The following is a 909788-nucleotide window of genomic DNA, read 5'->3' as shown; positions in this document are numbered from 1 at the left end:
CCGTCCGGTGCAGGAGCTGCGTGGCTTTAAGCGCATCATGCTGAAAGCGGGTGAGTCGCAAACCGTGACCTTTAAAATCGACGTGGATGCGCTGAAGTTCTGGAACCAGCAGATGCAGCATGTTGCAGAACCCGGCAAATTCAACGTGATGATTGGACTCGATTCCGTTCGTACCGAGGATGGGCAGTTCAACTATTTATAACCGTCAGCCTTTCCCCTGACGTCAGGGGAAGGTGATGCGGCGCGTCGTTAGCGTCCTGCTACGGCGCGCCGCGTCATATCCACTATCAGAGCCATCATGATTAATCTGCGTGACCGCATTCAGCAGCAGGTATTCCGCCTTAACGGCCTGTCGATGAATGAATTTGACCTCTCTCAACCGCCTGGCGATCCCGGCCTGTTTGGCCCGGACAGCGTGATCTGGCGCGTCCACGGTGACTTCACCTCCATGATGTGCGGTGGGATCAGCGCGCTGCTGTTGCAGATGCTGCATCCGGCGGCGCTGGCGGGCGTCTGGGATCACTCCAATTTCCGTGAAGATATGATGGGCCGCCTGCGGCGCACCAGTCAGTTTATCGCGGTGACCACCTACGGTAATTCGCAGGATGCACAGACGCTGATCGACCGGGTGAAACGCATTCACCTGAAAGTCAGCGGCGTTGATAGCGAAGGCAAACCCTATGCCGCCAGCGATCCGCATCTGCTGACCTGGGTGCATGTGGCGGAGACCAGCCGTTTTCTGGCCGCCCATCTGCGCTACAAAAATCCCCAGCTCACCCGCGCCGATCAGGATCAGTACTATCAGGAAGCGGCACAGATAGCCGAAGCGCTGGGGGCGGAGAAGGTACCGAAAAGCGTTGTCGACGTCGCGGATTACCTGCAACAGATGCGTTCAGAGCTGCGCTTTGATCATCGCACTGCCGAAGTGACGCGATTGCTGATGAATGCCCCTGCACCTAGCTGGCAGGCAAAACCGGTGATGAAAATCATGCTTAAGTCAGGGTTCGGGCTGATGCCAGCCTGGGCGCAGGCAATGTCCGGTACGGAGATCGGCCGCTTTCAGCAGGCGATCATTGACCGGAAGATTAATGCGATTGCGGTGGGATTAAGGTGGTCGATTCAGCGCGGTGCCTGGTATCGGGCGATGGTGCGGATGGGAAGGGATGTGGGGTGAGGGGTTCACGGGTAAAAGGGTGGGGGGCTAGTGGTCATAAAGAGATTAGGCAGCACTAGTGATTGATGCTGCTAATTGGATAGACGCTTTTGTTCACCCAATAAATTTATTTGGGTTATTCAAAATAGGCTGATCGGGGCAGATATCAACGTCCGCTTTGTGCCAGGAGCGGACATTTCGTGCGTATGAAAAAAGGGGTAATGCCTATGGCAATCCCCTTTGTATTGAGAAGAATAAATCAGCTTTGACAGAATCGGAGCCGGTTTCCAAATGTGTTGAAGATTTCCAGAATATCTCCCCAGTCCTGCTTCACTATTTCCGGGCGACCATAACGGAGATGGATGGTGTGAAGCAGCAGAATGCGTCGCTGGTCGAGGAATCTGCGTCGGCCTCGCAGAGCCTGCGGGAACACGTCTCCCCGCAGCTGCAGTCAGTGTCAGTGTCAGTGTCAGTGTTCACGCTTGCTAAAGTCTCACATCCCACAGCCACCCGGCATGCAATTGTATCTTCACCAACCGCAGTTAAGAAGGAAGCGCCTGCTGATACAGACAGAAACTGGACCACCTTCTGATGTCTGGCTGCGTCCTGCAGGGCGCAGCCGCCCTCCTTTATTCATATCATTTCTGTCGTCTCGTAGGCCTGCACGAATATAACTATCTTTGACAGACCAGCCTGCAGGAAGGGAGCCATGTACGGTGTTTTACGCGACAATGTCCAATAAAAGTGATGGACATTATTTTTGCGAACCCGGAGTGCGCCGGAGATACTGTCTAAATGCGAGGCTAACCTTTTAGTAGGCTTGAATATCTGAAGAATAGGCGGTTTTTAATTTTTCATAAATGCTTTTTTAAATAATCTATACAGCCTTTACTATTTTAAGAATGAAATTTTATAATTAATAAAAATGTAATGTGCCTCAGCTTGTAAAATATGTGACCGTGACGTGCATCTCACTTTGTGATTATGCCTAATAAATTAGCGCCGCACAGAAACATGCATTCGAAATCATGCAAATACTTTTGCTGCTTTATACACATCAGCTAATCCCGAGACACTTCTGATTACACCTGAACTTCTTCTATTTTCCTGTTTTTTTTAATTTACTTGAGGTACCCCTACAGCGGGGTTATCCGTAATGTATTTTTTCTCATGTGTTTCTTACTTTAAGGATAGATTATGAGACCGAACAAAATCACTTTTGCTTTAGGGTTGTTACTGATCACTGCAGCTCGTCTGTCTGCCGCAACTCCATTGCACAGTGTGCCTGTCACATCAGACTCTGTGCATCCCTTTGTCTTAATCGGCGATGCCAATGGTGCCCCTGGTTCTGCCGGTGGCAACGGGGGTAATGGTGGTAATGACAACTCACCAGGAGCTCCTGGTGGGGATGGCGGTAATGGTGGTAATGGCGGTAATGCCGACAGTGGAAATGGCAGTAGCAATGGGAATGACAGCGGGGACAATAACGGAACCGGTAATGGTGACGGCAGCGATAATGGCGGCGGAGATGGCGGTGGAGATGGCGGTGCATAATAAAAGGCATGCTTAATTTTAATACGCGGTGGATTATTTCATCGCGTTTTCATTATGGAGATATAAATATGAAATCCAATCATATAGTCATCAACTCTCTTATTTTCTCAGTTCTGACAATCAGTGCCTTGAGCGCCCACGCCTCGAACAAGCATCATCATAAACATAACGACTGCTCATATCTGAATGGGAAAAATGGCGGTACGACTGAAAATGGTGACGCTAATGGAGAAAACGGTAAGAAAGGGGTATCGGGGACGTCATGCATCGACGGTGGCAACGGCGGTAATGGCGGCAACACAAGTAACGGAAACGCAAATGGCGGAAGCGGCGCGCCCGGAGCTAATGGAGCTAACGGATGAATAGCAGAATAAATAAGGTTTTCACGTTGAGCATTTTTACCGTTGTGTCTCTCAACTCAATGGCAAATGCGTGGGCAAATAAGGAAGATACTAATGTAGTGTCTGTTTCCCATCTGGTTCATCAAATAGCTGATGGCGGGAATGGTGGTGACGGTGGCAGTGGCTCTGCAGGGGGAAATGGCGGGAATGGAGGAAACGGCGGAAGCGGGCCTGAGGGTGGTAATGGCGGCAACGGTGGCAACGGTGGCAATGGCAATAGTGCTGATTCGCCTGGGGGGAATGGCGGTGATGGAGGGGATGGGGGCAATAGCGGTAACAATGGGCAAGGAGGAGAAGGAGCTGCAGGAGCGAATGGAGCTGATGGTGGAAATGGAGGTGATGGCGGCAGCAATAATTCACCAGGAGGGAACGGTGGTGATGGTGGTGATGGCGGGGATGGGGGAAACACCTGATTAAATAAAGTGATGAATTGAATGAAGGAGATTTTAAATGCGAATTTTTCCTTTACGCACGTTTTTAAGATCATTATTGGTTATAGCTGTCATAACACTTCGAATAGCAATCTTCTGTACGCCTTCTTTTCTGCTGCCGGCTTTGACTTTCACCGCCAGCTTTAGTGCCATCGCAGAGGATGGAGATGGCGGGAATGGCGGTGACGGGTCTGGCAATGGGAACGGTGGTGATGGCGGGAATGCCGGAGCCGGTTCTAATGGAGATGGAGGAGATGGGGGAAGCGGCGGCGAAGAAGGAGGTAATGGAGGAAACGGCGGCAACGGTGACGGTTCAGGCAACGGTGGAAACGGCGGCAACGCGGGACCCGGCGGATTAGGTGGTCAGGGTGGACAGGCAGGCAGCAATGGAGATCACGACGGCTCGCCGGGAATGAGCGGTGCCAGGGCTTCAAAGTAGTGTTGCTATTGAAAAGATAACGTGATGAATATCTGTCAGTCAGGTCACCGAGATTCCGGTATTAAGTGATTTCGCCCTGGCTGACTTCTTGACTCTTCAGTAGTTCCACTTCGTGCTAAAAACGAGCATTTCAAGGTCACGTGTTAAATTTGAACGCAGCTATCGTTTGTTTAAAACAGGAGCCAACAAATGAACATTGACTGGCATAGTTCTTCATTAACACGCTTTACAATCGTAGATAAAGACTACAAAAAACACACAAAACGTTCGCCGTTTTATGGTCAATGAGTGTGGTCCAGATTTCCGGTTTGATCGCGAGTTTATGGCCTGGATACGAAATGACGTACAAAAAAATCTGGGTGATGTGGTTGATGAGTGGAAGCGCAGACATCCACTTTCACTTTAGTGCAGGAACGTCCGGTCTTCGCTCATAGCGAACTACGCAATTGCAGATCTGCTTTATGCCAGTCGCGTGATTACCTGTATGCGGTTAGCGCAATAAGGCACCTGCCTCTGACAACCAGGATTTCTTACGGTCAGCTGAAAGAGGGGGGGTATGCGCGTTTCAACATAACTGCGCGCTTCAGCAACCGAAAAAATCACTGCGACCGAGCAACGCCAGCGTTATTGGCGTGCCGCAGACCTTTTGCCCACATAGCTGTGGGGGGACCAGTGCGGTTCAGCTGGCTGACTATGATTTGCTACCACGAGGCATACATTAAGACGTATGAACGAAGAACCGTTATGTGTAACTTGCTGAGTCTTGCAGCCTTAAAGTCTTGAAAGATTAGTTTGCTTCGTCCTTCAGCCGGTGACGATAATTTTTCAGGACAACGAGTGTCACGATCTGACTGTAAATAAATCCGCCAAGCCCAGCTAATATTACGGTGCCGACTATGCCGCCAAAGTACGCTCCCGCGCCAGCAAGGACTCCGCAGAGAACGAGACCACCCCAGATCTGCCAGTGCCGGAAAGCCGATTTATACGCGCTCCGCCAACGCCTTCCACGCTCCCTCATAGATAAGTCTTTCAGTTCGGGGATACTTTTGTGGGTCCAGTAGATTTTCATGGCGAAGTCCTAGTTCAGATGGCTAAGCGAAGGAAAACATAAAACGCCAGCATAGGAAAGGTTCTGTCGATATCTGCTTCCCGCTCATAGCGGACTTTAGCCTGCTGAACGTCCGCTTTGTGCCAGAAGCGGACCTTCTAAAGAGCGCGTCGTTACAGATGACGCAGGATGTTTATTTTCGTATGGTAACTGGCTACTTTTAAAAAACCGCACGGGAGAAAGCATGGACAGTCGTCAGGGAAGGTTAAGAATCGCAGCAGGACAGTTTGCTCCGGCGCGCGGCCTTATTGATGAGAATATTCGTTATCACGAAATGTTGATTGAGTCTGCGGCATCGTCGGGCGTTAACCTTATCTTTTTTCCGGAACTTTCTCTGACGGGTTATGAACCAGAAATGGCTGAAGAGCTGGCTTTGGCTGATGAAGGCTGTCTGAGTCCGCTTCAGGTATTGTCTGACAGATACGATATGACGATTATTGTGGGCGCACCGTTGCGTGTAAGAGAGGGAAAACCGGCTATTGGTGCATGGGTGATTTCATCAAAACGGCCTGTTTTCTGTTACCGAAAAATATATCTCCATCCGGGAGAATCCGATTATTTTTCAGCTGGTGATACTGAGTGCGTTTTTAAAGAAAGGTCATTTAATGTCGGCATAGCCATATGCGCAGATGCAGGGCAGCCAGTACATGCAGAACGCACGGTGCAGCAGGGTGCTGAAGTGTATCTGAATGCCGTTTTGAGCGCCGGCGGGTTTGATAAAGATTCAGGGCAGCTGCAAAGCTACGCCAGACTTTACGCCATGCCCACGCTGATGGCCAATTACTGTGGTCCGTCAGGCGGCTGGAAACCGGTCGGAAAAAGCGCCGCATGGGATGCAAGGGGTGAACTTATTGCTCAGGCTCCGGAGGATTGTGCTGCCCTGGTCATCATGGACCTACAGGATGATGGATGCTCCGGGCAGGTGATTTGCCTGCGTAAATAAAAAGAGTGAGTAAGCTCAGCATGTCTCTTTCGCAAGCTCCTCAGCGCTTTTCTGCCATATCAGAGAGGCGCTTTTTTCTTGCTGAACATCATATCTCCTGTGGTTTGATAGCTTGAAAGGCCAGCGTCTGCTTTTCGCTCATAGCGGACATGGGCCAACGTGTAAGTCCGCTTTGTACCAGAAGCGGATGTTTCACATGCACTCCTATGTAAAATACTGAAGGCCGTCATAGATGGAACATTATGTTAGATTCAGTAGTTAAAACTGAATCCAGGATAGCGAATGTTCAGCATTTCAGAAGTAGATAAAAGTGATTCTGACCTACTGTGGCTAGTAAGCGAACTCGATGCCTTTCAGAACGCACTATATCCTGCAGAAAGTAATCACTGCCTGGATCTTTCAACAGTTACTGATGAGCAGCTCCGGTGCATTATCGTACGTGATGAAGGTGGCTTACCTGCAGGTTGTGGTGCTTTGCTATTTCATGAAAATGGCTCAGCTGAGATTAAGCGGGTTTATATTCGACCGGAATATCGGCGTAGGAAGCTCGGAGAACAGATAGTCAGCGCAATCGAGACGATTGCTTCAAAAAAGAATTCGAGCCTTTTGCAGCTTGAAACAGGGATTCACCAGCAAGCGGCTATAGCACTTTATCGTAGATGCGTTTATGAGATATGCAATTCATTCCCACCTTATGCAACAGATCCGTTGAGTGTTTTTATGTGCAAAAAACTTCCTTAACTTCATGTTTTTATGTTGCTAAAGGGTGTAGATGTAAAGTTATAATGTCCGCACCCCCACCTATGAACAGGCTATCTGGTTTTATCGGAGATGCTTTTTCATTGAAGGTGATGTGTGAGCCACAAAGCCATTCCGTTCATAAAACGGTATCGCCTGCTGTCGGGCATCAAGGAACACGAAGTTCATATCCCTGCTTTCTGATTCAGTGGTGGCAAAATCCAGCAATTTTTTCCCTATCCCTGTGCTTCTTAAAGCCTCATCTACGATCAAATCATCAATATGGAGATGTGATCCTCTGGCCAGAGTATGAACGGGACGGAAACCCATCAAGCCAAGCATTTTTTCATTGCCAAATGCGCCAACAAGTTCATAACCGTTCAACGTCTGAATTCTGACGCTTTCGATAAATTTTTCTTTGGAAATGTTCCGTAGCTGTGAAATCAGACTGTAAGCATGATCCCATTCTAGCGGCAGTAACTTTCTGATTGAAATGTTCATAGTGCCTTCATTTCCATATAGGTTTCTGATTTTATAAGCTTATGAGCAATGATCCGCAACAGTGAAGTTATGTTTAACGTATTAGAACATTCAGTTGTCATAAGTGAAACGTCTGCTCCTCGCTCATAGCGGACCTTGCCTGCCGTCAGCCCGCTTTGTGCCAGAAGCGGACGTTCAAGATATCATGACGCAGTTAACGTCGAAGATCCGGCCGACTTGTTTTCAAGTATGTTAATGATTAAGTCGCGTGGAAAAATTGTCTCATTGGTGTGTATGAGCTCTTCTATTGTCCACAAATGATGATCGCGAATGAGTTCCTTTTCATTGCTACTCCATCCTGAACGATCGAGATCTACTGTATTTGCATTAATCATAAAGAAACGCTCATCAGCAAGTACTGTCTCCCCACTTGGTAGCATCATTGTGAAGGTTCGGGACGCTACTGCTGGTCCTGTTAATGTTTCTTTCAATCCCGTTTCTTCAAATAATTCGCGTATAGCGGCCTGCTCGAAAGATTCATTTTTTTCAAGCCCTCCTCCCGGAGTTGCCCAGTATGTTTTTCCCCTTAGAGCATCATCTTTATGACAGAACCTAAAGAGCAGGACATGATTTTCAGGCGAAAGAATGATCAATCGAGATGATGGTCTAATGCGCATATATCCCCCTTAAAAAGCTTAAATACTGATTCTCAATATTTATATAAACATAAATTGCAGCCTGAATCGCCCTATAGGTCTGTAATTTCTTACAGCTTTAATCTCACTCAACGTCCGCTTTTCGCTCATAGCGGACCTCACTATGCTGACATATCTGCGCTATGCCTGATGAGGCACTTAAAGAGAGCCGTATAAGGTCAACTACCACGTTGTTTCTCTAATCGAATATAAGCGCCATCTAACGTTGTCATATTACCCCAGCCAAGGTGCAGGTAGAATTTAGCCGCACGGCTGTTTTTATCGGTTTCCAGCCAGGCAACTTCGTGATGTTTGAACAACGCCTGTTCCGCAATCTCTGTAAGTCTGCGACCAATGCCTCTGCCTTCATAATCAGGAAGGACAAAGAGACCAAAAAGAGAGCCTTTTTCCCTTAAAATCATCGAAAAGCCCACTGCTTTATCATTATCTGTCGCAACCCATGCGCAACGACTCTCTTCGATCATATTGCTCACGGTACTTTCGGTTATGCCCATCTCCTGCATCTCTTCACGGCTTAGGTGATTTTCGACAACAGACGTTCTGATAGTAAAAATACTTTCAACATCAGATAATTGAGCTGGTCTTATATTGATATTCATTAGTCTTATTCCACATATAAAATCGATAAATTTTGAGAGTGATATAATCCTGTCCTTTACAGAAGCATAGAACCTTGGGCGAGCTCAATACCGCACGTCATGTCCGCTTCTCGCTCATAGCGGACCTTCAGCTCAGTTAGCCAGCCCACCTTGTGCCAGAAGCGGACACTAGCAATTGTAATTTGCTTCAATACCACCACGAGGCAATTTTTTTTTGCTACTCACATGGGCGCGGTAAAACCCTGATTCTGCCGAACGATAAAACTCTCACGCCGCGCACAGATAACTTGACGTAGTAGTTCCCCTGCGTGGCTCTGGTATAAAGTAGCCGCTGCCGTCACCGGGCGGGATTGCAAGCGGGGAATTAGCATGCCGAAGTTTATCATCACCTTTTTTACGTCTGAAGAACACGAACCCTGGGTGATCGGCGGCGCTGCCGTGGGCGCGGCGATCACCATTACGGCGATGGTTATCATCCTCGTCAGATCGTTCCGTAACAAATAGGCCGGGTGCCGGGCCTTTTTTTGCCGCATTCGGTAAAACGCCAATTCTCCCGAATGGCACCCTGCCCCGCGCCGCTGCGGCGCTGATAACTACATATTGTGGTTTTCTCAGCTGCTGCCGATACTACATATAGTGGGTGCGGGGGAACCGGCAGGCCAACACCAGGGCAGAACGCGCCGGTTTTCCCGCTGCGCCATTCGGTAAAACTCCGGCAGGGCCGGATTTCCCCGAATTAGAATTGAGGCGAAAAAATTTAAAAATGAGAGGTTTTTTTAACTTTTTATATGCTTGAAACCTGACCAGAGAATTAGTGATAGTCGGTGGTATCTAAGTTTGATACCACCGACTAATTGATCTTTGTTATAAATGCTTAAATACGATAGATAGACATAAAATCCCGTATACGTATTGCCGCTTCCACACATTCTGCAACCGATGCAACCAATGCCATTCGAACCCAACCTGAGCCCGGATTGATGCCGTCAATCTCGCGCGAGAGATAGGAGCCTGGAATAACCGTAACATGTGCATGGCCAAAGAGTTGACGGCAGAAATCTGTATCGTCACCAGGAACTTTTGCCCAAAGATAAAAACCTCCGTCAGGCTTGTTCACTTTAAGAACGGGGGTCAGAATTTCCAGAACCGCATCAAATTTTTCCCGATAAAGAGAACGGTTGTCGCGAACGTGTGCCTCATCCCGCCACGCAGTGGCGCTTGCGAGCTGGCTTTGCACCGGCATCGCGCAGCCGTGGTATGTGCGATAAAGCAAAAATGCTTTGAGAATTTCTGCATCGCCAGCCACAAATCCAGACCGAAGACCCGGAAGGTTCGAACGTTTTGAAAGACTGTGGAAAACAACACAGCGCTTAAAATCGCTACGGCCAAGTTCAGCACACGCAGTCATTAAGCCTGGAGGAGGCGCCTGCTCGTCAAAGTACAACTCGCTGTAGCATTCATCGGCTGCAATAATAAAATCGTATTTATCCGCAAGGCTAATGAGTGATTTCAGTGTTTCGATAGGGATAAGTGCACCGGTAGGGTTGCCGGGGGAACACAGGAAGACAATTTGACAACGTGTCCAGATATCCGCTGAAACTGCCTCAAAGTCAGGAATAAAACCATTACTCTCAAGGCATGGCAGGTAATGCGGAACAGCGCCCGCCAAGATGGCAGCACCTTCATATATCTGATAGAAAGGGTTTGGGCTTACCACCAAGCCATCGACATTCGGTTCAACAACGGCCTGGGTAAAAGCAAATAATGCTTCACGTGTCCCGTTTACCGGAAGAACGTGACGGCTCGCATCAAGCCATCCTGTCGGAACGTCAAACCTCTGTTCACACCAGCCTATGATTGCCTCGCGCAATGCAGGAATACCCAAGGTTGCGGGATACACCGACATCTTATCAATACTGGCGATAAGCATTTGTTTGACCAGGTCAGGGGCCGGATGTTTAGGCTCTCCTATCGACAATGATATTGGCGTGAGATTTTCATCAGGTTGAACCTCAGCCAGCAAGGCTCGAAGTTTTTCAAACGGGTAGGGATGAAGTTGTTTCAGCGCAGGGTTCATAATGGCCAACACTCCAGTATTTCTGAGTTGAGGGAATTTTTGTGACGCGAGCCACAAATCCTTCTTAGAGACCACTATTTATCATGATCGTTCTCATTCGCTGATTTGTCTGATCGCTTCAGAATCCGAAAAAGCCATCCTCTTTTGCCTTGAACGTGGACCATTGTGTATCTTACTAAGACCATAAACACCAGGTATATACACGATAGTGTGACCACACACGCACACCCTAAAGTTTTATTTATATATATGTATTAAAAGGAAAAAATCCATATTTTATATCCTTCCTGCAGGCATGAAAGTATACTGCCCATCAAAAATTTAGGCATGTTTTTACGGCAGCTTAGTAATCAGGTACCTTAAAAAAAACATAAGTTTTTTTACATTTTGTAAGGAAATAGTAGCTTAATGTTATAATAACTTATGTAGATTAAATCCTTGCTGAAGCCGGATGAAGGGAAGGATATCGAGCAGTGTAATCAGTGAAGCAGCACATGCTCAGACATAAGTTTGTTTAGGTGTAATGCAACAAAATTAATTGTTTTTTCATGAGGAACTCTCAGGTATAGGGAGTTATAGATTACATCCTAATTACCTTCCTAGAAGGAAAGTAAATGAAAATTAAACGGCTATTGGATTTAGGATAAAACTGACGGTTTATAATTTTGAGGTTGATATGTTAATGTAATACAAAGTTAATAAACAATTAATTGAATGTTCTATATAAACATAATATTATATAAAACTATAAAAAGTCCGCATTAAATATTAAGAATATTGTTAAATTTGATTTTTAGAGGAAAGTGGAGCGCTAGCCTCAATCCAATGATAAAATTATTTTTAAGTCGGCGTTATAAAGTTTTATTTTATTAATTTTTTGATTAATTCTCAGGCGTTGCGATATTAAAGGGTAGATGCCTTGCAATGCGGAGAAAGTTAATTTCAGATTTATCATCAAGTAATTGTTGAAAGTCGAACCTTTATAAATCTCGAATTTTTATTCTCTTTAGATAATAAATTTTATAGCCATGAGGTCATGCACTGTGAAAAAAAACATATCTCCAGATGCATATGTGATCAAAAACTCACGAACACCAATTGTCAGAACTCAATATGGCAAGGTAAATGGCTACGTACGCAATGGTGTATACATTTTTAAAGGAATTCCTTATGGTGATGATACATCCGGATCAGGGCGATTTATGCCACCGCAAAAACCGCAACCATGGAGGGGAGTAAGAAGTTGCTCAAGTTATGGTTTTAACTGTCCGCAGCCAGATAATTATGCATGGGATAATGATGAAGAAGCATGGTTGTTCGAGTGGAATATTGGCCCCCAAAATGAAGATTGCCTATGTTTAAATATCTGGACAACAGAGATCAGTTGCATCAATAAAAGACCAGTTATGGTTTGGCTACATGGCGGAGCCTTTATGACTGGTTCTGCTTACGAACTAAAAGCTTATGATGGGGAGAATATATCAAGAAATGAGGATGTTGTGATGGTTTCACTTAACCATCGCCTCAATGCGTTCGGTTTTCTTGACCTTTCGAATTACGCAGAAAAATATGCATATTCTGCCAACGTAGGAATGATGGACATTGTTCTGGCACTTGAGTGGATAAAAGATAACATTGCTGAATTCGGTGGAGATCCAGACTGTATTACTATTTTTGGTCAATCCGGGGGCGGCGGGAAAATTTGTGCTCTTATGGGTATGCCTTCAGCGGAAGGGTTGTTTCATCGCGCAATAATACAGAGTGGTTCGCTCGGTTACCACCTTACACCGGACCAATCATCCGCAGTTACAAATAAATTCCTTAAAGCACTTAACATAGATGGAAATTCAATTTCTAGATTACAAGGCTTAAGCTCGTTAGAAATAGTTAATGCTGCTTGCTATGCTGTAAAACCGTTAATTCAACCGCATCCACTAATTGATTTTCGCCATGCGAGCGAGTTAATGGGTTGGGCACCTGTGCTTGACGGCCATATACTTACAGCAAATGCTTTCAATCCTACACCCTCGCATTTAAAGAAAATACCAATTCTTGTTGGTAGTACGTTTAATGAGTTCACAACTGCGATTGGGCATCCTGAATATTGGGACTGGACTGATAAGGAGTTAATTACAGCAGTAAGTAATGCTCTAAAAAATGATAAAATAAAAGAAGCAGTAAATATGGTGAAAAAAATCTATCCTAACCTTAGACCATTTCAACAATGGTCAGTAATTGCTTCAAGTACAGTGAGAGGAGCAGCAATAGAACAGGCTAAAAGTAAAGCTTTGACTGGAGGTGCTGCTGCGTATATTTACTATTTTACTTGGCAGTCACCTTTGCTTGATGGGAGGCCGATGAGTTTTCATTGTAGTGAAATCCCCTTTGTTTTTAATAATATAAATATTTGTAATCATATGACAGGTGGTGGATGTGATGCTCAAAACCTTTCAAACAACATGAGCAAGGCATGGGTTAATTTTGCACGAAATGGAGATCCAAATCATAGCGGTATTCCGGAATGGCCGGCTTTCACACCTGAAAATAATGCGTCTATGGTGTTCGATACTGTATGTGAAGTCATTACACAAAAGGACAGGTTATTACAGCAGCTCATAGGGCGAAGATAAGGATAGTATCAACGTCAGAATTTATAAAACGATGACAACTATCAACCTCGCTTTGCAGATTATAGAATTATCGCAATTAAAACTTACGGAGATTGTAAATAATTATGAAAAATCCTTACGCATCATTAATTATTAACTCAATTGGACCGAGAATGGGAATAACAGTAGAACTTGAGCCCGAGTTTGGGTTTGCAGGTGAGTTGATTTTCCCGAATGAGAGATCTCACCTTTTCTATAATACTTCTCTTAATATTAATCTAGAGGGTTCAGCTAAAATAGCCAAGGATAAACATTATACGAAATATTTTTTGTCAAAAAAAGGGATTCATGTACCGGATGGGAAAACTTTTTTTTCTGACAATTTGTGCACCAGACTTCAGACAAATTATAGACGTGGCACCAGAGAAATAGTTGGCTATGCTCAGGAGTTAGGGTGGCCAGTATTTATTAAACCCAACAATTCAAGTGAAGGTAATCTGGTTTATCAGGTTAAAGAAAATAACGAACTATTGTTTGCTGCAAAGGAAATATTTGAAGTAACAGATGTCTTACTTGTTGAAAGTTCATGTCCTGGTAAGGATTACAGAGTTGTGGTTTTGGATAATGAGATTGTTGCTGTTTATAATAGGGAGCCTATGAATGTTTTAGGGGATGGAACTTCAAGTGTAAGTAAACTTCTCGACTCTTACATCGCTAGCCTTTTAGATTCCGGTCGGATAAATACAAACCTTTTAAAAAATGATAAAAGAATTGATTATATGCTTCTTCAAAACAATATGAACAGAGAATCGGTTCTTGAAAAAGGCGCCAAATTAACACTTTTTCCGAATGCAAATCTTTCTTCCGGTGGTACAGCTGTCGATGTAACTGATAAAATACATCCAGACTTCGTTAGTATAGCCTTCCATACATGTAAAATCCTCGGGCTACGTGTTGCTGGAATAGATATTATTTGTGAAGATATCACTTCTAAAGCTGATAAACAGACATGGAATGTTTTGGAGGTTAATGATTCGCCTTGCATGGATAATTTCTCTAAGCTGGGAGCTAAACAGCTTAACATGGTGATTAGTTTTTATTCAAAAATCCTTCGTATTTTAATGGAAGAAAATAAGTAGGATTCCTAATTTTTTCAAAATAATATTTACCATAATTTTTTTAACTTATGCCAATAAATAAAAAAAGACTGAAGTAAATTTGCTATTTTTTATTTCAGTCATTTTATCTAATAATTATTTTCTTTAACTTACAATTTAATATTTTACTCGTTATTCATTTTCATGAAACTTGCGTATCTAGCTTATTGAAGCTATTCTAATTGATGCTATCCAGAACGGGATAAATTATCGTTTACTTCAATACTCATATTTCCGAAATATTTATTTTTAATTGCTGAATAGGTGCCGTCTTTCATGATGTTATCCAAGCCTTTATTAATTATTATTTGCGTTTTTCTGTCATTCTTGCGAATGCCATATGCAGAACCGACACTAAACAAGTCTGCATCAGTCACTTCCTGCCCTTTTACTTCGAAATCTTTACCTTCCGGAGTCTGCAAAAATCCAAACTTTAATGCAACCGACGGACACAGCGCTGCAGATACACGTTCGGCATACAAATCCTGGTAAACAGCTTCAGAATCTGGATAACTTTTAACAATCACTCCTGAAGGAAGCCAGTATTTATTAGCATATGCTTCTTGGATTGTGCCCTGTTGTACTGCAACTGATTTCCCTTTGAGACTATTAGCATTAGGCAATAGATTATATTCCTTTCTGCCAACCAAAACAGTAGGTATATGGAAAACGTAATTGCTGAAAGCTATGGCTGCTTCTCTTTTTTTCGTCACCCCCAAGGGTGAAATAACATCAATTTTACGAGAAAGAAGTGCTGGAATTTGGGTGTCGAAGGTGTTTACCACATATTGGCAGCTTAAATGAACAGATTTACATAGTGCATTCGTTACTTCAATTTCAAATCCCGTAGGGTGACCATTTTGATTCTTATATTGAAAAGGGGGGTAGGTTAAATCGACACCAATTCGCATTATCTGTTTTTCAGCGGATAATGCAGGATTTGAAATTACAAAAAAAAATATTAAAGCTAATATGTTGTTAAAATTCACTTATCACCTCTTTAATTTTAATAAGAAAGATTTAGCTCTTTTAAAATAATGACAAAAATTTTAATTTTATCAAGTAATTATAGCTTATGGCATGCATCATCGTGTCATTTGTAGAGTGAAAGTAATATTGCTTATATAATTGAATGCTTTGCCAAATAATATTTTATTTATTTTTTACGTTTTTCTTATTTCATTCAGAGTTGATAATATATTTCTGATATCCGTCTTACTTGATTTTGGTACTGACATATTATTTTCAAGTCGTACTAATACTTCCGCAGAAAAATGGGATACATCTAAATAGTTTTTTATTTCCCTTAACAGTCTATTGTCCAGATGACTTATCTGAAGCCTTATGGGGTCAAGTTCCTGAACCAATTGACGTTTATCAGGTGATGAAATCCAGTCAGCTAGATAACGGTATTGAGCGGCTTTTCCTGCTTTCATGAGAGAGTCTGCGAAAGTTACGACAGATTCAGGATCAATTCCGGTCTGTTCAGCATTTATCCTCATTTGCTTTAATATAGTCTGTTCACGAATAGGATCTTCAATAGGCAAAAGATACTCCATTTTATAGCTGGCGACAGTTTCCATCAACATTAAGCGCTCAACAAGCAGAGATGCCAGGAGTTCAATTTTTTCTGAGGAACCTGAATTTAATAAATTCGACGCACATAATATAATGGGATAAGAAAAAAGCACTGAAGGATTGAGCATAATGGCCTCTTAATGGTGAGAAATTATCTTAATCTACACTGCATAAATAAATTTTTTCATAAAAAAATGTGTCTTAATGTGAAATACATGACAATGGTATTTCAATGCGACGTGTAAGCCTTAAGGTATTTATCTTGACATAGAAAAAACAAACAAATCAATCATCGTCACGGTTTTAACTGACACCTCAGAGTCATTTAAGATGGCTTAAAGAGAAGTGCCCATAAATGGTAAGCGTTATCCAGAAGAGTTTAAAATTGAAGCCGTCAAACAGGTTTTTGATCGTGGCCATTCTGTTTCCAGCGTTGCAACACATCTCGATATCACCACCCACAGCCTTTACGCATGGATAAAATAGTACGGTCCGCATTCTTCCACTAATAAAGAACAGTCAGATGCTCAGGCCGAGATCCTCCGTCTCCCCCATTGGCTTACTTCGCCCAAAAAGGGCATGTAAAAAAAATCGAATAAAAATCCGCACACATACGTTCACTCGTCATAAACCTGACTGAGAGACAGCAAACCATGATTCAAACAGAACCCAAAAAAAAACGACAGCGCTACGATGGAATGACACTGGTACTGCACTGGATTACCGCTGTCAGCGTCATCCTTTTGTTTGCCAGTGCGCACATCTGGGAATTGCTGGAGCGCGGGACTCCGCTCCGGAAGGGATTACAATCGGTTCATATTTCCTGCGGGATCATCCTGGCACTGGTGATGGTAATTCGGCCTGTCTGGCGGCTGATGAGCCAACGCTCACCTCAGTACGCGATGCCGGCAGCCGAAATTTCCCGCCCGGCAAAATTCTTTTCGCACTGCGTTCACGGTGCGCTGTATCTGCTGCTGTTCACACAAATTGTGCTGGGCTTTATGTTTCGCTGGGCGCAACAGGAACCCTTTCGCTTTTTTGGTCTTTTCGATCTGACCAGATTGGTGCATGTCGATCCCCTGCTCAAACATACCCTGGGTGAATTACACAACAATGTCGCATGGGCGCTGATTATTCTGGCCTCGCTCCATGCGCTGGCCGCCCTGATCCACCACTATTTTTTACGCGATAACGTGCTGTGCCGCATGCTGCCCGGTCGTACCTACCGTTAACTGGAGCACTACCATGAAAAACACTTCTTCACTGCTTCGTGCCACAGGCCGTAAGCTGCTGGTTCCGACCCTGCTGTTTGTTGTCCATGCTACCCCGGCACTGGCCGCGGGCGATGACAGCGCCAACAGTAAAATTCCAGACTGTCCGCGTGGACAGGTTTACGACAGTAAGACTAAACAGTGCGTTCCTGACAAGACTGCGCGCCTGAGTGACGAAGACAAGACGAACTATGCCTATCATCTGGCGAAGAAAGGCGATTATCAGGCCTCGCTTACCCTTCTGGATAGCCTGAAACATCCCAATACTGCTGAAGCCTGGAATTATCGGGGGTATGCCACCCGAAAACTCGGGCGTACCGACGAAGGTATCAGGTATTATCAACGCTCGCTGGCTCTTAATCCGCGCTATGCGAAGGTTCGCGAATATCTGGGCGAGGCGTGGCTGATTAAAGGGCGTCCCGATCTGGCAAAAGCGCAGTTGAAAACCATATCCAGCCTGTGCGGTACAGGATGCGAAGAGTATCGTGATTTGCAGGCCGCCATTGATGGCCATCCGGAATCCTGATACGTATCATGAGGACAGTCACATCACTACCAGCGAAGTTCGTCAGCAGCTTGCTGCCCATCTGACGCGCCTGTGGCGCTATGGGCTGGTACTGTCACGAAATCACGACGTTGCCGAAGAACTCGTTCAGTCTACTTGTGTTCGCGCGCTCGAAAAGAGCGTGCAGTTTACGCCGGGTACCCGGATAGATCGCTGGCTGTTCACGATTCTTCACTCCATCTGGATTTCCGATCTGCGCGCCCGTCGCGTACGGCTGGGACAGGGTTTTGTTGAAAGCGATGAACTGCTGGCCCCCGATACTCGGGAACATGACGATAAACGTCTGCATTTTCAGAAAGTCATGCAGCGCGTCAGCGCATTGCCAGAAGCCCAGCGCAACACATTATTTTTAGTGTATGTCGAAGGATTTACCTATCAGGAAGCTGCTGAGACGCTGGCCGTGCCCATCGGTACCATTATGAGCAGGCTGGCAACCGCGCGTTTGACGCTGGCAAAATCATTTGATACTCGAGCCGCTGCGAAGGATAAACGCTCATGAACATGCTGCATTTTTCGCCCCCCTACAGCGACGAAGCCTTAATCGCCTGGCAGGATGGCGAAATGACTCCCGAGGATGCACGCAGGCTCGAGTCGCTGATGGACAACGACCCGAAACTGGCTGAACGCGTAGATGAACTGATGAAAACCCAGCTCGACTTTGACGCTGCCTTTGCGCCCTTACTGGATAAGGCACCGGAAGCCAAAATGCAGCGCCAGCTCGACGCGCTGTTAGCCGCGCCAGAGCAGGTACCCGCCGCAGCCGTTGCCGCCACATCGGGCGTCAGTCGTCGTTCGCTGGTTGCGGCCTCGCTGAGTTTTCTGGTGATCGGATCGGGACTGGGCTACCTTGTTCGCCCGGCTAAAACCACGCTGAGCGTGAGCGAGAAAATTCGCGATCTCGAAGCGCAGTACATGTCACTGTACAGCGCAGAAACCCTGCTTGATACGGATAACTCCCCTGCGGCGCTGCAGCATGGCCTGGCGCGGACAGCGCAGGACATTGGTCTGCGCCTTCACGCACAGCAGCTTGCCTTACCAGATGCAGAATTAAAGATGGTGCGCATGCTGCGCTATGACAGCACTTCCATTGCACAGATTGCATGGTTCCATGCGGAATACGGCCCGATGGCGCTGTGCATTTCTCCGGACGAGCAGCCTGCCGCAACCGGACTTCAGCGCGAACAGCGGCATGATATGCGCCTTGTCTGGTGGCATCATGGCGGCTACCAGTTTGTCCTGATTGGTCGCAACCCGGACGTGGAATTGTCAGCCAGTGCTGACGTCTTGAAAAAATCTCTCAACGCTTAACGGCCAGCGGCCCTGCTGGCTGTAAAGACGTTTCACAGCACGTGGCTGGCCTTTGCATAGATATTAATATTGATGATCACCTTCTCATCGACTAGCTCGGCAAACCGATCCATATGGTAGGCCGAGCGGGAAATCGTTGTCATCGCATGCAGCGATATCCTGTCCTCGCTCTGCGCAGTGCGGTCGTGCTCTTCCATCGTGGCTTCCAGAATCACCGGCCGCTGAACGTCTTTTACCGATAATGAACCAAAAATCCTGAAATGACCGTTGCCCTGCGCCACGATCCGGCTGCTGGTAAAGACGATATTGGGATAACGGGAAGCATCAAAATAAATGCTGCTTTTTAACTGGTACGTCAGCAGATTGATGCGATAAGCGTGGAGACCGGAATGCTGACCTTTACATGATTATCCACTTCATTCGTCGGATTCAGCGATACCTCGCCGGTCACACCCGATAGTGACCTGCTCCCTGTAAATGAATACACGGCTTTATTAGCAAATCATTCATCTACTTTTGGATAGCTACGAATGTCCGCTTCTCGCTCATAGCGGACATTGTTTTTGACAGTCCCTGCTTCATTCGTTCGGGCGCACTACTGCTCTATAACTGCGGTCGCAATTAATTCTTTAAAGGGAAATCTGATGAAAGCAGGACTGCTTTCACTGGTTTTGCTGGCTACCACGCTGCTTACCGGTTGGGATGCTGGCGCGAAGGGTATTGATTGGTATAAAGCGCATGACGCGGAGCGCAAAGCTAAATATGAGGAATGCACGAAAGCCTTTGATCCACGCGATACCGAAGACTGCCGCAATGCGATTGATGCCACTGTCCACGGCGGCTCTTTTACAAAGAGTCCTAATAAAAGTTGGTAAATTCAGGCGAGCCGCCGCCTGGCGGTTTTTTATGCCCTTCTGCGGGCACAGGTAACGTCCCTCCAGTCAGCCACTCAAAGGCAGATGCCGGGCACAATTGACATTGTTCTCCCAAAAAGCAATAGTTAATTTTTAGAATCAAGTGGATCTACTATATTCGCACATAAGGAATGTAGTTCTCATGTCATATAGCTGCTATTTACTTCTCAATCGGCGTGAAATGACCAGCCTGAGCTGCCCTGGTATTGGTACATTTCCTGCTTTTTCTGGTCAAAAAGAAGGCCGCAATAATCCAGAAAAAACAAACGTACCTGATATAGGCCCAATAGTTCGTGGCCGTTACTTTATTGTAGAACGACCTTCAGGTGGAAGATTGGGGCCGTTTAGAGAACGCTTGTTGAAAGACATATACGGTACGGATCGTTCAACATGGTTTGGACTATTTCGTGACGATGGAAAAATCGATGACTACACGTTTGTACAAGGCATCAGGCGGGGCAATTTCCGTCTGCACCCTATTGGGCCATTAGGGCTGAGTGAAGGCTGCATCACACTTCAACATCCTCTTCAGTTCAATTACATGCGCGACATGTTCCTTAAATCTGGCCCAACGCTTAACATCCCGGGCAGCCAGCTCAAAGCCTATGGAACGGTAAAGGTATACTAACGATGCGCTTTATTTTAACTATTTTTCTATTTGTTTTTTGCGCGATTGCTATTTCAAAAGCTATTGCTGTCATAGTGCCGGTAACATTCTTTTATGCCATCGCAGGATTTTTCAATATTAATGGCGATGAGGCAACCATCGACTTTGTACTCTCAGCCAACATCCTTATTTCTGTCATTATGTCTGTTGCGCTTTTATGGGTGCTGAAAGCTTTTTTCAAAAAGCATTAAACAGGACGATATGAGTACCATGGATTAGAGAAGTCAGTCTGCTAACCATAGTGAACGCTACAATCAACACCGTATCCGGTTAACTTTATGGGGCAGTGCATCGCGCTCCTTCGCTGCATCCACCCGTTACTGTAAGAGCATTATCAGACCGTGATGGTATGAGTATGCTGCCAGATGGGCCTCTGCTCCCGCCAATTGCGCCTGCTGTACTCTTCACCACCCCTCCAACTCCCACACTTTGAGACTATTACCCTTGTCTCAGATAGCCGCAGCCAGGATCCTGCTCTATTCTCGGGGAAAATGGATTCCTCCAGGCTTTGTCGAGGCACTATGACGTACAAATCCCTGATTGCTGAAGTCCACAATCAGCAGCGCACCCTGACCGCCATTGTCGAACAGGATGAGCGCACTGCCTATTTTTACATCTGGCCAACCGACCTGTTCCGCAGCCAGTATGCGGTACGCGGCTGCTGGCTACGAAACCTGCTGCCGGCACCGGCGCAGGAAGATCGCGAGGCGATGGAGCAGGGCATAGCGCCGCTGCTCAGCGCCGAGTATTGCCGTAATCTGGAAGCGGAACCCGCGCTGGATCCAGCCGGTCTGCAGGTGCTATGGGAGCCGAGCGATGATGGCGCGGCGCTGTGGTATTACGGCCAGCTGCTGGCGGTGATCCCCGGCTGGAGCCTCTATCAGGAGAAGCAGGTGAGCTTCTCTGCAGGCTGCATCAAAAAGAACCGGCTGACGGCACCGCTGGGGTCGGCATCAACCAATGACTACTACGCCCGTGCGGAGCATCAGCGTCAGTTCTGGCGCGAATGGCACGACGGCAGCGAGTGGGATAAGGTGCAGAACGATCTGATGGCCTGCTATCAGGCGCGCTTTGGCGAGTCAGTGAAATATTACGCTATCGATCAGGGCAGCTGGCCGCCGATGGCAATCTCCCAGCACTGGCATCAGGGCGTCTGGTATTTCCTGACCATCGGCATGAGCATCCGGCCGATGCCGCAGGTCGATTATCTGTTTGATGAGCTGGCGCCGCAGTATCGCCGCATTGAACTCGGCATGGCGGTTGACGGTGAAGTCATGACCGAAGGCAACGCGGTGCAGATGGCCAGCGCGCTGGCGGAGTTCGTGCATCTGCCTTGGGCGCGGCTGACCTGGCTGGGCGAGGGCCATACGCTGGCGTCCGAAGTGGCACCGGTCGGCTTTGAAAGCTTCCTGCTCGCCAATGAGCTGGCAACCGATCAGGCGCAGTTCTCGCTGCCAAAACGTGACGGCGATCGCCCGACTCTGCTCTGGACCACGCCGATTACGGAAGCGGAGCGCCAGTTCGCGCAGGCGGATGAACATGGCGGTCAGAAGTTACGGGAATTGTTAACGGCGGATGGCAATAATCACATCTTCCGTCCGCGCCAGCAGGTCGTCAGTTCAGAAGAGTAGGCCAGCAATAATGCGCCTGTTCGCCCATTCCCCGGCGCCCGCCGGGGATGTGATAGTTTCTCTATGAAATTAAATTTTTACATAAATCAAACATTTCTCAAATATGTGATCCTGCTCATCTCAAGTTCCTGTTTGCCGTGCCGTTAAACCCGATCAGGCAATCGCGCCGCACCAGGTTCAGGGGAACAAAGATGTTTAAAACAACACAATCCCGCTTCACCGCAACAATGATCGCGTTCTTTGTTGCGCTTTTACTCGTTACAGTCTGGGTTATTAATCAGTTTGTCGCGCCACAGCTGGTCGATAGCGAAAGCCGTCTGGTTCGCTATCAGGTAGATTCGCTGGCTTCCGGTATCGTTGAACAGATGAACCGCGTTCAGGCCCAGCAGCGCGCCATTACCGAAGCCGCATCCGTTATGGAGAGCGCCACCATCGACACCCTGTTACCGACGCTGGTTAACCAGTATCAGGACAGCAATGTGTTTGGCGGCGGGATCTGGCCACTGCCAAACCGTCGTGATCCGGCCAAAGAGAAGGACAGCAGCTTCTTTGCCCGTAATGCCAGCAATGAACTGCAGGTGAACACCTACTGGAACTCCGACGCGGCTGACAAATACTGGGAGCAACCCTGGTACAAAGATGGCATGGCCGCTCCGAAAGGCCAGTGTGCCTGGGCAAAAGCCTATCAGGATGCCGCCAGCCCGCAGCCGCGCACCAACTGCGCTATGGCCATCTACAAAAACGGCACGGCGTGGGGAGTCGCCACCATCGACGTGACGCTGGGGTTCTTTAACCAGCTGGCGAAGCAGATGGGTGAAACCATTCAGGGCAACGTCCTGATCGTCGAAGCCGACGGTAAAGTCGTGGGCAATGGCGCGCTGGTGAATGCTGCACCGAAGCTGGAGAACCTGGCTGACGTGCAGATGCCGATGGCAGCACCGCTGAAAACGCTACTTAACGGTGTTGGCAATCAGCCGCTGGAAACCACCTATGACAGTAGTGAAGGCGAGCAGACGCTGTTCGTGCAGGCCATTCCTGGCAGCCCGTGGTATCTCGCCAGCAGCCTGCCAACCAGCCTGCTGAAAGCGCAGTCGCATAACATGCTGACCCGCCTGGGTCTGGTGCAGATCCCTCTGGCGGTAATCCTGCTGCTGGTGTCGCTGGGCTTTGTCCGCGCCATGATGAAACGCCTCAACGTGCTGAACAGCAATATCGAAGCGCTGTCGACCGGTGGTGCGGATCTGACTCAGCGTCTGCCAGCCAGCAACAGCCCGGAGTTCAACGCCGTCGCGCAGAGCTTTAACCAGTTCATCAGCTATCTGCAGGGGCTGCTCCAGCAGGTGGGCGACAGCGCGCTGGCGATCACCGCCGCGTCGCGTGAAATTGCCAGCGGCAACGCTAATCTCTCTTCCCGTACCGAAGATCAGGCCAGCTCGATTGTGGAAACGGCCGCGTCGATGGAGCAACTGACCGGCACCGTGCGTCAGAACGCCGACAACGCCACCCACGCTAACCAGCTGGCGGGTGATGCCTCGCAGGTGGCCGCACGTGGCACCGAAGTGGTCCGTCAGGTGGTCACCACCATGGGCGAGATTCATCACTCATCCCGTAAAGTGGTCGATATCATCAGCGTGATCGACAGCATCGCATTCCAGACCAATATCCTGGCGCTGAACGCCGCGGTAGAAGCTGCACGCGCCGGTGAACAGGGTCGCGGTTTTGCGGTGGTGGCATCGGAAGTGCGTAACCTGGCACAGCGTTCAGCCAACTCGGCGCGTGAGATTAAAAAGTTAATCGAAGAGTCGGTGGCGAACATCGATACCGGCAGCGCGCTGGTCGAGCAGGCGGGTCAGACCATGGATGAGCTGATGAAGGGCGTGAGCAGTGTGACCACGCTGATGAGTGAAATCATGTCAGCCAGCCGCGAACAGAGCCTGGGCATCGAACAGGTTAACGTTGCGATTACCCAACTGGATGGCACCACACAGCAGAACGCCGTGCTGGTGGAGCAGGTTTCTGCTGCCGCGCAGGCGATGGAATCGCAAAGCACCCAGCTTGAGCGGGTGGTTCAGAGCTTCCGACTGTAATCCCTCTCCAGGCCAGCCCTGCTGGCCTGATTTTCTCTCTGCTTCATCCGCTTATCTCCGCCTGACCCGGGTAAAAAATCCTCGATGATCCGCCCAAACCGATAATTCTGTGCCAGAATAGTTGGGAATAATCTCAAGGAAACGCCATGTCTGCTATTGAAGTTATCCTCGTTGACCACCTCGATCGTCCCACCGGCAAGATGGAAAAGCTGGAAGTGCATGAAAAAGGATTACTGCACCGCGCGGTGACGGTCTACGTCTTCAATTCCCGGCAGGAGCTGTTGCTACAACGGCGTGCCAGCGATAAATATCATTGTGGTGGCTTGTGGAGTAATACCTGCTGTGGTCATCCTTATCCCCATGAATCAACCCGCGACGCCGCCGAGCGCCGCCTGCGTGAAGAGATGGGGATGGTGGTGACGCTGACGCCGGTGTTTGAGCTGAGCTACAACCTGAAACTGAGCAATGGCCTGACTGAACATGAGTATGGTCACGTCTTCTTTGCCGTCTGCGACAGCCTGCCGCAGCTGAATCCGCAGGAAGCGGATGCCTGGGATTATCGCCCGATGGCGCTGATTGAGCAGCAGATGCAGCAGCAGCCACAGCAGTTCACACCGTGGTTTTTGCATACCTTCCCGCGCATCCCGGACTATCTGGAGCAGTTTCCTTTCCCGGAAGTCACCGCATAAAAAAACCGCACTAAGGTGCGGTTTCAATGCTGGCCGGAGAAGTCGGGCCGGGGTAAACAATGCGCCAGGGTTATAAGCCCGTTTGCTCCCTGAGCCTGCGCGCTATCCACGCCCTGAGCGTTGATTATCGCTGCAGCTCGAAATCTTCCGCATCCACATCATAACCCGACGGTTCCCAGCGGATCGCCAGCAGCGCCAGCAGGCCCGCCAGTGGTGCCAGGAAGATCACCCAGAACACGCCGGTGCCCAGCGCCGCGACCAGCACCGGAAACAGAAACAGCGAAACGGTAGAGCTGCCGCGCATCAGCGTCTGATTAAAGCCGACACCCACGCCGCGCAGCGACGTCGGGTAGCTCAGCGACGCAAAAGTCATGGTATGGGAGCCAGGCCCGAATCCCTGTCCAAAGAGGAACAGCGCCAGCATGCCGATCGCCAGCGCGGCTTCCTGGCCGCCTTCCGGACGACCAATCAGCGCCAGCCCGAGCAGCGCCACGCACTGACAGGCATAACCCGCCACCGACATCTTCCACGCCCCGAGGCGCGGCACCAGTCGCACCGCCAGTATCCCGCCGACAAAGGCAAACAGCAGATTCAGCGCCAGCGACACCAGAATGGTGGTAAGCATTGACTGGGCAAAGAAGCTGGAGATGATCACCGGCAAGCCAAACGCCACCGCGTTATAAGCAAAAGATGAGGCAATGGAAGTGATGGTCGCCAGCAGGGTACGGCGGCGATAGACACCCTGTAACAGCGCACCATAGTTACGCCAGCTCGCCTTGCGCACCGGCGTGGCAGGCGTCAGCGCGGCGTCGGGCGCCACCTGAGCATTAATACTCCACGCACTGCGTAAAATCGCCGCGGCACCTTTCAGGTCGCCCTGATTCGCCGCCCAAACCGGGGATTCGCTCATGTAACGGCTACGGATGGCGATGATGATAATCGCCGGAACGGCACCAAAACCAAGGATTAGACGCCAGAGCCAGTCGGTGTGGCTTTCGGGTAACACGGCATAGAGCAAGAGCACCAGCAGATAAGAGATGCTGATTGCCGCATACCAGGTTGGGCACCACATCGCCACGCTGGCCGCTTTATTTCCCTTGCCACGTAGTCTGGAAAACTCCGCCAGAAACGCCATCGCCACCGGCAGATCGATTCCGACTCCCAGGCCCATCACAAAACGCGCGCCGGCCAGCACGTACTCATTGGGGGCAAACGCACAGGCGATAGCCGCCACCACGAAAAAGAACATATCGGCCATAAACACCCGATAACGGCCAATTTTATCCGTGAGATAGCCGCCGATCAGTGCGCCGATAATGGCCCCGAAGGTGATTGCCGAGGCGACCATGCCGGTGCCGGTCGGGGTGAGATTGAATTCGCGCGTGATGTCTTTGATGCCAAAGGCCAGCGCACCCAGGTCGTAAGCGTCAAGGAAGACGCCCCCCAGCGCAATCGCCACCACAATGCGGGCATTATTACGGGCGCTGTCGCCACTGTTCACTAATCGGGAGACGTCAGCTGCGCTGCGGATCCACTGTGTTTCGCCACCGGGCGAACTCCCTGCTGTTGCCACATGGGCGGAAGAGGTCAGGTCGGACATGATGTTGTGCGTCTTTTATTATAAAAACAGATTTCCGAGAATAGCCGTTTAGACGCCCAGACGTAAATTCATTTAGGTTATATGAGATGAATTTATAATCTCAAATCGTTATCAATTTGCGATAAAGTCAGCTGCATCGCCGCTGCGCCAGGCTACGCTTTTAAGGCAGATAATTTCCGCTGCACGCCTTGCCAGCCTCCCGCAGAGTGGCAGGAGGGCAGCCTGAACGCGCAGGCGCACAACGCCTTGTTAATCATCACGCACGAACAAAACGTAAAAACAACACACTGCGATAAGGAAAAAGCCATGGTCAGAATTCGGGGTTGGATGGGCGTCAGCGCTTTGCTGCTCAGCATGGGGATAGCACAGGCGGCAGACCCGGTGCGGGTCGGCTCAAAAATTGATACCGAAGGATCACTGCTGGGCAATGTGATCCTTCAGGTGCTGGAAAAGCATGGGGTAAAAACCGTCAATAAAATTCAGCTCGGCACCACGCAGGTGGTGCGCGGTGCCATCACGGCGGGCGAACTTGATATTTATCCGGAATATACCGGCAACGGTGCATTTTTCTTCAATGATGAGAAAGACAGCGCCTGGAAAAATGCCGCCGAAGGCTACGAGAAAGTGAAGAAGCTGGATGCGGAGAAAAACCATCTGGTCTGGCTGACACCCGCTCCGGCTAATAACACCTGGACCATCGCTGTGCGAAAAGATCTGGCTGAAAAAAATCAGCTCAATTCTCTGGCGGATCTCAGCGCCTGGCTGAAAAAAGGCGGCACTTTCAAACTGGCGGCCTCAGCAGAATTTATTGAACGCAGCGATGCCTTACCCGCCTTTGAAAAAGCCTATGGCTTTGACCTCAAGCAGGACCAGCTGCTGTCGCTGGCTGGCGGCGATACCGCTGTCACCATCAGCGCAGCGGCACAGCAGACTTCCGGCGTAAACGCGGCGATGGCGTACGGCACCGACGGTCCGGTAGCGGCATTAGGTCTGCAGACGCTCAGCGATCCTAAAGGGGTTCAGCCGATTTATGCGCCGACGCCGGTGATCCGTGAATCGGTACTCAAAGCCTATCCAGAGATTGCAGAGTGGCTGAAGCCGGTGTTCAGCGCGCTTGACGAGAAGACGCTGCAACAGCTCAACGCCAGAATCGCGGTCGATGGTCAGGATGCCAGCAGCGTAGCGACCGAATGGCTGCAGCAGAAAAAGCTGCTGTAACCGATGCAGATATCGCGGGAAGCGATACGCCGTCCGGTTGAGCAGCCGGTGGCACTGCTGCTGCTGACGCTGCTGACTCTGGCGCTGGTGGCATTGCCGTTTCTGAACTTCGCCCCGAACCGTCTGGTGGCGGGTGAACCGCTGATGGGCTGGCAGATTAGCCGCTTCGGGCTGTTGCTGCTGCCGCTGTTGACGCTGTGGCTGCTGCTGTGGCGGCATCCGACCCGCATCACGCTGATGCTGGCGCTGCTGGCGGCAGAACTGATGCTGGCGGCGATCATCTGGCTCAGCGGTCATCAGGCCACTTTACTCAGCCAGCAGGGCAGCCGACTGGCGCGCACCAGCTTTGCCAGCGGATTGTGGTGCAGCGGCGCGCTGATTCTGCTGCTGATCACCGATCAGGTGCGGCAACTGACCCGCCATCGGCTGGCACAGCTGCTGCTCAATCTGCAGGTCTGGCTGTTGCCGCTTTTGCTGCTGTTCAGTGGCCAGCTCAGCGATCTCTCCCTGCTGAAAGAGTATGCCAACCGCCACGCGGTGTTTGATGCCGCGCTGAGCCGTCATCTCACCCTGCTGGCGGGTACGGTGCTGCCTGCGCTGATGATTGCGCTGCCGCTGGGCGTCACGCTGTTCCGGCGGCCTGGCTGGCAGGGCGGGGTGTTCGGCGTGCTGAATGTGATTCAGACTGTGCCCTCGGTGGCGCTGTTTGGTCTGCTGATTGCGCCGCTGGCCGGACTGGCTCAGCAGTTTCAGTGGCTCGGCGACTGGGGCATCAGCGGCATTGGGATGGCTCCGGCGCTGATCGCGCTGGTGCTTTACGCCCTGTTGCCGCTGGTGCGCAGCGTGGTGGTGGGGCTGCAACAGGTGCCGCACGAGGTGCGTGAGAGTGCACGTGGCGTCGGCATGAGTGGCTGGCAGCAGTTTATTGCGGTGGATGTGCCGCTGGCGCTGCCGGTCTGGCTGGCGGGCCTGCGGGTAGTGGTGGTGCAGACGCTGGGCATGGCGGTGGTTGCGGCGCTGATTGGCGCGGGCGGCTTTGGCGCGATTATTTTCCAGGGACTGCTAAGCAGTGCGCTTGATTTGGTGTTGCTGGGGGTGATCCCAGTGATTGCGCTGGCGGTGGTCATCGATGCGCTGTTCCGCCTGCTGATCTCACTGCTGGAGAGAAAAGATGATTGAGTTTGACGGCGTTTCCCGCGCGTTTAACGGTAAAGCGGCGGTGAAAGATCTGTCGTTACAGGTGGCGAAAGGGGAATTTTGCGTGCTGCTTGGCACCTCCGGTTCGGGCAAATCGACCACCCTGAAGATGATCAACCGGCTGGTGGAGTTTGACAGTGGTGAAATCCGCTTTGCCGGAGAGTCGATTCGCCAGCTCGATGCCCGCACGCTGCGGCGGCGCATGGGTTACGCCATTCAGTCAATTGGTCTGTTTCCGCACTGGACGGTGCGGAAGAATATCGCCACGGTGCCAGTGCTACTGGGCTGGCCCCGGGCACAGGTCAATGAACGTATCACGGCGCTGCTGGCGCTGCTGAATCTCGATGCGCAGCTGCTGGACCGCTATCCGCATCAGCTCTCGGGTGGGCAGCAGCAGCGCATCGGCGTGGCGCGGGCGCTGGCGGCGGATCCGGAAGTGTTACTGATGGATGAGCCGTTTGGTGCACTCGACCCGGTGACGCGCGGGGTGCTGCAACAGGAGATGTTGCGCATTCATCAACTGTCGGGCCGCACCATCGTGCTGGTGACGCACGACATCGACGAAGCGCTGACGCTGGCGGACCGTATTGTGCTGATGGATAACGGCGAGATTGTTCAGCAGGGCAGGCCGGTGGAGCTGCTGACCCAGCCGAAAAATGATTTTGTGCGCGACTTCTTTGGCCGCAGCGAAATGGGAGTACGGCTGCTGTCGCTGGAGCAGGTTGGTAATGCCGTGCGGCGCGGCGAGTGGCTGCCGGGCGAACCGATCGCTGCGGCACTGACGCTGCGCGATGCCCTGTCGCAGTTTATCGCCCGGCGTACCGATAAACTGCCGGTCATTGACGATCAGCAGCGGCCGCTGGGCGTGCTCCACTTTGGCGATCTGCTGCAACTGCGCGAGGATTTAACATGCGCAGGCTAAGGGATCCGCTGCTGTGGCTGGTGCTGTTCTACGGCGCGCTGCTGACCCTGATGCCTTACAGCGGGCCGCTGTTTCACCGCTGGTTTCCCGAACTGGCGCGGCCTCTCTATCAGCAGGAGAGCTTCTGGCAGCTGACGCTGGCGCATCTGTTTCTGGTGATCACCGCCAGCCTGCTGGCGATTGTGATTGGCATTGGCAGTGGTGTGCTGGTGACGCGGCGGGCGGGGCGGGCCTTCCGGCCGCTGATGGAAACCATTGTGGCGGCAGGGCAGACGATTCCGCCGGTGGCAGTGCTGGCGATTGCGGTGCCGGTGATGGGATTTGGCGCCTGGCCCGCAGTCGTGGCGCTGCTGCTCTACGGATTGCTGCCGATTTTACAGGGGACGCTGGCGGGTATTGATAGCGTACCGGCCAGCAGTCGGGAGATCGCCATCGGGGTCGGCATGAGTAGCTGGCAGCGACTGTGGCAGATTGAGCTGGCGCTGGCTGCGCCGGTCATCATCGCCGGGATACGCACCTCGGTGATCATCAACATCGGCACCGCTGCCATCGCCTCGACGGTCGGCGCGAAAAGTCTGGGATCGCCGGTGATTATCGGCTTAAGCGGCTTTAATACAGCCTATGTCATTCAGGGGGCATTACTGGTGGCGCTGCTGGCGATAGTCAGCGATCGCCTGTTTGAACGCCTGCAGCGCTGGCTTAGCGTGAGTGAACGATGAGAGAGTATCCCACCAGCATCAGACCGCCGGTGCCACCTGCCGCCATAATAAAAAACAGCGTGGCGAAGAAAGCTTTTTTACAGTTCATGGGTAAAACCTGAGCTCGTTAACAGTGAGGCGGGGATAATAGCGCGCGCAAGGCAGCAGGCAAAGTGCCCGGCGTGCGTTTTTGTTATCAGGCGGGATCGTGCAACCGCACGGCATAGCCCTGTTCCTGCCAGTGTGACAGCTGTTCCTGCTGGCGGCGGGTCAGTTTTTTACCGGTAAAGACAAACATATTCATGCCGGGAAAGAGTTCAGGACGCGGTAAATCCAGCGGTTCTGCCAGCACATCAATCCGCCAGCCATGCTGCGACAGACGCCAGCCTTCCAGCCAGATGCGGGTACGATCGTCGATACCCCAGCCAATAATCAGCGCATCTTTACCCGATTTTTTGCGGCTGCCGGTCAGGCAGAACGCGACATAATCGATCAGCAAACCATCCAGCAGACTGCACATGGTGCGGGCGGTGTTCTGGTCCAGACTCAGCTTCTGGCGCACCGGCATAAAAACATGGTCGATCAGCGCATCAATCGGATGTTCGCGACCAATCGCGGCAATTTTATTACGAAGTTTAGCGGGTCTGACATGACGCAGGACGCTGATCAGCTCATCCTGGAGTGTGGTCCAGCCGTCATGGGCATCTACATCGCCACCTTCCAGCAGTGCCTTAACTTTACCGACCGGCACGCCGCTTTCAATCCAGCGCATAATTTCTTCGATGCGATGAACATCTTCTTCGTCAAACTGACGATGTCCGCCTTCGGTACGTTGCGGCTTCAGTAAGCCATAACGACGCTGCCAGGCGCGCAGGGTGACTGGGTTTATGCCACAGCGCTCGGCGACGTCACCGATACTGTATAAGGTCATAAATTCCTCTTTCGATTGGTCTGAGTGCAATTACCATAACGAAGCCGACTAAGTTGTACAATACATTTCTCGATGTACAACTTGACTGATACGCCGTTTCTCCGTTATATCTCATATAAGAGAATTATTCCCAAATATGAGAAATCACCATGTCAGAGCTGAATACGGAGCAACGACTGGCGGTGAGGCTGGCAGAATTACGCCTGCAACGCGGCTGGTCGCTGGATGAACTTGCTGTCGCAACGGGCATCAGTCGTGCGTCATTATCGCGCATTGAGCGAAGCGAGACCAGCCCTACTGCTGCGCTGCTTAACCGTCTATGTGTTGCCTACGGATTAACGATGTCGCGCCTGCTCAGTGAAGTGGAGGAGGAGTCCAGTTTGCTGATCAGAGATGACCAGCAGCCCGTGTGGCAGGATGAATCCAGCGGATTTATTCGCCGGAATGTCTCACCCCCTGCGGTTCATTTCCGATGCGAACTGGTTGAGGGCAGATTACGGCCTGGTGCACGTATAGATTACGATGCGCCACCCATTCAGGGGCTGGAGCAGCATATCTGGCTACGCGAAGGCGGCCTCACCGTCACGATGGGGGCGCAGCAGTGGGCGCTGAAGCCCGGTGATTGCTTACGTTTTCATCTGGTCGGGAAATCGGCTTTTGAGGCGCACCTGACTGACGGCGCGCGCTATTTACTGGTGGTGGCGAAACCATGATCGATTACACAATACTTCGCGCCGACGAAGCGCAACCGCAACTGGGTGAACTGACGGAGGTGCTGCAGGCCTGTGTGGCAGACGAAGCCAGCGTCGGCTTTATTGATGCTGAAGACGAAGAGGTGATAACGCGATTCTGGCAGCAGCGGATCGCCGGTCTGGCAGATGGGGACAGCGAACTATTCGTTGCGCGGCAGCACGGTCGCATCGTGGGCACGGTCATTCTCAGTGGCAGCGCGATGCCTAATGGCCGACACCGGGCGGAGATCAGCAAACTGCTGGTGCATCCGCAGGCGCGCCGTCAGGGCATCGCGCGTGAGCTGATGCAGCGCGCTGAGCAGCAGGCCCGTGCGCAGGGCAAAACGCTGCTGGTGCTGGATACGCGCAGCGGCGATGTCGCCAGCGATCTCTATCGCTCGCTGGGCTGGCAGGTGGCGGGGTCGATCCCGTTTTATGCCGAATCCACCGCGGGCGTGCTGGATGCCACCACCTATATGTACAAAGTGCTGGCGTAGCCAGCCGCTAGCTCATGCGGCTGGCCTTTCTTCGTGCCGGACCGGCCCGGGTTGACGGGCTGCCCGCACGGCCCTGAAACGGGCAACTGCTGAAATTTACGACGTCGCACGAAAAATTCGGTGCGAAAGCTGACGCCAACAGGATACTGTGTAAAAATACAGGCCATATTTTCGGTGTGGTAACGCAAATCATGGCCCTGACAGCCGCAGTAAAAAGCCAGATAGCGCAATGGTATAAAGCGCTTCAGGAGCAGGTGCCTGACTTCATCCCACGTGCGCCGCAGCGCCAGATGATCGCCGAAGTGGCGAAATGCCTGGCGGGCGACGATTCGCGCCATCTGGCGGTTGAAGCGCCAACCGGCGTGGGCAAAACCCTCTCTTATCTGATCCCGGGCATCGCGGCCAGCCGCGCCCAGGAGAAGCGGCTGGTGATCAGCACCGCCAACGTGGCGCTGCAGGATCAAATCTTCACCAAAGATCTGCCGCTGCTGAAAAAAATCATTCCCGATCTCACCTTTACTGCCGCCTTTGGCCGCGGGCGCTATGTCTGTCCGCGTAATCTGGCGGCGATGGCGGCCGATGACGATGAGCAGGGCGATCTGCTGCTTTATCTGGACGATGACGCCGTCAGCAGCACTAAAGAGGAGCAGACGCAGTGTGGCCGGTTGCAGAAATCGCTGGATCGCTATCAGTGGGATGGCCTGCGCGACCACAGCGACGAGAACGTCAGCGACAGCCTGTGGCAGCGGCTCTCCACCGACAAAGCGAGCTGCCTTGGCGCACACTGTCGCTGGTATCGTGAATGCCCGTTCTTTGTGGCGCGGCGCGAAATCGAGCAGGTCGATGTAGTGGTGGCGAACCATGCGCTGGTCATGGCAGCAATGGAGAATGAGTCGGTGCTGCCACCGGCAAAAAACCTGATGCTGGTGCTGGATGAAGGGCATCACCTGCCGGAAGTGGCCCGCGATGCGCTGGAGATGAGCGCCGACATCACGCCGGGCTGGAGCAGCCTGCAGCTCGACCTCTTTATCAAGCTGGTGGAGAGCATCATGACGCAGATGCGGCCAAAATCACCGCCGCCGCTGGCTAACCCGGAGCGGCTGAAAGCGCACTGCGATGAGCTGCGCGAACTGCTGACGATTACCGCTCAGGCGCTGAATCCGCTGCTGCCACCGCATAACCAGCCGGGCGAATTCCGCTTTGTGCTGGGCGCGTTGCCGCAGGAGTTGCTGGATCTCTGCGCCCGGCTCTTTAAGCTCAGCGATGCGCTGCGCGGCCTGAGTGAAGGTTTGATTAATGCGCTGAGCGAGCAGACCGGCAAGGTGGATGTGGTGCGACTGCATCGCAATCTGCTGCAGCTCAATCGCCAGTTTGGCTGGTTCGAATCGGTCAGCAAACTGTGGCGGCTGGCGGCGATGGAAAAAGCCTCTGGCGCGCCGGTATCGAAGTGGATCACCCGTGAGCTGCGCGAAGGTCAGGCGCACCTGCTGTTTCACTGCGCTGGCATCCGCGTCAGCGACCAGCTGGAGAAGATGCTGTGGCGTAAAATTCCGCACGTGGTCGTGACCTCCGCCACGCTGCGATCGCTTAACAGTTTCAACCGCCTGCAGGAGATGTCGGGACTCAGCGAGAAGGCGGGCGACCGATTTGTGGCGCTGGACTCCCCGTTTAACCACGTGGAGCAGGGCAAGCTGGTGATCCCGCAGATGCGCTATGAGCCGCTGATGACGCATGAAGCGGAGCATATCGCGGAGATGGCCGGTTTCTTCCGGCAGCAGATGGCGGAGAAAAAGCACAAAGGCGTGCTGGTGCTGTTTGCCAGCAACCGGGCGATGCAGCAGTTTGTCGCCTGTCTGCCCGACCTGCGCCTCTCAATGCTGGTTCAGGGCGATCAGCCGCGCAGCCGCCTGGTCGATCTGCATCGTCAGCGCGTCGCCAAAGGGGAAACCAGCATCCTGATTGGCCTGCAGTCGTTTGCCGAAGGGCTGGATCTCAAAGGCGATCTGCTGAGTCAGGTGCATATCCACAAAATCGCTTTTCCCCCGGTAGACAGTCCGGTAATTTTGACCGAAGGCGAGTGGCTGAAAAGCCTTAAACGCTATCCGTTTGAGGTACAGAGCTTACCCAGCGCCTCTTTTACCCTGATTCAACAGGTCGGACGCCTGATTCGCAGCCATCAATGTTATGGCGAAATCGTCATTTACGACCGCCGTCTGCTGAGCAAATCCTACGGCAGCCGGCTATTAGCGGCGCTGCCGATCTTCCCGATTGAGCAGCCGGAAACGCCAGAGCCGGCAGCGATACCGGCCACCGTGGTGCCAAAAAATACGGTGCGTAAACGACGTCCCACGCGGCGCTGAGCCGCGCACTTAACCGGAAGCGAGTGATGGAACTGAATAAAATCATTAAAGAGATTGGTCGCGGTAAAAATCATGCCCGCGATATCGACTTTGATACTGCCGTGGCGCTCTATGGCGCGATGCTGGCGGGCGAGGTGCCGGACCTGGAGCTGGGCGGCATTCTGATTGCGCTGCGTATTAAAGGCGAAGGCGAAGCGGAAATGCGCGGCTTTTATCAGGCGATGCAGGCGCAGATGATGCAACTGCAGGCGCCGGAAAACCGCCCGATGCCGGTTGTGATCCCCAGCTACAACGGTGCGCGTCGGCAGGGCAATCTCACGCCGTTGCTGGCGCTGTTGCTGGTAAAACTTGGCTTCCCGGTGCTGGTGCATGGCGTCAGCGACGACGCGACGCGCATCACCAGTGAAGCGGTGTTTGCCGCGCTGGGTATTACCCCCGTCACCACCGCAGAGGCGGCGCAGGCAAAACTCGATCAGGGCGAACTCGCCTTTATCACCATCGATCATCTCTGCCCGCCAATGGCGAAACAGCTGTCGCTGCGCTGGCGAATGGGCGTGCGTAACAGCGCGCATACGCTGGCAAAACTGGCGACCCCGTTTGCCGAACGTGCGGCGCTGCGGCTGTCGAGCGTGTCGCATCCGGAGTATGTGCCGCGTGTGGCGAAATTCTTCAGTGACATCGATGCGCCTGCGATACTGCTCAATGGCACCGAAGGGGAAGTCTATGCCAATCCACAGCGCTGCCCGGCGATCAGCATGATTCAGGGCGCAGGCGCGGAAGCGGAAGTGTGGGTTGAGCGTCAGCCCGAAGTGGCCGTTGAACTGCCGGCCGATAAGACGGCAGAGGTAACCGCGCGCTGGATTGAGCAGGTGCTGAATCAGCAGCGGCCGGTGCCCGCATCACTGCGACTTCAACTCGCCTGCTGCCTGCGCGCCAGCGGCCAGTGCGACTCGCTGGCGGCGGCAGAGCAGCAGATCCTCGCCGCCGGTTACTGACTCAGGCTGCTGGCAGCGCCTGTTCAACCAGGTTCTGCCAGAAAGTAATGCCAATTGGCAGCAGCGCGTCGTTGAAGTCATAGCGGGCGTTGTGCAGCGGGGCGGAAGGCGTGTCGCCATCCGCGCCCAGCCAGAAGTAAGCACCCGGACAGGCCTCCATCATGCAGGCAAAATCTTCAGACGCCATCGACGGATTAACCTGCCACTGAACCTGTTCGGCCCCCAGCGTCGCCAGCGCCACCTCGCGTACCTGCTCAGCCGGGGCCGCATGGTTGGCGGTCACCGGATAGCCCGGTAACCACTCAATCTCACCGCTGACGCCAAACGGACGTGGCAGGGTAGCGACAAACTCATCAATCAGCCCGCGCACTTTTTCGCGCACGCTGGTCTGCAGGCAGCGCACCGTGCCGCGCAGCACAATCTGTTCCGGGATCACGTTGATCGCTTCGCCACCGTGGATCTGCGTCACGCTGACCACCGCCGAGGCAAGCGGCGAGAGGCGACGTGACGGAATCGTCTGCAGCGCCAGAATCAGCTCAGCCGCCACCACCATTGGGTCGGCACCGCTTTCCGGCATCGCCGCGTGGCAGCTTTTGCCGTGCAGAGTAATCTCAAACGAATCCAGCGACGCCATCATGGCGCCAGGGTTAACCGCCAGTGACCCCAGCGGCAGGCCCGGCCAGTTGTGCATCGCATAGATCGCATCCATCGGGAAGCGCTGGAACAGTCCCTCTTCCACCATTTTGCGCGCACCGCCCAGGTTCTCTTCGGCAGGCTGAAAAATGAAATGTACCGTGCCGCTGAACTGGCGTGTGGCGGCCAGCTGTCGGGCGGCGGCCAGCAGAATGGCGCTGTGACCGTCGTGCCCGCAGGCGTGCATCACGCCAGGAGTGGCGGAGCGCCATTCAGTGTCGCCTTTTTCCGTAATCGGCAGCGCATCCATATCCGCACGCAGCCCGATAACCGGGCCGGGACCGTTTTCCAGCGTGCCGATCACGCCGGTGCCCGCCAGACCACGAAACACCTGCAATCCCGCCCGCTCTAACTCATCAGCGATAAACTGGCTGGTTTGCTGTTCCTGGTAACCTAATTCGGGGTGGCGATGAAACTCACGGCGCCAGCGCAGGGCATCTTCAAGCAGGGCAGGGGAAAGGGTCATGCAGAGTCGCGCTCCATACAGAATGAGAAGATTTCACTTTAGAGGTCGGGTGGCGCTGCGTCTATCGCCGGCAGGACGAAATCTGGCTATAGGCTAAATCAAAATGGAATAAGTAATAAGGAAGTGATGTCCGGGCAGGGCTTCAGAAGGGAAAAATGCGAAGAAAACGGGGCAAGCCGCTGCCCGCCCCGTTCAGCGTATTACTTCTGCATCGGCAGATTCAGGTCATGCTCTGCCGCGCAACTTTGTGCCAGCTCATAACCCGCGTCGGCATGACGCATCACGCCGGTGGCCGGGTCATTCCACAATACCCGACCCAGACGCGCATCCGCCTCTTTGCTGCCGTCACAGACAATCACCATACCGGCGTGCTGCGAGAAGCCCATGCCAACACCGCCGCCATGATGCAGGCTGACCCAGGTCGCACCGCCTGCGGTATTCAGCAGCGCGTTAAGTAGCGGCCAGTCTGAGATCGCATCCGAGCCATCCTTCATCGCTTCGGTTTCACGGTTAGGTGAGGCAACCGAGCCGCAGTCGAGATGGTCGCGGCCAATCACCACCGGCGCTTTCAGCTCGCCGTTGCGCACCATTTCATTGAACGCCAGACCGGCAAGATGCCTTTCGCCCAGTCCCAGCCAGCAGATACGTGCTGGTAGTCCCTGGAAGGCGATGCGCTCCTGCGCCATATCCAGCCAGCGATGCAGCGTTTTGTGATGCGGGAACAGTTCTTTGAGTTTTGCGTCGGTCTTGTAGATATCTTCCGGATCGCCGGACAGCGCCACCCAGCGGAACGGGCCTTTTCCTTCGCAGAACAGCGGACGGATGTAGGCCGGTACAAAGCCAGGGAAATCGAAGGCGTTGCTGACACCCTCATCCAGCGCTACCTGACGGATATTGTTGCCGTAATCCACGGTCGGGATGCCCATATGACAGAAGTCGAGCATCGCCTGCACGTGGACCGCCATTGATGCACGCGCCGCTTTCTCCACTGCCTTCGGCTGTGAGACGCGTTCCTGCTGCCAGCGCGCCAGATCCCAGCCAGCCGGCAGATAGCCATTAATTGGATCGTGTGCCGAGGTCTGATCGGTCACGATATCCGGTTTTGGCCCGCCCGCCCGGGCGCGTTTCACCAGCTCCGGCAGGATCTCGGCGGCATTGCCCAGCAGCCCGACCGAAATCGCTTTTTTCGCCGCGGTCGCTTCGCTGATTAACGCCAGCGCTTCATCCAGCGTGGTGGCTTTGTAATCTACATAGCGGGTACGCAGGCGGAAATCGATGCGCGACTCCTGACACTCAATCGCCAGCACACAGGCCCCGGCCAGAACGCCCGCCAGCGGTTGTGCGCCGCCCATGCCGCCCAGTCCGGCGGTGAGGATCCAGCGTCCGCTGAGGTCGTTGTTGTAGTGCTGACGTCCCGCTTCCACGAAGGTTTCGTAGGTGCCCTGCACGATGCCCTGCGCGCCGATATAGATCCAGGAACCGGCGGTCATCTGGCCATACATCATCAGGCCCGCTTTATCCAGCTCATGGAAGTGATCCCAGGTCGCCCAGTGCGGCACCAGATTGGAGTTTGCCAGCAGTACGCGGGGTGCATCCGCATGGGTGCGGAAGATGCCGACCGGCTTGCCGCTCTGGATCAGCAGGGTTTCATCCGGCTGCAGTGCCCGCAGCGAACGCAGGATCTGCTCGAAGCACTCCCAGTTACGCGCCGCCTTACCGATGCCGCCATAAACCACCAGATCTTCCGGCCGCTCGGCAACATCGGGATCGAGGTTGTTCTGAATCATGCGGTAAGCGGCTTCAATCAGCCAGTTGGCGCAGTGCAGCGTGGTACCGTGAGGCGCGCGAATTTCACGTGCCACAGCCTGAGAAAGAGTTTCGCTCATGAAAGATTCCTTAATTCAAGAAGTTGGGCGCATGCTCGGCAGCAGCGCAGTCAATGCCTGAGGCCAGTCAGTGCGACTTGCCCACTGACGCATTGCCTCGATATCGGGAGCCAGCAGGCGATCCTCCTCAAGGAAGGCGACCTGCTCGCGAATGGTGTCGATGGCCTGCTCAATCAGCGCAGAGCTTTTCAGCGGCCGGTTGAATTCAATGCCCTGTGCGGCGGCCATCGCCTCAATGCCGACTACCGCGGCGCTGTTAAAGCACATGCTGCCGAGACGGCGGGCGGCGTAGGTTGCCATCGAGACGTGATCTTCCTGATTAGCGGAGGTTGGCAGGCTGTCGACGCTGCCCGGATGGGCCAGCGATTTGTTCTCAGAGGCCAGCGCGGCGGCGGTCACCTGGGCGATCATAAAGCCGGAGTTCACGCCGCCGTCGCGCACCAGGAAGGGCGGCAGGCCCGACAAGCCGCTGTCCAGCAGCAGCGCCAGCCGCCGCTCGGAGATGGCCCCGACTTCGGCAATCGCCAGCGCCAGGATGTCCGCAGCAAAGGCCACCGGTTCGGCGTGGAAGTTGCCGCCGGAGATCACATCGCCGCTGTCACTGAACACCAGCGGGTTGTCAGAGGCCGCGTTCGCTTCGATTTCCAGAATCCGCGCCGCGTGGCTGAAGTTGTCCAGGCAGGCACCCATCACCTGTGGCACGCAGCGGATGGAGTAGGGATCCTGAACGCGGCCGCAATGCGTATGCGACATCACTATTTCACTGCCCTCAATCAGGGTGCTGACGGCAGCGGCGACGGCAATCTGACCATGCTGGCCGCGCGCCTGATGGATACGGGCGTCGAACGGTTTTAGCGAGCCTTTAATCGCCTCCAGCGACAGCGCACCGGCCATCAGACCAGCGGCAAACAGGTTTTCACCCTCAAACAGGCCGCGCAGCGCCAGCGCAGTTGAGACCTGGGTGCCGTTAAGCAGCGCCAGTCCCTCTTTCGGGCCGAGTACAAACGGCGACAGACCTACGCTTGCCAGGCCTTCGGTTGCCGGGATCAACTCACCCCTGAGCCGGACCTGACCTTCGCCCAGCAGCATCAGGGACATGTGCGCCAGCGGCGCCAGATCGCCGGAGGCACCGACCGAGCCTTTTTCCGGGATGCAGGGCATGACACCCGCATTGAACAGCGCCAGCAGCGCCTCAACCAGTTCGATTCGCACGCCAGAGTGACCGCGTGCCAGGCTGATGATTTTGGTGGCGACCACCAGGCGGGTAACATTGTCGGGCAGCAGATCGCCCAGCCCGACACTGTGTGACAGCACCAGATTACGCTGCAGATCCGCCAGCCGACTGGCCGGGATTTGCGTCTGCGCCAGCTTGCCAAAGCCGGTATTAATGCCATACACCACGTTGCCGGAGGCGACAATCGCATCCACGGTCTGCTGCGCCGCCGCAATCGCCTGACGCGCGGGCTCATCAAGCGTCAGCGTGACGTTACCCTGATAGATAGCGCGTAATGTGGCGAGGTCCACCTCGCCTGGCACCAGGCGCAAAACCTGAAACGAACCTGACATAGTCTACTCCTGTCTATACAAGTGTGCTGGTGTGGCTAAACTGCTCTCCTTGCCCTGATCCAGCGGAATAATACGAGTGAAACATAAGCGTTAATTCTTGTCTATGCTTGTCTATACAATCAAAGGGAGCAAGCAAGTGCCGTGCCAGGCCGATCACAAAAATCGATTGCCCGTCCGCTGCGGGTTGACTATTTAGCGCTACTCAGAGGCTGCACCATCAGGATGCGTAGACTGCACCATTGGGGCACCGCGCAGCGTACTGGATGTATATACATTCACACGGTGAGACAGTAAACTTAGGGGACTTTCAGCATAAGGAACAGCAAATGGTTGAGCATACGGCACTGGCACAACTGGCGGCGGCAATGAGCGATGAGCCTGCCCCGATTTATCAGCGGGTGAAGCAGGCCATCGTCAGCCAGATCCGTGAAGGGTTGTGGAAAGCGAATCAGCGTGTGCCATCAGAAAGTGAACTGGTGAATGAACTGGGCGTCAGCCGCATGACCATTAACCGGGCGCTGCGTGAACTCACCAGCGAAGGCTTTCTGGTGCGGATGCAGGGCGTCGGAACCTTCGTGGCGGAGATGAAAGGCTACACCGCCATGCTGGAGGTGCATAACATCGCCGATGAGATCGCTCAGCGCGGCCATCAGCACAGCTGCAAAATCCTCGCCATCGGTCAGGACAAAGCCGATCCAGAGCAGGCGGCGGTGCTGGGACTAACTACCGGGCAGACGCTCTATCATTCGCTGATTGTGCATTACGAAAATGATCTGCCGGTGCAGCTGGAGGACCGTCTGGTCAATCCGCTGGTCGCACCCGATTACCTGACGCAGGATTATCAGCAGATGACGCCTTACACCTATCTGATGCGCGTCGCGCCGCTGACGGCGGGCGAGCACATTGTTGAAGCGGTGTTGCCCGATGCGCGTCAGCGTAAACATCTGTCGGTGGATGAGCACGAACCCTGCCTGCTGATTCGCCGTCAGACCTGGAGCGACACTAAAATCGTGACCTATGCGCGGCTGCTCTATCCTGGCTCACGTTACAAATTACTGGGCCGCTTCAGGGGACACGGTTAAGACGGGTAAACAGCAGCCGGGCATCGGTATCGCACGGGCTGAGTTGTGTTTCTTCATCGACCCACCACGCGCCCTGCTGCGCGGTCAGCCGTTCCCCGTCAGCCGTCTGCCAGGCGCCAGCCAGCACCCAGGCGACGCCATGCAGAGTGCTGACCGGCGTGGTCACCATCTCCACCGCTGCCTGCCATTCCCCGCGCCGCGTCATAATATTAAAATCTTCGCTGACGCTGCCCTGCAGCTTTGCCGTTAAGGCGAGTTCGCCGGCAAACGCCCAGGGCTGCTGAGGCGTCAGTAAGTGCTGCCCGCCCGGTGCGGTCAGCAACACCGGATCGCCATGCAGCAGGGTAATCACCCGATCAATGTCAGGAAAGGCAGAGAAGGGACCATCCTGCGCCAGCGTCGCAATGCTGGCGCGCCAGCCGAAACGCTCCGCGCCGGGCGGAAAGCTGATGATTTCGCGGGTTTCGCCGCCGCCGTTGCGCCAGCGACTGACCGCCAGCTCCGCGTACGTGAACCGGGCGATCATCGCAGCGCCTCCATCGCCTGAGCAAAGCGGGCGGCACACGCCGTCTGGTGCGGATGCACCCCATCTTCTACCACGGCTTTACCCGCCACATAAACGTCCCGAATCTGATCGCGCTGCCCGGCAAAGAGCCAGCGGTTGAGGACGGCGTGCGACCCGACGCTGCCGAGCCACGCCTCATCCCGCAGCACCAGCCAGTCGGCACGTTGTCCCACTGCCAGCGTGCCCTGCTGAATGCCACACGCCTGCGCACCGCCCGCTGCTGCCTGTTGCCACAGCAGATCGCCTACCGACGGCTGGCCGGGCAGGGTAATCCGGTTGCGGCGCTGGTCGCGCAGTCGCTGAGCATACTCCAGCCAGCGCAGCTCCTCCTGGGCGCTCAGCGAGACGTGACTGTCAGAGCCGATGCCCCAGCGTCCGCCCTGCGCGATGTACTCCACTGCCGGAAAGATGCCGTCACCGAGGTTGGCTTCGGTGGTCGGGCAGAGACCCGCCACTGCGCCGCTGCGGGCGAGACGCGCCTGCTCACTCTCATCCAGATGGGTGGCGTGGATCAGGCACCAGCGCGCATCCACCTCAAAGCGGTTCAGCAGCCAGGCCACCGGACGCTCGCCGCTCCACGCCAGCGAGTCATTCACCTCTTTCTGCTGTTCAGCCACATGGATATGTACCGGCAGTGTCAGATCACTGGCCGCCAGCACGTCCTGCATCTGGCTTTCACTCACCGCCCGCAGTGAATGGAAACAGAGGCCACGGTTCAGCAGTGGCCTTTGCTGCTGCCACGTATCAAGCCGCGCCTGCTGTTGCAGATAGCGGTCGGTCTGCTGGATAAAACGCTTCTGACCCGCCGACGCTGGCTGGCTGCCGAAGCCGCTGTAGCTGTAGAGCACCGGCAGCAGCGTCTGGCCGATACCGGCGATCTCCGCCGCTTCAATCAGCTGTTGCAGCATCGCATCATCACTGTAGGGCGCACCCTGTGTGTCGTGGTGCAGGTAGTGAAACTCTGCCACCTGGGTGTAGCCGCCTTTCAGCATCTCGATGTAGAGCAGGGCGGCAATATCGCCCACCTGTTGCGGCGTCAGGCGCTGCACCATGCGGTACATCAGATCCCGCCACGTCCAGAAACTGTCCTGAGGATCGCCCGCCACTTCAGCCAGACCCGCCATGGCACGCTGGAAGGCGTGCGAGTGCAGGTTGGCGATTGCCGGGATCACCTCGCCGTTGAGCCGGATAGCCTGATCAGCGTGGCTATTCGGAGTAATAGAGTCGATAAAACCGGCCTGATTGACCGTGATACGCACCTGCTGCTGCCAGCCCTCCGCCAGCAGGGCACGCGAGGCAAAAAAAGTCGCCATGGTTGATCCTCATCGGATGTGGTTGTATATACATATACATACTTTGAGGCACAGTGTAAACGGCGGAGGCATGAGGCAGCGATGGCAGAAGAGATGCGCGTAGAGACGGTGTGGACCGGGGCTGACCTGGTCACCATGCGTGACGGAAAGTACCATCTTATCCCGCAGGGGGCGCTGGTGGTGCGGGCGGGCAGGCTGGTGTGGGTCGGGCCGCAGGCGGAGATGCCCGCGTTCGTCGCCGATCAGCATCATCATCTGCCGGGCGGCATCGTGACCCCGGGGCTGGTGGATTGTCATACCCATCTGGTGTTTGGCGGCGACCGCAGCCAGGAGTTTGAACAGCGCCTGAATGGCGTCAGCTATGCAGAGATTGCCGCGCAGGGCGGTGGCATCCTCTCAACCGTGCGCGCTACCCGCGCCGCCACTGAAGAGGAACTGGTGGCATCGGCTCGCTGGCGGCTTAACCGCCTGCTGGCTGAGGGCGTCACCACCGTGGAGATCAAGTCCGGCTATGGCCTGGATGAAGAGAGCGAACTGCGGATGCTGCGGGCGATTCGCCAGCTGGGAGAGAGCGTAGCTGCTGACGTGCGCGCCACCTGTCTGGCGGCACATGCTTTTCCGCCGGAGTTTAAGCACGACCCGGATGGCTGGGTCGATATCATCTGCGAACGGCTGCTGCCGCAGGTGCAGGCACTGGGACTGGCGGATGCGGTGGATGCGTTCTGCGAGCATCTCGCCTTTTCACCGCAGCAGGTGGCGCGGGTGTTTGATCGGGCAGTGGCGCTTGGCATGCCGGTGAAACTGCATGCGGAGCAGCTCTCGGCGTCAGGTGGCGCAGCACTGGCGGCGCGCTATGGGGCGCTCTCTGCCGACCACCTTGAATATGCCACCGAGGAGGATGCCAGAGCGATGGCACAGCATGGCACCGTGGCGGTACTGCTGCCTGGTGCATTTTATCTGCTGCGGGAGACCCAACGTCCGCCGGTGGATCTCTTCCGGCGCTATGGCGTGCCGATGGCGCTGGCCAGCGATGCCAATCCCGGCACCTCGCCTGCGCTGTCGCTGCGTCTGATGCTTAATATGGGCTGTACCCTGTTTGGCATGACGCCGGAAGAGGCGCTGGCGGGCGTCACGCTGTGGGGGGCAAAAGCGCTGGGGCTGGCTGACAGTCACGGCTCGCTGGAGGCGGGAAAAGTGGCGAACTTCGTTCACTGGCCGCTGGCCCGTCCGGCAGAACTGGTTTACTGGCTGGGTGGTGAACTGCCCTGTACCGTTATCTATCGTGGAGAACCGCAATGAACCCTTTCCATTTTACCCAGGGCAGTCTGCCGCTGCTGGTCAGCATTCCCCACGCCGGTACCGAGCTGACGCCCGACGTGGAAGCCGGATTGAGTGAGGCCGCGCGCGGCTTACCCGACACCGACTGGCATATTCCCCTGCTGTATGATTTTGTGCGTGATCTCGGAGCCAGCGTGTTAATCGGCCGCTACTCCCGCTTTGTGGTCGATCTCAATCGCCCGCCCGATAACCAGCCGCTCTACACCAGCGCCACCACCGGCCTGTTCCCGGAAACCCTGTTCGACGGCACACCGACCTTTGCGGCAGGCAAAACACCCGACGACACGGCGCGTCAGGGCTACATCGATCAGATCTGGCAGCCCTATCATCAGCAGATTCAACAGGAGCTGGCGCGGCTCAAAGCGCAGCATGGCTATGCGCTGCTGTTTGACGCCCACTCTATCGCCAGTGAAATTCCCCGCCTGTTTGACGGCCGTCTGCCCGATATCAACATCGGCACCAACGACGGCGCAAGCTGCACGCCAGCAATGAGTGCGGCGCTGGAGGCCGTGTGCGCGGCGCAGAACGACTACAGCTGGGTGATTAACGGGCGCTTTAAAGGCGGTTACATCACCCGTGCCTACGGTCAGCCGCAGCAGCAAATTGAGGCGGTCCAGCTGGAGCTGGCGCAGCTCAACTACATGGATGAAACCCCACCTTACGCCTGGCAGCAGGCGCGTGCCGCCCGGTTGCAGAACGTGCTGAAGGCACTGATCCACGCCATGCTGGCGCAGGCTAAATCGCAATAAAACTCACCAGAGCGATGCGCCACTCCGGTGCATCGCTGCCCTGATTAAGTGCAGCGGCGGGCAGGTCGCCTGCCAGCTCACAGACTCCCGCCGCTTTTTTCCACCTCTGCAGAGCTGGCATAACCTTTGCTTGGTTGTATGTACAAGTGCAGCAGCACCGCCATCTGCGTAATAAATTCTGTCTGGCTCACAAAACGATAAAGCCGGCAATGAACTGTGCTGCGTTAACTTGTATATACATGACATATCATCCTGTGAAATTTATGTTAAATCTCGTCAGGGCGATCACCAGGCCGCTACTTTCAGGAGAACCGTATGACGCACCCTCTGACTCTTCGTCGTTTATGTCTCACTACGCTGGTTTCCAGCCTGCTGCTCTGTGGCGTCAGCGCCCAGGCCAAAGAGTGGAAGTCGATCACCATTGCCACCGAAGGCAGTTATGAACCCTGGAACCTCACCCTGCCAGGCGGCAAGCTGGGCGGTTTTGAACCGGAGCTGATGGCCGATCTCTGCCAGCGTATGGCAATACAGTGCAAGCTGGTGGTGCAGAACTGGGATGGAATGATCGCCGGTCTGAATGCCGGAAAATATGACGTGATCATGGATGCAATTGTGATCACCCCCGAGCGCAAGAAAGTGATCAATTTCACCGTGCCCTACGCCTCAACGCCCGCCACCTTCATCACGGTGAAAGGGTCGTTGATGCCTGCCGACAATAAGATCATCAAACTTACCGACGATGAGAAAACCGTGGAGCCTGCCATCGCACCCCTGAAAGCGGCGCTGAAGGGCAAAACCATCGGTATCGCCTCCGGCACCGTCTACACGCCGTTTATCGACAAGTACTTCAAAGAGGTGGCGGATGTGCGGGAATACACCAGCTCAGCCGATGCGATCCTTGATTTGCAGGCGGGGCGTATTGACGCGGTGTTTGACGATGTGACCTTTGCGCAGTCGATGCTGGCGCGACCGGATAACCGTAACCTCAGCTTTAGCGGTCCGCAGCTGGGCGGCCCAATCTGGGGTGAGGGCGAGGCGATGGGCGTGCGCATGGCAGACAACGATCTGAAAGCCCGGCTGGATCAGGCGATCAAAGCCGCGCTGGCCGATGGCACAGTGAAAAAGCTGAGCGAGAAGTGGTTCAAAACTGACGTCACACCCTGAGTGAGGTAACTGATGATAAGCCTGCTGAGTTTTGGCCCGGAGGGCTGGGGACGGTTGATTCTGAGTGCCACGCTGACGACGTTGCTGCTCTCATTTGCCGCGCTGCTGGTCGGTGCGGTAGTGGGATCGGGCGTTGCCGCTGCAAAGTTATCCCCGCACCGCGCGGTGCGCTGGGCAGGGGAAAGCTACTCGGTGATCTTTCGTGGCATCCCTGAGCTGCTGGTGATCTACCTGTTCTACTTCGGCGGATCGGGATTGATCACGCAGATCGGACAACTGTTTGGCGCGGACGGGTTTATCGAAGCGCCGCCGTTTCTGATCGGGGCGCTGGCCATCGGGCTTATCTCCGGCTCTTACCAGGCGGAAGTCTATCGTGCCGCACGGCTGGCCCTGGCGAAAGGGGAGATCGAAGCCGCTGTCGCTATTGGTATGCCGCGCTGGCGCATCCGGCAACGCATCCTGCTGCCGCAGGTGGCGCGCTATGCGCTGCCCGGCCTGTCAAACGTCTGGCAGATGAGCCTGAAAGACTCGGCGCTGGTGTCAGTGACCGGCATTGTCGAGCTGATGCGGGCCAGCCAGATTGCGGCCGGCTCCACCCGTGATTACTTCTCCTTTTACCTGGTGGGCGGTGCCTGTTATCTGCTGCTGACGCTGCTGTCGAACCGCGCCTTTCTGCGGGCTGAATCCCGTCTTGGTCGCGCCTGGCAAAGCCGCACCGCTGCACAGCATTAAGGAGACTTATGATCGATTTCGCGTTCCTCACTGACACCTTCCTGAAACTCAGCGCCGCGTTGCCGGTTACGCTGGGCCTGTTTATCAGCGCCTTTCTGTGCGGTGGCGTGCTGGCGGTGGGTATTCTGGCGCTTCGCATGAGCCGCTGGCGTCTGCTGAGTGCTTTTGCCCGTGGCTACATTCTGGTGTTTCGCGGCTCGCCGCTGATGATCCAGCTGTTCCTGATCTACTACGGTCTGGGGCAGTTTGGTGTGATCCGGCACAGTCTCTTCTGGCCGTTTCTGCGTGAGCCCTTTACCTGTGCGGTGCTGGCGCTGTCGCTCTGCACCGCCGCCTACACCGCGGAGATCCTGCGCGGTGCGCTGCTGGCTGTGCCGCCCGGTCAGGTGGAGGCGGGGATGGCGTGCGGCATGTCGCGCGGGCTGCTGCTGCGGCGCATTATCGCGCCGGTGATGCTGCGTTATGCGCTGCCCGCTTACTCCACCGAGGCGATTCTGCTGGTGAAGTCGACCGCGCTGGCCAGTCTGGTCACGGTCTGGGATGTCACCGGGGTGGCGCAGCAGATTATCCAGCGTACTTACCGCACCATGGAGGTGTTTCTCTGTGCGGCGGCAATCTACCTGATCCTCAACTTCATCATTGTGCAACTCTATGCCCTGCTGGAGCGGCGTCTGACGCCGGTTCATAAACCGGAAAAAAAGCCGTTACCGGCCGCTAAGCCGATTCCTGGAGGAAAATAAACATGTCTGAACTGCCACCCGTCACGCTGTCGGCCAGCGATATCCATAAATCCTTTGGCGCCATGGATGTGCTGAAAGGCATCTCGCTGCAGGCGCACCAGGGCGATGTTATCTCAATACTCGGTGCCAGCGGCTCGGGCAAAAGTACGCTGCTGCGCTGCATTAATCTGCTTGAGACGCCTGACGCGGGCGTGGTCAGCGTGGGCGGTGAAACCATTGAGATGAAGCGCCATGCCCGGGGACACCAGCTGGCGGCTAACCCGCGTCAGATTGAGCGGCTGCGCTCCCGGCTCGGTATGGTGTTTCAGAGCTTTAACCTCTGGTCGCACCTGACGGTGCTGCAGAATGTCATTGAAGGGCCGCACTACGTCCTCAAGCGCGATAAAAAAGCCTGTATTGCCCAGGCGGAACAGCTGCTGGATCGGGTCGGTCTGCTGAATCGCAAAGATTTCTATCCCGCCCAGCTTTCAGGCGGTCAGCAGCAGCGGGTGGCGATCGCCCGGGCGCTGGCAATGGACCCGGAGGTGATGCTGTTTGATGAGCCAACTTCGGCACTCGATCCGGAACTGGTAGGCGAGGTGCTGAAGGTCATGCGCAGCCTGGCGGAAGAGGGCCGCACCATGCTGGTGGTGACCCATGAGATGGGTTTTGCCCGCAACGTCTCTAACCGGGTGGTGTTTATGCATCAGGGCACCATTGATTGTCAGGGCACGCCAGAGGCGATGTTCGGCGAGGCGGGATCGGCGCGCTTTAAGCAGTTTATCTCCAGTCATCATCAGGTGGAGCCGGTGGTATGAGCGACGTAATACGTCAGACGCTGGTCTGGGGCGATGGCCCGCTGAAATGGCAGGCGCTGGTGCAGGTCGCCCGGCACGGCGCCACCCTGATGCTGAGCGACAGTGCCTGGCAGCGCATTGCGCAGAGCCGTGAAATCGTCGGTAATATCGTGGCGGCGGGGCAGGTGGCTTACGGCATCAATACCGGGCTGGGGGCGTTGTGCAACATTACCCTGTCTGAAGATGAGCTGAGCCAGCTGTCGCGCAATACCCTGCTGAGTCATGCCTGTGGCGTCGGGCCGGTGCTGGCAAAACCCGAGGTCCGCGCCATTCTGTGCGCTGCGATTGCGAACTACAGCCACGGAAAATCAGGTGTTTCAGTGGCGCTGGTGCAACATCTCCTGGCGCTGCTAAACCTGCAGATTACGCCACAGGTACCGTCGCAGGGATCGGTGGGATATCTGACCCACATGGCGCATATCGGCCTGGCGCTGATTGGCATCGGCGAGGTGGAGTGGCAGGGTGAAATCATGCCCGCGCAGCAGGCGCTGGCCCAGGCGGGATTAGCCCCTTACCGGCCTGGTGCCAAAGAGGGGCTGAGCCTGGTCAACGGCACGCCCTGCATGACCGGCTTAGCCTGTCTGGCGCTGGACGATGCCGAACGGCTGCTGGACTGGGCAGACGTCACCGGTGCGATGAGCTTTGAGGCGCTGCGCGGTCAGCTGGTGGCGTTTGACCCTGAGGTGCTGGCGCTGAAGGCCAGCCCGGGGATTCAGCGCAGTGGCGAACGCCTGCGCCAGTTACTGAGTGACAGCCCGCTGCTGAAAGCCAGCGTTGGCATCCGGACTCAGGATGCACTCAGTCTGCGCTCGATGCCGCAGGTGCACGGCGCCTGTCACGATCAGTTTAGTCACGCTGTCCGTCAGGTGGAGACCGAACTCAACGCCTGTACCGACAATCCGCTGGTGCTGGGGACGCCGCAGGCCTGGCGCGTGGTGTCACAGTCCAATCCGCATGGCGAGTCGGTGGCAATGGCCTGCGACCTGCTGGCGATTGCGATGGCGGAGCTGGGCAGCATCGCCGAGCGACGGCTTGATCGGCTGGTGAATCCGCTGGTCAGCGGCCTGCCGCCATTTCTGGTGGCCGAGCCGGGCGTCAATTCCGGCATGATGATTGCGCAGTACGTGGCGGCATCACTCTGCGCGGAGAACCGTCAGCTGGCGCAGCCTGCGGTGCTTGATAACTATGTCACTTCAGGATTACAGGAGGATCATCTGAGCCTAGGCACCGGCTCGGCGCTGAAGCTGCTGAAACTGGTCAGCAATGTTGATCACATTATCGCGATTGAGTATCTGCTGGCGGCGCAGGCGCTGGAGTTTCACGGTGAATCACAGCTGGCAGCAGGCACGCGGCGCGCCTGGCAGCATTTGCGGCAGGTTGTTGAGCGCTGGCAGCAGGATCGCTGGCTGGCACCCGACATCGCCCGCGCGGTGGCTCAGATTAAAGCGCACCGGGCCGATGCGCTTGTGGGGTGAGGATTACCTGCGGCGCGCGTCCGGACGGACTAAATCAAAACGTTGCGCTTCGCTGATGCCGTAATAGGCGCTGGGGCCGCCCGCGCGCAGAATCGGCTCGGCTTTAGCGGTCTGATAAATGCCCTCTTCCATCAGCGATTCATCGATGTGAATCGCCACCGCTTCCCCCAGCACCAGCCAGCTGTCGATCAGATTGCCGCTGGCATCCTGCAGCTGAATCAGTTGCGTCAGTCGGCACTCGAAGTTGACCGGGCTCTCTGCCACCAGACTGGCGCTGACCTGTGAAGCCGCCAGCGGCGTTAAACCGGCAAAGGCGAACTCATCCTGATCGGCAGGCAGCGAGGCGGAACTTTCGTTCATCGCTTCCGCCAGAGGACGCGTCGCCAGGTTCCAGACAAACTCTTTGGTCTCAGCAATATTTCTCACGCTGTCTTTCCAGCCACTACTGGCGAAACCGATAATCGGCGGATGATAGTTGAAGCAGTTAAAGAAGCTGTAAGGTGCCAGATTGCGCTGGCCGCTGCTGCTCACTGAGCTAATCCAGCCGATCGGGCGCGGCCCGATAATGGCGTTCAGCGGATCGTGCGGCAGACCGTGACCAGCACGGGGTTGATAGGAATAGCGTTTCCGGGTCATAACTTCTCCAGCAGGGAATTTTATTTATCTTAGCCCGACAGCATCGCCCGACGGAATCGGAAAGAGGTAAGCGGATGGTGCGGGTTTATTTTCCGCCGCCTACAGCGTATTGTACGCGCGCCTGAATAATTGAGAGAACGTATGAAAAAGTCAGCCAGCACGTCGCCCTTCCACGCCCGCAATCGCCATCAGGGCGAATACGATTTTGCCGCGTTAACCGCTGCCCATCCGCCGCTGAAAGCCAAAGTCCGGCCCAATGGGTATGGCGTGCAGTCCGTGGATTTCGCGGACCCGGAGGCGGTGATGCTGCTGAACCAGGCGCTGATCAAACTATTTTACGACATCGACTGGCAGCTGGCTCCCGGCTCACTCTGCCCGCCCGTGCCGGGACGCGCCGATTATCTGCACTACCTTGCCGATCTGCTGGCGCTGGATAATAACGGCGTGATCCCGACGGCGGACGTTCTGGATGTCGGCTGCGGTGCAAACTGCATCTATCCGCTGATTGGCGCGGCAGAATATGGCTGGCGCTTTACCGGCACCGAAGTCGATGAAGCCGCCATCAAAGCCGCTAACCGCATTGTTGCGGCCAATCCGCGCCTGACGCGCCAGATCCGTCTGCGTCGTCAGAAAAACAGCGATGCAGTGCTGGCTGGTGTAGTCAGTAAAACTGAATTTTTCAGTGCAGTGATGTGTAATCCGCCATTCCACGCGTCGGCGGAAGAGGCGGTATCGGGATCGCAGCGTAAGGTCCGCAATCTCGGACTGGATAAGAGTGCGCCGCTCAACTTTGGCGGCCAGCACAATGAGCTGTGGTATCCCGGTGGCGAAAAAGGTTTTATCGGCAAGATGATCGCCGAGAGCGTGGCGTTTAGTCGTCAGATCGGCTGGTTTACCTCGCTGGTGTCGCGCAAAGAGAACTTACCGGCGCTGGAAAAACAGCTGCAGGCGCTCGACGTGGCGGAGATGCGCGTGGTTAATATGGCGCAGGGTCAGAAGCAGAGCCGCTTCCTGGCGTGGAGTTTTATGCCTGCCGCCCAGCGCACTAAGCTGCTGAGTCGCCTGGGGAACTGAGGTGTTTTTCCCTGTCAGTAAACAGGGCGAATCTGACCGCAACGAATAAGCTCAACGCGCAGGGAGCGCGGTCAGAAGAGGAAAGCGTCCCGCGCCAGGGATGGCGCGGGCCGAGCATGTCAGGGATGACGGCTTTTGCGTCTTTCCGATCTGACCGTGTTCCCGGCGCAGGTACGGTCTTACAGCGGACCGGGCGAACGTTGTCAACAACCTTAAAGGGCCGCTTAGCGGCCCGTTTTGATCAGGAGACGTGCTGCAGGAATTCGCGCAGACGCTCGCTGGGTGGGTTGCTGATCAAGCTGTCGGGATCGCCATCTTCCGCAATCCGCCCTTTATCGATAAAGATCAGCCGTGAAGCCACCTTCTGTGCGAAGCCCACTTCGTGTGTCACAATCACCATCGTCATGCCTTCTTCGGCCAGATCCTGCATCACCTTCAGCACTTCGTGACGCAGTTCCGGGTCGAGCGCTGAGGTTGGCTCATCAAACAGCATCATTTTCGGCTTAACTGCCAGCGCACGGGCAATCGCCACGCGCTGCTGCTGGCCGCCGGAAAGCTCAGACGGGAAGTGGTGCGCGCGTTCGGCGAGGCCCACTTTGCCCAGCAGCTCACGCGCCAGCTGGCGTGCCGCCTCTTTGCTGGCACCGCGCACCCGGATAGGACCAAAGGCGACGTTATCCAGCGCACTCATCTGTGGGAACAGATGAAACTGCTGAAACACCATGCCTGCTTCCTGACGAATCAGGCGGTCGTCCACTTTCGGGTCATTGACGCGCAGGCCATCGACAATCAGTTCGCCGCTGGTGATCTCTTCCAGCTTGTTAATGCAGCGCAGCAGGGTTGATTTACCGGAACCGGATGGGCCGATAATCACCACCACTTCGCCCTGGTTAATCTTCAGGTCAATATTGTGCAGCACCTGGGTCTGGCCAAAATGCTTGGAGACATCTTTAAATTCAATCACAGGATTTTCACCCTTTTCTCAATGCGGCGCAGCACAAAGCTCAACACCAGCGTAATAACCAGATAGATAATCGCGACGGCGCTCCAGATTTCCAGCGCGCGGAAGTTACCGGCAATAATCTCCTGACCCTGACGAGTCAGTTCAGCCACACCAATAACGATAAACAGCGAAGTATCTTTGATGCTGACAATCCACTGGTTGCCCAGCGGTGGCAGCATACGGCGCAGCGCCAGCGGCATAATCACGTAGCGCAGCGTCTCGCGGCTCGACAGGCCCAGCGCCAGTCCGGCTTCGCGGAAGCCCTTGTTGATCGACAGCACGGCACCACGAGTAATCTCGGCAATGTAAGCGCCGGAGTTAATCATGATGGTTACCACCGCCGCGCTGAAGGGATCAATACGCAGGTCGGGGAACGCCATCGGCAAAGCAAAATAGATAAACATCACCTGCACCACGATAGGGGTGCCGCGAATGATTTCGATAAACACCAGTGCGATGTTATTGGTGATCCAGCCACCGTAAGCGCGGGCAAAGCCCGCTACCAGGCCGATGAAGAGGCCGCCAATCAGTCCAATAATTGAGATAATTAAGGTCAGTTTAGCGCCTTCAAGCAGCGCTGGCATGGCGGGCCAGATGACGCTCCAGTCAAACTCCATGGTGTCACTCCAGATATGTTGCGATGGAAAAAAGCAGGGAAAAAGTTCCCCTGCTGAAATCAGATAACGGGCAAATTATTATTTAGGTTCGGTGCCAAACCATTTTTTATAAAGCGTGTTGTAGGTGCCGTTCTCTTTCAGGGTTTTCAGTGCGCCGTTTACTTTTTCACGTAAATCGTCGCTGCCTTTCGGGAAGGCGATACCATACTGCTGCGCTTCAATTGAATCGCCTACCGCTTTAAAGCGGCCTTTACCGGCGGTATGGATGAAGTAAAGGATGTTTGGCGTGTCATGCAGCACGGCGTCCGCACGGTTAGTGCCCAGCTCCATATAGGCGCTGTCGATATTCGGGAACTGACGCAGATCTTTGGATTTGATGTTGGCTTTCGCGTATTCCACGGAGCCGGTGCCGCTTTTCACTGCGACCACTTTACCGTTCAGATCGCTGATGCCTTTGATGTCGTTTTCATTGTTACGCACCATCACCTGCAGACCGCTTTTGTAATAGCCGTCAGAGAACTCAATCGCTTTTTTACGTTCTTCGGTAATGGTGATACCCGCCAGTGCCAGATCGACATTGCGCGTTTGCAGTGCAGGGATAATGCCGCTGAAGTCCATTGGCTTCAGGGTGTAATCGAGCTTCAGCTCTTTCGCAATGGCATCCCACAGATCCACATCGAAGCCGACATATTTGTCACCCTGTTTAAATTCAAACGGAACAAAGGCGGTATCCGTGGCGACGACCAGCTTTTTGTCTGCTGCAGTGGAAGAGAGAGAGAAGGCCAGCGCCAGCGCGGCCACAGAAACTTTTAACAGTGACTTCATCATTTTTCCTTTTTTTACTACCAGGCGGCAGGGCCTGCGTTTGCGGCTTGTCATATGAAAGAATTATGCCAACTTTGCAAAATCTGCGAAATCAGAGAGTTAAATAACATAGCTGACACGATTTTGCAGTTAATTCTGCCATTGCACCAGTTTGGTGCTCAGTTTTGGTGCAGGTGGCTGTTTTGGTGCAAGCGGTAGTGTGCCTCAGATGTTAAGGCTGTGAAGCGGAGGAGAGAAGAACTGTTAACAGGGTCATAAAAATGCGGTAACACAGACGTAAAAAAGGCGGGTTTCCCCGCCTGACAGACTGCATTGAGTCTTATTCGATGTTCGCTTCGATAAACCACAGGAATTTATCAAGGTCACGTGATGCCGCAGTGAAGATGTCAGCGGTATCTTCGTCTTTCACTTCAGTGATTGCTTTACGGGTGTCATTCGCGACAACGCTGTAACGGTCTGCCAGCGCTTTCAGATGATCCTGAACGCTGTGAATATTCAGCGGATAGCTCTTCAGCGGAGTCGTATCGTTAACGACCTGCGTGGTGCCCAGTGCCACGCCACCCAGCTGAACCACACGCTCGGCAATAGTATCCTGATGATCGGTAATCGCGGTGCGGAAGCCGTCCAGCATCTCATGCACACCGATAAAATTAGCACCGCGCATGTTCCAGTGCGCCTGCTTAGTGATCAATGACAGGTCAATAAACTCGACTACCAGACGGTTTAACACCGCGATGGTGGCTTTTTTATCGTCTTCGGCCACATCATTGCGGGTATAAATCAGGTCAGAAGATTTAGTTTTAACCAATTTAGCGGTACTCATCGTTTCAGTCCTCTCTTTGATGGTTGTCCTAATCAAGTACCGGATAAGTATAGCAGCGCTTTTCAGCTTTGCAGAAACGACTTTGTCGATGGATGAAATAGCGTGCGTCTTTAGTCAGAGCAGAGCTGGGCTAAGAAGGTTAATGCCATGTTAAAATATAAAATAAAATAAATAGCTATTTAAATCATGTTGTTATTCTATTATGTAAATAACTGGTAAGTGTCTGTTTCAAAATAGGCAACTCAGGAAGGAGCGAAGATTAGGAATAATTCTCATGATGAGCATGATTATTATTTAGCCCCGCCAGCAGGCGGGGCGGATAGCGTTTATTTTTGGATATCATCTGATAATTCAACGCTGTTTAACTGACTCTTTTTCGGCCGCATGGTCAGCGTTGAACCTGCCGAGGCGATGATGATCGCCAGCAGCGCCAGCCACTGAAGCCCGGTCAGGGTTTCCCCCAGAAACAGCATGCCTGAAAAGGCAGCCATGGCGGGTTCCAGACTCATCAGCGTGCCGAAGATGCGCGCCGGTAAGCGGGTGAGGGCGATCATCTCCAGCGAATAGGGGATGGCGCTGGAGAGCAGGGCAACCAGCAACGCGATCGGCATAACTGCCCATGTCCAGATACCACTTTCTGCGAACGTCAGCCCCAGCGGTACAAAAATCACTGACGCAATCAGCGACCCGATAGCCACTGTCGCCGGGCCATGTTCTGCGCCTGCCCGCTGTCCCGCCAGGATATAGATCGCCCAGCAGGCGCCTGCGCTCACTGCCAGCGCAGCGCCCAGCGGATCAATCGCAGTCATGCCTGTGCCAAAAGGCAGCAGGAACCACAGACCAATCACGGCCAGCAACACCCAGACAAAATCCAGTGGCCGGCGCGATCCGAATAGCGCCAGCGCCAGTGGGCCGGTAAATTCCAGTCCCACCGCCACACCCAGCGGCACGGTACGAATCGCCAGATAGAACGTGAAATTCATTGTGCCCAGCGCCAGTCCATACATCAGGAGTGGCAGACGTTGTTCCCGGCTAAAGCGTAAACGCCAGGGTTTGAAGATAATACAGAGTATCAGGGTGCCAAAGCCCAGACGCAGCGCGGTGATGCCGGTAGCGCCAACGGCAGGAAACAGGCTTTTCGCCAGCGAAGCACCGCCCTGAAGCGACAGCATCGCAATCAGCAGCACGGCAATCGGCATCACTATCGGGGCAAGGTTTTTAGAAGCGGGAGAGGCAGACATCCTGTGTACTTTTCCTGGTCATCAACGTAATGAGTCAGCCAGTGTAAAGGAAATAGCAGGCAAAAAATCACGGAATGGGGTTTTAAATTTCTCTCAACTGAGCGATTTTTGGCCAGAATCAGGGCCATTTAGGTAAAGAAATGTCAGGTTTTTTTAGGATTTAACTTAAAGAACGAAATGAGCACAAAATGATTATTGCAGAAAGATGACGGATTTTATAAGAAAAATGAATGACATAGGTTGTCGCATTAACTTCCTGTTACACCAAACATTCTGTTAGACAACAAAATCCGGGCAGAGTTTCTCGCTATTTTTTGTTATATTTTCAGCGTTGTCAGGAGAGAAGTATTTTCACATTTGAGGTGGTTATGAAAAAAATTGCATGTCTTTCAGCATTAGCCTGTGTACTGGCAGTATCTGCAGGTTCAGCAATGGCACAGAGCACCGTAACTGGTGGCTATGCTCAGAGCGACTATCAGGGCGTAGCTAACAAAGCTAACGGCTTCAACCTGAAATACCGCTACGAAGACGGTTCTAACCCACTGGGTTGGATCGGTTCATTCACCTACACAGAAAAAGATAACACCGATTCTGGCATTTATAACAAAGGCCAGTACTACGGTGTGACCGGTGGTCCTGCTTTCCGTCTGAACGACTGGGCAAGCATCTACGGTGTTGTGGGTATCGGCTACGGTAAATTCCAGCAGAACGATACTTCATCACGCGATAAAACTGATTCAAGCGACGTAGGTTTCTCTTACGGCGCAGGTCTGCAGTTTAACCCAGTTCAGGACTTCGCAGTTGACGTTGGTTACGAGCAGAGCCGTATCCGTAACGTTGACGTTGGCACCTGGATTGCTGGCGTAGGTTACAGCTTCTAAGTTTAGCTTAGCTGACCTGCAAAAAAGCGGCCCCTTGTGGGCCGTTTTTTATTGTGCTGATTTACTCACCCTTCTCTCGTATCTGCACGTTTCCCGACTTTTCCGGATCGCTGTAGCCGATCAGCAGCCATGCTGGTTGAAGCCGCAGGTCATATTGATTCGATGGGGAAACAGGAAAAAAAGAGAGCAGAAAGGGAGAGTGCGCCTCTCAGCCAGCGGCTGAAAGGCATAGAATCAGGATTAGCCGCGCCAGATGAGATTCTCACAGCGACGATCGTCAGACTTATGGCCCAGCAGTTTTTCCAGCAACATCAGACGCAGTGTGAACGGTGAACGCGTCAGCAGGCACAGCCAGGATTTCATCTCCGTGGTTGTTTTCTTCTCAGCCTGGAAGCATTTACTGCAATCTAAGCAACATTTCAGGGTGCTCATAGAATCACCTCCCAATCATTGTCGACGCGGTAGTCAGCAGCCTGCGGTGAGAGGCGTCATCATCACCGGAGCAACAGAGGATCAACTGGGATCGCTCTTTTGCTGCTTACATTATCGTCAAATATAGCACTGGCTATATCCTTTAGCCAAGGCTAATGACGAAAAATTTGAGCTTCTTTGCGGCTGGTTTACAATGAGCGTAGCTAAATCCGTACAGCAGTGTCAGTACGGGAAAAAATAATGAGGAAGCTGAATGAGTCGTCGTGCTAAAAGCGTGGTTTCTGCGCCAAAAGGACCACTGAAAGATATTGAAGAGCATGTCGAAGGTTTTCGGCAGGTGCGTGAAGCGCATCGTCGGGAATTAATTGATGACTACGTTGAGTTAATCTCTGATTTGATTGGTGAATTTGGCGAAGCGCGTCAGGTTGATATGGCGGCCCGCCTGGGCGTTTCACAACCTACCGTAGCGAAAATGCTGAAGCGGCTTGGCAGTGCCGGGCTGGTTGAGCAGGTGCCTTACCGCGGTGTCTTTCTGACTGGTGAAGGAGAGAAACTGGCAGAGGAGAGTCGCGCCCGTCATCACATTGTTGAAAGTTTTCTGCTGGCGTTAGGCATCAGTCCCGAAACTGCCCGACGTGATTCAGAAGGTATTGAGCATCACGTCAGTGATGAAACGCTGGCCGTATTTAAGAAATTCTCCGAAACCCGCTAACGCTAAGGCGTACCTTCATCATGCCTCAACTGCTTCGATCTTTTTTGCATGACTCTGTTTTGCATTTATTAATCGTGATTGGTGTAGTTCTGGCATTTCTGGCGGATTTTCGCTGGGCCGATCTGCCCGGTGCCGTAGACTGGCATACCATTATTACGCTCACCGGGTTGTTGATCCTGACCAAAGGGCTGGAAACCAGTGGCTACTTTGACGTGCTGGGGGGACGACTGATTGCGCGTTTCCGGCACGAACGTGCGCTGGCGCTGTTTATGGTGCTGGCTGCCGCGTTGCTCTCTACGTTTCTGACCAATGATGTGGCGCTGTTTATTCTGGTGCCGCTGACGCTGACGCTGCGAAAGTTCTCTCACTTACCCATCTCGCGACTAATCATCTTCGAAGCGCTGGCGGTCAACGCCGGATCCCTGCTGACGCCGGTCGGCAATCCGCAAAACATTCTGCTGTGGAGCCACGGCAAACTAAGCGTTGTCGCGTTTATTGTGCAGATGCTGCCGCTGGCCGCCTGGCTGCTGGTTAGCCTGATGGTATTAACCTGGTTCAGCTTTTCAAAGCGGTCGATTGATAAGCATGACAACCCGGAACAGCCGCAGTGGCAGAAGCCGTTGTTTATTGTCAGCGTGGTGCTATACCTGCTGTTTATCGCCGGACTGGAACTGGAAATCACCGGTTGGGTCCTGCTGCTGATTCTTGCCACGTTCCTGGTGATGGCGCGTCCGGTGCTGCTGCGCATCGACTGGAGCCTGCTGGCGGTGTTTATCGCCATGTTTATTGACGTCTTCCTGATGACGCGTCTGCCGGTGATGCAGGCTCACTTTGATGCGGTTTCTCATTTCGGTCAGGGGCAGCTCTACCTGCTGGCGATTGGTCTGTCACAGGTGATCAGCAACGTTCCGGCGACGATTCTGCTGCTACAAAAAGTCCCGCCTGGCGATGTGCTGGCCTGGGCGGTCAATATTGGCGGATTCGGCCTGCTGCCGGGTTCGCTCGCTAACCTGATTGCCCTGCGTATGGCGAAAGAACGGGCCGTCTGGTGGCATTTCCATCTCTTTTCTCTCCCTCTGCTTGCCTGGTCGATGGCCAGCGGCTGGCTGCTGTTGCGGCTGCTCAATTAGGCCCGACGCATCCTGCTACCCGCCACAGGTGGCAGGATGTGCGCCATTTCTCAAGTTTCGTAAAGTTGCGCTGGATTTTGTCAGTTTCCGATATAAGGTTAACAGGACCTTTATGCCCGGGAATTAGGGCCTTAGCCAGTGATGGGAACTATGAGCGAGAATAACCAACGCGATCCACACCAGCAGGACGCAGAAAATGCGACGGATAAAAACCGTCAGTCAGAGGAAAATCAGGACAACGACCAGCAGCCTGAGCGTAAACGCCCCGGTAAAAAGCCGCTGATTATTCTGGCGGTAGTGGTGGTGATTATGCTGATTGTCGGCTTCTGGTTCTGGTTCACTACCCGCAATATTGAAACTACCGACGACGCCTTTACCGAAGGCGATGCCGTTACCATTGCGCCTAAAGCCTCCGGCTATGTCGTGAAGCTGCTGGTGAAAGATAACCAGCGGGTGAAGAAGGGCGATCTGCTGGTGGAGATCGATCCCAGCGACAATCGTGCCCAGCGTGAGCAAGCTAATGCGCAGCTCGGTTTAGCTGTCGCACAGCTGCATCAGGCGCAGGCTCAACTGGCGCTGTCAAAGGTACAGTATCCGGCACAGCGCGATCAGGCGCTGGCGGATCAGGCGAAAGCCGAAGCGAATCTGCTTAATGCGCAGGCGGATTATCGTCGCCAGCGCGGCGTCGACCCGCGTGCGACCAGTCAGCGTAATATCGATAGCGCGTCCGCGCAGTTACGTTCGGCGCAGGCGCAGTTACAAAGCGCGAAAGCACAGGTTGAAGTGGCGTCACAGGTTGCTCTGCAGATTCGCCAGCAGGAGACCAATGTTGAAGCGCGTCAGCAACAGGTTGAGCAGGCGAAGGCGCAGTTAAGCACGGCCGATCTTAATCTCTCCTATACCCAGGTTCGCGCGCCCTATGACGGGTTTGTCACCAAGCGTAACGTTCAGCTGGGCACACTGGTGCAGGCGGGATCGTCGCTGTTTTCGCTGGTCTCGCCTGAGATCTGGGTCACCGCTAACTTCAAAGAGTCTCAGCTGCAACACATGAATCCTGGCGACAAAGTTGAAATCAGCGTCGATGCCTGGCCGGATATGAAGCTGGAAGGGCATGTCGACAGTATTCAGATGGGCTCTGGTTCTCGCTTCTCGACTTTCCCGTCAGAAAACGCCACCGGTAACTATGTGAAAATCGTTCAGCGCGTGCCGGTGAAAATCGTCATCGACAAGGGCCTTGATCCGAACCATCCTCTGCCGCTGGGTCTCTCTGTTGAACCGAAGGTAACGGTGGAATGAGTACGGCGCAGAGCTGGAAACCCGCCAGTAATCCGTGGTTAGTGGCGATCACGGTCACGCTGGCGGTGTTTATGGAGATCCTCGACACCACCATTGTTAACGTGGCGCTGCCGCATATCGCCGGTTCGCTCTCCTCCAGTTACGATGAGTCAACCTGGGTGCTGACCTCTTATCTGGTGGCGAACGGCATTGTGCTGCCTATCTCTGCGTTTTTCAGCCGACTGTTTGGCCGTAAACAGTTTTTCCTGATCTGCATCGTGATGTTTACTATCTGCTCCTTCCTGTGCGGCATCGCTACCGAACTGTGGCAAATCATTCTGTTCCGCGTGCTGCAGGGCTTTTTTGGTGGCGGATTGCAGCCGGTTCAGCAGTCTGTGCTGCTGGACTACTTCAAGGCGGAAGATCGCGGCAAGGCATTTGGGCTCTCCTCTATTGCCATTATTGTCGCGCCGGTGATTGGCCCGACATTAGGTGGCTGGATTACCGACAACTACAGCTGGCGCTGGGTGTTCTTTATCAACATTCCGGTCGGCGTACTTACCGTGCTGGCGATCTATCAGCTGCTGGAAGATCCACCGTGGGAGCGTAAATGGGCCAAAGGTAAGCTGAAGATCGACTATATCGGCATCAGCCTGATTACCTTAGGACTGGGTTGTCTGCAGGTGATGCTGGATCGCGGAGAGGATGAGGACTGGTTTGCCTCGCACTTTATCGTGCTGTTCGCCATTCTGGCGCTGATTGGCATCGTCGGTGCCATCTACTGGCTGATGTATGCCCGTAAGCCAGTGGTCGATATTCTGGTGATGAAAGACCGCAACTTCTGGGTCGCCGGGCTGTTGATGGCGGGGATGGCGATGATTCTGTATGGCAGCTCCGTAGTGCTGCCACAGCTGGCGCAGCAGGATCTGGGGTACACCGCCACCTGGTCAGGTCTGGTGCTGTCGCCTGGCGCGGTGCTGATTGTGCTGACCATACCGCTGGTGCTGAAACTGATGCCAATCGTTCAGACGCGCTACATCATTGCCTTTGGCTTTAGCTGTCTGGCCGTGGCGTTTCTCTACTCCGCTACCTTAACGCCCAACGTCGATTTCACCACTTTAGTGTTGATGCGTAGCGCACAGTCAATCGGGCTGGGTTTCCTGTTTGTCCCGCTGACGACTATCGCCTTTGTCACCATTCCGCAGCGGCTTAATGCTGACGCCTCGGCGCTGTTTACCATGTTCCGTAACGTAGCCGGATCGATTGGGATTTCACTCTCGACCGCTGCCATTACCGAGCGCGAACAGGTGCGGTCAGCGCACATGGTGCATAACATGACGCCGCTGAATGAGCCGTTCAACATTACGCTTCAGCACTGGGCGCAGGCGATACGCGACTTTACCTCGGCGGTGGGCGATCCCGTCACGCTGGCAACCGGTCAGCTCTATCAGGAGATGATTGCGCAGTCGCGTATCCTCGCTTACATCGATGTCTTCTCAGGCCTGAGTATTGTCGCCCTGATTTTGATTCCATTTTGTTGGCTGCTGTCGCCGATTAAGAGCGAAGGCAGTGCAGGAGCACACTAACATGAAGGTTTTTTACTCTCATCGCCTGAAACCCCTGAGTTTACTGCTGGCCCTCGGGCTGGCGGGTTGCGCCGTCGGACCTGACTATCAGGCGCCGAAACCTGCCGTGCCGGGTGGCTACAACACCCTGGATTCGCAGGAGGCGTCAAAGCCACAAAACGCCGCGATTAATTCACGCTGGTGGCGCAGCTTCAATGATCCGCAGCTCGACAGTCTGATTGAGCGCGCGATTGCGGGCAACCTGAGCCTGCAGCAGACGGTGCTGCGCATTGCCGGGGCACGTGAACAGCTGACGCAGGCGCAGGGCAGTCTGTTCCCCACCCTGGGCGGTTCAGCCAAAGTGACGCGTCAGCAGCTCGGGCTGGAAGGCTTGCTGAAATCCAATGGCGCAACCGATCAGCTCGACAGCAACGTGGCCAGCCAGCTCAATGGATTGACCCAGCCGGTTAACCTCTATCAGGGCAGCTTCGATGCCAGCTGGGAGCTGGACCTGTGGGGCAAAGTGCGCCGTCAGGTTGAGGCCGCCAATGCCCAGCAGCAGGCAGCGATAGAACAGCGCAACGATGCGCTGGTCTCACTGGAGGCCGAAGTGGCGCGCGCCTGGCTGCAGCTGCGCGGCGCGCAGAGCACGATTCAGACGCTGCAACAGCAGATTGAGGTGGCGCAGCAGACAACCGAGCTGACTCAAAGCCAGCAGCGTAATGGCCTTGCCCCGCTGACCGATGTGGAAAATGCGCGTGCCCAGCTCAGCACGCTGCAGGCGCAGCTGCCGCAGTATCAGTCGCAGGCGCGGCAGGCGATGAATGGGTTAGCGGTGCTGCTCGGCAAGACGCCGGGGGCGCTGGATGCTGAACTCAGTACGCCAAAAGCGTTACCCCCGCTGCCACAGTTTGTCCCGGTAGGCATTCCTTCTACGCTGGCACGTCGTCGTCCTGATATTCGTCAGGCTGAAGCGACGCTGCATGCACAAACCGCTGAGATTGGGGTTTCTGTCGCGCAGCTTTTCCCGAGCCTGTCCCTAACCGGCCAGCTGGGCGTGCGCAACACCGATGTCAGCTATCTGGATAACTGGAGCAGCCATTTCTACAGTTATGGCCCGTCGTTATCGATTCCGATTTTCCAGGGCGGACAGCTGGTGTCGAGCGTGAAGTTAGCGCGGGCACAGCAGGCCAGTGCCGCGCTGGATTATCGCCAGACGGTGCTGACGGCGTTGCAGGATGTGGAGAATGCGCTAGTCAGCTATCGCGCCGATCAGCAGCGGGTCACCGCGCTGGATGAGACAACCGGTGCGCTTCAGCGCTCGTTTGATCTCGCCAGCGACAGTTATCGCCAGGGGCTCTCGACCTTCCTGGAGGTGCTGGATGCGCAGCGTCAGCTGGCTCAGGCAGAGGAGCAGGCGACACAGGCGCGGATGCAGAGTGCACTCGATTTAGTGGCGCTCTATAAAGCGCTGGGCGGCGGCTGGGAGACTTATCAGAACGTGGATATGCCGCAATATCCGGTATTTGGCCCGGCCACGCAGGCGAATTAGTCATCCGGCGGTAGCTGCCTCTGCGCAGTTACCGCTTTATCTCTCCTCCGGCAGCGTTTAAACCGGTGCTGCCTGCCTCTCCATGTTGTTCATCATGATCTAACCCGTTGATAAAGAGAGCTTCTGAGCATCACTGGAACGGGTGCAGCCAGCAGAAAATAAAACAGTGATAATCGCAGGGTTATTATCAGCGCCTCCGGCGAGCGATTATTTTCATGTTGCTGGCACTTTCCGCATTCAGGTTTTTGAGCTCTGTCACCTTTCTCAGTTTATTTCTTTGACGTTTTTTTAAGGCAACTTACGACTGAACGAGTGGGGGCGCGTGAGGCTATTCAGTCAGCCTGAGCCGGGCGGAACTGTTATTGCGCAGCTAAGCGATCTGCGAATAATCCGACTCTGCTATAAATCGCAGCGGCAAAAATGGTTAACAGGTGGCAAAGGGCATAATTAAAAAAGCCACCAGAGCGTTAATTCTTTTGCGCTATTTAACGGTGCCGGGGGTGGCTTTTTAAGCATAATCTGTAAGCTGGTGTGACTGGGGTCACAGGCAGGCACATTTTTAATCTGTTATCTCCGGCCCGTAAGCGTAAATAATGAGGCTGCATGGCCCGCATTTAGTTGATAGCGTTAACTGCCTTATGCCGGGATAATCTGCCTGAAATCGTTTTCAACTCCTGAGTAAAAGTGCCATTTGTTGTTAATTCAGCGTTAATAAAAGGTCAGGCACGCCCGATTTTAATAGCTCTGTTTTGCCCGAATTAATACTTAGGAATTATCTGTAGCGTAAAAATAATTTATTTTTTTATTTGAATTAGGTAGTCTTGGCGCTACAGTTTTATTAACCCCCCTTAATCAAGGACATTGTGATGAGTGACGCATTTAAGGTACTGAACAATATTCGCACATTACGTGCCCAGGCTCGTGAACTGCCACTGACCGATCTTGAAGAGATCCTGGAAAAATTAACGGTTGTTGTTACTGAGCGCCGTGAAGAAGCAGAAGCGGAAGAGACGCAGAATCGCGAAAAAGAAGAAAAGCTTTCTAAATATCGCGAAATGCTGCTGGCTGACGGTATCGATCCTAATGAATTATTAGGTGCACTGGAAAGCGGGAAAAAACGTACCAAGCGTGCGCCGCGTCCGGCTAAATATTCTTACACCGACGAAAATGGTGAGCAGAAATCCTGGACTGGCCAGGGCCGTACCCCGGCAGCGATTAAAAAAGCGCTGGATTCCGGTAAAAGCCTGGACAGTTTCCTGATCGATTGATCGACACAATCCTTGTAAGTGGGAGCCGGGGGGCCATCATGGCCTTCCGGCTTTTTTATTTCTGCCGGGATATCAATCACCCCGCAAGGAATCCACGGCTGACGCTGGCGTGCGCTGCGTCACATCTGGCATAATAGCCGCCGTTTTTTCATCCATTCTCTTCACAAAGGTCAATGCCGTGTTAGTTAGCAGCAATATCACCATGCAGTTTGGCAGCAAGCCACTGTTCGAAAATATCTCCGTTAAATTTGGCGGCGGTAATCGTTACGGTTTAATCGGTGCGAACGGCAGCGGAAAATCCACCTTCATGAAGATTTTGGGTGGCGATCTGGTGCCTTCAGGCGGCAATGTTTCTTACGATCCCAACGAGCGCATCGGTAAGTTGCGTCAGGATCAGTTCGCCTTTGAACAATTTAGCGTACTGGACACCGTTATCATGGGTCACCATGAGTTATGGGAAGTGAAGCAGGAGCGCGACCGTATTTATTCTTTGCCAGAAATGAGCGAAGAAGAGGGGTATAAAGTCGGCGATCTTGAGGCACTTTACGGTGAGATGGACGGCTATAGCGCGGAGTCTCGTGCCGGTGAGTTATTACTCGGCGTCGGCATTCCGGTTGAGCAGCATTATGGCCCGATGAGCGAAATTGCGCCGGGCTTTAAATTACGTGTGCTGCTGGCGCAGGCGCTGTTTTCTAATCCTGATATTCTGTTACTCGACGAACCGACGAACAACCTGGACATCGATACTATTCGCTGGCTGGAGCAGGTGCTGAACGAGCGTGACAGCACCATGATTATCATTTCGCATGACCGTCACTTCCTTAATATGGTCTGTACGCACATGGCTGATTTGGATTATGGCGAGCTGCGGGTTTATTCCGGTAATTATGACGAATATATGACCGCGGCGACCCAGGCGCGTGAACGTCTGTTATCCGATAACGCCAAGAAAAAAGCGCAGATTGCTGACTTACAATCGTTCGTCAGTCGTTTTAGCGCCAACGCCTCTAAATCGCGTCAGGCGACATCACGCGCTAAGCAGATGGATAAAATTAAACTGGATGAAGTGAAAGCCTCCAGCCGTCAGAACCCGTTTATCCGCTTTGAGCAGGACAAGAAGTTGTTCCGTAATGCGCTGGAAGTGGAAGGTTTGACCAAAGGATTTGATAACGGTCCGCTGTTTAAGAATTTAAATCTGCTGCTGGAAGTGGGTGAGAAGCTGGCGGTGATCGGTGCCAACGGTATCGGTAAATCAACACTGTTAAAATCGCTAGTGGGTCAGCTGACGCCAGATAACGGCAGCGTTAAATGGTCAGAGAATGCGCGTATTGGTTATTATGCTCAGGATCACGCCGATGATTTTGCCAATGACCTGACGGTATTTGACTGGATGAGTCAGTGGAAACAGCCTGGCGATGATGAGCAGACCATTCGCGGTATTCTGGGTCGCCTGCTGTTTTCGCAGGATGATATTAAGAAGCCGGCCAAAGTGCTTTCCGGTGGAGAGAAGGGTCGTATGCTGTTCGGTAAGCTGATGATGGAAAAACCGAACATTCTGATTATGGATGAGCCGACCAACCACCTCGATATGGAGTCGATTGAATCGCTCAATATGGCGCTGGAGATGTATGAAGGCACGCTAGTGTTTGTTTCACACGACCGTGAATTTGTCAGCTCGCTGGCAACCCGCGTGATAGAGCTGAAAGCAGACCGCGTGGTGGACTTCACCGGTAATTACGAAGATTACCTGCGGAGTCAGGGTATCGTCTGATTGAAACGGGGTGGCGCAGGCCACCCCGTTTTTTTTGGTGGTTTGTTGGTTCAGCACGGGCTTCAGGGAGCAGAGGCGTTCCTGCCGACGCTACGCGTTACCACCACACACTTCACAGTGCGCATCCTGCGCCACCTTCATGCTGCGGAACTCCGCGCTCATCGCATCGTACATCAGCAACCGGCTGGTGGCGGGCGTGCCAAATGCCGTCAGCACTTTAATCGCTTCCATCGCCTGCATCGCACCAATCACGCCAACCAGCGGAGCCATGACGCCCGCTTCCACGCAACTCAGGGTTTGTTCCCCAAACAGGCGGCTGATGCAGCGATAGCAGGGTGTGCCGGGCTGCCAGTTGAATACGCTGATCTGACCTTCCATCCGAATCGCGGCGCCGGAGACCAGTGGCACCCGCTGCTGACGACAGAGCCGGTTAAGCTGCTCACGCACCGCAACGTTGTCGGTGCAGTCCAGCACCACCTGCTGCCTGGCGATCAGCGCCAGCAGCGCTGCATCGTCCAGCTGTCCATTGACCGGATGCAGCTGACAGTGCGGATTGATGGCGGCCAGGCTTTGTGCGGCGGAGTCCACTTTGGCACGACCAATATCAGCATCATGATGCAGGATCTGCCGTTGCAGGTTAGAGTGCGATACGGTATCGAAGTCGAGCAGCGTCAGGCTGCCGACACCGGCAGCCGCCAGGTAGGGCGCAGCGGCGCAGCCGAGTCCGCCCAGCCCGACGACCAGCGCATGACTCGCTTTCAGCCGCTCCTGACCGTCGAAATCAAAGCCGCGCAATACAATCTGCCGGTTATAGCGCAGCATCTCCTCATCGCTTAATTCAGGCAGCATTTACGCCTCCAGCAGGGCGTTGAACGGTTCCACCTCGACCCATTCGCCCGGTTCAACATTGCCGCGATCCCGTTCCAGCACAATAAAACAGTTTGCCTGGGCGAAGGAGCTGAAGACGTGTGAACCCTGCATCCCCGTGGTTTCCACCTCCAGTTCGCCCTGTGCGTTCTGTCGCAGGATGCCGCGCTGGAAATCGAGCCGGCCTGGTGACTTTTTCAGCCGCGAGGCGCAGCGCACTTTCTGACGTGGTGGCAATGCTGATTTTTGCTGGCCGGTGAGGGTGGCAAGCAGCGGCTGAACGAGCTGATAAAAGGTCACGGCGGCGGAGACCGGATTACCTGGCAGGCCGCAGAACCAGCTGCTGTTGAGGCGGCCAAAGGCAAATGGCTTGCCAGGCTTGATCGCCAGCTTCCAGAAGCTGATGGCACCAAGCTCTTCCAGCATCGTTTTGGTGAAGTCCGCTTCGCCCACCGAGACGCCGCCGGTAGTAATCACGACATCCGCCTGCCGATCGGCCTCGGTGAAAGCAGCACGCAGTGCGGCCGGGTCATCTTTGATGATGCCAAGGTCGATGACTTCGCAACCCAGCTTATGCAGCATCAGTGATACCGCAAAGCGGTTGGTGTCGTAGATCTGGCCTTCGGCCAGCGGCTCGCCTACCGGCTGGAGTTCATCACCGGTGGAGAAGATAGCGACCCGCAGTTTTCGCAGCACGCTGACCTGCGCGATACCCAGTGAGGCGAGCAGTGGCAGCTCCGCGGCACCCAGACGCGTTCCCGCTTCCAGCACCACGGTGCCTGGCTGAATATCATCACCGATGAGACGAATGTTCTGTCCGGGACGGACCGGCGCGGTGATCATAATCGCATCACCCTGTGTTTCGGTCTGCTCCTGCATTACTACTGCTTCACAGCCTGCAGGCACCGGCGCACCGGTCATGATGCGAATCACGCTGCCCTGCGGCCACTCACCGCTAAACGGTGCGCCGGCAAAGGCTTTACCCGCCACTGGCAGCGGCTGACCGCTGCTGGCGTCTGCCAGTCTGACGGCGTAGCCATCCATCGCAGAGTTATCAAATGGCGGCACGGCAATCGGTGAGGTCACCGCTTTGGCGGTGATACGCCCGACCGCTTCGGCCAGCGGCACGCTAAGAGAGTCGGTGACGGGCGTCAGCTGTGACAGCATTTTTTGTTGTGCCTCCTCAAGGGAGATCAAGCCTGCAGTAAAACTTTCCATGGATATTCCAGCCTGGTTATCTCAGATGCTGCCTATTATGGTGGGAATTAGCCGCTGAGTCACATCGGTGTCGGCCTGACTTGCCTGTTGTTGTGGCCAAAGTGAAATATGGCGGTAAGAAAAGGTTATAACCACAGGAACAGTTTCCGCTTTACAACACTTAGCAGGCTTTCTATAGTCAAAAATCACCAAAAATGGGTGAAAACCATTTTAAATCAGTGTTTTTCGTCCTGATGCAACCACAGGGTAGATCGTTATGGTCAATGCAGTGATCGCCATTCATGGAGGCGCCGGTGCCATTACGCGCTCAGCAATGAGCGCCGAAAAAGAGCAACTCTATCGTCAGGCGCTACACGATATTGTCACTCAGGGCCAGCAGATACTGGCTCAGGGCGGCAGCGCACTCGATGCGGTGACCGAAGCGGTGCGGCTGCTGGAAGAGTGCCCGCTGTTTAACGCCGGTAAAGGTGCGGTCTTCACCCATCAGGGCACACATGAACTCGATGCCTGCATCATGGATGGCCGCACCCTGGGAGCAGGGGCGGTCGCGGGCGTAACGCGGGTACGGAATCCGGTGCTGGCGGCACGTGCCGTGCTGGAACATAGCGAGCATGTCCTGTTTATCGGCGAGGGCGCAGAGCAGTTTGCTGAGGCGCACGGGCTGGAGACGGTCACGCCTGATTACTTCTCGACCCCGGAACGCTGGGAGCAGTTGCAGCGCGCGCTGAACAGCGATACGGCGGTGCTGGACCACGATGGTGCCGCGCACAGCGATGACCCGCTCGACCCGGACCGTAAGTTTGGTACGGTGGGGGCCGTCGCGCTGGATCTTGAGGGCAACCTCGCGGCCGCCACGTCAACGGGCGGTATGACCAACAAGCAGGCCGGACGGGTCGGCGACTCGCCGCTGCCGGGCGCAGGCTGCTACGCCAGTAACGACAGCGTGGCGGTCTCCTGTACCGGCACCGGTGAAGTCTTTATGCGGACGCTGGCGGCCTACGATGTGGCAGCGCAGATGCGCTACGCCGGGCGCTCACTGCAGCAGGCCACGGTTAATGTTATTCATGACAGTGTGCTGGAGCTGGGCGGCAGCGGGGGGCTGATTGCCGTCGACCGCGCAGGCAACGTAGCGCTGCCTTTCAACAGCGAAGGGATGTATCGCGGTGTGGCGCGGGTTGGCGAAGTGGCAGACGTCGCTATCTATCGCGAAAGTTAAGGAGCAGAGATGAGCGACAGGCAAACGTTACCGCCGCTGGCCCCTCAGCAGGTCCTGGCGGTGCGCGATCTCAATGTGCGTTTTCAGCACGAAACCACCGTCACTGACGCGGTGCGTCATTTGTCACTCGATCTGTTTCGCGGCGAAACGCTGGCGCTGGTGGGGGAGTCAGGCTCGGGGAAATCAGTGACCTCGCTGGCGCTGATGCGGCTGATTGAGCAGGCTGGCGGGAGGGTCAGCGGCGAGGTGCTGTTGCGGCGTCGCAACGGCGACGTGCTGGATCTGATGCGCGCCTCAAAAGGTCAGATGCGGCGGGTGCGCGGTGCAGATATGGCGATGATCTTTCAGGAGCCGATGACCTCGCTGAATCCGGTCTTCTCCGTGGGCGAGCAGATTGCGGAATCCATCCGTCTGCATCAGGGTCTGAGCCACGCTGGCGCGCTGGCCGAAGCGCGCCGGATGCTGGATCTGGTACGAATCCCGGATGCGCAAAATGTATTATCCCGCTTCCCGCATCAGCTGTCGGGCGGGATGCGCCAGCGCGTGATGATCGCCATGGCGCTCTGCTGCAAACCGGCCCTGCTGATTGCCGATGAGCCGACCACCGCGCTCGACGTCACCATTCAGGCGCAGATTCTGCAACTCATCCGCGTGCTGCAAAAAGAGATGCAGATGGGGGTGATTTTTATCACTCACGATATGGGCGTGGTCGCCGAAATGGCCGATCGGGTTCAGGTGATGTACCGCGGCGAAGTAGTAGAAAATGCCCCGGTAGCCAGGCTGTTCAGCGCCCCGCAGCAGCCCTATACCCAGGCGCTGCTGGCGGCGGTGCCAAAGCTCGGTTCGATGCAGGGCCAGCCCCTGCCAGCTAAATTTCCGTTGCTGCACAGCGATGCCGTTGATGATGTGCCGCAGGACACGGTTCGCCGCCTGCAGCCACCCATTTTGCAGGTGCGCGATCTGGTCACCCGCTTTGATATTCGCGGCGGCCTGCTGAACCGCGTCAAAAGCCGGGTGCATGCCGTCGAAAAAGTCAGTTTTGATCTCTATGCCGGTGAGACGCTGGCGCTGGTGGGCGAGTCTGGCTGTGGTAAATCGACCACCGGGCGATCGCTGCTGAAGCTGGTTGCCAGTCAGGGTGGCACCCTGACCTTTGACGGGCAGCGGATAGACCATTTGTCGGGTGCCGCGCTGGCCCATCTGCGACGCGACATTCAGTTTATCTTCCAGGATCCCTACGCCTCGCTCGATCCCCGGCTGACGGTTGGCTTCTCCATTATGGAGCCGCTGCTGGTCCACAAGGCGATGCCGCGTCGTGAGGCGGAGCAGCGCGTTGCCTGGCTGCTGGATAAAGTGGGTCTGCTGCCGGAACATGCTCAGCGTTATCCCCATGAGTTTTCCGGCGGCCAGCGTCAGCGCATCTGTATAGCCCGCGCGCTGGCGCTGAACCCCAAAGTGGTGATCGCCGATGAGTCCGTCTCGGCGCTGGATGTATCAATTCAGGCGCAGATAATTAATCTGATGCTCGACCTGCAGCGCGAGTTTGACATCGCCTTCCTGTTTATTTCTCACGATATGGCGGTGGTGGAGCGTATCAGCCACCGCGTGGCGGTGATGTATCTCGGTCAGATTGTCGAGATGGGGCCGCGTCAGGCGGTGTTTGAGCAGCCTCAGCACCCTTATACCCGAAAACTCATGGCGGCGGTGCCGGTAGCCGATCCGGCTCACCGGCGTCGCGAACGAGCCTTACTGGTCGATGAGATCCCCAGCCCGATTCATGCGTTAGGGGATGAACCTGAAGTGGCGCCGCTGATGGAGGTGGCTCCGGGCCATTTCGTCGCCCGCCACGTTATCAGTGCGACCTGAACAGTGACGATGTCGCCCCGGCGACCAACCCGACAGGGATTACAGGAGAACAAGATGCAGATTACGATGCGTAAAGGGTTACTGGCGGCTGGCGTGTTAAGCAGCGCAATGGCATTGCCCGCCTGGGCAGCACAGGATGCGGTGATTGCCGTCGCGTCCAACTTCACCACTCTCGATCCCTATGACGCCAACGACACGCTGTCGCAGGCGGTCGCGAAATCCTTCTATCAGGGCCTGTTTGGCTTTGATAAAGAGATGAAGCTCACCAACGTGCTGGCTGAGAGCTATCAGGCCAGCGCCGACGGCCTGACCTACACCATTAAGCTGCGTTCCGGAGTTAAATTCCAGGATGGCACTGACTTCAATGCGGAAGCGGTAAAGGTCAACCTCGATCGCGCCAGCAATCCGGATAACCATCTCAAGCGCTACAACCTGTTTAAACATATCGCCAGCACCGAAGTGGTGGATCCAACTACGGTAAAAGTAACGCTGAAAGAGCCGTTCTCCGCCTTTATCAACATTCTGGCCCATCCGGCGGCGGCGATGATTTCGCCCACCGCGCTGAAAAAATATGGCAAAGAGATCGGTTTCCATCCGGTAGGAACCGGCCCGTTTGTGTTTGAAACCTGGAACCAGACCGATTTTGTGAAGGTGAAGAAGTGGGACGGCTACTGGAAGCCGGGCTATCCGAAGCTGGACAGCATTACCTGGCGACCGGTGGTGGATAACAACACCCGCGCGGCGATGCTGCAGACCGGCGAAGCGAACTTTGCTTTCCCGGTGCCCTATGAGCAGGCAAAACTGCTGGAGAAGAACAGCAAGCTTGCTGTGGTAACCACGCCATCGATTATGCAGCGTTACATCAGCCTTAATGTCACTCAGAAGCCGTTCGATAATCCGAAGGTGCGTGAAGCGCTGGAATATGCCATCAACCGTCAGGCGCTGGCGAAAGTGGCGTTCTCCGGTTACGCCACGCCCGCTACCGGCATCGTGCCGCCCACCATCGACTTCGCTCAGACCTATCCGGCCATCAGCTACGATCCGGCCAAAGCGAAAGCCCTGCTGAAAGAGGCGGGTTACCCGAACGGGTTTGAAACCACGCTCTGGTCGTCACACAACCACAGCACCGCGCAGAAAGTGTTGCAGTTCACCCAGCAGCAGCTGGCGCAGGTTGGCGTGAAAGTTAAAGTTACGGCGATGGATGCGGGTCAGCGTGCCGCTGAAGTAGAAGGCAAGGGCCAGAAAGAGAGCGGCGTGCGCATGTTCTACACCGGCTGGTCCGCCTCAACCGGTGAAGCGGACTGGGCGCTGACGCCACTGTTTGCTACTACGGCCTGGCCACCGGCGATCTTCAATACCGCGTTTTACAGCAATCCTAAGGTCGATAAAGATCTGGCTGATGCGCTGAAAACCACCGATCGTGCCGAGAAAGCGCGTCTCTACAAAGATGCGCAGGATACCATCTGGCAGGATCATCCGTGGATCCCACTGGTGGTTGAGCAGCTGGTTTCTGCCAACAGCAAAAACCTCAGCGGTTTTTATGTGATGCCCGATACCTCATTCAATTTCGATGAGGCAACTCTGAAGTAACGGAGCAGGCCAGCCCGCGAGGCTGGCCGCAGCTGCAGGATGTTGCATGTTTAACTATTTTCTCAAACGACTCTTTGGGCTGATCCCCACGCTGCTGATTGTGGCGGTGCTGGTGTTCCTGTTTGTTCACCTGCTGCCGGGCGACCCGGCGCGTCTGATCGCCGGGCCGGAAGCCGATGCCTCGGTGGTGGCGCTGGTGCGTCAGGAGCTGGGACTCGACCTGCCGCTGCCGCAGCAGTTCTGGCACTTTATGCTGAATGCGCTGCAGGGCGATTTCGGCCAGTCGATGGTCTCGAAGCGGCCGGTCGCGGAGGAGATCGCCTCACGCTTTATGCCAACTTTGTGGCTGACGCTGGTCAGCATGATCTGGGCAGTGATTTTTGGCATGGCAATCGGCATCGTTTCCGCTGTCTGGCGCAATCGCTGGCCCGATCGACTGGGGATGACGCTGGCGGTGTCGGGCATTTCGTTTCCCGCCTTTGCACTGGGCATGCTGCTGATGCAGGTCTTCTCGGTGGAGCTGGGATGGCTGCCAACCGTCGGTGCAGAGAGCTGGAAACATTACATTCTGCCCTCCATCACCCTGGGTGCGGCGGTGGCGGCGGTGATGGCGCGCTTTACCCGTGCCTCGTTCGTGGAGGTGATGCAGGAAGATTATATGCGGACCGCCCGGGCCAAAGGGGTGCGCGAGTCGCTGGTGGTGGTCAAGCATGGCCTGCGCAACGCCATGATCCCGGTGGTGACGATGATGGGGCTGCAGTTTGGTTTCCTGCTGGGCGGATCGATCGTGGTCGAGGTGGTGTTTAACTGGCCGGGCCTGGGGCGACTGCTGGTCGATTCCGTGGCGATGCGCGACTACCCGGTTATTCAGGCGGAAGTTTTGCTGTTTTCACTGGAGTTTATTCTGATCAACCTGTTTGTCGACATGCTCTATGCGGTGATTAATCCCGCTATTCGCTTTAAGGAGTCGCGATGAAAAACTGGCGACGCGAAGCGGCACTAAAAACGATGCCGCTGATTGCGGAGAATCGGGTGCGAACGCCGTGGCGTGAATTCTGGCGGCGTTTCAGAGGGCAGCCGGTGGCGCTGCTGGCCGGGCTGTTTGTGCTGGTACTGATTGTGCTGGCGGTTATTGCCCCATGGATTGCGCCGTTCGACGCAGAGAACTACTTCGATTATGACCGGCTCAACGACGGCCCCTCGCTGATGCATCTGTTTGGCGTCGATTCACTGGGGCGCGACATCTTCAGTCGGGTGCTGGTCGGCACGCGGATTTCCCTGATTGCGGGCTTCTTTTCGGTGGTGATCGGCGCGCTGATCGGCACATTCTTTGGTCTGTTAGCGGGCTATTACGAAGGCTGGTGGGACCGCATCACCATGCGTATCTGCGATGTGCTGTTTGCCTTTCCCGGCATTCTGCTGGCGATTGCGGTGGTGGCGATTATGGGCAGCGGCATGAGTAATGTGATTGTGGCGGTCGCTATCTTCAGTATCCCGGCTTTTGCCCGGCTGGTTCGCGGCAATACGCTGGTGCTGAAGCATCAGACCTATATTGAGTCGGCACGCAGCATCGGCGCTTCTGACTGGACTATCCTGATGCGGCATATCCTGCCCGGCACGGTATCGCCGATTGTGGTCTATTTCACCATGCGGGTCGGTACCTCAATCATTACCGCGGCCAGCCTGTCGTTTCTGGGGCTGGGCGCACAACCGCCTACGCCGGAGTGGGGGGCGATGCTGAATGAGTCGCGGGCCGACATGGTTATCGCGCCTCACGTGGCGATTTTCCCCAGCCTGGCCATCTTCCTCACCGTTCTGGCATTTAATTTACTCGGAGACGGGCTGCGCGACGCACTTGATCCTAAACTAAAGAGATGAAACCTTTCGATTATGATCAGGACTTCAGCACTATCGACTTCCGCCAGCACCCCGAGCTTTATCAGGTCGGGCGTGGTGAGCAGGGCGTGCTGATGGTCGAGCCTTATAAAGGCGAAATACTGCCACACTGGCGTTTTCGTACCGTTCCCATTGCTGAAGAGTCGGCTGAGAAAATCATGGCGCTGTTTGAGGAGTATCGGCGCAAAGATGATTTTGTCGGCATGGATATGGCGCGCAAATTTATTCAGATGGGGTATACCCGTGCGCGCCGTTACAGCAACCACAAGGGCGGACGCAAATATGACGCGGATGGCAAGGAGCTGCCGCGCGGCGTCAACGAGGAAAAAGCCGCGGCGGCGGCTGTTTTCAAAGGCTACTGGGACAAACTTCGTGCAGATGAAGACTATCTGCGACGTAAAAAAGCGCATCAGCAGCAGTATGGCTAAGCGTTAATCCTGCTCTTCCGGCAGCTGTTACCTCCTGCTGCCGGGGTTGTTTTAATGAACCCGTCCTGCTCTCTCCTATCCCTCATTCCTTGCCTGCAACGGTTCTGGCGCAGCGCCCGTGCTGTCAGATGCGCAGCCGTTTCGCCACGCCCCAAAACACCATAGCCCGCCACGCTTGCCAGATAAAGTCAGACAGCAGCAGAAGAGAAACCTTTTCTGCTGGCGAGCCGGGGGCGTAAAGTAGTGAAAAAACGCGTAAAAGCCGATCCACAGCACAGGCAAAAAAACGGGCGGTTCAAACCGTGCTTTTTCCAATAACTTCCCGTGCTATAAAAAGAAATTGGCTGCGGAGCCTCTGACTGGTGAACAAGCGAAACGCTGACAGTGTCCGCTGTTTAGAGCATCCGGTAAAAGGTGGGTTGATATTCACTTGTTTTCATTAATAATAAACGGGCAAACCCCACTGAGGGGGCTATGCCCCTCAGGTAATGAAATGGATAATGTGAGAGCTAAATAATGAAAGAGATCATCAACGGATTTCTGAATTTCCAGCAGAATGTGTTTCCTGAAAGGAAGGATCTTTTCAAAAGCCTGGCATCAAATCAAAATCCGAAAGCGCTGTTCATCTCCTGTTCAGACAGCCGTCTGGTGCCTGAACTGGTGACGCAGCAGGAGCCAGGAGAGCTGTTCGTTATCCGCAATGCGGGCAACATCGTTCCCTCATTCGGCCCGGAGCCAGGCGGTGTCTCCGCCACTATCGAATATGCGGTGGTCGCGCTGGGCGTCTCCGACATCATCATTTGTGGTCACTCTAACTGTGGTGCCATGAACGCCATCGCCTCCTGCGCCTGCATGGATACCATGCCTGCGGTTGAGCACTGGCTGCGCTATGCCGATGCGGCAAAAGCGGTGGTTGAGCAGCGTGAGTATGACTCGCCAGAGAAGAAGCTGAACGAGATGGTCAAAGAGAACGTTATCGCCCAGCTGAACAACATGAAAACCCATCCTTCGGTGTCCGTCGCGCTGCGTAACGGTAAGCTGCGTCTGCACGGCTGGGTTTACGATATCGAAAGCGGCACCATTATGGCGCTGACCCAGGGTGGCAAACAGTTCATCACCCTGTCTGAGAATCCTGATACCTGCTTTGAGTAATCTTTTTCGCCCGCTGTGCTCTGCAGCGGGTTTTCCTGCTATTTATTCTGCATAACAGCGTTAAACCGCCTCTGTTATTCTGCATTTCCCCTCTGGCTTATCTATGCTTGCTTAAACCTTCCTGATACAAGCGAGTTGATGATGCGTAAAACTTCCGTTGCTGCTCTTCTGGCGGTCTCTGCCGTGCTGCTCAGTGGTTGTACTTCTCATGTTGCTGATAAGCAGCAATATTCAGGTTTTTTAAGCGATTACAGCCAGTTGCAACCGACGTCGTCAGCCAGTGGTGAACCGACTCTGCGCTGGATATCACCTGACTATCAAAGCAGCCATTATAAAGATGTGCTTTATACGTCGCTGATCTACTACCCGGCGGCGCACCCCACGCCACGCGTCACTCAGCAAACGCTGGATCAGGTGCTCAGTTACACCGAGATCCAGCTAAAAGGCGCGATAGCCACCCGCCTGCCGCTGGTGAATCAGGCTACGCCGCATACCCTGAAGGTAAGGGCCGCCATTACCGCCGTGTCAGCAGAAAATCAGGGCGTGCAGTTTTATGAAGTGGTACCGGTTGCCGCGGTCGTTGCCAGCACCATGGCGGCGTCAGGGCATCGTACTCAGAACAGCGAACTGTTTCTGGAGATAGAAGCCAGCGATGCGGTGACGGGCAAACCGATGATCCGGGTGGTTCGCAAAGCCTTTGGCAAAACGGTCAGTAACAGCAATACGCCGATCACCTTTGACGAGCTGAAGCCTGGTATCGATACGATGGTGCGTGACACGGTAAGTTTTAACGCGCCCTGACTCTGACGGGCGACAGCAGAGCGCTGTCGCCCTGATTAATCTTTTGTAAATCCTCAACATCATTGCAGAGGGGCTGACTACGCTTAAGGGCATTCTATCCCGTCAGGAGATCGTTATGGCCCGTTTCTCAACTACTTTGTTGCTAAGTGGCTCCCTGTTCTGTACCGCCCCCCTGTTTGCCGCCGACGTAAAGGTCGAGGTATTACAGGATAAGTTACAACATCCATGGTCCGTCGCCTTCCTGCCCGATAACAAAACGCTGCTGATTACCGAACGTAGCGGACAACTGCGCAGCTGGAGCCCGGAGAGCGGCCTGTCGCAGCCGATCCAGGGCGTGCCTAAGGTCTGGGCAGAACGGCAGAGTGGCCTGCTGGACGTGGTGCTGGCACCCGATTTTGCCACCAGTCGTCGCGTCTGGCTTAGCTATACCGAAGCGAACAGCAGTGGCAAAGCGGGCGCGGTGGTAGGCGTTGGCACGCTGAGCAAGGATAACCGGCAACTCAGCGATTTCCGCGAGGTGATTCGGCAGACGCCGATGCTCTCCAGCGGCAACAACATCGGTACCCGGCTGGCGTTTGATACCCAGGGCTATCTCTGGATCGCCTTCGGCGATAACTTTGCCAGCAGCGCTGCGCAGGATCTCGATAAGCTGCAGGGCAAACTGCTGCGGCTCAACGCCGATGGCAGCGTGCCGGACGATAACCCGTTTGCGAAACAGCGCGGCGCACGGCCAGAGATCTGGGCCTATGGTTTGCGTAATCCGCAGGGGCTGGCGCTTAACCCCTGGACCGGCAAGATATGGGAAAATGAACATGGCCCGCGCGGCGGCGATGAAGTGAATATCATGGAGCGGGGCAAGAATTACGGCTGGCCGCTGGCAACCTACGGCATTGACTATAGCGGTGACAAAGTGCCGGAGTCACAAGGCACACAGGTTGCGGGTACCGAACCGCCGCTTTATCACTGGAAGGATTCTCCGGCCATCAGCGGCATGGCGTTCTACAATAGCGCCCGTTTTCCGCAGTGGAAAAACTCGCTGTTTATCGGCGCTCTGAAAGAGAAAAACCTGATTCGTCTGAGTATCAACGGCGAGAAAGTGGTGGAAGAGCAGCGTCTGCTGGACGATCAGAAGGCGCGCATTCGCGATGTTCGCCAGGGGCCGGATGGTTGGCTCTATGTGCTGACCGATGAGGCCAATGGCAAGCTGCTGAAAGTGGGATTAGCGCAGGACGCTGGTGCGTCCCGCGGCTAAGAGCCTGTCCCCAGGCTATTTTATTGGTCAGTCTGGGCCAGGGCAGTGCTCACACAGGCTGCTTTAGCAACCTGAACGCCCGTCAGGGCGGCCCTGAAGGGGCGAGCGCAGCGAGTAATCCTCACGGACTACGTGTACTACGGATTGTTCCGCGCTGTCCGTGTCCAGGCTGCCAGCAACAGTTACGCCTTATGGAATAAGCTCGGAGTCAGCGCGCCCAGTGATAAACCTGCCAGCCGCGGTTTAACGCTTCCTTGTGTAACTGTTCGTCAGGGTTGATGACATGGGCATGATCGGCCTGTTCCAGTAGCGGCAGGTCGTTCATCGAATCGCTGTAGGCCCAGGTGCGGTCAAAGGCCTCGTCCTGCTGCAGCGCTTTCCAGTCACCCAGTCGCGTGACTTTGCCCTCTTTATAGGTCATGGTGCCGTAAGTGTTGCCGCTGTAGCGCTCGTCCACGATTTCAACGCCAATCGCCAGCGCGCCGCAGGCACCCAGCTTTTCTGCAATCGGCACCACCAGATGCTCGCCGCTGGCGGAGATGATCATGACCTTGTCGCCACGCGCCCGGTGCCACTCAATCCGCTCGCGGGCTGCAGGATAAACGCGTGGCATGATGTCGCGGTGAATGAAGCGGCGCACCCAGCCTTCAACGGTAAGCGTGGCCATGCCCGCCAGAGGGGAGAGTGTTTTATTCATATACTCTTCAATCGACAGCGTACCGGCATAGTACTGGCTCATTAATGCCTGTTCCTGATCAATCAGTTCACTGGGGGCGAATCCCTGTGATACCAGCCAGCGCAGCCACAGGCTGGTGCTGTCTTCACAAATGAGTGTTTCATCCAGATCAAAAAGGGCTAAGTCCATGGTCGGTCTCCTCGGCTGACTGGCGTTCAGGTTAACTGATATTTGTGACGGGCTTAACTCTTCTGCGAAAAATCGGAATTTCACGCAGTTTTGATAGCGACAGAATCGGGGAAAAGCGGCACGCGCGCGGCACTTATGCCAGGGTTACTCTACTAAACTCTAAAAAACTTTACGATTCGACGGTTTTTTTCGCTGCCGTCAAGGGTTAGCGTTTGAGTGAGAATTTTCTGCCCCTGGAATTTCGATTTAACAAGGACAATCCGGCCAAGCCCATGACAAACACTCGCTTCACATCTCGCCTGCGGCACCTTGCTGCCACTTCATTACTGATTCTTGCCCCCGTCAGCGTTTTTGCTGAGCAGGCTCCCGCCGCGCCAGGCATTGATGCTAAAGCGTGGATTCTGATCGACTACGCCAGCGGTAAGGTGTTAACCGAATCCAGTGCCGATCAGCGCCTCGACCCCGCCAGTCTGACTAAAATGATGACCAGCTATGTTGTGGGTCAGGCGATTAAAGCGGGCAAAATCAAGCCGGATGACCTGGTTACCGTCGGACAGGATGCCTGGGCCACCGGCAACCCTAAGCTGCGCGGCTCGTCGCTGATGTTCCTCAAGCCGGGCGATCGTATTCCGGTGCATGAGCTGAATAAGGGAATCGTGATCCAGTCCGGCAATGACGCCTGTATTGCGCTGGCGGATTATGTGGCGGGCAGTCAGGATTCGTTTATCGGCCTGATGAACAACTACGTGAAGGCGCTGGGACTGCAGAATACCCACTTTATGACGGTACACGGTCTGGATGCAGAAGGGCAGTACAGTACTGCGCGTGACATGGCGCTGATTGCTCAGGCGCTGATCCGCGATGTGCCCGAAGAGTACGCGCTGAATAAAGAGAAAGAGTTCACCTTCAATAATATTCGCCAGATCAACCGCAACCGCCTGTTGTGGAGCACCAATCTCAAGGTTGATGGCGTCAAAACCGGCCACACCTCAGGCGCGGGGAATAATCTGGTCGCTTCAGCAACCGAAGGGGATATGCGTCTGATCTCGGTGGTGCTGGGCACCGCCAGCGATGCGATTCGTTTCCGCGAAAGTGAAAAGCTGCTGACATGGGGCTTCCGTTTCTTTGAAACGGTTACGCCGATTAAAGCGGATGCACCGTTTGCGCAGCAGCGGGTCTGGTTCGGTGATCGCAGCCAGGTCAATCTGGGCGTGGCGAAAGATGCTGCGCTAACCATCCCTAAAGGGCAGATGAAGAATCTGAAGGCGAGTTTCAGACTCACTACGCCGCAGCTGGAAGCCCCGCTGAAGAAGAATCAGGTGGTCGGCACCATCGATTTCCAGCTGGACGGGAAAACCATTGAGCAGCGGCCGCTGGTGGTGATGCAGGATGTGCCGGAAGGCGGGTTCTTCAGCCGGATGATTGATTTCGTGATGATGAAATTCAATGGCTGGTTCGGGAAGTGGTTTTCATAAGTAAGCAGGGACGCAGGCTCGTACTGCGTTGAGCCCGAGCCTGCACAGGGAACAGGGTCAGATCGGAAAGACGCAAAATCCGTCATCCATGACACGCTCGGCCCGCGCCGTCCCTGGCGCGGGACGCTTTCCTCCTCTGACCCTGTTCCCTGCGCTTTAAGCTTATTCGCTGCGGTAAATCCGGGTTTGCCACAGTGCTGGGGACGCTAAGGCGTCCCTTTCTTAATCCTGCGTCCAGCCTTTGCGAATCGGCACGGCAAACAGCGACCGATAGAGTGGATTGATTACCGCCAGCATCCGCTCGCCATAGAACTGCCACGCCAGATGCGAAGCCAGACAGCTCAGCAGACCCACCAGGAACCCGCCCAGCATATCCATTGGCCAGTGAACGCCAAGGTAGACCCGCGACCAGGCAATAGCGCAACCGGCCACCATCAGAACCACACCTGACCAGAGGCGATGCCAGAAGATAAAGGCCAGTGCAAAGGTGAATATCGTGGTGCCGTGATCGCTGGGATAGGAGTCATCGGCGGCGTGATGCAGGAACTGATAACCAAAACCGATAGCGAAAGGGCGGGGATGCGGCAACAGCTGGCCCACAGACCAGGAGATCGCCAGCGCATAGATCAGCGCCATACCGGTTTTCAGTACCAGTACCCGCTGCGAAGACACCTGATCGCGCGGTCCCCAGAGCCACATCGCCACGATTAACAGCGGCACAATGGCGATCAGATCTTTGGCAAAAAACGTCGCCAGCTGCAGTAACCAGGCGGGTGAAGCCGGTGTGGCATTAATGGCAGTAAACAGTGAATGGTTCAGCTCTTCCATTTCGGGATAAATTCCTCAGCAGACAGTCCGGTTAACGGCAGCTGGCAGCATCCCGCCAGCCCGGCCCGATAACAGCGGCAAAAAAAACGGTCAGCGATAGCACGCTCACCCAATCAGCCAGCACAAATTGCTAACTAAACAGCGGTCTATCCTGCTTTTTACCGTTTTGTTCGTCTATAGAAAGGCTCTTAATCTGCCGTTGAGTTGTGTAACGGTTTAAGTTTTATGACACATGCAGTTGCGAATCAGGGGGGAATGACGGGCAGGGACGAAAAAAAGGCATAAAAAAACCCGCCGGGAAAAAGACCAGCGGGCTCCACAATTTGGGGATTTCAAAGAAAAGCAGTGGCACTTATTATGACTATCCCTTAACAATAAAGTTCTGGACGCAGGCAAAAAAATTTTATAGGGGCAATATCGGCCAGATAATCACAATCAGCGTTCCCGCCAGCGTCAGCAACACGTTGGCGATGGCATAGGTTCCGGCATAGCCCAGCGCCGGAATATTGCTGCGTGCCGTATCACTGATGATCTCCATGGCCGGTGCGCAGGTACGTGCGCCCATGATGGCGCCAAACAGCAGGGCGCGGTTCATCCGCAACACATAAGCACCAAACAGATAGCAGATGATCACCGGAATCAGGCTGACCAGCAGGCCGCACAGCAGCATCAGCGCACCATCGCTGCTCAGGCCGTGATTAATGCCGCTACCGGCACTCAATCCCACTCCCGCCATAAACACCATCAGACCGAACTCTTTCACCATAGTGAGCGCGCCCTGCGGAATATAACCAAAGGTTGGATGGTTGGCGCGCAGGAAGCCGAGCATGATACCGGCGAACAGCAGGCCCGCGGCGTTACCAATACCAAAACTGAAATTGCTGAACTGGAAGGTGATCAGACCAATCATCAGACCCACGATAAAGAAGGCGCAGAAGGCTAAAAGATCGGTCATCTGACTGTGAATCGCGATAAAGCCAATGCGATCCGCAACGCTTTTCACTCGTCGTGCCTCGCCGCTGACCTGCAGCACATCACCTTTGTTCAGCATGATACTGTCGTCGATCGGCATCTCAATCTGGCTGCGTATCACCCGGTTCAGGAAGCAGCCGTGATCGGTGAGGTTTAACTTGCTGAGGCGTTTGTTTACCGCATTGTGGTTTTTCACCACGATCTCTTCAGTGACGATGCGCATATCCAGCAGGTCGCGGTCAAAAACCTCTTTGCCGTTGCGGAAGCTGGGGTCGAGCCGGGCGTGAGCATCGGGATAGCCCACCAGCGAGATATCATCACCGAGCTGTAACACCGCATCGCCATCGGGACTGGCGAGAATACCGTTGCGGCGGATGCGCTCAATGTAGCAACCGGTCTGACGATAGATACCCAGTTCGCGCAGGTTTTTGCCGCCGCTCCATGCCACCAGTTCCGGACCGACTCGATAGGCGCGGATCACCGGCAGGAAAACTTTGCGCTGGCTGTCCGCATCCAGACCGCGCTCCCGGGCGATCTGCTGGGCGCAGGTGGGCAGATCCTGATGTTGCAGACGGGGCAGATAACGTGCGCCGAAAATCAGACTGACCAGGCCTATCAGATAGGTCACGGCATAACCGAGGCTCAGCTGATCCTGCATCAGTCCAAGCTGCTTCGGATCGCTGATGCTTTGCCGCAGGGTATCGCCCGCTCCGACCAGCACCGGCGTTGAGGTCATCGACCCGGCCAGCATGCCGGCGGTGAGACCGATATCCCAGCCAAAGAGTTTGCCCAGTCCCAGCGCCAGCAACAGCGCGCTGACCACCATAACGATGGCGAGCATGAAATAGTTTTTGCCGTCGCGAAAGAAAATGGAAAAAAAGTTGGGACCGGCTTCGACGCCGACACAAAAAATAAACAGCATAAAGCCCAGACTCAATGCATCGGTATTGATCGTAAAGTGCTGCTGGCCTAATAAGAGCGAAACCACTAATACGCCAATCGAATTTCCCAGCTGAACCGAGCCCAGACGCAACTTACCCAGACAGAGGCCGAGCGCTAAAACGACAAACAATAACAAAATGTCATTTCCGCTTAACAATCCTGCGACGTTAATATTCACTGTTTAACTTCTTGTTTACATGTAACCTATTGAAGAGTAGCCTGTTTTTCGCTATCGTGAGCAGGCCGTTGAGGTGCTGTTGCATCAGTACTGCAAATGGAACCTTTACCGCGGCGCTATTCTAATCACAAATATCTTTCACAGCCATTGGCTCTTTTCATTCGTTGCCACAGCGAACTGTTTCTTTTTATTTCCATCTGAACGCATCAGGGTTATCAGCAGGTTATTGTCGGGGTTACTTTTAATCAGTGGGGTGGTATGCCGCAGCGTTCTTATCTCTGGACTACCCGCCTGTGCGGCGTGGTGTTGTACAGTCTGGTGTTTGTCTTTACCTGTCATTTCTGGCAGGTCGGTCCCGGCCCGCTTCGTGGTCAGCCCGAATTACTGCTCTTTATGTTGCCCGGTATCGTGATGGCATTGGTGCAGGTGGAAAGCCCGTTAAAAAGCACCCTGCTCATGGGATTATGGGGAACGTTACTGGCAGCACTGCTGTTAAACAGCAGCCTGTTTATCCACAGCAACGCACTCTTTGTGGTCGCATGGAGCCTCAGCGCGCTGTTCTGGGCAGGCTGCGGGGCCTTGCTGGTACGGTTGATGCAGATAGTGATGGCATCACTCAATTAAACAGTGCCGGGCGATGGATGACCGGCAGAGCGTAAAAAGGCGAGACAGGAAAACCTGGCTCGCCTTTTTCATTCCGGCTATCAGCGCTTACGCGGCAAATCCCAGATTCTCTTTGGTCCAGGCCGCAAACTCGGTGTAGCCACCGATATGTTTTTCGTCGACGAAAATCTGTGGCACGGTGCTGACCGGTTTACCGGCGCTCGCTTCCAGGTCGGCTTTAGTAATGCCTTCTGCGTTAATATCGACATACTGGTAGCTAAAATCATCACGTTCAGCGGTTAGTTTGTCGGCCAGTTCATGGGCACGCACACAGTAGGGACAGCCCGGACGACCAAAAATAACAGCAATCATTGAAAACTCCTTGCAGCGACTATTATGTGATGTGTATCACACAATGAAACAGAGAATGGCAACCATGATGCCCGCTCGTATCGCTTAAGGAAAGCAGGATTTGCCTGTTAGTCTGATGCCCGCACGCTATCGCTGCCCGGTCAGGAAGCCTCTGAATCAGAGGCTTTTTCGCGCCGGCAGCCCGTGTATCTCGCGCAATTTTTGGGTTGTTGACCATAATTGACGCTCAGTCAGCCGCTAAGGCAGGAGGATATCATGCAGAGTGTAGCCAGATTACCCCGGTTTGTGGTGGTGCTGGAGGCGGCTGGCGGCCTGTTAATCGTGGCCGCGCTGCTGCTGATCAACCACTGGCTTCCGCTGCCAGACAAGGCGGATGTAAAAACGCTGGCCACTGTGCTGTTTATTGCTGGCGTGGTTCTGATGCTGCCTGCTGCCTGGCTGTTAATGTGGCGCACCGCGAAAGCGATAGCACCACAGCTGTTTAATCAAACTGACAAAAAAAGATAATATTGCTGGAGACTTTATGACACCGACCATTGATTTACTGTGCAGCCATCGTTCAATCCGCGCCTTTACTGACCAGCCGGTCAGCGAAGCACAGCGTGAAGCGATTATTACTGCGGCGCAATCGGCGTCCACATCCAGTTTTTTACAGTGTTCTTCCATTATCCGTATCACCGACAAAGCCCTGCGCGACAAGCTGGTGACGCTGACGGGCGGACAGACCTGGGTCGCGGATGCGCCTGAGTTCTGGATATTCTGCGCTGACTTTAATCGCCACCTGCAGATTTGCCCTGATGCGCAGCTGGGTCGTGCCGAGCAGTTGCTGCTGGGCTGCGTCGATACCGCGCTGATGGGTCAGAATGCCATGGTCGCGGCGGAATCGCTGGATCTGGGCGGCGTCTTTATCGGCGGAATCCGTAACAGTATCGTGGAAGTAACCGAACTGCTGGGCCTGCCGAAATTTGTTCTGCCGTTGTTTGGTTTTTGCCTGGGCCATCCGGAGTCAAAGCCGGACGTCAAACCGCGTATGCCGCACGCGATGCTGGTGCATGAGAACCGCTATCAGCCGCTGGATCCGGCGGTACTGGCCGAATACGATAGCCGCACAGAACTCTATTATCAGCAGCGCGGCAGCAACCAGCGCAGCGAAACCTGGAGTGAGCTGATCCAGCGCCTGATCATTAAAGAGACGCGTCCGTTTATGCTCGATTATCTGCATCAGCAGGGCTGGGCCACGCGTTAAGCCAGTAAGGGAGAGCAGCGATGAAGATAGCTATCCTGTCACGTGATGAGACGCTCTACTCCAGTCGGCGACTGCGTGAGGAGGCCGCCGCACGCGGCCACCAGGTCCGGATCATCGATCCGCTCTCCTGCTATATGAATATTAATCCCGCCTCACCAGCGGTTCACTACTGTGGTGAACCGCTGGGCCATTTTGATGCGGTTATCCCGCGCATCGGCAACCCTATCACTTTTTATGGCACGGCCGTGCTGCGACAGTTTGAGATGTGCGGCAGCTATCCGCTGAATGAGTCCGCCGCCATTACCCGCACCCGTGACAAATTGCGCTCGCTGCAGCTGCTGGCACGGGAAGGCATCGACATGCCGGTCACCGGCTTTGCCTCCTCACCCGATGACACCGCTGATCTGATCGCCCTGGTCGGCGGTGCGCCGCTGGTGGTCAAGCTGGTGGAGGGCACCCAGGGCATTGGCGTGGTGCTGGCGGAAACGCGGCAGGCGGCAGAAAGCGTTATCGATGCCTTTCGCGGCCTGAATGCCCATATTCTGGTGCAGGAGTTTATTAAAGAAGCGCAGGGTCGTGATGTTCGCTGTCTGGTGATTGGCAATCAGGTGGTGGCAGCGATTGAGCGGGTGGCGAAAGAGGGCGACTTTCGCTCTAATCTGCATCGCGGCGGCAAAGCTTATCCGGTCGTCATTACGCAACAGGAGCGCCAGATCGCCGTGAAAGCGGCGGCTACGCTCGGGCTGGAAGTGGCGGGCGTCGATATTCTGCGCGCCCATCGCGGCCCGCTGGTGATGGAAGTTAACGCCTCGCCCGGTCTTGAAGGCATTGAAACCAGCAGTGACCTTAACATCGCCGCCCTGATGATCGAGCGGATTGAGCAGCAGGCCATCCCCGGGCTCCGTCCTAAAACCGCTGGCTGACACGCGCTTTTCAGCGGTTTTCATGGCATCGTCGCGCATTTTTCCGTAAGCTAAGTCGCCTGTTTATCACCCCACTGGGATTTTACGATGGATTCTCTTGTCGTTCCGGATATCGACCTGCTGCGTCGCTGGCTGGATCAGCAAAATATCACCTGGTTCGAATGCGATGCCTGTCAGGCACTTCATCTGCCGCACATGCAAAACTTCGATGGGGTGTTTGACGCCAAAATCGATCTGGTCGACAACGTCATTCTGTTTTCGGCGCTGGCTGAAGTGAAGCCGACGGCGCTGATTCCACTGGTTGGCGATTTGTCGCAGATCAATGCCAGTTCGCTGACGGTGAAAGCATTTATCGACATTCAGGATGATAATCTGCCGAAACTCATTGTCTGTCAGTCAATGATTACCACCGCCGGGTTAACCTTTGGTCAGTTCTCGCACTTTATGAAACAGAGTGAAGAGCAGATCTCGATGGTGATCCTGGAAGCCTTTGCCAACAATCTGTTGATTGTGGGCGAAGAAGAAGAGCACGTTCCGGTGACCAGCGTTCATTCTGTGCTGCACTAGCCAGACATGGTCACACACTAAGCCGTCCCTGAGACGGCTTTTTTATGCCCGCCATCCGCTGCCGCGATAATTTTTTATTCTGCATTTTGCCCTTTAACGCCAGATATTAGTCGTGGTTTATGCCATCAAAGCCGAACCTCATAGCTCAAACATGCATAAAATATCGCTTTCAGGCGTTTTTTACGCTGGGGTCTGGTGAAGCCTGACCGGGGGGGCTATGCTTGCGGGGCTGTAACAGGCGCGTAACTGCGCCTCAGCTATAGGTTTTTGCTATTAAACTCCCGCTGAATAATGATTCATTGTGTCACTGACGTCTTGTACAGAACGCAATGCAGGGATCTCTGGTTTGCAGCGTTGTAATGACCCGCTCAGGAGGATGGAAAAATATGTTCAACTCACGTCAGAAATGGCTGTCAGCTGTGGTAGCTGCTGCGCTGATGGCCGCATCGGCCAGCAGCATGGCGGAAGATAAAACGCTGCACGTCTACAACTGGTCCGATTATATTTCGCCAGATACCGTGCCGAACTTAGAAAAGCAGTCCGGCATCAAAGTGGTCTTCGATGTGTTTGACTCCAACGAAGTCCTGGAAGGCAAACTGATGGCGGGCAGCACCGGCTATGATGTGGTGGTGCCATCCTCCAGCTTCCTGGCGCGTCAGCTGCAGTCCGGGGTATTCCAGCCGCTGGATAAGAGCAAACTGCCTAACTACAAAAACCTCGATCCGGCGCTGATGGAGAAAGTGGCGCAGCACGATCCGGGTAATAAATATGCCATTCCTTATCTGTGGGGCACCACCGGTATCGGCTACAACGTCGACAAGGTCAAGGCCGCACTGGGCGCCGATGCGCCGGTCAACAGCTGGGATCTGGTGCTGAAGCCGGAAAACCTGGAGAAGCTGAAAAGCTGCGGCGTCTCCTTCCTGGATGCGCCAGAAGAGATTTTCGCCACGGTGCTCAACTATCTGGGCAAAGATCCTAACACCTCTGATGCCAAAGAGTATTCCGGCGCGGCCACTGACCTGCTGCTGAAACTGCGTCCGAATATCCGCTACTTCCATTCGTCGCAGTACATCAACGATCTGGCCAACGGTAACATCTGCGTCGCTATTGGCTGGTCGGGCGATATTCTGCAGGCGAAAAACCGTGCTGATGCGGCGAAAAATGGCGTGCATCTGGGCTACAGCGTACCGAAAGAGGGCGCACTGGCCTTCTTCGATATGATGGCGATCCCGAAAGATGCGAAAAATCTCGATGGTGCTTACGCCTGGCTGAACTACATCATGGATCCGAAAGTGATCGCCGATGTCTCCAACAAAATGAACTACGCCAACGGCAACAAAGCGTCGCTGCCGTTGATCAATGCCGACGTCCGCAACAACCCGGGTATCTTCCCGACGCCTGAAGCGATGTCGAAATTGTTTGTGCTGAAAGTCCAGGATCCAAAACTGGATCGTGTGCGTACGCGCGCATGGACTAAAGTAAAAAGTGGTAAGTAATTCGTCCTTAACGGATTGACCTGTCATGAATCAGCAACAGAGGCGCGGTGTCTGCCTCTGTTGTGCCATTTTTAGCGGCAAATTTTGTCGCCATGTTCCGCCTGGCTCCGGAGAGAACCTTTGTGAACGATGCCATTCCCCGTCCTCAAAATAAAACCGCAAAGGCGTTAACGCCACTGCTGGAAATTCGCAATCTGACCAAATCCTTTGACGGGCAACACGCCGTGGATGATGTCAGCCTGACTATTTATAAAGGTGAGATCTTTGCCCTGCTGGGCGCATCGGGCTGTGGTAAATCAACGCTGCTGCGCATGCTGGCCGGTTTTGAGCCGCCAACCAGCGGGCAGATTGTGCTGGATGGCCAGGATCTGTCCCACGTTGCTCCCTATCAGCGCCCGATCAACATGATGTTCCAGTCCTACGCGCTGTTTCCCCACATGACGGTGGAGCAGAATATCGCCTTTGGTCTGAAACAGGATCGGCTGCCGAAAGGGGAGATCACCAGCCGGGTAGCAGAGATGCTGGCGCTGGTGCATATGCAGGAGTTTGCTAAACGCAAACCGCACCAGCTCTCCGGTGGTCAGCGTCAGCGTGTGGCGCTGGCCCGCAGCCTGGCGAAACGGCCAAAACTGCTGCTACTGGATGAGCCGATGGGGGCACTGGACAAGAAGCTGCGCGACAGGATGCAGCTGGAAGTGGTCGATATTCTGGAGCGTGTTGGCGCCACCTGTGTGATGGTGACGCACGATCAGGAAGAGGCGATGACCATGGCGGGCCGTATCGCGATTATGAATCGCGGCAAGTTCGTGCAGATTGGCGAGCCGGAGGAGATCTACGAGCATCCTACCAGCCGCTACAGCGCGGAATTTATCGGTTCGGTTAACGTCTTCGAAGGCTTACTGCGTGAACGTCAGGCGGATGGCCTGGTGATCGACAGTCCCGGCCTGATGCATCCGCTGAAAGTCGACTCCGATGTCTCGGTGGTGGATAACGTTCCGGTCCATGTCGCACTGCGCCCGGAAAAAGTGATGTTGTGCGATGAGGTGCCTGCCGATGGCTGTAACTTTGCGGTGGGTGAAGTGGTCCACATCGCCTATCTCGGCGACCTCTCTATCTTCCATGTCCGTCTGCACAGCGGACAGATGATCAGCGCACAGTTGCAAAACGCGCATCGCTACCGCAAAGGGTTGCCGACCTGGGGTGATGAAGTCCGCCTCTGCTGGGAATGCGACAGCTGCGTGGTGTTGACGGTTTAAGGAGCGGCTATGAGCCAGATTTTCCAACGCGCTAAAGCGCCTGCCCGACTGGTCGGCACGCCGCTGCAACGCTGGGCCACGCGGATAAAAATGCAGCATGGCCGCAAGCTGGTGATCGCCTTACCTTATGTCTGGCTGGTGCTGTTGTTTCTGCTGCCGTTTCTGACGGTGCTGAAGATCAGCTTCGCGGACATTGCGCGTGCGATTCCCCCCTACACCGAGCTGGTGAGCTGGGCTGATGACCAGTTCAGCATTGTGCTCAATTTCGGCAACTACCTGACGCTGACCGACGATCCGCTCTACGTCGATGCCTATCTGCAGTCGCTGAAAGTGGCGGCGATCTCCACGGTGATCTGTCTGCTGATTGGCTACCCGCTTGCCTGGGCCGTGGCGCACAGCAAGCCATCCATGCGCACCATTCTGCTGCTGCTGGTGATCCTGCCGTCGTGGACCTCATTTCTGGTGCGCGTCTACGCCTGGATGGGGCTGCTTAACAACAACGGTATCCTGAACCGGTTCCTGCTGTGGCTGGGTGTGATCGATCATCCGCTGGTGATCCTCTACACCAATACAGCGGTCTATATCGGTATCGTCTACTGCTATCTGCCGTTTATGGTGCTGCCAATCTACACCGCGCTGACCCGCATTGATTACTCGCTGGTGGAAGCCTCACTGGATCTGGGTGCGCGTCCGCTGAAGACCTTTTTCAGCGTGATTGTCCCGCTGACAAAAGGGGGCATTATCGCCGGATCGATGCTGGTGTTTATCCCGGCGGTGGGGGAGTACGTGATCCCTGAACTGCTGGGTGGCCCGGACAGCATCATGATTGGCCGCATCCTGTGGCAGGAGTTCTTTAACAACCGCGACTGGCCGGTGGCCTCTGCGCTGGCGGTCATCATTCTGCTGATCCTGATTCTGCCGATCATCTGGTTCCATAAGCATCAAAACCGTGAAATGGGAGAAAAGGCATGAATAATTTGCCAACCATTCGCTCACCCTGGCGTACCGGTATTCTGGTCTGCTGCTTCCTGTTCCTCTATGCGCCGATGCTGTTGCTGGTGGTTTACTCCTTCAACAGTTCACCGCTGGTGACGGTGTGGGAGAGCTTCTCGTTCCACTGGTACAGGGTGCTCTTCCAGGACAGCGCGATGATTGACGCCGTGCTGCTGAGTCTGAGCATTGCCGGTCTCTCCGCCACCATGGCGGTGGTGCTGGGCACGCTGGCGGCGGTAATTATCGTGCGCTTTGGTCGCTTCCGTGGCCACAACGGTTTTGCCTTTATGCTGACCGCGCCGCTGGTGATGCCCGACGTCATCACCGGACTGTCGCTGCTGCTGCTGTTTGTGGCAATGGGCAACGCCTTTGGCTGGCCGAGCGAACGCGGCATGCTGACCATCTGGCTGGCCCACGTCACCTTCTGTACCGCCTATGTGGTCGTGGTGATTAACTCGCGTCTGCGTGAGCTGGACCGCTCCATCGAAGAGGCGGCGATGGATTTAGGCGCAACGCCGCTGAAGGTCTTTTTTGTGATTACCGTGCCCATGATTGCACCGGCTATTGTGACCGGCTGGCTGCTGGCGTTTACCCTGTCACTCGACGATCTGGTGATTGCCAGCTTTGTGACCGGGCCGGGTGCCACCACATTGCCGATGGCGATCTTCGCCACCGTGCGACGCGGCGTTAACCCGGAAATCAATGCGCTGGCTTCATTGATCCTGTTTGTGGTCGGTTTAGTGGGTTTTATCGCCTGGCGGGTGATGGCACACGAAGAAAAACAACGTTTAAGCGATATTCAGAAAGCTAAACGTGGCTGAAATCCGTAACCTTTGCCACTATATGAACGGGCCGGTCTGACCGGCCCGTTTTTCGATCAGGTGGAGTCACGGACTATGTCAGAAATCTTCAAAAGCAGTGCCACGCTTTCAATCGCGCCGGTTCCGGTGACGGTTGCGGGCATTGCTATTATTGCGACCCGCTGCCTGAGCGTCCTGATGCTGGCAAACGAGCTGGGTTACAGTGAACTCGCCAATTTTGTTCACCGCAGCGCCCAGTCCTGGGACGCGACACTCATCTTTGTCGCCAGCCAGCTGATCTTCCTGTTCGAACTGCGCTGCGCCTTTACCCTGATGCGCGGCAGTAACCGTGGACGCTGGGGCTATGTGGCGACGCAGGTGATTGTGCTCAGCTATATGCTGGTCGCCTCGCTGGGCTGGATCTACCCCGAGATTTTCAGCATTGATGGCGACAATAACGTCCAGATTATCCACCATACCCTGTCGCAGAAAATCCCCGATCTGCTGGTGCTCCTGCTGCTGTTTCTGCCTGCCAGCAGCCGCGCTTTTTTCAGGAAGCGATGATACAATCGCGCTCCGCCCGACCCGATCGTTAAGGCTTTACCATGCACTGCGCGCTTTATGACGCTAACCGTTGCCGCTCCTGTCAGTGGCTGGAAAAACCCTATCCCACTCAGCTGAACGACAAACAGTCGATGCTGGAACAGTTACTGGCTGAGCAGCCGGTCACTGCCTGGTTGCCGCCGGTCACCTCACCGCAGCAGGCATTTCGTAATAAAGCCAAAATGGTGGTGAGTGGCAGCGTAGAGCGTCCGGTGCTGGGATTAATCCATCGTGATGGTGAAGCTGTGGATCTGTGCGATTGTCCGCTCTATCCCGCCAGCTTCCAGCCGGTTTTTGCTGCACTTAAGCCCTTTATCGCCCGTGCCGGACTGACGCCCTATAACGTGGCGCGCAAACGCGGCGAACTCAAATTCCTGCTGATAACCGAAAGCCAGCAGGGCGGCGTGATGCTGCGCTTTGTCCTGCGTTCAACCGCGAAACTGGAACAGCTGCGCGCCGCATTGCCGTGGCTGCAACAGCAACTGCCGCAGCTGGCGGTGATCTCTGCCAATATTCAGCCGGTGCATATGGCGATTCTGGAGGGGGAAGAGGAGATTGCGCTGACGCCCGCGCAGTCGCTGGCAGAGAACTTCAACGGCGTGCCGCTGTGGATCCGCCCGCAAAGCTTCTTCCAGACCAACCCGCAGGTTGCCAGCGCACTCTATGCCACCGCGCGCGACTGGGTCAGGGCGCTGCCGGTCAACAGCATGTGGGATCTCTTCTGCGGCGTAGGCGGTTTTGGTCTGCACTGCGCGACAGCGGAGATGGAACTGACGGGCATTGAGATCAGCGCCGAGGCGATAAAATGCGCCCAGCGTTCCGCTGAGATGCTGGGGCTGGAAAAAGTGCAGTTTGCGGCGCTGGATTCTACGGCGTTTGCGACCGGACGCGATGCGGTGCCGCAGCTGGTGCTGGTTAATCCGCCGCGTCGTGGAATTGGTGAGGCGCTGTGCGACTATCTCAGCCAGATGGCCCCGGATTATCTGCTCTATTCAAGCTGTAATCCGCAGACCATGGCGCAGGATATTGCCCGACTGAGTGCCTATGAGGTGACGAAGGTGCAACTGTTCGATATGTTTCCACACACCGCCCATTTTGAAGTGCTGACGCTGTTAACCCGCCGTCAGCACGAGTCCGGGAAAGCATCGTCAGAGGTAGCCTCAGCCGGTAATCACTCCGGGAACCACTTCTGATTAAGCTGCTGCCAGCTGCCGTTGGCTTTCAGTTCGTTCAGCGCCTGATTGAACTGATCGCGAAGCGCCGTATTGCCTTTGCGTACGGCAATGCCGAGACCGGTGCCAAAGTAGTCCGCATCCGTAACATGTTCACCGACAGTGGCGAGATCCGCATTGGTCTTCAGCCACTGATTCATCACCGCGCTGTCGCCAAACACGCCATCCAGCCGGCCACTCTTCATATCCAGAATCGCATTCTGATAGCTGTCATAGGCCACCACTTTCACTTCCGGATGCTTATCCTGCAGGTACTTCTGGTGAGTGGTGCCGTTTTCCACGCCAATGCGCTTGCCCTTAAGCTCAGCAAAGCTGCTGAACTGGCCTTTACGGGCGATCACGATGGCGGAGTTAGCGTAATAAGGCTGGGTAAAATCGACCTGCTTGCTGCGCTCAGTGGTGATATCCATGCCGGAAATCACCGCGTCATAGCGGCGGAACTTCAGTGACGGGATCAGGCTGTCGAAGGCATTGTTGGTAAAGGTACACTCCGCTTTCATCTGCTGGCACAGCGCTTTGGCCAGATCGATATCGAATCCCACCAGGTTATTTTCCCGATCCAGGGATTCAAACGGCGGGTAGGTCGCTGAGGCGGCGAAGCGAATCTTTTCCGCTGCCTGGGCGGTAAGTGCCAGCGAAGCCAGCGCAGCGGCAACAATCCATTTTTTCATTTTATGATTCCTGTGATGTGGTCAGCCAGAGAAGGCGATACCCTGCCATAAAATGCATTTTTATGCAATTAGTGTGATTTTTCAGGCGAAAAGGGCGAGGGGCCTCGCCCGGATATCAGTTACGTCGTTCGAAGGCCAGGGCGCGCTTTTCGATCAGCCGCATCATCAGCGTCAGCAAACCGTTAACGCAGAGATAAACCAGACCCGCCGCGGCATAGACTGTGATGTCGTAGGTGCGGCCATAGAGCAACTGGCCGTGGCCCATGACTTCCATCAGTGTGATGGTGTAGGCCAGCGAGGTGCCTTTGAACACCAGCACCACTTCATTGGAGTAGGAGGAGAGGGCGCGTTTAAATGCATATGGCAGCAGAATGCGCAGCGTATCTTTGCGGCTCATGCCGAGCGCGGCACACGATTGCCACTGTCCGGAAGGAATCGCACGCACCGCACCGTAAAACAGCTGCGTGGTGTAAGCCGCGCTGTTCAGCGACAGCGCCAGCATCGCGCACAGCCAGGGCTGCGACAGTAAATGCCACAGCCAGGGGATCTGCTGGATCGAGGGAAACTGTCCCGGACCGTAATAGATCAGGAAGATCTGCACCAGCAGCGGTGTGCCGGTAAACAGTGTAATAAAGCCTTTGACCAGCGGGTTGAACACCGGCGTTTTCAGCGACAGCACCACGGTGAAGAGCAGCGCCAGCAGCAGGGCCACGACCAGCGATGCTGCCGTCAGCGTCAGGCTGGTATGCAACCCTTTCAGGAGTTCAGGCAGATAGGCCAGCATTAGCTGTTCCCCCGTTCAAAGCGGGTGGTGCGCAGTTCGATGCGGCGTAACACCGCCTGGCTGAACAGCGTGATCACTAAGTAGATAGCGGCCGCCACCAGGAACCAGGTAAACGGCTCCTGCGTGCGGGTGGCAATACTTTTGGTTTGCAGCATCAGATCGTTGACGCTAATCAGCGAGACCAGCGCGGTATCTTTCAGCAGCACCAGCCACTGATTGCCCAGACCGGGCAGGGCGTGACGCCACATCTGCGGCATAATCAGCCGGAGAAAGATGGCCGATTTTTTCATGCCCAGCGCCTGACCCGACTCCCACTGACCCATCGGCACCGCTTTCAGCGCGCCGCGCAGCGTCTGCGAGGCGTAGGCGGCATAGAGCATCGCCAGCGCTATCACACCGCACAGGAACGGACTGACGTCGAAGTTTTCAATTTCTACCTGTATCGGTAACTGAAACAGGCCGAAATTCAGGGTGAAGCCGTCAGAGAGGGTGAGCAGCAGCTGTGAGGCGCCAAAATAGATAAACAGCACCACCAGAATTTCCGGCAGGCCACGGATCAGCGTTACCAGGCCGGTGCCAATCCACGCCAGCGGTTTCAGGCGCAGTGACTCCCAGCCAGCGAAAATCATCGCCAGCACCAGGCCAGCGATGAGAGCACAAACAGCAAGGCCGACGGTCATGCCGGCGGCGCTTGCGAGGGTCATCATTTCATTCATCAGAGATTACTGCTGGAACCATTTGCTGTAGATGGTTTTGTACGTGCCGTCTGCTTTGATCTTATCCAGCGCGCCATTGAATTTGGTCTGCAGCTCGGTGTTACCGGTACGTACCGCAATGCCCAGGCCGGTACCAAAGTAGGCTTTGTCCGTGACTTTCTCACCAACGGCAGCCAGCGCGGCATTCTGCTTCAGCCATTCGTTGACGACTGCGGTGTCACCGAACACAGCATCAATACGGCCATTTTTCAGATCCAGCACCGCATTCTGATAGCTGTCGTAAGGAACGGTGGTGATTTCGTTGTGTTTCTCAGTCAGGTATTTCTGATGGGTGGTGCCGTTCTGGACGCCAACCCGCTTGCCTTTCAGCGCTTCCACGCTGGCGACTTTGCCTTTCTGGGCAACAAACAGCGCGGAGTTGTCGTAGTAAGGCTTGGTGAACAGGACCTGTTTTTCACGATCTGGCGTGATATCCATGCCCGCCATCACCGCATCAAAACGACGGAATTTCAGGCTTGGGATCAGGCTGTCGAACGCCTGATTGGTGAAGGTGCAGGTCGCGTCAATCTCTTTACACAGCGCATTGGCCAGATCGACATCAAAGCCCTGAATCTTGTTGTCCGCATCCACAAACTCAAAAGGAGGATAAGAGGCTTCGGTCGCAAAACGAATCGTCTGTGCCGCCGTAGCGCTCAGGCTAAAACCAGCAAGCAGTGCAGCAAGTACCATTTTTTTCATTTTTAGCATCCTGACTTAGTGCGAAAGATAGTGAGCAAACGCCTCGGTTTGCGGCTGTGTAAAGCGGCTGGCATCGCCCTGTTCCACAATGTGACCGTTCTCCATATAGACGACGCGGCTGGCCGTTTTACGTGCCACCTCCACTTCATGGGTCACAATCACCTGGGTAATGCGGGTCTGGGCCAGTTCGCGAATGATACTGACAATCTGTGCGGTAATTTCAGGGTCCAGCGCGGCTGTCGGCTCATCGAACAGCAGCACCTGCGGCTCCATCATCAGCGCGCGGGCAATTGCCACACGCTGCTGCTGACCACCGGAGAGATGCAGCGGAAAGCGATCGCTGTAGGGCGTCAGGCGCAGCCGGTCAAGCAGCTTGTCGGCGCGGGCGCGGGCGTCACTTTTGCTGAGACCCAGTACCCGGCAGGGCGCTTCAATCAGATTCTGCAGCACGGTAAGATGCGGCCAGAGATTGTACTGCTGAAACACCATACCGACGTTCTGACGCAGTTCGCGAATCGCAGCATCGGAGGGTTTCTGACTGAAGTCGAACTGATTACCGGCAATCTGCAACTGACCTGAACGCGGTTGCTCCAGCAGGTTAAGCACCCGCAGCAGCGAACTCTTACCCGCACCGCTGGGACCCAGCAGTACCAGGGTCTCGCCTTGCGGACACTCAAGGTTAATGTCGAACAGCGCCTGATGAGCACCGTAGAAGCAGTTTATTGCGTTTAGTTGAATACTCATGCGCCAGATTTGAATAGCTATTAGTGTCGCGGATTTTAACGTCACCAGAATAGTTATGCAAATAAGGTGGGTTAAAATTTGTAAAACAGCAGGCTAACCGCAAAAGCTTAGCACAATATCATGTACTGCCTGGGGTCAGCCCACTGCAGCGGGACGGGCGGCGGAAATAAAAAAAGCGCAGCGCCCGGGGGCGACTGCGCTTCTCTGAACGGTTAAGCCTGAGGTTATTTTTTCGATTTCTCAAGCATCTGGCTCAGGCTGCCACCCTCTGCATGCGCAGGGTTGGCCATGTAGCGCACATCATCCACCACCCAGCAACTGCCCTGATGGATCATCAGCACTTCATCCTGCCACTGCTTGCCGTCGCGGCTCAGATCGACCCGCAGCGGGATGTTGCGTGCATCGCGGTTCGGAATGGTGGAGGCATCAGCGACGCTGGCGGCGGTCGGACCCTGTGACAGGCTGGAGAAGAGATCGCCATTGCGCCACTGTGCGCCTGCATTGCTGCCGCTGGCCGCCTGCAATGAGTGGTACAGCGCATCACTCAGGTAAGGGCGATATTTTGCCAGGGTGTTGCTGTCGGGCAGACCCTGCGTAGGCTGTTCGATACGCAGGTCGTAAAACTGCTGGGCCACCTGGTCAGGACCGCCTTCAATGCACGGTGCGGTACGTGGGCCATTATCCTTAATCACTGGCTCAACGGTGGTACAGGCGCTGAGCAGCAGGGCCGCCGGGATCATTAGCGCAAACGCGTTGTTTCTCATCTCGATTTCCTTATGGTTCTCTGGCAAGGTGCCCTTTTTAGCATAGAGTATAGCCGTGCTTTTTAGTCGAAAGAGCCTTAGCCCGGTTTTCAACAAGGAGAATGCGATGAAATTTTCAACAACCCCCACGCTGGAAGGTCACAGCATCAGCGAATATTGTGGCGTCGTCACCGGTGAAGCGATTCTGGGTGCCAACATCTTCCGTGACTTTTTCGCTGGCATCCGTGATGTGGTCGGTGGCCGCTCCGGTGCTTACGAGAAAGAGCTGCGTAAAGCGCGAGAGATCGCGTTTGAAGAGCTGGAGGAGCAGGCAAAAGCGCTGGGCGCCAACGCCGTGGTCGGTATCGATATTGACTACGAAACAGTCGGCAAAGATGGCAGCATGCTGATGGTGAGCGTCAGCGGCACGGCGGTGATCATTCGTTGAAACGGTGGCTGTGGCTGATACTGGCGCTGCTGCTGGCGGGCTGCCAGTCCGGGATAGAATCCCGTGACGGCTACTGGGCCGATCTGCGGCATCCGGCGCAGGGCGCGCGACCGCGGGTGAAGGTTATAGTGATCCACTACACCGCCGAAGATTTTTCTTCGTCGCTGGCGACCCTGACCGATAGGGAAGTCAGCACCCACTATCTGATCCCCCGCCAGCCGCCACAGCGCGCCGGGAAAGGCGTTATCTGGCAACTGGTGCCGGAGCAGCAGCTCGCCTGGCATGCCGGTCCAAGCTTCTGGCGCGGAGCCAGCCGCATCAATGACACATCGATTGGTATCGAACTGGTGAACCAGGGTTATCGCCGGACCCTGACAGGTCTTGAATGGCAGCCATTTACCGCTGCGCAGATCACCACGCTGGAGGCGCTGCTGCGCGATATTGCACAGCGCTACGGCATCGCACCGGAAAATATTGTCGGTCACAGTGATATCGCGCCGCAGCGTAAGCAGGATCCCGGCCCACTCTTTCCGTGGCATCAGCTGGCCCAGCGCGGAATGGGTGCCTGGCCCGATGCCGGACGAGTGCAGTTTCATTTAGCGGGTCAGGATCCGCACGCGGTGGTACCCGTGGAGCCACTACTGGAACGTTTACAGCGCTATGGCTATCCCATAACGGCAGAGATGAGCGCGCGTGAACAGCAGAGGGTAATCGCCGCGTTTCAGATGCATTTCCGGCCTGCGGATTATCGCGGGCAGCCCGATGCAGAAACCGCCGCGATAGCTGCCGCGCTACTGGATAAATATGGCGCGGCGCAATAGCGGATTATTGGTGTAAAAACGCCTTCCAGTGGGCGACGACCTGCGCCAGTGCCGCACGATCAGCATCCAGATGGGTGACCAGACGAGTGCGGGTTCCTGCGCTGATTAACACCCCGCGCGCCTTCATCCACTCACCTAATGGTTTGACCTGGGCTTCCGGCACCGCCACAAACAGCATGTTGGTCTGCTGATCGATGACCTGAACGCCCAGCTCATGCAACTGCTGTCCCAGCCAGGCGGCATTGTCATGATCCTCCTGCAGCCGCGCCACGTTGTGTTCTAACGCATAGAGACCCGCCGCCGCCAGAATACCGGCCTGGCGCATGCCGCCGCCGGTCATTTTACGCCAGCGACGTGCGCGCTCAATCAGCGCCGTGTCGCCACACAGCAGAGAACCGACAGGCGTGCCCAGACCTTTAGAGAGACAGATGGTCAGGGTGTCGCAGTAGCGGGCAATCGCCGCCAGCGTGGTCTGCTGCGCGACTACCGCATTGAAAATGCGTGCGCCATCAATGTGCAGCGCCAGCTGGTGCTCGCGGGTAAAGGTCCACGCCTGTTCCAGATACGCCAGCGGCAAAACTTTACCGTGATGCGTGTTCTCCAGACTCAGCAGGCGGGTGCGGGCAAAGTGAATGTCGTCCGGCTTAATGGCGGCCGCTACTACGTCGAGCGGCAGCGTACCATCGTCGACGGCCAGAATCGGCTGTGGCTGAATACTGCCCAGTACTGCCGCGCCGCCCGCCTCATATTTGTAGTTGTGCGCCTGCTGACCCACGATATATTCATCGCCGCGTTCGCAATGGCTGAGTAGCGCTACCAGATTCGCCTGGGTGCCGGTCGGGAAAAACAGCGCCGCTGCTTTGCCGCTCAGCCGTGCGGCTTCCGCCTCCAGCGCATTTACGGTGGGGTCGTCACGGTAGACGTCATCACCGGTTTCGGCAGACATCATCGCGCTTAACATGGCGGCGCTGGGCCGGGTTACGGTATCACTGCGTAAATCGATCACCCTATGCTCCTGAACGTGGCGGAAGAAAAAAAAGGCGGGCATCGCGCCCGCCTGGATGGAGTCTCTGTTTTACCGCAGCCAGTTGGTTTTCGCCAGTTCTACCACCTCATCACCGCGACCATTCATAATGGCGCGCAGCATGTAGAGACTGAAGCCTTTAGCCTGTTCCATTTTGATCTCCGGCGGCATCGCCAGTTCCTCTTTGGCGGTAATGACATCCACCAGCACCGGGCCATCGTGGGCAAACGCCTGCTCCAGCGCGCCATTGAGATCGGATGCCTTTTCCACCCGGATGCCCCGGATACCGCAGGCCTCGGCGATAGCGGCAAAGTCAGGATTCTCCAGCTCGGTGCCATCGGTGAGATAGCCACCCGCTTTCATCTCCATCGCCACAAAGCCCAGCACGCTGTTGTTGAAGATCACCAGTTTGACCGGCATTTTCAGTTGCGCCAGCGAGATAAAATCCCCCATCAGCATGCTGAAGCCGCCGTCGCCACACAGTGCCACCACCTGACGATTGCGATCAATCGACTGCGCGCCCAGCGCCTGTGGCATCGCGTTCGCCATTGAGCCGTGGTTAAACGAACCCAGCAGGCGACGTCTGCCGTTCATCTTCAGATAGCGCGCCGCCCAGACGGTCGGTGTCCCGACATCGCAGGTAAAGATGGCGTCATCACTGGCGTAGTGGCTGATCTGCTGTGCCAGATATTGCGGATGGATCGGCTGCTTATCGTTGGGCTGCGCCAGTTCGTCCAGACTTTTGCGCGCCTCGCCATAGTGCTTAACCGCGCTGTCGAGATGGCTGCGATCGCTTTTGTGCGTCAGTTGCGGCAGCAGCGCCTGCAGTGTGCTTTTCACATCGCCGACATAGGCCTGATCGACGTGACAATGTGACCCAAGGCTGCCCGGATTGATGTCGATCTGGATGATTTTAGCCTTTTCCGGATAGAAGGCGCGATAGGGGAACTGCGTGCCCAGCAATACCAGCGTCCCGGCATTCATCATAGCGTGGAAACCGGATGAGAAACCGATCAGACCGGTCATGCCGACATCATAAGGGTTGTCATATTCGATGTGTTCTTTGCCGCGCAGCGCATGGACGATAGGGGCTTTCAGCGCTTCTGCCAGCGCCACCACCTCCTGATGCGCTCCGGCGCAGCCACTGCCGCACAGCAGCGTAATATCGCTGGCTTCGTTCAGCGTCTGCGCCAGCTGCGCCAGTTCGGCGGGCTGTGGCAGGACCTGCGGCAACTGTGGCGGATACCATTCCGCGCTGGCGCTCTCTGGCGCCAGTTTAAGCGCGACATCCCCAGGCAGCACCACCACCGAGACGCCACGATTCAGAATCGCTTTACGCATCGCGATGCCCAGCACCTGCGGTAGCTGCTCAGGGTTCGAAACCAGTTCGCAGTAGTGGCTGCATTCGCGGAACAGCTCCTGCGGATGAGTTTCCTGAAAATAGCCGCTGCCGATTTCGCTGGAGGGAATATGTGCCGCAATCGCCAGAACAGGAACGCGGTTACGATGGCAATCGAATAGACCGTTGATCAGATGTAAGTTGCCTGGCCCACAGGAGCCGGCGCAGACCGCCAGTTCACCGCTGATGTGCGCTTCCGCGCCCGCTGCAAATGCGGCGACTTCTTCATGGCGTGTCGGCATCCATTCAATGGTGCCCATGCGATTAAGACTGTCGCTCAGGCCGTTAAGGGAATCCCCGGTGACGCCCCAGATGCGTTTTACGCCCGCGCTTTCCAGCGTTTTGGCGACCAGCGCCGCGACGGTTTGTTTCATGCTCTTCTCCTTTGTCGGCCCGCCCTGAAGAGTGACGTGACCAGAACCGAAAAAAGAAGCGTAGACGACACGGCAGAAAAGCAGGCGTGAAAAAATGCGCTGGCAGAGCTCAGCGCATATCAGACAGGATTCAGGCGGAGAAGAGGGCGATAAGAATCGGGGCCAGCAGGCTCATCACAAAGCCGTGCACAATGGCGGCCGGGACGATCTCATTGCCGCCCGCCCGCTGCAGCACCGGCAGGGTAAAGTCCATTGAAGTTGCGCCACACAGGCCCAGTGCGCTGGAGCGATGACGGCCAATCAGCGCCGGAATGAGCATGATTGCCACCAGTTCACGTATCAGGTCGTTGAAGAAGGCGGCGCTGCCGATGACCGGACCAAAAGCTTCGGTCATCAGAATGCCGGAGAGAGAGTACCAGCCAAAACCACTGGCTAACGCCAGACCGGTTTTCAGCGGCACGCCCAGCAGCAACGCCGCAATCATGCCGCCGATAAGCGCGCTGACCAGCACCACGCTGGCAACCAGCAGGCCACGACGGTTCAGGATAATCTGACGCAGCGTCATGCCGCTGCCGCGCAGCTGAATGCCCACCAGAAACAGCAGGAAGATCAGCGCATATTCGCTGGCCGTCGAGGCGTGGTGCAGCAGTGGCCACTGGGTCAGGCCAAGCAGAAAACCGATGACAACCACGCCGCACAGCTTCAGAGAGTCCAGCGCCATATGCAGCCGCGAGGGCAGTTTCTCCTGCCGGTGTGCATGCTGCCAGGGGGCATATTTTTCCAGCCCGCGCAGCGCCAGCAGGTTGCACAGCAAAATACAGAAGGCCGCTACCAGCGCGGTGTGAAATACCGCCAGCAGATTGCTGCTCAGGTTGTCGAGAAAGGCCAGGCTGATGCCCATAAAGAACAGAATGACGTAAACCATCCAGCCCAGCAGCTGATTGACCCGGCGCAGGGTTGAAGTTTGACGGAACGGTAGCAGCCAGCCGGCGATCAGCGGCAGCAGAATAATCAGGAGTCCGGAGTACATAGCGATAAGGGCCATCCATGGTGGAAGAGGCCACACGCTAGCGAAAAAGCGTAACGGAGTAAACCCTGAGAAAGCGGCTTGACCGGCTCGCTGGCGGCAACCATGCTGTTTATAAACTGAGGATGGACGCCTATGATTCTGGAACATATCGACATTCGCGGTTTCCGCGGCATCAATAAGCTCTCACTGCCTTTAACCCAGACCAATCTGCTGATTGGTGAGAACGCCTGGGGCAAATCCAGTCTGCTGGATGCCCTGAGCCTGTTACTTTCGCCCCATGAACCGGCCTATGTTTTTACCGAGGCTGATTTCCATTTCACCCCAGGCGATGTGACCGATGCGATGCGCCGTCTGTCGGTGGTGTTCCACTTTCGCGATGACGGCAACGACCCGGATGCGGTGCTCTCAACCTTCTGGCAGCGTGATGCTCAGGGCCAGCGTCAGCTCTGTTACAGCGTCAGCGCCACCTGGCGTGACAGCGGTATCGAAACCCGCCGCCGTTTTGTTGACCTGAACTATCAGCTGTTGCCTGAGCAGAACTGCGCGGCGGCCATCGATCTTTTGCTGAGACGGTATCCGGTTTTGCGATTGCGCGATGCGCGTTTCAGTAAGCGGATGCGGAGTAGTGCACCGCTCCCCACCGCACATCCTGAGCTACTGGCGGGTATGGAGACGCTGGCGCGCGATCTGGAGCACCATCCGCAACAGCTCAGCGATGAGGTGCTGCGGCAGGGGCTGAAGACGATGCAGCAACTGATGCAGCACTACTTTCTGGTGCAGCCGCCCGATGCGGGCAACGAGGTCAGGCTACGGGACCCGCAGACGCGCGAGGGGGGACAGGGATGGCGGGCGCTGGATCACCTGAATCAGCTGATTGCCGGAACCGACTCCCGCAGCCGTCAGCTGATACTGCTGCAGATGTTTACCCTGCTGATTGAGGCACGAGGAGACGTCCCGCTGGCCGCCGGTGCCCGCCCGCTGCTGCTGATTGAAGATCCGGAAACCCGGCTGCATCCGATTATGCTGTCGGTAGCATGGAATCTGCTGAGGCTGCTGCCGCTGCAAAAAATCGCCACCACTAATTCGCCGGAGCTGCTGTCGCAGGTGCCGGTGGAAAACGTCTGTCGTCTGGTGCGTGGACCCTCGCGCGTAGCGGCCTGGCGCATCGGTCCAGAGGGACTGAGTGCCGAAGAGAGCCGGCGCATCGGCTTCCATATTCGGGTCAACCGGCCTGCTGCACTGTTTGCCCGTTGCTGGCTGCTGGTGGAGGGAGAAACCGAAGTCTGGATCATGAATGAGCTGGCGCAGCAGTGCGGTTACAACTTCGCTGCTGAAGGCGTGAAGGTGATTGAGTTTGCGCAGTCGGGGTTAAAACCGCTACTGAAGTTTGCCCGGCGCATGGGTATCGCCTGGCATGTCCTGACTGACGGTGATCAGGCGGGGAATAAATATGCCTGTACGGCACGCACTCAGTTACAGCCGGGTGAACCGGAGCCGCGCTTTCTGACGCAGTTACCGGCGCTGGATATGGAAAATTTTCTCTATCAGCACGGCTTTCAGGATGTCTATCATCAGATGGCGCACCTGCCGTTAAACGTTCCGATGAGTTCCAGGCGTATTATTACTAAAGCGATTCACCAGAGCTCCAAGCCGGAACTGGCGATCGCAGTGGCTACGTCGGCGGCGGAACGCGGGCCAGAAGCCATCCCGCCATTGATGCGGCAGATGTTTGCCCGGGTGATTGGACTGGCGCAGGGCCAGGCAGATTAGGTGACATCAAACAGGAAAATGCCAGCGGCACTGGCTGGCATTTTTGGGTCTTTGTTCAGAAAGGCGATATGTGTCAGGCCACAGCCTGCACCTCGACCGGCACGATCAGGCTGGCGTGATTGCCTTTCGGGCCTTCGTGGACATCGAACTGAACCTGCTGGCCTGCCTTAAGCGTGCGGTAGCCTTCCATCTGAATGGTGGAGTAGTGCGCAAAAATATCTTCGCCACCGCCAATCGGACAGATAAAGCCAAAGCCTTTGGAATTGTTGAACCATTTAACTGTGCCCGTCTCCATGCTTTTACTTCCCTCGCAAGACATTTTATAAGTAGGTGAGGTCATCGAAGCTGTGAGTCGGATTTGATTAAAACTCAATCAGCCTGTGCAGCTAGAATGTAGAGAAAGCGCGGCTGACGTCAAGCAAACCACCGGGCCAGGTGGGGAAAAAATCATCAAAATTTGAGGCAGTTAACGCTATTGCAAATTTTGTGATGCAGGTCGCGCAGGGGAATTTCTGAATAAATTTTCAGCAGCGGCATGCGGCTTGACAGGCATGTTAAACTCTCAATATGTAGCTACTTAAAGGCTAAAAGCAAAATCTCAACGGAACACTATGGCAAACGCAAACGACTGGCTTAACTTTGAACATCTGGCCGACGATAAAGTACGTGAAGGGTTAAAGCCGCCTTCTATGTATAAAGTCATTCTGAATAATGACGATTATACACCTATGGAATTTGTTATTGACGTTGTACAAAAGTTCTTTTCTTATGATGTTGAACGTGCAACGCAGCTGATGTTGAAAGTTCACTATCACGGCAAGGCGATCTGTGGTGTATTTACTGCAGAAGTCGCCGAAACAAAAGCGGCCCAGGTGAACAACTATGCACGGGAAAATCATCATCCGTTGCTGTGTACGCTGGAAAAGGCCTGAACCCGTCTCCATATAGGAAACAGGTAAGGGCGATAATTGGGGGAGGTGCCTAATGCTCAATCAAGAACTGGAACTCAGTTTAAATATGGCTTTCGCCAGAGCGCGTGAGCACCGTCATGAGTTTATGACCGTCGAGCATCTGTTACTGGCGTTGCTCAGTAACCCGTCGGCCAGAGAGGCACTGGAAGCCTGTACGGTGGACATTGTGGCTCTGCGGCAGGAACTCGAAGCCTTCATCGAACAAACCACGCCCGTGCTGCCTGCCAGCGAAGAGGAGCGTGATACACAACCCACGCTTAGCTTCCAGCGCGTCCTGCAGCGTGCGGTTTTCCATGTCCAGTCATCCGGTCGCAGCGAAGTCTCCGGTGCGAATGTGCTGGTCGCCATTTTCAGCGAGCAGGAGTCGCAAGCGGCTTATCTGCTACGCAAACATGAAGTGAGCCGCCTTGATGTGGTGAACTTCATCTCTCACGGTACGCGTAAAGATGAGTCCGGCCAGGCGCCAGGCGCAGAAAATCCGGTTAACGAAGAGCAAGCAGGCGGGGAGGAGCGTATGGAAAACTTCACCACCAATCTTAATCAGCTTGCTCGCGTCGGTGGTATTGATCCACTGATTGGTCGCGATAAAGAGCTGGAACGTACCGTTCAGGTGCTATGTCGTCGCCGTAAAAATAACCCGCTGCTGGTGGGTGAGTCGGGTGTGGGTAAAACCGCCATTGCTGAAGGTCTCGCCTGGCGCATAGAGCAGGGCGATGTACCGGAAGTGATGAAAGACTGCACGATCTACTCGCTGGATATCGGTTCGTTATTAGCCGGCACCAAGTACCGTGGTGACTTTGAAAAACGTTTCAAAGCGCTGCTGAAACAGCTGGAGCAGGACGAACACAGCATTCTGTTTATCGATGAGATCCATACCATCATCGGTGCGGGTGCTGCATCCGGCGGGCAGGTCGATGCTGCGAACCTGATCAAACCTCTTCTTTCCTCTGGCAAGATTCGGGTGATGGGTTCCACCACCTATCAGGAATTCAGCAACATCTTTGAAAAAGATCGTGCCCTGGCGCGTCGCTTCCAGAAGATCGATATCACGGAGCCTTCACCAGAAGAGACCGTGCAGATCCTGAATGGCCTGAAGACCAAGTACGAAGCGCATCACGATGTGCGCTATACCGCGAAAGCGGTGCGCGCAGCCGTGGAACTGGCGGTGAAATATATCAACGACCGTCATCTGCCTGACAAGGCGATTGATGTGATTGATGAAGCGGGTGCGCGAGCGCGCCTGATGCCAGCCAGTAAGCGCAAGAAAACCATCAACGTCTCTGACATTGAAACGGTGGTGGCCCGTATTGCCCGTATTCCTGAGCAAAGCGTGTCAGCAAGCGACCGCGATACGCTGAAAAATCTGGGCGATCGTCTGAAGATGCTGGTGTTTGGTCAGGACAACGCCATTGAGGCGCTGACGGAAGCGATCAAAATGAGCCGTGCAGGTCTGGGTCAGGATCGTAAGCCCGTCGGTTCCTTCCTGTTTGCCGGGCCTACCGGTGTCGGTAAAACGGAAGTCACCGTGCAGCTGGCGAAAGCGCTGGGCATTGAGTTGCTGCGCTTTGATATGTCCGAGTATATGGAGCGTCACACCGTCAGCCGTTTGATTGGTGCGCCTCCGGGTTACGTCGGTTTTGATCAGGGCGGCCTGCTGACGGATGCGGTGATTAAGCATCCTCATGCGGTGGTGTTGCTGGATGAGATTGAGAAAGCACACCCGGATGTCTTCAACCTGCTGCTGCAGGTGATGGATAACGGTATGCTGACCGACAACAACGGTCGCAAAGCGGACTTCCGCAATGTGGTGCTGGTCATGACCACTAACGCCGGTGTCCGCGAGACTGAACGTAAGTCGATTGGCCTGATTCATCAGGACAACAGCACCGATGCCATGGAAGAGATCAAAAAGATGTTTTCTCCAGAGTTTCGTAACCGTCTCGACAACATTATCTGGTTCAGTCACCTGTCACCAGAGGTGATCCATCAGGTGGTCGACAAGTTCATTGTCGAGTTGCAGGCGCAGCTGGATGCCAAAGGCGTGTCGCTGGAAGTCAGCGATGAAGCACGCGACTGGCTTGCTGAGAAAGGCTATGACAAAGCGATGGGCGCTCGTCCGATGGCCCGCACCGTGCAGGACAGCCTGAAGAAACCGTTAGCCAATGAACTGCTGTTTGGTTCGCTGGTGGATGGCGGCTCGGTGTCAGTGGCGCTGGATCGTGAGAAAGGTGAACTGACCTATCACTTCCTGAGTGCTGAAAAACGCAAAACCGAAGGCACGGTGCATTAATCACCTGCTGCAGATATGAAAAAGGCCGGATTAAAATCCGGCCTTTTTTTTTCGCTGCAAATTGCAGAGCGATGAGATTACTGCAAATTAGCGACTACGGAAGACAATGCGGCCTTTGCTCAGGTCGTACGGGGTCAGCTCAACGGTCACTTTGTCACCCGTCAGGATGCGGATGTAGTTTTTGCGCATTTTACCGGAGATATGAGCAGTAACCACGTGTCCGTTCTCAAGTTCTACGCGGAACATGGTGTTAGGTAACGTATCCAGTACGGTACCTTGCATTTCAATATTGTCTTCTTTGGCCATCGAATCCTCTGGGTGTACTACCTTTCAGTTGAACCGGCAAGATAATGCCCAATTCAACGATTTATGTAAAGAACCGTCGGCGATTTTGCCAACGCTTTGCCGGGGTGCACGTCAGTCGCGCGCATCCGGTAAAATTAGGGTGTTTATGTGACGTCTGCGGGGGATTAGCGGGCTAAGAATCTGTATCAACCGGTTACACGCGCACGATTGAAAACAGTTCCGAGAGTGCGTTGAGATTCCCAGCCTGGCAATTCCGGCTCGTTATTGCGAAGCGCGGACGACATACCAAACTCGACCATTATACCACTTAATACGCCTTTATGTGTGCAAAACATCTCTGTGCGACTAAAAAAGGGTTTGAGTCTGCCAGCAGCCATCGCTGACCGGCTGGCACGCAAGGCTTTGTACATATTGCAGATAGTCGGCGCGCGGGATCTCCTGCGCGCCCAAAGAGGCCGTATGAGGGTTAAGTACCTGACAATCCACCAGACGGCCCTGATGTCTGAGGAAATGCTGACAAAATACCCAAAGTGCGGTTTTTGACGCATTCTGCTGACGGCTGAACATTGATTCGCCGCAGAAGATTTGCCCCATCGCCAGCCCATACATGCCACCTGCCAGCTGATGTTCGTCCCATACTTCAATGGAGTGGGCGTGGCCCAGTTCATACAATCGCAACCAGGCGCGCTTCATTTCAAAGGTGATCCAGGTGCCTTCCTCACGACCGGTGGCACAGCCCTCGATCACCTCGGCAAATGACTCATTCATCGTCACCCGATAGGGCGAACGGCTGTGGAAACGCTTCATGCTGCGGCTGAGATGAAACTGCTCAGGCAACAGCACTGCACGGGGATCGGGCGACCACCAGAGAATCGGGTCGCCAGAAGAAAACCACGGAAAGATGCCGCGCTGATAAGCGTTAAGTAACCGGGCAGGGGAGAGATCACCCCCCATGGCCAGCAGGCCGTTTGGCTCACGCAGCGCCATCTCCGGTGGGGGAAATTGCAAAGATTCCCGTGACAGTTGTACCAGTCTCATCGCGTTATGTTACCTATCAGCATTTCGCTAAGACTATAGCGCAATCCGCTGTCGGAAACGCCAGTACCGACCCGCTTTTGAGATTAATTCGGCATGACTTCCCTGTTCCACAATCACGCCATTATCCATCACGCAGATGCGATCCATCTGCTCCAGGCCGCTGAGCCGGTGGGTGACCATTATTACGGTCTTGCCAGCGGTCAGCCGCTGCAGCAGGGTGAGGATATACTGCTCGGTTGTGGCATCCAGTCCTTCGGTGGGTTCATCCAGCAGCCAGAGATCGCCGTCATGCAGTAACGCACGCGCCAGCGCCAGCCGACGCAGTTCGCCGCCTGACAGCGGGCGACCGCCTTCTCCCATCCAGGCGTTTAATTCTTCCGGGCTCTCAAGCAGGCGCTGCAGGCCGACGTCATTCAGCACGCGGCGTAACTGCTCATCAGTAGCATCGGGACAGGCCAGCAGTAGGTTATCACGCAGGCTCTGACTGAAGAGATGAACCCGCTGAGTCACCACGCTGATGCGCTGACGCAGCGCTGGCTCTGACCATGCGGTGATCGGCAGGTCATTCAGGCTGATGATACCGTGCTGGCTATCCCAGCCACGGGTTAACAGCGCCAGCAGAGTCGATTTGCCGCAGCCGGTCGGCCCCAGCAGTGCAATGTGTTCACCGGCTGCCACCTTAAGGGTAAAGCGGTTCAGCACCTTATCCGGGCGGTCGGGATAGCTGAAGTCGAGCTGATCGATATCGACTGCGAGACGTCCTGGCCGGGCGTCTGAATCTGCCGGAAAGGTGATAGCGGGTGACTGATCGATAATGTCATTGACCCGCTGAGCGGCATTTATCACCTGTGACATGGGCAGAAAGGCCCCCGCAACTGGTGCCAGCGCCTCGAAAGCAGCCAGCGCGCAAAACACCACCAGGGCAATCAGCGAGCCGGGCAACTGCTGCTGGCTGATTGTCGCCGCACTGAGCCAGAGCAACAGTGTGACGCTTACGCCGCTGATCAGCAGCAGCAGGCTCTGTGCCGCAGCCTGCAAGCGCTGTTGCTGGCTCTGAGCCTGCTGCCAGCGCTGTTCATCTTCATCAAGTTGCTGACGCCAGCCCTGCGAGGCACCGTACAGGGTGAGTTCAGCCTGAGCCGCCAGCCACTGCATCAGCTGTAAGCGCCAGCGGGCGCGTCCACGGGCAATCGCGCCGCCTGCGGGCGATCCCAGACGGTAAAACAGCGCTGGCATCACCACCAGGGTACTCAGCATGATGCCGCCCAGCGTCAGTGCAAGCTGAAGATCGATAAAGCTCATTCCGAGGGTAACCACGACAATCACCACCAGTGCGCCGATCAGCGGCGAGATGACGCGCAGATAGAGGTGATCCAGCGTATCGACATCGGCCACGAAGCGGTTGAGCAGGTCCGCCTGCCGGAACCGCGAAAGCTGGCCTGGCGAAAGGGCCATCAGGCGGCTGAAGGTGTGGACACGCAGATGCTGAAGAACCCTGAATGTTGCATCGTGGCTGACCAGCCGTTCAGCATAGCGTGCGGCAGTGCGAATGATGGCGGCGCCACGTACGCCTGCCGCAGGCAGCATATAGTTGAAGGTATAGAGACCGGCTACGCCTGCCACTGACGAGGCGGCCAGAAACCAGCCTGAAAGCGTCAGCAGGCCGATGCTGGCCAGCAGGGTAACAATCGCCAGCACGATGCCCAGCGCCAGGCGATAAGGGTGGCGCAGCCAGAGACGAAGAAAAGGACGCAAGGCGGACATCAGCGAATCTCCTGTTGACGATGCTTCAGCATCTCACTGAACGCACCCGGCTGTTGCGACAGCTGCTGCCAGTTACCCTGTTGCACCAGCTTACCGGCTTCCATTACCCAGAGGGTTTGCCAGTGAATTAGCGTATCAATCTGATGGGTTATCATCAGCGTGGTCTGGCGGGCTGCCGCCTGGTTAAGTGCCAGCATCACATGACGTTCACTGAGCGCATCCAGGCTGGCTGCGGGTTCATCGAGCAGCAAAAAATGCGAGGATTTATAGAGTGCGCGCGCGACCGCGACCCGCTGCGCCTGACCCACCGACAGCTGATTACCGCCATCGCCGGGCTGGGTGTCAATGCCCTGGGGCAGCCGAGGCAGGAACTCATTAATGCCGCATGACTCCAGCAGCGCCGCAAAACGCTCGTCATCCCAGGCCGCATTCATCACGATATTGTCGCGCAAGGTGGCGGCCGGTAACTGAGGATTCTGTCCTACCCAACTGAGCTGCTGATGCCAGTCATTCCGTCGTATATCGCGAAGTTCAACGCCATTCGCTTTCAGCGAACCCTGATAAGGCAGAAAACCGAGCAGGGCGTTCATCAGAGCCGTTTTACCGGCCCCGCTTTGACCGACCAGCGCAATCTGTTCGCCAGGGACGACAGTAAAAGAGAGCGGGCCGCACAACACCTGACCATCAGGCGCACTGACACGCAGATCTTCGGCGATAAGTGCGATTGAGCGATCGGCAGTGAAGGGCAACTGGCCTTCCTGCGGCGCGGTGGCAGGCGTCGCCTGCATAAAGGCTTCAAGGGCATCGGCACCGCCTACAGCCTGGGCTTTGGCGTGATAGAAAGCGCCGAGATCGCGCAGCGGCTGGAAAAACTCCGGGGCGAGGATCAGCACCAGAAAGCCGGCAAACAGCGTCACGCCCTGGCCGTAATCACCAAAATGCAATTCGCCCAGATAGGAGAAGCCAAAGTAGACGGCCACCACGGCAATCGCCAGCGAGGCAAAAAACTCCAGTACGGCAGAGGAGAGAAAGGCTAAGCGCAGCACTTCCATGGTGCGCTGGCGAAAATCGGTGGTGGCGGCGGCAACCGCCTGCTGCTCCGCTGCGCCACGGTGAAACAGCCGCAGCGTCTCTCTGCCGCGCAGGCAGTCGAGAAAGTTACCGCTCAGGCGGGCCAGCACCAGGAAGTTCCGGCGGTTGGCCTCGGCCGCACCCATCCCGACCAGCGCCATAAACAGCGGAATCAGTGGCGCGGTGGCAAACAGGATCAGACCCGCCGTCCAGTTGAGCGGAAAAATAGTCAGCAGAATGCAGCAGGGGATCAGCACCGCCAGGGTCATCTGCGGCAGATAGCGCGCGTAATACTCCTGCATCTCTTCGATCTGCTCCAGCAGCAGCGTCGCCCAGCTGCCGGCTGGCTTTCCCTGAATCCACGCCGGCCCCAGATCAGATAACCGATCTAATACCTGCTGACGTAAAGCCTGACGGATAGCCTGTCCGGCACGATAACCGGTCAGTTCACGGGCATAGTTAATCAGGGCGCGGAGCACAAAGCAGAGCAGTAACAGCAGGATACTGACTGTCAGGGATTCACGCGGCTGCTGGTCAACAATCAGAGCCTGCAGCAGCGAGGCCAGTAAACCCGCCTGAGCAATGATCAGAAGTGCACTTGCCATGCCCAGCAGGGTGTTGAGTCGCAACCAGCGACCGGCGAAATGACGTTGCTGACGAAGCCAGCGGGTAAGATGCTGCTGCCGCGATTTGTCCATGCGAGACCATGATGAATGTCGATGACGGGTGAAAATGGAAAGACATTTCCATCTCTTCAGGCGCAAGAATCTAGCATGAGAGCAATAAAAAAGGCGACGGAAAAACCGTCGCCTGGAACATTTGAGATCAGAGGGTTAACAACTTACTGATCGTTTTTAACCAGTCCGTCAAGAAAGCGCTCAGCGTCTAACGCGGCCATACAGCCGGTGCCCGCAGAGGTGATCGCCTGACGATAGATATGGTCCATCACATCGCCTGCCGCAAAGACGCCAGGGATGCTGGTCTGAGTGGCGTTGCCGTGCAGACCTGACTGAACTTTGATGTAACCGTTCTCCAGCGCCAGCTGACCCTCAAAAATGGCCGTATTCGGGCTGTGTCCGATAGCAACAAAAAGACCCGCCACCTCCAGCGCTTCTGTCTCATCACTGTTCTGGGTAGAACGCAGTGTCAGACCAGTGACACCCATCTGATCGCCCACCACTTCTTCCAGCGTGCGATGGGTGTGCAGCACGATATTGCCATTGCGCACTTTTTCCATCAGGCGGTCGATCAGGATCTTCTCTGCGCGGAAGCTGTCACGACGGTGAATAAGGTGCACTTCAGCCGCAATATTCGCCAGGTAGAGCGCCTCTTCCACAGCCGTGTTGCCACCGCCAATCACCGCGACTTTCTGGTTGCGATAGAAGAAGCCGTCACAGGTTGCACAGGCAGAGACGCCTTTGCCTTTAAAGGCCTCTTCGGAAGGCAGACCGAGGTAGCGCGCTGACGCACCGGTGGCGATGATCAGGGCATCTGCCGTGTATTCGCCGCTGTCACCCGTAAGGCGGAACGGACGGTTCTGCAAATCGACGGTGTGAATGTGATCGAAAATGATCTCAGTATTAAATTTTTCGGCATGCTCATGCATCCGCTCCATCAGCGATGGACCTGTCAGATCGTGCGGGTCGCCCGGCCAGTTCTCTACCTCGGTGGTAGTGGTCAGCTGTCCGCCTTTTTCCAGACCCGTGATCAGTACCGGGTTCAGGTTGGCGCGTGCAGCATAAACGGCTGCGGTATAACCCGCTGGGCCGGAGCCCAGAATGAGTAACTTACTGTGTTTGGCCGTACTCATGCGTTCCTCAGTTTCATTCGGCTGACATAGCCTGCGATTGTAGGGAATATCCGGCGACAATGACAAGGCTTAGGCAATTTTGTTAACGATAGCTGCAAACGGCGTAGACGATGAGCGACGGTTTTGCCTGGCCAATGCGCCAAAAGGGGGCAAAACTCGGGTTAGAGGGGTGCAATAGTGGAAAAATAGTCATTTAAAAACAGATACCCAGCGGACTGTCTGGCATCTTGTCCTGAATTTGGTGATTTTACTTTGACAATCGCCTGCGCTTTTGCGAAAACATTATCAGAAGCGAATAACATTTATCGGAACAAAACAGGTTTTCATCGCCCGTTTTGCACGTAACGCCGAATAAAAGCAGCCTGATATGGATAATGACGCATGATGTGGACAGACAACATGCGTCATATCGATAGGTGTCAGAACACAGGCTCTGTTAGCTCACTTCAGAAATGCCCCGAACAATGAGCGTTTTCAGGGCGTGGCAGGTAAAGGGAAGGAATTAAGAGAGACAATAATAATGGTAGACAATAAGAAACGCCCCGGGAAAGACCTCGACAGAATTGACAGGAACATTCTGAATGAACTTCAGAAAGATGGTCGCATTTCAAACGTAGAGCTTTCCAAACGCGTAGGCTTATCGCCTACGCCATGTCTTGAACGCGTGCGTCGTCTCGAACGTCAGGGATTTATTCTTGGCTACACCGCGCAGTTGAACCCGCACTATCTGGATGCGTCGCTGCTGGTGTTCGTTGAGATTACTCTGAATCGTGGTGCACCGGATGTGTTTGAGCAATTTAACGCCGCTGTGCAAAAACTTGAGGAAACTCAAGAGTGTCACCTCGTTTCCGGCGATTTCGACTACCTGCTGAAAACGCGCGTACCTGATATGTCAGCCTACCGTAAGCTGCTGGGTGAAACCCTGTTGCGCCTGCCGGGCGTAAACGACACGCGTACGTATGTGGTGATGGAAGAGGTTAAACAGAGCAATCGACTGGTGATCAAAACTCGCTGATGCGGGGCAGGTGCAAAACCTGTGAGATTTCGGTACACTCCTGTGCATTCATACAGGATCAGCGTCGGGCTCGCCCGGCGCTGTTGCTTCTTACTTTACAGGCACCTGGAGAGTCCTCTTGAGCCAGGAATATACAGAAGATAAAGACGTTTCGTTACAATCGATGAGCAGTGGACGTCGTCTGCTGGAAGCAATGCTCATTCTGGTGGCGCTGTTTGCCATCTACCTGATGGTTTCTCTGGTCAGTTTTAACCCTTCCGACCCGAGCTGGTCGCAAACGGCCTGGCATGAACCTATCCATAATATCGGCGGCAGCGTCGGTGCCTGGCTGGCTGACACCTTACTCTTCATCTTTGGTGTGATGGCGTATGCCATTCCGCCCGTCATCCTGGGACTGTGCTGGATTGCTTTCCGTCAGCGCGACAGCCAGGACTACTTTGACTACTTTGCCGTCGGGCTGCGCTTAATTGGCGTCCTCGCGCTGGTGGTGACGACCTGTGGTATGGCGGCGCTGAATGCCGATGATATCTGGTACTTTGCCTCGGGCGGCGTGATCGGCAGCCTGGTCAGTAATGCTATTGCACCCTGGTTCAGTCCGGCTGGCGGCACGCTGATGCTGCTCTGCGTCTGGGCGGCGGGCATTACCCTTTACACCGGCTGGTCATGGCTCACCATTGCAGAAAGAATTGGCGGCGTAGTCATGGGCGTACTGACGTTTGCAAGCAACCGCTCTCGTCACGATGAACCCTGGCAGGAAGAGGATGACGAGCGGGACGCGCGTGAATACGCGGATGTGCCTGAGCTTCATGCCGCCGATCAGGATGATGATGTGCTGCTTTCTGCCCCACGTGCAGCTGCTGAGCCTGCGGCGTCACAACAGGATCCGCTGCTGGCTAAAGCTGCAGCAGCCACCAGTGCGGCAGTCGCGGCCACCGCTGAAGCCGCTGAGGTGACCCTCGCCCCTGCAGCCACGGTGACGCCAGCATCTGTCGCTGCACCTGCTGCTGCGGTTACAGCTTCGGCGCCTGCCGCGTCAGCGACATCCATCCCTGCATCGCCGTCTGCACAACCTGCGCCTGCGTACGCACAGAGCGCGCCAGCTCCGCAGAGTGTGGCGAATTCCCCGGCGCAGAGTGCTTCTGCACCCGCAGACTCACCACCGCTTTATCATTTTGAAATGCCAGACGACGCTCCGGCTACGCCGTCGTTCAGTGCTTACGACGATGATGAACCTAAAATGGGTAACTGGCGGGATACGTCAGCCATCCCTGCGGCATCGGCGGCAGCGGCATCCGCTGCAACGGCAGCCCAGGCAACAACGCGTACTGCGCCTGTTTTTGATTTAGCCCCTGAAACCAATCTCAATCCGCAGGTTAAACAAGGTATCGGCCCGGCACTGCCGCGTCCTAACCCGGTAAAACTGCCAACCCGTCGTGAGCTGGCCTCTTATGGCATTAAGCTGCCTTCTCAGCGCATGGCAGAAGAGAAAGCGAAAACGGAAGAGACCGAACCGGTTAGTGCTGGCTCCGTTTCCTCTGCTCCGGATGCTGAAGAGGCGCTGCAGCAGGCTGAACTGCGACAGGCTTTCCAGTCTGAACAGCAGCAGCGTTACGGCACCAGCTGGCAGCAGGACGAGGAAGATGAACAGGATGCACAGCAGCAGGATGCACTGGCCCGTCAGTTCGCCGAGCAGCAACAGCAGCGCTATGAGCCAGAAGTGAAAAAAGAGCCGGTATTCAATATTGATACCGCCTCAGCGTTTGATTTTTCACCGATGAAAGATCTGGTGGATGACGGTCCTTCTGAACCGCTGTTTACCATTGCGGCGACGCCAGAATCTGAAGCTCCAGCGGTTTCACACGAACCCTGGCAGCAGGTGAGTGAGGTTTCAAGACCTCAGGCTCCGGCTCATGTTCCTGCACCAGCCAGCTTTGCCCCGGCAGAGCCTGCCTATAGCGCCCCGGCAGCACCGTCTGAACCTGACTATGCTGCGCCTGCGGCAACCTCTGCGCCCGCTTATGGTGCCCCTGCGGCTCCTCAGGCTCCGGCGTACGCTGCGCCTGCCTATGGCACGCCACCGGCAGCGCCGGTTCAGCCGGTGGAAGAGGCGAAACCTTCACTGCATGACAGCCTGATTCATCCGTTCCTGATGCGCCATGAGCAGCCGCTGGAGAAACCCTCCACGCCACTGCCTTCGCTGGATCTGCTGACCGCACCGCCTGAAGAGGAAGAGCCGGTTGATATGTTCTCGCTGGAGCAGACTGCCCGTCTGGTGGAGTCGCGCTTAGGCGATTATCGCGTCAAAGCGGAGGTGGTCGGTATCTCGCCTGGCCCGGTTATTACCCGTTTCGAACTTGACCTGGCGCCGGGCGTTAAAGCGGCGCGTATCTCCAATCTGTCCCGCGATCTGGCGCGTTCGCTGTCGACGGTAGCGGTTCGTGTGGTGGAAGTGATCCCAGGCAAACCTTACGTAGGTCTGGAACTGCCAAACAAGCATCGTCAGACCGTCTATCTGCGTGAAGTGCTGGATTGCCCTAAATTCCGCGACAACCCTTCACCGCTGGCCGTCGTGCTGGGCAAAGACATTGCCGGTCAGCCGGTGGTGGCCGATCTGGCGAAAATGCCACACTTACTGGTCGCCGGTACCACCGGTTCCGGTAAGTCTGTGGGCGTGAACGCCATGATTATCAGCATGCTGTATAAGGCGACGCCGGAAGAAGTTCGCTTCATCATGATCGACCCGAAAATGCTTGAGCTGTCGGTCTATGAAGGTATTCCGCATCTGCTGACCGAAGTGGTCACAGACATGAAGGATGCTGCCAATGCGCTGCGCTGGAGCGTCGGTGAAATGGAGCGTCGCTACAAGCTGATGTCGGCGCTGGGCGTGCGTAATCTGGCGGGCTACAACGAAAAAGTGGAACAGGCCGAAGCGATGGGTCGTCCGATTCCCGATCCGTTCTGGAAGCCGGGCGACAGCATGGATATGACGCCGCCGGTTCTGGAGAAGCTGCCTTATATTGTTGTGATGGTCGATGAGTTTGCTGACCTGATCATGGCAGTCGGTAAAAAGGTGGAAGAGCTGATTGCCCGCCTGGCACAGAAAGCCCGTGCTGCCGGCATCCATCTGGTACTGGCGACACAGCGTCCATCCGTGGATGTCATTACCGGTCTGATCAAAGCGAACATTCCGACGCGTATCGCCTTTACTGTTTCCAGCAAAATTGACTCACGTACCATTCTCGATCAGGGCGGCGCGGAGTCATTACTGGGTATGGGTGACATGCTCTACATGCCGCCGAACTCCTCGCTGCCGATTCGTGTTCACGGTGCGTTTGTTCGTGACCAGGAAGTGCATGCAGTGGTTCAGGACTGGAAAGCGCGTGGTCGTCCGCAATATATCGACAGCATTACGGCGGGCGAAGAGAGCGAAAATGCCGGTGGCATCGACAGTGATGAAGAGCTCGATCCGCTGTTCGATCAGGCGGTCGGTTTTGTGGTCGATAAGCGCCGTGCGTCGATTTCAGGCGTTCAGCGTCAGTTCCGCATTGGCTATAACCGCGCGGCACGTATCATTGAACAGATGGAAGCGCAGGGCATCGTTTCTGCACCAGGACACAATGGTAACCGTGAAGTGCTGTCGCCACCGCCACACGATATGTAGTGGCTAAATGTTTTGAAACACAACGCAATGAGCCAGTTCCGACTGGCTCATTGTTTTTATGCGGTTAAACCCCATATCTGAATCAGCTTTCGGTTTTTTCCTCTGTTCTGATGGCGGAACGGCGGCCAGGCTTAATGCAGTTATCGATGGGAACGTTTAAATAAGGAATTGAAGCAGATGAAATTACGCGTAATCGCTCTGGGCCTGTTGGCCACCTTTTCTTCAGCCAGCGTTCTGGCTGATGCTTCCAGTGATCTGCAACAGCGCCTGAACAAGGTCAGCAGCTTCCACGCCAGCTTCACCCAAAAAGTGACCGACAGCAGCGGCGCGAATGTGCAGGACGGCGAAGGCGAATTGTGGGTGAAACGTCCCAGCCTGTTTAACTGGCACATGACCGCGCCGGACGAAAGCATCATCATCTCCGACGGTAAATCGCTGTGGTTCTACAACCCGTTTGTTGAGCAGGCGACAGTCAGCCTGTTGCAGAATGCGACCAGCAACACGCCCTTTATGCTGATTGCCCGCAACCAGTCAAATGACTGGAAGCAGTACAATATCAAACAGCAGGGTGACAATTTTGAACTGACACCTAAGAACAGCGACGGCAACCTGAAACAGTTCACCATCCAGGTGACGTCCAGCGGGACCATCAACCGCTTCAGTGCTATCGAGCAGGATGGCCAGCGCAGCGATTACCAGCTGAAAAGCCAGCAGAATGGCGCTATCAGCCCGGATAAATTCACGTTCACACCGCCAAAAGGCGTGACGGTGGACGACCAACGTCAGTGAGGTCACGGTGAGTAACCTGTCCCTGGATTTTTCCACCGAAAATTTCAAACCTCTGGCCGCGCGTATGCGGCCAGAAACATTGAAACAGTACATTGGTCAGCAACATCTGCTGGGCGCAGGCAAACCTCTGCCGCGCGCGATTGAAGCAGGGCACCTGCATTCAATGATCCTGTGGGGACCTCCCGGGACCGGCAAGACCACGCTGGCTGAGATCATTGCCCATTACGGTAACGCCGATGTGGAGCGTATTTCGGCCGTCACCTCCGGCGTAAAAGAGATCCGTGAGGCGATTGAGCGGGCCCGTCAGAATAAACATGCCGGGCGGCGCACGATCCTGTTTGTGGACGAGGTCCATCGGTTCAACAAGAGCCAGCAGGATGCCTTTCTGCCCCATATCGAAGATGGCACCATTACCTTTATTGGTGCGACCACCGAAAACCCCTCTTTTGAACTTAACTCTGCGTTGTTGTCACGCGCCCGCGTTTACCTGCTGAAATCACTGACTCTGGAAGATATTGAGCAGGTGCTGGATCAGGCGATGCAGGATAAAGCGCGAGGCTATGGGGACAGTGACATCGTGCTGCCGGACAACACACGCAGGATGATCGCTGAACTGGTTAATGGTGATGCACGTCGGGCGCTGAACACGCTGGAGATGATGGCTGATATGGCCGAAATCACCGCATCAGGTCAGCGAGAACTGACGCCGCAGCTGCTTAACGAAGTCTCTGGTGAGCGATCCGCGCGGTTTGATAATAAAGGCGATCGTTTTTACGATCTGATTTCTGCACTGCACAAATCGGTACGCGGCTCCGCACCGGATGCGGCGCTCTACTGGTATGCGCGCATTATCACTGCGGGCGGCGATCCGCTCTATGTGGCTCGTCGGTTGCTGGCAATCGCCTCCGAAGATGTCGGCAACGCCGATCCGCGCGGTATGCAGGTGGCGATTGCGGCCTGGGATTGCTTTACGCGCGTCGGTCCGGCAGAAGGGGAGCGCGCGATTGCCCAGGCCATTGTTTATCTGGCTTGCGCGCCTAAAAGTAATGCGGTCTACAACGCGTTTAAAGCCGCAATGCGTGATGCGCGCGACCATCCCGATTACGATGTGCCGGAACATCTGCGCAATGCCCCGACTAAGCTGATGAAAGAGATGGGCCTGGGTAAAGAGTACCGTTATGCCCATGATGAAACCAACGCCTATGCCGCGGGTGAAGTCTATTTTCCGCAGGAACTGGCCAGCGCGCGCTATTACACCCCAACCCAGCGCGGGCTTGAGGGTAAGATTGGTGAAAAGCTAAGCTGGCTGGCCGAGCAGGATCAAAATAGCCCGACAAAACGCTACCGCTGAAACAGACGTTACGGTAATGTGGGCAATGTTTTCAACGCATTCCGCTGGAATGCGTCCCTTCTTTCAACCAACTTTTTATACACAGGATAAGCATGCTCGATCCCAATCTGCTGCGTAACGAGCCAGACGCAGTCGCAGAAAAACTGGCACGCCGGGGATACAAACTGGATGTGGAAACGCTGCGTTCGCTTGAAGAGCGTCGCAAAGTGTTGCAGGTGGAAACAGAAAATCTGCAGGCAGAGCGTAACTCCCGATCCAAATCCATCGGTCAGGCCAAAGCACGTGGGGAAGACATCGAGCCGCTGCGTCAGGAAGTGAACGCGCTGGGCGAACGCCTGGATGCCGCAAAAGCAGAACTGGATGAACTGCAGAATCAAATCCGTGACTTCTCACTGGCACTGCCGAACATTCCGGCCGATGAAGTGCCGCTGGGCAAAGATGACAGCGAAAATCAGGAAGTGAGCCGCTGGGGTACCCCGCGCGAGTTCAGCTTCCCGGTTAAAGATCACGTTGAGCTGGGTGAAGCGGCTAAAGGCCTGGATTTTGCGTCTGCCGTGAAACTGACCGGTTCACGCTTTGTGGTCATGCAGGGGCAAATTGCCCGCCTGCACCGTGCACTGAGTCAGTTTATGATTGACCTGCACACCGAGCAGCATGGCTACCTTGAAACCTACGTGCCTTATCTGGTTAACCACGAAACGCTTTACGGTACCGGACAGCTGCCTAAGTTTGGCGAAGACCTGTTCCACACCCGTCCGCTGGAAGAGGAGTCAGACAGCAGCAACTATGCGTTGATTCCTACTGCAGAAGTGCCGCTGACTAACCTGGTGCGCGATGAGATCCTCGAAGAGGATAGCCTGCCGGTTAAACTGACCGCGCATACGCCGTGCTTCCGTTCTGAAGCGGGTTCTTACGGTCGTGACACGCGTGGCCTGATCCGTATGCACCAGTTCGACAAAGTTGAGATGGTGCAGATCGTCACGCCGGAGCAGTCAATGGATGCCCTGGAAGAGCTGACCGGTCACGCTGAGAAAGTGCTGCAGCTGCTGAACCTGCCATATCGTAAGGTTTTACTCTGCACCGGCGATATGGGCTTTGGATCGACTAAAACTTACGATCTGGAAGTCTGGCTACCGGCGCAGAATACCTATCGTGAAATTTCATCCTGTTCCAACATGGGTGATTTCCAGGCGCGTCGTATGCAGGCGCGTTGCCGCAACAAACAGGATAAGAAACCGCGTCTGGTTCATACCCTGAATGGCTCAGGGCTGGCCGTAGGCCGTACCCTGGTGGCGGTGCTGGAAAATTATCAGCAGGAAGATGGCCGCATCACTGTGCCTGAGGTTTTACGCCCCTATATGAATGGCGTCGAAATTATCGGCTAAGCAATAGTGACTCTCTGAACCCGGCCATGGCCGGGTTTTTTTATGTTATTGCTCCGGAAAAACTGTTTTGTCAGACCTCATTTTAATCACAAATAAACGTTATCGATATCAGTCAGGCCGGAATGGCTAAAAACCTAATTTTTCATAGAGATAGCATTTAGCGACCTGCCGCTTCTTACGATTGTAACCCACTGAAGATTAGTAAATTAAATTGTCGCACAGCAAAATGTGCTGCCGTTAAAATTCGCCCATTGACTTTAAAAAGGCCAGTGGCAAACTGCGCGCAATTTCCTTCATTTGCTCTGGTTTCTATCCCCTATGTCAACCTGGTCACGCCCCGTGATATTGCTGCTTTGCGGCCTGATGTTAATGACGGTCGCAATTGCCGTGCTGAATACGCTCGTTCCACTATGGCTGACGCATGACTTACTGACAACCTGGCAGGTGGGCATCGTAAGCTCCTCCTATTACACCGGTAACCTCGCAGGGACTCTGCTGGCTGGCTGGTTAATCAGGCATTACGGCTTCAACCGCAGCTACTACCTGGCTACCTTGATGTTTGCCGTCGCAACTCTGTGCCTGGCGATGATGTCGGGTTTCTGGGCATGGAGTTCAATGCGTTTCATCGCCGGTGTCGGCTGTGCGCTGATGTGGGTGGTGGTCGAGAGCGCACTTCTGTGCAGCGGAACGGTACGTAATCGGGGACAGCTGCTGGCGGCCTATATGGTTGTCTATTACATCGGCACCGTGACAGGCCAGTTGCTTGTCAGCAAACTGTCTACGGAATTACTCAGCGTGATCCCGTGGGTGACGTCGCTGGTCTTCTGCGCCGTGCTGCCGCTGGTCTTTACTCGCGTCTCCGCCAGCGGTGAAGCGACAGAAGCCGCTCCGGCCCGCATCTGGCCGATGCTGCGTCGCCGTAGCTCACGCCTGGGCATCAATGGCTGCATTATTTCTGGCATCCTTCTGGGCTCGCTTTATGGCCTGATGCCGCTTTACCTGTCACATCAGGGAATGAGTGATGCCAGTGTGGGTTACTGGATGGCGTTGCTGGTCAGCGCAGGCATTGTGGGCCAGTGGCCCATTGGCCGTCTGGCCGATCGTTTTGGTCGCATGCTGGTGCTGCGAGTTCAGGTCTTTGTGGTTATCCTGGGGGCGATGGCCATGTTAACCAATGCCGCGATGGCGCCAGCGCTGTTTGTTCTGGGACTGGCGGGCTTCACACTCTATCCGGTGGCGATGTCCTGGGCTTGCGAGACGGTCGCACATCATGAACTGGTAGCGATGAATCAGGCACTGCTGATGAGTTATACCGTGGGCAGTCTGGCTGGACCGGCAATGACCTCTGTTCTGATGCAGAATTATTCTGACCAGCTACTGTTCGTGATGATCGCTGCTGTGGCACTGATTTATCTGGTGATGCTGCTGCGCAAAGCGAATCATCAGGCTACGCCAGTGGCACATGCCTGATCGCTGAACAGCAAAAAGGGAGCGTTAAGCTCCCTTTTTTTGTGGCAGATTCTTCAGTACATCACTTCGTGGCCATAGCTGGCGAGAATGTTTTTCACGCGCTCCATTGTCTCTTTGCTCGGTGGCTTCACCCCGTCCAGCTTGTACTCTTCACCCATCGCAATCCATTTATGCTTACCCAGCTCGTGATAGGGCAGCAATTCAATCTTCTCAACGTTCTCCATGTCACGCGTGAATTCACCCAAGCGATGCGCGGTGTCATCATCGTCGGAATAGCCGGGCACCACGACAAAACGGATCCATGTCCGTTTGCCTTTTTTCTGCAGGTAACGGGCAAAGTCCAGCGTACGGTGATTAGAGACACCCACCAGAATCTGATGCACGTCATCATTCATCTGTTTCAGGTCGAGCATCACTAAGTCGGTAACGTCGAGCAGTTCATCGATCACCGGATCATAGCGGCGTACGAAGCCGTTGGTGTCGAGACAGGTATGAATACCTTCGGCCTTACAGGCACGGAACCAGTCGCGCACAAATTCAGCCTGAAGAATGGCTTCACCGCCTGAGGCCGTGACGCCGCCACCAGAGGCGTTCATAAAATGGCGATAGGAGAGTACATCCGCCATCAGCGCTTCGACGCTGATCTCTTTGCCACCGTGCGTATCCCAGGTGTCGCGGTTGTGACAGTAGAGGCAGCGCATCAGGCAGCCCTGGAAGAAGGTGATAAAACGGATACCGGGACCATCGACGGTGCCGCAGGATTCAAATGAGTGGATACGACCGTTAACTGACATTGCGATGTTTTCTCCAGTAAGTCTGCCGGGACAGACGGCGCAATCTCTGTTGCGCTCAGGGCAGGAAATCGATTCTGGTGGGAACCTTGATGGAGATGACCACCAGAACAGACTTTTAATTAAAAGGCTCCGCGAGGAGCCTTTTTTATCAGGTAGAGCAGTAATTACAGTGATTTAGTGAAGGTTCGGGTAATCACATCCTGCTGCTGTTCTTTAGTCAGTGAGTTAAAGCGGACCGCGTAACCGGAAACGCGAATGGTCAGCTGCGGATATTTCTCTGGATGTTCCATCGCGTCCAGCAGCATTTCACGGTTCATAACGTTAACGTTGAGGTGCTGACCGCCTTCGATGCTGGCTTCGTGATGGAAGTAACCATCCATCAGACCGGCAAGGTTGGTTTTTCGCACGTTATCATCTTTACCCAGCGCGTTTGGTACGATTGAGAAGGTATAGGAGATACCATCTTTCGCATAGGCAAACGGCAGTTTCGCGACGGAAGTCAGTGAGGCAACTGCACCTTTCTGGTCACGACCATGCATCGGGTTAGCACCTGGTCCAAACGGCGCGCCAGCGCGACGTCCATCTGGTGTGTTACCGGTTTTCTTACCATATACCACGTTCGAGGTAATGGTCAGAACAGACTGAGTTGGCACGGCATTACGATAGGTGTTCAGCTGCTGAATTTTCTTCATGAAGCGTTCAACCAGATCGCAGGCCAGGTCATCTACCCGTGAGTCGTTGTTACCGAACTGCGGATATTCGCCTTCAATATCGAAGTCGATGGCCAGACCATCTTCGTCACGAATTGGTTTCACTTTGGCATATTTAATGGCAGAAAGTGAATCCGCAGCGACGGAGAGACCCGCGATACCACAGGCCATAGTGCGGTAGACATCCCGATCATGTAAGGCCATCAGCGCCGCTTCGTAGCTGTATTTATCATGCATGTAGTGAATGATGTTCAGCGAAGTCACATACTGTTTTGCCAGCCAGTCCATGAAGTGATCCATACGCTCCATGACAGTGTCGAAATCCAGTACGTCGTCGCTGATTTTGTCGCCTTTCGGTCCAACCTGCATTTTCAGCTTTTCATCCACGCCGCCGTTGATTGCGTAGAGCAGCGTTTTCGCCAGGTTGGCACGTGCGCCAAAGAACTGCATTTGTTTGCCGACAATCATCGGGCTCACGCAGCAGGCGATTGCGTAGTCATCATTGTCGAAATCAGCACGCATCAGGTCATCGTTCTCATACTGCAAAGATGAGGTATCGATAGAGACTTTAGCGGCATATTTTTTGAAATTAATCGGCAGTTTTTCTGACCACAGGATGGTCATGTTCGGCTCAGGTGAAGGACCCATGGTGTAGAGGGTATTCAGGAAGCGGAACGTACTTTTTGAGACCAGGGTACGGCCATCAACGCCCATACCAGCCAGGGATTCCGTTGCCCAGATTGGGTCACCTGAGAACAGCTCATCATATTCAGGTGTACGCAGGAAGCGAACCATACGCAGTTTCATCACCAGATGGTCAATCAGTTCCTGTGCCTGCTCTTCAGTCAGTTTACCGGCTTTAAGGTCACGTTCGATGTAAACATCAAGGAAGGTTGAGACGCGGCCAAATGACATGGCAGCACCGTTTTGTGATTTAACTGCAGCCAGGTAGCCATAGTAAGTCCACTGTACTGCTTCAACCGCATTGGTAGCCGGACCGGAGATGTCATGGCCATATTTTGCTGCCATCTCTTTAATCTGGGCCAGCGCATGATGCTGGTCAGAAATCTCTTCTCGCAGACGAATAGTCGCTTCCAGATTAACGCCATTCTCTAAATCTTCCTGCAGTGAGGCGAACTGAGCGAATTTATCCGCCATCAGGAAATCGATGCCGTACAGCGCCACACGACGATAGTCACCGATAATACGGCCACGGCCATAAGCATCAGGAAGGCCGGTCAGGATACCTGATTTACGGCAGCGCAAAATGTCCGGGGTATAAACATCGAACACGCCCTGGTTGTGCGTTTTGCGATATTCGGTGAAGATTTTTTTCAGTGAAGGGTCGAGTTCACGGCCATACACTTTGCATGACCCTTCGACCATTTTGATGCCGCCATAAGGAATGATGGCGCGTTTTAATGGCGCTTCGGTCTGCAGACCAACAATTTTTTCCAGTGGCTTAATGATGTAACCCGCGTCGTGCGAGGTAATGGTTGAGGCGAGATCGGTGTCGAAGTCGACTGGCGCGTGGGTGCGGTTCTCAATTTTGATGCCTTCCAGCACGCTTTCCCACAGTTTGGTGGTCGCTTCGGTGGCACCCGCCAGGAATGACTCGTCACCTTCATATGGGGTGTAGTTTTTCTGAATGAAGTCGCGCACATTGACGCTATTCTGCCATTCGCCTTCAGCAAATCCTTCCCATGCTGAAGCCAGTTTTGCATTAAGTTCGGTCATAATATACCTGCCTTATATGAGGAGACTTTACGGTCGGGCACAGCCAACTTCCTGTGCCGTCAAAAATGCGTTTAATGAACCTGGTCACCTTTACGGAGATAGATAACCCAGTAGGTCAACCCAACCAGAACGCCGCCGCCGATAATGTTTCCGATGGTCACGGGAATCAGGTTGTCGATAATAAAGTTACTGAGGGTCAGCGAGTGAAACTGTGCCGCCGTGGTGCCAGCTGCCTGCCAGAATTCAGGTGTCGCGAAGTCACGAATAGCAATGGCATAGGGTATAAGAAACATGTTGGCGATACTGTGTTCGAAACCGCTTGCGACAAACATCGCAACAGGCAGAATCATCACGACCAGCTTATCGGTCAGGGTGCGGCCTGAGTAACTCATCCAGACGGCGAGACAGACCAGCAGATTGGCCAATGTACCCAGACAAACCGCTTCTATGAAGGTGTGATGCATCTTGTGATCGGCGGTTTGCAGGACATTCAATCCCCAGGCGCCATTCGCGACCATGTGCTGTCCGGCAAACCACATCAGAGCGACAAAGAAGAGTGCACCTGCAAGGTTACCGGCGTAGACGTTAATCCAGTTGCGGGCCAGCTGGCCCCAGCTGATGCGGCCACTGGCTTTGGCGACAACGATTAATACAGTAGAGGTAAAAAGGTCGGCACCACATACCACGACCAGCATTAAGCCGAGTGAAAAGCAGATACCTCCAATCAGTTTGGCTATGCCATAGGGCATCGCGCCGCTACCGGTGGTTGCTGTAATATAAAAAACGAATGCGATTGAGATAAATACGCCGGCGTTTATTGCCAGAAAGAAGGTCGTAAAAGGATGTTTGGTTGCTTTATAGATACCCGCGTCTTCGGCCACTTTCGCCATCGCGGCGGGTAATAAAAGATTAAAAGGGTTGTCAGTTTTCACACTAACTTACTCCTGAAGTTGTCTGAAAAAATACTAACAAAGGAGTATAGGTCAGTAATTGATATGGATCATGTTTGCCAGGGTGGTAACCCACTGGTCGCAAATTAATGAGAAAATAATGATTTAACTAACTGAATATAAACAAAAAAATTTATTTTAAAAATACAAAAATATTTTAATATAAAGTGATGCGCCACTTTTTTAGTTCAGGCTGTGTTATTAATTAATGGCTTATGTGTTAATTAAAATGATGTGATGTAATAGGAAGGAATTTTAAAGTAGCTAATGTTTCATAGAGAAAGTGGGGAATGATGGCACCAGATAAATCCAGTGCCATTGTTAGCCGTCTGCTTTCAGTCTGACGCGTTATGGCTTACGCGTTTTTCCAGTAGTGACGTTTGGCGTTTTGCAGTTTTTCGTAGGCGGCAAGCAGCGACTGATGGGCAGGGAAGGCCTGCAGCTCATCATCAACAGCCTGAAGGCCATTAAACGGATTCTCACCACTGATCGCGGCGGAGGCTGCTTCCATTGCGCTCTCACCATACATCCGCAGGAAAGCGTGATGATACTGCAACGGATCACGCTCATCTTCCATAGCCAGTAACAGCAGGGTCTGCAGGCAACGATAGTAGTTAGCGCGCTCTGGCGTAAAGATTGAGCTGTTAAACTCCATCGTCCATTCTGTCCAGATCAATGCCTGATCCAGATCGCCGCCCGCCAGCGCCAGCATCGCTTTTAATTCGCCAACACGCAGCGTGTACCAGCCATTGTCTTTACCGGTCGCCAGACCCAGCAGCTCACGAACACGGGTGAAGTCGTCAAAGCCTTCATCATCAAGCTGTCCAATCAGATCCAGATACTCTTCCGGATTCCAGTTGCTGTCAGGCAGGGCCAGCAGGGTTTCACGCATGCCCGCTCCCATGCTGTTGTTCGCCAGGAACAGATCTTCTGCCGGGTAGATATCAGACATGCCTGGCACGATGATGCGGCAGGCATAGACACCCAGATGCTCGTAGTCTGCAATATAGACTTCCTGATCTTCCGAGGCGAAGATTGCCATCAGCGTGGCGAATTCCTGTTCGGTGCTGCCCGCGAATGACCAGTCGACAAAAGGATAATCCGCAGTTTCTTTAAACAGATCCCAGGAGATCAGGCCGCTTGAATCGATGAAGTGTGTTTCAAGGTTGGCATGCTCAGCCACTTCTTCGTCATCAAAGGTCGGTGGGGTAAACACATCCAGATCTTTGAGGCTTCGGCCCTGCAGCAACTCGGTAACGGTACGCTCCAGCGCCACACCGAAATCAGGGTGAGCACCAAATGAGGCAAAACAGGTTCCGTTGGTTGGGTTAAACAGCACCACGCAGATAACCGGATATTTACCGCCGAGAGAGGCGTCATAAGCGAAAATCGGGAAGCCTTCCGCTTCAAGACGTGCAATGGCTTCGATCACTTCAGGATAACGTTGCATCACGTCATCAGGAATCGCAGGCAGGCTGATCGCTTCAGCAATAATGCGGTTTTTAATATAGCGCTCAAACACTTCAGACAGACCCTGAACACGCGCTTCATTCGCGGTATTACCTGCCGACATGCCGTTTGAGACATAGAGGTTGCCGATAATATTCATCGGGATATAGACAGTCTGCTGGTCGGACTGACGGGTAAAGGGCAGGGCGCAGATACCACGTTCAGTATTCCCGGACTGCAGATCAATCAGGCCGGAAGCCGTCAGGGCATTGTCGGGATCGTAAAATGCGAGCAGGCGTGGATCCAGAATACCTTCAGGTAAGGACTCATCATCAGGTAACGCAAACCATTTTTCATTGGGATAGTGAACAAAATCGCCGTTAGCGATCTTTTTTCCCAGCCAGAAGTCAGCAAAAAAATAGTTAGTTGAGAGACGCTCGAAATACTCGCCCAGCGCGGAGGCCAGCGCCGCTTTTTTACTGGCGCCCTTGCCGTTGGTAAAACAGAGCGGGCAATCGCGGTCGCGGATATGCACTGACCAGACATGGGGGACAGGATTCAGCCAGGATGCTTCTTCAATGTTAAAGCCAAGATCCTGCAGCTTGTTCTGGAAACGCGCAATGGAGTCTTCCAGTGCGGCATCTTTGCCCGGGATAAATGTTTGCGTCATAGTGCCGCTCTCTCAGTTGTCATAGGGTGCGTAAAGCGCGCAATGATACGGATTTTGCTAACAGACCGCTATCAGGGCGGGACATTTTTACCGGCTTACTTTACCGGCTTAGTTTTCATCACTTCTGCTCTCAGGCCAAACGCGAATTAAAGGCGCTGGATAAAGCCTCACAAAATTCCGCGCAGATTTGCATTGGTAACATAACCTCCGGCGAGCCAGATTCAGAAAATGTGACCGCTCCCTGATTTATGATTGCAGCTATCAGAATGCAGTGATAAAACCGGATGGTTATTCATAACCGTTCGATATGACAGTGGTGAGGGGAAATGACGCAAGTTTATAATTTTAGCTCTGGCCCGGCGATGCTACCGGTTGAAGTGCTTCGTCGTGCAGAACAGGAACTGACGAACTGGCGCGGTTTGGGTACCTCTGTAATGGAGATCAGTCACCGCAGTAAAGAGTTTATTCAGGTGGCTGAAGAAGCGGAGCAGGACTTCCGTGATCTGCTAAAAATACCGTCGAATTACAAAGTTTTATTCTGTCATGGTGGGGCGCGTGCGCAGTTCGCTGCCGTACCGGGAAATCTGCTGGGTAAAGCGACCAGTGCCGACTATGTTGATGGCGGTTACTGGGCGCATAGCGCAATAAAAGAAGCGGAAAAGTTTTGTTCCCCACGCACGCTCGATGTCAAAACAACGCGCGACGGTAAACGAGCCATCCTGCCGATGAGCGAATGGGAGGTGAGTGAGACGTCCGCTTACCTGCATTTCTGCCCGAATGAAACCATTGATGGCATCGCGATTGACGAACAGCCCGACTTTGGCAGTAAAACCGTTGTTGCTGATTTCTCATCCACCATTCTGTCACGCCCTATCGATGTGAGTCGTTACGGTGTGATTTATGCGGGTGCGCAGAAAAATGTGGGCCCGGCCGGATTAACGCTGGTTGTCGTTCGCGAAGATCTGCTGGGTCAGGCGCACGCCTCTGTGCCCTCAATCCTCGATTACAAAGTGCTGGCCGATAACGATTCGATGTTTAACACCCCGCCGACTTTTGCGTGGTATCTCTCAGGGCTGGTGTTTAAATGGCTGAAAGAGAAGGGCGGTGTGGCTGAAATTGATCGTATCAATCAGGCAAAATCTGACCTGCTTTATGGCGTAATCGATCACAGTGGCTTCTATCGTAATGATGTGGCAACAGAAAACCGCTCACGCATGAACATCCCTTTCCAGCTGGCCGATGCTTCACTCGATGCGCTGTTCCTGGAAGAGTCGTTTAAGGCGGGATTACACGCGCTTAAAGGCCATCGTGTAGTAGGCGGTATGCGCGCCTCTATTTATAATGCGATGCCGCTGGAAGGTGTGAAGGCCCTGACCGATTTCATGGTCGATTTTGAACGCCGTCACGGCTGATTATTAAGATATCAGCATTGATGCTGATGCCAGACCTCGTCACACGGCGAGGTCTCTGTATTTTTTGAGGATTTCGTTTCACATGCAGGACTCCCTGACTCTCCAACCGATTGCGCGCGTCAACGGCACGGTAAATCTGCCCGGCTCAAAGAGCGTTTCCAATCGTGCATTGCTGCTGGCTGCTCTGGCTAAAGGTACAACCCGTCTTACCAACCTGCTCGACAGCGACGACGTTAAGCACATGCTGAACGCGCTGACCGCGCTTGGTGTAAGCTATACGCTTTCCAGCGATCGCACCCTGTGTGAAGTGACGGGAAATGCCGGGCCACTGCACGCATCTCAACCGCTGTCACTGTTTCTGGGCAATGCCGGAACCGCAATGCGTCCGCTGGCCGCGGCGCTTTGTCTGGGCCAGCACGATATCGAACTGACCGGCGAACCCCGCATGAAAGAGCGTCCAATCGGGCATCTGGTTGACGCACTTCGTCAGGGCGGAGCAACCATTGAGTACCTGGAAAACGAAAACTATCCGCCGCTGCGTTTACGCGGTGGTTTTACCGGGGGTGAAGTCAGTGTGGATGGCAGCGTTTCCAGCCAGTTCCTGACCGCGCTGCTGATGACCGCGCCGCTGGCACAGCAGGATACCTGTATCACCATCAAAGGTGATTTGGTGTCGAAACCTTACATCGATATTACCCTCAATCTGATGCAGTGCTTTGGCGTCGAGGTTGAGAATCAGAACTATCAACGCTTCCTGATCAAGGGACAGCAACAGTATCAGTCGCCGGGTGATTACCTGGTTGAAGGCGATGCCTCTTCCGCTTCCTATTTCCTGGCCGCTGCCGCCATTAAAGGCGGCACGGTTCGCGTCACCGGGATTGGACGCCAGAGTGTGCAGGGTGACATCCGGTTTGCTGACGTGCTGGAAAAGATGGGCGCGACGATTGAGTGGGGCGATGATTACATTGCCTGTACGGCCGGCAAACTGCAGGCCATTGATATGGACATGAACCATATTCCGGATGCTGCAATGACCATCGCGACTACGGCGCTATTTGCAGAGGGCACCACCCGGTTACGCAATATTTATAACTGGCGGGTAAAAGAGACCGATCGACTGAGCGCAATGGCCACAGAGCTGCGTAAAGTCGGGGCAGAAGTCGAAGAGGGTCATGACTACATCCGCATTACGCCGCCAGCGACGCTGATTCATGCGGATATTGGCACCTACAATGACCACCGCATGGCGATGTGTTTCTCTCTGGTTGCTCTTTCTGATACCCCGGTGACCATTCTCGATCCTGGCTGTACTGCAAAAACCTTCCCGGACTATTTCGTTCAACTGGCTAAAATCAGCCAGAGCGCCTGATATCTCCCTTTCCGGTGCGGTTCGCACCGGAACTCCCCTGATTTTATCTGGCTGTAACAGGCCAGAGATCCTCTGAATTGACTAAGATTACGAACCTGATCAGTGCGAAAGGGTAACCAAGCCGTGCTATGCAGCGTATAATGCTAGTCATTAATGGTGACCGAAAGGTCAGGAAGCACGCAGCAACAGGAGGGAATAATGACAGTAACTGCCCCGGTCATAACTATTGATGGGCCAAGTGGAGCGGGAAAGGGAACCCTGTGCAAAGCGATGGCGGAATCGCTGCAGTGGCATCTGCTGGACTCCGGTGCTATTTATCGCGTGCTGGCGTTGGCCGCATTGCATCATCAGGTGGAGATTGAATCTGAAGAAGCGCTGGTGCCGATTGCCGCTCACCTGGATGTGCGCTTTGTGTCACAAAATGGTGAAATGCAGGTCATACTTGAAGGTGAAGATGTCACCGGTGAAATCCGTACTCAGGAGGTCAGCAACACCGCTTCTCGTGTTGCCGCTTTTCCCCGGGTACGCGAAGCATTATTGCGCCGCCAGCGCGGTTTCCGCGAGATGCCGGGCCTGATTGCTGATGGCCGTGATATGGGCACTGTGGTTTTTCCGGATGCGCCAGTGAAAATTTTCCTTGATGCCAGCCCGGAAGAGCGTGCTCAGCGCCGTATGCTACAGTTGCAGGATAATGGCTTTAATGTTAACTTTGACCGCCTTTTAGCCGAGATAAAAGAACGCGACGACCGCGATCGTAATCGCGCAATTGCGCCTTTAGTAGCCGCTGGCGATGCACTGGTTCTGGACTCTACCGAGATGTCTATCGATCAAGTCATTGAAAAAGCGCTACAATATGCCCGCGAGAAGCTGGGTATTACGGCTTAACTGAATCTACCACCCCGTACCATGGATCCGGTGCCGGGCATGTGAAACAACCCCATCCGACATGAAGTCAGATGGACGTTAAATTGAAGAATCCTGAAGATTATCAATATGACTGAATCTTTTGCTCAACTATTTGAAGAATCCTTAAAAACAATCGAAACCCGCCCGGGTTCTATCGTTCGTGGCATCGTCGTTTCTATCGACAAAGATGTCGTTCTGGTTGATGCGGGTCTGAAATCTGAATCTGCAATTCCTGCAGAGCAGTTCAAGAACGCAGCCGGCGAACTGGAAATCCAGGTAGGCGACGAAGTTGATGTTGCTCTGGATGCAGTGGAAGACGGCTTCGGTGAAACCCTGCTGTCCCGTGAGAAAGCTAAGCGCCATGAAGCATGGATCACGCTGGAGAAAGCTTACGAAGACGCTGAAACTGTTACCGGTGTTATCAACGGCAAAGTTAAAGGCGGCTTCACAGTTGAGCTCAACGGTATCCGTGCGTTCCTGCCAGGTTCACTGGTAGATGTGCGTCCGGTGCGCGATACGCTGCACCTGGAAGGCAAAGAGCTTGAATTCAAAGTGATCAAGCTGGATCAGAAACGCAACAACGTCGTGGTTTCACGTCGTGCGGTTATCGAATCCGAAAACAGCGCAGAGCGCGATCAGCTGCTGGAAAACCTGCAGGAAGGCATGGAAGTCAAAGGTATCGTTAAGAACCTGACTGACTACGGTGCATTCGTTGATCTGGGCGGCGTTGATGGCCTGCTGCACATCACTGACATGGCATGGAAACGCGTTAAGCATCCAAGCGAAATCGTCAACGTGGGCGACGAAATCACCGTTAAGGTGCTGAAGTTCGACCGCGAGCGTACCCGTGTTTCTCTGGGTCTGAAGCAGCTGGGCGAAGATCCATGGGTTGCTATCGCTAAACGCTATCCGGAAGGCACCCGCCTGACCGGTCGTGTTACCAACCTGACTGATTACGGCTGCTTCGTGGAAATCGAAGAAGGCGTTGAAGGTCTGGTACACGTGTCTGAAATGGACTGGACCAACAAAAACATCCATCCGTCTAAAGTTGTTAACGTAGGCGACGTGGTTGAAGTTATGGTTCTGGACATTGACGAAGAGCGTCGTCGTATCTCCCTGGGTCTGAAGCAGTGTAAATCTAACCCATGGCAGCTGTTCGCTGAGACGCACAACAAAGGCGATCGTGTTGAAGGTAAAATCAAGTCAATCACTGACTTCGGTATCTTCATCGGCCTGGATGGCGGCATCGACGGTCTGGTTCACCTGTCTGACATCTCCTGGAACGCGACTGGCGAAGAAGCCGTTCGTGAGTACAAAAAAGGCGACGAAATCGCTGCCGTTGTACTGCAGGTTGATGCTGAGCGCGAGCGTATCTCTCTGGGCGTTAAACAGCTGGCAGAAGATCCGTTCAACAACTACATCACTTTGAACAAGAAAGGTGCCATCGTCACCGGTAAAGTGACTGCAGTTGATGCTAAAGGTGCTACAGTTGAATTAGCAGACGGCGTTGAGGGTTACCTGCGCGCTTCTGAAGCTTCACTGGACCGCATTGAAGATGCAACTCTGGTTCTGAACGTTGGCGACGACGTTGAAGCTAAGTTCACCGGCGTTGATCGTAAAAACCGTGTCGTAAGCCTGTCTGTCCGTGCGAAAGACCAGGCTGATGAGAAAGAAGCTATCAATACTGTTAACACCAAACAGGAAGAAGGCAATTTCTCTAGCGCTATGGCTGAAGCGTTCAAAGCGGCTAAAGGCGAGTAATCGGCCTGAAGCACCGGGTGGGCAACCACCCGGTTTCGGTAAAAGCTGTCATACATTCCCATAGGGATAAACCGGAGGTTACATGACCAAGTCAGAACTGATAGAAAGACTGGCGGGACAGCATACTCATATACCGGCGAAAGTCGTTGAGGATGCAGTAAAAGAGATGCTTGAGCACATGGCCACTACGCTGGCACAGGGCGAACGCATCGAAATCCGGGGATTCGGCAGCTTTTCTTTGCACTATCGCGCTCCGCGTACTGGACGTAACCCGAAAACGGGTGACAAAGTGGATCTGGAAGGTAAATACGTTCCCCACTTTAAGCCAGGCAAAGAGCTGCGCGATCGCGCAAATATCTACGGCTAAGCCGATACCGAACCAGATAAACGACATCTCCGGATGTCGTTTTTTTTTGCCTGCGATTCAGGCTCAGACCTGACATCCGGATTGCTGTCATCAACACTGCAACACCGCACTCTCTTTGTGAGAGCGCTCCAGCCTGCCTGATCATCCGCTGTTACTTTCATCTCCTTTGCCCAGAATAATCGAACTGAATCAATGGATACGATTATGCTGACATGGACCGTTCTGGCGCGACTGGCGATCGTTGCAACGTTACCGCTAATGCTGATGGCCCGGCTGCCTTCCGGTGAGGTGATGTGGGGCTTCCTCCTCACAGGACTGGCTCTGCTGCATTGCCCTTACCAACCCGTCCGTCTGGCCGGTATTACTCTGCTGTTGCTGGCATGGGCCTGTAACGACGCCCGTCTGATGGTGCGGGATATCGAAAAGTTCTCGGCGCGTCCTGCCACCTACACCCTTCAGATCAGTGAACTGCGGAAAGAGCGGAAGCAAATCCGGGTTCGTCTGTTGAAAGAGGAGGGCAGGATGATTTTTCCGCCTCGCTTTGCCTGGATCTGGTTTGATGCTGATCCGGAGGTCTACTGTCCAGGACAACGCTGGACGATGAAACTGCGTCTGCGACCGGTACATGCCCGCCTTAATGAGGGCGATTTTGATGCGCAGCGTTTCGCACTGGCTAATAATACGCCGCTTCAGGGACGAATCCTTAAGCAGACTGCGGTAAGCGATCGCTGTGATAGCCGCTGGCGATTTATTTTATGGCATCGTGACAGGACCCGTGCAATGCCTGCACGTGCAACGCTGGAGGCACTGGCTTTTGGCATTCGGGATGAGATGAGCCAGCAGACGCGTCAGCTACTGCGGGATACCGGTACCGCGCATCTGATGGCGATATCGGGCATGCATATCGCCCTGGCCGCCAGCACCGGCTGGATGATTGCGCGTGGGGTGCAATTTATCTTGCCAGCCCGTTATATCAGCTATCTTTTCCCCCTCATCGTGAGCTGGCTGTTTGCTGCAATCTATACCTGGCTCTCCGGTGCACAGCCTCCCGCAGAGCGTTCGCTGCTTGCCCTGACGCTCTGGGCGATAACACGGTTTGCGGGTGTTCAGCTGAATAGCTGGCAGGTCTGGACGTTCTGTATTGCATTACTGCTGGTAACCGACCCGCTGACCGTGCTCTCAGACAGCTTCTGGCTCTCGGTACTGGCTGTGGGCATGCTGCTGGTCTGGTATCACTGGTTCCCGCTGCCTGCGTCGTTCCGTTGGCAACGGCGCTGGATTCCGGTACAACTGCTGCATTTACAGGCGGGCATGATGATTTTAATGGTGCCGTTGCAGGTGGCGATTTTCAACGGCATCAGCCTGACTGCGCTGGTGGCGAATGTTGTCGCGATTCCGGTCGTCTCGTTTATTACCATGCCTCTGGTGACGCTCGCCCTGCTGCTGCCGGTGGCGCATTTATCTGGCTTCTTCTGGGGAGCGGCCGATCTCTCTTTACGTGCACTGTTTCATTGCCTGACGTTGCTGCCACCAGGCTGGTGGCCGCTGAGTGGCACAACCTGGGTTACAGTCATGGTATGGGGCGGCCTGATTCTCTGGCGTGCGCAACTCTTTTTCTCTCTGCCGTTAAGCAGCGGCGCCTTAGCGCTGGCAATGATACTGAGTCGCCAGCCAGAACAGGAGCAGGGCTGGCGAATCGATATGCTGGATATCGGGCACGGTCTGAGTCTGGTGATCAGCCAGGGCGACGAGGCTGTGATGTATGATACCGGCCCGCGCTGGCAGAACGATAATGCAGGGAGTCGGGTGATCATTCCGTGGCTGGAGCGCAGGCAGTTACGATTAAAACAGGTCATCCTGAGTCATAAACATCTGGATCATAGTGGCGGGCTGGAGGCGATTACTCAACGCTGGCCAGCGGTTGAAGTAAGAAGTGCGCTGGCTGATGAGGCACACTTACCCTGCGTACGGGGCACGCAGTGGCGCTGGCGGCAGCTCCACTTTCGGGTGGTCTGGCCGCTGACGGCCCCCCTGCCGGGCGGAAATAATGACTCCTGTGTGGTGATCGTCGATGATGGCCAGGTTCGTCTGATGTTAACCGGTGACATTGAAGCGAAAGCGGAACGCCAGCTGGTGGCGCTGGAGAAGCAGGGGCTGAAGGTCGATATTCTGCAGGTCCCGCACCACGGTAGCCGGACGTCGTCGACCTCATTGCTGCTGCGTAAAGCCGCAGGCCACACCGCTATCGCCTCGCTGGCACGCTACAATGCATGGCGCATGCCCGCGAAAAATGTGCTGGAAAACTACCGAACGGCCGGTTTTCAGTGGCTGGATACGGGCCAGTCAGGACAAATCAGTATCAGGATAGAGCAGGGCAGAGCGCAGGTTTCTACCCTGCGGGAACAATTAATGCCCCGTTGGTATCATCAGTGGTTTGGCGTCAAACGCGAATCCAGGTAGAATGGCCGGCTATTTCCAACAGCGTGAATAAATAATGCATCAAGATAAAGATCTCTCTACGTGGCAGACGTTTCGCCGACTCTGGCCGATGATCGCGCCTAATAAAGCGGGATTAATTGCGGCCTCAGTCGCCCTGATTATTAATGCTGCGGGCGACGCCTTAATGCTCTCACTGTTGAAACCGTTACTGGATGATGGTTTTGGTAAAGCTGACAGATCGGTGATGCTATGGCTGCCGTTAGTGGTTATTGGCCTGATGCTGGTACGCGGAGTTACCAGTTATATCTCCAGCTACTGCATCTCCTGGGTCTCTGGCAACGTCGTGATGAACATCCGCCGTCGTCTGTTCAGCCATATGATGGGCATGCCGGTTTCGTTTTTCGACCAGCAGTCAACCGGCACCCTGTTGTCACGCATTACTTACGATTCTGAGCAGGTCGCCTCCTCTTCTTCGGGCGCGCTGGTCACCGTAGTGCGTGAAGGGGCTTCCATTATTGGCCTGTTTATCATGATGTTCTACTACAGCTGGCAGCTGTCGCTGATCCTGATTGTACTGGCACCTATCGTCTCCTTTGCTATCCGCACCGTCTCTAAGCGCTTCCGCACCATCAGCAAAAGTATGCAGAACACTATGGGGCAGGTGACAACCAGCGCCGAGCAGATGTTGAAAGGGCACAAAGAAGTGCTGATTTTTGGCGGACAGGACATTGAATCGGAGCGCTTTTCCCGCGTCAGTAACCGGATGCGTCAGCAGGGAATGAAACTCGTTTCAGCCTCCTCCATTTCCGATCCGATTATTCAGCTGATCGCGTCGCTGGCACTGGCTTTTGTGCTCTATGCCGCCAGCTTCCCCAGCGTCATGGATACCCTGACAGCCGGTACCATCACCGTGGTCTTCTCCTCGATGATTGCCCTGATGCGCCCGCTTAAGTCTCTGACCAACGTCAACGCCCAGTTCCAGCGTGGGATGGCGGCCTGTCAGACACTATTCTCTATTCTGGATAGTGAGCAGGAAGTGGATAACGGTACGCGCGAAATCACCCGTGCTAAAGGGGATATTGAATTCCGTGATGTGACCTTTACCTACCCAGGTCGTGAAATTCCGGCACTGCGTAATATCAATCTGTCGCTGCCAGCAGGAAAAACGGTGGCGCTGGTGGGCCGTTCCGGTTCCGGTAAGTCTACGATGGCGAGCCTGCTGACCCGCTTTTATGATATCCAGCAGGGCGAAATCCTGCTGGACGGTCATGATCTGCGTGAGTACAGCCTGCGCTCATTGCGTAATCAGGTGGCGCTGGTGTCACAGAATGTGCACCTCTTCAACGACACGATTGCCAATAACATCGCGTATGCCCGCAGTGAGCAATACAGTCGTGAAGAGATCGAGCAGGCGGCCACCATGGCGCATGCCATGGACTTTATCAATAAAATGGATAAGGGCCTGGATACGATGATTGGCGAGAATGGCGTGCTGTTATCTGGCGGTCAGCGTCAGCGTATTGCCATTGCCCGTGCGTTGTTACGTGATTGTCCGATCCTGATCCTCGATGAAGCCACCTCGGCGCTGGATACCGAGTCTGAACGCGCGATTCAGTCTGCACTGGATGAGTTGCAGAAGAACCGTACCTCGCTGGTGATTGCACACCGACTCTCTACCATCGAGAAAGCGGATGAAATCGTGGTAATTGAAGATGGCCAGATTGTTGAACGCGGTACGCATCAGGTGCTGTTAGCAGAACGCGGTGCCTATGCACAGCTGCACAAGATGCAATTCGGCCAATGATTGAACGTATCTGGAGTGGTCGCTCACCGCTATGGCTGCTGCTATGGCCATTCAGCCTGCTGTATGGTGCGATCACGGCCCTGATACGCTTCAGTTACAGGCGCGGCTGGCGTAAAAGCTGGCGTGCGCCTCTGCCGGTCGTGGTGGTGGGTAACCTGACTGCCGGCGGGAATGGAAAGACGCCGGTGGTCATCTGGCTGGTCGAGGCGTTACAGCAGCGCGGCCTGCGCGCTGGCGTGGTCTCCCGAGGATATGGCGGCAAGGCGGACCACTATCCCTTGCTGGTCACGGCGCAGACCCCCACCGAACAGGCCGGGGATGAGCCGGTATTGATCGCCCAGCGCACCGGGGCGCCGGTCGCGGTCGCCCCTCAACGGCGTCGGGCGATTGAGGCGTTACTGAAACAGGGTTCGCTGGATGTGATCATCACGGATGATGGCCTGCAACATTACGCCCTGCAGCGCGATCGCGAAATCGTGGTGGTTGATGGGGTCCGTCGCTTTGGTAATGGCTGGTGGTTGCCTGCCGGTCCGATGCGTGAACGTGCCGATCGTCTGCAGCAGGTCGATGCCGTGATCATTAACGGCGGCGAAGCACAGCCCGACGAGATTGCCATGCAACTTCAGCCCGGGCTGGCTACCAATCTGCTGACTGGTGAAACCTGCCCGCCGGAGCAACTGGGTGCGGTAGTCGCCATGGCCGGTATTGGTCATCCCCCGCGTTTTTTCACCACGCTGAAACAGCAGGGTATAACGCCGGTCGCAGAGATCGCCTTTGCCGATCATCACGCCTACAGCAAAGATGAACTGACCCGATTACTCCAGGCGGGTCAGCAACTGCTGATGACCGAAAAGGACGCGGTGAAATGCCGTCACTTTGCCCAGCCTGACTGGTGGTATTTGCCGGTCGATGCCCATTTAACTGGTAATGCCGTGACGCCGTTACTGGATGACATTGAACAACTCTGCCGCCATATTTCCTGATACCCGCCCCCGTTCAGGTGAAGCCTGATAAGGAAGAGGATGAACAGTACGCATTCACTTTCGTTACAGCAAGCACGCCACCTTCATCTCGCCGCGCAGGGCCTGCTGCGAACTCCGGCAAAACGCGCTGTTTATCAGGATCTGATTGACTGCATTTCCCGCATGTCGCTGCTGCAAATCGATACCATTCATGTGGTGGCCCGCAGTCCGTATCTGGTGCTGTTCAGTCGCCTGGGGAACTATCCTCAGGCATGGCTGGAACAGGCTCTGGCACAGGGCGAACTCTTTGAGTACTGGGCGCACGAAGCCTGCTTTATTCCCCGTGCCGATTACCGACTTCTTCGTCATCGCATGCTGTCGCCGGAACGTCTGGGCTGGAAATACAATGCGCAATGGGTCGCTGAGCACCAGCAGGCCATTGCCGAATTACTGCAGCAGATCAGAGACAACGGCCCGGTACGCGCCGCCGATTTTACCCATGCCGATAACCCGAAGTCAGGCTGGTGGGCATGGAAACCGCACAAACGTCATCTGGAGAATCTGTTCAGCGCCGGTGAGCTGATGGTCACCGAACGCCGTAATTTTCAGCGCGTCTACGATCTGCGCAGCCGCGTGATGCCCGACTGGCAGGATGCGATACATGGCATCAGTGAAGCGGAGGCGACCCGTCAGATGCTGATGAATAGCGCCCGCAGCTTAGGGGTTTTCCGCGCGGCCTGGCTGGCGGATTACTATCGCCTGAAGCGGGCACCCGTGAACAACTTTATCGCTGACGCCCAGGCTGCGGGCGATCTGGTCGCCGTCAATACAGAGGGACTGGGTGAGATGTGGCTGCATCGTGACTACGTGCCGTTGCTGGAGACACCGCTGCAGGCGACGCACAGCGCGCTGCTGTCGCCGTTTGATCCGGTAGTCTGGGATCGCAAGCGTGCGCGGGAGCTGTTCAATTTTGACTACCGTATTGAGTGCTATACCCCGGAGGAAAAACGTAAATTTGGCTATTTTGTTTTGCCCATCCTCCATCGCGGCCAGATAAAAGGGCGGCTGGATGCCCGCATGCTGCGTCAGGCAAAACAGCTGGAGATTAAAAACATCTGGCTGGAGGAGAAGACCCGCGTTACGGCGCGATTTTTGCTGGATATCCGGCGTGCTATCGAACGCTTTGCGACGTGGCAGGGTGCTGAAAGCGTCGCTATTTTGCAGGCACCCGACGCGCTTAACGATCAGTGGCCAGCCCTGTGGACGCTGGATTAATCAATTTTGCGGCAGCCGCTGCGGGATGGCGTTTTACCCCATCCCGCACGCGCCGCGCTATGGTATGCTTGAATCCTTAAGCATTCGGTCCCTGATGGAGGACATATGGATCATCGTTTACTCGAAATCGTTGCCTGCCCGGTTTGCAATGGCAAACTCTACTTCAACAATGCTCAACAGGAGCTGATCTGCAAACCTGATGGCCTGGCCTTCCCGGTCCGGGACGGCATTCCGGTGCTGCTGGAAACCGAAGCCCGCACGCTGTCAGTTGAAGAGATTCATCCATGAGTTTCACCGCTATCATTCCTGCGCGTTATGCGTCAACCCGCTTACCCGGCAAGCCGCTGCTCGATATCCACGGTAAACCGATGGTCGTGCATGTAATGGAGCGGGCCCGTGAATCGGGTGCCAGCCGGGTCATTGTTGCCACCGATCATCCCGACGTGGCGCAGGCAGTGGAAGCGGCAGGCGGCGAAGTCTGCATGACGCGCGCCGATCACCAGTCTGGCACTGAGCGACTGGCGGAAGTGATCGAAAAATATCAGTTTGCCGATGATGAAATCATCGTAAACGTGCAGGGCGATGAGCCGATGATTCCGGCCGAGATTGTGCGTCAGGTGGCGACCAATCTGGCGGGATCGGCGGCCGGGATGGCGACGCTGGCGGTGCCGATCACCGATGTGGAAGAAGCCTTTAATCCGAATGCGGTGAAAGTCGTCATGGATGTGAATGGCTACGCGCTCTATTTTTCACGGGCGACCATCCCCTGGGATCGTGAACGGTACGCCGCATCGCGCGAGCAGATCGGTGATACGCTGCTGCGCCACATTGGCATCTACGCCTACCGTGCTGGTTTTATTCGCCGCTATGTCGCCTGGGCGCCTTGTCCTCTGGAACAGATTGAGCTGCTCGAGCAACTGCGTGTTTTATGGTACGGCGAAAAAATTCATGTCGCCGTCGCGAAAACCATTCCCAGTGTGGGTGTGGATACGCCAGACGATTTGCAACGCGTTCGTGATGCCATGCAGGCCTGACAAGCGGGGAGCCTGTCTCCCCGTTTCAGCGCAACGTTCTTGATCCGCCGCTAAACTTATCTCCAACACTTCCTTCAGGATATTGTGATACTCATCTGAGGAGGATGCCGCATGGAACAGCTTAAATCGGAACTCACGCTGGCGCTGGGTGAAACCATCAGCCGCCTCGAAATGATCAGTGAACATCCACCCACTCGGCTTTATGCGTTATACGATCGGGACGGGCGCCCCATGCCGGTGGTGGCGAAATATTTTCGTCATCAGGGCCGGGCGGCGATGGAAGCCAGAAAGCTGGCGCTGCTGGGCCAGGCCGGACTGATCGCCGTGCCAGCGGTCTGTGGTCTGGTGATGAGCCAGCAGCCGCCGGTGCATGAAATGCTCCTGCTGGCGCGACTGAATGGCGTAACGGCGGAAGCGCCTGCGCGGGATGCTCAGCGCTGGCAACAGTTTTGCGAACAGGTGGTCGAGGGAGTGCTGGCTTGGCACCGGCTCGACAGCCATGGCCTGGTCGGTACGGTGGACAGCACGCAGCAGAACAGCTGGCCCGCCTGGTATGCACAACGGGTTGAGGTGCTATGGGCGACCCTGAGCTATCTGCGTCCTCCAGCCTTTACGCTGGAAGATCGTCAGATTCTGTTTCGCTGCCGGGCACGACTGGCGCATCTGTTTCGCGGCTTCGACGATCCCTGCGTGATGGTTCACGGCAACGTTCAGCTGCAGAGCATGCTGAAAGATAGCCGCAGTGACCAGTTAATCGCGATGACACAGCCGGGCACCATCCTCTGGGCACCCCGTGAATACGATCTTATCCATCTGGATACCTCGCCTGCCGAAACGGCGCTGCTGCACAATTACCTGCAACGGGCGCCGGTTTCAGAGGGTTTTGTCTGGCGTCGGTGGGTTTATCAACTGTGGGACTGCATTGAGCATCTGGTACAGACCGGCACGTTTAATCGTCCACGTTTTGACCATGCACGCGCGCAATTACTTCCCTGGCTCGGCTGAGTCCGATTCCTCGCCATTCAGCCGTTGCAATAGTGTGCCAAGCGTTTCGTAGACCGCACGTTCGCTGTGACTCAGCCAGATCGATGAGGGTATCGCCCGTTCCCATCCATTCAGCGGTGACGTAATCGCCAGCTGATTAGCGGGAGCGGCCATCGGCTTCAACCCAATCGCGTGGAAAAAGCGTATTGCCCGCGGCATATGATTCGCGGATGTGACCAGCAGAAACGGGCGATCGCCCACCACGGTTTTGACCGCCTGCGCTTCATCCGCGGTGTCGCGGGGCTGGTCGAGAATCTGAATATGTTCGCGGGGAACGCCCAGACTTTCCGCCACCTGTGACGCTACCCAGGCGCTACTCTTTGGATTGGTGCCGCCCGCTGCGCCGGTAAAAATCAGCGTCGACTGCGGATTCCGCTGCCACTGACGAACGCCTTCTGCCACGCGCGGCAGACTGTTATTCAGCAGGTTCGAGCTGGGTGCCCACGCCGGGTTAAAGGTGTACCCTCCACCCAGCACCACAATGAACTCCACCTTCTCTGATCCGTTCCAGGTCGGATAGCGGCTATCCAGCGGCAAAAGCAGACGATCGGCCAGCGGTTGCAGGCTCAGCAGCAGCAGTAACAGCCAGCTGACGGAGATCACGGTTTTGCCGCTTTTCTGCCAGCCAGTAAACCAAAGCAGTAAAATGCCAAGCGCCATCAGCAAAAGCAGAAACGGCAGGGGTAAAAGCAGCCCGCCGATAACTTTTTTAAGGGTAAATAACATCAAAAAAGAGTCCTGTTGTCCGAAAATAGAGCACCCGGAAGGGAAGATGGGGATGAAAGGTTCATTCTTCTGGTGCCTGTGACAAAATAGCACAAGTCTCACCGCAGCATACCGGAGCGCATGCCATGCAGGATCGTAACTTTGACGATCTCGCGGATAAATTTTCGCAAAATATTTACGGCACCACTAAAGGGAAGATACGCCAGGCCATCCTCTGGGATGAGCTGGAGAAGATAGTGCCCGGTCTGTCACCGCACCCGCTGTCGGTGCTGGATGCTGGCGGCGGTGTCGGCCAGGTCTCCAGCGGGCTTGCTGCGCAGGGCCATCAGGTTCTGCTGTGCGACCTTTCCAGCGAGATGCTGCGCCGGGCCGCGGAAAATGCAGCGGCACAGGGTGTGAGCCACAACATGCAATTCAGACAAATTAGCGCTCAGCAGGTGGGCGAACATTTGGATAAGCCGGTGGATCTGGTATTGTTCCACGCTGTGCTTGAGTGGGTCGCTGAACCGGAGAAGGTGCTGAAAGCGCTGTTCGATCTGCTGCGTCCGGGGGGCGTCATGTCGCTGATGTTTTACAATCTGCACGGCCTGACATTGCGCACCTTAACGCTGGGTAACTTCGGCTATCTGCGCACCAACCTGACCAAACGCAAAAAGCGAACGCTGTCGCCTGACTATCCGCGCGACCCAGAGCAGGTCTATCGCTGGCTGGAGGCGTGTGGCTTTGTGATTGAGCAGCGTGCCGGGATCCGGGTGTTCAGTGACTACATGAAGCCGCCGAAGGGCGAGCCAAAAAGCGACGACGAAATTATTGAGATGGAGCGGCGTTACTGCCGTCAGGAACCCTTTTTGAGCTTAGGGCGCTACATCCACGTGACCGCGCGTAAACCCGGGCAGAAGGACGAATTATGAGTGAATTTTCCCAGACGGTACCTGAACTGGTCTCCTGGGCGCGCAAAAATGACTTTTCCCTTGCGCTGCCAGTGGAACGTCTGGCCTTTTTGCTGGCTATCGCCACCCTCAACGGTGAGCGGATGGATGGCGAAATGAGCGAAGGCGATCTGATTGATGCTTTCCGTCACGTCAGTAAAGCTTTCGAACAAACCCATGAAACCGTGTTGGTTCGTGCCAACAACGCCATCAACGACATGGTGCGACAGCGCCTGCTCAACCGTTTTACCAGCGAAATCACGGAAGGCAATGCCATCTATCGCCTGACGCCGCTGGCGATCGGCATCACCGACTATTACATCCGCCAGCGTGAGTTCTCGACTCTGCGCCTGTCGATGCAGCTGTCGATTGTGGCCAATGAGCTTAAGCGGGCAGCCGATGCCGCGCAGGAAAATGGCGATGAGTTTCACTGGCACCGCAATGTTTTCGCGCCGCTGAAATATTCCGTGGCGGAGATCTTCGACAGCATCGATATGACCCAGCGTCTGATGGATGAACAGCAGCAGGCGGTTAAAAATGATATCGCCGAACTGCTGAACAAAGACTGGCGCGCGGCCATCTCCAGCTGTGAAATGCTGCTTTCTGAAACCTCAGGAACGCTGCGTGAACTGCAGGATACGCTTGAAGCCGCGGGCGACAAACTTCAGGAAAATCTGCTGCGCATTCAGGATGCCACGCTGGACAGTCCCGATCTGGGCTTCGTCGATAAGCTGGTGTTTGATCTGCAAAGCAAACTCGACCGTATTACCAGCTGGGGCCAGCAGGCGATTGACCTCTGGATCGGCTATGACCGCCACGTCCATAAATTCATTCGTACCGCCATCGACATGGATAAAAACCGCGTCTTTGCGCAGCGCCTGCGGGTATCGGTGCAGAATTACTTCGACGCGCCCTGGGCGCTGACCTATGCCAACGCCGACCGCCTGTATGACATGCGTGATGAGGCGCTGACGCTGCGTAACGACGAAGTGATGGGCGAACTGCCGCCGGAGATGGAGTACGAGGAGATTAACGAAATCCGCGAACAGCTGGCAGCGATGATTGAAGAAGCGCTGCAGGTCTACAAATCGCAACAAAAACCGCTCAACCTCGCGTCAGTGATGCGCGACTACCTGGCCCAGTATCCCCGAGCCCGCCATTTCGATCTGGCGCGCATTGTGGTGGATCAGGCGGTGCGCCTTGGCGTAGCGGAAGCTGATTTAGCCGGTTTGCCTGTGGAATGGCAAGCCATCAATGATTACGGAGCCAAGGTGCAGGCACATGTCATCGACAAATATTGAACAAGTGATGCCGGTTAAGCTGGCACAGGCACTGGCCAACCCGATTTTTCCCGCGCTGGACAGCCAGTTACGCGCCGGACGCCATATCGGTATCGAAGAGCTGGATAATCACGCTTTTCTGATGGACTACCAGTCGTTTCTCGAAGAGTTTTACAGCCGCTATAACGTTGAGTTAATCCGTGCGCCGGAAGGCTTTTTCTATCTGCGTCCGCGTTCAACCACGCTGATTCCGCGTTCCGTGCTTTCTGAGCTGGATATGATGGTCGGGAAGATTCTCTGCTATCTCTATCTCAGCCCGGAACGACTGGCTAATGAAGGTATCTTCACCCAGCAGGAGCTGTACGACGAACTGCTCTCTCTGGCCGATGAGAACCGCCTGCTGAAGCTGGTCAACCAGCGTTCAACCGGTTCGGATCTGGATCGCACCAAACTGCAGGAGAAAGTGCGCGCCTCTCTGAGCCGCCTGCGTCGCCTTGGCATGGTGTGGTTTTTCGGCAACGACAGCAGCAAGTTCCGCATCACGGAATCGGTGTTCCGCTTTGGTGCCGACGTGCGCGGCGGTGATGACGCCCGTGAAGCGCAGCTTCGTCTGATTCGTGATGGCGAAGCCATGCTACTGGAAAACGCGACAGCACCGGTCGACACCGATGACGGTGAAGGGCAGGAAGGCGACGCGAGTGAGAACGCAGAGGAAGAACAGGCATGATTGAGCGCGGAAAGTTTCGTTCGCTTACGCTGATCAACTGGAACGGCTTTTTTGCCCGTACTTTTGATCTCGATGAATTAGTGACCACGCTGTCAGGCGGTAACGGTGCGGGTAAGTCCACCACGATGGCGGCATTTGTCACCGCGCTGATCCCCGATTTAACGCTGCTGCACTTCCGTAATACCACCGAAGCGGGCGCGACATCAGGATCCCGTGACAAGGGTCTGCACGGTAAACTGCGGGCTGGCGTCTGCTACTCCATGCTGGATGTGGTGAACTCACGCCATCAGCGTGTCGTGGTCGGTGTCCGTCTGCAACAGGTCGCCGGACGCGATAAAAAGGTCGATATCAAGCCATTCAGTATTCATGGCCTGCCCACCGACACCAACCCAACCGATATGCTGACGGAAGTGCTCAACAGCCGTCAGGCTCGCGTATTGCCGCTGAACGAAGTCAAAGATCGGGTTGAGGCGCAGGAAGGCGTGCAGTTCCGCGCCTATAACTCAGTCACCGATTATCACGCCATGCTGTTTGATCTTGGTGTGGTGCCGCGTCGTCTGCGCTCTGCCAGCGATCGCAGCAAGTTTTATCGTCTGATTGAAGCCTCGCTGTATGGCGGTATCTCCAGCGCCATCACCCGATCGCTGCGTGATTACCTGCTACCTGAAAACAGTGGCGTGCGCAAAGCGTTCCAGGATATGGAAGCCGCGCTGCGCGAGAACCGCATGACGCTGGAGGCGATCCGCGTTACCCAGTCTGACCGCGATCTCTTCAAGCATCTGATCTCCGAAGCGACCAGCTACGTTTCGGCTGACTATATGCGCCACGCCAACGAGCGTCGGGGACACCTCGACAGCGCGTTACAGCTGCGCAGCGAACTGTTCAGCAGCCGCAAGCAGCTCGCCACCGAGCAGTATCGTCATGTTGAGATGGCGCGCGAACTGGCCGAGCACAGTGGTGCAGAAAGCGATCTTGAAGTCGATTATCAGGCCGCCAGCGATCACCTGAACCTGGTACAGACGGCGATGCGTCAGCAGGAGAAGATTGAGCGCTACGATGCGGATATCGAAGATCTGACGCTGCGGCTGGAAGAGCAGACCGAAGTGGTCGCCGAAGCGCGTGAAATTCAGGAAGAGAATGAAGCGCGGGCCGAAGCGGCTGAGCTGGAAGTGGATGAGCTGAAAAGCCAGCTGGCCGATTTCCAGCAGGCGCTCGACGTGCAGCAAACCCGCGCCATCCAGTATCAGCAGGCATTGCAGGCGCTGGAACGCGCCCGCACGCTTTGCCAGTTGCCCGATCTGAGCATTGACAATGCCGCCGAATGGCAGGAAAGCTTCCAGGCCAAAGAGGAAGAGGCGACAGAACGGTTGCTGCGCCTGGAGCAGAAGCTGAGCGTAGCGGAAGCAGCGCACAGTCAGTTTGAACAGGCGCTGGCGCTGGTGACCAGCATTGCCGGTGACGTGACCCGTCAGGACGCCTGGCAAACCGGCCGCGAACTGCTGCGTGATGCCAGCAACCAGCGTCATCACGCCGAACAGCTCTCGTCGCTGCGTCTGCGTCTGAATGAGCTGGAACAGCGTCTGCGCGAACAGCATGAGGCGGAGCGCCTGCTGGCGGAATTCTGCAAGCGTCAGGGGCAGCATTATGAAGCGGATGCGCTGGCAGGCCTGCAGCAGGAGCTTGAAGCACAGATTGAACAGCTGAATAGCAGCGTCTCCGACGCCGGTGAGCAGCGCATGATGATGCGCCAGGAGCTGGAGCAGCTGCGCGAACGCATCACCAGCCTGACCGCCCGTGCGCCACACTGGCTGGCGGCGCAGGAGATCCTGACTCAGCTCAGCGAACAGACCGGCCAGGCGCTGAACAGCAGCCAGGACGTGACCGAATATATGCAGCAGCTGCTGGAGCGTGAGCGTGAAACCACCGTCGAGCGCGACGAAGTGGCGGCGCGTAAACGCGATATCGAGCAGCAGATTGAGCGGCTCAGCCAGCCGGGCGGTGCCGAAGATGCGCGCCTGACCCAGCTGGCAGAACGGTTTGGCGGCGTGTTGCTGTCAGAGATTTACGATGATGTGACGCTGGATGATGCGCCGTACTTCTCGGCGCTCTACGGTCCGTCGCGTCATGCGATTGTGGTGCCGGATCTCTCGCGCGTTCGTGAGTTGCTGGATGGTCTGGAAGAGTGTCCGGAAGATCTCTACCTGATCGAGGGTGATCCGCAGTCGTTCGATGACAGCGTCTTCAGCGTCGATGAACTACAGAATGCGGTGGTGGTGAAGGTGGCAGAGCGTCAGTGGCGCTACTCCCGCTTCCCGAAAATACCGCTGTTTGGCCGCGCGGCGCGTGAGAATCAGCTGGAGCTGCTGCACCTTGAGCGTGATAAGCTGGCCGAACGCTACGCCACGCTGTCGTTCGACGTGCAGAAAACGCAGCGTCTGCATCAGTCATTCAGCCGCTTTATCGGCAGTCATCTGGCCGTCGCCTTTGACGCCGATCCGGAAGCGCAGATCCGTCAGCTCGGCGCACGCCGGGGTGAGCTGGAGCGCGCGCTGAATCAGCATGAGAGCAACAATCAGCAGCAGCGTCAGCAGTATGAGCTGGCCAAAGAGGGCGTATCACAGTTAAACCGGCTGCTGCCACGCGTCAATCTGCTGCTGGATGAGACGCTGGGCGATCGCTGCGAAGAGATCCGCGAGCAGGTCGATGCGGCACAGGAAGCGGCGCGCTTCCTGCATCAGCATGGCGCTAAGCTGGCGAAACTGGAACCGATCATCGCCGTGCTGCAGAGCGATCCTGAACAGCATGAGCAGTTACAGGCGGATTATCAGCAGGCGCAGCAGCAGCAGCGCAACGCCCGTCAGCAGGCCTTTGCCCTGACAGAAGTGGTGCAGCGTCGCGCCCACTTCAGCTACGACGACTCGGCCAGCATGCTCAACGGCAACAACGACCTCAGCGATAAGCTGCGTCAGCGTCTGGAGCAGGCTGAGGGCGAACGCAGCCGCAGTCGTGATCGCCTGCGTGAACATCAGGCGCAGCTGACGCAATACTCCCAGGTGCTGGCCTCGCTGAAAAGCGCCTATGACGCCAAGCGCGACATGCTGAAAGAGCTGCAGCAGGAGATGCAGGATATTGGCGTCCAGGCTGACAGCAGCGCGGAAGAACGCGCGCGTGTTCGCCGTGACGAACTCTACACGGCACTGAGCCACAACCGCGCCCGCCGCAATCAGCTGGAGAAACAGCTCACCTTCTGCGAAGCGGAGATGGATAACCTTCAGAAGCGACTGCGTCAGCTGGAGCGTCAGTATCATCAGGTGCGCGAACAGGTGGTCAGCGCCAAAGCGGGCTGGTGTACCGTACTGCGTCTGGTGAAAGAGAATGGCGTTGAGCGTCGTCTGCATCGTCGTGAACTGGCCTACCTGAGCGGCGATGAGCTGCGCTCTATGTCGGATAAAGCGCTGGGTGCGCTGCGTCTGGCGGTAGCAGACAACGAACATCTGCGCGACGTGCTGCGACTGTCGGAAGATCCAAAACGTCCGGAACGTAAAATTCAGTTCTTTATTGCGGTTTATCAGCATCTGCGCGAGCGTATTCGTCAGGATATTATTCGGACTGACGATCCGGTCGAAGCAATTGAGCAGATGGAAATCGAACTGAACCGTCTGACGGAAGAGCTGACGGCGCGTGAGCAGATGCTGGCAATCAGTTCGCGCAGTGCGGCCAACATCATCCGTAAAACGATCCAGCGTGAACAGAACCGTATCCGCCAGCTCAACCAGGGCCTGCAGACCGTCAGCTTTGGTCAGGTACGCAGCGTGCGGCTCAACGTGAACGTGCGTGAAACCCACGCCATGCTGCTGGATACGCTGTCGGAAGAGCACGAGCAGCATCAGGATCTCTTTAACAGCAATCGGCTGACCTTCTCGGAGGCGCTGGCGAAGCTCTACCAGCGTCTTAATCCGCACATTGATATGGGGCAGCGTACGCCGCAGACCATCGGTGAGGAGCTGCTGGACTACCGCAACTATCTGGAGATGGAAGTGGAAGTTAACCGTGGTTCCGATGGCTGGCTGCGCGCAGAGAGCGGGGCGCTCTCAACCGGTGAAGCGATCGGTACCGGGATGTCCATTCTGGTGATGGTAGTGCAGAGCTGGGAAGAAGAGTCCCGTCGTCTGCGCGGCAAAGATATTTCGCCATGCCGACTGCTGTTTCTTGATGAAGCGGCCCGTCTTGATGCCCGTTCCATCGCCACGCTGTTTGAACTCTGTGAGCGACTGGAGATGCAGCTGGTGATTGCAGCACCGGAGAATATCAGTCCGGAAAAAGGCACGACCTACAAACTGGTTCGTAAGGTGTTTAATAACACCGAGCATGTGCATGTGGTCGGTCTGCGTGGTTTTGCTGCCGATCCTTCGCCGGTGCGGGCGGGAAGCGACGCAGATGCGCTGCCCGATTTAACCGCTGAAAATTCGCAGGCGGAAACGTAGTCAAAAACTGAACCATTCGTTAATCTGGTTACGGCATTTGTCACATGAGGCAAATGCCGTTTTTGTTTGTATACTCACATGATGAGTCACGGCGCGGTCGCAGTGGATACAGGGAACACTGCGAAGTTGAAAAACAAGGGGGCAGGGATGTTGCTGGTAAAAAAATTAAATCATCATCGCGTTCTATCATTGTTAGCGCTGGCGCTAACCGTTGTTCCATTTACGCTACCACAGGCCGCTGTTATCGCCGCTTTGCCCGGGACAACGCAGGCGGCTATCTCCGTTTCCGAAAGTCAGCAACGCATCCGGCAGGCGTTTTCCAGCGCCGATCAGCCGTTTTATCTGGCACCGCTGGCGACGCTCTATGCATCCCGCCATATGCAACCACTCTGGCAGGATCCTCAGGCGATACAAAAATTTCAGCAGCAGCTGGCTGAAGTGGCACTTTCTGGTGTTCAGCCACAGTTCACGCGCTGGATTGAGCGTCTGACTAACCCGGCGATCACCGGCTTTGCCCGGGATGTCGCGCTGTCCGATGCGATGCTGGGCTATCTGCAATTTGTTTCGAATGTGCCGACGCAGGGTGAAACCTGGCTTTACAGCAATGTTCCCTACCGGCTGACACAGCCGTCGGTGGCGGTCGTGAATCAGTGGCAGAACGCGGTCAATGCAGGATCGGGCAACACGTTTATTGCGTCACTGCAGCCGCAGCACCCGCAGTATCAGCCGATGCACGCCGCGCTGAAAACCCTGCTAGGCGATAAGCAGCCCTGGCCGCAGCTGAAGAGCAGTGAAACACTGCGTCCGGGACAGGTCAGTGACGATGTGCCGGCGCTGCGTGAAATCCTGCAGCGCAGCGGCATGTTAACGTCGCAGGTTAATGCGCCTGCACCGGATGACGATGCGGTGCCGGTGGCCGCCTCACCAGTGACCCACAGCGACCAGCCGGTTGCGGTCAGCCCTTCTGCCGCGCCAGTCACCGATCTGTCTGCGCCGTCACTGCAATCGCCGGGTAACGTTCAGAGTCAGACGCTGGAAGGGAATACCGCCAATGTCTATGACGAGACGCTGGTGGCGGGTGTGAAGCGTTTCCAGCAGTGGCAGGGACTGGATGGCGACGGTGCTATCGGTGCCAGAACGCGGCAGTGGCTTAACGTCTCTCCGCAGATGCGTGCTTCGTTGCTGGCGCTGAACATTCAGCGACTGCGCCTGCTGCCGGACGATATGCACAACGGCATTATGGTGAACATCGCCAACTACTCGCTGATTTATTACAACAACGGCAACAAGATCCTCTCATCACGGGTCATTGTCGGGCGTCCCGATCGCAAAACGCCGTTGATGCGCAGCGCGCTCAATAATGTGGTGCTGAACCCGCCATGGAATGTGCCAACGACGCTGGTGCGTAAAGATATCATTCCTAAAGTGAAGCAGGATCCGACCTATCTCTATAAGCATGGCTATACCCTGCTGTCGGGCTGGAGCGCTGACGCTGAAGTGATCGATCCCAGCATGATCGACTGGCGCATGGTCACCGCTTCATCGTTCCCCTATCGGTTGATTCAGGCACCGGGTGTGGCGAATGCGCTGGGCCGCTATAAATTTAATATGCCCAGCTCAGATGCGATCTATCTGCACGACACGCCGAACCATAACCTGTTCCAGCGTGATATCCGCGCGCTCAGCTCAGGCTGCGTTCGGGTAAATAAAGCGTCTGAACTGGCAGGCTTATTACTGCAGGACGCGGGCTGGAATGATGCCCGCATCTCCAGCACGTTAAAAGAGGGTGACACCCGCTATGTGCCCATTCGCCATCGTATTCCGGTCAATCTCTATTATCTGACGGCGTGGGTCGCTGATGATGGCAAACCACAGTTCCGCACAGATATTTACAATTATGATGACACCGCGCGTTCGGGCAGTCAGGCACTGAGTCGCGCTGAGCAATTGCTGCTCTAGTGATTGATTTTAAATCGTTAGCGGCGGGCCGGTTATTCAGAAAAATGTTATCAAATAGCGATTCCTGCAGGGATCGCCACGCAAACAGGTTGCAGATGGGTTGACGCTCTACTGAGAGAAAGTTATGGTTCGGGCTGTGCGCTTTTTGCACATTTCTATGGCTTCACTCTCAGGTAAATCGTTACATGTCTACTATTGATTCTTTTCGTCGCAAACTACTGCTGTGCGGTAGCGCCGCCGCCGGTCTGGCATTATTACCCGCTTCTGCAAGGGCCTCGCTTTCTACCTCTCGCCCGCGTGTATTGATGCTTAATAATCTTCATACCGGTGAAACCCTTAAAACTGAGTTTTTTAATGGTAAGAGTTACGACAAGGATGAGTTGTCACGATTAAATCACTTTTTCCGTGACTATCGCGCCAATAAAGTGAAAAGCATCGATCCGCACCTGTTTGATCAAATCTTCCGCCTGCAGGCGCTGCTGGGAATGCGTAAACCGATACAGCTGGTTTCGGGCTACCGTTCACTGGCAACCAACAACATGTTACGTGAGAGCGGTCCTGGGGTGGCAAAGCACAGCTATCATACCAAAGGCCAGGCAATGGATTTCCATATCGAAGGGGTTTCTCTGGCCAATGTACGCAAAGCGGCGTTATCTCTGCGTGCGGGTGGTGTAGGATATTATCCCCGCAGTAACTTTGTACATATTGATACCGGGCCGATCAGGCACTGGTAATGACACCGGCAACGCTGCGTGAGCCGGTCATGGAGCGTTATGAATTACCACATTATTCCTGTTACCGCGTTTGCCCAGAACTGTTCAGTTATCTGGTGCGAGTCCACTCGTGAAGCCGCGCTGGTTGATCCAGGCGGCGATGCCGATCTGATCAAAGAGACGCTGGAACAATGCAAACTTAAACCTTCCCGGATTCTGCTGACCCATGGACACCTTGATCACGTCGGGGCCGCCGTCGAGCTGGCTGCCTTCTGGCAGATTCCGATTGTCGGACCGCAAAAGCGTGATGCATTCTGGCTGGAAGCGTTGCCTACCCAGAGCCGGATGTTCGGACTTGATGAATGCGCGCCTTTTACCCCCGATCGCTGGCTGGAAGAGGGGGAGAGCGTACAGGTAGGGCTGACCACGCTGGAAGTGCTGCACTGTCCGGGCCATTCGCCTGGCCACGTGGTGTTCTTCGATCGGCCAGGAAGGTTACTGATTTCAGGTGACGTGATTTTTAATGGTGGTGTGGGACGCACAGACTTCCCACAGGGCGATCATCAGCAGTTAATCGATGCTATCCGCACGAAACTGCTGCCGCTGGGCGATGATGTCACTTTTCTGCCCGGTCACGGCCCGATTTCTACGCTGGGGCATGAACGCATCAGTAATCCTTTCCTGCAATAAAAAATGGGCCAGCAGGCCCATTTTTCAATTCGGTCATCCTGCTTACAGCACGGCGACAATGGCTTCGCACAGCGCCGACATATTGTCTGGCGTCATGCCCGCCACATTCACCCGACCTGAGTTCACCGCGTAGACGCCAAACTCTTCACGCAGGCGAATGACCTGCTCTTTGGTTAAGCCACTGAACGAGAACATGCCGTTCTGCTTAATAATAAAGCTGAAGTCGCGCTGTGCGCCTTTTTCCGCCAGGGTATTTACAAAGAGCTGGCGCATGCGCTGAATACGCTGGCGCATGTCCGACAGCTCCTGCTCCCAGATGGTACGCAGGGTATCGTTGCCCAGAATGGTGGCGACGATGGCGGCGCCATGTGCCGGCGGATTGGAGTAGTTCGCGCGAATGGTGTACTTCACCTGACTGAACGCGGTATCTGCCACGCTCGCATCGGCGGCAACCAGCGTGATGGCACCAACACGCTCGTTATACAGGCCGAAATTCTTGGAGTAAGAGCTGGCGACGATCAGTTCCTGATGCGAGGCGGCAAAAATACGCAGGCCTTCTGCATCTTCCTCCAGACCACGGGCAAAACCCTGGTAAGCGAAGTCGAACAACGGCAGCCAGCCGTTGGCCTGTGACAGCTCCGCCAGCTGTTGCCACTGCTCGGCGGTCGGGTCGATACCGGTCGGGTTATGGCAGCAGCCATGGAACAGCACCACGTCGCCTGGCTGAACCTGTTTCAGTGACGCCAGCATACCATCGAAATCGAGCGTATGGTTTGCAGCGTCATAATAGTGGTATTCACAGACTTCAAGACCGGCAGCATTGAACACATTGTTGTGATTCGGCCAACTCGGATTGCTGATCCAGACCCGCTTCACCGAGGTTTGCGTGGCGAGGAAATCGGCTGCAACGCGTAGCGCACCGGTACCACCCGGTGTCTGAGCCGTGCGAGCGCGGCCAGCGGTGATTAGCGGACTCTGGTTGCCGAACAGCAGGGCCTGCGTGCAGCGGGCGAAATCAGCCAGACCATCAATGCTGAGATAGTTTTTGGTGGTTTCATTTTCCAGCAGATATTGCTCAGCTTTTTTAACACTGGTCAGCACCGGGGTCTTGCCGGTTTCGTCTTTATAGACGCCGATACCCAGATTGATTTTTTCCGGGCGGTCGTCAGCACGAAACAGATCGGCCAGCCCAAGAATAGGATCGGCGGGTGCAGCAGAGATCGATTCAAACATGTGTCAGGTCCATTAGCGTGAACTTTAGCGAAAAGAGCTCTCAGGTTAGCGTCCGGCCAGGCAAATGCCAACCGTTTGCGAGACAAATTCATACATTTTGCGGTGCGGATTGCGCGACGGGGAAGTACAGACGTTTTAGCGGAGTAGAAGGGCGTGAGGAAACAGAGTTCTGGTGAATAACAGCCATAAAAAAACGGGACCGTAGCCCCGTTTTTCAACATGTTTAAGCAGGATTAGAACTGGTAAACCAGGCCTACACCAACCACGTCGTCTGAGTTCATACCCAGTGCGTTGTCGTCATCCAGCTGGTTGATTTTGTAATCAACATAGGTAGACATGTTTTTGTTGAAGTAGTAAGTCGCGCCAACATCGATGTATTTGTACAGGTCAGCATCGCCCACGCCTTCAATATCTTTGCCTTTCTGCTGCACGTATGCGATGGATGGACGCAGACCGAAGTCAAACTGATACTGAGCAACTAACTCAATAGTCTGGCTTTTGTTAACATAGGCAGTGCCATTAGTGGTTGAGCCAGGGAGAGCGCCAGCGGCGGTGTTAGGTACGGTAGCGTCATAAAATGAAGAGTTACGGCCTTCGCCATACATTGCCGCCAGGTAAACGTTGTTCGCATCATATTTCAGCGCAGTTGCCCAGTTCTCTGCACGTTTGCCCTGACCGATTACGTTACCATTCGCGTCAGTAGTACCCGCTGCCTGTGCATTAGTACGGTCGCTGCTGCTGTATGCACCAACGATGCCTACACCGATTGGTGAGGTGTAAGAAGTTGAGAACGCGTAGCCGTCGCCGTTAGAACGACGCACACCGTCGCTGTTACCGTCACGATCGTTTTTACCCTGATACTGAGCAGCAAAGTCCCAGCCATCAACCAGACCGAAGAAGTTGGTGTTGCGGTAGGTCAGCAGGCCGCCGCTACGACCGTTCATGAAGTTATCTGAGTTACCCCAGTCACCACCAAATACTGGCAGCATATCGGTCCAGCCGATTGCATCGTAAACCAGACCGTAGTTACGACCGTAGTCGATTGAGCCTGCATCGCCGAATTTCAGACCGGCGAAGCCCAGACGGGTCTTGTTGTCGTCTTGTGCGTCAGAACCTTCAGAGTTGTTCGCCTGAATGTTATATTCCCACTGGCCGTAACCGGTCAGTTGGTCATTAATCTGGGTTTCGCCTTTGAAGCCGAAGCGCACATAAGACTCATCGCCATCATCACCAGCGCTATCAGAGAATTGGTGACGCGCATCCACTTTACCGTACAGGTCCAGTTTGTTGCCGTCTTTGTTATAGATTTCTGCAGCGTTTGCTGCGCCAGCTACTAACAGAGCAGGGATAACCACTGCAAGAATATTGCGCTTCATCATTATTCATTACCCTCATTGGAGTTATTTGTACACCTGCCACTGCCGTCAGGAAATCTTTACAGAACCCTGAACGAAGTTTGGTGTCTTCCTGTGTCTGCACGCATCTTTCCATCCCACCCGCCGTAATTCTAGCGCTTAAATGCTACTAAACTCGTAATCTTGTTTCAGTAAGAAAATATGTATTACAAAATGTAAAAAACACGGAACTTTGTGAGAGAACTCAAAATTTACAAAAATAAAAAAAGGCCGGCAGTGCCGACCTCGTTATATATATGAATTTCTTATATTTAATGCCGAATATCAGAAACTCGCGTTGCGTGGGGTGCGCGGGAAGGGGATTACGTCCCTGACATTTTGTACGCCGGTGACATAGGCGATTAAACGTTCAAAGCCTAATCCAAAGCCAGAATGTGGCACGGTACCGTAGCGACGCAGGTCACGATACCACCAGTAATCTTCTTTATTCAGACCCATCTCTTCCAGACGCGCATCCAGGACATCCAGACGTTCTTCACGCTGTGAACCGCCAATGATCTCACCAATGCCTGGCGCCAGAACATCCATCGCCGCCACGGTTTTGCCATCGTCATTCAGGCGCATATAGAACGCTTTAATGTCTTTCGGATAGTTTTTCACCACCACCGGCGCTTTAAAGTGTTTCTCGGCCAGGTAACGCTCATGTTCAGAGGAGAGGTCAATACCCCAGGAAACCGGGTTTTCGAAGGTCTGACCGCAGTTCATCAGGATCTCAACCGCATCGGTGTAATCCACCTGCGCGAAATCGGTGGTGATGAAACGCTGCAGGCGCTCAACCGCCTCTTTATCTACCCGCTCAGCAAAGAAGGCCATGTCATCGGCACGCTCTTCCAGCACCGCGTTGAAGACATACTTCAGCATTGATTCGGCCAGTGCAGCGGCATCATCCAGTGAGGCAAAGGCGATTTCCGGCTCCAGCATCCAGAATTCCGCCAGATGGCGGCTGGTGTTGGAGTTCTCTGCGCGGAACGTCGGACCGAAGGTGTAGATCTTCGACAGGGCACTGGCATAGGTTTCGCCATTCAGCTGACCGGAAACGGTCAGGAACGCCTCTTTACCAAAGAAATCTTCGCTGAAGTCAACTTTGCCCTGATCGTTACGCGGCAGGTTTTCCATATCCAGCGTAGAGACACGGAACATTTCGCCGGCACCTTCGGTATCGGAGGCGGTAATCAGCGGCGTCGAGACCCAGAAATAGCCATTTTCATGGAAGAAGCGATGCAGCGCCTGCGCCAGGGTGTGGCGAACGCGGGCGACCGCGCCAATCAGGTTGGTGCGCGGACGCAGGTGAGCCACTTCGCGCAGATACTCGATACTGTGGCGTTTCGCCGCCATCGGGTAGCTATCGGGATCTTCCACCCAGCCCACGACTTCAAGGTGGGTCGCCTGAATCTCAAACGCCTGGCCCTGACCCGGCGAGGCCACCACTTTACCGGTGACGATAACGGAACAGCCCGTGGTCAGACGCAGCACTTCATCCTGATAATTATTCAGAGAATTATTGACGACAGCCTGAACGGGATTAAAGCAGGAGCCGTCATAGACAGCGATGAAGGAAAGACCGGCTTTGGAATCTCTTCGGGTACGCACCCAACCACGTACGGTGACTTCACTGTCAACCGCGACGCGACCGTGCAGTACGTCCGCTACAGGCACTACGCTCATAAATATCTCTCTATATAGAAGAAGTGAGTAAAAAAGTTGCCCCATCCGGGGTTTTGCTATGTTACTTGCGAGTCTTCAGGAAACAAGCAAAATTCAGGGGGAAAGCAGATTTATTACAGCAGAGGCGGGGCGCATCAACGCCCCGATAAGAAGAGGTTTAACTCGCTTTTTTCACCAGCGGCAGATCAAACGCTTTTCGCAGGGCTCTGACAAAGGCTTTATCCTGGCAGATAGTTTTGCCCGGGCTGTCTGAGAGTTTCGCCACCGGCTTGCCATTGCACTGCACCAGTTTGATAACGATATTCAGTGGCGTCACGCCCGGAATATCGCAGGTGAGGCGGGTTCCGATGCCGAACACCACGTTCGTCCGCTGGCCAAAGTGGCGGTAAAGCGCCAGCGCTTTGTCGAGATTTAAGTTGTCAGAAAAGACCAGGTGTTTGCTTTGCGGATCGATACCCAGCTTCTGGTAGTGGGCGAGGGCTTTCTCGCCCCATTCGACCGGATCGCCGGAGTCGTGGCGCAGTCCCTGGTAGCGGCGGGCAAACACCGGACCGAAATCGCGCAGGAATGCGTCCATAGCGATGCAATCGGTCAGGGCGATGCCCAGCTTATCGTCATACTCATCCAGCCACGCCTGTAGCGCAGCGCGCTGGCTGTTGGCCAGTACCGGACTGATCTGCTGGAAGGCCTGGAACCACTCATGCGCCTGTGTTCCCACCGGCGTCAGTGACAGACGGCGCGCCAGATCATAGTTACTGGTGCCAATCAGCCACGGAAAATCCTGTTTCAGCGTTGAGACGATCGACTGCTGCACATCCTGCGAATAGCGACGACGGGTGCCGAAATCCATCAGGCGGAAGCGTGACATATCAAGGTCAGCAAGCTGGCCTTTAAAGTCGCCGAGTTTCTGATGTAAGTGGTCAAGTGCCTGCTGAGTAGTGACCTGCGGCGTGCGATGACGATGCACAATCTCACTGATCAGCGCCAGCAGCGGCACCTCCCACATGATCACTTCGCGCCACGGCCCCTGAATACGGAGTTCCAGCTTGCCATGGTGATTGCGCACCTCAACCTGATCCGGGTTATAGCGGAACTGGCGTAACCAGCTGAGGTAATCCTGCCGGAAGAAGGGAAGGTGAGACAACCAGGTCGCTTCATCATCAGTCAGCGCCAGGTGTTGCATTGCGGTTATCGCGTCACGAATTTCGTCAGCGTAGAGACCCAGCAGTTCGTCGCCGCGGCAGCGAAACTCCGCCGCCACCGTTATGTCATGATAGCGGTGGAAAACGGCCTGCTGCATATGGAGCTTATAGGCGTCCGTATCCAGCAGCGAGGTCAGTATCGGGGAAGCATGTCCTGTCATGGCGCGTTTCAGCATCCTGTTCGGTGGCGCAGAGCCCGGTGTTGTACACAGTCATAAAGACGCAAAAGTATAATTCACTATCTGAAGCCGATCACAGCATATTTCAGACGGGCGGGTCGAGGCCAATCTGTGCCATTGTTAACAAAGTGTAGCCATTTCACCCTTTAGGTGCATTGTGCGTGGCAAGCTTGTAGTAACAAGCTTAGACTTTGCCGGTAAACTTATAACAACGCGAGACGCAATATGACGCAACAGCCCCAAATCAAGTATCGCCACGACTACCGTGCGCCTGAGTACACCATCACCGATATCGATTTAACTTTTGAACTGGATGCGTCCACCACCCGCGTAACGGCCATCAGCCAGGTTAAACGGCTGGGCGACAGCCAGGCTGAGCTGCGACTGGACGGCGAAGCGTTGACGCTGATTGCGCTGGAGGTCGACGGGCAAGCCTGGACGGCCTTCCGTGAAGAAGAGGGCGCACTGGTCATCAGCCAACTGCCGGAAAGCTTCACCCTGAAAATTATTAATGATATTCATCCGGACCAGAACACCGCGCTGGAAGGGCTGTACAAATCGGGCGAGGCGCTCTGCACCCAATGTGAGGCTGAAGGCTTCCGTCATATTACCTGGTATCTCGATCGCCCCGACGTGCTGGCGCGCTTTACCACCACCATTTATGCCGATGGTGAACGCTATCCATTCCTGCTCTCCAACGGTAACCGCATTGATAGCGGCCGGGATGAGCAGGGTCGCAGCTGGGTGAAGTGGCAGGATCCGTTCCCGAAACCCTGCTACCTGTTTGCGCTGGTGGCGGGCGATTTCGACGTGCTGCGCGACAGCTTCACTACCCGTTCAGGACGTGATGTGGCGCTGGAGATCTTCGTCGATCGCGGTAACCTCGACCGTGCCGACTGGGCGATGACCTCGCTGAAAAACAGCATGAAGTGGGATGAAGAGCGTTTCGGTCTGGAGTATGACCTCGACATCTTTATGATCGTGGCGGTGGACTTCTTCAACATGGGTGCCATGGAGAACAAAGGCCTTAACGTCTTCAATGCCAAATATGTGCTGGCTAAAGCGGAAACGGCGACGGACAAAGATTACCTGGGCATTGAAGCGGTTATCGGTCACGAATATTTCCATAACTGGACCGGTAACCGCGTGACCTGCCGCGACTGGTTCCAGCTCAGCCTGAAAGAGGGACTGACGGTGTTCCGCGATCAGGAGTTCAGCTCTGATCTGGGTTCACGCGCGGTGAACCGCATTGATAACGTGCGTATCGTACGCGGTGCGCAGTTCGCCGAAGATGCCAGCCCGATGGCACACCCGATCCGTCCGGATCAGGTCATTGAGATGAACAACTTCTACACCCTGACGGTGTATGAAAAAGGGTCAGAAGTGATCCGTATGATGCACACCCTGCTGGGTGAAGAGAACTTCCAGAAGGGCATGAAGCTCTATTTTGATCGCCACGACGGTAGCGCCGCCACCTGCGATGATTTTGTTCAGGCGATGGAAGATGCTTCAAATGTTGACCTGTCGCAGTTCCGCCGCTGGTACAGCCAGTCCGGTACGCCAGTGCTGACGGTGCGCGACGATTACAACCCGGAGCTGGAGCAGTATACGCTGCACGTCACGCAGCACACGCCTGCGACTGCCGATCAGAAAGAGAAGCTGCCGCTGCATATCCCGCTGGATATTGAACTCTACGATGGCGAAGGCAAGGTGATCCCGCTGCAGAATAATGGTCATCCGGTACATCATGTGCTGAATGTCACCGAGGAGTTCCAGACCTTTATTTTCGATAACGTCTACTTCCAGCCAGTGCCGTCGCTGCTGCGCGAATTCTCTGCTCCGGTGAAGCTTGATTACAAATGGAGTGATGCTCAGCTCACCTTCCTGATGCGTCATGCACGCAACGATTTCTCCCGCTGGGATGCGGCTCAGAGCCTGCTGGCGACCTATATCCGTCTGAATGTCGCCCGCTATCAGCAGGGTCAGCATCTGTCACTGCCGCTGCATGTGGCCGATGCCTTCCGCGCGGTGCTGCTGGATACCGACTGCGACCCGGCGCTGACCGCGCTGATCCTGACGCTGCCGTCGGAAAATGAGATTGCCGAGCTGTTTGATACTATCGATCCGCAGGCGATTGCGCTGGTGCGTGACGCACTGCAACGCACGCTGGCACGCGAACTGGCCGATGAGTTTTTTGCGATCTACAACGCCAATCAGCAGCCTGAATACCGCGTGGAGCATGACGCGATAGGTCAGCGCAGCCTGAAAAATATCTGCCTGACCTATCTCGCCTTCAGCGATGCGCAGCTGGCGGATAAACTGGTGCAGACGCAGTATCACCAGGCGACCAACATGACCGATGCGCTGGCGGCGCTTTCTGCTGCTGTTGCGGCACAGTTACCGTGCCGTGATGCGCTGCTGGCAGCTTACGATGAGCGCTGGCATCAGGATGGTCTGGTGATGGACAAATGGTTTGTGCTGCAGGCGACCAGTCCGGCCGCTAACGTGATGCGCAATGTGCGTCAGCTTCTGAATCATCGCTCCTTCACCATGAGTAATCCGAACCGTGTTCGCTCGCTGGTGGGTGCCTTTGCCTCGGCTAACCCGGCCGCCTTCCATGCTAAAGATGGCAGCGGTTATAAGTTCCTGGTGGAGATGCTTACCGACCTCAACACCCGCAATCCGCAGGTTGCGGCACGGATGGTGGAGCCGCTGATTCGCCTGAAACGTTATGACGAAGGCCGTCAGGCGATGATGCGCCAGGCGCTGGAGCAGCTGCTGGAGCTGGATAAACTCTCTGGCGACCTCTACGAGAAAATTACCCGGGCACTGAACGCCTGATAATAAAAAAGGGGAGTGTCTGAGACACTCCCCTTTTTTAGCGCTGCTGCGCGAAACGAACCGGCTGCGGTCGCTCCGTACGCTGCATGACCCGATCCAGTACCTCCGCTTCCAGCTCGGCCAGCCGCGCCGATCCGCGACGGCGGGGACGGGGCAGATCCACCAGCAGATCCAGCCCGATTTGACCCTCTTCGATCAACAGCACGCGATCTGCCATCACCACCGCTTCACTGACATCATGCGTAACCAGCAGCACGGTAAAGTGATGCTGCTGCCACAGTGACTCAATCAATCCCTGCATTTCAATGCGGGTCAGGGCATCCAGCGCCCCCAGCGGTTCATCCAGCAGCAGTAAACCGGGCCGGTGGATCAGCGCTCTGGCCAGTGCGACGCGCTGTTTCTGGCCGCCGGAGAGGGCGGCTGGCCACTCATCAGCCCGATCGGCGAGGCCTACCGCCGCCAGCGCATCCAGCGCCGCGCTGCGCCATTCGCGTCCGCGCAGACCCAGTCCGACGTTATCGATCACTTTTTTCCACGGCAGCAGTCGCGCATCCTGAAACATCAGGCGGGTATCTTCACGTGCCGACTGCAGCGGCGCATTGCCTGCCAGCAGTTCACCGCTGGAGCTCTGTTCGAGACCGGCCAGCAGGCGCAGCAGCGTGCTTTTGCCACAGCCGCTGCGGCCCACCACCGCCACAAACTGACCTGAGGGAATATGCAGGTCAATCTTATTCAGAATGGTGCGGCTGCCATACTGTTTGCTGACGCCGTTAACGCCAACCGGGGTACCGGTGTTAAGGCGCGCCGGTGAGAGAGTCTGACTCATGCGTTCTCCTCCTTCAGTTGATAAGCGGGATGCCAGCGCAGCCAGACACGTTCAAGCAACAACGCAGCGACATCCGCCAGTTTGCCGAGCAGGGCGTAAAGAATAATAGCGACCACCACCACATCGGTCTGCAGGAATTCACGCGCGTTCATGGCCAGATAGCCGATACCCGCGTTGGCAGAGATGGTCTCTGCGACAATCAGCGTCAGCCACATCAGGCCCAGCGCGAAACGCACGCCGACCATGATATTGGGCAGCGCGCCGGGCAGGATCACCTGGATAAACAGGCTCCAGCCGGAAAGGCCATAGCTGCGCGCCATCTCAACCAGCCCGCGATCGATGTTGCGGATGCCGTGATAAGTATTCAGGTAGATCGGGAACAGCGTACCCAGCGCCACCAGAAAGATTTTGGCGGACTCATCGATACCGAACCAGAGGATCACCAGCGGGATCAGCGCCAGATGCGGCACATTGCGCAGCATCTGTACCGAGGTATCCAGCAGCCGTTCACCGGTTCTGGAGGTGCCGGTAATCAGCCCGAGTAGCAGGCCGATAGAGCCGCCGATACTGAAGCCGATCAGCGCCCGCCAGCTACTGATCGCCAGATGCTGCCAGAGTTCACCACTGGCGGTCAGCTGCCAGAAAGTGGTCACAATTTTCTCCGGTGCGGGCAGAATACGGGTCGACAACCAGCCGGTTTGCGAGGCAATCTGCCACACCACCACCAGCAGCGTCGGCAGCAGCCAGGGCACCAGCGTATCAGCAAGGCGTTTTCGGGTTCTGGTCATCATGCTCTCCTCAGCCCCGGGCGACTTTTTTCTCAGGGGTAAAATCGTTGGCTACCGCTTCACCGTGTGCCTGAACCACGCGCGGCTGGGGCACCAGTGGGACCTGCAGGTCAAGATGCGGGAACAGCAGTTCGCCGACGCGATAAGCCTCTTCAAGGTGCGGATAACCCGACAGGATAAAGGTCTCAATGCCCAGCGCTTCATACTCTTTGATGCGTGCGGCCACGGTCGGGCCATCGCCGACCAGCGCGGTCCCGGCTCCGCTGCGCACCAGGCCGACGCCTGCCCACAGGTTAGGGCTGATTTCGAGCTTGTCGCGGCGACCGCCATGCAGTGCGGCCATCCGGCGCTGCCCCACAGAGTCTGCCCGCTGGAACGCCGCCTGCGCTTTCGCGATGGTGGCGTCATCCACATTGGCAATCAGTTTGTCTGCGGCCTGCCAGGCCTCTTCATTGGTTTCACGCACGATCACATGCAGACGGATGCCGAACCGGACGGTGCGTCCCTGGGCAGCCGCTTTCGCACGCACCTGATCAATCTTCTCTTTAACCTGCGCAGGGGGTTCGCCCCAGGTGAGGTAGACATCGACCTGTTCGGCCGCCAGCTCCTGGGCGGGTTCAGAAGAGCCACCAAACCACAGCGGGGGACGAGGCTGCTGCACCGGTTTAAACATCAGACGCGCACCGCGTACCTTCACGTGCTTGCCTTCATAATCGACGGTTTCGCCTTCCAGCACCCGACGCCAGACGCGGGTAAACTCGGCGGATTCCGCGTAACGCTCGCGGTGATCGAGAAACACGCCGTCGCCCGCCAGCTCTTCCGGATCGCCGCCGGTCACCAGATTAAACAGCGCACGTCCGTTAGAAAGACGGTCCAGCGTGGCGGCCTGACGCGCTGCCTGGGTTGGTGAAATCACCCCAGGACGCAGTGCGACCAGGAATCGCAGGCGCTGCGTCACCGGAATCAGCGAGGCGGCAACCAGCCAGGCATCTTCACAGGAGCGGCCGGTCGGGATCAGTACGCCACCAAAACCGAGGCGGTCAGCGGCCTGCGCCACCTGTTGCAGATAGGCGTGATCAACCGGTCGCGCCCCTTCGGCGGTACCAAGATAGTGGCCGTCGCCATGCGTCGGCAGGAACCAGAAAATGGATACGCTCATTGTTGCTCCTTATTGCGTCACGTTATGCGGATGCCAGATGCGATCCTGAATCGTCACTTTTACTGGCAAGAGATGATTGGCATAGAACAGGTCAGCAGTGCGCTGCTGAGCTGCGGCAGTTTCGGCACTGACCGGCGAAATGCGGGTGGGTGGCCGATGGCTGAGGTAGCTGGCGATAACCGGTTCGGGCAAGCCCATCGCCTGCGCCAGTAACGTGGTGCTCTGCTGACGCTGGCTGATTGTCAGCGCGTCAGCAGAACTGAAGGTGTCGAGCACCTGCTGAATAAACGCGCCATGGGCTTCGGCGTAACTGCGGGTCGCTAAATAGAAGGAGCCGGTCAGGTTAAGGGAGCTGCCATCAATCAGCAGGCGCGAATTTCCCTGCAGCAGCACCGATGAATAGTAGGGGTCCCAGATTGCCCAGGCATCAACGTCACCCTGCTGGAAGGCGGCGCGCGCATCGGCGGGAGTGAGATAAACCGGCGTGATGTCTTTAAAGGTCAGACCCGCCTGCTGTAAGGCGCGCAGCAGTAAGTTGTGAGAGCTGGAGCCTTTCTGGAAAGCCACTTTCTTGCCTTTCAGATCCGCAACCTGTTTCAGCGGGCTGCTTTTTGGCACCAGAATCACTTCCGCTTTGGGTTTTGGCGGCTCCGCGCCAACATAGAGCAGATCCGCGCCCGCGGCCTGGGCAAACAGCGGCGGAAGGTCACCGGTGCTGCCCAGGTCGATACTGTTGATATTCAGCGCTTCCAGCATTTGCGGACCTGCAGGGAACTCGATCCACTTAATCCGGGTATGGGGAAATCGTTTTTCCAGTAACTGATGTGACTTCGCCAGCACCATGCTGACCGAACCTTTCTGATAGCCGATGCGAATCTCAGACGGATCGGATTCGGCGGCCTGTACCTGGAGGCCAGCCAGTAAAAGTCCGGCCACCAGCCACTTTCCTAATCTCTGTTTCATCGATCTCTTCCTTATACCGCTTGCGCAACGGGATGGTGGTGACGGGTCAGCGCCAGCCAGAAGGCGGAGACGGCTTCATCCAGGCGCTGTGACAGTGAATCCTGCAGTTCGGGCTGACGGTCGTAATGGCTGATCTGGCTGTCTTCGGCATAAACACCATGCAGGATCTCCTGCGCCTTTAAGGCGTTGAGCACCGGCTTGAGGGCATAGTCCAGCGCCAGCATATGACCGGCGCTGCCGCCGCTGGCCAGCGGTAATACGACTTTGTGTTCCAGTGCGCGCTCAGGCAGCAGATCGAGCAGAGTCTTCAGCGCACCCGAAAACGACGCTTTATAGATAGGTGTCGCAATAATCAGGCCATCAGCCGAAGCCAGATCGTCACGCAGGGCGAGAAGCGCAGGCGCATCAAAACGCGCATTGATCAGATCGTCAGGCTGAAAGTTGTGAATATTCCAGGGGATGACTTCAATGCCACGCGCCTCCAGCTTGTGCTGACACAGCGTCAGCAGTGAGGTTGAGCGGGAGGGGAATCGTGGGCTGCCTGCCAGCGTAATAACTCGCATCATCACTCCTTATAACTAAAAGTTATTGATTATCAAATGTTGAGAACTTATGTCTTCATACTGTCAGAGCAGGAGAGTGGGCTTAAATGATTTATCCGGCAAAGTAAGGGTGAAATCTGCAAATAGAAGCGGTAGTGGCAGGTGTCAGCATCGCCGCTTCCGATAATTCTTAAATTATGTGTCGGCAGCAGAACAATTCATTAAGAGGGATGATACGAGATCGTCAAAATGAGACGGTTCAGCAGAAAAAATAGCTTTCGTCTGATTGCTTAATCATTTTCCCTGAGAGTGGCGCGGCAATAAAGCGAAACGGCTGACAAAAGAGCGCTGCGAAGCAGCACAGAATCAGCTTATCTGCGGCAAGCATCTTTCAGGGATTAGGATTAGTTGCAGAAAGAAGACTGTAATAAAAATGAAGGAATGCTGAACTTATTCATCGTTTCAGATGTTCGCTTACAGATTCCTGAATCTGGTTACGTCTGCTTCACAGGGCTATTTTAAATCGATCATCAACGGTTTTAACATTAACGCAGGCTATAGATGCACTTTCGTTAACAGTGATTCTCACGTGAAACGTTAAGATAATTTTTACGACTGGTCTTTTTTCGCCTTACCGGTTTAAGATAATCAGGCTAAATGAAAGCCATCATAATATTAGCGCATTACTCTTTTCGACGTTTCGCCTCTGGTCATGCCCTGCATCTGGCGGGTGAATCGTATTGTCTTTTTTCTAACAGCAGAGAATTGCCTATGTCTGACACTTTATTATCAGTGATTATTCCAACTTACAATGTTGAAAAATATATTGTGGAGTGCGTCGATTCATTATTACGTCAGGTTAAAGCGCCCAATGAAATACTCATTGTGAATGATGGCTCCACCGATGGAACATTAGCCTTACTTGAACAGAATTATGCGCATCTTTCTCAGGTGAAAATAATTACCACTGAAAATGGCGGTGCCGGTCATGCACGGGATGTGGGTATTGAGCAGGCGCAGGGCCAGTTTCTCTTTTTCTGTGACCCGGATGACGTCGTAGCGGATGGGCTGGTAGCTGAACTGGCCATGGTGGCGGAAAAGCACCCTGAAACCAACCTGTTCTGTTTTAACTCCTGCGTCTACCGCGATGGTCAGACAGAGATCACATCGCCAAAAGTCAGACACGAACACTTCGGCCAGCAGAAATCGCAGGAAGTCTTATTGGGCCTGCTGCGTAACGGCAGCTATACCTCTGCGGCCTGGAGCTATGTCATCAGCAAACGCGTTATTGAGCAGCATAAATTACGCTTTGTTAAGCGCGTTCATGAAGATCACAATTTTACGCTCTCCTGCTTTATGAAAAGTCAGCAGGCATGGGTCAGTCATCAGGTCTATTATAAACAGCGTATTCGCAACGGCTCACTGACTAACAGTACCAAAAGTAATGAGTTTTTCTATCAGCGCTATGATGCCTTTATGCACGCCTACAACACCTTAACCTGTTCTCAGGTTAAATCAGCGTGGCGCGATACGCTGGAAAAAGCTTATTTAGTGCACTCGTTTCGTCTGATGATCTATTTATCACTCTATAATCGCACCCCTGTTCCGGAATATGTGCTTAACGCTATTCGCTTTATGGGCCGTAATGTGAAAACAGAGAGCTTTAAAGAGTGGTTATTGTTCAAACGTCCTGAACTGTTTATAGCGCTACAGCATTACAAGGTTAAAAAAGAGCTGAAAAACGCGGCCTGATTCTGAAAAACAGCCTGATTCTGAAAAATGTTTAGCGATATTGTTTATGCCTTTACGAAATGAGAAGGTGAGACATGCAATGTGTATAAGGTTGTTGCGTCATGGCAAAAGTTCTCGATAAAAGTCTGGTTATTAATATTTTTTCGCTGCTGGCTTACCGCGGCGCGTCGTTTTTGTTCCCGCTGGCCACGCTGCCCTATCTTGCCCGCGTTCTGGGTGTAGAGCAGATGGGTACGCTGGCGCTGGCGATCGCCTGCGTGCTCTATTGCAGCACCATCTCCGACTGGGGATTCAATGTCTTTACCACCAAAGATATTGCTCACCATCGTGATGACAAAGAACGCGTCAGCCAGCTCTTCTGGTCAACGTTTAACGCCAAGCTGATGCTGCTGGTGGTCACCAGCGGCACGCTGCTGACCGCGACCTGGTTTAATCCCTCCTGGCACCCTCTGTTCTTCATTATTCTGGCGAACTGCACCACGCTGGTCGGCTCGCTGTTTTCATTCGGCTGGCTGATGCAGGGCTTTGAGAAGCTGGGTAAGACGGCGATGATCGCCACCTTCGGTAACTTCTGTGCGATTCCGCTGACCTTTTTGCTGGTGAAATCCCCGCAGGACACCTGGCTGGCGGCCCTGATCCCTGGCGCGGTCTCCATTATCAGCGCGGCGATTACGCTGAAGTTTGTGCTGGAGATGAAAGTCATTGGCCGCTATCGCTTTGAACCACGCGAAATCAAACAGCGCATCACCGACAGCATGGATGTGTTTATCGCCATTGCCGGCGCTAACCTTTTCAACAGCGTCAACGTGGTGATTCTCGCCTCCTTTGCTTCTACTTACATGGTAGGGATCTACAACGGCGCCGATCGCCTGCGTAAAGCGGCCAACTCTGTCCCGGAGCAGATTGGCAGCGCCTTCTTCCCACGCGTCAGCCACCTGTTTGGCCGGGATAAACGGGCCGCGATTGCGGCGACACGCAAAAGCCTGCTGCTGTCGTTCTCCCTGAGTCTGGCAATTGTGATCTTTACCTGGTTTTTTGCTGACCTGGTGGTCTCCATATTGCTGGGTAAAGACTTTATCCCGTCGGCGGATGTGCTGCGCGTCTTTGTGCTCTGCTTCCTGTTTGGCAACATTGCCTACCCGGCTGGATTACAGATTCTGATCCCACATGGTCTGGCCCGCCAGCGTATGTGGGTGATGATGGCCGCTGGTGTGGTTAACGTGCCGCTCTGCTGTTTCCTGGCGTGGAAGTTTGGCGCAATCGGTGCCGCATGGTCGATGGTCGGGGCTGAAGCGTTCGTCTGTCTCGGTATTTTTGGCATCATGCAACGTCACGGCATCCTGCGGGAATATCTGTTTCCCTCTGAGGTGAAAAATCAACCCGTAAACGATTCCGCCGCGTAAGATCAAAGCATTTTCAGATAGTTTTATGCATCCCCGCTGTTCGATTTACTTTTGCGCCAGAGCACTTTACCATTCTGGCGCACATTTTCCCGTGCACCGACTTCCACGATCGCTTCCGTCCTTCAGGAGAGTGCATGTTTTATCCTATCGTCCGACCGGCGCTGTTTAAACTTGATCCCGAACGCGCACACGAACTCACTTTTCAGCAACTGCGTTTTATGAACGGCACCCCACTGGAGATGTTTTATCGCCAGAATCTGCCGTCGCGTCCGGTCACCTGTATGGGACTGACCTTTAAGAATGCCCTTGGCCTGGCGGCGGGTCTGGATAAGAACGCAGAGTGCATTGATGCGTTTGCGGCGATGGGCTTTGGCTTTGTTGAAGTCGGCACCGTCACGCCGCGCGCCCAGGCGGGGAACGATAAGCCACGCATGTTTCGTCTGGTGGAAGCGGGCGGAATTATCAATCGGATGGGGTTTAATAATCTGGGTGTTGATCACCTGGTTGAAAACGTGAAGAAAGCGCGCTTTAACGGCGTGCTGGGGATCAATATCGGTAAAAATAAAGATACGCCGGTCGAGCAGGGCAAAGATGATTATCTCATCTGCATGGAAAAGGTTTATGCCCACGCCGGTTATATCGCCATCAATATTTCCTCACCTAACACCCCAGGTTTACGTTCGCTGCAATATGGCGAGGCGCTGGATGATCTGCTTTCTTCCATCAAACAGAAACAAAAAGAGCTGGAACAGCGTCATCTGAAATATGTTCCGCTGGCCGTAAAAATTGCGCCCGATCTCTCTGAAGAAGAGTTAATTCAAGTCGCGGACAGTTTAATTCGTCATCAGATTGATGGCGTGATTGCCAGCAATACCACGCTCGATCGTTCGCTGGTGAGCGGTCTTAAGCATGCTGAAGAAGCGGGTGGGTTAAGTGGACGGCCAGTACAGTCGCGCAGCACGGCGGTGATCCAGCGTCTCTCTCAGGAACTGCAGGGACGGTTGCCGATTATTGGCGTAGGCGGGATCGATTCTCTGACGGCAGCGCGTGAAAAAATCGCCGCCGGGGCAACACTGGTTCAGATTTATTCAGGCTTTATTTATCAGGGGCCAGGCTTAATTAAAGATATCGTCACCCATCTCTAAGACAATTCTCACAATCATTGGCCGGGGGGTTTATTTATCCCCTCGGCTCGTTTATATTTTGTCCTGTTGCACGCTTTTTCAGCTTTTCCTTATGTTTCTTTTTTCGCTGAATTCTGCGTGATTTTTGGCGCAGCGGTAAATACAGGGCACACGATGAAAATTAAACCCGATGATAACTGGCGTTGGTATTTTGACAACAGCCACGACCGAATGATGCTCGACCTGGCAGACGGTATGCTTTTCCGTTCCCGTTATTCCCGCAAGATGCTCACGCCGGATGCCTTCACTGAATCGGGTTTTTGTGTCGATGACGCCGCCCTTTATTACACCTTTGAAGAGACCTGCCGTCAGTGCAAACTCAGTGGCAGCCATCGCGCCGAACTGGTGTTAAATGCGCTGGTCGCTGCACGCTTCCTCAAGCCACTGATGCCGAAAAGCTGGCATTTCGCCTCTTATGCTCCGGCAATGCAGCCCCGTCCCGGTGAAATGGTACAGGTTACGCTGGCAGAAGAGGGAACGCAGGCACGACTGCTGGTGGTTGAGAGTGGCGATAATGCGGCGCTCTGCCTGCTGGCGCAGCCGGGATTGACGCTGGCCGGAAAAAACATGGTGCTCGGCGATGCCATCAAGGTGATGAACGATCGCCTGCAGCCCCTGTATCAGGATGTCGCGCCGCGCTACGCCCGCGCAGTCTGACTACCTTAGTTCTACATCGCCAGCCGGAATACAGCTGCAGCTCAACAGCGTGCCGTCCTGACGCAGGGCGCTCTGTTTCAGCGCCTTAACCTCACCCGCGACCAGACTCAGCTTGCAACTGCCGCACAGTCCCGCCCGACAGGAGTAGGGGATCCGGAAGCCCTGCATCTCCAGCTGATCCAGTAATACCTGCTGATTATCCCCGGTGAACGTCTGACCCTGAAACGTGATAGCCACGGCATCTGGCGCCTGCTGCTTTGGTTTCAGTGTTTCGACCACTTCACCGGCACCATAGCTGCGCGGTGCATGACGTTTCAGGACAATCATCTCATCACCGGCGCGCACCACCCCACTGTTGCGCGCCACTAAGTTCAGACCGAAATCAATATCCCCGCTGCCATCCAGGGCGGTGCGGAACGTCTGCAGCGTGGCCAGTGGATGACCGGCAGGATGCTTAACGCCGGTCTCGGTGCTGACAGTGGTGAGCACGCAGCGACTGCATGGCTTAGGCACCTCGAATATCACGTCGCCAATCTGAATCTCCGCCCAGCTGTCTTCATCCCATGCGGCAGCGCCGCTGACGACCAGATTCGGACGAAACTGTTCGGCACGGACGCTGGCCGGGCAGCGCTGTTGCAGATCATGCAGCGACGCGTTGTTGATCAGCAAAAACGGAAAGCCGTCGGCAAAGCTCAGCGGAATATGATTAAACGCTTTAACCCGGCGGCTGGGTTGCGGCCCGACCCAGCGCAACTGAACCTCACGCGGGAAGAACTGGCTCAGCCATTGGTTAATCGCAGGCGGCGCTATGCGCGCGGTGAAATGATTTCCCCAGACTTCGGTGGGGTGATCCTGCTCATCGAAATCGCTGAAGCGGATCAGGGAGTGACTGCCATCCGGGGCCGTCAGCAGCAGGCCATCCGGTAAAATCGCGGGCGTGAAGCGCACCATCTCCGGATGCTGACGCGCGGTAATAAAGGTGCCATCAGGTTCGGTCACCATAAACAGACGATCAAATGCCAGTCCGCTGTCAGTGACCAGCGCGTGTGACAGCGCTAATCCCCGCATCGACTTCACAGGATGAATAAATAAGCGGGAAAGCGTGATCATGGTGTTCTCCTTGAACCCGACGCGCAGCACAAAAGAAGCTAACTTTATGACATAGGTCTCCGATTCGCTATAATGCGCGACAATTTTCTCAAGAGTTAAAAAGTGACGATATGAATTCTCTGTTTGCCAGCACGGCGCGTGGGCTCGAAGAGCTGTTAAAAAGTGAGCTGGACGCGCTGGGCGCGCAGGATTTGCAAGTGGTGCAGGGAGGCGTTCACTACGAAGCCGACGATCGCACTATGTACCAAAGCCTGATGTGGAGTCGTTTAGCATCACGCATCCTGTTGCCGCTGGGAGAGTTTGGCGTCTACAGCGATCTGGATCTCTATCTGGGCGTGCAGAGCGTGGACTGGCCGACGATGTTCGGCAGCGACAAAACCTTTGTTGTGCATTTCAGCGGCACCAACGATTCGATCCGTAACAGCCAGTTCGGCGCGCTGAAAGTGAAAGATGCCATCGTGGACAGCTTTACCCGTCAGAACCTCGAACGACCCAACGTCGATCGTGAGCAGGCAGATATCCGTGTCAACGTCTGGCTGAATGATGATCGCGCCAGCATTGCGCTGGATCTCAGCGGCAGCTCGCTGCATCAGCGTGGTTATCGCCAGCAGACCGGTCAGGCGCCGTTAAAAGAGACCCTGGCGGCGGCCATCGTGCTGCGTTCTGGCTGGGAGCCGACGACACCGCTGATCGATCCGATGTGTGGTTCCGGTACGCTGCTGATTGAAGCCGCACTGATTGCCTGCGATCGTGCGCCAGGCCTGCTGCGCAAGCACTGGGGCTTCACCGCCTGGAGCCAGTTTAACGCTGCGTTGTGGCAGGACGTTAAAACCGAGGCGCAGAATCGTGCCCGCAGTGGTACGGCTGCCACTCAGGCGCGCTTCTTTGGCTACGACAATAATGGTCGGGTGCTGGAGTGGGCGCAGGCGAATGCCCGCCGCGCTGGCGTCTTTGAACTTTTCACCTTCGGCCAGCAGGATCTGCTGAAGCTGACTAATCCGGTCGATCCGGCGGTTCACGGTACGGTGCTGAGTAATCCTCCTTACGGTGAACGTCTGGAGAGCGAACCAGCCCTGATTGCGCTGCACAGCCAGCTCGGACGTCTGATGAAGCAGCATTTTGGCGGCTGGAACCTGTCGCTGTTCAGCGCCTCGCCAGAACTGCTGAGCTGCCTGCAGTTGCGTGCCGATCGCCAGTTTAAAGCGAAGAACGGTCCGCTGGATTGCGTGCAGAAAAACTATAAGCTGGCGGTTAACAGTCATGAAAGCGCCGGACAGATTGCGGAAGATTACGCTAACCGCCTGCGTAAAAACGTGAAGAAACTGGAGAAGTGGGCGCGTCAGGAAGGCATTGAATGCTACCGTATTTATGATGCCGATCTGCCAGACTACAACGTTGCTGTCGATCGCTATGGCGACTGGGTGATTATCCAGGAGTATGCGCCACCGAAAACCATCGATCCTGATAAAGCGCGTCAGCGTCTGTTCGATGTCATCAGCGCAACGCTGAGCGTGCTGCAACTGCCTGCCGACCGTCTGATTATGAAAACGCGTGAACGCCAGAAAGGCAAAGCGCAGTATCAGAAGCTCAGCGAGAAGGGCGACTATTTCGAAGTTAAAGAGTTTAATGCGCGTTTCTGGGTGAATCTGACCGACTATCTCGATACCGGCCTGTTCCTCGATCACCGCATTGCCCGTAAAATGCTGGGCCAGATGAGTCAGGGCAAAGATTTCCTGAACCTGTTTGCCTATACCGGTACTGCCAGTGTGCATGCCGGTCTGGGTGGCGCGCGTTCAACCACCACGGTAGATATGTCGCGTACCTATCTGGAGTGGGCGGAGCGCAACCTGCGTCTTAACGGACTGACCGGGCGTCAGCATCGTCTGATGCAGGCGGACTGTCTGAGCTGGCTGAATGAGAGTGACGAGAACTTTGACCTGATCTTTATCGATCCGCCAACGTTCTCCAACTCAAAACGTATGGAAGAGAGCTTCGACGTTCAGCGCGATCATATGATGCTGATGCGTAACCTGAAGCGCCTGCTGCGTCGCGGCGGCACCATCATGTTCTCCAATAACAAACGCGGTTTCAAAATGGACATGGATGGCCTGAAATCACTGGGCCTGCAGGCGCAGGATATTACCCAGAAAACGCAGTCGCAGGACTTCGCGCGTAACCGTCAAATTCACAACTGCTGGCTGATCACTCACGCCGGTAAGGAATAAGCTTACATGTCATTAATCAGTATCCACGGCGCTTATCTCTCCTTCAGCGATGCGCCGCTGTTAGACAACACCGAACTGCACATCGAAGAGAACGAACGCGTCTGTCTGGTGGGCCGTAACGGTGCGGGTAAATCCACGCTGATGAAAATCATCAATGGCGAACAGCCACTGGATGATGGCCGCATTATTTATGAAACCGATCTGGTCGTGGCGCGTCTGCAACAGGATCCGCCGCGCAATATTACCGGTTCGGTGTATGACTTCGTGGCCGAGGGCGTTGAAGAGCAGGCTGAGCATCTGAAAGCCTATCACGCCATTTCCCATGTGGTGATGGAAGACCCCAGCGATAAAAACCTCAATGAGATGGCGCGTCTGCAGAGCATTCTCGACCACCAGAATCTGTGGCAGCTGGAGAGCCGCATCCATGACGTGCTGGAGCAGATTGGTCTGCAGCCCGATACCGAGCTGTCGTCGCTCTCGGGCGGCTGGCTGCGTAAAGCGGCGCTGGGCCGTGCGCTGGTGAGTAACCCGCGCGTCCTGATGCTGGATGAGCCAACCAACCACCTCGATATCGAAACCATCGACTGGCTGGAAACGTTCCTGAAGAACTTCACCGGCAGCATCATCTTTATTTCCCATGACCGTTCGTTTATCCGCAACATGGCGACGCGCATTGTCGATCTGGACCGGGGCAAGCTGGTCTCCTGGCCAGGCAACTACGATCTCTATCTGGAAGGCAAAGAGGAAGCGTTGCGCGTTGAAGAGATGCAGAACGCGGAATTTGACCGTAAGCTGGCGCAGGAAGAGGTGTGGATCCGTCAGGGCATCAAAGCCCGTCGTACCCGTAATGAAGGTCGTGTGCGTGCGCTGAAAGCGCTGCGTCGTGAACATTCAGAACGTCGTGAAGTGATGGGCAAAGCCAACATGCAGGTGGGCGAAGCGTCCCGTTCCGGCAAGATTGTCTTTGAGCTGGAAAATGTCGACTACGCGGTCGATGGCAAAGTGCTGGTGAAGGACTTCTCAACCCAGGTGCAGCGTGGCGACAAAATTGCGCTGATCGGACCGAACGGCTGCGGGAAAACTACCTTACTGCGCCTGATGCTGCAGCAGCTGAAAGCTGACCATGGTCGTGTGCATTCCGGTACCAAGCTGGAAGTCGCCTACTTTGACCAGCATCGCGCTGAACTGGATCCGGATCGCACCGTGATGGACAACCTGGCCGAAGGCAAGCAGGAAGTACTGGTCAACGGCAAACCGCGCCACGTACTGGGCTATCTGCAGGACTTCCTGTTCCATCCAAAACGTGCCATGACGCCGGTGCGCGCCCTTTCGGGCGGTGAACGAAACCGTCTGCTGCTGGCGCGCCTGTTCCTGCGTCCCAGCAACCTGATGATTCTGGATGAACCGACTAACGACCTTGACGTCGAAACGCTGGAACTGCTGGAAGAGCTGATTGATGGCTATCAGGGTACCGTCTTACTGGTGAGCCACGATCGTCAGTTCGTCGATAATACCGTTACCGAGTGCTGGATTTTTGAAGGCAACGGTGAGATTGGTACCTTTGTTGGCGGTTATCACGATGCTCAGCAGCAGCGCGCCGCCTACCGGCAGCACAAGGCGGCAGCACCGGCGAAAGCGACGGGCAACGCCTCTAAGCCTGCAACCGAGAAGGGTGATGCGAAGCGTAGCGTGAATAAACTCAGCTACAATCTGGCGCGTGAGCTGGAACAGCTGCCGCAAAAACTGGAGCAGCTGGAAGCGCGTATCGGAGAACTGCAGGCGAAGATGAGTCATCCCGACTTCTTCAGTCAGGCACACGATCAGACGCAACCGGTGCTGGATAATCTGGCTCAGACTGAGCAGGAGCTGGAAACCGCTTTTGCGCGCTGGGAAGAGCTAGAGTCACTGAAAAACGGCGCGTAGGGCAGGGCTAACGGATGTGTTCAGCAGTGAAAAGTAACGCGTGGATGCTCTGTCCACAATGCGATTTAATGATTAAGCTGCCGGACATTCCCGTTGGCAGCCGTGCGTCATGCCCGCGCTGCCACACCTCCCTGACGGCCAACTGGCACGAACCGCGTAAACGGCCAACGGGCTATGCGCTGGCAGCGCTGTTTATGCTGCTGCTGGCGAATCTGTTTCCTTTTGTCTCAATGAAGGTGGCAGGGCTGACCAGCCAGATCACGCTGGCGCAGATACCTCAGGTGATGGTGACGGAAGATTACAGCAGTCTGGCGACGCTGTTCCTTCTCTTTGTGCAGGCGGTTCCGGCCTTCTGCATGATCACCATTATCCTGCTGGTCAATCGGGTCCCGTTGCCGACTGGACTCAAAACTGGTCTGGCACGTATTCTGTTTCAGCTGCGTAACTGGGGCATGGCAGAAATCTTTATGGCGGGCGTGCTGGTCAGTTTCGTCAAGCTGATGGCCTATGGCGAGATCGGCCTGGAGACCAGCTTCTGGCCATGGGTTCTGTTCTGTCTGCTGCAGTTGCGGGCCTTTCAGTGCGTTGATCGACGTGGCTTGTGGGACAGTCTGTCACCCCGACCTGCGCTGCCCCATCCGCCCGAAGTGGGCATCAGTGGTTTAGAGCAGGGTCTGCGCTCCTGTCCCTGCTGTACGGCCATTCTGCCGGAAGCAGAGCATAAGTGTCCCCGCTGCGGCGTCACGGCCGAGGCACGGCGTAAGCACAGCCTGCAGTGGACGCTGGCGCTGTTGTTCACCTCAATACTGCTTTATATCCCGGCCAACCTGTTGCCGATCATGGTGACGGAAACCCTCGGCACAGCCTATCCCTCCAATATCATGGCGGGGGTGATTGTGCTGTGGGGCGATGGCTCCTATCCGGTGGCGCTGGTGATCTTTATCGCCAGTATCATGGTGCCTACGCTGAAAATGCTGGCGATTGGCTGGCTTTGCTGGGATGCCAGCGGACGCGGACAGCGTGACAGCCACAGGATGCACAAAATTTATGAAGTGGTCGAATTTGTTGGCCGCTGGTCAATGATCGACGTGTTTGTTATTGCCGTGCTCTCTGCGCTGGTGCGCATGGGGCAATTAATGAATGTTTATCCCGCGTGGGGGGCAGTATTGTTTGCAATGGTGGTGATTATCACCATGATTGCTGCCATGACCTTTGACCCGCGATTAACCTGGGATCGTGTACGCGAAAACAATATGAAGGAGTCGCGCCTTGACGGAAACTAATCACGGCCATGCAAAGGTGGAACAGATTAAGCGCTGGTCGCCGGTCTGGATTGTCCCCATCGTTACGCTGTTAATCGGCGGATGGATCCTCTTTTATCACTTCAGCCATCAGGGGCCGGAAGTCACCCTCATCACCGAAAACGCCGAAGGCATTGTTGCGGGTAAAACCACGATTAAAAGCCGTAGCGTGGATGTCGGTGTGGTGGAAAGCGCGGTGTTAAGCGACGATCTCCACCATGTGGAAATCAAAGCGCGCCTGAATGCCGGCATGGGAAAATTGCTGCACAGCGACAGCGTTTTCTGGGTGGTGAAACCGCAGGTGGGTCGCGAAGGGATCAGCGGTCTCGGTACTCTGTTATCCGGTGCCTATATCGAATTGCAGCCTGGCACTAAAAGCCAGGCACCCGAGCAGTTTAAGCTGCTGGATGCGCCGCCGTTAGCGCCACCGGATGCCAAAGGGATTCGCATCGTGCTGGACAGCAAGAAAGCGGGTCAGCTCAATCCGGGGGATCCGGTCCTGTTCCGCGGCTATCGCGTCGGTACGGTCGAGACCAGTGTTTTCGATACCGAAAAACGCATGATGACCTATCAGCTGTTTGTCGCTGCGCCTTACGATCGCCTGATTACAACCAATGTGCGCTTCTGGAAGGACAGCGGCATCGCCGTGGATATGTCCGCTTCAGGAATGCGGGTGGAAATGGGATCGCTGACCACACTGTTCAGCGGCGGCGTCAGTTTTGACGTGCCGGATGGCTGGGAGCTGGGTCAGCCTGCGCAGAATAAGTCTGATTATCATCTGTTTGACGATCAGCGCAGCATTCAGGACTCGCTCTACACCAACCATATTGATTACCTGATGTTCTTCACCGACTCCATCCGTGGTCTGCAGGCGGGGGCGCCGGTTGAGTTCCGCGGCATTCGCCTGGGTACCGTCTCAGAAGCGCCATTGATGAAAGCCGGTCTGGACCAGGCGCTGAACAATGATTACCGCGTGCCGGTGCTGATTCGCATTGAGCCGGATCGCTTTATCAGCCGACTGGGTGAGAACTTCGATCTGCAACAGCATCTGCAGGATGGTAAAAAACGTGGCCTGCGTGCGACGCTGAAAACCGGTAGCCTGTTGTCGGGGGCGCTCTATGTCGATCTCGACTTCTATGACAATGCACCGCCTTACAAAGGGCCGCAGAAAGTCTCTGGCTATGAAGTTATCCCAACGGTCAGCGGTGGCCTGAGTCAGATTCAGCAGAAGCTGATGGCGGCGCTGGATAAGATCAACAGTCTGCCACTGAACGGTATGGTCAATGAAGCGACAGGCACGCTGAAAGAGAGCCAGAAAACGATGCGTGATCTGCAGCGCACCATCGACAACATCAACAAAGTCACCGCCAGTCCGGCTATGAAAACCCTGCCGGAAGACCTGCAGCAGACATTGCGCGAGCTGAACCGCAGCATGAAAGGCCTGCAGCCAGGCTCACCAGCCTACAGCAAGCTGGTGGGGGATATGCAGCGCCTGGATAAGGTTCTGCGTGAACTCCAGCCGGTGTTAAGAACGCTTAACACCAAGAGCAATGCGCTGGTATTTGAGGCAAAACCGGGACAGGATCCCCAGCCGAAGAGGGCGAAACAGTGAATAAAGGATTGATACTTTGTGCCGCGCTGGTGTTGAGTGCGTGCAGTAGCAGCGTTGACAATACCTGGTATCAGCTGCCCTCCGGGGCGGCTTCCATGCAGGTCAGCAGCAGCCAGCTGAATGAAGCGCAACCGATGTTATGGGTGCAGCAGGTGACGGTGCCGGACTATCTGGCAGGCAACGGACTGGTTTATCAGACCAGCGATGTCAAATACGTTATCGCCGCGAATAATCTCTGGGCCAGCCCGCTCGATCAGCAGTTGCAGCAGACATTGATCACTAACCTGAGCAAGGCGCTGCCAGGCCGACTGGTCGCAGGTTCACCTTTAGGCGCGCAGCACGATACGCTGAATGTGACCGTGACAGGCTTTCAGGGACGCTATGATGGCAAAGCAATCGTCAGTGGCGAATGGACGCTGGAACATCAGGGCCGGCTGACTAAACAGGCGTTTAACCTGGTACTGCCGCAGACCGAAGATGGCTACGATGCGATGGTCAGAACGCTGGCGGCGGGCTGGCAACAGACAGCACAGAAGATTGCCAATAGTGTGGTTGCGTTAAATTAAGATTGATGCGAATAAATAAGCTAAGCCCCTGACCGATTGTCGTGCTTTTTCGACATGGGTGAGGGGCTTTTTTATTAGCTTAATCAGAAAGATAGTGTTGTCGCATGCATCACAGAACGTCATTATTTTTACCGATTAAGGTCACATTTATGACACTGGCATGAAGATTGGGCATTGATCTTTGGGTGCGCAGGAGGTAGAACATAAGGGTGGTTGAACATTAATTCACCACTTTTCTTTCCACCAGATTCCACAGACCTTACATGAGGGACACGGAGTATGAAGAGACAGAAACGAGACCGCCTCGAACGCGCCCATTCACGTGGTTATCAGGCAGGCATTACTGGACGCTCAAAAGAGATGTGTCCGTATCAGTTGATTGACGCTAAGTCTCACTGGTTGGGAGGTTGGCGACAAGCCATGGAGGACAGGTCGGTAGCTGCATAACCGGATGTCACTGAAAAGGGAATATAACCTCCGCCATGCGCGGAGGTTTTTGTTTCCGGGGGAAACACTTAGAAAGCGGCGGTATCTTTAAACAGGCCGACTTTAAGATCGCTGGCGGTATAGATCAGATTACCGTCAACCAGCACTTCACCATCTGCCACACCCATAACCAGTTTGCGGTTAATAACGCGTTTGAAGTGAATGCGGTAAGTCACTTTCTTCGCATCTGGCAGGACCTGACCGGTGAATTTCACTTCACCCACGCCCAGCGCACGACCTTTACCTTCGCCGCCCAGCCAGCCCAGATAGAAACCAACCAGCTGCCACATGGCATCAAGGCCCAGACAACCCGGCATCACCGGATCGCCAATAAAGTGACAGCCGAAGAACCAGAGATCAGGATTGATATCCAGCTCCGCTTCAACAAAGCCTTTGTCATATTTGCCGCCGTCTTCGGTCATTTTGACCACGCGGTCCATCATCAGCATGTTGCCGGATGGAAGCGGCGGACCATTTTCGCCAAACAGTTCACCACGACCTGACAGAATCAGATCTTCTTTGGTATAGGATTCGCGTTTATCTACCATGTTTTCAATAAGCCTTGTTTTAGTGAATCATGAATATTAGCGAACAGTTGTACGCTGAGCAAATCGGATTAACGGTGGTTGAACCAGTTAAGCCAGCGCAGTGCCCAGGGACGTTGCGGACCGTCCGGCTGGTTGAACAGGCTAATGCGTTCCTGGATGGTATTCAGCAGGCAATCGCCCAGGCCATCCTCGGTACTCCAGATTTTACCGGTCAGCAGCGGTAGCGCTTCATCGGCACGGTCAATTGCCCAGATATGGAAATGACCCTGTTCAACCGCACTGACAACGGCCTGGCTGAGGCTGAGATGACGGACATTGCTGGCGGGAATAATCACACCCTGCTGACCTGTCAGTTCTCGCTGATGGCAGATATCAAAAAAGCCTTCGATTTTCTCATTCAATCCGCCCACCGGTTGTACGTTGCCAAACTGATCAACCGAGCCGGTCACCGCAATTTGCTGATTGATGGGCTGATTAGCCAGCGCGCTGATTAAGGCACAGAGTTCAGCCAGTGAAGCACTGTCACCATCCACCTCGGAGTAAGATTGCTCAAAGACCATTGAGGCCGAGAAGGGCAGTTGCTGATCGAGTTCCAGTTCGGCAATCAGGTAAGCCTGCATAATCATCATGCCTTTGGCATGAATATTACCGCCCAGCTCCGCTTTACGCTCGATATCCATGAATTCGCCATCGCCGGGATGTACCACGCAGGTAATACGCGATGGATCGCCCCAGGCACGGGGGTGGCCAGGATATTCAACGACCGACAGGCCATTAATCTGACCAACCACTTCGCCTTCGGTTTCAATCAGAATCTGTCGCAGCAGGATCTCGTCACGCATCCGCTCATTAAGATAATTCTCGCGCCACAAACGCGCTTCCAGCGCATCACGCAGCGCTTCAGCATTCAGTTCATCGCCCATCAGGGCCGATTCGCGCATCTGGCGTTGTAGCCAGCGGGGGCAGAGTGGCAGCGTCTCCTGATCGCCGCTGTAGCGGACGCCTTCTTTGATCAGTTCTGGCCAGAAGTCTGCTTCCGGCATGGGCAGACCCGCCTGTTGCGCCAGTTCGATGTTCCAGCGACACCAGGCAAGCATGTCATCTTCATCCAGAATCTGAATATTCTCTTCAAATTCAGTATAGATGGCCATTTCGTGAGCTTCGGGATCCAGCTCCTGAAATTCTGCCAGCGCTTCCCGATCGCCACACAGGACCAGTTTCAGATTGAGGGGCAAAGGAGGAATCGAGACTGGCAGCGGCCGGCGTTCATCCTGAGATGTCCACTCAACATAGCCCTGCTCAATACACTTTTTCAGGCGCAACCAGAGAATCGGCTGCGTCATCAGGCTACGCAGTGAAAGCAGCAGCGTGCCGCCATTAGCACGATGGATCAGGCCCGGTTCCAGCTGGATGCGATCTTTATACTGGCGCACGCAGCCAAACAACTGCTCCATCTCAATCCATTCAGCAAAGTGAATACCACCCTGACTGGTGAACGGGCGTTGAGGATCGGAGGGGGGCTGGAGCGTGACGTTGTCGGCCATGATATGGTAATCACCGCCGAATAGAGTGGTACTGTCGACCATGACCCGCTCTGCGGCCTGGGCAATGAATGTCAGATAATCGCGATTCTCCTGGCTACGAACCAGCAGTAACGGGAACCCCTGCGTCTGATGGTGTAAATGCGCCAGTGCATTCAGCAACCGGGGCTGTACCGTTGCCAGAGCATCAGTTTCTTCATCAGCAATTCGGGAGAAAACGGATTGGTATTGCGCGCTATCTGGCTGTAAGGTCTGCCACGTAAGTTGAGTGCTGGTCAAAATAATCGCATTTGTCTGTTTTAAGAAAAGCGAGATTATACAGGATTCACCCTTGTTAAGCACTGCAGACTTCCTGTTGAAGATGTGATGGTGACAGCATGTTTTTCGTTGCTGCATCCGGGAAAAAAGCTGTTATTCTTAGTTCGTTACGTGATCACGATGAGATTCCGATGAAATACCAGCAACTCGAAAATCTTGAATGTGGATGGAAGTGGAAATACCTGGTGAAAAAACATCGGGAAGGTGAACTGATCACGCGTCACCTTGAGTTAAGCGCGGCGCAGGCAGCAGTGGATAAGCTGCTGGCAATGGAAAATAATCCGGTTACAGTGAATGAATGGATCGCAGAACATATTCACGCTGATCTGGATAACCGACTGAAGCAGACCATCCGTGCCCGACGAAAACGCCATTTCAACGCTGAACATCAGCATACGCGAAAAAAATCGATAGACCTGGAGTATCTGGTCTGGCAGCGACTGGCAGGTCTGGCACAGCGGCGCGGCTGCACGCTCTCTGAAACGATTGTTCAGCTGATAGAAGATGCAGAACGTAAAGAGAAATATGCCACTCAGATGTCGAGCCTGAAGCAGGATTTGCAGGCGATTCTGGGTAACTCCGGTTCAGAGAGCGAATAATCGGGCAGGGCAATCAGAGCCTTCATATCTCAGTCCGGTTTTATTAACGGCATAAAAAAACCCCGCCTTAGCGGGGTTTTTTATTACGTATAAACTTAAGCCTGTGGCTGAGTTACAACGTCTTTGATACCTTTAACGTCGATTTCTACACGACGGTCCGGCGCCAGGCAGTCGATCAGGGCATTACGGCCTTTCACGCTGTCACAGGTGTTGCCGGTAACTGGGTTAGATTCACCCATGCCACGTGCAGAGATCTTGTTAGAAGGAATACCTTTAGATACCAGGTAATCTACGACTGACTGAGCACGTTTCTCAGACAGTTTCTGGTTGTACTGCTCTGAACCGATGCGATCGGTGAAGCCCAGTACGACAACGGAACCATCTTTAGGATCCATTGAGCTCAGCTGGCTGTACAGCTGATCCAGAGCCTGCTGGCCTTCTGGCTTCAGGGTAGATTTGTTGAAGGTGAACAGAACGTCAGACTTCAGAGTGAAACGCTTGGTTTCAACAACTGGAGCTGGTGCTGGAGCCGGAGCTGGCGCCGGAGCAGCGACGTCATCCTGACCGAAGCGGTATGAAACGCCTACGCTCAGCATGCCGTTGTCTGGACGAGTACCAACGGTCTGTGCATCACCGATGTTGTTAACCCACTGGTAATCCAGACGGGTAGCCCAGTTTTTGGTCAGCGCATATTCAACACCAACAGCAGCCAGCGGAGATACGCCGGTGTCGTGGTCGCTGATGCGGCCAGTAGTTGGGTTAGTCTGCGTTGAGTCTGCACGCCATACCATGCCGCCCAGACGAGTATACACGTCCAGATCGTCATAGATTGGGTAGCTCAGTTTAGCAGCCAGCTGAACGCCCTGTGCTTTGAATGCGCCGTTAGTCACGTTGCCTTTGTTAGGCATGCGACCCAGCCAGTCATAGCCCAGCTCGAAGCCCAGGTATGGATTTGCCTGGTAACCAACGAATGCACCTGCACCCAGCTGGCTTTCATGAGTTGGACCGTCATTGTTTTCGTAACCGTTACCGTAGTAACCAGTGTCGTGATACTGAGACCAGCCCAGTTTAGCACCGGTGTACCAGGTGTCATCTTTCGGAGCGGCCTGCGCTACGGTAGCGAAGCCAGCCAGTGCCACTGCAATTGCGATAGCTGTCTTTTTCATTTTGCGCCTCGTTATCATCCAAATAGGCAATGAGCAAAAAGGTTGCTCTTGGTTTAAATCCTTCGCCGGGTCAAAACGCTCGCTTATGACTCTACCGCAAAAAACGGAGGTTATTGAGCACCCTGGCGAGCTAAAGTCTACAACGAGATTGGAAACTTACAAGTATGATGTGAGGCGCTTATGTAAAAAAACAGCGATTTATACACAATTTCTAACAATTAGGCTGGTCTTATCGTCGCGGCAAAAAGCCCTAAAAACTTGCTAAACCATTGTCAACGCTCGAACTAACAGAATCAGTGGTTTAGCTGCGACAGATAAGAAAAATAGCTTGGGAAACTTCTGATTTTTACTTAATGAAACAAATCCGACTGAATTTTTATCGCAGTTTGCGGTCTGAGAGGCGCTTCTGATGTCCCGCTTGCACGCAAAATCAATCCTAACGCTTCACCCTCTGCCGCCGCATTTTCAAGTTGACGTCGTTCATCTTCGTCAAGATCGTAAGGAATCCATGCCAGAACGACACTGTAATTTCCTGTACGCAATGCTTTAACCATCGCTTCAACCGCATTCAGACGTTCAGAATCGGCGATATGCATACTTTTATCCAGTGGTAATCCTGATTCCTGCAGCCAGGTGCGATTCAGTTTATATGCCGGTGTTAACCACAACTGCCAGCGTGATTGCTGACTCAGCTGCTGCAATAAAGGCAACAGCAACATCTGCATCATACCGGGCTGTTCGCTGTAGCGTAACTCAGTAATTCCACCGCCCTGAGAGGCCGGAACGGAAGAGGACGCATAATGATGAGCATAGCGTGAATTATTAGGATGTTGTGTTCGCATAAGTTAATCACCAGCAGTGGACTGTATGAATATACAGTACTGTCATCCTGGATAAAGATCAACCCAAATTTCTGAAAACGCCTCGCAAAATCGCGACAAGATTAGTTGAAACGCTATTTATTCATTGAACCCGTTGACGCTTTTTTTTATCTTCTAATTACCTGATACCCAAGGTAATTTACGATATATTTCTTACATGGAGGTGGTGCAATGAAAAAGGTGAATCCGGTTGTAGAGCGCTCCAGAGCGCGCCTGGCCCCATTAGGAACAATAGAGTCGCGCACCCAGTTCGGAGGCTATGCCCTGGCTGTAGAAAGTGTGGTTTTTGCCTTAATTAATAAAGACGAACTCTATCTGCGTGCCAGTGAACCTTTGCGGGAATACCTTACAGATCGTCCGCTGCAACCCCTGATTTTTCGCAAGCGGGGCAAGCTGGTGAGTCTCAATTACTTTCGGGTCGATGAGGCGTTGTGGCGCGACCCTGACCATCTGCTGGCGCTCTCTGCTGCCTCTTTAGAAACGGCGCAGCTGGAGTTGCAGGACCGACAATCCTCACCGCGGTTAAAAGATCTGCCAAATCTCAGCGTACGTATGGAGATGATGCTGTACGAGGCGGGCGTCATGAGCGTCAATCATCTCTACCAGATGGGGGCTAAACAGTGCTGGCTGAAGCTTAAAGCGATCAACCAGCACGTTGGGTTCCAGACATTACTTGCGCTGCAGGGGGCCATCACGGGCCACCATGCCGCTGCGCTGCCGCAGGCGACACGGGCGGAGCTGAATGCGTGGTTCCAGCGCACGCTTTTATCAAACCCCAATCTCAGAAACGGCGAAGGCTAATCAGTGATTAGCGTGCGGCGCAGGCGAGCCACATCGGGCATTAATGCCACCAGCAGACCGAGTTGCTGGAGCACCAGCGGCGCACGCGTATCCGCATCTGCGGCCAGCTGGCTGATTCGCTGAGCCAGTTGATGGCGCATCGTTTCTACGTGCTCATCGCTGACAACTTCCGTCTGCAGCACATCCTCCACATAGCAAACCGTATCATCCAGCAATGTCAGCAGTTCGGGTGCGGTAATTTTATCGCGGTGAGCGCCCAGCGCAGAAATGTAACTCAGAAACGAATGGTTGGAGCAAAGCAGCTGAAAAGCCGAATCGCGCAGCTTCTGGCTGGTGCGACTTTCACTGCTCATGTTTGAGACCACCGACGCCAGTTCAGCATCCGCGTTATGCGCATCACGCCGTGCAATGCGATAGGCGAGACGGTTATCTTTGCCCTGATGATATTGCTCCATGATCGCGTCCAGATAGCGGCAATTCGCTTTCAGCGTTCGTTCTGCCACGGCAGGTAACTGACGAAAGCGCCAGTCAGGCCAGATAAACGCGACAGCCAGCCAGGCCAGGCCACAGCCCAGTAAGGTATCCACTACCCGCGGCAGGGCAACTTCAAACCCTTCACCCAGCAGGTTAAAGCAGAGCAGCACCAGCAGAGTGATAAACAGCGTGGCCTGTGCATACTGCACCTGCCTGAAAGCGAAGAACAGTACGCCCGTGATTACTATCAGGATTAACTGACCTTCAATCGAAGGCACCAGCCATAAAACGGGCAGACCAATCGCAATCCCCGCCAGCGTTCCGCCGATGCGCAAGGCCAGCCGTCGCTGCGTTGCATTGTAGTTGGGCTGGCAGACAAACAGGCTGGTCAGCAAAATCCAGTATCCCCGCTCCAGCCCGGTTACCTGAATAAAACCATATCCAATACAGAGCACCACAGACATGCGAACCGCATGCCGGAACAGCGCCGATTCGGGAGAGAGGTGGCGGCTGAAGCGCAGCCGGATATCACTCCAGCCACTCAATCCTTCGCGTGACAGCAGATTGTCACTGTGCTGAGGATCTTCACCGGCCAGCGTCTGTTCTGATTCGATCGAAGCAAGCTGTGCGTCGATGGCGCGCAGGTTGCGCAGCAGCCAGAAAAGAGCACGGGTATGCGTAGCGTCAGGATCATGCTGCTCCAGACGTTCTATCGCTTTCTGTAATCGTTCAAATGCACGCTCAAAACGGCTGTCATGCACCCACCTTTGACGCATCAGAATGCAATGTGCCAGCTGGCGACAGGCCTGAGCCTGCATATTCAGCAGGCGCTGAAAGCGAAACAGAATTTCGTTGTAGCGCCAGTCGCCCCGCAGCAGATGATATTGCAGATGGGAAGAGCTGGCCCGTTCATGAATATCCTGCGCCACAAAGTAGTAGTGCAGACTACGGCGGGTGCCGCGCGACCCGCGATCGCCGCGCAGGCGACTCTGCAGTGTGGTCTTGGTCAGATTAAGTTGCGCCACTAACTGGCTGTTGACCATCGCCGCATCGATAAACGCGGCATCATCCTGATCGCCCGCGTCGGGATCAAAAAGATTCGCTTTGGCATCAAGGTAACGCGCCAGTTGTGAAAAACTCCCGGCCAGTTGCTCCTGCACCGGCCGGACCGGAAACATCAGATGGCCCAGTAATGTCAGCAGGTTGTACCACAACGCGCCAACCAGCAGCAGCATCGGCTGCATATACCACTGGCTGAACAGTCCGATGCCGAGCATGGTATAGACCGCAATCAGCAGAGCACCAAAGGCGATAGTTGCGTAGCGCTGGCCAAGGGCGCCCAGCAGAATAAAGCCCCAGGTCGAGATTGCCAGCCCGATAATAAAGGCGAATGGATAGGGAAACAGTAACTCGACTGAAACCGAGGCGATGCAGAAGCAGAGCAGGGTAATCAGCAGATTCTTCAGGCGACCGGCCAGGCGATCATCGAGATCGGCCAGCGCAGCAGCGACCACTCCCAGCGTCAGAGGGATCGTCCACTCAATCTGATGCAGCCACCAGGGAATGGCGGCGCAGCCACTCAGTGCAAACAGGATCCGCAGCAGATAGCGCCACGTACTGTTAAACAGATATTTGCGCCAGCCTGGCACGGCATCCGACATCATATTAATAGCGGCGGGCATTGGCTTCGCGCGCGGCGCGCGCCTCTTCCACTGATACCACCCTGCGGCCAACCGGCCAGAGCGCGATAGCGGCGATCTTAAAGTTCGCAATCCCTACCGGAATACCGATGATACTGATGCACTGCACAATCCCCACGGAGATGTGCGAAAGGCAGAGCCACCAGCCAAAGAAAATCAGCCAGAAGATATTCAGAAAGGTGCCGCCGGTATTCAGAATATGACTCTTACTTTCCGGACGCAGCACATCAACATGCACCGCCTCGTTGCCAAATGGCAGCAGCGAGAGTTTGGTGATTTCCCAGCAGGAGCGGGTCAGCGGCAGGGTAAAAATCAGCACGATGCTAATTAACGTGGCAAACAGCCAGCTCAGGGTGGTGAAAAAACCGCCCAGAACAAAATTAAGAATATTTAAAACGGTGCGCATGATCTTCTTTTCCTTTTGCATTCCGCAAGATGTGACGCCAAGTTTAGCCTGTTTTAAGGCTGGAGCGCTAAGGGTCTGACAGGTAAACTCCCCCTAATCCTATTCTCTGACGTTGGTGTCGGCGTGGAACTGAAAGCAACCTCGATGGGCAAACGGCTTGCCCAGCATCCCTATAATCGTGTCCGTTTAATGGCGGCAGGCGTCGAAGTCAGCGGCGATAAGCATGAGTATCTGATCCCCTTTAACCAGTTACTGGATATCGCCTGCAAGCGCGGGCTGGTGTGGGGCGAGCTGGAGTTTTTGCTGGCCGATGAAAAAGTGGTCCGCCTGCATGGCACGGAATGGCAGGAAACGCAGCGCTTTCACCACTATCTGCTGCAGGCCTGGCAGAGCTGGAGTCTGGAGATGAGCGCAGTGTGCCGCGAGGTGCTGCAGGCGCTACGCGACGAAATCGAGGCGTTTGGCGCGCAGGATCGCTGGCTGAACCGCCACGAGTTGCAGGCGCTGAAAACCAACATCCTCAAACAGTTCGATGCGTTGCCGATGCCGCTCTCCCGCTTAAAAGATTTTGCTGACTGCCGGGATAACTGGCAATTCTGTCAGCGCTGGCTGGAGCAGGGCGAAACGGCGTTGCGGCAGCGAAACCGCGACTGGACGGCCGCCATGCTGACCCGCTATCAGGATTTCTTTGCCAGCGTCGAGAGCACGCCACTCAATCAGTCGCAATGTGAGGCGGTTGTTAATGGCGAGAATTCTCTGCTGGTGCTGGCAGGCGCGGGCAGCGGTAAAACCTCGGTGCTGGTGGCTCGTGCAGGCTGGTTAATGCAGCGCAAGCTGGCCAGCGCCGATCAAATCCTGTTACTGGCATTTGGCCGCCAGGCGGCTGAAGAGATGAACGCACGTATCCAGTCGCGGCTCTCCGCCGCTGACATCCAGGCGCGGACTTTCCATTCTCTGGCGCTGCATATTATTCGTGAAGGCAGTAATAAGCAGCCGGTTATCAGCAAACTTGAGAGTGATGCCGATGCGCGTCGCACGCTGCTGATCCAGCAGTGGCGGCAGCAGTGCCATGAGAAGAAGGCGCAGGCAAACGGCTGGCGTCAGTGGCTGCGTGATGAACTGGAGTGGGAGTTGCCCGAGGGGCCATTCTGGGAGGACGACAGGCTGGCAAACCGGCTGGCGTCACGGCTGGAGCGCTGGCTTGGTCTGATGCGCATGCATGGCGGCGCGCAGGCAGCGATGATCGCCGACGTGCCCGAAGAGATCCGCGATCTCTTCAGTAAGCGCATTAAACTGATGGCACCGTTGCTGAAAGCGTGGAAGAGCGCATTAAAAGAGGAGGGCGCGGTCGATTTCTCGGGTCTGATTCACCAGGCGATTGCCATTCTGGAAAAAGGACGGTTTATCAGTCCGTGGAAACACATTCTGGTGGATGAATTCCAGGATATCTCGCCTCAGCGTGCCGCGTTGCTGAGCGCATTACGCCAGCAGAATAAGCGTACTGCACTGTTTGCTGTTGGCGATGACTGGCAGGCCATCTACCGCTTTAGTGGGGCGGAGATGACGCTGACGACGGCATTCCATCACTATTTTGGTGAAGGAGACCGCTGCGTACTGGACACAACCTACCGTTTCAACGACCGCATCGGCGACATTGCTAACCGGTTTATACAACAAAATCCGCAGCAGCTGGCAAAACCGCTGAACAGCATTACCAAAGGCAATAAAAAGTCGATTTCGCTGCTGGCGCAGGATCAGCTGGAAGCCTTGCTGAACAAACTCAGCGGTTACGCGAAGCCTGATGAGCGAATTCTGCTGCTGGCGCGTTATCACTATCTGCGACCGGATTTACTGGATAAAGCCAGAACCCGCTGGCCAAAGCTCAATCTGGAATTTATGACGATTCATGCCAGCAAAGGTCAGCAGGCAGATTACGTCATTCTGCTGGGATTACAGCAGGGTAAAGAGGGCTTCCCGGCAGAGGCGCGCGAATCGATTATTGAACAGGGCTTATTACCGCAGCCAGAAGCGTTCCCTGATGCAGAAGAGCGCCGTCTGGCCTATGTGGCACTGACGCGTGCGCGTCAGCAGGTTTTTCTGATGTTCGATAAGGCAGCCCCGTCACCGTTTGTCGATCACTTCCGCGAGCTGGGTGTGCCGGTGTTGCGTAAAGCCTGAGTTACTTCAGACGATCGGCCAGATAGCGCTGATAGTCGGGGATCATAATCTCAACGCTTTGCGCAAACAGTGGCGACTGAATGATAAAGTCAGCCGTGGAGCGGTTAGTGGCTACCGGGATATTCCATACGGTAGCCAGACGCAGCAGCGCTTTGACATCCGGATCGTGCGGCACTGCGTTGAGTGGATCCCAGAAAAAAATCAGTGCATCGATCTTTCCTTCCGAAATCAGCGCACCCACCTGCTGATCGCCGCCCATCGGGCCGCTCAGCATGGCTGTCACATTCAGGCCCGTATCGCGATTGATCAGCTTCCCGGTAGTGCCGGTAGCATAGAGGATGTGCGATTCCAGCGCGGGCTGGTTTTGTTTCACCCAGTCAAGCAGGGCAGCTTTGCAGTGGTCGTGGGCGACCAGCGCGATATGTTTTGTGGTGCCGAGGGTACGAACAGTCTGTTCCATAAAGGCGTCCTGGTAAGGCCCATGCGCAAGAAGAGAGAGCATGAGTGTACCTCTGGCCTTTCGACTCTATCAACTCGTACGTAGCATTTTGACCAGCGTCAGAAGCTGCTGACGCGTGGCTTCATCGAAGCGGTGAAACCAGCGGTGCAGCGAGGGCAGTTCGGCCTGAGTAGTCCAGTCCAGATCGGCGGTAAGCCGGACGGAAGAGGGCGTTGCAGAAGGGGTATTTGCAAACCGCGGCACAGAGGCAATCTGGCGGGTGCGATTATAATTCAGCATCGCTTTTTCCATATCTGCGGATGTAGTGACCGGCAGGTGGTCGCGCACGCTGGTAATCTCCATGCCTTTTTCATCCACCAGCTGAAAGTTCAGGCTGCGGTCAAAATGATAACGCTCGCGTTTTGTCTCCAGCGCAGGCAACTGAATGGTAATGGTTTTGGCAACCGCGGTGAACGTGACGATCATCGGTACCGACTGATAAGCGATGACGTTCTCATTCTGACCTTTGCGCTGCTGCTCTACCCGAAACAGAAACTGATGCTGACCGCGGTCCAGCTCCAGGCTGTCTGCGCCTTTGAGGAGGGAGCCTGAAATTTTTCGACCATCCAGCACCAGCAAATCGATCTGAGGATCGAGCTTTAATGTGATGGCAGAACAGGACGCCGAAACGAGGAGGGTAATTAACCCCGTAACAGCCAGCGACAGCTTCATTTCAACTCCGGTAACTGAAGACACAAAGGATGGTGTGTAGCAAATTCTTACATTATGGCAGTTAATTTACATTTAAACATATTTATTCGTGCGCGGGTTCAATTAATTTCGCTGAGGACTTACCCGCTAAAGGGCACGCCAATCTACACTCAACACTGGCCTGAAAGGAGATAAACATGAACGATCAGACAATTCGTGAGGTGCTGACGCGCACCCAACGTATCGCCTTAGTCGGAGCAAGCGATCGCCCCGAACGTCCCAGTTACGGTGTGATGAAATATCTGCTCGACCAGGGATATGAGGTGATCCCGGTCAGCCCGAAACTGGCAGGGAAAACGCTGCTGGGGCAGCAGGGGTATGCCAGCCTGGCGGATGTACCGGGCAAGATTGATATGGTGGATGTCTTTCGCAATTCTGAAGCCGCGTGGGGCGTGGCCCAGGAGGCTATCGCCGTGGGGGCAAAAACATTATGGCTGCAGCTGGGTGTGATTAATGAGCAGGCGGCGGTACTGGCGCAAGATGCGGGCATGACGGTGATTATGGATCGCTGCCCGAAGATTGAAATTCCGCGTCTGGGAATAACGCGTCAGAAATAATGAGTGTGGCGGCAGAGCGTGCCGCCACGGATTAATGTCGCAGATGAGGTGCCTGTAACTGCTGACGCACCGATGCTGCCAGCTCATCCATTGAAGGCTGCTCAGGGTGTTCAATGCTGGTTTCGCCGGAAAGCTGAATCTCAGCAACGTAGGTATGTACCTGATCGCCTTCCTCATCTTCCATCACCACATGATACCAGGGCGCGGTGCGCATTTTCTCTTCCGCGCCAACATCTTCAATTTTAGGCTCATCTAACGAGTATTCAGGATCGACATCGACGATAACGCCCAGTACGCCGGACAAACGATGACGAACCTGCTGACCAATACCAAATTTACTGGCAATCATTGTGACCTCCGAAAAAAAAGCTCTCTTACCAATATGGGGGCAGGAGCCGTTTTTTCAAGTCACATGACGCGGCAGGCGAAACCTTTCAGGTAGAGACCTTCCGGATAGCTGGCGATCACCGGATGATCTGCGGCCTGGCGGAACTGCTCAATAAACTGCACTTCACGGCCCGCATCCAGCGCGGCATCGGCGATGATCTTCTGGAACAGATCGGTGGCCATCAGACCGGAGCAGGAGAAGGTCATTAATACGCCGCCCGAATTCAGTAACTGAATGGCGAGCATATTAATGTCTTTATAGCCGCGACAGGCGCCCATCAACTGGCTTTTGTTTTCGACGAACTTTGGCGGATCCATAATAATCAGATCAAATTTCTCGCCACTGTCACGATAACGGCGCAGCAGTTTGAAAACATCATCACGCTCAAATTGCGCGCGTGAGAGATCCAGCTCATTCAGTTCAACGTTCTGACGGGCAACGTCCAGCGCCTCCTGTGAGGTATCCACGCTGATCACTTCTTTACAGCCACCCATCAGCGCAGAAACCGCGAATCCGCCGGTGTAAGAGAAGCAGTTAAGGACGCGGGCATCCTGTGCGTAACGACGCGTGGCGAGACGGCTGTCACGCTGATCAAGGTAATAGCCGGTTTTGTGACCGCCCTGGATATCCACCAGCAGTTTCATGCCATGTTCAGTAATCGGCAGCAGCGGCGGCGGCAGTTCACCGGTAACGGTGCCCTGCGTCAGCGCCAGACCCTCTTTCTTACGAACGGCGACGTCCGAACGGTCATAGATGGCGCAGCCAGGGAAACAGTGCTGCAGGGCGGTGATGATCGCTGCACGCTGATATTCTGCGCCTGCCGAGAGCAGTTGCATCACTAAAAAGTTGCCAAAGCGGTCGATGGTAACGCCCGGTAAACCATCAGATTCACCAGCGATCAGGCGATAGCTGTCCAGACCATCGCGGGCCGCCAGCCATTCGCGCCACTGCTGTGCCTGTTCAAAACGGCGGACAAAGAAGGCGATATCGATGGATTCATCGGCCTGCCAGCTCCAGACGCGGGCGCGGATCTGCGACTCGGGTGAATAAGCGGCGCGAGCCAGCCATTTACCGTTGCTGTCACAAACGTCAATGGTTTCACCCAGTTGCGCTTTACCTTCCAGACGCGCAACGGCACCTGAAAAGACCCATGGATGGCGACGGAGCAGGGACTTTTCACGTCCCTTTGCGAGAATCAATCTGACTGTCATAGTTTGCTATGCTTACCTGAAAAAATGAGGCGCCATTGTCCGGTGGATAACGGGAAATTGCAACGAACAGCAGCAGGAGAGAATAATGTCAGCAGCCTGTTTTAAAGCATGGGTTCATGGCCGCGTCCAGGGCGTCGGGTTTCGTTACAGTACTCAGGCAGAAGCCAGGACGCTGGGCGTACTGGGCTATGCGCGAAATCTGGATGACGGCAGTGTCGAGGTGCTGGCCTGGGGTGAGGCGGAGCAGGTCGATGCGCTGATCGCCTGGCTTAAAGCGGGCGGGCCACGCAGCGCGCGCGTTGAAAAGGTGCTGGTGGAGCCGCACCAGCCCGCAGAGCCGCCCCGCGATTTTACGACCGGTTAATTACAGACATTTCGCCGGTTTAGGCAGGCCGGCGATTTTCGTCGCCTGTTTAGCCGGCCCTTCAGGGAACAGGCGAAACAGATAGCGGCTATTACCTTTCTCTTCGCCATATTTCTGCGCCATCGCCTTCACCAGCATTCGCACGGCGGGTGAGGTGTTATATTCCAGATAAAAGGCGCGCACAAAATGGACCACTTCCCAGTGTGCTTCAGTCAGGGTCAGGCCTTCCTGCTCAGCGATGTGGACAGCCAGTGCTTCACTCCAGTCGCCGGGATGCTTCAGATAGCCTTCGGCATCGACGGCGATTTCGTTACCGTTAAAATTCACGTGACATCCTCTTAGTAAATGACGGCGCAGTTTATCAAACCTGGCGGGCAGTAAAAGCAAAAACCCCGCCGAAGCGGGGTTTTACAGGCTACTGTCACTGCGGATTAGTTACTGCGGGCAAACCCCAGCAGGCTCAGCAGGCTGACAAAGATGTTATAGAGCGAAACATAGAGGCTGACCGTCGCCCGGATGTAGTTGGTTTCGCCACCGTGAATGATGTTGCTGGTTTCCCACAAAATCGCACCGGCTGAAAACAGAATGAACAGGGCGCTGATGGCCAGATGCAATGCAGGCAGCTGCAGGAAGATGTTGGCTACCACAGCAACCAGCAACACAACGAAACCTGCCATCATCATGCCGCCGAGGAAGGACATATCACGACGGGTGGTCAGCACGTAGGCCGAACAGCAGAAGAACACCAGCGCCGTGCCGCCCAGCGCCAGCGCTATCACGTCACCCATGCCTGCGGTTAAGAATGAGCTCAGGATAGGCCCCAGGCAATAACCCAGGAAGCCGGTAAAGGCAAAAGCGGCCAGAATGCCCATCGGGCTGTTAGCCAGACGGTAGGTTAAAAACATTAAGCCATAGAAGCCAACCAGCATCAGGATTAAACCCGGCGCAGGCAGGGCCAGCAGGGTGCTGGCGGTAGCCGTAACGGCCGAGAAGGCCAGGGTCAGTCCGAGAAGAAAATAGGTATTGCGCAGAACTCTGTGCGTAGACAGCAGTGAGGACTGCGATGAGGTGACAATTCTTTCCATGTTGCGCTCCTTTAAGCAGAACACCAGATATGTGCCGAGAATACGCAGGCCATTAAAGAGGGAAAAGGCGTTTTACCCTTCTTTACGCGCTAAACTGCTAATTGTTTGAGCAGAGTGGCGATTTTGACACCGAAAAATCACAATCTGGCTGTTTTTCAGGCGAATAGACAGATAGGTGCTTTACATCCCTAAACGGGGTGTTTATAGTGCGCGTCATTGCGGAGGGGTGGCCGAGCGGCTTAAGGCAGCGGTCTTGAAAACCGCCGATGGGAAACCATCCGAGAGTTCGAATCTCTCCTCCTCCGCCACTTTATCTGCCCTGGGCAATAAAGCGGCAAAAATAGATGTTTTGCCAATGCAGTACAGTTTCAAAACGGAGGGGTGGCCGAGCGGCTTAAGGCAGCGGTCTTGAAAACCGCCGATGGGAAACCATCCGAGAGTTCGAATCTCTCCTCCTCCGCCACATTTTACAGGCCAGCACGCAGTGCTGGCCTGTTTCGTTTCTGCTCTCTCTGTTATTTCTTCCTGTCTGAAAAAAGCGTGCCACTCTCTGTGACGCGTGGCTGCGCATTCATCTCTCCGGTGCATCTCTGCTATAGTCCACTCACCGTTTTTGCAAACATCTGGCGCTTTTCTGAGGCGAGCTGAGTTACACTGTTGATTACATCGCTCTGAGGCGAGCTAATGGGTTGATAGCCAGAGTGTTTCTTTACTGAATGAATGGAATAGGCACAATGATCAAGAAACTGAGTCTTTGCGCATTGTCAGTGCTCGCTGCATTGCCGGTCGGAACGGTAGCATTTGCTGCTGAGGGTGATATGCAGCTGCAACAGGTGCTGATGTTAAGTCGTCACAATCTGCGTGCACCGCTGGCTGATAATGGCAGCGTGCTGGCGCAGTCGACCAAAAAGAGCTGGCCGCAGTGGGATGTTCCCGGCGGACAGCTGACCACGAAAGGTGGTGTGCTGGAAGTCTACATGGGTAACTACACCCGTCAGTGGCTGGCACAGCAGGGCCTGGTGAAGAACGGCAGCTGTCCTGACAGCAATAACGTCTTTGTTTACGCCAACAGCCTGCAGCGCACTGTGGCCACCGCCCAGTTCTTTGTTAATGGCGCCTTCCCGGGCTGTGACGTCGCGGTCTCTCATCAGGATGAAATGGGCTCCATGGATCCTATCTTCAATCCGGTTATTACAGATGGCAGTGAAGCATTCAATAAGAAAGCGCTGGCTGAGATGGCCGCTGCGAATGAAAAACTGTCGCTGAAGCCTGCCTTCCAGCGCCTGGAAAAGATTGTTGACTACAAAGCATCGCCTGCCTGCAACAATAAAAAGCAGTGCGATCTCAGCAGTGGTCAGAACACCTTCAGCGCTGAAAATGGTAAAGAACCGAATGTCAGTGGCCCGCTGAAAACGGGGAATTCCCTGATGGATGCGTTCACGCTGCAATATTACGAAGGTTTCCCGCTGGATCAGGTTGCATGGGGTCAGATCAAAACGCCTGAGCAGTGGAAAGAGCTGTCAGCGATTAAAAATGGTTACCAGGATGCGCTGTTTACCAGCCCGGACATTTCCCGTGAAGTGGCGGCACCGCTGGTGGACTACATCCGCAGTCAGTTAGTGGACCAGGACAAAGCCAACGCGCCAAAAATTACGCTGATGGTAGGCCATGACTCAAACATCGCCTCGCTGCTGAGCGCGTTGCAGGTCAAGCCTTATGAACTGCCTGATACCTTCGAAAAAACGCCGATTGGCGGTCAGGTTGTTTTCGAACGCTGGCATGATGCCAAAAATGATAAAGACCTGCTCAAAGTTGAGTATGTCTATCAGAGCGCCGATCAGCTGCGCAACGCAGACGTGCTGAGCCTGAAGAACCCACCGAAGCGCGTTACGCTGCAGCTGGCGGGTTGTGAGACCGATGCAAACGGCTATTGCAGCTGGGATCAGTTCTCTCAGGTGCTGAATGCTGCGCTGCAGGGCACGCCAATGCAGCCAGCGGCGGCACCACAACCGGCAGCCCAGTCTGACGACGACAGTGCGAAAGCCGCAGCGACGAATGACGCTGCTGCTGATAAGGCTGAAGCGGATAAAGCGACCGCGGCGAAAGAGAAGGCTGACGCCGATAAAGCTGCCGCTGAGAAGTCTGAAGCGGATAAAGCCGCCGCTGAAAAAGCAAAAGCAGACAAGGCAGCAGCCGATAAAGCTGCGGCTGAGAAGGCAAAAGCGGACAAGGCAGCAGCGGATAAAGCCGCCGCTGAGAAGGCAAAAGCAGACAAGGCAGCAGCGGATAAAGCCGACGCTGAGAAAGCGAAAGCGAAAGCGGACAACGCGGCAGCGAAATCAGCCAGTGCCGATAAAGGTGCGGCTGACCAGGCTAACGCCTCGAACACGCCTGCAACAGCGCACAACGACGAATCAAAGTCAGCAGCTGTGGCAACACAGTAATCGTGCTATCCGGCTGATAATAAAAAACCCCGTCGAGACGGGGTTTTTTTATGGCTGTAAGGCGATTAACCCGCCACGACCACCAGTTTCTGGTTAGCAAACTCTTTGATACCCAGATCAGACAGCTCACGGCCATAACCTGAACGTTTCACGCCACCAAAGGGCAGTTCCGCTGAGGTGTCGCTCTGAGAGTTGATAAACACCATGCCGGTTTCAATGGCAGAGGCCAGTTTACGACCCCGTGCAATATCGCGTGTCCAGACCGAGCCGCCCAGACCATAGTGAGAGTCGTTCGCCAGCGCCACAGCCGCCTGATCGTCACCTATGACATAAACCTGCGCGACCGGACCGAAGAACTCCTGATAATAGGCGGGATTATCCGGGGTAATGCCAGTGAGAATGGTTGGCTGATAATAGCAACCTGCACCTTCGACGGCTTTGCCGCCTGTAACCAGTTTTGCGCCATTGGCGACGGCTTCGTCTACCTGTTTCACCAGACGGTCACGCGCGTCAGCGGAGGAGAGCGGGCCAAGCGTAGTCTTCTCATCCAGCGGATCGCCCAGCGTAGCGGAACTCAGTGCAGCGCTGAACTGGTTGATAAAGCGATCGGCAATCTTCTCATGCAGAATAAAACGTTTTGCGGCGGTACAGACCTGTCCGCAGTTGCTGAGGCGAGCCTGCACGCCCTGACGTACCGCTTCATCAAGATCGGCATCATCCAGCACCACAAACACGTCATTGCCACCCAGCTCCAGCGTCGATTTCTTAAGATGCTTACCGGCCTGCTCAGCCACGGCGCTGCCCGCGCGCTCGGATCCGGTCAGGGCGACACCCTGCACCCGGTCGTCAGCAATCAGATCGGCGACCTGATCGGTGGAGATGAACAGGTTAGTCCAGGCCCCTTCAGGCGCACCCGCTTCACGAACCAGCTTCTCAAAGACATCGGCACAGTGCGGCACGATATTGGCATGTTTTGCCAGCACCGGGTTACCCAGCGCCAGATTAGGTGCCAGCACGCGCATCAGCTGATAGTAAGGGAAGTTCCACGGCTCGACGGCGACTAAAACGCCAATCGGGTGATACTCAACCCAGGCTTCGCCCAGATCGCTGGGATAGGACTGCGGCTGCAGAATACGTTCCGCATTCTCTGCGTAGTAGCGGGCAATCTGCGAGCAGATTTTCACTTCTCCGCGGCTCTGACCAATCAGTTTACCCATCTCTTTACTGGCGATGGTGGCCAGTTCTTCCGCGCGGCTATCAATCAGGTCAGCCAGTTTTTTCAGTACCTGCAGACGCGGCTGAATATCACCTTTGCTCCATGAAGAATGGAAAAGGCGATCGGCCACTTCGAGGGCATGGCTGACGGCGGCTTCATCGTGTGATGGCCAGCTTTTCAGCAACTGGTTGTTTGCGGGATTAATGCTTTGATAGGAAGACATAGCGTACTCCTTGGTGAGCTAAAAATTGAGGGCGGGAAAGTCCCGCCCCTGATTCAGACGTTCTTACGTTCTACGGGCTTGTCATCCCAGGTCAGAAGATCTTTATCGGTTTTTTCAAAGGCGCGAATCAGCACGTCATCACTGCCTTGCTGACGCCAGATCTCTTCTGCCAGTTTTTCATCGTAGTTAGCCACTTCGAAAATGGCCTCGGCAATTTCAGGGGAGGTATGACGCAGACTTGCCCATTCGCCAACGTGATGTGCTTTCGATTGTTCAGTAGACATACTTTTCTCCTTTGATTAAATCAGTCCTGCAGTTTGACGGTCAGTCCGGCAACATGTTCGCCCTGAAAACGGGCGATATTCAGTTCCGCTTCGGTAGGCTGACGCGAACCATCGCCGCCCGCCAGGGTGGTGGCTCCATAAGGCGTTCCACCGCGAACCTGTGAAATATCGAACAACTCTTTGGTTCCGTAGCCGATTGGCACAATCACCATGCCGTGATGCGCCAGGGTGGTCCAGACAGACGTGATGGTCTGTTCCTGTCCGCCGCCGGTGCCGGTTGAGGTAAAGACGCTGGCAACCTTGCCAAACAGCGCGCCTGACGCCCAGAGTCCGCCGGTGCGATCCCAGAATGTCCGCATCTGTCCGGCCATGTTGCCGAAGCGGGTCGGAGTACCGACGATAATCGCGTCATAGTGCGGCAGCACCTCAGGCGTGGCTTCTGCCGCCTGCTGATCGGTTTTGCCACCCACCTGTGCAAAGCGATCGGCCTCCATCGTTTCTGGTACCCGCAGGATATCCACTTCCGCGCCGGGAACCCGACGAGCGCCTTCTGCAACCGCGTTCGCCATTGTTTCGATATGTCCGTACATCGAATAGTAGAGCACCAGAATCTTAGCCATTGATCTCTCCAGATGGTTTTGACGTCCAGAAAAAGTATAGAAGAGCTTTCGTTTTACGCAGGCGATGCCGAAGCCGGAACGGAGGAGTCGGGCAATAAATCAGCAGCTAATCGGTTGTAAGTCGGCAGAGTGTTCGTTGTTTAGCCAAATTTCTGGTGATTACTCTGTTGCTAAATGTGACTGGCGGACGAGTGAAAGGATAATCTGGCTATTATTTAAACATGGGCTGAGCTCGCGTTTCGGGCCGTCAGCCCTCTGTTTTTAATTCTTAATTATCGCACTACGCGACAGGAGCAAATCATGACAACACATCGTGGGGGTTCTGGAAATTTTGCTGAAAACCGTGAACGTGCCGCAGAAGCGGGACGTAAAGGGGGAAAAAACAGCGGCGGTAATTTTAAAAACGATCCGCAGCGCGCCGCGCGCGCCGGGGAGAAAGGGGGACGCAGCAGCCCTAAAAAACCGGACGCATAACCCCACACTGCCGCCGGTTGAGACCGGCGGTTAACGTCGTTGCTTTTCCCCCTCGCTCTCCCCACAATATTGTCCGGACACATCATCAGGTGAATTATGTCGGACACACTCCGCGGTTTAACCCTGCGCCTGACGCGGCAGGAGCTGGTATTACTTTTCATCACCATGATCTGGGGCGGCACCTTTCTGGTGGTGCATCGTGCGATGCAGCACTCCGGCCCGTTTTTCTTTGTCGGCCTGCGTTTTGCCACCGCCGCGCTGCTGCTGGCGCTCTTTTTCCGCCGCTATCTGGCAGGCATGACCTGGCTGGAGGTGAAAGCGGGTGCGCTGATTGGCCTGTCGATCGCCGGGGGCTATGGTCTTCAGACGTGGGGAATGCAGACCATCTCCAGCAGTCAGTCCGCCTTTCTCACCGCGCTCTATGTCCCTGTCGTGCCGTTGCTGCAATGGCTGTTTCTGCGCCGTCCGCCGGGATTGATGTCGTGGCTGGGGATTGTACTGGCGTTTACCGGCCTGCTGCTGGTGGCCGGGCCGCAGGATGGTCGCATCACTCTGAATGCAGGTGAAATAGCGACGCTGATCAGTACCCTGGCGATCGCCGCCGAGATCATCTTAATCAGCCGCTATGCCGGTAAGGTCGATGTGCGCCGTGTGACCCTGATCCAGCTGGCGGTGGCGTCGCTGTGCGCCTTTGGTCTGATGATCCCCAATGGGGAAACGGTGCCTGCCATCTCAACGCCGCTGCTGCTCAGCGCGCTGGGGCTGGGTGCGGCCAGCGCCCTGATTCAGGTCACCATGAACTGGGCGCAACGCAGCGTTTCGCCGACCCGCGCTACGGTGATTTATGCCGGGGAACCAGTCTGGGCCGGCGTCGTGGGGCGTATTGCGGGTGAGCGCCTGCCTGCGCTGGCGTTGCTGGGCGGCGCGCTGATCGTCTGCGGGGTGATCGTCAGTGAGCTGCGGCTGAAACGAAAAAAAGCGGTGCAGCCTGCTGCCACACCGCTGGAGTAGGTCGCTAACCCTGCTGTCGCGCCAGGGGCTTGTCCTGCTTAGCCGCACTGCGTCGGCGCAGAATCGCATTGAGGATAATCGCGCCAAAGGTGGCGGTACCGATACCCCCCAGCGTGAAAGAACCGATTTTCAGCGCGAAATCCCCGGCGCCGAGCACCAGTGTGGTCGCCACCATGATCAGGTTACTGTTCTGGCCTAAATCAACATGGTTCTGTACCCAGATGCGGGCACCCGCTACCGCAATCAGCCCGAACACTACAATGGATGCGCCGCCAATCACCGGGGCCGGAATAGTGTGGATCAGCGCACCAAACTTCGGCGAGAAACCGGCGAGGATGGCGATGACCGCCGCGGCGACAAACGCCAGCGTAGAGTAGACTTTGGTCACCGCCATGACCCCGATATTTTCGGCATAGGTGGTGACGCCACTGCCGCCGATCGAGCCGGAGAGCATGGTGGCCAGGCCATCGCCAACAAAAGCGCGTCCCATGTAAGGATCGAGATTGCGTCCGGTCATGCCCGCCACCGCTTTCAGATGCCCGAGGTTTTCAGCCACCAGAATGATCGCCACCGGGGCGATAAGCACCATCGCCTGCAGATCAAAGGTGGGAGCGGTGGTGTGCGGCAGGCCAAACCAGGCGGCCTGTGACAGCAGGGTAAAATCGACCGGCTTACCCAGCCCCAGACCGTTGGTCAGCAGTGCATAGATCGCCCAGGCCAGAATCAGGCCGACCAGAATCAGCAGTCGCTGAATCATCCCGTGGGTAAATACCGCTACCAGACCAATGCAGAGTACGGTCATCACCGCAACCCAGCTGTCGAATGACGAGGCGGAGACGCTGTGAACCGCAATCGGGGCCAGATTCAGCCCGATAGCCATCACCACCGCACCGGTCACGACCGGCGGCATCAGATTTTCAATCCAGCGCGTGCCGGACTTCATCACCACCAGACCAATCAGCGTGTAGAGCAGGCCGCAGGCGATCACGCCGCCCAGCGCCACGCTGAGATTGGGATTCAGCCCCTGACCACTGAAGCCGGTTACCGCAATGACCACGCCGACAAAGGCAGCGCTCGACCCGAGATAGCTGGGCACCCGACCGCCGGTGATAAAGAAGAACAGCAGCGTGCCTATACCCGAGACCAGAATGGCCAGATTGGGATCCAGCCCCATCAGCAGGGGCATCAGCACCGTTGCGCCAAACATCGCTACCGCATGCTGTAAACCCAGCACCAGCGTCTGCCCCAGAGGCAGGGTCTCATCCGGGGCGATAATACCGTTTTCTATTAATGCCGACTTCTTTTGCCATTGCGGAAACCAGGATCGTGCCATCGTCTACTCCAGAGCGTTATGAATGCCGGTGGGATTCAGGGAAGCGTTAACAGGCATCCTGCCGCAACAGGGGATGGTATCCCCGGTCAAACCACGCCAGACCGTGGGTGTCATCATTGCGCACTAACCCCACGACTTCGCAGAACAGCGTGTCATGCGTACCGACGCTGACAATCTGAGTAATGCGACAGTCAAAGGACGCGACGGCGCCGCTCAGCACCGGCGAGCCGGTCACGGCCGTTGACCACTCAGCGGCAATAAAACGATCAGCCATGGGCGTTTTGCCGCCGAACAGATTGGAGAGCGTTTCATGGCCCGCCGCCAGCGTATTGACGCAGAGCTGCATATTTTCGCGGAACACCGGGTAAACCGAGGCAGAGCGGTTAAGGCAGACCAGCAGCGTCGGCGGCGAATCCGTGACGCTGCACACCGCCGAGGCCGTAAAGCCTGCGCGTCCGGCCGGGCCTTCAGTGGTGATGATGTTGACCGCAGCACCCAGCCGCGACATCGCATTACGAAACTCAGTTTTCTCAACGGCAGGGGTAAGGGTATCCAGGCTCATCGTGTTCTCCGCGAAAAGGTTATCCGACGACGCGCTGCAGCGGCTGCACGTCATCAGTCTGATCCAGCCACTGCAGCAGCAGGGCATTAAAGTTTTCGGGGGCGGTGACGCTCATGGCGTGGCCGCCCCAGGCCATCATCCGTTCAGTCGCATTGGGCAGGGCCGCGGCCAGCTCAGTTGAGCAGCTCCACGGCACCAGCAGATCGTCCTGGCTGGCGATCACCAGTACCGGTTGTGGAATGGCAGCAGCCCGCGCGCTGAAGTCGGCGCTCATCAGGGCGTGCAGCCGCCGCATCAGATTTTCCATCCCCTGAAAATGTGCGACGTGATGGCTATCTTCCTGATCCAGCCGTGTCTGATGCTGTGCCATCCACTCCGCAGGATAGAGAAACAGCGGCTGAGCGCGGACAAATGCCTCGACGCCGACGTTGAGCAGCAGGTCCTGACGTACCTGAAAGCAACGACGGGTATGGGGATGCAGCGTCAGCCAGCCATTGATCACCGCGATCCGTTCGATCCGTTCCGGATAATCCAGCGCCAGCTGCATCCCCATCAGACCGCCCAGCGCGTGACCGATCAGGCTGAAGCGCAGGATGCCGTGCTGCGCCAGCGCGGCGGCCAGTTCCGCCGCCATCATCGCCATGCTGTAGCCTTCCGGCAGGCTGTCAGCGCTGCGACCGGTGCCGCGCTGGTCATAGGTCACCACCCGATAGCGTGCCGTTAGCGCGGCCAGCTGCGGCTGCCAGAAACCCGCCACGCCGCCCAGACCGGATGAGAGCACCAGTGTCGGTGCATCGGGATTTTGCAGACCCAGAATATCCAGCTGCATCAGACCTCCGCTTTGCCGATGTGCGCCACGCTGGCGATCTCAATCAGCGCATCAGGCTTGACCAGACCGCACTGAATACAGAAGCGCGCCGGTTTTTCGCCGGGAAAGAACTCGGCATAAACCTGATTCACCGCGGCGTAGTTCGACCAGTCGGTGATAAAAATCGAATTAAACGTCACATCGGTCATGCTGCCACCGGCGGTCTCAATCACCTTTTTAATGGTTTCCAGCACGTGGCGGGTCTGCGCTGCGGCATCACCCACATGCACCACGTTGTTGTCAGCATCAAACGGCAGCGTACCCGAGACATAGACCACACCATCCGCCAGCGTGCCGGGAACGAACGGGGCGATGGGGGTGGTGGTGCCTGGCGGAACAATAATACTTTTCGGCATAGCGTCGTCCTTATCGTGGATTAGCGGGCATTCAGGCTTTCGCAGAAGGTATCGACATCCGATACCCAGCCAAAAAAGGTTTCGATATTGAACAGGGCAGCCTGCTGAGCAAAGGGCGGGCCGGCCTGATAAGTGGCGTCTTCCAGCACCACGCCGAAGTACTCCAGAAAGAAGCCGTCGCGCAGCGTCGATTCAACGCAGACGTTGGTGGCGATGCCGGTAAACATCAGATGACGGATCCCGCGGCTGCGCAGCATGCTGTCGAGCGGGGTGTTATAGAAGCCGCTGTAACGTGATTTCGGCAGCACGATGTCACCGGGTTGCGGCACCAGTTCATCGACCAGCGCGTAATCCCAGCCGCCTTTTGACAGCAGCGACCCCTGCAGTTCAGGCCGTTTACGCATGGTTTTCAGGGCATTCGATTTGTGGAAATTGGGGGAACCGGCGTCGCCCGCTTCTACATAGTCACTGTCCCAGCCGTTCTGGAACCAGATGATCTGAACGCCTGCCGCACGGGCCGCCGTCACCGCCTGATGGATTTTCGCAATCACCGGCTTGGTGGCGGAAACATCGAAGCCCGCCAGATCGAGATAGCCGCCTTCAGTGGCGTAGGCGTTCTGCATATCCACGACAATCAGCGCGGTCTGGCCAGGCGGAAAGGCGATCGGCTCTGGCCGCGCCGGCAGTTCAACCTGGGGAACATCCGGCGTGTGAGCACAATAAACGGTAGCCATCATGCCACCTCCTGCTGTGCGTCGAGCAGGGCGCTGCGACAGGCCATCAGCGGCTGAATGTGCTGCCCGAAGTTCTCGATACCCTGCAGGAAGTCATCAAACGTCAGCAGCACGCCGTGGGTGCCTTCGACCTGCGCAACCTCATCCAGCATCCGCGCCACGCTGGCATACGACCCCACCAGGGTGCCCATATTGATATTGACTGCCGAGGTCGGATCCGCCATCTGGCGCACATTGGTGTCGCTGCCCGATTTGGTGTCCTGCTGACTCTGAGTGGTGAGCCAGGAGAGCGCCTCTTCATCCGCACCTGCTTTGTAGTGTTCCCACTTCGCCCGCGCTTCTTCGTCCGTTTCAGCAGCGATGATCATAAACAGCACATAGGAGCCGACATCGCGGCCCGCTTTTTCAGCGGCCTGCTTCATGCGAATCGAGGTAGAGCTGAACGCGGCAGGCGTGTTAACACCTTTACCAAAGCAGAAGTTGTAATCGGCGTGCTGAGCAGAGAAGGCCATACCGGCATCGCTCTGTCCGGCGCAGATCACCTTCATCGGGCGCTGCGGCTGCGGACTCACCCGGCAGTCGTTCATGGTGAAGAACTCACCTTTAAAGTCCGATTTTCCGGTGCCCCACAGGTCGCGCAGCACGGTAACGTATTCGGTCAGATAAGCGTAGCGGCTGCTGAAGTACTCATCGCCAGGCCACATTCCCATCTGTTCATATTCCGGCTTCTGCCAGCCGGTCACCAGGTTGACGCCAAAGCGACCGCCTGAAATGGAATCGATGGTGGACGCCATGCGCGCCACAATCGCCGGAGGCAGCGTCAGGGTGGCGGCGGTGGCGTAGATCTCAATGCGCGATGTCACGGCGGCCAGGCCTGCCATCAGGGTGAACGATTCGAGATTATGATCCCAGAACTCGGTTTTTCCGCCGAAGCCGCGCAGTTTGATCATCGAGAGCGCAAAATCGAAATGGTAATGCTCTGCTTTCAGCACGATCGCTTTGTTCAGTTCAAAAGTCGGCATGTACTGCGGCGCATTGGACGAAATCAGCCAGCCATTGTTACCAATCGGAATAAAGACGCCTATCTTCATGTGAAACCTCGTTGCGATGGGGGAAAGGTGTTTCACGCGCTGCACTGCATCCTGCATCGTCCGTGTGGGCCGCGCTCAGTCACAATTCTGCAAACTGTGTGCCACTTTTTTTATTGTTTTAAATAACAGTGAGTTAAAGTTAACCCGAAAGAGGTAAGTGGAGTAACTGGTCCATTTCAGACCGTCTGGTCAAAATTCGCTGCACATTTTCCATGCAGGCTGAGCAAAAAAGGTGCAGGGCGCGGATTGGGCAGCGATGAATCCCTTTGCTATGATGCGCTGACACCAGAAGGATGAGGTAAACGTGTGAATACCGATGAAAAAAAGCCAACGCGACGTTCGCGTGCGGTCGCAGCGAAGCGGGCCGCCATACTGGAAGCGGCATTAACCTTCTTCTCACAGTTTGGCATTCACGGCACCAGCCTCGATAAGGTGGCCGAGCTGGCCGATGTCTCTAAAACCAATCTGCTCTACTATTTTCCCTCTAAAGAAGTGCTCTATGTGGCAGTGCTTAAGCAGATTCTGGATGTCTGGCTGGCACCGTTGCGCGCGCTGGCGCACGATCAGGATCCATTGGTCGCGATTCGTCGCTACATCCGGCTGAAGCTGGAAGTGTCGCGCGATCATCCTCAGGCTTCCCGGCTCTTCTGTCTGGAGATGTTGCAGGGTGCTCCGCTTCTGAAAGGAGAGCTGGCAGGCGATCTTAAGCAGCTGGTGGATGACAAAGCGGCAATTATTGAACGCTGGATTGATGAAGGACGACTGGCGGGCGTACAGCCGCAGCATCTGATCTTTATGCTGTGGGCCACCACGCAGCATTACGCCGATTTTGCCACTCAGGTTGAGGCCGTTACCGGCCAGACGCTGAGCGATCCGGCGTTTTTCGATCAGGCTGTTGATAATGTGCAGCGCATGATCATCGAAGGGATTCGCGTACGCTAATTCAGGATACATCCACGGTTCAGGTACGGAGTTAATCAATGGATTCTGTTTCGCAACTGGTGCTGGGTGCCTCAGTCAGTGTCGCAGTGATGGGACGTCGGGTACCGGTCTGGCAGGCCGCGCTGGTGGGCGGCGTCTGCGGCACCTTACCCGATCTCGATGTCTTTCTTGATCATGGCGATGCGATACGCAACATGACCCTGCATCGCACGGAAACGCATGCGCTGCTCTGGCTCACGCTGCTCTCGCCACTGATTGCATGGCTGGTGGCAGGTCTGTTTCGTCAGCGGGTGAAGTGGGCAGCATGGTGGCCTGCCATCTGGCTGGCGCTGATTACCCATCCGCTGCTCGATTTGATGACGGTGTATGGCACCCAGCTTGGCCTGCCGATCACCGATTATCCTTATGCCATCGGCAGTATCTACATCGTCGATCCACTCTATACGCTGCCGCTGCTGGCAGGCCTGGGCGTCGCGCTCTGGCGGCGCAGTGATAAAGGGCTGCGCGGAAACCGGCTCGGGCTGATGCTGAGTACCCTTTATCTGGTCTGGAGTGTGGTGATTCAGGGCGTCGCAGGCTGGCAGATCAGAGCGTCGCTGGCGGAGCAGGGTATTCCGGACAATAAAGTGCTGGTGACGCCCACGGCCTTTAATACGCTGGTATGGCGCAGCGTGATTATGACGCCGGATCGCTATGGCGAAGTTTACTGGTCGCTGTTGTCGCCCTCACGGCCACTGCAGGTGGCGTGGTACCCGCGTCATCCTGAACTATTCGACGCTTTTCGGGGCAGCTGGTATGCAGAACGTGTCGCCTGGTTCAGCCACGGCTTCTACGCGCTGCGGGAGCAGGACGGGCAGACGACGATTGCCGACCTGCGCATGGGCGAAGGCGATAAGTATACCTTCACCTTTGGTCTGGGCACGCCTCAGCAGCCCGATCCCCGGCCGCAGCGCTTACCTTATGAACGCCCCTCTTTATCCGCCATTTTCTCTGCGCTGGGCGATCGCCTGTAAAAAAAAAGCCCGGTCATCTGACCGGGCTTTTTTCATGATATTACCGATTAGCGGCTACGACGATTACGCAGCATCCAGCCGACACCCAGCATGGCAAACCAGAGTGGCGTAACCATCAGCGCCTGGCGCGTATCTTCCTGCAGCGTCAGCAGCACCAGCACAAATGCGAAGAATGCCATGCAGACCCAGCACATGAATTTGCCCAGCGGCATCTTAAATGCCGACTCCGCATGGCGCTGCGGATGCTTTTTACGGTAGGCCAGATAGCTGCACAGAATGATGGTCCAGACGAACATAAACAGAATGGCCGAGACGGTGGTCACCAGCGTGAAGACCTTCATCACATCCGGGATCAGGTAGATCAACGCCACACCAATTAGCAGGCACAGGCAGGAGAAAAACAGGCCGGTAGTCGGCACCGCACGGGCAGAGAGTCGGCCAAAGGCGCGGCTGGCCACACCCTGCTGCGACAGGCCATAGAGCATACGGCTGGTGGAGAAGATGCCGCTGTTGGCTGAGGAGGCGGCAGAAGTCAGCACCACAAAGTTAACGATACTCGCAGCAGCAGGCAGACCAATCAGAACGAACATCTCAACAAACGGACTGCGATCGGCCATCACCTGGGTCCAGGGCGTTACCGCCATAATCACCATCAGCGCCAGCACGTAAAACATAATGACCCGCAACGGAATCGCATTAATCGCGCGCGGTAACACTTTATGCGGATTGTGGGTTTCAGCCGCTGCCGTGCCCACCAGTTCAATGCCGACAAAGGCAAACACCGCAATCTGGAAGCCAGCAAAGAAGCCGCTGAGGCCTTTCGGGAACATGCCGCCGTGATCCCAGATGTTGCTGAGTGACGCTGTGCCGCCGCCCGGTGAGGGGTAGTGAATCGATACCAGCACAATCCCGGTTACGATCAGTGCCACAATGGCGACGATTTTAATGATCGCAAACCAGAACTCCATCTCGCCAAACAGCTTGACGGTGGCAATATTGAGCGCCAGAAAAACCACCACGCAAAGCAGGGCGCTCATCCAGATCGAGAAGCCCGGAAACCAGAGCTGGAAATAGGCGCTGATTGCCACCACGTCGGCAATGCCGGTTACCACCCAACAGAACCAGTAGGTCCAGCCGGTAAAGTAGCCGGCCCACGGGCCAAGCAGATCAGCGGCAAAATCGCTAAAGGATTTGTACTCAAGGTTGGAGAGCAGCAGCTCCCCCATGGCGCGCATCACAAAGAACAGCATAAAACCGATGATCATATAGACGAAAATGATCGAGGGGCCAGCCAGGCTGATGGTTTTACCGGAACCCATAAACAGGCCGGTACCGATAGCGCCACCAATGGCGATCAGCTGGATGTGACGATTGTGCAGATTGCGCTGGAGTTTATCGGGCGTTTCGTGGGTGCTTGCGGTTTCTTTAGATTGATCAACCATAGAATTGTCTTTCCTGTCGTGATGTTGTGTTCAGCTCTGCTGGCTGTTAGTCAAGGCGTCTGCCTGAGGGCAAGTCGGCATAAGATAGAGGAAGAGAGCCGGAATCGGGTAACGCTTTTTTACCAATTGTGATGCCTGCCGTCCCGGAAGCAGCAATAAAGCGCGGTTTTGTTCAAACCTTCGTCAGTCTGGGTAATTATTCATCACGTTATGTCAGTCAGGCGGCGTAAAGGGCGATGGGCTTCTACACTTTTTGTTTGCTAATCATCAACCTGCGAGAGGGACTATGCGCACGCTTATCCTGTTTTTGCTGTTGCTTGCGCTGGGATGGGTCAGCTTACCCTGGCTTAAGCAGCATCTGCCGCCGCAGTTTAATCCCTTTACGCCACTCTCTGTTACCGATCCGCCGGGCTGGATGACGCAGATTAAGATGAAAAGGCTGGCCAGCGATCCCGACGCATGTCTGGCGGTGATGCGCCGCGCTCAACAGGCGGGCTGGGTCAGCTTCAGCGAGCGTCCGGACGTCACGGGTCACTGTCCGCTCAGTCATCCGCTGCGGGTTCAGAAATTTGGCCCGGTCAGCCTCAGCAGCAGCTTTCTGGCCAGCTGTCCTATGGCCGTCGCCAGCACCATGTATGCTCTGCGCAGTCGTGAACAGACCGCCAGAGAGATGCACAGTCCACTGGTACGAATTACCCATGTCGGCAGTTACGCCTGCCGTAATATTTATCATCGTGCTCAGGGGCGGCTCAGTGAACATGCCACCGCCGATGCCTGGGATGTGACAGGCTTTCAGCTGGCTGATGGCCAGCGGCTTGAGGTCAGTCGTCACTGGCAACAGCCGGAAGAAAAAGCGGCAATGCTTCATACGCTGTGGCGTGGCGGCTGTGAGGTATTCGGCAATGCGCTGGGGCCGGACTATAACGCCGCTCACGCCTCACATTTTCATCTGGGTATGCGAGGTGCAGGCTACTGCCGATAAATCATCAGACAGGATTAATACCGTGTTTGATTAAGAAATGTTCTTATGGTGCCAGTAAAACCCATCCAGTTATCATTGCTGAACCTGATCCCTTACTGAAATAGTCTGACAACAGGTCTGGATGCTCCTAAAAAAACCGATTTCAGGGCCATTTGTAAGAATAAAACGATGCCTGCGGGATAAAACCCTTGTGCAGATTCTCAGCGTCATTTGCTCAGCGCTTGTTGGCGGCATGATGAAATTATTTCATGATTGCGCTGGCAGAAATAAGGGAAAGGTATCGCATAAATAAAAAAGTGCGTGATTAAGAAAAGAACGGATTTTACCTGCAAATTTATTTTCAGATGATTTAGTTGCGTGACTATCGGGAAAGTGATTTAACTGATTAAAATAGAGTCAGTGCTGAGCATTACGCCGTAAATAGTGATCTCCGCAACGTATTGCGGTCAGACAGCAGAGTAAGTAAAGGCGACTTTTACGGACGCGCTGTCCTGGATCAGGTATTTGCAGTCAGATAAGTGGATAAACCACAGCAGGATGTGAATCGACGGGTACAGAGCACGGTCGGGCAGGGGAGACCCGAAAAGGTTTATTAAACAGCACATCGTTATGCTTACAGGGCTGCCACGGAAAACCGGGACAGGTCTTTCACCGGCAAGCGCGTGGCGCGGTCAGCAAGCCGGTTAGCTGCCTCAGCAGACGCCACAGGGGCTGCGGGGACGTCTGACGAAGCCTGTCCTGATGGCTGCAATGACAGAGCCGGTCTTATTTCCTGATAAAAAATATGTCAGAAATTTGCCACTGCCGCTTCGCTTATAATGGAGTAATTAACGCCTTGTTTACTCGTTATTTACCCAACAATCAGCATCGCGATTCAATATTTTCAGCAGACTTTTCAAGTCTGAGAAAAAATTGCACTGGAGGTCAGGGATTGAAATCCCATCAGAAAAATCTTATTCTTCTGGGGTGATTGAAATTGCTGTGATCGGCCTCACCTTGTAAAGGCAGGAACACTTTTTCACTCCGCTCCAACGGTGAAAGGTTAAATGCGCTGTAGATCGGGACGGGTTCGTCCTGAACGATAAATTAGTTTTCTTCTGCAAATTTATTTTATCCGATGAATCTGAATGAATATTACCGGAAGGGCGAGTGAAATTAACGCTGAGGCAATATGAGTACTGAAAATTATTTCGCCTGGCGAGCTGAGGCGAAAGAACAATTTCAGGCATTAACGGTTTCTTCTGAATTGAAGCCGTTATTGCAACAATTTATTGAATCATTAGGCTTCGATTATTTTGCCTTTTTGATTCAGCACCCGGTGCCTTTTACCCGACCGCGTATTCATTTACATAGCACCTATCCCAAACTATGGGTTAAACGCTATGAGAAGCAGAATTATTACGCTGTCGATCCGGTGCTCAGGTTGTGTCAGCGACCGGGCAGAGGCATGGCGTGGACGGAGGAACTGTTCGCTGACGCCGGCAATTTGTGGCATGAGGCGAGAGAATATGGGCTGCAGAGCGGATTTTCTTGCTCTGCAATGGCACCAAATCGCGTCATTGGTATATTATCTATATCGTCGCAACAGCCCATTTCTGTCCAGCTCTGCCATGCTGAGCTGGAGGTGAAACTACACCTTTTAGCGGAACTAAGTCTGGATACGCTGGAACGCTTTAGCGATGATGCAATGATGGTACTAAAAAAAGAGTTTAGTCAGCGCGAGCTGGAAATTTTGAAATGGACAGCCGAAGGAAAAACGGCGGTCGAAATTTCACTTATTTTATCCATCTCTGAACATACCGTTAACTTTCACCAAAAAAATATGCAAAAGCGTTTCAATGTTTCCAATAAAACGCAGATTGCCTGCTATGCAGCGGCAATCGGACTGATCTGAACATTAAGCAACGGCTACATTTAGCTGTTCCTTTGCACAGGTCTGTTGTCTATTCTGCGCCGGGACTTTGCCAGGCTGGCGCAAAGAAATCATTGCAAACATGGGGATGTCAGAGGCGCATGATGAAAATAGTGCAAACGCAATTAAAGGATATGCCATCCTCTTTGCTTGCCGAACTCGGCAGCTACCGATACAGCGTCTTTGCGCGCGGCGAAGGGTGGTCAATTCCGCCACGTCTGAGCACGCCAGGACAGGAATATGATCGCTACGATCGTTCAGATGTCACCTGGCTGATCGCATGGAATGCGCGGGAGGGCATCAGCGGCTGTGCGCGTCTGATGCCCTGGTTCGAACCTGAACTGAGTGAAGGCATCGTACTGCCTTTCAGCCATGAGAAAGTGTGGGAAATGTCGCGCTTCTCGGCACGGCTGGATGTGGACGCTGAACTGCCACTGAATATTCTCTGGCACGCCGTGCAGCTGGCAGAATTGAACGGTATGGAATACATCATCAGTTCGGCAACGCCGATGCTGGAGAAGATGTTTGAAGAGCATCAGGTGGTGTATGAGCCGCTGACGCCGGGACTTATTCTGTCAGAAGATAATCTGTTTGCGATCCGTATTCCGGTGGTTCAGCCAGCGCTGGCTGAAAAGTATCGGGGAACGCGGCGCTTTAGTCCGGAAGAGGTGCTGCCTACGCTGGGCGTTTCGGTTAACTGGCAGGCGCACAGTTAATTAATTTGCCCCCGCGGCTGTGGGGGCAAGCAAGCTTACTGACGGTAGGCTGTTTTGATCTGCTTAATGGTATTGCTGAATACTTCCGCCTGAGGCTTGTCGCCCAGCGTCTGTACATAGCGTTCCATGTTGATAATCACTTTGCCGGCATCAGCCTGGCCCATACCTTTCAGGATCAGGGTGATCATCATCTTCAGACCCGCGATTTCATCCGCTAATTTCCGGGCTTCCTGCGAAGTTGCAAAATCTTCATCGCTCATGCGTTTCTCCTTGGTGAATGACAATGTGTCGGCAATCTGTCCGAACAGCAGTGCGTGAGTATATCACAGGGTCAGTAAGTTGCTGGAGCAGCCGGTTCGCTTCGCTATAAACAGCTGGTTTGTCCAGTACAACTAATCAATCGCTGAAAGTAATTACAGGTGTTGCCGGGCCAGATATCACAAGGGCCTGCAGCGATAAGGCACAGCAAAGTCTGGTGTTAATGCCATGAAATAGTAAGAGTTTAAGGATTATTCAGTACGCCTGTCGGTTGTAAGAAATCTCTGTTGTTGCTGGCTGCACGGGGCTGGAAATCGTTATGCGAAGCGTCGACTGTTTTGCTTTGTTGATGTGCTTTTGAGGTAAAAGCGGGTATGATTATCGCCTGTATTCGTTAATTGATTCCTCTTTTTTTAGCCTCTGGAGTTTCCCCGTTGATCAGTGTGCTTCTTGTTGATGACCATGAACTTGTCCGTGCCGGAATCCGTCGCATCCTGGAGGATGTCAAAGGTCTGGCCGTGGTCGGAGAGGTCAACTGTGGCGAGGATGCCGCTAAGTGGTGCCGTGCCAATCAGGTTGATGTGATCCTCATGGATATGAACATGCCGGGCATCGGTGGACTGGAGGCGACGCGGAAAATCGTGCGTTACAATCCCGATATCAAAATCATCATGCTGACCATTCACACGGAAAATCCGCTGCCTGCGAAAGTGATGCAGGCGGGGGCTGCAGGCTACCTCAGTAAAGGGGCTGCGCCGCAGGAGGTGATCAATGCGATTCGCTCGGTCAATGCCGGACAGCGCTACATCGCTTCAGATATCGCCCAGCAGATGGCGCTGAGCCAGATTGAGCCACAAAAAGCGGAATCCCCCTTCAGCTGTTTGTCGGAAAGGGAATTGCAGATTATGCTGATGATCACCCGTGGACAAAAGGTGACGGAAATTTCCGAGCAGTTAAATCTCAGTCCTAAAACCGTTAACAGTTACCGCTACCGGATGTTCAGCAAGCTGAATATCAGTGGCGACGTAGAGTTAACGCATCTGGCCATTCGACATGGCCTCTATAATGCGGAGCCGTTAATCAGTAGTGAATGACGTTTTTGATTCCAAAGCCTTTCTGAGTACGGTAACCAGCAAGCCCGGTGTTTACCGCATGTATGACGCCTCAGGCACCGTCATCTATGTGGGCAAAGCCAAAGACCTGAAGAAGCGTCTGACCAGCTACTTCCGCACTCAGGTCGGCAGCCGCAAAACCGAAGCGCTGGTTAGTAATATCCAGCACATCGATGTCACCGTAACCCACACCGAAACCGAAGCGCTGCTGCTTGAGCATAACTACATCAAGCTCTACCAGCCGCGCTACAACGTGCTGCTGCGCGACGATAAATCTTACCCCTACATCTTTCTTAGCAGCGATACTCATCCGCGACTGGCGATGCACCGTGGTGCAAAGCATGCCAAAGGCGAATACTTTGGCCCGTTCCCCAACGGCTATGCGGTGCGTGAAACGCTGGGACTGCTGCAAAAAGTTTTCCCTATCCGCCAGTGCGAAAACAGTGTCTACCGCAATCGCTCCCGGCCCTGTCTGCAATATCAGATTGGCCGCTGTCTGGGTCCCTGTGTCGCGGGACTGGTCAGTGAGGAGGAGTATGCACAGCAGACCGATTACGTGCGCCTGTTCCTGGCGGGTAAAGACGATCAGGTTCTTAACCAGCTGGTCAAACGGATGGAAGAGGCGAGCATGGGCCTGCGCTTTGAAGAGGCGGCACGCCTGCGCGATCAGATTCAGGCTGTGCGACGTATCACCGAAAAGCAGTTTGTCTCGAATCAGGGCGATGACCTTGATGTGATGGGTGTGGCTTATGAAGCGGGCATGGCCTGTCTCCACGTGCTGTTTATCCGTCAGGGCAAAGTGTTAGGCAGCCGCAGCTACTTCCCGAAAGTGCCCGTCGATACCGATCTGGCTGAGGTCGTTCAGACCTTTGTCGGGCAGTTCTACCTGCAGGGTAGCGAGGCACGTACGCTGCCTGGCGATATTCTGCTGGACTTTACCTTGCCAGAGCGTGAACTGCTGGCAGAGTCCCTCAGTGAGCTGGCCGGGCGTCGGGTGAGTATTCAGAGCAAGCCGCGCGGGGATCGCGCCCGTTATCTCAAACTGGCGCGCACCAACGCCGCGACGGCGTTAACCACGCGTCTGTCACAGCACTCCACAATTCATCAGCGGCTGATGGCGCTGGCGGAGTTTCTTGAGCTGGACAAAATTAAACGCATGGAGTGTTTCGATATCAGTCATACCATGGGTGAGCAGACCATCGCCTCCTGCGTGGTGTTCGACCAGAATGGTCCGCTGCGTGCCGATTATCGTCGCTACAACATCAGCGGCATTACGCCGGGTGATGACTACGCCGCCATGAATCAGGTGCTACGCCGCCGTTATGGTAAAGCGATTGAAGAAGATAAGATCCCGGATGTAATTCTGATCGATGGCGGTAAGGGCCAGCTGTCTCAGGCGAAGCAGGTCTTCGCGGAACTGGATGTGCCCTGGGACAAAAGCCGGCCGATTTTACTCGGCGTAGCGAAAGGCAGCGATCGTAAAGCCGGACTGGAGACGCTGTTCTTTGAAGCGGAAGGTGAGGGCGTTTCGCTGCCACCCGATGCGCCAGCGCTGCATGTGATCCAGCATATTCGTGATGACGCTCACAATCATGCCATTTCAGGCCACCGTAAAAAACGGGCCAAAGTAAAGAACACCAGCGCACTGGAAAGCATCGAAGGGGTGGGGCCGAAACGGCGTCAGCAACTGCTTAAGTACATGGGGGGCCTGCAACCGCTGATGAACGCGTCGGTGGAGGAGATCGCCAATGTACCCGGTATCTCACATGCTCTGGCAGAAAAAATATACTACTCGTTGAAACACTAGCATTGAAACGGGGGGGGCAATGTAGGAACATAGGCTAAATTCTACCTATATCCAGACAGTTACCGGCATATGCAATTAAACATCCCGACGTGTCTCACCCTGTTTCGAGTCGTGCTCATCCCGTTCTTTGTGCTGGCTTTCTATCTGCCGTTCACCTGGGCGCCGCTGGCGACTGCACTGATTTTTGTTTTTGCTGCCATCACCGACTGGTTTGATGGCTTTCTGGCGCGCCGCTGGAAGCAGACGACACGCTTTGGTGCGTTTCTCGATCCGGTAGCGGATAAAGTGATGGTGGCCATTGCGCTGGTGCTGGTGGCGGAATATTTCCACGCCTGGTGGATTACGCTGCCCGCCGCCACCATGATTGCACGCGAGATCATTATCTCTGCGCTGCGTGAATGGATGGCGGAGATTGGTAAACGCAGCAGCGTGTCGGTTTCCTGGATTGGTAAAGTGAAAACCACTGCCCAGATGTTCTCACTGTTTGCCTTGCTGTGGCGTCCTGATGCCACCGTCGTGGCGATTGGTGTGGTGGCGTTATACATTGCTGCCGTGCTGACTTTCTGGTCTATGTTCCAGTATTTAAGCGCCGCGCGCGGCGATCTGCTCGAACCGTGATCGATACGATTTAAAAAGCAGCAAACGGACGCGCTGTGAGGATAATTTTATTGACTCATTGCGTCATCTAAGTAGAATGCATCGCATCGAACGGCAGCCAGGCTGCCAGAAGATAAATAAAATCAGCAGGTTCGACGAAATTGCTGAATTGCGGGAATAGCTCAGTTGGTAGAGCACGACCTTGCCAAGGTCGGGGTCGCGAGTTCGAGTCTCGTTTCCCGCTCCAGATTCGCAGGTCAGGTTAACCTGACGGCACATCAGTTTAAGGCGCGTTGGCAGAGTGGCTATGCAGCGGATTGCAAATCCGTGTACCTCGGTTCGACTCCGGGACGCGCCTCCAGTTACACCCTGCCCGGGTGGTGAAATCGGTAGACACAAGGGATTTAAAATCCCTCGGCTGTAAGGCTGTGCGGGTTCAAGTCCCGCCCCGGGCACCATATTTCTGCCGAAGAAAATCTAATAAAATAAAAGCAATATGCAGTAATGTCGTAACCGCCCAAGGGCGGTTTTTTTGTGCCTGCTATCTGGCGGATATGGCGACTGCAACCTCCGTTTAGCGGTATAAGCCGGCATCAGCCCCGGGAGCTGAATACCAGCTCATCATCAGTGTCACTCACCAGCACCATCCGTTGCGCCTCACCACTGGAAGAGACAAAGGTCACTTCATGGCCGATGCTGATATCATCAAAGGCGTCGGTTGGCTGTGACTGCTTCCGGATCTCCAGTACCATGCGCGAGGGGTAGGGTTTATCATTAACCGTATCAATATGATAATTGGCGGTAAAATTCAGTTCGGGTTGATCAACCACGTAAAATTGTCCTGACGGCATAGTCTTGACCTCTGCAAAATGTTGGCCATAAGTCCCGGTCGGAACAGGCTGCCTGAAACTTAAGGTTAGCTGAATAATCAATGCCTACAGGCAGCAGCACCTCTTTTTTGATTTCATACGACGGTTGCAAAAATACCTGCCGCTTGCGCTTGCCTGGTCAGAAAGTCGTACTACGCTTCTTGTTCACATAGCGCGGCTTTTCCAGGCACGCCATTCGGGCATGGTATAAAGGTATTACTGCAACTCTTAACGGGTTGACGATGCGGGTTCAACTCCTGCTGCCCGGTCCCTCTCCTGCATTTACGTTCATCTACGTTAACGCCAGCCTTATCCCTTTTGGGTTTCTGCCGATCTATTCCAATTACATCCGATTTCACTCATTTTTGCGGCCTGTGTCGAACTCTGTAACCTGTTGAAACGTTGTGGTTTACCGTATTGTGGTGGCTATTGTTTGCCGTCGCAGAGAATTAATGCCAATGATTACACCTTCCACACCTGACTTAACTGAACCGGCGGTCCCTACGGTTATCGGTGTTGTCGCCAGTCAGTTGCTCAATCCGTATCAACAAAAAATGCTGGACGAAGTGATGCGCCAGCTTAACGCGCGCGGTGTTATCTCGGTGCTACTGAGTGCCGAAACCGACGTCACACTAACCACACTCATCCGGCAGGCTACACCGCTCGGGCTGCGTGGTTTGCTGTTACTCCCCGGTAACCGCTTAACTGATGCCTGCCATTTGCCGGTGCTTCAGATTGACGCTGAGCCTGAGCTGCAGGGGGATGCACTGCGGGCGGGTGAAGTGACAGCGGAATTATTGCTTAAACAGGGGCATCAGCGGTTTGGCTTTATGCAGGGTCAGCCAGGCGAACTGGCGCAAAAACAGGGCTATCGCGCCTCTCTGCTGGCGGCAGGCATGGCGCTGAACGCCGAACTGACTGTGGGGAGTGATGATCGCGACTGCGCTTATCAGGCGATGATGTCTTACCTGAAAAAGACACGTGCTGCTGAGCGTATCCAGGCACTCTTCTGTGAAAGCGATCTGATGGCCTTTGGTGCAATGCAGGCGATTCGGGATTTTGGTCAGGGTATCCATCTGGCAGTGGCAGGTTTTGGTGATAGTGAGGAAGCCCGTAGCTCAACCTGGCATCTTACCAGCTGGTCACCTGACATCCGGCAGATCGCTGGCCGCGCGCTGGATCGCTGGCTGGGACAGCAGGCAGGCAACAGCAGTGCTGAAGAGCAGGGGCAATTACAGCGGCGTCACTCTCACGCAGGCAAAGTGCTGCCGGGTGAGATGTCAGCCTGCGGCTGCGCCTTCCGGCATTAACCAGCCCGCAACGCAGGCTGGCAGAATAATGTCAGGCCTGCGGTTGTCCTGCCGGGCCGCTGCCGCCGGGTGCGCCCACCGGCTGCTGCCCGCCAGGTGGTGGCGGTGGCGGGGCATCTCTGCCCGGTGGCGGCGGTGCACAGGCCGTAAGCGTGGCGAGGATAGCCAGTGTGGATAACAGATAAGCAGTACGTTTCATCGTAATTCCCCGATCAGGTAAGCGGAACGTTGAGTATAGAGAATTGCAACAAAACCGCCCGGACAGGGCTAAATCATCAACACGCATGGCAAATTGTCGACGATTATTTGAGACGCCTCGCAACTCGTGCATGCTGGCAATGCGTTTCAGGCCGGAGCGCGCTAAGGTAGCGCTTCATTTAAGAGGAGTCGTTATGAATGGCATGATGAAGTTCGTCCGCGGGTGGCTGGTGTTCTCTGTACTGTGGGGCGTATTCATGTGGTTTATGTCATGGCAGCAGCAGGGCAAAGAGCCTGGTCTGGCGATTCTGACAAGTCTCTACGCCGGTTTAATCTACCAGGCGCTGATTACCATGGTTGGCCGCTACCGCGCGCGGCGGCAACAGGCTGAGTGAGTTCTGCTGCCGGAGAGGCAGCAGAACGGCGTTTTTAGCCGAAATTACCGGTCAGGCGCTGATGGAAGTCCGTGCTGCGTGGGTCCAGCCCCTCAATGGTCACCTCTGCACCATAACGCTGATAGCGATACTCAATGCCATCCAGCGCCGCGACGCTGGACGCATCCCAGATTTGCGCGTGCGTTAAATCGATAGTGATCTTTTTAGGGTCGTGGGCATAATCGAAATGCTCAAACAGATCGTTGCTGCTGGCGAAAAACAGCGGGCCGCGCACCACATAGCGCACCGACTCGCCATCTTCGCTCAGCTGACGCTCCGCATGAATAACGTGCGCAATACGGCGGGCAAACAGCAGCATAGCCAGGATTACCCCAGCAAGAACGCCCAGTGCCAGATTACCTGTCCAGACAGTCACCGCTACCGTCAGCACCATAATCAGCGTCTCTGACCACGGCATACGTTTCAGGGTAGCGGGTTGCAGGCTATGCCAGTTAACGGTTTTCACGGCCACCACCATCATGATCCCGGCCAGTACCACCATCGGGATTTGCGCCATAATCCGGCTCAGTCCGGTCACCAGTAACAGCAGCACCAGACCGGCGGCCACGGTGGAAACCCGGCTGCGCGCCCGGCCCAGCTCAACATTGACGATGGTCTGACCTATCATCGCGCACCCGGCGATACCGCCATAAAAGCCCGCCAGAATATTCGCCACGCCCAGGCCCCAGGATTCGCGACGCTTACTGGAGGGGGTATCGGTCAGGTCATCGACCAGTTTGGCGGTCAGCAGTGACTCCATCAGCCCGACAAAGGCGATGCTCAGGGCCGTGGGCCAGATAATCTGCAGGGTCTGCAGGTTAAGTGGCACCAGCAGGCTGTTAAAACCGGGCAGACCGGGACTCATCGGCCCTTCATCGCCCACGTTCGGCATGCGATAGCCCATTAGCAGCGCGACGGCAGTCACTACCACAATGGCAACCAGCGGTGAAGGAACACTTTTTATCAGACGCGGCAACAACAGCACGATAGCCAGTGTGACGGCAAAGAAGATCCACACCAGTGATGACTGTCCCCAGACGTGCGGCACCTGAGCAAAGAAAATCAGCACCCCGAGCGCATTCACAAATCCCAGCATCACCGAACGGGGAATATAACGCATCATGCGCGCCAGACCAGCCACACCAAACAGAATCTGAATGACGCCGCCCATCACCACCGCAGGCAGAATATATTCAACGCCGTGCAGATGGACCATCGGCCCGATAACCAGCGCCACTGAACCCGCAGCCGCTGTTACCATCGCAGGACGTCCGCCCAGTATCGACAGAGTCAGGCAGAGCACCACCGAGGCGACGAGGCTGACTTTAGGGTCTACACCGGCAATAACGGAAAAGGAGATCACTTCAGGGATCAGCGCCAGCGCGGTAATCACCCCGGCCAGGCATTCGCGGGTCAGCAGCGCAGGCGAACGCAGAACGCGCCCTACGCTGATATCGCCCGCCACAACGTCGGTTGCGGCAATATCATTGGTTTGAGTCATAAAGTATTGCAGGCTCTTTAGTTATTTTGCTCCCGCGCGAGGGGCGGGAAGATCAGGATAAACAGTGAGAGGCAGATAGTACCGGGCGACTGGCGAAGATACCAGAAAAAGGCGGATGACTCCTTCCGTGGAGTCGATGCTACAGTGAAAAATCGTCCGGGGTTTTATGGACCACCAGTTCAAGCAGCTGTCGGTAGATATCCAGCAATTCCCTGTCGCTTTCCAGCTCCAGCCGATGAATAAGCTTTGAGATAATCGCTTTATTGTTCACTGGCATGCCTGACTGCAAAATTTCTGCAACCAGGATACCCAGCATCTCCATCTCGCTGGCGGGTTTATTGGCGGCAGGATTAAAATAATCAGCAATTTCCTGATTGGTCCGGGGAAGAATATATTGCATGTGTAAGCCCTTCAGAACAGCCCGATTCCGGTTCGGATGTCAGGACAAAAGCGATCAAAAAAACCACCGCATGGACAGATGCGATGGTACCAGTGTCACAAATTGAACAGAAAAAATAACCTCTGAAGGTGGAAATCCACTGACACCTTCAGAGGCGACGCAAGTGCATCATTCGTTACAGAGTCGCATGACAACTCGTGGCAGTAAACTTAGACAATGAAGCCCAATCTGTACAATCGGATTCTTTAACAAAGTGTGCTATTTGACATTTATCAGCAGCTTATGAGGACTATTCCGAAGCGAAAGCTGTACAAGTAACCTGTACAAACGGCGGGGTCGAGGGGCAGGAGGGGAAAAACAGGAAGCCATGACCAGCTTCCCGCAAAAAGATTAGCTGAATAGCGCCAGTTTTGCCGTCAGCTTTCGCAGGGCTTTTTTATCGCCGACGATGGCGACGCCCAGCAGGCGCCACTGCTGACGCGGTTGCTGTCGCAGGACGGCGCTCAGCGCCTGATAATCGGTAGTGGTCTGGCCCTCTTCCGGAAACAGCACCAGATCGTATTCAGCCTGTTCGCACTGTTCCCGCAATGCACTGAGCTGCTCGTCAGTCGCGGCCAGCACCGGAATGCCGGTGGTGATCAAACCGGGAGAAGGGCGCCTCTCAGCATCCTCCAGGGTATCGCCAACCAGCGCCGGATGTCGCTGTCCCAGGGTTAATGCCATCACGGCGGCAGCATTGGTGGCTTTGCCAGGCGGCAGAGCGGCATTGAGTATCATTACACAGCGTGGGTCTTGCATTGCGCTTCTCCTGACTAAAAAAACGCATTGTGGCAAGTGGCTTAACCCAGGTCTGGAAGATTTGTGCAGGCGTGCTGATAACGGGAAGGGGTAAGCTGGCAGGCGCGTTTGAACCAGCGGCCCAGGTGACTCTGATCGGCGAAACCCAGCGCGGCTGCCACATCGGCGACGGGCTGGCCCTGCGCCAGCTGACGACGCGCCTGGCTCAGCCGCCACTGCACCAGCCAGGCGTGGGGCGGCAAACCCCAGTGAGCCTGGAACAGACGCGATAACCGGAAGCGATCCACCTGCAGATGCTGCGCCATCTGCTCCAGACCGGGATTATCCGCATGATGGGCAATCAGCCAGTCACGCGACTGCAGTGCCAGCCGGGCATCTTTATCCGGGGGCTGAGCGGGCAGTGACCACTGCCGGTGCGGGATGAGCTGCCCAAACATCCGGTCCAGCGCCGCCTCTTTGATGATGTCGGGATGGTTGTGCCACAAGGCATCAAACGCATGGCAGACGGCATAAGCCAGTGGACGCTCGTCGCGCAGCGTGGCGGCAAAACGTAGCTCACGCAGTGAGGGTTTATCAGCCAGCATCGGAGCCAGGTGCTGCGAAATCTGCTGCGGCGAAAGATAGAGCATCCGGTAGGTAAAACCGCTGTCGTTGATGGCATCACCGTCATGCAGCTCCTCCGGCTCCAGCATAAAGACCGTGCCTGGTCGGCTCTGATGCTGTTTGCGCCGCGAATGAAACTGCTGTACACCTTGCTCGGTCACGCCAATCAGATAACTGTCGTGCCAGTGAGGATCATAGGCGTGTCCGGTAAAATGGGCGCGTAGCGCCTCAATACCGCTGACGGCGTCACGGCGCAGATCGACCCAGTTTGCTGATGCCTGTTTCATGTTATCCGGCTCCCGGTTGCGGCCTCTGGACATTCTGCCGCGATCCACTAATTTTTAACAGACCGGACGCTTTTCATTGGCGTTTCGCTTTGCGTATAATAACGCCATCACTCAATTAGAACTCTTACTATTAGGCTGCTAACATTTGTCTCAGCACACGCGTACCTTTACCCACTTATTGCATCTGACCGCACATGCCTGGCGCCTGGCGGTGGATCGTCACCTTAAAGATAGCGGCTTAAGCATGAGCAGCTGGATGGCCATCGGGCTGATTGCCAGTGAGCCGCAACGCATGACCCAGACCGAGCTGGCACAGCTGCTGGGGCTGGAAGATGCCAGCATGGTACCGCTGGTGGATCGGCTGGTGAAACAGTCACTGCTGATGCGGGTACAGCCGCCAGAAGATCGACGTAAGCGTCACCTGGTGCTGACTGATAAGGGTAACGAAGCGTTCGCCAAAGTGAAAACCGAGGCTGACGCACTCCGTACTGAAATGCTGGCCGATATTGACCCTCAGGATCAGGCCGTGACCGAGCGCGTATTGCAACAACTCCTGAGCCGCATGGGAAGTATGTAGCAGTGGCAAAGCGAAATCCCTACGCTGCACGCGAGTGGTTGCCGCACGAAAAACCGATGCTGCCGGGATCGCCCTCGACGCCGCTGCATCCGATGCCAAAACGCCTGGCGTTTGGCCTGATCGGTTTACTTATTTCGCTGACCGGTGCGCTGAGTAACGCGCTGGTCACGGCGAATCTGGTCAACCTGCAGGGGACTTTTGGTGCCTGGTCGAATGAGATTGCCTGGCTGCCTGCGGTCTATGTGATGGGCAACATCTCTATTAACCTGCTGCTGGTGAAATTCCGCCAGCAGTTTGGCCTGCGTGTCTTTACCGAGGCGTTTCTGGTGCTGTATGTACTGGTGGCGTTTTTCCATCTCTTCGCCAACGATCTCAGTTCGGCAATCATTGTGCGCACCGCTCACGGTATGGTGGCGGCGGCGCTCAGCTCTCTGGGCATCTACTATCAGGTACAGGCCTGGCCTGCGAAACATCGCCTGAAAGCGCTGGTGATTGGCCTGACGGTATCGCAACTGGCTATCCCGCTGGCCCGCTTATTCTCTTCGGAATTGCTGCAGCTCAACGAGTGGCGCGGTCTCTATCTGTTTGAACTCGGTCTGGCGCTGATTGCGCTGGGCGGGGTACTGCTGGTGAAACTGCCACCGGGCGATCGCATCAAAACCTTTGAAAAGATGGATTTCGTCACCTTTATCCTGCTGGCACCCGGTATGGCGCTGCTGTGCGGCGTACTGACGCTGGGCCGTATTGAGTGGTGGTTTACCACGCCCTGGCTCGGTATCTGTACCGCGATCGCCCTGACGCTGATTGTCGCTGCGATTGTCATTGAGCATAACCGGCGCAACCCGCTGATCAATACCCGCTGGCTCAGCAGCGGCATGATGGTGCGGCTGGGCATTGTGATGATCATGATCCGTATCGTACTGGCGGAACAGAACACCGGTGCAATCGGCTTTCTGCAGCAGATTGGCTTGCAGAACGATCAAATGCGCGGTCTGGCGCTGGCGATCATGGCCGGGGTTATTGCGGGCATCGCCGCCAGTGCGCTGACTATCAAGCCCAATCATCTCAACTGGCCGATTGTTACCTCGCTGGTAGTGATGATTATCGCCTCGCTGATGGATGCGCAATCCAGTCCACTGACCCGCGCCAGCAATATGTATTTCAGCCAGTTTCTGCTGGGCTTCAGCAGCGCCTTTTTCATGGCGCCCGCGATGCTGATGGGCATTGGCAGCGTGGTGACTCAGCCGAAAAATCTGGTGAGCTTCGTGGTGCTGTTTGGCATGAGTCAGAACCTCGGCGGGCTGATCGGCTCGGCTATTCTTGGCACGTTTCAGGTCTGGCGGGAAAAATATCACTCCAGCCTGCTGGGCGATCAGCTCTCACTGCTCGATCCCAACGTCACCGAACGGCTCAGCCAGTATAATGCGCTGTTTAATTCGCTGGTGGGTGACGACGTTCTGCGCGGCGCGCAGAGCACCAGCCAGTTACAGGTAATCGCCACGCTGCAGGCCAACGTGCTCGCCTATAACGACACCTACCTGTTAACTGCCGCGCTGGCACTGGTCACCCTGATGTGGGTGATCTGGCGTTTGACCCGTCGTCGTTATCTTGACTGGCGTCAGGCGCAATTTAACCTGCGTGAGCAGCAACAGCTGGCCGCATTACAGGAATCAACGGAGAAACAATGAGTCAGCAGGATGAGCTTCAGGCGGCGGAACGCGAACGCGCGAATCGCCGCCGTATTCTTTCTATCGCCGCAGGTAGCGGCATTGTGGTGATTGGTGTACTGGTTATTCTTTACGCCTGGCAACTCTGGCCCTTCACCAGCGCAATACAAAGCACTGAGAATGCCTATGTGCGCGGTCAGGTGACCTTTATCAGCCCGCAGGTTAATGGCTATCTCACCTCAGTCGAGGTGATCGATCTGCAGCCGGTGAAAAAAGGGCAGTTGCTGATGACGATTGACGACCGTATCTATCGCCAGCGGGTGCATCAGGCGCAGGCGCAGCTGGCGATGAAGCAGGCGGCGCTGAACAATAACCTGCAGCAGCGTCGCAGCGCAGAAGCGACCATCCAGAGCAATAAAGCGGCACTGGAGAATGCCAAAGCACAGGCGCTGAAAAGCGGCTTCGATCTGAAGCGTGTCGAAAATCTCACGGCGGATGGATCCCTGTCAGTGCGTGAGCGCGACGCCGCCCGGGCCGCAGACGCCCAGGCGCAGGCGCAGGTTCGTCAGGCTGCGGCGCAGATCGCCGTCGCCCAGCAGAATCTGCAAACCGTCATCGTTAACCGTGACGCGCTGAAAGGCGATGTCGACAGCGCCCGCGCCGCGCTGGAGCTGGCGGAGATCGATCTGGCGAATACCCGGATTACCGCGCCCGATGATGGCCAGCTCGGCCAGCTGGCGGTGCGCACCGGCGCCTATGTCACGGCAGGTACGCGCCTGACCTCGGTGGTGCCTAATCACAAATGGATTATCGCGAATCTGAAAGAGACCCAGCTGGCAAATATTCGTCCTGGCCTGCCGGTGACGATTCGGGTCGATGCGCTGGATGGCAAACGCTTTACGGGTCAGGTTGAATTTATCTCTCCGGCCGCAGGCTCAGAGTTCAGCGCGATTTCGCCCGACAACGCCACCGGTAACTTCGTTAAAATTGCGCAGCGCATTCCGGTTCGCATCCGCATCAATGGCCAGGATATGCATCAGTTACGCCCGGGTATGTCGGTCGAAGTCAACATCGACACCGCCGCACAACCCGCTGGTGAGGGTGCGCCATGATGCGGCGCGGCTTAATGGTAAGCGCACTGGCACTCCTTCTGACCAGCTGTGCCACGCAGGTTGAAAAGGCACCGGCCTCTCTGCCGATCCCTGACGCCTGGCGCAATAGTGTCGGGCCATCTGCTGCACCGGAGGCGGAGTGGTGGCGCGCTTTTCATGATGAAAATCTCAACCGGCTGGTGACGCAGGCGCTGCGCAATAACCCCGATATCCTCACGGCGCGATCCCGGGTTGACCAGTATCGCGCCCAGCTGCGCGCCACGCAGGGCGATAACTTTCCGACCCTGAGCGCCGGTGTGGCCGCGACCCGGGAGCGTACGCTCTCGTCAGTGACGGGCCAGCCCTATGAAACCGATATTTTTCAGGGCTTATTACAAGCGAACTACGAGGTCGATCTCTGGGGAGCACGCAGCAGCAGCATCACCGCATCGCAGGCGAGTTTAGCGGCGCAGCAGGCCGCTGCGTCTGCCGCCGAGCTGACCATCGCCAGTTCGGTGGCGTCAGGTTATCTCAACCTGTGCGCGCTGGATGAGCAGTTGCGGGTCACGGAGGCGACGCTGGCGACCCGCAACAATTCGCTGAAGCTGGCACAGCGTCAGTTTGAAACCGGCTACACCTCCAGGCTGGAGTGGATGCAGGCCGCCTCGGAATATCAGTCGGCCAAAGCGCAGATGCCTCAGTTGCAGCACCAGATCACCCAGCAGGAGAATGCGCTGAGCCTTCTGGTGGGTATGAACCCGCGCAGCATCGCCCGTCGTCAGCAGTTTGACCAGATTTCACCGCAGCGGATGCCGTCGCTGCTGCCATCAGAGCTGCTTAATCGCCGTCCGGATATTGTGCAGGCTCAGCGTCAGTTACTGGCCGCAGATGCCAGCCTGGCATCGTCGCGCGCTAAGCTGCTGCCTGGGCTTAACCTCACTGCGACCGGCACTCTGCAGAGTTCGGTTCTGCATCAGCTCGCGGATGATCCGTTCCGGCTGTGGAGCGTGGGCGGCAGCATCCTGGCACCGCTGCTGAACCGTGAAGCGCTGACGGCGCAGGTGGATGTCTCAATGGCGACGCGAAATCAGGCACTTTATGGCTATGAAAAAGTGGTGCGCAACGCCTTCTCGGAAGTTAACGATGCAATAGACGCTATCAGGCAGCGTGAGGCACAACTTCAGGAGCTGCAAAAGCAGGAAGCCTATGTAACGGAGGCGCTGCGCATTGCCCGCAATCGCTATCAGAACGGCTACGCCTCCTATCTGGATGAACTGGATGCGCAGCGCACCCTGTTTTCAACGCAGCTGAATCGGGTGACTGTCAAAAATAACCTGCTGCTGGCGCAGATCGATCTCTACCGCGCGCTGGGCGGTGGCTGGACACCCGCCTCCACACAGTAATCCCCAGACCGATCCAGCCGCAGCCAGAGTTTCTGCGGCAGGGATCGGCCTCTGCGCTGTCGCGGCGACTGCGTATATTCCCCGCTTTAATCCCCCAAATAACCCCCTAAAACCCATGCATACTTCTGCTTACCTGTCTTTACATTCGGTGGTATCATGCGCGGGTTTTAAGCCAGCCAGACGGAAAAGCGCACTGAAAGCTTAACCTGCGCGAGACGGATTATCCGTTTAACTTACTGATATAAAAATAAAAGAAGGGATTCATCATGAATAAAAAAACTATTTGCACGCTGGCCGTGGTCGCTGCGTTATTAACCGGCTGTGCGCGCACTGCGCCGATTCATAACGTGAATCAAACGCTCACTCAGCGTTACAGCGACAACCAGATGAAACTGGCGATCATCGAAGCGGGTATTGGCCGGAAATGGGTGATGACTCCCGTTTCGCCTGGCGTGATCAATGGTCGTCTGGCCCAGCGTGATTTCGTGGCGACTATTCGCATCACGTATACCAGCCAGAACTACCGCATCGATTATGTCAGCAGTGAGAACCTGAAAGCGGAGCAGGGCGAGATCCACAATAACTACAACCGCTGGATTGCCAATCTCGATCAGGATATTCAGTTACGACTCTCTGCTCTTGCCGCTCAGTAATGCGTGCGCTGTCGCAATGATGTGTCGACAGACGATCAAAGCATAAAGATCTCCGGCAGCCGGCCGACAAATCAGATGAGCTGCTATTGCTGAACCACTGAGTAACCCTCTACCGTGAAGGCCTGATGCGGAATCGGCAGAGGGTTTCCAGGAGGCACTTTTTTTGCAGAGGGCCGGGATGACGCCCCGATAAACGCCGACGCCACACATATGACAAAAAGAGTGTTGAGATGAGACTCGCTTACTCACTGGTCGACTGGCAGGCTCTGGCTCCGGGATTACACGGGGGCGAGGGCTGGCAGCACTGGGCGCAACAGGGCAACGTCATAGACCCTAAAGAGACGATGGCAAAGCCGCAATTTTTACCGATGATGACAGCACGTCGTCTGAGCGGCGGCAGTCGTGCGGCGGTAGAGTGTGGGCTGGCGCTGCTTGCGCGTCAGCAGGTTGACGCTATCGTGTTCACCAGTCGTCACGGTGAACTGGAACGTAATCTGCGTATCCTCACAACCCTGGCCGATCAGCAGTCAATGTCACCCACGGATTTTGCCATGTCGGTTCACAATTCGGCGGTCGGCAGCCTGACCATTGCAGCCAAAGCACCACTGGTCTCCACCTCAATCGCCGCCGGAGTCGACTCGTTTCAGCAGGGATTGATCGAAGTCAGCGCGCTGCATCAGGCGGGTTATCAGCAGGTACTGCTGGTCGATTTCGACGGCATCGTGCCTGACTACTATCTGCCGTGGCTGCCGGAACAGCGTGTGAACTTTCCCTATGCGGTGGCGCTGCTGCTGCGCCCGGGCGACCAGCTGCACTGCACTGGCCGTGCTGGCAGAGAGGAGAGGGCAGAAACAGGGTTACCGCAAAGCCTGCGCTTTCTGCAGCAGTGGCTGGCGGAATCGCCCACCTTCAGCCTGCCGGGCGAACGCCTGACATGGCACTGGGAGAGACATCATGGCTGATTGTTCACAACCGGCGCACTACACCGGCAGCCGCATGAACTATTGCTGGCGGCTGGTGATGACGGCGGTGAGTTTTACGCTGTTTGGCATAGGCGGACTGCTGCTGTCGCTGATTGGCTTCAACCTGCTGCTGCTGGTACAGCGCGATTCGCTGCGCCGCCGCCTCCTGGCCCGACGCGCTATCGCCTTTAGCTTCCGTTGCTTTCTGCGATTCTGCCGGATGACCGGGGTCTATGACTACCGGATTGAAGGCGCAGAGCTGCTGCAACAGGATCGCGGATGCCTGATTGTCGCCAATCATCCATCACTGATCGACTACGTGATGATCGCTTCGGTACTGCCAGAGATGGATTGTCTGGTTAAAGCCGATCTGCAAAAGAACCCCTTTATGCGTGGGGTGATCCGCGCCGCGGACTATCTGATCAACAGTGAAGCGGAGACGCTGTTGCCGGACAGCCAGCAGCGACTGGCGCGCGGCGACAATATCCTGATCTTTCCGGAAGGCACCCGCACCCGCTACGGTCATCCACTGACTCTGCAGCGCGGGGCAGCCAATATTGCGGTGCGCGCCGGATGCGATCTGCGTGTGGTTCACATCACCTGTAGCCAGCGTATGCTTGATAAACAGAGCCGCTGGTATCAGATTCCGCCGGTTAAACCGCTGTTTACCGTGCGTGTACAAACGCGAATCGACAGTCAGTCGTTTTGTGAAAGCAATCCCGATGCGCAGCCGCTGGCCGCGCGTCGCCTGACCCGCCATTTACAGCAGGCGCTGGTCCCCCAGAACAGGTAAGACGAAAACCGGTATGGATTCATTAATTAACGATATCAAACAGATGATTATCGACACGCTGAACCTTGAAGATCTCAGTCCCGATGATATAGAGACCGACGCTGCACTGTTTGGCGACGGACTGGGGCTGGATTCGATTGATGCACTGGAACTTGGCCTGGCAGTGAAAAATCGCTACGGCGTGGCGCTGTCCGCTGAGAGTGAAACCCTGCGCGCGCACTTTTTCTCTGTTGCGACGCTGGCTGCGTTCGTCAACCAACAGCGCGGCTGAAAGCGGAGACAACCTTATGATGAACAAAGAACAGATCTATCAGGAAGTGGCTTCGCTGCTGACCAGCCTGTTTGAAATTGCGCCTGAGGATATCCATCCCGGGGCACGTCTGTATGAAGATCTCGAACTCGACAGCATTGATGCTGTCGATATGGTGGTTCATCTGCAAAAACGTACCGGCCGTAAGATTAAACCGGAAACTTTCCGCGCAGTGCGCACCGTGCAGGATGTGGTGGATGCCGTGGAACAACTGATGCGCGAAGACGCCTGATCCCGCCGTGCCTGCTGCTACGCTTCGCCTGCTGAATCTGCTTACGCTGCTAGCCTGGCCACTGCTGGTCTGGCTGGCGCTGACCCAGCCGCGCTGGCAGGGATTGTTCTGGCTGCTGGCACTGCTGTTTGGCCTGCGCTGGCTGCAGCTGCGTCGTCAGCAAAACGCCATGGGCGCGGTCATGGGCTGGCTGGCGCTGCTCGGTGCACTGCTCTGTGTCAGCAGCCAGCTATTACGCACTCAGCATCTGCTGCTGTGGTATCCGGTGGCGGTCAATCTGGCGATGCTGCTGGTGTTTGGCGCCTCACTCTGGAGTGCGATGCCGCTGGTGGAACGCATCGCCCGGCTGCGTGAGCCCGTGCTTCCCCCTGCGGCAGTGCGCTATACCCGCCGCGTCACCCAAATCTGGTGCCTGTTTTTTATCGGCAACGGCAGCATGGCGCTCTATACCTGTTTGCTGGGCGATCTGCGGCTCTGGACGCTGTGGAATGGCGGCATAAGTTATCTGTTAATCGCAGCGCTGATGAGTGCTGAATGGCTGGTACGTCAGCGCGTGAGGCGAAAAGCATGAGAGTGGCCGACTGGCTGACGGGAGACGATCGCGAGGTTGCCTGGCGCGGCGATCAACGTTTGATGCTCAGCGCGATGCATCGTCAGGTCGTGGCGCTCCGCCAGCGCTTGGCAGCACAACCGGGCAGCTACTGGGCGCTCTGTTTTGATGACAGTTATCGTTTTTGTGTGGCGCTGCTGGCATGCTGGTATGCCGGCAAAACGCCGGTGATGCCGGGTCACTGCCGCGCCGCGCTGCTGGATGAGAGGCAGGATCGGCTGGATGGCGTGCTGTGCGACATGCCGCTGGCGGTCAGCCTGCCGCTGCTGGCGTGGGACGACGCAGAAGCGCAGGGGCCGCTGCCGCCGCTGCCGGAGAGTGCAGAGCTGGTGCTCTTCACCTCGGGATCCACCGGCGCACCGCGTCAGGTAGTGAAGTCGCTGGCGGTGATGGAGCAGGAGAGCCGCTGGCTCAGCAGCCTGTGGGCCGAACAGTTGCGGGGGTGCCGGGTCATCGCCTCGGTCAGCCATCAGCATCTCTACGGTTTATCGTTTCGACTTTTCCTGCCGATGATGCTCAGGCTGCCGTTTGCCGCCCAGCCGCTGTTTTACGGTGAACAACTGGCCCAGCTTCCGCGCGACGTTCGCTATGCCTTTATCAGCAGCCCGGCCTTTTTATCGCGGCTGGACAGCACGCTGAAAGCGCCCGCCAGTGAACTGATTGTCTCTGCCGGTGGCGCACTGCGCGACTCTGATGCGGAGCAGGTCTGGCAGCGCTTTGGCTGTCAGGTCAGTGAAATCTACGGCAGCACCGAAACCGGCATTCTGGCCTGGCGTCAATGCGATCGGGCGGAGGCGCCTTGGCGCCGCTTCCCGCAGGTCAGGCTGGAGCAGGTGACGCCCGATCGCTGGCAGGTCTGGTCGCCGCTGATTGCCGGTGACAGCGGGCTGCAGCTCGACGATCGACTGACTATGCAGCCGGACGGCGGATTTCAGCTTGCAGGCCGCCACGATCGCATCGTAAAAATCGGTGACAAGCGCATCTCATTAAGCGAGATAGAGCGCCGTCTGACCGACCTGCCGGAAATAGAGGATGCCGTAGCACTGGTGGTCACGCGTCATGAGCGTCAGGCGATTGGCGTCGTGCTGGCGCTGAACAGCGCACTGGATGAGGCGGCTCTGCATCAGCGCAGGCAGCAGTGGAAACGCCAGCTGCAGCGTTGGCTGGAACCGCTGGCGATGCCACGCTACTGGCGGATTGTGGCCACTATTCCGGTGACCACCCAAAGCAAACGCGCCTGGCCGCAAATAGAGGAACTTTTTCATGTTGCCGATTGAACGCAGCCGGGAGCTGCGGGCTGACAGCGTCACGCTGATCCTGCAGATAGATGCCGGACTCTTCTGGTTTCAGGGCCACTTTCCGCATCTGCCCATTCTGCCGGGTGTGGCTCAGCTCGACTGGGTGATGCACTACGGCGTATCACTGCTTGCGCCCGGTAAACAGTTTGCCGCCGTTGATAACATTAAATTTCAGCAGCCGGTATTACCCGACTCGCTATTGCAACTGCATCTGGACTGGGACGCTGAAAAATCCCGCCTGAGTTTCCGTTACAGCCTGCTGAAGAACGACGGCGAGCAGATCGCCAGCAGCGGGAAGATCGCGCTGTGTTAAGCGCCCCGTTTTCACCCTGCGTGGTGATCCCCTGCTACAACCACGGCGCGATGATGGCGTCAGTGCTGGCACGGCTGGCGCCCTTTAATCTGCCGGTAATCGTGGTGGATGATGGCAGCGATGCGGCCACTCAGCTTCAGCTGGCGACGCTGCACGCCCCGCAGCTCAGCCTGCTGCGACTCGACAGCAATCAGGGTAAAGGCGCGGCGGTGATCCACGGACTGCGGGCCGCGGAGGCACGCGGCTTCACCCATGCGGTGCAGCTTGACGCGGACGGCCAGCATCAGGCGGAAGATCTGCCGCTGATGCTGGCGGAAGCGGAGCGTTATCCCGACGCGCTGATCTCCGGTCAGCCGCTCTATGACGACTCGATCCCCAAATCACGCCTTTACGGTCGCTACATCACCCACTTCTGGGTCTGGATTGAAACGCTTTCGCTGTCGATCCGCGACAGCATGTGCGGCTTCCGCGTCTATCCCCTGGCCGCGACGCTGACGCTGTGCGATCGCCGGGCCATCGGTCAGCGCATGGATTTTGACACCGAGATCATGGTGCGGCTCTACTGGCAGGGAACCCGCAGTCGCTTTATCCCGACCCGTGTCACCTATCCGGCCAGCGGGCTGTCACACTTCGATGCGCTCTACGACAACCTGCGCATCTCCTGGATGCATACCCGGCTGTTTTTCGGCATGCTGCCGCGCATTCCTCGTCTGCTGGCGATGCGCAAACCGCCGACGCACTGGTCTGTGGAAACGGAGCGGCGCGGACAGTGGGGATTACGTTTTATGCTGGCGGTCTATCGCTACGGCGGGCGGCTGCCCTTTACGCTGCTACTCTGGCCGGTAGTGGCGGTCTACTGGCTGAGCGGTCAGCGCGCGCGACGCGCTTCCCGGCAGTGGCTGGCGCAGGTCACTGCCGCCGCTCAGCAGCAGCAGATTGCGTTACCGCCACGGCTTAACAGCTACCGCCATTTCCTGCGGTTCGCCGGGGCAATGCTGGATAAAGTGGCCAGCTGGCGCGGCGATCTGCGCTGGGGACGTGATATCGATTTTGCGCCAGGCGCAGAAGCGGTGATCCGCACACCCACGCCGCAGGGCAAGCTGATTCTCGCTTCCCATCTTGGCGACATTGAAGCCTGTCGCGCGATGGCGCAGCAGGTCAGCGGACTGGTGATTAATGCGCTGGTGTTTACCGACAACGCCCGGCGTTTTCGGGCGGTGCTGGAAACCATCGCCCCGCAGGCGGGGGTGAATCTGATGCCGGTGAGCGATATCGGGCCGGAGACCGCTATCCTGCTGCAACAGAAGCTGGATGCGGGCGAATGGGTGGCGATTGTCGGGGATCGCACCGCGGTCAATCCGCAGCGCGGCGGCGAGCGGCGGGTGATCTGGAGCGACTTTCTGGGCCGCGCCGCGCCCTTTCCACAGGGGCCGTTTGTACTGGCGGCCGCGTTGCGCTGTCCGGTGCTGCTGATGTTCGCCCTGCAGCAACAGGGTAAACTGCGTATTCACTGTGAGCCTTTCGCCGATCCGCTGCTGCTGCCGCGTGCGCAACGTCAGCAGGCACTGCAACAGGCGGTCGATCGTTACGCAGCGCGGCTGGCCCATTACGCACTGCTGGCGCCGCTCGACTGGTTTAACTTTTTCGATTTCTGGACGCTGCCTGATCAACAGGCGCACCACAAGGAGTCTGACCATGACTGAACATCATGCTGAAGTCGTGCTGACCGTCTCATTCCACGACTGCGATCCTATGGGCGTGGTCTGGCACGGCAACTATTTCCGCTTTTTCGAAGTGGCGCGTGAAGCCCTGCTGCGCAGCATTAACTACAGCTATGGCGAGATGGCCGCCAGCGGCTACGTCTGGCCGGTGGTCGATACCCGGGTCAAATACCGCCAGCCACTGCGCTGCGAAGAGACGATTCGCGTCAGCGCCCGGATTACGGAATATGAGAACCGTCTGCGCATCGACTATGAAGTGCGAAATGCTGCCGGTCAGATCACCACCAAAGCGCATACTCTGCAGGTGGCGGTGGAGCAGGAGAGTCAGGCGTTGTGCTTTGTTTCACCCGATATTTTACTGGAACGTTTAGGAGTGAAAGGATGCTGAAAATTGTGCTTACCAGCCTGCTGCTGTGGGCCAGTGCCGCCAGCGCGGTCACGCTGGATCAGCTGCAGCAGCGTTTTGCCAGCCAGCCTGTGATTCGGGCAGACTTTATCCAGACGCGCACCATTTCCGGCATGCGTCAGCCGCTGGTCTCGCACGGGCAGATGCTGATCGCTCGCGAGCAGGGCTTATGGTGGCATCAGCAGACACCCTTTGTGATGACGCTGCTGCTGGATGATAAACGCATGGTGCAGAGCCTCAGCGGCCAGAAGCCTCAGGTAATCACCGCCGACAGCAACCCGCAGATGTTCCAGTTCAACCATCTCTTGCGGGCGCTGTTCCAAGCCGACCAGAAAGTGCTGAACGAGAACTTCAGCGTGGCCTTCAGCGATCGCGGCAACGGAGCCTGGACGCTGGAGCTGACGCCCAAAGCGGCGCCGCTCAACAAAATCTTCAACCGTATCTCGCTGGCGGGCAGCGCCTACCTGGACAGCATCAACCTGGATGATAAGCAGGGCGATAAAACGCAAATAGAGCTCAGCAACACCCGAATTGAACCGCCGCAGTTAAGCGACGAGGAGCAGGCGCGTTTTGCCGGGCCGTAACGATCGGCTGCTGGCCCTCCTGTGGCTGGCCCTCTGTCTGCTGCTGGCGGCTGCGCTCTCTTTTTTGCTGCCGCGCAGTCAGCTCAACAGCAGTGTGCTGGCGCTACTGCCGCAGCAGAATCTGGGGGCGGCACCGCCTGCGCTGCAGCAGGGCTTTATGCAGCGGCTGGATCGCCAGCTGGTGTGGCTGGTTTCACCCGGTGAGCAGGACGATCCCCAGGTCGCCGCCTGGTGGCTGGCCCAGCTGCGCGCGCTGCCTGACCTGAAACAGGTGCAGGGTGATCTCGACGGGCAACAGCAGCAGCAGTGGGGCCGCTTTGCCTGGCAACACCGTAACGGCCTGATCGATGAGGTGACGCGCGACCGCTTGCAGAACGGCGGCGAGGCGCAGGCTGACTGGCTGCTGGCGCAGCTCTTTTCGGCCTTCTCTGGCGTCAGCAGCAAAGAGTTGCAGGGCGATCCCCTGATGCTGGTGCGGGGTTCGCAGCTGGCGCTGGCACAAAACGCCGGGCGCATGACGCTGCATGATGGCTGGCTGACAGTAAAAGATGCACAGGGTCAGCAGTGGTATTTTCTGCATGGCGAACTGGCGAACAACGCCTTCAGTATGCAGCAAAGTCATGCGCTGGTTACCCGACTCAGCGCGCTGGAGCAACAGCTTAAAAGCCGCTGGCCGCAGGCGAAACTGCTGACGCGTGGCACGGTGCTGTTCAGCGACAACGCCAGCCAGCGTGCGCAGCATGACGTTAAAACGCTGGGCAGTGTGACGCTGGGTGGCGTTGTCCTGCTGGTGCTGCTGGTCTTCCGCTCACTGCGCCCGCTGTTGCTGACGGTCACGTCTGTGGCCATCGGCGCGATGGCGGGCACGGTGATGACGCTGCTTTGCTTCGGTGAACTGCATCTGATGACGCTGGTGATGAGCCTGAGTATTGTCGGCATCTCTGCGGATTACACGCTCTATTATCTCACCGAGCGCATGGTGCACGGCGATCAGCAGACGCCGTGGCAGAGCCTGCGAAAAATCCGCGGCACGCTGCTGCTGGCGCTCGGGACCACCGCCATCGCCTGGCTGCTGATGCTGCTGGCACCGTTCCCGGGGCTGCGGCAGCTGGCGGTGTTTGCCGCCAGCGGATTAACGGCCTCCTGTCTGACGGTGATTCTGATCTATCCGTGGCTGGTACGCGGATTACCGGTGCGTCCGGTGCCGCTGATGGTGCCTCTGGCGCGCTGGCTTGCCGCCTGGCGTCGCCAGCGCGGGCTGCGCGTCGGATTACCGGTGGCGATGGCGATCTTCGCGCTGGCCGGTATCGCCCAGTTAAAGGTGGATGATGACATCGCCCATCTGCAAAGTGCGCCTGCGCATCTGCTGGAGCAGGATCGCCAGCTGGCAACCCTGACCGGACAGCGCGCCGATCAGACCTGGTTTGTGGTCTGGGGCGATGATGCGCAGCAGACGCTGCAGCGACTGGAAAAACTGGCACCGGATCTGCACCAGGCGCAGCAGCAGGGCTGGCTGCAGCACTATCGTCTGCTGCCGCTGACGTCGCTGGCGCAGCAACAGCGGGATCTTCAGCTGTTGAAACAGGCAGCACCGGATATTACGGCCCGCCTGCAGCAGGCGGGTATCACGCTGCCGGCACCGAATCTGACCCCGATGCCGGTAACGCCAGAGGCGTGGCTGTCGAGTCCGCTGAGTGAAGGCTGGCGACTGCTGTGGCTGACGCTGCCAGACGGGCGCAGCGGTGTTTTGATCCCCACCAGCGGCGTAAAAAACAGCGCTGCACTCGGGGAGCTGACCAAACAGCATCCGGGCGTCAGCTGGATTGACCGCAAATCAGGTTACGATTCGCTGTTCAGCTTCTGGCGCACCCTGCTGAGCGGGTTACTGGCGCTGGCGCTGCTGCTGATCACCCTGAGTTTTGTCCTGCGACTGGGGTTAAAAGCGGGCTTACGCAGCGCGCTGCCGTCAGTGCTGTCGCTGGCGATGGCGCTGGCAACGCTGGGCTGGATCGGCGCGTCGCTGAACCTGTTTGCGCTGCTGGCACTGATTCTGGTGCTGGGCATTGGCATTAACTACACGCTCTTTTTCAGCAACCCGCAGGGTACGCCGCTGACCTCGTTGCTGGCGGTGTCGCTGGCGATGATTACCACCTTACTGACGCTGGGGATGCTGGTATTCAGCAGCACCAGCGCGATTGCCAGTTTTGGCACAGTGTTATGCAGCGGCATCTTCAGCGCTTTCCTGCTGTCGCCGCTGGCGATGCGACCCACCCGATCAAGGAGTAAACGATGATCCGCGCCGCTCTTATTCTGCTGACGGCTCTGCTGCTCAGCGCCTGTGCCGGACCTGCACCCGAAAGCAGTCGTCCCACCGCCTGGCTGAAACCGGGCGTGAAGGTGACGCTACCACCGCCGGGCATCCGTCCCGCCTTCCAGCAGCAGCAGTTGCTGACCGGACAGGTGAAAGGCCAGAGTCAGTCACTGCTGGTGCTGCTCAGCGCCGATGAACAGCAAATTGATCTGGCCGGACTCTCCTCGGTGGGTATTCGCCTGTTCAGCCTGCGCTACGATGCCAGCGGTATTCACACCCAGCAGCTGATGCCGCTGCCGCAGATGCCGCCTGCCAGTCAGGTGCTGGCGGATATTATGCTCAGCTACTGGCCACGGGAGCTGTGGCAAAAACAGCTGCCGCCAGGCTGGACGTTGCAGGATCAGGGGTTAAAGCGACGGCTGATCGATGCCGATAATAAGCTGGTTACCGAAATCGATTATCTGCAACGCGGTAATCAGCGCCAGCCCATCAGCATTCAGCAGCATGCGTTTGGCTATCAGATCCGCATTCAACATCTGGACGGCTCATGATTTACATCTCTGCCATCGGCATGCTGAATGCCCTGGGGAATAACACTCAGCAGATTGCGGCCAGCCTTACCAGGGGTGAGGCACCCGGCATGCAGCTGCGTCATGGCTGGCTGAGCGGCGACCGCGCCTGCTGGCTTGGCAGGGTTGAAGGCGATTTGCCATCGGTTCCTGCTGCCCTGAGCGTGCACAACACCCGTAATAACCAGCTGCTGCTGGCCGCGCTGGCGCAAATCCGTCCGGTGCTCGACGCGGCGATTGCTCACTATGGTGCCAGCAGAGTGGCAGTTGTGCTGGGAACCAGCACCTCGGGCGTGGATGAGGGCGATCAGCAGATTGGCGGCAGTCAGTCCGGTTATCACTATCAGATGCAGGAGCTGGGCGATCCCTCCCGTTTCCTGGCTCACTATCTAAGCCTGGATGGCCCGGCCTATACCATTTCAACCGCCTGCTCCTCCAGCGCCCGCGCCATTATCAGTGGTGAGCGGCTGATCGCGGCAGGGCTGGTGGATGTGGCGCTGGTGGGCGGTGCGGACTCGCTGAGCCGGATGCCGATCAACGGATTCGACAGCCTGGAGTCGCTCTCTGAACGTCGCTGCGCTCCCTTCAGCCGCGATCGCGACGGCATCTCGATTGGCGAAGGGGCCGCACTGATGCTGCTGACGCGGGAACCGCAGCCGCTGGCGCTACTGGGAGCTGGCGAATCGTCTGACGCCTGGCACATGTCCGCTCCCCATCCGCAGGGCGAGGGCGCTGAACGGGCGATGCGTATGGCGCTGCAAAAGGCGAACCTGTTGCCAGAGCAGGTGGGTTATATCAATCTGCACGGCACCGCGACGCCACTTAACGACCAGATGGAAGCTGCCGTGATTCAGCGTCTGTTTGGCAATGCAGTGCCGTGCAGCTCGACCAAACATCTGACCGGCCATACGCTCGGCGCGGCGGGAGTGTGTGAAGCCGCCCTCAGTGCGCTGATCCTGCAAAACAATCTGCCGCTGCCCGCGCAGGATTTCAGTGAGATGGCGCAGGATGAGACGCTGCCGGATTGCGGATTGTTATTACAGCCGCAGGCGCTGCAACGGCCTGTCATCGCTTCTAACTCCTTCGCCTTTGGCGGCAACAACACCTGTCTGATTCTGGGACGCCAACATGGTTATTAATTCTCCCGCGGCACGCTGGCTGCCGCACGCTGCGCCGATGCTGCTGCTTGATCAGCTGATCGCCGTTGATGATGAGCAGGTTCACTGTCAGGTGTCGACCTGCGCCGGTGGCGTACTGACACCGTTTCTGACGCCTCAGGGTGAACTGCCCGCCTGGTTTGGCGTGGAGATGATGGCGCAAACCGTGGGCGTCTGGTCTGGCTGGCATGCAAAGCACGGCGGCGCCACCCTTATCCCGCCCGGCATGCTGCTGGGCGGACGCGGCTGGCGGGCAGAGCGATCCCTCTTTCCCGCCAGTGTTACGCTGGATATCAGAATGACGCTGCTGATGCGCGACGACCGCATGGGCAGCTTTGAGGGCGACATTCATTACGGCACCCAGCGGCTTGCCAGCGGTCGTCTGAATACGTATCAACCCAATGAAGCAGAATTACAGCAATTGATGTCACAAGGAAATCAGCCATGACAGATTCGGTATTAGTGACGGGCGCCAGTAAAGGGATTGGCCGCGCGATTGCGTTGCGTCTCGCCCAGGATGGCTATCAGGTTATCGTCCATTTCAACCGTGACCGCGCAGGCGCTGAGCAGTGCCTGCAGCAGATCGAAACCGCAGGCGGCAGCGGCCGTGTGCTGGGATTTGATGTGGCCGATCGGGCGGCAACCCGCGCTGCGCTGGAGGCGGATATTGAGCAACATGGCGCCTATTATGGCGTGGTAAGCAACGCCGGTATCACCCGCGATGCGGCGTTTCCTGCCCTGACGGATCAGGAGTGGGACAGCGTCATCCACACCAATCTCGACAGTTTTTACAATGTGATCCAGCCCTGCGTGATGCCGATGATCGGTCTGCGGCGCGGCGGCCGCATTATCACGCTCTCGTCGGTGTCGGGGATAATGGGCAATCGTGGTCAGGTGAACTACAGCGCGGCGAAAGCGGGCATTATTGGTGCCACTAAGGCGCTGGCGATTGAGCTGGCGAAACGCAAAATCACCGTTAACTGCATTGCGCCAGGCCTGATTGATACCGGAATGGAGGGGCTGGAACCTCAGGTGATTGAGGAAGCGATGAAGATCGTGCCGATGAAGCGCATGGGCGCGGCTGAAGAGGTCGCCGGACTGGCGAGCTATCTGATGTCCGATATCGCAGGCTACGTGACGCGTCAGGTCATTTCTATTAACGGAGGCATGCTGTGATCCAGCGGGTAGTCGTAACCGGCATGGGCGGCGTAACCGCCTTTGGTGAGTCCTGGGCTGAAGTTTCGGCACGGATCCGTGCGGGCCGCAATGCGGTGCGCTTTATGCCGGAGTGGCAGATCTACGACGGGCTGCATACGCTGCTCGGCGCACCGGTGGATGACTTTGTGCTGCCTGCGCACTACACCCGCAAGCGTATCCGCGCCATGGGCCGCGTTTCGCTGCTGGCAACGCGCGCGACCGAGCTGGCGCTGACCCAGGCGGGCCTGATTGACCATCCGGTGCTGACCAGCGGAGAAACGGGTATCGCCTACGGTTCTTCCACCGGCAGCACCGGGCCGGTCAGCGAGTTCGCCACCATGCTGACCGAAAAGCACACCAACAATATCACCGGCACCACCTATGTGCAGATGATGCCACACACCACGGCCGTTAATGCCGGGCTCTTTTTCGGCCTGCGCGGCCGGGTGATCCCGACCTCCAGCGCCTGTACCTCTGGCAGCCAGGCGATTGGCTATGCCTGGGAAGCGATTCGTCACGGGTATCAGACGGTGATGGTGGCTGGCGGCGCAGAAGAGCTCTGTCCGTCGGAAGCCGCGGTGTTCGACACCCTGTTTGCCACCAGCCAGCGTAATGACGCGCCGCACACCACACCTGCACCTTTTGATCAGCAGCGCGATGGTCTGGTGATTGGCGAAGGGGCGGGCACGCTGATTCTTGAGTCGCTGGAACATGCCCTGGCACGCGGTGCAACGATCTACGCCGAGATCACCGGTTTTCATACCAACTGCGACGCCGCCCATATTACTCAGCCGCAGCGGGAAACCATGCAAATCTGCATTGAGCGGGCGTTGCAAAGCGCCGGTATCTCGGCTGCCGAGGTGGGGTATGTAAATGCGCACGGCACCGCCACTGAACGGGGTGATATGGCCGAAAGTCTGGCGACGGCGGCGGTGTTTGGCGAAACGACGCCGATCTCCTCGCTGAAGTCCTATTTTGGCCATACGCTGGGTGCCTGTGGGGCGCTGGAAGCCTGGATGAGTATTGAGATGATGCGGGAAGGGTGGTTTGCGCCAACCCTGAACCTGACGCAACCGGCAGCAGATGGCGGCCAGCTGGATTACATCATGGGTGAGCCGCGTGAGCTTGAAACCGACTATATCCAGAGCAACAACTTTGCCTTTGGTGGCATTAATACTTCACTGATCTTCAAACGCTGGCGCGGCGTCTGATCTCAGGCCCGTGCCGCGCTGGCACGGGCCAGTTTATTTTTCGGACGAAAGAACCGGACGATAATCAGCCTTTCATCTACACTGTCACTCACCGCATCACTCCCGGCGGCCCATGTTTTTCACAGGATAGTTATGTCTTTACCCTTGCCGCCCGACGATCACGATGAGCCAATTCGCCAGTCACTTGACGATGCGCACTTTGCGATAGTGGTGCTTGCGGTGACCTCGGTAACGCTTATAATCTTTGTCCTGATGATTACGCTCTGGATGAGCTGACACGCACAGGGATTCAACGGATTGAATAAGGAGAAGGCGATGGACTCCGGAGATGACAAATTAATCGCAATTATCGGTTTGCTGGCGGCCTGCCTGATCGGGGTGACCTTCCTGTTTACCATGGTCTGGCTGACCGACGTACGTCATCCTGCCGATCCCTCTCTCGACGTTCGCTCCTGTTACCCTAAAAAGCCACCTTCTCAGCACGTCTGATTTCGTGTCGCAAACTTAATCTGCTGACTGCGCAATACCAGCGCCAGCGGCTCATGCAGATTACGGTTGCCATTGGGATCGGCTAATCCCAGCAGCGGGCCAGGGGAACGCCGGTCATCGGCCCAGGCCGGATACTCCACTACCGGATAGAGCGAAATCCCCTCCACCGCAATGCCCTGATCCAGCGCGACCGCCACATTTTCACTGATCTCCTGCAGCCAGGGGGCGCGCGCTTCACCCTCAGCGCCAGTTTCAGCAATCAGCATCGGACGCTGGTAGCGCTGCCAGCACTGCGCCAGCAGAATATGCAGCGGCACACGCTCCGGATCCTCCAGCGACATCGGCTGGTCGGGGAAAAACCAGTGGTTATCGGGATAGTAGTTCAGGCCGAGGATATCCAGGCAATCTTCACTGCCGCCTAGCTCCTTATCGACGCGACCGGCCAGCATGTCCCAGGCTTCGAACTGCGCCTGATGCTGCGCATCGGCATAGGGTTTGCTGTCCGGATTATCGGGATGATGAGCGATCTGCACCAGCGGGTCAGTCAGCACAAAGCGCGCCTCCGGATAGACCTCGCGAATGGCATGTATCGCCGCCAGCGAGGCGCGAACCAGCTGGCGCTTCAGCTCTTTACCACGCTGCGCCGCATGAGGATTAAACCAGGCCACATCCGCCCCGGCCCATGACCAGAATGAGATTTGATTAACCGGTGTAAAGAAGGGGCGTTCGATGCCCTGATCGCGCATCAGTTGTGCCATCGCGCGAGCGAAACGACTAAAATGGTCAACAAATTCGGCTTTCCAGATATTAAGATGATCGGGATAACCGAAATGAGCCAGCTCCCAGATGATCTGGATCTGCTGACGTCGCGCGGCGTCGACCATCGGCAGAAAGCTCTGCCAGTCATACTGGCCAGGGATCTTTTCGATCAGATGCCAGCGCGCACCGTCGCGGGCGGTGAGCAGATGCTGCTCAGCCAGGGCGGCATAATCTTTTTCCAGCAGCATATCGTGTCCGCTGCTGATCACCATATCCAGCCGTTTACCGGGCGTACGGCAGGCAGTGGAACAGGGGAAACTGCCCTGGAAAAAGCTGCGAAACAGGCTGGGATGATAGCGCTGGCGGGCATCTGTAAGGGATTGATGAGACATATTCCTCTCCTGCCGGGATAATGCCGGTCACAGATCGTCCGGTTAAGTCTAGACTAAAAACGCCCGTGACCCCTCACTAACTCAGAACAGAGGAATAGCATCAGAGGTCGGACCGGGGAATAATAAAAATAACTGCATTTTACAGGGAAATGTCATGACCGAAGCGTTTGAGCTCTCCCAGCCATTGGAACGGTCCAGCTGGCTGGAAACACAGCTGGAGCCAGAGTGTCTGCGCCATCCGGGGCTGAGCGGCGTCCATCAGCTGAGCGACGGGCTGGATGCCTTTGCTGCCCGCTATCTGCTGATGCAAAAAGCGGAGCGTTCACTCGATATCCAGTATTACATCTGGCAAAACGATCTCTCTGGCCGGTTGCTGTTCAGCGCCGTGCTGGAAGCTGCCCGACGCGGCGTGAAAGTGCGGCTACTGCTGGATGACAACAATACGCCGGGCCTCGACGACACGCTGGCCCAGCTCAATCGCCATCCCAACATTGAGGTGCGGCTGTTTAATCCATTCTCGTTTCGCACCCTGCGCGCGCTGGGTTATCTCACCGACTTTGCCCGTCTGAACCGCCGCATGCACAACAAAAGCTTTACGGTGGATGGCGTCACGACCGTGGTCGGTGGGCGCAATATCGGCGACGAATATTTCGGCACCGGCAATGAACCGCTGTTTGCCGATCTCGACGTCATGGCAATAGGCCCGGTGGTTAAAGAAGTCGCAGAGGATTTTGAGCGCTACTGGCGCAGCAAGCCGGTCTCGCCGCTGCAGCAGGTGCTGGATGAAGAGGAGCCGGAAGAGGACAGTGTGAGTCTGCCAGCAGAGTGGCGTCACAGTGAACCGGTGCAGCGCTATCTTCAGCGGCTGGAAAATTCTTCGCTGCTACAGGAGCTGGAAGAGGGCACGCTGGCTCTGACCTGGGCAAAAGCGCGCCTGCTGAGCGATGATCCGCGTAAAGGGCTGGGCAAAGCGCGTGCCAGAAGCCTGCTGCCGCAGCGAATGCTGGAGGTGATAGGCACGCCGCAAAAGCAGTTCGACATCATCTCGGCCTATTTCGTGCCGACCCGCGCAGGGGTCGCTCAGCTGCTGTCGCTGAAGCGCAAAGGGGTAAAAATTGCCATTCTGACCAATTCGCTGGCGGCTAACGATGTGTCGATTGTCCATGCCGGCTACGCTAAGTGGCGCAAAAAATTGCTGCGTCATGGTATTGCGCTCTATGAGCTGAAACCGCAGGCGGGCGTGCCTGATGCCCCGCACGACCGGGGATTAACCGGTAACTCCGGCTCCAGCCTGCATGCCAAAACCTTCTCAGTGGATCAACAGACGCTGTTTATCGGCTCGTTTAACTTCGATCCCCGTTCAGCGGTGCTGAATACGGAAATGGGACTGGTGATTGAGAGTGCGGCGCTCGCCGGAGAGACGCATCAGCGTTTCAGCCAGTCAATGCGCGATCGGGCATGGACGCTGCGGCTGGATAAGTGGGGCAGGGTAAACTGGCTGGAGTATCCGGGTGAGCCGCAGCAGATTGTGCATAAACACGAGCCGGGCTGCTCCTGGTGGCAGCGCCTGCAGGTACGCCTGGTGTGGCGACTGCCGATTGAGTGGCTGCTTTAAGCTGGACCTTGCCTGGGTACAGGCGCTGGCTCAGGAAGCATACGCCCTCCGCAAAGACGCAAAACCCGCCATCCCTGGCGGGCTCAGCGCGGGCGATTACGCACCTCATCCCTGAGGTGCGCCCGTTGCCGGGCCAACGCGTTGCTTTGTTCAAAAACGCTCCCGGCGTTTTTGTCCCTGGCCCGCTATGCTTTGCTACTGGCGTATGCTCCCATCGCTTTAAACTCTTAAGCTGTCTGTGAGACACATCATTTATAGCCTGACCTCACTTATGGCCCGAGGTCACTGATCGCCTGTCATTGTGCTTGTTTACGCTCAAATTTCCCCGAGAACAGGAACCGCAGCAGCGGAATGCGCAGGTGAATCTCATACAGCAGAAACGCGATGCCAAACACCATCAGCAGGCCAACGAAGAAGCCCAGCGTGTTGTTTTCAATCCGGGGCGTCACGTAAATGCCATACAGCAGCGTCAGCGGATGGTGCACCAGATAGATAAACAGTGACGCATTGACCAGATACATAATGCGCGGCGAATGTGAATTCAGCAGCTTATGACCAAAGCAGAAGCAGACGTTCAGCATGCAAATGCCCATCAGCGTCGAGATAATCGCATCCAGCTCATACAACCAGCCCTCACCGCTGCTCAGTCGCTGGTTGGCGCAATAGGCCGCAAACATCAGCAGCGCACCGACCCACATCACCAGATTGAAGCGGACAAACAGCTGCTTCAGCGGGGGATGTTTCCACGCCAGCGCTCCCAGCATAAAGAACGGCAGATAGAAGAGCGTCTGCATCACTATGATGCTAAACAAACCATCCATCAGCCACGCAGGCTGGAAAATAAACACCAGACGCCGGAACACGCACCAGAGCAGTGCCCACGCCAGTACGCCCGCCGTCAGCGATCCCCAGCCAACCCGCGAATAATCAATGGTGCGATGCTGATCGCGCAACCAGCGGAAGGTCACCATCCCCAGCGTGGTCAGCATCACCAGCACCACCAGGAACCACAGGTGTGAAATCAGCTCCCACATCAGGTTATTAAACTTCTGATAGGGCGTGAAGCGGGGCCAGTCAGCCAGCTTATCCGTCCACTCTTTCAGCATAAAAAATTGCGGCAGCGTCAGCAGCGGAATGGCGGTCAGCATTGGGATACCTACCCGTTCCAGACGCACCTTCAGGAAGCGACGTGGCTGATAGCGCAGATACAGCATGTAGGAGAAATAGCCCGAAATGACGAAAAACACCTGCATACGAAACGCATGAATAAAATCATTAAGCAGCGTCAGCCATAACGACGCTTCATGACTATTTACTGCCCATTTCTGCGCGGAGTAGATGAGGGAAACGTGAAACGGCACCCCCAGTAACATCAGATAGGCGCGGATGGAGTCGAGGAAGTATTCACGTTCAGGTTTTACAGTACTCATAAAGTTCCAGTTCGTTAGTACGTTTAACCGGTTTCACCCTGAAACCGGATTATGCTCTGTGAAAATTCTACCTGGGATAAACCAGGTATACTATCAGTGGAATCCGTAGTGTCTAATTGTCCTAAAAGCAGGGTTAAGCCTGACGAAATGCGGGAACAATGTTGCGCATAAGCTGTCGGAAAACCGAATAATCCTTTAAGATAAACGGGTTTGATTTAAGCACACGAAAGGGGGGGATGTGCTGACTAAAGAAAAAAATAAAGCCGGACTGATGAAGGTACGCTGGATTGGTACTGCAGTTCTGCTGGCGTTGTACGCCAATAACAGTTGGGCGTTTAACATCGACGATGTTGCCAAACAAGCCAAAGCGTTGGCAGGGAAAAGCTTCGAAGCGCCTAAAAGCAATTTACCCTCTCAATTTCGTGAAATGAAATTTGCTGATTATCAGCAGATCCAGTTTAACCACGATAAAGCGTATTGGGGCAAACTGCGCACGCCGTTCAAGCTGGAGTTTTATCATCAGGGAATGTATTTCGATACCCCGGTGCAGATCAACGAAGTGACCGCCAGCGCGGTGCGCGAGATTAAATACAACCCCGATTATTTTAATTTCGGTAATGTAAAACATGACGCAGATGCGGTAAAAAACCTCGGTTTTGCCGGTTTCAAAGTACTTTACCCACTCAACAACAAGGGTAAAAACGATGAGATCGCCAGCTTCCTGGGCGCGAGCTATTTCCGTGTCATCGGTGCCGGTCAGGTTTATGGCCTGTCGGCGCGTGGACTTGCCATCGATACGGCGCTGCCGTCCGGTGAAGAGTTCCCGCGCTTTAAAGAGTTCTGGATTCAGCGTCCTAAACCACAGGACAAACAGCTGGTGATCTACGCACTGCTCGATTCGCCGCGTGCGGCGGGTGCGTATCGCTTTGTGCTGCATCCGGGTGACGCTTCAACGGTTGATGTGCAGTCAAAAGTTTACCTGCGTGATAACGTCGGCAAACTGGGTGTTGCACCGCTGACCAGTATGTTCCTGTTTGGTCAGAACCAGCCATCGACGGTGAACAACTTCCGTCCGGCACTACACGACTCTGACGGTCTCTCTATCCACAATGGCAACGGGGAGTGGATTTGGCGTCCGCTGAACAACCCGCGTCATCTGGCAGTGAGCACCTTCACCATTGAGAATCCGAAAGGGTTTGGTCTGCTGCAGCGTGGGCGTGACTTTAACAACTATCAGGATCTTGATGACCGCTATGATCTTCGTCCAAGCGGCTGGGTTGAGCCAATAGGCGACTGGGGTAAAGGCCGGGTTGAACTGGTTGAAATCCCGACGGCAGATGAAACCAACGACAACATCGTTGCGTTCTGGACGCCGGAGACGCTGCCAGAGCCTGGCAAAGAGATGAACTTCAAATATCGTCTGCACTTCTCGCGCGACGAAAACCAGCTGCACTCCGATGATACCGCCTGGGTCAAAAATACCCTGCGTTCAGCGGGTGACGTGAAGCAGTCTAATCTGGTGCGTCAGCCGGATGGCACCGTGGCTTTCACCATCGACTTCGTGGGTAAAGACATGAGCAAGATGGCGGAAAACAGTCAGGTGGCACCGCAGGTCAGCGTGGGTAAAAATGCTGATGTGGTTGAGCAGAGCGTACGTTATAACCCGGTCACCAAAGGCTGGCGTCTGGTGTTGCGTCTGCGTGTGAAAGATGCCAAACAGTCCACCGAAATGCGTGCGGCCTTGGTTAGCGGCGACAAGACATTGACGGAAACCTGGAGCTATCAGTTACCTGCCAATGAATAAATCGACTTTTACACCTCAACGTTATGTGGAATCTCTGCCGCTGGATGCGGCAGGGAAGGCCCGCCTGAGCGTCTCATTGCAGAATGCCAGCGAGTTCCACTTCATCCATGATGTGCTGGGCAGGGATGTCGCAGCCAGTGACCGTCCCGACGATGCGCCGTTAAAATCGGTCTCATCGCGGGTTGAAATGGCCTGGCCCGATTCGCTGGCCGAAGGTCAGCAGTTGGGTAAAGATTACCTCGACCGCACCACGCTGAAGGCGATGCCGAAGGTCAAACGCTCACTGATGTTCCCGGAAGCCTGGCGTACCAACCCGGTCGCCCGTGCCTGGGACTCACTGCGTGGACACAAATCGGTGCCGCGTTATAGCAATGCGGAAGAGCGGCGTGCCGAGGAGAAGTGGCGTCATGTCGGTTCGATTCGACGCTACATTCTGCTGATCCTGACCATTTTCCAGACCGTGGTCGCCACCTGGTACATGAAGAGTATTCTGCCGTATCAGGGCTGGACGCTTCTGGATCCGATGGAGATGATCAATCAGAACTGGCAGCAGTCAGTGATGCAGATCCTGCCTTATTTGTTGCAGACCGGCATCCTGTTCCTGTTCGCCATACTCTTCTGCTGGGTCTCTGCCGGTTTCTGGACGGCCCTGATGGGCTTCCTGCAGCTGCTGATTGGACGTGATAAATACAGTATCTCTTACTCAACGGTCGGAGATGAACCGCTTAACCCGGAACATCGTACCGCGCTGATTATGCCGATCTGTAATGAAGACGTTGAGCGTGTTTACGCCGGTCTGCGTGCGACCTGGGAGTCAGTGGTTCGTACCGGTAACGCTGAACACTTCGACGTCTACATCCTCAGCGACAGTTACGATGCGGATATCGCGATTGCCGAACAGAAAGCCTGGATGGAACTGGTGCGGGATGTTGGCGGGGCAGGCAAGATTTTCTATCGCCGTCGTCGTCGTCGCGTGAAGCGTAAAAGCGGAAACATCGATGACTTCTGCCGTCGCTGGGGCAGCAACTACAGCTACATGGTGGTGCTGGATGCCGATAGCGTCATGAGCGGAGAGTGTCTCACCGGTCTGGTACGCATGATGGATGCCAACCCGAATGCCGGGATCATCCAGTCGTCGCCGAAAGCATCGGGTATGGATACGCTTTATGCGCGCTGTCAGCAGTTTGCGACCCGCGTCTACGGTCCGTTATTTACCGCCGGTCTGCACTTCTGGCAGCTGGGTGAGTCTCACTACTGGGGTCACAACGCCATTATCCGCGTGAAACCCTTTATTGAGCACTGTGCCCTGGCACCGTTACCGGGAGAGGGCTCCTTTGCGGGTTCAATCATGTCGCATGACTTCGTAGAAGCTGCGCTGATGCGTCGTGCCGGTTGGGGCGTCTGGATTGCCTATGACCTGCCGGGATCCTATGAAGAACTGCCACCGAACCTGCTGGATGAGCTGAAACGTGACCGCCGCTGGTGTCACGGCAACCTGATGAACTTCCGCCTGTTCCTGGTGAAAGGGATGCACCCGGTTCACCGTGCGGTGTTCCTGACGGGTGTGATGTCCTACCTCTCGGCTCCGCTGTGGTTTATGTTCCTGGCGCTCTCCACTGCCCTGCAGGTAGTGCATACGCTGATGGAACCGACCTACTTCCTGCAACCGCGGCAGCTCTTCCCGGTCTGGCCGCAGTGGCGTCCGGAACTGGCAATAGCGCTGTTCTCAACCACTATGGTGCTGCTGTTCCTGCCGAAAATGCTGAGTGTCGTGTTGATCTGGTTTAAAGGATCGAAGGCCTACGGCGGGCCTCTGCGGCTGCTGGCTTCACTGGTGCTGGAAACGCTGTTCTCGGTGCTGCTGGCACCAGTGCGTATGCTGTTCCATACGGTGTTTGTGGTCAGCGCCTTCCTCGGCTGGGAAGTGGTGTGGAACTCACCGCAGCGTGATGACGATGCGACACCGTGGAGCGAGGCGTTTAAACGTCACGGTTCGCAGATGGCATTGGGTCTGGTGTGGGCGATTGGTATGGGACTGCTGGATCTTAACTTCCTGTGGTGGCTGGCACCGATCGTCTTCTCACTGATTCTGTCGCCGTTTGTCTCGGTCATGTCGAGCCGCGCAACGCTGGGCATTAAGAGCAAGAAAGCGAAGCTGTTCCTGATCCCGGAAGAGTACTCGCCGCCGCAGGAGCTGGTGGATACCGATCGCTATGTGGTACTGAACCGTGAGCGCGCGCTGGAAAATGGCTTTATGCATGCCTTATTCCATCCTGCCTTCAACGCGCTGGCAACGGCACTGGCCACATCGCGCCACAAGCAGAGTCAGTTACTGGACTATGCGCGTGACCGTAGGGTTGATCAGGCGCTGAGCGATGCGCCGGATAAACTGGGCCGCGAACAGCGTCTGCAGTTGATCAGCGATCCGGTGGTGCTGGCCCGTGTTCATACCCGACTGTGGGAAGATGCGGACAAGTATCATCAGTGGGTTGAGAGTTATCAGAAACTCACGCTCAACCCCAACGCGCTGGCAAACAACGCGTAATCTGAAAAAGCGGCAGCGATGCCGCTTTTTTTATCGGATTAAAACAGCGATTCGCTGATAAATTTATTGCTGGCAGTCACCGCGAGCAGCGCGTGACGATCTCAATGGCTGTTTCTTCATGGCGGATATGAGTGGTGAAAGGGTGCTTAAAGGCGGGTGTTATCGTCGTGGCTGTACTCTGCTTAAGCGGATGCGGCAGTATTATCAGCCGTACCATTCCCGGGCAGGGGCACGGTAATCAGTACTATCCCGGCGTACAGTGGGATGTTCGCGACAGCGGATGGCGGGTCCTGACGATCCTCGACCTGCCGCTGTCGCTGGTGGTTGATACGCTGTTGCTACCGGTGGATGCCAGCCACGGTCCTTACGAGTAACTGCGATCGGAATCGCTGTTATCATCTTCCCACTCTTGCGCGGCGGCTTCACCCTCTTCGGTGTCCAGCGGCGGCTCCAGCTGGAACTCGCCGTCATCCCACTCGTGCAGGGTATTTTCTGCTAACCACTCCTGACGTAGTTCAACTTCGTCAAAATCGGCATCAAAAATGGCCTGTGCCGCTTCACCGCTACGGTAAGGCAGACATTCGCCTGCTTCACCTTCTTCTGCCATGAATTCAGCCTGCCACATGATATCGCCATCCTGCATCACATACTTTTGCAGACCAAACTGGCTGATTGATGCATCCCCTTCCTCGAGCTCCGGGTGGTTAGCGAGGAACTCTTCACGTGCAGCATCGATGGCTTCCTCTAAGGTACTGTACATGCTCATCGCTCTTCTCCTTCACGGGTCTTTGACTATGGATTTATTTGATTTCAGTGAAGGATAGACGAAATCTGAAGGAGGGAAAGGTCAGGCCGGTGCAACTGGCGGGAAATAAGCCATTTCCCGCCAGTCAGGGTCAGATCATCTTTTGCGGGAAATGCAAAACAGGTTGAACGGACTCATGAATCACGGGGGCTGAGTAGCGGATACAACATTTTATACATGGCTTAACTTTCTTAAAATTAATTCTGGCGATGGAGAGGGCCTGACTCAAATTATATAACGTGCCGATAAATATGACCTCTTCTTTATCAGGCATACGCTTGCACCCTTTACGATGAAGAAAGTGATAATTTTCCTGATCGGTACCGATTGTAACGTAATAGTAGAGACCTTTGTTCATATTAACTGTCCCATTAGAGGTTTGCTGTGTTGTCTTTTTTATAATTCTGGCCAGAGCCGTTAAAGGCCTGACTGTTACAAACGAAACTACCGATAAGCATTAATGAGTTCAAATTCCATAATGGTCTATCGGGGTGTTAAAAAAATGTAAAATGGAATATAAGCTAAATCAGCAAGGCAATCGCTTGTAAAATAAGTTAATTTTTATCGATTCATAAGCGGTAAGACACCGTTAAGACCGGCTAAATAGGATTAGGCCTGGCGTGCAGAATAATCAGCGCCATAACAGATTTAATAGCACTCGCTGCAATATTAATTAATAAATAGCGAAACAGGCTGAATGCCGCCTGCCGTCCTGTTAATTGATTAGCTTTTTTAACTTTAAACAGAGAGAAATTATATTATGAATATAGGTGTTTATTAATTACTGGACCTGCGGTTTCGCTTACAGGCTGAGTCAGCCATGAGTGATTTATTTAGCAGGGGAGTAAAACGCGCTAAATGCCTGACAGACATTTAGCGCGAACAGATTAATAACGGGAGGGTTCGCCCTCGGGGCGCGTTTTAAAGCGGCGGTGGAGCCACATATACTGTTCAGGTGCCAGCAGCACACCCTCTTCAACAACCTGATTCATTCTGGTTGCGGTTGCGACATCACTTTCCAGCGTAAATTCGCCGCTGATGTCAGGCAGTATCATCAGTTCATAGCCGCGACCCCCAGGCAGACGACGCGGTACGAAAGGGATGACAGCCGGTTTACCGGTGCGGATCAGCAGATGGGTGCCCACCGTTGTGGCTGCTTTTTCCACGCCAAAGAAGGGGACAAAGACGCTGCTGCGCGGGCCATAATCGTGGTCGGGCGCATACCAGATAATGTCACCCTGTTTCAGTGCGCGGATCATTCCTTTGAGATCTTTACGATCGAGCATGCTTTTATTCGACCGCATCCGACCTTTGACCTGAAGCCAGTCGATCAGTTTGTTGTCATTCGGGCGATAGACGCCAATGCCAGGGTTATGGATACCAAACATGCGTGCACCAATCTCCAGCGTCAGAAAGTGCATGCCGATAAGCAGCACGCCGCGCTGGCTATCGCGCGCCTGCTGAATATGCTCCAGCCCCGAAGGCGTATGCCATTTATTGATGCGCCAGTCAGGCCAGAACCACGCCATACCGGTCTCAATTAATCCCATGCCGACCGATTCGAAATTGTGTTTAACCATCGCTTCGCGTTCATTTACCGGCATATCCGGAAAACTTAATTCCAGATTACGCCGGGAAATACTGACGCGGTGTTTCATAAAACGCATCCCAATGCGGCCAATATTACAGCCGAGAACATAAAGCAGGGGATAAGGAAGTAGCACCAAAAGATAAAGAGAAGCGACACCCAGCCAGGTCAGCCAATAGCGCGGGTGAAGCAGTTCTCGTGAAAACTGAGGCAACTGAGTCATGTGAAGGTTAATTTTCCTGCGTCGCGCACCGTGCGGTGCTGATATCTCGTTGATTTACACCATTGTGCCAGTTTTTGACGTGCGCTTAAATATCACTATCGGAACGTGCCATCAATGAACAAAGGTTAATAGTCCAATGTTGCTGCAAAAAACGGCAACAGGCGATCAATCTGGTCACTGGCCTTTGCATCCCGGTGAAATCAGGTATCATGTGCGCGCTAAATTTCTTCTATTGATAACAGGACGAACACCATGCCAGTGTTACATAACCTCGTTTCCAATAAAGAGCTGAAGGCGCGCATGCTGGCTGAAACCGAGCCGCGCACCACTGTCTCTTTTTATAAATATTTCCAGATTGCCGATCCCAAAGCATTCCGTGACGCGCTCTATCTTGGCCTGACAGCTCTTAAGGTCTTTGGTCGCGTCTACGTGGCCCACGAAGGCATCAATGCGCAGATCAGCGTGCCAGCCAGCCAGTATGAAAAGATGAAAGAATGGCTGTATGGCTTTGATCCGGCGCTGAACAACCTGCGGATGAATATTGCGCTGGATGATGATGGTAAATCGTTCTGGGTGCTGCGTCTGAAAGTGCGCGACCGCATTGTCGCGGACGGTATCGAAGACGACAGTTTTGATGCCAGCGATGTGGGTCAGTATCTTAAAGCGGCGGACGTAAACGCCATGCTGGACGATCCTGACGCCCTGTTCGTGGATATGCGTAACCACTACGAATATGAAGTGGGTCGCTTTGATAATGCGCTGGAAGTGCCTGCTGACACCTTCCGCGATCAGCTGCCGATGGCGGTTGAGATGCTGCAGGATCAGAAAGACAAAAAGATCGTGATGTACTGCACCGGCGGGATCCGCTGTGAAAAGGCCAGTGCCTGGATGCGGCACAACGGCTTTGAAGATGTCTATCACATTGAGGGCGGTATCATCGAGTATGCCCGACGTGCCCGTGAGCAGGGATTACCGGTACGTTTCAAAGGCAAAAACTTTGTTTTTGATGAGCGGATGGGTGAGCGGATCTCTGACGATGTGTTGTCGAACTGTCATCAGTGCGGCGAACCCTGTGATACCCACGTTAATTGTGTCAATGACGGTTGTCATCTGCTGTTTATTCAGTGCAAAAGCTGCGCGGAGAAGTTTGAGAACTGCTGTAGCCCGATCTGCCAGGAAGAGGCGAAGCTCTCACCGGAAGAGCAGCGCGCGCGTCGGGCAGGACGTGAAAATGGCAACAAAATCTTTAACAAGTCGCGTGGCCTGTTAAACATGACCATTCCCTCGCCGCTGAAGAAATAAGCGTGGCCGCCTGAAGTCAGCTTCAGGCGGCTTGCTGTTTTACTGGCGTACACCCTCAACCGAAATCATCAGCTGAACCTTCTGCGAAGCTGGCCCCAGATCTTTGGTGATGTTGAAATCTTTCAGTGCAATTTCCCCTTCAGCCTCAAAGCCAGCGCGGTAGCCGCCCCACGGATCTTTACCTTCACCCAGCATTTTCGCCTCGAGCGTTACCGGTTTGGTCACGCCATTCAGCGTAAGATCGCCAGTAATCTTCAGCTCATCACCCTCTTTTTCCACCGCTGTGGATTTGAACGTGGCCTGCGGGTTTTTGCTGGTGTTCAGGAAGTCCGCACTGCGCAGGTGCTTGTCACGTTCAGCATGGTTAGTATCGATGCTGCTGGTGTTAATGGTGACGTCGACTTTATCTGCGGCAGGATTCTTCTCATCAAAGGTAAAGCGGCCATCAAAATCCTTAAAGGTGCCGTAGAGCCAGCTGTAACCCAGATGCTGGATACGGAACTGAATAAAGGCGTGCTGGCCCTCTTTATCGATTTTGTAGTCAGCGGCAGAGGCGGTGAGTGAGCCGAGCAGCAGACTGGCACCGGTCATCGCCAGCAGGGTCTTTTTAAACATATTATTTATCCTTTTCAGAGGGAGAGGTGAAACGCAAACCCGACATCCGTTTTAAGGTGATATCGCGATCGATAAAGTGATGTTTTACCGCAGCCAGCCCATGCAGCAGTGACAGGACCACAACCGTCCAGGCCAGCCAGAGGTGAATGTCGCCCGCAAGATCAGCCTGTTCGCCAGCACCGCTGAACAGCGCGGGCAGGGTGAACCAGCTGAATACTGAGATGGGTTTGCCATCGGCGGTGGAGATCAGATAGCCGCTGATCAGAATCGCCAGCAGCAGGGTATACAGTAACAGGTGGGCCACCACCGAACTGATGCGTACCAGCGGGGAATAACTGCTAAGCGGTTTTGGCGGCGGTGAAATAACGCGCCACAGCAGGCGAACGATCAGGGTCAGCAACAGGATCACGCCGATGCTTTTATGGATCTCAGGCGCGTCGTGATACCAGCTGTCGTAATAGCCGAGGCCGACCATCCATAATCCCAGCGCAAACATGGCGTAAATCGCCAGCGCCATCGACCAGTGCAGCAGCACGGCAACCAGGCCAAACTGATGAGATGAATTACGTAATAACATAATGGGGTTTTCATGAAGTAATAATCTGAAATAAGCATCCACATTATGAAATATAAAAGCAATCATCCTTACGCTTCTATAACTTTAATTTTATATTGTGAAAAGGTTGAATAAACCAGGTGTGAAATGCGCAATATTACTGAATGAGTTATTTGTGAGGCGCTGGTCGTCAACTAAAAAGAGCCGGAATTAACCCAAAGGGCGAAATATATTCTGACTTTATGTCAATAATAGTCAATTTTCGTCAAAGTCTGTCAGTCGGGCGGCATCAGGCTGATACCACCCTTTATCAGAGTCAGAAACGTGAGAGGCGGAAGGGTGTCAGATCAAAAGAGAACGGTTTTTGCTGGGCAAATTCTGCAGCCAGTTCGCCCAATACGCTGGCGAATTTAAACCCGTGTCCACTGAGCCCGGTGATTAACAAGCGGTCTGGTTCACCCGGCAGGGTATCAATTATAAAGTCTTCATCCGGGCTAAAATCGTAGCTGCAGGCTTCGCCATGCAGACAGACACCGACGCCAGGTAAAAACTGACGGAGGAATCCAAAAGCTTCGCTGCCATCGGCCGCCACCGCGCCAAAAGGTTTACGATCCTCAGGCTGCTGCATCAGCTGACCGCCATCATGACGACCCACTTTCAGGGCGTTGTTATCCGCCGGGAAACCATAAAACTGGCTGCCATCGCCCATTTCCACCGTAAAACCGGGAAACTTATTGTTCTCACTGTAGCGGCCATCTGCCTGATACCAGGCAAACACCTTGCGGGTGGGCGCGACCGGCAGGTCAGGAACTAATTTGCCAACCCATGTGCCCGCACTGATCAACATTTTGCGGCCCCGATAGACGCCATCCAGGGTAGTGACCTGCTGCAGATCGCCATCGCGACCCAGCTCTGAAACCGGGCAGTTAAACAGCTGCGCGCAGCCCGCCTGTTCCGCCAGCTGGATCCAGCTGCGTACCGCCTGTTCACATTTCAGATAGCCGGACTGCGGCTCAAATACGCCCAGATAGCCCTCAGGCACATTGATTTGTGGCCAGCGCTTGCGCACGTCATCTGGCTGCATCACCTCAATATTGAGCTGCCAGCGGGTCGCGCTGTCGATGACGTTCTGAATAAACGGCGACTGATTCGGGGCGAGGTTAAGTACGCCACTGCGATGCATGATGCGCTCACCGGCACGCTGTTCCAGCTCATCCCACAGCGTTTGCGCCCGCAGGACCAGGGGAACATAGCGTTCACCTTCACCATAGGCGTGACGAATCAGCCGGCTCTCGCCATGATGTGTGCCCTGATTATGGGGAGGATGGGCGCTGTCGATCATTAACACTGATAAACCCGCCTGGGTGGCATAGTAGCCTGCCGCCGCGCCCACGGAACCGCTGCCAACGATGATAAGATCATAAATCATGGTAACTACGCTCTAAGAGACAGATAATCAAAAGCATACCAGAAACAGAAACGAAAAAGGCACCCCTGAGGGCGCCTCTTTGATGCGGCAGAAATTAATGCTTTTTGAGGAGTCGTTCTATCTGCTCGGCTGATTCTATCTTGGCGATGCCTGCTTCGAGGATCGAGATAAATTGCCTTGCCACATCCGTTGTCAGCCAGTATGTCGGGCCAACATCCGCTTCTTCTTCTTTTTGATCCTGCGACGACAACGAGTGCAGGCGGATCATCATGGCGTCATAGCTGTCAACGGTACTGATATCCCAGCCCACCAGTGGGTGAGTCTGTATAACATCTTTTCTTCTGTCCATTATAACCTCCTTATTACTCGTTAAACGAAGTGCATGATGAGGTTCAATGCGGCTTTTTTATTCCAATAGCGAAACAATTATAACAGTAAACGAGGGTATCACTGTTTAAAAAATGCCGTGAGTCAGCTTCTCACAGAATATTTGCGTTTGAAAGGCGGGCGTAAAAAAATAAAATGCCTGACGGGCAGGCATTTTTATCAGCAGTCAAAAGACAGGCAAAAAGCGGGCTTAGCCGCGTGACCGGACTCAGAGAGCCGGCGTTTCTGGCACTACGCCGCCGCCGCGTTTTTGCAGTGTTTCTGCCAGACGGGCAAAGTGCTGCTGAAGCTGCTCATCATGGTTTTGATTTTGGGCTTCCAGCGACAGATTGTGTACCAGTAGCTGACTGGCACGATCGTCAAGACAGAAAATCAGACTGGAAAAGGCATTTTCCAGCACCGTTAAACGACGCTTCTGATCACCAATCAGTGCTAACAACTCACCAAAGGTCATCGCCTCTTCCGGTTTATCAGTAGTCATGGTGTCGCACCTCCTGTTATGCGTGACGAGCGCAAGGATAGGGCATTGATCATTAAGAGTCTAGATGCAGGACGGGGTAAGTGCGAGAGGGGAGAAAAGATAAAAAAACCGGGTGGCGACACCCGGAAAAAAAGCACAGTGGCGGTTAATCAGTATTGAACCAGTCGTCAGCGCTTTCCCACGTCTGCTGCAGGATCTCGCTGATCTGGTCGCGCGTCTCTTTTCCACCGCCCAGCACGCTGAGATTATTGGCACTGGCATAACGTACCTTGACGTGATTGGTCGAGTCAGGGAACTGTTCATCAATGCGGCGCGATAATTCATCGCTTAACGCTTCTATCGCACCAGCAGGAAGAGGTCGGGTATTTGATACGGTAATTTCAACGCGCATAACAGCCTCCGTTTAAGATACTGTATATATTTACAGTATCAGCAGGCCGGAGGCAAGTAAAATTATGCGATGCGCCAGTTCAGTGTTTCACCCGCCAGGAACGGCACCAGTGAATGGCTGCCGAGCGCGATGGACTCTGGCACCTGCCAGGACTCACGCACCAAAGTAATCGTCCCTTCATTCAATGGCAGGCCGTAAAAACGCGGGCCATTCTCCGAACAGAACGCTTCAAAATGTTCCAGCGCGTTCAGCTCTTCAAAAACGGTGGCGTAAGCGGGTAACGACGCTGGCGCATTAAATACCCCCGCGCAGCCGCAACTGGCCTCTTTGAGATGACGCAGATGCGGTGCTGTGTCGGTGCCGAGGAAGACGCGCGGATGACCACTCGCCACTAATTTGCGCAATGCTTCCTGATGCACGTTGCGTTTAAGAATCGGCAGGCAATAGAGGTGCGGACGAATACCGCCCACCAGCATGTGATTGCGGTTAAACATCAAATGCTGCGGGGTAATGGTCGCGCCCAGCGTCTCATCGGCGGCGGCAATATATTCTGCGGCGTCCTGAGTGGTAATGTGCTCCATCACCACTTTCAGTGCCGGAAACTGGCTGCGCAGCGGCACCATAACCGTTTCGATAAACCGGGCTTCGCGGTCAAAAATGTCGACATGCGTATCGGTGACTTCGCCGTGGATCAGCAGTGGCATACCGAGCTTCTGCATCCGCTCCAGCACGCGGGCAATAGAGGCGATATCGGTAACGCCATGGCTGGAGTTCGTCGTAGCGTGCGCCGGATAGAGCTTAGCCGCGGTAAACAGACCGGAGGTGAAACCGCGCTCAAGCTCATCAGGATCAAGCGAGTCGGTCAGATAGCAGGTCATCAGCGGCGTAAAGGCGTGTTCGGCGGGCAGCGCCGCCAGGATGCGATCGCGGTACGCTTCACCTGCTGCCACGCTGGTCACCGGTGGCACCAGGTTAGGCATCACAATGGCACGACCATTCACCGCGCTGGTATAGGGCAGGACCGTGTTGAGCATCTCATCGTCGCGCAGATGAATATGCCAGTCGTCAGGGCGACGCAGGGTAAGTTGCTGAGGTTGTGCTGTCATCAGTGAAGCTCCGGCAGAAGGGAAACAAAAGGCGTGTTTTGGCCGGGGTCTAAGCATAAGGATTCAGGCAACCGTTTGCACCTGCTTTTTATGCTGTCAAAGAAAATCCGCTGCCCAACAGGGTAATGCTGGTCAGTTAAGATTAGATTTGTAAAGGCTGTCACGGTCAAACGTGGCAGCTTTTTTCCGGGCGAGCGAGCCGCAGTGCGGGCCAGCGCACCGCTGCTGCTGCCGGGCCGTCCTCGCGCCGCTCACGCGGTACCTTCGGCTTTGACGTCGTGCCGACGAACCGTTCGGGGATCGGCCCTCCCTGGCCGGCCCCGAACTGTCCACGCTTCCCGGCGTGGACTTCTGGCCCACCGTCACGCCTCAGCGCTGCGGATAGCCCTTTCAGCAGCAGAGGCGCTCAGGCCTCCACTTTCGTGCCCTTTCTGACAACATTCACTGAAGTTTCAGAGCAGGCCGGTGCCGCTCAGGAGCAGGCAATCCGCAGCGCTGAACAGAATGAGTCTGCCAGGAGAGCCCGCAGGACGCGGGCGAAAGGCGGGGCGGCACAGGATGTGCCATCCCCGGCGGTCCGTCAGGCAGGCGAATGACGTGAAGGAACCGCGCAGCGGCGCGAGGACCGCCAGCCCCTGAGCGGCACCAGACTGCGTTGTCATCTGTCGCTTAACTGACTGGCGTTACTGCGTAAAGGGAATAACCAGTTCGCCAGGTTTCACTTCCAGTCCTTTGGCAAATTTCTTCGCCAGCGACTCGCCTTTGCTGCGGTCGGCGCTGAGCACGTAAGCCGGCTTTTGATCAAAGTAGTTTTTCAGCGACTGATTCAGATAAGGCGTCAGCGTTTTCATAATGGAGGCCATTTTTTCCGGAGCAACCTGCGCATCAACAATTTCCAGATCGCGCAGATAGATTGCACCCTGCTGCTGGTCATAGACCGGCTGAGCACGCATCTTCAGTTGCATATCGGCCTGCTGCGGACCAAACAGTGACGTCACATTGATTTTAGCATTGCCAGAGAGCGTCACTTTACCTGGCTCTTCACGGCCAATCTGACTGGTCAGGTTGTTCAGGACGATGTGCGCATTAACCAGCCCGGAAACGCCAATATCTTTCTCATAGTTGTTGTGCTTCTGCAGCGCCTGGTTTACTTCCTGTTCGCTGATGGTGTATTGCGTCAGTTGATTACAGCCGCTCACCAGCAGCGCGATCAACAGGGCAGTCAGCCCGAAAAAAGCCTTTTTCATCGATCTTTATCCTGAATATCAGAGCCAATAAACAGGCCATAGCCTGCCTGAATGCGTAGCGGGTGTCATCAGGAAAGAGATGAGAAACGCCGCAGCGTCTCTCATCGGGAGGGGTTAGTGAGCTATCGAGGAGAGCAGATTCACCTGGGTCTGTTTAGCCATGTTATCGCGGTAGTCAGCGACCCGGCTCGGCCAGTCGATTCCGGCCACCAGCGTCAGAGAGCGCAGCAGCGGGAAGAGATTAAAATCATCTTCGGACAGCTCGCCATTCACCGCATTGGGCTGGGCGATTAATTTGTCCAGCTTGCGCAGATCGTCGCTGACGTTCTTAATCAGGCCGGCAGAATGACTTTTCAGCGTGTCGAAATCACCGATGCTCGCCTGCTTTTTGTTGCGGAAATAGTCACGCGCCTCCGGCGTCGCGAATTCGGCAAACGCCGCCTCTGCAATACGCGGCAGCAGCAGTTTATTGACATAGCTGTTCATGTGACGCAGCCAGTCGCCGATCGCCGGATTTAGCGCGCCGATGATCAGCGGTTCGCCATCCTGCTGATCGACATAGTGTACGATCTCCATACTCTCAGGCATCGCGCTGCCATCCTGCTTCTGCAGAATGGGCGCCATTTTCTGTCCGATCAGTCGTTTCGGCGTCTCTTCATCGTCGTTGAGCATTACCACCAGCTCAACCGGTTTGTTTTTCAGGCCAAAAATCATTCGCGCTTTAACGCAGAAAGGGCAGTGGTCGTAGATATAGAGCTTCATCCTGATCTCCCGGATTTTACAGGTTTAGTGTTTAACAGAGTGAATCAATTCATCCTGCTTTCGGGCTCGTAAAAAGTATGGAAGAGATTACCCCACAGGGCAAACCTGCCTGTCAGGCACGCTGCAGGATCCGCTGCTGATGCTGCCTGCAGCAGGGGTTATCCGCGGTGCGACCCGAGCAAAATCAGCCTCTTTATCGCTAAACCGCTGTAACGTTTTACCGGAGCCCAGGCGGCGGTTATAGTGAAAGCCGGGTAATGACGGCTCATCTCTATCAGCCATTGATTTCAGGAGTCAGGATGTTTGGCTATCGTTCTGCCGCGCCCAGGGTGCGATTAACCACCGATCGGCTGGTGGTCCGTCTGGTTCACGAGCGTGATGCCTGGCGAATGGCAGATTACTACGCGGAAAACCGCCTGTTTTTAAAACCGTGGGAGCCGGTGCGTGATGACAGCCACTGCTACCCCTCGGGCTGGCAGGCGCGGCTTGGGCTGATTTCCGACATGCATAAGCAGGGTTCGGCCTTCTATTTCATTTTAATGGACAGCGATGAAACCGAAGTGAGGGGAGTGGCGAACTTCAGCAACGTGTTACGCGGATCCTTTCATGCCTGTTATCTCGGCTATTCACTGGGGGAAAAGTGGCAGGGGCAGGGGTTCATGTTCGAAGCGTTGCAGGTGGCAATCCGCTATATGCAGCGCCAGCAGCATATTCACCGCATCATGGCTAACTACATGCCGCACAACCAGCGCAGCGGCGATCTGCTGGCGCGACTCGGTTTTGAGAAAGAGGGTTACGCGAAAGATTATCTACTGATCGACGGACGCTGGCAGGATCACGTGCTGACAGCCTTAACCCTGCGGGAATGGACGCCTGACCGGCGTGGATAATAATGAGGATGCGAGCATGAAGATGACTTTATCGGCGCAGGCGATGCGCGTGCTGGGCTGCCTGCTGGAGAAGCAGGTCACCACGCCGGAACAGTATCCGCTGTCACTGAATGGCGTGGTGGTGGCCTGCAACCAGAAATCGAACCGCGAGCCGGTGATGGAGCTGAGCGAAAGTGAGGTGCAGGATCAGCTCGATCAGCTGGAAAAACGGCATCTGATCACCGCCAGCAGCGCCGCCGGGCAGCGGGTCGTGAAATATGAGCAGCGTTTCTGCAACTCCGCGTTTGGCACGCTAAAGCTTAACAGCGCAGAAGTCGCTCTGTTGACGCTGCTGTTACTGCGCGGGCCCCAGACGCCAGGCGAACTGCGTACCCGCAGCGGTCGTCTGCACGAGTTCAGTGATGTCAGCGAAGTTGAGCAAACGCTGGAAGGATTGATGCAGCGCGACGACAGTGCTCAGGTGATCCGTCTGCCGCGTGAACCTGGCAAGCGCGAAAGTCGCTTTATGCATCTGCTGGGCGATGAGCCTGACCAGCCGCAGGCCGCAGACGCGTCGGAAGAGCAGGGCGATCTGGCGGCGCGCGTCACAACGCTGGAACAGCAGGTTGCAGCGCTTCAGGCACAACTCACCCAACTGCTGCAACCGGAGAGCTGAGATGACCTTACGTATTGGTGTGGTGGGATTAGGCGGTATCGCGCAGAAAGCCTGGCTGCCGGTGCTGTCGGCGGCGACGGACTGGACCCTGGCAGGGGCGTTTTCCCCGAACCAGGCCAAAGCCCGGCCGGTCTGTGACAGCTATCGCATGCCATATTTTGGTTCGCTGAATGAATTAGCCGCTGCCTGCGACGCGGTCTTTGTCCACAGCAGCACCGCCACGCACTATGAAGTGGTCAGGGCGCTGCTGCTGGCAGGAAAGGATGTCTGCGTCGATAAGCCGCTGGCTGAAACCCTGGAACAGGCTGAGGCGCTGGTGGCGCTGGCGGAAAAACGGCAGCGTAAACTGATGGTGGCGTTTAACCGGCGGTTCGCCCCGCGCTATCAGCAGCTGCGGGCGGAGATGGCTAGCGCGACTTCTCTGCGGATTGAAAAGCACCGTAACGACAGTGTCGGGCCACAGGATCTCCGCTTTACCCTGCTTGATGACTATCTGCATGTGGTGGATACCGCCCTTTGGCTGGGCGGGAAACCCTTTCGCCAGGTTCAGGGACGCATCGACACCAACGAACAGGGGCAGATGCTCTATGCCGAGCACCATTTCGCTGTTGAGGGCTTGTCGATTACCACCAGCATGCACCGGCGCGCAGGCAGTCAGCGCGAGCGGGTCAGCGCAGTGTGTGACGGTAAGTGCATCGACATCAGTGAAATGCGCGACTGGCAGGAAGAACGGCGTGACGGGCTGCTGATTACGCCACCGCCTGCCTGGCAGAGTCATCTGACCCAGCGCGGTTTCAGCGGTGCGGCTCGCCATTTCATCGACTGCGTACAAAATCAGACGAAGCCTGAAACCAGCGGTGAGCAGGCGCTGATGGCGCAGCGTGTGGTGGAAAAATTGTGGCGTGAGGCGACGCAGGAATAACGCCTTGTAACACTCCGTGCTGGTCATTTCCCTCCGTGGCAGTAGACTGTCGCCGGGCATCTTCTGGGTGCCCGCGCTAATTCTCCTTTTTTGCCGATTCTTTTCAGGATGCGCCGTCAATTATGAATTTGTTGAAATCGCTGGCAGCGGTCAGTTCTATGACCCTGTTTTCCCGCGTACTGGGCTTTGCCCGTGATGCCATCGTGGCGCGGGTGTTTGGCGCCGGAATGGCGACCGATGCGTTCTTTGTTGCGTTTAAACTTCCCAATCTGCTGCGGCGTATTTTTGCTGAAGGCGCCTTTTCTCAGGCCTTCGTGCCCATTCTGGCTGAATATAAAAGCAAGCAGGGCGAAGAGGCAACGAAACTGTTCCTGGCTTACGTCTCGGGCCTGCTGACTCTGGCGCTGGCGCTGGTCACGGTGGCGGGCATGATTGCTGCGCCCTGGGTCATCATGGTGACGGCCCCCGGCTTTGCCGACAGTCCCGATAAGTTTGCGCTCACCAGCTCGCTGCTGCGGGTGACCTTTCCCTACATTATGCTGATTTCGCTGGCGTCACTGGCGGGTGCGGTGCTGAACACCTGGAACTGCTTCTCGGTACCGGCCTTTGCACCGACCCTGCTGAACGTCAGCATGATTGGCTTTGCGCTGTTTGCCGCGCCGCACTTCCACCCACCGGTAATGGCGCTGGCCTGGGCAGTGGTAGCAGGTGGCGTGCTGCAGCTCGGCTATCAGCTGCCACACCTGAAGAAGCTCGGGATGCTGGTGCTGCCACGCCTGAACCTGCGTGATGCGGGCGTCTGGCGGGTCATGCGTCAGATGGGACCTGCCATTCTGGGCGTTTCTGTCAGTCAGATCTCGCTGATCATCAATACCATCTTCGCCTCGTTTCTGGTCTCAGGTTCGGTCTCCTGGATGTACTACGCGGACCGCCTGATGGAGTTCCCCTCGGGTGTGCTGGGCGTGGCGCTGGGCACCATTCTGCTGCCGTCGCTGGCCAAAAGTTTTGCCAGCGGCAACCATGATGAATATTCCCGGCTGATGGACTGGGGTCTGCGCCTCTGTTTCCTGCTGGCGCTTCCCAGCGCGGTGGCGCTGGGCATGCTCTCCGGCCCGCTGACCGTGGCGCTGTTCCAGTACGGTAAATTCACTGCCTTTGATGCTCTGATGACGCAGCGCGCCCTGATCGCCTACTCCGTCGGACTGATGGGGCTGATCGTGGTCAAGGTGCTGGCTCCGGGCTTCTATTCCCGTCAGGACATCAAAACGCCGGTTAAAATCGCGATTATCACGCTGATCATGACGCAGGTAATGAACCTGGCGTTTATTGGTCCGCTGAAACACGCCGGTCTGTCACTGTCGATTGGGCTGGCAGCCTGTCTGAATGCGTCGCTGCTCTACTGGCAGCTGCGTAAGAAGAATATCTTTATGCCGCAGCCGGGCTGGAGCAGCTTCCTGATCCGCCTGCTGATAGCCGTAGTGGTGATGGCAGGCGCGCTGTTTGCCATGCTGCAGTGGATGCCAGCCTGGGAGCAGGGATCGATGCTGTGGCGGCTGCTGCGTCTGGCCGCGGTCTGTGGTGTGGGCGGCGGGGTTTACTTCCTGGCGCTGGGACTGCTGGGCTTCCGGTTGCGCGACTATGCGCGTCGCACCGCTGTGTAAAGCTTGCCGCAATAAATAAATTCAACGCGCAGGGAACAGGGGCAGAGGAGGAAAGCGTCCCGCGCCATGGACAAAAACGCCGGGAGCGTTTTTGAACAACGCAACGCGTTGGCCCGGCAACGGGCGCACCTCAGGGATGAGGTGCGTAATCGCGCGGGCCGAGCGGCCAGGGATTGGCTTTAGCGTCTTTCCGATCTGCCCCTGTTCCCTGTGCAGGCTCAATTTTAAAGCTCATCATGGTGAAGGAAAAAACGCACCAATAAAAAATCCCGCACCAGGCGGGATTTTTTTTCGCTACTTTCCGGTTCAGGCTTTGCGACTTAACGTCGCCTGGCCTTTACCCATCCCATCCGGGCCGTAAAAGGCCTGGGTCTGATGCGGCTTCAGCACGTCAAGCGCATCCTGGGTGTAGCGGATCTGGTGTTGCAGCAGCAGGCCGTTATGAACATTGGCATCCTGCAGACGACGGCTATGCTGCTGGATAGTGTCCCAGCGGCGCGCCATGTCGTTCTGACCACGATAAGGTGCCGATGTCGCCTGACTCTGTTCAGCGGTGCGGCGCATCTCATCCAGATAGTTCAGCGTACTGAGCAGCGCGCTTTTATCTTCGGTAATACGCTGCAACAGATTACTGTTAATGTTTCCGGCTGCCAGTTGCTGCTGCTCTTCTTCCAGCACGGCTGAGAGCGACGCCAGCACGTCCTGCATCTTATCTAAGGTGGTCTGCAAATTACTCATGGGAACTAATTACCCTCTAAATACGCCTTGGTGTCGGCAATCAGCGCATCGGCGATTTTGCCGGTATCCATCTTCAGTTCGCCATTACGAATGGCGGTTTTCAGTTGTTCAACGCGCTCGACGTTAATATCTTTGCTGCTCGGCTGCATCAGCTGCGACTGCGCGCTGCTCAGGCTGACCTGGGCTGCTGCAGGGGTCGTGGCTGCTGCCACCGGGCTGGCGCTCTGGCGCACTTTGCTGCTGCCGGACTCACTGCTATCGCGGCTCTGTACGGTGCTGGCGGGTTTCAGAGGTTGCGTTCTGTCAATGCTCATGTTCGGGCTCCTGTACGGTCAGGGGAAGTCTGCCACCTGAATCAGAATAGCGTTATCGCTTCGTTGATTCTTCTATCGGCAGCACTACTGGCTTCTTTAACACTTTACAGCGTTATAAGAATATTCCCATCCTCGCGTACCTTACCGCTGACAATCTGGCCATTTCCCATCCTGACCCGGACCGACTGCGATCGGGCGGCGTTATTCAGCGCCTTGCCCTCACCGCTGGCGTCAAAGCCGTCACCGCTGGCAATCACCATCACATTCTGACCCGCCTTGACACGCCACGGCTGACGCAGCGTGGAGGGATTAATCGGCTGTCCTGGCTGGATATCGCGCAGCACCACGGCGTCTGCGACCGAGTCCGCATTCAGCAGGGCGCGGGCGGGCAGAGTATCAAGGCGGCCGGTCTGCAGAGTGAAATCACTCTCGCTCACGCTACTGCCCTGGCTCAGCAGCCGGTTCGCCACCAGATAGGAACCGGTGACCTGCACCTGTACCTGAATATAACGGCGGTTCTCACCACAGTTTGCCGCCACGCTCATATTGCCCCACAACCGGCTGTTGCCGGGCAGGGTGAACTGTGGCGCCTCACAGGCTGGCCACTGTTCCTGCGGCGTGCGTACCACCACGACCATGCCATCAGCATGCTGGGCGTCACGCGCTTTAAAAAATTGATTCAGTTGTGCATTGAGATCCCCGGCGGAAACCGGCAGGGCGATCGCGACCAGCAGGCTGGTCAGCAGGGTCAGATATCGACGCATTGTGCATTTCCTCACTGATGATGGCGACGAGTGTAACCCTTAAGAAAAATCCTTAATTGTCAAAATAGCGGTCATTTGAGGCCTTATTCAGACGATGACCCCTTGCATTTTCAAATTAAGCTGCGAGCTCGAAATTCTCATACGCGGAGGAAACATGCTCGACAAACTGGATGCGGCGCTGAAATTTGGTACGGAGGCCCTCAACCTGCGTGCTCAACGTCAGGAGATCCTGGCGTCAAATATTGCCAACGCCGATACCCCTGGTTATCAGGCCCGGGATATCGACTTTGCCAGCGAGCTGAGTCGGGTGATGTCCAATGGTCGTGCGGAAGGCAGCAGCATGGCGTTAAAAGTCACGTCAGCTCGCCACATTGAAGCACAGACAAACGGCGTGCCATCGATGGATATGCTTTATCGCATTCCTGACCAGCCTTCTGCCGACGGCAACACCGTAGATATGGACCGTGAGCGTACGCAGTTCGCGGATAACAGCCTGAAATATCAAACCGACCTCACCCTCATCAGTAGCCAGATCAAAGGCATGATGAGCGTGTTACAAGGACAATAATTATGGCCTTGCTGAATATTTTTGACATTGCCGGTTCAGCGATGACCGCGCAATCACAGCGATTAAACGTCAGTGCCAGTAACCTGGCGAACGCCGACAGCGTCACCGGCCCCGATGGCAAGCCTTACGTGGCAAAGCAGGTGGTTTTCCAGACCGATGCGGCGCCAGGCTCAGCCACCGGCGGCGTGAAAGTGGCAAGAGTCGTGGATGACCCTACACCTGCCAAGCTGGTCTATGACCCGGGCAATCCGATGGCAGATGCCAAAGGCTACGTGAAGATGCCGAACGTGGATGTGGTCTCTGAAAGCGTCAACACCATGTCGGCGTCACGCAGCTACCAGGCCAACGTCGAAGTGCTCAACACCGTGAAGTCGATGATGATGAAAACCCTGACGATCGGGCAATAACGGAGAAAAATTATGGCTATCGCGGTAGGCGTTAACGAAAGACTGGACCCCACGGTCCTTAGCTCTTCTAACACCAGTGGCACCGGCAACAATGCGCAGGATCTACAGAATCAGTTCCTGACCATGCTGGTGACGCAGTTAAAGAACCAGGATCCAACCAATCCAATGGATAACAGCCAGCTCACCACGCAGCTGGCACAGATCAATACCCTGAGCGGCATTGAAAAACTGAATACCACGCTGGGATCGATCTCCGGCCAGATCAGCACCAGCCAGTCGCTGCAGAGCTCCACGCTGATTGGGCATGGCGTAATGGTCAATGGCGGACAGGTTCTGGTAGGCAACGGCACCACAACGCCATTTGGCGTTGAGCTGGCCTCCGCTTCAACCGGCACATCGGCCACCATTAAAGATGCCAGTGGCACGGTGATCGACACCGTCGATCTGGGCGCGCTGAGCGCTGGCGTGCACACCTTCTCGTGGGACGGCAAGCTGACAGATGGCTCTGTCGCCCCGGATGGTAAATACAGCGTTGCGATTGCCGCAAGCAATGGCAACACACAACTGGTGGCACAACCGCTTAACTACGCCTACGTCAATGGGGTGAGTACTGCGAACAACACCACAAAACTGGATCTCGGCACCATGGGCTCCGCCACCCTTGACGACGTACGTCAGATTCTCTGATTAACCTGTAGACAGGAAACAAACACATGTCATTTTCCCAAGCGGTCAGCGGCCTTGGTGCTGCTTCAAGTAACCTTGATGTCATCGGTAACAACATTGCCAACTCCGCCACTGCGGGCTTTAAATCGAGCACCATCGCGTTTGCCGATATGTTTGCCGGTTCTAACGTCGGCCTCGGTACCAAAGTTGCTGCGGTAATCCAGAACTTTAACGACGGCGCCACCACCACGACCAGCCGTGGCCTGGATGTTGCGCTGAGCGGTAACGGTTTCTTCCGTATGACCGACAGCAGCGGCGGCGTCTTCTATTCACGCAATGGTCAGTTAACGCTGGATGCCAACCGTAACCTGGTCAACACCCAGGGTCTGAACGTGACCGGCTATCCGGCCAGCGGTTCACCGGCCACTATCCAGGCAGGTGCTAACCCGGTGGCGCTGCGTATTCCTACCGAGCAGATGTCAGCCCGTGCGACCACTACCGCCGGTCTGGTTGCCAACCTGAACTCAACGGACAAAACGCCATCTGTGGCCACCTTCTCGACGGCGAACGCAGACAGCTACAACAAGAAAACCACGGCAACCGTGTTCGACTCGCAGGGTAATGACCACGCGCTCGACATGTATTTCGTGAAAGACACCACCAGCAACAGCTGGACCGTGCGTACCATTGATGGCAACACCGGCAGTTCAGCGGGTGACTTCAGAATGGCGTTTGACACCAGCGGTAAGCTGACCAGCGTCTCTAAGCTGGATGCCACCGGCGCTGTCGTCAGCACGACGACCGATGGCACCGTCGGCCTGACGCTGAACGTGGGCGGAGCGAATGGCGCAGTCGCCAATCAGCCAATCAACCTGAGCATGCTGGGCAGCCTGCAGCAGAACACCGGCAGCACCACCTTTGGCAGCCCGACCCAGGATGGTTATGCACCTGGCGATCTGACCAGCTACGCGATCAATGATGACGGCACCATCACCGGCAGTTATTCAAACCAGAAAACCCAGCTGCTGGGTCAGATTGTCCTGGCGAGCTTCTCTAACCCGGAAGGTCTGCAGTCTCAGGGTGACAACGTCTGGTCTGCGTCAAGTGCATCCGGTCAGGCAGCAATCGGTCTGGCGAATACCGGCACCTTTGGTTCACTGACGGCTGGCGCACTGGAATCTTCCAACGTCGACATGAGTAAAGAGCTGGTGAACATGATCGTCGCGCAACGTAACTATCAGGCGAATGCGCAGACCATCAAAACTCAGGACCAGATTCTCAACACGCTGGTTAACTTACGTTAATTCGCTAACAGGATTGCCATATGGATCACGCGATATATACCGCGATGGGCGCGGCCAGCCAGACGCTGGATCAGCAGGCGGTTACCGCCAGCAACCTCGCCAACGCCTCTACACCGGGTTTTCGTGCGCAGCTGAATGCGCTGCGCGCCGTGCCGGTGAGTGGCTGGTCGCTGCCAACCCGTACGCTGGTCGCCGCCTCGACACCGGGCGCCGACATGAGTCAGGGCGCGATGGATTACACCGAGCGTCCGCTCGATGTGGCGGTGCAGCAGGATGGCTGGCTGGCGGTGCGTACCGCTGACGGCAGCGAAGCCTATACCCGCAACGGCAATATGCAAATCAGTCCGACCGGTACGCTGACGGTTCAGGGCAATCCTGTGATGGGCGATGGCGGTCCGATTGTGATCCCGCAGGGCACTGAAATCACCATTGCAGCCGACGGCTCGATCACCGGGCTGAATGCCGGTGATTCACCGAACGCCACGGTTCAGCTGGGCAAGCTGAAGCTGGTCAGGGCAACCGGGCAGGAGCTGCAGCGCAGTGATGACGGCATGTTCCGGCCTACTGCGTCGACGCAGGCGACCCGCGGTGCCGCGCTGCAGGCTGATGCCACCATGCAGGTGATGCCTGGCGTGCTGGAAGGCAGCAACGTCAAACCGGTAGAAACCATGGTCGATATGATCGCCAACGCCCGACGTTTTGAGATGCAGATGAAAGTCATCACCAACGTCGACGAAAATGAACAAAAAGCCAACCAGCTCCTGAGCATGGGCTAAGGCACGAGGATAACAACATGATTCGTTCTTTATGGATCGCTAAGACCGGTCTTGATGCGCAGCAGATGAACATGGACGTCATTGCCAACAACCTGGCAAACGTCAGCACCAACGGCTTTAAGCGTTCACGTGCCGTGTTCGAAGATCTGATGTACCAGACCATGCGCCAGCCGGGCACCCAGTCATCAGAACAGACAACGCTGCCATCGGGTTTGCAGATCGGTACCGGTGTACGTCCGGTGACCACTGAACGTCTGCATACGCAGGGCAACCTGTCGCAGACCAGCAACTCAAAAGATATCGCCATTAACGGCCAGGGTTATTTTCAGATTCAGATGCCGGATGGCACCTCTGCTTATACCCGTGACGGCGCGTTTCAGGTTGATCAGAACGGCCAGCTGGTGACCAACTCCGGTTTCCCGGTACAGCCAGGCATTACCATTCCGGCTAACGCCACCAGCATCACGGTGTCGCGTGACGGTGTGGTCAGCGTAACGCAGCAGGGGCAGGCCCAGGCCGCGCAGGTCGGTCAGTTAACCCTAAGCACCTTTATGAATGACGCCGGTCTCGATAGCGTGGGTGAAAACCTCTACAAGGAAACGCAGGCATCGGGCGCTCCGACAGACAGCACGCCAGGCCAGAACGGCGCGGGCCTGCTCTATCAGGGCTATACCGAAACCTCGAACGTTAACGTAGCGGAAGAGCTGGTCACCATGATCCAGACGCAGCGCGCCTACGAAATCAACAGCAAGGCGATCAGTACCTCTGATCAGATGCTGGCGAAATTAACTCAGCTTTAATCCCGAACAGGGCCAGCCCGTGCTGGCCTGAATGACAGACATTAATAAGGTCGTGACGCCGTGGCGAAGCAACAGATTCTCAAGCCTGGACATTGGTTAGTCGCCTCGTTGCTGCTAACTCTCAACGGATGTGCCCTGGTCCCGCGTACCCCGCTGGTCGAAGGTGCAACTACAGCGCAACCAATGCCGTCCGCGCCACCGGTGGTCAACGGCTCTATATTCCAGGGCGTCGCGCCGCTTAACTACGGCTATCAGCCGCTGTTTGAGGATCGCCGTCCACGCAACATTGGCGATACCCTGACCATTACGCTGCAGGAAAACGTCAGCGCCAGCAAGAGCTCCTCAGCCAATGCCAGCCGCGATGGCAGCAACAGCTTTGGTGTGAGCGCGGTGCCGACCGGTCTGGCAGGCCTGGTGGGTGCAGGTGGTGAAAAAGCCAACCTCAGCGCCGAAGGCAAAAATGATTTCGCAGGTAAAGGCGGCGCATCCGCCAATAACACCTTTACCGGCACCATTACCGTCACCGTGGATCAGGTGTTGTCAAACGGCAACCTGCACGTGGTCGGTGAAAAACAGATCGCCATTAATCAGGGCACGGAGTTCATTCGCTTCTCGGGCGTGGTCAACCCACGCACCATCAGCGCCAGTAACGCCGTGTTATCTACCGCTGTCGCCGATGCACGTATTGAGTACGTCGGAAATGGTTACATCAATGAGGCGCAGACCATGGGTTGGTTCCAGCGTTTCTTCCTGAACATCTCGCCGATGTAAGAGGTTTCAATGAAAAAGTTAACGCTGTTACGCGCCGGGCTGGCGCTGCTGCTGGGCGTCAGCCTGCTGGCAAAAGCCGATTTGATTCGTGATTTAACCACGGTACAGGGCGTTCGTGATAACCAGCTGCTGGGCTACGGCCTGGTCGTGGGCCTGGATGGCACCGGTGACCAGACTACCCAGACGCCATTTACTACCCAGACAGTGAGCAACATGCTGTCGCAGCTTGGTATTACCGTTCCCACCGGGACCAACATGCAGTTAAAGAACGTGGCGGCCGTCATGGTCACCGCTAAACTGCCCTCGTTTGCCCGTCAGGGACAGAACCTGGATGTGGTGGTCTCGTCACTGGGTAACGCCAAAAGCCTGCGAGGCGGCACGCTGTTAATGACGCCGATGAAAGGGGTCGATAACCAGGTTTATGCGCTGGCGCAGGGTAATATCCTGGTCGGTGGCGCGGGTGCGTCAGCGGGCGGCAGCAGTGTTCAGGTTAACCAGCTGAACGGTGGCCGTATCACCGGCGGTGCAACCGTTGAGCGTGAACTGCAGAGCAACTTTGGTACGCAGAACACCATTAATCTGCAGCTTAACAGCGAAGATTTCTCGATGGCGCAGCGAATTGCTGATGCCATTAACGCCCGTGGCGGCTACGGCGCAGCGCAGCCGCTGGATGCCCGTACCGTGCAGATCCGCGTATCGCCTAATAATGGTGCGCAGGTGCGTCTGCTGGCTGAGATCCAGAACATTAATGTGTCGATCCCGGTTGAAGATGCCAAAGTCATCATCAACTCCCGTACCGGTTCGGTGGTAATGAACCGTGAAGTGACGCTGAATCAGTGTGCGGTCGCGCAGGGCAACCTGTCGGTGACGGTTAACCAGCAGCAGAACGTCAGTCAGCCTGATACCCCACTGGCCGGTGGTCAGACGGTGGCGACGACGCAGACTCAGATCGATCTGCGCCAGACCGGCGGTGCGCTGCAACGCGTCAACGCCAGCGCCAACCTGAACAACGTGGTGCGTGCGCTGAATGCGCTGGGTGCGTCACCTATCGAACTGATGTCAATTCTGCAGTCGATGCAGAGTGCCGGCTGTCTGCGTGCCAAACTGGAAATTATCTGATGGCTGATATGCAATCTCTGACGAGTTCGGCTTTCGACAGCCGTTCCCTGAATGAACTGAAACGGCAGGCCAGCAACGATCCGAAAGGACAAGCGTTGCAGGTGGCGCGTCAGGTCGAAGGGATGTTTGTACAGATGATGCTGAAGAGTATGCGCGAGGCGTTGCCGCAGGACGGCATTATGGGCAACGAGCAGACCAAACTCTTTACCTCTATGTATGACCAGCAGATTGCACAGGAGATGGGGAAACGTGGCCTCGGCCTGGCGGAAACCATCGTCAAACAGATGCAGCCCGCCACCGCGCCGGATGAAAAAGCCGGTACGGTGCCGATGAAGCTGGATAACAGCTTTATTCTCAGCACCAGCGGGGCAACACCACTGCCGGCGCAGCAGCTGGAGCAGATTGTGCGTAAGGCAATGCCGCGTCTTCCGCCGGTCGCTTCACCGACGGGTCTGCCCAGTGACAGCCGCGAGTTTATCGCCCAGCTGACGCAGCCGGCGCAGGCTGCCAGCCAGCAGAGTGGCATTCCTCATCACCTGATTCTGGCGCAGGCTGCGCTGGAGTCGGGCTGGGGCCAGCGTCAGATCCTGACCCGCGACGGCAAACCGAGCTACAACGTGTTCGGGATTAAAGCCAGCGGCGACTGGAAAGGTGACACCACCGATATCATGACCACCGAATATGAGCAGGGCGAAGCGAAGAAAGTGCGTGCCAGCTTCCGCGTCTATAACTCCTATTTCGAGGCGCTGACCGACTACGTCAAACTCCTGACCAAAAACCCACGCTATGCGGCGGTGACGAACGCCTCAAGCGCAGAGCAGGGTGCGCAGGCCTTACAGGCGGCCGGTTATGCCACCGATCCAAAATATGCGCAAAAGCTGGTGGGAATGATTCAGCAATTCAAAAGTATGGGCGACAAAGTCGTCAAAGCTTACAGTCAGGATATGGGCGACCTGTTCTGATCATTGCGCCTCAAGTTTCACTTTAGCAAGCCGATAACATCCCTATAGCCAGAAGCGTTTTCGCCTGCTGGCGCCCACTTTGATGTCTGCCAGCCCGGTTGACGGGGAACGTAAGGAACCGAGATGTCCAGCATAATTAACTCCGCGATGAGCGGATTGAGTGCCGCGCAGGCCGCTCTGAGCACCACGAGTAACAACATTTCCAATTACACCGTGGCGGGCTATTCACGTCAGACCACGGTACTGGCGCAGGCGAACAGTACCCTGCAGGGCAATAGCTATTATGGTAACGGCGTGAATATCACCGGTGTACAACGTGAATATGATGCGTTTATTGCTACGCAGCTGCGCGGTTCCAGCGCGAACTACAGCGCGGTAAGCACCCAGCACAGCCAGATTTCTAACATTGACGATCTGCTGTCGACCTCGACTACCAGCCTGTCGACCTCGCTGCAGGGCTTCTTTACTAACCTGCAGAACGTGGTCAGCAACGCCAACGATCCGTCGGCGCGTCAGTCGATGCTCAGCAATGCGCAGGGGCTGGTCAGCCAGTTCCAGACATCAGCGCAATACCTGAACAATATGCAGAACAGCGTCAATGCCGATGTCGATTCCAGCATCAAGCAGGTCAATACCCTCACCAGCCAGATTGCCGATCTGAATAAACAGATTGGCAAACTGAGCACGGCAAACGGTGCCGCACCTAACGATCTGCTCGATAAGCGCGATCAGCTGGTGAATACCCTGAATAACGTGGTTGGTGTGACGGTATCGCAGCAGGATGGCGGCTACACGGTTGCGATGGCCAATGGCCTGACGCTGGTGAACGGCGACAAATCTCACGATCTGGTGGCGATGCCTTCCAGCAGCGATCCAACACGCACTACCATCGGCTATGTCGATAAGCAGGCGGGCAACGTCGAGATCCCGGAGAAGCTGATCACCACCGGTTCGCTGGGCGGTCTGCTGGCGTTCCGTACTCAGGATCTGGATCTGGCACAGAACCAGCTGGGTCAGTTAGCGGCGGCGTTTACCACCAGCTTCAACGATGTCCACAAGCAGGGCTTTGATAGCAAAGGCAATCAGGGCGTCGATTTCTTTAATATCGGCAGCCCGATCGTGGTGGGCAACAGTAAAAACAGCACCGCCGCGTCCGTCACCGCTGAGTGGACCGATACCAGTGCACTGAAAGCATCCAATTACACCGTGAGTTATGACGGCAATAACTGGACCGCAACCCGCGCCTCAGACAGTACGGCCGTTACCATCACGCCAGGTACTGATGCCAGTGGCAACACCACGCTGAGCTTTGACGGCCTGAAACTGACCGTCGCCGGCACGCCTGCACCTGCTGCCAAAGACAGTTTCCTGGTGAAGCCGGTCCAGAACGCCATCAACGATATGTCAGTCGCGATCACCAGTGAATCGCAGGTGGCCGCCGCGGGTGCTGTCGGCGGTGAGAGTGATAACCGTAATGCGCAAAAACTGCTGAATCTGCAGGATGTGAAACTGGTCGGCGGTAACGCCACGCTGTCTCAGGCCTACGCCACCATCGTCAGCAGCGTGGGTAACAAAACCAGTTCACTGGAAACCACCAGCACCACTCAGAAAAGCGTGGTCAGTCAGCTGACCCAGCGCCAGCAATCGGTCTCTGGGGTAAACCTCGATGAGGAGTACGCCAACCTGACCAAATATCAGCAATATTACATGGCCAATGCGCAGGTGCTGCAGACTGCCAGCACCGTGTTTAATGCATTGATCAATATTCGCTAAGGGCAGGAGATAACATGCGAATCAGTACAAATATGATTTTTGAGCAGCAGGTGCGTGGCATCACTGACTCACAGGCCTCCTGGCTGAAATCAGGCCAGGAGCTCTCCAGCGGCCGCCGTGTGAATAATCCTTCGGACGATCCGATTGCCGCGTCTCGTGCTGTCGTGTTGTCACAAACCCAGCAGCAGGGCAAGCAGTATGCGCTGGCGCGTACCTTTGCCGAGCAGGGTCTCTCACTGGAAGAGAATACGCTGAAAGGCGTCACCGATGGGATCATTGCTGCCCAAGGGCTGATCGTCAACGGTTCAACCGGTACGCTGAGCGACGATGACCGTGGTTCGATTGCTACCCAGCTGGAGGGTATCCGCGCCCAGTTGCTGAACCAGGCAAACAGCCAGGATGCCAATGGCCGCTATATTTTTGCCGGTTATAAAACTGACAGTGCGCCATTTGTGGATGCGGCAGGCACCGGCGTCGGCTATGCAGGCGGCACTGAGGCGATCACTCAGAAGGTCGATACCAGCCGTACCATGACCGTGGGCCATACCGGTGACAATATCTTTATGGCGATCTCTGGCAATGCCACCAAAGAGCCGGATGGCAGTGCCAGCGAAACGAATGTGTTTAAGATGCTGGATAGCGCCATTGCTGCACTGAAAGTGCCGCAGGATGATGCTGACGCCGCAACCAAACAGACCTTCCAGGCGGCGATGGATAAAACCAACCGTGGCCTGGGTAACTCGCTGAATAATGTCTTAACCGTGCGTTCTGAGATTGGTACCCAGCTTGGTGAGATCGATACGCTGAATGCCCAGGGCGATGACCGTAGTGTGATTTACAGCTCGCAGATGAGTGACCTGGTTAACGTGGATTTAACCGAAGCAGCTTCTAACTACACCATGCAGCAGACGGCACTACAGGCGTCCTATAAGACCTTTACCGACATGTCTAAGATGTCGCTGTTCCAGATGAACTCGTAGTCTGACCTGAAATTTTGAGCGTACTTTAACCGGATGCGCTTACTTTTTCCCACCCTCCCGCTAAAGGAGGGTGGGATTTTTTTGCCTGCGATTCAGCCGGTGGCGGGAACCATAGAAATTAAACCGGGTTGATTTACAGCGACAGTCAGCTCGCATGTCAGTCTTGCTTTCACGCTTTCACGCTTTCACGCTTTCACGCTTTCACGCTTTCACGCTTTCACGCTTTCACGCTTTCACGCACACACGCACACACGCACTTTCCTGATTCCTGATAAACGAGGAGGGGAGGTTAATTATCCTCTGTCCGCTGGCGGGCAGAATCGCAGGCATAAAAAAACCCCGGCTTGCAGGCCGGGGTTCAGTTCACAACAGCTTATGCGTTACGGCTTGGTCGCCGGGGCAGTGGCATGATGTGTGGCGCTATGACCACCCGCAGAACCGCGACCGTCGAACTCATAAGGTGCACGCACCCAGTCACTGTGCGGTGCCGGTTCTGACTGCCAGACTGGCGCCGGCGCTTTAGTCATCGGCGCAGAGGCAAAATGCTTCCAGCGCGTACCGTCATTCGGCACTGATGCCGTTGCAGGCTCGGATGCCGTTGCAGGCACTGATGCAACAGGTTCGGCCGCAGTCACCGGTGCTGCAGGGGCGACATCGCGTGCGGCCACCGGAGCATGGGGTTCACGAACTGGCGCTGTTTCAGCTTCAGCAGCCACCGGCGCATTCAGAACTTCTTCAACTTCTGCTGCGATCGCTTCGCTGACGTCGGTAGCCGATTGCTCAGCAACCTCTGAAGGCTGTGCTTCTTCTGCAACCGCTGCAGGCTGTGCAGTCTCAACCGCAGGTGTCACAACCGGCGCTTCGGTGACAGGCTCAGCAGGCACGGCTTCAGCTGCTACCGCTTCCGCTTTTGCTTCCTCTGCCGCCGGAACAACGGAAGGCTGCTCGTCAACCGGCGCGTCGATAGCACGGGTATCGTCAGTGTTCACGACCGGCACTGGCGTTTCTGCCTGCGGCTCGGCCTGTTGCACTGGCGCTTCCAGAGCAACAGATTCAACTGCGGCAGCAACGGGCAGCGCACTGGCGGCGTCTGCTGTCTCTTCGCGGTTGTACGCTGGCGTCTCGTGAGTCACATTCTGAACCTGCTCTTCGCTGGCCTGGCTCACCGGGTAACGGATCCAGACTTTACCGGATGCCATCTCTGGTGATGCAGCTGCAGCGGCCAGCGGCATTGCTGACTGAGTCGGATAACGCTCATCGCGGTAACGACGACGACGCTGTCCGCTGACGCGCAGATGACGAGGCGAACGACGTGAACGACGCGGCATATTGGCGTTATCACGGTTGTCGTTGTCATCCTGCTCTTCACCCTGCGGTGCCTGGAACTCAGGCTGCGGCTGAGCCACGTCTGTCTGCTGAGGCTGACGCAGTTCAGCCGGCTGGGCAAAGTCGCTGGCTTCGGCTGGCATAGGTGGACGGTTATCATCAACACGCACCTTCTGGTTCAGCTGACGCGGCTTGCGACGCGGCATAACCTGTACGCGCTCATCATCCTGCGGCTCGGTCACGTCCGGAACGTCGGCTACCACTACTGGCTGCTCTGCCACTTTGGCGGCTTCTTCACCGGCGCGTTTCTCTTCCTGACGACGACGCTGACGCTCAGCACGCTGTTCACGGCGCTGTTGCTGCTGCTCATCACGCTGCTGGCGCGCTTCTTCGCTCAGTGCCGGACGCTCTTCACGCACTTCACCAGCCTGGGACTGACGCTTGTTACGGCGATTATCGTTACCCTCGCGCGGCTCGCGATTTTCACGTGGCTCGCGACTTTCGCGCGGTTCACGACTTTCACGAGGTTCGCGGTTTTCACGAGGCTCACGGTTTTCGCGTGGTTCACGGCCTTCACGCGACTGCGCGTTATCTCCGTTACGCGGCGTACGCTCACGACGATTATTGTTACGACGGTTGTTATTGTTGCTGCGGCGCTCGCCACGGCCGTTGCCGTTTTCCTGCTCGCTTTCAGGCGCTTTCTGCGGTTCTGCAACCTCAGTGGCCACGGGTGCGGCGGCAGGGGTTTCTTCGCCTGCGAACATTTTTTTCAGGCCACCAAGCAGACGGCCAAAGAAGCCGGTGCTGACGGTAGCAGGCGCAGCCACAGCAGGTGCTGATTTTGCGGCTGGCTGGGCTTCAGCGCGTTGCGCTTCTGGCTCAACTTCTACCGGTGCCGGAGGCGCATCAGGCATTACAAACGCGGCCAGAGCAGGCTGCTCAGGACGACGACGTTCAGCATGTTCCTCTTCCGACGGCATCGCCATTTCGGCTTCATGCAGCTTCGGCAGATGATAGCTCAGGGTCTGCGTCTCTTCGCCTTTGCGCACGCGCAGCACGGAGTAGTGTGGGGTCTGCATCTTGTCATCAGGAACGATGATAGCCCGCACGCCACCCTGGCGTGTTTCAATAGCGTTAACCGCTTCACGTTTTTCATTCAGCAGGTAAGAGGCCACCTGAACCGGAACAATGGCGTGAACTTCTTTGGTGTTGTCTTTCAGCGCTTCTTCTTCAATCAGACGCAGGATCGACAGCGCCAGTGACTCGTTATCACGGATGGTGCCGGTGCCGCTACAGCGTGGGCAGACGTGATGACTGGATTCACCTAATGACGGGCTCAGACGCTGACGGGACATCTCCAGCAGGCCGAAACGTGAAATGTGGCTGATCTGAATGCGGGCGCGGTCCTGACGGACAGCTTCACGCAGACGATTCTCAACCGCGCGCTGATGGCGTACCGGCGTCATATCGATGTAATCGATAACGATCAGGCCGCCCAGGTCACGCAGACGCAACTGACGAGCAATCTCATCGGCCGCTTCAAGGTTGGTGTTGAACGCCGTCTCTTCGATATCACCGCCGCGTGTTGCACGTGCTGAGTTGATATCGATAGCGGTCAGCGCTTCGGTACTGTCGATCACAATCGAGCCACCGGAAGGCAGGCGGACTTCACGCTGGAAAGCGGATTCGATTTGCGATTCGATCTGATAGTGGCTGAACAGCGGGATTTCACCGGTGTAAAGCTTAATTTTGCTGCTGAAGTCCGGACGGCCCAGCGCAGCGATATGCTGACGCGCCAGTTCCAGTACTTTCGGGTTATCGATAAGGATTTCACCGATGTCCTGACGCAGATAGTCGCGGAAGGCACGCACAATCACGTTACTTTCCTGATGGATCAGGAACGGAGCAGGGCGGTTTTCAGCGGCTTTCTTGATCGCTTCCCAGTGTTTAAGACGGAAGCTTAAATCCCACTGCAGCGATTCGGCTGATTTACCGACGCCCGCAGTACGGACAATCAGGCCCATGCCTTCCGGCAGTTCCAGCGCCGACAGGGCTTCTTTCAGCTCGGTACGATCGTCACCTTCGATACGGCGAGAGATACCGCCTGCACGTGGGTTATTCGGCATCAGTACCAGATAGCTGCCCGCCAGAGAGATAAAGGTGGTCAGCGCGGCGCCTTTATTGCCGCGTTCTTCTTTATCGATCTGAACAATGACTTCCTGACCTTCACGCAGCACGTCTTTAATATTCGGACGACCATGCGCGTTATAGCTGGAGGGGAAGTATTCGCGGGAGATTTCTTTTAACGGGAGGAAACCGTGACGCTCTGCGCCGTAATCGACAAACGCAGCTTCAAGGCTGGGTTCAATGCGAGTGATTTTACCTTTGTAAATGTTGGCTTTTTTCTGCTCGTGTCCAGGACTTTCAATATCCAGATCGTACAGACGCTGACCGTCAACCAGGGCAACGCGCAACTCCTCCTGCTGAGTTGCGTTTATTAACATTCTTTTCATCGTGACTTACTCGTTATTCTTTCATGAGTGATTACAGCTGCGGGCATAGTTACCCTGGACGAGTATCAACCGATGGCCCCGTGACTTAGTGCAATGTCGTCAACCTCACGGCTGTCGACCGCGCGAGGGGCGCAAATAACGTCGGTGGCCTGTTTTTCATAAGGGAAAACAGCACCAGATAGTGGAAATGCCTGAGAGAATAAAGAAAACCCGTGCATCCCATACTGTTGTCCAGGCCGCAACCCGCAGCCCGCTAAGTGCCTGATTTCGCATTACGTCTTACGCCATTGCTGCGTGTCTGCTCAATCCGGCAAAATGACAATTTCGCTCTTTTTCTGCCCTGAAATGGTTCAGGTAAGAAACTCAAGCATTATTCCATTGCTAACCTTCATATAGCAAGGCGACTTTAGCCAGCTTGTGAAGTTTCTTTACATTTAAATCGCTAATGTGTCGGACAAAACAGCGCTTTGCTGAAAAAGCCAGCAGAGAGGCGACCTGCCGTCACATCAACTCCAGAGTTAAGCACAGAAAAAGGGGTGGCGCTATCAGGGGACACTATTTAGAATCGCCGCCATGAAAACAGAGAATCCCGGCGTACATTTTGTCGCCATCACGGCTGAAAATGCCGGACAACGCATTGATAACTTTTTGCGCACCCAGCTCAAGGGTGTGCCCAAAAGCATGATTTATCGCATCGTTCGCAAAGGCGAGGTGCGGGTGAATAAAAAGCGCGTCAAGCCAGAATATAAGCTGGAGGAGGGCGATGAGGTGCGCATTCCGCCGGTTCGGGTAGCGGAACGCGATGAAGATGCCGTTTCCCCCAAACTGGCGAAAGTGGCGTCACTGGCCGATGCCATCCTTTTTGAGGATGAGTCGCTGCTGGTGATGAACAAGCCTTCCGGCACAGCCGTACATGGCGGTAGCGGACTCAGCTTCGGGGTAATTGAAGGGTTACGTGCCCTGCGACCGGAAGCACGCTTTCTGGAGCTGGTGCATCGCCTGGATCGTGACACCTCCGGCATTCTGCTGGTCGCTAAAAAGCGTTCGGCGCTGCGTTCCCTCCATGAGCAACTGCGCGAAAAGGGGATGCAGAAAGACTATCTGGCCCTGGTGCGCGGCAACTGGCCGTCACACCTGAAGGTGGTTCAGGCGCCGCTGCTGAAAAACATTCTGCAGAGCGGTGAGCGCGTGGTGCGCGTCAGCAGCGAAGGCAAAGCCTCAGAAACCCGCTTTAAAGTAGAAGAGCGGTTCGAGTTTGCCACGCTGGTGAAAGCGAGCCCGGTCACCGGTCGTACCCATCAGATTCGCGTCCATACGCTGCATGCTGGGCATCCCATTGCCTTCGACGATCGCTACGGAGAACGTGAGTTTGACAGTCAGCTGGCGGCAACCGGTTTAAAACGCCTTTTCCTGCATGCTGCGGCGCTGACCTTTACGCATCCCGGCACTGGCGAAGTGATGCGGGTCGAAGCGCCACTGGATGATGGCCTGAAGCAATGCCTGCTTAAGCTGCGTCAGCTGAAAGCGTAATCTTTCCGGCATCAGTTCGTTAAAGGATTGATGCCGGCCTGCTGCAACATCTCATTGAGCGCGATCAACGGCAGCCCGACCAGCGTATTGGGATCGCGTCCCTCCAGCCGATCAAACAGACAAATCCCCAGACCTTCACTTTTAAAACTGCCCGCACACTGAAGCGGCTGCTCCTTTTCCACATAGCCGCTGATTTCAGCGTCAGTCAACGTGCGGAAATGAACCACAAAGGGCTCACAGCAGTGCAGCAGCGTGCCACTGACCGGATGAAATAGCGCCAGACCGGTATAAAAGGTAATGGCTTTTCCGCTGGCGGCACGCAGTTGCGCCCGCGCATTCTCAGCCGTGTGAGGCTTACCGGCGATAGCGCCATCCAGCACGCAAACCTGGTCGGAGCCGATTATCCAGTGGCTGGGATACGTTTTTGCCAGTGCCTGCGCTTTAGCTACGGCAAGACGGGTTACCAGCACTTCAGCGGTCTCATCGGGCTGGGGTGACTCATCAACCTCAGGCGCGGCGGTAATAAAAGGCAGGCCCAGTTTATGCAGTAATGCCTGCCGAAAGGGCGAGGTTGAAGCTAAAAGAATCGATGGCGTCATTTTTTTTCAATAGTGATAGCGAATTGGTGACAGTCATTTTAAACTGTGCGCCGCACTGGATGCGAATAGTGGTTGAAAGATGCTGTTTAACGGCCTTTTTCTTTGACTCTATGACATTACAAAGTTAATATGCGCGCCCTATGCAAAAGGTAAAATTACCCCTAACGCTGGACCCTGTCCGCACTGCTCAGAAGCGCCTTGATTATCAGGGTGTCTACACATCTGTACAGGTGGAGCGTGTGGCCGAGTCGGTCGTTAGTGTGGACAGTGATGTGGATTGTGCCATGTCGTTTGCGGTTGATAACCAACGTCTGGCAGTACTGACGGGTACTGCTGAAGTACAAGTGACGTTGCGTTGCCAGCGCTGCAACCAGACCTTTCCTCATCACGTAAAAGTGAGTTACTGCTTCAGCCCTGTCTCTTCTGAAGAGCAGGCCGAGGCATTGCCGGAAGCGTACGAGCCGGTCGATGTCAACGAGTTTGGTGAGATCGATCTGCTGGCGGTTGTCGAGGATGAAATTATTCTCGCGCTGCCGGTCGTTCCGGTGCACGATTCTGAACACTGTGAAGTGTCCGAGGCGGACATGGTCTTTGGTAAACTGCCTGCAGAGGTGGAGAAACCAAATCCATTTGCCGTATTAGCCAGTTTAAAGCGTAAGTAATAGGAGTAAGGTCCATGGCCGTACAACAGAATAAACCCACCCGTTCTAAGCGTGGTATGCGTCGTTCACACGATGCGCTGACCACTGCTGCTCTGTCAGTAGATAAAGTTTCTGGCGAAACTCATCTGCGTCACCACATCACTGCGGACGGTTACTACCGCGGTCGCAAGGTTATCGTTAAGTAAGTTTCTTGCTTAGCAAGGCGATACCTTGACACGTTTGACCCTGGCGATTGATGCCATGGGCGGGGACTTCGGTCCCTGCGTGACAGTGCCTGCAGCATTGCAGGCACTGGCCTCTCATTCGGAACTATTCCTTCTTCTGGTCGGACATCCCGACACCCTCATGCCATTGCTTGCCAAAGCGGATTCCTCCCTGATGGGGCGTTTGCAGGTCATCCCTGCCGAATCGGTTATTGCAAGTGATGCGCGGCCCGCTCAGGCCATCCGCAACAGTCGCGGCAGCTCAATGCGTGTGGCACTGGAGATGGTTAAAGAGGGACGTGCGCAGGCCTGCATCAGCGCCGGGAATACCGGTGCGCTGATGGGGCTGTCGACACTCTTATTAAAACCGCTGGATGGCATTAAACGTCCGGCGCTGATGTCCGTTTTACCGCACCAGCAACAGGGTAAAACCGTGGTGCTGGATCTGGGCGCAAATGTGGGCTCAGACAGTGCGATGCTGGTGCAGTTTGCCGTAATGGGGTCGGTAATGGCTGAGCATGTGCTTGGTATTGCACGGCCCCGTGTCGCGTTGCTCAATATTGGTCATGAAGAGACCAAAGGGCTGGAAACGATCCGCGACGCCGCGGCAGTGCTGCGAGAATCACCGCAAATCAACTATATTGGTTACCTTGAAGGTAACGAACTGCTCACCGGTAAAACGGATGTGATGGTCTGTGACGGTTTTGTCGGAAACGTCACGCTGAAGACTATGGAAGGCGTGGTAAGAATGTTTCTTTCTCTGCTGAAGTCATCAGGGGAAGGTAAAAAACGGTCATGGTGGCTTCAGTTGCTGGGGCGCTGGATTCAGAAACGTCTGACGAAGCGCTTCGGGCATCTCCACCCTGACCAGTACAATGGCGCTTGTCTGTTAGGATTGCGCGGAACAGTGATCAAGAGTCACGGTGCGGCAAATCAACACGCCTTCGCTGTGGCCATAGAACAGGCAGAGCAGGCGGTGAGGCAGCAAATTCCCGAGCGAATTGCTGCGCGCCTTGATGCTGTATTAGCCAGGAGTGACAAAGCCTAGATGTATACCAAAATTATCGGTACGGGCAGTTATCTGCCAAGCCAGATCCGCACCAATGCCGATCTGGAAAAAATGGTGGAGACGTCGGACGAGTGGATTGTTACCCGTACCGGCATCCGCGAGCGCCGTATTGCTGCGCCTGACGAAACCGTCGCCACCATGGGATTCAGCGCGGCGCAACGCGCCCTTGAAATGGCAGGCATTGAAGCGAACGATGTTGGGCTGATTATTGTCGCCACAACCTCTTCCAGTCATGCCTTCCCCAGCTCTGCCTGCATGATCCAGCAAATGCTGGAAATCAAAGACTGCGCGGCGTTTGACCTCGCTGCCGCCTGTGCAGGTTTCACCTATGCACTGAGCGTGGCCGATCAATACATCAAAAATGGCGCGGTGAAACATGCGCTGGTGATTGGTGCTGATGTCCTGGCACGCGCGCTTGATCCGGAAGATCGCGGCACGATCATCCTGTTTGGCGATGGTGCAGGCGCGGTCGTGCTGGGTCAGAGCGAAGAGCAGGGGATCATCTCTACCCATCTTCATGCTGATGGTCGCTATTCACAGCTGCTGACGCTGCCTTATCAGGATCGTGCGCATCAGGATCAGCCTGCTTATGTCACCATGTCAGGCAACGAAGTCTTCAAGGTTGCCGTTACCGAGCTGGCTCACATCGTTGATGAAACGCTGCAGGCCAATAATCTCGATCGTGAAATGCTGGACTGGCTGGTGCCGCATCAGGCGAACCTGCGCATTATCAGCGCCACCGCGAAAAAACTCGGCATGACCATGGATAAAGTGGTCGTCACACTGGATCGTCATGGCAATACCTCTGCCGCATCGGTGCCAAGCGCACTGGATGAAGCGGTCCGTGATGGCCGCATCAAACCCGGACACCTTATTCTGCTGGAAGCCTTTGGTGGTGGATTCACCTGGGGTTCTGCGCTGGTTCGCTTTTGATTGACAGGAACGAAAAATGACGCAATTTGCATTTGTTTTCCCCGGTCAGGGTTCACAGACCGTGGGCATGCTGACTGAATTAGCGGCAACGTATCCGCTGGTAGAAGAGACCTTCCGTGAAGCCTCTGACGCGCTGGGATATGATCTGTGGCAATTAGTAAGTCAGGGTCCGGCTGAAGAGCTGAACAAAACCTGGCAGACTCAGCCTGCACTGTTAGCCGCCTCCGTGGCAATCTACCGTGTCTGGCAGCAGCAGGGCGGTGAACAGCCAGCCCTGATGGCTGGTCACAGCCTGGGTGAATATTCAGCGCTGGTTTGCGCGGGTGTGCTTAACTTTGCGGATGCAGTGAAGCTGGTTGAACTGCGCGGCAAACTGATGCAGGAAGCGGTGCCTGAAGGCACTGGCGCGATGCAGGCGATTATTGGCCTGGATGACGCGGCTATCCGCAAAGCCTGTGAAGAGAGCGCGCAGGGTCAGGTTGTCTCACCGGTTAACTTTAACTCGCCGGGCCAGGTGGTTATTGCGGGTAACAAAGAAGCCGTTGAACGTGCGGGTGCCGCCTGTAAAGCAGCGGGCGCTAAGCGTGCCTTGCCACTGCCGGTCAGCGTTCCTTCTCACTGCGCACTGATGAAGCCTGCGGCCGATAAACTGGCGGTGGCGCTGGAGAGCATCACCTTTAACGCGCCTGCGGTACCGGTGATCAACAACGTCGATGTGAAAGCTGAAACCGATGCTGCGGCCATCCGCCATGCGCTGGTCCGTCAGCTCTACAGCCCGGTTCGCTGGACCGAGAGCGTGGAAGCGATGGCAGCACAGGGCGTGACGCAGCTTCTGGAGATGGGGCCAGGTAAAGTCCTGACCGGACTGACGAAACGTATTGTCGATAGCCTGACAGCGGCTGCCGTTAACGATACTGCATCCCTGACGGCTGCACTCGGTAAGGAATAAGAGGAAAATCATGAGCTTTGAAGGTAAAGTTGCGCTGGTTACCGGCGCGAGTCGCGGCATTGGTCGTGCGATTGCAGAAACACTGGCGGCACGCGGTGCTAAAGTGGTAGGAACTGCAACCAGCCAGAGTGGCGCCGACGCCATCAGTGCTTACCTTGGCGACAAGGGCAAAGGCCTGTTACTGAATGTGACTGACGCTGACTCAATCAGCACTGTTTTAGAGAATATTCGTGCTGAATTTGGCGAAGTGGATATTTTAGTCAATAATGCAGGCATTACGCGTGATAATCTTCTCATGCGCATGAAGGACGATGAGTGGGAGGATATCCTGGATACCAACCTCACATCGGTATTCCGCCTTTCCAAGGCGGTCCTGCGTGCCATGATGAAAAAGCGCGTGGGCCGTATCATCACCATTGGTTCCGTTGTTGGAACTATGGGTAATGCGGGCCAGGCAAACTATGCGGCAGCAAAAGCGGGTTTGATTGGCTTTAGCAAATCACTGGCGCGCGAAATCGCGTCACGTGGCATTACCGTCAACGTCGTGGCTCCAGGCTTTATTGAGACTGACATGACGCGGGCACTGAACGAAGATCAACGTTCCGGTATTTTGGCGGAAGTTCCTGCGGGTCGCTTAGGCGATGCTCAGGAAATCGCCAATGCTGTGGCATTTTTAGCCTCTGACGAAGCAGCCTACATCACAGGTGAAACGCTGCACGTCAACGGCGGAATGTACATGGTCTGATAAATCACGAAATGATTTGCTTTATTTGCGGTTAGAACCGCAAAATAACGCAAAATCGTGGTTCGACCAGCCGGGATTTTGTTGCATCTTTTTCACCATTTTATACACTACGAAAACCATCGCGAAAGCGAGTTTTGATAGGAAATTAAATAGTATGAGCGATATCGAACAACGCGTTAAGAAAATCATCAGTGAGCAGCTGGGTGTGAAAGAGGAAGAAGTCACCAACTCTGCATCTTTCGTAGAAGACCTGGGTGCCGATTCTCTTGATACCGTTGAGCTGGTGATGGCTCTGGAAGAAGAGTTTGATACTGAGATTCCAGACGAAGAAGCTGAGAAAATCACTACCGTTCAGGCAGCGATCGACTATATCAATAGCCATAAAGGCTAATGAATATCTTCAGGCGGTCGCTCGACCGCCTGATTTTTTTGTTTGTCCCACATAGTTCCCTATTTCCCCTCCCTGGAGGACGAACGTGTCTAAGCGTCGTGTAGTTGTGACTGGTCTTGGCATGTTGTCTCCTGTCGGCAATACCGTAGAGTCTACCTGGAGTGCTCTCCTTGCCGGTCAGAGCGGCATTACCCTGATCGACCATTTTGATACCAGTGCTTATGCAACACGTTTTGCAGGTCTGGTAAGAGATTTTAATTGTGATGACTACATCTCGCGCAAAGATCAGCGCAAGATGGATGCCTTCATCCAGTACGGCATTGTGGCCGGTATGCAGGCCATGCAGGACAGTGGTCTGGTTGTTACCGACGAAAATGCAAGCCGTATGGGCGCAGCAATTGGCTCCGGCATCGGTGGTTTAGGTCTGATTGAAGAGAATCATACTTCACTGGTCAACGGCGGCCCGCGCAAAATCAGCCCATTTTTTGTGCCTTCAACCATCGTTAACATGGTGGCGGGTCATCTCAGCATCATGTATGGCCTGAAAGGTCCAAGCATCTCTATCGCGACAGCCTGTACCTCTGGTGTGCATAACATCGGTCATGCCGCACGTATCATCGCCTATAACGATGCTGATGTGATGCTGGCGGGTGGCACAGAGAAAGCCAGTACGCCATTAGGCGTCGGTGGCTTTGGTGCAGCACGTGCTCTCTCAACCCGTAATGAAAACCCGCAAGCGGCCAGCCGCCCGTGGGATAAAGATCGTGACGGTTTTGTGCTGGGTGACGGCGCTGGCATTGTGGTACTCGAAGAGTATGAACATGCGAAGAAACGTGGTGCGAAAATCTACGCGGAAATCGTAGGTTTTGGTATGAGCAGCGATGCCTACCACATGACTTCACCACCAGAAGATGGATCAGGCGCCGCGGCGGCAATGATCAACGCATTGCGCGATGCTCAGCTTACGCCAGAGCAGATCGGCTATGTCAACGCGCACGGCACCTCCACGCCAGCGGGTGATAAAGCGGAAGCGCGGGCGGTGAAATCGGTCTTTGGGGCAGCAGCCAGCAGCGTGATGGTGAGCTCGACCAAATCAATGACCGGGCACTTACTGGGTGCGGCAGGCGCGGTTGAATCGATCTACTCGATTCTGGCGCTGCGCGACCAGGCCATTCCACCGACCATTAACCTCGACAATCCGGATGAGGGCTGCGATCTCGACTTCGTGCCCCACACCGCGCGTCAGGTTCCCGGTCTGGAGTACACCCTGTGTAACTCCTTCGGTTTCGGCGGAACCAACGGTTCGTTGATCTTCCGTAAAGTGTAATCGTTGTTGATTGCTAAAAAGGCCCGCGATGCGGGCCTTTTTTTATCCTGCAGAATGCGCTGAAATCACGAGTCACGCTCAGGAGAGAACCATGTGGATTAACGGGTTAAAACAATCGATGCTGGCCGCCAGTGACCGCGGCCTGCAGTTTGGGGATGGCTGTTTTACTACCGCCGCGGTGCGTCAGGGTAAAATCGTGCTGCTGGAAAGCCACATTCAGCGCCTCAAAGAGGGCTGTGAGCGATTATGGATTGATGGCGTCGACTGGCTTCAGCTTGAGACTGAAATGCGACAGGCCGCGCAGCAACAAACCCAGGCGGTGCTAAAAGTGATTATCAGCGCGGGCAGCGGCGGGCGGGGCTACAGCCGGCGCGGCTGTGGTGAATCCACGCGGATCGTCTCGCTGGCGCCCTGGCCGCAACACTACGCCGATATACAGCAGCGTGGCGCGTCACTCCGGCTCAGCCCGATCCGTCTGGCACGAAACCCACAGTTTGCCGGTATCAAGCACCTTAATCGTCTGGAGCAGGTGATGATCAGAGCTCATCTTGACCAGACAGACGCCGACGAGGCGCTGGTGCTTGACACTGAAGGTTGGGTGGTGGAATGCTGTGCGGCCAATTTATTCTGGCGTCAGGGCTCGCAAATTTTCACGCCTGATCTGTCAGCGTCGGGTGTGGATGGCATTATGCGGCGAAGTCTGATGGCGCAACTTGCGGCCGAAGGCCAGGCTTGCCAGGTAATAAAAAGCGAACCGGCGCAGCTGCTGGCCGCCGATGAAGTGGTGATATGTAATGCGCTGATGCCGGTCCTGCCGGTCCGACAGATAGAAGCGGTAGAGTTTACTGAGCGTTCGCTGTTTAATCAGTTGCGCGCAAGCTGTGAAAAGATAATGGATGCATCATGATTCGAAGCAAAAAAATCGTCGTCAGCCTGCTGGCGATCGTGGGTCTCGCGGCTGTGCTGAGTTACTGGCAGGTTAAGCGGTTTGCGGCCACCCCGTTAACCCTGCAGCAGGAAACGATCTACACGCTGCCTGCCGGCACGGGCCGGGTCGCACTTGAAGCGCAGCTGGAAGAGCAGAAGATTATTCCGCACAGTATCTGGTTTGGCGCGCTGCTGCGTCTGGAACCGGAACTGGCGACCTTCAAGGCGGGTACCTATCGCCTTGAGCCGACCATGACGGTGCGTTCGCTGTTACAGCTGCTGGCCAGCGGTAAAGAGGCGCAGTTCCCGGTGCGGTTCGTGGAAGGCCAGCGACTGAAAGAGTGGCTGAGTGAGCTGCGCAAAGCGCCTTATATCCGGCATACCCTGAAAGATGATCAGTTCGCCACCCTTGCCAGCGCACTAAAAGTGGAGCCTGAGCAGCTGGAGGGCAACTTCTTCCCGGATACCTGGCTCTACACGGCTAATACCACCGATATGGCGCTGCTGCAGCGCGCTCATGAGCGGATGAAAAAAACCATTGCTGAGGTGTGGCAGGGACGGGCGGATAATCTGCCCTATAAAACCCCACAGGAGCTGGTGACCATGGCCTCAATCATTGAGAAAGAGACCGGCGTCAGCGAAGAGCGCGCGCGCGTAGCCTCGGTGTTTATCAATCGCCTGCGCACCGGTATGCGGTTACAGACCGATCCCACCGTCATCTATGGCATGGGCGACAGCTATAACGGGACGCTGACCCGCAAAGATCTTGAGACGGCCAGCGCTTACAATACCTATATCATTAACGGTCTGCCGCCGGGTCCGATCGCCATGCCGGGTAAAGCCTCTCTGCAGGCAGCGGCTCATCCCGAGAAAACCAACTATCTCTACTTTGTTGCGGACGGCAAGGGCGGCCATACCTTTACGACTAATCTTGCCAGCCATAACAAGGCGGTACAGGTATACCGGCAGACGCTAAAGGAAAAAAATGAACAGTAAGTTTATCGTCATTGAAGGCCTGGAAGGCGCCGGCAAAACCACCGCGCGTGACGCCATCGTCGCCACGCTGCGTGCCCGTGGCATTCACGATCTGGTCTTTACCCGTGAGCCTGGCGGAACGCCGCTGGCAGAACAGCTGCGGGTGCTGTTTAAGCAGGGTATTGAGGGCGAGCAGGCCACAGATAAAGCGGAACTGCTGATGCTCTATGCGGCACGGGTTCAGCTGGTGGAAACGGTCATTAAACCGGCGCTGGCGCGCGGTGCCTGGGTGATCGGCGACCGTCATGATCTCTCTTCTCAGGCTTATCAGGGAGGCGGACGTGGACTTGACGCCGGTCTGATGCAGACGCTGCGTGATACCGTGTTAGGCGATTTCCGCCCCGATCTCACGCTCTATCTTGATGTGACACCCGACATCGGTCTGCAGCGCGCCCGTGCGCGCGGTGAGCTGGATCGCATTGAGCAGGAGTCATTGCGTTTCTTTGAACGCACCCGCGCGCGCTATCTGGCGCTGGCAGCGGAGGACCCCACCATCATCACCATCGATGCGACACAATCACTGGCCGATGTGACATCGTCACTTCAGTCGGCGCTGGATGGCTGGCTGGCGGAGCAGGCGTGATGAACTGGTACCCGTGGCTGAATCAGCCTTATCGCCAGGTGATTGGCCAGCATCAGGAGAATCGCGCTCACCATGCGTTGTTGATCCAGGCGATGGCAGGTATGGGCGATGAGGCGCTGGTCTGGGGGATGAGCCGCTGGCTGATGTGCCAGCAGCGGGATGGCCTGAAAAGTTGCGGGCAGTGTCACGGTTGCCAGCTGATGCAGGCCAATACCCATCCTGACTGGTATCGGCTTGAAGCGGAGAAGGGCAAAAGTACCCTGGGCATCGATGCGGTGCGGCAGGTTACGGAAAAAATGTACCACTTTGGTCAGCAGGGCGGCGCGAAAGTGGTCTGGCTGCCGGATGCCGCGCAGCTTTCGGAAGCGGCGGCTAACGCCTTGCTGAAAACGCTGGAAGAGCCGCCAGCCAACAGCTGGTTCTTCCTCAGCAGCCGCGATCCCTCGCGCCTGCTGGCCACGCTGCGCAGCCGCTGCATGGCGCTGCATCTGACGCCGCCGGACGAAGGACAAAGCCTGCTCTGGCTGAAGAAGCACGCTGCGCACGACGAACAGATGCTGCTGGCGGCTCTGCGTCTGAGCGCAGGTGCACCCGGTGCGGCGCTGAGCCTGCTGGAAAACGGAACGTGGCAGGCCCGGCAGAAGCTCTGCGATGCGCTGTCCGCTGCGTTGCAGCAGGACATCCTGCAACTGCTGCCTGCGCTGAACGCCGACGACGCGGCAGCGCGTATCGGCTGGCTGCTCTCTTTGCTGCTGGATGCAATGAAGTGGCAGCAACATGCAGGTCAGTGGCTGAGTAATATCGATCGTCAGGATGTGGTGCAGTTGCTGGCCGGATACTTTTCAGCCAGCGCGCTCAACAGCAGCCTCCAGGAGTGGATGCGCTGTCGCGAGCAGCTACTGCATGTGGCATCGGTAAATCGCGAATTATTGCTGACCGATCAGCTTCTGAGCTGGGCGGACAAACAGAAGCCCGCGCTTGTCGGCTAAACCTATCTGAGAGTAATTATGTTTATTGTGGATTCCCATTGCCATCTTGATGGCCTGGACTATGAAAAAAACCATCGTGACCTGGATGATGTGATCGCCAAAGCGGCGGCGCGTGATGTGAAATTTATGCTGGCAATCGCCACTACGCTGCCGGGTTTTCATACCCTTAAAAGTCTGATCGGCGAACGGAAAAATATAGCGCTCTCCTGCGGTGTGCATCCGCTGAATCAGGAAGAGGCCTATGATGTTGAGGAGTTTCGTCGGCTCTCTGCCGATCCTCAGGTGGTGGCTCTGGGGGAAACCGGGCTGGATTATCACTATCAGCCAGAAACGAAAGATCAGCAGCAGCGCTCGTTCCGGGAACATATCCGTACCGGTATTGCGCTGAACAAACCGATCATTGTTCACACCCGTGATGCCCGCGAAGATACGCTGGCGATTCTGCGTGAAGAGCAGGTTGAACGTTGCGGCGGCGTGCTGCACTGCTTCACTGAGGATCAGCCCACCGCAGCAAAACTGCTGGATATGGGCTTCTACATCTCTTTTTCCGGCATCGTCACATTCCGCAATGCCGAGCAGTTACGTGAAGCCGCACGCTATGTGCCGCTGGATCGGATGCTGGTGGAAACGGATTCGCCTTATCTGGCCCCGGTGCCTTTCCGTGGTAAAGAGAATCAGCCCGCTTACACGCGCGATGTTGCCGAATATCTGGCTGTCCTGAAAGGGGTGGATTTAGAAACGCTGGCAGCCACAACAACCCAAAACTTCTCAACGCTGTTTCATATCCCGATGAGCCAGCTGGGCGCCTGATCAGCTATTATTTCAGCCTCTGTAATTAATCTGTAACCTGCGTATATGACCCTGTTTTTTCAGACAGGGTCAGCTTTTTATCGCCGATTACTGGTGCGGATCAGTAAGAAATTTCGTAAAGTGCGCCCTTGTGATTGTCGAAACGTGATACCCGTCAAAGTAACAAATCGGGAATTATTTTACCCTTCGTAATAAATCAAAAGGCGGTCACCGCCAGCCCGGCAAAGAATCCTCCCTCTTTGCCACGCGCACTGCGCAAATATGCACTCTTACTCAGGAGCTTCACGCTATGTTCAAAAATGCTTTTGCCAACCTTCAAAAGGTCGGTAAATCGCTGATGCTGCCGGTATCGGTTCTGCCGATTGCCGGTATTTTGTTAGGGGTCGGTTCAGCCAATTTCAGCTGGTTACCTGCAGTGGTTTCGCATGTGATGGCAGAAGCGGGTGGATCGGTGTTCGCCAACATGCCGCTGATTTTCGCTATTGGTGTGGCGCTGGGCTTTACCAATAATGACGGCGTTTCGGCGCTGGCAGCGGTTGTTGCCTATGGCATCATGGTGAAAACCATGGCGGTGGTTGCCCCGCTGGTGCTGCATCTGCCTGCGGCGGAGATCGAGGCTAAACACCTCGCCGACACCGGGGTACTGGGCGGTATTATCGCCGGTTCCATCGCCGCTTACATGTTTAATCGCTTCTACCGCATCAAGCTGCCAGAATATCTGGGCTTCTTTGCCGGTAAGCGTTTTGTGCCGATTATTTCCGGTCTGGCAGCTATCATTCTCGGCGTGCTGCTCTCCTTTATCTGGCCACCGATAGGTTCCGCGATTCAGGAGTTCTCGCAGTGGGCAGCCTATCAAAACCCGGTTGTCGCCTTTGGTATTTATGGCGTAATTGAACGTGCGTTGGTGCCATTTGGTCTGCATCACATCTGGAACGTTCCTTTCCAGATGCAGATCGGTGAATACACCAATGCGGCAGGTCAGGTGTTCCACGGTGATATCCCGCGCTATATGGCGGGTGACCCGACCGCAGGTAAACTCTCTGGCGGCTTCCTGTTCAAAATGTACGGTCTGCCAGCGGCAGCGATTGCTATCTGGCATTCAGCGAAGCCTGAAAATCGCGCTAAAGTGGGCGGTATCATGATCTCCGCCGCGCTGACCGCATTCCTGACCGGTATCACCGAACCGATTGAATTCTCATTCATGTTCGTGGCACCGATCCTGTATGTGATCCATGCGCTGCTGGCGGGTCTGGCATTCCCAATCTGTATCCTGCTGGGGATGCGTGATGGCACCAGCTTCTCACACGGTCTGATCGACTTTATCGTACTGAGCGGCAACAGCAGTAAAATCTGGCTGTTCCCGATTGTTGGTATCATCTACGGTCTGGTTTACTACACCATATTCCGTGTACTGATCGCGAAGCTGGATCTGAAAACACCTGGCCGTGAAGAGAGCAGCAGCAGCGAGCAATCTACCGCGACCGGTACCGAGATGGCGGGCAAACTGGTGGCGGCGTTTGGTGGTAAAGAGAACATCACCAACCTGGATGCCTGTATCACCCGTTTACGTGTCAGCGTCGCCGATGTGGCGAAAGTGGATCAGACTGAACTGAAAAACCTCGGCGCCCGTGGCGTGGTGGTTGCCGGTTCCGGTGTGCAGGCGATTTTCGGGACTAAATCCGATAACCTGAAAACCGATATGGATGATTACATCCGCAGCATGTAATGATTTACAGCGATGAAAAAGCCCCGCTAAGCGGGGCTTTTTTTTGGCCGGGATTCAGAGGTAAACGCGCAGATACTCTGTCAGGCAGAGCAGGGCCATCGCCTGGCCGTAGGGCATCGAGGTCAGAGGAACCGTGCGATAGTAATCCAGATCCTTGCCCATTGCGGTTCCAAAGGAGACCTGTTTTAACTCGCCATCGTCATCAATATTGGCAATCACGCCGCGCAACGCTTTTTCTGCCACCTCGCGATACTCCGCGGGCAGATAACGCTTGCGAACCCCTTTCAGAATGCCATAGGCAAACCCGGCGGTGGCGGAGGCTTCCGGGTAGCTGTGCGGATCATCAAGCAGGGTGTGCCACAATCCGCTGCTGTGCTGACACTCCCTGAGCGCTTTAACCTGGGTCTCCAGCACCTGCTGCAGAAAACGGCGGGTAGCGTGATGCTCAGGCCAGTTCATCATCTCCAGGAAGTCGGGAATGACAATCGTCACCCAGCTGTTACCGCGCGCCCAGCGTGCATCAGCAAAGTTATGGCGACCGTCAAAGTTCCAGCCGTGGAACCATAAGCCGGTTTTGCGATCCATCAGAAACTGGGTGTGCAGCAGGAACTGATAACTCGCTTCTTCAATCCACTCATCGCGCTTCAGCAACTGGCCAATTTTCGCCAGCGCCATTACGCTCATCATCAGCGTATCGTCCCAGAGCTGCTGCGGGTTTTCGTTGTTATAGACAATGTGCTGCAGGCCGCCCTGTTCGGTACGCGGCATCTCATACATGACCCATTCTGCCCAGCGCTCCAGCACCGGCACCCAGGCCGGGTTCCCGGTCTCTTCGTAACGGTAGGCCAGCGTCAGAAAAGGACAAACGGTATTCACATTTTTGGTCGGCGTGCCTTCCGCCAGACGCTGCGTAAACCACTCATCAATAATGGCCAGCGTCTGCTGGTCACCGGTCTGCTGATAGTAGTGCAGCATGCCATACAGACCGATGCCGTGTGTCCATTCCCAACCCGCCCAGCCTTTGGTATCAATCACCCGGCCATCGTCCAGCCGTAATAAAAATTCGCCTGTCTCATCGGTGATGTTAACCAGATTCTGTGTCAGCTTTTGAATCAGCTGTACCAGTTCGCTGCGTGGCAACAGATGCTCGGGCTGGCACAATAATTTGCTGTGTTTAACGGGAAATACAGTCATGGTTTATTCCTGTCGTTTTAAGGTCGGGTTTAAAGAAGGGTTTAAAGTGGGATGTGCGGACAATTTTTCCGGCGCTGGCTTATTACGATTAAGGAAGCCAATGTTGTTGTTGCCCCAAAGATTTTCGTAAGGCATGCCAGCCAGCGTTTCTACAATTCCGCGTGCTTCCGGCGTGATGCTTTCCGGCACGATGCGGCCCGCGTCGCGCATCTTCAGCGTCTCCTGGCGCAGCACAGTGTGGGTCTGCAGATTAAGCTTAAAGCGCAGTGACACGATAAAGCCGCAGGCCAGCACGGCCACAGTGCCTATGCTGAGAATCGCCAGGATAGTGTGGCTGACGCCGGGTACCTGGGTCGCCTGTCCAGAGACAAAGCCGGAGAGCTGCAGCACGATACCGACCAGCATGACTGCGCCAGCCTGCGACGCTTTACGCGTCAGGGTCATGATGCCGGCAAAAATTCCTTCACGGCGCTGTCCGGTGATCACCTCATCCACATCGGCGATATAGGTATAGGTGTTCCACGGCACATAGTTGATGCCGCCACGTCCCAGGCCTGCCAGGGCAGAGATCACCAACAGCAGCGACATGTTGTCGTTCATTCCGGCATACCACAATCCAGCGTAGGAGAGCGCCGCCAGGCCAAACAATATGGCCACCAGACGGTAGGCGGGCGCGGGTCCCATGCGGATGCAGAGCGGAATCATCGCCATCACGGCAATAAACTGCAGCACCGCCATGGTGCCCATCAGGCTGGAGGCGACCTGAGCGCTCTGCATCAGCACAAATACCACATACCAGGTAAAGACGGCGTTAAACACATCCTGGGCGATATAGCCGCCGAGGTACATGCCAAGGTGCTGGCGGAAGATGCGGATGCGTAAGGTTGAAGCCAGCTCGACATAGAGCCGCTTGAGATTCTGCATCAGCGTCAGCTGCTGCTTTTCCTGTTCTGCACGGCGTGACTCGGCGGAAAAGTCATCGGGGTGACGCTCCCAGGTAAAACACCACACCAGCGTCAGCACCAGCGCGCAGATTACCGAAAACACCAGGCTGGCGTAGAAGAAGGAGAGAGGATTATCTTTGCCCAGCATCCCCAGCAAAATACCTGGTAAAAAGGCAGCCAGAATGGCCGACAGCTGTGCCAGGCCGATGCGGGCACCGGAGAAGCGGGTTTTCTGTTTGAAATCGTCGGTCATTTCCGGCACCAGCGTTTCATACGGCACCAGGATCATGGTGTAGACGATATCAAACAACAGATACGTGCAGAGATACCACCAGAAACTCATGTCGCTGAGCCACATCAGGCTATAACTGAATACAGAGGGTATGCCGAGCAGGATAAAGAATTTGCGGCGGCCAAAGCGTTTGCCCAGCCAGGTCGAACCGAAGTTATCGGTCAGAAAGCCCATCAGCGGACTGACTATCGCATCCAGCACGCGGGCAGCGGCAAAGATCAGCGTGGCCTGAATCGGGGTTAACCCACAAAAGGTGGTGTAAAAATAGAGCAACCAGGCGGCGGTCAGCGCCGTGGTGCCTGCTCCAAGAAAATCTCCGGAACCGTAGGCCAGATAGTGGCCAAGACCAATTTTACGTGAGCGCATGTCTGATGCTCCTTGATGTTTATGGCGGTTTATCCCTGGTGACGCCGGTCATCTCACCCGGACTGGTTAGCAAAGTAGAACTGACGGGTCGGCTAAACCTTCGCAATTTGGCAAGTGCTGGCGCTGAAGTGGCAGTCATACAAAGAAAAGGGTGGCGAAATTCTAATTTATAAAACAGCGTTTCATTTTCTGGTGTGGCAGGGGCGTTGTTAGCATTCTGAACAGCGTGCGGGTTACGGAGAGAGGGTGCTGCTGCAAAGGCAGGCGAACAATGCAAGAAAAGTGGTCCTGAGGTTGAAAGAAAACAAATTTCTCCCGCATACTGATTGATTAAGACTCAGGCTAAAGGAATTGCACCATGGCAGAAGAAACCATTTTTAGTAAAATTATCCGCCGCGAAATCCCCGCTGATGTGGTTTATCAGGATGAGCTGGTCACTGCCTTCCGCGACATTTCGCCCAAAGCGCCGACCCATATTTTAATCGTGCCGAATGTGCTGATCCCAACGGTCAACGAGGCGGAAGCGGCGCATGAGCATGCGCTGGGACGTATGTTTACTACCGCGGCGAAAATCGCCCGTCAGGAAGGTATCGATCAAAATGGTTATCGTCTGATTGTGAACTGCAATCAACATGGTGGTCAGGAGGTTTATCACATTCATATGCATCTGCTGGGCGGTGAACCGCTGGGACCGATGCTCTCTAACTGACCTGATAACGGAAGCGTGCTATGCGATCCTGGCTGACTGGCCTGCCGATCCTGCTCTGCCTGACGGCCTGCAGCAGTGATAAACCGATGATCAATACGTCACAGTCGCTGGTGATGGAGTCCTCTGTGTTGTCGGCAGGGATCATTACCGATGAACCGACGCTGGATGAGAACGATGGACTGAAGCGTGCCACCAGCGTGCTCTATAATCAGCGCGAAACACCGGTTGTTGTGCACTATCGTTACTACTGGTATGACGACAAAGGGCTGGAAATCACCCCGCAGGAACCGGCGCAGACCGTTACTGTTCCGGCGCAGGGCAGCATTATCGCCACTTCGCAACTGGGTAACCTGACGGCCAGCAAGGTTCGTCTTTATCTCTATCTTTAAGGATTTTCTACGTGATACGCAGTGTTAATCGTACCGGAGCGCTCCTGATGGCGCTCATTCTGACCGGCTGTGTGGTGAAACAGCAGCAGCCTGCACCAGTTGAACCGACTCAGCCTGTGGAGCCGGTGCAGCCCGTTCCACAACCTGAACCGGTGCCGCAACCGCAGCCTGTGCCGCAGCCACCGAAACTGGTCACTATCAACTGGGATGCCAGCGTTCAGCCGCTGGTGGCGCAGATGTTACAGGCTGCCAGCGCCGAGCCGGGCAGCGTGTTGCTGGTGGATCGCGTTAAAAACAGCACCAACGGTGCGCTGCAAAGCGAGAAAGCGACGGCAGCTATCCAGAATGCGCTGAATAACAACGGCAAATTCACCCTGGTTTCTGCTGACCAACTGGCGCAGGCCAAGCAGACGCTGGGATTATCGCCGGATGACAGCCTGAACTCGCGCAGTAAAGCGATTGGCCTGGCGCGTAACGTTAACGCTCAGTATGTGCTTTACAGCAACGCGCGTGGCGATGTCAAAGCGCCGACGCTGCAAATGCAACTGATGCTGGTCCAGACAGGCGAGATCATCTGGTCCGGCAACGGCATTGCACAGAATTAATCCCGCTTTCCAGCGGATGATTCAGCAGGTCACCGGCGAACCAGAAAAGACATCCTTTATCCCGCTGGCCGGTCTGACCGGGCATAGCCAGAAGATTGTCAGCCCGCGCGGAACTTTTATCGCGCGGGCGGCACCGCAACCGGTTATTCCGTTTGTGGATCGGCAGCGCGAATTCCGTCTGTTACGCAAACTGCAAGCCAGCGGAGTGGCACCGCAGCCCGTGGCGGGCCATCGTCAGGGGATTATCCTGACCTGGTGCGCAGGCGAAGCGCTGGATGAACACCGTTTCAGCCAGCAGCGTCCACAGATCGTGGCACTGCTACAGCAGCTGCATCAGCAGCCGCTGACCGGCTATCGTCTGCAGTTGTTGCCGCTGTTATGGCGCTACTGGCAGCTCACTCCACAGCGGCATCACCGCTGGTTGCGGGCGCTCAGGCGTCTGACGCAGCAGGGTGAACCTCACCCGCTGCGACTGGCTCCGCTGCACATGGATCTGCATGCCGGAAATGTCATACAAGATCCCGAAGGTCTGCGTCTGATCGACTGGGAGTATGCCGCCGATGGCGACGTGGCGCTGGAGCTGGCGGCTGTCTGTGCCAGCGATCCGCAGCACCAGGCCGACTGGCTGGTTGAGTATGCCGCGGAGATGCAGCTGCCGCTTACCGCGCTGGTGCAGCAGGTCAGACGCTGGCAGCCCTGGCTGCAGTTGCTGATGGCCAGCTGGTATCAGCTCCGTGCCGGTCAGCGTGACGACGACACATTACAACAGCTGGCTCGACAGAGCTGGGAACAGATTTAATCGCGTTACGCAGGTGCGTTTCGCTACAGGATTCATGATATGAGATCAGATTTACCCGGCCCCCTGATGCTTGACGTCGAGGGTTATGAACTGGATGGCGAAGAGCGCGACATCCTGCAGCATCCGCTGGTGGGCGGTTTAATTTTATTTGCGCGAAATTATCATGATCCCGCACAGCTGGCAGAGCTGGTGCGGCAGATCCGCGCCGCCTCTCACACCCGGCTGGTAGTGGCGGTGGATCAGGAGGGCGGTCGCGTGCAGCGTTTCCGTGACGGCTTCACCCAACTGCCTGCCATGCAATCTTTTGCTGCGTTGCACGACCTGGATACCGCCGGTGAACTGGCGCAACAGGCGGGATGGCAAATGGCGGCCGAGATGATCGCCATGGATATCGATATCAGCTTTGCGCCGGTACTCGATATTGGTCATATCAGCGCCGCGATTGGTGACCGTTCTTTCCATGCCGATCCGGCCATCGCCCTTGACGTCGCCCGCCGCTTTATTGCGGGGATGCACGAGGCGGGCATGAAGACCACGGGCAAACATTTTCCGGGTCACGGTGCGGTGAGTGCGGATTCGCATAAAGAGACCCCACGCGATCCGCGGGACGAAAAGACGCTGCGTGAGCATGACATGGCAATCTTCAGCAAGCTGATTACCGAACAGGCACTGGACGCCATCATGCCCGCACACGTCATCTACTCCGAAGTTGATCCGCTGCCCGCCAGTGGTTCGCCATACTGGCTTAAAACCGTGCTGCGTGAGCAACTGGGCTTTGACGGTATTATTTTCTCCGACGATCTGTCGATGGAGGGCGCAGCGGTGATGGGCAGCTATCCTGAGCGGGCGCAGCAGTCCCTTTCCGCGGGCTGTGACATGATTCTGGTCTGCAATCAGCGTCAGGGCGCCATCAGTGTACTGGATAACCTGATCCCGGTCGGGTCAGAGCGGGTTACACAGCTGTATCATCAGGGCAGGTTTACCCGCGATGAACTGCGGGGAACGCATCGCTGGAAAAATAATGCTCAGCAACTGAGTGCGCTTCAGGAACGCTGGCTGGCTCATAAGGCGTCGTGGTAAGCAGTGACTGCCCGGCGCTATCACTACCTTGAGGATTATCATGATCATCTATCTGCACGGTTTTGATTCCAACAGTCCGGGCAATCACGAAAAAGTGCTGCAACTGCAATTTATCGATCCTGATGTCAGGTTGATCAGTTACAGCACCCGCCATCCCAAACATGACATGCAGTTTCTGCTAAAAGAGACCGATAAGATGCTGACGCTTTCTGACGACGACCGGCCGCTGATTTGCGGCGTCGGACTGGGCGGCTTCTGGTCAGAGCGCATTGGATTTCTGTGCGGCATCCGGCAGGTGATTTTTAATCCCAACCTCTCGCCGCAGGCGAATATGGAAGGGAAGATCGACCGGCCGGAGGAGTATCAGGATATCGCAACGAAGTGCGTCAGCGATTTTCGCGAGCGTAATCGTGACCGCTGTCTGGCCATTCTCTCCCGTCACGATGAGGCGCTCGACAGCCAGCACATTGCTGACCAGCTGCATCCGTTTTATGAAATTGTCTGGGATGAGACGGAAGGGCACAAATTCAAAAATATATCCCCACATCTTAAGCGGATAAAAGCTTTTAAAACATTAGGTTAAGCAGCAAAGGCACCGCAAGGTGCCTGTTTTTATTACGTAATTATCTGAGTTTTATTTTCCCGCTTTGATGTATATCAATATTCTTATGTTCTCCTCTTCCCGCCATGCTATTCTCCCAGCAGATTGCGATTTTAACTTCGCCAACCCTATGTTTCTTAAGGTTTAATTTAACCTTTGGTTAACTTTTGGTTCACAATTTGAGGGGGTCTTTGTTGACTACGTCTGTTAAGAAAATTGTTATTGTCGGAGGGGGAGCGGGCGGCCTGGAAATGGCCACGCAGCTGGGCCATAAACTGGGTCGTAAAAAGAAGGCCGAGATTATCCTGGTTGATCGTAACCACAGTCACTTGTGGAAGCCGCTGCTGCACGAAGTGGCGACCGGCTCAATGGACGAAGGCATTGATGCATTGAGCTATCTGGCTCATGCCCGCAATCACGGTTTTGAGTTCCAGCTGGGTTCGCTCACCGATATCGATCGCACCCGAAAAGTGATCCGCCTGGCCGAAGTGCTGAATGCGCAGGGCGAAGTGCTGGTGCCACAACGTGAAGTGGCCTACGACCAGCTGGTGATGGCGCTGGGCAGCACCTCGAATGATTTCGGTACGCCGGGCGTTAAAGATCACTGCATCTTCCTGGATAATCCGCATCAGGCGCGTCGTTTCCATAACGAAATGCTCAACCTGTTCCTGAAATTCTCCGCCAGCGAAGGCCGGGTCGAGAAAGTTAACATCGCCATCGTGGGCGGCGGGGCAACAGGCGTTGAGCTGTCAGCTGAATTGCACAACGCGGTGAAACAGCTGCACAGCTACGGCTTCAAAGGCCTGGGACGCGAAGCGCTGAATGTGACGCTGGTGGAAGCGGGTGAACGTATCCTGCCTGCACTGCCACCGCGCATCTCTGCTGCGGCACATCAGGAGCTGACCAAGCTGGGCGTGCGCGTGCTGACGCAGACCATGGTCACCAGCGCCGAGCGTAATGGCCTGAATACCAAAGGCGGTGAGTTTATCGAAGCCGATCTGATGGTCTGGGCGGCTGGGATTAAAGCACCCGACTTCCTGAAAGAGATTGGCGGACTGGAAACCAACCGCATCAATCAGCTGGTGGTCAAAGAGACGCTGCAAACCACGCTGGACGATGACATCTACGCGATTGGCGACTGCGCCTCCTGCGCCTTGCCGGGCGGCGGTTTTGTACCACCGCGCGCCCAGTCAGCGCATCAGATGGCCTCACGCGCCATGGACAACATTCTGGCGCAGCGTGACGGTAAACCGCTAAAAGCCTATGTCTATAAAGATCATGGCTCGCTGGTATCGCTCTCCCGCTTCAGTACGGTCGGCAGCCTGATGGGCAACCTGATGCGCGGCTCAATGATGGTGGAAGGGCGCATCGCGCGCTTTGTCTATATCTCGCTTTACCGTATGCACCAGATTGCGCTACACGGCTACTTCAAAACCGGTCTGATGATGCTGGTCGGCAGTATTAACCGGGTTATTCGTCCCCGGCTGAAGCTGCACTAAGCAACAGCAATAACGCTGGCTAATTAATGTTAAGCCTCCTCCTTTATGAGGGGGCTTTTTTTATGTCCTGGAGAAGCCCCTGAAACAGACGCTGGCGCAGGAGAGTGCGATATCGACTAAAGCAAAATGCATTCATAATTTTGACTAAAGTAAAATTTTATGAGCATGGCAGGGTAGTATGTTGGTGATGCCTGAAATGCGTACCATTAATAACAAGAGAGTAACCGTAAGAATATTTGCTATAGCCAGAAAACTTTTCAGGTAACGAGTTCGGCTACTTCAGTTCCGTCGTTAGCCCGGCTACAAAGCTGGTCTCTGACGCGCTGGACGAATGGCTAATCCCTTGTTATTCATTGGCTAAAAATATCCGTCTCTGCGCCTTTAGCTAATCCCGGCGATTCGTCAGACTCAATAACCCCTGAGATACGGGTAATTACTGGTACTTTTTTAAATGGCCCGTCCCACTAACTTTTGTAAGCTTAGTGTAAGTTTTTCTGTAATTTTTCTTGTGGTTTTTGATTCCAGCGCCATAATGTGCGCAGGAAAAAAGTCATATACATTTTGTTACACCTTAACCACATGGATCGGTTATGCAGCCCCAAAAAAATGGAGTTTTAACAACGCTGGCACCTCTGCTTTGCGCTTTGCTGATTACCATCCTGCCAGTTTGCACTGTGCAGGCGGCACCGGGTGATGAGCAATTACAGCATCAGCAGGAGCAACAAAAAGCGCGTCAGCAACGGCTGATGCCACAGGTGCCTGATGTGCGTCTCTCAGAAACGGTTCCGGCACCTTCCCACCTGACGTTCCCGCAGGAAACACCCTGTTTTGTTATTCAGCAGGTCAGTCTGTCCGGGCAGGAGGCGCTGCCGCACTGGGTGCCTCTGCAACGTCTGGCCAGTCAGGCCAATGGTCATTGTCTCGGCGTAAAAGGCATCAGCCAGTTAATGAGCACGCTGCAAAACCGGCTGATTAATCATGGCTGGGTCACTACGCGCGTGCTGGCTCCGCAGCAGGATCTGCGCCAGGGCGTGCTGCACCTGCTGATAGTGCCTGGCAAAATCCGCAGTGTGGAACTGTCACCCTCATCATCCCGCTATGTCAGCCTGTGGCCGACATTACCCGCCCATGCAGGCAATCTGCTGGATTTACGGGATATTGAACAGGGGCTGGAAAACCTGCAGCGTCTGCCGACGGTGGAAGCGCATATGGCGCTCCGTCCTGGCCTCAATCCGGGTGAAAGTGACATCGTGATTGAACGCACGCAGCGCCGTTTCTGGCGACTCGGCGCATGGCTGGATGATTCCGGCACCGAAAGTACCGGGCGCTATCAGAGCGGGATGATGCTGGCGCTGGATAACCCGACCTCCCTCAGCGATCTCTTCTACCTGACCGCCAGTCGCGACCTGGGATTTGCTGGCAGAAAAAGCAGCAAAAGCCTGTCGGGACATTACTCGGTGCCTGTCGGCTACTGGCTGTTTGGCCTTACCGCCAGCGACTACGACTACCATCAGACAGTCGCCGGTTACAGCCGCGATTTTCTCTATGCCGGAAAGAGTCGCTCGCTGGATGTGCAGGCCAGCCGGGTGATCTACCGTAATGCCGCCGCCAAAACCACCGTCAGCGCCGATGTGCTGGTTAAAGAGTCGCGCAACTTCATCAACGACACCGAAATCAGCAGCCAGCAGCGCCGTACCAGCGCATGGCGACTCGGCCTGTCACACCGGCACTATATCGGTCCGGCGACGCTGGACGCCGGTGTCAGCTATCAGCGTGGTACGCGCTGGTTCGGTGCGCTGCCCGCCTGGGAGGAGTCATATCAGGACTCTACCTATGCCACCGCGCTTTCTAAAATCCTGACCTGGCAGGCGGGGCTCACCACGCCGTTCGCGCTGGGCAATCAGCGTTTAAGTTACAACATCCAATATCGTCGCCAGATGAGCAACACCCCGCTGACACCGCAGGATGAGTTCGCGATTGGCAACCGCTGGACGGTGCGCGGTTTTGATGGTGAGCGCACCCTCAGCGCCAGCCGGGGCTGGACCGTTCAGAACACGCTGGCCTGGCAGACGCCGCTGCCCACTCAGGAGCTTTACCTGGGTGCCGACTATGGCGAGGTGGGCGGCAACAGCGCCTCCCAGGGTGGACCTCTGGGACGACATCTGGCGGGCGGCGTCATCGGATTGCGCGGCGCGATCACGACCGCCAGCCTGAGCTACGACTTTTTTGCCGGGATTCCTCTGTCGAAACCGGACGGCTTCAAAACCGATCCTGTCACCTATGGTTTCAGCGTGAACTGGAACTACTAAACCTTTTATCGATATTGCTGACAATGGACTGTGCGCATTATGAATAAACTCTGCTATCGCCTTATCTTCAACCGGGTTCGCGGCATGCTAATGGTAGTGTCTGACATCACCCGTAGCGGCTATTCACGTGTTGCCCGAAGCCCGAAGCGCACCTCATATGCAGAGGCGAGGGTGCGGATCTCACCGCTCAGCTTTGCACTCTGGCTGGCAGCGGGCGTGGTCAGTCTGCCGGTGCAGGCCAACATTGTGGCAGACAGCAGCGCGCCGGGCAGCCAGCAGCCTACCGTCATGGCCACCGCAAATGGTCTGCCGCAAATCAACATTCAGACGCCCAATAGCCAGGGTGTTTCCCGCAATCAGTACAGCCAGCTCGACGTTGACGCGCGCGGCGCAATCCTGAACAACAGCCATCAGAACACGGCTACTCAACTGGGTGGCATGGTAGCGGCTAACCCCTGGCTGTCAAAGCAGGAAGCGACGGTTATCCTCAACGAAGTCAACAGCCGTAATCCAAGCCAGCTTAACGGGTTTATCGAAGTAGCCGGTAAACGGGCTGCGGTAGTCATTGCAAACCCGTCAGGCATTACCTGTAACGGCTGCGGATTTATTAACGCCAGCCGCAATACGCTGACCACCGGACAGGCGCTGATTGAAAACGGCCAGCTCTAAGGCTTCGATGTTAATGGCGGCCGAATCAATATCGAAGGTCAGGGCCTGAATGACAGCGATGCTGACTACACCCAGATCATTGCGCAGTCGGTAGCGGTTAACGCAAAAGTTCATGCCCGCGAACTCAATGTGGTCACAGGCAGGAACCAGGTTGCGACCGAAGGTAACGTCACTACGGTGAAAGCGGATAATGGGACGACACGGCCTGAATTTGCGCTCGACGTCGCGGCAATTGGCGGCATGTATGCCCATAAAATCACCCTGACCGGCACTGAAAAGGGCGTTGGCGTGCGTAATGCCGGTGAACTGGGAGCCAGCGCCGGTGAACTGCACCTGACCGTGGATGGCAGACTGGAGAACAGCGGCACGCTGCAAAGTCAGGCCGCGCTTCAGATAGCCAGCAATGGCGACCAGGAGAACCGCGGCAACATCGTGTCACAGCAGGATGTCACGCTGGCCTCCAGCGGCACGCTGCGCAACAGTGGGCTGGTGAGCGCAGGCCGTAACGCGACGCTCTCCGCCAGCACCATTGAGAGCACCGCTGAAAGTACGCTGGCGGCAGGCGTTGGGGGCAATGAGACGCTGAGCCAGCCCGGTAATTTGCTGCTGACCAGCCAGGGTGAGCTTAAGGCGCGGGGTAAAAACCTGGCGCACGACCAGATTCAGGCGCGGGGCAGCCGGGTCGATCTCGCCGGGAGCCAGACCTCAGCCGATGCCATCGCGCTGACCTCTACGCAGGCGGATATCAGCACCCAGGGCGCCACGGTGGCGGGCCGTACACTCGGGATTCAGGCTGCGACGGCGCTTAACAATGATGACGGCAAACTGGCGGCGGGCAGCCTCGCTGTCGCGGCACAAAACATCAGTAACAATCGCGGCCTGCTGCGCCAGCAAAACCGCGAAGCCCTGACGATCTCCACGGGGTCGTTGCTCAACAATCAGGGCACGCTGAGCAATGAAGGCGATACCCGGCTGCAGGCAGAGCATATTGAAAACCGCAGCGGGCTCATCGCAGGTAACGGTGACTTACTGCAGCTGGATACGCCATGGCTGGATAATCAGGGCGGCACCGTGCAGCTGGCGGGTAATAATGGCGCGCTGAACCTTAATGCGACCCGGCTGGAGGGCAATCAGGGCAATCTGCTGTCAGCGGGTGCGTTAACGCTCAGCGGCGACAGGCTCGATCTCTCACAGGCACACACCCAGGCAGAGGCGCTGACGCTGACGGCGGGCACGCTGGATCACCGTCAAGGTCTGCTGTCGCAGCGTGGCGCTGGCGAGATGGCGATCGCGGTTTCGGGTGACACAGACAACCGCGATGGGCGGATTGAGAGCGGCAGTAATCTGAATCTTGCCTCAGGTAGCCTGGATAACAGCGGTGGCACGCTGCTGGCTGCGGGCAGCGGCGATCTGCAACTGGATGTTCAGGAGTCCCTGACGAACGCGCAGGGTGCGCTGCAGGCCAGTCACAATCTGCAACTCACCAGCGCAAGCCTGAATAATCAGCAGGGCCTGATTGCTTCAACTGGCGGTGACGCTACGCTGATGACCCGTGAGGCTATTGATAACACCCAGGGTCGCATCGAAGCGGGTCAGCAGGTCACTTTGCGCAGCCAGGCGCTGGATAATCAGCGTGGAACCCTGCTTGGCCACGGCGTGACCATCGACACGCAGCAGGGTGAACTGAACAATACTGGCGGCAACCTGGTCGCCCGTACCGATCTCAGCATTTCCAGCGGGACAACGGACAATCACAGCGGTCTGATCCAGTCAGGCGGCGATTTGACACTTGATACCCACGGACAGGCGCTGATTAACCGTGACAGCGGTAAAGCAGGGATAATCAGCGGTGGCGCACTTGCCCTTAACAGTGGCGACCTGGATAACCAGAACGGCGTTATCGCCGCTGCCTCGGCGGCCAACATCACCAGCGGCCTGCTGACCAACATTGACGGCACACTGATGTCTGATGGGGCGCTGACGCTGAAGACCGGCGCGCTCGACAATCAGCGAGGCTTATTACAATCGGGTCAGGCGCTCTCACTGGATACGCACGGCGCGCAGCTGAACAACAACGCCAGCGGCGATCGCGGCGGCATTGTGGCGCGCGGTGATCTGCAACTCTCAACCGGAAAGTTAGCCGGTGATCACGGCGTCATTCAGGGACAAAACCTGGTGATCGATACGCAGGGCCAGGCCGCTGATTTCAGGTCTGCTCTGCTCAGCGCCAGCGGCGAACTATTGCTGAGCAGTGGCGCGCTGGATAACAGCGGCGGGCGACTGCAGTCCGGCGGTGATATGCAGCTTAATACGCACGGAGAGGCGCTGAATAATGCGGCATCAGGCGGCGTTATTGCGGGAGCTAATCTGCATATCAGCAGTGGTGATCTTGATAACAGCACGGGCTCGCTGGTCTCGGCGGGCGCTATGCGGCTCACCAGCGGTGGACTGAACAACGTCGATGGGATTATTAATGCCGATCATGGATTAACGCTGGAAAGCAGCAGCGTGGATAACCAGCGCGGCCTGCTTCAGTCGGGTGAGGCGTTGTCCGTCAACACCCGGGGCGGCGAACTGAATAACCGCGACAGCGGCGAACGCGGTGGCATTGTTGCAGGCGGCGATCTGCTGCTCTCCAGCGGCCAGATTGATGGCCGTAGCGGGGTGATGCTGGGACAGAATATTCGCATCGATACTCATCAGCAGACCTTCGACCACCAACAGGGGCAACTGGGTGCTAAAGGCACCCTGCAACTGGATAGCGGACTCCTCAACAACCGGGCAGGCAGGATTGAGTCGGGTGGCGATCTGCATCTGGACACCCACGGCAAGAGCCTGATCAACCGTGACAGCGGAGCCGCAGGCGGCCTGTTCAGTGCGGGCATGCTGAAGCTCTACAGCGGCGCATTGGATAATCTGCGCGGCTTCATCACCGGTCATAGCGGCGCGCAGGTTGTGACGGGCGATATCAACAACCAGTCCGGCACGCTGACGGGCGGCAAAGGGCGGCTCGATCTCACCAGCGGGGAGCTGCAAAACCAGGGTGGCCTGTTACAGGCTGGCAGCGACATGACGCTGAACACCCAGGGGCACGCCCTGATCAATCGCGACAGTGGTGACCAGCGCGGTATCGTTGCCCTCAACAGTCTGGATCTGCGCAGCGGGGCAATTGATAACCAGGCGGGTTTCATTGCTGCAGGACAGCAGGCATCACTCAGCGCCAGTGAACTGAACAATAGCCAGGGGCAGGTCGCAGGCAATGGCGGGCTGACTTTCAACGGTCAGGCGCTGAACAACAGTGACGGTAAACTGCAGTCGGCGGGGGATATCACCCTCACCACGGCAGGTCAGACATTGACTAACCAGCGCGGACTTATTGCCGGTGCCGGTAACCTCAATATTGAAAGTGGTGCGCTGGATAACCAGCAGGGACAGATCCAGGGTGGCACCGATCTGACGCTCAATGCGGGACAAAATGCGCTGCTTAATCAGGCGGGCAAACTCCTTTCGGCAGGTACGCTATCGCTGACGGCGGGTCAGTTGGTCAACAATGACGGCCTGGTGCAAAGCGTCGGCACCGGTACCCTGTCACTGAGCCAGCAGCTGGATAACCGTAGCGGGATGATTCAGGGCGGCCAGCAGATGACGATCACCACGCCATCGCTGATCAACCGTGATACACGACAGAGCGGTAAAGGCATTGAAGCGGGCAGTTTAACCATCGAAACCGGCACGCTGGACAACAGTCAGGGTGCTCTGCGCGCAAAACAGAGGCTGGCGCTTACCGTGCAACAGGCACTGGATAACGTCAGCGGGCTGATCTCGTCAGCGGATACGCTGACTATTCAGGACTCAGCCCAGGGGCAGGCGCTCGCCATCAACAATCAGCAGGGCACGCTGATTGCTGATAAAGAGGCGCAGATCAACGCAGCTTCCCTGAGTGGCGACGGACAGGTGTTGTCGCAGGGGAATCTTGGCATCACGCTGGCAGGTGATTTCCATAACCTCTCAGAGGTCAAAGCCAACGGCACGCTGCGGCTGACGGCGGGTGGAAACGTGACCAACGATGGCACCCTCGCTGCTCAGCAGGCGCTATTCCTTACCGCGCAAAATATCAGTAATCAGGCAAATGGCGAGATCAGCGGCGGGCAGACCGAAATTACTGCAGCCGACACCCTGAACAATCGCGGTCTGATTGACGGCGGACTGACACACCTGGTTGCGGGCGTCCTGAATAACAGCGGCACCGGCCGTATCTATGGCGATCACATTGCCATTGCGGCTACGCTGCTCAACAACCTCAGTGAAGCGGGCAAAGCAGCGGTGATTGCGGCGCGGCAGCGACTGGATATTGCGGCTGGCACGCTGAACAACCGCGACCATGCGCTGATCTACAGTGATGGCGATCTGCACATTGGCGGCCAGCTGGATGCGAATAATCAGGCCACCGGACAGGGGCAGCAGCTCAACAATGACGGGGCAACAATTGAGGCCGGGCAGGATGCCACGATCAGCATGGCGGAAATCAACAATACCAACCGCCACCTGACCACGCAGGTCGTTACGACCGAAGATAGCCAGCATCACGACGCGGTGCTAAAAGGCCACACCGATCGTTTTGACTGGGCCGACGTGGATACCAGCAAAAAAAACAAATATGGCGTGCACACGGCAAAAATGCCGGATGGCACCAGCGGCAGCGAGTTTTATGAGTATGACTACCGGCGGATAGTGAAAGAAACCCAGATTCTGGAGAGCGATCCGGGCAAGATTCTGTCGGGCGGTAACATGACCTTTAGCGCCGGCCGTCTTAACAACCACGACAGCCAGATTGTCGCGGGTGCTGTGCTCGGCGGTCAGATAGGCGAGCTGAATAATCAGGCGACAAAAGGAACGCGCGTTACCACGGACGACGGGAAATCGGTTCGCTGGTACGCGAAGAAGAAGAAAAAGAAACTGGGTGGAACCAAAACGTCGCAGGGCAAAGATAAGAAAAACTACCGCCCGGCGCCCGTGACGGAAACCATCGATCTGCAGACGCTGAGCTGGCAGGCGAATGCAGCGCCGCAGGGAAATGGCTATCAGACCGGCAACCGCCAGCAGCAGGGCGTCACCACGCAGGCTGACCGCATCGGCACACCTGCTCTCCAGCAGGCGGTTGCGGCAGTGGCGCTGAGTGCCACGGATAGCGGCAGTGCGTTACTGCCAGCCGGATTACGCTATGACAGTGCGCTGACGCTGAACAAGCTCGGCAGCCTCAAAGACCGGCCACTGCTGTTACCTGCCGGGCAACAATTCTCGCTGACACTGCCAGCAACGGTCGTCGACGGACAGACGATTACGCCGGTGATCCGCGCCGTCTCACCTGACATTCGGCTGCCGGATAACAGCCTGTACCAGCTGCAACCTGGCAGTGACAGCCATTACCTGGTCGAGACCGATCCGCGCTTTGTTAATCAGAAGCAGTGGCTCAGCAGCGACTATATGCAGAACGCTCTGACCACCGACAGCAGCCGGATCCTGAAGCGGCTGGGCGATGGTTATTACGAGCAGCGACTGGTGCGCGATCAGATTATCCAGCTGACCGGCAACCGCTATATCAGCGGGTATGGCAGTGATGAAGATCAGTATCGCGGGCTGATGAATAATGGGGTAGCCTTTGGCAAAACGTACCAGCTGGAGCTGGGCGTGGCGCTGACCCCGGCGCAGATGGCGCTGCTCACCAGCGATATCGTCTGGCTGGTGAATCAGACCGTGACGCTGCCGGATGGCACACAGCAGACCGTGCTGGTACCGCAGGTTTATGCGAAGGTGAAAGAGGGTGACTTAACCGGCGACGGCGCGTTGATCGGGGGCGGTAGCGTGGCGCTGAATGCCCGCAACGACATCACTAATAGCGGGACCATTAAGGGCCGCGACGTGACGCAGCTGACGGCGCAGTCGCTGACCAACAGCGGCTACATCAGCGGCAACACGATCAATCTCACCGCCCGTCAGGATATCACTAACCTGGGCGGCGTCATCAGCGGTGATAAGCAGGTGTCGCTGCTGGCCGGACGGGATATTACCAGCCAGTCAACGCTGCGCGGCGACGGTACCGACCGCTGGATAGATCGTCCGGCCGGTATTTACGTGCAGGGCACCGACGGTGCGCTGACGCTGAGCGCGCTGAACAACATCACCCTGGCCGCCAGCGATATCGGCAACGCCGGAGAGAAGAGCACCACGAAGATTCAGGCGGGCAATGACCTGACGCTCGGCACCCTCAGCACGCAGCACACTGAAAATGACAGCTGGAACAGCAGCAACTACCGTCGCCTGTCACAGCAGAGCGATGCCGGGTCACGCATCACCGCCGGCGGCGCGCTGCAGCTGAGTGCCGGACAGGATATCCGCGCTACGGCAGCGGACGTCACGGCGGGCGGGGCACTGACCGCCAGCGCCGGACGCGACATCGTGCTCAGCGCGGGCAACAGCCGTACCGATCTCACCGAACACAGCAGGCAGTCAAGCAAAGGGCTGCTGTCGGGCAGCAGTCTGGAGACCCACGACGAACTGCACAGCAGCGAGGCGCTCAGTACCACGCTGAGCGGCGACAGCGTCCTGTTTCAGGCGGGCCGCGACATTGCAGTAACTGGCAGCAACGTCGCCGGTACGCAGGATGTTGCGCTGACCGCCGGCCGCGATCTCAGCATCACGACCGCCACAGAAACGCGTGATGAAGTGCATCAGCGCGAGGAGAAAAAATCTGGCCTGATGGGCACCGGCGGCATCGGTTTCACCGTGGGGCAGGCGATGCAGAAGAGCAGCACCGACGCCAGCGGCGCCCTCAGCCGCCGCAGCACGGTGGGAAGCAGCGACGGCAGCGTTACCCTCAGCGCCGGTAACCAGCTTAACGTGCACGGCAGCGACGTGATCGCCGGTAAAGATCTCTCCCTGAGCGGCAGCGACGTGACCCTCAGTGCGGCCGAAAACAGCCACACCGCACTGACGAAAACCGAGCAGAAGCAGAGCGGGTTGACGCTGGCGCTGTCCGGCACCGTGGGCGCGGCGCTGAACACGGCAGTGCAGACCGCCCGTACCGCCGATGAGAGCGGCGATGACCGGCTGAAGGCGTTGCAGGGCACCAAAGCGGCGCTGACGGCGGCCCAGGCCGCGCAGGCTTACCAGATGGACGGCGCGCAGACCGACGCGGCGAACGCCAGAAACACCGCCGCAGGCCTGAAGCCGGGCGACAAAGGTTATGAAGAAGGTTCCACCAACTCGATCGGCATCAGTCTTTCTTACGGCAGCCAGTCGTCGAAAAGCGAGACCCGCACCGAAAGCCGTGAAGCGCAGGGCAGCACGCTGGGCGCGGGCGGTAACCTGGCCATCACCGCCACCGGCGCACAGCCGGGCAGCGCGGGCAACATCCTCGTGCAGGGCAGTCAGCTTCAGGCGGGCGGCGACCTCGGGCTGACGGCGAAAAACGACATCAGCCTGCTTTCAGCGCAGAACAGCGAGCGCACCGACAGCACTAACAGCAGCAAGGGCGGCAGCCTGGGTATCGGCCTGACCGCCGGGTCGGGCGGCTACGGCATCAGCGTTTCAGCCAGCGTCAACGCGGGCAAAGGCCGCGAGAACGGCAACGGGCTGACCCACACCGAGACTACGCTCACGGCGGGCAACGGGCTGAGCCTGAACGCCGGGCGCGACACCAACCTGACCGGCGCACAGGTGCGCGGCGACAGCGTGAAGGTCGATACCGGCCGCAACCTGACGCTGACCTCAGAGCAGGACAGCGACCGCTACGACAGCAAGCAGCAGAACGCCAGCGCGGGCGGCAGCTTCACCTTCGGCTCGATGACCGGCTCCGCGAGCGTCAACCTCAGCCAGGATAAGATGCACAGCAACTGGCAGAGCGTGGCCGAGCAGACCGGCATCTTTGCCGGGAAAGGCGGCTTTGACGTGACGGCGGGTGAGCACACCCAGCTGAACGGCGCGGTCATCAGTTCCAGCGCGACCGCCGATAAGAACCGTCTTGACACCGGCACGCTGGGCTTCAGCAACATTGAGAACCACGCGGACTATAAAACCGAGCACCAGAGTGTGGGCATGAGCACCGGCGGCAGCATCGGCAGCCAGTTCGAAGGCAACATGGCGAACGGTCTGCTGGCGGGGCTGAACGGCAGCGGCAGCGCGTCGTCGGTGACGAAGGCGGCGGTAAGCGACGGCACCCTCATTATCCGGGATAAGGCGAAGCAGACGCAGGACGTGGCGGACCTGAGCCGCGACGCGGCGGGTGCGAATCCGGGGCTGGATAAAATCTTCGATAAGGAGAAAGAGCAGCGGCGGATGGAGACGGCGCAGCTGCTGGCGGAAATCGGCAGTCAGGCGGGCGACATCGCGCGGACGCAGGGCGAGATTGCGGCGACCAGAGCGGCCACGGAAAAGATGGAGAACATCTCGCCGGACCAGAAGAGGGACGCCGAAGCGCAGTGGCGGAAAGCGAACCCGGGTCAGGAGCCGACCGCGGCCGACATCACCGGACAGGTCTATCAGACGCTGTACAACCGGGAGATGCTGGCCGGCGGAATGGGAACCGGCGGGTCGGTGCAGCAGGGTATCAGCGCGGCGACGGCGGCGATACAGGGGCTGGCGGGGGGCGATTTGAAAGCCGCACTGGCTGGCGGTTCGGCCCCTTACCTTGCAGAGCTGATTAAGCAGAAAGCGCCGGATGAGGCCAGTCGTATAATGGCACATGCTGCGGTGGCCGGAGTTATAGCTGCCGCACAGGGTAATTCAGCGGCAGCAGGTGCGGCGGGCGCGGCTACCACCGCCGCGATGAGTGAAGCCATCAAAAATGTTCTGTACGGTGACGTGCCGGTCAGTCAGCTTAGCGAACAGCAGAAGCAGACGCTGGTCGCGCTGGGAACGGTTGCGGCAGGTCTGGCAGCCGGGCTGGCTGGAGAGACTACGGCGGACACGGTAGCCGGAGCGCAGGCGGGCCAGAACGAAATCAGCAATAACATGGTCAGCATGGGCATGTTGCAGATGATGCAGGCTAAATCGTTGCTGGATGCGGCGGCAGTGGCCGAAGCGGGCCAGGGCGGCGCAAATGAACAGGCGGCACTGGCGCTGACCAAAAAGGTAAAAGCAGGGCTGGACGCGACCTGCCTGGCGAATACCAGCTGTGTGATAATGGCTGTGGTTACGGCACAGCAGCACACGAACGGAGCAGGCAGCAAAACCGAAACCGTACCGGTTAATGATGATTTGACGGGTGGTAAGCTGGTCAATCCGGCGCAGGATGAGAATAAGGGAACTCCGCTGATCACGCCGGATCAGTCTGGTGAGCAGGGATCCAGCAATACCGGAAATACGGATGGTATGCCGGATACGGGAGGCAATACCACGGTTACGCCGATCCCTGAGCAGAATAAGGATGATCTGGCTTATCTGGCTGAAGGGGACAAGCCTGCAAATCTTTCTCCTGAAGGGGCTGGTCGCTCAGGTGCTTTTAATGAGGCGAAGAGACAGTCTGGTATACCAGTGAGTCAGAGCCCCAATAAGGTATCCCCTAATATAGACAAGCGTGGTAATCCTCAACCAGGTTATATATATGAATTTATAGTTCAAAAACCGGGAGGAGGTACGCAAAAAGTTTATATAAGAGATGATGCTGGAGGCCATTTCTTTGGAGTCGATGATCCTCAAAATCGAGGCTCACATTTTAACGATCCTGCAGGTAACCACTATGACTACTGATGTTGTTATTAGATATGCTGAAGATATAAATGAAAAAAATCAGATTACAGATTTTAACTTATTTTCAATAAGCGGCAAGGGTATCTCTGCAGTGAGCTGGGAATTACCCAATGCGCCACTAAAGAAATTTGGTGAAGGTTTATTAAAAAAAATGGTAGAGAGTTATTCTGCAGGTGTTAGCGATGAAGACATATACACATTTGTCGTTTTATCAGCGGAGCAACCTGATAGCGCAATTGTTAACCACAGAAAAACCTGGGGTTTACTTAATGTTAGAGGTGTTAAAGTTAATGGGGTTGAGGAAAAAAAAGATGTGATAGTTAAGGGAAGTGAAGGGTTGATTCTTTCCGGCTTAGGTTCTGTTAAATCAAATAGCTTGGGAGTAATTGAAAGCTTAATTAATAGCGGCGAGAAGGTGTTTTTTTCAACCATCCAATCAACTAATGTAAATATGACTGCTTCCATACCGAGGCAGATAACAGAATGGATGAGTAATATCTGGATAAATAATGGTGTTGTTTTTTTTGCATTGGGGCGTTATGACGAACCTGATTGTGAAATTGTTGCTTTAGGCCAAAAAAGAAACCTGCAAAAACTTAAGTACACCTGACGTTAAGGCGGTGGACATCGCCAGGACACAGGGGCAGATTGCGGCGACGAAAACAGCCACTGATAAGCTGAAAATGATAACGCCAGAGCAGAAGAAGGATGCAGAGGTGTAGTGGCAGTACGCTGGGTGCGGGCGGTAACCTGGCCATCACCGCCACCGGCGCACAGCCGGGCAGCGCGGGCAACATCCTCGTGCAGGGCAGCCAGCTTCAGGCGGGCGGCGACCTCGGGCTGACGGCGAAAAACGACATCAGCCTGCTTTCAGCGCAGAACAGCGAGCGCACCGACAGCACTAACAGCAGCAAGGGCGGCAGCCTGGGTATCGGCCTGACCGCCGGGTCGGGCGGCTACGGCATCAGCGTTTCAGCCAGCGTCAACGCGGGCAAAGGCCGCGAGAACGGCAACGGGCTGACCCATACCGAGACTACACTCACGGCGGGCAACGGGCTGAGCCTGAACGCCGGGCGCGACACCAACCTGACCGGCGCACAGGTGCGCGGCGACAGCGTGAAGGTCGATACCGGCCGCAACCTGACGCTGACCTCAGAGCAGGACAGCGACCGCTACGACAGCAAGCAGCAGAACGCCAGCGCGGGCGGCAGCTTCACCTTCGGCTCGATGACCGGCTCCGCGAGCGTCAACCTCAGCCAGGATAAGATGCACAGCAACTGGCAGAGCGTGGCCGAGCAGACCGGCATCTTTGCCGGGAAAGGCGGCTTTGACGTGACGGCGGGTGAGCACACCCGGCTGAACGGCGCGGTCATCAGTTCCACCGCCACCGCCGATAAGAACCGTCTCGACACCGGCACGCTGGGCTTCAGCAACATAGAGAACCACGCGGACTATAAAACCGAGCACCAGAGCGTGGGGATGAGCACCGGCGGCAGCATCGGCAGCCAGTTCGAAGGCAACATGGCGAACGGCCTGCTGGCGGGGCTGAACGGCAGCGGCAGCGCGTCGTCGGTGACGAAGGCGGCGGTGAGCGACGGTACCGTTATTATCCGCGATAAGGCGAAGCAGACGCAGGACGTGGCGGACCTGAGCCGCGACGCGGCGGGTGCGAATCCGGGGCTGGATAAAATCTTCGATAAGGATAAAGAGCAGCGGCGGATGGAGACGGCGCAGCTGCTGGCGGAAATCGGCAGCCAGGCGGGCGATATTGCGCGGACGCAGGGCGAGATTGCGGCGACCAGAGCGGCCACGGAGAAGATGAAGAACATCTCGCCGGACCAGAAAAAGGACGCCGAAGCGCAGTGGCGGAAAGCGAACCCGGGTCAGGAGCCGACCGCGGCCGACATCACCGGACAGGTCTATCAGACGCTGTACAACCGGGAGATGCTGGCCGGCGGAATGGGAACCGGCGGGTCGGTGCAGCAGGGTATCAGCGCGGCGACGGCGGCGATACAGGGCCTGGCGGGGGGCGATTTGAAAGCCGCTCTGGCTGGCGGTTCGGCCCCTTACCTTGCAGAACTGATTAAGCAGAAAGCGCCGGATGAGGCCAGTCGTATAATGGCACATGCTGCGGTAGCCGGAGTTATAGCTGCCGCACAGGGTAATTCAGCGGCAGCAGGTGCGGCGGGCGCGGCTACCACCGCCGCGATGGGTGAAGCCATCAAAAATGTTCTGTACGGTGACGTGCCGGTCAGTCAGCTTAGCGAACAGCAGAAACAGACGCTGGTTGCGCTGGGAACGGTTGCGGCGGGTCTTGCAGGTGGTCTGGCTGGAGAGACTACGGCGGACACGGTAGCCGGAGCGCAGGCGGGCCAGAACGAAATCAGCAACAATATGGTCAGCATGGGCATGTTGCAGATGATGCAGGCTAAATCGTTGCTGGATGCGGCGGCAGTGGCCGAAGCGGGCCAGGGCGGCGCAAATGAACAGGCGGCACTGGCGCTGACCAAAAAGGTAAAAGCAGGGCTGGACGCGACCTGCCTGGCGAATACCAGCTGTGTGATAATGGCTGTGGTTACGGCACAGCAGCACACGAACGGAGCAGGCAGCAAAACTGAAACCGTACCGGTTAATGATGATTTGACGGGGGGTAAGCTGGTCAATCCGGCGCAGGATGAGAATAAGGGAACGTCGCTGATCACGCCGGTTCAGTCTGGTGAGCAGGGATCCAGCAATACTGGAAATACGGATGGTATGCCGGATACGGGAGGCAATACCACGGTTACACCGATTTCTGAGCAGAATAAGGATGATTTGGCTTATCTGGCCCTTAAAGGAAAAGAGGCTCAAGAAGCTGCTGGGAATTTAGGTTTTGACCGAAGAATTCCGGCACTTAAGGCTCCATTCAATTCTCATGGTCAACCTGTATTTTTTGATGGTAAAACATATATTACACCTGATGTCGACAGCCATAATGTTACCAATGGCTGGAAAATGTTTGACCGTAGAGGGAAACGTATGGGCACTTATGATAGCGATCTGAACAGGATTAAGGATTGACATATGTTTGGTATCTTCCCTGAAGATAAATCAGTGGATATTGAGGGCGAATGCGTCTTACCAGCATTAATAATTATTGATGAATTTTCAGAAATGATGAATATACCTCTATCTTACTGGAATATAAATGATTACAAAGATAACTGGCGATGCTCTCTTGAAGAAGGCTTGGCAAATAAAAAGCATGCTGCTTTAGCTGTTTCTATGTATGAGCCTGCCAATGCAAATTTTATATTTACTTGGGTATTGTATTTTTCTGGAGATGTTGTTTTCGTTCAAAATAGCATTTTATTTTTAGATGAATGTCCAGGGTTCACTCCTGAAAATATAAATAGTTTTACTGAACCGCGAACAACGTATAATGAAGATGGCATGAAAATATCGGAATGGAGTACCGATTTAAAAAGTGTTATTAGTTTTTATCATAGCCTTAAAGACTAAAAAAGATCTCGGCCACCAAGCCTAATGCTGGTCAGTTAAGGAAATGAGGCCCGATAATTCGGGCCTTCAATGAAGTTAAGTAGGGTTGAAACCCTAACTCCTTCGTTTTCCTTCTAAGCAAGACTGTTGAGAATAATGCGCTGGGTGATGGGTGGAACAATATACTGCCATCAGGAGCGATAGATTACGGTCAGTCGGTCACCTCTTATGCGTAATATGCCCAAGATAAGAAACTGCCACCGTAACTGGTCCAAGCCGGTCTGGCCCGGATGGTGAAAGGTGACTTACCGGTAAGTGCCAATATCATTAAAGCGATCCTGGAAAATAACCCCGGTTCAGATACGGTAATCCTGGCGGAGCAGATACACAAGCTGACGACCACAAAAGGCCCGGACGGCAAAGAGGAGGTGAACGTTCAGGCGAACCTGATTGCACACGCGGTAGTGGGCGCGGTGACGTCATACGCGTCGGGTAATCCTGCACTTGCGGGTGCTTCTGGCGCGGCGATGGGCGAGTACATCGCGCAGCAGATGTATCCGGGAGTTAAGCGCGAAGACCTGAGTGAGGAGCAGCGGCAGACCATCAGCGCGCTGGGGACGCTGGCGGCGGGCCTTGCGGGCGGCGTGGCCGGAGACAGCACGGGCGGTGCGGTGGCGGGCGCGCAGGCGGGTAAAAATGCGGTTGAGAATAACTGGCTGCACGTTAATGAAAAGACAGAGTTTGAGATAGCGAGGCAAAAACTCAGGAGCAACGACCCGGCAGAGCGTGAGCAGGCACAGCAGAAGATAAACGACCTGCGTGAGAAAAACATCAGCCGTGACAAGAAAGTGACGGATGCCTGTGGTAATGGCCGGGCTGCCACCCCCGCATGTGCTTCGGCAAGGTTAGAAGCTTATTCGGTCAAAGGTGAGTATGAGACCGGAAACTACAATAATAAAGTCAGCGACATGTACCCGGATGCCTACGGGCAGATAGTGAACCTGCTGAATATTACCAGCGTTGATGCGCAGAATCAGCAGCAGGTAAAGGATGCAATGGTCAACTATGCCATGGAGCAGCTTAGGGTTGATAAGACGACGGCGGAGCAGTATGTATCGACCTATGACGGAATGAAGATCGTTGCAGCTTCGATGTCACCAGTCCTGGGAACGGCAGCGGCTAACAAACTCAGCGCGATAGTTAAAGAAGCTAATATTTACCCTTCAGGAATCAGTTTTAAAATAGATCAACCGGAACACTTAGCGCAACTTGCTGGTTATACTCAGAAAAAAGGAATTACTGGGGCGCATAATGCAAATGCATTTTATGATGCTGTGAAAAAAATAATGTGAAGATAGTTAGTGAAACTCCGACGGGAACTAAAGGTATTACTCAAATAGAATATCAAATACCTGCTAAAGATCGTGAGGGTAATATAATTGGTTTGAAAAATAATGGTGCCGAACCATTTAAAAAGACTATTTATGACCCCAATATTTTTACTGATGAAAAAATGTTGCAATTAGGTCAGGAAGCTGCTGCTAAAGGCTACAAAGTAGCCATAGCTAAAGGGCAGCAATCTTATGATGCCACAGCTGGCGGTGTTGCATTCCGTGTATATATAAATAAAGATACCGGTTTGGTGAACAACTTCCATCCAAAGTAGAGGTTATGGATGAATAAAGAGTTATTTGGTCAACCATATCATGATGATGACCCTGTATGGGTCGTCAAGGCATACTTCGATCGAATGTATAACGATGGGGATTTTTTAAGGGCTATCGAATTATTAATGATTAAAGGTGCATTAAATAAAGATGGTGCATATTGCCATTTTCCAGATATGAATAGCTATGATGAAGAGGATCATTTCGAAGGTGTTGAATTTGCCTACGGTTATCCACCGGAAGAAGATGATACTGTAATTGTAAGTGAAGAAACGTGTTATCAGTATGTCCGCTTAGCCTGCGAAAAATATCTTCACCTACATCCCGAATATACGGATAAAGTTAACGAATTGCTGGCAAAAATCCCGTCTTGAAACAGAATATCCCGGCCTCCGAGCCGGGATATTTTTACCCGCCGATCACCCTTCAGCCAGCCGGATGATCAACTGCCCCGGCCCGGTGATCACCTCGATCTTCTGCCCGGTAGTAAAACCCAGTGCTTCCAGCCAGCGGCCTTTGATGGTGAGCTGCGGCAGTGGGTTCGGCTGGCCCCTATTAGGGCGGTATCCCACTCTGTAATAATGCGCAGCGGTTGTGGCCGTGCGGGTTCCTGGCTTATGATGCGTGTCAGCCATAATCAACTCCTTATCAGTTGGTGGTGGTCAGCGGGCTGTTGGTGTTCCACCACCTTCAGTCCGCGCTAAAAAATCTCTCGTTATGTGCTTCCTGTTCCGTTTTTACCTGTTTAAATATACACCACCTGCCAGGTAAACTCGCTAAAAGCTAAGTAATAAATTGCGAGTTGTCTCTGAAAACCAGATAGTTTTTCTCCGGTCTGGCTTTCATTCACTTCTTCTTCCTGTAGCCTTCTGTATTAACTGTTACTGGTTGGCTTTCATGCTGTGAATCCGCGTTAACCAGCTTTTATTCTGTCTTCCGGGTTACGCCCATATATCCACCAAAACCGGTAATAAGGGTTGCGACATGGCACCGTTTTGATATGACAGCAGGTGAGCACACCAGGTAGAAGGGTGCGGTGATAGACTCCACCGCCACCGCCGATAAAAACCGTTTCGACACCGACACGCTGGGCTTCAGCAAAATTGAGAACCACGCGTACTATAAAACCGAGCACCAGAGCATGGGCATGAGCACCAGCGGCAGTATTGCAAGTCAGCTTGACAGTAACGCTTTTTGGGAAAATACAGGTGTTATCTTTCCGAATGCTTTCATTTATTCAGAGGGGTTTAAATAGAACTGTAACTTAGTCTTTTAAAGGGTTGGGAACATATCAGGTCAGTTAATAATCTGCGTTAATGGATTGTATAAGGCAGGATAATTTTCTGGATGTATGTGCCGTAATGGTTTTCAGGTGTTTTGCTTTTTTATGGCAACTCGGTCTTGATACCTCTAATTCTTTTTGGTCTAATAGTGCCATTAAGAATTGATTGATAACTAATCGCCAGGATGAATCCTGTGGTTAAATTCTTTACTTAACCTAAATTAAATGGCCGAAGTGCCATTTAATAAGGCTGGCGTTTAAGTTTCACATTGACTCAGGCCAGCCAGTTTTAAAAAAATCCGGGTATGAATAGATGCTCTCCGACCGATCTGAACATCAGGCGCGGAGCGCTACATGAAATTCCTGTCCGATACAGGCAGATAGATAAAAAATTTATCCTGTCCGTCGGGTATTGGTGATTCAGGGAACGAAGTCCTGTGTTAAGCGCAGGGAAATAATGTTAAATTATGAAAAGGAATTAATTACATGACCTCTAAAATGACGATGCTGGCATTACTGTGTGGCGGTCTTCTCGTGGGCAGCAATGCGCTGGCTGATAATCACACCGTCTCGGTTGGATATGCACAAAGCAAGGTTGAAGACTTTAGAAATATCCGTGGCGTCAACGTTCAGTATCGCTATGAATGGGAGTCTCCTCTCAGTGTGATTGGCTCATTCAGCTACATGAAAGGCGATGAAAGTTTTTCTGAGCGAGAAGATTTTTATGGCGATGTCAGCGGATATGATGGAAAAACCAAAGTGAAATATTACTCACTGATGGCAGGTCCTGCATATCGCATCAATGACTACATCAGCTTCTATGGATTAATTGGTGTTGCCCATACCAAAGTGGATGAGAACGTGACTTATATCGGAGTCTACTCCGAAGAATATAGCGAAAATAAAACCTCTTTTGCCTATGGCGCTGGTGTTGTCGTGAATCCTATCAGCAACCTCTCTGTGAGTGTTGGCTATGAAGGTACTCGCGTAAAATATAACGAAGATGTTGCCATCAATGGTTTTAACATCGGCATCGGATACCGTTTCTGATTCAACGCTAAAAACCGCAACCCTGGTCATCTGGTCAGGGTTGTTTTTTTTCACTCTGGAAAGGACCGTTTTTTATAAAGGTCGAATCAGGCAGTTCTTCGATACATTTAAAATAGTACCTGATCCTGTCTGACCAAAGACGTCGATCTTCTGAATTAACCGGTTTGAATTTTGTTAAAACAAAGAAAAACAATTACAGCTTCAGGGGGCGAGAATGTTATGCATTAAATGTCAGGAAGCAGAAGAGAATAAAGAATCAGGCTTTTGTGATAATTGTGAAAAAAAAGAAGAGGGCAGGATTAATGGCTTATTATATCTGCCAGCTTTAGGCTTGATTATTGGTTTTTTTACGATGCTGTATAATGATTTTTGTATTGTTTCGTTGATTGCCAACACTTATCAGAAACAAGGTGTGGTTAATAGTTTTAGTGTTTTATTATTAGCGCTGTCCATTATTAATGCTCCCGTAACAGTGCTGGCTTGCTGGTTCTTCTTTAGGAAGAAAGTAAAAACCAGATACGTGATGATAACGTACTATTTATACGGTCTTATCTTTGCGAGTTTTTGCACGCTTTATCCTGCTTTGGTTTTTCACGTAAACATTACGCAGCCTGCTATCAATATGCTGGCTCGGGCCTTAATCAGTTGTCTGATATGGGTACCATATTTTATTTTTTCCAGCAGGATTAATAAAGTCTTTGTGCATTAATACGGTCAATATTTTTTGTCACAAAATAAACGATGGGTAACGCAACACCCGCCTCGTTATAGTACCAATAAAATAACCAGTTCCAGTCTGTGTCAGTTAAATTAAGGATAATAAAGAATGGCTGCAAAAATTTTAATCACCGGATTGATAGCACTATTATTGAGTGGTTGCACGGCAGGCTTCAGACCTTCACTGGATGATTATAAAGGGCAGGATGCGGCCCGAATCCGGGTGGGTTCAGAGGGCAATACGGCACTTCAGTTCTATGAAAAACAGAGTTCAGGTTGCTATAAAAAAATGCTGGAACGCCGTATCACTTCTGGTTTTGCCATTCTGGGCATCCCCGTTACAGGTAATAAACGGATAGGTATGCCAGCGTCGTCTGAAAACAAGGGTGCTTTCATCAATGAATTTACCCTGAAGCCAGGACAAATGATTCGTGTCATTCACTACTGGACAGAGGCTGGGTACCATCAGAACACTCAAAAATCGGCCACTGTTGAATTTATTCCTCAGGCTAACCATGACTACGATATTGTAGTCAGAGGGTCCGAATATTCAGGCGATAGCGTTTCCATCAAAGACCTTACCCCCAATGGCACCATTGTGGGCTGGGGCGAAGTGAAGGTATGCCCATCCGAGAGCATTTTTGATTAGTTTCCTTTTTCTTCATTCCTGAAGCCTGAGTGCTTCAGGAATGAATGTTCCCGATAACGGTACATAAAGTCGATGCTTTTGGGTAACGATGGAAAGGCCGTTGCCATAACGGGCAGTCAGGCTTTGCTTAAGGTATATAAAATTATATGCCGTTGATTTAATTGGTTTAATTTCCTTAGCGAAAAAGCATCATTAATAACGTTCCCTACCTCAGAACTCTCCTAAAAACTGGTCCTGATAGCAAAGTGACCAATTTCCTCCATTTATCTGATGTTGCATTTTCGGTCCATCTGTAAAACTTCATCTCAACAAACACGGCGCGTCGCGCACGCCGGTTATACCTCAGTTAACGAGGATGCTTTAGCAGCAGGATTGCGCGGTAACACTTTTCAGGAGGAACTTCCTGTGAATAAATCAATGTTAGCGGGTATCGGTATTGGTGTGGCAGCAGCTCTGGGTGTTGCAGCCGTAGCAGGCATGAACGTGTTTGATCGCGGTCCTCAATATGCTCAGGTACTGTCTGCAACGCCAATCAAAGAGAGCATTAAACAGCCTCGTCAGGAGTGCCGTAATGTCACTCTGACTCACCGTCGGGCCGTGCAGGATGAAAACCGTCTTGCCGGGTCTGTATTAGGTGCAGTGGCAGGTGGAGTGCTGGGTCACCAGTTTGGTGGCGGTCGCGGCAGAGATGTGGCGACAGTAGCAGGTGCGGTAGCGGGTGGTTATGCCGGTAATCAGGTCCAGGGCGGACTGCAGGATCGGGATACCTACACCACAACCGAACAGCGCTGCAAAACCGTTTACGACAAACAAGAGAAAAAACTGGGATATGATGTGACCTATAAAATAGGCGATCAGCAGGGTAAAATCCGTATGGAAAATGACCCCGGCACGCGTATTCCACTGGATCGTAATGGTCAGCTGGTTCTCAACGGCGATCAGGCGTAATTGGGCAAAGCTTTGCCGCTCACGCGGCCACACAGCACAACGTAATACAGCAGTAATGAAAAAGGCGCATCTCAGGATGCGCTTTTTTTTGCTGCAAACTAACCGGCGCTTAACCGGTTAGCTCATCAACGCACGGGCAGGGTGTTACGCCTGCCGTTGAGCCAGTTGCGAAACGAATCCCTGCACCCACTCAAGTCGTACCTTTCTTTCCGATAGCTCACGGGTAAACCGCAGTCGCGTCGGCCCATCCAGCTTCCACTGCTGAGGCTCTTTCTGCAGCAGGCCTATCAGCCATGCCGGATCCACGTTGTTCTTCGGCGCAAAATCGAAATAACCGCCTTTGTCGCTGGCTTCGATCTTACGAAGACCGACAGCGCGGGCTTTCAGCCGGATAATCGCCACATCCAGCAGATTACGCGCCGGATCGGGTAGCAGGCCAAAGCGGTCGATCATCTCCACCTTCAGCTCCTGCAACTCCTCTTCAGTCTCCGCGCTGGCGATGCGTTTATAGAGGGAAAGACGGGTACTGACATCCGGAATAAAGGTCTCGGGCAGCAGGGCGGGCATCCGCAGCTCCACGTCGGTCTGGTTGCTGGTGAGATCTTCCAGTGACGGCTCGCGACCCGCTTTCAGCGCCTCGACCGCATTCTCCAGCAGCTCCATATAAAGCGTGAAGCCCAGCGTCTCCATCTGTCCGCTCTGCTCATCACCCAGCAGTTCGCCAGCACCGCGAATCTCCAGGTCATGCGTTGCCAGGGCAAAACCGGCTCCCAGATCTTCCAGTGAAGCGATCGCCTCCAGCCGCTTATGCGCATCGGCGGTCATTGACTTCGGATGCGGTGTTAACAGCCAGGCATAAGCCTGATGATGCGAACGCCCGACGCGACCACGCAACTGATGCAACTGCGCCAGGCCAAAGTGATCGGCCCGCTCAATGATAATGGTATTGGCGGTCGGAATGTCGATACCGGTTTCGATAATGGTGGTACAGACCAGGACGTTGAAACGCTGATGGTGGAAATCGTTCATCACCCGTTCCAGATCACGCTCACGCATCTGACCATGGCCAATAGCGACACGCGCTTCCGGCACCAGTTCGCTGAGACGCTGCGCCGCTTTCTCGATATTTTCAACGTCATTGTAGAGGTAGTAGACCTGTCCGCCACGCAGAACCTCACGCAGGATCGCTTCGCGGATAACCAGATCGTCAAATTCACGGACAAAGGTTTTCACCGCTAAACGGCGGGCAGGCGGCGTGGCGATGATCGAGAGATCGCGCATGCCGCTCATGGCCATATTCAGGGTGCGAGGGATTGGCGTTGCGGTCAGCGTCAGAATGTCCACATCGGCGCGCATCGCCTTGATGCGCTCTTTGTGACGCACCCCGAAACGGTGCTCTTCATCGACAATCAGCAGACCGAGATCGTGCCATTTTAGATCGCTCATCAGCAGCTTATGGGTGCCGATTAAGATGTCGATCTTGCCATCGCTGGCCTGTTCCAGCACCTGCGTCTGCTCTTTGGCAGTACGGAAACGGGAAAGCATCTCAATGCGAACCGGCCAGTTGGCGAAGCGATCGCGGAAGTTGTCGTAATGCTGCTGTGCCAGCAGGGTGGTCGGCACCAGCACGGCCACCTGTTTATGGTTCTCAATCGCCAGAAACGCCGCGCGCATGGCCACTTCGGTTTTACCGAAACCAACGTCGCCGCACACCAGACGGTCCATCGCCAGCGGCTCGCACATATCACTCAGCACCGCGTTGATCGCCTGCGCCTGGTCCGGGGTGGTTTCAAACGGGAAGCTTTCGCAGAACAGCTGATACTGCTCGCGATTATGCTTAAAGGCAAAGCCGGTTTTGGCGGCGCGCTGAGCATAGATATCCAGCAGTTCAGCTGCCACATCACGCACTTTCTCAGCCGCTTTCTGCCGTGCGCGTGACCAGGCATCGCTGCCCAGTTTGTGCAGTGGTGCATTATCGTCAGCACCGCCCGCGTAGCGGCTAATCAGGTGCAGCGATGAAACCGGCACATAAAGCTTGGCGTCGTTGGCGTAAGAGAGCATCAGATATTCCGCCTCAATGCCGCCGGCTTCCAGCGTGGTGAGGCCAATATAACGACCCACACCGTGTTCCAGATGTACCACCGGCTGGCCGGGATGCAGCTCCGCCAGGTTACGGATCAGAATGTCCGGATTGATAGTGCGACGGGTATCCTGACGGCGACGGCTGACGCGTTCGCCCAGCAAATCGCTTTCGCAAATCAGCGCCCGGTTGCCCTGGGTATCAATAAAACCGCGCTCGCTGGCGCCGATCATTAGTCGGAAACGCTCTTCGCCGGTCTCATCGAAGCGGTGCACCGGCTGAGGACGCAGTTTAATCCGGGCCAGCAGATCCTGCAGGCTCTCACGGCGGCCTTCACTTTCGACCGAGAAGACCACGGTGCCGCTGAAGGTTTCAATAAACTGACGCAGATGATCCAGCGGCGCTTTTGCCTGCGCCTGAACGGTCAGATCAGGCAGCGGGGTATAACCGAGGTTGGTATTCGCGGCTTTGGCGGGCAGCACCTCATTGGTCATCTGGATGCGCGGCCAGGCTTTCAGCTCTCCCATTAATGCATCCGGACGCAGCCACAGGGTGACCGGCTCCAGCAGTGGACGCATCGGATCAACGCGGCGATTTTCATAGCGCGCCTCGGCATCCTGCCAGAAGCGGCTGGCGCTGCCTTCAAGATCGCCGCAGTTCACAATCAGGGTATTGTCGGGCAGATAGCTGAACAGGCTGGGTAACGGCTGCTCAAAAAACAGCGGCTGCCAGTATTCGATGCCCGCTGGCAACGTGCCTTTGCTGACCTGCTGATAGACATGCTCCGACTCACGGCGCACATCAAACGTTTCACGCCAGCGGCTGCGGAACAGCTCAATGGCGGCTTTGTCGCTGGGAAACTCATGCGCAGGCAGCAGGTTAATTTCGGGGACCGCTTCCAGCGTGCGCTGACTGTCGACGTCGAACAGGCGCAGGCTGTCGATCTCATCATCGAAAAAGTCGATGCGGTAGGGCTGATCGCTGCCCATCGGGAACAGATCGAGCAGGGCGCCGCGCGTGGCGTATTCACCGTGCTCCATCACCTGATCGACATGGCGATAACCGGCCTGCTCAAGCTGGTCGCGCAGCCGGTCGCGTGACAGTTTTTGTCCCTGCTTCATCACCAGCGCATGGCCGTGCAGGAAACTGTGCGGGCAGACGCGCTGCATCAGGGTGTTAACCGGCATGATCAGCATACCGCGCTGCATCACCGGCAGCTGGTAGAGGGTCGACAGGCGGGCGGAGATAATATCCTGATGCGGCGAAAAGCTGTCGTAGGGCAGCGTTTCCCAGTCGGCAAGGTGCGCCACCGGCAGATCGGTAAACTGGCGGATTTCATCCAGCAGACGCAGAGCGGTTTGGGTATCGGGTGTAATCATTAACACCGGACCAGCATGTCGTTCGGTAATGCTGGCACACTCCACCGCGTGCGCCGCGCCTATGAGCTGGCCGAGCTGACGGTGATCGCCGGATTTAACGGGCAGGGTATAACGAGTCTGTTCGGGCATGGGATCTCGGGGTTGCTCCATTTTTCCAGGACGTAATCATTCCATATTATGTCAGGGGGATCACCTCTGCGGCACAATTTTCCTGCCGCGCCGCGCTGAACCAGGGGATCGGTCAGCCATTACCGGGCGTCAGCGGTAATCGTGCGGATAAAGAGAGGATAGACGGAGTCTGGCAAGGGATCAGAAAAAACCGCCGTCGCCATGCAGCGACGGGGTTAAACGGGCATTTTATTTTATGGATTGCTGTGTGTAATGCATGCGTGGGCGGTCGATATTCGCCCAGGATAACTCCTGCTCAGGATGATAGCTGAGGTTACCGTCGTCCCACTTTACGTAGTAGCCGGCTGGTGCGTTTCCCTGCTCAAAGACGTTGATGATTTCGCCTCTGATCTCCCCGGATTTATGTTTAACGATGCTGCCTTTGGGAAATTTCAACATGGTCGCTACCTCATACTGCCCGGCAATAAATCACCTGTGATCATGGTACTGATTGTAGTCTACCCCCCTGAGCGCTGAATAATCAGCCAATAAGCGGCGGCTTTATCGGCTATTCCGCTGCTTTGGCACGTAAAGTGACGCATCCGGATGCAACTTTGCTGCCGACTCAGAGGGTTAGAGGTTTCATAAAGCCAGCCGCTCCTTTATCATCCCACTACCTATTTTCAGGCAACGGCTTACTGGATTCCATGTATCAACCTGTCGCGCTATTTATCGGTCTGCGTTATATGCGCGGACGAGCATCGGATCGCTTCGGTCGCTTTGTCTCCTGGCTCTCAACGATTGGCATTACGCTCGGCGTGCTGGCGATGGTCACCGTGTTATCGGTGATGAACGGTTTTGAGCGTGAACTCGAAGGCAATATTCTTGGCCTGATGCCTCAGGCGCTGATCACCAGCGACAAAGGCAGTCTCAATCCACAACAGCAACCCGCCAGCTCCCTGAATCTGCAGGGTGTCAGCCGTATCGCGCCGCTGACCACCGCCAATGTGGTGCTGCAAAGCCCGCACAGCGTCTCCGTTGGCGTGATGCTGGGCATTGAGCCGGCTGAAAAAGATCCGCTTACCCCTTTCCTGGTCAATACCCGGCAGAGCGTGCTGCAGGCCGGGCAGTATAATGTCATCCTTGGCGAACAGCTGGCATCCCAGCTTGGCGTAAAACGTGGCGATCAGCTGCGTCTGATGGTGCCGTCGGTCAGCCAGTTCACCCCGATGGGACGCGTGCCAAGTCAGCGTCTGTTTACCGTAGCGGGCACCTATGCCGCTAACAGCGAAGTCGATGGTTATCAGATTCTGGTCAATCTTCAGGATGCGTCGCGCGTGATGCGCTATCCGGCCGGTAATATTACCGGCTGGCGACTGTGGCTGGATAAACCGCTGTCGGTCGACAGTCTGAGTCAGCAGACACTGCCTGCGGGCCTGGTCTGGAAAGACTGGCGTGAGCGCAAAGGCGATCTCTTCCAGGCGGTGCGTATGGAGAAGAACATGATGGGCCTGCTGCTGAGCCTGATCATCGCCGTGGCTGCCTTTAACATCATCACTTCGTTAGGCCTGCTGATCATGGAGAAGCAGGGCGAAGTGGCGATCCTGCAAACCCAGGGCCTGACGCGCCGGCAAATAGTGGCGGTGTTTATGGTGCAGGGTGCCAGCGCCGGGATTATCGGCACGCTGCTCGGCACGCTGCTCGGTGTCTTGCTGGCCAGCCAGCTCAACAACTTAATGCCGGTGATTGGCCTGTTCCTTGATGGTGCCGCATTGCCGGTTGATATTAATGTGTGGCAGGTGGTCACCATCGCCCTCAGCGCCATGATTGTGGCGCTGTTGTCTACGCTCTATCCTTCGTGGCGCGCTGCCGCCGTTCAACCTGCTGAGGCTTTACGTTATGAGTAACACTCCTTTGTTGCAGTGCCGCGACCTGTGCAAACGCTATCAGGAAGGCAGCGTGCAGACCGATGTGCTGCGCAATGTGGCTTTCAGCCTCCAGCCCGGTGAACTGACAGCGATTGTCGGCAGCTCCGGTTCCGGTAAAAGTACGCTGCTGCATCTGCTCGGCGGCCTGGATGCACCGACATCGGGCGACGTGGTGTTTGATGGCCAGTCACTGAATGCCATGTCCTCGTCGGCCAAAGCGGAGCTGCGTAACCGCGAGCTGGGCTTTATCTATCAGTTCCACCATCTGCTGCCGGACTTCAGCGCGCTGGAGAACGTGGCGATGCCGCTGCTGATTGGCAAAACCGCTAAAACGGAAGCACAGGATCGCGCCCGTGAGATGCTGGCCGCGGTCGGGCTGGACCATCGCGCCGCGCACCGGCCTTCTGAACTGTCAGGCGGCGAACGCCAGCGCGTGGCGATTGCCCGGGCGCTGGTTAACCGCCCACGGCTGGTGATGGCGGATGAGCCAACCGGTAACCTTGATGCACGCAACGCCGACGCCATTTTTGAATTACTGGGCGAACTGAATGTGCGTCAGGGCACCGCGTTTCTGGTGGTGACCCACGATCTGATGCTGGCAAAACGCATGACGCGTCAGATGGAGATGCGTGATGGTCAGTTAAGCGATCAACTCACCATGGCAGGAGCGGTGTAATGGGTTCGTCGTTATCCCTGTTGCTGGGCCTGCGCTTTAGTCGTGGCCGCCGTCGTGGCGGCATGGTGTCGCTGATTTCGGTGATCTCCACCATCGGTATTGCGCTGGGCGTGGCGGTGCTGATTATCGGTCTGAGCGCCATGAATGGTTTTGAGCGTGAGCTGAACAACCGCATTCTGGCGGTGGTGCCGCATGGCGAGATCGAGGCGGTCAATCAGCCGTTTCAGCACTGGCAGTCGATGATTGCCCCGATTGAAAAGGTGCCCGGCATTGCGGCGGCAGCGCCTTATGTGAACTTCACCGGCCTGATTGAGAGCGGCGCCCGGCTGGAAGCGCTGCAGGTAAAGGGCGTTGATCCGGCACAGGAGCCGCGTCTCAGTGCCCTGCCACAGTTTGTGGCAGATAACGGCTGGTCCTCTTTTGCCGCCGGTAAGCAGCAGATCATTCTGGGCGGCGGCATTGCTAAATCGCTGAACGTGAAGCAGGGCGACTGGATCACCATCATGATCCCCAACAACGATGGTGATAACAAACTGCTTCAGCCTAAACGTATCCGGCTTCAGGTCAGCGGTATTCTGCAACTGAGCGGCATGCTCGATCACAGCCTGGCGCTGGTGCCACTCGCCGATGCACAGCACTATCTGGAGATGGGTGACAGCGTGTCCGGCATCGCCCTGAAGATGACCGACCCGTTCCAGGCGGTCAAACTGGTGCGGGATGCCGGTGAAGCGACCCGTTCCTACGTCTACATCAAGAGCTGGATTGGCACCTACGGCTATATGTACCGCGATATTCAGATGATCCGCGCCATCATGTATCTGGCGATGGTGCTGGTGATTGGCGTCGCCTGCTTTAACATTGTCTCAACGCTGGTGATGGCGGTGAAGGATAAGAGCAGTGACATTGCGGTGCTTCGTACCCTCGGTGCTAAAGACCGGCTGATCCGCGCCATCTTCATCTGGTACGGTTTGCTGGCAGGCCTGCTGGGCAGCGTCAGCGGCGTGATCGCGGGCGTGCTGGTGGCGCTGAATCTGACCTCACTGGTGCGCGGGCTGGAGTCGGTTACCGGTCATCATCTGCTGGCGGGTGATATCTACTTCATTGATTTCCTGCCGTCGGAACTGCACTGGATTGATGTGTTCTCAGTATTGATTACCGCGATTCTGCTGAGCCTGCTGGCGAGCTGGTATCCCGCCAGACGCGCCAGCCGCATTGACCCGGCTCGGGTATTAAGCGGTCAGTGAAAAAATGCGGCGCGAATCCTTTCGCGCCGCATCTGTTTAAGACCTTTGCTGTTGGGCGCGGCCCTCAGCAACCGTTACTATCGGGTGATGTTAACCCGGAATCTGTTTAGAGCGGCTCGCCGCAGCTGCTACGCCAGGAGATTTTATGCGTACACCACGTCGCCGCATACGACTTGCCCGCCTGAAGAAAACCCGGAGAAAAGTGCATCAGCGCTTTCGCCAGCGCATATTTGAGCGCGATCGTCAGGCCGAACTGGCCGCCCATCCTCAGCCGCATGTTGTTGTGCTGACCGGCGCAGGCATCTCAGCGGAGTCCGGCATCCGGACCTTCCGCGCCGCTGACGGCCTGTGGGAAGAGCACCACGTTGAAGATGTTGCGACGCCCGAAGGATTTCAGCGCGATCCCGCGCTGGTGCAGCGCTTCTACAATGCGCGCCGCCAGCAATTGCAGGAGGCAGAGATTCAGCCTAACGCGGCCCATCTGGCGCTGGCGGAGCTGGAACAGGTATTAGGCGATAACTTTTTGCTGGTCACGCAAAACATCGACAATCTGCATGAACGTGCCGGAAACAGCCGGGTGCTGCATATGCACGGTGAGCTGCTAAAAGTGCGCTGTGTCACCAGCGGTCAGGTCATTGAGTGGACCGGTGATATCACGCCGGACGATCGCTGCACCTGCTGCCAGTTCCCCTCGGCGCTGCGGCCGCACGTAGTGTGGTTTGGTGAGATGCCGCTGGGCATGGAGCAGATTTATCAGGCGCTGGAACAGGCCGATTACTTTATCGCTATCGGCACCTCAGGCCATGTCTATCCGGCAGCGGGTTTTGTCCATGAAGCCAAACTGCAGGGTGCACACACCGTTGAGCTGAACCTGGAGCCAAGCCAGGTGGGCAACGAATTTGCCGAGCGACATTACGGCCTGGCGAGCGAAGTGGTGCCGGAGTTTGTGCATAAGCTGCTGCGCGCGCTTTATAAGTAAGCAGGGGCGGCTATGGCCGCCTCGCCGTTTCTTGCCCGTTATGCTGATTCCAGCCGCCCGGTGTTTATCAACATTGCGAGGTTTGCCGCAACAATCTCGTAATCAGCCGTTTTTTTCGGGCTTATTGCTTTCCCAAAGGTTATCGACAGCGCTAACCTGTCTGCAAATGATTTTACGCAACGTTGTAACCGGCTGGTCTGTTAATAATACCGGATGGCACTTTTAAAGGATGGGATATGGAACAGTTACTTGAGCGCTTTTTAAGTTATGTGGCCGTTGAGACCCAGGCTAAGCCGCAGGCGCGCCAGGTGCCCAGCAGTGAAGGGCAGTGGACGCTGGCGCGTCAGCTGCAGGAGGAGTTGCTGGCACTGGGTTTTGTCGATGTCTCCTTAAGCGATCACTGTTGCGTCATGGGCACGCTGCCCGCCAATGTTGACTGGCCGACGCCAGTCATCGGTTTCATCTCTCACATGGATACCTCGCCAGACTTTACGGCGAAACATGTTAATCCGCAGATCATTGAAAATTATCGCGGTGGAGACATTGCGCTGGGTAACGGCAACGAAATTCTCTCGCCGGTGATGTTCCCGGTGCTGCACAAGCTGATTGGGCATACGCTGATTACTACCGATGGCAAAACCCTGCTGGGCGCGGATGATAAAGCGGGTATCGCTGAGATCATGACGGCGATGGCGCAACTGGCTGCGAGCGATACGCCGCACGGTGCGATCCGCGTTGCCTTTACGCCCGATGAAGAGATTGGTCGCGGCACTTCTCACTTTGATGTGGAAGGCTTTGCCGCTGACTGGGCCTACACCATTGATGGCAGTGATCTGGGTGAGTTCGAATATGAGAACTTCAACGCTGCTTCGGCCACCGTCAAAATCATCGGTAACAACGTGCACCCTGGCTCCGCCAAAGGGGTGATGGTCAATGCGCTGGATCTGGCAAACCAGTTTCATGCCGCGGTCCCGGCCAGCGAAAAACCGCAATATACTGACGGCTATCAGGGCTTCTATCATCTGCATCAGATCAAAGGCAGCGTTGAACACGCCGAGATGCTCTATATCATTCGTGACTTCGAAACGGAGAGTTTTGAACAGCGTAAACAGACGCTGCTGCAGATTGCCGCAGAGATCAACAAAACCCTGCACCCGGACTGTTCGGTCACCGTCGAGATCACCAACAGCTATCGCAACATGCGTGAAAAGGTTGAGCCGTTCCCGCACATCATCGAACTGGCTTTACAGGCGATGCGTGACTGCGGCATTGAGCCGGTAGTGAAACCGATTCGCGGCGGTACGGATGGATCGGCGCTGTCGTGGAAAGGGCTGCCTTGCCCGAACATCTTTACCGGTGGCTATAACTATCACGGCAAGCATGAGTTTGCTTCGCTGAATATCATGGCGAAATCGGTGGAAGTGATTGTGCGGCTGTCAGAGCTGGCGGCGCAGAAGAAGAATTAAACCCGCAGACACAAAAAAGGCTCTCTGCCACGGCGGCAAGAGAGCCTGATTCAGTATCAGCTCAGATTATTCGTCGCCGAAGTACCAGTAACCGGCATTGACCAGGTCGGCGATCTGCGCCAGTACCGACGGGTCATCCAGCGCATCGCCCAGATCGTCCAGTGTGATGCGATAGTGGCGCGCCAGGACCGCCATCACATCGGGATGTGAACACTCAACCCGCTCACCGTTGACATAGACCGCATCGCCAATCGTCAGGACACGCAGGCCACCTAACCGGCTCAGGGTATCGCCCTGTTGCAGCGCATCATAAATTTCATCAGGCTGGTAAGGCGGTTCCGGTGGCGCGACATCGAGTTCGTGACGTGACTGGGAAATGAATTCGCCAAACCACTGAGCGAACTGCTCCGGCTGATTGACCACATCCAGCATCAACTGACGTACGCCTTCAATCTCCTGCGGCAGAATCTGCGACGGGCAATCACGTGCAGGGACATCCGGATCGCTGAAGCGCAGGCTGCCCAGCTCATTAGCCAGCGCGTAATCCGCAAAGCCGCTGATTAGCTCGCGTCCGCTGGGGGCACGGAAACCCACGGAGTAGTTCAGGGCGTTTTCCAGCGAGTAACCTTCATGCGGGAACCCCGGCGGAATATAGAGAATATCACCCGGCTCCATCTCTTCATCGATGATGGCGTCGAATGGCTCAACCTGCAGCAGATCCGGGTGCGGGCAGTGCTGCTTCAGCGGCACCTTTTCACCGACGCGCCAGCGACGGCGACCGGCACCCTGAATAATAAAGACATCATACTGATCAAAATGGGGACCGACGCCGCCGCCAGGCACGGCAAACGACACCATCAGGTCATCAACACGCCAGTCAGGCAGGAAACGGAAAGGGCGCATCAGTGCGGCAGAGGCTTCATGCCAGTGATTGACCGCCTGTACCAGCAGCGACCAGTTGTTTTCACCCAGATGATCATAGCTCTCGAACGGGCCGTGGCTGACCTGCCATTTGCCATCCTGATGGCTGACCAGGCGGCTATCCACCTCGTTTTCCATCGCCAGACCGGCCAGTTCATCCGGTGAAAGAGGATCGACAAAGTTTTTAAAACCACGCTTCAGCACTACCGGGCGTTTCTGCCAGTAACGCTGAATAAAATCGGGCCAGTTAATATCGAGCTGATAGTCCATAAAAGGGTTCCGCTTAGGGCTGTAAATGCCAGCAAGTATAACAGCCCTGAGGGTTTTCTACTCGCGGCGATGTTCGACTTCCTGGCGCTGAAAGACCACTTCCATGCGTGTTCCGCCGAGTGCGCTACCGGAGGCGATGACGTTGCCCTCATATTGCTCAAGAATATCACGCACCACCGCCAGACCCAGTCCCTGACCGGGACGCAGGGTGTCGGCGCGCTGACCCCGGACAAACACTAAATCGCGCTTGCTCTCGGGAATGCCCGGACCATCATCGTCAATATAGAGATGGAGTGCATTTTCGCTCTGAAAAGCGCTGATTTCGATAAATTCCAGGCAGTACTTGCAGGCGTTATCGAGCACGTTGCCCAGCACTTCCATAAAGTCATTCTGGTCGCCAACAAAGGTCAGCTCCGGTGAGATATCCAGCGAAATCGCCACGCCTTTACGCTGATAGACTTTATTCAGGGCTGAGCAGAGCTTGTCGAGCAGACCGGAAACGGAATGCAGATCGCGCTGCAGCGGATTGTGATCGGCCTGCATACTGGCGCGATGCAGATAATAACCGACCTGCTGCGAGATTCGACTAATCTGCTCCAGCATCACCGGCTCAGCCTGTTCCACCGTCAGTTCCTTGCCGTTGCGCAGCGAGCGCAGGGTGCTCTGCAACACGGCCAGCGGCGTTTTCAGACTGTGGGTCAGGTCTGAAAGCGTGGTGCGATAGCGGGTATAGCGTTGTCGCTCATTGGTCAGCAGCAGATTGAGGTTACGCACCAGACTGCGCAGTTCCTGCGGCGGATTATCCGCCAGATTTTCGCGCTGGCTGGTCTCCAGTTCGCGCACCTGCTGTGTCAGCGCGCCAATCGGCCGCAGACTCCAGTGCGCCGCCAGCCACAGCAACGGAATGATCAGTATCAGGTTGGCTGCCAGCACATAGCTGAACCACGACCAGACCACATCAGAATGCTGCAACTCCTGCGGGATAGAGTCGACCACCACAATGGTGAGCGCGGGCAGATTCGTGGTGGCATCGTAACGGTTAACGGCGACCGAGTGGGTAAAGGTATCGTTGCTGTCATTGTCCCAGTCGTTGAGTCGTTGCTGAGCATTCAGGTTATTGCCCATTGCCACCATGCTGGTACGGTTACTGGTATCAATCTCGTAGAAGTCAGGCTTCAGCAGCCATTCACGGCGGATCTTCTTGCGGATCTCTGGCACGTCGCGTTGCTGCCACAACAGTTTGCCGTGCTCATCGTAAATAAATACCAGCGTCGGGAAGTTGAGCGTCATCCGTTCCGGCTGGGCGATGGTGAGTTTGTTGTCATGCCATTGCGCCAGCGTAAAGAACAGGTTGCTCTCGCCGCGCATCACGCGATAGGTGTTTTTATCGAAACTGACCACATAGCCAATCACCGCGACCATGCCGTAGGAGAGTGAGAGGAAGAGGACGATCGCTGCGGAGGCCAGCAGAAAGCGGGCGCGCAGCGAAATAGGGCGATAACGATTAAACCAGGACATGGTCAGAGATCAAAGCGGTAGCCCTGGCCACGCACGGTGGCGATCACGTCAGTAGGATGCAACGCCAGAATTTTTTTGCGCAGACGGCCCATAAGAACGTCGATGGTGTGGCTTTCACGCAGTTCAGCGTCAGGATAGAGCTGCAGCATCAGCGAGTCTTTGCTTACCACTTTGCCCGCGTTACGGATCAGCGTTTCGACAATGGTGTACTCAAAGGCCGTGAGCTTCACCGGCTGTTCATTAACCGTCAGTTCACGGCGGGAGAGATCAACCTGAAACGGGGCCATATCGATGATTTGCGAGGCATGTCCGCTGTTACGACGCATCAGCGCCTGCAGGCGTGCCGCGACTTCTTCAATGTGAAACGGTTTGGTGACGTAGTCATCCGCGCCGGCTTCCAGCGCCTCAACTTTGGCCTGCCAGCCTTCACGGGCGGTCAGCACCAGAATCGGCTGGCGCACGGCATCGCTGCGCCAGCGGCGAATCAGAGACATACCATCTTCATCCGGCAGGCCGAGATCCACCAGCGCGATATCGGGCAGATGTTCCCGAAGAAAATAGTCAGCTTCTTTGGCGTCTTCGGCGGCATCGACCTGATGGCCCATGTCACGTAACTGGACGGCGAGATGATGGCGCAGCAGGGCATTGTCTTCAACAACCAGAACACGCATAGAAATTCCTTACACTCTGTTTGAGTCAACCTGCAGAAAGTATACGCGAAATGTATTAAACAAGATGTTAACGCAGACCGGACTGGGCCGGTCTGCGGCGGGCATTATTTCAGATCGTCAACCATCTGGATAGCGCGGCCAATATAGTTTGCAGGCGTCATCTGCTTCAGACGGACTTTTTCCTCTTCCGGCAGCGCCAGGCTGTCGATAAAGGCCTGCATGCCGGCGGCATCGACGCGTTTACCGCGTGTCAGCTCCTTCAGCTTCTCATAAGGCTTCTCAATGCCGTAACGGCGCATTACCGTCTGGATCGGTTCTGCCAGCACTTCCCAGTTGTGATCCAGTTCATCCAGCAGACGATCGCGGTTCACTTCCAGTTTCGAGATGCCTTTCAGCGTCGCCTGATAGGCGATCAGCGCATAACCGACGCCCACACCGAGGTTACGCAGCACGGTGGAGTCGGTCAGATCGCGCTGCCAGCGTGAGACCGGCAGTTTGCTGGCCAGATGCTGCATTACCGCGTTCGCCAGGCCCAGATTGCCTTCGGAGTTTTCGAAGTCAATTGGGTTCACTTTGTGCGGCATGGTCGACGAGCCAATCTCGCCCGCAATGGTCTTCTGTTTGAAATGGTTCAGCGCCACATAACCCCAGATATCGCGATCGAAATCGATCAGGATGGTGTTAAAGCGGGCGATGCAGTCAAACATTTCGGCAATATAGTCGTGCGGCTCAATCTGGGTGGTGTAAGGGTTCCAGGTGATCCCCAGCGAGGTGACGAAGTTCTCGCTCAGCGCATGCCAGTCCACTTCGGGATAGGCGGCAATGTGGGCGTTGTAATTCCCTACAGCGCCGTTGATTTTGCCCAGCACCTCAATCTGTTTCAGCTGACGTAACTGACGCTCCAGACGGTAAGCGACGTTCGCCATCTCTTTACCCATCGTCGACGGTGTAGCCGGCTGGCCGTGGGTGCGGGAGAGCAGCGGAATGTCACGATATTCGCTGGCAAGATCCTTCACAGCGGTAATCAGCTGCTGCCAGTAAGGCAGGATCACGTCACGACGGGCTGTTTCCAGCATCAGGGCGTGCGACAGGTTGTTGATATCTTCAGAAGTACAGGCGAAGTGGATAAATTCAGAAACAGCATGCAGGGCAGGGACGTCGGCAACTTTCTCTTTCAGGAAATACTCAACCGCTTTGACGTCGTGGTTGGTGGTGCGCTCAATGGTTTTGATGCGCGCGGCATCTTCTTCGGAAAAACCAGCGACAATCGCATCAAGGAAAGCGTTTGCGTCGGCATCAAATGCAGGAACTTCCTTGATCTCTGCGGTCGCGGCCAGTTTTTGTAACCAGCGAACTTCAACCTCAACGCGGAATTTCAGCAAACCGAATTCGCTGAAAATCGCACGCAGCGGGCTGACTTTATCGCCGTAACGACCATCGACAGGTGAGACGGCGGTCAGAGAGGATAATTCCATCAGTGCAACTCCTGAATCATTTAGCAGTGTTTTGCCGCACCGACTTAGTAAGTCAGTGGCAGCCGGGATAAGAGGGTTTTCGCTTCACGCAGCAAACGCTGACGCGAGAACATCAGTTGCAGTCGGCCACCACCGACCTGCTGCCACAATACGGCAGCACGGATACCGGCTAACAGGGTGGCGCGCACTTTACTCTGTACCTGCGTATTCTGCAGTACCGCAGGCGAACCGGTGACCTGAATACGCGGGCCAAGCGGGCTGATCACATCCACATAGATGGCAGCCATCGCGCTGAGAATGGTGTCTGATTCCAGTTCATAATGCGCCAGCTGGCGATCCAGCTGAGTGATGCGCTGGGCCAGCGTCGCCATGGCCGTTTTACTGGCGCTGAGCTTGCGCTCCAGCACCATCATGCTCAGGGTGTAACGCGTCAGCTCTGCACCTGCACCCTGACGACTGCTGCTGTTCAGCACCGCCATCAGCGTTTCAAGTCCGAGGCGCAGGTTGGCTTCATTGTTGCCAAACACCGCCAGCGTTGAGCCAGGGTTAAGGTCCAGCACGCTGCGCAGCGATACGGTCAGCGCCTCCGGCTGGCAGTGACCCTGCTGAGCCAGCTGCTGCACCAGATGGGCCGACTGACAGATGCCCGCCAGCGCCAGCGTAATTTCCTGATAATTTTTCGCCACGGTTACTCCTGTTTACGCGTCATCAATGCGGGCTGAGCCCGCTTACTCCGCCACTAACGGCAGACGCTGTTCGATAATACCGCCACCGAGGCAGACCTCGCCAAGGTAAAACACCGCAGACTGACCCGGCGTCACCGCTGCAACCGGCTCGTCGAAACGCACCTCAATCCGATCGTCGCCGTGTGGGATAATCTCACAGGGAATATCGGTCTGACGATAGCGGGTTTTCACGGTGCAGCGAAGCGGGGCGGTAATCGGCTGGCGATCAACCCAGTGCAGCTGCTGCGCAATCAGGCCGACGGACATCAGACGCGGATGATCGCCGCCCTGGGCGACAATCAGGCGGTTACGCGCCACATCTTTGTCGACCACATACCAGGGATCATCTTTGCTCTCTTTCAGGCCGCCAATACCCAGGCCTTTACGCTGTCCCAGAGTATGGTACATCAGCCCCTGATGTTCACCGACGATCTGGCCTTCGGTGGTTTCTATTTCGCCAGGCTGAGCCGGGAGATAGCGCGCCAGGAAGTCGCGGAATTTGCGCTCACCGATAAAGCAGATGCCGGTCGAGTCTTTCTTCTTCGCGGTGATAAGGTCGAGCTGTTCGGCAATGCGGCGCACTTCCGGTTTTTCCAGCTCGCCAACCGGGAACAGACTTTGAGCAATCTGCTGGTGGCTCAGGGTATAGAGGAAGTAGCTCTGATCTTTGTTGCCATCCAGACCGCGCAACAGCTGGCTCTGGCCAGCCACGTCCTGACGACGCACGTAGTGACCGGTGGCGATAAAATCTGCGCCCAGATCCTCAGCCGCGAACTCCAGGAACGCTTTGAATTTGATCTCTTTGTTGCAGAGGATATCGGGGTTGGGCGTGCGGCCTGCTTTGTACTCTTCGAGGAAATGCTCAAAGACGTTATCCCAGTATTCAGCGGCAAAGTTAACTTTGTGCAGCTTCATACCCAGCTTGTCGCACACCGCTTGCGCATCCGCCAGATCGTCCGCGGCGGTACAATACTCCTCGCCATCGTCCTCCTCCCAGTTCTTCATGAACAGGCCTTCAACCTGGTAACCCTGCTGTTGCAGTAACCAGGCGGAAACGGAAGAATCGACGCCGCCGGACATACCGACGATCACTTTTTTCTGGCTGTTGTCAGACATGACACGCTCGCATTACGATAAAAAAACAGGCGGCGCATTCTATCATGCAGAAGGCAGGCGCGCACCCTCGTGAAACGGCCACCGGAACGGGCTGACCAGATGTAGCGGGTAGCGCGTGCCCTGTTGCCACAGGCGTACGCTTTCCGCGACCAGCGGCGAACGCAGGTTAGAGGCAGTGAGAATCTGCGCTGGCGGCAACCACCAGCAGCAATCGATGTCGCTGTCCTGCGGCTGGGTTGGCGCTTTTTCCGCCAGATCCACGCCAAACAGAAAACGCACAAAAGGCGTATTGTCGGGCGCGATCCACTGGTTAATCGCGATGAAATAGTGCATCGGTGTGGCGATGCCAGTCTCTTCATAGAGTTCGCGCTCTGCGGCTTCCAGCAGAGTTTCATCCGCTTCAAGATGCCCGGCGGGCTGGTTCCAGGTGGGGCGACCGTTAATCGTCTCTTCCACCACCAGTAATTCACCTTCGGCCTGAACCAGACAGGCGACAGTAACATGAGGTTTAAACATCACTTCTCCGCAATTGTTAACCTGAGGTTATAAAAAACCGGTTTTCAGAGCGCACTTTCGCTGAGTTCACGCCACGCGCCCGGAGCCAGATCGTCGAGCGAATAACTCCCCATCGCGTACCGGATCAATCGCAATGTGGGAAAGCCAATGTGGGCGGTCATCCGGCGAACCTGACGATTACGGCCTTCATACAGCGTGATTTTCAGCCACTGCGTCGGGATGTTTTTACGCTCGCGGATGGGTGGCTGACGTGGCCAGAGCCACTCAGGCTCAGCCACTTTTTCTACCCCAGCGGGCAGCGTCAACCCATCTTTCAGATTAACCCCATCCCGCAAAGGCTGCAGATCCGTCTCCTGTGGCTCGCCTTCCACCTGCACATAATAGATCTTACCTGTGCGTTTGCCGGGCTGAGTCAGCGCAGCCTGCAGCGCGCCGTCGTTGGTCAGCACCATCAATCCTTCGCTGTCGCGATCGAGGCGACCTGCGGCATAAACCTCTGCGACGCTGACAAAATCCTTCAGTGTTCGGCGGCCCGCTTCATCGGTGAATTGCGGTAACACGTCGAACGGTTTGTTAAACAGAATCACGCGGCGCGGAGCCGCAGGGCGGGCAGGGGAACGCCGCGCATCACGCGTCGGGCGGCTGAATCGTTTATCCTGGTGAATTCGTTGAGAAGTTTTTCGCATGGGCTTTGCAGTCAGAAACATTCGGCGCATTATAACGTGAAATTGCGGTGATTGGCGTGGCGGAAATATTCAAGTAGTATTGACGCGCATCTTACAAATCATTAACAAACGCCCAGGAGAGGTTAATGGAAAGCAAAGTAGTTGTTCCGGCGGAAGGTCAGAAAATCACCCTGAATCAGGGCAAGCTCACAGTGCCAAACAATCCGGTCATCCCTTACATTGAGGGTGACGGTATCGGTGTTGATGTTTCCCCGGTAATGCTGAAAGTCGTCGATGCGGCGGTGAAGAAAGCCTACAACGGCGAGCGTAAGATCTCCTGGATGGAGATTTACACCGGTGAGAAGTCAGTTGAACTCTACGGCCAGGATGTCTGGCTGCCACAGGAAACTCTCGACTTAATCAAAGAATATCGCGTAGCCATTAAAGGCCCACTGACCACCCCGGTCGGCGGCGGTATTCGTTCACTGAACGTGGCCCTGCGTCAGGAGCTTGACCTCTACGTCTGCCTGCGTCCGGTACGTTACTACAAAGGCACGCCAAGCCCGGTTAAACGTCCTGAAGAGACCGACATGGTGATCTTCCGTGAAAACTCCGAAGATATCTATGCTGGTATCGAGTGGAAAGCGGGTTCTGCCGAAGCGGACAAAGTGATCAAGTTCCTGCGCGAAGAGATGGGCGTGAAGAAAATTCGCTTCCCTGAGCAGTGCGGTATCGGCGTTAAGCCGTGTTCAGAAGCGGGCACCAAACGTCTGGTGCGCGCGGCAGTGGAATACACCATCACTAACGATCGTGATTCACTGACCCTGGTCCACAAAGGCAACATCATGAAGTTCACCGAAGGCTCTTTCAAAGACTGGGGATACCAGTTAGTGAAAGAAGAGTTCGGCGGCGAACTGATCGACGGTGGCCCGTGGATGAAGTTCAAAAACCCGAACACCGGCAAAGAGATCATCGTTAAAGATGTGATTGCTGATGCGTTCCTGCAACAGATCCTGCTGCGTCCGGCTGAGTATGACGTTATCGCCTGTATGAACCTGAACGGTGACTACATCTCTGACGCTCTGGCAGCGCAGGTTGGCGGTATTGGTATCGCACCAGGCGCCAACATCGGTGACGAGTGTGCGCTGTTCGAAGCGACCCACGGTACAGCACCTAAGTATGCAGGTCAGGATAAAGTGAACCCAGGTTCAATTATTCTGTCCGCAGAAATGATGCTGCGTCACATGGAGTGGTTCGAAGCGGCTGACCTGATTGTTAAAGGTGTTGAAGGCGCTATCGCTAACAAGACCGTGACTTACGATTTCGAACGCCTGATGGATGGCGCTAAACTGCTGAAATGTTCAGAGTTTGGTGACGCGATCATCGAAAATATGTAATCGGCTTTACGTAACATATAGCCAGCACGGATGTAAAAATCGTGTTGGCTTTTTACTTCCCGCTTTCTTTCCCCAAAACTCTTCATAAAATCACCTTCACGCAGCAACCACAATCCAGGCTTTGCCGCGATCATCGTTATAGCGATTACTCATCTAAGCGCTTATTGCTCTCGCACCGTACTGTTTAAGACATTTTCTCCGTGAGAGTGCTGCTAAATCATTTCCCGCTGCATGGCATTTTACTCTCTCTGCAAATTGAATTGTCTGATGCCACGGTAAAAGAGTGAGTGAAAGCATATCTGTCATCCACCCTGTCACACCTGATTTGTTAAACGACCCTCTGTTAATCTCTTTCAGTATCAGTTAAGCGCCCGGCATTAAATGTGTCGGGCCACGTTATTTGATCCTTACAGCTGATTCATTTTTGTAACCTGTACCACAAAAAAATAGAGTTACGCATGATCCGGTTGCCGCAGACGTGTACGCTTCTGCCGATACAGAGGGAGAGCATTATGGATGATGAAGCGGTAAGTGATGCTATTGCGGCATGTCGCCTGCTATTTGGACAGGCGGTGATGGAAATCGTGGCTGAAAATAAGCCGGTGACTGGTGAAGCCATTTCTGAAAAAATTCATCAAATGTTTACCGGAATCAACCCGGAACCCGTGATGACGCTGGCTATCAGCCTGCTGACAACCCGCGCCGACTGACCGATCCCGGTCATCAAGCCAAAGACCTCAGGCCGCCATGGGCGGCCTTTTCCTTTCTATACGCTGGCCCGGCAGGGCCGACGCCGTAAAATAATAATCCGGTTAATAATTCAGGCCTGTCTCTGGCCTGTCGTGCTGGCCTCATATTTTAACAATATCGCAACTATGGAACCAATCTGACACTGCGCTGACTAATTTGCTGACTATACCGTTACGTTACCGTTTTCAGAACGTTAACCGGGCGAGTCTTACTTTTATTCAGCCAGAACGGCGTAGCATTTGCGCAGAGGATGTCAGACATGCGGTTTTTAATTATTTGTCGGGATAATATTGGCGACACTTTACTGACCACGCCGCTGATCAGTGCGCTGGCGCAGTCGGGGCAGCATCAGGTCGACGTGCTGACTAACAATTATGCTGCGCCAGTGTTGCAGCATAATCCCGATATCCGGCAGCTCTTCTATTACACCAAACTGCATCACCGTGAGGCAGGGCAGGGACGACTGGCCTGTCTCTTACAGCGACTGAAGCTGATGCTGACGCTGAAAAAACAGCGTTACGATGTGGTGATTCTGGCAAAAAGCCGCTGGGATCAGCATGGCCTGAAGTGGGTTAAAACAGTGCGTCCTGCCAGAGTGATCGCCCTGGGCCATCCCCATCCGCTGATTACCGATCTGCTGCCGCCACCCAGCCAGTTGCCGTGTCATATCAGTGAAACCCTGTTTAGCCTGGGGCGGCCTTTCAATCTCAGCGCCACAGCGCCAGGCAAACTGACGCTGCTGCCGGATGCGGCAATCGCGGCCAGCCTGCGTGACAGCTGTGCGATTGATCCCGCTGTTCCGGTCTATGCATTGCAAATCAGCGCCCGCAAGCCGAGCCAGCAGTGGGAAGCCGCGCGGTTTGCCGGGCTGGCTGAAAAAATCGCGGCGCGTCATCCCTGCCAGATAATGCTGCTCTGGTCACCCGGTAGCCGTGATAATCCGCGTCATCCGGGAGATGATGAAAAAGCGCGTGAAATTATGGCGCTCTGCCCGCATCTGCCGATCAAAGCGGTGGCAACCACCAGCCTGCCGCAGTTGATTGCAGCAATGTCGTTGTGTCAGGGGCTGGTGAGCAGTGATGGCGGGGCAATGCACATTGGTGCGGCGCTGGGATTGCCGGTCGTCGCGCTGTTTGGCGACAGCGATCCGGCGTGCTGGCATCCGTGGCAGGTTAACTATCAGGTGCTGCAACCGGCGTCACGTGAGGTCAATGCGCTCAGCAGCAGCGAGGTCTATGACGCGTTCGCCCATACCATTACTCAGTAATCCTCTTCAGGCCAGCGTCCCAGTCTGGCCGCTTCACACAGCATGGCGACCGTCAGTGGACGATAAGGCTGTGCTGTGCCCGCAGTAAACCAGTTTGCCACTGCAAAGCGCCGTCGGCGCGGCTCCGGAAAATAGCGGGCGTCATCATACTGTTCTGAACAGACGCCGAAAGTGATAAAAAAATCACTCATCAGAATGGCAAAATCCACCTCACTCAGCGGTAACTGCTGGATATGAAACCCCGTCCGATCCACTTTCCGGAACCAGCCCAGTGCGGTTGGCTGATTGTGGTGCTCAATCAGCGCAATGATGGATTGAGAAAGGTCGTTCATTACCCCACCAGCTTCGCCACGGCCTGCCCGACCTCATCGGCCTTGATCGTTGCCATCGGATGCTGTGAGGCGGTTTTATCCGGACGGTGGATAATGATGTGGCGATCGCTGTCCTGGCAGGGACCGGTATATCGCGGATTGGCGGTGGAGAACAGGCTGACCGTTGGCGTCTGTGCGGCCACGGCGATGTGCAGTGGACCGGTGTCCCCGGTAACCAGCACATCCAGCGTGCGAATCAGGCTAATCAGGCCGCTGAGATTCGTTTTACCCGCCATCGGGGTCACACACTTACGGTAGTGCAGGGGCAGGCTTTCAATAAATTCCTGCTCAAGAGGCTGCTCAGCGGCGGTGCCGGTAACGATAATTTCCGTGTCAGGCCAGCGTTCAAGCAAAGCTGTCGCCAGCTGGCTGAAGGAGGCCAGCGGCCAGCGGCGAATATCTTTTGATGCCCCTAACTGAAAACCGATACGGCGATGGTCAGCCTTTGCAGTCGGACTGTTGTTCAGTGACGGAAGGTGCATCCGGGTCTGCTCTGTCTCTGCGCCAAGGACTTCAATCAGTTTCAGCTTACGCTTGATGGTATGGTCATCAAAATAGCCTGAATAGTGATCGAGATATTTATTTAGCAGAGGCGACTCGCGGCCGTAATGATCGCGCACAATTACCTTACTGCCGGTCAGTACCGAGCTCATAATATCGTAGGGGAAATGGGCGTGTAATATTACTGACAGGTCAGGTTTCTGACGGCGCAGTTTGAAAAAAAGCGGCAGGAAATTCGCCAGTTTGTTATCCCAGATATAGATCTTATCAAACCAGTTATAACGGCTGACGAGATCCTTATTTTTCTTGCTGGAAACCAGAATAAACTTGCTGGCGGGAAAGCGATTTTTCAGGCTCCAGATAGCCGGCGTATTCATCAGAAAGTCGCCCAGTGCCGTGGTGGAGTAAATCACCACTGTTTGTGGGGCCAGGTCGTGCAAGGCCTGTGGTTTTGTTCTGCTGGAAAATCGAGAATAGAGCGTTAAAAGTCGGTCTATCAGATAAATCTTTTTTTTCTTCACGTCTGAATTCTCTTAAACGTATCAATAATATTTAACAAAAGGTGTTGTGAGTTATTAGAGAATATTTCTGCGACTAAAGTTCATTATTAAGGTTTATTTTTTCGCTGCCGTAGAAATTTCGTTTAAATTGTTTCCACAATTTTAATGTTGTTTATTCTGGGTATATATACAGAATTGTGTAAAAGAAGTAAGAGATTATTAAAAAGAGATGGGATGATTCTTATAAAAAGGAAAGTATGGAAAATATTCTGATTCCGGCCATAACTAATAGCAGGTTAATTATTAGCGGAATTATTCTATGACTTCTATCTATTAAAAAACATGCGATAAAACAAACCCCGGCACGTGAGCCGGGGCAGGGTATTACGACTGTGGCTGACCCACCGGGCCTGAACCCAGCGTACCGCCCGGTGACGACTGACCGCTTGGTGCATGAGGGCGGCCATCATCTTTAATTGCGTCGCTCTTCTGCGAGCAGCCCGCCAGAGAGGTTAAGGTCGCTGCAACCAGCAGCAGGGCAGGAATTGTTTTCATAAGGTCACCTTGATGTTGTCAGAAAGAGACGAAACCAGACTAAGCATAGATACTTACCGCATTCTGGCCTGAAAAGGCTTATCTTTCAGATGTTTCTCAGCCGGCGGAGAGAGTCCAGGCAAAAAAAACGGAAGCCAGTGGCTCCCGTTCTGTTGACGTTCAGCGCGATTACTTGCGGCCCAGCAGGAAGCCGATAAATACGCCAACGCCTGCAGCAACGGCCAGACCTGCAACAGGATTGGATTGAACCTGATCCTTGATACAGTCAGCAGCATCGCGGGCAGCATAGCTTGCCTGGTTGGTGTAACGGCGTGCTGCGCCTTTAGCCTGATGCTCAGATGAACCGGTTGCTGCACCCCATTGTTCCTGAACTGCGCCAGCGGCTTCTTTTACTTTATCTTCGATTTTTCCTGACATTTATTGCTCCTTGGTTTTGAGTGAGACCCTCAAAGCGTAGCAAAGATAGTGAATTCTGCTCCTCCAGCGGAGGAAAATGGGCTAAAAAATCATTTCTGGCTGTTAATGGCGCTGCGTTTGCGGGTAAGGGATTTACTGTCTAGCCTTTGGAAAGAGAGGCGCACTCAGGCGCTGCCACAGCCATAGTCAAAGCTACAGCCGGAGGATAAGCAATGAAACGTGATGCACTGAATGATGACGACTATGACGAAGTCTGCCGGGTCATTGGCGATGCGGTCATTGTGCTGTCGGAGCGCGGCCATGACACCCGCCGTGGCGAAATCTACGACCTGCTTAAACGTATACGTCAGCAGCGGGCCCACAGTGAACGGGATGAGCAGCGGATGCTGGATCATGCTATCCGGCTGATTAAGCCTGAGGTTTAGCATAGTGCGGAAACGCTGCGCTACTGCAGCAGCACGCCCTGAATCAGACTGGCCTCAACAATCGTAACCTCATTAATTTTCAGCGCCTGCATATAACCTTCAACCAGTAAGAGATTGCTGACATCAGTGGCCCGGTAGTCGCCCGGGAGTTCACTGTCGCCTTTCCAGACCTGCTGCTGCGACAGCTGACTTAATGTCGTCAGGCTGTAACGATGGGGTTTGCCCGGTAACTGATTGCGGATTGAAAAACCATGGACGCCGCCGATGCCAATGACCCGACGGCTCGCCAGATCCTGTTTAATCTGCGGACTGACCTCATTAGCGGCATAAAATTGCACAAAGCGCAGCACCGACTGCCGCCAGGAGCCAATCGGATTAGGGGATTTGGCCTCCGGGCTGTTCTTCAGCACCGTCAGAATAAAGTTTTTCAGCGTCACCGAGGCCAGTTTGCCCTGATAGATATCTGCAACCGGCTGACCCGCCTGCTGTCGCCAGGCAGTCATCTGCATCGATCCCCCACCAATATCCCAGACCAGCAGCTGCTCATCACGGATCGCCGGATCGTTAAGCGCGGCTTTAGCGGAGAGGAAACCGAGTTTCGCTTCCTGCTGCTGCGAGATGATGCTGATTTGCGCACCGGTCTGGCGCTGCAACTGATCGATGACCGCCTGACCGTTGCTGGCGTTGCGGAACACCGCCGTGGCAACGCCGCTGATCCGCTGTGGATGAAAGCGCTGTGCCTGCGTTAAAAGCTGCTGCAGGGCAGCGGCACCTTCATGAGTCATCGCCGGGCCGAGCTGATTATCTGTTGAATGCGCTAAGGCCTCGTTCCAGGCCACGGCGCGCTGATCCTGATACAGCATCTTTTCGATGCGCAGCTGGCAGACATTGACACGGGCTACCGCAATTTTGGTGGTGCCGGAACCGATATCCAGACCGGCGCGAATTTGCTGGCAGCGATCGGCCTGGGCAGCAGCGGCAAAAAACAGTGAGCAGAACAGCGTGACAGCAGACAGCGCAGCAGAACGCATAGCGACTCCGGGTGCAATGAGGATCAGAGTGAACGGGCGGCGACGCAGGCCGGATAGACGCTCACCAGGAAGTGACGCAGATGATCAAAACACCATTCGGCGTCATCCGCCTGTGGGCAATAGAACTGAATAGTGATCTTTTCATAATCGCGCTGACGCTGGCGCAACGGCGACCAGCTCCAGTCGAGTACCGAACGGGCATAATTGACCAGCGTCTCCGCGGGCATCTGATGTTGCTGCTCCTGCCCGGTCAGGTAGCGATAAAAGTTCGCTTCCAGCTGCAGCGCCTCCTCAAAGCCGTGTTGCGGCAGGTCGGGACGAAAAGCCACATCGATAAAGCCACAGACCGCATCTGCCTGCTGCTGCCAGTCGCAGGCCAGGGTCATAAAAAGCCCCTCCTGCAGATTGATCTCCTCGACCAGCCGCCGCAGATTCACTGAATGGTTCAGCACCGCGATCTCCTCAAGGCGACCGGTTTCCAGCGTCAGATCAAAGCCACAGGGATTCACGGAGCCATCCGCATTGCGGGTGGCGGGGAAGGGGAAGTCGATATAACCGTTGTTATCCAGACGCTTTTCCATCGGGGAGACCTGCTGCTTGACGTTTCCTGACAATAAACCATCTGGCAGCAGGATTCATCCCTTATGGACAGGTCCAGGTGATTTGGGTGTCCTGGTAAGGGTTGATCAGGCGGAACTGCTTATCTGACAGGCGCTGCGCGTAATAGCCCTCAGGCGTGACGGCGGAGGGAACATATTTAAAGCGATCCAGCGACTGCAGCGGGCCACTCTTAACGCTGACCTTATCCCGGGTCACGGTGAAGCTATTAACCAGATCAAAAATCACGCCCTGGGTATGCCCCATCGACTGACCATAAATTGTCGAGACCTCACCCGGACATTCCACCCCTTTCGGGCCAGATGAACATCCAGTCACCATCGCGATGAGGATAAAAATGCTGAGACGCATCATGATTTTCTACCTGCTTCAATCCCTGGGAGTTTCGTGGCGCAGAGTCTATCCTGCTGCGTCACTGATTACTTAATCATAGCAGTTTACGCTGCGCTTCCTGTTTGTGATTTGTTTAATCGTTAAGCAACAGGAATGTAAAAGGGTGACTTTGCTTATCAATAAACGTTATTCTTGGCTCCTTTGCGCACCACTTAGGCAAATTCAGGGATAAATGATGAACGAAGAAGAAGCAAGTCTAATGATTATTCGCCATGCGATTGACCAGTTAGAAGCCGATAAGAAGCAACAGGTGATCGCTTGTTCAGCGGATATACGTGCAGCAATGCAGGCTTATGATAGCGAGAATGCCGGGCTGGCACTGATGTTAGTGGCCGCCGAGGTAGCAGCCGAATAATCATATCCGGTCAGTGTGGCAGCCTGTTACGCTGGCCGGATTACTTTATTTTTTCTCAACTTTCAGATTTCTTCGCACGCCGATTCTATCTTTCAATGGTCTTGCTGCGGGTTGCCCCGCGTCCCTTCTCCGTCCTGTGATGTGTTAAGCTAAAAAACCTCAATAAAATCAGCGGAGACACAGCATGAAGGCAGCGTTAATTGCCCTGGGCCTGCTGGCCTGTCACATCGCACCCGCCTGGAGCGAGACGGAATTTCAGCTTAACTGTCCCGGCCGGACAACCATGACCGTTTCGCGTGCCGAATATGGGTTAACCACGTTAATGTGGCCGCCGGGGCATTTCCAGATTGCTGCCGGTCAGCAGCGTACCCGTTTAGAGGCGGGTGATAAGGTGGCGATTACCCGCTTTCGCAATGGCGATCAGCTGATTGTGAACCAGCGCAGCCAGGCGACCTTTTTTGTCTACCGCGACAGCGATAAACTGCTGCCCTGCAGCCGCAGCGAAAAACGCGATGTTGATGCGTTGAGCCTGGAGCGCTACGACGATCGTCAGCACTCCGACACTTAACCCACGGAGCCACTATGCAACCCGAAATTACCGACAAGGTCACGACGCAGGATCTGGATGAAGTCAGGCTGGGTCTGACTGCGTTCAACAGCAAATATATTAATATTGATGAGATCAGATCGATCGGCGTGTTTATTCGTGATGACCAGGGCAGAAAGCTGGCCGGACTGACCGGATCAACCGCCGGAAACTGGCTGCGGATCGATATGCTGTGGGTGAGTGAGGCGCTACGCGGGCAGGGGGCGGGCAGTAAGCTGATGCAGGCGGCAGAGCAGGAGGCGCGGGATCGCGGCTGCCGCTTTGCCCAGGTGGATACCGCCAGTTTTCAGGCGCGACCGTTTTATGAAAAGCTCGGCTATACGCTGCGCTTCAGCCTGGATAACTATCCGCGGCATCATCAGCGCCACTATCTGACGAAAGCCCTGTAATCAGAATAATGGTTGCTGACGCAAATCCAGCGGATGCTGTTCTGCTTCATCAATCGCGGCCAGCCAGCTCTGCAGCGTAACTTTTTTCCAGGAGAGATGCCCGCGCGTGGTACTCATCAGCACCACGTCGGGACGCAGGGAGCGGTAAAACTCCAGCGTCTGGCTCAGCTCAGCCGGATTACTGTCCGGCACCAGCACCGTGATCCAGCGGTCATGCGAACGTGTCACGGTATCGCCAACAAACAGATAGGTCAGCCCCAGCGGCGAGGTGTAGAGATAGCTGCAACTGCCCGGTGTGTGTCCTGGCGTTGGCAGCAGATGGAAATCCCCGAAGTGCGTCTCCTGCTGGTAAAAGGTGTCATCAGGCTCAGCAAAACGGCTGATGGGGCCCAGCGATCGGCTATGGCAGTAAAGTGCGCTGCTGAAGCGCTGCTGGATCAGCGCCGCACCGGGCGCGGATTCATGCCAGTGGGTGAGGTAGTGGCGGATAACGCCGCCGGTATCGGCCATGACTTCATGATCGAGCGGATTTTCTACGCGGCCAATCAACAGATTGCCGCGCGGGTGACGCAGCATAAAGCCATGCATCATCAGGTCATTAACGGCATCTTCCACCGGAAATTCCGGGGTTGAGATCCACAAATCGTCATACAACGGCTTCAATGTCGATCTCCTGAAACAAACGCTATTCCCGCAGGACGGGATGCCCGGTCGCCTGCAAACGGGCGTGGCCCTGGCTGACCGCTAATCGTGCGCTGGCACCCAAAGGCAGTGTTACGGTGTCAGCGGCATGACCAAAATCTAATCCACAAATCAGCGGCAGACCGGTGGTGTCACGCAGTCGCTGCCAGACGGTTCTGAAGTCAAACCCGTTGTCATATTCTGTCAGGGCTGTACTGGTGAAGCTGCCGGTAACGATCGCCCGCTGTCGCGCCAGAATGCCGCTCTGCTGCAGCTGAATCAGCATGCGTTCAATGCGGAACGGATGCTCATTCACATCCTCAATCACCAGAATGCCGTTCTCAAACTGCGGTATCCACGGCGTGCCAACCAGTGAGCAGATCATCGCCAGATTCCCGCCCCACAGCGTACCCTGCCATTCACCCTCGTCAGGCGTTTCGCTTTGCCATGTCACCTCTACTGTAGGTGAAGTCAGTGCCTGCCAGAAGTGGTGAAGGGTAAATTCAGATAAGGTCGCGGCGCCGAAGTTACCGGCCAGCATCGGTGCGCTGAAGGTAATCAGGCCGACCTGCGCCAGCAGCGCCAGCTGAATCGCGGTGAAGTCGCTGTGGCCGCACAGCGCGAGCGGCTGATTCAGCAGACGGCGTTGCAGGCCGATGTAATCGATGGACTCCAGTAACCGGCTGGCACCATAACCGCCACGCACCGCCAGCACCACATCGGGCAGCGTGCTGAGGCTGGCAAGCTGGTTGATATCCGCCAGGCGCTCCGCGTCCGTACCGGCGAAGCGCTGAAAACGGCGGGTGATCACCTGCTCGTTCTCTACCTGATGGCCGGCCGCGCGCAGTCGTGCAATGCCCTGCAGCGCCGCAGGCTGATTGTGACAGTAACCGGAGGGGGAGATAAGACGAACTGAACGTGAAATCATCATACTTTCCTGCTGTTAGCGCCTGACTGACGGCGATGATGGCGAAAAGCGCCGCTGAAGTCACGGTACGCGCCGCATTTTCATGCATTTAGGATAAACGGTAATTTTGCTCTCAGGCTGCCTGGGTATGATAGCATTCGCCACAACAGCTACGAGATGAAAAATTGCTGAAAATCCGACACCTTATACTCTCAGCGTTACTCCTGACCGGCTGTGCCAGCGAGCCACCGCACCATGCCGTTAAGCAGCGCAACACGCCATTAACTCAGGCACCGCCGTCCAGCGTCAATGGCACCTGGGCGATGTTTACCGAAGATGCCGCCAGTCATTATGGCGTTGATGAGAAGTTGATCAGCGCCATTATCAGTGTCGAGTCGGGTGGAAATCCGGGCGTGGTGAGCCGTTCAAATGCGGTGGGGCTAATGCAGATTAAAGCTTCGACCGCCGGGCGCGAAGTCTATCGCACGCTGGGCCGTCGTGGTCAGCCGTCGAATGCCGAGTTGCGCGATCCGGCCAAAAATATTGATATCGGCACCGCCTATATCCGCATTCTGCAGAACTCCGCGCTGTCGGGCATCCGCGATCCGCTGACCCTGCGCTATGCCACCATCGTCTCTTATGCCAACGGCGCAGGAGCGTTACTGCGGACTTTCTCCAGCGATCGCGATCGGGCCATTGCGATGATCAATGCGATGTCACCGGATGAGTTCTATCAGCATGTGCAGAACAAGCATCCGGCGGCGCAGGCCCCGCGCTATCTGTGGAAAGTCACCACGGCTTACCGCACTATCTGACCGGTTGTGATGAATCCTGCGGCGTGAGCAGTAGCCGCGCCGTGGGATAGTCGATGATCAGCACCTTGATGTAGCCGCCCAGCAGCGCACCGCGAATCGCCTGCGCTTTCTCTCTTCCGCCTGCCAGCCCGACCACCTGTGGACACTGTTTCACCTGCGCCAGCTCCATACCAATCACCGGATCTTCTTCTGCTTTCAGCACCGGCTGTCCGCAGGCGTCGAAATAGTGCAGACAGATATCGCCTACCGCACCGCGCGCCGCCAGCGTTTGCAGCATCCTGCCATCGTAGTAGTTGCCCGAATTACGTAACAGCGCCGACGGCTCCAGATCGCCAATGCCGACAATCGCCAGGTCGACCTGCTCAAATTTACTCAGCACCTCGGCGACCTCTGCGTTGGCAGAGAGCCGCTGGCGATCGCTGACCGAATGCTCAATCGACTGCGATGGCAGCAGCCAGGCGGGGCAGTTCAGCAGCGCCGCCAGATTTTGCGTCAGAATCGTGGCCTGCACATTGCCGTTAGCCCCGACGCCACCCAGCAGCTGGATCACCCCTTTGCAGGCGCTGTTGAGCGGATGCAGCGCATCCACCATCGCCCGGATCGTGCCGCTCCATGACGAAATACCAATCAGCTCATCGTTTCGCAGTCGGGTCTCCAGATAGTGAGCGGCCGCCGATCCAATCGCCTGCTTAATCTGCAGCGACGACGCCTGGTCCGGCACATCCACCACAATCGCCTGCGGCAGGTTATAGGTCTGCTCAATGGCCTTTTCCAGCTCAGGGTAGACGTTGGCTGGTGGCACCACGCTGATCTTGACCACACCTTCTTTCACGCTGCGATTAAGAATGCGTGAGACAAACGACTGCGATAAGGTCAGCGACTGCGCAATCTCTGACTGCTTCAACCCTTCGACATAGTAAAGGGTGGCAATTTTCACCATCAATCGCTGTTCATCCTGTTTTGCCATCGGTTTTTCCCTCTCTGATTCTGCCCGGTATTGTTAACCAGGATGATCAAAATCACAACGCAGGCTAATTTGTGATCGTTTTCGCTTTTTGACGATCGCGCATTGGACGGCACGTCAGCGCGGGCGCATAGTCATTATGCATATAAAATCGCGTGTGAATATATATTCAAGCGGAGAAAAATAATGACTCGTCCTCTGATCAAACTGACCCTGCTCGCATCGATGCTCGCCTTTTCAGCGACCGCGCTGGCGGCAGAGCAAGGCCTGCTGGCGATTATCACCCCATCCCATGACAACCCGTTCTTTAAAGCCGAGGCGGAAGGGGCCTTAGCGAAAGCCAAAGAGCTGGGTTACGCCACGCTGGTGGCGTCGCACGATGATGACGTAAACAAGCAAAACCAGCTGATTGAGACCGCGATTGCGCGCAAAGCCAAAGCGATCATTCTTGATAACGCTGGTGCCGACGCCACCGTCGGGCCGGTGCAGAAAGCCAAAGATGCGGGGATCCCGACCTTCCTGATTGACCGGGAGATCAACAAAACCGGCATCGCGGTAGCGCAGATCGTCTCTAACAACTATCAGGGGGCGCAGCTGGGCGCGGAGAAATTTGCGAAATTGCTGGGCGGCAAAGGGGACTATGTTGAACTGCTGGGCAAAGAGTCTGACACCAACGCGGGCGTGCGGTCGCAGGGCTATCACGATGTGCTGGATGACTACAGCGACATGAAAATGGTGGCTCAGCAGAGCGCCAACTGGAGTCAGACCGAAGCCTTCAGCCGCATGGAAACCCTGCTGCAGAAACACCCCAACATCGTTGGCGTCATCTCCGGTAACGACACCATGGCGCTGGGTGCCGAAGCCGCGCTGAAAGCCGCCGGGAAAACATCGGTGATCGTGGTGGGCTTTGATGGCAGCGACTACACCCGCGATTCGATCCTCAACAAAGGCAATATTAAAGCGACGGTGCTGCAGCCGGGCTGGGATCAGGCGCAGATGGCGGTCACGCAGGCGGATTACTACCTGAAGAACGGCAAAGCGCAGAAACAGGAGAAGCAACTGATGGACTGCGTGCTGATTGACGACAGCAACGCCGCTAAGCTGAAAAACTTCAACCTGGCGAAATAACCATGAAACGGATGCTGGCGGTATTGACCGGTATGGCGCTACTCAGCGCCTGCACCGTGGTGGATCTGGATGCGGACGGTAAGCCGATCCTGCCGAAGGATCCGCACGCGAAACCCAGCTATACCACCCAGACACCGCAGCAGATTGCGGAAGAGACCTGGCAGCCGCGCGTGATGACCACCGCGAACAGCCATGCGCTGAGCTGGGCCGACATGGAGGCGAAAAGTCAGACGGTCAAACCCGGCGGGCGCGAAAGCGTCTTCGTACGAGCCGGGGGGACAGCCAGCGCCTTTGATGAGAGTAGCCCGCGTGAACGCACGCTGACGCTGATGATTAACGGCAAGCCGGTGGCGGTCAGTGTCGGGCCGGTGCTGCGCAGTAACGCTATCCGGGATGCCGCCGGATTCCGTTTCGAAGAGTTTACCAATCAGGTGCAGTACGCCCAACTGACCCGGGCGCTGAACCGTCACGCGGTGAAGCAACTGCCACCGCTGGATGCCAGCTGGGTCAACCAGCCGGTGCAGGCGCTGCTGGCCGTAACCATCGGGCAGAACAGCGTTGAAGATGTGGTGGCGGTTGAGCTGAAGCGGGGGACGCCCTGATGGACGATGAGATCATTCTGCGGGCCGAACAGATATCGATGCTGTTTCCCGGCACGCTGGCGCTGGATCGCGTCGACTATCGGGTCTGGCGCGGCAAAGTTAACGTCATCATCGGTGAGAATGGGGCGGGAAAATCGACCCTGATGAAAATTCTGGCCGGGGTACAGCAGCCCACGGCCGGTTCGCTGTTCCTGAATGGCGAGCCGCTGACGCTGAGCAGCACCCGCGACGCCGCCCGGCACGGCATCGGCATGGTGCACCAGGAGCTGAATCTGTTTGAGAACCTGACGGTGGCTGAAAACCTGTTTCTTGGCCGGGAGATCCAGCGCGGCCTGGCCCCGATCAACGAGGCGGAGCAGGCTCGCCGCACCGCCGCGCTGATGGCGCGCCTGGATCAGCCGATTTCACCCCATGAGCGGGTCGGTAATCTCAAGGTGGGTCAGCAGCAGCTGGTCGAGATTGCCAAAGCGCTGGCGGAAGATGCGGACATCCTGATCCTCGACGAGCCGACCTCGGCGCTGAGCAAAACCGAAGTGGAGATCCTGTTCCGGGTGATCCGCGACCTGACGCAGCAGGGCGTTACCGTGATTTACATCTCCCACCGGCTGGAAGAGCTGATGGCAATTGGCGACGTGATTACCATTCTGCGCGACGGGCGCTTTCAGGCAGAAGCGCCGGTCAGCAGCATCGATGTGCCGTGGATCGTGCGTGAGATGCTGGGCAGTGAACCGGTTACCACCTTCCTGCCGGAAGCGCGTGAGTTTGGCGCGCCGGTGCTGGAGGCGCAGCACATTACCTGCGTCAGCCCCAACGGCAATACCCTGGTGGATGACGTCAGTTTTCAGGTGCGGGCCGGGGAAATTGTCGGGATTTACGGGCTGATGGGCGCAGGCCGCACCGAGCTGTTTGAGTGTCTGCTTGGCAGTCAGCGCCACTATCTGGGCAAGCTGTGGCTCGACAGCAAACCGCTGCCGACCCGTCTGCCCACCGCCGACCGTATCCGCATGGGCATGAGTCTGGTGCCGGAAGATCGCAAACGCGCCGGGATTTTCCCGGTCTCATCGGTTGCCAGTAATCTCACCATCGCCAGCCTGTGGCGGCGTCTGTCACATCGCTTTGCCATTGCCCACCAGGCGGAGCAGCAGGCGGTGAGCCAGACGGTGGGCAACCTGGCGATCAAAATCTCCTCGCCGGACGTGGCCATTAGCGCGCTGAGTGGTGGCAACCAGCAGAAAGTGGTGATTGGCCGCGCGCTGCTGACCAATCCGCGTCTGCTGCTGCTGGATGAGCCGAGTCGCGGCATTGATGTCGGTGCAAAAGCAGAGGTGTTTCGCATGATGGTGGCGCTGTCGCAGCAGGGCATTGCAGTTCTCTTCTCCACCTCGGACCTGAAAGAGATTATGGCGGTAGCCGATCGCATCCTGGTGATGTCGGGCGGCAAACTTACGGCTGATCTTCCCCGCGACCAGGCGGAAGAGGCAGCGCTGGTGAAAGCAAGTGCGCAGGGGTTCTGAGCATGAAAAGCAATGACAGCGTCGCGCTGACCACACTTCCGGCTAAGGCGTTCAGTTCACGTGAAAGCATTCTGCTGCTGCTTCTGAAGCTGCGCACTTTTATTGCGCTGATTCTGATCGTCGGCTTCTTCGCCATCACCGTGCCGGACTTTCTCGCCACCGGCAGCCTGGTGATCATGGTGAAACATATCGCCATCAACGCCTTTCTGGCGCTGGGCATCACCTTTGTCATTATCACGGCGGGAATTGACCTGTCGATTGGGGCGACGCTGGGACTGTGCGGCATGATCGCCGGCTGGCTGATTACCAAAGGCATTGTGCTGCCGATGTTTGGCATCGCTATTTTTCCCAGCGTCTGGGTGATTGTGCCGGTGGTGCTGCTGATCGGCGCGCTGATTGGCGCGGGCAACGGCTGGATCATTACCCGCTACAACGTGGCCCCCTTTATCTGCACCCTCGGCACCATGTACATCCTGCGCGGCGCGGCGATGCTTACCTCCGGTGGCGAGACCTTTCCCGGTCTGCAGGGGAATCCGCTGCTGGGCAATACCGGTTTCGATCGGATTGGTGCCGGAACCTTTCTCGGGCTGCCTTACGCCATCTGGATGATGGTGGTGCTGGCGCTGGTGATCGCCTACATCGCCCGTCGCCTGCCGTTTGGCCGTCAGGTCTATGCCATCGGAGACAATGAACGTGCCGCTGAACTGTCGGGTGTGAAAACCCGGCAGGTAAAAATTCTGGTCTACACCCTGTCAGGATTCTGCGCGGCGATTGCTGGCATCGTGGTCTCATCGCAACTGGTCGCCAGCCATCCGGCTAACGGCACCGCGTTTGAGATGAATGCCATTGCCGCCGTGGTGCTGGGTGGCACGTCGCTGGCGGGCGGACGCGGCACCATCCTCGGCACGCTGATTGGTGCCTTCGTCATCGGCTTTCTGGCGGATGGCCTGATCATGATGGGTGTCAGTGAATTCTGGCAGATGGTGATCAAAGGCATCGTGATTATCATCGCGGTGATCATCGACCAGACCCAGAGCCGGATGCAGCAGAAGGCGGCCGTGGTGGCTCAGAAAGCGTTAATCGAGGAGGGGACACCGGCAAAACCCTGACGGGAAAGTGCGTTGAACCGGACAGCGGGTGCCGCTGAGTGATTCCTGGCAGTGGACGGCCTGCCCGGTTTAATGGGCAGAGTAGTGAACAAAGGGCGGTTCAGTTTATCAGCCCCCTTTTTTTCAGGCACAAAATTTTTTAACCGACGTGAATATATATTCATAACCGATTTAAAATTCAGAGGTAGTGTATGAATCCTTTCAATCTTCCGGTCGATGACCTTGAGCGCCGGGCGCGGGCAATCCGCCGCCGCATCATCCAGCTTAACGCGGGCAGCCCGGCAGGCGGTCATACCGGCGCTGACCTGTCACAGGTAGAGGTCCTCACCGCGCTCTACTTCCGCATTCTGAACTGCGCCCCGGATCGCACAGACGACGATCAGCGTGACATCTATATCCAGTCCAAAGGGCATGCGGTGGGGGGTTATTACTGCGTGCTGGCGGAAGCGGGCTACTTCCCGACCGACTGGCTAGCAACCTACCAGCATGCCGACTCGCATCTGCCCGGCCATCCGGTACGGCAGAAAACGCCGGGCGTTGAGCTGAACACCGGCGCGCTGGGTCACGGCCTGCCGGTGGCGGTGGGCATCGCTATCGCGGCGAAAAAAGATAACAGCCCGCGCCGCATCTTTGTGGTGACCGGCGATGGTGAACTGGCTGAAGGCAGCAACTGGGAGGCGGCGCTGGTGGCGGCGCATTACGGCCTCGACAACCTGATCATCATCAATGACAAAAACAAGCTGCAACTGGCGGGCGCGACCCGCGACATCATGAACACCGATCCGCTGCCGGAAAAATGGCGCGCCTTCGGGCTGGAGGTCACCGAATGCAACGGCAATGATATGGCGGCGGTGGTCGACACCATTGAAAACCTGCCGAAGAACGGCAAACCGCAGGTGATTGTGGCGCATACCGAGAAGGGATTTGGCGTCTCCTTTATCCAGAGCAAGGCGGAATGGCATCACCGGGTGCCGAAAGGCGAAGAGATCGCACTGGCACTGGAGGAACTGAAAGATGAGTAATGCACAACATTTAGCAAGCGTCATGGTCACGGCCTTTATCGACGCGGTGAATCGCGGTGTGGATCTGGTGCCGGTGGTAGCGGACTCCACGTCGACGGCCAAAATCGCCCCCTTTATCAAGGCCTTTCCCGACCGGCTGATTAACGTCGGCATCGCTGAGCAGACGCTGGTGGGCACGGCGGCCGGTCTGGCGCTGGGCGGCAAAGTCGCAGTGACCTGTAACGCCGCGCCATTTCTGGTGTCACGCGCCAATGAGCAGGTAAAAGTCGACGTCTGCTACAACAACACCAACGTCAAACTGTTCGGGCTGAATGCCGGGACCAGCTATGGCCCGTTAGCCAGCACGCATCACAGCATTGATGACATCGCGGTGATGCGCGGTTTCGGCAACATCGAGATCTATGCGCCTTCCTGCCCGCTGGAGTGCCGTCAGATCATCGATTACGCCCTTGAGCATGTCGGGCCGGTCTATATCCGTCTGGATGGCAAAGATCTGCCGCAGCTGCACGAAGAAAGCTACCAGTTCAGGCCGGGCGCGATCGACCTGCTGCGTGAAGGCAGCGACATCGCACTGGTGGCGATGGGCTCAACGGTTCACGAGGTGGTTCACGCTGCTGAGCAACTGGCTGAGCAGGGCATTTCAGCCGGTGTGATCGCGGTTCCATCGATTCGACCTTGTGATACCCAACAGCTGCGCAACCTGTTAAATCACTACCCAGCGGTGATTACCGTAGAGGAGCATAACGTTAATGGCGGTGTCGGCAGCCTGGTGGCCGAAGTGCTGGCGGAAGGCGGCTGCGGCATCCCGCTGTTGCGGCTCGGCATTGCAGATGGGGAATATGCGATTGCCGGCGATCGCGCCTCTACCCGCGCCCATCATGGCATTGATGCCAGTAGCGTGGTGAATAGTGCAGCGCGCATCTGCGCAGGAGCATAAACATGGTGGGACCCCTGATTCTGGCGATCGACGAAGGCACCACCAATGCCAAGGCGATTGCGGTTGATCGTGATGGCCGTGTGGTGGCACGCGGCAGCCAGAGCTTAACCCTGCAACATCCGCAGCCGGGACTGGCTGAGCAGGACCCTGTGGCGATCTGGCTGGCGGTAAAAGAGGCCATTACCCATTGCCTGGCAGCCTGTGGTGGCGCGTCTGTCGCGGCTGTGGCGATCAGTAATCAGCGCGAGTCGGTGCTGATCTGGCAGCGGCGTGACGGCAAGCCGCTGACGCCGCTGGTGAGCTGGCAGGATCGACGATCCGAGTCACTCTGTCGCGACCTGCGTCAGGCGGGCAAAGCACCTCGCATCACCGGTTTGACCGGCCTGGCCGTTGACCCGATGTTTCCGGCCGCCAAGCTGACCGGGATGCTGGCCGCCATTCCTGACGGCGCGGCGCGGGCGGCGGCGGGTGAGCTCTGTATCGGCACGGTCGACAGCTGGCTCAGCTGGCAGCTCAGCGCGGGCGAGGTATTTATTACCGATCATGCTAACGCCTCCCGTACTCAACTCTACAGCCTGCATCTTAATGACTGGGACGACGAGCTGCTGACGCTGTTTCAACTGCCGCGCGCCGCGCTGCCGCGCATCACCGCCTCAGCCAGTGAACAGGGCGTGGTCGCGGTGAGTGATATTCCCGGCTTAGCGCCAGGCACGCCGATTCTGGCGCGCATCGGCGACTCTCATGCCGCCTTACAGGCGCAGCGGCGCGGCGAGTCTGAAGTGGTGAAAGCCACCTACGGCACCGGATCTTCACTGATGATGTCCATGGCGACGCCGCTGCTGACGGAAAATGGCCTCAGCACCACCGTAGCCTGGCACGACGGCACGCTGCGTTATGCCTTTGAAGGCAACATTACCCACACCGGTTCCGGTGCCGCCTGGCTGGGCAGAATGCTCGGCGTGCAGGAGCCGCGCGAGCTCACCGCGATGGCGCAGCGCTGCGACGATAATCAGGGCATCTATTTTGTCCCGGCGCTCTCTGGTCTGGGCGCGCCCTGGTGGGATCTGCAGGCGCGCGGCATGGTGTGCGGATTGACGGATGCCGCCACACCCGCCGTGCTGGCGCGGGTGGCGCTGGAGTCGATCGTCTGGCAAATCGCCGACGTCTTTTTTGCCATGGAGCAGGCCAGCGGCCAGCAGCTTCCGGCGCTCTGTGTGGATGGCAGCGCCACCGAAAATAGCTGGCTGATGCAGTTACAGGCGGATGTGTTACAGCGGCCGTTGCAGCGGGTGCCTACCGCCGAGGTCTCCGCGCTGGGCGCGGCACTGCTGGCAGGCAAAGTGCTGGGATGGTGGCAGCAGGGCAGTGATATGCAGGCGCTGCAGGGCGGCAGCGTCATCATGCCGCGTGAAGAGCACGCGCAGCGTATGCAGGAAAACTATAAAGGCTGGATTGACGCCGTTGCACGCTGTCGTTATCAGCCACATTAATCCTTATCCGGAGCAGAGCCATGTCAACACTTCCTCAGCAGTTAACCTTCGGCGTCATTATTGGCAACCGGGGTTTTTTTCCCAGCTATCTGGTGGGCGAGGCGCGCCAGCAGGCGGTCGCGCTGTTTGAAAAGATGAACATTAATACGGTGATGCTGGATGAGACCCAGACCAACCTGGGCGGCGTCGAGACGCGTCAGGAGGCGAAAACCTGTGCCGCGCTGTTTCGTCAGCACCGCGAAGCGATTCACGGCATTGTGGTGCTGCTGCCAAACTTTGGTGATGAAAAAGCCATCGCGGAAGCGCTGCGTCTCGCCGGGCTGAACGTGCCGGTGCTGGTGCAGGCCGAAGAGGACAATCTGGATAAAATGGGGCTGGCGACCCGCCGCGACAGCTTCTGCGGCAAAATTTCACTCTGCAACAACCTGCGGCAATATGGCATCCCGTTTACGCTGACCCGCCAGCACGTCTGCGCACTGAGCGGCGACGTGTTTATGCAGGATCTGCAGCGGTTCAGCCAGCTCTGTCGGGTGGTGAATGCCATGCGCCGGGTACGCGTCGGGGCAATTGGTGCCCGGCCCGCCGGATTCAACACCGTGCGCTACAGCGAAAAGCTGCTGGAGAAGATGGGCATCGCGGTGGAGACCCTGGATTTATCGGAGATCTTTACCCGCACCAACCGGCTGCGCGATGACGATATCCGCGTGGCAGAGAAGCGTGAAATCCTGGAGGCCAACGCCGATGCGCGGGGTATTCCGGGTGAAAAACTGGTGACCATGGCCAAACTGTTTGTGGTGATCAGCGAGTGGATCAGCGACAACGATATCGATACCACCGCCATCCAGTGCTGGACGTCGTTGCAGGAGAACCTGGGCATTAACGTCTGCTCAATCATGAGCGTGATGTCGGGCCAGCTGATGCCCAGCGCCTGCGAAGTGGATGTGATGGGGGCGCTGTCGATGTATGCGCTCGCCAGTTGCTCGCTGAACCCCGCCTCGCTGGCAGACTGGAACAACAACTTTGGCGACGAGCGGGACAAATGTGTGCTGTTTCACTGTGGTAATTTCGCCAGCGCCAGCCTGGAGTCAGCGACCATGGGCACGGCGGATATCATCGGCACCACCGTGGGCAAAGAGAACACCTGTGGCGCAGTGCATGGCCGCATGAAGCAGGGCGATCTGACCTATTTCCGCCTCTCTACCGACGACTTCAGCGGCGAAATCAAAGCCTATGTGGGAGAGGGAATGTCGGTCACCGATCCGCTGGACACGGTAGGTTGCCGTGCGGTGATCCAGGTGCCGCAGCTGGAGACACTGCTGGCGTGGATCTGCCGTAACGGCTTTGAGCATCATGTGGCAATGAACCACTCTGCCACGGCTGGTGTGCTGCAGGAAGCGTTCAGTGAGTATCTCGGCGTGAGCTGCTACCGGCATCAGTAAGCGGTAAGGCGGAACGGCTGAATGCAGGGGATGAAGCAGCCGGTGCGGTCACGATTCCGCCCGCACCGGCTTGTATGCCCGCCACTTCTGAAAAAGAAAGGCGGGCACTGATTTAGCGCGCCATTCTGCGCACCTCGTCATCGTCATTCTGCACCGCAACCAGATCCACCGGTGGCAGATTGCCGCCACTGAACTCCACCTGACGAATCGGGAAGGCGAAGCGGATATTTCGCTCTTCCAGTGCTGCCATCAGTTGCAGGTTAATCTCCTGCTGAATATCCATGTACTTGTTGTAATCCGCATCCAGCACAAAATAGACCACTTCGAAGGTCAGTTTTGAATCCTCAAAGGCCAGGAAGTGGGCACGGTCAAAACGGGTGGTCTCAACGCCCTGGATAATCTCTTTCACCAGCGGGCTGATCTCCCGGACCTGCTCTGACGGCGTGGCGTAGCTGATACCAAACTTAAAGACGATGCGGCGCTGCTGCATACGCTTATAGTTGTGGATCGTCTGCTGCAACAGAATGGTATTTGAGCAGACAATCTGCTCGCCGCTCAGGCTGCGCAGTCGGGTGGTTTTCAGGCCGATATGCTCGATGGAACCGGCAATGTCACCAAAGACAATAAAATCGCCATGCTCAAACGGCTTATCAAAGCCTATTGCCAGCGAAGCAAACACATCGCTCAGTACGGTCTGAATCGCCAGCGCAATCGCAATACCTCCGACTCCCAGGCTGGCGACCAGTGCGGTAATGTTGATGCCCATGTTCGACAGAATGGCCAGGAACATCATGATCCAGACCACCACCCGCAGCAGAATCCCCAGGATCACCGTAGTGACCGGGTTGCGCACGTGCAGCGGGTCACGCAGCAGGCTTTTCAGCCATAGCCGGATACCACAGTCGAGCCACAGAGCGAGCTGCACAATCAGCGCCAGGAACCAGCCGTGCGCGATAGTCACGCTCCACGACGCGGGCAGATCGACAAACTTCAGGGCAATCAGCAGCGAAAAGATCAGCAGCAGGGTCTGGCTGGTACTGCGCAATATCTCCACCAGAATCGCAGTGGCGCGAACATGACGATGTTCGCTGTAAAGGGCAATCCGGTTGGAGATAAAGCGAATCAGAGTACGTAATATCCAGTAAATCACCAGCGTGGACACCACCACGATGGCGCTGTTTAGCCAGAGTTCCTGATTAAAAAAGAGGGAGTGAAAACGACGTGAAGAGAGCCAGTTTTCCATTGGGGAGGGTCTCCTTGCTGGGTTCCGGTTTAAAAGAAAACAAGCAAGAAGCATAGCCTGGATGCGGCCCACCTGTGTGGCGCATCCGTAAAGCGGTTACTGGAATCGGGTCGATTTATCGCGCGCCAGGCGCTCAAGGGCAAAAATAATCTGCTGAAGCTGCCGCTCCTGCGCCGGGTTCAGCGTGGCAAAACGAAAGCTCAGTCGCGGTGTGATGCGGGTTTCATTTTTGCCGGTCACCACGCTGCGCTCGCCAATGCTCAGCAGCTTTACCGGCACGTCAAAATGGCCATACTCGCCCAGCTCGACCCGGAACGGGTTGAAGCTGTCACCGTCCTGCAACCCGTCCGGCAGCGCTTCATCGACCAGCACGCCGATACCGCCCAGCGACAGATCCTGCAGACGCAGGCGCGTTTTCCTGCCATCGGGCCACACGGTATGACACCAGAACTGCGGCTCCAGCGGGGCGCAGACACGGAAAAACTCACGTCGCTGGATCTGCCACAGCAGGTCTGGCAGCGGCGCGCTGAAAGCGGGTAACCCTTCAAACTCCACGATTTCCAGCGCGGCGAGGCTGAATTCCACCTTAGCGCCGTAGGTTTCCGCAGTGATACTGAGATCGTCGCTGGTCAGGGCATAATCGTTATCCAGATTATTACTGCCGAGGTCAAACAGCAGGCGATCTTCATCGGCAGCCAGCATCCGGCTGATAAACTGCCCACGCGGAAAGCGCACCAGTAATGGCGTCTGCAATCGCAGCAGATCTTTCATAACGCCAAGAACCGCCAGCGTGCCACGTTTTAGATATTGTTCCTGGTCGGCTTCTTTCACGTCCTGCTCCACAAGGGGGGTTACTTTATTGATGCGGTTTTTTTGCCTCGTCTCGGTTATCGGCGCGGCAAAAAAAAGCTTTAGCATGCTATTCATCAATAATAACTGTGAGCAGGCAGGCATTTTTTGAAAAGCTGGTTATACTTATCGCGGTAAACCGCTTGATTAATCAGGCGTTCACGATTTAATCAAAAAAGGAAGGAGCAACAGATGGGTATTATTTCCTGGGTCGTCTTTGGCTTAATCGCAGGTATTCTGGCAAAGTGGATTATGCCGGGTAAAGACGGTGGCGGTTTCATTCTGACTATCGTTCTGGGTATTATCGGTGCAGTAGTGGGTGGCTGGATCAGTACGCTGTTTGGCTTCGGCCGCGTCGATGGGTTTAACTTCGGAAGTTTCGTGGTCGCTGTTATCGGTGCCATCGTGGTGCTGTTCATCTACCGCAAAGTACGCAGTTGACCGTAAAGGTTTAAACGAAAAAGGGGACGAAGCGATTCGTCCCCTTTTTTTATCTCTTATTTTGCTATCAGAAGTCGTAACCGACTGTCGCCATCACGCTGCGTTCTGCGCCCCAGTAGCAGAAGCCCGTACCGTAACAGCCCGCTACATAGGTGCGGTCGGTCAGATTATTGGCGTTGACCTGCACCCAGGCACCTTTCAGGCTGCTGTTCCAGACGCCGAGATCGGCCCGCACTGACGCATCAAACAGCGTCACCGACGGCACACGGGTGGTGTTTTCATTGTCCGCCCACTGTTTGCCGATGTAACGCACGCCCGCACCCGCACTCAGACCGTAATCAAACTGATAGTGACCCCAGAGTGCAGCCATGCTGTTGGGTGTGACATATGGCGTATGTCCGTCGTTGCCATCCACCGACTCTTTAAAGCGCAGATGATTCAGCGTATAGCTCGCCACGGTGCTCAGACGCGGGGTTAACTGATTACGCGCTTCCAGCTCAATGCCCTGTGAATGCACTTTGCCCGAAGGGGTAAAGAACGGCGTCGGTGCTTCCCGGTTCGCCACATCTTTCTGCGTCAGGTCATAGACCGCAACGCTATAGAGATCGCGGGTGCCGACCGGCTGATATTTCACCCCGGCTTCATACTGCTCCGCGGTGGTGGGCTTCAGCAGGTTATTGTTGGAATCGGTGAGCGCGGTCGGGGTAATTGCCTGGCTCCAGCTCACATAAGGCGAGATGCCGTTGTCGAAGGCATAGAGCAGCGCAGCGCGGCCGCTGATGTGATCATCCTGACGACGCTCATTGCCGCTGTTATTGGCGACGATGCGGTCATAACGACCGGAGAGATCCAGATGCCAGCGATCCAGCTTCATCTCATCCTGCAGATAGAGGCCGGTCTGATAGTAGCGACGGGTTTTATCTGCCCAGGTGTAATCCGGCATGTCGCCTACCTGCTCGCCGGTCAGGGCATTGAGCTGACTGGCTGAACCGCCCGCCGCGTTGATCTCATTTTTGTAACGATGATACTCGGCACCCAGGGTGACGCGGTGCTCCAGTTCACCGGTGTCGAACTCCGCCTGTAAGCGGTTATCGGTGGACCAGGCAGAGAGCGACGAGCGCTCACCGGAGTAAGAACGGTTCAGCAGGTCGGGATTATTTTCATCCCAGCCAACCTGATAGACCTGATCGAGATCGACATTCGAGTGGCTGTAGCTGCCGGTCGAGTAAAATGACCAGACGTCGTTGAAGCGATGGGCGAAATCGAAGCTGTAGATCTGCTCGCGACGCTTGAACTGATCGAGATCGCTGTTGCCCTCATAAAAGCCGTTGCTCAGCTTGTAGCCGTTGTGTTCGGTGAGGCTGCCGTCACCCGGTACCGAACCGTGATAACCGCCCGACGGATCCTTCTGCAGATAGGCTTTCAGGATTAGATGTGTATCTTCGTCCGGCTGCCACATCAGCTGCGGCATCAGTGCATATTTCTCTTCGCGGGTGTGATCGTACTGGGTATCGCTGTTGCGGGTCACGCCGGTCAGGCGAAACGCCCACTGATCGTTGATGGCATTGGTATAGTCAAACATCGTGCCGGTGGTGGCGTTGCTGCCCGCCTGCAACTGGATGTGACCCTCTTCGCTGAACTGAGGACGCTTGGTGACCATGTTCACCAGTCCGCCCGGCACCGTCTGACCATAGAGCGCAGAAGAGGGGCCTTTGATCACGTCGATGCGCTCAAGGAAGGCGTTATCGACCTGCAATACATTGTAACTGCCACCGTCGCTCATCAGTCGCATGCCGTCGAGGAAGGTATTATCGGTATCGCCGCCATGGAAGCCGCGTAGCGAAATAGTGTCGTAACGCGTCGCGGCACCCCCAAAGTTGGTGAAGACGCCGGAACTATAGCCCAGCGCCTGATTCAGGGTCAGCGCGCCCTGATCCTGCATCTGCTGACGGGTGACCACGGAAATCGATTGCGGCGTGGTGATGAGCGGACGATCGCTTTTGGTTGCGCCCTGGCTGGTCGTCGCCAGATAGCCTTGGGTCGGCGAGGTCGAATCTTCCTGCGGTTGCGCGGTTACCACCATATCGGCAGCATAACTCAGAGCAGGCGCGGTCAGCGCCAGGGTGCATAGGGGAACATAACCTTTCAGCGACAATGACAGTTTCATCAAAATTCCTTTCTTGGCAAAGGTTCAGGCAAGTGAATAAAATCTTTGATAGGCAATCTCATTATCATAATGAGAATTATTACCTTTTGTAAATTGGCTGCAATTTTGCCTGTTGATGAAAGAAGGTCAAGTAAAATTCGCGGAAATGAAGTGGGGATACCCCCGGCAAGGCCAGAGGTATCCAGAGTGGATTAAGGTTGTGAGGCAGACGCCTGCGGAATATCGTGGGCGCTGTTACAGGTTTTATCTTTCGGGCAGTACTTATCCAGCAGTTTCAGCGTGACGCCGTTGGTCCAGCCGAAGCCATCCTGCAGCGGATATTCACCGCCACCGCCGCCGCCGAGATTTTTGCCATCAACGACATATTTCTCCACCAGCTTATGCTCACGGTCATAGGTGTTCTGAACGTTTTGCAGGAAGCGTAATCCCACCTCTTTCGCCAGTTTTGGCTGGTTGTAGTGCTCCAGACCTTCCACAGCAACCCACTGCAGCGGTGCCCAGCCATTGGGTGCATCCCACTGCTGACCGTTGTTCACGGTGGTGGTCACCAGACCACCAGGTTTCAGCAGCTGTTTTTCTACCGCGCTGGCGGTGCTTTCAGCCTGCTTATCGCTGGCGACCTGCAGATAGAGCGGGAACAGCGCGGCAGCAGTCAGCTGAGGATGGACCTGCTTTTTCTGCCAGTCATAATCGGCGTACCAGTTCTGTTTGCTGTCCCACAGATAGCGGTTGATCGCCGCCTGGCGCTTCTCCGCGCGATCGGCAAACTGCTTCGCCAGATCGCTCTGCTTGTTCATCTGATAGCCTTTCGACAGGGTCTGCTCCAGATGGAACAGCAGGCTGTTGAGGTCAACCGGGGCCAGCTGCGTGGTACGAATTGTCGACAGGTTATGCGCATCGGTAAACCAGCGCGAACTGAAATCCCAGCCCGACGCCGCACCGGAACGCAGCTCACGGTAGAGTTCGGCTTTATTCCTCTGCGGCGCTTTCTGGGCGGTGGCAATGTCATCCATCCAGGATTCTGTACGTGGCACGTCGCGCGCATCCCAGTAGCGGTTGAGCAGGCTGCCGTCCGCCAGCTTAATCACGCGCTTGCTGGCTGCGCCCGCCGCGACTTTATCGCTGTCTGCCATCCAGTAGTCATACTCTTTCTGCAGCTGCGGCAGATAACGGGTATAGGCTTTGCCGTTATCGTGCGTCGCCAGCAGATCGACCATCAGGCTGAAGAACGGCGGCTGTGACCGGCTCAGGTAGTAGCTGCGGTTGCCGTTGGGAATGTGGCCATAACGGTCGAGCAGCGAGGCGAAGTTGTCCACCATATCCTGCACTTTATCCCAGTGCCCGCTCTCGGCCAGCCCCAGCATGGTGAAGTAGCTGTCCCAGTAATAGACTTCACGGAAGCGCCCGCCTGGCACCACATAGGGTTTGGGCAACGGCAGCAGCGAGTCATACTGACCGGCGCTGCTGGTGGTGCGCGTCAGCACCGGCCACAGGCCATCAATGTGGTCACGCAGGTTTTGTCCGGCTGGTGGCACATATTTGTCACCGGCCGCGGGCAGGGTAAAGTTGGCATCCACAAAACGCTTAAGATCGAAATTGCGCTGTTTCTTCTGCATCTGCCAGTCGGCAAGAATTGAGGCGGGATCGAATTTCGGCACCGCATCCGCAAAGGTCTTTTGATCGGGATAGAACTTCGCCTGTTGCACGGCATTAAACAGCGGTCCTAAACGAACGTCAGGCGGCTGCGGCTGATTATTCAGCATGCGACTGTTGTCGTCGGCCTGGGCAGTGAAGGCGGGTACGCTCAGCAGCAACGTGAGCAGAAAGGGCGCATAACGCTGACGCCGTGGAGCGGCGTTTACCTCAATTTTTGTCATCGGTTTTTCTCCTTGTCCGAAACGCGGCCGCGCGTAACGCATTGACCACAGGACCAACTTTAGACCTTATCTGACCACTTCACCCTGAAGCGAGCCGGAAATGTGAAGCCACGGGAATTATTTTTATGGAAAAAACCGCTTTATTACGCTGGTTTTTTCTTGCTCTCACCACGCTTTTCCCTGACGCTGAAAGAAAAAAAGGAGAGCAGGATGGAGATCATCTGGTATCACCCGTCGCAGTCTGCAGCGGCCTGGATTAACGGTTTACAACAGCGTCTGCCCCAGGCGCGGGTGCGTGCCTGGCAGCCAGGCGATAATGGTCCGGCTGATTACGCGCTGGTCCGTTCGCCCCCCACAGAAATGCTGCAGGGACGCGCCACCCTGCGCGGCGTCTTTGCGCTGGGGGCAGGCGTGGACGAGATTCTGAAACAGCTGCAGCAGAACCCCGAGATGCTGCCCGACAACGTGCCACTGTACCGGCTGGAAGATACCGGCATGGCGCGGCAGATGCAGGAGTATGCGGTTCATAGCGTACTGAGCTGGTTCCGTCGTTTTGACGATTACCGTCTCCAGCAGCAGCAACAGTGCTGGCAGCCACTGCCCGCTTACACGCGTGAAAACTTTACTATCGGCATCCTGGGGGCGGGCGTGCTGGGCCAGAGTGTGGCGGAAAGCCTTAAACCCTGGGGATTCCCGTTACGCGTCTGGAGCCGCTCGCCCAAAGAAATTGATGGCGTGACCAGCTTTGCCGGTCGCGATGCATTGCCTGCCTTTCTGAAGGAGACGCGGGTGGTGATCAACCTGCTGCCGAGCACGCAAGAAACCATTAATCTTATCGACCACCACTTTTTACAGCGGCTGCCGCACGGCGCTTTCTTCCTTAACATCGCGCGTGGCGCGCAGGTGGTGGAAGAAGATCTGCTGGCCGCGCTCAATAGCGGGCAGCTGAAAGCAGCGGCGCTGGATGTCTTTCAGGTTGAACCGCTGCCCGAAGCGCATCCGCTCTGGTCACATCCGCGCGTCACGATCACGCCCCATAATGCGGCGGTAACCTTGATCGACGAAGCTATCGACTACATCGCCCGCGCCATCACCCAGGACCAGGCAGGCGAGCCGCCGCAGGGCAGGGTGGATCGTCAGCGCGGCTATTAATGAACCGGCCCCGTCAGGGGCAATCAGCAGGAGAAGAGGATGTATCCGGTAGATCTGCATATGCACACCATCGCCAGCACGCATGCTTACAGCACGCTGCACGACTACGTGACTCAGGCGAAGCAAACCGGCATGAAACTGTTTGCCATTACCGATCACGGCCCCGACATGGCCGACGCGCCGCACTACTGGCACTTCATTAATATGCGCGTCTGGCCGCGCGTGATCGATGGCGTGGGTATTCTGCGCGGTATCGAAGCCAATATTAAAAATCAGCAGGGCGAAATCGACTGTTCCGGCCCGATGCTCGATGCGCTGGATTTGATCGTCGCCGGTTTTCACGAGCCGGTTTATGCGCCGCGCGACCGGAAACATCACACGGATGCGATGATCGCCGCGATGGCGGGCGGGCTGGTCCATATCATCAGTCATCCAGGCAACCCGAAATTCCCGGTCGATATCCCGGCTATCGCCGAGGCAGCCGCACACTACGATGTGGCGCTGGAGCTGAACAACTCCTCCTTTACCCATTCGCGTCCGGGCAGTGAACCGAACTGCCGGGCTATCGCTGCCGCGGTGCGCGATGCCGGTGGACGGCTGGCATTTGGCTCCGATTCCCATACGGCGTTTACGCTCGGAAATTTTGAACATTGCCTGCGCATCGCCCGCGAGGTGGAATTTCCTGAGGATCGGGTGTTAAATGTCATGCCGCGTCGCCTGCTCGACTTTCTGGAGCTGCGCAGCGGCAAACATATTGCTGAACTGGCTGACTTTTAGCGCCATGCCAGGTAAGCAACACGCTCACCATGATGAAAATCCCCGCTTTTATCTGCGGGGATATAATGACTGAGGCGAGTATTTTACCGTAACGTGTTCTCTTATCAGCCCGGAAAGGGCGTGTGGCAAGACCTGAAGCTTAAAGCTGAGAGAGCACTTAATAACTGAAAAATGGTCTCAATCGTTCGGGTTAGCAATGTCAACGGGGCGGTTCGTCCGGGCGGGTAATGGCGTAAACTTTAAGTTCTACTCTGCTCTTTATTGATCGCGTTAGATCAAAGCGTAGAATTACCACGCCTGGTAACGCGCTTTACTAATTTAATAGTTAACCATGCTAATAGCAAAGCTGAAATTATTATTGCTATGAATAATGCATTCGCTGTTGAAGGGAAAATTTGAAATGGATTTACGATTTCACCGAGCTTCATGTAAGCATCTTCCGAAAGGGTTCTGAAGATGATTTCCGGGATCACTATAAGATAAAATAGAGTAAATACGGTGTATAAAGCCAGCCACTTGATCCTTTTCATAAGCCATTCTCTTTGCATACCTTTCACTTCAGTATACAATCGTTGCATAAGGAATTCTACACAAAGGGATGAGTATGAGCATGTCTTATCTTAAGATTAAACTTCAGGCAGAGCGAACCATTGCGCTTAACTTTGAGAAGGCACTTGCTGAGTTACATCAAACAATGCTTGATACAGGAAGGGGGATTGTGTCTGGCGCTTAACGTGCAAGCGGCTATGGTTCATGCTTTTTTGATGACTACAAGGATGTTTGTAATCAACTTAAGCAGGAAGATTTGCGATACCTGAAGCAACTCAGAATGCTGTTTACCCGGCAGAACGTGGTTTTAGAGATGGTAGAAATATACTTCAGACAAAAACTGAGCCGTATTGGTGATACAGGCATCCAGAACATACAGAGACTGTTAGCTGAAAAAGCGTCTGATTATGCTTCTGGTAAATTCTCTAAACTTGCTATAGCACAGTTAATCGCGCTCGTTATTACACAATCCCGGGATTTCAAACAGTCACATATTAATGTAATTAATGCTACAAGTTCGTATGCCGTAACCGCTTTTAAATTTTATGGTAAGTTTGAGATTGCCACAAAAGCAGCAAGAAAATTACGCTTCGATGATGCGGAGTATTACTTCGACTTATATAATGCTAATTTAGAAATGTTCTATTATTTGATTGAGCCGGAAATGTCTAAAATAATCTATTTGAAAAATTCAGGTTCCACTAGCGAAGAGCAGATTTTAAATCTACTAAACAAGATTTTAATAAAATGAAGGCGATCCTTCGCTGGCTATATGCCTGGGTAAGTCAATCCTTCTTTGGACTTATACCACCAGCGGCCGGTCTGGTCGGGGCCATTTTTTTTGTAAGCGTTTTTCCTACATATGGTCTGCTGTTCGCTTTTCTATGGATCCTTTTAATTATTTATTTTTGTGGAAAATATTTTCGCTATTACTAGTGGAGGTAAGCCCCCGTAGGAAAAGTGCTTTTTATTTTATTCTATTTTTTTATGAAAATTTACGAGTTTGATTAGCCTGTTATTGCATATCTTCATTCCGCCTGGCTAATAGTTCATCAGAATCAGAAGTTGCTGGATGATGTATTCTGAAGTTTTCTATGCAAAATTAACCAGTTGCTTTAAGATTTTTTCTGAAGTATGAACTCACTTTCTGGCTGAGATAGCCAGGTGTAAGGGTGGATTACTCAGAGTCCCGGTCATCGCCGTTGTTAAGACCGCCGATGCCGGTGGACGGCTGGCATTTGGCTCCGATTCCCATACGGCGTTTACGCTCGGAAATTTTGAACATTGCCTGCGCATCGCCCGCGAGGTGGATTTTCCTGAGGATCGGGTGTTAAATGTCACGCCGCGTCGCCTGCTCGACTTTCTGGAGCAGCGCAGCGGCAAACATATTGCTGAACTGGCTGACTTTTAATTTACTTGCCTCAAGGAAATCTGACTCATGAATGAGTTTTCCATTCTGTGCCGCGTGATCGGCTCACTGTTTAATCGTCAGCCGCAGGATCCGCTGCTGGTACCGCTGTTTACGCTGCTGCGTGAAGGCAAACTGCAGTCGCAGTGGCCGCTGGAGCAGGATGAGCTGCTGACCCGTCTGCAACAGAACAGCGATCCCCAGGCGCTGGCCGCCGATTACAACGCGCTGTTTGTTGGCAGCGATTGCAACGTGCCGCCGTACGCCTCACAGTGGCCGCAAGGCAAAACGGAGCCAGAAGTGCGTGCATTCCTGACCTCACGCGGAATGCCGCTGAGCGATGCGCCTGCTGATCATTTTGGTGTGCTGATGCTGGCTGCGTCATGGCTGGAAGATCAGTCAGCGGAAGATGAGAGCGCGGCGCAGATGGCGCTGTTTGAAGAGTATCTGCTGCCGTGGTGCGGTGCTTTCCTGGGTAAAGTGGAAGCGCACGCGACCACGGCCTTTTATCGTACTCTTGCCATGCTGAGCCGCGAAGCGATCCAGGCGATGTACAACGAGCTGCTGGATAGCAGCGAAGAGACGCCTGACGCCTGATTCACCACGTCGCCGGGTGCGTACCCGGCGCACAGTGCTGAATCATCTTTCTCAATGGGTTCTGGGGGGGATTCTCTGGATACGGCGTGCTTTTTTTCGGGCACCTGAACCCTCTCAATCGGCTTACAGGATTAACTGCCCGGGTCGGCAGCCATACAGTTTTGCGAGACGTTCACGCGTCTTTTTCTGCGGCTTACTTTCAATACGCTCCAGTTGAGAGATCGCACTTTGCGTGGTCCCCAACTGCTGAGCCACATCATGCTGGCTAAGCCCCCGCCAGATGCGCCAGGCCGCCTGGAGACTCACTTCCTGCTCAATCATGATCCCTGCAACGTCGTGCGGGATCGTCTCATCGTCGTGCTCGTCAGCCTCCACAGGAATAGTCTCCCATTCGCCATCGCTGGCCGAGAGCAGCCTTTCATATTCCGCCACCGGCAAGACCACAAACTGGGGTTTGCCTGCTTCATCATAGATGTACTGTTTTGACATAGTTTATCCGGGTAATTGTGTGTCGCAGCAGAGGTCGTGAGTGCGTAAGGCTATGCCGGAACTGCATAGTATTGAGTAAGTGACCGGAGTTCATGAATTATGGCGAATGATAAGGTTATTATCTAATGCTATCAAATGAGTTTTCTAATCATCTAATGATGCCAGTAAGCGAGGGGAAATGGTGATGCGGGTTTAGACAGACGCGCTAACAGCTTACATCCACGCCGTGATGCTCATCCCTGAGACATAAAATGTTCCGGTTCGGATTAAACAGACGCGAGCCGCATCCGCTTCACCACGTCGCCGGGTGCGTACCCGGCGCACAGCCTGGCGTCGAACAGAGCTGTGGGGTGCCGGGCAGCCAGACGGCCGCTTGCAGCCTCACTCCAAACCCCCACGGCGTTAATTCGTAACAGGGCAGGTTATCCTTAACCTGCGGCGCAATGCCGGAGCCTGTGCGCTGATCGGTGGGATGCTGCTGCAACAGCCACGCGGTGCGCGCCAGCGACAGCCGGACCTGGCTGCCGTGGCCCTCAGTAATGCGTCGCCGTAATCCCTCCAGCACCGCCGCCGCCAGCAGATAGCCGCTGGCATGATCCAGCGCCTGCACCGGCAGCGGGACCGGTTTATCGCTCTGCTGCCACTGCATGCCTCTTTCAGCAATGCCGCACCCCATCTGCACCAGACTGTCAAAACCCCGGCGATTGCGCCACGGACCCTGCCAGCCCCAGGCATTCAGGCCGGCATCAACCAGACCGGGTGAGAGTGACTGAAGGGTCTCCGCGTCAAACCCGAGCCGTTCCAGCGCATCCGCCCGATAGCCATGCACCAGCACGTCCGCTTCACGCAGCAGGTGGATAAACTGCTCGCGATCGGCGGTCTGAGTCAGATCCAGCACCGCTCGTCGCTTGCCGCAGCTCATCTCTTCATCCAGCGTCGGCTCCTGCCAGCCGGGCGGATCGATGCGCAGCACGCTGGCTCCCAGGCTGGCAAGAAAACGGGTAGCGACCGGCCCGGCAATAATCCGCGTCAGATCCAGTACTTTAATGCCCAGTAAAGGACGGGCTTCGGCCAGCGGCCACGCCGGCGCCGCTGCCTGTTGTGTGGTCTGCCAGCTAAACAGCGGTTCGCGCTGCACGGCCAGGCCCTGCGGATGCTGCTGCCAGGCGGCGGCGCTGCGCATCTCTGCGGCACAGCCACCCGCATCAATAACGGCCTGCTCCAGTTCGCTGGCCTGCCACTGTTGCACCTGCTGCGCCAGTGCTGCGCGATCGGCGTGCGCCCCCAGCACCCGCTCCATCGCCAGCCGGTGATGTGCGGCGTTGGTGTGCAGACGGATCCAGCCATCCCGGCTGCGATAGTCACCGGCAAACGCATCCCACATCGCGGGCGCCGCGCGATTCAGCGGATGAAAGCTCTGCTGAAACCAGCGTGACGCCAGCCGGACGTTAACGGTGACGGGCGGAGAGAGTTCAGGGCGGGATGTGGCGATAAGCGCAGCAGCAGCCTGCGTTGCCAGACCGATACTGGTGGCCGCCAGTTCACTGACGGCAAAGGCAGAAGAGAAGGTGGCGCGATCAACGAAGGCGGGGAGAGGCCAGGCGGCGTCGCGACCTCGCAATCCCTGCTGCATCTGCTGCCAGAGAGAGGCGGCAAGCGGTGAGTCCATGTTGTGCTTCCTGAGAGAGGTGATTTCTCAAGCATAGCACGCGGGATTAACGCCGCCGCAGGCGCGGGAAGCGGGCATGCATCCGCAGGCTACGCAGGTTGATTACGGCAATAGCGGTACCAAGGATTACCAGCGACGCACCGATAATCTTGAAGCTGTTGAGGCTGTCGCCCAGCACCACAATCCCCATCAGCACGGATAATACCGGCGTCAGCAGTGAGTAGGGCATGATCAGGTTGACGTTATATTTCTTCAGCAGCATATACCACAGCGTATAGGCGACAATCGACGAGGCGATAGCGCTGTAAAGAATGGCAAACCAGCCGTGCCAGCCCGCATTTTGCAGGGCGTAGAGCTGATGTGATTCCATCAACAGACTGGATGCGCCGACGACAGGAATGGCCAGAAACGCAATCCAGCCGGTCATGGTCAGCGGTTTAATCGGCGGTGACTTTTTCACAATCAGGTTGCTGACAGCCCAGCCGGTGGCGCTGCACAACAACAGACAAAGCACCCACCACGACGGAATCGTCGGGCTGCCGGAGAGCACGACAACGCCGCTCAGCGAGATCATAATGCCCATCAGCTGCACCAGCTTCAGCTTCTCTTTCAGCACCACCATCGCCAGCAGCATGGCAATGGGTGTACCCAACTGAACCACAATTGCGCCGGTGCCGGCATCGGTATAGCGCAGGCCGACAAACAGCAGCGAAAAGTGCATAAAACCGAACGTGAAAGCCAGCAGCAACAGCCAGGGTAGCTGCTGACGGTTAATCCGGCAAAACGGTACCAGTACGATGGCGACGACCACAAAGCGCATAAACGTCAGGAAAAGTGGCGGAAGCTCCAGCAGGCCCCATTTCACCGCAACGTTGTTGAAGGCCCAGATTGAAACCACCATCAGAATCAGAAAAAAATGCCGCACAGCCACGATAATATCCTTTCGATGTTTTTTTGCTTAGCCCGCTAATGATGGCACGAACTGCGGCATTGCAGCCAATCGCAGGGAGAAATTTTCTGCGATTGCGGCGCAGCCTGATGAGACTTTCGGGCGCGTTGCTGGCAGACTGATTTGAAACGACTTCTTAAAGGAACTGATTCGGTATGACCTACACGTCCGCCTTACCCCTTGCGTTAATTCAGCTTGAAGTCCCACCTGCTAACGTCGTCTCAGAGATTGGTGAACAGCCGCGCTGGTTTATCGACGCGTTAAACCTGCAACCCGATGAATACCTGATTGTACGGCCCCATCTGGGCGAGGCGCTACCCGCTTTCGACCAGATTTCCGGGGCGATCCTCAGCGGTTCCTGGGCGATGGTCACCGATCACGCTGACTGGAGCGAACGCAGCGCCGTATGGATTCGCGCAGCGATGGATAACGGCTTGCCGTTGCTGGGGGTCTGCTACGGTCACCAGCTGATGGCCTATGCGCTGGGCGGCGAGGTGGCGGACAATCCCAACGGCTGGGAGCGTGGCCTGTTACCGATCAACTGCATGCCGGAGGCGCAGCGCGATCCGCTACTAAAGAAATTGCCACAGGACTTCAGCGTCTGGCTGTCACATCGCCAGTCGGTAATCAGTGCGCCACAACAGGCGCAGGTGCTGGCCGCCTCTGCGCGCGATGGCTGTCAGATTGTCCGTTATTCGCCGCAGGCGCTATCGGTACAGTTTCATCCTGAATTTTCACGGCACATCATGAACGTTTGTATGCCCAGGGGCTGTACAGAAGATGGGGCAAACGAGATGGAGGGGAAAGACTGGGCGCGTGAGTTGCTGGTGGCGTTCTGGCAACAAACGCGCCCTGCAATGGCGCAAGCTCAGGGTGCGTAGTGACGCGTGCAGCGATAGACCCAGGCGGGTGGCACGTTTTTCATCACCCGCTGGCGCTCCCAGGTGAAGTAGCGCGACAGGTCTGGCTGAGTCAGCGAGGTATACTGGAACTGTACAAAGACGCCGTTGGGCCCGAGGGCGTTATACACCGCACGCAGAATCGCCTCACGCAATTCAGTGGGTAAGGAGAGCAGCGGCAGGCCAGAGAAGATCACGTCATATTCTCCGCTCAGGTACTCCGCTGAACAGGTGCGCACCGTCATGCGCGGATCGTTCAGCGCATTAAGCTTATCGGCCAGCGTGCTGCTGATCTCAAAGGCATCCAGCGTGGCATCGGGTGACATCTGCGCCAGTATCTGCCGCGTCAGTACACCGTCGCCCGCGCCGAGTTCGGCAATACGTAACTTTTCAGGCCATTCCACCGACGTAATCATGGTGCGGCACAGCGCCTCTGACGAGGGCGTAATGCTGCCCATCTTGCGCGGGTTGCGGATAAACTGATGCACGAAATTGGCTTTAGCGCGCATCAGGGTAAAAGCTGAAGCCAGCATGCTCATCTCCAGAATGAATTCATCCTCACGTTGACCCCTTTGTGCCGCACAAGTTTCTCTCTGACCAGCCTTTTGGGTAAAAGTCGGAATTATCTAAAGACGAAGCGTAAACACCCATTCCTTCGGGGCGGTCACAGTTTCCGGTTAACAGAACTGACAGGCTCTTGATGATGCTTCATGTTAATAATAAGTTTCATCATTGTTACATCAGTCACCTGTCAGGAGAATGATCATGCGTTATGCCGCCCCCGGAGAACAGGGTTCTCTGATTACCCTACAAAAGAATTATGGCAACTTCATTAATGGTGAATTCGTCGCGCCGGTGAACGGCAACTACTTCACCAATACCTCCCCGGTGAACGGCTCTGCGGCCGGTGAGTTTCCGCGCTCAGACGTTGCCGATGTTGATAACGCAGTGGCTGCTGCGGCAGCGGCGGCGGAAGCCTGGGGCAAGACCTCGCCGCAACAACGCTCGCTGCTGTTACTGAAAATCGCCGATCGGCTGGAACAGCATCTGGAGACGATGGCGGTCTATGAAACCTGGGATAACGGTAAACCGGTACGCGAAACCCTGGCGGCCGATATGCCGCTGGCCGTCGATCACTTCCGTTACTTTGCCGGTTGTGTCCGGGCGCAGGAGGGCAGTGCCGCCGAGATTGATGAGTTTACCGCCGCCTATCATTTCCATGAGCCGCTGGGCGTGGTAGCGCAGATCATTCCATGGAACTTTCCGCTATTAATGGCGGCGTGGAAACTGGCTCCGGCGCTGGGCGCGGGTAACTGTGTGGTGCTGAAACCGGCTGAGCAGACCCCGCTGTCGATCACCGTTTTTGTCGATCTGATTAAAGATCTGCTGCCGCCGGGCGTGCTGAACGTGGTGCATGGGTTCGGCAAAGAGGCGGGTGAAGCGCTCGCCTCCCATTCCGGCATCGCCAAGGTAGCCTTCACCGGCTCTACCGCAACCGGCGGTCATATTCTGGAGCTGGCAGCAAAAAGCCTGATCCCCTCGACCGTCGAGCTGGGCGGTAAATCACCTAACATCTTCTTTGAAGACATCATGCAGGCGGAGGAGAGCTTTATAGAGAAAGCCGCCGAAGGCGTGGTGCTGGGCTTCCTGAATCAGGGCGAAGTCTGTACCTGTCCGTCGCGTGCGCTGGTACAGGAGTCGATCTACGAACCCTTTATGGCGGCCGTGATGAAGCGGGTAAAAACCATCAAACGTGGCGATCCGCTGGATACCGAAACCATGGTGGGCGCGCAGGCGTCGCAGCAGCAGTTCGATAAAATTCTCTCTTATCTTGAGGTTGCCCGACAGGAGGGCGCGGAAGTGCTGGTGGGCGGTGGTGTAGAGAAGCTGGATGACTCACTTAACAGCGGCTACTACATTCAGCCGACACTGCTGAAAGGCAACAACAGCATGCGCGTTTTCCAGGAGGAGATCTTTGGCCCGGTCATTGGCATCACCACCTTTAAAGATGAGGCAGAAGCAATCAGTATCGCCAACGACTCCATCTATGGGTTAGGTGCTGGCGTCTGGACCCGCGATATCAACCGTGCTTACCGTGTGGGCAGGGCGATTAAAGCCGGGCGCGTCTGGACCAACTGTTATCACCTCTATCCGGCGCACGCCGCCTTTGGCGGTTATAAGAAGTCGGGTATCGGGCGTGAGACTCACAAAATGATGCTGGATCACTATCAGCAGACTAAAAACCTGCTGGTCAGCTACAGTATCGAGCCGCTGGGCTTCTTCTAGTTCTGGCCCGCAACCTGCCAGGTTAACTCTGCACTCTTCTCCCAGAACCACGCTATGGCGTGGTTTTTTTTGCTCCACATAGCCAGGCATGCTGAGAAGCATCAGAAGCGTGGCGATAGCTGCAATGCCGATAAAGAACAATTAATCAGTCCTTTCTTAAAGCGACGCCGGGCCGTTTTGCGCTTCGCTTACCTCGCTTCACGACCACCTCATCCTCAGCCCTTTCTGAACCGTCCCATATTGAATCAACTTGCTGATTTGTAAGCATTATCTCACTGTTTTTTACGCTAAAAACTGCCACGTATTACGGTCACCTCGCCGTTAACCTTCATTATGGCCTGGTGAAACAGCGCCATTTTTTACATGAGTTTTTTTAATGCTGACTACAGGGGGATCTGGTTTCTGTGTAAGAATACTTCATAGTTGCTCATCTTGTTAAGAATAATCCTAAGCGAGTGATTAAAAGTAACACATATTTGCACTAAGTAAATTACTTAAACTTTACTTAAGTAAAATCTTATGAAAGTGGCCCGTTGAAATTTTGTCAATCTTCTGTAAACTCGCAGCTTATGTTTACAAAGGAATTGTGATTTTATACCTACGGGCAGGATATACCTGGCTCGTGCGGTAGCTATGAGCTTATACACATCTTGTAACTTACTGAATGTGATCGTAAAAACAGGAAAATCAGTCTATGCGCTGCGCTTTTTTCTTTTGTCAGCGAATAGCGTCACAAGTGTAAATCTGAGTCAATATGTCCGTTTTTCGGCCAGGGATGGCATAAGTAAAGCTTGGGTTTTGCCTGCCTCATCCAATCTGACGGAAAAAAATAGATCATGTTTCTGATCATTTATCGCCAGCTCAGATTTCTCCCTGCGCCCGTCCCGGTCGCCAGAGTTGCTTTTTAATAGTTAACGTTAGTTGATCTGTTAACGTGCCACGCCATGGCACTTTAACGCTATTTGCTTAAGGTTTTTCTTTTAGGCTGGCACTAAGTGGCGCTCTCTCAGCACCACATCCCCGATTTTCATTACTGACAACCGGCCTCTGGCCACTCTCCAGGATATGAATGGAACACAACATGAAAAAAATGGTGAAGCTCCGTATTGCGTTAGGCCTGATGTTTGTTTTTTCTGTCGCGGGTTGTAAAACGCCGCCAAAAATGACGGATGACACGCTGGTCACCAGCACCGTGGATGGCGTGGTGATCAGTCACCGTTATGCGGTTAAACCGCCTGCGCAGTTCAGCCCGGTCAATGAAACCTACCGTGCGCTCTATCCCGCTTCAGTGATGAGCCATCCGAGTTTTGGCGGCAAGGTGGTGGAGACGCTGAAAACCGGCGAAAGCTACACCGTGATTGGTCAGGTAGAGAACAACTGGCTGGCGCTGGGTGAACCCGCTCAGGCGTCAGCAGAACCTGAACCGGGTAAAGCCAGCAGTGCCGTTAAAGAGTCAGCGTCCTCCGCAGCACCGCAGGCAACCGTTCAGCTGACCGGCTATGTGCCGTTTCGCGCCGTGGTGAAAAGCGAGCTTTACGATCAGACGATCAAGGCTGACCAGCCGAAGCGCCGGGTGCGCAGCAGCAAGAAGAAAACCTGTGTTGCGGTAAACGGTGACAGCACCGCCTGCCAGAACAGCACTAACGGAACCTGGATTATTAACTAATCGCACTAAGCAGGGAGGGCGGGATAATGACAACAACGCAATGGCGTGGGGCGCTGATAGTGCTGCTGACGTGGCTGATGACCGCGTGCAGCAGCACTCCACAGCCCGTTGCCTGGTACAACCTGGACGTTCAGGCGCAAAACCAGGTTAACGGCGGTGCGCCGCTGAAAATCCGGGTGGTATTACTGACCTCCGATGCGGAATTTATGTCGGCTGACTTCTACTCCCTGCAAAACCAGTCCGCTAGCGCGCTGGGTAATGCGCAACTCAATACGCAACAGTTCTTCCTGACTTCCACTCAGCCCCATAAAACGCTGCGGATTAAGAGTCTGCCCGAGGCGCGCTTCATCGGCATCATGGCGGAATATCAGGCGCTGGATGGCAAGGTCTGGCGACTGTCGCTGCCGGTTCCCGAAGGCGAATCACCCTCATTCTGGGCGTTCTGGAAGCGTGACGATGGTGAGCTGAATGCGCGCATTGTGGCGGGGATTAACGGCCTTCGCGTGGAAAAACAGTGATGTCTATGAACAGAGCCGAAAAGGTGGTCTGGACCGAGGGGATGTTTCTGCGTCCTCACCATTTCCAGCAGTCAGAAAATTATCTTCTCAGCACCCTGCGTGAGTGGGGCCAGTCGCAGCGCGCCTATACCTGGGGTTTTTACGATCTGGAGTTCGATGAAGCGCTGCTGCGCCAGGGGAAACTGGCGCTGAGCGCCGCCAGCGGTTGTCTGCCTGACGGCACGTTTTTTGCCTTCAGCCAGCCACAGCACGGTCCGGCCCCGCTTGATCTGCCTGCCTCCGTTGACCGCAGCAAAGTGGTGCTGGCCATTCCGGCACGCCGCAATGGCCGCGAAGCGGTGGCCTTTCAGGAGTCGCAGGATTCTCTGGCTCGCTACCTCGCCTGGGAAGCGGAAGTGGAAGATGACAATGCCCAGGCCGTGGGCAGCGCCACGGTGCAGTTCGGCAAACTGCGTCTGCGGCTGATGCTGGAACAGGATCTGACCGCCGAGTGGACCGCCATGGGCGTGGCTCAGGTGATTGAAAAACGCAGCGACAACCATATCCGGCTCGACAGCGACTACATCCCGCCGATGCTGACGCTTAACAGCAGCCGTCCGCTGCAAAACATGTTCAACGATCTGCACGGGCTGATCCAGCAACGCAGCCAGCAGCTGAGTCAGCGTGCGCCGGGCACCGGTCGTTTCAACAGCGCGGATATGGTCGATTTTATGCTGCTGGCGCTGCTCAATCGTCAGCTTGGCCTGCACACTCATCTGCAACATCTGCCGCTGCTGCATCCTGAAACGCTCTACAGCCACTGGCTGCAACTGGCGGCGGAGCTCAGTACCTGGACGCCAGCCCGCGCGCCCGATGGCCTGCCGCTCTATGATCATGACGATCTGCACAGCTGTTTTAGCCGCCTGTCACTACTGCTGCGTCAGGGGCTGTCCCAGGTGATGGAAGAGAGCGCGATTCAGCTGCCGCTGATTCAGCGTTCGCACGGTCTTAACGTCGCGACCGTGCCGGAGAGCAGTATGGTGCATGAGTTTGGCTTTGTGCTGGCGGTGAAAGCCAGCGTGCCAGCCGACACCCTCAAAACCCACTTCCCGGCGCAGATGAAAGTCGCCCCGGTCAGCAAAATTCGCGATCTGGTGCAGTTGCAATTGCCCGGTCTGGCACTTCGGGCGATGCCCGGCGCGCCGCCGCAGATCCCGTGGCATGCCGGATACAGCTATTTCGAACTGGATAAGAACAGCGAGCTATGGAAAGAGATGGAGCGCTCGGGCGCTTTTGCGCTGCATCTTGCCGGTGAGTTTCCAGGTCTGAACATGGAGTTCTGGGCCATTCGTAGTCAGTCAGAATCATAAACTGAGCACGCAGCATGATGCAGGAACAACAAAAATCACACAGCGATCTTGCGCCGGAGGCCAGCCATCAGAATGTGCTGGTCGCGGCGGCCAACCCCCTGATTAACGCCATTCCTCAGATCCGTCACTCGGTATCACATGAAGACCCGGCGCAGCTGCGTCAGCAGCTGATCGATCAGATTCGGCGCTTCGAGCTGAGCTGCCAGCAGTCAGGCCTGGGCTATGAAGTGATCATCGGCGCACGATACTGTCTCTGTACCGCGCTGGATGAGGCGGCGGCGCTGACGCCGTGGGGCAGCCGCGGCGTCTGGACCAGCAATGGTCTGCTGGTCACCTTTCACAATGAAACCTGGGGCGGCGAAAAGTTTTTCCAGCTGCTGGCTAAGCTGTCGCAGAACCCCAGGCGCCACATTCTGATGCTGGAGTTGATCTACTTCTGCCTGCTGCTGGGGTTCGAAGGACGCTACCGGGTGCTGGACAACGGTCGCTCGCAGCTGGAGACCATCAAACAGCGCCTGCTGCAGATGATCAAAAGCGTGCGTGGCAATTATGCAGCGGCGCTGTCTCCGCATCCCACCGATCAGCCGGTCCTGCGCAAATTGTGGCGGCCAATGATCCCGCTGTGGGCCTGTGCGGCGGTGGCGGGGCTGGCGGCCTGCCTGTTCTATATCGTGCTCAACTGGCGTCTCGGCGATTACACCTCGCCGGTACTGGCCCGTATCTATCAGACGGCGCTGCCGGAAGTGAAGATCGGCAACCCTGCGCCACCACCACCCGCCACGCTGAATCTGCGCGCTTTCCTGAAACCGGAAATTGATGCCGGGCTGGTAGCGGTGCGTGACGAAGCGGACCGCAGCGTGGTGACGCTGAAAGGGGACGGACTGTTTGCCTCGGCGGCCACCGAAGTACGTGGACGTTACACCGACGTAATCCAGCGCATCGCTGCTGCCATGAACAATGTCAGCGGCCAGATTCAGGTGATTGGCTACAGCGATAACGTGCCGATCCGCAGTGCCCGCTTCGCCTCCAACTTTGAGCTTTCGCTGGCGCGTGCCCGGTCAGTACAGACCCTGTTGCAACAGCAGCTGGCGCAGCCGTCACGGGTGAAAGCGGAAGGGCGCGGTGAAAGCAATCCGCTGGTGCCTAATAACAGCGCAGAAAATCGCGCACGTAATCGTCGTGTTGAAATTACCCTGCTGGTGGCACCGGATGCGACGCATGCCGAACTCAACGGCCTGGCGAGAGGGAACTGATCCATGCTGAATATTCTGTTTGCGGTGCTGACCAGCCGCCTCGCGTGGGGCTTTGTCGGCATTACCGCGCTCTCTTTTATCATCTGGGTGATTGGCCCGGTGTTCTCAATCGTCGATTCGCGCCCGCTTGAGCCGGAGCAGAACCGCATTATCAGTATCGCGCTGCTCTATCTGGTGTGGGGCTTAGGCCAGGCGATTCCGCGGCTCTATAACATCTGGCTCAATCGCAAGCTGATGTCGAGCCTCGAAACCGGCAAAAGCGATGCGCCGGAAGCCGATCGTCAGCGCCTGACCAGTGAAGAGCAGGTGCTGGCAGGGCGTTTCTCTGAAGCCACTGACATGCTGAAAAAGGCGCACTTCCAGCGCCACAGCAGCAAGGGCACGCCGTTCTGGGCACAGCGCTTTGGCCGTCAGTATCTCTATCAGCTGCCGTGGTACATGATCATTGGCGCGCCCGGTGCCGGTAAAACCACCGCGCTGGTCAACTCGGGGCTGCAGTTTCCGCTGGCAGATAAATTCGGCAAGTCGGCGCTGCGCGGCATTGGCGGCACCCGCAACTGCGACTGGTGGTTCACCAATGACGCGGTGCTGCTCGATACCGCCGGGCGCTACAGTACCCAGGAGAGTCAGCAGGAGCGTGATGCCAGCGAATGGCATCATTTTCTCGACCTGCTGCGTAAATATCGCGGACGTCAACCGATCAACGGCGTGATCGTCACGCTGAGCGTTTCCGACCTGCTGTCGCAGTCGCCCGAGGCGCTGCGTAATCAGGCGCTGGCCCTGCGTCAGCGGTTAATGGAGCTGCACGATCGTCTCGGCATCCGTTTCCCGGTCTATGTGCTGGTCACTAAAGCGGACTTGCTCAAAGGGTTCCGCAGCTACTTTGCCTCGCTGGATAAAGCGCAGCGTGAACAAATCTGGGGATTCACCTTTCCCTGGGCGAAGGCGTCCGCCGCCGATTTCGAACTTAATAACCAGTTCCAGCAGGAGTATTCCCTGCTGCAACAGCGTCTGGATGCCGGACTGGCCGATCGGCTGCTGACGGAAAGCGACGCGCAGGCGCGGGCAGAGAGCTATCTCTTCCCGCAGGAGTTTGCGGCGCTGCGACCGTTGCTGGCAGACGCGCTCGACACGTTGTTTGCCCGCTCAGATTTTGAAACCCAGTTCGCACCGCGCGGTATCTACTTTGCCAGCGGCACCCAGGAGGGACTGCCGTTTGACCGGGTGATGGGCGAGCTGAACCGCGCACTGAATCTGCCGGGGCAGCAGGCTGGCGAGTCAGGAAGCTGGGATAAGGTTGATAAAGAGTCGCCCATCCCGCAGAACAAAGGGCAGAGCTTCTTTCTGAAAGGGGTACTGGAAAATGTGATTTTCCAGGAGTCCGGTCTGGCGGGCAGCAACCGCTGGTGGGAGCTGCGCAACCGCGCCGGGCTCTGGTCGGGTTATCTGGCGCTGCTGCTGATATTGCTGGTGGCCGGGGCGCTGTGGCTCACCAGCTACAGTAAAAACAAAGCCTATCTGCAGGAGATGGCCGCTAAAGCGCCGCAGGTTGAACAACTGGGCGATCAGCTTCAGCAGCAGGTCAATGGCGATCTCTTTGCGCTGGTGCCTTATCTCAACACTCTGTTGCACCTGCCGGAGAGCGCCGACTTCTCACTGGAAGCACCGCCGCTGACGCGCCGCATGGGGCTTTATCGCGGCACCGAGGTCAGCGATGCCACCCGTGCGCTCTACGACAAGGCACTGAAACAGCTGCTGTTGCCGCAGGTGGCGCAGAACATCACCCGCTGGCTGCGTAATGACAACGGCAGTGATGCTGACTACAGCTATGAAGCGCTGAAAGCGTATCAGATGCTCTACCAGCCAAAGCACTATGATGGCAAATTCCTGCAGGCGTGGCTGATGCTCAACCTGTCACGCGAACTGCCGCAGAACGTTACCCAGCAGCAGGTGAAACAGCTGGCGTGGCACCTGCAACAGTTGCTGGAGACGCAGATTCACTCGTCGCCGTATGCGAAGGATGAAGCGCTGGTAAAGCGCGAGCAGGCGCTGATTAATCAGATGCCGCTGTCACAGCGCGTCTATGGACGGCTGAAGCGCCTGCTGCAACGCGATGACAGCCTGCAGCCGGTGACGCTGGCGGCGCTGGGTGGTCCCCAGAGCGAGCTGGTGTTTTCCCGCAAAAGCGGTAAATCGGTCAATGACGGTGTGGCGGGTCTCTATACGCCGGATGGCTACTGGCAGCACGTGGATAAGCAGATTGCCCCGGTGACCCAGGCGTTGTATCAGGACGATCTCTGGGTGCTGGGCGGCGCGGCGCCGCAGCAGAAAAGTGAGCAGACGGATCTTGCGGTGCGCCAGCTCTACGTGCAGGACTATATCCGGCAGTGGGAGCAGTTCCTCAGCGACATTCAGCTCAACAGCAGCGCCGATCTCTCGCAACGCATCAACACCGCCCGTTTGCTGTCGGGCAACCATTCGCCGCTGCGCCAGCTGGTGATCAATCTCGGTGGTCTGCTGACGCTGAACCGGGCGCAACCGGATGAGAAAACCGCGCAGGCAGCAAAGCCGTCGGATAACAGCGCCACCCGCACCCTTGAAGCGCTGTTTACCTCACCCGAAGCGGCTGCGGCGCGTGGACAGGCGGCAGCGCAGGCGTCTCCGGAACAGGCGGTTGCCGTGCATTTTGCGCCGGTTCTGGAGCTGGCTCAGCCGTTACAGCAGGGCAGTAAGGTGCTGGCGGTGGATGATTTCCTGCATCAGATTGACGATCTCTATCGCTACCTCACCGCCGTGCAGGATGCGGCGAACAGCGGGATGCCGCCCCCGGCCAGCGATGCCATCAGTCGTCTGCAGGCCAGTGCCGGCCGTCTGCCGGGTTCATTGCAGAACATGGTTTCCAGCATGGCGGTGGGTGCCAGCAGCGACGCACAGCGCCGCGATATGGATAACGTCCGCAAACGCATCACCATGGAAGTGGGCAGTTTCTGCCGCCAGGCGATCGCCGGTCGCTATCCGCTGGTTCGCTCTGCGCGCAGTGAGGTCACACCAGACGATCTGGCGCGGATGTTCGCACCCGGCAGCGGCATGATGGACAGCTTCTTCCGCGACAACCTGGCCAGCAAAGTCGACACCACCAACGCGGCGTGGCGCTTTACGCCGGGCATTGACGGTAAAACCCTGCCGGGTGGCGAAGCCCTGCTGCGGCCCTTCCAGCAGGCGCAGTCAATCCGCGATGCCTTCTTTGCCAATGGTGCGACCACGCCCGGCTTCCGCGTCACGCTGCGCACGGTAAAAATGGATAACGACATCCTTAACCTGACGCTGGATGTGGATGGGCAGATTTTACGCTACAGCCACGGACCGCAGGCGGTGCAGATGGTCAGCTGGCCCGGCCCCGGCGGCACCAGCCAGGTGCGGATGCAGCTGGGTCTGACCAACGGCACTACCTCCACGCTGGTCACCAGCGGTCCCTGGGCGCTCAATCGCTTCTTTGACCGCGCCCGGCTGACAGCGGCAGGCGGTCTGACCCGCGAAGCGAGTTTCAGCGTGGACGGTCATCAGGTCACGCTGTCGTTCACCCCTGGCAGCATTCGTAACCCGTTCCAGCTTCCCGGCTTTAGCTGCCCCTGAAACAGGACCCGACAATGACTCATTACGCTGCACCCTGCTGGTACGGCAAAGTGCCCAGCGCGGGTGACTTTGTGAAGCGCCGCTTCCCGGACGTGCTCTATCGCCAATGGTCCAGCTGGTTTCAGGTGGGCCTGCATCACTGGCAGAGCAGTCAGGAGAGTGATAACGCCCCGTCGCGCCCGTTCCTCAACGCGCCGGTCTGGAATTTTGTGGTGCCGCCGATGCTGGGCAGTCAGCTGATTCAGATGGGCTGCCTGATTGCCGCGCGTGACAGCGTGGGCCGTAACTACCCACTCTGCGCACTGCGCCACTTCACGCCCGCCGAGTGGTCGCCAGCCCTGCTGGCGCGCTCCGGCGAGTGGTATCAGCAGGTGGGCAATACGCTGTTGCGGGTGGTGCAGGGCGGCGGGTCACCGGAGCAGCTGGATCAGGCGCTGATCAGCATTCCTCAGCCGCAGCCGCCGCAGGAGTCGGACGAGACGTCAGACATTCTCAACGTCATCGGGCATGGCGATACCCCTTCGACACTGAACTGGACACTGCCGGGCGAGAACTTCGACCCGCAGTTCTACACCAGTTTCTGGTGGACCAATCAAAGCGACGGTTTCCCGCTTTATACCCAGGTTCACAGCGGTAATTTTACCGCCCAGCTCTTTTCATTGCTGTTTGATCCGGCCGGTGGGGCAAAGCCGGGACGAAACGGACTTTATCCCCCGATGTTTGAATCCTGAGGCGACACGCATGACGATGAATACAGAGGCTCTGCTGGCTCCGGTCAGCGAGGACAATCCCGGCGGCGATAACCTGGAGTACCACGCTGATTTTCAGGCGATGGAGCAGGCCAGCGCCGGTAAAGCGGAGCAGCAGTTTGGCAATACTATCATTCCGGCAGAACCGGCCGACTGGAACAGAGTCGAGAAGCTGGCGATAGCGCTGCTGGCGCGCAGCAAAGATTTGCGGGTAATGCTGGCGCTGACCCACGCCTGGACCGAACTGAAAGGGCTGCCGGGCTATGCCCAGGGCCTGAAGCTGATTGAACAGGCGTTGTTGCTCTACTGGGAGCCGCTGTGGCCCCGGCTGGAGGAGTTCGGCGAGCAGGATCCCTTCTACCGCATTAATGCGCTGGCGTTGCTGGGTGACAAAACTGATCTGAGCGGCGCGGTGCGTCAGTGCTGGCTGCTGCGCTATCCCTCTGACGGCATCACGCTGCGCGATGCGGCCGCCCTGTGCGACGGCAGTAAAACCGAAGTCGCGGACTATCCTGGCGGCCTGCCGCGTCTGATCGACGAACTGGCGCGCGGCGACCAGCCTGGTATTGAGGCGGTGCTGCAGATTCATGAGCGGCTGCAGACCATCTGCGAAACCGTGACCGAACGACTGGGCGAAGCCGCGGTGCCGGAGCTCACACAGCTGCGCAGACAGATTGCGCTGATCGCTGAACGTTGCCAGGCCACCGATCTCAATGCGCTGATCCCCACAGCCGCCGTGGAACAGCCCGCAGAAACAGCGGCATCGCCTGCACCAGCCAGCCCGCGCGCTGCCGCTGACTGGCGCACGGTGCAGATCAGTTCCCGCGCCGACGCGCAGCTGATGCTGGAGAAAGTGAAGCTCTACTTCACCCAGCATGAGCCGAGTCATCCGGCCCCGCTGATGATCGACCGTGTACAGCGCTTAATCGAGCGCGACTTTCTGGAGATCATCCGCGAACTGGCACCCGACGGCGTACATCAGCTGGAAACCATTTTCGGACGTCGCGATTAAGCAGGCGTGACGCACACACACTCAGCGGGACCTGCGCGCCTGCTGTGACACTTTATCCGCGCATCATGTATGGAGAAAACCATGGCAACAAGCAAATCCAGTGGGCAGAAGTTCATTGCCCGCAATCGCGCGCCTCGCGTTCAGATTGAATATGACGTGGAAATTTATGGCGCGGAACGCAAAATCCAGCTCCCGTTTGTAATGGGCGTGCTGGCGGATCTGGTGGGTAAACCGCTGGAGCCACAGCCAGGCATTGATGACCGTAAATTCATGGAAATCGACATCGACAACTTCGATGAGCGCATGAAAGCACTGAAGCCGCGCGCCGCGTTCCAGGTAGACAATACCCTGAATGGCGAAGGCAAGCTGAACATCGATCTGACCTTTGACAGCATGGATGACTTTTCGCCGGACGCGGTGGCCCGCAACGTGGAGCCGCTGAGCAAACTGCTGGAAGCGCGAACCCAGCTGGCGAACCTGCTGACCTATATGGATGGCAAAAACGGTGCGGAAGAGCTGATTGGTAAGGTGCTGCAGGATCCTACGCTGTTGCAGGCGCTGACCCATCTGCCAAAGCAGGATGAGGCCACTGAAGGTAAGGAGCCGCAGGCATGACGCAGACTTCACAACAACCGCAGTCGCAGGGCGCAGCCAGTTTCAGTCAGGATGAGTTCAGCGCGCTGCTGAATAAAGAGTTCCGGCCAAAAAGCGATCAGGCGCGTGCCGCGGTCGAAAGCGCGGTGAAAACCCTGGCACAGCAGGCGCTGGAGAACACCGTTACCGTCTCCAGCGATGCCTATCGCACCATTCAGGCGCTGATCGCGGAGATCGACGAAAAGCTGTCGCAGCAGGTGAACCAGATTATTCACCATCCGGAGTTTCAGTCGCTGGAGAGCGCCTGGCGCGGCCTGAGCTATCTGGTGAACAACACTGAAACTGACGAGATGCTCAAAATCCGCTTTATGAGCATCTCCAAGCAGGAGCTGGGTCGCACTCTGAAGCGTTACAAGGGTGCCGGCTGGGATCAGAGCCCGCTGTTCAAGAAAATTTATGAGCAGGAGTATGGTCAGTTCGGCGGCGAGCCGTTTGGCTGCCTGGTGGGCGACTACTACTTCGACCACAGCCCGCAGGATGTTGAGCTGCTGGGTGAGATGGCGCGTATCGGCTCAGCCGCGCACTGTCCGTTTATCACCGGCACCGCGCCCGAAGTGATGCAGATGGAGTCCTGGCAGGAGCTGGCGAATCCACGCGATCTCACCAAAATCTTCCAGAACACCGAGTATGCTGCCTGGCGCAGCCTGCGTGAGTCGGAAGATGCACGCTATCTGGGCCTGGTGATGCCGCGCTTCCTGGCGCGTCTGCCTTACGGCATCCGTACTAATCCGGTCGACAGCTTTGACTTTGAAGAGCAGACCGACGGTTCGGATCATGGCAACTATACGTGGAGCAATGCGGCTTACGCGATGGCCGCCAACATCAACCGCTCCTTCAAAGAGTATGGCTGGTGCACCGCAATCCGCGGCGTGGAGTCGGGTGGGGCAGTGGAAAATCTGCCGTGCCACACCTTCCCGAGCGATGACGGCGGCGTGGATATGAAGTGCCCGACCGAAATCGCCATCAGCGATCGTCGTGAAGCCGAACTGGCGAAAAATGGCTTTATGCCGCTGGTACATCGCAAAAACTCTGACTTCGCTGCCTTTATTGGTGCGCAGTCACTGCAGAAGCCGATGGAATATCACGACGCTGATGCCACCGCCAATGCCCGTCTGGCCGCGCGTCTTCCTTACCTGTTCGCCTGCTGCCGTTTCGCGCACTACCTGAAGTGCATCGTGCGCGACAAGATCGGCTCTTTCCGGGAGCGTGATGAAATGGAACGCTGGCTGAACGACTGGGTGATGAACTATGTCGATGGCGATCCGGCTAACTCCTCGCAGGAGACCAAGTCACGCAAGCCGCTGGCGGCTGCCGAGGTGAATGTGGAAGAGCAGGAGGATAATCCTGGCTATTACTCCGCGAAATTCTTCCTGCGTCCGCACTACCAGCTGGAAGGTCTGACGGTTTCTCTGCGTCTGGTCTCTAAGCTGCCGTCGCTGAAAAATGATAATGCGTAAGGGCTGATTCGCAGGGTTATCAGGCGCGAAAGGGTTTTGCGCCTGATGCCTGATAGAAAGGTTGCTGGGGTAAAAGTCAGGGAGGATGACAGGATGCTTAAAAAGTCAGCTCTGCACCTGCTGCATTATCTTCTGGTATTTATTTCTTCTCTTATTTTAATAACCTGTGCAGGTTCTTAGCTTTTCTCACTGGAGTATTATAGTGCGAGGAAAGATTGTTAACGCAGTTTTGGTTAATGTTTCTATGGATGGCGTCAATATCGCTTTATGCCGTAGCAGAAAAGTTGAAGCAAATTAATTAACCGGCTTTCTGCGCGCTATTTTAATTAAAATAAAAACAAAGGCCAGGCAGACAGCGGTAAAGAGAATTTTACCGGCAATGAGACCGGAAGAAGAGAGAGTGAATTCTTCATAGCGAGCAATCAGATATATCGAACCAATAATATCAGCGATGGCGTAAAGAGAGAGCAGCGACAACACGACTATCAGGAAAAGTGAGATGATCTTTTTCATGTTCATTCCTTCTGTGAACTTTTTAAGCGCCTGCCTACTATAAACTATCGGCCAGGATTATGTCTATGAAATGACCACCTGAAAGCGCGGGATGCAGCAGGGTATCAGGTTATCGATATTGGGCTCGCCATGAAAAACGCATACTGATTTTTGCCTGGTTAAATAACTGGCAATACGACGTCTGAAATATGGTTTATGACGATATTTCAGAAGCAAGGCAAAGGTAAAATATGGACTGTTTTATTCAGCCCCATGCTTTTCTTTTTGCCATATCCTTGCTTTTTTTGAAAGCAATAATCTCAACCAATAAAGAGTGAAAGATAATGGCTATTGATATGTTTATGAAGGTTGACGGAGTCACCGGCGAGTCTAAAGACTCTAACCACTCTGGCTGGACTGATATCACCTCTTTCTCATGGGGTGCTTCTCAGCCGGGTAATATGTCTGTTGGCGGCGGCGGCGGCGCCGGTAAGGTTAACTTCAACGACCTGCACGTCAATGCACTGATCGACAAATCCACCACGGCGTTGCTGAAGAACTGCGCAAGCGGTAAACACCTCGCTAAAGTTGAACTCTCAATCTGTAAAGCAGGTGGCTCTCAGGTTGAGTATGCACGCATTACCCTGGAAGACGTTCTGGTGACCGCTGTGAATTACAATGGCTCCGACAACGGCGATACCCTTGGAATGACCTACTCCTTCCAGGCTTCTAAAGTGAAGCAGCAGTACTGGGAGCAGAGTTCTTCCGGCGGCAAAGGCGCAGAGAGCAGCGCCGGCTGGGACATCAAAGGCAACAAAGAAGCGTAATAAAATACGCCTCCGGACAGGGGGCGTATTTTCATGAACATCGAACGATATGGATGCAGTAGTTATACGTTTCAAACATTTAATTGCAAAAGGAGGTTGTTATGGCTGAAAGAAATCCAATTGAGCCTGGGTTTTGCGTTGTCCAGCGTCCGGGAAGACTGACTGAGCAGGCAATGTGGCTCTATGGCACGCGCAATATGTCTGCCGCAGACTACTTTTTGCAATTAAATGCCGATGTTGCATGGGCTAAACCAGGTCAGATTTTGATAGTTGCCGATCCGAATGGTAACAATCATCCTGCAGCCATGCGCACTCTGGAAGAGGCTAAATCCAGAACCAATAATAGTGTCACTCATTTGACCGTTGATGAGGCTGATTTCTTCAACCGCCATTATGCTTCCATTGCTGCCATTACCAATTTTATGGATAAAGCCTCAGGTCTTATAAGCGATGCGGGAGAAAAATATTTTAACGAAATTGGCAAGAAACTCGTTGCTATTGAAACCGCCTACCGTAACCAATACCTGACATCAGGAACATTGTTTGGGCAACAGTTTTTTATCGAGCGCCGACGGTTGTTTGGTGAACTTGAATTGCTGTTGAACCGTTTATCCCGACTCGTTTTAAACCTGCGACCCTATGACAAGATCAAACATGCATTGAACCTTTCCAGTTCCTCAATCATTCATGACTGGGAAACTGCGGGAACCGCCACAATACGGGGTTACTCGACCTATGTAGATGGTGCAGCCAGAGCTGCAAAATTTATGAAAATGGGTGGATGGGTTTCGATAGGATTTAGTGCTATGAATACAACTAATGAGGTTTATCACAGCTGTACGAAAGAAAGAGAAGGTGAATGCTCTAAAGTGGCGGTTAAAGAGTATTCTAAGTTTGCAGCAAGCACGACTGCAGCTATCTTAGGGGGGGCGGCATCTGCAACCCTCGCAACATCTGCATGCGTAGCACTGGGAGTTGCAACCGGAGGCATAGGTGCGTTAGCTTGTGGAATAGTCGGATCCGCTGTAGGCGGTTATGGCTCTGCTAAGTTGGGTGAAAAAGGGGCAGGTATTTTGATGGATAAAATTTTATGAGTTTGTATGAATTTTTTATGTATGGCAGTTTAATTTTATCTGTGTTGGTTATTCTTCTGCATGTCTACGCTGCGTGGTTCTTTAGAATTAATAAAAAAGCGTATCAGGATTTTATCAATCGTTATCAGAGTGCTGGATTGCAATTAGATTTGACGACGAAAGTTGCAAATCATTTGGGTTTTTATGCTAACTATCAAAAAATAGCATTTTTCATGAATCTCAGAAAGGGGCGGAAAATGCGCTTTTCTAAAACGGAAAATGTCAGCGCTAAGGCCTATGATTTTGTACAGCAACAACCCAAAGAAAATATGGTGTGGATGGAAAAGACACTCAATCTTTACCAGCTTACATTTATTTTGACATTTACCTGGGCTGTTTTTATGGCAATTTTCGTTTATGCATATAATTGAAGCTATTAATAAGTTTTTATAACCACTCAGTACTTAACTATGTTGATGGAAATGGCTGCATCAAAGCCTGAGGGCACGTGACACTCTGGAGTATCAATATCTGCTCTGATACCTGTCACTTCCTGGGTGGCGCAGAAAATGGTAGTTTTGTTCCTGATGTTGCCTCCTTGTGGATACTGAAATGAAAAAATTCCTGATGTTATTTGCTCTGACTTTATCTCCTGCGGCGCTGGCGATAACGCCACCGGCGCCAGACTCCTTTAAGCAACCGGAGATTTTCAGCAACTGGCTTCTGAACCGTTGTGCAGGAAAAGCTGCGACTGACAAGGCTTTCACCGATGATGCATTTAAAAGCGCGTCAGCCTGGTTAGAGGTAAGTCATCTCCCTGTTGAAGCATTCAGTGATGGAGATAAGTTAATCAATGAGTATCTGAAGATGAACCTGACTGGCTCGGTCACAGGAAACTTCAATATGATGAAATGCACGTTGCTTTCCCAAAGTCAGGATGCCGAGGCGCTCTACAATAAGTATAAGAAATAGCGTTTATTTTTAGGGGAATTAAAAGTTGATGCAGCGCTAAACATCAGCAGCGAATTTTCAAAAGAGAATATGTTTAGTTAAATGAAGCCGATAATTAAACCTGAAGTTGAGCAGTATAATGTAAATTACTCTTATACGGAACTTGCCACATGATGAAGAAAGTAAGTCATTTGATTATGATAGTGCTTTTAGTTTCACCTTCATTTGTTTTGGCGAAGTCAGTTTCACACTTTGAAGGAAAAATATTCAAAGCGGATATTGAATATGATTGTGATGAAGGTAACGTCACCTGTGATGATGTTTCGCTTAAGTCAACCAGAGTAAAAGACAATTCATCGATATTTCTTAAAGGTGAAACGATAAATTCAAATTGTCCTGACGTCTGCGACTTCCGGGGTTATCGCTTTACCAACGGACAGTATGATTATTCGTTTTATCCAAGCCAGAAGGGCAACGGCCTCTGGGATTATATCGTAACCTTTAAAAGTAAAGTTATTGCTCGGGATCTTGGGGTGATTAAATAACATCGTTTATAAAAATTACTGCATATTGAGTCTGCACTTGTTCTCAGACATAGGTGTGTTATTACATGTGAGATTTTTAATGAGAACTTATTTTTTTTGTTGCTGTGCGTCACAGTTTTTTATGTTTCCCCCGTCTTCGCAACCAGTGATTGTTCAAGCGGAAATAATGACCAGGAAGTTCATACCTGCACCCAGAAAAACAGGAACGAAACTGAGCTTGATTTAAACAAAGAATATAAGCTGGCTAAGACCAGAGTTGAAACGCTTTTTAAAGGTGACAACAAAGAGTTAAGCCAGTATATGGATGCGTTGACTGAAGCTCAACGAGCCTGGCTGAAGTATAGAGAGAATGATTGTAAACTGGCTTCTTATGCTGCAGATAAGGGAAGTGATTTAAGTAACGCTAATATTAATATGTGTACTTCTGAACTTAACGAGCAAAGAATTAAAAAACTTAAGTTAATTCCTTATCATTGATGGTACAGACTGCTGAGAAATATATGAAGAGACTGCATAAATTGGCTTTAATCACTGTGTCTCTTTGCATCAGCGCTTCAGCGCTCGCTGAAGATACCTGTGCAAAACAGCCTTCAGACGGTGCGCTATTTCAGTGTACTGTTCAGCAGAAGAAGCTGGCGGAAGATGACCTCAACAAAGAATACCAGACGGCTAAAAAACGCATTGTACAGATGTACGGAACGCAGAAAAAACTGGCTGATGACTATGTCACCACGCTGGTGGATACCCAGCGTAACTGGCTGAAGTATCGTGATGGTCAGTGCAAGCTGGAAGCTTTTGCCGCTGAAGAAGGCAGCAATGCGAATGCGGTTGCCACCAACCTCTGTGTTATCCGCATCGACAAAGAACGTACTGCTATTCTGAAGCAACTGCCTTACTGATTATGTCGTCGTGCTTAGGGTTTACAGGCTGGGCACGACATTCTCTATGAATATCACTCTCTGCATTACGCTGTAATCCCGTTTTTTCAATACCGGTAAATAATTCTGCATAAATGATATTTCAGCAGAGTGGTTTCTGGTGATTGTAATGCAATCATCTTTGCAGCTATTTTAATGTTTACCCTGTATGTTAATTAAAAATAAGCCGTTAACGCAGCTTCATCTTCTTAAATAAATATAACTCTACCTCTGTTTAAAGAATTGAATTAATCCAGTGGCAGAGTATTTAAAAAACAACTCCCAAAATTAAATCCCCCCGCTTTCTATACCCCGCGCCTTTCCCGAGAGGTGCGCGGTATAGATGCCGAACCGCTAACCGCAGGAATCCGTTATGCGCTTTACGATAATAACGACTAAACCCGGCCAACAGCCGCCGCAAACTCATTGTGATTTCTTTCCGCCTGGCGGCACCATTGGTCGTGGTGTGGATAATAACCTGGTGCTGCCGGATGACGATCGCACACTCTCCCGCCTGCAGGCGATTGTGCACATCACGGCAAATGGCGAATGTCGCCTGACCAACCGTGGCAATGTGACGCGCGTGTTACTCAACGATATTCCGCTGGAACGCGGACGTCAGGTTGAGCTGCAGGATGGAGACATACTGGGCATCGATGATTACCAATTGCTGGTCAGCGATCTCAACAGTGCGCAGCAGCCGCAGAGTGAAAGGGCTGTTCCGCGTCCTGAGCCGGTGCAGTCCGTAGCACCCGCTCGCGAACCGGCAGCGGAAAAAGCCAGCACCACCGCCGCCATTCCCAGCGAAATCTGGGACAGCCTGGCGAAAGAGTTTTCGATTTCGGACGATCTCTCTAAACGCAAAGCTGCGCCAGAGATGCCTGAGGCCCATCCGCTGACTGCGCCCGCTCGTCCTGACCGAAATCCGGAAGATCCGCTGGCTCAGCTGATTAACGATGCGCCGCTGGATTATGGTCAGCAGCCAAAAAACAGCAGCCTGTTTGATGAAGGCGATGCGCTGTTCGGGCAGCAGAGTATTTTTGACGACCGGACGCCAAGCACGCTGTCTGCTCAGCAAAACACGGCGCCACCGCAGGTTGAAACGCCTGCCGCTGAACTTGATCCGCTGAGCCTGTTTGACGGCGAGAGCAGCACGGATGCGCGCAACCATGATGATCCGCTGGGTCTGATGATGGGCAACGCGGTGCCGCTGGCGCAGCCGGAGCTGACGACGCCGAAACCGGCCACGTTGCATGTGCCACCTCAACCGGTGGCAAAAAATGAGCCGATGGCCGCACGTCCATCGGAGCAGGATCCCGCCAGCCTGAACGACACCGATCACTCACCGTTGTTCAGCTTCGACGAATCACAGCATGAGACTCACAGCCAGCCTCACCCTGAGGCACAGCAGCAGACACCGCTGATTGACGAGGAACTGCCCGGCCAGTCTGACGCGGTAAATCCACAGATCGATTACGGCGGAATTACGCTGCCCACGCCGCAGGCGGTACAGCGTACGCCATCACCGACGCCGAAAGGGCGGTTGCGCATCGATCCCGTAGCTTCCGGTCGCCATCATGCCGCCGCCGCGCACCCGACGACACCCAGCGAGAGCAGCGGTGATGCCCTTAAAGGCGAACTGCTGGATGCGTTGCTGGAGGGAATGGGTCTGCGCGACCTGCAACCGACGCCGCAATTTGACCGTGAGCAGATGCTGCAATTCGGGCAGATGCTGAGCATGTTTTCGCAGGGTACGGTGGCGCTGCTCTCTTCGCGTTCGATCCTCAAGCGCGGCGTGAAGGCAGACATGACGGTGATCCTCGACGACGCCAACAACCCGTTCAAGCTGCTGCCTTCAGGCAAAACCGTCTTAATGCAGATGTTTGGCAGCCGGATGCCGGGCTTTATGCCGCCGCGTCAGGCTGTGCGTGATGCGCTGATCGATCTGCAGGCGCACCAGCTGGGCATGATCGCCGGTATCCGCGCCATCATCGCCTCAATGCTGCAATCCTTTAACCCGGAGCAGCTGGAGGAGGAGGCGCGTCAGGCGGGATCGGTGTCACGTATCGGCCTGCCGGGCAGCCGTAAAGCGGCGCTCTGGGAGCATTTTGTTGAGCGCTACGGCGAGACGGCGGGCGAGATCGAAGACGATTTCCACACCCTGTTCGGCGAAGCGTTCCTGCACGCCTATGACCTGGAAGTTAATCAGTACAAAGACTCACAAACCCACACGGATGACGCATGAATATCACTATTGCCTCGACGTCGAATCAGGGCGATCGCGCCAGTAACCAGGATCAGATCGGTGATGTCATCGGTAAGCGCTCGGCCTGCTTTGTGGTCTGCGACGGTGTAGCCGGGTTTCCCGGCGGGGACATCGCGGCATCGATTGCCCGCAGCAGCCTGCTGCAGGCGTTTGATGGCGATGCGCATCTCAATGCGCAGTCGATTCGTAACTACGTCAATCAGGCGAATCACGCCATCCGTCAGCAGCAGAAAGCCAGTAGCGAACACAGCCGGATGGGCACTACGCTGGTCAGCCTGTTTATTGACCGCGACTACCATCTGGCCTGCTGGGCCCATGCAGGCGACAGCCGCCTCTATCTGTTCCGTCGCGGCTATCTCTATCTGGTCACCACCGACCACAGCCTGGTGCAGCAGATGAAAGACGCCGGACATCGCACCGAAGGCATCAACAGCAATCTGCTCTATTTTGCGCTGGGTATGGGCGATGAGCAGCGCGACGCCAGCTACAGCGAGGTGGTCGGGATTGAAGATGGCGACGCCTTTTTACTCTGCACCGATGGTTTCTGGCACGGCGTGACGCTGGAACAGATGCAGCAGTCGCTGCACATGGTGAATACGCCGGAAGAGTGGCTGACGCTGATGCAGCAAATCATCAGGAACGATCAGCCGGATCAGGGGCAGCAGGATAATTTCAGCGCGCTGGCCGTCTGGATTGGTTCACCTCAGGACACCACCTTGCTGCACTCGCTCTCTGAAGCGGCGCAGTTCTTCCCTCTGCGAGATTGAGAACGCCAACATGAAATATGGATTACTGGGTCTGGCTGCGCTGCTGCTCAGCACGCAGGCTTATGCTGAAAACTATCGCATCGTACAGTCCCCGGCACAGAAACTGGATGTCTGGATTGATGACGTAAGAAACAATCAGCTGTCGAGCTGGTGTAACAGCACCATTAACCTGCGCATCGTAACCCTGGGCGAAAAAAACGCCGCGGTGCTGAAAGATTTTCTGCCGCGCGTTGCCGGACTGATGGCGTCACAGTGTAAACCGCTGCAACAGTTGCACTGGCAACTGACCGATGCGCAGGGGAGTGAAATTGCTACTGGCAGCGCCGCCCGTGCGCAGCAGTGGAAAACTGTGGTGACGCCGCCCGCGACGCAGCCGGTCCAGCCGACGGCTACAGCGGTCCCCGCAGACGCACTGCGCAACGCCGCTCAGGCCGACACGTCGCCGTGGCTGCAATTCAGTCTGCTGGACGGCTGCCATTTCCGCACCTGGTGGCAGCACCCGGCACAGGGCAGTGCGCTGTTTGTTCCGGCAAAGCAGGGGCTGATCTGTGGTTCGGATGGCTGGCTCAGCGGACACAGCCGCCTGACGCAACAGGGTAACGGCACACCTGCGGCAGTCGGCGTGACCTTCCTGCAGGGTTTTCCGGTGATGGGGCTGAGCAATCAGTCGCCCACAGCAGAACTGCACATCACCACGGTCAACAGTGAACGCATGGTGCTGAGCAATGAAAAATCTCCGGATAGCTGGCTGATTCTGCCGTTCAGCAACCGCTTTAACGGCTGGCAGGCAACGCGTCAGGTGGTGGTGCAGATGCCCGCCAGCGAAGCGGCCGACCAGAGTGCACTGCAGGCACGTCTGCAGGAAGTGCGTAAAGTCTGGTCGCCGTGGATCAGCGGCGATGCCGCGCTGAGCGTGCAGCTGGTGGAAAAACTCCATCCTGAACTGAAAGATCCCGCCGCTGCGGTCTACCGCACCCTTAACTGACGCAAAAGGAGTTTGCATGGAATCCTTACAACACCGTCTGGCCAGCGCCACCCTCGGCGAGACGCTCGCTGACGTGACCCGCCAGATTCAGGCGAATCCGGCGAATGCTGACCTGCGGGCCGCCTTTGTGCAGTTGCTCTGTCTTTCCGGCAACTGGGCGCGCGCGCAGACGCAGCTGCAATCCTGGCTGGCGTTAAGCCCGCAGGCGCAACCGACGGTTAATCTGCTGCAACAGGCGATCGCCGGTGAGCTGCAGCGTGACGCGGTGCTGCGTGGCCAGGCCGACCCGGTGCTGCCGGGCAGCGCCTGGCACTGGTGCGACACGCTGCTGGCCGCCTTGCAGGCCGAGGTAGCGGGTGATGTCGCGCGCGGCAGCACGCTGCGGGCTGAAGCGCTTGAGCTCGCGGCGGCCAATCCCGGCACCGCAACGCAGCAGGATCAGCCCACCGCATTCAGCTGGCTGATGGATGGCGACAGCCGTTTCGGGCCAGTGTGTGAAGTTATCAGTCAGGGCCGTTATTACTGGATCCCGTTTGCCGCCATTCGTGAGATGCAGTTTCAGGCACCCGCCAGCGTCACCGATCTGGTGTGGCGTCACACGCGTGTGCAGCTTGTTGATGGCAGTGAGCAGGTGTGCCAGATCCCGGCGCGCTATCCGCTGCTGGCGGCATCTGACGAACGTTTTCTGCGCGCCAGCGTCACCGAATGGCAGCCGCTGGGTGAGGATCCGGACCAGTTTATCGGCCAGGGGCAAAAAATGTGGCTCAGCGACAGCGCGGAATTTTCGCTGCTGAGCCTGCAGCAGGTCGCGTTTGACAGTGTTGAGTCCGCCGATGAGCCATGATTCAGGCGCGCAAAACGACGGCTATGCCCAGCTGCATGGCGGCTTTCGCGCGCGTAAAAAACGTGATGCGTTAACCGCCCGCGACAAGCTGCAATCCTCGCTGTTGGATCGCCTGACCGATAACGCACCGGATAAACAGCAGGAAGCGGACAACAGCATGCTGATCACTCACAGCACGCTGCGCCGCCACGTACTGCGCGATCTGCAGTGGCTGTTCAACACCATCAACAATGAAGCGCAGCAGGATCTCAGCGGCTTTGATCAGGTGCAGCGCTCTGTCTGGAACTTCGGTGTGGCACCGCTGGCCGGGCAGAACGTCTCCGATATCGAATGGCAGGATATGCAGCGCAAAATGACCAACGCCATTCTGCACTTCGAGCCGCGCATCCTGCCGCAGGGTTTACAGGTGCGCTGCGTCAGCGATCTCGGCTCGCTCAGCCTGCACAACGTGCTGTCGATTGAGATCAAAGGGCGGCTCTGGTGCGTGCCTTATCCGCTGGCGTTTCTGTTCCGCACTCAGGTTGATCTGGAGAGCGGCCATTTCGAACTACAGGATGCAGGGTAATCATGGACAGCAATCTGCTCGACTATTACAACCGTGAACTCGCCTACCTGCGTGAGATGGGGGCCGAGTTCGCTGCGCGCTACCCTAAAGTGGCAGGACGTCTTGGCATGCGCGGCATTGACGTGGCGGACCCCTATGTCGAGCGGCTGATGGAAGGTTTTGCCTTCCTGACGTCGCGCGTGCAGCTGAAGATGGATGCGGAGTTTCCGCGTTTCTCGCAGCGTCTGCTGGAGATGATTGCGCCATCCTATCTCTCGCCAACGCCGTCAATGGCGATCGCTCAGCTGACGCCGGACAGCCGCAAAGGCGACATCACCCAGGGCTTTCGCGTGCCGCGCGGCACCATGATGGAGAGCCAGAACCTGAAAAAAACCGGCGTGACCTGCAGCTACACCACCGCGCACGATGTGGTACTGCATCCGCTGCGCATCAGTGAAGCCAGTCTCGGCGGCGTGCCCGGCGATCTGCCCTCTGGCGAGCTGAAACTCGGCGGCCTGGGCGCGGTCAGTGCGCTGCGTATCCGCATCAGCTGCGAAGGGATCTCCTCGCTCAGTCAGCTCAGCGTGGACGATCTGATGCTGTTTCTCAGCGGCCCGGATATCCAGGCGCTTAAACTGCTGGAGTTGCTGATGCAGCACCGGGTGGGCATCGTGCTGCAGTCGGTTGAGAAGCGTCCGCAGCGTCAGGTGCTGACAGATGACGCGTTACAGCAGCAGGGCTTTGCGCCGGAGCAGGCGCTGCTGCCGGACGATCTGCGCAACTTTGACGGCTATCGTCTGTTGCAGGAGTATTTCGCCTTTCCGGCGCGCTTCCAGTTTATCAGTCTGAGCCAGCTGGCCCCGTTTCTGCGCCGCTGCGACAATGCCATGGCGTTCGACATCATCATTCTGCTCGACAAAGCGGACAGCGCACTGGAAAGCGTGGTCGATCACAGCCATCTGGCGCTGCACTGCACGCCTGTCATCAATCTGTTTCCGAAAACCGCCGAGCGCCTGAAGGTCAGCGACAGCCAGCATGAATATCATCTGGTGGTAGATAACATCCGTCCGCTGGATTATGAGGTGCACTCGGTGCAGCGGCTGTTCGCTACGGTAGAGGGCAAGCGCGAAGAGCAGGTTTTCCGTCCGTTCTGGAGCACCTTCAGCGGTGACCAGGGCGATTACGGTGCCTATTTTTCACTGCGCCGCGAACAGCGTACGCTGTCCGAGCAGGCGCAGCGCTACGGCACGCGCACCGGTTACATCGGCTCAGAAGTCTTTCTGTCGCTGGTGGATGAGCATCACGCGCCGTGGCACGACGAGGTGCGCTATCTCTCCGCGGACGTGATGTGTACCAGCCGCGATCTGCCGCTGATGCTGCAGCAGGATCAGGGTAACTTCGTGATGCCGGACTCCATTCCGGTATCGGAGCTGAAGCTGTGCAAAGGGCCGACGCCTCCGCGTCCGGCGCTGGCCGAGGGACTTTCCGCGTGGCGGCTGATCAGCCATCTGCAGATGAACTACCTCAGCCTGATGGACAGCAGCGACGGAGAAGGCGCGGCGGCGCTGCGTCAGCTGCTGAGCCTCTACGCCAACCTGGCGGAAGCGCCGGTCGCACGTCAGATTGACGGCATCCGCCACTGCACGCTCAGCGCGGTCAACCGCCGCGTGCCGGAGCCGGGCCCGGTGGTATTTGCGCGCGGCGTTAGCATCACGCTGGAAGTGGATGAGCAGGCGTTTTCGGGGGCCAGCCCGTGGCTGTTCGGCAGCGTGCTGGAGCGGGTCTGTGGCCGCCTTGTGGCGCTGAACAGCTTCACGGAGTTCACCCTGAACAGCCAGCAGCGTGGAGAAGTGGGCTACTGGCCGCCGCGCATGGGCCGGAAAGCGCTGATATGAGTGGCGAAAAGGTGATTTCGCTGCCCCGGCTCACCCGTCTGCCGGATGATTTCTGGCAGCGGGTGATGGCCGCGCCGTGGCGTTACGATCTGTTCCAGCTGCTGCGGCGGCTGGATGCGCAGGGCGGTCAGCGCTATCCGCTGGGCCGTGCGCCGCTGCCGAAGTTCGAATCGGTGCGTATCGGTCAGACACCGTCACTGGCGTTTGCGCCCGCCACCGTCGCCAGCGCCACGCCGCGTGACGAGGCGGGACGTCATGAGCTCTCCATCTACAGCTTCGGGCTGTTTGGCCCCAACGGCCCGCTGCCGACCCATCTGACCGAATATGTGCATGAACGTATCGTGCATCATCAGGATCACAGCCTGTCGGCGTTTGCTGACCTGTTTCACCATCGCGCCACGCTGCTTTTTTATCGTGCCTGGGCCGATGCGCAGCCGACCGTGTCGCTGGATCGCCCCGACGACAGTCGCTTCCTGAACTATCTCGCCTGCCTGGCGGGCATCGGTTTACCGGCCCAGCAGCAGGCCAGTTCGCTCAGCCTCCATGCCCGACTGATGCTGGTGGGCCACCTCAGCCGCCACGGCCACGATGCCGAAGGGCTGGTGCGCATTCTGCGCCACTACTTTGGCGTGCCGGTCAGGCTGACACAGAACCTGCCGCACTGGCTGACGCTGGACAGCCGCGATCAGGCCCGACTCGGCGCGGGACGCCATATGCCCCGGCTGGGCGCTTCTGCATTTCTCGGCGTGGCGGTGCGCGACGTGCAGCACCGTTTCCGTCTTCATCTGGGACCGCTCAGCGCGGCGCAGTATGCCCGTTTTCTGCCGGATGCCCCCGGCGCGCGTGAAGTACGCGACTGGGTGCGTCACTACCTCGGCATTGAAATGCAGTGGGATCTCAGCCTGATCCTGGCCGCTGACGAGGTACAGGGTGTGACGCTGGGTGGAACTGCCCGACTCGGCTATACCAGCTGGCTGGGGCATGCGCCGCAGCCGCAAGATCGTGAAGATTTTATGTTTGAGGTTGAGGCTGCTTCGCGCTAGCCCAGCCGCTTTCCCTGTTACACAGCCTGCGTCTTTCATTGAAGAGAGCCCCCTATGTCAGAAATCAGCCGTGCCGTGCTATTCGGCAAACTGGATACGCTGTTATTTACCTCGCTGGAAAGCGCCACCGCCTTTTGCAAATTGCGCGGCAATCCCTATGTCGAACTGGTGCACTGGCTGCATCAGCTGATGCAGCAGCAGGATGGCGACTTACAGCAGGTCATCACACATTTTTCACTGGATGAAAAGGCCCTGACTCAGGACATCGTTGCCGCGCTGGATCGCCTGCCGCGCGGTGCCAGTGCGGTCTCCGACCTCTCCGAGCATATCGACAGCGCCGTTGAACGGGCGTGGGTTTACGCCTCGCTGAAATATGGCGCGACCCGCATTCGCGGCGGCCATCTGCTTATCGGCATACTGAAAACCTTCAACCTGGCCAGCGTGCTGAAAGGCATCTCCGGTCAGTTCAGCCGCGTCAACGCCGATGCGCTGCTGGCGGAATTCGACACGCTGCTCGGCAATAGCAAAGAAGCGCAGCAGGCGCTGAGCGCACCGGCGGATGCTGGCGGCGCACCGCCCGCCGCCAGTGGCAGCACGCTGGAACAGTATGCGCAGGACCTGACGGCGCGCGCCCGTGAAGGCCGCATTGATCCGGTAACCGGACGTGACGACGAAATCCGCCAGATGGTCGATATCCTGATGCGTCGCCGCCAGAACAACCCGTTGCTGACCGGCGAAGCGGGCGTCGGCAAAACCGCGGTGGTCGAAGGCCTTGCGCTGCGTATCGCGGCGGGTGATGTGCCTGCGCCGCTGCGCGATGTGCAGCTCTGGCTGCTGGACATCGGCATGCTGCAGGCGGGTGCCGGCATGAAAGGGGAGTTTGAAGCGCGACTGCAGGCGCTGATCAATGAGGTGCAGTCCAGCCCGACGCCAATTGTGCTGTTTGTTGATGAGATCCACACCCTGGTGGGCGCAGGGGGTCAGCAGGGCACCGGTGATGCCGCCAACCTGCTGAAACCGGCGCTGGCACGTGGACAGCTGCGCACCATCGGCGCGACCACCTGGGCGGAATACAAAAAGTACATTGAGAAAGATCCGGCGCTGACCCGTCGCTTCCAGACCGTACAGGTGCAGGAGCCGGATGAAGCCAGAGCGATTCTGATGCTGCGCAGCACCGTCAGCGCACTGGAGAAACATCATCGGGTGCTGTTGCTGGATGATGCGGTCAGTGCGGCGGTGAAACTGTCGCATCGCTACATTCCGGCGCGCCAGCTGCCTGACAAAGCGGTGGCGCTGCTGGATACCGCCTGCGCCCGCGTGGCAGTTAGCCAGGGCGCGCAGCCCGCGGCGCTGGAAGATTGTCTTCACCGTCTGGCGGCGCTGGAGATTGAAGCAGAGATCATCGAACGTGAAATCCGGGTGGGCCTGGGCGACGCCACCCGCCAGCAGGCGATTGCAGCGCAGCGCACTGCGCTGGAAGCCGAGCGGGAAGCGCTGCAACAGCGCTGGCTGCAGGAGCGCGAACTGGTCGAGACGCTGATTGCGTTGCGCGCCCGCTGTGTGACAGAAGAGGATGCGGCGCTGCGTGAACAGCGTGATGCGACGCAGCAGCAGCTTACTGCGCTGCAGGGCGACACGCCGCTGCTGTTTGCCGCCGTCGATGCGGGCGTGGTGGCTGCCGTGGTGTCGGACTGGACCGGCATTCCGCTGGGCAGAATGGTGAAGAATGAGATCGACGCGGTGCTGAATCTGGCCGATACCCTGAACCAGCGGGTCATTGGCCAGCGTCACGGTCTGGATCTGATCGCCAGACGGGTACGCACCTCGCGCGCGCGCCTTGATAATCCCAACAAGCCGGTCGGCGTGTTTATGCTGTGCGGGCCTTCCGGTGTCGGCAAAACCGAAACCGCGCTGGCGCTGGCCGAGTCGCTGTACGGCGGCGAGCAGAACATCATCACCATCAACATGAGTGAGTTTCAGGAGGCGCACACCGTCTCGACGCTGAAAGGGGCACCGCCGGGCTACGTCGGCTACGGCGAGGGCGGCGTGCTGACCGAAGCCGTTCGCCGTCGCCCCTACAGCGTGGTGCTGCTGGATGAGATTGAGAAAGCCCATCCGGATGTGCATGAGCTCTTCTTCCAGGTATTTGATAAAGGCTGGATGGAGGATGGCGAAGGCCGGCACATCGATTTCCGCAACACCATCATCATTCTGACTTCCAATGTCGGCACGCAGTTAATCAGCGCGATGTGTGCCGATCCTGAACTGATGCCCGACCCCGACGCCCTGAGCACCGCGCTGCGTAAGCCGCTGCTGGAGGTGTTCCCGCCTGCGCTGCTGGGCCGTCTGCTGGTGGTGCCGTATTACCCGCTCAGCGACGCGATGCTGGCGGAGATTGTGCGGCTGCAGCTGGCGCGCATTGTGCGTCGTCTGGATGATAACCACGGCATTGAAGCGCAGATCGACGAGTCGGTGGTGAGCCAGATCGTGCAGCGCTGCACCGAAGTCGAGTCGGGCGGTCGCATGGTGGATGCCATCCTTACCAACACGCTGTTGCCACAGATGAGCCAGATCCTGCTGAGCGCCCACGCCCGTGATGAATGCTATCGCCGTGTCGATGTGCGTTGTGAGCAGGGTGAATTTGTCTGCCAGTTCGCGGTTTAAAGCCTGGCTATCAGAGAGTAATCGAATATGTCGGAACATGATCAACCCCTGAATGTCCCCAACGCCTTGCCGCTGGGTTACCGCTTCAATGAGTTTGAAATCAAAGAGGTCATCGGCGGTGGCGGCTTTGGCATCGTCTATCGCGCCTGGGATCACCAGCTTGAGCGTGATATCGCGATCAAAGAGTTTATGCCCGCCTCACTGGCAGTGCGCAGCGATGATCTGAATCTGGTGCTGCGCAGCGAACGGTTCAGCAAAACCTTTCACGCCGGACTAAACAGCTTTATTCAGGAGGCGCGTCTGCTGGCGCGCTTTAATCATCCGAACCTGCTGCATGTGCTGCGTTTCTGGGTGCAGAACGACACCGCCTACATGGGCACGGTGTTCTACAGCGGCACCACACTCTCGAACTTCAGCGAACGTAATCCGCAGTCGGTAAATGAGGCCTGGATCCGTCGCCTGCTGCCGCCGCTGCTGGGGGCGATCAAGACCATCCATGAAGCGGGCTATCTGCACCGCGATATTTCCCTGGATAACATCCAGATCCAGAGCAGCGGCGAGCCAATCCTGCTGGACTTCGGGTCGGCGCGTAAAACTATCGGCAATCTGTCGGATGAGAGCGAGACGATGCTGCGTCCCGGCTATGCGCCGATTGAGCAGTACAGCGACAACGATGAGAGTGAGCAGGGCGCGTGGACCGATATTTACGCGCTGGGCGCGGTGCTGCATACCCTGATCACCGGTGCGCCACCGCCGGTCAGCGTGGTGCGCAGCATCGAAGATAACTACCAGCCGCTGGTGCAGCGTCGTCTGGCAGGCTACTCGACGGCACTACTCAGCGCCGTCGATCGCGCGCTGGCGCTGAAACCGGAAGATCGTCCGCAGAGCATTGATGATTTTGCTGCGCTGATGGCGCTACCGGAACGTGAACCGGAACCGCTGCTTAGCGCAAAAATCAGCGGACCGGGCACCATGCTGGTGCCGATTGAAGAAGAAGAGGAGGTGATCAAACCCGCCTCGCCGCTGAAAACGCTGCTGGGACACCGCTTTGCACTGCCGGGCCTGGTTGCCGCTGGCGTGCTGGTCGGCCTGGGCGCCGGTCTGCTGATGTCACGCGGCAACGAGCAGTCACCGCCGGATGAGATGGCGCAGAACAGCGCACCTTCCGCCGCTGTCGCGCCGGTTAACCAGCCGGTTGCCGCGCCTCCGACTCAGACTGAGGCCCCGCCGGATACCGTTGCCAGCACTGCGGCTCAGACGTCTGAGCCCGCGCAGACCGCCGCGCGTGAACCCGATCCACAACCGGCACCACCACCCGCTCCGGTCGCCCAGGTCTATATCCGTCTGCAGCAGGGTGAACGCGTTCAGGTGAACGGTCAGCCGCAGGCGCTGGTGCCGGCGGTGAATGGCTTCGCCACGCTGCAACTGGCACCGGGCAACTACACCTTTGCCATCAGCGGCCAGAGTGGCACCCGCGAACAAACGCTGAACATCAGTGAAGAAGGTGTCTGGTTGCTCGATCCACACAGTTAATAGTCAGGGATTACTTATGTTCTCACGCATTACTGCACAGCTGCCGGCGGACGGCCTGCTGTTCCATACGCTTAAGGGCACCGAGACGCTGTCCCGTCCGTTTGTGCTCACCGCTGAACTGCTGGCCACCGACGCGCGCATCGACCGCCACGCCCTGCTGGGGAAGCCGGTGACGTTTACGCTGCCGACCGACGGGCTGATGAACGCGCTGAGCCCGCGCTACCTCAACGGCAAAATCACCCGGGTGGCGGTGCGCAGCCAGGAGCTGAGCGGCACCCGCTACGCGGTCTATGAGCTGACGGTCGAGCCGGACCTGTGGCCGATGAAGCGCGACCGCAACCTGCGCATCTTCCAGAGCCAGACGGTGCCGCAGATTGTGCAGACGCTGCTGAAGGAGTACGGGGTCAACGTGGAGACGCGCCTGGCGGGCAGCTACCGGGTGTGGGAATACTGCGTGCAGTATCAGGAGAGCAGCCTGGACTTTATCAGCCGCCTGATGGAGCTGGAGGGGATTTACTACTTCTTCCGCCACGAGGCGGACAAACACACGCTGGTGCTGTGTGACGCGCCGGACCAGCATCAGGCGTTTCCGGGCTATGAGACCATTGCCTATCACGTCACCCCGTCGGGCGGCGTGGTCACTGAGGAGGGTATCAGCCAGTGGTCGCTGGCGGAGAGCGTGACGCCGGGCATCTACAGCACCGACGACTACGACTTCCGCAAGCCGAACGCCTGGATGCTGCAGGCCCGCCAGAACCCGGCGTCGCCGGTGCCGGGCTCGGTGGACGTTTACGACTGGCCGGGCCATTTTGTCGACCACAGCCACGGCGAGTCCTACGCGCGCATCCGTCAGGAGGTGTGGCAGGCCGAGCACCACAGCGTCAGCGGGTCGGGCACGGCCACCGGCATCGCGCCGGGCTTTACCTTCTCGATCATCAACGCGCCGCACTTCAGCGACAACGGCGAGTATCTGGTGACCTCGGCGACCTATGACTTCGCCGAGAACGCCTACGCCAGCGGCGACACCGGCGACAGCCGTCACAACATCCACTTCACGGTGCTGCCGTCGTCAGTGACCTACCGCACGCCGCCCGAAACGGCGTGGCCGAAAACGCACGGCCCGCAGACGGCGAAGGTGGTGGGACCCAAAGGCGAGTCGATCTGGACCGACCGCTACGGCCGGGTAAAGGTGAAGTTTCACTGGGACCGGCTGGCGAAGGGCGATGACACCAGCTCCTGCTGGGTGCGCGTCTCCAGCGCCTGGGCGGGTCAGGGATTCGGCGGGGTGCAGATCCCGCGAGTGAACGACGAAGTGGTGGTGGACTTCATCAACGGCGATCCGGATCGTCCGCTGATCATCGGCCGGGTTTACAACGAGGCAAGCATGCCGCCGTGGGCGCTGCCGGCGGCAGCGACGCAGATGGGCTTTCTGAGCCGGTCGAAGGATGGCACGGCGGACACCGCGAACGCGTTAAGGTTTGAGGATAAGTCGGGTGAGGAACACCTGTGGATTCAGGCGCAGAAGAACATGGATACCCATGTTAAAAATGACGCCAGCCATTCAGTCGCCAACAATCACAGCCATTATGCGGGCGGCAATGAGCTCTACCGTGTCGAAACCAACCGTGTCCACGGTGTAAAAGGGGGCGAAGAGCGGCTGACCGGTAAGGGCAAACTCGATGCGGTGGTCGATACCTATGTAGTGGGTTCGGGGACTAAACTTCGCCTTGAATGCGGAGAGAGTGCTATCGAACTGAATGCGAATGGCCAGATTAATATTGTGGGCAAGGGCTTCAATATTTTTGTGCAGGGTGATGGTCATATCACCACCTCTGGCGGCAAACTGAACCTGAACACGGATGGCGCGAAGCCGGGCACAAGCGCACCGGGCTCCAGTCATAAACAGAATATCAGCCAGGCCGTAGAGAATCTGTTCCCGCCGAAGCAGAAAGGACAGGCGGCTCCGAAGGCGGCTTTTATTAAACCCAGTGTAGTGGCAACACCAAAAAATGGTGACAATTTTTCCACCATTTCTCCAATAATATTAAGACATGAAGGTGGCTATGCAAACCGTGCATCTGACAAGGGCGGCCCAACAAACCATGGTATTGCATGGGATACATGGAAAAAATATTCAAAAGAGGATTTAGGTGTTGAGCCGACATTAGAAAATTTAAAAAAAATCACGCCAGAGCAGGCTGAGGTTATTTATAAAAAAAGATACTGGGACCCAAGTGGTTTTAATGATATTAAGGATCCTAAATTAGCTTTGATGTCCTATGACTGGAGCATTACATCTGGTGGGGCCGGAAAGCAGATTCAAAAACTGTTAAATAGCCAATATGGACAAAATTTGAAGGTTGATGGTGTGATTGGGCCTGATACAATTTCTGCTATGAATAGTATTGAAGATTCAGGTAAACTAACCAATAGCATTGCTGAAATCAGAAAGCAATATTATACTAACCTGACTATATCTGATCCTAAAAATTTACCTAATCTTAACGGCTGGATTAATAGGGTTAATGATTGTCTGGATTTTAAAGGTTAATCAAATGAATAAAGTTGGATTTAGCTTAGCGGTTTTGTTGTCAATTTCTTCATTATCCTTGTTTGCTTCTGATAATTTTACTGGTCAGTGGAGTGGGCAAGAGAAAAATGATAATGGATCACTATATTCCACTCTAACATTAAAATTAAAACAGAATAATAATAACATAACGGGTAGTTATTGTTATGTGACAAGGGGCGGAAATAAAATAGATTGCCCTGATGATAATGACAGCAATCTCAAAGGTACGGCAAACGGTAAAAATGCTTTGATTGAATTTGATTCTTCATTTGGCGGAGTGAAGGGTAAAGCAAATTTAGAACTTAAAGATAATAAAGTTTTATGGAAGTTAATCAAAGACCCTGAGAATGGGGATTTTTATGCGCCAAAAACTTATAATCTTGAGAAAGATGTTAGTGAAGGAGATTTAAAATCAGATATGAAGGTTTTGTCTACATCTGATTTCACGATTACTTTATTGAATAGCTGTGGGGGTTTTTATACTGTGTGTGATAAGGTTAAATACATAGGCCTCAGAAATAAAGATGGAAAACAAATTACTCTTGAAGGTAAAACTACGCAACCTGTAAACTCAAATAAAGCTGAAGGGATGCTTTTCAATAATAGCGGTGTAGATTATGTTGTGAGCTTTAATCCGCTTGAATTGAAGGTGGTACAGGGTAATAAAACGCTTGTTAAGCAAGGTGGCAAGTGGGAATGATAATTTTCATTATCACTCAAGTGAGATTTTTACTGTATTTCAAGTAATAAGAATGACATTATAATAATGTTATGGGTTTTATTAGGGTGGTGATATGTACTCTCCACCCCACATAATGTTGAAGTGTGAGTAATTTTTTAATTTAAAAGATTTTAATTACGTTGCTCTTAGTGATTAAATACCCTTCTTGTTTTCTATTGTCAACCCCCGATAAAAACACAATGATTGTAAATCGTTTTTTCACCAGCCTTATATTTGTGTCTGTTCTCATGGTTTTATCCTGCATTGCCAGGGCCGAATCCAGCACGGAATCGTCTGTTCCTGCCCTTAACGAGGGCGATTTTTCCGTTCTGCTAAACGACTATGCTTTCACTCCCGGAGACACATGGAGCAATGAAAGCTTCGTACGGGCTGGTAAGGCTCTGAGTTCAGTTCTGGCCGGAGAAGTGGCTATCAATAACCAGCAGTACAACTACTTCCAGCATAGCTATGACGGCTTTGAGTTGTTCAGCGCGGCGGCGGTGGGAGATGCCAGCCACACGGTTCTGGCTGAGATCCTACTGGAAAATGCCAATGTGCCGACGTCCCGAAATATAAAGGTAGGCGATAGCCTGGAACAGGTTCAGCAAGCCTATGGACCCGGAAAAGAAGATAACAGTGATAATCAGCATTGGCTTGTCTACCCGTCTGGCGGGAAACAGTTGATGTTTCAGATTGACCAGGGAAAGGTCAGTTGCATCATGTTGAAAACAGACATGGGGGCAGAGCAAAGCGAAATCAGCGCTGACCAGGCTATCAGCGCTGCAACCGAAGCAATTCATACCTGGCAACTGACCACCCTCGATGAGAAATGCCTGCGATACGATCTTGACGACAGCAGTGATGAAAGTTTCTTTGTCATTACGGTTCGTGAAGATAATCACGACGCCAGTTGCGGTGGCGATCCTGATATTACGCATCGACTTTTCGACATTAAAGTTGCGCGTAATAATACACAGATACTCACTAATGCCGATAACGTTGATGGCGAATACCATAGCCTGATTCCACCCGCCACAAACAATTAATAAAACGGATACCCAATATGCATTACCAATTCAATGAGGGCGCCTTTGCGCTTTTTCCTGCTGCCTGGCAGGACACCACCATGAATATTCTCCGCGATGAAGCCAGTGGGCTGGCATGGGTTGTGAGCCGTGGCGTTATTTCTGAGGGCAGTGATGCTGAAAAAGAGTTCCAGCGTCAGTGGGACACATTGCGGAGTCAGATGGGCCATATCCAGCAGACTGAATTTGTACGTTTGATGGCAGGTGTGGATAACACATTACACGCCGTTGAAGTTGAAACCGTATTTGACCGTAACGGGCAGGCAGTGTGGCAGAAACAGCTTGCTACACAGGTGCCTGACTCGAACATCTTAATGATTTTTACGCTCTCAGCCATGCGTCCATTCAATGAAGAGGATGGACAGCGCTGGAGTGCATTTAAACAAAGCCTGAGTCTGAACAATCCACGGAAAGCATAACCTATGGATAACCCTGCTGCCCGCGTGGGCGACGAGATCATTCACTCCAGCATTTTCGCTGATATCACAAGCATTGTTGCGGAAGGTGCGGCCTATGCCGTCATTGGTGCCGCAGTGGGTGCTGCTATCGTCTCGGCAGCGCCCCTGCTGGGCACAGGGGCGGCAGCGGCGAGTGTAGCAGCCGTGGGTAACAGTTGCCTGCTCAGCGGTATTCTGGGAGGTGTACTGGCCAATGCCGTTGGTCTGTCACAAGAGATCAGTAAAGCGGCCGATGGGCTGGGTAACATGATATTCCCGCCGTCACCTGCCGGAGTAATCGCCACTGGATCAGTGAATGTCTACGTTAATGGTCTATTAGCCGCACGCGCGGCCGGGATGCTCACGCCCGGCGAGACACCGCCACCGGAACCACAATCGCCGCAGAGCTTCGCCGACTATGGCGGCATGTTGCTCTCTGCGGTCGGCCAGTTTGGCAGTGCAATGTGGCAGCCCACGGTAGCCTCCGCCGATGCGGGCACCTCTCCGCTGGAGCAGGACAAAGTGGCCTGTGAAAAACACAGCGCACCGCAATATCTGGCTCAGGGATCGAAAAGCGTCTTTATCAATGGCCAGCCTGCAGTGCGCGCAAAGGATAAAACCACCTGTGACGCCACCGTCAGCGACGATGTTTCCCCCAATGTCATCATTGGTGGTCAAACCGTTACGGTACGAGAGATAAAAAGCGGCAAGGTGCCAGGCCTGGCTGTGATGATGATCGGCCTTTCCCTCATCCGTGGTCGCCCCGGTCAGATCATCAAAAACATGCCCTGCGCGCTGGCCGGTGCCGTGGGCGGTATGGCGGCGGACATGGCTATCAATGCGGCCTTCTCGTCGCTGTTTCCGGTTCATGCGGCGACCGGCGTCAAAGTCCTTAATGATGATGCAGAGCGCGATTTTTCCCTTCCCGGACGTTTCCCGCTCAGTTTTCAGCGCAGCTATAACAGTCTGACTCAGCGCGCTGGCTTGTTTGGTCAGGGCTGGGCCACGGTGTTTGACAGCTACCTGACGCTGGAAGGGAATCGGGCAACCTGGTTTGATGACAACGGGCGCGAACTGAGTTTTGACGTTCCCGGTGAAAAAGAGGTGCTCTACAGCATCAGCGAAGGGCTGATGGTGCGCCGCAACGAGTCTGGCGATATCGCCATTGCCGATGATGACGGTGCGGTATGGCGTCTTTACAGGCGCACGGCCGCTGATCCGCAGGTGCTGCGCCTGGCTTCACTGAGCGACGAGTACGGTAATGCGCTGGAGATGGGCTGGGATGAACAGGCCCGCCTGGTGCGTATCCATGACGCGCCGCTGGCGATTGACGTCACGCTGCACTACGACGACAAACAGCACGCGCGGCGTCCGACATCAGCCAGCCATTTTGATGGCGATCAGAACTGGCCTCTCACGCGCTGGACCTACAATGATCGGGGCCAGCTTACCAGCGTTACTGATGCCGCAGGCGTTGTCTCACGACGCTTCCGTTACAACGACGATGGATTGATGGTCTGGCACCAACTGCCGGGCGGGCTGGAGAGTGAATATCGCTGGCAGAAGCTGGATCACTGGCGCGTTATAGAAAACCGCACCAACAGCGGTGATGGCTGCCACATGCATTACGATCTTGAGGCGGGCATCACGCGCGTGTCGACCTATGACGGTCAGCAGCGCGAACACCACTGGAATGCCGCGGGCCTCATCACCTGTTTTATCGACGAGCGCGGCGAGAAGTGGCGTTATGAGTGGGATGAAAACGAACTCCTGACGCGTCGCATCGATCCGCTGGGCAACGCGGTGAGCTTCACCTATGACGATCTGGGCAACCGTGTTGAAGAGAAGGATTCTGACGGTGGTGTGCAGGCGGTGCAATGGCTGTCACACCGTTCGCTGCCCACGGTTGTTGCCGGAGCAGACGGTTCCACAACGAAATACTATTACGATCCCCATCACGGCCTTGAGCGCGTTGTTGATGCGCTCGGGCAAAGCACGCTCTATCAGCGGGATGAGTTCGGACTGGTTGTCGAAGAGACTGACGCAGCAGGTAATAGCTACCGCCGTGAGTTTAATGATGCCGGCCAGGTTATCCGTGAAACCGACTGTTCAGGGCTGACCACGCGCTACCGTTATCATCCCCTGGGCTGGCTCAGCTGTGTCATCGCGCCGGATGGTGAAGAAACCCGTTATCACTATGATGCAGCAGGCCGTCCTCTTCAGCTGGAACGCGCAGAAGGATGGGAAGAGCGGTTGCACTGGAGTGAAAACGGACTGCCGCTGGCCTATGAATCGGCTGATGGCAAGCGCAGTGAATTCCGTTACGACAATGTCGGGCGATTGATCGCCAACCGTAATGCGCAGGGTGAGACGGTTCAGCGAAGCTGGGACAGCCGTGGCCGGTTGACGGCGCTGCAAAATGAGAACGGCGAGCAGTATCAGTTCGAGTGGGGCGCAGATTCTCTGTTGCTGGCCCAGGTCGGGCTGGATGGTGTTGCCACACGATATGACTATGATGCGGCGGGCCGCACGGTATCACGCACCTTTGCCGCCGGACATCCTCAGTCCATTACCCATCGCTATCACTGGAGCCGTGCGGGGCAACTGCTGGCGCGGACCACGCCGGAAGGCCAGACGCGCTATCACTACAGTGGCGGCGGCCAACTGGGTAAAGTGTCGCAGCATCTGCCGCTGTCTGACACCGAGTGGAGCCAGCAGGCCGAGCAGGAGATTACCTTTAAGTATGATGTGCTGGGCCGCATCGTTGCTGAGCAGGGGGAGCAGGGCGAACTGGCGTGGGAGTATGACGCGCTGGGCAACTGCACTGCCCTGACGCTGCCGGATGGCCGCAACCTGAAGCAGCTTTATTATGGTAGCGGGCATCTGCTGAGCATCGCATTAGACAACCTGCCGGTCACGGAATTTACCCGGGATACACTGCATCGGGAACTCAGCCGGACGCAGGGCGGCCTGACCATGCGCAGTGAATACGATCGCTTAGGCAGACTGCGCCGCCGTGACGTGTTTAAGGGTGACTCACAGCGTCCTGCACCGCGCGTCTGGTCCCGCCGGCGCGACTTCGATTACGGCAACAACCTGATCCGTGAAGAGCGCGACGATAATCCGTTCAGCCAGACATTATGGAACTACGATAACGCCGGCCGGCTGTTGTCACAGGACGGTGCGCAGCCGGGTAATGAAAAGTGGCGCTGGGATGGCGCAGGCAACCCGCTGGATCGCCATAGTGCCGCTCATGTCATGCATAACCGCGTCACCGGACTGAACGGTATCCGCTGGCAATATGACATTCATGGCCGTACCACTGAGAAAGATGACGGGCATACCCGCTGGCGATATCGCTATGATGGTGAGCATCGCCTGACGGATGTGATCAGCGAGCCACGGGACCGTAACAAGCCGCGTACAAAGGTGAGTTTCCGCTACGATCCGCTTGGGCGCCGCATCAGTAAAACCAGCCAGCAGCTGTTGCAGGGAAGACCGTCGGGGAACGCCGTCACGACGCGCTTTGTGTGGGAAGGTTACCGCCTGCTGCAGGAAATCCACAACGGGATCCCGCTGACCTACGTCTACAGCGACAGCCAGAGCTATGAGCCGCTGGCCCGTATTGATAGTGTTGAAAGCCCGGAGATTTACTGGTTCCATAATGCGGCCAATGGAATGCCGGAGCTGCTGACTGACGGTGAAGGGCAAAAAGCCTGGGAAGGTATCAACAGCCCGTGGGGCAAGCTGCTGCGTGAATCCAGCCAGCGGATGCCTGTCGTTCAGCAGAACCTGCGTATGCAGGGCCAGTACCTGGACCGGGAAACCGGACTGCACTACAATCTGTTTCGTTATTATGATCCGGACAGCGGACGGTTTACCCAGCATGATCCGATAGGGCTGGCGGGCGGGATCAACCTTTACCAGTATGCCCCGAATGCGCTGGGTTGGGTGGATCCTTGGGGGCTGAGTCGGTGTAGTAGTGGAAATAAGGATAAACCGGATTTCTATGTTGGGCCAGCAGGGCCAAGTGCGACAATGCCATCCACAGCTTATAGGTATGTCCGATACTTGAAGGACGATGGAAGCGTAGATAAGTGGGTTCCTGGTCTCCTTGAAAATAAAAAAGCTCCAGTTACATATTTTGGATTCGAAAAATTTGAAACCGGTAAAACAGCTCGTGATGCTTTTCAGATAAAAGGACCGGAGAAAGTTGATCCAACTTTACCTGGGGATGTTTCATGGAGTGATGCAAGAATTAGAGGAAGGTTTGATACGTTGCAGTTATATGAAAATGGCACTCCTCAAGTACGGCATCCAAGGATGTTCGGGGACGCAATAGGCGCGCCGTTAGAACAGTTTACAAATGCTTATCCTGAGTACGGTAAAGGTGGCGTACAACAAATGTATGCTGAAAAACGAGAGGTAAGCTTTGATGATATTGATATTTTGCCGGAGGAATAAATGAATTACCATTCATACAATGACGTGCTTGACTATCTGAAAGAATTTTTCAAAACCAGGGTTGAATCACCCAATTATCTTGAAGAATTAATATACCTAATTGAGGGTTCTCGCTCTGAAAAGACTGTAACAATCAGGGCTATATATCAAAAGTATATGCAATACATAAAAGAAAATAGAGATGTTGTTAGAGTTATTCCTGGTGAAAAAGAAATGTGGATAGAATTACTGGATCACTGGCAGTAAGAGTGAGTTTGTGAATTTATTATAGAGTGTCCCGGAGGTAACTATATTCTTCTTGAGTAAAAGCTTTTTTATGATTTTTTGTGCAAGGAAACAAAAACCATGCACTTGATAAAATTATTTAAAAAACCTTTGTAAAGCGTATGTTTAATATGTGAGGATGGGTAAGTTAAATTAGGGAGTCTACCAATCAGAGTCGCCATACTAAACTCAACAAGATTACGTATGCCATCTGGCAATGATTTGGGTTAAACGATTTTTCGGGTGCCCGATAGGTATAAACCAAGATGAGGTGCTGAAGCAGTCATAGATTCATCACTATTGAATAAAGAGGTTATCAATAAAATTTAAAGTAAGGATTGTATAATGGAAAAGGCTATTTTTAGCGCCTATGGTATGTTTCTTACTCAAGAAAATGGCAAATATCATATCAACTATGATGCTGGTGGTGTTACTAATAAAGATGTTAAATGTGAGATAAGCGTAGAAGAGTTTAATAAGGCAAAATTAAGCGAGCAAGATGCTTATGAAGTAATAATATGCACTCAAGTTAGAGATAAAACAAACCATTCATAGTAGTTTGATGAGTTTTATTTTTAATTTTATTGATTTCAAAGGCAGTAAAATATTTTTATAAAATGTTTTATTTGCCATAGATGCAAGCTGCCAGTGACGCGTATTGATGGTGTGGAAAGCCCGGAGATTTACTGGTTCCATAATGCGGCCAACGGAATGCCGAAACTGCTGACTGACACTGAAGGGCAAAAAGCCTGGGAAGGTATCAACAGCCCGTGGGGCAAGCTGCTGCGCGAGTTCAGCCAGCGGATGCCAGCCTTTCAGCAGAACCTGCGTATGCAGGGCCAGTACCTGGACCGGGACAAATTTGCTTAAGCAAATTTGAACATCGCTTCAGCGATGGCCCCAATGGGGTGAGGCACCGCAGGGGCCGAATCAACCGGACTGCACTACAATCTGTTTCGTTATTATGACCCGGACAGCGGACGTTTTACCCAGCAGGATCCGATAGGGCTGGCGGGCGGGATCAACCTCTACCAGTATGCACCGAATGCGCTGGGGTGGGTGGATCCGTGGGGGTTGATGAAGTGTAAAAACCCTGCGAAAGAAGCAACGAAGTGGCAGGGACCAGGGAATAAAACTTATCCAGGCATCGATGTTTATGAGAATACAGTGATAAAAAAAAGGGACGATTCTTTATGCCCTTTATCCTAATGGAGATCAGTTACCTGCTTATACTGTAAGTCATCCTACAGTCAAACAACATAAAGGTGATCCACTTGGCTACCATGAAGCTTTGCAAGTTGAGTTGAACCCAGCATATCCAATGCGTTCAAGGGTGAGAGCTTATTACGTTACAGAAGATATATTTGTAGCCAGAGGACGTGCTGAAGCCAATCCTAAACATGGGAAAGGGGGAGGGCTGCAGTTCTTTATACCGGAAGAAGCTCGGCTTAAACTGAAACCTGGAAAAGTAATTGACATATGAAAATAATGAATTTAGACGAGTCAAATGGAGCTTTACATATTGATGGGAGTGAAATAGATCTTTCATCTTACGAGGCTTTTACTAAGTCCTTGTTTTTTAATTCAGTTGATGATCTGACACCAGTTGGAAAATATCGTTTTTTTTCAGAGGACGTCAGTTGGCACGATGAACCATTTACTGTGGAATTCAATCCGGCTGTTTTTTCTTTTAAAGCGCTTGTTTTCCTCACCAGTAAAACAGGTGATTTTTATAAAAGTCTATCTGATTGGGAAAAAAGAGCCAATGTAAAGGCTTTAAAGGAAGAAGAAAAAAGAATGTTTGCATGGATGCTAAATAGATATCCCAATAATTATAAGGGTGAATTAAAGGATCCCCCTTATGGACACGTTTGGGGTTTTGAATGGGGGAAAGTAACGGTACAATCGGAAGAGAGATCATTTAATTGTGGGATATATATTGTGTGGTATTGATTGTAAATCATCAGTCCTATGAAGACTTTATTTTATAATTTTAGCTAAATGGCATTTTAACAAAGCTATAGCATTTATATTTTAGTCGTCGATAATTAATGTGGATTTATGATATCAATGTATAATTTATTCCCGTACTGCTGGCAGAAATGATAAAAGATCCGCTGGTGATATTTTCACGATGATGAGGATTTTCTGGTGAATTTTATTTCAGATGGTAATTGATCTGCTAAAGAATTTTTCTTTTTGAATGTGGTTCTGCTATTAATTATCATTATTGATGTGTTGATAAATGGTATTGTTGATATTTTTCGGTTAATCAAAGGATGATGATTTTTTCGTGTATCACCTGCATATTGATATATTGTTCTGATGCGATAATAATGGTTTTTCCATTTCGAATTTCAATGTATTAAAACTCTATTTTATCAGTTTGAGCCCATAAGGAGATAAAATGAACCTGCCAGGAATGAATCCCGAGAATAACTTACCGGGTTACGACATCGCCAGGATGACCGGTTATGGGGCACCTGATTTTGATTTCAAAGCGCTGGGTGCAGCAATGGATTGTACTCGGGAGTTTTATCAGGCTGGCATCATCTATGCAGATGGCGCACAGCGTTATCTTGTTCGGCCTGGTCAGCGTCATCCTAATGGTCAAAGTGGTATCGTTACACATCTGATTGTGACCAAAACGCCCAGACAAGCCACAGCGTCTAATACGGGCAAGTCACTTAGTGAAGCAGTAAGCGTAACCTCAATGGGAACGGAGATTGCCTCGACCGTGCTTTCCTGTGGTGCAATGATTATCACTGCTGGCGTAGCGGTTATCGGCGCTTCTGCAACGCCTATAACCGCTGGCAGTAGCGGCGTGCTTGTTGCTATTGGTTATGCTGGCGCTGCCGCAACAGGCGTGCAATGTGTCAATGGTATTTACCGGGTTTATGATCTCGTCGAAAACGGTGGTGAAAACGTAGCGTGGCTGGACTCTCAGGATTGGTACGTTGCCACTTCAACGTCCCTTGACCTTATTTCACTAGCCAGTGTGGGCGGTGCGTTAAAAGAAGCCCTGGCAACATGGCGAGCGATGAAATCAGTCTCTTCTTTAAAAGCAACGGAGTGGCTCAGGAACTATCCAAGGCAGGACCGGGCTCGCCTTACTGAATTAATCATTAAGGCACAAAACCCTGGTATAAGTAATAAAGAGCTTAAAGCCGCCATCCGTGCAGGACTTTATCCAAAGCGTTTCCCTGTAGAGTCGGTGCAAAAAGAACTTGTTAAGCAACTCGCGCAGGTCGTTACGAGCGCAGCTGCTGTGGCAGGCAGTGCTGTCAGTGGTATCATTGCTGCTCCAGGTAATGTGCCACGCTCCGGGCGCTATATTGTGGGGACAATTCAATCACTGGCGGTATTTTAATGCAATTTCTATCATGGCTTGTCGGGCCAAATATCACTGAACTACTGCAACATGGTCGCGAAATAGATCAGGTAATCGCACGGCAGGATAATTCGATACTTGCCCGTTCCACTACAGAGCTTGAACGTTATTTTAAACAGCCTTCTGAGGCGCTTCCCCGGCAAAACGGCTTCCCGGTTGCGATAGTGCTGATGCTGTTGCTGATTGCATTTGCATTTAATTTGCTGACGTTTCTGCACGCTCTACCTCCGCTCAGTCCACAGGTACATGCGTTGAGTTTTTTTGTTCCCTCAATCGTCGTTATTGGCGCGATACTCACGGCCAGTTACCTGCTTGCGCGAGGCCATACAGCCGGTGTGGCGGGGCTGGCTTACGTCTGTGCGATGTTGCTTATATCGACCGTTTTACTCTTGAGCTACAGTGTAGTTATGGGTAGCCACTCGGGCCTGTGGCTGATTCTGGCACTCGCGGCTTTGGTAGGTGCTCGCTGGATACTTAATGGGCAGGCTTTCATCCTGTTTGCCATTTACTGCCGGACACAACGTCTTGCCAGCGTCGCCCGGCAGCGTCGCATGAAATAACCCATACTGATCTGTAGTACTGTTATCGCGGAATACCCATTCCGCGACTCTCTTCTATTTTTCTCTCAACACGATCTTTTTCCTATGACCCACTCCTTCTTTTAATCCATACCCTGTCCAATCCCCCTGAAAAACCCATCCATCATCACTATTACCTCTGGCTATAACCTGCCGTTATACCCTCCTGCTAAACAAGCATTCGTCACCTTTCAGAACGCATGAAATAGTGGTTTCAGAACCTGATCTTTTGGCTGAAATGAGAGACAACATGCTAATCCCACAACCCTATTTACTCTTTCTTGGCGATGTTACCGATCCCCTTGCGGCAAAAACGGCGCGCGGTATTCATATCTGGCGGCAGGAGCAGTGCGTTGGCGAAATTAAACTGCCGGGCTGCACGGTCAGTCTGGGTCTGGATGAACTCGATATTCCCGGCGCCATAGCGCGCGGCGCAAAAACGCTGGTGCTTGGCACTGCCAATGCCGGGGGCTACCTGCCAGAGCACTGGCTTGAAACGATCAAAAGTGCCATTAAAGCAGGCATGAATGTGGCTAGTGGTCTGCACCATCGGCTGGTTGATGAGCCGGAACTGGTGACGCTTGCACAGGCTTCTGGCGTTGAGCTTTTTGACCTGCGTCATATGCGTCCAGCGCTCAGTGTGGGCAGCGGTAAGAAGCGTTCAGGTAAGCGGATACTGACGGTGGGTACAGACTGCTCAGTGGGCAAGATGTACACCTCACTGGCGCTGGAAGCGGCGATGCGTGCGCGCGGCCTGAAAGCTGATTTTCGTGCCACGGGGCAGACCGGCATTCTGGTCGCAGGGGAGGGCATTGCTGTGGATGCGGTCATCGCTGATTTTATTGCCGGTGCAGCAGAAGCGCTTTCACCGGCGAATGACGAGGACCACTGGGACATCGTTGAAGGCCAGGGCTCACTGTTCCATCCCTCCTATGCGGGCGTAAGTATGGGGCTGATGCACGGTGCGCAACCACACTGGCTGGTCATGTGCCATGAAATGGGACGTCCTCATATGCGTCATTTACCACACCAGCCCATGGTCAGCCTGCAGGCGTGCGTTGAAGCCAATCTGCGTGCCGCGCAGGTGACCAGTGAGTCCGTTCAGCTGGCTGGCTTTGCTATCAATACCTCCAATTACAGTGAAGAAGAGGCGCTCGCTTATTGCGCCGAAATCAGCGCTGAGTTTGGCTTACCGGCCACAGATCCGGTGCGTTTTGGTATTGATGAGATCGCCGCACTGCTTCAGGAGCGTGGCTGAAATGAGAAAGTTGCAGATTGATGTGGTGGAGCTGCCGCTGGCGCGACCCTTTGCTATCGCACGCGGTACCCGCACCGCCGTGACGGTCATCCGTGTCACCCTGGAGCAGGAGGGATTCATCGGGCAGGGCGAATGCACACCAACGGCCCGCTACGATGAGACGCCGGATAGCGTTCAGGCCATGCTCGAAGCGGTACGCACTGACATTGAGTCGGGCCTCAGCCGTCATGATCTGCAACACCGTTTACCCGCCGGTTCAGCGCGCAACGTGCTGGACTGTGCACTATGGCGACTTGATGGCGCACGGGCTAATCAGACGCTGTGGCAAAAGAGCACCTGCTCACAGCCAGAGTCGGTCGTTACGGCAGAAACCCTTAGCCTCGATACACAGGAATGTATGGCTCTGGTGGCGGCGGATGCTGTGTCACGTGGTGCCATCCTGCTCAAAATTAAGCTCGACCGTAATGCGATTCTGGAAAAAGTGGCGGCGATTCGCGCGGCGGCACCGCATGCCACGCTCATTATCGATGCCAATGAAGCCTGGTCGGGTCTGGAACTGGAAAGCCTGCTGGTGGCGCTTAAGGCCTTCAACATCGCGATGGTGGAGCAACCCCTTCCCGCCGGACAGGACCATGACCTGTTACGTTTCAAACATCCCATACCGGTCTGTGCCGATGAGAGTTGCCATACGCGGGCGGATATTGCCGGACTACGCGATCGCTACGAGATGATCAATATCAAGCTGGATAAATGCGGTGGCCTGACTGAAGCGCTGGCGATGGTGGATGAAGCCCGGACGCTCAATATGCGCATTATGGTCGGTTGCATGCTGGGCTCGTCACTGGCCATGGAGGCCGCATTACCCGTAGCGGTTAACGCTGAGTTCGTCGATCTGGATGGCCCCACCTGGCTTGCCGCCGACAGTTCTCCTTTCCTGAGCTACTCCCAAGGCCGTATCTGGCTATAACTCTGTGAGGCGACGATGACGGACACACAACATAGTTCCCCTGCAACCCGCGCTGCCTCTGCCTCTCCCGTGCTGGCGATTCAGGATCTCAGCGTCTCGTTTCATGGACGCAGCGGTGAGAATCAGGCACTCAAAGGCATCAGTTTTGCCATTCATCCAGGTGAAATCGTCGCCGTCGTGGGTGAAAGCGGCTCAGGTAAATCTGTCACGTCGCTGGCTGTAATGGGCTTGCTGGCAAACAACGGCCGTGTCGATGGCGGCAGCATGCAGTTCCGCGAACGCAGCGGAAAAATGCATGCGTTAGAAAAGCTAGATGACGCTCAGCGCCGCACGTTGCGTGGCCGTGAAATGGCGATGATCTTTCAGGAGCCCATGACCTCGCTGAATCCGGTGCTGCGCATTGATGATCAACTTACCGAGGCATTACGCGATCATCAACAGTGCGACAGAAAGCAGGCCCATGCGCGGGTGCGTGAATTGCTGCGACAGGTGCGTATCGCCGATGTGGATCGCGTCATGAAAAGCTATCCTCACTCGCTGTCAGGCGGCATGCGGCAGCGTGTGATGATTGCGCAGGCCCTTGCCTGTGACCCACAACTCCTGATTGCCGACGAGCCTACCACAGCGCTGGATGTCACCGTACAGGCGCGCATTCTCCATATTCTGCGTGAGCTGCAACGTGAGAAACAAATGGCGGTGCTGTTTATCACTCATGATATGGGCGTGGTAGCGGAAATCGCCGATCGCGTGGTGGTCATGCTGCGTGGCGAAGTGGTAGAGCAGGGAACCGTGTCTGAGATTTTTGCCGCCCCGCAGCATGCGTATACCAAAGCGTTACTGGCGGCAGTACCAAAACTCGGCGATATGCGGGAACACAGGTGGCCGCAACGCTTTCCTCTGCCCGGTGCCCGCGAGGCTGTGCAAGGCGAACAGCATACCGCGCGCTATGACGTGGCGCCGCTGCTGGATGTGCGCGGATTAAAAGTCTATTACCCGATTCGCAGCGGCATCTTATCGAGCCTGACGCATCACGTGCATGCGGTTGAGCAGATTGATTTTAGTCTGTGGCCAGGTGAAACCCTGGCCATCGTGGGTGAAAGCGGCTGCGGCAAATCGACAACCGGACGGGCGCTGATGCGCCTTATCAACAGTGAAGCTGAAAGTATTCACTTTGAAGGAAAGGAAATCTCTGACCTGAAAGAGGCAGAATTCCAGCCGCTCCGCCGTGATATTCAGATGGTGTTTCAGGATCCCTATGCGTCACTGAATCCCCGTCTGACAGTGGGTTTCACCATTGCCGAGCCGTTGCTGTTACATGGCATGGTCTCTTCGCTTGAACAGGCTTCCCCACAGATAGATGCGCTGCTGAAGAGCGTCGGTCTCCTGCCAGAGCACGCGCGTCGTTATCCGCACGAATTTTCTGGCGGTCAGCGTCAGCGTATTGCTATTGCCCGCGCCATGGCGCTGAAACCGAAAGTGATTATTGCTGATGAAGCGGTATCGGCCCTTGATGTCTCGATTCAGGCGCAGGTGGTCAATCTGATGATGGACCTGCAGCAGCAAACGGGTGTGGCATGGATTTTCATCTCTCACGATATGGCGGTCGTCGAGCGTATTGCGAATCGCGTCGCGGTGATGTACCTCGGCCAGATTGTGGAGCTTGGACCGCGCCAGTCGGTATTTAATCAGCCGCAACACCCCTATACCCAACGTCTGCTGGCCTCCGTGCCGGTAGCGGATCCCGAAAACCGTCAGCCCCGTATTTTCGATGACAGCGAAATCCCCTCGCCGTTGCGTAAGGTGGGTGAAACGGTCACTAAAACCCGATATCGGCAGGTTGCCCCCCAGCACTGGGTAGCTGACGGCATTGCATTGCAATAATCCTTAACGACCAGGAGAATTTATGAAAACGCTGTTTCGCCGTACTTCGCTCGCCCTCGCATTGACGACGACGCTGGTCATGACTGCGCAGGCACAGGATCTGCGCATTTCAATGTATGCCGATATCACGGGGCTGGATCCGCACGACACCTCGGATAATGTCAGCTACTCGGTTCAGAGCGGCATCTTTGAGCGCCTGTTCCAGTTTGATTCCCGGATGAAGCTGCAACCCTGGCTGGCGACCGGTTATACCTCTAATGACAGTGCCACCGAATTTACGCTGACGCTGCGCAAAGGCGTTACCTTCCAGGACGGTACCCCTTTTGATGCAGAAGCCGTCAAAGCGAACCTTGATCGTCTGGCAGATCAGAAAAAAGGGCTGAAGCGTAACAGCCTCTACAAAATGATTGATAAGGTCACGGTGCTGGCACCCGACCAGGTAAAAATCGATCTGAATCAGTCGTTCGGTGCCTTTATCAACACCCTGGCGCATCCTTCCGCGGTGATGTGGAGCCCGTCAATTCTTAAGCAATATCCGGACGAAGCGCAGTTGCGGCTGCATCCGGTTGGAACCGGTCCGTTTACCTTTGTCGACTGGAAACCAGGCAAAGCCGTTACGCTGGCCAGATATGCAGGTTACTGGCAGCAGGGATGGCCTAAAGTCGACCATGTCATCTTCTCTCCGAGTCCCGAAGATGCGACACGCGTCGCCGCATTAAAGTCGGGTCAGGTGGATGCCATCTGGCCATTGCCTTCAGACCTCATCGCAGCCGTTCAGCAGGACAGCCACCTCTCCATTCAGCGCGATCCGAGCATTTATCTTTATTACATGGCGATCAACACGCAGCACAAGCCGCTGGCCGATGTTCGGGTGCGTCAGGCAATCAACTATGCGATTGACCGTAATCTGTGGCTGAAAGTGGCCTTTGCCGGTCTGGGTAAACCTGCCACATCCGCGATCCCGGAAGGCGTACAGTTCTATCAGAAACAGGACGATTCTGATTACGGCTATGCGCCGGATAAGGCCAAAGCCTTGCTGAAAGCGGCGGGTTATCCGCAGGGACTGGATCTTAAGCTCTGGGTGACCAACGCCACGGCGAGCGTCCGTGCCGCTCAGGTGCTGAAAGCGCAACTGGCCACGGCAGGCATTCGTGTCACGGTAACACCGATGGATTCCGGCACGCGCAACGCTAAGTTGTGGGGCGTTCAGGACCCGAAAAAGGCGGAGTTTGACCTCTATTATGGCGGCTGGTCGACCTCTACAGGGGATGCCGACTGGGCGCTGCGTCCGCTGTTTGCCACCGAGTCCTGGGTTCCGACCTCGTATAACGTCTCCTACTTCAGTAACGCTGATGCAGACAAAGCGATTGCTGCCGGGCTGGCGACGGCCGATCCGGCAAAGCGTGGCATCGCCTATGCACAAGCGCAAAAGGTGTTGTGGAAAGAAGCACCAGTGGCGTTCCTTGGCACGCCAGACAATCTGGTCGGCAAACGCAACACGCTGAGCGGCGTTTCGATGATGCCTGATGGCAATTTACTGTTCACTCAGGCGTCCTTTAAATAAGACGGTCTCTTCTTCCTCGTCCCCTGTCCGGAACGGATGAGGGACGTGAGGAGGCCAGTCGCACCTCATTTCAGGGAATGGCATGTTTGCATACATCATTCGCCGATTGCTGGAGATGATCCCGGTTTTGCTGGTGGTCTCGTTGCTGGTTTTCGGTTTTATCAAGCTCATGCCGGGCGACCCGGCGCGTATTTATGCCGGACCGGATGCGCCAGTTGAGGCGATCGAGGCGGCGCGTCAGCACCTCGGGCTTAACGATCCGCTGCTGCAGCAGTATTTTCACTGGATCGGCAGCCTGTTGCAGGGCGACCTGGGCACCACGTATCGCACCCAGCAACCGGTGCTGGAGGTGATCAGGGAGGGCTTTATGCCGACGCTGTGGCTCGCCCTGGCGGGTTTTACCTGGTCCGTCATTCTCGGCTTGTTATTCGGCGTTATGGCTGCACTGAAACGTGGAAGATGGCAGGACTGGACGCTGATGAGCGTGGCGGTCGGCGGCATTTCGATGCCAGCCTTCTGGCTGGGGCTGTTGCTCATCCAGTTCGTCGCGATGCCTTTTGGGCTGTTCTCGGTCAGCGGCTTTAACAGGGCCAGCGATATAGTCCTGCCCGCCATCACGCTGGGTTCGTCGGTTGCGGCGGTAATGGCGCGCTTTACCCGTTCGGCGTTTCTTGAGGTGGCGCAGGAAGATTACGTGCGTACCGCCAAAGCCAAAGGGCTGCGTAACCGCCTGGTGACGTGGAAACATGTGATGCGTAATGCGCTCATCCCGGTGATTACTATGCTGGGCTTACAGTTCGGTTTTCTGCTGGGCGGATCCATCGTGGTGGAGATTGTTTTCAACTGGCCAGGGTTAGGCTGGTTATTGATTGAGTCGATCAAAGCACAGGATCAGCCGGTCATTCAGGCGCTGGTGATGCTGTTCGTGTTTGAATTTATTGTGATTAATCTGCTGGTCGATCTGCTTTACGCGGTGGTTAATCCGGCCATTCGTCTGCGACAGGAGCCAAAATGAGTATTCAATCGCTGACTGAAAATCCGCCTCAGATTATTCGTTCGCCGTGGCGCGATTTCCTGCATGCCCTTGTGCGTAACCCTCTGGCGCTGGTCTCAGGCGGGTTTGTGCTGCTGTTGATTGTGGTGGCGATTTTTGCGCCCTGGCTGGCGCCCTGGGATCCCATGGCTCCGGACTGGATGGCGTTATCGTCACCGCCAACGGCGGCACACTGGATGGGGACCGACGAACTGGGGCGCGACCTGCTCAGCCGTATTATCTATGGCGCGCGTATCTCGCTCTATATCGGCGTGCTGTCGGTGACGATCGGCATGCTGGTCGGGGTCATGCTGGGCTTACTGGCGGGCTATTACGGCGGTTGGGTCGATATGCTGATCATGCGCGGTGCCGACGTATTATTCGCCTTTCCGGGCATGTTGCTCGCCATTGCGGTGGTGGCGCTGCTGGGGACGGGCCTGAACAATGTCATTATCGCGGTCGCGGTATTCAGCGTACCGGTATTTGCCCGCATCGTGCGGGCTTCGACGCTCTCTCTGAAACAGGCTGCCTATGTTGAAGCCGTGCGCTGTGCCGGTGCACCAGACAGAGTCATTATCCTGCGGCATATTCTGCCGGGCACGCTTTCCAGCGTGATTGTCTATTTCACTATGCGCATTGGCACCAGTATTCTGACCGCCGCGGGCCTGAGTTTTATTGGACTGGGTCCGGAGCCTGACGTACCTGAATGGGGCAATATTCTGGCGATGAGCCGAAGCATGATGATGGCCGGATCGTGGCACATGAGCGTATTTCCGGGGCTGGCGATCTTTATTACCGTGCTGGCTTTTAATCTGCTTGGGGATGCGCTGCGCGACACGCTCGATCCAAAACTCAAGGGCTGACTATGGATTTCCAACAATTGCAGCGTGAACTGCTGCTGAACCGCTGGCGTGATCTGCGTCAGCTCGGGCAGCCGCGAAGCGCCTGCGGACCCACTAATCGAATCAGCGATGTTTCGGGCGTGCGTGTCGGACATTGCACGCTGAATGAAGGCGAAAAGCAGACTGGCGTAACCGCTATCGTACCGTCGGGCGGCAATCTGTTTCTCACGCCGCTGCCGTGTGGGGTGGCGGTCCTGAACGGCTTTGCGAAACCCGTCGGACTGGTTCAGATAGAGGAGCTTGGCGTGCTTCAGACGCCGATTCTGCTCGGTAACACGCTGGCGGTCGGCACGCTGTTTACCACGCTGGTGCGGGATGCCATCCGTCGTAACCCGGAACTGGGACGAACACTGCCCACGGTCAATCCGCTGGTGCTGGAGTGCAACGATGGCTGGCTGAATGATATCCAGGCGCTGGCCATCACTGAAGCGATGGCGCAGGAGGCATTGCAGACGGCCTCAGCGGACTTCGTGCGCGGCAGCGTCGGCGCGGGGCGCGGGATGAGCTGTTTCAGCCTGAAAGGGGGCATCGGAACCGCCTCGCGGGTGATTCCCTCGCTCAACGCCACGCTTGGCGTGCTGGTGCTGGCCAATTTCGGCGCACTGGAGGCATTAACGCTTGATGGCGTTCGGGCTGGCGAGATGATCGCGCCGCTGCTGACCGGGGAGACGCCGCAGCTGGATGCCGGTTCTGTCATCATCATCATGGCGACGGATGCACCGCTGGACGCACGTCAGTTAAAGCGCATCGCGAAGCGAGCCGGTGCCGGCCTGGGACGGCTGGGCAGTTACTGGGGCCACGGCTCGGGCGACATTGCGGTGGCGTTTTCAACGCAACCTCTGCCGCAACCACCACAGGACGACACGCTGGAGCCGCTGCTTGCTGCAGCGGCAGATGCAACTGAACAGGCTGTACTGGATGCTTTGCTGAGCGCTGAGGCTGTTACCGGCTTTCGCGGTCATCATCGCCCCTCACTGATGCAGATTCTGGATAGATTAACGACATGAAAATTTTTATCTCGGCCGACATTGAAGGCATCGCGGGGGTCATGCGCCCGGAGCAATGTACACCCGGCCACCCGGAACATCAGCTGGCCCGTGGTCTGATGGAGCAGGAAGTGAATGCTGCGATTGAGGGGGCTTTTGCAGGTGGGGCAACGGAAGTGGTGGTGGCAGACAGCCATGCGCAGATGACCAATTTGCGTGCGGAAAATATCGATCCCCGCGCCCGGCTGGTGCAGGGGAAACCCCGTGTCCTGTCGATGGTGGAAGGGATAGAGCAGCAGACGTTCGACGGGCTGTTTCTTGTGGGATTTCACAGCGCAGCAGGTGAACCGGGCGTACTGGCGCATACCATCAACGGCCGGGCATTCTGGCGTATCCATATCAATGGCCTTGTGATGGGAGAAACCGATATTTATGCGGCCGCCGCTGCTGAGCACGGCACGCCATTGCTGCTGGTCACCGGCGACGATCAGTTACAGAGCTGGATAGCGGAACACTACTCAGCAGTCAATTACGTCTGTGTAAAACGCGCCATTTCGCATACCTGCGCGGAATCAATCAGCCCACAAGCGGCACAGCGTGCGATCGCTGCCGCAGCAAGCGCCGCACTGCAACATCCCCCTCAGGTGAGCACGAGCCGCCTGACGGCACCTTACGCTATGCGCCTTCAGGCCACGAAACCGGTGCTGGCCGATCTGTTCAGCCTGATCCCCGGCGTCACGCGCCTGGATGCCGTTACCGTGGCGTATCAGGCGGAGAATATGGAGACGTTAATCAGCTTACTCAGTGCATTCTCTTATCTGGCGAGCACACAGTCATAGCGAACTTATCCCGGGCTGCATACAACGTCAGCCCGTCAAGCCCGCCGTTCCGGTTCTCCTGAAACCGCGCGGGCAGGCACACGCCTGTAGTGCGGGCTGTGCATGCGCATCTTCCCTCTGACGAGTCAGAATCGCTGCTGGCTTAAATCCGCTCAATCCACGCTGCTGACCAGCGCTCCTTTAACTGCACCACGTCAGCGCGAACCCCGCTCTCTGCAGAGGCTTCAAACGGGACTGCCGGGTGCGGATAGGGGCGAGACAGGCAGCTGAGCCTGCACCGGTTTTGCGGTACAGTTTTTGCAACAGGATAATGATTTCTTTCTCACCCTCCGCCCGGACCTGATCGTACAGCCTGTCGGAGAGGCCTTCGTTTTCGGTATTCCATCCAGGGTAAATAGTCATGCGGCTCCGCCATATAGAGGTCTTTCAGGCCATCGTTCAGACCGGCAGCATCAGCGCTGCGGCGCGCTTGCTCAATGTTTCGCAGCCGAATATCAGCCGTGTGCTGAATCATGCTGAGCAGCAATTGGGATTTGCGCTGTTTGAGCGACGTATACAGGGAATGAGTGTGACGGCAGAAGGGCGACGTCTCCTGCCTGAAATAGACGATCTCTGCCAGCGCCTGCAATCAATCACCCAGCTTACCGAACAGCTGCGGCGTGGCGAAGGGCAGTTAGTTCGCGTCGGCGCGGCTCACGCTTTTGGTCAGATGGTGCTGGCGCCCGCATTGGTCACATGGCGGCAACAAATGGCCTCGGTCAGTGTCGAACTGGTCACCGAGCACTTTAGTACCTTATGCCAGATGATTCTGGATAATCAGCTCGATTTCGCGCTGGTTTTTGGTCAGCAGGTCGATGCGGATCTTCTGGCTGAACCTCTGTTTCAGTCTTCGATGGTCGCATTGTTACCGCTCAATCATCCCCGTAATGAACCCGTTACGCTTGCGTGGTTATGCAACAATAATTTACTGATGATGCAGGCTCAGGATCCGCTTGGACGCGTACTTCACCGAGCGCTGCGCGATAAAAAACTGAATCCCGCCGTGTCGTTGTCGATTAAAACCTATTCGGTCATTGCGGATATGGTGCTGGCAGGCGGCGGCACGGGCGTCGTGGATCTCTTCACCGCCTGTCGCTATGCCGAACAGCTAAAGCTGCTACCCATAGCGCAACCCCTGCCGTTTGAAGTGATGCTGATCAGCCGCCGTGACCAGCCACAGTCGCAGTCCACTCTGCAACTTAAGCAGGTGATCCGTAACAGACTGTGGGAGATAGCCCGGCAGTGTGAAACGCAGTTTTTGGGTGGCTGAAAAAGCGCCGCTTTCAGGTGAAGAGCAGGGGAAAGGGGGGGCTCAGGCAGCATCAGATTCGTTCGCTGACTTTTGCACCAGAAAGAGCGGAGCTCGAGCAATAAACCTTCTTTAAGGCAATGATTCCGGCATTGTTGAAATGTGCTGACAAAGACTATTGAGACGGCGTTGAAATGAAAAATCCACGCAATGGCGTGGATTTTATGATTTTTGAGCTTCATGAGATTCAGTAAGACCCCATGAGACAACAATCTTTAATCAGACGTTGAACAGGAAGTTCATCACATCGCCATCTTTCACGATGTACTCTTTACCTTCTGAACGCATCTTGCCGGCTTCTTTAGCACCTTGCTCGCCTTTATAAGCGATGAAATCTTCAAACGCGATGGTCTGGGCGCGGATAAAGCCTTTCTCGAAGTCAGTGTGGATTTTACCGGCTGCCTGTGGAGCTGTCGCGCCAACCGGGATGGTCCAGGCACGTACTTCTTTCACGCCAGCGGTGAAGTAGGTCTGCAGGTTCAGCAGGGAGTAACCAGCGCGGATAACGCGGTTCAGGCCTGGCTCTTCCAGTCCCAGCTCTGCCATGAACTCGTCACGGTCTTCATCTTCCAGCTCGGCGATATCCGACTCAACGGCGGCGCACACTGGCACCACGACTGAACCTTCCGCTTCGGCGATAGCACGCACCTGATCCAGGTACGGGTTATTCTCGAAACCATCTTCATTGACGTTAGCAATGTACATAGTGGGTTTCAGGGTCAGGAAGCTCAGATAGCGGATTGCCGCTTTGTCGTCCTCATCCAGATTCAGTGAACGCAGCATGCCCGCTTCAGAAAGATGCGGCAGGCACTTCTCCAGCGCAGCCAGCTCGGCTTTGGCATCTTTGTCGCCGCCTTTGGCTTTCTTCTGCACACGCTGAATCGCACGTTCACAGGTTTCAAGATCGGACAGCGCCAGCTCAGTGTTGATCACGTCAATATCTTCAGCCGGGTTAACTTTGCCCGCCACGTGGATGATGTTGTCGTTTTCAAAGCAGCGCACTACGTGACCAATCGCTTCGGTTTCGCGGATGTTGGTCAGGAACTGGTTGCCCAGACCTTCACCTTTTGACGCGCCTTTTACCAGACCGGCGATATCGACGAATTCCATGGTAGTCGGCACCACGCGCTGCGGCTTAACAATCTCAGAAAGCTGGTCGAGACGCAGGTCAGGCATCGGCACCACGCCCGTGTTTGGCTCAATGGTGCAGAAGGGGAAGTTAGCCGCTTCGATGCCCGCTTTAGTCAGCGCGTTAAACAGAGTGGATTTACCTACGTTCGGCAGGCCCACGATACCGCATTTGAATCCCATGGTTTGATACCCTTTATAACTGGATGGACAGTGCGCCAGAAGGCGGACTGTCGGAGACGAATTGAAAAATTTCGCGCATTATACACGGAATCACGACGATTCGGGCGTTTAAGCAGGCTTGAAGGCGTGCAGCCGGTTCATCGCCTTGATACGATCCTCTTTCAGCCACAGTTCGGTGCAGCGCGCCGCCTCATCAATGGCATCATCAATCAGCTTCTGCTCACTGGCGGGCGGCTTGCCCAGCACAAATCCGGTCACCTTGTTGCGATCGCCGGGATGCCCGATACCGATGCGCAGCCGATGGAAATTGTTGTTGTTGCCCAGTTTGCTGATGATATCTTTCAGCCCGTTATGGCCGCCATGCCCGCCGCCCTGCTTGAACTTCGCCACGCCGGGTGGCAGATCGAGTTCATCATGCGCCACCAGGATCTCTTCTGGCGCGATGCGATAAAAGGTCGCCATCGCCGCCACGGCTTTCCCGCTCAGGTTCATAAAGGTGGTCGGCACCAGCAGGCGCACATCCTCTCCGGCTATCGCCAGGCGCGCGGTATAGCCATAGAATTTGCCTTCCTCTTTCAGTGACTGATTGTGGCGCTCAGCCAGTAAATCCAGATACCAGGCACCCGCATTGTGGCGCGTGGCGGCATATTCAGCGCCTGGATTGGCAAGGCCCACAATCAGTTTAATGCTGCTCACAATGATTATCCTGCTGTTATCGCGAAAGGGCGTTAGTTTACTTCGCCACGGGCGAGATGACAAAGTACAAGCATCGAAATGGTTCATGACGGTGATTAATCATTTTCTATCGAAATCAACAGGCTGCAATCAGGGCCAGTTAATTATTTATGGCTGATGTGTGATCCAGTCCGCAACGTTATCTTCACCCATTGCCTAAGCTTATGGCACTTAACATTGTGTGCGGTTATTGACTCATATGGATGGAGGTGCAGCATGAAACATCAACACTGCCGCGTAGCGGGTAACAGCTTGATGGTACTGGGATTAGTCACAATGGTGCTGGGCGTGGGTTTCTCAATTATGAACCAGCTTCCCTCGCTTGATCTGCCAGATGCGCTGGCGCAGGGCGCAATCTTAGGCATCTTTGTTGGTGCAATGATGTGGCTGGTCGGGGCGGGTCTGAGTGGTCGTGAAAAGGTTGAAGATCGTTATTACTGGCATCGTCACTATGACAAACGTTGTCGCCGGTCGCACAATTCTCACCATTAACTGATGCCAGCAGTGACCGGATGCTGCGCGATGCGGTTCCGGCCGCTGGCCTTGGCGTGATAGAGCGCTTTATCCGCCAGTGCGAGTAAATCGTCAAAACCCTGCTGCTGATGTGTGACCGTGGCAAACCCAATGCTTACCGAATAGGCAATTGAATTGGGTTGTGACGCACAGACCTCCCGCCTAATTGTCTCGCACCAGGCCTCTGCATCTTTTGCCGCCGCCGGAATTATAGCCGCAAACTCCTCTCCACCCAGTCGCGCAAAACGCCCCTCGGCTGGTATCAGCCCTCTGACAATGTCGCAAAAGTGAATCAATATCTGGTCGCCCTGTTGATGGCCATATCGATCGTTAATGCTCTTAAAATGATCCAGATCGAACAGAATCGCGCTAAACGGCCGGTTCTGACGGCGGCATCGCGCCACTATTTTTTCTGCTTCATTAAATAAAGCCCGACGATTCCAGACGCTGGTCAGAGGATCGTGCATCGAGGCATGTTGTAAGACTGACTGCATCCGTTCATTCACCATGGCCAGGATAGTAAATGTCAGACCGATGACAAACAGAATCGATTCCAGGATGACGTAAATCGAGAAGTTTGATCCGCCAATCGCGCCAGGCAGCGTGCTGGGAATCGCGCTGTCCAGAAACAGGCGAGCCAGATGAAACAGCAGATGGATCCACAGCAGCAGCTGTGCAGGCCAGAAAGTTGCCTTTAGCGTGTCACGTGCCAGCCAGACCAGCTGGATCAGTGCGGCGGTATAGGCGATGCAGAGCACCAGCACCCGTTTGGGTAAGCTGTAATAGAATGCCGGGAAACAGCAGAGGAGTGCCCAGAGCAGGGCGCCCAGCAGCCAGTGAGTGCCGATGGGCTTGCCGCAGAAGCGCCGGAACGCATTTAACAATCCGCCGTAAGCCAGCATCACTAAAACGTTACCCACTGCAACGGGCAGGAAATGCAGGCCACTGCTGCGCAGGCTACTTAAGAATACCGCAATCAGGGTAAAAACCAGCGACAGGCAGGTGAAGCCGAGAACGCGATCATACTGCGATCCGATCCAGGCAAAAAACATGATGATGCTCAGAAACCCCAGCACATAAAGCTCGCAGACAAATAACGTATAGATATCCAGGCTCATGGCGGTCAGGGTTCTTATGAAAAGTGCGCTGCAAATTACCACTTAACGGCACAGGGCAGAAGCGGGGAACGCGGCGTTTTATCAAAAGAGTGGGTGGCGTTGAAAATAGTCGATTTTGGGGAAATTTATCGCGAAAATATCAGAAAAAGAAGCGCGTTAATCGGGCGCCCGGCAGGCATAAAAAAACCGGGCACAGGGCCCGGTTCCGCGAAGATTAATGCTCGAACATTGCCGAGATTGACTCTTCGTTACTGATGCGGCGAATGGCTTCGGCCAGCATGCCAGATAAGGTCAGCGTGCGCACATTCGGCAGTGACTTAATCTCCTGAGAGAGTGGGATGGTATCGCAGACGATTACCTGGTCGAGCACAGATTTACGCAGGTTTTCAACCGCATTGCCGGAGAAGATCGGGTGGGTCGCGTAAGCAAAGACGCGTTTAGCACCACGCTCTTTCAGCGCTTCAGCCGCTTTGCACAGCGTGCCGCCGGTGTCGATCATGTCGTCGACCAGCACGCAGTCGCGGCCAGCAACGTCACCAATGATGTGCATCACCTGAGAAACGTTCGCGCGAGGGCGGCGTTTATCGATGATGGCCATATCGGTGTCGTTCAGCAGTTTAGCGATAGCACGGGCACGTACTACGCCACCAATATCGGGAGAAACAACAATCGGGTTTTCCAGACCGATCTGCATCATATCTTCCAGCAGGATCGGACTGCCAAATACGTTATCAACCGGGACGTCGAAGAAGCCCTGGATCTGCTCGGCGTGCAGGTCAACCGTCAGAACACGGTCAACACCGACGCTGGAAAGGAAGTCTGCCACTACTTTAGCGGTGATAGGTACACGCGCGGAACGCACGCGGCGATCCTGACGGGCATAACCAAAGTAGGGGATGACTGCGGTAATACGACCAGCAGAAGCACGACGCAGCGCGTCGACCATCACAACCAGTTCCATCAGATTATCGTTGGTGGGGGCACAGGTGGACTGGATGATGAAAATATCACCACCGCGTACATTTTCGTTGATCTGTACGCTCACTTCACCATCACTGAAACGTCCTACAGCGGCGTCTCCCAGGCTGGTGTAAAGGCGGTTGGCAATACGTTGTGCTAGTTCCGGGGTGGCGTTACCAGCAAATAGCTTCATATCAGGCACGAGAAGAACCTCAGGCTTTGCGTCCAGAGAATGAACGGCATGACTGTAACCGGCGCGTACGGTCATGTGCGTTCACACGGGTGTGTTGATGCGAAACGTGCAGTGTCCGGAACGTGGTGACACTGTCACGCATTCGCTAATCGCCTCGCAGGGTACGCTGTAGCGGCGAAACATTTACGCCCCGGGCTACAAATGCGCGTACCCCATTCGGGGCAAGCTCCAGCACCTGGCGGGCAGCAGACTCGGTGTCGAATTCAGCAAACACACAAGCGCCCGTGCCAGTCAGGCGTGACGGCGCGTATTCTAGCAGCCAGGAAACAAGCTCATCAACCTCACGAAAACGTTTTCTTACCACTGCTTCACAATCATTGGTGAAGGGTGATGCTAAAAGCGTCGATAAACTGCGCGATGGAGTATCTCGCGTCAGTTCGGGGTCGTTGAATACTACTGGGGTGCTGATATTCACGCCGGGATGGGCGACAAGATACCACTTTTCTTCCGGCTCTGCGGGATGAAGTTGTTCACCCACCCCCTGGGCGAAGGCCGCGAAGCCCTGGACAAACACCGGCACATCCGCGCCCAGCTTCACACCCATCGACGCCAGCTCATCCGGCGTGAAGCCGGTTTGCCACAGATGATTCAGCGCCACCAGTACGGTTGCCGCATCAGAGGAGCCGCCACCGAGACCGCCACCCATGGGCAGGTTTTTCTCAACGGCAATCTGCGCGCCCGCGTGAGCGGACAGGCGATTGTTATCCTGCGCCGCCTGTTTCAGCATGTTTGCGGCGCGGACAATCAGGTTATCCGCATCCGCAACGCCTGCCACGGGCGTTAACAGAGTAATCGAGCCGCTTTGATCGACAGTAATCTGCAGCTGGTCACCGTAATCAAGAAACTGAAACAGCGTCTGCAGGTTGTGATAGCCGTCGGGACGACGGCCGGTGATGTAGAGAAAAAGATTCAGTTTTGCCGGGGCAGGCCAGTGGGTGATCATTGAACGGTCCAGCCGTCCATACGCAGTTTAATCCGCTGGTCACCCTCTTTCAGCTCCAGGCTCGAAGGCAGCGGCGGGGTGACTTTGCTGTCGTAGCCCGCAATAGAGACCTGCCAGTTCTGACCGTCGCGGCTGTAGTTCAGGCTGCTCAGCTGATAGCTCTCATTGAGCTGATAGTCGGTGGCATCGCCTGGCAGACCCATCATCCACTGGCGCAGATTCGCCAGCGGAATGTTCATGCCGGTCAGCTGCGAAATCATTTTCTGCGCATCGTTGCTGACGTAACGCTTGCCTTTGTTATCGACGATCTGTACCACCGAGCCCTGCGCATCCAGCTGCAGTTCGGTGCTGCCCAGCGGATTGGTCAGCAGCAGGCGATAGCGATCGGGCGCGGTCTGCTGCCAGTTGAAGCGGGCATAGACTTTCTGCTTGTCAGAAAGATAGGCAAAGGCGCCACGGGTCTGATAGTGCGTGACCTTTGAGACCGCCTGCTGATGCTGTTGCCACTGTGGCGCGGTAACGCTGGGGCCCGGGCCTTGCGGTTTGTTGACGCTACAGGCTGCCAGCAGCACGCTGGCAAGGGGCAAAAGGCGCAACAGATTGCGTGGTGAATTAAGCATCAAGTGGTCATCTCCTCGGACACATTTATTATTCGTAACGGATAACGCTAACCGTCCCGGTTTTAACCGTCAATGCTGTTATGCAGCAAATTGAGCACGATCGGGTTAATCTTATTACAGTCATAGCCTTTGTATGGCTTTTCTTGATCTGCCGCATCTTGTAGAATGCGCCTCACAAAACCCTGACATTATTGGGACATCCCAACCAAAACCGCTATGACGCTGCTCGCTCTCGGAATCAATCACAAGACAGCCCCCATTGCTCTGCGCGAACGCGTCTCGTTCGGGCCGGAGACGCTTGAGCAGGCGTTAAACAGCCTGTTATCACAGCCAATGGTGCAGAGCGGCGTGGTGTTGTCCACCTGTAACCGGACTGAACTCTACCTGAGTGTAGAGCAGCAGGCCGACTTACAGGCGCGTCTGGTGAGCTGGTTATGCAATTATCATCAGCTGGATGAAGAGGATGTGCGAAACAGCCTCTACTGGCATCAGGATAACGAGGCGGTCAGCCACCTGATGCGCGTTGCCAGCGGACTCGACTCACTGGTGCTGGGCGAACCGCAAATCCTCGGTCAGGTCAAAAAAGCCTTTGCCGACTCCTCACGCGGTCAGGCGCTGAGCAGTGAACTGGAACGCATGTTCCAGAAAACCTTCTCGGTTGCCAAACGCGTGCGTACGGAAACCGATATCGGTGCCAACGCGGTGTCAGTGGCGTTTGCCGCCTGTACGCTGGCCCGTCAGATCTTCGAATCGCTCTCCTCCGTCAATGTCTTGCTGGTTGGCGCAGGTGAGACCATTGAGCTGGTGGCGCGTCATCTGCGTGAACATCAGGTCAAAAATCTGATCATCGCCAACCGTACCCGCGAACGCGCCGAAACGCTGGCGTCGGAAGTGGGTGCAGAGGTAATCACCCTGGCGGAGATCGACGCTCGTCTGGCAGAAGCCGACATTATTATCTCGTCAACCTCCAGTCCGCTACCGATTATCGGTAAGGGGATGATGGAGCGCGCGCTGAAAGCGCGACGTAACAAGCCAATGCTGCTGGTCGATATTGCGGTTCCGCGCGACGTAGAGCCGGAAGTGGGCGACCTGCCTAACGCCTATCTCTACAGCGTGGATGACCTGCAGGCGATCATCGAGCAGAACCTGGCGCAGCGCAAAGCGGCCGCGGTTCAGGCCGAAAGCATCGTGGTTCAGGAAAGCAGCGAATTCATGGCGTGGCTGCGCTCACAGGGCGCGGTGAATACGATCCGTGAATATCGTTCTCAGGCGGAAGAGATCCGCGCTGAGCTGGAAGGCCGTGCGCTGCAGGCGCTGCAGCAGGGTGCCGATCCGCAGAAAGTCATGCAGGAACTGGCGCACAAGCTGACCAACCGTTTAATACACGCTCCAACCAAATCACTTCAGCAGGCCGCCCGCGACGGCGATAATGAACGCCTGCAGATTTTACGCGACAGCCTGGGTCTCGATTAGGCACACCGCTGTCGCCACCTGTTACGGGAATCCCACATTTAAATGAAAACCTCTATAGTTGCCAAACTGGAAGCCCTGCAGGAGCGCCACGAAGAAGTGGAAGCGATGCTGGGCGATGCAGGCGTGATCGCCGATCAGGAGCGTTTCCGTGCGCTGTCACGCGAATATGCTCAGCTGACCGATGTGACCCGTTGCTTCCGCGACTGGCAGCAGGTGCAGGAAGATATCGAAACCGCGCAGCAGATGCTCGACGATCCTGAAATGCGTGACATGGCGCAGGAAGAGTTGCAGGAAGCGCGTGAGAAGAGTGACGTGCTGGAGCAGCAGTTGCAGGTTCTGTTGCTGCCGAAAGATCCGGATGATGAGCGCGCCTGTTTTATCGAAGTGCGCGCCGGAACCGGCGGCGATGAAGCGGCGATTTTCGCCGGCGATCTCTTCCGCATGTACAGCCGCTATGCCGAAGCGCGTCGCTGGCGCGTGGAGATCATCAGCGCCAATGAAGGCGAGCATGGCGGTTACAAAGAAGTGATTGCCCGCGTCACCGGCGAAGGTGCCTATGGACGCCTGAAGTTTGAGTCAGGCGGCCATCGCGTGCAGCGCGTGCCGGAGACCGAATCCCAGGGCCGCATTCACACCTCAGCCTGTACCGTTGCCGTGATGCCGGAAATCCCGGAAGCGGAACTGCCGGAAATCAATGCGGGCGATCTGAAGATCGATACTTTCCGCTCATCCGGCGCAGGCGGTCAGCACGTTAACACCACCGACTCCGCTATTCGTATTACCCACCTGCCAACCGGTATCGTGGTGGAGTGTCAGGACGAACGTTCACAGCATAAAAACAAAGCCAAAGCGCTGGCGGTGCTGGGCTCGCGTATTCACGCTGCAGAGATGGCCCGCCGTCACGCCGCCGAAGCCAGTACCCGACGCAACCTGCTGGGCAGCGGCGATCGTTCTGACCGTAACCGCACCTACAACTTCCCGCAGGGCCGCGTGACCGATCACCGGATCAACCTGACCATCTACCGTCTGGATGAAGTGATGGAAGGGAAACTCGACAGCCTGATTGAGCCGATTGTTCAGGAGTACCAGGCCGATCAGCTGGCGGCGCTGGCTGGTCAGGATTAATGGATATTCGTCACTGGCTGAAACAGGCGGTCGCTACGCTGTGCGGTGGTGACAGTCCGAAGCGTGACGCAGAGATCCTGTTAGGTTTTGTGACCGGCAAATCACGCAGCTGGTTAATCGCCTTTGATGAAACGGTGCTCAGCGATGAGCAGCTGACGCAGCTGGATAGCCTGCTGGCGCGTCGCGCCCGCGGTGAGCCGGTGGCGCATCTGGTGGGCGAACGCGAGTTCTGGTCGCTGCCATTGCGCGTCAATGACGCCACGCTGATCCCGCGCCCGGATACCGAACTGCTGGTTGAACAGGTGCTGGCGCATCTGCCCCCGACACCGGCAACCATTCTGGACATGGGCACCGGCACCGGAGCGATTGCGCTGGCGCTGGCCAGCGAGCGTCCCGATTGTCAGGTGACCGGCGTGGATCGCATTGAAGCCGCCGTTGAACTGGCGAACAGTAATGCGCAGCAGCTCAGCCTCACCAACACCACCTTTCTGCTCAGTCACTGGTTCCAGGCGCTGACGCCACAGCGCTTTACCCTCATTGTCAGTAACCCACCCTACATAGATGCCAGCGATGTTCATCTGGAGCAGGGTGACGTGCGCTTTGAACCGCGCAGCGCGCTGGTGGCGGATGAAGCGGGACTGGCGGATCTGCGCACGCTGATCGAGCAGGCACCTGCGTGGCTGCTGCCGGGTGGCTGGCTGCTGCTGGAACATGGCTGGCAGCAGGGCGAGGCGGTGGCCACGCTGATGCGGCAAAAAGGCTATCACGTCGTGGAAACCGTCGATGATTACGGTGGCAATCCGCGTGTGACCTTAGGCCAGTTCCCTTCATAAAAGCGCTTTGAAAAGGATTCATGATGTTCGCCTTTTATCCCCTGATTAAAAATCTGCACATCTTAACGGTGGTGCTTACCGTGACGCTGTTCCTGCTGCGGTTTTACTGGCTGCGCCGTGGATCGGCAATGATGACGAAACGCTGGGTGCGCATCCTGCCGCACGCTAACGACACCCTGTTACTGGTGACCGGCGTCTCGCTGGTGATGATTACCCACTTCTATCCCTTTACACCGCAAGGAAGCTGGCTGACGGAGAAGCTTTTAGCGGTTATCATCTACATCGCCTTAGGATTTGTGGCATTGAGTCGCCGTCCACGCACTGATCGCACCCGCTGGATCGCTTTTCTGGTAGCGTTAATCGCCCTGGTGGCCATCATTAAGCTGGCGCTGACCAAAATGCCGTTATGGGGATAGCATGACCTCGACCGAACAATTAGATTTCAGCCAGACACCGCTGTGTGAAGCGGTGATTGGTGCCACGCTTGCCATCCGCGCCGATTTCCCGGCGTTGTCGGTGGAAGCACAACTTGCGGCGTTAGTCGCCGAAGCACGTGACTATGTCAGCCATACCGAAGATGCTGACATGCAGCTCGAAAAGCTGCTGGAGCTGTTCTATCGTCAGTGGGGATTTTGCGGTGCCAGTGGCGTCTACAATCTTTCTGATGCCCTCTGGATCGATAATGTGCTGAAGACCCGTCGGGGCACGGCGGTGTCACTGGGCGTTATCCTGCTGCACATCGCCGCCGAGCTGGAACTGCCGCTGATGCCGGTGATCTTCCCGACGCAGCTGATTCTGCGCGCCGACTGGATTGATGGCGATAAGTGGATGATCAACCCGTTTAATGGCGAAACGCTTGACCGGCACACGCTGGAAGTGTGGCTCAAAGGCAATATCAGTCCGACAGCGCGTCTGTATGACGATGATCTCGACGAAGCCAAAACCGTCACCGTGATGCGCAAGATGCTCGACACGCTGAAAGCGGCATTGATGGAAGAGAAGAAGATGGAGCTGGCGCTGAACGTCAGTCAGGTGCTGTTGCGTATCGATCCTGACGATCCCTACGAAATCCGCGATCGCGGTTTGATCTACGCGCAGCTGGAGTGCGAACATATCGCCCTGAATGATTTAACATACTTCGTTGAGCAGTGTCCTGAAGACCCGGTCAGCGAAATGATCAAAGTTCAGATTCACGCAATCGAACAAAAACAGGTCACGCTGCACTAAGCGGACCCACTGAAAAGGAAAGGGCATGACACAGAAAGTCGTGAGTATTGGCGATATCAAAGTCGCAAACGATCTGCCATTTGTGCTGTTTGGCGGGATGAACGTACTGGAGTCGCGCGACCTGGCGATGCGCATCTGCGAACACTACGTTACCGTCACCAGTAAGCTTGGTATTCCTTACGTATTCAAAGCGTCATTTGATAAAGCGAACCGCTCCTCTATTCACTCCTATCGTGGCCCAGGCCTGGAAGAGGGGATGAAGATTTTCCAGGAGCTGAAGCAGGCTTTCGGCGTCAAAATTATCACTGATGTGCATGAAGCGTCCCAGGCGCAGCCGGTCTCTGAAGTGGTTGATGTGATCCAGCTGCCCGCGTTTCTGGCGCGTCAGACTGACCTGGTGGAAGCGATGGCGAAAACCGGCGCGGTGATCAACGTCAAGAAGCCCCAGTTCGTCAGCCCGGGTCAGATGGGCAACATCGTTGATAAGTTCGCTGAAGGTGGCAACGAGCAGGTCATCCTGTGCGATCGCGGCAGCAATTTCGGCTACGACAATCTGGTTGTCGATATGCTCGGCTTTAACGTGATGAAGAAAGTCACCAAAAACAGCCCGGTGATTTTCGATGTCACTCATGCGCTGCAGACGCGCGATCCGTTTGGCGCAGCATCAGGTGGTCGTCGTGCTCAGGTGGCTGAGCTGGCGCGTGCCGGTATGGCGGTCGGCATTGCCGGTCTGTTTATCGAAGCGCACCCGGATCCTGAACACGCCCTGTGTGACGGCCCATCCGCGTTGCCGCTGGATAAGCTGGAGCCATTCCTGGTGCAGATGAAAGCGATTGACGATCTGGTGAAAAGCTTCCCGGAACTCGATACCAGCAAATAAGTTTGCTGCAAAAAAAAGAGCGATGATTCGCTCTTTTTTTTCGCCTGAAATCCGGTGACGTTACAGCATGATGGTCATCAGATAACCGATAAACAACGCCAGATGCGCGGCTCCATTCAGTACATTTGTGCGTCCGGTCGAGAAAGAGAGCTGACAGAGAATCAGCGACGCCATCATAATCACCATCTGTGGCGGCTCCAGACCAAATATCAGCTCCTGTCCGGTCAGGGTGGCGATAATGGTTACCGCCGGTACCGTGAGTGAGATGGTCGCCAGCACCGAACCAAAGAAGAGGTTCATGGCGCGCTGCACCTGATTCATCAGCACGGCCCTGATCGCCCCCAGGCCTTCCGGTGAGAGGATCAGCAGGGCAACCAGGAAACCGGTAAACTGTGCCGGTGCATTCAGATCCGTCAGCAGGCTTTCCAGCGTATTAGCATTCATCTTGGTCACGGCAATGACCGCAATCAGATGCACGATCAGCCAGCTGGTATGCCAGAAGCTGCTGTGGGCAGAGGGTTTGCCATGATGCGGGTCGCCATCATCGCTCTCATCTTCATGCTCATAGACAAACAGGCTCTGGTGGGTTTTGGTCTGAATCAGCAGGAACACGCCATACATCGCCGCTGAAATCGCCGCGATCAGCAGTGCCTGAGTGACAGAGAAATTACCGCCCGGCAGTGCGTTGGGAAACACCAGCACCAGAATCGCCAGGGGAAAGATAGCGATCAGATATTGCTTCACGCCCGCCAGATTCACGTATTGCGTCGCAAACTTATTACCGCCCAGCAGCAGCGCAAAGCCAACCAGTCCACCGGTTACAATCATCACGATCGAATAGAGCGTATCGCGCATCAGCCCGGGTGCGGCATCGCCGGTCGCCATCAGCGCCGAGATCAGGCTCACTTCCAGAATCACCACGGACAGACTCAGGATCAGAGAGCCATAGGGCTCGCCCAGCCGGTGCGCCAGCACGTCGGCATGTCGTACAACGCTAAAGGCGCTGCTCAGAATGGCAACCAGCGCCACTAAGTTGATACCGACTACAATCGGAAATGATGTGGTTGCACCAAAAAAATAGAGTATACCCAGCGTGATAAGGGGAAGTATCAGCGAGAATTCCTTGTGACGTGTTTTTTCATGTGAAGGCATTCACCATCCTCTCTGGTTAATGATTATCCGGACACAGCGAGTGCTGCTGTTAGAAATATAATCAGTTTTAGGGCAGGGCGCAGTTTATCTTTTCACCGGTCCGAACGGGAAAAATTTACTGCTTTTTACTTAAATGCAATAAATGGTCGAAGCGGTATTAACCTGAAGTTATCTCAAATATTGCAATATTAATCAGGCCACAACAATTTCTCTTTAACCATCTATCTGACCGCCAAATGCCGTAAAATCTGTTTATCATTGTAACTTGTGTGGCCTGTTTCTGGTTTTTAATTTGAAGGGGAGATAAGTGGCTGTTTGTATTTTTGTTCTGTTGCGCCAGGCTTAACAGGAATCCATAAACTGAGGAGCCGTTATGCCTTACTCTAAACGAACCGACTTACCTGACAACGTAAAACACGTGCTTCCCGCGCATGCGCAGGATATCTATCAGCAGGCATTTAACAGCGCGTGGGAAGAATATAAAGAGGCTAAGGATCGACGGGGCGATGATTCGCGGGAAGAGGTGGCGCACAAAGTCGCCTGGGCAGCCGTAAAGAAAGAGTATGAGAAAGGTGATGACGATAAGTGGCATCCTAAACGTTAATGCCGTCGCTAGCCTGTTCACGCCAAAGGGCCAGGATTATCTGGCCCTTTTTTTCATCTTCGCTATAAGGTTTATCTGGTTTTTTTTAACCTGCGACCGGAATCACGCTTGTAACCCCGCGCGGAAATAGATTAATGTCAATTTGATGAACGAAACGCAGCGCCGTTTTGGAGATCATGTTACAGGAGCCATTCTGCAGGACGCCGTTGACGTTGAGGAGGTCGCATTGCTTACCCGGGAATTTCTATTAAAAGCGGATTGTAAAACGTCGTTCGGGGATATCGAAGAGACGTTGCTCTGGAGTTGCGAGCAGCGCGCGGCCTCGCTGGCAGCCACGCTGGCCTGTCGTCCCGATCACAGCCCGGTATGGATCTTTGGTTACGGCTCGCTGATGTGGAACCCGATTTTTGAGGCGGATGAAGTGGCGTCCGGTTCGCTGGAGGGCTGGCACCGTGCTTTCTGCCTGCGGCTGATTGCCGGACGTGGCACCGCCACGCATCCCGGCCGTATGCTGGCGCTGAAGCAGGGTGGCAGAACCACGGGTCTGGCGTTTCGTCTGCCGGAAGAGCGCCTGCATGAAGAGCTGGCGCTGCTGTGGAAGCGTGAGATGATCACCGGCTGCTATCTTCCAACCTGGTGTGAATTACAGCTGGAGGATGGTCGCAGCGTCACTGCGCTGACCTTTATCATGGATCCGCGTCATCCGTTGTATGAATCGGACTCCTGCCCGGAGGCGATTGCGCCATTGATTGCTGCGGCCAGCGGCCCGCTGGGCTCGAATGCGCAATATCTGTTTGCTCTGGAAGAGGAGCTGACCCGGCGCGGCATGGAGGAGGAGAGTCTGAGCCGGCTGGCCCATCAGGTGCGGACACTGCAGCAAGCCTGCCTGAAGCAGGCCTGAACCGGGGCTTAACCAGAGTAAAAGGGCGCGACACTGTCGCGCCCTTTTACGATCCGGCTGCGGATTACCGGGCTTAGTTACCCGGATTAATCAGCCAGGTGCCGGGCTTATCGATGGTCAGGGATTGAGTGTGCGTCTCACTGCCATTCTTAACGTCAATTTTGTACTGTCCCGCCGCCAGATTCAGCGCGGCAAATCCGCTGCTGCCCGGTTTTACCTCAACCGGCTGTCCGTTAAGCACCACGCTTTCACCGCTCTCCAGCTTAAGATAGACGGTCGCCAGCGCGGCCGGAACGGCTGCGGCTGACGGAATCGATGCGGGCGCCTGCGTCATGGCTGAGCTATTGTTAACCACTTCCGGTGTGGCACTGTGGCGATTCGCCAGCCAGATGGCGACAACCACGGCCAGAATGGCCACGGCAGCCAGGCCCAGCAATCCAGGCGACAGTTTACGCACCGTGCGCGGCGTCACCGGCTCGGCGGACGCGGCGGCATGATTCATCGCCATTACCACCGGCGCAGAAGCCTCAACCGGCTCCTCGACCGGCAGAGCAGGCGGCTCGCCCGGCACCGGGAAGCTGTTTACCACCGCTTCCACATCACTGACCGGCAGATCAATCAACGCGGCAAAGGCATCAATCGTTTGTGGGCGATCGCCTGGCTTCATTGCCAGCGCGCAGTCAATGGCATGCAGCAGCGGCAGTGAGTAGCCTTCGGGCTGGCGTTCCACCAGCGGCTGATAATTATCTTCAATGCAGCGCACCACGCTGACCGGCGGTGGATTACCGGTAATCAGGTTATGCAGCACCGCGCCCAGGGCGTAAATATCGGTCCACGGCCCCTGTTCAACTTCACCCTCTTCGCTGTACTGCTCAATTGGCGCAAAGCCAGGTTTAAGCATGATTTCCGTTTCGTCGGAGAGGTTGCCAATCTCTTTACGCGCCGAGCCAAAATCGAGCAGAACCGGCAGCTGGTTCTCCTGAATCTGAATATTGTCGAGCGAGATATCGCGATGCAGATAGCCGGCCTGATGGATGGTGCTGATGGCACCCAACAGCGGCGGCAGCAGGCGGCGGATCCAGGCTTCAGTGATCGACGCCGGGCTGGTGACCTGCCACTCTTTCAGCGTCATACCGCTGTAGTAGAGCGTGCCCATATAGGCTGTGCCGTTCTGCTCCCAGAAGCGCAGCACGTGCAGCAGTCCCGGATGATTAAAGCGAGCCAGCAGACGCGCTTCCTGAATAAAGCTGGTGAGCCCGGCATTAAACAGCTTCTGGAAACGCTCACCGCGCAGCTCCAGCGTTAAATCGGCGGCACGGACTGCCAGCGACACCGGCATGTACTCTTTGATTGCAATAGTGCGTTCAAGCTGGTGATCCCACGCGCGATAGACGATGCCGAAGCCGCCGCCTCCGATCACTTCCTTGATCTCAAACTCATTGAAACGGTATCCGTCAGGCAGGGCATTCGGAACGGTTTTCGGATTATCATTTGCCGACATAGTGAACTCTCTGTACACGGCCTGCTCGCCAGGCTGCGCGGTAATTAATTGATGTTACGCCAGGCACCAATGGCAGGATCAACCAGATCCGCGTGCAGGGTGTCGATGAGTAACACATTCACTTTTTGCTGTGGCATGAAATAGGGCGCCCAGTGGCTGCGCAACGTATCAACTCGCGATTTCACAGCGTCAGCATCCTGCTGCGCAGCATTCTTATCCATCTTTATCAACAGGGCACCATTGAAGCGCCAGACATGTTGTTTGGCATCAAAGGGCAGCACCAGCCAGCTATCATTCGCATCCGGGCGTGTCACAATCATGCGCTGATTGTTCGCGGCGATAACCTCCAGCTTGCTGTCCGGGATCGTCAGATTGGCGATGGGATAGCCCTGATAAAAGGTGACTGCCACCGGCGTTGGGTGGTCTGGGGTCGCCAGCATCAGCTCACTTTTGCCTTCTGCCCAGCCATCCGGTGAGCACTGCTGCTTGCTGACATCCGGGATAAACAGGGTCTGGGCATTTTCATCCCAGGCGGTGCGAAAATGGCAGCCGCTGGGGAGATCAAAATGTTGCAGCGGCGTGCTGTTGGCGGGCCGAGACAGGTCAAGCGGTGCAGCATTACTCTCACTGGCGCTGGCGGTGGCATCTGCCATCACGATAGGACGCCAGTTCTGCAGCTTACTGGCGCTGCCGCTGGCCAGTACGCCACCCTCTTTACTGGTCATCTGCCAGGGCAGCTCGTCCAGTAATCCGCACTGATTAGCGAGCAGGGTGCCGACGCGCGGTAAAAAGGTGGTCAGCACCGCCGAATCCTTACTTTTGCCGGAGACGATGCGCAGTGGCAGCGTCTCTTTGCACCAGTCGTCAGGCGCTTTACTCACCACATTATCGATATAGACCTCCAGCGCCAGGCTGGGGGAGTAGACAACCCGATAATTTTCAGCCTGGGCGTGAAAGGCAATCAGCAGGGTGATGATGCCGGGCAACCACAGTTTCATAAGGATCCTTGGAATCAAAAACGAGGCGGCAGAAAGCGTGCCGAATCAGCCAGTGAATAGAGCAGCGTTGCCTCCTCCGGCTCACCAATCCAGACCGCCAGTGCGCTGAGATTATCTTTCTTAACGTTGCGGCTTACCGCCTGTTCCATCAGAGCCAGCCACTCCTCGCAGGCATTCACCATGCGCAGCGCCTGTTCCATTTCATGACTGGCCAGATTCAGCCAGAAGCCATCGGTGCAGACCAGAAACGCGTCGCCATCCTCCAGCGCAATCTCCTGCGAAAAGCTTACTAAGCGAGGCGGTTCAGCGCCGAGCGCATTATAGAGTAAATTACTGTTAATGCCGGTATTTTCATAGCCCGCTTCTTTCAGCTGCTGGGCCAGACTGTGATCGCGAGTGACCTCATGAAGCACGCCGCGGCGGAAGTGGTAAACCCGGCTGTCACCGGCATGCGCCCACCATGCGCGCTGTTTTTCGCGGTCAATAAACAGGGCCGCCAGCGTGGTGCTCATGCGTGAATATTTCGGATTTTTACCCTGTGCCTCATGCAGCGCTAAGCGGCACTGTTCAATCGCCTGATGGGTTATCTCCGGCGTCAGGTCGGCGTGCGCCTGTAACTGGCTCAGCAGGGTGTCACGCACCAGCTGTGCCGCCATCTCGCCGCCGGGCAGACCGGCCACGCCATCGCAGACCACAAAACAGGCTTTACGCTCATCCAGCTCTGCGCCGGTGCGATCCTGATTCTCATCGCGTAGCCCCTGCTGGCAGCGGCTGGCAAAAACGATTTTCATGGTTCATCTACCCGCGTCTGAGAGTCCTTATACTGATTCACCTCCATGTCATAGGCATGGAGAAAGGCCTCGCCAAACAGCGTATGGAAATCATCTTCGATCTCTCCGGCCGTACGCTGATAATTACGGGTGAAGTAGTCCCACAGCGCCGCCTTCTTCATGGCGGAAAAGGGCATTTTTGACACCACGCCATCGGCACGCGCCTGCTCCTCCAGCCGCTGCGGATTAAAGGATTGCAGCATCGCCGCAATAATGGCGCGGATACCGGCAATCATCCCCAGCTGGTGGGCCTGCAAATCGACCAGGGCATCGCGTACCGCCTGTTCCGGCGGCATAAACCCGGGCATCTGGCTCTGGTACATCTGCATCAGCACGGTTTTGCCGGAGGGCAGGATCTTGAACGGATTGTTGGCCTCATTCAGGATCATCGTCATGTCCGCTTTGACACCACGCTTGAGAATGGATCGCGAAGAGAGCAGCGCGACAGTGCCCTGGGAAAAGAGGCTCAGCATCCGGCCAGTAATGCGCATCTGCTCTTCATCCACCGGCGTGGCGTGACCGTTGCTCAGCCCCATCCCCTCCAGCAGTGCGGCGATTAGCCGATCCTGATCCACCGGCTGCGCCGTCAGCGCCCGACGCGGCTCGCTGGCCTGGGGATCGATAGCCAGTCGCGCATCGTTGTGGCGCTCGTGGCGTGAGGGCGTTGCCTCACTGACCAGCAGCCGGTCCTCAACCTCATGATGTTCGTGGATGCCCAGCGGATTCGCGGGCTGAGCGCTGTCGCCAGCAAACAGCGCCAGCGGATCGCTCTGCGTGTCGTGGCAGGCGGGGTCTCGTACTTCCAGCGCATAGTCACCAATGCGCAGCGCATCGCCATGCTTCAGCACGACCTGCATGCCGCGACCCAGGGTAATGCCGTTATGCTCCACCGGGGTCACGCTGCCCTGGTTCGTCAGACGGCACTCCCCGTCATGCGACAGGTGAACCAGCGCCTGCAGACGCGAAATGGCCCGAGTCTCATCTGGCAGCACCAGATCGTTGTCCTGACTGCGGCCAATGGTGCCGCCAGGCGGTTGAAACGCGACGCTTCTGACCGGAACATCCGTAGTGCATTGCACAATGGTAAATTGCATGAGTTATCCCAGATTGAACGGCAAACGCTTCCGGCCTCACTCGAACATGGGAGGATAGAGGCCATTACGTCCCGGCTGTGAACCTGCCGCCGGGTTAAACAGTAACGAAAACAGTTGCGCGGTGAGGTTGCCGCTGTGCTTGTGGGTCGCGTGGGCAAAACCATCACTGCGATTACTCCACCAGTAGCTCATATGCTGCTGAGGGTCGAAACGTTCAGCCACTTCACGCCAGCTCAGCGTGCAGGGCAGATCCTGAAAACCGATCACATCCATGATTTCAGAGGGCTTCCTGGCCGGCACCAGCAGCGGTGGTAAAGCCTGTATCTGCTGCTCTAACTGCTCGCCGTTCAGCGGTGTCTGAACCGCCCGTAACAGTGTCGCGCCCAGATCCTGAAACCAGTCGCCGGAAATGGTCAGCTGAGCAGGATGCCACTGAGCCAGCGTGAAGCTGTGCAGGGCCAGCAGCGGCCAGGCGCGTCCGACGCGGTCACAGGAGGGCAGCAGACAGCCCATCTGTATCTGCGGCCGGGTCGCGGTAACCGGCAGCACAAAGTTCCACACCGGCGCATGGAGAAAGTCCGCGCTGTAGGAATACGCCTGCTGATGCCAGTGCATTAATCCCTGCTGGAACCAGTGATTCCACGGGCTAATCTGTTGCTCGCTCAGTCGATGGTGCAGAAAGTCACCGGTCGACGGCAGCTTGCCATACCAGCCGGGGGCCGTGTAAGCAGCCATGTTCACCTCACCATTACTCGCTATGCGAGTTTGATTGCGGGGCCGGGTGCCGCGGCGCTACCGCCAGCATGCCGCCCGCCTGGTCCGCAATTTTCAGATTCTCTGCAAGCTTGCGCATCATCAGTGCATTATCACGTGCATAAGGCGACGACTGAATCTGCTGATCCAGCAGCTGGCTCAGGTGCCAGTCAAGCTGCTGCAGGTCACGGGCGCTTACCGTATCGGGCAGTGAGCGCTGTAAATTTTGCAGCAGCCAGGCCCGTAAAAATTCGCCGTCATAATTACGCGGTTGATAGAGCATCTGATAGGCGCGCAGCGCATTGCGGCTGTAGGCGTTATCATCACCCGGGTCGTTGCGCAGGATATTCGTGATCTGCTGCGCCACACGCGGCAGCAACAAAGACTTAAGCGCATTTTGATAAAGCACCCAGGCGGCATCGCTGATCTGATTACCCCGGTATAAGCCCGCCCGCATAGTAAGCGGCGGATTATCGAGGGAAAAGCGCGCCGAGAGCGGCAACTTCACCAGGTTATTCAGAAAGGGTAGCAGATCAAAAATATTATCAGCAGGCTGATGAATCACCTGCTGACTTTGCTCACGGATAAGCGGTACCCGTGCGGCAACCTGCTGCAGATACTGCTGATTCTGATAGTAACTGATGCCCCACAGGCTGGAGGCGATCAGCAGGGCGCCTGCCAGCACGCCGTAGCCAATCCAGTGGAACAGCTGATTACGGTACTCCCAGCGGCGATTACTGCCGGCCAGGCCGCTCTCTTTGAATATCAGATCGCTGAGCAGGTCACGAATAAAGAAGCTCTGGCCTTTGTTGCCGGGAATTGGACTGTTGCGATTAACGCTGTCCCAGGCCGCGATCGAGTGATCGCCCGCCTGACGCAACTGCAGTTTGCGGCTCAGTTCACCCATCACCCGATCAAACGGCAGGCCTTCCTGCGTTCCGCTGGTGAAGAAGAGGCCGCGCGGGCTCCAGGCGACCGCATCCTGATGGTCAGAAAAAACGATATCCAGATATTCGTTCAGCAGTGGACGCAGCGAGGCGAACTCCTGCGGGAAGAGGAAGCACTCAGCGCGCTCGTTCAGGTCGCGCTCATGGGTCATCTGCTCCGCCAGTTGTTGCTGGAGCTGCTGTTCCAGCCGCTGAAACTGCTGGCCAAAATGGCGATGCCAGTCATCTTTGTGCGGCTTGCCCAGCTCCCAGTTAAACGTGAAGCCCCAGATAGCATCTCGCCGCGCTTTATCAATCGAGCCGAAGTAGCTCATAAAGCCTTTCAGCAGATCGGTTTTGGTGACCATCACATAAACCGGGAAGTGAATACCGGTCTGCTGATGCAGTTCTGCCATGCGCTCTCGCAGCGCGCTGGCCTGGGCGAAACGCGCTTCGGCTGAATCACTCAGCAGATCGGCGACGCTGATGGTCATGATCACACCGTTAATCGGCTGGCGGGTGCGATAGCGTTTCAGCAGATTGATAAAACTGTGCCATTCCGCGGCATCTCGCACGCGCTGGCTCTCCTGCAACGCATAACGACCGGCGGTATCAATCAGCACCGCGCTGTCAGTAAACCACCAGTCACAGTTGCGGGTTCCCCCGACGCCGCGGACCGCATTTTTGCCCAGCGTATCGGTCAGCGGGAAATCGAGGCCGGCATTAAACAGCGCGGTGGTTTTACCGGCGCCGGGCGCACCCATGACCAGGTACCAGGGCAGCTGATAGAGATAATTAGCGTTAAAGCGTGAGAGCAGGTTCCCACTGTGACGACGGCCAAACTGGGTGCGTTTCAGCTGCATCGCAGCTTCGCTGAAGCGCTGGTTGAGCCGCTCTTCGGTCATCTGACGTTCCGCCGGGTCGTCGTTGCCCGACAGCTGAAGCTGGGTCAGTAAACGGCTGTTGAACCAGGCACGATAGAGCGACGGGATCAGCTGGAACAGGATCCAGAGAAAATAGAGGGCGCTCACGGTGAGCTGGCGAGGCAGTACGGGTTCCAGTGGGCGCGATTCGCCCCATGACCAGAACGGTCCCAGCATCCAGACCAGGCAGCTCAGCGCCGTGACGCCAATAAAGCTCCACAGCAGGCGATGCGTTAGCAGCAGGCGAAGGGAGGCGCGCATTATTGTGCTCCTTGATGATTACTGAGCGTTTCAGGCGCGGCAAACAGGGTGATTTCAACACGGCGGTTGCGGGTCCGGTTTTCGCTGCTGTCGTTGGGCAGCAAGGGGTCGCTGTCGCCGCGGCCTTCGGAGCGAACTGTATGACCGTCAGCCAGTTGCAGTTGTAACAACTGGGTGATGGCGCGGGCGCGGGCAAATGAGAACTCATAGCTGGAGGCAAAGCGGCTGTTATCCACCGGATGATCATCGGTAAACACCGACACCAGAATGGTCCCTTTGACATCTTTCATCGCGGTTGAGACGCGGGCCAGCAGGGCGCGCCCCACCGGATTGATCACCGTTCCCTGTTCGGCGAACAGTTTGTCTGCGGGGATGATCACTTTGCTGCCAAAGGCACCATCGCTGACCTCGAGCTGCCCGGCTGCAATCACATCATTCAGGCGCTGACGCAGATCGAGCAGCGCCTGCGGGGAAGAGGGACGACGGCCCGCGGTAATCTGCGGCAGCGGCGTCTGATAGATGGTTCGCAGCAGCGGTTCGGCGGCATTGCCGAGACGCCAGTTCAGGCCGCTGTAGATCAGGCAGCCGATCAGCGCGACCAGCATGGCACAGGCCCAGAGCGGCACCATCGGGCGGGCGAGGGTGCTCACCAGCGGATGCACTTCCACCAGTGGCGGTTGCGCTGTCTGGCGCTGGGCACGCGTTTCGTCAATCAGGGTTTTCAGGCGTTTACGGATACCGTCGCACTGGGCGCGACCATTTTCACTGCCGCGATAACGGCCTTCATAGCCCAGCAGCAGGCAGTATTGCACCACTTCCAGCAGCCAGAGGTGCTGTTGCGGGCTTTGTGAAATGCGCGACAGCAGTTGAAAGAATTTCTCGCCGCCCCAGCTTTCATTATGGAAGGTCACCAGCATGCCGTTGCCAGACCAGACGCCGCGCGTGCCCCAGGGGGTTTGCGCTGCCGCTTCATCGAGCGCGCTGCAGATGCAGTAACGCGCGCCGATAATCATCTCAAACGGCAGCCCTGCCTGTTTACAGCGTTGTTCAAACTGGCGGATTTCATCGATCAGAGACTGGCGCAGACCCGCAGGGTCATCGTGGGTGGCTGCCTGACGAATTTGCACCACCGCGTTCAGCAGTGGCGCCGCAGCCTGAAGTAAGAGATTCTCATTGCCTGAGGGGGTCGCCTCACGCGCAGGGGATTCCACAGTCATTAATTCGTGATCTTCCAGCCAATGGCAAATCCCTGTACCCGCAGCCCGGGACGGTTCTGCGGGCAATATGCGCCGGATTTCATATTCAGTCTAAGATCCAGGTCGCGGTATCGTTAGTCCGGCAGGCTTTGCTGGCGCCGCCGACGGCCACACAGACCTGTTTCGTTTTGCGGGGACGGGGACGATCGCTCTGCACGGTGGCATCGTAACGGCTGCTCTCTACACCCGCTTTTAATGGCACATAACCGATCAGCGGGCCGTCAGCCTGGTCAGCAATCGCCAGCCAGCTGTGTTCCACATTACCTAATACTTCGAACGGTTTACCCGTTTCGAGATAGCGAACCACTTTGCCGCCGTAATCAGGCGAGGTCATGACGGATGCGCCATAAAGCGCCCGCCAGGTCTGATTGACCGGCTCAAATTCAGTCGGTGCCGCGACAGCGTGTCGATGGACCAGTTTGACGCCGTTAATTTCGCTGGTAACCAGCGTATCGTCAGTGACGGGCGGCGGCGGGGCCTTACAGCCTGCCAGGGTAAGAACCGCCAGCAGCGTTAACGCAAGACTCTTTTTCACCATGTTCCTCGTGATCTCATCAAAGTATCTGCATATTGCCAGGCCCGATGCCAGGAGGCGATCTTTATCGCGCCGCATCGTGCCGAAATTCTGTTTTTAAAAAAAGGGTCAGATTACATCGGGATAGTAACGCATTCAGTTTACCTAAGACTTTTGAGAATTCAAACCATTGCACCCGCGGCTGATGCGTGATAGCAGGCGCTTTACGGGCGGGTTTCGGTATAAGAAAAGCGCCAGGTAATGTGATAGTTAAATCGAACTGAATTATCGCAGAGACAAACTGGTTGAGAACAGTGCCGCGCATTCTGACATGCAATGAATCCGATTGGAAACTATTAAGATTTACTAATAACTTGTTGCCGAAAAAATTTATCAGTTTGCGTTAAGAAACTTATCAAAATCAGATTTTACGCCCCTGCTCAGACCCTCTTTTTTCAGGAAAGCGGCACGCCTTTTGCTTCTGAAAGGTTTTAACCGCACTGAGGTGAGCAATGAGGGACGCCCTGACCTGGCTGCAGGCATCACGCGCGAGCGATATCGCCAGCCTGCAACGTCTTCTGGAAACCGGCGAGCTGATGGCTGCCGTCAGTGAACTGGTCCATCGGTTGCAGCGGGAACGTGGCGCAAACAATCTCTGGATCTGCTCTGACGGAGCGCTGTTCAGCGCCGAACGTCATGCCCGCCAGCAGGAGGTCAGCGCCGGCCTGGAGCATTTTTATCAGGCGCTGCCGGCCGCCATAGCGCAGCCCGGCTACAGCCGCTTCTGCAACCTGATTGCCGCTGCCCTGCAGGCGCTGGCCGGACTGCCTGCGCTGCGCCAGCAAATCAGCCAGCGTGAGCTTGATCAGGCCGCGGCGATGGCCGCCTTTAACCAGGTTATCCGTACTTTACTCAATCTGGTGTTTGAGGCGGCCGACACCGCCAGCTATCCCGGCATCTCCCGTGCACTGATCGCCCTGTTCAGTTTTATGCAGGGCAAAGAACTGGCCGGGCAGGAGCGGGCCATCGGCTCAGCCGGCTTTGCGGCGCGTCAGTTCACCTCCGACCAGCGCAGCCAGATGGTCGCCCTGATTGCGGCACAGGAGCAGAGCTTTATCACCTTCCGGGAGTTTGCTGACAGCGCCGCGTGTGAATCCTGGCAGCCGCTGGCTCAGGCCAGCCGCGACATCGAACGCCTTCGTCGCATCGCCTGCACCGGCGGCCGTTGTGATGAGACCGGCGCGCTGCACTGGTTTTCCCTGCTCTCTGAGCGGCTGGATCAGATGAAAATGCTGGAGGATGCCCTGACGGCGACATTGATGCAGCGCTGCCGGGCTGCCATTGATCAGGCACAACAGCAGGCGGCAGGAACAGTGGTGCAGGGCGACAGCAATTTTTCGCTTTACGTCTCCGGGGCGGACTGGCTGCCTGGCGCGGCGGCGCTCGACAGCGACGGTCTGGCCCCGCAGCTGGGGCGCTCGGTGCTATCGCTGATTGGCGAACAGTCGCAGCGTTTGCAGCAGCAGGCGGATGAACTGGCGGCGATGCGCGCCTCACTGGACGAGCGGCGGGTGATCGATCAGGCCAAACACTGGCTGATGCAGCAGCAGGGTTTCACAGAAGAGGCCGCCTGGCAGGCATTACGCAAAAGTGCGATGAATCAGAATAAGCGGGTACTGGAGATCGCGCAGGCGGTACTGGCGGTAGCGAAGACCCTGAGCAACTAACCCGGATGAGGTAGCTGCACAACCTTTGTGCGTGATCTGCGTCAGAAACGTGCAAAAACGGTTAATTTTTCAACAGTGCGTCACCGCAGATCGGCATTAAGGCTGTTTCGGCGATCTGGCACATCCTTTGCTTAATCCCTATAGAGAGTACGCATTGCTCCCGCCAATGGCGGTGGGGTCAGTGCTTTGGATAAAGGCGTCCATCCGCAGGCTTCGGCTTGTCGGAGGACGCCTTTTTTTATTTCTGTTCAGGGGCAACAAGATGAGCAAAACGCCATTTTCACTGACACGACGTCAGGCGCTGATCTCCGGCGCCGCGCTGGGTGCGGCCTGGATCGTTCCGGGATTACGAAATGCGGTCTGGGCAGCGGGATCAGATGCGCCAGAAAAAGCGCAGGTGCGGGTCGGCTTTATCCCGCTCACTGACTGCGCGCCGGTGGTGATGGCCTCTGTGAAAGGCTTCGACAAAAAGTATGGTCTCACATTGCAGGTCAGCAAAGAGGCGAGCTGGGCGGCGGTGCGCGACAAACTGACCTCCGGTGAGCTGGATGCGGCGCATGTGCTCTACGGCATGATCTACGCCCTGCAACTGGGCGTAGCGGGTCCGCAGCACGACATGGCGAACCTGATGACGCTCAACCATAACGGCCAGGCGATCACCCTGTCGAACCAGCTGAAAGCCAGTGGGGTCACCGATGCGGCCAGCCTGAAAAAGGCCATTGATGGCAGCGCCAAAGGCAGCTTTACCTTCGCCCATACCTTTCCGACCAGCACCCATGCCATGTGGCTCTATTACTGGCTCGCCAATGCGGGCATCCACCCGTTTGATGACGTGCGCACCGTGGTCGTGCCGCCGCCGCAGATGGTGATGAACATGAAAATTGGCAACATGAGCGGCTTCTGCGTTGGTGAGCCGTGGAACCAGCGCGCCATCAGCGACAACATCGGTTTTACCGCCGCCACCAGCCAGCAGATCTGGCCGGAGCATCCGGAAAAAGTGCTCGGCACCCGCGCAGAGTGGGTGAAAGAGAACCCCAACACGGCCCGTGCACTCACCGCCGCTGTGCTGGAGGCCGCGCGCTGGATTGATGCCTCGGACGACAACCGCCGCGAAACCGCGCAGGTGTTAGCCGGCCGCGCCTGGATCAATACCAAAGTGGAGACGTTACAGGGTCGGATGCTCGGTCAGTATCAGAACGGCCTGGGGCAGTCGTGGCAGGACGCTCACCCGATGCGCTTCTTTGACAACGGCAACGTCAGTTTTCCCTGGCTCTCAGACGGCATGTGGTTCCTGACCCAGATGAAACGCTGGGGCCTGCTTGCCAGCGATCCCGACTACCTCGCGGTGGCGCGCCAGATCAACCGCATCGACCTCTACAAACAGGCCGCCAGCGCAGTCGGACAGGTTGCACTGCCCGCCAGTGAAATGCGCAGCAGTACCTTCATCGACGGCAAGGTCTGGGATGGCAGCGATCCTGCCGCCTATGCCGCCAGTTTCGCTATCAAACGTTAAGAGAGGTTGCTATGAAAACTGACGCGCGCGCCCTGGCGCAGCCGGTGCAGAGTCACAACAGTGCCACCGTTATTCCGTTACAGGTCACCCCGAAAGCCGCAGCCCGTCCGGCGCGTCTGCGTCCGCTGTTGCAGCGCGCCATTCCCGCCACCGGTGGCCTGTTATTAATGCTGCTGGTGTGGCAGATCGCGGCGCTGTCGCAACCGGGTTTCCCTTCGCCTTACGCCACCTGGCAGGCCGCTCAGGTCCTGTTCGCTGACCCGTTCTACAGCAACGGCCCCAACGATCAGGGCATCGGCTGGAACGTGCTGGCGTCGCTGCAACGCGTCGGCATTGGATTCGGCCTGGCCGCGCTGGTCGGCATTCCGGCGGGCTTTTTAATCGGTCGCTTTAGCTTTATGGCGCAGATGTTCAATCCCGTCATCGCCCTGCTGCGGCCGGTGAGTCCGCTGGCCTGGCTGCCGATTGGCCTGCTGCTGTTTCAGCGCGCCGAGCCTGCCGCCAGCTGGACCATTTTTATCTGTTCGATCTGGCCAATGATCATTAACACCGCCGAAGGGGTACAGCGTATTCCGCAGGATTACCTCAACGTGGCGCGGGTGTTACAGCTTTCTGAGTGGACGGTGATGCGCCGGATCCTGCTGCCCGCGGTGCTGCCCGCGGTGCTGACCGGGGTCCGTCTCTCTATCGGCATCGCCTGGCTGGTGATCGTCGCCGCCGAAATGCTGACCGGCGGACTGGGCATCGGCTTCTGGATCTGGAATGAGTGGAACAACCTCAACGTGGAAAACATTCTGGTCGCCATTCTGGTCATCGGCGTAATCGGGCTGCTGCTGGAACAGGGGCTGATGCTGCTGGTCCGTCGTTTTAGCTGGGATAAATAAGGAGAGCACGATGCAACAGATCATTCGCGTCCAGCAGGTCAGCCAGCGTTTTGCCACCGCCAGCGGCGAGTTTCTGGCGCTGGACAATGTCAGTTTTGATATTCACGAAGGGGAAACCCTGAGCCTGATCGGCCACTCCGGCTGCGGCAAATCGACGCTGCTGAACCTGATTGCCGGTTTAACCCGGCCCAGCAGCGGCGTGCTGCTGTGTGATAACCGCGAAATCACTGGCCCCGGTCCGGAGCGCGCGGTGGTGTTTCAGAACCATTCGCTGCTGCCGTGGCTGACGGCATTTCAGAATGTCGAGCTGGCGGTGCAACAGGTGTTTAAAGGGCGCTTCAGCAAAGCGGAGATGCGTGACTGGATCGAGCACAACCTTAACCGGGTGCAGATGAGCCATGCCATGCACAAGCGGCCCGGCGAAATATCCGGCGGTATGAAGCAACGCGTCGGTATTGCGCGGGCGCTGGCGATGAAGCCACGCGTGCTGCTGCTGGATGAGCCGTTTGGCGCGCTGGACGCCTTAACCCGCGCTCATCTGCAGGACAGCGTGATGCGCATTCAGCAGGAGCTGAACACCACCATCGTGCTGATTACCCATGACGTGGATGAAGCCGTGCTGCTGTCAGACCGGGTGCTGATGATGACTAACGGCCCGGCGGCGCAGGTTGGCGAGATCCTCACTGTCGATCTGCCACGTCCGCGTTCACGGGTGGCGCTGGCGGATGAGCCGCGCTACCACCAGTTGCGACAGAAAGTGCTGCATTTCCTCTATGAAAAACAGACCACTACGGCGTAAGGAACAGACCATGAAGCAACGGTTGCTGGTGATAGGTAATGGCATGGCGGGAATGCAGATGGTGGAGAGCCTGCTGCAACGTGCACCGCAGCGCTTCGCCATCACGGTCATTGGCCGCGAGCCGCACGGCAATTACAACCGTGTGCTGCTCTCGCCGGTGCTGGCGGGTGAAACGCCGTTCAGTGAAACGCTGATCCACGATCGCGACTGGTATGAGCGGCACGGCGTCACGCTGCTATCCGGCGAAACCGTGCTGCAGGTCGATCTGTCGGCACGTACAGTGCAGACCGATTATCGCCAGCTGGGCTGGGATCGGCTGGTGTTTGCCACCGGTTCACAGCCCCGTTTGCCCGCCATTCCCGGCATCAACGCGGATTGCGTACTGGGTTTTCGCAGTATCGCCGACGTCCGGCAACTCCTGGCGTGCCAGGGACCGGTGGTGGTGTTGGGCGGTGGTTTTCTCGGCATTGAAGCGGCGGCGGCACTCTGTGCCCGTGGGCGTGAGGTTACGCTGGTTCATCACAAACCCTGGCTGCTGGATCGCCAGCTGGATGCAAAGGCGGGCGAGCTGTTGCTGACGGCACTCCAGCAGCGCGGTATCCGCTGCGTGCTGAACAGCGGACTCACGGCGATTGATGAGGCGGGTGTGACGCTGACCAGCGGTCGTCACTGCGCCGCCACGCAGGTGGTGATTGCCATCGGCGTTCAGCCGGAGATAACGCTGGCGCAGGCAGCGGGTCTGCCGTGTCAGCGCGGCATTCTGGTCGATGGGCAGTTACGCACAGCGGTCCCGTCGGTGTACGCCGTAGGCGAGTGCTGCGAAATTGCCGGCGAAACCTTTGGCCTGGTCACACCCTGCCTGACGCAGGCGCAGATTCTGGCCGCACAGCTGGCGGGGTCGCCACTGGCGGATTTTGTCAGCCAGCCGCAGGCGACGCGGCTCAAAGTCAGTGGCATTTCGCTGTTCAGCGCCGGGGATGTCAGTGAGGCACCCTCCATCAGCAGTTTTGATCCGATCTCCGGCGACTACCGCCGTCTGTTTCTTCGTCAGGGCCGCCTCTGTGGCGTATTGCTCTCTGGCGACACCCGGCAGGGTCCCGCGCTGCTGGCGCGTCTGCTGCACACCGAAGCTGTCACGCTCGAAGCCCTGTTCGATTCCCGTCAACCTGAACCGCAGCCGCAGGCTGCAGAGAGTCCTGAGATGAGTAAACCGGTATTAGCCGTGGTGGGTCACGGCATGGTCAGTCACCACTTTCTTGAACAGCTGGTTGCCCGCGAACTGCATCAGCACTACCACATCGTGGTTTACGGCGAGGAGCGTCAGCAGGCTTACGATCGGGTGCATCTGTCGGACTATTTCAACGGCAAAACGGCCGACGATCTGTCGCTGGTCAGCGCGGACTTTTTTACCCTGCACGGCATCGAACTGCGCAGCGGCTGCGCAGTCGTAGCGATCGATCGTCAGCAGCGCAGTCTGCGTGACAGCGCGGGCAATGAGCTGGCGTGGGATAAGCTGGTGCTGGCTACCGGCTCGCGTGCTTTTGTACCGCCGGTACCGGGCCACGACGACGAACGCTGCTTTGTCTACCGCACGCTGGATGACCTTGATGCCATTGCTGCCTGCGCCCGCAATAGCCAGCGCGGCATCGTGATTGGCGGCGGCCTGCTGGGTCTGGAGGCGGCGAATGCGCTGCAGCAGCTCGGGCTGGAAACGCATGTGGTGGAGTTTGCGCCACGCCTGATGGCAGTGCAGCTCGATGAGGGCGGGGCGCTGATGCTGCGCCAGAAGATCGATGCGCTGGGCGTCACGGTTCACACCTCAAAACAGACCGAACTGATTGAGCGTCAGACCGACGGTAGCGTGGTGCTGCGCTTTGCTGACGGCAGCAGTTTACCCGGCGATCTGGTGCTGTTCTCCGCCGGTATCCGGCCGCGCGATGAGCTGGCACGTGAAGCGGGCCTGACGCTGGGACCGCGCGGCGGCATTGAGATTAACGATCGCTGCCAGACCAGCGATGAAGAGGTGTTTGCCATTGGTGAATGCGCATTGTGGAACGGTCAGATCTTCGGTCTGGTCGCGCCAGGCTATCAGATGGCACGCGTGCTGGCCGGGCATCTGGCGGCTGAATCCACCGCCTTCAGCGGCGCGGACATGAGTACCAGACTGAAACTGCTGGGGGTGGAGGTGGCGTCGTTTGGTGACGCGCATGGCCGCACGCCGGGCAGTCAGCACTATCACTGGACCGACGGGCCAAAAGGCATCTACAAGAAAATCGTGGTTTCTGCCGACAGCACCCGGCTGCTGGGCGGCGTGCTGGTCGGTGACAGCAGCGACTACGCCACGCTGCTGCAGATGATGCTCAATGAGTTACCGCTGCCTGCCGCGCCAGAAAGCCTTATCCTGCCTGCGCTGTCGGGGGCGCCGAAAGCGCCAGGCGTCGCGGCGTTGCCTGACAGCGCCCAGGTCTGCTCCTGTCACAACGTCAGCAAGGGCGAAATCTGCGCGGCGGTGAAAGGCGGATGCGGTGAGATGAGCAGCATTAAGAGCTGCACCAAAGCGGCCACGGGCTGCGGCGGCTGTGCGGCACTGGTGAAGCAGGTGATGGAGTTTCAGCTGGAAAACCTCGGTGTCGAGGTCAAAAAAGATATCTGTGAACATTTCAGCTATTCGCGCCAGGAGCTGTATCACCTGGTGCGGGCCGGTGAGTTCAAAACCTTTGATGCGCTGCTGGCGTCGCATGGGCGGGGGCAGGGTTGTGAAGTGTGCAAACCGCTGGTGGCGTCACTGCTCGCCTCATGCTGGAACGACTATCTGCTAAAACCGGCGCATCTGCCGTTGCAGGACACCAACGACCGCTATTTCGCCAATATCCAGAAAGATGGCACCTATTCGGTGGTGCCGCGCGTCCCGGCGGGCGAAATCACGCCGCAGGGGTTGATCGCGATTGGCGAGGTGGCGGCGCGTTACGATCTTTACACCAAAATCACCGGCGGTCAGCGTATCGACCTGTTTGGCGCGCGGCTCGATCAACTGCCTGATATCTGGCAGACGCTACTGGCGGCGGGTTTTGAAACCGGTCACGCCTACGGCAAGTCGCTGCGCACTGTGAAGTCCTGTGTGGGGTCGACCTGGTGCCGCTACGGCGTGCAGGATTCAACCGCTTTCGCCATTGCGCTGGAGAACCGCTACAAGGGGCTGCGCGCCCCACACAAGATCAAGATGGCGGTATCGGGCTGTACCCGCGAATGTGCGGAAGCGCAGAGCAAAGATATCGGGGTGATCGCCACGGAAAAGGGCTGGAATCTCTATGTGTGTGGCAATGGCGGCATGAAGCCGCGCCACGCCGACCTGTTCGCCAGCGATCTCGATGATGCCACGCTGCTGCGTTATGTCGACCGCCTGCTGATGTTTTATATCCGCACCGCAGACAGGCTGCAGCGCACCAGCGTCTGGATGGACAATCTGGAAGGCGGCTTGGACTATCTGCGTCAGGTGGTGATTGAGGATAGCCTCGGTCTGGGCGAGACGCTGGAGCAGGAGATGCAGCGGGTGGTGGACGCGTATCAGTGCGAGTGGCAGACCACGCTGGCGGATCCTTCACGACTTGCGCTGTTTACCCCTACGGTCAACAGCGATCGCCCGGATGAGACGTTGCACTACAGCCGGGTGCGCGGTCAGCGTCAGCCGGAGGCCGTTACCGATCGTCCGCTGTTACCGCCGCCAGCCGAGCCGTGGAGCGCGGTGTGTACACTGGAGGCGATTCCTCAGCAGGCGGGGATCGGGGCGCGACTGGGTAGCGAACGTGTTGCGCTGTTCCGCTTTGGCGATGCGCTTTTTGCGCTGGAAGACCGCGAACCCGGCAGCGACGCCAGCGTGCTCTCACGTGGGATCCTTGGCGATGTGGGCGGCGAGCCGGTGGTGATCTCCCCGCTCTATAAGCAGCGGATACGGTTGCGTGACGGACAGAGCCTGGATAACCCGCAGCATCAGCTGCGCTGCTGGCCGGTGAAGTTGGAAGCGGGTCAGATCTGGCTGGCAAATCGTCCGCTGGATCAGCTGGCGCAGGCATCATGAACAGTACCTGTCCCTATTGCGGCGTCGGCTGTGGCGTCTGCGTCACCCCGCAGGGGGCGCATCAGGCAACCGTGATCGGCGATCCGCACCATCCCGCGAATGCAGGTCGGTTGTGCGTAAAAGGCGCAGCGCTGGGCCAGACCCTGACGCCGCAAGGGCGTTTGCTGAACGCCGAGGTTAACGGGCAGCGCGTCAGCCTGGACGCTGCGCTGGATGCGGCGGCGGCGGGATTGCGGGCGGTTATCGATCAGTATGGCCCGCAGGCGGTGGCGTTTTACGGCTCCGGCCAGCTGTTGACCGAGGATTACTACGTCGCCAATAAGCTGATGAAGGGCTACATCGGTGCAGCCAACATCGATACGAATTCGCGGCTCTGCATGGCGTCGGCGGTGGTCGGTTATAAGCGGGCGCTGGGGGCCGATGCGGTGCCCTGCTGCTATGAGGATCTGGAGCAGGCCGACCTGGTGCTGCTGGTGGGGTCTAATGCTGCCTGGGCGCATCCGGTGGTGTGGCAGCGGCTGATGCAGGCGAAGCTGCAACGTCCGGCGATGTGTATTGTCGTTATCGATCCGCGGCGTACGGCGAGTTGCGATCAGGCCGATCTCCACCTGCCGTTGCGGCCCGGCAGCGATACGGCGTTGTTTTCCGGTCTGCTGCACTGGCTGGCGCAGCAGGATGGCATTGATGCCAGCATGTTGCCGCACCTGAATGGTGTGGACGAGACGCTGACCGCCGCAGCGCAGTGGGGTGTGGCGCGAGTGGCAGAGGCATGTGACTTAACCGTGCAGCAGGTCGCGCACTTTTTCCAGCTTTTCAGCCAGCACGATCGGGTGCTGACGCTATGGTGCATGGGGATTAATCAGTCCGCCACCGGCAGCGACAATAACCAGGCGATTCTTAATCTGCATCTGCTGACGGGCAAAATAGGCCGCGCGGGCTGTGGTCCTTTTTCGCTGACCGGACAGCCAAATGCCATGGGAGGACGGGAGGTGGGTGGCCTGGCGAATCAGCTGGCGGCGCATATGAATTTTACTGAAGCGGATTGCGAACGGGTGCAGCGTTTCTGGCGCAGTCCGGCCATTGCCCGGGAACCGGGACTGACTGCACTGGATCTTTTCCGGGCACTGGCGGATGGCACGGTGAAAGCAGTGTGGATTATGGGCACCAATCCGGCGGTGTCGATGCCTGAGGGCAACCGCGTCGCGCAGGCGCTGGCGGCCTGTCCGCTGGTGATTGTATCAGATGTGATGGCGCAGACCGATACCAGCGCCTTTGCCAATATTCTGCTGCCCGCCCAGGGGTGGGGCGAGAAGAACGGCACGGTGACCAATTCCGAGCGGCGTATTTCACGTCAGCGCGCTTTTGCCGCCGCACCCGGTGACGCCCGGCCTGACTGGTGGTTGCTGTCGCAGGTGGCCAGGCGTTTAGGGTTTGATGAAGGCTTTAACTGGCAGCATCCGGCAGAGATTTTCCGTGAGCATGCGGCGTTGTCAGGTTTCGAGAACCGGGGCGCCAGGGCGTTTGATATCAGCGGCCTGGCGCAATTGAGTAATGCTGACTGGGATGCGCTGCGTCCGGTGCAGTGGCCGGTTAACGCGGCCTGTCCGCAGGGCTGCGCCCGGCTGTTTGGCAATCGTCGGTTTTTTCATCCGGATGGTAAGGCCCGGTTGCGGGTGCCGGCCACGCCGGTTGTCGCCCCGCGCGAACCGGCGTATCCGTTGTTGATGAATACCGGACGGGTGCGCGATCAGTGGCACACCATGACGCGTACCGGGCTGGTGCCGCGTCTGATGCAGCATTGCGATGAACCGTTTGTCGCGCTGCATCCGGCGGATGCGGCAACGTATGGCGTGACGGCTGGCGGACTGGCGCGGGTGCAGTCTGTTCAGGGCTGGATTAGCGTGCGGGTGCGTGTCGATGTCGGGATGCGGCGCGGCGAGCTGTTTGTGCCGATGCACTGGAACCGGCAGTTCAGTCAGCAGAGTCACGTCGATTTACTGGTGGCCGCCCGCGCCTGTCCGTTTTCGGGGCAGCCCGCGCTGAAGCAGACGTCGGTGCGGATTCTGCCGTTGAGGGTGAGCTGGCAGGGCTGGCTATGGCAGCGCGAGATAGCGCAGCCCACAGGGTTGCGTTACTGGGCGCGTACCCCCTATCCGGCGGTGCAGCGTTATGCGGTGGCGGGCGAGGGCTCGCCGCAGGTCTGGCTGGACGGGCAGGTTGTTCTTTCAGGCTGTCACAGGCAGGTTGCGACCGGCAGCGGCAATGATTACCGGTTGCTGGCATGGCGTGACGGCGAGTTGCAGCTGGCGTTTTATGCCGGCTCCGTGTTGCCGTCGATTGATAGTGCGTGGGTCGCCGAGGCCTTTAGTCATGCGCCGCAGGATGCGGCAGGGCGGCACAGTGTACTGGCAGGACAGCCCGCGCAGGGCGCGGCCACGGGACGGATTATTTGCAGTTGTATGGCGGTGGGTGAGCAGACGATTTTACAGGCGGTGGCGCAGGGGTGTCGTACAACTCAGGCGTTGGGCGAAAAGCTAAAGTGCGGCACGCAGTGCGGCTCCTGTATTCCGGAGCTGAAGCAGTTGTTGCTGTCCGAAGTGATGTCGGAGGAATGATGACACGAGCAATTGATTCTCTGGATAAGTTACTGGCCCCGGTGGATGCCGTGTCGCAACAGGGCGCGGTGTGGCTGGTGGGTGCGGGCCCTGGCGATGTGGAACTGCTGACCGTTAAGGCGTTGCGGTTGCTGCAGCGTGCTGAGGTGGTGGTATATGACCGGCTGGTGAGTGACGCGGTGATGGCGGAGGTGCCGGAGCAGGCGTTGTGTATTGATGTGGGTAAGCAGCCGGGGCAGCATGGTCTGAAGCAGGCGCAGATTAATCAGTTGCTGGTGGAACTGGCGCGCAGTGGACGCAATGTAATCCGGCTGAAGGGGGGCGATCCGTTTGTTTTTGGTCGCGGAGGCGAGGAGATGGTGAGCGTGCAGCAGGCCGGGATTCGCTGTGAGGTCGTGCCAGGGATTACGGCGGCTGTGGGCTGTGCGGCAGCCAGCGGAATTCCGTTGACGCATCGGGATTGCGCGCAGTCTTTGCGGTTGATTACCGGGCATGGGCGGAACGGCGAGCCGCAGCTGGAGGCGGCTGCGCTGACGGCGGTGAATCAGACGCTGGTGTTTTATATGGGGTTGAGCTGGAGTGCGTCGATCAGTGCGCAGTTGCAGGCGCAGGGACGTGATGCGGAGACGCCGGTGGCGATTATTGAGAATGGGACCCGGCCCTATCAGCGGGTGTTGATTACCACGCTGGGGGGATTAGCGGAGACGGTGGCGCGGGATAAGCCGGTGTCTCCGTCGTTGCTGATGGTGGGTGAAGTGGTGCGGTTTTATCGGGCGGATTTGCAGGTGCGGGGTGGGGAGACGGTGAGCCGGTGCGTCGTGCAGGAAAGACCTGCCTGATCGCAAAGGGATCCCGCATCCCTGCGGACTGAGCTCGCCATCCCTGGCTCGCACACTTTGCTCTTCAGGCAGGGCTTACCTGCACTGTTGGCATTGGTGCGGGGTTTTGCGGGATCAGGTCTGGATTGAGTGGGCGTATGTCTTGGTGGTAAGGCCGGAACGGTGCGGCAAGACGGTGCGGCGTGCAGGAAAGGCCTGCCTGATCGCAAAGGGATCACGCATCCCTGCAGACTGGGCTCGCCATCCCTGGCTCGCACACTTTGCTCTTCAGGCAGGCCCTTCCTGCCCGGCTGGCGGCGGTGCGGTTTTTTTTGGGATCAGATCTGGATTGAGTGCGGTTGATGAGAGTGGAAGTGCCCGAGCAGGACGAAAAGAGCAGTCCAGTGTGGGAAGGCAGGTGAGGGTTGGTAAGACGGTGCGTCGTGCAGGAAAGGCCTGCCTGATCGCAAAGGGATCCCGCATCCCTGCGGACTGGGCTCGCCATCCCTGGCTCGCACACTTTGCTCTTCAGCAGGCCTTACCTGCACGATTAGCGATAGTACGTGCTTACAGTGGAGGCACCATCGTGCAGGTGCACTGTATAAAAGACGATGGAGCTTTAGCTGGCTTTAAAGCTCCTCCCACACAGGCAGGTTGTGAACCTTTTTTCGATATGCGTGAAACAGTGCCATTGTCGTACCGAAGAACAGACCTGCGATCAGATTGGGTATCAGCGAATAGTTGTCGTCAGACACGCCCGGAAGAGAAGGCAATAAGAGCAGCAGTGGCATCATAAGCGTGTACATGCTGGCAAACACCACAAGATTGAGCCAGAAAGGAGTGAAACTCGGGGGTGGAAGATGGATATTCATTTTCCATAACAAACGATGTAATGGCGGAGCAGAGTTACTCGGCCATATTTTCTTCGCTGCCATCAGGGCTAAAGCCCGCGCTTTCCTGCGCTCGAAAATCTCGTTTTTCATCGTTTTATCATCCGTTACATCCCTGCTTAGCATTCGCTCTGGAGCGTAACTTAATCCTGTGGCTGTCTGATGACAGCGAGTGGCTGAATCGATGTTGTTTCAACAAGCATTACATCGCCCGCTTCAGCGGCAGCGGGGCCACCAGCACTTTCACGCCTAGTGCTTCAAACGCTTTTACCTGCGCAGTACTGATGCCGCTGTCGGTGATCAGGTAGTGAATATTGCTCCAGTCACAGGGCAGCGCGAACATCGAAACCTTGTCGATTTTGCTGGAGTCAGCGACCACGTAAACCGTGCTGGCAGATTTGATCATCGCCAGCTTTACCTTGATGTCAGTTTCACTGGGGAAGCTCAGGCCCAGACGCGGCGAGATGCAGGCGGTCGCCAGGAAGAGTTTACCGGCCAGCACGTTTTCGAAGAAGCTGGCCGCCTTTTCGCCGGAGGTAGAGAGCGTCGGAAATTTAAAGGTACCGCCGGTCAGCAGGATGTTGATCCCCGGCTCGCCGCCCAGTTTCAGGGCGATATTCACCGCGGTTGTCACGACCGACAGGCGGCGGATGTGGCTGATGGCATCGGTGATCGCGGTGGTCGTGGTGCCGGAATCGAAAATCACCGTGTCGCCATTTTCGATATGCTGCGCCGCCAGTCGGCCAATCGCCTCTTTCTCTTCCAGATGTGTCTGCCGCTCCAGCAGCATCGCCCCGGTATTCTGTTTGCCCGTCATCAGCGTCGCGCCACCATGGTAGCGCTGCACAAAACCCTGTTTTTGCAGCATGCGAAGGTCGCTGCGTAAGGTGGCTTCGGTCAGTCCAAAGGTCTCCGTCAAAGCTTTCACCGTGACAGTGCCATCCTCACGGATCATCTCCAGAATTTTCTCGCGGCGTTGCTGCATGTCAGCGAACTGCTCACTTTTGCTTTTCAATCGAAATGCTCCCTTTTCCAATAACCTGAGAAGTCGGGCGAACAAGGTCTTTGTGGCTGAGTTTAACGCGCCATTTTTATGAATGCGAGATAGCCTGATCTGCCTTTGGTTTTCGAACGAAAATATAAAATGTGCAGGTTATTGAATCTCTCACGCTTTCCGGATTGCAACCAGCTGGCTTTATTTCGGGACTGGAAGCCAGATCACGTCTTTTCAATCAGATAAGCCGCTTTGTAGGGCAGATGGTCGAAATTTGATCTGCTCCACACAACATTTCTTTTCGATGGCTTATATTTTTGTTCGAAAATGAGTGAGTCAACGGCATCGGCAAAAATCTGAGGGGAAGAGTGGGATGAGTGGTGAATATGACGTAAACCTGCGCTACGGCGTGGATACCGCAATGAATCTGGCCGGCAAAGTGGCCGTCGTGACCGGCGGGCTGGGCGGTATCGCGATGGCGACCAATGGCATGTTGCTGGAGAAGGGCGCGAGTCTGGCACTACTCTATCCGCCGTTTGAAGCAGAGAAGGTGGCCAGCCTGAGGGCAGATTTCCCCGTCGAGCGGGTGCAGTTTGTCTGCTGTGACGTTACCGATCCCGCGTCGGTTGAACAGGCTTTTGACGATGTGGTTTCCCACTATGGCCGGATCGATATCCTGGTGAACTGCGCAGGCTACGTGATGCTGCAGCCGGTGATCGAGACCGATTTTGCCGAGTGGCAGAAGCAGATTGCGGTGAATCTCACCGGGCCTTTTCTCTGCTCACAGGCCGCCGCACGGCTGATGATCCGTGCCGGTGCGGGCGGCAAAATTATTAATATCGCTTCCCAGGCGGCATCCATCGCTATCGACAACCATGTCGCCTACACCTCAGCCAAAGCGGGCCTGCTGGGCATGACCAAAGTGATGGCCAAAGAGTTTGCCCCGCATCGCATCAACGTTAACACCCTGTCGCCCACCGTGGTGCTGACGCCGATGGGCGAAAAGGCCTGGCGCGGCGAGAAGGGCGAGCAGATGAAGAAGCTGATTCCGCTCGGACGCTTTGCCTATACCGATGAGATCGCCGCTGCGGTGCTGTTTTTCGCCAGCAACGGCAGCGACATGATCACCGGCGCCGATTTGATGATCGATGGGGGCTTTACCATCTGGTAAGGCCAATCCAGCACCCGGGAATTCATACCCTGCCATAACGATAAGAGAGAACATCATGAAAAACCGTACCTTGCTGTGCACTGCCGTGGCTGCCTGTCTGGTTTCGCAGGCGGCGTTTGCCGCCGAAAAGGGCACCATTATGATTCTGGTTAACTCACTCGATAATCCCTACTACGCCTCCGAAGCCAAAGGCGCCAATCTCAAAGCGCAGGAACTGGGTTACAAAACAACGGTGCTGTCGCACGGTGAAGATGTGAAAAAGCAGAGCGAACTGATCGACGCCGCTATCGGTAAAAAAGTGCAGGGTATCGTGCTGGATAACGCCGACTCCACCGCCAGCGTGGCGGCGATTAAAAAAGCCAAAGATGCCGGGATCCCGGTGGTGCTGATCAACCGCGAAATCCCGGTGGATGATGTGGCGCTGGCACAGATCACCCACAACAACTTCCAGGCGGGTTCAGACGTTGCCAACGTCTTTGTTGAAAAGATGGGCGAAAAGGGCAAATACGCCGAACTCGCCTGTAACCTGGCGGATAACAACTGCGTGACACGCTCGAAATCGTTCCATCAGGTGCTGGATCAGTATCCTGATATGCAGAGCGTGGCACGGCAGGATGCCAAAGGCACGCTGATCGACGGCAAGCGCATTATGGACAGCATCCTGCAGGCGCATCCGGATGTGAAAGGGGTGATCTGCGGTAACGGCCCGGTGGCGCTGGGCGCCATTGCCGCGCTGAAGGCGGCCGGTCGCAACGATGTCATCGTGGTGGGGATTGATGGCAGCAACGACGAACGCGATGCAGTGAAAGCGGGCACGCTGAAAGCCACGGTCATGTTGCAGGCGCAGGCGATTGCCGCTGAAGGGGTGACCGATCTCGATAACTTCATTCAGAAGGGCGTGAAGCCGGAAAAACAGCGGGTGATGTTCCGCGGCATTCTGATTACCCCGGAAAACGCTAAAGGTGTACAGGACTTTAACTACAAGTCGTAATTAAACGCTGTCGCGCCTGCGAAAGCGGGCGCCAGGGAGAAGATGATGTCCCGAAGAGTCTGGCTGACGCTGGTGGTCTTGCTGTTAAGCGGTTGCAAAATTGTGTCGCAGCAGGAGCTGGCTGCCCTGAAAAATCCCCCCAATCCGAAAATGGCGAACATCGACCAGCTCTGGCAGCAGAAACTGGTGCCGCAGGTTCAGGCAGAGGCTAAACCGCTGGCGACGCTGATGAAGTCGCTGCAGTCTGCTAAAGACTTCGACAGTGCCTGTCAGAGCTACGGCTATCGCAGTCAGGCTGAGAATCCCTGTGTCTTCAGCGTCTCGGTTAGCGGCGAGGTGACCGCCGTAAATACCACGTCACGCAGTGGAAAGATGACCGTGAAAGATGAATCAGATGACAGTGTCACAATTCAGGTAGGGCCAATCATTCGTGGCACCGCTTTGCGGGATGTCTACAAAGGCGTGAGCTATCAGGACTTCAATGACCAGGTGCTGTTTGGTGATTACGGCAAGGCGATTAACCAGCACGCCTCCACTCTGATGCAGCAGTTTGCGCCGAAGGTGGGCGATAAAGTGAGGGTTTCCGGCGTGTTCAGCAGCTGGGACATTCCGCAGCAGCTGCCGGATATCACTCCGGCTGCGATCACCCGGCAATAAGGAGCGGCAGATGCAAAATCCTCAACCGCAACAGTCCGGCGACGTGATTATCGAAACGCGCAACGTGTCGCGTCTTTATCCCGGCGTGACCGCGCTCGATCAGGTCAGTTATCGGGTCTACCGCAATAAAGTTAACGTGCTGATCGGTGAGAACGGCGCCGGTAAGTCCACCATGATGAAGATGCTGGCGGGTGTAGAGACGCCGTCGTCGGGCGAGATTCTGCTGGATGGCAAGGTGGTGTCTCTGAACTCCACGCATCAGGCGGAGAAGCAGGGGATCAGCATCATTTTTCAGGAGCTGAATCTGTTTCCCAACATGAACGTGATGGACAACATCTTTATCGCCAATGAGTATTTCCAGCGCGGGGTGATCAATGAAAAGTATCAGTACGCGCTGGCAAAGTCGCTGCTGGAGCGGCTGCAGCTGGATGTCGATCCTTACGCGCCGCTGGGTGAGTTGGGTATTGGTCATCAGCAGCTGGTGGAGATTGCCCGGGCGCTGTCGAAGGATACCCGGGTACTTATCATGGATGAACCGACCAGCGCCCTGAGCCAGTCTGAAGTGAAAGTGCTGTTTAACGTCATCGATCAGCTTAAGCGGCGTGGGGTCACCATTATCTACATCTCTCACCGGCTGGAAGAGCTGATGGAGATTGGCGATCACATCACCATTTTCCGCGATGGCCGTTTTATCAGTGAGCGCGAGGTACGGGACGCCAGCGTGCCGTGGATTATCGCCCAGATGGTGGGTGACAAGAAAAAGCAGTTCGACTATCAGCCTGCGCCACAGGGGGAAACGGTGCTGGAGGTAGAGGGCCTGACTGCGCTGCATCAGAACGGCGGTTACAAGCTGAATGACGTCAGTTTTACGCTGCGCAAAGGCGAGGTGATCGGCATTTATGGTCTGCTGGGTGCCGGACGCACCGAGCTGTTCAAGGGGCTGATTGGCCTGATGCCCTGTCAGTCGGGCCGGGTACGTTTAGCGGGCAGGGATCTGGCGAAACGCAGCTTCCAGCAGCGGCTGAAAAGTGGCATAGCGCTGGTGCCCGAAGATCGCAAAGGCGAAGGGGTGATTGAACTGATGTCGGTCACCGCCAACATGACGCTCTCTGACTTCAGCCTGCGCGGTTTTCGACGTGCGCTGGGGCTGTTAAATCCTGCCAGGGAGCAGCAGCGGGTCAGTGAGATGATCGGCCATCTGGCGATTAAAGTCAGCGATCCCGACCTGCCGGTTACGGCGCTGAGCGGCGGTAATCAGCAGAAGGTGGTGCTGGGTAAAGCGCTGATGACCGGGCCACAGGTGGTGCTGCTGGATGAGCCAACGCGCGGTATCGACGTGGGTGCCAAAACCGACGTCTATCACCTGATTGGCAGTCTGGCACAGCAGGGGCTGGCAGTGATGTTCTCCTCGTCTGAACTGGATGAGGTGATGGCGCTGGCGGACCGCATTTTAGTGATGGCCGATGGCCGGATAACTGCCGATCTGCCGCGCGCAGCGGCGACGCGAGAACATCTGATTGCGGCATCAACCCCGCAGGATTAAGAGCCTGACCCATCAGGCTACTTTATTTGTCCGTCTGAACCTGGGCAGTGGTCACACAGGCTGCTTTAGCAACCTGAACGCCCGTCAGGGCGGCCCTGAAGGGGCGAGCACAGCGAGTAATCCTGACGTACTGCGTGTACGTGCCGGTTGTTCCGCGCTGTCCGTGTCCAGACTGCCTGAAACCATTACGCCTGGCGGGCCAGGCTCTAAGCTGGCCGGAGAATTTCATGAACCAAAAATATCTGCTCTATATGTACCTGCTCAAGGCCCGCACCTTTATTGCGTTGCTGATTGTGGTCGGCTTTTTCAGCGTGATGGTGCCGAACTTTCTTACCCCCTCTAACCTGCTGATCATGACGCAGCACGTGGCGATTACCGGCCTGCTGGCCATTGGTATGACGCTGGTGATCCTGACCGGCGGTATCGATCTCTCGGTGGGTGCGGTCGCCGGGATCTGCGGCATGGTGGCGGGCGCACTGCTCACCAATGGCATCCCGTTGTGGGGCGGCAATACGCTGTTTCTCAACGTGCCTGAAGTGATTCTGGTGGTGGCCATCTTTGGCGTGCTGGTGGGGCTGATTAACGGCACGGTGATCACCCGACTGGGCGTCGCACCCTTTATCTGCACCCTGGGCATGATGTATGTGGCGCGCGGTGCGGCGTTGCTGTTCAACGACGGCGGCACCTACGCTAACCTGGTGGGAGTGCCCGCGCTGGGCAACACCGGCTTTTCGCTGCTCGGCTCCGGCACCGTACTGGGCGTTTATCTGCCAATCTGGCTGATGCTCGGCTTTTTACTGCTCGGCCTCTACCTGACACGCAAAACCCCGCTGGGTCGTTACATCTACGCCATTGGCGGCAATGAGTCCGCCGCGCGACTGGCGGGTGTGCCGATTATCAAGGTGAAAGTCTTTGTCTACGCCTTTTCCGGCCTATGCGCGGGGCTTGTCGGGCTGGTGGTGGCCTCTCAGTTGCAGACCGCGCACCCGATGACCGGCAACATGTTTGAGATGGATGCCATTGGTGCCACCGTGCTGGGCGGCACGGCGCTGGCGGGTGGACGTGGCCGGGTTTCCGGCTCGATTATTGGCGCTTTCGTTATCGTCTTCCTGGCGGATGGCATGGTGATGATGGGCGTCAGCGATTTCTGGCAGATGGTGATCAAAGGTCTGGTGATTGTGACTGCGGTAGTCATCGACCAGTTCCAGCAACGTCTGCAAAGCAAAGTGGTGCTGCTGCGTCGCCATGAAAAAAAGCAGCAGGCAGCCCCCCTTACTGATGTTCGTCACAGTTAACAGGAGCGATTATGAGCCGCGAACAACGTGGAAAAACAGTGGTGATAACCGGTGCCTGTCGTGGCATCGGGGCCGGGATCGCGGCGCGTTTCGCCCGCGACGGGGCCAGGCTGGTGATGGTGTCGAATGCTGACCGGGTGTTCGCTACAGCCGACCAGCTTCAGCAGCAGTATGGCAGTGAGATTCTGGCGCTGCAGGTCGATATCACGGATGAAGCTGCGGTGCAGCAGCTCTATCAGCAGGCCTTTGAACGCTTTGGTCAGATCGACGTCTCGATACAGAATGCGGGCGTGATCACCATCGACCGCTTCGACACCATGCCGAAAAGCGACTTTGAGCGGATTCTGGCGGTTAACACCACCGGCGTCTGGCTTTGCTGCCGTGAAGCGGCGAAATATATGGTGCAGCAGCGCAGTGGCAGCCTGATCAACACCTCATCGGGGCAGGGACGACAGGGCTTTATTTACACGCCGCACTACGCCGCCAGCAAAATGGGGGTGATAGGCATTACCCAGAGTCTGGCGCTGGAGCTGGCGCCGTGGAACATTACGGTCAACGCTTTTTGCCCTGGCATCATTGAGAGTGAGATGTGGGATTACAACGATCGCGTCTGGGGCGAGATCCTCAGCAGCGAGGAGAAAACCTACGGTAAAGGGGAGCTGATGGCGGAGTGGGTGAAAAACATTCCGCTGAAGCGTGCCGGTCAGCCGGAAGATGTCGCCGGACTGGTGGCCTTTCTGGCATCAGAGGATGCGCGATACATCACCGGGCAGACCATCAATGTGGATGGCGGGTTGATCTTCTCCTGATGCGGTGAGAGATCGCAGGCCTGCTGTAAACGCAGGCCTTTTTCTGACCCGGACTTTTCTGTTATATGCACAATTCGCCGCTGCTGTCCTGCATCGCCGTCACAATATGTTAAGGTAATAGCTGATGATTTTTGTTTAATTGCAGCTACGAACTAATCAATGTGCCGGGTGACATGATACGGAAAACAGGGGTTCTCTCTTTGATTGCGCTGTCGCTGACTGCCACGCAGAGCGCCCGCGCCTTCCAGACTGAAACAGCGGTGTCAGAGACGCCATTCGACAATCCTGCGCGCTACAGTCAGTCGCTGCCGACGCTCGGCGGTGCCAGCGATCAGGATGAAGAGTGGAGCAAAAAGCTGGCGGCCGTGGCCAAAAGTATCGGTGAAGCGAGTAACAACAGCGACAGCAATGTCACGTTTGGTCAGCAGGCGGGCGTCTGGGCGTTCAATCATCTGCGCGATGAAGTGGCCGATCGGGTTGAGAGCGAAGGGCAGTCACTGCTTTCCCCTTACGGCACCGCGCAGCTGGATCTGAAAGTCGACATGAACGGAAACTTTACCGGCACCGGCGGCGATCTCTTCAGCGCACTGGCCGACGAAAACAGCCGGCTCACCTTCAGCCAGCTTGGTCTGCACGATACCGGCGATGGCCTGGTTGGCAATGCAGGACTGGGGCAACGCTGGGATGCCGGTGACTGGCTGCTGGGTTACAACGGCTTTGTTGACCGCGTGTTCAGCAGCGGCCTGCAACGCGCCTCTGTGGGCACGGAAGCGTGGAGCGATTCAATGCGCTTCTCGGCCAACTACTATCAGCCGCTTTCCGGCTGGAAAAATCTGGGCGATTCGCAGCAGCAGCGCATGGCGCGCGGCTACGATATTACCAGCCAGAGCTATCTGCCCTTTTATCGTCAGCTGGGCGTTTCGGTGAGCTATCAGCAATATCTGGGTGAGAATGTCGATCTGTTTAACAGCGGCAACCGCTATCACAATCCCTCCGCCATGTCGTTTGGCCTCTCTTACACTCCCGTGCCGCTGGTGACGCTGTCCGCTACCCATAAAACCAGCAGCGCCGGTGAGAGTCAGGATCAGCTGGGGCTGAAACTCAACTATCGCTTTGGCGTGGCGCTGCGACGTCAGCTCGATGCCGGAAACGTCGCGGAGGCGCACTCTCTGCGCGGCAGCCGTTACGATACCGTCACCCGCAGCGATACGCCGGTGCTCGCCTTCCGTCAGCGCAAAACGCTGTCCGTGTTTCTGGCAACCCCGCCCTGGCAGTTAAGCAGTGGCGAGAGTCTGCCGCTGAAGCTGCAGGTGCGCGCCAGCAATGCTATCAAGGCGGTAAGCTGGCAGGGCGATACGCAGGCGCTGAGCCTGACACCTCCGGCCAATAACGCCGATCCGCAGGGCTGGAGTGTGATCTTACCGCAATGGGATCCGTCGCCAGACGCCAGCAACGAATATCGCCTGTCGGTAACGCTGGAGGATAGCAAGCAGCAGCGTGTGACCTCTAACTGGATCACCCTGAAAATTCAGCCACCGATGACCGTGGACGAGGCCCCGCAGAACGATCGTTATGATTTGATGGCACCCGGTGGCACCACACTTTAGTTGGGATGCTTTACTGCACAGAAAGGATTGGGGGGAGTGAATAGCGGTGGTGGTGTGCAGACGGCGTTGTTAACGTCTGCAGGCCCGACAGCGGTTACTGGCAGAGATAAGTTGTCGGGTTGACGAAGGCGCGGGTGCGGCAGAGTGACATCACTATTGATCCTGAAATAACCGCGGGAATCGCCGGGTGAAAGCAGGAACGACGCTGCGCTGCGGGCAGGGTATTGATATTAAGAAGGCGCGGGCAGCGCCGCCATTTAGCACAGCGGCCCGGTTATCAGTTAACCATGCTCATCACAATACGCACCGCTCTGGCGTAGACTTCTCGCTGACCGTTTACCGACCGTGCCTGCTGATGCTGCAGGAATGCAATTATGTCCTGTAAGCCTGCCGTCTTGCCTGACTTCAGCAGGCTCGACACGGCCTGCCCTACAACGGCATGGACGTCAGCCATATCTGCCGGTTTATCGGTACTCAATTGAAACTCCAGCGCAACCGTTCTGTTGAATAGCACCTGAAGAGGCAACACTCAGGCGATTCAGCTTTATCAGCCTGGTCACAGGTTTTTTATAAGCCAGCATCATGGCAGGGCCTTAAGCAGCTTTTCACGCAGCGTTGCCACCTGGGTTGTCAGGTCACCAAGTTCACTACAGGCGGTATCCATCACCGAGATCATATCAGCCGGGACGCCAGCCGCCGCGACTTTAAGCTGGTGGCCCTGTTCTGTCAGGGAGATCAGTACCCGGCGCTCATCATTTCCCGTGTCACGCTGGCGGCAGATAATGCCCCCGCTTTCAAGCCGCTTCAGAAGCTGGCTGAGCGTGCCGGAATCAAGCCGGACACGTGCACCAATATCAGAGACGGTCAGGCGATCTTTCTCCCACAGCACCAGCAGCACCAGATATTGCGGATAGGTCAGACCCAGCGGTTTTAACCGCGACTGATAGAGCTTTGTCATGGCAAGTGAGGCGGAATAGAGCGCAAAGCAGAGAAACTGGTCGATGGTTTCAGGCGCTGCACTGGCGGGAGGCGTATCGGAGATCCCCGCGGGTTCGTCATTCATATCTTTACTCATTCTGAGTCCGGGGTGGGACAGCCAGACCCCAGGCTGTTGGTCAGCCGTGAAGTCTCGCGAATAGTATCTCGGGGAGATGTTGATTTCGGCAGCATCTCTTTCTGGTGTAAGACACCAGACTTTTAAGCGCTATCGCAGCGGGAGAAAAAGCCTTTAGCTGCGCCGCCGATTGAAAGTCGGCACAGTATTGAGTCAAATTAAATTGAAGTCAACATAACCGGTCGCAACCCTTGCGCACAACGTGCGCCGGGTGCAACGCAGCTAAGATCGGCAGGACAATTTCAGCATTTAACCCAGGCTGAAGCCGCCCGCCGATACGGCTTATACGGTGAAGGTCTCTACCATACCGCGCAGGTCGCGCGCCTGGGCCAGCAGTGACTGCGATGCAGAAGAGGACTCTTCCACCAGCGCGGCGTTATTCTGCGTGACGCCATCCATCTGACTCACCGCAATACTGACCTGGGAGATGCCCTGCATCTGTTCACCGGAGGAGAGGGAGAGGTTGTCCATAGCATCGGCCAGTTCACCGACGCGGCTGACAATCTTCAGGATGCGCTCACCCGTTCCGGCCGCTACGGTCACGCCATCCTCGACCTGCGTCACGGCCTGCTCAATCAGCTGCTTAATGTCGCGTGCTGCGGTGGCGCTGCGCTGGGCCAGTGAGCGGACTTCACCCGCGACCACGGCAAATCCGCGGCCCTCTTCACCAGCGCGCGCCGCTTCGACGGCGGCGTTGAGCGCCAGAATATTGGTCTGGAAAGCGATGCCTTCAATCACCGACGTAATATCGCGTACCCGAACGGCACTCAGCGAAATGTCATGCATGGTTTCTGACAGGCGCTGGACATCTGCTTCGCCCGCCTGGGCCAGGGTGGCGGCCTCGCGCGCTGAACCGGCAGTCTGCTGCGCGCCCGCGGCGTTGCTTTTTACCGTGGCGGTGAGCTGCTCCATGCTGGCGGCCGTTTCCTGCAGCGCAGCAGCCTGCTGCTCGGTACGGGATGAAAGCTCGGTATTGCCCTGCGAAATCTCATCGGCCGCCAGCGCCACCGAGGCGGATGCCCCTTTGATCTGCGTAACCAGTTCGCGCAGGTTGGTCTGCATGCCGCTGAGCGACGCAAGCAGGCTGGTGCTGTCGCCACGGCGCAGCGTGACCGGCGAGGTGAGATCACCGGCGGCAATCGCAGCAGCCAGCGTCTGAGCCTGCACCGGTTCGCCGCCCAGCTGGCGCATCAGTATCCGCACAATAAACGCGCAGGTGACGACGGCAGCCAGCACGGAGAGCACCGCCAGGATGATCAGTATCCAGGTGGTGCGGGCGATGGCGATGCCGTTATCCACCACCGCATCCCGGCTGCTGCGCATCTCAAGCTCGGTCAGATCGTTTATCGCCTTCAGCAGGCTCTGCTGAGCCGGACGCGCCACCTTTAACAGATAGTCGGTGACCTCCTGCTGACGATTTTCCATCCCCAGTTTCCCGGCGGTCATCAGCGTGGAGAGAGCGGCCTCTTCAGTGGACTCGATTCTGCTCATCGCCTCCCGTCCTGCCTGTCCGGGGTCGGTCTGCATCATGCCTGAGAGTACTTCGCGGTTGCTGATATAAAGCGCGCGCTGTTTTTGCAGACGTTCCCATTCTGGCTTCATGGCAACGGGATCGGTCAGCAGAGCAAGGTTACGCACCGCGATTGCCATATCCCGCACGCCACCGCGCATATCCAGCACCGTCTGGTACTTTTTCAAACGGACATTAACCACCTCGTCCATACCATCGCGAGCGCTATCCAGCGCGTGAATCGCGGTGCCGGTACAGATAATAAACAGCAGAATAAGCAAGCCAAAACCTGCGCTAAGGCGCGTTGAAATTTTCATCTCTCTTTCCGAAAGAGTTCATTGGGTAAACCGGTATCGGCAGGCGAGAGAACTTCTGGAGAGTTACGTTTAACTAAATTGTTCGCTATTTAATTTCACGAAATTAAAAGTTGCACGTATACCCACCTCGTTATGCCGCAAAAATCGTAACGGAATTGATAACGAAAACCCGGCCAATATCCTGATAAATAGATTTTTATCGCCTGGCGAGTGTGCGCCTTTTCGCGCTGTGCAGCCGCGCGATACGCCAGCGGCGTAACCCGTCAAAAACACCGGAATGCATAAATTTAACCGGACGGGCCTGTTAATCTGGCCGCTGCTGCCGATAGAACACTATTCGACATTGATGACGTAACCGACACGCATCGGGCTTCGCAGAACGTCTGTCTCACTGCCGTAAAGCGGGTGAGAACGTGCGAATGCGATGAGTAAAAATAGCGGAGGGGTGATAATTGTCGGCAGCTTAGCAGACATTGTATGAGAAGTACGCCCCGGTTTTTTACTGAAAATTAAAACAAAACTCTGACACTTTCCATCACCGGGAACTAACGCATGCGCCTGAAACTTTTCTGGCTCGCAATGCTGAATATTGCGACCATCATTTTACTCTCCACGCTGTGGGAATTCGGGCTCGAGGCGTGGATCTCCAGCCTGCTGGGCCTGAGCTATGATCCCGATTTTGAAACCAGCAAGCGGCTGCGGTTTATCCTGACCTCCACCTCGTTTGCCGGACTGGCAATGATTATTCCGGCGCTGCTTATTGCGGGTCTGATCCGCAACACGCTGCGTGCGGAAAAAAATGCCCTCAGGCTGGCCGGAACTGATGCGCTGACGGGAGTCATGAACCGCCGATCGTTCACTGCACATATTGCTGCGCTTGATGCTGACGGGACGCCCTACACCCTGACGCTGCTCGACATCAATGACTTTAAGAATATCAATGATCTGAACGGTCATCGTCAGGGCGACGCCACGCTGGTCGCGCTGGCCAATCTGTTGACCACCTCGGCGGGTACCGGGAGTCAGGTGTTTCGCATCGGTGGGGATGAATTTGCCATTGTTGCCCAGGCTTCACAGGCAGAGCAGACACTGGCCGCCGCCGAAAGCTTCTGCCAGCATGCGGCATCCATCCGGACCGGTCCGCACACCTTCCTGAGCCTTTCAGCAGGCATTGCCAGCTCAGCCTGCACGGGTCAGGCCGATGTCGTGCGGGCGGCGGATCTGGCATTGTACGAGGCGAAGCAGGATAAGTGCGCCTGTCTGGCACGATTCTCTCCGGACATGGAGTTGCGCTTTCGCCAGCGGGAAAGGCTGGAGCAGGAGGTTGTTGCCGCAGTTAGCGGTCACGCCATCGTTCCCTTTCTGCAGCCGCTGGTTTCACTGCGCACCGGTAACATTACCGGCTTTGAGATACTGGCGCGCTGGATCACTGCGTCCGGTCAGACGGTTTCACCTGCAGAGTTTCTGCCAGTGGTGGAGCGGCTGGGGTTGATGGACAGCATGACCGTGGCGCTGCTGCAGGATGCTGTCAGTGCAACCCGGGCATGGCCAGCCGGGCTCTGCCTGTCGCTGAACATTACCCCGGAGCAATTGCTGAGACCGTCGCTGACCAGCTGTTTGTCCAGCATTATGCAGCATGCCGGGCCGGTAATGCTGGAACTTGAAATCACCGAACAGAATGTCATGGCCATTTCTGACGATGCCCGCCAGGCGATCCGTCTGCTTAAAGAGGCCGGTATCGGAGTGGTGCTGGATGATTTTGGCACCGGTTACTCCAACCTGTCGGTTTTGCTGGGACTGGGTATTACCAAAATCAAAATTGACCAGACGTTTATCGCCGGAATCGTGACCGGATCTGAGCAGCGAAAAGTGGTGGAAACGCTGCTGGCACTCTGTCAGGGGCTTAATGTGATCATTACTGCAGAGGGCATTGAGGATGTCGCCACGCTGAGGTGGCTGAGAAAGCGCGGCTGTGATTATGGTCAGGGATATCTCTTCAGCCGTCCGGTTCCTGCCGGGCAGGCCACCACGTTGCTGGCGTCCGCTAACGTGGAGGAATTGATGCAGGAAGAGGCGATGGCCGTTAGCTTAGTCAGGTCGCTGGGCTGAAAGCGCGTAACACTCTCTGTGGCCGGGATTAAAACAATAAACGGGCCCGGCGGTCAGAGCCGGGCCCGCTGTCACATCAGAACTGGTAAATCAGACCCAGGGCTGTGATGTCGTCGGTCGCCAGGCGAAGCGGATTGTTATCTTTCAACAGGTTGATGCGGTATTCACCATAGACCGACATGTTCTTGTTGAAGTAGTAAGTGGCACCCACTGCGGTGTATTTAATGATGTCGGCATCGCCGATATTCTCAATTTCCTTGCCTTTGGATGAGACATAACCCACGGACGGACGGAAGCCGTTCAGGAACTGATACTGCGCCACGGCTTCAAAGTTCTGCGCTTTGTTAGCGAAACCGCCAGTAATTGGCGTGGCGTTCAGCGTTTCACCGTACATGGCAGCCAGATAGACCTGGTTCGCATCATATTTCACCGAGGTCGCCCAGTGCTGGGCTTTTTCGCCTTCTCCGCGTGCGGCAGCATTCTGCGCCGTTGTGCGATCCAGGCTGGCAAACGCGCCGGCAAAACTCAGGCCGAAATCGAAGTCATAGGAAGCGGAGAGGGCGAAGCCGTCGCCGTTGGAACGACGCACGCCATCAATGTTACTGCTGCGATCGTTTTTGCCCTGATACTGCGCGGCAAGGTTTAAGCCGTCGACCAGACCAAAGAAATTGCTGTTACGCCAGGTCAGTACACCGGTTGAGCGGCCAGAGAGAAAGGCGTCGGTATAACCGGAGTCGCCGCCGAAGAACGGCAGCATATCGGTATAACTCAGCACGTCATAGACCAGGCCGTAGTTACGTCCGTAATCCAGCGAACCTGCCTCGCCAAACTTCAGGCCAGCATAGCCCAGACGGGTCCGGTTGGTGGCCTGGGCGTCACTGCCCTCGGAGTTATGCAGACTGTACTGATACTGCCAGAAACCGTAGCCGGTAAGCTGGTCAGTAATCTTTGTCTCGCCTTTGAAGCCAAAGCGGGCATAAGAGGAGGTATCACCATCGTTGTTGTTATTGTCAGAAAAGAGGTGTGACACGTTAATCTTGCCGACCAGATCCAGCTTATTGCCATCCTTGTTATAAACTTCTGCGGCCTGCGCGGAGGAGAGACCGATCAGTAACGGCATGACAGCCGCCAGTAAAGTGCGCTTCATCATTTAATCATTACCCTGTATTCATTAATTATTATTCCCCTGATGTGGGGTGAAAAGAAAATGACACAAAAAGATAAAACTACAAAGTGCAATAAAAGTAACAAAATGTGATGTCTATATTCAGCTGATGGATAACAGCGAGGAACAGAAGATTAAATTGTAAAGTAATAAGATTTTCTTCTAATAAGTAATTATGAGTTATCTGATTTTATATCTCTATTTATCAATGCATTATGTTTGTATGTAGTGATCTTAAATGGGCTTTTTTTGTACATTTTTAAATCAATATAACCCCTGGTTTAATTATGGCTGATTATCTGCTAAGAATAGCCTTATAAGGCTTTTATCCTAACCATTAGTCTGCGTATTAATATTTGTTCATCTTTCTGGAATATTCTTTCTGGCCCGATGATCACCTCCGGAATAATAGTCAGAGTCGCTGATTAAATATTGATCAGCCTGTTTATAAAATAGCCTTAAAAAGATACGTAGATTAATGTGTCTGCAGGGGGAAATGAAAAACATTTGTTAAATAAAGCCAGGGTGTTCTGACATTTCCGGGCGAGTTCCCCGCGTAATCGCTGCACCATCGCGAGGCAAACTGCGCTAAAACAGGGCAGTGGAGGGGCTTTTCTGGAGAGATAATTTATCAGCGATCACAAAAGCGATATTTCATCCCGTGAATGCATAATTCTGCTGTTTAAAACCCGGTTCTGGCGCTGCAATCAGACAACTATTCACTATATATGCAAATTAAGTGAATATTGTCAGCATCTAACTCATTGATATTACGTCGTGAAGACCATTTTATGCATTAATTCTCTGGCTGGCACGTTAACTGCACTCTACAGTAGGGCTGCACTACAACATCTTTTAACAATTTTAAAACATAAGCTTTACCCGGCCGGTAAAGTAAAGCAGGAGAGTGGGTTATGGCACTGCACGTTTCACGTCACGATTTCGATCAATGGATGATGCCGGTTTATGCGCCTGCGACTTTTATACCGGTTCGCGCGGAAGGCTCCACCGTCTGGGATCAAAACGGCAAAGATTATATCGACTTCGCCGGTGGCATCGCCGTCAATGCGTTAGGGCATGCGCATCCGGCATTACAACAGGCGCTGCAGGAACAGGCCGCACGTTTATGGCATACCGGTAATGGCTACACCAACGAACCGATCCTGCGGCTGGCGAAGCAGTTGATCGATGCCACCTTCGCTGACCGGGTGTTCTTCTGTAACTCCGGGGCGGAGGCGAACGAAGCGGCGCTGAAACTGGCGCGCAAGGTGGCGCATGATCGTGTGGGTCCGCATAAAAGTGGCATCGTGGCGTTTAAGAATGCATTTCATGGCCGCACCCTGTTTACGGTAACAGCCGGTGGTCAGCCCGCTTACTCAAAAGATTTTGCGCCGCTGCCGCCAGAGATCCAGCATGCCCCGTTTAACGATCTGGCGGCGGCGGCTGAACTGATTAATGACCATACCTGCGCAGTCATTGTTGAACCGATTCAGGGTGAAGGTGGCGTGCTGCCTGCCGATCCGGCGTTTCTGCGTGGATTGCGAGAACTCTGTGATAAGCATCAGGCTTTGCTGATTTTTGATGAAGTGCAGAGTGGCGTTGGCCGTACCGGTTCGCTTTATGCCTACATGCATTATGGCGTCACGCCGGATGTGCTTACCAGCGCCAAAGCGCTGGGCGGCGGCTTCCCGATTGGTGCGATGCTGACGCGCGAAGATCTGGCGCTGGTGATGGGCGTTGGCACCCACGGCACCACCTATGGCGGCAATCCGCTGGCGGGCGCAGTGGCAGGTAAAGTCATGGAACTGATCAACCAGCCTGAACTGATGGCGGGTGTAACAGAACGTCACCAGTGGATTGTGGCGGCACTGGATGAGATCAACCAGCGTCTGCACCTGTTCAAAGAAGTGCGCGGTCTTGGCCTGCTGATTGGCGCGGTGCTCAGCGACGATTTTGCCGGTAAAGCCAAAGCGATCAACCTTGCCGCCGCGGAAATGGGCGTCATGGTGCTGATTGCGGGTGCCAATGTGGTGCGTTTTGCCCCGGCGCTGAATATCAGTGAGCAGGAAGTGAAGCTGGGCATGGCCCGCTTTGCCGAAGTGTGTGAAAGCCTGGTGCGAGGGTCAACATCATGATGGTAATCCGTCCGGTTGAACGCGATGACTTAAGCCAGCTGATGGCGCTGGCGGGCAAAACCGGTGGCGGGCTGACCTCGTTGCCGGTTGATAGCGCGACGCTTCAGGCGCGTATCGATCGATCGCTGCAGACCTGGGAGGATTCTCTGCCACGTGCCGAGCAGGGCTATGTCTTTGTGCTGGCCGATAGCGAAGATAACCGCGCCGTCGGCATCTGCGCCATTGAGGTGGCGGTGGGGCTGCAGGATCCCTGGTACAACTTTCGCGTCGGTACCCAGGTGCACGCCTCAAAAGAGCTGAATGTTTATGCCGCGCTGCCTACCCTGTCGCTGAGTAACGACCATACCGGCAGCAGTGAGCTCTGCACGCTGTTTCTCGATCCCGATTACCGTGATGGCAAAAACGGCTATCTGCTGTCGAAGTCACGCTTCCTGTTTATGGCCAGTTTCCGTGAACGTTTCACCAACCGGGTGGTGGCCGAGATGCGTGGCGTCAGCGATGAGCAGGGCCATTCGCCGTTCTGGGAGAGCGTCGGCAGCCGCTTCTTCTCTATGGAATTCAGCAAAGCGGACTTCCTTAGTGGCACCGGACAGAAATCATTTATCGCTGAACTGATGCCGAAACATCCGCTCTACATCGACTACCTGACACCGGAAGCGCAGGCGGTGATTGGACAGGTCCATCCGCAAACCGCGCCTGCGCGGGCGGTACTGGAAGCAGAGGGCTTCCGCTACCTCAATTATGTCGACATTTTTGATGGCGGCCCGACGCTGGAGTGCGACATCGATCATATCCGTGCAGTGCGTAAAAGCCGTCTGCGCAGCGCAGAACGGGGCGAAAACCCGGCTGATGGCCCGCTCTGTCTGGTTGCCAATAGCGATTATCGCCAGTTCCGTGTAGCGCTGATTCCGGCAAAGGCTGACAGCGACAGCGTGCAACTCACGGATGAACAGATGCGGGCGCTTCATTGCCAGCCGGGCGACAGCCTGCGCGTGGTGACGCTCTGCAAAGAGGAGAAAACAGCATGACACATCTGATAAATGGAGAATGGCTGGACGGTGACGCTGAGATTCTGACGAAAGCGGATCCGGTCAGCGGCGAGACGTTATGGCAGGGTCACGCGGTATCAGCCGCTCAGGTCACCGGAGCCTGTGAGGCGGCGCGCGACGCATTTCCAGCCTGGGCCAGACGCCCGCTGGCGGAACGGCAGGCAATCGTTGAGAAATTTGCCGCCGGGCTTGAGGCGCATAAAACGGCGCTGGCGGAAACTATCGCCCGTGAAACCGGCAAGCCGCGCTGGGAAGCGCTGACCGAAGTGGGCGCGATGATCAACAAAATCGGCTTTTCGGTGAAGGCCTACCATAGCCGCACTGGTGAACAGCATGAAGGCGAAAGCTCGCTGCGCCACCGCCCGCATGGGGTACTGGCGGTGTTTGGTCCCTATAACTTCCCGGGACATCTGCCAAACGGCCATATTGTTCCGGCGCTGCTGGCGGGCAACTGTGTGGTATTTAAACCCAGCGAACTGACGCCGCTGACCGCCGAAAAAACCGTTGAGCTCTGGCTGGCTGCGGGCCTGCCTGCCGGCGTGCTGGCACTGTTACAGGGCGGACGTGAGACTGGTCAGGCGCTGGCCAACTGTCAGCAGATTGATGGCCTGCTGTTTACCGGCAGCGCCCATACCGGCTATCAGCTGCATCGCCAGTTTGCCGGTCAGCCTGAAAAGATGCTGGCGCTGGAGATGGGCGGTAACAATGCCCTGATTGTTGAAGATCCGGTGGACACTGATGCGGCTGTCAACATCACGTTGCAGTCAGCCTTTATAACCGCCGGTCAGCGCTGCACCTGCGCGCGGCGTCTGCTGGTCAGACGCGGCGATGCAGGGGATGCGTTTCTGCGGCGGCTGGTGGAGGTGGCGGGGCGACTGCAACCCGCCGCCTGGAATGCTGAACCGCAGCCGTTTATGGGCAGCGTGATCTCCACCGGCGCAGCAGAGAAGATTATGGGTGAGTGGCAACGGCGGGTTGAGGCGGGCGGCGAGGTGCTGCTGGAAATGCGCTGGCCGGATCGCCACAGTGCCATCCTGACGCCAGGTATTATCGATTTAACCGGCGTGCAGGGCATTCCGGATGAAGAGGTCTTTGGTCCGCTGTTAGGCGTAGTCCGCTATGAGACATTTGAAGAGGCGATAGCGCTGGCGAACCAGACCCGTTACGGCCTGTCATGTGGATTGATCTCACCGTCACGTCAGCAGTTTGATCAGCTGCTGCTTGAAGCACGTGCCGGTATCGTTAACTGGAACAAACCGCTGACCGGCGCAGCCAGTACCGCGCCGTTTGGCGGCATTGGTGCCTCGGGCAACCACCGCGCCAGCGCCTGGTATGCGGCGGATTACTGCGCATGGCCAATGGCCTCGCTGGAGACGCCTGACCTGACGCTGCCCGCCACGCTGTCGCCGGGCCTCGATTTCTCCACCCAGGAGACGACGTCATGAAGGCAACCGAGGCCAACTTTGATGGGCTGGTGGGGTTAACACACCACTATGCCGGGCTGTCGTTTGGCAACGAAGCCTCGACCCGCAATCAGCTGCAGCCGTCGAATCCCCGTCTGGCGGCAAAGCAGGGGTTGCTCAAGATGAAAGCGCTGGCCGATATGGGCTACGTGCAGGGGGTGATCCCGCCGCATGAGCGGCCCAATATTGCGGCGCTGCGCCAGCTCGGCTTTGGTGGCAGCGATGAGCAGGTGCTGGCTGCGGCCGGGAAAACTGCGCCGGGATTACTCTCCGCCGTCAGTTCAGCCTCGGCGATGTGGGTCGCCAATGCTGCCACGGTCTCGCCGTCAGCGGACAGCCTTGATGGCCGGGTTCACCTGACGGTGGCGAACCTTAACAACAAATTCCACCGTGCGATAGAAGCGCCGGAAACGGCCTGGCTGCTGCGTTCCATCTTCCGCGACGATCGCCATTTTGCGGTGCATGATGCCTTGCCGCAGGTGGCGATGTTTGGCGATGAAGGGGCGGCGAACCATAACCGACTGGGCGGCGCCTATGGTGAGCGCGGCGTGCAGCTGTTTGTCTATGGCCGCGACAGCAGCCATGAGGGCAAAGCCCCGCAGCGCTATCCGGCACGTCAGACCCGGGAAGCCAGCGAGGCGGTCGCCCGTCTGCATCAGCTCTCACCGGAAAGCGTGCTGTATGCGCAGCAGAATCCTGCGGTGATCGATCAGGGCGTGTTCCATAACGATGTGATTGCGGTAAGTAACCAGCAGATGCTCTTCTGTCACCAGCACGCCTTTGTTAGTCAGCCTGAACTGCTGGCGCAGCTTCGGTCGCGCGTTCCCGGTTTTGTGGCACTGGAAGTGCCGGAAAATCGGGTGTCAGTGAAAGATGCGGTGGAGACCTATCTGTTTAACAGTCAGTTGCTGAGCCGTCCCGACGGCACCATGATGCTGGTGCTGCCGGAGGAGTCACGTCAGCATCCGGGTGTCTGGCGCTACCTGTGTGAACAGGTTGAGGCTGACACGCCACTCAAAGCCCTGAAGGTGTTTGATCTGCGCGAAAGCATGTATAACGGGGGTGGTCCAGCCTGCCTGCGTTTGCGGGTGGTGCTGACACCACAGGAGCAGCAGGCAGTGAATCCGGCGGTGCTGATGAACGATCGGCTCTTCAGCACGCTGAATAACTGGGTTGACCGTCATTACCGCGATCGCCTGACCCAGGCCGATCTGGTCGACCCACAATTGCTGCGTGAGGGACGCGACGCGCTGGATGAACTGACGAAGCTGCTAGACTTAGGAAATGTATATGCATTTCAGCAGTGAAGGAGGGGGCAGCACAGTCTGCCGCCTGCTCAGGGCGAAAAGGAGGAACGATGCAGGACTTTTTACAGCAAACGCTCTCCGGCGAGGTGCCGCGTAAGCGTAGTGGTGAAACGGCGCATCTTCGCTGGCAATGGTTGTATCACGGCATACTGTTGATGGAGCCGACGGTGCCGGTTAAACAGGCGCTGGTGCTCTCTGCCGGGATCCACGGCAATGAAACGGCCCCGGTAGAAATGGTGAACCAGCTGGTTAATCCGCTGCTGCGGGGCGAAAAGCCGTTACAGCAGCGCATGCTGGTGATTCTGGGTAATCCCTCAGCGCTACGCACCGGTAAGCGCTATGTGCGTTATGACATTAACCGGCTGTTTGGCGGACGCTGGCAGCAGATTGATGATGGTGATGAGGCCCGCCGCGTGCTGCGGCTGGAGCAGACGCTGGAGACCTTCTGGCAGCTGGGCGAGTGCGATGAAACGCGCTGGCATCTCGACATGCACACGGCTATTCGTGGCTCTTATCATCCTCAGTTCGGCGTAATGCCGCACAATGAACGCCCCTGGCCGCCCGCGTTTCTTGACTGGCTGGCCGCTGCCGGGCTGGAAGCGCTGGTGTTCCATCGCTCGCCGGGCGGCACCTTTACCCACTTCAGCTGCGAGCACTTCGGTGCGGCCAGCTGTACCCTGGAGCTGGGCAAAGCGCTGCCGTTTGGCGAAAACGATCTCAGTCAGTTCAGTGCGGCACAGCAGGCGCTGGCGTCTTTACTCTATGGCGAAGCGCTGCCTGCGGCGGCGGTCAGACCGCGTCACTATCGGGTCGCGCAGCAGATCACCCGACTGAGTGAGCACTTTACGCTGCATATGTCGCCGGAAACGCTGAACTTTACCGCGTTTCCACAGGGGACGTTGCTGGCGGAAGATGGTAGCACCCGCTATTACGTGCAGCAGGCGCGGGAGTATGTGCTGTTCCCTAACCCTAACGTGGCCGCCGGGCTGCGTGCCGGACTGATGCTGATTGAAGAGAGCGAACAGACTCAGGCGCTGCCGGTCTGATAGCGGTTGTTAACAGCGCAGACCCTCGGCGCTAAAAAACCGACAGGAAAAGTGGAAGATCGGCTTCCGCTTTCCTGTCGTAACCCTTACACTCCTCCATGATTTCTGCCAAATTCGCTTTAAATTCATAAACATTTTCAATTCCTCACGCCTTTCTTCTTATTCTCTTCATGATTGCCCGATTTTTATCTTTTATGCTTTCACGGCTTTACTCAGGCTCTGAGTAGTTGACGTTCAGCGTCGTATGCTTGTTTCCGAAGACGCGACAGAGTGCTGTCGTCATTATCATGAATTATAAGGACACTATTATGCGCAAACTGACTTCCCTTTTACTGGCTTCCTCGCTGGCGTTTGGTGCAGCCAGCGCCGTCCATGCAGCCGCTGACAACATGACTCCACCGCCAGCAGGCAGCGAAAAAGCGATGCACAAGCCGCCAATGCGCCACGGCATGGAGATGATGTTTAAAGGTCTGAACCTGACCGACGCGCAGAAAACTCAGATGCGCGACATCATGAAAGAGAGCCACAAAGATATGAAACGCCCGTCACTGGACGAGCGTCGTGCGGCCCACAGCATTATTGCCTCTGACAGCTTCGACCAGAGCAAAGCAGAAGCACAGGCAGAGAAGATGTCCGCCAATGCCAAAGAGCATGCGCTGAAGATGCTGGAAACCCAGAACAAGCTCTATAACGTGCTGACGCCGGAGCAGAAAAAACAGTACAACGCTAACTTTGAAAAGCGTCTGACTGAGAAAGGCCCGCACGAGGGCAAAATGGCACCGCCAGCAGAACCGGCTGAATAACACTCGTTAAGCGAACGGTCTGAGACCGCCGGCGCTGTCCACTGAAGGTGAGTGGGCAGCGTCGGCGGTTTTTTTATAGCGGCAGAATAGGGTAGGCACCTGACAGAATCGGGCGGCAGAGGATTTTGTAGCCGTCGTGATCAAAACCGCCTTTGGGCCGCTGCAGTTTTCTGGCCTCATCCATGCTGCTGACCGAACCGAGATAGAACCAGTGGTCGATAACGTGGATCTGCGTCATCTCTTTGCCTTCCTCCACCAGCCCCACGGCACCCTGCCATGGCCAGCAGAACACCCGCACGTTTTCCAGCGCCTCCAGCAGTCGATCCTGATGATCGCTGACCGGCTCTTTACCACAGCAGGCCCCGGCGCAACGGCGCAGTGCCGAGCGGAAGCAGCCTCGCCCCGCACTCAGCGCTTCCAGACCCAGCAGGCCATGACAGAGCTGATACTCATCCGCGAGCTGCTTGAGCCGTTCCAGCGCGGCGAAGCGACTGCGATAGAGCCCAAACAGGTTGGGGGACTGGCTGAAATCGAGGTCTTTTGCATAGACCACATTCGGTTTGCCGTCGGTAATCTGCAATGAACAGAGCTGCCGGTTTTTGCGCAGTCGCTTATTGAACAGCGGCTGCTGGGTTTTGATCATCTGCGCTTCCAGCAGCAGCGCGCCGAGGTCGCCCGCGGTAGGGATCCAGCTTACACGCCGCGACTGGCGCAGCATTTTCGCCTCATCCGGGGTGCGGAAATGGGACATCACCCGCGAACGCAGATTCACACTTTTACCGATATAGAGCGGCAGCGACTCACTTTCGCCATGAAAGGTATAGACGCCAGGATGATTTGGCAGGCCTTCCAGCCATTCACGCAGGTGTTCGGGATATTGATAAATTGCATTCGCATCGGGTTCGGGGCGAAGTATGGCAGAACGTCTGACCAAGATGGACTCCATTTACTGGTTGTCCATACAGCATAACAGGCAGGTGAAATGATCGCCAGCCGTCTGGTTACAGAGACCGTGTTGCCCGCCAGCAGATCAGCGAGCCGAGCGTGATCATCACCACGCCCTGCCAGAAGGCCAGCGGCGGCGTCAGGCCCAGCCACAGCGAACCCAGCAGGGCCGACAGCACCGGCGTAAAGTAGGAGGCGGTGGCCAGCAGCGTCAGATTGCCCTGCTGAATCCCGTGATTCCAGGCGGAATAGGCGATGGCGGTGGAGAGCCCGACAAACAGCACCTCCAGCAGCGGCACCAGCGTAAAGGCCATCGGCACAGTGTGATCGCTGAAGGCATATTTCAGCCACAGCGCCAGTGCAGTCAGGATAAAAAACAGCGTGACGCCATTGGAACCACGGGCAAAGCGGCGGGTGAGATTATTGTAGAGCGCCCAGGTCAGGGCGGCGATAAAGGCCAGTGCATAGGCGACCGGGTTGCGCAGCATATTCTGCCACAACAGCGCCGGCGATCCGCTGCCGCTGCCTTTCATTACCCAGACGATCCCCAGCAGCGACAGCAGCAGTCCTGGCCACAGCCAGACACGGAAACGCTGCTGATTAAATGGGATCGCCAGCACGATGGTCAGACAGGGCCAGAGATAGTTAATCATCCCCAGCTCCAGCGACTGGCTGCGATCGCTGGCCAGCCCGATGGCCAGCGCCAGACAGATTTCATAGCCGACAAAGAGTACGCCGCCCAACCACAGGTAGATGGCTGGCATTGCGCCAGGTCTGGGCAGGCCCCGGGTCAGGCAGAGCAGACACGCCGTGGTGGTGTAGATCAGCGCCGCACCACCGGTGGCGCCAAAGGCTTCACTGACGCTGCGCAGCAGGCCAACGGTCGTACTCCAGAGCAGAATGGCGACAAGCCCGATGAGGGTCGCGCGCGAAACGGTGGCAGGCATGCAGCGATCAACAAAGTCAGTGAGAGAAGCCTCCCTTGCCGCGGCAAGGGAGGGGCAGGATTACTTCCAGAAGTCGTCGAATACCGTGATCGGCGGACGACGTTTGTGCTCGGTTTTCTGATACCAGCCTTCGATGATACGGGCGCTGTCAGGATTGATGCTTTTGCCTTCCAGGTAGTCATCAATCATCTCATAGGTGACGCCCAGCGCCACTTCATCCTGCAGGCCTGGACGATCATCTTCCAGATCGGCAGTCGGTTTTTTCAGATAGAGATGCTCCGGGCAGCCAAGGTGTTTCAGCAACTGCTTGCCCTGACGCTTGTTCAGGCGGAACAGGGGATTGATGTCCGTGCCGCCATCGCCATACTTGGTGAAGAAACCGGTGACGGCTTCAGCCGCGTGATCGGTGCCGACCACTACGCCTTTGGTCATGCCGGCGATGCTGTATTGCGCTTTCATCCGCTCACGGGCTTTTTCATTGCCGCGGACAAAATCGGAAAGCGTAATACCCGCCTCTTTCAGCGCGCGCTCACTGGCCAGCACCGACTCTTTGATGTTTACCACCAGCGAACGGTCGGGTTTGATAAAGGCCAGCGCGTCCTGACAATCCTGCTCATCCGCCTGCACACCATAGGGCAGACGCACGGCAATAAAGGTGTAGTTGTTATCACCGCTCTCCTGACGCAGTTCGGTGATCGCCCGCTGCGCCAGCGCGCCCGCCAGGGTTGAATCCTGACCGCCGCTGATCCCCAGCACCAGCGTTTTCAGTCCGCTGTGACGTTTCAGGTAGGCTTTAAGAAAATCGATGCTGACGCGCACTTCCTGGTCGGCGTCGATAGTGGGCTTCACACCCAGGGCTTCAATAATTTCCTGCTGCAGTGACATGAACTTCTCCTCAGGTCAGTGGCCTGTCGGCTCGATGCGAACGTTTTATTAAAGCTAACGTGCCTTTGCGAAAACAACAAGCCAAAGCGGTAACTGATTACCATGAAACGTTGCGAAATCAGTGAGTTTTTACCTGCGGCAGCGGTTTTTTCGCCAGCACGGTAAACATCAGAATCGCCGTCATAAAGCAGCCAAAAATGGTGGCGCACATGCTCAGCACCGAGGTGCCACCGATGCCGGTAATCGGCACGGTAATCGCACCCAGCGTGAACATCGTGACGCCAATCACCGCGGAGGCGCTGCCAGCGCGATGGCCCTGACTCTGCATCGCCAGGGACGAGGCGGTGGTAGCGATAACGCCGTTGCTGGCAATGGTAAAGAACAGTGCCACCAGCAGCAGCGCTAAGGGAGCATGCAGCAGCGCGGCCAGCAGCAGCAGACTGGAGGCGACAAAGGCCAGCGTCAGTCCGCCTTTCAGCACCCGATATTCGCCCCACAATGGACAGAGGCGGGCGCTGGTCTGTGAAGCAATCACCAGGCCAAACCCGTTGGCCGCAAAGCAGAAGCTAAAGGCCTGGGGGGAAAGACCATAGAGTTGCTGCAGCACGAACGGCGAGGCACCGATGTAGGCGAACATGCCGGACATCATAAATCCCTGGGTCAGGCAGAAGCCCATGAAGGGGCGATGGGTAATCACCTGACCCAATGCCGCGTAGGCGGAGAATATTGATCCTTTACTGCGGCGTGCCTCAGGCAGGGTTTCATGCAGCTTCCAGCGCGCCAGCAGGATCAGCAGAATGGCAATGCCGCCCAGCACCATGAAGATGCCGCGCCAGTTTAAAATCGTCATCAGCACGCCGCCTAATACCGGTGCACCGATCGGTGCCAGACCGTTGACCAGCATCAGCAGAGCGAAGAATCGCGTCAGCTCATGGCCGCTGTACATATCGCGTGCAATTGCCCGTGACAGCACCGCACCGCCCGCACCTGCTAACCCTTCGAACAGCCGCGCCAGCAGCAGCTGGTTAATATCCTGCGCCAGCGCACAGCCCATCGAGGCGATAAACAGCAACACCAGTGACAGGGTCAGCGGGCGCAGGCGGCCGAACTTATCACTCATCGGGCCAAAGAGCAGCTGGCCAAAGCCGAGACCTAACAGTCCGGCGGTCAGACTCAGCTGCGCGGTAGCGGTTTCAGTGTGCAGATCCTGGGCCATTTGTGGCAGCGCAGGCAGATAGAGGTCGATGCAGAGCGGGCCCAGTGCGGCCAGCAGGCCCAGCGTAATGGCATAAACCAGGCGATTGGAGTGTACAGGGGTCATTTATCCTCGGGATTGTCAGCGATGGGGTAAACAGAAAGCGGGTAAGTCAGTGAAAAACAGCGGCCGGTAACGTGACATTTACGCCAATCTGCGACTGCGCGGATGACGGTGTGGTCTCTGAAAACGGGGCGCTATCGGGTGCCTGTTTTGCCGGGCAGTATACGTCTGCGTTGACAGCAAAACAGCTTTCTTTACGAAATCCTGACATTTGACAGGCCACTAATTGTTCGTCATAAACTTGATAAATCAGCATTTATGTTCCAGGCTTGTTTCCACATGGACAATAAATGAGGAACAACAAGATGAATAAAGTGATGGGATGTATCGCTGCGGCGCTGACGCTGGCTGCACTGTCTGGTTGTACGACTTACGATCGTGCGGAAAGCTACGTGACTAAGCCAGTGGTAAAGGATGTTAAAAAGGGTATGACCCGTGATCAGGTTCGTCAGATCGCCGGTACGCCTTCTACTGAAATCACCATGGTTCACGCGCGCGGCACCTGCCAGACTTATGTGCTGGGTCAGCGCGACGGTAAAGCTCAGACTTACTTCGTGAGCTATAACGACACCGGCCGTGTCATGAACTACGGCTTCCAGAGCTGTGCGGAATATGACACCGATCCGCAGGTTCAGCAGTAACTCATAGCACCCCTGAATAGCAAACGGCCCGTCATTATGACGGGCCGTTTTTCGTTGTGGCGCTGACTACAAACCTGCCGGGCGCGGCACCTCAACATAGTCGCCATCTATCTGCCGCTGGTAGAAGTGGCCAGCCTGCACATAGAAGCGTTTGCCGTTAAAGTCGAGTACCCGCATTTCACTGCTGACCCGCGACTCTGCAGGCGGCTCTGCCACTACATACTCATCGCCGTGACGCTGATAATAATTGCCGTTGAGCAGATAGTAGGTCAGTCCGCCTATCAGCACCGCGGTTGCGGCTTCAGGCAAAAAGCGCACCGGCCCGGGTCCGCCCCAGTGTGGCCCGTGGCCGCCATGGCGATCCCATCCACCCGGCGGCCCCCAGTCGCCAGGATGGGCGAAAGCCAGAGCGGGTGTCAAAAGCGTCAGCGTCAGAAGCGAGGCGATTATCTTTTTCATCATGTGTTCTCCTCATAAGACTGGATGCAGAATTCGCTTTTTACCCGGCAAAGACAAGCACTAAAGCGGCGATTTTTCGCCTGTTTACCATGCTTAACGCTTTCTTAACGGCGTTGCCATTAATGGGGGAGATTATGGAGAAGAAGGGCGGGAATAACCTGGCGCGGGCGCGCCAGGTTCAAAGCAGATTAGCGGTGCGCCAGTTCGGCGTTGTCGTCGCTTTCCAGGACGCGCTTATCGGTCAGACCTAACCAGCGACTGGTGAGAGAACCGGCGGTCATGGAACCGTTGACGTTCAGGGCTGTACGACCCATATCGATCAGCGGCTCAATGGAGATCAGCAGCGCCACCAGGGTGACCGGCAGGCCCATCGCAGGCAGGACAATCAGCGCCGCGAAGGTTGCACCACCGCCGACACCGGCAACGCCTGCTGAGCTCAGCGTCACGATCCCGACCAGCGTCGCAATCCACAGCGGGTCAAACGGGTTGATCCCGACGGTTGGCGCAACCATCACTGCCAGCATGGTTGGATAGAGACCGGCACAGCCGTTCTGGCCGATAGTGGCACCAAAAGAGGCCGCGAAGCTGGCAATCGACTCAGGCACGCCAAGACGACGGGTCTGGGTTTCCACGCTCAGCGGAATGCTGGCTGCGCTGGAGCGGCTGGTAAAGGCGAAGGTAATAACCGGCCACACTTTACGGAAGAAGCGCATCGGGTTGATACCATTTACCGACAGCAGCAGGGCGTGGACACCAAACATGATGGCCAGACCGAGGTAAGAGGCGACCACAAAGCTGCCCAGCTTGATGATGTCCTGCAGGTTAGAACCGGCAACCACTTTGGTCATCAGCGCCAGCACACCATAAGGCGTCAGCTTCATCACTAAACGCACCAGCTTCATGACCCAGGACTGCAGCGTATCGATCGCGACCAGCACGCGCTGACCTTTAACTTCATCATCTTTCAGCATCTGCAGTGCAGCCACGCCCAGGAAGGCGGCGAAGATGACGACGCTGATAATCGAGGTCGGACTGGCTCCGGTCAGATCGGCAAACGGGTTTTTCGGGATAAAGGAGAGCACCAGTTGCGGCACGGTCAGGTCAGCCACTTTGCCGACATAGTTGCTCTGGATCGCACTGAGACGCGCAGTCTCCTGCACGCCCTGAACCAGACCTTCAGCGCTCAGGCCAAACAGGCCGGTCACGAAGACGCCGACCAGCGCCGAGATCGCGGTGGTAAACAGCAGTACGCCAATCGTCAGTACGCTGATTTTTCCCAGCGACGAGGCGTTATGCAGACGGGCAACCGCACTCAGAATGGAAACGAACACCAGCGGCATTACGACCATCTGCAGCAACTGGACATAGCCATTACCGACGATGTTAAACCAGCTGATAGACTCTTTGACCACTGCGCTGTTTTCGCCGTAGATCAACTGCAAAACCAGGCCGAACAGTACGCCGATTACCAGACCGGTCAGCACTTTTTTCGACAGGCTCCAGTTCTGACGGCTGAAGCGAGAGAGCAATACCAGCAGCACCACAAAGGCTACGATATTAAGCGTAAGAGGAAGGTCCATACTGAAACTCCAGAGTAATGCGGCCTTTCGCTCTGGAAAGGCCGCATAATGTTAATCACGAATTAAGACAGCAGGAATGGTAACAGCAGGCGAAGAGGGTGCCTTATATCCAAATGGCATGGTTTATAACTTAAAGGCGTTTTGTGCTGATTTATTGCGCAGTATGACTGGAAATCAACCGTCCGACGCCATTTTGTAGCGTATCGAACAGCTGTGACGGCCAGCCGTTTGCACCAAAAGATGGCATGCCCACCGGAAACCAGAGCGCATATCCCACCAGTCCCAGGCACAATGCCCGCTCAAGCTGGTTGCCTTTCTGGCTGCGCAGAATCGGCAGCCGGAAACGCCAGCGGCAGGGCCACAGCAGCGGAACCCCGGCAGGCGTCAGCATATCGGCCACAATATGGCTAAGGTAGCCCAGCGTCAGACCCTGCAGGACATCAGGCGGTATCGGCGACGACTGGGGCAGGTTTATCTGAAAAAGCCACAAACCGGCGGCTATCGCCAGCAAACTGTGGGTAAAGCCGCGATGGCCGAACGCGCGCGCAATAGGATGAGAGAGCCAGCGTAGTCGCTGTCCCAGCAGAGATTTAGGGTGATCGATATCGGGCAACAGACATGTCAGCAGCGCTGAGGGGACAAGATGCCACCAGTCGGCCTGCGCCAGCACCGGTGTCAGCTCAGCACGCTTCGCAAAGATAGCGCTGGCAATGGCAAAAATGATGTGGCCTTCGCCCGTCATGATAGAACCTGGTTGCAAAGAAAACTGTCGATGCATCCAGTATAGGGATTTATCCAGTAAATGAGAACATGTGACGCTGTAACGAAGCATGAATATTATTAACAAGGCGGACAGCGATGAAACACTGTCCGCCAGTAAGATTAACGCGCCAGCCAGCCGCCATCCACCGCCAGGGTGTAGCCATTCACGTAGTCAGACGCGGAAGAGGCCAGGAAGACTACCGGGCCCATCATGTCATCCGGCACGCCCCAGCGGCCTGCCGGAATACGGCCCAGAATCTCTTCACTACGCGACTCATCATTACGAAGCTGTTCCGTATTGTTGGTGGCCATGTAACCGGGAGCGATGGCATTGACGTTAATGCCATGTTTTGCCCACTCGTTCGCCATCAGACGGGTCAGTCCCATCACGGCACTTTTCGACGCCGTATAAGAGGGCACCCGGATACCGCCCTGGAAGGAGAGCATGGAGGCGATATTGATGATCTTGCCGCCATTACCCTGCGCGATAAACTGACGGGCAACCTGCTGCGACAGGAAAAACAGGCTCTTGCTGTTAAGATTCATCACGTCATCCCAATCCTGCTCACTGAAATTCAGTGCGTCCTCACGGCGGATAATGCCGGCATTGTTGACCAGAATGTCAATTTTACCGGCAGCGGCCAGCGCCTGTTCAACCACTGAGGCCACCACGCTGGTCTGCATCAGATCGGCCTGCACCGGCCAGAACCGGCGACCCAGCGCCTCCACTTTACTTTGGGTATCATCCGGGCCATCACGGTTAACGCCGACGATATCACAACCCGCCTGGGCCAGACCCAGCGCCATACCTTGCCCTAAACCGGTATTACAGCCGGTCACCAGCGCGACTTTACCTTCCAGGTTAAACGTACTCAGTACCATGGTATTTCTCCTCTGCTCAGCGCAGTTCACTGATTTTGACGTGGTCCATGTCATCAAAGACCTGATTCTCACCCACCATGCCCCAGATAAAGGTGTAACGCTGGGTGCCGACACCGGCGTGAATTGACCAGCTGGGTGAGATCACCGCCTGCTCGTTGTGTACCAGCAGATGGCGGGTTTGCTGCGGTTGCCCCATCATGTGGAAGACGGCGCACTCTTCGCTCATATCGAAGTAGAAATAGACTTCCATGCGGCGTTCGTGGGTGTGGCAGGGCATGGTGTTCCACAGGCTGCCTTCATCCAGTTTGGTTAAGCCCATGGTGAGCTGACAGGTGGGCAACACATCCGGCACGATAAATTTGTTAATGGTGCGGCGATTGGATGTCGCGGCATCACCCAGCGTCGCGGTGGCGGCTTCCTGCAGCGTGATTTTCTTGTCCGGGAAGGTGCTGTGTGCTGGCGCACTGTTGTAATAGAATTTGGCCGGCTGCGCAGGGTTCAGGCTGCGGAACTGCAGGTTGCGCGCACCTTTGCCGATGTAAAGTGCCTCTTCGTGACCGATTTCCCACGCTTTACCGTCAACTTCTACCAGACCCGGGCCGCCAATATTGATCATGCCCAGCTCGCGGCGTTCAAGAAAATAAGCGACGCCCAGCTGTTTTCCCATCTCATCACCGATAGTGACCGGATTATTCACCGGCATGACGCCGCCAATAATGATGCGGTCGATATGGCTGTAGGTCAGGGTGTAATCATCGGCAGTAAATATCTTCTCAATCAGGAACTCGCGGCGCAGTGCTTCAGTGTCGAGTTGCTTAGCGTGATCGCTGTGAATGCTTTGACGAACGTCCATCTCAGGCCTCTCTGCAGGTCAGGTTATTCATGCCCCAAACGGGGACGCTTTTGGCATCTTAGGCAGAGCGGGATGGGAATTCAATAAAAATGAAACGTTGTTTTATTTTTTGCGGGTCAGATCAAGTGACAGGTGCAACAGGCAATAAAAAGCCCGCCATAAGCGGGCTGATATTATCCCTGCAGATGCTGCAGGCTAAGCTGGGTCAGATTGTCCAGCCGGACATCCGCCAGCGCCCAGCGGGGATCGGCACGGTGTTCAGCGGCGGGCACCACAATCGATCGCATACGCGCTGCTTTGGTGGCGATCATGCCGTTAAACGAATCTTCCAGCGTGACGCAGTTGAGCGGATCGATCGCAAGGCTGGCGGCGGCGTTGAGATAGACCTGGGGATGGGGCTTGCTGTAGGGCAGCGCTTCTGCTGAAGCCAGTACGTCGAAATAAGGGCGCAGATTGAAGATCTCCAGCACCTGTTCCAGCATCTTTAGCGGTGATGCTGAGGCAAGGCCGATTTTCAGCCCCTGTTCCCGGCACAGTTGCAGCGCCGTTTCCACGCCCGGCAGCAGTGGCCGCGTCTGATCCACCAGCGTCATGGCGCGCGTAATAATCCGCTCAGTGACCTCCTGCTGAGAGGGGCCATGCCAGGGCAGCGTTTCGTACCACATCCGTACAGTCTGATCGATGCGCAGACCCAGGGTATCGGGCATTTCACTGCGACGTGACAGGTCAACATCCAGCGTTGAAAAGATATCCAGCTCAGCCTGATCCCACAGAGGCTCAGAATCGATCAGTAAGCCATCCATATCAAACAGGGCGGCAAGGACAGGGCGGTGATAAGGCATCAGGGGGTCTCCTTTTAAAGTCAGCTTTACCTTAACATCATTCTTTGCTGGCGCACGCTCTGCCCGACAGGCCACGCTTTATTTGGGAAATTTCACCGTTGGCAGGTAAACTGACGGCAAATTGGATTCCGGGTTCAGGAGATATTATGACCTATCAACAGGCTGGCCGTATTGCCATCCTCAAGCGAGTGGCAGGCTGGGTGCTCTTTTTAGTGGCGCTGCTGTCGACCATTATTTCTGTATTGAGCTTTATGTTTAAGCATAGCGAAAAGCAGCCAGGCATTGATGCCGTCATGCTCGATTTCGTCCACGTCATCGTCGATATGCTGCGCTTTAACACGCCATTCCTGAATGTCTTCTGGCATAACTCGCCAGTACCGGAATTTAACGGTCAGATGAACCTGGGTTTCTGGCTGATCTACATTCTGATTTTTGTCGGGCTGGCGCTGGAGTCGTCAGGCGCGCGGATGGGACGTCAGGCGCGTCACGTCAAAGAAGGCATTGAGGATCAGATGATTCTGGAGCAGGCAAAAGGCAGTGAAGGGCGTAGCCGTCAGCAACTGGAAGAGAAGGTGCGCGTACCTCGCCACACCATCTTCCTGCAGATCTTCCCGCTCTATGTCCTGCCGGTGGTGATTGCGATAGCCGGTTATTTTGCGCTGTCGCTGCTGGGCTTTATCTGACCGCGAGCTTTGTCAGGCCGGTCTGGCCTGACTGGCGCCCAGCGCATCCTCATCCAGCAACTGGCCAATGGCGAACTGTGCATCGCCTGGCCAGTGCCCGCCAAAGACGTTAGCCCGGTTGAGCAGATAATAGAGCTGGTAGACCGGCAGACGCTGCGAAAAACCATCCGGTAGCGGCCACACCGATTGATAACCGTCGTAAATCTGGCGAGGCAGGTCAGGGTACCAGCTCAGCATGGCTAAATCGCACTCACGGTCGCCCCAGTAGCAGGCAGGGTCGAACAGCCAGGGGCCACTCTCACTGCTGGCGCAGTTAGCCGGCCAGAGATCGCCATGCAGCAGCGACGGCTGCGGATGATGTGACGCGAGCACCCGCTGCACGCAGGCAACGATCAGCTCTGTATCCCCGTACTGAATTCCCTTTTCTGCCGCCAGTTGCAGCTGCCAGCCAATGCGCTGTTCAGCAAAAAAAACCGACCAGCGGCGCAGCCAGCTGTTGGGTTGGGGCGTCGTGGTGATGTTATTGTCGAAATCGAGGCCGAACTGCGTCTGCTCGCTCCACTGATGCAGATGCGCCAGTTGCTGACCGAGCTGATATGCACTCTGCTCATCAAGCGGCTGTGGCCTGATATATTCCAGCAGCAGAAAGCTCTCCTCGCGATGATGACCCACACCATAGACTTTAGGCACCCGAACCGTGCCGGTGCGCGCCAGCAAATCCAGCTGGTCTGCTTCCCAGGTAAAGAGCGACAGCATATCGCGGCTGTTACTTTTGACGAAGACGTCGTGATCACCGTAGCGGATCTGCCAGGTGGGATGGATATCACCCCCCGCGAGGGCGTGACGTTGAGTGATTTCGGCGTTGCCTAACTGCTCGCTTAACAGACGACTAATGGCTGACCACATTGGGCTATCCTCGTTATTCGCTGCGTAAGTTCGATTGTATTGCGTAAATATTCACCAAAAACCGCGCAATTGCACCCTTTATTCTGGCGCTGAGGTGGCAGGGCGATGATCGGCAGCATCGCGCAGATACTCTTCGAAGGTCGTGACGGTCACCTCGGGTTCCTGGCCCAGCGCGCTTTCACCGGCCGCAGTGACCTGCCGCCGCAGCTCCTCAGCCTCCAGCGTGCTGACGATGCCATAGCTGTTCGTACCGAGTTCATGTGGATGGCCGTCGTCATCTGTCATCGTGGTCGTGAAACCTGCGGCGGTCATTGCGCTGGTCAGTTCCAGGATGTCACTTAAGCCCGACTCCTGATAGTGAAAGGTCACGATATAGCGGGTTAAGGTGTTGCTCATGAGGCACCTCCGGGGAAGGGAAACTGAACTGAGCGTAGACCATGGTGAAAAATCAGGCGAATTATGAAGGAGATGCTGCGTGTGTGACGTGATGCATAGCGTAAATTCGTGTCAGGAGCCAGCAGCATAACGTAAAAATCTTCTGCCGTTGCGTCTGGCTTTTCGTTTGGGCAGCACTATAATGCGCGACGTTAATAAGATGAGTCCCAATTAACAGGGGTTGTCAGGGCGATTCCAGGCATTTTGTGTAAGTTAATAATTTTTTACAAAACTTACCGTAAATTGCATTGAATGCCCGGCAAAACGCTTCAGACTCTCCGTTTTTTAAACAGTCGCACGGATCACATTTAATGAAAGCCTATAACAAGCTGTCTGCTGTTCTTTTGCTCTCCGCCGGAGCTTTTTGTCACCAGGCAATGGCCGATAACGCCGTATTTACGTCAATGGATGACCCTTCAACAGCTAAAAAGCCGTTTGAAGGTTCTGCTGCTGCGGGATATCTGGCGCAAACCGGTAACACCACCAGTTCATCAATGACGGCTCAGACCAATATGACCTGGTATCAGTCATCTATGGCTTACAGCTTGTGGGGTAACGCAGCCAACACCTCGTCAAACGATGAGCGCTCTTCTGAAACTTACAACATCGGTGGTCGTTCACGTTACAACCTCAACTCGTATGACTACCTGTTTGGACAGGCGAGCTGGTTAAGCGATCGTTTCAATGGTTACGATTCACGCGACGTGCTGACAGCCGGTTACGGTCGTCAGATTCTGAATGGACCGGTGCACTCGCTGCGTGCGGAATTGGGTCCGGGTGTACGTTATGACGATTATCATGCGGGTGGTCATCAGACCAAAGCGCTGGGCTATGGCGCAGTCAGCTATCAGTGGCAGCTGACCGACACCACTAAATTTATTCAGGGCGTGTCAGTGCTGAGCAGCTTTGGAGAAGACACCACGGTGAACTCCGAAACCGGTCTGCAGGTGGCGATCAACAGCCACTTCGCGCTGAAGCTGGCTTACAACGTCAGCTGGAACAACAATCCGGCGGAATCTGCGCCTGATCGCACCGATACCAAAACCTCAATCATGCTCTCTTACGCTATGTAAGCGCATTTTTGCAGCAGCATTCACAGCGGCCTGACAGTGTGTCAGGCCGCTTTTTTTTGATTTCTCCAGGGCTTAGCGAAAAAGGCATGGGTTTTTCTCGCTGGGGAAAACTGCTATCATCGGCCCCGCACTGAAATCCTGGCGACATTCCGACAATGTGGGTCTGATATCACGCCGGGTCACTAATTTTACATTACGTTGCATGTAGGCTTTCGTGTGGCTTACCACTGCAAATAAGGATATGAAATGCCTGTAATTACGCTTCCTGATGGCAGCCAGCGCGTGTTTGACCGCCCTGTCAGTGTGATGGATATTGCGCTGGACATCGGTCCTGGTCTGGCGAAAGCCTGTATCGCTGGCCGTGTTAACGGTGAACTGGTTGATGCTGTTGATCCCATCACTGAAGATGCCGCCGTAGCGATCATTACCGCTAAAGATGAAGCGGGTCTGGAAATCATCCGTCACTCCTGTGCGCACCTGTTAGGGCATGCGATTAAACAGCTGTGGCCGGATACCAAAATGGCGATTGGCCCGGTCATCGATAACGGCTTCTATTATGATGTCGACATCGATCGTACCCTGACCCAGGAAGATATCGACCTGCTGGAAAAACGCATGCATCAGTTGGCTGAAACCAACTACGATGTGGTGAAGAAGAAGGTCAGCTGGCAGGAAGCTCGCGACGTCTTTGCGGCGCGCGGCGAAATTTACAAGACCACCATTCTTGATGAAAACATCAGCCATGACGATAAGCCTGGCCTGTATCATCACGAAGAATATGTCGACATGTGCCGCGGTCCGCACGTGCCGAACATGCGGTTCTGCCATCATTTTAAACTGCAGAAGATCTCCGGTGCCTACTGGCGCGGCGACAGCAACAACAAAATGCTGCAGCGTATTTATGGCACCGCATGGGCAGACAAAAAGCAGCTGGCAGCCTATCTGCAGCGTCTGGAAGAGGCGGCGAAGCGTGACCATCGTAAGATTGGTAAGCAGCTGGATCTCTACCACATGCAGGAAGAAGCACCAGGCATGGTCTTCTGGCATAATGACGGCTGGACCATCTTCCGCGAACTGGAAGTGTTTGTCCGCAGCAAGTTAAAAGAGTACCAGTACCAGGAAGTTAAAGGTCCATTCATGATGGATCGCGTCCTGTGGGAAAAAACCGGGCACTGGGAAAACTATAAAGAAGCAATGTTCACCACCTCATCTGAGAACCGTGAATATTGCATCAAACCGATGAACTGTCCTGGGCATGTTCAGATCTTTAATCAGGGTCTGAAATCCTACCGTGACCTGCCGCTGCGTATGGCAGAGTTCGGCAGCTGTCACCGTAATGAACCCTCAGGCGCACTGCACGGCCTGATGCGTGTTCGTGGCTTTACCCAGGATGATGCACACGTCTTCTGTACTGAAGAGCAGGTGCGTGACGAAGTGAACAGCTGTATCCGCATGGTTTATGACATGTACAGCACCTTCGGTTTTGAAAAGATTGTGGTGAAGTTATCCACCCGTCCTGAGAAGCGCATCGGTACGGATGAGATGTGGGATCGTGCCGAGGAAGATCTGGCTGCGGCGCTGAACGAAAACAATATTGAGTTTGAGTTCCAGCCAGGCGAAGGCGCGTTCTACGGTCCTAAAATTGAGTTTACTTTGTACGATTGTCTTGATCGCGCCTGGCAGTGCGGAACAGTTCAGCTAGACTTCTCCCTGCCAAAACGCCTTGAAGCAACCTACGTGGGTGAAAACAATGATCGTCAGACGCCAGTGATGATTCACCGTGCGATTCTGGGGTCAATGGAGCGTTTCATCGGTATTCTGACCGAAGAATTCGCCGGTTTCTTCCCAACCTGGCTGGCACCGCTGCAAGTCGTGGTAATGAATATTACCGACGGACAAGCAGAATATGTTGAGTCTTTGACGCGTAAGCTGCAGAATGCTGGCATTCGTGTGAAGGCAGACTTGAGAAATGAGAAGATAGGCTTTAAAATCCGCGAGCACACATTACGTCGCGTCCCTTATATGTTGGTCTGCGGTGATAAAGAGGTGGAATCTGGCAAAGTTGCCGTTCGCACCCGCCGTGGTAAAGACCTTGGGTCGATGGATGTCGATGTGTTTGTTGAGAAACTTCAACAAGAGATTCGCAGCCGAAATCTTCAACAATTGGAGGAATAAAGTATTAAAGGCGGAAAACGAGTACTACCGACGCGTCCGAACAAAATCAACAGTGAAATCCGCGCAACTGAAGTGCGCTTAACAGGCATGGATGGCGAGCCGATTGGCATTGTCACATTACGCGAAGCTTTGGAAAAAGCCGAGGAAGCGGGCGGCGACTTAGTCGAAATCAGCCCGAATGCCGAACCGCCGGTCTGCCGCATCATGGATTACGGCAAGTTCCTCTATGAAAAAAGCAAATCTTCTAAGGAACAGAAGAAGAAGCAAAAAGTTATTCAGGTTAAGGAAATCAAATTCCGTCCTGGAACCGATGATGGCGACTATCAGGTCAAACTACGCAACCTGATTCGCTTTCTGGAAGAAGGCGATAAAGCCAAAATCACGCTGCGTTTCCGCGGTCGTGAGATGGCGCACCAGCAGATCGGTATGGAAGTGCTTAACCGTGTCCGTAAAGACCTGTGTGAAGATCTGGATTTGGCCATTGTCGAATCCTTCCCTTCGAAGATCGAAGGCCGCCAGATGATCATGGTGCTCGCTCCTAAGAAGAAACAGTAGGCTTTCAAGTAACACTAACCGCGCAGCGTTCGCGCTGTGCGGTTAACTGTTCGCCTGTCTGGGTCATGTTATTAACAATGCGAAGTGGATATTTTTAAAATGCCAAAGATTAAAACTGTACGTGGTGCGGCTAAGCGCTTCCGCAAGACCGCTTCTGGCGGCTTCAAGCGTAAACACGCAAACCTGCGTCATATTCTGACCAAAAAATCTACTAAGCGTAAACGTCACCTGCGCCCTAAAGGCATGGTGTCAAAAGGCGATCTGGGTCTGGTAATTGCCTGCCTGCCGTACGCATAAGTAATTTTTTCATTAAATCAGAATATTAAACAGGAGAGCTAAATGGCTCGTGTAAAACGTGGTGTAGTTGCTCGCGCACGTCACAAAAAAATCTTAAAACAAGCTAAAGGCTATTACGGTGCACGTTCACGTGTTTACCGCGTTGCCTTCCAGGCTGTTATCAAAGCTGGTCAGTATGCTTACCGTGACCGTCGTCAACGTAAGCGTCAGTTCCGTCAGCTGTGGATCGCGCGTATCAACGCAGCGGCTCGTCAGAACGGCATGTCTTACAGCCGTTTCATCAATGGTCTGAAAAAAGCAGCCATTGAGATTGACCGTAAGATCCTGGCCGACATCGCGGTATTCGATAAAGTGGCATTCTCTGCACTGGTCGAAAAAGCGAAATCAGCCCTGGCGTAAGTCAGATGGAAAAGGGAGCTTGCTCCCTTTTTTATTGCCTGTAACTTACGCAAAAGATTGACATTTTCGTCGCTGAGCATTTCAATAGACTCCCTGTATCGCATGACAAGGTAACCGCAAGCATGAACGCTGCTATTTTCCGTTTCTTTTTTTACTTTAGCGCCTGACATCCAGGGGCTTTTGCGCATAAGAAAAGAAACGAAAAATCGCGCTAAAAGCCTCCCTCGTGGAGGCTTTTTTGTTTCTGGCGCTAGCATATTGGACCGGCAGGTCCCAACGAGAACTGACCAGCCTGACTGGAAAAAGAGGAAACTATGTCCCAACTCGCAGAACTGGTGGCCAGCGCCACGGCGGCCATCGACGGGGCGACGGATATCGCCGCCCTTGACGCGGTGCGCGTCGAATACCTGGGTAAGAAAGGACATCTGACACTGCAGATGACTACGTTACGCGAGCTGCCAGCCGAAGAGCGCCCGGCAGCGGGTGCGGTAATCAATGAAGCGAAGCAGCAGGTCACCGAGCGTCTGAATGCGCGCAAAGATGCCCTGGAAGCTGCGGTGCTGAATGCCCGTCTGGCTGAAGAGACCATTGATGTCTCTCTGCCTGGCCGTCGCATTGAGAATGGCGGCCTGCATCCGGTAACCCGCACCATGGATCGCATTGAGACCTTCTTTGGTGAGTTAGGCTTTGGCGTCGTAACCGGTCCAGAAATTGAAGATGATTACCATAACTTCGATGCGCTGAATATTCCTGCCCATCACCCGGCCCGTGCCGATCACGACACCTTCTGGTTTGACGCCACGCGCCTGCTGCGTACCCAGACGTCCGGCGTGCAGATCCGTACCATGAAGGCTCAGCAGCCGCCGATTCGCATTATTGCGCCGGGCCGCGTCTACCGTAACGATTACGATCAGACCCATACCCCGATGTTCCATCAGATGGAAGGGCTGATTGTGGATAAAAATATCAGCTTTACCAACCTGAAAGGCACGCTGCACGATTTCCTGAACAACTTCTTCGAAGAAGATCTGCAGATTCGTTTCCGTCCTTCCTATTTCCCGTTTACTGAGCCATCAGCAGAAGTAGACGTCATGGGTAAAAACGGCAAGTGGCTGGAAGTGCTGGGTTGCGGCATGGTTCACCCTAACGTGCTGCGTAATGTCGGCATCGATCCGGAAGTCTACTCCGGTTTCGCCTTTGGTATGGGCATGGAGCGTCTGACCATGTTGCGCTACGGCGTGACCGATCTGCGTGCCTTCTTTGAAAATGATTTACGTTTCCTCAAACAATTTAAGTAAGGGCAGGATATCCAATGAAATTCAGTGAACTCTGGTTACGCGAATGGGTAAATCCAGCCCTGGACAGCGCTGCGCTGTCTGAACAAATCACTATGGCCGGTCTGGAAGTCGACGGCGTTGATCCGGTTGCCGGTGCCTTCCACGGCGTCGTGGTCGGGGAAGTGGTGGAGTGCGGCCAGCACCCGAATGCAGACAAGCTGCGTGTGACCAAAATCAATGTGGGCGGCGATCGCCTGCTGGATATCGTTTGTGGCGCGCCGAACTGCCGTCAGGGACTGAAAGTCGCGGTCGCCACCGTCGGCGCCGTGCTGCCAGGTGATTTCAAAATCAAAGCGGCCAAACTGCGTGGCGAGCCGTCTGAAGGCATGCTCTGCTCTTTCTCCGAGCTGGGGATTTCCGACGACCACAACGGCATCATCGAACTGCCAGCCGATGCGCCGATTGGCACCGACATCCGCGCCTACCTGCAGCTTGATGACAACACCATCGAAATCAGCGTCACGCCTAACCGCGCTGACTGTCTGGGTCTTATCGGTATCGCCCGTGATGTCGCCGTCCTCAACGGTTTGCCACTGAACGTGCCGGAGATGCAGCCGGTCGCTGCGACGCTGAACGACACTTTCCCGATTCAGGTTGACGCGACAGAAGCCTGTCCACGCTATCTGGGCCGTGTAGTAAAAGGGATTAACGTAAAGGCGTCAACGCCATTGTGGATGAAAGAGAAGCTGCGTCGTTGTGGTATTCGTTCTATCGATCCGGTGGTGGATATCACTAACTACGTTCTGCTGGAGCTGGGTCAGCCGATGCACGCTTTCGATCTCGACCGCATCGACGGTGGTATCGTGGTGCGTATGGCGAAAGAGGGCGAAAAGCTGACGCTGCTGGATGGCACTGAAGCCAGCCTGCAGAGTGATACCTTAGTGATCGCCGATCATCAGAAAGCGCTGGCGATGGCTGGTATCTTTGGTGGCGAACATTCGGGCGTGAACGGCGAAACGCAGAATATCCTGTTCGAGTGCGCTTACTTTGATCCGCTCTCTATTACCGGCCGCGCCCGTCGTCATGGTCTGCATACCGACGCGTCACATCGCTACGAGCGTGGTGTTGACCCGGCGCTGCAACACACCGCACTGGAGCGTGCTACCCAGCTGCTGCTGTCAATCTGCGGCGGTGAAGCGGGCCCGATCATCGATCAGACTCATCAGGCAGCCCTGCCTGTGCCAGCGACGATCACGCTGCGTCGTGAAAAGCTGGACCGTCTGATTGGCCACGTGATCGCGGATGAGCAGGTGACTGACATTCTGACGCGTCTCGGCTGTGAAGTGACCGTGGGAGAAGGGCAGTGGCAGGCCGTCGCCCCGAGCTGGCGCTTCGATATGGCGATTGAAGAAGATCTGGTTGAAGAAGTGGCCCGTATTTATGGCTACAACAACATTCCGGATGTGCCGGTACAGGCGGGTCTGGTGATGACTCAGCATCGCGAAGCGAATCTGTCGCTGAAGCGCGCGAAAAACCTGCTGGTGGATAAGGGCTATCAGGAAGCGATTACCTATAGCTTCGTCGATCCGAAAATTCAGCAGCTGCTGCACCCGGGTGAAGAGGCGCTGTTGCTGCCGAGCCCAATCTCCAGCGATATGTCGACCATGCGTCTCTCACTCTGGACCGGCCTGCTCAGCGCGGTAGTCTACAACCAGAACCGTCAGCAGAGCCGCGTGCGCCTGTTTGAGAGCGGCTTACGCTTTGTGCCGGATACCCAGGCAGATTTGGGCATCCGTCAGGATCTTATGCTGGCTGGCGTCATCAGCGGTAACCGCGTTGAAGAGCACTGGGATCTGGCGCGTCAGACAGTTGACTTCTATGATTTGAAAGGCGATTTAGAATCGCTGCTCGATTTAACCGGCAAACTGGATGACATCAGCTTCCGTGCTGAAGCGAATCCGGCGTTGCATCCAGGACAGAGCGCGGCGATTTATTTGCATGATGAACATATCGGATTTATCGGCGTGGTTCATCCTGAGCTGGAACGTAAGCTTGATCTCAATGGCCGCACCTTAGTCTTTGAACTGCTTTGGAATAAGGTCGCAGACCGCGTCCTGCCTGACGCGCGCGAGATTTCTCGCTTCCCGGCGAACCGTCGTGATATTGCCGTTGTGGTGGCTGAAAACGTCCCCGCAGCAGATATCATCGCGGAGTGTAAGAAAGTTGGCGTAAATCAGGTAGTTGGCGTAAACTTGTTTGACGTGTACCGCGGTAAGGGCGTTTCTGAGGGCTACAAGAGCCTCGCAATCAGCCTGATTTTGCAGGATACCAGCCGGACACTCGAAGAAGAGGAGATTGCCGCGACCGTTGGCAAATGCGTTGCGGCATTAAAAGAGCGATTCCAGGCAACCTTGAGGGATTGAACCTATGGCGCTTACAAAAGCTGAGATGTCAGAGTACCTGTTTGAGAAACTCGGGCTGAGCAAACGCGATGCCAAAGAGTTAGTAGAGCTGTTTTTCGAAGAGGTACGTCGCGCTTTGGAGAATGGAGAACAGGTAAAACTGTCTGGGTTTGGTAATTTTGACCTGCGTGACAAAAACCAGCGTCCTGGCAGAAACCCGAAAACGGGTGAAGATATTCCGATTACTGCGCGTCGCGTAGTAACGTTCCGCCCAGGACAGAAGCTGAAAAGCCGCGTAGAGAACGCTACACCCAAAGAGACTGACTGAATTTCAGCGTTTCAAAAAGGCCGCGCAAGCGGCCTTTTTTCATGGTTTCAGTACGCAGTAATCCCGCTTCCCGCGCCCGTTAATCTCCCTGACGGCAAAGAGCAAACCGCCTCATCTGCCTTTCTTTTTTCTGCAATCCCTCTACAATCAAATCTCTTTTTTCTCAGCTAATCCCGCTTATGTCTCTGCTCGACCAGCTCGCGCGCCAGGCCGACCAGCGCGGCCAGAAATGGCTTATTGTGTTAGCACTTATGCTCTCTGCACTGCTCTGTCTCAGCCTGTGTGCTGGTGACAGCTGGATCGCGCCCTCAGACTGGTTCACGGAAAGCGGCAGGCTCTTTGTCTGGCAGTTGCGGCTGCCCCGCAGCCTGGCGGTGGTGCTGGTCGGTGCGTCGCTGGCGGTATGCGGTGTGGTGATGCAGGCGCTGTTTACAAATCCGCTGGCGGAGCCCGGCCTGCTCGGCGTCTCGAATGGTGCCGGTATTGGCCTGGTGCTTGGCGTGCTGCTGGGCAGCGGCTCGCTGTGGAGCCTTGGGCTGGCGGCGATGGCCGGTGCGCTGATTATTACGCTCATCCTGCTTCATTTTGCCCATCGTCAGCTCTCGGTCACCCGACTGTTGCTTACCGGCGTGGCGCTGGGGATTATCTGTAGTGCCATCATGACCTGGGCGGTCTACTTCAGCACCAGCCTCGATCTGCGTCAGTTGATGTACTGGATGATGGGGGGATTCAGCGGGATTGACTGGCGCTATGGCTGGATGATGCTGGCGCTGCTGCCGGTGATGCTGGCCCTGGGGGCGACCGGGCAGATTCTTAATCTGCTGGCGCTGGGCGAGACATCTGCCCGCCAGCTCGGACTGTCTCTCTTCTACTGGCGTAACCTGCTGGTGCTCGCCATGGGCTGGCTGGTCGGCATCAGCGTCGCGATGGCCGGTGCTATTGGCTTTGTCGGACTGGTGATCCCGCATCTGCTGCGTATGAGCGGCATCAGCGATCACCGTTATCTGCTGCCGGCATCGGCGCTGGCTGGCGCCGGTGTATTACTGGCAGCCGATATTGTGGCACGCCTGGCGCTGACGTCGGCGGAATTACCGATAGGCGTCGTGACGGCGACACTGGGCGCGCCGCTGTTTATTATTTTACTGGTGAAATCTTCACGCTAGCTTCGGCTGGCGACTCTGCATCCACAACAGCATCCACAACAGGAAACAGCATGAACATTTATCAAACTGAACTGGTTACGCTCGATGGGGAAAAAACCACGCTGTCACAATGGCAGGGCAAGGTACTGCTGGTGGTCAATGTTGCCTCGAAATGTGGTCTGACGCCGCAATATGAAGAGCTGGAGAACCTGCAGAAAGCCTGGCAGGATCAGGGCTTCAGCGTACTCGGTTTTCCCTGCAACCAGTTTCTGGAGCAGGAGCCGGGCAGCAGTGAGGAGATTAAAACCTTCTGCAGCACCACGTATGGCGTCACGTTCCCGATGTTTGCCAAAACCGAGGTGAATGGCGCAGGCCGTCATCCGCTCTATGCTCAGCTGATTGCGGCCCGACCTGACGCGGTGCGCCCGGAAGGCAGCGGCTTTTACGAGCGTATGGAGAGCAAAGGACGCGCGCCGAAAGAGCAGGGCGACATTCTGTGGAACTTCGAAAAATTCCTTATTGGCCGTGACGGCAGCGTGATCCAGCGTTTTGCACCTGACATGACGCCGGAAGATCCGATCATTCTGGAAACCATTAAGCAGGCGCTGGCAAAATAGATGCTGTTGCGCCTGCAACAGGCCGCCCTCCCCGGACGGCTGCTGCCACTGACCGGTGAGCTTGCCGCCGGTCAGCTGCTGCACGTGGCAGGCCCGAACGGTGCAGGCAAAAGCACCTTACTCAGTGTGATTGCGGGACTGCAACCCGCCTCCGGCACGGTGCTGCTGGACGAACAGCCGCTGAGTGACTGGAATGGCGCAGCGATGGCCCGGGTTCGCGGCTGGCTGCCTCAGCAGCAGGCACCGCTGAGTCAGATGCCGGTCTGGCACTATTTGCGTCTGCATCTGAAACAGGCGGCGGGGCAGACAGACGATCGCCTCAGCACGCTGCTGAAACGGCTTCAGCTGCAGGATAAGTTATCGCGTTCACTGACCCGGCTCTCCGGTGGTGAATGGCAGCGCGTCAGGCTGGCGGCGGTTTGTGTGCAGATTGATCCCCACATCAATCCACACGGGCGGCTGCTGATCCTTGATGAGCCCATGACCGCGCTGGATATCGCCCAGCAAAAAGCGGTGGACGATCTGATTGCCGACCTGTGCGCGGCGGGCATCAGCGTTATCGCCAGCAGTCACGACCTCAACCACAGCCTGCAACAGGCGGATCGGGTCTGGCTGATGGATAAGGGAGCGTTGATTGCGCAGGGTGAACCGGCTGAGGTTCTGACGCCGCAGCGCCTGACACCGATCTACCAGATTGCTTTCCGGCAGCTTGAACTTGAAGGACGCACGCTGCTGACCGTATTGCCCTGACACTTGCTACCCGGCGGGCTTTACCGCTACATTAAGCCGGTTGCAACTTCTGATAAGGACATTTGGCGATGCGCCTGGGTTTGCTGATTTTAGTTCTGCTGCTGACGGGATGCAGTCATCACGCTCCGCCGATTAATGGCCGTCTTTCCGATTCGATCACCGTGATTGCGGAACTGAACGATCAGCTCGGTAACTGGCGTGGGACGCCTTATCGCTATGGCGGCATGAGTCGTAACGGGGTTGACTGCTCCGGCTTTGTCTATCTGACTTTCCGCGATAAATTTGCGCTGCAACTGCCGCGCACCACCTCAGCTCAAAGCGATATCGGCACCCGAATCAGCAAAGATGAACTGCTACCAGGCGATCTGGTCTTCTTCAAAACCGGTCGCGGGGAGAATGGCCTGCATGTGGGCATTTATGACACCGATAACGCCTTTATTCATGCCTCAACCAGCCAGGGCGTCATCCGCTCCTCGCTCGACAATGTCTACTGGCGAAAAGTGTTCTGGCAGGCGCGTCGTATTTAAACGCAGGTCCGGGGAATCAGACTTAAGTCCAATTTTAAATAGAGTTAAAACAGAGAGTAAAAGGTTTATTTTAAATGACAGTTATTGAGCGTGGGTTTTAATAAACATAATAAACGCTTATTTAATTCCACTAATAACCGCTGTTTTATCGCTACTATTTGGCTTAAGGGTGATCGCCTGCTGCCAAACGGCAATGGAAGAGTAAAGAAGTTCGTCTCTTCAATGATTTGGCACTATTGCCTGCGCCTGACCATTACTATACGATATCCCCATCGCCGCATATTCTGGCATTAAAATGAAAATTCATCTTTCGGCCGACTATCAGTCGGAAATCTGGTTTTATCCTGTCTGTGATGTTAATGGGCGACTGACCGCTGTCGAGCTGGTCACGCAGTTTGTGCATGAAAGTGCCCCCATCACCCTGCCGCAGGATCTGTTGCTGCCGCAGCTCGATGAGTCGCAGCAGCTGCGCCTGCTGCAAAGTCAGATTGGATTGCTGGAGCAGAATCGCGGCTTTTTTGAAGCGCATTCCGTGTCAGCATTTATACGTATTGATGAAGGCATGGCCCGGACGCTGCTGGCCAGCGAATTAGTGATGCGCAAAATAAAGCAGTTGCCATTCATTCTGTTGAATATCACTGAAACGTTTCCGCAACTAAAACTGGGAAAAAATAATCCCCTGCTGGCAAGCCTGCATGCTGAGTTTAATTTAGCGATTTCTCATTTCGGCGCGGGTAAGACCCCCTCTAATGCGGTCTACGATAATTTATTCAGCTGTATCTGCCTGGACAAAGAGTTTATTCATTCGCTGGCAAAGCGCGCTTCATTCGTGCCATTTATTCAGAGCATTATAGATAATTTCCGCGCCCATTGTGACCGGCTCATTATTTGTGGCATTGATGACGACGTGCTGCTGGATAAAGTCAGCCAGCTGAGCGGTGCTGAGTTTCAGGGTGCGCTCTTCCCGGTGGTAAAATCTGACGCGCTGCGTTCGCTGATCTGCGCCGACGATCGTGTGCCATCCGCGCAGCATCCCGGCTGATACTTCCTGTTAATCCCCGCTATCAGCGTTACACTAGAGGACTAATCTTAAGTAACGCTGAGCATCGCATGGGAGAAACAATGTCCTCAGGCAAGGCCTCTTTTGACAACACCTGGTTCCGTGAACTTACCGGATGTTACACCGCGCTGAACCCCACGCCACTTGCAGGCGGACGCCTGCTGTATCATAACGCACCGCTTGCAGCCTCAATGGGGCTGGATAGCGCGCTCTTTGCCGATAAGGGTCATGCCGTCTGGCACGGTGCCGCACTGCTGCCCGGCATGCAGCCGCTGGCGCAGGTCTACAGCGGCCATCAGTTTGGCGTCTGGGCGGGCCAGCTTGGCGACGGGCGCGGCATTCTGCTGGGTGAGCAGCGTCTGGAGGATGGCAGCAAGCTGGACTGGCATCTCAAGGGCGCAGGCCTGACGCCTTATTCCCGCATGGGGGATGGTCGTGCCGTGATCCGTTCCAGCGTGCGTGAGTTTCTCGCCTCGGAAGCGCTGCATCATCTGGGCATTCCCACCACGCGTGCGCTGACCCTGTCGATAGGTGATGAGCCGGTCTACCGCGAAACAACAGAGCGTGGCGCGATGCTGATGCGCATTTCACCGAGTCATCTGCGTTTCGGTCATTTCGAGCATTTCTTTTACAGCCAGCAGCAGGAGAAAGTGCAGCAACTGGCCGACTATGCCATTCGCCATCACTGGCCGCATCTGGACGCTGAAGCAGACCGCTATCAACAGTGGTTTACCGATATTGTGTTACGCACTGCGCGTCTGATTGCGCTGTGGCAGAGCGTGGGCTTTGCTCATGGAGTGATGAACACGGACAACATGTCGATTCTGGGTCTGACCATCGACTATGGCCCCTTTGGTTTTCTGGATGATTATCAGCCCGACTTTATCTGTAATCACAGCGACTATCAGGGGCGCTACAGCTTTGAAAATCAGCCAATGATCGGTATGTGGAATCTTAACCGGCTGGCACATGCGCTGTCGGGTCTGCTGACCACCGAGCAGTTGCGGACGGCACTGAGCGCCTACGAACCTGAACTGATGCGGGTCTGGGGCGAACGGATGCGGGCGAAACTCGGTCTGCTGACGCAGCAGAGCAGCGATAATGAGATTCTGACCGATCTGCTGGCACTGATGACGCAGGAGCATAGCGATTACACCCTGACGTTCCGCCTGCTTAGTGAGACGCAACAGGCTGACAGCCGTTCACCGCTGCGGGATGAGTTTATCGATCGTGAGGCGTTTGATAGCTGGTATCAGCGCTACCGCAGCCGTCTGATGGATGAGCAGGTCAGCGATGCAGAACGTCAGGCCGTGATGAAGGCGGCCAATCCGGCGGTGATTCTGCGCAACTATCTGGCTCAGCAGGCGATTGAAGAGGCGGAGCGGGGAGAGCAGGGGGCGCTGGCACGTCTGCATCAGGCGTTACAGCAACCCTTTAGCGATCAGACAGCCGCTGAATATCGTCAGCGGCCGCCAGACTGGGGCAAAACCCTGGAAGTGAGCTGCTCCAGCTGATGCAGACTCAGAGGCGGTGAGAAACCGCCTCGGCCAGCAGGGCGAGCACCTTTTCGCTCTCCTGCCAGCCGAGGCAGGGATCGGTAATCGACTTGCCATAGACCAGCGGTTCGCCGCTGACGACTTTCTGATTGCCCTCTTCCAGGAAGCTTTCAATCATCACACCAGCAACGGCCTGCGATCCCGCTTTAATCTGTTCTGCCACCTCTGCCGCGACATCCATCTGACGACGATGCTGCTTCAGGCAGTTACCGTGACTGAAGTCGATCACCAGTTGCTGTGGCAGATTAAATGCCGACAGACTTTCGGCTGCGGCGGCGACATCGCTGGCATGATAGTTAGGCTGTTTGCCGCCACGCAGGATCACATGACCATGCGGGTTGCCGCTGGTCTGATAGATAGTCATCTGGCCCAGCTTATCGGGCGAAAGGAACATGTGGCTGGCGCGCGCGGCGCGAATCGCATCCACGGCAATCTGTACGTTACCATCGGTGCCGTTTTTAAAGCCGACCGGGCAGGAGAGGGCCGATGCCATTTCGCGGTGGATCTGGCTTTCGGTGGTGCGTGCGCCAATCGCGCCCCAGCTAATCAGATCGGCAATAAACTGGCCGATCACCATATCCAGGAATTCCGTGGCGGTAGGCAGGCCCAGCGCGTTGATATCAATCAGCAGCTGGCGGGCGATGCCTATGCCGCGGTTCACATCGTAGCTCCCATCCAGATCCGGATCGGAGATTAAGCCTTTCCAGCCCACTACGGTGCGCGGCTTTTCAAAGTAGGCACGCATCACAATCTCCAGCCGATCTTCATAGCGGCGGCGTAACGCGTTCAGACGCTCAGCATATTCCAGCGCCGCTTTCGGGTCGTGCAGCGAGCAGGGGCCAATCACCACCAGCAGGCGGGGATCTTCACCAGTCAGAATACGGGCAATACGTTTACGGGCAGCGGTGACATTGTCGGCAATTGCCGGAGAGACAGGATGCTCGGCCGCCAGGCTGGCGGGGGTAATCAGACTACCAATGCGTGCGGTACGCAGTTCGTCGGTTTTGTTCATGGGTTTCTCGAAAACGGTTCTTCGCAGCGGTGAAATACCGGGAAGTGATGGTGGTCACAATAAACCATTAGTCTGCGAATTCAACCCGGAATTTAATAATGAAATCAAAAGCGACGGCAGCGCCGCTTTACAGTTCAGCGCCGGTTACCCATCAGTACATGCGGCGAGTCAGGCCCATAATGTCGAGAATTTTGGTCGCAATCTCCTCCACGGAGTAGTTGGTGCTGTTGAGATAGCGGATCTGATGAGTGCGAAACAGCGCTTCCACTTCGCCCACCTCCAGCCGGCACTGACGCATCGAGGCGTAACGGGTATTTTCCGCCCGCTCCTGACGTATCGCAGCCAGCCGTTCCGGGTCGATGGTCAGCCCGAACAGTTTATTCTGATGCGCGCGCAGCGCGGGCGGGAGTTTAAGGTTATCCATATCGTCGGCAATGAATGGATAGTTGGCGGCGCGAATACCAAACTGCATTGCCAGATAGAGGCTGGTGGGGGTTTTGCCACAGCGCGAGACGCCTAACAGAATCACCTGCGCATCTTCCAGCCCGCGCAGCGAGATGCCGTCATCATGCGCCAGGGTGTAATCGATGGCCGCGATACGTGCGTCATATTTACCCAGGTTACTGGCATCCAGTCCATGGGTACGGTGTGCCACCGGCGCGGGCGATAACCCCAGCTCCTGCTGAAGCGGGGCGACCAGCGCCTGGACGATATCCTGACAAAAGCCGTCACTCTGTACGATGATGTCGCGCACTTCCGGCGTCACGATGGAGAAAAAGACCAGCGGCCGGACACCGCTCTGCTGATAGAGCGCGTTAATCTGGGCTTTAACCGCCAGCGCCCGCTGAACATTTTCCACAAACGGCAGCGTCAGGCTGGTGATATTGACCGGAAACTGCGACAGCACCGCATGACCCAGCACCTCAGCCGTAATGGCCGTACCATCGGAGATATAAAAAACGCTTCTGTCAGTTGTCATAACGAAATCAGCCTCAGACAAGAGTGAGCATTCAGCATGGGCCATGCGATTAAATAAATCATCTCTGATTTTAATTTCTGGAATGTCTGTCCGGATTATTTGTCTGTCGTTTCATCATGATACTAAAAATGAAAGGGTGGCTCGTTGAGCCAGCATTCTTTTTAATCCGTCGTTAAGCCGCAAGTAGCCACGCAGTTGTTGCGCAACAAAACAGAATGCTTAAGTGGCTGAAAATCTGCCATTTCCTGTGGCATCAATCATTTAGAGAAAAAAGGCGACTTTGCGCAACAGCAAAATAAAGCGCTCACAATTCCGAAACTGTGGCTGAAATTCTGCTTTAACGATTCAACAGATCGTTATTGAGAGGGTGATATGCCAGGCTGAAAACAGATTACTCCCTGTGTCCATTCATTGATAATTGATAAAGGATAAGCTCAATGTCCAGTAAAGGCGAACAGCCACTCGTGCTCTGGTATAACCAGCTTGGCATGCATGATGTTGACCGGGTGGGGGGCAAAAATGCCTCTCTGGGTGAAATGATTACTAATCTGTCGTCGCTGGGCGTTTCCGTGCCCAACGGTTTCGCGACCACATCCTACGCCTTTAACCTGTTCCTCGATCAAAGCGGGCTGAATCAGCGCATTTATGCGCTGCTGGATGAGACCGATATTGATGACGTTGATGCGCTGGCAAAAGCGGGTAAGCAGATTCGTCAGTGGGTCGTGGAGACACCGTTCCTGCCCGAGCTGGAGTCCGCCATTCTGGACGCCTATAAGCAGCTTTCTGCTGATGATGATGCCGCGTCGTTTGCCGTGCGCTCCTCTGCAACCGCAGAAGATATGCCTGATGCCTCTTTTGCCGGCCAGCAGGAAACCTTCCTGAATGTACAGGGCATCGACGCCGTCATGGTGGCGGTAAAGCATGTCTTCGCCTCGCTGTTTAATGACCGCGCTATCTCCTACCGTGTGCATCAGGGCTATGACCATCGTGGCGTTGCGCTCTCTGCGGGAATACAGCGCATGGTGCGTTCAGACCTGGCCGCCTCGGGTGTGATGTTCACCATTGATACCGAGTCCGGCTTTGATCAGGTGGTCTTTATCACCGCTGCACTGGGGCTGGGGGAAATGGTGGTGCAGGGTGCCGTTAACCCGGATGAGTTCTATGTGCACAAGCCAACCCTGGCAGCCGATCGTCCGTCGATTGTGCGCCGCAATATGGGCTCGAAAAAGGTTCGCATGGTCTATGCCGATTCACAGGCGCATGGCGAGCAGGTGCGGATCGAAGATGTGCCTGAGGCCGAACGCGACCGTTTCTGCCTGAGCGATGAGGAAGTGCAGGCGCTGGCGAAGCAGGCGGTGCTGATTGAACAGCATTATCAGCGCCCGATGGATATTGAGTGGGCCAAAGATGGGCACACCGGCAAACTGTTTATTGTTCAGGCGCGCCCTGAAACCGTACGCTCAAATGGTCAGGTAATGGAGCGTTACACGCTGCAGGGGCAGGGCAGCGTCGTCGTGGAAGGTCGTGCTATCGGTCATCGTATTGGCGCAGGCGTGGTGAAGGTCATCCACGATATCAGCGAAATGAATCGCATTGAAAAAGGCGATGTGCTGGTGACCGACATGACCGACCCGGACTGGGAACCGATCATGAAAAAAGCATCAGCGATTGTGACTAACCGTGGCGGACGGACCTGTCATGCTGCGATCATCGCGCGTGAGCTGGGCATTCCGGCAGTGGTGGGCTGTGGTGACGCCACCGACCGGCTGAAAGAGGGGCATAACGTCACGGTCTCATGTGCCGAAGGTGATACCGGCTACGTTTATGATCAACTGCTCGACTTCGACGTCACCAGTTCGCAGGTCGATTCACTGCCTGAACTGCCGCTGAAGATCATGATGAACGTGGGCAACCCCGATCGCGCCTTTGATTTCGCCTGTCTGCCTAACGAAGGCGTGGGTCTGGCGCGGCTGGAATTTATCATTAACCGTATGATCGGCGTCCACCCTAAAGCGCTGCTGGAGTTTGACCAACAGACGCCGGAGCTGCAGCAGCAGATCCGTAAAATGATGAAAGGATTTGATGATCCGGTGGAGTTTTACATCGCTCGCCTGACTGAAGGAATTGCCACGCTTGGCGCCGCTTTTGCGCCGAAACGCGTAATTGTCCGACTTTCTGACTTTAAAACCAATGAATATGCCAACCTGGTGGGTGGAGAACGCTACGAGCCGGAAGAGGAAAACCCGATGCTGGGATTCCGGGGTGCGGGTCGCTATGTCGCTGACAGCTTCCGGGACTGCTTTGCGCTGGAGTGCGAAGCGGTGAAACGTGTTCGCAACGAGATGGGCCTGACAAACGTCGAGATTATGGTTCCGTTTGTGCGCACCGTTGAGCAGGCGAAGGCTGTGGTGGAAGAGCTGGGGCGTCAGGGACTGAAGCGCGGCGAGAACGGGCTGAAGATCATTATGATGTGCGAGATCCCATCCAATGCCCTGCTGGCGGATCAGTTCCTGGAGCACTTCGATGGCTTCTCTATTGGCTCAAACGACATGACTCAGCTGACGCTGGGGCTGGACCGCGACTCTGGCGTCGTCTCCGCGCTGTTTGACGAGCGTAACGAGGCCGTGAAGATGCTGCTTTCAATGGCGATAAGGGCGGCGAAGCAGAAGGGGAAATATGTCGGAATCTGCGGGCAGGGACCGTCAGACCATCAGGATTTCGCCGCATGGCTGATGGAAGAGGGCATCGACAGTCTGTCACTGAACCCGGACACGGTGGTGGAGACCTGGGTGAGTCTGGCGCAGTTAAATAAAACAGCCTGATACGGGTTGTTAGCACTCTTCAGGGCCCGCTATGCGGGCCTTTTCTGTTTATATCTGGTCAGATTCAGGCAAAAAAAAAGCCCATCACAGGGGATGGGCAAAGACTACACACAGCAATTCTTTACTCTACTCAGGGGAATGAGATTGTCTGAAAATCATCAGGTTGATTTCGAACATAGGAAACATGTTATTCATACGGCTGGCTGTCGTCTTTAAGAATCCTCTTATTAGTTTAAAGCCAATAATCTTTTGTGACCTTTACTTCGCCATTTGGCTTAAGAAACAGTGCAGAAAGTAATCTTTTTTGGCCCGAAAAGGTCACTTTCAGGCCAAAGGTGGCTTTTTTCTTAAAAATCGCTAATGGAAAACAGAATTTATCTGATCTGAGAGAAGGGGTGCGGTTAATCATCATTAACCGCACTAATCAATGCTTATGGGGGGTAGCGGCGCAGCGGGTTATTGCATCCCATCATACAGCAGGCGGGGTATCATCGTGATCCGCCAGGGCATCAGCCACGGCCAGTTGATCACTATCCGGGGCAGGCGCTTCATGAACCCAGACGGAAACCAGACGGTAGGAGACCGCCAGAACCACTGGCCCAATAAACAGACCAATCATCCCGAATGCAAACAGTCCACCAATAACACCAGAAAGAATCAGGATCATTGGCAGATCGGCACCCATGCGGATCAGCATCGGGCGCAGCACGTTATCCATCGTGCCGACCACACAGCTCCAGACCAGCAGCACCGTTCCCCATGTCGTATCTCCGCTCCAGTAGAGGTAGATAATGGCGGGAACCAGCACCAGTAGCGGGCCGAGCTGTACCAGACAGCAGAGGATCATCAGTACCGTCAACAGCGTGGCGTAAGGAATGCCGGAGATCGCCAGACCGATACCGCCCAGCACGCCCTGCACCAGCGCCGTCACCACTACGCCAAGCGCCACGGCACGAATGGACTGCGCCGCCAGCAGTACGGCGGCATCACCGCGCCGTCCCGCCATGCGGAAAGCAAAGTGACGAATGCCCTGGGCAGCCTGTTCGCCACGCCAGTAGAGCAGCACGCTGAACAGTAACATCACGCCCAGATGGATCATAAAGCGTCCGAAATGACCGGCCTGCGCGACGAAAAAACCGGTGGTACGGCCGATATAGGGCTGTATTTTCGCCATGACGCCGGCACCGCCGCTTGCTACCAGTGTGTCATAACTGACATAAAGCTTTTTGCCGACCATCGGTACATCGTTGAGCCATAACAGTCGCGGCATCATATGCCCCTGGGTAACCCAGGCAATCACCGGCGCGCTGTTATCAATCAGGCTGCTGACCAGCAGGGCGATAGGGATAATAAACAGCAGCAGCAGAAGCAGTGTCATCACGATCACCGCCAGGGAACGGCGTCCCCATAACAGTCGCTGGAATTTCAGCATCAATGGCCAGGTGGCAATCACCACCATGCTGGCCCAGGCAAAGCCCAGAATAAACGGCTGCACGACCCATAAACAGGCGACAATCAGCAGCAGAATGAACATCAGGGTGAAGAGTATTTGCGGTAAATCCATATCCCGGTACTGGCTTTTCATCATTGACTCATAACCTCGTCTTAATCCTTCATTTTCAGGCATTCGGATGCCGGTTTTTATCATGATCTATTTGCTGAGGATTAAACAGAGTCGCGGAGAAAGGTTTTTGCCTTTTCTGAAAAAAGGGCAGGCGCAGGAAAAATATGATAAAACGAGAAATCGCTAATCTATAAACGCAAACGTTTACAACACCTTCGGTCAGACAATCATGATCCCACAGATTTCGCAGGCACCGGGCCTCGTTCAACTGGTGCTGACGTTCCTTGAGTCGTTGAAAGAGCAGGGTTTTACCGGTGACATGGCAACCAGCTATGCCGACCGTCTCTCACTCTCCACCGATAACAGCATCTATCAATTGCTGCCCGACGCGGCGCTCTTTCCGCGCTCGACTGCGGATGTTGCGCTGCTCGCCCGCGTGGCCGGAGAAGCGCGCTTTGCCAGTCTGATATTTACCCCGCGCGGCGGCGGTACCGGCACCAACGGTCAGTCGCTGAATCAGGGGATTGTGGTGGATATGTCGCGCTACATGAACCGTATCCTGGAGATCAATACGGATGAGGGGTGGGTGCGGGTTGAAGCGGGGGTGATCAAAGATCAGCTTAACGTCTGGCTGAAGCCATTCGGCTTTTTCTTCTCGCCGGAGTTATCCACCAGTAACCGTGCCACGCTGGGCGGCATGATTAATACCGATGCGTCCGGCCAGGGCTCACTGGTCTATGGCAAAACCTCGGACCATGTGCTGGGCCTGCGCGCCGTGCTGCTGGGCGGCGATATCCTTGATACGCGGCCAATGGCCACCGCGCTGGCTGAAACCCTGGCGCAGACGGCGACGCCCGAAGGCCGGCTCTATCAGCAGGTGCTGACGCGCTGCCGCGAGCATCGTGCGCTGATTCTGGAAAAGTTTCCAAAGCTGAATCGGTTCCTGACCGGATATGACCTGCGCCATGTCTTCAGCGACGATATGCAAACCTTTGACCTGACGCGCCTGCTGTGCGGCGCAGAGGGCACGCTGGCCTTTGTCACGGAAGCGCGGCTTGATATCACGCCGCTGCCTAAAGTGCGCCGACTGGTGAATATCAAATATGACTCCTTTGACTCCGCCCTGCGCAATGCGCCTTTTATGGTGGAAGCGCAGGCGCTCTCGGTAGAGACCGTTGACTCTAAGGTGCTGAACCTGGCGCGTGAAGACATTGTCTGGCACTCGGTGCGCGAATTGATCGCCGATGTACCCGACAAAGAGATGCTGGGTCTGAATATTGTTGAGTTTGCCGGTGACAACGCCGCGCTGATCGATCAGCAGATTGAACAGCTTTGTGGCCGCCTTGACGCACTGATGGCGCAGCAGCAGGGCGGCGTGATTGGCTATCAGTTCTGTAACGACCTGGATGGCATTGAACGCATCTATAACATGCGTAAAAAAGCGGTGGGTCTGTTGGGAAATGCCAAAGGCCGGGCTAAACCGATTCCCTTTGTGGAAGATACCGCGGTCCCACCGGAAAAACTGGCGGACTACATCGTCGAGTTTCGCGCGCTGCTCGACAGCCACGGGCTGAGCTACGGCATGTTTGGTCATGTTGATGCAGGTGTACTGCATGTGCGTCCGGCGCTGGATATGTGCGATCCGCAGCAGGAGATGATGATGAAACAGATCTCCGACGAAGTCGTGGCGCTGACAGCGCGCTACGGCGGTCTGCTGTGGGGTGAACATGGCAAAGGATTTCGAGCCCAGTACAGTCCGGCATTCTTCGGTGAGACGCTGTTTAACGAATTGCGCCGCATCAAAGCGGCCTTTGATCCGCTCAATCGCCTGAATCCGGGCAAGATCTGTACGCCATTTAACAGTAATGATGAAATGATGCAGGTCGATGCGGTGAAGCGCGGAACCTATGATCGTCAGATCCCGTTAACGGTCCGGGATGAATGGCGTGGCGCGATGGAGTGTAACGGCAACGGGTTGTGTTTTAACTTTGATGCCCGCAGCCCGATGTGTCCCTCCATGAAGATCACCCGCAACCGCATTCACTCGCCCAAAGGGCGGGCAACACTGACGCGGGAGTGGCTGCGGCTGCTGGCCGGGCAGGGCGTCGATCCGCTCACCCTGGAAAAGCAGCTGCCCGAAAATCGGCTGTCGCTTCGCACTCTGATTGCCCGTACCCGCAATAGCTGGCACGCCAGCAAAGGGGAGTATGACTTCTCGCACGAGGTGAAAGAGGCGATGTCGGGCTGTCTGGCCTGCAAAGCCTGCTCCACCCAATGTCCGATTAAAATTGACGTGCCCGCTTTCCGCTCGCGCTTCTTACAGCTCTACCATACCCGTTATCTGCGTCCGGTCAGCGATCACCTGGTGGCTGCAGTGGAGGGCTACGCGCCGCTGATGGCAAAAGCACCGAAAGTGTTTAACTTCTTCCTGCGCCAGCCGTGGCTGAAAGAGATAAGTAAAACCCATATCGGTATGGTCGATCTGCCTCTGCTTTCGGCCCCAAATCTGAAACAGCAGCTCAGTGGTCATCCCGCCATGAACATGACGCTGGAGCAGCTGGAAGGGCTGTCAGCCGCTGAACGCGCAAACTGTGTGCTGGTGGTGCAGGATCCTTTTACCAGCTTCTATGAGGCGCAGCTTGTTAACGATTTTGTCAGGCTGATTGAGAAACTGGGCTACCGGCCCGTGCTCCTGCCATTCTCGCCAAATGGCAAAGCGCAACATGTGAAAGGTTTCCTGCAACGTTTCGCCCGCACGGCGTCCCGCACCGCCGATTTCCTGAATCGGGTGGCAAAACTGGGGTTGCCCATGGTCGGTGTCGATCCGGCCACGGTGCTCTGCTATCGCGATGAGTATCGTCAGACGCTGGGCGAATCACGCGGCGACTTTAACGTCCTGCTGGTACATGAGTGGTTAGAGCGTGCACTGGCAGAGCGTGACGTGCAGGCCACGGGCGGAGAATCCTGGTATCTGTTTGCACACTGCACCGAGGTGACCGCGCTGCCCTCCACCCCGAATCAGTGGCAGGCGATCTTCTCCCGTTTTGGCGCGAAGCTGGAGAACATCAATGTTGGCTGCTGCGGTATGGCAGGCACCTACGGTCACGAAAGTAAAAACCTCGAAAACTCGCTGGGGATCTACGCGCTCTCCTGGCATCCCCATCTTCAGCGCCTGCCACGCCAGCGCTGCCTGGCCACTGGCTATTCGTGCCGCAGTCAGGTCAAGCGTGTAGAGGGCAACGGAATGCGTCATCCACTTCAGGCATTGTTAGAGCTAATGTAAAAAAATTGTGCGCGACGTCACGCCCTGGCTGGATTAGAATATCCAGCCTGCGTGACGCATGAAGTCACTTTGCAGCGCAGTGGCCTGGTTCCACTCCCCGACCATTGCCAGTTGATGGCAGAGGCGGGTCAGGGACAATCGCGCCAGTTGATAAGCCTGAAGGCGAAACAGGCGATCGCGATCGCTGTTTCCCATCTCCTGCACCAGTCGGTGATGCAGTTTACCCATGGCATGCAGGTAACTCTGGTCGTCACCGTTCAACTGGCAGATTTCTGCCATATCCTGACAGGCATCGTTAAACTGACGTAGCTGATGAATCGTGCAGTCGGCCCGGTCGAGCTTTGCCTGCGCCATATAAAAGTCGACGGTGATATCACGCACCGCAAACTGATATTCGTCGATTTTGTGCTGCAGCCAGGCTGAGACAGAAAGCGTCATAACGCCACCCTGAATGTGAATGATAATAATTATCATATTCAATTGGGCTGTGATTGCAATTGGCGGGCAGAAAAATTTATCGATTTATCCTGCCTGTCGGTATAATCGGAAATAACAATCTGTTTACATCGCAGAAAGGCGTAACCTATCAATAAGCATTTTTATCAAAAATGGTTATTTAAAAAAGAGTGATTTATTAATAGGTTAACACTGGCTTATTTATGCTGACGCGCTCACCACAAGGTGAGCTGAAGAGGCTATGCTTAATAATTAAGCAAATAAAACCGCACAAGATGATTATCCCTGCAAAACAAGAGGTTGAAGTGATTGGTCAGATCACTACCATAGGGGGATAGCCTGAAAAGGTCCGGACTCAAGAGGTATCAACATGGCATCCGTTAATACAGACTCTTTCTCACCCGACGATTTTGTCTGGAAAGGGCTGACGCTGACTGAAACCGCAGCGCAACAAATTCTCAATCTGGCGGCTCAGGACCCCGATGTCAAGGGTCTGCGGCTCGGCGTAAAACAATCCGGCTGCGCCGGGTTTGGTTACGTCATGGATCTGGTGAAAGAGCCAGTCGAGGATGATTTGCAGTTCTCATTCCATGGCGCAACGCTGTTTGTGCCGCTACAGGCGATGCCATTCGTTGATGGCACCGAACTGGACTACGTTCGTGAAGGCCTGAATCAGATTTTTAAATTCAATAACCCTAAAGCTCAGCACGCCTGCGGGTGCGGTGAGAGCTTTGGCGTCGAGTAAGTGAAATATGTCACGACACAGCGAAACATCTGACGATGTACAAATCTGGGAAGGCAAGCTCAACTACAAAGAGGGCTTCTTTACCCAACTGCAAACCGAAGAATTTGCCAACGGCATCAATGAAGATGTGGTACGGGCGATCTCGGCCAAGCGTAACGAGCCAGAGTGGATGCTGGAGTTTCGTCTTAAAGCGTTTCGTGCCTGGCTTGAAATGGAAGAGCCACACTGGCTGAAAGCGCACTACGAAAAACTCGACTACCAGGATTACAGCTACTACTCCGCGCCTTCCTGCGGCAACTGTGATGACAGCTGCGCATCAGAACCCGGTGCACTGCAGGCATCAGGCAGCGCGCCAGCCAGCGATTATCTGACGCAGGAAGTGGAAAACGCCTTTAATCAGCTGGGTGTCCCGGTGCGTGAAGGCCGTGAAGTGGCGGTTGACGCCATTTTTGACTCCGTTTCGGTGGCGACCACCTATCGCGGCAAGCTGGCGGAGCAGGGGATTATCTTCTGTTCCTTTGGCGAAGCGATCCAGGAGCACCCGGAGCTGGTGAAGCAGTATCTCGGCACGGTTGTTCCGGCGAACGATAACTTCTTTGCGGCGCTGAACTCGGCAGTCGCCTCTGACGGCACCTTCGTTTATATCCCGAAAGGGGTGCGTTGCCCGATGGAGTTGTCGACCTATTTCCGCATCAACGCAGCGAAAACCGGTCAGTTCGAACGCACCATCCTGATTGCCGATGAAGACAGCTACGTCAGCTACATCGAAGGCTGTTCAGCGCCAGTGCGTGACACCTATCAGCTGCACGCGGCCGTGGTGGAAGTCATCATCCACAAAAATGCCGAAGTGAAATATTCGACGGTTCAGAACTGGTTCCCGGGCGGCGAAGGTGAGGGGGGTATCCTGAACTTCGTGACCAAGCGCGCGCTGTGTGAAGGTGACCACAGCAAGATGTCCTGGACACAGTCTGAAACCGGCTCTGCTATCACCTGGAAATACCCAAGCTGCATTCTGCGCGGGGACTATTCGGTGGGTGAATTCTACTCAGTGGCACTGACCAGCGGTCGTCAGCAGGCCGATACCGGCACCAAGATGATCCACATTGGTAAAAACACCAAATCGACCATCATCTCCAAAGGGATTTCGGCCGGTAAAAGTCAGAACACCTATCGCGGGCTGGTGAAAATCATGCCAACCGCGACCAATGCCCGTAACTTTACGCAGTGTGACTCGATGCTGATCGGTCCTGATTGCGGCGCACATACTTTCCCGTATGTGGAGACCCGCAACAATACCGCTCAGCTTGAGCATGAAGCCACGACATCACGTATCGGCGAAGATCAGATGTTCTACTGTCTGCAACGCGGTATCAGTGAAGAAGACGCCATCTCGATGATCGTGAACGGCTTCTGTAAAGACGTATTCTCGGAGTTGCCACTGGAATTTGCTGTGGAAGCCCAGAAATTGTTAGCCATCAGCCTTGAGCACAGTGTGGGCTGATGCCGTCACACGCGTTGCCGGAAGCAATGTGAAGGAATAAGTATGTTAAGCATTAAAGATTTGCAGGTCAGTGTTGAAGATAAAGCCATTCTGCGTGGCCTGAATCTCGAAATTAAACCCGGCGAAGTGCATGCCATCATGGGCCCGAACGGCTCAGGTAAAAGCACCCTGTCAGCGACGCTGGCAGGCCGTGAAGATTATGAAGTAACCGGCGGTTCGGTCAGCTTCAAAGGTAAAGATCTGCTGGAACTGGCCCCTGAAGAGCGCGCCGGTGAAGGCATCTTTATGGCATTCCAGTATCCGGTAGAAATTCCGGGCGTCAGCAACCAGTTCTTTTTACAGACCTCGGTCAATGCGGTACGCAAATATCGTCAGCAGGAAGAGCTGGATCGCTTCGATTTCCAGGACTTCATTGAAGAGAAAATTGAGCTGCTGAAGATGCCCGCAGATCTGCTGACCCGCTCAGTCAACGTTGGCTTCTCCGGCGGTGAGAAGAAGCGTAACGACATCCTGCAGATGGCGGCACTGGAGCCAGAGCTCTGCATCCTGGATGAGACCGACTCAGGCCTGGATATCGATGCGCTGAAAATCGTGGCGAATGGCGTAAACAGCCTGCGCGACGAGAAGCGTGCCTTTATCATCGTGACCCACTACCAGCGTATTCTGGATTACATCAAGCCAGACTTCGTTCATGTTCTGTATCAGGGCAAAATCGTGAAATCTGGCGACTTCTCGCTGGTGAAACAGCTGGAGGAGCAAGGTTATGGCTGGCTTACCGACGAAGAGTGATTCTGCGCTGCAACAGTGGCATCACCTGTTTGAGTCGCGTGGCGACGTGCGTTCTCTGCAGGCACAGCAGCACTGGCAGCAACTGATGCGCGTTGGCCTGCCAACCCGCAAGCACGAAAACTGGAAGTACACGCCGCTGGACACCTTACTGTCACAGCAGTTTGTACTGCCTGACGCGCCGCAGACCCTGAGCGCTGAACAGGTTGATGCACTGGCGCTGCCGCTGGATGCGATCCGTCTGGTCTATGTTGACGGTCAGTTCCAGCCAGCCTTCAGCAGTCGCGACTGCGAACTGTTTGAGGTTCAGCACAGCGTGGCCGCCGAGCGCCGTCCGCTGCCTGCTGCGGTTCAGCCTGAAGTCTTCCTGCATCTGACAGAGAGTCTGGCAGAAGAGGTGACGACCCTGCGTCTGGCACGCGGTAAATCCGCTGCGCGTCCGGTCTATCTGCTGCACATCACCAGCGGTCAGCAGACGGGTATGAACACGGTTCACTATCGTCATCACCTGCAGCTGGAAGAGAGTGCCGAAGCGGAAGTGATTGAGCACTACGTCTCACTGGATGAGCGCGCCCATTTCACCGGCACGCGCTTTACCTTTGCGGTAGGCGACAATGCAAAACTGACGCACACGAAGCTGGCCTTTGAAAGTAGCGCCAGCTATCACTTTGCGCATAACGATCTGGTCATTGGCAATGATGGCCAGGTCAGCAGCACCAGCTTCCTGCTGGGTGCCGGGCTGTCGCGTCACAACACCAGTACCCAGCTGAACGGCGAAAACACCACGCTGGCGATCAACAGCCTGGTGCTGCCAGTGAAACAGGAAGTGGCGGATACCCGTACTTACCTGGAGCACAACAAGGGCTACTGCGTCAGCCGCCAGATGCATAAAACCATCGTGCGTGACAAAGGCCGTGCGGTGTTTAACGGCCACATTAAAGTGGCACAGCATGCGCTGAAGACCGACGGGCAGATGACCAACAACAACCTGTTGCTGGGCAAGCTCTCAGAAGTCGATACCAAACCGCAGCTGGAAATTTATGCGGATGACGTCAAGTGCAGCCACGGTGCCACTATCGGTCGTATTGATGATGAGCAGATGTTCTACCTGCGTTCGCGCGGTATTGAGCAGGATGCTGCACAGACCATGATTATTCATGCGTTTGCCGCAGAACTGACCGAAACACTGGAAAATGAGGTGATGCGTCAGGCCGTGCTGCAGCGTATCGCGCAACGTTTTCCCGGAGGCGACATATGATGAACTTCGATCTCGAACGCGTCAGGGCTGATTTTCCTATCCTGAAGCGTGAGGTCAACGGTCATCCGCTGGCCTATCTTGACAGTGCGGCCAGCGCACAGCGCCCACTCTCGGTGATTAACGCCGAGAGTCATTTCTATCAGCACGGCTATGCGGCCGTGCATCGTGGTATCCATACGCTGAGCCAGCAGGCGACCAGCGACATGGAGAACGTGCGCGATCAGGCTGCCCGTTTTATCAATGCGCAGTCACAGGAAGAGATTGTCTTCGTCAAAGGCACCACCGAAGGCATCAATCTGGTGGCGAACACCTGGGGCAGCAGTAACCTCCAGCCTGGCGATAACCTGATCATTACTGAGATGGAGCATCACGCCAATATCGTTCCATGGCAGATGCTGGCCCAGCGCACCGGCGCAGAAGTGCGCGTCCTGCCATTAAATGACAACGGTGAGCTGGCGCTGGAGCAACTGGCGGGGCTGATCGACAGCCGTACGCGGTTGCTGGCGGTGACGCATGTTTCAAACGTGCTCGGCACGGTTAATCCGGTTAAGGCGATCGTTGCTCAGGCAAAAGCCGCTGGCGTGGTAACGCTGGTGGATGGTGCCCAGGCGGTGATGCATGACAAGGTTGATGTGCAGGATATCGGCTGCGACTTCTACGCCTTCTCCAGCCATAAACTCTATGGCCCGAACGGCGTGGGTATTCTCTACGGCCGCAAAGCGCTGCTGGATGAGATGCCACCATGGGAAGGGGGCGGTTCAATGATTGAGCGCGTCATGCTGCCTACCGGCACCACCTGGAACAGTGCGCCGTGGCGCTTTGAAGCGGGTACGCCGAATACCGGCGGCATTATCGGCTTTGGTGCGGCGATGGCCTATGTGCAGGCGCTGGGACTGGATACGATTCATCAGCGCGAGACGGCACTGATGAACTATGCGCTCGATAAGCTGGGTACCGTTCCGGATATCCAGATCTACGGGCCGCAGTCACGAGCTGGCGTTATCGCCTTCAATCTCGGTAAACACCACGCCTACGATGTCGGCAGCTTCCTGGATCAATATGGCATTGCCATCCGCACCGGACATCACTGCGCGATGCCGCTGATGCAGCATTACAATGTACCGGCGATGTGCCGTGCCTCCTTCACGTTCTATAACAGTGAAGAGGAAGTGGATCGTCTGGCTGCCGGTTTGACGCGCATTCATCGTCTGCTGGGCGGCTGAACAGTTTTAACGGAGTCCCTGATGGCGAATTTGCCTGAAAAAGAGAAACTGGTTCGCAACTTCAACCGTTGCGCTAACTGGGAAGAGAAGTACCTCTACATTATTGAGCTGGGTTCAAAGCTTCCGGAATCTTCTGAAACCTTGCACCAGCCGGAGAACGTGATTTCGGGTTGTCAGAGTCAGGTGTGGATCAGAATGACCCCGCAGGCGGATGGTTCCATTGCGTTTGAAGGCGACAGCGATGCCGCTATTGTTAAAGGTTTGATTGCTATCGTATTTAGCCTCTATCAGAACCTGCCGCCCGCCGATATCCTGGCGCTGGATGTGCGCCACTGGTTTGGCGAACTGGCACTGATGCAGCACCTGACGCCCACCCGGTCGCAGGGGCTGGAGGCGATGATTCGGTCTATTCGCCATACCGCTCAGAACCTCAGCTAAGTTACACTCCACAGACGCCATCCGGCGTCTGTTTTTTTATCTGACGAGAAAATTGCATGAAACCTGCTTTACGTTTAGCCGGTGCATTGCTGCTGACCTGCTTTGGGCTCTCTGCACCCGCGTTCGCCACCGAATATCCGCTGCCACCATCTGACAGTCGCCTGATTGGCGAAAACGTCGTGACTCAGGTTCCTGACAATAAGCAACCTCTGGAAGCGATTGCGGCGCGCTACCAGGTCGGCCTGCTGAGCATGCTGGAGGCCAATCCCGGTACCGATCCCTGGCTGCCCAAAGCGGGCACCCAGCTGACGGTGCCGCTACAGATGATCCTGCCCGATACGCCGCGCGAAGGGATTGTGGTGAATCTGGCCGAGCTGCGTCTCTACTACTATCCCAAAGGGGAGGATAAGGTCATTGTCTATCCCATCGGCATTGGCCAGCTGGGTGCGGCCACGCCAGTGATGGTGACGCAGATCAGCCAGAAGATCCCTAATCCTACCTGGACGCCCACGGCGAACATCCGCAAACGCTACGCTAAAGAGGGCATTACGCTGCCTGGCGTGGTCCCCGCCGGACCGGATAACCCGATGGGGCAGTTTGCCATGCGTCTGGCGCGCGGCACCGGCCAGTATCTTATCCATGGCACTAATGCGAAATTCGGCATCGGCATGCGCGTCAGTTCAGGCTGCATCCGTCTGCGTTCAGAAGATATCGAAGCGCTGTTTAACTCAGCCCCGAAAGGGACGCGGGTACAGATCATCAATCAGCCGGTGAAATACGCTGTAGAGCCGGATGGGAAACGCTACGTGGAAGTGCATCAGCCGCTGTCACGCAACGACAAAGACGATCCGCAGACCATGCCGATTGCACTCACTTCCGGAGTGAAGCAGTTTATGAAAAGTGAGAAGAGTGATAGTGCGCTGATTAAAGCCAGCTTAGCGCGACGCTCAGGCATGCCTGTGCTGGTCAGCAGTGGGGAGCCGGTGCAGAGTGATACCGTGCCGCCTGCGGGGCTGGAGAGCGCATCTGTGGGGGCTGATAGCCCGGTGACACAGACTGAGGGCAACGCTGTTCAGCCCTGACCGGATAAGTGCCTGTGAAGGGCACTGAATTCGGAGCAAAAAAAATGGCGCCATAAAGGCGCCATTTTTAAACCAGAACTCTTACTTACGGTAAGAGTGAGCCTGGTTGTCCAGACGCTGGTTAGCGCGTGCTGCGTCATCTTTAGCAGCCTGAACGTCTGAACGCACTGCGTTCACGTCGTTGCTCAGCTGGTCAACTTTAGCGTTCAGAGTCTGAACGTCTGAAGACAGCTGGTCGATTTTAGCGTTGCTTGAGCAACCAGCCAGCATAGTTGAAGCCAGAACTACCGCGCCCAGTACCAGTTTAGTACGATTCATTATTTATACCCTCTAGATTGAGTTAATCTCCATGTAGCGTTACAAGTATTACACAAAGCTTTTTAAGTTGAGAATAAATTTTTGATGAGAAGATGCTTAAATTTGATCGTTCGCTCAAAGAAGCAGCGAATCACAGAATATGATAAAAAAATTTAGCGAAAACAGAGAGATTTAATCGGATTAACCTTAATATTAAGAGTATTTGAATAGTTATTTTCGATTGGAATTTTCTGACATTTGGTTTAAGTAGAAATAAAAAAAAGCGCCCGATAAAGGCGCTTCAAAATAATGGTCAGAGAGAGTTTTACAGAACGTGTACAGAAGCGGTGTTGGTAGTTCCGCTTGGTACTAATGCGCCTGACACCAGTACCACGACATCGCCTTTCTGGCCATAGCCACTTTCCAGCGCCGCTTCTTTACCCAGACGATAGAAATCGTCGGTTGAAGCGATCTCAGTCACCAGACGTGTCTCAATCCCTTTGCTCAGGATCAGCTGACGGGCAGTCATCGGATTGGTGGTCAGCGCCAGGATGGTCGCGTTCGGGAAATATTTACGTACGGCTTTAGCAGATTTACCCCCTTCGGTAGCAACCACAATCAGTGGCGCTTCCAGCTTCTCAGCGGTCTCTACAGCACCACGGCAGACGGCTTCTGTGATACGCATTTTGCGGTTATCACTCTGGCTGTCGATGCGGGACTTCATCACGCGATCGGTACGCTCACAGATGGTCGCCATGATGGTGACCGACTCCAGCGGATAACGGCCTTTGGCGCTCTCACCTGACAGCATAACAGCATCGGTACCGTCAAGAATGGCGTTTGCCACGTCACCGGCTTCTGCGCGGGTAGGGCGCGGGTTCTTGATCATGGAATCGAGCATCTGGGTAGCCGTGATGACCACTTTGCGTGCTTTATTACATTTTTTGATCATCATCTTCTGCGCGAAGATCACTTCTTCAACCGGGATCTCAACGCCCAGATCGCCACGCGCAACCATGATGCCGTCTGAGGCTTCGAGGATTTCGTCGAAGTTGTTCAGGCCTTCCTGGTTTTCGATTTTGGAGATGATCTGGATATGCTCGCCGCCGTTCTGTTTCAGGTGCTCGCGAATTTCCAGCACGTCTGAACGTTTACGGATGAAAGAGGCGGCGACGAAGTCTACGCCCTGCTCACAACCAAAAATCAGGTCGCGCTTATCTTTTTCGGCCAGTGCTGGCAGCTGGATAGAGACGCCTGGCAGGTTAACGCCTTTGTTTTCGCCCAGATCGCCATTGTTCAGGACTTTACACACCACGGTATTTTCAGTGACTTCGGTCACTTCCATACCAATCAGGCCATCATCGACCAGCACCGTGTTGCCGATTTTCAGGTCAGCAGTGAAACCCGGGTAGGTCACCGCAACGCGCTCGCTGTTGCCAATCACGCTCTGGTCTGTAGTAAAGGTAAAGGTCTGACCCGCTTTCAGAGCCGCATCGTTGCCGCCTTCCAGTTTCATGGTGCGGATTTCAGGGCCTTTGGTATCCAGCAGAATAGCGGCCTGACGGCCGGTTTTTTGCATAACGGCACGCATGTTGGTGATGCGTTGGCCATGCTCAGCGTAGTCGCCGTGAGAGAAGTTAAGACGCATAACATTCATGCCAGCTTCAAGCAGCTGAGTCAGCATCTCTTCGGATTCGGTTTTCGGGCCGATTGTACAAACGATTTTAGTCTTTTTCATGACGGATTTTCTGTAAGTTGTGATGGATGAATAAGGGCAGAATCCGATGGCAGCGCATCGAAGTGAAATTTCTGATTGAGACTGAAAAGGGCAGTACTGAGTAAGAATAGGTGACGAAGGCCAGGCGTGCAGGGAAGTTGTGCGGTTACGGTTGGTAACCACCACGCTGTTGTTGCGCAAATCATTTGAGTTATCGCAGTAAGCACGTGATCGCTGAAACCTTTCAAGTAAGCAACGCGGGACAGTATAGACGCTAAGTATGCGAAAACCAATCAAAAAGCAGAAGGGGGAAGCGATGCAGATCAATAAAAGTGGAGTTGCGCAAGCTGAAGGAATTCTGAAAGTGGTGCGCTCTAATGGACTCGAACCATCGACCCCCACCATGTCAAGGTGGTGCTCTAACCAACTGAGCTAAGAGCGCATACTGAATATTGGTGCGTCCGAGTGGACTCGAACCACCGACCCCCACCATGTCAAGGTGGTGCTCTAACCAACTGAGCTACGGACGCACTTGGTGCGCTCTAATGGACTCGAACCATCGACCCCCACCATGTCAAGGTGGTGCTCTAACCAACTGAGCTAAGAGCGCAACATGCTGTCAGGGCGACAGCGGGGACGAATATTAACGGCAGCGTGTGAGGCTGGCAAGGGGAAAATAGTTTTTTCGCCATGACTGCACAGCAACTGTGCTAACCGTCGTTTTTTTCGTCATTGCGGGCCATGAATGACCCGCCTCGAACGTTATCGCGCTGCACGCGTCAGGATAATTTCCGCCGGTGATTGCTGTAACCGTCTGATGCGCCAGATCATCATCACCGCAGCCGAGGTCAGGCCGATAATAAAGCCGCACCAGAAGCCCGCAGGTCCCATGCGCGGCACCACCCAGTCGGTCAGCGCCAGCAGATAACCGGCTGGCAGCCCCAGCAGCCAGTAAGCAATAAAGGTAATAAAGAAAATCGACCGCGTATCTTTATAGCCGCGCAGGATCCCGCTGCCAATCACCTGTATCGAGTCTGAGAACTGATAAATTGCCGCCAGCAACATCAGCTGTGCCGCCAGCGTCACCACTTCAGGGTTGTCGTTATAGAGCAGGGCAATCTGATGACGGAACGTCACGGTAAAAATGGCGGTTAGCGCCGCCATGCTGATGCCTACACCCTGTGCGGTCCAGGCCGCGACCCGTGCCTGCTCGGTGGAGCCCTGGCCCAGACGATAACCGACGCGGATGGTGGTCGCGACACCCAGCGACAGCGGCAATACGAACATCAGTGAACTGAAATTGAGCGCAATCTGGTGACCGGCCACGTTAACGATGCCCAGTGGCGAAACCAGCAGGGCGACAACGGCGAACAGCGTGACCTCAAAGAAGAGTGCCAGCGCCACCGGCAATCCCAGCGTCATCAGGCGGCTCAGAATCGGACGGGAAGGGGGTGACCAGCGGCTCTCCATACGGATATCGCGCATGCTACCCATCCGGCGCACCCAGAAGCGCATGCAGATAAACATCACCCAGTAGACCGAGGCGGTCGCCACGCCGCAGCCGACACCGCCCAGGGCTGGCATGCCGAAGTGGCCATAGATAAAGACATAGTTAAGCGGGATGTTGAACATCAGGCCTAAAAAGCCCAGCACCATGCCGGGTTTGGTTTTCGACAGCCCCTCGCATTGATTGCGGAGCACCTGGAAGAAGAGGTAGCCAGGCGCGCCGAACAGCAGGGCATGCAGATAGCCTTCTGCCTTCAGCGCCAGCACTGGATCAATGTCATGCATCGCCCGGATAAGATAACCGGCATGCCACAACAGCACCATAATCAGCAGGGAGACGAAAAAGGCGAGCCAGTATCCCTGGCGGATCTGTTCACCGATGCGTTCGCGGCGGCCAGAACCATTGAGTTGCGCAACGGTGGGCGTCAATGCAAGCAGAAGACCATGACCAAACAGGATGGCCGGTAGCCAGACAGAGGTGCCGACAGCAACGGCGGCCATATCCGTGGCGCTGACTGCGCCGGCCATAATGGTATCCACAAATCCCATTGCGGTTTGAGCCACCTGAGCAAGGATGACCGGAATCGCAAGGGCCAGCAATTGACGCGCTTCTGTTAAATACTTCTGCACGTTAACACCTGACTTATTGAATGAATTAAAAGGGGCAGGAAGCCCGGGGAATTTCGCGAGCTAGTGTAACTGGCGTAACAGAATTCGCCAATCTTTGTCACACAATGCGGTTTGCTCCGCTATAAAGCGGCGGTGCGGGCTGAAATCTAACAGCCGACCTGAGCTGTGATAAACTAGCGTAAACTTCGCAGAGGCAAAGACTATGTTTACCGGTATTGTGCAGGGCACCGCAGAAATCGTGTCCATTGAAGAGAAAGAACTGTTTCGCACCCACACTGTCCGCCTGCCGGAAGAGCTCTTACCGGGTCTGGCGCTGGGCGCATCCGTAGCCCATAACGGTTGCTGTTTAACCGTAACGGCAATTGAAGGCGACCGCGTCAGTTTTGATTTAATTAAAGAGACATTGCGGGTGACTAACCTTGGCGATTTACGTCAGGGCGATGTGGTCAATATTGAGCGTGCAGCGAAATTCAGCGATGAAATAGGCGGACATCTGATGTCTGGTCATATTATGACCACCGCTGAAATCTGCAAGATTATCCAGTCAGAACATAACCGCGAGGTCTGGTTTAAAATCCAGGATGCGGCGCAGATGAAATATATTCTGCATAAAGGGTTTGTCGGCATCGACGGTATCAGCCTGACGGTAGGCGATGTGACTAAGACTAAGTTCTGCGTCTATCTGATCCCGGAAACGCTTGAGCGTACCACGCTGGGGGCGAAGACCTTTGGCGATCGGGTGAATATTGAAATCGATCCGCACACGCAGGCAATCGTGGAGACCGTTGAGCGGGTGTTAGCACAGCGCGATGCCGCGGCGGCGATGAGCATGCTGACCGGCCAGTCAAAGACAGAGAGTTAATAAAAGGCGCGTAAGCACCGCAGACAGCCCAATCGGTTTTACTCTGTCAGCATTATAAAAGCGCAGGGCGCCGGCTCAGAAGAGGAAAGCGTCCCGCCGCCCGGATAAAAACGCCGGGAGCGTTTTTGAACAACGCAAAGCGTTGGCCCGGCAACGGGCGTACCTCAGGGATGAGGTGCGTAATCGCGTGGGCCGGGCGTGTCAGGGATGACGGGTTTGCGACTTTCCGATCTGACCCTGTTCCTTGCGCAACGCTCCCTGTTAAAGCAAAACAGGCCCTTCTTTTCAAGTGTTCAGCCGGGGCAGCGCCTTCTTAATTGCCCGCTTTTTAACCCCTACCGCGCCACCCGTAATCCCCCCTCAACACCGCGACTGAACACGATCTGCCACAGCTGAATATCACGCGCCCGGAAGGCACCGGCACAGGCATTCAGATAATAGGAGAACATCCGTTTAAAGCGTTCGCCATATTTATCGGCCAGCTCTGGCCAGGCCTGCAAAAAGCGTTCATGCCAGGCCATCAGTGTTTTATCGTAGTCTGCGCCGAAGTTGTGCCAGTCTTCCAGAATAAAATGGGGTTCGCTGGCATCGGCCACATGGCGCACCGAAGGCAGGCAGCCGTTGGGGAAGATATATTTATCGATCCAGGGATCGACACTCATATCGGTTTTAATCGCGCCGATGGTGTGAAGCAGGAAAATACCGTCAGGCTTTAAATTACGATCGACCACGTCAAAATAGGTCGCATAATTTTTCGGCCCGACATGTTCAAACATACCCACCGACACAATACGATCAAACTGTTCATTCAGGTCGCGATAATCCTGCAACAGAATCGTGACGTCTAATCCGCTACAGCGCTGCTGCGCCAGTTTCTGTTGTTCGGCGGAAATCGTCACGCCATGCACTTTAACGCCATAATGACGTGCGGCAAATTCCGCGAGTCCGCCCCAGCCACAGCCGATATCCAGCAGTGACATTCCGGGTTCCAGCGCTAATTTACGGCAGATCATATCCAGCTTGGCTTCCTGCGCCGTCGCCAGTGTCGTCGCCTCTTTCCAGTAGCCACAGGAGTATTGCATATAGGGATCGAGCATCAGTGAAAAGAGGTCGTTGCCCAGGTCGTAATGCTCTTTACCGACAATCCACGCCCGTTTTTTTGACTGCATATTGGTTAAGCGTGCGGCGGCAATGCGCAGCGTATCTTTGAAGTGATGAGGCAGCTGCTGATCGAGTTTATGTTTAAGTACCTGGTGGAAGAAAATATCCAGCCGGTCACACTCCCACCATCCATCCATATAGCTCTCACCGAGCCCAAGAGAGCCCTCCTGCAGAACACGTTTAAAAAAACCAGGATGATTAATATGAATATCCCAGGGACGTGAACCATTAATTTCGATATCCGCTTTTTCCAGCAGCTCATGAACGATGCGATACCAATGGTTTTCTTCGAGGCTCACTTCTTCTGCATAAGATGAACTCATAGATTTTCCACCACCTGTCCAATCTGAACCTGAACAAAGAGTAGCCAATTTATTCAGGCAATGAGAAACGATGCGGATGGCTCCGCAAACCGGTTATCTGTGTGATACAGAGGACTGGAACAGCCTGCAGCAGGTCGGGTAAGGTGAGAATAACGCGCGCGAATACCGTCCCGGCAGCAGGGTGCCAATCAGATTATTACGTTATTATATTGTTGATTTATTACAGATTTGTTGACCCGGATGAGTATATGCTCACGCGGGTCAATATTCAATAACTTATTGTTAGGGCGCTAACTAAAAAGTCAGTGTGTCACTGATTATCCTGGCAGGCAGTTTGCGCAGAGGCAACAACAGTTTGTGCGCTTGCGGCACGCTGCATGGCGTAACCCATCAGCGCCAGCACAATTGTCACCGTCATCATCAGTGTGGTGGTAAATAGCGGCTGAGTTAAGCCGGCCGATACCGCCAGGCTGGCAGCGAAACAGAGTCCTAACTGCAGTGTGTTCTGCAACGCAGCGGCTTTACCGGTAGCGGTCGGGAAGGGCATCAGCGCACTGGACACCACAATCGGATAGATCGCGCCGTTAGCCAGCGCCATACCGCAGAACGGTACCATCAGACTCACCAGCGTGCTGCTGCCAGCAAGCGCAACAGCAAACAGCGCCAGAATGCTCAGGCTGTAGACGGCCAGCAGCCAGGGCAGCAACTGTGCGCCGTTAAAGCGGTTGAGCAGGGTGCGACAGCCGAAGCCACCAATTAAAAAGGCGAGCGTCTGGGGCACATAACTCAGACCGATATCGGCGGGCGACAGACCCAGATCCGCCAGAATAAAGGGCGATCCGGTCAGCCAGGCAAAGAAGCTGGCGGAGCAGGCGGAGTAGATCAGCACGTTGCCGCTGTAGACCCGTGATTTAAGCAGCGTGAAAAAGCCCGGCTGCGCACCTTTTTCTCCCGCTGCCTTGCGCACGGTGGGCAGACGCAGCGTGGCCAGAATCAACGCCACTGCAATCAGGGTCAGCACCAGGAAAATCGAACGCCAGTGGAAGTGGCCGATCAGCCAGGCACCCAGTAGCGGAGCCAGCGCCGGAGAGAGCGCAACCAGCGGCATAATGGTGGCAAAGACTTTGTTAGCGCGCGCTGCAGGGTAGCGATCCACCACCAGCGCCTGCCAGCTTACGGCAGCGGCACAGACGCCAATCGCCTGGACAAAACGCAGCGCCAGCATCAGATAGATATCGTTCACCCACAGCATGCCTGCGCAGCCAGCGCCAAACATGGCCAGTCCGGACAGCAGCACCGGTTTACGACCGATGCGATCGGAAAGCGGTCCCCAGAAGAGCTGACCCACGGCGAAGCCGCCCAGGAAGAGACTCATACTGGCGCTGATCAGACCGGGTGAAGTGTTAAAGGTTTGCTGCATCGCACCAAAGGCGGGCAGGTACATATCAGTGGCTAAAAAGCCCAGCATGCTCAGCAGGGCAAGGTAGAGCATAAATCCTTTATTCGACAGCATCTGATTCTCATTTTTGCAGGATAAACGCGGCAGAGTGTAAAAGGTGCGTTTGCTGCTGTGAAACGGTAATATTTGCCGATGGCTGTTAAAATTTTTGAAGGCAGATTATGTGGTCAGAATATGCATTAGAAGTGGTTGACGCTGTCGCCCGTGGGGGGAGCTTCAGCGCCGCCGCGCAGGAGTTACATCGGGTGCCCTCTGCCATCAGCTATACGGTGCGTCAGCTGGAAAACTGGCTGGCGGTACCGCTGTTTGAACGGCAGCATCGCGAAGTGGTTCTGACCCCGGCGGGTGAGCATTTTGTCCGGGAAGGGCGCAGCGTCATCAAAAAAATGCTTGCCACCCGGCGACAGTGTCAGCAGCTGGCTAACGGCTGGCGCGGCCAGCTAAGCATTGCCGTTGACCGTATCGCAAAACCTCAGCGCACCCGACAACTGGTCAAAGATTTCTATCGCCACTTTCCCGATATGGAGCTGATCATCAGCTATGAAGTCTTTAACGGCGTCTGGGATGCGCTGGCCGATGGCCGGGTGGAAGTGGCGATTGGTGCCACTCAGGCGATACCGGTGGGCGGACGTTTTGCTTTTCGGGATATGGGCACGCTTAACTGGCGCTGCGTGGTTGCGCCCGACCATCCTCTGACACAGGCGAGCCAGATAGATGATGACACGCTGCGGAGCTGGCCCTCCCTGGTGCTGGAAGATACTTCTCGCGCACTGCCGCGTCGTATGACATGGACGCTGGATAACCAGCGCCGGCTGGTGGTGCCGGAGTGGCAAACCGGGCTGGAGTGCGTGCAGGCAGGATTGTGTGTGGCGATGGTGCCGGGTCACCTGGCCAGGCCACTGCTCGACAGCGGCGAGCTGGTTGAACTGACGCTGCCGGTGGCGTTTCCGGACAGCCCATGCTGCGTCAGCTGGGCAGAGGATCGCGCATCACCGGCGACAGGCTGGTTGCTCAGCTATCTGGGTGATGCGCAAACGCTTAATCAGGAGTGGTTAAGCGAGCATTAACGGCGATAGTCGCGGAACGGGCCATCGGCCACGGAACGGCGCTCAATCAGCGTGGGATGGACCTCAATCGTTTGTGACACTTCGCGCTTACTGGTAATGCGGTCCAGCAGCATTTCCAGCGCTTTCTCACCCAGCTGGGCTTTAGGCTGATGCACTGTGGTCAGGGCCGGTGCAAAATAGCGGGCGTTGCGCACATTGTCATAGCCGATCACCGAAATATCCTGGGGGACACGCAAACCCATCTCGTCGGCGGCGCAAATTGCGCCCATCGCCATGATGTCACCGCCACAGAACACAGCAGTCGGACGCTGCTTCTGCGACAGGATCTGCTGCATCGCCTGATAGCCTGACTCCGGCTCAAAGTCACCCTGCACAATCCACTCGGCGCGTGGCTGAATACCCGCTTCTTCCATCGCCTTCAGGAAACCGGCATGACGTCCGCCACCGGTGTTACGCTCCATCTGGCCGGGGATTGCACCAATATCCCGGTGTCCGCGTTCAATCAGATAGCGTCCCGCCAGATAGCCGCCCTGGAAAGCATTATCCAGTACCGTGTCGGTGAAGTCGGCGCGCGACTCGCCCCAGTCCATCACCACCATCGGGATATTGCGGTTCTCTTCCAGCATCTGCAGCAGATCGTCCGGATATTCAGAGCACATCACCAGCAGCCCATCGACGCGTTTCTGCGCCATCATGCTGAGATAGGCGCGCTGTTTTTGCAGATCGTTATGCGCATTACCCAGAATCAGCGTATAGCCTTTGTCAAAACAGTGATTTTCAACCGCCTCGATAATTTCAGCGAAATAGGGTGCTTCGCTGGAGGTGGCAAGCAGGCCCAGCGTCTTGGTGTGGTTCACTTTCAGGCTGCGCGCCACGGCGCTCGGCGAGTAGTGCAGTTCTTTAATCGCCTGCCAGACCGCGTTGCGCGTCTCTTCAGCCACAAAGCGGGTTTTATTGATGACGTGCGAAACGGTGGTCGTTGAGACGCCAGCGCGTTTCGCCACATCTTTAATTGTTGCCATGAAAATCGGACTCCAGTGCTTATCTAACTCTATGATAAGCGTAGTGTTAAACGTTTGCGTCTGCTCAGGGTTTTTTCCGCAAAAATGCAGCTTTCCTGGCCAGGAAACAGGCCGCTGGCGGCGTAAAAACGCCTGAAAACGTGCGCAAACGGAATCAGGGTTGCGCGCGTTGCGCAACAAAGGCGGGATTCTAACAAGGCTGAACGGATAAAACGAGATTTTTACCGGCCCCTGTGGGAAAATGCGATACCCCTACTGATTGTGTGACTAAGGAGCAAGCAATGAGTACCGATCTTAAACTGGCTTTAATGACCACCGCGGGCTGTCTGCTGATGATTGTGGCCTTTAGTTTTACCGCTATTCTGCACTAAAAAAAAGCCGGGATTATCCCGGCTCTCTTCTGGTTGTTCTGCTGCTCAGCGTATGGTTTTCGGCGTCATCACCCGACGGGCACCAATATAGTGGCGCTGCCAGTAATCTTCTCCTAACGCGCTGATCTGAATATCTTTGCCGGTGCGTGGCGACTGGATAAACTTGCCATCACCCAGGTAAACGCCGACATGGTCCGCAGTACCACGACCATTGATACGGAAGAAGACCAGATCGCCTTTCTCCAGCGACTCACGCTTGATCGGCGCGGCGTCACGCAGGTGGTACATCTCGTTAGCGGTACGTGGGATCTTAAACTTCACCAGATCTTTATAGGCGTACCAGACCAGGCCGCTGCAATCGAAACCGGTATGGGGAGAGGTGCCGCCCCACTGATAGGGTTTACCCAACTGACCCATCAGCTTGGTCATCGCGGTTTCGCGGGCCTTCTGGTAGCGCTGACGGTGAGATTTGCTCATCTTAATCGTGCCGGTCTCGCTGGTGGTGACCTCAGCGGTTTTCAGCAGGCGTTGATGACCATAACGTTTTTTCTCTTTGTTCTTACTGAGACGGGCGGTTTTTAGCGAGGTCTTCTTAGCAGGCGTCTGTTTAGCGGTGAGTTCGACTTTTTTCAGTTTTTTTGTTTTTAGTTTTTGAACCGGGCTGAGGCGAGTCTTTTTCGTCACCGTTTTGACCGGGCGACGCTTGCGACGCTCATCGTCGCGCGCACTCTTTTTCTCTGCTTTATGCGTACTGACGTTCACCGGCGCGTGAGGCGACGCAGCGGCGATGTTGAAAAACAGTTGCGCAAAGGCCAGCATGAAAAACGTAATGATTAAACGCATAGTCCGTTGATTAGTTAAGTTGTCAGGGCCACTACGCACCGCGACAAAGTTGAGATTAATCTGATCCAGGATCAGCGCCCAGGCCATTCTAGTCCAGTTCTTTTAAAAACTGTAATGCCTTTTAATATTAATCTTTGCAACCCACGCAATTGTGCTGAAAATGAACATTTTCAGCGTCTTATATCAACGAAATTATTACGAATTATTAATCTGTTACCTGCTGTTAATAATCAGGAATTCAGGTGTCCCGGAGCAGGACTTAACAATGATGGCGATTTAATCGGGCAGCGATCAAAATCTCGTTTTCAGTCACGCTGCGAAGTCGCTACAATAAACAAACACGATGTGACGAATTAAGGAAGGCAATTATGAGTACTGTAGAAAAAATTCAGCGCCAGATCGCAGAAAACCCGATCCTGCTGTACATGAAAGGTTCCCCGAAACTGCCAAGCTGCGGTTTCTCTGCACAGGCGGTGCAGGCGCTCTCAGCCTGCGGTGAGCGTTTTGCTTACGTGGATATTCTGCAGAACCCGGACATTCGTGCCGAGATGCCGAAATTCGCTAACTGGCCAACTTTCCCGCAGCTGTGGGTTGATGGCGAGCTGGTCGGTGGATGCGACATCATCGTTGAGATGTTACAACGTGGTGAACTGCAGACGCTGATCAAAGAGACTGCAGAAAAATTTAAAGAAGCAGAATAAAAAAAGGCCGACATCACGTCGGCCTTTTTCATTGCGGCATCCCTTATGCGGATGTCGTGGCTTCTGCATCGCCTTCCGCGAAGGGCAGTGGCCAGCCGCCTAACCGTTTCCAGCGGTTCACCAGCTCGCAGAACAGCGTTGCCGTCTGCTGAGTGTCATAGAGCGCCGAATGCGCCTGCGTACTGTCAAACTCCATGCCCGCCGCAATACAGGCCTTCGCCAGCACCGTCTGCCCTAAAACCAGCCCGCTCAGGGCCGCGGTGTCAAAGGTGGCAAACGGGTGAAACGGATTGCGCTTCAGGCTGGCTCGTTCCGCCGCCGCTGACATAAAGTTCAGGTCGAAGGTGGCATTGTGCGCCACCATAATGGCGCGATTGCAGCCGCTGTCTTTAATGCCCTTGCGCACCATTTTGAAAATGGCGTGCAGCGCCTCATATTCACTGACCGCGCCGCGCAGCGGATTGCTGGGATCGATACCGGTAAAGGCCAGGGCTTCGGGATGCAGCAGCGACCCGACAAAAGGTTCGACGTTGAAATGCAGCGTCTGGTCAATCTGAATCCATCCCTCTTCATCCATTTTCAGCGTGATAGCGGCAATCTCCAGTAACGCATCGGTTTGCGCATTGAAACCCGCGGTTTCAACGTCGATCACCACCGGATAGAAGCCACGGAAACGTTGATTGAGTGCATTAGGGGAATTCGATTCAGACATCAGGATCTCGTTGCAGAAAAAGGGCAGCGCGTATTATGGCAAAAAACGGGGCCGGGTGCAGCAGATGTAGCGCAGAGAAGGGGATTCAGCCCACCCGACCGGGCAGGCTGACAGGCAGGTTTAGTTGCCGAGGCCGTTACCGGCATCTTTGTTTTCGATCAGCTCGATTTTGTATCCATCGGGATCTTCAACAAAGGCAATAATGGTGGAGCCGCCTTTAACCGGGCCAGCTTCACGCGTCACGTTGCCGCCATCTTTGCGGATACGTTCGCAGGCCGCTGCTGCGTCATCAACGCCCAGCGCAATATGACCATAGGCATCACCGAGGTCATACTTATCGACGCCCCAGTTGTAGGTCAGTTCGATCACCGCACCTTCGCTCTCGTCGGTGTAGCCCACAAATGCCAGGGTATATTTGTATTCGGTGTTTTCGCTCTGACGCAACACGCGCATGCCCAGCACACGGGTGTAGAAATCGATTGAACGTTGCAGATCGCCAACGCGCAGCATGGTATGAAGTAAACGCATAACATCCTCTTTTAAATAAAACGCCATCGCCCGATGACTCAGGCGCTAAGTATAGCGATGAAAATCGCTATTGAATAATGGCTGCCGTCATCATCCCGGACGGCAGCCCGAACCGGTTACAGCGTTGGGTAGTCGATATAACCTTCCGCGCCGCCGCCGTAGAAGCTTTCCGGACGCTGTGGATTGAGTGGGGCGTCCTGCTGCAGACGCTCAACCAGATCCGGGTTAGCAATGTAATCGCGACCAAACGCAACCGCATCGATCAGACCGCGACCAATCAGGTCATCCGCTTTCTCAACGGTATAGGCACCGGCACCAATGATGGCACCCGGGAAGAGATCACGCACTTTCTGACGGAAAGCGTCGGTATAAGGCTGACCGCCGGCCCAGTCTGGCTCAGAGAGGTGCAGATAGGCGATGTTGCGTTTTGCCAGCTCGCCGATATACCACAGCGCCGCTTCCTCTTCATCCGGGCCGTTGTCCAGATTCTGGAAGCTGCCGATAGGTGAGACGCGAATACCAATGCGATCGGCTGACCAGTTAGCGATCACCGCATCAACCACTTCCAGCGCAAAGCGACCGCGTTTTTCGATGCTGCCGCCATATTCATCAGTACGCTGGTTTGAGCCAGGAGCCAGGAACTGGTGCATCAGGTAACCGTGCGCCGAGTGCAGCTCAAGCAGGTCAAAGTCCGCTTCACGCGCGTTGGCCGCAGCCTGGCCAAAATCTGCCACAATCTGCTTAATCTCTGGCACTGTCAGCTCACGCGGCGTTGAGGTATCTTCGCGATAGACGCTGCCATCTTCAGCACGCAGTGAGGTACGGGTGCCAGCGGCAATCGCCGATGGCGCAACCGGTGCTTTGCCTTCCGGCTGCACGCTGTTATGTGAGATACGACCGGTGTGCCATAACTGTACTGCGGTGTGACCGCCAGCCTGATGCACGCCTTCGTTAATCGCTTTCCACGCTGCAATCTGTGGCTGAGTATGTAAGCCTGGCGCACCGGCATAGCCTTTCGCCTGGAAAGAGATCTGGGTCGCTTCGGTGATGATCAAACCGGCGCTGGCGCGCTGGCGATAATATTCAGCCATCATCGGGGTAGGGATGTCGCCTGGCTCAATGCTGCGCAGACGGGTCAGCGGTGCCATAAATACGCGGTTTGGGACGGTAATTGCACCGACTTTTAGCGGACGAAACAGCTGGGTACTCGCCATAATAGCTCCTGATTAGTAGACCAGTCGTCTACAAACATGTTTTTTAAAAATCAGCGGCGTTCAAGCCACTGTTCGATGGTACTCAATGCCAGACGCAGTGGCTGCGCCTCGCGGGAAATTTTGCTCTGCAGGCTGGCACCCAGCCACAGCAGCGACAGCAATTCCGCCATCTGCGCGGGGGGCTGCGGCAGGCTCAGCGACTCCTGCTGCTCTGCGGCAATCAGGGTCCGGGCGTAGAGTGCCGTGATCTTTCCGGCACCCTGCTGCAGTGCATCACGCATCGGCTCTGAGAGATCGCACACCTCCGCGGAGACTTTGACGCCCAGACAGCCTACGATGTGGCCCTGCTGAACAAACAGATCAACGGCAGCACGAAAGTGGTTAAGCAGACGCTCACGCGGCGTGCCTTCGGTCTGGTTAAGCTGCAACGCCACATCCTGCAGGAAACGCGCAAAATAGCGTTCCAGTAACGCCACGCCAAACGCCTCTTTAGAACGGAAGTAGTAGTAGAAGGAGCCTTTCGGCACCGCCGCCTGCGTCAGCAGTTCGCTGAGGCCCATTCCGGTAAAGCCGCGTTGCAGACAGAGTTGCTCACCTGTCTGGAGCAGGTGTTCGCGGGTTTCGTTGCGTTGTAGCGTCTTATTCATGGCAGTGAGATTAGTAGACCAGTCGGTCTAATGCAACGCAACCCTCTCTATTTGGCACAGAGTGTTCACTCCTGAGTCAAAGAACAGGATAATTCTGACCGGGTGTGGCTTACTTCCTGCGCAACCAGGCTACGCTTTTTACTGGACTGTTTATTCTGTGAATCCGGAGGCGTGGTGGCCGAGCAGCTTGAGTTTTTCCCGGTTCCCAGCCCCTGTCGCGGCATCTGCCAGACGGATGCGCGCGGCTACTGCCTGGGATGTTTACGCAGCCGCGATGAGCGGTTCAACTGGCTGCGCTTTAGCGATGCGCAAAAGCGTGAGGTCATTCGTCTCTGTCAGCAGCGGCGTCAGCGTCTGCAACGGCAACAGAAAGGTGAGGAGCCACACGCGCCCCAACAGCCGGAGTTATTCTGACGACTTTGCGCTTTCCGTTATACTCTCTGACACGCTAATTTCAGCCAACGCGCAACAGGGAGATCGTCATGTTAGAACCGCAAGCCATCGCTTCACAGGGGCCCGATTTTTCACCGCTGGTCATGGGGTACTGGCGTCTGATGGAGTGGGGGATGTCGCCACAGGAACGGGTCGCCTTTATTGAGCACCATGTGAGGCTCGGCATCACCACCGTTGACCATGCGGACATCTACGGTGACTACCAGTGTGAGGCGGCGTTTGGCGAGGCACTGAAACTGGCACCTGGTTTGCGCGACCAGCTACAGATTGTCACCAAGTGCGGCATCGCCACCCGCGCCCAGCCTGAGCATCAGATAGGCCACTACATTACTGACAAACGTCATATCCTGCAGAGTGCTGAAAACTCACTGCGCCATATCCATACCGATCGTCTCGACCTGCTGCTGATCCATCGTCCCGATCCGCTGATGGAGGCTGACGAGGTGGCCGAAGCCTTTATGGCGCTGCATCACAGCGGCAAGGTTCTGCATTTTGGCGTCTCTAACTTCACACCATCACAGTTTTCCCTGCTGCAATCCCGTCTGCCGTTCTCGCTGGTGACAAATCAGCTGGAGATCTCACCCGTGCAGCAAAGTGTGCTGCTGGATGGATCGCTGGATCAGTGTCAGCAGCTGCGTATTCGTCCGATGGCCTGGTCCTGTCTGGGTGGCGGTCGCCTGTTTAACGATCCCCATTTCCAGCCGCTGCGTGACGAACTGGAAGCCGTGCGGCAGGAAACCGGTGCCACCAGCCTTGAGCAGGTGGTCTATGCCTGGATACTGATGCTGCCATCGCGCCCGCTGCCAATCATCGGCTCAGGTAAAACGGCGCGGGTCAGCGAAGCCGCCGGAGCACTGAACTTATCCCTGTCGCGTCAGCAGTGGTTCCGTATTCGCAAGGCGGCGCTGGGATTTGATGTGCCCTGAAGCGTAAAACTGCGTCAATCTCCGGCAAAAATAGTGCAACAGCGACCAGACTTATCTCAAACCCTGGTATGCAAATGGAGTCACCATGAAAATGAAAGCAGTTGCCTTATTCGCACTGATCGCCTGCGGCTCAGCACTGGCTGCCAGCGAGCAGGTTACGATCCATCAGGTTACCGCTGAAGGGATTGGGAAATCGCTGGGCACCGTTAAGATTGACGAGACACAGTATGGTCTGCAGTTCACGCCGGATCTGCAGGGCCTTCAGCCGGGCATTCATGGTTTCCATGTTCATGCTAAAGGCAGCTGTGAACCGGGCGAGTCTGAAGGCAAAGTGGTCGCCGCCGGTGCGGCGGGTGGTCACCTTGATCCGGCCAACAGCGGCAAACATCTGGGGCCTTATGCAGAGGGGCACCTGGGCGACCTGCCCGCGGTCTATGTCGATGACAAAGGCAGCGCCACTTATCCGGTGCTGGCGCCGCGTCTGAAATCGTTAAAAGAGATCAAAGGCAAAGCGCTGATGGTGCACGTCGGCGGTGACAATCATGCTGACCATCCTAAACCGCTGGGCGGTGGCGGGGCACGCTACGCCTGCGGTGTAATCTGAGTTTCCGGGCGGCAGGCGATGGCCGCCCGCTTTTCTCCTGCCTGTTTATGAATTGTTGTACCATCCCTGACATTTCCCCCCTATGATATTGATTCAGGTAAGAAAGCGTGATGGGGAAAGGAGCAGGAAAATGAAATTCAAGGGCGCATTACTGCTGTGTCTGCTGCTGGTGGGATGCGATAAACCCAATGATACGCAACTGGTCACCGAAACCGGACGCGAACTGCAGCGCACCATCGATACCAACCCAATGCGTATCACCTGTGAAAAGATCGCGAAGGGTCGTGAATGGCTGAGCCGCAACATGGTGCGTAAGCTGGAAGCGCAGGGTTGCGATCAGGTCTTTCGCAGCGCCACCGAAACCAATTTCACGGATAGCACTATTTATCGCCGCACCATGACTATGGTGTGCGGTGGCATTCATGGTCAGAGTTTTACCGGTACCGAACTGACACGCCGGTTTATCTTCTCACCCGATGAGAAAGTGCTGGTGATTGAACCGATGACCGAAATGGATAAAACCCGCTTCGAAGGCCATAAAACGCTGCAACAGCTGCAGGATGATTTTAACCGGCAACAGCAGCAATATTGCCAGTGATCACTCCGGCACCGCCTGCTTCAGCTGTGCCAGTGAACAGCGTAACCGCCAGATAATCCCCGCCAGCTCGCTGGCCTCATTGCTTTCCAGTGCCAGTAACGCGGTGATGGTCTCCTCCAGTTGCGTCAGCATCCGATCCAGCGAGCTGTGGCGCACGCCGCGGCTGCTGATAATCTGCTGTAAGTCTTGCAGGCAGTGATCGCGAAACCCCATCAGTGCGGCTGAACCGGCGCGCCATTCACGCAGCTGCCAGACGATATGCGAGCAGTTGAGCAGCACCACGCCCCAGCGCAGTAGCCAGACGCGTGCCTGCTCGTCCCGGCTGTGACTGAGCTGGCTGATGCGGTGGTAAATCTGCGATTCGAAGCGGCTCTCGCTGAGCCGGGGCCGCTGCCGCAGCTGATCGAGAAACGCCAGCCGCAGCGCCCGGATATGCCGTCGGCTGCGCCGCGCATCAGAGCTGGGTCGCAGAATCTGGAACGCCAGCCAGGCGAGCAGCACCCCGCAGACTTTGGCGATGTTATCGTTAAAGAAATCCTGATAATCCCAGGAGGGCGGGTTAGTCACCGCAATAAACGAACCCATAAAGACGATGAACTGTCCCCACATCCCGGCGCGCTGCTTCTGCTGCAGCTTAAAGAGTTGCAGCGTCACCAGCAGCGGGAACAGAAACAGCAAAAACTGCCACAGCTGACTGATCTGCACCATCAGCCCAAACTTCATCACAAAACTAAACGCAAACAGCCACAGCAGGGTCTTCAGCAGCAGCGTGACGCTGCCGCCAGGTGAAGGTGATGAAGCGTAGAGCACACAGGCTATGGCGGTTAAGGTGAGCGCGGCGGCACCGGAAGACCATTGCGTATTGATCCAGAAGGCGCAGCCCAGCACGATAACGCTGAAGGTACGCAGGGCGCTCCAGCCCGCCTCGGCGCTGTCACTGTCGCGCGCCAGCGCCGGAACCGGCGGTGGCTGAAAACGGGTGTCGGCATCGGCGCGATCCAGCAGGCGGATCCAGCGCTGCACGTTGAGGTACATCCAGCAGAAGTAGCGCAGCCGCTGACAAAAAGCGCGCTGCCGGTAGTCGCCATCCGCTGCCGGGGTCACGCTGCGCAGGATTTGTGCCAGACGATATTTATCACACGCCGGTTTCGCCAGCTCCGCCATCAGTTGTTGCAGCGCCTCAAACAGCGCCTCAGGCGCGTCGGGCCAGTTCAGCAGCATGCGTCGCAGGCTGGAGAGCACGCTGGTGAGTCGCAGCTGCTGGTGCAGCACATAGTTCAGCACGTTGTTCTGTCGGCGAAAGCGGTAGTGGCTCCAGAACGCCTGAATCCGCAGCAGATTCATAGTCAGAATCTGGCTGATGACATTTTCATGCGCGGTCCGGATTGTCTCGCTGGCTGAGGGCTGCAGCAGTAACACCGCATGTTCCAGCAACCGGGCATGCATCTGTTTCAGTGAGGTAATCAGCGTCTCACCATCGGAGGTACTCGGCAGTACCATCATCATCAATCCGGCGCAGAGAATGCCGGAGATCACCTCGCAAACCCGTGCCTGAGCGATAGTCCATAGCGAGGTGATATCGGTGATATTAACGCTGCTAAAGGCGATGATGGCGGCGGTGTAGCCCGCCAGCGAAAAGGCGTAGGCAACGTTATTCTGGTAGTGATTCGCTATGCCGGTACAGAGCGCCAGCCAGCCGGCAATGGCAAAGGTAAACAGCCACGGCTCATTAAGCGTATGTCCGGCGATCAGCAGCGCGGCGCTGGCCCCCATCAGACTGCCAACAATGCGCCCCAGACTTTTACTGATCGCGCCGCCGACGGTGGGAAAGCTAATAACGGCGGCAGAGGTCATTGCCCAGTAGGGCTCATCCAGATCCAGTGCGTAGGCGATGCTCAGCGCCAGGCACATCGCAATAGCGTTGCGCAACGCATAACGCCACTGGCCGGCGTTCGCCTTAATCCAGGGCAGTTGATCCCAGGCCAGCCACTGAAAATTCATGGCTGGATGGTGATGGTGCAGCTGGTTCCCGCCACCAGGTCTGCATCGGCAGGAAGCGGGTCGAGACGAATACGCACCGGCACTCGCTGCGCCAGCCGCACCCAGGGCACGTTAGGTTTGATATCGGGCACCAGGCCGCTGTCGGTCTCAATGCTCTGGTCATAGATGGCGCGGCCAATGCTATCCACCTGACCCTGCAGCCGCATGCCATTGCTGTAGAGCACCACCTGGGCCGCTGCGCCTGGGTGAATATGGCGCAGTTTGGTCTCTTCGAAGTAGCCCATTACGTAGTAAGAGTGGCTGTCGACCAGGGCAAACAGAGGCGAACCCGCGGTGGCATAGTTGCCGGGACGCAGCGTCAGATTGGTGATCCAGCCATCCGCCGGTGCGGTCAGCGTCGTCTGCTGCAGATTCCAGCGCGCCCGTTCCCACTCCGCCTGTGCCGCTTTGGTGCTGGCGGCCGCCGCGCCGGCGCTTAATCGCGCGGCATCAAGGTCCTCTGCAGAGATGATGTTGCGCGGCAGGCTGCTGCGACGGTTAAATTCATGCTGCGCTTTCGCGAGATCCGCCTGCGCTTTGCTGAGCTGGGCGGCGGCATTGTCGAGCGCGATCTGCCACGGCACCGGGTCCAGCGTTAACAGCTGCTGGCCCTGATGCACAAACTGATTGTCTTTGACCTTCAGTTGCGTAATTCGTCCCGACACCTGAGGCGTGATATCCACCAGCTCTGCCCGTATTTTCCCGTCACGGGTCCAGGGCGACTGCATGTAGTAGTTCCAGAGCCAGCCACCGGCCAGCAGCGCCAGGGCAAACACAATCAGCGTGGAGAAGTATTTTACCGCGTTAAATTTCATATCGATTATCCGTGACCGATGAGCCAGAGTGCGGCGGTAACGCACAGCACAAACAGGGAGAGATCAAACAGGGTGGGATGCCAGACATCGCCGGAGTAGATCCAGCCACGCACCAGAGGGTGGATCAGCAGCCAGAAAAAGAAGCCGAGGATCACCGCTTTGAATATCGGCGGAAAAAACAGTGAGGCGCCCACCACCAGATCGGTCAGCGGATTCGCACCTGAAAAAGCAGGAGTGAGCACGTGATAACATCCTTCGTTAACCCAAACAGCAGACTGAAAGCGCTGCCACGTTATCGTGGCCTGGTCCGGGATTTGTAATTTGTCCTGTAAACTCGCAGAATAGTGTAAAATCTGGCTTGATAGCTAGCAAGCTAATTATAAGGAGATGAAATGGATACGCCCCTCGGAACGGATTTATCTCGCCTGGTGCGCATCTGGCGCGCGTTGATTGATCAGCGGCTGAAGCCGCTTGAGCTGACTCAGACTCACTGGGTGACGTTGCACAATATTCATCAACTGCCGCCCGAACAGTCGCAGATTCAGTTAGCCAAGGCGATTGGTATTGAACAGCCTTCGCTGGTGCGCACGCTGGATCAGCTGGAAGAGAAAGGATTAATCACCCGTTCGACCTGCGCCAACGATCGTCGTGCCAAGCGCATTAAGCTGACGCAGCAGGCCGAGCCGATAATCGAACAGGTTGAGAGTGTGATTGATGAGACGCGGGACGACATTTTGTCCGGCATCAGTCGGGAAGAGATCAGTCAGATGGTGACGCTGATCGCCCGGCTTGAGAAAAACATTCTCGAACTTCAGCATAAAGAGAAATAAAAAAACCGACGCCCAGGCGTCGGTTTTTTGTTTAGCTTCATTAGCGAGGTGAAACCGTCACCTGGCTGCCGTTGGATGCCATCACAACGCGCTGGCCAACAGAGTAACGCGTGGCGGCCTGTTTCTGAACCACCATGATGGTGTTGCCATCATCCTTACGGATTTCCAGCTCAACGCCATCGGTTTTATTGACTGCGCCCTGTACGCCCTGGCCTGCTACGCCACCCAGAACCGCACCACCGGCTGTCGCCAGGCTACGTCCGCTGCCGCCACCAATGGTGTTACCCAGGAAGCCACCCAGCACCGCACCACCGATAGCACCGATGACATTGCTCTCATCGCCGCCCTGGATTTTCACCGGACGTACTGAGACTAAGGTACCGTACGAAACGCTCTGCACCTGCTTAGCTTCACTGGCACTGTAGGTATCACCCGACAGCGTACTGGTATTGCTACAACCTGCCAGCATCACACCGGCCAGAGCGACCACAATTACACGCTTGATCATTTGAAACTCCTTTAGTCGAGAAGGTGCCACGTTTACCGCTGTATCCTGCTCACAGTATAAGACACAAACCTGGCAAATTAATCCCTGTCCGAATAAAACACGGCTGGACGAAGCATAGACTATGCAGGATCAACAATAATTCAATCGTGGACTAAAAATAGTCCCATTACGTTATCAGTCAGCACGATTGGATAAAAAGAATTTAATCATAGAATTAGCGATCATTATTTGTCAGGCTAACCGCAGATGAATCGCACCTCCCGCCGGAAGTAAGGAATGGCTATGAAATCAGGACGCTATATTGGGGTAATGTCAGGCACCAGCCTGGATGGAGTGGATGTGGTGCTGGCTGCCATTGATGAAAATATGGTGGCGCAGCAGGCGAGCTACTGCCATCCGATGCCACCAGAACTGCGTCAGGCGATTCTGGCGATATGTCAGGGACAGTCCCTGACGCTGTCGCAGCTCGGCCAGCTTGATACCCGCCTCGGCCAGCTGTTTGCTGAAGCGGTAGTGACATTAATGAAGCGCGAATCGCTTGACGCCAGCGATATCACGGCGATTGGCTGTCATGGTCAGACCGTCTGGCATGAGCCGCAGAGTGACGCACCCAATACACTGCAGATTGGCGATCATAATCAGATCGTGGCGGCCACCGGCGTCACCGTGGTAGGAGATTTCCGCCGCCGTGACATGGCGCTGGGCGGGCAGGGCGCGCCGCTGGTGCCTGCCTTTCATCAGGCGCTGCTGATGGATGCTACTGAACGCCGCATGGTGCTGAATATTGGCGGCATCGCCAATCTCTCGCTGCTGATCCCAGGTCAGCCGGTGCGCGGCTTCGATACCGGCCCCGGCAATATGCTGCTGGACGCCTGGATCTGGCGTAATCAGGCTCAGCCGTATGACAAAGATGCGCAGTGGGCGCGCAGCGGGTCGGTGATTCCGGCACTGCTGGAGGCGCTGCTACGTGAGCCCTGGTTTGCGTTGCCGCCGCCGAAAAGCACCGGGCGCGAACACTTCAACCTCAGCTGGCTGGAGCAGCATCTGCGCTATTTCCCGGGTCTGGCTGCGCAGGATGTGCAGGCTACGCTGGTCGAGCTGACCGCCATCACCATCACGCAGCAGGTGTTACTCAATGATGGCTGCGACCGTCTGCTGGTGTGTGGCGGCGGCAGCCGCAATCCGCTGCTGATGGCGCGACTGGCAGCGCATCTTCCGGGAACGGAAGTAACGACTACCGATGCGGCGGGTGTCAGTGGTGACGATATGGAAGCGCTGGCGTTTGCCTGGCTGGCTTTCCGCACGCTCTCCGGCCTGCCAGGTAATCTGCCTGCGGTAACGGGCGCACGGGAAAAAAGCGTGATTGGCGCAATCTTTCCGGCGAATTCACTCTATCGACGCTAAGCGCGGAGTCGGGGGCAATCTGCCCCCGCAGGATTACAGGTGGCCGTCAGGCGGCGCCGGAGAGATGCGTCAGGTTGCGAACGCCAGTAATCACCGAGGCAACCATGGTTTCACGTCGGGTAATCACCTCAACCTGATAAAACCGGCTGCGGTAGGCGATGGAATAGATAACGGGATGGTACTTATTACCTTCTCCGTAGCGGGAGTAGTGCGCTTCAAGCGCACGGGTCGCTGCGAGAATATGGGAGGGTTCTTTATCACCGCGGATGATTTGCTTCATTCAGTTCCTCAAATGCTGTCCCTGGAGTCACGTCGCACGCATGGCGCGTAGCGCTGGCCTAAACACTGAACATCTGACTGCTAAACATTTAATCACTGACTGGGTAATGACTGACTCTGCCGCGGGAAGATGACAGAAAGATGATCCCCCGGGGCTGTTAACTATTTAGCAGCCACCGGGTGATCCAGGAAGGCAGGAAATCGCAAATCCATCCAAATCGCAGAGGCGGTCAGATCAGCTCCGGCCAGGCTACGGCCGCAACGCCATTGAGTACAGGTTTTGAGAACAGAAAGCCCTGAAACTGGGTCACGCCTGCCGCTTCAAGCCACATCCACTCTTCCGGCTGTTCAATACCCTCGGCGATAACACCGATCTCCAGCGAGGAGCAGCATTTCAGAATGGCATGAATGATCGCCTGCTTCGGCCCACTTTTATGCACATCAGCGATGATGGTTCGGTCGATTTTAATCTTGTCAGGCTGAATGCGCGTCAGCAGCGACAGGCCGGCAAAACCGGCACCGAAATCATCCAGTGCCAGGCTGATGCCGGCCGCCTTCAGCTGCCTGATGGCGGCTTCAAAGGCCTCAGGCTGCGAGATAATTTCATTCTCGGTGAATTCAACCATGATCTGCTCTGGCACCAGTCCCTGCGCAGCAATCTCATCCAGCAAAAACGGGACGGCGTCGGGCACTTCCACCAGCGTCATCGGCAGCAGATTGATCGACAGAGTCATGCCCTCAATCCCCAGCTGCTTCACCTGGGCGAAGGCGATCTTTTTCGACCTCAGATCGAGCTGATAGAGCTGCTCACGTGACAGTCGGGCAAAATAGTCGAGCGGCGATTCTCCCTGCGGGCCGCGCAGCAGCGCTTCCAGCGAGACGATTTCGCAGGCGAAGGGGTCAACGATCGGCTGAAAAGCAAAGCTGACCTCATCCGCAGCCACCAGCGATGCCTTGCCTTCACGCTGTTCTGACTCGTCACGGATAAACGTCCAGCCGCTGGCAGCAGGGATCTCAAAATAGTTCTCTTTTTCCCGCGCTTCGACAAAGGTGCGCAGGAACTGCAGTGCGCGATCGGCATAGGTCATCTGATACTTTGTGGTGCACTTTGCCAGCACCGCCTCCAGTACCGTCTCTTTATCATGCAGTCGCAGATCGAACAGCTCCATACCGACGTGGCCAAAACGGCGTGCCGGGGCGTAATCGCGCAGCAGTTCGACCAGATTATGGTGGCGTGGATCCTGGCAAATCCGGCTGTAAACTGCATTGACCGCCGCCTCCGGACCTTCCAGCAGCTGGAAAAAATGCGTGCCATTGAATAATAAAATTCCGGTGACGCTTGAGGATTTATTGATTTTATTCGCTTTCCGCGCCAAACCATTCAGGATCTCAAGCGGCACATGTTCAGTAATGTGGCTGCGATAGATGATTGTCGACAACATAAAGGTTTCCGGAATTTTTTATTTTTTGTTATGGCACCTTACCAGAAGCTTCTTCCGGGGAAAACGAGGGCCAGTACGTCTTTCTCACTCTGACTCTGTTTTAATCAACCGGCAGCGTGGTATTGCCCGTTCCCAGAGAGCGCTGCATAAAAACGGTATCCAGCCAGCGACCCTGTTTAAAACCTACCGAGCGCAGGATACCTGTCATCTCAAAGCCTGCGGCGCGATGTACGGCAATCGAGCCCTGGTTCTCGCTGTCGCCGACGTTGGCGATCAACTGGCGGAACCCTGCCTGCTCAGCCCAGCGGATTACATGGTTTAACAGGCGCGAACCGGCTCCGCGCTTCTGAAATCCGGGATCGATATAAATTGAGTCCTCCAGCGTATGCCGGTAGGCATGGCGCTGACGATAAGGCGTCAGATAACAGAAACCACGCACTTCTCCGTCGCTGACGGCGATAAACCACGGCAGGCCCGCCTGCTGAATCTTCCGCATCCGCTCGCCAATTTCTGCCGCGTCGGGCGGCACTGTCTCAAATGAGCCGGTGCCGTTAAGGACATGCCAGGCGTAGATCTGCTGAATCGCCGTGATGTGGCGTTCATCTGCCTCAAAAATTTCCATTATGCGGTTTTGCCCCGAAAGTCTGCACCTGGTGGAAAAACAACGGTATAGCGGGCGATGTGAGGGCGCAATATAAATATTACGCGCTCATGAAATTTTATGAGTGCGTCGTTCTCCAGGATTATTCCTGGCAGGAAGCAGATAAAAAATCACGTCGGTTTAGTGCCACTACTGAATGGTAATTAAGCCTATTCTGAAAACAGCATCAGCCGGATGATCCGGGCCGGCGTTAAGGCTATTATCGTCGCGGTTCTGATGAGGTTGATTTATTAACTGGAGGCGCAGCGTGATGCGATTTGTTGATTTTCTGAATAGTAAGCAGGGGCTGCGTGCAGCAAGAAATCACTGCTTTGAATTAAATGGTGTGGTACTGGGCCATTTTACTGCGTTATTCCTGCATGATAACCAGATTATTTTTACCAAAGATGGTAAGCAGTGTGCTGTGCCTTATTATCTGGGTCCCGAAGAAGATTTGCTTCAGCAGAAAATAAATCCACGCATTAAAAATATCCGCGCGATCTGAACGTCATCCGCGATGAGCTTATCGCTTCAGCCAGAACACCCGCGTAATAGTTTCTCATTAACCGGGCGATAATATTGGCGCTGTCTGATAAATAGCATCAACGCTGTTTTTACCTTCCCTGTTTCTGCCAACCCATTCGTTTACACCTGCTTATTTACCCGACTCGCTGCTGTTCTGCGCGGGCACAATAAACAGCAACAGCAGGGCGCTGACCGCAAACAGCGTTAATGCCGTACTGGCACCCAAAGAGGCATAGAGCTGACCAAACAGCAGCGATCCCGCTACCTGGCCCACCGCCAGCATAAAAAACAGGATGCCGACGCCGGTCGCCGGATCTTCAGCAGTGGCGCGTGCGCCCCACACCAGCAGCACGCCCGATAGCGTGACGTAACCTGCGCCACAGCAGGCAACCGCGATCGCTAAGCCGGTGGATTCGCCCCGACTCCAGGCCAGCACCAGCAGTGGCACTGCCATCCCGCACAGTGAGAGCCGGTATACACCCTTCAGCCCGATACGGGCAGCGACCGGTCCGGTTGCCGCACCCACGATGCCTGCGCCTCCGGCAATCAGCCAGAGTAAGCGGGCGGTCTCCTCATCAACACCGACATGCTGTCGCAGCAGCGCTGACCCAAAGCTCCACCAGGCTGCACTGACCAGACCCGAAATCAACGCAATACTCATCAGACGATGCATGGAGCGGCGATACAGGCGCTGGTGCCAGTGACGTACTCTGGTGGGGCGGCTGGCGGCGTGACCCGATAACACGCGCATCACCGGCAGCACACAGGCCAGCGACAGCAAAGCGAACAGCAGACAGGCGGCACGCCAGCCGCCGGGCAGAACGCTCAGGATGACCACCGTCAGGATAATGCCCGCGCTGGTGCCGGCATTGATCAGGGTATTGATGCGCGGCTGACCCGCAGCAGGGATTCGATCACTGACCGCCGCCGCCAGGGCTGGTGAAGCCAGACCGGCACTCAATCCGGCAATAAAGAGTCCGGCCGCCAGCAGCAGCGTTGATGAGGCACAGGCGAGCAGCAGCAGACCCGCTGTCGCACTGAGTGAGGCCAGCAGCGCCGTCAGCCGGGTGCCATAGCGATCTGCCAGCGCGGCTGCGGTAAGAATAGTGAGGCAATATGCCACAAAGCTGCAGGCTGACAGCATACCCGCCTGCTGCGGGTTGAAGGGGATCTCCGCTGAGATAGCGGGCAGCATCAATCCCCACGAGAAGCGCGCCATGCCATAGGTCACGGCGATCAGGCTGAAGCCGGTCAGCGCCAGCGCGATGGGCGATCTCATCCTGTCGCCCTGTTCTGAAGTAACTGACTGACGACCTGCGCCGCCTGTTGAGCAGCGGCGGGACCGGTAATCAGCGCCGTGGTAATGGCACCCTCAAAGAGTATCCAGATAGCATCACTCAGCGACTTATCTTCAGCACCGCGCAGATGCGTCACACAATGGGTGATATAAGCCCGCATCGTGGCCCGGAAGGCTAGCGCCTGAGCGGCCAGTTCACTGTCCCGCTCGGCATACTCTCCCCAGGCTTTAAGAAAGAAGCAGCCACGGGCACCGTTCGCTGCCGTCCACTCGCCCAGCACCCTGAACAGATGCGCTATCGCATCAGGCTGTTGCGGTGGCAGCAGATCGGCCATAAAGCGCTGCTCGCGCGCGTCGAGTACCGCTGCGGTCAGCGCTTCGCGTGAGGCGAAGTGATGATAGAGCGTGCGGGTAGAGACGCCCGCTTCGCGACAGATATTGTCGGTGCTGGTGGCGTGGAAACCGTGGGTGTAGAAGAGCCGCTCGGCGGCCTGGATGATATCGTTTCTCTTTTTCATGCTTTAAAAGTAAACCGATCGTTTTACTTTTTCAAGCCGGTCGCTGTTAATTACGCCCGCTGGTATTGATAAATCCCTGATGCCAGGGGAGCTGGCGTTCCGCTTAAAGGCACGCTGTGCACCACTTTCACTCTTATTCAGGTTCAGTTTATCAATACTCATAAATACCCCTGCGGGGATGATATTTTTCAGCTTCTGCTCTAATCATATCTGAGTAGCGCGTCACCCCTGGCGCGCAGGTTGATTTTATAAGGTATTGTTTTTAAGGTATTGTTTTGGTTTTTGCTTTTTTAATGATGCATTAGCAGTATAAATGTAAGCGGGGCGACAGTGAGGGTGAGGGCGTTACAGCGCTTGGAATGCCTGAAGCGACATAAGCAATGAAAAAGGGCATATTCTCAAAGTCAGCCAGACTCACGCAATAAAGTGGTTTTAGGGATAATTCTCAGTTAGTTTAATAAAGCTTCAGATTACAAAAAAAACCTCTTACGAATTTTGGTTCGTTTTTTAAGATACATACAGCAACTATCAGGATGACTACCATGCTCAAAGCCAGCTACTATTATCTGTGCCCGCGTCCCATGGGTGGATGGATTTTACACAAAGAAGGTTGCGTTAATCTGTCAAAGAACGATAAACGCGTTTTTATTGGTTCGCTTTATACCCGCCAGCAGGCGCTGGCCGTGGCGAAAGTCCATCACGCTAATGCCATACTCTGTAATGCCTGCCTGAGCACTTTTATTTGCCCGACCAGCAGCACGGCAATTAAACCGGCACGCGCGGCAACGCCAACCCGCCATACGCCAAAACATTAATTTGTATGCAGGCAGTTATTGTTCTGCTGTGGCAGAAGGATAATAAAGGGAATTAATGCTGCGGGCCGGTTAGAATAAAAAAAGGCAGCGTAAAGACGCTGCCCTGTTCTTTATTTAAGCCTGTTTAGGCTGGCCATTTGAAGCGGTAATTCCGCCATCAACCGGCAGATTAACGCCGGTAATATAACTGGCTTCATCGCTGGCAATAAAGAGAATGGCACGGGCGATATCATCCGCTTCACCGGCCCGGCGCAGTGGAATACGGTCGTAAAAGCGCTCCAGCAGCGCCTGATCCTGTTTGGCATCTTCGGTCAGATCGGTAAAGGTAAAGCCGGGACAGATTGCATTGACTCGTACGCCATCTGCGCCGTAGTCCATCGCCAGCGCACGGGTGAAGTTGGTAATCGCCCCTTTAGCCGCGTTGTAGATGCTCATGCCCCAGTCGCCGCCTAAACCGGAAACGGAAGAGATGTTAACCACGTTGCCTTTGCTCTTTAACAGGGCAGGCATGAAATAGTGTACGCCGTGGAAAACCCCATCAAGGTCAGTTTTCATCAGGGTTTTCCATGCGTCGAGGTCGACTTCATGAATGCGGCCCTGCACGATGACGCCGGCGTTATTTACCAGTACGTCAACACGGCCATACTTCTTCAGCACGGTTTCTGACAGCTGTTTAACCTGTGCGGCTTCTGAGACGTCGCAGGCAGCAACCAGGTGATCGCCTGGCGTCATGTCGGCCAGCGTCTCTTCCAGTTTCTGCGCGGTACGGCCCACCAGCACCACTGATGCACCCTCTTCAGCGAAGCGTTTTGCGCTGGCTTCGCCAATGCCGGATCCGGCACCTGTCACAACCACAACTTTCTGCGTAAATCTGGACATTATGCCTCCTTTTCAGCATCAATTCTCACTGTTAACAACCGGTTAAGCCTGGCAGCGATCGCCAGAAACACAAGCGCAGCGCGAAATGCGCTGCGCCAGATGACTGCTTTTTAACCGGGTGAGCGGCTATGGACGTCTGAACAGGGCGAAGCTGCGTCCTTCCAGTTCGAAATCCTTCTCTTTGGTGATCACCAGACCGCGCTTCGCGGTGTCGCTGGTGGTCAGTTCCAGCACCCAGCCGCCTTCACCAAACTGCGGGATCTGGAACGGTACATTGCCTTCAAACGGATTGAACAGCATCAGGACGTCGTGCCAGATGCCTTCCTCGGTCTGGAGGTCCGGTCGGCCGATATAAACCCCCAGCGTTGATCCCTCATCCCACTGCTCAGCCTGCTGGAAGCCGCCACCGGCGTTAAACCATTTGATATCCATGCCATCACGCCAGTTTTCACGGCGCAGTAACGGCTGCTGAGCACGTAACGTCAGGATCTGGCGGGTGAACTCGCGCAGCGCCTCGGCAGATTCCGGCAGGTTATCCCAGTGTACCCAGGAGATTTCGCTGTCCTGGCAGTAGCCATTGTTGTTGCCCATCTGGCTGCGGCCAAACTCGTCGCCCGCCAGCAGCATTGGCGTACCGTGTGAGAAGATCAGCGTGGCGAGGAAGTTGCGCTTCTGACGCTCACGCACCGCGTTGATGCCTTCATCATCGGTCGGGCCTTCAACCCCGTAGTTGTAAGAGCGGTTGTCGTTGTGGCCGTCGTTGTTGTCTTCGCCATTCTCCGCGTTATGTTTGTCGTTGTACGACACCAGATCGTTGAGGGTGAAGCCATCGTGCGCGGTGATAAAGTTGACGCTGGCCCATGGACGACGACCATGCTGATCGTAGAGATCGCCGGAACCCAGCAGGCGGGCAGCAAAGTCTGTGGAGACGTTGTTGCCTTTCCAGTAGTCACGCACCGTATCGCGATACTGATCGTTCCATTCTGCCCAGCCTGGCGGGAAGCTGCCCACCTGATAGCCGCCCGGACCGATATCCCAGGGTTCACCGATCAGCTTTTTCTGCGACAGGACCGGGTCCTGCATGATGGCATCGAAGAAGCCGCCGCGCGGGTCAAAACCATCAGGCTCGCGACCGAGAATGGTACCCAGATCGAAACGGAAGCCGTCGATATGCATTGATTCTGACCAGTAACGCAGCGAATCGAGCACCATCTGCAGCACACGCGGATGCGAGGTGTTGACGGTGTTACCGGTACCGGTGTCGTTGATGTAATAGCGATGCTGGTCTGGCAACGTACGGTAATAGGAGAAGTTATCGATGCCTTTAAACGACAGCGTTGGCCCCAGCTCATTCCCCTCGGCGGTGTGGTTGTAAACCACGTCGAGGATCACCTCAATACCGGCATCATGGAAGGCTCGCACCATGTCACGGAAGCCCTGAATGCCGCGCGGCCCAAAGTAGCGGGTGGCGGGGGCAAAGAAGTTCAGCGTGTTATATCCCCAGAAGTTTTTCAACCCTTTATCCAGCAGGTGCTGGTCATCCGGGAACCAGTGTACCGGCAGCAGTTCGACCGAGGTAATGCCCAGGCTTTTGATGTAGTCGACGGTCGATTTGTGGCTCATGCCGTCAAAGGTGCCGCGCATTTCAGGTGGCAGGGCGGTGTTGAGCTGCGTGAAGCCCTTAACGTGGGTTTCATAGATGACGGTTTTCGGCCACGGCACATTCGGGCGGTTTTTATCCTGCCAGTCGAATTCGTTGGGATCGATCACCCGGCACTTTGGCGTAAACGGCGCGCTGTCGCGGCTGTCGAAGGTCAGATCTTTATCGTCATGATAGAGATCGTAAGCGAAGTGCGCCTCGTTCCACGCGATGTCTCCCGCCAGTTCACGGGCGTAGGGATCGAGCAGCAGCTTGTTCGGGTTAAAGCGATGACCATTTTCCGGGTCATAAGGGCCATAGACGCGATAGCCATAAAGCGCGCCGGGCTGCAGGCCCGGAATATAGCCGTGCCATACTTCATGGGTATATTCCGGCAGCTCCAGACGGGCAATTTCCGTTTTACCGCTGGGATCGTACAGACAGAGTTCAACCCGCTCGGCGTGGGCGCTGAACAGGGCGAAGTTCACGCCCTGACCATCAAAGTTGGCCCCCAGTAAATGGCTGTATCCCGCCGTAATTTCAAAACGCTGACTGTTTGACATTTATGCCTCGTTATTCAATGAACAGATTGACGCGTAATAAAAAAAGTTCTTTCCGGAATTCACTGTGCCACCAGCACGGCACACCACTGCGATGCCAGCCCGGTAAGCGGCAACTGGTCGCCCGCAGCCACCGTTTTACCGGTCAGCACATCCTGGTAGCGGCGCTGGCCCAGTGCGGTGGGCAGCGCAATGACCGTGTCAGCCCAGCGCGCAGCGGGCGGCTGGTCGAGATTCGCCGGCAACTGGTTAAAGACCCGGCGTGACACAACCACTATCACCGCCTGATCCTGTCCGGTGCGGGCAAAGGCCAGCACATTATTCTGCTGCTCGCCCTCTGCCGACAGTGCCAGATAGTCACCGTGGCGGAACAGGGCAGGCTGCTGCTGACGCAGCGTCAGCAGCTTCACAATCGCCTGCTGATTGACCTGACCACGCAGCCAGTGCGCCTCGCTGCCGTCGTGCTGTGGCGCGTTAAGCATCGCCGCCAGCGCGTCGAAATCGGGTTCGCGGCGGTTATCCGGATCGACCAGGCTGAAGTCCAGCGCCTCGCTGCCCTGATAAATATCGGGTACGCCAGGCGCCGTAAGCTTCACCACAGTCTGGGTCAGACTGTTGACCAGACCGGCACGCATAAAGGGTTGCAGCGACTGGCAGAAGTCACTGAGGAAGGTGCTGCTGGCGGGCGCAAGCAGGTGACGGGCATAGCCCAGCACTGCCTCCTCATAGGCGTCGTTATTGTCGGCCCAGTCGGTACGCAGCTTGGCTTCACGCAGCGCTTTTTCCACATAGACCACAAAGCGTGCTTCCAGCGCCGCCAGACCTTCCGCATCCTGCGGCTGCAGGGTGGTTGGCCAGACGCCCGCCAGCGCTTCATACAGCATCCACTCCACGGCCGGTTCGGGTGCCGGACCATCTTTCAGGCGTACGACCTGATCGTGGTTCATCTCACGCCAGCGGTTGACGCAATCCGCCCAGCGTTGCGGCGCTTCGGTAAGGGTATAGAGTCGCGCACGCGCATCTTCACCGCGCTTGGTGTCGTGCGTAGAGGTGCCCGACAGCGCATCGGGCTGATGTTCGCGCCGCGCCTGCATTTCAGCGTGAAACTGATCCAGCGAGAAGTGGCGCGCCAGCGGTTCAGCGCCGACTTCATTCAGCGCCAGCGCCATGTGCTGACGGAAGAAGAGGGTATCTTCCACCGATTTCGCCATCAGCGGTCCGGTCAGCTGCTGGAAGCGGGTGCGGAATTGCGTGGCATCGTCGCGAGCGGAGTCGGCAACTTCTGCGCGCAGAATATGGGTCAGGAAATCAAGCGCCTGACTGTCGGGCGCATGGGCACTGGCTTTGACCTCGCTGACCACCTGTTGCAACAGCGCGGTGTCGGCTGGCGTCAGGCCCTGCGGCGTACCATAGGTGCGATAGACCGGGAACGCCACCAGCAGTTCACGCAGCGCATTCTTCAGTTCCGCTTCCGGCTGTGGCGTGCCTTCTGCGTCGGCAATCTTCAGTGCCAGCTGCAGTAACCGGTTAAATTCACCGGCAAAATTGCGGTTTGCCATCAACAGTTTGGCGGCGCGCAGCTCCGCTTTCATATCAACGGTTTTACCGATGACGGCCTGATACGCTTTGCGCAGTCCGCTCAGCTGATCGCTGTCGACCAGCAGATTGGCGAGTGCGGCCATAAATTCATATCCGGTGGTGCCGGAAACGGGCCATGCATCAGGCAGCTGTTCATTGTCACCCAGGATTTTCTCCACGGTGAGATAGCAGTCGGGACCGGCAGCCTGGCGTAACTGTTCCAGATAGCCGTGCGGATCGGCCAGGCCATCCACGTGGTCGACGCGTAAGCCCTGCACCGCACCGCTGTGAACCAGTTCCAGGATCAGCTGATGCGCGGCATCGAAGACCGTTTTGTCTTCCACGCGCACGCCTGCCAGACCGGTGACTTCAAAGAAGCGGCGGTAGGAGAGATCGTTGGGCGCATCGCGCCAGGACATCAGCCGCCACGGCTGCTGGTCATGCAGCTCAGCAATCTCCGCCGCGTCGCGCAGGGCGAGCACCGCTTCTTCCCGATCCTGCCAGGTCTCAGGTGCCAGCGGATAGAAATTGTCGAAGTAGGCCAGCGCCGGTTTGCCGGTCTGCGGATCGCGCTTCACGCTGATCTCGCCGTTGGCCAGCACCGCCTCAAAGGTGTCACCGAGGAACGGCAGCGTCAGGCGGCGTGACCAGTCGATATCGAAGTAATGCGCATAGCGGCTCTTTTCGCCATGCTCAATGACGTCGCGCCACCACGGGTTCTCCAGCGAGGCGGCCATATGGTTAGGCACGATGTCGAGGATCAGCCCCAGCCCGGCGGCTTTCAGCGCGGCAGCCATACGATCAAATCCTTCACGGCCGCCAATCGACGGCTCGATCTGGTTAACGTCGGTCACGTCATAGCCGTGGGTCGATTCAGCAGTAGCGCTGAAGATCGGTGACGCGTAAAGATGGCTGATACCCAGCTGTTTCAGGTAGGGCACCAGCGCCGCCGCACGGTCAAACGTCATGCCGTTGCGGAACTGGATGCGGTACGTTGCGGTTGGAATATTCATTCTGCTTCTCTCTTAGCCAGACGTACCACGATAGCGTTGGGAATCAGTTTGCTGGCGGCCTGCGGCCAGGCAAACAGCGTTTCGCCGGGCAGATCGGGGATCGGCTGTGTGCTGTTGCCGACGTTCAGCGCCAGTGACAGCGTGCCCTGCGGGAAGTCCCAGCGCACCGCGAGGAAACCTTCCGCCGTTTTCACCACCTGACCGGCATCGCCACCGGCGGTCTGCAGCAGCGGCACGATATGTTGCTGACGCAGGGCCAGCAGCTGACGCGTCAGCGCCAGCCACTGCTGACCTTCCGGCGTTTCTGTTCGCTGCCAGTTAAGCTTCGACTGTTCAAAGGTGGTGACATCGTTGGGATCCGGCACAGTTTCGCCGTGACCGGCATGGCCTTCAAACTCTCTGGCGCGACCTTCACGCACCGCTTTGGCCAGATCGCCGTGGAAATCGGTGAAGAACAGGAACGGCCGGGTTTCGCCATACTCTTCACCCATAAACAGCAGCGGAATATGAGGCGAGACCAGTAACATCGCCAGCAGCACCTGGGTGCGCTCTGCGCCGGCCAGGCTGATGAGCCTTTCGCCCTGCGCACGGTTGCCCGTCTGGTCATGGTTCTGGATGAAGTCGACAAAGGCGACCGGCGGCTGGCTGCTGCTTTTCACGCCGCGTGGCTCGCCCGACTGCGGCGAGACTTCGCCCTGATAGACAAAGCCTTCTGCCAGCGCCCGCGCTACCCGCTGTTCCGGCTGGTCGGCGAAATCCTGGTAATAGGCGTGGCTTTCACCGGTTGCCAGCACATGCACGGCGTTGTGGAAGTCATCGTTCCATTCGCCGGTAAACAGCGGAGCGTCCCCGTTTTCGTCACGCGGATGCAGGAAGGTAACGTTACGGCAATCTTCGGTGGTCAGATGAATAGGGCGATCGGTAATCGAGGCGCGGATGCGCTCAGCAATGTCAATCAGCACATGCTTGTCGCTGGGATCGTCAATCTGATCGATGGCGTCAAAGCGCAGGCCATCCAGATTAAACTCCTGCAGCCAGTAGAGCGGCGCTTCCACGATATAGCGGCGCACCGCATCAGCGTCATAGGCGATACCGGCACCCCACGGCGTCTGGCGCTCTTTGTGGAAGAAGTCTGGTGAGAGCAGCGGCAGATAGTTGCCCTCCGGGCCGAAGTGGTTCAGCACGATATCCAGCACTACCGACAGACCGTGGCCGTGTGCTGCGTCAATAAAGGCTTTAAAATCATCGGGTGTACCGTAGGCGGCATGCGGTGCATAGAGCAGCACGCCATCGTAGCCCCAGCCGCGATTACCGCCGAACTGCGACACCGGCAGCACTTCAATCATGGTAATGCCGGTTTCAGCCAGCGTTGGCAGCTTCTCAATCGCCGCCCGGAAGGTGCCCTCAGGCGTAAAGGCGCCGATGTGCAGTTCATAGACCACCGACTCCTGCCATGGACGACCCTTCCAGCTCGTGTTCTGCCACTGATAAGCGTCAGGATCGATCACCAGCGACGGGCCATTGACCTCTGCTTTCTGAGCGCGGGCGGCGGGATCGGGCACCGCTGTACCATCGGCCAGCACATAATCATATTCGGCATTGGCTGCCACACCAGCGACCTGAGTTTCAAACCAGCCGTCAGCCTGCGGCGTCATCTCAATGTCTTTACCGGAGAGCCGCAGCGTCACGCGTTGCTGACCGGTTGCCCAGAGGCGGAAACGCACCTCGTCGCTGGCAACCCGTTCAGCGCCCCAACTTTTAAAAAAAGATTTGGATTCCATTCAGTTGCCTCATTTAGCCTGGAAATGCGCGATGGTGGCCACCGCACGAAAAGGATGTCGATGACGCAAGCGTCAAAAAATCTTAAAGCTATCAGCGAGACCAGGAGGCCAGGTGGGCTGGCGCGTCTCTTCAGTCAGAAAGCCGGACTGGTATTCAGCGTGGTGTGGCGGAAAACGGGCCGTGAGACCGCTTCCACGCGGCATACAGAGAGTAATCATAGACTAAGATGTTGCAATCGCAGGGCGGCGGGAGGTGGAGAGGCATTAATTTGCGTTAATTGCTGTGAATCTGCATCCGGCGGGGCGAAAGCAGGAACCAGGCGCAGAAAAGCCTGCCGGATGGCGCCGATTCGCTATAAGCTTATGCGCGATGGCGCAGGTCGCTCCGGATGACCTGCGGCGCTGAACACTTCAGAAGGATGTTACGTGAGGAAAAGAGTTCTGTTAGCCGCGTTGTTGTTGCTGGTCTCCGCCTGTTCTAACCGGGTCGGACACAGGCTGGACAGCAGTAATCTGCAGCAAATTCATGCCGGTCAGACCACTAAAGCCCAGCTGATCGCGCTGTTCGGTCAGCCTGACAGTGAAACGCCTTACCCGGACGGGCAACGGTTGCTGAAGTGGACCTACAGCGAGGCGCGCACCCTGAATACCACCGAAGGGCAGACGCTGACCGTGCAGATGAAAAATGACAAAGTGCTGAACTATGCGCTGAGTAAAAGTTAATGCGCTGAGCAAACGTGAATCACGGCGGCGGCAGATCGCCACCGCGCATTCTGGTTACTGCCCGCCGCTCTGCTGTGCGTCCCAGCTGTCGGGGCGCGGCTGAGCCAGACGGGCAAAATCGGATCCTGCCGGATGCTGATAAATCTGCAGCTCAAAGTGGCGGGCCATCGCGTAGATATACTCAAAAATCGCTGCCTGAGTATTTTCGTAATCGGCCCAGAAAATAGAGGAGGTGAAGCAGTAGATCTCCACCGGCAATCCATCCGGCGACGGTTTCAGCGGTCGCACCACGATATACATCTCTTTCTGAATGTCGTCACGCTGCGCCAGCCAGGCGGTCAGGTATTTACGGAACACCATCAGATTGGTGATGCCGTTCTCCATAAACCAGCGGTCGCCCACGGCATTGATATCACGCCCATCCAGCAGCTCAGTGATCGATTCGCCAGCGAGACGGATCTGGCTCATCGCCTGCAGCATCTCCTGATTCACAAAGGTGATCGACTTCTGATCAAGATAAAAGCTGCGCATGATGCGGCGTGCGCCCGAGGAGAACATCGCCTGCCAGTTGGTGTAGGTCTCGGTCAGGAAGTTCTTGGTCGGGATGCGCGAAATGGTGTTGTCCCAGTTGCGGATGGTGATGGTATGCAGGGCAATATCGATCACTTCACCACTGATATTTCTGTCCGGCATCTCAATCCAGTCGCCCAGTTGCAGCACATCGTTAGAGGAGAGCTGAATATTCGCCACCAGCGACAGCAGCGTATGCTGGAAGATCAGCATCAGCACCGCGGCGACCGCACCCAGCGAGGAGATGATAATCGCCGGTGACTTGTTGGACATAATCGCCAGAATCATGATCGCGGCAATAATATGCACCAGGATTTTGCCGATCTGGATATAGCCTTTGATCGAGTGATTCTTGCGTTTTGATTTGCGCGAATAGGAGTTGTTAACAATCTCCAGCACTTCGTTGAAGAAGATCGACAGATAGACAAAAAACAGGATGCCGCAGATGGTCTGAATCGCCACTTTCAGATTTTCAGGCAGGCCCGGCATAAACTGCAGGAAATTGTAGACCACAATCACCGGCACAAAATTTGACAGCTTCTGAGAGAGGCGGACATCTTTATCCAGCGGCACGCCCTTTTTGTGGCCGCTGAAAAAGACCTTCCTGATCACTTTGACGATGAAAAATTTGCAGATCAGGTGAGTGACCATCCCGGCCATAATCAGCAGCAACAGGCTGAAGCTGATCGACAGTACCCTGTTTCCCTCAATAAAACTCATCAGACTCTGAATGTAATGCATGATAACCACGTGCAAAAAAGATAAGGGGCGAATTCAACCACAGCACGGGGACGGTTGTTAAGCGCCGAATGCGTTCAGGCTGAGCCGCACCGCTTTTTTTGCGTAACGGCGCGCTGACAGCACCCTCCATCCTGCGGATTGTTACCTTCTCTGGTGCAACACTCAGATAAACGCCGCGCTGGCCGATAACAGCTTTATCTCCTCTGATATGAGCCTGCGGACATGCTTAAAAATCTTAAAATCACTCACGGTATCGCTGCTGTTCTGGTGGTCTTTGTGACGTTACTGACCCTGACCGGATTTCTGTTCTATAACGGCGTCTCAAAAGCCGACAAAAACTTCGTGGCGGCAGAGCAGCTTACGCTGCAGCAGCAGCACCTGAGTGACGCGGTAAAAACCCTGATTAAAACCCGCGTCACCATCAACCGCGTGGCAATCCGTTTCCTGAAAAATCAGCAGGATCCAAAATCACTGGCGGCCATGGCTGCGCTGCTGGAGCAGGCTGAAACGTCAGCCGCTGCCGCCGATGCTGACTTCAAAGCCTGGCAGGCGCTGCCGCGCAAAGAGGGCCAGGGTGAAGCCCAGGCGACGCAGGTGCAGACCGCCTACCAGCAGATGCGTGACACCATGCTGGCCTCCATTACCTTTCTGAAGCAGGGCAACTACGCGGGCTACGGCAACCTTGAAGCACAGGCGGCGCAGGACCAGCTCGACAGTGCCTATGAGGCCTGGCGTGCAGTGAACATCCAGCTGATGAAAGCGTCCTCGGAGCATAACCAGCGTAGCCTGACGGATGCGCTCTGGGCGCTGCTGACTATTGGCCTGATCACCGGCGTGATTGGGGTCGCGGTCTGGATTGGGCTGCAGAAATTGCTGATTGGCCCACTGGGCAGGCTGACCGGCCATATGCGCGCCATTTCGGGCGGCGATCTGACCTCCGATATTCAGCATGAAGGCCGCAATGAGATGGGCCTGCTGATTCAGGAACTGCAACAGATGCGCGATGCGCTGGTGGTGACCATTACCTCGGTCGATGACGCCACCCGCTCTATCTTTACCGGTGCAGCGGAAATCTCTGCGGGCAGCACCGATCTCTCTTCCCGTACCGAACAGCAGGCTGCCGCGCTGGAACAGACCGCAGCCAGTATGGAGCAGCTCACCTCAACGGTGAAACTCAATGCAGACAATGCGCAGCAGGCGACCACGGTAGCGAAAGAGGCTTCAGCCACGGCCCTGCAGGGCGGTGAGACTGTCGCCCGGGTCATCGCCAACATGGATCAGATCAGCGAAAGCTCGAATCAGATCGCCGGTATCATCGCCATTATCGACAGTATTGCCTTCCAGACCAATATTCTGGCGCTGAACGCCGCCGTTGAAGCCGCGCGTGCCGGTGAACAGGGTCGTGGATTTGCAGTGGTAGCGGGTGAAGTGCGCTCGCTGGCCGGACGCAGCGCCAGCGCTGCCCAGGAGATCCGGGGACTGATTGACCGCTCAGCTGAGCGAATTAAAACCGGTGCCGGTCATGCTTCTCAGGCGGGCGTCGCGATGGAGAGCATCGTGACGTCGGTGAGCCGTGTCACGCAGCTGATCGAAGAGATCGCGGCCTCCTCGACTGAACAGACCCGTGGCATTGAGCAGGTCTGCAAAGCGGTCTCGGAAATGGATGGTGTGACGCAGCAGAACGCCGCGCTGGTGGAGGAGTCCGCGACTGCCGCCGCCTCACTGGAAGAGCAGGCGAGCTACCTGCGTAAAACGGTATCGGTATTCAAAACCGGCACTCTGCAGGTGGCGTTCTCTGCTGCGCCGGTGGCGAAAGCCCTTGCCGTGCCAAAACTTCAGCCTGCCCGCCTGGCGGACAACGATAACTGGCAGACCTTCTGATAAAAAAAACCGCCCCAAGGGCGGTTTTTTATTTTGTGACGCGGCATGCGGCATCGTGCCGCTGACATCAGGCCGGGACGGACTGTGCCTTCTGGCTGCGCGACCAGACGCGGTGCGCTTTCATCGCCTGAGTGAACTCAGACATCAGCGCGCTCTCCGCCGAGTCGCCCTGCACAATACCTTCTTCCTGATCCGCATCTTCCAGACCGAACTGCGCTTTAAAGCGGCGCGCTTCCCCCACCAGACCAATCACCTTGAGGTGCTTGTAGGCTTCCAGCAGGAAGTAACGGGCATCGCCGCTCAGCAGCAGGGCATCGATATTGCCATCCGGCACCATCACCGCATCAAAGGTCAGAGAGGGCAGACCGGCGAACGTCGCATCGACCGGCAGCACTGAACCGTCATCGGCGCGCACCTGGCCCATATGCGGAGCCAGCAGTTTGGCGTGAACACCCACCGCTTTCAGCGCCTGCAAAATCGCCAGCACATCAGCCGCCTTCACACCATCGCTGAGCAGCAGTGCGACCTGGCGACCTTTGATCTCGCCATCCGGAATGGCGTAGAGGCTCAGGCTGTCATCTTTAGTCAGGCCATTCACCGGCGCAGGCGGCTGAATGTTGAGCTGCTCATCCGTCAGAGCGAGTCCCAGGTTATCCGCCACGCCCTGCGCCAGTTTAGTATCGATGCGTGCCAGATGATCTACCACACGCTCACGGATATAAGCACGCGCCACTTTACTCAGTTCAAACGAGTAGGCGCCAATGATGTGCTGCTGCTCGACTTCAGTCTGGCTCAGCCAGAACAGGCGCGGCTGCGCATAATACTCACCAAATGAGGGGCTGCGCTCGCGCACTTTATGGCCCTCAATCCGCTCCTGATAGCTCTCGAAGCCGCCGCCTTCTGCAGCAGGTGGGGTTTCACGCGGCCAGTTATCGTTGATCGAGTTCGGCTCGTAGTTGGCCGGATTGGTGTCGATATCCTGACGATGCATGCCCTGACGCTGGAAGTTATGGTACGGGCAGGTCGGACGGTTGATCGGGATCTCATGGAAGTTCGGTCCGCCCAGACGACTGATCTGCGTATCGGTATAGGAGAACAGACGACCCTGTAGCAGCGGATCGTTGGAGAAATCGAGGCCCGGCACGATATGGCCTGGGTGGAACGCCACCTGCTCGGTTTCAGCAAAGAAGTTGTCCGGATTACGGTTAAGTACCATCTTGCCGACAATCTCAACCGGCACCAGCGCTTCCGGGATCAGCTTGGTGGCATCCAGAATATCGAAGTCAAATTTGAACTCATCCTCTTCCGGGATCAGCTGCAGGCCCAGTTCATATTCCGGGAAATCACCCGCTTCAATGGCTTCCCACAGATCGCGGCGATGGAAATCGGGATCGCGACCGGTCAGTTTCTGTGACTCGTCCCACAGCAGCGACGCTTTACCGGCCACCGGCTTCCAGTGGAAACGGACAAAGGTCGCTTTACCTTCTGCGTTAATCAGGCGGAAGGTGTGAATACCAAAGCCTTCCATGGTGCGATAGCTGCGCGGAATACCCCGGTCAGACATCGCCCAGATAACGTTGTGCATGGTTTCCGGCTGCAGAGAGACGTAATCCCAGAAGGTGTCATGGGCGCTCTGGCCCTGCGGGATTTCGTTATGCGGTTCCGGCTTAACGGCATGCACAAAGTCAGGGAATTTATGCGCATCCTGAATAAAGAACACCGGTGTGTTGTTGCCCACCAGGTCAAAGACACCCTCTTCGGTGTAGAACTTGGCGGCGAAACCGCGAATGTCACGCACGGTATCAGCCGATCCTGCACCGCCCTGAACTGTAGAGAAACGCACGAAAACCGGCGTGGTCTGCTCGGGATCGCTGAGGAACTGTGCTTTGGTCAAATCTTTCAGGGAGCGGTAAGGCTGAAAATAGCCGTGTGCGGCAGAGCCACGGGCGTGAACGATACGTTCCGGGATACGCTCATGGTCAAAGTGCGTGATTTTCTCACGCATAATAAAGTCTTCCAGCAGCGTCGGACCGCGCGAACCGGCGCGCAGTGAGTTTTGATCGTTGGCGATGCGTGTGCCCTGGTTGGTGGTGAGGGCGCGGTCGGTGCCGTTTTTGCGGCTGGCTTCAAGCTGGTCAAGTTTGGCGTTGTGCGTCTGAGGCGCTTTCAGGCTGCCTGGGGCGGTGGGCTGCTTGCCTGGCGGAGTCGGTTCGGCTGGGGGCTGATGCGAACCATCTTTTGGTGCCAGTGAACCCAGACCCGGCTCTGAGGATTCCGGACCGGTGGTCGGGGCGCGCTCGCTCAGGGGTTTCTTCTCTGTTTCTTTCGACATTAATTCATGCTCCAGCTGTTATTTTACTTTCGACGACACTAAATATAGAACAACCTGAACAATACTGAGGTTAAATCGGGCATTTAACTGTGACGACTGTGCCTTTTTTGTCCGCCAGAAATGCGCACTTATCTCTTAATCCGGATTATCGCTTCGCTTATTCATACCTTGTGCCGTCTGGCTTAACGGCGTTCCAGCCCGCGCCTGCTATAAGGAAAGTGTGCTTTCAGAGGATGCAGAATCTGCCGCCGCAGGAGGCGCTCATTGCCTGATGCAGGGCATTAACCGATTAATAAAATTAATGCTGGCGTTTGCTGCTTTTGGTTGAAGTTGGAAATGTTATATCATAACATTTCATTTTGTAACGTTGACCGGGGTATCAGACTTTGATGAATCATGCAGGTAAATGGATTGGGCTACTGGGCGCACTGTTAGTCAGCCAGCCGTCGCTGGCACACGGCACGCATGCACATGGAAAACCGCTGTCAGCCCTGGAGCAGAAAGCGGCAGAAGGGGTTTTTGCTGACAGCGATGTGAAAGATCGTCCGCTCGCTGACTGGGATGGCCTGTGGCAGTCGGTTTATCCGCTGCTGCAAAGCGGGGAGCTGGACCCGGTCTGGCAGAAGAAAGCGCAGCAGGATCACAGCAAAACGGCAGAGGAGTATAAAGCGTATTACCGCAAAGGCTACGCCACCGACGTCGATACCATCGGTATTGAAAATGGCGTGATGGAGTTTCACATCGGCGATCAGGTCAGCGCCTGCCACTACCGGTATGCGGGTCACAAAATCCTGACCTATACCTCAGGTAAAAAAGGGGTGCGCTACCTGTTTGAATGCCAGGACGCGGGCAGCAAAGCGCCCAAATATGTGCAGTTCAGCGACCACACCATCGGGCCGCGTAAATCTGCCCATTTCCATATCTTTATGGGCAACGATTCTCAGCAAGCCCTGCTGGCAGAGATGGATAACTGGCCGACCTATTATCCTTACCAGATGATGAACTCACAGGTCGTGGAGGAGATGCTGCACCACTGAGTGCCGGGCCGGTGTCAGATGCTCCGCGGATCAGAGCTGTTTCGCAAGGATAGCGACTGGATTCATTTCCCCCGTTTGAGGAAATATAGATCCTTGAGTTAAGTTAACTCATGAGTTAACTTAACTCCAACGGAGGATCTATGTTTGAGATAACGATACACAAGGACGCGCTCACTGAAATTAAGGCAATGCCAGAGATGCTCCGGGCTAAGCTGGCCCGGCAAATAGATAAACTGGCTGCCCGTGGAACTGATTTGAGAGAGCCGGATACCAAACCGTTAGGGTCGGGTTTTTTTGAGCTCAGGGCGAAGGCCAATGAGATTGGGCGAGCGGTGTATGTTTACCAGAAAGGCAGACGTATTTTTATCCTGAAAGCTTTTGTGAAAGAGACAAAGAAAACGCCAGCAGCAGTCATGACGGCAGCGGCGCACCGTTTAGAGGAGATGTTAAACGATGAGTAAGAAATCAGTTGCGTGGACGACGGCCCGCAAAGAAATTTTATCTGATCCGGCTGTTCGCGAACATTACGAGGCAGAAGTTCGGGCAGAGCACCTGCGCGAGCAGTTAGCCAAATGGCGGGAAAGCGCCGGAATGACCAGCGCTCAGGTCGCGGAGGCGCTCGGTGTCAGCCCGTCGGCAGTGTCACGCACCGAGCGTCGCGCAGATAAAGCCACAGTTGAAACACTCGCCCGCTATGCCCGTGCCTGTGGCGTTGAAAATCCCCAGATCTCTCTTTGATTGAGAGATGACGGCAGGTGCCAGAACAATGCTGGCCCTGCTATTTATCTTGCCTGCTATCAAGCAAACTTTCTTTCCGGTGCACACGTATCCCCTCCACGGGTTTTATCCCACGCAGGCCGGGCGGCGCGAGGCGGGTATACCCTTAACCACACGCTGATACGAATCCTCAACCAGCTGCTGAATCAAGCCAGGCGAGAGGTCGTCACCGGGATAGGCCGTGATCCAGTGACGTTTATTCATATGATAACCGGCGGTGATCGAGGGATAGATCATCCGGTGCAGCTCCGCCTGCTGCGGCTCGCATTTCAGGGTGATAATCGGCACACCCCGCAGTTGGGTCAGCAGTAAAAACACTTTTCCACACACTTTATAGACCTGATGTTCCGGCCCGAATGGATAGCTGCATTCAGCGGCGGGCAGCCGCTCAGCCGCTTCAATGGCGATGCGCTGGATCTCATGGCCCTGCATAGTGAGTCTCCCTGTGATTATTCAGCCTGAGTCTGCGGCCCGCGACTGGCTGGTCGCCAGGGGCCTGTTACACTTCTGATAAGCATAAATCAGGAGCAGACATGAAATTAGGCTTTGCATGTAAGTATCTCAACAGCGATGGCAAACAGTTTTTCCCGTTTCGCGCCACCACCCGTAAACGGTTTCTGAGTTTATCGCACGATGAACGTCATCAGCTGATCTATGAGATTACCGTCACTAACCTCAACAATCTCTGCCTGACGCTTGAGCATCTGGCCACCTTACCTGAGCCACTCAGGATGATGCGTATTGGCAGCGATCTGTTACCGCTCTATACGGTCCCCGAGGCCACGCCACTGTTCACCGAATTTCTGCCCGAACTCTATCCGCTCTTTGCCCGCTGTGGCGAGCTGGCGCGGGCGCATCACATCCGGCTCTCATTCCATCCAGGACAATATACCGTGCTCGCCTCCGATAATCCCGATGTGGTGGTGCGCGCGCTGGAGGATGTGGAGTATCACACGCTCTGCGCCTGTCTGATGGGATATGGCAAGACCTTCCAGGATTTTAAAATCAACATTCATATGAACGGCAAGGCGGGATTCGACGGTTTCAAACGGTCGTTTAATCAGCTCAGCCCGGAAGCGCGGCGGATGCTGACGGTGGAGAATGATGAGATCTCCTGCTCGCTGGATGACGTGCTGCAGGCAGCACCGCTCTGTCCGGTGGTGCTGGATATTCACCATCACTGGGTAAAAGAGAGTGAGTTTATTCAGCCGGATGACGCGCGTGTTGCCAGAGTGATCGATTCGTGGCGCGGCGTGCGGCCGGTGCTGCACTATTCGATTTCGCAGGAGGGGATGATTCCGCAGGAGGGCTGGCCCGATCAGCAGCAGCTGGGCGTGAGCAAAAGCAAGCTGCGGGCGCACTCTGACTACTTCTTTAACCCGACGCTGAATGCATGGGCACTGTCGTTTCAGGATTTCGATATCATGTGCGAAGTGAAAATGAAGAATCTGGCGCGGGAACAACTCTACCAGTGGGGGATAACACAGAAGCTGATAGCTAATCCCCTGGCCGAAGAGACCAGGGAATCGGCGAACGTTAAATAATGGCCACACCGCCCGTCACGGCGATGGTCGCTCCTGAAATGTAGCTGGCTTCGTCACTGGCCAGCATCACATAGGTTGGCGCCAGTTCAGCAGGCTGACCGGCACGCTGCAGCGGCACTTCGCTGCCAAAGTTCTTCACCTGTTCAACCGGCATGGTCGACGGGATCAGTGGCGTCCAGATGGGGCCAGGCGCGACCGCATTGGCACGGATACCTTTTTCAGCCAGTAAGGCTGCCAGGCCGCCAGAGAAATTAACGATGGCGGCTTTGGTGGCGGAGTAGGCGAGCAGCTTCGGTTTCGGCTGGTCAGCATTGATCGAGGCCGTATTAATGATCGATCCACCAGCAGGCATATGCCGTGTTGCCGCTTTAGTGATGTAAAAAATCGCGTAAAGGTTGGTCTTCATGGTCCGGTCAAACTCTTCGTCGCTGATCTCATCCAGCGATTCGCGCGTCATCTGATACGCCGCGTTGTTCACCAGAATATTAATCTCACCAAAGGCTTCGACGGCTTTATCGACCAGGGCGTTGCAGTGTGACGCCTCAGTAATATCGCCAGGCACCAGAACCGCTTTCTGTCCCGCTTCTTCAACCAGCCGGGCGGTATCCTGCGCATCCTCATGTTCATCAAGATAGGAGATCAGGACATCGGCCCCTTCCCGGGCAAAGGCAATGGCGACGGCCCGGCCAATGCCGGAATCGCCACCGGTAATAATGGCTTTCTTACCCGCCAGACGGCCTGAACCCTGATAACTCTCTTCGCCGTGATCGGGCTGAGGCTGCATAGCCGCGGTAGTGCCAGGCCAGGTCTGCTGCTGTTCGGCAAAAGGGGGTTGTGGACGCTGAGTGGATGACATGACTATTCCTCCGTCAAAAGGTGGGACAAGCCTGTCAGGGCATCAAACCCTGACAGGCGAGTCATTACAGTTTCGGTGGTGTAACGCCGTCAATCTGCTCAGACTGCGCACCCGAACCGGGACGCGCATTGCCGAGCAGCGGCTCATCACCCAGAATCTCTGGCTGCTGTTTCGCGCTGAACTGACCATGGCCATCGTAAGCCGGGCCACTGCTCCAGCGACCTTCCGGCAGCGGTTTATCCAGCGAAGTATTCAGACAGTAGTAAGAGTGCTCCTGCGCCTCATGCTCCTGCGGGAAGCTGTTCGGGATCGGCAGCGACGCGTTCAGTCCGCCCATCTCTTCGATCACCGCCAGCCACTGCTGCTGGTGCATGGTGTCACGGGCTATCAGGAAGGAGAGGAAGTCCTTCATGCCCTTGTCTTCCGTCATGTTGTAGAGGCGGGTCGCCAGTACGCGGCCGGTGGCTTCTGCGGTGACGTTAGCCAGCATATCGGCCGCCACGTTGCCGGACGCATAGATATGACTCATATCAAAAGGCATGCCGTTGGCGTTAACCGGCATTGCTGCCAGACCGGAAGAGAGGATATGGCGCGGGTTCATTCCGCCCAGAATCGCATTAACCACCGGATCTTTCGCTGACGCTTCCTGGTAAGAGAGCGGGGCGCCTTCAAGGTTAAGCGCCACGGCGTAGCCCAGCATTTCGATATGGCTCAGCTCTTCGGTAGCGGTCGAGATCAGCAGATCACGAATCCGCACATCACCGCGCGCGCCCATCGCCTGGAAAAAGTATTGCATCGCTACACGAATCTCACCTTCGACGCCGCCGATGGCCTGCTGGAGCAGCATGGCAAATTCTGGATCGGGTTTCTCTACACGAACCGGGAATTGAAGTTTTGATGAATGATGAAACATGATTATTTTCCTCGTCTGCGTTTGCAGTGGATGCAGAAAAAGCCTGGACACAGATATCGGATAAATAAAGCGAAACGACAGCAATTAACCGGAATTTCAGGTTGAATAAATGGCGAAAACGGTGTTTTCCGGAGCTATATCTGGTCCGGTGGGGCAGGCAATCTTAGCGGTGTGAAGGGGACAAGTGATTCAGAGCAGGAGGAATAAAAAAAGCCCCATAACAGGGGCTGATTCCGGACGGGAAAAGCATCCATGCTAATTCGCGTTCCCTCATAACAGACACAGATTTTTAGCTGTCGCTGGTCGCCGAAGCGCGCTGCAGAACATGTTCAAGCGCCTGACGGTAAATATCCTGCTTAACCACGTCACGCTCACTCTCCAGGCGGTGAATCAGGCCCAGCACAATGTCTTTATCGGAGACATGGGTTTTCGCATGGGCGAGTTCGGCATGGACTGCGGCGATAACCTGTTTTTCAGTGGTCAGCGCTGTGCCAGAGTTCATGAAGTAATCAGAAATCTGAGACTCTGTATTCATCGTTGTTTGCATGTCAGGCCTCATAAGAAATGGGGGGAAGAACGCGTCGATTCAGATCCGGTCACCGGCTGACGCAAAAAAAAATGCATCTGAAGGTGGAAATCCACAACACCTTCAGATGCGGTGCAAAGCACCTTTCGTTACAAGTGATTTAACATCACGAGACAAAGTTATACAAGAATCGCAAAGTTGTACAATGAAATTTGACAAAATTTAACTGGTCGGTGGTGTATATAAAAAGCATGTTTAAAGTGAAAAAAGAGGTTTTCGATGGTTAATTGAATAAATACAGTGAGTTGGTGAGGTTTTCAGAGGGGTGCGATTTTCAGACCAGCAGGCTGGGGATTGTGCTGACGACACATCAACGCGTTAAAACCGCTTTTTTCCGCAGATTTCAGCCAAAGTTGTACAGGTTTCAGGGCAGGAAAAGCGGCTGGCGCGATTGTGCTGCTGCAATCCTGGCCGTCTGACAGGCCATGCCGCATAATTCACTTCCCACGCCTGATGCAGAAGGCTAAGGTTGACCCCTTATTTATCACAAGGAAATGATCATGGTTCACGACTATTTCGCAATTCCGCCTGCGGGCATGACTCAGGAACAACATAAACGTTCGGTCGCCGTGGCTGCTGCTCTGTCAGTGGCAAAGGAGTCCGTCAGCGCCTCCACCTCTGCAACCGGCTCAAAAACCGCCTGGGATCTGCAGGCCGTGGCGAATGAAGTTGCTAATCTGGCCGACGCGATTCAGGATGCGCTGGAGAGTGACAGCGAGGTGTAAACACTAACCGGTATCGTCTGAGGCTGCTGCGGAGGCGGTGCAGGACAGGGCGGTGGCAGCGTTCAGGAGCCGATAAAGTCCGGCAATCGGACGCTGCCGGAAAATCCGCTTATTCCATTGCGGGTGGCTCATATTTAATATACTGACGCAGGGCATCATGGATAGCCTGGTTATTGCCCTCTTCCAGACCGCGTTCGGCATACTCTTTCGCCAGCGCCGCCAGTACATCGTCAAACTTCCCTTTGTAATTGAGATTATTCAGCGCAATTTGCTGACCGAGTATCGCTTTTAATACCGTAGTCTCAACCCTTAACTGCGCAACTGCCTCTTCCAGATGTTTGATTCGATCGTCGTCTGCCATAATCCCTCCATGCTTAAAAAAGCAGAATAACCAGCCCGCCCGTAATATTCAAACCTCTCCGAATGCCAGAGAAGCGTTGTCAGATTTTCCTTAAGTAAAAATAATCAGCCGGTGAATTTATAAGATTCTTTACTGTAAGAAGAAATCGACGCTATTCCGGCGATGCGGCGAAAGTAACCCGTTTCCGCTTACTCTGACGGCAATGCGAAAAAACGTTTAAAAAAAAGTGCATTACCATCAACCCTTTCGCTTAAAGATGTTCCATGTCACTTGATTAAAAGGGGGATTAGCTATTACTGTGTTTATATACAGTAATCTGAAGAAGGAGCGAAATTATGGAATTCATTAAACCTGCGGACATTCGTGCCGTTATGCCTTTACCGCTATATATCGAACGTGTGCCGTGCGGGTTTCCATCCCCGGCGCAGGATTATGTCGAACAACGTATTGATCTCAATGCGCTGATGGTCCAGCACCCCAGCGCCACCTATTTTGTCCGTGTCAGCGGCGAGTCAATGATTGAGGCGGGCATCAATGATGGTGACATGCTGGTGGTCGACAGTTCACTCACCGCCTCACACGGCGATATTGTGGTCGCCGCGGTCGAAGGTGAATTCACCGTTAAACGTCTCCAGCTTCATCCCTGCCTGCAACTGATGCCGATGAATACCAAATTTAAACCGATCGCTATCCAGACCGAAGATGCGCTGGAGGTGTTTGGCGTTGTGACCTTTGTTATTAAAGCGACCCACTGACCATGTTCGCGCTGGTCGACGTAAACAGCTTTTACGCGTCGTGTGAGACCGTTTTCCGGCCTGATCTTAAAGGTAAACCGGTAGTAGTGCTGTCGAACAACGACGGCTGCGTGATTGCGCGCAGCGCCGAGGCAAAGAAAGTCGGCATCAAAATGGGCGCGCCCTATTTTAAGATGCGTGAAGAACTAACGCGTCACGCGGTGCAGGTCTTCAGCTCAAATTATGCGCTCTACGCCGACATGAGCCATCGGGTGATGACCATACTGGAAGAGATGGCGCCGTCGGTGGAGATCTACTCGATCGACGAAGCGTTTATGGATCTCACCGGCGTGCAGAACTGTATGGCGCTGGAGACCTTTGGTCGTCAGGTCAGAGAACGAATAGGCAAAGAGACCCATCTGACCGTGGGCGTCGGCATTGCACAGACTAAAACGCTGGCCAAGCTGGCGAATTTTGCGGCCAAAAAGTGGAGCAAAACCGGCGGCATTGTCGACCTGTCGGACCCTGAACGACAAAAAAAGCTGCTGGCGCTGATTGATGTGGCGGAAGTCTGGGGCGTGGGTCATCGGATCGGCAAACGGCTCAACGCCATGGGCGTCATGACGGCGAAAGATCTGGCCGATCAAAGCACCGAGGCCATCCGCAAACAGTTCAGCGTCGTGCTGGAGCGCACTGTCAGAGAGCTGCGTGGCGAATCCTGTCTGGAGCTGGAGTCAGTGACGCCGGTAAAACAGCAAATCATGTGTTCGCGTTCGTTTGGCAGCCGTATCTCCGACTACGATCAGATGCGCGAGGCTGTCTGCGCGTATGCCGAGCGCGCGGCGGAGAAGCTGCGCCGTGAGAATCAATATTGCCGTCAGGTAGGGGTATTTGTGCGCACCAGTCCGCATGCGACTGACGAACCCTTTTATGGCAATCAGTCGATGGAGCAACTGCTGATTCCGACACAGGACACACGCGACATCATCAGAGTTGCAATGGCGTGCCTGGATAACATCTGGATTGAGGGACATCGCTATATGAAGGCCGGCATCGTGCTGGGGGATTTTTTCAGCCAGGGCGTGGCTCAGTTTGATCTGTTTGACGAACATCAGCCACGCCGCAATAGCGAAGAGCTGATGAAGCTGATCGACACAGTCAACAAGCTCGGCAGCGGGAAGTTGTGGTTTGCCGGGCAGGGGATCAACAAAGCCTGGTCGATGAAACGCGAGATGCTGTCGCCTGCCTATACCACCCGGATAACCGATCTGCCTGTGGTTGCGCTTAAGTGAAGGCTGACCCGATGTTCCTCTGCTGCTGAAGCCGCGGCCTCTGCTAAAAGCTTTTTTTATCACGCGATTAAAGTGGCGGGAAGTTATGCTTTGCCTGACCCGATGAGTAGTTTTTCATCGGGTATTTTAAGCAAATTACCAGGTAAATATAATGGATTTCAGGCAGTTTGAAGCCAGAGTGATGCTCTGGCCCGCAATACATTTCACAGCAATCATAAAATCCCGCCATCATGACGAATATGAGATTTATGCGATCGACGATAACAGCAATATAAAAAACCGACTCTTTCTATGTTTTGCTGACAATGAAAACCACGCCAGCCTGCTTATTAAGCAATTTACGTTATGGCTGATAAAAATAAACGCGCTGAAGCGCAGCCAGCAGCGGGAAAAAGGCCGCACAGAGACAACATCCTTATCTGAATGAATCGCGTCCGGCTTGCACCGCAGACCAGACGGCGGCTGGTCAGACAGCGGCGAATCATATTAATGCGTCCGGGAAATAACGGGCCGTCTGCGCGTGACGGGCGACGGACGGCCTGGCTTGTTACCCGCGCCTGGGATAGAATCGCCATTGATTTTGACAGCAACACACCTCCCCAGGCCGGTAACAATGACCACGACAGCCACAACGTATAAAAACAAAGAGCGGGGACGCCCCAGAGAGTTCGGGATCGAACAGGCTCTGGATCACGCCATGATCGTTTTCCGGCAAAAAGGGTATCATGCGGCCTCAATGAACGATCTGGGTGAGGCGATGCATCTCTCCGCAGGCAGCATCTATAAGGCGTTTAAAGATAAGCGCTCGCTCTTCCTGCTGGTATTCGAACGCTATCTGTTGCTGAGAAATAGTGAGTTGCACCGTCGTCTGGCACCCTGTGCCAGCGGGCGGGGGAAAATAACCGAGCTATTGCAATTCTACCTGGATTCGGCACGTGCCACAGAAGGGCGTTGCGGCTGTCTGGTCGTCGCCAGCGCGATTGCGCTGCAGACGATGGATCAGCCACTCGCGCAGCGCATTGATGAGGTCGTTCAGCGTAATCAACGCTTCCTGGTCTCGCTGCTGGAGCTGGGACAACAGGATGGATCTATCGATAACACGCTGGACAGCGAGGCGGCAGCCGGTTTAATTCTCTGTATTGCTTTTGGATTGCGGGTGGCAGGTAAGGTCAGCGATGTGACTAACGAAGAAAAGACGCTGGCGCTGGCATTGAAAGTACTGGGGTAACCAGGCAAGGCCGCTCAATCAGTAAACAGACTTCCCGGACATGGGCTTCCAGACAGAGAAATTCTGCACTTTCCTTTCCCCCCATCTGATTATGTGCCAGGCTTTCACGCTTTATGCTGTAGCGAAGAAAATTAAGGCGCGTTTCGTGAAAACCTCAATCTTACTGACACTTGTGGCAGCCATTGGCTGTTCTGTTTTTGCCGCCCGTGGTGGGTTTGAAACCACTACAGCGAAACATCCACAAACGCTGCAGGTGACTGAAAACGGGGAGCCGCTGACGCGCTGAGCGTGACGGCAGGTGGGGAGAAGCCGACGAAGGCCGGTTAACGACCAGATGGCCGGCCGATGAGTGCAGAGCAATAGCACTCATCAATCTGCGTGGAAGCCGTTTCAGGCCGACACAGGAGCCGGGTGCAGAACGTTGCAATTCACGCTCTGGTCACGTTCTGGCCGACTTGCACTATTCCACTGCCACGCTGTCCCAGCGTCTCTGGCGGTGAGGCCAGGCGCGTGCCCGGCACCCTAAAAAAACAGCAATGACCCGCACATAACTAACGATAATCTTTAAGATTAACCGGTGCCTGTCCGGTCTCGACCAGCCAGTTTAATTCGGCACGGTCGCGCGTTGAGGATTCGATAAAACCTTTGAGCCAGTTCCGCGCATCGGCAATCTGCGTGACCCGCTCATCGTTGCGCTCCTGTTCGGCCATTTCGCTCAACTGGCGAATCAGTGCTACCAGCGTAATCTCCTGTTCGTCAAAAGCCAGATTAATTGCAGCTTCACCAAGAATCATATGACCCGTTGTTTTGTCGTGATAAACCATCTGCACCCTCCTGATTAAGTAGCGATATAAAGAGTCTAGTTAAAGGCGCTCTGGACTAAAAGGTGGGAAACAGCAGGGCGCTATGATTAAAATTTACCAAAAATAAAGTGAACCTTTAATCGAGGCGGTAAACCACTCATATCAAAGCATAAAAACAGGCTGAGGTTTTTTGTGAGAAATAAGCTGAGCTATTATGCTGGTTAAAAAAGCTGGGAGTTGCCGGAAATTCAGATAAGGGCGGAACGGCGCATTTCGTTATCAGATTATTATCTGCACCACTATCCGCACGGTTGCCTGCCATATTATGGCCACGCCGCAGCGGATATTTCTGATTTATAAACCACCGGGGAATAAAACCAGGACTGTGCACCACTTCGTGCCAGGCGCAGGCAAAAATAAAGCCGCCCATGGGCGGCTTTATTCATTGGGTAACAGCGATCGGATTATTTCTTCGGTACTTCAGAGACCGCTTTAACGTCCGCTTTATTAATCTGCTGCTTCACGCCATTTGCATCGGTATAAGCCAGCAGGCCGGCATCCGATTCAGAAGGCTTGCCATCACTAATAATGGTGCGTCCATCGTTAGTCTGAATCGCATAACTGGTACGGGTGCAGCCGGTTAATACGGTCATACCAATCAATGCGGCGAGAGGTAAAATCAGCGCTTTTTTCATCTTATTCACCTTATATTAGTTGTCGAGTTCACTCATATTACTGATCTCATTACGATTGATCTGCTCAGTTTTTCCTGTCTGAGCATCGCGGTAAGAAACCAGACCAGTATCTGAATCAATCTGCGGTTTGCCATCGGTGACAATCGTGCGGCCATCGGTGGTCTTAATCGACTGGTTTGAGGCACAACCTGCCAGCGTACCTAAAGAGAGAGCCAGCAACGCAATGGCTGACAGGGATTTCATTTTCATTTTTTCTGCTCCATGAAGTATATCCGAACGTTTACAGCATAGTCGGCTTTATCAGGTTTGCTGGCCCTGTCGCGTCTCGCTGCCTGTTTTTTAAACAAAACCGGAGTGTGTGGTGCTGATTAGGGGTATGACGGCGTGAAATAGCATTTATTGCAAATGTACCCAGCCGTTCTGTGCCATTTCAGCAGAGGATGCGCTGTATCAAAATAAGGTCGATGCTGATGCGGGAAATAAGCACGGCAGCCAGAGCGGATATTTCCGTAAAAGCCAGAATAGCTGTGCGGAAATAGTGAGCAATGGGGTGAATGTCTGGCGGGATTCACGGGTCCGATACCCTGAAGGCTATCGGACCCGTGGAGAAGGGGATCAGAGGATGGAGTCTTCGCCCGCTTTGGCGGCCGCTTTTTCTGCTTTCATGGCGCTGACCGGGTCTGATGCGCTCAGCCAGCGGTCAAATTTCTGGTAGGTGTCGATAAAGGTTTTAAAGTAGCTGCTGGCGATGGTGGCATTCTCTTTGTGGTTCATAAACGCCACTGCCAGCTTAAATGCATCTTCGTTATCAAATTTCATGTTTGTCTTCCTCGCTTAAGATCTATAGAGCGTAGCCTGAGAACGCGGCCTGTGCATTCAGACAACCGTCTGAAAAGGCGCAATAATTCAGCCTGACTGACAGCATCTGCCAGATTGGCGTGGATTCCCACTTACTTCGCGCCCAATCCTTCTTATAATGCCAGCTTCACTCGTGAAGGAGACCCGCTTATGTTGAAAGGATTAACCGTTGCCGCGGTGCTACTGCTGTCAGGCTGTAGCCTGATGCATAAACAGCCGCCGTCGCCGCAGACCCTGCACTATCGCTGCGGAACCATGCCCCTGACCGTGACGCTGGACGAGGCGCAGCAGCAGGTCAGTTTCATCATGGATGGGCAGCCTCTGACGCTGAAGCAGACGGTATCCGCGTCCGGCGCACGCTACAGCGATAACACCTATGTGTTCTGGTCCAAAGGAAACGGCGCATTTATCGAACGTAACGATAAAATTGTCGTGAATGATTGTGAGCTGCAACCTGCCAGCTGACTTGTTATCTGAATAGGCGAGCATTATGAGCGACAGCGAAACGCTACACACCATTGCCCATCTGCGGCGTGAATATACCCGCGGTGGATTGCGTCGTAAGGATCTGCCGGACGATCCGATCGCGCTGTTTGAACAGTGGCTAAGCCAGGCCTGCGAGGCAAAACTGCCCGATCCTACCGCCATGACCGTGGCAACCGTGGATGAGCAGGGCCAGCCATGGCAGCGTATCGTGCTGCTGAAGCACTACGATGCGCAGGGCATGGTGTTTTACACCAACCTCGGCAGCCGTAAGGCGCTGCAGCTGGCGCGCAATCCGCGCATCTCTCTGCACTTCCCGTGGCACTATCTGGAGCGTCAGGTGATGGTGCTGGGTGAAGTGGAAAAACTGTCGCCCCTCGAGGTGCTGAAATATTTCCACAGTCGTCCGCGCGACAGTCAGATTGGTGCCTGGGTGTCGAAGCAATCGAGCCGTATTTCGGCACGCGGTATTCTGGAAGGAAAGTTCCTGGAGCTTAAACAGAAGTTCCAGCAGGGCGAAGTGCCGCTGCCCAGCTTCTGGGGTGGCTACCGGGTGAAATTTCACACGATGGAGTTCTGGCAGGGTGGCGAACATCGTCTGCACGATCGTTTCATCTATCAGCGCGATCACGACGGCTGGAAAATCGACCGTCTGGCACCCTGAATCTGCACGATTCGCCCCTATCAGCGCTGGCACAGAAAGCGTCAGCGCTTTATGCTATAGCCCTGATTTTTTTCGATTCCGCAACTCAGCGGAAAGCTGTGTACCAGCATAGGTGCAGTCTGATCAATTTGGAGTCAGTAATGACCAGCAGTAACCTGATACAACAATTGCAGGAGAGGGGCCTAATCGCCCAGGTGACGGATGAAGACGCGTTAACAGAGAAACTGGCGCAGGGGCCAATTTCGCTCTATTGCGGCTTTGACCCCACTGCTGACAGCTTGCATTTGGGCCATCTGGTACCGCTGCTCTGCCTGAAGCGTTTTCAGGATGCCGGCCACAAGCCGGTGGCGCTGGTCGGTGGTGCAACCGGCCTGATTGGTGACCCGAGCTTCAAAGCCGCAGAGCGTAAACTTAATACCAGTGAAACCGTCAACGAATGGGTTGAAAAGATCCGCCAGCAGGTGGCGCCATTCCTCGACTTCGATTGCGGCAGCAACAGCGCCATCGCCGCCAACAACTACGACTGGTTTGGCGGCATGAACGTGCTGACCTTCCTGCGTGATATCGGCAAGCACTTCTCCGTTAACCAGATGATCAACAAAGAAGCGGTGAAGCAGCGTCTGAACCGTGACGATCAGGGCATCTCCTTTACCGAGTTCTCCTATAATCTGCTGCAGGGCTATGACTTCGCCTGTCTGAACGAGCTGCACGGTGTGTCCCTGCAGATTGGTGGTTCTGATCAGTGGGGCAACATCACCTCCGGTATCGATCTGACCCGTCGTCTGCATCAGAACCAGGTCTTTGGCCTGACCGTTCCGCTGATCACCAAGTCTGACGGCACCAAATTCGGTAAAACCGAAGGCGGCGCAGTCTGGCTGGATGCGAAGAAAACCAGCCCGTACAAGTTCTATCAGTTCTGGATCAACACCGCAGATGCTGACGTCTATCGCTTCCTGAAGTTCTTCACCTTCCTGAGCATGGAAGAGATCAACGCGCTGGAAGAAGAAGATAAAAACAGCGGCACCGCGCCACGTGCGCAGTACGTGCTGGCTGAGCAGGTGACGCGTCTGGTGCATGGCGAAGCGGGTCTGTCGGCGGCGAAACGCATTACTGCCAGCCTCTTCTCCGGATCCGTGAGCGAAATGACCGAAGCCGATTTTGAACAGCTGGCGCAGGATGGTATGCCAACTATCGTGCTGGGCGCTGACGATGATCTGCAGCAGGCGCTGGTGAAAGCAGAGCTGGTGCCGTCCCGTGGCCAGGCGCGCACCATGATCGGCTCCAATGCCGTTTCACTGAACGGTGAAAAGCAGTCCGATGCGGAGTACCGCTTCAGCGACAGTGACAAACTGTTTAACCGCTATACGCTGCTGCGTCGCGGCAAGAAACATTACTGCCTGATTAACTGGCAGTAAGATTTCAGGGCCGGTTTCCGGCCCTTTTTTTATGGCAAGGCAGGACAGGGCAAACAAGTGAAAAATATTTTAGCGATTCAGTCGCACGTTGTTTTTGGTCACGCCGGTAACGCGGCGGCTGAGTTTCCGATGCGCCGTATGGGCGCAAACGTCTGGCCGCTGAATACCGTGCAGTTTTCCAACCATACGCAATATGGCCACTGGACCGGCACGGTGATGCCTGCAACGCATTTAACCGACATTGTTAAAGGCATTGCTGACATCGACCGCCTGAAGACCTGTGACGCGGTCCTGAGCGGTTATCTGGGCTCGGCAGAGCAGGGCGAGCAGATTCTGCAGATTGTCCGTCAGGTCAAAGCGGCCAACCCGAATGCCTGGTACTTCTGCGATCCGGTCATGGGCCATCCGGAGAAAGGCTGCATCGTGGCGCCGGGTGTGGCGGAGTTTCACTGTAAAATGGCGATGCCTGCCAGCGACATTATCGCTCCGAACCTGCTTGAACTGGAGATGCTGAGCGAGCGCACCGTCACAGACGTCGACGCGGCGGTAGACGCTGCGCGGGCACTGATTGCCCAGGGACCACGCGTGGTGCTAGTGAAGCATCTGGCGCGTGCGGGTCGTCGCAGCGATCGCTTTGAAATGCTGCTGGTGACGGCGGAAGATGCCTGGCACATAAGCCGTCCGCTGGTCGATTTCGGTGTCCGTCAGCCGGTCGGCGTGGGCGATCTCACCAGCGGTCTGCTGCTGGTTAATCTGCTGCACGGCAAATCATTGCAGGATGCGCTGGAGCATGTCACCGCAGCGGTATACGAGGTGATGCTGAAAACCCATCAGATGGGCGAATATGAACTGCAGCTGGTGGCGGCACAGGATGCCATCGCCACGCCGACGCAGCACTTCGCGGCAGAAAAACTGTAACGCATCAGGGCCGGATAACCGGCCCTGTTGACTCAGGCTAAGCCTTCCGCTTTAAGCGCCGCCTGCACCGCAGGACGTTCCGCGACACGATCAAACCACGCGCCCAGCGCCGTAAAGCCGGATAAATCCAGTCCCAGCGCTTTTGCCCAGCGCGTCACCACAAACAGATAGGCATCCGCCACGCTGAAATGCAGCCCCATCAGCCACTGTTTGTCGCGCAGTGACTCATCGACATAGCGGAATTTTGCTTCCAGCTGGTTGCGGGTCTGCGCTTTCACCTCATCGGAGTAACCGGGACGAAACAGTGGCCCAAAGCTTTTATGCAGCTCACTGCCGATGTAGCTGAGCCACTCCACGGTGTGATAACGCGTCAGGCTGCCAACCGGTGCCAGCAGATGGCGATCGGGCTTAAGATCCGCCAGGTACTGAACAATGGCGACGCCTTCCGTCAGCACAGAACCGTCGCTGAGCTGCAGCGCGGGCACCTGGCCTTTAGGATTGATTTGGCGGAAGTCATCGCCCCGTTCAGTGATTTTTGTGGCCAGATCAACACTCACCTGAGTGAAGTCGAGTCCGCATTCACGCATAACAATATGGGGTGAGAGAGAGCAGGCACCCGCTTTGCAAAACAGTTTCATGACCAGGTACTCCTTGTTGCAATGGGATCCTTGCATAGTAAAGAGTCAAAGCGGGATTACCAGTGACAAAGATCAGGGATCTGCGAAGGGCGTTGCGGCAAGCCATAAAAAAAGCCGGGCAGAGCCCGGCTTAGCTGAAGTGCAGCGTGAATTACGCCTGCACGTTATTTTTTTTCGCGTCAGGATCCTGCGCCATGCGGTTCAGCATCGGCGCCGTAATCAGCATCAGCAGGGCGATCACCGCCGTCACGATACCAATCTGCTGGAATACGCGGCTATAGGTCGCCAGCGAAATCAGTGGATCGGTAACGTTTTCAGGCACGGCCATCAGGTTTGCCACTTTACCGGCAATCACCGCCGCGCCAGCGGTAGTCAGGAACCAGGAACCCATGATAAAGCCCATCAGACGCTGAGGCACCAGCTGTGCCACCATCGCCAGGCCGAGGCCAGAGATCATCAGCTCACCGATACTCTGCAGCGCATAGCTCAGGATCAGCCAGTTAACGGAAACGATACCGGCATCGCTGGCGAACTTCGCACCCACCGGCAGCACCAGGAACGCAGCGGAGCAGAGCACCATACCAAAGGCAAACTTGTGCGGCATCGGCAGTTTATCGCCCAGCTTGTTGTAGAGCGCCGCCAGCAGCGGACTGGCCAGCATAATCCAGAACGGGTTCAGCGCCTGGAACTGCTCGGGGGCAAAAGTAATGCCGAGAATGGTGTGCTCAACGTTGCGGATAGCAAAGAAGTTGAGTGACGTTGGCATCTGCATATAAAGCACGAAGAACAGAATCGCTTCGACCATCAGCAGGAAGGCAACAATCATCTTACGACGTGCCGCACCCTGCAGTGCAAAGGCCTCTTTGGCAAAGACCAGCACAATACCCAGGGCAATCACCGCCAGCACCAGTCGTGCGATAGACTGGTGATGCAGCATCCAGTTGGCCAGTGCAATCAGTACGACGATGCCGACCAGCGTCATCAGCAGTTTTCCGATCTGCAACGGAGCGAAATCGGGTTTAGAACCGTAATCCTTAACCATGCGTTTGCAGAACAGGAAGTTAAACAGGGTGATGATCAGACCGATAACGCACAGTGAGAAGGCTACGCTATAACCATATTTCGCCGCTAACCACGGTGTCAGCATCATTGAGAAGAGTGAACCGATGTTGATCGACATATAGAACATGGTGAAAGCACCGTCGAGACGCGGATCATCTTTGTCATAGCAGGTAGAGAGCAGCGAAGAGGGGTTTGCCTTAAACAGGCCGCTACCCACCGCGATGGTCGCCATACCGATGTAGACAATGCTGACGTTATGACCGGAGAACGCCACCAGCGCATAGCCCAGCGCCAGCACCAGGACACCCAGTACGATGACGCGTTTGGTACCCAGCACCTTATCACCGAGCCAGCCGCCAATCGCGACCAGACCATACACCAGCGCACTGAATGAAGAGAACAGGGTAATGGAGTCTGATTCAGACAATCCCAGTTGCTTCACCAGGTAAACCGCCATAATGGCCTGCAGGCCATAGAAGCCAAAACGTTCCCATAACTCAATCGAGAAGATTAAGTAGAACGCCTTCGGCTGTTTAAACGCATTGAGACTGACAGCCTCATCAGTGTGTTTGTTTGCAGTTGACACATGTACCTCAGTTTTTTCATACCCTGTTTCGGGACAGGAATTAAGTCCGCGTCATGTGAGTTTTCCATGCGCAAGATTGTTATTAGAAGGGAAAAGCGGCGACTAATTTGGCTGATTACGGGCGGCAGGGCAAGAATTTTCTGACAACCCGCCCGACCCTGGAATGTTGGGTTAAAAAACTTATAGCAAACTGTTAATTGGTTTTTAATTTTGAGTGTAGTGAAAATAGCAGCGCATAAACGCTGGATAAGCGCCTCGCACTGGAGAGTATTAACATTAACTGCTAATGCGCGGTTAACCAGATAAATAGTTTGCTGAATGATAATCAGGCAGCACTAACGGCAGGTTGCTGGTTAATCCACAGTCAATCTGCCGAATTATCGGACATTACACGCCCGGCATTGCCGGAAAAACCGTCAAATGATGATCCTGTGCACAAACAGATGATTTATTTCAGAAAGGAAAAAAAGAAACCGGTTGCGTCGTCTCGTCTGACGCGGCAGCTGAGGGTGCTCGCAGGCGCCGGGAAGATAAAAATCAGCTCCGTCTGCCGGTGAAAAGCTGCCCGTGCGTGTTAAAAAACGTATCAGGATAATCCGCTTTCAGCTCGCCCTCGACAGAAAATTAACATTACTGTAACCTCTCAATTTCCCCGAGAAGGATCTGTTTATGTCGTCCCCCCTGCGCTTATCCCTGGTTGGTGACTACCGCGCCGATGCGGTTGCCCATCAGGCTATTCCCCTTGCTATTGAACGTGCTGCCCGCTGGCTGAATATCACCGCTGAAGCGGAGTGGATCGCCACTGACCGACTGGATGAGTCAGAACTGCAACTCAGCGACGCCGTCTGGGTGGTGCCCGGTAGCCCCTATCGAAATGATGCCGGCGTGTTTGACACACTCCGCTGGGTGCGTGAAACCGGAAAGCCTTTTCTTGGCTCCTGCGGTGGATTCCAGTATGCGCTGATCGAATATGCGCGCAACGTACTGGGCTGGCAGGATGCCAGTCATGCCGAGACAGACACCGAGGGAAGGATGGTGATTGCCCCGCTGAGCTGCTCGCTGGTGGAACAGCGCGGCGCGGTGAGGTTCGGACCCGGGTCACGCATTGCCAGAGCCTATGGCGCGCTGGAGAGTGATGAAGGTTATCACTGTAACTTTGGTGTTAACCCGGAATTCAGTGCAGCGCTGGGCGATAATACGCTGCGCATTACTGCCTGGGACAACGCGGGCGATGTGCGTGGCGTCGAGCTACCGGATCACCCATTCTATGTCGCCACGCTGTTTCAGTCGGAACGCGCCGCACTGCAGGACAAAGATTCTCCGCTGGTGATTGCCTGGATGCAGGCGGCGCTGGCGCAACGCTAAACGCGATCACCCTGTGACACTGTCACAGGGTGATACTCGTCAGCGCAGCATGGCCGGGCGTTTTGCGTTAAAGGACCAGTTATCGATCAGAAACTGCATGCCCAGCGCATCGTTTCGGTTTTTATCAGGTAGCGAGTTGTAGAGTGCATGTGCCGCTTCAACCCGTTCCATATTCAGGGTAATCCCCAGCCCTGGCCCCTCTGGCAGTTCCAGATAGCCATCCCGAATCTGCGGCGCATGCTGCGTCAGCTGCTGCCCATCCTGCCAGATCCAGTGGGTATCAAAGGCGGTCAGGCGATCACCGGGTGCGGCTGCCCCCAGATGCGCCACCATCGCCAGCGACACGTCAAAGTGGTTGTTTGAGTGGCAGCCGGTGGTCAGGCCCCACTCATGGCAGAGCTGCGCCACGGTGTGTGCGTTACGCATCGTCCAGAAGTGTGGGTCGGCCAGGGGAATGTCGATGGCATTGAGCTGCAGCGCATGCTGCAACTGTCGCCAGTCATTGGCGATCATATTCGTGGCAACCGGAATGCCGGTGGCCCGCCTGAATTCTGCCAGCGTTTCCCGACCGGAATAGCCATGCTCCGCGCCGCAGGGATCTTCCAGATAGGGGATGCGGCCCGCCAGCTGTTTGCCATAATAAATGGCCTCATCCAGCGACCAGCTGGCGTTAGGATCAACCGTTACCCGGGCCTGCGGGAAGCGCGCCAGCAGGGCGTTGACCGTCTCCACTTCCACTTCGCCGTGATGCACACCGCCCTTGAGTTTGAAATCGCGGAAGCCATAGCGATCCGCTGCCGCCTCCGCCAGCCGCACCACGCCTTCCGCGTCCATCGCTTTCTCATGACGCAGTTGCAGCCAGGCATCACCACCCGCGTGGCCCGCCTGATAGTTCATGCTGGTCAGATTACGGTCGGCGATATAGAACAGATAGCCGAGGACCGGCACCCGATCGCGCTGCTTGCCGCTGGCAAGTAACTCGGCCACCGGCAGATTCAGGTGCTGTCCCAGCAGATCAAGCAGCGCCGCTTCAATCGCCGCGGTGGCGTTGTAAAACTTCTCCGGGTTCATCTGCGGAATATGAATGTCGTCGGTATGCGCGGTCTGCTGGTGTCGTGCGTCGCTGGCAAACAGCGTGGCGATGGTGGCATTCAGCCGCAGGAGTTCGCTGCCCTCAATCTGCGGACGAAAGCGCTCAAGCAGCGCCAGCGTTGAAGCGTGACAGGGACTTTCGCCGACGCCGGTACGGCCAGCCGAGTCAGTCAGGATCACCAGGATACGGGTAAAGTAGCAGTTGTGTGCGCCGCCAATGTTCAGCAGCATGCTGTCATATCCGGCGACCGGCACTACCCGCATTGTTTTAATGACTGGACTGTCTGACATGTTGATTCTCCATAGGATCGAGGGAAGGCGGGGATGGCTTGCGGCGCAGCAGCAGCCACAGCCCGGTCAGCAGCGAGACGCTGGTCAGGGCATAGAGACCGCCGGTAGTAGAGCCGGTCTTCATCTCCAGATAGCCAAACACCGTCGGTGCGAAGAAGCCGCCAAGGTTGCCAACGGAATTCACGAGCGCAATGCCGGGCGCGACAATCGAGGCGGGCAGCTCTCCCTGCGGCATCGGCCAGAAAAAGGTCGCACTGACTTTCGAGCCGATACAGGCCACGATCATCGCCAGGAAGCCAAACCACGGGGAACCCAGCGTGGCCATAAAGGTGCCGCAGGCCGCGACCAGCATGGCGACACCCAGCGCTTTATCGAGTTTGTCGCGGTGGCGGTCTGAAAAGCGGCTCAGCAGGTTAATGGCAATAATGGCGCACAGCCAGGGCACGGCGGTGAGAATGCCGATGCCAAAACTGCTGAAGCCCTGAATGCGCTGAATAATCTGCGGCAGCCAGAACACCAGCGTATAGCCGGTCATGGTCATAGTAAAAAAGATCGCGCAGAAGAACAGCAGGCTGCGATTACGTAGCAGCGACATTTTGCCTGGCTCGCGGTTAAGCTCGTCACGCTGCGTCTCTTCATTCTGCAGCTGCTGCACCAGCGCCTGTTTCTCCGCAGCACTCAGCCAGCGCGCCTCGCCAGGTCGTGACACCAGCACCCAGGCGGCGAGAATGCCGACCAGCACCGACGCACTGCCTTCGAGAAACATCACCCACTTCCAGCCTGCAATCCCCATGAAATTGTGCATCATCAGGATCGCGCCGGTGATGGGGCCGGAGAAGAGAAAGGCGCCAGCGGTGGCACTCAGCACCATCGCGGTGGCGCGGCCGCGCCAGGCATTGGGCACCCACTGACGAAAATAGAACAGCACGCCAGGAAAGAAGCCTGCTTCCGCTACGCCAAGTAAAAAACGCAGCAGGTAAAACTGGATCGGTGAGGTGACGAAACCGGTCAGGACCACCACCAGTCCCCAGGTTATCATGATGCGCGTCAGCCAGACGCGGGCGCCGAAGCGCTTCATCATCAGGTTGCTCGGCACCTCAAACAGCGCATAGCCGATAAAAAAGAGGCCCGCGCCCAGCCCAAAGGCCGCCGCGCTGATCCCGGCATCGGTTCGCAACTCCGCTTTGATAAAGCCAATATTGGCGCGGTCTATCTGGTTAATAATCAGCATCACCACCAGCATCGGGATGATATGGGTGAAGAACTTTTTGATGGCGGAGGCGATCAGCTCATCGTGCTGCGGGGACAAGGCGCTATCCATCGGTCTTCCTCGTGAGAAACGTAAAGAAGAGCAAAGTGTAGGGCGCTGAATAAGCCAGCTCTATGGGCATCCGCCCAGGAGACGATGGGCGTACGGCCTGGACGGTTGTGTTATCAATATGTTACGGAGTGGCGTGGGCGAAGCGGCAGAGTAAAACTGTGGCAGCGATCAACTTCTCAGGACCAGGGTTCAGCGGAGACCTGAATGCCAGAAGTCGCGCCGACAGTGAAAGATGTGCCAGTGCGGGCAGACAGGTTTCAGCCACTGAACTGACGGCGCTGGGCAATCTCTTCAGCACGCAGCAGCAGCGCCTGCAAATCATCCTCGTCAATATCCAGCAGTTCACCGTCCTGCAAAGCCTGATGCAGATCGGCGCGCGTCAGCGGCACCGGCATGGCTACCGGATCGGGTTTAACTTCTTCCGGGGCCAGCGGATGCGGATAGCGACGACCGGCCAGATTATTAAACAGCAGAGCCAGCAGGGCCAGGGTCAGTGAGTTGAGCAGGATCGGCGTCAGGACAAAGTGATATCCAAGCTGCTGCACCGAAGGGCCGCCCAGAATAGCGGTCAGCGCAACGGCACCGCCGGGCGGATGCAGACAGCGCAGCTGGAACATTAACAGGATCGCCACACAGGCTGCGACGCCGCAGGCAAGGGCAGGATCCGGGATCAGCTGGCTGACGGTAACGCCCGCCAGCGCTGACAGGCTGTTGCCGCCGACGATTGCCCACGGCTGAGCCAGCGGACTGGCGGGCAGACCAAAGAGTAAAACCGCCGAGGCACCGACCGGCGCGACAAACCACAGGTTCAGCTCGCCCAGCACCCAGTGGCTCAGCAGGCTGGTCAGGATTAAACCGATACCGGCACCCAGTCCGGCGATCACCACATGCTTTTTACTCACTGCCAAAGGATGTGGCCAGAGTCGCGCCAGAAACAGGCGCAGAGGATGGCTTCCGGCAGAAGCGCTTTTGTTCATTACTTTACTCACTGTGTCATAACATTTTCTTATCGTCAGGGGCGGCGATTCTCCATCATCAACATCAATGTAACAACCCGACAAACTGTACCGTTATTCGTACGAACAGGGAGAGCAGCGAAAAGGGGGATCAGGCAGGAGACGCGTTAGCAGAGGTGATCGCCGGATAATAAAAAACCCGCCGCAGCGGGTCTTTCATCAGTGCAATCACTCGACTTTGTCGGGATACTCACAGAGATCTTCAATCAGGCAGGAGCCACAGCGGGGTTTACGCGCCACGCAGGTGTAGCGGCCGTGCAGAATCAGCCAGTGATGGCAATCAACCTTATACGCCGCCGGAACCACCTTCAGCAGCTTCTGCTCCACCTCTTCCACATTCTTACCCGGCGCAAATTTCGTCCGGTTGCTGACGCGAAAGATATGGGTATCGACGGCAATCGTCGGCCAGCCAAAGGCGGTGTTGAGCACCACATTGGCGGTTTTACGGCCGACACCGGGCAGAGCTTCCAGTGCCGCACGATCTTCCGGCACTTCGCCGTTGTGCTGCTCAAGCAGAATGCGGCAGGTTTTAATCACATTTTCCGCTTTGCTGTTAAACAGGCCGATGGTTTTAATGTACTCCTTCACGCCATCCACACCCAGCGCCAGCATCGCGGCAGGCGTATTGGCCACCGGATAGAGCTTTGCGGTGGCTTTGTTCACGCTGACATCGGTCGCCTGCGCCGAGAGCAGCACCGCGATCAGCAACTCAAACGGCGTGCTGAAGTTGAGTTCGGTGGTCGGATGCGGATTATTCTGCTGCAGCCGACGGAGAATTTCGGTGCGTTTGGTCTGATTCACACCGGTTTCCCGACAGCGTCCTGAGGCGGCGCGGTTTCAGCCGCCTGAGCACGCAGTGCTGCCCGCTGTTTCATCTTCTGATCGATCAGATATTTTCCGGCCAGCATCATGCCCAGGCCGATAAAGGCGCCTGGCGGCAGCATCGCCAGCAACATTGGCGAGTCGAAATGGACCACTTCGATACGCAGAGACTTCGCCCAGGGACCGAGCAGCTGGTCGGCACCGTTAAACAGCGTGCCACTGCCGATAATTTCGCGCAGCGATCCCAGCACCACCATGGCGCAGGTCGCGCCCATGCCGATGGCGAAGCCATCCAGCGCGGCAAGCGGGATGCTGCTTTTAGAGGCGACGGCTTCAGCACGACCGACCACGATACAGTTGGTCACGATCAGCGGGATAAAAATCCCCAGCGACTGATAAAGACCATAGGCATAGGCGTTGATCAGCATCTGTACACAGCTCACTACCGAGGCGATGATCATCACATAAATCGGGATACGAATTTCCGATGGCACCCAGCGGCGCGAGGCGGAAATAAAACTGTTGGTCAGGGTCAGCACCAGCGTGGTCGCCAGGCCTAAACCCAGCGCGTTGGTGGCGGTCGCCGTGACCGCCAGCAGCGGACAGAGGCCCAGCAGCTGCACCAGCGCTGAGTTGTTCTTCCATAATCCACCGACCAGCAGGCTTTTAGCTTCACTCATTTGCATCTCCACATACCGGTAACGAAGAGAGTCTCTCCGGAAGTGTTTTCATTAACAGCGCGGTGCGTTTGGTTGCATTGACCACCGCGCGTGGGGTAATGGTGGCACCGGTGAACTGATCGAATTCACCGCCATCTTTTTTAACCGCAAAAGCTTTATCCGCCGGACCATGAACCACTTTGCCATTAAAGCTGTTGATCCAGTCAGAGATACGCAGTTCGATCTTATCCCCCAGACCGGGCGTTTCGTGGTGTTCAATCACCCGCACGCCCAATACTTTACCCTGGAAATCGGCACCGACCAGCATCTGTATCGCACCAGAATAGCCGTCAGGTGCAGTCGTCTCCAGTGCAGCCGCGACCGGCTGGCCGCCTTTGCGCGCCAGGAAGAGATGATGCGGCGCACTGTTGCCCAGCGCTGCATCCGTGACAACGTAACAGTCCTGCTGGATGTTGTTGTCATAAAGCTCAACAGGCACCACTTGGTCCAGCAGGTTTTTCTGCTGCAACAGGGTCTGATGTTCCACCGTCGGCTTGGTTACCGTATTTACCACTGCCGTGGCGGCGGTAGTGATCGCAGCAAAAATCGCCAGCGTAACCCCGTTTTTGCGAATCGTCTCCAGCATCGCTTAATCCTTCTGATGGCCGTAAACGCGCGGCTGGGTGTAGTAATCGATGAGCGGCACACAGATGTTCGCCAGCAGCACAGCAAACGCTACGCCATCGGGATAACCGCCAAAACTGCGGATCAGCCAGACCAGCAGTCCAATCAGCGCGCCATACACCAGGCGGCCACGGTTGGTGGTTGAAGCGGTCACCGGATCGGTGGCAATGAAGAACGCACCCAGCATGGTGGCACCGGAGAAAAGATGAATCAGCGGGCTGTTCAGCGATTCTGGTGAGAAGAACCAGCCCAGCGTCGCGCAGAAGGCCAGTGACAGCAGCATGGCGGCAGGGACATGCCAGCGGATAGCATTTTTCCAAAGCAGGAACAGGCCGCCGGCCAGATAACCCACGTTAACCCACTGCCAGCCGAGGCCCGCCAGCACGCCGCTGTAAATCGGCTGCGCCAGCAGATGTTCAGCACTGTGCCCCGCGCGTAAACCGGTTTTAAACGTATCAAGCGGCGTCGCCTGGCTGATGCCATCAACACCCATCTGTAACTGCTGCATGGTTTCACCCGCCAGCGTGTGGCCCTGGAACACCATGCTCAGGCTGTCCATCAGCCCGGGTTTGATCGCCTGAAGCGTATCGGGCGGCAACCAGCTGGTCATCTGCACCGGGAAGGAGATGAGCAGGACCACATAGCCGACCATCGCCGGGTTAAACGGATTCTGGCCCAGTCCGCCATAGAGCTGCTTCGCAATGACGACAGCAAACAGGGTACCGATCACCACCAGCCACCACGGCGCCAGCGGCGGCAGGCTGATACCGATCAGGACGGCGGTCAGCAGCGCCGAGTTATCTGCCAGGGTGCTGGCAACGGGCGCTTTGCGCAGTCGCAGAATCGCTGCCTCTGTCAGCCAGGCGGTCAGCGTCGCCAGTAAGACCTGTAAAAAGGTGCCGTAGCCAAAGAAATAACACTGTGCAGCAAAACCTGGCACCGCGGCCAGCACCACCAGCAGCATGATATTGCCGGTGCTGCGGCGATTATGGGTGTAAGGAGAACTTGCGATACGAAAAGCCATTTAATCCTCAAGCGTCGTAGACGACTGCGCTTTACGCGCTTTGGCACGGGCGATGGCGGCAGCAATAGCGGCCTTGCGCGCATCATCGGGTTGATTCAGTTCAGGTGCCTGTTCAGGTTCTGCATTGGCGTTGTTTGCCTGCTCCTGGGCCTGCTCCGCTTTATCCACCGCAAAATGCGCGGCGGTAGCCAGTGCTGCGGCATCACGTGAAGCGGCATCCGCCTCACTTTCCGCCTGAGCGGCTTTCTTCGCTTTGGCGCGGGCGATGGCGGCCTGAATCGCGGCTTTACGCGGATCGGTCTCAGCGGCGGCGTCATGTGCGGCGTCTGCAGTGCTGTCGGTTGCGGCCTGTGGTGCCTCGGCATTTTCAGCCTGTGCGGCTTTCTTCGCTTTGGCACGGGCGATGGCAGCCTGAACCGCGGCTTTACGCGGATCGCTTTCAGCGGCGGCGTCCGGCGCGGCGTCTGCAGTGCTGTCGGTTGCGGCCTGTGCCTCGGCGTTTTCAGCCTGTGCGGCTTTCTTCGCTTTGGCGCGGGCGATGGCGGCCTGAACCGCGGCTTTACGCGGATCGCTTTCAGCGGCGGCGTCTGCAGCGCTGTCGGTTGCGGCCTGTGGTGCCTCGGTGCCTTCAGCCTGAGCGGCTTTCTTCGCTTTGGCGCGGGCGATGGCGGCTTCTACTGCCGATTTACGCGGATCGACACTGGCCTCAGCCTGGTTATCCGCCGCATCAACCGGCACTGTTTTCTTCGCTTTCGCCCGGGCAATAGCCGCTTCAACTGCCGCTTTACGCGGATCGACGGTCTGACGCGTCACCGGCTGGGTTTCAGCCTGCGCCTCGGCCTGACGCAGACGCGCCTGCGCATGGCGGGCTTCACGCTGGGCTTCAAGCGTTGCCTCATCCGGTTCGGCCGCCTGACGGGCTTTCACCCGTGCTTTAGCCGCAGCCAGTTCGCTGGTATCGGTGCGGGCAACGCGTTGTTTCGCCTCTTCATGACGCGCTTCACGAGCCTGCTTTTCACGCTCCAGTCGCGCCTGGCGTGCTTCGAAGCGTGCTTTGGCTTCCAGCGTGCGTTTCGCTTCCAGATCGATGGCGCGCAGTTCCGCTTTTTCCTGACGGTAATATTGCACCAGCGGAATATTGCTCGGGCAGACATAGGCGCAGGCACCACATTCGATGCAGTCATGAATATGGTGAGCGCGCGCTTTATCGTGATCGCCGCCCTGGCTGTACCAGTAAAGCTGCTGCGGCAGCAGTTTGGCCGGACAGGCATCGGCACAGGCTGAACAGCGAATGCAGGACTGCTCTTCGTCGTTGTTGCCCATTTCACTGGCAGATGGAGCCAGAATACAGTTGGTGATCTTCACCACCGGCACATCCAGCGATGGCAGAGTAAAGCCCATCAGCGGACCGCCCATGATCACCATCTGACGCGGCGCAGGCGTGAACCCGACCTGGTGTAACAGATGGCTGATCGGGGTGCCGAGACGACTCCAGACGTTACGCGGCTGGGCAATCGCCTCGCCGGTCAGCGTCACAACGCGTTCGGTGATCGGTTCACCATTGATAATGGCCCGCTTAACCGCCCAGGCGGTGCCGACGTTCTGCATCAGCACGCCGATATCGGAGGAACGCCCGCCGTGCGGCACTTCCTTCCCGGTCAGGATGCGGGTCAACTGCTTGGCACCGCCGGAGGGATATTTGGTCGGGATGACCCGGATGTGCAGATCACGCTCGCTACCCAGCGCCTGCTTCAGTGCGGCAATGGCTTCAGGCTTGTTATCTTCAATGCCAATCAGCACCTGTTCAGCCTGTAACACCCAGGCGAGAATACGGCTGCCTTCCAGGACTTCGGCAGCGTAGTCCTGCATCAGACGATCGTCAGCGGTGATATAAGGTTCACACTCCGCCGCGTTAATAATCAGGGTTTTAACCCCGCGGAGGCCGCCCTTCAGTTTGGTGGCGGTGGGGAAACCCGCGCCGCCGAGACCGGCGATGCCGGCGTCGTGAATGCGCTGAACAATGTCGGCGCGCGGATGCTGACGGTAGTCAGGCAGCGGATCCAGCGGCATCCAGCGGTCGTCGCCATCTGGCGTCAGGAAAATGCAAAGCTCAGAGAGACCAGAAGGGTGCGCGGTCATATGCTGACCGATATCTTCAATCACGCCGGAGGTGGGCGCATGGACTGGCAGCATGCGGCCAGTGCCAAATGTCAGAGGCTGACCGCGCAGCACTTTGTCGCCAGGCGCAACGCAGATCTCACCTTCATGTCCGATATGCTGTTTCAGTGGGATAATAAAACGGTGTGGCAACGGCAGTTCGCTGAGCGGCGTGCCGTTGGACTGGGTTTTCATTTCAGGCGGATGAATACCGCCCTGAAAATCCCAGACCTTCTCTTTTTTCAGGAAGTTAAACAGATTAAGCATGAGTTTCTACCGGGATCACCCGTACAGGAATGGTATTTAAATCCCACTTCCAGTTAGCTGGCGTGGTGGCAACCGGACGCATTTCAATACAGTCAGTCGGGCAGGGCGCGACACAGAGATCGCAGCCGGTGCAGACATCGCTCAGCACGGTGTGCATGGCGCGGGTTGCCCCGACAATCGCATCCACCGGACAGGCCTGAATACATTTGGTGCAGCCAATGCAGTTGGCTTCATCAATAAACGCCACGGTGCGCACCGGCTCTTTCGCCGTTTCGTCGCCATCAATCGGCTGCGGTTCAACGTTAAGCAGGGCTGCCAGCTTGAGCATGGTCTGCTCACCACCTGGCGCGCATTTATTGATCGCTTCACCATTGTTACCGACCGCATCCGCATAGGGACGACAACCCGGATAGCCACACTGACCGCACTGGCTCTGCGGCAGGATGGCATCAATCTGCTCAACGATAGGATCTTCTTCGACCTCAAAGCGGCGCGAGGCGTAACCCAGCAGCGCGCCGAACACCAGGCTCAGCGCACTTAATACGGCAACAGCAATCCAGATCGCGGTCATCAGAATTTCACCAGACCGCTGAAGCCCATAAACGCCAGCGCCATCAGGCCCGCGGTAATCAGGGCGATGGAGTTGCCTTTAAACGGGGCAGGAACATTAGCCAGCACCAGCCGCTCGCGCATACCGGCGAACAGCACCATCACCAGCGAGAAGCCGATAGAGGCACTGAAACCATACAGCGCGGCCTGCATAAAGGTGTGGTTAAGGTTGACGCTCAGCAGAGGTACGCCCAGCACCGCACAGTTGGTGGTGATCAGCGGCAGAAAGATACCCAGCAGACGATAGAGCGACGGGCTGGTTTTACGCACCACCATTTCGGTGAACTGCACCACGACGGCGATCACCAGGATATAGGCCATGGTACGCAGATAGACCAGATCCAGCGGCAGCAGGATCAGATGGTTGACCAGCCATGCGCAGATCGAGGCCAGGGTAATGACGAATGTCGTGGCGAGGCCCATGCCAATCGCCGTTTCCAGTTTTTTGGAAACGCCCATAAAAGGACACAGGCCGAGAAACTTCACTAATACGAAGTTATTCACCAGCACGGTGCCAACAAAGAGAAGCAGATAATCGGTCATTTTTTCGCCTGGGAGCCAGAAAGCGGCTTATTATCATTGATAGCGCGGCGTATCTCAACACCTGCGCCATCTGCTGAGCGGCAGACCGCACTCAGAATTAAATTCCTGACATAACTCACAGCGTTATGGCGCGATAAAGGTCGTTTTTACCCGTTTTGAGCGTTTGAAGTAGGGCGCAAACACCGCAGCGGCCAGCAGCGACAGCAGTAATGTCTGTAGGGCACGGCTATCGGTAACCGGCGTAAAGGCAAAGGTTTTCAGCGCCAGCAGCACGGTAATCAGCAGCCAGAGCAGGTAGTGACGCGGCAGGCGGCGGGAGCGCTTAAAGAACAGCCAGCTGATCCAGAGACTATAGGCCCAGACCGCCACGGCGGTGAGCAGGGAAATAGCCCAGTAAGAGAAGAGTGTGCTGCCGTGAGAAAACAGCGCCACACGCCATTCCGGATTAAACAGTGGTGTCAGATACATCGCCAGCACCAGAACGGTGGTTAACAGGGTCATTATCAGCCAGGCCAGCGGCAGCAAAAGCCAGCCACCAATACGCGGCGCAGCAACCTGTTCATTCATCGTGGTTATTCCTGTCTCGGGGAGTCGAAGCGCAGCAGAATAACATGTCCAGAGGGGCACGCCCATCCGGACAAGATCAGCGGGATAAATCGCGATAAATCAGCCGGAAATCAGACCACGTAGCGCCACACCGTTTTAGGGACACAGCCGAGATCATATAACCGTCCGCCAGAGACCAGTTCAGCACGTCGGTGATCGGCAGCCCGGTACATATTGATGATTTCCAGATCATTCGTCAGGGAGTAATTAAGATGATCGAAAAGCTTTTCCAGACTGTCTGAATTATTTACTTTGCGGAATTTAAGCAGGTAATCGTGCGCAGTCATCATTGCCATAACAGATAGAAGTAACAAAGGAGTGCTCAGTATAGGGGGCAAGCTTATGCTGTCCAGATCATGCGGCTTAAAAAAGGCGAAAATCAGATAAAAGCACCTTATTAGTCACTAAAACTCCATATCTGGCTTTTTTACTATTGCCTGAGCCAGCAACTCAGCGTCTCTATCTTAAACGCCTCACTAACTTATTATGGACAGAGCCGGCATAAAGCGTTTAAAAGCAGAGGTTAAATATTATTTTTTTTCTTATTCAGCGCTGACAATGCATTAGTGGCTTCTTTCTCACCCTTTTAGCCCAAAAAAATTAACCATTCTGCACTTAGTGCCAGAGAAACGTTTCGCCCCTGACTCAGGCCAGCGATCTACTGTGCGGACTATCACAAATCCCATTTTTTGTTCATCGCAGGCCGGATAACCCGTTTTGTACGCCTGGCTGTAATCGTTTCCAGTGGCAGTAAGCATAAGCGATTCTGTTTATTACAATTATTTAACGAGCAGATTTTTTCTACTCAGCCGTTTTATCCATAACTCCCTCGTCAGTCAAACCGTGTGACTACACGTAACCCCTTTAAATTGCTCTGTTTTGTGAAGTGTGTCGCCATTATGCACGCTTTTTTAGTCCAGTCTAAGCAGGCTCTCTACCCTAAACAGCAAACGCCTTTCAGAGGATTAAAAACTATGTGGAAACGTTTACTTCTGACCACGCTGGTCAGCGCCGCGTTAACCGGCCCGGTACTCGCTGCAGATATGACGGTCGGCTTCTCGCAGGTAGGTTCGGAATCTGGCTGGCGTTCGGCGGAAACCAACGTAGCGAAAAGCGAAGCCAAAAAACGCGGAATCACCCTGAAAATCGCCGACGGACAGCAGAAACAAGAGAATCAGATCAAGGCGGTACGTTCGTTCATCGCTCAGGGCGTTGATGCCATCTTCATCGCACCGGTGGTGCAGACCGGCTGGGAGCCGGTACTGGAAGAAGCCAAAGATGCCAAAATCCCGGTTTACCTGCTGGACCGCGCCATTGTGGTAAAAGACAAATCGCTCTATCAGGCGGTGGTGACGGCTGACAACGTGCTGGAAGGCAAGCTGATTGGCGACTGGCTGGTGAAAACCGTGGGCGACAAGCAGTGTAACGTGGTGGAACTGCAGGGCACGGTGGGTGCCAGCGTGGCAATCGATCGTAAGAAAGGCTTTGCTGAAGCGATCAGCAACCATCCAAACATTAAAGTGATCCGCTCGCAGTCGGGTGACTTTACCCGCAGTAAGGGTAAAGAGGTGATGGAGAGCTTTATCAAGGCGGAGAACAACGGCAAAAACATCTGCATGGTTTACGCGCATAACGATGATATGGCGATCGGTGCCATTCAGGCGATTAAAGAAGCTGGCCTGAAACCGGGCAAAGATATTCTGACCGGCTCGATTGATGGTGTACCGGATATCTATAAAGCGATGCTGGCGGGTGAGGCTAACGCCAACGTGGAGCTGACGCCAAACATGGCTGGCCCGGCGTTTGATGCGCTGGAAAAATTCAAGAAAGATGGCACGCTGCCGCCAAAAGTGATCAAGACCGAATCTAAGCTGTTCCTGCCTGCCGACGCGCAGAAGGAGCTGGATACCAAAAAAGGCATGGGTTACTGATTCACCGATCAGCCGCAGACCAGCCGCAGACCGCCCTACGGGGCGGTTTTTCATGACGTGAGGCGGAGTGAGCAGAATGACCACGCAAAATGAAACACCGCTGTTATCCATCAGCGGCGTCAGCAAAGGTTTTCCCGGCGTCAAAGCGCTGAATAATGTTTCCTTTGATATCCGTAAAGGGGAGATCATGGCGCTGCTGGGGGAGAACGGTGCCGGCAAATCCACCCTGATTAAAGTGCTGACCGGTGTTTACAGCCGTGATGCAGGGACTATCACCCTGAATGGTGAGCCGATTACGCCGCATAATACGGCGCAGGCGCAGGAGATGGGCATCGGCACCGTTTATCAGGAAGTAAATATGCTGCCGAACATGTCGGTGGCAGATAACCTCTATATTGGCCGCGAACCACGCCGCTTTGGCATGATCGACCGTCGCCGGATGGTGCGGGAGGCCGATGCGCTGATGCGGAACTATGGTTTTTCCCTTGATGTGACACGTCCGCTGGGCCACTACTCGGTGGCGATGCAGCAGATTATCGCCATCTGCCGCGCGGTCGATCTTTCCGCCCAGGTTTTGATCCTGGATGAGCCGACAGCCAGTCTGGATGCCAGCGAGGTTGAGATGCTGTTTACCCTGATGGCGCAGTTAAAAGCCAAAGGGATGAGCCTGATTTTTGTGACGCACTTTCTCGACCAGGTGTACCGCATTACTGACCGGATTACCGTGCTGCGTAACGGGCAATTTATCGCCACCCGCGATACCGCCACGCTGCCGCAGATTGAGCTGATTAAGCTGATGCTGGGTCGCGAACTGCTGGAGACGGCGCTGCAGCGGCAGGGCAGCACGCTGCGCAGCAATCAGCCGGTGGTGTCGTTTGAGGATTACGGCAGGAAAGGCACCATCGAGCCCTTTAACCTGGAAGTTCGTCCAGGCGAAGTAGTGGGACTGGCGGGGCTGCTGGGTTCGGGCCGCACCGAAACCGCCGAGGTGTTGTTTGGTATTCGTCGTGCCGACCGAGGAACAGCGAAGATCAAAGGCAAGGTGCAGCGCATTACTAATCCGGCGAAAGCCTCGCAGCTGGGCATGGGTTTTTGCCCGGAAGATCGTAAGACTGACGGGATTATCGGCGCGGCCTCGGTTCGTGAAAATATTATTCTGGCGTTGCAGGCGCAGCGCGGCTGGCTACGGCCAATTAAGAAGCGTGAGCAGCAGGCGATTGCCGATCGTTTTATCAAGAGTCTGGGTATTCGTACGCCGCATGCAGAGCAGCCTGTGGAGCTGTTATCGGGCGGCAACCAGCAGAAGGTGCTGCTGTCGCGCTGGCTGGTGACCAAACCGCAGTTTTTAATCCTCGACGAACCGACGCGCGGCATTGATGTGGGCGCGCACGCCGAGATTATCCGTTTAATTGAATCCCTGTGCGCCGATGGTCTGGCGCTGCTGGTGATCTCCTCTGAACTCGAAGAGCTGGTCGGTTATGCCGATCGGGTGTTGATTATGCGCGATCTGAAGCAGGTGGCAGAAATTCCGCTGGAGCAGCTTTCGGTAGCGTCGATCGTCAATGCTATCGCGGACGGAGGGGTAAAACATGCTTGAGTCCCCTATGACATCTGAAAAAACGCCACGTCGTAAGCTGAAACTCCCGCCAGGGATGCCGCAAATCGCCGCGCTGCTGTTGGTGCTGTTGATTGACAGTCTGGTGGCCAATAACTTTTTTGCCGTGCATCTGCAGGATGGGCGTCTGTTCGGCAGTCCGATCGATATTCTTAACCGTGCGGCACCGGTTGCCCTGCTGGCGATCGGGATGACGCTGGTGATCGCCACCGGCGGCATCGATCTTTCCGTGGGTGCGGTGATGGCGATAGCAGGCGCGACGGCTGCGACATTGACCGTAGCCGGACACGGTGTGCCGTTTATTATTCTCTGCACGCTGGGAACCGGTTTAGCCTGTGGCGTATGGAATGGCGTGCTGGTGGCGCTGCTGCGTATTCAGCCATTTGTTGCCACGCTGATTCTGATGGTCGCCGGGCGCGGAATCGCTCAGCTGATTACGCAGGGGCAGATTGTGACGTTCGACAGTGACAGTCTTGGCTGGTTTGGTAACGGCTCGCTGTGGATGTTGCCGGTCCCGGTCTGGATCACACTGGTGGTAGCGCTGGCGGTCTGGTTGCTGACGCGCAAAACCGCGCTGGGTCTGTTTATCGAAGCCGTGGGGATTAACCTGCGCGCGGCCCGTAACGCGGGTGTGACAGGCTGGCTGGTGGTGATGTCAACCTACGCCATAAGTGGCGTTTGTGCCGCTGTTGCGGGGCTGATCGTCGCGGCGGATATACGCGGTGCGGATGCCAATAACGCCGGATTATGGCTGGAGCTGGATGCGATTCTCGCCGTGGTGATCGGCGGTGCGTCGCTGATGGGTGGCCGCTTTAATCTGGTGTTGTCGCTGATCGGTGCGCTGATTATTCAGTCGATGAATACCGGGATTTTGCTCTCCGGCTTCCCGCCTGAGCTGAATCAGGTGGTGAAAGCGGTGGTGGTGATGTGCGTGCTGTTGCTGCAGTCACCACGGTTTATTGCGATGTTGAAACGGAGACGCCCGACATGATTAAACGTCATCTTCCGCTGATGATCACCTTGCTGGTGTTTGTGGCGGGTTACCTGTTTTGTCTGAGTCAGTTTCCGGGCTTTGCCTCCACCCGGGTAATCTGCAATATCCTGACCGATAATGCTTTTCTTGGGATTATCGCCGTCGGCATGACCTTCGTGATTTTATCGGGCGGTATCGATCTGTCTGTGGGTGCAGTGATCGCCTTTACCGGCGTGTTTCTTGCCCGGGCGATCGGTGATTTTCATATCGATCCCTTGCTGGCCTTTGCGCTGATTCTGTCGCTGGGCGCGCTGTTCGGGGCCATGATGGGCTGGCTGATCGATGCGCTGAAGATTCCGGCATTTATCATTACGCTGGCGGGGATGTTTTTCCTGCGCGGATGCAGTTATCTGGTGTCGGAGAACTCAATTCCTATCGATCATCCGTTCTACAGCATGCTTTCCAGTCTGGCGTGGAAAGTGCCGGGCGGTGGGCGTCTCAGTCTGCTGGCGGTGATTATGCTGGTGGTGGTGTTTGGCGGGATTATTCTGGCGCACCGCACGCGCTTTGGTAACCGGGTTTACGCTATTGGTGGCAATATGACATCCGCCCAGCTGATGGGCGTTTCGACCCGTGCGACCACCATTAAGATTTATATGCTTTCCACCACGCTGGCGACGCTGGCCGGGATCGTGTTCTCAATTTATACCTCGGCAGGTTATGCGCTGGCAGGGCTGGGTGTAGAGCTGGATGCGATCGCGTCAGTGGTGATTGGCGGCACGCTGCTGTCGGGTGGTGTGGGTACAGTTTTGGGCACGCTGTTCGGTGTGTTGATTCAGGGGCTGATTCAGACCTGGATTAACTTCGACGGTACGCTGAGTTCCTGGTGGACCAAGATCGCCATCGGAATTCTGCTGTTTGCGTTTATCGCCCTGCAGCGGTTACTGACGGTCATCTGGGATCGTCAGCAGAACGCGCCCGTTAAGCGATTACCTTCCTGAGTTCTTCAGTACTCCGGTCAATGGCGGCTCGCAGGAGCCGCCTTTTACTGCGCCAGAGGCAGCACCATTACCGTGACTTCTTCACCCGCTATTTGCCGCTGTTCCACTGCCTGCCATCCTGAACGCTGATAGTACGCCTGTTGATCGGGTGTATAGAGCCACAGTTCGCCCATCTGCTGTTGTCTGGCTCGCGCAATCGCCTGCTGTATTAACGCTTTTGCCACGCCCTGACCCCGGAATGCTTTGTCCGTCACCACCTCACCAATCCAGAATTCTCGTGCCGGAATGTCATCCAGTTCATAGCGAATGACGCTACAGGTCGCGACCACCGTTTCGCCATCCGGTGTGGCAATAAGAGTAAATTCTGCCGAAGGTTTCTGATTGCGCTGTTTTAAACGCTCAAGGATGGCAGGCGGGTGAGACCATGCAGGAAGGTGTGACCATTCAGTGTGCAACAGTTGTGCAGTTTGTCCGGCGAAGCCGGGATGTTGGTTTAGCTCGGCAATGTGCATGGCGCTGGCGACCTTTGTTTTTGTCAGGTTACAAGCAATACAGGCTGGTGGGGGAAAGTGCAAGTTCAAGAAAGGGTTAAGTTATAGCAAAGACTTAGGTTCTCTTTTGTATGACAGCAAAAACAATCGCTATTGGATTTAGGTGCAAGGTCAGGAAAGGTATGCCTGATCGCAAAGGATTCCCGCATCCATGCGGATCGGCCGCGCCATCCCTGGCGCGGACGCTTTGCTCTTCAGGCATATCTTTCCTTCCCGATTGGGCTGATGCATCGCTTTAGGAAGCAGGACACTGGATATTTCTATTGATGGTGGATTAATACAAATTGCTGTTGGCTGATGAGAAAGGTCAGGAAAGATATGCCTGATCGCAAAGGATTCCCGCATCCATGCGGATCGGCCGCGCCATCCCTGGCGCGGACGCTTTGCTCTTCAGGCATATCTTTCCTTCCCGGTTGGGCTGATGCATCGCTTTAAGAAGCAGGACAGTGGATATTTCTATTGATGGTGGATTAATTCAAATTGCTGTTGGCTGATGAGAAAGGTCAGGAAAGATATGCCTGATCGCAAAGGATTCCCGCATCCATGCGGATCGGCCGCGCCATCCCTGGCACGGACGCTTTGCTTTTCAGGCATACCTTTCCTTCCCGATTAGGCTTAATCATTGCTTTTAAAAACATGCGAGAAAGTATTAATAAGGGGTAGATAACGAGCAGTAAATTAAGGTGTTCGCCGCATGGAATTTTCAATTCCCGACTGAATAGCACAGTATTTATCAAAAACTGATGCCGCATAATCCTGCGTCGGCCGTTTCATTAACTTACTTAAGAGCGCTGTTAATTAAAAAATTGAACAGCGCCCTTTAGTTATTAACGTTTCAAACGGTAATACGCTTCGTTCCAGCGCAGTGCGTCTTTAAACGCAGGTAAACGCGTGTGCTCATCAATCACCAGCACTTCAATGTCGTTCATCTCACCGTACAGATACATATCATCCAGCGTCAGCGCCTGGCTGAACACCGTATGGTGCGCGCCTCCGCCCAGAATCCACGCTTCGGAGGCCGTTGCCAGTGACGGCTGGGCTTTCCACAGTGCGCGCGCAACCGGCAACTTCGGCAGCGGTTTCGGCTGTTCGATAGCATCCACCACGTTAACCAGCAGACGGAAACGATCACCCATATCAATTACGCTGGCGTTAATCGCGCGACCCGCTGGCGTGGAGAAAATCATGCGCGCCGGGTCGGCTTTATCACCAATGCCCAGGAACTGCACATCGATCAATGGCTTCTCTTCAATGGCAATTGACGGGCAGACCTCCAGCATATGCGAGCCGAGGACCAGATCGTTACCGGGTGAGAAGTGATAGGTGTAATCCTCCATAAAGGAGGTGCCACCTTTGCGATCGCCAGCCAGCACTTTGAAAATACGCAGCAGCGCAGCGGTCTTCCAGTCACCTTCACCTGCGAAGCCATAACCCTGACCCATCAGACGCTGAACCGCCAGACCTGGCAACTGCGTCATGCCGTGCAGCGTCTGGAAGTTGGTGGTGAAAGCGTGGCAGCCTTCTGCTTCCAGGAAACGTTTCAGACCCAGCTCAATGCGCGCGGCATCCAGCACGTTCTGACGCTTTTCGCCGCCGGAAGCGGCAACATCGGTAAAGCGATACAGGCTTTCATATTCGTCGACCAGCGCATTCACGTCGCCATCGCTGACGCCATTGATCACCTCAACCAGATCGCCGACGCCCCAGCCATTCACCGAATAACCGAACTGAATCTGCGCGGCGACTTTATCGCCTTCGGTCACGGCCACTTCACGCATGTTGTCGCCAAAACGCGCAACTTTCAGCTGCTGACTGGCCTGTTTTGTCAGTGCTGCACGCATCCAGTTGCCGAGGCGCTGCTGGCTGGCGCTATCCTGCCAGTGACCGGTCACCACGCTGTGCTGCAGGCCCATACGGGCGCCGATGAAACCGAACTCGCGGCCGCCGTGTGCGGTCTGGTTCAGGTTCATAAAGTCCATGTCCATGCTGTCCCACGGAATCTCCGCATTGAACTGGGTATGGAATTGCAGCAGCGGCTTATTCAGCACGCTCAGACCACCGATCCACATTTTGGCCGGGGAGAAGGTGTGCAGCCAGGTAATAATACCGACGCACTCCTTGTCATAATTGGCGTCGCGACACAGAGCCAGCGCTTCATCCGGTGACTTAACCAGCGGTTTCAGCTCCAGACGCAGCGGTAAACCGGCCTGATTTAAACCCTCTACCACCTGACGTGCATTCTGTTCAACCTGGCGTAACGTCTCCGCCCCGTAGAGGTGCTGCGTGCCGATGACAAACCACACGCTGTAGCTGTTTGACTGTTCCATAAAATCACTCCTTTACTTTGAGCCTACCTCAATAGGCTATTTTATTTGTCAGTCTGAACCTGGGCAGTGCTCACACAGGCTGCTTTAGCAACCTGAACGCCCGTCAGGGCGGCCCTGAAAGGGCGAGCGTAGCGAGTCATCCTCACGTACTCCGTGTACTACAGATTGTTCCGCGCTGTCCGTGTCCAGACTGCCTGCAACATTACGCCTGCTGAGATAGGCTCTTAGCGGAAGCGGGGCGTGCGGCGTATTGCGGTTCAGCCGCCACGCACCATTGTTGATAGCGTTGATAAAGTTGTTGATAGCGTGCGACGCGCGCCGGATCGGGCTGCAGCGTCACGGCAATCGGGCTGGCCATCACCTGCTGGGCGTCGGGAACGCTGGCGTGCACACCGGCGGCGACGGCGGCGAAAATGGCCGCACCCAGCGCACAGCACTCGTCAGAAGCGACGATATCCAGTGGGCGGTTCATCACATCGCAGCAGGCCTGCATAATCGCCGGGGATTTCCGCGCGATGCCGCCCAGGGTCAGAATGCTCTCGACCGGGATCTGCTGTTGCTCGAAGCACTCCATAATTGCGCGTGCACCAAATGCGGTGGCGGCGACCAGACCACCAAACAGGGCGGGGGCATCGGTGCCCAGATTGAGGTCGGTAATCACCCCTTTCAGCCGCTGATTGGCATTTGGCGTGCGGCGACCGTTAAACCAGTCCAGCACCACCGGCAGATGGTCGAGCTGCGGGTTTGCGGCCCAGGCCTCGGTCAGATCTTTAATCAGACTCTTTTGCATCTCAGCCAGCTGAGGCTTCAGCTCCGGATGCTGCTGCGCCGCCAGCTGCAGCGGCCAGCCCAGTAAACGGCTGAACCAGGCGTAGATATCACCAAAGGCAGACTGACCCGCCTCCAGCCCGATAGCGCCTGGCATTACGCTGCCATCGACCTGACCACAGATGCCTTTGATGTCGCGATCGCCGACCTTTTCACTATCCGCAATCAGGATGTCGCAGGTCGAGGTGCCGATCACTTTCACCAGGGTATAGGGTTTGGCACCGCCACCGACCGCGCCCATATGGCAGTCAAATGCGCCACCCGAAAGCGTCACGGTTTGCGTCAGGCCAAGACGCTGCGCCCATTCAGGGCTAAGCGTGCCGACAGGCAGATCAGCGGTCCAGGTATCGGTAAACAGGGGAGAGTCGAGCTGTTGCGTTAACAGCGGGTCCAGCGCATTGAGAAAATCCACATCGGGCAGACCGTTCCAGTCGCCGTGCCACAGCGCCTTGTGCCCGGCCGCACAGCGCCCCCGACGCAATTTGTCAGGTGCGGTGGTGCCGCTTAACAGGGCTGGCACCCAGTCGCACAGCTCGACCCAGGAGACAGCGGCGTCACGCACGGCCGCATCTTCACGCGACACGTGCAGAATCTTCGCCCAGAACCACTCTGAGGAGTAAATTCCGCCAATATAGCGGCTGTAATCCTGGAAGCGGCCGCTGTGGCACAGCTGATTGATCTCTTCCGCTTCTTCTATAGCGGTGTGATCTTTCCACAACACAAACATCGCGTTGGGGTTGTCGGCGAACTCCGGACGCAGCGCCAGCACGTTGCCGTCGCGGTCAATAGGGGCAGGGGTCGAACCGGTGCTGTCAACACCAATGCCGACCACGGCGTTGCGCTGATCTTCACTCAGTGCATTCAGCACGCCGAGCAGCGCCTGCTCCATGGCGTCGATGTAATCCTGTGGATGGTGACGAAAACGGTTAGTGTGCGGATCGCTGTATAAGCCCTGTTGCCAGCGCGGATAGCTGAACACCGCACTCTGCAGCTCTTTGCCGCTATGACAATCCACGGCCAGCGCACGCACCGAATCACTACCAAAGTCCAGCCCAAGGGTGATGGCTCCAGCACGCATCGGAATCTCCTGTAGTTAGTTAACTCCTGTATCCTGGGTTCGGCGCGCCAAATCAGTTAGTCATCGCTGGCTGACAATATGCACTTTTCTGTCATCGGCAGTGATTTTGTGATCCATTGCAAAAGTTAAGGTCCGGTTAAATTTGCTGAATATATGGATCATTTTGTCGTGATTTTAAGATGTGATACCGCTCTACATTTTTCTTCGCTAATACCGCTAAAACTAGCCCAGCGTCTGGACAGTCTGTCAGCACATGCCAGCCTAACGCACTGATTTATGGCTGTACCCACAAAACAAAACAAACTGGTAGCGTTTACACCGATTCGTTATTAGCAGCGAAAAATAACCTGGTACCGGAGAGCATCATGCATAAATTCACTAAAGCGTTCGCGGCCATCGGCCTGGCAGCGGTTATGTCACAATCCGCTATCGCCGAGACCATGAAGCTGGGATTCTTAGTCAAGCAACCAGAAGAACCCTGGTTCCAGACTGAATGGAAATTCGCCGACAAAGCGGGCAAAGATCTTGGCTTTGATGTCATTAAAATTGCCGTGCCGGATGGTGAAAAAACCCTGAATGCCATCGACAGCCTGGCGGCTAACGGCGCGAAAGGTTTTGTTATCTGTACGCCCGATCCGAAACTCGGCTCTGCCATCATGGCAAAAGCGCGTGGCTACGGTCTGAAAGTCATCGCGGTCGATGACCAGTTCGTCACCGCCAAAGGCAAACCAATGGATACCGTGCCGCTGGTGATGATGGCTGCGACCAAAATTGGTGAGCGTCAGGGTCAGGAACTCTATAAAGAGATGCAGAAACGCGGCTGGGATGTGAAAACCACCGGCGTGATGGCGATTACCGCTAACGAACTCGACACTGCTCGTCGTCGTACCGGCGGCTCCATGGACGCCATCAAAGCCGCTGGCTTCCCGGCAGCGCAGATCTACCAGGTCCCCACCAAATCTAACGACATCCCTGGCGCGTTTGACGCCGGTAACTCTCTGCTGGTTCAGCATCCTGAAGTCAAACACTGGCTGATTGTCGGCATGAACGACAACACCGTGCTGGGCGGCGTGCGTGCGACCGAAGGTCAGGGCTTTAAAGCCGCTGACGTCATCGGTATCGGCATCAACGGCGTGGATGCCATCAGTGAACTGTCGAAAGAGAAGGCAACCGGCTTCTACGGATCGCTGCTGCCAAGCCCGGATATCCACGGCTACAAAAGCAGCCAGATGCTCTACAACTGGGTCAGCAAAGGTGAAGAGCCACCGAAATTCACCGAAGTTACCGATGTGGTGCTGATCACCCGTGACAACTTCAAAACTGAACTGGCGAAAAAAGGACTGATGTAACCCTGAGCCTGCCAGGCAGTTTGTCGCCTGGCATCCTTAATAGCCAATTTCGCGCCGCCCGCCATAACCGGCCGGTGGCGCGAAAGAGTGAGGAAAAACATGAACACTGATTCAGCATTTCTGTCGTTTCATGGCATCAGTAAAACCTTCCCTGGCGTCAAAGCGTTGCAGGATATCTCCTTCGACTGCCGTGGCGGTGAAGTCCATGCTCTGATGGGCGAGAACGGCGCAGGCAAATCGACGCTGTTAAAAATACTCAGCGGCAGTTATCAGCCGAGCGGCGGTGAGATTCGTATTAAAGGCCAGCCGATGAGCTTTCAGCGCACCACCGATGCGCTGGACGCGGGCGTCGCCATTATTTACCAGGAACTGCATCTGGTGCCGGAAATGAGCGTGGCAGAGAACATCTATCTCGGTCAGATCCCGCACAAACATGGGCTGGTCAACCGTAAGCTGATGCGTTTTGAGGCGGGCCTGCAACTGAAAAATCTCGGCATGGATATCGATCCCGATATGCCGCTGAAATATCTGTCGCTGGGGCAGTGGCAGATGGTGGAGATTGCCAAAGCGCTGGCGCGTAACGCGCGTATTATCGCCTTTGATGAGCCAACCAGCTCACTTTCAGCGCGTGAAATCGACAACCTGTTCCGCGTCATCCGTCAGCTCCGTGAGGAGGGCCGGGTGGTGCTCTACGTTTCACACCGCATGGAGGAGATCTTCGCCCTCAGCGATGCCATCACCGTCTTTAAAGATGGCCGCTACGTGCGGACGTTTACCGATATGGCCAACACCCATCACGACGATCTGGTGCAGGCGATGGTGGGACGAAACCTCGGTGATATCTATGGCTATTCACCGCGTGCCAAAGGCGCGGTGCGGCTGGAGCTGGACAAGGTCGAAGCGAAGGGCGTGCGGACGCCGATTTCGCTGAAAGTCCATGCCGGTGAAATCGTCGGCCTGTTTGGCCTGGTCGGTGCCGGTCGCAGTGAACTGCTGAAAGGGCTGTTTGGCGGCACGCGTCTGCGCGGCGGTCAGGTGATTCTGGACGGCAAACCGCTGCCGCTGCGGGAGCCGATCGATGCCATCCGTGCGGGCATCATGCTCTGCCCGGAAGATCGCAAAGCCGAGGGCATTATTCCGGTGCATTCGGTGCGCGACAACATCAACATCAGCGCCCGTCGTCATAACCTTACTGCGGGCTGCCTGATTAAAAACGGCTGGGAAAATAAAAATGCCGACAGCCATATCCGCTCGCTGAACATCAAAACGCCCAGCGCCGATCAGCTGATCATGAACCTTTCCGGCGGCAACCAGCAGAAGGCGATTCTGGGACGCTGGCTGTCAGAGGATATGAAAGTGATCCTGCTGGATGAGCCAACGCGCGGTATCGATGTCGGTGCCAAGCATGAAATCTATAACCTGATTTATCAGCTGGCGAACCGGGGCATTGCGGTGCTGTTCGCCTCCAGCGATTTACCGGAAGTGATGGGCCTGGCCGATCGCATCGTGGTGATGCGCGAAGGTGCCATTGCCGGTGAACTGCTACACGACGACGCCACGGAACAGCAGACGCTGAGCCTGGCGATGCCCAAAACCACTCAAGCGGCCGCCGTGGCCTGACAGGAGATCATCATGGCTTCATCCACGACCTCAAATACGCCGCAGCCCGCTTCACGCGGCGGCCTGCAGTTAGGTCGCATCTGGGACAACTTCGGCATGCTGGTGGTATTTGCACTGCTGTTTATTGTCTGTGCGATTTTTGTGCCGAACTTCGGCTCGTTTATCAATATGAAAGGCTTAGGGCTGGCGATGTCGATGTCCGGCATGGTCGCCTGCGGCATGCTGTTCTGTCTGGCTTCCGGTGATTTTGACCTGTCGGTCGCTTCCGTCATCGCCTGTGCGGGTGTGGTTACCGCCGTGGTGATTAACATGACCGAAAGCCTGTGGATTGGTGTGGGTGCCGGCCTGGTTCTCGGTATGATCACCGGCTTTATCAACGGCTTTGTCATTGCCCGACTCAAGATCAATGCGCTGATCACCACGCTGGCGACCATGCAGATTGTCCGCGGCCTGGCCTATATCTTCTCTGACGGTAAAGCGGTCGGTATCGAAGATGAGCGCTTCTTTGAACTGGGCTTTGCTAACTGGCTTGGCGTGCCCGCACCCATCTGGCTGACTCTGGCCACCATGCTGATCTTCGGCTTCCTGCTCAACAAAACCACCTTTGGCCGTAACACCCTGGCAATTGGCGGCAATGAAGAGGCGGCGCGACTGGCCGGTGTGCCGGTGGTGCGCACCCGCATCATCATCTTTATCCTCTCCGGTCTGGTTTCAGCGGCGGCGGGCATCATCCTGGCGTCACGTATGACCAGCGGCCAGCCAATGACCTCCATCGGCTATGAGCTGGTGGTGATTTCTGCCTGCGTGCTGGGTGGCGTTTCGCTGAAGGGTGGCATCGGTAAAATCTCCTATGTGGTGGCAGGGGTGCTGATCCTCGGAACGGTAGAGAATGCGATGAATTTATTGAATATCTCGCCATTCTCACAGTATGTGGTACGCGGTCTGATACTGTTAGCTGCGGTGATTTTTGACCGTTACAAACAGAAAAAAGCCTGATTGAGCGAGCCGTTGGTCCGCAGAGGCAGAAGCCTCTGCGGGCTATCCGAACAATAACAGACTGAGTGAGGACGCTATGTATCACCGTGAATTACCGGCCGAGCAGCAAAACCCCTTGTTGCCGGGCTATTCATTCAATGCCTGGCTGGTGGCGGGGCTGACGCCCATCACCGCAGATGGCCCGCTCGATTTCTTTATCGATCGCCCGCACGGCATGAAAGGTTACATTCTGAATCTCACTATTAAAGGTAAAGGGCGGGTATTTGACGGCGAGCGGGCATTTGACTGCGAACCTGGCGAAATGCTGCTGTTTCAGCCGAAAACGGCTCACTATTATGGTCGCGCGCCGGACAGCCCGCAGTGGTTTCACCGCTGGGTCTATTTCCGTCCGCGCGCCTACTGGCACGACTGGCTGCGCTGGCAGGATGAGCAGGAGGGCGTGGGACGACTGCTGCTGCCTGAATCGCTGCGTGGCGAATTTGATCGCCTGTTTGCCAGTATCGAACAGACCCACAATTCGGGCCGTCGCTTTGCAGAAGAGCTGGCGATGAACCTGCTGGAACGGCTGCTGCTGCGCGCCGTTGAAGAAGATCCACGCAGCCATCAGTTAATTCGCGATCCGCGCGTGATTGAAGCCTGCCAGTACGTCACCAACCATCTCGCCAGCGAGGTTAAGATTGAAGAGGTGGCGCGCCACGTCTGTCTGTCGCCGTCGCGGCTGGCGCACCTGTTCCGCGAGCAGATGGGTGTGAACCTGCTGCGCTGGCGTGAAGATCAGCGTGTAATCCGCGCGAAACTGCTGCTGCAGACCACCCAGGAACCGATCGCCTCGGTAGGACGTGAAGTGGGCTATGACGATCAGCTCTACTTCTCGCGGGTGTTCCGCAAGCGGGTCGGCGTCAGTCCCAGCGACTTCCGCCGCCGTAATCAGGATGCGCACGACAGCCTGGCCGCTCAGACCGCCTGGCCGCTGGCGCGAAGTGCTATCTCTTAGTTTTTTCGGGGAATTCCGGCTTGTCGTCATTTGGTTAATAGTCTTAAATCAATCAGGTTATCAACTAAGAGTCTGGTCAATCAGGCTCTGAGAGGAATCCAAATGAGCGATAAATTACGTGTTGGTCTGATCGGCTACGGTTTTGCCAGTAAAACGTTTCACGCCCCGCTGATTGCGGGGACGCCGGACGTTGAACTGGCAGCCATTTCCAGTAGCGACGCCAGCAAAGTCCACGCCGACTGGCCCGCCGTTAAGGTAGTGGCCGACCCTCAGGCGCTGCTGGACGACCCGACGCTGCAACTGATCGTTATTCCTACCCCCAACGACACGCACTTCCCGCTGGCAAAAGCAGCGCTGAACGCCGGTAAACATGTGGTAGTCGATAAGCCGTTCACCGTGACGTTGTCACAAGCACGTGAACTGGATGCGCTGGCGAAAGCCAAAGGGCTGCTGCTGTCGGTGTTCCACAACCGCCGCTGGGACAGTGACTTCCTGACGCTGAAATCGCTGATTGAGGCCGGTACGCTGGGTGAAGTGCGCTACTTCGAATCGCACTTTGACCGCTTCCGTCTGGAAGTGCGTAATCGCTGGCGTGAAATGAAAGGCGCAGGCAGCGGAATCTGGTATGACCTGGGGCCGCATCTGCTGGACCAGGCGCTGCAGCTGTTTGGCCCGCCGGTCGCTATCACGGTTGATCTGGCCGAGATGCGTCCGGGCGCGCAGACTACCGACTACTTCCACGCGACGCTGACTTATCCGCAGCGCCGTGTCGTGCTGCACGCCAGCATGCTGGTCGCGGCAGAATCTGCCCGTTATACCGTCCACGGCACGCGCGGCAGTTACGTCAAATATGGTCTTGATCCGCAGGAAGATCGCCTGAAGTCAGGTGACTTCCCGCCGCAGGAAGACTGGGGCTATGACATGCGTGATGGCACTCTGACGCTGGTTGACGGAGATTCCCTGACCGAAACGACCCAGCTGACCCAGCCAGGCAACTATCCCGCTTACTATGCAGGCATCCGCGATGCGATTGCCGGACGTGGTAACAATCCGGTGACAGCGGAAGAGGCGATTCATGTGATGGAGCTGATCGAGTTAGGTCTGCAATCTGCCGAGAAACGCCAGACGATGTCGCTGAAGCGCGTTTAATCGGTCGGTGCTTAAAACGCAATAAGTAAAAAAGCGAAACGGGCCGGATATCCGGCCCGTTTTTTGTCGCTACGCTTCAGGATTACTGCACCCGGGCGCGAAGAGCCGCTTTCTCTGCTTCGCTAAGGAACGCAATCGTCAGACCATTTTCCTGCGCCTGACGGATCTGCGCCGCGCTCAGACCGGCAGCCGGAGCGGCGTGATGATACTCATGCGCCAGTTCAATGCCCTGAACCGCCGGATCATCCGTGTTAATCGTCGCCAGAATGCCATGCTCCAGGAAGGTCTTCAGCGGATGCTGCGCCAGTGATGGCACGGTGCTGGTCTGGATATTGGAGGTCAGGCAGGATTCAATACCAATACGGTGCTCCGCCAGGAAATCCATCAGCGCGCGATCTTCAATCGCTTTCACGCCGTGACCGATACGTTCTGCACCCAGCTCCCGAATCGCCTGCCAGATGCTCTCGGGTCCGGCCGCCTCGCCCGCATGGACGGTCACGCGGAAACCGGCATCGCGCGCCTGGGTAAAGTGGCTCAGGAACTCGCTGCCCGGGAAGCCCAGCTCATCACCCGCCAGATCGACCGCGGTGATGTGATCACGATGGGCAAGCAAACCTTCCAGTTCGCTGAGGCAGGCATCTTCGCCAAAGGTACGACTCATGATACCGATCAGACGCACGTCGATATCGTGCTGCTGACGGCCTGCGCGCACGCCCTCAATTACCGCTTCAACCACACCGGCAATCGGCAGGTTGTGGGTCATCGCCATATAACCAGGGGAAAAACGCAGTTCAGCATAGTGAATGCCCGCGCGGGCGGCATCTTCGACATTCTCCTGCGCGATCCGGCGGCAGGCATCCAGATCACCCAGCACTTTCACACCCCAGTCGAGCTTCTGCAGGAAACTCACCAGGTCCGGCTCATTCTGGCCGACCTGCACATGCGGACGCAGCGTCTCCAGCGTGGAAGCAGGCAGGGCGAGGTTAAACTGGCGACCTAAATCGAGAATGGTTTGTGCACGGATGTTGCCATCAAGGTGGCGGTGAATATCAGTCAGAGGAATTTTAGAATCGATCATGGCGCACTCGCTCAGTTGTCGGTGAAGTGCAGAGCATTATAAAAATATCTTGCGCAACAGCGCCAGCTATTTGCGCAACAGCTGCGCCGGATGCTGCTTAATTACGCATAACCGGCGAGCAATGGTTGCCTCGCCGGTTAATGACAGCCCTGCAACTGATGGATCGCCGCAATCAGGCGTGAAACGCCCTCATCAACTTTGCTGCGCGGACAGCCAACGTTAAGACGCAAAAACCCTTTGCCTGCATCACCGTAGGTCGATCCGGGCATAATTGCGACCCGTTGCTGGATCAGCGCCTGTTGCAGGGCCTCTTCTGGAATGCCCAGCGGATTGATATCGAGCCAGGCGAGATAGGTCGCCTCGGGAATGTGCCAGTTCAGTGCGGGAAACTCAGCGTTAAGCCGATTGGCAACCAGTATGAAATTACCATAAAGATAGCTGCGCAGGGCATCCAGCCAGGGTGCGCCTTGTCGGTAGGCGGCAACGTGTGCCGTGACGGCCAGCACGGCCGGAGAAGAAAGTCCGTCAGCATTTTTCAGCGCCTGAAACCAGGCGGCTCTGTCTGCCGCATCCGGGATGATTCCCCACGCACCGGTCAGTCCCGGCACGTTGAAGCTTTTCGACGCCGAGGTAAACAGCGCCCAGTCACTGCGCGCCACGCTGGCCCACGGAGTATGGGGCTGATTACCCACTATCATATCCATATGAATTTCATCGCTGATCACCCGCACGCCGTGACGCTCGCAGAGCGCCGCCATCTGTTGCAGCTCAGCTGCTGTCCACACTTTACCGGTGGGATTGTGCGGGCTGCAGAGCAACAGGATTTTGCAGCGCGGGCGCGCCAGCCGCGTCTCCAGCGCGGCCATATCACATCGCCAGCTACCGTTATCCCGCTGCAGCGGCATCTCCAGTACCTGTCGCTGATTGCCGCGTACCGTTTTATAAAAAGCATCGTAGGCGGGAGTGTGGAGCACCACTTCATCATCCGGGTTGCTCCAGCGGCGCAGCATCTGCGCCACCATATAGATCACCGAGGGGCCATAAACCAGGCTGTCAGCATCGGGCTGGTAGCCGAAACGGCTGGACATCCAGTGGCAGCAGGCGGAAAGAAAATCATCATGCTGCCAGCGACTGTAACCCAACACGCCGTGTGCTACGCGCTGCGCCAGCGCCTGCTGAACCGCTGGCGCAGTTCTGAAGTCCATATCCGAAATAGTAAACGGCAGCAAATTGGGGACGCCAAAGCGGTCAGCCACGAAATCCCACTGGGTCGACCAGCTGCCGCGGCGATCGATGACTTCGTCAAAGTTAAACATTAATCGGCTCCGGCACATCAGGCAGGGACATTCATCAGGTGTGACAGTTCATCTTTCACCGACTGCACCTGTGGACCAATAACCACCTGCAGGCTGGTCTGATTAAGATGGACCACACCTATCGCGCCGTTGGCTTTCAGCGCCGCATCATCCACTTTACTCATATCCGCCAGGGTCAGACGCAGACGCGTCAGACAATTATCCAGCGAGGTAATATTCTCAACGCCGCCAAGTGCCGCCAGAATAGCCGGTGAGTTATAGCCAGATTTACCTTTACCGGCATTGCTGACCTGCTGCGCAACCGCACTGGCACTTTCCACTTCGCGGCCCGGTGTTTTGATATTGAAGTGCAGAATGGCGAAACGGAAAATCAGGTAGTAACCAACAAACCATATCGCTGCAACAACGGGCACCCAGTACCATTTAGTCGACAGCCCGTGCAGCACACCAAACACTACAAAGTCGATGATATTGCCGTCTGTATTGCCGATAGTGACGCCCAGTATCGCCATGATGCTGAAGCCAACGCCGGTCAGCAGGGCGTGGATCAGATAGAGGAACGGGGCGACAAACAGAAACAGGAATTCGATGGGTTCGGTGGTGCCGCCGACCACGCAGGCCACCACACCGGAGATCAACAGGCCTTTGATCTTATGGCGATTCTCCGGGCGGGCGCAGTGATAGATGGCCAGTGCGGCACCTGGCAGACCACCGAGGAAGGCAGGCATTTTACCCTGTGACAGGAAGCGGGTCGCGCTTTCAGCAAAACCGTGGGTTTCCGGGCAGGCGAGCTGCGCCTGGAAAATGGTTAAGGCACCGCTCACGCTCTTGCCACACACATCCAGTGTGCCGCCTGCATCGGTAAAGCGCATGATAGCGACCAGAATATGCTGCAGGCCAAACGGCAGCAGCAGACGTTCGCCGGTACCAAAGATCATCGGGCCGAAATCACCCGCGCTGTTAATCATCCAGCCTAATCCGGTGATGCCCCGTGCGAAAAAAGGCCAGATTAGCGGGACGACCAGTCCCAGTAAACCAATCACCAGCGTGGTGATGATCGGCACAAACCGGGTGCCGCCAAAGAAAGCCAGCGCATCGGGCAGTCGGATGTTATGGAAGCGCTCATGCAGCCAGAACACCACAATACCCACAATGACCGCGCCCAGAATGCCAGTATCGATCGACGGGATCCCCAGGATCGGCTGAACGTTGTTAGCTTTCAGCAGGGCGGCATCGGTGGTTGGCAGAATGCCGTGGATATTGAGCCAGAAGTTGATGCTGAGGTTTAGCACGGCATACCCCACAAAGCCGGCAAACGCTGCCACGCCCTTGTTCTCGCGCGCCATACCCAGCGGAATCGCAATGGCGAACATCACCGGCAGATAGCTAAAGGCGAACGATCCCAGTTTGGCCATCCAGAGAAACAGATATTGCAGCCAGGGCTGATCCAGCACAGGTAACAGGGTCAGGACATCACGACTGCTCAGCGAACTGCCAATCCCGAGCATGATGCCGCAGAAGGAAAGCAGGGCAACCGGCAGCATAAAGGTTTTCCCCAGACTCTGGAAAAATTCCCAGACGGACATTTTTTGGTGAGAGGGTGACATGAACGCTCCTGGATAAACGGACCACTGAGTGAAGTGGCGGGATGATAAAACGTTTTACCTGGATCTTATGCGCGCTGAATCACACTCTTCAGGTCATGGACGATATAATTCTGACGTCATAAGGTGTAACGTTTTACCTTGTTTTCTAATGCTGTAATTCAGTTGAGTAATCTGATGAGTAAAATCACCATCAATGATGTTGCGGCGGCGGCGGGCGTGTCGGTGACCACGGTATCGCTGGTGTTATCCGGCAAAGGACGGATCTCTGCGGCCACCATGGCGCGCGTGAACGAGGCCATTGAGCAACTCGGTTTCGTGCGTAACCGTTCGGCAACCATGCTGCGCGGGGGTGAGAGTGGCGTGATTGGCTTGATCGTCCGCGATCTCAGCCAGCCATTTTATGCCGAAATGACGGCAGGTCTGAGTGAAGCGCTGGAGATGCAGGGCAAATTGCTGTTCCTGACGCAGAGCGGTGCCCAGGGACAGCATCTGCATCGCTGCTTTGAGTCACTGGTCGCTCAGGGAGTGGATGGCGTAGTGCTGGGAGGCGGTGCCGATAAGGCCAGCCAGATCGTGACGCGGGCCAGAGAGGTGAATATGGCCTTAGTCTGTGCCGCGCGCGCCAGTAGCCTGGAGGAGGTAGACGCTATCCGCCCCGATAATGCTCAGGCTGCGCGTCTGGCCACAGAATACCTGATTCGTCAGGGGCATCAGCGCATTGCCTGGCTGGGCGGCCATAGCGCATCACTGACCCGGGCAGAACGTCTTGGCGGCTACTGCGCCACCCTGCTGCAATATGGGCTGCCGTTCCGGCCGGAGTGGATTATTGAATGCGGTAACACGCAAAAAGAGGCGGCTGAAGCAGCGGTACAGCTGTTTCAGCACCATCCGCGGCTGACTGCCGTGCTGGCCTATAACGCCACTACCGCGCTGGGATGCTATTTTGGGCTGTTGCGCACCGGGCGAACATTCGCCCGGGGTGCAGTCGACAGCTATTACGATCAGCAGCTGGCTCTGATGGGCTTTGGCGATGAACCGCAGGCGGAACTGACCGATCCGCCGCTGACGTTTGTCACCAGTTCAGCCCGGGAGATTGGCCGTGTGGCAGCTGAGCGTATCCTGCAACGGATAGCGCAACCGGATGCCGCCCGGCAGAACGTGATTATGCCGCCGCAGCTGGTTATTCGCGGCTCGGCATAAAAAAGGCGACCCGGAGGTCGCCTTTAAAGGAAGAGTAGAGAATTACTGCGGCATCCCTTCGCTGGTCGGCATACCCAGCATATAGCGGGAGAGGAACTGCTCCAGCGTCATTTTGTCGCCGTTCATGTTCACCTGACCGTTGGTATACTGCAGGCTGGTGACGATATTGTTATCCTGCTGCTGGGTCAGGCGGAACATCTGACCCATCGCCGCCAGTCCTTTCACCTGCTGATCTGCCAGCTTCTGTGCGTCATCGGCCTGATATCCTTCAGCCAGTCCCACTTTATGCATGGTTTCGGTCGCCATTGGCATATTGATGACCAGCTTGCTGTCCAGGCTCTTCAGTACCCGATCAACCATGGCGCTGAGTGTCTGGGCTTCGCCGGTCACCGCAGAGGGATCGTTGAAATTAGCGTTCAGGTTAAAGGTGCTTTCACCTTTATCATTTTTCCAGCTCAGCGGGGCGATACTGATCGCAGGTGAGCCCTTCAGCAGCATCGGCAGGTTGCTCATCAGAATCTGATGCACACCCGCCTGGTAGCGGATAGGATCTTCCGCGACGCCAGGCTGGCTCAGCAGTTCCTGCATCTGCGCGTTGTAACGATCGGAGAAGGCTTTTACCGCCTGCGCATCAAACTGTGACAGTTTCATCTTCAGCGCTGCCTGACCAAAATCCTGCTTCTGCAGCTGAATGCCTTCAACCTTGTAGTCGATATTGCCGCCAATCTTACCGGCGCTGTTATCGAAAGAGGAGGTGCCTTTCATTTTGTGCAGCGTCAGGGCGTCCTGACCATTGATGCTGGCATTGACCTTCTCAATATCCACTGACTGGTCGCCAATACGCACGCCTTCCGGGCTGAGATGGGTGTTACCGCTCAGCTTCAGACCATTGATGGTGAACAGCACCGGCTGGCCCATCTCATTTTTACTGGTCAGCGCGAGGCTATCAACATCACTGTCCAGCGACACTTTGTCGCCTTTGTTATCCGCGCTGACGTTGAAGGTGCCCCCATTGGTGGCAAGACGCTCGCCGCTTTGCGCATTCTGATAATCAACCGGCAGAACGCGCAGCGCCGTATCGGTGGCACCGCTGTAGCCGATACGGGTATCGGCGTTAATCAGCGACTTGTTGCCGGTCAGCTCAAACAGCTTTTTCACCGCATCGGTGTTAGCCAGTTCGGTATGAACCGACGCCATGCTCGGGATCAGATTGAAATGCTTCAGCTGAGCAAACGGGAAAGGGCCATGATCGATGGTTTCGTTCAGGATGATGCTCTGGCCTGGTTTCAGCAGGGGATTATCTTCCGTCTGCGAGTTGGCCTGAATCACCAGATTCACTTTGCTGCTGAACACGCCGCGCTGATAGTCCTGATAGCTGATCTTCAGTCGGCTGTTAGGGGCATAAGCATTCAGCTGGGCATTGGCGTTCTGCACCAGCTCATCCCTGTGGCTTTCAATCTGCTTGCCGGTGAACCATGCCGCGCCAGTCCAGACTACGCCCAGTGCGATGATGACACCTACGGCAACATTGGTCTTTTTCATTGCTGATTCGTCCTTATCCTTGAGTCCGCTTATGCCGCAGGTTTACCCCAGCGACTGAAGAAAAACGCCCGCAGGCGTTTAAAAGCTAATAGGTTGAAATAATAGCAGTTAACAGGCACTCCGTCAGCCGCTTCACCCTAAGTCGTTAAATACCCGCGCCAGTCGGCCCGTGCCTGCGACCGTTACGGGGGATTCGCTGGCGGCAATGAAGCAGGATTCACCTGGTTTCAGCGTTACCTGCTGCTCGCCTTTGGCGATCACCGTCTGGCCTTCGATGCAGAACAGCAGTGCGGCGCTCTGCTGCGCCAGCGGCTGTGGCTCTGCGTTCAGGGTATGAATGGCAAAGGCAAAATCCTCCACCGGAATCGGGAAGCGCAGCGCGTTGCCCTGTTGCTCTGGCTTGGTCAGCAGGGTGCTTGCTGGCTTCTCTTCAAACTTCAGGTTCGCCATCAGCTCGGCGATATCGATATATTTCGGGGTTAACCCGGCCCGCAACACGTTATCGGAGTTTGCCATCACCTCCAGCGCCACGCCTTTCAGATAAGCGTGCGGAGTCTCCGCATAAAGGAACATCGCCTCGCCCGATTGCAGCGTGATTACGTTCAGCAGCAGCGGCGAAAACAGGCCGCTGTCGTCAGGATACTCTGCCGCAATCATGCGAATGGTCTGCCACGGCTCACCCTGTTGTGCATCAACCGCGGATTTCAGGATGCCCAGCGCCAGCGATTTCGCCTCACCCTCCAGTGACAGCAGGGTAGAGAAGAGCGCGGCCAGCGTATCCTGATCGGGATGCTGCAGAAAATGGGCTATCTGTGGATGTGCGCCCGCAACCGGCTCCAGCAGTGAGACCATCTCCGTCAGGGTGCGAAAGCCATTCATCGCCTGGAAGGGCGTCAGCGCGTAGACCAGCTCCGGCTTGTGGTTGGCATCTTTATAATTACGCTCAGCAGCTGTCAGCGGAATACCCGCCGCATTCTCACGGGCAAAGCCCACTTCGGCCGCGCGTTTGCTGGGATGGACCTGAATCGACAGCGGCTGATCGGCAGACAACACTTTGAACAGGAAGGGCAGTTCACCAAAACGCTGTGCTACCGCTTCGCCCAGCATGGCGGCAGGCGCGGCATCAATCACGTCACGCAGCGAACGCTCGCTGCCCTGGTCAATCACGGTGGAGGGGCTTTTCGGATGTGCGCCCATCCAGAGTTCCGCCATCGGCAGCCCCTGTGGATTGGCGATTCCGTAAAGCTCAGTCAACGCAGTTTTGCTGCCCCATGCGTAGTTTTGCAGCGTATTGTTCATTTTTTGCATTGTATAACCCTTTATCACGGGAAATTATTGCCAGTATTAAAGCAGAAACTGCCGGTAAAAATACATCTCCAGCGCAAAAGGACGCTAAGCTCTGATAATGTTAAATTATTGTGTATTACTATCCTGACCGCCCGGCAGTCGATCGTAATGACGTACCGGGCGGTCATTCTTTTAAAAACCAGATGAAGGAGACGTATTCATGGCAGCCAATCGCATTGAGAAAGATTCAATGGGCCCCATCGACGTACCGGCAGACAAACTGTGGGGCGCGCAGACACAGCGCTCACTGGAACACTTCCGCATCTCAACCGAAAAAATGCCGACCGCGCTGGTGCATGCACTGGCATTGACCAAGCGCGCCGCGGCCAGCGTTAACCGCGATCTGGGACTGCTGCCCGCTGACCGCGCCGAGGCGATTGTCAGCGCGGCCGATGAGGTACTGGCTGACAAGCATGCGGATGAATTCCCGCTGGCGATCTGGCAGACCGGTTCCGGCACCCAGACCAATATGAACATGAATGAAGTGCTGGCGAACCGCGCCAGTGAAATCCTCGGCGGCGAGCGTGGTATGGCGCGGCTGGTTCATCCCAATGATGATGTGAACAAGAGCCAGAGCTCCAACGATGTCTTCCCGACGGCGATGCACGTTGCCGCCGTTATCGCCTTGCGCGAACAGCTGATCCCTCAGATTCAGGTACTGAAAAAGACGTTGAGCCAGAAGTCCGACGCCTTCAAAGATATCGTCAAGATTGGCCGTACTCACCTGCAGGATGCCACGCCGCTGACCCTGGGCCAGGAGATTTCCGGCTGGGTGGCGATGCTGGAGCATAACCTGAAGCATATTGAGCAGAGCATTCCGCACGTGGCGGAACTGGCGCTGGGCGGCACCGCAGTAGGCACCGGCCTGAACACCCATCCGGAATATGCGGTGCGCGTGGCGAAGGCGCTGGCCGATCTCACGCAGCAGCCGTTTGTCACTGCGCCAAATAAATTTGAGGCGCTGGCAACCTGTGATGCGCTGGTGCATGCACATGGCGCGCTGAAAGGGCTGGCCGCCTCGCTGATGAAAATCGCGAACGACGTGCGCTGGCTCTCTTCCGGCCCGCGCTGCGGCATCGGCGAAATCGCCATCCCGGAAAATGAGCCAGGCAGCTCCATCATGCCGGGTAAAGTTAACCCGACCCAGTGCGAAGCGATGACCATGCTCTGCTGTCAGGTGATGGGTAACGATGTGGCGATCAATATGGGCGGCGCATCCGGTAACTTTGAGCTTAACGTGTTCCGTCCGATGGTAATCCATAACTTCCTGCAATCGATTCGCCTGCTGGCGGATGGCATGGACAGCTTTAATCATCACTGCGCGGTCGGCATTGAGCCGGTGCGTGAGCGCATCGATCAACTGCTTAACGAATCGCTGATGCTGGTGACGGCGCTGAATACCCATATTGGCTATGACAAAGCGGCAGAAATTGCCAAGAAGGCGCACAAAGAGGGGCTGACGCTGAAAGGCTCGGCGCTGAAGCTGGGTTATCTTACCGAAGAGGAGTTTGATGCCTGGGTTCGTCCGGAAGAGATGGTCGGCAGCATGAAGTCGTAAGGTTTGAGTGAGTCAGAGGCCAGCGAAAGCTGGCCTTTTTATTTATATCGGACAATCGACCCACAGATGCAGTCTGGGGATCAAAAGATTCAGCGGTTCTGCAGCAGGTTTATAACGATGGTTAATATTATCGGCATCGTAATTAAGCAATTCACCCAGAACCGGAACCTGGCTGCGATCGCGACAGATAACCAGAATCGGAGAAGGACAGGCCAGCTGAGTCTGTTTTTGTTCATCCGCGCGCCAGACGCGGGCAACCGGCTGGACTTTCACCGGGCGCTTGATTTTCAGCCGTGCTGAGGCGGGCAGGGCGCGCACGCTTGCCAGCTCCTCCTGCACTTTTTCCGCCCACTGTTCACGTGACCACGGCGCTTTTGCACGTCCCGACTTCAGGCTTTTTTCCAGCTGGGCGATCACCTCTTCGCGCTTGAGATTCTTGATAATGTGCTTGTTGGCCCAGCCGAAACGCAGGCTGTCCGGTGCGCTCAGAAGGGTGATAGTGCGATAGGCATTCAGGGTAATCAGCCCGCGCAAATGCTGGTGGACGAACTCAAAACGCGCTTCACTCGGCAGGCCAGAGTCCACCGTAATCAGCTGCTCCAGCCGTGCTTTCAGCTGATTGATGACGTCGACCAGTGCGCCGATCTCCGCCTCCTGCTGCGCGTCGCATTCGATACAGAGTGCGCCAGGCAAGCGCACGGCAGCCTTGGTGCTCAGCTGTTCTGACTGATGCTGCATAAACAGGCGGCAGTAGTGGTCAAGCGCCATCTTTAACGCGCTCTCCCCGAGATGCTGCTCGACGGCAATCCGGGTGATCGCTTCATGTTCGCGGCCTTTAACCACCGGCGGCAGGCTGAAGACGCGGGCGATCAGCAGAGGCTGCGCTTCAATCTGCTGACGCAATTCACCCAGCGCCAGTTCCAGGTCATTTACACATTGATGCATATCAGCCACTAAGTCGTAGCGCGTCATGTTGTGCCTCCATAGTTACAACGTCCACAATGTGGCAGAAGCCTGACGAGGATGCAAGCGCCATATAGTTACAACATACTAAAAGGGTTGTACTCACAATCGTGCGGCCTGCATAGCTATCCAGTCAAAAGGGCATCACGCATTTTGGCTTATCACAGAACATGTTATAAAAACGGTTCGCCTGCTAACCAGGAGATTGCCTGTGAATCAGAACAACAAACCCGGCATCGCCGCCATTATTACCCTGGGCTGGGTGCAGATCCTGTCATGGGGCGGGTCGTTCTACCTGATGGCGGTGATGGCGAATCCGATTGCGGCTGAGACAGGCTGGTCACAGCAGTGGATTTATGGCGCGCTCTCGACCGGGATTCTGGTATCGGGCCTGCTGTCACCGCTGGCAGGCAGGATTATCGCCCGCACCGGTGGCCGCCTGTTGCTGGCACTGAGTGGCATGGTGATGGCGGTAGGGCTGGTGATCATGGCTTATAGCCACTCTCTGCCGCTGTTTCTGTTTGCCTGGGTAATTATTGGCATCGGTATGGCGATGGGCCTTTATGACGCACTGTTTGCCACGCTCGGCACCTGCTATGGCGGTCAGGCGCGTGCAGCGATCACCGGTATCACCCTGATATCTGGCTTCTGCACCACGCTGGTCTGGCCGGGAACGGCGTTGTTAATCCACGGATTCGGCTGGCGAAACGCGTCGCTGATAATTGCGGCACTGATGGTCGTCTGCGTGCTGCCTGCCTATCTGTTTGCCTTACCCGATAGCCATGCTAAGCGGCCTGTGAAAAAACTGAGTCCACAGCCTGGCACGGCGGAGATTGCGCCTGCGCTGTTCTGGCTGCTGTGTGCCATTTTCACTCTGGCGTCCGTGATCATGACAGCTATTTCCGTGCAGCTTATCGCCTTGTTGCAGGCGAGTGGTCATACGCTGACCTCGGCGCTGGCGATCAGCGCCGTACTTGGCCCGTGTCAGGTGGGATCCCGACTCGTCGATATCGCCTTTAAACGCAGTCATCCCATCCGTACCACCTTTTTTTCCGTCGGGCTGGTGGCACTGGGCTTGCTGTTGCTGGCACTGTTTCCGCAGATGGCGTTGCTGAGCATGGTGTTGTATGGCGCAGGAAATGGCTTACGTGCCATCGTGCGCGGAACTTTACCGCTGGCGATGGTCAAACCAGAGTCCTATGCGATTGTGGTGGGTAAAATGGCCCGCCCGGCGTTGATGGGGCAGGCACTGACGCCGCTGATAGGTGGATATGTGTTTGAAAAGATGGGTGCATCGGCGACGCTGTGGTTGCTTTGCGCCCTGGCAATCTTTAACGTGGTACTGGTTATGGCGCTGAAGCAGCGATTGCCGGCGACATCGGCCACCACGGCATAACGGAACGGTTCTCCTTGCTCCGCAGGAAGAGGGCCGTTAGCAGGCTAAGCACCTTGTGCTATCGGGCCTCAGGCTTTGGTGAATACGTGCCTTGTCACCGCCGGTTTGCTTCAAAAAAGCAACAGTGTTTGTTATATTTATTGCTCATTGATTGTTCACTTATGCGGCAATAAAACAATAAGATGCACCGCAACTCAGGATAAAGAAATGCTTGATTACCGCTTCCCGACAGCTTTGCAAATGGTTCTGAGCGTAGCGATGGCGGAGCAAATGGGAAAACGCTCTACCAGCGCGATTCTGGCCTACGGGCTGGAAGCGAATCCCAGTTTCATACGAAAATTAATGGTCCCGCTGACCCGTGACGGCATTATCGTCTCCACGCTGGGCCGTACCGGTTCGATTCATCTGGGCCGTCCTGCTGCAGAAATTACTCTGCGGGATATCTATGTCTCAGTGATCGAAGACAAAAAAATCTGGGCCGCGCGTCCTGACGTCGCGCCGCGCTGTCTGGTCAGTGCCAACCTCTGCTGGTACTTCAAGTCGATAGCCGATGAAGCCGAGCAGGCGTCGCTGGATGTGCTGGCAAAACGCACCGTGGCAGACGCACTGAACGAACTGAAGAAACGCGACACCAGCAACTGCACCGCCGTGCCGGAACCTGAACCCGAAGAGATTGATGATCTCTGCAAAAAGAGCCGCTGATTAGCGGCTTTTTTATGCCTGCTGAACATCCATTTCTGAGCCACTTCTTTCCCAAACCTGCAACGCAGGCCTTCTCTCCGTAAATTCCATCTTGACCTCTTACCGTATCGTAATAAAATGACTTCACTGGATGAAGTCGCGGAGGTCAGGATGAACACCGTTGTCAGGGAGTTACGGAAAAAACATCGTGAAACGTTGGAGCAGGTTTTTCAAATGCCGCCGCCGTCCGGACTGAAATGGCAGGCAGTTGAGTCATTAATCAGGGCTCTGGGTGGTGAGATTAAAGAAGGCAGTGGTTCACGGGTGCGATTTCTTCTCAGAGGAAGAATAGCGCGTTTTCACCGGCCGCATCCTTCGCCAGACACCGACAGAGGGGCTGTTATTAATCTGCGTGAATGGCTGGAAAGTATTGGAGTCGATCCCTATGAATAATCGTTCAAATTCATCAATCACCGTCGCTGGTCAACCCGCTGTGATCACCTATGTTCCTGAACTCAACATGTTCCGTGGGCGTTTTACTGGCTTGTCAGGCTACTGTGATTTTGTCTCTGACAGCGTACAGGGGCTGTACAAAGAGGGCGAGATTTCGTTGCGCGAATACCTGGAAGATTGTGCAGCCTCCGGCATTAATCCCTATGCTGAGCAGGAAAAAATTAAAACCTTTACGCTGCGCTATCCTGAATCGCTGGGAGAGCGCCTGTCTCAGGCTGCCGCGCAAAATGAAACCTCGCTGAATGCGTTTATCATTGAAACGCTGAATGAAAGATTGAAGCGGCGCTAGCCTGCAAGACGGGGTCTGCTGAAATCAGTGAATTACAGGCAAAAAAAGGGGCGATCATATGGTCGCCCCTTTTAACTTTTACGGTTTACGCCGTCACGGACGATGCACTACCTGACCGGCGCGTCACCAGCTTGCGCAGGGCCACGTAGAACACCGGCGTCAGGAACAGGCCGAAAAGCGTCACGCCGAGCATGCCGGAGAAGACCGTAATACCGGTAACGCCGCGCACCTCTGCACCCGCGCCTTCACCCAGAATCAACGGTATTGTACCGGCGATAAAGGCGATGGAGGTCATCACAATCGGACGCAGACGCAGGCGACACGCTTCCAGCGCCGCTTCCACAATCCCTTTGCCCTGAATCTCCAGCTCCCGCGCAAACTCGACGATCAGAATCGCGTTCTTACAGGCCAGCCCCATCAGCACCACCAGTCCGACCTGCACGAAGACGTTGTTGTCACCGCCGGTCAGCCAGACGCCAAACAGCGCAGAGAGCATGGTCATCGGCACAATCAGGATCACTGCCAGCGGCAGCGTCCAGCTCTCATACAGCGCGGCCAGTACCAGGAACGCCAGCAACACGGCCATCGGGAAGACAATCAGCGCGGTATTGCCCTGCGTTGACTGCTGATAACTCAGATCGGTCCACTCGATGTTCATGCCGTTTGGCAATAGCTGACCGGACATCGCTTCGAGCTGACTCATCGCCTGCGCCGAGGAGAGCACGCGTGGGTCGGCATCACCAATCAAATCCGCCGCCGGATAGCCGTTATAGCGGATCACCGGGTCGGGACCGTAGGTGGTGGTAATGTTGACCATGCTGCCAATCGGCACCATCTCACCGCGATCGTTTCGGGTCCGCAGGTTAGCGATATCTTCGATGCTGTCGCGGAAATCCCCGTCAGCCTGCGCCATCACCCGCCAGGTGCGGCCAAAGCGGTTAAAGTCATTCACATACGACGAGCCGAGATAGGTCTGGAGCGTGCTGAACAGCGCGGTCAGCGATACTCCCTGCGCTTTGGCTTTATCCCGGTCTACCTTCACATCAAGCTGCGGAACGTTGGCCTGATAAGAGGAGATGGGGAAGTGCATCCCTGGCGTCTGCATGATGCTGCCTGACAGCGTATTAATCGCCGTCTGCAGTGCGCCATAACCCAGACCCGCCCGGTCCTGCACATAGAGCGAATAGCCCGAGCCCTGGCCCAGCCCCAGAATCGGCGGTGGCATAATCGAGAAGCCAAAGCCCTGCTGGATTTGAGCGATCTTCGCATTGATCTCAGCGTTGATCTCCGCCGCCGTATGTTTGCGCTCATTAAACGGCTTAAGACCGAAGAACACCGTGCCGCTGTTCGGCGTATTGGTGAACTGCAATGCATTCAGGCCAGGGAATGCTACCGCATAGGCGACGCCTTCGGTCTGCATACCGATTTCGCTCATCTTACGAATCACAGCATCCGTGCGCGCCAGAGAGGAACCTTCCGGCATCTTCACGCCACCAATCAGGTAGAGCTTATCCTGCGTCGGAATAAATCCACCTGGAACGGTGTGGAACATAAATCCGGCACCCGCCAGCAGCAGAATATAGACGCCAAACACGGCGCCACGGCGACGCAGCGTACGGCCCACCAGCGATTCATAACCATGGGCACTGCGCTGGAAGAAGCGGTTAAACGGCCGGAATAGCCAGCCAAACAGCGCATCAATGATCCGCGTCAGCCGGTCTTTCGGCGCGTGATGATCTTTCAGCAGCATCGCCGCCAGCGCAGGCGAGAGCGTCAGCGAGTTAATAGCAGAGATCACTGTAGAGATGGCAATGGTAGTGGCGAACTGCTTGTAGAACTGCCCGGTGACGCCAGAGAGAAACGCCATCGGCACAAACACCGCGCACAGCACCAGCGCAATGGCGATGATCGGCCCGGAGACCTCACGCATCGCCTGATGCGCAGCGGCGCGCGGCGACAGCCCCATCTCAATGTTACGTTCGACGTTCTCCACCACCACAATGGCGTCATCCACCACGATACCAATCGCCAGCACCAGCCCGAACAGGCTCAGCGTATTCAGCGAGAAGCCAAGCAGATAGAGCACGCTAAAGGTACCGACTATCGAAACCGGCACCGCCAGCAGGGGAATGATTGAGGCGCGCCAGGTCTGCAGGAACAGAATCACCACCAGCACGACCAGAATGACCGCTTCCAGCAGGGTCTGCACCACGGCTTTAATCGAGTCGCGGACAAATACCGTCGGATCGTAAGGCGCGGCCCATTTCACGTCATTGGGGAAGCGGGTCGCCAGCTCATCCATTTTGGCGCGAACCGCATTGGAGAGGTCGATGGCGTTGGCGCCAGGCGCCTGGAAGATGCCGATACCGACCGCATCTTTGTTATTCAGCTGCGAGCGCAGGGCATAGCTTCCCGAGCCCATCTCAATCCGCGCCACGTCACGCAGCCGCACCAGCGAACCATCTTCCGAGGTTTTCAGGATGATATCGCCAAACTGTTGCTCGCTCTCCAGTCGTCCCTGGGTGTTGATTGACAGCAGAAAATCGCTCTGTTTTTTCAGCGGCTCGGCACCCAGCTGACCGGCAGAGACCTGCACGTTCTGCTCCTGCATCGCCGTTACCACGTCAGAGGCGGTCAGACCACGCGCCGCCACTTTATTAGGATCAAGCCAGACGCGCATCGCATACTCGCCTGCGCCGAAAATCTGAATCTGACCGACACCCGGCAGCCGGGCGAGCTCATCTTTCACCTTGAGAGTGGCGTAGTTACGCAGGTAGAGCGAATCGTAGGTATTGTTCGGTGAGAACATGTGGACGACCAGCGTCAGGGTCGGCGACATCTTCTGGGTGGTGATCCCCAGCCGACGCACATCTTCCGGCAGACGGGCTTCCGCCTGCGCTACGCGGTTCTGCACCTGTACCTGCGCCTGATCAGGATCGGTGCCTGGACGGAAGGTGACGGTGGTCACCAGCACGCCGTCAGAACCGGCCACTGACTTCATGTACATCATGTTTTCGACACCGTTGATTGCCTCTTCCAGCGGCGTCGCCACGGAATCCGCAATCACTTTCGGGTTAGCGCCTGGATACTCGGCGCGCACCTGTACACTGGGTGGCACCACGTCGGGATATTCACTGACTGGCAGCAGCGGGATGGCAATCACCCCGGTCACAAAAATCAGGATCGACAGCACCGCAGCAAAAATAGGCCGGTCGATAAAAAAGCGGGAAAAGTCCATAGCGGCCTCGGGTTATTGAGCGACTGCCGCACGCATGGCGACCGGCTGAGCAGTGACCGGCATGCCGGGCATAAATACTTTTTGCAGACCGGCGATGATGACCTTGTCGCCGGATTGCAGACCCGATTTAACGATGCGCAAACCATCCACCATCGCGCCAGGCTGGATATCGCGCCGCTGCGCTTTACCTTCGCCATCCACCACGTAGACATATTTGCGATCCTGGTCGGTCAATACCGCCTTATCATCGATCAGCACCGCCTCGAACTGTGCGCTGCCGGGCAGACGCACGCGGGCAAACAGGCCAGGCGTAAACTGACGCTGTTGATTGTCGAGCAGGGCGCGCATACGAATGGTGCCGGTGCTGGCGGTCAGCTGGTTATCCAGGAAGTCAATTTTGCCCTGGTGCGGGAAACCCTGTTCGCCGACCAGCGCAATCTCAACCGGCAGCGCATGGCGCTGCTGGCCCTGACGCGCCATCGCCTGATAGTTCAGGAAGGTGTTCTCATCGACATCGAAATAGACATACATCTGCTGCTGCGACACCAGCGTGGTTAACACACTGGCGCTGTCGCCGGCGGTTACCAGGTTACCGGCGGTGATCATCGCCCGGCTGGCGCGGCCATCAATCGGCGCGGTGACGCGGGTGAAGTCGAGGTTCAGCTGCGCCATATCGACCGCGGCCTCTGCGGCCAGCACATCCGCCTGCGCCTGACTGGCGGCAGAACGACGCTGCTCCCACGCTTCGCGGGAAATCGCCTGCGTGCCGATCAGCTTCTCGCTGCGGCCCGATTCGCTGCGGGCCAGACTCGCCTGACTGCGCGCCCGGGCCAGTTCCGCTTTGGCCTGCTCCAGCGCCGCGCGGTAACTCCGGTCATCAATGGTAAACAGTACCTGACCTTTTCTGACCTCATCGCCTTCTCGATAGTTAACGGCATCAATGTAGCCAGAGACGCGCGGACGCAACTGCACGCTCTGTACCGCTTCAACCCGGCCATTGAAATTATCCCATTGACTGACCGGTTTGATCAGCACGGGTGCGGCACTCACTTCAGGCGGCGGGGGAGCGGCGTTTTGCGCCACACCTTTATCGCATCCGCTCAGTTGCGTGATGAGCAGTACCATCCCTAAGAGGGTTAAACCCTGACGAACCCGGTTCGTAATCATTGTTGTTATTCCGCGATAGATATAAACAGGCGGCCTGCAGGCCAATATTTGCAACTTTTAAGATTGCAATTAATCGCGGTGAGTGTAGGCTTGCGTGGCTGGCAACTGCAAGAATAACAGATACACTTTATGTGCGGTTTAGGGCAGGGCGATGAAAGCCTGAACAACTTAGCTAAAACCACACAAATAGTGCGGCATTTAATGTACTAATAAAACTTGCATTAAATGGCATAGTCAGCCACCCTTAAGTGTAACTGCAACTGATACTAATACTTTTCGCCACGGCGACAGGAGAGACTGGAATGATGAGTGATGCTTTTATTCACGATTTAATCGACTGGATTGATAACAACATCGAAGCACGTCTGGATCTGGATACCGTTTCAGAGCGCGCGGGCTACTCCAAATGGCACCTGCAGCGCATGTTTAAAGAGCACACCGGTTATCCACTGGGTGAATACATCCGGGTTAAGAAGCTGAAGAAATCAGCCGACCGCCTGACCAGCACTGATGAACCGATTCTCAATGTGGCGATATCGTTAGGTTTCGACTCCCAGCAATCCTTTAACCGCAGCTTCAAACGCCAGTATGGCGTCGCGCCGGGTGCATGGCGTCGGCACAGCGGGGATTCGCACGCAGCATAACCTCGCCAGGGCCAGCTTGTCTGGCCCGCGCTTTTCTCTGCGCGCAAAACTGGTATCATCTGCGTCCTGTCGTCACGGATGCCATCATGTCAAAAAAACTCTGGATTGGACTTTTTCTCGTCCTCGCGGCCGGTTTCTACGGCCTTAAACCCTATCTGAATTCCGTTTCAGCCCCTGCCCAGGCGGATATCGCCACCCTGACTGACGCCCATACCGTGGCGCGCTGGGTGCTGCAGCATCAGCAACTGCCGGACTACTACCTCACCAAAAACGACGCGCGCAAGCGTGGCTGGAATCCGGCCAAAGGCAACCTGTGTGACGTGTTGCCAGGCAAAGCCATTGGCGGCGATCGCTTTACGAACCGTGAAAAGCGTCTGCCCGCGCGTGCGGGCCGTCAGTGGTATGAAGCGGATGTGAATTATCGCTGCGGGCATCGCGACGCCGATCGCCTGGTTTACTCCTCTGACGGGCTGGTGTTTCTCTCCACCGATCACTACCGCAGTTTCAGGCAGGTGCCCTGATCATGCTTAATCTGACCTTTGACCTGCGTCAGCTCACCACGCGCGCGGCGTTTTATCAGCAGTTTGCTGAGCAGAGCGGCTGTCCGCAGACCTTCGGACATAATCTGGATGCGTTATGGGACTGGCTGACGGGCGGGATGGCGCTGCCTGCGACAATGTGGTTGCAGCACTATGCCGCGCATCAGGCCGATTTAGCGCCGGTGCTGGCGCTGCTGGAAGAGGCGGCGCAGTCGCTGGAGGGCGAACTGCGCCTGATCATTGATTAAGCGCGTAGCGGCTTGAGCAGCGCAACCAGCGCTTCGCGTGCTGCCAGTGGCAGATCGCCGCCGCCAGTGTAACCATTGTTCTCAATGATGACCTGGTTCAGCCCCACCAGCCAGTCGTAGATATAGTAGGCCGTGTGGTTGGCCGGGGCGGCAGAGAGTCTGGTCAGACGCTGACCGGAACTGAAGCTGACGCTGGGAGCCGGAGGACGCGAGAAAATCACCTGACCCCGGTTAACGCGGCTGGAAGGGCGTTCATTTTCAGGACGCTGTAAAAAGCCGAGCCAGGCCACAAAATCCCCCAGCACCGTCATCGCCCGCGTCACCTGACGATCCGCGCGTGATTCATGGCTGACGCTCTGCGTATCGGGCTCATGAAGCGCCAGCTGCAGCTTTTGCGCGATATCGGTGCGGAATCCGGCCGTGATCAGCTCTTCAACCAGCCACTCCATCGTTGGCTTATCCACGTTCAGCAACGCCAGCAGGCTGCGGTTTTCCGGCAGCTGACGCAGATGATCCAGCCACAGCAGCAGCACCTGACGCGGATACTGCTGCGCGCTCTGCAGACTCTGACGCGGCTGAACCGGCGCTTCAGCCGGGCTCTCACTGAACAGGTCAAATTCAAACCCGATACCGAACTGATTTTCCGGTGCCTGAATACTGGCCGGTTTGCTGCCTTGTAAGGCGGACTGATTGAGCCACAGCTGACGCAGCGCCTCACGCGGCGGCTGCAGGCGTTCCAGCAGCTCGCCATGCAGGCCGGTCCGATGCTGTAAACACTTCAGTAGCGTATCGGCGATATTCTGTTTGCGTGCCGCCTGTTCCGGGCTGGCACCCGCTTCGGTCCAGGGCAATAAACGCCGCTCCACCACAGTGTGCTGAATCTGCGCCAGCTGAGCCAGCAGCATGTCGCGGCGCGCTTCCGGCTGCATCTCATCCTGCAACCAGCTCGCCATGCGGTCGACGCCCGCGCGATCCAGTGCCAGCATCGATCCCCAGTGCTGACCGGGCTGTCCCATCTGACGCTGCACCGCTTCATCCACATTGACCTGCTGATGGCGGGCATCGAAAGGGGTAATCGCCCAGATCAGACGCGGTTTCTCTGCGGATTCCTGTGCGGGCTGCTGACGCTGCCATTCGCGCAGCGTTTCGCTGGCGAGGTCGGCATCCTGACGCTGGCTGGCTGCGGTACAGACCAGCAGCAGGTCGATTGCCTGACGCGCGGCGTAAAAACCGGGCAGCAGGGCACGTTTCTGTTCCAGCAGTTGGGCACGCAGCGGATCCTGCTGCTGCAGGCGCTGACGATCTTCCTGAGTTGCCGCGTCACCGGACTGGCCTGGCGCGGGCAGTTCCAGCATATCGGCATCATCATAGAGCGCGGTTCGCGGTGTGGAACTCAGCGGGACCAGCACTTCCAGCGTCAGCAGCGCCAGTAATCCCAGCGGCACGTTCTGCGCCTTACCGATGCGGTTACCATTCAGCGGGCAGACTTCCACCAGCTGCTGCTGATCCTGCTCACTGGCTGGCACAATCAGCTGCTCGGCCGGCAGCAGTGATGTGTCGGTCAGCAGGCTCAGTGGAGCAAGCACCCGGCTGCTGTTACGGAGCTGGTGACGCAGATGCAGCAGGGTGCGCAGCATCTCATTCAGTTCAGGCTGACCCGGCCACAGCAGTGAAAAAAGCTGTACCCGGTCGTCAACGCTGAGCCAGGGCGCCAGCTCAACCGCCTGCGGCCAGAAATGACGATCAAGCCGCGCATCGTGGTGCGCACGGCGACGGCACCAGGACCAGAGTGTCACCAGCGCATCGCCTTCCAGACCCGCCAGCGGCGTGGCGAGGCGATGACGCTGCAGGCGCTGCAGTGCGCTGTCGATCTGTGCGGTGTCGGGCGTTGTCGCGCCGGCACAGGCGACCATCAGCCGTACGATCTCCGCTTCACTCAGCAGCGTCAGTTCAACCGGCCACTCGTTTGAAAGTGGCTCGCGCTGATGGCTGAAACGGGTGGCGGTAGCAAAATCGAGGTTGCCGGGATTGATATGCTGAAACCAGTTCAGCAGTTTATCACCCATGCGGGTCACTAACTGGCCCTGTGCATCGGCCACCATTTCGTTCAGCAGCCAGGCCTTACCCGCCTGCGACTGGCCAAACAGCGCCAGCGTCACCGGACGCGCCACCTGCTGCGCCAGCGCCTGAGTCTGCACGCGCGCCTGGCGCAGTTGCAGCGTCAGGGTTTCTGCTTCCAGCGCCAGACGCGGCGACTGCTCACGGCTGCTCTCAATCCAGGCCAGACTGTTATTCAGGGCGTCCTGCAACAGGCCAAGACGTTTTGCCAGCGTTTGCGGCTGACGGGGTTTCAGGGCTTTCATCGTTTACACACGCTCCCGCTGTCAATCCAGTATTGCGCATTGGCATTGCCGGTCGCCGACAGGGTATTCAGCTTAAGACTCAACTGCTCCAGCGGCACGCGGGTGCCATCATCCAGGCGGGCATCGCTCAGCACCAGACTTTCCGGGCCGGACGCGTCGGGTCCGGCTTTTACCGCCAGCCGGATGCGCAGCACGCTCTCACCGGCCACTTTACGCGCCAGGGTGGCGTCGTTCAGCGTCAGGCTATAGAGCGGCGAGGCGGGCCAGCGATCGTTATCAAGCTGGCGGAAGCCGAGACAGACGTTGCCGCGAATACGGAAACTGCGCTTTTTATCCAGCACATAGCCGGGATCGTCGAGGTCAATTTCGCTGTAGCAGAGGTTCTCGTCCGTCAGCGCCTGGTTTTCGTCGAGCATGCCAAGATAGCGAATCGTCGAGTAGGGTTCAAAATCGCCTGCGCGGAACCAGAAGCTGCTGAGGCGCAGATCCAGCGCCAGCAGGCAGAGCATCGCGCCGACCGCCGCGGTCGATTTCGGGTTGTCAATGCGGCCATGTTTGTTAAACGGATACCAGTCGCTGGTGTGATAGCCTTCCAGCGACAGTATACGGCTGCCCGGCAGCGGTTGCAGATGACGCACCAGCGCCTGAATGCCCGGGAAGCGCGACGGGCGACCGGTCAGCAGCAGCACGTCACACTGATAGAGCGACACCACTTCACACATTGAACGCAGCGCCGGGATAATCGCCATCCGGTGCTGCATAAATTCACCGTGCAGCTGTGACAGGCTCACCACCAGCGGTACCTGCAGCAGGTCAAAGCGGCTGTTACCGCCCAGCTCGCGCTGAATCTCGCCGTTGACGAAGGCCAGTACCGCTTCGCCCGGCGGCTGATCGACCAGCTCGCCAAACAGTGCGTTGATCTCCGCGTGGCTCTCCAGCGGATCCCAGTTTTCGTAGCGTTCCAGTACCGCCTGCGCCAGCGGAATAAACAGTTGTAAGGTGATCTGCTGACGCAGCGTGGCCTGACCGTCCATGCGGCTGTCGTGACCAAACAGCTTGTTCATCAGCGGTTCCGCCAGCGTCAGGCCCGCTTTCTGCAGATGCTGCTGCAGCGCCGGTAAAATCCACAGCTGAATCACATCCAGCAGGATATCGTCGCCCGCGACTTTAAAGCCTTCGCGGAACAGCAGTCGCGGCGTGATTTTGACGTTGTTGCCCTGACCATCATCCAGACGATACTGGGTGATGGCGAGGTCAGTAGTGCCGCCGCCGATATCAATCGAGGCGATGCGCAGACTCTTGCCTGGCAGTTCGTCAGCATCGCGCGGGCGATCCGGACGGGCCATGCTGCTGAAAAAGTCTTCGGCGCGACCGGCAAAGTTGACCTGGGTTTCATTAAACAGCCAGACCATCTGACCACAGGTCGCTTCATCCCACTCCATCTGCACATCCGGCAGCGGTTTCGGGTTCTGACGTGGCAGTGCTGGTGAAAGGTCATCTTCGTCAGCCAGCCAGCCTTCCGCTTTCCAGACCAGCGCCAGCGCTTCCTGCATCCGGCGGCGGAAAATTTCACGCTCCGGCTTCGGCATCGCTGACGGCAGCGTCAGGATCACATGGCGCAGCTGACGCGGCGCGTGGCTCTGTGGCATCCGCTGACGCTGTGCCGCGCTGTTCATCTGCATCAGCGCCTGCGCCAGCAGCTCACACAGCATAAAGGTCATCAGCGAACTGCGGCTGTAGTGCGGAGAAAAGACCGGCAGACGATCGTCGGGTGCCAGCGTCGAGAGCGGCTGGCCTTCGTCGTTGAGCAGGGTGGTAAAGGGTGCGGCATAGGCCAGCGGTTCAGTCTGCTCGCCGGGCGTGTTAAAACGCCAGCCTGGCTGATAGCGCGCCTCATCCCACAGATAACGGCGCGGGCTGGAGAGGCCGGTGCTGCCTTCCAGTCCCACACGCTGCAGGGCCAGACGGCTCGCTTCACGGCCGACGCGCGTCAGAGAAGGCCACATAAAGGCCTGCTCACGACCGCTCTCCAGCGAGAAGTTCGCTTTGCCAAAACGGGTCTCGGCAAACTCCAGACGGCTGTCAAACAGCTCGTTGTAAACCTGATGCGGCTGCGACAGATCGCGCAGCTGCAGCTCATAGGTCTGTTTCAGGCCGTTGCTCTCTTCCGGGTGATCTTCAACCAGAATGCCGCAGGTATGGGAGTTACCGACATCCAGAATGATATCCACATTGACCGCCGGGGTCTGCAGCGTGGCGGCCTGAATATGGATCTCGCTGAGGTCGAGCTGTTCGCCCAGCAGTTCCAGCAGATTGAGGTAGTGCGCCTGATACTCAAACTCGCGCAGCGCCTGATTAATCGCCTGTTCGCGGCGATCGGAGACGCGGTCGGTAAAGGATTCGCGCAGCCAGCCGTCAACCCAGGTCAGGTCAAGAAAATCACCCAACTCGTAGTTGTGCCAGGCGAGCGCAAAGGTCACACCGTTCTGAGCATCAGCCGTGCTGAGGCCGAGTTGTTCACCGCCATCCTGTTCCGCCACGCAGCGGGTATCAAAGGCCAGGCTGACGCGATGGGTATTGCCTGCTGCATCGGGCGCGGGCAGCGCAACCAGACGCATCCGCGCCCAGTTTTCAGGACCGCCGATAAAACGACGTCCGCTGGCACAGCGCAGCATCGGCAGCGGCAGCCAGCAGGCTGACAGCAGAGAGAGCGAGTCCGCCAGCGCGATATCAGACTCCGGGCGCACCACTTCCGCAGCGCCGCCATCTTCCGGATAGAGCAGGAACTTACCGCTGTTGCCATCGACGTTCAGGCGCAGCAGCGGGCCGTTGGCGGTCTGGCGCACAAACTGGCGGCGCGCAGGGGTATCTGAGAGTTGCAGGCCGAAATCCAGAAACTGCACGCCGCTGTTTTCAATCAGCGAAATTTTTTGTTTGTCATCGATCAGGGGAGCCAGCATCGTTATTTACTCTCACGCTTAATCGTCATCGGGAAGACCCGGTCATCAGCATACTGCGCTTCACACACTGCGGCACCGATACTCGCATGGCAGACCAGCAGCGGCATACGGTAGCGCGAATTGTTCTGGCACTTCGCCGTGTAGCGGCTCTCAATCACCAGGTTACCGGCGCTGGTCATGGCCGCGCTGACATCCGCTTTACAGGTGGTATTGCCCTGGGCGATCTGCACGCTGCCTTTGCCGTTTTTAAACTGGAAGCGCATCACTGGAGGCTTACCGGTTGGCGTCGGCATCTGGTCGATAGTCACACGCCAGCGGCCATCAATCACCCTAACCTGGCCATCGCGCACCGCATCCGGCGTCACGATCAGGTCATCGGGTTTGGCCGGAACCGGCGCCGTCACCGTTGTGGCAAGGGTAGCAGATGCGTCTGCCGGTGCGGTATCGGTGGTTGTGTTGGCCGGTTTCTGCGGCTGCGATTCAGGGAGTTTTTCCGGTGCTGCCTGCTCTGCAGGTGGCGTGACAGACGGTGTCGCCGCAACCGGTGCCGGAGTCGCAGCAGGGGCCGGAGTGGATACCGTCGCCGGGGCTGACGCTGGCTTCGCAGTGGCAACCGGTGTTTTTACGGGTTCAGAACGATGCAGCAACACGGCCACCGTCACGGCAGCAGCAATCGCCACCGGCGGTAACAGATACCAGACGCGGAAACGGCGGCGAGCCGCTACAGGCGTCGCCGGCTGAGCTTCAACGGGTGCCGCAACCGGCAGCGGTTCAGCCACAGGTTCAGGTTCGGGCTCAGTGATTATCTCTGGTTCAGCGATGACCGGCGCGGCAGGCAGCTCAGGCAGCGGTTCAACCAGCGCCACTGGCAGGTTCTCTTCCAGCGTGTCACGCAGGCAGGCCAGCGCGTCATCGCGGCTGCGCGCCTGGGCATCGACAAAGCCCCAGAAGGTGATGACCGGTTTGCCATCAACCAGATAGACATACTGCTGGTCGGGGAATTGCAGGGTTTTGCTCAGCAGCGCACCAAACAGCCGCATTGATGGGTTCTCTGCCGCGCGCGCGCGCGTACTGAGATCCTGCATATCCTGCTGACAGGCGGTGAGCTGTTGCAGCGCCGCGCGACGTTCATGATCGCTGGCACCCAGCCAGGATTTTACCCGGCCGCTAAAAGGGGCATACCAGTCGAGGCGATCGCCCCGTTCATTGGCCTGAGGAATGGCCAGGCAATCTGCCAGTGCGCTCTGACGGCGCAGGCGCAGGGTTTCACGAATTTGCAGTGCTGAGGCATAGACCGGCTGGCCATTTTCACCTAACGCCAGAACTGCATCTAAATTACCGCTGCGCAGAAAAGTTTTTGCCACCTGTTGGGCCCTTATCGGTCGTTGTCTGAGGCAGAAAATCGCGTGTTATCGACGATTGGGTTGATTTTACGCGGGGCAATGACAAATCAAACGGCAGAAAAAGGGGGTAAATCCACTGTTTTTTTCACCGGCTGACGGAAAAATCACCGCTATTTCAGAGAGTATGACGCAATCAGCCGGATTTGCGCACCAGCAGCAGGTGGGCGATGACGCCGCCCGCCAGTCCCCAGAAGGCCGGACCAATGCCCAGCAGCGAAACGCCGGATGCGGTGATCAGAAAGGTGATCAGCGCGCTGTCGCGTTCGGCAGGCAGATCCAGTGCGCGGTGGAGGCTGCCACCCAGCGTGGCAAGGAGAGCCAGACCCGCCAGCGCCTCAATCAGCACCACAGGCAGGGCACTGAACAGCACGGCGATCAGCGCACCGGACGCGCCCGCCAGCAGATAGAAGATCCCCGCCAGCGCCGCCGCGCGCCAGCGTTGCTGAGGATTTGGGTCGACCTCATCGCTCATGCAGATGGCCGCCGTAATCGCCGCCACGCAGACCGAAAAACCCCCTAATGGCGACAGCAGCAGCGCAATTAATCCGGTCCAGCTCATCAGTGAAGAGACGGGTGGACGGTAGCCGTGCGCCTGTAGCGTGGCGATGCCGGGGGCGTTCTGCGACGCCATCGTCACCAGGAAATAGGGCACGCCGATCCCCAGCAGCGTGGTGAGCGTAAAGTGCGGCATCACGACTTCCGGCATTGCCAGCCTAATCGGCTGCGGCGGAAAGTGGATGGCGTGCTGTGCCAGCGCGACGGCAACACCCACCAGCAGCGTGACCAGAATTGCATAGCGGGCCAGCCAGCGACGGGCCAGCAGCCAGGCCAGGCACATGCTGCCGCACAGTACAAAGTTACTTTGCAAATCGGCAAAGGTCTGCAGCCCGAAGCGCAGCAGAATACCTGCCAGCATCGCCGCTGCCAGCGAGGCAGGAATGTAGTTCATCAGCCGGGCAAACAGGCCGGTGACGCCGCACAATACGATCAGCAGGTTGGCGAAAACAAAGACGCCTATCGCCTCATTCAGCGAAACGCCGTGAAAACTGGTCGCCAGCAGCGCGGCGCCGGGCGTTGACCAGGCAGCCAGCACCGGCATGCGGTAGCGCAGTGACAGGCCCAGCGAGGCGATCCCCTGCGCAATGCCCAGCACCGACAGCCAGCCGCCAATCTGCGCGGGCGTGGCGCCCGCCGCCTGAAACATCTGATAGATAATTGCGCCGCTGCTGCTGTATCCCACCAGCACAGCCACGAAGCCGGAGACCAGCATCGGCAGGGTAAAACGGGGAGGTTCCGCTCTCGTCATGGTCAGACTCTTTATGAGGTTGTGCGTTATAGCGCACATGGTCGCATGATGCGCTATAACGCACAAGTGTTACACTATTACCATAACGTCACTCACCAGGATGACGAGAAAGCAGGAGAAAAAATGGCGGATTTTCAGCAACACCTGAGCAGCGCGCTCAGACAGTTGCGGCAGGCCAATGGCTGGAGCCTGACGCTGACGGCGGAGCGAACCGGCGTCAGTAAAGCGATGCTGGGCCAGATTGAGCGCGGCGAATCGAGTCCCACCGTGGCGACGCTGTGGAAGATTGCCACCGGTTTCAACGTTCCTTTTTCCTTTTTTATCGACGGCAGCGTACTGCCTTCAGGCGCCGCGCCTGGATTCAGTCAGCCCAATGCCGACATGTCGGTACGGTCGCTGCTGCCTTACGATCCGCAACTGCGTTTTGATCTGCTGGCGGTGGAGCTGGCAGCGGGCGCGCAGAGTCATTCTTCGCCCCATGAAGCGGGCTGTGTGGAGCAGGTGGTGATCATCGAGGGCGAACTATTGCTGGGCGTCGGTGACCTCTGGCGACGTCTGCTCGCCGGGGAGGCGTTCCAGTTCAGGGCCGATGTGCTGCACAGCTACCGTAACCCGCTCAGCACGCCGCTGCGCTTCCACAGTCTGATCCACTATCTGCAGCGCCCGGACGTTACAAATTGATACCTGAGCAAACTACACAGTTTACCTTCGTATCTTTATACTTTCGCTTATCGATGGAGACGGGTAATGAGCGATCTGACTGAATCCGCTGCAATGCTGCGTATGCTGGTGGGCAAGCTGGGCCGCCGGTTGCGCGAGTCAGCGCCGCCTGGTGAATTGACCTGGTCGCAGGTCGCGGTGCTGGGTCATCTGGTTCGCGATGGGGCGATGACGGTAACGCAACTGGCGGCGGCCGAGGGCGTACGCACCCAGTCAATGGGCGCGACCGTCGCCGGGTTACTGGCGGCGGAACTGGTGACGGGCGAGCCGGATCCCCATGATGGCCGTAAAACCCGCTATCTTCCCACGACGTCCAGCCTGGCGGTGATTACGTCGAGTCGCGCGATGCGCGATGACTGGCTGGTCCGGACGCTGGAAGCGCGACTGAGTCCGGCAGAACAGCAGCAACTGACCGACGTTCTCCCTCTGCTGCAACGACTCACTGACTATTAAATCTGAGGATTCAACATGGCTGTAACCACACTGGATGCAAAAACTGCGCTGATTGTTATCGACCTGCAACATGGCATTGTGGCGCTGCCGCTGGTTCATGAACCGCAGCCGGTGATCGAACGCTGTGCCGGACTGGCTGAGGCGTTTCGCGCGCACGATCTGCCGGTTGTGCTGGTTAACGTGGCTGGTGGGGCGCCGGGCCGCAATGAGCAGGCACGTCACAGCGGCGAATTGCCCGCCGACTGGGCCACGCTGGTTCCGGCGATGACCCCACAGCAAAATGACCTTACGGTCACCAAGAAAACCTGGGGTGCGTTTCACGCCACGGCGTTGCACGATGAGCTGCAAAAGCGCGGCATTACTCAGGTAGTGATTTGTGGTATCGCGACCAGTATCGGCGTGGAATCCACCGCACGACAGGCGTATGAGCTGGGTTACAACGTCACGCTGGCGACCGATGCGATGACCGATCTCAACCTCGATACGCACAACAATAGCGTGAACCTGATCTTCCCGCGCCTGGGTGAAACCGGCAGCTGTGAGGATATTAAGGCGCAGCTGAATTCGCGCGAATGATTGGCGTGTGAAGGTAATATCCGGGCCACCGCGACGGTGGCCCGAATTGTTTTAGCGGAAGGCGTAACCCAGCGTTAAACCGACGCTGTAATTGCGGCCCGGCGCAGATTCGAAGTAGCGTCCATTACTCTCATTCACAATCACTGAACCCACATAGTGCCGATCAAACAGGTTATCGACCCGGCCAAACAGATCCAGCGTCCAGTTCTCAACCAGCCACTTATAGCCACTGTTTACTGCTGCCACGGTGTAGGACGGGGTGTTCACGCTATTCTGATCTTCAGCGGCGATCTGGCTCAGATAACGCACCTCACTGCCTGCATAAAAGCCCTGTTCCGGCAGATAACCGAGTCCGGCGTAAGCCATGTTACGGGCAATACCAGGAATGCGGTTGCCGTCACAGCTGTCGCTGCCGCAGGCGTTAGTGCGATAGCGCGCATCCAGCAGGGTGTAGGCCATCTTCAGCCGCCAGTCCCAGGCAAACTGCTGATCCAGGCTTAACTCCAGACCACGACGGCGGGTCTGACCGGCATTTTTATAGGTAGTGCGTCCGCCACTGCTGGCATCCGCCACAATCTCATCCTGGGTATCGGTCTGGAACAGCGCCGCGCTGATCAGGCCATTGCCGATGCGTTTCTTACTACCAATCTCCAGCGTATCGCTGGTGGCCGGTTTCAGCCCCAGATTCAGACCGGTCGCGCCGTCTGAACGGTAAGAGAGCTCATTAATGGTCGGGGTTTCAAAGCCGCGACCGGCGGAGATCCACGCGTTCCAGCCTGGGTCAAAGGCATACTTCAGTGCCGCAGCGGGCAGCCATTTGTGATAGCGCGCATCACCGCTGTCGTCGCCGTTACCAAGCTGAATATAGAAGTCATTAGAGTCAAAGTTAACGGTGCTGAACCGCACACCCGCATCCAGCGACAGCTTATCGGTCAGTTGCCAGGCGGTCTGCAGATAGGGATCGAGCGTCCACATCAGGTTGCGCTCGTTGCGGCGAAGATTGCCCTGTTCGCCCAGTTGCGTCACCCCGTTGCTGACCGTGAAGTTTTCATAGCCCTTGCGGCGCTCGGTCATGGTTTCGTAGTCGAGTCCGCCGGTCAGCGCCACCGGAATAGACAGCAGCGTGTCGCGATGGGTCCAGCGGGTATCGACGCCCTGATAGTGGCGGGTCAGGGCGATCACGCCACCGGGATGAGACGGGTTGCGCTGCACGGCTGCGGGGATCGACTGGAACTGGGTAGTTTCGCGCATGCCCGCATAGAGCATCACGCTGAGGTCGTCATTTTCACTCATCTGGCGCTGATAACGCAGGCCGCCCTGAGTCTGATCGACAGTCTTACGGGTGTTATAAAGCGGGACGTTGCTGACCACCTGACGTGGATTCTCACGCCACTGCGTCTCGGTTAAGCCGCCGGGATCCTGCGCGTCAATGTGAACGCTGTTAAACAGCAGCGTCAGGGTGCTGACATCATCAATACGCACGCCCAGTCGGGCGTTGCCAAGGTTCTTCTGCGCAGCGCTGTGATCACGATAGCCGTGAGTGGTGAAGCGTGAGGCGGAGATGGTGTAGTTAACATCCCCGGCATGGCTGCCGTCACCGGTCGCACCGCTGGCTTTCACGCTGTTGCGCCAGCTGCCGTAACTGCCATACCAGCTGCTGGCTTCAAGCGTGGTCGGCTGCTGACCCTGCTGAGTGGTGACATTGATCACGCCACCCGAAGCGTTGCCATAAAGCGCAGAGAACGGGCCGCGCAGCACCTCAACATGATCAATTGAGCCGATATCGATATTGGAGGTCTGCGCCTGACCATCCGGCATGGTGGCCGGGATGCCGTCCACATAGATGCGCAGCCCGCGTACGCCGTAGGTTGAGCGGGAGCCAAAGCCACGCATCGACAGCTGCAGGTCCTGTGCGTAATTTTGCCTGTTCTGGATCTGCAGACCCGGCACGCTGCTGAGGTTTTCCGACAGGTTAACGCGCGGTGCTGCCTGGCGCATATCGTCGCCACTGACCACGCTCAGGGCCGCAGGCGTATCGAGTTCGTTAAGGCCCGTTTCCGGCGGTGCCGCCGTGACGACCAGGGTATTGTCATTATCCGCCGCCGCCAGCAGCGGCAGCGGCAAAATGGCAGGCAACATCAACAGCGTCGCCTGGCGCAGAGAGATTATTTTCATTATATGTGGCCTGAAAAAAGAGAGGATATGAACCAGGTGGAACAATTTCCGCATATGGTAAGGGTTTGATGCGCTGGGGTACATCGTTTCGGGCTGGATTTTTTCTCTGTTTACCGCCAGGCTGGAATCCATCTTTTGCAGTGATCAGGCGTCCGATTCACCCGGATGCAGACAAAAAACTCACGGGAGTCAGCATGAAACAACCTGAAGTGGCGGTTCTGGGATTAGGCGCAATGGGGCACGCATTTGCCGCAAACCTGCTGAAAAAAGGCTTTCGCGTTCATGGCTGGAACCGCACCCGCGCGCGCGGCGAAGATCTGCTGGATGCGGGTTTACAGCTGGCTGACTCGCCAGCCGAGGCGGTGCGTGAAGCAGATGTCGTGATCGCCATGCTGTCTGATGGCGACACCACTGAGCAGGTGCTGCATCAGGTCAAAGAGGCGTTTAAGCAGGGCGCGACGCTCTGCCAGATGGGCACCATCGGCGTAGAAAAAACCGACGCGCTGATCGCCTTTTTCGCAGAAAAACGCCCCGATTTGTTACTGATCGATGCGCCAGTCTCCGGCACCAAAGCACCAGCAGAGAATGCGCAGATTCTGGTGCTGGCCAGCGGCGATCAGAGCCGGGCGCAGGCCGCAGAAGCGGTATTTGCTGCCATCAGTAAAGGCACTCAGTGGCTGGGCGAGGCGGGAAAAAGCACCCGGATGAAGCTGGTGATCAACAGCTGGCTGATTGGCATGATGCAAAGCCTGGCGGAGAGTACCCGGCTGGCAGAGCAGTTCGGCTTTTCCACCGACGATCTCTGGCAGGTGCTGGAGGGCGGTCCGCTGGCCGCACCGTATGCGAAAATGAAGCTCGGGATGATCGCCAGCGACGACTTCACGCCTCAGATGCATCTGGTCTGGGCGCTGAAAGATGCCCGCCTGGCGCTGGATGCCGCAGAGACGCCACTGCCGGCGCTGGAGAATATCGCCCAGCTCTGGCAGCAGGCGGTGGAGGCCGGACACGGTGAAGAGGATCTGGCGGTGATCTACCGCTACCTGAAGGCGCAATGAGTCAGCAGCATTTTGACTTCAGCACGCGTCCGCTGGTGCCGCTGGCGCACGATTATCTGCACGGTGCCAGCGAACCCTGGCACCAGCACGCCTGTGCCCAGCTGATCCACACCCTGAGCGGCGTGGTACGGGTAGAGACGGAGTATGGCAGCTGGATTGTGCCGCCGAGTCGCGGCGTCTGGCTGCCCGCATTTACCCGTCATGCGCTGCAGATTACCGGCAGTGTGGCGGCGCGCACGCTGTTTATCGATCCGCTGGCGCGCGCCGATCTGCCCGCCAGTTGTCAGGTGGTGCAAATCTCACCGCTGCTGCGCGAACTGATTGTCACGGCGCTGAGCCTGCCAGAGCGTTACGCCGCAGGCAGTCGGGCCGAGCGGGTGATGGAGTTGATTCTGGATGAAATCCGCGGCATGGACGTGCTGCCCTTTGCGCTGCCGACGCCCGACAGCCCCCGTTTACAGGCGCTGTGCGAGCTGATTCAGCAGACGCCCGGTGAGAGCTGGACGCTGCTGCGCGCCAGCGCCTACCTGAATGTCTCGGGCCGCACTCTGGCCCGCCATTTTATGCGCGAAACCGGCCTGCAGTTCAGCGACTGGGTGCGGCGTGCCCGACTGGCTATCGCCCTGACGCGACTGGCTCAGGGCGACTCCGTGCTGCGGGTGGCGCTGGAACTGGGCTATGAAAGCCCCAGCGCGTTTAGTGCGATGTTTCGTCGTCTGCTGGGCGTCTCTCCGACTGACTATTTTCCGCCTGCAGAAACTGGCCTGCCGCGCTGAGCAGCGCCTGCAGGGCGGCGCGGGCGGTGTCATTGTCGATACTCACTCCCCAGGCTCGCGCGCCACGGGCATCCACGCAGCTGATATAGGCCACCGAGCGGCTGTCACTGCGTCGTCCCAGCGTATGCTCGTGATAGTCCTCAATGGTCAGATGCAGATCAAACGCGCTGCGCAGGGCATTGACCGCCGCCGACAGCCAGCCGTTGCCGCTGCCGGTCAGCGTCAGCGATTGCATCTGATAGACCACGCTGGCGCTAATCTGCGTCTGCCCGCCGCTGTCACTCTGGCTGTCAGCCCGCTGTAATGCCACCGCGGGCTGCGTGACGCCATACTGGCGGCAGAAGAGCTGCCACAGCGCGTAGTGCGTCATCTCTCCGCCGTGCCGGTCAGTCTCATGCTGTACACAGCGGCTGAAATCCTGCTGCAGCGCTCGCGGCATTTGTAACCCGTGATTCTGCTCCAGCAGCCAGGCGGCCCCGCTTTTTCCCGACTGGCTGTTAACGCGGATAACCGCCTCATAGCTGCAGCCAATGTCGGCCGGGTCCAGCGGCAGGTAAGGCATCTGCCACTCTGTTTCCTGCTGTTCGGCGCGGATGGCGAACCCTTTTTTAATCGCATCCTGATGAGAACCGGAGAAGGCGGTGAAGACCAGCTCGCCCGCATAGGGATGGCGCGGATGAACCGGCAGCTGGTTGCAGCGGGTTACCACTTCAATTACCTCATGCATCTGGCTGAAATCGAGCTGGGGCGAAACGCCCTGGGTATAGAGATTCAGCGCCAGCGTCACCAGGTCCACATTGCCGGTGCGTTCACCGTTACCAAACAGACAGCCCTCGACCCGGTCAGCGCCCGCCAGCAGCGCCAGTTCTGCGCAGGCGACGCCGGTGCCGCGATCGTTGTGCGGATGCACGCTGATGCAGACGGCATCACGGCGGCTGAAGTGACGGCAGAAAAACTCAATCTGATCGGCATAAACGTTAGGGGTGTTCACCTCCACCGTGGCGGGAAGGTTAATGATCATCGGGCGCTGCGCGTCCGGTTGCCAGACATCGGCTACCGCCTCGCAGATCTCCAGCACAAACTCCGGCTCGGTAAAGCAGAAGGTCTCTGGCGAATATTCAAAGGTCCAGTGGGTTTCCGGCTGCGCCTCGCATTCGGCGCGGATCTGCCGTGCACCAGCGGTGGCCAGCGCCACGATTTCTGCTTTGCTCTGTTTAAATACCCGCTCACGAAACAGCGGCGCGGTGGCGTTATAGAGATGTACGATGGCTCGCGGCACACCCTGCAGCGCCACAAACGTGCGGGAAATCAGGTCCTCCCGCGCCTGAGTCAGTACCTGTAACGTCACATCCTCCGGGATACGCTGCTGCTCAATCAGGTCGCGGACGAAATCGAAATCCGTCTGCGACGCCGAGGGAAAGGCGACCTCGATCTCCCGGAACCCGCAGCGCAGCAGCAGATCCCAGAAGGCCATTTTGCGTTCCCGATCCATCGGTTCTGCCAGCGCCTGATTGCCGTCACGCAAATCGGTGGAGAGCCAGCGTGGCGCCTGGGTCAGCTGGCGTGAGGGCCACTGGCGATCGGGCAGGGTGATCAGCGGGGAGGGACGATATTTATCAGCGGGTCGGGTCAGCATAGGAGTCTCCTGTGGTTTTTTTACCAGTCTGCCGACACGCCTCCGGGTCCGCGCGCGCAGGGCTGACAACCTGACGCGCAAAAGTGACAATACCCAGCATGACCTGCATGACCTGCATGACCAGCATGACCTGCATGGCCCTGCGTGCGCTCTGGTTTGGTGAATCCGCCGGGCAGGGTTAGCATGGTCGCCTGTTTATTTGGGTGGACTCTTATGCTGATTTTCGACGGTCACAACGATCTGTTGCTTAACCTCTGGCTGCATCATCGTGATGCGCCCGCGCAGGCGTTTTATCAGGGGATTGAACAGGGCCACCTCGATTTTCCGCGCATTCAGCAGGGCGGGCTCGGCGGCGGGCTGTTTGCGATCTTTGTGCCCCCGCAGGAGTACATTGCCCGCACCGTTCCGGCACGTGCCGACGAGCCGTTTCAACCGCTTCAGATCATGTGGCAACAGCTTGAGATCCTGCAGCAGCTGGCCGATGCGTCAGGCGGGCGGGCGCGACTCTGCCGCAGCCATGACGAGATCGCCGCCTGCCGCGCCGCAGGCGTACTGGCGATGGTGGCACACATCGAAGGTGCTGATGCGCTGGATGAGGAGGGCGAGCAGCTGCACGCCTTCTGGCAGGCGGGGGTGCGCAGCATCGGGCCTTTCTGGAATCTGGCCAGCCGCTTTGGTGAAGGCGTCAGCGGCACCTTTCCCGGCTCGCCCGATACCGGGCCAGGCCTGACCCGCGCCGGAGAGAGGCTGATTCAGCAGGCGAGTGACCTGAAGATGATGATTGACGTGTCGCATATGAACGCAAAAGCCTTTTGGGACACCGCCCGGCTCTCCAGCGCGCCGCTGGTCGCCAGCCACTCCAACGCGCATGCTCTCTGTCCGCAGCCGCGTAATCTGACGGATGACCAGCTGGTGGCGATCCGCGACAGCGGCGGTCTGGTCGGCATTAATTTCGGCAACGCTTTTCTGCGCGCCGACGGTAAACGCGATGCTGACACGCCATTAACAGAAATTGTTAAGCATTGTGATCACTTGTTGAAGATAATGGGCAGCGACCATGTAGCCTTTGGCTCTGATTTCGACGGGATTACTCCACCGGCTGCGCTGGGCGATGTCAGCGGATTGCCGCGATTGCTCGCCGCTTTTCAGGAAGCGGGCTATGATCAGACACTGACAGAGAAACTGGCATGGGGAAACTGGCAGCGGGTTTTACATCTGACCGGGCTGTGATAACAATTTCCTGATGTTCCGGGCTTGATCCCGACGCGCCATTGGCGCAACATCTGCCTGGAAATTGTGACGGCGGTCTCATTAAATGCCGGTCACACTGATTTCAGGCAGCTCATTTACTGTTAACCAAGAGGAAGTAACTCATGTGGAAAAAACCAACTTTCGTTGATATGCGTCTCGGTCTGGAAGTGACTCTCTACATCTCCAACCGTTAATCGTTCTGCCCGCCCTCTGAGCGGGCATTTTTTTTCAACTTCTGGTTTTCCTCTATGTTTATCAAAATCCTCGGTTCAGCCGCGGGCGGCGGGTTTCCGCAGTGGAATTGTAACTGCGCCAACTGCCACGGCGTGCGTAACGGCACGATCCAGGCCCAGGCACGCACGCAATCGTCGATTATCCTCAGCGATAACGGCGAAGATTGGGTGTTATGCAACGCTTCACCCGACATCAGCCAGCAGATCCTGCATACGCCAGAACTGACCCGCAAAGGGGTGTTACGCGGCACGGCGATCGGCGCGATTATCCTTACCGACAGCCAGATCGATCACACCACCGGGCTGCTGAGCCTGCGTGAGGGCTGTCCGCATCAGGTGTGGTGCACGCCGGAAGTGCATGGTGACCTCAGCACCGGCTTCCCGATATTTCCTATGCTCACCCACTGGAATGGAGGCTTACAGCACCGTCCCATTGCGCCACTGACGCCGTTCAGCGTCGATGTCTGTGATGATCTTCAGTTCACCGCGATTCCGATTATCAGTAATGCACCGCCTTACTCGCCGTATCGCGACCGGCCGCTGCCGGGCCATAACGTGGCGCTGTTTATTGAAAACCGCGCGAATGGCCAGACGCTGCTCTACGCGCCAGGCCTGGGCGAGCCGGATGCGGTGATCCTGCCGTGGCTGCAAAAAGCGGATTGCCTGCTGATTGATGGCACCGTCTGGCAGGATGATGAGCTGCTGACCACCGGCGTGGGACACAACACCGGCAAGGCGATGGGCCATCTGGCGCTGGCGGAAGAGCAGGGGCTGATGGCGCTGCTGGCATCGCTGCCGGCAAAACGCAAAATTCTGATCCACATTAACAACACCAATCCGATCCTTAACGAGCAATCACCGCAGCGTCAGTTTCTGACGGAGCAGGGAATAGAGGTGAGCTGGGACGGAATGGCGATCCACCTTCAGGGCTAAAACATGCAGATCACTGACACGCTGTCGCCGCAGGCTTTTGAACAGGCCCTGCGCGACAAAGGCGCTTACTACCATATCCATCACCCGTATCACATCGCGATGCATAACGGTCAGGCCACGCGCGAGCAGATTCAGGGCTGGGTGGCGAATCGTTTCTATTACCAGACCACCATTCCGCTGAAAGATGCGGCGATCATGGCCAACTGCCCCGATCCGGCTACCCGCCGTAAATGGGTGCAGCGCATCCTCGACCACGACGGCAGCAACGGCGAAGAGGGCGGCATTGAGGCCTGGCTGCGGCTGGGCGAGGCGGTCGGGCTGACGCGCGAAGAACTACTTTCAGAGCAGCATGTGCTACCAGGCGTGCGGTTTGCGGTGGATGCGTATATTAACTTTGCCCGCCGCGCCAACTGGCAGGAGGCAGCCTGCAGCTCACTCACCGAGCTGTTCGCCCCGCAGATCCACCAGTCACGGCTCGACAGCTGGCCGCAGCACTATCCGTGGATCAAAGAAGAGGGCTATTTCTACTTCCGCAGTCGCTTGGGTCAGGCGAACCGCGATGTGGAACATGGCCTGGCGCTGGCGCTGGAATATTTCACCACCGCTGAGACGCAAAACCGCATGCTGGAAATTTTGCAGTTTAAGCTCGATATTTTATGGAGCATGCTGGACGCCATGACCATGGCATACGAGCTGAAACGTCCGCCTTATCACACCGTGACTGATAAAGCGGCGTGGCACACCACCCGACTGGTATAACAGATGAATGAAAACTCGATTGCCGCGTTTCGTCGCGGCTACCGCATGCAGTGGGAAGCCGCCCAGGATACCCATGTGGTGCTCTATCCCGAAGGCATGGCGAAGCTGAACGAAACCGCCGCCGCCATCCTTGAGCTGGTGGATGGCAAGCAGAATATCGCCGCGATTATCGCAACGCTGGATAGCCGTTTTCCGGAAGCGGGCGGCGTGTGTGCAGATGTTTTAGAGTTCCTGCAATCAGCCTATGAACAGAAGTGGATACAGTTCCGTGACCCCGCATAAACCTGACGTGAATCCGCCGCTCTGGCTGCTGGCCGAGCTGACCTATCGCTGTCCGCTGCAGTGTCCCTACTGCTCCAACCCGCTGGATTTCGCCCAGCAGGAGAAGGAGCTGACCACCGAGCAGTGGATTGAGGTGTTTCGTCAGGCGCGGGCGATGGGCAGCGTGCAGCTCGGATTCTCGGGCGGCGAGCCGCTGGTTCGTAAAGATCTGCCGGAGCTGATCAAAGCGGCGCGCGACCTCGGCTTCTACACCAACCTGATCACCTCGGGCATCGGCCTGACGGAGAAGAAGCTGGATGCGTTCAGCGAGGCGGGGCTGGATCATATCCAGATCAGCTTCCAGGCGAGTGACGAAACCCTGAATGCGGCGCTGGCCGGTTCGAAAAAAGCGTTTCAGCAGAAGCTGGAGATGGCGAAAGCGGTGAAAGCCCACGGCTATCCGATGGTGCTGAACTTTGTTCTGCATCGCCATAACATCGACCAGATCGACAGGATCATCGATCTCTGCATTGAGCTGGAAGCGGATGACGTAGAACTGGCGACCTGTCAGTTCTACGGCTGGGCGCAGCTTAACCGTGAAGGCCTGCTGCCCACCCGCGAGCAGATCGCCCGCGCAGAGGCGGTGGTGAAAACCTACCGCGAGCGGATGAGCACCACCGGCAATCTGACCAACCTGCTGTTTGTGACGCCAGACTACTACGAAGAGCGCCCTAAGCCCTGCATGGGTGGCTGGGGCGCCATCTTCCTCAGCGTTACGCCAGAGGGCACCGCGCTGCCGTGTCACAGTGCGCGTCAGCTCCCGGTAGAATTTCCCTCAGTGCTGACGCAAAGTCTGGACGATATCTGGTATAACTCATTCGGCTTCAACCGTTATCGCGGTTTTGACTGGATGCCAGAGCCATGCCGCTCCTGTGATGAGAAAGAGAAAGATTTTGGCGGCTGTCGCTGTCAGGCTTACATGCTGACCGGCAATGCCGACAACACCGATCCGGTCTGCAGCAAATCACCGCATCACGGCAAAATCCTTGACGCCCGGCGTGAGGCGGATTGCAGCGACATTAAAATTGGTCAGCTGCAGTTCCGTAACCGCAGCAACTCACAACTGATCTATAAAACACGGAACCTCTGATGAAAACGCGTTGCCTGGAGATAAACGGTCTGACGGTTGAACTGGTGCATCAGCCCGATGCCAGCCAGGCCGCCGCCCTGATTCAGGTGGGCGCGGGGAGTCACAACGAACCCGATCGCTGGCCCGGACTGGCGCATCTGCTGGAACATCTGCTGTTCACCGGCAGCACCGGCTGGCCTGATGAGGGCCGGTTGATGAGCTGGATTCAGACGCAGGGTGGCAGGGTTAACGCCACCACGCTGGCCCGGCGCAGCGCGTTCTTTTTTGAGGTCACGCCGTCGCTGCTGGCTGACGGGCTGGCGCGGCTGCAGGATATGGTCTGCCATCCGCTGCTTGATAATCAGGCGATCGGTCAGGAAGTGGCGGTGATTGATGCGGAATATCAGCTATTGCAGCGTCATCAGCCGTCACGCATTGAAGCGGCACTGCTGCACGCCGCCGCGTCACCTGCGGAATTCCACCGGTTCCATATTGGCAGCCGGACGAGTTTTGGCGATGAGCTCTCTGCGCTACAGCGGGCCCTGCGCCAGTTCCACCAGCGCTACTACTTCGCCAGCAATATGCGGCTCTGGCTGCAGGGGCCGCACTCACTGGATGAGCTGGAACAGCTGGCGCGTAACGTTGCTGCCGCGCTGCCCTCCGGTCAGTGGCGACAGGATCTGCCACCGCCGCAGCTGACCAGCGATACCTGCTGGCAGCTGGCAGAGACCGCACCTGGGGCGCTATGGCGCAGCTGGATACTGGATAACAGTGACGGTGTCACGTTATGGCGTGAATTTCTGCTGGATGAAGCACCCGGATCGCTGCTGGCTACCCTTCGTGAGCAGGGGCTGGCGGAGTCGCTGGAGCTGAAGTGGATCTATCAGGCGGGAGGCGCGCTCTGGCTGGCGCTGGGCGTTGAAACGCATCAACCCGAAACCGTTAATGTCTTGATCGACCGTTATCTGGATGCACTGCGCCAGACGAATGAGCCACAACATCAACACTATCACCATCTGGCGCAGCAGCGATTTGTGACACTGTCACCGATGGAGCAGTTACGCCAGCGCGCAATCGGCTTTGCGCCAGATGAAGCCGTGCCTGCGTTACAGCCGCTGCTGGCGCGTCTTACCGACGCGCCGGGCACGCTGCTGTTCTGCACGTCGCACCCGGCTGAGGAAACCCTTCAGACGCAGGGATTCAGCCTTGCTCTGACCGCCTGGCAACCAGCCCCGTCTGAGGCGCTACCTCCGGCGAATTTCACATTCTATCCGTTCGAGACCGCCTTAACGTCTGAGCCGCTGCCCGCACAGGCGGTGGCATTGCCGCATCATCAGCCTGACGACCTGCAGGCGACGCTGATCCTGCGACCAGAGTTCTGGTCAACGTTCACCGAAGCGACAGGCGAAGCGCTGGGGCGGCGGTTACGTCCGCTGTTTGCCGCGTTGCGTCATCAGGGCGGCAACGGCAGCTGGCAGGAAGTGGAGGGCGTGTGGCAACTGACGCTACAACTGACGCCGGATGAGGCAGTGGCTGACCGGGCGCTGAGCCAGATCGTCGCCGCACTGACGCTGCCGGTTGAGGCGGCGCAGCCTTCTTCGGGAGAAAGCATCGCGATCCGTGCACTGCTGCGGCAGTTGCCCTGGCAGCTGGCCGCCACTATTATGCCACATTGCTGGCGGGCGGCGCTGAAAGGCGGCAACGCGGCACTGCATTCACTGATTGCCCGGCGGCTGAGCGCACTGTCGCTGCCGGTTAACCCTGACACGCCGCCAAAGCGCATGACGACGCAAACTGGTATGACGCGCCTGCCACACAGCAGCGCGGACAATGCTCTGCTGCTGTTTATCCCGCTGCATCGACCTGAACAGCTGGCGGCGCTTCGCGCACTGGCGCTGATCTACGAGCCGCGCTTTTTCCAGCGCTATCGCGTTGAGCAGCCTATCGGTTATGTGGTGAGCAGCCGCTATATGCGCTGTGCCGATGAAGATGGGGTACTGTTTGCGCTGCAATCGCCCGATTACAGCGCGCTGTCACTGCTGCGCTACTGCCGCAACTTCCTGCGGTCACTGAACGAGACGCTGGCGGGTTACGATCTGGCGGCACTGAAAGCGCGTCTTCTGAGCCGGGAAGTGGATCAGCCACTGGCGTGCTTACGCGCAGAAAATGGCCTGGCAGAACCGGATACGAAGCAGATTGAGGCGCTGACACTTGCGGATCTGCAACAGCTTCACCGCACGCTGATTCAGGATCGCCGCCGCTGGCGGGTGCTGTTCACCGGCGGCGAGAATGTGTAGCGCCCGGTATAAAGTTGCTGAATTTATTTGAAAATTACCGACAAATCTCTTCACTGTCTATTCCGGGCGAACTGGACCACACTCAATTCACTTTGTCCGCATAAGGAATTGACCGTGAAAAACTTCAAACGTATTGCACTGCCCCTGTTAGCCGCTGCCACCCTCTACGCCCCGTTGTCTCAGGCTGAGGCGATGCACTACCAGCTGAATCCTGAGCATACGTCGGTGATTGTTGCCTGGAACCACTTCGGCTTCTCAAACCCTACCGCTGATATCCCTGATGCAACCGGTAACCTGGTGTTTGATAAAGATCATCCAGAGGCATCACGCGTTGACGTGACCCTGCCAGTCAGCAAAATCGACAGCCACGTGGCTGCGCTGACCAAAGAATTCAAAGGCGCTGAGTACTTCGACACCGCTAAATATCCGACTGCGACCTTCCACAGCACCAAAGTGGTGGCGAAGGGCGACAACAAATTTGATGTTGAAGGCAACCTGACCCTGAAAGGGATCACCAAGCCAGTTACGCTGCACGCGACGCTGAACAAGCAGGGCGAGCATCCGATGGTGAAAAAGCAGGCGATTGGTTTTGATGCCACCGGCACTATCAAGCGTTCTGACTTCAAGCTGGACAAATATGTCCCAGCGGTAAGCGACGAAGTCACTCTGACTTTGTCTACTGAAGCCTACGCCAAGTAAGCTTTTTGGGGCGTAGCGGCTTGCTGCTACGTCCCTTATTCGTTTTTTCCGCGCCTTCTTCCCCTCTGAAATCTATTCTGCCCGCCTGTTTATCTGCCATAAAATAATCCGGATATCTCCTCATCAACTATTTTGTGAACGCTTTATCTGGCCCGGAACCGGGAAAAATGAGGCGAAAGTCACAAATTTGCAACAGCACGGAATAAGCCACTCTGTGCCGCTGTGTGGCGAAATAAAATTCAGATGTCTTCTGAAATAACTCATTGATTTATATCGTTTCACTCTAATCGGCCTTCCCGCGAATAGTGTGATTTTGATCTCAAAAACCGCCGTTCAGACACCCCTGTCAATAACTCCGCCCAAAAAATACCGCTCGTAACTGTGATCTCCTCTGCAAATAGCAACCCCACGAACCGGAAGAATGGCCCTCAGCAGCTTAAGACAGCGAGGTGAGGGAAATGCGAATTGGAATGGTGATCAGTGGCGGTGATGTAACCGGCATTAATAATTTTGTCTTCCAGTTAGGGCGTCTGACGCAGGCGGAGATCGTGATATTTGATGGTGGCATTCCCGGCCTGCTGGCAAATAACCATCGTGATATCAGCCAGCGTGATCTGCTCGACTTTGCCATCGCCTCAATTCCGGTTATGCAATCGGGACGCACGCAAAAGAAACTGGTGCGCAGCGAATATGAATGTATTGCCCGCCAGCTGAAAAGCGCCCGTATTGAAGTGTTAATTATGGCGGGCGGTGACGGGTCGCTGCAATTTCTCCATACCCTGTCGGAGTCTGGCGTTAATTGTTTCGGCGTCGGCATGACCATCGATAATGATGTCTTCGGCAGTGATTACACCCTGGGTTTTTCCACCGCCTGCGAGCAGGTATTAAAAGAGGTCGCGAAACTGCGGAATACCGGGCGCGCCTTACCTGGCCGGATATTTATGCTGGAGTTACTCGGCGGCTACTGCGGCGAATTAACCCTGCAGTCGGCGATTAAATCCAATGCGGACATTGCGCTGATCCCGGAGTGCCAGATTCCTTTGCCACAGCTGGCGCAGCGCATCACCCAGCGACTGGCAGAACAGAACAGCGTGATCATTCTCTGTTCAGAAGGCTACACCCGCGAATATTCGCCCGGTTTTCAGGGGGCTATCGACACCTTAATCAAACAGCTTGAGCCGCTTATTGGCGTACGCGTCCGTAAAACTATCCTCGGTTACGGGCTGCGGAATGGTGATCCCACCTGCGAAGAGATTTATCAGGGCACCATTATGGCCAGTGAAGTGGTGCGTTGTATTCAGTCAGGCATGCGGAATAAAGCGGTCATTATTAACGGCAGCAATAAACCGATTCCGATTGATTTAATAAGCATGCAAAAACGCCTGGTCGATATTGACGGGCACCATTACAAACTCGCTAAACAACTCAATATATTGTGAGGAGGAAACCATGCTGAAAATATTATGTGTCTGTGGTTGTGGCTTAGGATCCAGTTTTGCGATTGAGATGAGCGCAAAAGCGGTTTTAAAAAAACTGGAGATTGAGGCCGATATCGATCACACCACCATTTCAGAAGCGAATGCCTTTAAGTCGGACATGATTCTGACGCAAAAAGCCTTTGCCGATGTGTTAAATGCCGACGCCAGTCCGGAACAGATTAAGCGGGTCATTATTCTTAACCGGCTCACCGATAAAGCGGAAATAGAGCAGAAGATCCTGGCCTTTTTAAAAGAACGCAACGTAAAGGTCGCCGCCCATGAATAGTGTGATCGACTTCCTGGTAAAAGATCTGCTGGGGCAGGCGTCTATTCTGATCGCCTTTATTGCCCTGATTGGTCTGCTGCTGCAAAAGAAATCCGCAGGCAAGGTGGTGGAAGGCACCTTTAAAACCCTGCTCGGTTTTTTAATTATGATGGCGGGTATCAATATTATTGTGGGAACCCTGACGTTCCTCAATACCATTTTTACCCACGGCTTTGGCATGCGCGGCTATATCACCGATGTTGCCGCCATTGCCGGGCTGGCTAACCGTGAGCTGGGGTCTGAAGTGGCACTGACGCTGCTGGTGATCTTTATCGTCAATATCATCATCGCGCGACTGACGCCCTTTAAGTACATCTTCCTCACCGGCCAGGCCCTGCTGTGGATGGCGACGATTGGCGCGGTGATTGGCTATAAAGCGGGGCTGACCGGTCTGCCGCTGATCCTGACCGGCGGTATCTTTGGCGGGATCATGGCCGTGGTGATGCCTGCGCTGGCGCAGCCGGTGGTACGACGTATTACCGATTCGGACGACGTTGCCCTGGGTCACTTCTGCACCATTGGTTATCTGGTCACGGCGGCGGTCGCCAAAGTGGTCGGCAAAGGATCGCGATCCACTGAAGATCTGAAGCTGCCCGATAACTTCAAGTTTCTGCAGGATACCTATCTGTCGATGGCGCTGGTGATGGTGCCGATGTACCTGATCCCCGCTGTGGCGGCCGGACCGGCGTTTATCGCCCAGTACAGCAACGGCATGAACTACCTGATGTACGCCTTTATGCAGTCGATTCAGTTCGTGGCCGGGGTCTTCGTGCTCTACAGCGGTGTCCGCCTGCTGCTTAACGAGCTGGTGCCTGCCTTCCGTGGTATCGCCATGCGTGTCGTGCCGGATGCCAAACCGGCGCTGGACTGCCCGGTGATGTTTCCCTATGCCCCGAACGCGGTGATTGTTGGCTTTCTCGCCACCACGCTCGGCTCAATTGTCGGCATGCTCGTCTTCCCGATGTTTGGTCTGGCGATGATCCTGCCTGGCCTGCTGACCAACTTCTTTGCCGGTGGCACCGCCGGGGTATTTGGTAATGCCATGGGTGGAAGGCGCGGCGCGATGATCGGCGGCTTCGTCCACGGCCTCTTTATCACCATTCTGCCCGCCATCCTGGTGCCGATGCTGGAGAGCTATGGCTTCACCGGTGTGACCTTCAGTGACTCAGATGTCATCAGTACCGGCCTGGTGCTCGGCCACGCCTTCCAGAATAACTGGCTGTTCGTCGCCCTGTTTATTGCCTTTGTTACCGCGCTTGCCTGGTTTGTTAATGGCAAATCCACAAAACCTCAAGAGGAAAAAATCCATGAAACTTTATAACTTCGCCGATCTGTTACAGCTGGCTAAACAGCGCGACTTTAAAGCGGTGGGTTCTTTTAATCTTCACTGCCTGGAGATGCTGCCCGCCTATTTTAAAGCGGCAGAGAAAACCAATAGTCCGTTAATGATTCAGATCTCCACCGGTACGGCAAAATATCTCGGTCATAAATTACTGGTCGATGCCATTAAATCGCTGTCAGAGAGCAAAAATGTCCCGACCTGTCTGCATCTCGATCACTGTTCCGATTTAGCGGCGATTCAGACCGCGATTGATGCCGGATTCAGTTCCGTGATGTATGACGGGTCCCATCTGTCAATTGAGGAGAATATTGCCAATACCCGCCGGGTGATTGATATGGCGCGTCCGCACAATGTTTCGGTAGAAGCGGAGCTGGGCGCGATTGGCGGCTCGGAAGATGGTAAATGTGTGGAAATGGAGGCGATTGCGTTTACGCCGGTGGAAGATGCGCGCCGCTTTGTCGAAGAGACCGGCGTCGATATGCTGGCGATCTCCATCGGCACCGTGCATGGGCTTTACACCGGTAAAGCGCATATTCAGCATCAGCGGCTGGCAGATATCACGGCGGCAACCCACACGCCACTGGTGCTGCACGGCGGCACCGGCGTCAGCGATGAAGATATGCGGCTGGCGGTCAGCAGCGGTATTGAGAAGGTCAATGTCGGCACCGAAATGAATGTTCAGTGGGTGGCGCAGTGCAAATCGACCTTTGAAAAAGGTAAGGTCAATGACAGCGTGCGTAATTTCCTGGTGCCGGCCAATGATGCGGTAACCAGTGTGCTGGTAGAGAAGATGCAGTTATTCCGGTAATCACCCGTTTCGCCATCACCGGCTTATTGCGTCAAACCTTTTATAATTACCTATTAATCTGAGCCACCCCGACATGCTACGGGGCAGGAGAGCCTATGTTTGGATTCTTAAAAAAGTCTCCGGCTGTGGAACAACCCAGCGAGCAGCAGCAGGATCATCTGGCGGAATTAAGTCGCGAGAAAATAACGCAACTGGAGCAGCAGCTGGCTATTAATCCGCGTGATGGCGAAACGCAAAAACAATTAATGCTGGAATATAACCGGGCATTAAGCTTATTTGCGAAAAGCCGTCGCTATCGCAATGAAATTGATGCGCTGTTTGTCAAAATCGATGAATTACGCAATGTGGTTCGCCAGTCGATTTAAGGAGAGCTGATGACGATTAAGCAGTTATTGCAAGAGGCAAACGCTATTCAGATTGGTATCGACGCCACGGACTGGCGTCAGGTTATCGCGCTGGCTGCCGAACCCCTGGTCAGTGGCGGCTATCTCGATGCTTCTTATCCTGATGCGGTCATCGCCAATACGCTGGCCCATGGCGCTTACTACGTGTTTGAGGAGGGGATCGCCATTCCCCATGCGCGACCGGACGCAGGGGTGATCCGCGACTGTTTCAGTATGATTCTGTTGAATGAGCCGATCTCGTTTGAGGGCAGTGACAAAGCGGACATTGTGATTATGTTTGGTGCGCGTGACAGCAATGCCCATATCGAAGAGGGGATCCGCGCGATTGTGTCGCTGCTGGAAGATGAGGAGACGCTGGTCCGGTTACGTCAGGCCAGCAGTGTCGCGGAGGTCATTGATATTTTATGACGCTAAAAACACCGTTAAAACGCGTGGTGCTGGTTAATGGCATTCCGGCATCGGGTAAAAGCTCCCTGACGCACGCGCTGTCACAACACTTTGGCTGGCCGGTGCTGACGCTCGATAGCCTGAAAGAACCCTTTATGCACGCTTTTGCGCCGGTCGATCGCCAGCGTAACCGGCAACTGGGCTGCGCGGCCTATCAGGCGATCTGGAACATCGTCGAACAGGCTCCCGCCAGTCAGATCTGGCTGATCGACGCCTGGTTTGGGTTCCAGCCCCGTACGCTGCTGGAGCAGGGACTGAAACAGGCTGGCGTGGAAGAGGCGCTGGAGCTGTGGCTGAAGATTGAACCGGAAGCGGCGGTGGCGCGCTACCAGGCGCGGCTGTCGCAGCGGCTGCCGGGCCATCCGGGGGCTGAGTATCTGCCGGAACTGCGCCAGCTGGCGCAACAGGCCAGGCCGATGGCGCTGGGAGCGGTGTATGAGGTTGATGCCTGCGTTCAGGATCACGCTGCCGTCATTCACTGGCTGCAGCAGCAACTGACCAGAACCCGCTACACTTCAGTTCATCATCAGAGGAGTGAGGAGTTGCAGGATGTCATTGCCCCCGTATCTGCAAACCGGTGAGAGCGCCGTGCTCTATGACGGCGTCTGTAAGCTGTGTAACGGCTGGGTTCAGTTCCTGCTGCGTCACCATCTGGCGCGGCAGGTCCGTTTTGCCTCAGTGCAGAGCGAGCAGGGCAAAGCGCTGCTGCGCTGGGCCGGACTGCCGGAAGAGAACATCAGCACCATTGTCTACATTGCCGATAACCAGCACTGGCTGCGGGCGCAGGCGGTGTTCCGCGTGATGCAGCACCTGCCGGCACCCTGGCGCGGGCTGGCGGTGCTGCGCCACTTTCCCGACGCGATCAGTAACTTTGCCTACGACCGTATCGCGTTAAACCGCTATAAGCTGTTTGGGCGTTACAGCGCCCAGCACGCTATCCAACCCGATTATCCCGGACGTTTTCTGCATCAGGTTGATACAGCTCACTAATCTTTAACAGCCAGTCGCAGCTGGCAATGAGAACAATGATGTTATTGTTATGTCCACCGAATGTTAGATAAATGTGATGCTTTCAGGAAGCGGTCAGAGGGATTTATGCCGGTTAATTTCGATCTCAACGATCTCTATGCGTTTCGCGCGCTGGTGGAGTTTGGCAATTTTCGCTTGGCGGCAGAATCGATCTGCCTCTCACAGTCGGCGCTGAGCCGCCGGATAGATAAGCTGGAAACCTCGCTGGGGATCAAACTGTTTGAGCGTACCACGCGCCGCGTCACGCTGACCCTGAAGGGGCATGCGTTTGCTCAGCGCTCGGATAAGTTGCTGGCTGATTTTGAGGAGGTCATGGCCGATCTCAGTGAGGTGAGCTTAGCCCGCACTGGCCTGATTACCGTGGCCTGCGTGCCGTCAGCCGCCTACTACTTTATGCCCAACATTATCCGGCTGTTTCAGGCGCGCTATCCCCGCGTACGAGTCAAACTGATCGACAGCAGTGCGGCTAACGTTTATGACGCGGTGATTGGCGGTCAGGCCGACTTTGGCATCAGTTTTTCCAGCCGCTCGCAGCCGGATGTGCATTTCCAGCCGCTGATGGATGATCCCTACGTGGCGGCCTGTCGGCGTGACCATCCTGTAGCTGGCAAAAAGAGTCTGAGCTGGCAGGCGTTTTACCAGTATGAGTGGGTCGGGCTGGATAAAACCTCCGGCAATCGCAACCTGCTGGATCAGGCGCTGCAGGCGATCATGCCGGAGAAACCCTGTATCTGTGAAACCCGGCACGTCACCACCATGCTGGGGATGGTTGAGGCGGGGCTCGGCATTGCTGCCGTCCCCGCCATGTCGATGCCTGGCTACGATCACGCCCTGCTGATGGCGGTTCCATTGACCGATCCGCAGGTGAAACGCACCGTGGGTCTGCTACGTAAAAATGGCCGGACGCTGTCGCACATTGCGGGCGAACTGGAGAACCTGATTATTGAACAGTATCAGCGTCTCTGACCGGTTTTGACGCTTTCACGGTGTGCAGTCCGCTGGCGTGCACCGCCTGTTGTGCCTCAGAGGAGGCGAGCCAGCGCAGCAGCTTAGCCGCCTCATCCGGCTGCGCTGACTTGCGCACCACGGCACCGGCGAAGCGGGTGGTGTATTGCAGCTTGTCCGGCAGTTCCCCAATAAAAGTGACGCCTGGCACCGGCAGCAGCTCACTGACCTGCTGAAAGCCGATAGCGTATTTACCGGCCGCGACCTCTGAGGCCACCGGGATGCGCTCAACCTTCACCGCTTTCCCCTTAACCTGATCTTCAATGCCCAGGCGGCTGAACAGCTGGCTGCTGACATACTTACCGCTGGCGCTGTCAGAGTAGGCGATGGAGCTGGCGTTCAGCAGAGCAGTACGCAGCGCGCTTTCGCTGCCGATCTTAACCGGCGTGGCACCCTGTCTGATCACCGCGCCGATGCGGGAGTCTGCCAGCTCAACCCGTGTACCCGACAGCGTCTCGCCCTGCTTTTGCAGATCGCTTAGCGCATCGCCGACCATAATCACCACATCGGCCGGTTCACCGCGCGCCAGTCGTGCCGGAATCGCCTGCGGGGTTTTACCCATAGACGGACCGGCGACGGTGTTGATAGTGATCCCTTCACGCTGGGCGAAGCGGGGCGAGAGCGTATCCCACGCTGCTTTAAACCCGCCGGAGATCATCACCGTCAGCTCTTTTGCCTGCGCCGTGGCGCTGCCCGCCACGCTGAACAGCAGAGCAGCGTAAAGCGACATCGTTTTCAGTTTCATTTTACGTTCCTCAGCTAACGGTTTCATGGGCAGGCGATACGGCACTGCGTGTACGACGATAGAGATAAAGTGTTGCCCCCAGGGCGCAGACTGCTGCAAAACTCATCCAGTAGCCTGGCGAGGCTTTATCGCCGGTCATCTCAATCAGGCCGGTTGACATCACCGGCGTAAATCCGCCAAACAGCGCAGTTGCCAGGCTATAGGCCAGCGAGAAGCCCGCCACGCGCACTTCCGCTGGCATGATTTCGGTCAGCGCCGGGATCATCGCGCCGTTGTAGAGACCATAGCTCATTGAAAGCCACAGCAGCACGCCCAGCATCATCGAGAAGCCCGGTGCGGCGGCCAGCATGCTCAGAGCCGGATAGGTGGTGACTATTGCCAGCAGGGTCATGGCGACCAGCACAGGCTTACGGCCAAAGCGGTCGGAGATCGCGCCGCCAATCGGCAGCCAGATAAAGTTCGACACCGCCACCAGCAACGTCACCAGCAGGCTGTCAGAGGCGCTGAGCAGCAGCACTTTCTTGCCAAAGGTCGGCGCGTAAACCGTAATCAGGTAAAACGCAGTCGTGGTCATCGCTACCATCAGCATCCCGGCAATCACCACCTGCCAGTTGGCGAGCAGGATGCGGAACACCTGCTTCACATCGGGATGGCTGCGACGGTTGTTGAACTCCTGGGTCTCTTCCAGCTTGCGACGCAGCACGAAAATAAACGGCACAATCAGGCAGCCAAACAGGAACGGAATGCGCCAGCCCCATTCACGAATGGCGCTCTCTTCCAGCACCGCGTTGAGGATAAAGCCCATCGCCGCCGCCACCATAATCGCGACCTGCTGACTGCCCGACTGCCAGCTGGTGTAGAAGCCCTTGCGGCCTGGTGTGGCGATCTCCGCCAGATAGACCGACACGCCGCCCAGCTCCGCACCGGCGGAGAAGCCCTGCAGCAGCCGACCGATCAGCACCAGCAGCGGCGCCCACAGGCCAATACTCTGGTAAGAGGGGATCAGCACGATCATAAAGGTGCCTGCCGCCATGATGGAGAGCGTGACGATCAGCCCTTTACGACGACCGACCTTATCGATGTAAGCGCCCAGCACTACCGCGCCAATCGGGCGCATCAGGAAGCCTGCACCAAACACGGCAAAGGTCATCATCAGTGAGGCGAACTCACTGCTGGCAGGGAAAAAGGTATGGGCGATATAGGTGGCATAGAAACCGAACAGGAAGAAGTCGAACTGTTCGAGAAAGTTGCCTGAGGTAACACGGAATATTGCGCCAATCCTGGCGCGGTGAGTCATGGGTGAGGTTGTCTGCATCAGTAGCTCCAGTAAGGTATGACGCTTTTTGCCGCGCCTGTCACTGAAGAGTGGATCAGCGCCCGGCGCTAAATAAGTGCAAAAAGGGCATCGATTAATGTGCCAGCCGCATGATTGCCAGGCGTTATCACTTAAAATTATTTTGATTCAATGGGTTAAGTGGCGGGGTGGTTTTTTTGTGCCTGTTAGTGGGTTTGAGATGAGTTTGCGGAAATGTGACAGATTTCATAAGCGTGTTGCAGGCGAATAGGGGGAATCTGGCTTGTCTGAGGCCATCAGCGCAGAGTCTGGCGGCAAAGAGGGTTCAGAACGCAGGCAGCAAGGCGTCAGGGAAAGGTTATGCCAAAAATCTGATGTAAATGTCGGACGCCCGCTACGGTAAAAACCACTTCACGGTAGCCAGGCTGCCGGGTTAGCCAGCCCTGCGTTTCAAAGGCACTCAGCAGCGCTGCACCCGCGTAGCCGCCGAGATGGAACCGGCGCTCACTCCAGTCGAGACAGCCACAGCAGGCTCTGCGGCGTCCGGGCTGTGACAGATCAACCTGCAACGCCGCAAACTGCTGCTGTCCATATAAGGTGACAGCGCTGCCTTCCGGTGTGATCCAGCCCTGTTGCGCCATTGCGGCATAGATCTGCACCGCAATATCACCGGCCAGATGGTCGTAACAGGTGCGGGCGGTGCGAAGCGATGTTGGGGTGGTGCTCGCCGGCGCGGCAATCCGTCGCCACGACACGCCCATCATGTTCTCAATCAGCGTAGCGATGTCACTGCCGGTCAGTCGGTAATAACGGTGACGCCCCTGCGCCACGCAGACGATCAAGCCGCTGGTGATCAACCGGTTCAGATGGGCGCTGGCGGTTGAGGGCGCCACGTCGGTGACGGCACTGAGTTCGGTCGCGGTCCAGGCGCGTCCATCCATCAGCGCGGACAGCATCTTCACCCGTGACGGATCGGCCATTGCGGCGGCGACGCCCACAATCGCATTCTCAAGTGCTTCGCTATCGTCAGGTGCGTTATGCGGTTGTGGAGTTGCCATCAGATTACAGTGCCCATTCTGTGGTCAGCCCGGCGGCTGATCGATTGTTATCGGTGATCAGGATCAGCTGGTTAGCGTGATCGCTGTATTGCACCAGGATGTTGATTCCGGCATCGGCAAGGCGTGCAGTGATCGCTCCCAGCTCGCCGGGACGCTGTTGCGGTAACCTGCGAATAAGCGGGACGTTAACTGCCTCGACGGCGATACCTTCTGCTTCAAGCACGGCCCGCGCCCGTTCGCCTTCCTCGACCAGAAAATGAGCGTGGCTCTGTTCACCAAAGGAGAACAGGCCGCCGCCTTCCAGGCCAATCCCATGACGGCCCAGCAGCGTGGTGAGCCGGGAAAGTGTGCCTGGACTATTTTGCAGGATGACATGAATATCGAACATGTTAATTTACTCCCTGTTGTGAGGCATATTCTCTGATCAGCGTGACGATGCGAAGACGGTAACCGGCAAAAAGGGTCTCGCGGCCTTCACGCTGTGCGGCCTGGTGACAGAGGTTGCGCTTCCAGGCCAGCACCGATTCTTCATCGCGCCACCAGGAGAGCGAGAGAATTTTTTTCTCATCGGTCAGGCTTTGAAAGCGCTCAAGAGAGATAAACCCGCTGTTTTGCATCAGCAGCGGTTTAAGGTCGGCAGCCAGTTGCAGGTAACGCATCTGGTGTTCGGGTCGGGCTTCGGCTTCAAATAGTACGGCAATCATCGCTATCCTCCTTTGGGTGATAGCGCAAAAATAGCGGGCGGGGCGGGTTGATGCTTCGGCCGGTAACGAAATATGGCTGCAGGGGCGACCTCCAGCCGGTGCAATCTTGTAATGGAGCAGATGATATGTTCAGCGGACTCAGTGCGTTCCCCCTTACTCCCTTTGCGGCAGGCAAGCCCGATGAAGCGGCTTTTTTGCGGCTGCTGCGCAGGCTGACTGATGCAAAAGTCGATTCCCTTGGCGTGCTGGGGTCCACCGGCAGCTACGCCTATCTCACCCGCGCGCAGCGCAGGCGCATCGCAGGACTGGCGGTGGAACATGCAGAGTCGATTCCGGTGATGATCTGCATTGGTGCGGTGGGCACTGACGAGGTGCTGTCGCTGGCGGAGGACGCGCAACAGGCGGGCGCGGCCGCGTTATTGCTGCCGCCGCTGGGTTATCAGACGTTGAATGAAGATGAGGTGTTCACGCTTTTCGAGACCGTGACGCGACACGCCTCGGTGCCAGTCTGTATCTATGACAATCCCGGCACCACCCATTTTACGTTTTCCGATGCGCTGCTGAGCCGGATCGCCGCACTTTCCGGTGTCGGGTCAGTGAAAATTCCTGGTGTACCGGCGGAGCAATCTGCGGCTAACGATCGCCTCGCTCAGCTGCGCGGCACGCTGCCAGATTCCGTATCGATTGGCGTCAGTGGCGATGCTTCTGCCGCCAACGGGCTGATTGCGGGCTGTGATGGCTGGTATTCGGTGTGCGGTGGGCTCTTTCCGCGCGTTGCAAAAGCGATGACCGAAGCGGCGGCCGCAGGCGACCATCAGAGCGTCAGGGCGCAGTCCGATCGCCTGCAGCCGTTATGGGCGCTGTTCCGCCAGCATGGCGGGAGTTTCCGGGTGATCAGCGCCGCGGCGGGGCTGCTGGGACTGACCGAACGCGACTGCCTGCCGCGCCCGCTGCAGCCGCTCTCCGATGCGCACTGCCAGCAGATTGCTGACGTGCTCGCGGCACTCGACCTCTCTTAAGATCCCGCGCCAGAAGGCATTAACCGTGGCGCACCAGGTTAAAGCCTTCTTCCTCCTGCGGCGCTTCGAAATAGCGGGTAATCAGCGCGAACTGCTCGTCCGTTGCGGCAAAGGCGTGTTCGCCGCCCTGATTTCGGGCGTGCAGGCGCGATTTACACAGCGCATCCGGTACGTCCAGATAATGCAGACGATGGTCGGCAGAGGATGCCTTAATCACCGACATCATCCAGTCGCGATTCGCCCGGGTGTTGGCAGGAAAATCGAGCACCACCGACACCCCTGCGTTAAGCAGCGCGACCAGATGAGGCGTCATCGCCTTTCTGAGTTTTGCCGCATAGCGCACGTAATCGGCCACCGACTGCATCTCGTCCTGATAAAGCGCGGCGAGCCACTGATCCTCGCTGATCACCACGCAACCGGGGGCGGCACTCAGCTTCGCCGCCAGCGTCGATTTCCCGGAGGCAATTTTTCCACACAGCAGATGCAGCGTGGCGGGGGCAAAAGTCATGGTCATATCACTCCTGTGTCAGCCTGATAGTGAACCGCGCGCATTACGCGAAGGGAAAGTAAAGCAGGTCTCGCCGAAGCGGGATTCAGGCTAACAAAACAGGGGAGAGATAAGCAATGAGAGGCAAAAAGTTGCTGGTGAGTAAAACCCGGTTTACCGCGCGTAACAGTCTCTGCTGCTGCGGGCGTTACTGCATTCAGAAAAAACCGCGGCTTTCGCTGGGCATGTTGACACGCCTGAACGGGGAAGTGCGGTCAGGCGTTGAGTGCAATATCAGATACGCTTTCAGAAAGGGGGGAATTGGCGCTGAACAGCTGGCAACTGACTTCATTTTTGTGCCATCAGCAACGTCAGCAGTTCGCGGCAGCATGCCTCTTCTTCTGCACTGTCTGCGGATGCCAGATGGCGCAGCAGTTCCATACAGCTTTTTTCCTTGCCCGCTTCCAGTAACTCTTCGATCAGAAAGTTGAGTTTGTCCTGTTCAGACACGGCAAAGGATGAACTAAACTCATTTTTGACCGGGCCACTGTGATTCACCGGCAACGTGAGGGTGTTTTGCATTGGCATAATATTGTCCTGTTTCGGGTTAAAAAATGTTCGGCGATTGCTATTAAACTTATACAACGATCCGGAATTTGTACAGGAATCTGCCCGATTGATTTTCAGGACGAAGCTAAGCGCAGCGCGGTTGCGGCGTAAATGTCAGCTAATCATTAAGTTAGCGGGAGAAGGAATTTCAGAAAAATTCTGCGGGCCTGAGGCAGGATGCGGAGACGGGAAAAACCAGGTCAGTCCTGCGTCAGGTCAACAGGCGGCCCACCGGGCCGCATGCACTATTTAGCGGTCAGGAAATCTTCGCGCTGCGGTGTAAACGTATCCAGTAATGTGCCCGCCTCAAGACAGACACAGCCATGAACCACATTGGGCGCTTTATAGAGCGTATCTCCTGCGCCCACCTCACGCGTTTCACCATTGATGGTGAAGGCAAAACGTCCGCTCAGCACATAGGTCAGCTGCTCGTGGGGATGGTGATGCAGCGGGCCGACAGCCTCTTTCTCAAAAATCACTTCTACCGCCATCATGGTGCCGCCGTACGCCAGCACGCGGCGGGTCACGCCGTTGCCCAGATCTTCCAGTGGTCGCTCTTTATGGTAGATAAACATCGCAATCCTCCTGCGGTTGCCCCTGCTGCGGTGACCGTTTTGTGATGGATCTCACAGCACTCGGGTGAATTAGTTTATGCACTTTAGTGGTTTTTCACTAAAATGAAACGGTGTTTCAATTAATTTATAAGGGTAGATCATGAAAATCGCGTTAATGATGGAAAACAGCCAGGCCGCTAAAAACGTTACCGTGCTGAAAGAACTGGAAGGCGTCGCACAGCCACTGGGCCATCAGGTCTTCAACGTCGGTATGAGCGATGAGCAGGATCACCACCTGACCTATATTCACCTCGGCATTCAGGCCAGCGTGTTGCTCAACAGCCAGGCCGTGGATTTCGTGGTCGCGGGTTGCGGCACCGGGCAGGGCGCGCTGATGTCGCTTAACATTCACCCGGGCGTCGTCTGCGGCTACTGTATCGATCCGGCGGATGCCTACCTGTTTGCCCAGATCAACAACGGTAATGCCTTATCTCTGCCGTTCGCCAAAGGCTTTGGCTGGGGCGCTGAACTTAACCTGCGCTTTATCTTTGAAAAAGCCTTCACCGGCGAGAAGGGCAATGGCTATCCGCCAGAGCGTAAAGAGCCGCAGGTGCGTAATGCCGGTCTGCTGAATCAGGTCAAAGCTGCCGTGATCAAAGAGAACTACCTCGACACGCTGCGCGCCATCGACCCTGAACTGGTGCGTACTGCCGTTAGTGGCCCACGCTTCCAGCAGTGTCTGTTTGAGCATGGCAAAAATCAGGAAATCGTCGCTTTTGTGCGTCAGCTGACCCACTAACGCATCCGGGGTCATAAGGCCGGTTTTTCCGGCCTTTTTTTATTCTCTCTTTCCCGACATCAGCTGAACGTCAGCTCTGCTGCGCCAGCGCCGGATTGTAATGGCGACTCGCCTCCACCAGCATCCGGGTGTAGGGCATCGCGGCGCGGTCGGCCACCAGCGTCGGCACATCCAGCGTCTCCAGCACCTTGCCCTGTTGCATAACCGCCACGCGATGGCAGAGGTGCGCCACCACGCCGAGATCGTGTGTCACCATCAGATAGGTCAGGTTCTCCTGCTGCTGCAGATCGCTGAGCAGATTGAGGATCTCCGCCTGCACCGAAACATCCAGCGCGGAGGTCGGCTCATCCAGCAGCAGCACGCGCGGCTCTAAAATCAGCGCCCGGGCAATCGCCACGCGCTGACGCTGACCACCGGAAAGCTGGTGCGGATAACGCGTCTGCCAGGCACGATTCAGCCCGACCTTATCCAGCATTGCCACGACGCGCTGCTGGCGCTGCCCGATACCCTGAATCTGTAATGGCTCTTCAAGAATATCGCCCAGTGTGTGACGCGGATGCAGCGAGCCATAAGGGTCCTGAAACACCATCTGCACCTGACGGCAGCGCGCCCGATCGATGCGGTGCGCCAGCGGCTGGCCATCAATGGTCAGCTCTCCCTGCCAGTGATTAAACAGGCCCGCCAGACACTTCAGCACCGTGGTTTTGCCCGAGCCCGACTCACCGACCAGTCCGAAGATTTCACCCTGTTTAACCTGCAGGCTGACGTCGAACAGCACCTGATTACGGCGACCCTCTTCACCGAAACTCAGGTTGAGATTTTTTACCTCAATCATCGTAACTCCTTAGTCAGTTAGCCAGCTGGCGTGACGTTGTAACACCGGCAGACGGGTGCGCCGCCGATCAAGGTCGGGCAGTGCTGCCAGCAGTCCCTGGGTGTAGGGATGTTGCGCGCGGTCAAGTTCGCTGGCGGCCAGCGACTCCACCACGCGTCCGGCATACATCACCAGCACCCGATCGCAGAAGCTGCGCACCAGATTGATATCGTGACTGATAAAAATCAGTCCCAGACCGCGCGCTTTCACCAGATCATCCAGCAGCGCCAGCACCTGCAGGCGAACCGAGACATCCAGCGCAGAGGTGGGCTCATCGGCAATCACCAGTTCCGGCTCGGTGATCAGCATCATGGCGATCATGACGCGCTGCCCCTGGCCGCCGGAAATCTCATGGGGATAGAGCTGATATACCCGTTCAGGATCGCGGATCTGCACCTCCTCCAGCATCGCCAGCGCCCGCTGACGTGCCGCCGATTTCTGGCCGCGATGGTGACTGCGCCAGGCTTCGGCAATCTGTTCGCCCACCCGGATCACTGGATTCAGTGAATATTTCGGGTCCTGCATAATCATCGAGATGCGTTTGCCACGAATGGCGCGCATCTCTGCCGGGCTGGCGTGCAGCAGGTCGATATCGCCAAACTGCATCCGGCTCGCCTCAATGCGCGCCTTAGCCGGATGCAGCTGCAGCAGGGCGCGACCCACGGTCGATTTACCGGAGCCGGACTCACCGACAATCGCCAGCTTCTCCTGACCGAGCTGAAAGGAGACGCCACGCACCGCCGGGGTTATCTGGCGTCCGTTAACAAAGTTCACGTGCAAATCGCGCACGTCGAGCAACGGCGAGGCGTTACTCACTGCGGGGATCGAGCAGGTCACGTAGGCCATCTCCTAAGAAGTTAAATGCCAGGCTATTAATCAGGATCGCCAGACCGGGAACGGTCACCACCCACCAGCACTCCAGCATGTAGGTGCGGCCACTGGCGATCATCGCGCCCCATTCCGGATCCGGCGGCTGCGCGCCCAGCCCGAGAAACCCCAGCCCGGCGGCGGTGAGAATAATGCCCGCCATGTTCATGGTGATGCGGATAATCACCGACGGCAGGCAGAGCGGAATAATGTGCTTCCAGAGCACCCGCAGCGGCGACGCGCCCTGTAAGCGCACCGCCGAGATAAAGTCCGCCTGACGCAGCGACAGCGTTTCAGCGCGGGCCAGACGGGCTATGGGTGGCCAGGCAGTGAGCGTAATCGCGATCACCACATGCTCCAGACCCGGCCCCAGCGCGGCAACAAAGGCCAGTGCCAGTACCAGGCTCGGGAAGGAGATAAAGATATCGGTGACGCGCATCAGCACGCCGTCGACTTTGCCGCCAAAATAACCGGCGGTGACGCCCAGCAGCAGGCCCAGCGGCCCGACGGTGATCGATACCAGCAGCACGATGTAGAGCGTGATGCGTGCGCCCCACACCAGACGACTGAAGATATCCCGGCCAAACTCGTCGGTGCCGAACCAGTGGGCCGCGCCGGGGGGCGTCAGCGCATTGTTAAGATCCTGAACCAGCGGGTGATACGGCGCGATCCAGGGCGCGAACAGCGCCACGATGCAGAGCACCAGCACAATGCCACCACCAATCGCGGTCAGGGGATTACAGGCCATGCGCCAGAGGAAATAGCCGCAGCGGGCAGCAAAACGCTGACAGCGCACCAGCCGCTCACGGGAATGACTCACAGACGCAGCGTCAAAAGAGATCGTCATACTTTGGTCCTCGGATCGAACACCTGATAGAGCAGGTCGGAGATCAGGTTAAGCAACACAAAAATCAGGCCCACCACCAGCACACAGCCCATCACCGCATTCATATCGCCCAGCATCAGGCTGCCGGTGAGGTAGGAGCCAAAGCCGGGCCAGGAGAAGACGGTTTCAATCAGCACCGCGCCCTCCAGCAGCGAGCCATAGGCCAGCGCCACCACGGTCAGCAGCTGCACCAGGATATTGCGGAAGGCGTGCTGCCAGATCACCTGCCATTCAGTCAGGCCTTTGACCCGCGCGGTCAGAATGAACTCCTGCGACAGCTGCGCGAGCATAAAGCTGCGCGTCATGCGGCTGATATAGGCCATGGAGTGAAAGCCGAGCAGCGAGGCGGGCAGCACCAGATGATTCAGCGCATTCCAGAACACCTGGCTGTTGCCCGCCAGCAGGGCGTCAATCAGCATAAAGCCGGTGCGACGTGGCACGATGCCATCCAGGCTGAAGTCCACCCGACCTGCGCCGCCGACCCAGCCGAGATGGGCATAGAACAGCAGCAGGCCAATCATGCCGACCCAGAAGATTGGGGTGGAGTAACCGGCCAGGCTGAGCATCCGCACCACATAGTCGATGACGCTGTTGCGACGCGCCGCCGCCAGCACACCCATCGGCACGCCCAGTCCTGCGCCAATCACAATCGCCAGCGTGGCCAGCTCTACGGTTGCCGGAAAGACGCGCACAATGTCATGCACCACCGGCTGACCGGTGAGCAGCGCATGGCCGAGATCGCCATGCAGCAGCGCGTTAAGGTAGATGCCAAACTGCACCCACAGCGGTTTATCAAAGCCGAGCTGGTGATAAACCTGCTGATAGGTGGCCTGATCGGCGTCGGGGCCGACAATCGCCAGCACCGGATCCAGCGGCATTACCCGGCCAATAAAAAAGGTCAGTAGCAACAGGCCGAACAGGGTAATCACTACCTGCACCGCGCGATGGCTGATGCGGCGGCACTGAGTTCGGGTCAGGGTCAGGATCATAGGGTGCCTCCCGCTTTGGCTTCAGGGGTTTTCCAGACATCGCGGAGGAAGGTGGTCGCTGAGGGATGCGGCTGATAAGCCTGCACCCGGTTGCTGACCACCACGGAGTCGAGCATTTGTGAAATCGGCATCAGTGCAGGCACCAGCTGGTCATAGCGCTGCTGGATGGCGTAATAGGCCTGCTGCTGGCGGGTTTTGTCGCGCTCCACCAGCGCCTGATCGATCATGCTGTTGAGCTGCGCGTCGTAGAAACCGGTGCGCCAGCCCTGGAAGTTGGTCAGCCGGGCGCTGTCAGCATTATTCGGGTTATAGACCAGCGCGCGCAGGCTGGAGTGGGGATGCGGCTCTACGCCGCTGCCGCCGCGCCCGACCAGCAGACTGAACTGGCGATCGCGCATCGCGCCATAAATCTGGTTACCGGTGCCGGTGATGATTTTTGCGCGGATTCCGCCCTGGAGCAGCGTCGACTGCACGGCGATGGCGATGTTCAGAAATGGCTGATCGGCCAGCACCCGCAGCGTGGTGTCGAAGCCGTCCGGATAACCCGCTTCAGCCAGCAGTGCGCGGGCGCGCGGCACATCGAGCCGGTAACCGGGATCGGGCAGCGTGGCGGGCATGCCAGCCTGAATCGGGCGCTGATGCAGCTCGCCATAGCCGGTCATCAGGCTTTTATTGATGCCCTGATAATCGACCAGGTAGCGTACCGCCTCCCGCACTTTGATATTGTCGAAGTGCGGATCTTTCATGCTCATCGCCAGGTAGTAGATCGTTCCTTTTCTTACCGCATCAATGGTGAGGTCGGGGTCGTGCCGCAGGGCGCGCACGTCGGGGATCGCCATGTTGCTGGCGATATCCAGATCGCCTTTCTCCATCATCAGCCGCAGGGTCTGCGACTCCTGCAGATGGCGGAACACCACCCGCGACATCTTCGCCTCGCCGCGCCAGTAATCGGTCGCACGACTCATGCGCAGCACATCTTTTGCCTGCCATACATCCAGCCGGAACGGGCCGGAGCCCGCTTCATGGGTGGTGAGCCAGCGGTTGCCCCAGTCGCCATCCACCTCATGCTGCTGCACGGTTTTGCTGTCCAGCACCACCATGCTGCCCAGCGCCGCCAGCGAGTAGATCACCAGTTGCGGATCGTTAGGTCTGGGCAGGGTGATCACCAGCGTGCGGTCGTCGGGTGCGGTAATCATCTGGTCAACGTTGTCGCGGCTGAAGCCGTACGATTTCCACACCGACGCCTGCGCCAGGTTCAGATGCAGCACCCGCCGCATCGACCAGACCGCATCGGCGCTGGTCAGCGGATTGCCGGAGTGAAACCTGACGTTGTCGCGCAGGTGAAAAGTCAGGGTGCGGTTATCCGGGCTGACTGACCAGCGTTCCGCCAGCGCCGGGCGCACCTCGGTGAGTTGATGCGGGTTCAGCTCGACCAGTCCGTCATAGAGATTTACGACAATGCCGACCACTTCGTTGCCGGTCATAGCGGCCGGATCCAGGGTGAGCAGGTTATTCATATTCATGCCGACGATCAGCTGGTCATCCGGGGTCTTTGCCTGGATTGACGCGCTGCCCGTCAGCACCAGCAGCGTGATCAGCCACGCGCCACATCGTTGTGTCAGGGTCATAGGTAAAGTCCAGCAGGTCAGAGGTTTTCCCGTTTACGACTCTGCCTGCTGCTGGCCACCGGGATGGCAGGCAGCAGGCGGGCGACGGGGTTATTATTGTTTGCCGTACTTCGGTAGTGCGATTTACCAGCGGTTCAGCGTGTGCGTCTCAATCCAGCTGAAGTTAATATCCTCACCCAGCCCGCTGCGGGTGGGCAGGGTGACAAATCCCTGATCGTCCATCGGGTCGATCAGGCTGTTGAGGTAGGCGGGCGGGGTTTCATAATCCAGGAAGGGATGCAGCAGGCCGCGCTCATACCAGCGGCAGTTACGGATCGCCCCGACCACCGCCAGGCTGGCCGCACCGTTGCCGTGCACTTCGCAATCCATGCCAAAGGCTTCAGCCAGATTCGCCACTTTCAGGGTGGGCGAGATGCCGCCTACGCCGTTGGCACCGGCTCGCAGAATGTCGCAGGCTCCGGCACGCACCCAGTCGGCGCGGCTGTGATGTTTACCGCCCAGGCTCTCCGGACCAAGCACGTCGATAGAGAGGTTTTCGGCCAGCCAGGCGTAAGAGGCCATGCTCTCTTCCTCCATCGGCTCCTCGAACCAGGCGAAATTAAGCTTTTCCAGCGCCTTGCCGATGGTCAGCGCGTCACTGCGGCTGTACCAGTGGTAGCCATCCAGCATCAGCGCGATATCGGGGCCCACCGCTTCACGCACCGCCGCGCAGGCTTTGATATCCATCGCCGGGCTGGGGGCGAAGGAGACCGGCGGCATCCAGGTGTGCAACTTGATCGCCTGATACCCGCGCGCCACCAGCTTTTCCGCGAACTGCGCATACTCATCCGGCGTTGATAATCCACCGCTCAGCTCGTCACCACACATGGTGCTGCCGTAAGCCGGGATCTTCTCGCGATAGCCGCCCAGCAGTTTGTGGACAGGCTGTTTCAGCTTCCGTCCAATCAGATCCCACAATGCCTGCTCCACAGCGGAGAGCGCCCGCTCGGTGAGCTGATGGGCGCTGCCGCGCTGCCAGTGCACCAGATCCTGCCAAAGACGCTCCCGGTCAAAGGCGTTCTGACCGATCAGCACTTTGCGGAAAAAGGCATTAACTACATGGGATCGCACCACTTCCGGCGGCGCAAAGGCGTAACCACAGTCGCCTTCCTCGCTGGTCAGGGTCAGTAGCGCCATCTGCGCATCATTTTCCGGGCCAGGGTGGGAGTGCCCGGCGCTGTCGGCGCAACGCTGGGTGGGATAGGTAAAAAGGGTGACATCAATGGCGCTGATCTTCACGGTTAAGCTCCTGTGGCAGTCTGTCCTGTTGAATTATTAAAACGCTGTTTCATTTTCAATCTAGCCTTCACAATTCATTAACGCATTAGCCAAAACGATACGATTAATGGCTAATATGTGTGCAACTGCCCAGGGTGTTGTGAACATATTCACGAAAGCTGACCGTTTTGTGAGCAGCGACACGCTGCGCTTTTTCCTCTCAAGGGATCACTTTGAGCGCAACTCCGCCAGTTAACCCTGCAGCAAAAAACATTTAACCGGATGACTTCCCCTGACCCCTGTTTTAGGTGATAGTAACGCCGCTTTACATTAATAATTCTCATTATCATTTGTGCGGGTTTTTACAATGAAAAAATGGTTTTTAGCGCTGGGGCTGCTCACGCTGGCAGGGACGGCTTCGGCCAAATTGATTACTGATGTCGCAGGCCGTCAGGTCGAGGTGCCGCAGGAGGCAAAACGCATCATTCTGGGTGAGGGCCGTCAGATGTATCTGCTGGCGGCATTTGATACTGATGCCCCATTTAAACGGGTGATTGGCTGGCGTGACGACTTCCCGAAAGCGGACTGGGACGGTTATCAGGCTTACGAAAAACGCTATCCGGAAATTAAAAAATTACCGACCTTTGGCGGGGCGAAAGATGGCACTTTCAACGTCGAGCAGGCGTTAACCCTGAAGCCCGATCTGGTGCTGATGAATCTGGAATCCAAAGCCGCCACCGATGAAGGCAAGCTGATTGAAAAACTGCAGGCAGTAGGCGTGCCGGTGGTGTTTATCGATTTCCGCGAAGCGCCGATGGTGAATGCGGAGAAAAGTATCCGCATCATGGGCGAACTGGTGAACAAACCGGCGCGTGCCCAGGAAATTATCACCTTCCGCCAGCAGCAGATTGACCTTGTCACCTCGCGTCTGAAGAACTTTACCGGCTACCGCCCGAAAGTGATGATTGACCGTGCAGGCGGCTACAGCGACGAGTGCTGCATGTCGTTTGGCAATGAAAACTTTGGTCAGATGGTCGAGATCGCGGGCGGTCGTAACATCGCTAAAGATCTCATCCCTGGCACCTTCGGCACCGTTAACCCGGAACAGATTATCGCCAGCCAGCCGGATGTGGTGGTAGTGACCGGCGCTAACTGGAAGAATTACAATACCGTGGGCAAATGGGTCGGCGTCGGTCCGGGTGCCAATGTCACCGAGGCTACCGCGCGTCTTAAGGGGCTGATGATGCGCGATGCTTTTAAAACCCTGCCGGTGGCGCACAACGGCAATGTCCACGCCATCTGGCATCAGTTCTACGACAGCCCTTACCAGTTTGTGGCTATCCAGGCGCTGGCGAAATGGCTGCATCCCGATCTGTTTGCCGATCTGGATCCGGACGCCACCTTCCGCACGTTCCACGAGAAGTTCCTGCCGCTGCCTTATCAGCCAGGATACTGGGTCACTTTACCCGCTGATAAACCCTGACAGACCGGCGATGACAGGGACGTCATCCGCCTGATTTGCAATTCCTCCTGAATAAACCCTCTGTTTCTCTTCAGATTTACTAATCTTTTACAGGCGCGGAGTCAGTTGCTCTGAGCAGCGCGACGTCTGACGCGGTCCGCATTCACGTTAAAAATGGAGAGAAACATGCGCAATACCCTGGGAAGATCGGCCTTTGCCGTGACGCTGTACGCTCTGCTGGAGCCGGTGCCGCTGGGCTTTTTTGTCGCGGCCTGGCTGTTCGATATTCTCTATAGCCAGACCTTTGTGTTGTTCTGGACGGATGCCGCAGGCTGGCTGATTGCGCTGGGACTGATACTGGCGATTGTGCCGCGACTCATCGCGCTGGTTTATCTGTTCCGCGGCAGTGACAGTGCGGAAAAGAGTCATTTCTGGCTCTGGCTGGTGGCGATTGTGATCGCTATCGTCAATGCGTTTATTCACAGCCGTGATGCCGCCGCTGTCATCCCGCTGGGCGTGACGCTTTCGACGCTGGTGGTAGCGCTGCTGCTGCTGGCGAATGTGCAACTTGCGTTACGTCAGCGTAGCGCTTAAGGAGGAGCCACCATGAAGATACCGCATAAAACGTTGCTCGCGCTTACCCTGACAGCACTGCTGGCAGGCTGTGATGATGGTGCGCTGGTCGATCCGCAGAAGCAGATCGGACCGAATCCTGAACTGCCGCAGGCACAGAACTTCTTTATGCCGCCGATGCAGGTGCCGGAAGGCACGCCATGGAAAGCGGGCGAAATGCCAAAAGTGGCTGACGGGCTGAAAATCGAAAAGATCGCTGACAATCTGCAGCATCCGCGTCAGGTTTATGTGCTGCCGAATAACGATGTGCTGGTGGCGGAATCCAACGGCCCGGCCAAACCCACCACCCGGCCTAAACAGCTGATTATGGGCATTGTGCAGAAAGCGTCAGGTAAGGGCGGCGCTGGCGGCAACCGGATTACGCTGCTGCGCAACGTCAATGGCAAATGGGAGCAGCACCGCTTTATTGAGAATCTGCACTCGCCGTTTGGTATGCAGCTGATTGGCAATACCCTTTACGTCGCGAATGCTGACAGCCTGGTGAAGTTCCCCTATCGCGAAGGGGAGACGGAGATCCGCACCGCGCCTGAAGAGGTGACGGAACTGCCGGGCGGGCCGATTAACCACCACTGGACTAAAGCGCTGTTGGCCAGCCCCGATGGCAGCAAGCTCTATGTGGGTGTCGGCTCCAACAGTAACGTCACCGAGAACGGCATTGGCGCAGAGTATCGCCGCGCCGCAGTGCTGGAAGTGGACGCGGCCAGCGGTGCCAGCCGGATCTACGCCAGCGGATTGCGCAATCCGACCGGCTTACAGTGGGAACCGCAGAGCGGAAAACTGTGGGCCATCGTCAATGAACGTGATGAAATCGGCTCCGATCTGGTGCCTGACTACATGACCTCAGTGCAGGACAAAGGCTTCTATGGCTGGCCCTACAGCTACTTTGGTCAGCATGTGGATACCCGTGCCGAACCGCAGCGTCCCGATCTGGTTGAGAAAGCGATTAAGCCTGATTATGCCCTGAGTTCGCATGTCGCTCCGCTGGGGCTGCTGTTCTACGGCGCAGATAACATGCCGCAATACCAGGGCGGTGCGTTTATCAGTGAGCATGGCAGCTGGAACCGTACGCCGCTGAATGGCTACAAAGTGGTGTGGGTGAAATTTGAAAACGGCAAGCCGGTGGGTCAGCCGCAGACGGTGGTCTCGGGCTTCCTGACGGACGACGAAAAGCAGGTGCGTGGATTACCGGTCGGTCTGGCCAGCGACAAACAGGGCGGTGTCCTGATTGCTGACGATGCGGGTAATACCGTGTGGCGAATCAGCGCCGCGAAGTAAGCATTGCGCTGTTTTTTTAAGCAGAAAGCAGGCATAAAAAAAGGATTTGGCATTTCGCCAAATCCTTTATTTTTTGTTCGCTACCCGGCTGGTAACCGCGCTGCGAACGAGGTGCTCAGCACTCTCCACAAACAAGATTGTAAAATGTGCGGCTAAGGATTTCAAGTTTCGCCAAAATGCTGTATGTTTATACAGGTGTTGAGTGTTGAGCATCGCCTCATTGTCGACTGGCCGCTCCCAGGGGCACGGTTTTAAAATCCCGGCAGGCATCAGGTGGTGCTGGCCTGTGGCTTTAACCATGAGTGCCGCTCAGCTCTCTCCACAAAGATGTGCTTAGGCGCCCGGCGGGTAGAGTCAAAGCCCTGGTTGCCGAACAGCGCGCTCCTGTAAAAGGAGAAGGAAAGTGATGGAACTGACTAAGCTGATTCTGGATCTTATCCGGGTCATCTTGCAGATCATCGTTGCCCTTATGCAACTGACCGGTCACGCAGGTTAACCGGAACTTGAAACAAGGCGGAGCTAACCACTCCGCCTTTTTTCTTTGTCAATTCTCTGTCATCGGAGGCGGGTAAGGTGGTGCGGCAAAGCTCGCCGCCGGGGCGCTGCTTATCCAGACCGGGAGTTTTATGTCCATTGCCGCCGTTATGCCCGCCCGATTAGCGCACACCTGGATTGATGAGAGTGTGAAGATGCGCGAAACCACTGTGGGTCAGCAGTGTGAGATCCTGGCGCACAGCACGCTGGAGTATAGCGAGCTGGGTGACTTCTCCTATGTCGGCGAACACTGCTGCCTGGCCGATACCCAGGTGGGGCGCTTCTGCGCCATTGCTAATCAGGTGCGCATTGGCGCGCCGAATCATCCTATGGACCGCGCCTCCCAGCATCGCTTTACCTACTGCCCGGAGTATTACCACCCCGACGCCCGACGCGATCAGGGTTTCTTTTCCGCCCGTCGCGCCGATCGGGTGATAATCGGTCACGATGTGTGGATAGGTCACGGCGTAATTGTGCTGCCTGGCGTCACCATTGGTGATGGTGCGGTGCTGGCTGCGGGTGCAGTCGTGACGAAAAACGTCGCGCCCTACAGCGTAGTGGGCGGTGTTCCGGCCAGGCCACTGCGGGTGCGCTTTACACCGGCTATCGCCGCACGTCTCCAGCGCATTGCCTGGTGGAACTGGCCGCTGGAGAAACTGCTGGCGAATCTGCCCGATTTTCAGCACGGTGACATCGAAGCGTTCTGCCAGCGGCACGGTGCATAACCCCACGGCGCCGTCAGCCGTTTTGTACGCCGAAATAGCGCACAACCCGCTGGCCATAGAGCCCGACAGCCAGTCCGGCGACGATCAGCAGCAGCGCGGCGATTTTCTGAGGTGAAACCGTTTCGCCAAATATCGCCACTGAACCCAGGATGCCGAACACCGGTACCAGCAGCGACAGTGGCGCGACCGTAGAAACCGGATAGTGTTTCAGCAGCCAGTTCCACACCCAGTAGCCCAGCAGGGTATTGGGATAGACCTGAAACAGTATCGACAACACCGCCTTCACATCCAGTTGGGTGAAGAGTGCGTGATAGCCCGCGCCGCCATTGACCAGCCCGTCCAGCAGGAAGAGTGGAATGGGTGCAAAGGCGCTCGACCAGACCAGAAAAGCAAAAACCTGCCGGGTGCCCGCTTTTTTATTGATGATATTCGCAATACTCCATGCGACCGCGCCTGCCAGCACCAGCAGCATGCCGGAAAACGTCACTGAGCCATCGGTAATGAAAAAAATGCTCAGCAGACCGGCGCAGGCCAGCGCACACCCGGCGATCTGATAGCGGTTAAGACGCTCTTTAAATACCCAGCCACCGAGCAGCAGCGTGAAGAAGGCGCTGAACTGCAGCAGCAGCGAGGCGATGCCCGCCGACAGTCCGGTTTTAATTCCCAGATTTACCAGACCCCACAGGCCAATCCCGAAGACCAGGCCATAGCTGATCAGGTAGCGCCACGGCACGTCCGGTTTTTTAATAAAGAACAGCGCTGGCAGGGCGCAGAGCGTAAAGCGGATAGCTGCCAGGATAAACGGGTCGACCGCCTGCAGGCCGAGCTTGATAACGGAAAAGTTAACCCCCCAGATGGCGGTGATCATGACGGCGAGCAGCAGATGCGTTAATTTCATGAGTGACGAACTCCGGACCAGCAGAGAAAGGCAGAGGCACTGACCGCTGCACCGGCATAGCAGACAGCCTGCCATCCCCAGTGTGTATAAAGCTGAGTGGCGGCGATGGCCCCCAGCGCACTGCCCAGCGAGTAAAAGCACATATAGGCACCCACCAGACGACTTGCCGCCTCGGGTCGGGCGGCCACGATCAGGCTCTGATTAATCACATGTACCGTCTGGACGGCGAAATCGAGCAGGATCACCCCGAAAATCAGCAACAGTAACGAGGTGTGAAGCGCGGCTATCGGCAGCCAGGAGAAGGTCAGCAACGCCAGGGCTAAGCCAGTGGCACGCTGCCCCAGGCCCAGGTCAGCCCATGTACCTGCTCTGGAGGCCGCCAGCGCACCGGCAAGTCCGGCCAGGCCGAACATCCCGATCTGGGTGTGTGACAGTGACAGGCCGGTAAGTGGCAGTACCATCGAAGACCAGAGCATACTGAAGGCCGCAAAAATCAGCAGCGCCAGGATCCCGCGTCTGCGCAGCTGCGGTTCCGTGAGGAAGAGACGGAAAACGGACAGTAAGAGGTGAGGATAAGATGTGCGCCGCGTCTGACCTGCTGTGGCGGGCAGCACTTTCGCCAGGATGAGCGAGATCAGGAGTAACAGGCAGGCAGCCGTCAGATAGACCGCCCGCCAGCCCGCCAGGTCAGCAATCATTCCGGAAACAAACCGCGCCAGCAGGATGCCGATCACGATGCCGCTGGTCACGCTGCCCACCACCTGTCCGCGCTGTTCTGGCGATGCCAGCATGGCGGCCCACGCCACCATTAGCTGCGTGACCACCGCCATTAATCCCACCAGCAGCATTGCGCAGAGCAGCGTCATCAGGTCTGGCGCAACCGCAGCAGTGATTAACGCCAGCACGGAAAGCAGCAACTGGATGATCACCAGTTTTTTGCGGTTCACGCAGTCGCCCAGCGGCACCAGAAAGATCAGCCCCAGAGCGTAGCCGCTCTGCGTGGCCGTTACCACTGTGCCAATGGTACCAGGGGAAACCTGCAGGCTGGCGGCGATCGACTCCAGAAGAGGCTGTGCCGAGTAAACATTGGCGACCGCCAGCGCAGAGGTGAGTGAGAACAAAAAGATCATCCGGGACGAGAGCACCGGGATCGCGGCTGGGGGCGAATCGGCTTCAGGATCACGCGCCTTGCCAATCGTACAGGTCATGTTGCTTTCCTTTCTGGTTTTTATTTGAAACTGGATTGGCGATATCTTTAACCGGGCTGGTTTTTTTTTGCAACTTCTTTTCGGAGTGGCTAAACTGGCATCATGAGACAGGCAGCGTGAGAGAAGAGCATGGCTAAGCAGGAATCCCTGAGAACCAGCGAGTGTCCGGTCGCCAGAACCCTGGAGTCGATAGGTGAGCGCTGGTGCATGATGATCGTGCGTGAAGCCTTTGATGACGTCCGCAGATTCAGTGACTTCCAGCGGAATTTGGGGCTGGCGAAAAATATCCTGGCGTCACGCCTGAAGCAGCTGGTGGAGATAGGGGTGTTTGAGGTTGCGCCGGCCTCCGACGGCAGCGCCTACAGCGAATATGTCCTGACCGAAAGAGGCCGTTCGCTGTTTCCGGTTGTGGTCGCGATGCGCCAGTGGGGCGAGCGTTACCTGTTTGAGAAGGGCGAAACCCACTCCGTGCTGCTGGATAATGCGGAAGGAAAGCCGCTGCCGCGCCTGGAGGTTATCTCTTCACAGGGGCAAAAACTGGAACCGGCCGACTGTCATCGTCAGCGGGTGGTTGCTGAAGGGTAACCGTCAGGGTTTTTCCTCTTCCGCACACTCTGAAACTGACAGGCCTGACATCGCACGCGTTACCCGATCATCGCTGTCGCCTGTAGCGGTGATCGAACAAAATGCCTCACTCCCGTTTTACGCCTCCATTATGGCGTTATCCCCGGAAACAGGTCCGCGCGCTCCCTCATCTTTTCCTGCCCCGCATCATGACAGGCCTGTCGATATCATCACATTTTCCAATGATCGGTTGCCTTGTAACTTCCCGATGCGCATGACAATATCGCTGCTTGTATAGACATGTACTCTCAACCATAGATTGAGCAAATCACGCTTTCAGTCAAACACGTCTCTCACTGTTCCAGCGAGGAATCTATGTCGGTCAAATCATCTGTATCAGATTATTCAGGCTCAGAGAAACAGGGCCTGTCAGAAACCCGCTCCATTGATTACATCCCGTTGGGTGAACGTCATGGTCATCCCTTTAACCAGTTCACGCTCTGGTTTGGTGGCAATCTGCAAATCACGGCTATTGTCACGGGTGCGCTGGCCGTGGTGCTGGGTGGAGACGTCGTGTGGTCTCTTATCGGCTTACTGGTGGGGCAGATTCTGGGTGCAGCGATCATGTCTTTGCATGCGATCCAGGGTCCGCGCCTGGGTTTACCGCAGATGATCACCAGCCGTATGCAGTTTGGCGTGTTTGGTGCAGTTATTCCTCTGGTGCTGGTGTGCATTATGTATGTGGGATTTTCAGCCAGCGGGACAGTATTAGCCGGGCAGGCGCTGGCTAAACTTATCCATGTCAGTCATTCAACCGGGATGATCCTGTTCAGCATCCTCATCGTGATCATTGCGGTGCTGGGCTATCGCGTGATTCATCAACTGGGCAAGCTGGCGAGCGTCATTGGCGTTTTAGCCTTTGCTTATCTGTTTATCACGCTGTTCTCTGCGCATGACTTATCAGCCGTGTGGCAGAATCAGCACTTTACCCCGGCAAATTTCCTGCTGGCGGTCTCCCTGTCTTCATCCTGGCAAATTGCCTTCTGTCCTTATGTCTCTGACTATTCACGCTATCTGCCAGCTGATGTCTCCGCGAAGAAACTCTTCAGCTCAGTCTTTTTTGGCACCGTACTTGGCACGCAGGCTTCAATGACGCTGGGGGTGATTGTCGCTGCCATTGCCGGAAGTGCGTTTGCAGGCAATGAGGTCGGTTACATCGTGAGCATGGGTAGCACGGCGACCATGGCCATGGTGATTTATTTCGCCATTTGCTTTGGAAAAATCACGTTTACCACGCTGAACGCCTACGGCAGTTTTATGTCACTGACCACCATTGTCTCTGGTTTCCGTCAGCAAACCACGCTGAGTCGGGGCGGGCGCATTCTGTTTGTGGTGCTTATGGTTACGCTGGCCTGCGTCATTGCTCTGCTCAGTGAACCGGCCTTTCTGAAATCCTTCACCCACTTCCTGCTGTTTCTGCTGGCTTTCTTTGTGCCGTGGAGCGCGATCAGCCTGACCGATTTCTATCTGATCACCAGGGGCAGGGTTGATGTCCCGGCACTGTCGCAGCCGGACGGGCGCTATGGACGCTGGAACCTGGCCGGTATTACCGTCTATTTTCTGGGCGTGCTGGTGCAACTGCCGTTTATCGATAATCCGCTGCACCATGGATCGCTGACCTGGATTTTTGCCGGTAATGATGTCTCGTGGATCATCGGCTGGTTTGCGACGGCACTGTTATGGCTGATCGCCAGCCGCTGGGATCGTCGGGGCATCCCCGAACAGTCAATTTATCCCGCCCAATAACAAGGTCAGGCCGCCTGAGCGGCTGCCTTTCAGGGAGTGTCACTCTTCGCGGGTGTGTGATCACCCGCGTGTCAGGAAATCCTCTTTTAAGATCAGGCGGCAGAAACGTCCGCTGCGCCGGTCTGCGCCTCGGCCACCAGCGGCTTCTCCGGTTGCAGTAGTGTCATTGCCAGCATACTGCCAAAGGCGATCAGTGCGGTGACGGTAAACATCGCGTTATAGCCGTAATATTCCGCCAGCCAGCCGCAGAGCATCGGAGAGATAATCGCTGCCAGATTGGCTATCGCCAGCGTCATGCCACTATAGGTACCCACCGACGCTTTAGGGGTGACATCAATCACCACCGACCAGTAGACATTGTTTACCAGTGCATTCAGCGCATTGCCCAGGGTCATCAGTGCAATAATCCCGGCAGCCGACTGCACATAGGGGATCGCCATAAAGCAGCAGGCGGTGCCGCACAGCGTGACGGCGGCAAACAGATTGCGCGCCAGACGCAGATTACGGAAGCGAGCCAGCAGGGCATCGGCAATGCGACCGCCCAGCAGCACCGTAATACAGGCGCCGCTCCACGGGATCATCGCGACGTACCACAGTGAGTGCAGGTCGTAATGGAAATTATCCTGCAGATATTTCGGCATCCAGGTCACCAGGGTAAAGGTGATGTAGAGGAATGAGAAGTAGCCCAGCGCGTTGCAGACCAGGGTGCGGCTGGTAAAGAAGCGCCACCAGGGCAGTGGTACGCTGTCGCCCGCGCTGCGGCGCTGACCGGTCTGGATAAGCTGACGTTCTGCGGCATTGGTATGTGGACTTTTCTCCGGGCTGTCGCTGAAGGTGCGGGCAAACAGCGCCATCGCCAGCAGGGAGAAAACACCGAGCAGGATAAACATCATGCGCCAGTCATGGGTCAGCAGCAGCAGGCCCACCGCAATCGGGGCGGTCAGCAGCGCGCCAACCTGGGTCGAGAGCAGGCCGATGCCCAGTGCAAAGCCGCGCTCATTATCGGGTGCCCAGTGAGCAATCGCCTTGTTCATCAGCGCATAGGCCGGGCCTTCGGAAAAACCAAACATGATGCGAAGGGCAGCAAAGCCCATAATGGCGGATCCGCCAAACAGCGCCATGCCCAGTTCCCCCGCCCAGGCGGTGGCGATCTCCAGCAGCGACCAGAGTACGCCTGCCAGCAGCCAGACTTTTTTCGTGCCGATACGGTCGGCAAGAAAGCCGCCACACAGCGAACCAAACAGATAGCCAAAGCCAAAGTAGCCCAGCACGGCTCCGAGCTGGACTTTGCTGAAGTGATACTCCGCCGCAATGGCGTTAGCCGCAAACGACAGGGCGCCGCGATCGATATAGTTGATCAGGGCGATCAGGAACAGCAGTGAAAATATGGTGTAACGGTAACGGCTGGTTGTCATCTCACTTCTCCTGATTAAATGTCTCAGGAGAGCAGAAGCAAAATTGATGCCGGAAAGGGTATTTATCCGGCAAACCGCGGACAAGCACAGAATTCGGGCCCCTGAGCCCGCTCCGAAGGGGGTTAACTGATCCCGCTAATAATTCGCCTGCGCTTCAATGCGGTGCAGCCGCTGCCTGTCGGTGGTGAGGCTCAGGCGGCGTTATGATGGTTGGGGCTGACGTGTGGCAGCGGGATAACCACGGCTTCCGTGACTGCTTCTGTATCAGCCGTCCCGACCTGGGGTATTTCGCCAACGTGTTGTAAAATCTGCTGCTGATAAGTCGCATCTGCCACCGTAGTCTGTTCACTCAGCAGTACGCCCGCCTCATTGACGTTTTTTCCGTCCACTTTTATTTTGCTGGTGGCACTGGCCAGCATCCACTCATATTCAATATCGACGTGGCCGCTATCAATACAGCGGATACCGTGTTGACTTAAATCATATGCCAGCACGGTTGCGGTCGGCCCTAATGAAATCAAGACCAGGTCAAAGTTGACGGCATTCTTTAAAACGGTATCAAACAGACGATCATAGACGGAAAAGGCATTACGGTTCAGCGTCGTAATACGTTTCACTTCGCTGGCTCCCACCAGTAAATCATTGCCTAATCCCAGGCGCGTTCCACTGCCTTCCACAATTAATACCCGGCGGCCCTGATAGAGCTGTTTAAACTTATCAAATATCGTCCGGGATAATTGCTTGCCTTTATAATCGTGATAGGGACGGGTCACCGAGGTATTTCCATACTGGTACTGTTTATTCAGCAGACCCTCATAATATTTAAAATAAAATGATTTATGGAAGAACCAGAACAGGGCCGACCCGCCCCGCATATTACGGGTGGTACGAAAGGCATCCGGCAGACAGATCAGACAGTTCGGGTTGGCTCCTGAATCCTGCTGCAGCAAGGCTTTGAGCCGTGCAGAGAGATTCGGGTCAAATGGCTGAAAACCGATATTTTTATACCAGGTCATTTCCAGTTCACCGTCGCCATAACGGGCCAGAGATAATTGTGGGTTACGTAATAACAGATCGACAGTCTCTTCTATCGACATGACGGAATAACGCTTTACCCGTGCCTGCGCGGCAGGATAGCGAATGGCAGCATTAAGAAACTTAAAAGGGAAACGAAACTTGCGATAAATAGCATGAAGTGCGGTCATAGTTAACCTGCCTGGTTTATTGCTGCCAGAAAAATCCCGCCTGCTGGCCGGATAAACGAATATAAGAGAGCTGATATATATCACAGATAAAATAAGCGTCATGCTACGGAATATCTGAAATCGTTTTCATCGGCAAAATCCCTTTGTTCATTAATCTATTTCCTGAGTGTTATTTTTCAGGAAAATAATAAAAAACGCGTTCAGGCTGGCACAATTAAATCATTTGAACAGCAGCGACACCGCACCAGCGTTGATGAAGCCGCCAATAATAACAGCAGGGCAGTAACATTTCCGATTTCAGCAATAAGAGTTATTTCAGAGCAGAGTTAATAAACCATTATGATTATTTGACTCTGAAAAACTTTCGTCGGGCACACTTTAGCTGGCGTTACAGAAGGGCGGCTTGTCTGTTAATTAATCGCCTTTGAACAAAAGGTGCGGTCGTTAGCAGCCTATGGTTAATTTTTTGTGATGGATATCCCGTAATCAGCCCTTCAGAAAGTAAAAAAAGCGGCCTGACCGCATTAACAGGTGACATTTATAATAAATATTTCTAATGATTAACGCTTATACACGTTTTTACATATTTCGTGCGTAAGTTAAAATCTCGTTGAATTTATGTTTCCAGCTTAACCTTTCAATTGCCGCTAATGACCCGAGGATGGATCATGATCAATAAAATAACCAGTATAATCATGGTGATATTTGCTATCGCCCTGATTTACATGGGAGGACAACTCCTGCTTGCAGGAGGCAGCGCGTTCTATGCGCTGATGGGCGTGGGCGTTCTGCTCAGCGCGATTCTGCTGTTGATGAACAAACGCAGTGCGCTGACGCTTTATGCGCTGCTGATGTGGATCACTCTGTTCTGGACTATCTGGGAAGTGGGCTTCGACAAATGGCAGTGGATCCCGCGCGGCGACCTGTTTGGCGTGCTGGGTCTCTGGCTGGCGCTGCCGTGGGTGGTGCGTCCGCTCTATCAGGGGCAGCGTCGTTTCCATCCTTTCCTCGGGGGTTCCGTCGTCCTGATGGTGCTGCTGGTCATCGGTCTCTGCTTCTACGATCCGCTGCCGCAGCAGGGCGCCATTAATACGCCGCGCAACGCCTCTGCGACCGGCGGTGCCGCTGAAGAGTGGAGCGCCTATGGCGGAACCACAGATGGCCAGCGCTTTTCGGCGCTGAAGCAGATCACTAAAGATAACGTGAAAGATCTTGAAGTGGCCTGGACCTATCACACCGGCGACCTGCGTCAGGGTGATGATGCGACCGAATACACCTTTGAAGCGACACCGCTGAAAGCCAACGGCATGCTCTACTTCTGTACGCCGCACAACGAAGTCCATGCTCTTGACCCGGAAACCGGTGCGGTGAAGTGGAAAACGACGCCGGATAAAAACCGCTCTTATCTGCAGCAGCACCAGACCTGTCGTGGCGTGAGTTACTTCGATGCCGGTCAGCAGGCGCAGCAGCAGACGGGCGCATCGCCGGCCATCTGCCGCAAGCGTATCTTCAATGCCACCACCGATGCCCGCCTGCTGGCGCTGGATGCCGATACCGGTAAAGCCTGTGCTGACTTTGGTGACAACGGTGTGGTGAATCTGCGCGCCAACATGGGCGAGGTGCGTCCGCACGCGCTGATGCAGACTGCCGCGCCACTGGTGGCAGGCAACCTGGTGATTGTCGGCGGTTCGGTGATGGATAACGGCTTCAACAGCAGTAACCCATCAGGTGTGATCCGTGCCTATGATGCCGTCAGCGGTCGTCTGGTGTGGAACTTCGATCCGGCTAACCCGGATAACACCGCACCGGTCGCTGAAGGGGCAACCTATCCGCAGGATACCCCGGTCGCCTGGGCCACCCTCAGCGCCGATCTGAAAAACGGCCTGGTCTATGTGCCGTTTGGTAACGCCTCGCCGGATGAAGTGGGACTTGAACGCGATCCCGCCAGCAACACTGAAAAATTCCGTGATGCGCTGGTGGCACTGGATCTGAAAACCGGTGCGTTCAAATGGCGTTATCAGAGTTCGAACCACGACCTCTGGGATCGCGATAATCCGTCACAGCCGTCGCTGGTGGACATCAACTATCAGGGCAAGCCGCAACCGGCGGTGATCCTGCCGACCAAAACCGGCAACCTGTTTGTGCTGAACCGCCTGACCGGCGAACCGGTTTATCCGGTAGAGCAGGTTAAGGTCTCCATGGATGGTATTAAAGGCGAGCAGTATGCGGCGACCCAGCCGGTCTCCAGCCTGAACTTCATTCCGCAGCCGCTGACTGAGAAGTCAATGTGGGGCATTACGCCGTTTGACCAGATGGCCTGCCGCACCACGTTCCGTGAGCTGCGCTATGACGGTAATCCGTGGACGCCACCAACGGAGAAAGGCTCGCTGATTTTCCCGGGCAACATCGGCGTGTTTAACTGGGGTTCAGTAGCGGTTGATCCACAGCGTCAGATGCTGATTGCGGCACCGGTACGCCTGGCTTACAAATACAACCTCATCAGACGCACGCCGGAAACCGAAACCCAGCGTACCTTCACCAAAGATGGTACGCCGTACTGGAATGAAAACTTCCACGGTGACTACGCTATCCACATCCAGCAGATGGCGTCGGGTCTGGGTATTCCCTGCATCGCGCCACCGTGGGGACGGATGGTCGGTGTGGATCTGACCACCGGCAAAACCGAATGGCTGCGCCGCGTCGGCACCACCAAAAACCTCAAGACCAGCTTCCTGCCTGGCCGCTTCCCGCTCGGTTTCCCGATGGGCATGGTGGCGCACGGCGGACCGCTGCTGACGGCGGGTGATCTGGTGTTCCATGGCGCAACGGCAGATAACTTCTTCCGTGCTTACGACAGCACCACCGGCGAACTGCTGTGGCAGACTGAACTGAGTGCCGGAGCGCAGGCCACGCCATCCACCTTTATGGGCAAAGATGGCAAGCAGTATGTGGTGATTGCCGCGGGCGGCCACGGCTCGCTCGGTACCACGGCGGGCGACAGCGTTGTCGCTTTCCGTCTGAAGTGATTTTTTAAAAAACCGACCCGCTGAGCGCCGCCCTGGCGCTCAGCTTTTTTTTATGCTTCTGCCTGTCAGAACTCACACCCGGCTTCGCGCGACAACCTGTTGTATTTCATCTCAATTCTTTCATCTCCGCATTCACATCATCTGATAACGCATCGAAACCATTTCGTGACAGCGCTCCCGCTTTAACGATTTCTCCTGCCTGACAGACTTGCGCATTAAGCCGCGAGGCGTAGATTAATATATGACTTCACAATTAATCGTGAATACGAAAAGTACTTCACAATACGCACTCTGAAGGATTGATGCTCATGTCGGAACTGAAATTTGCTACCCGTCTTAACTCTTTCGCCTCGGGGGCGCACCTCTACTGGCCCGATCAGCAGGGCAAGCCCTCTGTGCTGCAGATGGTTGCCCGTGCAGGCAAGGTCAAAGGCTTAACGCATCTCGACCTCAACTTTCCGCAACATCTCACCAGCGATATTCCCACACTGCGCCAGGCGATCAGTGATGCGGGTCTGGCCGTTAACGGTATGCAGATGCGCTGGGACGCGCCGCAGTTCAAAATCGGCGCGTTTACCCATCCCGACGCGAAAGTGCGTCGCGAAGCGATTGAGCTGACCAAGCGCGGCATTGACGCGGGTCGGGAATTTGGTTCACGGCTGATGACGCTGTGGATGGGGCAGGACGGTTTCGATTACTGCTTCCAGGCGGACTATAAGAAGATCTGGGAGGATGCGGTCAGCGCCGTGCGTGAAGTGGCGGAGTATGCACCGGACGTTGACGTCAGCATCGAATATAAACCCAATGAGCCACGTGCCTACAGCATCTTTCCCAACGCCACCACCTGTCTGCTGGCCGTGGAAGAGGCGGGCTGCGCCAACCTGGGGATCACACTGGATTTTGCTCATGTACTGTTTGCCAATGAGATCCCGGCTTACGCCGCCGCTATGGTGGCGCGCCGCTCACGGCTGCTGGGGCTGGACCTTAACGACGGCTGGGGCAAGCGTGATGACGGCCTGATGGTCGGCTCAGTCAACCCTCGCGCCACGCTGGAGTTTCTCTGGCAGATGCAGCGTGATGGCTACCGCGGTGCCTACTACTTCGATACCTTCCCGGATGCCAGCGGTCTTGACCCGATCCGTGAGGCAGAAAGCAATATTGCGACCGTGACCCGTCTGCTGAGGCTGTGTGACCAGCTGCACGACAACGCGGCGTTACTGGCGGCCATCGGGCGCCAGGATGCGGTGGCCTCTCAGCAGATCGTCAATGACATCATGCTGGCGCGCTGACAGCCGATTAATCATAAAAACATCACACTTCTACCCAACACCCTGAGAATAAAATATGAAAAAACGCCTGCTTGCTCTTATCGCCTCCTCACTGCTCTGCAGCACGGTTTATGCGGCGGAACTGGCACCGCTGCAATCCGATACTGAACCGGATCGCACCGACTGGACCCAGCTCGACACCAAATATGGCGCACTGCCAAAAGTCGATAAGTCGCTGAAGATTGGCGGGGTATCGAAAACCCTGACCAATGAGTACTGGCGCTCACTCGGCCAGGGCTACCAGAACGCGGCGAAAAAGTATGGTTTCACTGTCGCTTATCAGGCGGCGGCCAATGAAGACGATCAGCTTGGTCAGCTCTCCATTGCGGAAACCCTGATCTCGCAGGGCTTTAACGGCCTGCTGGTTTCGCCGCAGACCGATATCAACCTGGAGCCTGCACTGGAGAGTGCCAACAGTAAAAATATCCCGGTGGTGAACGTTAATGATGCGGTGATGCCGAATGCGCGCTACTACGTCGGCAACGTCCAGAAGGACAATGGCGTGCGGGTGGCGAAATGGTTTATTCAGCACCATCCGCAGGGCGGCAACGTGGCGGTGATTGAAGGGCAGCCAGGGGTTTATGCCGCCGGACAGCGCACCCGTGGCTTTAAAGAGACGCTGGACAGCGCCGGTAAGTTCACCATCGTGGCCAGCGTGCCCGCTAACTGGAGTCGCGAGCAGGCCTTTAACGCCGCATCGACCATTCTGCAGCAGCATCCTGATTTAATCGGCTTCTACGCCAACAACGACACCATGGCGCTGGGCGTGGTGGAGGCGGTACGCGCGCAGAACAAAGCATCACAGGTGGCCATCTTTGGCACTGACGGTATTTCCGATGCCTACGCCTCGATTAAGCGCGGCGAGCTGACCGGCACGGTCGACAGTTTCCCGGTGCTGACCGGTGAAGTGGCGATGGACGTCATTATCCGGCTGATCAACGGACAGAAACTGTCGCGCGTTGTCTCGACACCCCAGGCGCTGATCACCAAAGAGAATGTTGAGGCGTTCTCAACCAAAGACAACAACCGGTTGCGTCAGCTGCTGGCTCAACAATAAGTCAGCGGGAGCGGGTATGGAACAGTTTCGCTTAATGATGCGTGGCATCAGCAAAAGTTACGGTAACGCCGCCGCGCTGCAGGATGTCGATTTCTCAGTGCGGCCCGGCGAGGTGCACGCGCTGATTGGGGAAAATGGCGCGGGTAAGTCGACGCTGCTGAATATCCTCTCCGGCGTTCGCGGCGCGGACAGTGGAGAGATCAGCGTCAATGGAAACCGGGTGCAGATCCGCAGTCCGCTCAGCGCCCGTCAGGCCGGGATCGCGATGATCCACCAGGAGTTACAGCATGTGCCTGAGCTTTCCGTGGCGCAGAACATGTTTCTGGGTCGCCCGCTGACCCGCGCCGGGGGCTGGTGGGTGGATAAAAAGGCCCAGCTGGCGCGGGCCACCCTGATTCTGAAGACGCTGGATCCCACTATCGATCCCGATACGCCGATCAGGAACCTCAAGGTATCGCAGCAGCAGATCGTTGAGATTGCCCGGGCGCTGCTGGATGACGCCAAAATCATTGCCATGGATGAACCGACCTCCAGCCTGACGCCACGCGAATTTGACCGGCTGGCAGAGCTGATTGGCGATCTGAAGTCGACCGGCGTCTCGCTGATCTATGTCTCGCACAAGATGAATGAGATTTTCCGGGTGTGCGACCGCGCCACCATTATGCGTGACGGAAAGCAGGTTGGGGTGGTCAACATCAGTGATGAGGATGAGGAGAGCATCGTCGCCAAAATGGTCGGACGGAAGATCGACAAGCTTGACCATCAGGCCTTTGTCACCGATCGCGAAGTGCTGCGGGTAGAAGATCTGACGCGTGGCAATGAGGTGGTGGCGGCAAACTTCAGCGTTCGTGCGGGCGAAGTGCTGGGGATTGCCGGGCTGGTCGGCGCGGGGCGCACCGAACTGCTGAAGCTGATTGCCGGTATCGACAGGCGCACCCGTGGCACGGTGAGCGTCAACGGTGCCGCGGTGAAGAACCACAACGTGCGTGCGGCGATCAAGGCGGGCATTGGCCTGGTACCAGAAGACCGCAAAAAAGAGGGCATTATCAAAGAGCGGGCGGTGAAGATGAATATGGCGCTGCCGTCGATGCACCGTTTCACGTCGGCGGGGCTGATGAACCAGGCCAGGCTGGACCGCGAGGCGCTGAAGGTCATGGGCGACCTGAAACTGCGCCCGCTCGACATTGAGAAAACCATCGGCACGCTGAGTGGCGGCAATCAGCAAAAAGTGATCATCGGCCGCTGGGTTGCGGCGGATGCCAATGTGTTTCTGTTTGATGAGCCGACGCGCGGTATCGATATTGGTGCCAAGTCTGAAATCTATCACCTGATTGAAAAACTGGCCCAGGCGGGCAAAGCCATTGTGGTGGTGTCGTCAGAAATGACCGAGATCATGCGCATCTCCGATCGGGTGTTGGTGATGCGCGAGGGCCGGATAACCAAAGAGTTAACCGGCAGCGCGATCACCGAAGAGAACATTGCCCGTTATGCCATCAAAGATATCGACCAGACCGCCTGACCGCTTACCTGACACTATTTAAGGTTATAACTATGACAACTCAGACATCTACCGGGCCGGGTACCCGACCTGCGCTGCGGCTTAAATTTAATCTGCGTGATGCCGGTACCTTAATTGGCTTACTGATTATCGTGGTGACATTTTCGTTTCTGTCGCCGGTCTTTTTCACGCTGCCTAATCTGCTGAATATTCTGCAGCAGTCCTCAATCAACGCCCTGATTGCACTGGGCATGACGCTGGTGATTATCTCCGGCGGGATTGACCTCTCGGTCGGCCCCACGGCGGCGCTCTCTGCGGTGCTGGGTGCAACCCTGATGGCATCGGGCGTGCCGGTGCCGCTGGCGATCCTCGCGACGCTGGGTGTGGGCGCGATGTGCGGGCTGTTCAGCGGCACACTGATCGCCTATGCCGGGCTGCAGCCGTTTATTGTGACGCTGGGCGGCCTGTCGCTGTTCCGGGCGATAGCGCTGATCTACACCGGCGGCAATCCCATCTTCGGTATTCCGCTGGAATTTCGCAGCCTGATCAACAGTACGCTTTTCGGTATCCCGACGCCGATTGTGATTGTGGCAGTGATTGCGCTGCTGCTGTGGACGGTGATGAATAAGACCCCGCTGGGGGAATATATTCTGGCGATTGGCGGCAATGAAGAGGCGGCGCGGGTCGCAGGTGTGCCGGTTAAGCGCACCAAGGTCACGGTCTATATCTTCTCCGGCCTGCTTGCCTCACTGGCCTCGCTGATTCTGATTGGTCGTCTGGGGGCTGCCGAACCGACCATCGGCAACCTGTGGGAACTGGATGCGATTGCGGCGGCGGCCATTGGCGGTGCGTCGTTAATGGGCGGCAAGGGCAGTATCTTCGGAACGCTGATCGGCGTGGTTATCCTCGGTGCGTTACGTAATGGCTTGACCTTACTGAACATTCAGGCCTTTTACCAATTGCTCGCTACCGGCCTTATTATTATCATAGCGATGTTGATTGACCGGGCGACCCGAGGCAAGTAATGAAGCAAGATCCGCGAGCCATTGGCGCTCAGATTCGTATGCGTTTGCCCCAGCTGACGCCGTTAGAACGTCGGGTAGCTGAGGCGATAATTGCCCGAACCGACATTACCGAGCAATCCTCATTAAAGGAGATTGCGCGGGAGAATAATGTCTCTGAAGCGATGATCGTTAAGATTACCAAAAAACTTAACTTCACCGGCTTCAGGCATTTCAGAAGTGGCCTGATCTATTACAACCAGTCTGAAGTGGCAGGGCTGCATGCGGAAATTGAGCCGGATGATTCGTCGGAGCAGTTGCTGGCCAAAGTTTTCAGAACCTCTATCCAGGCGATTGAAGAGACTTTATCGATTCTGGATGTTTCTGAATTCAATCGTGCGGCGGACATTATCTTTAAAGCGCGTCATATCGATCTCTACGCCGTGGGCGGTTCTGCCGCCGTGGCGCGGGACCTGTCACACAAGATGCTGAAGATTGGCATTAAGTCGACTGCCTATGACGACGCCCACATCATGCTGATGTCAGCCGCCGTGTTATCTGATGACGATGTGGTTATCGCCATCAGCCATTCGGGTGCTACGCGCGCGGTGAACGATCCGGTCAGACTGGCGGGGAGGAATGGCGCGAAAGTTATCGCCATTACCAACTATGCCGAATCCCCGATCGCGAAGAGTGCGCATGTGGTCCTCAATTCAACCTCTCAGGGATCGCATCTGCTGGGTGAAAACGCCGCGTCACGCATCGCCCAGCTCAATATTCTGGATGCGCTGTTTGTCGCTATCGCCAAGAAAGATCTGAAGCGGGCGGAGAAGAACCTGATGAAAACCCAGCATGCGGTTCAGGATCTGCGGGAATTCTAGCTATGAGCAAAATTGCAGTCACCGGCAGTCTTCACTACGACATTATGCTGGATGCACACCATCGCCCGGAAAAAGGCGAAACGGTGATGGGCAGCGCCTGTCACTATAAGTTTGGTGGCAAGGGGGGTAATCAGGCCGTCGCAGCGGCACGCGCGGGTGCCGCAGTGCGCTTCGCCGGTTCAGTGGGGCGCGATCAGCAGGGGCAATTCCTGCTGGATCATCTGCAGCAGGCCGGGGTCGATTGCACCGCCATCAGCATCATTGATGCGCTTCCCTCCGGGATGAGCGTGGCGATTACCGATGCCGAAGGAGATTACGGTGCGGTGGTGGTCTCCAATGCCAATCAGCAGATCCCGCTGGAGACCTTTGAGCAACCCGGCTTCTGGCAGGAGGTGTCGCTGCTGGTGCTGCAAAATGAAGTCCCGGAAGCGGTGAACCTCTGTGCGGCCCAGGCGGCACAGCAGCGTGGGATTACGGTCTGCGTCAACGCCGCGCCCGCCCGGCCGTTGTCAGCCGCGTTTGAAAACTGTATTGATCTGCTGGTGGTGAACGCCATTGAAGCGCGCGATATGTGCGGGATTAGCGTGCAGGATCTGACGTCGGCGCGCTCAGCGGCGGAATCGCTGGCCAGCCGGTTTGCCAGAGTGGTGGTTACCGCTGGTGAACATGGTGTGGCTTACAGCGAGGCGGGAGAGACGCATACACTGGCGGCGCAGAAGGTGACACTGGTAAGCACCCACGGTGCCGGGGATTGTTTTGTCGGCGTGTTGTGTCAGCGCCTGAGTAGCGGGGTAACGCTGGCAGAAGCGGTGAGTGCGGCAAATCGTGCAGCTGCCGAACACGTTTCCCGGCAGCCGCACTGATTAATGGCGTGCCACGTCAGTGACGCGGCACGCTAACGTCATCAGGCGCCGACGTTCACCACGGTTTTACCAAAGTTTTTGCCATTCAGCATATCGATAAACGCCTGTGGCGCGTTCTCTAATCCTTCAATCATGTGCTCGCGATAGTGGATTTTTTTGTTCTCCACCAGCGGACGCATCGCCTCCAGGAACTCAGGGTAACGGTCACCATAATCCTGGAAGATGATAAAGCCCTGCATACGGATACGGCGTTTCAGAATGCCCGCCATGATCAGAGAGGTTCTGTCCGGGCCTTGCGGCAGCTCACGCTGGCTGTAAGCCGAGACCAGACCACAGACCGGCACGCGCGCAGCGGTGTTCAGCAGCGGGAATACGGCATCAAACACTTTGCCGCCGACGTTTTCGAAGTAGATATCGATACCATCCGGGCAGGCATTTTTCAGCTGCTCTTCAAAGTCGGCGCTGTGGTGATCGAGGCAGGCATCAAAGCCAAGCGTATCGACGGCGTAACGGCATTTCTCTTCACCGCCCGCCACACCAACGACACGGCAGCCTTTCTGTTTACCCAGCTGGCCGACCGTTGCGCCCACCGGACCGGTTGCGGCGGCAACGACCAGGGTTTCACCCGCTTTCGGCTGACCAATATCCATCAGACCCATATAGGCGGTAAAGCCTGGCATACCGAGAATACCCAGCGCCCATGAGGGATGAGGCAGATCGTTGCCCAGCTTCGCAATCTCTTTGCCATCGGAGACGGCATATTCCTGCCAGCCGCTCTGCGCCAGCACCCAGTCACCGGTCTTAAAATCACTGTTTTTCGATTCGGCGACCTGACAGACGGTGCCGCCCACCATCGGCTGATCCAGCTCTGCCGGCGCGGCGTAGGATTTACCCTCGTCCATCCGCCCACGCATGTAGGGGTCAAGCGAGAGATAGATGGTTTTCAGCAGTACTTCACCCTCTTTGATTTCCGGGACGGGCTGCGCCACATGGCGGAAATTCTCTTTGGTCGGCTCACCGTGTGGGCGTGAAGCCAGTAACCAGGCATGGTTCTGGGTTGCTTGTTCAGTCATATTGTCATCCTTTTATAGCCGGGCAATGCTCAGGGCATCACCATATGAATACCGGGAAAGTGTAGATGACAGCGGCGGGAATGCGTTTAGCGCTGTGAGCGGTAAGCTGATTTACCGATAACAGGGCATAGGGTGCTAACCACGGGGACACAGCGGATGCAGGACCCTTCGCGTCATGGGTTCAGGCTGATGGCTGTTCACATCCGCTTGCAAAAAACGGGCAGGCGAGTCAACAGCAGTGCGGCATGACACGCATCCGGCGTCACGGGAAGCTCTGAAGATTGTGATAAATATCAGTGAACTCTACAGGGAGAGAACCATGATTATCCAGCATCTGCGTATTGCCCGACCGGTGACAGACCTGACGCAAAGCAGTCAGAACTATTGTGACGGGCTGGGGTTGCAAGAAATCGGTGAGTTTACTGATCATCAGGGGTTCAGTGGCGTGATGCTGGGCGCTGAAGGGCTGGCCTGGCATCTCGAATTCACGCTCTGTCACACGCATCCCGTCCGGCCATCGCCAACAGATGAGGACCTGCTGGTGCTCTACATTCCGCAACGGCCTGACTGGCTGGCCCGATGTGCCTGTATGGATGAGGCAGGATTTATGCGGTTGAATTCATTTAATCCCTATTGGGACCAACGGGGCGTGACATTTATCGACAGGGATGGTTATCGTGTTGTTATCCAGCATGCAGCCTGGCAATCCGCAATCTGACCTGTACCGGAGTTCACCCTGAACATTCTTTGCTTTCACACCGCGGCCAGTAATATCGCGATATTTGATGATGCCGCCAGCGCACTGGCGCGTGACAATCCGCCGCTGAATCATCTGGTGATGCCTGCGCTGCTGGCAGAAGCGGAACGCAGCGGCGGGATGACGACTGCGTTACGCCGCCGTATTGCCCAAATGATTGAAACGCTGCTGCCGCAGTTTGATGCGGTACTGATCACCTGCTCGACGCTGGGCCCAGTTGCCGGTGATTTCAGCGCGCAGGATCGGGTTATGCGCACCGACGGAATGTTAGCAGAGGCGCTGCAGCGTCAGGCAGGGCGCACAGTCGCGCTCTGTGCGGCAGAATCAACGCTGGCGGCGACGCGGGCACTTTTCAGCCAGCCCGGCAGCCAGGTGGAGGTCGTGCTGGTGGAGGGAGCATGGGCGGCGTTTAAAGCGGGGGAGACAACACGCTATTTTGCACTGATTGCAGCAGCAGCAGAGCAGGCTTATCAGCAGGGAGCCGTTGCGGTGGCCCTGGCGCAAAGCTCAATGACGCCAGTAGCACAGCAGTTTCCTGACACACAGCCACCATTGACCGGTCCGCATCTTGCGCTGCAGGCCTGCTACGAACTCAGATGACCGTCACACCCTGCTGGCTCAGTGCCTGTCGCAGCGCCTCATCCGGCTGCGTTTCCACGACCAGCGTGCTGGCCAGCGACAGGTCGCCAATGGCAAATGCCGAGGCGGAGTTCAGCTTTTCCGCTGACGCCAGCACCACGGTTTCCGCTGCACGTCCTGCCAGCGCACGCTTGACCGTCGCCTCTTCGAAATTACCGGTGGTCAGGCCCGCCGCAGGATGCACGCCGGTGACACCCATAAAAAAGATATCGGCATTGATGCGGTTGATCGACTCCAGCATCGCTGCGCCCACCGTCACCACTGAATGTTTATAGAGCTGCCCGCCAATCAGTATGATCTCCACGAGTGGATGATCGGCTAACGCCAGCGCCACGCTGGGACTGTGCGTAACCGCGGTAAAGCTCAGCGTGGCGGGTAACAGTCGCACCAGTTCCGCGCTGGTGGTCCCGCCATCAATCAGTACGATCTGTCCCGGCTGGATCAGTGAAACGGCTTTTTGCGCAATAACCTGTTTGGAAGCAGTCTGCACGCTTTTGCGCGTTTCAAAGGTGGCCAGCGCAGCGGAAACCGGCAGCGCGCCGCCATGTACCCGCTGCAACAATCCTTCAGCCGCCAGTTCACGCAGGTCGCGGCGGATAGAGTCTTCGGAGAGGCCAAAGCGCTGGCTGAGATCGCGCGACTGCACCTGTTTTTCCTGGGCGAGCAGGGCGAGAATCGTCTGTTTTCGCTGGCTGGATAGCATGACTGGCCTTTGCATGTTTTTTCTTGAAGTTGCACGATTGTGCATGATAGCGTGATGGCTGTCTACTATCCTGGAGAGCATCATGCAGCAGAACCATCCCCGCGTGCGCATCATCAATGAGCAGTTGCTGTCAGACAACTGGTATACCCTGAAAAAATATACGTTCTCGCTGCTGCGCCGTGACGGTCGCTGGCAGGAGCAGAGCCGTGAAGCCTATGACCGCGGTAATGGCGCAGTGATCCTGCTCTACAACCGTGACAAACGTACGGTGGTACTGACCCGTCAGTTTCGCTTTCCGATTTTCCTTAACGGGCATGATGGCTTTCTGATTGAAGCGGCCGCCGGTCTGCTGGATAACGCCTCGCCGGAAGCGCGTATTGTTGCCGAAGCCGAAGAGGAAACCGGTTTTCGTGTCAGCCATGTGCAGAAGGTGTTTGAAGCCTTTATGAGCCCCGGTTCGGTTACTGAAAAACTCTACTTTTTTATTGCCGAGTATGGCGATCAGCAGCGTAGCGGTGAAGGCGGCGGAATAGCGGAAGAGGGTGAGGATATTGAGGTGCTTGAGCTCGGTTTTGACCAGGCGTTAAAGGCGATTGACCAGGGTGAGATTGTGGATGCCAAGACCATCATGCTGCTGCAGCATCTGCGGCTGAAAGGCATTTTATAAGAGAACGGGCAGACCGCCGTTAATGCGGTCTGCCCGTTAAAGCTTACTGATCCTGCGTCAGGATGCCTTTTACATCGTGCGGTTCAGAACGCAGATACTGTGGCGGAACCTGGACTTTACCATCCAGCGCAGCGGCTGCGTGCCACGGCCAGCGCGGATCGTAAAGAATACCGCGCGCCAGCGCCACCAGGTCAGCTTCACCCTGTTGCAGCAGATCTTCTGCCTGCTGCGGCTCAGTAATTAAGCCGACCGCAATCACCGGAATCGACACCTGCTCACGAATATCGCGGGCGAACGGCACCTGATAGTTGGGTCCGACGCTGATTTTCTGGTCTTCTGACAAACCACCACTTGAGACATGAATATAAGCACTGTTCAGCGCTTCCAGCTCACGCGAGAAGGCGATTGACTGATTGATCTCCCAGCCGCCTTCAACCCAGTCAGTGGCAGAAATGCGCACGCCTACCGGCACGGAAGCGGGTACGGCATCGCGAACGGCTTTGAAGACTTCCAGTGGGAAGCGCATACGGTTTTCCAGCGAGCCGCCATATTCATCACTGCGCTGATTCGACAGCGGCGACAGGAACTGATGCAGCAGGTAGCCGTGTGCGGCATGCACTTCGATGAGCTGAATTCCCAGACGCACCGCACGCAGGGCGCTGTCGACAAAGGCCTGTTTTACCCTCGCCAGATCGTCAGTGTGCATGGCAACCGGTTTCACTTCATCCGCGCTGTAGCTCAGTGCGGACGGAGCCACGGTTTGCCAGCCGCCGGCTTCAGGCGCAATTTGCTTACCGCCTTCCCAGGGTACGGCACACGACGCTTTGCGTCCCGCATGGCCCAGCTGAATACCAACCGGAATAGAGGAGTAGCGGCGGACATCTTCCAGAACCGTTTTCAGCGCAGCTTCATTATCATCATTCCACAAACCGAGATCGCCTGGGGAGATGCGACCAATATCCTCTACGGCGGTGGCTTCAATGATCATCAGACCTGCGCCGGAAAAGGCCAGCTGGCCAAGATGGATACGGTGCCAGGCGGTCGCATTGCCCGCCTCAGCGGAGTACTGGCACATCGGCGCAATCACAATGCGGTTATCCAGCGTAAGTTCGCCCAGCGAGACAGTGGAAAAAAGTTGGCTCATGTTATCTCCATGGTTTTTATGACTGACGTGACAGGCAATAACTATAGCGGGGGATTTGCCAGGCGGGTGTTTCTTCAACGTGACATTTTATGACGGCGTGCCGGATTCAGGTTACAGATCAACGCAGCCGGATGTCTCAGGCAGGCATTGATACGTTAACGGTTAAGCCAGGCGCGCCTTGCTGCTCACGCCCGGCGAACCGGTATTCTGCGTACCGGGTAAGGACAATCACCAGGGTCTGATATTCAGCTACAGGGTGACTCTCAGACCTGTGCCATTCCGCCATCAACAAACAATTCTGCCGCATTGATAAAGCTGGCGGCATCCGAGGCGAGAAACGCAACGGTGCGGGCAACCTCCTGCGGTTCACCCAGGCGGCCAAGCGGTATCTGTGCTGCCAGCGCATCAAACAGGCCCTGACGCTGATCTTCACTGACCAGATCACCCAGCCCAGGCGTACGGACAGGGCCGGGGCTCACGACATTGACCCGGATTCCGCGATCTTTCAGATCCAGCGCCCACGAACGGGCAAAATTGCGCACTGCCGCTTTACTGGCGCTGTAGACGCTAAAAGCCGCAGTACCCTGCGCTCCGGCAGTCGATCCGGTCAGAATTACCGATGCGCCATCAACCAGCAGAGGCAGGGCTTTCTGGACGGTAAACAGCACGCCGCGTACGTTAGTGCCAAAGATACGGTCAAAATGCTCTTCAGTAATCGCCCCCAGCGGCAGCATGTCGCCGCCCCCGGCGTTGGCAAAGAGAATATCGAGGCGTCCCGCCTGCGCTGCAATTCGCGAGTAAACCTCATCGAGATCGTGCTGTTGTGAGGCGTCTGCGCGGATGCCGCTGACGGTTCCGCCGATTTCAGCGACGGCGGCATCCAGCTCCGCCTGACGACGGCCGGTTATAAAAACCTGTGCGCCCTGTGCCGCCAGCTCCCGGGCGGTAGCCAGGCCAATTCCGCTCGTTCCGCCTGTAACCAGTGCAATTTTTCCTGCGAGTGATGCGTTCATAAGTTCTTCTCCGGATAGTCTCTTAGAGAGTTTGGGTTATTCCCGTTCAGCGGGGCTGCCGGACTGATTGCTACTGTAAGAGAGGAGGATTGGCGGATAAATCCGCTAAAATGAAAATGACTATCCACACGGGTGGATAATAGGGAGATAGAATGGATCAGCTGCTGGCGATAAAAGCCTTTTCACGGGTAGTGGAAAGCGGCAGTTTTACCCGGGCGGCGGACTCGCTGAATATGCCGAAGGCGACGCTGAGTAAGCTGGTTCAGGAGCTGGAGGCGCATCTTTCCGTCAGGCTACTGCAGCGCACCACCCGACGCGTGACCATCACCGCAGAAGGGCGTGAATACTATGAGAAAGCGCTGCGCATCCTGCACGATCTCGAAGATATTGATGCCTGTTTCAATTCACTGCGCAGTAAGCCGCGTGGGCAGTTACGCATCGATGTCGGCGGATCTACCGCCAGGGACGTTCTGATTCCGCTGCTGCCCGATTTCTTTGCCCGCTATCCTGATATTACGCTGGATCTGGGCGTATCCGATCGCCCGGTCAATCTTATTAGCGACAACGTTGATTGTGTGATCCGCGGCGGTCCGCTGGTCGATTCCTCACTGATTGCCCGCCTGATAGGGCACGCTACGCTCATTACCTGCGCGACACCCGCCTACCTTAAAGCGTTCGGTGTGCCCGCCTATCCTGATGAACTGCGCAACGGACACCGGCTGGTGAGTTATCTCTCGCCGCAAACCGGCAAGCCATTTCCGCTTCGGTTCGAACGTCAGGGAGAGAAAATTGAGATCACCAGTGCGCATCGCATAGGCGTCAATGAAAGCAACGCGCATCTGGCCGCGGGACTGGCAGGGCTTGGGATCATTCAGACATTTAATTATTCGCTGTCGTCGATTCTGCGGCAGGGAGAAATGGTTGAGATCCTGCACGACTGGCGTCCGGCGGGTTATCCGTTTCATCTGGTTTATCCGCAAAACCGGCACGTAACGCAACGGCTACGGGTATTTATCGACTGGCTGGTGGAGTGCTTTCCGGCGCGGGTAGCGGGAGAGGGGAAATCCGGCACCTGAGAGCCGGATCGGGATCAGTTGCCGCGATAGGTAGAGTAACCAAACGGGCTCAGCAGCAACGGGATATGGTAGTGCTCACCGCTGGCTTCCATGTTGAACTCAACCGGGATCTCCGGGAAGAAGGTTTTCTGGTTGTTCTTTTTATAGAAGTCACCGGTTTTAAACACCACGCGGTAGCTACCCGCACTGGCTGTTTTGTCCTGCGGGAACAGGGCGCTGATGCGACCATTGTTATCGGTGACGCCTGATGCCAGTTTCACCCAGTTATCCTGCTGCTTCTGATCCAGTTCAACTTCGATGCCTGCCGTTGGCTGGCCAGTTTGCAGGTTAAGAACGTGCACGCTCAGTGGGTTTTTAGTGGTAGCAGGCTGAGCAGCGATAGCGGATGCGCCAGAGGTCATCAGTAATGTTGCGATCAAGGCATATGAAGTTTTCATCAATGTTTCCTTTATTGATTGTCTGAAGTCGGGTGACAGTGCAGAGAGAGTAATGCGCCTGAGGGCAAAGAGATATTTAGCCGCAGGAAATGTGAAATTTCTGAGAAAGAAGGAAAATGTCTTTAGTTACATCATACAAAATTTCTGCTTAATCATAGTCCAGCACCTGTGCAGTCATAGCTAATCAGGGAACAGAGGCACCAGATGAAATCCTCTCTGAATTCAGCAATAAAACAAAGCCTGGCCCCTGGCGGGCAACGTAGCGATAGCAATCCTCTGATCTATCCACAGAATCGTCTCGTCAGTTATCAACTACCTGACATGTATCGACTCGTGGGCGGGCTGCTTTCCGTCGCGAATGACGTGAGAATGTGAATCCGGCACGTCTGGTCAGCGAGCCGGATACGTACAAAGGTCTGACCGAGACAGGGTGTATAACCGAACGGACTCAGCAGCGGCAGCGGCAGCGGCAGCGGGATAGGGTAGCGAGCACCGTTGGCGTCCATGCTGAACTTAACCAGAAAAAAACTCTATGATTTTAACTTTTTTCAGGTGCTCAGGCGCAGTGCTTAATTGCTGAAAATCGATACAGATAGCGGCAAAGTAGTCTGTTAATGACGAAAATAGTCAGAGAGGGTAAAAGCTTGAGATAAATAGTGTGCTATTTAGTAGTTTACAATCCAGGTTCGCCGTGTCATTGTCCTGCCAACCAGATAGCACACTACTTAATAGCAAGTTAATTGGAACCCTGTGATGAAAATGAAACTGATCGCCAGTGCATTATTGTTAGCCAGCCAGATGAGTACCGCGTTTGCTGCACCCACTGAAAACAGTCCGCAACCGACCGCAGGCGTGGCCGCTTTCCTGAAGGCGCTCAACAGCGGGAGTGGTAAACCGATTGAGCAACTCTCCGTCAAAGATGCCCGAGCGGTGTTGACGGGGGCGCAGAAGGGCGCAGAACTGCCGCCGGCACAGATTTCACAGAAGATCATTACCGTACAGGGCAAGCCTCTGACGCTGACCATCGTTAAGCCCGAGCACGCCAGCAGCACCTTGCCGGTGTTTATGTTCTTCCACGGCGGTGGCTGGGTGCTGGGTGATTTTCCGACCCATGAGCGACTGGTACGTGACATGGTGAATGCATCCGGCGCTGCTGCGGTATTTGTCAATTATCAACCATCGCCAGAAGCCCATTTCCCGGTGGCAATTACTCAGGCTTATGAAGCCACTAAATGGGTCGCCGAACATGGCGCTGAAATTGGCGTTGACGGAAAACGTCTGGCGCTGGTTGGTAATAGCGTTGGCGGTAACATGGTGGCGGCGGTTGCCTTGCAGGCGAAGCAGTTTAAAACGCCGGCCATCCGTTATGATGTGATGCTGTGGCCGGTTACCGATGCGCGTTTCGACACCGCGTCGTATGATCAATTTGCTGACGGACATTTCCTGACGAAGAACATGATGAAGTGGTTCTGGGATAACTATACCGTTTCGGAAAAAGATCGTAATAACATCCTGGCATCACCGTTGCGTGCCACCACTGAACAGCTGAAAGGGCTGCCGCCAACGCTGATTCAGACTGCAGAGCTGGATGTGTTACGTGATGAAGGTGAAGCGTTCGGTCGTAAGCTGGATGCTGCAGGCGTGCCGGTTACCGTAACGCGCTACAATGGCATGATTCATGATTACGGTTTGCTGAACGCGTTAAGTCAGGAACCCACGGTCAGAACAGCTATTAATCAGGCGGGTGAAGAGTTGCGTTCGCATCTCAAATAACTGACCGGTCACATGAAACCAACCCCGGACCGAATCTTCGTCCGGGGTTCTTACCATACAGTAAGTTTGAAGGAATCAGTTCGAAGACGCAGGGCAGTGCGATTGCCGGAACACCAGGAAAGAACGGAGCAGTATCGAAGCGATAAGTGCGCTGTTAATATCTTATTTAACATAATATACATTATGCGCTCTTTGGTTCGTGCTTCATTTTGATGCCCGGGCATCATTGCCATCCGCCGTCCTTTCAAAGCAAATCACGCTTCGTCATTTTTGGGTGTTCGTTGTTGCCATTAACCTTTTCACGCTGAGCGCGTTATTTTGTTTACCATCACCGTTTCTGCGCTGCACCGATTGGAATCGCCTCTGTGTTTTAACATTCACGCACACTTCTATGCTGATGCCTGATTCATTCACGCCAGCGGTTATGCTGATGACGGATGTTTGTCATCCTGATGCTCACCGTCCCGCCATCAGGTTTGATAACGAAAATGCCGCTCTGACCATCTCATCCAGAATGACATGCTTCACTGAGCCAGACTCGCCTGACTGCCTGACCTGAATGGCAACGCTACGTGAATTCTGAGACTGCCGCGTGGCCCTTGGGTCGCAGAATTTGCCACAGTGCGTCATTTCAACCTGCGCTTCCTGCCCATATCTTCAGCCATTCGTGAAAATCCCCGTAGCCACATGACATCAGATTTCATGCACGTTAAAGTTGCTGGCTTCCACTGTTTCAACGACGAGAAAAAATGAAACGCTTATTTGTCTATGGCACGCTCTGTCCGGGCCGCGAGAATGCCCATATCCTGGAAAATATTGGCGGAGAATGGCTGGCCGGTTCTGTGAACGGTACCTTCTATCAGCGCGGCTGGGGCGCAGCGGCTGATTTTCCGGGCATCGTTCTGGATGAGCATGGGCCCGACGTGCCGGGTTATCTGTTTCTCTCCGACCAGCTGGACGCCCACTGGCCGATGCTGGATGCGTTTGAAGATGGCTACGATCGCGTCGAGGTTCGCGTTTCTGCCGAGGATAATCGGCAATACAGTGCGTGGATTTATCAGCTTCAGCCGCAGGAAAGCCGCTGAGCTATTACCGCTGAACGTTTCCTGCATCAACCCTGCTTTCCTGCATTGGGATGCGCGCGCCCTGCTCTTGTTGCAGGCTTCTGACGCAGCAGGACGCGCTTATGACCAGTATTAACCAGGCGTGCCTGGCTAGAGAATTGAATGCAACAGTCTGATTTAAAGCGGTATAATGCCTGCGCTTCACGCTCAGGCCATTGCTGGCCATTTTTACAAACCAACCTTTCCACTCTGCTGACCTTATTTTCCTGCAAGACAAATAAATGGGCACGCTGCCTGATTCTAAATTTAATTAAGATCTAATGTATGATGTAACTAAAATAAGATTGTCCGCTCTGGTCCCGGCAAGCGCTCTCTTAGCCCCACCAGCCAGCCTTGTTATATCGGGTTAATCTGGCCAGCGCTGATGTGGAAACAGTGATACCCGAATATTAAACAGATGGATTAAGGGCGCAATAGCCACACTCTCCTCTCGGGCGATCGGCTCCAGTCTTAGCAGCAACAGATCCAGCTCTTCCAGCAGATCCTGATGTGGCGCTAACTGCAGCGATTTCATCTTGCGCTTCAGGTATAGCGCCAGCTCGTGAAACATCTGACCACTATCAATCTGATGACTCTCCAGCACCTCACGATAACGTGCGTAGAAGTCATAACAGTTGGCGCCCAGCCAGGTTTCAGTAATCAGATACCCCCCCACCACGATATCCGGCACCGGATCGAGCCTTTTACGCGGCAGAATGATATTCACCCGGTCGAGCATCCGCGCAATAAATTGCTGCCGTGACAATAGCGTGGCGGAATTGCGCTCCACCATTTTAATAAACCCTAACAGATCGCGCAGTCCCCGTTGCACCGCTCTTCTGGCTATCCATGACGGTCGTTTGTTGCGGATCAACGCCGTCAGCACTACCGCAAACATAATCCCCACCATCGAGGAGATGGCCGCATTCAGCGTGACGATCAGATTCGGGACATAGTGATGGCTTAAGCCGATAAAACCGGGGATCTGGATGGCGACACTCAGCCCTACCAGATTGGTCGCCGGATTGGCAATTACCAGGCTCAGCAGCATCAGACCGGGCAGCAGTATGATCATCAGCGCCTGTAAGGTATTGGCCTGCGGGATCAGAAAAGCGATGTAGAACAGGCTGACCACCAGCGCAATCATCACCCCTTTCACGAACAGCTTCATCGGCGTTACCGGGGAATCGACACCAGCAAAAAATGAACTGATAATCGCCGCCATTAGAGGTGCATTCGCCCCATCGGCCCAGCCGCTGCCGATCCAGAACAGGCTGGAGAGGAAGGTCGCCAGAAATGCCGTCAGCGCGGACAGCCGTAACAGTCCCTTATCGATATGCCGGTGTTCCCGGATATTGCGGATCGCCGCCCCATCCCCGTGGCTGTAGAGATCCCCTGCGCGCGCACTGACATTCTCATAAGCATCGGCAATGCGCACAAAGTTAGCCAGCCGCTCAAGCAGACCAATCAGCAGCAGGCTCTCTTCGGTTGCCAGCAGCCCGGCCCGCCATTCGTGCTCCAGGGTTGCCTGACTGGCAGCAATCGCTTCACGCAGTCCGGCAATATCGTTAATCCGATCGTGATGCAGCCACAACAGGAACTGCTGAAACACGTCGGTGACGCACGGCGGAAAACGAATATTCAGTTCGGCCAGCACACCCAGCCGTGATTCAATCGCCGTCAGTGTCGGCAGCAGATAAGTCAGATGCTGATACTGTACGCTGACCAGACGGATGACATTACGCGCCGCTTCGCCCTCATAGACGCAGTGGGTCAGCAGCGTTTCAACATTCAACGGATAACCCGCCATCTGAATCAGGATATCTTCGCGCTCCAGCGATTTGTTCTTTGCCATTCCGCTGATCAGTTCATCACAGAGTTTGCGCGCGTTCTGAAACCAGAGATTAACGCTCTGCCCCAGCAGATGATGCATCGAAACCGGAAACACCAGCCGGTGAACCAGCGTGCTGCAAAGGATGCCCAGCGTAATCTCCTCAATACGTGAAACTACGGTGTTGATGATTGCCAACGGTGACTCCACGTCAGGAAATCCCATAATCGCTGCGCTGTAGCCGGCCAGCATAAAGATATAGCTCTTCGGCGTGCGGTCATGCAGAGAGAGCCAGAGGCAAACCGTTACCCACAGCGATACGCACAGGCTGAACAACACTGGCGACTGCACCGTTTCGGGGTAGATCAGCAGAATAAAGATGCCGCCCAGCAGCGTGCCCAGCAGGCGAAACAGCGATTTCGAGACGGTCGATGCTGCATAGAGTTGCGAGGTGACAAACACCGTGGTGAGCGCCCAGGCGGGTTTTTCGAAGTTAAGAACGAGCGCCACAGAGAGTGCGATAAACGCGGCAAAGGAGGTTTTGCAGGCAAACAAAACCGCGTTTTTGGTAAACCATTTCATCGAATGAGAGCAACCAGGAACTTTCTGAGGCGCGTATCCTGACAGATGCGCCTGCGTTTTACTCTCAGTTAAATTTTACAAATTATTACCGGCCGCATCAGGCCGGTTAAGCCCCTGCTGGCGCACCAGCGCACGGCGCTTATCCAGTAAAAAAGGGCGCAGATAGCCTACCGTGTTCGAGAGCAAAATCACCTCTTCGCCAAGCTCAATCCTCAGCACATCTGTCAGGTACGCTTTGCGCTGAGTCATTCGCTGCCAGAGATCGGGAAAACGACACGCCAGCTCATCACGCAACGCCGCGTCCGCCAGTCCGACCGTATCCTCGATACTGCAACCGCCATAACCCGGCACCGACGGGATAATATCGATCTGCAGCAGCATACCGCTTTTCAGTGTCACGGCTGAATCGGGATAGATGGGCGAGCTTAGCCACTCCTCGTCAGCCACCAGATGCCCCGGATTAAGATGCCAGCCATACTGCGCTTTCGGCAGCACCGTTTCGATAAGCGAATAGAGTTCGCCGCCGGTGATCCCGATCCGCAGCTGCTCCAGCCAGCTGACCACCGCGTGATAATAGGGGATCGCCAGCCGGGTCAGCCAGTCGGAAACGTTACACTGTAACTCAGAAGCTTCACTGACCACGTAAGCCGAGCGGCTGGTCAGCCCGCCTTTGTAGCCGGTGGTAAGAGAAAGCTTGTCGCCTGTCGCAATCCGTTTATCAGACGGATAGAGCCGGGCCTGGGCGAAACGATCACCGGTCGCGGCAATCGTCACCACCGTGTTTGGCTGCCCTTCTGCGTTCAGACGTGCGCCTAACGCCTTCTCTGTGATGCCCGGCGCTACGCTATCCAGCGCAGCCAGCATCGCGGTTGAAGCAAGATTGGCCCCCGCCTCATAAAACGCCACTTCATCGGCGCCGTTAACGCAGCGTGCACCGTTGTCAGGCGAGATAAACAATCCGGTGGCGTTTACCAGTTGTGCATCGCCTCCCGCTGCCTGCGCCGCCGCGGCATAGATGAACTGCGGCAGATCAAACATCCCTTGCTGCCTGCCGGTAAATAACTTCCAGCCCACCAGCCCGGTGCGTTCTCCCGCCACTATCCCTGCCTCTGTTAACAGCTGATCCAGGGGCTGCTCCCCGCGCATAGGCTGGTTGGGCAGAGAAAAGACCGCCGCATGCAGACAGCGTCCCGGATTGCGGGCAAACGGCACCAGCTTGAGGTTCTCATTACCCATGATATAGGTGAGCTCGCCCTGCTGAGTCACCACCAGCAGCGCCTCCTCGAAGCGCGGAATGAATCCCGCCAGATATTCAAAATTGCTGCCGTGCTCTTTGTCGGCATAGATAATCAGTTGCGCAATCTGCTGCTGCTGCATCCGCTCAATAATGGCGGCCAGACGGCGATGCAGTGTTTCATCAGACATCACAGGGCTGGCAGCACCGGGAAATGCCGGCGGTGACGGGATTGTTTCCAGGGCATAGCGATTGGCATCCATAACGCACTCCAGTGGCCAGATTGACGGGGTTTGATTTCCATTCCCAGGGTAAACCTGAGCTTTAGCCTGTAGGGTGCCACAATCACACAACTTACTCGTTGCGTGTTATCAAAAGAGGGACATTCACCTGTAACAGAGACAAAGAAGCCCGCGCTAAACGGGCTCTCTGTGTTATTTGATGGGCACGCCTGCATTCTCCAGCGCTTCAGCCTTTTCGGGATATAACTCCGACGTTCCGGCATTCATAATCACCGCTCCACAGCGGATGCAGTGATCGCCCTTTACATCTGGCACAACGTCCTCCGGATTACCCGTATTAAGACTGACGTCGCGCGTGGCGTACACAAACGCCTCTCCTTCACATCCCGGACACTTCATACCATGACTCTCCTGTTAAGCCTGTCAGATAAGCATAGCCGACAGGCTTTTAGCCATACACATGAGGAGAGGTTTTTCAGGATATTGCCAGCTCATAAGCGCCATCACTCTTTGTGCCGCAGCCGCTCCAGCATAATCAGTGAATGACTAAAAATGGCGTCGGCGATGTGCTGCGGGAAATCGGGCGGCAAGGCATCGCGCACCGAGACCACTGCCTGGGGAAAGGCCTTAATAAAGAAGTCGAAGATCTGCTGCAAACTGTCACGATCAAAACTGACGCTTTTTGCCGTGGCGATAAAATGGCGCGGGAAGATTTTGTCGATCTCTGTCTTCTTCCCCTTAGTGGCACGCAGCCCCATCGCCAGTTTCAGCGCTCGCTTGTTCAGACCGGTGCCGCCCAGTACCGGATAAGCGGAGATCACATCATAAAAGGGAGTCAGTCGATAACTGCCGCCGCGCTCAATAAACAGTGAGAAGTTCTTGGCGTGACCGTCGGTTGCGCCAATCAGCCACTGAAAAACCTGGAACATCATAAAGCGATAGCGATCTTCGATGGCGTTGCTCGATCCCATCAGTATCTGCATGATCTCCGCAATGCCTGGCCCGCCATCCGACTCATATTTGGTTGAAGAAGGCAGTCCCAGCGCCTGACAGAAATCCTCCTGCGGCAGGCGAATCAACCGGGTTTTATCGCGTGACCAGCGGCGGTCGAAACGTTCTACCGCCAGGGCGCGCATCTGTCCGGCACGAATAATCGTTGCCTGCGGCACGTCGATACCGAGTGCACGGGCCAGCGCCAGACAGAGATACTCATTCTCCACACTTTCACGCATATCCAGCGTCGCGGCCGGCTGTTTAATCTCTCCGATCGGCAGCTTAATGATGTGCGAGGTGGGCGTGGCACCGGCAGGAATGCTCCAGCCTTCATCGGTCAACAGCAGTGCGGTTTTCTCCTGCGCCCCCGCGACCGAGATACGGAAATCGGTCTCTTCACGCAGCATCCCCAGCGGGATATCTGACTGATAGGCCGACAGCACGCTTTCGAGCCGGGTTTCATCCAGCACTTCATAGCGGGCCTGCAGTGCGGGCAGTGGCATATCGGGCGGCAGCAGCATAGTCGCCCCGACGCTGTCACGTCCCACTTCCTGCAACAGATCAAAGGGCTGACGGGATTTAATCTGGTAACGCGCCACGATTCTGTCGCGAATCAATGGGCTATCCGGCAGCAGGTTATCGAAGAAGTTAATCACGGCGTGTGAGGTGAGAGCCTTTACCTGCAACGGCATCGAAAGTGACAGCGGCCTGGAGAGCGGATTACTCAGCCAGCCGGTATCATACTGAAACTCATGAGCGCCGTTTCGCTGGCGGGTGAGTACGCCTACCCGCTCGCCGTTCATCCACGCAATCAGCCTTTCCATTACCACTCATCCTCATCATGCAGCTGAGGCGCACTGGCCTCCTCTTTCTCCTGAACTTCCAGACTCAGCTCCAGCGACTGTAACAGCTTAAACAGCGTTGCCAGCGAGGTACTGTCAGGGGCATTTTCAAAGTGAGAGATGGTGGCCTGTTTCAGGCCGACCTTTCTCGCCAGTTCACTCTGGGTCCAGCCATTGCGCTGACGAATGAGCTTTAGCCGGTTTGCCAGCTGTAGCGGGCTGTATATCATGGGGTGACTCCTTCTGGATCACAGGCTGTAAGCATAGCGCAGCCGTGTTATCCCCGATAGGGTATAAAATGTCATTTATCCGCTAAAGGGGATAATAATTACTTTATACCCTATAGCGGATAATCGCACAATTATCCTTTGCAGGGGATAAACAGGAACCACAATTAAAAGAGGACGAGGATGAGCACATTTACCCTTACCCAGCAGGTCAACGACGACGATCGGGAAGAGTTGCTGGCAGGACTGGGGGCTTACAACCGGCAGTTCATCAGCCGCGATAACTGGGGACCGCTGTCGGTTTCTCACAGGGACGAACAGGGAACGTTGCGCGGGGGAGTGATCGCCGCACGCAAAGGAAACTGGCTCTGTATCGATTATCTCTGGGTGGACGAAACGCTCCGTGGCAGTGGTCTGGGCAGCGCACTGCTGGAAGCCGCAGAGCAGGAGGCGGGAAAGATGGGATGTCTCTATGCGCTGGTGGATACCTTTAGTTTTCAGGCCCTGCCGTTTTATCAGAAACAGGGTTATCAGCCGCAGATGTCCCTGCCCGATTTTCCGCAAACCGGTATGCAGCGTCACTATCTGACCAAAATGCTACGGCCTGAGGCATCACGCTGACCGCAGCGCAATCAGCGTGACAGGGTCACATAATTATAAACCGGCAATGCGCCGCAGATCTGCTTCGGCACCCGGTGCCACGGCCAGGACCTGCGCGCCTTTAGTGATGCGATCGCCTTCGGTGTTAAACGGGTGGTACCAGCCGCCCGCCTCTTTCACCAGGCAGTAACCCGCCAGGCAATCCCAGGCGTGCATATAGGGTTCGTAGTAACCCACGACCCGACCGGCGGCGACCCAGGCCAGCATCAGTGCGCCGGAACCAATGCGGATAAAGTTACCGCCCGCCGACAGCAGTGCTGCAACAATCTCGCCTACCTGCTGCGGGCTGACATAGCTGTTGGCGCCAAACCCGGTAACGTGGTTTTGCAGCGTGCGTGTGGGATCGACCTGCAGACGATGACCGTTGAGCGTTGCGCCCTGCCCCAGTGCCGCCACGTAGCACTCCTGATAGGTCGGCGCGAAAATCACCCCGATGACCGGCACATCGCCGCGCAGTACCGCGACGGAAACACACCAGCTCGGCATCCCATTGAGAAATGGGCTGGTGCCATCGATCGGATCAACCACCCAGGTGTAGTCAGACTCTCCCGCCTGCAGTCCCGACTCCTCACCCAGAAAGCCATCAGCGGGAAACGCATCCCGTATACGGCTGGCGATCAGCTGCTCCACTTCACGGTCGGCAATCGACACCACATCCTGCAAATCGTACTTGGTCTCCACCACCAGCGTCTCGCGACGGTTGAAGTAAGATAACGCCGTCGCGCCACCTTCACGGGCAACGGCTTCCGCTAAAGCCAGACGCGCCATTATTTCATCATGCGATTCCATGCGAACTCCTTGAGTTAGTCAGATTAACGGGCAATCAGGGCAAGGCCCTGCGGCTTAAAGTTGACGCCAACTGTGGTGGCGAGCGGCAGACGCTGTTCCATCTGCGGATCGATAATGAACAGCGCGCCCAGTTCGGTGGCAACTTCATATTCGATATGGTCACCCAGCCAGGTGCTGTGAATGACCTCCCCCTGCAACGCCCCCTGACCGTCGCCGGACAACGTAATAAACTGCGGTCGCACCGCCAGCTGAGCACTGCCGGTTTTTGCACCGGCACCTCGTACCCGGAAGCGCTGATTACCCAGGCGGACCAGCGCGTCATCCGCATCCGCCTCTTCCACTTCACAGGGCAGAATGTTCGCCTCTCCCATAAAGTCCGCGATAAAGACCGAATTGGGTGAATGGTAAAGCGTCTCCGGCGCACCCTGCTGGGCAATATCCCCCTCTTTCATGACAATAATCTTATCGGATACCGCCAGCGCCTCCTCCTGGTCATGGGTCACGTAAACCGCCGTAAACCCGAGCCGCTGCTGCAGATCGCGGATGTCAGTGCGCACCCGACGGCGCAGACGCTCATCAAGGTTCGACAGCGGCTCATCGAGTAGCAGCACCTGCGGTTCCAGCACCAGCGCGCGGGCGACCGCAATACGCTGCTGCTGTCCGCCAGAAAGCTCCGACGGCAACCGCTGCCCCTGACTCTCCAGCCCCACCAGCTTCAGCCCCTCGCGCGCCCTGTCCTGCGCCTCGCGTTTGTTCATGCCCGAGGAAAGCAGCCCGTAGAGAATATTGTCGATGGCGTTCATATGGGGAAACAGCGCGTAGGACTGAAACACCATCGCCACGTCGCGCTCGTTGGCGGGCAGATGGGTGACATCTTTGCCGCCAATCAGAATCCGCCCTGCGGTGGGATGCTCCAGCCCGGCCAGCAGTCGCAGCGTAGTGGTCTTGCCGCAGCCGGATGGCCCGAGCAGCGTCACCAGCGTACCCGGCTCTACGGTGAGCGACAGATCCGGCACGGCAGTAAAACCGGCAAAACGCTTTGCGACATGTTCAAACACTACCGATCCGGCGTTAATGGTCGTCATACGGCTCTCTCCTGAGTCAGAGTGGATGCAGAGGGTGCGGCAATAATCACCGCCGGTTGGATTGCACGACGCAGGCGACGTTCGCCCACCAGCAGCTGGAAGAGGCCAATGATCAGCAGCATCACCACGATCAATACCGAGGAGTAGGCAATCGCCACGCCATACTCGCCGTTCTCAACCAGCCCGACAATGTACGAGGTCGCCATGTTGTACTGGGCGCTGACCAGGAAAATCACCGCGCTGATAGAGGTAATGGCCCGCACAAAGGCGTAAACCAGCGCGGCGCTGATGGCCGGTTTCAGCAGCGGCAGCACCACTTTGCGCAGGGTACGGAAACTGTTTGCGCCCAGCGTCAGTGAAGCTTCATCCAGGCTTTTATCCAGCTGGCTCATCGCCGCAATACCACCACGCACGCCGACCGGCATATTACGGAAGACAAAGCAGGCGATCAGGATCATCGCGGTACCGGTGATCTCCAGCGGCGGCAGGTTATACGCCATGACATAGCTCACACCAATCACCGTGCCGGGAATGGCAAAGCTCAGCATCAGCATGAATTCAAAGGTCTGACGACCGGCAAACTTCTGTCGCACAATCAGCCAGGCAGTCAGCAGTCCGACAATGGCCGTGAGCGGCGCGGCGATCAGGGCGATCTCCAGCGTGGTCCAGAAAGAGCTCCAGGCGACGCCGCTCCAGACCAGTTGTCCCTGATTAACGCTGACGCTAAAGGCGCGGATGTAGTGATCCAGCGTCAGGTTGTTATTCAGCCCCCAGGACTGCACAAAGCCGCCAATCATGATCATGCCGTAGATCACCAGGGTGAACAGACCCCAGGGTATTACCATGCCATAGACGCTGTAGCGCACCGGACCCGGCAGCATCACATGACGGCCGCCGTCGCCTTTGCCGGTGACAGTGGCGAAGCTTTTGCCGGAGAGCCAGACGCGCTGCACCAGAAAAGCGGCCAGAGTGAAGCCCAGCAGGATCATCGCCAGCACCGCCGCGCGACTCGGGTCGTTCTGTGCGCCAACCACGGAGAAGAAGATCTCCGTCGACAGCACGCCGTGACTGCCGCCCAGCACCATCGGGTTACCGAAATCGGCCATGCTTTCGATAAAGCTGATTAAGAAGGCGTTGGCCAGCCCCGGCGCCATCAGCGGCAGCGAGATGCGGGAGAAAGTGCGCCAGCGGCTGGCACGCAGGGTCTGTGACGCCTCTTCCAGTGACGGACTGACGCCCTCGACCACCCCAATCAGCACCAGAAAGGCGATGGGGGTAAAGGAGAGTACCTGGGCAATCCAGATGCCGGTCATGCCATAGAGCCAGCGGCCCGGCTCGATGCCGAACAGCGTCGCCAGCGATTCGGTGACCACGCCGGAGCGGCCAAACAGCAGGATCAGCGCCAGACCGATGACAAACGGCGGCGTGATAATCGGCAGAATGGTCAGCATCCGCAGCGCTTTTTTACACGGCAGCGAGGTGCGCGTCGCCGCCAGTGCAAACGCCAGTCCCAGCAGCGTAGCGCCACTGGCCGTCATCAGCGCCAGTCCCAGCGTGCGCCAGGCGGTGCCGCAGGTGCCACCGGTAAAACAGCCGAGGCTCCAGATGGCGGGATCCTGCATATTGGCAATCAGTCCGTCAGGTTTAAAACTGCCATCAATATCCTGCACCGAGGCGACAAACAGGCTCAGTACCGGATAGAGCACAAAGGTCGTGACCAGCGCCACCAGCAGCACAATCGACGCCACCACAAAGGCATCGCCTCTCAGCACGCCGCGCTCCGCCAGGGCAAAGGCGAAAATCAGCAAAAATATGGTCAGCAGCAGCAGCGCGCCCGCGCCCATCGCCGGTTGCCCCTGCGCCAGCGGGCCGGTGAGGTTCTCCAGCCATAACCAGTTCCAGCCACTGAAACCGATGGCATGCCCTTCCAGCACCAGAAACAGAATGCCGCAGGTGCTGAACAGCAGCAGCAGCGTGCTGCGGGTGCGGCCCGGGGGCAGAAAGGCGCTGCCAGCACAGAGCAGCCACAGCGCCACGGCGATGCCCAGCCAGCTGTGTAACGCGAGCTGCCCCAGCGCAGGCGCATTGTTCTCATCACCCCATAAGCTGAACAGCCAGTCACCCGAGAAGAAGCCCTGCTCCAGGCTATACCAGGGCAGCAGCGTCAGCGCGATGGCGCCCGCCAGCAGCGCGCCGGTTAAGCGACGATTGTGCGCATTCATAAATCACCTCGATCAGGAAGCGGACATCAGGCTTACGCCACCGCGGTCTGGCACAGACCCGGCTCAGGTGGCCGGGGGCGCACCACCGTTATTGTGCGCTGGCACCAATCTCTTTATCCCAGCGGCCCAGCAGCGCTTTGCGTTTTGCTGAGTCACCATAGGTTTTAAAGTCATAATCGATCAGCCTGATGTTCTCGAAGCGCGGTGCATATTCAGAGATCTCCGCCTTGCGGTTAGAGGGCAGCTGGAACGATTTCGCCTCTTTCATATGCGACTGTGCTTTAGCGCTGAGCGCCCAGTCATACCAGGCTTTGGCATTGGCCAGGTTTCGTGCCCCTTTGATGATCGACATCGAACCTATTTCATAGCCAGTGCCTTCACAGGGCGCGACGGGCTTAATCGGGAAGCCATCTACTTCCATCGCGACGGCATCATGCATAAAGACAATGCCGATGGTGGTTTCACCGCGCGCGGCGGCTTTGACCGGAGCAGAGCCGGACTTGGTATATTGCGAGATGTTGGCGTTGAGCTTCTTCAGGTAGTCAAAGGCTTTGTCTTCGCCCATGATCTGCACCAGCGTCGCCAGGGTGTTATAGGCCGTGCCGGAAGAGTTGGGATTGGCGATCTGAATCTCGCCTTTAAAGCCAGGGTCGAGTAAATCCGCCCAGCAGGCAGGCACTTTCTGCTTTTTCTCCGCCAGCAGTCTGGTGTTATAGCCCCAGCCCAGCGCACCGGCATAAACGCCCACGGTGCGATAACCGGAGATCTCCGCCACTTTTTGTGACCAGGGCTGTTGCTGATCGAGCAGTGGCGATTTATAGGCCTGGGTCAGCCCCTCTTCGGCGGCCTGCATATGCGGATCGCCGGTACCGGCCCACCAGATATCGGTACGGGGATTGCGTGCCTCGCTGCGGATACGGGCATAGGCTTCACCGGCAGAGAGCCGCACCATGCTGAGTTTAATATCGGGATGGGACTGGCTGAACAGCGTGGTCATCTGTTCGCACACCACCACATCGGCTGAGCAGATCATATTAAGATTGCCCGCCGCCGAGGCAGCAAACGGCACTATAGGGCAGACGATTACAGCAGCGAGCAGAGAGGAATAACGCATGGTGTTCTCCTGGGCTGGATGACGCAGGCGCGCCAGCTTTTGCACATGTGTGCAAACATATGTGCAGATTAGTACGGCGGCCCTGCTGCAGTGTCAATTTAGTTGTTAAGCAATTGTCAGTCGCTGTCACAAATTTGAAACCTTTCGCCCGCCTGTATTTTTTGCACAGCCTTGCAACTTCAGGCAAACTCAGTGCAGACAATGTCAGGCGAGGAGAGAACATGCAGCAGCTAAAGGCGGTGGTGAGTGCGCAGGATGTGGCTGACCGGGCGGGCGTCTCCCGCTCAGCAGTCTCCCGCACCTTTACACCGGGAGCCAGCGTGTCTGATGCTACCCGTCAGCGGGTGATGAAAGCGGCGGAGGAACTGGGCTATCACGTCAATCATCTGGCGCGCGGCCTGGTGCGCAACCGCAGCGGCATCGTCTGCTTAATTGCCTCCGAGGTGGACACGCCCTACCGTGCCAGCCTGGTGCGCTGGATGACCCAGTATCTGCAGGAAGCGGGAAAAGTGGCGATGCTGATTAACACTGACCGATCCGATGCGCGCGTTTCCGCCGCGCTGCAGCAGGCGATTAATTTTCGCGCCGACGCATCGATTATTCTCTCCGGCATGCCGGACAGCGGCATTACCCGGCTCTGCTACAAACATGGTCAGCATCTGGTGCTGATTAACCGCGACGAGTCCCTGCCCGGCACGCTCAGTATCAATCTCGACTCCCGCCCCGCCGCAGAAATGGCGGTTAACGCGTTTGTGCGGGCGGGATGCAGCCGCATCGCCTTTGTCAATTCACTGGCGGGAACGCCGAGTCTGCTGAAGCGCGAAGCGGATTTTCTGGCCGCCGCGCAAAAAGTGGGCGTCACGGTCCAGGTGGAGCGGTTCGGCACCACCTCTTACGAAAGCGGTCAGATTCTGGCCCAGCGTCTGCTGACGCGTAAAGTTCGCCCTGATGCGGTGTACTGTGCCACCGACCTGCTCGCCTGCGGCTTTATGGATGAGGCGCGTCACCGCTTTGCGCTGCGTATTCCGGACGATCTCTGCATCATCGGACACGATAATATCGCGCAGTCGGGCTGGGCCTCTTACAACCTCACGACCTTTGCACAGCCGGTGGAACAGTTCGCCCGCGATGCCATTGCCTGGCTGGTGGAGACGGAAGCGCAACCGGAGACGCTGATGCCAAAAAATGAACAGCAGCAGGAGCGGAGAATATATCCGGTAGATGTGGTCTGGCGCGGTTCGGTACGCGGCGGTTAAACGCCCTTTTTTATTTTCTTCCGCTATGTAATTGCGCCCTGAAATAATCCACAACCGATCTTACGCTTCGCTTTAAATATCCCGCCCCTGCACTGAAAAATAATCGGACGCTACTGCACAGTGTTCCGATTTTCTGTCTACGCTTTATCTGCATTATTAAGTTCTTCTGGTTTTAACTGCTCAATGAATCAGCAGTCAGATGTGACAAATATCACATTTGTGCCAGGCTTAATGTCTCAGATAACTCTGTTCAAGGAGCATACAATGGCTACACCAACTAACAAGACGCTCGATCTGGATCAATTTCCTAAACCTCCTTTTGAGGACCAGCCACAACAGGCGCCAGGCCTGGCCAGCAAAATGATCCCGGTTCCCGACCACGGTGAAACCAGCTATCGCGGCACGGGCCGACTGACCGGCCGCAAGGCGCTGATCACCGGCGGTGACTCCGGTATTGGCCGCGCGGTGGCTATCGCTTATGCCCGTGAAGGCGCAGATGTGGTGATTAACTACCTGCCGGAAGAACAGCCCGACGCCGATGAAGTGATTAAATTAATCGAAGCGGAAGGCCGTAAAGTTTTTGCTATTCCGGGCGACATTCGTTCTGAAGAATTCTGTCAGCAGCTGGTCAAAGAGGCAGCCGATAAATTAGGTGGCCTGGATATTCTGGTTAATAACGCCGGTCGTCAGCAATTTAATGAGTCCATCCGGACCCTGAGTACGGAAGATTTTGACGCAACGTTTAAAACCAACGTTTATGCGATGTTCTGGATCACCAAAGCGGCGCTGGAATATCTGCCACGCGGTGCGTCCATTATTAATACCTCGTCCGTACAGGCGTTTAAACCCAGCGATATTCTGCTCGACTATGCGCAGACCAAAGCGGCCATCGTCGCCTTTACCAAATCCCTGGCGAAGCAGCTGGGTGGTGACGGTATCCGGGTTAACGCCGTTGCACCAGGGCCGTACTGGACCGTGCTGCAGTCCAGCGGCGGACAGCCGATGGAGAAAGTGAAGCAGTTTGGTGCCGATACACCGATGGGCCGTCCGGGCCAGCCGGTTGAGATCGCCCCACTCTACGTTACCCTGGCCTCAACCGAGAGCAGTTACTCATCCGGGCAGGTCTGGTGTTCTGATGGCGGCACCGGTACGCTGTAATCTCACTCAGGTGGCCGCATAACGCGGCCATTTTTTTGTCCCGCTTTTGCCCCGCTGAAGAAACCTCGCCACCGTGATATAAGGAAGCAGATTATGGAAAACCCGATCTTTCATTCGCCGGTCAGAAAAGAGGGCTTTGCGGGCCTGGGTGATTATGCCGCCATTGGTGAAGGCCGTTCTGTTGCGCTGATTGCGCCGGACGGTTCCATTGACTGGTGGTGCGCGCCCAATCTCGACGCAAAGCCCCTGTTTGATCGCCTGCTTGATGCCGGACTCGGTGGTTACTTCCAGATTGTCCCGCGTGCGCCTTATCAGGTCTCACGCCGCTACCGCGATAACAGCAACGTGCTGGAGACCCGCTTCGAAACCCGTGACGGCACCGTGCTGCTGACCGAATCGATTAACAGCACGCTGGCGGGCCGTCTGCCCTGGTGCGAACTGGCTCGCCGCATAGAGGGTGTCAGCGGTGAAGTGGAATTAGCGATCACCCTGCGCTTCGGCACCGCCGCCGAAACCCGTTCACCGTGGGTGGCCGATAATGAGAAAGGCAAGGTGTTTCACATCGCGGAGATCATGGCGATGTTGCGCACCAGCGAAGATATTCAGATCACAGAGCTGGATGACGAGCAGGTCTGCGCTACGCTGCGTACCTATGCCGGTTCCCGCTCGCTCTGCGCGCTGCTGGTGACCGAGAAAGAGCCGCTGGCGGTGCCGCCGCTGGAGGCTATCGATCAGCGGATTGAAACCAGCCACACCGGCTGGACCAGCTGGGTGGAGAGCCTGAGTTATGAGGGCCGCTACCCGACGCTGGTGAAGCGCTCAGCCCTGTCGCTGAAGTTTCTCTGGTACTCCCCGACCGGCGCGCTGGCTGCTGCTGCCACCACCTCCCTGCCGGAGGGGATCGGCGGCGAAAAAAATTATGATTACCGCTACGCCTGGGTGCGCGACGCCTGCCTGATTATTAAAGCCTTCGTCTATCTCGGGGCGCTGGAAGATTGTAAGGCGGCCTTTTCCTGGCTGTCGCAGACCATCATGCGCCATGGCGTCAGGCTGCGCGCCTGCTATGCCCTGAATGGTGATGAGGTCCCCGCTGAACGTTATCCGCCGCTGAGCGGCTATCAGAACTCTCAGCCGGTGCGGGTCGGCAATAATGCCCGCGACCAGCTGCAGCTCAGTATGTATGGCGACATGCTGGTGACAGCCCAGCATTTTATCGAGGCGGGACACGTGCTGGATATCACCACCTCGCGCATGCTGGGCGAGCTGGCGAACTGCTGCGCCGATCACTGGCGGCAGAAGGATTGCGGCATCTGGGAGCTGCCGGAGTTGCAACACTACACCCACTCCAAAATGGCCTGCTGGATGGCGCTGGATCGGGCGGTGGCGCTGGCAGAAAGCCAGCATATCGAACCGACCTGGCTGGGACGCTGGCAGCGGGAACGTGACCGTATCCGCGACTGGATTGAGTCGCACTGCTGGTCAGAGCAACAGCAGGCTTATCTCTTTTACGCCGGCAGTGACGATCGCCTCGACGCGTCGCTGGCGCTGGTTCACAGCTACGGCAACGCGGTCAATCCGCAGCGGATGCTCTCGACCTACCTTGCTATCCGGCAAAAACTGGGTGACGGCAGCGCCATGCTCTATCGCTACAGCGGGGTCAGAGAAGAAGAGAGTACCTTTCTCGCCTGCGCCTTCTGGCTGGTGGAAGCCTGGGCAGAGATGGGTAAGGCAGATGAGGCAGAACAGGCGATGCAGGAGATTCTGGCTACGCTGAACGGCCACGGTAATGTCGATATCTTCAATGAGATGTATGACGTCCGCAGCCAGAGCTGGCGCGGCAATATGCCACAGGGGCTGAGTCATCTGGCGCTGATCTGCGCGGCGCAGGCGCTAGCGGGATCGCAGGCCCCAGCGTGATGTGAGATGTTGCGCTTAGAAAGTGGCGAATCCGTGCCCTACTGCAGCCTGAAACGCGGATCGAAGAAAAATGGCTCCACCACCACCTTACTGATGATGCCAGCCGCTGCCGGATGACGGGGATTGAACAGCGCATTCCACTCGCCGGTCAGCGTGCTCGGTACCTTCAGCACAAGGCCGTTATCCGGGCTGGCAAGCCAGTCGTCACCAATTTGCCGCGTGGACGATGGCGCGGGATCGGCCTGCCAGTCATCGGGTAGTGCCGCCAGCGAGAGCTCTGTAATCAGCGATTCAGGGACGCTAATCGACAGCATTGAGTAGTCGTGTGACAGATCCTGAATGGTGAGATGAACCAGCGCCTCAAGTACACAGAGCGCCCGGCTTGATCCCATATAGACACAGACCGTTCCCACGGAATTCCAGCGCCCCCCGTAAGTGCGGGCACCAAAACCATCAAAGGCGGTTATCGCATACTCACTCTTCACCAGGCGAAAGAAACGTACCGCCATCAGGTAATCACGCCATGCTCAAGCTGGCCAATCAGGTTAATCACCGCTTCTGCACCCGCCACCGTGGTGGTCATCTCCGCCGGTTTCTTACCGCCCAGCGCTTTGGCGGGCGTTTCCAGCCACTGCACCAGACGCTGCCTGTCGTCGCGGAACAGTTTGCTGGCGGCAGAGAGGACGCGGATCAGCATGTAGATCCGTCCGCTCTGATCGGGCGAAAAGGTCTGCTGCGGATCTTTAACTTTGCGGTTGTAGGTGGTGCGATCAATGCCCGCCAGACGGCACAGCCAGCCCTCGTCAAAAGTAGACAACGACGCCGTGCGTTTCAGCACGCCGCTGCTGAACCCTACCGCAATACGCTGGTGCGCATCAGGCAGTGTTTCCGGCAGATTCAGGGCATGCAGCAGCGAATTGTCGCGACGATGCTGAGCGGGTGTGTAGATGGCGATAGACATAGCAGCCTCCTGTTCATTTGATTTTTATTTTAGCGCAAATGAACAGGCGGTGCCAGCTTTACCCCGTCGCTGAGCAAGCGTGATGCCTGTTACTCAGGCTTCTCCTGCTGTAACGCCTGCAGAATCTGCCACGCCGCCTTTATACGCAGCGGATTAGGGTAATTCTTGTTGGCGAGTATCACGATGCCGCTGTTCCTCTCAGGAATAAAGGCGATATAGGCACCAAATCCATTGGTTGCACCGGTTTTATGCACCCAGCTGGCGCTCTGCGACGGCCCGACCGGATTGAGCAGCGTTGCCGGGCGGGGTTGCAGCGCAACACCATTATCGCTGTCACCCATCAGCGTGTCGGCAGTCACCGGCCAGTCGTAGATCTCCCAGCCCAGTCCCTGAAACAAGGTGCCGACTTTGAAGTAGCGCGCCTGCGCGGTGCGAATGGCATTACGCAGCACGGCATTCCCCGAAGAGAGGCGGTTAGGATCCACATTTGCCTGCATAAAGGTGAGCATGTCACGCGCGGTGGATTTAACGCCGTAGGCTTCTGCATCCAGCATGCCGGGTGAGACCCGTACCGGCTGGCCATTTTTATAGCCCCAGGCGTAGTCCAGCATCATCGAGGGCGGCACGGTGATATAGGTGCGCGTCAGACGCAGTGGCTGAAACACATTTCGCGCCATCGCCTGCTCATAATCCCCTTTCACCATCAGCGAACCAAACAGACCGATGCTGGCGTTAGAGTACTGCCGGAGCGTGCCGGGCGCTGCCTCTGGCTGCCATTCCTGATAGAAACGCAGCAGCGAAGCCTGATCGGTGACATCATCCGGCAACTGTAGAGGCAGGCTGCCCGCGGTATAGGTCGCCAGATGCAGCATCCGCACCGGACGCCACTGCTCACCGGTCAGCTGCGGCCAGTACTTCTGCACCGGATCGTTAAGGCGTATTTCGCCGTTGCGGATCATGACGCCGGCCAGCGTGCCGGTAAAGGTTTTGCTCACGGAACCCAGCTCAAACAGCGTGTTTTCCGTGACCCGGCGGCGTGATTCGAGATCGGCCACGCCGAAGTTCACAAACTGCGCCCGGCCTTTGTAAAGCACCGCCACCGACATGCCGGGGATCTCCTGCTGCTCCATCAGCGGTTCGATCGCGGCTTTAACCAGAGAAGTAACCTGCTGTGAAGAGAGATCGGCGGCGACACAGCTGGCAGAAAGAGAGAATAACGAGAGATAAAACAAAGACTTTTTCATTGGCAACTAAGGGATTCTTCACTGAATTAAATTATTTACACTGGTCGGCACAGGCCTGCACGCACATCTGAGCCTGAGAACTGCAGCCACCGTTGTCCCGGGTGTTGCAGTGCGATTGTTCTGTGTAGCAGTTGGTCTGACAGGCGGAGACATCGCAGCGGGCAGCGACGGGCGTCAGCTGTGCCAGGGGCGCGCGGGCCGGAAAAAGCGGTGCGGGCTGAGCGAAGGCGCTGCTGCCCAGTAATCCGGACAGCAGCAGGCTGATGATCATTTTCATAAGAGTTCTCCAGAGGGACGCTGCACTAAGTATGGCCAGTCTGGCGCGCCCCGTCAGAGAAATCTAATCAAATTGAGACCACAGGGGGATGTTGAGTGACATTAATCACGCCACGGCTGTAGATATCGTTGAGCCGGGCAATGTAACGCTGGGTGTCATGCTGATCTTTGATGCGCAGAATCGCCGCCTCACCTTTCTCCTGCAGCATCTCAGGACGGTCGATAATAGCGAGCAGTATCGATTTCAGCCCCTCCACCAGCGACTGACGCAACTGCGTTTTCTGCTCTGGCGAGGTAATACTGTATTCACGGTCAGCGTTCAGCGGACTCGCAATCACCCAGCCTGCGCTGGCGGGATTAATCTCTGGCAACGCGCGCACGTTGCTGGTGATCACCGGGCAGCCGTTAGCCTGCATCTCCAGCACTGAGAAACCGTACGTCTCCTGCCAGGTTGGTAGCAGTCCGGCATCGCTCTGGCGGAACAGCTGCATCAGGGCGCCGTTATCCATCTGTGAATGATGCGTGAAGCAGCGATAGCGTTTGATGCGGTTCTCAATGCCACTACAGAACGTCTCATCATCCTGGAACTGGCGGTGCGCCACGTTACGACGCTTGGCGAGATCGCCAATCAGCTGCACATCCAGCTGCGACTCTTCCAGTTTGCGCTCTTCAATCAGCTCACTGATCGCCAGCACGACTTCAGCCCCGCCTTTGCGGTAGAACTCGTTACCGGCAAAGGTCAGTTTCAGAATACCGGTCTGACGCGGCGTTTTCTGCTGGACAAACAGCTTCTGCGGCGGATGCAGCACCAGGGTTTTACGGCGGATTTGCTGGGCAATATCAGGCCTGAACAGTTTCATCTGAATGTTCAGGGTGGCATCTGAGATGGCAATCAACCCCAGGCAGTTATCTTTTAACAGATAAGGAATGAGGCGTTTCAGCTCGGGGTTGTCCTGCTTGGCGACGCCCGCCACCGGCAGCACACGCGGCAGCTCCGTTTCAAACGACGCGACCCACTTCTGAGGGGTTATCGCCACTTCATTGAACAGATGCAGGATGTCAGCCCGCGATGCCCCTGAAAAAGGCACAGGCTGAAAGACAAAGGTTTTATTTTTTTTGAGCAATCGGGTTCGTAACGGATTAATAAAGTAGAACAGATTGCTCTTTTTCAGATTGATATATTCGTTATCCGGATTAACTAAGATATTACGCTGCTCCGGATACTGGTTATTCGTGATTCCAATTTTCATGTTCGCCTTCCAGAGTCCTTGTGTCCGGAGTGATCTATATCACGTGATCGTGACTGGCGGGTCTGAGCAATATCCTAAAAGCCCGTAATGACGCGGTCTGAACGCTTTTGCTAATGATTGCGCACGGTGCTAAAACAGACACAGTTGTGTCTGGTTATGAATTTGCATTTTTTATTAACAGGTGTGTTTAACTGTGTCAGGCTAACCCCTTATTGAATATAACGATTATTTCCCGGGAAATATTCGCGCCAGTTGTTATGTAAATGTTTAATTAATTGTCAGGAATATTAGCGAAGCGGATGAGGATTTTAGTTAATAACTTTTAAAGTAATAAGAATGACCATGCTGAAAAGTGCCCGGCGCGTTCCACTGGCTGATGATTAACACAGACACAGACGGGCGATAATGAAACAAATGATGCAGTACGGTTATAGCCGCACCCTTTTTGCACGCCCGTTTGCCACAATTCAGTGCAACTGATTAAGAGGAAGGCGGGAGTCAGGTGCCCCCATTATACATTAAGCCTATGATTTACATTGTTATTTATATGAAACTCTCTACCACCATCTCTCTGGTACAAAAGTTGCAGGAAGTGACGTATGCAGACAGGAGAGCATTATGAAAGCAATCGTGATTGGTGGCGGTATAGGCGGCATGAGTAGTGCCATTGCGCTGGAGAAATCCGGAATTGACGTTGAGGTCTTTGAAGCCGTAAAGGAGATGAAGCCCGTCGGCGCGGCGATTTCCATCTGGCCCAACGGGGTTAAATGCCTGAATGCGCTGGGCATGAAAACCGCGCTGCGTGAGCTGGGCGGGAACATGGCCTATATGGCCTATCACGATGGCACCACCGGCGCGCCCCTGACCCGCTTCAGTATGGCGCCGCTGGTGCAGCAGGTTGGTGAATATCCCTGTCCGGTGGCGCGGGCAGAACTGCAGGCGATGCTGATTGATACCTTCGGGCGTGAACGGGTGCAGTTTGGTAAGCGGGTGATCCAGGTCGAGCAGACCGGTAGTGGCGTGATTGCCACCTTTTCCGACAACACTCAGGCCACCGGCGATTTCCTGATTGCCGCCGATGGCACCCATTCGGTGATCCGCGAGTATGTGCTGGAGCAGAAGCTGGAACGACGTTACGCCGGTTACGTTAACTGGAATGGCCTGGTCACCATTGATGAGAAGATTGCGCCCGCCGATCAGTGGACCACCTTTGTCGGTGACGGCAAGCGGGTGTCGCTGATGCCGGTCAGCGGCAATCGATTCTACTTCTTCTTTGATGTGCCGCTGCCGAAGGGACTGCCGCAGGATCGCAGCACGGTGAAAGCGGACTTAACCGGCTATTTTCAGGGCTGGGCGGAGCCGGTACAGCAGCTGATCGCGGCAATCAATCCTGACACCACCAATCGGGTTGAGATCCACGACATTGAACCTTTCAGCCGCTTTGTTAAAGGACGTGTGGCCCTGCTGGGCGATGCTGCCCACAGCACCACGCCCGATATCGGTCAGGGCGGCTGCGCGGCGATGGAGGATGCCGTGGTACTGGCCTCGACGCTGGCTTCTCATTCACTGGGTATTGAAGATGCACTGCTGCGCTATCAGGCGCGACGGGTTGAACGGGTAAAAGATCTGGTACTGAAAGCGCGCAAACGCTGTGACGTCACCCATGCGCGCGATCCGGCGATCACGGCAGAATGGTATGACTCTCTGAAAAGCGAAACCGGTGAACGGGTGCTGGCCGGAATGTGCGAAACCATTGAAGGTGGCCCGCTGGGTTAACACGAATAAAACCGGGCTGCCAGCGCGACCAGCGCGTGACAGCCCGTTCTGCTATGACTCCGCCAGACCACGATTTTTCAGCATGGGCTCCAGCTGCGGAGGCCCGCCCCGCCAGCTTTCATACAGTGTTTTGAGATCGCTGCTGTTCCCCCGCGACAGAATTTTCTGTCGGAAGAGGTCGCCGTTCTCGCGCGTCAGTCCGCCCTGTTCCGCAAACCACTGATAGCCATCGTCGGCGAGCATCTGCGTCCAGATATAGGCGTAATATCCTGCTGCATAGCCACCGCCCCAGATGTGCTGGAAATAGCTGGAGCGATAGCGCGGCGGCACCGCCGTCAGCGCCAGATTATCGCTCTGTAACGCCTGCTGCTCGAATCCCTCCACGCTTTGCGGCGCGGAATCACGGTTAAGGCTGTGCCAGTGCAGATCCAGCAGCGCGGCAGCCAGCAGCTCGCTCATCTCGTAGCCTTTGTTAAACGTGGCGGCCCGGACGATCTTTTCATGCAGCTCAGCGGGCATCAGCGCCTGAGTCTGATAGTGGCGGGCGTAGTTGCGGAACACCGCTGGCTCGCTGGCCCAGTGCTCGTTGATCTGCGAAGGAAACTCAACGAAATCGCGCGGGGTTTCCGTTCCCGACAGGCTCGGATAGCGCTGGCTGGCAAACAGACCGTGCAGCGTGTGACCGAACTCGTGAAACATCGTGATGACGTCGTCCCAGCTCAGCAGTGCCGGTTCACCGGCTGGCGGTTTGGTGTAGTTACAGACGTTGTAGATCACCGGTTTGCTGTCGAGCAGCGTAGACTGGTTGACGAAGTTGCTCATCCAGGCGCCGCCGCCTTTGCTGTCGCGCTTAAAGAAGTCGGTGTAAAACAGCGCCAGCGGGGTCTCATCGGCGTCAAAAATCTCATAGACCTGGACGTCGGGATGGTAAACCGGCAGATCCTGTCGCGGCGTGAAACGGATGCCATAGAGCTGCGTCGCTGCCCAGAACACGCCATTCTGCAGCACCGAGTTCAGTTCAAAATAGGGCTTAATCTGGTTCTCATCCAGATCGTAACGGGCACGCCGCACCTGTTCGGCATAAAAACGCCAGTCCCAGGCCTGCAGGGTAAAATCGCCCTGCTGCTGGTCGATGGTCTGCTGGATAGCCGCCGCTTCACGCTCCGCACGACCGCGCGCGGCAGGCACGATGTTATGCATAAACGCCAGCGCCGCCTTAGGCGTTTTGGCCATCTGATCCTGTAGCTTCCACTCGGCATAGCTGGCAAATCCCAGCAGCCGCGCCTGCTCGGCCCTGACCTGCGCCAGACGTAATACCAGCTCGCGGGTGTCGTTCTCATCGCCTTTTTCAGTGCGCGTCACGCCCGCCTTAAACAGCGCTTCACGGGTTGCGCGATCGGCCAGGCTCTGTAGTGCGGGTTGCTGGGTGGTGTTTTGCAGCACCAGCAGCCAGCGCTTTTCCAGTCCGCGAGCCTGCGCTTCCGCCTGCGCCACCGCCAGATCGGCCGGTGAGAGTCCCGCCAGCTTCTGCAGATCATCGACGACCAGCCCGCCCGCTTTAGTGGCGGCCAGCAATTTGTTGGTGAAGCGGGTACCGAGGCGGGCCGCATCCTGATTCAGTGTCTTGAGCTGCTGTTTCTGCGCTTCCGGCAGATTAGCCCCCGCCAGTTGAAAGCGCTGCCAGATCACCTCGACCAGCCGTTTTGATTCGGCATCCAGTTTAGCGCGCTGCAGATAAACCGCATCGAGCCGCGAAAACAGCGGGCGATTAAGCATGATGTCATCGTTGAGCGCGGTGAGCTGAGGCGCAATCTCCTCATCCACCTGCTGCAGATACGGGCTGGTATGCGCCGAGGTCATGGCACTGAACACCAGATTCACCCGGTTGAGCAGTTGTCCGCTCCTCTCCAGCGCCTCATAAGTGTTGAAAAAGCTGGGCGCGTCGCTGTTCAGTGCGATCGCCTCGATCTCCTGACGCTTCTCCTCAATGCCCGCCTGCAGCGCGGGCAGAAAATCCTGCTCCTCAATCTGGTCAAAAGGAGGAGTCTGGTAAGGCAGTGTGCTGACGCTAAAGAAGGGATTCTGACGGGCGTTCATGGTTCGCTCCTGGTGGGCATCGCAAAGTCTTATCCTGACAGGTTGCCGCGCAGGCGACAACTCAGGCGACGTGCTGCTGATAAACGCTGATGATTTCACCGGCAATCGCCACCGCAATCTCGGCGGGCAGCTTGCCTTTGACGTCCGGCAGGCCAATCGGACAGCGCAGGCGCGCCAGCGCTTCGCTCGCGACGCCCTTGCCCGCCAGCCTGTAGCGGAAACGCTGGTTTTTCGTTTCAGAACCGATCACCCCGGCATAGCGGAAATCGCCGCGCTTCAGCACCGCCTCGCACAGTTCAAAGTCGAGGGGATGATGATGGGTCATGATGATGAAGTAGCTGCCTGCGGGTGCCTGTGCTACGCAGTCGAGCGGATCGTCCGGCTGCAGCGTCACCACGCCAGCGGGAACGTGGCTGAACTGCGCCGGACGGCTATCGATCCAGTTTATGTGACAGGGTAACGTTGACAGCAGGTTGACCAGCGCCTGTCCCACATGGCCTGCGCCAAAAAGGTAGATCTCTGGCTGCGCCTGCAGCAGCGGCTCAAACAGCAGCGTGGTTTTGCCGCCACAGCACTGGCCAAGCCGAGCGCCCAGGCTGAAATCCTCGGTGTGTGGCGCAGTCGCCCCACTCTGCAACATCGCCCTGGCCTGGGCGATGCACTCAAACTCCAGATGACCGCCACCGATGGTGAGATAACTCTCCTGCTGCGTCACCACCATTTTGCTGCCACTGTCGCGCGGCACCGAACCGTGCTCACTGAGCACGGTGATTAATACGCAGCTCTGACGTTTTTCACGCAGCTGATGCAGCACGCCAATCCAGTCATGATAAATCATCAACCCCTCCCGTCAGGCGTTGCACGCCCCAGAAGATGCGCTCCGGCGTGGCGGGCGCATCCAGCAGTGGGTGCTGCCGGTAATCGGAGACGCTGGCGACCGCATCCTGCAGGGCACACCAGGCGGCGATGCCCAGCATAAACGGCGGTTCACCTACGGCCTTGGAGTGGAACACCGTGTCTTTAGGGTTTTTACGGTTCTCCACCAGCGTGACCCGCAGGTCCGCCGGAACGTCGCTGATGGCGGGAATTTTGTAGCTCGCCGGGCCATCGGTCAGCAGCTGGCCTTTATCACTCCACACCAGCTCTTCGCAGGTAAGCCAGCCGACGCCCTGTACAAAGCCACCTTCAACCTGGCCGATGTCGATGGCCGGATTCAGCGAGGCGCCGACGTCATGCAGAATGTCGGCGCGCAGCAGGCGGGATTCGCCGGTCAGAGTATCAATCACCACTTCACAGCAGGCTGCACCGTAAGCGTAGTAATAGAACGGCGTCCCGCGACCCGCGACCCGGTCGTAATGAATCCCCGGCACGCGGTAGTAGCCGGTGGCGGAGAGCGGCACCTGATTCAGCCACGCCAGCTTCGCCACCTCGGCGAAGGTGTAATGTTTATCTCCGGCGCGCACCACTCCGTTGCGGAAGCTCACCGCCGCCGCGTCGCACTGGTGTAGCTCGCAGAGCATGGCGGTCATACGGTCGCGCAGGATCTCAGCACCATTCTGCGCCGCTTTGCCATTGAGGTCAGCCCCGCTGGAGGCCGCGGTTGGCGAGGTGTTGGGCACTTTGCCGGTGTCGGTGGCGGTGATCTGAATTTTATCGATCTCAATCTGCAGCACTTCGGCGACAATCTGAATCACCTTGGTGTTCAGGCCCTGGCCCATCTCGGTGCCGCCGTGGTTAAGCTGCACCGTGCCGTCGGTGTAGATCAGGATCAGCGCCCCCGCCTGATTGAGAAAGCTGGAGGTAAAGGAGATGCCGAATTTCACCGGCGTCAGCGCCAGGCCGCGTTTCAGCAGCGGACTGCGGGCATTAAACGCCTTAATCTCCGCGCGGCGAGCCTGATAGTCGCTGCTCTGCTCCAGCTGTTCGGTAATCTCATCCAGCAGGTTATCCTCTACCTGCTGGTGGTAATGGGTGATGTTGCGATCCTGTTTGCCATAGTAGTTACGCTTACGCAGCGCCAGCGGATCCAGCCCGCGCTCACGGGCGATGTGATCCATGATCTGTTCAATCGCCACCATACCCTGCGGCCCGCCAAAACCCCGATAGGCGGTGTTCGAGGCGGTGTTCGTGCGGCAGCGATAGCCGGTTACCCGTGCATCCCCGAGGTAATAGGCGTTATCGGCGTGGAACATGGCACGATCGACAATCGATCCGCTAAGATCCAGCGAATAACCGCAGTTTCCGGCCAGATCGATTTTGATGCCGCACAGACGCCCATCCTCTTCAACGCCCGCTTCGTAGCGCACAAAGAACGGATGGCGTTTGCCGGTGACGCGCATATCGTCGCGACGTGAAAGCCGCATCTTCGCCGCCCGGCCGGTCTGGCGCGCCACGATGGCGCAGAGACAGGCGACACCGGCCGCCTGCGTCTCTTTACCACCAAAGCCACCGCCCATCCGGCGCATATCTATCGTCACCTGATTCAGGCTGATGCCCATCACTTCCGCCACCAGTTTCTGCACTTCGGTGGGGTTCTGGGTTGAGGAGAAGACCTGCAACTGCTGATCTTCACCGGGAATAACCATTGCCGTCTGGGTTTCCAGATAGAAATGCTCCTGGCCGCCAATGTGAAACGCCCCGCTGACCCGATGCGGCGCACGCGCCAGGGCCGCTTCCACATCACCGCGCTGGTGAATGTGAGGTTCCTGCACAAAGCTGCCATGTGCCAGCGCCTGTTCCACATCCAGCAGCGGTTCCAGCACCTCATATTCAATTACCGCAGCGGCCGCGCCAAGACGGGCAGCTTCAGGGGATTCCGCCGCCACCGCGATCACGATCTGTCCCAGATACTCTACTTTGTCATGGGCCAGCAGCGGGTCGCCCGGCTCCAGCGGCCCGACATCATTGATGCCCGGCACATCCTGCCAGGTCAGGACGCTGACGACGCCGGGAACGGCATAACAGGGCTGCACATCAATATGCAGGATGCGCGCATGAGCATACTCACTCAGGCGCGGACAGAGATGCAGCAGACCCGGCAGCTCTGGCTTGTCATCGATAAAACGCGCCTCGCCGGAGACATGTTTTTCCGCGCTCTCATGGCGGTTACTGCGACCGACGCCGCTCTGTAAATCAGCGGCATACTGCGCCTTAATGACCTCTTCGTTGAGTTCAGGACGGTTATGAGACATAGCGGGCCACCTCAATACAGGTTATTTCGCCGTTGTGGCGATGCCAGTAGCGGCGCAGCAGGTTGCGTGCGACCTGCAGACGGTAGTCACTGCTGGCGCGGAAATCGGAGAGCGGCTGGAAATCCTCTGCCAGCGCCGCGGCTGCGCGTGACACCGTCACGGCATTCAGTGGCTGACCGATGAATGCCTGTTCACAGTGACGGGCACGCTGCGGTGTGGCCGCCATGCCGCCAAAGGCGATGCGGGCACTACTGACTACGCCCTGTTCAATCTGCAGATTAAAAGCGGCGAACACGGCGGAGATATCATCGTCCAGCCGTTTGGACACTTTCCAGGCCACAAAATCAGGTGACACCGTCACTTTATCGATGCGAATGGCGCGAATAAACTCCCCTTTTTCGAGCCGGGTCTGGCGATAGCCGGTAAAGAACTGATCCAGCGGCAGGCTGCGCTGCTGCTCACCGCGCTGTAACAACAGGCTGGCGTTTAAGGCCAGCAGCGCCGGCGAGGCGTCGCCAATGGGGGAAGCGTTACCGATGTTGCCGCCTAATGTGCCCTGCAGACGGATTTGCAGCGAGGCAAAGCGTTGCAGCATCTCGCTGACGCTGGGAATGCGGCTGGCAAGAAATTCGCTGACCTGCTGCAGCGAAGCCCCTGCGCCCAGCAGGTAGTGATCATCAAATTCGCTGCAGACTTTGAGCGCGGCAACCTGCTCCAGCGCAATCAGCAACGGTATTCTTTTATGCTGCTGGGTAATCTGCAGGCTGAGATCGGTGCCACCGGCAATCAGCCTCGCCTCGGGATGTGCCAGATAGATCGCCGCCAGCTGAGCCGGGGTTTTGGGCAGGAAGCAACGGCGGCCCTCACCCCCTAATTCCTGCATCTCCGGGGTTGCCAGCGCCTCAAGCCGCTGCACGGTTGCGGCGGCACCTTGATCGAACTGGTCTGTCACCGGCTGCGAGCAGAGCTGTTCGGCGGCGGCCATAATCGGCCGGTAACCGGTACAGCGGCAGAGGTTGCCCGCCAGCGCAGTTTCCGCCTGATGGCGATCCCAGCCCGAAGCGGTTTTTTGCAGGCTGAACAGCGACATCACAAAGCCTGGCGTGCAGAATCCGCATTGCGAACCGTGGCAGTCGACCATCGCCTGCTGCGCCGGATGCAGTGCGCGGCCGTGACGCAGATCCTCAACCGTAATCAGCTGCTTGCCCTGTAACGCGGAGACCAGCGTCAGGCAGCTGTTGACCGTTTCATACTGCATTGTTCCCCCTACGGCTTTGCCCAGAGTCACACTGCAGGCGCCACAGTCGCCAGATGCACAGCCCTCTTTGGTGCCAGGGCGTTGCTGACGGGTGCGCAGGTAGTTGAGCACCGTGAGGTTGGGGTCGAGCGCGTCCTCGCTGACCAGCTGGTTATTTAACAGAAACTGGATCATGCGGCTTGCTCCTGTGCGTCGCGCTGCCAGACCGGACGACCGGCTACCCAGGTCTGGGCAATATTGCGGTCGTCGCCGAGCGTCATTAATACAAACAGTTTTTCCCAGATATCTTTGCTGTTGCCGATGCGCAGTTGCTGCAGGGCAGAAACCGCCGGGTCAAGCACCACAAAATCCGCTTCTTTACCGATGTTGAAATTTCCGATGACGTGGTCGAGATCCAGCGCGCGCGCCCCGCCCAGCGTGGCGTGATAAAAGGCTTCGGCCGCGCTGAGCCGGTAGTGCTGCAGCTGGCCCACCTTGTAGGCTTCGCCCAGGGTCTGCAGCATATTAAAGGTGGTGCCCGCGCCGACATCGGTGCCGATCCCCACTTTCACCCCCTGCTGCCAGCTGCGTTTCAGGTTAAACAGGCCACTGCCGAGAAACAGGTTTGAGGTGGGACAGAAAGCAATGGATGAATCGGTATCGTGCAGACACTGCCATTCGTTCTCTTCCAGATGCAGACAGTGAGCAAAGACGCTGCGGCGGCCGGTCAGCTGGTGATGATGATAAACATCCAGATAGCCTTCACGCTCCGGGAACAGTTCTTTGACCCAGGCGACCTCCTGCGGGTTTTCGCTGAGATGGGTATGCAGCCAGGTATCCGGGAACTCCTGACGCAGCTGCTGCACTTTTTCCAGCAGCTGTGGGGATGAGGTCGGCGCAAAGCGCGGCGTCAGGGCGTAGCTCAGGCGTCCGCGCTGGTGCCAGCGCTCAATCAGCGCCCGGGTCTGCTGGTAGCTCTGTTCAGGGGTTTCGATCAGGTTGTCGGGCGCATTGCGATCCATCATCACTTTCCCGGCAATCAGCCGCATGTTCAGCGCTTCGGCGGCGCTGAACAGCGCCTCCACCGATTGCGGATGGACGGTGCCAAACACCAGCGCGCTGGTGGTGCCGTTGGAAAGCAGCTGATGCAGGAAGAAGGCGGACATCCGCGCAGCGTGATCGGGACAGTGATACTGCGCTTCAACCGGGAAGGTGTAGTGATTCAGCCACTCCAGCAGCTGTTCGCCAAATGCGCCAATCATCTCTGTCTGCGGATAGTGAATGTGGGTATCGACAAAGCCCGGCACGATCAGTCTGCCGCGCAGATCGATGACCGGATGCCCCGCCAGCATCGCCTCGCTATTCTCCCAGCTATCCAGCCCCACTACGCATCCATCACGCAGCAGCAGCACCGCATCCTCAAGATAGCGGGCCTGGCCGGCCAGGTCGTCGGGACGATCCACCACGCCGGTAAAGTCAAAGAAGCTGGCGCGTATCGCCGTGTCGGTTGCTGAAAGCATGGGTAGTCCTTTCTGAAAGCGCGATGTTATATCTGCAGATGATTATCTGAATAATCCTGTGCAACCTGCGTGCCAGAATTGAAATAGAATAAATTCTTTAAATATCAGTCAAATAAGTTAAAAGAGGAAAGTTGCGCAACAAATAAGGACTGAGATGGCTTAGCAACCGTTTGCGGAACGGATGCAAACGGTTGCTACTCAATATTGCGCGCCCTGAACATTTTGAGTATGGCGGGTTACCCGCAAACCTGCCCTTTAACGGTGCAATCTGCCCTGAAAAGGCGCAGCTGGCTGCCCGTTAAAATCCGTTTACAGGTCAGGCAGTTTTTCCACGCGCAGAAGCGGAAATGAAATGCTATGGTGAAGCCATCGACTCTGAAAATGGCATAAGGAACAGTGAGATGATTATTTTTGTCACCGGTGCGACCGCCGGTTTTGGTCAAAGCATCACCCGTCGCTTTATTGAGAATGGTCATAAAGTGATTGCCACTGGACGACGGGCTGAACGTTTAAAAGCGCTGAAGGATGAACTGGGCGAGAATATTTATACGGTACAGCTCGATGTGCGTAACCGTGCCGCCATTGAAGAGGCGGTGGCGCAGTTACCGGCGGAATGGCGCAATATCGACGTGCTGGTCAACAACGCCGGTCTGGCGCTGGGCGTCGAACCGGCGCACAAGGCCAACGTCGAAGACTGGGAAAACATGATTGACACCAACACCAAAGGCCTGGTCTATATGACCCGCGCCCTGCTGCCACAGATGGTGGAGCGTGATGTCGGTCATATCATCAATATCGGTTCAATTGCCGGCAGCTGGCCCTATGCCGGCGGCAACGTTTACGGCGCCACCAAAGCCTTTGTGCGCCAGTTCAGCCTGAATCTGCGAACCGATTTACACGGCACCGCGCTGCGCGTGACCGACATTGAACCGGGTCTGGTCGGCGGCACAGAGTTTTCCAACGTGCGCTTTAAGGGCGATGATGACAAGGCGGGTCAGGTCTACGAAGGGGCTACCGCCTTAACGCCGGAAGATGTGACAGAAGCCGTATACTGGGTGGCCACACTGCCTAAACATGTCAACATCAATAGCCTTGAGATGATGCCGGTCAGCCAGACGCTGGCGGGGCTGAAAGTGCATAAACCTTAACTCCCTGCAGCGCCAGCCCTCACGGCTGGCGTTACCCGCGTCCCCAACCCATGACGATAATCAGCATGCCGCTGAATGCGATCAGTGCCCCGCTCCAGTCCCACACACTTAACTTCACGCCATCCACCACCCGCAACCAGAGCAGCGCGGTAAGCACATAAACGCCACCGTAGGCGGCATAAACCCGTCCGCTGGCAGCGGGATGCAGCGTCAGCAGCCAGACAAACAGCGCCAGACTTGCTGCCGCAGGGAGTAGCAACCAGACTGAGCCGCCTTTTTTCAGCCATAACCACGGCAGAAAGCAGCCGGTAATCTCCGCCAGCGCGGTAATAAAAAACAGCAAGGCGGTTTTAATCAGCATCCTTACCTCTCCTTAACGTAAACAAACGACTCACTGCTGGTGAGCAAAGAAACGGCGATGATATACTAATAGCCATGCCCATCAGGCTGTTTTATTTGTCCGTCTGAACCCGGGCAGTGCTTACCCTCCTCACGTACACCCTGTACGCACCGGTTGTTATGCGCTGTCGGTGTTCAGACTTCTGCCTCAATGCCCCCTGATGAGCCAGGCTCTAAGCATGCCCGCTGCAACCGCTGTCGTGGATGGCGATGTTTGCGTTAACTGAAGGATAGTGTGATGAAAAAAATGATCCCTGCCGTGCTGATGGTTCTCCTCTCCACTGCGGCATTCACTGCCACTGCGAATACTAATCGTCTGATTATCGAAGATGGCAGTTCCGCGCTGAGCAATGAAGCAGCGCGCCAGGATAAAGAGCAATGGAATGACACGCGCATGCTGCGCAATAAAGTGAACACCCGGGTCGAAAAAGAGTTTGATAAAACCGATCGCGCGTTTGATACCCGCGACAAGTGCGAGCAGAGCCTCAATCTCAACGCCTACTGGGAGCCAAACACCCTGCGTTGTCTGGATCGTCGTTCCGGTCGCCCGGTAGCGCCGTAAATTTGAGCTATAGTAATGACGACGACTAACATAAGGAAGACGTGATGAAGCTACAGAGGGTTTTGTTAAGCGCGGCGTTATTTGCTCTGCCGCTGATGGCGCAGGCATCCTGTGAATCGGTAAAAACCGAAATCAGCCAGAAAATTATTCAGAACGGTGTACCTGAGTCGGGTTTTAGTCTCGACATCGTCGCCAACGATCAGGTTGATCAGGCGGGTGGCCAGGTCGTCGGACATTGTGAGAACGACACACAAAAAATTGTTTATAAGCGCTCAGGCAGTGACAACGAAGCCAGCGTACCTGCCAGTGTCGGCAGTTCGCAGGACTCATCTGCCCAGTAGTTCTGTTCAAATCAGGGCGACATCCTGTCGCCCTGCCTGTTAGTCCGCCTGTTCCGGCCGCTGACGCGGCATCATCCATGCCACACCCACCGCAAACAGCGCAATCACCAGTGCCACCACGAACACCCAGTGCAGTGAGACGGCAATCGACCCTACCATCTGCTGCAGGGTTTCCGGCTGTAACTGCTGACGACTGGGTTCGGACATAATCTTCTGCACCGGATCCTCGACCTGCGGCAAACGCCACTGCAGATTGAGATTCAGCACCGCGCCCATTATCGCCGTCCCTACCGCCGACCCGATCATCCGGCTGAACATAATTGAAGCGGTACAGATGCCGCGAATCTGGTAATCCGCCTGATTTTGCACTGAAACCAGGAACGTGGTGCTGGTCATTCCCATGCCGGTACCGATCAGAAACGCCGTAAAGCCCGCCTGATAGAGTGAGCTTGCGGGCTGTAAAAACAGCAGCAAGGCACTGCCGGTCACCAGCAACAGCGCCCCAAGCTGGGCGGTGAAGCGGTAGGAGGTGTGCAGCATCAGTCTGCCGCTGAGGGTGCTGGCCAGCGGCCAGCCAATCGACATCATCGCCAGCACACTCCCCGCCTGTAACGGTGAACCGCCACTGATCCCCTGAATCCAGGTGGGCAAAAAGGCGCTGATGCCCATCATGGCCGCCCCGATGATGAGGTTGCCCGCATTACCCGCCACGATAAGCCGGCTGCGCCAGATTATCAGCGGAAACAGCGGTGCCGCTGAATGCAGCTCGTGGCGTCTGAGCTGCCAGCCAGCGAACAGTGAGAAGAGCAGAAACGGCACCAGCCAGACGCCGAGCTGTTCCGCCTGCAACAGCGCAATCAGCAATGCCGTCACGCAGAGCATCAGCCAGCCGCTGCCCGCCAGGTTCAGCGGCTGCGATTTCTCCTCCTTCTGGTGCGACGGTAGCCAGCGCCACAGCATCAGCATGCTGATCAGGCCGATGGGCAGATTGACCCAGAAAATCACCGACCAGCTAAAGTGCTGTACCAGCCACGCGCCGGTCAGCGGCCCCAGTATCGCCGCTACCCCCCAGACGCTGGAGAGCCAGCCCTGCACGCTGGCGCGTTCACGCGGCGAATAGATATCCGCCACGATGGTGGAGCTGAGGGGCATGATCGCCCCCGCCCCCAGGCCCTGAAACGCCCGGAACAGGATCAGCCAGGTCATGGTATGGGCAAAGCCACACAGCACCGACCCCACCAGGAAAATCGTAGTGCCGACAAAAAACATCGTTTTGCGACCCACCATATCCGCCAGCCGCCCATAGAGCGGCACGCTGACCGCCTGGGTCAGCAGATAGATCGAGAAGACCCAGCCAAACTGCGAAAAACCGCCGAGGTCAGCAATGATTGTGGGCATCGCGGTGGCCACAATAGTGACTTCAATGGCCGCCATAAACATCGCCAGCATGCAGGCGATCAAGATCCAGTGGCGATGTCCGGTCTGGAGTTGTGCGCTTTCAGTCATAGGGTTCCTTTTTTAATCTGCAAGGCTAGCTGAAAAACAGACAATGCAGTTTCCCGCGCGTGCGCATTTTCTGCGCCCTCTGTGACAGTGTCACCAGAAGTCGATGAAAATTTTTTATTGTCGCATTAGCCCAGCGGCTACGCGGCTTTAACACCATTTTAACCTGTTTCTATCTCTCTGATTTGTGGCTTAAAAGCTGGCTTGTGCAATAAAGGGCTGCTATAGCATTACACCATCTTATTCAGTATTCACTGAAAAAGAGTGGGTAAACAGTCATTTTATCTACATTTTATCGCAGTTTCGGTATTGGGCGCGGCGGCATTTTTTGCCGTACCTGTCGGGCTGTTTATGGTTGTTATAACAATTGAGATCGTAATCAGGGAGATTCTCCTATGCAAAATGCTTCACTGGCCCGACGCGCCGGTCTGGCACTGCTTGCAGTGGTCGCGGTGATCGCGGTGCTGATCTGGGGCCTTGGCTGGGATCAGCTGGTCGCACGTAAAGTCGATCTGCTTTATCTCGGGCAACAACACCTCTTCTTAGTCTTCTGGTCAATGCTGTTCGCTTTGCTGGTCGGTATCCCCAGCGGCATCCTGCTAAGTCGCCCGTTTGCACGTCGCTGGGCAGAGTACGTGATGCAGATTTTCAATGTCGGTAACACCCTGCCACCACTGGCGGTACTGGCTCTGGCGATGGTTATTATCGGGATTGGCGACCGTCCGGCGCTGATTGCGCTGTTTCTGGCTTCGCTGCTGCCTATCGTCCGCAACACCTTCTCTGGTCTGAGCGCAGTTCCCCCGTCGCTGATTGAGGCGGCCAACGGCATCGGCATGACCAAATGGCAGCGTCTGCGTCAGGTAGAGCTGCCGAACGCCTTGCCGGTCATCCTCTCTGGCGTGCGCATCGCCACCGCCATCAATGTCGGCACCGCCCCACTGGCGTTCCTGATTGGCGCCAGCAGCTTTGGCGAGCTGATCTTCCCAGGCATCTATCTGAATGACTTTCCGACGCTGATACTCGGCGCCGTCGCCACTGCACTGGTGGCACTGGTACTGGATATGATGCTGGCCGCGCTGGGCCGCTTTCTGAGTCCGCACGCTGCGGCCTGACCACAAGGAGCTTTGCAATGCTAACGCGTTGGATTAAGAAAAGCGTTGTCGCGCTGACCGCGACACTGCTGTTAAGCCAGACGGCACAGGCTGCTGCACCGCTGGTGATGGCGACCAAAAGTTTCACCGAGCAGCATATCCTGTCAGCAATGACGGTGCTCTGGCTGCAGAAGAAAGGCTTCGAGGTGGTGCCTAAACGCAATATCGCCACCACCATTGGCCGTAATGCGCTGCTGAATAAGCAGATTGATATGGTCTGGGAATATACCGGCACCTCGCTGATCATCTTTAACCATATCAACCAGCCGATGTCTTCACAGCAGGCATATGAGACGGTGAAAAAGCTGGATGCCAGACTGGGGCTGGTCTGGCTTAACCCGGCACCAATGAACAACACCTATGCCTTTGCCATGACCCGTGAACGGGCCGAAAAAGAGGGCATCAGCACCATGTCGCAGCTGGTTGCGAAGATTGAGCAGGTGCGTAAAACCGATCCGGATCATAACTGGCGACTGGGTCTGGACCTGGAGTTCTCGGGTCGTTCAGACGGCATGAAGCCGCTGCAGAAAACCTACAACCTGACGCTGGATCGCCCGCAGATCCGCCAGATGGACCCCGGTCTGGTCTATAACGCGATTCGCGACGGATTCGTGGATGCCGGTCTGATCTACACCACCGATGGCCGGGTTAAGGGCTTCAACATGAAAGTACTGGAGGATGATAAGCACTTCTTCCCAAGCTACAACGTGACGCCGGTTGTGCGTCAGGATGTGCTGGCGAGTCATCCGGGGCTGGATACCGCGCTTAATCAGCTTTCTGCGCAAATCACCGATGAGGCGATAACGGAGCTGAACAAGCGGGTCGATATCGATCATCAGTCACCGGAAACCGTGGCGCGTGATTTCCTTAAATCCAAAAACATGCTGTAAGGAGGCACTGTGGATACCCTTCACTACATCATGGATAACTGGAGCACCCTGCTCACCTTAAGCTGGCAGCACAGCTGGCTGGTACTGGTCGCGGTCGGACTGGCAATTGTGATTGGCGTGCCGCTTGGCATTCTGATCGTGCGTGTAAGATGGCTGGCAACGCCGATTCTCGGTATCGCCACCGTGGTGCTGACTATTCCCACCATTGCGCTGTTTGGTCTGATGATCCCGCTGTTTTCACTCATCGGTCAGGGCATTGGCGCGCTGCCGGCGATTACCGCCGTGTTCCTCTACTCGCTGCTGCCGATTGTGCGCAACACCCACACCGCGCTGGAGAATCTGCCGGACGGTCTGCGAGAAGCGGGCCGTGGTATCGGCATGACGTTCTGGCAGCGCCTGCGCTGGGTTGAAATCCCGATGGCGCTGCCGGTGATCTTCGGTGGCATCCGTACCGCCGTGGTGATGAACGTTGGCGTCATGGCGATTGCCGCCGTGATTGGCGCGGGCGGTCTGGGCCAGCTGCTGCTGGATGGTATCAGCGGCAGTGATATTCGTATGTTGATTGCCGGGGCATTGATGATCTGTCTGCTGGCTATTTTTCTTGACTGGCTGCTGCACCGTTTGCAGCAGGCGCTGACTCCAAAGGGGATTCGATAATGATTACGCTGGAAAACCTGACGAAAACCTTTACCCAGAAAAACGGCACGACCAATAAAGCCGTCGATAACGTCAGCCTGCACGTGCCAGCCGGTGAGATGTGCGTGCTGCTGGGACCCTCGGGCTGCGGGAAAACCACCACGCTGAAGATGATTAACCGCCTGATTCCCGCCACCAGTGGCCGGATCCTGATTAATGGCGAAGATACCAGTACGCAGGACACCACCACCCTGCGTCGCAACATTGGCTATGTTATCCAGCAGATTGGTCTGTTCCCCAACATGACCATCGAAGAGAACATTACCGTCGTGCCACGCATGCTGGGCTGGAACAAAAAGCAGTGCCACGAGCGGGCTACCGAGCTGATGAGCATGGTTGCGCTGGATCCCACCAAATTCCTGCATCGCTATCCGCGTGAGATGTCAGGCGGTCAGCAGCAGCGTATCGGGGTGATTCGTGCCCTGGCGGCGGATCCACCGGTGCTGCTGATGGATGAGCCGTTTGGCGCCGTTGACCCGATTAACCGCGAAGTGATCCAGAACGAGTTTCTCGACATGCAGCGTCAGCTGAAAAAAACCGTGATGCTGGTGAGCCACGATATTGACGAGGCACTGAAGCTCGGCGATCGCATTGCGGTATTTGGTCAGGGTAAAATCGTGCAGTGCGCCAGCCCGGATGAACTGCTGGCGACCCCTGCCAATGAGTTCGTCGGCTCGTTTGTGGGTCAGGACCGTACGCTTAAGCGCCTGTTACTGGTGCAGGCGGGCGATGTGACTGACCAGCAGCCGACCATCACCGTCCGCCGCTCTACTCCGCTGGAAGAAGCCTTTGGCACCATGGATGAGAACGATATGCGGTCGATTACCGTGGTCGATGAGGATGGCAAACCGCTGGGCTTCGTGAAGCGTCGCGAGGCGCGTAACGTCAGTGGCCGCTGTGAAGAGCGACTGCACACCTTTAAGGTCACCGGTAAAGCGGAAGAGAACCTGCGCGTGGTGCTGTCAAAACTCTATGAGCACAACACGGTCTGGATGCCGATTGTCGATGAAGAGGGTCGCTACAGCGGTGAGATTTCGCAGGATTATATTGCGGATTACCTCAGTTCTGGTCGTACCCGCCGTCGTCTGAATCCATAATTTCGTCACCTAAATGGGTCTTACCGGCCCATTAAAACAGCAGATATAAGCAGATATACCCAAGCCTGGGTAAATCAGACAGCAACAAACAAGCTTAACGCGCAGGGAACCGGGTCAGAGGAGGAAAGCGTCCCGCGCCATGGACAAAAACGCCGGGAGCGTTTTTGAACAACGCAACGCGTTGGCCCGGTACGGGCGCACCTCAGGGATGAGGTGCGTAATTGCGCGGGCCGAGCGTGCCACGGATGGCGGCTTTTGCGACTTTCCGATCTGACCCTGTTCCCTTCGCAGACTCCATCTTAAAGCCAGTTAAGTCACGGCCTGTCCTGTCTGTCAATTCAGGTAGTAGCTCAGGGAGCATACGCCTGTAGCAACGACGCAAAAGATGCCATCCATGGCATGCTCAGCGCGGCCCATCCCTGGTCCGCGATGCTTTGATACAGGCATATGCTCCCATCGCTTTGGATTTTTGAGCCGTATGTGAGAGATACATCGGCTCTTCTGCTTTTTAGCTCTCCGTCAGCGTTTCCGCCTCCACCTCTTCCACCACAGGCGCCTCGTCCGGCAGCACCATGTTCAGCACAATCGCCAGAATACCGCCGGTCGTCACCGCATGACCAAACAGACTGTTAATCAGCGGCGGGAACTGCTTCAGCACATCCGGCACCGCCTCCACGCCCAGACCAATACCAAAAGCGATCGCCACAATCAGCATCTCGCGGCGACCCAGCGGCGTCTGGGTCATCACACGGATGCCCGCAGCAACCACGCTGCCAAACATCACGATTGTCGCCCCGCCCAGCACCGGCGGCGGGATCTGCTGCAACAGGGAGCCAATAAAGGGAAACAGCCCCAGCAGCGCCAGCATGATTCCCAGCAGCATACCGACGTAACGGCTGGCGACGCCGGTCATCTGGATAACGCCATTGTTCTGCGCAAACGTGGTGTTGGGAAAGGCGGAGAAGACCGCTGCCAGCACACAGCTCAGGCCGTCGGCGACAATGCCACCCTGCAACCGCTGCTGAAAAGGTTTGCCGGTGATCGGCTGCTGTGAAATCAGGCAGTTAGCGGTAAGGTCACCGACGGCTTCAATTACCGCGATCACTGACACCAGCGCGATCGGCAGGAAAATGGTCCAGTCAAAGGCAAAACCAAACCGGAAGAACGCGGGCAGCACCAGCCAGTTGCTCTCCGGCGCAACATTAAGTTGCAGATGACCGGTCAAGGCCGCGGCAACGCATCCCACCGCGATTCCGGCCACCACCGCCACCAGCCGCGCCCAGCGATTTCGCGAGCGGTTCAGCGCCACGATCACCAGCAACGTCAGCGCCCCCAGCGCCAGATTTCCCGGCGATCCAAAATCTGTGGCGTTGTGCCCGCCCGCCCAGTCGGTAATGCTGACTTTTATCAGGCTGATGCCAATCAGGGTGATCACCGTGCCGGTCACCACCGGCGTCAGAACTTTGCGCAGCGAGCCAACGCAGCGGCTGATCAGAATCGGAATCAACGCCGCCACCAGGTTACAGCCAAACAGCATCGCCATAATCTCTTCCGGCGAACCACCGCGCCCTTTCACCATCAGACCACCCGAGAGGATCACCCCCAGAAACGCGAAGCTGGTGCCCTGCAGACAGATCATGCCCGCCCCGATGCCATAAAAGCGTCTGGCCTGCATAAACGTGCCTAAGCCGGAAACGAACAATGACATGCTGATCAGATAAGGAATATAGGCCTGCAACCCCAGAACGGAGCCAATAATCAGAGGCGGCGTGATGATTCCCACCACGCTGGCCAGCAGATGTTGCAGTGCGGCGAAAAACGCCGGGGCGGGGCCGATGCGGGCTTCAAGCCCATATAACAAACCTTTCTCGTGCGAGTGCGACATGATGGGGCTCCAGCTCAGTGTGATAAGCGGAGTTAATGCATTTTCTGCGCCATGACGCCACGATTTCGCGATATCCGAGCCAGGTCTTTCAATTCTAAATGGAAATAGTTAAAGACAGCCGACAACAAGCCTGAAACTTTAGGCTCATTGCCGATTCAGATGACTTAGTTTGTTTCATAATCAGGCGATCTTTGCACTCACAGCGTGCAGATTGTTCTGCTCCAGCAGAGAAATATCGATGTAAGGCGTCAAATCACGCTGTTCTGCACGCGGCAGATAAGGCAGCTCGCCCAGCAGCGGCGCACTAATTTTTTCACGCAGAATCTCAATAATATCGCTGTACTGCGCCAGTCCCGGATTGATGCGATTGGCCACCCAGCCCACCAGTGGCAGTCCATCCTGCGCTATCGCTTCTGCTGTTAACAGGGCGTGACTGATACAGCCCGACTGGATACCGACCACCAGCACCACCGGCAGCTGCTGCTCAACGACCCAGCAGGAGAGCGGACGTCCATCGTTCATCAGGCTGCGCCAGCCGCCGGTGCCCTCCACGACCACGCGATCGGCCTGCTGCGTCAGGCTGCTTAAGCCCTGTGTCAGCAATGCGTAATCAATGATCTGGCTCGGATGGGTGCAGATCTCCTCTTCCTGAAAGGCCAGCGGATTGATCGCCTGATAGGGTAAATCGATAGATGAAGCGCTTTGCAGAACCTGTGCATCTTTGTTACGCAGGCCGTCAGCGGTTTTGACCGCGCAGCGCGCGACGGGCTTGTACCCGACGGCACTGAGCCTGGCCTGGATAAAACTTTGTAACAGGGCGCGTGACACCACCGTTTTGCCCACTGCGGTGTCAGTGCCGGTAACAAATAGTCTGTTCACTCAACTTCTCCTCTCGAACCGTTGCGGTTAATCGGTGATTAACCTTGCTGCGAACCGGCATTTTAAGGAATGGAGGATGAGAACAGATTGCGTTAGCGCAAGATTAGGCCCGCTTAACCTTGCAACAGTTTCACTAACAGGTGTCCGTTATAGAGCGCGTCTTTGATCAGGGCTGCGCCGCCTAACGTTCCCGGTTCGCTAAATTCGGTAGGTGCCAGCTGGATACTCGCGCTGTAGGCCGGGAGTGATTGCTGCAGAATGGTGTTGCTCACGGCCGGAAACAGCACATCCGCGGCGGCATTCAGGGGGGAACCGATAAGAATATGTTGAGGATTGAAGATGTTGACCATCATCGCCAGAATCCGGCCAACATGATGACCCACGCTGGCGATGGTGTCGCGCGCCAGACGGTCGCCAGACTGCGCCGCCGCGCACAGCGACTCCAGCGTCAGCGGCTGATTATTGAGCAGGCTGTCGGGCTGGGCCGGCAGACGCTGCGCCGCCAGCGCCAGCAGACTGCCGGTGCTGGCTACGGTCTCCAGACAGCCATGATTACCGCAGTAGCACTGCTGACCATACGGGTCGATCTGGGTATGCCCGATCTCGACCAGCGCCCTGCCACTTTTATGCAACAGCTGACCGCCACTGATCACCCCGGCTCCCACGGTTTCATCAATCACAATCTGAATCACATCCTGCGCCCCACGTGAGGCACCAAACAGCGACTCCGCCAGCGTCCAGGCTGAAATATCGTGCTGCACAAACACCGGTAAGCCGGTTCGCGCCGCCAGCGCATCGCCCAGCGGCATATCGCGCACCTCATAACCCGGTAGCCGATGCACCACACCTGACGCGGCGTTGATCAGCCCTGGCAATGTAATGGCAATGGCCGTAAGACGTTCCAGTTTCTTCTGATGACGAATAAAGAAGGCATCAACCTGTTCAATCAGCGCGGTAAGTAACGGCTGAGCAGACTCATCAGGCAGCGGCAGGCTCTCTTCCACCAGTTCCTTGCTGCTGAGATCGCGCAGCGTAAACGTCATGGCGCCGCGATGCAGGCGAATAGCCAGATAGTGCCAGGCGTCGGTATCCAGTATCAGGCCTATCGCCGGACGACCACGACTGCCGGGATCCTGAAACTCGGTCTCCTGCACTAAATGTGCGTCCAGCATTTCACGCACAATTTTGGTAATGCTGGCCGGAGCAAGCTGGGCACGGCGGGAAAGTTCGATACGCGAAATGGGACCATAACGGTCAATTAATCGATATACGACACCTGCATTAGTCTGCTTGATCTGGTCAATGTGGCCAGGTTGACTGTCCGGATTCACAACCCTGCTCCCGGTTATTTTCGCGCTTCTAAATAAACATGCGCCATGGTGAGCCAGATCCGGCGACAGCGTCAAATATTTGATTAGAAATGTGATTTATCGCACAGATTGATGCGGTGTTGCCCGCGCATCAGGGCCGGTTTCGCCGCAGCAACGCCATCATGTTTTCCATCTGCGCATTTATTTCGCGTCCGGCTGACCAGACCAGCCACAGCTCTGAAATGGCATCCTCTTCCGTTAAGGGCAACCAGACCAGATCGGCCAGCCGCGCCCGTCGAAATGAGGCAGGCAGAATGGAGACGCCTAACCCGGTTGCCACCAGCCCCAGTATGGTCATCGCCTCACCCACTTCCTGAGTAATAAAGGGCTTGATATGGTAGCGGTGCAGCAGCGCCAGAATATCGCTGTAGAGCGCGGTTCCGCCCTGAGGATCAAAGAAGACAAAGGGTTCCGCCGCCAGGGCAGTGACAGAGATTTTATCGGCGTCAGCCAGCGGATGCGCCTTATGCACCACGGCATAAAGCGGCTCACTCAGCAGCAGCTGATGACGCAGATCGGCGGGCAACGGCGTGTTGCGCATCACGCCAAGATCGAGCCGTCCATCATGAAGCGGTGCGAGCTGCTGGCGGGTATTAATCTCCTGCATCTGAATATGTACCTGCGGCCAGCGCTGACGAAACCGGAATAGCGCGTCAGAGACCACGGCGGTAAACGGGGCCGAGGAGGTAAAGCCAATCCGCAGCTCCCCCTCTTCACCACGATGCAGGCGGGCGGCGCGATCGGCCGCCTGCTCGACCTGCAACAGAATCGCGCGGGCGTCACTCAGCAGTTGCTGTCCGGCAGCGGTAAGCTGCACGCTGCGGTTAGTGCGATTGAACAGCCTTGCGCCCGTTTCTGTTTCCAGCTGAATAATCTGCTGGCTGAGCGGCGGCTGAGAAATGTTCAGTCGCTGGGCCGCCCGCCCGAAATGTAACTCTTCCGCCACCGCAACAAAGTAGCGCAGATGACGCAGTTCGATATTCATATCTTAAACGTCTCATTTGAGATTATTAATATATTAGACATCATAATGCCGCTTTCCTAAGCTGACGACAGGTTTTCTAAATTTGAGGAAAATGTGTGAGTCGCTCAACACAGGCTGTCACAGTGGATGAGAATGCGGTCTCTGCGCCGCCAGAGTCTGTTGCCGCTTCAGGTCATATCCGCCGGGATTCCCCACAGTTTATGCGCGTGACGCTGGCGCTTTTCTCCGCCGGGCTGGCGACCTTTGCCCTGCTCTACTGTGTGCAGCCGATTCTGCCGGTGCTGTCACAGCAGTTTGGTATCTCTCCGGCAACCAGCAGCCTGTCACTCTCCATCTCGACCGGCCTGATGGCGCTGGGCCTGCTGGTCACCGGGCCGCTCTCTGATGCTATCGGTCGTAAATCGGTGATGGTCACAGCCCTGATGCTGGCCGCCATCTGCACGCTGGTCTCGGCCACCATGACCAGCTGGCACGGCATTCTGATTATGCGGGCGCTGATGGGGTTGTCGCTGAGTGGCGTGGCGGCGGTCGGCATGACCTACCTCAGCGAGGAGATGGATGCACGGGTCGTCGCCTTTTCCATGGGGTTATATATCAGCGGTAACTCGATAGGCGGGATGAGCGGTCGACTGCTGAGCGGCGTGCTGACTGACCTCTTCTCATGGCGACTCGCCGTGGCGGTAATCGGCTGTTTTTCGCTGGCCTCGGCGCTGATGTTCTGGAAGATTCTGCCTGCGTCGCGCCATTTCCGGCCCATTACGCTGCGTCCGCGTAATCTGCTGATTAACTTCCGGCTGCACTGGCGCGATCCGGGCCTTCCCTGGCTGTTTGCCGAAGGATTCCTGCTGATGGGAGCCTTTGTCACCCTGTTTAACTATATTGGCTACCGTTTACTGGATGCGCCCTGGCATCTCAGCCAGGCTGTGGTCGGGCTGTTATCAGTGGTCTACCTCACCGGCTCCTGGAGTTCGCCCAAGGCGGGCGCGCTGACCAACCGGTTGGGTCGGGGTCCTGTGATGCTGGGTGCTGCCGCCATCATGCTGCTGGGTTTGCTGATTACCGCCTTCAACTCCCTCTGGCTGATCCTGCCTGGGATGATGCTGTTCACCGCCGGTTTTTTTGCCGCCCACGCGGTCGCCAGCGGCTGGATTGGCCCCCGGGCGCGCCGGGCACGAGGCCAGGCCTCTTCGCTCTATCTGTTCAGCTACTACGTGGGTTCCAGCGTCGCGGGTACGCTGGGTGGCGTGTTCTGGCATAACTTTGGCTGGAGCGGGATTACGCTGTTTATCAGCGTGCTGCTGATCCTGGCGTTACTGGTTGCCTGGCGTCTGCACAGTAAAAAACTCTGAGAACGTCTTCTCATGCCAGGCCTGGCTTCTCCTGCGGGCCTGGCGGTTTATCACAATAAACGCGCTATTCAGAGCCACAGCAAACAAAATGCAGGTTTCCCGCTATAATCGTTTTTATTGTAATAATTCATCTGCTTTGCCTTTTAACACGGCAACAAGGAACGCCTGTGGCTCTCTACTACTACGTCAATAAACAATCAGGATATAACAATAATCATGTGGTTCATGCCGCAGGCTGCCCCCATCTTCCCGACATCGATAACCGTATGTTTCTGGGCAGTTTTTACCATGTGAATGCCGCCATCCTGCAGGCTAAAAAATATTATGCTGGCGCAATCGGCTGTGAAAATTGTTGTCCTCTCAAAAATGTTGACCAGCAGGCCACCCAGCTCAGCGTGGCCCTGAAGCACACCCCGGCTTCGCGTTAATCTGATCCACCTGGTAAGGGGGAAAAAATTTTTCCCGCTGCGCTAATTTGTTAAGAATTACCGCTGTTTTCCGTTATGTTAATCTTCCTGATTCTCTTTAATGGAATGCACAATGCGGGATAAGTTTGCGCGCGCTCAGATAGCCCTTCACTGGCTCACCTTTTTACTGGTGGTGACGGCCTACGCCACCATTGAACTGCGCGGTTTTGCACAGCGCGGATCCTGGCAGGGTTATGCCATGATCATTACCCATTTCAGCGCCGGCGCGACCATCCTGGTATTGATGCTTGCCCGCCTCTTTTTACGCACCCGGCATCGCACACCGCCCATTACCCCCGCTCCGCCGCGCTGGCAAACCGGGCTGGCACATCTGACTCATACCCTGCTCTATGCTCTGTTTATCACTCTGCCGATCCTCGGCCTGACATCGCGTTATCTTAAAGGTCGGGAATGGTGGCTGTTTGGCATCAGCATGCCGGTCGCGCCTGAACCTGACTTTGATATGGCGGATATGCTGATTGGCTGGCATGAAACCCTGGCACCGCTGGGTTACTGGCTGATCGGACTGCATGCTGCTGCCGCACTGTTCCATCACTATCTGCTTAAAGACAATACTCTGCTGCGAATGATGCCCGCCCGGCGTCGCGGTCAATAACCTCAGGCTATCGCCCTGTGATGGGGCGATAAAAAAATTTCAGCATTAAAAGGCGTTTATAAGGTTTCTCTTCCCGCTTTATTCACTACAATGGTCAGTAATTTGTGACGCAGGTCACTTTCGCTGGATGTTTCTGCCACATCCGATTCGCTGTACTGACTGACTTGACTCCTCATGCAACCAACTACTGTTTCACGTAAAACTGCCTGGCTACGCGTGGTATTGCTGGCCATCGCCGCCTTTGTATTTAATACCACCGAATTTGTGCCGGTTGGCCTGTTATCTGACATCGCTGCTGACTTTTCAATGCAGACGGCTGACGTCGGGATCATGCTGACCATCTATGCCTGGGTGGTTGCACTGCTCTCACTGCCGCTGATGCTGCTGACCCGCAATATTGAGCGACGACTGCTGCTGGGTGTGCTGTTCCTGATCTTTATCGTCAGCCACGTTCTTTCTACCGTTGCCTGGGATTTCCGGTCGCTGATGGTGTCACGCGTGGGTATCGCCCTGTCTCACGCGGTGTTCTGGTCGATCACCGCCTCGCTGGCGATTCGCGTCGCTCCGGCCGGTAAGAAAACTCAGGCGCTGAGTATGCTGGCAACCGGTACCGCGCTGGCGATGGTGCTGGGCGTGCCGATTGGCCGCGTGGTGGGTCAGTATCTTGGCTGGCGTACGACCTTCGGCGCGATTGGCCTTTCGGCACTGGTGCTGATGATTATGCTGGTGCGCATCCTGCCGCGTCTGCCGAGTGAACATACCGGCTCGCTGAGCAGTGTGCCGATGCTGTTTCGCCGTCCGGCGCTGGTCAGCATGTATCTGCTGGTGACGCTGGTCGTTACCGCGCATTACACCGCTTACAGCTATATCGAGCCCTTTATGCAAACCGTGGCCCATTCCAGTGGCAACTTCACCACCCTGCTACTGCTGCTGTTTGGCTCTGCGGGCATTGTGGGTAGCGTACTGTTCAGCACACTCGGTAATAAGTTTCCCTCCGGACTGCTGATTGCAGCCATCGCCCTGATCACCCTGTGCATGGGCCTGCTGATTTTTGCTGCCGTTCGCCCAGCAGCTATCTCAACGCTGTGCGTTGTCTGGGGAATGGCGATGATGATGATCGGACTGGGTATGCAGGTGCGAGTGCTGTCGCTGGCACCGGATGCCACGGATGTGGCGATGTCGCTGATGTCCGGTATCTACAATATCGGTATCGGCGCGGGTGCGCTGCTGGGTAATCAGGTCAGCCTGCATCTGAGCATGGCGGAAGTCGGCAATGTCGGCGGGATGATTGGCCTGGTGGCGTTACTCTGGTGTGTTTATATCTTCCGTCGTTATCCACAGTTACGCAGTAACGGCTAGATAAAACCAGACAGCAACCAATAAAAAAGGCTTCAGATAAGCGGGTTATCTGAAGCCTTTTTAGTGTTATTTACCGATCACTTTATCTATAAAGAACGGCTGTGCCATGCAGGTTGTTGCTGCCAGAGGTCGAAGTGATGCGGAAAGACTTTGCCCCTGCATCGCTGGCCTTTTCTGACAGCTGCTGCTCCAGCGAAAGCAGATTAGTACTGCCTGTTGCGCTGATAACACCGATTTTTTGCTGATCCAGCGGTGTGCTGCTGACCTGCTGGGCCGCTACGCTGGCAAATGACAGACCGCTTAGCACAGCCGCCACGACCATCATATTGATACTTTTCATAACGAACCCCTTCTCACTTATTCTGTTGAAAAACAAAAATTACTGATAAATCACAGCCGTGCCGTGCAGTTTGTTCTGGCCGCTGGTTGAGGTGATGCGGAACGATTTCGCACCCGCTTCATCCGCTTTAGCACTCAGCTGCGCTTCAACAGAAGACAGATTGGTGCCGCCCAGTACAGAGATGGTGCCAACTGGCTGCTGATTAACAGGTTCGCTGGTCACCAGGTCAGCGGCAGATGCGCCAAAAGTCAGAGTCGTCAGTGCCAGCGCTGCCAGGGTGGTTTTGATGTTTTTCATAATAATCTCTCTATTCAATATTGAAATTCGGTTGGTCTGAATGGGTTGTCACTATTTAATTAATGACCGTTAAACAAATGATAGACCCCGATACGGTTTGTCGTCAACATTTATTTAATGAGCGTTATTTTATTCGCGAAGTGGCGTGATTATGGGCTTCAGCCTCTTTTCTGACTTAACCTAAGGGGCTGTAATAATGCGCTGGCGCACAAAATGGCAACCCCTGTCGGCGGCATCCACGCCAGGCCTTGCACATTTTTATAATGATCGGTAATTTAATAGGGTGTTTTACTGTCAGTGAGGGTGTATGAGTCAGGTTCAGGATTGCGATGTAAAGAAATGCCGCGGCCGACCAAAAGTGTTCGATCGCGAAGCAGCGCTCGATAAAGCTCTGACCCTGTTCTGGACGCACGGTTACGAGGGAACTTCTCTGGCCGATCTGGTGGCCGCAACCGGCGCGAAAGCGCCAACCCTCTACGCCGAGTTTGTTAATAAAGAGGGGTTGTTTCGCGCGGCGATGGAGCGCTATGTGGAGAAGTTCAGTGCATGGCGTGAAGCGGCATTGGGCGATGACCAGTTACCGGTGGATCGGGCTATTGAAGCCTATTTCCGCGCCACCGCGGCCTGTTTTACCGAACGCGACTCTCCCGGCGGCTGTTTCTTTATCTGCACCTCGACCGCCCTGTCGGCGGCTTCAGCAGAGATTGCCACCATGCTGCAACAGCAGCATCAGTCGCAGGAGCATGTGTTAAAGGATTTTCTGCTGGCGCGTCAGCAGCGTGGCGAACTGAGTGCGTCAGTAAACATTCCCGCGCTGTCACGTTATCTGAGTTGTATGCTGCAGGGCATGTCGGTGCGGGCGCGTGAAGGCGTTGAGCGTGACGATCTGGAGAGCATTATTGATACGCTGATGGCGATGTGGCCGACACTCACCGGCCTGTGTCAGGCTAAGCGTTAAAAATATCAGGGCGGCGATGCCGCCCTTTTCATCTTTTATTCCCGATTTTATTCCAGAAAGAAAACCGGTTTTAACGGCTCACTGATCGGGCTGTTATCTGCATTCGACGGCATCAGATCTTTCATTGACGCCCACCAGCGCTGACAGACCTCCGTTTCTGCCACCGCGTTCCAGCGCTCCTCAGATTCAATCTCAACACTGGCGAACAGCAGATGCCGCTCGGCGTCCAGCCAGATGGCATAGTTGTGCGCGCCGTGCGCTTTCAGGGTTTCGGCCAGTTCAGGCCAGATCGGTGAGTGCCGACGCTCATACTCTGCATGGCAATAAGGATTCACCTGCATCACAAAGGCTTTACGCAGCATTAGCAGGCCCTGCATCCAGCGCCGGTTGCCACGGCTTCACACCAAAGCGCTCACCCAATGCAACCAGCTGTTCTGTGGTGATACTCTGACGAATACCGCCCATCGACAGCACTTTGACGATCACTTCTGACGATTTCTCCGCCGTATCAATCAGACCAAAAGTCTCATCGAGTGTCGGGCCCGTGCCAAAGACACCGTGGAATGGCCACATCACCAGGGTATGTGACTGCATCTGTCCGGCGGTCGCGGTGCCGATTTCATCGGTGCCGGGTACCATCCAGGGTAAAACACCCACACCGTCCGGGAACACCACCAGACATTCGGTACTCCCTTCCCACAGCAGGCGGGTAAAGCGGGCGGAATCCATCTCAACTACATAGCTTAAGGCCATAAAGTTGGTAGCGTGACAGTGCATGATCACCCGGTCTGCACCCTTGCTGACCGCTTTACGCACCGCGTGAGACTGAAAGTGTGACGCCAGCTCGGAGGTGGGCAAACCGCCATTCGACAGGCCCCAGTGAATTTTATAAGAGAGCCCTTTGTCATCGACCTGCAGCAGTGCCAGACAATCCGCCGGATCAAGCTGGACATTACGCATGAATTTTCCTGACCCGGTCACCAGAAACCAGTCGTTCGCCAGCGCCGGCGCGGGTTGTGTCAGCTCAATACAGCGCGGTTGCAGGCAGAAATCAGCGGCAAAAGGTTTAACCTCCTCTTCCCGCAGACGCAGGCTGACGTTGCCGCCGTTACGTTCGTCCCAGCCCTTCAGCCACATATCGCTGGTTGCTTTGACCATTCCCTTAACAAACCCGGAAGAAAGAATGCTTTGCATAGTGAAATCCTTAACGTTGGCTCAAAATCTGTTGTTCATAATGGCGGACGTCGCCTAACCAGCTGGCATCAGCCGGGACGTCATGGCGCAGGCACCAGGCTTCCCATACCGCCTGCCACGGCAATGATTTTTGCTCTTCCAGCAGCGTCAGCCGCGCGGTGTAATCACCCTCGTTCTCGGCCTGGCGCAGACGATCGGTTGGCTCCAGCAGGGCACGCAGCAGCGCTTTTTTGGTGTTACGGGTGCCGATAACCCAGGCGGCAATCCGGTTGATAGAGGCGTCGAAGAAATCGAGTCCGATATGCACTTTGTCGAACAGTTGATGGCGGACGATCTCGCTGGCGATCGCCTGAGTTTCATCATCTAGCAGCACCACATGGTCGCTGTCCCAGCGCACCGGGCGGCTGACGTGCAGCAGCAGACGCGGCACATAGAGCATCGCGGCAGAAATTTTGTCGGAGATCACTTCGGTGGGATGAAAATGTCCCGCATCCAGGCATAGTGCCGTCTGGCGGCTGGCGGCGTAACCAAGATAAAACTCATTGGAGCCCACGGTGTAGCTCTCTGCGCCAATGCCAAACAGCTTGCTCTCAACCGCGTCGATATGGTGCTGCGGATTCAGTTTTTCTGAGATGACCTCATCCAGTGCACTCATCAGACGCTGACGCGGGGCCAGGCGATCCACGGTAATATCTTTCATGCCGTCCGGCACCCAGATATTCATCACTGATGGCGTGCCAAGCTGCTCACCAAACGAAGCGGAGATGCGGCGACTCGCTTTGCAGTGATCGATCCAGAACTGACGCACGGTTTTATCACTGTGCGACAGCGTAAAACCGTCGGCACTCATCGGATGCGAGAAGCAGCTGGGGTTAAAATCCAGCCCTAAGTTGTGCTCTTTCGCCCAGGCGACCCAGTTGGCGAAATGGGCAGGTTCAATCGCATCCCGATCTACTGGCTTGTCACTTTCCAGATAGATAGCGTGCAGGTTCAGACGTTTTGCGCCTGGGATCAGAGACATCGCCTTGTCGATATCGCTGCGTAATTCACTGGCATTGCGTGCCCGCCCCGGATAGTTGCCGGTCGCCTGGATGCCGCCAGTCAATGCGCCCTGTGGGTTCTCAAAGCCCCGGACATCGTCCCCCTGCCAGCAGTGCATCGAGACAGGAATGCTGTCCAGCTGGCGAATGGCCTGCTCAACATCAACTCCATTGTCAGCGTAGCGTTGTTTAGCCAGTTCAAAAGCCTGTTCAATCTGCTTAGTCATAAGCGGGTTCCTTAGCGGGTTGACTCAGCGTCGCGAAGCGTGCCTGACTGGCACTGAAGACGCTGTGAGTTTGCGGTTCGAATTTTTCCAGTGGGAAGTTGTTGATGACGCTGCAGCGGAAATCAGCCACATCGATCAGTTCGCCAAGTGCAATCAGCTGGCAACCAACGTTACCCAGCGTGGAGGCTTCAACCGGACCTGCCAGCACCGGAATCTGGCAGGCATCGGCACAGAGCTGGTTAAGAAAACGGTTCTGACTGCCGCCCCCTACCACGTGAAGCTGGCTGAAAGGTTTGCCTCGCAGCTGTGCCAGCTCCTGGATCACCTCGCGATAGAGCAGTGCCAGGCTGTCAAATATGCAGCGGGCCAGCGCGGCGGCAGATTGTGGCACCGGCATTCCCTGCTCTGCGCAGGCGTTCTGAATTTCGTTAACCATGCTGTCGGGATTGATGAAGCGCGCATCGTTGGGACTAATCAGTGAAACACAGGCGGGCTGCCGTGCCGTCTGATCAATCAGTGCGCTGAGATCGTCAATCTGAAGTTCGCCGCAGATGCGCTGCAACAGCCATAAGCCCATGATATTTTTCAGTACGCGGTAGCCTTCTGCGCCGCCCTCATTGGTGATATTGGCGCGTAACGCGGCATCGCAGGCATAAGGCTGCAAACTTTCAAAGCCCATCAGCGACCAGGTTCCGGAACTGAGATAGGCCGCATCGTCCTGCATCAGCGGCGTTGCCAGAACCGCGCTGGCGGTGTCGTGGGTGGCGACGGCAATCACCGGGACCGGGACACCTGCGCTATTGACCCAGTGGCCGACGGTGTTGCCCGATGCCTGCGGCTGACCGAACCATTCAGGAGCAACGCCCGCCCAGGCGAGCAGATCACGATCCCATTCGCCGCTGTGAATATTGAGCATTTGCGTAGTGGTGGCGTTGGTGTATTCCCAGTTGAGATTACCGGTCAGGCGATAATGCAGATAGTCCGGCATCATCAGCGCATGCGCCACGCGGGCCTGCCAGTCGGGCTGCTGCTGATGCAGGGCGCGCATCTGATAGAGCGTATTGAATGGCAGAAACTGAATGCCGGTTCGGGCGTAGATGGCACTGCGGCTCAGTTCGTGCTGCGCCTGCTCCATCAGGCCGTGGGTGCGCGCATCGCGGTAGCTGACCGCCTCACCCACCGGCTCGCCCTCTGCATCCAGCAGCACCATATCAACGCCCCAGGTGTCGATACCGATACTGTCTGGCACGATCTTCTCTTCATCTAACTGAGCCAGCCCGGCGCGTATCTCCTGCTCAAGCATCGTCAGATCCCAGCAGTCATAACCGGCACGACGCTGGCGCTTATTTTTAAAGCGCCGGACCTCACGAAGCGCGAGCTGGCGCTGCGCAGCATCCCAGCTTGCGAGCATGACCCGCCCGCTGGATGCCCCGAGATCAATAGCAACAATGTTTCTCCTGGTCATGGCGACTTTTCCCTGTGATTGAGTGGTCACAGAGTAAAAACCTGGCCGGTTAAAGACCTTCCCCGGAGTGCCAGCGGCTGATAAGCCCTGGCAGACTTGCAAAGAACTTCGTGAGAGAGATCACAGAGGCGAAAGGCAGGAGGATGTGACCCCTGCCGCAAATCTGTTAACTGCTGAGGATTTCTTGAAAAATCAGCATGATTCCTGCTGAGTCAGGCTGAAAATTCAAGGTAAGGTTAGAGCGTGCTGATTAGACTGCGTTACGGTTTTGTTAAGCAGCGAGAGATGACCATGACCATATTGCACAGTGCGGATTTTTTCCCCGAAGGCGATTACGCCATTGCGATTGAACCCCGCGTACCCCAGGCCGCCTTCCCGGAACATCATCATGATTTCCATGAAATTGTGCTGGTTGAGCAAGGCTCTGGCATTCATGTGTTTAATGGTCAGCCACAAACGCTGTGCGCCGGTTGCGTCTGCTTTGTGCGCGATCACGATCGTCATCTTTATGAGCAGACCGACAACCTTTGTCTGACCAACGTGCTTTATCGCAGCCCCGGCGCGTTTCGCTTTCTCTCCGGGTTACAGGCTTTACTGCCCTGCGATCAGGACGGGCAATATGCTTCCCACTGGCGCATCAATCAAAAGGTGATGACGCAGGCGCTGAGTGTGGCGGCGCAGATGCAGCCGGATGATACCTGGTCGATGGAAAAACAGGCGCGCCAGGAACAGCTCTTTTTACAGTTGCTGGTGCTGTTGCGTGAGGCGTGCATTGATGGACAGAGTCAGGATCAGGAGGCGCGGCTGCATCGTCTGCTCGACTGGCTGGGTGAGCATTACAGTGATGAGATTATCTGGGATGAACTGGCTGACCGCTTCTCCCTGTCGCTGCGTACCCTGCATCGGCAAATGAAGCAGCAAACCGGCAGCACGCCGCAGCGCTACCTGAACCGTGTGCGGCTGTTGCAGGCCCGTCATCTGCTGCGTCACAGTGATATGCGAATTACCGATATCGCCTTCCAGTGTGGATTTGGTGACAGCAACCATTTCTCAACCCTGTTCAGGCGCGAATTTGGCTGCGCACCGCGAGCGGAGCGCCAGCAGATGATGTAAAGGAGCCAATCATGGCGTTGATACTCAGTCGGGATGACTATTTTCCCGCCACTACTCTACCGGTGGCGGTCGCCGAAAGGATGCCACAACCCTCTTTCCCGCCGCATCGACACGAGTTCAGTGAAATCGTGATTGTCTGGCGCGGCAATGGCTTGCACGTCCTCAACGATCGCCCCTGGCTGATTACCTGTGGCGACGTTTTTTATATCCGCGACAGTGACTGCCACAGCTACGACAGCGTTAACGATCTGGTGCTGGATAACATCCTCTACTGTCGGGATCGCTTTGGTCTTGCCCTTGACTGGAATCAGCTGCTGCCGCAACAGGGACCGGATGCGCCAGGCGGCTGGCGGCTGACCACGCGAGGGATGGCGCTGGCCCGGGGAGTGATCAGCCAGCTGGAGCGTGAAAGCCGCAAAAGCGACCCCCTTTCAGTTCAGCTCTCGGAGGCGCTGTTTTTACAGCTGGCGCTGATTCTGCGCCGCCACGGCTACGCGGCCGACCGCCCCTGGGCGTTGCCGGAGGGGGAACAGCTCGATCTGCTGATGTCAGCGTTACAGGGTGCGATTGCCCGCCCCTTTGATCTCGCGGAGTTTTGTCAGCAGAACCAGCTCAGCGAACGGGCGCTGAGGCAGCTTTTCCGTCAGCAGACCGGGATGACCATCGGTCATTACCTGCGTCAGCTACAGCTCTGTCAGGCAAAATATCTGCTGCGCACCCAGGATTGTCTGATTAGTGAGGTTGCCGCCCGCTGCGGCTTTGATGACAGTAACTATTTTTCGGTGGTTTTCACCCGTGACACCGGTTTACCTCCCAGCGCCTGGCGACAGCAATTTATCGCGCCACGCCAGGCACTGAAAAGTGCCGAGTCTTAATAAAACGGGCCTGCATAGCAGGCCCGTTGAGGTAACAGAGAAAAGCTGTTCCACATTGCCGGGAAACAGTGCCTGCGAATTAAACTAATGTGTTGTTGTAAGTAAAACCCCGACGGAGTGAGCCATCAGTCTGGCAGGCCCCGCCTGCATAAAGAAAGAGTCACTATTCGCGATCAGGCCGCCATGCCAAGTCCCACAATATTGGCGGCAATGATAATCACCACACAGCCGATTGATAACACGCTGACCGGTCGGCGCCCCGCAGACTTCCACTCCTTCATCAGCAGCCCCACCAGACCACCACACAGGACGTATAGACTCATGTGCAGCATCCAGCTGACATAGTCATACTGCGCCGGGATTCTGGCATGGCCCCAGGCATAGAAGAAGAACTGCAGATACCACATGGTGCCGCCGAGCACCGCAAAAGCGGTATTGGTAATCAGCAGCGACTTCCCGACCGAGAAGTCTTTACGCACCGACAGCTCTGGCCGGGTGGCCAGCCGCCAGAAACAGAAGGCCAGATTAACCAGAGCCCCGCCGCCCATAATGATCACGTAGCTGGGCAGAGCTACATACAGCGGATCGATGCCAAGATTAGCGGCGGCCTGATGCATGGGCTTAGCCGCATCCATGGCAAAGGACATACCCGCCGAGAAGATGCCGCACATCACCGCCAGCACCAGTCCTTTTCTGAGATTAAACTCTTCTGCGTTAATCCCCAGCGCCCGCTCTTTTAACAGCCCGGCACGCGACACAATCCCGACGCCAATCAGTGCCACCAGTACGCCCAGCAGGGTTAACCGGCCACCCGCCGACGCGAAGAGCTCACCAAAGCGCCCCTGCAGAAGCGGTGTCATCAGCGTGCCGACCACCAGGGTAATGCCAATCGCGATACCGATCCCCATCGACATGCCGAGATAACGCATGGTCAGGCCGTAGTTGATATTGCCTATGCCCCACATCGCGCCAAACAGAAATACCGGTGTCAGCTGGGACAGCGAGAAGCTGCTGTAATAGGCCATAAAATCTGGCAGTAAAATGGCACTTACCGCCCACGGCAGGATCAGCCACGACATCAGGCCACCAATCGACCACATGGTTTCCCATGACCATCTTTTCACCTGTTTAAAAGGCGCGTAGAAACACGCGGCGCTGGCAGCTCCGACAAAATGCCAGAAGATACCCGCAATAATGGCACTGTTCATTGTTATTCCCCGGTTAGGTTGAGGCCTGTCGGAAACCTGTCTGCTTCCGCTCAGCAGGCAGTCTACGTTCAGCAGGAATTCCTCAGCCTTTGGATAAATGCCGGAAGCCACAGTGAAGTGGCAATATTTACCCGTTGTGCCCATCAGGGATCACAATTTCACCGTTGTCAGAAAACCGGACGATTAGTTAAGTAAGTAACTTATTATTCAATGTTTTTTTCATTTTTGCTGTGTGGCGCAGCACAATTCTGATCTGACTGCCATTCACAAGGGAAGGTTGGCAAATGTGCAAAGAAGCCTTTCATTAACGCGGGCAAGGTCGTATAAACTGGGGAAAATTGATCGGATCAGGGAATGGGATGACGACAAAGTGGTTAACGCTGTTTCTTTCGCAGTCAGTCAGCCAGGTCATGCTGGATGATCTGCGCGCGATATTACCTGCAGATGCGATAAAGGTGTTTGTGAATGGCCTGGATGAAACCCACTATGCCACCCTTGAGTGTGTGCAGGCGGATCAGCATTGCGCCCTGATCGCCTCAGCGATAGTGGTCTGGCGTCAGCTCGGACATGTTCACCATATTCTCTATAAAAAAGGTGAGGTGTTGCGGGAGGAAAATGATGCAACGCAGTTCCAGCTGTTCACTCTGCTGAAAACCCACCGCGCCGTATTGCAGATCTCATGATAAGATCGCAGCCCCTGAAATCGCTGTTTGCAGCAGGTAAATTATGAGAATTGGAATTCTGTTTCCGATCGCCATCATTGTGGCGGGCGTGGGCTTTCTGGCGTGGTTTATTGGCAGTGGCCTGGCGATGCCAGGCTCCTGAAGGTCAGCGCAACTGACTGTCTTTACTGCCCCGACGGTTATATAAACTGCTGGTCTGCTGCTGCTTGTCGATTTTTTCCTGACACGCCACACAATAGTGCACGCCTTTAAGCGCCTGACGACGCGCTTCGGGAATCGGCTCGCCGCAGAGCTCACATTCGGTGGCGCTTTCGCCCTGTCCGATCGACTGTCTTACCCGCTCAATGCCGTCATTGACGGTGCTATCGATCTGTTCCTGTACTGCGCCTTCTGACGCCCATCCATTTGCCATGATTTAACCCCTTTATTACCACTTCACTCCTTTAAATCTACAACATATTGACGTTTTTGCCGCAGAACTCACCGATATCTGTGATTGGCTGCCAGCCGCTCCCGGCAGCTGGCAATCAGCTAAAGGTAGCCCTGAGCAATCTGTTTCACCCTGCTATCACATTACTGCAACGTATCGATAGCGGAGAGCTAAGCGAATGACAACACATCATCAACATTTCATTAATGGCGAATTTGTAGCCCATCAGGGTGACCGTTGGATTGAAGTGATCAATCCGTCCACGGAGGCGTTGCTGTCCCGTATTCCCCAGGGCAGTCGTCAGGATGCCAGCCTTGCCATCAGCGCCGCAGAAGTGGCTCAGCCTGGATGGGAAGCGCTGCCTGCAGTAGAGCGCGGCGTCTGGCTGCACAAAATTGGCACCGCTATCCGCCAGCGTGAGCCTGAACTGACGGCAACCATTGTGGCTGAGGGTGGAAAAACCCAGGGGCTGGCGAAGACCGAAGTGATGTTCACCGCCGACTACCTCGACTACATGGCGGAGTGGGCGCGTCGCTATGAAGGTGAGATCATCAACAGTGACCGCCCCAACGAAAATATCTTCCTGTTCAAAAAAGCGATTGGCGTCACTACCGGAATACTGCCGTGGAATTTCCCCTTCTTCCTCATTGCCCGCAAAGCGGCACCGGCCCTGATCACCGGAAACACCATCGTGATCAAACCCAGTGAGCTGACACCGAATAATGCGGCACTTTTTGCCGACATCATACAAAAGCTGGGTCTGCCTGCTGGCGTCATTAACTTTGTTTATGGTCTGGGACCGGAAGTGGGACAGGAGCTGGCGGCAAATCCTAAGGTCGGTCTGGTGAGTCTGACCGGAAGCGTCGGTGCGGGCATTGCCACCATGGAAGCCGCGGCTAAAAATGTCACCAAAGTGTCGCTGGAACTGGGTGGCAAAGCCCCTGCCATCGTGATGGATGATGCCGACCTCGAGCTGGCTGTGCGGGCGGTCGTCAGCTCGCGGATCATTAACAGCGGACAGGTCTGCAATTGCGTAGAGCGGCTCTATGTGCAGGAAGGCATTTACGATCGTTTTATCAGCGCACTGACCGCCGCGTTTCAGCAGGTGACATTTGGCGACCCGGCCGAACGCAGCGATATCGATATGGGTCCGCTGATTAATGCCGCAGCACGGGATCGGGTGGAGCAGAAGGTGGCAGAGGCCGTCGCCGCAGGGGCGAAAGTGGTTCTGGGCGGCAAGCGCGCCGGAGACAGAGGCTTCTTTTTCCAACCCACCTTGCTGACTGAGGTGCGCCAGGAGATGGCGATTATGCAGGAGGAGATTTTTGGCCCGGTTCTGCCGGTGATGAGTTTTAAAACGCTTGACGAGGCGATTACGCTGGCCAACGACTGCGAGTATGGGCTGACCTCCTCGATTTATACGCAGAATCTGAATACCACCATGACCGCGCTGCGAAAGCTGAAGTTCGGCGAAACCTATGTTAACCGTGAAAACTTCGAAGCGATGCAGGGATTTCATGCCGGGTGGCGTAAATCGGGTGTCGGCGGTGCCGATGGAAAACATGGTCTGGAGGAGTATCTGCAGACCCATGTTGCCTATTTACAGTTCAGTTAATCACTGGCTCGATCTTACCGCCTCCCGTACCTGACGTTGTCAGTACCAGAGTGGGCCAGTAATTGGCCCACTCTTTTATGCCACCCGCTTACCGCAGCGCAGCAGCGCGATGCCACTCAGCACCGCCACAGCCATCAGGTAGTATCCAGGTGCCAGACTGCTGCCGGTGGCGGCTATCAGCATGCTGCAAATCAGCGGTGCAAACCCGCCAAATACCGTCACGGCCACGTTGTAGCTGATCGCCATGCCGCTGGCGCGCGTGGTCGCCGGGAAGAGATCGGCCATCACCGACGGCACCGTGGAGAAATAGACCGACTTGAGTAGCGCCATCCACGCCACCAGCAGGATCAGCGTGGTGGGCGTAGTGTGATCGACCATCCATTTGAAGGCGGGATAGATGGTGACCATCAACATCAGCAGCGATCCCCACATCAGCGGCAATCGGCCTATCCGCTCCGCCCACAATCCCATTATGGGCGTCACCACCGTCAGGATAATCCCTGCGACCAGCGTGGCGGTGAAGGCCACCGACCCCGGCAGATGCAGCGTTTTGGTGGCGTAGGTCGGAATGTAATTGAGCATGTAGTTGACCGCGGTCGAGATCACCATCACCCCAATCGCCAGGGTGATCAGCGCTTTCTGCCGCCCGAACAGCGTTTTCAGCGGTGCGGCTTCCTTCTCCTGCGTCGCAAAGCTGGCGGGCTCCTGCACGTGACGGCGAATGTAGATCCCCAGCGGCCCAATCAGTAAGCCGAAGGCAAACGGGATACGCCAGCCCCACGCCTGAATCTCGCTTTCGCTCAGCCAGTGTGTCAGCCCGAGGCCGAACGCCGATGCCATCAGGGTACTGGCGCCCTGTGTGGCGAACTGCCAGCTGGCGATAAAGGCTTTGCGCTCGGGAAAGTGCTCTACCAGGAAAGCGGTCGAACTGCCAAACTCGCCCCCGGCAGAGAAGCCCTGAATCAGACGCGCCAGGATAATCAGCAGCGGCGCCGCCAGACCAATAGTGGCGTAACCCGGCATAAAGGTAATGATCGCCCCGCCCAGCATCATCAGATTGATTGAGAGCAGCAGCGCTTTTTTACGGCCATGACGGTCGGCATAGTTGCCCAGCACGATGGCACCCAGCGGACGGATCAGGAATGAGATGCCGAAGCTGCCGAAGGTCAGCAGCAGCGACACCGACGGATCGCTGACCGGAAAGAAGACGTGCGCGATGTAGCTGGCGAAGAAGCCATACACCGCGATGTCGAACCACTCCAGCGCGTTACCAATGCAGGTAGCGAACAGCGTTTTGTGCAGGCTCGGTTTCACCTGCGGAGTACTCTGCGCGATGCTGCTCATTGTTCACCTCTCCGCCACTGATGGTGGCGCGACATCAGTTGTTCGCCCTCTTCACCCAGTTGCCAGAAAAGGCGGGTCATGATCGCCAGCCCTTCACGTGCAACAGAGGTGAGCATGTGTTCGTTAACGCCGTGCTGGCCGCAGGCCGGATAGGAATGGGGCACCCACAGCGTCGGGAGGCCGAGGATATCGGCAAATACCTCATTGGGCAGTGAACCGCCTAGATTGGGCAACAGCGCCGGTTTTTTACCGCTGCTGCGGGCCAGCGTGTCCAGCGCCCAGGCCACCAGCGGATCCTGCGGATCGAGTCGCGTTGCAGGTGAACCGCGCATAAACTCCACGCTGACGTTATCGAAGCCGTGCTGATGCAGGTGACTTTCGACATGCCGGACCAGATTTTCCCAGTCGGTGCCGACCACAAATCGCAGCTGACACACCGCCGTGGCGCTGCCGGGAATGGCGTTCATCGGGCGCGCCGGGTTACCGGTTTCAAACGCCAGCACCTCCAGCGTGTTCCAGCCATAAAGACGCTCCGCAGGCGTCAGACCCGGCTCGCCCCAGCCGTCGGCCAGCGCCGGATCGCCCGGCATTCCGCCCACCTCAATATCACTGAGGATGGCGCGCACCGCATCGGTCAGGGAGTCCGGTTTCAGCGCGGCGACCTGCAAAACACCCTTTGCATTCACCAGGCAGGCGAGCGCATTCGCCAGCTGGGTGCCGGGATTACTCAGCAGTCCGCCCCAGTTGCCGGAGTGATAGGCGTTGTCGCGCGCCCTGATAGTCAGACGAAAGTTCGCCGCGCCACGCGAACCCAGGAACAGTGTCGGCCGCACCGCGTTCAGTCGCGGGCCATCAGAGGCGATAAAGAGGTCGGCCTGTAACAGCGCCCGCTGCTGCTGACAAATCTCCGCCAGCCCCGGTGAACTGATCTCTTCACCCATTTCAAACAAAATTTTGCAGTTGAAGCCCAGTGCGCCACCGCGTGCCTGCCACACCTGCTCCAGCGCCGCGAGATTGATGCAGTGCTGGCCTTTGTTGTCCGCACTGCCGCGCCCATACAGGCGGTCATCTTCAGCCGTGAGTTGCCACGGTGATAAACCGTCGCGCCAGTTCTCATCGTCGCCGAACACCACATCGCCGTGGCCATAGCAGAGCAGCGTCGGTCTGGAGGGATCTTCAATGAGCGTGGCGATCAGAAACGGCGGGCTGCCGGGCTGCGGATTCTCAAACGGGTGCAGCGTAAAGCCCATCGCCGCCAGCTGCGGGCCGATCTCCTGCTGCAGATAGTTCTCAAGCTCCACCTGCCTGCTGGCGTGCTGGCTTTCGGTCACGCAGGAAATTCGTCGTGCCAGCAGCTGCTGAAACTCGCCACTGTCGAAATAGTGCATCGCCTGGTCAACGGTCTGTTGCTCTGTCATGTTTGCCCTGTCTGTTCTTTTTATCGTGCTTTATCTTTGACAAACTTCTCTCTTTGCCACAATTATTAATTTATCGAGTGAGCCTTGCTTTTAAAGCAAGCCACGCCTGCCCTTTTATGATGCGTTTTGCCGGAGTGACCATGTTAAGCAGTGAGATCCGCTATTTCCTGGCGGTCGTACAGTGCGGATCGCTCAGCGCCGCCAGCGAGCAACTCTTTGTGGCGGTGTCGGCGATTAGTCGCCAGATCCAGCGCCTGGAAACCCAGGTGGGTGTGCCGCTGTTTGAGCGGCATGCACGCGGCATGGTATTGAACGAAGCGGGTGAAATATTCGCGCATCATGTGCGCAAGAGTCAGCTCGATATGGAATATGCGCTGGCGGAGATTAAAGGGCTGAAAGCAATACGGCGCAGCCTGATCCGCATTGCCTGCACCGACGGAATGGCGTTCAGTCTGCTGCCGGGTCTGCTGGCGGAGTTTCGTCAGGCCAATCCCGGCGTGCTGTTTGCGCTTAATGTGACGCACTCGCAGGGCGTGGCGGCATGCGTCAGAGCTGGGGAATGCGATGTTGCGCTGCAGTTCAGTCTGCAACCGGAGCGCAGCGTTGAGGTGCTCGGCTCGTGGCCGGCGCCGGTGTTACTGGCGATGCATCAGTTACATCCGCTGGCATCGCGTCAGGTGACGCTGGCCGATCTGCATGGCTGGCCGCTGGCGTTGCCAGGTCAGCATACTACCGTGCGGCAGTTGTTTGACCTCTCCTGTCAGATGAACGACTGCGTGGTCGAGCCGGTGCTGACCTGCGACTATTTCGCTACGCTCTACCACTTTTTGCTGCATACCCCGCAGGCAGTAACCATTTGCAGTGCGTTTACCCTGTTGTTTGAACGCGACACGCAAAATCTGGTGTTGCGTTCGATGGGGGTGGATCAGCTGAGTCAGCGTACGTTGCAGCTTCAGACGGTGTCCGGCCGCCAGCGGAATGCGGCGCTGACGCTGTTTCTGCAGTTTTTGCAACAGCGGCTGACGGAGATGGATCAGCAGGTGAGGATGGGATGAGAGGTACAGGGTTGTGGTTTAACCAGCTCGGTACCAGATTGCCATGTGATTCAGGTTGATAAGGGAATATGGGTTAACGTCCTGGCTGCTTCCGTGAGAGGGTGTTGGCTAAGGAACACGGGTTACGTCTGCACCGATTCGCTGTGAGAGGGTGCCGGCGAAGGAAACACGACCAGATCGGAAAGTCGCAACAGCCGCCATCCATGGCATGCCCGGCCCACGCGATTACGCACCTCATCCCTGAGGTGCGCCCGTAGCCGGGCCAACGCGTTGCGTTGTTCAAAAACGCTCCCGGCGTTTTTATCCGGGCGGCGGGACGCTTTCCTCCCTGCTCGTGTTCCCTTCGCGTTGAGCTTTATCATTGCGGTCATATAAACCCTGACTTTAGTGCATAAACTTAGCCCCACTCGGAAGTGGGGCTCTGGTTTTAGCGGCAATCACTTACTGCTTAATATCAACCTGATAGAAAATATGTTTGCCGAACGGATCGACCTGATAGCCGCTGACCGATTTGCGCACCGGCTCAAAGATGGTGGAGTGCGCAATCATCACCGCAGGCATCTGGTCATGCATCATCTGCTGTGCCTGCAGATAGAGCGCGGTGCGTTTGCCCTGATCCGGCTCGGCGCGGGCTTCGGTGATTAACTTCTCGAACGGCTGATAGCACCATTTTGAGGAGTTGGAACCGCCCTGTGCCGAGGTACAGCTGTAAAGCGGGCCAAAGAAGTTGTCCGGATCGCCGGTGGCGGTGGTCCAGCCCATCAGCGCCGCCTGATGCTCGCCGCTGCGCACGCGTTTCAGGTATTCGCCCCACTCATAGCTGACGATATTGGCTTTGATGCCCACTTTAGCCCAGTCCGACTGAATCATCTCCGCCATGCGGCGCGCATTCGGGTTGTAAGGCCGCTGAACCGGCATCGCCCAGAGCGCAATTTCGGTACCCGGTTTCACACCCGCCTGTTGCAGCAGGGCTTTGGCCTTCTCTGGATCGTAGTCGTAATCTTTCAGATCTTTGTCGGCGCTCCAGACGCCCGGTGGCAGGATATTTTTCGCAACCGTGCCGGTGCCTTTAAAAATCGCATCGATGATCGCCGGTTTGTTGATCGCCATCGCCAGCGCCTGGCGCACTTTGACGTTATCGGTTGGCGCTTTGGTGGTGTTAAACGCCAGGAAGCCGGTATTGAGACCCGCCTTCTGTTCCAGGGTGATATCCGGGTTAGCGCGCATCTTTTCAAGATCGGCGGGATTAGGGAATGGCATTACCTGACACTCATTCTTCTCCAGCTTGGCATAACGCACGGAGGCATCCGGCGTGATGCTGAACACCAGCCGATCGAGCTTCGCCTTACCCTGCCAGTAGTCCGGGAACGCTTTGTAGAGAATGCGGGAATCTTTCTGATACTGCACCAGCTCAAACGGGCCGGTGCCGATCGGGTTCATATCGACCTTCTCCGGCGTCCCCGCTTTCAGCATCGCGTCTGCATATTCCGCCGAGTGGATCGAGGCGAAGTACCAGGCGAGATCGGCAAGGAACGGCGCTTCCGGATGGGACAGCGTAAAACGTACGGTGTGGTCATCGACCCGGTCGATACTTTTAATCAGCGTGGAGAGCTCCAGGCTTTCGAAGTTGGAATAGGTGCCGCCAGAGACATTGTGGTAGGGATTTTTCGGGTCCATCTGGCGCATAAACGAGAAGATCACATCGTCGGCGTTGAAGTCGCGGCTGGGTTTGAAGGCTTTATTGCTCTGAAACTTCACGTTCTTGCGCAGATAGAAGGTGTAAACCGTGCCATCCGGGTTGATTTCCCAGCGTTCCGCCAGGCTGGGCACCAGATTGGTGGTGCCGGGCGTAAAGTCCACCAGCCGGTTAAAGACCGGCACCGCACTGGCGTCAACGCTGGTCCCGGAGGTATAGAGCTGCGGGTTAAAGTTCTCTGGCGATCCCTCAGAACAGAAGACCAGCGTTTTGGCGTTAACGCTGCCAGCCAGCGCTATCCCAGCCGTAACAAGCGCTAAGGTGGCTATCTTGATTTTCATTATTATCCTCGCTTTGTATTGACTTCCGGTGATCACAATATCTAAATGAATCATTCAGATGCTTCATTGATAGCACGATTCGGCACCATAACGAACCCCGCCGGTGGCTGACTAATAAGGAATAGTGATGACAGACAAACTTGAGTCGCAGCTCACAGAACGTTTTTTCCGTTACCTCGCCATCAGCAGTCAGAGCGATGCCAAATCCACCACCCTGCCCAGCACGCCGAGCCAGCACGCCATGGCGGAGCTGCTGGCGGATGAGCTGCGCGCGTCAGGGCTGGATGAGGTAGTGATTGATGAGCATGCTACGGTGACGGCGGTGAAACGCGGCAACCGGCCTGACGCGCCGCGCATCGGGTTTATTACGCATATCGATACCGTTGATGTCGGTTTGTCGCCCGATATCCACCCGCAGATCCTCACCTGGCAGGGCGAAGATCTCTGTCTGAATGCAGAGCAGGATATCTGGCTGCGCCGCGATGAACATCCGGAGATCGCGCCCTACGTCGGTCAGCAGGTGATCTTCAGCGACGGCACCAGCGTGCTGGGCGCGGACAACAAAGCGGCGGTCACCGTGGTGATGACGCTGATGCAGAACCTTAACGGCGACCACGGCGACATCGTGGTGGCCTTTGTGCCGGACGAAGAGATTGGGCTGCGCGGCGCGAAAGCGCTGGATCTGGAAACGCGCTTTAATGTTGATTTCGCCTGGACCATCGACTGCTGCGAACTGGGCGAAGTGGTCTATGAAAACTTCAACGGTGCTGCAGCAGAAATTGTGTTTACCGGTGTACCCGCCCATCCGATGTCGGGCAAAGGGGTGCTGGTCAATCCGCTGCTGATGGCCCATGACTATATCAGCCTGTTTGATCGGCAGCAGACCCCGGAGCACACTGAAGGCCGTGAAGGCTATATCTGGTTCAATGAGATTCAGGCCAACGCCAGCAAGGCGACGCTGAAGGCCTCAATCCGTGATTTTGATCTGACCAGCTTTGCGGCACGTAAGCAGCAGTTGCAGCAGGCCGCAGAGGATCTGGCGGCGCGTTACCCCACCGGCAAGGTGAACGTGAGTATCAGCGATACTTACAGCAATATCAGCAATGCCCTGGGCGAGGATCGTCGTGCGATTGACCTGATCTTCAGTGCCTTTGCCGCGCTGGAGATTGAGCCGAAGGTGATTCCGATGCGTGGCGGTACAGACGGTGCCGCGCTGTCAGCCAAAGGTCTGCTGACGCCGAACTTCTTTACCGGCGCGCACAACTTCCATTCACGCTTCGAATTTCTGCCGGTAACGTCGTTTGTGAAGTCCTATCAGGTGGCGGAAAAACTCTGTTATCTGGCGGCAAAATAAGCGGAGGAATCGGGCGCAGAACGCGCCCGATTGCCATTATGGCTTCGCGCTGACATCAATGCCTGGGAAATATTTTTCAGCCAGCTTTTTGATGGTGCCATCACCCTGCACTTTAGCAATCGCCGCATCCAGTGACTGCTTCAGCTGCGCGTCATCTTTGCGCAGGCCGTAGCCGATGCCTGAACCAAGAATCGCGTCATCTTCGACTGGCTTGCCAACAAAACCAAAGCCTTTGCCCTGCGGTTTATCGAGGAAGCCAGACTGACCGGCAGCAGACATCACCAGTGTGCCATCCAGGCGGCCCGCGACCATGTCGTTGTAAACCTGGTTTTGATCCTGATACGAGGTCACGGTCACACCCTGCGGCTCCCAGTGCTTCTTCGCATAGGTTTCCTGGATGGATCCCTGTAATACACCGATGTTCTTGCCCTTCAGACCTTCGGCGGTCGGTGCCAGATTTTCACCGGTCTTCGCCACTAACATGGTCGGAATACGGTAGATCGGCTGCGTAAACGCAATGCTTCTGGCGCGCGCTTCGGTGATGTTCATCGCCGAGTTAATGGCGTCGAACTTTTTCGCCTGCAGTGCCGGGATCAGCGCATCAAAACTGCTCTCAACCCAGTGGCAGCTGAAGTTGCCCGCCTTACAGATGGCATTGCCCAGCTCGATATCAAAGCCTTCCAGTTCCCCTTTAGCATTGCGGCTTTCAAAAGGCGGATATTGTGATTCCACGCCGTAGCGTAAATCCAGTGCCAGTGCCTGTACCGATGTCATCATGCCCAGAGCGAGAAAAAGCGCGTTCAGTTTCTTCATTATGTCATTTACCCCGAAAAGTCCTGGTTACCTGTTCCCCGAGCTGCCTCACGCGGTGGCGTGAATCAGTGAGAAAAAGCACATAGCGCAGCCGCGCCAGCCTCAAGTGTCGCCTCGTCTTTAGCAAAAGAGAGCCGAATCAGTTTGTTATCTGTGCCATCCATATAAAACGCCGACAGCGGTATGGTCGCCACACCGTGATCGACGATAAGACGTTTTACCATTTCACTGTCCGGTTCGTCACTGAAATGTCCATAGCTGGCGAGCATAAAGAACGAACCCGCACTCGGCAGCAGCCGGAACGGGGAGTTCTGCATCAGGGCAATCAGCCGATCGCGCTTCTGCTGATAGAAGGCACTGAGCGACAGATAGTTCTCTGGCGTCTGCAGATAATGTGCGAAACCGACCTGCATCGGTGTATCGGCGGCGTACATCATAAACTGATGCACTTTCACCAGCTCAGTCATCAGCTCTGCCGGTGCCAGACAGTAGCCTACCCGCCAGCCGGTGACGTGGAAGGTTTTGCCAAACGAAGAGACAATGACGCTGCGGGCTGCCAGTTCCGGATGCGTCGCCATCCCACAATGCGGGCGGCCATCAAACAGAATATGCTCGTAAACCTCATCGGAGAGCACCACGATATCGGTGTTGCGGATTAAGGCTGCCAGCTGATTCAGGTCGTCGGGGGTCAGCACCTGCGCGCTGGGGTTATGCGGCGTATTAATAATGATCATCCGGGTGCGCGGCGTGATTGCTGCCCGCAACTGATCCCAGTCGATAGCAAATGACGGCACCTGCAACTTCAGGCCAATCGGTTTACCGCCCTGCAACCGCACCACCGGCGCGTAGCTGTCAAACGCCGGTTCAAAGAAGATCACCTCATCGCCCTGATGAACCAGCGCGGTAATCGCCATATAGAGCCCCTGGCTGGCGCTGCCGGTGATCAGCACTTCACTGGCGGCATCATATTGTTGTCCATAGAGCGCCTGCACTTTGCTGGCAAGCGCGTCGCGTAAGGCGGGCAAGCCCATCATGGCGGCATACTGATTATGTCCTTCCTGCATCGCGCGGCTGACTGAGTCGACCAGCGCCGGATCACAGGGGAAATTGGGCGCGCCCTGCGACAGGTTAATCGCCTGATGCTGCGCCGAAAGCTGGCCAATCACGCTGAAAATAGTGGTGCCGACGTCCGGCAATTTTGAGTGGATAGCGACAGGCGTTTTCAGGGACATACTCTCTCCGTCAGGGGCTTAACCGCTCAGATGCGGTAAATAGCTATTCAACGGGCTGCGACTTGAGTCGGCAAGCGAAATGTCGTCATAATAGCCATGACAAAAATGCATAGCTGAGGTTCACCGTGTCACGCTTATCGCTGCCGCTTAATGCCATTCACGCCTTTCTGGTGACCGCCCGACATCTCAATCTGACTCACGCTGCCCGCGAACTTTGCCTGACGCAGGGCGCCGTCAGTCGTAAAATTGCCGCCCTGGAGCAGTGGCTGGGCGTGACGCTGTTTGACCGCCACGCGCATGGTCTGCGCCTGACCCCTCAGGGCGCGGCGCTGCTGCCCGACTTACAGCAGGGTTTTGAGCTGATGGTTCAGGCCAGCGAGAAGGTCCGCCGTAGTCAGGTCAGCATTCGCCTGAAAGCGCCGACCTGTGCGATGCGCTGGCTGGTGCCCCGGCTGATGGCTCTGGAGCAGCATCGGCCTGAACTGCATGTGGCCCTGACCACTACGCTGGATCATGCTGCGCAGCTTGAGAACTTCGATGTGGCGATTGTCTATGGTAAGCCGCACCCTGACGGAATTTACCTGTTCAGTGAGTCGCTGACGCCAGTGATGGCAGCCGATCAACCCCGCCCGGACTCCCCGGCGGCACTGGCCACAATGACCTTTTTGCATCCGACGGCAGATACGCGTGACTGGCAGTGCTGGCTGCAGGCGCAGCAGGTGACACTGAACATGAAGCGGAACCAGCATTTTGCCACCATGGACTTAGCGATCAGTGCAGCGATTCAGGGGTTTGGTGTGGCGATGGCCGACAGCAATCTGGTGGAGAGTGATATAGCCAGCGGCAGGCTGATTAAGCCGTTCGCTGGCGAGGTAAAAACCGGTGCCGTTTACAGTTTACTGCAACGGCCCGCGCAGGATGCGCCACCGTTCCTGGCGGAACTGGTGGCGTGGCTGTGCAGGGATCAGAAGGTGACCCAGTCGCCGTTATCCGCCGGTTTAGCCTGAGGCGCATTCAGCACGGTTGCTTTCGGCGCGGCAGGTTTATTCGTGATGACCGGTGCGGTCTGGCGGTTGCTGGAGAGACGGAACTTCGACACAGAAGCCTGTAGCGCTTCAGTCTGCAATGCCAGTGCGCTCGCCGCGGCAGAAACCTCTTCAACCAGTGAGGCGTTCTGCTGGGTCACGCTATCCATTTCGGTTACCGCGGCACCGACCTGAGAGATGCCTTTGCTCTGCTCTTCCGAGGCGGAAGCGATCTGTTTCATGATCGCATCAACATCCTGCACCGATTTCAGAATATTGTTCATGGTGCCGCCGGTGGTGCTGACCAGCTCGGCGCCTTTACCTACACGCTGAACCGAATCTTCAATCAGCGTCGCAATCTCTTTCGCGGCATTGGCGCTGCGCTGTGCAAGGTTACGCACTTCAGAGGCAACGACCGCAAAACCCCGCCCCTGTTCGCCAGCACGTGCCGCTTCGACGGCGGCGTTCAGCGCCAGAATATTGGTCTGGAAAGCGATGCCGTTGATCACGTTAGTGATTTCAGCGATTTTCTTCGAGCTGCCTGAGATGCCATCCATAGTGCTGACGACTTCACTGACCAGCTGACCGCCACGTTGTGCCGTGGTGGTGGCGGTTTCTGCCAGCAGGCTGGCCTGGCGGGCATTATCGGCGTTGAATTTTACCGTGGCCGTCAACTGCTCCATGCTGGCCGCAGTCTGTTCGAGCGCAGCGGCCTGCTCTTCGGTACGTGAAGAGAGGTCGTTGTTACCGGCAGAAATCTCTGCGGCACCGCGCGAGATATTCTCAGTGCCGCTGCGAATGGCGCTGACCGCTTCACGCAGACTATCCTGCATGGCACTCAGCAGCGGTACCAGTTTACCGACGCAGTTGCGACCGAAATCGGATACCGGCTGACTCAGATCGCCCGTGGCAATGACCGCGAAGTGGGTACGGATACTTTCCAGCGGACGGACCAGCATCGCCACCAGATAGCGGTCGGTAAACAGCAGAATAAACAGGCCGATAATTACCGTGATGGTAATAATCGTTTTGGTCATCGCGGTGAGGTGATCCACTTCAACCCGGGTTGCATCCAGCTTTTCAGCTGCGCCCTGGCTGAATTTCTCTGCGCTGATGCCAAAGGCACGACTGAGTGGGGGCGTGACGTTATTTGCCTGCTGACGATAAGCATCAGGCGAGGCCTGACGGGCCAGCTGCAACTGTGGCGTAACGCCCGCATCCAGCAGCTTTTGCCAGCTCTGAATCACCCCATCCACGACATCCGGGTTCATCGGGCCGGGTGCCAGTTGTTTAAAGCGCGCCAGTTGCTGGGTCATGCTGTCCAGCGCCTGCTGCACCGGAGCATAAGCCTCATCGTTCAGGGTCTGACCTGCGGCTTTGCTTTCCATCACGCGGGATAAGCGCGTGATGACACGAAAATATTGATCGTTGCCTTTGCTCAGCACCGTCATTTGCTCAACCAGATGACGGTCCACATCATTCCCTTCGCTGAGCGCGCCAAGAGAGTGAATGCTATACAGCCCGACGCCGCTCCACAGTAAACAAAACAGTCCCAGAATAGAGAGCATCACTGCGCGAATGGTAAAATTTTTGAGCATTCCCATACCAAAATCCTATACACGTTGACCCGCAAGCGTCGGGCATAGGAGGTTTATCGGCATGCGATTGTGAAGATGTAACTGTTTTGTTACCTAATATTTTACAGCGTCCCTAAGGCAAATTTCACTTTATAGCCTTTTTATTCAGCAGGTTAACCTTTAAAAAGCAGATTAATTCCATTCGCGCAATTTGATGGTTAGCAGGCTAACCATGAGCTGCCGTTTAAAGCCTGACCATACGAGTCATTAATAGCCGGAAAAGCCGCATACGGGCGCGCATAAAGTTCCGCTTCAGAACCAGCCCGCTCTTCCGATCATCACCGAGTGACATTGTCACGTCAGAGCCTGGGTGCCAGGCTGGCCACACGACTTCCCCCTCCAGCTGATGCTTGTATTCCGTAGCATCACGGGCAAAGGTAAACCAGTACTCGCTGACCCGTGCCGCAAATGCCCGATCGGCCTCACTGAAGGGTCGTTCTTCGTTGGGATCCGGCATCTGACTCAGCGTGTTCAGCACATAAGGCACTTCGTTGCCGTGCCAGGTGCCGTGCGGATAGAGGTCACGGGCATGTTCAGAGACATAATCAAACCAGTAGCGCCAGCCTGGCATTCCGGCATTGTGCTGCGCCCGCATCACCAGCCACGGCACCAGACTGAATGCCATATCGCGCGCCACGGCACGTCCCAGCAGCTGATCGTCATGAATGTCATACATCCATTTCAGCGTCCGGTAAGTGAGACGATTTTTATCGCGTAGCTGATGCAACACTGCGGTGGCATCCACGCCAAAATATTCCAGCACGCTGGCTTCATCGCTGTTGCTGCCCGCCATCAGCGGCAGACGGTGCTGTTTTGCAGCCATAAAGGTTTTCAGCATCGGCTCAGGCAGGACAGCATCACCCGCAATCGGCACCGGCGGGATCGCCAGCGGCCCTTCCAGCGACCAGAAGGCATCGGCAGGCAGTGCGCGCAGGTCATCAGCGCTGGCATCGGGCGGCAGACCGAAATGGCGGGCCACCGCCATACCCTGCTGACGCGCTTTTTTCAGCGGCGTATCAGGCAGGCTGTAGGCGCTCTGCACAATCCCTTTATGAAACAGCCCTTCGGCCAGTGGCGAACAGCAGAGTGACAGCACGCTGCGTGCGCCTGAGGATTCACCGAAAAGTGTCACATTGCGGCGGTCGCCGCCAAAGGCAGGAATGTTGCGCTGCACCCACTGCAGTGCGGCAATCTGATCCAGCAGGCCAAAATTGTTGACCGTGCTGGCAACAGGGTATTCAGCATCCAGGGCCGGATGAGAGAAGAAACCGAGATGGCCTAGCCGGTAGTTGAGCGTCACCACCACCGCGCCGCGTGAAGCCATCGGCTTGCCGTTGTAAGGTGCCAGCCCGCCAGCACCAATAGTGTAGCCACCACCGTGCAGCCATACCATCACCGGCAGGGGTTTCACGGGCGCGACATCGGGCGTCCAGACATTAAGGTAGAGGCAATCTTCGCTGAACTCACCCGGATCGCCACCGCCCACGGCCTGGCAGTAAGTGCGATTTTGCCAGCCGGAAGCCCCAAACGCGGTGGCGTCGCGCACCTGCTGCCAGGGCGTAACCGGCTGAGGCGGACGCCAGCGCAGTGCGCCAAGCGGTGCCGCCGCATAAGGTATGCCTTTGAATACGAAAAGGTCATCGTCCATGCATCCACGCAACTCCCCCTCAGCAGTCATGATCCTCAGACCTGTTTCGTTTTTCATTCCTGTTTCCCTGTTCAAACGTCCCTCCATTATTTGCAGGCCCGCCAGCATTGTCCAGGTACGGAAGGGATTTGCAGAATATGCCGAAGCGTGAGGGGCAGGCGTGAACATGCTCATCAACAGGTTCAGAGAGTCAGTTAGGGTTATGATTCAACGTTGTTTATCTTTTCGCAATTGGTCAATGACGCTGCCAGCGCCGGAGTGGCGCGTCGTTGCTCTGTTATCACGTGCGGTTGTGCGGCTGTTAATCAGTCAGTCTGCTAATAGATTAAGATACTCACGCGGGTAAACCTGCGCTGAGCGGTAAAGCGTTGTTTTTCCCCAGTCCTGTCAGCATATTACCCGCGTTGCCCCACTTCAGGTCCACTGGCCTTAGCAGGGCGAGTGCGGAGAAAGCGTTGCGGGCAACGCGCCTGTTGCCCGCAGAGGCGTCAGTCTGGCCGTAAGCCACACTGTGCCAGCGAGCGCTGCTGGCGCTCTTCGTATAGAGCCATCTCATCCAGCACGACAGCGCCCAGCGCGGCTTCAAATGCCTGGCGGCTCGCCTGTCCCGCCGAACGAACCTGCGCCCGATCGCCGAGGTTGGACTGGAAAATGCCCGCCGCGCTGACGGGCAGAAAATCTTCGTAGATGATAGGGTCTGCCAGCACACGACCTTCTTCGATGAGGGTCTCCAGCGATTCACCCTGAGCCGGCGGCGTCGCGATGCCCTTTTCACTCAGGCGATAATGGAACCAGGCCAGCTCCTGCTGGCGCAGCGTGGTTTCGTCGTCGGGGAAGTCACGGAAAATCGCCGCCAGATGTTGCTGATGCTGCTGATTATCCTGACCGCTTCCCGCCTCGCTGAGTAGCCGATCGTAGAGCGCACGGCCCTGGGGCGTCAGCGCCACGCCGCGCTGCTCAATTTCACCGAAGCGTGCAGTATGGGTTCCCTGATGCCCATCCTGAAAGATGATCGGCTCTTCCAGCGCTTTAAAGCTGGTCTGACGTAACAGGATCGGTACCTGACGACGCGGTGGTCCCTCGATCAGGGTTTTCGGATCGATACCGCGCGATGGCATCAGTTGCTGTACGCGGTCAATATCCAGCGTGCGCGGCGTGAGATGGTTGATGTGGCAGCCGGGAAAGCAGACTACGTCAGCGATCAGCCGATGCTGCTGGTTCAGCGCCTGATAGGTCTGACTGTCCACGCTGCTATGGGCATGCCAGCGGAAGGTTTCCAGTGCTTCGGTAACAAACTCAGTGGCCTGCTCGTCGGTTAATCCGCCCTGCTGCTGATGCAGTTCCAGAAGCGCCCGGCAACGGGGGGTGAAAATGTCGCGCGCGGCAAGAATCTCCGCCGCCTTTTCACGCAGCGCGTGGTCGTCGATCAGTTCAGGGCGTAACAGCGAGGTAAAGACCCGAAAGGGATTGCGCCGCAGCGCCGCATCGGTGACCGGCCGGAACGCCGTGGAGTGCACCGGCACACCAGCCTGAGAGAGATCGTAATAGCCAACCGGGTGCATTCCCATCACCGCAAACAGCTGCCGCAGTGTGGCTAATTCATCTGCCGTGCCCACACGGATCGCACCGTGACGCTCCAGGTTGAGTCGGTCGATCTCATCGGCTGCGGTGAGACGATCTTTCAGCGCGATATCCGCTTCCAGCGCGCGGTCGTTGACGGTCGCCACCAGTTGCATCAGCGTGCCATATTGCGGCACTTCCTGCTGATACATAGCTGACATCGCCTGAGAGAAACGGGTGCGGATGAGATCCGCACTGAGAAAGTTGTCCATCTTATCCACCTGACACCGTTAGCGTTGCTGCTAATGTAATGCAACACGCTGGCCTCAGCGGAAAAAATCACGAATCTGTGATCGGCTTAAAGCCGTAGCGGTTTTTTAACAGCAGCATCAGGGTAGTGATCACAGCCGGTATTGCCAGCAGCAGAAAGATTACGCTGAAAGACCATCCAAGAGACATCATCTCTGCGCCAACGAAGGCGCTTAAAATCGCGCCGATGCGGCCCACTCCATGCATCCAGCTGGAACCGGTAGCGCGGGCGTGGGTAGGATAATAGCTGGCGGATAAGGCATTCATACCAGTATTGGCCCCGTTGAAACAGAAGCCACTGCAAAAGGCGATCGCACTCATCATACCCACTTCCGCGGGTGAAAAGCCCAGTGCCACAATAAACAGCCCGCCGCAGCCGTAGATCGCCGCCAGGGCCAGGTTAGCGTTGAAGCGATCCATCATCCAGCCCGCAAACAGGGAGCCCAGCGTCCCGCCGGCCTGATACATCGCGGTGATAATCGCCGCTTCGGTCACTGACATGCCCAGGGTGTTGACCAGCGACGGCAGCCAGCTGCCAATCAGGTAAACCATGAACAGCCCCATAAAGTAGCCGCCCCACAGCATGGTGCTGCCAAACAGATAGCGGCGTGAAAGTACGGTGCCTATCGCGCCGCTCACCGGCACGGTGGCCTCTGGCGCGTGAAACGCACAGTCGGGCGCGGTTTTGCCCGGCATCATCCGGTCGAGGATGGCGTGAATGCGGGCAGCCGGTGCGCCACGGCTGATAAGAAATCGCACCGACTCCGGCAGGCCGCGGATCAGTAATGGCAACACCAGCAGCGGCAGAATACCGCCCAGCAGCAGCACGGAGTGCCAGTCATAGCGCGGTAGCAGCCAGGAGGCAGCAAATCCCCCGCTGGCGGCACCAAAGGTAAAGCCGCAGAACACCACCGTGATGATAAAAGCCCGCCGCCGCTCAGGTGCATATTCCGCCACCAGCGTGCCGACGTTGGGCATCGCCGCACCCAGTCCCAGCCCGGTCAGGAAACGGAACAGCATCATCTGCTCAATGTTTTGTGACAGCGCCGTTGCCAGCGTCCAGAGACCGAAAAAGAAGACGCTGAGGATAATCATCATGCGACGGCCATAGCGGTCAGCCAGTGGCCCTGCCACCATGGCACCCAGCGCCAGCCCGATTAACGCTGCGCTGATGACGACCCCGAGCTGATGATTGCTCACCCCCCACGCGGCTTTCAGTGTCGGCGCAATAAATCCCATGATCGCAATGTCCATGCCATCGAGTGCCACCACGATAAAACAGAGCGCAATGAGCCGCTTTTGCCAGTGGCTCAGCCCCTGCTGGTTGATAAGCTGGCGGACATCTACCGCCTCGACGCTGGTCAATGAACACTCCTCTGGAGTAACGAAATCTGACATCAGTTTAAGTAAAAAAAACGGCGCTAATGATAGCCGATCGTTAACCTTAAGCGGTCAGATTTTTATATGATATTGAGAATTATTCAACTTTAAGCTGTTAAGTTATTGATATACCGTAGTCAGAGGATGGCGTATTTAAGCGGCATACCCGGCTGAGCGCTTTTTAATCAGAGAGTTAAAGGGTAACGCGGTCATTTCGACTCGTTTGTTAAAATAAATTTGCAGCAAAGTTAACAGAATTCATTTTAAACAGTTGCCTGAAGCCGGTCATTCTCATTAAGTTTAGGATATGGAAAAAAATATCCTTTTCAATCAGCGCATTCGCTTGCGCCATCTACATACCTTTGTTGCGGTTGCGCAGCAAGGCACACTGGGCCGGGCGGCAGAGACGCTTAGCCTCAGCCAGCCTGCCCTCTCCAAGACCCTGAATGAGCTGGAGGAGCTGACTGGCGTTCGTCTGTTTGAACGTGGCCGGCTTGGCGCGCAGCTGACCACCATGGGAGAGCAGTTTCTGACCCATGCGGTACGGGTACTCGACGCGCTAAACCATGCCGGACAGAGTTTTAATGAGCAGCCGGGCGATGCGCCGGTGATTATCCGGCTGGGGGCATTGACCACTGCCGCGATGGGGATGCTGCCACGCATCCTGGATCGTTTTCATCAACTGCAGCCCAACACCACCATTCAGGTGGCGACACTTCACAATAATGTGCTGCTGGCGGGCTTGCGCGGCGGTGAGTTCGACATCGGCATTGGCCGGATGGCGGACAGCGCCATGATGACCGGGCTGACCTATGAATTGCTATTTCTGGAATCGCTCAAGCTGGTGGTCAGGCCGGAACACCCGCTTTTAAGTGACAACGTCACGCTTTCGCGTGCGATGCAGTGGCCGGTAGTGATATCGCCCGAGGGCACGGCTCCGCGCCGGATTGCCCAGCAGATGCTGGATGAACAGGGCTGCACCCTTCCGCCTCACTGCATTGAGACCTCTTCGACTTCACTGGCACGCCAGCTGGCTCTTCGCTACGACTACATCTGGTTCGTCCCTTCCGGGGCGATTAAAGAGGATCTGAGCCACAACGCTGTTTATGCGCTGCCGATCGCCTCTTCCGGGCCGGGCGAACCGGTGGGCATCATTACCCGCACCGGCGCAGAGCTGAGCCTGAGTGCTGAAGTGCTGATGTCCACCATCCGTAAGTTTCACAGTTAGCGGCTGCGTTTCGCATGCCGCTCGCGGTTTTCAAGCCGGGCTTTATCGGTTTTGCGCAATCCGACATAAAGCGCCCCGGCCCCGCCATGCCGGGTCTGGGCCACGCAAAAGGTCTGTACGTCATCAAACTGCTTTAGCCAGCGCGCCAGATAGCTGCGCACAATGTTGGCATGAGATTCATCATCACGACCTTTACCGTGGATGATCAGCAGATTGCGCAATCCCTGTTTGTGCGCCTGCATCATAAAGTTAAAGAGCGCCTGACGACAGGTTTCGACCGGTTGCCGCAACAGGTTGAGGCTGGCATCCAGTTGATACTCTCCTCTGCGCAGTTTATCCAGAATCCCCTGCTGAATGCCGTCGGCTCTATATTCCAGCGGGGTATTGAGTGGAACGATCTCCAGATCGCCCCGGGTCAGGAAATTCTCCAGCTCAGATTCACCTGGCGGTTTTCGTGGCGCCTTCGTTGAGGGTGCTTTGAGCCACAAGGTTGTGGTGGTGTCTTTTAACGGCGTGACATCGCCCATGGCATCCCGAAAGAGATCATTATCATCAAGGTTCATGGTTTTCTCACACCTGGTTAAAATTGATGGAATGTGCAAATCACGCTTTACCCGTTAGCGTAGCAAAAGCTGGAATCACCGGCCCACCCCACTTTTTCGAAAGTCACTGCCAGTGCAGAAGCGTGTGACAGATCACATAGCGGAAAGTTTTCTTGACAGTCGGCCCTGTCGGGATTCTGAGAAGCCCGTCACATCAGCGTTTATCGTTGTGTGCTTAGTCCATAATATTTGTAAGTGTAAAACTGCTCGGATGAGTTCCCTTCAGCACAAAAAATGTTAAAATTGACCCCAGTCAATAATCGTCGAGCAAACCATTATGATCCCTGAAAAACGCAGCATTCGTCGTATTCAGTCGGGCGGTTGTGCCATTCACTGCCAGGATTGCAGCATCAGTCAGCTCTGCATCCCCTTTACGCTAAATGAACATGAGCTGGATCAGCTCGACAATATCATTGAGCGTAAAAAACCCATTCAGAAAGGGCAAACGCTTTTCAAAGCAGGCGATGAACTCAAGTCTCTGTATGCGATTCGCTCCGGCACCATTAAAAGCTACACCATCACTGAACAGGGTGATGAGCAGATCACCGGTTTCCATCTGGCGGGCGATTTAGTCGGCTTTGACGCAATTATGGGCTCCAGCCATCCCAGCTTTGCGCAGGCGCTGGAAACGGCCATGGTGTGTGAGATCCCTTTTGAAACGCTTGATGATTTGTCGGGCAAAATGCCGGCCCTGCGTCAGCAGATGATGCGTCTGATGAGCGGTGAAATCAAAGGCGATCAGGACATGATCCTGCTGCTGTCGAAGAAAAATGCTGAAGAGCGCCTGGCGGCGTTTATCTGGAACCTTTCCCGTCGTTTTGGCCAGCGCGGCTTTTCACAGCGCGAATTCCGCCTCACTATGACGCGTGGCGATATCGGTAATTACCTGGGCCTGACGGTTGAAACCATCAGCCGCCTCCTGGGGCGTTTTCAGAAGTCCGGTATGCTGGCGGTGAAAGGCAAGTACATCACGATTGAAAACCATGCCCTGCTGGAGGAGCTCGCCGGTCAGAGCCACCAGGCCGCCTGATCCTCAGCCGGATCAATAAATCTTATTTTGTTGATCCGGCAGTAACTTTTTCACTTCTTCCGCTGTGCAACATAGGCTATCTTTATTCCAGTCGCTCTGGTTTAAGGAGAACGCCTCATGTCCCAGTACCAAAATGTTCTGGTCGCCATTGATGCCCAGCAAGACGATCAGCCCGCGCTGCGACGTGCGGTCTATCTGAATCAACGTCTTGGCGGAAGAATTAAAGCCTTCCTGCCTATCTATGACTTCTCATATGAGATGACCACCCTGCTTTCGCCGGACGAGCGCGCGTCGATGCGCCAGGGCGTGATCAGCCAGCGTACCGAATGGATCCGCGAGCAGGCCCGCGCTTATCTTGATGCCGGTGTCGAAATTGACATCAAAGTGATCTGGCACAACCGTCCCTACGAAGCCATTATTCAGGAAGTGCTCGCCCATCAGCATGACCTGGTGCTGAAGATGGCGCATCAGCACGATCGCCTTGAGTCAGTGATTTTCACTCCAACCGACTGGCACCTGCTGCGTAAATGCCCGTGTCCGGTGTGGATGGTCAAAGATCAGCCGTGGCCGGAAGGCGGTAAAGCGATTGTCGCGGTCAATCTTGCCAGCGAAGAGCCGCATCACGATGGCCTGAATCAGAAGCTTATTCGTGAAACGGTGATCCTGGCGGAAAAGGTGAATCAGACCGAAGTGCATCTGGTCGGCGCCTACCCGATTACCCCTATCAATATTGCTATCGAACTGCCCGATTTTGATCCCAGCGTCTACAACGACGCGATCCGTGGTCAGCATCTGGTGGCAATGAAAGCGCTGCGGCAGAAGTTCTCGATTGGTGAAGAGTTCACCCATGTGGCTAAGGGCCTGCCGGAAGAGGTCATCCCCGATCTGGCGGCACATCTGGGAGCCGGTGTGGTGGTGCTGGGAACGATTGGACGCACCGGACTGTCGGCGGCATTCCTCGGCAATACGGCGGAACAGGTGATTGATCATCTGCGTTGCGATCTGCTGGCGCTTAAGCCGGACGATTTCAAATCGCCGATTGACCTGGATGATGAAGAGGATGAGGAGGATTAATCCTCCTCAGAAACAGAGAGGGCGGCTGATTAGCCGCCCTTTTTTTATTACAGCGCTTTAAGAATCGCTTCCACGCTGGCTTTGGCATCGCCAAACAGCATCTGGCTATTCTCTTTGAAGAACAGCGGATTCTGCACCCCGGCATAGCCAGTGTTCATTGAGCGTTTGAACACTATCACGTTGTGCGCCTTCCACACTTCCAGCACCGGCATGCCCGCAATCGGACTGCGGGGATCATCCTGCGCCGCCGGGTTGACCGTGTCGTTAGCGCCAATGACCAGCACCGTGTCAGTGTCACTGAAATCGTCGTTGATCTCATCCATCTCCAGCACCACGTCATAAGGCACTTTCGCCTCTGCCAGCAGCACGTTCATGTGACCCGGCAGACGCCCCGCCACCGGATGGATACCGAAGCGAACTTTGATGCCAAGCGCACGCAGTCGGGCAGTCATTTCCGCGACCGGATACTGCGCCTGCGCTACCGCCATGCCGTAGCCTGGTGTGATAATCACCGAGCTGGAAGCCTTGAGCATCTCAGCGGTCTCTTCAGCCGTAATCTCACGATGCTCGCCCGCTTCCTGACTTTCATCGCCACTGCTGGCTTCAGTACCAAAGCCGCCCGCGATCACGCTGATAAACGAACGGTTCATCGCTTTACACATAATGTAGGAGAGGATCGCACCGGATGACCCCACCAGCGCACCGGTCACAATCAGCAGATCGTTGCTCAACATGAAACCGGCAGCGGCGGCGGCCCAGCCTGAATAGGAGTTAAGCATCGACACCACGACCGGCATATCCGCGCCGCCGATCGACGCGACCAGATGCCAGCCAAACGCCAGCGCAATCACCGTCATCAGCAAGAGTGCAAACACCTGCACAGCCGTGCTGCTGGTGTTAACAAACCACAACAGCAGCAGGAACGAAACCACCAGCGCCAGCAGATTCAGCTTGTGACGATGCGGTAACGCTAACGGCCGTGAAGAGATTTTGCCGCACAGTTTGCCAAACGCCACCAGCGAGCCGGTGAAGGTGACGGCACCGATAAAGATACCGATAAACACTTCACTGAGATGGATATTCTCCATCACCGCTGGCAGGCCAGGCGCATGGTCGATATAGCTGTTGATGCCCACCAGCACTGCGGCCAGGCCAACAAAGCTGTGCAGAATCGCCACCAGTTCTGGCATTTCCGTCATTTCGACTTTCTTCGCCAGACGAATGCCGATAGCGCCGCCGATGACCATCGCCAGCAGGATCCAGACCACATTACCGCTGTCCGGGCCAAATATGGTGGCGATCAGCGCAATCGCCATACCGCTGATACCGAAAATATTACCCCGCTTTGAGGTCTCATGACGCGAAAGACCAGCAAGGCTACAGATGAACAGAATCGCAGCCACAATATAGGCTGCAGTGACTAATCCGCCAGACATGTGTTACCCCTTACGAAACATTTTCAGCATGCGCTGGGTGACGGTGAAGCCACCAAAGATATTGATGCTGGCAATCAGCACGGCAATAAAGGAGATAAAGGTGACCCAGCCACCGTGGCCCATCTGCAAGACCGCACCGATAACGATGATGCCGGAAATAGCATTGGTTACGGACATCAGCGGTGTATGCAGCGCATGACTGACGTTCCAGACCACGTAATACCCCACCACGCAGGCGAGCGCGAACACGGTAAAATGGGAGAGGAAGTCGGCCGGTGCCACGTTTGCCAGGCTGCCAAACAGCACGATAGCCAGGGCGATCATCAGATATTTACGCCACGGTGAAACGGGCTTCGCCTCAATCTTTTCTGACGGCTTCGCGGCGGCAGCGGCAGCCTGTGGCGCGGCGGAGACCTGAATCGGCGGGGCTGGCCAGGTCACTTCGCCATCGCGTACCACGGTGACGCCACGCACCACCACATCTTCGAAATCGACCTGGATTTCGCCATTTTTCTCTTTACACAGCAGCTTGATCAGATTGACCAGATTGGTGCCGTAGAGCTGGGAGGATTGTGTCGCCAGACGGCTGGGCAGATCGGTGTAACCGATGATTTTCACGCCATTCGGCGTGACGGTAACCTGATCAGCGACGGTCAGCGCACAGTTGCCGCCGGTCTGCGCCGCCAGATCAACAATGACGCTGCCCGGCTTCATGCTGGCGACCATCTCTTCGGTGATCAGTTTCGGAGCCGGTTTGCCTGGGATCAGCGCCGTGGTGACAATGATGTCCACGTCTCTGGCCTGACTGGCAAACAGCGCCATCTCAGCTTTGATGAAAGCCTCGGACATGACTTTGGCATAGCCGTCGCCGCTGCCCGCTTCCTCTTCAAAGTCGAGCTCAAGGAATTCGGCGCCCATACTCTGCACCTGCTCTTTGACTTCGGGACGGGTATCAAACGCCCGCACAATCGCACCCAGGCTGCCCGCTGCGCCAATCGCGGCCAGCCCGGCAACACCGGCCCCAATCACCATCACTTTTGCCGGTGGCACTTTACCGGCTGCCGTGATCTGACCGGTAAAGAAGCGGCCAAATTCATGGGCGGCTTCGACAATGGCGCGATAACCGGCAATATTCGCCATAGAGCTCAGGGCATCCAGCGACTGCGCCCGTGAGATACGCGGCACTGAATCCATTGCCATTACCGTGACCTGACGTGCGGCCAGCTTTGACAGCAGTTCGGGATTCTGTGCGGGCCAGATAAAACTGACCAGCGTGCTGCCCGCACGCGTCAGCGCAATCTCTTCGTCATCCGGCGCATTCACCTTCAGCACGATATCGGACTGCCAGACCTGCTCTCTGTCGCTGAGTGTGGCACCGGTTGCGATATAGCTTTCATCATCGAAGCTGGCACGTTTACCGGCGTCATGCTCAAGGGTGACGCTGAAACCCAGCTTGATGAGTTGTTCCACGGTCTTAGGCGTGGCGGCCACGCGCGACTCGTTTGGCAACCTTTCCTTGGGTATTCCAATTAACATAGTGTTTCCTTTCATCGGTTAAAGGATGATGGCCCGAACCTGCACCACGAGAGCGCGACTGAAACGCGATTTCAGCCGCTTTTGGACGAAACGCAGGTATTTCAAAGTGTTTATAACCTACTGAAAATGTGACGAGCGATCTACAGCGACTACGCAGAGTGATGACATTCACCCAATTATGCAGTGTTCTGTTAAGAAACCTGCGTTATCCCACTGCAAAATAGTCTCACAGGCAGATAATCTGCCAGAGATAATTGTATCCGGACGAATTAATAAACAACAAAAACCTTTATTTAACAATGCATTAACTATTTTAGCGCTAACAGTTACCGCTTTTAGTGGTAACTGTCACTAAAACTGGCCATAACTGCGTTTGATGACAAACAAATGAAAAAATCATGGTTGAATAACGCGATCTGACACAAAAAATCGCTGCGACAGTCTGTTTATAACATGCAATAATCAGCGGCTATTCTGTTATACATCAAGAGTCCAGCACGTTTTCGTACTCATTTTTGCGTAAGGCGAAGGATTATTTTTATGAAGCTGAAGAACACTATTCTGGCGACCACTCTGTTGTCCCTGCTGGCAGCCAACGCATTCGCTGCGCAGGAACTTACGCCAGAAAAAGCGGCCGCGTTGAAGCCATTCGAACGTATTAATATCACCGGCCGTTTCAACGCAATTGGCGACGCTGCCGATGCGGTATCTAAGCGTGCAGATCAGATGGGCGCGGCCTCTTATTACATCCAGGCGATCAACGACAGCAACGGTAACAGCGGTAACTGGCGCGTTACGGCTGACCTCTATAAAGCCGATGCCCCGGCAGCCACAGAGTCAACGACTTACCGTCGTTTCAACGGCGTAAACGAACTGCCAAAAGCAGAAGCGTATAAACTCGAACCGTTCGATACCGTTTCGGTCAGCGGCTTCTTTGCCAGCCAGCCGGATGTAAACGACGCAATTTCGAAAGCCGCAAAACAGAAAGGCGCAGCCTCCTTCTTTATCGTTCGCCAGATCGATGCCAACAGCGGCGGCAATCAGTATGTCACAGCCTATGTCTATAAAGCGGATGCTAAAGAGCGCGCGGTGCAGACACCAAATGCGATTCCTGCCGATTCAGAAGCGGGTAAAGCCGCACTGGCAACCGGAGGCGCTGCGGCGGCTAACGTAGAGATTCCAGGCGTGGCCTCGTCTGAAACGCCAAGCAACAAAGTGGGCCGTTTCTTCGAAACCCAAAGCTCTACCGGCAAGCGCTATACCGTCAATCTGCCAAACGGCAAATCGGTGCAGGAAGTAAATGCCATTACTGCTGCGCAGATGCAGCCGTTCGATACCGTAACCTTCACCGGTCACTTCGGTACGCCAACTGAGATTTCAGAAGAAGTGGCGAAGCGTGCGGCGGACAAAGGTGCCAAGTTCTACCACGTTACCCGCCAGTGGCAGAACCAGAGTGGCGGTAACCTGACCGTCACGGCTGACCTGTTTAAGTAATCCTCCTCAGGGCGGCGCCTGCCGCCCTGCTGTTTGCATAATTCCTGCGCTGTTTTGCATAGTCACGCATTGCCATCCCCTGCCACACTCCGTAAAATCCCTCGCCTGTTTTACCGGATATTGTCCCTGTATTGTGCCTTTGGTGTGACATAACCCAGCGACAAAATCCGATTTACCCAGCCATATATGCTAGCGGGAAGGTTGTTTTGGAGAAAAAATTAGGTCTCGGTGCGCTGACGGCGCTGGTGCTCAGCTCTATGCTGGGCGCAGGCGTGTTCAGTCTGCCGCAAAATATGGCTGCAGTGGCCGGTCCGGCGGCGCTGCTGCTGGGCTGGCTGATTACCGGCGTCGGCATCATCTTTCTGTCGCTGGCGATGCTGCTGCTGACCCGCCTTAAACCCGAGCTGGATGGCGGCATCTTTACCTATGCCCGTGCCGGTTTCGGCGAGCTGATGGGCTTCTGCTCCGCGTGGGGCTACTGGCTGTGCGCCGTGATCGCCAACGTCTCCTATCTGGTGATTGTCTTCTCTGCCCTGAGCTTCTTCACCGATACGCCGGACCGGATTATCTTTGGCGATGGCAACACCTGGCAGGCGATGCTGGGTGCATCCGTGCTGCTGTGGCTGGTTCACTGGCTGGTGCTGCGCGGCGTGCAGACCGCTGCCAGCATTAATCTGATGGCGACGCTCGGCAAGCTGGTGCCGCTGCTGCTGTTTATTGTGCTGGCGGTGATGGCGTTCAACTATGATCGCTTCCGCTTTGATTTTTCCGGCGTCACGCTAGGGCAACCGCTATGGGAGCAGGTCAAACAGACCATGCTGATTACCCTGTGGGTCTTTATCGGCGTCGAGGGGGCGGTGGTGGTCTCTGCACGCGCGCGCCAGAAAAAGGATGTGGGCCGGGCTACACTATTCGCCGTGCTGGCAGCGCTGCTGGTCTATCTGCTGGTGACACTGCTGTCGCTTGGCGTGGTTCCACGTGCTGAACTGGCTCAGATGCGTAACCCCTCCATGGCGGGATTGATGACCCGACTGATGGGCAACTGGGGCGATGCGGTGATTGCGGTGGGTCTGGTTATCTCGGTGTGCGGTGCCTATCTGAGCTGGACGATTATGGCCGCTGAAGTGCCGCTGATTGCCGCGCAACAGGGTGCATTTCCACGCAGTATCGCCCGACAAAACCGCCATAACGCGCCAGCCGCCTCACTGTGGCTGACCAACGGCAGTATTCAGCTCTGCCTGATCCTGATTGCCCTGACTGGTGCGAACTACAACAACCTGCTGACCATCGCCTCTGAGATGATTCTGGTGCCCTATCTGCTGGTGGGGTTATATCTGATCAAAGTGGTACGCGGACAGCATAAACCGCTGGCGATGGCGACCGGTATCGGTGCCAGCCTGTATGGCATCTGGCTGCTTTACGCCTCGGGGCCATTGCACCTGATGATGTCTGTGGTGCTCTATACACCGGGCCTGCTGCTGTTTCTGTTTGCACGACGCGGTGGCCGCGCAGAGTTTGCGCTGACTTCGCTGGAGCGGATTGCAATGGGATTGCTGATTGCCGCGACGCTGCCCGCCGTGTGGCAGCTGACGACTTAGCGCCTGGCCCGGCAGGCGTAATGGCTGCAGGCAGTGCGAACCCGGCCAGCGCGGAGCAACCAGGCGTACAGACAGTACGTAAGGATGGTGAGCACTGCCCAGGTTCAGAGCCTGATGGGAGAGGTTCTCAGTGTGACTGCACAGGTATTGAGACACACAGCAGGTCATCCTGCTGTGTCAGATTCAGCGGCCTGGAATATTCATGATGGATCGCGTCCAGCTGCTCCGCCGAAAGCGGATAAGGAAGCTGAATATCGAAGCGACTAATCTGCTGTTGTTCCGCAAGGGTAATCAGGCGTGCGATATTAATTTCGTCGCTGACCTGAGTAGAAATGATTTGTAATGCTAATTCTTTTAACGGGTCGTCACTGCCCTGTAAGCGGTGTGCCGATTTACGTGTCACCATGCCAAATATCGGCATCACACCATAAATAGCATCGACGAAGCTCCAGCGCTTTTTGCAGGAAGCGGAGAGAAAGTCACTGTAATTGAAGCAGATGCGGTCGGGGTATATGGCTGATGCCAGCTCTTTATCAGACACACTAACGCTCCTCATGATAATCATCAATATCCCAAACCTGGCGCAAAAAGGCCGCGCTAATGATTGCACATTTTGCCGGTTATATACCAGCAAGCCACGGATATTTCGTGCGGTAACGTAGAGCTCAGGACCAGGAAAAGATATGCTTCCGTCCATCCCTGTCTCTGCTTTGTGAACTATGAACAAAATTGTTTATGTAGAAGATGAACCCGAAGTGGGCTCACTGATTGCGGCCTATCTGGGTCGTCATGATATTGAGGTGATTGTCGAGATGCGCGGCGACCGTGCTGAAGCGGTCATTGCCGAACAGCAGCCCGATCTGGTGATGCTGGATATCATGTTACCAGGCAAAGATGGCATGACTATCTGCCGTGACCTGCGGGCCAACTGGCAGGGGCCGATCGTGCTGCTCACCTCACTGGACAGCGACATGAACCATATTCTGGCCCTGGAGATGGGTGCGCAGGATTACATTCTGAAAACCACGCCGCCGGCGGTACTGCTGGCCCGCCTGCGCCTTCATCTGCGTCAGTCGCAGCAGGGACAGCCGGACGATGCGCCCAGCGCACCCGCCGCCAACCGTATGCTGCGTTTTGGCTCGCTGACCATCGATGCGCTGAACCGCCAGGTCACGCTGTTTGACGAGCAGATCGCCCTTTCCACCGCGGATTTCGATCTGCTGTGGGTACTCGCCAGCCATGCGGGCCAGACGCTCAACCGTGATGCGCTGCTAAAAACGTTGCGCGGGGTCAGCTATGACGGCCTTGACCGCAGCATCGACGTGGCTATCTCCCGGTTGCGCAAAAAGCTGCACGACAGCGCCACCGAGCCGTTCCGCATTAAAACCATTCGTAACAAAGGCTATCTGTTTGCGCCCCAGGCCTGGGATACCCGCGGACTATGAGAAAGCTTTTTATTCAGTTTTATCTGCTGCTGTTTGTCTGCTTTCTGGTGATGGCCCTGCTGGTGGGGCTGGTCTACAAGTTCACCGCTGAACGTGCGGGCCGCCAGTCAATGAATGACCTGATGGCCAGTTCGCTCTACCTGATCCGCAGCGAACTGCGCGAGATCCCGCCGCGTGACTGGAATAAAACCATCAAGAGTCTCGATCTCGGCCTGTCGTTCGATCTGCACATCGAGCCGATGAACAAATATCAGCTTGATGAAGGCAACATGCGTCGGTTGCGCGCCGGAGAGATCGTGGCGCTCGACGATCAATACACCTTTTTGCAGCACATTCCGCGCAGCCACTACGTATTGTCAGTCGGGCCGATTCCCTATCTCTTCTATCTGCATCAGATGCGACTGCTGGATATTGCCCTGCTGATCTTTATAGGGATGTCACTGGCGCTGCCGGTGTTTATCTGGCTGCGCCCCCACTGGCAGGAGATGCAGCGACTGGAAAAAGCGGCACAGCGCTTTGGCCGTGGCGAGCTGGACGTGCGCACCCATTTCGACAGCACCTCCAGCCTGTTCCGGCTCGGTATCGCCTTTAACCAGATGGCCGAGAACATCAATACGCTGGTTGCCAGTAAGAAGCAGCTGATAGACGGTATTGCGCATGAGCTACGCACACCGCTGGTGCGCCTGCGTTACCGGCTGGAGATGAGCGACAACCTCACTGATAGCGAACGGGTGGCGCTGAATCGCGATATCGGCCAGCTCGAAAGCCTGATTGAGGAGCTGCTGACCTATGCGCGTCTTGATCGGCCGCGCGTCGATCTCAATCTTAAATCGCTGGATTTGGCCAACTGGCTGCGCGAGAGGCTTGACGATTTCCGCACCATTAATCCCGACATGCGGCTCGACCTTGAGCTGCCGCAGCGTGAAAACATCGGCATTTCTGATACCCGCCTGATGGAGCGGGTACTGGATAACCTGGTCAACAATGCACTGCGTTATGCGCAACAGCGGCTGCGCGTCAGTTTGTGGTTCGACGGTCCGATAGGGTGTCTGCAGGTGGAAGATGACGGTCCCGGTATTCCGCCTGAAGAGCGTGAGCGGGTTTTCGAACCCTTTGTCCGGCTGGACCCCAGCCGCGATCGCGCTACAGGCGGCTGCGGACTGGGACTTGCGATTGTTCACTCTATTGCCCAGGCGCTGAGCGGCAATGTGACCATTGAGTCCAGTCCACTGGGCGGCGCCAGCGTTCGCTTTTGCTGGCCGGTTGATCTAACCTTGCGGGAAATTCCGCTGCGTTAAAAACCACAAGGAGTCTTACGTGACCTCAGCGTATCAACAACTTACCAAGACGTTCCAGCGCCTTTCCCGTTTCAGTCACGTCACGGCCATCGCCGGATGTGACATGCAAACCACCATGCCGCCGGGCGGCAGTCAGGCGCGTGGTGAAGCGCTGGCCGAAATGAGCGTGTTGCAGCACCAGATCCTCACTGCCCCTCAGGTTGGTGAGTGGCTCAGGGCCGCAGAGCAGCAGTCACTCAACGATGTTGAGCGGGCCAATCTCAACGAGATGCAGCGCGCTTACCAGCAGGCCACCCTGCTGCCTGATGATTTTGTTGAAGCCAAATCAATCGCCGGTTCGGTATGTGAACATGCATGGCGCACTCAGCGTCCGGCCAACGACTGGCAGGGCTTCGCCGCCAATCTCAAAGAGGTGGTGCGTCTGAGCCGCGAAGAGGCCCAGCGCCGCGCCGACGCCACTGGCTGCTCGCGTTACGATGCGCTGCTGGATCTTTATGAGCCGGGGATGACCCGCGCCCGGCTGGATGAAACTTTTGGCGAACTGAAAACCTGGCTGCCCGATCTGTTACAGCAGGTCGTGGAAAAACAGGCGCAACAGACTGTTGTCACGCCGCAGGGGCCGTTCGCCCTGCCTGCTCAGCGTCAGCTCGGCCTGAGCATCATGGAAACGCTGGGTTTCGACTTTAACCATGGCCGGCTGGATATCAGTGCGCATCCCTTCTGCGGTGGCGTGCCGGAAGATGTGCGCATTACCACCCGTTACAACGAGAATGAGTTTCTCAGCGCCCTGATGGGCGTGATCCACGAAACCGGCCACGCCCGCTATGAGCAAAATCTGCCGCAGCAGTGGCGCGGGCAGCCGGTGGCGCTGGCGTGCTCCACCGCTATCCACGAATCACAAAGCCTGTTTATGGAGATGCAGCTTGGTCGCAGCCGCGAATTCCTGCAGCGCATTCTGCCGCAGGTGATCGCCACTTTTGGCGATCAGCCTGCCCTGCAGGCGGATAATTTTGTGCGCCTGACCCAGCAGGTTAAGCCTGGACTGATCCGGGTTGACGCCGATGAGCTCAGCTATCCGGCGCATGTCATTCTGCGCTATGAAATCGAGCAGGCGCTGATTGAAGGCGAGATTGAGGTTGAGGATATCCCGGCGCTGTGGGATGAGAAGATGATGCAGTCGCTGGGTCTGGATACCCGGGGTAACTACCGCGATGGCTGTATGCAGGATATCCACTGGACCGACGGCGCCTTTGGCTACTTCCCGACCTATACGCTGGGCGCGATGTACGCCGCACAGCTGTTCCGCTCGGTACATCTTGCGATTCCTCAGCTCAGCGAGCTGATTCAGCACGGTGAGCTGCAGCCGGTATTCGACTGGCTGCAACAGAACATCTGGCAGCACGGCAGCCGTTTCTCCACCGACCAGTTGCTGATCAACGCCACCGGCGAAGCGCTGAATCCGGCTTTCTTCCGCCAGCACCTTGAACAACGTTACCTGAATAGCTAAGCTCTCGGGCGGTCAGCTGACCGCCCTTTCCCTCCTTTGTACAATCGGTTACACGCCGATACCAAACACCCACGGACACCGTTCATTGATATCCCTATAGTCTCTTCACCGGCCCCGCAGTGGGCTACACATGAAAAAATAGTCTTCGAGGGATTTGCAATGAAAAAATTATTTGCACTGGTTGTCGCCGCTGCTATGGGTATGTCTTCTGTTGCTTTCGCTGCTGACACCACAGCTGCTCCAGCTGCTGCGCCAGCCGCAACAACCACTACTACCGCTGCAGCACCGGCTAAAACCGTTCACAAAACTGCGCACAAGAAACACCATAAAGCGGCTCAGAAAGCGCAGGCTGCTAAGAAACACCACAAAAAAGCTGTGAAAAAAGATGCCGCGCAGAAAGCGCAGGCTGCTAAAAAAGTTCACCATAAAAAAGCGGTAAAACCTGCTGCACAGAAAGCCCAGGCCGCTAAAAAAGTTCACCACAAAAAAGTCACTAAACCAGCTGCTCAGAAAGCCCAGGCCGCTAAAAAAGTTCACCACAAAAAAGCCACTCAGCCAGCCGCTCAGAAAGCCCAGGCTGCTAAAAAAGTTCACCACAAAAAAGTAGCTAAACCAGCTGCACAGAAAGCTCAGGCTGCTAAAAAAGTTCACCACAAAAAAGTTGTGAAACCAGCAGCTAAAAACTAAGGTCGCCTTCAGCGCACGGCCACGAGATGATGATTAAAAACACCCGGTTCTGCCGGGTGTTTCTTTACTGGAGTGGATGATATGGTGCGTCGCTATCGCTTCGAAATTATTCTGCTGGTGATGATCCTGTGTGGCATTGTTGCAGCAAGCTTTTTTGTTTAACCGCTGTAGCGTACTGATTAACCAATAAAACTCCCTTTTTCAACGCTCACCGACTATAGTTACCGTACTTACGTAATAACAATAACGTTAATTTTTTCTCGCCATTGAGATTTCTATGCGCCTGGCTACCCTGTTAATGGTTGGACTCTTCAGCTTTGCCACCACGGTTCATGCCGATGATGACGATGACTCGCCTACTCCTGCTGAAATTAAGATGCTGTTTTTCGGTAAGGATCATCGCCAGGCAATCACCGATATTACCGCTGCCCCCTGGGATGCCATTGGTCAGCTGGAAACCGAAAGCGGCAACCTCTGTACTGCCACACTCATCTCTCCGCATCTGGCGCTGACCGCCGGACACTGCCTGCTTGCCCCGCCGGGTAATTTCGATAAGCCGGTTGCGCTGCGATTTATGGCCAGCGATAAAGGCTGGCGCTACGAGCTTCATGATATTGATGCGCGGGTTGAACCCTCGCTGGCGTCAAAGTTAAAAGCGGATGGTGAAGGCTGGATCGTGCCGAGCAGTGCAGCCCCCTATGATTACGGCATCGTGATTTTACGCAATCCGCCCTCAGCGATTACGCCTATTCCGCTGTTCGATGGCTCACGCAGCGATCTCACTGCGGCGCTGAAGCTGACCGGACGCAAAGTGACGCAGGCAGGCTATCCGGCTGATCATCTGGACACGCTTTACTCCCACAGCGATTGCCTGATCACCGGCTGGGCGCAGCGCGCCGTGCTGTCGCATCAGTGTGACACCCTGCCAGGTGACAGTGGTTCGCCACTGCTGCTCAACAGCGATAAAGGCTGGCAGTTAATCGCGGTACAAAGCTCAGCACCGGCTGCGAAAGATCGCTACCTGGCTGATAACCGCGCGATTTCGGTCACTTCGTTTAAAGATAAGCTGGAATCCCTCGCGCAGTAGCCCGCACTCTTACCCTCATTATCGGATGCGCGCCGGTTACGGCGCGCATCCCGGCACTTAACCCGCTATCAGCTCCATCATCTGCAGAATACGCTTATCTGAGATGGGATAAGGCGTACCCAGTTGCTGAGCAAAATAACTGATTCGCAGCTCTTCGATCATCCAGCGGATATTTTGCACCTCTTCATCATCCTGACGCTGCGGCGGCAACTTGTTGCGCCACGCCTGATAAGCCTGTTCCACTGCCTGTACTTTTAACATCCGCGCACGATCGCTGTGCGGATCGGCAGGCAGTTTTTCCAGTCGGCGCTCAATCCCATGCAGATAACGCAGCGTATCGGCCAGTCGCTGCCAGCCGTTGCCGGTGACAAAGCCGCGATAAACCAGGCCACTTAACTGCGCTTTGATGTCAGATAACGCCAGCGCCATGGTCATATCGACCCGGCCCTTCAGACGCTTATTAATGTTGAAGACTGCCGTCAGGATCTGCTCGACCTGCTTCGCGATGGTCACCACGGTTTCATTGAGTTCGCCTCGCACTTTGTCACGCAACTGCTCAAACGAGGTTTGATCCCAGGCCGGACCGCCCGCTTCCCCCATCAGCTTGTCGATGCCACAGGCGATGCAGTCGTCAATCAGCTCCAGCACTTTGCCATAAGGGTTAAAGTAGAGTCCGAGCTTGGCTTTGTTCGGCAGCTTCTCGTGCAGATATTTAACCGGTGACGGCACATTCAGCAGCAGCAGGCGACGCTGACCGCGCCACATCATTTTTTGCTGCTCCTGCTCGCTGTCAAACAGACGAATGGCGACGCTCTCTTTCTCGTCGACCAGCGCAGGCCAGGCTTTAACCTGGTAGCTGCCGCGCTTCTGTTCATAACTGCGTGGCAGATCGCCAAAACTCCAGATATGCAGCCCACTCTGCTCCAGCCCGTCATCCGCCACTTTCGACAGCGTTTCCTGCACTTTGTCTTTCAGCTGTGCCTTAAGCGCAGTGAGATCTTTGCCTTCCAGTAGCTTACGATTGTGCTCGTCGACTACCCGGAACGTCATTTTCAGATGATCGGGCACCTGTTCCCACTGCCAGTTTTCCCGCTCCAGCGTGACGCCGGTCATGCGGCGGAATTCCCGCGCCAGCGCATCAGGCAGCGGCATCTCCATCGCTTTCACCCTTCCTAAAAACGCCTCGGCGTAGTTGGGCGCCGGCACCAGGTTACGGCGCAGCGGCTTGGGCAGAGACTTAATCAGTGCGATGATCAGTTCACGGCGCACACCGGGGATCTGCCACTCAAAACCGCTATCTTCAACCTGATTCAGCAGCGGCAGCGGAATATGTACCGTCACGCCATCCGCATCTGCGCCAGGCTCAAACTGATAACTCAGCTTCAGTTTGAGGTTGCCCTGATGCCAGAAGTTGGGGTAGTCGAGCTGACTGACTTTATCCGCACCCTCTTTGATCAGCATCTGCTTGTCGAAATTCAGCAGTTCTGCGTTTTCGCGACTGGCCTGTTTCCACCAACTGTCGAAATGCTTCGCCGAGACCACCTCTTTGCCAATGCGCTGGTCATAAAAAGCAAACAGCGTTTCGTCATCAACCAGAATGTCGCGGCGACGGGATTTGTGTTCCAGATCTTCCACTTCGCTGCGCAGCTTCTGGTTTGCGCGGAAGAAGGCGTGTCGGGTCTGCCAGTCGCCCTCCACCAGCGCGTGACGAATAAACAGTTCACGGCTCAGGGTGGGATCGATGCTGCCATAGTTAACTTTACGGGCGGCGACAATCGGCAGGCCATAGAGCGTGACTTTTTCGGTGGCCATCACCGCGCCCTGCGATTTCTCCCAGTGCGGTTCACTGTAGCTGCGCTTGATCAGATGCTGTGCCAGCGGCTCAATCCACTCTGGTTCAATACGGCCCGCCGTGCGGCCCCACAGGCGGCTGGTCTCGACCAGTTCCGCCACCATGGTCCACTTCGGCGGCTTTTTAAACAGCCCGGAGCCAGGGAAGATCGCGAAGCGGGTATTGCGCGCGCCGGTATACTCCTGCTTATCGGTGTCTTTCTGCCCGATATGCGACAGCAGACCGCTTAACAGCGCGCAGTGGACGGGCTGCAGCTCAGCCGGTTCACTGTTAACCGGAATGCCCAGTTCACGCACCACCTGCCGCAACTGGGTGTAGATATCCTGCCATTCCCGCACGCGCAGATAGTTAAGGAAATCGCTTTTGCACTGGCGGCGGAAAACATTCCCGGACAGCGCTTTCTGCTGCTCCGCCAGGTAGTTCCAGAGATTCACATAGGCGAGGAAGTCGGAGTCTTTGTCGGCAAAGCGCCGGTGCTTCTCATCGGACGCCTGCTTTTTATCTGCCGGACGCTCACGCGGATCCTGAATCGACAGGCCTGCGGTGATAATCATCACTTCGCGCACGCAGCCAAATTTCTGCGCTTCCAGCACCATCCGCGCCAGGCGGGGATCCACCGGCAGCTGCGCCAGCTGACGCCCGGAACCGGTGAGCTTGTAGTGACCGGTCTCTTCGTTCAGGGTCAGCGCGCCCAGCTCTTCCAGCAGGCGGACGCCATCCTGGATATTGCGCTTATCGGGCGCTTCCACAAACGGGAAGGCGGCGATATCGCCGAGGCCCAGCGAGGTCATCTGCAGGATGACTGACGCCAGGTTGGTGCGCAGGATTTCAGGATCGGTAAAGGCCGGACGACTCAGGAAGTCATCTTCCGCGTAGAGACGGATACAGATACCGTCTGATACGCGGCCGCAACGCCCTTTACGCTGGTTAGCAGACGCCTGTGATATCGGTTCAATCGGCAGGCGCTGCACTTTGGTACGGAAACTGTAACGACTGATACGCGCCGTACCGGGATCGATCACATATTTAATCCCAGGCACCGTCAGTGAGGTTTCCGCGACGTTGGTCGCCAGCACGATACGACGGCCACTGTGCGACTGAAACACCCGGTTCTGTTCGGCGTTCGACAGCCGTGCATAGAGCGGCAGCACTTCGGTGTGTGGCAGATCGCGTTTGTTCAGCGCGTCGGCGGTATCACGTATTTCACGCTCACCACTCATGAAGATCAGGATATCGCCCCGACTTTCCCGGCCCAGCTCATCCACGGCATCAAAAATCGCCTGCAGCTGGTCACGATCGCTGTCATCCGCCTCTTCGATCACCGGCCGATAGCGCACTTCAACCGGATAGGTCCGGCCTGAGACTTCAATCACCGGCGCATTATTGAAATGACGCGAGAAACGCTGTGGATCGATGGTGGCGGAAGTGATAATCACTTTCAGATCGGGGCGACGCGGCAACAGCTCTCGCAGATAACCGAGCAGGAAATCGATATTCATGCTGCGTTCGTGCGCTTCATCAATAATGATGGTGTCATATTGCATCAGCAGACGATCCTGCTGGATCTCCGCCAGCAGAATCCCGTCGGTCATCAGCTTAATCTGCGTCAGGTCACTGACCTGGTCGTTAAACCGTACTTTATAGCCGACGCAGCCGCCCAGCGAAGTGCTGAGCTCATCCGCAATGCGATTCGCCACGGTACGTGCGGCCAGACGGCGCGGCTGCGTATGACCAATCAGACCCGTCACACCACGTCCCAGCGCCAGACAGATTTTCGGCAGCTGCGTGGTTTTACCCGAGCCGGTTTCACCGGCGACAATCACTACCTGGTGATCGCGAATCGCCTCAGCAATATCCTGCTGCTTCTGACTGACCGGCAGATTGTCCGGGAAGGTAATGGCTGGCGTGGCCGCACGGCGCTGGGCCACGCGCTGCTCGGCAGCGATAAAGTCCTGCTCAAGCTCGCTGGCAATGCCCTGCTGTGCCTCGGGATTTTTAGCTTTTCTGGCACCCTGTAAACGGCGCTGTAACCGCTGGCGATCGCGCAGCATTAGACCGTCGAGGCGTGACCAGAGCGCTGCCAGTGGGGAAGTATCGGGAGATGACATAATAGTGACGTACCTTACTCAGACGGTGTCGCTGCCTGAAGCAGCGCCCTGCAAGCCGGGATAACCAGCTGATTCAATAAAAAATAATTGCGCGCATCATAGCACATTCTGAACTGTTCCGGCGGCTGACCCCGGTTACGCTTATTCAATAAATTCGAACATGGGTCTCGAAATATTGCGCTTTCACCGCGCCATCGATAACCGTAGAGTGTAAACCATTGAGCGGAAAGTCTTCCGCGTAACAGACAGGAAACCACCATGAGCAAAGTTTTAGTTCTGAAATCAAGCATTCTTGCAGGCTACTCACAATCAAGCCAGCTCGCTGACTTCTACATCGAACAGGCAAAGGCCCAGGGTAAAGAGGTTACCGTACGTGACCTGGCGGCTAACCCGATCCCGGTACTGGATGGCGAGTTAGTGGGTGCAATGCGTCCCTCTGATACCCCGCTGTCACCTCGTCAGCAGGAGGCTCTGGACCTGTCTGATGAACTGATTGCAGAACTGCAGGCTCATGATGAAGTGGTGATTGCCGCGCCAATGTACAACTTCAACATCCCGACGCAGCTGAAAAACTATTTCGACCTGATTGCCCGTGCTGGCGTGACGTTCCGCTACACAGAAGCAGGCCCGGAAGGTCTGGTTAAAGGCAAAACGGCAGTCGTTATCTCCAGCCGTGGCGGCATCCACAAAGATACCCCTACTGACCTGCTGACCCCTTACGTCAAGCTGTTCCTGGGCTTCATCGGCATCACTGACGTTGAGTTCGTGTTTGCTGAAGGCATCGCTTACGGTCCGGAAGTGGCCAGCAAAGCGACCGCTGAAGCGAAAGACGCTATCAAGCAGATCGTGACGGCATAAGTCTCACTCATCTCAGGATGACGCTGTAAAAGACCGGGCCATGCGCCCGGTTTTTTTTCGCCGGTTACTGACTGCTCTCTGCCGCTTTTCTCAGCCACTGACCGTTAATGCCGCGCACATATTCCCCCGCTGCCGCACGGCTCACCAGCTTCTGTCCGGCAATACTGGCGACATCGGCCGTGGAGAGATTATTCTGTTCTGCCAGTCGCTGATACTCCTGCTGACGTCCGGCATTAATACGCTGCACCAGCGCCAGCGTTTCACTATCCTGCGCACGTGCCGCCAGATAGCCGGAGAGCGTTTCACCTGCCCGCCCCGATTGCCGCGCCTGATCCAGCGTTAGTGCCCAGGCAGGCTGCGCCATCGTCAGGGCGAGGAACAGCACCGCGCTTATGCGTTTCATCGTTGCTCTCCTCAGAACAGACCGCTCTGGTTTTTCAATAGCGCTTCCACGTCTTTATCGACTTTGATGTGGATCTCATGTTCGATTTTCACGTTCATGTTGATGGTGATGGGATCTTTAGGTGCCGTGACTTCAATGCGCGGCACGCAGCCGATGCTCAGCAGTCCGGCTGCCAGAACCAGTAGTGCCCTCAGGCTCATGGTGAAGTGTCCTTGTTGGATGGCAAATTCGCATGTTGCTCTAACCAGGATTGCAAATTATCGCCAAAGCGCAGGCTGCGCCAGAGCTGAAACAGGTTTTCCTGATGATGATAGTTGAGATTAACCGTCTGACGACGGTTACTGAACTGGCTGACGCCCTGCACCTGCGCCTCCATGGTGAGGTCGCCAAGATTATCCAGATTGATCGTGGCCCAGCTGCGGGAGACTTCCATATAGCGTAACCAGTCCAGCGCGGCGCCCGTCGCCACGTTATTGCGGGTAATCGCATCCGCCATATCTTTATCCAGCCGGAAGGTCAGCGGACCGCTGTTGGCAATCCACCCTTTCTCCACCAGCCAGTGTGGATTATTGAGCCACAGCGGCAGCTCACCGTTGACCTTGCCCGACATGGCAAACTGTTTAGGTTTCAGCGCCGTCACCAGCTCGCTGAGGCTGATATTGCGCAGCGACACCCGGGCTGGCTCATGCTGTGGCATGCGCAAAGCGGGCAGCGTAATTTGTCCGCCCAGCAGATCAAGGCTGACATCCTGCAACGTCAGCGGCGCCTGTTCGGACCACGGCCAGTTACCCTGCAGGTCAGCGCGAATATTCTGCATCGCAAACTGGTTCTTAACCTCGGCAATGCGCAGTGATACCGGGCCATGCTGACCAAATTGCCATTGCTGCTCATGGAATCTGAACGGCAGCGAGAAGTCGATACCGTTAACCTGGCTGTCGGGCGTCCAGATGCTGCCCTGTTTTACCGTCCAGTGGCCTCCCGCCTGGAAACCCTGTTCACTTGCGGCGGAAAAAGCGACCTGTGCCTGCAAACGGCCGCCCTGGATCTGCATTTTCATGTCGGGGCTGAGCAACGGCTGAAACACCGTCAGCGACTGTGCCGGCCACCAGGCCTGGCCGCGCAGCCGTTCGCCATCCCAGCGGCCGTTAACCCGCAGCGGGCCAACCTTGCCCGCCTGTAAACTGCCTCGCCAGATAAAATAGCCGGGATCACGACCTTCAGCCTCAAAGTCGAGCGTGGAGTCTGCCAGATGTCCGCCATAGCTGAAGCGGGTCTCTCCTGCCTGCAGGCGGAAATGCCCATTGAACGCCGGATGCGCCGCATCGCGCTGCCAGTTTACCGGTTTAGTCAGTGTCAGACGCGGTTTTGCAACGTTGACACTGCCATACGCCAGCTGATTAAAACCGGTGGACAAGGTATCCAGATGGATCAGGGTGTCGTGCCAGCCGCCCGTGCCTTTAACATCCCAGCGCGCCTGCAGCGGCAGCATCTCGCCACCTCCCCAGTAGCGCCAGTTCCATTCGCCCTTATCGGGCCAGAAATCATTGGCGCGGCCATCGAGATGCAACCGGAAGCGGCCAAAACTGGCATCGTGCGCATTCAGAATGGCCTGCAGGCGGCCATCAATACCCTGCGAGGAGAGTCGTACGCCCGCCAGCGGCCAGCGCGCTTCGTCCACTTCCAGCGTTGACAGCAACCGGCCCCGCAGGCGCAGCAGCGATTTAGGTTGCAGCACCAGTTGAGGATCGAGGATCGAGCCGCTGAGCACGCCCGGAATGGAGCCGTAAAGTTGCAGGTCGGCCAGCTTGCTTTCGCCGGTTAGCTGAAACGGCAGGTTGCTGTTGGTCAGGCTGAGATTGCCGGGCCCGACGCCGAGCACCACGTTGCCCTTGCCGCCGCGTCCCTGGGTCAGCAGGTTAACGCGACCGCTAATCTGGCTACTTTCAAGGCCAGACTGCCAGTTATCCAGCGTCAGGTTAACAAACCCTGATAGCGGCTGAGCCTCCAGCGGCCAGAAGTATTCGCCCTTTTCAATCCGAATCTGATCGCGGCTGATCTGCCACGGCAGTCTGAGAAGCGGCCGGGTCACTTCGGCCATTGCCACGCGTAGCTCGCCCTGCTGCTGCTGCCAGTTAAGCGTCAGCTTCAGGGGATGCGGCAGCGCGTCCAGCGCCAGCTGTCCGGTCACCTCGCCGTTCACCGGCAGATCAGTGGCAAAGGTGGGTAACGCCAGATGACCACTCAGCGTGACGGGTTCAGGAAGTGCAGGATGGGTGAGCGTCAGGCGAGTGATAGCGAGCTGCTGACCGGTCAGCGTTGCCGCCAGCTGCAGATTATCGCCCTGATAACTGAGTTGCTGACGATCTTTTTCCAGCGTCAGATCCAGCGCGCCCGCATACGTCTGCCACGGCGTAACAATTAATTTGCCCAGATGAACGTCGGCGCCAGGCAGCATTGCCTGCCATTCGGCCAGCGTTTTGGGGGCTGCCGTGCTGCCATCACTGGCCGGTAATTTTTGCAGGCAGGTGCTATCCAGCGTCAGCTCTGACGCATTCAGTTTCCAGCGCGACTGATGCCAGCCCAGTGACACCGCCTTTACCGTTGCCAGGGAGCAATCCCCTGCGAGATAACGAAGTTGTGGCAACCACAGGCCACCCTCCCGCCAGCGCGGTGCGCCCGACAGCTCAATGCGGGTATCTTCAGGTAGCCAGATGCCGACCAGCCGCGGCAGCCATTGCGTGACAGTCAAGATCAGGCCGAGCAGCAGCAGAATCAGCGCCAGAATGGCGGCCAGCCGTCGCCGGAACATCCGTGGCATAAAAGCCATAATCCTTTTCCTTACAGTATCCTGACAACGATGATGGCATGTAATCTGCCAGAGGTGAAGGTCTGCGCCGGACACAAGTCAGCTGTTTCAGCAAAGTCAGTCAGAAAACGTTATCCTTGCTCTATCACCTCTGCAGGAGCACAACGATGAAAATCGCGGTTTACAGCACCAAACATTACGATCAGAAATACCTTGAGCAGGTCAATCAGCAGTACGGCTTTGAACTGGTGTTTTTTGACTTTTTACTCTCTGAAAGCACCGCCAAAACCGCTGTGGGTTGCGATGCCGTCTGTATCTTTGTAAACGATGACGGCAGTCGCCCGGTGCTGGAAGAGCTGGCCGGGCTGGGTGTGAAATATATCGCGCTGCGCTGTGCCGGTTTCAATAATGTTGATCTGGCTGCTGCAAAAGAGCTGGGTCTGGAAGTGGTGCGCGTGCCGGCCTACTCACCGGAAGCGGTCGCTGAACATACTATCGGCCTGATGATGACCCTGAATCGCCGTATTCATCGCGCTTATCAGCGTACCCGTGACGCAAACTTTTCGCTCGACGGCCTGACCGGTTTTAACATGCATAACAAAACCGCGGGTGTTATCGGTACCGGTAAAATCGGGATCGCGACGATGCGGATTCTGAAAGGTTTTGGTATGCGGCTGCTGGCGTATGATCCCTACCCGAGTGAGCAGGCGCTGGAACTGGGCGCGGAATATGTCGATCTGAAGACGCTGTTTGCTGAATCCCACGTCATTACCCTGCACTGTCCGCTGACGCCGGAGAATCATCATCTGCTCAACGCCGATGCGTTTAAACAGATGCGTGATGGGGTGATGGTTATCAACACCAGTCGTGGTGGTCTGATTGATTCACAGGCAGCGATTGACGCGCTGAAACAGCAGAAAATCGGCGCGCTCGGCATGGATGTTTATGAGAATGAACGTGATCTGTTCTTTGAAGATAAGTCGAATGATGTGATTCAGGACGATGTGTTCCGCCGTCTGTCGGCGTGCCATAACGTGTTGTTCACCGGCCATCAGGCGTTTTTAACCGCCGAAGCGCTGACCGCCATTTCTGAAACGACACTGAATAATCTCAGCCAGCTCGACCGGGGTGAAAACTGCCCGAACCGGCTCTCTGCCTGACTGTGCGGGCCGGAGCAATCCGGCCTGATCATCAGCGCGCGCAATTCCCGCCAATTAACGCCTGCTCATCACAGCGACGGCCATTGACTAACTGACACATCCCCACTCTTGAGCCATCCAGCTGATGCGAAAATGCCAGCGTTCCGCCCGCATTCGAACAGGTGCTTTCTGCAAGGGAAGACATCACCACCCGTGGCTGGATGTGGGCGGCGGTGGCTTGTTGCGGTGGCTCGTTATCATCACTGTTGCTGCTGCAGGCAGAGAGTAATAACGCGGCACCGGCCAGCAAAAAGGTGGCTGCTTTCATCAGTCGGACTCCGGGAAGTGGGGGAAAAGGCTGGATCAGCATATGTCAGGCAGCACAACGGGTCGAGAGGTGAAACAGCTTTTTACAAAATTCTCCGGCGTCATTTGCAAGCAGAATTATCTTGTTTACCTGTTATCGCTGAACTGTCACCCTTTTTCGGCCCTTATTAATTCGGAGTAAAGCCATGTTAATGGATATGTTAATTCGCATAGCGCTGGCCGGTATTCTCGGCGGCCTGATCGGCATGGAGCGCCAGATGCGGGCCAAAGAAGCGGGACTGCGTACCCATATTCTGGTCGGTATCGGCAGTGCGATGTTTATGCTGGTATCGAAATATGGCTTCGCCGATATGCTCAATAGTGAGCATGTGGCACTGGATCCCAGCCGTATTGCTGCCCAGGTAGTCAGCGGCATGGGTTTCCTTGGCGCAGGCACCATTATGATTCAGAAGCAGGTGGTGAAAGGCTTAACCACGGCGGCGGGATTATGGGTGACTGCGGCGATTGGTCTGGTGATTGGCAGCGGCATGTATGAGATCGGCATTTATGGCACGGTGCTGGCGCTGGTGGTGCTGGAAGTCTTCCGCCGCCTGAGCCATTTTCTCATCGGTAAACATCATACGCTGCTGGTTTTTCTTAAGCCCAAAAGTGTGCCGCTGGTGCTGCTGGTCATGCAGCGGGAAGGCATTCGCTATGGCAATGTGACGGTGATTAATCGGGATGAGGAGAGTGGTCTGTGTGAGCTCAGCGTTCAGGTAACGCTGTCCCGCAAATCAAACGATGCTCACCTCTACGATAAGGTCATGGAGATCAAAGGAGTTCAGTCGCTGGAGATGATGTAAATTCCTTTCCATAAAGATCATTCCTGCTGAACACAGGCCGGTCAGCGCCAGGATGTTGCAGAAGGGAGTTATCGGTACGCACTGCCTTCTGCCCTCTCCATCAGATTCATCTATTATCAGAATCATGCAGCCTGACCTGAGATATAGAGCCCGCCGGGAATTAATGTCATAATCCGTGATTGTTTATTAAGGTAACAATTTATATGGTGAAAAATGCGCCAGAACTCTGACCATCGTGACGAAACCCTGTCCGCTTCTGTACGTAAAAGTAGCTGGCCGGTACTGAGCATGCTTATCTTTACGCTGATTGCGGGCGCTATGACCATCATGATGATCCTGGATCATCGTAATTCCGTAAATAATGCGCTTGAGACCGGACAGTGTCTGGTGGGGGAAGGCGCTGAAAGTTTGCTGGAAGTGCTCAGACATTTTTTACATCATGCTTATCGCTGGATTTTTAAAGCCTGTGGCTAGCAATAATAAATTCAGTGCAGCAGGAAATGCAGTAATCCGTGTCGGTTTACCAGCAACAAAACGCCGCAATACATGACTGCAACATAGCAGAGTAAAAAGAGTATCAGCGTCAATATAAATCGGACACCATAATTTTTTATATCGTGAGTGTTTACCGGATGTCTCATCGAATTTAAAGTTTGCTCCGTCCTTATTCACATATATAGCCAGCAATTTAACGATTTGTTTCGCTGCCCGCATTACCATGATGTGCGGAACGATGAAGTCACAGCTGGTCTCTCAGGAAAAACAGTTATGAGTGTAAAAATTAAAGCCGCCCTTTTTAATTTTCACATTCACTTTAATGGCTTTAATTTCACCCGTCTGTTTTGAAAAGCAACAGCTTTGGACGTGGCGATATGTGCCAGTAAAATCGATTCACATTTAATGGGATACAAAAAAACAGTGATGCCTGTGCATCTTACGTATTCCCAATTATAACCCGGCAGTGTCAACGCATATTCAACAGCAGCGTTTTTCAGATTCAGGCGTCAATAAATTTAACAGTGCATCAGGATATTTAACTCCCTGCAGATTTATAGCAACAATTCAAATAGAATTTTCAAATCAGATAAGCATAAACAGGACTCCGTTTATGCATGATTGATTAATAGCGGTGCATGCTCTTTTTTTTGCTTACTGGTCGCTCTGATGAAATATCTGTTAATTATCTCAATCATTTTTATGACTGCGGGTTGTGCGGCAAAAAAAGAGAATGCGCGGGCTGATGCTTACCAGGCATCACTGCCATCCTGTTCTGCGCACAATGATGAAATCGATTGCCAGTGGAAAGATGTGCCAGCCAGCTGACATCGTATAGTTGAACGCTATCCGTGACACATCAGCCCGCAATTTTTGGGTAATGACCTGGTAAGGCCTGCCCTCATTTTTCACTGAGTACCGCCGCATCGATTTATGTCGCTGCCCCCTTAACGGGTAGTCTCTGCCGGACTCCCCGGGCGGCTATCCGCTGATTACTTCACTCCAGTACTGGCATTCGCGGCAACAATCCGTACCATACGCTGCATATTCGTGACACCGCAGTGAAGTGTCTGGCTGAACGCGCACGGCAATTTGCCCTTTAGCTACGCTTTCTGGATTTTGAGATAGGTAAAAATGCAAGATAATCAAACGGTTGACAAGAAAGAACAGTACAACCTCAAGGTAAAGCATTAACGATGCCACCTTACTGAAAACAATAGTTTTCTTTTTGAATCATTAAATTACATCATGTTCTTATGTACGCCAACTAACGCTAAGCTACATTTTTCATGCCCTTTTTTTGCCCCTTTTCACTAAATCTGCCCCTGTTTTTGCCCCCTAAAGAGAGTTATGTCTAGGCCAAATTTTCGTGATCTCGCGTGTAATTTAACAAATGCTCACCATTATAAGCTAATTATTAATAACTATATATTTTCTTCACTACAAAGCCTTTTGTACGCATTTTATTACAACTTGTAATTAAGTCATCTAAACCAACATGGAATGACTTGTATTTCAAACATTATTTTAATTGTGCCAGCGGCCACAAATCCATCATATTTCAAAATGCCAAGCTTAAATTTAAAACACTAAATACTTAGTTTATCAATTATTTTTTTCTTTATTACTTGCCTGCCCTAATATTTCGAAAGCTTTACTTAAAACATTGGCATTGTTTATTTTATCCAGTTTATACTGCTCAAGTTCCACAGTGGTTTCATTCTTTTTCAAAAACCTATTTCTTTCAGTTTCTATCATTACCTTTACTAAATGCTCATTAACATTATCACTGTTAATATCTGCAGCAGTCTTTAAGGCCATATACTTCATTTCTATATTAGTAAGCTCGTTTTGAAAATATTTTATCTCATCCAAACTTCTTTTGTAGAGATTAAGGAAAAAGTATGCGAACACCTCAATTAGAATTACTAAAGAAACTCGTGGTATGAAATGTGAAACCAAGTTAATATAATCTTTAGATTCAGTATATTCGGTTAGAAGACTATACAAAAAATAAATACCAATCCCTGCCGTTATAATACCAGCTGATAAATTAAAAACTCCCCGCCTAGACTGAGATGATATTTCCCCCTCCAATCTAAAAGATATTTTATTGAATAGTTCATTTTTGTATTTTTCTTTAGATAAATAACCTGCATCATTTCTTATGTTATCAATCGAATTGGAAATAATATACTCTTTTGTCTTTTCTTCAAGCTCTTCAATAACTTGCCGTGTTATTTTCTCCCTGTCTGTTGAAGCCTTAATAAAATCATCATTTTCCATAGGGCTTTTTTGAATGTCTCTGGAAAATAAGGATGCTAATAATTCAACTGAAGCAACAAAAGTTTTCACCATAGACGACGCTTCAGAACTGGCATGCTTTAAAATAGTGTTCGGAGTGCTTGAATCACTTACTTTGGGCTTAATGTATTTATTACTTTTATCAAGAAAATTCGTCATGACAAATAGTAAGATAACGCCTGCTAGACTCAATATTATAGGGATGAATAAATTTGAGGTATTAGCACCCTCATAACCCATTTTTTTACCAGCGAGAAAAGAGAAATAACAAATAAAACCAAGTGCTATGAGAAAAGCAAAAACTCCAAATATTATAGAAATCTTATTCGAAACCCGATGTTTGACATCATCGGACTCAATATTTTCTTTAACATTCCGGGTTTCATCATTGACCTTTTCTTCTTCAGTTTCATTAACTTTTTTTTCTTCGGGGGGGTCATATTGCATAGAATACCTCCTATATTTTACATCATTTTATTCTATGTAAATAAGACTCCAAAAGAAAGCGTTATAGAATAACTATAATGACTCATACACGGCCACAATGGTGGCAGTAACCTTTCCCAGCATGATAATCCCTTCAAGCCCCTCTGCATCGATCATCTTGCTGTCTTGGGTGACAATCAACATTCTTAACAATCTCCCTTATTGAGAATAATCTCCAAGCAGGAAGGCTACTTTGTCGCCAGTCTTACCTTGGACAGTTCTGTCAACAATAGCGAATCCGGCTAGCGTCTCAATCATCAGCATGTGGGCCGGATGAGGCATCAGAATTTTGTTCAGGTCAATGCGCTGTTCGATGTGGTCCTGCGCTGGTGATGAAAACCCCATATCAGATTCCCCCATTCGGGTTGAACTGACGGTAGATTTTCGCCTCACCCTCCTGCGTGGATGCATCGCGGAACGTCACCATATTGGTTTTTATCCACTGATTAGCCTCACGCAGGCTGAGATGCCAGTTAAGCAGCTCAAGTTGGTGGACGAAATCCTGAGTAGTGACGATAACGCCCTGGCTTGGCTCCCGCCTCATAGCGTTCATAAATGCGTGCTTGATTTCATAGTCGCGGGGCATGATAAATTCCGTCCTGATGATGCTGTACGAATAAACAGTATTATCAGTGTAGCCATTTGATCAAGACAGACTTGTTCTGAAATTTGTAAAGGTTCTGATGGTGCAAGGTTTTTGAGTTCGCAAGTTTAAGTTGTAGTCACCAATCTCAAGACTTAAGCATGAAAGATACAGAATGGAAAAATTTCCTTAAGGCATTTTGACGTCTTGGAGTACAGCATTGAGCAAAAAAAAGACTAACTTTTTTAAAAAAATGAGTATAACCTTAAAAAGTTCATTTGTTAGGCATTGACCAAACTTGCAATCATGCTAGGATGAATCATTACAATTTTAACAAATCAAAACCAATTAAGAATTTACAGCTATTAAAGTAAGTTGCAGATATTATAATCTGAAAGCGCCCTCATTTTATGAATAAATATAATATTGAAAAATGCAATTCAGTTGAAAGCTTTTTAACGTTAGCAAAAAAGCATGGAGAATTGATTTGCACACCTAACGGTCAAGAGTACGACATTGTTATTGCAAATGACGGGAATAATGCCAAAAGGGATTCTTTCAGTAAGAATTTTGGTTTCGGCAAGTTCCCACTACACACTGACACTGCATTTTGGGCTACTCCCGCAAGAATATTGATAATGTGGTCACCCAACAGGAGTAGCGCGCCAACGACAATGCTTCCATGGAATGATATCTTAGATCGTTTTTCATTAAGTGAAAAAAAAGCTTTAAAAGATGCTATTTTTATAGTTAAAACCTTTGAAAGCTCTAATTACCGAGCTATAACCTTCCTCTCATCTGGAGAAATAGGATATAGATATGATCCTAACATAATGTTTCCAGCCAATAATCATGCTGGAAAATTTGTTGAAGCTTTTAATAACGTCATTTCAGAAATTAATTTAATTAATTTATATTGGTCTGGTTCAAATGCTTTAGTGCTTAACAACTGGAATATGCTTCATGGCAGAAGCCGAGTTAACAACGAGCATGAGAAAAGAAGAATATTTAGAGCCTACGTGAGGTAATATATGAGCTGGGATAGTGATTCCTTGTGGTCAAAAAGTAAAATTTATTTTCAAAGAGCTTTTAATGAAGACAGAGATTCTGATGTTTTTGGCCTTTGGTGCGCTATGGGGCTTGAACTGCTCTCACGATCAGCTGTCTCACACTTCAGCCCATGCCTGCTTGCTGAACCCGATAGAGATCATAAAAATCTTCTTGCCGCTCTTAATCTCAACGCTAAGATTTCACAGGCCAGATCTATATCTACTTCGCAAGTATTAAAACTTTGCAAAGAATTGATTACAGACTTCAATGATGATGACATTACGATAGCTATGGCATTGGCAGGACGTAGAAATGAAGAAGTTCACACGGGCGCTGCTGCATTTGTCGAATACAAACATCAACATTGGATTGGAGCATTTTATAAGTGTTGTAACGTCTTATCATTAGCACAAGATAGAAGCTTAGAAGAGCTTTTTGGTGAGGACGAAGCTACGGCAGCACAAGGCATAATTGCCGAGCTAGATAAACAAGTCAAAAAGCAAGTGATTGATCAAATTCAAGCGTACGAAAAAGTATTTAATGATAAAACGCCAGATGAGAGAGAAGCATTAAAAGTACTCGCACAACAAAAAGGAGAAATGCTTGCTCATATTAAACACCACAAAGTTACTTGTCCATCATGTGCTTGTACTGCCACGGTTCATGGAAATGAATTTGGAAAAGAGCAGATTGAAAATAAAGGTGATGAAATAATAACCAGGAGATCTGTTATCCCAAATAGTTTCTCTTGTCCGGCTTGTGGGTTGAAGTTGCATGGTTATGCCCAACTGGTTGCTGCCGGGGTTGCAGATCATTACACGAACAGGACACATTATACCCCTCAAGATTATTACGAAATGGTCGATCCTAGTGATTCCGAAGCAATGGCATCATTTGCTGAAGAACATGGGTACTGGAGTTTTAGTAACGATTAATGCTCAATTTTAGCACTGCTATCCTGCCATGCTATGGCAGGATAGTTATTAACCAACAAGTTCATATTAGACGCAGAAAAGTAAAAAAATCTTCGTTATACTAAAAAAGTTAATTACTAATCTCGTCTTTCATATGGTTATAAGTATTGAAAGCGCAACACTTTCAGCTATGCCTAACTGGATTTCTGACAACTCAAAAACTTTTATTAATATAGCCTCCTGCGATATAATTTCACCGCTTACCGCTAGCTGCCATACAGCCTCTCCCATAGCCATGCATGCTGCGTCATAGACCTGTTTTTCGAATTCCTGTTCCATAATGTCTCCTGATTGATGTGTGTCCTAATGGTATGACTGAACAGAAAAAATAAAGCGAAAGTATTCAAGGATGCGAGACGTGTTCCAAGATTAGGCAGTATGAACGAAGTTCTTTGTAATATTCTCATTTGGCAATAGCTTTGCAATAAGACTTAACCCATTATTAACTAAAGTCAAAAAAAAATCCCTATCAGACGTTTATTTTCTACTTCAGAAAATCATTTTTAACTACTGGATCATAGGGATTTGAGTCATGAAAATATTCGTCATAAATTTAGCTCGTTCAACTGAACGACGGAAATGCATTGAGCAACAACTATCACTCTTGAATCTTGAATATGAAATAGTAAAGGCCGTGGACGGCTCTGAACTTTCATATACAGACATTTTAAGAGAAACAAGGCCGCTGAACTACGCGCTTAGTTGTGGCGAAGTTGGCTGTGCACTAAGCCATATCAACATTTATAGAAGAATAGCCTCTGAAAATATACCGATGGCGCTGATATTAGAGGATGACGCTCTCATTGACCACATAACAGTAGAGGCCATGTCGGAAATTGAAGACAGGAATATTTCCTTCCCTACCGTCACGTTATTGACAGAGGGAGCTAAATATATTGATAAGCCTTTACACAAATCAGAGAGGAAAAAACACTTTATATATGAGGTATTGGAAGCCGCCTGCTCTCATGGTTATGTGATAAACAATAGTGCAGCATTTAGAATGGCAAATTTCCTCTACCCTGTCTGGATGGTTGCAGACAAGTGGCAGGTACTAAAGGAGTATTCAGTTTGCAAGGTTGAAGCTGTTATTCCACCAGTAATTCGTAAAACATCACATGCCGATAATTCAACCATACAATTTGATAATGATTTTAAAAAAAGATTAGAAGAAGAGAAAGGTTTAATGTGGGCGGGAATCAAAAAAAACCGCCCACTCAAACTTAAGTTGAAACGACTGCTTTGGTCTTCTTTTATTTATCCATTCCTTAAAATATCTAAATAAAGCCTTTTATGGACTCTCTGGCCAAGCGATCACGTTATATCCCGCCTCATCTTTGACGCTGCTGAGATCAAGGGATTTCAGTGCGCGTATATATGCCATCCACATAACGAGCGCCGACCTATCCAGATCGCTAATCACACCCAGTTCCAGTTCAGTCCGCCAGTCCGCCGTCATGGAATTTGCAGTAGTCAGCAGGTCAGTGCGTTGCTGCTGGGCTCTGGCGCTCCAGTCAATCAGACGATCAGCCAGGACCGGAGCGCCATTAGTACCAGCTACTATCATTTTTCCACTCGCCTGGCCCTCGATCAGCGATCGATATAGTTCATCGGTTATTTGCTGAGCATCATCAGGCCAGCCATTAGCAGAGGCTTCATAAACCTCTCTGAAAGCATCATGATAAAAACCGTTATTCGTTGCACTGTAATAAATATCGCTCATATATTCCTCACCATCCTATCGCCTCCCAGTACGATCCGGCCGTGTCCTGACCACAGGTAAAGCCAGATTGTGTTACGTTTCCCGCCGTCGCATAATTGTCCGCTAGTTTGCCACCCCCTCCAATAACAGTTACCTGAACGTTTGCGCAGGTATTTGGAAACGTGATCGGGAAATTTACCTGAAAAAAACCTGTCGTCGCGCCAGCATTCAAATATCCCCACTGTCTGATGCGACCAGTTGCGCTATCCTTTTCCCAGCCCCCACCGAGATCAGCGGTATTTTTTAACTGAAAATTTGGTAGCACCCATCCGCTATTATTGCTATTAATCGAGGCAGTGATTTGATTATTCAGCGCGACATTGAGCGCATTAATTTGAGCCAAAACCCACTGATTAAGGTATCCGCCCCATGCCGAACCATAGATATTGCCATCAGTTGCCATCCAGCATGCCCCCGCCCCTGCATAGAGCGTTCCGCCAGCGGTAAAATCGTGACCTGTAGATAATTTACCTGTAGCAAAATCAGCAATCAGGGGGCGTAGGGCGTTATAGCCTCCATGTGGATCGCCTTCGTTCGTGAACATCAGATACAACGCATTTCCATCAAAGCGCCAGAACGTGCTACGTTCATCACTTACAATACGAAAATTATTGACTATGTTTGACCATACCTCGCCTTCAACTTCGCCCCCAGCCAATGGATAAGCGCTGATATTCTCAGGTGTTAAATTAATCGCTCCTTTTTCGTCGGGCAGCACTTTGTTCACGCTTCGAACGAGCCCATCACCCAGCGAATAAACTTTCACCGGGTTCATCACACTGAAAAATGACTTGGTTTTATCCAGCAGGCACGCGATTGGAACATCAGCAAGAATATCACCGGCTTCAAGCTCGACCTTCTTTCCTTTGTACAGCGGAAACGTGCCAAGTATCCGGCCTGCAACCGTTACCTGCAGTGTGGCTGCGCCGGTATTGGTCAGCGTCGGGGTGATGATGAGGGGCGTTCTGAAATCCCAATCCGTCGAGTCATTTAAAAAAAAGGTGCCTGGCAGTTGGATGGCCAGTGCGTTCTCACTGCCTCCGGCGACCGCGGCAGTGTACTGGCCTGTCTGAAGCTGCTCCGCCTGGACGAAACCGTTCTCAGAGCCGCGAGTGGCAAAGTTAGCGACAACATCGTTCAGTGACCAGCCCCTGGCCGTGGTGCCTTCCTGACCACGCACAACCGTCAGTACATCGCCTCTAACTGCCGTCAGGTGACAGATCTCATTTACGGTCTGGCTCGTATTGGTCAGAGTTAATATGGCGTAAACGCTCTGAGGATTTGAGTCGTTCTCCATGTCAGTAGTCAGCAATTTAGCAAACATGGCCCCCTGTTCCGGCATAACAGTCAGGGTTGTCTGTATAGACGTCACGTTCTCAGCCAGCGCTGACACAACATTATTTCCAAATCCGGTAATCATTGGCTGACTGCCTCCGCTTCATAAGTATAAATAAACGGCAAATTAACCAGGCGCGTATTAATTGCTCTTACCAGAAAATCGCCTACACCATCTCCATATTCAGGAATTTTTAACGCGAATGTTCCATTTTTGCTGGTTACGCTAACGTCAAATGTATTTTCCAGAAGCGGATCTACTCCTGACTCACCATGAATAAAGCGTGCAATTCTGCGTTTGAGCCACTCAACGGAAAACTGGAATCCATCACCTTTATAAAAGTTCCATGTGAGAATGCGCTTAAAATAGTTATCAGGAAGATGCTGAAATGTTCCAGGATGAAAACTTTTCATATGTGCATAGTAAATGTCGTTATATTCGACAGTATTATATGCCCCTTCTGCTATTGTCGCGGTTGAGGTCTGCAACAATGGCCGTTCAACGCCATAAATCCCCAGGGCTACCCAGTCAAGCAAATACCCTTTAATCAGCGGTGACGTCCAGCACGGCAGGTAAAGCGCGTTGAAAGCATCGAGATATTGCTGAGCAATTATGTTGTAGGCTTTGAAAAATGCCACTACGTTTGGATCGTCACGGTATTGCACAAACGGATAGGCGGGAATAATTTTCTCAACTGGCTGGCTCATACTGCCTCACCGTTATTAAGCTGGAATCAGTATCAAAATAACCATACAGATCACCGCTGACCAAACCGGTATGTTCGTCCTGTTGAACTATTTTGCCATTAATTGCTACTAAAACATCTATGTATGAAACGTTATCTTCGCTAACAATACCGGCAACGGCAGTCAGGAAAAGTTTTTTTATTCGATAAATACTGACAGGCATACCCACCGCAATATTCTCAATATAATCAACCAGAACCGGGATCACCGCCGAGCTGATAGTTTCATCTGAAAAATCGATCAATGTTGCGTTCCAGGTAATTATCAACCCCAGTTGCTGGGAGATTGGAACGATAAACGGCACCTGATAACTGTCAGGGTAACTGGTGATTGTCGGTGTAACCACCGTTGGCACATTCCCGGAGGGATCGTTAACATCGCCAGTTAACACCGAAATATCCGGGACTGACTGATATATTGCGTGCGCAACTTCATAGGGATCACCGCCGCCGACCACAACAGCCCACTGTGAAAGATTAATCTGTCTGTATGCGATTAGTGCGGGTTTAACCCCCTCCACTTTGGTGAGCATCGCCTTCAGAAGATCTGGCACTCCCTGAACGGTTGCCATGCCCATCTGCATCACCTGCGCACGATATTCAGCATTGTTCTGCGCATCGTTTCCCGGCAGCCCCGGATCGGTATTAGTACACGTCAGTGTCTGTGATACAGGAACTGAGGTAATGATCTGAGTAACAGAGCCAGCCGGCACTGCCCACGACCCGCTGGTTGTTGCCAGACAGTAAACCGGACTCGTCTGTCCGGATGCCGGTATCACCGTATTTGCCTGAACGGTATACTGATAGTTGCCATCTGAGACCACAAACCCTTTTGGTACAACGAAACCCGGCAACCCTTTAAAAATGACATAAACGGATGTGTTAGAGCCAACTCCTTTCTGTGCACCGTAGATATTACCGAGCTGATCAAGTAACGGCACGTTGGCCCCGTATGGTGTGACTGAGTTGATAGCGTCCACCATCGCCTGGTCTATCAGGGCCAGCGCGCCGACCGCTGTACTGGCCAAATCAGTAATGAGGGATGCCGGAAGGTTTGCGGTATATCCGGGCACCTCTGCAGATACGTTCTCGATCAACCTGGCAAAGAGCGTTTCGGGTGGCGTGGGCTGCGCGCCCGCCTGGGTTACTGTTACGGGAAGGTCTGACATTTTCACTCCAAAAAAAACACCCCGCAGGGTGCAATTTATCTATGCTGATTAGGGTCTGATCAAACGGCCACTTCGCCTCGCCATGAAACCCCATTACGGAAGATCACGCTGATGTTATAGGATGGTCGGTCAGCACCACTCACCTTAGTGATGGTGAGTGAGGCAAAATATCCGGCGAACTGCTGCTGAACCATGTTCACGTAATAATCCGGGTAGACCTGGCTGACAATGCACTGCTGCGCAGGAATACCGTATTGCGCGTAAAAGGGAGATTCACCCAGGCCCAGCTTCAGGGTCTGAATCAGTGTCGTCAGCCAGCCATATGAAAAATCGCCGCTGGCGTCCGATTCAACCGCCACCCATTTTTTGCCGCCATTACCATCCGGCACCCGCCCCCACGTCCTCATTTTGGATCTCCTGACGTCCTGGTAGTCTCACCCGATTTCACGTTTTCAACATCGTGATGATGGGTTGAGCCGACATTAATTCCGTTATGCCTCAGTCCATCAGCTGACAATTCCAGCGTCTGGCCGGAGACGGTTAACGTGATTTTATCGTTATCGATCGCCATTGCTGCCTTGCCGTCAGTAGTTTTAATAAGCGCGCCAGCGGGACCATGTAGCGTGATTTTGTTGGGGTCTTCGGCGCTCCACTCACTATTTCCAAGCGGCACGAAAAACAGCGCGGTAAGGGATGCTGGTAGCGACATATCGGCCATGCCGGTACCAAGCCCCGACACGCCGCGTAACGAGACGTCGGCAGGCACGGTTACGCCCTTATCGCCCACGCGGATGGGATAGCGGATATATTCGAACCCTGCCACCGGTAACGTAATCTCCTGCAACTGGATGGCGCCAGGCAGTACATCAAACTGAACGGTCACGATCGCGCCCAGGACACTCACAACGTGACACGGCAATGCTCGCCCCTGCAGCGCAGTGTGATCCTCAATCCGCGTGGTGGTCATGTTTGAGAGCGAAGATAGAAACGGAAATTTTTGTGAATTGCTCACGCCTGATCTCCTTTTGCAGAAAGCTTCCCAATCCCTTCGAAAATGGTTACCCAGGCCTCACCTGAACCATTCATAAATTCGCCAACGTGACGCATGGAGGTGATTATAAATTTGCCTGAGAAATTGAGTTTGTCGCGCTGAGCAGAAAAAGCAGCAGGTGAATTTACGGAAAGCAGAGATTGAGAGCCGTTTATCAGGCTGTCCGGTAGAGTAATAACATCCCCAACCATGAAATCCCCGCGTAGCGGTGTTTTGAATGACATTTTGTTGATGCCAATCCATGTGGGCTGGCCGATCAGCTCATTAGCATTAATTGTCCTGGCATTGCTGGTGGTCAGATTATCGAAAAACCGAATGATCCCTTTCTGCATTACCAGGCTGATACCGCTGTAGCCTTCCTCTTTAATCAGACCGAGTGATGCGCTTTTCATGGTGATAGCCAGCTGTGACGGCCGGTTATAGACCCCCTTCCAGTCCTCCGGCAAAACCAGCTTGTCGCTGATCCGTATGTCCAGTTGCGTATCCGGATAGGCATCACTCAGCGCTCGCGTGACAACCTCAGCCAGCCCTTCCCCCCTTTTGCCATCGACCATAATGTTAAGTGTTTTGCCGTTTTTGTCGATCAGCAGCCCCGGATTGACAATCAGATTCAGGCACTGGTTAACGCCCTGCCAGTTTCCATACGGATTGAAAACCGTACCCTGCAGCAACACTCCCTGCTGCTCTGGCCGCTCCAGTGGAAGACCGCCGGAAAATCCTCCGTAAAGAGTCACGTTGGCCCCGAAAAGGTTAACGCTCTGCGACAGCGCCGCCATTGGCAGCCCGTAAATCGCCAGCATAGTTCCGCCAGTCGCCACGTCCGGAGAAGTGATGAGAATGTCGAATATAATGTTCAGCGCTCCACCGGGGCTGTCGGTGCTGATGAACGGGCCAATCGGATTACCGGTCGCGTCCACGATAGGCTTTCCCTGGCTATCTGTTATGTCCAGCTCGTAATAGCGCATTCAGGTCGCCTCAAACTGCTGAGTACTGTCCCGCAACACCAGTTTCCCGGATGCGAGTGGGAGTGCCAGGTTAATGTCATATCCATCCGGCGATGCCACAAGAGGGACGTACGCAATAACGGTGTTCTGGCCGTCTTTAAGCTGGAGGTAATACCGGCGTGCATAATGATTCCAGGGAACCGACCCAAACACCTGAGCACCGCCCACAGTCGTCCTGAACGTAAACGGCTGATCGCTCTGCGGTCTGAATGCGATGTATGCTGTCAAAATCCGAACTCCTGCTGCAACTGCTGCGTAATACCCGACCATGAGAGACTGTCCGTTTTGGCCCCGCTGCTGAATTTGCTCATCAGATTACCCATAGCGGCATCCAGCTGAGAAATAGTAAGAAGCGGCTGCTCAAACTCAAACGACCAGGAATACTGGGCCTGTTTGTTCTGCGGGGAAAATCCGGCGTTATCGACCATGCTTCGCAGCAGGCAGCCGGTATAAATAAAAGACGGCGTGAGGACGGTATAGCTGCCGCCGCTCTGATTGTGCTTATCCAGCGCCAGCTTCAGTGCCATAAACGTCATGGTTTTGTTCGCGTAACCGGATGAGGTGGATGCAGGCCGGATCATTTGCATAATGACCTTATTGGGCTTCTGAACCACCGCATTGGCCGCCGTCGCCTGATTGTAAAAAGGATAACTCCCGACATCCTGCTGTATCAGCGTCGTGCCGGGCATGGGCATAAAACGTGTTGAGTTATCAACCAGTTCGCCGTGTAGCGCGCCATCAAGGATATTAAGACCCTCTGTAAATACGGCTATTGGCAATGTGCTGCCGGGAATATCTGCAGCAATACCGTCAACCAGCAGGATCGGGGAAACCTCAAAGGCAAGCCGCCAGGCCTGCCCGAAGAAATTGAGAGCCATTTACCCTCCGGATTAATGCGGGATGTATTGTGACTGCGCGGACGCGTTGATGTCTGAGCCAGGGCGCTGATTGATATCAAGCTGGATGGTTACGCGCTGATCGCGGTTACCGTTCAACTGCTGCTCCGCCGTTCTCAGGCGATCCATCAGCCCGGTATGCTGATCTTCAGCGCCCCGGATTTTTGGCAGCAATTTTTCAAGATATTGGATGGTTTCCAGCTTCAGGTTCAGGTTGCCATCTTTCCCAACAGCAACATTACCCCCGTTATACTGCGCCAGCGATTGCGCTATATCGCCATGGTAGCGCCTGAGGTTATCTTGGAAATATCGCGCTGCAGCGGCCGTGGCTTTTTCAGGATCGAATCTGTCGCTGTCCGAAAGCCCATATCGTGCGCCAGTATCCCGTGTGAACTGGAACAGACCACCCGCGCCAGCACGACTAACTGCCCGAATATCCCAGCCTGATTCTGCCTCTGCAACCGCTGACAGCAGGCCACCAGGTAATTTGCTCTGGTAATTTTCGTTCGCTACGTGGCTCTTATAGATATTCGTCACATGACGATCATTAGCATTAACCCGGCGTTCGGTTTTAGCGGCCGCACTTAGCGCGTCAGCCCTGTTTTTTTCTGCATGGCCCACAGCACGTTTACGCATAGGCGACAGAACATGATTATCAAACGCGACACCGGCCACATGTCCCACGGCCATAAGAGCATCACCCGCAGTATCGTATTTTCCCAGCCACAAATTTCTGAGAGCCTGACTGGTTGTTTCCGGGCCGGTAGGTTCTTCTCCCTTTTGATCATCATCTTCTTTGCCGGTCAGCAGACCAAACCAATGAATCGCATCCCTTACTGCGCTGGCAATGCCCTTAATATCCCGCTCAAAATCAGACAGGTCTTTCTGAAAATCTGGTCCTGATAGCCAGGCACCCAGCCTTTCTAATCCCTGGGCGACGGTCTCAAAAACCGCCCTCCCGTTTTCTCCCTTCAGAAATTTTTCTATGTCTGTGGTGAGCGTGTCCGCCAGAGCACCTATGGGTTTATTCAACCTCGCCAGCACGGAAAGAAACGTGTTCCCGATGCGGTCGGCATCATTCGCCAGTCGTCCATTCAGATCCTGAAAGCTGCGTTGCGTCCCCGCGCCCATGTCCCTGTCGAGCTGCTGAGCCTGCGCACCAAACATGGCGTTCAGACTCCCCATATCGCCCGCGTTCGCCGCAATCTGATTCGCGGTGTGCACATCGATCATCCCACTCAGCCCCATGCTTTGCAGAACGGCCTGTGAAACGCCCGTATCTTTGTAATCTTTCAGCAGTGACGCCGCGCGGGAAAGCAATTTGGGGAGGTTGGCAGCCGCGCCTTCTTCAGGATTAATACCGAGCGAAAGCAAGCCAGCATACGCCTGATCAGAAGGGTTATTCTGCGCATTAGTCAGCCCCTGAATGATGCTGCTGGTACCAGAAAACCTGTTCCCATAGACGTTCTGCGCGGCCTGCATCTGGCCGGTTGTCATATTGTTGCCCTGCGCAGTCCGGTACTGCGCAGAAACATGACGGGTCATCACGTCATAACCGAACATGCCGCCGGTAGCCAGCAGCCCCATTCGAGCAGACCAGCGTATGGAAGCTGAATAAAGCCCCTTCAGAAGGTTTTGCGTCGTATTGAGCGTTTTATTAACCAGTCCAAACGTCTTAAGCGAACTTTTCGCGGACTTATCCACTCCTCCAAACAATTTTTTAAGTTCTTCGGACCAGGGCGATGGCTTAGTCTGGCCAGGAACAACAGGTAACCGCTGATCCGGTAAGGCTGGTGGTGAAACAACCGGTTTACCGCCAGGACCAATCTGTAAGGCCGCCTGAAACTTCTGAACTACTTCCTCCATTCGTTTCAGGCGGGATTCATCGATATTAATGTCCAGAACCGGACGTGTATTTTCACTCACTGAAAAGTCCCCGCGGTTTGCATTTCAGCAGCTCACGAAGCTGCGCGGCTGTGCGCAGCTCGAGGCTACTTTGACTGAACAGATCGCTGAAACCTATACCGGTAGCGTATCCGAGGAGGTCGCTGATAACGTGGTCTCCGTCCCGCCAGTACTCGCGGTGGGCTTCGATATCGGCAATGATGCTGTCCAGTCCGTAACATTCAGCGATGTAATTCGACTGTCCCACAGTCCACCCACGCTCTCCATCAGGGATTTCGCCTGGTCGGGTTTGTTTATCGCAGAGACGCATATAAAAAAAACCAGTTCACCGATCACGTCATCCAGCTCAACGATACCTTTATCGAGAGCAACCTCGAGCGGCTGGTTATCCCAGCCCTTACCTTCAACCGGATAGACCAGGTTCGATAGCCGGATAATTTCATTAACCAGCGTATTACGCACCCCGTTGGCACCGTCCCAGATCTCCAAATCGCTCGCGATTTTTTCAAGCAGCAGATAGGCCACGCGCGGCCCCGCAACCACTCCCAGTCCCTCGCTGAATATCGAGGCAAAAACTTTGCTGAGAATAAAGAAATGCTGACGGTAAACCTCTTTCGATATCGGCGTGCTGTGGATCCAGCACTTACCGTTTTCTGTTTCCACTTCAGCTATCAGATTCATGTTGCGCGCAATTTTCATCACAGATCCCACATATCAGAGTTGGTGTAATAGATGCCGGTCAGGGTGATTAGCAGCCCCGGATCGCCACCAGCGAATGTCATATCTCCGCAGTTGGAAATCGACGTGTTGGACAGGTCAAAATCACCGAATGTGCTGCTATCGGTATAAAGCCGGCAGTCGCCCAGTACACCGTCTTTCTCATAGCGCGCTTTAAACTGTGCGGCCAGCGCCTGACTGCGCACCAGATGAATTTTGGCCTGTGCCATCATGTAGGGCTGCGGTGACTGAACAATGCCGGTCATGGTTGGCAGTGGTTCAACAATGTTGCCCTGAAAGGTAATCTCAATGCCTTCCTTCGCCAGATATGAGGCCGATACATTCAGCTCCGGCACGTCACTGAATTTGATGCTGGCACGAACACGGTTCAGCACGCCCTGTTTGATTTTTGGATTTGTAGCCACGGTTTATCCCTCACGAAAGCTGCATAGTGACGTTGATGTTGAATACGATTTCGGTAAAACCGCGCATCGGTGTATACGTGGCTGAAAGCCCCGCATAGCGCCCTTTTGCGTAGTCGTTCGGGTTATTTTTAATGTAGGTTTTGAACTTAATTGCGTTAACAACAGGAGCACCATTTACCAGGCCATAACTGCCACCCGTGTCGAATACACCCTGGGCAACCAACTGGAGCCGATCAACACCATCCTGATCGTAATACAGCGGATTGATTGGGTTATTGCTGCCATTAATGACAGCGTTTGCCAGCGCCATGTTGGCGTTAATTTGCACCCAATCCACCGAATACCAGTAGGTCATATCGTTGCCGTCACTGGTGACGCCATTGACCAGTATTGTGTTGCTGATACCGCCTTCTGCGCCGGTATCGACATAATTAATATTTTGGTTCTGCATTCTTTTCAGAATGCTGTTCTTGCCCGGATGCGCATTAACGGCCTGAAGGAAACGAAATGCCATCGGCGGCACTTTATTTACTTCGGAAGGTGCTGCTGAGACGAAATTCCACATCGCGGCCACAGCAGCATTTGTGTCCGGATAGGACGGGTCGGCGATGGCAATAACTGATTTGATCCCTGCATAGGGCGACACGGAATTAGTATCAGCTGGCGTGTCAGTAAGCACAAAAAAGTAGAGCATGGACTCATTCGATGTGTGCAACTTCGTCAGAGAAATAAAATCTGCATCCCCATCCCATGAGCGCGGGACGTGATAGGCATAAAATCGTTTTAGCGGCTCATCAATGTACTTTTTTAGCGCTGAGATCTGTTCCGGGACGGTTAACCCCGATCCGAGTTCAATCACATAGACGCCCACCGATGATCCCTGCGCAAAGAACTCATCTGCCGCGGTTTCCAGCGAAGTGACGTTATTTTTGATGGAGAACGTGCCGATCACTTCAACGTCGGTTGAGGATGCGCTTATATCCCAGATGATAATATTTTCTGACGCAAGCTGAGCCGTCCACGTCCCGTTAAGTGCCTCTGGCGTAAAGCCCGTAGTGGTAATTTCAACACTATCTCCAACGGCATAGCTGGTCATACCATCAGAAATTCCCAACATAGCCAAATAGCTTTCGCCATTTTCCCGCACAGTAAATGAAACAGGCGTCAGGCCCAGAATATCGCTCAGGTCAGACGATTCGGTCAGAAGCGCTGGCTCACCGGGTGACAGATTCGTCATTCCAGCTGAGACCAGTGCCGACATCTGCTGCAGCCCTGACGGTGTGCCGCTGATTGTCTGTGATACGTTTACCGTGACAATTCGAGTACTCATTATTTTATCTCGTAGTTAATGATGGCTTCCGTGATCAGTTGATGAGCAACATCGATCGCGGTTGACTGGTAATAATTGATGTCGAAATCTACAAACTTCTGTCTGGCCAGCACGCCCATCTCTACCTGAGTGCGCTTGCCATCGATCACAACCGGTACGTTGGTGATACCGAATTCCTCATCTTCCAGCGCCGTGTTAACGACGTAATCCACGAACTGCAGCGCCTGCGCATTAGTCAGACCGTACATGGTCAGACGCACCTGATCAGCAACGTGCTGGCTGCGACTGTCATAATGCGGGGCAAGTTGCAGCGCCGTGGTTGAGCGCACATCTGCCACGATGTATGGCGGTCGCAGGTTTGAAGGGGAAAGGAAAGACGGATAGACCGTGGCGAACTGGTTTAGCGAAAGCCAGATAGGGATACTGTTAGACAGAATCTGTTCATCTGAAATTTCTGCTGCGCTCTCGATGATCTGCGTGCGCATAGTGGGTTGAATGGCGGTGCCGCGGTAATGGTAGATTCCGGCCTGCGTATAACGGGCCTCCATACGCGAAAAGGCAAACTGCGTGCCGTCATACTCACCGAAATAAACCGCATCAGGATTCACTGTATTCAGTTCATCGGCCTGTTCCAGCGGTGTAAAAATAATATTGTTGGTCGCCCCCGTAACGGATTCTGACTGCTCTGATACAACCTGCCGGTGCAGGCTGCCCGAGACTGTTCTGGTGACCGGCAGCCCCGCCTTCTCTCGCTCGTCATCGGTCAGGATGGCCGCATTAACCCAGTACACGAAGCCGTCCAGCGGCAGCACCTTTTTTACGTAAAGGCGGAATGTAATTTGCTGGCTTGAGGAAATGGTTTCTACGGCGGAGTGAAGAACTGAGGAAAGTTGAGAGCCGGTGTTTTCGGCAAATTCATCAAGTCTCGGCATCGTTTTCTATCCAGGCGGTGAATGAAGTTTTGAACAGGCCGCCATCAATAAATGATGGCCGTCGCGGTCCAAACTGTCGTTTCAGACGGCTGTTTACCCCATGTATTGCCGCCTGTGTCGGTACACCTGCCACACCAAGACCAGCCATCTCCTCCTGCTCCAGAAAAATATTAAATTTCTGAATCACGTTCCCCATCTGCAGATCACCGCCGTCCGGCGCGCCGTAACGGATCCGGTTTATCAGCTGGTGGGCAACAGCCGTGCCGGCCTCCTGAATAATGTCGTCCTGGTGTTGCGCCCAGAAATGGGAAAAGAGGCCATAATCCTCCTCCAGCCGGGTAGCTACTTCAAACGTGGTTGCAGGTTCTTCGCCGTAGTCATACGGCATATCGACTACACCCAGGCAAATTTTCATGGCGTATACCCCCAGAGCGGCCCCAGCTCCATCAATACCGCCAGCGCCGCACGTCCATACGGATCCTGCATCAGCATCAGGTCGGCCAGAGTCAGGTTATTCAGCGCATTGCTGATAGTGACTGAACCGGATGTTCCCTGATCGGAGGCTGATGAAGTGATCCCCGCGACATAATTTCCAATGCCCAATTTTTTTCGGAGGTCCGCAAAATAAGTCGAAGGTGGGATGTCGTTGGCATAATTGAGCAGCAGCGAGGCGGCCAGGTTGTAAACCGTATTCATCCTGACGATTGGCAGCCGCTCCAGCCCGACATTCCGGGGCATCAGCTCCAGCGCCGATTTGAAACAGCATTCAATCGTCGGATCGTCATCCGTAATTGCGGATTCAGGAACACCCATGGCCGCCCGGACGAACCGGAGAAATCCGGCGAGTGTCGGGCGCGGCATCATTATTTTTTGACCTGAATTTTTTTGTCGACTTTGGTCGTATTTGGCTGATCCTGATCGATGGGTTCACCTTTTATTTCCATCTGAATACCTTCACTCAGTGGCGTCTCACCACTCTGGATCACGGCAGACTCGACAGCATTGTTAAGCGCGACAGCGCTGGCTTCGAGTATGCTCTGAGACATGTTGTCGAGGTTTTCCACCTTCTGTTCAGCGTTTTCAATAATCTGGCTGGTGCTGAGCTCCTTATCCAGGGAATAGCAGATGCCCGAAAAATTCTTATCAACGTTGTCACGATGCTGAAAACCGTAAGGTTCATGCTGGCTGATGATAGAGGCGATCACATCTTCCGGCTGCTCGATCATGTGCTGGCGGCCAGCCGGGATAGTAATGCCAAACGACTGCTGCTTTTCAGGCAGTTTGTAGTTAAAGATGTGTGTCTGACGTGAACAGTTGCTGATGAAAAGTTTCATGATATGACCTTATAAAAAAAGGGAGCGTAAGCTCCCTTTGTTAGTTCAGATGCCCTGATCAGGCGTATTTAGCGGACAGCAGCGTGACGCCTTCAGAACGGAAGTTCCAGCCAGGCGTGGATCGCATGGTGTAGAGCGTGGTCAGTCCGCCATCTGGCATAGGTGATGGGACTTCTGTTGGTGCAGCGACGTCGCAGAACATCACATTTACCGCCTGCTGATTCGGGGTCAGCGTGGCAAAAATATTGGTGTTAATGTCCTGACGTGCTTCCGGTACCACGATTTCCGGGTTGGTCACGATAATCAGGTCCGTTCCACCAGCACCTTTACCGATGAGCGTGTCGTCCTGGCAGAAAATCACATCATCGCCGGAAGCGTCGTTAGCGATAGTTTTCACCATCGTGCCAACAGTAGCCGTACCACCACCTGGGCGCTGATAGCTGGTAAGCTGAACCACACCGGTCCATTCGAGCGCTTTCATGAAACGTTGCGGGCTAAGAATAACGGTAGTCAGCGGCTGGCCGAGCAGCAGCATGCGTGTTTTCTGGTCTGCAATCAGGCCCAGAAGAAATTTCGCCATTTCGCCGGAATCCCAGGTGGTGTAGGAGTCATTACCCTGACTGTCGTAACCGAGGTTGAGCGTGTTGGCATTAGGTGAGTTGGTGATCCCTTCGTTATTCGATGCCTGAACCCCGTACAGCAGCATATTTCGCATCTGTTGTGCGTGGCCCTGCCGGTTAGCCAGACGTAAGCCTTCCACCAGCGAATAACCCCAGCGATTTGCCGCGTCAGTATCGAGATAGCTGTACTGGGAGCGCGTCGAAATACGGTAGGTTTTCATCTGGTCATAACCGCCAGTGATGGTGGCAGACGGCAGCTGCGCAGGTAATGACTGTCCTACATGCGCCTGCGTAGTGGCACGCAGGTATTTTTGGTAAACAACCAGGTCGCCCGAGCTGATTTTTACAGTGGGCGCTGAGCCTGGAAGAATGTCGAAGGCACCAGATGCCATGCTGTACTGCATGATAATTTCTGGTAGTACCATCGATGGTGAGACTGTAGTAATGGCGGGTGCAAAAGCGCTCATCGCTGGTTCCTTAAATTAAAAACAGGCCGCAAGGCTTATCGAATTCCCAGACAACGCTGCCGCTGTCCTCTTTCTTAACTGTGAGGTTTCCGGAATTAGAAACCATCAGCAGACTAATGCCGATCTTCGGATTGTCCGGCGCGTCTTCTGAGTAAACATCAACCAGATTATCTGTGATGTTCCACACAAACACGTCACCGCCATCAACCGCATTACTGCCATCAGCAAGAGCGGCAACGGCAGCGCTGATCGGGAGCGGAATGCGTGCCTGCGAGCCAATGCGGTAGTAATGAACCGAGCCGCCAGGCATAAACAGCGGGACCGGATTTCCGGCCGTGGTGATGCCGTGGTGGGCCTGATTTGCCACGGCAAATGCATTACAGGCTGTAGCGGTCGCTTTTTTCAGGGTTGCGCCAGCCACGTTGACGGTCGGATCTGAGATACATTCAATCAGACCTACGCCGCCCCATACGGGTGCATCAACATCTGCGTGCAGTAGCCCGGAACACAGCTGCAGTCGTACAGCCGGATCATCCCAGGCATCCCCCTGTGTCATGCCGCGCGATTCGACGTTGAACAGGCCCGATGTGGTGCCCTGCGTTTTGAATGGATCGAAACTGATAGAATTAGCGGCCATTATTCATGCTCCCCTGCGTGTTGATTTTTTCCAGCACGCGGCCAGGTGTTTTAAAGGTGCTGAGCCAGACATTCGGATCACCGAAATATTCAGTGATGCGGCGACCTGCCTCGTCGCTGCGTACACGTTTATTTAACTGGCCCTGCGTGTTGTTGATTTCATTCTCAATAGCGGTGCGCGCTTCGTTATAGATTGCCTCTTCGAGCACAGACAGCGTGGCCGAGTCAGCGATCGCGCGGATATTTACGTCCGCGTGTTTTGGCGAATGCTTTTGCATGGCCACAAGCGCACGCTTACGGAAATCCAGCGCCTTTTCGCCGGAGAACGGCTCTGGTGCACGTTTGCCAACGGCGGAATAAGCAGCATCAGCGCGGGACTGCGCTTCGCCCATATCCTGGTCATTGCGCTCTTTTTCTTCAGCAGCCGCTGCTTCATCGGCTTTGCGCTTTTCTTCAGCTTCAGCATCCGCTTTCGCTTTTTCTTCAGCCTGCTTCTGCGCTTCCGCCTCATCTGCTTTGCGCTGTTCTTCCTCCGCTGCGTCTGCTTTAGCTTTTTCATCCTGATCGGCTTTTTCTTTGGCCTCTTTTTTTTCTGCCTCTTCGGCGTCGGCGCGAGCCTTGAATCCACCTTCCAGCGAATCCATGCGCGCCGTCAGGGTTTCAATCCCCTTACTAACACCGCCCAGCGCATCGCCAATCGCCTTAGCGAGCAGGGTTTGAAGCTGATTCTCATCCATATCTAAGTCACCTGTTTTATTTGAAACCTCGATCCCGGCTGGGATCTTCTCTTTGTCCCACACGCCCAGCGAGCCGCGCTCCTCTGTCACCAGCGCAATGTGATCGATCAGGAACGGCACGCCTTCTATGAGAAAGTTTGTGTCGCCGTCCTTTACCTCTACACTGCCAGATTGGTTGTTGAAGACGACGGAGGGGCTGGTCGAGACTTTCTCAGTGATGATCTGATCAACAATGTCCCGGATATAAACCCGGCAGATCGCCCACACCTCATCGCCCCGGATATAAGGAAGCATCACTGAACCCACAACCCGCTCAGTAAAATCCTCTTCGGTGAGAGTTGCTTTATCTGGGTGATTAGCGATAACCGGCAGGCCATGACAGCGCTGAAGAAACTCATCATTGAGATAAATTTTCGGATCACGCCAGACGTGCTCTTTCAGCCCCGTCCGGTAAGCCAGCCCCGTCCCGGTAATGCGCAGGTTTACCAGCCACATGTTGGAAAACTTAACCGGTGATGGCGTGGTGCCGTCCCGAATACGCTGCGCCAGCTCAAGCTCTGTTAAATTCACGTTTTCCTTTCTCCGTTAAAAACTCATCCGGCAGCTGCTGTGGCGCGTATACCGGTATTGCCTGGCAGCTGCAAAATGGCTCCTCGCCTGCGGCGGTAATTTCGTCGTAAAAACCGTGGACAGGCTTTATCAGCCCCTGATCCAAAGCCCAGGAATCACGCACCAGATAAATGAGTTCATCCCGTCCTTTGTGGTCCGTACGATACCGATATCCCGGACGCCGCCAGTTTGAGTGCCAGCGAAACGCGATTGCGCCGCCCTGTATGGCAAGAACGTATTTCACGTTGCTGGCCAGCTTGTGACCCTGGTCGATGGCCAGACGGCGGCTGATAAAATCCAGGTCAGTGACTGACTTCTGAATTTCGGCCTTCTGAGCGCGCTTGTCCGTCTCGCTTACCCCGTCCGGAGGAATTGACGAAACCCAGCCCTGAAAACGCTGAACTGTTCGCTCGATGGCCTGTTGCCGGTTCAGTTTTATGAGGTTCGCACTCGCAAAAATGCGCCGATCCAGCTCCCTGCGAAGCTCCGGCTTAATTTTATTGAGGGTGATTTTCGAAGGTCCACCGGGTGGCTGGTCCCTGAGAGCGCCCCCATCAATGACGAGGCGGCTATATATGGCGGTGAGGTGCTTTCGTGCTACATCGTCATTGGGTGCTTCACGCTGAGCCGCCAAGCGCAGGCGCTGACTCCAGCTCAGTAATGACTTTTCGCTATCCCAGCCTGATTCGACGTAGTGATTGATCGCAGCGGTCAGAACCTCAAACAGGCTCTGAGGCTTCCTCTTTTTCCCCGCCCGGCTGGATGACTTCATTCTGTCGCTCCGGTTGCGCTGGTGGAATGTAATTTGCGAGGGAATCGGTGTTGATGATCAGAGGCATATCGCCATAGGTCTGCGTGCCGCTGACGATTGAGGCCAGCCATTCGGCCAGTAAAGCTCTGTTTTCCGGATCCAGCGTCGGCGCCATACCTGTATAAAGCGCTGTCGCCTGCTGGACTATTTTACTGTCTGAATCCCGCCGTTTATCCGGAGACTCCTCAACCAATTCCTGCCACTTCGCGCTGAACTCCCGCCGCCACATATAGAATGTAGATTTATAGTCATCCGTGATGATTTCGGGAAAATCACCCTTCAGCGCGTTAAAAAAATCTTCGTTCCAGGCAATGTACTGAACCAGTTTTTCGAAATAATCCATTACCGGTTCGATCTGCTGGCGGACACCATCGATATACTGGCTGATCGCTTTTGAATCTTCAGCGCCGTCGCTCCACCCTTTCGAAAATGCCTCCTCTTTAATCAGAATGGCCGGAACGTCACTGCCGGACGCAATATCGGAAATGATGTTGTCCCGCGCCGCATTCAGCGCCCCATCAATATTCTGCAGATTCAGCGACTCGATACTGTCTTTGTCGCCTACGCTGATTACCCCGCCAGTGCGCGCTAATTTCACCATTGCCCGCTTGGCGGATGACGCCATCTGTTTGATGCCGTTCATGATCGAACCGTTCTGGTTCGTCTTAGCCACCAGCACGCCCGCTTTCTGACTAACCAGGTCATTAGCCTCCATGGTCCCTATATAGGATTTCATGGGGTACAGGACGCGCTGAAATACGCTGCGGCCAGTGAAACCGAACGTTGAATTCTGAAACTCCAGATAAATTGGCGTGCCGTGGAAAATTTTTAACGTCCGGGATGGGTGCCAGTTTTTACCGGAAATTTTCAGTGTGTTATTGGGCTTCTGGAAAAATCGGCTGTTCGGATTCTGATCAGTCACCATTGAGCCGGCAGCGTTGAGCGGATCCCATACGTTGATATAAACGTCTTCTTCCTGTAGCCCGAACTGTAATAGCGGCTGACTGCAGGGATGATTTGCTGTGCCTACGCCGATCGCAGCGGCACCGTAACAGCGCGATATGTAGAAAAAATTTTTGATGTACTCATTGATCCCCATCCGCTCCCACGTTTCACTGAATTGCCTGACAACACGTTCATCAGGATCAGTTTCAACGTTATATTGCCGGGGTTTGCACATCGCCATGCTGATGGGTTTTTCCACCAACTTCCCGCCGAGCGGGTGAAACTGCCATAGCAGCTTGCACAACTGATAACCAACGTCGCTCCCGGGCTGTATTTCTTCAGCGGCCAGAATCTTCGCCAGTTCAGAACTCATATTATTGTTGAGCTGAATCTCTGCCATTTAGAACCCTGCTTACAGTGCTTCGTAGTTCCCGAACGCGATGATCAGGCCATACGTGTAGCAATCGAAAAGGTCATCGGCGCGCTTGTGCGCCAGCGGATCGGCCAGATGGAATTTGGCGATCTGTTTGAGGAGGTGATTCGCGGTGTCCTGCTTGAACGTGGCGACTTTATCGTATGCCTCGCGCGTGATTTTGCACTTGCCCAGATAATGATGGCCGGACGCCATAACCGCACGCTCATCTTTACCCTTGCTGGTCAGGGCCGACTTTATCGGCTGCATTGCCCAGCCTTCTGTTTCGGCTTTCTGGTTCAGAATTGCGCCCATAGCCGCGTCTTCCATGAAAACGCCCATACTGCCCAAGCGCGGCCGGCACAACTTCGCCAGGCGCTCGAGGTTGTCATAGACGCTGGGCATGTATTCCGGAAGCAGCGACGCTTTGATCTGAGTGATATCCCAGTCGATGATGGTCAGCCGTGGCTCTGAATACGTTTCCTCATAGGCGTAATAGACAAAGCCGGTGCCGTCATTTTCCGAGCCACCTTTCAACGCGGTATCAGCCACCGCAAAAATCATGTCGCACGTAGTCGGCATGCCTACCGGCAGACCGTCCACCAGCAGCTTATCAATATCCAGCAACGCATCAGCGGACCAGTCTATGAATTCGGCGTCAAACTCCTGCTGATAAACGCGCGGATCGTTCGCTGCTTTCTCTTTTTCCAGCTCATCAGGCGGAACAAACGGGTTTGAGGATGTTGGTGCGTGGTGCTCATGAAATCCGAGGCTCTTGTCATGGCAGATCGCATAGAAAAAGTTTTTTTCATCGGTGCCATTAGGTGTTGAGAACACCCAGGCACGACCGCGACGGGTTAAAAGCGTCGGTTTTATCGACTTCGGCCAGATTTCATTGAGCATTTCCGGCGATTTGGTGAATGCTGATTCATCCAGCAGCACCACGTCATATTCACGCCCACGCCCAGCCAGCGGGTTATTGTTTGTAACCCAGAAATCGATCCTCGCGCCGTTCTTCAGACGAATGCGCCCTTCGCTGCGCGATTTCATCTTGACCAGCGGTAATAGCGCTTCTTCCAGGTAGTCGAAAATCTCCTGCTGCTGCTTATACTCAGCGGTGAATATGCCAACCCTGCCGCCCTGTAGCCTTTCGCCACCGGTCTCTTTAAACAGAGAGGTTGCGTAGGATATGGCTATATTGCCCAGAATGGCTGTTTTACCCCAGCGACGACCGCAGCGCACCACGTTGTACTGATGCTGGCTGCCCTCAGTCCAAACAGCTGACTGCGCGGCATGCAGCTTTCTACAGAATATCTGGGCCATTAATCGCCCTCGCCGTTATCCTGAGTGGGCTGAATAGCGCCAGGCACCTGCAGAGCGTTATGGACCACCACCAGCTCTCCCTCTTTACGCCCATTACGGATGGCTTCGATTTCGGCTTTCAGTTTTTCATTAGCCAGGCGCTCATGCTCCAGCCTGAGTAATCTCAACTCCCTCTCCTGCTCACTGACCGCCAGATGATGAAACGCCGCCAGATTTTTCAGTGCTGCGTCCTGATCGCGCATCATTATTTCAATGCCGAATTTTGATTTTTTCACCCCGGCGATTAGTCGGCGTGATGGTCCGGTTAAATCGCGGGTATCAGCCAGATAAACATCTGCCACCCCCTCACCGGCACAGCGTGGGCAATCAGGATTGGGATCATCGTTCTCAATAAATCCCAGGCCGCCGTATTCAGGCTGAGGTTTACCATCCGCCAGGGCTTTTTCTGCCGCGCGGTCATATTCATCAATATCACGCCACTGATAGAGAAATCGTTCCCCCCAGCAGTGTCTGCAGCAGCAACGGCGCATCTGAGAAATCTCACCGGGATCGGCAATAGCAATTTCATGCCAGTGGCGCAAAACCTCCTGGCCGCTCATTACCGCGTCTTTGTGTAGCTGCTCAAGGCCGCGATTTATAGCCCGCGTAATGTTGGGCTTTCGATGGAGCATTCGAGCTGCACGATCTCCCCCCGTGTAACCCGCTTTTTTATAGGCCGCATACTTATCACGCGACTTTAAAAATTCGGCCACAAAGATTTTTTCCTGCGCATTTAAATCTGCGCAAAATGAGGAAGCGCCCGGATCCTGCGCAGTTTTATTTTGCGCAGTCCTTACAGGCTCAGGCTTCTGGCTGGTTCGGGCTTTAGAGGATTTTTGCGCAGTTTTATTTTGCGCACTTTTTTGCGCAGAATTTTTTAGCGGTTTTTTTATATAACGGCGGGCACTGCTGTAGTTTAATCCCTCCTGCTCACACCACGCTTTGGGTGATATACCCGTACTGGCGTGAGCAGCAGCAAACTGAGACTGCAGCGCCCTCCAGTCGGGTTTGCTCATCTATCAGTCCTTACTGGCAGATAATCTCATCAGTTCGTTGTGGGCCTGTGCATCGCCTTTGCGCGCACGCTCATATAAAGCCCGCCTTAGCTCTACTTCTCCTTTCGCTCGGCCTTTCCTCATGGCATCTCTGAATGAGCTCATCAATTCACGGTTCTGTTTGAGGTTAACCAGATCGATATCGAGGACGTCAGCTATCTGCTGTTCGTTCATTCGAAAGGCTGCGAGGGATTCAATTTTTGACAACGGGAGCATGATTACCCCCTGTCGGTCGGCAGGCGTTTTTTATACTTTTCGTCGAGAATTTTTACTGCGGTGTTGTTCCAACTGATCCTGTGATGAATACGCTCATGGGCTAAACCCATTGTTGAGATTTTCACGCATGATGGTGAGTACATCACCGAGTAGAAACTTTTGACGTATGTTCCTGATGCCAGATACAGCTCTGTCATGCCGCCACTGTTCGATTGTGTGGGTTTTTGCAGTAGCTGGACGGCACCGATTGTCAGGAATAACTCACCACGGCGGCCGAGTGTCGTGTAGGTATTCACGTCCTCATTGATACGGCCAATAAACTCAAATGGCCTGTCAGTGGAGCAAATCAGGCTGTTCATGGCTTTCCGTTTCAGCCATGAGGCGTTATTTGAATCTCCGAGGAAATCTCCACCCTGAGCCATTGCGATAGTTTTAGCCGGGATAGACTCGTAATATTCAAGCATCGCCTCCAGTACCGGGTCGAGACGGGTTATCAGGCAATAGTCCTTTTCAAGCTCCTTGCCAACCCTGAACTGAAACGCCGTGTAATCATCGTCCAGCTCGATAAAATATTTGCAGCCCACTTTTTTTGCCAAATCGAAACAGGCATTACGGGCATAGAAAATTGAACGTCGGTCACCAAAATTGTCGGCCTCATCGAACCGGCTGGCGATATCGCTCTTTGAGAAAACTAGCACTTTGTCGCCGAACAATTCCTGATAACGCTCCCGGGTGGTGTCTTCATCGTCTATGACGATAAAATACTTTCCCGTGTAGCCTGATTTTTTTAGCAGATTTAGCGTATAGATTTTATCCGGGCGCCCATGGCTCAGGATGAATGCGCAGAAGTCATCACGCATTTTGTTCATCCCCCTCACCGTGGACAATCTCCACCATTTTTTTAGTCAGGTGGACGAATCCATGTTCAATCGCCTTTTCATAGTCGATTATGACCAGAGCAGACTCCTCAAACAGCGCTTGAACCTCAGCGCTCGCCGATGCGTAGTAATCAGCGATTTTATTGAAGTGAAAAACGGTGTGGCGCTCTGCAGCGCTCAGCAGGAACCTTTCAACCTCAGGCGGGAGTTCTGCTGCTTGAATACGCTCCCGGAGATCCAGAGTTTTATTTTCGTCATACAGCTCTGAAACTGCAGGAACCGTTTCGGATGGCTCATAAACTGGCGTGTCGATTTTTGCAGTGTAGGGATCTTCATCATTGAGGGTTTCGGTTTCGACCTCCACCAGCAATTCGTCCACCTCTTCCAGGCTGAACCCCGTCAGGCTGATATCGAATCTCGCATCTATTAACTCAGCAAATTCCAGCTTTAACAGTTCTGTGTCCCAGCCTGCATTCAACGCCAGCTTATTATCAGCTATACGGTAGGCTTGTTTTTGCTCTGCTGATAATCCCGGCAGGATGATGGCCGGCACATCGGTTATACCGAGCTTTTCAGCAGCCATCACGCGACCATGCCCTGCTATCAGATCCCCTGATTCATCTATCAGTACGGGATTAGTCCAGCCGAACTCAGTAATGCTGGCGGCGATTTGCTGCACCTGCGCTTCTGAATGGGTGCGCGCATTACGTACATGAGGGATGATTTCGCTCAACGATCGGTAAATGATAGTGAGCTGCGGAAAATTTTCTGTTGTGGTCATTTCTGAGAATCCAATAAAATGGCCCGGCTCTGCAGAGCGAGCTGGGCCTTGGTTCATACTCATCATGACTGTTCCGTGGGTATGAATGTCTGTTGGCAGTTACCGCTGCCAGCAGTCGCCCACCTTCATATTTCTTTACGGCGTCAATGCCAGTTGCATCTGTAACGATCCCGCCGCTGCCCGCCCGTAAATCTCTCCCGTCGCTGTGTATGAGTTATTTTTTTCACCACCAGCATAAATCGGGTGGCCTAACAGGGATTCGGGCGGAATGCCGGTTGATTCACAGATATCCCCGTAACCGGCAACAGCTGTGATCAACATAGAATCGGCACCGCTCGCAATGAGCGTCCAGGACGTTCCCACCGTTTTATTTTCAGTAGACATTTTTTCCTCTCATTCAGGGTGCGGCGACTGCGGTGATCACCAGCGTAGAAACCATGTCGCGCAGCGTCACCGTCAGCGTGCAGGTTCCAGCTGTGAGTATGCTCACGGCAGCCTGACCACCAGCGGATGTGCTTATATGCTGTACCATGCTGGGGTTTGATATTGTCCAGACGGCACCGTCTGCGCGCCCGCCTCTTACACCAGATTTGCCATCGACGAGGAACGCTCCCAAGTATTGCCAGCCTTTGGGCGCGGTGGCGTTCGGCATCGCGTAATGCGTTGCATCTACTTGATTGATGTACCACAACGATGCGGGATTCGTGTTGCTGTCGTTCTGGATGAATATCGTATCGGTGAGTGCTTTATCACGACTACCGATAACAATAGCGTCGGCAACTGATAAGCTCTTCATAATGTTGCTGCCAATGGCAATGCTACTTTTGTCAACTATCAATTTTTTTCCATTGGAAATTTGCTATAAATTATATGTTGTGTTTAATTTAATATGTGTTTAAACAATGTTAGCGCTTCAGAATCAGAACTCATCCTTTAAGTGGAGAAATCACATATGTATGATAATAAAAAAAACGAATCGACTGAACTCGGAAAAGCAAATCTACCTTTAGAATCCGCTCTGAATAATCCTGTAGATAGTCCAATAGCTGACCCTTTAGCCGATCCATCAATTGACCCTTTAGCTAATTCCGTTGCCGAACCTGCAGCCGTTTTGAAAGCAAACAAAGAATCACCAATAAGTGAAAAATTTCTAGTTATTGCAACAGTAGTGATATCAATCATATTCTTTTTTATTTACATAAACCATGCAGCCAATGAAAATACTAGCTTTGGGAATAAAAAAGTAATTGGCGGATTAACAATTTACATAACCATCTTATTTATAGGTGTAGATCTTTTACCTTCGAGTTCTACTCGTAAAAAATGGTACAGCATAGCATGCAGATTATTAGCAGTCGGGGCCATATTGTTATCGCTGACATTATTTCGCTAAGATTATTTCTGCAACACATTGCTTTTAACAGCAACCAATAAGATGATTTAAATTGAGAGCATTAAATAGACGATTGGATCGATCACATCTGACGAATTAAAAAAATAAAGCCCTATAAAATACTGACAAGTATTTTTTCTTTCCACACAAAAACAGGCATGATAAAAATCATAAAAATATTTCTTCATGATATACAAAACTCATAATCTTGCATTTAGAGCGATTAGAGGGCGGGAACCTGCTTGATACCTCCAATCCGGTGATACAATAATTTTTCTAGAAAGCCCACCATACTGGTGGCTTTTTGTTAGCTATGGGAATTAAATATTTGAATCATTTCATCCTTTGTAAGCTTTATCTCTCTATTTTCTTCAGAAAAACGTATTGCTGCTTCATCGGCTACCCCAAGGATGAATGATTCATGCGTTATCACCATCTCCTCACACTTAGCTTCAACGGCGCGCCATTCTTCCTCAAATGTCATCCTCGTGTTTTTTGGAAGAGACCTGAAGTAATATCGAAACAATTCTGAAGCAATGAAATAATCTGGCCACGCCCCTTCATAGTCATTGATGAGTTGACGATACATTTCATTATTGATGCTTCCGCAAACTAAGCTTTCTGCTTTTGCGCCAGCCAATAAATTAATAATTCTATTTTTCAGATGATCATTGATGGCGCTTATGTCGGTGAAGTCAGGGTGCGGCTCCTTTTCACAATATGAATTACCCTCCATGGTAGTTGAGATGACTACGTCATTACTAGCCTCATTATGAAACCAACCTGTTATCCAATGACCCGCTTCATGCTTGGCATTAGAAATAGTAATGGCACGCCTCACTAATCACCTTCCTCACTAAAAGAAAAACTCTACCGACTTCACCACGTGGCTAAACGTTCATACTTTTCTGCATCTAAAAATCGGCACCAAATCTGCTGCAAACGCTAAGCCATAGCAGCAATAGTTTGGGATATTCTATCTTTCACTCGATTATTGATCTTTAGCTCGAAACGCTCTCCTGTTGACAACACAGCAAAGCACTTGAGTTTTTTCACCTCTAGGTTTGCCTCTAATAAACGTTTAGCAATCCGTTTAAACCAGCAGCCTTCTTCATCACATAAAATGATACGATAGTTAGCTTCATCGCCATGTTCAAGGCGAATGGGCAGATTATCCGATACAGCATTACGAAATAGTTGCTGAAACTCATGGTCTTTACCGTTCGCCCAACATATATAGCTAAGTTTAACTGAATGAAGAGTTAGACTAACAACGGTAACAGCTAAAACCTGAAAGTCATCTTCACCAGAAAATATCCTAGCTAATCGTACATTTCCTTTAACATAAGACTTGGGTTTACTTAAAGCAATAAACAGGGACACCAAAACTGCAGCAAATGTTGCAATCCCAGAAAACCAAGCTCCCCACATTGACCAAAAGGCCCAATTTGCTGACTCTCTCGCTGCATTAAGAGCTTGAGTTGCTATCTCGCTTTCTGTCATGTTCACTCCTTTTAAGAGTGCATCTTACATCAAACATTGCTCATTAATGTACTGCTGCAGCCCGGCTATTTGCTTTTTGGCGATTTCAATTCGCTCTCTGAGGGTGAAATAATTCCGTTGAGCGGAGTCAGTAAGTCTGGAGCTGGCTGCATCATCCATGCTGGTGGTGCCGGTGCCGGATTGCTTCGCACAAGCGGCGTTGAGCTGCAACCGGCGCTTGCCAATAGCAACATCATTATGCAGCTGATCGATAGTTGCTTTAGCATCAGCTAATTCCTTTATGTATTTCTCATCCAGAGCAGCCACATTGCGCTGGCGTGTCTGCATATCGGTGATAGTGTCCGCCTGCTGCCTTGTCAGTTCCTGAGCATGCTGTGCAACGCTTCTCCAGGCTACAGCTTTATCGTAATAGTGGTTAGCAGCCCAGCCAAGCGCCAAGATGACTGCTATAAGGACTCCAGCGAGCCAGAATTTACTCATCGACTCTGCACCTAAAACGAACCAGCTAAATCGAGAGCGCTGATGAATACATCGTATCCGTAGGGTTGAGAGCCGTTTTCGTGTTGGATGATGGCTTGCAGTAGCGAAACTAGTTTACGGTTGTCGGCCAGATCAATCGGCTCATTTGCTCCGGTATTGGTAGCCAGCGACACACTGTTAATGTATGCCTGCGTATTGTTCTCCTTAGGCGGTGCCCAGCGCTTGATCATGCCGGTGATCGTGCGCAGCCCATATTTGCTCTGATAATTGCGAAGGATGACGATCATCGCGCGAATACCGTATTCTGGCGAGATGAACTGGCAGAACGATTTATCAGTGCGCTGGGATTTTGGTACCAACCCCTGCCACTCATCGCCCCAGCGAATGTTTCCAGGGTTGTTGTTGCGGATGCCGCGTGGTTTTTTATTGGCTGTCATTTTTACTACTTCCCTCCGTTGGATAAGAAATAATGCGCGCAACGTTTCCGCGCGCCGCAAACACCGCAATGCATATCAGAGCGTTAGCAACAACCACTGGCCAGCCGCTGACGTGGTAATGGCCGAATAACCAGAGCAGTCCAAAGTTGCCGTAAAACAGAATCAGACCAGCAGCAATCCATGAGATACTTGGTTTATGCGTTCTGCCTGCTTTACTAAAGAGCATCAGACGCAAAGAAATAACTGCACAAATGGCGACATCAATTACCGTCAGTAGATCGTGGCTGATCATGATTGTTCCCCCATCCATTTTTTGACGAAAGGCAGTTTTGAAATACCGCCGTTTTTCAGCCAGAAATAGCCTTGCACCGCAGCAGCGGAAATGATTACTGCTGCCAAGGCATCCAAGGGTTTTTCGCGATATTCGAGATAGTCCTCAATTTTGTCCGCAACAAAACCTGCACCGAAAATGCCAGCGGCGTAACCAAACAGGAAATAACCGAATATCTGTCGCCTCGTCAGGTCACTGGCGGTAACGATAAAACACATCGATCCAGCAAACGCTCCAAACGCGATTGAGTAATCTACAGAGGTGATGAATCCCACCAGCGCAGACGTGACAATGCCCCAGCCAGCTACCGTTCCCACAGTAGCGCTGGTGCTCAATGGCTCAGCCATTAATATATCCTCTGACTTCGAAATTTTTTTACAGGGTTGAGATGGTTTTGCCTGGCTTGGAATATGGCAAAATCTTTAATTTGCTGTTCAGCCGTTTTCTGGTTCTTTTATTCAGAAACCGTAGATGCGTTGATATTTCGAGTGTATTTGGTGGTCATTAAAAGTTATGAGATGGAGCATCCTACCGGATTTAAACCAGCGTCATTTGGTTTGAAGCTAGAGATAATTAGCCACTGTACGAAGGATGCAGAAACGAATAAGGCACCGCCTAAGCAGTGCCTTTGAAATTTTTTCTAATGCCTATCGGGTTCTCTCACCCCTAAGGCTCGCAATACGCGAGCCTTGGTATGGCCCACTATAATGCGCGATTGAAAAATAGCCATTAAGAGAATAAGTACCCCTCGACCAATTTAACTGCGCATCAGCATCGGGATTTTTTAAGAAACTAATTTCTAGACCAGTGCAATGGTTTTCAAAACTAGGTCTCTGTTTACGATCTGTTCCTTCAAAGCACTCCGTCCATATAAACAATTTTTTCCGATCAAATGTTTTTTCACCTTCAAGAATCGCTTCTTTAGTCTCGTCATCATAAGAGTCGAATTCCTCTTGAGATAACTCGGGTTCTTCATCAACGTCCACAGAATCTTCGTCAAAATAGACATTGAGATATACCACCCTAGAGACGTTTGAGCTTATGAAGTCTTCGAAGTCATGCGCATTTTTACTTAATGAGGAAATCTCGGTTGAATCTATATATGCATTATCTAAAGGAAAAGTTGGGGTTTTGCTGGATTCGTAGGCTTTTATTGCATAAATACAGGCTAAAACTGACGACACCGTTCCGACAGCAGTCATTATTGAGTTGAATGAAATTCTTCTTAACAAAACCACACCTAAACTTTTCCGTAAGCCATAAAGTCCGAAAGTTGTTGTCACTAGAAATGGACCCGACCGGAGCGAGGTCTTAAATGAATTTAGTGGCGTACACGCAGAACCCCCACTATTTATTCATAATACGCCAGTTTTATGCAAAGTCAATTATTTTGTTGCCTGCCTGAATATTGCATCAGCATGACTCTCTTCGATTTCACATTTCGCCACCAGCTTCTCAAAGAACGGTTTCCAGTTCCGGGACCAGGACGACTGCGTAAGGTCCGGCACCAGCACATTGATAGCTCTGAATGCCGTGCTGGATGGCATACGACGATAACCCCGCCCGGTGCAGCGTTCGCACTTTTTATCGACCGGCACACCACGGCGGGCTGATTCTACCAGGTCGCGCACGCGGCCTGTACCATTACAGCGGCAACGGGCCTTTACTTTGCCCTTACCGTTGCATGCGGTACAGTTTTCACGAACTTCCTGAAGGTTGTATCGGGGTAGAATTTTTTCTTCCCCGTCGAATCCACTGATATAACCTGGATATATAACTACCCGCCGCTTCTCTACATGATAACCACGCCCTTCACAGTATGGGCATTCTCTGTCCGTGGCCGCCGAACGGGAGAACTCATCAAAAGCAAGTTTCGACAGAACGATAAGGCAGCTATTCAACCTGCTGCCCGCCGCTTTGCGGAGCAGCTTTGGTGCAGTACGGTTAGCGTATTGCATCAGCTGCTGAACCGTCCTAATTGTGTCCTGCTCACTGTTGCCCGTCTTTGCCATCACGGCTGAAATGCCGAACGGTGATTTTGACTGGCAGAATCCGATGGCACCCATTAAATCGGTACCGGTCAGTGATTCGCTTCCTGTTGCGCGTGAAGAGTCGGTAAGGCTCTGACTTTTTGGATTGAAATACTTCAGTGCTGATTCAATTTTCATGTAATCAATTCCTCACGTTCCCAGATAACGAGCGTGCGCAGAACGCCCTCAGCATGCATCAGGCGCAGTTCAGCGTGGGTGTATTCAGTTTTGAGGCGACCATCCACAGCTGCGTGGCAGTTGTCGCAGCCAATTGCACCGTTCAGATCACTGGGTTTGATACCTGTGCCGCATAAACCGCTCAGGCGATAATGGGCCAGCACGCTGGACTCAGGATTGAAGTTACACACACCTGGAATGCGGATTGTGCATTCGCGCCCGCGAGCTGCTTTGCGTAGATTTTTTTTCATGCGGCAAACTCCATGAGCTGCGCCGCAATGTTTTCGACTTCTGCAGGAGAGTTAAATTTACGGAATAAAATATAATTCCATAAAACGTTCAGCACTGATTTATAGAGATGGCTGAATTCGATCTCATCCATGCTGGCGAATGAAATAGATCTAGCGCGGCGGTTACTGCTGCCGTCAGGATAAACGTGCTCGGTGTAGTAACCCGCCTGGATGGTTACCCATTCCCGGAATGCCTCGAACGACTTCAGCAGGGCAATATCATGCGAGCGAGTATGTCCCGTATCTGCCAGATATTGCTCAGCGACATCGTAAAGCGGCGAGCTGTGACTCTGCCCGACACTTTCGCAAAGGTAGTTGATAAACCCGCTAATGAGTTGATGCTCTTCCGGCTTAATCAGCCCCCCTACTGGCGTCCAGTAGTCGAATCCGAGTTGCAGTAGTGCGAAGAGTTTTTTGTGAAATTTATAATTGCGAACGCGCCGGAAATCAGCATGAATCCACTCACCGATTTTAATGCGCTGCAAATACTCGCTGTCCTCCGGTGTCGCCGGGGCCAGCGAAGAGGGGCCATTTTTTACAAATTGTATGCGTGCCATAAATGATTCCTGTGGCACAGCGATTTCTCAGTAGGCTGTTCAGACCTTGGGAGATTATAAACGCTCACCGCACCCATCAACAAGGTAAATTCCCATTGACTCACAACGTTCTTTAAACGAACTGAAACTGGTAACGAACTCATCGGCAGCCAGTACAAATCCACTCAGAAAATGGCCTTCGCGGTTTCTAAAAATCACAACAGGACGCTCATACTGATCAATCCCAGGAATTTTTTCGTCAGGAATAAACATTTAACAATCTCGCTTAAAAATTAAATCCCATACAGATACATCCTTGTTGCGCCGGAGTATTTAACTCTCAAGAATTCGTTAACACAATTGTTAAAATAGAATAAAATTTGACCATTCGGTTTGCGTAGTACTTTTGAGGTAAGAATTTTAAATGAATATTAAACGCGCCGCCATAACTCAAACTTATACTCCTGAAATAACTTACAACTTAAATCACTTTATTTAAATAATTTTTTATGTCGGATACCAAACTGGAATATTAATATTACGATGTGGTTGATGTCCTCACACTGCTGATCAGCTGATTAAACTCATCGACTAGTTCGAGAGACTTAAATTCATCGCTGGTGAAATAACTGCGGCAGGGTTTGCTTTTTTTCTCATTGCGCCCCTGAATTCGCTGAGAGTGTCCATAAAATTTTGGGCTAACACTTTTTAGACGGTACGCACGGTGCCGGTTTTTCATGGTTAGTTCGAGATTACAGTTCACCGAGTCTTTAATGGTTTTCAGCGCCACCCACAGGCTTGATGGCTCGTATCCGGGATATTTCCTGCCCACGATAGCGTGCATTTCCGGTACGGTGAGGGTCTGACCAACAATGAGTTCAGCCAGCTGAGCACCTAAAATTCGAACTCCTGATTTCATAAAATTTCTCCTGAGTATTTCGAAACGCACTTCCTGAGCACGCTGCGGGTTATCGCCGGTTCATCCTCCCCGGAACCCATCCGGGATGTCATAATCCATGCTCTCTGAAGCCATGGAGTCACTACCTGGCCGTTCGTCGTTCCAACGCTCGCCATTGAGATACGAGGCTGGCAGCAACTTGTCGAACCCAAAAACTTTGGTACTGAGTCGCAGCTGAATATCGTCAGCCAGCATCCTGGCAAAAGCATCAGGCGGACCGTTGTTAAATTTTTTCCAGGCCCGGTACTTTTTTTCAAACGCGGGCAGCGCTTTGACCTTCGCGATCTTCCTGAGTCCGGCAGGCCAAAATATTTTTTCGAATGCCAGCTGGATTTCATCCGATGGATCATCGTCGGTTCGATTCGGTGCATTTTTTGAATCGGACTTATTTTTATTTTGTTCCTGATCTTGTTCCTGATCCTGATCTTGGCTTGGAAGCCCCTTAGAAGCCCCTTTAAACCCCCTTTCACTTACGCGCTTAATAACAATGTGAAAATCATCCTGATAACGGGCAAAAAAGTCAGGCAGAAAGGGGTTCTCCGGCAGGGATGCATACTCATTGCGCACTCCGGCACAACGGTTATCACCAGGCTTGAGGGAGCGCCCTACCTGATACGCTGCCATTTCATGCACCCAGACCATCTCGGATTGCTCGTCATAGCTACAAAACCCCGCTTCGATGGCCCTTTTAAGCCCCTTCGAAGCCCCTTCTAAGCCCAATCCTGTTTCATGTGCAAGATAGAGTACTGGCAGGTAATACAGACCTAACATATTGGCGTGAGGTGACGTCATTAAATAAAACGCCACCACCTGCGCCTCCGCTCCCGCATTTCTTAACTCACGACCTGTTTTCCCCAACCAAAATTGAGGTGATACGGTTGCGTAATCACGCATAACTTCCCCGGTTTAATCATCGCGTTGCAACACCACAAAGCGGTTCTATGACCGTTTTGATGGCAACAAACGCGGATATAGCTTCGTTTAGTTCTTTCAATGCAATGGCTGGGGCGGCGCGAAGAAGAATGGCATTAACCGCTTCAACGCTTTCTTTAGCAGCAAATGTTGCTAATAAAACGGGATCATCCGGTGATTCGAGTTGATACCGCCTTTGCACCGGCAGAGCCGCCAGAACACAGGGCATTAACTCTTTGGCCTTTCGCTGGTAGTAAGCGGTCTTGCCACGAAACGCTCGCTTAATCGTTTGTTCCACGTTGTGTAACCCCGCAACAGTACGTGCTGATTTTCGAAAATCAGCATGGTGTTCAGCGATCAGCGCAGCTACGTTTTTCCAGCCGATCTCAGCGGCCCACTCCTCAAGTTCCTGCTTCACTTCCCTGTGATTGATTTTCATGAATCAGATTTCCGTTTCCGTTTCGTTTAGCCTGTTCCCTCAGCACATACACTTGGGGGTCGTATAACAACACTCCGCTTGATGCCAACTGAAGACGCATCGCTCGCTTTTCGGGAACTAATTCACCCCATAGCGATACTGATGATGGCCTTACGCCCGCAGCTTCAGCAAGGCGAGTAGTACCACCAAAAAATTTTAGAGCTTCTGTTTTAAGCACCCTGTCCCTCCTTAGGTTTACCTAAGATTATTTGATATTAAAGATTCCTAAGTCAAGAAAAAATTAGTATTACCTAATATGGAAAAAGAAACTTTCGGCGAGCGCCTGTTAAAGCGACGCAAAGAACTGAAACTCTCGCAAGCTGCTTTAGGCAAGATGGCTAAGGTGGCTCACGTTACAATCTCTCAATGGGAGCGCAATGAGACGCAACCTACCGGAAAGCGCATGTTTGCGCTAAGCAGCGCCCTCCAGTGCACTCCGGCATGGCTGCTATTCGGTGATGAAGAGCATGTCCCACAAACGCCCGTTGTCACACCACCTCAACAAGAGCTAACTCCCATCCAAAAAGAACTGCTTGAGCTTTTTGATGCTCTTCCTTCATCTGAGCAAGAGGCTCAAATAATTGAATTACGCGCACGGGTGGAGAATAACGAAAAGCTTTTTCATGAGCTTTTGCAGGCACGAAAAAGACAGAGAACAAAAAAGCGTGACTAATTTTCATACAATTTCACTCCCCTCTCTACAAAACTTAAACCTCTCACTAACACCTTAAAAGGCGAACGCTCCTTTCTGGTGTTAGGGCTCGCCTGTAAATATCTTTTTTAATATTTAAAAAACAATAACTTGGCTTAACTTCACCTTAAAAACTTAGGTTTTACTACAATTTATTGTTGATCCACTCCTTAGGTTATACTAATTTAATGCTCACCAGCAGACATCACAGCACAGTGATTTCTCAGAAAAAACGTTCCGCTGGCCCGGCGTGAGGGCAACATTAAGGGAGAGACAATGAGCACAACACGTATTGCATTGATTGAGGCATACCAGGCCGCAATTATCTCAATTGCCAAACGCTGCACCCTCAGTAAAGCCCGCAGCGCCGTTTCAGCAGCTGAGCGCGCTGCCGGAACAGGTTGTGTTTATACCTGGGGTGCCAGTACCAAAACGGATTTTCTTGAATATTGCGCAGTCCGCATTGCTGATCTGATCGCTCATGACCACGCCGAAGCGCTGGAAATGGATAAACAGGCTACTCATTTTCGCAAAGAGCAGGACGCACTGACTAAGCGCGTTGCCGCCATCATTGGCAAAGGTGTAACGCCAGGTGTCAATAAAGCTCCAGTTTGATTCGCCTACACCAGGGCAATACGGGCGCCATTGGCGTCGCCGGACCCGTAACCGGCACAAACAGAAAGCTGATTCAGGGAGGCATATATGTGGTTATACGGACTGTTTGGTCTAATCGGCTGCTTTATGGGTTCGGGTCTTACTTTGCTTGCTGTTGGCCTTATCCACGCTGCCGGTAGCAACGAGGGTGAAGCATGACAAAACATCAGGCATTAATTGCCGCACGCAGCAAAGCTGCTATAGCAAAGTTTCTTGATGATCCTGTTATGTGGAAAGAGGCATTGCGATTGTATTTCTATGCAATTGGCGGACAGGCAAAACATCATTAATTAATTTTTATTAAACGCAAAAAAACATGCCGCCCTGCGGTAGGGAATCACTCAATCTTTTTTAAGGAAATATCATGAAAGAGTTCAATGGAATCACGCTTGAGACATTAATCAAAATCCCTTTAAAAACCATCTTCCTTTTTACGCGCAATGACGAGGCTGTGGGCTACCTCATTGCCGAAGAATCAAATCAGGGTAATGAAACCGTCACTATTTTTACTCCTTTCACGGCTAAAGGGCTTCATGCCGAAACCCGCTGTTTTAAATGCGCTGTGAAATCCCTTATCCGACTGCATGAAAACTCTGGTGATTTCCAGCCCTGCGACCGTCGCCGCCCAACCGTCGAGATTGAAGTTCACGTTATCTCTTTTGGTCGCCAGCTTCACTGATTCACAGCTGCCCCGTTCGCGGGGCACTGCAACCGCGTGCGCATTATTCAGTGTCCAGGCGGTTGTGGTGTAGCTCAGCGGAAGAGCGCCTGGCTTTGGCACAGGGTACGGGAGGTCACCGGTTCGAATCCGGTCACCACATCTGAAAGTGAAGAATTGCTGTGTGTAGTCTTTCCCCGCGTCGCCGCGGGGCTTTTTAAAACGTATCTGTATGCGTTTTACAAAGCCAATAATTAAAGGACGGAAAAAATGCAGACTTTTATTATTTATATTCACCCAGAGGCACCAGATTCCGAACTACCGGAATTTGTGACCGCAATTCAGGCGCGCACTGAGTTCCTGGCAAAAGCGCAGGCCATGAGCATGCTGGAAAGTGAATTTCCTGAAACGGCTTTTGAGTACGCTGAGCCTCTGAGCTGCGCTGATCGCCCAGGTCTGGACCGCCCGAAAATGAACGTTCTTGATGCTGAGTTTATGAAAACTCATATCTGGAATGAAGAAACGCAGGAGATCCAACCATTAGCAGAGCCTGAAGAAAAAAGCGTTAACTTTGACGCCCTGCCCTCTGGCACGAAAATGGCAGTACTGGTCCGGTTCGGTACCACTGAAATCACCTCCAGCCAACTCAAAGACGCGATATCACTCGCACAGGATGAGGCTAACTCATTTGAGGTCCACATGGTGGAGGCGTTAAGTCGCACTAAATCTATCGCGGCAATGCACCCTGAAATTGTGCTCGAACTGATTAGCGACCTCGGCAACAACTTCGAGCCTGGTGATAACTGGCCTCAGATGAAAGCATTCATTGAGCGCTGGCAAAAAGATCGTCTGGCAGCGCGTAAGGACTCAAGCAATGTAACTCCCCTGCGCACGGCCTCAGGTGCAAAAGCTGGCGGTAATATTGTCACCGACCGTTCCGCTGACCTGACGCATAACCATGACAGTCTGGGCCTGGAAATTGCCGCAGCGCTACTCCCATTCGAATTTGATATTTACCAGATTCCGGCAGCGGTTTACCGCCGCGCAAAAGAAATGGTGACGTTGAAGGAGCAGGATTGGGCTGCATGGAATCGAGCCATGATTGCCACACCTGGTATTCTGGATTATTCCCGCGCTGCGATTATGCACTGCGTCAGAACTGCGCCAGAAAACATTCACCTCACTGCTGGCGCATTGCAGCAGCACATCAACAAAACCCTTACTGAAACAGATCACGCAAATCCTCTGCCTGAAATCGTAGCAATTGCGTGTGGCCAGCAGGTCGTTAAACCAGGGACTGATAACGATGAAACCAAACCGGACGATGAAAGCGAAAAACAGACACTGGCTGATGCAGCGGGCACAACTGGAACAGTGGAACCGCACTCAGATGAACCGGATGGCGCAGCGTCGGGCGTGGCGGATGTACCACCTGTAACCGAGCGCACCGGCCCGTTTTATGCTCGCAATGAGGCTGGCGAGGTTAAGCGCTGCAATAAACAAAAAGCACTGGAGCCGCTTCTGGCGCAGGGTTACACCGAAATAACCAAAGACGAATATTTACAGCTTAAAAACAAGTCTTCGGCACCAGCTACCCCACCCGCTGAGCCTACCCCACAGCCTGAGCAGAACAAGCCGGTAGTAAACGATCTCGGTAATGGCCGGTTCAGCATCGAGGGGCTGATTTTGACGCAGAATCCTGCACCTCAGGTGTCTTACCCTGCACCCTCAAATGAGGTGGAGAAACCGGAAAACGTCGCCCCAGCGCCTTCTGCGGAAACATTTCAGTCAATCGGGGCAGCATTAGAAAAAGACCTGGCTGATATCGGCGACAACATGAAAATCTGGCGCACTGTGATGCGCACGGACCCGCGTTATACCAAGGATCTGGCGGGTGTTGGGTTCGAGGGTACCAGCATTAATGCTGAATACATGATCATGCGCGCTACTGAGATTTTCGGTCCTGTTGGCACTGGCTGGGGATATGAGGTTGTCGAAGACCGCATGTTGCCAGGTGCTCCAATGAGCGAAGCAATTTACGAAGATAAAAAATTTATCGGAAACAGAATTCTTAGGGATGGTGACGGCACGCTCATCACCGAACAAAACCACAGTATAAAAATTAAATTCTGGTACGCAATAGAGGGTGAAGTACGCGGGGAAGTTGAAGCGTATGGAGCCACAAAATACCTCTACAAAACTAAACATGGGATCACCTGCGATGGAGAGGCGCAGAAAAAATCCCTGACTGACGCTATTAAAAAAGCCCTTTCACTCCTGGGCTTCTCCGCCGATGTCTGGCTGGGCCTATATGACCAGGCTGAATATAAAGCTGAAAACGCCCTGGAATTCGATATCCGCAATGCAAGCGATAAAGCAGAAGACGTCACTCGCATCCGTAAAGAGCTGGACGAAAAATTCAAAGCAAATACGGAAAGCATGCGCACAGCCGTAACGCCTAATGAGGTATCAGGCATCGCCTCATCTCTCACTCGCGTTATGGGTATTCACCTCAAAGCAGCTCGCGAGAAAGCTGATACCGAATATGCCAAATATCTGGAAGGCCGGTTGCGCCGCCTCGAAGAAGTTAAAGCCGAATGCCTCACTAAATTGCAGGAGAACGCAGCATGAGCAACCGTACTATCGACCTCGCATTAGAACTCAGCAAACTGGAGGCTCTGGCCTCTGATGATGGCGAGCTGACCCCAGAAATGATCGCCGACACCCTGGAGGGCATTGAGGGGATGCTCGAAGATAAATTTGACGCCACTATGAACGTTATCCGCAGTTTTGACACCAAAGCAGAGGCCTGCAAAAAAGAAGCGGCTCGTCTGGCAGAGCGTAGAAAACATTGGGACCGTCAGACATTCGCACTGAAAAAATATCTGCTTGAATGCCTCATCACCTCTAACCGTACAACGTTTAAAACCGCGCTGAATACCTTCACAGCTCGTAAAGGCTCAGAAAGCCTGGTGGTAGACAATATTGATCTCATTCCTGACGAGTTTGTTGAGTCAACTACCGAAGTTGTGACTAAAACAAAAACTGATGAACTCAAAAAGGCGCTGCGAGATCTCAATACTCAGATCGAAGCATACAAAAACGAAGGAAAAGAACCTCCAGAGGAATTACTGAAAAAAATTCCCGGTGCGCATCTGGAAACTGGGCCGCAGACATTACAGGTCCGTTAATTGCCCTAAATAAATGTTCCGGGAGCGGAAGTAGTAATGAGCGACGATTTATTTCATGAACTCGCCTGCGACACATTATACCGGCCTGATGATGGTTTTGATTATACCTCAACCATCATTTGGGAAATGCGCGCCGGTATGCGCAGGCGTTGCGGTGACGAAACACAACGACCTCAGCCGATCAGGATTGTAGCTAAAAATAAAAAGGAAAGAGCCAGGCGCATTAAAAAACGCAGGAAGAAAACCATTTTGATTTAAACCCTCAAGTTATGCGTCACTGCCCAACTTATAAAAAGGAAAGAATATGGCTAATTCATTTAAAAAAATGATTAAAGAGAAAATAATTTCTCGCAGCGATAGCGGCATGTTTATCAGTCTGGATAACATTCACGTCAAAGAAGGTTTTAATAAACGTGATGACGACGAGCGCACCCGCCTTGCTGATGATGACCTTTTTGCATTTCTCATGGCTGGTGGAACCGTTCCGGCGATTGAAGCCGTGGCGCGAGACGACGGCGGCGTATGGGTGGTAGAAGGCCATCGCCGCCGTCGCTGCTATGAACGCTGCCGCGCTGCAGGTAAACCGGTAGAGCGTATTGCTATCGTTCCATTTGTAGGAAGTGATATTGATCGCCTGGCGCGCATCATGACTTCAAACAATCAGCTTTCTCTCAGCCCTATTGAACAATCGGCAGTCGTTAAAGAACTTGCAGCATTCAATTTGAACACCGCCGAAATAGCTAAATTAGTCCACAAATCAATACCTACTGTAGAGAAGTTGCTGGCCCTGAGCACTGCAAACCATAACGTGCAACAGCTTGTTAAGGATGGCGAAGTTTCAGTAGATGTTGCAGTGGACCGTGTTAAAGAGCACGGCGAAAAAGCGGCTGACGTTCTTGAACAGGATAAAAAAGCTGCCGCTGCAGCCGGTAAGAAAAAAGTAACTCGCAGTGTTATCACACCTGAATTAAATGCGAAGAAAGCCAGGCGCGCAGTAGCCATTTTATCGGGCGCACTTACTGGTGAGGATGAATGGGAGTTCACTCCAGACACCTGGAGTGAGCTTTGTGAAATCATAAATGAACACAGGAAAATTAATAGCGTGTCATCTGAAATCAAGGAAGAGAATGTATGACAGTACAGAGATTTAACGCTGTTGCCGCTGCCGCAATCATGCCAGCCACTCAAGGTACATACGTCCTCGCGTCGGAATATGACGAAATTCTGCAGCAGAACGCTCGGATGCGTGAGGCGATTGAATTCGCAATCGCGCCGGACCTCTGGATGTTGATTTGCGCCGATGAGGGCGCATGGCGTTACAAACGCGGCGTACCTAAATACCAAGACGTTTTACGTCGAGCTTTGGAGCCCACCAATCTGCTCAGTGCTGATAAGGATATTTAGAAATGACAGTGAAAACTCACACCGGAACAGTGATCACGAACACCGGAAAAAAACAGGTCAGATTGCACCAGAACGCCACAACCTGGGTAGTTAGCGGCAAAGAGTACTACTACAAAGAGACGGGCCTTCGTGGGGGCGCAGGAGGCACACGTGCCCGCCTGCTATTGAATAGCATTGTTCCGTTATAAGTTGATCAAAATCCAAAGCATGCCGAGTAACGCCTGAATTTCCTGCTGCACGCAACTTAGCATGGCGCTTGAGCTATTCGGTTCATTACAAAATTGGGTGATTTTTAAGAATCAATTTTTCCCCGGCCAATCTGTAATAATGATGGCCGGTCATGGGTTGAGCATGACACAGATTAATTTGCATGTTGAATGGGTGGTGGAAATAGGACTCACACACCTGACTGGTTTAAGTGACCGTCAAATTGAGAACTACCGGCAAAACTGCTGGATCGAAGGGGTACATTTCAAGCGCGTCTCACCAAAAGGTAATGCGGGAAATAAGTGCAGAACGATTTGGTACAACTACCCTAAAATTAACAGGTATATTCAGGACTGGTAAAATGGCAGTGTTACCTACAGGCGTGGAAATCAGGGGCAAGAGCATCTGTATCTGGTTTATGTACCGGGGTAAACGATACAGAGAAATCCTCAAAGGATGGACGGCCACGCCTGCTAATATTCGTAAAGCGGGTAGCCTGCGCTCAGTAATTGTCAGTGAGATCAATCTAGGTGAGTTTGATTATCAATTGCGGTTCCCCTCTTCCCGAAAAAATGTCGGGATGCCTACTACTCTGGCAATTAATACTTTCGGGGAACTGTGCGACGCTTGGCTGAATATAAAGAAAACAGAACTCACTGCAAATACAGTACGCAAAACTCTGTCGCAGATAAAAACTTTAACTTTTATAGTCGGCGCTGACACACCTATCACAGATATCAGGCATAGCGACATCCTCAACTACAGGCTACAGATACTGGATGGCGACACTCTCTATCAGGAGTCCCGACGGTCCAATAAAAAAGGCAGAAGTGTCCGTACCGTTGATAACTACGTGTCCCTGCTGAATGCTCTTCTACGCTTCGCATATTTATCTGGCTACATTGCCAATAAACCGTTTGAGGGGATTAAGAAACTGCAGAAGTCACGGGCTAAGCCCGATCCCCTGACAAAAGCAGAATTTGGTCAGCTGATGGCTACGGAGAGCGGCCAGAGCCGTAATATGTGGCAGTTCGCCATTTATTCTGGGCTGCGCCATGGTGAAATCGCGGCGCTGGCCTGGGAGGATGTTGATCTGCAGAACGGCATTGTGCATGTGCGCCGCAATCTGACCGCGCTCAAAATGTTCGGCCCACCAAAGACAAGAGCCGGTGATCGCACTGTTAAACTCCTGCAGCCAGCGCTTGATGCGTTGAAGGCTCAGCGAATGATCACCGAGCTACAGCCGCGCACTACGATAATTTTTCATCACAGAGAGTATGGATCGACTGAGAAGCAGAAGGTAAGGTTCGTTTTCGTGCCCAGACCGCAAAAGGGTGTGCAGAAACCTTTCTATTCCCTTTCGTCCATTGGTGCGCGCTGGAATGCCGCTATAAAACGTGCTGGGATTCGCCGCCGTAATCCGTACCATACGCGGCATACTTTTGCCTGCTGGTTGTTATCGGCTGGTGCGAACCCCTCTTTTATAGCTAATCAGATGGGGCATGAAAACGCGCAGATGGTTTTTGAAATCTACGCGACATGGATTGAAGAGTTGAATGGCGAGCAAATTGATATGCTAAATAACAGGTTAGCTATTTAGACCCAATAGTTAGGGGCATTTCCCCTATACTTTTGCAGCGGGTTTGATAGCAGGCTTTGGGATATACTCTTTATGCGTCCTTTCCAAATATCCATATGCAGTTTCTCTGCTTGCCTCATATTTTAGTTGCTTTTTGAAGAAGCTTAATCTTGCTCTGGCAGCATTAATAACTTCTGCCCACGTCATCACCCATACTTCAACATTTATATCGGCATCATCCATTACCTTTCCTTTTTCACGCCCCCTTTGATTAGTCTTACGCGCAGCAAACTGGTCCATCGAATTTGAAACAGCTATAAATGTCCATTTTGATTTCGCATGGTCAAATCGCTCATCCGCACTAACAGCCATGGCATATTTTTCAACCTGTGAAATCACATCCATATCAACCTTTTGTGAGGGTCTTTTTAATTCTATAACTAAATATTCTGTATAACCTTCACTGGGTTGTCTGGATTTAGCAAACATTAGATCGACCCTGCCCCTCTTACCGCCAGGAAGGAGAACAGGTTCTAAAACCTCGTCTTCTGTCGTCTCAGCTTCTCTTTTACCTAAATGCTTGATATGCTTCTGCAAAACTTCCTCTAACCAATCTTCACTTCCGGCCAAGAAAAAGTCTTCTCTAAATATCCATGTTTCCTTTTCAAGAATTTTATGTAACTGATCTCGCTCTAAAAAAGTTCCTTTAGTTTCAATGTCATGTACACAATTGTCTAGAGCATTTAAGAAATTCAACCGATCAGTGACTACTTTAGAAGCACTAATAATTGAAGAAAGAGTTGTTCTTTCAAGCAATTCAGCCAGATCGTCTTGCTCTTTTTTCTTCAACTCTAAAACTTCAGTTATTATTTTCTGGACTGATGCTGGATTTTCTTTTATAGCTTGGGAAAGGAGTTTAAAAGTAAACTTTTTGGTGGTTTTATCAGCGGAGTTGAAATTTTTTAAATAGCTCTGAACATTCACTGCCAGAATGTCAAAAACTTGTCTTTCAATAACATCAGCAGGCTGCAGGTGTGTGTTTTCATCATAGGGATATATTTGCTCTTTTTTCCACTCATCCACAACTTGTGATCTATCATGCAATGCGCGCTCAAGGAAATGCTCTTTGGCTACTTCTATTGCTGCATCTTTTATTTTTTTTATCTCAGGAACCAAATCACTTAGACTTAATTCATTTGAAGCTGCCTTTTCACGGAAATAATCGCATTTGATATATATTGTAAAGTCGTATCCTGGGGCTCGGATAATGGGCCCTACCTTTTCTTTGAAAAGAGAAAAGCCATTTTCATCACAATAATGTATTTCTCGTTGCACCTTTTGATTCCATTCAATTATCGAAATAGAGGCATTAAAGCGCACACCATCTTCTCGGCCAACTTCTCCAATTTCGTAATCGCTTTTATCTGACCAGGCATCATTAGCATTAACTATTTCAGAATTAAAAGAAAGCTTTCTTGCTGGATATTCGATAAGGAACAATGCAAATTCTTTAGTGAGTGCAGGGATAATATCTTCGCTTTGCAATTCCTTCGCTGATTCAGATAAGTTGGTTATTTCGACAATTGTTCCAGTCAGTCTTTCATCACATTCATGATGATCCCCAATGATAAAATCACCGATACGATTTGCATCGGTGGTAATCGTGTAGGTGAAAAAACTTCCGCTTCGCTCATACACCGTTTTCCAACGTACATTTGCACCTAATGATAGAGACTTGAATCGACCTTGACCGAACTGACCATGTAGCGATCTATCTCCATTAAGCCGAGCCTGCTTCTTCCAAGACTCACCAAGATTACCAAAGACATCATTCACTTGTTGAAATGGGATGCCTGAGCCCGAGTCCTTGATTTGAATACAAGAAATACTACCGAGAAGAGGCTCAAGCTGAGTGACAACCTCTACATTTACAGATTTTGCATCGAATCCATTCCATATCAATTCGGATAAGGCGACGATTGGCTTAGCATTAGCAATCGAAGCCAAATGATCGCTACCAGCTCTGACGGTAATTTTAGACATATGTTAATCCCTTAAAATGTTATCCAAGACTATGCCATATGGTTACATCTTAGAGAATATTTTGATGGGAATAATTGCTCTGGATCTAGCATTCCCACGCACAATCCGTACCATACGCGGCATACTTTTGCCTGATGGTTGTTGTCGGCCGGTGCGAATCCTTCTTTTATAGCTAATCAGATGGGGCATGAAAACGCGCAGATGGTCTATGAGATCTATGGCACCTGGATTGAGGAAATGAACGGCGAGCAGGTCGATATGCTCAACGGCAAACTGGCAATCTAAAAATTTTTGCCCCTTATATGCCCCTTTTGGTTTTAGAGATAGTTAAAAATGCAAGAAAATCAATCAGTTAACCCTAAAGAACAGTACAACCTCAATAAACTGCAAAAACGTCTGCGTCGTAACGTCGGCGAAGCCATTGCAGATTTTAAAATGATTGAAGAAGGCGACCGCATCATGGTCTGCCTGTCGGGCGGCAAAGACAGCTACACCATGCTGGAAATTTTGCGCAGTCTGCAAAAAAGTGCGCCGGTCAACTTCAGTCTTATTGCCGTTAACCTCGACCAGAAACAGCCGGGCTTCCCTGAGCATATCCTGCCGGAATATCTTGAGTCGCAGGGCGTTGAGTATCGGATTATCGAAGAAGATACCTACTCCATCGTCAAAGATAAGATCCCGGAAGGCAAAACCACCTGCTCACTCTGCTCGCGCCTGCGCCGTGGCATTCTCTATCGCGTCGCAACTGAGCTGGGCTGTACTAAAATTGCGCTGGGCCACCATCGCGATGACATTCTGCAGACGCTGTTCCTGAACATGTTTTACGGCGGAAAAATGAAAGGCATGCCGCCAAAGCTGATGAGCGACGATGGCAAGCAGATTGTGATCCGCCCGCTGGCTTACTGCCGCGAGAAAGATATCATCCGCTTCTCAGAAGCGCGTCAGTTCCCGATTATTCCGTGTAACCTCTGCGGTTCTCAGCCGAACCTGCAGCGTCAGGTGGTAGCCGATATGCTGCGTGACTGGGATAAGCGCTATCCTGGCCGTATTGAAACCATGTTCAGCGCGATGCAGAATGTGGTGCCGTCACATATGGCGGATATCAACCTGTTCGATTTTAAAGGCATTAAGCATGGCGATGCGGTGGTTGATGGCGGGGATCTCGCCTTTGACCGGGAATCTCTGCCGCTGCAGCCAATTGGCTGGCGGGCTGATGAAGAGGATGCCCCGGATACCAGCGCGCGTCTGGATGTGATTCAGATTAAATAAGTGCTGGAAAGGTTAAGGGCGTGCTGCTGGCAGCACGCCCTTTTTTTATATGTTGCGATGCGGTGGTGGATCCATTATCGGCGGAAATTCCGGATCTGTCGGCGGATCAGGCTGGGGTTGTGGCTGAGGAATAGGCTCAGGAATCGGGATCGGATCCGTGGGGATCGGCTCGCTGTTAAGAATCGCGCTCATGCCGTACTCCTTTTGTTGCGAATGGACTTTAAGCTTAGGTAAGGAACGGCGTTACAGCCAGGCGGGCAAAAAAAAAGCCGGCACACGGGCCGGCATGTTTCGAATTAAATGTGCTATGCATTAATTCTAAATTAGGAAGTAAGACAATATGGAGCGCAACGCCCATCGCTTGACGTTGCATTCACCTGCGGGAGAGAGTTTGCGTCAGCAGCGACAATGGGTTCTTGATGTCGATCAGCTTTTGCGTCCTTAACTGGATTTTCAGCGCAGATAACCGATACGCTACGCATAACGCTAGAGCCAGCGCCGCTTGCGCAGGTACCCCGCTACCCCCACGGCCAGTGCCACCAGCAGCAGACAGAAGATAGAGAAACCGTATCGCCATTCGCCGCCTGGAATACCGCCCAGGTTGACGCCAAACAGGCCGGTCAGGAAGGTGGCTGGCAGAAAAATCATCGCCATCAGTGACATGGTATAGGTACGTCGGTTCATCGACTCCGCCATCGCAGAAGCAACCTCATCAGCCAGAATCGCGGTACGCGCCACCCCCGCATCCAGATCATCCAGCCCGCGTCCCAGCCGATCGGCGATTTCCTGCATCCGGCGGCGTTCGGTGTCATCCATCCAGGCCAGTTTTTCACTGGCCAGCCGCGCATAGACATCACGCTGCGGCGCCATATACCGCCGCATCACAATCAGCTGTTTGCGCAGCAGGCCGAGTTCGCCTCGTGCCGGCATCCGCTGGTCAAGCAGCGCATCTTCCAGCTCAATGATTTTGTCATGTAAATCTTCGATAAACTCGCTGGTGTGATCGGTCAGGGCATCACAGATATCGACCAGCCAGCTACCGCAGTCAATCGGGCCGTTACCATTCTGCAAATCCGTGAGGACTTCATCGACGGCAGAAACTTTACGCCGCCGGGTCGAGACGATGAGCTTATCGTTGATAAATACCCGCATCACCACCAGCTGGTCGCGACGCGCATCGCTGTTGTGGTTGACGCTGCGCAGCACGATCATAAAGCCGTCGCCCAGCCGGCTGACGCGTGGACGCATACTGTCGCCCGCTAAGGCGTCTCGCACGGCATCAGGGATTTGTGTCGTCGACTGCAGCCATTCCGCGCTCTTACGGTGGGTATAGTTCAGATGGAGCCAGCAGGGCTGCTCACACTGGATGACTTCATCTTCAGCAATCGGGATCATCCCGCCCTTGCCATCCAGCTGGCAGGAAATTATGGCATCTGAAACCTGTAACGCTTTTCCTTCAATTACGTCCACAACGTCGCCTCACTACTAAAATCAATACGATACAGTCTAGCGTGACGGTGTTGAGTTGCAATCTCCGGGCTGTGTAGAAAGATTTCAGAGGGTGGCCGGTTGACCGGCCACCTGCACTCAGTGCTTTTCAATCCACAGTTCGCGACTGTAGGCGACATCTTCAGGGTTAGTGATGGGATAGCCTTTGACCCAGGGTTTAATCAGGCGGCCATTGGTGTACTGATAGATGGGGGCGATCGGGGCCTGCTCAGCCAGGATCTGCTCGGCACGGTTGTAATCGCTGTTACGTACCTGATCGCTGGTCTCCCGACTGGCTTTGGCGATAACCGCATCATAATCCGCGTTGTTAAAGCGCGCGATGTTGCTGCTGTTGCCCGACGTCAGCAGATTCAGGAAAGTGGAGGGTTCATTGTAGTCACCGACCCACGAGGCGCGGATCACATCGAAGTTTCCGCTGTTACGGCTGTCGATATAGGTTTTCCACTCCTGGTTCTCCAGCGTGACATCCACACCGAGGTTCTTTTTCCACATTGAGGCCACAGCAATCGCAATCTTCTGGTGGCTCTCAGAGGTGTTGTAGAGCAGTTTGAGTTTCAGCGGCTTGCCGGGACCGTAACCGGCAGCAGCGAGCAGCGATTTGGCCTGTGCATTCAGGCTGTTCTGATCGTGCTGTTGCATGAACGTGGGCAGTGGCTTAAAGCCTGCTGTCACATCTGGCGTAAAGTGCCACGCCGGTTTCTCACCGGTTCCCAGCACTTTTTCAGCAATCACTTTCCGGTCGATAGACCAGGAGAGCGCTTTGCGAACCCGCACATCGGCAGTTGGCCCTTTCTGCGTGTTAAACGCGTAGTAATAGGTGCCTAACTGGTCAGGTGTGTAGACCTCTCCGGGCAGAGTTTTCTTCAGTAGTGCATACATGTTTTTCGGGAAGGATTCGGTGATATCAATATCGTTGGATCGATAACGTTTAGTGGAGCTCGACTCTTCATTAATCGGCACGAAAGTCACTTTCGTCAGCACCGAATGGGCATCATCCCAGTAGTGAGGATTACGTGTCAGTACGATTTTTTCATTCACTACGCGTTCGCTAAGCTGATAGGCCCCGTTGCCCACCAGTTTGCCGGGTGACGTCCAGCTGTCACCCTGTTGCGCAATGATTTTCTGCGGCACCGGGAAAAGTGCCACGTTAGCCACCAGCGCCGGGAACCACGGCACCGGACGATCCAGCGTCACCTTCAGCTGGTTTTTACTCTGGGCGACCACACCCAGCTTGTCGGGCGTCATTTCGCCTTTGGTTATCGCTGCCGCATTTTGAATACCGCTTAAGCCCGCGAACCAGGCAAAGGCTGAACTGTTTTTCGGATCGACCAGGCGCTGCCAGCTGTAGACAAAATCCTGAGCCGTGACCGGATCACCGTTCGACCAGCGCGCGTTATTACGCAGCGTAAAGACCCAGGTTTTGTTATCGCTGCTGCTCCAGCTCTGCGCCACGCCCGGCACGATTTTGCCCTGCGCATCCTGATTGGTCAGTCCTTCAAACAGATCGCGTATCACCTGAATTTCAGGCAGCCCTACCGCTTTAAGCGGATCGAGCGAAGCGGGTTCATCTTTAATATGGCGAACGATCTGCTGCTGTTCAGCCAGCTGCGCGCCAGCGGGTGGATTCGCCGCGATGGCGGGTGTGATGATGCTGCTCAGGCTGATTGCTGCCAGCGTCATGCGAAAGGTATTGACCATTATCACTCCTTTACCCCAAAGAAGCGCTGCATCAGTCTGTTGCCGATGCAACTTGTGCAGGGCACTTTAGCGCAAATGGCTGACAGATAAATAGCTATTTTCCGCACACGGCTTTTCCGCTACTTTTAGTAAAACCCTTTGAGGAAATAACTATGTCGCCACTCCATCCACGTCCCCTGCGCGGCAAACTGGACGTCCCCTATCAGCAGTATGGCCGCTCAGTGCTGGGTGCGCCGCTGCTCTGGTTTCCGGCGCCGCTGGGCGATCCCGAGAGCGGGTTGATTCTGGCGGGCACTCACGGTGATGAGAATGCGGCCATCGCCACCCTCTCCGCCGCATTACGGACGCTGCCTGATGGAATGCGTCGGCACCACGTGGTGTTAGCGGTCAATCCTGATGGCTGTCAGCTCGGACTGCGCGCGAACGCTAACGGCGTCGATCTCAACCGCAACTTTCCGGCGGCGAACTGGCAGTCAGGCGAGACGGTGTATCGCTGGAACAGCGCTGCCGATGAGCGTGATGTGGCGCTCTCGACCGGGGCTCATCCGGCTTCTGAACCGGAAACCCAGGCGCTCTGCGCGCTGATTCATCAGCTGAAACCACGCTGGATCGTCTCATGGCATGAACCGCTGGGCTGTATTGACGACCCGCATCAGGCAGAGATTGGTGGCTGGCTGGCCAGCCACACCGGCCTTCCGCGGGTCAGCAGCGTTGGTTATGACACACCAGGCTCATTCGGCAGCTGGTGTAAAGATCTCAGCCTGCCCTGCGTGACCGCTGAAATGCCGGTGATTTCAGTGGATGAAGCCACTGAAACCTACCTGGAGATGATGGTTAATCTGCTGCGCTGGCAGCAATGATCAGCTGACCGTTGCGCACTTTAATCGCCGGTTCTGCATCCACCGCCAGCCAGGTCGGCCCGTCGAGATCGGCAAAGCGGGTCTGCGGCACCAGCGGCAGTGCGGCGCGTATCGCCCGCGAGGTGCAGAGCATGCAGCCGAGCATTACCGCAAAACCCTGCTGCAGAGCCGCATTGGCCAGCGCCAGCGCCTCGGTGAGCCCGCCCGCTTTATCCAGCTTAATGTTGACCATCTCATAACGACCTCGCAGTGCCGCCAGACTTTCGCGGGTGTGACAGCTCTCATCGGCGCAGATGGGTAATGGATGGATAAAGTTCTCCAGCGCCGCATCCTCACCCGCTGGCAGGGGCTGTTCCAGCATCGCTACATTGATGTCCGCCAGCAGCTGACAGCGCGCCGCCAGACCTTCGGCGTGCCAGGATTCATTGGCATCCACAATCAGGGTCGCGTCCGGCACGGCGGCGCGAATCGCCATCAGCCGTTCGGTAATGAAATTATTATCCAGCTTAATCTTCAGTAGTGTTGCCCCATGCTGCCACAGCGCCAGCGCGCTGCTGGCCATCGCCTCGGGAGTATCAATGCTGACGGTCTGCGCGGTCACCACATCCTCCGGTGCAGTCACGCCACTAAGCTGCCAGAGGCTGCTCTGCTGCTGGTGTGAGGCGAGATCCCATAGTGCGCTGTCAATGGCGTTGCGCGCCGCCCCGGCGGGCAGCGCCTGTTGTAACGCCTCGCGCGTCATGCCCTGTTGCAGCGCGGGCAGCAGCGCGGCGATTTGCGCCAGCACCGACGCCTCGCTTTCACCATAGCGCGCATAAGGCGTCGCTTCGCCAACGCCTTTTACTCCGTCTTCCTCAATTTCAACCACCACCACTTTGACTTCAGTCCGGGTTCCACGGGCAATGACAAACGGCGTGTGCAACGGCCAGGCTTCGGGATAACTTTTTACCGTTCTCATTTCCACTCCACAATGTGCGACGCAGTGGCAGACCGCCACGTTAAATTCCACAATTGAACTCGTAAACCCTTAACATTTATGTCATAAACAACGGCTATCTTTAGCCGTTTTGTGTCAGATCTTTTTTATCATTAAAAGGAATCACTATGTCTCAGACTGTTCATTTTCAGGGTAACGCCGTACCGGTTGCTGGTCAGTTTCCTCAGGCTGGCGATAAAGCCAAAGCTTTCACGCTGGTAGCGAAAAACCTGGTCAACGTCGCGCTCTCTGAGTATGCAGGAAAACGCAAAATTCTGAACATTTTCCCGAGCGTAGATACCGGTGTCTGTGCTTCATCGGTGCGCAAGTTCAATCAGGCTGCAAGCGAACTGAATAACACCGTGGTGTTATGCATCTCTGCCGATCTGCCGTTTGCCCAGTCGCGCTTCTGTGGCGCAGAAAACCTGAACAACGTGGTGACGTTGTCGACGCTGCGCGGCTCAGAGTTTAAATATGATTATGGCGTGGAAATTGCCGATGGTGCGCTGGAAGGTCTGACCGCACGTGCCGTAATTGTGCTGGATGAGAACGATAAAGTGATCTACAGCCAGCTGGTTGATGAAATCACTACTGAGCCAGATTATGACGCTGCGCTGACCGCGCTGAAGTAATAAAAAAACGGATAACCGAGTTATCCGCTTCAAACTGCTGGCAAACCCGTATCAGGGTGGTTCTGGCAGCAACGAAGAAGCTCAACGCACAGGGAACCGGGTCAGAAGAGGAAAGCGTCACGCGCCAGGGACAAAAACGCCGGGAGCGTTTTTGAACAACGTAAAGCGTTGGCCCGGTTACGGGCGCACCTCAGGGATGAGGTGCGTAATCGCGCGTGCCGAGCGTGTCAGGGATGACGCCTTTTGCGTCTTTCCGATCTGACCCGGTTCCCTGAGCAGGCTCAGCCTCAAAGCCAGATGGGCCAGACTCTATCGACCATATCCAACGGATAATCAGCTTACCCACTTCTCACCTGCAGTCCGTCCCTTATTCGCTTTCGGTGCGCTTCTGCCCCAGACCATACTCCCGCAATTTATTCGCAATCGCCGTATGCGACACACCAAGCCGTTTTGCCAGTTTTCGGGTGCTGGGATAGGAGAGATAGAGCCGCGTCAGAATCGACCGTTCGAAACGACTGGTGATCTGATCCAGCGTCCCTTCCAGCGCCTCATCGCCCAGTGACACATCCAGTGCCTGTTCAGGCAACACGATATCCTGCGGACGCAGTTCGTAACCTTCCAGTTGGGTTAACGCCCGATAAAGCGCATTTTTAAGCTGACGCACGTTACCAGGCCAGGCGTAGCGAGTCAGAAAAGCGTTAAGTTGCGGCGAGAGTCGCGGACGCGCCATCCCCTGCTCATCCGCAAAGCGGGCAACAAACATCTCGGTCAGCGGCAGAATATCCTGCGGACGATCGCGCAGAGGCGGCAGTTGCAGCGTCAGCACATTGAGCCGGTAAAAGAGATCCTCGCGGAACTCCCCGCGCTGCACCAGCTCAATCAGGTTTTTCTGCGTAGCGCAGATTACCCGAACATTGACATGCACTTCATGCTCTTCACCGACGCGGCGGAAGGTACCATCATTGAGAAAACGCAACAGCTTGGTCTGCATTCTCGGCGACATCTCACCAATCTCATCCAGCAGCACAGAGCCGCCATTAGCCTGCTCAAAAAAACCCTTCTTACCTTCCAGCGCATTCGGATAGGCTCCGGCGGCATGACCAAACAGCTCGCTTTCGGCGACGTCATCGGGCAGAGAGGCACAGTTCAACGCCAGGAAGGGATTCTTGCCGCGGGCACTGCGCAGATGGCAGGCGCGTGCCAGCATATCTTTCCCGGTGCCGGTGTCGCCAACAATCAGTAAAGGCGCATCGAGCATCGCCAGTTTCCGCGCCTGATCCACCACCTGACGCATCTTCGGCGTGACAGCAATGATATGGTCAAACTCCGATTCATCGGTGACCACCAGATTCTGCAACTGACGACCCATGCGGGCTGTCGACTTCAGCATCACCATCGCCCCCACTGGCCTGTCGTTCTGGCCCTCTTCGCCCGGCAGATAAATAGGACGCGCTTCCATCAGAAAATCGCGGCCCTCAATGACCACATGCTGCGCCTGCGCTTCAACCCGATCGCTCTCCAGCCAGCGCATGAAGTTGAAGCCGTTAATCAGATTACCGGCGCTGAAGTTGCGCATCTTCTCTTCATCGAGATTAAACAGGTTCTGTGCGGCCGGATTAGCCAGTTCAACCTTGCTTTTCAGATCGATGGAGAAAACCGGATCCGGCATCGCCACCAGCAGGGCGCTCAGCGCACGATGCTCGCGTTCAGAGGGCATGTACGCTACCGTGCGCACATCTGTTACGCCCGGTGTACGCCTGATTTCAGCCATCAGATTGCTGAAGGCATCAAACTCCAGTGCAGAAAAGTTCAGGTAGATGCGGCCCAGCGCCGTGATTTCGATACCGCGTAAATCAATGTTGCGTGCCACCAGCAGATCGAGCAGTTCACGCGTCAGACCGAGTCGGTCCTGACAGAACACTTCCAGACGCATTGCGTTCGCCTTAATCAGGTTCAGATAAGACAATAATACGCTAAGTCGCGCACCTGCAGAAAGGGATCTGTCAGGAAAAGTTGACAGCTCCGGCGCGTATGGCGGACTTTTGTACTGCCGGAGAAAATCCTGATGAGTGGTCACAAATGTTTGCCGGGATGGCGCATTTTATCAGGGAGAAAAATGGAATGGCCTACACGCTGCCAGCGGATCCGGTGATCACTGATGAGTCGGGCTGTCCGGGTGAGTGTCTGGTCATCGACTCCCGACAGGTGCTGCGCCAGCCACACTAAAGAATAAAGGCGGCAATGCCGCCTTTAATTTGTCACGAGAGCGTCAGGCTGACTTATTACCGCCCTTCTGCAACGCCTCTTTCAACTGGCCCAGCAGCTCACGACGGAAATCGCCGAGCCGTGGTTTATCCTGCTCCAGCCACGGCAGTGGACGGCACAGCTCCATCGCTTTGATGCCCAGTCTTGCAGTCAGCAAACCCGCGCCAATGCCCTGCGCGGCGCGCGTGGAAAGCCGGGCGGCAATATCCTGCGACATCCAGTCCATACCCACTTCCCGCACCAGTTCGGAAGCCCCGGCAAAGGCCATGTTGAGCAGCACCAGACGGAACAGCCGGATGCGGCTGAAGTAGCCCAGCTCAATGCCGTAAATAGCCGCGATGCGATTGACCAGCCGCAGATTACGCCAGGCGATAAACGCCATATCCACCAGCGCCAGCGGGCTGACCGCAATCATCAGCGTGGCTTCTGCAGCGTGACGGCTGATTTCGCGCCGCGCCTGCCGATCCAGCACCGGCTGCACCAGTTGCGCATATAAGCGGACAATTTCACTGTCATTGTGGGTTTCGTGCAGCGAGGCATGCCAGCGCTGCAGGGCCGGATGCGCCTGATCCAGCTCTGCCTGCTGCGCCAGTTTTTCGCAGAAGGCCCGGCCTTTGCCGATGCCATGACTGTGCAGCAGCTCACGGCCCACATCCCGCTCCTCGGCGCGCTGACGCAGCTGATAGAGACGACGCCACTCGGTGGTCAGCGCACCCACACCCGCCAGGATGATCAGACCACCCGCCACGCCGCTGCCCAGTGAAAACCAGTCGCGGGTCAGCCAGGCGTCATGTGTCCACTGGACACCCTGCGCAATCACGCTGACGCCAAACAGCAGCACGCCAGCGGTCACCAGTTTGCGCCACAGGCTGCGCTTAGGTTTCAGCGCAGCCTCCACCGCCCGTTCACCTGCGCCCTCCTCTTCGACAGCGACTTCTTCATCCTGCACCGCCAGAAACGCCGCCTGCGCTTCCGCTTCAAAAGTCTGCGCCGGGCGCAGCGGCGTGGTGCTGCTCTCATCCAGCGGACGGGCAAAATCGATACGCGGCTTCAGCGGATCACTCATCGCAATTTATCTCCCAATAAAAATTCCAGCGCGGCATCCATGCGGATATGTGGCAGCGGGCGATCGACATCAAGCTGCTGCGGCCGGAACTGTTCAAACTGAAAACCCTGCTGCTGCCAGAAGGCATTACCGGGCAGACGCGGCGGGACTTCGCCCGGATAGACAGTGAGCGGCTCACCATCATCCAGCCGGTTTCCGCGCAGGGCCGGGATCTTCTCGCCGCGGTGATCGACCAGCCCGCTCTGCGTCGCCTGCACCGACGCCAGTCCGATGCAATCCATGCTAATCCCCTCAAACGCCGCGTTCTGCCAGGCATCCTGCACCAGCTGCTGTAACAGTGACACCATATTGCCGTGCTGATCGCTGGTGATGTGATCCGCCTTGGTGGCGGCAAAAAGCAATTTGTCGATTACCGGTGAAAAGAGCCGACGAAACAAGGTTCGCTGACCGTAATGAAAACTCTGCATCAGCTGCGTCAGTGCCAGCCGCATGTCGTTAAACGCCTGGGGTCCGCTGTTAAGCGGTTGCAGGCAGTCAACCAGCACAATCTGGCGGTCAAAGCGCAGGAAATGGTTTTTATAGAAACCTTTCACCACATGCTGACAGTAGTAGTTAAACCGCTGCTGCAGCATGCTGAAGTTACTGCCCTTGTCCGCCTGTGCCAGCTTAGTGAGTTGCGCTTCATCAGCCGTCGGCCAGGGGAAAAACTGCAGTGCGGGGGCGCCTGCCATATCGCCAGGCAGCACGAAGCGACCGGGCTGAATAAAGTGTAAGCCTTCAGATTTACAGCGATGCAGATAGTCGGTCCAGGCAGCGGCAATCTCTGCCAGCTGGGTTTCATCGGCGGGTGCAAGCGGGTCGAGTTTTTCGCAGAGGGTTCGCCAGGGCTTTGCCCACTCAGCACGATCGCCCTGCAGCAGATCGTTCATCTGCCGGGACCAGGCGAGATAATCCTGCGCCAGCATCGGCAGATCCAGCAGCCATTCGCCGGGATAGTCGACAATCTCCAGATAGAGTGTCGCGGTCTCTTTCAGATGACGCAGCAGCGAATCATTGGGACGATAACGCAGCGCCAGTCGCATTTCGCTGACGCCGCGTGTGGGTGTGGGCCAGGCAGGCGGCGTGCTGTAGAGCTGTGCCAGCCCTTCGTCATAGGTGAAACGGGCCGTGCCCATGTCACGCTGGGGCACCCGCTTTACGCCTAACAGGCGCTCATCCCGCACCACGGAAAACAGCGGCAAACGCGCGCCGCTGTGAACGGTTAAAAGCTGATTAACCAGTGAGGTGATGAAGGCGGTTTTGCCGCTGCGGCTTAATCCGGTTACCGCCAGCCGCAGGTGGCGATCAACGCCACGGTTCATCAACGCCATCAATTCAGTTTGCAGTCTTTTCATCTTTCTCCCTGATGAAGCGCGATGCCACCCGGTTCATCACGCGTTTCAGCAATGGCTCAAGCGCCACAGCCAGCAGCAGACGTAACGGGCGTCGCGCTACCGATTTCACTGCCCAGCCAGTGACACCGGCGGGACCGTAGGTAACAGCATTAATAATGATGAATTTAGCGGCCGACTTCAATGCAGGTGCCGCGCGGTGACGAAAAGCAGTGGATCGCGAAAAAGACATCAACACCTCCATTGAGTAAGCGAACGGGCCTGAGACAGGCCCGGCAATAACAGTAGCAGAATCAAATCTGGCGGAAGCGGCTGCGCACGCTGAAGGTTTCAGACGTCACATAGCGTTCCAGGTCGCGCACGCTGCGCTCATCCCGTTGCAGGGTGCTCTCCAGCTGATCCAGCAGTTCACTGGCACTGGGCTGGCGCTCAGTCTGGGAGGCAGAGGCGGGTTTCACATCCAGTACAAAACCCAGCACAAAGTAGGCGATCACCGTAAAGAGAAACAGGCCAAAGAACAGTGATAACACCACGATGACACGCAGCAGACGAACCGGGATATCGAGATACTCTGCCAGGCCTGCGCAGACACCCATAAATTTCCCTTCATCTGGCTTGCGCCACAACTTGCGTCCTTTAATCATGGCTGCCTCCAGTTTGGATGTTCGGCGTCCAGAATCGCTTCCAGCGCGTCAATACGTTCGCGCATCCGCTGCGCGTCCTGGGTCACGCGCTGCAGGCGCTGGATTTCGCTTTGCGACAGTTCCGAACCGCCGTTGCGTTTGTTGTTGTAATGCAGCCATAACCAGATCGGTGCGACAAACAACACGAAGATCGTTAACGGTATGGCGAAAAAAAGTGCGCTCATTGACTCTCCTTAATCACTTATCGCAACGTCGATGATTACTCACTGCGGTTCATTTTGGCTTTCAGCGCATTAAGCTGCTCGCTGATTTCATCGTCCGCTTTCAGGTCAGTAAACTCCTGGTTCAGCGTCTTTGGTTTACCAAAACCGTGGCTTTCTGCTTCCGCTTCCATATGGTCGATGCGACGTTCAAAAGATTCAAACCGTGCCATTGCTTCATCGATCTTACCGCTGTCCAGCTGACGACGAACATCGCGTGATGAAGAGGCCGCCTGATGACGCAGCGTCAACGCCTGCTGACGGGCGCGTGTCTCACTCAGTTTTTTCTCCAGCTCGCTGATTTCGCCTTTCATGCGCTCCAGCGTCTCTTCAACATGACCCACTTCCTGTTTCAGGGAGGCGATAAGATCGGTCAGTTTCTGTTTTTCAATCAGCGCCGAACGGGCCAGATCATCTTTATCTTTGCGCAGCGCCAGCTCCGCTTTTTCCTGCCACTCAGCCTGCTGAATCTCCGCCTGATCAATACGGCGTGACAACTGTTTCTTTTCAGCCAGTGCGCGTGCAGAGGTGGAGCGCACTTCAACTAAGGTGTCTTCCATTTCCTGAATCATCAGCCGGACCAGTTTCTGCGGATCTTCCGCACGCTCCAGCAGGGAATTAATGTTGGCATTAACGATGTCGGCGAAACGAGAAAAAATACCCATAATGATGTTCCTCTTTTAATGTTTTAAAACGTGAAGTCCTGCTGAGTTAATACAAAATGCGTGCCAATTTTATAATTTATTGATTTTTATCATATTTTAAATTTTACAGCCTTTCCCGCTTGTTTTAAGATAGTCAAAATGATTAAGGGGTGGCGAAATTCATCATGACAGGCACTAGCGATAATCTCCTGGGGGAGTCGAACAATTTTCTTGAGGTGCTGGAACAGGTTTCCAAACTGGCTCCCCTTGAAAAACCGGTACTGGTGATTGGCGAGCGTGGAACGGGCAAAGAGCTGATCGCCAGCCGACTGCACTATCTCTCTGACCGCTGGCAGGGGCCGTTTATCTCGCTGAACTGTGCCGCGCTGAATGAAAATCTGCTCGATTCTGAACTGTTTGGTCATGAGGCTGGCGCCTTTACCGGCGCGCAGAAGCGCCATCTTGGCCGTTTTGAACGTGCTGACGGCGGCACGCTGTTCCTGGATGAGCTGGCAACGGCACCGATGCTGGTTCAGGAAAAGCTGCTCAGGGTAATTGAATATGGACAGCTGGAGCGGGTCGGCGGCAATCACTCCCTGCAGGTAAATGTGCGACTGGTCTGTGCGACCAACGAAGACCTGCCCGCGCTGGCGGCGGCGGGAAAATTCCGCGCCGATTTGCTGGATCGTCTGGCCTTTGATGTGGTGCAGTTACCGCCACTGCGCGAACGACGCAGCGATATACTGGTGATGGCCGATCATTTCGCTATCCAGATGTGTCGCGAGCTCGGCCTGTTACTTTTTCCCGGCTTTACCCCACGGGCACAGCAGGCTCTGCTTGATTACCACTGGCCCGGCAACGTTCGCGAACTTAAAAATGTGGTGGAGCGCTCGGTCTATCGTCATAACAGCAGCGAGCAGCCGCTGGATAATGTGATTATCAACCCGTTTGCTTCACGCCCTGAACCAATTGCTGTCATCCGGACCAGTCAGGAGGCGGATAGCAGCGCGCTGCCTGCCCTGCCGCTGGATCTGCGTCAATGGCAGAATCAGCAGGAGCGGGATCTGGTGGAAGCCAGCCTGCAACAGGCACGTTATAACCAACGCCGTGCGGCTGGCTTATTAGGCGTCACCTATCATCAGTTGCGCGCAATGATGAAGAAGCACGATATAAAAGCAGAGAGTTAATTAACGCCACCCCAACCTATGATTTTTCTCTGCTTTGTGAATTAACAACCCGGTATAAACCGGGCTGTTTTTTACGTTGAGCCACCTATCCATTATGTGTTGTGCGACTTAGTCCCCATTTTTTCAGGTTGCCTGATGGCAGGAACCAGACCGACGCCAGCGGTAGCCATCACCACGGCCAGCGCTGACATCAGCAATACAGCACTCATACCAAAATGTGTTGCCAGCGGACCCGCGACCAGTTGTCCAAAGGGAATGGCGATAAAGGAACCCATCGCATCATAAGCGTACACGCGAGCCAGCTTATCCGGCGGGATATGAGTCTGTAATGAGTGCGCCCAGGTTACGCCGAACAGGCCCAATGACATGCCAGCAATGAAGAACCCTACTATCAGCAGTGCTGCTGACGCATTCTGGCTCAGCATAAATATTGGGAGTGCGTAAAGACCTGCCAGCATCGCGCCAATAAAGAGATCACGACGTGGATGCCATTTCATAGCCAGAAATGAACCTGCAATTAAACCCGCGCTATGGGCGGCCACAATAATTCCCCATCGCGCCCGTCCGAAAGAGGCGTCGGCAATCATCGGGCCAAGTACCACCACAATGCCATTAAAAGCGACGTTGATAATGGCGAACTGAAGGACTATCGACCAAATCCAGCTTCGTCCGGCGAACTCTGCCCAGCCTTCTTTGATATCGCGCAGGATATTGCCTTGCGAAGCCGCGGCTTTATTCGATTTCACACGGATCAGGAAATAGAGCGGCGCGGAAACGGCAAAACCCATCGCATCAATTGCCAGCCCCCAGCCCGGCCCGACAGCGCTGGTGATAATTCCCCCCAGCGATGCCCCCATTACCGTACCGCCATAAATCCCCAGCTGAATTAACGCGTTAGCCTGACGCAAATCCGTTGCAGGAACTACCTGCGGAACCAGCGCAGACGATGCAGGCAGTGCGATGCCTGCCGCCGCACCATTCAGGGCACCCAGCAAAGTCAGGCTAATGACAGTTGCTGAGCCATCCAGCACAGACCAGGCGACAATAGCCTGAGAAACAGCGGCAACCACTGCCGATGAAACTAATACCCGACTGCGTGAGTAGCGATCGGCGACAACACCGCCCACCAGCAGGAAAAGCACATTACACAGTGAACGGGACGCAACCACTATCCCTAAATCAGAAGCAGACCCGCCAATATCCAGTACCGCGAAAGCCAGCGCAATGGGTGCAATCCCATTGCCCAGCACGGTGAACAGGCGTCCAAAAAAGAGATAGCGAAAGGATGTATGCTGAAAAGCCTGAACTTTTTTTTGGAATTTATTCATTGCCAGGAAGTGGGTGACCAGAAGATGAGCTTATAGTACCTGCGTTTTTGTAAAAGTTAAGCGCGATATTACACTTTCCAGCATCAGATACATCGAATGCATGCGGATATAAACACAATCTATAATTCAAGGGATTACATGATTTACTCTTCTGGTTTGAATCTTAACCAAACTAATGATACCAATACCCGTTAATAGTTGAAGTGGCTTTTTAATCAGATTTACAGCAATTAATTGAATAATCCATTTCGCACTACATAACCATGGTGTGGAAAGACCCCAGCCATTACATATGAAATTATTAAATATTGATCTTTATCATTATGCCTTCGATTTTTTTAATATGCACTTGAGGTTTATGCGAAGCCAGCATTAACTATCCTCCAAAAGGAATATAACTTAACCCATTAAAGGATTTTTAATATGGCTATTCCAGCATATCTTTGGCTGAAAGATGATGGTGGTGCGAGCATCAATGGTTCAGTAGATGTTAAAGACCGAGAGGGAAGCATTGAAGTTACGGGTTTTTCTCATAACTTAAGACTGCCGACTGATTCTATGACAGGCAAGCCGACAGGGACAAGAAAACATGCACCCATCATCGTTCAAAAAGAATTCGATTCATCTTCTCCCTACCTTTATAAGGCAGTGGCAACTGGACAAACATTAAGGTCAGCCGAGTTCAGATGGTACAATATCAACTACGCAGGTCAGGAAGAAGAATACTTCAACATACTACTTGAAAATGTCAGAATTGTCGGTATTTCGCCCATTATGCATGACACTAAAGACCCTGAAAAAGAAAAACATAATCATCTTGAATGCGTTGAGTTTGCTTACGAGAAAATAACCTGGAAGCATTGTGATGGTAACATCATTTTTTCAGATAGCTGGAATGAAAAGGCATAAATCATGAGATATCCTGCCTTAGCGGCATCTCCATCTCCTCCTTATGATATTCTATCATTTACTCCAGCTGGAGTTTCGTTGATAAACAATATGATGGTTGCACGTTTTCACAGGGGACCCTCAGCCCTGACATATGTCTGGTTTTATAACCAGGTTAAAGGACATGGCCCATGGGATTATAAATTTCAACATGGGAACCAATATGAACATTTTGGTAATTTTCATTATGGTGCTGTGGGGCATGCCGCTGGAATAAAAGACGCTGTTCTTCTTCGCGCAGCCGGTTGGGCGCAAAACCGGGCAGGAACCCGCAGAGAGGAATTTGATGTCTGGTATGGCGCAGCGCCTTTTGGAGATGACCCTGACGATCAATACTGGATAAGAGCAGGGATAGATTATGCAAAACGTTCCGGTTTTTAAAAAGCGCACGCTGGTTCTGATGCTGATGCTGATGCTGATGACTATTGTCTTTGCAGGCTGGCGACTTTCGCAGATATCACCGCTTGAACAGTCGATCATCAGGAAAGTTAACGTCAGCAGCCGGATTAACCTTTACATCACCGAAGCCAGTGCGGGTGCCACAACTGCCTTCTCATACCGTTTTTATCTTTATGATGCATCCCGAAGCGATGAATCTTTTAAAGAAAGTCTGAACGACGACCTAAAGCCTTTCCTGATCACCTCAGATGGTGACGTCTTTCCTCGGGTTCGTGATAAGGCGATATATTTGACGATAAACGGCGAGATTTTCGCTTTCCACAATTTGCCTGGTATTCGCATCAACGAGGAGCCCTATTCCGTCCCGGTCTTCCTCACCGCTTCACCACTTTGATCCCCTTTGCTTGCAATCCCTTCCCCGTCCAGGCAGACATGCCACTCTGCAAAAGCCAAAAAAAAGCCCGCCAACAGGCGGGCAACGATACTGGAAGCAATGTGAGCAATGTCGTGCTCTTCTTCGGCAGAGCTACCGTCGAAGCGCATATGAATAATAATCATTCTTATTATCATCTGTAAACAAGTTATTGAGAATTTTTCTCATTACCACACCTTCTGTACGCTCTTTTTACCGCCGCGATGATGAAAATCAGTCTGGCAGCGGTTGCAGGTTTTGGGACAATGCCCGCTTTGCGATACACTCTGTTTAATGCCTCAAAATCGTTGAGTTCTATGTCAAAACTATTATGTTCGCTGTTGCTAAGTCTCAGCGTGTTGAGTGCCCCTGCGTGGTCAGCGCCTGCGGGTGATATCCGCCAGACCGGCTTCGTCTATTGCGTCAGCGGCACGCTGAACACCTTTAATCCGCAGATGGCCAGCAGCGGGCTGACTGTCGATACGCTGGCGGCACAACTCTATGACCGCCTGCTGGATGTCGATCCTTACACCTATCGTCTCAAGCCCGATCTGGCGTCCAGCTGGGAAGTGCGCGATAACGGCGCAACGTATCGCTTTCATCTGCGCAGCGGCGTGCAGTTTCAGCAGACGAATCAGTTCCGCCCCACCCGGGCGCTGAACGCCGACGATGTCGTGTTCAGCTTCGCCCGGATGTTTGACCGCAATCACCCCTGGCACAACGTCAACGGCGGCAACTACCCCTACTTTGACAGTCTGCAATTCTCCGACTCCGTGCAGAGCGTGAAGAAAATCGATAACAGGACGGTTGAGTTCAGGTTAAACAGCCCGGATGCGTCGTTCCTGTGGCACATGGCGACCCACTATGCACCAGTGCTGTCGAAAGAGTATGCCGACCAGCTTACCGCGCAGGGCCGGCAGGAAGAGATGGACAGACAACCGGTTGGCACCGGTCCTTATCAGCTCAGTGAATACCGTACCGGTCAGTACATCCGCCTGGCGCGCAATCCTCACTACTGGAAAGGGGTGCCGCGTCTGCAACAGGCGGTGATCGATCTCGGCTCGGGCGGCACCGGGCGGCTTTCCAAGCTTCTGACCGGTGAATGTGACGTGCTTGCCTATCCCGCGGCCAGCCAGCTCACCATCCTGCGCGATGACCCGCGCCTGCGGATGACGCTGCGTCCCGGCATGAACATCGCCTATCTGGCCTTTAATACCCGCAAGCCGCCGCTCGACCGCCCTGAGGTGCGTCACGCGCTGGCGCTGGCGATCAACAATGAGCGGTTGATGGAGTCAATCTATTACGGCACCGCCGAAACCGCCGCCTCGATATTACCTCGCGCCTCATGGGCTTATGATAATGATGCGCGCATCACCAGCTATGATCCGGAGAAGTCCCGTGCCGCACTGGCGGCTCTGGGCATCAGCGATCTGCATCTGCGGCTGGTGGTGCCTGCCGCGTCGCAGTCGTGGAATCCCAGCCCGCTGAAAACCGCCGAACTGTTGCAGGCGGATCTGGCGCAGGTCGGCGTCCGGCTGACCATAGTGCCGGTAGAGGGCCGTTTTCAGGAGGCGCAGCTGATGGCGATGAATCATGATCTGACACTGTCAGGCTGGGCCACCGACAGTAACGATCCCGACAGTTTCTTCCGGCCGCTGCTCAGTTGTGCAGCGATTCGCTCGCAGACCAATTACGCGCACTGGTGCTCGCCGGCCTTTGACGAAACGCTGCAGAATGCGCTGTTATCACAACAACTCTCTGGCCGCATCGACAGTTATGACAAAGCGCAGCAGATTCTGGCGCAGGAGTTGCCGGTGCTGCCACTGGCATCCTCTCTGCGACTGCAGGCGTTTCGTCATGATATTAAAGGGCTGGTCCTGAGTCCGTTTGGCAACGCCTCGTTTGCCGGGGTTTATCGTGAAAGCGATAAGGAAAAGTAAGTGATTATCTATATTTTGCGGCGCCTGCTGCTACTGATCATTACCCTGTTTCTGCTGTCGCTGGTGAGCTTCAGCCTGAGCTACTTTACGCCTGACGCCCCGCTGGAAGGCGCGGCGCTCTCGGACGCCTGGTGGTTCTGGTTTAAAGGGATGCTGCAGTTTGATTTCGGCGTCTCCAGCACCAACGGTCAGGAGATTGGCCTGCAACTGCGTGAGGTTTTCCCGGCCACCATGGAGTTGTGCATCCTGGCGTTTCTGTTCGCGCTGCTGGTCGGGATCCCGCTGGGGATCTGTGCCGGCGTGATGCGCAATAAATGGCAGGACAAAACCATCAGTGCGCTGGCGCTGATCGGCTTTTCTGCGCCAATTTTCTGGCTGGCGCTGCTGCTGACGCTGTTCTTCTCGCTGACGCTGGGCTGGCTGCCGGTGTCCGGTCGTCACGACCTGCTCTATCCGGTGCAGAGTGTCACGGGCTTTGCGCTGATTGATGCCTGGATGAGTCCTTCGCCCTGGCGACATGAGATGATAATCAGCGTCCTGAACCACCTGATTTTACCGGTGCTGGTGCTGGCGATGGCGCCGACGACGGAAGTGATCCGCCTGCTGCGCAACAGCACCAGCGACGTGATGGACAAAAATTATGTCAAAGCGGCGGCCACGCGGGGTCTTTCGCCGTTTACCGTGATCCGCCGCCACGTGCTGCATAATGCGCTGCCGCCGGTGATCCCGCGTCTGGGTCTGCAATTTTCCACCATGCTGACGCTGGCGATGATCACCGAGATGGTCTTTAACTGGCCGGGTCTGGGGCGCTGGCTGATCAACGCGATTCGCCAGCAGGATTACGCGGCGATCTCCGCTGGCGTGATGGTGATTGGCGGGCTGGTGATTCTGGTCAATGTGATTTCTGACGTGATTGGTGCGGCCATGAATCCGCTGAAACATAAGGAATGGTATGCGCTGCGCTAACGCTCAGGGCGCTAAGGCAAACATAGAATAAACATATGACTTTTGTCTTTCAGAAGTCGTGCTGCAAGCAGGCATTGATGTACACGAATATTGTTCCTGCAGAAACCGATTTAAGTTCGAAGCGTAAAAATTAATGAGGAGATGAACATTCATGGATGAAGTTGATCTGGCACAGGAGCGTGAAGAAGCGCATCTCGCTGCCTCTCTGGCAGCTCGTAAGGCCAAACTTAAAAGCCCAAACGGCTTATGCATCTGGTGTAAAGATGAGCCCGTAGTGGCTGAAACTGCTTTCTGTTCAAGCGAGTGTGATGAGGATTATCACAAGCATCGCCGGGAGCAGAGCCAGCGGATTGTTTGAAAGAGAATGAAGTCACCCGGTCAGGCTATTACGCGGGTGACTCAGATAAACTTGATATAAATGTCAGGCAGCCCTCACAAATATAAAGCAATAAAAACGACATCGCTTGATAGATTCTTGATATTTCCTTGTCTTTACGTTGATAAAATAAATGCATAATGCCCTGATTAAAATGTCACAGCAGAGACCATCTGTCCGGAGTTAGTGACAGGAAAAGATAGCATAGGGCGGCTGACATTCAGGAACCATCTTTTAACTCGATTTATCAGAGCGACTATCAGGTTTAACATTTATATGAGCCACTTCAAAAGAATGCTTTACGGCTGGGAAAAATCCGACGCTGGCATTTATGAGCACTGTTTTAACCGTTTTGGCGGGAGTGTTAATATGCATCCTGACGTGATCAGGTTTTTCTCATCTCGCACAGGTCATGAGGCAACGTATTTTCATAAAAAAAAGCAAGGTGGCTATATTGCCGCGTATGCCCTGCTGGATCACTCACGGATAGGTGTCGATCAATGGAAACAATTCCCGATATCCTATGATGAGATCATGGTGCCGGCGGCTAAAAATGCCTCGATGCTTTTCCCTGAAAAAACCAATAAAATGTCACATTTCAACAAGCACAACTTCATAAATTTTAACTTTTCTTTTGCCCGAAAAAATAAAGTATGCTTTGTAAAAGAGAGCTATTCAGTTAAAACAGAAAAAAATCGCCGCAACGAATACAACCAGTTCATACGGGCGGGTGGCCGCTGCTGTGATATGAATCAATTCAGCCCTGAAGAGCTGGCAGACTATTATATCTTCCTTTTTAAATCCCGTTTTTCTGACAACATAACCTGTTATTCCAGGGAGAACCTGATCACGCTTATCGTTGCCATGAAAAGGATGCTCTTCGGCTATATTCTTTTTGTAGGTAACGAGCCGTGCGCGATGGATCTGCTCTTCATGGCTGAGAGTGAACACATTATCTATTTTGATGTGCCAAACGGCGGCGTTAACCTGAAATATTCGGACCTTAGCCCGGGAAGTTTACTTATGTGGAAAAACATTGGTGCGGCACGGGACTACTGTAAGCAGACGGGCAAAGAGATGAGGCTTTCAATCGGTTCACTTGATAAAGAATGGACGTATAAGCTTCGCTGGGCGGATGCGCACTCCACGGGGAAAACAATTTTTTAATCTTTCTTAGGAATCAGGCTTATTTTCTGCAACAAAGCGGCTGAAAATTAGCAAAACACCGCGCGTTCCTGAATTGCCAGGCACCAATGAAGGGTGTTTAAAGATAAAACGTTTAATCTCAGGGCCGATTTTAATTTTTTATGCATCGCGGTCCTTCCCCGCCGTCCTGTAGATAATAATTTGCTGCGGATGCAATCAGGTAAACCTACGGCATTACGTAAGCTATTAACCTCTGCCTGAAAATGGTGTCATCGCTGGGGAAGCAGAGAGAGTTCTTATCTGATTTTTTTGCAGCATCAGTGATTCGCCAGATGCCGGGAGGCATACCAAAATGTCGTGAGAAGGCGCGCGTGAACGTTTGCTGTGAGTCGTAGTTGAACTGATCAGCTACCTCTGCAATAGTGGCTTCAGTAAACCTTAAACTTAGCGAGGCCGCCTGCATTCTGGTGTTATTAATATATTTCCCGAGGCTGACTCCGCAATGTTTTGTGAACATTCTGTTAAGGTGCCATTTTGAATATCCACTTTTTTTAGCCACTTTATCCAGGCTTATTTTTTCATCCGTATGATCATCAATCCATTCTGTTAATGCATTAAAGAAGTTTTTATCTGTCATGCCATCCCCCTTTTGCGTTTTTTGCAGTACCTTTTAAAGGTAACGCATTGCCGCACTAAATTTAATTATAAACTGATCGTTTACACGTTTCTTTTCTAAGATTTTTTTACTCTATTCTCGCCACTGATTTATCTCCTTTAGTAAAGAGTTCCCACTCAGGACGCGACTATCCCTCAAAGTCATCAATGAACAATCTGGAAATGATGAAGAATCTGTCAATATTGCACAAAAAGTGATCTCTGTTGAGGCGAACGTCTTAGGTGTTGGATTATCCGTCTTCCGTGGAAGATTTACGGTGTATTACTCATGCAGCATCATGAACGATTTCCTGTGCGGGTTCCGGCAGGGTTTCAGTAGTGAGCCATTCGCGTAGCGCGTCTGCACCTGAAACCGCCAGACGGGCATGCTTCCACAGCGGTCTGAACACCGGGACACCTGAAGCCAGTCGGTAATCGCGCATAATATCGGCATGAAGTAATCCACTGAGATGCCTGATATTTTCAGGATAGTCTAAAATTCTTTAAGTAGGCGTCAGCAACAAACCTCGCGGTAACGACGCGGTTTATCAGAAAGAGGACGAAAAATGAAATTCGCTGTAATTTTTGAAGATACCGGCGTTGAAGAGGAACATGAGTTTGACACCAAACCCGTGGCCGGAGATTTAGTGACGTTAACGCGCGATGGGATAGGTAAAGATTATATCGTGATCATTGAGCCGGATCCTGACCACACCCATGACGATGGGCCTGATGGACACCCGACAAAGGCCAGGGTCCGGCCAGCGTAGCCTCCGCTAAGATCTAATCCGCCGCCCAACAGGGCGGTTTTTATTGCCTGTTATCCGGAGGTGAATATAACTTTTTTCAGGCTGTTCAGGATGATATGCCGACGCGGATCATAACCCTTTGCAATCCAGAGCCGAAATTGCTGACGCCGTTTCCTTGCCTGTAACAGGGATATCGACGGATAATCCCCTGTAGACAGCTGACGGGCTAACCCTCCCAGCGATAACGGTAGAAAAATGTCACGCCGCCTCGAATGGAGAGCCTGACATTCAGTCCGGACGAGTTGAAGATAACCTCTGCTTTGTCGCGGCGCTTACCCAGCGCTTTCCTGAGCTTAGTGTCTGTCTGCAATGTGTACATCTTCTTTGCGTCTACGCAGAGGTGTACACAAAACACATAAATTACCGCTACTCAGAGTCAGCCATGATAAAGAAACATAAAGCATGTCCTCAGGATAATCCTCTGATATGAGTGACTTTTATAAAGAAACGTTGTCCGAACTCAAGCACAATAAAGTGAAAGCGTATGCCCTCCGATAATATCTACGCCGAAAAACGCCTGCCCAGCGCGTTTCGTCAGAGCTGGCACCATTTCTATGGCAACCCGATTTCGATGGTCGGGCTGTATGGCTTTGGCGCACTGCTGCTGCTCTGTCTGTTTGGCGGGCTGATAGCGCCATACGATATCGATCAGCAGTTCCTGGGTTATCAGTTGCTGCCGCCGTCCTGGTCACACTACGGCGATGTCTCCTTCTTTCTCGGCACCGACGATTTGGGTCGGGATGTGCTGAGCCGCCTGCTGAGCGGTGCGGGCCCGACGGTGGGTTCGGCGATTCTGGTGACGCTGTTCGCCACGCTCGGCGCGCTGGTGCTGGGCGTACTGGCGGGCATGACGCATGGCATACGCTCGGCGGTGATGAACCACGTACTGGATACCCTGCTCTCTATTCCGTCGCTGTTACTGGCGATTATCGTGGTGGCGTTTCTCGGACCGCGACTCGAGCATGCACTGCTGGCAGTCTGGCTGGCGCTGATTCCACGTCTGGTGCGCGAGATTTATAGTGCCGTGCATGATGAGCTGGAAAAAGAGTATGTGGTGGCGGCACGTCTGGACGGTGCCAGAGGCCGCAACATCCTGCGCTACGCCATTTTGCCTAACATTTTACCGTTGCTGATCACCGAAATTACCCGCGCGCTGTCGATGGCGATTCTGGATATAGCCGCACTCGGGTTTCTCGACCTGGGCGCGCAGCTGCCTTCGCCCGAATGGGGAGCGATGCTGGGTGATTCGCTGGAGCTGATCTACGTCGCCCCCTGGACCGTTATGCTGCCGGGTGTGGCACTGATGGTCAGCGTATTAATTGTTAACCTGCTCGGTGACGGCATCCGTCGCGCCGTCGAAGCGGGAGTGGAATAAATGCCGTTACTCGATATCCGTAATCTGACCATTGAATTTATGACCGCTGACGGACCGGTCAAAGCGGTCGATCGCGTCAATCTGACGCTGGGCGAAGGTGAAATCCGTGGCCTGGTCGGTGAGTCCGGCTCCGGTAAGAGTCTGGTTGCCAAGGCGATCTGCGGCGTAACTAACGATAACTGGCGTGTCACCGCCGATCGCATGGTGTTTGATGATGTTGACCTGCTGCGCCTGTCGTCGCGCGAGCGCCGCCGCATTATCGGGCATAATGTCTCGATGATTTTTCAGGAGCCGCAATCCTGCCTGGATCCCTCCGAAAGCATCGGTCGTCAGCTGATGCAGGTGATCCCGCGCTGGACGTATAAAGGTCCGTGGCTGAAACGCTTCTGGTTCTGGCGCAAAACCCGCGCCATCGAACTGCTGCATCGCGTCGGCATTAAAGATCACAAAGATATTATGCGCAGCTTCCCCTATGAGCTGACCGAAGGCGAATGCCAGAAAGTAATGATCGCGATTGCGCTGGCTAATCAGCCGCGTCTGCTGATTGCCGATGAGCCGACGAATGCCATGGAACCCACTACGCAGGCGCAGATTTTCCGCCTGCTGAGCCGTCTGAACCAGAATAACAACACCACCATTCTGTTGATCAGTCATGACCTGCGCACCATGAGCCAGTGGGCGGACCGTATCAACGTGATGTACTGTGGTCAGACGGTAGAAACCGCCCAGAGCGAAGATTTAATGAGTACGCCGCACCATCCTTATACTCAGGCGCTGATTCGGGCGATGCCCGATTTTGGACGATCCCTGCCGCACAAAAGCCGTCTCAATACTTTGTCAGGAGCGATCCCGTCGCTGGAGAGCCTGCCGATTGGTTGTCGTCTGGGGCCACGTTGCCCTTATGCGCAGCGCAAATGTATTGAAACACCACGGCTAACCGGCAGCAAAACGCATCTTTATGCCTGTCATTTCCCGCTGAATATGGAGGGCCAGTAGCATGGAGACCCTTCTGGAAGTGCGCAACCTGAGTAAAACCTTTCGCTATCGCACGGGCCTGTTCCGCCGTCAGCACGTTGAGGCGGTGAAGTCGGTCAGTTTTACCCTACGCGAGAGGCAGACGCTGGCGATAATCGGCGAAAACGGCTCCGGCAAGTCCACGCTGGCGAAGATGCTCAGCGGCATGGTCGCCCCTACCGAAGGTGAGATTCTGATAGACGATCATCCGCTGACATTCGGCGATTATGGCTATCGCAGTCAGCGCATCCGCATGATTTTCCAGGATCCCTCAACCTCCCTGAATCCGCGTCAGCGTATCAGCCAGATTCTGGAGTTCCCGCTGCGGCTCAATACCGATCTCAGCGCGGAGGATCGAGAGAAACGCATTATCGCTACCCTGCGTCAGGTGGGATTACTGCGCGATCACGCCGGCTATTATCCGCACATGCTGGCACCCGGTCAGAAGCAGCGTCTGGGGCTGGCCCGCGCGTTGATTTTGCAACCCAAAGTGATTGTGGCCGATGAAGCGCTGGCCTCGCTGGATATGACGATGCGTTCCCAACTGGTGAATCTGATGCTGGAACTGCAGGAGAAGCATGGGATCGCTTACATTTATGTTACCCAGCATCTGGGGATGATGAAGCACATCAGTGACAAGGTGCTGGTGATGCATCAGGGCGAAGTGGTCGAGCGCGGCGGCACCGCTGACGTACTGGCCTCCCCGCTGCACGATCTGACCCGACGACTGATCAGCAGCCACTTTGGCGAAGCATTGAGTGCCGAAGCCTGGCGGCGCGAGCGTTGATTTTTGCTGCATATCGCGGAAATTGCGGGCCGATTTACCTGATTTATGAGAGACGTGCTAGAATCCGCACGTCGATTAACGTCGGTCGCTCACTTTTTAACCATGCGGCCGCCAACTACAATGACCATAAGGATTACAGCTATGGGTTTTCTTTCCGGTAAGCGCATTCTGATTACTGGCGTTGCCAGTAAACTTTCCATCGCCTACGGTATTGCACAGGCGATGCACAAACAGGGCGCAGAACTGGCTTTCACCTACCAGAACGACAAATTAAAAGGTCGTGTGGAAGAGTTTGCCAAAGATTTGGGTTCAGACATCGTGCTGCCATGTGACGTAGCCGAAGATGAGAGCATCAAATCTCTGTTCACTGAACTGGCAAAAACCTGGCCGAA

At 55.4% G+C, this 909788-nt stretch carries 875 protein-coding genes, 10 tRNA genes, 1 other RNA gene, 12 pseudogenes and 1 other annotated feature (2 of these 899 cut by a window edge); of the genes and pseudogenes, 510 read left to right on the top strand and 388 right to left on the bottom strand.

The features are described from left to right. From bglX to ACXKZD_RS13455, 7 genes and pseudogenes are all read left to right on the top strand, one after another. On the top strand, positions 1-202 hold the 3' portion of the coding sequence (gene bglX / locus ACXKZD_RS13485; RefSeq protein WP_488981677.1) for a beta-glucosidase BglX. 2096 nt of this gene lie to the left of the window's left edge; 202 of the gene's 2298 nt are visible here — the last part of the coding sequence; its start codon lies beyond the left edge, outside the window; the stop codon is at positions 200-202. 96 nt (positions 203-298) lie between these two features. Next, positions 299-1174, top strand: coding sequence for an oxygenase MpaB family protein (locus ACXKZD_RS13480; RefSeq protein WP_311974608.1), 876 nt, complete (start codon positions 299-301; stop codon positions 1172-1174). Between the two features lie 1312 nt (positions 1175-2486). After that, the gene (locus tag ACXKZD_RS13475; protein ID WP_223565647.1) at positions 2487-2723 is read left to right on the top strand and encodes a hypothetical protein; all 237 of its coding nucleotides are present in this window, start codon (positions 2487-2489) and stop codon (positions 2721-2723) included. 52 nt (positions 2724-2775) lie between these two features. Further along, positions 2776-3069, top strand: a complete 294-nt coding sequence (locus ACXKZD_RS13470) for a hypothetical protein (RefSeq protein ID WP_181955252.1) — start codon at positions 2776-2778, stop codon at positions 3067-3069. Between the two features lie 132 nt (positions 3070-3201). Then, the gene (locus ACXKZD_RS13465) at positions 3202-3525 is read left to right on the top strand and encodes a hypothetical protein (RefSeq protein ID WP_488981676.1); all 324 of its coding nucleotides are present in this window, start codon (positions 3202-3204) and stop codon (positions 3523-3525) included. A gap of 181 nt (positions 3526-3706) precedes the next feature. Next, positions 3707-3898, top strand: a complete 192-nt coding sequence (locus ACXKZD_RS13460) for an NUDIX hydrolase (RefSeq protein ID WP_052270835.1) — start codon at positions 3707-3709, stop codon at positions 3896-3898. Positions 3899-4167: 269 nt separating this feature from the next. Then, positions 4168-4384, top strand: a pseudogene (locus ACXKZD_RS13455) (DUF6434 domain-containing protein). Positions 4385-4765: 381 nt separating this feature from the next. On the opposite strand, the gene ACXKZD_RS13450 reads toward ACXKZD_RS13455, so the two are convergent. Then, a complete protein-coding gene (locus ACXKZD_RS13450; RefSeq protein WP_052270836.1) occupies positions 4766-5047 on the bottom strand; it encodes a hypothetical protein in 282 nt (93 codons plus the stop codon). 223 nt (positions 5048-5270) lie between these two features. Between ACXKZD_RS13450 and ACXKZD_RS13445 the strand changes: the two genes are divergently transcribed. Both ACXKZD_RS13445 and ACXKZD_RS13440 read left to right on the top strand, forming a co-directional pair. Continuing rightward, the gene (locus tag ACXKZD_RS13445; protein WP_488981675.1) at positions 5271-6029 is read left to right on the top strand and encodes a carbon-nitrogen hydrolase family protein; all 759 of its coding nucleotides are present in this window, start codon (positions 5271-5273) and stop codon (positions 6027-6029) included. A 282-nt stretch (positions 6030-6311) separates the two neighbouring features. Continuing rightward, complete coding sequence (locus tag ACXKZD_RS13440; protein WP_187500417.1) at positions 6312-6770, top strand: GNAT family N-acetyltransferase; 459 nt, start codon at positions 6312-6314, stop codon at positions 6768-6770. Positions 6771-6851: 81 nt separating this feature from the next. On the opposite strand, the gene ACXKZD_RS13435 is transcribed toward ACXKZD_RS13440, so the two are convergent. The 3 genes from ACXKZD_RS13435 to ACXKZD_RS13425 all read right to left on the bottom strand — a co-directional run bounded on the left by ACXKZD_RS13435 (position 6852) and on the right by ACXKZD_RS13425 (position 8562). Continuing rightward, positions 6852-7268, bottom strand: a complete 417-nt coding sequence (locus ACXKZD_RS13435; protein ID WP_488981674.1) for a GNAT family N-acetyltransferase — start codon at positions 7266-7268, stop codon at positions 6852-6854. A gap of 182 nt (positions 7269-7450) precedes the next feature. Further along, positions 7451-7924: an NUDIX hydrolase gene (locus ACXKZD_RS13430; protein ID WP_488981673.1), complete on the bottom strand. Its 474-nt coding sequence runs from the start codon at positions 7922-7924 to the stop codon at positions 7451-7453. A 197-nt stretch (positions 7925-8121) separates the two neighbouring features. Further along, positions 8122-8562 carry a GNAT family N-acetyltransferase gene (locus ACXKZD_RS13425; RefSeq protein WP_008924520.1) on the bottom strand — a complete coding sequence of 147 codons (441 nt, stop codon included), beginning with the start codon at positions 8560-8562 and terminating at the stop codon, positions 8122-8124. 369 nt (positions 8563-8931) lie between these two features. On the opposite strand from ACXKZD_RS13425, the gene ACXKZD_RS13420 reads away from it, so the two are divergent. Then, the gene (locus ACXKZD_RS13420) at positions 8932-9066 is read left to right on the top strand and encodes a hypothetical protein (RefSeq protein WP_260057725.1); all 135 of its coding nucleotides are present in this window, start codon (positions 8932-8934) and stop codon (positions 9064-9066) included. 370 nt (positions 9067-9436) lie between these two features. Here ACXKZD_RS13420 and dapC read toward each other — a convergent pair whose 3' ends face one another. Next, positions 9437-10639, bottom strand: coding sequence for a succinyldiaminopimelate transaminase (dapC, locus tag ACXKZD_RS13415; protein WP_488981672.1), 1203 nt, complete (start codon positions 10637-10639; stop codon positions 9437-9439). 1043 nt (positions 10640-11682) lie between these two features. Between dapC and ACXKZD_RS13410 the strand changes: the two genes are divergently transcribed. Further along, on the top strand, positions 11683-13269 hold the full coding sequence (locus ACXKZD_RS13410; protein ID WP_312545144.1) for a carboxylesterase/lipase family protein: 1587 nt from the start codon (positions 11683-11685) through the stop codon (positions 13267-13269). 104 nt (positions 13270-13373) lie between these two features. After that, positions 13374-14387 carry a cyanophycin synthetase gene (locus ACXKZD_RS13405; protein ID WP_488981671.1) on the top strand — a complete coding sequence of 338 codons (1014 nt, stop codon included), beginning with the start codon at positions 13374-13376 and terminating at the stop codon, positions 14385-14387. Between the two features lie 206 nt (positions 14388-14593). Here the strand turns inward: ACXKZD_RS13405 and ACXKZD_RS13400 are convergent, their stop codons facing one another. Together ACXKZD_RS13400 and aroQ are read right to left on the bottom strand one after the other, a co-directional pair. Then, a complete protein-coding gene (locus ACXKZD_RS13400) occupies positions 14594-15394 on the bottom strand; it encodes a transporter substrate-binding domain-containing protein (RefSeq protein ID WP_488981670.1) in 801 nt (266 codons plus the stop codon). A gap of 174 nt (positions 15395-15568) precedes the next feature. Continuing rightward, complete coding sequence (gene aroQ / locus ACXKZD_RS13395) at positions 15569-16111, bottom strand: gamma subclass chorismate mutase AroQ (RefSeq protein WP_488981669.1); 543 nt, start codon at positions 16109-16111, stop codon at positions 15569-15571. Positions 16112-16334: 223 nt separating this feature from the next. On the opposite strand from aroQ, the pseudogene ACXKZD_RS13390 reads away from it, so the two are divergent. The 5 genes and pseudogenes from ACXKZD_RS13390 to ACXKZD_RS13370 all read left to right on the top strand — a co-directional run. Then, positions 16335-16532, top strand: a pseudogene (locus ACXKZD_RS13390) (transposase); the annotation flags it as partial. Positions 16533-16636: 104 nt separating this feature from the next. Beyond that, positions 16637-17215 carry a cytochrome b gene (locus ACXKZD_RS13385; RefSeq protein WP_488981668.1) on the top strand — a complete coding sequence of 193 codons (579 nt, stop codon included), beginning with the start codon at positions 16637-16639 and terminating at the stop codon, positions 17213-17215. A 13-nt stretch (positions 17216-17228) separates the two neighbouring features. Further along, positions 17229-17780 (top strand): tetratricopeptide repeat protein, encoded by a 552-nt coding sequence (locus ACXKZD_RS13380; protein ID WP_312546320.1) that lies wholly within the window; start codon positions 17229-17231, stop codon positions 17778-17780. Further along, a complete protein-coding gene (locus ACXKZD_RS13375) occupies positions 17761-18318 on the top strand; it encodes a sigma-70 family RNA polymerase sigma factor (RefSeq protein WP_312546318.1) in 558 nt (185 codons plus the stop codon). The genes ACXKZD_RS13380 and ACXKZD_RS13375 overlap by 20 nt, the downstream gene beginning before the upstream one ends. After that, positions 18315-19127 (top strand): anti-sigma factor family protein, encoded by an 813-nt coding sequence (locus tag ACXKZD_RS13370; protein WP_312546316.1) that lies wholly within the window; start codon positions 18315-18317, stop codon positions 19125-19127. Before ACXKZD_RS13375 ends, ACXKZD_RS13370 begins: the two co-directional genes overlap by 4 nt. Before the next feature lie 32 nt (positions 19128-19159). Here ACXKZD_RS13370 and ACXKZD_RS13365 read toward each other — a convergent pair. After that, positions 19160-19587 (bottom strand): annotated as a pseudogene (locus ACXKZD_RS13365) (YceI family protein); the annotation flags it as partial. A 184-nt stretch (positions 19588-19771) separates the two neighbouring features. Here ACXKZD_RS13365 and ACXKZD_RS13360 point away from each other — a divergent pair. The 6 genes from ACXKZD_RS13360 (at position 19772) to idi (ending at position 25115) form a co-directional block, all read left to right on the top strand. Then, complete coding sequence (locus ACXKZD_RS13360; protein WP_033766753.1) at positions 19772-20002, top strand: EexN family lipoprotein; 231 nt, start codon at positions 19772-19774, stop codon at positions 20000-20002. Positions 20003-20183: 181 nt separating this feature from the next. Beyond that, positions 20184-20669: a DUF2778 domain-containing protein gene (locus tag ACXKZD_RS13355; protein WP_072000444.1), complete on the top strand. Its 486-nt coding sequence runs from the start codon at positions 20184-20186 to the stop codon at positions 20667-20669. Positions 20670-20671: 2 nt separating this feature from the next. Beyond that, positions 20672-20899 carry a hypothetical protein gene (locus ACXKZD_RS13350; RefSeq protein WP_033766755.1) on the top strand — a complete coding sequence of 76 codons (228 nt, stop codon included), beginning with the start codon at positions 20672-20674 and terminating at the stop codon, positions 20897-20899. A gap of 330 nt (positions 20900-21229) precedes the next feature. Continuing rightward, positions 21230-22339, top strand: coding sequence for a suppressor of fused domain protein (locus ACXKZD_RS13345; protein ID WP_033779531.1), 1110 nt, complete (start codon positions 21230-21232; stop codon positions 22337-22339). A 191-nt stretch (positions 22340-22530) separates the two neighbouring features. Further along, positions 22531-24426 carry a methyl-accepting chemotaxis protein gene (locus ACXKZD_RS13340; RefSeq protein WP_010254242.1) on the top strand — a complete coding sequence of 632 codons (1896 nt, stop codon included), beginning with the start codon at positions 22531-22533 and terminating at the stop codon, positions 24424-24426. 146 nt (positions 24427-24572) lie between these two features. Continuing rightward, entirely contained in the window at positions 24573-25115 is a 543-nt protein-coding gene (gene idi, locus ACXKZD_RS13335) for an isopentenyl-diphosphate Delta-isomerase (RefSeq protein ID WP_050679469.1), read from the top strand. A gap of 124 nt (positions 25116-25239) precedes the next feature. Here the strand turns inward: idi and ACXKZD_RS13330 are convergent, their stop codons facing one another. Beyond that, entirely contained in the window at positions 25240-26715 is a 1476-nt protein-coding gene (locus ACXKZD_RS13330) for an MFS transporter (protein ID WP_033785500.1), read from the bottom strand. A 306-nt stretch (positions 26716-27021) separates the two neighbouring features. On the opposite strand from ACXKZD_RS13330, the gene osmF reads away from it, so the two are divergent. The 4 genes from osmF to ACXKZD_RS13310 are packed head-to-tail and all read left to right on the top strand — an operon-like array spanning position 27022 to position 30771. Further along, positions 27022-27933: a glycine betaine ABC transporter substrate-binding protein OsmF gene (gene osmF, locus ACXKZD_RS13325; RefSeq protein ID WP_050679471.1), complete on the top strand. Its 912-nt coding sequence runs from the start codon at positions 27022-27024 to the stop codon at positions 27931-27933. A 3-nt stretch (positions 27934-27936) separates the two neighbouring features. After that, positions 27937-29112: an ABC transporter permease gene (locus ACXKZD_RS13320; RefSeq protein WP_488981667.1), complete on the top strand. Its 1176-nt coding sequence runs from the start codon at positions 27937-27939 to the stop codon at positions 29110-29112. Next, positions 29105-30052, top strand: a complete 948-nt coding sequence (locus tag ACXKZD_RS13315) for an ABC transporter ATP-binding protein (protein ID WP_010254263.1) — start codon at positions 29105-29107, stop codon at positions 30050-30052. The genes ACXKZD_RS13320 and ACXKZD_RS13315 overlap by 8 nt, the downstream gene beginning before the upstream one ends. After that, a complete protein-coding gene (locus tag ACXKZD_RS13310; protein WP_010669716.1) occupies positions 30040-30771 on the top strand; it encodes an ABC transporter permease in 732 nt (243 codons plus the stop codon). The genes ACXKZD_RS13315 and ACXKZD_RS13310 overlap by 13 nt, the downstream gene beginning before the upstream one ends. On the opposite strand, the gene ACXKZD_RS13305 is transcribed toward ACXKZD_RS13310, so the two are convergent. Both ACXKZD_RS13305 and ACXKZD_RS13300 read right to left on the bottom strand, forming a co-directional pair. Next, positions 30752-30859 carry a hypothetical protein gene (locus ACXKZD_RS13305; protein ID WP_010254271.1) on the bottom strand — a complete coding sequence of 36 codons (108 nt, stop codon included), beginning with the start codon at positions 30857-30859 and terminating at the stop codon, positions 30752-30754. The genes ACXKZD_RS13310 and ACXKZD_RS13305 overlap by 20 nt on opposite strands. A gap of 87 nt (positions 30860-30946) precedes the next feature. After that, positions 30947-31681, bottom strand: a complete 735-nt coding sequence (locus tag ACXKZD_RS13300; protein ID WP_010254274.1) for a MerR family transcriptional regulator — start codon at positions 31679-31681, stop codon at positions 30947-30949. Positions 31682-31830: 149 nt separating this feature from the next. Between ACXKZD_RS13300 and ACXKZD_RS13295 the strand changes: the two genes are divergently transcribed. From ACXKZD_RS13295 to ybiB, 4 genes are all read left to right on the top strand, one after another. Continuing rightward, positions 31831-32394, top strand: a complete 564-nt coding sequence (locus ACXKZD_RS13295) for a helix-turn-helix domain-containing protein (RefSeq protein ID WP_488981666.1) — start codon at positions 31831-31833, stop codon at positions 32392-32394. Further along, positions 32391-32909, top strand: a complete 519-nt coding sequence (locus ACXKZD_RS13290) for a GNAT family N-acetyltransferase (protein ID WP_033757074.1) — start codon at positions 32391-32393, stop codon at positions 32907-32909. The genes ACXKZD_RS13295 and ACXKZD_RS13290 overlap by 4 nt, the downstream gene beginning before the upstream one ends. 191 nt (positions 32910-33100) lie before the next feature. After that, the gene (gene dinG / locus ACXKZD_RS13285; protein ID WP_033767358.1) at positions 33101-35269 is read left to right on the top strand and encodes an ATP-dependent DNA helicase DinG; all 2169 of its coding nucleotides are present in this window, start codon (positions 33101-33103) and stop codon (positions 35267-35269) included. A 26-nt stretch (positions 35270-35295) separates the two neighbouring features. Then, positions 35296-36264 (top strand): DNA-binding protein YbiB, encoded by a 969-nt coding sequence (gene ybiB / locus ACXKZD_RS13280; protein WP_010254284.1) that lies wholly within the window; start codon positions 35296-35298, stop codon positions 36262-36264. Position 36265: 1 nt separating this feature from the next. On the opposite strand, the gene ACXKZD_RS13275 is transcribed toward ybiB, so the two are convergent. The 3 genes from ACXKZD_RS13275 to hutH all read right to left on the bottom strand — a co-directional run bounded on the left by ACXKZD_RS13275 (position 36266) and on the right by hutH (position 40875). Beyond that, positions 36266-37423, bottom strand: coding sequence for a M20 aminoacylase family protein (locus ACXKZD_RS13275; RefSeq protein WP_010254287.1), 1158 nt, complete (start codon positions 37421-37423; stop codon positions 36266-36268). Between the two features lie 200 nt (positions 37424-37623). Next, entirely contained in the window at positions 37624-39309 is a 1686-nt protein-coding gene (gene hutU / locus ACXKZD_RS13270; protein WP_010254290.1) for a urocanate hydratase, read from the bottom strand. A gap of 15 nt (positions 39310-39324) precedes the next feature. After that, complete coding sequence (gene hutH / locus ACXKZD_RS13265) at positions 39325-40875, bottom strand: histidine ammonia-lyase (protein WP_245116779.1); 1551 nt, start codon at positions 40873-40875, stop codon at positions 39325-39327. 326 nt (positions 40876-41201) lie between these two features. Between hutH and hutC the strand changes: the two genes are divergently transcribed. Next, positions 41202-41957, top strand: coding sequence for a histidine utilization transcriptional repressor HutC (gene hutC / locus ACXKZD_RS13260; RefSeq protein ID WP_010254300.1), 756 nt, complete (start codon positions 41202-41204; stop codon positions 41955-41957). Here the strand turns inward: hutC and ACXKZD_RS13255 are convergent. Together ACXKZD_RS13255 and ACXKZD_RS13250 are read right to left on the bottom strand one after the other, a co-directional pair. Next, on the bottom strand, positions 41941-42483 hold the full coding sequence (locus tag ACXKZD_RS13255) for a HutD/Ves family protein (RefSeq protein WP_245116777.1): 543 nt from the start codon (positions 42481-42483) through the stop codon (positions 41941-41943). The two genes, hutC and ACXKZD_RS13255, sit on opposite strands and share 17 nt — an antisense overlap. Continuing rightward, positions 42480-43835, bottom strand: coding sequence for a formimidoylglutamate deiminase (locus ACXKZD_RS13250; protein WP_245116775.1), 1356 nt, complete (start codon positions 43833-43835; stop codon positions 42480-42482). Before ACXKZD_RS13250 ends, ACXKZD_RS13255 begins: the two co-directional genes overlap by 4 nt. Before the next feature lie 81 nt (positions 43836-43916). On the opposite strand from ACXKZD_RS13250, the gene hutI reads away from it, so the two are divergent. Then, the gene (gene hutI, locus ACXKZD_RS13245) at positions 43917-45134 is read left to right on the top strand and encodes an imidazolonepropionase (protein WP_031293039.1); all 1218 of its coding nucleotides are present in this window, start codon (positions 43917-43919) and stop codon (positions 45132-45134) included. Then, the gene (gene hutG / locus ACXKZD_RS13240) at positions 45131-45922 is read left to right on the top strand and encodes an N-formylglutamate deformylase (protein WP_245116773.1); all 792 of its coding nucleotides are present in this window, start codon (positions 45131-45133) and stop codon (positions 45920-45922) included. The genes hutI and hutG overlap by 4 nt, the downstream gene beginning before the upstream one ends. Here hutG and ACXKZD_RS13235 read toward each other — a convergent pair. Continuing rightward, positions 45909-46043, bottom strand: a complete 135-nt coding sequence (locus ACXKZD_RS13235) for a hypothetical protein (RefSeq protein WP_264353201.1) — start codon at positions 46041-46043, stop codon at positions 45909-45911. The two genes, hutG and ACXKZD_RS13235, sit on opposite strands and share 14 nt — an antisense overlap. Before the next feature lie 194 nt (positions 46044-46237). Here ACXKZD_RS13235 and ACXKZD_RS13230 point away from each other — a divergent pair, with 194 nt between their 5' ends. The 5 genes from ACXKZD_RS13230 to ACXKZD_RS13210 are packed head-to-tail and all read left to right on the top strand — an operon-like array spanning position 46238 to position 50869. Beyond that, complete coding sequence (locus ACXKZD_RS13230) at positions 46238-47086, top strand: transporter substrate-binding domain-containing protein (protein WP_264353200.1); 849 nt, start codon at positions 46238-46240, stop codon at positions 47084-47086. A 12-nt stretch (positions 47087-47098) separates the two neighbouring features. Beyond that, positions 47099-47818, top strand: coding sequence for an ABC transporter permease (locus ACXKZD_RS13225; protein ID WP_488981665.1), 720 nt, complete (start codon positions 47099-47101; stop codon positions 47816-47818). 8 nt (positions 47819-47826) lie between these two features. Then, positions 47827-48558 carry an ABC transporter permease gene (locus tag ACXKZD_RS13220; protein ID WP_010254311.1) on the top strand — a complete coding sequence of 244 codons (732 nt, stop codon included), beginning with the start codon at positions 47827-47829 and terminating at the stop codon, positions 48556-48558. 2 nt (positions 48559-48560) lie between these two features. Then, complete coding sequence (locus tag ACXKZD_RS13215; RefSeq protein WP_488981664.1) at positions 48561-49355, top strand: ABC transporter ATP-binding protein; 795 nt, start codon at positions 48561-48563, stop codon at positions 49353-49355. Next, positions 49352-50869: an HAL/PAL/TAL family ammonia-lyase gene (locus ACXKZD_RS13210; RefSeq protein ID WP_488981663.1), complete on the top strand. Its 1518-nt coding sequence runs from the start codon at positions 49352-49354 to the stop codon at positions 50867-50869. Before ACXKZD_RS13215 ends, ACXKZD_RS13210 begins: the two co-directional genes overlap by 4 nt. 3 nt (positions 50870-50872) lie before the next feature. Here the strand turns inward: ACXKZD_RS13210 and ACXKZD_RS13205 are convergent, their stop codons facing one another. Then, the gene (locus tag ACXKZD_RS13205) at positions 50873-51505 is read right to left on the bottom strand and encodes a flavin reductase family protein (protein WP_050679480.1); all 633 of its coding nucleotides are present in this window, start codon (positions 51503-51505) and stop codon (positions 50873-50875) included. Between the two features lie 141 nt (positions 51506-51646). Between ACXKZD_RS13205 and rlmF the strand changes: the two genes are divergently transcribed. After that, a complete protein-coding gene (gene rlmF / locus ACXKZD_RS13200; protein WP_010254323.1) occupies positions 51647-52579 on the top strand; it encodes a 23S rRNA (adenine(1618)-N(6))-methyltransferase RlmF in 933 nt (310 codons plus the stop codon). 241 nt (positions 52580-52820) lie between these two features. Here the strand turns inward: rlmF and glnQ are convergent, their stop codons facing one another. The 5 genes from glnQ to rhtA form a co-directional block, all read right to left on the bottom strand. After that, positions 52821-53543 (bottom strand): glutamine ABC transporter ATP-binding protein GlnQ, encoded by a 723-nt coding sequence (glnQ, locus tag ACXKZD_RS13195; RefSeq protein WP_010254327.1) that lies wholly within the window; start codon positions 53541-53543, stop codon positions 52821-52823. Continuing rightward, the gene (glnP, locus tag ACXKZD_RS13190) at positions 53540-54199 is read right to left on the bottom strand and encodes a glutamine ABC transporter permease GlnP (RefSeq protein WP_010254329.1); all 660 of its coding nucleotides are present in this window, start codon (positions 54197-54199) and stop codon (positions 53540-53542) included. Before glnP ends, glnQ begins: the two co-directional genes overlap by 4 nt. Positions 54200-54277: 78 nt before the next feature. Then, on the bottom strand, positions 54278-55024 hold the full coding sequence (gene glnH, locus ACXKZD_RS13185) for a glutamine ABC transporter substrate-binding protein GlnH (protein ID WP_010254333.1): 747 nt from the start codon (positions 55022-55024) through the stop codon (positions 54278-54280). A 319-nt stretch (positions 55025-55343) separates the two neighbouring features. Continuing rightward, positions 55344-55847 carry a DNA starvation/stationary phase protection protein Dps gene (gene dps, locus ACXKZD_RS13180; RefSeq protein ID WP_010254336.1) on the bottom strand — a complete coding sequence of 168 codons (504 nt, stop codon included), beginning with the start codon at positions 55845-55847 and terminating at the stop codon, positions 55344-55346. Between the two features lie 326 nt (positions 55848-56173). Continuing rightward, on the bottom strand, positions 56174-57088 hold the full coding sequence (rhtA, locus tag ACXKZD_RS13175) for a threonine/homoserine exporter RhtA (RefSeq protein WP_010254339.1): 915 nt from the start codon (positions 57086-57088) through the stop codon (positions 56174-56176). Between the two features lie 368 nt (positions 57089-57456). On the opposite strand from rhtA, the gene ompX reads away from it, so the two are divergent. Next, complete coding sequence (gene ompX / locus ACXKZD_RS13170) at positions 57457-57969, top strand: outer membrane protein OmpX (protein ID WP_010254344.1); 513 nt, start codon at positions 57457-57459, stop codon at positions 57967-57969. 240 nt (positions 57970-58209) lie between these two features. Here the strand turns inward: ompX and ACXKZD_RS13165 are convergent, their stop codons facing one another. Beyond that, positions 58210-58401, bottom strand: a complete 192-nt coding sequence (locus ACXKZD_RS13165; protein WP_122458979.1) for a hypothetical protein — start codon at positions 58399-58401, stop codon at positions 58210-58212. Between the two features lie 253 nt (positions 58402-58654). Between ACXKZD_RS13165 and mntR the strand changes: the two genes are divergently transcribed. The 7 genes from mntR to ACXKZD_RS13130 all read left to right on the top strand — a co-directional run bounded on the left by mntR (position 58655) and on the right by ACXKZD_RS13130 (position 67674). Continuing rightward, positions 58655-59113 carry a manganese-binding transcriptional regulator MntR gene (gene mntR, locus ACXKZD_RS13160; RefSeq protein WP_010254350.1) on the top strand — a complete coding sequence of 153 codons (459 nt, stop codon included), beginning with the start codon at positions 58655-58657 and terminating at the stop codon, positions 59111-59113. A gap of 20 nt (positions 59114-59133) precedes the next feature. Further along, positions 59134-60243, top strand: a complete 1110-nt coding sequence (locus ACXKZD_RS13155) for an SLC13 family permease (protein WP_488981662.1) — start codon at positions 59134-59136, stop codon at positions 60241-60243. A 150-nt stretch (positions 60244-60393) separates the two neighbouring features. Next, entirely contained in the window at positions 60394-61539 is a 1146-nt protein-coding gene (locus ACXKZD_RS13150) for an HlyD family secretion protein (RefSeq protein ID WP_010254357.1), read from the top strand. Beyond that, positions 61536-63104, top strand: coding sequence for a DHA2 family efflux MFS transporter permease subunit (locus tag ACXKZD_RS13145; protein WP_010254360.1), 1569 nt, complete (start codon positions 61536-61538; stop codon positions 63102-63104). The genes ACXKZD_RS13150 and ACXKZD_RS13145 overlap by 4 nt, the downstream gene beginning before the upstream one ends. Position 63105: 1 nt before the next feature. Then, on the top strand, positions 63106-64635 hold the full coding sequence (locus ACXKZD_RS13140; protein WP_033757100.1) for an efflux transporter outer membrane subunit: 1530 nt from the start codon (positions 63106-63108) through the stop codon (positions 64633-64635). An 866-nt stretch (positions 64636-65501) separates the two neighbouring features. Next, positions 65502-65903: an H-NS family histone-like protein gene (locus ACXKZD_RS13135; RefSeq protein WP_003850507.1), complete on the top strand. Its 402-nt coding sequence runs from the start codon at positions 65502-65504 to the stop codon at positions 65901-65903. Positions 65904-66081: 178 nt separating this feature from the next. Continuing rightward, a complete protein-coding gene (locus ACXKZD_RS13130) occupies positions 66082-67674 on the top strand; it encodes an ABC-F family ATPase (RefSeq protein WP_010254366.1) in 1593 nt (530 codons plus the stop codon). 90 nt (positions 67675-67764) lie between these two features. On the opposite strand, the gene moeB is transcribed toward ACXKZD_RS13130, so the two are convergent. Together moeB and moeA are read right to left on the bottom strand one after the other, a co-directional pair. Continuing rightward, the gene (moeB, locus tag ACXKZD_RS13125; protein ID WP_045140592.1) at positions 67765-68523 is read right to left on the bottom strand and encodes a molybdopterin-synthase adenylyltransferase MoeB; all 759 of its coding nucleotides are present in this window, start codon (positions 68521-68523) and stop codon (positions 67765-67767) included. After that, positions 68524-69759 (bottom strand): molybdopterin molybdotransferase MoeA, encoded by a 1236-nt coding sequence (gene moeA / locus ACXKZD_RS13120; RefSeq protein WP_010254369.1) that lies wholly within the window; start codon positions 69757-69759, stop codon positions 68524-68526. A 256-nt stretch (positions 69760-70015) separates the two neighbouring features. Here moeA and ACXKZD_RS13115 point away from each other — a divergent pair, with 256 nt between their 5' ends. The 9 genes from ACXKZD_RS13115 (at position 70016) to ACXKZD_RS13075 (ending at position 79960) form a co-directional block, all read left to right on the top strand. Beyond that, complete coding sequence (locus tag ACXKZD_RS13115; protein WP_010254371.1) at positions 70016-70975, top strand: isoaspartyl peptidase/L-asparaginase family protein; 960 nt, start codon at positions 70016-70018, stop codon at positions 70973-70975. A gap of 9 nt (positions 70976-70984) precedes the next feature. Continuing rightward, the gene (locus ACXKZD_RS13110; protein WP_488981661.1) at positions 70985-72841 is read left to right on the top strand and encodes a dipeptide ABC transporter ATP-binding protein; all 1857 of its coding nucleotides are present in this window, start codon (positions 70985-70987) and stop codon (positions 72839-72841) included. 54 nt (positions 72842-72895) lie between these two features. Then, complete coding sequence (gsiB, locus tag ACXKZD_RS13105; protein ID WP_010669736.1) at positions 72896-74431, top strand: glutathione ABC transporter substrate-binding protein GsiB; 1536 nt, start codon at positions 72896-72898, stop codon at positions 74429-74431. 46 nt (positions 74432-74477) lie between these two features. Next, positions 74478-75407, top strand: coding sequence for a glutathione ABC transporter permease GsiC (gsiC, locus tag ACXKZD_RS13100; RefSeq protein ID WP_010254376.1), 930 nt, complete (start codon positions 74478-74480; stop codon positions 75405-75407). Beyond that, positions 75404-76309, top strand: a complete 906-nt coding sequence (gene gsiD / locus ACXKZD_RS13095; protein ID WP_488981660.1) for a glutathione ABC transporter permease GsiD — start codon at positions 75404-75406, stop codon at positions 76307-76309. Before gsiC ends, gsiD begins: the two co-directional genes overlap by 4 nt. Beyond that, positions 76306-76755, top strand: a complete 450-nt coding sequence (locus ACXKZD_RS13090; RefSeq protein WP_010254385.1) for a DUF4385 domain-containing protein — start codon at positions 76306-76308, stop codon at positions 76753-76755. The genes gsiD and ACXKZD_RS13090 overlap by 4 nt, the downstream gene beginning before the upstream one ends. 516 nt (positions 76756-77271) lie before the next feature. After that, positions 77272-77907, top strand: a complete 636-nt coding sequence (locus ACXKZD_RS13085) for a carbonic anhydrase (RefSeq protein ID WP_010254395.1) — start codon at positions 77272-77274, stop codon at positions 77905-77907. A gap of 141 nt (positions 77908-78048) precedes the next feature. Then, on the top strand, positions 78049-78708 hold the full coding sequence (locus ACXKZD_RS13080) for a DUF3313 domain-containing protein (RefSeq protein ID WP_022625967.1): 660 nt from the start codon (positions 78049-78051) through the stop codon (positions 78706-78708). Positions 78709-78823: 115 nt separating this feature from the next. Next, positions 78824-79960 carry a PQQ-dependent sugar dehydrogenase gene (locus ACXKZD_RS13075; protein ID WP_132498842.1) on the top strand — a complete coding sequence of 379 codons (1137 nt, stop codon included), beginning with the start codon at positions 78824-78826 and terminating at the stop codon, positions 79958-79960. 208 nt (positions 79961-80168) lie between these two features. Here ACXKZD_RS13075 and ACXKZD_RS13070 read toward each other — a convergent pair whose 3' ends face one another. Next, entirely contained in the window at positions 80169-80825 is a 657-nt protein-coding gene (locus tag ACXKZD_RS13070) for an HAD family hydrolase (RefSeq protein WP_022625965.1), read from the bottom strand. Between the two features lie 272 nt (positions 80826-81097). Between ACXKZD_RS13070 and ACXKZD_RS13065 the strand changes: the two genes are divergently transcribed. After that, the gene (locus tag ACXKZD_RS13065) at positions 81098-82300 is read left to right on the top strand and encodes a serine hydrolase (RefSeq protein WP_010254406.1); all 1203 of its coding nucleotides are present in this window, start codon (positions 81098-81100) and stop codon (positions 82298-82300) included. Between the two features lie 222 nt (positions 82301-82522). Here ACXKZD_RS13065 and ybjG read toward each other — a convergent pair whose 3' ends face one another. Continuing rightward, positions 82523-83128, bottom strand: coding sequence for an undecaprenyl-diphosphate phosphatase (ybjG, locus tag ACXKZD_RS13060; protein ID WP_010254408.1), 606 nt, complete (start codon positions 83126-83128; stop codon positions 82523-82525). A gap of 403 nt (positions 83129-83531) precedes the next feature. Further along, a complete protein-coding gene (locus ACXKZD_RS13055; protein ID WP_010254410.1) occupies positions 83532-85220 on the bottom strand; it encodes an aspartate:alanine antiporter in 1689 nt (562 codons plus the stop codon). Between the two features lie 258 nt (positions 85221-85478). Here ACXKZD_RS13055 and ybjM point away from each other — a divergent pair, with 258 nt between their 5' ends. Then, positions 85479-85844 carry an inner membrane protein YbjM gene (gene ybjM, locus ACXKZD_RS13050; protein WP_010254412.1) on the top strand — a complete coding sequence of 122 codons (366 nt, stop codon included), beginning with the start codon at positions 85479-85481 and terminating at the stop codon, positions 85842-85844. A gap of 87 nt (positions 85845-85931) precedes the next feature. Here the strand turns inward: ybjM and ACXKZD_RS13045 are convergent, their stop codons facing one another. Beyond that, entirely contained in the window at positions 85932-86195 is a 264-nt protein-coding gene (locus tag ACXKZD_RS13045) for a GrxA family glutaredoxin (RefSeq protein ID WP_010254413.1), read from the bottom strand. 255 nt (positions 86196-86450) lie between these two features. Here ACXKZD_RS13045 and ACXKZD_RS13040 point away from each other — a divergent pair, with 255 nt between their 5' ends. The 10 genes from ACXKZD_RS13040 to rlmC all read left to right on the top strand — a co-directional run bounded on the left by ACXKZD_RS13040 (position 86451) and on the right by rlmC (position 95272). After that, on the top strand, positions 86451-86702 hold the full coding sequence (locus ACXKZD_RS13040; RefSeq protein WP_010254414.1) for a DUF1418 family protein: 252 nt from the start codon (positions 86451-86453) through the stop codon (positions 86700-86702). A 16-nt stretch (positions 86703-86718) separates the two neighbouring features. After that, positions 86719-87441, top strand: a complete 723-nt coding sequence (gene nfsA / locus ACXKZD_RS13035) for an oxygen-insensitive NADPH nitroreductase (RefSeq protein WP_050679485.1) — start codon at positions 86719-86721, stop codon at positions 87439-87441. A 20-nt stretch (positions 87442-87461) separates the two neighbouring features. After that, complete coding sequence (gene rimK / locus ACXKZD_RS13030; protein ID WP_111533566.1) at positions 87462-88364, top strand: 30S ribosomal protein S6--L-glutamate ligase; 903 nt, start codon at positions 87462-87464, stop codon at positions 88362-88364. Positions 88365-88451: 87 nt separating this feature from the next. Further along, positions 88452-88931 (top strand): YbjN domain-containing protein, encoded by a 480-nt coding sequence (locus ACXKZD_RS13025; protein ID WP_022625960.1) that lies wholly within the window; start codon positions 88452-88454, stop codon positions 88929-88931. A 386-nt stretch (positions 88932-89317) separates the two neighbouring features. Continuing rightward, positions 89318-90427: a spermidine/putrescine ABC transporter substrate-binding protein PotF gene (gene potF / locus ACXKZD_RS13020; protein WP_488981659.1), complete on the top strand. Its 1110-nt coding sequence runs from the start codon at positions 89318-89320 to the stop codon at positions 90425-90427. Between the two features lie 122 nt (positions 90428-90549). After that, the gene (gene potG, locus ACXKZD_RS13015; protein WP_010254420.1) at positions 90550-91683 is read left to right on the top strand and encodes a putrescine ABC transporter ATP-binding subunit PotG; all 1134 of its coding nucleotides are present in this window, start codon (positions 90550-90552) and stop codon (positions 91681-91683) included. Positions 91684-91692: 9 nt separating this feature from the next. Further along, positions 91693-92655, top strand: coding sequence for a putrescine ABC transporter permease PotH (potH, locus tag ACXKZD_RS13010; protein ID WP_010254421.1), 963 nt, complete (start codon positions 91693-91695; stop codon positions 92653-92655). Next, positions 92652-93497 carry a putrescine ABC transporter permease PotI gene (gene potI, locus ACXKZD_RS13005; RefSeq protein WP_488981658.1) on the top strand — a complete coding sequence of 282 codons (846 nt, stop codon included), beginning with the start codon at positions 92652-92654 and terminating at the stop codon, positions 93495-93497. The genes potH and potI overlap by 4 nt, the downstream gene beginning before the upstream one ends. Before the next feature lie 75 nt (positions 93498-93572). After that, complete coding sequence (locus ACXKZD_RS13000; protein WP_010254423.1) at positions 93573-94040, top strand: YbjO family protein; 468 nt, start codon at positions 93573-93575, stop codon at positions 94038-94040. 41 nt (positions 94041-94081) lie between these two features. Then, positions 94082-95272, top strand: a complete 1191-nt coding sequence (gene rlmC / locus ACXKZD_RS12995; protein WP_488981657.1) for a 23S rRNA (uracil(747)-C(5))-methyltransferase RlmC — start codon at positions 94082-94084, stop codon at positions 95270-95272. On the opposite strand, the gene ACXKZD_RS12990 is transcribed toward rlmC, so the two are convergent. From ACXKZD_RS12990 to ACXKZD_RS12965, 6 genes are all read right to left on the bottom strand, one after another. Next, complete coding sequence (locus ACXKZD_RS12990) at positions 95251-95982, bottom strand: arginine ABC transporter substrate-binding protein (RefSeq protein ID WP_488981656.1); 732 nt, start codon at positions 95980-95982, stop codon at positions 95251-95253. The genes rlmC and ACXKZD_RS12990 overlap by 22 nt on opposite strands. A gap of 115 nt (positions 95983-96097) precedes the next feature. Beyond that, a complete protein-coding gene (gene artM / locus ACXKZD_RS12985; RefSeq protein WP_031593159.1) occupies positions 96098-96766 on the bottom strand; it encodes an arginine ABC transporter permease ArtM in 669 nt (222 codons plus the stop codon). Beyond that, on the bottom strand, positions 96766-97482 hold the full coding sequence (gene artQ / locus ACXKZD_RS12980; RefSeq protein WP_010254430.1) for an arginine ABC transporter permease ArtQ: 717 nt from the start codon (positions 97480-97482) through the stop codon (positions 96766-96768). Before artQ ends, artM begins: the two co-directional genes overlap by 1 nt. Before the next feature lie 6 nt (positions 97483-97488). After that, the gene (gene artJ, locus ACXKZD_RS12975; protein WP_111533569.1) at positions 97489-98220 is read right to left on the bottom strand and encodes an arginine ABC transporter substrate-binding protein; all 732 of its coding nucleotides are present in this window, start codon (positions 98218-98220) and stop codon (positions 97489-97491) included. Positions 98221-98235: 15 nt separating this feature from the next. Further along, entirely contained in the window at positions 98236-98964 is a 729-nt protein-coding gene (artP, locus tag ACXKZD_RS12970) for an arginine ABC transporter ATP-binding protein ArtP (protein WP_010254433.1), read from the bottom strand. A gap of 224 nt (positions 98965-99188) precedes the next feature. Continuing rightward, a complete protein-coding gene (locus tag ACXKZD_RS12965; protein WP_010254434.1) occupies positions 99189-99728 on the bottom strand; it encodes a lipoprotein in 540 nt (179 codons plus the stop codon). A gap of 106 nt (positions 99729-99834) precedes the next feature. On the opposite strand from ACXKZD_RS12965, the gene ACXKZD_RS12960 reads away from it, so the two are divergent. Together ACXKZD_RS12960 and ACXKZD_RS12955 are read left to right on the top strand one after the other, a co-directional pair. Further along, positions 99835-100155, top strand: coding sequence for a heavy metal-binding domain-containing protein (locus tag ACXKZD_RS12960; RefSeq protein ID WP_003849304.1), 321 nt, complete (start codon positions 99835-99837; stop codon positions 100153-100155). After that, positions 100152-100976, top strand: a complete 825-nt coding sequence (locus ACXKZD_RS12955; protein WP_488981655.1) for an N-acetylmuramoyl-L-alanine amidase — start codon at positions 100152-100154, stop codon at positions 100974-100976. Before ACXKZD_RS12960 ends, ACXKZD_RS12955 begins: the two co-directional genes overlap by 4 nt. Positions 100977-100980: 4 nt before the next feature. Here ACXKZD_RS12955 and ltaE read toward each other — a convergent pair whose 3' ends face one another. The 3 genes from ltaE to ACXKZD_RS12940 all read right to left on the bottom strand — a co-directional run bounded on the left by ltaE (position 100981) and on the right by ACXKZD_RS12940 (position 104803). Beyond that, on the bottom strand, positions 100981-101982 hold the full coding sequence (ltaE, locus tag ACXKZD_RS12950; protein WP_182504527.1) for a low-specificity L-threonine aldolase: 1002 nt from the start codon (positions 101980-101982) through the stop codon (positions 100981-100983). A gap of 69 nt (positions 101983-102051) precedes the next feature. Further along, on the bottom strand, positions 102052-103773 hold the full coding sequence (gene poxB, locus ACXKZD_RS12945) for a ubiquinone-dependent pyruvate dehydrogenase (RefSeq protein WP_022625954.1): 1722 nt from the start codon (positions 103771-103773) through the stop codon (positions 102052-102054). 130 nt (positions 103774-103903) lie between these two features. Continuing rightward, a complete protein-coding gene (locus ACXKZD_RS12940; RefSeq protein WP_010669750.1) occupies positions 103904-104803 on the bottom strand; it encodes a LysO family transporter in 900 nt (299 codons plus the stop codon). Between the two features lie 132 nt (positions 104804-104935). Here ACXKZD_RS12940 and ACXKZD_RS12935 point away from each other — a divergent pair, with 132 nt between their 5' ends. Then, complete coding sequence (locus ACXKZD_RS12935) at positions 104936-106573, top strand: DUF2813 domain-containing protein (protein WP_488981654.1); 1638 nt, start codon at positions 104936-104938, stop codon at positions 106571-106573. Positions 106574-106646: 73 nt separating this feature from the next. Here ACXKZD_RS12935 and cspD read toward each other — a convergent pair whose 3' ends face one another. Beyond that, complete coding sequence (gene cspD, locus ACXKZD_RS12930; protein ID WP_010254451.1) at positions 106647-106868, bottom strand: cold shock-like protein CspD; 222 nt, start codon at positions 106866-106868, stop codon at positions 106647-106649. 316 nt (positions 106869-107184) lie between these two features. On the opposite strand from cspD, the gene clpS reads away from it, so the two are divergent. After that, positions 107185-107505 carry an ATP-dependent Clp protease adapter ClpS gene (clpS, locus tag ACXKZD_RS12925; protein ID WP_010254453.1) on the top strand — a complete coding sequence of 107 codons (321 nt, stop codon included), beginning with the start codon at positions 107185-107187 and terminating at the stop codon, positions 107503-107505. 52 nt (positions 107506-107557) lie between these two features. After that, positions 107558-109834 carry an ATP-dependent Clp protease ATP-binding subunit ClpA gene (gene clpA, locus ACXKZD_RS12920; RefSeq protein WP_010254457.1) on the top strand — a complete coding sequence of 759 codons (2277 nt, stop codon included), beginning with the start codon at positions 107558-107560 and terminating at the stop codon, positions 109832-109834. A gap of 87 nt (positions 109835-109921) precedes the next feature. On the opposite strand, the gene infA is transcribed toward clpA, so the two are convergent. The 5 genes from infA to trxB form a co-directional block, all read right to left on the bottom strand. Beyond that, positions 109922-110140 carry a translation initiation factor IF-1 gene (gene infA / locus ACXKZD_RS12915; protein ID WP_002211347.1) on the bottom strand — a complete coding sequence of 73 codons (219 nt, stop codon included), beginning with the start codon at positions 110138-110140 and terminating at the stop codon, positions 109922-109924. A gap of 345 nt (positions 110141-110485) precedes the next feature. Then, a complete protein-coding gene (gene aat, locus ACXKZD_RS12910) occupies positions 110486-111178 on the bottom strand; it encodes a leucyl/phenylalanyl-tRNA--protein transferase (protein WP_010254921.1) in 693 nt (230 codons plus the stop codon). Positions 111179-111211: 33 nt separating this feature from the next. Then, entirely contained in the window at positions 111212-112942 is a 1731-nt protein-coding gene (gene cydC / locus ACXKZD_RS12905; RefSeq protein WP_488981653.1) for a heme ABC transporter ATP-binding protein/permease CydC, read from the bottom strand. Next, positions 112942-114711 (bottom strand): heme ABC transporter permease/ATP-binding protein CydD, encoded by a 1770-nt coding sequence (cydD, locus tag ACXKZD_RS12900; RefSeq protein WP_488981652.1) that lies wholly within the window; start codon positions 114709-114711, stop codon positions 112942-112944. The genes cydC and cydD overlap by 1 nt, the downstream gene beginning before the upstream one ends. A gap of 143 nt (positions 114712-114854) precedes the next feature. Continuing rightward, positions 114855-115823 (bottom strand): thioredoxin-disulfide reductase, encoded by a 969-nt coding sequence (gene trxB / locus ACXKZD_RS12895; protein ID WP_003849329.1) that lies wholly within the window; start codon positions 115821-115823, stop codon positions 114855-114857. 520 nt (positions 115824-116343) lie between these two features. On the opposite strand from trxB, the gene lrp reads away from it, so the two are divergent. The 6 genes from lrp to ACXKZD_RS12865 all read left to right on the top strand — a co-directional run bounded on the left by lrp (position 116344) and on the right by ACXKZD_RS12865 (position 125494). Then, a complete protein-coding gene (lrp, locus tag ACXKZD_RS12890; protein WP_006118610.1) occupies positions 116344-116838 on the top strand; it encodes a leucine-responsive transcriptional regulator Lrp in 495 nt (164 codons plus the stop codon). A gap of 118 nt (positions 116839-116956) precedes the next feature. Further along, the gene (locus tag ACXKZD_RS12885) at positions 116957-120499 is read left to right on the top strand and encodes a DNA translocase FtsK 4TM domain-containing protein (RefSeq protein ID WP_488981651.1); all 3543 of its coding nucleotides are present in this window, start codon (positions 116957-116959) and stop codon (positions 120497-120499) included. A gap of 177 nt (positions 120500-120676) precedes the next feature. Next, positions 120677-121288: an outer membrane lipoprotein periplasmic chaperone LolA gene (lolA, locus tag ACXKZD_RS12880; protein ID WP_003849334.1), complete on the top strand. Its 612-nt coding sequence runs from the start codon at positions 120677-120679 to the stop codon at positions 121286-121288. A gap of 7 nt (positions 121289-121295) precedes the next feature. After that, the gene (locus tag ACXKZD_RS12875; protein ID WP_033757131.1) at positions 121296-122639 is read left to right on the top strand and encodes a replication-associated recombination protein A; all 1344 of its coding nucleotides are present in this window, start codon (positions 121296-121298) and stop codon (positions 122637-122639) included. A gap of 92 nt (positions 122640-122731) precedes the next feature. Then, entirely contained in the window at positions 122732-124024 is a 1293-nt protein-coding gene (gene serS, locus ACXKZD_RS12870; protein ID WP_010254930.1) for a serine--tRNA ligase, read from the top strand. Positions 124025-124342: 318 nt separating this feature from the next. Beyond that, positions 124343-125494, top strand: coding sequence for an MFS transporter (locus ACXKZD_RS12865; protein ID WP_033766822.1), 1152 nt, complete (start codon positions 124343-124345; stop codon positions 125492-125494). Between the two features lie 53 nt (positions 125495-125547). Here the strand turns inward: ACXKZD_RS12865 and pflA are convergent, their stop codons facing one another. The 4 genes from pflA to ycaO form a co-directional block, all read right to left on the bottom strand. Beyond that, positions 125548-126288: a pyruvate formate lyase 1-activating protein gene (gene pflA, locus ACXKZD_RS12860; RefSeq protein WP_010254935.1), complete on the bottom strand. Its 741-nt coding sequence runs from the start codon at positions 126286-126288 to the stop codon at positions 125548-125550. A 164-nt stretch (positions 126289-126452) separates the two neighbouring features. Then, positions 126453-128735: a formate C-acetyltransferase gene (gene pflB, locus ACXKZD_RS12855; RefSeq protein ID WP_010254936.1), complete on the bottom strand. Its 2283-nt coding sequence runs from the start codon at positions 128733-128735 to the stop codon at positions 126453-126455. A gap of 71 nt (positions 128736-128806) precedes the next feature. Next, on the bottom strand, positions 128807-129667 hold the full coding sequence (gene focA / locus ACXKZD_RS12850; protein WP_010254939.1) for a formate transporter FocA: 861 nt from the start codon (positions 129665-129667) through the stop codon (positions 128807-128809). 373 nt (positions 129668-130040) lie between these two features. Continuing rightward, positions 130041-131804, bottom strand: coding sequence for a 30S ribosomal protein S12 methylthiotransferase accessory factor YcaO (ycaO, locus tag ACXKZD_RS12845; RefSeq protein WP_346542215.1), 1764 nt, complete (start codon positions 131802-131804; stop codon positions 130041-130043). A 326-nt stretch (positions 131805-132130) separates the two neighbouring features. Here ycaO and serC point away from each other — a divergent pair, with 326 nt between their 5' ends. The 12 genes from serC (at position 132131) to ACXKZD_RS12785 (ending at position 146138) form a co-directional block, all read left to right on the top strand. Then, positions 132131-133216 (top strand): 3-phosphoserine/phosphohydroxythreonine transaminase, encoded by a 1086-nt coding sequence (gene serC, locus ACXKZD_RS12840; RefSeq protein ID WP_033757140.1) that lies wholly within the window; start codon positions 132131-132133, stop codon positions 133214-133216. Positions 133217-133298: 82 nt separating this feature from the next. Further along, entirely contained in the window at positions 133299-134585 is a 1287-nt protein-coding gene (gene aroA, locus ACXKZD_RS12835; RefSeq protein WP_010254943.1) for a 3-phosphoshikimate 1-carboxyvinyltransferase, read from the top strand. A gap of 198 nt (positions 134586-134783) precedes the next feature. After that, on the top strand, positions 134784-135470 hold the full coding sequence (cmk, locus tag ACXKZD_RS12830) for a (d)CMP kinase (protein WP_010254946.1): 687 nt from the start codon (positions 134784-134786) through the stop codon (positions 135468-135470). 108 nt (positions 135471-135578) lie between these two features. Continuing rightward, entirely contained in the window at positions 135579-137252 is a 1674-nt protein-coding gene (rpsA, locus tag ACXKZD_RS12825) for a 30S ribosomal protein S1 (protein ID WP_003849352.1), read from the top strand. 82 nt (positions 137253-137334) lie between these two features. Beyond that, a complete protein-coding gene (ihfB, locus tag ACXKZD_RS12820) occupies positions 137335-137619 on the top strand; it encodes an integration host factor subunit beta (RefSeq protein WP_003849360.1) in 285 nt (94 codons plus the stop codon). 204 nt (positions 137620-137823) lie between these two features. After that, a complete protein-coding gene (locus tag ACXKZD_RS12815; protein WP_488981650.1) occupies positions 137824-140079 on the top strand; it encodes a DNA internalization-related competence protein ComEC/Rec2 in 2256 nt (751 codons plus the stop codon). Between the two features lie 34 nt (positions 140080-140113). Continuing rightward, positions 140114-141862, top strand: coding sequence for a lipid A ABC transporter ATP-binding protein/permease MsbA (gene msbA, locus ACXKZD_RS12810; protein ID WP_010669759.1), 1749 nt, complete (start codon positions 140114-140116; stop codon positions 141860-141862). Beyond that, positions 141859-142845, top strand: coding sequence for a tetraacyldisaccharide 4'-kinase (lpxK, locus tag ACXKZD_RS12805; RefSeq protein WP_010254951.1), 987 nt, complete (start codon positions 141859-141861; stop codon positions 142843-142845). The genes msbA and lpxK overlap by 4 nt, the downstream gene beginning before the upstream one ends. Positions 142846-142884: 39 nt before the next feature. After that, complete coding sequence (locus tag ACXKZD_RS12800) at positions 142885-144099, top strand: winged helix-turn-helix domain-containing protein (protein WP_010669761.1); 1215 nt, start codon at positions 142885-142887, stop codon at positions 144097-144099. A 105-nt stretch (positions 144100-144204) separates the two neighbouring features. Further along, positions 144205-144387, top strand: a complete 183-nt coding sequence (locus tag ACXKZD_RS12795; protein ID WP_003849374.1) for a Trm112 family protein — start codon at positions 144205-144207, stop codon at positions 144385-144387. Beyond that, entirely contained in the window at positions 144384-145133 is a 750-nt protein-coding gene (gene kdsB, locus ACXKZD_RS12790) for a 3-deoxy-manno-octulosonate cytidylyltransferase (protein ID WP_010254955.1), read from the top strand. The genes ACXKZD_RS12795 and kdsB overlap by 4 nt, the downstream gene beginning before the upstream one ends. Positions 145134-145244: 111 nt before the next feature. Further along, entirely contained in the window at positions 145245-146138 is an 894-nt protein-coding gene (locus ACXKZD_RS12785; protein WP_488981649.1) for a fructosamine kinase family protein, read from the top strand. Here ACXKZD_RS12785 and elyC read toward each other — a convergent pair. After that, entirely contained in the window at positions 146118-146903 is a 786-nt protein-coding gene (gene elyC, locus ACXKZD_RS12780; protein WP_192033439.1) for an envelope biogenesis factor ElyC, read from the bottom strand. The two genes, ACXKZD_RS12785 and elyC, sit on opposite strands and share 21 nt — an antisense overlap. 125 nt (positions 146904-147028) lie before the next feature. Between elyC and cmoM the strand changes: the two genes are divergently transcribed. The 7 genes from cmoM (at position 147029) to ACXKZD_RS12745 (ending at position 157685) form a co-directional block, all read left to right on the top strand. Beyond that, positions 147029-147814 (top strand): tRNA uridine 5-oxyacetic acid(34) methyltransferase CmoM, encoded by a 786-nt coding sequence (gene cmoM / locus ACXKZD_RS12775; RefSeq protein WP_031594104.1) that lies wholly within the window; start codon positions 147029-147031, stop codon positions 147812-147814. Next, complete coding sequence (gene mukF, locus ACXKZD_RS12770; protein WP_010254963.1) at positions 147811-149133, top strand: chromosome partition protein MukF; 1323 nt, start codon at positions 147811-147813, stop codon at positions 149131-149133. Before cmoM ends, mukF begins: the two co-directional genes overlap by 4 nt. Then, positions 149114-149839 (top strand): chromosome partition protein MukE, encoded by a 726-nt coding sequence (gene mukE / locus ACXKZD_RS12765; protein WP_010669765.1) that lies wholly within the window; start codon positions 149114-149116, stop codon positions 149837-149839. The genes mukF and mukE overlap by 20 nt, the downstream gene beginning before the upstream one ends. Further along, complete coding sequence (gene mukB / locus ACXKZD_RS12760; RefSeq protein WP_488981648.1) at positions 149836-154323, top strand: chromosome partition protein MukB; 4488 nt, start codon at positions 149836-149838, stop codon at positions 154321-154323. Before mukE ends, mukB begins: the two co-directional genes overlap by 4 nt. 147 nt (positions 154324-154470) lie before the next feature. Next, positions 154471-156282, top strand: coding sequence for a L,D-transpeptidase (gene ldtD, locus ACXKZD_RS12755; RefSeq protein WP_115387741.1), 1812 nt, complete (start codon positions 154471-154473; stop codon positions 156280-156282). Between the two features lie 185 nt (positions 156283-156467). Beyond that, a complete protein-coding gene (gene mepK, locus ACXKZD_RS12750) occupies positions 156468-157016 on the top strand; it encodes a peptidoglycan L,D-endopeptidase MepK (protein ID WP_010254972.1) in 549 nt (182 codons plus the stop codon). A gap of 39 nt (positions 157017-157055) precedes the next feature. After that, positions 157056-157685, top strand: a complete 630-nt coding sequence (locus ACXKZD_RS12745; protein WP_111533585.1) for an MBL fold metallo-hydrolase — start codon at positions 157056-157058, stop codon at positions 157683-157685. Positions 157686-157727: 42 nt separating this feature from the next. Here ACXKZD_RS12745 and ACXKZD_RS12740 read toward each other — a convergent pair whose 3' ends face one another. The 4 genes from ACXKZD_RS12740 to pncB all read right to left on the bottom strand — a co-directional run bounded on the left by ACXKZD_RS12740 (position 157728) and on the right by pncB (position 163361). Continuing rightward, on the bottom strand, positions 157728-158918 hold the full coding sequence (locus tag ACXKZD_RS12740) for an amino acid aminotransferase (RefSeq protein ID WP_061704151.1): 1191 nt from the start codon (positions 158916-158918) through the stop codon (positions 157728-157730). Between the two features lie 233 nt (positions 158919-159151). Next, complete coding sequence (gene ompC / locus ACXKZD_RS12735) at positions 159152-160297, bottom strand: porin OmpC (protein ID WP_488981647.1); 1146 nt, start codon at positions 160295-160297, stop codon at positions 159152-159154. 300 nt (positions 160298-160597) lie between these two features. Next, a complete protein-coding gene (asnS, locus tag ACXKZD_RS12730; protein WP_033766846.1) occupies positions 160598-161998 on the bottom strand; it encodes an asparagine--tRNA ligase in 1401 nt (466 codons plus the stop codon). A 157-nt stretch (positions 161999-162155) separates the two neighbouring features. Then, entirely contained in the window at positions 162156-163361 is a 1206-nt protein-coding gene (gene pncB / locus ACXKZD_RS12725; RefSeq protein WP_050679503.1) for a nicotinate phosphoribosyltransferase, read from the bottom strand. Between the two features lie 243 nt (positions 163362-163604). On the opposite strand from pncB, the gene pepN reads away from it, so the two are divergent. After that, a complete protein-coding gene (gene pepN, locus ACXKZD_RS12720; RefSeq protein WP_033766848.1) occupies positions 163605-166220 on the top strand; it encodes an aminopeptidase N in 2616 nt (871 codons plus the stop codon). A 37-nt stretch (positions 166221-166257) separates the two neighbouring features. Here the strand turns inward: pepN and ssuB are convergent, their stop codons facing one another. From ssuB to ssuE, 5 genes are read right to left on the bottom strand one after another with little or no spacing between them, the layout of a single operon-like run. Next, the gene (gene ssuB / locus ACXKZD_RS12715) at positions 166258-167046 is read right to left on the bottom strand and encodes an aliphatic sulfonates ABC transporter ATP-binding protein (RefSeq protein WP_033771287.1); all 789 of its coding nucleotides are present in this window, start codon (positions 167044-167046) and stop codon (positions 166258-166260) included. After that, the gene (gene ssuC, locus ACXKZD_RS12710; protein ID WP_010254987.1) at positions 167043-167834 is read right to left on the bottom strand and encodes an aliphatic sulfonate ABC transporter permease SsuC; all 792 of its coding nucleotides are present in this window, start codon (positions 167832-167834) and stop codon (positions 167043-167045) included. The genes ssuB and ssuC overlap by 4 nt, the downstream gene beginning before the upstream one ends. Before the next feature lie 10 nt (positions 167835-167844). After that, positions 167845-168993 (bottom strand): FMNH2-dependent alkanesulfonate monooxygenase, encoded by a 1149-nt coding sequence (gene ssuD / locus ACXKZD_RS12705; protein WP_022625932.1) that lies wholly within the window; start codon positions 168991-168993, stop codon positions 167845-167847. Positions 168994-169002: 9 nt separating this feature from the next. Next, positions 169003-169956 (bottom strand): sulfonate ABC transporter substrate-binding protein, encoded by a 954-nt coding sequence (locus ACXKZD_RS12700; protein WP_089414406.1) that lies wholly within the window; start codon positions 169954-169956, stop codon positions 169003-169005. Positions 169957-169967: 11 nt separating this feature from the next. Beyond that, positions 169968-170519 carry an NADPH-dependent FMN reductase gene (ssuE, locus tag ACXKZD_RS12695; RefSeq protein WP_010669775.1) on the bottom strand — a complete coding sequence of 184 codons (552 nt, stop codon included), beginning with the start codon at positions 170517-170519 and terminating at the stop codon, positions 169968-169970. A gap of 750 nt (positions 170520-171269) precedes the next feature. Between ssuE and ACXKZD_RS12690 the strand changes: the two genes are divergently transcribed. From ACXKZD_RS12690 to ACXKZD_RS12675, 4 genes are all read left to right on the top strand, one after another. Continuing rightward, a complete protein-coding gene (locus ACXKZD_RS12690) occupies positions 171270-172250 on the top strand; it encodes a glycosyltransferase family 2 protein (RefSeq protein WP_033757180.1) in 981 nt (326 codons plus the stop codon). 101 nt (positions 172251-172351) lie between these two features. Then, complete coding sequence (locus ACXKZD_RS12685) at positions 172352-173653, top strand: flippase (RefSeq protein ID WP_488981646.1); 1302 nt, start codon at positions 172352-172354, stop codon at positions 173651-173653. Between the two features lie 134 nt (positions 173654-173787). Continuing rightward, positions 173788-174798, top strand: a complete 1011-nt coding sequence (gene pyrD / locus ACXKZD_RS12680) for a quinone-dependent dihydroorotate dehydrogenase (protein WP_010255000.1) — start codon at positions 173788-173790, stop codon at positions 174796-174798. Positions 174799-174951: 153 nt separating this feature from the next. Beyond that, entirely contained in the window at positions 174952-175494 is a 543-nt protein-coding gene (locus tag ACXKZD_RS12675) for a cell division protein ZapC (protein WP_010255003.1), read from the top strand. On the opposite strand, the gene ACXKZD_RS12670 is transcribed toward ACXKZD_RS12675, so the two are convergent. Continuing rightward, on the bottom strand, positions 175495-176604 hold the full coding sequence (locus ACXKZD_RS12670) for a YcbX family protein (RefSeq protein ID WP_010255007.1): 1110 nt from the start codon (positions 176602-176604) through the stop codon (positions 175495-175497). 110 nt (positions 176605-176714) lie between these two features. On the opposite strand from ACXKZD_RS12670, the gene rlmKL reads away from it, so the two are divergent. The 6 genes from rlmKL (at position 176715) to rmf (ending at position 184678) form a co-directional block, all read left to right on the top strand. Next, the gene (rlmKL, locus tag ACXKZD_RS12665; protein ID WP_324700287.1) at positions 176715-178829 is read left to right on the top strand and encodes a bifunctional 23S rRNA (guanine(2069)-N(7))-methyltransferase RlmK/23S rRNA (guanine(2445)-N(2))-methyltransferase RlmL; all 2115 of its coding nucleotides are present in this window, start codon (positions 176715-176717) and stop codon (positions 178827-178829) included. 6 nt (positions 178830-178835) lie between these two features. Further along, positions 178836-180752, top strand: coding sequence for an ABC transporter ATP-binding protein (locus tag ACXKZD_RS12660; RefSeq protein ID WP_010255011.1), 1917 nt, complete (start codon positions 178836-178838; stop codon positions 180750-180752). Between the two features lie 14 nt (positions 180753-180766). Then, positions 180767-182035, top strand: a complete 1269-nt coding sequence (pqiA, locus tag ACXKZD_RS12655) for a membrane integrity-associated transporter subunit PqiA (protein WP_010669781.1) — start codon at positions 180767-180769, stop codon at positions 182033-182035. Further along, complete coding sequence (pqiB, locus tag ACXKZD_RS12650; RefSeq protein WP_400368279.1) at positions 182022-183665, top strand: intermembrane transport protein PqiB; 1644 nt, start codon at positions 182022-182024, stop codon at positions 183663-183665. Before pqiA ends, pqiB begins: the two co-directional genes overlap by 14 nt. After that, positions 183662-184231, top strand: a complete 570-nt coding sequence (gene pqiC, locus ACXKZD_RS12645; protein ID WP_033757190.1) for a membrane integrity-associated transporter subunit PqiC — start codon at positions 183662-183664, stop codon at positions 184229-184231. The genes pqiB and pqiC overlap by 4 nt, the downstream gene beginning before the upstream one ends. A gap of 279 nt (positions 184232-184510) precedes the next feature. Then, positions 184511-184678: a ribosome modulation factor gene (gene rmf / locus ACXKZD_RS12640; protein ID WP_008925875.1), complete on the top strand. Its 168-nt coding sequence runs from the start codon at positions 184511-184513 to the stop codon at positions 184676-184678. 68 nt (positions 184679-184746) lie between these two features. Here the strand turns inward: rmf and fabA are convergent, their stop codons facing one another. Together fabA and ACXKZD_RS12630 are read right to left on the bottom strand one after the other, a co-directional pair. Beyond that, entirely contained in the window at positions 184747-185265 is a 519-nt protein-coding gene (gene fabA / locus ACXKZD_RS12635; protein ID WP_009091047.1) for a bifunctional 3-hydroxydecanoyl-ACP dehydratase/trans-2-decenoyl-ACP isomerase, read from the bottom strand. A gap of 68 nt (positions 185266-185333) precedes the next feature. Then, on the bottom strand, positions 185334-187202 hold the full coding sequence (locus ACXKZD_RS12630) for an AAA family ATPase (RefSeq protein WP_052061741.1): 1869 nt from the start codon (positions 187200-187202) through the stop codon (positions 185334-185336). Positions 187203-187255: 53 nt separating this feature from the next. Here ACXKZD_RS12630 and matP point away from each other — a divergent pair, with 53 nt between their 5' ends. Beyond that, positions 187256-187723 (top strand): macrodomain Ter protein MatP, encoded by a 468-nt coding sequence (matP, locus tag ACXKZD_RS12625; RefSeq protein WP_138919647.1) that lies wholly within the window; start codon positions 187256-187258, stop codon positions 187721-187723. A 95-nt stretch (positions 187724-187818) separates the two neighbouring features. Here the strand turns inward: matP and ompA are convergent, their stop codons facing one another. Then, the gene (gene ompA / locus ACXKZD_RS12620; protein WP_010255028.1) at positions 187819-188889 is read right to left on the bottom strand and encodes a porin OmpA; all 1071 of its coding nucleotides are present in this window, start codon (positions 188887-188889) and stop codon (positions 187819-187821) included. A 350-nt stretch (positions 188890-189239) separates the two neighbouring features. After that, positions 189240-189731 (bottom strand): SOS-induced cell division inhibitor SulA, encoded by a 492-nt coding sequence (gene sulA / locus ACXKZD_RS12615; protein ID WP_010255031.1) that lies wholly within the window; start codon positions 189729-189731, stop codon positions 189240-189242. Between the two features lie 210 nt (positions 189732-189941). Here sulA and ACXKZD_RS12610 point away from each other — a divergent pair, with 210 nt between their 5' ends. Beyond that, positions 189942-190571: a TfoX/Sxy family DNA transformation protein gene (locus ACXKZD_RS12610; RefSeq protein WP_010669784.1), complete on the top strand. Its 630-nt coding sequence runs from the start codon at positions 189942-189944 to the stop codon at positions 190569-190571. Here the strand turns inward: ACXKZD_RS12610 and yccS are convergent. Together yccS and ACXKZD_RS12600 are read right to left on the bottom strand one after the other, a co-directional pair. Then, positions 190568-192727, bottom strand: coding sequence for a YccS family putative transporter (gene yccS / locus ACXKZD_RS12605; protein ID WP_187494374.1), 2160 nt, complete (start codon positions 192725-192727; stop codon positions 190568-190570). The two genes, ACXKZD_RS12610 and yccS, sit on opposite strands and share 4 nt — an antisense overlap. Continuing rightward, entirely contained in the window at positions 192711-193151 is a 441-nt protein-coding gene (locus ACXKZD_RS12600; RefSeq protein ID WP_010669786.1) for a YccF domain-containing protein, read from the bottom strand. The genes yccS and ACXKZD_RS12600 overlap by 17 nt, the downstream gene beginning before the upstream one ends. Positions 193152-193274: 123 nt before the next feature. Here ACXKZD_RS12600 and helD point away from each other — a divergent pair, with 123 nt between their 5' ends. Continuing rightward, positions 193275-195329: a DNA helicase IV gene (gene helD / locus ACXKZD_RS12595; protein ID WP_182500402.1), complete on the top strand. Its 2055-nt coding sequence runs from the start codon at positions 193275-193277 to the stop codon at positions 195327-195329. 1 nt (position 195330) lies between these two features. On the opposite strand, the gene mgsA is transcribed toward helD, so the two are convergent. Beyond that, positions 195331-195789 carry a methylglyoxal synthase gene (gene mgsA / locus ACXKZD_RS12590; RefSeq protein WP_488981645.1) on the bottom strand — a complete coding sequence of 153 codons (459 nt, stop codon included), beginning with the start codon at positions 195787-195789 and terminating at the stop codon, positions 195331-195333. 69 nt (positions 195790-195858) lie between these two features. Continuing rightward, complete coding sequence (locus tag ACXKZD_RS12585) at positions 195859-196500, bottom strand: YccT family protein (RefSeq protein ID WP_010246655.1); 642 nt, start codon at positions 196498-196500, stop codon at positions 195859-195861. A 176-nt stretch (positions 196501-196676) separates the two neighbouring features. Here ACXKZD_RS12585 and ACXKZD_RS12580 point away from each other — a divergent pair, with 176 nt between their 5' ends. Beyond that, the gene (locus ACXKZD_RS12580) at positions 196677-197096 is read left to right on the top strand and encodes a CoA-binding protein (protein WP_010669789.1); all 420 of its coding nucleotides are present in this window, start codon (positions 196677-196679) and stop codon (positions 197094-197096) included. Between the two features lie 31 nt (positions 197097-197127). Here the strand turns inward: ACXKZD_RS12580 and hspQ are convergent, their stop codons facing one another. Beyond that, complete coding sequence (gene hspQ, locus ACXKZD_RS12575; protein WP_010246651.1) at positions 197128-197445, bottom strand: heat shock protein HspQ; 318 nt, start codon at positions 197443-197445, stop codon at positions 197128-197130. A gap of 59 nt (positions 197446-197504) precedes the next feature. Continuing rightward, the gene (gene rlmI, locus ACXKZD_RS12570; RefSeq protein WP_033779460.1) at positions 197505-198695 is read right to left on the bottom strand and encodes a 23S rRNA (cytosine(1962)-C(5))-methyltransferase RlmI; all 1191 of its coding nucleotides are present in this window, start codon (positions 198693-198695) and stop codon (positions 197505-197507) included. Positions 198696-198780: 85 nt separating this feature from the next. Here rlmI and yccX point away from each other — a divergent pair, with 85 nt between their 5' ends. Beyond that, positions 198781-199059 carry an acylphosphatase gene (gene yccX / locus ACXKZD_RS12565; RefSeq protein ID WP_010246647.1) on the top strand — a complete coding sequence of 93 codons (279 nt, stop codon included), beginning with the start codon at positions 198781-198783 and terminating at the stop codon, positions 199057-199059. On the opposite strand, the gene ACXKZD_RS12560 is transcribed toward yccX, so the two are convergent. Then, positions 199060-199386, bottom strand: a complete 327-nt coding sequence (locus tag ACXKZD_RS12560; protein WP_010669791.1) for a TusE/DsrC/DsvC family sulfur relay protein — start codon at positions 199384-199386, stop codon at positions 199060-199062. It lies immediately after the preceding gene. Between the two features lie 104 nt (positions 199387-199490). Beyond that, complete coding sequence (gene yccA, locus ACXKZD_RS12555) at positions 199491-200144, bottom strand: FtsH protease modulator YccA (protein WP_003850014.1); 654 nt, start codon at positions 200142-200144, stop codon at positions 199491-199493. A 220-nt stretch (positions 200145-200364) separates the two neighbouring features. Between yccA and ACXKZD_RS12550 the strand changes: the two genes are divergently transcribed. The 3 genes from ACXKZD_RS12550 (at position 200365) to agp (ending at position 202588) form a co-directional block, all read left to right on the top strand. Continuing rightward, positions 200365-200452: transfer RNA gene (locus tag ACXKZD_RS12550), tRNA-Ser, on the top strand. 67 nt (positions 200453-200519) lie between these two features. After that, positions 200520-200607, top strand: a tRNA-Ser gene (locus ACXKZD_RS12545). 271 nt (positions 200608-200878) lie between these two features. Continuing rightward, positions 200879-202588 carry a bifunctional glucose-1-phosphatase/inositol phosphatase gene (gene agp / locus ACXKZD_RS12540; protein ID WP_424996068.1) on the top strand — a complete coding sequence of 570 codons (1710 nt, stop codon included), beginning with the start codon at positions 200879-200881 and terminating at the stop codon, positions 202586-202588. A 65-nt stretch (positions 202589-202653) separates the two neighbouring features. Here agp and ACXKZD_RS12535 read toward each other — a convergent pair whose 3' ends face one another. Genes ACXKZD_RS12535 through wrbA form a run of 3 tightly spaced genes read right to left on the bottom strand, consistent with a single transcriptional unit; the run spans position 202654 to position 204931 of the window. Then, positions 202654-204027, bottom strand: a complete 1374-nt coding sequence (locus ACXKZD_RS12535) for an NAD-dependent succinate-semialdehyde dehydrogenase (protein ID WP_167422831.1) — start codon at positions 204025-204027, stop codon at positions 202654-202656. Positions 204028-204080: 53 nt separating this feature from the next. Further along, the gene (locus ACXKZD_RS12530) at positions 204081-204311 is read right to left on the bottom strand and encodes a YccJ family protein (protein ID WP_010669794.1); all 231 of its coding nucleotides are present in this window, start codon (positions 204309-204311) and stop codon (positions 204081-204083) included. 20 nt (positions 204312-204331) lie between these two features. Beyond that, positions 204332-204931 (bottom strand): NAD(P)H:quinone oxidoreductase, encoded by a 600-nt coding sequence (gene wrbA / locus ACXKZD_RS12525; protein ID WP_022625914.1) that lies wholly within the window; start codon positions 204929-204931, stop codon positions 204332-204334. A 300-nt stretch (positions 204932-205231) separates the two neighbouring features. Here wrbA and ACXKZD_RS12520 point away from each other — a divergent pair, with 300 nt between their 5' ends. Together ACXKZD_RS12520 and ACXKZD_RS12515 are read left to right on the top strand one after the other, a co-directional pair. After that, positions 205232-205405 carry a con-10 family general stress protein gene (locus ACXKZD_RS12520; RefSeq protein ID WP_010246636.1) on the top strand — a complete coding sequence of 58 codons (174 nt, stop codon included), beginning with the start codon at positions 205232-205234 and terminating at the stop codon, positions 205403-205405. Positions 205406-205501: 96 nt separating this feature from the next. After that, positions 205502-206416: a DMT family transporter gene (locus ACXKZD_RS12515; RefSeq protein WP_010669796.1), complete on the top strand. Its 915-nt coding sequence runs from the start codon at positions 205502-205504 to the stop codon at positions 206414-206416. A 4-nt stretch (positions 206417-206420) separates the two neighbouring features. Here ACXKZD_RS12515 and rutG read toward each other — a convergent pair whose 3' ends face one another. The 6 genes from rutG to rutA are packed head-to-tail and all read right to left on the bottom strand — an operon-like array spanning position 206421 to position 211360. Continuing rightward, positions 206421-207749: a pyrimidine utilization transport protein G gene (gene rutG / locus ACXKZD_RS12510; RefSeq protein WP_488981644.1), complete on the bottom strand. Its 1329-nt coding sequence runs from the start codon at positions 207747-207749 to the stop codon at positions 206421-206423. Between the two features lie 46 nt (positions 207750-207795). Then, on the bottom strand, positions 207796-208311 hold the full coding sequence (gene rutF / locus ACXKZD_RS12505) for an NADH-dependent FMN reductase RutF (protein WP_029518970.1): 516 nt from the start codon (positions 208309-208311) through the stop codon (positions 207796-207798). Between the two features lie 19 nt (positions 208312-208330). After that, a complete protein-coding gene (rutD, locus tag ACXKZD_RS12500) occupies positions 208331-209140 on the bottom strand; it encodes a pyrimidine utilization protein D (protein WP_488981643.1) in 810 nt (269 codons plus the stop codon). Further along, a complete protein-coding gene (gene rutC / locus ACXKZD_RS12495; protein WP_033766884.1) occupies positions 209140-209535 on the bottom strand; it encodes a pyrimidine utilization protein C in 396 nt (131 codons plus the stop codon). Before rutC ends, rutD begins: the two co-directional genes overlap by 1 nt. 20 nt (positions 209536-209555) lie before the next feature. Beyond that, positions 209556-210269: a pyrimidine utilization protein B gene (gene rutB, locus ACXKZD_RS12490; RefSeq protein WP_010246624.1), complete on the bottom strand. Its 714-nt coding sequence runs from the start codon at positions 210267-210269 to the stop codon at positions 209556-209558. Beyond that, complete coding sequence (rutA, locus tag ACXKZD_RS12485) at positions 210269-211360, bottom strand: pyrimidine utilization protein A (protein ID WP_010669800.1); 1092 nt, start codon at positions 211358-211360, stop codon at positions 210269-210271. The genes rutB and rutA overlap by 1 nt, the downstream gene beginning before the upstream one ends. 306 nt (positions 211361-211666) lie before the next feature. On the opposite strand from rutA, the gene rutR reads away from it, so the two are divergent. Then, positions 211667-212302 (top strand): HTH-type transcriptional regulator RutR, encoded by a 636-nt coding sequence (gene rutR, locus ACXKZD_RS12480; RefSeq protein ID WP_003849991.1) that lies wholly within the window; start codon positions 211667-211669, stop codon positions 212300-212302. A 38-nt stretch (positions 212303-212340) separates the two neighbouring features. Next, positions 212341-213315 (top strand): metal-dependent hydrolase, encoded by a 975-nt coding sequence (locus ACXKZD_RS12475; protein ID WP_010246619.1) that lies wholly within the window; start codon positions 212341-212343, stop codon positions 213313-213315. Positions 213316-213362: 47 nt separating this feature from the next. On the opposite strand, the gene cycA is transcribed toward ACXKZD_RS12475, so the two are convergent. Next, on the bottom strand, positions 213363-214757 hold the full coding sequence (gene cycA, locus ACXKZD_RS12470; protein ID WP_010246617.1) for a D-serine/D-alanine/glycine transporter: 1395 nt from the start codon (positions 214755-214757) through the stop codon (positions 213363-213365). Between the two features lie 286 nt (positions 214758-215043). On the opposite strand from cycA, the gene ACXKZD_RS12465 reads away from it, so the two are divergent. The 3 genes from ACXKZD_RS12465 (at position 215044) to ACXKZD_RS12455 (ending at position 218367) form a co-directional block, all read left to right on the top strand. Next, positions 215044-215739: an extensin-like domain-containing protein gene (locus ACXKZD_RS12465; protein WP_010669801.1), complete on the top strand. Its 696-nt coding sequence runs from the start codon at positions 215044-215046 to the stop codon at positions 215737-215739. 1171 nt (positions 215740-216910) lie between these two features. Beyond that, positions 216911-217633 (top strand): autoinducer binding domain-containing protein, encoded by a 723-nt coding sequence (locus ACXKZD_RS12460; protein WP_124889838.1) that lies wholly within the window; start codon positions 216911-216913, stop codon positions 217631-217633. Positions 217634-217755: 122 nt separating this feature from the next. Further along, positions 217756-218367, top strand: a complete 612-nt coding sequence (locus tag ACXKZD_RS12455) for an acyl-homoserine-lactone synthase (RefSeq protein WP_029518973.1) — start codon at positions 217756-217758, stop codon at positions 218365-218367. A 35-nt stretch (positions 218368-218402) separates the two neighbouring features. Here ACXKZD_RS12455 and ACXKZD_RS12450 read toward each other — a convergent pair whose 3' ends face one another. Continuing rightward, complete coding sequence (locus ACXKZD_RS12450) at positions 218403-218627, bottom strand: DUF2594 family protein (RefSeq protein ID WP_003849983.1); 225 nt, start codon at positions 218625-218627, stop codon at positions 218403-218405. 432 nt (positions 218628-219059) lie between these two features. On the opposite strand from ACXKZD_RS12450, the gene uvrY reads away from it, so the two are divergent. The 6 genes from uvrY to ACXKZD_RS12420 all read left to right on the top strand — a co-directional run bounded on the left by uvrY (position 219060) and on the right by ACXKZD_RS12420 (position 222599). Further along, the gene (uvrY, locus tag ACXKZD_RS12445; protein WP_010246608.1) at positions 219060-219719 is read left to right on the top strand and encodes a UvrY/SirA/GacA family response regulator transcription factor; all 660 of its coding nucleotides are present in this window, start codon (positions 219060-219062) and stop codon (positions 219717-219719) included. Next, complete coding sequence (gene uvrC / locus ACXKZD_RS12440; protein WP_022625905.1) at positions 219712-221544, top strand: excinuclease ABC subunit UvrC; 1833 nt, start codon at positions 219712-219714, stop codon at positions 221542-221544. The genes uvrY and uvrC overlap by 8 nt, the downstream gene beginning before the upstream one ends. A 69-nt stretch (positions 221545-221613) precedes the next feature. Beyond that, positions 221614-222162: a CDP-diacylglycerol--glycerol-3-phosphate 3-phosphatidyltransferase gene (pgsA, locus tag ACXKZD_RS12435; protein WP_010246604.1), complete on the top strand. Its 549-nt coding sequence runs from the start codon at positions 221614-221616 to the stop codon at positions 222160-222162. 150 nt (positions 222163-222312) lie between these two features. Next, positions 222313-222388, top strand: a tRNA-Gly gene (locus ACXKZD_RS12430). 40 nt (positions 222389-222428) lie between these two features. Next, positions 222429-222502 (top strand) — tRNA-Cys (locus ACXKZD_RS12425). Between the two features lie 10 nt (positions 222503-222512). Beyond that, positions 222513-222599 (top strand) — tRNA-Leu (locus ACXKZD_RS12420). A gap of 135 nt (positions 222600-222734) precedes the next feature. On the opposite strand, the gene ACXKZD_RS12415 is transcribed toward ACXKZD_RS12420, so the two are convergent. Beyond that, the gene (locus ACXKZD_RS12415; RefSeq protein WP_223565690.1) at positions 222735-222971 is read right to left on the bottom strand and encodes a hypothetical protein; all 237 of its coding nucleotides are present in this window, start codon (positions 222969-222971) and stop codon (positions 222735-222737) included. A 235-nt stretch (positions 222972-223206) separates the two neighbouring features. Between ACXKZD_RS12415 and ACXKZD_RS12410 the strand changes: the two genes are divergently transcribed. Further along, a tRNA-OTHER gene (locus tag ACXKZD_RS12410) sits at positions 223207-223279 on the top strand. A gap of 189 nt (positions 223280-223468) precedes the next feature. After that, a complete protein-coding gene (locus ACXKZD_RS12405) occupies positions 223469-224320 on the top strand; it encodes a substrate-binding domain-containing protein (RefSeq protein ID WP_427053243.1) in 852 nt (283 codons plus the stop codon). A 31-nt stretch (positions 224321-224351) separates the two neighbouring features. On the opposite strand, the gene ACXKZD_RS12400 is transcribed toward ACXKZD_RS12405, so the two are convergent. Beyond that, positions 224352-224519, bottom strand: a complete 168-nt coding sequence (locus ACXKZD_RS12400; RefSeq protein WP_010246480.1) for a hypothetical protein — start codon at positions 224517-224519, stop codon at positions 224352-224354. Positions 224520-224712: 193 nt separating this feature from the next. Here ACXKZD_RS12400 and ACXKZD_RS12395 point away from each other — a divergent pair, with 193 nt between their 5' ends. Then, positions 224713-224913 (top strand): DUF6404 family protein, encoded by a 201-nt coding sequence (locus ACXKZD_RS12395; RefSeq protein WP_010246478.1) that lies wholly within the window; start codon positions 224713-224715, stop codon positions 224911-224913. Positions 224914-224947: 34 nt separating this feature from the next. Here ACXKZD_RS12395 and ACXKZD_RS12390 read toward each other — a convergent pair whose 3' ends face one another. The 4 genes from ACXKZD_RS12390 to ACXKZD_RS12375 form a co-directional block, all read right to left on the bottom strand. Then, positions 224948-226453: a SulP family inorganic anion transporter gene (locus ACXKZD_RS12390; RefSeq protein WP_010246475.1), complete on the bottom strand. Its 1506-nt coding sequence runs from the start codon at positions 226451-226453 to the stop codon at positions 224948-224950. Between the two features lie 139 nt (positions 226454-226592). Beyond that, positions 226593-226853, bottom strand: coding sequence for a biofilm/acid-resistance regulator YmgB/AriR (locus ACXKZD_RS12385; RefSeq protein ID WP_010246474.1), 261 nt, complete (start codon positions 226851-226853; stop codon positions 226593-226595). 390 nt (positions 226854-227243) lie between these two features. After that, a complete protein-coding gene (locus ACXKZD_RS12380; RefSeq protein ID WP_010246471.1) occupies positions 227244-227651 on the bottom strand; it encodes a DUF2000 domain-containing protein in 408 nt (135 codons plus the stop codon). Between the two features lie 41 nt (positions 227652-227692). Then, positions 227693-228541: an AraC family transcriptional regulator gene (locus tag ACXKZD_RS12375; RefSeq protein ID WP_488981642.1), complete on the bottom strand. Its 849-nt coding sequence runs from the start codon at positions 228539-228541 to the stop codon at positions 227693-227695. Positions 228542-228686: 145 nt separating this feature from the next. Here ACXKZD_RS12375 and ACXKZD_RS12370 point away from each other — a divergent pair, with 145 nt between their 5' ends. The 23 genes from ACXKZD_RS12370 (at position 228687) to ACXKZD_RS12260 (ending at position 248095) form a co-directional block, all read left to right on the top strand. Then, the gene (locus tag ACXKZD_RS12370) at positions 228687-229118 is read left to right on the top strand and encodes a MarR family winged helix-turn-helix transcriptional regulator (RefSeq protein ID WP_488981641.1); all 432 of its coding nucleotides are present in this window, start codon (positions 228687-228689) and stop codon (positions 229116-229118) included. 2 nt (positions 229119-229120) lie between these two features. Then, positions 229121-230806 carry an MFS transporter gene (locus ACXKZD_RS12365; RefSeq protein WP_029518976.1) on the top strand — a complete coding sequence of 562 codons (1686 nt, stop codon included), beginning with the start codon at positions 229121-229123 and terminating at the stop codon, positions 230804-230806. Next, positions 230803-231897 (top strand): HlyD family secretion protein, encoded by a 1095-nt coding sequence (locus ACXKZD_RS12360; protein WP_010246464.1) that lies wholly within the window; start codon positions 230803-230805, stop codon positions 231895-231897. The genes ACXKZD_RS12365 and ACXKZD_RS12360 overlap by 4 nt, the downstream gene beginning before the upstream one ends. Then, the gene (locus tag ACXKZD_RS12355) at positions 231894-233279 is read left to right on the top strand and encodes an efflux transporter outer membrane subunit (protein WP_374197796.1); all 1386 of its coding nucleotides are present in this window, start codon (positions 231894-231896) and stop codon (positions 233277-233279) included. The genes ACXKZD_RS12360 and ACXKZD_RS12355 overlap by 4 nt, the downstream gene beginning before the upstream one ends. Before the next feature lie 266 nt (positions 233280-233545). Further along, complete coding sequence (locus ACXKZD_RS12350; protein WP_010669813.1) at positions 233546-233932, top strand: hypothetical protein; 387 nt, start codon at positions 233546-233548, stop codon at positions 233930-233932. A 230-nt stretch (positions 233933-234162) separates the two neighbouring features. Continuing rightward, on the top strand, positions 234163-234894 hold the full coding sequence (locus ACXKZD_RS12345; RefSeq protein ID WP_488981640.1) for a beta-ketoacyl synthase chain length factor: 732 nt from the start codon (positions 234163-234165) through the stop codon (positions 234892-234894). Beyond that, on the top strand, positions 234887-235687 hold the full coding sequence (locus ACXKZD_RS12340) for a lysophospholipid acyltransferase family protein (protein ID WP_022625895.1): 801 nt from the start codon (positions 234887-234889) through the stop codon (positions 235685-235687). Before ACXKZD_RS12345 ends, ACXKZD_RS12340 begins: the two co-directional genes overlap by 8 nt. Before the next feature lie 13 nt (positions 235688-235700). Continuing rightward, the gene (locus tag ACXKZD_RS12335; RefSeq protein WP_010669816.1) at positions 235701-235958 is read left to right on the top strand and encodes a phosphopantetheine-binding protein; all 258 of its coding nucleotides are present in this window, start codon (positions 235701-235703) and stop codon (positions 235956-235958) included. 16 nt (positions 235959-235974) lie between these two features. Then, entirely contained in the window at positions 235975-236229 is a 255-nt protein-coding gene (locus tag ACXKZD_RS12330) for an acyl carrier protein (RefSeq protein ID WP_111533659.1), read from the top strand. Positions 236230-236236: 7 nt separating this feature from the next. Continuing rightward, entirely contained in the window at positions 236237-236800 is a 564-nt protein-coding gene (locus ACXKZD_RS12325; protein ID WP_022625894.1) for a COG4648 family protein, read from the top strand. Next, positions 236797-238116 carry an AMP-binding protein gene (locus ACXKZD_RS12320; RefSeq protein WP_488982087.1) on the top strand — a complete coding sequence of 440 codons (1320 nt, stop codon included), beginning with the start codon at positions 236797-236799 and terminating at the stop codon, positions 238114-238116. Before ACXKZD_RS12325 ends, ACXKZD_RS12320 begins: the two co-directional genes overlap by 4 nt. Further along, a complete protein-coding gene (locus ACXKZD_RS12315; RefSeq protein WP_010669819.1) occupies positions 238103-238450 on the top strand; it encodes a 3-hydroxyacyl-ACP dehydratase FabZ family protein in 348 nt (115 codons plus the stop codon). Before ACXKZD_RS12320 ends, ACXKZD_RS12315 begins: the two co-directional genes overlap by 14 nt. Further along, positions 238444-240153, top strand: a complete 1710-nt coding sequence (locus ACXKZD_RS12310) for a glycosyltransferase family 2 protein (RefSeq protein WP_488981639.1) — start codon at positions 238444-238446, stop codon at positions 240151-240153. The genes ACXKZD_RS12315 and ACXKZD_RS12310 overlap by 7 nt, the downstream gene beginning before the upstream one ends. Continuing rightward, complete coding sequence (locus ACXKZD_RS12305) at positions 240146-240559, top strand: acyl-CoA thioesterase (protein WP_010246444.1); 414 nt, start codon at positions 240146-240148, stop codon at positions 240557-240559. The genes ACXKZD_RS12310 and ACXKZD_RS12305 overlap by 8 nt, the downstream gene beginning before the upstream one ends. Then, entirely contained in the window at positions 240553-241161 is a 609-nt protein-coding gene (locus ACXKZD_RS12300) for a LolA family protein (RefSeq protein ID WP_010246442.1), read from the top strand. The genes ACXKZD_RS12305 and ACXKZD_RS12300 overlap by 7 nt, the downstream gene beginning before the upstream one ends. Continuing rightward, complete coding sequence (locus tag ACXKZD_RS12295; RefSeq protein WP_488981638.1) at positions 241148-243454, top strand: MMPL family transporter; 2307 nt, start codon at positions 241148-241150, stop codon at positions 243452-243454. The genes ACXKZD_RS12300 and ACXKZD_RS12295 overlap by 14 nt, the downstream gene beginning before the upstream one ends. Next, positions 243451-244023 (top strand): DUF3261 domain-containing protein, encoded by a 573-nt coding sequence (locus ACXKZD_RS12290; protein WP_191919699.1) that lies wholly within the window; start codon positions 243451-243453, stop codon positions 244021-244023. The genes ACXKZD_RS12295 and ACXKZD_RS12290 overlap by 4 nt, the downstream gene beginning before the upstream one ends. Further along, positions 244020-245180, top strand: a complete 1161-nt coding sequence (locus tag ACXKZD_RS12285) for a beta-ketoacyl-[acyl-carrier-protein] synthase family protein (protein ID WP_050680295.1) — start codon at positions 244020-244022, stop codon at positions 245178-245180. The genes ACXKZD_RS12290 and ACXKZD_RS12285 overlap by 4 nt, the downstream gene beginning before the upstream one ends. Then, positions 245170-245646: a hotdog family protein gene (locus ACXKZD_RS12280; RefSeq protein WP_488981637.1), complete on the top strand. Its 477-nt coding sequence runs from the start codon at positions 245170-245172 to the stop codon at positions 245644-245646. Before ACXKZD_RS12285 ends, ACXKZD_RS12280 begins: the two co-directional genes overlap by 11 nt. Then, a complete protein-coding gene (locus ACXKZD_RS12275; protein ID WP_010246433.1) occupies positions 245643-246374 on the top strand; it encodes a 3-ketoacyl-ACP reductase FabG2 in 732 nt (243 codons plus the stop codon). The genes ACXKZD_RS12280 and ACXKZD_RS12275 overlap by 4 nt, the downstream gene beginning before the upstream one ends. Beyond that, positions 246371-247606, top strand: a complete 1236-nt coding sequence (locus tag ACXKZD_RS12270; protein ID WP_208863843.1) for a beta-ketoacyl-ACP synthase — start codon at positions 246371-246373, stop codon at positions 247604-247606. The genes ACXKZD_RS12275 and ACXKZD_RS12270 overlap by 4 nt, the downstream gene beginning before the upstream one ends. A gap of 132 nt (positions 247607-247738) precedes the next feature. After that, positions 247739-247882, top strand: coding sequence for a hypothetical protein (locus ACXKZD_RS12265; protein WP_010246429.1), 144 nt, complete (start codon positions 247739-247741; stop codon positions 247880-247882). 39 nt (positions 247883-247921) lie between these two features. Then, entirely contained in the window at positions 247922-248095 is a 174-nt protein-coding gene (locus ACXKZD_RS12260; RefSeq protein WP_010246427.1) for a hypothetical protein, read from the top strand. Here the strand turns inward: ACXKZD_RS12260 and ACXKZD_RS12255 are convergent. Next, entirely contained in the window at positions 248083-249246 is a 1164-nt protein-coding gene (locus ACXKZD_RS12255; RefSeq protein ID WP_488981636.1) for a glycoside hydrolase family 1 protein, read from the bottom strand. The two genes, ACXKZD_RS12260 and ACXKZD_RS12255, sit on opposite strands and share 13 nt — an antisense overlap. 154 nt (positions 249247-249400) lie before the next feature. On the opposite strand from ACXKZD_RS12255, the gene ACXKZD_RS12250 reads away from it, so the two are divergent. Further along, positions 249401-250861, top strand: a complete 1461-nt coding sequence (locus ACXKZD_RS12250) for a phospholipase D family protein (RefSeq protein ID WP_010669827.1) — start codon at positions 249401-249403, stop codon at positions 250859-250861. Positions 250862-251157: 296 nt separating this feature from the next. Here ACXKZD_RS12250 and mdoC read toward each other — a convergent pair whose 3' ends face one another. Further along, the gene (gene mdoC / locus ACXKZD_RS12245; RefSeq protein ID WP_010246421.1) at positions 251158-252291 is read right to left on the bottom strand and encodes a glucans biosynthesis protein MdoC; all 1134 of its coding nucleotides are present in this window, start codon (positions 252289-252291) and stop codon (positions 251158-251160) included. Between the two features lie 268 nt (positions 252292-252559). Between mdoC and ACXKZD_RS12240 the strand changes: the two genes are divergently transcribed. The 3 genes from ACXKZD_RS12240 (at position 252560) to ACXKZD_RS12230 (ending at position 257014) form a co-directional block, all read left to right on the top strand. Beyond that, on the top strand, positions 252560-254095 hold the full coding sequence (locus tag ACXKZD_RS12240) for a glucan biosynthesis protein G (protein WP_170933489.1): 1536 nt from the start codon (positions 252560-252562) through the stop codon (positions 254093-254095). Then, positions 254088-256640, top strand: coding sequence for a glucans biosynthesis glucosyltransferase MdoH (mdoH, locus tag ACXKZD_RS12235; protein ID WP_010669828.1), 2553 nt, complete (start codon positions 254088-254090; stop codon positions 256638-256640). The genes ACXKZD_RS12240 and mdoH overlap by 8 nt, the downstream gene beginning before the upstream one ends. A 134-nt stretch (positions 256641-256774) precedes the next feature. Next, complete coding sequence (locus ACXKZD_RS12230; RefSeq protein WP_033779799.1) at positions 256775-257014, top strand: YceK/YidQ family lipoprotein; 240 nt, start codon at positions 256775-256777, stop codon at positions 257012-257014. Here the strand turns inward: ACXKZD_RS12230 and ACXKZD_RS12225 are convergent. The 3 genes from ACXKZD_RS12225 to ACXKZD_RS12215 form a co-directional block, all read right to left on the bottom strand. Beyond that, entirely contained in the window at positions 257005-257406 is a 402-nt protein-coding gene (locus ACXKZD_RS12225; protein WP_010246413.1) for a MysB family protein, read from the bottom strand. The two genes, ACXKZD_RS12230 and ACXKZD_RS12225, sit on opposite strands and share 10 nt — an antisense overlap. A 130-nt stretch (positions 257407-257536) precedes the next feature. Further along, positions 257537-257803 carry a hypothetical protein gene (locus ACXKZD_RS12220; protein ID WP_010669830.1) on the bottom strand — a complete coding sequence of 89 codons (267 nt, stop codon included), beginning with the start codon at positions 257801-257803 and terminating at the stop codon, positions 257537-257539. 529 nt (positions 257804-258332) lie between these two features. After that, positions 258333-259256: a Kdo(2)-lipid IV(A) acyltransferase gene (locus tag ACXKZD_RS12215; RefSeq protein ID WP_010246409.1), complete on the bottom strand. Its 924-nt coding sequence runs from the start codon at positions 259254-259256 to the stop codon at positions 258333-258335. Positions 259257-259508: 252 nt separating this feature from the next. On the opposite strand from ACXKZD_RS12215, the gene trhO reads away from it, so the two are divergent. Then, the gene (trhO, locus tag ACXKZD_RS12210; protein WP_010246407.1) at positions 259509-260558 is read left to right on the top strand and encodes an oxygen-dependent tRNA uridine(34) hydroxylase TrhO; all 1050 of its coding nucleotides are present in this window, start codon (positions 259509-259511) and stop codon (positions 260556-260558) included. A gap of 39 nt (positions 260559-260597) precedes the next feature. On the opposite strand, the gene ACXKZD_RS12205 is transcribed toward trhO, so the two are convergent. The 9 genes from ACXKZD_RS12205 to grxB form a co-directional block, all read right to left on the bottom strand. Continuing rightward, positions 260598-261173, bottom strand: coding sequence for a YceI family protein (locus ACXKZD_RS12205; RefSeq protein WP_022625884.1), 576 nt, complete (start codon positions 261171-261173; stop codon positions 260598-260600). Position 261174: 1 nt separating this feature from the next. Then, positions 261175-261750 (bottom strand): cytochrome b, encoded by a 576-nt coding sequence (locus ACXKZD_RS12200; RefSeq protein WP_029519566.1) that lies wholly within the window; start codon positions 261748-261750, stop codon positions 261175-261177. Between the two features lie 295 nt (positions 261751-262045). Next, the gene (gene solA, locus ACXKZD_RS12195; protein WP_154209763.1) at positions 262046-263158 is read right to left on the bottom strand and encodes an N-methyl-L-tryptophan oxidase; all 1113 of its coding nucleotides are present in this window, start codon (positions 263156-263158) and stop codon (positions 262046-262048) included. A 94-nt stretch (positions 263159-263252) separates the two neighbouring features. Next, complete coding sequence (gene bssS, locus ACXKZD_RS12190; protein ID WP_010246399.1) at positions 263253-263507, bottom strand: biofilm formation regulator BssS; 255 nt, start codon at positions 263505-263507, stop codon at positions 263253-263255. Between the two features lie 246 nt (positions 263508-263753). Beyond that, the gene (locus tag ACXKZD_RS12185) at positions 263754-264026 is read right to left on the bottom strand and encodes a hypothetical protein (RefSeq protein ID WP_010246397.1); all 273 of its coding nucleotides are present in this window, start codon (positions 264024-264026) and stop codon (positions 263754-263756) included. Between the two features lie 145 nt (positions 264027-264171). Then, on the bottom strand, positions 264172-264417 hold the full coding sequence (gene dinI / locus ACXKZD_RS12180) for a DNA damage-inducible protein I (RefSeq protein WP_010246395.1): 246 nt from the start codon (positions 264415-264417) through the stop codon (positions 264172-264174). A 62-nt stretch (positions 264418-264479) separates the two neighbouring features. Continuing rightward, a complete protein-coding gene (gene pyrC / locus ACXKZD_RS12175; RefSeq protein WP_488981635.1) occupies positions 264480-265523 on the bottom strand; it encodes a dihydroorotase in 1044 nt (347 codons plus the stop codon). 683 nt (positions 265524-266206) lie between these two features. Then, on the bottom strand, positions 266207-266770 hold the full coding sequence (locus ACXKZD_RS12170; RefSeq protein WP_010246390.1) for a lipoprotein: 564 nt from the start codon (positions 266768-266770) through the stop codon (positions 266207-266209). Positions 266771-266884: 114 nt separating this feature from the next. Continuing rightward, positions 266885-267532 carry a glutaredoxin 2 gene (gene grxB / locus ACXKZD_RS12165; protein WP_033757257.1) on the bottom strand — a complete coding sequence of 216 codons (648 nt, stop codon included), beginning with the start codon at positions 267530-267532 and terminating at the stop codon, positions 266885-266887. Positions 267533-267831: 299 nt separating this feature from the next. Between grxB and rimJ the strand changes: the two genes are divergently transcribed. The 4 genes from rimJ to murJ all read left to right on the top strand — a co-directional run bounded on the left by rimJ (position 267832) and on the right by murJ (position 271660). Next, entirely contained in the window at positions 267832-268422 is a 591-nt protein-coding gene (gene rimJ / locus ACXKZD_RS12160; RefSeq protein WP_010246386.1) for a ribosomal protein S5-alanine N-acetyltransferase, read from the top strand. Between the two features lie 16 nt (positions 268423-268438). Beyond that, entirely contained in the window at positions 268439-269077 is a 639-nt protein-coding gene (locus tag ACXKZD_RS12155; protein WP_157351849.1) for a YceH family protein, read from the top strand. 1 nt (position 269078) lies between these two features. Continuing rightward, positions 269079-269999, top strand: a complete 921-nt coding sequence (locus ACXKZD_RS12150; protein WP_488981634.1) for a Gfo/Idh/MocA family protein — start codon at positions 269079-269081, stop codon at positions 269997-269999. Between the two features lie 122 nt (positions 270000-270121). Continuing rightward, on the top strand, positions 270122-271660 hold the full coding sequence (gene murJ, locus ACXKZD_RS12145; protein WP_488981633.1) for a murein biosynthesis integral membrane protein MurJ: 1539 nt from the start codon (positions 270122-270124) through the stop codon (positions 271658-271660). 306 nt (positions 271661-271966) lie between these two features. On the opposite strand, the gene flgN is transcribed toward murJ, so the two are convergent. The 3 genes from flgN to flgA form a co-directional block, all read right to left on the bottom strand. Beyond that, positions 271967-272398 carry a flagellar export chaperone FlgN gene (gene flgN / locus ACXKZD_RS12140; protein ID WP_010246377.1) on the bottom strand — a complete coding sequence of 144 codons (432 nt, stop codon included), beginning with the start codon at positions 272396-272398 and terminating at the stop codon, positions 271967-271969. Between the two features lie 5 nt (positions 272399-272403). Next, positions 272404-272712, bottom strand: coding sequence for a flagellar biosynthesis anti-sigma factor FlgM (gene flgM / locus ACXKZD_RS12135; RefSeq protein WP_010246375.1), 309 nt, complete (start codon positions 272710-272712; stop codon positions 272404-272406). Positions 272713-272816: 104 nt separating this feature from the next. Further along, positions 272817-273476: a flagellar basal body P-ring formation chaperone FlgA gene (gene flgA, locus ACXKZD_RS12130; protein WP_010246373.1), complete on the bottom strand. Its 660-nt coding sequence runs from the start codon at positions 273474-273476 to the stop codon at positions 272817-272819. Positions 273477-273630: 154 nt separating this feature from the next. On the opposite strand from flgA, the gene flgB reads away from it, so the two are divergent. The 11 genes from flgB (at position 273631) to flgL (ending at position 283602) form a co-directional block, all read left to right on the top strand. Then, a complete protein-coding gene (gene flgB, locus ACXKZD_RS12125) occupies positions 273631-274044 on the top strand; it encodes a flagellar basal body rod protein FlgB (RefSeq protein ID WP_009090882.1) in 414 nt (137 codons plus the stop codon). A gap of 2 nt (positions 274045-274046) precedes the next feature. Further along, complete coding sequence (gene flgC / locus ACXKZD_RS12120; RefSeq protein WP_013357440.1) at positions 274047-274451, top strand: flagellar basal body rod protein FlgC; 405 nt, start codon at positions 274047-274049, stop codon at positions 274449-274451. A gap of 12 nt (positions 274452-274463) precedes the next feature. Beyond that, entirely contained in the window at positions 274464-275138 is a 675-nt protein-coding gene (gene flgD, locus ACXKZD_RS12115) for a flagellar hook assembly protein FlgD (protein ID WP_010669841.1), read from the top strand. Positions 275139-275164: 26 nt separating this feature from the next. After that, positions 275165-276421, top strand: a complete 1257-nt coding sequence (flgE, locus tag ACXKZD_RS12110; protein ID WP_022625876.1) for a flagellar hook protein FlgE — start codon at positions 275165-275167, stop codon at positions 276419-276421. A 20-nt stretch (positions 276422-276441) separates the two neighbouring features. Further along, positions 276442-277197, top strand: a complete 756-nt coding sequence (locus ACXKZD_RS12105; protein WP_010669843.1) for a flagellar basal body rod protein FlgF — start codon at positions 276442-276444, stop codon at positions 277195-277197. A gap of 17 nt (positions 277198-277214) precedes the next feature. Beyond that, positions 277215-277997 carry a flagellar basal-body rod protein FlgG gene (gene flgG, locus ACXKZD_RS12100; RefSeq protein WP_003849881.1) on the top strand — a complete coding sequence of 261 codons (783 nt, stop codon included), beginning with the start codon at positions 277215-277217 and terminating at the stop codon, positions 277995-277997. Positions 277998-278057: 60 nt separating this feature from the next. Further along, positions 278058-278768 carry a flagellar basal body L-ring protein FlgH gene (locus ACXKZD_RS12095; protein WP_029518984.1) on the top strand — a complete coding sequence of 237 codons (711 nt, stop codon included), beginning with the start codon at positions 278058-278060 and terminating at the stop codon, positions 278766-278768. A gap of 9 nt (positions 278769-278777) precedes the next feature. Then, positions 278778-279887 (top strand): flagellar basal body P-ring protein FlgI, encoded by a 1110-nt coding sequence (locus ACXKZD_RS12090; protein ID WP_010669845.1) that lies wholly within the window; start codon positions 278778-278780, stop codon positions 279885-279887. Then, entirely contained in the window at positions 279887-280849 is a 963-nt protein-coding gene (gene flgJ / locus ACXKZD_RS12085; protein ID WP_010246357.1) for a flagellar assembly peptidoglycan hydrolase FlgJ, read from the top strand. The genes ACXKZD_RS12090 and flgJ overlap by 1 nt, the downstream gene beginning before the upstream one ends. Before the next feature lie 123 nt (positions 280850-280972). After that, positions 280973-282622, top strand: coding sequence for a flagellar hook-associated protein FlgK (gene flgK / locus ACXKZD_RS12080; protein ID WP_010246355.1), 1650 nt, complete (start codon positions 280973-280975; stop codon positions 282620-282622). Positions 282623-282636: 14 nt separating this feature from the next. After that, on the top strand, positions 282637-283602 hold the full coding sequence (flgL, locus tag ACXKZD_RS12075) for a flagellar hook-associated protein FlgL (RefSeq protein ID WP_022625873.1): 966 nt from the start codon (positions 282637-282639) through the stop codon (positions 283600-283602). Positions 283603-283982: 380 nt separating this feature from the next. Here the strand turns inward: flgL and rne are convergent, their stop codons facing one another. After that, on the bottom strand, positions 283983-287441 hold the full coding sequence (rne, locus tag ACXKZD_RS12070) for a ribonuclease E (RefSeq protein WP_488981632.1): 3459 nt from the start codon (positions 287439-287441) through the stop codon (positions 283983-283985). 573 nt (positions 287442-288014) lie between these two features. Between rne and rluC the strand changes: the two genes are divergently transcribed. Continuing rightward, complete coding sequence (gene rluC, locus ACXKZD_RS12065; RefSeq protein ID WP_010246350.1) at positions 288015-288971, top strand: 23S rRNA pseudouridine(955/2504/2580) synthase RluC; 957 nt, start codon at positions 288015-288017, stop codon at positions 288969-288971. Between the two features lie 11 nt (positions 288972-288982). Here the strand turns inward: rluC and ACXKZD_RS12060 are convergent, their stop codons facing one another. Then, positions 288983-289570, bottom strand: a complete 588-nt coding sequence (locus tag ACXKZD_RS12060) for a Maf family protein (protein WP_022625871.1) — start codon at positions 289568-289570, stop codon at positions 288983-288985. Between the two features lie 140 nt (positions 289571-289710). On the opposite strand from ACXKZD_RS12060, the gene yceD reads away from it, so the two are divergent. The 14 genes from yceD to ptsG all read left to right on the top strand — a co-directional run bounded on the left by yceD (position 289711) and on the right by ptsG (position 301919). Next, on the top strand, positions 289711-290232 hold the full coding sequence (gene yceD / locus ACXKZD_RS12055) for a 23S rRNA accumulation protein YceD (RefSeq protein WP_010246346.1): 522 nt from the start codon (positions 289711-289713) through the stop codon (positions 290230-290232). A gap of 14 nt (positions 290233-290246) precedes the next feature. Then, positions 290247-290417, top strand: a complete 171-nt coding sequence (gene rpmF, locus ACXKZD_RS12050) for a 50S ribosomal protein L32 (protein WP_003849870.1) — start codon at positions 290247-290249, stop codon at positions 290415-290417. Between the two features lie 25 nt (positions 290418-290442). Beyond that, positions 290443-291483 carry a phosphate acyltransferase PlsX gene (gene plsX / locus ACXKZD_RS12045; RefSeq protein ID WP_022625870.1) on the top strand — a complete coding sequence of 347 codons (1041 nt, stop codon included), beginning with the start codon at positions 290443-290445 and terminating at the stop codon, positions 291481-291483. Further along, entirely contained in the window at positions 291484-292437 is a 954-nt protein-coding gene (locus tag ACXKZD_RS12040) for a beta-ketoacyl-ACP synthase III (RefSeq protein ID WP_010246341.1), read from the top strand. 16 nt (positions 292438-292453) lie between these two features. Further along, positions 292454-293386, top strand: a complete 933-nt coding sequence (gene fabD, locus ACXKZD_RS12035; protein ID WP_010669852.1) for an ACP S-malonyltransferase — start codon at positions 292454-292456, stop codon at positions 293384-293386. Positions 293387-293396: 10 nt separating this feature from the next. Further along, the gene (gene fabG, locus ACXKZD_RS12030; protein ID WP_010246337.1) at positions 293397-294131 is read left to right on the top strand and encodes a 3-oxoacyl-ACP reductase FabG; all 735 of its coding nucleotides are present in this window, start codon (positions 293397-293399) and stop codon (positions 294129-294131) included. Positions 294132-294285: 154 nt separating this feature from the next. Beyond that, positions 294286-294522, top strand: a complete 237-nt coding sequence (gene acpP / locus ACXKZD_RS12025; protein WP_003849865.1) for an acyl carrier protein — start codon at positions 294286-294288, stop codon at positions 294520-294522. 85 nt (positions 294523-294607) lie between these two features. Beyond that, positions 294608-295849 carry a beta-ketoacyl-ACP synthase II gene (fabF, locus tag ACXKZD_RS12020; RefSeq protein WP_010246329.1) on the top strand — a complete coding sequence of 414 codons (1242 nt, stop codon included), beginning with the start codon at positions 294608-294610 and terminating at the stop codon, positions 295847-295849. Between the two features lie 91 nt (positions 295850-295940). Then, complete coding sequence (gene pabC, locus ACXKZD_RS12015; RefSeq protein WP_061901578.1) at positions 295941-296756, top strand: aminodeoxychorismate lyase; 816 nt, start codon at positions 295941-295943, stop codon at positions 296754-296756. Then, the gene (gene yceG / locus ACXKZD_RS12010) at positions 296753-297772 is read left to right on the top strand and encodes a cell division protein YceG (protein WP_158131835.1); all 1020 of its coding nucleotides are present in this window, start codon (positions 296753-296755) and stop codon (positions 297770-297772) included. The genes pabC and yceG overlap by 4 nt, the downstream gene beginning before the upstream one ends. Next, positions 297762-298394: a dTMP kinase gene (gene tmk, locus ACXKZD_RS12005; RefSeq protein ID WP_488981631.1), complete on the top strand. Its 633-nt coding sequence runs from the start codon at positions 297762-297764 to the stop codon at positions 298392-298394. The genes yceG and tmk overlap by 11 nt, the downstream gene beginning before the upstream one ends. Continuing rightward, positions 298394-299383, top strand: coding sequence for a DNA polymerase III subunit delta' (gene holB / locus ACXKZD_RS12000; RefSeq protein ID WP_488981630.1), 990 nt, complete (start codon positions 298394-298396; stop codon positions 299381-299383). The genes tmk and holB overlap by 1 nt, the downstream gene beginning before the upstream one ends. Before the next feature lie 18 nt (positions 299384-299401). Then, positions 299402-300193 (top strand): metal-dependent hydrolase, encoded by a 792-nt coding sequence (locus tag ACXKZD_RS11995; RefSeq protein WP_488981629.1) that lies wholly within the window; start codon positions 299402-299404, stop codon positions 300191-300193. Positions 300194-300482: 289 nt separating this feature from the next. After that, positions 300483-301919: a PTS glucose transporter subunit IIBC gene (gene ptsG / locus ACXKZD_RS11990; RefSeq protein WP_010669858.1), complete on the top strand. Its 1437-nt coding sequence runs from the start codon at positions 300483-300485 to the stop codon at positions 301917-301919. Positions 301920-301973: 54 nt separating this feature from the next. On the opposite strand, the gene bglB is transcribed toward ptsG, so the two are convergent. Then, positions 301974-303113 (bottom strand): beta-galactosidase BglB, encoded by a 1140-nt coding sequence (gene bglB / locus ACXKZD_RS11985; RefSeq protein ID WP_022625863.1) that lies wholly within the window; start codon positions 303111-303113, stop codon positions 301974-301976. Positions 303114-303116: 3 nt separating this feature from the next. Continuing rightward, entirely contained in the window at positions 303117-304715 is a 1599-nt protein-coding gene (locus tag ACXKZD_RS11980; RefSeq protein ID WP_111533674.1) for an MFS transporter, read from the bottom strand. Between the two features lie 358 nt (positions 304716-305073). On the opposite strand from ACXKZD_RS11980, the gene hinT reads away from it, so the two are divergent. The 17 genes and pseudogenes from hinT (at position 305074) to cdiI (ending at position 328643) form a co-directional block, all read left to right on the top strand. Further along, the gene (gene hinT / locus ACXKZD_RS11975) at positions 305074-305424 is read left to right on the top strand and encodes a purine nucleoside phosphoramidase (protein WP_009090851.1); all 351 of its coding nucleotides are present in this window, start codon (positions 305074-305076) and stop codon (positions 305422-305424) included. 20 nt (positions 305425-305444) lie between these two features. Next, positions 305445-305813, top strand: coding sequence for a YcfL family putative periplasmic lipoprotein (locus ACXKZD_RS11970; protein WP_010669861.1), 369 nt, complete (start codon positions 305445-305447; stop codon positions 305811-305813). An 11-nt stretch (positions 305814-305824) separates the two neighbouring features. Then, the gene (lpoB, locus tag ACXKZD_RS11965; protein ID WP_022625861.1) at positions 305825-306418 is read left to right on the top strand and encodes a penicillin-binding protein activator LpoB; all 594 of its coding nucleotides are present in this window, start codon (positions 305825-305827) and stop codon (positions 306416-306418) included. A gap of 16 nt (positions 306419-306434) precedes the next feature. Beyond that, positions 306435-307217, top strand: a complete 783-nt coding sequence (gene thiK / locus ACXKZD_RS11960) for a thiamine kinase (protein ID WP_223565735.1) — start codon at positions 306435-306437, stop codon at positions 307215-307217. 39 nt (positions 307218-307256) lie between these two features. Next, positions 307257-308297, top strand: coding sequence for a beta-N-acetylhexosaminidase (gene nagZ, locus ACXKZD_RS11955; RefSeq protein ID WP_022625859.1), 1041 nt, complete (start codon positions 307257-307259; stop codon positions 308295-308297). 40 nt (positions 308298-308337) lie between these two features. Continuing rightward, a complete protein-coding gene (gene ycfP / locus ACXKZD_RS11950; protein WP_010246299.1) occupies positions 308338-308880 on the top strand; it encodes an alpha/beta hydrolase YcfP in 543 nt (180 codons plus the stop codon). 212 nt (positions 308881-309092) lie between these two features. Further along, positions 309093-310397: an NAD(P)/FAD-dependent oxidoreductase gene (locus ACXKZD_RS11945; protein WP_010246297.1), complete on the top strand. Its 1305-nt coding sequence runs from the start codon at positions 309093-309095 to the stop codon at positions 310395-310397. Positions 310398-310987: 590 nt separating this feature from the next. Beyond that, positions 310988-312706, top strand: coding sequence for a ShlB/FhaC/HecB family hemolysin secretion/activation protein (locus tag ACXKZD_RS11940; protein WP_488981628.1), 1719 nt, complete (start codon positions 310988-310990; stop codon positions 312704-312706). Between the two features lie 39 nt (positions 312707-312745). Next, a pseudogene (locus tag ACXKZD_RS11935) lies at positions 312746-313672 on the top strand (two-partner secretion domain-containing protein); the annotation flags it as partial. Further along, positions 313664-323122, top strand: a complete 9459-nt coding sequence (locus ACXKZD_RS11930; protein WP_488982086.1) for a hemagglutinin repeat-containing protein — start codon at positions 313664-313666, stop codon at positions 323120-323122. The pseudogene ACXKZD_RS11935 and the gene ACXKZD_RS11930, both read left to right, overlap by 9 nt. Further along, positions 323112-323732, top strand: coding sequence for a hypothetical protein (locus tag ACXKZD_RS11925; RefSeq protein ID WP_072014606.1), 621 nt, complete (start codon positions 323112-323114; stop codon positions 323730-323732). The genes ACXKZD_RS11930 and ACXKZD_RS11925 overlap by 11 nt, the downstream gene beginning before the upstream one ends. Positions 323733-323845: 113 nt before the next feature. Continuing rightward, positions 323846-325534 (top strand): annotated as a pseudogene (locus tag ACXKZD_RS11920) (hemagglutinin repeat-containing protein); the annotation flags it as partial. Further along, positions 325517-326182, top strand: coding sequence for a toxin C-terminal domain-containing protein (locus ACXKZD_RS11915; protein ID WP_346438015.1), 666 nt, complete (start codon positions 325517-325519; stop codon positions 326180-326182). The pseudogene ACXKZD_RS11920 and the gene ACXKZD_RS11915, both read left to right, overlap by 18 nt. Before the next feature lie 3 nt (positions 326183-326185). Then, a complete protein-coding gene (locus ACXKZD_RS11910; protein ID WP_033757308.1) occupies positions 326186-326623 on the top strand; it encodes a hypothetical protein in 438 nt (145 codons plus the stop codon). Between the two features lie 347 nt (positions 326624-326970). After that, positions 326971-327954, top strand: a pseudogene (locus ACXKZD_RS11905) (VENN motif pre-toxin domain-containing protein); the annotation flags it as partial. Next, positions 327951-328268: a CdiA family toxin C-terminal domain-containing protein gene (locus ACXKZD_RS11900; protein ID WP_089414315.1), complete on the top strand. Its 318-nt coding sequence runs from the start codon at positions 327951-327953 to the stop codon at positions 328266-328268. The pseudogene ACXKZD_RS11905 and the gene ACXKZD_RS11900, both read left to right, overlap by 4 nt. 9 nt (positions 328269-328277) lie before the next feature. Continuing rightward, complete coding sequence (gene cdiI / locus ACXKZD_RS11895) at positions 328278-328643, top strand: ribonuclease toxin immunity protein CdiI (RefSeq protein WP_033757309.1); 366 nt, start codon at positions 328278-328280, stop codon at positions 328641-328643. A gap of 45 nt (positions 328644-328688) precedes the next feature. On the opposite strand, the gene ACXKZD_RS11890 is transcribed toward cdiI, so the two are convergent. Beyond that, positions 328689-328904 (bottom strand): SymE family type I addiction module toxin, encoded by a 216-nt coding sequence (locus tag ACXKZD_RS11890; RefSeq protein WP_033757310.1) that lies wholly within the window; start codon positions 328902-328904, stop codon positions 328689-328691. Between the two features lie 359 nt (positions 328905-329263). On the opposite strand from ACXKZD_RS11890, the pseudogene ACXKZD_RS11885 reads away from it, so the two are divergent. The 5 genes and pseudogenes from ACXKZD_RS11885 to ACXKZD_RS11865 form a co-directional block, all read left to right on the top strand. Further along, positions 329264-329458 (top strand): annotated as a pseudogene (locus ACXKZD_RS11885) (hypothetical protein); the annotation flags it as partial. A gap of 579 nt (positions 329459-330037) precedes the next feature. Continuing rightward, positions 330038-330601: an Ail/Lom family outer membrane beta-barrel protein gene (locus ACXKZD_RS11880; RefSeq protein ID WP_488981627.1), complete on the top strand. Its 564-nt coding sequence runs from the start codon at positions 330038-330040 to the stop codon at positions 330599-330601. Between the two features lie 214 nt (positions 330602-330815). Continuing rightward, positions 330816-331310 (top strand): DUF2569 domain-containing protein, encoded by a 495-nt coding sequence (locus ACXKZD_RS11875; RefSeq protein WP_022625855.1) that lies wholly within the window; start codon positions 330816-330818, stop codon positions 331308-331310. 117 nt (positions 331311-331427) lie between these two features. Beyond that, positions 331428-331967, top strand: a complete 540-nt coding sequence (locus ACXKZD_RS11870) for a hypothetical protein (protein WP_022625854.1) — start codon at positions 331428-331430, stop codon at positions 331965-331967. A 405-nt stretch (positions 331968-332372) separates the two neighbouring features. Beyond that, a complete protein-coding gene (locus ACXKZD_RS11865; RefSeq protein WP_003849847.1) occupies positions 332373-332915 on the top strand; it encodes a glycine zipper 2TM domain-containing protein in 543 nt (180 codons plus the stop codon). Positions 332916-333059: 144 nt separating this feature from the next. Here the strand turns inward: ACXKZD_RS11865 and mfd are convergent, their stop codons facing one another. Next, positions 333060-336503 (bottom strand): transcription-repair coupling factor, encoded by a 3444-nt coding sequence (gene mfd / locus ACXKZD_RS11860; protein WP_488981626.1) that lies wholly within the window; start codon positions 336501-336503, stop codon positions 333060-333062. A gap of 228 nt (positions 336504-336731) precedes the next feature. Further along, positions 336732-336941 carry a hypothetical protein gene (locus ACXKZD_RS11855; protein ID WP_003849845.1) on the bottom strand — a complete coding sequence of 70 codons (210 nt, stop codon included), beginning with the start codon at positions 336939-336941 and terminating at the stop codon, positions 336732-336734. Positions 336942-337189: 248 nt separating this feature from the next. Here ACXKZD_RS11855 and lolC point away from each other — a divergent pair, with 248 nt between their 5' ends. From lolC to pepT (ACXKZD_RS11830), 5 genes are all read left to right on the top strand, one after another. Next, positions 337190-338389, top strand: coding sequence for a lipoprotein-releasing ABC transporter permease subunit LolC (gene lolC / locus ACXKZD_RS11850; protein WP_022625850.1), 1200 nt, complete (start codon positions 337190-337192; stop codon positions 338387-338389). Continuing rightward, complete coding sequence (gene lolD, locus ACXKZD_RS11845; protein ID WP_010246282.1) at positions 338382-339086, top strand: lipoprotein-releasing ABC transporter ATP-binding protein LolD; 705 nt, start codon at positions 338382-338384, stop codon at positions 339084-339086. Before lolC ends, lolD begins: the two co-directional genes overlap by 8 nt. Further along, on the top strand, positions 339086-340330 hold the full coding sequence (lolE, locus tag ACXKZD_RS11840; protein ID WP_022625849.1) for a lipoprotein-releasing ABC transporter permease subunit LolE: 1245 nt from the start codon (positions 339086-339088) through the stop codon (positions 340328-340330). Before lolD ends, lolE begins: the two co-directional genes overlap by 1 nt. Before the next feature lie 145 nt (positions 340331-340475). Continuing rightward, positions 340476-341309 carry a Sir2 family NAD+-dependent deacetylase gene (cobB, locus tag ACXKZD_RS11835; protein ID WP_010246278.1) on the top strand — a complete coding sequence of 278 codons (834 nt, stop codon included), beginning with the start codon at positions 340476-340478 and terminating at the stop codon, positions 341307-341309. Positions 341310-341545: 236 nt separating this feature from the next. Further along, positions 341546-342775, top strand: a complete 1230-nt coding sequence (gene pepT / locus ACXKZD_RS11830) for a peptidase T (RefSeq protein ID WP_060679950.1) — start codon at positions 341546-341548, stop codon at positions 342773-342775. 66 nt (positions 342776-342841) lie between these two features. Here pepT (ACXKZD_RS11830) and ACXKZD_RS11825 read toward each other — a convergent pair whose 3' ends face one another. From ACXKZD_RS11825 to rluE, 8 genes are all read right to left on the bottom strand, one after another. After that, a complete protein-coding gene (locus ACXKZD_RS11825) occupies positions 342842-343966 on the bottom strand; it encodes a ribosomal protein uL16 3-hydroxylase (protein WP_010246274.1) in 1125 nt (374 codons plus the stop codon). 57 nt (positions 343967-344023) lie between these two features. Then, complete coding sequence (phoQ, locus tag ACXKZD_RS11820; RefSeq protein WP_010246272.1) at positions 344024-345484, bottom strand: two-component system sensor histidine kinase PhoQ; 1461 nt, start codon at positions 345482-345484, stop codon at positions 344024-344026. Positions 345485-345486: 2 nt separating this feature from the next. Further along, the gene (gene phoP / locus ACXKZD_RS11815; RefSeq protein ID WP_010246270.1) at positions 345487-346155 is read right to left on the bottom strand and encodes a two-component system response regulator PhoP; all 669 of its coding nucleotides are present in this window, start codon (positions 346153-346155) and stop codon (positions 345487-345489) included. A 104-nt stretch (positions 346156-346259) separates the two neighbouring features. Beyond that, complete coding sequence (purB, locus tag ACXKZD_RS11810; protein ID WP_010246268.1) at positions 346260-347630, bottom strand: adenylosuccinate lyase; 1371 nt, start codon at positions 347628-347630, stop codon at positions 346260-346262. A 44-nt stretch (positions 347631-347674) separates the two neighbouring features. Further along, positions 347675-348316, bottom strand: a complete 642-nt coding sequence (gene hflD, locus ACXKZD_RS11805; protein ID WP_010246266.1) for a high frequency lysogenization protein HflD — start codon at positions 348314-348316, stop codon at positions 347675-347677. 42 nt (positions 348317-348358) lie between these two features. Then, positions 348359-349471: a tRNA 2-thiouridine(34) synthase MnmA gene (gene mnmA, locus ACXKZD_RS11800; protein ID WP_010669869.1), complete on the bottom strand. Its 1113-nt coding sequence runs from the start codon at positions 349469-349471 to the stop codon at positions 348359-348361. A gap of 42 nt (positions 349472-349513) precedes the next feature. Further along, positions 349514-349987 carry an NUDIX domain-containing protein gene (locus tag ACXKZD_RS11795; RefSeq protein ID WP_045140504.1) on the bottom strand — a complete coding sequence of 158 codons (474 nt, stop codon included), beginning with the start codon at positions 349985-349987 and terminating at the stop codon, positions 349514-349516. A gap of 44 nt (positions 349988-350031) precedes the next feature. Further along, on the bottom strand, positions 350032-350694 hold the full coding sequence (gene rluE / locus ACXKZD_RS11790) for a 23S rRNA pseudouridine(2457) synthase RluE (protein ID WP_031293006.1): 663 nt from the start codon (positions 350692-350694) through the stop codon (positions 350032-350034). Between the two features lie 104 nt (positions 350695-350798). Here rluE and icd point away from each other — a divergent pair, with 104 nt between their 5' ends. The 3 genes from icd (at position 350799) to ACXKZD_RS11775 (ending at position 354066) form a co-directional block, all read left to right on the top strand. Then, positions 350799-352049 carry an NADP-dependent isocitrate dehydrogenase gene (icd, locus tag ACXKZD_RS11785; RefSeq protein ID WP_010246256.1) on the top strand — a complete coding sequence of 417 codons (1251 nt, stop codon included), beginning with the start codon at positions 350799-350801 and terminating at the stop codon, positions 352047-352049. Positions 352050-352561: 512 nt separating this feature from the next. Further along, positions 352562-352759: a hypothetical protein gene (locus ACXKZD_RS11780; protein ID WP_010246253.1), complete on the top strand. Its 198-nt coding sequence runs from the start codon at positions 352562-352564 to the stop codon at positions 352757-352759. A 299-nt stretch (positions 352760-353058) separates the two neighbouring features. Beyond that, positions 353059-354066, top strand: coding sequence for a glycosyltransferase family 9 protein (locus tag ACXKZD_RS11775; protein WP_488981625.1), 1008 nt, complete (start codon positions 353059-353061; stop codon positions 354064-354066). Here the strand turns inward: ACXKZD_RS11775 and ACXKZD_RS11770 are convergent. The 4 genes from ACXKZD_RS11770 to ACXKZD_RS11755 all read right to left on the bottom strand — a co-directional run bounded on the left by ACXKZD_RS11770 (position 354060) and on the right by ACXKZD_RS11755 (position 356410). Next, a complete protein-coding gene (locus ACXKZD_RS11770) occupies positions 354060-354398 on the bottom strand; it encodes a DUF1493 family protein (RefSeq protein ID WP_201500364.1) in 339 nt (112 codons plus the stop codon). The two genes, ACXKZD_RS11775 and ACXKZD_RS11770, sit on opposite strands and share 7 nt — an antisense overlap. Next, positions 354398-355459 carry a glycosyltransferase family 9 protein gene (locus ACXKZD_RS11765; RefSeq protein WP_089414310.1) on the bottom strand — a complete coding sequence of 354 codons (1062 nt, stop codon included), beginning with the start codon at positions 355457-355459 and terminating at the stop codon, positions 354398-354400. Before ACXKZD_RS11765 ends, ACXKZD_RS11770 begins: the two co-directional genes overlap by 1 nt. A gap of 363 nt (positions 355460-355822) precedes the next feature. Next, positions 355823-355993: a hypothetical protein gene (locus ACXKZD_RS11760; protein WP_010246238.1), complete on the bottom strand. Its 171-nt coding sequence runs from the start codon at positions 355991-355993 to the stop codon at positions 355823-355825. A gap of 168 nt (positions 355994-356161) precedes the next feature. Further along, a complete protein-coding gene (locus ACXKZD_RS11755) occupies positions 356162-356410 on the bottom strand; it encodes an ElaB/YgaM/YqjD family protein (RefSeq protein ID WP_010246235.1) in 249 nt (82 codons plus the stop codon). A 212-nt stretch (positions 356411-356622) separates the two neighbouring features. On the opposite strand from ACXKZD_RS11755, the gene ACXKZD_RS11750 reads away from it, so the two are divergent. Beyond that, positions 356623-356835, top strand: a complete 213-nt coding sequence (locus ACXKZD_RS11750; RefSeq protein WP_010246232.1) for a DUF2767 family protein — start codon at positions 356623-356625, stop codon at positions 356833-356835. 20 nt (positions 356836-356855) lie between these two features. Here ACXKZD_RS11750 and ACXKZD_RS11745 read toward each other — a convergent pair whose 3' ends face one another. The 3 genes from ACXKZD_RS11745 to ACXKZD_RS11735 all read right to left on the bottom strand — a co-directional run bounded on the left by ACXKZD_RS11745 (position 356856) and on the right by ACXKZD_RS11735 (position 358838). Further along, complete coding sequence (locus tag ACXKZD_RS11745) at positions 356856-357866, bottom strand: Ppx/GppA phosphatase family protein (RefSeq protein ID WP_340278211.1); 1011 nt, start codon at positions 357864-357866, stop codon at positions 356856-356858. Between the two features lie 23 nt (positions 357867-357889). Then, complete coding sequence (locus ACXKZD_RS11740; RefSeq protein ID WP_022625839.1) at positions 357890-358447, bottom strand: hypothetical protein; 558 nt, start codon at positions 358445-358447, stop codon at positions 357890-357892. A gap of 61 nt (positions 358448-358508) precedes the next feature. Beyond that, positions 358509-358838 carry a hypothetical protein gene (locus tag ACXKZD_RS11735; RefSeq protein ID WP_010246223.1) on the bottom strand — a complete coding sequence of 110 codons (330 nt, stop codon included), beginning with the start codon at positions 358836-358838 and terminating at the stop codon, positions 358509-358511. A gap of 214 nt (positions 358839-359052) precedes the next feature. Here ACXKZD_RS11735 and ACXKZD_RS11730 point away from each other — a divergent pair, with 214 nt between their 5' ends. The 3 genes from ACXKZD_RS11730 to ACXKZD_RS11720 all read left to right on the top strand — a co-directional run bounded on the left by ACXKZD_RS11730 (position 359053) and on the right by ACXKZD_RS11720 (position 360228). Then, positions 359053-359232, top strand: coding sequence for a hypothetical protein (locus ACXKZD_RS11730; protein WP_010246220.1), 180 nt, complete (start codon positions 359053-359055; stop codon positions 359230-359232). Positions 359233-359416: 184 nt separating this feature from the next. After that, positions 359417-359800: a hypothetical protein gene (locus ACXKZD_RS11725; RefSeq protein WP_010246217.1), complete on the top strand. Its 384-nt coding sequence runs from the start codon at positions 359417-359419 to the stop codon at positions 359798-359800. A gap of 14 nt (positions 359801-359814) precedes the next feature. Further along, a complete protein-coding gene (locus tag ACXKZD_RS11720) occupies positions 359815-360228 on the top strand; it encodes a GNAT family N-acetyltransferase (RefSeq protein WP_010669877.1) in 414 nt (137 codons plus the stop codon). Here ACXKZD_RS11720 and ACXKZD_RS11715 read toward each other — a convergent pair whose 3' ends face one another. Beyond that, positions 360229-360891 (bottom strand): MBL fold metallo-hydrolase, encoded by a 663-nt coding sequence (locus tag ACXKZD_RS11715; protein WP_488981624.1) that lies wholly within the window; start codon positions 360889-360891, stop codon positions 360229-360231. Between the two features lie 22 nt (positions 360892-360913). Further along, positions 360914-361837 carry a muramoyltetrapeptide carboxypeptidase gene (ldcA, locus tag ACXKZD_RS11710; protein ID WP_488982085.1) on the bottom strand — a complete coding sequence of 308 codons (924 nt, stop codon included), beginning with the start codon at positions 361835-361837 and terminating at the stop codon, positions 360914-360916. Positions 361838-362001: 164 nt separating this feature from the next. On the opposite strand from ldcA, the gene emtA reads away from it, so the two are divergent. After that, positions 362002-362631 (top strand): membrane-bound lytic murein transglycosylase EmtA, encoded by a 630-nt coding sequence (emtA, locus tag ACXKZD_RS11705; RefSeq protein ID WP_010246204.1) that lies wholly within the window; start codon positions 362002-362004, stop codon positions 362629-362631. Here emtA and ACXKZD_RS11700 read toward each other — a convergent pair. After that, on the bottom strand, positions 362624-363598 hold the full coding sequence (locus tag ACXKZD_RS11700; protein WP_010246202.1) for a sugar-binding transcriptional regulator: 975 nt from the start codon (positions 363596-363598) through the stop codon (positions 362624-362626). The genes emtA and ACXKZD_RS11700 overlap by 8 nt on opposite strands. Positions 363599-363781: 183 nt before the next feature. Between ACXKZD_RS11700 and ACXKZD_RS11695 the strand changes: the two genes are divergently transcribed. The 8 genes from ACXKZD_RS11695 to ACXKZD_RS11660 all read left to right on the top strand — a co-directional run bounded on the left by ACXKZD_RS11695 (position 363782) and on the right by ACXKZD_RS11660 (position 372836). Continuing rightward, positions 363782-364723: a D-ribose ABC transporter substrate-binding protein gene (locus ACXKZD_RS11695; RefSeq protein WP_010246199.1), complete on the top strand. Its 942-nt coding sequence runs from the start codon at positions 363782-363784 to the stop codon at positions 364721-364723. Positions 364724-364725: 2 nt separating this feature from the next. Further along, positions 364726-365325: a DUF2291 family protein gene (locus ACXKZD_RS11690; RefSeq protein ID WP_033757339.1), complete on the top strand. Its 600-nt coding sequence runs from the start codon at positions 364726-364728 to the stop codon at positions 365323-365325. Further along, positions 365325-366839 (top strand): sugar ABC transporter ATP-binding protein, encoded by a 1515-nt coding sequence (locus ACXKZD_RS11685; protein WP_022625834.1) that lies wholly within the window; start codon positions 365325-365327, stop codon positions 366837-366839. Before ACXKZD_RS11690 ends, ACXKZD_RS11685 begins: the two co-directional genes overlap by 1 nt. A gap of 2 nt (positions 366840-366841) precedes the next feature. Then, positions 366842-367948, top strand: a complete 1107-nt coding sequence (locus ACXKZD_RS11680; protein WP_010246189.1) for an ABC transporter permease — start codon at positions 366842-366844, stop codon at positions 367946-367948. 191 nt (positions 367949-368139) lie between these two features. After that, positions 368140-368970 (top strand): transketolase, encoded by an 831-nt coding sequence (locus ACXKZD_RS11675; protein ID WP_122458846.1) that lies wholly within the window; start codon positions 368140-368142, stop codon positions 368968-368970. Further along, on the top strand, positions 368963-369907 hold the full coding sequence (locus tag ACXKZD_RS11670) for a transketolase family protein (protein WP_010669881.1): 945 nt from the start codon (positions 368963-368965) through the stop codon (positions 369905-369907). Before ACXKZD_RS11675 ends, ACXKZD_RS11670 begins: the two co-directional genes overlap by 8 nt. A gap of 2 nt (positions 369908-369909) precedes the next feature. Then, on the top strand, positions 369910-371397 hold the full coding sequence (locus tag ACXKZD_RS11665; RefSeq protein WP_346459093.1) for an FGGY family carbohydrate kinase: 1488 nt from the start codon (positions 369910-369912) through the stop codon (positions 371395-371397). Positions 371398-371417: 20 nt separating this feature from the next. Beyond that, a complete protein-coding gene (locus tag ACXKZD_RS11660; RefSeq protein WP_033771480.1) occupies positions 371418-372836 on the top strand; it encodes an L-fucose/L-arabinose isomerase family protein in 1419 nt (472 codons plus the stop codon). Between the two features lie 112 nt (positions 372837-372948). On the opposite strand, the gene ACXKZD_RS11655 is transcribed toward ACXKZD_RS11660, so the two are convergent. Both ACXKZD_RS11655 and ACXKZD_RS11650 read right to left on the bottom strand, forming a co-directional pair. Continuing rightward, positions 372949-374079, bottom strand: coding sequence for a mechanosensitive ion channel family protein (locus ACXKZD_RS11655; protein WP_031592912.1), 1131 nt, complete (start codon positions 374077-374079; stop codon positions 372949-372951). Positions 374080-374175: 96 nt separating this feature from the next. Continuing rightward, complete coding sequence (locus ACXKZD_RS11650; protein WP_031592913.1) at positions 374176-374910, bottom strand: flagellar brake protein; 735 nt, start codon at positions 374908-374910, stop codon at positions 374176-374178. Positions 374911-375120: 210 nt separating this feature from the next. Between ACXKZD_RS11650 and ACXKZD_RS11645 the strand changes: the two genes are divergently transcribed. Next, positions 375121-375369, top strand: a complete 249-nt coding sequence (locus ACXKZD_RS11645) for a GlsB/YeaQ/YmgE family stress response membrane protein (RefSeq protein ID WP_010246168.1) — start codon at positions 375121-375123, stop codon at positions 375367-375369. Positions 375370-375436: 67 nt separating this feature from the next. Here the strand turns inward: ACXKZD_RS11645 and ACXKZD_RS11640 are convergent, their stop codons facing one another. Both ACXKZD_RS11640 and treA read right to left on the bottom strand, forming a co-directional pair. Then, positions 375437-377536, bottom strand: coding sequence for a TonB-dependent siderophore receptor (locus tag ACXKZD_RS11640; RefSeq protein ID WP_089414305.1), 2100 nt, complete (start codon positions 377534-377536; stop codon positions 375437-375439). 191 nt (positions 377537-377727) lie between these two features. After that, a complete protein-coding gene (treA, locus tag ACXKZD_RS11635; RefSeq protein ID WP_010669886.1) occupies positions 377728-379413 on the bottom strand; it encodes an alpha,alpha-trehalase TreA in 1686 nt (561 codons plus the stop codon). Positions 379414-379623: 210 nt separating this feature from the next. On the opposite strand from treA, the gene ghrA reads away from it, so the two are divergent. From ghrA to ACXKZD_RS11610, 5 genes and pseudogenes are all read left to right on the top strand, one after another. Then, a complete protein-coding gene (gene ghrA / locus ACXKZD_RS11630) occupies positions 379624-380565 on the top strand; it encodes a glyoxylate/hydroxypyruvate reductase GhrA (protein WP_488981623.1) in 942 nt (313 codons plus the stop codon). A gap of 39 nt (positions 380566-380604) precedes the next feature. Then, positions 380605-381342 carry a phosphatase gene (locus ACXKZD_RS11625; RefSeq protein ID WP_250531677.1) on the top strand — a complete coding sequence of 246 codons (738 nt, stop codon included), beginning with the start codon at positions 380605-380607 and terminating at the stop codon, positions 381340-381342. Positions 381343-382171: 829 nt separating this feature from the next. Further along, complete coding sequence (locus tag ACXKZD_RS11620; protein WP_488981622.1) at positions 382172-382642, top strand: hypothetical protein; 471 nt, start codon at positions 382172-382174, stop codon at positions 382640-382642. Positions 382643-383107: 465 nt separating this feature from the next. Then, positions 383108-383302, top strand: a pseudogene (locus ACXKZD_RS11615) (phosphatase); the annotation flags it as partial. A gap of 27 nt (positions 383303-383329) precedes the next feature. Beyond that, positions 383330-383896, top strand: a complete 567-nt coding sequence (locus tag ACXKZD_RS11610) for a TorD/DmsD family molecular chaperone (protein WP_245116678.1) — start codon at positions 383330-383332, stop codon at positions 383894-383896. A gap of 123 nt (positions 383897-384019) precedes the next feature. On the opposite strand, the gene ACXKZD_RS11605 is transcribed toward ACXKZD_RS11610, so the two are convergent. The 3 genes from ACXKZD_RS11605 to ACXKZD_RS11595 form a co-directional block, all read right to left on the bottom strand. Beyond that, positions 384020-384385 (bottom strand): helix-turn-helix domain-containing protein, encoded by a 366-nt coding sequence (locus ACXKZD_RS11605; RefSeq protein ID WP_010246157.1) that lies wholly within the window; start codon positions 384383-384385, stop codon positions 384020-384022. Positions 384386-384677: 292 nt separating this feature from the next. Beyond that, on the bottom strand, positions 384678-386054 hold the full coding sequence (locus ACXKZD_RS11600; protein ID WP_346443624.1) for a CoA transferase: 1377 nt from the start codon (positions 386052-386054) through the stop codon (positions 384678-384680). A 46-nt stretch (positions 386055-386100) separates the two neighbouring features. After that, on the bottom strand, positions 386101-386985 hold the full coding sequence (locus ACXKZD_RS11595) for a DMT family transporter (RefSeq protein ID WP_010669895.1): 885 nt from the start codon (positions 386983-386985) through the stop codon (positions 386101-386103). 173 nt (positions 386986-387158) lie between these two features. Between ACXKZD_RS11595 and ACXKZD_RS11590 the strand changes: the two genes are divergently transcribed. Continuing rightward, positions 387159-387884: a glutamine amidotransferase gene (locus ACXKZD_RS11590; protein ID WP_060679982.1), complete on the top strand. Its 726-nt coding sequence runs from the start codon at positions 387159-387161 to the stop codon at positions 387882-387884. On the opposite strand, the gene ACXKZD_RS11585 is transcribed toward ACXKZD_RS11590, so the two are convergent. Beyond that, a complete protein-coding gene (locus ACXKZD_RS11585) occupies positions 387872-388435 on the bottom strand; it encodes a class I SAM-dependent methyltransferase (RefSeq protein ID WP_033766984.1) in 564 nt (187 codons plus the stop codon). The two genes, ACXKZD_RS11590 and ACXKZD_RS11585, sit on opposite strands and share 13 nt — an antisense overlap. 232 nt (positions 388436-388667) lie before the next feature. On the opposite strand from ACXKZD_RS11585, the gene exaC reads away from it, so the two are divergent. The 10 genes from exaC (at position 388668) to tssC (ending at position 402479) form a co-directional block, all read left to right on the top strand. After that, a complete protein-coding gene (exaC, locus tag ACXKZD_RS11580; RefSeq protein WP_010669897.1) occupies positions 388668-390188 on the top strand; it encodes an acetaldehyde dehydrogenase ExaC in 1521 nt (506 codons plus the stop codon). 1069 nt (positions 390189-391257) lie between these two features. Further along, positions 391258-391854, top strand: a complete 597-nt coding sequence (locus ACXKZD_RS11575) for an SH3 domain-containing protein (protein ID WP_122458836.1) — start codon at positions 391258-391260, stop codon at positions 391852-391854. A gap of 23 nt (positions 391855-391877) precedes the next feature. After that, a complete protein-coding gene (gene tssJ, locus ACXKZD_RS11570) occupies positions 391878-392372 on the top strand; it encodes a type VI secretion system lipoprotein TssJ (protein ID WP_033786065.1) in 495 nt (164 codons plus the stop codon). 5 nt (positions 392373-392377) lie between these two features. Beyond that, entirely contained in the window at positions 392378-393721 is a 1344-nt protein-coding gene (tssK, locus tag ACXKZD_RS11565; protein ID WP_010246132.1) for a type VI secretion system baseplate subunit TssK, read from the top strand. Between the two features lie 14 nt (positions 393722-393735). Beyond that, the gene (locus ACXKZD_RS11560) at positions 393736-394974 is read left to right on the top strand and encodes a DotU family type VI secretion system protein (protein ID WP_010246128.1); all 1239 of its coding nucleotides are present in this window, start codon (positions 393736-393738) and stop codon (positions 394972-394974) included. 3 nt (positions 394975-394977) lie between these two features. Further along, positions 394978-398607 (top strand): type VI secretion system membrane subunit TssM, encoded by a 3630-nt coding sequence (gene tssM / locus ACXKZD_RS11555; protein WP_192072605.1) that lies wholly within the window; start codon positions 394978-394980, stop codon positions 398605-398607. Between the two features lie 14 nt (positions 398608-398621). Then, positions 398622-399338 carry a type VI secretion system-associated protein TagF gene (gene tagF / locus ACXKZD_RS11550; protein ID WP_010246121.1) on the top strand — a complete coding sequence of 239 codons (717 nt, stop codon included), beginning with the start codon at positions 398622-398624 and terminating at the stop codon, positions 399336-399338. Between the two features lie 16 nt (positions 399339-399354). Beyond that, positions 399355-400368 (top strand): type VI secretion system protein TssA, encoded by a 1014-nt coding sequence (tssA, locus tag ACXKZD_RS11545; RefSeq protein WP_031292999.1) that lies wholly within the window; start codon positions 399355-399357, stop codon positions 400366-400368. 81 nt (positions 400369-400449) lie between these two features. Beyond that, positions 400450-400983 carry a type VI secretion system contractile sheath small subunit gene (gene tssB, locus ACXKZD_RS11540; RefSeq protein ID WP_010246114.1) on the top strand — a complete coding sequence of 178 codons (534 nt, stop codon included), beginning with the start codon at positions 400450-400452 and terminating at the stop codon, positions 400981-400983. Continuing rightward, positions 400980-402479, top strand: coding sequence for a type VI secretion system contractile sheath large subunit (gene tssC / locus ACXKZD_RS11535; protein ID WP_010246111.1), 1500 nt, complete (start codon positions 400980-400982; stop codon positions 402477-402479). The genes tssB and tssC overlap by 4 nt, the downstream gene beginning before the upstream one ends. 294 nt (positions 402480-402773) lie before the next feature. Here tssC and ACXKZD_RS11530 read toward each other — a convergent pair whose 3' ends face one another. After that, positions 402774-402992 (bottom strand): hypothetical protein, encoded by a 219-nt coding sequence (locus tag ACXKZD_RS11530; RefSeq protein ID WP_187507683.1) that lies wholly within the window; start codon positions 402990-402992, stop codon positions 402774-402776. 323 nt (positions 402993-403315) lie between these two features. On the opposite strand from ACXKZD_RS11530, the gene ACXKZD_RS11525 reads away from it, so the two are divergent. The 36 genes and pseudogenes from ACXKZD_RS11525 (at position 403316) to ACXKZD_RS11350 (ending at position 442767) form a co-directional block, all read left to right on the top strand. Then, the gene (locus tag ACXKZD_RS11525; RefSeq protein ID WP_031592956.1) at positions 403316-403798 is read left to right on the top strand and encodes an Hcp family type VI secretion system effector; all 483 of its coding nucleotides are present in this window, start codon (positions 403316-403318) and stop codon (positions 403796-403798) included. Positions 403799-403899: 101 nt separating this feature from the next. Continuing rightward, entirely contained in the window at positions 403900-404892 is a 993-nt protein-coding gene (locus tag ACXKZD_RS11520) for a hypothetical protein (RefSeq protein ID WP_488981621.1), read from the top strand. Next, positions 404889-405302: a hypothetical protein gene (locus tag ACXKZD_RS11515; protein WP_163657358.1), complete on the top strand. Its 414-nt coding sequence runs from the start codon at positions 404889-404891 to the stop codon at positions 405300-405302. The genes ACXKZD_RS11520 and ACXKZD_RS11515 overlap by 4 nt, the downstream gene beginning before the upstream one ends. A 181-nt stretch (positions 405303-405483) precedes the next feature. Then, positions 405484-405843, top strand: a complete 360-nt coding sequence (locus ACXKZD_RS11510; RefSeq protein ID WP_033766995.1) for a T6SS amidase immunity protein Tai4 family protein — start codon at positions 405484-405486, stop codon at positions 405841-405843. A gap of 149 nt (positions 405844-405992) precedes the next feature. Further along, the gene (locus ACXKZD_RS11505; RefSeq protein ID WP_022625815.1) at positions 405993-406367 is read left to right on the top strand and encodes a hypothetical protein; all 375 of its coding nucleotides are present in this window, start codon (positions 405993-405995) and stop codon (positions 406365-406367) included. Positions 406368-406463: 96 nt separating this feature from the next. Then, entirely contained in the window at positions 406464-406844 is a 381-nt protein-coding gene (locus ACXKZD_RS11500) for a lysozyme inhibitor LprI family protein (RefSeq protein ID WP_488981620.1), read from the top strand. Positions 406845-406885: 41 nt separating this feature from the next. Continuing rightward, on the top strand, positions 406886-407266 hold the full coding sequence (locus ACXKZD_RS11495) for a lysozyme inhibitor LprI family protein (RefSeq protein WP_223564668.1): 381 nt from the start codon (positions 406886-406888) through the stop codon (positions 407264-407266). A gap of 391 nt (positions 407267-407657) precedes the next feature. Next, positions 407658-409529 (top strand): type VI secretion system-associated FHA domain protein TagH, encoded by a 1872-nt coding sequence (gene tagH, locus ACXKZD_RS11490; protein WP_488981619.1) that lies wholly within the window; start codon positions 407658-407660, stop codon positions 409527-409529. Continuing rightward, on the top strand, positions 409526-410317 hold the full coding sequence (locus tag ACXKZD_RS11485) for a PP2C family protein-serine/threonine phosphatase (protein WP_033779365.1): 792 nt from the start codon (positions 409526-409528) through the stop codon (positions 410315-410317). Before tagH (ACXKZD_RS11490) ends, ACXKZD_RS11485 begins: the two co-directional genes overlap by 4 nt. Positions 410318-410327: 10 nt before the next feature. Then, on the top strand, positions 410328-411302 hold the full coding sequence (locus tag ACXKZD_RS11480; protein WP_488981618.1) for a hypothetical protein: 975 nt from the start codon (positions 410328-410330) through the stop codon (positions 411300-411302). 16 nt (positions 411303-411318) lie between these two features. Further along, complete coding sequence (locus ACXKZD_RS11475; protein ID WP_425019229.1) at positions 411319-412146, top strand: type VI secretion system accessory protein TagJ; 828 nt, start codon at positions 411319-411321, stop codon at positions 412144-412146. Beyond that, positions 412136-412711 (top strand): type VI secretion system baseplate subunit TssE, encoded by a 576-nt coding sequence (gene tssE / locus ACXKZD_RS11470; RefSeq protein WP_010246069.1) that lies wholly within the window; start codon positions 412136-412138, stop codon positions 412709-412711. Before ACXKZD_RS11475 ends, tssE begins: the two co-directional genes overlap by 11 nt. A 2-nt stretch (positions 412712-412713) precedes the next feature. After that, the gene (gene tssF / locus ACXKZD_RS11465) at positions 412714-414585 is read left to right on the top strand and encodes a type VI secretion system baseplate subunit TssF (RefSeq protein ID WP_010669908.1); all 1872 of its coding nucleotides are present in this window, start codon (positions 412714-412716) and stop codon (positions 414583-414585) included. Then, positions 414582-415628 (top strand): type VI secretion system baseplate subunit TssG, encoded by a 1047-nt coding sequence (gene tssG, locus ACXKZD_RS11460; RefSeq protein WP_033757372.1) that lies wholly within the window; start codon positions 414582-414584, stop codon positions 415626-415628. The genes tssF and tssG overlap by 4 nt, the downstream gene beginning before the upstream one ends. A 54-nt stretch (positions 415629-415682) precedes the next feature. Beyond that, complete coding sequence (gene tssH / locus ACXKZD_RS11455) at positions 415683-418292, top strand: type VI secretion system ATPase TssH (RefSeq protein WP_488981617.1); 2610 nt, start codon at positions 415683-415685, stop codon at positions 418290-418292. 27 nt (positions 418293-418319) lie between these two features. Then, on the top strand, positions 418320-419825 hold the full coding sequence (locus ACXKZD_RS11450; RefSeq protein ID WP_488981616.1) for a serine/threonine protein kinase: 1506 nt from the start codon (positions 418320-418322) through the stop codon (positions 419823-419825). 16 nt (positions 419826-419841) lie between these two features. Beyond that, a complete protein-coding gene (tssI, locus tag ACXKZD_RS11445) occupies positions 419842-422376 on the top strand; it encodes a type VI secretion system tip protein TssI/VgrG (RefSeq protein WP_488981615.1) in 2535 nt (844 codons plus the stop codon). Between the two features lie 4 nt (positions 422377-422380). Then, the gene (locus tag ACXKZD_RS11440; protein WP_073999555.1) at positions 422381-423097 is read left to right on the top strand and encodes a hypothetical protein; all 717 of its coding nucleotides are present in this window, start codon (positions 422381-422383) and stop codon (positions 423095-423097) included. Between the two features lie 221 nt (positions 423098-423318). Continuing rightward, positions 423319-424164, top strand: a complete 846-nt coding sequence (locus tag ACXKZD_RS11435) for a hypothetical protein (protein WP_245116664.1) — start codon at positions 423319-423321, stop codon at positions 424162-424164. Positions 424165-424181: 17 nt separating this feature from the next. Continuing rightward, entirely contained in the window at positions 424182-424622 is a 441-nt protein-coding gene (locus ACXKZD_RS11430; RefSeq protein ID WP_010246011.1) for a DcrB-related protein, read from the top strand. A 3-nt stretch (positions 424623-424625) separates the two neighbouring features. Further along, positions 424626-429104, top strand: coding sequence for an RHS repeat-associated core domain-containing protein (locus ACXKZD_RS11425; protein ID WP_488981614.1), 4479 nt, complete (start codon positions 424626-424628; stop codon positions 429102-429104). Beyond that, complete coding sequence (locus ACXKZD_RS11420; protein WP_192033598.1) at positions 429105-429350, top strand: hypothetical protein; 246 nt, start codon at positions 429105-429107, stop codon at positions 429348-429350. Between the two features lie 363 nt (positions 429351-429713). After that, positions 429714-429923: a hypothetical protein gene (locus tag ACXKZD_RS11415; RefSeq protein WP_192033599.1), complete on the top strand. Its 210-nt coding sequence runs from the start codon at positions 429714-429716 to the stop codon at positions 429921-429923. A gap of 90 nt (positions 429924-430013) precedes the next feature. Continuing rightward, positions 430014-430577 (top strand): annotated as a pseudogene (locus ACXKZD_RS11410) (RHS repeat domain-containing protein); the annotation flags it as partial. After that, positions 430555-430851 carry a hypothetical protein gene (locus ACXKZD_RS11405; protein WP_488982084.1) on the top strand — a complete coding sequence of 99 codons (297 nt, stop codon included), beginning with the start codon at positions 430555-430557 and terminating at the stop codon, positions 430849-430851. The pseudogene ACXKZD_RS11410 and the gene ACXKZD_RS11405, both read left to right, overlap by 23 nt. Further along, positions 430848-431321, top strand: a complete 474-nt coding sequence (locus ACXKZD_RS11400) for a hypothetical protein (protein ID WP_050679903.1) — start codon at positions 430848-430850, stop codon at positions 431319-431321. The genes ACXKZD_RS11405 and ACXKZD_RS11400 overlap by 4 nt, the downstream gene beginning before the upstream one ends. Positions 431322-431775: 454 nt before the next feature. After that, positions 431776-432738 carry an Ssp4 family T6SS effector gene (gene ssp4, locus ACXKZD_RS11395; RefSeq protein ID WP_143790017.1) on the top strand — a complete coding sequence of 321 codons (963 nt, stop codon included), beginning with the start codon at positions 431776-431778 and terminating at the stop codon, positions 432736-432738. After that, positions 432738-433319 carry an immunity protein Sip4 gene (ssi4, locus tag ACXKZD_RS11390; protein WP_122458780.1) on the top strand — a complete coding sequence of 194 codons (582 nt, stop codon included), beginning with the start codon at positions 432738-432740 and terminating at the stop codon, positions 433317-433319. The genes ssp4 and ssi4 overlap by 1 nt, the downstream gene beginning before the upstream one ends. Positions 433320-433587: 268 nt before the next feature. After that, complete coding sequence (gene dgcN / locus ACXKZD_RS11385; RefSeq protein WP_488981613.1) at positions 433588-434595, top strand: N-acetyltransferase DgcN; 1008 nt, start codon at positions 433588-433590, stop codon at positions 434593-434595. Between the two features lies 1 nt (position 434596). After that, positions 434597-435562: an N-acetyl-D-Glu racemase DgcA gene (dgcA, locus tag ACXKZD_RS11380; protein ID WP_488981612.1), complete on the top strand. Its 966-nt coding sequence runs from the start codon at positions 434597-434599 to the stop codon at positions 435560-435562. Positions 435563-435577: 15 nt separating this feature from the next. After that, positions 435578-437443, top strand: coding sequence for an ABC transporter ATP-binding protein (locus tag ACXKZD_RS11375; RefSeq protein WP_488981611.1), 1866 nt, complete (start codon positions 435578-435580; stop codon positions 437441-437443). Positions 437444-437465: 22 nt separating this feature from the next. Then, positions 437466-439007, top strand: coding sequence for a glutathione ABC transporter substrate-binding protein (locus ACXKZD_RS11370; RefSeq protein WP_488981610.1), 1542 nt, complete (start codon positions 437466-437468; stop codon positions 439005-439007). Between the two features lie 82 nt (positions 439008-439089). After that, positions 439090-440022 (top strand): ABC transporter permease, encoded by a 933-nt coding sequence (locus ACXKZD_RS11365; protein ID WP_488981609.1) that lies wholly within the window; start codon positions 439090-439092, stop codon positions 440020-440022. Then, entirely contained in the window at positions 440019-440903 is an 885-nt protein-coding gene (locus tag ACXKZD_RS11360; protein WP_010669958.1) for an ABC transporter permease subunit, read from the top strand. The genes ACXKZD_RS11365 and ACXKZD_RS11360 overlap by 4 nt, the downstream gene beginning before the upstream one ends. A 2-nt stretch (positions 440904-440905) precedes the next feature. Beyond that, positions 440906-441949 carry a DmpA family aminopeptidase gene (locus ACXKZD_RS11355; RefSeq protein ID WP_400368116.1) on the top strand — a complete coding sequence of 348 codons (1044 nt, stop codon included), beginning with the start codon at positions 440906-440908 and terminating at the stop codon, positions 441947-441949. After that, entirely contained in the window at positions 441946-442767 is an 822-nt protein-coding gene (locus tag ACXKZD_RS11350) for a M55 family metallopeptidase (protein ID WP_010669960.1), read from the top strand. The genes ACXKZD_RS11355 and ACXKZD_RS11350 overlap by 4 nt, the downstream gene beginning before the upstream one ends. Positions 442768-442947: 180 nt before the next feature. On the opposite strand, the gene ACXKZD_RS11345 is transcribed toward ACXKZD_RS11350, so the two are convergent. Continuing rightward, on the bottom strand, positions 442948-443169 hold the full coding sequence (locus ACXKZD_RS11345) for a hypothetical protein (protein WP_488981608.1): 222 nt from the start codon (positions 443167-443169) through the stop codon (positions 442948-442950). Between ACXKZD_RS11345 and ACXKZD_RS11340 the strand changes: the two genes are divergently transcribed. Next, positions 443168-444076 carry a LysR family transcriptional regulator gene (locus ACXKZD_RS11340; protein WP_022625787.1) on the top strand — a complete coding sequence of 303 codons (909 nt, stop codon included), beginning with the start codon at positions 443168-443170 and terminating at the stop codon, positions 444074-444076. The genes ACXKZD_RS11345 and ACXKZD_RS11340 overlap by 2 nt on opposite strands. A gap of 258 nt (positions 444077-444334) precedes the next feature. On the opposite strand, the gene ychF is transcribed toward ACXKZD_RS11340, so the two are convergent. Both ychF and pth read right to left on the bottom strand, forming a co-directional pair. Further along, complete coding sequence (gene ychF / locus ACXKZD_RS11335) at positions 444335-445426, bottom strand: redox-regulated ATPase YchF (RefSeq protein ID WP_010245885.1); 1092 nt, start codon at positions 445424-445426, stop codon at positions 444335-444337. 108 nt (positions 445427-445534) lie between these two features. Beyond that, complete coding sequence (pth, locus tag ACXKZD_RS11330) at positions 445535-446122, bottom strand: aminoacyl-tRNA hydrolase (protein ID WP_010245882.1); 588 nt, start codon at positions 446120-446122, stop codon at positions 445535-445537. 255 nt (positions 446123-446377) lie between these two features. Here pth and ychH point away from each other — a divergent pair, with 255 nt between their 5' ends. Continuing rightward, positions 446378-446653, top strand: a complete 276-nt coding sequence (gene ychH, locus ACXKZD_RS11325) for a stress-induced protein YchH (protein WP_010245880.1) — start codon at positions 446378-446380, stop codon at positions 446651-446653. On the opposite strand, the gene ACXKZD_RS11320 is transcribed toward ychH, so the two are convergent. The 4 genes from ACXKZD_RS11320 to lolB all read right to left on the bottom strand — a co-directional run bounded on the left by ACXKZD_RS11320 (position 446650) and on the right by lolB (position 450568). Next, positions 446650-447792 carry a GGDEF domain-containing protein gene (locus ACXKZD_RS11320; RefSeq protein ID WP_488981607.1) on the bottom strand — a complete coding sequence of 381 codons (1143 nt, stop codon included), beginning with the start codon at positions 447790-447792 and terminating at the stop codon, positions 446650-446652. The genes ychH and ACXKZD_RS11320 overlap by 4 nt on opposite strands. A 214-nt stretch (positions 447793-448006) precedes the next feature. Then, positions 448007-448954 carry a ribose-phosphate diphosphokinase gene (gene prs / locus ACXKZD_RS11315; RefSeq protein ID WP_010245874.1) on the bottom strand — a complete coding sequence of 316 codons (948 nt, stop codon included), beginning with the start codon at positions 448952-448954 and terminating at the stop codon, positions 448007-448009. Positions 448955-449090: 136 nt separating this feature from the next. Further along, positions 449091-449948 carry a 4-(cytidine 5'-diphospho)-2-C-methyl-D-erythritol kinase gene (ispE, locus tag ACXKZD_RS11310; protein ID WP_033771575.1) on the bottom strand — a complete coding sequence of 286 codons (858 nt, stop codon included), beginning with the start codon at positions 449946-449948 and terminating at the stop codon, positions 449091-449093. Then, positions 449945-450568, bottom strand: a complete 624-nt coding sequence (gene lolB / locus ACXKZD_RS11305) for a lipoprotein insertase outer membrane protein LolB (RefSeq protein ID WP_010669984.1) — start codon at positions 450566-450568, stop codon at positions 449945-449947. Before lolB ends, ispE begins: the two co-directional genes overlap by 4 nt. A gap of 216 nt (positions 450569-450784) precedes the next feature. Between lolB and hemA the strand changes: the two genes are divergently transcribed. Genes hemA through kdsA form a run of 6 tightly spaced genes read left to right on the top strand, consistent with a single transcriptional unit; the run spans position 450785 to position 456106 of the window. Further along, positions 450785-452041, top strand: coding sequence for a glutamyl-tRNA reductase (hemA, locus tag ACXKZD_RS11300; protein ID WP_010669985.1), 1257 nt, complete (start codon positions 450785-450787; stop codon positions 452039-452041). 42 nt (positions 452042-452083) lie between these two features. Continuing rightward, positions 452084-453166: a peptide chain release factor 1 gene (gene prfA / locus ACXKZD_RS11295; RefSeq protein ID WP_010245863.1), complete on the top strand. Its 1083-nt coding sequence runs from the start codon at positions 452084-452086 to the stop codon at positions 453164-453166. Continuing rightward, the gene (gene prmC / locus ACXKZD_RS11290; RefSeq protein ID WP_488981606.1) at positions 453166-453999 is read left to right on the top strand and encodes a peptide chain release factor N(5)-glutamine methyltransferase; all 834 of its coding nucleotides are present in this window, start codon (positions 453166-453168) and stop codon (positions 453997-453999) included. Before prfA ends, prmC begins: the two co-directional genes overlap by 1 nt. A 23-nt stretch (positions 454000-454022) precedes the next feature. Next, on the top strand, positions 454023-454415 hold the full coding sequence (locus ACXKZD_RS11285; RefSeq protein ID WP_022625782.1) for a SirB2 family protein: 393 nt from the start codon (positions 454023-454025) through the stop codon (positions 454413-454415). 1 nt (position 454416) lies between these two features. Then, entirely contained in the window at positions 454417-455226 is an 810-nt protein-coding gene (gene sirB1 / locus ACXKZD_RS11280) for an invasion regulator SirB1 (RefSeq protein WP_010669988.1), read from the top strand. A 25-nt stretch (positions 455227-455251) separates the two neighbouring features. Further along, a complete protein-coding gene (gene kdsA / locus ACXKZD_RS11275) occupies positions 455252-456106 on the top strand; it encodes a 3-deoxy-8-phosphooctulonate synthase (RefSeq protein ID WP_010669989.1) in 855 nt (284 codons plus the stop codon). A gap of 60 nt (positions 456107-456166) precedes the next feature. Here the strand turns inward: kdsA and chaA are convergent, their stop codons facing one another. Beyond that, positions 456167-457258, bottom strand: coding sequence for a sodium-potassium/proton antiporter ChaA (chaA, locus tag ACXKZD_RS11270; protein WP_010669990.1), 1092 nt, complete (start codon positions 457256-457258; stop codon positions 456167-456169). Positions 457259-457631: 373 nt separating this feature from the next. Between chaA and chaB the strand changes: the two genes are divergently transcribed. Together chaB and ACXKZD_RS11260 are read left to right on the top strand one after the other, a co-directional pair. Continuing rightward, positions 457632-457862: a putative cation transport regulator ChaB gene (gene chaB / locus ACXKZD_RS11265; protein ID WP_010245846.1), complete on the top strand. Its 231-nt coding sequence runs from the start codon at positions 457632-457634 to the stop codon at positions 457860-457862. 226 nt (positions 457863-458088) lie between these two features. Then, on the top strand, positions 458089-458763 hold the full coding sequence (locus ACXKZD_RS11260) for a gamma-glutamylcyclotransferase (protein ID WP_187484112.1): 675 nt from the start codon (positions 458089-458091) through the stop codon (positions 458761-458763). Positions 458764-458836: 73 nt separating this feature from the next. Here ACXKZD_RS11260 and ACXKZD_RS11255 read toward each other — a convergent pair whose 3' ends face one another. From ACXKZD_RS11255 to ACXKZD_RS11220, 8 genes are all read right to left on the bottom strand, one after another. Continuing rightward, complete coding sequence (locus tag ACXKZD_RS11255; protein WP_052271723.1) at positions 458837-460264, bottom strand: serine/threonine protein kinase; 1428 nt, start codon at positions 460262-460264, stop codon at positions 458837-458839. Positions 460265-460308: 44 nt separating this feature from the next. Continuing rightward, positions 460309-461262 carry a hypothetical protein gene (locus tag ACXKZD_RS11250; RefSeq protein WP_010245838.1) on the bottom strand — a complete coding sequence of 318 codons (954 nt, stop codon included), beginning with the start codon at positions 461260-461262 and terminating at the stop codon, positions 460309-460311. 14 nt (positions 461263-461276) lie between these two features. Then, positions 461277-462053 (bottom strand): PP2C family protein-serine/threonine phosphatase, encoded by a 777-nt coding sequence (locus ACXKZD_RS11245; RefSeq protein ID WP_010669994.1) that lies wholly within the window; start codon positions 462051-462053, stop codon positions 461277-461279. Then, on the bottom strand, positions 462050-463186 hold the full coding sequence (gene tagH / locus ACXKZD_RS11240; RefSeq protein WP_010669995.1) for a type VI secretion system-associated FHA domain protein TagH: 1137 nt from the start codon (positions 463184-463186) through the stop codon (positions 462050-462052). Before tagH (ACXKZD_RS11240) ends, ACXKZD_RS11245 begins: the two co-directional genes overlap by 4 nt. Before the next feature lie 36 nt (positions 463187-463222). Beyond that, positions 463223-463921 (bottom strand): type VI secretion system-associated protein TagF, encoded by a 699-nt coding sequence (tagF, locus tag ACXKZD_RS11235; protein ID WP_010245828.1) that lies wholly within the window; start codon positions 463919-463921, stop codon positions 463223-463225. A gap of 13 nt (positions 463922-463934) precedes the next feature. Next, on the bottom strand, positions 463935-466049 hold the full coding sequence (gene tssM, locus ACXKZD_RS11230; protein WP_033771588.1) for a type VI secretion system membrane subunit TssM: 2115 nt from the start codon (positions 466047-466049) through the stop codon (positions 463935-463937). After that, the gene (gene icmH / locus ACXKZD_RS11225; RefSeq protein WP_010669997.1) at positions 466049-467266 is read right to left on the bottom strand and encodes a type IVB secretion system protein IcmH/DotU; all 1218 of its coding nucleotides are present in this window, start codon (positions 467264-467266) and stop codon (positions 466049-466051) included. The genes tssM (ACXKZD_RS11230) and icmH overlap by 1 nt, the downstream gene beginning before the upstream one ends. A gap of 85 nt (positions 467267-467351) precedes the next feature. Further along, positions 467352-467843, bottom strand: coding sequence for a hypothetical protein (locus ACXKZD_RS11220; protein ID WP_010245819.1), 492 nt, complete (start codon positions 467841-467843; stop codon positions 467352-467354). 488 nt (positions 467844-468331) lie between these two features. Between ACXKZD_RS11220 and ACXKZD_RS11215 the strand changes: the two genes are divergently transcribed. From ACXKZD_RS11215 to cobA, 7 genes are all read left to right on the top strand, one after another. Continuing rightward, positions 468332-469546 carry a nitrate regulatory protein gene (locus ACXKZD_RS11215; RefSeq protein ID WP_033786154.1) on the top strand — a complete coding sequence of 405 codons (1215 nt, stop codon included), beginning with the start codon at positions 468332-468334 and terminating at the stop codon, positions 469544-469546. A 262-nt stretch (positions 469547-469808) separates the two neighbouring features. Beyond that, on the top strand, positions 469809-471059 hold the full coding sequence (locus ACXKZD_RS11210) for a CmpA/NrtA family ABC transporter substrate-binding protein (RefSeq protein WP_346437884.1): 1251 nt from the start codon (positions 469809-469811) through the stop codon (positions 471057-471059). Positions 471060-471070: 11 nt separating this feature from the next. Continuing rightward, positions 471071-471943, top strand: coding sequence for a nitrate ABC transporter permease (gene ntrB, locus ACXKZD_RS11205; protein WP_010245811.1), 873 nt, complete (start codon positions 471071-471073; stop codon positions 471941-471943). 10 nt (positions 471944-471953) lie between these two features. Continuing rightward, the gene (locus ACXKZD_RS11200) at positions 471954-472742 is read left to right on the top strand and encodes an ABC transporter ATP-binding protein (RefSeq protein ID WP_488981605.1); all 789 of its coding nucleotides are present in this window, start codon (positions 471954-471956) and stop codon (positions 472740-472742) included. 10 nt (positions 472743-472752) lie between these two features. Further along, positions 472753-476817 (top strand): nitrite reductase large subunit NirB, encoded by a 4065-nt coding sequence (gene nirB / locus ACXKZD_RS11195; protein ID WP_488981604.1) that lies wholly within the window; start codon positions 472753-472755, stop codon positions 476815-476817. Then, a complete protein-coding gene (locus tag ACXKZD_RS11190) occupies positions 476814-479432 on the top strand; it encodes a nitrate reductase (protein ID WP_163798362.1) in 2619 nt (872 codons plus the stop codon). Before nirB ends, ACXKZD_RS11190 begins: the two co-directional genes overlap by 4 nt. Then, positions 479432-480271, top strand: coding sequence for a uroporphyrinogen-III C-methyltransferase (gene cobA / locus ACXKZD_RS11185; RefSeq protein ID WP_163798934.1), 840 nt, complete (start codon positions 479432-479434; stop codon positions 480269-480271). The genes ACXKZD_RS11190 and cobA overlap by 1 nt, the downstream gene beginning before the upstream one ends. A gap of 608 nt (positions 480272-480879) precedes the next feature. Here the strand turns inward: cobA and ACXKZD_RS11180 are convergent. Beyond that, positions 480880-481233, bottom strand: coding sequence for a DUF6404 family protein (locus ACXKZD_RS11180; RefSeq protein WP_031292988.1), 354 nt, complete (start codon positions 481231-481233; stop codon positions 480880-480882). Between the two features lie 109 nt (positions 481234-481342). Beyond that, a complete protein-coding gene (locus ACXKZD_RS11175; protein WP_010245789.1) occupies positions 481343-482155 on the bottom strand; it encodes a DeoR/GlpR family DNA-binding transcription regulator in 813 nt (270 codons plus the stop codon). 352 nt (positions 482156-482507) lie between these two features. Here ACXKZD_RS11175 and ACXKZD_RS11170 point away from each other — a divergent pair, with 352 nt between their 5' ends. From ACXKZD_RS11170 to ACXKZD_RS11140, 7 genes are all read left to right on the top strand, one after another. Next, complete coding sequence (locus tag ACXKZD_RS11170) at positions 482508-483305, top strand: GolD/DthD family dehydrogenase (RefSeq protein ID WP_010245786.1); 798 nt, start codon at positions 482508-482510, stop codon at positions 483303-483305. A 55-nt stretch (positions 483306-483360) separates the two neighbouring features. Further along, positions 483361-484296 carry a D-ribose ABC transporter substrate-binding protein gene (locus tag ACXKZD_RS11165; RefSeq protein ID WP_010670004.1) on the top strand — a complete coding sequence of 312 codons (936 nt, stop codon included), beginning with the start codon at positions 483361-483363 and terminating at the stop codon, positions 484294-484296. A gap of 45 nt (positions 484297-484341) precedes the next feature. Further along, positions 484342-484953, top strand: a complete 612-nt coding sequence (locus ACXKZD_RS11160; protein WP_033786159.1) for a DUF2291 family protein — start codon at positions 484342-484344, stop codon at positions 484951-484953. Between the two features lie 10 nt (positions 484954-484963). After that, entirely contained in the window at positions 484964-486496 is a 1533-nt protein-coding gene (locus ACXKZD_RS11155) for a sugar ABC transporter ATP-binding protein (protein WP_033757441.1), read from the top strand. A 227-nt stretch (positions 486497-486723) separates the two neighbouring features. After that, positions 486724-487791, top strand: a complete 1068-nt coding sequence (locus tag ACXKZD_RS11150) for an ABC transporter permease (protein WP_010245772.1) — start codon at positions 486724-486726, stop codon at positions 487789-487791. 11 nt (positions 487792-487802) lie between these two features. Further along, complete coding sequence (locus ACXKZD_RS11145) at positions 487803-488600, top strand: SDR family oxidoreductase (protein WP_010245769.1); 798 nt, start codon at positions 487803-487805, stop codon at positions 488598-488600. A 173-nt stretch (positions 488601-488773) separates the two neighbouring features. After that, positions 488774-490207 (top strand): YchO/YchP family invasin, encoded by a 1434-nt coding sequence (locus ACXKZD_RS11140; RefSeq protein ID WP_171820329.1) that lies wholly within the window; start codon positions 488774-488776, stop codon positions 490205-490207. Between the two features lie 277 nt (positions 490208-490484). Here the strand turns inward: ACXKZD_RS11140 and ACXKZD_RS11135 are convergent, their stop codons facing one another. The 3 genes from ACXKZD_RS11135 to ACXKZD_RS11125 form a co-directional block, all read right to left on the bottom strand. After that, a complete protein-coding gene (locus tag ACXKZD_RS11135; protein ID WP_194709459.1) occupies positions 490485-490685 on the bottom strand; it encodes a hypothetical protein in 201 nt (66 codons plus the stop codon). Positions 490686-490787: 102 nt separating this feature from the next. After that, entirely contained in the window at positions 490788-491282 is a 495-nt protein-coding gene (locus ACXKZD_RS11130; RefSeq protein ID WP_033757448.1) for a MarR family winged helix-turn-helix transcriptional regulator, read from the bottom strand. A 321-nt stretch (positions 491283-491603) separates the two neighbouring features. Beyond that, a complete protein-coding gene (locus tag ACXKZD_RS11125) occupies positions 491604-493148 on the bottom strand; it encodes a methyl-accepting chemotaxis protein (RefSeq protein WP_033771601.1) in 1545 nt (514 codons plus the stop codon). Between the two features lie 552 nt (positions 493149-493700). On the opposite strand from ACXKZD_RS11125, the gene ACXKZD_RS11120 reads away from it, so the two are divergent. Next, the gene (locus ACXKZD_RS11120; RefSeq protein ID WP_187491384.1) at positions 493701-495257 is read left to right on the top strand and encodes a putative bifunctional diguanylate cyclase/phosphodiesterase; all 1557 of its coding nucleotides are present in this window, start codon (positions 493701-493703) and stop codon (positions 495255-495257) included. A gap of 76 nt (positions 495258-495333) precedes the next feature. Here the strand turns inward: ACXKZD_RS11120 and ACXKZD_RS11115 are convergent, their stop codons facing one another. Beyond that, positions 495334-496407 carry a porin gene (locus ACXKZD_RS11115; RefSeq protein WP_488981603.1) on the bottom strand — a complete coding sequence of 358 codons (1074 nt, stop codon included), beginning with the start codon at positions 496405-496407 and terminating at the stop codon, positions 495334-495336. Positions 496408-497336: 929 nt separating this feature from the next. On the opposite strand from ACXKZD_RS11115, the gene ACXKZD_RS11110 reads away from it, so the two are divergent. The 6 genes from ACXKZD_RS11110 to spy all read left to right on the top strand — a co-directional run bounded on the left by ACXKZD_RS11110 (position 497337) and on the right by spy (position 504225). After that, entirely contained in the window at positions 497337-498557 is a 1221-nt protein-coding gene (locus ACXKZD_RS11110) for an aspartate aminotransferase family protein (protein WP_010245746.1), read from the top strand. Continuing rightward, entirely contained in the window at positions 498554-499585 is a 1032-nt protein-coding gene (astA, locus tag ACXKZD_RS11105) for an arginine N-succinyltransferase (RefSeq protein WP_033771605.1), read from the top strand. Before ACXKZD_RS11110 ends, astA begins: the two co-directional genes overlap by 4 nt. Beyond that, positions 499582-501051 (top strand): succinylglutamate-semialdehyde dehydrogenase, encoded by a 1470-nt coding sequence (gene astD / locus ACXKZD_RS11100; RefSeq protein ID WP_476097979.1) that lies wholly within the window; start codon positions 499582-499584, stop codon positions 501049-501051. Before astA ends, astD begins: the two co-directional genes overlap by 4 nt. Next, positions 501048-502376, top strand: coding sequence for an N-succinylarginine dihydrolase (gene astB / locus ACXKZD_RS11095; RefSeq protein WP_033779309.1), 1329 nt, complete (start codon positions 501048-501050; stop codon positions 502374-502376). Before astD ends, astB begins: the two co-directional genes overlap by 4 nt. A gap of 50 nt (positions 502377-502426) precedes the next feature. Next, on the top strand, positions 502427-503422 hold the full coding sequence (gene astE, locus ACXKZD_RS11090; RefSeq protein ID WP_010670016.1) for a succinylglutamate desuccinylase: 996 nt from the start codon (positions 502427-502429) through the stop codon (positions 503420-503422). 308 nt (positions 503423-503730) lie between these two features. Further along, positions 503731-504225 (top strand): ATP-independent periplasmic protein-refolding chaperone Spy, encoded by a 495-nt coding sequence (spy, locus tag ACXKZD_RS11085; RefSeq protein ID WP_050679943.1) that lies wholly within the window; start codon positions 503731-503733, stop codon positions 504223-504225. A gap of 73 nt (positions 504226-504298) precedes the next feature. Here the strand turns inward: spy and cho are convergent, their stop codons facing one another. From cho to ACXKZD_RS11060, 5 genes are all read right to left on the bottom strand, one after another. Beyond that, positions 504299-505159 carry an excinuclease Cho gene (gene cho / locus ACXKZD_RS11080; RefSeq protein ID WP_010245728.1) on the bottom strand — a complete coding sequence of 287 codons (861 nt, stop codon included), beginning with the start codon at positions 505157-505159 and terminating at the stop codon, positions 504299-504301. Between the two features lie 67 nt (positions 505160-505226). Further along, positions 505227-506117 carry an aromatic amino acid DMT transporter YddG gene (gene yddG, locus ACXKZD_RS11075; RefSeq protein WP_050679944.1) on the bottom strand — a complete coding sequence of 297 codons (891 nt, stop codon included), beginning with the start codon at positions 506115-506117 and terminating at the stop codon, positions 505227-505229. A gap of 60 nt (positions 506118-506177) precedes the next feature. Further along, positions 506178-507002: an NAD(+) synthase gene (gene nadE / locus ACXKZD_RS11070; RefSeq protein WP_050679945.1), complete on the bottom strand. Its 825-nt coding sequence runs from the start codon at positions 507000-507002 to the stop codon at positions 506178-506180. Positions 507003-507120: 118 nt separating this feature from the next. Next, positions 507121-508323 carry a multidrug effflux MFS transporter gene (locus ACXKZD_RS11065; protein ID WP_033757466.1) on the bottom strand — a complete coding sequence of 401 codons (1203 nt, stop codon included), beginning with the start codon at positions 508321-508323 and terminating at the stop codon, positions 507121-507123. A gap of 46 nt (positions 508324-508369) precedes the next feature. Continuing rightward, positions 508370-508576, bottom strand: coding sequence for a hypothetical protein (locus tag ACXKZD_RS11060; RefSeq protein WP_488981602.1), 207 nt, complete (start codon positions 508574-508576; stop codon positions 508370-508372). 49 nt (positions 508577-508625) lie between these two features. Between ACXKZD_RS11060 and osmE the strand changes: the two genes are divergently transcribed. Continuing rightward, positions 508626-508961: an osmotically-inducible lipoprotein OsmE gene (gene osmE, locus ACXKZD_RS11055; protein ID WP_010245718.1), complete on the top strand. Its 336-nt coding sequence runs from the start codon at positions 508626-508628 to the stop codon at positions 508959-508961. Between the two features lie 66 nt (positions 508962-509027). Here osmE and ACXKZD_RS11050 read toward each other — a convergent pair whose 3' ends face one another. From ACXKZD_RS11050 to hxpB, 6 genes are all read right to left on the bottom strand, one after another. Next, complete coding sequence (locus tag ACXKZD_RS11050; protein WP_033757987.1) at positions 509028-509420, bottom strand: DUF6515 family protein; 393 nt, start codon at positions 509418-509420, stop codon at positions 509028-509030. A 188-nt stretch (positions 509421-509608) separates the two neighbouring features. Next, positions 509609-511000 (bottom strand): L-cystine transporter, encoded by a 1392-nt coding sequence (locus ACXKZD_RS11045; RefSeq protein WP_488981601.1) that lies wholly within the window; start codon positions 510998-511000, stop codon positions 509609-509611. Positions 511001-511151: 151 nt separating this feature from the next. After that, a complete protein-coding gene (locus ACXKZD_RS11040; protein WP_010245708.1) occupies positions 511152-511742 on the bottom strand; it encodes a metal-dependent hydrolase in 591 nt (196 codons plus the stop codon). Positions 511743-511882: 140 nt separating this feature from the next. Next, entirely contained in the window at positions 511883-512644 is a 762-nt protein-coding gene (gene kduD / locus ACXKZD_RS11035) for a 2-dehydro-3-deoxy-D-gluconate 5-dehydrogenase KduD (RefSeq protein WP_010245706.1), read from the bottom strand. Between the two features lie 16 nt (positions 512645-512660). Continuing rightward, positions 512661-513497 (bottom strand): 5-dehydro-4-deoxy-D-glucuronate isomerase, encoded by an 837-nt coding sequence (gene kduI, locus ACXKZD_RS11030; RefSeq protein ID WP_010670022.1) that lies wholly within the window; start codon positions 513495-513497, stop codon positions 512661-512663. A gap of 173 nt (positions 513498-513670) precedes the next feature. Continuing rightward, positions 513671-514339: a hexitol phosphatase HxpB gene (hxpB, locus tag ACXKZD_RS11025; RefSeq protein WP_157351989.1), complete on the bottom strand. Its 669-nt coding sequence runs from the start codon at positions 514337-514339 to the stop codon at positions 513671-513673. A 146-nt stretch (positions 514340-514485) separates the two neighbouring features. On the opposite strand from hxpB, the gene ACXKZD_RS11020 reads away from it, so the two are divergent. Beyond that, positions 514486-515022: a YniB family protein gene (locus tag ACXKZD_RS11020; RefSeq protein ID WP_010245694.1), complete on the top strand. Its 537-nt coding sequence runs from the start codon at positions 514486-514488 to the stop codon at positions 515020-515022. A gap of 12 nt (positions 515023-515034) precedes the next feature. On the opposite strand, the gene ACXKZD_RS11015 is transcribed toward ACXKZD_RS11020, so the two are convergent. Further along, on the bottom strand, positions 515035-515928 hold the full coding sequence (locus ACXKZD_RS11015; RefSeq protein WP_010670024.1) for a fructosamine kinase family protein: 894 nt from the start codon (positions 515926-515928) through the stop codon (positions 515035-515037). Between the two features lie 78 nt (positions 515929-516006). Further along, entirely contained in the window at positions 516007-516324 is a 318-nt protein-coding gene (gene ghoS / locus ACXKZD_RS11010; RefSeq protein ID WP_033757474.1) for a type V toxin-antitoxin system endoribonuclease antitoxin GhoS, read from the bottom strand. Between the two features lie 350 nt (positions 516325-516674). On the opposite strand from ghoS, the gene ACXKZD_RS11005 reads away from it, so the two are divergent. The 15 genes from ACXKZD_RS11005 to ACXKZD_RS10935 all read left to right on the top strand — a co-directional run bounded on the left by ACXKZD_RS11005 (position 516675) and on the right by ACXKZD_RS10935 (position 530479). After that, complete coding sequence (locus tag ACXKZD_RS11005) at positions 516675-517436, top strand: DUF481 domain-containing protein (protein ID WP_010245689.1); 762 nt, start codon at positions 516675-516677, stop codon at positions 517434-517436. 246 nt (positions 517437-517682) lie between these two features. Then, the gene (gene thrS, locus ACXKZD_RS11000; protein WP_010245687.1) at positions 517683-519611 is read left to right on the top strand and encodes a threonine--tRNA ligase; all 1929 of its coding nucleotides are present in this window, start codon (positions 517683-517685) and stop codon (positions 519609-519611) included. Positions 519612-519614: 3 nt separating this feature from the next. Beyond that, positions 519615-520166, top strand: coding sequence for a translation initiation factor IF-3 (gene infC / locus ACXKZD_RS10995; protein WP_029519030.1), 552 nt, complete (start codon positions 519615-519617; stop codon positions 520164-520166). Between the two features lie 99 nt (positions 520167-520265). Next, positions 520266-520463, top strand: coding sequence for a 50S ribosomal protein L35 (rpmI, locus tag ACXKZD_RS10990; RefSeq protein ID WP_010245683.1), 198 nt, complete (start codon positions 520266-520268; stop codon positions 520461-520463). Positions 520464-520505: 42 nt separating this feature from the next. Further along, positions 520506-520862, top strand: coding sequence for a 50S ribosomal protein L20 (gene rplT / locus ACXKZD_RS10985; RefSeq protein WP_003853267.1), 357 nt, complete (start codon positions 520506-520508; stop codon positions 520860-520862). A 117-nt stretch (positions 520863-520979) separates the two neighbouring features. Continuing rightward, positions 520980-521105: a sequence feature (Phe leader region), on the top strand. Then, positions 520985-521029 (top strand): pheST operon leader peptide PheM, encoded by a 45-nt coding sequence (gene pheM / locus ACXKZD_RS10980; RefSeq protein ID WP_106120997.1) that lies wholly within the window; start codon positions 520985-520987, stop codon positions 521027-521029. It overlaps the preceding feature by 45 nt. A gap of 71 nt (positions 521106-521176) precedes the next feature. After that, positions 521177-522160, top strand: a complete 984-nt coding sequence (gene pheS / locus ACXKZD_RS10975) for a phenylalanine--tRNA ligase subunit alpha (RefSeq protein WP_010245680.1) — start codon at positions 521177-521179, stop codon at positions 522158-522160. Between the two features lie 14 nt (positions 522161-522174). After that, complete coding sequence (gene pheT, locus ACXKZD_RS10970) at positions 522175-524562, top strand: phenylalanine--tRNA ligase subunit beta (RefSeq protein ID WP_022625753.1); 2388 nt, start codon at positions 522175-522177, stop codon at positions 524560-524562. 4 nt (positions 524563-524566) lie between these two features. Next, positions 524567-524869 carry an integration host factor subunit alpha gene (gene ihfA / locus ACXKZD_RS10965; protein WP_003853259.1) on the top strand — a complete coding sequence of 101 codons (303 nt, stop codon included), beginning with the start codon at positions 524567-524569 and terminating at the stop codon, positions 524867-524869. A 179-nt stretch (positions 524870-525048) separates the two neighbouring features. After that, positions 525049-526032 (top strand): vitamin B12 ABC transporter permease BtuC, encoded by a 984-nt coding sequence (gene btuC, locus ACXKZD_RS10960; protein ID WP_010670028.1) that lies wholly within the window; start codon positions 525049-525051, stop codon positions 526030-526032. A gap of 50 nt (positions 526033-526082) precedes the next feature. Next, entirely contained in the window at positions 526083-526628 is a 546-nt protein-coding gene (locus tag ACXKZD_RS10955) for a glutathione peroxidase (RefSeq protein WP_010670029.1), read from the top strand. Further along, positions 526629-527378, top strand: a complete 750-nt coding sequence (gene btuD / locus ACXKZD_RS10950; RefSeq protein WP_488981600.1) for a vitamin B12 ABC transporter ATP-binding protein BtuD — start codon at positions 526629-526631, stop codon at positions 527376-527378. A gap of 68 nt (positions 527379-527446) precedes the next feature. Next, the gene (locus tag ACXKZD_RS10945) at positions 527447-527905 is read left to right on the top strand and encodes a C40 family peptidase (RefSeq protein WP_010245666.1); all 459 of its coding nucleotides are present in this window, start codon (positions 527447-527449) and stop codon (positions 527903-527905) included. Between the two features lie 295 nt (positions 527906-528200). After that, the gene (locus tag ACXKZD_RS10940; RefSeq protein ID WP_010670031.1) at positions 528201-528947 is read left to right on the top strand and encodes an EAL domain-containing protein; all 747 of its coding nucleotides are present in this window, start codon (positions 528201-528203) and stop codon (positions 528945-528947) included. Positions 528948-529027: 80 nt separating this feature from the next. Further along, positions 529028-530479 carry a protein adenylyltransferase SelO gene (locus tag ACXKZD_RS10935; RefSeq protein ID WP_010245658.1) on the top strand — a complete coding sequence of 484 codons (1452 nt, stop codon included), beginning with the start codon at positions 529028-529030 and terminating at the stop codon, positions 530477-530479. A gap of 7 nt (positions 530480-530486) precedes the next feature. Here the strand turns inward: ACXKZD_RS10935 and ACXKZD_RS10930 are convergent, their stop codons facing one another. Together ACXKZD_RS10930 and ppsR are read right to left on the bottom strand one after the other, a co-directional pair. Then, positions 530487-531533: a 3-deoxy-7-phosphoheptulonate synthase gene (locus ACXKZD_RS10930; protein ID WP_010670032.1), complete on the bottom strand. Its 1047-nt coding sequence runs from the start codon at positions 531531-531533 to the stop codon at positions 530487-530489. A gap of 151 nt (positions 531534-531684) precedes the next feature. Then, positions 531685-532512, bottom strand: a complete 828-nt coding sequence (ppsR, locus tag ACXKZD_RS10925) for a posphoenolpyruvate synthetase regulatory kinase/phosphorylase PpsR (RefSeq protein ID WP_010245652.1) — start codon at positions 532510-532512, stop codon at positions 531685-531687. Between the two features lie 437 nt (positions 532513-532949). On the opposite strand from ppsR, the gene ppsA reads away from it, so the two are divergent. Beyond that, positions 532950-535334: a phosphoenolpyruvate synthase gene (gene ppsA, locus ACXKZD_RS10920; protein ID WP_010245649.1), complete on the top strand. Its 2385-nt coding sequence runs from the start codon at positions 532950-532952 to the stop codon at positions 535332-535334. Positions 535335-535403: 69 nt separating this feature from the next. Here ppsA and rprA read toward each other — a convergent pair. Both rprA and ydiK read right to left on the bottom strand, forming a co-directional pair. Then, positions 535404-535511: antisense sRNA RprA (rprA, locus tag ACXKZD_RS10915), an RNA gene on the bottom strand. A 292-nt stretch (positions 535512-535803) separates the two neighbouring features. Continuing rightward, complete coding sequence (gene ydiK, locus ACXKZD_RS10910) at positions 535804-536922, bottom strand: AI-2E family transporter YdiK (protein ID WP_010670033.1); 1119 nt, start codon at positions 536920-536922, stop codon at positions 535804-535806. Between the two features lie 205 nt (positions 536923-537127). Between ydiK and ydiJ the strand changes: the two genes are divergently transcribed. Beyond that, positions 537128-540181 (top strand): D-2-hydroxyglutarate dehydrogenase YdiJ, encoded by a 3054-nt coding sequence (gene ydiJ / locus ACXKZD_RS10905; protein WP_488981599.1) that lies wholly within the window; start codon positions 537128-537130, stop codon positions 540179-540181. 33 nt (positions 540182-540214) lie between these two features. Here the strand turns inward: ydiJ and ACXKZD_RS10900 are convergent, their stop codons facing one another. Further along, positions 540215-540619: a hypothetical protein gene (locus tag ACXKZD_RS10900; protein ID WP_010670035.1), complete on the bottom strand. Its 405-nt coding sequence runs from the start codon at positions 540617-540619 to the stop codon at positions 540215-540217. Positions 540620-541007: 388 nt separating this feature from the next. Between ACXKZD_RS10900 and sufA the strand changes: the two genes are divergently transcribed. The 7 genes from sufA to ACXKZD_RS10865 are packed head-to-tail and all read left to right on the top strand — an operon-like array spanning position 541008 to position 547670. Continuing rightward, positions 541008-541382, top strand: coding sequence for a Fe-S cluster assembly scaffold SufA (gene sufA / locus ACXKZD_RS10895; RefSeq protein ID WP_010245637.1), 375 nt, complete (start codon positions 541008-541010; stop codon positions 541380-541382). 7 nt (positions 541383-541389) lie between these two features. Then, on the top strand, positions 541390-542883 hold the full coding sequence (gene sufB / locus ACXKZD_RS10890) for a Fe-S cluster assembly protein SufB (protein ID WP_010245634.1): 1494 nt from the start codon (positions 541390-541392) through the stop codon (positions 542881-542883). Between the two features lie 42 nt (positions 542884-542925). After that, complete coding sequence (sufC, locus tag ACXKZD_RS10885) at positions 542926-543672, top strand: Fe-S cluster assembly ATPase SufC (protein WP_010245631.1); 747 nt, start codon at positions 542926-542928, stop codon at positions 543670-543672. Continuing rightward, positions 543647-544927, top strand: coding sequence for a Fe-S cluster assembly protein SufD (sufD, locus tag ACXKZD_RS10880; protein WP_010245628.1), 1281 nt, complete (start codon positions 543647-543649; stop codon positions 544925-544927). The genes sufC and sufD overlap by 26 nt, the downstream gene beginning before the upstream one ends. Then, complete coding sequence (gene sufS / locus ACXKZD_RS10875) at positions 544927-546150, top strand: cysteine desulfurase SufS (RefSeq protein WP_313925954.1); 1224 nt, start codon at positions 544927-544929, stop codon at positions 546148-546150. Before sufD ends, sufS begins: the two co-directional genes overlap by 1 nt. A 21-nt stretch (positions 546151-546171) precedes the next feature. After that, complete coding sequence (sufE, locus tag ACXKZD_RS10870; RefSeq protein WP_010245623.1) at positions 546172-546588, top strand: cysteine desulfuration protein SufE; 417 nt, start codon at positions 546172-546174, stop codon at positions 546586-546588. A 56-nt stretch (positions 546589-546644) separates the two neighbouring features. Next, positions 546645-547670 carry a L,D-transpeptidase family protein gene (locus ACXKZD_RS10865; RefSeq protein ID WP_488981598.1) on the top strand — a complete coding sequence of 342 codons (1026 nt, stop codon included), beginning with the start codon at positions 546645-546647 and terminating at the stop codon, positions 547668-547670. An 81-nt stretch (positions 547671-547751) separates the two neighbouring features. Here the strand turns inward: ACXKZD_RS10865 and ACXKZD_RS10860 are convergent, their stop codons facing one another. The 6 genes from ACXKZD_RS10860 to ACXKZD_RS10835 form a co-directional block, all read right to left on the bottom strand. Further along, a complete protein-coding gene (locus tag ACXKZD_RS10860; protein ID WP_003853216.1) occupies positions 547752-547988 on the bottom strand; it encodes a major outer membrane lipoprotein in 237 nt (78 codons plus the stop codon). A gap of 304 nt (positions 547989-548292) precedes the next feature. Then, entirely contained in the window at positions 548293-549705 is a 1413-nt protein-coding gene (gene pykF, locus ACXKZD_RS10855; RefSeq protein WP_010245613.1) for a pyruvate kinase PykF, read from the bottom strand. A gap of 344 nt (positions 549706-550049) precedes the next feature. After that, a tRNA-Val gene (locus ACXKZD_RS10850) sits at positions 550050-550126 on the bottom strand. 11 nt (positions 550127-550137) lie between these two features. Continuing rightward, positions 550138-550214, bottom strand: a tRNA-Val gene (locus tag ACXKZD_RS10845). Positions 550215-550217: 3 nt separating this feature from the next. Beyond that, positions 550218-550294: transfer RNA gene (locus tag ACXKZD_RS10840), tRNA-Val, on the bottom strand. A gap of 152 nt (positions 550295-550446) precedes the next feature. Further along, the gene (locus tag ACXKZD_RS10835) at positions 550447-551820 is read right to left on the bottom strand and encodes an MATE family efflux transporter (protein WP_022625743.1); all 1374 of its coding nucleotides are present in this window, start codon (positions 551818-551820) and stop codon (positions 550447-550449) included. Between the two features lie 202 nt (positions 551821-552022). Between ACXKZD_RS10835 and ACXKZD_RS10830 the strand changes: the two genes are divergently transcribed. Next, complete coding sequence (locus ACXKZD_RS10830) at positions 552023-552682, top strand: riboflavin synthase (RefSeq protein WP_010245607.1); 660 nt, start codon at positions 552023-552025, stop codon at positions 552680-552682. A gap of 335 nt (positions 552683-553017) precedes the next feature. Here the strand turns inward: ACXKZD_RS10830 and cfa are convergent, their stop codons facing one another. Both cfa and punC read right to left on the bottom strand, forming a co-directional pair. After that, a complete protein-coding gene (gene cfa, locus ACXKZD_RS10825; protein ID WP_033757484.1) occupies positions 553018-554166 on the bottom strand; it encodes a cyclopropane fatty acyl phospholipid synthase in 1149 nt (382 codons plus the stop codon). Between the two features lie 310 nt (positions 554167-554476). Then, positions 554477-555679, bottom strand: a complete 1203-nt coding sequence (gene punC / locus ACXKZD_RS10820; RefSeq protein WP_488981597.1) for a purine nucleoside transporter PunC — start codon at positions 555677-555679, stop codon at positions 554477-554479. Between the two features lie 107 nt (positions 555680-555786). Here punC and punR point away from each other — a divergent pair, with 107 nt between their 5' ends. Next, positions 555787-556692 carry a DNA-binding transcriptional activator PunR gene (punR, locus tag ACXKZD_RS10815; protein ID WP_010245598.1) on the top strand — a complete coding sequence of 302 codons (906 nt, stop codon included), beginning with the start codon at positions 555787-555789 and terminating at the stop codon, positions 556690-556692. On the opposite strand, the gene purR is transcribed toward punR, so the two are convergent. Beyond that, entirely contained in the window at positions 556689-557714 is a 1026-nt protein-coding gene (gene purR / locus ACXKZD_RS10810; RefSeq protein WP_010245595.1) for an HTH-type transcriptional repressor PurR, read from the bottom strand. The two genes, punR and purR, sit on opposite strands and share 4 nt — an antisense overlap. Positions 557715-557995: 281 nt before the next feature. Here purR and cydH point away from each other — a divergent pair, with 281 nt between their 5' ends. Then, positions 557996-558085, top strand: coding sequence for a cytochrome bd-I oxidase subunit CydH (gene cydH / locus ACXKZD_RS10805; RefSeq protein ID WP_010245592.1), 90 nt, complete (start codon positions 557996-557998; stop codon positions 558083-558085). Between the two features lie 45 nt (positions 558086-558130). Here cydH and ACXKZD_RS10800 read toward each other — a convergent pair whose 3' ends face one another. Beyond that, the gene (locus ACXKZD_RS10800; RefSeq protein WP_010245589.1) at positions 558131-558928 is read right to left on the bottom strand and encodes a C40 family peptidase; all 798 of its coding nucleotides are present in this window, start codon (positions 558926-558928) and stop codon (positions 558131-558133) included. Positions 558929-559293: 365 nt separating this feature from the next. Here ACXKZD_RS10800 and ACXKZD_RS10795 point away from each other — a divergent pair, with 365 nt between their 5' ends. Next, positions 559294-559629 carry a Grx4 family monothiol glutaredoxin gene (locus ACXKZD_RS10795; protein ID WP_170933470.1) on the top strand — a complete coding sequence of 112 codons (336 nt, stop codon included), beginning with the start codon at positions 559294-559296 and terminating at the stop codon, positions 559627-559629. A gap of 43 nt (positions 559630-559672) precedes the next feature. Here ACXKZD_RS10795 and rnt read toward each other — a convergent pair whose 3' ends face one another. From rnt to ACXKZD_RS10775, 4 genes are all read right to left on the bottom strand, one after another. Next, positions 559673-560341, bottom strand: a complete 669-nt coding sequence (gene rnt / locus ACXKZD_RS10790; RefSeq protein WP_010245582.1) for a ribonuclease T — start codon at positions 560339-560341, stop codon at positions 559673-559675. Between the two features lie 120 nt (positions 560342-560461). Continuing rightward, positions 560462-560869, bottom strand: coding sequence for a lactoylglutathione lyase (gene gloA / locus ACXKZD_RS10785; RefSeq protein ID WP_010245580.1), 408 nt, complete (start codon positions 560867-560869; stop codon positions 560462-560464). A 116-nt stretch (positions 560870-560985) separates the two neighbouring features. Then, on the bottom strand, positions 560986-562083 hold the full coding sequence (locus ACXKZD_RS10780) for an alkene reductase (protein WP_010245578.1): 1098 nt from the start codon (positions 562081-562083) through the stop codon (positions 560986-560988). 50 nt (positions 562084-562133) lie between these two features. Next, positions 562134-562730 (bottom strand): TetR/AcrR family transcriptional regulator, encoded by a 597-nt coding sequence (locus tag ACXKZD_RS10775; protein WP_010245576.1) that lies wholly within the window; start codon positions 562728-562730, stop codon positions 562134-562136. 174 nt (positions 562731-562904) lie between these two features. On the opposite strand from ACXKZD_RS10775, the gene ACXKZD_RS10770 reads away from it, so the two are divergent. From ACXKZD_RS10770 to ACXKZD_RS10755, 4 genes are all read left to right on the top strand, one after another. Further along, entirely contained in the window at positions 562905-563144 is a 240-nt protein-coding gene (locus ACXKZD_RS10770) for a DUF1289 domain-containing protein (protein WP_010245573.1), read from the top strand. 68 nt (positions 563145-563212) lie between these two features. Further along, on the top strand, positions 563213-564109 hold the full coding sequence (locus tag ACXKZD_RS10765; RefSeq protein WP_033757493.1) for an aldo/keto reductase: 897 nt from the start codon (positions 563213-563215) through the stop codon (positions 564107-564109). A gap of 85 nt (positions 564110-564194) precedes the next feature. Beyond that, positions 564195-564713, top strand: a complete 519-nt coding sequence (gene sodC, locus ACXKZD_RS10760) for a superoxide dismutase family protein (RefSeq protein ID WP_033757495.1) — start codon at positions 564195-564197, stop codon at positions 564711-564713. Positions 564714-564843: 130 nt separating this feature from the next. Continuing rightward, the gene (locus ACXKZD_RS10755) at positions 564844-565311 is read left to right on the top strand and encodes a hypothetical protein (protein ID WP_010245563.1); all 468 of its coding nucleotides are present in this window, start codon (positions 564844-564846) and stop codon (positions 565309-565311) included. On the opposite strand, the gene ACXKZD_RS10750 is transcribed toward ACXKZD_RS10755, so the two are convergent. Genes ACXKZD_RS10750 through ACXKZD_RS10740 form a run of 3 tightly spaced genes read right to left on the bottom strand, consistent with a single transcriptional unit; the run spans position 565312 to position 568408 of the window. Further along, positions 565312-567312, bottom strand: coding sequence for an FUSC family protein (locus ACXKZD_RS10750; RefSeq protein WP_182499986.1), 2001 nt, complete (start codon positions 567310-567312; stop codon positions 565312-565314). Next, positions 567309-568166 carry an efflux RND transporter periplasmic adaptor subunit gene (locus tag ACXKZD_RS10745; RefSeq protein WP_050680540.1) on the bottom strand — a complete coding sequence of 286 codons (858 nt, stop codon included), beginning with the start codon at positions 568164-568166 and terminating at the stop codon, positions 567309-567311. Before ACXKZD_RS10745 ends, ACXKZD_RS10750 begins: the two co-directional genes overlap by 4 nt. Positions 568167-568171: 5 nt before the next feature. Then, positions 568172-568408 (bottom strand): DUF1656 domain-containing protein, encoded by a 237-nt coding sequence (locus tag ACXKZD_RS10740; RefSeq protein ID WP_010245554.1) that lies wholly within the window; start codon positions 568406-568408, stop codon positions 568172-568174. Positions 568409-568558: 150 nt separating this feature from the next. Here ACXKZD_RS10740 and slyA point away from each other — a divergent pair, with 150 nt between their 5' ends. Continuing rightward, a complete protein-coding gene (slyA, locus tag ACXKZD_RS10735) occupies positions 568559-568996 on the top strand; it encodes a transcriptional regulator SlyA (protein ID WP_010245551.1) in 438 nt (145 codons plus the stop codon). A 40-nt stretch (positions 568997-569036) separates the two neighbouring features. Here the strand turns inward: slyA and slyB are convergent, their stop codons facing one another. Further along, positions 569037-569504, bottom strand: a complete 468-nt coding sequence (slyB, locus tag ACXKZD_RS10730; RefSeq protein ID WP_010245548.1) for an outer membrane lipoprotein SlyB — start codon at positions 569502-569504, stop codon at positions 569037-569039. Between the two features lie 282 nt (positions 569505-569786). Between slyB and anmK the strand changes: the two genes are divergently transcribed. Further along, on the top strand, positions 569787-570908 hold the full coding sequence (gene anmK / locus ACXKZD_RS10725; RefSeq protein WP_033767108.1) for an anhydro-N-acetylmuramic acid kinase: 1122 nt from the start codon (positions 569787-569789) through the stop codon (positions 570906-570908). 46 nt (positions 570909-570954) lie between these two features. Here anmK and ACXKZD_RS10720 read toward each other — a convergent pair whose 3' ends face one another. The 3 genes from ACXKZD_RS10720 to ACXKZD_RS10710 all read right to left on the bottom strand — a co-directional run bounded on the left by ACXKZD_RS10720 (position 570955) and on the right by ACXKZD_RS10710 (position 573251). After that, on the bottom strand, positions 570955-571188 hold the full coding sequence (locus ACXKZD_RS10720; RefSeq protein WP_010245542.1) for a DUF4060 family protein: 234 nt from the start codon (positions 571186-571188) through the stop codon (positions 570955-570957). 229 nt (positions 571189-571417) lie between these two features. Continuing rightward, positions 571418-572629: a diguanylate phosphodiesterase gene (locus tag ACXKZD_RS10715; RefSeq protein ID WP_488981596.1), complete on the bottom strand. Its 1212-nt coding sequence runs from the start codon at positions 572627-572629 to the stop codon at positions 571418-571420. Between the two features lie 100 nt (positions 572630-572729). Then, positions 572730-573251, bottom strand: coding sequence for a GNAT family N-acetyltransferase (locus ACXKZD_RS10710; protein WP_488981595.1), 522 nt, complete (start codon positions 573249-573251; stop codon positions 572730-572732). A 289-nt stretch (positions 573252-573540) separates the two neighbouring features. On the opposite strand from ACXKZD_RS10710, the gene ACXKZD_RS10705 reads away from it, so the two are divergent. Then, a complete protein-coding gene (locus tag ACXKZD_RS10705) occupies positions 573541-573774 on the top strand; it encodes a hypothetical protein (protein ID WP_010670048.1) in 234 nt (77 codons plus the stop codon). A gap of 150 nt (positions 573775-573924) precedes the next feature. On the opposite strand, the gene ACXKZD_RS10700 is transcribed toward ACXKZD_RS10705, so the two are convergent. Together ACXKZD_RS10700 and ACXKZD_RS10695 are read right to left on the bottom strand one after the other, a co-directional pair. Further along, complete coding sequence (locus ACXKZD_RS10700) at positions 573925-575073, bottom strand: MFS transporter (RefSeq protein ID WP_187499999.1); 1149 nt, start codon at positions 575071-575073, stop codon at positions 573925-573927. Next, positions 575070-575609 carry a TetR/AcrR family transcriptional regulator gene (locus tag ACXKZD_RS10695; RefSeq protein ID WP_033757510.1) on the bottom strand — a complete coding sequence of 180 codons (540 nt, stop codon included), beginning with the start codon at positions 575607-575609 and terminating at the stop codon, positions 575070-575072. The genes ACXKZD_RS10700 and ACXKZD_RS10695 overlap by 4 nt, the downstream gene beginning before the upstream one ends. A gap of 542 nt (positions 575610-576151) precedes the next feature. Here ACXKZD_RS10695 and ACXKZD_RS10690 point away from each other — a divergent pair. Then, entirely contained in the window at positions 576152-576424 is a 273-nt protein-coding gene (locus ACXKZD_RS10690) for a hypothetical protein (RefSeq protein ID WP_010245525.1), read from the top strand. Between the two features lie 114 nt (positions 576425-576538). Here ACXKZD_RS10690 and budC read toward each other — a convergent pair whose 3' ends face one another. The 4 genes from budC to treZ all read right to left on the bottom strand — a co-directional run bounded on the left by budC (position 576539) and on the right by treZ (position 583874). Then, positions 576539-577303, bottom strand: a complete 765-nt coding sequence (budC, locus tag ACXKZD_RS10685; protein ID WP_010245522.1) for a meso-2,3-butanediol dehydrogenase — start codon at positions 577301-577303, stop codon at positions 576539-576541. 126 nt (positions 577304-577429) lie between these two features. Further along, positions 577430-579505 carry a glycogen debranching protein GlgX gene (glgX, locus tag ACXKZD_RS10680; RefSeq protein ID WP_010245519.1) on the bottom strand — a complete coding sequence of 692 codons (2076 nt, stop codon included), beginning with the start codon at positions 579503-579505 and terminating at the stop codon, positions 577430-577432. A 59-nt stretch (positions 579506-579564) separates the two neighbouring features. Next, positions 579565-582093 carry a malto-oligosyltrehalose synthase gene (gene treY / locus ACXKZD_RS10675; RefSeq protein WP_488981594.1) on the bottom strand — a complete coding sequence of 843 codons (2529 nt, stop codon included), beginning with the start codon at positions 582091-582093 and terminating at the stop codon, positions 579565-579567. Then, positions 582090-583874, bottom strand: coding sequence for a malto-oligosyltrehalose trehalohydrolase (gene treZ / locus ACXKZD_RS10670; RefSeq protein ID WP_488981593.1), 1785 nt, complete (start codon positions 583872-583874; stop codon positions 582090-582092). Before treZ ends, treY begins: the two co-directional genes overlap by 4 nt. Positions 583875-584300: 426 nt before the next feature. Here treZ and ACXKZD_RS10665 point away from each other — a divergent pair, with 426 nt between their 5' ends. After that, a complete protein-coding gene (locus ACXKZD_RS10665) occupies positions 584301-584597 on the top strand; it encodes a hypothetical protein (RefSeq protein WP_033767119.1) in 297 nt (98 codons plus the stop codon). 54 nt (positions 584598-584651) lie between these two features. Here ACXKZD_RS10665 and ACXKZD_RS10660 read toward each other — a convergent pair whose 3' ends face one another. Next, positions 584652-585908, bottom strand: coding sequence for a mechanosensitive ion channel family protein (locus ACXKZD_RS10660; RefSeq protein ID WP_488981592.1), 1257 nt, complete (start codon positions 585906-585908; stop codon positions 584652-584654). Between the two features lie 222 nt (positions 585909-586130). Between ACXKZD_RS10660 and ACXKZD_RS10655 the strand changes: the two genes are divergently transcribed. Further along, positions 586131-587789 carry a methyl-accepting chemotaxis protein gene (locus tag ACXKZD_RS10655; protein ID WP_346439159.1) on the top strand — a complete coding sequence of 553 codons (1659 nt, stop codon included), beginning with the start codon at positions 586131-586133 and terminating at the stop codon, positions 587787-587789. Between the two features lie 67 nt (positions 587790-587856). Here the strand turns inward: ACXKZD_RS10655 and katE are convergent, their stop codons facing one another. After that, complete coding sequence (katE, locus tag ACXKZD_RS10650; protein WP_010245500.1) at positions 587857-590121, bottom strand: catalase HPII; 2265 nt, start codon at positions 590119-590121, stop codon at positions 587857-587859. Positions 590122-590510: 389 nt separating this feature from the next. Here katE and zinT point away from each other — a divergent pair, with 389 nt between their 5' ends. The 3 genes from zinT (at position 590511) to ACXKZD_RS10635 (ending at position 591896) form a co-directional block, all read left to right on the top strand. After that, positions 590511-591158, top strand: a complete 648-nt coding sequence (zinT, locus tag ACXKZD_RS10645; RefSeq protein ID WP_022625726.1) for a metal-binding protein ZinT — start codon at positions 590511-590513, stop codon at positions 591156-591158. Positions 591159-591298: 140 nt separating this feature from the next. Then, complete coding sequence (locus ACXKZD_RS10640) at positions 591299-591619, top strand: type II toxin-antitoxin system RelE/ParE family toxin (protein ID WP_010245489.1); 321 nt, start codon at positions 591299-591301, stop codon at positions 591617-591619. Beyond that, positions 591612-591896 carry a helix-turn-helix domain-containing protein gene (locus tag ACXKZD_RS10635; RefSeq protein WP_010245485.1) on the top strand — a complete coding sequence of 95 codons (285 nt, stop codon included), beginning with the start codon at positions 591612-591614 and terminating at the stop codon, positions 591894-591896. The genes ACXKZD_RS10640 and ACXKZD_RS10635 overlap by 8 nt, the downstream gene beginning before the upstream one ends. A 105-nt stretch (positions 591897-592001) precedes the next feature. On the opposite strand, the gene ACXKZD_RS10630 is transcribed toward ACXKZD_RS10635, so the two are convergent. Next, on the bottom strand, positions 592002-592367 hold the full coding sequence (locus ACXKZD_RS10630) for an MmcQ/YjbR family DNA-binding protein (protein ID WP_488981591.1): 366 nt from the start codon (positions 592365-592367) through the stop codon (positions 592002-592004). 101 nt (positions 592368-592468) lie between these two features. Between ACXKZD_RS10630 and ACXKZD_RS10625 the strand changes: the two genes are divergently transcribed. Then, a complete protein-coding gene (locus ACXKZD_RS10625; RefSeq protein ID WP_488981590.1) occupies positions 592469-593479 on the top strand; it encodes a UV damage endonuclease UvsE in 1011 nt (336 codons plus the stop codon). Here ACXKZD_RS10625 and ACXKZD_RS10620 read toward each other — a convergent pair. The 3 genes from ACXKZD_RS10620 to ACXKZD_RS10610 form a co-directional block, all read right to left on the bottom strand. Beyond that, a complete protein-coding gene (locus tag ACXKZD_RS10620) occupies positions 593472-594335 on the bottom strand; it encodes a glucose 1-dehydrogenase (protein WP_192072647.1) in 864 nt (287 codons plus the stop codon). The two genes, ACXKZD_RS10625 and ACXKZD_RS10620, sit on opposite strands and share 8 nt — an antisense overlap. Before the next feature lie 64 nt (positions 594336-594399). Continuing rightward, entirely contained in the window at positions 594400-595248 is an 849-nt protein-coding gene (locus tag ACXKZD_RS10615; RefSeq protein ID WP_033757528.1) for a manganese catalase family protein, read from the bottom strand. Between the two features lie 289 nt (positions 595249-595537). Beyond that, positions 595538-595795, bottom strand: a complete 258-nt coding sequence (locus ACXKZD_RS10610) for a biofilm development regulator YmgB/AriR family protein (protein ID WP_022625723.1) — start codon at positions 595793-595795, stop codon at positions 595538-595540. A 539-nt stretch (positions 595796-596334) separates the two neighbouring features. On the opposite strand from ACXKZD_RS10610, the gene ACXKZD_RS10605 reads away from it, so the two are divergent. After that, entirely contained in the window at positions 596335-596559 is a 225-nt protein-coding gene (locus tag ACXKZD_RS10605; RefSeq protein ID WP_010245468.1) for a hypothetical protein, read from the top strand. A 109-nt stretch (positions 596560-596668) separates the two neighbouring features. On the opposite strand, the gene ACXKZD_RS10600 is transcribed toward ACXKZD_RS10605, so the two are convergent. Then, a complete protein-coding gene (locus tag ACXKZD_RS10600) occupies positions 596669-596920 on the bottom strand; it encodes a hypothetical protein (RefSeq protein ID WP_010670062.1) in 252 nt (83 codons plus the stop codon). Between the two features lie 335 nt (positions 596921-597255). On the opposite strand from ACXKZD_RS10600, the gene umuD reads away from it, so the two are divergent. From umuD to ACXKZD_RS10575, 5 genes are all read left to right on the top strand, one after another. Then, positions 597256-597675 (top strand): translesion error-prone DNA polymerase V autoproteolytic subunit, encoded by a 420-nt coding sequence (umuD, locus tag ACXKZD_RS10595; protein ID WP_010245460.1) that lies wholly within the window; start codon positions 597256-597258, stop codon positions 597673-597675. A gap of 2 nt (positions 597676-597677) precedes the next feature. Beyond that, the gene (gene umuC / locus ACXKZD_RS10590; protein WP_010245457.1) at positions 597678-598946 is read left to right on the top strand and encodes a translesion error-prone DNA polymerase V subunit UmuC; all 1269 of its coding nucleotides are present in this window, start codon (positions 597678-597680) and stop codon (positions 598944-598946) included. Positions 598947-599097: 151 nt separating this feature from the next. Next, positions 599098-599373 (top strand): hypothetical protein, encoded by a 276-nt coding sequence (locus tag ACXKZD_RS10585; RefSeq protein WP_192033635.1) that lies wholly within the window; start codon positions 599098-599100, stop codon positions 599371-599373. A gap of 186 nt (positions 599374-599559) precedes the next feature. Then, a complete protein-coding gene (locus ACXKZD_RS10580) occupies positions 599560-600174 on the top strand; it encodes a TetR/AcrR family transcriptional regulator (RefSeq protein ID WP_022625720.1) in 615 nt (204 codons plus the stop codon). Positions 600175-600319: 145 nt separating this feature from the next. Beyond that, positions 600320-600460 carry a hypothetical protein gene (locus tag ACXKZD_RS10575; protein ID WP_223565523.1) on the top strand — a complete coding sequence of 47 codons (141 nt, stop codon included), beginning with the start codon at positions 600320-600322 and terminating at the stop codon, positions 600458-600460. A 265-nt stretch (positions 600461-600725) separates the two neighbouring features. Here the strand turns inward: ACXKZD_RS10575 and ACXKZD_RS10570 are convergent, their stop codons facing one another. The 5 genes from ACXKZD_RS10570 to ACXKZD_RS10550 form a co-directional block, all read right to left on the bottom strand. After that, complete coding sequence (locus ACXKZD_RS10570; protein ID WP_022625718.1) at positions 600726-600998, bottom strand: hypothetical protein; 273 nt, start codon at positions 600996-600998, stop codon at positions 600726-600728. 136 nt (positions 600999-601134) lie between these two features. After that, a complete protein-coding gene (locus ACXKZD_RS10565) occupies positions 601135-601407 on the bottom strand; it encodes a hypothetical protein (RefSeq protein WP_111533763.1) in 273 nt (90 codons plus the stop codon). A 34-nt stretch (positions 601408-601441) separates the two neighbouring features. Further along, positions 601442-601672 carry a YgdI/YgdR family lipoprotein gene (locus tag ACXKZD_RS10560; protein ID WP_010245445.1) on the bottom strand — a complete coding sequence of 77 codons (231 nt, stop codon included), beginning with the start codon at positions 601670-601672 and terminating at the stop codon, positions 601442-601444. A 15-nt stretch (positions 601673-601687) separates the two neighbouring features. Continuing rightward, the gene (locus ACXKZD_RS10555) at positions 601688-601921 is read right to left on the bottom strand and encodes a YgdI/YgdR family lipoprotein (RefSeq protein WP_010245442.1); all 234 of its coding nucleotides are present in this window, start codon (positions 601919-601921) and stop codon (positions 601688-601690) included. Positions 601922-602287: 366 nt separating this feature from the next. After that, positions 602288-602491 (bottom strand): hypothetical protein, encoded by a 204-nt coding sequence (locus ACXKZD_RS10550; RefSeq protein ID WP_003848989.1) that lies wholly within the window; start codon positions 602489-602491, stop codon positions 602288-602290. Positions 602492-602680: 189 nt separating this feature from the next. Between ACXKZD_RS10550 and ACXKZD_RS10545 the strand changes: the two genes are divergently transcribed. From ACXKZD_RS10545 to pdxY, 4 genes are all read left to right on the top strand, one after another. Beyond that, a complete protein-coding gene (locus tag ACXKZD_RS10545) occupies positions 602681-602995 on the top strand; it encodes an MliC family protein (RefSeq protein WP_010245432.1) in 315 nt (104 codons plus the stop codon). 25 nt (positions 602996-603020) lie between these two features. Then, positions 603021-603677, top strand: coding sequence for a pyridoxamine 5'-phosphate oxidase (gene pdxH / locus ACXKZD_RS10540; RefSeq protein ID WP_488981589.1), 657 nt, complete (start codon positions 603021-603023; stop codon positions 603675-603677). A gap of 140 nt (positions 603678-603817) precedes the next feature. Next, positions 603818-605092, top strand: a complete 1275-nt coding sequence (gene tyrS / locus ACXKZD_RS10535; protein WP_010245429.1) for a tyrosine--tRNA ligase — start codon at positions 603818-603820, stop codon at positions 605090-605092. A gap of 57 nt (positions 605093-605149) precedes the next feature. Further along, positions 605150-606010: a pyridoxal kinase PdxY gene (gene pdxY / locus ACXKZD_RS10530; protein WP_010245428.1), complete on the top strand. Its 861-nt coding sequence runs from the start codon at positions 605150-605152 to the stop codon at positions 606008-606010. A gap of 32 nt (positions 606011-606042) precedes the next feature. Here the strand turns inward: pdxY and gstA are convergent, their stop codons facing one another. Together gstA and dtpA are read right to left on the bottom strand one after the other, a co-directional pair. Further along, a complete protein-coding gene (gstA, locus tag ACXKZD_RS10525) occupies positions 606043-606648 on the bottom strand; it encodes a glutathione transferase GstA (RefSeq protein WP_062757567.1) in 606 nt (201 codons plus the stop codon). Positions 606649-606799: 151 nt separating this feature from the next. Further along, positions 606800-608296 (bottom strand): dipeptide/tripeptide permease DtpA, encoded by a 1497-nt coding sequence (gene dtpA / locus ACXKZD_RS10520; RefSeq protein WP_010245419.1) that lies wholly within the window; start codon positions 608294-608296, stop codon positions 606800-606802. 669 nt (positions 608297-608965) lie between these two features. On the opposite strand from dtpA, the gene ACXKZD_RS10515 reads away from it, so the two are divergent. Then, on the top strand, positions 608966-609661 hold the full coding sequence (locus tag ACXKZD_RS10515) for a CTP synthase C-terminal region-related (seleno)protein (protein ID WP_010670071.1): 696 nt from the start codon (positions 608966-608968) through the stop codon (positions 609659-609661). Positions 609662-609700: 39 nt separating this feature from the next. Here the strand turns inward: ACXKZD_RS10515 and ACXKZD_RS10510 are convergent, their stop codons facing one another. From ACXKZD_RS10510 to ydgT, 12 genes are all read right to left on the bottom strand, one after another. Beyond that, the gene (locus ACXKZD_RS10510) at positions 609701-611044 is read right to left on the bottom strand and encodes an enolase C-terminal domain-like protein (protein WP_022625715.1); all 1344 of its coding nucleotides are present in this window, start codon (positions 611042-611044) and stop codon (positions 609701-609703) included. Beyond that, positions 611022-612365 (bottom strand): MFS transporter, encoded by a 1344-nt coding sequence (locus ACXKZD_RS10505; protein WP_488981588.1) that lies wholly within the window; start codon positions 612363-612365, stop codon positions 611022-611024. Before ACXKZD_RS10505 ends, ACXKZD_RS10510 begins: the two co-directional genes overlap by 23 nt. A 257-nt stretch (positions 612366-612622) precedes the next feature. Then, a complete protein-coding gene (locus tag ACXKZD_RS10500; RefSeq protein ID WP_010670074.1) occupies positions 612623-613342 on the bottom strand; it encodes an HPP family protein in 720 nt (239 codons plus the stop codon). A 207-nt stretch (positions 613343-613549) separates the two neighbouring features. Beyond that, complete coding sequence (gene nth, locus ACXKZD_RS10495) at positions 613550-614182, bottom strand: endonuclease III (protein ID WP_010245402.1); 633 nt, start codon at positions 614180-614182, stop codon at positions 613550-613552. Next, complete coding sequence (locus tag ACXKZD_RS10490; protein WP_010245400.1) at positions 614179-614883, bottom strand: electron transport complex subunit E; 705 nt, start codon at positions 614881-614883, stop codon at positions 614179-614181. Before ACXKZD_RS10490 ends, nth begins: the two co-directional genes overlap by 4 nt. Next, positions 614876-615508: an electron transport complex subunit RsxG gene (gene rsxG, locus ACXKZD_RS10485; protein ID WP_010245397.1), complete on the bottom strand. Its 633-nt coding sequence runs from the start codon at positions 615506-615508 to the stop codon at positions 614876-614878. Before rsxG ends, ACXKZD_RS10490 begins: the two co-directional genes overlap by 8 nt. Before the next feature lie 3 nt (positions 615509-615511). Then, positions 615512-616570: an electron transport complex subunit RsxD gene (gene rsxD / locus ACXKZD_RS10480; protein ID WP_010670076.1), complete on the bottom strand. Its 1059-nt coding sequence runs from the start codon at positions 616568-616570 to the stop codon at positions 615512-615514. Further along, positions 616571-618994 (bottom strand): electron transport complex subunit RsxC, encoded by a 2424-nt coding sequence (gene rsxC, locus ACXKZD_RS10475; protein ID WP_488981587.1) that lies wholly within the window; start codon positions 618992-618994, stop codon positions 616571-616573. Continuing rightward, positions 618987-619565, bottom strand: a complete 579-nt coding sequence (gene rsxB / locus ACXKZD_RS10470; RefSeq protein WP_010245386.1) for an electron transport complex subunit RsxB — start codon at positions 619563-619565, stop codon at positions 618987-618989. The genes rsxC and rsxB overlap by 8 nt, the downstream gene beginning before the upstream one ends. After that, positions 619565-620146: an electron transport complex subunit RsxA gene (gene rsxA, locus ACXKZD_RS10465; protein WP_003853423.1), complete on the bottom strand. Its 582-nt coding sequence runs from the start codon at positions 620144-620146 to the stop codon at positions 619565-619567. The genes rsxB and rsxA overlap by 1 nt, the downstream gene beginning before the upstream one ends. A gap of 123 nt (positions 620147-620269) precedes the next feature. Further along, positions 620270-620713, bottom strand: coding sequence for a DUF2569 domain-containing protein (locus ACXKZD_RS10460; protein WP_010245382.1), 444 nt, complete (start codon positions 620711-620713; stop codon positions 620270-620272). A gap of 110 nt (positions 620714-620823) precedes the next feature. Continuing rightward, positions 620824-621039 carry a transcription modulator YdgT gene (ydgT, locus tag ACXKZD_RS10455; protein ID WP_003853427.1) on the bottom strand — a complete coding sequence of 72 codons (216 nt, stop codon included), beginning with the start codon at positions 621037-621039 and terminating at the stop codon, positions 620824-620826. Positions 621040-621726: 687 nt separating this feature from the next. Between ydgT and ytfQ the strand changes: the two genes are divergently transcribed. From ytfQ to yjfF, 4 genes are all read left to right on the top strand, one after another. After that, positions 621727-622683, top strand: a complete 957-nt coding sequence (ytfQ, locus tag ACXKZD_RS10450) for a galactofuranose ABC transporter, galactofuranose-binding protein YtfQ (protein WP_010245380.1) — start codon at positions 621727-621729, stop codon at positions 622681-622683. Between the two features lie 76 nt (positions 622684-622759). Further along, complete coding sequence (locus ACXKZD_RS10445) at positions 622760-624280, top strand: sugar ABC transporter ATP-binding protein (RefSeq protein WP_010245377.1); 1521 nt, start codon at positions 622760-622762, stop codon at positions 624278-624280. Further along, a complete protein-coding gene (gene ytfT, locus ACXKZD_RS10440; protein WP_010245375.1) occupies positions 624273-625289 on the top strand; it encodes a galactofuranose ABC transporter, ATP-binding protein YtfT in 1017 nt (338 codons plus the stop codon). The genes ACXKZD_RS10445 and ytfT overlap by 8 nt, the downstream gene beginning before the upstream one ends. After that, on the top strand, positions 625286-626272 hold the full coding sequence (gene yjfF / locus ACXKZD_RS10435; protein ID WP_010670080.1) for a galactofuranose ABC transporter, permease protein YjfF: 987 nt from the start codon (positions 625286-625288) through the stop codon (positions 626270-626272). The genes ytfT and yjfF overlap by 4 nt, the downstream gene beginning before the upstream one ends. A 44-nt stretch (positions 626273-626316) precedes the next feature. On the opposite strand, the gene ACXKZD_RS10430 is transcribed toward yjfF, so the two are convergent. From ACXKZD_RS10430 to ACXKZD_RS10420, 3 genes are all read right to left on the bottom strand, one after another. Continuing rightward, positions 626317-626784, bottom strand: coding sequence for a GNAT family N-acetyltransferase (locus ACXKZD_RS10430; protein WP_010670081.1), 468 nt, complete (start codon positions 626782-626784; stop codon positions 626317-626319). Between the two features lie 866 nt (positions 626785-627650). Then, a complete protein-coding gene (gene araA / locus ACXKZD_RS10425) occupies positions 627651-629150 on the bottom strand; it encodes an L-arabinose isomerase (protein WP_010670082.1) in 1500 nt (499 codons plus the stop codon). A gap of 202 nt (positions 629151-629352) precedes the next feature. After that, entirely contained in the window at positions 629353-631056 is a 1704-nt protein-coding gene (locus ACXKZD_RS10420) for a ribulokinase (RefSeq protein ID WP_061703991.1), read from the bottom strand. Positions 631057-631421: 365 nt separating this feature from the next. Here ACXKZD_RS10420 and ACXKZD_RS10415 point away from each other — a divergent pair, with 365 nt between their 5' ends. The 5 genes from ACXKZD_RS10415 (at position 631422) to ACXKZD_RS10395 (ending at position 637164) form a co-directional block, all read left to right on the top strand. Next, positions 631422-632405 (top strand): arabinose ABC transporter substrate-binding protein, encoded by a 984-nt coding sequence (locus ACXKZD_RS10415; protein ID WP_010245365.1) that lies wholly within the window; start codon positions 631422-631424, stop codon positions 632403-632405. 99 nt (positions 632406-632504) lie between these two features. Continuing rightward, entirely contained in the window at positions 632505-634025 is a 1521-nt protein-coding gene (araG, locus tag ACXKZD_RS10410) for an L-arabinose ABC transporter ATP-binding protein AraG (protein WP_010245364.1), read from the top strand. A gap of 12 nt (positions 634026-634037) precedes the next feature. Continuing rightward, on the top strand, positions 634038-635021 hold the full coding sequence (gene araH, locus ACXKZD_RS10405; protein WP_010245363.1) for an L-arabinose ABC transporter permease AraH: 984 nt from the start codon (positions 634038-634040) through the stop codon (positions 635019-635021). Positions 635022-635097: 76 nt separating this feature from the next. Continuing rightward, the gene (araC, locus tag ACXKZD_RS10400) at positions 635098-636015 is read left to right on the top strand and encodes an arabinose operon transcriptional regulator AraC (protein ID WP_003853440.1); all 918 of its coding nucleotides are present in this window, start codon (positions 635098-635100) and stop codon (positions 636013-636015) included. 102 nt (positions 636016-636117) lie between these two features. Then, positions 636118-637164 (top strand): oxidoreductase, encoded by a 1047-nt coding sequence (locus ACXKZD_RS10395; protein WP_010670085.1) that lies wholly within the window; start codon positions 636118-636120, stop codon positions 637162-637164. 82 nt (positions 637165-637246) lie between these two features. Here the strand turns inward: ACXKZD_RS10395 and add are convergent, their stop codons facing one another. The 3 genes from add to malX form a co-directional block, all read right to left on the bottom strand. Beyond that, positions 637247-638242 carry an adenosine deaminase gene (add, locus tag ACXKZD_RS10390; protein ID WP_010245359.1) on the bottom strand — a complete coding sequence of 332 codons (996 nt, stop codon included), beginning with the start codon at positions 638240-638242 and terminating at the stop codon, positions 637247-637249. Positions 638243-638379: 137 nt separating this feature from the next. After that, complete coding sequence (locus ACXKZD_RS10385) at positions 638380-639558, bottom strand: MalY/PatB family protein (protein ID WP_192033644.1); 1179 nt, start codon at positions 639556-639558, stop codon at positions 638380-638382. A gap of 17 nt (positions 639559-639575) precedes the next feature. Further along, positions 639576-641165 (bottom strand): maltose/glucose-specific PTS transporter subunit IIBC, encoded by a 1590-nt coding sequence (gene malX / locus ACXKZD_RS10380; RefSeq protein ID WP_033757554.1) that lies wholly within the window; start codon positions 641163-641165, stop codon positions 639576-639578. Between the two features lie 174 nt (positions 641166-641339). Between malX and malI the strand changes: the two genes are divergently transcribed. Continuing rightward, entirely contained in the window at positions 641340-642365 is a 1026-nt protein-coding gene (gene malI, locus ACXKZD_RS10375) for a Mal regulon transcriptional regulator MalI (protein WP_192033645.1), read from the top strand. Between the two features lie 42 nt (positions 642366-642407). Here malI and ACXKZD_RS10370 read toward each other — a convergent pair whose 3' ends face one another. Next, positions 642408-643907 (bottom strand): YdgA family protein, encoded by a 1500-nt coding sequence (locus ACXKZD_RS10370; RefSeq protein WP_010245343.1) that lies wholly within the window; start codon positions 643905-643907, stop codon positions 642408-642410. A gap of 132 nt (positions 643908-644039) precedes the next feature. Next, positions 644040-645215 (bottom strand): mannose-6-phosphate isomerase, encoded by a 1176-nt coding sequence (manA, locus tag ACXKZD_RS10365; protein WP_033757555.1) that lies wholly within the window; start codon positions 645213-645215, stop codon positions 644040-644042. Positions 645216-645414: 199 nt separating this feature from the next. Here manA and fumC point away from each other — a divergent pair, with 199 nt between their 5' ends. After that, positions 645415-646812, top strand: a complete 1398-nt coding sequence (fumC, locus tag ACXKZD_RS10360; protein ID WP_010245332.1) for a class II fumarate hydratase — start codon at positions 645415-645417, stop codon at positions 646810-646812. A 42-nt stretch (positions 646813-646854) separates the two neighbouring features. On the opposite strand, the gene tus is transcribed toward fumC, so the two are convergent. Continuing rightward, entirely contained in the window at positions 646855-647784 is a 930-nt protein-coding gene (tus, locus tag ACXKZD_RS10355; RefSeq protein ID WP_033757557.1) for a DNA replication terminus site-binding protein, read from the bottom strand. Between the two features lie 202 nt (positions 647785-647986). On the opposite strand from tus, the gene ACXKZD_RS10350 reads away from it, so the two are divergent. From ACXKZD_RS10350 to ACXKZD_RS10335, 4 genes are all read left to right on the top strand, one after another. Beyond that, entirely contained in the window at positions 647987-649171 is a 1185-nt protein-coding gene (locus ACXKZD_RS10350; protein WP_264366846.1) for an MFS transporter, read from the top strand. Positions 649172-649378: 207 nt separating this feature from the next. Next, a complete protein-coding gene (locus ACXKZD_RS10345; RefSeq protein WP_010245324.1) occupies positions 649379-649873 on the top strand; it encodes an RrF2 family transcriptional regulator in 495 nt (164 codons plus the stop codon). Positions 649874-650023: 150 nt separating this feature from the next. Further along, positions 650024-650305 (top strand): type II toxin-antitoxin system HicA family toxin, encoded by a 282-nt coding sequence (locus ACXKZD_RS10340; protein ID WP_129062906.1) that lies wholly within the window; start codon positions 650024-650026, stop codon positions 650303-650305. Next, positions 650298-650654, top strand: coding sequence for a type II toxin-antitoxin system HicB family antitoxin (locus ACXKZD_RS10335; RefSeq protein ID WP_033757561.1), 357 nt, complete (start codon positions 650298-650300; stop codon positions 650652-650654). Before ACXKZD_RS10340 ends, ACXKZD_RS10335 begins: the two co-directional genes overlap by 8 nt. 85 nt (positions 650655-650739) lie before the next feature. On the opposite strand, the gene oqxB is transcribed toward ACXKZD_RS10335, so the two are convergent. Next, positions 650740-653892: a multidrug efflux RND transporter permease subunit OqxB gene (gene oqxB / locus ACXKZD_RS10330; RefSeq protein WP_010670097.1), complete on the bottom strand. Its 3153-nt coding sequence runs from the start codon at positions 653890-653892 to the stop codon at positions 650740-650742. A 12-nt stretch (positions 653893-653904) separates the two neighbouring features. Further along, positions 653905-655059, bottom strand: a complete 1155-nt coding sequence (locus ACXKZD_RS10325) for an efflux RND transporter periplasmic adaptor subunit (RefSeq protein ID WP_022625698.1) — start codon at positions 655057-655059, stop codon at positions 653905-653907. A 302-nt stretch (positions 655060-655361) separates the two neighbouring features. Here ACXKZD_RS10325 and ACXKZD_RS10320 point away from each other — a divergent pair, with 302 nt between their 5' ends. The 3 genes from ACXKZD_RS10320 to ACXKZD_RS10310 all read left to right on the top strand — a co-directional run bounded on the left by ACXKZD_RS10320 (position 655362) and on the right by ACXKZD_RS10310 (position 656490). Further along, complete coding sequence (locus ACXKZD_RS10320; RefSeq protein WP_009090299.1) at positions 655362-655703, top strand: helix-turn-helix domain-containing protein; 342 nt, start codon at positions 655362-655364, stop codon at positions 655701-655703. 86 nt (positions 655704-655789) lie between these two features. After that, on the top strand, positions 655790-656224 hold the full coding sequence (locus ACXKZD_RS10315; RefSeq protein ID WP_033757565.1) for a ribonuclease domain-containing protein: 435 nt from the start codon (positions 655790-655792) through the stop codon (positions 656222-656224). Positions 656225-656226: 2 nt separating this feature from the next. After that, a complete protein-coding gene (locus ACXKZD_RS10310) occupies positions 656227-656490 on the top strand; it encodes a barstar family protein (RefSeq protein ID WP_010670099.1) in 264 nt (87 codons plus the stop codon). Here ACXKZD_RS10310 and ACXKZD_RS10305 read toward each other — a convergent pair. From ACXKZD_RS10305 to ACXKZD_RS10290, 4 genes are all read right to left on the bottom strand, one after another. Further along, positions 656487-658853: a virulence factor SrfC family protein gene (locus tag ACXKZD_RS10305; RefSeq protein WP_488981586.1), complete on the bottom strand. Its 2367-nt coding sequence runs from the start codon at positions 658851-658853 to the stop codon at positions 656487-656489. The genes ACXKZD_RS10310 and ACXKZD_RS10305 overlap by 4 nt on opposite strands. Beyond that, positions 658850-661813, bottom strand: coding sequence for a virulence factor SrfB (locus ACXKZD_RS10300; protein ID WP_062757599.1), 2964 nt, complete (start codon positions 661811-661813; stop codon positions 658850-658852). Before ACXKZD_RS10300 ends, ACXKZD_RS10305 begins: the two co-directional genes overlap by 4 nt. Before the next feature lie 2 nt (positions 661814-661815). Continuing rightward, positions 661816-663177 (bottom strand): SrfA family protein, encoded by a 1362-nt coding sequence (locus ACXKZD_RS10295; protein WP_052272070.1) that lies wholly within the window; start codon positions 663175-663177, stop codon positions 661816-661818. Between the two features lie 172 nt (positions 663178-663349). Then, positions 663350-664561: a benzoate/H(+) symporter BenE family transporter gene (locus ACXKZD_RS10290; protein ID WP_187507596.1), complete on the bottom strand. Its 1212-nt coding sequence runs from the start codon at positions 664559-664561 to the stop codon at positions 663350-663352. Positions 664562-664645: 84 nt separating this feature from the next. Between ACXKZD_RS10290 and ACXKZD_RS10285 the strand changes: the two genes are divergently transcribed. From ACXKZD_RS10285 to ACXKZD_RS10275, 3 genes are all read left to right on the top strand, one after another. Further along, entirely contained in the window at positions 664646-665203 is a 558-nt protein-coding gene (locus ACXKZD_RS10285) for a helix-turn-helix domain-containing protein (RefSeq protein ID WP_045140377.1), read from the top strand. Positions 665204-665269: 66 nt separating this feature from the next. Next, complete coding sequence (locus ACXKZD_RS10280) at positions 665270-665695, top strand: MarR family winged helix-turn-helix transcriptional regulator (RefSeq protein WP_010245273.1); 426 nt, start codon at positions 665270-665272, stop codon at positions 665693-665695. A 15-nt stretch (positions 665696-665710) separates the two neighbouring features. Then, entirely contained in the window at positions 665711-666271 is a 561-nt protein-coding gene (locus ACXKZD_RS10275) for an isochorismatase family protein (RefSeq protein WP_033787919.1), read from the top strand. A 51-nt stretch (positions 666272-666322) separates the two neighbouring features. On the opposite strand, the gene pqqU is transcribed toward ACXKZD_RS10275, so the two are convergent. Next, positions 666323-668446 (bottom strand): TonB-dependent receptor PqqU, encoded by a 2124-nt coding sequence (gene pqqU, locus ACXKZD_RS10270; protein ID WP_488981585.1) that lies wholly within the window; start codon positions 668444-668446, stop codon positions 666323-666325. Between the two features lie 194 nt (positions 668447-668640). Here pqqU and ACXKZD_RS10265 point away from each other — a divergent pair, with 194 nt between their 5' ends. Together ACXKZD_RS10265 and ACXKZD_RS10260 are read left to right on the top strand one after the other, a co-directional pair. Beyond that, entirely contained in the window at positions 668641-669501 is an 861-nt protein-coding gene (locus ACXKZD_RS10265) for an NAD(P)-dependent oxidoreductase (RefSeq protein ID WP_033757580.1), read from the top strand. Further along, positions 669498-670277, top strand: coding sequence for an AraC family transcriptional regulator (locus tag ACXKZD_RS10260; RefSeq protein ID WP_033771733.1), 780 nt, complete (start codon positions 669498-669500; stop codon positions 670275-670277). The genes ACXKZD_RS10265 and ACXKZD_RS10260 overlap by 4 nt, the downstream gene beginning before the upstream one ends. On the opposite strand, the gene leuA is transcribed toward ACXKZD_RS10260, so the two are convergent. Beyond that, positions 670198-671913, bottom strand: a complete 1716-nt coding sequence (gene leuA / locus ACXKZD_RS10255) for a 2-isopropylmalate synthase (protein WP_488981584.1) — start codon at positions 671911-671913, stop codon at positions 670198-670200. The two genes, ACXKZD_RS10260 and leuA, sit on opposite strands and share 80 nt — an antisense overlap. 213 nt (positions 671914-672126) lie before the next feature. Here leuA and ACXKZD_RS10250 point away from each other — a divergent pair, with 213 nt between their 5' ends. The 17 genes from ACXKZD_RS10250 to psrA all read left to right on the top strand — a co-directional run bounded on the left by ACXKZD_RS10250 (position 672127) and on the right by psrA (position 686274). After that, positions 672127-673143: a dipeptidase gene (locus tag ACXKZD_RS10250; RefSeq protein ID WP_033757585.1), complete on the top strand. Its 1017-nt coding sequence runs from the start codon at positions 672127-672129 to the stop codon at positions 673141-673143. 143 nt (positions 673144-673286) lie between these two features. Further along, positions 673287-673358, top strand: coding sequence for a pyrroloquinoline quinone precursor peptide PqqA (gene pqqA / locus ACXKZD_RS10245; RefSeq protein WP_010245082.1), 72 nt, complete (start codon positions 673287-673289; stop codon positions 673356-673358). A gap of 54 nt (positions 673359-673412) precedes the next feature. After that, on the top strand, positions 673413-674330 hold the full coding sequence (gene pqqB / locus ACXKZD_RS10240; RefSeq protein ID WP_061901461.1) for a pyrroloquinoline quinone biosynthesis protein PqqB: 918 nt from the start codon (positions 673413-673415) through the stop codon (positions 674328-674330). A 3-nt stretch (positions 674331-674333) separates the two neighbouring features. Further along, the gene (gene pqqC / locus ACXKZD_RS10235) at positions 674334-675089 is read left to right on the top strand and encodes a pyrroloquinoline-quinone synthase PqqC (RefSeq protein WP_010245074.1); all 756 of its coding nucleotides are present in this window, start codon (positions 674334-674336) and stop codon (positions 675087-675089) included. A 3-nt stretch (positions 675090-675092) separates the two neighbouring features. Continuing rightward, positions 675093-675371, top strand: a complete 279-nt coding sequence (pqqD, locus tag ACXKZD_RS10230; protein ID WP_488981583.1) for a pyrroloquinoline quinone biosynthesis peptide chaperone PqqD — start codon at positions 675093-675095, stop codon at positions 675369-675371. Continuing rightward, positions 675334-676500, top strand: coding sequence for a pyrroloquinoline quinone biosynthesis protein PqqE (gene pqqE, locus ACXKZD_RS10225; RefSeq protein ID WP_161793189.1), 1167 nt, complete (start codon positions 675334-675336; stop codon positions 676498-676500). Before pqqD ends, pqqE begins: the two co-directional genes overlap by 38 nt. Further along, on the top strand, positions 676500-678776 hold the full coding sequence (pqqF, locus tag ACXKZD_RS10220; RefSeq protein WP_488981582.1) for a pyrroloquinoline quinone biosynthesis protein PqqF: 2277 nt from the start codon (positions 676500-676502) through the stop codon (positions 678774-678776). Before pqqE ends, pqqF begins: the two co-directional genes overlap by 1 nt. A gap of 114 nt (positions 678777-678890) precedes the next feature. Beyond that, positions 678891-679475: a YceI family protein gene (locus ACXKZD_RS10215; protein ID WP_010245067.1), complete on the top strand. Its 585-nt coding sequence runs from the start codon at positions 678891-678893 to the stop codon at positions 679473-679475. 458 nt (positions 679476-679933) lie between these two features. Further along, on the top strand, positions 679934-680914 hold the full coding sequence (locus tag ACXKZD_RS10210) for a 6-phosphofructokinase (RefSeq protein ID WP_488981581.1): 981 nt from the start codon (positions 679934-679936) through the stop codon (positions 680912-680914). A 10-nt stretch (positions 680915-680924) separates the two neighbouring features. Further along, positions 680925-681239, top strand: coding sequence for a PTS sugar transporter subunit IIB (locus ACXKZD_RS10205; protein WP_010245062.1), 315 nt, complete (start codon positions 680925-680927; stop codon positions 681237-681239). After that, positions 681232-682599 carry a PTS sugar transporter subunit IIC gene (locus ACXKZD_RS10200; RefSeq protein WP_008925155.1) on the top strand — a complete coding sequence of 456 codons (1368 nt, stop codon included), beginning with the start codon at positions 681232-681234 and terminating at the stop codon, positions 682597-682599. The genes ACXKZD_RS10205 and ACXKZD_RS10200 overlap by 8 nt, the downstream gene beginning before the upstream one ends. Further along, the gene (locus tag ACXKZD_RS10195) at positions 682586-683428 is read left to right on the top strand and encodes a class II fructose-bisphosphate aldolase (protein ID WP_010245055.1); all 843 of its coding nucleotides are present in this window, start codon (positions 682586-682588) and stop codon (positions 683426-683428) included. The genes ACXKZD_RS10200 and ACXKZD_RS10195 overlap by 14 nt, the downstream gene beginning before the upstream one ends. Before the next feature lie 95 nt (positions 683429-683523). Then, positions 683524-683793 carry a hypothetical protein gene (locus ACXKZD_RS10190; protein WP_010245053.1) on the top strand — a complete coding sequence of 90 codons (270 nt, stop codon included), beginning with the start codon at positions 683524-683526 and terminating at the stop codon, positions 683791-683793. 9 nt (positions 683794-683802) lie between these two features. Then, entirely contained in the window at positions 683803-684240 is a 438-nt protein-coding gene (locus ACXKZD_RS10185) for a PTS sugar transporter subunit IIA (RefSeq protein ID WP_010245049.1), read from the top strand. After that, positions 684237-684860, top strand: a complete 624-nt coding sequence (locus tag ACXKZD_RS10180) for a P-loop nucleotide/nucleoside kinase family protein (protein WP_488981580.1) — start codon at positions 684237-684239, stop codon at positions 684858-684860. Before ACXKZD_RS10185 ends, ACXKZD_RS10180 begins: the two co-directional genes overlap by 4 nt. Then, complete coding sequence (locus ACXKZD_RS10175; RefSeq protein WP_191923391.1) at positions 684829-685269, top strand: thiol-disulfide oxidoreductase DCC family protein; 441 nt, start codon at positions 684829-684831, stop codon at positions 685267-685269. The genes ACXKZD_RS10180 and ACXKZD_RS10175 overlap by 32 nt, the downstream gene beginning before the upstream one ends. A gap of 105 nt (positions 685270-685374) precedes the next feature. Then, on the top strand, positions 685375-686274 hold the full coding sequence (gene psrA, locus ACXKZD_RS10170) for an L-proline-binding transcription factor PsrA (protein ID WP_033767197.1): 900 nt from the start codon (positions 685375-685377) through the stop codon (positions 686272-686274). Here psrA and ACXKZD_RS10165 read toward each other — a convergent pair. The 5 genes from ACXKZD_RS10165 to ACXKZD_RS10145 form a co-directional block, all read right to left on the bottom strand. Next, positions 686249-687058, bottom strand: coding sequence for a molybdate ABC transporter substrate-binding protein (locus tag ACXKZD_RS10165; protein WP_488981579.1), 810 nt, complete (start codon positions 687056-687058; stop codon positions 686249-686251). The genes psrA and ACXKZD_RS10165 overlap by 26 nt on opposite strands. Before the next feature lie 10 nt (positions 687059-687068). Then, a complete protein-coding gene (locus tag ACXKZD_RS10160; RefSeq protein WP_488982083.1) occupies positions 687069-688376 on the bottom strand; it encodes an MFS transporter in 1308 nt (435 codons plus the stop codon). A gap of 323 nt (positions 688377-688699) precedes the next feature. Beyond that, positions 688700-689410 carry an ArsR/SmtB family transcription factor gene (locus ACXKZD_RS10155; protein ID WP_287059310.1) on the bottom strand — a complete coding sequence of 237 codons (711 nt, stop codon included), beginning with the start codon at positions 689408-689410 and terminating at the stop codon, positions 688700-688702. Positions 689411-689414: 4 nt separating this feature from the next. Beyond that, positions 689415-689798 (bottom strand): amino acid-binding protein, encoded by a 384-nt coding sequence (locus ACXKZD_RS10150; RefSeq protein WP_010245033.1) that lies wholly within the window; start codon positions 689796-689798, stop codon positions 689415-689417. Position 689799: 1 nt separating this feature from the next. Continuing rightward, the gene (locus ACXKZD_RS10145) at positions 689800-690114 is read right to left on the bottom strand and encodes an antibiotic biosynthesis monooxygenase family protein (protein WP_010245030.1); all 315 of its coding nucleotides are present in this window, start codon (positions 690112-690114) and stop codon (positions 689800-689802) included. A 125-nt stretch (positions 690115-690239) separates the two neighbouring features. On the opposite strand from ACXKZD_RS10145, the gene ACXKZD_RS10140 reads away from it, so the two are divergent. Next, the gene (locus ACXKZD_RS10140; RefSeq protein WP_010670125.1) at positions 690240-691133 is read left to right on the top strand and encodes a dihydrodipicolinate synthase family protein; all 894 of its coding nucleotides are present in this window, start codon (positions 690240-690242) and stop codon (positions 691131-691133) included. Between the two features lie 19 nt (positions 691134-691152). Here the strand turns inward: ACXKZD_RS10140 and ACXKZD_RS10135 are convergent, their stop codons facing one another. The 3 genes from ACXKZD_RS10135 to ACXKZD_RS10125 all read right to left on the bottom strand — a co-directional run bounded on the left by ACXKZD_RS10135 (position 691153) and on the right by ACXKZD_RS10125 (position 692804). Continuing rightward, entirely contained in the window at positions 691153-691647 is a 495-nt protein-coding gene (locus ACXKZD_RS10135) for a P-loop nucleotide/nucleoside kinase family protein (protein WP_050679528.1), read from the bottom strand. Between the two features lie 321 nt (positions 691648-691968). Next, positions 691969-692208, bottom strand: coding sequence for a hypothetical protein (locus ACXKZD_RS10130; protein ID WP_010245020.1), 240 nt, complete (start codon positions 692206-692208; stop codon positions 691969-691971). A 266-nt stretch (positions 692209-692474) separates the two neighbouring features. Next, positions 692475-692804 (bottom strand): cupin domain-containing protein, encoded by a 330-nt coding sequence (locus ACXKZD_RS10125; protein ID WP_010245017.1) that lies wholly within the window; start codon positions 692802-692804, stop codon positions 692475-692477. Between the two features lie 139 nt (positions 692805-692943). Between ACXKZD_RS10125 and ACXKZD_RS10120 the strand changes: the two genes are divergently transcribed. Then, complete coding sequence (locus tag ACXKZD_RS10120; RefSeq protein ID WP_003853539.1) at positions 692944-693582, top strand: RpiB/LacA/LacB family sugar-phosphate isomerase; 639 nt, start codon at positions 692944-692946, stop codon at positions 693580-693582. Positions 693583-693652: 70 nt separating this feature from the next. Here ACXKZD_RS10120 and ACXKZD_RS10115 read toward each other — a convergent pair whose 3' ends face one another. The 6 genes from ACXKZD_RS10115 to ACXKZD_RS10090 all read right to left on the bottom strand — a co-directional run bounded on the left by ACXKZD_RS10115 (position 693653) and on the right by ACXKZD_RS10090 (position 700104). Continuing rightward, the gene (locus ACXKZD_RS10115) at positions 693653-694417 is read right to left on the bottom strand and encodes an ABC transporter ATP-binding protein (protein ID WP_010245009.1); all 765 of its coding nucleotides are present in this window, start codon (positions 694415-694417) and stop codon (positions 693653-693655) included. Positions 694418-694426: 9 nt separating this feature from the next. Beyond that, complete coding sequence (locus ACXKZD_RS10110; RefSeq protein WP_010245006.1) at positions 694427-695293, bottom strand: ABC transporter ATP-binding protein; 867 nt, start codon at positions 695291-695293, stop codon at positions 694427-694429. After that, positions 695265-696170: an ABC transporter permease gene (locus tag ACXKZD_RS10105; RefSeq protein ID WP_060680193.1), complete on the bottom strand. Its 906-nt coding sequence runs from the start codon at positions 696168-696170 to the stop codon at positions 695265-695267. Before ACXKZD_RS10105 ends, ACXKZD_RS10110 begins: the two co-directional genes overlap by 29 nt. Then, positions 696167-697198, bottom strand: coding sequence for an ABC transporter permease (locus ACXKZD_RS10100; RefSeq protein ID WP_488981578.1), 1032 nt, complete (start codon positions 697196-697198; stop codon positions 696167-696169). Before ACXKZD_RS10100 ends, ACXKZD_RS10105 begins: the two co-directional genes overlap by 4 nt. After that, positions 697195-698826, bottom strand: coding sequence for an ABC transporter substrate-binding protein (locus tag ACXKZD_RS10095; protein WP_488981577.1), 1632 nt, complete (start codon positions 698824-698826; stop codon positions 697195-697197). The genes ACXKZD_RS10100 and ACXKZD_RS10095 overlap by 4 nt, the downstream gene beginning before the upstream one ends. Positions 698827-698949: 123 nt before the next feature. Next, complete coding sequence (locus ACXKZD_RS10090; RefSeq protein ID WP_010244993.1) at positions 698950-700104, bottom strand: mandelate racemase family protein; 1155 nt, start codon at positions 700102-700104, stop codon at positions 698950-698952. Between the two features lie 346 nt (positions 700105-700450). On the opposite strand from ACXKZD_RS10090, the gene ACXKZD_RS10085 reads away from it, so the two are divergent. The 4 genes from ACXKZD_RS10085 (at position 700451) to ACXKZD_RS10070 (ending at position 704712) form a co-directional block, all read left to right on the top strand. Next, complete coding sequence (locus ACXKZD_RS10085; RefSeq protein ID WP_010670131.1) at positions 700451-701566, top strand: ABC transporter substrate-binding protein; 1116 nt, start codon at positions 700451-700453, stop codon at positions 701564-701566. Between the two features lie 165 nt (positions 701567-701731). Then, positions 701732-702139 carry a DUF2231 domain-containing protein gene (locus ACXKZD_RS10080; RefSeq protein WP_010244987.1) on the top strand — a complete coding sequence of 136 codons (408 nt, stop codon included), beginning with the start codon at positions 701732-701734 and terminating at the stop codon, positions 702137-702139. Between the two features lie 12 nt (positions 702140-702151). Continuing rightward, positions 702152-703453, top strand: coding sequence for a PQQ-dependent sugar dehydrogenase (locus ACXKZD_RS10075; protein ID WP_010670132.1), 1302 nt, complete (start codon positions 702152-702154; stop codon positions 703451-703453). A gap of 626 nt (positions 703454-704079) precedes the next feature. Then, complete coding sequence (locus ACXKZD_RS10070) at positions 704080-704712, top strand: DapH/DapD/GlmU-related protein (protein WP_010244979.1); 633 nt, start codon at positions 704080-704082, stop codon at positions 704710-704712. A gap of 13 nt (positions 704713-704725) precedes the next feature. Here ACXKZD_RS10070 and ACXKZD_RS10065 read toward each other — a convergent pair whose 3' ends face one another. Together ACXKZD_RS10065 and ACXKZD_RS10060 are read right to left on the bottom strand one after the other, a co-directional pair. Continuing rightward, positions 704726-705610, bottom strand: coding sequence for an EamA family transporter (locus ACXKZD_RS10065; RefSeq protein ID WP_089414192.1), 885 nt, complete (start codon positions 705608-705610; stop codon positions 704726-704728). After that, a complete protein-coding gene (locus ACXKZD_RS10060) occupies positions 705607-706818 on the bottom strand; it encodes an MFS transporter (protein WP_256849276.1) in 1212 nt (403 codons plus the stop codon). Before ACXKZD_RS10060 ends, ACXKZD_RS10065 begins: the two co-directional genes overlap by 4 nt. A gap of 129 nt (positions 706819-706947) precedes the next feature. On the opposite strand from ACXKZD_RS10060, the gene ACXKZD_RS10055 reads away from it, so the two are divergent. Together ACXKZD_RS10055 and ACXKZD_RS10050 are read left to right on the top strand one after the other, a co-directional pair. Further along, on the top strand, positions 706948-707403 hold the full coding sequence (locus ACXKZD_RS10055; RefSeq protein ID WP_010244971.1) for a winged helix-turn-helix transcriptional regulator: 456 nt from the start codon (positions 706948-706950) through the stop codon (positions 707401-707403). Between the two features lie 354 nt (positions 707404-707757). Continuing rightward, positions 707758-709188: a purine-cytosine permease family protein gene (locus ACXKZD_RS10050; RefSeq protein ID WP_033787885.1), complete on the top strand. Its 1431-nt coding sequence runs from the start codon at positions 707758-707760 to the stop codon at positions 709186-709188. Between the two features lie 92 nt (positions 709189-709280). Here ACXKZD_RS10050 and ACXKZD_RS10045 read toward each other — a convergent pair whose 3' ends face one another. Then, positions 709281-710603, bottom strand: coding sequence for an MFS transporter (locus ACXKZD_RS10045; RefSeq protein WP_010670137.1), 1323 nt, complete (start codon positions 710601-710603; stop codon positions 709281-709283). 191 nt (positions 710604-710794) lie between these two features. Further along, a complete protein-coding gene (locus ACXKZD_RS10040) occupies positions 710795-711808 on the bottom strand; it encodes a GT-D fold domain-containing glycosyltransferase (protein ID WP_488981576.1) in 1014 nt (337 codons plus the stop codon). Between the two features lie 668 nt (positions 711809-712476). Between ACXKZD_RS10040 and ACXKZD_RS10035 the strand changes: the two genes are divergently transcribed. The 7 genes from ACXKZD_RS10035 (at position 712477) to ACXKZD_RS10005 (ending at position 721462) form a co-directional block, all read left to right on the top strand. Further along, a complete protein-coding gene (locus tag ACXKZD_RS10035; RefSeq protein ID WP_488981575.1) occupies positions 712477-714834 on the top strand; it encodes a membrane-bound PQQ-dependent dehydrogenase, glucose/quinate/shikimate family in 2358 nt (785 codons plus the stop codon). A 308-nt stretch (positions 714835-715142) separates the two neighbouring features. Then, on the top strand, positions 715143-716123 hold the full coding sequence (locus tag ACXKZD_RS10030; RefSeq protein ID WP_022625661.1) for a TIM barrel protein: 981 nt from the start codon (positions 715143-715145) through the stop codon (positions 716121-716123). 55 nt (positions 716124-716178) lie between these two features. After that, a complete protein-coding gene (locus ACXKZD_RS10025) occupies positions 716179-717219 on the top strand; it encodes a sugar ABC transporter substrate-binding protein (RefSeq protein WP_010244953.1) in 1041 nt (346 codons plus the stop codon). A gap of 16 nt (positions 717220-717235) precedes the next feature. After that, positions 717236-718738: a sugar ABC transporter ATP-binding protein gene (locus tag ACXKZD_RS10020; RefSeq protein ID WP_031592323.1), complete on the top strand. Its 1503-nt coding sequence runs from the start codon at positions 717236-717238 to the stop codon at positions 718736-718738. Between the two features lie 32 nt (positions 718739-718770). Then, complete coding sequence (locus ACXKZD_RS10015) at positions 718771-719742, top strand: ABC transporter permease (RefSeq protein WP_010244946.1); 972 nt, start codon at positions 718771-718773, stop codon at positions 719740-719742. After that, a complete protein-coding gene (locus tag ACXKZD_RS10010; protein ID WP_010244943.1) occupies positions 719742-720599 on the top strand; it encodes a MurR/RpiR family transcriptional regulator in 858 nt (285 codons plus the stop codon). Before ACXKZD_RS10015 ends, ACXKZD_RS10010 begins: the two co-directional genes overlap by 1 nt. A gap of 2 nt (positions 720600-720601) precedes the next feature. After that, the gene (locus ACXKZD_RS10005) at positions 720602-721462 is read left to right on the top strand and encodes a PfkB family carbohydrate kinase (protein WP_488981574.1); all 861 of its coding nucleotides are present in this window, start codon (positions 720602-720604) and stop codon (positions 721460-721462) included. 41 nt (positions 721463-721503) lie between these two features. Here ACXKZD_RS10005 and ACXKZD_RS10000 read toward each other — a convergent pair whose 3' ends face one another. Next, positions 721504-722535: an NADP-dependent oxidoreductase gene (locus tag ACXKZD_RS10000; protein ID WP_010244937.1), complete on the bottom strand. Its 1032-nt coding sequence runs from the start codon at positions 722533-722535 to the stop codon at positions 721504-721506. A 319-nt stretch (positions 722536-722854) separates the two neighbouring features. Here ACXKZD_RS10000 and ACXKZD_RS09995 point away from each other — a divergent pair, with 319 nt between their 5' ends. Together ACXKZD_RS09995 and ACXKZD_RS09990 are read left to right on the top strand one after the other, a co-directional pair. Continuing rightward, positions 722855-723253, top strand: coding sequence for a VOC family protein (locus tag ACXKZD_RS09995; RefSeq protein WP_010244934.1), 399 nt, complete (start codon positions 722855-722857; stop codon positions 723251-723253). A 120-nt stretch (positions 723254-723373) separates the two neighbouring features. Then, positions 723374-723892 carry a hypothetical protein gene (locus ACXKZD_RS09990; RefSeq protein ID WP_050498534.1) on the top strand — a complete coding sequence of 173 codons (519 nt, stop codon included), beginning with the start codon at positions 723374-723376 and terminating at the stop codon, positions 723890-723892. Here ACXKZD_RS09990 and ACXKZD_RS09985 read toward each other — a convergent pair. Beyond that, positions 723885-724634 carry a DeoR/GlpR family DNA-binding transcription regulator gene (locus ACXKZD_RS09985; protein WP_122458482.1) on the bottom strand — a complete coding sequence of 250 codons (750 nt, stop codon included), beginning with the start codon at positions 724632-724634 and terminating at the stop codon, positions 723885-723887. The genes ACXKZD_RS09990 and ACXKZD_RS09985 overlap by 8 nt on opposite strands. Positions 724635-724716: 82 nt before the next feature. On the opposite strand from ACXKZD_RS09985, the gene ACXKZD_RS09980 reads away from it, so the two are divergent. Continuing rightward, a complete protein-coding gene (locus ACXKZD_RS09980; RefSeq protein ID WP_010244931.1) occupies positions 724717-725301 on the top strand; it encodes an NUDIX domain-containing protein in 585 nt (194 codons plus the stop codon). Between the two features lie 43 nt (positions 725302-725344). Here ACXKZD_RS09980 and ACXKZD_RS09975 read toward each other — a convergent pair whose 3' ends face one another. Both ACXKZD_RS09975 and ACXKZD_RS09970 read right to left on the bottom strand, forming a co-directional pair. Next, positions 725345-726445 (bottom strand): NADH:flavin oxidoreductase/NADH oxidase, encoded by a 1101-nt coding sequence (locus tag ACXKZD_RS09975; protein ID WP_010670145.1) that lies wholly within the window; start codon positions 726443-726445, stop codon positions 725345-725347. A gap of 263 nt (positions 726446-726708) precedes the next feature. Continuing rightward, a complete protein-coding gene (locus ACXKZD_RS09970; RefSeq protein ID WP_488981573.1) occupies positions 726709-727458 on the bottom strand; it encodes a glucose 1-dehydrogenase in 750 nt (249 codons plus the stop codon). A 152-nt stretch (positions 727459-727610) separates the two neighbouring features. Between ACXKZD_RS09970 and ACXKZD_RS09965 the strand changes: the two genes are divergently transcribed. After that, the gene (locus ACXKZD_RS09965; protein WP_122458479.1) at positions 727611-728534 is read left to right on the top strand and encodes a LysR family transcriptional regulator; all 924 of its coding nucleotides are present in this window, start codon (positions 727611-727613) and stop codon (positions 728532-728534) included. A 14-nt stretch (positions 728535-728548) separates the two neighbouring features. Here ACXKZD_RS09965 and uraH read toward each other — a convergent pair whose 3' ends face one another. Further along, complete coding sequence (gene uraH / locus ACXKZD_RS09960; RefSeq protein WP_488981572.1) at positions 728549-728971, bottom strand: hydroxyisourate hydrolase; 423 nt, start codon at positions 728969-728971, stop codon at positions 728549-728551. A 753-nt stretch (positions 728972-729724) separates the two neighbouring features. Here uraH and ACXKZD_RS09955 point away from each other — a divergent pair. Further along, positions 729725-730744 carry an alpha/beta hydrolase gene (locus tag ACXKZD_RS09955; RefSeq protein WP_010244912.1) on the top strand — a complete coding sequence of 340 codons (1020 nt, stop codon included), beginning with the start codon at positions 729725-729727 and terminating at the stop codon, positions 730742-730744. Between the two features lie 749 nt (positions 730745-731493). Further along, a complete protein-coding gene (locus ACXKZD_RS09950) occupies positions 731494-731829 on the top strand; it encodes a gamma-glutamylcyclotransferase family protein (RefSeq protein ID WP_022625647.1) in 336 nt (111 codons plus the stop codon). A 385-nt stretch (positions 731830-732214) separates the two neighbouring features. Here ACXKZD_RS09950 and ACXKZD_RS09945 read toward each other — a convergent pair whose 3' ends face one another. The 5 genes from ACXKZD_RS09945 to hipB all read right to left on the bottom strand — a co-directional run bounded on the left by ACXKZD_RS09945 (position 732215) and on the right by hipB (position 737801). Continuing rightward, on the bottom strand, positions 732215-734260 hold the full coding sequence (locus ACXKZD_RS09945) for an FUSC family protein (RefSeq protein WP_488981571.1): 2046 nt from the start codon (positions 734258-734260) through the stop codon (positions 732215-732217). A gap of 75 nt (positions 734261-734335) precedes the next feature. Then, positions 734336-735757: a M24 family metallopeptidase gene (locus ACXKZD_RS09940; protein WP_192033668.1), complete on the bottom strand. Its 1422-nt coding sequence runs from the start codon at positions 735755-735757 to the stop codon at positions 734336-734338. 171 nt (positions 735758-735928) lie between these two features. Beyond that, a complete protein-coding gene (locus tag ACXKZD_RS09935) occupies positions 735929-736135 on the bottom strand; it encodes a type II toxin-antitoxin system MqsA family antitoxin (protein ID WP_010244885.1) in 207 nt (68 codons plus the stop codon). Between the two features lie 104 nt (positions 736136-736239). Beyond that, positions 736240-737553 (bottom strand): type II toxin-antitoxin system HipA family toxin, encoded by a 1314-nt coding sequence (locus tag ACXKZD_RS09930; RefSeq protein ID WP_033771787.1) that lies wholly within the window; start codon positions 737551-737553, stop codon positions 736240-736242. Further along, the gene (gene hipB / locus ACXKZD_RS09925; protein ID WP_192033669.1) at positions 737553-737801 is read right to left on the bottom strand and encodes a type II toxin-antitoxin system antitoxin HipB; all 249 of its coding nucleotides are present in this window, start codon (positions 737799-737801) and stop codon (positions 737553-737555) included. The genes ACXKZD_RS09930 and hipB overlap by 1 nt, the downstream gene beginning before the upstream one ends. 180 nt (positions 737802-737981) lie before the next feature. Between hipB and ACXKZD_RS09920 the strand changes: the two genes are divergently transcribed. Beyond that, positions 737982-738419, top strand: coding sequence for a GNAT family N-acetyltransferase (locus tag ACXKZD_RS09920; protein WP_443485013.1), 438 nt, complete (start codon positions 737982-737984; stop codon positions 738417-738419). Positions 738420-738452: 33 nt separating this feature from the next. Here ACXKZD_RS09920 and ACXKZD_RS09915 read toward each other — a convergent pair whose 3' ends face one another. The 4 genes from ACXKZD_RS09915 to ACXKZD_RS09900 all read right to left on the bottom strand — a co-directional run bounded on the left by ACXKZD_RS09915 (position 738453) and on the right by ACXKZD_RS09900 (position 743668). Continuing rightward, positions 738453-739247: an inositol monophosphatase family protein gene (locus ACXKZD_RS09915; RefSeq protein ID WP_033767265.1), complete on the bottom strand. Its 795-nt coding sequence runs from the start codon at positions 739245-739247 to the stop codon at positions 738453-738455. Positions 739248-739270: 23 nt separating this feature from the next. After that, the gene (locus tag ACXKZD_RS09910; protein WP_033757668.1) at positions 739271-740332 is read right to left on the bottom strand and encodes an ABC transporter ATP-binding protein; all 1062 of its coding nucleotides are present in this window, start codon (positions 740330-740332) and stop codon (positions 739271-739273) included. Beyond that, the gene (locus ACXKZD_RS09905; RefSeq protein ID WP_488981570.1) at positions 740329-742554 is read right to left on the bottom strand and encodes an ABC transporter permease; all 2226 of its coding nucleotides are present in this window, start codon (positions 742552-742554) and stop codon (positions 740329-740331) included. The genes ACXKZD_RS09910 and ACXKZD_RS09905 overlap by 4 nt, the downstream gene beginning before the upstream one ends. 88 nt (positions 742555-742642) lie before the next feature. After that, positions 742643-743668: an ABC transporter substrate-binding protein gene (locus tag ACXKZD_RS09900; protein WP_033779163.1), complete on the bottom strand. Its 1026-nt coding sequence runs from the start codon at positions 743666-743668 to the stop codon at positions 742643-742645. 221 nt (positions 743669-743889) lie between these two features. On the opposite strand from ACXKZD_RS09900, the gene ACXKZD_RS09895 reads away from it, so the two are divergent. From ACXKZD_RS09895 to ACXKZD_RS09885, 3 genes are all read left to right on the top strand, one after another. Next, on the top strand, positions 743890-744924 hold the full coding sequence (locus ACXKZD_RS09895; RefSeq protein ID WP_022625638.1) for a LacI family DNA-binding transcriptional regulator: 1035 nt from the start codon (positions 743890-743892) through the stop codon (positions 744922-744924). 264 nt (positions 744925-745188) lie between these two features. Further along, positions 745189-746082: an SDR family oxidoreductase gene (locus ACXKZD_RS09890; RefSeq protein WP_010244858.1), complete on the top strand. Its 894-nt coding sequence runs from the start codon at positions 745189-745191 to the stop codon at positions 746080-746082. 93 nt (positions 746083-746175) lie between these two features. After that, positions 746176-747999: a glycoside hydrolase family 15 protein gene (locus ACXKZD_RS09885; protein WP_488981569.1), complete on the top strand. Its 1824-nt coding sequence runs from the start codon at positions 746176-746178 to the stop codon at positions 747997-747999. Between the two features lie 38 nt (positions 748000-748037). Here ACXKZD_RS09885 and ACXKZD_RS09880 read toward each other — a convergent pair whose 3' ends face one another. The 5 genes from ACXKZD_RS09880 to ACXKZD_RS09860 all read right to left on the bottom strand — a co-directional run bounded on the left by ACXKZD_RS09880 (position 748038) and on the right by ACXKZD_RS09860 (position 751730). Next, on the bottom strand, positions 748038-748508 hold the full coding sequence (locus ACXKZD_RS09880; protein WP_033757682.1) for an RES family NAD+ phosphorylase: 471 nt from the start codon (positions 748506-748508) through the stop codon (positions 748038-748040). Further along, entirely contained in the window at positions 748508-748960 is a 453-nt protein-coding gene (locus tag ACXKZD_RS09875; RefSeq protein ID WP_010244850.1) for an Xre family toxin-antitoxin system antitoxin, read from the bottom strand. Before ACXKZD_RS09875 ends, ACXKZD_RS09880 begins: the two co-directional genes overlap by 1 nt. 89 nt (positions 748961-749049) lie before the next feature. Next, positions 749050-750204, bottom strand: coding sequence for a class C beta-lactamase (gene ampC, locus ACXKZD_RS09870; protein ID WP_488981568.1), 1155 nt, complete (start codon positions 750202-750204; stop codon positions 749050-749052). A 31-nt stretch (positions 750205-750235) separates the two neighbouring features. Beyond that, positions 750236-750481: a hypothetical protein gene (locus ACXKZD_RS09865; protein WP_022625634.1), complete on the bottom strand. Its 246-nt coding sequence runs from the start codon at positions 750479-750481 to the stop codon at positions 750236-750238. Positions 750482-750548: 67 nt separating this feature from the next. Continuing rightward, positions 750549-751730 (bottom strand): glycosyltransferase family 4 protein, encoded by a 1182-nt coding sequence (locus tag ACXKZD_RS09860; protein ID WP_488981567.1) that lies wholly within the window; start codon positions 751728-751730, stop codon positions 750549-750551. Between the two features lie 618 nt (positions 751731-752348). Here ACXKZD_RS09860 and hpxO point away from each other — a divergent pair. Further along, positions 752349-753506, top strand: coding sequence for an FAD-dependent urate hydroxylase HpxO (gene hpxO, locus ACXKZD_RS09855; protein WP_010244840.1), 1158 nt, complete (start codon positions 752349-752351; stop codon positions 753504-753506). Between the two features lie 51 nt (positions 753507-753557). Here hpxO and dcp read toward each other — a convergent pair whose 3' ends face one another. From dcp to guaD, 5 genes are all read right to left on the bottom strand, one after another. Beyond that, complete coding sequence (gene dcp, locus ACXKZD_RS09850) at positions 753558-755603, bottom strand: peptidyl-dipeptidase Dcp (protein ID WP_488981566.1); 2046 nt, start codon at positions 755601-755603, stop codon at positions 753558-753560. 61 nt (positions 755604-755664) lie between these two features. Further along, positions 755665-756441: a xanthine dehydrogenase accessory protein XdhC gene (gene xdhC, locus ACXKZD_RS09845; protein ID WP_129062932.1), complete on the bottom strand. Its 777-nt coding sequence runs from the start codon at positions 756439-756441 to the stop codon at positions 755665-755667. Continuing rightward, a complete protein-coding gene (gene xdhB / locus ACXKZD_RS09840; protein WP_064691327.1) occupies positions 756428-758794 on the bottom strand; it encodes a xanthine dehydrogenase molybdopterin binding subunit in 2367 nt (788 codons plus the stop codon). The genes xdhC and xdhB overlap by 14 nt, the downstream gene beginning before the upstream one ends. Next, positions 758784-760226: a xanthine dehydrogenase small subunit gene (gene xdhA, locus ACXKZD_RS09835; protein WP_488981565.1), complete on the bottom strand. Its 1443-nt coding sequence runs from the start codon at positions 760224-760226 to the stop codon at positions 758784-758786. Before xdhA ends, xdhB begins: the two co-directional genes overlap by 11 nt. Further along, positions 760223-761551: a guanine deaminase gene (gene guaD / locus ACXKZD_RS09830; protein ID WP_010244825.1), complete on the bottom strand. Its 1329-nt coding sequence runs from the start codon at positions 761549-761551 to the stop codon at positions 760223-760225. The genes xdhA and guaD overlap by 4 nt, the downstream gene beginning before the upstream one ends. A 401-nt stretch (positions 761552-761952) precedes the next feature. Here guaD and ydfG point away from each other — a divergent pair, with 401 nt between their 5' ends. Continuing rightward, on the top strand, positions 761953-762699 hold the full coding sequence (gene ydfG / locus ACXKZD_RS09825) for a bifunctional NADP-dependent 3-hydroxy acid dehydrogenase/3-hydroxypropionate dehydrogenase YdfG (RefSeq protein ID WP_010244822.1): 747 nt from the start codon (positions 761953-761955) through the stop codon (positions 762697-762699). A gap of 31 nt (positions 762700-762730) precedes the next feature. Here ydfG and ACXKZD_RS09820 read toward each other — a convergent pair whose 3' ends face one another. Then, the gene (locus ACXKZD_RS09820; protein ID WP_029519527.1) at positions 762731-763057 is read right to left on the bottom strand and encodes a YnfA family protein; all 327 of its coding nucleotides are present in this window, start codon (positions 763055-763057) and stop codon (positions 762731-762733) included. Positions 763058-763336: 279 nt separating this feature from the next. Here ACXKZD_RS09820 and ACXKZD_RS09815 point away from each other — a divergent pair, with 279 nt between their 5' ends. Together ACXKZD_RS09815 and ACXKZD_RS09810 are read left to right on the top strand one after the other, a co-directional pair. Then, positions 763337-763660, top strand: a complete 324-nt coding sequence (locus ACXKZD_RS09815) for a DUF1283 family protein (RefSeq protein WP_010244816.1) — start codon at positions 763337-763339, stop codon at positions 763658-763660. 44 nt (positions 763661-763704) lie between these two features. After that, on the top strand, positions 763705-764001 hold the full coding sequence (locus ACXKZD_RS09810) for a DUF1161 domain-containing protein (RefSeq protein ID WP_033757708.1): 297 nt from the start codon (positions 763705-763707) through the stop codon (positions 763999-764001). 39 nt (positions 764002-764040) lie between these two features. On the opposite strand, the gene ACXKZD_RS09805 is transcribed toward ACXKZD_RS09810, so the two are convergent. After that, entirely contained in the window at positions 764041-765507 is a 1467-nt protein-coding gene (locus ACXKZD_RS09805) for an MDR family MFS transporter (protein WP_488981564.1), read from the bottom strand. Between the two features lie 392 nt (positions 765508-765899). Here ACXKZD_RS09805 and ACXKZD_RS09800 point away from each other — a divergent pair, with 392 nt between their 5' ends. Genes ACXKZD_RS09800 through osmV form a run of 4 tightly spaced genes read left to right on the top strand, consistent with a single transcriptional unit; the run spans position 765900 to position 769338 of the window. Continuing rightward, entirely contained in the window at positions 765900-766616 is a 717-nt protein-coding gene (locus ACXKZD_RS09800; protein WP_010244807.1) for an ABC transporter permease, read from the top strand. A 17-nt stretch (positions 766617-766633) separates the two neighbouring features. After that, complete coding sequence (locus ACXKZD_RS09795) at positions 766634-767545, top strand: glycine betaine ABC transporter substrate-binding protein (protein WP_010670177.1); 912 nt, start codon at positions 766634-766636, stop codon at positions 767543-767545. A 9-nt stretch (positions 767546-767554) separates the two neighbouring features. Then, positions 767555-768202: an osmoprotectant ABC transporter permease OsmW gene (osmW, locus tag ACXKZD_RS09790; protein WP_010244802.1), complete on the top strand. Its 648-nt coding sequence runs from the start codon at positions 767555-767557 to the stop codon at positions 768200-768202. Continuing rightward, positions 768202-769338, top strand: a complete 1137-nt coding sequence (gene osmV, locus ACXKZD_RS09785; RefSeq protein WP_010244799.1) for an osmoprotectant ABC transporter ATP-binding protein OsmV — start codon at positions 768202-768204, stop codon at positions 769336-769338. The genes osmW and osmV overlap by 1 nt, the downstream gene beginning before the upstream one ends. 508 nt (positions 769339-769846) lie before the next feature. Here osmV and ACXKZD_RS09780 read toward each other — a convergent pair. The 4 genes from ACXKZD_RS09780 to ACXKZD_RS09765 all read right to left on the bottom strand — a co-directional run bounded on the left by ACXKZD_RS09780 (position 769847) and on the right by ACXKZD_RS09765 (position 774457). Continuing rightward, positions 769847-771223 carry a nucleobase:cation symporter-2 family protein gene (locus tag ACXKZD_RS09780; protein WP_010670178.1) on the bottom strand — a complete coding sequence of 459 codons (1377 nt, stop codon included), beginning with the start codon at positions 771221-771223 and terminating at the stop codon, positions 769847-769849. 180 nt (positions 771224-771403) lie between these two features. Then, positions 771404-772102, bottom strand: a complete 699-nt coding sequence (bioD, locus tag ACXKZD_RS09775) for a dethiobiotin synthase (RefSeq protein WP_033767301.1) — start codon at positions 772100-772102, stop codon at positions 771404-771406. Between the two features lie 113 nt (positions 772103-772215). Further along, positions 772216-773433, bottom strand: coding sequence for a sugar metabolism global transcriptional regulator Mlc (gene mlc / locus ACXKZD_RS09770; RefSeq protein WP_010244790.1), 1218 nt, complete (start codon positions 773431-773433; stop codon positions 772216-772218). Positions 773434-773563: 130 nt separating this feature from the next. Then, positions 773564-774457, bottom strand: a complete 894-nt coding sequence (locus ACXKZD_RS09765; protein WP_010670180.1) for a LysR family transcriptional regulator — start codon at positions 774455-774457, stop codon at positions 773564-773566. 95 nt (positions 774458-774552) lie between these two features. Here ACXKZD_RS09765 and ACXKZD_RS09760 point away from each other — a divergent pair, with 95 nt between their 5' ends. The 4 genes from ACXKZD_RS09760 to ACXKZD_RS09745 all read left to right on the top strand — a co-directional run bounded on the left by ACXKZD_RS09760 (position 774553) and on the right by ACXKZD_RS09745 (position 778248). Then, a complete protein-coding gene (locus ACXKZD_RS09760) occupies positions 774553-775806 on the top strand; it encodes an MFS transporter (protein ID WP_488981563.1) in 1254 nt (417 codons plus the stop codon). Positions 775807-775973: 167 nt separating this feature from the next. Further along, a complete protein-coding gene (locus tag ACXKZD_RS09755; RefSeq protein ID WP_010244780.1) occupies positions 775974-776234 on the top strand; it encodes a hypothetical protein in 261 nt (86 codons plus the stop codon). A gap of 112 nt (positions 776235-776346) precedes the next feature. Next, on the top strand, positions 776347-776889 hold the full coding sequence (gene cybB / locus ACXKZD_RS09750) for a cytochrome b561 (protein WP_010244777.1): 543 nt from the start codon (positions 776347-776349) through the stop codon (positions 776887-776889). Positions 776890-777063: 174 nt separating this feature from the next. Further along, positions 777064-778248: a sugar transporter gene (locus ACXKZD_RS09745; protein ID WP_010244774.1), complete on the top strand. Its 1185-nt coding sequence runs from the start codon at positions 777064-777066 to the stop codon at positions 778246-778248. Between the two features lie 82 nt (positions 778249-778330). On the opposite strand, the gene bhsA (ACXKZD_RS09740) is transcribed toward ACXKZD_RS09745, so the two are convergent. Then, positions 778331-778588 carry a multiple stress resistance protein BhsA gene (gene bhsA, locus ACXKZD_RS09740; RefSeq protein WP_010670183.1) on the bottom strand — a complete coding sequence of 86 codons (258 nt, stop codon included), beginning with the start codon at positions 778586-778588 and terminating at the stop codon, positions 778331-778333. A gap of 39 nt (positions 778589-778627) precedes the next feature. Further along, the gene (gene bhsA, locus ACXKZD_RS09735) at positions 778628-778885 is read right to left on the bottom strand and encodes a multiple stress resistance protein BhsA (protein WP_031592385.1); all 258 of its coding nucleotides are present in this window, start codon (positions 778883-778885) and stop codon (positions 778628-778630) included. 307 nt (positions 778886-779192) lie between these two features. Here bhsA (ACXKZD_RS09735) and ACXKZD_RS09730 point away from each other — a divergent pair, with 307 nt between their 5' ends. Further along, entirely contained in the window at positions 779193-779843 is a 651-nt protein-coding gene (locus tag ACXKZD_RS09730) for a TetR/AcrR family transcriptional regulator (protein ID WP_010244765.1), read from the top strand. A 47-nt stretch (positions 779844-779890) separates the two neighbouring features. Here ACXKZD_RS09730 and rhaM read toward each other — a convergent pair whose 3' ends face one another. From rhaM to rhaB, 4 genes are read right to left on the bottom strand one after another with little or no spacing between them, the layout of a single operon-like run. After that, the gene (rhaM, locus tag ACXKZD_RS09725; RefSeq protein WP_010670186.1) at positions 779891-780205 is read right to left on the bottom strand and encodes an L-rhamnose mutarotase; all 315 of its coding nucleotides are present in this window, start codon (positions 780203-780205) and stop codon (positions 779891-779893) included. Next, positions 780195-781037: a rhamnulose-1-phosphate aldolase gene (gene rhaD / locus ACXKZD_RS09720; protein WP_010670187.1), complete on the bottom strand. Its 843-nt coding sequence runs from the start codon at positions 781035-781037 to the stop codon at positions 780195-780197. Before rhaD ends, rhaM begins: the two co-directional genes overlap by 11 nt. Positions 781038-781047: 10 nt before the next feature. Beyond that, entirely contained in the window at positions 781048-782304 is a 1257-nt protein-coding gene (locus tag ACXKZD_RS09715; RefSeq protein WP_010244756.1) for an L-rhamnose isomerase, read from the bottom strand. After that, positions 782297-783769 carry a rhamnulokinase gene (rhaB, locus tag ACXKZD_RS09710; protein ID WP_488981562.1) on the bottom strand — a complete coding sequence of 491 codons (1473 nt, stop codon included), beginning with the start codon at positions 783767-783769 and terminating at the stop codon, positions 782297-782299. The genes ACXKZD_RS09715 and rhaB overlap by 8 nt, the downstream gene beginning before the upstream one ends. Before the next feature lie 291 nt (positions 783770-784060). On the opposite strand from rhaB, the gene rhaS reads away from it, so the two are divergent. Together rhaS and rhaR are read left to right on the top strand one after the other, a co-directional pair. After that, positions 784061-784882, top strand: coding sequence for an HTH-type transcriptional activator RhaS (gene rhaS / locus ACXKZD_RS09705; protein WP_029519526.1), 822 nt, complete (start codon positions 784061-784063; stop codon positions 784880-784882). A gap of 11 nt (positions 784883-784893) precedes the next feature. Continuing rightward, positions 784894-785757 carry an HTH-type transcriptional activator RhaR gene (rhaR, locus tag ACXKZD_RS09700; protein WP_010244749.1) on the top strand — a complete coding sequence of 288 codons (864 nt, stop codon included), beginning with the start codon at positions 784894-784896 and terminating at the stop codon, positions 785755-785757. Positions 785758-785930: 173 nt separating this feature from the next. Here the strand turns inward: rhaR and rhaT are convergent, their stop codons facing one another. After that, on the bottom strand, positions 785931-786965 hold the full coding sequence (gene rhaT, locus ACXKZD_RS09695; RefSeq protein ID WP_010670192.1) for an L-rhamnose/proton symporter RhaT: 1035 nt from the start codon (positions 786963-786965) through the stop codon (positions 785931-785933). Positions 786966-787324: 359 nt separating this feature from the next. Here rhaT and ACXKZD_RS09690 point away from each other — a divergent pair, with 359 nt between their 5' ends. Both ACXKZD_RS09690 and ACXKZD_RS09685 read left to right on the top strand, forming a co-directional pair. Next, the gene (locus ACXKZD_RS09690; protein ID WP_010244743.1) at positions 787325-787648 is read left to right on the top strand and encodes a hypothetical protein; all 324 of its coding nucleotides are present in this window, start codon (positions 787325-787327) and stop codon (positions 787646-787648) included. Positions 787649-787691: 43 nt separating this feature from the next. Then, a complete protein-coding gene (locus ACXKZD_RS09685; RefSeq protein WP_008925225.1) occupies positions 787692-787790 on the top strand; it encodes a YoaK family small membrane protein in 99 nt (32 codons plus the stop codon). 3 nt (positions 787791-787793) lie between these two features. Here ACXKZD_RS09685 and ACXKZD_RS09680 read toward each other — a convergent pair whose 3' ends face one another. After that, positions 787794-788060 (bottom strand): DksA/TraR family C4-type zinc finger protein, encoded by a 267-nt coding sequence (locus ACXKZD_RS09680; protein ID WP_010244737.1) that lies wholly within the window; start codon positions 788058-788060, stop codon positions 787794-787796. A 196-nt stretch (positions 788061-788256) separates the two neighbouring features. Here ACXKZD_RS09680 and aldA point away from each other — a divergent pair, with 196 nt between their 5' ends. After that, positions 788257-789693, top strand: a complete 1437-nt coding sequence (gene aldA / locus ACXKZD_RS09675; RefSeq protein WP_033757734.1) for an aldehyde dehydrogenase — start codon at positions 788257-788259, stop codon at positions 789691-789693. A gap of 75 nt (positions 789694-789768) precedes the next feature. Here the strand turns inward: aldA and ACXKZD_RS09670 are convergent, their stop codons facing one another. Both ACXKZD_RS09670 and ACXKZD_RS09665 read right to left on the bottom strand, forming a co-directional pair. Further along, positions 789769-791037, bottom strand: coding sequence for an MFS transporter (locus tag ACXKZD_RS09670; protein WP_400367919.1), 1269 nt, complete (start codon positions 791035-791037; stop codon positions 789769-789771). After that, positions 791034-792455, bottom strand: a complete 1422-nt coding sequence (locus tag ACXKZD_RS09665; protein ID WP_033757736.1) for a M20 family metallopeptidase — start codon at positions 792453-792455, stop codon at positions 791034-791036. The genes ACXKZD_RS09670 and ACXKZD_RS09665 overlap by 4 nt, the downstream gene beginning before the upstream one ends. A 140-nt stretch (positions 792456-792595) precedes the next feature. On the opposite strand from ACXKZD_RS09665, the gene ACXKZD_RS09660 reads away from it, so the two are divergent. Next, positions 792596-793510, top strand: a complete 915-nt coding sequence (locus tag ACXKZD_RS09660) for a LysR family transcriptional regulator (RefSeq protein ID WP_122888855.1) — start codon at positions 792596-792598, stop codon at positions 793508-793510. 441 nt (positions 793511-793951) lie between these two features. Here the strand turns inward: ACXKZD_RS09660 and ACXKZD_RS09655 are convergent, their stop codons facing one another. Further along, the gene (locus tag ACXKZD_RS09655) at positions 793952-795547 is read right to left on the bottom strand and encodes an ABC transporter substrate-binding protein (protein ID WP_191921279.1); all 1596 of its coding nucleotides are present in this window, start codon (positions 795545-795547) and stop codon (positions 793952-793954) included. A 127-nt stretch (positions 795548-795674) separates the two neighbouring features. Between ACXKZD_RS09655 and pepT (ACXKZD_RS09650) the strand changes: the two genes are divergently transcribed. Continuing rightward, on the top strand, positions 795675-796901 hold the full coding sequence (gene pepT, locus ACXKZD_RS09650; protein WP_324700108.1) for a peptidase T: 1227 nt from the start codon (positions 795675-795677) through the stop codon (positions 796899-796901). A 36-nt stretch (positions 796902-796937) separates the two neighbouring features. Here pepT (ACXKZD_RS09650) and ACXKZD_RS09645 read toward each other — a convergent pair whose 3' ends face one another. Together ACXKZD_RS09645 and ACXKZD_RS09640 are read right to left on the bottom strand one after the other, a co-directional pair. Further along, positions 796938-797714 carry a transporter substrate-binding domain-containing protein gene (locus ACXKZD_RS09645; protein WP_010244717.1) on the bottom strand — a complete coding sequence of 259 codons (777 nt, stop codon included), beginning with the start codon at positions 797712-797714 and terminating at the stop codon, positions 796938-796940. 65 nt (positions 797715-797779) lie between these two features. Continuing rightward, positions 797780-798946 (bottom strand): methionine aminotransferase, encoded by a 1167-nt coding sequence (locus tag ACXKZD_RS09640; RefSeq protein WP_010244712.1) that lies wholly within the window; start codon positions 798944-798946, stop codon positions 797780-797782. Positions 798947-799071: 125 nt separating this feature from the next. Here ACXKZD_RS09640 and ACXKZD_RS09635 point away from each other — a divergent pair, with 125 nt between their 5' ends. Further along, positions 799072-799953 carry a LysR substrate-binding domain-containing protein gene (locus tag ACXKZD_RS09635; protein WP_488981561.1) on the top strand — a complete coding sequence of 294 codons (882 nt, stop codon included), beginning with the start codon at positions 799072-799074 and terminating at the stop codon, positions 799951-799953. Here ACXKZD_RS09635 and ACXKZD_RS09630 read toward each other — a convergent pair. The 4 genes from ACXKZD_RS09630 to ACXKZD_RS09615 form a co-directional block, all read right to left on the bottom strand. Next, positions 799911-801575 (bottom strand): methyl-accepting chemotaxis protein, encoded by a 1665-nt coding sequence (locus tag ACXKZD_RS09630; RefSeq protein WP_010244706.1) that lies wholly within the window; start codon positions 801573-801575, stop codon positions 799911-799913. The genes ACXKZD_RS09635 and ACXKZD_RS09630 overlap by 43 nt on opposite strands. A 217-nt stretch (positions 801576-801792) precedes the next feature. Further along, on the bottom strand, positions 801793-803313 hold the full coding sequence (locus ACXKZD_RS09625; RefSeq protein WP_488981560.1) for a carboxylesterase/lipase family protein: 1521 nt from the start codon (positions 803311-803313) through the stop codon (positions 801793-801795). Between the two features lie 431 nt (positions 803314-803744). Further along, complete coding sequence (hglS, locus tag ACXKZD_RS09620; RefSeq protein ID WP_111533834.1) at positions 803745-805088, bottom strand: 2-oxoadipate dioxygenase/decarboxylase HglS; 1344 nt, start codon at positions 805086-805088, stop codon at positions 803745-803747. Between the two features lie 67 nt (positions 805089-805155). Further along, positions 805156-806490: an MFS transporter gene (locus ACXKZD_RS09615; RefSeq protein ID WP_010244695.1), complete on the bottom strand. Its 1335-nt coding sequence runs from the start codon at positions 806488-806490 to the stop codon at positions 805156-805158. Between the two features lie 322 nt (positions 806491-806812). On the opposite strand from ACXKZD_RS09615, the gene ACXKZD_RS09610 reads away from it, so the two are divergent. Continuing rightward, positions 806813-807733, top strand: a complete 921-nt coding sequence (locus ACXKZD_RS09610) for a LysR substrate-binding domain-containing protein (protein ID WP_033757760.1) — start codon at positions 806813-806815, stop codon at positions 807731-807733. Here the strand turns inward: ACXKZD_RS09610 and smrA are convergent. Beyond that, positions 807730-808296: a DNA endonuclease SmrA gene (gene smrA, locus ACXKZD_RS09605; RefSeq protein WP_052272209.1), complete on the bottom strand. Its 567-nt coding sequence runs from the start codon at positions 808294-808296 to the stop codon at positions 807730-807732. The two genes, ACXKZD_RS09610 and smrA, sit on opposite strands and share 4 nt — an antisense overlap. 316 nt (positions 808297-808612) lie before the next feature. On the opposite strand from smrA, the gene fnr reads away from it, so the two are divergent. Together fnr and uspE are read left to right on the top strand one after the other, a co-directional pair. Beyond that, entirely contained in the window at positions 808613-809365 is a 753-nt protein-coding gene (gene fnr, locus ACXKZD_RS09600) for a fumarate/nitrate reduction transcriptional regulator Fnr (protein ID WP_010244686.1), read from the top strand. Between the two features lie 117 nt (positions 809366-809482). Further along, on the top strand, positions 809483-810439 hold the full coding sequence (uspE, locus tag ACXKZD_RS09595) for a universal stress protein UspE (protein ID WP_010244683.1): 957 nt from the start codon (positions 809483-809485) through the stop codon (positions 810437-810439). 47 nt (positions 810440-810486) lie between these two features. Here uspE and pntB read toward each other — a convergent pair whose 3' ends face one another. Together pntB and pntA are read right to left on the bottom strand one after the other, a co-directional pair. Beyond that, a complete protein-coding gene (gene pntB / locus ACXKZD_RS09590) occupies positions 810487-811875 on the bottom strand; it encodes a Re/Si-specific NAD(P)(+) transhydrogenase subunit beta (RefSeq protein WP_010670206.1) in 1389 nt (462 codons plus the stop codon). A 3-nt stretch (positions 811876-811878) separates the two neighbouring features. Continuing rightward, positions 811879-813411: a Re/Si-specific NAD(P)(+) transhydrogenase subunit alpha gene (gene pntA / locus ACXKZD_RS09585; RefSeq protein ID WP_488981559.1), complete on the bottom strand. Its 1533-nt coding sequence runs from the start codon at positions 813409-813411 to the stop codon at positions 811879-811881. Positions 813412-813951: 540 nt separating this feature from the next. Between pntA and ydgH the strand changes: the two genes are divergently transcribed. Next, a complete protein-coding gene (gene ydgH, locus ACXKZD_RS09580; RefSeq protein ID WP_010244673.1) occupies positions 813952-814905 on the top strand; it encodes a DUF1471 family protein YdgH in 954 nt (317 codons plus the stop codon). A gap of 206 nt (positions 814906-815111) precedes the next feature. Continuing rightward, positions 815112-816503 (top strand): basic amino acid/polyamine antiporter, encoded by a 1392-nt coding sequence (locus tag ACXKZD_RS09575; protein ID WP_033757764.1) that lies wholly within the window; start codon positions 815112-815114, stop codon positions 816501-816503. Between the two features lie 127 nt (positions 816504-816630). Here the strand turns inward: ACXKZD_RS09575 and ACXKZD_RS09570 are convergent, their stop codons facing one another. After that, entirely contained in the window at positions 816631-817044 is a 414-nt protein-coding gene (locus tag ACXKZD_RS09570; protein WP_010244668.1) for a hypothetical protein, read from the bottom strand. Positions 817045-817222: 178 nt separating this feature from the next. On the opposite strand from ACXKZD_RS09570, the gene rstA reads away from it, so the two are divergent. The 6 genes from rstA (at position 817223) to ACXKZD_RS09540 (ending at position 822527) form a co-directional block, all read left to right on the top strand. Next, a complete protein-coding gene (gene rstA, locus ACXKZD_RS09565) occupies positions 817223-817948 on the top strand; it encodes a two-component system response regulator RstA (RefSeq protein WP_010244666.1) in 726 nt (241 codons plus the stop codon). Continuing rightward, positions 817945-819246: a two-component system sensor histidine kinase RstB gene (rstB, locus tag ACXKZD_RS09560; RefSeq protein WP_488981558.1), complete on the top strand. Its 1302-nt coding sequence runs from the start codon at positions 817945-817947 to the stop codon at positions 819244-819246. Before rstA ends, rstB begins: the two co-directional genes overlap by 4 nt. A gap of 19 nt (positions 819247-819265) precedes the next feature. Next, positions 819266-820753, top strand: a complete 1488-nt coding sequence (locus ACXKZD_RS09555; RefSeq protein WP_488981557.1) for a carboxypeptidase M32 — start codon at positions 819266-819268, stop codon at positions 820751-820753. A 159-nt stretch (positions 820754-820912) separates the two neighbouring features. Beyond that, on the top strand, positions 820913-821440 hold the full coding sequence (gene asr / locus ACXKZD_RS09550; RefSeq protein WP_072171253.1) for an acid resistance repetitive basic protein Asr: 528 nt from the start codon (positions 820913-820915) through the stop codon (positions 821438-821440). Positions 821441-821521: 81 nt separating this feature from the next. Then, positions 821522-821602 (top strand): small membrane protein YdgU, encoded by an 81-nt coding sequence (gene ydgU / locus ACXKZD_RS09545; protein ID WP_010244657.1) that lies wholly within the window; start codon positions 821522-821524, stop codon positions 821600-821602. Positions 821603-821717: 115 nt separating this feature from the next. Beyond that, positions 821718-822527 (top strand): trypsin-like serine peptidase, encoded by an 810-nt coding sequence (locus ACXKZD_RS09540; protein WP_010670211.1) that lies wholly within the window; start codon positions 821718-821720, stop codon positions 822525-822527. Positions 822528-822584: 57 nt separating this feature from the next. Here the strand turns inward: ACXKZD_RS09540 and hrpA are convergent, their stop codons facing one another. After that, positions 822585-826487, bottom strand: coding sequence for an ATP-dependent RNA helicase HrpA (hrpA, locus tag ACXKZD_RS09535; RefSeq protein WP_488981556.1), 3903 nt, complete (start codon positions 826485-826487; stop codon positions 822585-822587). Positions 826488-826745: 258 nt separating this feature from the next. Between hrpA and azoR the strand changes: the two genes are divergently transcribed. Next, positions 826746-827345, top strand: a complete 600-nt coding sequence (gene azoR / locus ACXKZD_RS09530; protein ID WP_010244651.1) for an FMN-dependent NADH-azoreductase — start codon at positions 826746-826748, stop codon at positions 827343-827345. 64 nt (positions 827346-827409) lie between these two features. On the opposite strand, the gene ACXKZD_RS09525 is transcribed toward azoR, so the two are convergent. Genes ACXKZD_RS09525 through ACXKZD_RS09515 form a run of 3 tightly spaced genes read right to left on the bottom strand, consistent with a single transcriptional unit; the run spans position 827410 to position 830575 of the window. Continuing rightward, entirely contained in the window at positions 827410-827748 is a 339-nt protein-coding gene (locus ACXKZD_RS09525) for a YdbL family probable chaperone protein (protein WP_033779117.1), read from the bottom strand. Between the two features lie 11 nt (positions 827749-827759). Further along, entirely contained in the window at positions 827760-827948 is a 189-nt protein-coding gene (locus ACXKZD_RS09520) for a YnbE family lipoprotein (RefSeq protein WP_009090058.1), read from the bottom strand. Continuing rightward, entirely contained in the window at positions 827945-830575 is a 2631-nt protein-coding gene (locus ACXKZD_RS09515; protein ID WP_488982075.1) for a YdbH family protein, read from the bottom strand. Before ACXKZD_RS09515 ends, ACXKZD_RS09520 begins: the two co-directional genes overlap by 4 nt. Before the next feature lie 146 nt (positions 830576-830721). Between ACXKZD_RS09515 and ACXKZD_RS09510 the strand changes: the two genes are divergently transcribed. Then, positions 830722-831714 carry a 2-hydroxyacid dehydrogenase gene (locus ACXKZD_RS09510; protein WP_488982074.1) on the top strand — a complete coding sequence of 331 codons (993 nt, stop codon included), beginning with the start codon at positions 830722-830724 and terminating at the stop codon, positions 831712-831714. 31 nt (positions 831715-831745) lie between these two features. Here ACXKZD_RS09510 and ACXKZD_RS09505 read toward each other — a convergent pair whose 3' ends face one another. After that, positions 831746-832021: a putative hemolysin gene (locus ACXKZD_RS09505; protein WP_003853763.1), complete on the bottom strand. Its 276-nt coding sequence runs from the start codon at positions 832019-832021 to the stop codon at positions 831746-831748. Between the two features lie 184 nt (positions 832022-832205). On the opposite strand from ACXKZD_RS09505, the gene ACXKZD_RS09500 reads away from it, so the two are divergent. The 3 genes from ACXKZD_RS09500 to ACXKZD_RS09490 all read left to right on the top strand — a co-directional run bounded on the left by ACXKZD_RS09500 (position 832206) and on the right by ACXKZD_RS09490 (position 834185). Further along, on the top strand, positions 832206-832862 hold the full coding sequence (locus ACXKZD_RS09500) for an MgtC/SapB family protein (RefSeq protein ID WP_010670214.1): 657 nt from the start codon (positions 832206-832208) through the stop codon (positions 832860-832862). Positions 832863-833075: 213 nt separating this feature from the next. Further along, a complete protein-coding gene (locus ACXKZD_RS09495; protein WP_010670215.1) occupies positions 833076-833336 on the top strand; it encodes a hypothetical protein in 261 nt (86 codons plus the stop codon). A gap of 690 nt (positions 833337-834026) precedes the next feature. Next, the gene (locus ACXKZD_RS09490; protein ID WP_010670216.1) at positions 834027-834185 is read left to right on the top strand and encodes a hypothetical protein; all 159 of its coding nucleotides are present in this window, start codon (positions 834027-834029) and stop codon (positions 834183-834185) included. A 777-nt stretch (positions 834186-834962) separates the two neighbouring features. Here the strand turns inward: ACXKZD_RS09490 and ACXKZD_RS09485 are convergent. From ACXKZD_RS09485 to ACXKZD_RS09475, 3 genes are all read right to left on the bottom strand, one after another. Beyond that, on the bottom strand, positions 834963-836108 hold the full coding sequence (locus ACXKZD_RS09485; protein ID WP_488982073.1) for a hypothetical protein: 1146 nt from the start codon (positions 836106-836108) through the stop codon (positions 834963-834965). Between the two features lie 198 nt (positions 836109-836306). Next, positions 836307-836492, bottom strand: a complete 186-nt coding sequence (locus tag ACXKZD_RS09480) for a S24/S26 family peptidase (protein WP_488982072.1) — start codon at positions 836490-836492, stop codon at positions 836307-836309. A 1-nt stretch (position 836493) separates the two neighbouring features. Then, positions 836494-836700, bottom strand: coding sequence for a DNA polymerase V (locus ACXKZD_RS09475; protein ID WP_488982071.1), 207 nt, complete (start codon positions 836698-836700; stop codon positions 836494-836496). 440 nt (positions 836701-837140) lie between these two features. Here ACXKZD_RS09475 and ACXKZD_RS09470 point away from each other — a divergent pair, with 440 nt between their 5' ends. Both ACXKZD_RS09470 and ACXKZD_RS09465 read left to right on the top strand, forming a co-directional pair. Beyond that, positions 837141-837758, top strand: coding sequence for a Fe(II)-2OG oxygenase family protein (locus tag ACXKZD_RS09470; protein WP_488982070.1), 618 nt, complete (start codon positions 837141-837143; stop codon positions 837756-837758). A gap of 3 nt (positions 837759-837761) precedes the next feature. Continuing rightward, positions 837762-838715 carry a hypothetical protein gene (locus tag ACXKZD_RS09465; RefSeq protein WP_488982069.1) on the top strand — a complete coding sequence of 318 codons (954 nt, stop codon included), beginning with the start codon at positions 837762-837764 and terminating at the stop codon, positions 838713-838715. Between the two features lie 129 nt (positions 838716-838844). Here the strand turns inward: ACXKZD_RS09465 and ACXKZD_RS09460 are convergent, their stop codons facing one another. Next, complete coding sequence (locus tag ACXKZD_RS09460; RefSeq protein WP_488982068.1) at positions 838845-839033, bottom strand: hypothetical protein; 189 nt, start codon at positions 839031-839033, stop codon at positions 838845-838847. Positions 839034-839286: 253 nt separating this feature from the next. Between ACXKZD_RS09460 and ACXKZD_RS09455 the strand changes: the two genes are divergently transcribed. Next, the gene (locus tag ACXKZD_RS09455) at positions 839287-840039 is read left to right on the top strand and encodes a glycosyltransferase family 25 protein (RefSeq protein ID WP_488982067.1); all 753 of its coding nucleotides are present in this window, start codon (positions 839287-839289) and stop codon (positions 840037-840039) included. A 6-nt stretch (positions 840040-840045) separates the two neighbouring features. Here ACXKZD_RS09455 and ACXKZD_RS09450 read toward each other — a convergent pair whose 3' ends face one another. The 28 genes from ACXKZD_RS09450 to ACXKZD_RS09315 all read right to left on the bottom strand — a co-directional run bounded on the left by ACXKZD_RS09450 (position 840046) and on the right by ACXKZD_RS09315 (position 863727). Continuing rightward, positions 840046-840477: a tail fiber assembly protein gene (locus tag ACXKZD_RS09450; RefSeq protein ID WP_488982066.1), complete on the bottom strand. Its 432-nt coding sequence runs from the start codon at positions 840475-840477 to the stop codon at positions 840046-840048. Between the two features lie 7 nt (positions 840478-840484). Then, a complete protein-coding gene (locus ACXKZD_RS09445) occupies positions 840485-841888 on the bottom strand; it encodes a gp53-like domain-containing protein (protein ID WP_488982082.1) in 1404 nt (467 codons plus the stop codon). A 44-nt stretch (positions 841889-841932) separates the two neighbouring features. Continuing rightward, positions 841933-842559: a hypothetical protein gene (locus ACXKZD_RS09440; protein ID WP_488982065.1), complete on the bottom strand. Its 627-nt coding sequence runs from the start codon at positions 842557-842559 to the stop codon at positions 841933-841935. Next, positions 842543-843766: a baseplate J/gp47 family protein gene (locus ACXKZD_RS09435; RefSeq protein ID WP_488982064.1), complete on the bottom strand. Its 1224-nt coding sequence runs from the start codon at positions 843764-843766 to the stop codon at positions 842543-842545. Before ACXKZD_RS09435 ends, ACXKZD_RS09440 begins: the two co-directional genes overlap by 17 nt. 59 nt (positions 843767-843825) lie before the next feature. Beyond that, positions 843826-844173: a hypothetical protein gene (locus ACXKZD_RS09430; protein ID WP_488982063.1), complete on the bottom strand. Its 348-nt coding sequence runs from the start codon at positions 844171-844173 to the stop codon at positions 843826-843828. Continuing rightward, positions 844170-844778 carry a phage baseplate protein gene (locus tag ACXKZD_RS09425; RefSeq protein ID WP_488982062.1) on the bottom strand — a complete coding sequence of 203 codons (609 nt, stop codon included), beginning with the start codon at positions 844776-844778 and terminating at the stop codon, positions 844170-844172. Before ACXKZD_RS09425 ends, ACXKZD_RS09430 begins: the two co-directional genes overlap by 4 nt. Beyond that, positions 844775-845782 carry a hypothetical protein gene (locus ACXKZD_RS09420; RefSeq protein WP_488982061.1) on the bottom strand — a complete coding sequence of 336 codons (1008 nt, stop codon included), beginning with the start codon at positions 845780-845782 and terminating at the stop codon, positions 844775-844777. The genes ACXKZD_RS09425 and ACXKZD_RS09420 overlap by 4 nt, the downstream gene beginning before the upstream one ends. A gap of 263 nt (positions 845783-846045) precedes the next feature. Further along, positions 846046-846699 (bottom strand): hypothetical protein, encoded by a 654-nt coding sequence (locus ACXKZD_RS09415; protein ID WP_488982060.1) that lies wholly within the window; start codon positions 846697-846699, stop codon positions 846046-846048. A 12-nt stretch (positions 846700-846711) separates the two neighbouring features. Further along, positions 846712-848643, bottom strand: a complete 1932-nt coding sequence (locus ACXKZD_RS09410; protein WP_488982059.1) for a transglycosylase SLT domain-containing protein — start codon at positions 848641-848643, stop codon at positions 846712-846714. A 93-nt stretch (positions 848644-848736) separates the two neighbouring features. Then, positions 848737-849321 (bottom strand): hypothetical protein, encoded by a 585-nt coding sequence (locus ACXKZD_RS09405; protein WP_488982058.1) that lies wholly within the window; start codon positions 849319-849321, stop codon positions 848737-848739. Then, a complete protein-coding gene (locus ACXKZD_RS09400; RefSeq protein WP_488982057.1) occupies positions 849321-849764 on the bottom strand; it encodes a hypothetical protein in 444 nt (147 codons plus the stop codon). Before ACXKZD_RS09400 ends, ACXKZD_RS09405 begins: the two co-directional genes overlap by 1 nt. A gap of 10 nt (positions 849765-849774) precedes the next feature. Then, entirely contained in the window at positions 849775-851094 is a 1320-nt protein-coding gene (locus ACXKZD_RS09395) for a hypothetical protein (protein ID WP_488982056.1), read from the bottom strand. Beyond that, a complete protein-coding gene (locus ACXKZD_RS09390; protein WP_488982055.1) occupies positions 851094-852026 on the bottom strand; it encodes a hypothetical protein in 933 nt (310 codons plus the stop codon). The genes ACXKZD_RS09395 and ACXKZD_RS09390 overlap by 1 nt, the downstream gene beginning before the upstream one ends. Next, positions 852013-852441 (bottom strand): hypothetical protein, encoded by a 429-nt coding sequence (locus ACXKZD_RS09385; protein ID WP_425017695.1) that lies wholly within the window; start codon positions 852439-852441, stop codon positions 852013-852015. The genes ACXKZD_RS09390 and ACXKZD_RS09385 overlap by 14 nt, the downstream gene beginning before the upstream one ends. Then, positions 852438-852890 carry a hypothetical protein gene (locus ACXKZD_RS09380; protein WP_488982054.1) on the bottom strand — a complete coding sequence of 151 codons (453 nt, stop codon included), beginning with the start codon at positions 852888-852890 and terminating at the stop codon, positions 852438-852440. The genes ACXKZD_RS09385 and ACXKZD_RS09380 overlap by 4 nt, the downstream gene beginning before the upstream one ends. After that, complete coding sequence (locus ACXKZD_RS09375; protein WP_488982053.1) at positions 852890-853360, bottom strand: hypothetical protein; 471 nt, start codon at positions 853358-853360, stop codon at positions 852890-852892. Before ACXKZD_RS09375 ends, ACXKZD_RS09380 begins: the two co-directional genes overlap by 1 nt. 58 nt (positions 853361-853418) lie before the next feature. Then, positions 853419-854447, bottom strand: a complete 1029-nt coding sequence (locus tag ACXKZD_RS09370) for a hypothetical protein (RefSeq protein WP_488982052.1) — start codon at positions 854445-854447, stop codon at positions 853419-853421. 10 nt (positions 854448-854457) lie between these two features. Then, entirely contained in the window at positions 854458-855084 is a 627-nt protein-coding gene (locus tag ACXKZD_RS09365) for a hypothetical protein (protein WP_488982051.1), read from the bottom strand. Then, complete coding sequence (locus tag ACXKZD_RS09360; protein ID WP_488982050.1) at positions 855074-856390, bottom strand: DUF2213 domain-containing protein; 1317 nt, start codon at positions 856388-856390, stop codon at positions 855074-855076. Before ACXKZD_RS09360 ends, ACXKZD_RS09365 begins: the two co-directional genes overlap by 11 nt. Next, positions 856371-857201: a hypothetical protein gene (locus ACXKZD_RS09355; RefSeq protein WP_488982049.1), complete on the bottom strand. Its 831-nt coding sequence runs from the start codon at positions 857199-857201 to the stop codon at positions 856371-856373. Before ACXKZD_RS09355 ends, ACXKZD_RS09360 begins: the two co-directional genes overlap by 20 nt. Next, positions 857149-858585: an anti-CBASS protein Acb1 family protein gene (locus ACXKZD_RS09350; RefSeq protein ID WP_488982048.1), complete on the bottom strand. Its 1437-nt coding sequence runs from the start codon at positions 858583-858585 to the stop codon at positions 857149-857151. Before ACXKZD_RS09350 ends, ACXKZD_RS09355 begins: the two co-directional genes overlap by 53 nt. Positions 858586-858597: 12 nt before the next feature. After that, positions 858598-859920, bottom strand: a complete 1323-nt coding sequence (locus ACXKZD_RS09345) for a terminase large subunit (RefSeq protein WP_488982047.1) — start codon at positions 859918-859920, stop codon at positions 858598-858600. Beyond that, positions 859920-860975 carry a terminase small subunit gene (locus ACXKZD_RS09340; RefSeq protein WP_488982046.1) on the bottom strand — a complete coding sequence of 352 codons (1056 nt, stop codon included), beginning with the start codon at positions 860973-860975 and terminating at the stop codon, positions 859920-859922. The genes ACXKZD_RS09345 and ACXKZD_RS09340 overlap by 1 nt, the downstream gene beginning before the upstream one ends. A gap of 3 nt (positions 860976-860978) precedes the next feature. Further along, positions 860979-861230 (bottom strand): hypothetical protein, encoded by a 252-nt coding sequence (locus ACXKZD_RS09335; RefSeq protein WP_488982045.1) that lies wholly within the window; start codon positions 861228-861230, stop codon positions 860979-860981. Positions 861231-861232: 2 nt separating this feature from the next. After that, entirely contained in the window at positions 861233-862090 is an 858-nt protein-coding gene (locus tag ACXKZD_RS09330) for a GREB1-related protein (protein ID WP_488982081.1), read from the bottom strand. Beyond that, the gene (locus ACXKZD_RS09325) at positions 862083-862889 is read right to left on the bottom strand and encodes a ParB/Srx family N-terminal domain-containing protein (protein ID WP_488982080.1); all 807 of its coding nucleotides are present in this window, start codon (positions 862887-862889) and stop codon (positions 862083-862085) included. The genes ACXKZD_RS09330 and ACXKZD_RS09325 overlap by 8 nt, the downstream gene beginning before the upstream one ends. Positions 862890-863024: 135 nt before the next feature. Beyond that, positions 863025-863273: a hypothetical protein gene (locus tag ACXKZD_RS09320; RefSeq protein WP_488982044.1), complete on the bottom strand. Its 249-nt coding sequence runs from the start codon at positions 863271-863273 to the stop codon at positions 863025-863027. Positions 863274-863286: 13 nt separating this feature from the next. Further along, positions 863287-863727 carry a hypothetical protein gene (locus tag ACXKZD_RS09315; RefSeq protein ID WP_488982043.1) on the bottom strand — a complete coding sequence of 147 codons (441 nt, stop codon included), beginning with the start codon at positions 863725-863727 and terminating at the stop codon, positions 863287-863289. Between the two features lie 114 nt (positions 863728-863841). Between ACXKZD_RS09315 and ACXKZD_RS09310 the strand changes: the two genes are divergently transcribed. Next, a complete protein-coding gene (locus ACXKZD_RS09310; protein WP_488982042.1) occupies positions 863842-864282 on the top strand; it encodes a hypothetical protein in 441 nt (146 codons plus the stop codon). A 307-nt stretch (positions 864283-864589) separates the two neighbouring features. On the opposite strand, the gene ACXKZD_RS09305 is transcribed toward ACXKZD_RS09310, so the two are convergent. The 15 genes and pseudogenes from ACXKZD_RS09305 to ACXKZD_RS09235 form a co-directional block, all read right to left on the bottom strand. Continuing rightward, positions 864590-865123 carry a hypothetical protein gene (locus ACXKZD_RS09305; protein ID WP_488982041.1) on the bottom strand — a complete coding sequence of 178 codons (534 nt, stop codon included), beginning with the start codon at positions 865121-865123 and terminating at the stop codon, positions 864590-864592. A 104-nt stretch (positions 865124-865227) separates the two neighbouring features. Next, entirely contained in the window at positions 865228-865785 is a 558-nt protein-coding gene (locus ACXKZD_RS09300; RefSeq protein WP_488982040.1) for a hypothetical protein, read from the bottom strand. Positions 865786-865809: 24 nt separating this feature from the next. Continuing rightward, on the bottom strand, positions 865810-866265 hold the full coding sequence (locus ACXKZD_RS09295) for a lysis protein (RefSeq protein ID WP_488982039.1): 456 nt from the start codon (positions 866263-866265) through the stop codon (positions 865810-865812). An 11-nt stretch (positions 866266-866276) separates the two neighbouring features. Continuing rightward, entirely contained in the window at positions 866277-866702 is a 426-nt protein-coding gene (locus tag ACXKZD_RS09290) for a structural protein (protein ID WP_488982038.1), read from the bottom strand. Beyond that, on the bottom strand, positions 866689-866994 hold the full coding sequence (locus ACXKZD_RS09285) for a phage holin family protein (protein WP_488982037.1): 306 nt from the start codon (positions 866992-866994) through the stop codon (positions 866689-866691). Before ACXKZD_RS09285 ends, ACXKZD_RS09290 begins: the two co-directional genes overlap by 14 nt. Continuing rightward, the gene (locus tag ACXKZD_RS09280) at positions 866991-867380 is read right to left on the bottom strand and encodes a putative holin (protein WP_287061105.1); all 390 of its coding nucleotides are present in this window, start codon (positions 867378-867380) and stop codon (positions 866991-866993) included. The genes ACXKZD_RS09285 and ACXKZD_RS09280 overlap by 4 nt, the downstream gene beginning before the upstream one ends. A gap of 300 nt (positions 867381-867680) precedes the next feature. Continuing rightward, positions 867681-868316, bottom strand: a complete 636-nt coding sequence (locus ACXKZD_RS09275; protein WP_488982036.1) for a hypothetical protein — start codon at positions 868314-868316, stop codon at positions 867681-867683. Between the two features lie 102 nt (positions 868317-868418). After that, positions 868419-869201, bottom strand: coding sequence for an antitermination protein Q (locus tag ACXKZD_RS09270; RefSeq protein WP_488982035.1), 783 nt, complete (start codon positions 869199-869201; stop codon positions 868419-868421). After that, positions 869198-869491, bottom strand: coding sequence for a DUF1364 domain-containing protein (locus ACXKZD_RS09265; protein ID WP_488982034.1), 294 nt, complete (start codon positions 869489-869491; stop codon positions 869198-869200). Before ACXKZD_RS09265 ends, ACXKZD_RS09270 begins: the two co-directional genes overlap by 4 nt. Beyond that, complete coding sequence (locus tag ACXKZD_RS09260; protein ID WP_488982033.1) at positions 869488-870087, bottom strand: DUF1367 family protein; 600 nt, start codon at positions 870085-870087, stop codon at positions 869488-869490. Before ACXKZD_RS09260 ends, ACXKZD_RS09265 begins: the two co-directional genes overlap by 4 nt. A gap of 54 nt (positions 870088-870141) precedes the next feature. Beyond that, positions 870142-870339 (bottom strand): hypothetical protein, encoded by a 198-nt coding sequence (locus tag ACXKZD_RS09255; protein ID WP_287061099.1) that lies wholly within the window; start codon positions 870337-870339, stop codon positions 870142-870144. Positions 870340-870604: 265 nt separating this feature from the next. After that, on the bottom strand, positions 870605-870985 hold the full coding sequence (locus ACXKZD_RS09250) for a hypothetical protein (protein WP_449300537.1): 381 nt from the start codon (positions 870983-870985) through the stop codon (positions 870605-870607). Between the two features lie 387 nt (positions 870986-871372). Then, positions 871373-871918: pseudogene (locus tag ACXKZD_RS09245) on the bottom strand (DNA-binding protein); the annotation flags it as partial. 16 nt (positions 871919-871934) lie between these two features. Continuing rightward, positions 871935-872375 carry a toxin YdaT family protein gene (locus tag ACXKZD_RS09240; RefSeq protein ID WP_488982032.1) on the bottom strand — a complete coding sequence of 147 codons (441 nt, stop codon included), beginning with the start codon at positions 872373-872375 and terminating at the stop codon, positions 871935-871937. Then, positions 872338-872592 carry a Cro/CI family transcriptional regulator gene (locus ACXKZD_RS09235; RefSeq protein WP_488982031.1) on the bottom strand — a complete coding sequence of 85 codons (255 nt, stop codon included), beginning with the start codon at positions 872590-872592 and terminating at the stop codon, positions 872338-872340. The genes ACXKZD_RS09240 and ACXKZD_RS09235 overlap by 38 nt, the downstream gene beginning before the upstream one ends. A 78-nt stretch (positions 872593-872670) precedes the next feature. Here ACXKZD_RS09235 and ACXKZD_RS09230 point away from each other — a divergent pair, with 78 nt between their 5' ends. The 12 genes from ACXKZD_RS09230 to ACXKZD_RS09175 all read left to right on the top strand — a co-directional run bounded on the left by ACXKZD_RS09230 (position 872671) and on the right by ACXKZD_RS09175 (position 880819). Further along, complete coding sequence (locus ACXKZD_RS09230) at positions 872671-873087, top strand: helix-turn-helix domain-containing protein (RefSeq protein WP_488982030.1); 417 nt, start codon at positions 872671-872673, stop codon at positions 873085-873087. A gap of 294 nt (positions 873088-873381) precedes the next feature. After that, positions 873382-873720, top strand: coding sequence for a hypothetical protein (locus ACXKZD_RS09225; RefSeq protein WP_425021521.1), 339 nt, complete (start codon positions 873382-873384; stop codon positions 873718-873720). A 194-nt stretch (positions 873721-873914) separates the two neighbouring features. Next, positions 873915-874049, top strand: a complete 135-nt coding sequence (kil, locus tag ACXKZD_RS09220; protein ID WP_406549058.1) for a host cell division inhibitory peptide Kil — start codon at positions 873915-873917, stop codon at positions 874047-874049. A 74-nt stretch (positions 874050-874123) separates the two neighbouring features. Next, positions 874124-874438 carry a hypothetical protein gene (locus ACXKZD_RS09215; protein ID WP_425035079.1) on the top strand — a complete coding sequence of 105 codons (315 nt, stop codon included), beginning with the start codon at positions 874124-874126 and terminating at the stop codon, positions 874436-874438. 63 nt (positions 874439-874501) lie between these two features. Beyond that, a tRNA-Gln gene (locus ACXKZD_RS09210) sits at positions 874502-874580 on the top strand. Between the two features lie 107 nt (positions 874581-874687). Further along, positions 874688-877048 (top strand): exodeoxyribonuclease VIII, encoded by a 2361-nt coding sequence (locus ACXKZD_RS09205; RefSeq protein WP_488982029.1) that lies wholly within the window; start codon positions 874688-874690, stop codon positions 877046-877048. Further along, positions 877045-877608 (top strand): siphovirus Gp157 family protein, encoded by a 564-nt coding sequence (locus tag ACXKZD_RS09200; RefSeq protein WP_488982028.1) that lies wholly within the window; start codon positions 877045-877047, stop codon positions 877606-877608. The genes ACXKZD_RS09205 and ACXKZD_RS09200 overlap by 4 nt, the downstream gene beginning before the upstream one ends. Before the next feature lie 36 nt (positions 877609-877644). After that, positions 877645-877866 carry a hypothetical protein gene (locus ACXKZD_RS09195; RefSeq protein WP_488982027.1) on the top strand — a complete coding sequence of 74 codons (222 nt, stop codon included), beginning with the start codon at positions 877645-877647 and terminating at the stop codon, positions 877864-877866. Between the two features lie 46 nt (positions 877867-877912). Further along, positions 877913-878743 (top strand): chromosome partitioning protein ParB, encoded by an 831-nt coding sequence (locus ACXKZD_RS09190; RefSeq protein WP_488982026.1) that lies wholly within the window; start codon positions 877913-877915, stop codon positions 878741-878743. Continuing rightward, positions 878740-879012 carry a hypothetical protein gene (locus ACXKZD_RS09185; protein WP_488982025.1) on the top strand — a complete coding sequence of 91 codons (273 nt, stop codon included), beginning with the start codon at positions 878740-878742 and terminating at the stop codon, positions 879010-879012. Before ACXKZD_RS09190 ends, ACXKZD_RS09185 begins: the two co-directional genes overlap by 4 nt. A 351-nt stretch (positions 879013-879363) precedes the next feature. After that, positions 879364-879579: an excisionase family protein gene (xisR, locus tag ACXKZD_RS09180; protein ID WP_488982079.1), complete on the top strand. Its 216-nt coding sequence runs from the start codon at positions 879364-879366 to the stop codon at positions 879577-879579. Position 879580: 1 nt separating this feature from the next. Further along, positions 879581-880819, top strand: coding sequence for an Arm DNA-binding domain-containing protein (locus ACXKZD_RS09175; protein ID WP_488982024.1), 1239 nt, complete (start codon positions 879581-879583; stop codon positions 880817-880819). A gap of 24 nt (positions 880820-880843) precedes the next feature. On the opposite strand, the gene ACXKZD_RS09170 is transcribed toward ACXKZD_RS09175, so the two are convergent. After that, positions 880844-882841 carry an ATP-binding protein gene (locus tag ACXKZD_RS09170; protein ID WP_488982023.1) on the bottom strand — a complete coding sequence of 666 codons (1998 nt, stop codon included), beginning with the start codon at positions 882839-882841 and terminating at the stop codon, positions 880844-880846. Between the two features lie 96 nt (positions 882842-882937). Here ACXKZD_RS09170 and ACXKZD_RS09165 point away from each other — a divergent pair. Together ACXKZD_RS09165 and ttcA are read left to right on the top strand one after the other, a co-directional pair. Further along, positions 882938-883126: pseudogene (locus ACXKZD_RS09165) on the top strand (tyrosine-type recombinase/integrase); the annotation flags it as partial. 48 nt (positions 883127-883174) lie between these two features. Next, the gene (ttcA, locus tag ACXKZD_RS09160) at positions 883175-884110 is read left to right on the top strand and encodes a tRNA 2-thiocytidine(32) synthetase TtcA (protein WP_488982022.1); all 936 of its coding nucleotides are present in this window, start codon (positions 883175-883177) and stop codon (positions 884108-884110) included. 45 nt (positions 884111-884155) lie between these two features. Here the strand turns inward: ttcA and ynaL are convergent, their stop codons facing one another. The 3 genes from ynaL to ACXKZD_RS09145 all read right to left on the bottom strand — a co-directional run bounded on the left by ynaL (position 884156) and on the right by ACXKZD_RS09145 (position 887317). After that, positions 884156-884302 carry a proline-rich small protein YnaL gene (ynaL, locus tag ACXKZD_RS09155; RefSeq protein WP_010244632.1) on the bottom strand — a complete coding sequence of 49 codons (147 nt, stop codon included), beginning with the start codon at positions 884300-884302 and terminating at the stop codon, positions 884156-884158. Positions 884303-884596: 294 nt separating this feature from the next. Then, positions 884597-885580 (bottom strand): zinc transporter ZntB, encoded by a 984-nt coding sequence (gene zntB / locus ACXKZD_RS09150; RefSeq protein ID WP_010244630.1) that lies wholly within the window; start codon positions 885578-885580, stop codon positions 884597-884599. 117 nt (positions 885581-885697) lie between these two features. After that, on the bottom strand, positions 885698-887317 hold the full coding sequence (locus tag ACXKZD_RS09145) for a peptide ABC transporter substrate-binding protein (protein WP_488982021.1): 1620 nt from the start codon (positions 887315-887317) through the stop codon (positions 885698-885700). A gap of 152 nt (positions 887318-887469) precedes the next feature. Between ACXKZD_RS09145 and mpaA the strand changes: the two genes are divergently transcribed. Further along, positions 887470-888177: a murein tripeptide amidase MpaA gene (mpaA, locus tag ACXKZD_RS09140; RefSeq protein WP_010670220.1), complete on the top strand. Its 708-nt coding sequence runs from the start codon at positions 887470-887472 to the stop codon at positions 888175-888177. On the opposite strand, the gene ycjG is transcribed toward mpaA, so the two are convergent. Then, positions 888152-889135, bottom strand: a complete 984-nt coding sequence (ycjG, locus tag ACXKZD_RS09135) for an L-Ala-D/L-Glu epimerase (protein ID WP_064691347.1) — start codon at positions 889133-889135, stop codon at positions 888152-888154. The genes mpaA and ycjG overlap by 26 nt on opposite strands. Before the next feature lie 146 nt (positions 889136-889281). Between ycjG and tpx the strand changes: the two genes are divergently transcribed. Beyond that, complete coding sequence (gene tpx / locus ACXKZD_RS09130) at positions 889282-889785, top strand: thiol peroxidase (protein ID WP_010244619.1); 504 nt, start codon at positions 889282-889284, stop codon at positions 889783-889785. A gap of 367 nt (positions 889786-890152) precedes the next feature. On the opposite strand, the gene tyrR is transcribed toward tpx, so the two are convergent. Then, positions 890153-891718: a transcriptional regulator TyrR gene (gene tyrR, locus ACXKZD_RS09125; RefSeq protein WP_031591537.1), complete on the bottom strand. Its 1566-nt coding sequence runs from the start codon at positions 891716-891718 to the stop codon at positions 890153-890155. An 80-nt stretch (positions 891719-891798) separates the two neighbouring features. On the opposite strand from tyrR, the gene ACXKZD_RS09120 reads away from it, so the two are divergent. Further along, complete coding sequence (locus tag ACXKZD_RS09120; RefSeq protein WP_153020891.1) at positions 891799-892011, top strand: hypothetical protein; 213 nt, start codon at positions 891799-891801, stop codon at positions 892009-892011. Between the two features lie 43 nt (positions 892012-892054). Here ACXKZD_RS09120 and ACXKZD_RS09115 read toward each other — a convergent pair whose 3' ends face one another. The 6 genes from ACXKZD_RS09115 to pspA all read right to left on the bottom strand — a co-directional run bounded on the left by ACXKZD_RS09115 (position 892055) and on the right by pspA (position 896076). Then, positions 892055-893116 carry a YcjF family protein gene (locus tag ACXKZD_RS09115; RefSeq protein WP_033787738.1) on the bottom strand — a complete coding sequence of 354 codons (1062 nt, stop codon included), beginning with the start codon at positions 893114-893116 and terminating at the stop codon, positions 892055-892057. After that, positions 893113-894510 (bottom strand): YcjX family GTP-binding protein, encoded by a 1398-nt coding sequence (locus ACXKZD_RS09110; protein ID WP_488982020.1) that lies wholly within the window; start codon positions 894508-894510, stop codon positions 893113-893115. The genes ACXKZD_RS09115 and ACXKZD_RS09110 overlap by 4 nt, the downstream gene beginning before the upstream one ends. Continuing rightward, positions 894491-894739 carry a phage shock protein PspD gene (pspD, locus tag ACXKZD_RS09105; protein WP_010670225.1) on the bottom strand — a complete coding sequence of 83 codons (249 nt, stop codon included), beginning with the start codon at positions 894737-894739 and terminating at the stop codon, positions 894491-894493. Before pspD ends, ACXKZD_RS09110 begins: the two co-directional genes overlap by 20 nt. Positions 894740-894800: 61 nt before the next feature. After that, a complete protein-coding gene (pspC, locus tag ACXKZD_RS09100; protein ID WP_010244595.1) occupies positions 894801-895151 on the bottom strand; it encodes an envelope stress response membrane protein PspC in 351 nt (116 codons plus the stop codon). Beyond that, complete coding sequence (gene pspB, locus ACXKZD_RS09095; RefSeq protein ID WP_010244592.1) at positions 895148-895375, bottom strand: envelope stress response membrane protein PspB; 228 nt, start codon at positions 895373-895375, stop codon at positions 895148-895150. Before pspB ends, pspC begins: the two co-directional genes overlap by 4 nt. Before the next feature lie 35 nt (positions 895376-895410). Next, a complete protein-coding gene (gene pspA, locus ACXKZD_RS09090; RefSeq protein WP_010244588.1) occupies positions 895411-896076 on the bottom strand; it encodes a phage shock protein PspA in 666 nt (221 codons plus the stop codon). 164 nt (positions 896077-896240) lie between these two features. On the opposite strand from pspA, the gene pspF reads away from it, so the two are divergent. Further along, entirely contained in the window at positions 896241-897242 is a 1002-nt protein-coding gene (pspF, locus tag ACXKZD_RS09085; RefSeq protein WP_010670227.1) for a phage shock protein operon transcriptional activator, read from the top strand. Between the two features lie 92 nt (positions 897243-897334). Here pspF and ACXKZD_RS09080 read toward each other — a convergent pair whose 3' ends face one another. Next, on the bottom strand, positions 897335-898570 hold the full coding sequence (locus ACXKZD_RS09080) for an MFS transporter (RefSeq protein WP_488982019.1): 1236 nt from the start codon (positions 898568-898570) through the stop codon (positions 897335-897337). 423 nt (positions 898571-898993) lie between these two features. On the opposite strand from ACXKZD_RS09080, the gene ACXKZD_RS09075 reads away from it, so the two are divergent. From ACXKZD_RS09075 to ACXKZD_RS09065, 3 genes are read left to right on the top strand one after another with little or no spacing between them, the layout of a single operon-like run. After that, positions 898994-899479 carry an Hcp family type VI secretion system effector gene (locus ACXKZD_RS09075; protein ID WP_033757795.1) on the top strand — a complete coding sequence of 162 codons (486 nt, stop codon included), beginning with the start codon at positions 898994-898996 and terminating at the stop codon, positions 899477-899479. A gap of 3 nt (positions 899480-899482) precedes the next feature. After that, positions 899483-899899: a polymorphic toxin type 44 domain-containing protein gene (locus ACXKZD_RS09070; protein WP_284672211.1), complete on the top strand. Its 417-nt coding sequence runs from the start codon at positions 899483-899485 to the stop codon at positions 899897-899899. Further along, on the top strand, positions 899877-900311 hold the full coding sequence (locus tag ACXKZD_RS09065; RefSeq protein WP_488982018.1) for a hypothetical protein: 435 nt from the start codon (positions 899877-899879) through the stop codon (positions 900309-900311). Before ACXKZD_RS09070 ends, ACXKZD_RS09065 begins: the two co-directional genes overlap by 23 nt. On the opposite strand, the gene ACXKZD_RS09060 is transcribed toward ACXKZD_RS09065, so the two are convergent. Then, positions 900272-900475: a hypothetical protein gene (locus ACXKZD_RS09060; protein ID WP_488982017.1), complete on the bottom strand. Its 204-nt coding sequence runs from the start codon at positions 900473-900475 to the stop codon at positions 900272-900274. The two genes, ACXKZD_RS09065 and ACXKZD_RS09060, sit on opposite strands and share 40 nt — an antisense overlap. A gap of 171 nt (positions 900476-900646) precedes the next feature. Between ACXKZD_RS09060 and sapA the strand changes: the two genes are divergently transcribed. The 4 genes from sapA (at position 900647) to ACXKZD_RS09040 (ending at position 904778) form a co-directional block, all read left to right on the top strand. Next, a complete protein-coding gene (sapA, locus tag ACXKZD_RS09055; RefSeq protein WP_064691354.1) occupies positions 900647-902269 on the top strand; it encodes an ABC transporter substrate-binding protein SapA in 1623 nt (540 codons plus the stop codon). Next, positions 902270-903235: a putrescine export ABC transporter permease SapB gene (sapB, locus tag ACXKZD_RS09050; RefSeq protein WP_010244573.1), complete on the top strand. Its 966-nt coding sequence runs from the start codon at positions 902270-902272 to the stop codon at positions 903233-903235. A 151-nt stretch (positions 903236-903386) separates the two neighbouring features. After that, the gene (locus tag ACXKZD_RS09045) at positions 903387-903593 is read left to right on the top strand and encodes a TraR/DksA C4-type zinc finger protein (RefSeq protein ID WP_010244571.1); all 207 of its coding nucleotides are present in this window, start codon (positions 903387-903389) and stop codon (positions 903591-903593) included. 294 nt (positions 903594-903887) lie between these two features. Then, positions 903888-904778, top strand: coding sequence for a GNAT family protein (locus ACXKZD_RS09040; protein WP_488982016.1), 891 nt, complete (start codon positions 903888-903890; stop codon positions 904776-904778). Positions 904779-904983: 205 nt separating this feature from the next. Here the strand turns inward: ACXKZD_RS09040 and ACXKZD_RS09035 are convergent, their stop codons facing one another. Both ACXKZD_RS09035 and ACXKZD_RS09030 read right to left on the bottom strand, forming a co-directional pair. Then, positions 904984-905394 (bottom strand): helix-turn-helix domain-containing protein, encoded by a 411-nt coding sequence (locus tag ACXKZD_RS09035; RefSeq protein ID WP_488982015.1) that lies wholly within the window; start codon positions 905392-905394, stop codon positions 904984-904986. 304 nt (positions 905395-905698) lie between these two features. After that, positions 905699-905854 (bottom strand): hypothetical protein, encoded by a 156-nt coding sequence (locus ACXKZD_RS09030; protein ID WP_167429696.1) that lies wholly within the window; start codon positions 905852-905854, stop codon positions 905699-905701. 123 nt (positions 905855-905977) lie between these two features. Between ACXKZD_RS09030 and ACXKZD_RS09025 the strand changes: the two genes are divergently transcribed. Continuing rightward, positions 905978-906181 (top strand): hypothetical protein, encoded by a 204-nt coding sequence (locus tag ACXKZD_RS09025; protein ID WP_010244562.1) that lies wholly within the window; start codon positions 905978-905980, stop codon positions 906179-906181. 68 nt (positions 906182-906249) lie between these two features. Here the strand turns inward: ACXKZD_RS09025 and ACXKZD_RS09020 are convergent. Then, a pseudogene (locus ACXKZD_RS09020) lies at positions 906250-906530 on the bottom strand (Arm DNA-binding domain-containing protein); the annotation flags it as partial. A gap of 174 nt (positions 906531-906704) precedes the next feature. On the opposite strand from ACXKZD_RS09020, the gene sapC reads away from it, so the two are divergent. From sapC to fabI, 4 genes are all read left to right on the top strand, one after another. Next, complete coding sequence (sapC, locus tag ACXKZD_RS09015) at positions 906705-907595, top strand: putrescine export ABC transporter permease SapC (protein WP_010670235.1); 891 nt, start codon at positions 906705-906707, stop codon at positions 907593-907595. Continuing rightward, positions 907596-908591: a putrescine export ABC transporter ATP-binding protein SapD gene (gene sapD / locus ACXKZD_RS09010; protein ID WP_010244553.1), complete on the top strand. Its 996-nt coding sequence runs from the start codon at positions 907596-907598 to the stop codon at positions 908589-908591. Between the two features lies 1 nt (position 908592). Beyond that, positions 908593-909396, top strand: a complete 804-nt coding sequence (gene sapF / locus ACXKZD_RS09005; protein WP_010244550.1) for a putrescine export ABC transporter ATP-binding protein SapF — start codon at positions 908593-908595, stop codon at positions 909394-909396. A 141-nt stretch (positions 909397-909537) separates the two neighbouring features. Then, positions 909538-909788, top strand: partial view of an enoyl-ACP reductase FabI gene (fabI, locus tag ACXKZD_RS09000; RefSeq protein WP_010244547.1) — the beginning only. It continues 538 nt past the right edge of the window; only the first 251 of its 789 coding nucleotides appear in the window; it begins with the start codon at positions 909538-909540; its stop codon lies beyond the right edge, outside the window.

The sequence above is a fragment of the Pantoea sp. ABR1s genome, from assembly GCF_057812235.1.
This window is presented reverse-complemented; position numbering and strand designations above follow the sequence as displayed.

Excerpts from the sequence above, each read along its gene's own strand:
- ACXKZD_RS13480 (WP_311974608.1), top strand. The coding sequence starts at position 299 with ATGATTAATCTGCGTGACCGCATTCAGCAGCAGGTATTCCGCCTTAAC.
- ACXKZD_RS13475 (WP_223565647.1), top strand. The coding sequence starts at position 2,487 with ATGGTGCCCCTGGTTCTGCCGGTGGCAACGGGGGTAATGGTGGTAATG.
- ACXKZD_RS13470 (WP_181955252.1), top strand. The coding sequence starts at position 2,776 with ATGAAATCCAATCATATAGTCATCAACTCTCTTATTTTCTCAGTTCTG.
- ACXKZD_RS13465 (WP_488981676.1), top strand. The coding sequence starts at position 3,202 with ATGGCGGGAATGGTGGTGACGGTGGCAGTGGCTCTGCAGGGGGAAATG.
- ACXKZD_RS13460 (WP_052270835.1), top strand. The coding sequence starts at position 3,707 with ATGGCGGGAATGGCGGTGACGGGTCTGGCAATGGGAACGGTGGTGATG.
- ACXKZD_RS13450 (WP_052270836.1), bottom strand. The coding sequence starts at position 5,047 with ATGAAAATCTACTGGACCCACAAAAGTATCCCCGAACTGAAAGACTTA.
- ACXKZD_RS13445 (WP_488981675.1), top strand. The coding sequence starts at position 5,271 with ATGGACAGTCGTCAGGGAAGGTTAAGAATCGCAGCAGGACAGTTTGCT.
- ACXKZD_RS13440 (WP_187500417.1), top strand. The coding sequence starts at position 6,312 with ATGTTCAGCATTTCAGAAGTAGATAAAAGTGATTCTGACCTACTGTGG.
- ACXKZD_RS13435 (WP_488981674.1), bottom strand. The coding sequence starts at position 7,268 with ATGAACATTTCAATCAGAAAGTTACTGCCGCTAGAATGGGATCATGCT.
- ACXKZD_RS13430 (WP_488981673.1), bottom strand. The coding sequence starts at position 7,924 with ATGCGCATTAGACCATCATCTCGATTGATCATTCTTTCGCCTGAAAAT.
- ACXKZD_RS13425 (WP_008924520.1), bottom strand. The coding sequence starts at position 8,562 with ATGAATATCAATATAAGACCAGCTCAATTATCTGATGTTGAAAGTATT.
- ACXKZD_RS13420 (WP_260057725.1), top strand. The coding sequence starts at position 8,932 with ATGCCGAAGTTTATCATCACCTTTTTTACGTCTGAAGAACACGAACCC.
- dapC (WP_488981672.1), bottom strand. The coding sequence starts at position 10,639 with ATGAACCCTGCGCTGAAACAACTTCATCCCTACCCGTTTGAAAAACTT.
- ACXKZD_RS13405 (WP_488981671.1), top strand. The coding sequence starts at position 13,374 with ATGAAAAATCCTTACGCATCATTAATTATTAACTCAATTGGACCGAGA.
- aroQ (WP_488981669.1), bottom strand. The coding sequence starts at position 16,111 with ATGCTCAATCCTTCAGTGCTTTTTTCTTATCCCATTATATTATGTGCG.
- ACXKZD_RS13385 (WP_488981668.1), top strand. The coding sequence starts at position 16,637 with ATGATTCAAACAGAACCCAAAAAAAAACGACAGCGCTACGATGGAATG.
- ACXKZD_RS13380 (WP_312546320.1), top strand. The coding sequence starts at position 17,229 with ATGAAAAACACTTCTTCACTGCTTCGTGCCACAGGCCGTAAGCTGCTG.
- ACXKZD_RS13375 (WP_312546318.1), top strand. The coding sequence starts at position 17,761 with ATGGCCATCCGGAATCCTGATACGTATCATGAGGACAGTCACATCACT.
- ACXKZD_RS13370 (WP_312546316.1), top strand. The coding sequence starts at position 18,315 with ATGAACATGCTGCATTTTTCGCCCCCCTACAGCGACGAAGCCTTAATC.
- ACXKZD_RS13360 (WP_033766753.1), top strand. The coding sequence starts at position 19,772 with ATGAAAGCAGGACTGCTTTCACTGGTTTTGCTGGCTACCACGCTGCTT.
- ACXKZD_RS13355 (WP_072000444.1), top strand. The coding sequence starts at position 20,184 with ATGTCATATAGCTGCTATTTACTTCTCAATCGGCGTGAAATGACCAGC.
- ACXKZD_RS13350 (WP_033766755.1), top strand. The coding sequence starts at position 20,672 with ATGCGCTTTATTTTAACTATTTTTCTATTTGTTTTTTGCGCGATTGCT.
- ACXKZD_RS13345 (WP_033779531.1), top strand. The coding sequence starts at position 21,230 with ATGACGTACAAATCCCTGATTGCTGAAGTCCACAATCAGCAGCGCACC.
- ACXKZD_RS13340 (WP_010254242.1), top strand. The coding sequence starts at position 22,531 with ATGTTTAAAACAACACAATCCCGCTTCACCGCAACAATGATCGCGTTC.
- idi (WP_050679469.1), top strand. The coding sequence starts at position 24,573 with ATGTCTGCTATTGAAGTTATCCTCGTTGACCACCTCGATCGTCCCACC.
- ACXKZD_RS13330 (WP_033785500.1), bottom strand. The coding sequence starts at position 26,715 with ATGTCCGACCTGACCTCTTCCGCCCATGTGGCAACAGCAGGGAGTTCG.
- osmF (WP_050679471.1), top strand. The coding sequence starts at position 27,022 with ATGGTCAGAATTCGGGGTTGGATGGGCGTCAGCGCTTTGCTGCTCAGC.
- ACXKZD_RS13320 (WP_488981667.1), top strand. The coding sequence starts at position 27,937 with ATGCAGATATCGCGGGAAGCGATACGCCGTCCGGTTGAGCAGCCGGTG.
- ACXKZD_RS13315 (WP_010254263.1), top strand. The coding sequence starts at position 29,105 with ATGATTGAGTTTGACGGCGTTTCCCGCGCGTTTAACGGTAAAGCGGCG.
- ACXKZD_RS13310 (WP_010669716.1), top strand. The coding sequence starts at position 30,040 with ATGCGCAGGCTAAGGGATCCGCTGCTGTGGCTGGTGCTGTTCTACGGC.
- ACXKZD_RS13305 (WP_010254271.1), bottom strand. The coding sequence starts at position 30,859 with ATGAACTGTAAAAAAGCTTTCTTCGCCACGCTGTTTTTTATTATGGCG.
- ACXKZD_RS13300 (WP_010254274.1), bottom strand. The coding sequence starts at position 31,681 with ATGACCTTATACAGTATCGGTGACGTCGCCGAGCGCTGTGGCATAAAC.
- ACXKZD_RS13295 (WP_488981666.1), top strand. The coding sequence starts at position 31,831 with ATGTCAGAGCTGAATACGGAGCAACGACTGGCGGTGAGGCTGGCAGAA.
- ACXKZD_RS13290 (WP_033757074.1), top strand. The coding sequence starts at position 32,391 with ATGATCGATTACACAATACTTCGCGCCGACGAAGCGCAACCGCAACTG.
- dinG (WP_033767358.1), top strand. The coding sequence starts at position 33,101 with ATGGCCCTGACAGCCGCAGTAAAAAGCCAGATAGCGCAATGGTATAAA.
- ybiB (WP_010254284.1), top strand. The coding sequence starts at position 35,296 with ATGGAACTGAATAAAATCATTAAAGAGATTGGTCGCGGTAAAAATCAT.
- ACXKZD_RS13275 (WP_010254287.1), bottom strand. The coding sequence starts at position 37,423 with ATGACCCTTTCCCCTGCCCTGCTTGAAGATGCCCTGCGCTGGCGCCGT.
- hutU (WP_010254290.1), bottom strand. The coding sequence starts at position 39,309 with ATGAGCGAAACTCTTTCTCAGGCTGTGGCACGTGAAATTCGCGCGCCT.
- hutH (WP_245116779.1), bottom strand. The coding sequence starts at position 40,875 with ATGTCAGGTTCGTTTCAGGTTTTGCGCCTGGTGCCAGGCGAGGTGGAC.
- hutC (WP_010254300.1), top strand. The coding sequence starts at position 41,202 with ATGGTTGAGCATACGGCACTGGCACAACTGGCGGCGGCAATGAGCGAT.
- ACXKZD_RS13255 (WP_245116777.1), bottom strand. The coding sequence starts at position 42,483 with ATGATCGCCCGGTTCACGTACGCGGAGCTGGCGGTCAGTCGCTGGCGC.
- ACXKZD_RS13250 (WP_245116775.1), bottom strand. The coding sequence starts at position 43,835 with ATGGCGACTTTTTTTGCCTCGCGTGCCCTGCTGGCGGAGGGCTGGCAG.
- hutI (WP_031293039.1), top strand. The coding sequence starts at position 43,917 with ATGGCAGAAGAGATGCGCGTAGAGACGGTGTGGACCGGGGCTGACCTG.
- hutG (WP_245116773.1), top strand. The coding sequence starts at position 45,131 with ATGAACCCTTTCCATTTTACCCAGGGCAGTCTGCCGCTGCTGGTCAGC.
- ACXKZD_RS13235 (WP_264353201.1), bottom strand. The coding sequence starts at position 46,043 with ATGCCAGCTCTGCAGAGGTGGAAAAAAGCGGCGGGAGTCTGTGAGCTG.
- ACXKZD_RS13230 (WP_264353200.1), top strand. The coding sequence starts at position 46,238 with ATGACGCACCCTCTGACTCTTCGTCGTTTATGTCTCACTACGCTGGTT.
- ACXKZD_RS13225 (WP_488981665.1), top strand. The coding sequence starts at position 47,099 with ATGATAAGCCTGCTGAGTTTTGGCCCGGAGGGCTGGGGACGGTTGATT.
- ACXKZD_RS13220 (WP_010254311.1), top strand. The coding sequence starts at position 47,827 with ATGATCGATTTCGCGTTCCTCACTGACACCTTCCTGAAACTCAGCGCC.
- ACXKZD_RS13215 (WP_488981664.1), top strand. The coding sequence starts at position 48,561 with ATGTCTGAACTGCCACCCGTCACGCTGTCGGCCAGCGATATCCATAAA.
- ACXKZD_RS13210 (WP_488981663.1), top strand. The coding sequence starts at position 49,352 with ATGAGCGACGTAATACGTCAGACGCTGGTCTGGGGCGATGGCCCGCTG.
- ACXKZD_RS13205 (WP_050679480.1), bottom strand. The coding sequence starts at position 51,505 with ATGACCCGGAAACGCTATTCCTATCAACCCCGTGCTGGTCACGGTCTG.
- rlmF (WP_010254323.1), top strand. The coding sequence starts at position 51,647 with ATGAAAAAGTCAGCCAGCACGTCGCCCTTCCACGCCCGCAATCGCCAT.
- glnP (WP_010254329.1), bottom strand. The coding sequence starts at position 54,199 with ATGGAGTTTGACTGGAGCGTCATCTGGCCCGCCATGCCAGCGCTGCTT.
- glnH (WP_010254333.1), bottom strand. The coding sequence starts at position 55,024 with ATGAAGTCACTGTTAAAAGTTTCTGTGGCCGCGCTGGCGCTGGCCTTC.
- dps (WP_010254336.1), bottom strand. The coding sequence starts at position 55,847 with ATGAGTACCGCTAAATTGGTTAAAACTAAATCTTCTGACCTGATTTAT.
- rhtA (WP_010254339.1), bottom strand. The coding sequence starts at position 57,088 with ATGTCTGCCTCTCCCGCTTCTAAAAACCTTGCCCCGATAGTGATGCCG.
- ompX (WP_010254344.1), top strand. The coding sequence starts at position 57,457 with ATGAAAAAAATTGCATGTCTTTCAGCATTAGCCTGTGTACTGGCAGTA.
- ACXKZD_RS13165 (WP_122458979.1), bottom strand. The coding sequence starts at position 58,401 with ATGAGCACCCTGAAATGTTGCTTAGATTGCAGTAAATGCTTCCAGGCT.
- mntR (WP_010254350.1), top strand. The coding sequence starts at position 58,655 with ATGAGTCGTCGTGCTAAAAGCGTGGTTTCTGCGCCAAAAGGACCACTG.
- ACXKZD_RS13155 (WP_488981662.1), top strand. The coding sequence starts at position 59,134 with ATGCCTCAACTGCTTCGATCTTTTTTGCATGACTCTGTTTTGCATTTA.
- ACXKZD_RS13150 (WP_010254357.1), top strand. The coding sequence starts at position 60,394 with ATGAGCGAGAATAACCAACGCGATCCACACCAGCAGGACGCAGAAAAT.
- ACXKZD_RS13145 (WP_010254360.1), top strand. The coding sequence starts at position 61,536 with ATGAGTACGGCGCAGAGCTGGAAACCCGCCAGTAATCCGTGGTTAGTG.
- ACXKZD_RS13140 (WP_033757100.1), top strand. The coding sequence starts at position 63,106 with ATGAAGGTTTTTTACTCTCATCGCCTGAAACCCCTGAGTTTACTGCTG.
- ACXKZD_RS13135 (WP_003850507.1), top strand. The coding sequence starts at position 65,502 with ATGAGTGACGCATTTAAGGTACTGAACAATATTCGCACATTACGTGCC.
- moeB (WP_045140592.1), bottom strand. The coding sequence starts at position 68,523 with ATGCTGCCTGAATTAAGCGATGAGGAGATGCTGCGCTATAACCGGCAG.
- moeA (WP_010254369.1), bottom strand. The coding sequence starts at position 69,759 with ATGGAAAGTTTTACTGCAGGCTTGATCTCCCTTGAGGAGGCACAACAA.
- ACXKZD_RS13115 (WP_010254371.1), top strand. The coding sequence starts at position 70,016 with ATGGTCAATGCAGTGATCGCCATTCATGGAGGCGCCGGTGCCATTACG.
- ACXKZD_RS13110 (WP_488981661.1), top strand. The coding sequence starts at position 70,985 with ATGAGCGACAGGCAAACGTTACCGCCGCTGGCCCCTCAGCAGGTCCTG.
- gsiB (WP_010669736.1), top strand. The coding sequence starts at position 72,896 with ATGCAGATTACGATGCGTAAAGGGTTACTGGCGGCTGGCGTGTTAAGC.
- gsiC (WP_010254376.1), top strand. The coding sequence starts at position 74,478 with ATGTTTAACTATTTTCTCAAACGACTCTTTGGGCTGATCCCCACGCTG.
- gsiD (WP_488981660.1), top strand. The coding sequence starts at position 75,404 with ATGAAAAACTGGCGACGCGAAGCGGCACTAAAAACGATGCCGCTGATT.
- ACXKZD_RS13090 (WP_010254385.1), top strand. The coding sequence starts at position 76,306 with ATGAAACCTTTCGATTATGATCAGGACTTCAGCACTATCGACTTCCGC.
- ACXKZD_RS13085 (WP_010254395.1), top strand. The coding sequence starts at position 77,272 with ATGAAAGAGATCATCAACGGATTTCTGAATTTCCAGCAGAATGTGTTT.
- ACXKZD_RS13080 (WP_022625967.1), top strand. The coding sequence starts at position 78,049 with ATGCGTAAAACTTCCGTTGCTGCTCTTCTGGCGGTCTCTGCCGTGCTG.
- ACXKZD_RS13075 (WP_132498842.1), top strand. The coding sequence starts at position 78,824 with ATGGCCCGTTTCTCAACTACTTTGTTGCTAAGTGGCTCCCTGTTCTGT.
- ACXKZD_RS13070 (WP_022625965.1), bottom strand. The coding sequence starts at position 80,825 with ATGGACTTAGCCCTTTTTGATCTGGATGAAACACTCATTTGTGAAGAC.
- ACXKZD_RS13065 (WP_010254406.1), top strand. The coding sequence starts at position 81,098 with ATGACAAACACTCGCTTCACATCTCGCCTGCGGCACCTTGCTGCCACT.
- ybjG (WP_010254408.1), bottom strand. The coding sequence starts at position 83,128 with ATGGAAGAGCTGAACCATTCACTGTTTACTGCCATTAATGCCACACCG.
- ybjM (WP_010254412.1), top strand. The coding sequence starts at position 85,479 with ATGCCGCAGCGTTCTTATCTCTGGACTACCCGCCTGTGCGGCGTGGTG.
- ACXKZD_RS13045 (WP_010254413.1), bottom strand. The coding sequence starts at position 86,195 with ATGATTGCTGTTATTTTTGGTCGTCCGGGCTGTCCCTACTGTGTGCGT.
- ACXKZD_RS13040 (WP_010254414.1), top strand. The coding sequence starts at position 86,451 with ATGCAGAGTGTAGCCAGATTACCCCGGTTTGTGGTGGTGCTGGAGGCG.
- nfsA (WP_050679485.1), top strand. The coding sequence starts at position 86,719 with ATGACACCGACCATTGATTTACTGTGCAGCCATCGTTCAATCCGCGCC.
- rimK (WP_111533566.1), top strand. The coding sequence starts at position 87,462 with ATGAAGATAGCTATCCTGTCACGTGATGAGACGCTCTACTCCAGTCGG.
- ACXKZD_RS13025 (WP_022625960.1), top strand. The coding sequence starts at position 88,452 with ATGGATTCTCTTGTCGTTCCGGATATCGACCTGCTGCGTCGCTGGCTG.
- potF (WP_488981659.1), top strand. The coding sequence starts at position 89,318 with ATGTTCAACTCACGTCAGAAATGGCTGTCAGCTGTGGTAGCTGCTGCG.
- potH (WP_010254421.1), top strand. The coding sequence starts at position 91,693 with ATGAGCCAGATTTTCCAACGCGCTAAAGCGCCTGCCCGACTGGTCGGC.
- potI (WP_488981658.1), top strand. The coding sequence starts at position 92,652 with ATGAATAATTTGCCAACCATTCGCTCACCCTGGCGTACCGGTATTCTG.
- ACXKZD_RS13000 (WP_010254423.1), top strand. The coding sequence starts at position 93,573 with ATGTCAGAAATCTTCAAAAGCAGTGCCACGCTTTCAATCGCGCCGGTT.
- rlmC (WP_488981657.1), top strand. The coding sequence starts at position 94,082 with ATGCACTGCGCGCTTTATGACGCTAACCGTTGCCGCTCCTGTCAGTGG.
- ACXKZD_RS12990 (WP_488981656.1), bottom strand. The coding sequence starts at position 95,982 with ATGAAAAAATGGATTGTTGCCGCTGCGCTGGCTTCGCTGGCACTTACC.
- artM (WP_031593159.1), bottom strand. The coding sequence starts at position 96,766 with ATGCTGGCCTATCTGCCTGAACTCCTGAAAGGGTTGCATACCAGCCTG.
- artQ (WP_010254430.1), bottom strand. The coding sequence starts at position 97,482 with ATGAATGAAATGATGACCCTCGCAAGCGCCGCCGGCATGACCGTCGGC.
- artJ (WP_111533569.1), bottom strand. The coding sequence starts at position 98,220 with ATGAAAAAAATGGTACTTGCTGCACTGCTTGCTGGTTTTAGCCTGAGC.
- artP (WP_010254433.1), bottom strand. The coding sequence starts at position 98,964 with ATGAGTATTCAACTAAACGCAATAAACTGCTTCTACGGTGCTCATCAG.
- ACXKZD_RS12965 (WP_010254434.1), bottom strand. The coding sequence starts at position 99,728 with ATGAGAAACAACGCGTTTGCGCTAATGATCCCGGCGGCCCTGCTGCTC.
- ACXKZD_RS12960 (WP_003849304.1), top strand. The coding sequence starts at position 99,835 with ATGAAATTTTCAACAACCCCCACGCTGGAAGGTCACAGCATCAGCGAA.
- poxB (WP_022625954.1), bottom strand. The coding sequence starts at position 103,773 with ATGAAACAAACCGTCGCGGCGCTGGTCGCCAAAACGCTGGAAAGCGCG.
- ACXKZD_RS12940 (WP_010669750.1), bottom strand. The coding sequence starts at position 104,803 with ATGTACTCCGGACTCCTGATTATTCTGCTGCCGCTGATCGCCGGCTGG.
- ACXKZD_RS12935 (WP_488981654.1), top strand. The coding sequence starts at position 104,936 with ATGATTCTGGAACATATCGACATTCGCGGTTTCCGCGGCATCAATAAG.
- cspD (WP_010254451.1), bottom strand. The coding sequence starts at position 106,868 with ATGGAGACGGGCACAGTTAAATGGTTCAACAATTCCAAAGGCTTTGGC.
- clpS (WP_010254453.1), top strand. The coding sequence starts at position 107,185 with ATGGCAAACGCAAACGACTGGCTTAACTTTGAACATCTGGCCGACGAT.
- clpA (WP_010254457.1), top strand. The coding sequence starts at position 107,558 with ATGCTCAATCAAGAACTGGAACTCAGTTTAAATATGGCTTTCGCCAGA.
- infA (WP_002211347.1), bottom strand. The coding sequence starts at position 110,140 with ATGGCCAAAGAAGACAATATTGAAATGCAAGGTACCGTACTGGATACG.
- aat (WP_010254921.1), bottom strand. The coding sequence starts at position 111,178 with ATGAGACTGGTACAACTGTCACGGGAATCTTTGCAATTTCCCCCACCG.
- cydC (WP_488981653.1), bottom strand. The coding sequence starts at position 112,942 with ATGTCCGCCTTGCGTCCTTTTCTTCGTCTCTGGCTGCGCCACCCTTAT.
- cydD (WP_488981652.1), bottom strand. The coding sequence starts at position 114,711 with ATGGACAAATCGCGGCAGCAGCATCTTACCCGCTGGCTTCGTCAGCAA.
- trxB (WP_003849329.1), bottom strand. The coding sequence starts at position 115,823 with ATGAGTACGGCCAAACACAGTAAGTTACTCATTCTGGGCTCCGGCCCA.
- lrp (WP_006118610.1), top strand. The coding sequence starts at position 116,344 with ATGGTAGACAATAAGAAACGCCCCGGGAAAGACCTCGACAGAATTGAC.
- lolA (WP_003849334.1), top strand. The coding sequence starts at position 120,677 with ATGAAATTACGCGTAATCGCTCTGGGCCTGTTGGCCACCTTTTCTTCA.
- serS (WP_010254930.1), top strand. The coding sequence starts at position 122,732 with ATGCTCGATCCCAATCTGCTGCGTAACGAGCCAGACGCAGTCGCAGAA.
- ACXKZD_RS12865 (WP_033766822.1), top strand. The coding sequence starts at position 124,343 with ATGTCAACCTGGTCACGCCCCGTGATATTGCTGCTTTGCGGCCTGATG.
- pflA (WP_010254935.1), bottom strand. The coding sequence starts at position 126,288 with ATGTCAGTTAACGGTCGTATCCACTCATTTGAATCCTGCGGCACCGTC.
- pflB (WP_010254936.1), bottom strand. The coding sequence starts at position 128,735 with ATGACCGAACTTAATGCAAAACTGGCTTCAGCATGGGAAGGATTTGCT.
- ycaO (WP_346542215.1), bottom strand. The coding sequence starts at position 131,804 with ATGACGCAAACATTTATCCCGGGCAAAGATGCCGCACTGGAAGACTCC.
- serC (WP_033757140.1), top strand. The coding sequence starts at position 132,131 with ATGACGCAAGTTTATAATTTTAGCTCTGGCCCGGCGATGCTACCGGTT.
- aroA (WP_010254943.1), top strand. The coding sequence starts at position 133,299 with ATGCAGGACTCCCTGACTCTCCAACCGATTGCGCGCGTCAACGGCACG.
- cmk (WP_010254946.1), top strand. The coding sequence starts at position 134,784 with ATGACAGTAACTGCCCCGGTCATAACTATTGATGGGCCAAGTGGAGCG.
- rpsA (WP_003849352.1), top strand. The coding sequence starts at position 135,579 with ATGACTGAATCTTTTGCTCAACTATTTGAAGAATCCTTAAAAACAATC.
- ihfB (WP_003849360.1), top strand. The coding sequence starts at position 137,335 with ATGACCAAGTCAGAACTGATAGAAAGACTGGCGGGACAGCATACTCAT.
- ACXKZD_RS12815 (WP_488981650.1), top strand. The coding sequence starts at position 137,824 with ATGCTGACATGGACCGTTCTGGCGCGACTGGCGATCGTTGCAACGTTA.
- msbA (WP_010669759.1), top strand. The coding sequence starts at position 140,114 with ATGCATCAAGATAAAGATCTCTCTACGTGGCAGACGTTTCGCCGACTC.
- lpxK (WP_010254951.1), top strand. The coding sequence starts at position 141,859 with ATGATTGAACGTATCTGGAGTGGTCGCTCACCGCTATGGCTGCTGCTA.
- ACXKZD_RS12800 (WP_010669761.1), top strand. The coding sequence starts at position 142,885 with ATGAACAGTACGCATTCACTTTCGTTACAGCAAGCACGCCACCTTCAT.
- ACXKZD_RS12795 (WP_003849374.1), top strand. The coding sequence starts at position 144,205 with ATGGATCATCGTTTACTCGAAATCGTTGCCTGCCCGGTTTGCAATGGC.
- kdsB (WP_010254955.1), top strand. The coding sequence starts at position 144,384 with ATGAGTTTCACCGCTATCATTCCTGCGCGTTATGCGTCAACCCGCTTA.
- ACXKZD_RS12785 (WP_488981649.1), top strand. The coding sequence starts at position 145,245 with ATGGAACAGCTTAAATCGGAACTCACGCTGGCGCTGGGTGAAACCATC.
- elyC (WP_192033439.1), bottom strand. The coding sequence starts at position 146,903 with ATGTTATTTACCCTTAAAAAAGTTATCGGCGGGCTGCTTTTACCCCTG.
- cmoM (WP_031594104.1), top strand. The coding sequence starts at position 147,029 with ATGCAGGATCGTAACTTTGACGATCTCGCGGATAAATTTTCGCAAAAT.
- mukF (WP_010254963.1), top strand. The coding sequence starts at position 147,811 with ATGAGTGAATTTTCCCAGACGGTACCTGAACTGGTCTCCTGGGCGCGC.
- mukE (WP_010669765.1), top strand. The coding sequence starts at position 149,114 with ATGTCATCGACAAATATTGAACAAGTGATGCCGGTTAAGCTGGCACAG.
- mukB (WP_488981648.1), top strand. The coding sequence starts at position 149,836 with ATGATTGAGCGCGGAAAGTTTCGTTCGCTTACGCTGATCAACTGGAAC.
- ldtD (WP_115387741.1), top strand. The coding sequence starts at position 154,471 with ATGTTGCTGGTAAAAAAATTAAATCATCATCGCGTTCTATCATTGTTA.
- mepK (WP_010254972.1), top strand. The coding sequence starts at position 156,468 with ATGTCTACTATTGATTCTTTTCGTCGCAAACTACTGCTGTGCGGTAGC.
- ACXKZD_RS12745 (WP_111533585.1), top strand. The coding sequence starts at position 157,056 with ATGAATTACCACATTATTCCTGTTACCGCGTTTGCCCAGAACTGTTCA.
- ACXKZD_RS12740 (WP_061704151.1), bottom strand. The coding sequence starts at position 158,918 with ATGTTTGAATCGATCTCTGCTGCACCCGCCGATCCTATTCTTGGGCTG.
- ompC (WP_488981647.1), bottom strand. The coding sequence starts at position 160,297 with ATGATGAAGCGCAATATTCTTGCAGTGGTTATCCCTGCTCTGTTAGTA.
- asnS (WP_033766846.1), bottom strand. The coding sequence starts at position 161,998 with ATGAGCGTAGTGCCTGTAGCGGACGTACTGCACGGTCGCGTCGCGGTT.
- pncB (WP_050679503.1), bottom strand. The coding sequence starts at position 163,361 with ATGACAGGACATGCTTCCCCGATACTGACCTCGCTGCTGGATACGGAC.
- pepN (WP_033766848.1), top strand. The coding sequence starts at position 163,605 with ATGACGCAACAGCCCCAAATCAAGTATCGCCACGACTACCGTGCGCCT.
- ssuB (WP_033771287.1), bottom strand. The coding sequence starts at position 167,046 with ATGAGTCAGACTCTCTCACCGGCGCGCCTTAACACCGGTACCCCGGTT.
- ssuC (WP_010254987.1), bottom strand. The coding sequence starts at position 167,834 with ATGACCAGAACCCGAAAACGCCTTGCTGATACGCTGGTGCCCTGGCTG.
- ssuD (WP_022625932.1), bottom strand. The coding sequence starts at position 168,993 with ATGAGCGTATCCATTTTCTGGTTCCTGCCGACGCATGGCGACGGCCAC.
- ACXKZD_RS12700 (WP_089414406.1), bottom strand. The coding sequence starts at position 169,956 with ATGAAACAGAGATTAGGAAAGTGGCTGGTGGCCGGACTTTTACTGGCT.
- ssuE (WP_010669775.1), bottom strand. The coding sequence starts at position 170,519 with ATGCGAGTTATTACGCTGGCAGGCAGCCCACGATTCCCCTCCCGCTCA.
- ACXKZD_RS12690 (WP_033757180.1), top strand. The coding sequence starts at position 171,270 with ATGTCTGACACTTTATTATCAGTGATTATTCCAACTTACAATGTTGAA.
- ACXKZD_RS12685 (WP_488981646.1), top strand. The coding sequence starts at position 172,352 with ATGGCAAAAGTTCTCGATAAAAGTCTGGTTATTAATATTTTTTCGCTG.
- pyrD (WP_010255000.1), top strand. The coding sequence starts at position 173,788 with ATGTTTTATCCTATCGTCCGACCGGCGCTGTTTAAACTTGATCCCGAA.
- ACXKZD_RS12675 (WP_010255003.1), top strand. The coding sequence starts at position 174,952 with ATGAAAATTAAACCCGATGATAACTGGCGTTGGTATTTTGACAACAGC.
- ACXKZD_RS12670 (WP_010255007.1), bottom strand. The coding sequence starts at position 176,604 with ATGATCACGCTTTCCCGCTTATTTATTCATCCTGTGAAGTCGATGCGG.
- rlmKL (WP_324700287.1), top strand. The coding sequence starts at position 176,715 with ATGAATTCTCTGTTTGCCAGCACGGCGCGTGGGCTCGAAGAGCTGTTA.
- ACXKZD_RS12660 (WP_010255011.1), top strand. The coding sequence starts at position 178,836 with ATGTCATTAATCAGTATCCACGGCGCTTATCTCTCCTTCAGCGATGCG.
- pqiA (WP_010669781.1), top strand. The coding sequence starts at position 180,767 with ATGTGTTCAGCAGTGAAAAGTAACGCGTGGATGCTCTGTCCACAATGC.
- rmf (WP_008925875.1), top strand. The coding sequence starts at position 184,511 with ATGAAGAGACAGAAACGAGACCGCCTCGAACGCGCCCATTCACGTGGT.
- fabA (WP_009091047.1), bottom strand. The coding sequence starts at position 185,265 with ATGGTAGATAAACGCGAATCCTATACCAAAGAAGATCTGATTCTGTCA.
- ACXKZD_RS12630 (WP_052061741.1), bottom strand. The coding sequence starts at position 187,202 with ATGCAGCAACGAAAAACATGCTGTCACCATCACATCTTCAACAGGAAG.
- matP (WP_138919647.1), top strand. The coding sequence starts at position 187,256 with ATGAAATACCAGCAACTCGAAAATCTTGAATGTGGATGGAAGTGGAAA.
- ompA (WP_010255028.1), bottom strand. The coding sequence starts at position 188,889 with ATGAAAAAGACAGCTATCGCAATTGCAGTGGCACTGGCTGGCTTCGCT.
- sulA (WP_010255031.1), bottom strand. The coding sequence starts at position 189,731 with ATGCGAACACAACATCCTAATAATTCACGCTATGCTCATCATTATGCG.
- ACXKZD_RS12610 (WP_010669784.1), top strand. The coding sequence starts at position 189,942 with ATGAAAAAGGTGAATCCGGTTGTAGAGCGCTCCAGAGCGCGCCTGGCC.
- yccS (WP_187494374.1), bottom strand. The coding sequence starts at position 192,727 with ATGCCCGCCGCTATTAATATGATGTCGGATGCCGTGCCAGGCTGGCGC.
- ACXKZD_RS12600 (WP_010669786.1), bottom strand. The coding sequence starts at position 193,151 with ATGCGCACCGTTTTAAATATTCTTAATTTTGTTCTGGGCGGTTTTTTC.
- mgsA (WP_488981645.1), bottom strand. The coding sequence starts at position 195,789 with ATGGAACAGACTGTTCGTACCCTCGGCACCACAAAACATATCGCGCTG.
- ACXKZD_RS12585 (WP_010246655.1), bottom strand. The coding sequence starts at position 196,500 with ATGAAGCTGTCGCTGGCTGTTACGGGGTTAATTACCCTCCTCGTTTCG.
- ACXKZD_RS12580 (WP_010669789.1), top strand. The coding sequence starts at position 196,677 with ATGAACGATCAGACAATTCGTGAGGTGCTGACGCGCACCCAACGTATC.
- hspQ (WP_010246651.1), bottom strand. The coding sequence starts at position 197,445 with ATGATTGCCAGTAAATTTGGTATTGGTCAGCAGGTTCGTCATCGTTTG.
- rlmI (WP_033779460.1), bottom strand. The coding sequence starts at position 198,695 with ATGACAGTCAGATTGATTCTCGCAAAGGGACGTGAAAAGTCCCTGCTC.
- yccX (WP_010246647.1), top strand. The coding sequence starts at position 198,781 with ATGTCAGCAGCCTGTTTTAAAGCATGGGTTCATGGCCGCGTCCAGGGC.
- yccA (WP_003850014.1), bottom strand. The coding sequence starts at position 200,144 with ATGGAAAGAATTGTCACCTCATCGCAGTCCTCACTGCTGTCTACGCAC.
- agp (WP_424996068.1), top strand. The coding sequence starts at position 200,879 with ATGATCAAGAAACTGAGTCTTTGCGCATTGTCAGTGCTCGCTGCATTG.
- ACXKZD_RS12535 (WP_167422831.1), bottom strand. The coding sequence starts at position 204,027 with ATGTCTTCCTATCAAAGCATTAATCCCGCAAACAACCAGTTGCTGAAA.
- ACXKZD_RS12530 (WP_010669794.1), bottom strand. The coding sequence starts at position 204,311 with ATGTCTACTGAACAATCGAAAGCACATCACGTTGGCGAATGGGCAAGT.
- wrbA (WP_022625914.1), bottom strand. The coding sequence starts at position 204,931 with ATGGCTAAGATTCTGGTGCTCTACTATTCGATGTACGGACATATCGAA.
- ACXKZD_RS12520 (WP_010246636.1), top strand. The coding sequence starts at position 205,232 with ATGACAACACATCGTGGGGGTTCTGGAAATTTTGCTGAAAACCGTGAA.
- ACXKZD_RS12515 (WP_010669796.1), top strand. The coding sequence starts at position 205,502 with ATGTCGGACACACTCCGCGGTTTAACCCTGCGCCTGACGCGGCAGGAG.
- rutG (WP_488981644.1), bottom strand. The coding sequence starts at position 207,749 with ATGGCACGATCCTGGTTTCCGCAATGGCAAAAGAAGTCGGCATTAATA.
- rutF (WP_029518970.1), bottom strand. The coding sequence starts at position 208,311 with ATGAGCCTGGATACCCTTACCCCTGCCGTTGAGAAAACTGAGTTTCGT.
- rutD (WP_488981643.1), bottom strand. The coding sequence starts at position 209,140 with ATGCAGCTGGATATTCTGGGTCTGCAAAATCCCGATGCACCGACACTG.
- rutC (WP_033766884.1), bottom strand. The coding sequence starts at position 209,535 with ATGCCGAAAAGTATTATTGTTCCGCCAGGCACCACCACCCCCATCGCC.
- rutB (WP_010246624.1), bottom strand. The coding sequence starts at position 210,269 with ATGGCTACCGTTTATTGTGCTCACACGCCGGATGTTCCCCAGGTTGAA.
- rutA (WP_010669800.1), bottom strand. The coding sequence starts at position 211,360 with ATGAAGATAGGCGTCTTTATTCCGATTGGTAACAATGGCTGGCTGATT.
- ACXKZD_RS12475 (WP_010246619.1), top strand. The coding sequence starts at position 212,341 with ATGGATTCTGTTTCGCAACTGGTGCTGGGTGCCTCAGTCAGTGTCGCA.
- cycA (WP_010246617.1), bottom strand. The coding sequence starts at position 214,757 with ATGGTTGATCAATCTAAAGAAACCGCAAGCACCCACGAAACGCCCGAT.
- ACXKZD_RS12465 (WP_010669801.1), top strand. The coding sequence starts at position 215,044 with ATGCGCACGCTTATCCTGTTTTTGCTGTTGCTTGCGCTGGGATGGGTC.
- ACXKZD_RS12460 (WP_124889838.1), top strand. The coding sequence starts at position 216,911 with ATGAGTACTGAAAATTATTTCGCCTGGCGAGCTGAGGCGAAAGAACAA.
- ACXKZD_RS12455 (WP_029518973.1), top strand. The coding sequence starts at position 217,756 with ATGAAAATAGTGCAAACGCAATTAAAGGATATGCCATCCTCTTTGCTT.
- ACXKZD_RS12450 (WP_003849983.1), bottom strand. The coding sequence starts at position 218,627 with ATGAGCGATGAAGATTTTGCAACTTCGCAGGAAGCCCGGAAATTAGCG.
- pgsA (WP_010246604.1), top strand. The coding sequence starts at position 221,614 with ATGCAATTAAACATCCCGACGTGTCTCACCCTGTTTCGAGTCGTGCTC.
- ACXKZD_RS12405 (WP_427053243.1), top strand. The coding sequence starts at position 223,469 with ATGATTACACCTTCCACACCTGACTTAACTGAACCGGCGGTCCCTACG.
- ACXKZD_RS12400 (WP_010246480.1), bottom strand. The coding sequence starts at position 224,519 with ATGAAACGTACTGCTTATCTGTTATCCACACTGGCTATCCTCGCCACG.
- ACXKZD_RS12395 (WP_010246478.1), top strand. The coding sequence starts at position 224,713 with ATGAATGGCATGATGAAGTTCGTCCGCGGGTGGCTGGTGTTCTCTGTA.
- ACXKZD_RS12390 (WP_010246475.1), bottom strand. The coding sequence starts at position 226,453 with ATGACTCAAACCAATGATATTGCCGCAACCGACGTTGTGGCGGGCGAT.
- ACXKZD_RS12385 (WP_010246474.1), bottom strand. The coding sequence starts at position 226,853 with ATGCAATATATTCTTCCCCGGACCAATCAGGAAATTGCTGATTATTTT.
- ACXKZD_RS12380 (WP_010246471.1), bottom strand. The coding sequence starts at position 227,651 with ATGCAAGACCCACGCTGTGTAATGATACTCAATGCCGCTCTGCCGCCT.
- ACXKZD_RS12375 (WP_488981642.1), bottom strand. The coding sequence starts at position 228,541 with ATGAAACAGGCATCAGCAAACTGGGTCGATCTGCGCCGTGACGCCGTC.
- ACXKZD_RS12360 (WP_010246464.1), top strand. The coding sequence starts at position 230,803 with ATGAGTCAGCAGGATGAGCTTCAGGCGGCGGAACGCGAACGCGCGAAT.
- ACXKZD_RS12355 (WP_374197796.1), top strand. The coding sequence starts at position 231,894 with ATGATGCGGCGCGGCTTAATGGTAAGCGCACTGGCACTCCTTCTGACC.
- ACXKZD_RS12350 (WP_010669813.1), top strand. The coding sequence starts at position 233,546 with ATGAATAAAAAAACTATTTGCACGCTGGCCGTGGTCGCTGCGTTATTA.
- ACXKZD_RS12345 (WP_488981640.1), top strand. The coding sequence starts at position 234,163 with ATGAGACTCGCTTACTCACTGGTCGACTGGCAGGCTCTGGCTCCGGGA.
- ACXKZD_RS12340 (WP_022625895.1), top strand. The coding sequence starts at position 234,887 with ATGGCTGATTGTTCACAACCGGCGCACTACACCGGCAGCCGCATGAAC.
- ACXKZD_RS12335 (WP_010669816.1), top strand. The coding sequence starts at position 235,701 with ATGGATTCATTAATTAACGATATCAAACAGATGATTATCGACACGCTG.
- ACXKZD_RS12330 (WP_111533659.1), top strand. The coding sequence starts at position 235,975 with ATGATGAACAAAGAACAGATCTATCAGGAAGTGGCTTCGCTGCTGACC.
- ACXKZD_RS12320 (WP_488982087.1), top strand. The coding sequence starts at position 236,797 with ATGAGAGTGGCCGACTGGCTGACGGGAGACGATCGCGAGGTTGCCTGG.
- ACXKZD_RS12315 (WP_010669819.1), top strand. The coding sequence starts at position 238,103 with ATGTTGCCGATTGAACGCAGCCGGGAGCTGCGGGCTGACAGCGTCACG.
- ACXKZD_RS12305 (WP_010246444.1), top strand. The coding sequence starts at position 240,146 with ATGACTGAACATCATGCTGAAGTCGTGCTGACCGTCTCATTCCACGAC.
- ACXKZD_RS12300 (WP_010246442.1), top strand. The coding sequence starts at position 240,553 with ATGCTGAAAATTGTGCTTACCAGCCTGCTGCTGTGGGCCAGTGCCGCC.
- ACXKZD_RS12290 (WP_191919699.1), top strand. The coding sequence starts at position 243,451 with ATGATCCGCGCCGCTCTTATTCTGCTGACGGCTCTGCTGCTCAGCGCC.
- ACXKZD_RS12285 (WP_050680295.1), top strand. The coding sequence starts at position 244,020 with ATGATTTACATCTCTGCCATCGGCATGCTGAATGCCCTGGGGAATAAC.
- ACXKZD_RS12280 (WP_488981637.1), top strand. The coding sequence starts at position 245,170 with ATGGTTATTAATTCTCCCGCGGCACGCTGGCTGCCGCACGCTGCGCCG.
- ACXKZD_RS12275 (WP_010246433.1), top strand. The coding sequence starts at position 245,643 with ATGACAGATTCGGTATTAGTGACGGGCGCCAGTAAAGGGATTGGCCGC.
- ACXKZD_RS12265 (WP_010246429.1), top strand. The coding sequence starts at position 247,739 with ATGTCTTTACCCTTGCCGCCCGACGATCACGATGAGCCAATTCGCCAG.
- ACXKZD_RS12260 (WP_010246427.1), top strand. The coding sequence starts at position 247,922 with ATGGACTCCGGAGATGACAAATTAATCGCAATTATCGGTTTGCTGGCG.
- ACXKZD_RS12255 (WP_488981636.1), bottom strand. The coding sequence starts at position 249,246 with ATGTCTCATCAATCCCTTACAGATGCCCGCCAGCGCTATCATCCCAGC.
- ACXKZD_RS12250 (WP_010669827.1), top strand. The coding sequence starts at position 249,401 with ATGACCGAAGCGTTTGAGCTCTCCCAGCCATTGGAACGGTCCAGCTGG.
- mdoC (WP_010246421.1), bottom strand. The coding sequence starts at position 252,291 with ATGAGTACTGTAAAACCTGAACGTGAATACTTCCTCGACTCCATCCGC.
- mdoH (WP_010669828.1), top strand. The coding sequence starts at position 254,088 with ATGAATAAATCGACTTTTACACCTCAACGTTATGTGGAATCTCTGCCG.
- ACXKZD_RS12225 (WP_010246413.1), bottom strand. The coding sequence starts at position 257,406 with ATGAGCATGTACAGTACCTTAGAGGAAGCCATCGATGCTGCACGTGAA.
- ACXKZD_RS12220 (WP_010669830.1), bottom strand. The coding sequence starts at position 257,803 with ATGAACAAAGGTCTCTACTATTACGTTACAATCGGTACCGATCAGGAA.
- ACXKZD_RS12215 (WP_010246409.1), bottom strand. The coding sequence starts at position 259,256 with ATGACTCAGTTGCCTCAGTTTTCACGAGAACTGCTTCACCCGCGCTAT.
- trhO (WP_010246407.1), top strand. The coding sequence starts at position 259,509 with ATGCCAGTGTTACATAACCTCGTTTCCAATAAAGAGCTGAAGGCGCGC.
- ACXKZD_RS12205 (WP_022625884.1), bottom strand. The coding sequence starts at position 261,173 with ATGTTTAAAAAGACCCTGCTGGCGATGACCGGTGCCAGTCTGCTGCTC.
- ACXKZD_RS12200 (WP_029519566.1), bottom strand. The coding sequence starts at position 261,750 with ATGTTATTACGTAATTCATCTCATCAGTTTGGCCTGGTTGCCGTGCTG.
- solA (WP_154209763.1), bottom strand. The coding sequence starts at position 263,158 with ATGATTTATGATCTTATCATCGTTGGCAGCGGTTCCGTGGGCGCGGCG.
- bssS (WP_010246399.1), bottom strand. The coding sequence starts at position 263,507 with ATGGACAGAAGAAAAGATGTTATACAGACTCACCCACTGGTGGGCTGG.
- ACXKZD_RS12185 (WP_010246397.1), bottom strand. The coding sequence starts at position 264,026 with ATGACTACTGATAAACCGGAAGAGGCGATGACCTTTGGTGAGTTGTTA.
- dinI (WP_010246395.1), bottom strand. The coding sequence starts at position 264,417 with ATGCGCGTTGAAATTACCGTATCAAATACCCGACCTCTTCCTGCTGGT.
- pyrC (WP_488981635.1), bottom strand. The coding sequence starts at position 265,523 with ATGACAGCACAACCTCAGCAACTTACCCTGCGTCGCCCTGACGACTGG.
- ACXKZD_RS12170 (WP_010246390.1), bottom strand. The coding sequence starts at position 266,770 with ATGAAAAAGGCTTTTTTCGGGCTGACTGCCCTGTTGATCGCGCTGCTG.
- grxB (WP_033757257.1), bottom strand. The coding sequence starts at position 267,532 with ATGAAGCTCTATATCTACGACCACTGCCCTTTCTGCGTTAAAGCGCGA.
- rimJ (WP_010246386.1), top strand. The coding sequence starts at position 267,832 with ATGTTTGGCTATCGTTCTGCCGCGCCCAGGGTGCGATTAACCACCGAT.
- ACXKZD_RS12155 (WP_157351849.1), top strand. The coding sequence starts at position 268,439 with ATGAAGATGACTTTATCGGCGCAGGCGATGCGCGTGCTGGGCTGCCTG.
- ACXKZD_RS12150 (WP_488981634.1), top strand. The coding sequence starts at position 269,079 with ATGACCTTACGTATTGGTGTGGTGGGATTAGGCGGTATCGCGCAGAAA.
- murJ (WP_488981633.1), top strand. The coding sequence starts at position 270,122 with ATGAATTTGTTGAAATCGCTGGCAGCGGTCAGTTCTATGACCCTGTTT.
- flgN (WP_010246377.1), bottom strand. The coding sequence starts at position 272,398 with ATGAGTAATTTGCAGACCACCTTAGATAAGATGCAGGACGTGCTGGCG.
- flgM (WP_010246375.1), bottom strand. The coding sequence starts at position 272,712 with ATGAGCATTGACAGAACGCAACCTCTGAAACCCGCCAGCACCGTACAG.
- flgA (WP_010246373.1), bottom strand. The coding sequence starts at position 273,476 with ATGCGTCGATATCTGACCCTGCTGACCAGCCTGCTGGTCGCGATCGCC.
- flgB (WP_009090882.1), top strand. The coding sequence starts at position 273,631 with ATGCTCGACAAACTGGATGCGGCGCTGAAATTTGGTACGGAGGCCCTC.
- flgC (WP_013357440.1), top strand. The coding sequence starts at position 274,047 with ATGGCCTTGCTGAATATTTTTGACATTGCCGGTTCAGCGATGACCGCG.
- flgD (WP_010669841.1), top strand. The coding sequence starts at position 274,464 with ATGGCTATCGCGGTAGGCGTTAACGAAAGACTGGACCCCACGGTCCTT.
- flgE (WP_022625876.1), top strand. The coding sequence starts at position 275,165 with ATGTCATTTTCCCAAGCGGTCAGCGGCCTTGGTGCTGCTTCAAGTAAC.
- ACXKZD_RS12105 (WP_010669843.1), top strand. The coding sequence starts at position 276,442 with ATGGATCACGCGATATATACCGCGATGGGCGCGGCCAGCCAGACGCTG.
- flgG (WP_003849881.1), top strand. The coding sequence starts at position 277,215 with ATGATTCGTTCTTTATGGATCGCTAAGACCGGTCTTGATGCGCAGCAG.
- ACXKZD_RS12090 (WP_010669845.1), top strand. The coding sequence starts at position 278,778 with ATGAAAAAGTTAACGCTGTTACGCGCCGGGCTGGCGCTGCTGCTGGGC.
- flgJ (WP_010246357.1), top strand. The coding sequence starts at position 279,887 with ATGGCTGATATGCAATCTCTGACGAGTTCGGCTTTCGACAGCCGTTCC.
- flgK (WP_010246355.1), top strand. The coding sequence starts at position 280,973 with ATGTCCAGCATAATTAACTCCGCGATGAGCGGATTGAGTGCCGCGCAG.
- flgL (WP_022625873.1), top strand. The coding sequence starts at position 282,637 with ATGCGAATCAGTACAAATATGATTTTTGAGCAGCAGGTGCGTGGCATC.
- rne (WP_488981632.1), bottom strand. The coding sequence starts at position 287,441 with ATGAAAAGAATGTTAATAAACGCAACTCAGCAGGAGGAGTTGCGCGTT.
- rluC (WP_010246350.1), top strand. The coding sequence starts at position 288,015 with ATGAAAACAGAGAATCCCGGCGTACATTTTGTCGCCATCACGGCTGAA.
- ACXKZD_RS12060 (WP_022625871.1), bottom strand. The coding sequence starts at position 289,570 with ATGACGCCATCGATTCTTTTAGCTTCAACCTCGCCCTTTCGGCAGGCA.
- yceD (WP_010246346.1), top strand. The coding sequence starts at position 289,711 with ATGCAAAAGGTAAAATTACCCCTAACGCTGGACCCTGTCCGCACTGCT.
- rpmF (WP_003849870.1), top strand. The coding sequence starts at position 290,247 with ATGGCCGTACAACAGAATAAACCCACCCGTTCTAAGCGTGGTATGCGT.
- ACXKZD_RS12040 (WP_010246341.1), top strand. The coding sequence starts at position 291,484 with ATGTATACCAAAATTATCGGTACGGGCAGTTATCTGCCAAGCCAGATC.
- fabD (WP_010669852.1), top strand. The coding sequence starts at position 292,454 with ATGACGCAATTTGCATTTGTTTTCCCCGGTCAGGGTTCACAGACCGTG.
- fabG (WP_010246337.1), top strand. The coding sequence starts at position 293,397 with ATGAGCTTTGAAGGTAAAGTTGCGCTGGTTACCGGCGCGAGTCGCGGC.
- acpP (WP_003849865.1), top strand. The coding sequence starts at position 294,286 with ATGAGCGATATCGAACAACGCGTTAAGAAAATCATCAGTGAGCAGCTG.
- pabC (WP_061901578.1), top strand. The coding sequence starts at position 295,941 with ATGTGGATTAACGGGTTAAAACAATCGATGCTGGCCGCCAGTGACCGC.
- yceG (WP_158131835.1), top strand. The coding sequence starts at position 296,753 with ATGATTCGAAGCAAAAAAATCGTCGTCAGCCTGCTGGCGATCGTGGGT.
- tmk (WP_488981631.1), top strand. The coding sequence starts at position 297,762 with ATGAACAGTAAGTTTATCGTCATTGAAGGCCTGGAAGGCGCCGGCAAA.
- holB (WP_488981630.1), top strand. The coding sequence starts at position 298,394 with ATGAACTGGTACCCGTGGCTGAATCAGCCTTATCGCCAGGTGATTGGC.
- ACXKZD_RS11995 (WP_488981629.1), top strand. The coding sequence starts at position 299,402 with ATGTTTATTGTGGATTCCCATTGCCATCTTGATGGCCTGGACTATGAA.
- ptsG (WP_010669858.1), top strand. The coding sequence starts at position 300,483 with ATGTTCAAAAATGCTTTTGCCAACCTTCAAAAGGTCGGTAAATCGCTG.
- bglB (WP_022625863.1), bottom strand. The coding sequence starts at position 303,113 with ATGACTGTATTTCCCGTTAAACACAGCAAATTATTGTGCCAGCCCGAG.
- ACXKZD_RS11980 (WP_111533674.1), bottom strand. The coding sequence starts at position 304,715 with ATGCGCTCACGTAAAATTGGTCTTGGCCACTATCTGGCCTACGGTTCC.
- hinT (WP_009090851.1), top strand. The coding sequence starts at position 305,074 with ATGGCAGAAGAAACCATTTTTAGTAAAATTATCCGCCGCGAAATCCCC.
- ACXKZD_RS11970 (WP_010669861.1), top strand. The coding sequence starts at position 305,445 with ATGCGATCCTGGCTGACTGGCCTGCCGATCCTGCTCTGCCTGACGGCC.
- thiK (WP_223565735.1), top strand. The coding sequence starts at position 306,435 with ATGATTCAGCAGGTCACCGGCGAACCAGAAAAGACATCCTTTATCCCG.
- nagZ (WP_022625859.1), top strand. The coding sequence starts at position 307,257 with ATGAGATCAGATTTACCCGGCCCCCTGATGCTTGACGTCGAGGGTTAT.
- ycfP (WP_010246299.1), top strand. The coding sequence starts at position 308,338 with ATGATCATCTATCTGCACGGTTTTGATTCCAACAGTCCGGGCAATCAC.
- ACXKZD_RS11940 (WP_488981628.1), top strand. The coding sequence starts at position 310,988 with ATGCAGCCCCAAAAAAATGGAGTTTTAACAACGCTGGCACCTCTGCTT.
- ACXKZD_RS11925 (WP_072014606.1), top strand. The coding sequence starts at position 323,112 with ATGACTACTGATGTTGTTATTAGATATGCTGAAGATATAAATGAAAAA.
- ACXKZD_RS11915 (WP_346438015.1), top strand. The coding sequence starts at position 325,517 with ATGGTCAGCATGGGCATGTTGCAGATGATGCAGGCTAAATCGTTGCTG.
- ACXKZD_RS11910 (WP_033757308.1), top strand. The coding sequence starts at position 326,186 with ATGTTTGGTATCTTCCCTGAAGATAAATCAGTGGATATTGAGGGCGAA.
- cdiI (WP_033757309.1), top strand. The coding sequence starts at position 328,278 with ATGAATAAAGAGTTATTTGGTCAACCATATCATGATGATGACCCTGTA.
- ACXKZD_RS11890 (WP_033757310.1), bottom strand. The coding sequence starts at position 328,904 with ATGGCTGACACGCATCATAAGCCAGGAACCCGCACGGCCACAACCGCT.
- ACXKZD_RS11880 (WP_488981627.1), top strand. The coding sequence starts at position 330,038 with ATGACCTCTAAAATGACGATGCTGGCATTACTGTGTGGCGGTCTTCTC.
- ACXKZD_RS11875 (WP_022625855.1), top strand. The coding sequence starts at position 330,816 with ATGTTATGCATTAAATGTCAGGAAGCAGAAGAGAATAAAGAATCAGGC.
- ACXKZD_RS11870 (WP_022625854.1), top strand. The coding sequence starts at position 331,428 with ATGGCTGCAAAAATTTTAATCACCGGATTGATAGCACTATTATTGAGT.
- mfd (WP_488981626.1), bottom strand. The coding sequence starts at position 336,503 with ATGCCCGAACAGACTCGTTATACCCTGCCCGTTAAATCCGGCGATCAC.
- ACXKZD_RS11855 (WP_003849845.1), bottom strand. The coding sequence starts at position 336,941 with ATGTTGAAATTTCCCAAAGGCAGCATCGTTAAACATAAATCCGGGGAG.
- lolC (WP_022625850.1), top strand. The coding sequence starts at position 337,190 with ATGTATCAACCTGTCGCGCTATTTATCGGTCTGCGTTATATGCGCGGA.
- lolD (WP_010246282.1), top strand. The coding sequence starts at position 338,382 with ATGAGTAACACTCCTTTGTTGCAGTGCCGCGACCTGTGCAAACGCTAT.
- lolE (WP_022625849.1), top strand. The coding sequence starts at position 339,086 with ATGGGTTCGTCGTTATCCCTGTTGCTGGGCCTGCGCTTTAGTCGTGGC.
- cobB (WP_010246278.1), top strand. The coding sequence starts at position 340,476 with ATGCGTACACCACGTCGCCGCATACGACTTGCCCGCCTGAAGAAAACC.
- pepT (WP_060679950.1), top strand. The coding sequence starts at position 341,546 with ATGGAACAGTTACTTGAGCGCTTTTTAAGTTATGTGGCCGTTGAGACC.
- ACXKZD_RS11825 (WP_010246274.1), bottom strand. The coding sequence starts at position 343,966 with ATGGACTATCAGCTCGATATTAACTGGCCCGATTTTATTCAGCGTTAC.
- phoQ (WP_010246272.1), bottom strand. The coding sequence starts at position 345,484 with ATGTCCTGGTTTAATCGTTATCGCCCTATTTCGCTGCGCGCCCGCTTT.
- phoP (WP_010246270.1), bottom strand. The coding sequence starts at position 346,155 with ATGCGTGTTCTGGTTGTTGAAGACAATGCCCTGCTGCGCCATCATCTC.
- purB (WP_010246268.1), bottom strand. The coding sequence starts at position 347,630 with ATGGAATTATCCTCTCTGACCGCCGTCTCACCTGTCGATGGTCGTTAC.
- mnmA (WP_010669869.1), bottom strand. The coding sequence starts at position 349,471 with ATGTCTGACAACAGCCAGAAAAAAGTGATCGTCGGTATGTCCGGCGGC.
- ACXKZD_RS11795 (WP_045140504.1), bottom strand. The coding sequence starts at position 349,987 with ATGTTTAAACCTCATGTTACTGTCGCCTGTCTGGTTCAGGCCGAAGGT.
- rluE (WP_031293006.1), bottom strand. The coding sequence starts at position 350,694 with ATGTTTCTGACTGCAAAGCCCATGCGAAAAACTTCTCAACGAATTCAC.
- icd (WP_010246256.1), top strand. The coding sequence starts at position 350,799 with ATGGAAAGCAAAGTAGTTGTTCCGGCGGAAGGTCAGAAAATCACCCTG.
- ACXKZD_RS11780 (WP_010246253.1), top strand. The coding sequence starts at position 352,562 with ATGGATGATGAAGCGGTAAGTGATGCTATTGCGGCATGTCGCCTGCTA.
- ACXKZD_RS11775 (WP_488981625.1), top strand. The coding sequence starts at position 353,059 with ATGCGGTTTTTAATTATTTGTCGGGATAATATTGGCGACACTTTACTG.
- ACXKZD_RS11770 (WP_201500364.1), bottom strand. The coding sequence starts at position 354,398 with ATGAACGACCTTTCTCAATCCATCATTGCGCTGATTGAGCACCACAAT.
- ACXKZD_RS11760 (WP_010246238.1), bottom strand. The coding sequence starts at position 355,993 with ATGAAAACAATTCCTGCCCTGCTGCTGGTTGCAGCGACCTTAACCTCT.
- ACXKZD_RS11755 (WP_010246235.1), bottom strand. The coding sequence starts at position 356,410 with ATGTCAGGAAAAATCGAAGATAAAGTAAAAGAAGCCGCTGGCGCAGTT.
- ACXKZD_RS11750 (WP_010246232.1), top strand. The coding sequence starts at position 356,623 with ATGAAACGTGATGCACTGAATGATGACGACTATGACGAAGTCTGCCGG.
- ACXKZD_RS11745 (WP_340278211.1), bottom strand. The coding sequence starts at position 357,866 with ATGCGTTCTGCTGCGCTGTCTGCTGTCACGCTGTTCTGCTCACTGTTT.
- ACXKZD_RS11740 (WP_022625839.1), bottom strand. The coding sequence starts at position 358,447 with ATGGAAAAGCGTCTGGATAACAACGGTTATATCGACTTCCCCTTCCCC.
- ACXKZD_RS11735 (WP_010246223.1), bottom strand. The coding sequence starts at position 358,838 with ATGATGCGTCTCAGCATTTTTATCCTCATCGCGATGGTGACTGGATGT.
- ACXKZD_RS11730 (WP_010246220.1), top strand. The coding sequence starts at position 359,053 with ATGAACGAAGAAGAAGCAAGTCTAATGATTATTCGCCATGCGATTGAC.
- ACXKZD_RS11725 (WP_010246217.1), top strand. The coding sequence starts at position 359,417 with ATGAAGGCAGCGTTAATTGCCCTGGGCCTGCTGGCCTGTCACATCGCA.
- ACXKZD_RS11720 (WP_010669877.1), top strand. The coding sequence starts at position 359,815 with ATGCAACCCGAAATTACCGACAAGGTCACGACGCAGGATCTGGATGAA.
- ldcA (WP_488982085.1), bottom strand. The coding sequence starts at position 361,837 with ATGATTTCACGTTCAGTTCGTCTTATCTCCCCCTCCGGTTACTGTCAC.
- ACXKZD_RS11700 (WP_010246202.1), bottom strand. The coding sequence starts at position 363,598 with ATGGCAAAACAGGATGAACAGCGATTGATGGTGAAAATTGCCACCCTT.
- ACXKZD_RS11695 (WP_010246199.1), top strand. The coding sequence starts at position 363,782 with ATGACTCGTCCTCTGATCAAACTGACCCTGCTCGCATCGATGCTCGCC.
- ACXKZD_RS11690 (WP_033757339.1), top strand. The coding sequence starts at position 364,726 with ATGAAACGGATGCTGGCGGTATTGACCGGTATGGCGCTACTCAGCGCC.
- ACXKZD_RS11685 (WP_022625834.1), top strand. The coding sequence starts at position 365,325 with ATGGACGATGAGATCATTCTGCGGGCCGAACAGATATCGATGCTGTTT.
- ACXKZD_RS11680 (WP_010246189.1), top strand. The coding sequence starts at position 366,842 with ATGAAAAGCAATGACAGCGTCGCGCTGACCACACTTCCGGCTAAGGCG.
- ACXKZD_RS11675 (WP_122458846.1), top strand. The coding sequence starts at position 368,140 with ATGAATCCTTTCAATCTTCCGGTCGATGACCTTGAGCGCCGGGCGCGG.
- ACXKZD_RS11670 (WP_010669881.1), top strand. The coding sequence starts at position 368,963 with ATGAGTAATGCACAACATTTAGCAAGCGTCATGGTCACGGCCTTTATC.
- ACXKZD_RS11665 (WP_346459093.1), top strand. The coding sequence starts at position 369,910 with ATGGTGGGACCCCTGATTCTGGCGATCGACGAAGGCACCACCAATGCC.
- ACXKZD_RS11660 (WP_033771480.1), top strand. The coding sequence starts at position 371,418 with ATGTCAACACTTCCTCAGCAGTTAACCTTCGGCGTCATTATTGGCAAC.
- ACXKZD_RS11655 (WP_031592912.1), bottom strand. The coding sequence starts at position 374,079 with ATGGAAAACTGGCTCTCTTCACGTCGTTTTCACTCCCTCTTTTTTAAT.
- ACXKZD_RS11645 (WP_010246168.1), top strand. The coding sequence starts at position 375,121 with ATGGGTATTATTTCCTGGGTCGTCTTTGGCTTAATCGCAGGTATTCTG.
- ACXKZD_RS11640 (WP_089414305.1), bottom strand. The coding sequence starts at position 377,536 with ATGAAACTGTCATTGTCGCTGAAAGGTTATGTTCCCCTATGCACCCTG.
- treA (WP_010669886.1), bottom strand. The coding sequence starts at position 379,413 with ATGACAAAAATTGAGGTAAACGCCGCTCCACGGCGTCAGCGTTATGCG.
- ghrA (WP_488981623.1), top strand. The coding sequence starts at position 379,624 with ATGGAGATCATCTGGTATCACCCGTCGCAGTCTGCAGCGGCCTGGATT.
- ACXKZD_RS11625 (WP_250531677.1), top strand. The coding sequence starts at position 380,605 with ATGTATCCGGTAGATCTGCATATGCACACCATCGCCAGCACGCATGCT.
- ACXKZD_RS11620 (WP_488981622.1), top strand. The coding sequence starts at position 382,172 with ATGCTGTTTACCCGGCAGAACGTGGTTTTAGAGATGGTAGAAATATAC.
- ACXKZD_RS11610 (WP_245116678.1), top strand. The coding sequence starts at position 383,330 with ATGAATGAGTTTTCCATTCTGTGCCGCGTGATCGGCTCACTGTTTAAT.
- ACXKZD_RS11605 (WP_010246157.1), bottom strand. The coding sequence starts at position 384,385 with ATGTCAAAACAGTACATCTATGATGAAGCAGGCAAACCCCAGTTTGTG.
- ACXKZD_RS11600 (WP_346443624.1), bottom strand. The coding sequence starts at position 386,054 with ATGGACTCACCGCTTGCCGCCTCTCTCTGGCAGCAGATGCAGCAGGGA.
- ACXKZD_RS11590 (WP_060679982.1), top strand. The coding sequence starts at position 387,159 with ATGACCTACACGTCCGCCTTACCCCTTGCGTTAATTCAGCTTGAAGTC.
- ACXKZD_RS11585 (WP_033766984.1), bottom strand. The coding sequence starts at position 388,435 with ATGCTGGCTTCAGCTTTTACCCTGATGCGCGCTAAAGCCAATTTCGTG.
- exaC (WP_010669897.1), top strand. The coding sequence starts at position 388,668 with ATGCGTTATGCCGCCCCCGGAGAACAGGGTTCTCTGATTACCCTACAA.
- ACXKZD_RS11575 (WP_122458836.1), top strand. The coding sequence starts at position 391,258 with ATGGAACACAACATGAAAAAAATGGTGAAGCTCCGTATTGCGTTAGGC.
- tssK (WP_010246132.1), top strand. The coding sequence starts at position 392,378 with ATGAACAGAGCCGAAAAGGTGGTCTGGACCGAGGGGATGTTTCTGCGT.
- ACXKZD_RS11560 (WP_010246128.1), top strand. The coding sequence starts at position 393,736 with ATGATGCAGGAACAACAAAAATCACACAGCGATCTTGCGCCGGAGGCC.
- tssM (WP_192072605.1), top strand. The coding sequence starts at position 394,978 with ATGCTGAATATTCTGTTTGCGGTGCTGACCAGCCGCCTCGCGTGGGGC.
- tagF (WP_010246121.1), top strand. The coding sequence starts at position 398,622 with ATGACTCATTACGCTGCACCCTGCTGGTACGGCAAAGTGCCCAGCGCG.
- tssA (WP_031292999.1), top strand. The coding sequence starts at position 399,355 with ATGAATACAGAGGCTCTGCTGGCTCCGGTCAGCGAGGACAATCCCGGC.
- tssB (WP_010246114.1), top strand. The coding sequence starts at position 400,450 with ATGGCAACAAGCAAATCCAGTGGGCAGAAGTTCATTGCCCGCAATCGC.
- tssC (WP_010246111.1), top strand. The coding sequence starts at position 400,980 with ATGACGCAGACTTCACAACAACCGCAGTCGCAGGGCGCAGCCAGTTTC.
- ACXKZD_RS11530 (WP_187507683.1), bottom strand. The coding sequence starts at position 402,992 with ATGAAAAAGATCATCTCACTTTTCCTGATAGTCGTGTTGTCGCTGCTC.
- ACXKZD_RS11525 (WP_031592956.1), top strand. The coding sequence starts at position 403,316 with ATGGCTATTGATATGTTTATGAAGGTTGACGGAGTCACCGGCGAGTCT.
- ACXKZD_RS11520 (WP_488981621.1), top strand. The coding sequence starts at position 403,900 with ATGGCTGAAAGAAATCCAATTGAGCCTGGGTTTTGCGTTGTCCAGCGT.
- ACXKZD_RS11515 (WP_163657358.1), top strand. The coding sequence starts at position 404,889 with ATGAGTTTGTATGAATTTTTTATGTATGGCAGTTTAATTTTATCTGTG.
- ACXKZD_RS11510 (WP_033766995.1), top strand. The coding sequence starts at position 405,484 with ATGAAAAAATTCCTGATGTTATTTGCTCTGACTTTATCTCCTGCGGCG.
- ACXKZD_RS11505 (WP_022625815.1), top strand. The coding sequence starts at position 405,993 with ATGATGAAGAAAGTAAGTCATTTGATTATGATAGTGCTTTTAGTTTCA.
- tagH (WP_488981619.1), top strand. The coding sequence starts at position 407,658 with ATGCGCTTTACGATAATAACGACTAAACCCGGCCAACAGCCGCCGCAA.
- ACXKZD_RS11485 (WP_033779365.1), top strand. The coding sequence starts at position 409,526 with ATGAATATCACTATTGCCTCGACGTCGAATCAGGGCGATCGCGCCAGT.
- ACXKZD_RS11480 (WP_488981618.1), top strand. The coding sequence starts at position 410,328 with ATGAAATATGGATTACTGGGTCTGGCTGCGCTGCTGCTCAGCACGCAG.
- ACXKZD_RS11475 (WP_425019229.1), top strand. The coding sequence starts at position 411,319 with ATGGAATCCTTACAACACCGTCTGGCCAGCGCCACCCTCGGCGAGACG.
- tssE (WP_010246069.1), top strand. The coding sequence starts at position 412,136 with ATGAGCCATGATTCAGGCGCGCAAAACGACGGCTATGCCCAGCTGCAT.
- tssF (WP_010669908.1), top strand. The coding sequence starts at position 412,714 with ATGGACAGCAATCTGCTCGACTATTACAACCGTGAACTCGCCTACCTG.
- tssG (WP_033757372.1), top strand. The coding sequence starts at position 414,582 with ATGAGTGGCGAAAAGGTGATTTCGCTGCCCCGGCTCACCCGTCTGCCG.
- tssH (WP_488981617.1), top strand. The coding sequence starts at position 415,683 with ATGTCAGAAATCAGCCGTGCCGTGCTATTCGGCAAACTGGATACGCTG.
- ACXKZD_RS11450 (WP_488981616.1), top strand. The coding sequence starts at position 418,320 with ATGTCGGAACATGATCAACCCCTGAATGTCCCCAACGCCTTGCCGCTG.
- tssI (WP_488981615.1), top strand. The coding sequence starts at position 419,842 with ATGTTCTCACGCATTACTGCACAGCTGCCGGCGGACGGCCTGCTGTTC.
- ACXKZD_RS11440 (WP_073999555.1), top strand. The coding sequence starts at position 422,381 with ATGAATAAAGTTGGATTTAGCTTAGCGGTTTTGTTGTCAATTTCTTCA.
- ACXKZD_RS11435 (WP_245116664.1), top strand. The coding sequence starts at position 423,319 with ATGATTGTAAATCGTTTTTTCACCAGCCTTATATTTGTGTCTGTTCTC.
- ACXKZD_RS11430 (WP_010246011.1), top strand. The coding sequence starts at position 424,182 with ATGCATTACCAATTCAATGAGGGCGCCTTTGCGCTTTTTCCTGCTGCC.
- ACXKZD_RS11425 (WP_488981614.1), top strand. The coding sequence starts at position 424,626 with ATGGATAACCCTGCTGCCCGCGTGGGCGACGAGATCATTCACTCCAGC.
- ACXKZD_RS11420 (WP_192033598.1), top strand. The coding sequence starts at position 429,105 with ATGAATTACCATTCATACAATGACGTGCTTGACTATCTGAAAGAATTT.
- ACXKZD_RS11415 (WP_192033599.1), top strand. The coding sequence starts at position 429,714 with ATGGAAAAGGCTATTTTTAGCGCCTATGGTATGTTTCTTACTCAAGAA.
- ACXKZD_RS11400 (WP_050679903.1), top strand. The coding sequence starts at position 430,848 with ATGAAAATAATGAATTTAGACGAGTCAAATGGAGCTTTACATATTGAT.
- ssp4 (WP_143790017.1), top strand. The coding sequence starts at position 431,776 with ATGAACCTGCCAGGAATGAATCCCGAGAATAACTTACCGGGTTACGAC.
- ssi4 (WP_122458780.1), top strand. The coding sequence starts at position 432,738 with ATGCAATTTCTATCATGGCTTGTCGGGCCAAATATCACTGAACTACTG.
- dgcN (WP_488981613.1), top strand. The coding sequence starts at position 433,588 with ATGCTAATCCCACAACCCTATTTACTCTTTCTTGGCGATGTTACCGAT.
- dgcA (WP_488981612.1), top strand. The coding sequence starts at position 434,597 with ATGAGAAAGTTGCAGATTGATGTGGTGGAGCTGCCGCTGGCGCGACCC.
- ACXKZD_RS11375 (WP_488981611.1), top strand. The coding sequence starts at position 435,578 with ATGACGGACACACAACATAGTTCCCCTGCAACCCGCGCTGCCTCTGCC.
- ACXKZD_RS11370 (WP_488981610.1), top strand. The coding sequence starts at position 437,466 with ATGAAAACGCTGTTTCGCCGTACTTCGCTCGCCCTCGCATTGACGACG.
- ACXKZD_RS11365 (WP_488981609.1), top strand. The coding sequence starts at position 439,090 with ATGTTTGCATACATCATTCGCCGATTGCTGGAGATGATCCCGGTTTTG.
- ACXKZD_RS11360 (WP_010669958.1), top strand. The coding sequence starts at position 440,019 with ATGAGTATTCAATCGCTGACTGAAAATCCGCCTCAGATTATTCGTTCG.
- ACXKZD_RS11355 (WP_400368116.1), top strand. The coding sequence starts at position 440,906 with ATGGATTTCCAACAATTGCAGCGTGAACTGCTGCTGAACCGCTGGCGT.
- ACXKZD_RS11350 (WP_010669960.1), top strand. The coding sequence starts at position 441,946 with ATGAAAATTTTTATCTCGGCCGACATTGAAGGCATCGCGGGGGTCATG.
- ACXKZD_RS11340 (WP_022625787.1), top strand. The coding sequence starts at position 443,168 with ATGCGGCTCCGCCATATAGAGGTCTTTCAGGCCATCGTTCAGACCGGC.
- ACXKZD_RS11345 (WP_488981608.1), bottom strand. The coding sequence starts at position 443,169 with ATGACTATTTACCCTGGATGGAATACCGAAAACGAAGGCCTCTCCGAC.
- ychF (WP_010245885.1), bottom strand. The coding sequence starts at position 445,426 with ATGGGATTCAAATGCGGTATCGTGGGCCTGCCGAACGTAGGTAAATCC.
- ychH (WP_010245880.1), top strand. The coding sequence starts at position 446,378 with ATGAAACATCAACACTGCCGCGTAGCGGGTAACAGCTTGATGGTACTG.
- ACXKZD_RS11320 (WP_488981607.1), bottom strand. The coding sequence starts at position 447,792 with ATGAGCCTGGATATCTATACGTTATTTGTCTGCGAGCTTTATGTGCTG.
- ispE (WP_033771575.1), bottom strand. The coding sequence starts at position 449,948 with ATGATCACCCACTGGCCTGCCCCGGCAAAACTGAATCTTTTTCTCTAC.
- lolB (WP_010669984.1), bottom strand. The coding sequence starts at position 450,568 with ATGCTTAATTCACCACGCAATCTGTTGCGCCTTTTGCCCCTTGCCAGC.
- hemA (WP_010669985.1), top strand. The coding sequence starts at position 450,785 with ATGACGCTGCTCGCTCTCGGAATCAATCACAAGACAGCCCCCATTGCT.
- prfA (WP_010245863.1), top strand. The coding sequence starts at position 452,084 with ATGAAAACCTCTATAGTTGCCAAACTGGAAGCCCTGCAGGAGCGCCAC.
- prmC (WP_488981606.1), top strand. The coding sequence starts at position 453,166 with ATGGATATTCGTCACTGGCTGAAACAGGCGGTCGCTACGCTGTGCGGT.
- ACXKZD_RS11285 (WP_022625782.1), top strand. The coding sequence starts at position 454,023 with ATGTTCGCCTTTTATCCCCTGATTAAAAATCTGCACATCTTAACGGTG.
- sirB1 (WP_010669988.1), top strand. The coding sequence starts at position 454,417 with ATGACCTCGACCGAACAATTAGATTTCAGCCAGACACCGCTGTGTGAA.
- kdsA (WP_010669989.1), top strand. The coding sequence starts at position 455,252 with ATGACACAGAAAGTCGTGAGTATTGGCGATATCAAAGTCGCAAACGAT.
- chaA (WP_010669990.1), bottom strand. The coding sequence starts at position 457,258 with ATGCCTTCACATGAAAAAACACGTCACAAGGAATTCTCGCTGATACTT.
- chaB (WP_010245846.1), top strand. The coding sequence starts at position 457,632 with ATGCCTTACTCTAAACGAACCGACTTACCTGACAACGTAAAACACGTG.
- ACXKZD_RS11255 (WP_052271723.1), bottom strand. The coding sequence starts at position 460,264 with ATGTCGGCAAATGATAATCCGAAAACCGTTCCGAATGCCCTGCCTGAC.
- ACXKZD_RS11250 (WP_010245838.1), bottom strand. The coding sequence starts at position 461,262 with ATGAAACTGTGGTTGCCCGGCATCATCACCCTGCTGATTGCCTTTCAC.
- ACXKZD_RS11245 (WP_010669994.1), bottom strand. The coding sequence starts at position 462,053 with ATGAAAATCGTTTTTGCCAGCCGCTGCCAGCAGGGGCTACGCGATGAG.
- tagH (WP_010669995.1), bottom strand. The coding sequence starts at position 463,186 with ATGCAATTTACCATTGTGCAATGCACTACGGATGTTCCGGTCAGAAGC.
- tagF (WP_010245828.1), bottom strand. The coding sequence starts at position 463,921 with ATGGCTGCTTACACGGCCCCCGGCTGGTATGGCAAGCTGCCGTCGACC.
- tssM (WP_033771588.1), bottom strand. The coding sequence starts at position 466,049 with ATGCGCGCCTCCCTTCGCCTGCTGCTAACGCATCGCCTGCTGTGGAGC.
- icmH (WP_010669997.1), bottom strand. The coding sequence starts at position 467,266 with ATGACTGTGGAATCCCCTGCGCGTGAGGCGACCCCCTCAGGCAATGAG.
- ACXKZD_RS11220 (WP_010245819.1), bottom strand. The coding sequence starts at position 467,843 with ATGGTGAAAAAGAGTCTTGCGTTAACGCTGCTGGCGGTTCTTACCCTG.
- ACXKZD_RS11215 (WP_033786154.1), top strand. The coding sequence starts at position 468,332 with ATGAGGGACGCCCTGACCTGGCTGCAGGCATCACGCGCGAGCGATATC.
- ACXKZD_RS11210 (WP_346437884.1), top strand. The coding sequence starts at position 469,809 with ATGAGCAAAACGCCATTTTCACTGACACGACGTCAGGCGCTGATCTCC.
- ntrB (WP_010245811.1), top strand. The coding sequence starts at position 471,071 with ATGAAAACTGACGCGCGCGCCCTGGCGCAGCCGGTGCAGAGTCACAAC.
- ACXKZD_RS11200 (WP_488981605.1), top strand. The coding sequence starts at position 471,954 with ATGCAACAGATCATTCGCGTCCAGCAGGTCAGCCAGCGTTTTGCCACC.
- nirB (WP_488981604.1), top strand. The coding sequence starts at position 472,753 with ATGAAGCAACGGTTGCTGGTGATAGGTAATGGCATGGCGGGAATGCAG.
- ACXKZD_RS11190 (WP_163798362.1), top strand. The coding sequence starts at position 476,814 with ATGAACAGTACCTGTCCCTATTGCGGCGTCGGCTGTGGCGTCTGCGTC.
- cobA (WP_163798934.1), top strand. The coding sequence starts at position 479,432 with ATGACACGAGCAATTGATTCTCTGGATAAGTTACTGGCCCCGGTGGAT.
- ACXKZD_RS11180 (WP_031292988.1), bottom strand. The coding sequence starts at position 481,233 with ATGAAAAACGAGATTTTCGAGCGCAGGAAAGCGCGGGCTTTAGCCCTG.
- ACXKZD_RS11170 (WP_010245786.1), top strand. The coding sequence starts at position 482,508 with ATGAGTGGTGAATATGACGTAAACCTGCGCTACGGCGTGGATACCGCA.
- ACXKZD_RS11165 (WP_010670004.1), top strand. The coding sequence starts at position 483,361 with ATGAAAAACCGTACCTTGCTGTGCACTGCCGTGGCTGCCTGTCTGGTT.
- ACXKZD_RS11160 (WP_033786159.1), top strand. The coding sequence starts at position 484,342 with ATGTCCCGAAGAGTCTGGCTGACGCTGGTGGTCTTGCTGTTAAGCGGT.
- ACXKZD_RS11155 (WP_033757441.1), top strand. The coding sequence starts at position 484,964 with ATGCAAAATCCTCAACCGCAACAGTCCGGCGACGTGATTATCGAAACG.
- ACXKZD_RS11150 (WP_010245772.1), top strand. The coding sequence starts at position 486,724 with ATGAACCAAAAATATCTGCTCTATATGTACCTGCTCAAGGCCCGCACC.
- ACXKZD_RS11145 (WP_010245769.1), top strand. The coding sequence starts at position 487,803 with ATGAGCCGCGAACAACGTGGAAAAACAGTGGTGATAACCGGTGCCTGT.
- ACXKZD_RS11140 (WP_171820329.1), top strand. The coding sequence starts at position 488,774 with ATGATACGGAAAACAGGGGTTCTCTCTTTGATTGCGCTGTCGCTGACT.
- ACXKZD_RS11130 (WP_033757448.1), bottom strand. The coding sequence starts at position 491,282 with ATGAGTAAAGATATGAATGACGAACCCGCGGGGATCTCCGATACGCCT.
- ACXKZD_RS11125 (WP_033771601.1), bottom strand. The coding sequence starts at position 493,148 with ATGAAAATTTCAACGCGCCTTAGCGCAGGTTTTGGCTTGCTTATTCTG.
- ACXKZD_RS11120 (WP_187491384.1), top strand. The coding sequence starts at position 493,701 with ATGCGCCTGAAACTTTTCTGGCTCGCAATGCTGAATATTGCGACCATC.
- ACXKZD_RS11115 (WP_488981603.1), bottom strand. The coding sequence starts at position 496,407 with ATGATGAAGCGCACTTTACTGGCGGCTGTCATGCCGTTACTGATCGGT.
- ACXKZD_RS11110 (WP_010245746.1), top strand. The coding sequence starts at position 497,337 with ATGGCACTGCACGTTTCACGTCACGATTTCGATCAATGGATGATGCCG.
- astA (WP_033771605.1), top strand. The coding sequence starts at position 498,554 with ATGATGGTAATCCGTCCGGTTGAACGCGATGACTTAAGCCAGCTGATG.
- astD (WP_476097979.1), top strand. The coding sequence starts at position 499,582 with ATGACACATCTGATAAATGGAGAATGGCTGGACGGTGACGCTGAGATT.
- astB (WP_033779309.1), top strand. The coding sequence starts at position 501,048 with ATGAAGGCAACCGAGGCCAACTTTGATGGGCTGGTGGGGTTAACACAC.
- astE (WP_010670016.1), top strand. The coding sequence starts at position 502,427 with ATGCAGGACTTTTTACAGCAAACGCTCTCCGGCGAGGTGCCGCGTAAG.
- spy (WP_050679943.1), top strand. The coding sequence starts at position 503,731 with ATGCGCAAACTGACTTCCCTTTTACTGGCTTCCTCGCTGGCGTTTGGT.
- yddG (WP_050679944.1), bottom strand. The coding sequence starts at position 506,117 with ATGCCTGCCACCGTTTCGCGCGCGACCCTCATCGGGCTTGTCGCCATT.
- nadE (WP_050679945.1), bottom strand. The coding sequence starts at position 507,002 with ATGTCACTGCAGCAGGAAATTATTGAAGCCCTGGGTGTGAAGCCCACT.
- ACXKZD_RS11065 (WP_033757466.1), bottom strand. The coding sequence starts at position 508,323 with ATGACCCCTGTACACTCCAATCGCCTGGTTTATGCCATTACGCTGGGC.
- ACXKZD_RS11060 (WP_488981602.1), bottom strand. The coding sequence starts at position 508,576 with ATGCTGATTTATCAAGTTTATGACGAACAATTAGTGGCCTGTCAAATG.
- osmE (WP_010245718.1), top strand. The coding sequence starts at position 508,626 with ATGAATAAAGTGATGGGATGTATCGCTGCGGCGCTGACGCTGGCTGCA.
- ACXKZD_RS11050 (WP_033757987.1), bottom strand. The coding sequence starts at position 509,420 with ATGAAAAAGATAATCGCCTCGCTTCTGACGCTGACGCTTTTGACACCC.
- ACXKZD_RS11045 (WP_488981601.1), bottom strand. The coding sequence starts at position 511,000 with ATGGACCTTCCTCTTACGCTTAATATCGTAGCCTTTGTGGTGCTGCTG.
- ACXKZD_RS11040 (WP_010245708.1), bottom strand. The coding sequence starts at position 511,742 with ATGACGGGCGAAGGCCACATCATTTTTGCCATTGCCAGCGCTATCTTT.
- kduD (WP_010245706.1), bottom strand. The coding sequence starts at position 512,644 with ATGGTACTGAGTACGTTTAACCTGGAAGGTAAAGTCGCGCTGGTGACC.
- kduI (WP_010670022.1), bottom strand. The coding sequence starts at position 513,497 with ATGGACGTTCGTCAAAGCATTCACAGCGATCACGCTAAGCAACTCGAC.
- hxpB (WP_157351989.1), bottom strand. The coding sequence starts at position 514,339 with ATGCCTTATCACCGCCCTGTCCTTGCCGCCCTGTTTGATATGGATGGC.
- ACXKZD_RS11020 (WP_010245694.1), top strand. The coding sequence starts at position 514,486 with ATGACCTATCAACAGGCTGGCCGTATTGCCATCCTCAAGCGAGTGGCA.
- ACXKZD_RS11015 (WP_010670024.1), bottom strand. The coding sequence starts at position 515,928 with ATGTGGTCAGCCATTAGTCGTCTGTTAAGCGAGCAGTTAGGCAACGCC.
- ghoS (WP_033757474.1), bottom strand. The coding sequence starts at position 516,324 with ATGAGCAACACCTTAACCCGCTATATCGTGACCTTTCACTATCAGGAG.
- ACXKZD_RS11005 (WP_010245689.1), top strand. The coding sequence starts at position 516,675 with ATGAAAGCCTATAACAAGCTGTCTGCTGTTCTTTTGCTCTCCGCCGGA.
- thrS (WP_010245687.1), top strand. The coding sequence starts at position 517,683 with ATGCCTGTAATTACGCTTCCTGATGGCAGCCAGCGCGTGTTTGACCGC.
- rpmI (WP_010245683.1), top strand. The coding sequence starts at position 520,266 with ATGCCAAAGATTAAAACTGTACGTGGTGCGGCTAAGCGCTTCCGCAAG.
- rplT (WP_003853267.1), top strand. The coding sequence starts at position 520,506 with ATGGCTCGTGTAAAACGTGGTGTAGTTGCTCGCGCACGTCACAAAAAA.
- pheS (WP_010245680.1), top strand. The coding sequence starts at position 521,177 with ATGTCCCAACTCGCAGAACTGGTGGCCAGCGCCACGGCGGCCATCGAC.
- pheT (WP_022625753.1), top strand. The coding sequence starts at position 522,175 with ATGAAATTCAGTGAACTCTGGTTACGCGAATGGGTAAATCCAGCCCTG.
- ihfA (WP_003853259.1), top strand. The coding sequence starts at position 524,567 with ATGGCGCTTACAAAAGCTGAGATGTCAGAGTACCTGTTTGAGAAACTC.
- btuC (WP_010670028.1), top strand. The coding sequence starts at position 525,049 with ATGTCTCTGCTCGACCAGCTCGCGCGCCAGGCCGACCAGCGCGGCCAG.
- ACXKZD_RS10955 (WP_010670029.1), top strand. The coding sequence starts at position 526,083 with ATGAACATTTATCAAACTGAACTGGTTACGCTCGATGGGGAAAAAACC.
- btuD (WP_488981600.1), top strand. The coding sequence starts at position 526,629 with ATGCTGTTGCGCCTGCAACAGGCCGCCCTCCCCGGACGGCTGCTGCCA.
- ACXKZD_RS10945 (WP_010245666.1), top strand. The coding sequence starts at position 527,447 with ATGCGCCTGGGTTTGCTGATTTTAGTTCTGCTGCTGACGGGATGCAGT.
- ACXKZD_RS10940 (WP_010670031.1), top strand. The coding sequence starts at position 528,201 with ATGAAAATTCATCTTTCGGCCGACTATCAGTCGGAAATCTGGTTTTAT.
- ACXKZD_RS10935 (WP_010245658.1), top strand. The coding sequence starts at position 529,028 with ATGTCCTCAGGCAAGGCCTCTTTTGACAACACCTGGTTCCGTGAACTT.
- ACXKZD_RS10930 (WP_010670032.1), bottom strand. The coding sequence starts at position 531,533 with ATGAACAAAACCGACGAACTGCGTACCGCACGCATTGGTAGTCTGATT.
- ppsR (WP_010245652.1), bottom strand. The coding sequence starts at position 532,512 with ATGACAACTGACAGAAGCGTTTTTTATATCTCCGATGGTACGGCCATT.
- ppsA (WP_010245649.1), top strand. The coding sequence starts at position 532,950 with ATGTCCAGTAAAGGCGAACAGCCACTCGTGCTCTGGTATAACCAGCTT.
- ydiK (WP_010670033.1), bottom strand. The coding sequence starts at position 536,922 with ATGATGAAAAGCCAGTACCGGGATATGGATTTACCGCAAATACTCTTC.
- ydiJ (WP_488981599.1), top strand. The coding sequence starts at position 537,128 with ATGATCCCACAGATTTCGCAGGCACCGGGCCTCGTTCAACTGGTGCTG.
- ACXKZD_RS10900 (WP_010670035.1), bottom strand. The coding sequence starts at position 540,619 with ATGACGCTTTCTGTCTCAGCCTGGCTGCAGCACAAAATCGACGAATAT.
- sufA (WP_010245637.1), top strand. The coding sequence starts at position 541,008 with ATGGCATCCGTTAATACAGACTCTTTCTCACCCGACGATTTTGTCTGG.
- sufB (WP_010245634.1), top strand. The coding sequence starts at position 541,390 with ATGTCACGACACAGCGAAACATCTGACGATGTACAAATCTGGGAAGGC.
- sufC (WP_010245631.1), top strand. The coding sequence starts at position 542,926 with ATGTTAAGCATTAAAGATTTGCAGGTCAGTGTTGAAGATAAAGCCATT.
- sufD (WP_010245628.1), top strand. The coding sequence starts at position 543,647 with ATGGCTGGCTTACCGACGAAGAGTGATTCTGCGCTGCAACAGTGGCAT.
- sufS (WP_313925954.1), top strand. The coding sequence starts at position 544,927 with ATGAACTTCGATCTCGAACGCGTCAGGGCTGATTTTCCTATCCTGAAG.
- sufE (WP_010245623.1), top strand. The coding sequence starts at position 546,172 with ATGGCGAATTTGCCTGAAAAAGAGAAACTGGTTCGCAACTTCAACCGT.
- ACXKZD_RS10865 (WP_488981598.1), top strand. The coding sequence starts at position 546,645 with ATGAAACCTGCTTTACGTTTAGCCGGTGCATTGCTGCTGACCTGCTTT.
- ACXKZD_RS10860 (WP_003853216.1), bottom strand. The coding sequence starts at position 547,988 with ATGAATCGTACTAAACTGGTACTGGGCGCGGTAGTTCTGGCTTCAACT.
- pykF (WP_010245613.1), bottom strand. The coding sequence starts at position 549,705 with ATGAAAAAGACTAAAATCGTTTGTACAATCGGCCCGAAAACCGAATCC.
- ACXKZD_RS10830 (WP_010245607.1), top strand. The coding sequence starts at position 552,023 with ATGTTTACCGGTATTGTGCAGGGCACCGCAGAAATCGTGTCCATTGAA.
- cfa (WP_033757484.1), bottom strand. The coding sequence starts at position 554,166 with ATGAGTTCATCTTATGCAGAAGAAGTGAGCCTCGAAGAAAACCATTGG.
- punC (WP_488981597.1), bottom strand. The coding sequence starts at position 555,679 with ATGCTGTCGAATAAAGGATTTATGCTCTACCTTGCCCTGCTGAGCATG.
- punR (WP_010245598.1), top strand. The coding sequence starts at position 555,787 with ATGTGGTCAGAATATGCATTAGAAGTGGTTGACGCTGTCGCCCGTGGG.
- purR (WP_010245595.1), bottom strand. The coding sequence starts at position 557,714 with ATGGCAACAATTAAAGATGTGGCGAAACGCGCTGGCGTCTCAACGACC.
- cydH (WP_010245592.1), top strand. The coding sequence starts at position 557,996 with ATGAGTACCGATCTTAAACTGGCTTTAATGACCACCGCGGGCTGTCTG.
- ACXKZD_RS10800 (WP_010245589.1), bottom strand. The coding sequence starts at position 558,928 with ATGCGTTTAATCATTACGTTTTTCATGCTGGCCTTTGCGCAACTGTTT.
- rnt (WP_010245582.1), bottom strand. The coding sequence starts at position 560,341 with ATGTCTGAATCGAATTCCCCTAATGCACTCAATCAACGTTTCCGTGGC.
- gloA (WP_010245580.1), bottom strand. The coding sequence starts at position 560,869 with ATGCGTTTACTTCATACCATGCTGCGCGTTGGCGATCTGCAACGTTCA.
- ACXKZD_RS10780 (WP_010245578.1), bottom strand. The coding sequence starts at position 562,083 with ATGGCGAGTACCCAGCTGTTTCGTCCGCTAAAAGTCGGTGCAATTACC.
- ACXKZD_RS10775 (WP_010245576.1), bottom strand. The coding sequence starts at position 562,730 with ATGAATAAGACGCTACAACGCAACGAAACCCGCGAACACCTGCTCCAG.
- ACXKZD_RS10765 (WP_033757493.1), top strand. The coding sequence starts at position 563,213 with ATGTTAGAACCGCAAGCCATCGCTTCACAGGGGCCCGATTTTTCACCG.
- sodC (WP_033757495.1), top strand. The coding sequence starts at position 564,195 with ATGAAAATGAAAGCAGTTGCCTTATTCGCACTGATCGCCTGCGGCTCA.
- ACXKZD_RS10755 (WP_010245563.1), top strand. The coding sequence starts at position 564,844 with ATGAAATTCAAGGGCGCATTACTGCTGTGTCTGCTGCTGGTGGGATGC.
- ACXKZD_RS10750 (WP_182499986.1), bottom strand. The coding sequence starts at position 567,312 with ATGAATTTTCAGTGGCTGGCCTGGGATCAACTGCCCTGGATTAAGGCG.
- ACXKZD_RS10745 (WP_050680540.1), bottom strand. The coding sequence starts at position 568,166 with ATGAAATTTAACGCGGTAAAATACTTCTCCACGCTGATTGTGTTTGCC.
- slyA (WP_010245551.1), top strand. The coding sequence starts at position 568,559 with ATGGATACGCCCCTCGGAACGGATTTATCTCGCCTGGTGCGCATCTGG.
- slyB (WP_010245548.1), bottom strand. The coding sequence starts at position 569,504 with ATGATCAAGCGTGTAATTGTGGTCGCTCTGGCCGGTGTGATGCTGGCA.
- anmK (WP_033767108.1), top strand. The coding sequence starts at position 569,787 with ATGAAATCAGGACGCTATATTGGGGTAATGTCAGGCACCAGCCTGGAT.
- ACXKZD_RS10720 (WP_010245542.1), bottom strand. The coding sequence starts at position 571,188 with ATGAAGCAAATCATCCGCGGTGATAAAGAACCCTCCCATATTCTCGCA.
- ACXKZD_RS10715 (WP_488981596.1), bottom strand. The coding sequence starts at position 572,629 with ATGTTGTCGACAATCATCTATCGCAGCCACATTACTGAACATGTGCCG.
- ACXKZD_RS10710 (WP_488981595.1), bottom strand. The coding sequence starts at position 573,251 with ATGGAAATTTTTGAGGCAGATGAACGCCACATCACGGCGATTCAGCAG.
- ACXKZD_RS10705 (WP_010670048.1), top strand. The coding sequence starts at position 573,541 with ATGCGATTTGTTGATTTTCTGAATAGTAAGCAGGGGCTGCGTGCAGCA.
- ACXKZD_RS10700 (WP_187499999.1), bottom strand. The coding sequence starts at position 575,073 with ATGAGATCGCCCATCGCGCTGGCGCTGACCGGCTTCAGCCTGATCGCC.
- ACXKZD_RS10695 (WP_033757510.1), bottom strand. The coding sequence starts at position 575,609 with ATGAAAAAGAGAAACGATATCATCCAGGCCGCCGAGCGGCTCTTCTAC.
- ACXKZD_RS10690 (WP_010245525.1), top strand. The coding sequence starts at position 576,152 with ATGCTCAAAGCCAGCTACTATTATCTGTGCCCGCGTCCCATGGGTGGA.
- budC (WP_010245522.1), bottom strand. The coding sequence starts at position 577,303 with ATGTCCAGATTTACGCAGAAAGTTGTGGTTGTGACAGGTGCCGGATCC.
- glgX (WP_010245519.1), bottom strand. The coding sequence starts at position 579,505 with ATGTCAAACAGTCAGCGTTTTGAAATTACGGCGGGATACAGCCATTTA.
- treY (WP_488981594.1), bottom strand. The coding sequence starts at position 582,093 with ATGAATATTCCAACCGCAACGTACCGCATCCAGTTCCGCAACGGCATG.
- treZ (WP_488981593.1), bottom strand. The coding sequence starts at position 583,874 with ATGGAATCCAAATCTTTTTTTAAAAGTTGGGGCGCTGAACGGGTTGCC.
- ACXKZD_RS10660 (WP_488981592.1), bottom strand. The coding sequence starts at position 585,908 with ATGCATTACATTCAGAGTCTGATGAGTTTTATTGAGGGAAACAGGGTA.
- ACXKZD_RS10655 (WP_346439159.1), top strand. The coding sequence starts at position 586,131 with ATGCTTAAAAATCTTAAAATCACTCACGGTATCGCTGCTGTTCTGGTG.
- katE (WP_010245500.1), bottom strand. The coding sequence starts at position 590,121 with ATGTCGAAAGAAACAGAGAAGAAACCCCTGAGCGAGCGCGCCCCGACC.
- zinT (WP_022625726.1), top strand. The coding sequence starts at position 590,511 with ATGAATCATGCAGGTAAATGGATTGGGCTACTGGGCGCACTGTTAGTC.
- ACXKZD_RS10640 (WP_010245489.1), top strand. The coding sequence starts at position 591,299 with ATGTTTGAGATAACGATACACAAGGACGCGCTCACTGAAATTAAGGCA.
- ACXKZD_RS10635 (WP_010245485.1), top strand. The coding sequence starts at position 591,612 with ATGAGTAAGAAATCAGTTGCGTGGACGACGGCCCGCAAAGAAATTTTA.
- ACXKZD_RS10630 (WP_488981591.1), bottom strand. The coding sequence starts at position 592,367 with ATGCAGGGCCATGAGATCCAGCGCATCGCCATTGAAGCGGCTGAGCGG.
- ACXKZD_RS10625 (WP_488981590.1), top strand. The coding sequence starts at position 592,469 with ATGAAATTAGGCTTTGCATGTAAGTATCTCAACAGCGATGGCAAACAG.
- ACXKZD_RS10620 (WP_192072647.1), bottom strand. The coding sequence starts at position 594,335 with ATGTCATCCACTCAGCGTCCACAACCCCCTTTTGCCGAACAGCAGCAG.
- ACXKZD_RS10615 (WP_033757528.1), bottom strand. The coding sequence starts at position 595,248 with ATGTTTCATCATTCATCAAAACTTCAATTCCCGGTTCGTGTAGAGAAA.
- ACXKZD_RS10610 (WP_022625723.1), bottom strand. The coding sequence starts at position 595,795 with ATGCAAACAACGATGAATACAGAGTCTCAGATTTCTGATTACTTCATG.
- ACXKZD_RS10605 (WP_010245468.1), top strand. The coding sequence starts at position 596,335 with ATGGTTCACGACTATTTCGCAATTCCGCCTGCGGGCATGACTCAGGAA.
- ACXKZD_RS10600 (WP_010670062.1), bottom strand. The coding sequence starts at position 596,920 with ATGGCAGACGACGATCGAATCAAACATCTGGAAGAGGCAGTTGCGCAG.
- umuD (WP_010245460.1), top strand. The coding sequence starts at position 597,256 with ATGGAATTCATTAAACCTGCGGACATTCGTGCCGTTATGCCTTTACCG.
- umuC (WP_010245457.1), top strand. The coding sequence starts at position 597,678 with ATGTTCGCGCTGGTCGACGTAAACAGCTTTTACGCGTCGTGTGAGACC.
- ACXKZD_RS10585 (WP_192033635.1), top strand. The coding sequence starts at position 599,098 with ATGGATTTCAGGCAGTTTGAAGCCAGAGTGATGCTCTGGCCCGCAATA.
- ACXKZD_RS10580 (WP_022625720.1), top strand. The coding sequence starts at position 599,560 with ATGACCACGACAGCCACAACGTATAAAAACAAAGAGCGGGGACGCCCC.
- ACXKZD_RS10570 (WP_022625718.1), bottom strand. The coding sequence starts at position 600,998 with ATGGTTTATCACGACAAAACAACGGGTCATATGATTCTTGGTGAAGCT.
- ACXKZD_RS10565 (WP_111533763.1), bottom strand. The coding sequence starts at position 601,407 with ATGGGCGGCTTTATTTTTGCCTGCGCCTGGCACGAAGTGGTGCACAGT.
- ACXKZD_RS10560 (WP_010245445.1), bottom strand. The coding sequence starts at position 601,672 with ATGAAAAAAGCGCTGATTTTACCTCTCGCCGCATTGATTGGTATGACC.
- ACXKZD_RS10555 (WP_010245442.1), bottom strand. The coding sequence starts at position 601,921 with ATGAAAATGAAATCCCTGTCAGCCATTGCGTTGCTGGCTCTCTCTTTA.
- ACXKZD_RS10550 (WP_003848989.1), bottom strand. The coding sequence starts at position 602,491 with ATGAAATTTGATAACGAAGATGCATTTAAGCTGGCAGTGGCGTTTATG.
- ACXKZD_RS10545 (WP_010245432.1), top strand. The coding sequence starts at position 602,681 with ATGTTGAAAGGATTAACCGTTGCCGCGGTGCTACTGCTGTCAGGCTGT.
- pdxH (WP_488981589.1), top strand. The coding sequence starts at position 603,021 with ATGAGCGACAGCGAAACGCTACACACCATTGCCCATCTGCGGCGTGAA.
- tyrS (WP_010245429.1), top strand. The coding sequence starts at position 603,818 with ATGACCAGCAGTAACCTGATACAACAATTGCAGGAGAGGGGCCTAATC.
- gstA (WP_062757567.1), bottom strand. The coding sequence starts at position 606,648 with ATGAAACTGTTTTGCAAAGCGGGTGCCTGCTCTCTCTCACCCCATATT.
- ACXKZD_RS10515 (WP_010670071.1), top strand. The coding sequence starts at position 608,966 with ATGTCGTCCCCCCTGCGCTTATCCCTGGTTGGTGACTACCGCGCCGAT.
- ACXKZD_RS10510 (WP_022625715.1), bottom strand. The coding sequence starts at position 611,044 with ATGTCAGACAGTCCAGTCATTAAAACAATGCGGGTAGTGCCGGTCGCC.
- ACXKZD_RS10505 (WP_488981588.1), bottom strand. The coding sequence starts at position 612,365 with ATGGATAGCGCCTTGTCCCCGCAGCACGATGAGCTGATCGCCTCCGCC.
- ACXKZD_RS10500 (WP_010670074.1), bottom strand. The coding sequence starts at position 613,342 with ATGAACAAAAGCGCTTCTGCCGGAAGCCATCCTCTGCGCCTGTTTCTG.
- ACXKZD_RS10490 (WP_010245400.1), bottom strand. The coding sequence starts at position 614,883 with ATGAGTGAAGCTAAAAGCCTGCTGGTCGGTGGATTATGGAAGAACAAC.
- rsxG (WP_010245397.1), bottom strand. The coding sequence starts at position 615,508 with ATGCTGGAGACGATTCGCAAAAACGGGGTTACGCTGGCGATTTTTGCT.
- rsxD (WP_010670076.1), bottom strand. The coding sequence starts at position 616,570 with ATGGCTTTTCGTATCGCAAGTTCTCCTTACACCCATAATCGCCGCAGC.
- rsxC (WP_488981587.1), bottom strand. The coding sequence starts at position 618,994 with ATGCTTAATCTGTTTAACTTCCTGAAAAAAGAGAAGGTCTGGGATTTT.
- rsxB (WP_010245386.1), bottom strand. The coding sequence starts at position 619,565 with ATGACCGCGATCTGGATTGCTGTTGCCGTATTAAGTGCGCTGAGCCTG.
- rsxA (WP_003853423.1), bottom strand. The coding sequence starts at position 620,146 with ATGACCGATTATCTGCTTCTCTTTGTTGGCACCGTGCTGGTGAATAAC.
- ACXKZD_RS10460 (WP_010245382.1), bottom strand. The coding sequence starts at position 620,713 with ATGAATGAACAGGTTGCTGCGCCGCGTATTGGTGGCTGGCTTTTGCTG.
- ydgT (WP_003853427.1), bottom strand. The coding sequence starts at position 621,039 with ATGACTGCGCACGATTACCTGCTTAAATTCCGCAAAGTAAATAATTCA.
- ytfQ (WP_010245380.1), top strand. The coding sequence starts at position 621,727 with ATGTGGAAACGTTTACTTCTGACCACGCTGGTCAGCGCCGCGTTAACC.
- ACXKZD_RS10445 (WP_010245377.1), top strand. The coding sequence starts at position 622,760 with ATGACCACGCAAAATGAAACACCGCTGTTATCCATCAGCGGCGTCAGC.
- ytfT (WP_010245375.1), top strand. The coding sequence starts at position 624,273 with ATGCTTGAGTCCCCTATGACATCTGAAAAAACGCCACGTCGTAAGCTG.
- yjfF (WP_010670080.1), top strand. The coding sequence starts at position 625,286 with ATGATTAAACGTCATCTTCCGCTGATGATCACCTTGCTGGTGTTTGTG.
- ACXKZD_RS10430 (WP_010670081.1), bottom strand. The coding sequence starts at position 626,784 with ATGCACATTGCCGAGCTAAACCAACATCCCGGCTTCGCCGGACAAACT.
- araA (WP_010670082.1), bottom strand. The coding sequence starts at position 629,150 with ATGGAACAGTCAAACAGCTACAGCGTGTGGTTTGTCATCGGCACGCAG.
- ACXKZD_RS10420 (WP_061703991.1), bottom strand. The coding sequence starts at position 631,056 with ATGCGTGCTGGAGCCATCACCCTTGGGCTGGACTTTGGTAGTGATTCG.
- ACXKZD_RS10415 (WP_010245365.1), top strand. The coding sequence starts at position 631,422 with ATGCATAAATTCACTAAAGCGTTCGCGGCCATCGGCCTGGCAGCGGTT.
- araG (WP_010245364.1), top strand. The coding sequence starts at position 632,505 with ATGAACACTGATTCAGCATTTCTGTCGTTTCATGGCATCAGTAAAACC.
- araH (WP_010245363.1), top strand. The coding sequence starts at position 634,038 with ATGGCTTCATCCACGACCTCAAATACGCCGCAGCCCGCTTCACGCGGC.
- araC (WP_003853440.1), top strand. The coding sequence starts at position 635,098 with ATGTATCACCGTGAATTACCGGCCGAGCAGCAAAACCCCTTGTTGCCG.
- ACXKZD_RS10395 (WP_010670085.1), top strand. The coding sequence starts at position 636,118 with ATGAGCGATAAATTACGTGTTGGTCTGATCGGCTACGGTTTTGCCAGT.
- add (WP_010245359.1), bottom strand. The coding sequence starts at position 638,242 with ATGATCGATTCTAAAATTCCTCTGACTGATATTCACCGCCACCTTGAT.
- ACXKZD_RS10385 (WP_192033644.1), bottom strand. The coding sequence starts at position 639,558 with ATGTTTAACTTTGACGAAGTCATCGATCGCCGCGGCAGCTGGTCGACC.
- malX (WP_033757554.1), bottom strand. The coding sequence starts at position 641,165 with ATGTCACCCTCTCACCAAAAAATGTCCGTCTGGGAATTTTTCCAGAGT.
- malI (WP_192033645.1), top strand. The coding sequence starts at position 641,340 with ATGAGTAAAATCACCATCAATGATGTTGCGGCGGCGGCGGGCGTGTCG.
- ACXKZD_RS10370 (WP_010245343.1), bottom strand. The coding sequence starts at position 643,907 with ATGAAAAAGACCAATGTTGCCGTAGGTGTCATCATCGCACTGGGCGTA.
- manA (WP_033757555.1), bottom strand. The coding sequence starts at position 645,215 with ATGCAAAAAATGAACAATACGCTGCAAAACTACGCATGGGGCAGCAAA.
- fumC (WP_010245332.1), top strand. The coding sequence starts at position 645,415 with ATGGCAGCCAATCGCATTGAGAAAGATTCAATGGGCCCCATCGACGTA.
- tus (WP_033757557.1), bottom strand. The coding sequence starts at position 647,784 with ATGACGCGCTACGACTTAGTGGCTGATATGCATCAATGTGTAAATGAC.
- ACXKZD_RS10345 (WP_010245324.1), top strand. The coding sequence starts at position 649,379 with ATGCTTGATTACCGCTTCCCGACAGCTTTGCAAATGGTTCTGAGCGTA.
- ACXKZD_RS10340 (WP_129062906.1), top strand. The coding sequence starts at position 650,024 with ATGAACACCGTTGTCAGGGAGTTACGGAAAAAACATCGTGAAACGTTG.
- ACXKZD_RS10335 (WP_033757561.1), top strand. The coding sequence starts at position 650,298 with ATGAATAATCGTTCAAATTCATCAATCACCGTCGCTGGTCAACCCGCT.
- oqxB (WP_010670097.1), bottom strand. The coding sequence starts at position 653,892 with ATGGACTTTTCCCGCTTTTTTATCGACCGGCCTATTTTTGCTGCGGTG.
- ACXKZD_RS10325 (WP_022625698.1), bottom strand. The coding sequence starts at position 655,059 with ATGATTACGAACCGGGTTCGTCAGGGTTTAACCCTCTTAGGGATGGTA.
- ACXKZD_RS10320 (WP_009090299.1), top strand. The coding sequence starts at position 655,362 with ATGATGAGTGATGCTTTTATTCACGATTTAATCGACTGGATTGATAAC.
- ACXKZD_RS10315 (WP_033757565.1), top strand. The coding sequence starts at position 655,790 with ATGTCAAAAAAACTCTGGATTGGACTTTTTCTCGTCCTCGCGGCCGGT.
- ACXKZD_RS10310 (WP_010670099.1), top strand. The coding sequence starts at position 656,227 with ATGCTTAATCTGACCTTTGACCTGCGTCAGCTCACCACGCGCGCGGCG.
- ACXKZD_RS10305 (WP_488981586.1), bottom strand. The coding sequence starts at position 658,853 with ATGAAAGCCCTGAAACCCCGTCAGCCGCAAACGCTGGCAAAACGTCTT.
- ACXKZD_RS10300 (WP_062757599.1), bottom strand. The coding sequence starts at position 661,813 with ATGCTGGCTCCCCTGATCGATGACAAACAAAAAATTTCGCTGATTGAA.
- ACXKZD_RS10290 (WP_187507596.1), bottom strand. The coding sequence starts at position 664,561 with ATGTGCGCTATAACGCACAACCTCATAAAGAGTCTGACCATGACGAGA.
- ACXKZD_RS10285 (WP_045140377.1), top strand. The coding sequence starts at position 664,646 with ATGGCGGATTTTCAGCAACACCTGAGCAGCGCGCTCAGACAGTTGCGG.
- ACXKZD_RS10280 (WP_010245273.1), top strand. The coding sequence starts at position 665,270 with ATGAGCGATCTGACTGAATCCGCTGCAATGCTGCGTATGCTGGTGGGC.
- ACXKZD_RS10275 (WP_033787919.1), top strand. The coding sequence starts at position 665,711 with ATGGCTGTAACCACACTGGATGCAAAAACTGCGCTGATTGTTATCGAC.
- pqqU (WP_488981585.1), bottom strand. The coding sequence starts at position 668,446 with ATGAAAATAATCTCTCTGCGCCAGGCGACGCTGTTGATGTTGCCTGCC.
- ACXKZD_RS10265 (WP_033757580.1), top strand. The coding sequence starts at position 668,641 with ATGAAACAACCTGAAGTGGCGGTTCTGGGATTAGGCGCAATGGGGCAC.
- ACXKZD_RS10260 (WP_033771733.1), top strand. The coding sequence starts at position 669,498 with ATGAGTCAGCAGCATTTTGACTTCAGCACGCGTCCGCTGGTGCCGCTG.
- leuA (WP_488981584.1), bottom strand. The coding sequence starts at position 671,913 with ATGCTGACCCGACCCGCTGATAAATATCGTCCCTCCCCGCTGATCACC.
- ACXKZD_RS10250 (WP_033757585.1), top strand. The coding sequence starts at position 672,127 with ATGCTGATTTTCGACGGTCACAACGATCTGTTGCTTAACCTCTGGCTG.
- pqqB (WP_061901461.1), top strand. The coding sequence starts at position 673,413 with ATGTTTATCAAAATCCTCGGTTCAGCCGCGGGCGGCGGGTTTCCGCAG.
- pqqC (WP_010245074.1), top strand. The coding sequence starts at position 674,334 with ATGCAGATCACTGACACGCTGTCGCCGCAGGCTTTTGAACAGGCCCTG.
- pqqD (WP_488981583.1), top strand. The coding sequence starts at position 675,093 with ATGAATGAAAACTCGATTGCCGCGTTTCGTCGCGGCTACCGCATGCAG.
- pqqE (WP_161793189.1), top strand. The coding sequence starts at position 675,334 with ATGAACAGAAGTGGATACAGTTCCGTGACCCCGCATAAACCTGACGTG.
- pqqF (WP_488981582.1), top strand. The coding sequence starts at position 676,500 with ATGAAAACGCGTTGCCTGGAGATAAACGGTCTGACGGTTGAACTGGTG.
- ACXKZD_RS10210 (WP_488981581.1), top strand. The coding sequence starts at position 679,934 with ATGCGAATTGGAATGGTGATCAGTGGCGGTGATGTAACCGGCATTAAT.
- ACXKZD_RS10205 (WP_010245062.1), top strand. The coding sequence starts at position 680,925 with ATGCTGAAAATATTATGTGTCTGTGGTTGTGGCTTAGGATCCAGTTTT.
- ACXKZD_RS10200 (WP_008925155.1), top strand. The coding sequence starts at position 681,232 with ATGAATAGTGTGATCGACTTCCTGGTAAAAGATCTGCTGGGGCAGGCG.
- ACXKZD_RS10195 (WP_010245055.1), top strand. The coding sequence starts at position 682,586 with ATGAAACTTTATAACTTCGCCGATCTGTTACAGCTGGCTAAACAGCGC.
- ACXKZD_RS10190 (WP_010245053.1), top strand. The coding sequence starts at position 683,524 with ATGTTTGGATTCTTAAAAAAGTCTCCGGCTGTGGAACAACCCAGCGAG.
- ACXKZD_RS10185 (WP_010245049.1), top strand. The coding sequence starts at position 683,803 with ATGACGATTAAGCAGTTATTGCAAGAGGCAAACGCTATTCAGATTGGT.
- ACXKZD_RS10180 (WP_488981580.1), top strand. The coding sequence starts at position 684,237 with ATGACGCTAAAAACACCGTTAAAACGCGTGGTGCTGGTTAATGGCATT.
- ACXKZD_RS10175 (WP_191923391.1), top strand. The coding sequence starts at position 684,829 with ATGTCATTGCCCCCGTATCTGCAAACCGGTGAGAGCGCCGTGCTCTAT.
- psrA (WP_033767197.1), top strand. The coding sequence starts at position 685,375 with ATGCCGGTTAATTTCGATCTCAACGATCTCTATGCGTTTCGCGCGCTG.
- ACXKZD_RS10165 (WP_488981579.1), bottom strand. The coding sequence starts at position 687,058 with ATGAAACTGAAAACGATGTCGCTTTACGCTGCTCTGCTGTTCAGCGTG.
- ACXKZD_RS10155 (WP_287059310.1), bottom strand. The coding sequence starts at position 689,410 with ATGGCAACTCCACAACCGCATAACGCACCTGACGATAGCGAAGCACTT.
- ACXKZD_RS10150 (WP_010245033.1), bottom strand. The coding sequence starts at position 689,798 with ATGTTCGATATTCATGTCATCCTGCAAAATAGTCCAGGCACACTTTCC.
- ACXKZD_RS10145 (WP_010245030.1), bottom strand. The coding sequence starts at position 690,114 with ATGATTGCCGTACTATTTGAAGCCGAAGCCCGACCCGAACACCAGATG.
- ACXKZD_RS10140 (WP_010670125.1), top strand. The coding sequence starts at position 690,240 with ATGTTCAGCGGACTCAGTGCGTTCCCCCTTACTCCCTTTGCGGCAGGC.
- ACXKZD_RS10135 (WP_050679528.1), bottom strand. The coding sequence starts at position 691,647 with ATGACCATGACTTTTGCCCCCGCCACGCTGCATCTGCTGTGTGGAAAA.
- ACXKZD_RS10130 (WP_010245020.1), bottom strand. The coding sequence starts at position 692,208 with ATGCCAATGCAAAACACCCTCACGTTGCCGGTGAATCACAGTGGCCCG.
- ACXKZD_RS10125 (WP_010245017.1), bottom strand. The coding sequence starts at position 692,804 with ATGTTTATCTACCATAAAGAGCGACCACTGGAAGATCTGGGCAACGGC.
- ACXKZD_RS10120 (WP_003853539.1), top strand. The coding sequence starts at position 692,944 with ATGAAAATCGCGTTAATGATGGAAAACAGCCAGGCCGCTAAAAACGTT.
- ACXKZD_RS10115 (WP_010245009.1), bottom strand. The coding sequence starts at position 694,417 with ATGATTGAGGTAAAAAATCTCAACCTGAGTTTCGGTGAAGAGGGTCGC.
- ACXKZD_RS10105 (WP_060680193.1), bottom strand. The coding sequence starts at position 696,170 with ATGACGATCTCTTTTGACGCTGCGTCTGTGAGTCATTCCCGTGAGCGG.
- ACXKZD_RS10100 (WP_488981578.1), bottom strand. The coding sequence starts at position 697,198 with ATGATCCTGACCCTGACCCGAACTCAGTGCCGCCGCATCAGCCATCGC.
- ACXKZD_RS10095 (WP_488981577.1), bottom strand. The coding sequence starts at position 698,826 with ATGACCCTGACACAACGATGTGGCGCGTGGCTGATCACGCTGCTGGTG.
- ACXKZD_RS10085 (WP_010670131.1), top strand. The coding sequence starts at position 700,451 with ATGAAAAAATGGTTTTTAGCGCTGGGGCTGCTCACGCTGGCAGGGACG.
- ACXKZD_RS10080 (WP_010244987.1), top strand. The coding sequence starts at position 701,732 with ATGCGCAATACCCTGGGAAGATCGGCCTTTGCCGTGACGCTGTACGCT.
- ACXKZD_RS10075 (WP_010670132.1), top strand. The coding sequence starts at position 702,152 with ATGAAGATACCGCATAAAACGTTGCTCGCGCTTACCCTGACAGCACTG.
- ACXKZD_RS10070 (WP_010244979.1), top strand. The coding sequence starts at position 704,080 with ATGTCCATTGCCGCCGTTATGCCCGCCCGATTAGCGCACACCTGGATT.
- ACXKZD_RS10065 (WP_089414192.1), bottom strand. The coding sequence starts at position 705,610 with ATGAAATTAACGCATCTGCTGCTCGCCGTCATGATCACCGCCATCTGG.
- ACXKZD_RS10060 (WP_256849276.1), bottom strand. The coding sequence starts at position 706,818 with ATGACCTGTACGATTGGCAAGGCGCGTGATCCTGAAGCCGATTCGCCC.
- ACXKZD_RS10055 (WP_010244971.1), top strand. The coding sequence starts at position 706,948 with ATGGCTAAGCAGGAATCCCTGAGAACCAGCGAGTGTCCGGTCGCCAGA.
- ACXKZD_RS10050 (WP_033787885.1), top strand. The coding sequence starts at position 707,758 with ATGTCGGTCAAATCATCTGTATCAGATTATTCAGGCTCAGAGAAACAG.
- ACXKZD_RS10045 (WP_010670137.1), bottom strand. The coding sequence starts at position 710,603 with ATGACAACCAGCCGTTACCGTTACACCATATTTTCACTGCTGTTCCTG.
- ACXKZD_RS10040 (WP_488981576.1), bottom strand. The coding sequence starts at position 711,808 with ATGACCGCACTTCATGCTATTTATCGCAAGTTTCGTTTCCCTTTTAAG.
- ACXKZD_RS10035 (WP_488981575.1), top strand. The coding sequence starts at position 712,477 with ATGATCAATAAAATAACCAGTATAATCATGGTGATATTTGCTATCGCC.
- ACXKZD_RS10030 (WP_022625661.1), top strand. The coding sequence starts at position 715,143 with ATGTCGGAACTGAAATTTGCTACCCGTCTTAACTCTTTCGCCTCGGGG.
- ACXKZD_RS10025 (WP_010244953.1), top strand. The coding sequence starts at position 716,179 with ATGAAAAAACGCCTGCTTGCTCTTATCGCCTCCTCACTGCTCTGCAGC.
- ACXKZD_RS10020 (WP_031592323.1), top strand. The coding sequence starts at position 717,236 with ATGGAACAGTTTCGCTTAATGATGCGTGGCATCAGCAAAAGTTACGGT.
- ACXKZD_RS10015 (WP_010244946.1), top strand. The coding sequence starts at position 718,771 with ATGACAACTCAGACATCTACCGGGCCGGGTACCCGACCTGCGCTGCGG.
- ACXKZD_RS10010 (WP_010244943.1), top strand. The coding sequence starts at position 719,742 with ATGAAGCAAGATCCGCGAGCCATTGGCGCTCAGATTCGTATGCGTTTG.
- ACXKZD_RS10005 (WP_488981574.1), top strand. The coding sequence starts at position 720,602 with ATGAGCAAAATTGCAGTCACCGGCAGTCTTCACTACGACATTATGCTG.
- ACXKZD_RS10000 (WP_010244937.1), bottom strand. The coding sequence starts at position 722,535 with ATGACTGAACAAGCAACCCAGAACCATGCCTGGTTACTGGCTTCACGC.
- ACXKZD_RS09995 (WP_010244934.1), top strand. The coding sequence starts at position 722,855 with ATGATTATCCAGCATCTGCGTATTGCCCGACCGGTGACAGACCTGACG.
- ACXKZD_RS09990 (WP_050498534.1), top strand. The coding sequence starts at position 723,374 with ATGCCTGCGCTGCTGGCAGAAGCGGAACGCAGCGGCGGGATGACGACT.
- ACXKZD_RS09985 (WP_122458482.1), bottom strand. The coding sequence starts at position 724,634 with ATGCTATCCAGCCAGCGAAAACAGACGATTCTCGCCCTGCTCGCCCAG.
- ACXKZD_RS09980 (WP_010244931.1), top strand. The coding sequence starts at position 724,717 with ATGCAGCAGAACCATCCCCGCGTGCGCATCATCAATGAGCAGTTGCTG.
- ACXKZD_RS09975 (WP_010670145.1), bottom strand. The coding sequence starts at position 726,445 with ATGAGCCAACTTTTTTCCACTGTCTCGCTGGGCGAACTTACGCTGGAT.
- ACXKZD_RS09970 (WP_488981573.1), bottom strand. The coding sequence starts at position 727,458 with ATGAACGCATCACTCGCAGGAAAAATTGCACTGGTTACAGGCGGAACG.
- ACXKZD_RS09965 (WP_122458479.1), top strand. The coding sequence starts at position 727,611 with ATGGATCAGCTGCTGGCGATAAAAGCCTTTTCACGGGTAGTGGAAAGC.
- uraH (WP_488981572.1), bottom strand. The coding sequence starts at position 728,971 with ATGAAAACTTCATATGCCTTGATCGCAACATTACTGATGACCTCTGGC.
- ACXKZD_RS09955 (WP_010244912.1), top strand. The coding sequence starts at position 729,725 with ATGAAAATGAAACTGATCGCCAGTGCATTATTGTTAGCCAGCCAGATG.
- ACXKZD_RS09950 (WP_022625647.1), top strand. The coding sequence starts at position 731,494 with ATGAAACGCTTATTTGTCTATGGCACGCTCTGTCCGGGCCGCGAGAAT.
- ACXKZD_RS09945 (WP_488981571.1), bottom strand. The coding sequence starts at position 734,260 with ATGAAATGGTTTACCAAAAACGCGGTTTTGTTTGCCTGCAAAACCTCC.
- ACXKZD_RS09940 (WP_192033668.1), bottom strand. The coding sequence starts at position 735,757 with ATGGATGCCAATCGCTATGCCCTGGAAACAATCCCGTCACCGCCGGCA.
- ACXKZD_RS09935 (WP_010244885.1), bottom strand. The coding sequence starts at position 736,135 with ATGAAGTGTCCGGGATGTGAAGGAGAGGCGTTTGTGTACGCCACGCGC.
- ACXKZD_RS09930 (WP_033771787.1), bottom strand. The coding sequence starts at position 737,553 with ATGGAAAGGCTGATTGCGTGGATGAACGGCGAGCGGGTAGGCGTACTC.
- hipB (WP_192033669.1), bottom strand. The coding sequence starts at position 737,801 with ATGATATACAGCCCGCTACAGCTGGCAAACCGGCTAAAGCTCATTCGT.
- ACXKZD_RS09920 (WP_443485013.1), top strand. The coding sequence starts at position 737,982 with ATGAGCACATTTACCCTTACCCAGCAGGTCAACGACGACGATCGGGAA.
- ACXKZD_RS09915 (WP_033767265.1), bottom strand. The coding sequence starts at position 739,247 with ATGGAATCGCATGATGAAATAATGGCGCGTCTGGCTTTAGCGGAAGCC.
- ACXKZD_RS09910 (WP_033757668.1), bottom strand. The coding sequence starts at position 740,332 with ATGACGACCATTAACGCCGGATCGGTAGTGTTTGAACATGTCGCAAAG.
- ACXKZD_RS09905 (WP_488981570.1), bottom strand. The coding sequence starts at position 742,554 with ATGAATGCGCACAATCGTCGCTTAACCGGCGCGCTGCTGGCGGGCGCC.
- ACXKZD_RS09900 (WP_033779163.1), bottom strand. The coding sequence starts at position 743,668 with ATGCGTTATTCCTCTCTGCTCGCTGCTGTAATCGTCTGCCCTATAGTG.
- ACXKZD_RS09895 (WP_022625638.1), top strand. The coding sequence starts at position 743,890 with ATGCAGCAGCTAAAGGCGGTGGTGAGTGCGCAGGATGTGGCTGACCGG.
- ACXKZD_RS09890 (WP_010244858.1), top strand. The coding sequence starts at position 745,189 with ATGGCTACACCAACTAACAAGACGCTCGATCTGGATCAATTTCCTAAA.
- ACXKZD_RS09885 (WP_488981569.1), top strand. The coding sequence starts at position 746,176 with ATGGAAAACCCGATCTTTCATTCGCCGGTCAGAAAAGAGGGCTTTGCG.
- ACXKZD_RS09880 (WP_033757682.1), bottom strand. The coding sequence starts at position 748,508 with ATGGCGGTACGTTTCTTTCGCCTGGTGAAGAGTGAGTATGCGATAACC.
- ACXKZD_RS09875 (WP_010244850.1), bottom strand. The coding sequence starts at position 748,960 with ATGTCTATCGCCATCTACACACCCGCTCAGCATCGTCGCGACAATTCG.
- ampC (WP_488981568.1), bottom strand. The coding sequence starts at position 750,204 with ATGAAAAAGTCTTTGTTTTATCTCTCGTTATTCTCTCTTTCTGCCAGC.
- ACXKZD_RS09865 (WP_022625634.1), bottom strand. The coding sequence starts at position 750,481 with ATGAAAATGATCATCAGCCTGCTGCTGTCCGGATTACTGGGCAGCAGC.
- ACXKZD_RS09860 (WP_488981567.1), bottom strand. The coding sequence starts at position 751,730 with ATGAAAATTGGAATCACGAATAACCAGTATCCGGAGCAGCGTAATATC.
- hpxO (WP_010244840.1), top strand. The coding sequence starts at position 752,349 with ATGAAAGCAATCGTGATTGGTGGCGGTATAGGCGGCATGAGTAGTGCC.
- dcp (WP_488981566.1), bottom strand. The coding sequence starts at position 755,603 with ATGAACGCCCGTCAGAATCCCTTCTTTAGCGTCAGCACACTGCCTTAC.
- xdhC (WP_129062932.1), bottom strand. The coding sequence starts at position 756,441 with ATGATTTATCATGACTGGATTGGCGTGCTGCATCAGCTGCGTGAAAAA.
- xdhB (WP_064691327.1), bottom strand. The coding sequence starts at position 758,794 with ATGTCTCATAACCGTCCTGAACTCAACGAAGAGGTCATTAAGGCGCAG.
- xdhA (WP_488981565.1), bottom strand. The coding sequence starts at position 760,226 with ATGATCCAGTTTCTGTTAAATAACCAGCTGGTCAGCGAGGACGCGCTC.
- guaD (WP_010244825.1), bottom strand. The coding sequence starts at position 761,551 with ATGCTTTCAGCAACCGACACGGCGATACGCGCCAGCTTCTTTGACTTT.
- ydfG (WP_010244822.1), top strand. The coding sequence starts at position 761,953 with ATGATTATTTTTGTCACCGGTGCGACCGCCGGTTTTGGTCAAAGCATC.
- ACXKZD_RS09815 (WP_010244816.1), top strand. The coding sequence starts at position 763,337 with ATGAAAAAAATGATCCCTGCCGTGCTGATGGTTCTCCTCTCCACTGCG.
- ACXKZD_RS09810 (WP_033757708.1), top strand. The coding sequence starts at position 763,705 with ATGAAGCTACAGAGGGTTTTGTTAAGCGCGGCGTTATTTGCTCTGCCG.
- ACXKZD_RS09805 (WP_488981564.1), bottom strand. The coding sequence starts at position 765,507 with ATGACTGAAAGCGCACAACTCCAGACCGGACATCGCCACTGGATCTTG.
- ACXKZD_RS09800 (WP_010244807.1), top strand. The coding sequence starts at position 765,900 with ATGCAAAATGCTTCACTGGCCCGACGCGCCGGTCTGGCACTGCTTGCA.
- ACXKZD_RS09795 (WP_010670177.1), top strand. The coding sequence starts at position 766,634 with ATGCTAACGCGTTGGATTAAGAAAAGCGTTGTCGCGCTGACCGCGACA.
- osmV (WP_010244799.1), top strand. The coding sequence starts at position 768,202 with ATGATTACGCTGGAAAACCTGACGAAAACCTTTACCCAGAAAAACGGC.
- ACXKZD_RS09780 (WP_010670178.1), bottom strand. The coding sequence starts at position 771,223 with ATGTCGCACTCGCACGAGAAAGGTTTGTTATATGGGCTTGAAGCCCGC.
- ACXKZD_RS09765 (WP_010670180.1), bottom strand. The coding sequence starts at position 774,457 with ATGAATATCGAACTGCGTCATCTGCGCTACTTTGTTGCGGTGGCGGAA.
- cybB (WP_010244777.1), top strand. The coding sequence starts at position 776,347 with ATGCGGGATAAGTTTGCGCGCGCTCAGATAGCCCTTCACTGGCTCACC.
- ACXKZD_RS09745 (WP_010244774.1), top strand. The coding sequence starts at position 777,064 with ATGCAACCAACTACTGTTTCACGTAAAACTGCCTGGCTACGCGTGGTA.
- bhsA (WP_010670183.1), bottom strand. The coding sequence starts at position 778,588 with ATGAAAAGTATCAATATGATGGTCGTGGCGGCTGTGCTAAGCGGTCTG.
- bhsA (WP_031592385.1), bottom strand. The coding sequence starts at position 778,885 with ATGAAAAACATCAAAACCACCCTGGCAGCGCTGGCACTGACGACTCTG.
- ACXKZD_RS09730 (WP_010244765.1), top strand. The coding sequence starts at position 779,193 with ATGAGTCAGGTTCAGGATTGCGATGTAAAGAAATGCCGCGGCCGACCA.
- rhaM (WP_010670186.1), bottom strand. The coding sequence starts at position 780,205 with ATGCTGCGTAAAGCCTTTGTGATGCAGGTGAATCCTTATTGCCATGCA.
- rhaD (WP_010670187.1), bottom strand. The coding sequence starts at position 781,037 with ATGCAAAGCATTCTTTCTTCCGGGTTTGTTAAGGGAATGGTCAAAGCA.
- ACXKZD_RS09715 (WP_010244756.1), bottom strand. The coding sequence starts at position 782,304 with ATGACTAAGCAGATTGAACAGGCTTTTGAACTGGCTAAACAACGCTAC.
- rhaB (WP_488981562.1), bottom strand. The coding sequence starts at position 783,769 with ATGACCAGGAGAAACATTGTTGCTATTGATCTCGGGGCATCCAGCGGG.
- rhaS (WP_029519526.1), top strand. The coding sequence starts at position 784,061 with ATGACCATATTGCACAGTGCGGATTTTTTCCCCGAAGGCGATTACGCC.
- rhaR (WP_010244749.1), top strand. The coding sequence starts at position 784,894 with ATGGCGTTGATACTCAGTCGGGATGACTATTTTCCCGCCACTACTCTA.
- rhaT (WP_010670192.1), bottom strand. The coding sequence starts at position 786,965 with ATGAACAGTGCCATTATTGCGGGTATCTTCTGGCATTTTGTCGGAGCT.
- ACXKZD_RS09690 (WP_010244743.1), top strand. The coding sequence starts at position 787,325 with ATGACGACAAAGTGGTTAACGCTGTTTCTTTCGCAGTCAGTCAGCCAG.
- ACXKZD_RS09685 (WP_008925225.1), top strand. The coding sequence starts at position 787,692 with ATGAGAATTGGAATTCTGTTTCCGATCGCCATCATTGTGGCGGGCGTG.
- ACXKZD_RS09680 (WP_010244737.1), bottom strand. The coding sequence starts at position 788,060 with ATGGCAAATGGATGGGCGTCAGAAGGCGCAGTACAGGAACAGATCGAT.
- aldA (WP_033757734.1), top strand. The coding sequence starts at position 788,257 with ATGACAACACATCATCAACATTTCATTAATGGCGAATTTGTAGCCCAT.
- ACXKZD_RS09670 (WP_400367919.1), bottom strand. The coding sequence starts at position 791,037 with ATGAGCAGCATCGCGCAGAGTACTCCGCAGGTGAAACCGAGCCTGCAC.
- ACXKZD_RS09665 (WP_033757736.1), bottom strand. The coding sequence starts at position 792,455 with ATGACAGAGCAACAGACCGTTGACCAGGCGATGCACTATTTCGACAGT.
- ACXKZD_RS09660 (WP_122888855.1), top strand. The coding sequence starts at position 792,596 with ATGTTAAGCAGTGAGATCCGCTATTTCCTGGCGGTCGTACAGTGCGGA.
- ACXKZD_RS09655 (WP_191921279.1), bottom strand. The coding sequence starts at position 795,547 with ATGAAAATCAAGATAGCCACCTTAGCGCTTGTTACGGCTGGGATAGCG.
- pepT (WP_324700108.1), top strand. The coding sequence starts at position 795,675 with ATGACAGACAAACTTGAGTCGCAGCTCACAGAACGTTTTTTCCGTTAC.
- ACXKZD_RS09645 (WP_010244717.1), bottom strand. The coding sequence starts at position 797,714 with ATGAAGAAACTGAACGCGCTTTTTCTCGCTCTGGGCATGATGACATCG.
- ACXKZD_RS09640 (WP_010244712.1), bottom strand. The coding sequence starts at position 798,946 with ATGTCCCTGAAAACGCCTGTCGCTATCCACTCAAAATTGCCGGACGTC.
- ACXKZD_RS09630 (WP_010244706.1), bottom strand. The coding sequence starts at position 801,575 with ATGGGAATGCTCAAAAATTTTACCATTCGCGCAGTGATGCTCTCTATT.
- ACXKZD_RS09625 (WP_488981560.1), bottom strand. The coding sequence starts at position 803,313 with ATGAAAAACGAAACAGGTCTGAGGATCATGACTGCTGAGGGGGAGTTG.
- hglS (WP_111533834.1), bottom strand. The coding sequence starts at position 805,088 with ATGGACAACTTTCTCAGTGCGGATCTCATCCGCACCCGTTTCTCTCAG.
- ACXKZD_RS09610 (WP_033757760.1), top strand. The coding sequence starts at position 806,813 with ATGGAAAAAAATATCCTTTTCAATCAGCGCATTCGCTTGCGCCATCTA.
- smrA (WP_052272209.1), bottom strand. The coding sequence starts at position 808,296 with ATGAACCTTGATGATAATGATCTCTTTCGGGATGCCATGGGCGATGTC.
- fnr (WP_010244686.1), top strand. The coding sequence starts at position 808,613 with ATGATCCCTGAAAAACGCAGCATTCGTCGTATTCAGTCGGGCGGTTGT.
- uspE (WP_010244683.1), top strand. The coding sequence starts at position 809,483 with ATGTCCCAGTACCAAAATGTTCTGGTCGCCATTGATGCCCAGCAAGAC.
- pntB (WP_010670206.1), bottom strand. The coding sequence starts at position 811,875 with ATGTCTGGCGGATTAGTCACTGCAGCCTATATTGTGGCTGCGATTCTG.
- pntA (WP_488981559.1), bottom strand. The coding sequence starts at position 813,411 with ATGTTAATTGGAATACCCAAGGAAAGGTTGCCAAACGAGTCGCGCGTG.
- ydgH (WP_010244673.1), top strand. The coding sequence starts at position 813,952 with ATGAAGCTGAAGAACACTATTCTGGCGACCACTCTGTTGTCCCTGCTG.
- rstA (WP_010244666.1), top strand. The coding sequence starts at position 817,223 with ATGAACAAAATTGTTTATGTAGAAGATGAACCCGAAGTGGGCTCACTG.
- rstB (WP_488981558.1), top strand. The coding sequence starts at position 817,945 with ATGAGAAAGCTTTTTATTCAGTTTTATCTGCTGCTGTTTGTCTGCTTT.
- asr (WP_072171253.1), top strand. The coding sequence starts at position 820,913 with ATGAAAAAATTATTTGCACTGGTTGTCGCCGCTGCTATGGGTATGTCT.
- ydgU (WP_010244657.1), top strand. The coding sequence starts at position 821,522 with ATGGTGCGTCGCTATCGCTTCGAAATTATTCTGCTGGTGATGATCCTG.
- ACXKZD_RS09540 (WP_010670211.1), top strand. The coding sequence starts at position 821,718 with ATGCGCCTGGCTACCCTGTTAATGGTTGGACTCTTCAGCTTTGCCACC.
- hrpA (WP_488981556.1), bottom strand. The coding sequence starts at position 826,487 with ATGTCATCTCCCGATACTTCCCCACTGGCAGCGCTCTGGTCACGCCTC.
- azoR (WP_010244651.1), top strand. The coding sequence starts at position 826,746 with ATGAGCAAAGTTTTAGTTCTGAAATCAAGCATTCTTGCAGGCTACTCA.
- ACXKZD_RS09525 (WP_033779117.1), bottom strand. The coding sequence starts at position 827,748 with ATGAAACGCATAAGCGCGGTGCTGTTCCTCGCCCTGACGATGGCGCAG.
- ACXKZD_RS09520 (WP_009090058.1), bottom strand. The coding sequence starts at position 827,948 with ATGAGCCTGAGGGCACTACTGGTTCTGGCAGCCGGACTGCTGAGCATC.
- ACXKZD_RS09515 (WP_488982075.1), bottom strand. The coding sequence starts at position 830,575 with ATGGCTTTTATGCCACGGATGTTCCGGCGACGGCTGGCCGCCATTCTG.
- ACXKZD_RS09510 (WP_488982074.1), top strand. The coding sequence starts at position 830,722 with ATGAAAATCGCGGTTTACAGCACCAAACATTACGATCAGAAATACCTT.
- ACXKZD_RS09505 (WP_003853763.1), bottom strand. The coding sequence starts at position 832,021 with ATGAAAGCAGCCACCTTTTTGCTGGCCGGTGCCGCGTTATTACTCTCT.
- ACXKZD_RS09500 (WP_010670214.1), top strand. The coding sequence starts at position 832,206 with ATGTTAATGGATATGTTAATTCGCATAGCGCTGGCCGGTATTCTCGGC.
- ACXKZD_RS09495 (WP_010670215.1), top strand. The coding sequence starts at position 833,076 with ATGCGCCAGAACTCTGACCATCGTGACGAAACCCTGTCCGCTTCTGTA.
- ACXKZD_RS09490 (WP_010670216.1), top strand. The coding sequence starts at position 834,027 with ATGAAATATCTGTTAATTATCTCAATCATTTTTATGACTGCGGGTTGT.
- ACXKZD_RS09485 (WP_488982073.1), bottom strand. The coding sequence starts at position 836,108 with ATGCAATATGACCCCCCCGAAGAAAAAAAAGTTAATGAAACTGAAGAA.
- ACXKZD_RS09480 (WP_488982072.1), bottom strand. The coding sequence starts at position 836,492 with ATGGGGTTTTCATCACCAGCGCAGGACCACATCGAACAGCGCATTGAC.
- ACXKZD_RS09475 (WP_488982071.1), bottom strand. The coding sequence starts at position 836,700 with ATGAACGCTATGAGGCGGGAGCCAAGCCAGGGCGTTATCGTCACTACT.
- ACXKZD_RS09470 (WP_488982070.1), top strand. The coding sequence starts at position 837,141 with ATGAATAAATATAATATTGAAAAATGCAATTCAGTTGAAAGCTTTTTA.
- ACXKZD_RS09465 (WP_488982069.1), top strand. The coding sequence starts at position 837,762 with ATGAGCTGGGATAGTGATTCCTTGTGGTCAAAAAGTAAAATTTATTTT.
- ACXKZD_RS09460 (WP_488982068.1), bottom strand. The coding sequence starts at position 839,033 with ATGGAACAGGAATTCGAAAAACAGGTCTATGACGCAGCATGCATGGCT.
- ACXKZD_RS09455 (WP_488982067.1), top strand. The coding sequence starts at position 839,287 with ATGAAAATATTCGTCATAAATTTAGCTCGTTCAACTGAACGACGGAAA.
- ACXKZD_RS09450 (WP_488982066.1), bottom strand. The coding sequence starts at position 840,477 with ATGAGCGATATTTATTACAGTGCAACGAATAACGGTTTTTATCATGAT.
- ACXKZD_RS09440 (WP_488982065.1), bottom strand. The coding sequence starts at position 842,559 with ATGAGCCAGCCAGTTGAGAAAATTATTCCCGCCTATCCGTTTGTGCAA.
- ACXKZD_RS09435 (WP_488982064.1), bottom strand. The coding sequence starts at position 843,766 with ATGTCAGACCTTCCCGTAACAGTAACCCAGGCGGGCGCGCAGCCCACG.
- ACXKZD_RS09430 (WP_488982063.1), bottom strand. The coding sequence starts at position 844,173 with ATGAGGACGTGGGGGCGGGTGCCGGATGGTAATGGCGGCAAAAAATGG.
- ACXKZD_RS09420 (WP_488982061.1), bottom strand. The coding sequence starts at position 845,782 with ATGCGCTATTACGAGCTGGACATAACAGATAGCCAGGGAAAGCCTATC.
- ACXKZD_RS09415 (WP_488982060.1), bottom strand. The coding sequence starts at position 846,699 with ATGGCTCTCAATTTCTTCGGGCAGGCCTGGCGGCTTGCCTTTGAGGTT.
- ACXKZD_RS09405 (WP_488982058.1), bottom strand. The coding sequence starts at position 849,321 with ATGAAAATTGCGCGCAACATGAATCTGATAGCTGAAGTGGAAACAGAA.
- ACXKZD_RS09395 (WP_488982056.1), bottom strand. The coding sequence starts at position 851,094 with ATGAGTACTCGAATTGTCACGGTAAACGTATCACAGACAATCAGCGGC.
- ACXKZD_RS09390 (WP_488982055.1), bottom strand. The coding sequence starts at position 852,026 with ATGCCGAGACTTGATGAATTTGCCGAAAACACCGGCTCTCAACTTTCC.
- ACXKZD_RS09385 (WP_425017695.1), bottom strand. The coding sequence starts at position 852,441 with ATGAAAATTTGCCTGGGTGTAGTCGATATGCCGTATGACTACGGCGAA.
- ACXKZD_RS09380 (WP_488982054.1), bottom strand. The coding sequence starts at position 852,890 with ATGATGCCGCGCCCGACACTCGCCGGATTTCTCCGGTTCGTCCGGGCG.
- ACXKZD_RS09375 (WP_488982053.1), bottom strand. The coding sequence starts at position 853,360 with ATGAAACTTTTCATCAGCAACTGTTCACGTCAGACACACATCTTTAAC.
- ACXKZD_RS09370 (WP_488982052.1), bottom strand. The coding sequence starts at position 854,447 with ATGAGCGCTTTTGCACCCGCCATTACTACAGTCTCACCATCGATGGTA.
- ACXKZD_RS09365 (WP_488982051.1), bottom strand. The coding sequence starts at position 855,084 with ATGGCCGCTAATTCTATCAGTTTCGATCCATTCAAAACGCAGGGCACC.
- ACXKZD_RS09355 (WP_488982049.1), bottom strand. The coding sequence starts at position 857,201 with ATGAAGTCATCCAGCCGGGCGGGGAAAAAGAGGAAGCCTCAGAGCCTG.
- ACXKZD_RS09350 (WP_488982048.1), bottom strand. The coding sequence starts at position 858,585 with ATGGCAGAGATTCAGCTCAACAATAATATGAGTTCTGAACTGGCGAAG.
- ACXKZD_RS09345 (WP_488982047.1), bottom strand. The coding sequence starts at position 859,920 with ATGGCCCAGATATTCTGTAGAAAGCTGCATGCCGCGCAGTCAGCTGTT.
- ACXKZD_RS09340 (WP_488982046.1), bottom strand. The coding sequence starts at position 860,975 with ATGAGCAAACCCGACTGGAGGGCGCTGCAGTCTCAGTTTGCTGCTGCT.
- ACXKZD_RS09335 (WP_488982045.1), bottom strand. The coding sequence starts at position 861,230 with ATGCTCCCGTTGTCAAAAATTGAATCCCTCGCAGCCTTTCGAATGAAC.
- ACXKZD_RS09330 (WP_488982081.1), bottom strand. The coding sequence starts at position 862,090 with ATGCGTGATGACTTCTGCGCATTCATCCTGAGCCATGGGCGCCCGGAT.
- ACXKZD_RS09325 (WP_488982080.1), bottom strand. The coding sequence starts at position 862,889 with ATGACCACAACAGAAAATTTTCCGCAGCTCACTATCATTTACCGATCG.
- ACXKZD_RS09320 (WP_488982044.1), bottom strand. The coding sequence starts at position 863,273 with ATGTCTACTGAAAATAAAACGGTGGGAACGTCCTGGACGCTCATTGCG.
- ACXKZD_RS09310 (WP_488982042.1), top strand. The coding sequence starts at position 863,842 with ATGTATGATAATAAAAAAAACGAATCGACTGAACTCGGAAAAGCAAAT.
- ACXKZD_RS09300 (WP_488982040.1), bottom strand. The coding sequence starts at position 865,785 with ATGACAGAAAGCGAGATAGCAACTCAAGCTCTTAATGCAGCGAGAGAG.
- ACXKZD_RS09295 (WP_488982039.1), bottom strand. The coding sequence starts at position 866,265 with ATGAGTAAATTCTGGCTCGCTGGAGTCCTTATAGCAGTCATCTTGGCG.
- ACXKZD_RS09290 (WP_488982038.1), bottom strand. The coding sequence starts at position 866,702 with ATGACAGCCAATAAAAAACCACGCGGCATCCGCAACAACAACCCTGGA.
- ACXKZD_RS09285 (WP_488982037.1), bottom strand. The coding sequence starts at position 866,994 with ATGATCAGCCACGATCTACTGACGGTAATTGATGTCGCCATTTGTGCA.
- ACXKZD_RS09280 (WP_287061105.1), bottom strand. The coding sequence starts at position 867,380 with ATGGCTGAGCCATTGAGCACCAGCGCTACTGTGGGAACGGTAGCTGGC.
- ACXKZD_RS09270 (WP_488982035.1), bottom strand. The coding sequence starts at position 869,201 with ATGAAAATTGAATCAGCACTGAAGTATTTCAATCCAAAAAGTCAGAGC.
- ACXKZD_RS09265 (WP_488982034.1), bottom strand. The coding sequence starts at position 869,491 with ATGAAAAAAAATCTACGCAAAGCAGCTCGCGGGCGCGAATGCACAATC.
- ACXKZD_RS09260 (WP_488982033.1), bottom strand. The coding sequence starts at position 870,087 with ATGGCACGCATACAATTTGTAAAAAATGGCCCCTCTTCGCTGGCCCCG.
- ACXKZD_RS09255 (WP_287061099.1), bottom strand. The coding sequence starts at position 870,339 with ATGTTTATTCCTGACGAAAAAATTCCTGGGATTGATCAGTATGAGCGT.
- ACXKZD_RS09250 (WP_449300537.1), bottom strand. The coding sequence starts at position 870,985 with ATGAAATCAGGAGTTCGAATTTTAGGTGCTCAGCTGGCTGAACTCATT.
- ACXKZD_RS09240 (WP_488982032.1), bottom strand. The coding sequence starts at position 872,375 with ATGAAAATCAATCACAGGGAAGTGAAGCAGGAACTTGAGGAGTGGGCC.
- ACXKZD_RS09230 (WP_488982030.1), top strand. The coding sequence starts at position 872,671 with ATGGAAAAAGAAACTTTCGGCGAGCGCCTGTTAAAGCGACGCAAAGAA.
- ACXKZD_RS09225 (WP_425021521.1), top strand. The coding sequence starts at position 873,382 with ATGAGCACAACACGTATTGCATTGATTGAGGCATACCAGGCCGCAATT.
- kil (WP_406549058.1), top strand. The coding sequence starts at position 873,915 with ATGACAAAACATCAGGCATTAATTGCCGCACGCAGCAAAGCTGCTATA.
- ACXKZD_RS09215 (WP_425035079.1), top strand. The coding sequence starts at position 874,124 with ATGAAAGAGTTCAATGGAATCACGCTTGAGACATTAATCAAAATCCCT.
- ACXKZD_RS09205 (WP_488982029.1), top strand. The coding sequence starts at position 874,688 with ATGCAGACTTTTATTATTTATATTCACCCAGAGGCACCAGATTCCGAA.
- ACXKZD_RS09200 (WP_488982028.1), top strand. The coding sequence starts at position 877,045 with ATGAGCAACCGTACTATCGACCTCGCATTAGAACTCAGCAAACTGGAG.
- ACXKZD_RS09195 (WP_488982027.1), top strand. The coding sequence starts at position 877,645 with ATGAGCGACGATTTATTTCATGAACTCGCCTGCGACACATTATACCGG.
- ACXKZD_RS09190 (WP_488982026.1), top strand. The coding sequence starts at position 877,913 with ATGGCTAATTCATTTAAAAAAATGATTAAAGAGAAAATAATTTCTCGC.
- ACXKZD_RS09185 (WP_488982025.1), top strand. The coding sequence starts at position 878,740 with ATGACAGTACAGAGATTTAACGCTGTTGCCGCTGCCGCAATCATGCCA.
- xisR (WP_488982079.1), top strand. The coding sequence starts at position 879,364 with ATGACACAGATTAATTTGCATGTTGAATGGGTGGTGGAAATAGGACTC.
- ACXKZD_RS09175 (WP_488982024.1), top strand. The coding sequence starts at position 879,581 with ATGGCAGTGTTACCTACAGGCGTGGAAATCAGGGGCAAGAGCATCTGT.
- ACXKZD_RS09170 (WP_488982023.1), bottom strand. The coding sequence starts at position 882,841 with ATGTCTAAAATTACCGTCAGAGCTGGTAGCGATCATTTGGCTTCGATT.
- ttcA (WP_488982022.1), top strand. The coding sequence starts at position 883,175 with ATGCAAGAAAATCAATCAGTTAACCCTAAAGAACAGTACAACCTCAAT.
- ynaL (WP_010244632.1), bottom strand. The coding sequence starts at position 884,302 with ATGAGCGCGATTCTTAACAGCGAGCCGATCCCCACGGATCCGATCCCG.
- ACXKZD_RS09145 (WP_488982021.1), bottom strand. The coding sequence starts at position 887,317 with ATGGTCAATACCTTTCGCATGACGCTGGCAGCAATCAGCCTGAGCAGC.
- mpaA (WP_010670220.1), top strand. The coding sequence starts at position 887,470 with ATGTCGCCACTCCATCCACGTCCCCTGCGCGGCAAACTGGACGTCCCC.
- ycjG (WP_064691347.1), bottom strand. The coding sequence starts at position 889,135 with ATGAGAACGGTAAAAAGTTATCCCGAAGCCTGGCCGTTGCACACGCCG.
- tpx (WP_010244619.1), top strand. The coding sequence starts at position 889,282 with ATGTCTCAGACTGTTCATTTTCAGGGTAACGCCGTACCGGTTGCTGGT.
- tyrR (WP_031591537.1), bottom strand. The coding sequence starts at position 891,718 with ATGCGTCTGGAAGTGTTCTGTCAGGACCGACTCGGTCTGACGCGTGAA.
- ACXKZD_RS09115 (WP_033787738.1), bottom strand. The coding sequence starts at position 893,116 with ATGAGTGATCCGCTGAAGCCGCGTATCGATTTTGCCCGTCCGCTGGAT.
- ACXKZD_RS09110 (WP_488982020.1), bottom strand. The coding sequence starts at position 894,510 with ATGAAAAGACTGCAAACTGAATTGATGGCGTTGATGAACCGTGGCGTT.
- pspD (WP_010670225.1), bottom strand. The coding sequence starts at position 894,739 with ATGTCTTTTTCGCGATCCACTGCTTTTCGTCACCGCGCGGCACCTGCA.
- pspC (WP_010244595.1), bottom strand. The coding sequence starts at position 895,151 with ATGATTAAAGGACGCAAGTTGTGGCGCAAGCCAGATGAAGGGAAATTT.
- pspB (WP_010244592.1), bottom strand. The coding sequence starts at position 895,375 with ATGAGCGCACTTTTTTTCGCCATACCGTTAACGATCTTCGTGTTGTTT.
- pspA (WP_010244588.1), bottom strand. The coding sequence starts at position 896,076 with ATGGGTATTTTTTCTCGTTTCGCCGACATCGTTAATGCCAACATTAAT.
- pspF (WP_010670227.1), top strand. The coding sequence starts at position 896,241 with ATGACAGGCACTAGCGATAATCTCCTGGGGGAGTCGAACAATTTTCTT.
- ACXKZD_RS09080 (WP_488982019.1), bottom strand. The coding sequence starts at position 898,570 with ATGAATAAATTCCAAAAAAAAGTTCAGGCTTTTCAGCATACATCCTTT.
- ACXKZD_RS09075 (WP_033757795.1), top strand. The coding sequence starts at position 898,994 with ATGGCTATTCCAGCATATCTTTGGCTGAAAGATGATGGTGGTGCGAGC.
- ACXKZD_RS09070 (WP_284672211.1), top strand. The coding sequence starts at position 899,483 with ATGAGATATCCTGCCTTAGCGGCATCTCCATCTCCTCCTTATGATATT.
- ACXKZD_RS09065 (WP_488982018.1), top strand. The coding sequence starts at position 899,877 with ATGCAAAACGTTCCGGTTTTTAAAAAGCGCACGCTGGTTCTGATGCTG.
- ACXKZD_RS09060 (WP_488982017.1), bottom strand. The coding sequence starts at position 900,475 with ATGATTATTATTCATATGCGCTTCGACGGTAGCTCTGCCGAAGAAGAG.
- sapA (WP_064691354.1), top strand. The coding sequence starts at position 900,647 with ATGTCAAAACTATTATGTTCGCTGTTGCTAAGTCTCAGCGTGTTGAGT.
- ACXKZD_RS09045 (WP_010244571.1), top strand. The coding sequence starts at position 903,387 with ATGGATGAAGTTGATCTGGCACAGGAGCGTGAAGAAGCGCATCTCGCT.
- ACXKZD_RS09040 (WP_488982016.1), top strand. The coding sequence starts at position 903,888 with ATGAGCCACTTCAAAAGAATGCTTTACGGCTGGGAAAAATCCGACGCT.
- ACXKZD_RS09035 (WP_488982015.1), bottom strand. The coding sequence starts at position 905,394 with ATGACAGATAAAAACTTCTTTAATGCATTAACAGAATGGATTGATGAT.
- ACXKZD_RS09030 (WP_167429696.1), bottom strand. The coding sequence starts at position 905,854 with ATGCGCGATTACCGACTGGCTTCAGGTGTCCCGGTGTTCAGACCGCTG.
- ACXKZD_RS09025 (WP_010244562.1), top strand. The coding sequence starts at position 905,978 with ATGAAATTCGCTGTAATTTTTGAAGATACCGGCGTTGAAGAGGAACAT.
- sapC (WP_010670235.1), top strand. The coding sequence starts at position 906,705 with ATGCCCTCCGATAATATCTACGCCGAAAAACGCCTGCCCAGCGCGTTT.
- sapD (WP_010244553.1), top strand. The coding sequence starts at position 907,596 with ATGCCGTTACTCGATATCCGTAATCTGACCATTGAATTTATGACCGCT.
- sapF (WP_010244550.1), top strand. The coding sequence starts at position 908,593 with ATGGAGACCCTTCTGGAAGTGCGCAACCTGAGTAAAACCTTTCGCTAT.